The following is a 922,746-nucleotide window of genomic DNA, read 5'->3' as shown; positions in this document are numbered from 1 at the left end:
AGATCAGGTTCTTCGTAGTTTTTCTAATGAGGAAGTTGATAGCTTGCAAGGTTTTTTACAACGCATGCATACAGAGATGATGGATGTACAGCAGCAAGAAAAAAGCAGCAATGATGAATAGAGGCGATAAATTTGGACCAACCAATTGGGGTTATAGATTCAGGTGTAGGCGGGTTAACTGTAGCGAAAGAGTTAATGCGCCAATTGCCTAAAGAGGAATTTGTTTATTTAGGAGATACAAAGAGATGCCCTTACGGACCGAGACCTAAGGAGGAAGTCGTTAACTTCACCTGGGAAATGGTTCGTTTTTTGCAACTTAAGAAAATTAAAATGCTAGTGATTGCATGTAATACGGCAACTGCCTTCACATTGCAACAACTAAAAGAACAATTAGACATTCCGGTAATTGGTGTAATCCAACCAGGGGCAAGATCAGCCATTAAAGTATCTAAGAACTTACATATAGGTGTAATCGGTACAGAAGGCACAATTCAAAGTAAAGCTTATACGAATGCTCTTCAACACATTAACCCTGGTATTTGGGTTAATGCTCTATCTTGCCCTCCCTTTGTTCCTCTAGTAGAACAAGGATTATTTAAGGGAGATCAAGCGGAACACGTTGTAAGAGAGACGTTAGAACCTATGAAGAAAGCAAACCATATCGACACCTTGATATTAGGATGTACCCATTATCCTTTATTGAAAGAAACGATCCAAAAAGTGATGGGAGATGACATTACAGTTATCTCATCAGGAGACGAAACAGCTCAGGAAGTAAGTGTAATCCTTGACTATTATGGAAGGCTATATGAAGGTAATCGTCCACCACGTCATAAATTTTACACTACTGGTGACGCAAACTTATTTAGGGATATAGCCGATACTTGGTTTGAAGAACGAATTTCCCATGTAGGAACCATTACACTTGGTGATTAAACGATCAGTCTACCCTTAGAAAGGGTAGACTGATTTTTTTCTTTTTAGGGAGTAAGCTTGAAGACTTGAAACCGAGAGGGGCCTTTACGTTTATGAGTGCTTGGTCTTGCTCGGGGACAACTCGCTCCCCACAGGAAAGCGAGTAGTTTCCAGGCCCACCTTACACTCAACTAAAGCCAACGGAAACCTGCTGAAATATCTCAACTTCAAGTCTTCCATATAAGAGGGATATATGGAAGGACATCAAACATAAGGGGAGTCTTTTGTTTAGGTGGTCTTTCGTAATTGTTGGTCTAATTTGTTAGATGGCTCGTATATATAGTAGTACAAACCATCATAGGAGGGGAAAACATGCGGAAGCGTGCTGCTTTATTATGCGGGAGTCTTGTCACTAGTGTCGCTCTATTATCAGGGTGTGTCTTTCAAGGGGAGCAATCTTTAAAAGAAATGGATAAGCCACAACAAGAAAATATGGAAGGAGAGGGAGCGGTAACGGAAGAGAGTGTGAATGCAGGGCAAACAGATAACACGGAGGTCATCAAAGTTGAGACTGTGGCCCGTCAACTATATTTATTAGATGAAAATGGCATGGTCGTTCCTCAAACGTTACCTCTTCCTAAACCGGAAACGAACGATGTTGCTAAACAAGTTCTTCAGTACCTGGTTAAGGGAGGTCCTGTTACTGACTTCTTGCCAAGTGGATTCCAGGCGGTACTGCCTGCAGGTACAGAAGTAAATGGTCTTGATTTATTAGAAGATGGTACCTTAGTTGTGGATGTGTCTAAAGAGTTTATAGAATATCGTCCGGAAGATGAGCTTAAGATCTTGCAATCTATGACTTACACGCTCACTCAGTTTGAAAATGTAGACCGGATCAAGCTTCAAATTAACGGTTATGATGCTGAGGTTATGCCAGTGAACAATACTCCACTTTCTAGCGGATATTCACGAGCCAACGGCATAAATCTTCAAACAGGGGATGTAGCTGATATCTCCAACAGTCGTTCTGTGACCGTTTATTATCCTGCCCAGCATGACGACCAATTTTACTATGTTCCTGTTACGAAACGTGTAGAGGGTGCAGCTGAGAGTGAATACGAAACGATTATACAAACCCTTGTGAACGGACCAGGTTATAAGGGAGACCTTTTAAATGTATTTAACGATGGTGTGCAGTTAACAGAAGAGCCGACCGTCAAAGATGGTATTTTGACTCTAACATTCAACGAAAATGTCTTAAGCAACTTTGAAGATCAATCGATTATTTCGAAGAAAGTTATGGATTCCCTTGTCTTATCTTTAACTGAGGATGAGAACGTAGAAGCAGTGTCTGTAAAGGTTAAAGACTTTGAAGAGTTATATGATGAAGAAGGAAATGCTTTCACAAAACCAGTGACTCGCCCTGAAATGGTAAATACAGGTCGATTTTAATAAGCTGATTTTGCACATACTATAAATCGAGAAAAGAGGCATCCAAAGAAGCCTCTTTTTTCGTGGTTGTGGTTTGATAACTCGAGCTGTCGAGTCTCCTCGGGAAAACCACCCTGTGGGGTCTCGTCGACCTCTTTCTCCCGCAGGAGTCTCCCGGTTCCCCGAACCACCTTATTCTTAATTTAAGCGAACGGAAGCATTTCCTCAACTTCGAGACTTCCGATTAAGGGACTTATATGGAACAGATTAAAAATCAACAACCGTCTTCAACAGACATGGTACTACAGTAAACTTTTGCTTCAAAATATGTTAAGATGAGCTAGGATTAAGTGAAGGAGGACGAAACATGAGAACGGATGGAAGAAATGAAAATGAGCTAAGACAGGTACATATTGAAACAGGCTATGTAAAGCACCCAGAAGGATCTGTCTTAATTACTGTTGGAGAAACCAAAGTGATTTGTAATGCAAGTATAGAAGACCGTGTTCCTCCTTTTATGAGAGGTCAAGGCAAAGGTTGGGTTACAGCAGAGTATGCCATGCTACCTCGAGCAACGGAACAGAGAAATATCAGGGAATCTTCAAAAGGGAAAGTAACAGGACGGACAATGGAGATTCAGCGCTTGATCGGACGTTCTTTAAGAGCGGTAGTTGACCTTGAGCAATTCGGGGAACGTACATTATGGGTAGATTGTGATGTGATTCAAGCTGACGGAGGGACAAGAACGGCTTCTATTACGGGAGCTTTTGTAGCGATGGTTCTTGCTTTTGGGAAACTTGTAAAACAAGGAACAATTAAAAAGCTACCTATAAAAGATTTCCTTGCTGCTACGTCTGTGGGCGTATTGCCTACTGGTGAAGAAATATTAGATCTTTGTTACGAAGAGGATTCTAAAGCTCAGGTAGATATGAATGTGGTCATGACCGGTAATGGAGAATTTGTCGAACTCCAGGGGACTGGAGAAGAGGCAACATTCTCATATCCGCAGCTGCAGAAGATGATTGAGTTAGCGCAAGGAGGCATTGGGGAGCTGTTTGACCAACAGAAAGAAGCTATAGGTGAATGGAGTGCCCATATCGATCGGAATCGCAACCAGTAATAAGGGGAGAGACATTATGAAAAAAATAGTTGTCGCTACGCATAATGAGGGGAAAGTTCGCGAATTTCGTCAATTATTTTCGAAATATAATATAGAAACATTATCACTCGATGACCTGGACCAAAACCTTCCTGAAGTTGAGGAGACTGGTGAAACATTTGAAGAAAATGCTGAATTAAAGGCGAGAACAATTTCTTCTATATTAAATGTACCGGTTATTGCAGACGATTCAGGTCTTGTCGTTGACGCTTTGGATGGTAGTCCAGGTGTCTATTCAGCTCGTTATGCTGGGGAACCAAAAGATGATCAAAAAAACCTCGAAAAAGTTTTATCAGAACTAAAAGGGGAAAAGAATCGAACAGCGCGTTTTGTATGCGTATTGGCTCTTAGTATACCTGGCCAAAATGTAGTCTTCGAACGAGGGACGTGTGAAGGCCGCCTCACAGAAGAGCCTCATGGAGAAAGTGGCTTTGGTTATGATCCTATCTTTATCCCAGATGGTTACAAAGCCACCATGGCAGAGATAGGGGCTGATGAGAAAAATAAAATCAGTCACCGGAGTCGTGCGCTATCTAAGATCGAAGACCGCATCCATCAATTATTCTCATAAGGAGAGATAACTCATGCCTAGTGTATTAATTGTGAGCGACAGTCATGGATTAACTGAAGAAGTTCAGCTCCTAAAAGACCGTCATGCGCATGAAGTAGATGGCATGATTCATTGTGGAGACTCAGAATTAGATTACCGTTCTGCTGAGATGGATTCTTATATCAAGGTGAAGGGAAACTGTGACTTTGATGACGAGTATCCGGAAGAAGTGCAGGAATCTATACAAAACATGTCTTTTTTTGTAACTCACGGACATCTATTTCGTGTTAAATCGACATTAATGCCTTTATCTTATCGTGCTGACGAACGAGGTGCTCACATTGTTTGCTTTGGCCATTCACACATTGCGGGTGCTGAAATGGTCGGTGGTAAATTGTTTATTAATCCAGGTAGTATTCGTTTGCCAAGGAACCATCCTGAAAAAACGTATGCAATTGTAAGCTGGAATGATGAGCAATCTGTTCGAGTTCAGTTTTATAATGATGAAGGAGAAGTAATCCCTGATTTAACATATGAAACAACTTTTTTAGGCAGAAGTTAAATCTTCTGCCTAAAATGTATTGACATATTTCTATATAGTCCTTATAATAAATTTTGTTCGCTTCCACAGATGGAACATAAAATAATAACCGTGCGGGTGTAGTTTAGTGGTAAAACCTCAGCCTTCCAAGCTGATGTCGTGGGTTCGATTCCCATCACCCGCTCCATTATACATAATTGCATTTCAAAAATCATATATGTTAATATCTTTTGATTTTTCTCATATTACGTCCCAGTAGCTCAGTAGGATAGAGCAACGGCCTTCTAAGCCGTAGGTCGGGGGTTCGAATCCCTCCTGGGACATAGAATGTTTCAAAAAAGACTTTAGGATCTTCCTAGAGTCTTTTTTTTACATACCCAAAACTTATTTATGGCATGCAGTTCTATGTATACAACGAGAGGGAAATGGAGACACTGTAGCGTAAAACTTCATTCGTCAAACTAGATTTTTTGTTTGTACTTCAGTATCCTTAAAGAAGAGGAAGGAATCCCTATAGAATAGATAAAAGGAGATTCGTTGTTTATATCGAATCAAGTGGGTAGCAGACTTGATAGCGAGTGAAGAGGCTTGGTTAACTTACATAAGTGATACGAATAGAGGGAGGATGGATCATGACTCAAGAAAAGGCTGATGTCGTCATATTTCCCAAATGGAAATCTTCATTAGAGCAAGACGGATTAGCCGCTTTAAAAGAAAAGAATTACAAAGAAGCACTTGAATCTTTTAACAAACTCATTGATTTTGAGGCGGCAAATTCAGAGATTATGACAGGCAAACTCATTTGCCTAATGGAATTGGGGCAGTATGAAGAAGTAGAAGAACTGTGTCAAAAACTCATGAGAGATGACGAAGAACATTATTTTCAATACTTACATATCTATTTAACGGTTTTGTTCCAAACAGGAAAGTATGAAGAATTACTCGATTTGCTAGATGAAGTGTTTAAATCGGAGGACATTCCTCAAGACCTTCGGAAACAGTTCTGGCAACTTTATGATATTACTGAAAATCTCCGTACAGATGAAACCAGAACAGAAAATATTGAGGCAGTCGATGAATTACTTATTGCTCTCGATACACATAATGTGAAAAAACAATGGCAGCTTCTTTCTATGCTTCGGAAACAAGATATTCAGCCCTTTATGACGGAAATAGCTCCTTACTTAACAAAAGAGGACATAGAACCCGTTATAAAGACAGCGCTTGTCCAATGGATGCAAGAGCAAAGAGTGGATCGGAAAGTAACGGTGAAAAAGCTCGGAGCGGAAATAATGGTCAATCCTGTAGAGCTATCTGATATCCTTTCTCACACTTCTGCAAGGCAATTGTTATACTTATTAGAACGGGTGGAGCAAGACAATCCTACATTGTTTGAGTTTATTCAACAGCTCGTATTCCGTTACATGTATGTTCGTTTTCCTATAATGCCTGAAGATCACGAATTACCTGCATTGGCAAAAGCCTTTTATGAGCTGGGTTCCTCGTCTCTTCAGTTAGAGGATCATGAGTATCCTTTCCACCAGTACATAGAACAAGAAGAAGTGGAAGCTTGGAAAGAACAGATCGTGTATTATGAGAGTCAATATTTTGCTGTATTAGATGAGGAATAAACTGTAAAGCATACACGCTTTCTGGCTAATAGAAGATTGTTGAAAGCACAATAGATTATGTTATAATAAGGTGGTTGCAAATTACGCATTCACTCTTTTGTTACAAAACTTAAGAACATTTAATGAACGATTAATGTATGAAAAATAGATGTTGGAGGGAAAATCATGTCTGCAAAATGGGAAAAATTAGAAGGTAACGAAGGCCAACTTACAGTTGAAGTTGATGCTGATGAATTTAAGGTTGCCTTAGACAAAGCATTCGCGAAAGTAGTTAAGGATATCCAGGTACCTGGTTTCCGTAAAGGGAAAGTACCTCGTCCAATTTTTGAACAACGTTTTGGTGTAGAGTCTCTATATCAAGATGCACTAGATATCATTCTTCCAGAAGCGTACTCTAACGCAATTGACGAAGCTGGAATCACTCCAGTTGATCGTCCTGAAGTAGATGTTGAGCAAATCGAAAAAGGTAAAAACTTAATCTTCACTGCTAAAGTAACGGTTAAGCCAGAAGTTACACTTGGCGACTACAAAGGTCTTGAGGTAGAAGCTCAAGATACTACGGTTACAGATGAAGACGTTGAGAACGAACTTAAGCAACAACAAGAAAAGCAAGCTGAACTAGTTGTTAAAGAAGAAGGCACTGTAGAGAACGGTGACACTGTTGTTATGGACTTTGAAGGTTTCGTTGATGGCGAGGCATTTGAAGGTGGACAGGCTGACAACTATTCATTAGAAATCGGTTCTGGTCAATTCATTCCAGGATTCGAAGAGCAACTTGTTGGTAAATCTGCTGGAGAAGAAACAGAAGTAGAAGTTACGTTCCCAGAAGAATACCATGCTGAAGAACTTGCTGGTAAAAAAGCAACATTCAAAGTAAAAGTTCACGAAATTAAAGCAAAAGAACTTCCTGAATTAGACGACGAGTTCGCGAAAGATATCGACGAAGAAGTTGAATCTATGGATGAACTTAAGAAGAAAACGAAAGAGCGTCTACAACAAGAAAAAGAACAGGAAGCTGAAAACGCTAAGCGTGAAGAGCTTGTAAATAAAGCTACTGATAACGCAGAAATCGAAATTCCTGAAGCTATGGTTGACACTGAGCTTGACCGTATGATGAAAGAATTCGAACAACGCCTTCAAATGCAAGGCATGACGCTAGACATGTACTTCCAGTTCACAGGCCAAGATCAAAACGCACTTAAAGAGCAAATGAAAGAAGATGCTGGTAAGCGCGTTAAGACGAATCTTGTTCTTGAAGCAATTGCTACTGCTGAGAACGTTGAAGTTACAGAAGAAGATGTCAACCAAGAGCTTGAAAACATGGCTGCTATGTACCAGACTGATGTTGACAACCTTAAGCAAATGCTTGGTGGTAACACAGAAGCAGTTGAAGAAGATCTTAAGATCAAGAAAGCTATTGACTTCTTAGATTCTGAAAGTAAAACGGCATAAGAAAGTCTTTTGACTTTCAGCGGTTTAGGTTAATGAAAGCAAGGCGCGATTTGTTCGTGCCTTGTTTTTACATATAATAAATTCCTTTTTGGAGTATGGAATGAGTCCAACTATGGAAAAATACATATATACTAAATCAGCTGTATATTGGATCTTTATTTCCAGCCCACACATACTTTTGGATTACTGCACATATGTTGACTATTCATACACTCACGTACATAATGAATACAAATGGAAGTGAGATAATCTTCCGACCAGGAAGCTTTTTTACTTTTAGTGACTCATGATATTTGGTATGATGTCGTAAAGAAAGGTTTTGGATGTTTAACCAATGGTTGTAAAGGTTTTTTATAGATTTAGTGTGACATATACTTTGTGAGGTGAAATGCATGTTTAAATTTAACGAAGAGAAAGGACAATTAAAGTGTTCTTTCTGCGGTAAGACTCAAGATCAAGTCCGCAAACTAGTTGCTGGACCTGGGGTTTATATATGCGATGAGTGTATTGAATTGTGCACAGAAATTGTAGAAGAAGAGCTAGGTAACGAAGAAGAAGTTGAGTTTAAAGAGGTTCCGAAACCTCAAGAAATCAATGAAATTCTGGATGATTATGTAATAGGGCAAGACTATGCTAAGAAATCACTTTCTGTAGCGGTTTATAATCACTATAAGCGTATTAATGCTGCTACAAAAGCCGACGACGTAGAACTTGCTAAAAGTAACATCTTAATGCTTGGACCTACAGGTAGTGGTAAAACACTTCTTGCGCAAACATTGGCTCGAATTTTAAATGTACCATTTGCAATTGCAGATGCTACGTCTCTAACAGAGGCTGGTTACGTTGGGGAAGATGTTGAGAACATCCTTCTTAAATTGATTCAAGCAGCTGATTATGATGTTGAGAAAGCCGAAAAAGGAATTATTTATATTGATGAGATTGATAAAGTAGCACGTAAATCTGAAAACCCATCCATTACACGTGACGTTTCTGGTGAAGGTGTGCAACAAGCCCTTCTAAAAATACTTGAAGGAACAGTTGCCAGCGTCCCTCCACAAGGTGGACGTAAGCATCCTCATCAAGAATTTATTCAAATCGACACAGGCAATGTACTATTCATTGTTGGTGGTGCATTTGACGGAATTGACCAGATTGTGAAGCGTCGTCTTGGTAAGAAAGTAATTGGATTTGGCTCTGAACAAGAAACCGCTGAAGATATGGAGAAGAAAGAAGTCCTTACTAAAGTACTTCCAGAAGACTTGTTACGCTATGGTTTAATTCCTGAGTTTATTGGTCGTCTTCCGGTAATTGGTGCGCTAGAATCCCTTGATGAAGATGCGTTAGTTGAAATTCTTACGAAGCCTAAGAATGCTTTAGTGAAGCAGTACCAGAAGCTATTCCAAATTGACCATGTGGAGCTTGAGTTCGAAGAGGAAGCGCTACGTGAGATCGCTCGTAAGGCAATTGAACGTAAAACAGGTGCCCGTGGTCTGCGTTCGATCATTGAAGGCATTATGTTAGATGTAATGTACGAACTACCATCTCGTGAAGACATCGACAAGTGTATTATTACAGCTGATACCGTTACGAAAGAAAACGGTCGTCCTAAGCTCGTTTTTAACGATGGTACAGTACAAGACGAGAATGAAACACCAAAAGAGAGTGCGTAATCCATCCGTCGAGGAGCACGTTTATTATAAGTTAAAGAGAGAGGTTTCTCCTACAAGGAGAGCCTCTCGTTTCATTACAAATCTCGGTCTATGTACCGGGATTATTTTTGTTTGAAACCCACTATATGTTCGTGCTTTTTCGTCAGTTGGAATATAATGATTGGGTTTAATGTGACTATTTGAGGAGATACTAGCTGATAACATAAAAGATGTATGGTACAGGAGGAATCTTTATGACATTAGCGGGTATCGTCTTATTTGTGCAACTGTTTTTTGGGGTTGTTATTGGTCTTTACTTTTGGAACCTTTTAAAAAATCAACGCTCTCAAAAAGTAACAATTGACCGAGAGTCAAAAAAAGAAATGGCTGAATTAGGCAAAATGCGTCAAATTGCACTCTCTGAACCTCTGTCAGAGAAAGTTCGTCCTAGGTCTTTCCAAGACATTATTGGTCAGAAGGACGGGATTGAAGCATTAAGAGCTGCAATATGTGGTGCAAATCCACAACACGTGATCGTATATGGCCCTCCAGGGGTTGGGAAAACGGCTGCGGCTCGTCTCGTGCTTGAAGAAGCAAAACAATATAAAGATTCTCCGTTTCGTCAAGAAGCTGTATTCGTTGAGTTAGATGCAACTACAGCAAGATTTGATGAACGGGGGATTGCAGATCCTCTAATAGGATCTGTACATGACCCGATTTATCAAGGGGCTGGTGCGATGGGGCAAGCTGGAATACCTCAACCTAAACAAGGGGCTGTGTCCAATGCACATGGTGGAGTTCTTTTTATTGACGAGATTGGGGAATTACATCCCATTCAAATGAATAAGTTACTTAAAGTACTAGAGGATCGAAAGGTTTACTTTGAAAGTGCTTATTATAGTGAAGAGAACCAGCAAATCCCTTTACATATCCATGAGATATTTAAAAAGGGTCTGCCGGCAGATTTTCGCTTAATTGGAGCAACTACAAGGCGGCCTGAAGAAATTCCTCCTGCTATTCGTTCGCGTTGCTTAGAGGTTTTCTTTAGAGAACTAGAACATGAAGAGGTTGTTGAAGTAGCTAAGAGGGCCGCGGAAAAGATTGAATTTACTTCAGATAAAGATGCTTTAGAAACGTTAGCGGGCTATGCGCGTAATGGACGTGAGGCTGTCAACATGATCCAAATTGCTACGGGGATTGCCAAGAAAGCAGGTCGAACCATAATTTCGAAAGCGGATATTGAATGGGTCGTAGATGCCTCGCAGCTAGCACCTAGGTATGATAAGAAAATTGGGGATCGGGACCAGGTCGGGATTGTGAACGGGCTTGCTGTCTTTGGGCCTAATTCAGGATCACTGCTTGAGATTGAAGTTACTGTTCTCCCAACTACCTCAAAGCAAGGAACCATTAACATTACTGGAATTGCTGAAGAAGAAAGTATAGGTACACAAAGTAAATCCATACGTAGAAAAAGCATGGCTAAAGGATCAATCGAAAATGTGATTACTGTTCTACGTGCTTTAGGTGTCCCAGCTCATGAATACGATATTCACGTGAATTTCCCGGGTGGGATTCCTGTCGATGGTCCTTCAGCGGGTGTGGCTATGGCTCTTGGAATTTACTCTGCTATTCATAAGCTCCCAGTACGCTATAACGTCGCTATGACAGGGGAGATTAGTATTCATGGCCATATAAAACCGGTTGGTGGAGTAATGGCTAAGATCAAGGCAGCAAAAAGAGCAGGGGCAACGAAAGTATTAATTCCTGCTGAGAATAATCAAGAGATGTTTAATCAAATAGAAGGTGTTCAAATTGTGCCTGTAACCCACATACAAGAAGCGCTTGCACTGGCTCTGCATGGGGATGTCCAATCGCTATTGAACGAAAAGCGATTCGTTGAAAAGAGGTCGTCTCAATCTTCATAAAACCAATCGCACAAATGAAACATTTTACAAAGAAAATGGTTTTCATTATACTTTTAAAGAACCATATGTTTGATGAGTTTTAGAGCATTGTCTATATGGCAGGCTCTCTTTTCTCTTTTCTATTATGGAATCTCATGGAGGTGCAAGAAAAATGACGAAGCAAAATACCATTCACATCCCCCTCCTTCCATTACGTGGACTATTAGTTTATCCATCAATGGTCATGCATTTAGATGTGGGTCGCGATAAATCAGTTAACGCAGTAGAGAAAGCTATGGTTCAAGACCATACGATTTTCTTAGCTGCACAGAAAGAAACAAATATTGATGAACCAACAGAGAATGATATATATCAAGTGGGAACAATGGCTAAGATTAAGCAAATGCTTAAGCTTCCAAATGGTACGATAAGGATCTTAGTAGAGGGATTGTATCGTGCGGAATTAGTCAACCATACTGATGATGAAGATGAAGAATTACTATTGGCTGAAATCAGGGAAATGGAGGAAACGCACGGGGAGAGCTTAGAAGAACAAGCCCTTATGCGAAAGCTCCTGGAACAATTCGAACAGTACATAAAAGTGTCTAAGAAGGTTAGTGATGAGACGCTTTCTTCTGTACAAGATATAGATATCCCTGGCCGCTTAGCTGATATCGTAACATCACATCTTCCTTTGAAGATTAAAGACAAACAACAAGTACTAGAAATGATCCATGTTCCAGATCGAATCGAGCATATTATTGATCTCATTAATAATGAGAAAGAAGTTATGCAACTTGAGAAGAAAATTGGTCAGCGTGTTAAGCGTTCAATGGAACGTACTCAGAAAGAATACTACCTTCGTGAACAAATGAAAGCCATCCAAAAGGAACTTGGTGATAAAGATGGCAAATCAGGAGAGGTTGAAGAGCTTAAAGCTAAGCTTGAAGAAGCTAATCTACCGGAAAGAGTTCAAAAAGTAGCCTTAAAAGAATTGGATCGATATGAAAAAATCCCTAGTAGTTCAGCTGAAAGCTCTGTAATCAGAAATTATATTGACTGGATCCTTTCTCTCCCTTGGACAGAACAGACCGAAGACAACCTGCACATCCCTCACGCTGAAGAAGTGCTTGATGCTGACCACTATGGTTTAGAGAAAGTGAAAGAACGAATCATTGAGTATTTAGCGGTACAGAAGCTTACAAACAGCATTAAAGGCCCGATTCTTTGCCTTGTTGGCCCTCCTGGTGTAGGTAAAACTTCTCTAGCCCGGTCTATTGCACGTTCAATGGATCGTAATTTCGTTCGGGCTTCCCTTGGTGGAGTCCGTGATGAAGCAGAAATTCGGGGACACCGTCGTACGTATGTCGGTGCTATGCCGGGTCGCATTATCCAGGGGATGAAGCGCGCTGAGACAGTTAACCCTGTTTTCTTATTAGACGAGATCGATAAAATGGCAAGTGATTTTCGTGGTGACCCATCTTCTGCTATGCTTGAGGTACTTGATCCTGAGCAGAACAGTACATTTAGTGATCACTTCATTGAAGAGACGTATGACCTTTCAAACGTTCTGTTTATCGCCACAGCAAATAATATGCAAACCATACCAGGTCCTCTTTTAGACCGTATGGAAGTGATCTCAATAGCAGGATACACAGAAGTTGAGAAACTTCATATTGCGAAAGAACATCTGCTCCCTAAACAGCTAAAAGAAAATGGCTTAAAGAAAAGCCAGCTTCAGTTCAGGGAGGACGGCTTACTTAAGCTAGTCCGCCAGTATACCCGTGAGGCTGGGGTTCGTGGATTAGAACGCCAAATTGCTGCTGTTTGTCGTAAAGCTGCTAAGATTGTGGTAGCAGAAGACAAGAAGCGTGTAGTTGTTACGGAGAAAAAGTTAGAAGAGCTGTTAGGAAAGCCAATTTTCCGTTATGGTCAAGCTGAGAAAGAAGACCAAATTGGAACAGCAACAGGTCTTGCGTACACGTCGGCTGGTGGTGACACTCTTGCTATAGAGGTTTCATTGTACCCTGGAAAAGGGAAGCTAACGCTCACAGGTAAGCTTGGAGACGTAATGAAGGAATCAGCTCAAGCAGCCTTTAGTTACATTCGCTCAAGAGCTGAAGAGCTTAACATCGACCCTGATTTCTATGACAAAAATGATATTCATATTCACGTACCTGAAGGCGCTACACCTAAAGATGGTCCGTCAGCTGGTATTACAATGGCAACTGCACTAGTATCTGCCCTTACTGAACGCCCTGTTCGTAAAGAAGTAGGAATGACAGGTGAAATTACGTTAAGGGGCCGTGTTCTTCCTATCGGTGGACTAAAAGAAAAATCTCTTAGTGCTCATCGTGCTGGGTTGACAACTGTCATTATGCCAGCGGAAAATGAAAAGGACCTAGAAGATATTCCAGAGAGTGTACGTGAAGGGTTAACCTATATCCCGGTTACTCATCTGGATCAAGTGTTAGAACATGCACTAGTAGAGGAGAAATAATTCATGAAAGTTAATCAAGCGGAACTTGTTATAAGCGCCGTTAGTCAGCAACAATATCCAGAAGATCCTATGCCAGAGATCGCTCTGGCGGGACGTTCTAATGTGGGGAAGTCGTCATTCATTAATAAAATGATTCAACGAAAAGCATTAGCGCGTACTTCTGGAAAACCAGGTAAGACCCAAACGCTTAATTTCTATAGAATAAATGAATCCTTCATGTTTGTGGACGTGCCTGGATATGGTTATGCAAAAGTCTCGAAAAAGGAAAAAGCGAAGTGGGGAAAAATGATGGAAGAGTATTTTTCCACACGTGAACGCTTGCGTATGGCGATGTTAATCGTTGATATTCGCCATGATCCTTCAGAAGATGATCAATTGATGTATGACTTCTTAAAGCACTATGAACTTCCTGTAACTGTAGTAGCTACGAAGTTAGACAAAATCAAAAAAGGTCAACGTGCCAAACAGCTTAAACGCATCATCGAGGTTCTTGAAATGGAAGAAGAAGATAAGCTTCTGCCATTCTCATCAGAAACGGGTGAAGGTAAAGATGAAGCATGGGGTATTATTAAGCCTTATCTAAAAAAATAGTGAAATAAAGAAGTCCTCTACATAAGTAGAGGACTTCTTTTGTATCTTTTATGTTTAACGAATACGTTTTTCATCAAATGCAGAAGGCTCGAAGCTGAGAGAATGTTTCCGTTAACTTTAGTTGAGTATAAGGCGGGCCTGGAAACCACTCGCTTTCCTGTGGGGAGCTGGTGAGCCTCCTCGCCCGGCAAAGCCGGTCTCCGGGGTCTCACCTAGGCTCTTCTGCCCACGGGAGTCTCGCAGTTTCCAGACCCACCTTTTCCATATTGAGAGATACGGAAACAACACACATGTAGATTGAATTAGGCATCAAAAACGCTCAAGCAGCGGGGCCGTTCCCGAACCACCTGCAAACGGAAACCTTATCTCCCCTAGGCTCCTATCTAGTTCCGGCGTGGAGGACCTAGCGAGACAAGTCATCTTTTTTACAAAGGCTAAACGCCTTTTCCAAAAAGCTGTCTTATCCAGCCCCACACGACGTGGGGTCGTTCGATGTTGTTACAGGGTGTGACGATCCTAGTCGAACTTCCTTTTATCTCTGGTCACCACGCCTACACTTTTAATTGTATAACTTATTTCTTTTTAAACCATAATAAGTATAATCCAAAACCGACTAAGAGTAGGGGCCAGAACGTTTCGATGAAGTGAACCACAACGTTAATCCAGTAGAACCAGCCTGGTTTATTGGAAGCGAATATAACAAATAGAGATAGGGTAATTAGAATGATAGCAGGAAATATTCCTTTTCGTGTTTTTTGGAACCTTAATAAAAAGGATAATCCGATAATAAGCGGGAAGATTCCCCAATGGTCGATCCAGAAGGAATAGTTACGTAGTCCGTGGAAGTGGATCCCTAATCCTAGTAGAACGCCGCCTGAAAATAGGGTGTCATACTCCATTGCTATATAGCTATGTAAAAGTAGGGCGATTCCGATAATCATTAAGATTGTAGGCCAAGAATAAAATTGGGTGAGCAATGGGATCTGGAATTCTCTTAAAAGAAAGTAGAGGCCAATTCCGATTAATAAGAGGCCACTGAATGTATTTTGTCGTTTCACTATGGTTTACCTCCTCTAAAAACAGCCCTCATTTCTTGCTAATTGAGGGTCATTGTGTTACGGTACTAACGGTATTTATTTCAAATTGCGATTCAGTTTTATATAGATATATCGTATCATAACCTTTCAATAACTGTTCACATTTTTATGAATTGAGACTTTGGTTCTCGTGTTATAATAGAAGCAGTGAGTATAAAGATGGACGTAGATTTTTGTAGTTTTTTTGGGGGTGAAGGTGTGCATATTTTAGTTGCAGGTTTAAATTATAAAACGGCCCCTGTTGAAATACGTGAAAAAGTAACCTTCTCAGAAGACGAATTGGCTAAAGCCATGGAAGCGTTAAATCAACAGAAAAGCGTGTTAGAGAATGTGATCATTTCTACGTGTAATCGTACGGAAATTTACGCGGTAGTGGATCAACTTCATACAGGGCGTTATTACATCAAACAATTTCTATCCCAGTGGTTCAATATTGATAAAGAGGAATTTTCACCATTCCTTTCTATTTATGAATCAGATGGAGCACTTGAGCACTTGTATCGCGTGACTTGTGGACTTGATTCAATGGTTCTAGGTGAAACTCAAATACTTGGGCAAATGAAACAAGCGTTTTTACGTGCTCAGGAAGCGGGTACTACAGGTACAATCTTTAATCAATTGTTTAAACAGGCAGTCACTTTAGCGAAGCGTTCTCATAACGAGACAGAGATTGGAGATAACGCAGTTTCTGTAAGTTATGCTGCTGTAGAACTGGCAAAGAAAATTTTTGGTGACTTAATGAATAAGCACGTAGTTATTTTAGGTGCAGGAAAAATGGGCGAGCTAGCTGCGAAGAACCTGCATGGATCCGGTGTGAAGCAAGTAACGGTCATGAACCGTACGTTTGAGAAAGCGGAGCAACTTGCAGCTCAGTTCCGTGGTCAAGCTAAACCAATTAGTGAGCTAAGTAGTGTGTTGGAAAAGGCAGATATTCTAATCAGTTCAACGGGTGCGAACGATTACGTGCTAACAAAGCAGCATCTAGAAGCAGCTCATAAAAAGCGTAAAGGGCTTCCTTTATTCCTAGTGGACATAGCTGTCCCACGTGATTTGGACCCTGCTATCGATGAACTGGATAGTGTCTTCTTGTATGACATTGATGATCTACAAGGAATCGTTGATGCTAACTTAGAAGCTCGCAAGGAAGCGGCTGAAGCGATCGAGGTAATGATTGAAGGCGAGATTGTAGCTTTTAAAGAATGGCTGCAGACCCTTGGTGTTGTTCCTGTAATCTCAGCTCTTCGTCAGAAAGCTCTTACTATCCAGGCAGATACCATGAAAAGTATCGAACGGAAAATGCCTGATTTAACAGAGCGAGAGAAGAAGGTTTTAAGTAAGCATACGAAGAGTATTATTAATCAGATGCTAAAACAGCCGATTTTACAAGCGAAAGAATATTCGGCTCAGCCTAATGCTGATCAAAGCCTTGATATGTTTATGCAGATCTTTGGAATCGAAGAGGAAGTTCAACAAGAAATACAAAAGCAAAATGAGAAAAACAGACAAGCCATCCTTGAATCTGATGGGAAATTTTCCTTTCAACCAGCATCGAATGTAGCTAATTCTTAGGAGAGGAATTTCCTTATGTTCGATCTTAAATGGTTATATGAACTGATCATTGTAATATATTGCTTGAGTTTAATCGGTTACTTTATAGATTTTATTCAAAATAACCGGAAGGCAAACCGTGCTGCCTTCTGGTTACTTTCTATGGTTTGGGTTTTACAAACCTTTTTTTTATTAGGACAAACATTATTAGAATCTCATTTTCCCATTGTCACCATATATGATGGTCTCTACTTTTATGCATGGATTTTAGTAACCTTTTCTCTTATCCTAAATCGTCTCTTCCGAGTAGATTTCTTTATATTCTTCACAAATGTATTAGGGTTCTTTATGATGATGCTTCATATCTTCACTCGTGCTCAGTATGACGCTACGGAAAAGGCGATGCGGCTGGTTAGTGAACTTTTGGCTACACATATTACATTAGCCATTATTTCATATGGATTCTTCACATTTTCTTGTATATTCTCGTTTATGTATCTATTCCAATATCGTTTGTTAAAGGAAAAGAAGTGGAGTAAAAGGTTGTTACGCTTAGGTGATTTGGGGAAATTGGATACGTTTTCTTATGTAGCTGTTATACTAGGGGTTCCACTCCTTTTAATTGCAATTATTTTAGGGCTCGTATGGGGGTACACCTCAGGGGATGAGTTTTACTGGTATGACTCCAAAACGTTAGGTTCGTTTGTTGTCTTACTGATTTACTTAATCTATTTATTCCTACGTGTTGTTAAAGGATACCAGGGACGAACCATGGCATTTTATAACACAGGAGCTTTTCTATTCTTACTAGTGAATTTCTTTTTATTTAGCTCTCTATCAAATTTTCACTTTTAAACGTTGTCAGGAGGAACTGTTATGCGCAAAATCGTAATTGGAAGCAGAAAGAGTCAATTGGCATTAACCCAAACGGATTGGGTTATTGAGAAACTGAAAGAAATCGCACCACAAAATGAATATGAAGTGAAAAAGATTGTGACTAAAGGGGATCAAATCCTCGATGTAACACTTTCAAAAGTCGGTGGAAAAGGCTTGTTTGTGAAAGAAATTGAGCAAGCTATGTATGATAAAGAAATTGATATGGCTGTTCACAGTATGAAAGACATGCCGGCAGAAACGCCTGAAGGGTTAACGATTGGATGTATTCCGATTCGTGAAGACCATCGTGATGCGTACATTGCAAATGACAATGTAGCGTTTCGTGATCTTCCTAAAGGTGCTATCGTTGGTACAAGCAGTCTTCGCCGTGCTGCGCAAGTATTGGCAGCAAGACCTGACTTAAAAATTAAATCAATACGTGGGAATATTGATACGCGTCTACGTAAATTAAAAGAAGAAGATTTTGACGCTATCGTCCTTGCAACAGCTGGTCTTAAGCGCATGGGCTGGTCGGATGATGTCATCACAGAATATTTAGAACCAGAAGTTTGTGTTCCGGCTGTTGGGCAAGGCGCGTTAGCGATTGAGTGCCGCGAAGACGACCGGGAAATCCGTGATTTGATGGACACGCTAAACCACGCGTATACACATCGTACGGTGATGGCAGAACGCACATTTTTAGATTTACTAAATGGTGGTTGCCAGGTTCCGATCGGAGGATATGCCTATCTAGAAGGAGACGATATTATCCTAACGGCTATGGTTGGTACTCCTGATGGCAAAACGATTCTTAAAGAAGAAGTTCGTGGCCAGGATCCATATGAAGTAGGACGTGAGGCAGCGGATAAGATAAAAGCTCGAGGTGGAGCTGAAATTATTGAAGCTGTGAGAGAGGAGCTCGATCAGTAATGTTTCCTTTAAAGGGGAGACGGATCTTAGTTACAAGATCTGCTGAGCAAGCGGCTTCTTTTACAAATTGTATTGAACAACAGAGCGGGATTTCAGTAGAAATTCCGCTTCTTTATTTTAAAAGCGTTCTGTCTGAAGAGAATTTGCATATACTCAGACATTTACATACCTTCAAGTGGATTATATTCACCAGTTCAAATGGTGTTCATTTTTTTATGGAGTTATGTGAGCGTTACCAAATACCGCTGTCCATTATAAAAGAAAGATCTATTGCTGCAGTTGGACGGAAAACGGCGAACACATTAGCCTATTACAATTTAAAAACAGACTTTATGCCTGATACATACACAGGAGAAGCGTTAGGGAAAGCTTTTTTAAATGAACGAGACAATGGAGCAGTATTAGTCGTTCAAGGCAATCTGGCCAGGCAGAAAGTTGTAGAAACCATTCAACCGTATATGGAAGTCGAAACAGCAATTATGTATGAAACGTGTGTAAATGTTAAAATAAAAGAGGTTTTTAATAGAACATTACAAGAAAATCAATTGGATGCCTTAACCTTTACAAGTCCTTCTACTGTAAAAGCCTTTAAACAGCTTATAGAACCTTCTCTGTTTGAAACCGTTCAATCCTTACTTTGTATGTGTATTGGACCTACAACTGAAAAGGAAGCTGAGCAAGCTGGGTTTACACATAGAATGATACCGGATCATCAAACAGTTGAAGGCATGTGTGAAGCGTTAGGAAGCTATTTTCGTGAGAAAGGAAATGATGATTAATGAGTGAATTACAATTTAAACGTCATCGTCGCCTTCGTACAACAGAATCAATGAGATCTCTTGTACGGGAGACCCATTTAAATAAAGAGGACTTAATTTTCCCTATATTTGTAGTAGAAGGGGAGAATATAAAGAATGAAGTTTCTTCAATGCCTGGGGTCTATCAAGTTTCGTTAGATCAGCTTACGGGAGAAATGCAGGAGTTAGAAAACCTTGGGATCCGTTCTGTAATTCTGTTCGGTGTGCCACATGAAAAAGATGAAAAAGGCACACAAGCATACTGTGAAACGGGTATTGTTCAAAGAGCAATTCGTCAAGTAAAGCAGGATGTTCCAAGCTTAACCGTTGTAGCGGATACTTGTCTTTGCCAATACACGGACCATGGACACTGTGGTGTCGTTCGTGACGGGGAAATTGTAAACGATGAATCTCTGGAACTTCTTGTCGAAACAGCGGTTAGTCAGGCGAAAGCGGGTGCAGATATCATTGCGCCATCCAATATGATGGATGGATTTGTTGCAGCGATACGTCGTGGTTTAGATGAGGCAGGATTTGTGAATACTCCTGTTATGTCCTATGCTGTTAAATATGCTTCTTCTTTCTATGGACCTTTCCGCGATGCGGCTCATAGTTCACCGCAGTTTGGAGATCGTCGTGCGTATCAGATGGATCCAGCCAATCGTCTTGAAGCCATTCGTGAGGCACAATCTGATGTAGAAGAAGGGGCGGACTTTCTTATTGTGAAGCCAGCATTGGCATATTTGGATATTATGAGAGAAATGAAAGACCGATATCCTTTACCAATTGTTGCCTATAATGTGAGTGGTGAATATTCCATGATTAAAGCGGCTGCACAAAATGGCTGGGTAAATGAAAAAGAAATTGTACTAGAGAAACTAACATCTATGAAGCGAGCTGGAGCAGATTTAATTATTACGTATTTTGCTAAAGATGTAGCTCGTTACTTATCTGAGTAATAAATAGAAAAAGGAGTGGTTGTCGTGCGTGAGATGAATCAATCAAAGGAAGCTTATCAGAAGGCAGTCGAGTATATGCCAGGTGGAGTCAACTCTCCTGTACGTGCTTCTAAGTCAGTGGGGATGGACCCAATCTTTATGGAAAAAGGGAAAGGTTCTAAAATCTATGATATTGATGGCAATGAGTATATCGATTATGTTCTTAGTTATGGACCATTAATTTTAGGTCATGCAGATGATCAGGTGGTCTCCCGTTTGAAGGAGATTACAGAACTTGGGACAAGCTTTGGTGCTCCTACAAAGTTAGAAAATGACTTGGCTGAACTTGTGATTGATCGTGTGCCGTCTATTGAAATGGTGCGCATGGTCAACTCTGGTACAGAGGCTACCATGAGCGCGCTTCGTCTGGCCCGAGGATATACAGGAAAGAATAAGATTCTTAAATTTGAAGGTAACTACCATGGTCATGGAGACTCCTTACTTATTAAAGCAGGTTCTGGTGTTGCTACTCTAGGCTTACCTGACTCACCTGGTGTGCCAGAAGGGATTGCTATGAATACCATTACAGTTCCTTATAATGATGTAGAAAGCCTTCGATATGCTTTTAATGAGTATGGTGACGACATTGCGGGTGTAATCGTAGAACCTGTATCTGGAAACATGGGCGTCGTTCCACCTAATGACGGATTTCTCTCAGAACTAAGAACGATAACTGAAGAACACGGCTCATTGCTTATTTTTGATGAAGTAATGACAGGATTCCGCGTGGATTATAACTGTGCTCAAGGCTATTATGGGGTTACTCCAGACTTAACGTGTTTAGGGAAAGTCATAGGCGGTGGTCTGCCGGTTGGCGCGTATGGTGGTAAGAAGGAGATCATGGAGATGATTGCTCCGACTGGTCCGATCTATCAAGCGGGAACCCTCTCAGGTAATCCACTTGCAATGGCGGCAGGGTATGAAACGTTGAATGCATTAACAGAAACCTCCTACCAGGAAATCAATAAAAAAGTTGACCGCTTAGTAGAAGGATTCACAGAAGCAGCTGAAGCAAACAACATTCCTCTAACGGTGAATCGTGCTGGGTCTATGGTTGCTTTCTTCTTCAACGATGGGGACGTGACAAACTATGATACAGCGAAAAAGTCTAACACAGATCTTTTTGCTCAGTACTACCGCGCTATGATTGAAGAAGGCGTTTATTTACCACCTTCTCAATTTGAAGGAATGTTCTTATCTACCAAACATACAGATGAAGACATTGAAAAAACAATTGAAGCGACTAAGAAAGCTTTTGCTTCTATACAGGCATAAATCGAACCCCCTCATCATGTACTAAGATGAGGGGGTTTTTCTATAGATCTACGTTTAGGCATAATTTTTTCTTCCCTCTCATATATCTAGAATGACATAGGCGCTCGTAAGGTCTTGCGTGTACATTGAAGGGAGGAGAAACGCTTGACATATGAAGAACAGAATGTGTTTAGCTTTCATTTAAATGAATCACTTTGGTTTAAAAGAGGACAGGAAGTTGAAGAGTTTATGGGCATCTCTCTTGAGCCGGATATATCCATTCAGGAATACGAGGACTCTGTATCTATACGAGGTGTGATTGAGCTTGGAGGGGAGTATTTCCGGTCTTCTGAGGATGCGGAAGGAGAAGAGGATCAGATCCTTTCTTTACGAGATCATGCTTCAAAGCGAACGATTGAGAATGTAGATCTCCATGATGATGGAGTAAGTGAGTTTTATCACCGTTTTCCTGTAGAAATTTCAATTCCAAAAAGTCGCATTCAATCGATGGATGAGGTGACAGTCAGTATCGATTCCTTCGATTATGAACTCCCAGAGAAAGGGCAATTAAAGTTGAATGCAACTGTCGCCATTCACGGAGTGAGTGAAGAAACAAGGGGAGAAGAAGTAGCGGAAGTGCCTTCACCTGAAGAGGTAGAACCAGAACCGTTTAATTTTGATGTAACCTATCAAGAAGACCATCAAGAAGTGATTGAAGCGGTAGAAGATAGAAATTCAGAGGAAGTAGAAGCTGAAGTGGAGGAAGAACAAGGTGAAGGAGAGCTAGTAGAACAAGAGGGAGGCCGTTGGAAATACAAGCAATCCCAGACATTCTCTGAGTTCTTTGGAAAAGTCGAAGATCAGTCTCAGGAAGAGGAATCTGAATCTGAGGAAGACATGAACGACTACCAGTTTGAAGAATCATCTGAAGAGTCGTCAGAAGAAAGTCGCGATGAAGAAGATACGCCTCAGGACGCTCGCTATTTAACGTCCATGTTTGAACGACATGATGAATCTTACGCAAAGATGAGAATGTGCATTGTTCAAGAAGATGATACGTTAGGGTCTATTGCTCATAAGTATAAAATCCCACCCACTCACCTCAGTCGTGTTAACAATTTAGGTGATGAAGATGTGAGTGCGGGTCAAATCCTTTATATACCTGCAAAAGCATAGATGCTCCACATATCCTGCAACGGCTTTCGTTGCAGGATTTTATGTAGGAGGAGTTTTAATTGATTTAGATACACTTGAAAATGAGGGAGAGTGAATAAATTGGAACAAGAGGTGGTGGATGTATTAGCTTCATACAGGCTATCTGCTTACGAGGTAGAAGTGCACTCTGATAAAATATATAAGGCATATACACCTGTAGGGCCTGTGGCGGTAAAGCGCTCTAGTTTAGATAGGCAAACAATTCAAGATTGGATTGAGGTTTATAGAAAAATAGAAAACTATCGATTTCAGCATGTGGCTCCATTATATATGACTTCTGAAAGGGAGCTCTTTGTCGAGCGTCAGGGAGCGATCTACTATGTGATGCCTTGGATTGAGACGCCAAATCGTGACACGCCCCCTTACCCGTTTGAGCAATTGTATAGAACGATTGGGCAGATGCACAGACGCTCACTCCATACCGAAGTTGTGAAGCGAGAAGATTACGAAGACCTGATGAACAATCGGAAGACACAATTGCAAAACTACAGGGATGTATTATCTAAGTGGGTGACTACGTTTGAACAGCGGCACTATATGCCTCCGGTTGAATTACAAATCTGCACACACTATCGTGATCTTGATAAGGTGTGCGAAATAGGGATGGAGTGGTGTGATCGCTTTTTGGATGATCTGGAAGAGGATAAACAAATTCGTACAGCTCTTATTCATGGGAACGTTAAGCCTTCACATTTCCTATACGATGATTCAACTCCGTATCTATTAAATTGGGAGCGTTCCAAGACCTATTACCCTGTTTATGATATTACGACGTATTTTTATCATGTATTACGTTATCATGACGCACCTGTAAATCAACTTATATCAACTTTCTCTTACTATGAAGAGGAACTTCCTTTACTGAACAGCGAGCGATGTTTACTTGCTTTATTCCTTTTAAATCCAGAACCGTATATTCACCAAGTTGAAACTTATGTAAATGGCGCCCAGGCGAACGGGCAACCTTTTCTTGTACAAAAATTAGAACGATCTTATTATGTTTTGCGACATGCAATGGACGTTCAGGAACAAATTGAACAGGCAAGAGTGTACCAAGAGCAACAAGCAGAGAATAGTTAAATCCATTCTAGATGGAAAGCGAAGTATAGACCAATTAAGATGCCCAGTAGAAAAACATCGAACGTAGTGGGAAAAAGGAGTGTACGAACGAGTTGGAAACACGCAATCGGCAATACACAACGTTCAATAATGATTAACCATTGTCGACACCAGGGTGGCAACTTGTAACGATAGAAACGTGCCAAAAGGTATAACCTCCTTTATTGCTTTTCTTTAGTATATGTCCATAGAGGCTGTCAGTGTGACTGAAAAAGTTGCTTAAATAGGTTGACTAAACATAGTGAATGTGGATAAAATAACAAGTACAAGAAAATCGATAAATGCCGTGAAGGGGAAGAGTATGAGAATGTAAGCCTTTCAGAGAGGGAATCGTTAGCTGAGAGATTTCCAGGTCCTTGCACTCAGAAGGTCGCCCCAGATGCAGTCTCTTTGAAACCGATAGTAGAAGAGACCGGAGAATACTCCGTTACGTAAGTAAAGTGTGTAGATGACAGGTGTCGTCTATAAAATAAAGGTGGTACCGCGAATCCATTTCGTCCTTTTCTAAGGATGAAATGGATTTTTTTGTGTAACTCCCCTTCCGGTATGCGCGATAAAGGAGGAACTCGTATGGAGAATCATGAAGTATCTCTTCCAACGAAATATGACCCAAATGCGATTGAAAAAGGTCGCTATGATTATTGGGTAGATGGCAAATTTTTTGAAGCAAAAGATGACAAGAGTAAAGAACCTTTCACAGTTGTCATTCCACCCCCAAACGTAACAGGTAAATTACACCTTGGACACGCATGGGATACAACATTACAAGATATTATTACACGTGTGAAGCGTATGCAAGGTTACGATGTACTATGGTTACCTGGTATGGATCACGCTGGTATTGCTACCCAAGCGAAAGTAGAGGCGAAGTTAAAGGAACAAGGTACCTCCCGTTATGACCTGGGCCGCGAACAATTCCTTGAGAAATCTTGGGAATGGAAAGAAGAATATGCAACATTCATCCGAAAGCAATGGGAGAAGCTTGGTTTAGGCTTAGATTACTCTCGTGAGCGCTTCACATTAGATAACGGTCTATCTGATGCCGTTCGAGAAGTATTCGTAACCCTTTATGAGAAAGACTATATTTACCGCGGCGAATACATTATTAACTGGGACCCGACCACTAAAACGGCTCTTTCTGATATTGAAGTAATCTATCATGATGTTCAGGGACACTTCTACCACATGAAGTATCCATTAGCTGATGGATCAGGTCATATTGAGATTGCAACAACACGTCCAGAGACGATGCTAGGGGATACAGCTGTTGCGGTTCATCCTGAAGATGATCGTTATAAGCATTTGATTGGTAAGAAAGTAACCCTTCCTATCGTTGGTCGCGAAATTGAAATCGTAGGCGATGACTATGTTGATATGGAGTTTGGTAGCGGAGCAGTGAAGATTACACCTGCTCACGATCCAAATGACTTTGAAATTGGAAACCGTCATGATTTAGAGCGTATTCTTGTTATGAATGAAGATGGAACGATGAACGAAAATGCTGGCAAATATAAAGGCATGGATCGTTTCGAATGCCGTAAACAGCTTGTTAAAGATCTACAAGAAGAAGGCATTTTATTCGAAATTGAAGAGCATATGCATTCTGTTGGACACTCAGAGCGTAGTGGTGCTGTTGTAGAACCATACCTTTCGACACAGTGGTTCGTAAATATGGAGCCATTAGCGAAGGAAGCGATTAGCCTTCAAGAAGGAAACGATAAAGTTAACTTCGTTCCAGATCGATTTGAGAAAACATACCTAAACTGGATGGAAAACATCCGTGACTGGTGTATTTCACGTCAGCTATGGTGGGGGCACCGTATTCCGGCCTGGTACCACAAAGAAACAGGTGAACTGTATGTAGGTCGTGAAGAGCCAGAAGATATTGAGAACTGGGAGCAAGATAACGATGTATTAGATACATGGTTCTCCTCTGCGCTTTGGCCATTCTCTACAATGGGCTGGCCAGATGAGGCTAATGAAGACTATAAGCGTTATTTCCCTACTGACGTCCTTGTTACGGGTTATGACATTATCTTCTTCTGGGTATCTCGTATGATCTTCCAATCCATTGAATTCACAGAGCGTCGTCCATTTAAAGACGTACTGATTCATGGTCTTGTAAGGGATGCTGAAGGACGCAAGATGAGTAAGTCTCTTGGAAATGGTGTCGATCCGATGGATGTTATTGATAAGTACGGTGCTGATTCTCTGCGTTACTTCTTAGCGACAGGCTCAACACCAGGTCAGGATCTACGCTTCCAATGGGAAAAAGTAGAGTCTACTTGGAACTTTGCGAATAAGATATGGAACGCATCTCGTTTCGCCCTTATGAATATGGATGGGATCACTAATGAAGAAATCGACTTAACAGGTGAGAAATCTGTAGCGGATTACTGGATTCTAACTCGTTTAAACGAAACGGTTGAACAAGTAACGCGCAATGTTGATAAATACGAATTTGGTGAAGCGGGACGTCACTTATACAACTTTATCTGGGATGACTTCTGTGATTGGTACATTGAAATGGCGAAGCTCCCTCTTTACGGTGAAGACGAAGCTAAGAAGAAGACGACTCGTTCGATCCTCGCTTATGTATTGGATAACACAATGCGCATGCTTCATCCATTCATGCCGTTCATCACAGAGGAAATCTGGCAGGCACTTCCGACTAAAGGTGAATCCATTACGGTAGCGAGCTGGCCAGAAGTACGTAAAGACCTTCACCATGAAGAAGCGTCTGAACAAATGAAGCAGCTTGTAGCGATCATCCGTTCTGTTCGTAACATCCGTGCAGAAGTAGACACACCGATGTCGAAACAAATCCAGTTGATGATTAAAGCAAACACAGATGAAATAGCGGAACAGCTAGAAGCAAATCGTCATTATTTAGATCGCTTCTGTAACCCTAGTGAGCTTATAATTGATGCAAATCTAACAGCTCCTGACAAGGCAATGTCTGCTGTTATTACTGGTGCTGAACTTTATCTGCCATTAGAAGGCTTAATTGATATCGAGGAAGAAATTGCTCGCCTCCAAAAAGAACGTGAGAAATGGGATTCTGAGGTACAGCTTGTACAGAAGAAACTCTCTAACGATAAATTTGTAAACAAAGCTCCTGAACATATTGTTCAAGCTGAGCGCGATAAAGAGCAGGACTATATCGACAAACGTGATAAAGTGGACGCTCGTATCAAAGAGCTCAAGTCCTAATAAGAAAACTCCGTCTAGTAACGAACTAGACGGAGTTTTTTAATTCGGTGTAGATATGATTCATATATTTCTCTACGATATTGATGGAGCTCTTTGCGCTAAGCGTCCGGCTACCAACCACATCTTCTATTTCATTTAAGAGTAGGTTTCCCTCCTCATCGAATAAGAAGTCAATTCCCACCATTCCAAATGAGAAAAGGCTAATGATGCGCTCGATGTGAGTTTTTTCCTTCGGTGATAAAGGATATAGTCTGGCAGTGCCTCCAAGAGTATAATTTGCTTTAAAGTCAGATGAGCTCTCTCTTAGTATGGCAGCTACAATTTCTTGTCCCACTACAAACACCCGTAAATCTTTCCCAAGAATAGGGGCTGGTTGTTGGAGGATGAGATCTTGGCCTTTCAACGTCGGAGCAAGTTCTGAAGCCTCCTCAACAGAATCGATCCAGTGAACATCTTTTCCTCCTCTTGAATCAACCTTTTTTATGATATAAGGGTAGGGGAGTGGAGCTTCTGTTGGATTGAAATCAACGCCCTTCAGAAAAAAGGTTTCCATCATCGGTATATTGTGAGGGGCCAGGTATTGATGTGTTTTCCATTTGTTGTTACATATTTCACTTACATGGGAAGAATTGAACGTCTTCACTCCTAACTCTTCGAAATGAAGCGTAAGTATAGAATCAATAGTCCTTATAATAGCGAATGAAGGCAAAGAAGCTTCCTCGCCTTGTAAGAGTAAAACAGGACGGCTATTTCGAAGGCCTATGGTGATCTTTTCTTTTGGTACAAAAGTAAGTTGTAGCCCCTTCTGCGTGGCTTCTTCAATCATCCATTTGATAAAGGCCTGATTTCGGCCTGCATCTTGATCGGAATAGATGAGCCATCCGTTCATGTATCTTTCTCTCCTTCCTTACTTTGCTGTTCAATCACATACTCGATCATCTTTTCAGCCACATTAATGCCTGTGCATTCATAAATATTTCGAATTTGTGCATTGCCATTTACTTCGCAAATAACCGGCTGTTCCTCTTCATCATAAAGAAGGTCTACACCACAAAAGGCTGTACCTATCGCTTTACTTGCTCTAATTGCGAGTTCTTTCTCTGCATCAGAAGAGGAATAGGGCTCCATTTTACCACCCGTTGTTACGTTCGCTCTGAAGTCATGTTCAGAGTAACGGAGCATTGAAGCAACGACCTTCTCACCGACAACATTGAGACGAACGTCCCGTCCATAACTAGCTGAGATGAACTGCTGAAGCATGAATGGACGATTGTGGATGGTTTTTAGTTTTTCCATCATTTTTTCTTTCGTATGTACGAGATAGACTTGCTCACCAAAGGAACCATACGCTTCTTTTATAATAAGCGGGAAGCCTAGTTTTTCTCCTTCATTAACAAGGTGGGTTAAATGTAAATCATCTGTCTTTATGAAAATCTTAGGTCCTAAAATCGTTTTCGGTATAGGAAGTTGTTTTTGAGCTAACCGTTGATACATAACACCTTTATGATCACATGCCTCAATCGCATCAGCTGAATTGTACACCGGTATACCCATTGATTCTAGCTGGCGGGCAAGAAGAACATCTTTGTCTCCAAAGATGACAAAATCAGGGCGTGTGTCTGTAGAGGCACCCACGATGCTCCTATCTTGACCAGATAAGGTACTTAAAAGTTCATGATTGGGATAAATGGTCATCGAGATCCCTTTTTGATGCGCAGCTTCTTGAACAAGTTCAGCGTAATCAAGAAATTTAGGGCTTTTCAGGTGTCCGTTATAAACAATCCATCCATGCATAGGATCACTCCTTTAATTAATGAGTTATGTTGATTGTTGATTATTAAGTAGGTATAGGTCCGTTATCAAATGCCCTGGCTTTATTAAAGCTAACGGAAACGTTCTCTATCGATAGTGACTCAGCTCCGATACTATATGACCTGTCTTTGGAACCTGTCCTATTTTAGGATAAAATAAGGATGAAATGGAGGTTCGCATATGTTTACGACAATGGAACAAATCAATCAATTTTTTAATGACCGAAAAGGGTTAGGGATTAAACCTGGTTTTGGTCGTATGATAAACATGCTTGAAGCATTAAACAACCCTCATAAAGATATAAAAGCGGTTCATATCGCTGGTACGAATGGAAAAGGCTCTACACTTGCTTTTATGAAGGGAGCTTTAATCGACCAGGGGTTTCGTGTGACTAGCTTCGTATCACCGTCTTTTGGTTCTGTACGAGAGCACATTTTTCTTCAAAACGAACCCATTTCTGAAGAACGCTTTATCCATTATATCAATACCCTTTATCCTGTTGTGAAGGAATTGGATGAAAATGAAGATGGTCCTTCAGAATTTGAAATTCTCGTCATGGTGGCGATTCTTTTTTCACGTGACGATTCCACCATTAGTTTATTTGAAACCGGAATGGGGGGGAGTGGTGATTCTACAAATGTGCTCGAACCTGTCCTTAGTATCATTACAATGATTGATCTTGATCATACGGCTTTTCTAGGGGACACGATTGAAGCGATTGCTTCTCAAAAGGCAGGGATTATTAAAAATCGGACTCCTATCGTCTCAGGTGTTACACAAGTTGAAGCAAAGCAGGTTGTAAAAGATTATGCTGTAAGGAACAATGCTCCCCTTTATCAATGGGGAGAAGCGTTTTACATAAGTGAGAAGGATGAGGGCTATTCCTTTATGTCTCAAGATCTGGTACTCGAAGGAATTCGTGTTTCCCTTCCAGGCAAACATCAACAAAAAAATAGTAGCCTTGCGCTAATGGGGCTCTCACTACTTAAAGGAGTGAATAGTGAAGAGGCAGCCAACTCCTTTCAGAAGGTGAAGTATAGTGGTAGATTTGAAACGATTTCCTCGAAACCTACCGTTATCATAGATGGTGCTCATAACTTGTCAGGTACAGAGTCGTTAATCGATACAGTCAATCAGAGCTATCCTCATAAGAAGAAAACGTTGTTATACACCGCGCTCAAAGACAAGCCTTTAGCTCAAATGATCCCGTTATTAGAAGAGGCATTTGATGAAGTTGTGTTCACCACTTTTCAAAACATGAGATCTTCTACCCCTGAGTACCTTGCTTCCTTCTCTACAACTGCTGACCCTAAAATAGTTTCAAATTGGGAGAAGTACATTGATGAAATTTGGGAAGACCTTAATGAAGATGTCCTAGTTATTGCCGGCTCTCTATACTGGCTTCCAATGGTTAAGGAGTATGTAAATAGAAAGAAAAATAAATAAGAACAACTATTCAGAAATTTTTGAACGAATAGGTGTTATGTGCTAATATAAAAGTATTAGTTTTTTCTAAAAATTACCTTTAATAAGACTTAAATAGTGTATGAGATTCGATTGATGGAGATAGGGGATGCAGGGATGATATCAAAACAAAAGACGGTGGCCTTATGGAGTATATGGGCAATACTCTGGCCAGGGGTCATTACCACGGTGTTTGTAGTAACGAACCCACAGATGCAAGGAGGGGAGTTTGACCTTCTTTCTTTTGCATTTATGATGGTGATTGTGGCGCTCTTTCCAATCGTCATTCATAATAGCCCGATTATTTTCATTCACGGGATAAGTCTTGCTGTATTTTTATATTTTGGGTTATTTTTTGAAATGATTATGACACAGATTGCCTACATTGTATCAATATCAAAGGTGAAACTCTCAAGGCCTTACTGGTACAAACTCCCTCTTAATTTAACGATGTTCCTATTTGTATCACTAGGCTCTGCCCTTTTTTATTATGCATTAGGAGGGTCCCATGGGCCATCGGCTTTTGCAACGCCGAGTGATGCAATTCCTATTATTGGGTATGTGTTGTCTCAGTTTATCCTGAACCATGTTTTCATATATTTTGTACGGAATTATTTTCTGGGGAATAAGGGAACGATTTTTGATAAAGAGTTCTTCTGGGATTTAGGGAACACAGCCATTGTGATGCCGATCGGATTTGTTTTATACGTTTTATATATGGAAATAGGTGAAGCGGCAATCTACTATGTGGGCCTTCCGTTTGTTGGTTTATCCCTTATTTTAACTCTCTACTACGCTAGTCAAAATGTGAACGAGTATTTGCAAAAAGCAAATGAAATTGGACAAGAGCTTACAGGGCGCCTAAAAGTAGGTGAAGTACTAGACCGGTTTGTAGAAAGTTTGACTGTGCTTTTTCATGTCGATTATGTTTATATTTTTGATCGGAAGAATAAAGATGATCTTGAATTAATAAGATATTTCGATGGGGACAAAAATATCGGGTTTCAAAATCCCCAATTCTCATCATTTGAAGGTGTCAGTCAGTCCGTGTATGCTAGCGGCCAACCTGTTCTCTATCAGTCTAGAAAAAAGTGGAGACATATTCGGTCAGATCTCATTCCTAAAAAAGTAGAGAGCATTATGTCTGTTCCTATTGAACGAAATAACAAGATTGAGGGTATTATTACCATTGCCTCTCATAAGAAAAGGTCATATGAGAAGTTTCAGCTCATGCTTGTGGGAATTCTAGCTAACTATATGGCTGTAGCGATTCAGAATGCAAGGCACTATGAAGAAACGAAGCGAAGAAGCGAGCTTTGTCCGTTAACGAAACTGTACAATTATCGTTACTTTGAGAATCTTGTTAGTGATTATGCAGACACCTATGAGCAAGTAGGGGAAAAGGTATATGCGTCTGTTATATTGTTAGACTTGGATCATTTTAAGAGAGTGAATGATCAGTACGGGCATGAGAGTGGCAATGAGGCACTTTGCGAGTTAGCCGTCCGTTTATCGAACATCGTAGGAGATGATGGTACCGTTGCTCGTTATGGAGGGGAAGAGTTTGTAGTCTTCTTGCCTGGAGTGGGTAGAGAAAAAAGTCTTGCCATAGCAGAGGAACTTCGTCACCGCATATCTTCGGTCCCGTTTCGTCTTAAAGAACATATTACAGATCACAAAGGAGCCATAGAGGCTTGGCTAACAGCAAGTATTGGAGTAGCGACTTTCCCTGAAGATTGTGAAAGCCCTGTTGAACTAGTCAGGCACGCTGATCGGGCGATGTACGTGGGTGCGAAGCAACAAGGGCGTAACAAAGTGGCGAGCTATGAAAGGGTCTTAGAAGCGGCTGAGTGATGAACTCAGCCGTTTTTTATTGAAGTAATAAATCCTCCACATAGTCGATGGTCGTCTTTGAAACGGGAATAGCCCTTCCATGCGATAGCCTAAATCCTTAAACTGGAATAAAATTAGGTCTTGTATAGTGACTGAAATAGGACCTTTTAAATACCTTTACTTTATTATACAATGATTCTATAACATTACATTTTATACAGAAATATAGGTTTTACAATTAAATTTTGTAGAAGTTTACGGAATAATGTCTCTGCATGATAGGGATTTCCTTACTTTAGTACTAGTTTTGAGATAGAGGAAGAGGTGGGATTTTGGCTGGATATATCGGTGCTCTCATTGCAATAGGAATTTTGTTAATAGGGGTTTCCTACATACCTATACATATGGATCGTAAAGGGAAACTCTACTTAATAGGAGCTTCCGCTTTAATTGCTTTGGCGACGTATGCCTCAAAGGTTACATTCACCTGGTGGCAGAGTAGTTTAATTTTAGTTTTATTAGCTTTTCTATTGGCGTTATTGCTAAACCGACGTTTACAACAGTTCATACTAGTACGTGATACGGGAACGTCTGTATCAAATGAACCGGTACATAAGGGTGTGGAAGACATTGAACCTGTTGCTTTAAGTAAAGATGACGAGATGAAAAAAGAGAAAAGTGACTCAATCATTTCTTCAACGGTTGAAGGAGAGTCCCTTTCTGACGATAGTAAAGAAGAGGAGGTTCTTCAGGAAGAGTTATCAGATGTTGCTCCAGATCTCGAAGAAGAACCGTCGGACCTGGATGTCATAATTGAAGAGGAACCATTGAATACAGATAAACCTGTTGTTTCTCCTGAAGAAGAACTTTTAGCCGCCCGTTCTGATTGGGTTGAGGGAGATGGTGAAGAGATAGAAGACGTTCAAGAGGACGCTTTTGTCGAACGATCCTCTATCTTAGAAGTCATTGAAGAAGATTACACAGAAGAGGACAACGTCGATCGAACAGTGGAGGACTCTGCTCCTGAATGGGTTGATCAAGATGATGTACTTGAGCCTGTTGGAGAAATGGATGAAGAAGAATTTACGTTGAGAGATGAGGTTCTGGAAGACTTTGAGTCGTTAGCCAGTGAAGACGTTGATCAAGAAGAGGTTGAAGTCGAAGGTCAAGAGGTTAACGAGTCTGGATTGTCTGCATTTGAAATGGTAGAGCATATCGAGGATGAGCAGGATGCACTGGAGGAGGAAGCTCCGCTAGAAAGAGAGTCTTCTAAAGGGTCAGCTACACCATTAAAGAGTGTGTTCCAAACGCAAATGCTTCATACTCTTGTGGAGGAAGTCATGGTCCAGGAAGAGATCTTGTCTTCTCACAATTATGAACAGTACGTAAAGCAGTTCTTACAGCCTTCATTGCCAGCTCAAGACTACTATACATTTGCCTCTTTGCTGGTGCAGCATCATATTCGAAATCAAAATTACCAAGAATTAGATGAATGGCTCCCTGAACTAATGAATAAGTTTTCTGATTATCCCATTATTAAAGAGGAACTTCAATATATAAAAGACTTCGCGAAAGAACACGTAACAGATTCATAGACTACTAAGGAAATAGGTGTGATGAACAATGAAAAGAAGTCATGAAATTACGGAATTACCCATTATAAGTATTGTTGATGGTAAGGAAGTTGGAAGAGTTAAGTCACTTGTCATTAACCCAGATGAGGGGCACGTTGACTTTCTAACGATTGAGCATAAAGAGTGGCAAGTAAGTGTGAAAGCAATCCCTTTTAAGAAGGTTATTGGTGTTGGGGAGTATGCAGTCACAATTGAGAGCAATACAGCGATTCTTGATCTGGATGAGATCCCTATTGCGAATGAATTAATTAATAAGAAAGTAAAAATTATTGGCTCTAAAGTTATGACCCGAAAAGGGCAACTTATTGGGGAAGTTACCGAGTATTATGTGAATGATGACACGGGCAAAGTGATTGCCGCATCTGTCCAAATGGGGGATAAAGAAGTGGTATTAGATAGCACTTCTGTCGTTACATATAGCGAGCACATGACGATTGTGAGCGAAAAGGCGTTAATGCAGTATGTCACAACCCTTGAAGAGCTGACAGGTGAACCAAGTGGGCCTCAAGAGCAGCGAGTCGACTCGCCCCAACAAGAAACGGTAACGCAGGAACCGGTGGCTGTAGCTGCAGAAGAGAAAGTGGAAGAGACAGTTCCTGCTCAGAAGGCTGTAACGATTCCGGAAGAAAAGCCAGCTTTTTCTGCGCAAGATGAAGTAGAGAGTACGCTTATAAGTGAAGGAACAACAGGAGAATGGAGTCAAGACGTTAACGAAGATCCTTCACCACAGCTTGAGCTCGTAGAAGAAGTGACGCCTGAGGGAGAGGTGGCTTCAGAATCTCTTATATCTGATGAAGTCGAAGAAATGATAGAAGAAGAGGAGAAAGAAAAGCCAGCTTCCAAACTAGAAGGTATTCATAACAAGCAGCTGGAACTTCTTAAAGGAAAAGTGGTTCAAAAAGATATCGTCGACTCTCGTGGAAACATTTTATTTAACGAGGGTGATCAGCTTACAGAAGATGATGTAAAGCTCGCTCAAGATCAAGGGCCTAGCGTCGTCGTTGATCTGACGATGAGTGTTGAAGGCTAAACCATAAAAGATAGGGAGAATGCGTTGTGGATAAACGGTGGGATTTGAAATTTTTCATGTACCTCCTGGCAATGGCCCTGTTTATTTATGGATTCTCTGTTGGTGGGGCATTTGCTTATGATGTTGTCATGGCAGGGCCTAAGACATATGAAGAAGGAACAACAGTAGGGGGAGTATCGGTAGATGGACTAACGCGCCCAGAAGCTGAGAATGCTCTTAAAACCAGAGTGCAAGAATGGCTTGATCTACATCCGGTTGAAATGATGACAGAAGAACAATCCATTGTATTGTCAGAAGAATTCTTAACTGTGGATGTAGCTGACACACTAGAAAACTTAGAAGGGGGAACCGTTAATCCGCTCTCCGTTCGGTTTAACCGATCGGCTCTAGAAGGACAAAAAGAGGCATTTGGTGAGGAAGTGTACGATCATTTGCTCCTCGATCAGCTTACTGCTGATATTAAGTCACAAGCCGAAGTGTTGTCAGATAAATCGTTGACCTATTCTGTTTACGATTATGTTAGTAGCGGGACAGAATCGCTATTCAGTGTTATTGCAGAGTATAATCAGAAGATCCCTGATGGGTCTGATGTATTTACGTATACAAATGAATTAGAGGGTTTGGTTATAGAACCGAAGTCAAATGTATCTTTATTAGAACAAGTCAATAACGTTCCTCTCCAGAATCAAACCGCACTAAATGTGATGGCATCTGGTTTATACGGAGCTGTATTGCAAACAAACTTTGATATGATCCAGAGGCACATTAGCCAACACCTCCCTACATATGCGGAAAAGGGGAGGGAAGCGAGTGTGAACTTATCAGAGGGACACGACTTTGTCTTCTTCAACCCGAATGAGTCCTCTTATAAGATACAATTCGAGGTGAGTGAAGACACGCTTACCGTTCAAATTGTAGGGTACCCGATTTCAAGGGAATATGAAGTCCTCATTCAAAATGAGCGTGAAATTGAACCACGCACCATTATTCAGTATAGTGCCTTTGCAACCGGAGCAAAAGTGCAAAGAGAAGGCGAAACAGGGCTTGCTTATGACGTGTTCAGAGAAATCTATAATCAGAACAATGAGGCCATCGATACTGAATTTATTACTCAGGATTACTATGCTCCTGTCCATACATTAGAGGAGCGTCCAGAGCCTGTTGAACCTGCTACCTCAGACAGCGGGGGCACGGACCAGAGTGGCTCGGACTCCGGGAACGATAATGGTTCAGGTAGTAACGGAGATAATCAAGAGAAAGATGATTCTGAATCAAATTCAAATGGTTCAGAAGATGACACAAATCCTAATAAGTCGGATGATTCCACAACCAAAAAGGGATCAAAGGAAGGTTTATCGGGAGATTCTGACGATAATAACGAAGGGCAAAATTCTGACGGAACAGACGGAATATGGAGTCCCGATGAAGGTCCATCTAAAGGGGAATAACGTTAAGGAATGCGGACTCGATATAAGGGTTCGCATTTTCCTTACGAAGAGAGTGAGGAAAACGTAAAATGGCAGAACGTAAGCGTCTGGGTGACTTGTTAAAAGAAGCGGGCATGATTAATGAAGGTCAAATTAAAGAAGCATTAGAGACAAAAGAAAGTGGTCAAAAGTTAGGAGATGTGCTGTTAGATAAAGGATACATAACCGAGCAGCAATTAATTGAAGTTTTAGAATTTCAGCTAGGCATTCCTCACATCTCTTTATACCAATATCCAATCGACACGAATTTGCTGTCGCTGATATCAAAAGATTTCGCCAGACGAAACATTTTAATACCGATTAGTAAAGAAGAGAATGAAATTGTTGTCGCCATGAATGACCCGATGGACTACTATGCGATTGATGACCTACAAATCTCAACAGGTTTTCGAATCTCTCCTGTAATCGCAACAAAAGACGAAATCTATCAGGCGATTAACAAGTACTATAATTTAAACAGTGGGGAAGATTTAGAACCGTCAGATGACCCTGATGATGCACCGGCCATAAGGTTATTAAACCAAATGCTACAAGCAGGCGTTCAAATGAAGGCTAGTGACATTCATATTGATCCTCAAGAAACGAAAGTGCTAATCAGGTACCGTGTAGATGGCGTCTTACGAACGGAACAGGGACTTTCAAAGTCTATGCAAAACTCATTGACCGCTCGTGTGAAAATTATGGCTAACTTGAATATTACAGAAGTTCGTTTACCTCAAGATGGACGAATTAAGACGTTCATTGATCATACCCCTGTTGACTTGCGAATATCGACCTTGCCGACCGTTTATGGGGAGAAAATTGTCATACGAATTTTGAATCTCGGTAGCGCAATGGGCAAACTGAGTGACTTGGACTTTAACAAAATTAACTATAAACGTTATCTCGAATTAGTCAATCAGCCCTCAGGTCTTGTTTTAATTACAGGTCCTACTGGTTCAGGAAAGTCGTCTACGTTATACGCTTCTTTAAATCATCTGAACACAGACGATGTCAATATTATTACAGTAGAAGACCCTGTTGAGTATCAATTGGATAAAATCAATCAAGTTCAGGTGAATGCAAATATTGGTCTCACCTTTTCAGCTGGTCTCCGTTCAATCCTGAGACAGGATCCGAACATCATTATGGTCGGAGAAATTAGAGACTCAGAAACAGCAGAGATTGCGATTCGAGCATCCTTAACCGGTCACCTCGTATTTAGTACGCTTCACACAAACAGTGCCATAGCTACGATCCCTCGTTTGATTGATATGGATGTTGAGCCTTACTTAGTCATGTCATCTGTATCTGGTATTGTCGCTCAGCGGCTCGTACGGAAAATATGTCGTGATTGTAAAACAGCCTATACACCGACTGAACTAGAAAAAGAGTTATTTCATAAGCGAGGGCTTAAGGCCGAAACGGTTTATAAAGGAGAAGGTTGTAATAGTTGCCAGCATACGGGTTACAGAGGCCGCATGGCCATTCAGGAAGTGCTCACCATTGATGAAACGATTCGGAAAATGATGATGAACAACGGATCTATGTCTCAGATTAAGGAGTACGCCTGGAAGAAGGGGATGATCTTTTTAGTTGATGATGGCTTGCTTAAAGTCAAGCAAGGACATACGACGACAGAAGAAGTGTTGCGTGTAGCTAAAAGTGAGTAAGGAGGTGTGTTCATGAAAGAGCGATTTGAGAAACTGTTAAGGGCAGCATTTGAGTTGAAAGCTTCGGATATCCATATAACGGTCGGTGTGCCTCCGATCTTTCGATTGCACGGAGATTTAAAGCAGTACGGGAAAGAAACGATGCGACCAGATGATACATTGGGGATGGCGAAAGCGATTCTGTCAGAAACACTATGGGATACGTTTAAAGATAAAGGAGAGGTCGACTTCTCCTACGGAATCCCTGGTGTGTCACGTTTTCGTATTAATGCTTACCACCAACGGAATTGTGTATCACTAGCTGTTCGAATTGTGCCGACAGAAATCCCTACACTAGATGCCTTACATATGCCTAATGTATTAAGAGAAATTGCTGAGAAACCTCAAGGGCTTGTGCTCGTTACTGGACCTACAGGAAGCGGAAAGTCAACAACGCTTGCATCCATGATTGATTACATGAATAACTCGATGCGTCGACATATTATTACACTCGAAGATCCAATAGAGTATTTACACTCTCATCGGTATTCCATTATCGATCAGCGGGAAGTAGGGTTCGATACGAATAACTTTGCCAATGGCTTACGTGCTTGTTTGCGTCAGGATCCTGATGTCATCCTAGTCGGAGAAATGAGAGATTTAGAGACAATCTCGACAGCTATTACAGCTGCTGAAACAGGACATCTGGTATTAGGGACACTTCATACAACCGGAGCAGCAAGCACCATTGATCGAATTATCGACGTGTTCCCACCTAATCAGCAAACGCAAGTACGTATTCAGTTAGCTAGTGTCCTTCAATCCATTGTGTCACAGCGCTTGTTTCAGCGTAAGGACAAGAAAGGGAGGCGGGCTGCTACTGAAGTTCTTATGAATACGTCTGCTGTTAAGAACCTTATCCGGAATGAGAAGATTCACCAGATTCCTAATATCATTCAGACGTCCAAAGCCCAAGGCATGCACACTCTTGATTTTTCTGTCCGTGCTTTAGTGGAGGAAGGGGTTATCACAACAGAAGCGGCCGCCCCGTTTTTAGAAGAGAGGGGGCAATAGAGAATGGCTTACTTCAAGTACAAAGCTCGTACACCTAAGGGGAAGATGAAGGAAGGACGTATAAAAGCTGACTCTAAGCGAGAAGCTGTTGGGAAATTAAAAGAAGAGGGGATGACCGTTGCAACCATTAATGAGCTGAACAGCATTTTGTATAAAGATATACAACTAGGGAGTCAGGTGAAAAATAAAGAATTTGTCATTTACCTTCGCCAGTTTGCGACGTTGCTTGAATCAGGTATATCGCTCATTCAATCTACTTATATTTTAAAAGAACAGACATCTAGTAAAGCACTTCAGCGAGCACTCACCCAAATAGCAGAAGATCTTGAAGGAGGTCTTTCCTTCTCTGATGCGGCAGAAAAGCATCACAAGATTTTCCCCGATTTATTCGTCAATATGGTTCGGGCCGGTGAAGCTGGAGGGAACCTTGATGAAATCCTTGACCGGCTTGCTGGTTATTATGAAAAGCAGTACGACACACGACAAAAGGTCATTTCAGCTCTCGCATATCCGGTCGTTGTGTTGGTTATTGCCATTGGGATCGTGATCTTTTTATTAAGCTTCGTCGTGCCCAGGTTTGCGGATATGTTCCTGTCCTTCGGAGGCGATATCCCTCCGATTACACAATTTGTGATGAGTTTAGGGGAAATTTCACAGAGCATGTGGTGGTTGTTTATCGTAATTCCACTTCTTGTTTATGGGGGAATTCAGTATATGAAACAGTACCCACGATTCTCTTATGGACTCGACCTTGTGAAATTAAGAATTCCTATCTTTGGTCCTCTTATTCAAAAGGCGGTATTAGCTCGTATGACACGGACGATGAGCTCATTATTTAATAGTTCTGTACCGATTTTACAAGCGGTTTATATCACAGAGCGTATTGTCGGCAATAAAGTTGTCGAATCGGTCCTGAAAACGACAAGAAAATCCCTTGAAAAGGGAGAATCCATGGCAGCTCCGATGCAAAAGCACTGGATCTTTCCTCCTCTTGTGACTCAGATGGTTTCTGTTGGGGAGAGCTCTGGTTCTTTAGATCATATGCTAGGGAAAGTGGCTGATTTCTATGAATCTGAGCTAGATTACGCAACAGATCGGATTAAAAGTTTAATAGAACCTATAATGATTGCTTTCCTTGCCCTGATCGTCGGCGGGATTGTAGCAGCCATTGCCATCCCAATGTTCTCTATTTTTGAACAAATTGGGTAAATGTGCTAAATTCATAAGATAATAGTGGTAATCATGAGACGGATTTACTATAATGGGTGTAGATGATTACACGTATGAAGATACCACCGGAAGCGACGAAAGGTTGGCTGTATATGGGCACTTAGCCACCCTGGAGCGAGTAGTGCAACCGACCGTACATAACAACAGACATGTTCATGGTGTGGTCGTTTTTGTAATGAGAGTTTCATAATTATTTATTATAAAAAAGGGGAGAACAGACTCATGTTAAAGAAGTTTCGTCAATTGATGAACAAAGATGAGAAAGGTTTTACGCTTGTTGAACTACTTGCAGTTATTGTTATTTTAGGGATTATTGCGGCGATCGCAGTGCCTAGTATTGCTGGAGTTATTGAGAATAGTAAGAAAGATGCAGTGGTTAGAAGTGCTGAACAAGCATTGGAAGCAGCTCGATTAAAAGCGCTATCTGAAGATGACTATGATTTTACAGCATCTTTCGCTACTCTGGCTTCTGACGATTATTTAGAAAATAATACCTTCACTGGTGGCGTGAAAGTAGAAACTGACACTAATGGGGACGAAAAATACAGTGTATATGTAAGTGGTGGAAACGGATATTCACTAGGAAGTGAGTCCGCATATAAAACTAAAGATCAAATAATTAGAGATAATGTCTCAAAGATTACAACTACGGATTGATAACTTATTTATACCCCTGTATTTACAGGGGTGTTTCTTTTAGAAAAAAGTAGAAGGTGATAGATAAATTGTATACTTTCAGTTATGCGATTGTTTTTACTGTAGGGTTGGTTTTGGGTTCTTTTTTTAATGTGGTGGGTTTCAGAGTACCGATTAAAGAGATGAATAGGAGTTCTAGATCTCAGTGCCCAAATTGCAAATACACATTAAACTGGTATGATTTAGTGCCGATACTTTCCTACATAACCATAAAAGGCAAATGCCGCAAATGTAAAACGAGTATTTCACCCCTATACCCGATAGTCGAAGCGGCTACGGGATTTTTGTATGCTTATAGCTTTATACGATTTGGCTTCTCCACTGAACTTATCGTTGCACTCCTTTTCACTTCGTTACTCGTTATTATTACAGTAACCGATCTAAGCTATATGCTTATTCCTAATGTAATCCTACTCTTTTTCTTACCGCTTCTCATTATTGGTAGAATTGCTTCCCCTCTTGACCCATGGTGGGATTCGTTAGCGGGAGGGGCGATAGGTCTCATTTTAACAGCCATCATTATTATTGCTAGCAAGGGCGGTATGGGTGGTGGAGATATGAAGCTGTTTGGTGTCATTGGCGTTGTGCTTGGATTGCCAGGAGTGCTGTTAGCTTTTTTCTTATCTACTTTATACGGATCTCTCATAAGTGGAGTGTTGCTTTTGTTTAAAAAGATTGATCGGAAAAAGCCAGTTCCATTTGGACCCTACATTGTGTTAGGTGCTTTAACGAGTTATTTCTTCAAAGCTCCTATTATTGATTGGTACCTTCACTTATTCTAATCAGAAAGGCAGGTGACTGAGTGTGTTCAAGCTTAGAAAGTCAAAAGAGCGCATTAACATTATATTTAAAGACCATGTACTCCGATATATAGAATGTGACACTCCGGAGCTAACGGGTATAGTGGATTGCGGAGAACGTTATCTGGAAAGTGGGATTATAGAAGAAGGTAAGATCGTGGATGCAAGGAAACTCTCTTCTATTATTGAGGAGTTGGTTGAAGAGAAAGAGTGGCGTAAGAAGAAAGTATACTTTAGCGTGCCAGATGCCTCCGTTATTATTAAACCGTTTCATATTCCGAATGATTTAAAGACGGCTGATGAGGTAAAGGGATACTTGTATATGCAGATCGGTGAAGGGTTGCATCTTCCTTTTGAAGAGCCCGTATTTGATTATGTCGTGTTAGAAGAGAAGACGAATATGAACGAAGTGCTCTTGTTTGCCTATCCGGAATCACGGGTTCGGGCTTTTGAGTCAGTTCTATTAGATGCGAATACGAAACCAGCTGTAGCGGACCTGACTTTTTTGTCTTTATACCGTTTATATTATGATTTGGATCATGCCCGTTCAGAGGATCATTTACTGTCCCTTCAGTGGAATTTGGATGGTGTCGTGTTAACGGTTTTTCATAATTGCCATCCTCAATTTACACGTTACATGAAGAGTGGATTAGATCCTAACTTGTGGGAAGTACCGGTTGAAGGGGATACAGACGTACGTTTTACAGGTGATGATCAAGAAATCGAGGCCTATATGGAGGAACAGATGAGAGAAGTCGAGCGCATTATGAACTTCTATCGCTATTCTGTCACAAATGGCGAATCCGCTGTTACAAATCTATTAATCTCAGGTGATTTTCCTTTGTTACATAAAGTGTATGAAAAGTGCCAGCGCGATTTACAGTTGAACGTAAAAATGATAGACTCTAAAGAATTTTCAATAGCCGAAGACGGAGTCATTCCATTTCGATATTCAGAGTCCGTTGGCTTAGCCCTGAAACCATAGGCGGGTAGACGTTAGGGGGATCGAAAGTCGATGAAGGTAGAAATAAATTTACTTGAACAGAAAGAGAAACAAAATTTGGTGCCTTATTTAATGGCTCTTGCGACTGTCCTTGCCATTCTCTTCATTTGGCTCCTCCTTTACATGGACAAGCAAAAAGCTTTAGATGAAGCAGAAGATGTGAATAGTCAAATTCAGCAAGTGAGAGTAGCGCAACAGGAGTATCAGGAAGCGCTGAAAGATGAAGTTCAGACCAATCGTCTTGAATTGCAGCGTTCTGTTGAGGCATTAGAAAGCAACCTTTTCCCTGCAGTCTCACTTCTTGAGCGAATGGTCTCGTTGTTGCCAGAGCGTGGATTCTTTGAGCGCTACGTCTATGTTCGTCCTCAATCGCTGCTTCTTTATGTTCGATTCGATGACTTTCAGGATGTGGCAGCTTATACAAATACGCTAATTGAAGAAGATTATGTGGAAAATGTGTCGGTCCAACAAATTACGTCGAACGTACTCGAGGAAGATTTAGACCCCACTCAGTATAGACCGAGATATGTGGCTGAATATGAAGTGACACTTAATAAAGACCTATGGGAAGAGAGGGGGCAGGACGATGAAGATTGAATGGAGACGAATACATACGATTGTTGTCGTTTTACTTGTCATCGTCTTTCTCGCTTTTTACTGGATTGTTCACTCTCTCTATGTAGATCCAGCTCTTCAAGAAGTCGACCGAGTGAAATCTTCACTTAATAATGAGGAAAGAATACTCAATTCACTTGCCGATCAAAAAACAGAGCAGCAGGATCTTACCTTAAAAACGTCGCGAGAATTGCAATTAAAGCTCCCGGTTCTGCCTGTTCAGGACCAAGTCATTCTGGCTATAGAGCGGGCTGAAAACGTGTCTGGAACATATATTGAGTCAGTTGTTCTAGATGGTGACGAAATGATAGAAACAGGAGAAAATGAGGGTGGAGATACGGTTGAACCGACCAGTGAAACAGAAGAAGAAGTGGCAGAGGAAGCAGAAGAAGCATCAGCTGTTGATTCCCCTCCTGTTATGCCATCGGTGAATGCACTTACGTACCAAGTCAACGTTCAGGCAAATAGTTTCAAAGATTTAACACTTTTTCTTGAAGAACTAGAACAGATTCCTCGCCTGGTAAGTTTTGATGAGATCGAGTTTCAACCAAATGAATCTACTACTGATGAGGGGGAACAAGTTTCTTTTCTTGTAACCTTTTCTGCATTTTATGAACCTGATTTAAGCGGATTGCAAGATGAACTTCCCCAATATCATTATCCTGAACCCTCTCAAAAAGAGACGCCATTTGAAGATGATGAGGATTTATCCGAGGCTGAACAATAGAGCCATGCACACCCTTTCAATATGAAAGGGTGTTTTTATGTCTTTTTGCCAAATCATGGCGAAAAGACGAGAACCCCAGATGACAGAAGTCGCCTTTCTTTTCTCTAGTCGTGTGATAGATTGAAACAAACTAGTAGAGAAATGAGGGGAGCATGTGGACAAGCACAATAAGATCTCCGTTCGTATTAATGGAGAAGATACGTATCTTGACCGGGACAAAGATGTGAAGGAAAAGAATGTTACAGATGAGTTAGTCGTCGCCAAAGAAGAGCAGGCGTCTGCGATAGAGGAGTGGATGGAAGAGCAAGAAAAGAAAAAGCAGACTGATGAGGATGTAAAGGAAAAGCTACCCGTTTATGAGCGGAACTATTCTCCTAAGAAACGATCGTTTTCTCTTCCATCTGAAATGAAGCAATTATTAATTGCTGCAGCTTCAGCCATTCTTGTGGGAACACTCATCGGTTTTATTATGATTCGAATCTTTGGTGGTATTGAGGGTAGTGCTAATGGTGGGGCTCAGCCTGCTATGCCAGCGCTTCAGCCGGGAACTTCTCAAGGTCAGGGGGGAGTAGCGGGTAATGGGAACGCGCAAGCTCTTTCATTTCCTGGGGTTTCTGCCTTTGTTGTACAAGCTGGGATCTTCTCAACTGAAGAGAAGGCAAAAACGTGGGCTAGCAATTTATCTGAAAAGGGGTTAGAGGGTTATGTCTGGCCTAGGGATGGACAATTTTATTTATTTGCAGGCGTAGCTTCATCTAAGGAGAATGGAGAGAAGATAGCTACGTATTTAAAAGACCAAGGATTTGAAACTTTCGTGAAAGAGTGGCATGTAGGGAGTGGCGACAAAAAGGTAGCGCAAGCTGAAGGGACATGGATTCAATCTGGTGTGGAGGCGTGGAAGAATGTATTGCCAGCCACAACGTCCTTAATTGAAACAGGTTCAGGATCTGCTTCTGAATTAGCAGCTAAGGTTGATGCTTGGGAGCAAGCGATTCCAAATGAAGCTTCAGAGAGAACAGCTCCAATCCAAGAAAATTTTAATCAATTTAGCCAAGCAGCCCAAGCATTTGAACAGAATAAAAGTACAAAAAGTCTTTGGGATATGCAAACGAGTATGCTTTCTGTATGGCATGCTTACGAACAATATCTGAAGTAAATTGAAAAGGTGCTCCCTGTGAGGGAAGCACCTTTTTATGCTTAAGCTTTGTTCATATTGAGAATCGTTAAACATGATCGGAACTAACACTTAAGTAAGAGTGCATAATAAAGCCCCCTTTGTAGGTATCCTAACGGTATCGGAGGAGGCTTTACTATGATTCGTTATGTGTGTGCCGGGCTAGTGCTGTTATTTATTCTATTTATATCAGAAAACCAGATTAAAGCTGAAGTCATTCATATTACTCAAAAAGACGATACGCTCTACAATATAGGGGAACGCTATAATATCCCGCCTGATCAGCTAGCAAAGTTAAATGGAATGTCTAAGGAACGAAAGCTTGTACGAGGCCAGTCCATTTTAGTACCAGGTCAGGCATACATCGTTCAACCATCAGATACTTTATATAAGATCGCCAAACGTCACAAGGTAAGCGTGAATGAAATCATGGAGAAGAATGATTTGAAATCAACAAAGATTCTTAAAGGTCATACGCTTACTGTTCCCAAAAAACAAAAGACACCTATAAAAGTTGGAGCCTATTTTATTCCTCAAGACAAAGTATACAATGACCAGATCATAGATAATCTTGGTCAGTATTTAACAACGATCTATTTATTCAGCTACACACCGAATAGAGATGGGACGTTAAGCCCTATATCACTAAAAGGAAGTGTGAATAAAGCCTGGAGAAAGGGGGTATTGCCATTTGCTACTGTGACAAATTTAAGTGCAACCGGGTTTGATCCAGATCTTGCCCATGAACTAATTCGTACAGAAACAAAGCGAAAGACATTTATCAATCACCTCTATTCTTTATTAGACCGTCATGATTACAAAGGTGTAGTGATTGATTTTGAAGGGCTTCATCCTGAAGATCGGTCTTTGTTTTCTCGTTTTATTAAAGAGCTTAGCGATCGTTTGCACCCGAATAATATGAAAGTACATGTTGCCGTTCCTCCTATGCAAGGGAGTAGTTCTCCTTCTTATAGTGCCGCTTTTGATTATAAGACACTTGGGGAGCATGCAGACACTCTTTTTCTTATGACCTATAATTGGCACTGGCTTGGAGGATCATCTGGACCCATTGCGCCTATTTATAAAGTAAAGAAGACGTTAGAGTTTGCTACATCAGTTGTTCCGCGGGAAAAACTAATGCTTGGTATTCCAATGTACGCCTACGATTGGGTGGTCTCTAGTAAGGAAAATGTCGAAGGAAAAGCTTATTCTGTTCAAAATGCAATTGCCACATATATTCGTCATGAGAGTCAGATTTATTATGATGAGCAATCAGAAGCACCGTGGTTTCGATATAAGGATGAACAAGGTCGCACGCATGAAGTATGGTTTGAAGACCCGAGAAGTTTATTAGCGAAGTTTGAACTTGTTCGGGACTATCAGTTAGGTGGAATGGGGGCTTGGCAGCTAGACTTTAGTATGCGCCAGAGCGAAACTTTATTGAGATCTGAGTTTAGCGTGCTGAAATAAAGGGAAAAAAGAGTTGTTGGGTTTGCTTTTTCTATTTCCGCTTATATCTAGAGCGCAATTTTGCATTTTTGTATACGAAAAAAACGATATTAAAATACTGTAAAGAATGTAATAGTTGTTTTCACCCTTTTGCGAGGGTGGCTTTGAGCAGGTATGATGAAACTACCCTGTAACGATCAGAACAACGAGAAAAGGATGATGTATATGTCACAACTTATTTTGGCTTCTTCTTCTCCAAGAAGAAAAGAACTATTAGAACAAGTTCATATCCCATTTCAAACAAAAAAGCAGGATGCGGACGAGTCAAGTTTACCATTTTATAATCCTCGTGCTTACGTTCAAGCTCTAGCTGAACTTAAAAATCGTACGGTCGAACTTCAAAAACACAATGAAGTTATTTTAAGTGCCGATACAATCGTAAGCTTTGAAGGTAAAGTGCTTGGAAAGCCACAATCAGCTGAGGAAGCTTATGAAATGCTTTCTATGTTAAGTGGTGCTCAACACGAAGTCTACACGGGGGTTATGCTTCGCTCTTCGGAACAAGAATCGTTTATTGTAGAGAAGACAACGGTTGAATTCTGGCCATTAACGAAGGATGAAATTGAATACTACATCGAAACAGGCGACCCTTTTGATAAAGCGGGTGGCTATGGTATTCAAACATATGGTGCTACGTTGGTGAAAGGGATTAAAGGGGACTACAATAATGTTGTCGGTCTGCCACTTTCTCGTGTCGTTCGCTCCTTGCAAGCTTATGGCGTCTATCCTTCTTTACCTGAAGTGGAGAATGAACGTACAGGGAATTAAGTGAAGGGAGGCGTTGATGTGCCAGAAGTGCCTGTATTTATTAAGCAGGTCCCCCAGGAAGATCGTCCGAGAGAAAGGCTGATTCGACTGGGGGCACGTCAATTGTCCAATCAAGAACTGCTGGCTATTTTGTTAGGAACAGGTACCAAGAAAGAATCGGTGACCTCTTTATCTCAAAGGTTGCTCGTTCATTTTGAGGGGTTACTGTTATTGAAAGATGCAACGATTGAAGAGCTAACAGCCATTAAAGGCATAGGAGAAGCGAAAGCTGTGAATGTTCTGGCGGCTCTTGAAATTGGCAAGCGGATTCATTTTCATAAACCAACAGAGCGCTATACCATTCGAAGTCCTGAAGACGGGGCTGATTACGTCATGGAAGAAATGCGCGATTTAAAGCAGGAGCACTTTGTGGTCCTTTTTTTAAATACCAAAAATCAAGTCGTTCATAGACAGACTATTTTTATTGGCAGTCTAAATGCCTCAATCGTACACCCTAGAGAGGTGTTCAAAGAGGCCGTGAAACGCTCTGCAGCTTCAATTATTTGTGCCCATAACCATCCCTCGGGTGACCCCTCCCCATCTCAAGAAGATATCCACGTCACGCGTCGGCTTATCGAATGTGGAAAGATGTTAGGGATTGAGGTTCTTGATCACCTTGTCATTGGTGATCATAAATATGTCTCACTTAAAGAAAAAGGATATTTGTAAGATCGCTTCTGTTTCAATTGTATAAGTCTCCCCCTCCTTTCCTTCGATCTGCCTATTCTAGAAAAAATGACCCGATTACTACTATCTATTTCTTCTGTTTTTTCGTATAATTGAAAAGAAACCCAATGCTATCAAGCGCCAGGCGTAAAGTATTCTTACTTACGTTTGGCGCTTGTTCACTTGATAATAAAAGATGTTCCTACTAATGGGGAATAGGGAATTGAACTGAAACAGGTTTGGATTACATATTAATTATGAGAACGAATAAAGACGTTCGTGAACCGGTCATAGAAAGGAAGATGTAAGGTGGTTGGATTTGGATTTTCGCAAGATTTAGGTATTGATTTAGGTACGGCTAACACGCTAGTTTTCTTAAAAGGTAAAGGGGTTGTCGTGAGAGAACCTTCTGTTGTTGCTAAAAATATGAACTCAGGAGAAATACAAGCGGTAGGTAGCTCGGCTAAGAATATGGTAGGGCGTACGCCTGCTAATATATCAGTCATTCGACCGATGAAGGATGGGGTTATTGCAGACTACGATACCACAGCTGCTATGATGAAATATTACATCAAGAAAGCCCAGAAGAATCGTTCTTCATTCGCTAGGAAACCAAATGTAATGGTTTGTGTTCCTTCTGGTATCACAATGGTAGAAGAACGTGCGGTGATTGATGCTACAAAACAAGCTGGAGCTAAGGATGCATTTCCAATAGCTGAGCCTTTTGCTGCGGCGATTGGTGCTGGTTTGCCAGTGTGGGAACCGACTGGTAGTATGGTTGTAGACATCGGTGGAGGAACGACAGAAGTAGCGATTATCTCACTTGGTGGAATTGTTACGAGTCAATCTATTCGTGTAGCAGGCGACGAGATGGATGACTCCATTATCCAATACATTCGTAAGCAATATAATTTAATGATTGGTGAACGATCAGCTGAGACGCTAAAAATGGAAATCGGTACAGCAGGAAATCCTGCAGAAGGTGAAGAATTGGATATTAGAGGGCGTGACCTTGTGACGGGTCTGCCGAAGACAATTACCATTACCGCTGAAGAGATTGCAGGATCGCTTAAAGACACAGTCGATCAGATTGTGGATGCCGTGAAGAATACGCTTGAGAAGACTCCTCCAGAGCTCTCAGCAGATATCATGGATCGTGGTATTGTCTTGACTGGAGGCGGAGCCCTTCTGAAGAATATTGATACAGTCATTAGCGATGAAACAAAGATGCCTGTGTTTGTGGCGGAAGACCCACTTGATTGTGTCGCAATTGGTACAGGTAAATCTTTAGAATATATTCATCACTTTAGATCACAGCCGAACGTGGCTTCTAGAAGCATGGATTAAGTAGGTGTAAGGTATGCCATCATTTTTTCGAAATAAACGACTGATTCTCATTCTTGTAAGTATTATATTTCTGGTGGCGCTCATTGGATTCACAATTCGAGATCGAGAGAATTTAACCCTGCCAGAGCAATTCTTGCAAGATACAATCGGTTGGGTTCAGACAGCTTTTCATGCCCCGGTACAGTTTGTTACAGGGACATTCGACAACGTGTCTGATATTAAAAACACGTATGAACAGAACAAAGTGTTGAAGCAAAAGTTGCTTGAGGACCGCAATTTACTTGAAGATATACAGCTTTTAAGGAAAGAAAATAAAGAACTTCGCAGTATGTTAGATAAGAATGAAAGTTTAGGTGGTTATACCCCAATCCAGGCTACTGTTATTGCACGAGGGCCTGAAGAACGGTGGTATAAACAGCTTACGATTAACAGAGGTGAGCAACACGGGGTTCAAAAAGGTATGGCGGTCATTACTGGTAAAGGAATGATTGGGAAGATCCAGAGTACCTCTCAGGTAACTTCAACCATACAGCTTCTGAGTGGATTTGGGGGAAGCAACCTAATCCACGCGAAAGTGGTCGGAGAGGACAATCAATATGGTCTAATCGAAGGTGGGTATGATGAAGAGAAGAAAGCTCTACTCTTGAAGGAAATCCCTTATGATGCCAAGATTGAAAAAGGCCAGCTTGTCGTTAGCTCAGGAATGGGAGGCGTATTTCCTAGTGGTTTAGAAATTGGGAAAGTGCGTGAGGTTGTTATTGATGAATACGGCCTAACCCAACTTGCTTATGTGGAACCAGCAGCTGACTTTTATGAGATTAACCACGTGTCTGTTGTAGATCGTGATATGTTCTCACCAGAGCTAGATGAACAACCTGAGGATCCAAATGAAGAGGAGGAGGGACAATGAAGCGTTTACTCCTTCCTGCTATTCTTTTAGTATTTCTCATATTAGAAGGGACGGCTACAGATTTCTTGCCGAAAGAATGGCTGCTCTCTGATTACTATATGATCCCGCATTGGGTGTTTGTCATCCTCGTGTACATAGCTATATTTTACGATTTTGACAGCACGTATTATTGTGTGTTTTATGGCATTATATTTGGTTTTCTTTTTGACCTCCTTTATACAGATATTTTAGGGGTATATATGTTTACCTACGGAATTGCGGCTTATATCATCCATGGAGTGAAGAAGCTCTTACATGCAAACATGTTTGTCGCAATTCTAATGAGTATAGTTGGTGTAGCATTAGCTGATGCTCTCATATTCTTCTTGTATTCTTCCGTACAAGGGTTTGTAATGACGTGGAAAACCTATGCGCTTATGAGTTTGATTCCCACATTACTGGCTAACCTAGTATTCACGCTCGTTTTATATCCATTCTTACCACCGCTTCTTTACAAGTGGTCAGAAGAGCAATTGGCAAGCCAGAAAGCCGTGTAGGCAAAAGGAATTGCGAGACAAAGAGTCGAATATATTGTTTGAGGTGAAGCTTCCGTGAGTACCAAGAAGCAAGTCGTTACTATAAAAGGCACAAAAGATGGCCTAACATTACACATTGATGATACATGCTCGTTTCACGATGTTTTGTTTGAACTAGACCGAAAGATTTCCGGGAATTATGTTGACGAAGACCAACCGATGATTACTGTAAATATTCAGCTAGGAAATCGGTACTTAGATGAAGAGCAAAAAGAAGAACTTCGTGAAGTGATTCGTCGTCATAATAAGCTAGTTATTGATGAAATTCACTCTAACGTTATAACAAAGGATGAAGCACACGAATGGGAGATTGACCGCGCTGTTAATCCAATCTTTAAAGTCATTCGAAGTGGACAAGTGTTAGAGGTTCGCGGTGATTTATTACTCGTTGGAGATGTAAACCCAGGAGGAAAAATTGTCGCAACAGGAAACATCTATGTAATGGGAAATTTAAGAGGAATCGCCCACGCAGGCGTAAATGGAAATACAAAAGCTGTTATCGCTGCTTCATACATGAAGCCAAACCAGCTTCGCATTGCAGATCTTTTAAGCCGTTCTCCTGATTATGATGAGGCTGAAGGAGCGTATATGGAATGCGGGTATGTAGATGACAAGCAAGAAAAGATCATAATTGATCGTTTGCAACTTCTCACACAAAAGCGCCCTGAGTTAGCAGGGGTAGAAAGGAGCATGCTAAATGGGTGAGTCGATCGTAATTACATCAGGAAAAGGTGGCGTCGGAAAAACCACGACTACAGCCAACCTCGGAACAGCCTTAGCGCTTATGGGGAAGAAGGTGTGTTTAGTTGACACAGATATTGGACTTCGGAACCTGGACGTGGTGATGGGACTTGAGAATCGTATTATCTATGACATTGTCGATGTCATTCAAGAGCGTTGCCGCCTTAAGCAAGCTTTAATAAAGGACAAGCGTTTTGAGTACCTATCTTTATTACCTGCTGCCCAAACCAGTGATAAATCAGATTTAACTCCAGAGGGTATGGTCACGATCGTTCAAGAATTAAAGCAGGACTATGATTACATATTAATTGATTGTCCTGCGGGTATTGAACAAGGATATAAAAATGCTGTGGCTGGAGCTGATAAAGCTATCGTTGTAACGACACCAGAGAAATCTTCAGTACGTGATGCTGATCGAATTATTGGTTTGTTAGAACAAGAGGATGTAGAACCTCCTCGTCTTATTGTAAACCGCATTCGAAATCACATGGTCCAAAATGGAGATATGTTAGATGTCGACGAAATTGTAACCATCTTATCTATTGATCTATTAGGAATCGTGGCTGATGATGACGAGGTCATTAAAGCATCCAATCACGGAGAACCTGTAGCCTTTCAACCGAATACAAAAGCAGCATTAGCCTACCGAAACATCTCAAGAAGAATCCTTGGTGAATCGGTGCCGTTATTATCACTAGAAGAAAATAAAAGCTTTGTTTCTAAGGTGAAACGATTTTTTGGGATCCGTTCTTAAAAAAGCTATATCTAGACTAATAGTGAAAAGCTCAGTCCAGTGTTTTTGAAAACGCTGGACTGAGCTTTTTTGCGAAAGTTGTACAATGATAAGGGAGGGTGGTTGAAGACTCAAAGTTGAAAGGGTGTTTCCGATTGCGTTATTAGAGCTTAAGGTGGTTCAGGAAATCACTCGCTTTCCGCAGTCCCACGCAACGTGGGGGCGTTCGACGTTGGCTATTAACACGGTCTTAGTCGAACCTCCTCTTTCACCAATGAGCCTCCTGCTGCCTCAGGGGGCTCGCAATTTCCTGAACCACCTCTGTCATATATGCTGTAACGGAAACATGCTATATGTGGGATTATCGCAACTCTCACCACCCTTTAAATGGTGGGACGTTCATAGAATTATAGCCAGGGGTGTATGGGGAACGGGGAGACTCCTGCGGGAGAAAGAGGTAGACGAGATCCCGCAGAGAGCGGAGCGAACGAGGAAGCTCGACAGCTCGCCCGCGGAAAGCGAGTCGTTCCCCAGACAACCCAAGCGCTCAATAAACGTAACGTCCCCATGCACACAATATTGAGAAATCCTAGCCTTATTCTTTCTCCCAATTCATAACTCGTCTACCTCCATCATAAACTTGTACAAAGAATGGATGAAGGAATGAGGAGAGGCTATGAAAAGAGACGTTAAAGACATTCGAAGATCAATCGCGGAACGTAAAAAGAAGCGAGGGGTGGGAGGAGAACGAAAGTCTACATCAACTCAGGCTGTTTCTTACGTACAAGAAGAAGAGAAACACGGCTACTTCCCTTTTTCTGAAAATGATCGTGGTTCAAATGCAAACGCTCAGTTCCTGACGGCTTTCTTATTTAAAAGTGTTATTGCAGGTGTTTTATTTTTCTCCGTTGCGATCCTTTACAGACTCGATGTCGCATTCCTGGAGACCCCGAAACAATGGGTGGATCAGGCGGTAACAGAAGAGTTTCAATTTGCTGCTGTGAATCAGTGGTATATGGATAAGTTTGGTGAACCACTAGCGTTTCTCCCTCAATCACCGGGAGAAGGTGAGGTGGTTCCAACTGCATCGGGTGAATTAGCCCTACCTGTGAGTGGGAGTATAAGGGAATCATTTCAAACAAACGGTCAGGGGGTTGTCATTGAGACTACTTCAAAAGAAGACATTCTCGCTTCTGGTTCCGGGATGGTGGAGTTTGCAGGAAAAAAAGAGGATACGGGGAATACCGTCATTATTCAACACGCAGACGGCAGTAAATCTCACTACGGGTACTTATCAGAAATTAATGTGAATCAGTACCAACAGGTTACAGCGGGTAATGTCATCGGCAAGACGGCACCTGCTGAAAACGGGACAGCTGAAACGGTCTATTTTGCCATACAAAAAGGTGGTCAATTTGTTGATCCAATTGAGGTGATCCAGGTTCATGACGAGGCTGATCAATAATCATTTTCACGTTCATCCGCTGCTTTGGATACTGCTTGGGATCGGCATTTTGACCGGTTCCCTGTGGCAACTTGTTATTATGTTCTCTCTTGTATGGATACATGAGCTGGGTCATTATGCAATGGCCCGCTTTTTTAAGTGGAGAATTCGCTCGGTTATGCTTTGGCCTTTTGGTGGAGTGATGGAAACAGAAGAACATCATACACGACCATTCCATGAAGAGGTTCTTGTTGTTGTAGCTGGACCTTTACAGCATGTGTGGTTATGGGGAGCTATTTCCTTGTTGGGGTATACAGGGTGGTTGTCACCGGCCACCATCGAGATGATGCATGTATACAACGGGATTTTGTTTTTATTTAATTTATTACCAATTTGGCCGCTTGATGGAGGGAAGCTTTTGTTCCTTTCTCTTTCCTATGCGCTGCCGTTTGTACGCGCTCAGCAAATTCTATTGTATTTATCAGTCTTCTTCTTGGTTGTCTCGCTAGTCTCTGCTTTAATCTTCTTACCTTTTTCGTTAAGTACAATCTTTTTGGCAGCTTTCCTGTTATGGGAAAATCGGCTAGAATGGAAGCAAAGAGAGTATTCCTTTCTGCGTTATCTAATGAAACGCCATGAACAGAATGGTGAAAAGGTTCATAAACTCCGTGCTATTCACGTGAATGAAGATATTCCTGTGATGCACATCTTTAGGCAATTCAAACGAGGAAACCACCATCAAATTTTTGTAACACGTCCGAATCAAAGTCGAGCGCAAATTGATGAAGGTGAATGTTTGTATTATTATTTTACAATGAAACAATCTCGGGCTAAAGCAGCAGAACTCGCAGAATGGTTTGCTTCATAGAGAAGGTGAGAATAGATGAAAGACATTTATATTCAAACGGTGCCAACAGAAAAATGGGCAGTCGTCATGGAAGAAAGTAAGATCGACCTGGTATCTGTTTCAAGACAAGATGACGAAGATCTCGTTGGAAATATATATATAGGAAGAGTCGTTAATATCGAGCCAAGCTTACAAGCGGCCTTTGTACATTTTGGCCCCAGTAAGCTTGGCTTTTTGAAATGTTCAGAGATTCCTGATTCAAGACAGAATCCAGAAAAACGAATTGAACAGCTCATCCACGAAGGTCAGGCGTTATGGGTTCAGGTTACAAAGGATGCCATTGAAGATAAAGGGGCGCAGTTAACGGCGAATGTTACGTTGCCAGGCCAGGACATCGTTTACCTCCCTTTTGGCCAGTACCACGCTGTGTCGAAGAAGATTGAAGAAGACAGACGTAATGAATTAATGGAATTAGCCTCAGGTTGGAGTGAGGGAAAAGAAGGGGTCTTGTTTAGGACGTCTGCTAAACATGTATCTGATACTAGATTACTGGAGTCCTGCGGTCGTTTGAAACAAGAATGGAAAGAGATCGAAACAGCCCTCCAAAATCGCAAACCACCTGCCCTGGCTTTTGAGGACCCTGTTATACCTGATCAAATTGTAAGACAATACGGTGAAAATGAAGTTCAATCGATTACAGTCGATGAACAATGGGTGAAGCGCCATATCGATCATCGTTACCCTCATCTTGCATCTAAGTGTGAGTGGAAAGATTCCACTCATCAAAAACCTTTTACAATAGACCAAGTGATCGAGAAGGTTATCGAGCGCAACGTGCCGCTCCAAGGTGGGGCGGAGATTGTGGTGGATCAGACTGAAGCTATGGTAGTAATCGATGTAAATTCAGCCAAAAAAGTGGGGAAAACCTCGAAATCTCAATCAGTGCTGCAAACCAACGTCGCCGCGGCCAAAGAAGTAGCTAAACAAATCAGGCTCAGGAATTTATCTGGCATGATTTTAATCGACTTTATAACGATGAAAAATCCAAAAGACCAACAAAAAGTTATAACGGCTTTGAAAAAGGAGCTTAAACAAGATCCAGTTCGGTCTGAAGTACTAGGATTTACGAAGCTTGGACTGCTTGAAATGACGAGAAAGCGTACCTCGTCCTCTCTTTCTTATAGGATCGCTGAAAAAAGGCCGGATCATGTGTTAACACTTGAGACAAAAGTCTACCAGCTAGAGAGGGAACTTCTTTCTTATCGAAGAAGTGATAAGGAGGTTATCGTGCTTGAAGTCGATCCCGAGCTCCTTTCCTTGTTCAGGGAGAAAATCGACATCGAAAAAATAAAATCTTTCCTTTACAAAGAGGTCTATGTCCTTAATAATAGTAAAAGCGATAGTTCCTATCGCATCCGTTATGTAGGAGATGAGAAAAATCTGCAAGAGCGACCTTTTTATATCGACGGGTCTCTTGACAGGTTGTTTTAGAGGTGGTAACATCTATATGTTATGTCTCGTAGCACCAAGTGCTACAACCGCTCAAAACAGGTTTTTAAGCTCTTAGGTGAGCACCTGCATGGCGAGTCTGAGTGCAAGAGGAGGTGCAAGTATGTACGCAATTATTGAAACTGGTGGCAAACAAGTCAAAGTAGAAGAAGGTCAAACAATCTACGTTGAAAAAGTTGAAGCTGCTAATGGTGAAAACGTAACGTTCGACAAGGTACTTGTAGTAGGTGGCGAAGACACAAAAGTCGGAGCTCCTTACGTAGACGGTGCTTCTGTTACGGCTAAAGTCGACAAACAAGATCGTGGCCGTAAAGTAACTGTATTCAAATACAAGCCTAAAAAGAACTACAAGCGTAAACAAGGTCATCGTCAACCTTACACAAAACTTACTGTTGAAAAAATCAACGCGTAAGGGTGCCTTATGATTCAGGTACTTGTAACACGAAATGAGCAAAGCCACATCATAGACTTTGAATTGAGTGGACATGCAGAGAGCGGTCCTTATGGACATGATCTCGTTTGTGCTGCTGTTTCAGCTGTATCTTTCGGTGCAGTAAATGCTGTGATGGAACTTTGTGAGTTTGAACCTGTCATCGAGCAAGAGGGTGAAGGTGGCTATTTGAGAGTTGAACTCCCGGATTCCCTTTCTCCTGCTGTGTTTGAGAAAGCGCAAGTCTTGTTAGAAGGCATGATGATATCACTTAAAACAATTGAACGTGATTATGGTCAATATATTACAATAGTCGAACCATAAGGAGGTGCAGCCCAATGCTACGTCTGAATTTACAATTCTTCGCCCAAAAGAAGGGTGTAGGTAGTACAAAGAACGGTCGTGACTCTGAGTCTAAGCGTCTTGGAGCGAAGCGTGCTGACGGTCAGTTTGCGACAGCTGGTTCTATTCTTTACCGTCAACGTGGTACAAAAGTTTACCCAGGTGCTAACGTAGGCATCGGTGGTGACGACACACTATTCTCTAAAGTAGATGGTGTTGTTAAATTTGAACGCTACGGTCGTAACCGCAAAAAAGTTAGCGTATACCCTGTAGCTCAAGAAGCGTAAGCTTTTTAGAAAAACTCTAGCCTTCGGGTTAGAGTTTTTTTATTGAGATGTGAATGAGTGAGATGAGCTGGTGCTCGAAATATTAAGCATCTTTTGTCATATGAAATCGTAAAGGAAAACCTCTCTTATGAACCCTCTGGAATTAAATCGCTACTTTTCAACAATCTTTTCCCAATGACCCTAAGTCTGCTATACTTTTACTATTATGATAAAAGGGGCGGGATATGATGAAAGTTGATGAGGTGGAGAATCTCTTGAGGCACTACCGGCATGATTGGATGAACCAGTTACAGCTTGTGTATGGATATGCCACAATGGACAAGATGGAATTAGTAAAAGAGAAACTCCAGCATATTATTGCGGTTTCAAGAGAAGAATCAAAACTAATGAGTCTTAAGGCACCAAGGTTTTCGCTTTGGGTCGTGCAGTTCCGTGAGCATTATAATCAATTTCATATGACCTATCATGTAGATTCTTCGCTAGACTTGTCTGCTTTTGATCAGTCCTTGGTTCACTCATTAAACCAATTCATGTCGAATCTGAAAAAGCATGTGAATGAACTGAATTTATACGAAATAGAGATGTCTGTCACGAAGGGTGAAGCACCTGTCATCACGCTGGATGTGAGTGGGGATTTAAATGCAGTAGAAACCCTGAAGTCAGAGATCCAACCAATACAATTTGTAAAAGACATAGAGATAACAGACAGACAGATGTTAATCTCTTTGTTATTAAAATAAGAGGTGAAAGAAATGTTTGTCGATTCGGTTAGTGTTTATATAAAAGCCGGTGACGGAGGAGACGGAAGTGTATCCTTTCGTCGAGAGAAATATGTTCCTATGGGCGGCCCAGCTGGCGGTGACGGTGGTAACGGAGGCGACGTAATCTTTGAAGTCGATGAAGGCTTAAATACACTTATGGACTTCCGGTATAATCGTCATTTTAAAGCGAAACGTGGCGAACACGGAAAAAGTAGAGGGGCGCACGGGAAGAACTCTGATCCTCTAATTGTGCCGGTCCCTCCAGGAACAACGGTAAGAGATGCTGATACTGGAGATGTCCTTGCTGATTTAATTGAACACAAACAGCAAGCCATTATCGCTAAGGGGGGTCGTGGTGGCCGTGGAAACATCAAGTTTGCGACACCTCGTAACCCGGCACCTGAGATTTCTGAGAATGGTGAACCAGGTGTAGAGCGTAATGTTTCATTAGAATTAAAACTGATGGCTGACGTTGGACTTGTAGGATTTCCGAGTGTGGGGAAATCGACACTTCTATCTGTTGTTAGTGCAGCTAAGCCTAAAATAGCTGAATATCATTTTACAACCATTACTCCGAATTTGGGAGTAGTTGAGACAGAAGACCAGCGTAGTTTCGTTATGGCTGACCTTCCTGGATTAATTGAAGGCGCTCATGAAGGGGTAGGGCTTGGTCACCAGTTCTTGCGCCACGTTGATCGTACGCGTGTTATTGTACACGTTGTGGATATGGCGAGTATGGAAGGGCGCGATCCATATGAAGATTTTGTGACGATCAACGAAGAGTTAAAACAATACGATGAAACGATATTAGAACGTCCTCAAATTATCTTAGCAAGTAAGATGGATATGCCTGAATCTGAGGAAAAGCTTGAAGAATTTAAATCTCAGCTTGAGCAAGATATTCCGATTTACCCGGTCTCTTCTATTACACGTCAAGGGTTAAAGGAAGCATTGTTCGCAGTTGCAGATATTCTTGAAACAATTCCAAAAGATGATACGCCTGTTGAGGAAGTGGAAGAACGCGTTGTGTACCGCTTCGAGAAAGAAGAGACTCCGTTTGAAATTACGCGTGAATCTGACGGTGCCTTTGTGTTAAAAGGACCGAAGATTGAGAAATTATTCAAGATGACCAACTTCGACAGGGACGAATCTGTCAGCCGATTCTCTCGTCAGCTACGTACAATGGGAGTAGACGATGCCCTACGTAAACGTGGTGCGAAAGATGGCGATACGATTCGCTTACTTGATTTTGAATTTGAATTTGTCGAATAGACTATTCAAAAGGGGAACGAGATCATGAGTATAAAAAATGAACAATTTTTTTTAGTCCGTAGTGACGTTTTACCAGAGTCCATGCAGAAAACATTAGATGCAAAAGCCTTGCTTGAGAGAGGGAAAGTTGATTCGGTTCATGATGCGGTACAAAAAGTAGACTTAAGCCGAAGTGCGTTTTATAAATACAGGGATGCTGTATTCCCTTTCCAAGCAATGGTGAAAGAGAAAATGATTACGCTTTTCTTTCATTTGGAAGATCGTTCTGGTACGCTTTCTCAATTACTTGCGGCGGTTGCTGAATCAGGCTGTAATATTTTAACGATACACCAAACGATTCCGTTACAAGGGAAAGCGAACGTAACGCTTTCATTGAATACATCTGGTATGAGTCAATCAATTGATCAATTATTACAAGATTTCAAACGCTTAGACTTTATAGACCGAGTAGAGGTTGTAAGTAGCGGAGCATAGCTGAGGGGGATTCATTGTGGTGAAAGTAGGATATCTAGGTCCAAAAGGAACATTTACGAATATAGCAGTAGACGCACTTTTTGAAGCGGACCAAACGGTTAGTTTCCGAACGATTCCAGAGTGTTTAGATGCGGTGGACACACAAGAAGTTGAGCTAGCGGTGGTTCCTGTTGAAAATGCAATTGAAGGGACAGTGTCCATGACAATTGACTATTTAATTCATCAAGTGGAACTACCTATTATCGCAGAAGTGGTTGTGCCAATTACGCAGCATATCCTCGTTCATCCTGAGTTTGAAGGGGATGTGGAGCGTATAGAGCACGTGTATTCTCATAGCCATGCTATTGCTCAGTGTCACCAATTTATTCATAAAGAGATGCCTGAGGTTGAAGTGCATTATAGTGCTTCAACAGGAGAAGCGGCTGCAAAGGTGAAGGAACTTAAAGGTCAGCACGCTGCTATAGGGAATGCTCTTGCGGCGCAAGAGTACGGTTTAAAAGTGTTAAGAGAAAATGTTCATGATTATGATAATAACCATACACGCTTTGTGGTGGTTCAAAAAGAGCAAGCTCCAGTAGAGATGAAGGATCATGAAGTGAAACAACAAAAAACAACACTAATGGTTACGTTGCCTAGTGACCGAGCAGGTGCGCTTCATCAAGTTCTCTCCGCCTTTGCTTGGCGAAAAATGAACCTTTCAAGAATAGAATCACGGCCTATGAAAACCGGGTTAGGCAACTACTTCTTTATTATCGATGTTAATAAATCCTATGATTCCATACTGTTTCCGGCTCTACAGCAAGAACTAGAAGCGTTAGGGTGCCAAACCAAAATCCTAGGCACTTATCCTTGCTTTGAAATTCAGTCAAATGCAGTTCATGAAATGTAATAAAAAGGCCTCTTTCCTTGTTAGGGAAGAGGCCTTTTTGATTTAGTAAAATATATGCCGTAGTTTAGAGGTTGCGCTATATAGAGGCCTGAAGATTGATGTGCTTCGTTGCTTTTTAACACAATTCGAGTCGCTTCTGGCATGGCCAAGATGATAAGACAAAACTGGAATCCGGAAAAAAGTTAGGCAAATCCATCAATCTTTTGGTTGTTCATGCATATGTTGTATGGAGTTCATCTGTTATTTATTTTCTTATGAGAATGCCTATAACAGAAAGAAGGGAGTAACTGCGGTGAAAATACATGTTGTTCAAAAAGGGGACACATTGTGGAAGATTGCCCAAAAATATGGGGTGAACTTTGAAGAGCTGAAAGCGATGAATACGCAGCTCAGCAATCCAGATATGATTATGCCTGGCATGAAGGTCAAAGTGCCAACGGATTCAAAGCCGGTAAAAAAAGAGATGAAAAAGTACCCGGCAGAACATCCGTATAAAGATACGTCACCAAAGCCGTTACCTATGATAAAAGAAGAGAAAAAAGAGCAGCCAAAGGAAATGCCAAAAAAAGAGATGCCTAAAAAGGAAATGCCCAAAAAAGAAGCTGTTAAACCAGCAAAGCAAGAAAAGCCGATGATGCCTGTGCAGCCACAGCCTCAAATGCCTATGCAGATGGCTCCTATACAAATGCAATTTCCAACTATGGAACAACAAATGCAGAATTACTATACGACGGTGAATATTCCTAAGATGCCTCAATATAAAGAACCTAAACCTGAAGTTAAACCAAAAGCAAAAACGGAACCGAAACCTAAAGCGAAACCTGAAGCGAAGCCTGAAGCCAAACCTAAAGGGAAATCTGAAGGGAAGCCTCAAGAAGTAAAAGGGGTTCAGCAAGGGGAGCAAAAGCCGCAACTAATGCCTCAAATGCAGCAACAAATGCCTCAAATGTCGCAACAGATGCCGCAAGTGCAACAACAACCCATGCAACAACAGCCGGTGTATTATTATCCAATGATGCATCATCCTTGTGTACCTTGCCCTCCTCATCCGTGTATGCCTTGCTATCCACATCCCCAATATCTAGGGAGTAGTGATGTGAATTGCTACGATGAAGGGCAAATGATGCCAATGCAGCAAGGTATGGTTCAAGGAGCATATGATGAATCTTCTGAATCATCTAGTATGGATATGCCTCAAATGCCGGGTCAAATGCCAGGTCAAGTGGCAGGGATGAGTGATGATTGCGGATGTGATGATGGATACCAGCATGGATACGGAATGCCGCAACAAGGATACGGAATGCCGCAACAAGGCTATGGCATGCCGCAACAAGGCTATGGCATGCCACAGCAAGGATACGGGATGCCGCAGCAAGGCTATGGCATGCCAGAACAAGGAGGCGGAATGCCGCAACAAGGGTACGGAATGTCAGAGCAAGGAGGCGGAATGCCGCAACAAGGATATGGTATGCCACAGCAAGGCGGAGACCAGGGAGGCTATGGTTTCCCTCAAATGGGACCAGGAAGTTCTCAATTTAGTGGATTAGATATGCCTAGATTTGACGATGACGACGAGGATTATTAAATATGAAGAATTTAAAAGGGGAAGTCGGAAGCGACTTTCCCTTCTCTTTTTTTGAGGAGAAGGCAGGTTTAATTATTCGTAATTTCAAAGTTATTAAGCCTCATGTGCTATTGGTGTCTACAGCATCAGGCTCATTTATCTTAAAGCGATATAGTTCGGTTCATTCTGTCAGTCAGCAATGGGGATTGTTTACAGGTCTTCCTAAAGATTCTCCTGTGATTCCATTTTCACCTTTCCCATCAGGTGATTTTTATATAAGAGATGAATATGGTTCAACCTGGACATTAGCTCCTTACGTGTATCGTTGTGAGGCCCTAAGCTATAAGCGTAAATGGGATAGGGAAGCTGCGTGTGATGTGTTGAATCAATTTCATCAAAAGGCTAAGGGAGTTAAAGTCAAATCAGTGATTGTGAAGCAGCCTTTGTATATTCACTGGAGGAAACGGTTTCGCCTGTTTGAGAATCATTATTATGTGTTTAGACGACATGGTTATGGTGGCCTTTTTGATTCTTTATGCCAAGTATCAGAAAAAGCATACAATCAATTTGTGAAGTTAGATTGGTATAGTCTTGAGAATCGTGGGGTGAATGAGTTTTCTTGGGTTCACGGGGATGTAGCGGCTCATAATTTTTTAAAGACAGAACATAATAAGGTATATCTTATTGACTTTGATTTGGCATCACAATCTCCGAGGGTTTATGACTGGATTCAGATTGCTCAGCGTTTTTTACCATTTATAGAAGATCGTGAGGAAATCGCTTGTATAGAACGTAAACTATCGCAAGAGGAAGTTCCTTTTTTTCGCCTTGGATTAGCGATACCAGCCTCTCTGGTAAGAGAGTGGAATACGTTTATGGCAAGTTATCCATCATCTGAAGAGGTTCTTTACTACCTTCAAGTGCTTAATGGAAGGTGGCACAAGCAACTAACATTTGTGGGACAAAACAAATTTATGCTAACATAATATGAGAACTAACCTAACATAACTTATGGTAACTGAAAGGAAGAGCGTACTTATGCAAGAAAAAATTGATAAGCTTGTGAAATGGTTGCAAGATCAAGCGAATGATGCAGGATTAGAAGGGCTTCTTGTAGGAGTAAGTGGAGGGATTGATTCTGCTGTCGTAGCACATTTAATTAAGCGTGCGTTCCCAGACAATTCGCTGGGTGTAATCTTACCGTGTAAGAGTAACCCAAATGATCAAGAGGCAGCTCAAAAGGTTATTGACAGCTGTGGCATTAAATCAATGACTGTGGATTTAACAAAAACACATGAAGTGATGTTCTCAACTATTCAAGACCAACTTAAATCTGCAGGTGACTATAACGAAAACCAAGAGAAATTAGCTGATGCAAACCTGCGTGCACGCTTACGTATGAGTACGTTATACTCTGTTGGAACGAATTACAAATATCTTGTAGTAGGAACAGATAATGCAGCTGAATGGTATACGGGTTACTTCACTAAGTATGGTGATGGAGGCGTAGACTTAGTACCGCTTGTTCACTTAACAAAAGGTGAAGTTCGTGATATGGCACGTGAACTAGGAGTTCCGGAAGAGATTATCGAGAAGAAACCAAGCGCAGGCCTGTGGGAAGGTCAAACAGATGAAAACGAAATGGGTACATCTTATGAAATGATCGACAAACATCTTAAGGGCGAAGAAATCCCTGAAGAAGACCGTGAAATTATTGAAGATATGCATAAGAAGAGTGCTCATAAGCGTGAATTAGCTGCAGCTCCTCCTCAATCGTAAATAATAAATTACCTAAATGTAACTCGGTTAATGAAAACCTCCCTAAGCCATCCTAAGGATGAAAGGGAGGTTTTTCTCATGAAAAAAGAATTCATGATAGGCGCTGTTCTCTCTCTTGGATTACTTGCAGGTTGCGGTGGTGCCGAGGAAGAATCCATTCAAACTGAACTTGAACCAGAGTCTTTGAACTCCGAATTAGAAGGTCAGGCTGAGAAGAACGCTAAAGAAGATCGTAATCAAGATGTCGGCAAAAATCAGCCAAAGTTTCAAACGAATATTGATACAGAGTATTACCAGTATGAATTAGAGCGATCTCGTCCTAAAAATGGCGAGGCTCAAAAAGAGTATCCAACAACCCCAATTTCTGATAAGGGTGCGAACTCTTATAATAATAAAGAGTACGACAAGCAATCTAGAGAAATTGGGAAGCGTTTAAGCCAGTCTCGGTATGTTAAGACTGCACAAGTCGTTGTGACAAATGATGCTGTTCTAGTAGCAGTAGAAGAGCCAGATCGTGCGACTTACACAAGGGTGGATGTGGCTGAAAAGGTACGTGCAGCGTTGAAAGAAATGCCTGAAACTAAAGGAAAAGAAATCGTAGTGTATACAGATGAACGCTACTGGGATCGAATGAAAGATCTTAAGAGCCGAATCAACCAAGATGAACAGATGCCAGAAGGAATCGACCAATTTAGAGACAAAAATTATAAATAACTAAAGAGTGCTATAGAAGCGCTCTTTTTTTTATGGATTTTCATGCTGCGCAGGTCATGGAGAGTGTTATTTACATATGTCAAAGGAGCTTTTGGCCCTGAATTGGCAGGCTTTTTCAATTTTTTTCTTTGTGTTATAGTAAAAATAGATTTTAATTTTTTTATGGAAAGATGAAGAGAGGAGAATGTCCCATGGCAGGTCATTCGAAATGGGCCAATATTAAGCATCGTAAAGGTGCTCAAGACAAAAAACGTGGAAAGCTATTCATGAAAATGGCAAAAGATATATATGTAGCAGCCAAAGAAGGTGGAGGGGATCCTGAAACAAACCCTCAGCTTCGTTTAATGATTGATAAAGCAAAAGCAAATAATGTGCCGAACGAAAACATCGATCGTGCGATTAATAAAGCAACTGGTGGCTTAGATGGTGCAAATTACGAAGAGTTCACATATGAAGGGTACGGTCCAGGCGGGGCAGCTGTTATGGTAGAGGTGCTTACCGATAACCGTAACCGTACAGCTTCTGAAGTTCGCCACGCTTTCAATAAGAACGGTGGGAACCTTGGAGAAAATGGGTGTGTTTCCTTTATGTTTGATCGTAAAGGGTATGTTGTCATTGATCGTTCTATAGTAGAAGTTGATGAAGATGAATTGATGCTTGAAGCGATTGAGGCTGGCGCAGAGGAAATGGAAACAACAGAAGGGGCATTTGAGATCTACACAGACCCTGAAGCCTTTCAAGACGTTCGTAATGCTCTAAAAGACCAAAACATTTCTCTTGATACGGATGAAGTAACGTTCTTCCCGCAAACATACTCCGAGCTCGACGGAGAAGTTGCTGAGCAAATGGAAAAGTTAATTGATATGCTTGAAGACCTAGAAGACGTGCAAGAAGTCTACCATAATTTCCGACAAGCATAACCATACCTTAAGGATAAAACTTCTAATTTTGGGAACCCTAAAATTAGAAGTTTTTTTATTCCTAAAACACAACCTGACATTCTTTAGTGAATGAAAGCGTGCCAGACACCGTGTTGTGCTTTAAAGGGATAAAGAATGATGGAGGTGGATGGTTTGCGAGGAATTCGTTTGGTAATAATCATAGTGACTTTCTGTTTGTTTGTAGGTGGGGTTCGTGTTATGGACACTTTGCCGCTTAAGGCTTCAGAATCTTCTGCTAAAGAAGGAGCGGAAACGAATGCAAGTGTTGAGCAGCCTCTCGAACTAGAAGTTGTGTTGAAGCGCGAGTATATTGATGGACACGTCGGTGAAGAGCGTAAAAAAGAAACGATATGGGCGATGGAAGACTTCTGGGCGCGTTATGAGGGCTGGGAGCTTGTGGATCAGCGTGAAGGTCATATTACGTTTAAGAAAGTAATTGATGACCTCTCGCCATTTGTGAAAGAAGCAGGATATTTTGGCTTGAATGAAGGCAATGAACTCATTTTATTTGATGGTTCAGATGAACGTTCTGAGGTCATTCAATCCTTTTTCCAAATTGATGTTGGGAAGCTTGAAAGTTTCCAAAGTGAAGAATTACAAAAAGGAATCAAAATCAAATCTAAAGATCAGTACTTAAGTTTACTGAAAAAATATGAGTACTTTTCGATTACGCCAACACCATAACAAAACCCCTTCCTCAGGCCTGAGGAAGGGGTTTTGGTTTATATGTATTACGATTGCGTTTTACTCTTTGGTGGTCGGTACACTTTTTCAGCATTCACTCCGAGGTTTTTGAGATATTCCACAATACGATCGATCGTACTCATAACTAACACCCCGTTCCCTGATAATATACGTCGATCATACATCTTCATGACCAGTCAGTCAATATGAAAATATGTGCAATTCTGAATCTTTTATTTACAATGTCGTTATTCCTTATCATATATTCTTCCTTTGCTTTCCTTATGCCTAACGGAGCAAAACGGGGGCCTGCGCTTTTGGTACATCCAGCTCCGGCCCCTAGTTCCTCGGGGTCATAAGGCAATCAACTGCGGGAAGAAAAGGCCCTTCCCTCCGTTGCTTTCCTTATGCCCGACGGAACTGAACAAGGGGCCTGCGCTTTTGGTACATCTAGCTCCGGCCCCCTGCTCCTCGGGGTCATAAGTCAAATAACTTCGGGAAGGAAGAGCGCTTCCCGTAGTTCTTCGTCTTATGCCTGACGGAGCAAAACGGGGGCCTGCGCTTTTGGTGTTCATATGTTAAAATATATAGAGGTGACTACGGATGTAAGGGAGAACGATTGTAATGATAGCTTATGTTAGAGGGAATGTGGCTGCTGTGTCGGCTGAGAATGTCGTTTTAGAAGCGAATGGCATTGGTTATGAAATTTTATGTGCGAATCCGTTTGCCTTTCAATCGATGAAGGGGAAGGAAACGCTTATATATACGTATCATTATGTAAGGGAAGATTTGCAGACGTTATATGGTTTTAAGACGTCTGAGGAGAAGGTGATCTTCTCTAAGTTATTAAATGTATCTGGTATCGGCCCTAAGGGTGCTCTTGCTATTGTTGGTTCAACGTCTGTTGGTGAAGTGGTTTCGGCAATTGAGCGGGAGGATGACACATTCTTAACCCGTTTCCCTGGAGTTGGGAAGAAGACTGCTCGACAGATGATCCTCGATCTAAAAGGAAAACTGACCGAATGGTTACCTGTGGAACAGGACGAGACGAGTATTTTCTTTGAAGGTGAACAAACGCACGAGGAACAGTCGAATTACGTAGATGAAGCGCTCGAGGCGATGAAGGCGCTTGGTTATTCGGATAAAGAAATTAAATCCATTCGACCTAAGCTTCAAAAAGAACAATGTTCAAGTGTCGATGAATATGTACGTAAAGGGTTAGCCCTTATGATGCAGAAAGCGTAAGTAAGGAGGGTTACCATGGATGATCGGATGGTTAGTGGGGAGGCCATGACAGATGATGCTTCAGTCGAATTAAGTCTCCGGCCACAAACGCTTGCTCAATACATTGGGCAAGGGAAGACAAAAGAAAACTTACGAATTTTTATAGAAGCTGCGAGAATGAGAAATGAACCTTTAGACCATGTTCTTCTCTATGGGCCTCCAGGGCTTGGTAAAACAACATTAGCTTCCATTATAGCAAGTGAGATGGGTGGCCAATTTAGGACGACGGCTGGTCCTGCAATTGAAAGGGCTGGTGATTTAGCTGCAATTCTTTCTTCTCTTGAAGCAGGCGATGTTTTGTTTATAGACGAAATTCACCGTTTGCCAAGGTCTGTTGAGGAAGTACTCTATCCTGCTATGGAAGATTTCTGCCTCGATATTGTCATTGGCTCAGGTTCAGAAGCGAGGTCCATACGGCTAGATCTTCCTCCTTTCACACTCGTTGGCGCTACAACAAGAGCAGGTTTACTTTCTGCTCCCCTTCGAGACAGGTTTGGTGTGTTAAGTCGTTTGGATTACTACACTACAGATGACCTTTGTGAAATTGTGAAGAGAACGTCTGAAATTTTTGATGTGGAAATTGATGATCAGGCGGCGGTCGAGGTGGCCCGTCGTTCACGGGGAACCCCGCGTATCGCCAACCGTCTTCTGAAGCGAGTGCGTGATATTGCGCAAGTAAAAGGGGAAGGCGTTATATCTCGTGAAACAACAGACCAAGCTCTGAATATGCTTCAAGTCGATCAGGCTGGACTTGATCACGTGGACCATAAGTTGTTACTCGGGATTATGGATCATTTCAGAGGCGGACCTGTTGGACTTGATACAATATCGGCAACGATTGGAGAAGAGTCGCAAACGATTGAGGATGTGTACGAACCATTTCTGTTACAAAAAGGGTTTATTCAACGTACACCAAGGGGCAGACTAGTAACACATTTAGCCTACGAACACTTTAATCGGGAGGTGCCTGGAAGTGAGTGAATTCCCTAGGATGTTTATTGTTTTAGGTGTTCTCTTCATTGTGATAGGCCTCATTTGGAGCATTTTCGGGAAGCTTCCTGGAGACTTCCTCTTTAAAAAAGGAAATACAACCTTTTATTTTCCGATCATGACGTCTATTATAGTGAGTGTTGTCGCAAGCGTTGTGCTATATATTATTGGGAAATTTCGATAAGAACTAGGTAGGGAGAGACATATGAACATAAACGATTTCGACTTTGATTTACCAGAAGAGTTGATTGCACAAACTCCTCTGGAAGATCGAACGTCTTCCCGGTTACTTGTGATGGACCGTGAGAAGGAAACTATAGATCATAAACATTTTTACAACATCACCTCATACTTAAAGCCTGGTGATTGTTTAGTTTTGAACAATACGAGAGTGCTTCCTGCACGTTTATATGGTGTAAAGGAAGACACAGGTGCTAAAGTAGAAGTATTGCTTCTTCATCAACGTCAAGGTGACGAATGGGAAGTTCTTGTGAAACCAGCTAAAAAGATTAAGCTAGGGACCAAGATTTCATTTGGAGATGGAAAACTCGTGGCTGAATGTACAGAGTTACAAGACCATGGTGGACGAATTCTGACATTTTCGTATGAAGGAATTTTTCTTGAAGTATTAGAATCGCTAGGTGAGATGCCGCTTCCTCCTTATATTAAGGAACAAGTGTCTGACCGGGAGCGTTATCAGACCGTTTACTCTAAAGAGGAAGGTTCTGCAGCAGCGCCTACAGCAGGCCTTCACTTTACGAAAGAACTTTTACAAGAAATTCAGGACAAGGGTGTGGAGATTGCTTATATTACACTCCACGTTGGTCTTGGCACATTCCGTCCTGTAAGTGTGGATTCTGTAGAGGAGCATGATATGCATGCTGAATTTTATCAGATGTCAAATGAGACTGCTGATCAACTAAATCGAATTCATAACAACGGTGGGCGTATTATTCCGGTGGGAACGACTTCTACTAGAACACTTGAAACCATTGCAAGAGATCATGGTTCCTTTAAAGAAGCATCTGGTTGGACTGATATTTTCATTTACCCACCATATGACTTTAAAGCGATTGATGGGTTAATTACGAACTTCCACTTGCCGAAGTCTACGTTAATCATGCTTGTCAGTGCGCTTGCTAGTAAAGAATTTGTGATGCGAGCATACAAGGAAGCTGTTGATGAACAGTATCGCTTCTTTAGTTTCGGCGATGCGATGCTAATTTTATAATGAGAGATAGAAAGGGTATGAATGATGCCAATTAGGTACGAACACATAAAAACATGTAAACAAACAGGAGCTCGTTTAGGTCGAGTTCATACACCCCATGGTTCTTTTGAAACTCCTATGTTTATGCCGGTAGGGACGCTTGCTACTGTTAAAACGATGGCCCCAGAAGAGCTGAAGCAGATGGGAGCGGAGATCATCCTCTCTAATACGTATCACTTATGGCTAAGACCAGGAGAAGATATCGTAGAAGAAGCAGGTGGCCTTCATAAGTTTATGAACTGGGATGGGTCCATTTTAACGGACTCCGGGGGCTTTCAGGTCTTTAGTTTAAGTAAGCTACGTGACATCAAAGAAGAAGGGGTTCATTTCCGTAATCATATTAGCGGTGAGAAGCTATTCTTATCACCTGAGAAAGCCATGCATATTGAAAACGCTCTTGGTGCTGATATTATGATGGCGTTTGACGAGTGCCCTCCATATCCAGCGAGTCACGAATATATGAAGAAGTCCGTTGAGCGAACAAGCAGATGGGCGGAGCGTTGTTTAGAGGCTCACAAACGTCCACACGATCAAGGCCTATTCGGCATTGTTCAGGGTGGAGAGTACGAAGATCTTCGTCGTCAAAGTATTAATGATCTAGTCTCTATGGACTTTCCTGGTTACGCGGTTGGAGGTCTATCCGTGGGTGAACCAAAAGATGTGATGAACCGAGTGCTAGATTTCACAACACCCTATCTTCCGACTGATAAGCCTCGCTACTTAATGGGAGTAGGTTCTCCTGACTCTCTTATCGATGGTGCAATGCGCGGTATTGATATGTTTGATTGTGTATTACCTACCCGTATTGCTCGTAACGGAACATGTATGACTTCACAAGGTCGTTTAGTGGTGCGGAACGCCAAATTTGCTCGTGACTTCGGTCCAATTGATCCTGAATGTGATTGCCATACATGCCGAAATTACTCAAGAGCTTATATTCGTCACCTAATTAAGTGTAATGAAACGTTTGGTTTCCGACTTACAACTTATCATAATCTTTATTTTCTGTTAAAATTAATGAAGCAAGTCCGAGAAGCGATTCGCGAAGACCGTCTTGGTGACTTCCGTGAAGAGTTCTTTGAACAATATGGTTTCAATAAACCAGATGCTAAAAACTTCTAAATGATAGAAGCTTCTTATTGAAAGGAGGGAAAAATCCATGGCAGGTTCTGCAGGTTCATTAATTATGCTAGCCTTAATGTTTGTACTGTTTTACTTCTTGCTTATCCGACCGCAGCAAAAGCGTCAAAAGCAAGTTAAACAAATGCAATCTGATCTTCAAAAAGGAGATCATATCATTACGATTGGCGGCATGCACGCAACCATTCATGCGCTAGATGAAAACACGCTTATCTTACAGGTAGAGGATGGAACGAAACTTACATACGATCGTTCAGCTATCCGTGAAGTTGTGAATCAGAAGGCATGATGAAAAAACGCGCTCATCTCTATCTAGAGATAAGCGCGTTTTTTATTTAGATTTTCCTCCTACATTGACTCCCATGATTCCACCTAAGAGAGCCATGACCACATAACCGCCTAAATAAAGGAGTTGCGATGTCGACATGCCTTGTTGATACCCTAGGAATTGAAACAAGAGAACAAATGCAAAGAACCCTAAACCTGTTAATAATCCAAGCAGCCAGCCTTGTTCTTTTCCTTTTGCCCCTGCTATAAATCCTCCGATAAATAGCGTAATTAATCCAATTACAAGTGTTGCCCATTGTAGAGTTGGTTGTGACATTTCCGAGAATTTAAGGAATAAGGCCAATGTAAAGCTACTCAACACCATAATAATAAGAATGGTGCCCCATCCATAGGCGAGTGCCATCATTCTTTCTTTAACCATATTGATTCTCCTCCCTGTTCGTCCACCTTTTTACCACTTTATTCATAAAAAAATAAAATAGAATAAAATATTTTCTTAAGGTACGTGAATATAGTAGTAAAAATGGACAAGAAAAAAGGGGGGTTCTAATGGAAACGACCCTGGCGGTTGCTGTGTTTATCGTTAGCTATGTGTTTATTATGTCAGAGAAGATAAATCGTGCATTGGTAGCTTTAGCGGGCGGAGTCCTTATGTTGTTAAGTGGTATATATGGCTGGGAAGAGGCGTTTACTAGCTTTATTGATTGGTCCACGATTACGCTTTTATTCTCTATGATGGTGCTCGTTTCAATTACGAAAAAGACAGGCTTATTCGAATACATAGCTATTCTTTTAGCTCAGCGGGTCAAAGGTGCTCCAGTCCCGCTTCTCATTGTGACGGGTGTGTTAACAGCTATAGGTTCGGCATTACTAGATAATGTAACTACAGTCCTTTTGTTTGTACCTATATTACTAACTTTGACTTCAAAGTTAAATTTGCCTGTATTCCCTTATTTATTAACGGTAATATTATGTGCGAATATTGGAGGAACGGCTACTTTAATAGGCGATCCTCCAAACATTATGATTGGGCAAGCGGTCGACCATTTTACATTTATGTCTTTTCTGGTTCACCTTGGCCCGGTTGTTTTGATCATTTTTACAACTACTTTATTTGGACTAGTTTTCTTGTTTAGGAAATCCCTTGTGAAGAAAGAGGGAGACCATGTCCGCACATTAATGGAACTAGATCCTTCTTCATACCTAAAGAAAACTCCGATGCTTTATCAGTCAGTTACGGTACTATCTATGACCATCCTTGGTTTTCTGCTACACGCATTTGTGCATGTTGATTTAACGACTGTCGCTGTTTGCGGAGCCATTCTGCTGCTTTTACTTACAGAAAAAGAATCAAATACAGAAAAAGTCTTTGAAGAGGTAGAATGGGTCACCTTGTTTTTCTTCATGGGGCTATTTATGCTAGTTGGTGGGCTCGAACAAGTTGGTGTGATTGATGAGTTGGCCAGAGGGATGATTTGGTTAACAGAAGGTGATTTGCCGGCAACAGCTCTTATGATTTTATGGATATCAGGTCTTTTCTCAGGAATAGTCGATAACATACCATTTGTGGCAGCAATGATTCCGGTCATCAAAGAATTTCAGTCATATGGTATGACGAATTTAGACCCTTTGTGGTGGTCTCTTGCTCTTGGAGCTTGTCTAGGTGGAAATGGGACATTAATAGGGGCATCTGCTAATGTGGTCGTAGCAGGATTGGCTTCTAGTGCTAGACATCCGATTGGATTTTTAAAGTTTATGCTATATGGAATGCCTGTTGTGCTCTTCTCCCTTGCCGTATGTACGGTCTATGTTTGGTTTCGGTACCTTGTTCCATTTATGCAAGCTGGCATGTAAGCATAGGAAGGGTAAGATCGGTTTACACTAGGAACATTAGGGACAATAGAAAGAAGTGAACCTGGTGTGAATCTAGAAGAAACATGGATTATTATTTGGAGAACGTTTGCCACTTATTTTGTAATATTAGTGATCTTTCGCGTTATGGGGAAAAGAGAGATTGGTGAGCTGTCCATACTCGACTTAGTGGTCTTTATCATGCTTGCTGAGATCGGAGTCTTTTCGATTGAAGAGCCTAAGGATGAATTCATTCACGCAGTCATACCCATGCTTGTTCTTTTGCTGATCCAGAGGATGAGTGCGTGGTTCTCCTTAAAAAGTCAATGGTTCAGGGAAAAGGTTGATGGAAAAGCTTCTGTAATTATTCAGAACGGAAAGATTGATGAAAATGAAATGAGGAAACAGAGGTACAATTTTAATGATTTACTTCAACAATTAAGAGAAAATGGCAACTCGTCTGTGGATGAGGTAGCTTTTGCTGTACTAGAGCCTTCTGGTAAGCTGTCTATTTTAGAGAAACAAGACAATCCGTCTCAAAATATGAATGGATTTCTTATGCCATTTATTACAGACGGCAAGGTCCAAGAGGAGAACTTGAAGCGTAATGGAAAAGATGAGAAATGGCTGTTAACAGAAATACGTAAGCGGGGTTATGAGCACCCTGAGCAAATTTCCTTACTAACCGTAGATCATAAAAACAAATGGTACATCGACGAATACGATGAAAAACAGTAACATAAAGAGGAGGTGTCTTGGAACAGAAGGCATCTTCTTTTTTATACTTAAGAAGGGGGCAGGATTATGAGTGAATCATTCAATTGGCATGAGGCAGCCACAAAAAAGTGGGATCAAAACGTTTCGTTTTGGAGTGAAAAGAGTCGTTCTATGTGGAGTCAAGGGTCCCGAGCTGGAATCATTCCATTCATTAAACACTATATACCAGAGGGCAGCCAAGTAGCTGATATTGGCTGCGGGGATGGTTATGGGGCATATCTATTGAGTGAAGCGGGTTACAATGTAACGGGAGTTGATATTTCACCTAAGATGATAGAGTATGCAAAACGAATGAATGGAGAGCGACTAAAGTTTACACAAGGCGATTTGGCCGATCTTCCTTTTGCTCAAGATACATTTGAAGGGTTAATGGCAATTAACTCACTTGAATGGACAGAAGACCCTAAAAGGGCATTAGAAGAACTGCGAAGAGTCTTAAAGCCAGGAGGGCGTCTGTGTATAGCGATCCTTGGTCCAACTGCAGGCCCTCGACAAAATAGCTACAGAAGACTATATGGTGAAGATGTCATTTGTAATACGATGATGCCTTGGGAATTTGAACAGCTTGCAGGAGAAAATGGTTGGAGAACGATAGATGGTTATGGGGTTTTTAAAGAGGGAGTAGAAGTAGAAGAAGTAGAAGATTTGGCGAAACCATTAAAGCAAGCACTGACCTTTTTATGGGTCTTTGTAGTAGAGAAGCAATAAGAGTCATCTTACTACATAAAAAACCAAGTATAAAATCAGATCTGATTCTATACTTGGTTTTTATTTTAGTTTATCGCTTTTTTTGAAAAAAAGGCAACTGTTGCAATTCTTCTTTAGTTATAAAGCGGAAAACGAACAGGAAGATGATGTAGACACCTGTGAATACTGATATTAACAATAGAAATGGAATAGGAGCCATTGTGGCTTCTTTGAATAGTTCGTTCATTTTATAGCCAATAAACCATGTGCTTCCCATTAATAAAATCATCTTTCCAATGTCAACAAGAGGAATTCGGAACTGGATCGCTTTCATTAGTGTAGCTAGATGTAAGAACGTAACCAGAATAACACCAACTACAATTGCAAGTGCTACACCCATAATACCGAATTTAGGCTGAGTGGCTAATGATAGTAAGACAGCAAACTTTACAACAGCTCCTATCAAACTGTTCCACATGGCAGCTTTCGCTAAATCAAGAGCTTGTAGAGCGGCTTGTAAAGGTGCTTGGAAATAAAGCATTAAGAAGAATGGCGCCATTACAAGCAAGAATCTAGAAGCATTTCCGTGCCCGTACATGAACGTTAAGATTGGTGTAGCGAAAATCGTTAATATAACGGTCGCAATAGCTCCTGAGGCAAAGGATAAACGAATAGCTTGATGTATACGGTAGTGAATTAACGTTTGATCTCCTTTAGCTCCAGCTTCACTTATATTGGGAACAAGAGCAACTGAAAGAGATTGTGTAATAAATGTTGGAAGCATTAGAAGAGGGAGGGCGTATCCCGTTAGTTCCCCGTACTGTTTAGTAGCCATAGCGGTTTGTAAGCCTGCAATGGCAAGGCTTTGTGCTACTAATATTGGTTCTAAGAAAAAGGATATGGACCCAACCATACGACTTCCGGTAGTCGGAAGGGCGATCGACATGAGTTCATTGAATGTGTCTTTACCATTTTTAATATAACTCATGAACTTTCTTCTGACTTTCACACGTTTTTTCACTTTGAACATATGAAGCATGTACAACAAAGAACAAAACTCTCCTAATACTACTGAAATCATGGCACCTGCTGCAGCATATTCGACTCCGTATGGGGCGAGTGCTTTCGTGAATAAAGCGACAAAACTAATGCGTACAATCTGTTCAATCACCTGTGAGTATGCTTGTGGCTTCATATTTTGTCGACCTTGGAAATACCCACGTAACACAGAGGAGATGGCTACAATAGGGACGATAGGGCTGATTGCCAGAAGTGGATATAGGGTCCGTTCATCTGTTAACAAGGTTTGAGATAACAAAGGAGCTAAAAGAACCATTCCTGTTGTAAAAATGATGCTCAATACACCTGTGATAGTGAGAGAGATCACTAGAATTTTCTTTACTTTCTTTAAGTCTCCTATAGCTTCAGCCTCTGCTACCCGTTTCGATATAGCTACAGGTAATCCGAATTGGGTGAGGGTAATAACTAAGATGAGGGTTGGGATGGCCATCATATAAAGGCCTACACCTTCCTCTCCCATAATCCGTGCTACGACGATCCGATTGACAAACCCAAGGAAGCGAGTAATCATGCCTGCTGCAATTAAAATCAGAGTACCTTGTAAAAAGGTTTGTTTGGTCATTCATTACGACCTACCTTCTCAAAGAATTGAAATTCGTATACAATGAATATATGCAGAAAAGGTGGGCAAGCATGACAAGCATTCGTAATTGGTTGAAACATTTGCTATATGATTTGTAGAGCTGAATGAGAGGGGTATTATATATGGAAGAAGGAAAACCTGTAGTGCAGTGGAAGAAGACGATTTACCCTGTATTACAAAGCAAGAAAGAAGAATTTCATTTGCTTGGTTATAGCAAAGCACATGAGGAAGATATTTGGAAATGCCTCGAGAAGAAAGTATGGAAGGGCAATCCAACGTTACGTTTACATAGGGCAGTACAAGATGTGTTTCACTTAAGTGTAGGTACATATATGAGTTACTTAACCGTTCAAGCTTACCAGAGTGATGATCTACTTGCTCAGGTAGAAGCATTAAGGAACCATGATCCAAATAAACAAGAAAATGAAACGTCTTATTGACAGTGCTTCCCAAAGATTTCTATAATTACAATATTGGCGTGTGGCATTTTAGTCACAATGATCATTTCTTCTATACATACAAAAGGCTCACGTAGTTGTAGAGTGGTATTAGTTGAGACCACTCTTTTATGCGTAAGAATGTAATACTATTTCATAAAACGGTTGTTGGAGAAGTCAGAAGGAGGCACTTATACTCATGGTAAAACGCGGTCGTATCGTTGCGTTTTTTCTACTCTTGCTTATCTTTGCAGGTACGATAGGGACAACGATACAAGGAATTACAAAGGATATTCGCCTTGGCCTTGATCTTCAAGGTGGATTTGAAATTTTGTACCAGGTTACACCAATTGATGAAGATCAAGAGATTGACAGGGATGCTTTAGAAGCAACTGTTGAAACGATTTATAGACGTGTGGATTCACTAGGAATTAGTGAAACAAGCGTCAATATTGAAGGAGAGGACCGCATCCGGGTTCAGCTTGCTGGAATTGAAGACCAGAATAAAGCTCGGGAGCTTATTGGTACCTCTGCTCGTCTGTCATTTAGAACCGTTGATGATGATGAAATTCGCATCAATGATGAACCTCTCTCATTAGAAATGGATGAAGAGGATGATAATAATGAGCCAGACACAGAAAATGGAGAAATCTTCAACGGATCAAATCTTGTAGAAGGCAGTGCCCAACAAGAATTTCATCCTGATACGAAAGCTCCAATTGTTACGTTAAAAGTAAAAGATGCAAAAGAGTTCCAAAGTGTAACCAAAAAAGTTTCTCAATTAGGTAATGATCCATCAACACCATTTAATGAGAATTCTATGGTAATCTGGATGGACTTTGGGGAAGAAGATTCTTTTATAGCTGACTTTAACAATCCAGAAGAGCAAGGGTATATATCAGCTCCACGCGTAAGCGAACCTTTACTTACCAAAGAAGTAATGATTACGGGTGACTTTACGGTAGATAGCGCTCAAGAACTTGCCAATATCTTAAATGCTGGTTCATTGCCAGTTGATATGAAAGAGCTCTACTCTACATCTGTAGGAGCGCAGTTTGGTGAGCAAGCATTAAACAAAACGATTATAGCTGGTGCCATAGGGATTGCTTTAATCTTTGTTTATATGCTTTTCTACTACCGACTTCCAGGTGTAGTTGCTGTCATTACTCTATCAACCTACATCTTCTTAATTCTTCTTGTATTTGAATTAATGAACGGAGTTCTGACACTACCAGGAATCGCTGCGCTCGTGCTCGGTGTTGGTATGGCAGTCGACGCGAACATTATAACGTATGAACGTATTAAAGAAGAGATGAAAGCTGGCAAATCTACACTATCTGCCTTTAAAGCAGGTAATAGTAGATCCTTGGCAACGATACTTGATGCCAATATTACAACCATGTTGGCTGCGATTGTCCTGTTTATATTCGGTACAAGCTCTGTAAAAGGGTTTGCAACCATGTTAATTATCAGTATTTTAGTCAGCTTCTTAACAGCTGTTTACGGCTCTCGATTGATGCTTGGCTTACTAGTTAAGAGTAGGGCTTTAAATAAGAAACCAGGTTTCTTTGGGGTTAAACCAAGCCAGGTGAAAGACATAGAAAAAGGCGAAGAGGTAGAAGCGAAAGTCTTTGGCCGCTCCTTTGACTTTGTTAAACACCGTAAGAAATTCTTTGGTATATCGATTGCTCTTATCCTCTCTGGTGCAATTGCATTAGGTGCAATGGGGCTAAACCTAGGAATTGACTTTACAAGTGGTTCTCGTGTTCAAGTACTAGCGGATGAGCCAGTTACAGAAGAAACATTAAAAGAAGAATTCGAAGAAATTGGATATACACCGAAGACGATTGTGATCTCAGGTGACGATGACGAAATTGGTGTAGCCCGTTTTACTAGCGTCCTATCTAAATCTGAAATTGCAGACATCAAAGGTCACTTTAATGAACTTTACGGAAGCAATCCAAGTGTGAGCACTGTATCCTCCATTGTGGGTGAAGAACTTGTGAAGAATGCTGTGTACGCCGTGGCAATTGCGTCCATTGGGATTATCATCTATGTGACGATTCGATTCGAAATTTATTTCGCATTAACGGCTATAGTGGCTCTACTTCATGATGCCTTCTTTATCATCGCGCTGTTTAGCTTAACGCAGCTTGAATTTGATATTACGATTATTGCCGCGATTCTTACCATCGTTGGTTATTCCGTCAACGATACAATCGTTACGTTTGACCGTATCCGTGAGAATCTGAAGCTGAAGAAGAAAGTGAAGACATTCTCTGAGTTAGCAGAGATCGTGAATAAGAGTTTAATGGAAACACTAGCTCGTAGTCTTAATACCGTACTAACGGTCGTATTTGCTGCCTTAATGCTCCTTCTATTCGGAGCAACAGCGATTACAAACTTCTCCTTTGGCCTAGTTATTGGTCTTATTGCTGGTACCTACTCTTCCTTATTCATCGCAGCTCAGCTGTGGTTAGTATGGAGAGGAAGTATGCTTAAACGGAAACCGATTGAGTATAAAGAGAAGAAGCAAACTGGCGGACCACAAGTATAAGTGTAAGAGCTCTCCTGCTAGGAGAGCTCTTTTTTTAATCAGTTTTCAAGCCACCTTCACTTGGGAATAGAAGGAGAAAGAGAGAGTAAAATAATCGAAAGGTTTTTAGAAAGGAGATGGGTTCTTTTGAAGGGACAGAAGAATTTTATTTTAGCCTTAGTATTTGCTCTTATTGTTGCTATTTTCGCTGTGTTTAATGTTGACGCGGTAGAGGTGAATTACTTATTTGGCACAGGCCAAGCTCCGTTAATCCTTATTATACTGGGCTCAGTATTAATGGGCGGATTGATCGCAGGGATTTTCGGCACGGTTCGTAATTATCAGCTTCAACGGGATAATCGAGCTTTAACGGAAAAGCTTAGACAATTAGGGGAGGACCCTGAACGTGTGACTGCACGTAAGGCAGAAGAGGACAAGAATCAGACAATTGAAGAAGAGCGTGCTAAATAATTAAACAATTGTACTGGGAGGATGAAATCATATGATTTCATCCTAATTTTTTGTGTTAAAGTCCTCCCTAAGCACCAAGCCTGCACTTTTCGTGTCTACCTTTTCCACCTGAAATTCATTTGCTCCCCTTACCCTGCTCTTGTATAATGGTTCTGTTAGGGGTGAATCTATGTTACGGAGTAAAGCAAAATGGAATTTAACCCAAGAAGAGGAGCCAAGTCAACCGATTGATCCCTCTTTATCATTGTCTTCTTTAACGCAAGACTTGTTAAGAAAAAGAGGTATTGAAACGAAAGAAGCGGCAAAATTATTTTTATCTCCTCAACTGGAACAGTTACATGATCCAATGTTAATGAATGATATGAACAAAGCTGTTGATCGTGTTAAGAGAGCGATTGAACAAGAGGAATATATATGGGTATTTGGTGATTATGATGCGGATGGGGTCAGCTCAACTGCATTGATGGTTGAAGTCCTTCGTGAAATGGGAGCTTATGTAGAGTACTACATCCCAAATCGTTTTACAGAAGGTTATGGTCCTAATGAAGAAGCATTTCGAAATGCACATGCAGAAGGGATCACGTTAATTATCACTGTGGATACAGGGATAGCGGCCAATCATGAAGCATCTGTAGCGAAAGAATTAGGTATTGACTTAATTATTACCGACCACCATGAGGCTCAAACTGAACTACCAGATGCATATGCAATCGTGCATCCAAAGTTATCTGGCACATACCCATTTCAAGAACTAGCGGGTGTAGGTGTAGCGTTTAAATTCGCACATGCCTTACTAGGAGATTTTCCAAAACACTTATTGGATTTGGTTGTTATTGGAACAATTGCAGACTTAGTCCCATTGCATGATGAAAACCGTATATTAGCTGCACACGGTCTTAAAGCTATTTCAAGGTCTATTCGACCTGGTGTACAAGCTTTAAAGAAAGTATGTAGCATTGAAGGTGACATCACCGAAGAAGACATTGGATTTGCTATAGGCCCTCGTATTAACGCTGTAGGTCGATTACAAGATGCATTTCCTGCTGTTGATTTATTATTGACTGAGAGTGATTCAGAAGCAGAAGCGTTAGCGAATCAAATTCACGCACTCAATCAGGAACGGCAGAAGATTGTTGCTGAAATTGCTGAAGAAGCCGAATCTATGCTTGATGCTCAGGCAGATGATCTTCCTTCTGTCATTGTTGTGGCTAAAGAAGGATGGAATCAGGGCGTTCTTGGTATTGTAGCTTCTCGTCTTGTAAATAAGTATGATCGGCCGACGATTGTTTTAACGGTCGACCCTGAGACTCAGACAGCTAAAGGGTCTGCTAGGAGCATAGATGCGTTTGATATGTTTACAAATTGCATGGAAGTTCGTGATCAGTTTACTCATTTTGGAGGTCACGCTCAGGCAGCTGGAATGACGTTGCCACTCGAGAATGTAGCAACACTTCGAGAAGCGCTAAATGAGCTGGCAGAACAAAAACTAGCACCTGAAGACTTTAAGCAACTCTTAACGATTGACCGAACAGTAAAACTCGAAGATATAACAATTTCAACAATTGAAGAGATTGCGAAGCTATCACCGTTTGGAATGGGGAACCCTAAGCCACTTTTCCGTATAGAAGAAGCAATACCTGCTGAGTTGAGGCAAATCGGGAGTAAACTAAATCATCTAAAGATGCGATTTAAAGCAAATGGAGCAGATATCGATACCATCGGCTTTGGAATGGGAGATTTATACCCTCGTCTCGCTCCTCAATCACCTGTATCAATCGTAGGTGAACTTTCTATCAATGAATGGAATGGTAAGCGTAAACCTCAGGTTATGATGAAGGACCTTTGTGTCGATAACTGGCAGCTCTTTGATTTGAGAGGAAATCGCCACCTTGAAAAGGCAATGCCACGGTTACCATTTGATTATACCGTTGCCATTTTCTTTGGGGAGGCGACAGAAGAGCAATCTTGGGTGTTTGATTACTACCCGGTAATTGAGTTAAACCATGACCCTGAACTCATTGATGATCTACCATTAGATGAGATTGAACATATGGTTCTTATGGACCTTCCGACATCAATGGAACAGATCAGTGCTGTCATTCAGAAAATGACACCTCACAATATTTATGCGTGTTACCGAACAGATGATGCAGCATTCTTAAAAACGTTACCGACCCGCGACCATTTCAAATGGTTCTATGGTATGTTGATGAAGCGCAAGAAATTTCATCTAGAAACAGAAGGACCGAAGCTAGCAGATTATAAGGGTTGGTCAAAAGATTCGGTGGAATTTATATCACACGTGTTTTTTGAACTAGAATTTGTTAGAATAGATAATGGACTTTTAACGCTGAATCCGAATCCTTCTAAAAAAGATTTGGCAGAATCAGCTCTATATCAACAAAAACACGAACAATTACAAGTGGAACAAACGTTATATTTCTCATCCTATCCTCAATTAAAAGCTTGGTTTACCGAGCAAATGGATCGAGTTTCGGACGTTAAGGAGGAAATTAGTTAATGGATTATAAACAGTATATTACGGTTGTGGAAAATTGGCCGACAGAAGGTATCAAATTTAAAGATATCACAACCTTAATGGATAATGGCCCGGCATTTAAGTCAGCGATTGATGAAATCGTAGAGTATGCGAATACAAGAGAAATTGATATTATTGTTGGACCAGAAGCGCGCGGTTTCATTATTGGTTGCCCAGTTTCTTACGCAATGGAAGTAGGATTTGCTCCTGTGCGTAAAGAAGGTAAGCTTCCTCGTGAAACGATTAAAGTTGACTACGGCTTGGAATATGGAAGTGATGTATTAACGATTCATAAGGATGCCATTAAACCTGGTCAACGCGTTCTAATTACAGATGACCTTCTTGCAACTGGCGGTACGATTGAGGCTACAATCAACTTGGTTGAACAACTAGGCGGAATTGTAGTAGGTTGTGCTTTCCTTGTAGAATTAACCTATTTAGATGGCCGTGAGAAACTAGACGGTTATGATGTTCTAACATTAATGCAATACTAAAAGGAAGAAAGAGTGCTCTCAAAGTTATGGGAGTACTCTTTTATCATACGAACGTAAAAACGATTGAAACACGTCCAATAGGTAAGAGTAGAGGTTTTCGACAAAAATTGAGTCTTTCCTCTTTACATTCTCATTAGAATTTTCGATAATTAAACACATATATATGCTACGTCTATACCTATGACGAATTTCTAATAATCAGGTGATAGGATGTCTAAAGATAAAATTTTGACAGCTGATGAAGTGGTAGAACAAGCGAGCCAGTATTTATCTGAGGAAGATACAGGTTTTGTTCGACGTGCCTATGAATTTGCTCAAGAGGCGCATAAGGAACAGTACCGTAAATCTGGTGAGCCGTATATTATTCATCCTGTCCAAGTGGCGAGTATCCTCGTTGAACTAGAAATGGATCCTGTAACGATTGCTGGCGGTTTCTTACATGATGTTGTGGAAGATACGAACGTAACCGTAGAAGAGCTCAAGAATCAGTTTAACGAAGAAGTGGCAATGCTCGTTGATGGTGTGTCAAAGTTAGGGAAAATTAAATATAAGTCAAAAGAAGCTCAACAAGCGGAGAATCATCGTAAAATGTTTGTTGCGATGGCGAAGGATATTCGTGTCATTCTCATTAAATTAGCGGACCGCTTACACAATATGAGAACGCTAAAGCATTTACCTCCTGAGAAACAGCGTCGAATTTCTAACGAAACGCTCGAGATTTTTGCGCCATTAGCTCATCGTTTGGGTATATCTACAATTAAATGGGAACTAGAGGACACGGCTCTTCGTTACTTAAACCCACAGCAGTACTATCGCATTGTTCACCTCATGAAACAAAAGCGTAATGAGAGAGAGTACTATATTGGCGAAGTTATGGATGAAATTCATAACCAACTCGACGAAGTGGATATTACAGCAGAGATCTCTGGGCGCCCAAAACACTTGTATAGCATTTACCGGAAAATGGTGCTGCAAAACAAACAGTTCAATGAAATTTATGATCTTCTTGCTGTACGTGTGTTGGTGAATAGCATTAAAGATTGCTATGCAGTACTTGGAATTATTCATACGTGCTGGAAGCCAATGCCTGGGCGGTTTAAAGATTATATTGCGATGCCAAAGCCTAACTTGTACCAATCTCTTCATACAACGGTTATTGGACCTAAGGGTGATCCGCTAGAGGTTCAAATTCGGACACATGAAATGCATGACATTGCTGAATACGGAATCGCGGCCCACTGGGCTTATAAAGAAGGGTTAAATGTAGAGTCGAATACGCAATCCTTTGATGAACGTTTAACTTGGTTTAGAGAAATCTTGGAATGGCAGAACGAAACCCATGATGCTGAAGAATTCATGGAGTCTCTTAAAGTAGACCTATTCTCTGACATGGTATACGTCTTTACTCCAAAGGGAGATGTCATAGAACTTCCTTCTGGCTCTGTTCCAATTGATTTTTCCTATAAGATTCATACAGAAGTTGGGAATCAAACGATTGGAGCTAAGGTGAACGGTAAGATGGAACCTCTGGATTATAAATTGAAGACAGGGGACATTGTTGAAGTCATGACGTCGAAGCATTCTTACGGTCCATCGAAGGACTGGATTAAGATTAGTCAGACGTCACAGGCCAAGAATAAGATTAAGCAATTCTTCAAGAAACAACGCCGTGATGAAAACATCGCTAAAGGTAAAGAGCTTGTCGAGAAAGAGATCCGTTTGATGGAACTAGAGCCTAAAGAAGTGCTCAACGCTGAAAACCTGGATCGAGTTGCTGAGAAGTTTAATTTCACAAACGATGATGATATGTATGCCGCTGTTGGGTACCAGGGAATAACAGCTGCTCAGATTGCAACTCGTCTAACGGAGAAAATTCGTCGTAAGCAGAATAAAGAAAAAGACCTTGAAGAAACACTTGAAGGTGTTCAAAACGATATTAAACGTCCGCCACACTCCAATAAGAAGAAGAAGGATTCAGGCGTCCGAGTTAAAGGTGTAGATAATTTACTCGTAAGACTTTCTCGCTGTTGCAACCCTGTACCTGGTGATGACATTGTAGGTTATATCACTAAAGGGCGCGGCGTTTCTGTCCATCGTTCTGATTGTCCAAATGTCAAAACAGATGATGTCAGAAACAGACTCCTACCAGTGGAATGGGAGAATACTGGAGAAGACAGTAAGCAGTACAGCCTTGATTTAGAGATTTCAGGATATGATCGAAGAGGACTCTTAAATGAGGTTCTTCAGGCTGTTAATGAAACCAAAACTAATATTACGGCTGTAACAGGAAGATCAGATCGTAATAAAATGGCAACGATTCACATGACCATAATGATTCAAAACATTAGTCATTTACGAAAAGTTGTTGATCGGATTAAACAGATTCCAGATGTATACACAGTTCGTCGTGTACTGCAGTAAGGAGAGTTCGTATGAAGGCAGTTATTCAGCGTGGTCGCAATGCTAGCGTAACGGTTGAAAACAAAGTGACAGGTGAAATAGATAATGGCCTTGTGGTCCTTCTAGGGGTAACGCATGAGGATACAGAAGAAGATGCTAAATATCTTGCAGACAAAATAGTGAATCTCCGAATCTTTGAGGACGAAGAAGGTAAAATGAACTTATCCTTAAAAGATATCGGAGGGCAAATGCTCTCTATTTCTCAGTTCACATTGTACGGAGATACTCGTAAAGGGAGACGTCCGAACTTTATGAACGCTGCAAAACCAGGACCTGCTAACGAATTATATGAATCGTTCAATTCTTTCGTCAAAGACCAAGAAATTTCTGTTGAAACCGGTGCTTTTGGTGAGATGATGGATGTGCAGCTTACAAACGTAGGGCCTGTCACATTAATATTAGAAAGTAAAGATCGTTAAAGTAGATCCATGAAGAGGAGATTTATAGTTGTTTCACTAGTAAATAAACTCCTTATATAGTAAAAGCGCTCCAAGTCTTAATAAGGCTTGGAGCGCTTTTTTGCGATTAGATTAGAAGGTAATAATCATTAAATTATTCGCCTAAATAATCGATAATGCCTTGGACAATACCATTCGTTACTTTATCTTGGAAACCTTTCGTGTGCACAAATGCCTCTTCTTGTGCGTTGGATAAGAATCCTAATTCTAATAGTAAGGCAGGTTGTCGATTTTCTCGAATGACGTGAAAGTCTCCAAACTTGGCTTTCCTATCTCTGAGTCCAGTTGCTTTTACCATCCCATTTTGAACAGCTTCAGCAAAAGCTTTATGCTGATTATGATAGTAATAAGTTCCGATACCAGATACGCTTGGAGATTGAGGGAAACTATTGTAATGAAGAGACAAGAAAGCGTCTGCACCTAACACGTTTGACTTCGTAGCTCTAGAGCTGAGAGCAATATAGGAGTCATTAGGGCGAGTTAAGATAACCTTAGCTCCGGCTAACTCTAAGCGTTCTGCTAAACGCTTTGCAGTCGTTAAGGTAAGATTCTTCTCATAATTTCCATCATGGCCAATCGTGCCTACATCTCGTCCGCCATGACCAGCGTCAATCACAATTGTTTTTCCAACGATGCTTTGTTCTTCATTTGATAGCTCTTCAACACTTGAAGAGCGGCTTGTAACGATCCAGTCAGCAACATAAGCTGATCCGCCGCTATATTCTATTTCATACCATTTGTTTCCATGACTAATGACATTAAATTGTTGTCCCTTAGATCCTCTTCCGATAATACTCGTGTTGGTTGATGGACCTTTTCGAATGTTTGTTCCATTATACAATAAGGTAACAGAATGAGTTTCTTCAGGCTTTGAGGCGACTTTCTTTACAAGCCAGTTCGCTACCCAACCTGTTTTCCCTGAAGCGTATTTAATTTCAAACCAGGAACCTTTTTCTTGTATGTACGCATACTGTTCACCTTTTTTAACCTGACTAACTACTTTTCCTCCCAAATTGCCCTCACTTCTTACGTTTAAAACCGGTGTCTTGATGATGATTTCTCCCTTTTCTGTCTGTTGTTGAGACTGAGATTGTGAAGAATTTAAGACTACAGTTTGGTTCGTTGCTTCACTTGATTGTTCTGTCGTAACAAATTGTTTCCAAACCCATCCACTTTCATTTTTATAAGAAAGTTGAACCCAATTTCCAGATGTACTCTTAAGTGGGTATGTATCACCTTTATCCATACTCCCGATCACGCTGTAAGATGTACCTGCACCGCTTCTTACTCGTAAGTCATCAACATTAGATGTAACTACTGAAGCGTGGGAGGAACGATTGTCATCCTTTAAATCGATGAGCCACTTGGCAACCCATCCCTTTTTATCATTGAGCTGAATTTGAACCCATTTGTCTTTTTCTTGTAGGACAGTGAATGCTTCCGCTTTATGCACTTGGTCTACTTTATTATAGGTTAACCCAGGCCCACTTCTTACATTTAGAGGCTCTACATTAATTATGGCTTTCTGTGCTGCGTTAATTTCCGTGCTCAAGAAGAATAATGAGCTAATCATTAACAAAAAGAGCATGGTGGTGCTGCGTCGTATAAACAAGGTGAATATGCCTCCTTCTTATTTTTTATTACACGAGTATTTATCTTTCTTTCGACATCCTTATAAAAAAACCTTTCCTATCGTGAAATTTTTATGCCGCTTTGGGGAAAATAGATAAAAAGCCACAAAGAGGTGTGAATTATGAGGCAAAGTCGTAAGCATTTAAACTCATCACAAGCAAGTAAAAGCGTATTTGGGGTTCAGTTTCATGACTTTTTAGAGAAGGAACCGCATCTTACACGAATGGAAATGGCTGAGGAATTTGGGGTTTCTTTAAAAGATGTTAAGAAATTGAAAGAAAGCATGGATCGCGCTTGACATTACATGACGTCAACATTATGATAATAAACAATTCCTTTCATACATGTAAGTAGGAAAAAAGTGTTGAAATTATGCGAGACCCGTATTAAAATTCTTATCAGGCTAGAAAGTACTTTTTCACATACATTGATAATGAGTACCGTTGATGGAAAGAGTAGCTAAGGGACGTTTGGAGAAGAGATGAGATACCATCAGGCTGAAAGTATCTCTCTAAATCGCCTTAGTGAAAGACATTCCTTAGGTTCCGCATCGAAAGCAAATGGTTAGTAGGTGTCGGACGTGACAGGCGTTAACTGTTAAAGCGGAAGTATTGTAAATACTTCAACTAGGGTGGCAACGCGGGTAATATCTCCCGTCCCTATTCGATATCTTTGTGTATCGAATATGGGGCGGGAGTTTTTATATGCCTATAGAATCGTGTCACAATTATAAACAATAAGATTTATATCATTTAGGAGGAGTGTACATGAGTCTAAAAGGACCTCGTGGTACCCAGGATATATTACCTGGAGAAGTTGAGAAGTGGCAGTTTGTAGAATCTGTATTATCAGACGTATGTCGTCGCTATAATTATAAAGAAGTTCGTACTCCAATTTTTGAGCATACAGAGTTGTTCCAACGTGGAGTAGGTGACTCCACAGACATCGTTCAAAAAGAAATGTACACATTTGAGGACCGCGGAGGTCGTAGTCTTACCCTTCGTCCTGAAGGGACGGCTTCAGTCGTACGTTCTTTCGTTCAGAATAAGGTGTATGGTTTACCTAACCAACCAACTAAATATTATTACTTTGGACCAATGTTCCGTTATGAACGACCTCAACAAGGACGAATGCGACAATTTGTTCAATTTGGAATAGAAGCCTTAGGCAGTGATGATCCAGCTATTGATGCTGAAGTAATTGCTCTTGCGATGAATAGTTACCAAGAGCTTGGCTTACAATCCCTTAAGCTCGTATTAAACAGCTTAGGAGACCAAGAAAGCCGTGAAGAACACCGTAAAGCTCTAATTTCCCACTTTGATCCTCATCGAGAGGAATTGTGCGAAGATTGCCAGTTACGACTAGATCAAAATCCGATGCGAGTATTGGATTGTAAGAAAGACAAGGATCATCCTGCAATGTCCACAGCGCCTTCTATCCTTGAGTACTTAAATGATTACTCTCGCACGTATTTCGAAAACGTAAAGAGTTATCTTGATAAAATGGGGATTCCTTATACCATTGATCCGAATCTCGTTCGTGGTCTTGATTACTACAACCATACTGCGTTTGAAATTATGAGTGAATCTGAAGGCTTTGGAGCTATTACAACGCTGTCTGGTGGCGGTCGCTACAACGGCTTAGTAGAAGAAATAGGCGGACCTGAAACGTCTGGTATTGGCTTTGCTATGAGTATTGAACGCCTATTAATGGCTTTAGAAGCAGAAGGTGTGACCCTTCCTTTAGAGGAGAAGCTGGATTGTTACATTGTAGCTCTTGGAGAAGAAGCAGAGAAAGAGGCTGCAGGGGTTGTTTATCAGCTTCGTAAAGCAGGGATTCAGGTAGATAAAGATTATGCTGGTAAAAAAGTTAAAGCTCAATTTAAATCAGCAGATCGTCTTCAGGCTAAATATGTATTGGTTCTTGGTGAGAATGAGCTTGCTAACGAACAAATTAATGTAAAGCGTATGGCAACCGGAGACCAAGAAACAATCGCGCTGGCGGATGTTGTGGAATATATGAAGAATGAATTTAAGGGGGAGCAATCATGAGCGAGCATCGTCAATTAAGTGGTGAAATTAGAGAGAATCATATTGGGGAAACGGTCCTATTAAAAGGATGGGTTCAGAAACGACGAGACCTTGGTGGGCTAATCTTTATTGACCTTCGTGACCGTTCTGGATTAGTACAAGTTGTATTTAATCCTGAAGATTCTACAGATGCAATTGAGACAGCCGATAAAGTTCGTACGGAGTATGTTGTTGAAATTTCAGGTAAGGTTGTTGCTCGAGATGAAGCAACGATTAACCCTCAGTTAGCTACAGGTAAAGTGGAAGTGTTAGCAACTGATATTACCATCTTAAATAAGTCCAAAACCCCACCATTTCAATTACATGATGAAACAGATGTGTCGGAAGATCTTCGTCTTAAGTATCGTTATATGGATTTACGTCGTAACCCGTTACAAGAAACGTTTAAGCTTCGCCATAAAACAACACAAGCCATTCGTGATTTCTTAAATAGCGAAGAGTTCTTAGAGATGGAAACGCCAATGTTAACGAAGAGTACTCCTGAAGGTGCTCGCGACTATTTAGTTCCAAGTCGTGTGCATGAAGGGGAGTTTTATGCATTGCCTCAATCACCGCAGTTGTTTAAGCAGCTCATTATGATGTCAGGTTTTGAAAAGTATTATCAGATTGCACGTTGCTTCCGTGATGAAGACTTACGTGCGGATCGCCAGCCAGAATTTACACAAGTGGATATTGAGACATCCTTTATGTCCCAAGAAGAAATCCAAAGCATGACTGAGCGTATGATGAAGAGAGTGCTTAAAGAAACAAAAGGTGTAGACATTCAAACGCCATTCAAGCACATGAGTTATGATGAAGCTATGGACCGTTATGGATCCGACAAGCCGGATACGCGTTTTGGTCTGGAGTTAGTCAACCTTTCTCAAATTGTCAAGGACTCAGGTTTTAAAGTATTTAAATCTGCTGTTGAAACAGGCGGGACTGTCAGCGGGATTAATGTGAAAGGGAAAGCAAATGACTTCTCCCGTAAAGATATTGATAAACTAACAGAATTTGTTAAGATCTATGATGCGAAAGGACTGGCTTGGCTGAAGGTAGAAGAAGGTGAGTTAAAAGGACCTATCGCTAAATTCTTTAGCGAAGAAGAAGCTACTAATCTTCGTGCAGCTCTTGCGGCTGAAGATGGAGATCTACTTCTGTTTGTAGCAGATAAAACTTCTGTTGTGCATGATAGCCTTGGGGCTCTTCGTCAAAAGCTAGGGAGAGAACTTGATCTGATTGATCAAACGCAGTTTAACTTCCTATGGGTAACAGACTGGCCATTATTTGAATATGACGAAGAACTAGGCCGATATTTCGCAGCGCACCATCCGTTTACAATGCCTGAGCGTGAAGATATTGAGAAACTTGAAACCGAACCACAAGAAGTGCGCGCTCAAGCTTATGACTTGGTGTTAAATGGGTATGAATTAGGTGGAGGAAGTCTTCGTATTTATGAAAAGGAAGTTCAGGACCAAATGCTTAAAGTGTTAGGGTTCTCAGAAGAGGAAGCTCAAAGTCAATTTGGTTTCTTATTAGAAGCTCTAGAATTTGGTGCCCCTCCACATGGTGGAATCGCCCTAGGATTAGACCGTCTTGTTATGATTTTAGCGGACCGATCTAACTTAAGAGATACGATTTTGTTCCCGAAAACAGCTTCTGCTTCAGACTTAATGACTCAAGCTCCAGGACCTGTGAGCCAAGAGCAATTAACAGAGTTACATCTTGAGCTTAATGAGAAAGCAAAGCAAGAACAATCAGACAAACAGTAAGAATTGTAATCATACTGTAACGTCGCTTCTTGTTGCCAAGATTCATTAGTTATGCTATGATTTGATTACAAACTAAACGAGCCGATCCTGATGTGTACGTCATCCAACAATCGTTTTGACCGAACATTTTGAACTACGGGAGCTTGAAGTTTCTGTAAGGCATGCAAGCCTTGTTTCACTTACTTAGAGGACGCATAAATTACAGAACAAAGCACCCACTTGCCAAGAGCGGGGTTCAAAACATTGGACTGTGACGGCACGATTGGGATTGGCTTTCTTTTTACATAAGTTACTATACATCCTTAAGGATAGCCTTAAGGTTATTTTTATGCCTTCCTTTCTTTTGATTTTGTTTATGGATCTATAGGAAAAGGAATACTAGATCATAGAAAATGGTAAAGAGGAGTGAGACAAGTGCTTCATCAATTTTCAAGAAATCAGCTAGCCATTGGTCAAGAAGGGATAGACTTAATGAAGGGCGCCACTGTTGCCGTTCTTGGGATAGGAGGAGTTGGCTCTTTCAGTGTTGAGGCTTTAGCAAGAAGTGGAGTAGGCAAATTAATACTCATTGATAAAGATGATGTAGATATAACGAATATAAATCGACAAATTCATTCTTTAATGTCTACTATTGGTCAATCTAAGGTGGATTTAATGGCTGACCGTGTCAAGGATATTAATCCTGATTGTGAAGTGGTTCGTTTACATATGTTTTATACGGATGAAACGTATGAGCGCTTATTTGACCACGACTTAGATTTTGTAGTCGACGCAAGTGATACGATCTCATACAAAATTCATTTGATTAAACAATGTATCGACCGTGATATTCAGATTATTTCATCTATGGGTGCTGCCAATAAGATGGATCCCACAAAATTTGAAATTGCAAATATTTTTGACACAAGTTATGACCCAATTGCACGTGTCATTCGAACGAAATTACGAAAAGAAGGCTATAAAAAAGGGATTCCAGTCGTTTTCTCTAAGGAACAGCCTATAAAAATACGGGAAGATGTTCGTCAAGAAATTACTCCAGACAACCCAAACACTCGAAAAGCGGAGCAGCCTCCGTCTTCAAATGCGTTTGTTCCTTCAGTAGCGGGATTGATTATGGCAAGTCATGTTGTACAAGAGATCTTAAAACCCATTAATATTGAACGCTACTAAAAAACCCGGCATCAGCCGGGTTTTTTCTCTTAACGAGCTACTTGTTCAAGATTACCGTTCTTCTCCATACGAAAAGCGGGCTTTGATGAGAACTGTTCGTCTTCATCAAATGCAATCATTTTCCGAGCGCGATCCATGACTTGCATTAATACTTGATAGTCTTCTTGAATCATAACGTATTGTTTCTCCATTTTACGGAGTTTATTTTGTAACTGATTGTTTTCGTTTTGTAGCTGCTGGTTCTCTTCTTCAATTTGCTTGATGTGTGATTGCGATTGGTTCGCGCTTTGTGTTTGGCGTTTTAGTTCTTTTAATGAACGAATAATGTGATCAAAAGAAACAACCGGTACTTCTTCCTGATATACAGCGGTGTCTGCATATTCAGGAGCTTCCATAGCTACAGTCTCGAACTCTTCTTCTTCCACAACTAGAGAAGAAGCAGGTGCCGGAAGTTGATGTTCTTCTCTTGTAAATGTTGGGGCAGTGGTTGTAGCAACCTTTTGTTGTTTAGCAAGAGCACGTTTCTTTTCTTTACGCTGACGCTTAGCTAAATCTATGGCTTGATCATACTTTTTGCGGATCTCAGCATTCCAGCGAAACCCACAAGCTGCGGATGTACGATTTAAATGGTCACCCACTTCATCGAAAGCTTTTAGCTGGGTACTACCTTCACGGATATGACGCAGAACGGTTTCTGCTAACAGTAAATCGTCTTCATGAGACCAGGCATCTTGTCTTACTTTTACCATAATCATTCTCTCCTTTTCTAATAAACCAATGAAATTACTAGAACTAGTTTCTTAATGTTGTTCCTATTATGGGGAGAGATGAAAGAAAATATACCTGGCATCATACAAATATTTACTTTTTCTTTTGTTTTTGAATCGTTTCATACACTTGAGCAAGCCCTTTTTCAAACTTACCCGTCTTCTTAGGTGAATAGTAGAGGGCGTTTTTAATAGAGTCAGGGAGGTACTGTTGATCTACCCAACTATTCTCATAGTTGTGTGGATATTGATACTCAATTCCTCTCCCTAATTTTTCTGCACCCTTATAATGAGCGTCCTTAAGGTGGGCTGGCACTTCACCACTTTTTCCTTTACGTATATCTGATAAGGCAGAATCTAGCGCTTTGTATGCGGAGTTAGATTTAGGTGATAAGCAAAGTTCTACAATGGCATTAGCTAATGGTATGCGAGCCTCAGGGAATCCGAGTCTCTCAGCTGCTTCAACCGCTGCCATTGCTCTTGGTCCTGCTTGCGGATTAGCTAATCCGATGTCTTCATAGGCGGTCACAACCATTCTACGCGCAATGCTATCAAGGTCTCCTGCTTCAATAAGTCTGCCTAAGTAATGTAGGCTTGCATTAACATCACTGCCACGTATAGATTTTTGGAAAGCTGAGAGCACATCATAGTGAGCGTCTCCGTCTTTATCATGAGAGAAACTCTTCTTTTGCATGCATTGTTCAGCTGTATCGAGGTCAATTTCTATTTGTCCATTTTCCGTCTCAGGGGTTGAAAAAGCTGCCAGTTCTAGACCGTTCAATGCAGACCGCAAGTCACCATTTGCAGAATGAGCAAAGTGATCCATAGCCTCATTTGATACCTCTATATTTAAGTGGCCTAAGCCTTCGTCTTCATCAGCAATGGCGCGGTTAATGGCACCTTTCACATCTTCAATATCTAAGCGTTCAACTTCAAACAAATGACATCGACTTCGAATCGCTGGATTAATGGAATGATATGGATTACTCGTTGTACATCCGATAAGTGTAATTAAATTGCTTTCCACATGTGGAAGCAAGAAATCTTGTTTTCCTTTATCAAGTCGGTGCACCTCATCTAGAATCAGGACAAGTTGACCTGACATCTTCGCTTCTTCTACAGCGATTTCCATGTCCTTCTTCTTATCTACGACAGCATTTAAGGTTTTAAAGCGTAAGTTTAAGCTTTTTGCAAGAGCCATGGCCATTGATGTCTTGCCTGTACCTGGAGGCCCAAAAAGAATCATAGAGGCCAAACGCTTGGCATCTACCATTCTACGAATCATCTTCCCTTCCCCTACAAGATGCTTCTGTCCAATAATATCGTCAATATGTTTCGGTCTCATTCGAAATGCTAATGGTTGTTGGCTCAAGGGGGGACACACTCCTTTACGTTCTAAATTTAATCATATATCCTTATTTATATACTTCAATTAAAGGTTGTTACAGCAGAGTGTTCGGGGTAGCTATAATAGGTTCGCTTTCTTTAGTTCGAGCTGTTAAACCTATTATAGGTATCTTTTGTACTATTATAAATAAAAGCTACAACCACCTTACACTCTATATGAAGTAAACAAGATGTCAGTTTAACTAAGATAGTTCACCTTAAAAATTCTCTCAATAAATGGAGATAACCTAAATACATGCTGTGTAAACAAATATGCAACTTAAGAAATCATTAGTATATTCTTAAAGGGTAAAGATGTAGGCGCTAAAATGCAAGAAGGTTGCCATTCGTGCTATAATATCTATTGGTGTTAAAATAGGAGTGATTACGCTCTCTATATAGAAAGGATCATGAATATGACAACAGAGAATAAACGTGTTCATTCAAAAGATCCGGTGAAGAAGCAAACATTTACTCAACGTGCAACTTTCATACGTTGGTCTTTTTTTGTTGTAGGGCTTATTATTCTAGCGTTAGGGATATCTCTAACGATTAAAGCAGATCGTTTTGGAATTGGGCCTTGGGATGTCTTCCATGTTGGTCTTAATGAACAATTCGGATTAACCGTTGGGTCGTGGTCAATTATTGCTGGTTTAGTGGTTGTCGGTTTTACATCGATTGTCACAAAATCATGGCCCCAAATTGGTACAATATTAAATATGCTTCTTATTGGTGTCTTCATTGATATTTTTAACTACGTGCTACCATCCCCGGAAACTTTATGGAGCAACATGGCTGTATTTTTATTGGGGATTACGGTATTAGCATATGGAATTGGGATTTACGTCGCTCCAGGACTAGGGGCTGGTCCACGTGATGGTTTAATGTTAGTCATTCGTGATTTAACGGGCTGGAAAGTTCAATGGGTACGAAATGGTATTGAAGTGACGGTATTCCTTTTAGGTTGGCTTTTAGGAGGACCAGTTGGTGTCGGCACAGTCGTCATTGCCCTGGGTCTTGGAACGATTGTTGGGTATTCTTTGCCCCAAACTAAGAAATTATTAGACTATATGATAAGAAGAGGTGAAGCTCATGAAAATCTCTACCAAGGGACGTTACGGTCTGACCATCATGATCGCACTAGCCAAGAAATACGGTGATGGTCCGATATCTTTAAAATCCATTGCTCGAGAAAACAATTTATCTGAACACTATTTAGAGCAACTTATTGCTCCGCTTCGAAATGCGGGCTTAGTTCGAAGCGTTCGTGGCGCATATGGCGGCTATATGTTAACCAGGAACCCAGATCAAATAACTTCTGGTGACGTCATTCGGGTACTAGAAGGACCAATCAGTCCAGTTGAGGGTATTGAAGACGAAGAACCTGCAAAACAAGCGCTTTGGATGCGGATCCGTGATGCTGTGAAAGATGTACTAGATACGACAACGTTGCACGACCTTGCGCAACATGACGATTCTGATGAACAAGAAGCGTACATGTTCTATATTTAAAGAAATGAGAGGATCTCTAATATGAATTCAATTTACTTCGATCATGCGGCAACAACTCCTATGAGAAAGGAAGTCATTGAGGCAATGGTTCCTGTGATGGAAGAAACATTTGGAAATCCATCAAGTGTTCATGCCTATGGGCGAAAAGCTCGTAAGATATTAGATGACGCTCGCCGCACGGTGTCGTCCTTCTTAAATGCGAATGAAAAAGATATTATCTTCACAAGTGGTGGTACTGAATCGGATAACCTTGCTCTAATAGGAGGAGCAAAGGCGAACCAGAGTAATGGTAAGCATATTATTACAACATCAATTGAACATCATGCTATATTACATGCAGCTGAATATCTCGAATCTGAAGGTTTTGATGTAACGTATTTACCGGTTAATGAGTCAGGCCGAATTTCAATGGATGACTTCAAACGTGAACTGAGAGAAGATACAGTGCTTGTTTCTGTTATGTATGTTAATAATGAAACAGGTGTAATCCAGCCTGTTGCTGAAATGGGAGCTCTGCTTGAAGATCATCAAGCTTTATTCCATACAGATGCTGTTCAGGCGTTTGGAACAATGCCTATTGACGTAAGCACTTTAAATGTGGACATGCTCACATTTTCAGGTCATAAGATTAACGGTCCAAAAGGCGTTGGGTGCTTATATGCTAAAGAAGGGATCCTCCTTGAAGCAAGACAACATGGAGGCGAGCAAGAAAGAAAGCGTCGCCCTGGTACTGAGAATACAGCAGCAGTAGCGGGACTTGCTAAAGCTGTTGAGCTTGTTGAAGAAGAGCAAAGAGCTCGTCTTACACAGTACAAGCTGTATAAGAAGATTTTTATGGATACACTGAAAGAACAAGACGTTTCTTTTGAAGTGAACGGAGATCGTATCAATCTTCCGACGATTGTAAATATCAGTTTCCCTGGTGCGAACGTAGAGACACTTCTTACTAACTTTGATCTCTCGGGTATTGCCGCATCAAGTGGTTCTGCTTGTACCGCAGGTTCCATTGAGCCTTCTCATGTATTAAGTGCAATGTTTGGCGAAGGAAATGAGCGTACACGAAACTCGATTCGATTTAGCTTTGGCCTTCAGAACACAGAGGATAATGTTCGTGAAGGGGCAGAAAAAGTTGCTTCTATCGTGAAGCGAGTAACAAAGACAACCTAGGGTGGTGACAACAATGAAAGATCCGAAAGATACAAGGGTAGTCGTCGGCATGTCAGGTGGTGTTGACTCATCTGTTGCTGCACTTCTATTGAAAGAACAAGGATATGATGTAGTAGGGATCTTTATGAAAAACTGGGATGATACAGATGAAAATGGTGTCTGTACGGCTACAGAAGATTACGATGATGTTATTCGTGTTTGTAATCAATTAGATATTCCATACTATGCAGTAAACTTCGAGAAACAATACTGGGATAAAGTTTTCACTTATTTCCTAGATGAATATAAAAAAGGGCGTACTCCAAACCCAGATGTAATGTGTAACAAGGAGATAAAGTTCAAAGCCTTTATGGACCACGCTATGTCTCTTGGTGCCGATTATTTAGCTACAGGACACTATGCACAAGTTCAGCATAATGGAGAGCGTTATGAAATGCTACGTGGTGTTGATGATAATAAGGATCAAACGTATTTCTTAAACCAACTCTCTCAAGATGTCCTTTCTAAAGTCATGTTCCCACTTGGGCATATTGAGAAATCACGAGTTCGTGAAATTGCCAAAGAACATGATCTAGCAACAGCCTCTAAGAAGGATTCAACAGGCATTTGCTTTATCGGCGAACGCAATTTCAAAGAATTCCTTAGTCAATATCTTCCTGCTCAACCTGGGAATATGGAGACAATGGACGGAGAAGTAAAAGGCAAGCACGATGGGTTAATGTATTATACATTGGGCCAACGTCAAGGTCTGGGAATTGGGGGGCCAGGTGGTCCTTGGTTTGTAATTGGTAAAGATGTAAAAGAGAATATTCTTTACGTCGGAGAAGGTTACCACAACGATCTTTTATACTCAGATGGTCTTGAAGCATCTGAATTAAACTGGGCTACCGGTGTCGTACCAACTGAAACGTTCACGTGTACTGCGAAATTCCGTTACCGCCAAAAAGATAGTGGAGTTACCGTTACACCACTTGAAGATGGTCAAGTTAAAGTTGTCTTTGACGAGCCAGAACGTGCAGTGACTCCAGGTCAGGCAGTTGTATTTTACGACGGCGACGTTTGTCTTGGCGGAGGAACAATTGATCAAATTGTGAAAAATGGCGAATATTTAACATATGTAGGATAATATAAGAGGATGTCCCAAAGCGAGTACTCCCCTGGTAAATGACTTTTAGGACTGGTCATGTAAAGGGGGACCGTCCTGGGGCACCTCTTTTTTTAAGGTGCTTTGTTTGGGGTGAAAAGCATAGGCTCTTTCTTGTGCGATCACGTCTGGAAATAAATTTTCTGATACAATATTGAGAGAGAAAAAGTTCTTTCCCCAATGCGTATTATAAACAACGGATTACAACTAGACGGTAATCATAATTAGGATTTTAATGTAGGAGGAATTATCAATGGATTACTTAACACAAGGTATTCAATATATGCAGGAGCAAAAATATGAAGAAGCGGCACAAGCATTTACACAAGCTATTGAGGAGAACCCAACTGAACCATTAGGTTATGTGAACTTCGGGAATCTTTTGTTACACATGAATGATCGAGAACGAGCTGAGCGATTCTTCAAAAAAGCGATTGAGTTAAATGAGGACGTTGCAACGGCTCATTATGGACTAGGTAATGTCTATTATGAACAGGAAAAATATGATGAAGCAGTAGAGCCGTTTCAAAAAGCTATTCAAAAAGGCTTGGAAGAGAGCGATGCCTATTATATGCTGGGACTAAGTTTATTGTATCAGGAGCAATTTAAGTTCGCTCTTGCTTATTTACAACGTGCTACAGAGCTCTCACCTGACGATGCTGAAGTGCATTTTCAATATGGCCTTTGCCTTGCACAAGTAGGCATGATTGATGAAGCGATTCAAACGTTTACGAAAGTTCTAACTCTAAACGATGAACACAGTGATGCTCATTACAACTTAGGTGTATCCTATCTATATAAAGAAGACCCAGAACTAGCTTTGAAACATTTTGGATTGGCTATTGATATTCAGCCGGACCATATGCTGGCAGCCAATGCTAAAGCTAAAGTGGAAGAGCTACTAGAGCAAAATCAGGGAGAATAAAAGGAGTAGAACCCTATGGCAATGGAGAAGCAATTAGAAGAGAATTTCGAACCGGAGAAAGGCTTCATCAAAGGGGAACCACTGCGGATGATTTACCATAATGATGAAGAACACTTTTCCATTGCACTGGTTAAAATCATCGAGACAAATGAATCCTTTGATGAAAATGAAATTGTATTAAAAGGACACTTTTCACCATTAGACGAAGGAGAGCACTACACGTTTTATGGGCGTGTGACCAATCATCCGAAATTTGGCGAGCAGTATCAAGTTGATCATTATCAAAAGGAAGTTCCAACTTCTAAAGAGGGCATAGTGGGGTACCTCTCAAGCGATTTGTTCTATGGAATAGGAAAAAGAACCGCTGAGAACATCGTGGCTATACTAGGAGAACAAACCATTAGCCGGATTCTGCAAGATCCTTCTGTATTGAAGGATGTACCTGGGCTGAAACAAGATAAAGCTGACAGGCTGGTTGCTGACTTGAAGCAGCATCAGGGTTTTGAACATATCGTCATTGGATTATCCGAATATGGCTTTGGCTTACAAATGGCTCAGAAAATATATGAAACGTACCAAGACCAAGCGCTTGAAATCTTACAAGAAGATCCTTATCAATTTGTATTTGATATTCAGGGGTTTGGTTTTAAACGGGCCGACGAGGTCGCTTCTCACAACAATATTGCATTTGATCATCCTACAAGAATTCAAGCAGCTTGTATGTATGCTTTAAATCAAGGGAGCAGTCATGGACATGTCTATATGACCTTTGGAGCTTTGCAAGATGAAGTATTAAGCATTCTACAAGGATCATCTGGTGTTATTACAAATGAGATTATTTCCCGAGAAATAGCGCAGCTTGTCGAAGATGAGAAGGTGCTGGTGGAGCAAGAGAAGGTTTATTTACCATCGCTTTTCTTTGCGGAAGCCGGGTTTGCTAAGCAGCTTCACAGAGTCATGCTCTCTGAACTTGAAGAAGAATTTACACAGGCAGAGTTAATGAAAGTGGTTGGAGAAATTGAAGATGAGGAAAGCATTAGTTACGGGAAAGAGCAGTACGATGCTATTGAAAAAGCCCTTCATTCTAAAATGATGATCCTAACAGGTGGACCAGGAACAGGGAAGACCACTGTCATTAAAGGAATTGTAAATGCTTATGCTAAATTGAAGCGGAAGTCTTTAAAGCCTGCTGATTATGGCAAAGATGAACCTTTCCCATTCCTTCTGACTGCCCCGACGGGAAGAGCTGCTAAACGTATGAATGAGTCAACAGGCTTACCAGCTGTAACGATACACCGTTTGCTTGGGTGGACAGGTGGAGAGTCTTTTGATAAAGATCAGAACAACCAGCTGAGTGGGAAAATCTTAATTATAGACGAATTTTCTATGGTTGATATATGGCTTGCGAACCAACTATTCCGGGCGATCCCTTCTGATATGCAGGTATTATTGGTTGGGGATGAAGATCAATTGCCATCTGTCGGTCCAGGACAAGTGCTGTCTGACTTGTTGTCGACTGATTACATACCGGCCACACAACTTCAAGAAGTGTACCGTCAAAAAGAAGGCTCGCAAATTATACGATTGGCACACGACATGAAAAAAGGAAAGTGTGACGAAGAGTCGTTATCCAAGTCCCATGACTTTTCTTTTATCACTTGTCATGAGCCGCAAGTGCTACCTGTCATTCAGCAAGTTTATCAAAAGGCAATGGCAAGAGGTCACACGTTAAAGGATATTCAAATCCTTGCACCCATGTATCGAACAAAAAATGGTATCCATCAGCTGAATCAGGAGATACAAGCATTAGCTAACCCTTATTCTAGACAGCGCAGGGAAATTAAAATGAAAGATGATCTGATCTATCGCTCCGGTGATAAAGTCATCCAGCTTGTGAACCAACCTGAGTCTGGGGTATATAATGGGGACATTGGTGAGATTGTGGCGATTTACAAAGCCGATGAAACGAAAGAACAAAAAGAAAAACTTGTTGTTTCATTTGAAGGGAAAGAAGTGGAATATCTACGTAAAGATCTCAATCAACTTATGCATGCGTATTGTACCTCTATCCATAAGTCACAAGGGAGCGAGTTCCCAATCGTTATTTTACCTGTAGTGAGAGGTTATAGCCGTATGCTTAAGCGAAATCTTTTATACACTGCTGTGACAAGAAGTAAACAATCGCTTATCATTTGCGGCGACCAGGAAGCTTTTAAGCGAGGAGTTGATACGGTGGACACGAATCGCCGTTTCACGGATTTACCTGATAAAATTAAAATTTACATGGAAGCGGAAGTAAAAGATGAAGAAGATCTGGATGAGGAAGAACTTTCCCCTTATGACTTCATGTGAATCGCACATACTATAACTGTTCCACGAATGATTTATTGTGGAGCATACCATTGGGTGCCAGTAAATTCATCGAAAAAGTGTATGACTGATCTTTTTCAGGGCAATAATGGCAACTAGAACTTACAAGAGTAAGGAGTTGCCAATATGCATTGTCCAAACTGTAAGCGAAAAGATATCGGGAAAATTGGAAATAACCAATATTACTGTTGGACCTGCTTTATAGAGCTTTCAACAACTAAAGGCAAGGTCCACGTACACCAAGTTGAAGAAGATGGCTCCCTAAGCTCTCTAGATGACTTGTTTGGAGACGAAGAGCAAACAGCCCAATGGTAAATCCATTTACGGGTGGTGAAGCGAATGAACAGAACGTTCTCTTCTCTTGCAGCACTTGGAGTGGGTGCAGCCGCACTTTACTCTAGGTCCAAAAGAGGTCGCAAGAAAGACTTCTCCGATATGTTCTCAAAACGGTCTATGAAGCGTATGCGTAAGAGAGTAAGTAAAGCTTTCCGCTAAATAAAAAACAGGCCCCGCCAACGCGGGGCCTGTTTTTATTTTTAAATATGCATATTTAAGAATGGGTAGTTACCTTGAATAATGCAAGCTAAGACAATTTATTGAGTGTGGGGCCTTTACCGTATAGGTGCTTGGGCAGGCTTGGAGACAACTCGCTTTCCTGCGGGGAGCTGGGAAGCCTCCTCGTTCGCTAACGCTCTCTGTGGGGTCTTCCCTAGGCTCCTTACCCCGCGGGAGTCTCGCAGTCTCAAAGCCTGCCCTGATGTTAATAAGTGAACGGCCCCGCTTATTATAGTTTCTCTTAAGCCCACTATCTCCCAAATATGGCGGTTTCCGTCTCTCCTCCTTAAGCTCCATTAAAGCTGACGGAAACCTCTCTACATCTATCGCAAAAAATTTCTATCTCAGCTTTAAGTCTTCTACAAAATGGAACTTGTGTGGAACAGGTTGGGGAATAGCTTGATTAGAAAATCTGTAAGCGATAGGTATAAAAGCTTCATAAACCATTCAACCTAATATAAATAGGAGAGTGGGGTGAAAATGATGGGAAAAGGATCTTTAACGCTTCAATGGATCTATAGGTCTGTATTAGTGTTGTTAGTGTTATTAATCGTATATTTAATTGTAAAGCTCTTTCCTTTTTATGAAGCGTTTTTGCAAATTTTATTTCGTCTTTTTATCCCATTCATCGTGTCCTTGTTTATTGCTTATTTGCTTCACCCTGTAGTAGAGGGATTATATCATCGTAATGTTCCACGTTGGCTTGCTATAACTCTGATTTATATCTTCTTCTTTGGTGGAATTGGATATGTGGTATATAAAGCTTATCCGTTATTTTTAAAGCAGATTAAAGGCTTAAGTGAAAGCTTGCCTGGGTTTGTTGAAACGTATAGACAATGGATCTATGAGATGTATGAAAGGACGTCGTTCCTGCCAGAGACTGTTCATGACCGCATGGATGTTATGTTAACAAATGTAGAACAACTGGGTGAGGATTTCATTCTTTCTATTGGAAACCGTTTAACAGGTATGTTTGATGTATTCATTATTCTTGCGGTCATTCCTGTTCTCGTTTTTTACATGTTGAAAGATTATCCGATTATGTCTACAACGCTCTATAAATTAACCCCAAAGCGGTACCGAGAAGAGGGGAAAGAAGTCTTACGTGATATTGATAAAAGTTTAGGAAGTTACATTCGGGGACAGCTTCTTGTATGTTTATTTGTTGGCTTAATTTCAATATTGGCATTGTGGTTGATTGGAATGAAGTTTCCTCTCATACTCGGAGGAATCATGGGGATTACGAACATTATTCCTTATTTTGGTCCGATTATTGGGGCGGTGCCAGCCGTGGTGATTGCATTTACGATGTCGACGAAAATGGTGCTTTTCGTCGTTATTGCTGTATTTATCGTTCAACTTATAGAAAGTAACTTATTGTCACCATTTATTGTGGGAAAGAGTCTTCACATGCACCCAGTCCTTATTATCTTTGCTCTGTTAATTGGAGGGGAGATCGGTGGCATTATTGGTATGATTATAGCTGTTCCCGTTCTCACCATTATTCGAGTCCTTATTCATCATACAAAGATGTTTCGGCAAGAACGTTGACATTTCGCATTTTGTTTTCTATAATTTTGGCATAAACAAATGACTAGAATCGGATAAACAATACGTAGAAGGATCGAGTACATAGCAGACCATCTTACTAGAGAGAAACTCCCTTGGCTGGAAGGAGTTTTAGATGAAGGGCTATGGAACGCTAATTCCTGAGTGCAGGTAAACACTGCCGGGTTTCGCTCCGTTATAGTGAAGGTAGAGGTAAATATACTCTACATGAAGTGATGAATTCTTTTATGAGTTCATAATCAGGGTGGTACCGCGATAACTCTCGTCCCTGCATATAATGCAGGACGGGAGTTTTTTGTGTTCAATTGTACATACTCGATCTATACGCTGTTGTATTCGAAAATATAAGGAGGCCCCTTCCATGAAAACATTAACCTCTGCACAAGTGCGCCAAATGTACCTTGATTTCTTTAAAGAGAAAGGACATAGCGTTGAGCCTAGTGCATCTCTTGTTCCATACGAAGACCCAACACTACTTTGGATTAATAGTGGGGTAGCAACTTTAAAGAAATATTTTGACGGTAGCGTGATCCCTGACAATCCTCGTATTGTAAACGCGCAAAAGTCGATCCGTACGAATGACATTGAAAATGTAGGCAAGACAGCACGTCACCATACGTTCTTTGAAATGCTAGGGAACTTCTCAATTGGAGATTACTTCAAGAAAGAAGCCATTGAATATGCTTGGGAATTCTTGACGAGCCCTGATTGGATCGGCTTTGATCCAGAGAAGTTATCCGTAACCGTTCACCCGGAAGATGATGAAGCATTCAACATGTGGAAAGACGATGTAGGTGTACCGGAAGAGCGCATCATCCGTCTTGAAGAGAACTTCTGGGATATTGGTGAAGGTCCAAGTGGTCCGAACACAGAAATTTTCTATGATCGTGGTGAGAAATACGGAAACGATCCAAAGGACCCTGAGCTTTACCCAGGTGGGGAAAATGAGCGTTATCTTGAAATTTGGAACTTGGTGTTCTCCCAGTTTAACCACAATCCAGATGACACCTATACACCACTTCCAAAGAAAAACATTGATACGGGGATGGGGCTAGAACGTATTGTGTCTGTTATTCAAGACACACCAACCAACTTTGAAACAGACTTATTCAAATCTGTTATCGAGTATACTGAAAAGCTAGCAGATACAACATACGGTAAAGACGAAGAGAAAGATGTTTCCTTTAAAGTTATTGCGGACCACGTTCGTACCGTAACGTTTGCTGTTGGAGATGGAGCGCTTCCTTCCAATGAAGGTCGTGGATATGTTCTTCGTCGTTTGCTTCGTCGTGCAGTACGTTATGCTAAACAAATTGGAATACATGAACCATTTATGTTTAAGTTAGTTGAACATGTGGCAGACATTATGGAAGATTTCTATCCGGAAGTGAAGAAGAAGCAAGACTTTATTGAGACGGTTGTCAAAAATGAAGAAGAACGCTTCCATGAAACGTTAAACGATGGTTTATCAATCTTGACGGAAATTATTAAAGAGGAAACGGCTAAAGGGAAGAATGTATTCCCAGGTACAGAAGTATTCCGCTTATATGACACCTACGGGTTCCCTAAAGAATTGACAGAGGAATACGTGCACGAAGCAGGATTCACCCTTGACGAAGAAGGTTTCCAGCAAGAAATGGAACGTCAAAGAGAGCGCGCTCGTAATGCTCGTCAAAAAGTTGACTCCATGTCTGTACAAGAAGGTGTATTAGGAGAAGTAACGGTAGCTAGTGAATTTGTGGGCTATGACAATCTTGAAACGTATACCACCATTACAGAGCTTGTAAAGAATAAAGATTTCGCTTCTGTTGCACAAGCCGGTGAAGAGGTTTATATCTTCTTAGAGAAAACTCCTTTCTATGCAGAGAGTGGTGGACAGATTGCCGATAAAGGATATATCCAAACTGAATCTGCAACACTTGAAGTACAAGATGTTCAAAAAGCACCAAACGGGCAAAATCTACATCGTGCGATTGTTCAAGAAGGTACCATTCAAAAAGACGAACAAGTGAGAGCTACAGTAGAACGCGGAAATCGTTCTCACGTTATTAAAAACCATACGGCTACCCACTTGTTGCACCAAGCTCTAAAAGATGTTCTAGGTGAACATGTTAATCAGGCTGGTTCTCTTGTAACAGGCGATCGTTTGCGTTTTGACTTCTCTCACTTTGGATCCGTTTCTGAAAAAGAGATCGAGCAGATTGAAACAGCTGTGAATGAAAAAGTATGGGAGTCCATACCAGTTGCAATCGATAACCATACCTTGCAAGAAGCGAAAGACATGGGCGCGATGGCTCTGTTTGGAGAGAAATACGGCGATGAAGTACGTGTTGTTAAAGTTGGCGATTACTCTGTCGAACTATGTGGTGGTTGCCACGTATACAATACAGCGGAAATTGGTTTGTTTAAGATTATTGCGGAATCTGGCATAGGCGCTGGTACCCGTCGTATAGAAGCTGTTACCGGAAAAGGTGCCTATGAGTATATGAACGGAAAAGAAGTTCTATTAAACAAAGCAGCTGACCTATTAAAAACGAAACCAGACACTGTTCCAGAGCGTATTGAAGGATTATATCAAGAAATGAAAGAAGTACAAAGGGAGAAAGAATCTCTTTCTGCTAAATTATCTAATCATGAAGCATCTTCTATCCTGGATCAATTTGAAGAAGTAGAAGGCGTTTCTCTATTAGCTAAGCAAGTCGACGTTTCCGATATGAATGCACTAAGAAATATGTTAGATGACTTAAAACAAAAAGTATCTTCAGGCATTATTCTTCTTGCATCTGTTAACAATGGTAAAGTACAGTTAGTATCAGGTGTAACAAAAGATTTAATCGATCAAGGATATCACGCAGGGAATCTGATTAAAGAAGTAGCTACTCGTTGCGGCGGCGGCGGAGGCGGCCGTCCAGATATGGCACAAGCTGGTGGTAAAAATCCTGATCAAGTAGAAGAAGCGGTAAACTATGCAAAAACATATGTTCAAACCGTTGCAAATCAAGGATAATAGGAAATAGATAGTAAAAAACTAGCTGTATTCTCAAAATGAAGCTTACACGTAAGCGTTATGTGGGTACATCTATAGAGAGGTGATTGTATGAGTTCCATGGATAAAACAATGAAATTCAATTTTCCAGAAGAACCGTTTGATGAAAATGTGAAAGAAGTCTTGCTTTCGGTTCATGAAGCTCTAAGGGAAAAAGGGTATAACCCGATCAATCAGATCGTGGGGTATTTATTATCCGGGGATCCTGCTTACATTCCTCGTCACAAAGATGCTCGGAATCTAATTCGCAAGATGGAACGCGATGAATTGATCGAAGAACTAGTGAAATTCTATCTAGAACAACAACAAGAGGGTTAACATGAAAACAATTGCTTTAGATGTAGGAGAAAAAACAATAGGGCTCGCAGTAAGCGATGCTTTTGGCTGGACAGCGCAAGGGTTAACAACCCTTCGCTGGACAGAAGGTGAGTATGAAGATGCCTTTAAAAAACTAGAACCATACATGAAAGAGCATGAAGTGAGTAAACTAGTTATTGGACTTCCGAAAAACATGAATGGTACGATTGGGCCAAGAGGTGAAGCTTCTCAAATCTTCGCAGAAAAGGCAGAGGCTTACTTCAACGTTCCGTCAGTTTTATGGGACGAGCGACTAACTACAATGGCAGCAGAACGCGTGTTGCTAGATGCAGATGTGAGTCGTAGTAAACGAAAGAAAGTCATTGATAAAATGGCTGCTGTAATGATTTTACAAAGTTATTTAGATGCTAATTCAAATTGAGGTGTTAATATGAGTCTAGAAGAAAAAGAGCGAATTATTATTCCAGATGAAAACGGTGAAGAACATTTATTTGAAGTATTATTTAGCTTCGATGTAGACCAAACAGGTCACTCTTATATTGCTGTTGTTCCTGCAGAACAACAGGAATCAGACGAAGAAGTTGAAGTATTTGCTTTCCGTTACCAAGAAAAAGAAAACGACGACGATGACCTAGCTCTATACCAGATCGAATCTGATGAAGAGTGGGAAATGGTTGAAGAAGTACTAAACACACTAGTAGACGAACAAGAATAACAAAAAAGAGGCCCCCACAAGGGCCTCTTTTTTTGTGTCCAATAATAAGGATGAGAATAGGGCTCGTTACTTTTAGTTAGTGTTAGGGGTATGTGGGGTGACTCGCTTTCCTGCTTTCCAGGTGCAAGTCATGTGGCAACGCTTTTGTTTATACAAATCAAGGCAAAGGAGGGCCGGGGAAAATGCGAGACTCCCGTGGAAAAACGGAATTCCGAGATCCCGCAGAGAGCGAAAGCGTTCGAGGAAGCTCCTAATAAAAGAGGGGAAGTTCGACTAAGGTCGTCACATCAATAGCCAACGTCGAACGACCCCACATCGTGTGGGGCCACAGGAAAGCGAGTGTTTTCCCCGGCCCTCCTTAAACTCATTCCAAGTAAACAAAAACGTTATTCTGAACCCATCCAAGACACAACAGAAATCAAAAGATGTAAATTTTCAGCAAATGATAGAAACATAAAGGGGAATTATAGTATAATATAGCGGATGGAAGGAGGAAATGTCATGTCTTCGTCGAATCATGATGATCCAATGAAAGATAACCAAATCAAGCGCAGTGCGGAAGCGAAAACTGTTCGTAAAATCGTAGCCATCGTACTCGCTGTAGTTATAACGGTAATAGCTGTTGTTGGGATAACGGGGTATGTCTACATAAGCTCTGCTTTAGAACCGGTAGACCCAGATGACACGACAAAAGAAAAGGTAGAAATTCCAATAGGTTCTTCCGTGTCACAAATAGCCTCCATTTTAGAAGAACAAAATGTGATCAAGGATAGTCGTGTGTTTCGATTCTATGTGAAGTTTAAAAACGAATCTGGATTCCAAGCAGGTGAATATTCTTTCACCCAAGCTATGACACCTGAGGACCTCATTGAAGCATTAAAGACAGGTAAAGTTGTAAAAGATCCTTTATTAACGGTGACAATACCAGAAGGAAAAACGATTGAACAAATTGCTGATATTTATTCCAAAAAGACAAGCATTAAAAAAGAAGAATTTATGAAGCAAGTCAATGATCCTGAGTATATTGAATCGTTAATTGATAAACATCCGTCTATTCTAACTGAAGCGATTCTAGATCCGGAGATCAGAACGCCTCTTGAGGGATATTTATTTGCTGCAACCTATGATTTCTATGAAGAAGATCCTTCAGTAAAGACAATTGTAGAGAAAATGATTAATAAAACCGAGACGGTTCTAGAACCATTTATTGCTAATATGAAAGATCGTGGATTAACTGTTCATGAAGGGGTTACTATGGCTTCGCTGGTAGAGAATGAAGCTAAGACGAAAGAAGATCGCCAAAAAATTGCGGAAGTGTTTTACAACCGGTTAGAAGAAGGGATGCCTCTTCAAACAGATCCAACGGTGTTGTATGCATTAGGTGAACATAAAGATCGCGTATTGTACGAAGACTTAGAGGTGGAATCGCCTTATAACACCTACCATGTAAATGACTTGCCAATAGGGCCGATTTCGAACTTTGCGGAAAATGCAGTTGAAGCAACTGTAAACCCAATGGATTCCAACAATTTATATTTCTTAGCTGCTTCAGATGGTACAATTTACTATTCTGAGACGTTAGATGAGCATAACAGAAAGAAAAATAAATACATTAATTAATATTTGTAGGGATGTGAGGGCAAAACCTCTCGCATTTCCTACTTTTTTTATGCTAAAATAAGAGGGTTGTGACAAACCAAGAATATATGATTAAATTCTATATTAAGGGGGGAAAGAGGTATGATCGATCCAAAATTAGAAAAATATTTGATGCAAACTATTGACCAAAGAGAAGAAGACATTGTGGCAATAGAAACTTACGCAAATGAGAATCATGTACCGATTATGGAACCCTTAGGGATAGAATTTTTGCAGCAAATGATTCGAATTAAACAACCTGCACGAATATTAGAGATTGGTGCAGCAATTGGATATTCTGCTATTCAAATGGCAAAGAGCTACCCAAATTGTGAAGTTGTATCTATTGAGAGAGATGAACAAAGGTATAATGAAGCTGTTCGCAATATAACTAAACTAGGTTTAGAAAATCGTGTCCAAGTATTGTTTGGAGATGCTTTTGATTTAGCAGATCGTTTAAAAGCAAAAGGGCCATTTGATGTATTGTTTATTGATGCAGCTAAAGGCCAATACCAAAGGTTCTTCGAATTATTCACGCCAGAGCTAGAGTCAAATGGTATGGTTATTTCTGACAATGTCCTATTTAAAGGATTTGTTGCAGATGATCCAGCTGATGGTTCTAATATTGCTAAAATTGCTCGTAAAATCAGGACCTATAATGAATGGCTCGTACAGCATCCAGAATACCAGACCACAATAGTTCCAGTTGGAGATGGAGTAGCTATTAGCGTAAAGAGATAGAAAAATAAGAAAGAGGTACTTCCAGTGAGTTAAATATTGAGCTTTATCATGATTAGTTAATGAACTCAGTATGATAATTCTATTGCCTCATAACATAATCGTACGAACAATCGAAAGGAGAAGCAGCATGAGTGATAAGCCCGTAGTCATAGGTGTCGCTGGTGGAACTGGGTCAGGGAAAACAACCGTTACCCGTTCTATTATTCAGCAGTTCACTGACAAAACAATCTTGATGATGGAACAAGATTATTATTATAAAGATCAAAGCCATTTACCTTTTGAGGAACGTCTAAAAACCAATTACGACCATCCACTCGCTTTCGATAACGATTTACTAATCGAGCATGTACAAAAGCTCATCCAAAAAGAATCAGTAGAAAAGCCGGTGTATGATTACAAAATCCATACACGTTCGGAGGATGTGATTCCAGTTGATTCTAAAGATGTCATCATTCTAGAGGGAATTATGGTTCTTGAGGATCCACGTCTTCGTGATTTAATGGATATAAAAGTTTTCGTTGATACGGATGCAGATGTGCGTATTGTTCGCCGTCTTTTGCGTGATATTAAAGAGAGAGGCAGAACAATTGACTCGGTTATTGAACAGTACATCAACGTTGTACGCCCTATGCACCTTCAATTTGTAGAGCCAACAAAACGGTATGCAGACATCATCATTCCAGAAGGTGGTCAAAACCATGTTGCAATCGACTTGATGGCCTCTAAAATCAAGACCATTATCCAAGAAAAGGGAAAATAGAGCATAAATAGATAAAATTGTTGAAAACGGATTAAAAATCTGCCATGATATGTGGTAGTAGTTCTAGAACGCCAATTTCTTTTATAAAATAATAACGTTTAGTTTGAGCGCACAGCTATTGTGCCGCTCATTTTTATATAAGGATTTGGGTATTTCTTTTGTATTGTATGAAGGAGTGATTGAGGATGTCTGAAGAAAAAAGTTATTATATGACCGAAGAAGGTTTGCAGAAGTTAGAGGACGAACTGAAGTATTTGAAAACAGAAAAGCGTCAAGAAGTTGTGGAACGTATTAAGATAGCTCGTGGTTTCGGGGACCTTTCCGAGAACTCAGAGTATGACGCTGCTAAAGATGAACAAGCATTTGTAGAATCACGTATTTCCCAAGTAGAAAACATGATCCGTAATGCAGAAATCATCGAAAGCGACGCTGGAAATAGTGACGAGGTTTCGCTTGGTAAATCAGTCACATTCCAAGAACTCCCTGACGGTGATGAAGAAACATACACAATCGTCGGAAGTGCAGAAGCTGATCCGTTTGAAGGAAAAATCTCAAACGACTCTCCAATGGCTAAAAGTCTTTTAGGACATACTATTGGAGAAAAAGTAACAGTCGCTACACCTGGTGGCGAAATCAACGTTAAAATTGTTAATGTTGAATAGTAAATAAATACAGACAAGCCCATCGGAGTCCCTCTCCAATGGGCTTTTTTATGTGGTTATTGTTTAAGATAATCTTGTTCAAGGACCAGGATTGTTGAACAATCTAGTTGAGAGAATGTTTCCGTTTGCGTTGTTAGCGCGTGAGGTGTTTCGGGAAATCACTCGCTTTCCGCGGCGAGCTGGGGAGCCTCCTCAGTCGCATTCGCTCCCTCCGGGGTCTCCCCTAGGCTCCTACTGCCGCAGGAGTCTCGCAATTTCCCGAAACACCTCTGCCAAATATGGTGTAACGGAAACATGCCGTATTAGGGAGCCTCGCAACTCTCACCACCTTACGCTCAAATAAAGCAATGGAAACATCCTCCCAGCTTCAAACTTCCTATAAAAAAAGTCTTATATGGGAATACCGAAGAGTTACATGGATACGAGGGGTTTAGTGCGTCATTAGACTGGAGATAATGATGCGTGAGGTGACGCGTTGTGAAGGTGAAGCGAACGATAGTTGTAGCCATAAGTTTAATCTTTTTATTTAGTGTTCTTTTATATAGATTAGCTGACATCCAATTAATCTCAACCGAGCGGTTCGGTAAGAAAGATGTTAATTTATTAGAAGCCAGTGTTGATCAGCGAACTCAGTCTGTGCTTCTTCATAACGGGCGGGGGAGTTTCTTGGATCGTAATGGAGTTTCAGTAACGAACCCCCCTCAATTAGACGTTGTATTCTTTCCGTTTCTTAAAGATATAGATGTTCCAATTGAAGAAGTAGCGGCATTAGTTAATGAACCTTCTTGGAAATTGAAGCAATGGATTAATCAAAGCGTGGAGCCGTTCTATATGTCAGATCAATTAGGCCGTACATTAACCAATGAGGAATATGAAGCTTTTCAAGATCTTAATTTCCCTGGAATGATTTCAGTGAATAGAGCGAAGCCAGGCGATCCTAAGGTGGCAACGCACTTTTTAGGGGTGGTAAGAAGCAAAGGGGCGTCAGGATTAGAGGAGACATTTGAAGAATTCTTATCGTCTAAAGATGAAGAAAAGTTATTATATCACGTAGATGGGAAAGGGGATCCTTTGTTTGGACTAAATGTAAACTATTTAGGACAGCAAGATCCATATTACCCTGTTCAGGTTAAAACGACCCTTGATCTTGAGCTCCAGCAACAAGCTGAAACATTAATTGATGCTTCAGGTATGGAGGAGGGCGGATTAGTATTAATGGATATAGATACAAGAAATGTTCTCGCTATGGTCAGTCGTCCCAAAGTGGACTCAAATGATCCTAATAAATATGAAAATCATATGATAAAAAGTTATTCCCCTGGTTCTGTATTTAAAACAGTTGTCGCTGCGGCTGCCATTGAGCACCCTCACGTAAATATAAGAGAGACATATAATTGCAATTTAAGTATAAATGAAGGGAAAGAACCGAGTCGTTCCCTTGGTTTTTTAACATTTGAAGAAAGCTTTGCGCAAAGTTGTAATTACACATTTGCTAAGATTGCCAATGAAATGATGGCTCATGATGAAGATGTGCTTGAGAATTATGCCGCTAAGCTTGGTATAACAGATTTTGTTGGATGGAATGGGGATCTATTCCGTCTCAAGGATTTTAAGCAATTTGGGCGCGAAGATCGTAATCAAATATGGGGAGCTGACCCACAGAAAATGGTGCCACTAGCTATTTCACAAACTGCTATTGGTCAATTAGATGTTAAAATGAGTCCTCTATCCATGACAAATATGATGGCGACGATTGCTTCTGATGGGATCAAGAAGGAAGTTCGTGGTGTGACGGATATACTATATAAGAATGGGTCAGAATTTATCACATTTCCTGAACATAAGGATTTGGATAATCGTCTTTCCTCATACAGTGCTTTAAAGCTTCAAGAATTGTTGCAACAGGTACCTACTGCTCAAGGTACAGCCGGTAAATTACAAGGGTTGAACATAGCAGGGAAATCAGGTATCGCAGAAGTAGAAAATGAGGATGGTATGAAGAAGGAGATTTTTCACCACTGGTTTGCAGGCTATTTTCCCTACGATAAACCTGAGTATGCTATGGTTGTGGTTACATTGAATTCCAAACCATCAGAACCTACCTATTCAGTATATAAAGACATGGTCTCCTATATATATGAACAAGAAAATAAGGAAGAAATGAAAAGAAGGGACCCTGCTTTTGAGTAGGCTCCCTTCAGGCGTGTAATGGGGTTGCATAAAATGAGACGCAAAAGTGTGATGCCAAGATGTTTCGTATAAATGTTTCTTTCTCTAAACTGATAATAAACTCAAACACAATCTTTTCATCCACATCGTATACTTCCATCGTAAACCCGTTAAGGAAGTAGATGCATAAACGTTTGTCTTCTTTACAGTATCCGATTTTGCTGAAATGAGATAAATTCCAAGCTTTTTTGTTAAAGTTAGTCACGTTCATTTGCTCCACCACCTTTTTTCTATACCTGTACACATTATATTAGACAAATTATAATCTATTCCTCCATTTCATCAAAATTAGTAAACAATCGACAAAAAAACACAAAACCTTTGTTAGGATATCTTGGTTCTATCCATTTTGCATAGTATAATGAATCAAAGGGGGAAGAAGAATGAGTCGAGTGAATCTTTATGAAAAGAAGCGTAAGAATACAAAGTTAGTGACAGGCTTTAGTACTTTGGCGATTGTATTTGCAGTCCTATTGGTTGGCATAATTGTATGGCCATTTGGTGGTAATGAAGCGAAGGAAGATGGCAAGCAGGTAGAAGTGAATTCTGTGAGTCAAGATGATGAAGTAGATGAAACAGATGCTAATAAACAAGAGGATGAGCAGGAAGGTACAAAAGAAGAGGCTACTCAAACAACTCAGGATTCACCTTCCGATGAAAAAGAAGAAGCCTCAAAAGATGAACAAGCATCAAATGGGGAAGAGGATCGTTCAGATTCAGAATCAACAGAGGATTCAGAAGAACAAGAAGGAACAGAAGAGGAAACAGTAGATTCTGATGAATACATAGAGATTCCTTCGGTTACAAAAGAAGATAATGTTATTGAAGTGTATCAAGATAAATGGCAAGCGATCCAGACAGAACAAGAAGGTAAACATGTAGCAACATTTGACGATACGACTCAAGACTGGAATGAAATGTTAGATTCAATTTACCTAGGTTCTGGACTTTCGAAGGATAATTCTACTTTATGGATGGTACACAATGGTGGGGATAATCAAACAGCTGTAGCTACGATCTCTGATAAAGCTGACCAAAAGACTTATCGAGTGTACACAGCATGGGTGGAAGGGAAAGGATGGAAGCCCATGAAGGTAGAAGTCATAAAAGAAAATAAATATAAGTCTCAGTCTTAGGACGAGCAGCAAGTTTCGTATAAAGGCGGCTTAGGATATAAAGGGAGAGATAGAATTGACAATTGGTATTATTGGAGCAATGGATGAAGAAGTAGAACTATTAAAAAGTAATATGGTGATAGAACACGAAGAAACGGTAGCCAGTTGTACGTTTTATAAAGGTCAATTAGAAGGAAAAGATGTCGTTCTAACTAAATCGAATATCGGGAAAGTAAACGCAGGTATGGCGACAACGATCTTACATGAGCGTTATCAACCTACTCATATTATTAATACGGGATCAGCAGGTGGATTTGCTAAGGAGTTAAAAGTAGGGGATTTAGTCATTTCTTCTGAGGTACGCCACCATGATGTGGATGTGACAGCCTTTAATTATGAGTACGGGCAAGTACCTGATATGCCTGCCTTTTATGAGCCTGATGAAGAACTTGTACAAGTTGCTGAAATAGCTGCTAAGGAGTTACCTGATCTTCATACAGTGAGAGGTTTAATTGCAACGGGTGACGCGTTTATGCAAGAAGCTAAACGTGTTGAATTTGTGAGAGGTAAGTTTCCTCAATTACAAGCTGCTGAAATGGAAGCGGCTGCGATTGCGCAAGTTAGTCATCATTATGGAACGCCTTTTGTAATCATTCGTTCTTTATCTGACATTGCTGGTAAAGAATCAAATGTGTCATTTGATCAGTATTTAGAAACAGCGGGAAAAAACGCGGCAACTCTAATTCAAGGTATGCTTCGTCAAATATAATTCCAATATTTCACTAATCACCTCTCTTTGTATCCGTGTTATTATAATGGACACAGGGGGAGGTTTTTACATGAATACAGATAACTTGAAAGCAAGAATGGAAGACTATTCTCGGTTTATTATTACGTTGCTAATATTAAGCGTATATTTTTATCTTGGTACGATTATTACCACTTATTTAACTGAATCCAATCACGAGGTTCTTATGATGGGACTTACTTCCTTAAGTATGGGAGCGGCTTTTTTCTTCACTTTACGCTGGAAGAAGTGCAGACAAGCATTACAAGATCAGGAGTCTCAATAAAAAACAGATTCAATGGATATTGAATCTGTTTTTTATATACTACGTTTAAGCAAATCGGTAATAATAGTATCCTCCGCCTAGCACTAGCAATAAGATAAGCAACACCACGGCTAACCCTAGACCATAACCGCCATATGGTGGATATGGATATGGTACGGGATAGGGGGTGTAAGGGTATCCTGTATAGCCACAATACCCCATAGGTATTCACCTCTCTTATAGGTATTTGCTATACCATATGAAAGAGCGGTGTGTTATGTGATAGACATTTCTTATCCGTTTTGGGAAGTGTTTTGATGTTCCTTTCTGTAAAACTCATGGAAGATCTTCATTAAGGCCCTTTTTTCAATTCGTGACACGTAGCTTCTCGAAATGCCTAATGTCTTAGCAATTTCTCTTTGCGTCATTTCTTCTTTTAACCCTAATCCATATCGACCAATAATAACTTCTTTCTCCCTCTTATCTAAGATTTGTAAGTATTCACGGATTTTTTCCACTTCCATATTTAACTGAATTAATTCTACAACATCTGCGTTTTCAGCTTTTAATATGTCGATTAAGCTAATTTCATTTCCTTCTTTATCTTGGCCGATAGGGTCTTGTAAAGAAACGTCTTTTTTAGTCTTCTTTAAGGCTCTTAAATGCATGAGGATTTCATTTTCAATACAGCGAGCCGCATAGGTAGCTAGTTTGGTGCCTTTGCCAGAAGAAAAGCTTTCGATTCCTTTAATCAAACCTATAGTTCCAATAGAAATGAGATCCTCGTTATCCTCTCCTGTGTTCTCGAACTTTTTCACAATATGTGCTACCAGTCGTAAATTGTGTTCAATCAGTCGATTTCTAGCTTCTTCATCCCCTTCTTGCATTTTTTGCAGGCATTTAGCTTCTTCTTCTGGTGGAAGGGGTTGCGGGAAGGCATGGTTTTTTACGTAGGATACGAAGAATAGGGTGTCTTTAATAAAAAGGGCTAGAGCAGACAATAAACTAGACAAGCGCATACACCTCCACATAAACATTTAGGCAATGGCCTATATAGTCACCTTATGCGCTTATATGGAGAAAAGTGTCTGTCCTGCATGAATTACACCCCAACCAGCCATATTAGCCCCATGAATGAAAGAATGTAAGCTATCTTTAACTGAATTATGAATCGGTATAACAAAAAAACCGTTCAGCTTAGTCAGCTGAACGGTTTTCTTAGTTATTTATCGTCTGATTCAACGACATTTTTGTAATCATCTTTAATACTGTGATCCCATAACTGAACTCCACTGCGATAGGCAGCTCTTGAGATCATATGACCGGATACAGGGGCAGTTAATAGAACGAAGATAATCCCTAATATTAATTTCCCGCTAATCATTCCGTGTTCAATATAAAGAAACAGAAAAGCTCCAATCATAATCCCAGATACCCCAAGAGTGGCACCTTTTGTAGCAGCGTGAAGTCTTGTGTATACGTCTGGGAATCTTATGATTCCAATTGAGCAGGAGATGATGAAGAAGGTACCTGCTAGTAAGAATACCATAATGATGAGATCCCAAACGATTTCAATCCATGTCCCGCTCAATAATAACACCCTTTTCTAAGAATTTTGCAATGGCTACCGTACCGATAAACAGCAAAATTCCAATTAGTAAAATAACATCGTTTAATTGTGCTGTAACAAGATAGATGGCAATCAATCCAGCAAGGGCCATAAGGTTAATCCCGATCGTATCTAGTGCAACTGCACGATCTGGGTTGGTAGGGCCAACAACAGCTCTGTATAACAAAAGGATGATAGAGATCGATGTTAAAACAATACAGATCTCCGTTACAATGTGCAACATATCTTTTGTCATTTCAACAGTTAACATCTTATCTTGTCACCTCCTTGATCGCTCGTTCGAAAGATTCCTTAATGGAGTTAATCTCAGCTTCTACATCTTCAATGTTCATAGCGTGAACATAAATATAAGAATGATCGTTTGAGATAGCAATAGATAGTGTACCTGGAGTTAGCGTAATTAAATTCGCTAACAATGTGATTTCCCAATTGCTTTTAAGGTCAACAGGTACTGCAAATATTCCTGGCTCCATATCTAACTTCGGTTTGTATACCCATTTTAATATCGTCACATTAGATAAAATGAGCTCTTTTATAAATAGTAAGATAAGGCTAATAATCTTAAGAAATCGCTTCATATAAAACTCATCTGGGATAAAACGCTGCAGTGTAAATAGCAGGAGGATCCCAAATAAATATCCAGTGAAGAAGCTACTGAATGTGTAGGATTCCTGAAGAAACGTCCACATAATAGCAATGATAATATTTAATACGATCTGAAAAGGCATATTGGTTTACTCCTTTAACACGGACTCAATGTATTGAGAAGGATCTAATAAGGACTTGGAGATCTCCTCAACAATTGGATAAACGGTTTCTGCTCCGACTCCTAAATAAATCGAGAAGAAGACAAGAAAAGCAATAGGCCATGTGAAGCCTCGCGCTCCTTTTTTATCAGGAGTAAATGTTTCGTCTTTCTCTCCCCAGAAGCCTTGAATGAATATGCGAATCATTGAGAAAAGGATGAGTAAACTTGTTAAAAGTCCAATAATTACGACTGCATATTGGTCCTCTTCTAAACCGCCTTGCATTAATAGGATCTTTCCAATAAATCCACTAAAGGGAGGAATCCCCGCTAATGTAATACTTGCTATAAAGAATAGCCATCCAATGACGGGATAATGATGAATGAGTCCATTCATCTTCCGTAAATCACTTGTTCCAGCTAATATTGCAATAGCACCAACGAGAAGGAAGAGGGCTCCCTTTACGATCATGTCGTGAATCAAGTAATAGACAGTTCCTGCTACAGAAGTTTCTGTAAACAAAGCAATTCCCATTAACATAAAGCCAACTGCAGGAATGATGTTGTAAGCCACAATGAGCTTGATGTTATGAGTAGACAGTGCGCCGATTACTCCAAACAACATGGTTAATGCCGCTAACCAAAGGAAGAGCTGGTGCGTAATCTCAACTTCGTGATGAAAGATAATTGTAAATGTTCTGAGGATCGAATAGATTCCGACCTTCGTGAGTAATGCTCCAAATAGAGCAGAAACAACGGGGTTTGGTACAATATATGACTTGGGTAGCCAATAATAAAGTGGGAATACAGCTGCCTTTGTAGCAAAAACAAAGAACAACAGAATTCCAATAGTAGTTAAGATCCCCTTCTGCTCAACTTCTTGTACGCGTTCAGCAACCTGCGCCATATTAACCGTACCGACTACGGAATATAAGAAAGAAATCACAGTTACAAAAAGCATAGAAGAGAAGAGGTTTAAGAGAACGTATTTCAATGATTCTCTTAATTGAACCTTTTCTCCTCCTAGTACAATTAAAGCATATGAAGCCATAAGAAGGACTTCAAAGAATACGAATAGGTTGAATAGATCCCCTGTTAAAAACGCTCCAGAGACCCCTGTAATAAGTAAGAAGAAAAACGTGTAAAAGTAATACGATTCCTTCTTATCACTTAACGACCTAGAAGCAAAGAATACGCAAGCAACAGCAATGATGTTCGTTGTGATCACAAGGAGCATTGCTAACATATCCGCTACTAATACGATTCCATAAGGTGCTTTCCATCCACCTGTTTCAAGAATGATTGTGCCGTTCTGATAGACATCCCAACCGATATATGAAACAACAATAAGGTTAAGGATGGCTACAATTCTTGAAAACAAACGGACCGCAGTCAGTTTTGTGTTGAAAAACGCAACGATAATACCTGCTAATAGTGGTAGTAAGATTGGTAAAACAGCTAAATTACTCATTTTCGTTACCCCTTAACTCGTCCATATTGTCGGTGTCATTCGTTTTGGCTGCGCGGTAAGCCAAAACAAGTAGGAAGCTCGTGACACCAAAGCTAATAACAATAGACGTTAAGATTAATGCTTGTGGTAACGGGTCGACGTAGTTCTCGACCCCTTCCACAATAATAGGAGGATTTCCTCGCTTTAACTTCCCCATCGTCAGGATGAAAAGGTGAGCCCCATGAGAGATAAGGGCTGTTCCTATGACAATGCGTAGCAACTGCTTCTGCAGTAAGTTGTAAACTCCTGTTGCGAAAAGAATACCCGCTAACAGGGACGTAATAATTTCCATCTTATTCTTTCGCCCCCTTCTTACGGCGAAGCTTTATCATGTTAAAGATCGCGAGTGCTGCAATCCCTAATACCGTAATTTCAAATAATGTATCTAATCCACGCATGTCAACAAGGATTACGTTGACCACGTTGTGGCCACCACCAAGTTTTACAGACGTTTCAAGGAAATAATCTGAAATAGGATCGAACCATTTACTGTTATAAGAAGATATGCCGACAATTGTCATCATGGCTCCAAACAGAATTGCTATAGAAGCGTTGATTAGTATTGTCCCTGCTGACTCGTGGCGCTTTCTAAGCTCTGGTAGATGCATAAATACTAGCAGGAATAAAGCAACCGTAACCGTTTCAATGATAAGTTGTGTTAATGCTAGGTCTGGAGCTCGGTAAAGAACGAAAAGTATGGCCAAGCCATAGCCCACAACGCCAAGTATTAAGATAGCTGCAATTCGGTTATTAGTAAAGATTGTAGCAAGTGCTGCTAACACCATCATAATAACAACTAACATCTCAGGGAAGGTAACGTCTTCTACATCTGTAGGGTTTAAAGCTAATCCATTCGTAAGAAGCATTGTACCGATTGTCCCAAGAAGGATAGCGATCAATAAGAGGCGTACATAACGTCTTAAAGATCCGTTCATATATCCGTTAGTAATCGTGCTTGAATACTTCTCAGTACGATCTACTAACCAGTCGTAAGCTTTGTTTAGGCTTAATGCACCTGGAACTGCTTTATATACACCAGACCAATAAGATCGGAAACTCACAAGCAGTGCGCCGAGTGCGACAACTATTAGTGACATATGAAGAGGTGTGCCGTCCCAACCATGCCAGAACTTAATGTGTTTCTCCATCGGTTCCCCTTTTACTGCTTCTGCTACATGATCAATTAACGCACTGTTAAATAACTCAGGAATTAACCCGATTGTAATGACCAAGAGCACAAGGATAATAGGGGAGATAAGCATTCCGATCGGTGCCTCGTGTGGCTTTTGAGGCAATTCTTTCTCTTTGTATTCTCCTCTGAATGTCCCAAAGAACAGGTACATGGAGTATACAAATGTAAAGATACTACCAAATACAGCTAGGTAAGGGATAATGGCAGCAAGCGTTTGTGCAAGACCTTCTCCTTTAAGATGCAAGGAAGCATCAAAGAAAAGCTCCTTACTGTAGAACCCATTTAGGAATGGTAAAGGAACGCCAGCCATAGAGAAAGTACCAAACACCGCTAGGGTGGCTGTAATAGGCATAAGCGTCATGAGACCGCCTAATTTGCGTATATCTCGTGTACCTGTTTCGTGGTCGATAATTCCTGCGACCATGAACAAGCTTCCTTTAAATGTAGCGTGGTTTAAGATATGAAATACGGCTGCAAATACAGCAACCTTCGTTCCAAACCCGAGCATAGCCATAATCATACCTAGTTGACTTATAGTGGAGAAGGCTAATATGCCTTTTAAGTCTGTTTGGCGAACAGCCATATAAGAACCCCAACATAAGGTAACTATTCCTACTGTGCTAACAATAATAAAGAACCATTCGCTCAGTGAGAAGATCGGTAAGAAGCGGGCGATTAAGAATATCCCTGCTTTAACCATTGTGGCTGAGTGAAGGTAAGCACTAACTGGCGTAGGAGCTTCCATCGCATCTGGTAACCAAATGTGGAATGGAAATTGTGCTGATTTTGTAAAAGCACCTAAGAAAATAAATCCTAATATCCAACCAAATTGTGGGCTGTTAATAATCGTTTCTTTCTGATCCATCATAGCCTGAATACTTGTGGTGTCTGTAACGATTGTTAAGAGTAAGAGTCCACCCAGTAAACTAAGGCCTCCAAATACGGTAATGAGCATTGATTTCAACGCCCCATACCTTGAGCCCTTTCTGTGGTTCCAGTATCCGATTAGAAGAAAGGAAGAAAGGGAAGTAAGTTCCCAAAACGTATAAAGTGCAAATACGTTATCAGAGAATACGACTCCGAACATGGCAGCCATAAACATAAGTAAATACACGTAGAAATGGCCCAACTGTTCACTCTTATGTAAGTAATAAACAGAATAGAGTACAACTAGAGAGCCAATACCACTAATGAGCAAACCAAATAATAAACTTAGTCCATCTAAATACAGATCGAAATTGATTTGTAAGGATGGGATCCAAGAATAAGATCGCTCAAAAGGAGAAAATTGTGTACCTACCTGCGTAATAAGGTAAACAAATATACTGAAGGGAATAGGTAGCACGAACCAGCCTGTGTGAATGGAGTCTTTCCATTTACTTAGGAATGGTATTAAACATGCTAAAATCAGTGGTAAAAAAATAGCGGTTAACATTCAGTCTAAGTCCTCCCTCGATATGAATAAAAGAATGTACCCTTTTAACATACGGTTTTCAAGATGCTTGATATCCATTCCATTGTAATAAAAATTAGAGGTAAGAAGCAACTTTATACTATTTAAAAAGAGTTTGACGATTTTGTGACAATTAAAAAAAGCCTATTGCTTGTAGCAATAGGCGGATTGTTTAGCTTGTTCGCTTAATATTCTGAATGATTGATCTCCGTTGTAGTTCTTCTTCAATTAGCTTAATAAATTCTGCGCTGAGGTTAAGTTCTGTGGCTTTATAGTATGATTCTATAAGCAATTCATCTGATAAATGTTCCATAGCAATCACCAACAATTTGTTGGCTTACACCTCCCGCAATTAATTTTACTTGACTATGTAGATTCATCTTTATATGTGATAAGATTATGTTTTGTTTTAGTGTGAACTAAATGTATCACGAATCATATTGCCCTACAACACCATGTATATCCACAACCATCTGTATATAAGTTGTGGGTAAACTGGTAAATTTGTACACAAATGGGATGGTTATCTTGTGTGTTTTGTGTATAGAGTTATCCACAACTGAAATGTTGTAGGAATTTGTCGAACGTTTTTTCTTCTAAATGAGTAGGTTGCACATAAAATATGCTTTTTTTCTATTTGAAAGTAAACTTTCTTTTGAAAGGGAATGATAAATTCTATATCATGGATAGGTGGTCCATTTGTACGGTAGTAGGCATAAAAACGAGGTGATAAAGGTGTTAAAGAAGTTTCTTCCAGATGAACATGTTCAATCTGTATTTGAAATTAGACCTTCCGAATTGAAGGAACGTGGAATTAAAGGAATCATTACCGATTTAGATAATACGCTAGTTGCTTGGGATCAAGCAGATGCAACACCAGAAATTGTACAATGGTTTAAATTAATGAAAGAAAACGATATTCAAGTAACAGTCGTTTCAAATAACAACGAAAGTCGCGTCACTTTCTTCTCTGAACCATTAAATATTCCCTTTATACACAGTGCAAGAAAGCCGCTTGGGAAAGCTTTTCGCAAAGCTAGGAAAGAGATGAATTTAAATAAGGAAGAAATCGTTGTTGTTGGAGATCAACTTTTGACTGACGTTTTAGGTGGAAATCGCGCAGATTATCATACGGTCCTAGTTGTTCCTATCGTTCAGACAGATGGGTTGTGGACAAGGGTCAACCGAAAAATTGAACGACAGATTTTAGGTTGGATGAAAAGTCGAGGAATGCTTAATTGGGAGGATAAAGAATGGAAAAAGTAATTTGTTATGGATGTGGAGCTGAAATTCAGACACAAGACCCAAAAGCTCCTGGATATGCTCCTGCTTCCGCTTTAGAGCGTGAAGAAGTTATTTGTAAACGATGCTTTCGGTTAAAGCATTATAATGAAGTGCAAGACGTTGATTTAACAGATGATGATTTTCTTCGGATGTTGAACCAAATCCGTGATACGGATGGAATGATCGTAAAAGTGATGGATATCTTTGATTTCAATGGAAGCTTTATTCAAGGTCTCCCCCGTTTCACAGGGAATAAGCCCATTATTCTTGTTGGGAATAAAGTAGATTTATTGCCGAAGTCAGTTAACCATAATAAAGTGAAACAGTGGATGAGACGTCTCGCTAAGGAACAAGGGCTTAAAGTGAATGATGTATTCCTAGTGTCAGCAAAGACCGGGGAAGGTATGGAAGAGGTCGCAGGATCAATTGAACATCAACGTCGCGGGAAAGATGTATATGTTGTTGGGTGTACAAACGTAGGGAAATCAACATTTATTAATCACTTGATTCAAGATTCTACAGGTGAGAAAGAAGCGATAACGACCTCTTATTTCCCTGGGACAACACTAGGATTTATTGATATTCCCCTTGATGAAAAGGCGTCACTATATGATACGCCAGGTGTTATAAATAGGCACCAGATGGCGCATTATGTATCAGAAAAGGACTTGAAAATAATAACGCCTCAGAAAGAAATTAAGCCACGGGTTTACCAGTTGAATGAGGATCAAACACTTTATTTTGGTGGGCTTGCAAGGCTTGATTTTACGAAAGGTGAGAAGCATTCTTTCGTCTGCTACTTTTCAAATCAACTAAACATTCATCGAACAAAGCTAGAAAAAGCAGATGAATTATATGAGACTCATTTAGGAGAACTACTTTCTCCTCCTGATATGGAAACAAAGTCTCAACTGCCACCTTTAAAGGCCCAAAGCTTTCAAGTTCTAGAAGATAAGACGGATATTGTATTCTCTGGCCTTGGCTGGATTACAGTGCCACATGGTGGAGTTACTGTGACGGCACATTTACCAGAAGGTGTGCGCGTTTCCCTTCGTTCTTCATTAATCTAAAAAGGTGGATGGTTAACTATGGGCTATTTATTTGGACTAGTGGGCTACCCAGCTAAACATTCCAAGTCTCCCTGGATTCATGAGCAATTTCTTAAAAAGCAAGGTGAACAGGGTGCTTATCGTATATTTGAAACAAGTCCTGATGTATTGAAAGATAAACTTCAGGCATTGAAAATGGTCGAAGTAGATGGCTTTAACGTCACTGTTCCATATAAGGAAGAGATTATTCCTTATCTTGATGAAGTTGACTCCTATGCATCATCTGTTGGTGCAGTTAATACTGTGCACGTTCAAGACGGAAAGTGGATTGGATATAATACAGATGGTAAAGGTTATGTTCGTTCCCTTGTTGAAGAATATCCGGATACAAACTTAAACAAAACCCGGGTGTTAATTCTTGGCGCAGGAGGAGCTGCAAGAGGTATTTATAGAGCGTTGGCGGAGGCTGGTGCCCCTGTCATTGATATCGCTAACCGCACAGCCTCACGCGGAGAAGCGCTACGCAAACTACGTTGTGAAAGCACGGAATCGTCTGTTCTTTCACTCGAAAAAGCTGAAGAGGGTCTTTCTAATTATGATCTGATTGTGCAGACGACCTCGGTAGGTATGACCCCTGATGAAAGTGGTCAAATTATTTCTTTACGTAATGTAAAGCATAATGCCATAGTAAGTGATATTGTGTATAAACCATTTGAGACCTCCATTTTAAAAGAGGCAAAAAATAGAGGAGCTCGTGTGCTAAATGGGCATGGTATGCTTATTTATCAAGCGGCGTTAGCCTTTGAACAATGGACAGAAACGTTTGTAGAAGCAAACGATATTGTAACTAAATTTGAACAGCAATTGAAAGGTGATACAACATGTTAACAGGAAAACAAAAACGATTTTTACGCTCGAAAGCCCACCACCTGAATCCGATTTTCCAAGTAGGAAAAACAGGTGTAAATGAGAATATGATTGATCAAATTTCTGATGTACTTGAAAAACGAGAGCTTATTAAGATCAGTATTTTGCAAAATTGCTTTGAAGATAAAGACGAAGTTGCGAAAGACATTGCTGATGGAGCAGAAGCTCACATTGTTCAAATCATCGGAAATACGATCGTTCTTTACAAAGAGTCAGATGAGAATAAGCAGATTAAACTACCGTAAAAAAGGAGTTTAGTATGAAGAAAATTGGATTGTTAGGTGGTACATTTGATCCTCCTCATATGGGGCATTTACTCATAGCAGAAGAGGTGTACCAAGAACTTGGGCTTGATGAGGTATGGTTCATCCCTTCGAATGACCCTCCTCACAAAACGGCAACCAATACAAAAGTGAATAATCGTTTAGAGATGACACAATTAGCCATAGATTCTAATCCCCATTTTAAAATAAATACCATTGAAATCGAACGATCTGGCACCTCCTATACGTTTGATACGGTTAAGACCTTAATTGATGAGTTTGAGGATATTCAATTTTATTTTATAATGGGAGGAGACATGGTTGAATACTTGCCAAAGTGGAACAGAATAGATGAACTAGTCGAAATGATCACATTTGTTGGAGTCAAGCGTAAAGGACATGAACTTACGTCTCCATACCCTATTCAAACCATTGATATACCAGTATTCGAAGTGTCTTCTACGTTTATTCGAGAACGAATTATGCAGGGTCGTTCAGCGCGGTATTTATTACCTCAATCTGTAGAATCTTATATAAAGGAGCGGGGATTGTATGGATCAGAATGAAGCATTAGCTATACTAAAGCCTCACCTAAAGCAAGAGCGCTATGATCATACAGTGAGGGTAATGGAGACTGCTATTCAATTAGCGAAGATGTATGAAGTAGATGAAAAGAAGGCAGAAATAGCAGCAATCTTTCATGATTATGCCAAATACAGACCGACAGAAGAAATGAAGAAATGGATTACTTCTACCTATTTACCAAAGGATTTGTTGCACTACCATCATGAGTTGTGGCATGGACCTGTAGGAGCGTTACTGGTGGAGAGAGAAGTTGGAATTACAGATGTAGAAGTACTAGATTCCATCCATTATCACACAACAGGCCGTACGCATATGACACCCTTGGATAAGGTGATTTTCCTGGCCGATTATATTGAGCCTGGTCGTAAGTTCCCTGGTATTGACGATGTAAGGGAAGCCGCTCAGGTGAGCTTGGATTATGGATGTTGGATGGCAGCAAAGAACACCATTTCCTTTTTAATGAGTAAAAATCAACCTATTTATCCTGATACATTTTATGCGTATAACGCTTTAACAAAGAGCAAGAATAACAAACAAGAAGGGAAGTAAAACATGGAAAGTAAGGAACTTATGAAAATTGCCGCGCAGGCATGTGAAGATAAACGAGCAGAGGATATTGTTGCAATGGACATGCAAAATGTGTCTTTAATTGCAGACTATTTTATTATTTGTCATGGAACGAATGAACGACAAGTTCAAGCGATTGCAAGAGGAATTAAGGAAGCAGCAGAAGAGCAGGGAATGACTGTTAAACGCATGGAAGGCTTCGAGGAATCTCGTTGGGTTCTTGTAGACTTAGATGACGTGGTTTGCCATATTTTCCACAAAGACGAACGTAACTACTACAACCTAGAACGTCTATGGGGAGATGCACCTTCTTATAGCATGCAAGAAATTACACCAAATCAAGACCAGGTGTAATATGAGTTATGGCCGTTTTGCTGAGATCTATGACGAATTGATGGAAGATGTTCCTTATCAGGATTGGGTAACATTTACCCAATCCTCAATTCATTCCACTGCGGTAGGAGTAGAGAGAATCTTAGACCTTGGAGCTGGAACTGGTGAGATTTCGATTCGTTTAGCTAAAGAAGGATACAACGTTACAGGTGTAGACCTTTCAGAAGACATGTTAGCTGTAGCGAATCGGAAGTCAAGAGAACAAAAAGCTTCTGTGGAGTGGGTAAAACAGGATATATCATCATTAAATATGCATGTCCAATACGACATAGCTATTAGCTATTGTGATGTGATTAATTATATTACGGATGAGCAAGAAGTACAGAAAACATTCCAACATGCCCACGAGGTGATAAAACCAGGAGGCTTGTTTTTGTTTGATGTTCACTCGACGGGGTATATAGATAGGTACCTCAGCGGTCAAACTTTTGGTACTGTAACAGATGAGATAAGCTACATTTGGTTCTGTGATGAGAACGAAGAAGACTATTCTGTTACACATGATTTGACGTTCTTTGTAAGAAAAGGCGATCTATATGAACGATTTGATGAATATCACAACCAAAGAACGTTTCCTGTTTCAACTTACGTAGCATGGCTGCAAAATTGCGGCTTTGATGTACTAGGTATCCATAGTGACTTTTCACAAGAAGCGGGGTACGATGAAGAAGAAAATGATCGCATCTTTTTCATATGCCAAAAACCAACCGAAGAAGAGTAGATCCTCTTCTTCGGTTTATTTTTATTGAAGGATTTTGTTGAAGAATGAAGAATAAAGTATTAATCCCGCTTTTGCTCTTCTAGCTCCCATTTATCTTGGTTGTATTTGCGATGAGTTCTCTGAAACAGATGGTGAAACATTTTCCCTGTTTCTGTCTCAAGTACTTCTATCCCTTCTCCAGTTACGCCTCCCTTAACACAAACTTTCTCTTGCAAAGTAGGCAATGAATAGTGCTCCTCCTCTAGAAGTTTTCCAAATCCAATTAGCATTTCTGTAACCATAGTTGTTGCCTCTTGTTCAGAAATCTTTGTTTCCTCACATGCTGCATCCACAAATCTTTGAAGTAAGTAACTAAAAAATGCTGGACCACATGAGACGATATCTGAAGATACACGAGTGACGTTTTCGTTAATTTGGACAGGCTTAGAGTATGTTTTGCAACACTGTTCCACATAAGCTTTCATTAAAGGAGATACACGTTCTCCAAATGTTAACAGGGTTACACCTGATTGAGCGCGGTTTGTAATACTTGGGATCCACCGAACAACCTGGCAAGGCACTTCATGTTCAAGATCCTCTACACTATAAGGACTTGTAATAGAAACTAAGCACTGCTGCTCAGTTAGATAAGGTTGTATTTTATTGAGAAGGGGGTAAATATCCAATGGCTTGACGCAAATGAAAAGCATGTCGGCTTCTTTTGCTACTGCATCAGCTCCTTCGCAAACCGTAATACCTGGGTAGTTTTTTTGTAATAATTTTGCTTTTGAAAGGGTTCGATTTGTTACATAAAGCTGCTCTGGTTCGATCATTCCAGAATCAATCCAAGCCTCTGTCAAGATTTTGCCCATATTCCCCGTACCAATAATGCCCCACTTCATGTTAGGTCCCCTCCTTTACATGGTAATCTCTTCATGCAAATACTGTTCCGTTAACAAATATATGAAAGAAGGTAGATCGTTTATGAGTCGAATCTACAAGTATTTTCTATCTATAGCTGTTTTAGCAGGGTTTATCCTGTGGATCCTATGGCCAACTTCACCACCTGACGATGAGTTCGTAATCAATCATGAAAAAGAAGGTGAAGAAGAAACAACTGAGGTGAATGCATCAGTTAAAAAAACACTAATGTATGTAGATGTTAAAGGGGAGGTTGAACGTCCTGGCGTATACCATTTGAACGAGGGGAGTAGGGTAGAAGATGCCATTGAAAAGGCGGGAGGTATTACATCGTCAGGAGATCCTTTATCTGTTAATTTAGCTATGCGTGTACAAGATGAGATGGTTGTGATTGTTCTTGCTAAAGGGGGAGGAACAGTCTCTGCTGAAGACGGGGGGAATATGTCGGGCAAGGTTTTCATTAATCAAGCCTCATTAGAAGATTTAAAAACCTTATCTGGTGTTGGTGAAGCCAAGGCTAAAGCTATTCTTAAATATCGGGAGAAAAATGGACCGTTTCAAGATGTGAATGACCTTCTTCAAGTCAGTGGTATTGGAGAGAAGACATTAGAAGGATTTTTAGAAGATATTCAGGTCCCTTAGTCGATTGACGTTAAACTGGACAAGCAGTACACTGAATGGAAATGAAAACAGAGAAGGTGATAGGTAATGAACCGTATTTCTTGGGATCAGTATTTCATGGCTCAAAGTCATTTATTAGCCTTAAGAAGCACTTGTGAAAGGTTAGCAGTAGGTGCCACAGTCGTACGTGACAAGAGGATGATTGCAGGTGGATATAATGGGAGCGTTTCAGGGAGCGTTCATTGTATAGATGAAGGGTGCTACGTCATTGATGGTCACTGTGTAAGAACAATTCATGCAGAGATGAACGCTTTACTTCAATGTGCCAAGTTTGGCGTCGCCACAGAAGGTGCTGAAATTTATGTTACCCACTTCCCGTGCCTTCACTGCTGCAAAGCGTTAATTCAAGCTGGTATTCAAACTGTTTATTACGCACAAGATTATAAAAATCATCCTTATGCCGTTGAGCTATTTAAAGAAGCGGGTGTACAAACAGTTCAAGTAGAAGTAAAAGAAACTGGAGTCGATCCTAAAGCACTAGAAAAGCTTGAATATATTAATGGGTTAATCGAACGTTTATCTCATGCTGGCGCACCTTATGAAGAGATAGAAAGCTTGAAAGAAGAGGCTATGAACTTATTCTCCTCTCATCACATTACAACTTAATGGGGGAGGTAGACTGTGAAAGGAAATGGCTATTGGCTTGCTATAGCTTCAGCTCTAGGCGTTTACCTCGCGCCTGTTTCGTATAGTTGGTTGGGCGGATTTATAGTGCTGGGCGGTGTAATCATATTCCGTCCGGCTAAACCCCTGCTTTTACTTACATCTGGCGTTCTCTTTATTGTGTGTTCCACTACTGATTCATTTAAACCGCTTTCTCCTCCTCCCTTATCCACCTCTGCGGTTCAAATCAATGGTATTGTTAAGGAGAATCCTACATTTACCTCAGAGTATACTTCCTTTATCTTTGAAGATCATCAAACTAAACAGAAATGGAATGCGTTCCTTTTTTCGCCTCTCGATCATAAATCAGTTCAAATTGGATCAAAGTGCTCACTGTCCGGTGAAGTAGAACGTCATCCATTTGCCCGGAACCCTGGAGAATTTGATTATGAAGCATTCATGCTTCATAAAGGCGTACGTGGGACGATCATTGTGGATCCTTCTCAGTTACTTTGCCAGGGAGGTAGCTGGTATAAAGAGTTGTTCTCTAAACGAAAAGAAGCATTAGATAACTTAGATCAAAATCTTTCCCCTTTCACATCATCATGGGTAAAAGCCTTAGTATTTGGAGAAGATCGTGATTTATCGGATGAGACCATCGATCTTTTTCAGCGGTGGGGTCTTTCTCATTTACTGGCTATATCTGGCCTTCATGTCGGGTTATGTATTGCACTCTTCTCTTATCTCACCCTTCGTTTTTCGCTTTTAACTAAGCGTAAGTTAATCATTTGCCTTTTGTTTCTTCTTCCGATTTATATTTTGTTTGCAGGAGGCGCTCCGTCTGTAATCAGAGCTGTTTGTATGGCCGAAGCAGCTATGCTCTTATCACTTATGAAACAGAGATGGCCAATGACGGACATCATTAGTTATCTTTTTTGTAGTATTCTTATTTTGAAACCTTCGCTTATCCATCAATTGGGCTTTCAATTTTCGTTTATAGTTACTTTTGGAATTCTTGTATCAAAAAAATGGATCAGCTTAAGTGTTCATCCCATTGATTCTCTTCTTAGGATTTCCCTCTTATGCCAATTAGTTGTCCTCCCTTTACAACTTCAATCTTTCTACTTCTTTAATCCACTATCTCTTTTAGCTAACCTCCTGTTTGTCCCCTTAATGTCTATATTTGTGCTTCCCGTTTGTTTCATTATTCTCGTAGGCGTATATATCCTTCCTTCTTCCTTGCTTAATCAGTTAGATACTGTTTTTCAGAAGTCATTAGAGCTATGTTTCCTTCCACTTAGGGGAATGGATAAGTTTGCTGTAGAGTGGGTAATTGGCCAAATGTCCTTTGTTAGCATTCTTTTGTTTGTATTCGCGTTTGTGTGGATGATGAAGAGATGGGAATTAGGGGAGAAAAGGAAATCCTTCTTGTGGGGCGTTGTTTTGTCCTTTATTTTAATAGCAGAAGCGAGTGTGCCGTTTTTATTTTCGCCAGGACGAGTTACGATGCTTGATATAGGGCAAGGAGATTGCTTCATTATAGAGTGGCCTAACCGAAATCATGTCATGATGATCGATGCTGCAGGTGTTTTAGAAGAAGGGGGAGATGAAACGTTTACAAGAATCATCCAACCTTATCTTCATGAAAGGGGAATCACAAAAGTTAACACATTGTTGCTTACTCATGCTGATCAGGATCATATTGGTGCAGCCGAAGAAGTGCTCACTCAATTCAGTGTTGATACATTAATAACAAGTTCTTTTTTTAGAGGAGATCTTCAGATAAAAGAAGAGAAGTGGAAGAAAGTCAGTAGCGGGGATCGGTTCGTTATTGAAGAGACAGTTTTCGATGTACTATATCCAATTAAGGAGTCGCAAGACAAAAATGATAATTCTTTAGTCATACGTTTCAAACTTGGTGGAATGGTTTGGATGTTTACAGGTGATGTTGGGAAAGAAGGTGAAGAAGATATCAGTTCTTTAGCCAATGAGCTTGATACAGATGTACTAAAAGTTGCCCATCATGGCAGTGACACTTCTACAGGTGCACAATGGTTAGATACTGTAACTCCTAGGGTAGCTCTGATATCGGCTGGGCTTAACAATCGTTATGGACATCCACATGAGCAAGTAATGGACCGTTTGAACAAACAAGATGTACAGATTATAAGGACAGACCAGAAAGGAGCGGTGATCTATCAATTTTCAGGTGGGACAGGTACATTTTATAGTCATTTGCCATAGGATATTCTGTACTAAATACGACCTTATTCCTTCTTTCATACAAACACAAAAAAGAGACTGTTTGACAGCCCCTTTTCATAATGTGTTGCATAATACTAGTTGCCGATAAGTCGTATACCCACGCCAATCGCGAAAATGACAAAGAAAAAGATGAACGAAAACGCGAATCCTTTGGCAGAGTCTACAACGTCGTTCGTTGGTGATTGAACTTCTTTTTTGAACTCGTTCACGTTTAACCCCTCCTATACCAGTTATTAGTATAAACGGTTTCATAAAAAAAATCTACAATGCATGAAGATTTCGTAAATATACGGTTCCCTTTGTTGACAAGAGTTAACACCCATAGTTTTTTTCGTTTTGGCTAGGCTATAAGTATCGGTCAAAACATCGTTATCACCTGGGCTTACCTAGGGGTTCAGGTGATGCGTTTATATAGATGACTTGGGGGGAATGGGAACCATTTCCCTCTTCTGCTTATCCTTGCTAGAATTTATGTATAATTCTACACTTGAAAGCCTTCCGATTTCCATATACCATACTGTTAGACCCGAATGGAGGAAGGTACGATGGTATATTTTGATGCCCTTAAAGAAATAAAAAAGAAGCAATTTGATCCAGTATACTTACTATATGGAACAGAAACCTATCTCATCCAGGATATTCAGCAAGCGCTTGTAAAGAATGCTGTTCCAGATGAGGAGCAAGATGTAAACCTATCCGTATATGATTTAGAGGAAGTTCCGATACAAGAGGTCATGATGGATGCAGAAACCTTTCCTTTCCTCGGAGAAAGAAAGCTACTACTATGCAAAAACCCAAGTTTCTTAAAGGCTAAACCTGATAAATTGCAAATTGAACATGATGTCTCGGTACTGCAACGTTACTTGGAACAACCTGCCGAGTATTCGATTGTGGTTTTTATAGCACCTTATGAAAAAATTGACGAACGAAAGAAAATCGTTAAGCAAATGAAGAAATCAGGAAAAGTTATTCCTTGTCAATCGCTCAAAGAACATGAAATGTCTAGTTGGGTGCAAAGCTTGGCAAAAGGTTTACATATAGACATAGAATCCCCGGCCATTGATGTTTTTATTCAAGAAAACGGGACGAACCTTATGTCTATTCAAAACGAGTTAGAAAAAATGGCGTTATATGTAGGAGAAGGCGGAACAATCACAAAAGAAGTAGCTGATTTGTTAGCTGCGCATAACTCTCAGTCTTCAGCCCTTAAGTTGGTAGACGCCGTGATGAATCAAAACGTTGAAAAGGCTATTCTGATCTATAAGGATCTCGAGAAACAAAATGAGGAACCGATTGCCTTGCTTGCCCTGTTGGCATCTCAGTTTAGACTGATTTATCAATCTAAACTCCTTCAACAAAAAGGGTATACACAAAATCAAATGACACAACAAATTAAAGCCCACCCATTTGCAATAAAAATGGCCTTAGGACGCGCTCGCGGCTTTAACGAACAACAACTCGGAACCATCATGCAACTCCTTACCGACACGGACGCAACGATGAAACAAGGTCGAATGGAAAAGAACTTAGCATTTGAACTTCTACTGTATCAACTTGTCCATGTTAAAAAGAAAAGAGCATAACTCCAAAAAGCAACCTCTGTTAGGTTGCTTTTTTATTTGGCACCCCTTATCAGAAGTTGTATTACGTCCCCCGCAACTCCAGTATGGCGAGGCTTCAACATACGCACCCTGATGTAGCATGCTTCCGTTCAAGCTATATATGGCAAAGGTGGTTCGGGAAATTGCGAGACTCCTGCGGCAGTAGGAGCCTAGGGGAGACCCCACAGAGAGCGTAGCGAACGAGGAGGCTTCCCAGCTCGCCGCGGAAAGCGAGTGATTTCCCGAACCACCTTATCCTCAATTTGAGCAAACGGAAGCATCCTCTTTTTTGCATAAAAAAACGACCCTCTTAGTAGGATCGTTTGTTGGTTGGTCATAAAAACGGAATGACTTATTTACGCTGTAACGGATTTAACGCGACGAGAAAGACGAGCTTTCTGACGGTTACCTTTGTTACGGTGCATAAGACCTTTGCCTACAGCCTTATCAATCTTTTGTACAGCATCTTTGAAAGCTTCTTTAGCTTCCTCAGTTTTGTTGTTGTCAACTAGGTTGTCAACACGCTTCATTGCAGAACGAACGTCAGATTTGAAAGAGTTGTTCTGTGCGCGTTGGTTGTTTTGTGTAATAACACGTTTTCTAGCTTGTTTGATATTAGCCATCTATTTTCACCTCCTGGAGAAATTGAACCTGCTTTATAGAGCATTTATTCGAACAAGAGACATTTTATCAGAGCACACAGCAGTTTTCAACATAAATATAATACCGTGTTATTTTCTATTATGTATGAAAGCCAAAATGGACGTGCATCCTAGTAAAAAAACGGAGGGTTTTCGCATGTCAATGAATCTAGATCAGTTTCAAATTCGTACAGATTTAGCTGTTGAAGCAAAAGACATGGTTTCAGAACAAAAGGATCAAGGTTCTGGTAACAGAGAGGGAGTTCGCGTTCAAGAGAAAAAGGAAGCTGAGGACATAAAGGTCACTTATGTAGAAGTTGATGAAAATGGGGCAGAACAAATCGGTAAGAAACCGGGTTCTTATATTACCATTGAATCTCAAGGTATCCGAAAACATGATACTAGCCTTATGCATCATACGGCATCTGTAGTAGCGAGAGAATTAGAAGAGTTACTTGTTAAAAGTAATGTGGCTGCTGATGCAACATGTCTGGTAGTAGGTTTAGGAAATGACAATGTTACACCTGACGCATTGGGTCCTATGGTAGTTGACAAACTGCTTGTGACAAACCATATGTTTGAACTTCAGCCTGAGACTGTTGATGAAGGTTTTCGTCCCGTATCGGCCCTTACCCCGGGAGTGATGGGTGTTACAGGTATAGAGACGAGCGATATTATAGTTGGTGTAATTGAGAAAGTGAAACCTGATTTTGTCATTGCAGTTGATGCTTTAGCTTCTCGATCAATTGACCGTGTGAATAGCACGATTCAGATTTCCAATACCGGAATCCATCCAGGGTCTGGTGTCGGCAATAAACGTAAAGAATTAAGTGAAGAAACTTTAGGCATTCCGGTCATTTCTTTAGGTATACCGACTGTTGTCGATGCTGTAACCATTACAAGTGACACGATCGATTATATGCTGAAACATTTTGGGCGTGAGTGGGATGAGAGAGAGAAACCATCAAAGTCTCTAACACCTGCTGGTATGGATTTCGGTGAGAGGAAAGAATTAACTGAAGAAGATTTACCAAGTGAAGAACAACGTAAAGCTGTAATGGGAATGATCGGTGGATTGTCAGCTCAAGAGAAGAGAGCACTTATTCAAGAGGTTCTAACTCCTATTGGTCACAATTTAATGGTGACACCTAAAGAAGTAGACGGATTCATGAAAGATATGGCTCATGTAGTGGCTAGTGGGCTGAACGCTGCCCTACACCAAGATGTGGAGCCAGACACAGAAGATTCTTTTACAAGATAAGATAGAAGGAGGTTCTACTCTTTCTCTAGTTTTCATAGAGTTTACTAGAGTTAGGAAACATGAGAGAAAGGGTGACCTCATTGAATTCTAAAGGCTTAACGCTTGCTCATAGAGAATTGAAGAAATGGTATAAACGAAGTGGCATATATCTAATAGGTTTAATAGGAGTCTTTTTATTGATCGGTTTACTGACGTCTATACAGCCGGCATACCGGCTGTCCTCTTCTACATTGCATACATGGACAAGTCAGATAGATGGTTCCTCTTTTTTACGTTTAATGAGCATGGAGAATCGCGTATTTCAGGGGGCATACCCAGAAGGATATGAAGACTTGCGCATCTCTGAAATGGTTTTTCAAACAGCTACAAGCATACACCCTGATGATCCGCGTTCCTTCTTAGGTAGAGAGTTGCCAGGATTTTCAGAATATGACGGTCAAATTGTTGTAGCAGGAGAGGGGACGAACTACACAACGATGGCAGTTGAATCAGCTCCTCCTATGGAGATTTTTGATAAAAAGGAAAAGGAAATCGTTACTGCAGAGCAAACAGATGAACAAGAAGATCAAACTTCTCCTGATCAAGCATTACCCACTACTGGTGACAGGGATGTTGTGTTGATCTACCACACCCATAACCGAGAATCTTATTTCCCTCTCCTTCGAGAAGACGCAACAGATGCATTTCATTCTAAAGCGAATATTACACTTGTAGGCGATCGTCTGGCTCAAAGCTTAGAAGATAAGGGCATTGGTGCTAAAGTCGATAAAACAGATATAACAAAGAAACTGAAAGACGAAGATATGGAGTATTATGAGTCGTATGATATGTCTAGGTCTGTTGTGCAAGAAGCAATGAGTACAGAGGCGGATTTACAATATTATTTTGATCTTCATAGGGATTCCATCGACAAGCAATATACGACTACAGATATAAATGGTGAGTCGTTTGCGAGAACCTTCTTCGTAATTGGAGGAGAATATGCTCATTACGAACAAAATTTAAAACTAGCTAATGAGCTTCATAACAAAATGGAAGAGGCATATCCCGGGCTAAGTAGAGGGGTAATGACGAAAAAGGGTTCAGGTACGAATGGGAAGTTTAATCAGGACTTATCTCAAAATGCTATTCTTATCGAGTTTGGTGGAGTTGAAAATACGTTAGAAGAACTTTATCGAAGTGCGGATGCAGTTGCGGATGTGTTTAGTGATTTTTATTGGCAAGCGGAAAAAGTAAGTGGAGATCAGTAAGGAGAAATAAGGAGATGACCGTTATGGTGCGCTTCACAATGACCTTTCTAATTATGATAGTTTTATTCCTCGGTGGCGTTTTGGTCGGTATGAATCAAGCTAGCATTGGGATGATTCAAATGCGAGGCTTCTCAAGTGGTACGTTTCAAGAGGCTGTCCAAACGGAAAAATTGGAAACAGGTGACTATGAAGTGCAAGTGTTAGGTAAAGACTTCGCGCAAGTATCTGTTCAGGAAAAACAACAGCAATACGAGGACCACAACGAAGCCCGAGGCCTACAAAAATTAGCTGTCATCTTAGAAAGCGTAGTGAATTGGGTTTACAATACGATCATCTACACCATCTATCACATATTCTCTGCTTTCTTTTAATGCAACATAGTGCTTATGCTGTCCCCGCACGGTGTGGGGGCGCTAGACGTTGGCTATTGACGTGGCGGTCTTAGTCGAGCTTCCTTTTTTCCACTGGTCACCCCGCCTGCGCTTTTCGTTAATGTCTAGCTCCGGCGGGGAGGGCCTAGCGCGATAAGCAAAATGACCTCCAATGGCTAGCGCCATTTCCGGCCAGTTTGCTTATCCGTACGGCCCTGGTCACCCCGCCTGCGCTTTTCGATGATGTCTAGCTCCGGCTCCTAGCCCCTAGCGTCATAAGCAAACTACCTGCAGTGGCTAACGCCACTTCCGGCATTTTGCTTATGCGGGTCTGCAGGATGCAGATCAGTTCGGTGTTGGCGCAGGACGCGCCGGTTTTAACCGAACTTCCTCTTTAGCTGAACAGTCGCCTGCGCTTTTCGGTTTAGATCCAGCTCCGGCGGGGAGGGCCTAGCGAGATAAGCAAACTGCCCTCCAATGGCTAGCGCCATTTCCGGCCAGTTTGCTTATCCGTACGGCCCTGACCACCCCGCCTGCGCTTTTCGTTATTGAAGTATTTCCTCTACATTGCTATAATCTAAGCTAGCTATGGTTTCGGATTAAAGTAGGAGTGATGAATGTGAGTAGCGACAAGATTAAACAGGAGAATGTGCGTAATTTTTCAATTATCGCTCATATCGACCACGGCAAATCGACATTAGCCGATCGTATTCTAGAGAAAACGAAAGCTTTAACGCAGCGAGAGATGAAAGAGCAGTTTCTTGATGCGATGGATTTAGAGCGTGAACGTGGGATTACGATTAAATTAAACGCAGTTCAATTGCGATATAGCTCTCCTAATAAGGGAGAAGATTATTTATTCCACCTGATTGATACACCAGGACACGTCGACTTTACATATGAGGTATCCCGTAGTTTAGCAGCGTGTGAAGGGGTTATCTTGGTAGTAGATGCGGCGCAAGGAATTGAGGCTCAAACGTTAGCCAACCTTTACCTTGCATTAGATAATGATTTAGAAATTATTCCAGTTATTAATAAAGTAGATCTTCCCGCGGCTGATCCAGACCGTGTGACGAAAGAACTTGAGGATCTTATAGGTGTAACAAAGGATGAGGTTATTTTAGCTTCAGCTAAAGCGGGTAAAGGAATTGAAGAGATACTAGAAGCCATTGTAGAACGTATTCCTTCCCCTATTGGTGAGCCAGAAGATCCATTGAAAGCTTTGATCTTTGACTCTTTATATGATCCTTACCGAGGGGTGATCGCGTCGATTGCCGTAAAGGAAGGTTCTGTAAAAGTTGGTCAAAAAATTCGCATGATGCAAACTGGGAAAGAGTTTGAAGTAAACGAAATTGGTGTGTTTAATCCAAAGCCAACTCCTAAGAATGAATTAACTGTTGGGGATGTCGGATATTTAACAGCATCGATTAAAAACGTAAGTGACTCACGTGTAGGTGACACGATTACCAGAGTAGACAATCCAGCGCCAGAACCATTACCAGGTTATAAACGCTTGAATCCGATGGTATTCTGCGGATTGTTCCCGGTAGATGCGAACAATTACAACGATTTACGTGAAGCATTAGAGCGCCTAGAGCTAAACGATTCTTCCCTACAGTATGAAGCTGAGACGTCTCAGGCATTAGGCTTTGGTTTCCGTTGCGGATTCTTAGGGCTTCTTCATATGGAGATTATTCAAGAACGTATCGAACGTGAATTTGGTATTCAACTTATAACAACTGCGCCAAGTGTAATTTATGAAGTAGAACTCGCAGATGGGGAAACCCTTACGGTTGACAATCCGTCATTAATGCCAGATCCGCAGTCAATTAGTGAAGTTCGAGAGCCATTCGTAAATGCAACCGTGATGGTACCAAACGATTATGTAGGTTCTGTCATGGAAATTTGCCAGAAGAAGCGTGGTTCTTTCGTAGATATGCAATATCTTGACGATAACCGTGTAAATATTACGTATGATATTCCACTTTCTGAGATTGTGTATGATTTCTTTGATCAGCTCAAGTCTCAAACAAAAGGCTACGCCTCTTTCGACTATGAATTAGCCGGATATCGTGCGTCTAATCTCGTGAAAATGGATATCTGGTTAAATGGGGACACCATTGATGCCTTATCCTTTATTGTACACAGAGATTTCGCCTTCGACCGCGGAAAAGCGATCACTAGCAAGCTTGTGGAACTCATTCCACGTCAACAATTCGAAGTTCCTGTTCAAGCAGCAATCGGGAATAAAATTGTGGCTCGTTCAACCATTAAAGCAATGCGTAAAAACGTACTTGCAAAATGTTACGGCGGGGATATTTCTCGTAAGCGTAAGTTGCTAGAGAAACAAAAAGAAGGTAAAAAACGAATGAAGATGGTTGGGTCTGTTGAAGTACCGCAAGAAGCCTTTATGGCCGTGCTAGAAATGGATTCTGACGATTAATAAGGATCAATGAGTAAAAACCGCAGGAGACTTCTTGCGGTTTTTATGCTTTCAACTTTGTTAACTTGTGTGTTTTACTGCAAGGGTGACGCATGTAGACCCAATAGAGTAATTTTTAGATGGGTTAACAAAGCTACTTTATTTAAAGGAACGTGACGAACATGATTACATCAGCATATATTCATATACCGTTTTGCCACAAGATCTGTCATTATTGTGATTTTACGAAATTTTTCTATAATCCTGAACTTGCAGATCAATATTTGGATGCATTAGAGAATGAGATTGTAACAGCAGTTGGCACAGAAAAGCGAAAAATGAAAACCATCTTTGTGGGTGGAGGCACTCCAACAGCACTATCGTACGAACAACTTGAGAGACTGCTCAAAATGATTGCAAAGTCTTTTGACGTTGAGGCACCGCTAGAGTATACGTTTGAAGCGAATCCGGGCGAATTTGATGAGAAGAAACTAGCGCTACTAAAAGAATACGGTGTAAACCGAATTTCGTTTGGTGTCCAGGTGTTTGATGACGAACTGCTTGAAAAACTAGGTCGAAATCATCGAGTAAAAGATGTCTATGATAGTCTGAGCCTATTTGAAAAGCAACAATTTGATAATGTGTCTGTTGATTTAATGTACGGATTACCGGGCCAAACGTATGATCAATTTAAGAAAACAATTGATGAAGCTCTTGCGCTTGACCTTCCTCATTATTCATCTTACTCGTTACAAATTGAACCGAAGACAATCTTTTATCTTCGTCATAAAAAAGGGAAGTTGCATAAACCCGTGGAAGAAGAAGAAGCGAGAATGTATGAGTTATTAATGAACGAGATGAATCAAAAGGGCGTTTATCAATATGAAATCAGTAATTTTGCTAAGCCAGGGTTTGAAAGCAAGCACAATCTAACCTATTGGAATAATGATTATTATTATGGGTTTGGTGCAGGAGCGCATGGGTATTTACCAGGAGAGCGTACCGTTAATATTAAGCCTTTAAATCAGTATACAAAGAAAGGCAAGGAAACAGGCCTTCCGCGACTGCACGTTGAACCAGTGCACTATAAAGAAGAGATGGAAGAGCAAATGTTCCTCGGATTGCGTAAAACAGCAGGAGTATCTATGAGTGAATTTGAGAATCGCTTCGGACGTTCCATTCATTCTCTATATTCGAGTGAATTAGATTATTTAAAGAGGAAAAACTGGATAACAGAAACAGAGGACAATGTTGCACTTACAACGCAGGGCCGTCTCTTTGGTAATGAGGTTTTTGCGCAATTTTTGATTGAAGATGAAAAGCTTCAGTGAAATATCGTTGACAAGGAGCGGGGCATTTGATAATTTATTATTAGATTTAGCACTCGCAATCAAAGAGTGCTAACAGAGGTGATCATCATGTTAACAGAGAGACAATTGTTGATATTACAAGTGATTATTGATGACTTCATCCAGTCTGCGCAACCTGTAGGATCTAGGACGATCTCAAAGAAAGACAACGTTTCCTATAGTTCGGCTACGATCCGTAACGAAATGGCTGATTTAGAAGAACTTGGTTTCCTGGAGAAAACCCATTCTTCATCGGGAAGGGTTCCTTCAGAAAAAGGGTATCGCTTTTATGTTGATCATTTGATGTCACCCTTTAACTTGTCTGGGCAAGAGAAAACGTTTGTGAAACAGGCATTTAATCATCAAATGGTAGAATTTGAACAAGTCGTTCAGCAGTCTGCGCGGGTTTTATCCGAGTTGACGAATTACACGTCAATTATTCTTGGACCTGAAGTATACGAGACGAAATTAAAGCAATTACAAATCATTCCCTTATCCCAAGTATCTGCTGTTGCAATTCTTGTAACGGATACAGGCCATGTTGAGCATAGGTCATTCACAATCCCTGTAGAAATTAAACCAGCTGACTTAGAGAAGATGGTTAACATCTTAAATGAGCGGTTAAATGGTGTACCGATTATTTACTTGCACCATAAGCTAAATACCGAGATAGCCGAACTCCTTAAAAAGCATACAAGCGAATTTGAAAAGGCCTATCAGTATTTACGAGCTGCTCTATTTGACGAACAGCCTGCCAAGCTTTATGTTGGCGGCAAGACCAACATTCTCATGCAGCCTGAATTTAGGGATATTGATAAAGTGAGAACGTTGTATTCGATGATAGAAGAAGAAACAGAGATTGCTCATTTACTTCGTCATAACTCTAATGATATTAAAGTATCAATTGGTACTGAAAACGAAGTGAGTGCCATGAAAGACCTAAGTATTATTACCGGGTCTTACTCTATCGGGGATACACAGCTAGGGACGATTGCTTTACTTGGTCCTACCCGGATGGAATACTCCAAAGTCATTTCGCTATTGAATTTACTTTCAAATCGTATGACTGAAACATTCCATTCTTGGTATCAAAAAGGTTCAACTGGGGAATAGATGATAAAGGCATTTAAGGATGCCTGTTCTCTTCTTACTGAAGTTTTGTTTTAAAAGTAAGGTTGAATTGACTTTTTATAAAAAATACTCAAAATTGAAGGGTTATCGGTTTAGTTTAGATTCAATTTCTGATATATTCTTAACCGGTGTAAATGAACGAGCTTTAGAGGAGGTGACAAACATGGACGAAAATAAACAACAAACAGAAGAAGTCGAACAAGAAGAGGTCGTTGAAAATCCTGAACAAGAAGTTGTTGAAGAAGAGGCTACTGAAATGGATGATGTAGCAAAACTCCAGCAAGAAAAGGATGAAACGTACCAACGTTTGTTACGCTTACAAGCAGATTATGATAATTTCCGTCGTCGCACGCAGAAAGATCGTGAGAACGACCGTAAATATAAATCTCAATCACTTATTGAGGAGCTATTACCTGCGCTTGATAACTTCGAACGAGCGCTTCAAGTTGAAGCTCAAGATGAGAAGTATGCAGAAGGTATGAACATGGTTTATAAACAGCTTAAGAGTGCATTAGAGAAAGAAGGCCTTGAAGAAATTTCGGCTGTAGGGGAAGAATTCGATCCTCATATGCACCAAGCAGTTATGCAAGTTGAAGATGAAAACTATGAATCAAATGTTGTCGTAGAGGAGCTTCAAAAAGGGTATAAGCTAAACGACCGCGTTATTCGCCCATCAATGGTGAAGGTGAATCAATAAGCTCGCTCTACATATGAAGATAAAGGAGGAAATTTGTCATGAGTAAAATTATTGGTATTGACTTAGGTACAACAAACTCTTGTGTCGCTGTAATGGAAGGCGGAGAGTCTAAAGTAATTCCGAACCCAGAAGGTAGTCGCACAACTCCTTCCGTTGTTGCATTCAAGAATGGTGAACGTCAGGTTGGTGAGGTTGCTAAACGTCAGGCAATCACAAACCCTAACACAATTCAGTCTATTAAAAGACACATGGGTACAGACTATAAAGTAGAAATTGAAGGAAAAGAGCACACTCCACAAGAGATCTCTGCTATCATTCTTCAATATATCAAGTCTTACGCAGAAGACTATCTTGGTGAAACAGTTGAAAAAGCTGTAATCACAGTTCCAGCTTACTTCAACGATGCTGAGCGTCAAGCTACTAAAGATGCTGGTAAAATCGCAGGTCTTGAAGTAGAGCGTATTATTAACGAGCCTACAGCAGCGGCTCTTGCATACGGTATTGACCAAGAGCAAGATCAAACTCTTCTTGTTTACGACCTTGGTGGAGGTACATTTGACGTATCAATCCTAGACATCGGTGACGGTACTTTCGAAGTTGTATCAACTGCTGGTGACAACAAACTAGGCGGTGACGACTTCGACCAAGTAATCATCGACCACATGGTAGCAGAATTCAAGAAAGAGAACGGCATCGACCTTTCTAAAGATAAAATGGCACTTCAACGTCTTAAAGACGCTGCAGAAAAAGCGAAGAAGGACCTTTCTGGTGTAGCTCAAACACAGATTTCTCTTCCATTTATTACAGCAGGAGAAGCAGGTCCACTTCACTTAGAAATGAACCTTACTCGTGCTAAATTCGAAGAGCTTTCTTCTGGTTTAGTAGAACGTACTATGGAACCAACTCGTCGTGCGCTTAAAGACGCAAACATGTCTTCTAGTGACATTGATAAAGTACTACTAGTAGGTGGTTCTACTCGTATTCCTGCAGTTGTAGATGCACTTAAGAAAGAAGTAGGCAAAGACCCTTCTAAAGGCGTTAACCCTGACGAAGTAGTAGCACTTGGTGCAGCTGTACAAGGTGGCGTACTTCAAGGTGATGTTAAAGATGTTGTTCTTCTAGACGTTACTCCACTTTCTCTAGGTATTGAAACAATGGGTGGCGTAACGACGAAGCTAATCGAACGTAACACAACAATCCCTACTAGTCAGAAGCAAACGTTCTCTACTGCTGCTGATAATCAAACAGCTGTAGATATCCACGTACTTCAAGGTGAGCGTGAAATGGCACAAGATAACAAGACGCTTGGTCGTTTCCAGTTAACTGATATCCCACCAGCACCACGTGGTGTACCTCAAATCGAAGTATCCTTCGATATTGATGCGAACGGTATCGTTAACGTAGGTGCTAAAGACTTAGGCACAAATAAAGAACAGTCTATTACAATCAAATCTTCTTCTGGTCTTTCTGAAGAAGAAGTAGAACAAATGGTTCAAGAAGCTGAAGAAAATGCTGAAGCGGACAAACAGCGCCGTGAAGAAGTAGAGCTTCGTAACGAAGCAGATCAACTAATCTTCACTACAGATAAAACCATCAAAGATCTTGGCGAAGCTGTAACAGAAGAAGACAAGCAAAACGCTGAGACTGCTAAATCTGAACTTCAAACGGCACTTGAGGGTGAAGACCTTGAGCAAATCCGTGAGAAGAAAGATGCTCTTCAAGAGCAAGTACAACAGCTTTCTGTAAAAATGTATGAGCAAGCACAACAAGCTCAACAAGCCCAAGAAGGTGCTGAAGGCCAAGGGTCAGAAGAAGATGTTGTTGACGCAGACTTTGAAGAAGTAAACGAAGACGATAAGAAGTAAGCAACCATATTAGGTTAGTCAGATAAAAAAAGTCAAAGTCAGGGGGTATCTTGGCTTTGACTTTTTTACTGCATGAATTTTGTCTCCCTTGTTAAGGGAAGAATGTTAATGAATTAACTTTGAATCGCATTTGAAACCATGTTAATATAAACTTTATGTGAGTAGAGAGTCGGGAGAGTGATCTTCAGTGAGTAAACGCGACTATTATGAGATTTTAGGTGTATCTAAGGATGCTTCTAAAGATGAAATTAAGAAAGCGTACCGTAAATTAGCAAAAAAATATCACCCAGATGTCAGTCAAGAAGACAATGCTGAGGACAAGTTTAAAGAAGCTCAGGAAGCTTGGGATGTACTAGGTGATGATCAGAAACGCCAACAATATGATCAATTTGGTCATGCAGGTCCTAACCAGGGTGGTTTCGGAGGCTTTGGTGGAGCCGAAGACTTCGGAGGCTTTGGAGACATCTTTGACATGTTCTTCGGTGGCGGAGGACGTCGTCGTGATCCGAATGCTCCTCGTAGAGGAGCAGACCTTCAATATACAATGACGTTAAATTTTGAAGAAGCTATATTCGGTAAAGAAACGGATGTTCAAATTCCAAAAGAAGAAGAATGTGAAACATGTGACGGGTCTGGTGCAAAACCAGGTACAAAACCGGAAACTTGCTCTCACTGTCAAGGTGCAGGCCAGTTAAACCAGGAACAAAATACACCATTTGGACGTGTAGTAAACCGCCGCGTATGTCACCACTGTGAAGGAACAGGGCAAATCATCAAAGATAAGTGTAATACGTGCGGAGGAGATGGAAGAGTTACGAAACGTAAAAACATCCACATCTCCATTCCAGCTGGTATTGATGAAGGTCAGCGTATTCGCGTATCTGGTCAAGGTGAGCCGGGCGAAAACGGTGGTCCTGCAGGAGACTTGTATGTCGTTGTTCAAATTCGTCCACACGAATTTTACAAACGTGAAGGAGACCATATCTTCTGTGAGATGCCGCTGACATTCACGCAAGCTGCACTTGGAGACGAAATTGAAGTCCCAACTGTACACGGAAATGTGAAGCTTAAGATACCAGCAGGCACTCAGAATGGGAAAACATTCCGCTTGAAAGAAAAGGGCGCTCCAAACGTTCGGGGATATGGTCATGGCGACCAACACGTGAAGATTCGTGTTGTTACACCAACGAACATGACTGATCGTCAGAAAGAATTACTTCGTGAGTTCCATGATATTAGTGGGAACCAACCTACAGAAGAGCAACACGATAACATTTTCCAACGTGTTAAGCGTGCCTTTAAAGGGGAATAAGGAATCCAGAGTAAAGAGAGTTGATCCCATTGAAATGGTCTGAAATATGTATTCATACAACAAATGAAGCAATCGAACCTATATCGAACATTCTTCATGAGGCGGGGGCTAGTGGTGTAGTAATTGAAGACCCTCAAGACCTTATCAAAGAACGAGATACGTTTATGGGTGAGATTTATGAATTAAATCCAGATGACTATCCGGCAGAAGGTGTGTATGTAAAAGCATACCTTCCCGTGAATAGTTTCTTAGGTGAAACAGTAGAAGAAATTAAACATGCGATTACCAATCTAATTGAATTCGATATTAATATCGGTCATAATCATGTCACAATAAGTGAACTGAACGAGGAAGATTGGGCTACAGCATGGAAGAAGTACTATAAACCAGTTAAGATTTCAGAAAAGGTAACAATCATTCCTACATGGGAAGAATATGAGCCTGTTTCAAGTGATGAAATTATTATTGAACTGGATCCTGGTATGGCGTTTGGTACAGGGACTCACCCCACTACTGTATTAAGTATCCAGGCAATTGAGCAGTATATAGAGGAAAATGATTTAGTTATGGACGTAGGAGCTGGCTCTGGAGTCTTAAGCATTGCTTCAGTACTTCTGGGTGCAAAGCATGTACATGCTTTTGACTTAGACGATATCGCAGTTAAGAGTACTACGATTAATGCTAAATTAAACAATGTGGAAAGCCAAATTGAGTCAAAACAAAACAACCTACTTCAAGGTGTTGATGTTGAAGCCGATTTAATTGTTTCCAACATTTTAGCTGAAATCATTGTCCAATTTACAGATGATGCTTTCGCTAAACTGAAGTCTGGTGGTTACTTTATCACGTCTGGAATTATTAAGAACAAGCGTCAGTTAGTGAAGGATCAACTTATTGAATCTGGTTTTGAAATTGTTGAAGTTAATGTAATGGAAGATTGGACATCGATTATCGCACGTAAACCATAAAGAAAGCAGGTGCCCATTGTGCAACGTTATTTTGTTCCTTCATCAGGATGGGATGACTCAGAAGTCGTGATTACCGGAGAAGATGTGCATCACATCGGAAAGGTAATGCGAATGAAGCCTGAACATCACATTTTATGTTGTACACCAGAGGGTGACCTAGCTGAATGTGAAATTACTGATATTACGACAGAAGCTGTCACATGTCAGATCGTAGAGTGGCTGGAAGAGGTAAAAGAACTTCCAGCCTCTGTTACGATTGCACAAGGGTTACCTAAAGGGGATAAAATGGAGCATGTGATTCAAAAGGGAACGGAACTCGGAGCGTCTCAATTTATTCCTTTTGAAGCAGAGCGCTCCATTGTAAAATGGGATCAAAAGAAATCACAAAAGAAAATAACACGATACCAAAAAATTGCAAAAGAAGCGAGCGAACAATCTCATCGAACGACGATTCCCTCTGTATCTCATTTGCATTCCTTGCGAGATTTAATAGCCCATCAGGCTAGCTATGATTGGATTGTATTTGCTTATGAGGATGAGGCGAAAAGTCAATCTTATCGGTCATTAAAAGAAGTCCTTACGCAGGTTCAACAAGGTCAGCGTATACTCGTCATTATTGGACCAGAAGGCGGATTCAGTGAACAAGAAGTGCAGACGTTGAAGGAAGCGGGGGCGCTAGCGGTGCGTCTGGGACCAAGAATATTAAGAACAGAAACCGCTGCTACATATTTTCTTTCAGCTCTGTCCTATCAATTAGAGGAATTGGGGTGATCCTATGCCAACAGTAGCCTTTCATACACTAGGTTGTAAAGTAAACCATTATGAAACGGAAGCCATTTGGCAATTGTTCAAAGAAGAAGGATATGAGCGTACGGACTTTGATCGCTCATCTGATGTATACGTGATTAACACATGTACAGTAACGAACACAGGAGATAAGAAGAGTCGTCAAGTGATTAGACGTGCTATTCGTAAAAATCCTGATGCTGTTATTTGTGTGACGGGTTGTTATGCACAAACATCTCCTGCTGAGATTATGGACATTCCTGGAGTAGATATTGTGGTAGGTACACAAGATCGACGGAAAATGCTAGAGTACATTAAACAATACCAGGAAGAACGTCAGCCCATCAACGGTGTTACAAATATCATGAAAACTCGCACATATGAGGAGCTTGATGTCCCTGATTTTACTGACCGAACACGTGCTTCCTTAAAGATTCAAGAAGGCTGTAACAATTTCTGTACGTTTTGTATTATTCCTTGGGCACGTGGCTTGATGCGTTCCCGTGATCCTGAAGAAGTTATTCAACAGGCTCAACAGCTTGTGGATGCAGGATATAAAGAAATTGTATTAACAGGAATTCATACAGGCGGTTACGGCGAGGACATGAAAGATTATAATCTTGCTATGTTACTACGTGAATTAGACAAAAGGGTTAATGGGTTAAAACGAATTCGAATTTCTTCTATCGAAGGAAGCCAAATTACAGACGACGTTATTGATGTTCTGCGTGAGTCTGATAAGATCGTTCGTCATCTTCATATCCCTCTTCAATCAGGGTCAAATACGGTACTTAAACGCATGCGTCGTAAATACACGACTGAGTTTTACAAAGAACGAGTGGATCGTATTAAAGAGGCGTTACCAGGTCTTGCGATTACCTCAGATGTTATCGTTGGATTCCCGGGTGAGACGGCAGAAGAATTCAATGAAACGTATCACTTCATACAAGAAATTGGTTACTCAGAGCTTCACGTGTTCCCTTACTCGAAGCGTACAGGAACACCTGCAGCACGTATGGATGATCAAGTCGATGAAGAAGTTAAGAACGACCGTGTTCACCAACTTATCGAATTGTCAAACCAACAAGCCAAAGAATATGCATCAAAGTATGACGGAGAAGTGCTTGAAGTTATACCTGAAGAGAAGTTTAAAGCAGACGATAATGATAGTCGTTATGTTGGTTATACTGATAATTATTTAAAAGTTGTGTTTGAAGGCAAAGAAGACATGATAGGGGAAATTGTCCGCGTAAAGCTTACCCAAGCTGGGTACCCTTATAATGCAGGTCAATTTGTCCGGGTTATGGACCGCCCAAGTTTAACAGATGACTCCATTGAGTTATCTTCCTAATAAAAGACCTTGCTGTGTACTCAGCAAGGTTTTTCTATGTATGACTAACAGACTTCTAGAGATAATAAAGTAAGCGATTTACTCTGGGAGGAGTGGCATTTTTTTAGTCATAATGCTAAGATAAAAGAGGTACGGACAACTCGAGAAAGAAAGGAAGATTAAAATGGATGCTAAATTAGCAAAAATGATTGATCATACACAGTTAAAACCAGATACAGCACAGGAGAAAATCGAACAGATTTGCCAAGAAGCGAAAGAATATGGCTTTGCTTCTGTATGCGTAAACCCATATTGGGTACCTTTCTGTTACGAACGCCTTCAAGGTACAGACGTAAAAGTATGTACGGTTATTGGTTTCCCTCTAGGAGCCAATACAAAAGAATTAAAAGCTTATGAAACAAAACAAGCAATTGAAAACGGAGCTACAGAAGTAGACATGGTGATTAACATCGGCGCTCTAAAGAGTGGAGATAAAGAAACAGTACAAGCTGACATTGAAGCTGTTGTTCGCGCGACAGAAGGCAATGCTTTAACAAAGGTAATTATTGAAACTTCTCTTCTTACAGAGGAAGAAAAAGTAACAGCTTGCGAATTAGCTAAAGCTGCTGGAGCAGATTACGTTAAGACTTCTACAGGCTTCTCAGGTGGAGGCGCTACAGTAGAAGATATTAAACTAATGCGTAACACAGTAGGACCTGACATGGGAGTAAAAGCCTCTGGAGGCGTTCGCGACCGTGAAGGAGCAGATGCTGTTATTGAAGCAGGCGCTACTCGCATTGGTGCTAGTGCTGGTGTATCCATCGTATCTGGTGGACAAGGAACTTCTGATTATTAATATAGATTAAAAAGGTGTCCTCTTAAGAGGGCACCTTTTTTTGGGTCTGATGTTTTATGATGATCCTAATATGTTAAGGGTCATTGTTCTTTATATTTATGGACAAACATAACGAATTTAGTGAAATGTTGTACAAAAGGTAAGACGAGGAGTGAAGACAATACATTGAACACAACAGAGATGTGTGCAAGTTGCTGAGCCGGATCGTTTGATAGCCATTGTGCTAAAGCTGCCAGTTCATCTATAAACGGTGCAAAGAGTAATACCCCTATTACATTAAGCCAGATGTGAGCCATGGCAACAAGGCGTGCTTCATGATTGCTACCTAATGAAGCTACCCAGGCGGTGATGCAAGTTCCGATATTAGCACCTAACATTATCCCAATAGCGGAAGTGAGGCTAAAAACTCCTTCGTTTAAAAAGCTCATTGATATCCCTGTAGCTGCAGTGGAAGATTGAATAATGGCTGTCATGGCTGTTCCAATCAATATGCTGGCATTAGGAAAGTCGTTTGTATAGGCCAGGCTACTTTGAATTATTGGAAACTGCTTCAAAGGCTCTGCCAATGATTCAAAGCCGTTTAAAGCGACAAAGATGCAACCTAACCCAAATATAATTCCACCAGCCCCAAAACAATTCTGCTTGGGTATAATTAGTAATACTGCTCCAATAACTAAGAGGGGCCAAAGGGGGATAGAGTTTGAGAACGTGAGTAATTCGGCTGTAACAGTCGTTCCAATATTAGCTCCAAGAATAACTCCAATAGATTGTTTAAAATTGAGCACCCCTATAGCTACTAGCCCAATCGCAATTACCATGGTAGCCGAGCTGCTTTGTAACACACTTGTTACAACGATGCCCGCAACCATTCCTTTAAATGGATTGTTCGCAAATCGTTGAATGAACACTTTCATATTTCGATAAGATAACTGATACAAACCAACTCGTAATACAGTCATACCAAATAAAAAAATAGTTAAGAAAACGGTAAAAAGAGTAATTAAATCAGCCACGGTTGTTCACCTCTATACCATACTATGGACAAGACATGATTTCATGACAGAAAAAGGACATTCTAATCTGTTAATAGTAGATGTCGTATTAAAATCCACAGTTGGTGCTCATACTGACACCAACTGTGGATGATTCTTACTTTACTAACCAAGTTTCAAAGAAGAAGGGTGACCCAATTTATCAAAATTAAGCATTATCCTCTATCTTGGTTGCTCAACTTATGTTAAAGTGGATGATATGACAGAGCAACGACAATATAATTCTCCGAATGATCCTTAATAAAAATAGTTGAATCTGTCTGGAGAATGGTTTATAATTGTCAAAGGCATGTGAGGAAAATATACTCACATGATCATTGAAACTGTCTTTTTTGCTTTGGAGGGAGGGTAATAGCATGTCAAACAACACTCGCGTGCGTAAAAACGAGTCTCTTGAAGATGCTCTTCGTCGCTTCAAGCGCAGCGTATCTAAGAATGGTACACTAGCTGAGTATCGTAAGCGTGAACATTACGAGAAGCCTAGCGTCCGTCGTAAGAAGAAATCAGAAGCCGCTAGAAAGCGTAAGTAAGAGGGTGTAAGGTAGATGTCATTACTTGAGCGTCTAAACCAAGATATGAAAGAGGCTTTACGTAACAAAGAGAAAGAACGACTTTCCGTCATCCGTATGGTGAAGTCTTCTTTACAAAATGAAGCTTTAAAACTTGGAAAAGATGAATTGACTGAGGAAGAAGAATTAACTGTTTTGTCTCGAGAGATAAAGCAACGAAAAGATTCCCTCCAAGAGTACAAAAGTGCAGGTCGTGACGATCTTGCGCAAAAAGATGAGAGAGATATTGAAATCATTCAATCATATATGCCTCAACAGCTTTCTGAAGACGAACTAGATGCGATTGTTCAAGAAACGATTGCTGAAGTCGGAGCTACTTCTAAGAAAGATATAGGCAAAGTGATGAGTGCCATTATGCCTAAAGTAAAAGGCAAAGCGGATGGCTCTCTAGTTAACCAATTTGTACAAAAACATTTATCTTAAACACGAACCGCCTTTTCATAAGGCGGTTTTTTTCATATATTGGTCGGTGTTGATTGAGCTTGGTTAATCTATAAAAAAATTTTTTTATCATGAAACGTTTAGTTTTGCTAACTCGTATATAATAAAAGAGAAAGGGGGGGGATTATGAGAAGATTTCTACGATATGCTATGGTTTTGTCGTTGTTATTGTTAATGTTGGTATCATTCCTAAGTCCAACGAGCTCCGCAGACGGAACAGGAGAGACGGTTTATGTTGTTCCTATAACAGAAACAGTGGAGAAAGGACTTTCTTCTTTCTTAAAGAGAAGTGTGAATGAAGCAAGAGACCGCGATGCGGACCATATCATTTTTGAAGTGAACACTCCTGGTGGCAGGGTGGATGCAGCGGCTGAAATCGCAAATTTATTTCAGTCCATTGAAATTCCCAATACTGCCTATGTAGTTCAGGAAGCCTTATCTGCAGGCTCATACATATCACTAAATGCTGATCAAATCTATATGAAGCCAAACACAACCATGGGCTCAGCGGGAGTTATTACTTCAGATGGGAATGCAGCTAGTAAGAAAGCTCAATCTGATTGGGTAAAGAAGATGCGTACAGCAGCGGAATTGAATAACCGGGATCCGTTATATGCAGAAGCGATGGCTAACCCGGATATTGATTTGCCGAAGTATAAGGCAGGAAAAGGAAAATACCTGACGCTAAGTGCAGCTGAAGCTCTAGAAGTCGGATATGCAGAAGGGGTAGTTGATTCAAGAGACCAATTGTTATCAGAACTTGGATTATCAGACTCTGAGATCATAACGACCAACCCCACATTTACTGAGCGACTGGCCCGTTTGATTACTCATCCAGTTGTCGTTCCTATATTGCTTTCTGTAGCTAGCTTGGGGTTTGTCGCAGAGCTTTATTCACCTGGGTTTGGTATAGCTGGTTCCATGGGACTACTCGCGCTAGGGTTGTTTTTCTATGGACATATGATTGCAGGACTTGCGGGTTATGAAGCTGTTATCTTGTTCGGTTTAGGAGTTGTGTGTATTGTTCTAGAGTTTTTTGTCCCGGGTGGAATCCTCGGGATTATTGGAACGGGCGGTGTTGTAGGTTCATTATTTATGTCGACCGATGACATTGGGCATATGACGATGAGTCTTCTCATTGCTATTATTGTGGCTATAATAGGCTCTGTTATCTTGTTCAAGACCATTGGATTTGATAGAGGATTTTTGAGAAACATTGTTCTCAGTGACTCTACTTCTTCCGAGAAAGGATACCTCTCATCAAATAATAGAGATGACCTCATAGGAAATATAGGGGAAGCTGTTACACCCCTGAGGCCATCTGGTACAGGAATATTTAACGATGAAAGAATTGATGTTGTAACAGAAGGAAGTTTCATCTCTGCAGGGGCAAGTATCAAAATTGTAAGAGTAGAAGGATCTCGTATTGTTGTTCGAGAAATTAAACAAGAAAAAGAATAAGGGGGATTAATTATGTTATCAGAAGGTTTAGTACCAATAATATTTATTGCAGTTATTATTATTGCGCTTGCTGTATTGTTCACGTTTATTCCAATCATGCTATGGATTAGTGCATTGGCTGCAGGTGTTCGAATTAGTATCTTTACACTTATTGGAATGAGGTTACGTCGAGTTGTGCCAAGTCGCGTTATTAACCCGCTGATTAAAGCACATAAAGCTGGTGTAGATGTGGATACAAATCAGCTTGAAAGTCACTACCTCGCAGGTGGTAATGTTGACCGTGTGGTAAATGCGCTTATTGCAGCTCAACGAGCTAATATTGAATTAAGCTTTGAACGTTGTGCAGCTATTGACTTAGCTGGTCGAGATGTATTAGAAGCTGTCCAAATGAGTGTAAACCCGAAAGTAATTGAAACACCATTTATTGCTGGTGTAGCGATGGATGGAATCGAAGTAAAAGCGAAAGCTCGTATTACCGTTCGAGCAAACATTGACCGTTTAGTCGGTGGTGCTGGTGAGGATACCGTTATTGCTCGTGTAGGTGAAGGTATTGTCAGTACCATTGGTAGCTCTAAGGACCATAACCAGGTGTTAGAGAACCCGGATCGTATTTCTCAAAACGTATTAAGTAAAGGGCTTGATGCTGGAACAGCCTTTGAGATCTTGTCCATTGATATTGCTGACATTGATATCGGCAAAAACATTGGTGCAATTCTTCAAACGGACCAGGCTGAAGCTGACAAAAATATCGCTCAGGCCAAAGCAGAAGAACGTCGTGCTATGGCGGTTGCACAAGAACAAGAAATGCGCGCTCGTGTTCAAGAGATGCAGGCGAAAGTTGTGGAAGCAGAAGCAGAAGTTCCACTTGCTATGGCTGAAGCGTTGCGCTCAGGTAATATTGGTGTCATGGACTACTACAATCTGAAGAACATCCAAGCGGATACTGATATGCGTGATGTAATTGGTAAGATGAATAATGAAAATGAAGAAGAGGACAAATAGAGCTTGAAGTCCTATTTAGGAGGACTGATTACGAATGGGAGATATCTTTGATCTTATCTTTAGCAACATAGGCATTTTGCTGCCGATTATCTTCGGTGTTTTTGCTTTCCTTACTAATTTAGGTAAGGATGATGAAAAGGAGCAAAAAAAGAAACCTGTGCAAAATCCGCCACGTCAAAGGGAAACTACTCCATCTTCACCTGAACCTTCTGTAGATCGAGAAAAGGTGAAAGATTTAAAGACATACGCAGAAGAGCAAAGAGAGCGTTATAGGAGCCTTCAACGTGAACAGAAGGATGAAGGTCCAGATGCGAAACCTCAAGAACAGAAAGCCTTTAAAGGTGAAATCGGAGGAGAGCATGACGCGATACCAGATCAACCAACTCAACCAAGCTATCAAAGAGATGAAAAAGTACCTTATCGTAAGGAAAGAAAGCCACAACCTTCTGTAAAGGTAAGTGGTTTGCAAAACGTATCGAAAAAGAAGCTTGCTGAAAGTGTGGTCATGGCTGAAGTGTTAGGAAAACCCCGTTCAATGAATCCTTACCGATCCCATTTAAAAAAATAAGCCTTATCGAAAGCACGAAATGTAGTGATACATTTCGTGCTTTTTTCATAGATATGTATGTGAGAGGGGGCACACTCGGATGAAAAAATGGCAACAACGTATAGGGAATTGGCTATCGCAACAACTTGATTTACCAACTGATGTCATCCTCGAACTACCAAGAATAACAACCATCGGACAAATACATGCATATGTGGAAAATCATAAGGGATTAATTTCTTTCTCTGATGAGGAGCTACGCCTTAAATTGAAGCAAGGACAGTTATTAATCAAGGGGAAAGGGTTTGTGCTTCGCATGATGCTCCCGGAAGAGATCTTGCTTGAGGGAACCATTCATGAAGTGACCTTTATAGATCAAAATGTCTAACGGTTAGGAGGTACGTATGAAAATTACGCAAGGGGTTTTCTTCACAGGGTACACGACGCTTAGGATTGAAGGGAAATTTCCGGAATTCTTTCTCAACCGTTGTGTTGAGAATGGAATTTCAGTTTGGAATGTGAAAAAGATAGACGAGTTTACATGTGAAGCCAATGTGCGTTTAGAAGATGTACCGGTACTCAAGAAGTTGAGAAGTCAATTGGATTACAAAATTCGTTTCAAAAAGAGGCATGGTATTCCTTTCTTACTTCGTTCTCTTCTTAAAAGAAGGTCTCTTGTAGCGGGCTTTGTGCTTGGGATGATTGCGATTTTTCTTCTGTCGAACATGGTGTGGGGAATAAAGATCGAAGGCGTTACGCCAGAGGTGGAGTATAAAATTAAAGAGAATTTAAAAGACTATGGAATTAAACGAGGGGCGTGGAAATTTACGATTGAAACCCCTGGTCAAATGCAGCAAAAACTTTTAGCTGATGTACCTGAACTTTTGTGGATCGGTGTCACTGAAAAGGGTACAACCTACCACTTAGAAGGGGTAGAGAAGACGATTGTAAAAGAACCAGAGGAAGGTGGTCCTCAAAGTCTTTATGCCCGTAAAAAAGGAGTTATAGTAGATATGTACGTTGAAAAGGGGGAACCAGCGGTCGAACTAAATGATTATGTAGAATCTGGGGATTTACTGGTTTCAGGAGCAATTGGACGGGAAGAAGAACCGACCCTCGTCCACGCTGAAGGGGAAGTTATTGCAGAGACATGGTACAAAAGCGAAGTTGTTGTTCCTCTTCATGTGCAATATGAAGTGATTACCGGTGAAAAAGAAACACATTATGGTGTGCAGCTAGGGGACTTAAGAGTACCTCTTTGGGGGTTCAAAGAACCTGAGTTTAAGCATATGCATGAAGAGGAATACAATAAACCATTCTATTTATTTAAATGGGAGTTACCAATTGGATTCTCTTCTAAAGAGATCTCTGAAGCGGAATTGTATAAAGAATCCCGCACAGATGAAGAAGCTCTGCAAATAGGGATGAAACAAGCGGAGATGGAATTGAAACAGAAGATCCCACAAAATTCCAAAATTATTACTCAAAAAGTTTTGCACCGTCAGAAAGAGAATGGTAAAGTAAAATTAATCCTATATTTTAAAGTTCATGAAGATATTTCTAAACCTCAACCTATCACTCAAGGAGACTGAAGCATGCAGGAAGATTTACGTACAATCGACATTCAATTAGATAATCCGAATGAAGCGTTAGCCTTATTTGGGACAGGCGATCGTAATTTGAAACAAATGGAATCTCAATTAAGTGTATCCATTGTTACGAGAGGCGAACATGTAAGTGTATCAGGCAACAAAGAACATGTCATGCTGGTAGAACAAGTGTTTCATGCGTTGCTTGCGATTATTCGTAGAGGTTTAACGATCTCTGAACGTGATGTAATCTATGCTATAGACTTGGCTAAGAAAAACGAACTCCAACAGTTTGAAACATTATTTGAAGATGAGATCCTCCGAAACGCAAAAGGGAAGCCTGTTCGAGTCAAAACGCTTGGTCAGCGAAATTACGTTTCTGGAATGAAAACTCATGATTTAGTATTTGGAATAGGGCCAGCAGGAACAGGTAAAACCTATCTTGCTGTCGTTATGGCTGTACAGGCATTAAAGAATAATGAGGTCAAACGTATTATATTAACAAGACCAGCCGTTGAGGCTGGAGAAAGTCTAGGCTTCTTACCAGGAGATCTTAAAGAAAAGGTAGATCCTTACCTAAGACCTTTGTATGACGCTCTCCATGACTTGTTTGGCACTGAGCATACAGCTCGATTAATGGAGCGTGGAACCATTGAAATTGCTCCTTTGGCTTATATGCGAGGTCGAACATTGGATGATGCCTTTGTGATCTTAGACGAAGCTCAGAACACAACACCAGAGCAAATGAAAATGTTTATTACAAGGCTCGGTTTTGGTTCGAAAATGGTTATTACTGGAGATATTACCCAAGTAGATTTACCAAAAGGCGTTACTTCAGGTCTAAAAGCTTCAGAAAAGAAGCTATCTGGCATTAAAGGTATTGCCTTTTCCTACTTAGAACAATCAGATGTCGTCCGTCACCCACTTGTTCAACGAGTTATTGATGCATATGAGGATGAAAAGTAAGTAGAAAGACCCTTTTTTAAGGGTCTTCTTTCTATGTATAAGATAATGGAGGGGAATTCGGTGAGAAACTGGTGGAATCAGTTCATCAAGGGGAATGTTTTTCAAAATGTGTGGATCACCATCGGAGTATCTATGACCATCCTCGCGCTGGTCATTTTTTTACTTGCTTTTTCAAATGTTCAAACGAAAACTTATGATGTAGATCGACTGGATACGGCTAAAGATACGATCCTCTCTCCGATAAATGTAGAAGATAAAGATAAAACACAGGAAAAACGAGATGAGGCTATGGAGTCTGTCGATGACGTGTACACCATCAGAAATTTCATCACGAATACCCGTATTAACTACATGGAAGAAATTTTTAATGCAGTTGAAGTGATTGATAAACAAGTGGAATCAGGGAAACAAGAAGTAGATGCCACTGACTCCGATAAGGTGAAAAGTGAAGTCGAAAAACTTCAATCTATGCTTTCTGAAGACATTACAAAACAAGTTAATCCGAAGGTTCTTGAGCACTTGTTGGATGCACCAGTTGAACAACGAAATGTGGCCGAGGAAATGCTCTCTAATGCGCTTAAAGACGTATTGCATTCCGGTGTACGGGAAGAGGATGTTGACTCATCTATTGAAAAGGTAAAGAATGAGTTACAGTATGAGAGTTTTGATCCTGACCTAAAAGAGGCTGTGCAATCACTAATTGAATTTTTGATTGTTCGTAATTCATTTATCGATGAAGATAAAAAAATTCAGGCTCAAAACGAAGCGGCTAATGATGTCGACCCTGTTATGATAAGGCAAGGACAAGTGCTGGTTTTTCAAGGGGAAACGATTTCTAATGATATATACGAGCGGTTAAAATTAGTCGGATTACTAGATGGGAAGAGCAATTGGTATCCTTATTCAGGTCTCATTTTAATGATCATCCTTTCTTTAGGAGCCCTCCTTTATGAACTGAACAGGATGAGCAAGACTGATGGTTTAGATAATGGTAAGGTGTTAGCCATCCTTTTTATTAGTATTTTAGTCTTTCTTATGATGAAGCTTGGGAGTGTTTTTCAAACTTCTATTGATGATTTGTATTATGTTGTGCCAGTTGCTGCAGGAGCGATGCTGTTAACGCTTCTTATACATGAACGGATGGCTATATTTTTAAGTATTGTTTATGCGATTTTTGGTACGATCTTTTTTAATGAGCAGATTCCCGGAACATTAAATGTTGAAGCGGGCATATACTTTATGTTCTCACAACTAGCCGCGATTATATTTCTTCATAATGTAAAAGATAAGACATCAATACTTAAAGCAGGTTTTGGAGTTACGGTTGTGAATATTGCCATAGTTATTGTTTTTGTATTACTGTCGTATGAGCCAATTTCACTTTCTGGTACAACGATAACGATTGGCTATGCAGTTCTATCCGCTTTTTTGTCTTCAGTTCTCACATTTGGATTGTTGCCATTCTTTGAAGCGGGATTGGGCATGCTATCTGATACACTGTTGATTACGTTGTCTAACCCAAATCACCCTTTGCTTCGAAAAATATTGACGCAAACACCCGGGACGTATCATCATAGTGTGATGGTTGCAAATTTAAGTGAATCAGCTTGTGAGGCCATAGGAGCTAATGGCTTACTGGCTCGAGTTGGGGCTTATTATCATGATTTAGGTAAAACGAAAGAACCCCAATACTTTATTGAAAATCAAATGGGAATGAAAAACCCGCATGATTTGCTTGAGCCTAAGGAAAGTGCGGAAATTATTATTGCGCATCCCTATGTAGGGGCTGAAATGCTACGGAAACATAAGATGCCTACAGAAATTATTGAAATTGCAGAACAACACCATGGTACAACCCTTTTAAAGTACTTCTACCACAAAGCTAAACAGGAAAACGAAAATGTCCGTGAAATGGACTATCGTTACCCGGGACCTAAACCACAATCTAGTGAAGCTGCGATTGTGTGTATATGTGATTCAGTAGAAGCAGCTGTTCGCTCTCTTAAAACACCTTCACCAGAAGACATTGAAAACCTCGTTCATTCTATAATTATTGATCGTCTTTTGGATGGACAATTGTCGAATAGTCCTTTAACATTAAAAGACCTAGAACGTATACAAACAGCGATTTGTGAGACGTTACAAGGTATATTTCATTCAAGAATTCAATATCCAGAAACTAAAGCGGCCGTAAAGGAGGCATAAACATGTACATTGATTTTCACGATGAAACGAACTCTGTAGAAGAAGATTACATTGATTTAATTCAACGCATCTTAGATTTCGCCTCAAATCAGGAGAACGTAACAGATGAAGCCGAGTTATCGGTATCTTTTGTTGATAACAAAGAAATTCAAATCATTAACCGAAATTACCGTCAGAAGGACGAACCAACTGATGTGATCTCTTTCGCTATGCAAGAAGAAGGAGATGGGGAAATGAAGATCATGGGGGCAGAGATGCCACTTCTACTTGGAGATATTGTCATTTCTGTTGATCGGGCGAAGGAACAAGCTGAAGAATACAATCATACTTATGAGCGTGAACTTGGCTTTTTGGCTCTTCATGGTTTCCTGCACTTGCTTGGATATGACCATTTGAACGAAGAGGATGAAAAGAAAATGTTCTCACGCCAAGAGGAAATTTTACATGAGTTCGGGCTCAAACGAAACTAAGAAAAAGAAGCTGATTGGCTTTTCCTTTGCTTTTCAAGGTGTGTGGGAAGTTCTCAAGACAGAAAGAAATTTCAGGATTCATATAACTGTATCTGCCATTGTTGTTTTGGCTGGTTTTCTTTTTGATCTAGCTGCCTGGGAATGGGTAGCGGTCACTACCATTATGGCAATGGTGATTATATTAGAAATGATTAACTCGGTAATAGAGCGTATTATGGATTTTTTATCGCCAGAACATCATCCCCTTGTAGGGGAAATTAAAGACATATCAGCTGGAGCGGTACTCGTTGCCGCGCTAGCTTCTGTTATTATTGCGTGTATTATATTTCTTCCTAAACTATTCTAAGAAGACCTGGGAACTCTTTTTCCAGGTCTTTTTTTATTTGATGGAGGTCTTGAAGATTCTAAACTGAGAGAATGTTTCCTTAAGCGTTATTGGAGCGTAAGGTGATTCGGGAAATCACTCGCTTTCCGCGGCGAGCTGGGGAGCCTCCTCAATCGCTCCGCGATTTCCGGGGTCTCCCCTAGATTGAAAAGTGCAGGCGTGGTGCTTAGGACCGTACGGATAAGACAGCTTTTTGGAAAAGGCGTTTAGCCTTTGGAAAAAAGATGACTTATCACGCTAGGTCCTCCACGCCGGAACTAGACTGGCTCCTTCTGCCGCAGGAGTCTCGCAATTTCCCGAACCACCTTTCCCGTGTATGGTGTAACGGAAACATGGGATATAGCAATATCTTCAACCTTCACAAGCGGGGCCGTTCGCAAAATAATAGCCAGGGGTGTCTGGGGAACGGGGAGACTCCTGCGGGAGAAAGAGGTCGACGAGACCCCGCAGGGTGGTTTCCCCGAGGAGGCTCGACAGCTCGCCCGCGGAAAGCGAGTCGTTCCCCAGACACCCCGAGCACTCAACAAACGTAACGCCCCTATCTATACTAAGAAGGTAATGAAACGGATAGCGTTATAGAATACGTAAAAAGGGGTGTGGGGAATCGAAATTTGGCGCAATTTGTAGTGCGGTAAATGCCTTTTGTTTTCTTGTAATTTCGTAACTGCTTTTGTCGATTGCATGAAATGAAGGCGAATTTGTAGTAAAATAGAAAAAAATCAAAGTTGATTTAAGGAATAATCATCAAAGCATGGAGGATACAACATGGAATCAGAGTTCAAATCAGGATTTATATCCATTATCGGACGACCTAACGTAGGAAAATCCACATTTATGAATCGAGTAATTGGTGAGAAGATTGCCATTATGAGCGATAAGGCACAAACGACTCGTAATAAGATACAAGGGGTTTACACACAAGACGATGCCCAATTGGTATTTATTGATACACCAGGAATTCACAAACCAAAACATAAACTAGGTAGCTTCATGGTTAATGTAGCTGAACAAAGTATGAACGAAGTAGATCTTGTATTGTTTATGGTTAATGCTAAAGAAGGCTTTGGGCGTGGAGATGAATTTATTATTAATATGCTTCAGAAAGTGAGACAGCCTGTCTTCCTCATTGTAAATAAACTAGATCAAGTTCACCCGGATGAGTTAATTAAGATCATTGATGAGTATCGTACAAAATACGACTTCGCAGAGATTGTACCGATTTCTGCATTAGAGGGAAACAATGTAGATAATTTACTCAAACTGATGGTTGAGCAGATGCCAGAAGGTCCGCAGTTTTATCCAGAAGATATGATTACTGACCACCCTGAACGCTTTGTTATTAGTGAATTAATCCGTGAGAAAGCCTTACATCTAACACGTGAAGAGGTCCCGCATTCGATTGCCGTTGTGATTGAAGGTATTGAAGAACGAGAGAATGAAAAGGTGAATGTGCAAGCTTCTATCATTGTCGAACGCTCAAGTCAAAAAGGTATTATAATTGGTAAACAAGGGTCTATGTTGAAAGAAATTGGCCAGAGAGCTCGTAAAGATATTGAATCTTTACTTGGTACGAAAATTTATTTAGAGCTCTTTGTAAAAGTTCAAAAGGACTGGCGTAATCGCGCTAATCAGCTACAAGAGTATGGATATCGTGAAGACGAATATTGATTTGGTAAATATTAAGGTACATGAGTGTCTCCGTTTAAGGTCAATCTAAGATCAATCATACATTTTCTTAATCCAATAGAAAGGTGGGGTTTCTTGTGCTCGACTTTACATGGAAGGTTTTTAGTCAAACAGGAAACATTGAAACCTATTTATTATTGAAGGAATTGGAAACTACTGATAGTGAAGGTTCACAAGCTAGAGAACACAATGAAGACTATGCAGAATTTGATCGACAGTTGTAGAGAAAGAAGTTAGGTGAGTTGAATTGTTGGAAAAGGTAGAGGGGATTGTTATCCGGACAGGTGATTACGGGGAAACGAATAAAATTGTCACCTTGTTCACACGAGAAAAGGGTAAAATTGCAGTGATGGCTAGAGGTGCAAAAAAACCGAAAAGTCGATTAACTGCCATAACCCAACCGTTCGTGTATGCATCTTTTCTTGTACAAATGGGCTCCAATATGGGAACTTTGCAACAAGGAGAGGTGCTGTATTCATTACGTTCCATTAGAGAAGATATTGTTAAAACGGCATATGCTTCTTATATGGCAGAACTAACTGATAAGCTGCAGGAGCAAAACAAGCCTGATCCTTTTTTGTTTCAGCAGCTCTTACAAACATTTATTTGGATTACAGAAGATAAAGATTTAGATATTTTGCTCTTTATGTATGAGATGAAGATGTTTCGTAAAGGCGGCTTCGCACCTGAAGTTCACCGATGCGTGAATTGTGGGTCTGAAGAAGAGCCTTTTTCTTTTTCTGTGCAAGAAGGGGGCATTTTATGTACAAGGTGCCGCCATTTAGATTCCCACTCATACGGACTTGCTCCAAATCTTTTGAAATTATTACGTATTTGTCTAGAGGTCGATGTGACGAGGGTTGGGAACATATCCGTTAAACAAGAAAATAAGGACCGACTTAAGCAGATGATATCCGAATATTATGATCGTTATGGTGGGTATTACCTGAAATCAAAGAAGTTCTTAAATCAGCTGGACTGGTTGAAAGAGTAGCGTAATGTTTGACATTTAAAGTACCGTTCAGTATTCTAGCTAAGCGCATAATGAATAAACATGAAGTTCACTCGTCTTTATTCCTCGGTGTTAGAGGTATAGGGACGAGGTTTTTCACTTTTAAGGGTTATATGGTTTGATGATGTGAAACAACCCCTCGCTCTTCTTTAGGTTGATAAAGAGGACAGTTCTTCCCACTCGCTCTAAAATGAGATATAATATTTAAAATAGTATGACACATAGTAATAGGTGGTGAAAAGGTGGATTTAACACAGCGGCAAGAACACATTATTGAGATTGTGAAAGAGAACGGACCAATTACGGGTGAAAATATAGCAGAGCGTCTGAGTTTAACGAGGGCAACCTTACGACCTGATTTAGCTATACTAACAATGGCGGGTTATTTAGATGCAAGACCAAGAGTTGGTTATTTTTACACGGGCAAGACTGGATCTGAGCTTCTTACCGAGAAACTAAAAAAGTTTAAAGTTCAGGAGTTTCAATCTATTCCTGTTGTCGTGCATGAGAATGTTTCCGTTTATGATGCGATATGTACCATGTTTTTAGAGGATGTTGGAACTCTCTTTGTTGTGAATGATCATGCTAAGTTAGTAGGCGTTTTATCTCGTAAAGATTTACTACGCGCAAGTATAGGGAATCAGGATTTACGAGAGATTCCCGTTCATATTATAATGACAAGGATGCCTAATGTTACGATTTGTTATAAAGAGGATTTATTGTTAGAAGCAGGCCAAATGCTAATTGACAAGCAAATTGATGCACTACCAGTGGTGAAAGATGATGATGATGGTTATGAAGTAATTGGTCGACTAACAAAAACGAATTTAACCAAAGCATTAGTTGAACTAGGTCGTGATGAACGGATCTAAATGTGAGGAGGGGAAAGAATGGGCAAACCAATTGTATATGTTGTATCAGATTCAGTAGGAGAGACAGCTGAATTAGTTGTGAAAGCTTCTATAAGTCAATTTAATAACAGTAATTTTGAAATCCAACGCATTCCCTATATTGAAGATAAAGCTACTTTGAAAGAAGCTGTACTTCAAGCGAGAGATCACGAGGCAATGATTGGTTTCACACTAGTCATTCCTGAGTTCCGAGAATACTTATTGCAGGAAGCTAAAGAGAATGGTGTAACAGCAATTGATATAATAGGTCCTTTTATTGACCAAATTGAAAAACAGTATGGAAAGAAGCCGCGCTTAGAACCTGGTTTAGTGCATAAGTTGGATGAAGATTATTTTAAACGCGTCGAAGCCATTGAATTTGCTGTGAAATATGACGATGGTAGAGACCCAAGAGGCATCTTAAAAGCAGACGTTGTTTTGATAGGCGTTTCAAGAACATCTAAGACTCCATTATCTCAGTACTTGGCACATAAACGCTTAAAGGTAGCTAACGTTCCTATCGTTCCTGAAGTGGATCCACCTGAAGAGCTTTTTAAAGTAAACCCTTCAAAGTGTATTGGTCTAAAAATCAGCGCTGAGAAGTTAAATGATATTCGAAAAGAGCGTTTGAAAGCTTTAGGATTGGATGACCAAGCTACTTATGCTAATATGGAACGCATCCATCATGAGTTAGATCACTTTAATTCTGTAGTTGATCGTATTCAGTGTGATGTCATTAACGTTTCAAATAAAGCTGTAGAAGAGACTGCCAATACGATTCTTAATCGTATCCATTCAAAATCGTAAAACAAAACACAGGTTGTGCGCCTGTGTTTTCTCTTGCATTTATGACGTTTTAGTGTGAAAATATCCGCTCATTTAACAAAAAAATCGTGGTAATTCAATCTTTGTTGTATTATAATTGTATTTTGTGAAAAAATGTTTCTATGGTTTGCGTAAGGAAATAGAGGGGAATGGATGCTATGTCCCGTAATTTGAGTAGAAGGAATGACTTTTCAGAAAGTTAAAACTTATATTCTTAGAGAAGGAATCCTGACAGGAATGTAGAATACATGACTATAGCCGGCATCCTTCTAGGAATTGTCGAAAGATCCCTATGTGGGAGTCTCTTAGTTCTAAAGTAACGGAGAGGTCATCATAATCTTGCGTTTCTTACGAGATGAAGGGATAACTAAGTGATTGTATGGCCTTAGGACTAGTGGGGGGTTATGCAAGACTTGAAAAATCTTGTCGAATATTGAAGGGATTTTATGTTCCTTCTAGAATAAAAAGTAAACATGGTGATTGTATGTCTAACCGCATTCCAGAAAGTATCATCGAGGAGATCAGGAACTCCAACGACATTGTAGATGTTGTCGGTGAATACGTTCAACTTACAAAGAAAAGTCGGAATTACTTCGGCCTTTGTCCTTTTCATAATGAGAAAACTCCTTCTTTTTCCGTTTCTTCCGATAAGCAAATTTTTCATTGCTTTGGATGCGGAAAGGGTGGGAATGTTCTCACCTTTATTCGCGAGATCGAGGGCGCTTCCTTTCAGGAAGCGATCCGTATTCTTGCTGATAAAAGTGGCCATCATGTACCAGAACAGGATACTGGCGATCAAGATCAATCTGATCCAAAGCATCAGGAAAACCAAACACTCCTTGAGGCGCATGGCTGGTTAACTAAATTGTACCATCATTTGTTGCGACATACAAAAGAAGGTAAAGATGGATATGAGCATCTGAAAGAGAGAGGCCTGTCTGATGAAGTTATTGATGCTTTTCAGTTAGGGTTCGCTCCAAACTCTAAAGAGTTCACAATGAAATTTTTAGAGAATAAAGGATTCCATCCTCAAACGATGGTTAAAGGAGGCTTGCTCTCATATCGAGAAGATGGTCATTACGGTGACCGTTTTAGAGGTAGAGTCATTTTTCCCATTCGAAACCATCAAGGAAAGACGGTTGCATTTAGTGGACGTAGCGTAAATGGTGGCGAGCCTAAATACTTGAATAGCCCCGAAACGGATTTATTCCAAAAAGGGAAGTTACTTTATAATTTCGATTTAGCTCGTTCAGAGATACGAAAACAAAACGAAGTCGTCTTATTTGAAGGACAAATGGATGTTATATCTGCTTACCAAGGTGGTATTAAACATGGAATAGCCACATTAGGTACAGCTATCTCAGAGCCACAAGCTAAGTTAATACGTAGGTATGTGGAACGGGTAGTTGTGTGCTATGATGCTGACAAAGCAGGCCAAGATGCATCTTATAAAGCTGCTAACCTACTGAAAAAAGTAGGCTGTGATGTACGAATAGCACAAATGAAAGAAGGATCAGATCCTGATGAATATATACGGTCACACGGAAGTGAAAGCTTTCGAAAACATGTACTAGATGCAGCTGTGACGTATATGGGATTTATGATAAACCACTTGAAACAAGGGTTTAACTTAAAAAATGAAGGAGATCGGATCCAATACATCGAACGTGTGTTAGATGAGGTCTCTAAAATCAGTAAACCACTAGAGAGGGATCATTATCTCCGGGAACTAGCGGGCGAATATGATCTTTCAATAGATGTTTTAGAACAAGAAATCATAAACCGTCGAAAAAAGCAAGGGCTTGATAAGGATAAGAATCCTGAGACTAGCTATACTAATAATTACAAAGAAACTTCTAGAAAGAAACAGAAATTGCTTCCAGCATTTCATAATGCTGAGCGGCAATTGATCTATTATATGATGCATGATGCTTCTGTGTCTTATAAGGTACAGGAACAATTGGGCGGAGCTTTTAATTTAAATGAGCATCAAGTCATTGTGACATATCTTTACGCTTACTACGAAGAAGGGTATGAAGCCAATCCTGGGCAATTTATCGAACAATTACCAGATGCTTCATTACAAAGTTTAGTAAGTGAAATTGCTATGTTAAAGCTTCAACCTGACCTTAGTGATGCGGAAGTCAATGATTATATACGTGTCATCTCTAACAAGAGAAGTGAACAAGAGAGCATTTCATCGCTTGAACTGGAACAGAAAGAAGCTGAACGTCAAAATGATCCAGTGAAAGCAGCGCAAATTGCAATGAGGATCATTGAGTTAAAGAAGCAGTTAAAATCTCAATAGTTTGGTATAGAAGGAAGTTTGGAAGGAGGGGGACTCATGGCAGAGCAAAAGCAGCCATCAAGTTCGAAATCAACAGAGAATGAGCTAACCCTAGAACAGGCGAAGGAACAGGTGCTTGAATTAGGGAAAAAGCGTGGTATTTTAGCTTATGAAGAAGTAGCTGAGCGCTTATCCAGTTATGAGCTAGATTCAGAAGCCATGGATGAATTTTATGAATATTTAAGTGACCAGGGTGTCGAAATAATCGGTGACTCTGAAGCAGATCCAAGCATGAAACAGCTGGATAAGGAAGAAGAGTTTGATTTAAACGATTTAAGCGTCCCGCCTGGGGTGAAGATTAATGACCCTGTACGTATGTATCTAAAAGAAATTGGTCGTGTGGACCTATTATCAGCTGAAGAAGAAATCAATCTGGCACAGCGTATAGAAAACGGGGATGAAGAGGCTAAAAGGCGTTTGGCTGAAGCTAACCTTCGTCTTGTGGTAAGTATTGCGAAACGTTATGTGGGTAGAGGCATGTTGTTCCTTGATTTGATTCAAGAAGGTAACATGGGACTTATTAAGGCCGTTGAAAAATTTGATTATCGCAAAGGGTACAAATTTAGTACGTATGCAACATGGTGGATACGTCAGGCAATTACACGTGCTATTGCAGACCAGGCTCGTACAATTCGTATTCCAGTTCATATGGTCGAAACCATTAACAAATTAATTCGTGTGCAACGTCAATTGCTTCAAGATCTTGGTCGCGAGCCGATTCCTGAAGAAATCGCTGAAGAAATGGAGCTCACGCCTGATAAAGTAAGAGAAATTTTGAAAATTGCTCAGGAACCTGTGTCATTAGAAACGCCAATTGGTGAAGAAGATGACTCTCACTTAGGAGATTTCATTGAAGACCAAGAAGCTACATCACCATCTGACCATGCAGCTTATGAGTTGCTAAAGGAACAATTAGAAGATGTTCTTGACACATTAACGGATCGTGAGGAAAACGTTCTTCGCTTGCGTTTTGGCTTGGACGATGGCCGTACACGAACCCTTGAAGAAGTCGGGAAAGTATTTGGTGTTACACGTGAACGAATTCGTCAAATTGAGGCGAAAGCACTTCGTAAATTACGTCACCCTAGTCGTAGCAAACGATTAAAGGATTTCTTGGAATAGAGTAAATTGATAATGCCATATACAACTCAGTCATTGTGTACCTAATAGGGTGCACAGTGGCTGTGTATTTTTTATCCTTGAGTCTCAAGGGGTGAAGCATATTGGAAGAAACACGGAAACGAGTTATTGTGAATGAAATTCATTACTGGAAAAACCATCAGTTGCTTCCTAAGGAATACTGCGACTTTTTGCTTGCTTTATATACTGAAGGAGAAGAAGATGTATCGTCAGATAAGAAAGCGTTTCCGTATAGATCTTGGTTCACTTTCGTCTGTATTATGATTCTGTTATCGCTTCTTCCGAGTTCGTTTCTTGTCATTTATTTTACTGAAATATCCATGCTAATGCAAACGGGTTTACATTTAATTTTTTTAACCTTTACTGCATTTGGATATTGGTATCTTAAAAAGGCAAACTCCATTTATGTACATATTGCAATCATTGTTTTCTTATTAATCTTGTTTATATTTTCTGTTTATATAGTACAAATGAAAGCTCAACAAATGGTTCTGCTCCATATAACCATTTTAATTAATTGCATACTATGGATTTTTATAGGAGTTTGGAAGAAAGTGTTTTACCTAATTGCATCAGGTATTATAGGCTTTGTAATGTGGTTGTTGTTTATCTTTTTTTAGATTTAACATCTTTTTCCCTTTTCTATAGTAGCGTTTTCAAGTAAAATATATGTAGTTTGTCCTAACCGTGGAAATGGGGATTACATAAGGAGGAAATAAGCATGAAACGAAACCCAGTTATGCCTTATGCTTTAATTGCTGTACTTGGTATAACCCTTATGATTATTATTGGTTTTGTGGGATTAAACCAAATGGATCAAGCGGAAGAAGGTAAAGAAGGCGAGAAAACAGCTGAAGAGGGTGGAAGCGGCGATGCAGGTGCTGCTAATCCTGAAGAAATTTACTCTCAGACGTGTGCAGGATGTCACGGGCAAGATCTATCAGGTCAAGTAGGACCTAACCTTCAAACCATCGGAAGTAAGCTTTCCAAAGAAGATATCAAAGGGATTATTCAAAATGGTCAAGGCGGTATGCCTGCTCAGAACTTGAATGCTGAAAAGACAGAAGCTGTATCAAAATGGCTATCTGAAAAGAAATAACCAAAGAAGAAAAGCTTTCTGCTGAAGCAGAAGGCTTTTCTTTTTTATGAATGATAAGCTGTAGGATACACGCAACCTACTTATAGTCCTTGCTAATGATATGGGTAGTAATTTTGAATACTCGAAGCTGAGAATGTTTCTGTTAGCTTTAGTACGGTGTAGGGTGGGCCTGGAAACCACTTGCTTTCCTCTGGGAGAACTAGCCTGTCTCTTCTGCCCACAGGAGTCTCGCAGTATCCAGGCCCACCTTTGCCATACAAGGAGGAACGAAAACATGCCATATAGGGTGTGATCAGACCTCCTGATGGGAACTTCTAGGCCGTTCACCTCTTTAAAGCCAGGGTTTGCTCGGGGACTGCGAGACTCCCGCGGAAAAAAGAGCCTAGGGAAGACCCCACAGAGAGCGTAGCGAACGAGGAGGCTTCCCAGCTCCCCGCAGGAAAGCGAGTTGTCCCCGAGCAAGCCCAACCACTCATCAAACATAACGGTCCCTTCCGGCTAAAATATCTTATCTTCAATTGTTCCATATATGGGAGCTTATATAGAACACCTTGACGGGATAGTTTTCTGTAGGAAGAGAAGCTAACCTAGAAAATGTCTTGTACTTTTTATCCGTGGTGTGGTAAGACTATTAATAGATTTCAGTAAAGTGGTGAGATAATTGAAACAAACAGAACTATCAAGAAGATTAAAAGCGGTGGCCTCATTTATATACAAAGGGGCTACATTTGCAGATATTGGTTCAGACCATGCTTATTTGCCTGCATATGTGTGTGAGCGTGATCCTGATGCTCGAGCTATTGCCGGAGAGGTGAATGAGGGTCCATTTCAGTCTGCTCAGTCCCATATAAACAAACAACAGTTAAAAGATAAGGTAACGGTCAGAAAAGGAAATGGTCTTGCTGTATTAAATGAGAATGAAGTTGAACTTGTAACAATCGCAGGAATGGGCGGAAAATTGATTAAGACCATTTTAGAGGAAGGCAAAGAGAAACTGGGGAAGGTGCAAAGAATTATCGCCCAGCCCAATCTGGATGCTCAAGTCGTACGTTTATGGTTCTTACATAATGGATATGAGCTTATTGAAGAGACGATTATTGAAGAAGATGGACATATCTATGAAGTCTTAATAGGAGATCGTAGTGATGCTCCTTGGAAGCCTTACGGGGCAGAGCGCGAAAAAGAACTTCTTTTCGGTCCGTTTTTGCGAAAAGAACAGTCGGATCCGTTTATTTCTAAATGGCAAGGGGAAGCTGACAAATTACAGTTTGTCTTAAACCAAATGAAACAGGCGAAGCAACCCGATCTTGATAAAGTGAAAGAATTCGAAACCCAATATAATTGGATACAGGAGGAGATCACAAATGAGTAAAGTAGCTACTGGTCAAGATATTATTAAATGGTTCGAAGAGTGGAGCCCTAAGCAGTTAGCTTTTGAAGGAGACCCCGTTGGACTTCATGTAGGAACATTGAATAAAAAAGTGAACAAGGTCATGGTAACTCTAGACGTATTAGAGAGCGTAGTTGATGAAGCTATAGAGAACAATGTAGATTTAATCATAGCTCACCATCCATTGCTCTTTAAACCTTTAAAACAAGTGAGTCCAGATAATGAAAAAGGTCGGATTGTTCAAAAACTTATCAAACATGATATTACAGTTTACGCTGCTCATACGAACCTGGATGTAGCTTGGGGAGGCGTTAATGATGCCATGTGTGAAGCATTAGGAGTAAATGTTAAAGATGTGTTAATTGAAACCCAAAGAGAACGCCTTTATAAAGTTGTAGTATTTGTTCCACAAACTCATGAGGATAAAGTAAGAGAAGCGCTTGGCAACGCTGGAGCAGGGCATATCGGTAACTACAGTCACTGTACTTTCCAAACGCCTGGGATTGGGGCATTTAAACCGGAAGAGGGTACTGATCCTTACATAGGTACTCAAGGAGAGATAGAAAAAGTTGATGAAGTGCGCATGGAAACAATCGTGCCACAATCAGTATTGAAAACAGTTCTGAAAGCAATGGAAGAAGCCCATCCTTACGAAGAGGTTGCCTACGATGTATATCCTTTAGAGCTTCAAGGGGAAAAGAAAGGACTCGGCCGTATGGCAGAACTGGATGAACCTATGACACTTGAGTCATTTGCAGAACGGGTAAAAGATGTCTTTGATGTACCGGCGTTACGTTTAGTTGGGGATAAGAAGAAAACGGTGAAGAATGTTGCAGTCTTAGGAGGAGATGGGAACAAATATATCTCTGCCGCTAAGCGAAAGGGAGCAGATGTATTTGTAACAGGTGATTTATATTTTCATGTAGCACATGATGCTCTAGGGATGGGGTTAAATGTTATTGATCCTGGCCACCATGTTGAGAAAGTAATGAAGAAAGCTGTTCATGATTTTCTTAAGGGGAAATTTGAACAAAAACAAATTTCAACAGACATAATGATTTCAGAAGCTCATACAGAACCATTTCAGTTTATGTAAAAGGAGGCATGTGTAATATGCCATGGATTAAACCGGCTAAACAAGCTGAGATTAAACAAATGGAAGCACTAAGTCATTTAGAACAACCGCTGCCTTTATTCAACAGACTTATTGCGAAAAGTCCTTCACTATTAGAAGCGTTTACACCTATTCAACAAGCTGTCAAAGAAACGTTTCTAACAGAAGTTCAACGCGAAACGCTTATCACTTTTGTTTCTATGCATAATGGTTGTGAATTTTGTAAGGAAAGCCATAGTCAGTTGTTGATTGAGCTGACAGGGGATAAAGATATACTTTCAAAGCTTTCTTCTTTTGAAGAAGGTTATTTTGAACAACCATTAACTCTGATGCTACGATATGCACAGAAATTAATAGCTAAGCCTGTTCAGGTGGAAAAGGAAGATGTGGAAGCGTTAAAAGATATAGGTTTATCTGATAAAGAGATAGTAGAACTTAATCATGTAATTGCCTATACAAGCTACACGAACCAAATATCAATAGGTCTTGGCTTGTAAGATTAAAAAAGGATGCCACAATTGGCATCCTTTTTTTGGTTAGGCTTTCTTCGTTTTTACTTTAGGGAGGATTTTACGCTGTTCCACTTTTGAAGTACGATCCCATGTTTCTTCATTTGAAGGATCGAAGTTTTCGATAAATCGAATCACTTCTTTAACTAGCGGGGTTGGTGTAGAAGCACCTGCTGTAATCGCAACGGTCTCAACACCTTCTAACCAATCAAGTTCGATTTCACTGACATCGGCTATTCGGTAAGCGGTGGTTCCAGCTTTCTCTTCGGATACTTGTTGCAGGCGGCAAGAGTTGTTACTTCTTGGATCACCTACTACAAGAGTAAGATCAGCCTCACCTGCTTGTTCTGCTACTGCTTCCTGGCGTACCTGAGTAGCCATACAGATTTCCTGATGGATTTCGGTTTGAGGATATTTTTCTTTTACTTTTTCCATAATATCATAGACGTCCCATTGACTCATGGTTGTCTGATTGGTAACAAGTATTTTCTCACTTGTTAGTGAGAGGTTCTCAATATCCTCCTCATGTTGAATGAGGTGCACATGATCTGGAGCAACTCCGACAGCACCTTCAGGCTCTGGGTGGCCTCGTTTGCCTATATAAACAATTTCATAATTTTCGGCTACCATCTCACGAATTAAGTCATGCGTTCGTGTCACATCAGGGCATGTAGCATCAAGGACGGTTAGCCCTTTTTCTTCGGCCCGCTTTTTCACTTCAGGTGATACACCATGTGCGGTGAAAATGACAGTTCCCTCGTGAATATCTTCTAATAAATCTAAACGATTTTTACCATCTAACGTTACAACGCCTTCGTTCTCAAATGCATCTGTTACGTGCTGATTGTGAACAATCATACCTAAAATATATAAAGGACGAGGTAAGTTTGGATCCTTAGAGGCATTACGAGCTATGACCATAGCGTCAACTACTCCGTAACAATAGCCTCTTGGAGCTATTTTAATGACTTCCATCTTTGTTCCCCCTCTTACTCCTCTTGAGTTCGAAAATATCATATCTCCCTCATATTATAAAGGTAAATGGGGCAGAATACAAAGTTAGACCATTCATTAAGAAAGAACCCTTTAAAAATCCTTAAGTGTAGCAGGAGTAAAGATGGTATAATAGAGAGAACTCTACTATAATGAAAAAGCAACAGCGATTGAAAAGGAGTACGAATATGACAGTTCAAACATTTAAATCAATGGCTCTTACTAAAGAGATGATTGATATGGTGGATCAGTTAGGTTTCCATGAGCCTACACCGATTCAAAAGAAAGTAATCCCTTCTGTTTTAAGAGGAGAAAGTTTAATTGGACAATCACATACAGGGTCAGGAAAAACTCATTCTTACCTTATCCCTTTACTAAATGGAATAGATGTTTCGCGTAAAGAAGTTCAAACCGTGATTACCGCTCCTACAAGGGAGTTGGCGACTCAAATTTATGACGAAGTTCGTAAAATGGTGCAGCTATCTGAACATGGCGATGCTCTCAAGGCGAAGCTTCTAATTGGTGGCACTGATAAACAGAAAACAATAGACAAATTAAAAGATCAGCCTCAAATTATAGTCGGTACGCCAGGGCGTATCCTTGACATGGTACAAGAAGAAGCTCTTGATGTGTATACAGCCTCTTCTTTTGTTATTGATGAAACTGACCTAATGTTTGATTTAGGTTTTATTGAAGATGTCGATCAAGTGCTTGTTCGTATGCAAGCTGATTTACAGCTACTCGTCTTTTCTGCGACGATCCCTGTAAAACTAAAGCCATTCTTGAAGAAGTACTTGGAGAATCCAACCTATATTCAAGCTGATGAAGACAAGCCCTCTCCTGAGAAAATGGAGCATCGCCTCATACCACTTCGTCATAGAGACAAAGCAGATATGATTATGAGTATTACAAAGCTCATCCATCCTTATTTGGCTATTATATTTGCCAATAAGAAAGAAAGAGCCAATGAATTAGCGCGAGAGCTGATGGATAAAGGGTTAGAAGTTGGGGTCATTCACGGCGGTTTAACACCGCGTGAGAGAAAACGTGTGGTCAAAGATATTAAAAACCTGCGCTATCAATATATAGTTGCTACGGACCTTGCTGCTCGTGGTATCGATATACAAGGTGTTAGTCACGTGATCAATGCTGATCTACCGAAAGAAGAAGAATTTTATATTCACCGTGTAGGTCGTACTGCCCGCGCTGGACTAGAAGGGACAGCGATCAACCTTTACACAGAAACGGATGAACCTCTTATTAAGAAACTTGAGAACTCAGGCTTAACGTTTGATAGTTATGATGTTAAGAAAGGTGAATTCGTACCTGTTAAAGATCGAAACCAGCGTTCAACGCGTAAAATTGATGAGAATGATACAGATAAAGAAGCGTGGACACGCGTAAAGCGACCGAAAAAAGTGAAGCCTGGTTATAAGAAAAAAATGAAATATCAACAAGAACAGATTAAAAAGAAATTAAATAAACAACAAGCTAGGCAGCGAAATAAGAGAAAATAATTTCATATGTATGCTAAAAAAGCACCAAATTGCTAAAGCGATTTGGTGCTTTTACTGTTATTTTCTAATTCATTTATGGTTTAAAAGCAACGGTTCACTAAAGTGTAATTTATAAAAAATATCGGGAAATAGGTTTGAAGTCGCATAATAAAGGATAGTTAGTATAAAAGCATGGGAAAATAAAAACCATCACTTTGTGCAAATAGCAAAGTAATGGTTTTGTTTATTATGACTGTAGTAATTTAGATCGCCAATCTGTAAAGGTTTGATTGCGTAAGCTTTCAATTTCATATTGATAAGGAGGTTTCTTATTCTTTTTATCTTCACCTACATAAGGTGTTTCAAGGATTTTAGGTCGATCAGAGAGTTGTGGATGATGAACGATATAATTTAAGGCATCAAAGCCGATATGTCCATAACCAATATTCTCGTGACGGTCTTTTCCTGCCCCGCGCTCATTTTTACTGTCATTAATGTGAAGAACTTTTAGACGGTCTAGCCCTATTGTTTTATCGAAATGGTTGAGAGTACCGTCAAAATCGTTGACGATATCGTAACCAGCATCGTGTGTATGGCACGTGTCAAAACATACGGACAAGTGTTCATTGTGCTTAACCCCATCGATAATTTTAGCGATTTGCTCAAAGTTACGACCAATTTCGCTCCCTTTTCCAGCCATGGTTTCAAGTGCAATTTGACAGGTTGTATTCGGATGATTCTCAAATACTTCATTTAAGCCTGTGATAATTTGATTGAGTCCTACTTCTTCACCTTGGCTGACGTGAGATCCTGGGTGTAGTACGATTTGAGAAGCTTTTTGCAGGGCTTCTACTCGTTCAATCTCATTAGATAGGAAGTCAACGCCGAGCTCATACACGTGTGGTTTAACGGTATTACCTATGTTGATAATATAAGCGGCGTGAACGACTAGCTCATCGATGTTATGTTGGCTCATATGTTCAAGGCCTGCGTCTATATTTAATTCTTCAATGGCTTTTCTTTTTGTGTTTTGGGGGGCACCAGTATACACCATAAATGTATTAGCGCCATAGGATGCAGCCTCTTCACTTGCACCTTGAAGCATTTTCTTTCCACTCATGGAAACGTGGGATCCTAGCTTTAGCATGCTTTGTCAGCTCCTTATTAAACGTATAAGAATACAATATTTGCAACTTATACTACTATAAATAACTTAGGGCTGTTGGTCAAATAGAAAACAAAAAGAAAAACGCCTTTATACAAGGCGTTAAAACCAGTGTGAAAGTCCGTTTTCTTTAATCATTTCCTGGAAGATTTTATTTACTTTTTGAGCCGTTTTAGGATCCGTAATTTGTGCTAATTTTTTCAGTGCTCTCATGCGATCTTTTTCGTCTAAAGGATTAAGATTTGAATTTTTTAAAAAGGCTACAATCTCAGTAGCTTGGCTTTTCGATAGGGGGACATTGAATTGACGGCTTTGTTCTAAAAGATCATGAACAGATAGGTCTCTAATTTTCTGTTTTACTACTTGTGAGATCACTTTTTTCAAAACATCACCTCATTTGTGCAGTTCTACATAGTAACCTATGAGCTGTAATTAGGAAATGTGTTAAAAAGATGGATGTATTTGGATTTGAAGTGTTTTTATTGCATTTCAATATAACTGTCGTTAATATAGTTTAGGTCCTTTCGACTCAACACTTATATTGAAAAAATTTAAAGAGGAGGGGATTTTGTGGATCGTGCAAGACCTTATGTGCAGCTACTTTTAGTTTGTTTATATATTACTTTGTTCTTTATAGTTGTTATGTATTTTTACGGAGAACAGACAAAAGAGCTACAAACAGAAAATAAAAACCTGCAAGCGCAGGTTAAAGATTTAGAATCCCAAAATCAATACTTAACCGCTATGCCTACTGAATTTAAAGAGAAAAATGGATATGACATGTGGCCCGGACTTGAAAAAACTGCCGATCGTATGGTTACAGAAAGTGAAGGAGAATTTAATAAATCCTGGGCTCTCTATTTAGCAAGGGAATCAAAACGCTATGATATCAATCCTTATCTTGTTTATGAATTGCTAAAAGTCGAAACAGGTGGCACATTTGATCCGACCCTTGTAGGGCCAGAGACTAAATATGGACATGCTTATGGTATGGCTCAGTTTATGACAAATACAGCACCATGGATTGCGGATATGGGGGATTTACCTTATAAGAAAGAACTTCTATTTGACCCTTATTATGCTATGCAATTATCACTTATTTATCTTGATTACCTTCACCATGAATATGGAAATTGGGATGAAGCTCTAACCGCCTACCATCGTGGCATGGGAGGGCTAGAAAAATATAAAGAAGAGAATGGTCATGCCGAAAGTTGGTATGCTGTTGAAATACAGCAAAAAGCAAAAACGCATGACGCGGTTGCTGTAGCACCATAATTGTATGGAAAGAGTCCTTTAGAGGGCTCTTTTTTTAATGCAAAATGTACCATCATAGTTCTTCCTCATTCCTCACAAGCTAAGTGTGCACCTCTACAGAAAGCGAGGGATGTATATGGAATACGAAGATAAGCAAAAAGAAGAAAACCATGATCATAAAGAACACGTTGAAGAAGGACCTCACTACGGGGATGAAAAAGAGAGTGAGATGAAAAAGATTGATGATGGTCAATCTTATGATGAAGTTTATAATGAGGTTGAGGTAGCTGAGGGTGGAGTTTACGCGGGAACTGGTGACGTGGAGTTCGCTCAAGAAGCAGCCATTGATGCTAAAACAGTTCGTGAACCGATCAAATCCGACGAAAAAGAATCTGATATGGATAATGATGTCCATGCAGGTATGGGATGGTTGGCGGTTGTTCTTTCAGTTGTCTCTTTCTTTATCATGCCGGTAATTCTAGGGGCAGCAGGGATTATTGTTGGGTTTATGGCAAGGCGCAGAGGTGCAGAGACGCTCGGGAACACTGCGATTGTAGCTGGGGCTATTTCTGTAGTCCTTTCTCTTGTATTTGCTCCATTTTAATAAAAAAGCTGGCCAATTGGCCAGCTTTTTTGAATGAATTATTTTGCTTCTGCTTCAGCAGCTTCCTTCGCCTTCTCGGCAAAGTACTCTTCAGCAATACGATCGACTTCTTTCTTAAGTTCATCAACCATGGTTTCCTCAGGTACTTTTCGAATGATTTCTCCGTGTCGGAATAACAATCCTTCTCCTCGAGCACCAGCGATACCGATATCAGCTTCGCGCGCTTCCCCCGGACCGTTAACGGCACAACCAAGTACAGCGACTTTAATAGGTGCCTTAATAGTTGAAATGTACTCTTCCACTTCGTTGGCAATTGAAATTAAGTCAATTTCAATACGACCGCAAGTTGGGCAAGAAATCAAAGTAGCTGCGTTATCAGCGAGTGCGAACGATTTTAATAATTCGCGACCTACTTTAACTTCTTCAACCGGATCTGCACTTAAGGAGATACGCATTGTGCTTCCTATTCCTTTGTTAAGAATAGCTCCAAGACCGGCAGAACTTTTTACAGTTCCGGCAAATTGTGTTCCAGATTCTGTGATACCCAGGTGTAGTGGATAAGAGATCTGCTCAGCTGCTTTCTCGTAAGCATCGATAGCTAAGCGTACATCAGAGGCTTTCAACGATACAATAATATCGTGGAAGTCTAATTCCTCTAAGATTTGGATATGGTGTAAAGCACTTTCAACCATACCTTCAGCTGTTGGGAAACCATATTTCTGTAGAATACGCTTCTCAAGTGAACCTGCGTTAACGCCAATTCGAATCGGTACACCTTTAGCTTTTGCTGCATTTACAACAGCTTCAACTTTCCAACGTTTTCCGATATTACCTGGGTTAATGCGGATTTTGTCAGCTCCACCTTCAATTGCTTTCAGTGCTAATTTATAGTCAAAGTGAATATCGACTACGAGTGGAATGTTAATTCGTTTTTTTATCTCAGAAATAGCGTCGGCAGCTCGCTCGTCTGGGCAAGCAACGCGGACGACCTGACAACCAGCTTCTTCTAGTCTTTCGATTTCAGCAACAGTTGCTTCTACATCATGCGTCTTTGTTGTTGTCATTGACTGGATGACAACTTTATTGCTTCCACCGATCACAAGATCGCCTACGCGTACAGGACGCGTATCTTTTCTGTGTGTAATAGGCATATAATCGCTCCTTTTTACAAATGCGATGTTTCATGATTATAAAGATACCACACTCATTATAAGGGCAAAAGAAAAAAATATGAAGTCACGAGTCTTCAAATTTCTAATGTTTTTCGTTTTTGTGGTAATAAGGGAATAAGTAGATCTGGTTCATTTTAATGGTGTTGGGATCTTGTCCTTCGTTTATGGATTCAAAATCGGCGAGCATTTGTTCAATCGTAACGGGTGGACCATCCTTGTTGATCTTCTCCATAATGGATAAGACTGTGTCTCCTGCTTTGACACGGTGTTCAATCACGCGGAAACGTTCTTGTTCAATACTAGGGTCTGAACGTTTCGTTGCTTCTTGATTTTCTTGTGCTTCCTGATCTTCGGCTTTGGAGACAAGTTCCTTAGGAAAAGTGCCTGTAGTCAGGTCATGTCCAATACTAACAAAAAATAAAATCATTGTAACAATGAAAAGAATTCTTTTCAGGATTGGATTCATTTACTTCACTCCCTTTTGGCCTGTAGTAATAGTTCTACAAATAAATGAAATTCCATTCTTTTTGAAACAAAATTATGAAAACAAACGTATAATTATATATATGAAGAAAAAAAGGGGGGGACGGCTGTGATTGCAATAGATGCGGCCTGGCTTGCTTTAGTTATAACAGGACTTGGTACTTTATTTTTATTTGGAGAATTGTTAGTCAACATGAGAGGAATATTTGGTGTCGTTGGCATTGCTTTTATCACATTTTACTTTCTTACACACCTAGATCCAAGCATGTTCGTTATTATGATGATTGTGTATGTCATTAGTCTTGCTCTAATCATTTTGGATGCTAAGGTCATCAATGATGGTACTCTTACTACGGTAGGCAGTATCAGTATGTTACTCGTAGTCGGTATGAGCGCACCTGACTGGGTAACAGGGGCTTATGGAGTATGTGGTGTGCTCATAGGTGCAATCAGCTCTTTATTATTTTTAAGAGTATTTCCAAAAAGGGATTTGTGGACAAAGATTACGCTCGTTGACAAGCTCTCTTCAGAAGCGGGCTACAATTCGATGAATGAAAGTTACGCGACCTTAAGTGGTCAGAAAGGAATAACCCTCACACAATTAAGGCCTGTGGGGACGATTAAAATTGGTGAGCAGGAATATAGCGCTGTTTCAAATGGACATTGGATTGAGAAGGATAAAGAAATTGTAGTTGAACAAGTAGATGGGACTAGAATCCTGGTCAAAAAGACATAAAATTTACGTTAAATTATGTGCATTTTTACACTCCGTTAATATTTAACATGCATACTCTTCGATGGATAAGAAATATTTTCTAACGGGGTGTTAGGAGTGCCATTATTTACTCTTTATTCACTATTCAAAAAAATACGACCTTACAATCTTAAGAAGCGACTTAAAGCAGTTCCTCGGCCACATTCGATGTCTCTTTCTTTTCAAGCTAGGGTATCCTTAGTTATATGTATACTTTTCTTAGGTTCTATATCATTGGTTAGTTGGCTGTCTTATTCTAAAGCTAAAGAAAGTCAGCTTGAATTAGTAAGAGATCGCCTGGAACGTGAAGTGGATGTAACAAGAGAAAATGCGGAGAATATGATGTTTGCCTTAGTAGGCGAAGAGCAGGTCTTCAAAGACCGCATGAAGGTATATATATCATCTCAACAATTTGAGTTGGTTCAAGATGGGTTTTCGGCGTCTACAAACCTAATTACTAAAGGTGGAGTAGTTTCATTACCATTAGAACAGTCAAATCAAACTCCGTTCAATGATTCCCTAATTAAAGAAATTAGAGCAGAAGAAAATGGTTCCCGTGTTGCCTCATGGAAAGGTGAAGACTACATGTTTGCCTATGGATCTGTACAGGAACTTAAAGGTATTTTCTTAATCGGTGTACCTGTAGCGGATTATATGTATTCGGTTCATCAATTAGCTAAGTATTCTTTAACGGCTGGGATTGTTTGTTTAATTGGTGTATTTATATTTGTTATCTATTTTATGAAAAAGATGTTTAAACCACTATTAACCCTTCAAGATGTTATGCGTAAGGCAAGAGAAGGAACGTTTACTCAACCTGATACTGTGAACTCTAGTATTCCTGAGATACGATCGTTATCCAAAAGTTATCAAGAACTCATCCATACGATTAGTGAGATGTTTGATAACATCCAAACGGCTGTTTATTCTCTTGGGGGAACGAATGATGAGTTGTCAGCTTCTTCTGAGCAATTAGCTCTAACTCAGTCTGATATGAAGGAAGAATTACATAAGGTGATTAAAGGTACTGAGGGCACAGAAGGAGCTTTTGAAGAACAGACACACGTCTTTGAAGAACTAAAAAACTCATTACACATCCTTTTAGAGTCTTTCAATGAAATGTATCACGATCAGCAAGGTATGAATACGTCAGTTGAAGAAGGGGACAGAGGCGTTTCTTCAATTATGAATACATTAGATACGTATCATGAAGGATTCAAGCAGATGACTTCAAAAATTAATGAGTTTGAAGCATATACTGTAAATATTGGAGAAGCCGGGAAAATGATTCAGGAAATCGCTGAACGTACAAAGCTATTAGCCTTAAATGCTACAATTGAAGCAGCACGAGCAGGTGAAGAAGGGAAAGGCTTTGCCGTAGTGGCAGGTGAGGTACGGAAACTTGCCGACAACTCAAAGGAAGCCGCTCTTGAGATCAATGAAAAGATGGATCAGACACTCAATATCAGTCATTATTTGGCTTCTGAATTCCATGAGATGTACAAGCAACTTACTAAGCATTTAGATCACGCTCACCACTCAAAAGAATCCTTTGATCAGATCTCTTCTTACATTGAATCATTTAACCTGAAATTAGATCATTCAAAGGTGCAGGTTACACAAGCAGAAAAGATGCTGCCTAAAATGGAAACTGTATTTAAGGACTTTCACCAAACAACACAAGAAACACTTTTATCTGCGAAACAATTGGTTGATGCTGCTGAAATGCAAGAAGCTCAAATGAATGAGACGAACGAGGTAAGAGATCAATTAGTCTCTGTTTCGCAAGAACTTGGTGCTATAGCAGAAAACAAAAATAAAACAATTTAAAAAGATCCGAAGTCTTAAGACTTCGGATCTTTTTATGTAGACCTATGTTTAGGTTTAGGGATGTACCGTAAAATAGCGTAAAGGATTATGGTCGATAAGGCCATATATGTGACATAGTCTCCAGTTATTATGAAACCAACGTTTTCTACGATAGCTAATAATAAAGTTGGAATGGTAATGGCATAAGCGGAAAGCGCCCATGTATGTCTATATTGGATGTTTCGTTTTAGATAGGCGTTGATGCCAAGTCCGATAAAGGCGAGGATGGATACGTCAATAAATTTAATGCTTGTACTAATAACATACAAAATGATTAGCTCAACTGGTAAAGGTAGGGCTCCAATAGAAGCGGTGGAACGTGTGCCCAATAGAACTCCTAATAGTACAGGGATCATGGTTAAAAGGGTGAGGAAAAATAAATAACCGATTGGCTTTCCGACCTTTAACATCCTAAACGCTGACACTCGTTTAAATGAATAAAGGCTATATAAAAATTGCTTTGATAATTTCATATTTCTACCACCTACTCTTTGTTTATCACTTTTATCATAGCGAACCTATTTTGTACTAAGCAATAGAAAAAGGAGAGAAAATCATAAAAAGTAGCAGTATTTTTACTCGAATGTTAAGCTAATGTAAATTTTCGATTGATTAGTGTGAATTCCCTTTACAAAACGTTTACCTTTAATTAATAATGGTTGAGGGTTTTAAAAAACTACACAAATAGACAAAAAACTTGGATGAGGGGAGCAATATTTGTGGAAGGTATAAATGTTCAAGAGATAATATTTCAATTTGTTGGAGGACTTGGAATATTTCTTTTCGGAATGAAGTACATGGGTGATGGCTTGCAAAAGTCAGCAGGAGATCGGTTGCGCGAAATTTTAGACCGATTTACAACCAATCCATTTATGGGTGTTCTTGCTGGTATCATTGTAACCATTCTCTTACAAACCAGTTCAGGGACTACAGTATTAACTGTTGGTCTTGTAAACGCCGGCTTTATGACGCTCAGGCAAGCTATAGGTGTTATAATGGGTGCCAACATCGGTACTACAGTTACAGCATTTATAATCGGTATAGAAATAAAAGAGTACGCACTCCCGATTATAGCTGTTGGTGCTATACTTTTATTCTTCTTTAAGAACAAGAAAGTCACTTATTTAGGACAAACAGTATTTGGTTTTGGTTCATTATTCTATGGACTTAAACTAATGAGTACAGGTATGAAGCCACTACGCAGCTTGGAAGCTTTTCAGGATTTAACCGTAAGTATGAGTGATCAACCTATCCTTGGCGTTGTCATTGGTACTTTATTCACGGTAATTGTGCAAAGTTCAAGTGCAACGATTGGCGTTCTTCAAAGCTTATTTGAACAAGACGCTATTGAATTAGGCGCAGCTTTACCAGTCCTTTTCGGGGACAATATTGGTACAACGATTACAGCTGTTCTAGCTGCAATTGGTACAAGCGTTGCTGCTAAGCGCGCAGCATTTACGCACGTAATCTTTAATGTAGTTGGAACCACAATTTTCTTATTAATTATTAATTTATATATTCCATTCATATCATATCTCCAAGATAAATTGGACTTGAATGAACCAATGACTATCGCGTTTGCTCATGGAATCTTTAACTTTACAAACACTGCGATTCAGTTCCCATTCATTGCCTTATTGGCTTTGATTGTAACGAAATTAATTCCTGGAGATGATGTTGAGATAGATCAAAAGCCTAAGCATCTTGATCCAATCTTCGTTGAGCAATCTCCATCCCTTGCATTAGACCAAGCAAAGTCAGAAGTTATGCGAATGGGAGAATTTGCCTATAAAGGACTGGAGGAAACGAGTCAGTACTTGAATAATCATAGTCCGAAGCATGCTAACAAAGCTATGCAGTATGAAGAAGGAATCAATAATCTTGACCGAAATATTACAGAGTACTTGGTAAGCTTATCAAGCTATTCATTAACTGAATTAGAAAGCCATAAACACTCTGCCCTTATAGATTCCGTGCGAGATATTGAACGTATTGGAGATCACTTCGAGAACCTTATTGAACTTGTTGACTATAAGATCTCTAATAAAGTGCACCTTACAGAACAAGCTCAAGAAGACTTGAATGATATGATTAACCTAACTCTAATTACTGTAAAACAAGCTATGAAAGCATTGGAAACAATGGATCGTGAAGAAGCACTTGCCGTTGTTCAAAAAGAAAACCAGATTGACCAATATGAACGATCTTATCGTAAGAAGCATATCCTTCGTATGAATGAAGGTGTTTGTACAGGACCTGCTGGTATTGTATTTGTTGATATTATTAGTAACCTAGAACGTATTGGTGATCACGCTGTAAACATTGCAGAAGAAGTGTTAGGCGGAAAACAGAATTAATTCCTTTTCAAAAGCCCAAAGCATCAGCTTTGGGCTTTTTTATGCTTTGTTAATGGGAACTATTCAATTGGCGTGACAAAATGCGTACGAGGAGTATAGGGACGGAGGCTAGCCGAGAAAGAGTCTGGACGTGCAGCTGGAGTGTCGAGACGAGGTTCTGGAGCGTCGGAACTGGCCGCAAAAGAGTCGAGACGAGGTCTTGTAGTGTCAGGGCAACCGGCAAAAGAGTCGAGACGAGCGCCTCTAGTGTCAGGACGACCAGCAAAAGAGTCAAGACAAGCGCCAGTAGTGTCAGAACGACCGGCAAAAGAGTCAAGACAAACGCCTGTAGCGTCGCAACGAGAGTCAAAAGTGTCCGGACGCACCGTCGCCCCTCACAAATAGAGTCGTTCCCAGTACGTATAAAACCGGAATATAAATTGACAAAGGACAAGTGAATAAAAATTTTAAAAGTTTTTATTAAAAAACCCTTGTACAAACAGGACATACCATGCTATATTATTCGTGTTGCTTCATTTGAGAGCAAAAAAGTTGTTGACACTCTTAATAATGCATGATACATTATATTGTGTCGTTAAAGAGACGTTTTAATTATTCCAACGTAGCTCAGTGGTAGAGCTATCGGCTGTTAACCGATCGGTCGCAGGTTCGAATCCTGCCGTTGGAGCCAATGGCGGTGTAGCTCAGCTGGCGAGAGCGTACGGTTCATACCCGTGAGGTCGGGGGTTCGATCCCCTCCGCCGCTACCATACATAAATTGTTTTTCTTACTAAATAACATAAACACAGTTCATGTTATAAAGAACAATCATGAAAAAGACAACTTAAGAATTATGGCGGTTGTGGCGAAGTGGTTAACGCACCGGATTGTGGCTCCGGCACTCGTGGGTTCGATCCCCATCAATCGCCCCATAAGATTGGACCCTTAGCTCAGCTGGTTAGAGCTATCGGCTCATAACCGATCGGTCGCAGGTTCGAGTCCTGCAGGGTCCACCAATCTTAGTCATTTTTTAGCTCGGAGGAGTACCCAAGTTCGGCTGAAGGGAGCGGTCTTGAAAACCGCCAGGGGGTTAACGCCCCGCGGGGGTTCGAATCCCTCCTCCTCCGCCATTATTATTTTCTTCTAAGAACGGAAGTCAGAATACGTTCTTTTTTATTTTCCAAATGACTTATCATTAAATAATGTATTATAATAGCCTTCTTTTCTCAGTATTCGGAAGGGTTATATGATTAACTTGGCTCGGTAGCTCAGTCGGTAGAGCAACGGACTGAAAATCCGTGTGTCGGCGGTTCGATTCCGTCCCGAGCCACCATTTACATATGATTGATTCAAAACAAGCAAAAGTGCTTGTCTTTTTTTTGCTCAATTTTAGTAAGATGAAACCTTCGTTTTATGTTTTAAATCTTGGAGAAAAGGTTATTATATCTATGTGCGCGTTGAAGCCTATTTGTGATGCATAACATTTGCAGATGTCTTGGACCTTTGATACGCTTACAATGTAACCTTCATGACCGGATTGGTACCAAGAAGGAACTACATACTATTTAAGGAGGAGATTCAAAATGGCTAAATTTGAATTACCAGAATTACCTTACGCATACGATGCGCTTGAACCTCATATTGACAAGGAAACAATGAACATTCACCACACTAAACACCACGCAGGTTACGTTAACAAGCTTAACAATGCTCTAGAAGGTCACGCTGATCTTCAGGATAAATCACTTGATGCACTAATTGCTGATCTAAACGCAGTGCCAGAAGACATCCGTACAGCGGTTCGTCGTAATGGTGGCGGTCACTCTAATCACTCTTTATTCTGGACAATCATGTCTCCAAATGGTGGCGGAGAGCCAACAGGCGAATTAGCTGACGCGATTAACAGCAAATTCGGAAGCTACGATGAATTTAAAGAGAAATTCGCAGCTACAGCAGCAGGCCGTTTCGGTTCTGGTTGGGCATGGTTAGTAGTAGACAACGGTGAAATCGAATTAATGGACACATTAAACCAAGATTCACCAATCATGGAAGGTAAAACACCTATCCTTGGTCTTGATGTTTGGGAGCATGCATACTACCTGAACTATCAAAACCGTCGTCCTGACTATATTGCAGCATTCTGGAATGTAGTAAACTGGGATGAAGTTGCTAAGCGTTACGCTGCAGCTAAGTAATATAATTCTAAATGACAATAAGAGTCCTGAACCTCTATAGAGGTTCAGGGCTTTTTTATTGCGAAATCATATACACCTTCTCACTACCTAAGTGGTGCGCTTCATCGCTTTCTTGTTACTTAGATGGATTATGGTATAAGTGCCTCCTATTTGAAAACAATAAGGACAGAGTAGGAGGCGTATATATATGAAGAAAGGATTAAACGCAATTTTAGGTGAAGTCGAAGTAACCCGAGATTTAATTCTTTTGTTATCGATTGGAGGACTCTATGCTTTAGGGATCTTCTTATCCAATACATTTGTGAATATTTATTTATGGAAGCAATCAGGGGAATATGTGGCGATTGCGCTCTACAATTTATCCATTTACATTATGCAGCCCTTAACGTTTATATTAGCGGGTCGGTGGGCTAAACGTATGGATCGTGTAATCGTATTGCGACTTGGCGTTATATTCCTCTCTTTATTTTTCCTAACTGTTTTGTTCTTCGGAGAGCAGGCAGCAAATTATAAAATTGTGTTAGGATCTGTTTTGGGTATAGGTTATGGATTTTACTGGTTGGCTTTTAACGTTTTAACGTTTGAAATTACAGAGCCGGATACAAGAGACTTTTTTAACGGCTTTTTAGGATTGTTGCAATCCTTTGGAGGAATGATTGGTCCAATTTTAGCGGGGTTTATCATCTCAAGGTTAGCTGCGAACACAGGATATACGGTAATCTTTACAATATCTCTTAGCTTGTTCGTGCTTGCTGTTGTCTGTAGCTTCTTCCTTAAAAGAAGATCTGCTAAGGGGGATTTCTCTTTTAAAAGGATCATTCACGAAAGAAAAAGGGACCGTAATTGGAACAAGATATTGTATGCCCACACTTTTCAAGGACTACGGGAAGGAACATTCCTTTTTGTAATATCTATATGGGTATTCATCACAACCCAAAGTGAACTAGCGTTAGGCACCTTTAACCTTGTATTTTCAGGTTTTGCGTTTTTGTTTTATTACTTAGCTACTCGGTTTATAAAACCGAAACGACGTAAGTGGTCAATTTTTGTGGGAGGATTAACCCTGTATTTGTCACTATATTTAATTTTAATTCATCTAAGCTATCCTACGCTGTTAATTTATGCGGCCATCATTGGGGTTGCATATCCAATTTTGTTCGTTCCGTATATTTCATTAACATATGATGTTATTGGAAAAGCATGGCATGCTGGGGAGATGAGAATTGAATATATCGTGGTAAGGGAGTTGTTCCTAAACTTGGGTAGAGTGATTTCTATTGCGATATTTTTAACAGGGATCACGTTCTTTTCACCTGAAACGATTATTCCCTACATTTTGATGATTGTCGGAGCAGGTCATTTCATTATATATTTCTTTATTAAGGATGTTAATTTTCCAGCGGATACGAAAGAGGAGTCCATTTTTGTAAAGAATAAGCTCGCCGACAATGATAATCGATAAACAGTCCTTCTGTTTTATAGTGAAATTTAGGCAAAAATGCTATAATAGCCTCAAACTGTTTATTAGAGGAGGAGAGACTTATGGGGAAAAAGAACAAGAAAAAGAAGTCTCATCTTCCCTTTCGATTAAATGTGTTATTCTTTATTATCTTTCTTATGTTCTCAGGAGTCGTGTTAAAGCTTGGGATGGTACAAATCCTACACGGTGCTGAAGCACAAGAAGAGATCAATCGAACTACAAATGACACGACAAAGAAACCTGTACCGAGAGGGAAGATGTATGATCGCTATGGCAATGTAATTGTGGATAATTCACCACTCTATGCCATTACATACACACCACCCAAATCAACCAATCAGGGGAAGCATTTGGAGATTGCCAAAAAATTAGCGCCCATGATTGAAAAAGATACAAAGAAAGTGACTCTTCGTGATAAGAAGGACTATTGGATATTAGTAAATAACGAAGATAACCAGGCAATAAAAGAAAGATTGTCTGTAGAAGAACAAACGTATACGGAAGAAGAGCAGGAGACAGGAGCGGACACGCCGTATGAAATTCTGTTAGATCGCATTGATCCAGAACAAGACCTTCAATTTTCGGATCAAGAATTAGAAATCATTGCGATTAAGCGTGAATTAGATAGTGCTTATTCACTCTCTCCTCACATAGTGAAGAATGAAGGCGTTACGCTCGAGGAATACGCAACGGTTGCAGAAAACCTTGATAAACTCCCGGGTATCAATGTCAGTACGGATTGGCAAAGGGAATATCCATATGGTGATACGTTCCGTAACTATTTAGGTAGTGTTAATATGTCAGGAGTTCCTAAGGACCAAAAGGATTACTTTATGTCTCGCGGATATAGCCTAAATGATCGTGTAGGTACAAGTGGATTAGAAGAACGTTATGAAATGGTGCTCAAAGGTCAAAAGGAAAAGATTGAGCATACGGTTAACAGTGATCAAGAGGTTATAAACTCTGAAGTTATTCAGGAAGGTACGCGTGGGAATGACCTGAAGTTGACTGTTGATTTGGAACTTCAAAAACGGCTGGATGAGATTGTGCAGAAGCACTTAAAAGAAGCCGTTACTCGCTTTCCTGTACAAAATCAACATATGAGTGAAGCGATGGTTGTTATGATGGAACCTAATACAGGTGAGGTGTTAGCCGTTTCAGGTCAAAAGTACAACAGAGGAGAAGATGGCGAAGAGCCTTACTTCCAAGACTTTTCCTTAGGGGCTATCACCCAGCAGTATCCACCTGGGTCTGCTGTCAAGGGTGCTACCCTTTTAGCGGGGTATGATTTTGGTGTTGTAAGGTATGGGGAGAGAATGTTAGATACCCCAATAAAAATTAAAGGGACTGAAGAAAAGGCATCATACCGAAATATGGGTATGATAAATGATTACCAAGCTCTTCAATTGTCCTCAAACGTTTATATGTTCCGTATAGCAATGAAAATGGCAGGAGATGACCATTACGTAAGAAATGATCCGTTAGAAACTGTGCCAGGACGCTTTCAGGTAATGCGAGATTATTTTAGTCAATTTGGTCTCGGTGTAAAAACTGGTATTGATATGCCTGCTGGTACAGAATCCTATGGGTATCAAGGGCAGGATCCAGTTACTTCTGACATGCTTAACCTATCTATTGGCCAGTATGATAGTTACACCACAATGCAATTAGCTCAATATGTATCGACAATTGCAAACGATGGCTATCGCATTCAGCCTCGCCTTGTGAGTGAAGTACATGAACCAGATGTTCAGTCTGAAGAGCTTGGTCCTGTCATTGAGTCATACAGCCCCAATGTTTTAAATAAAATCTCTATGACACAGGAAAGCATTAATCGTGTAAAAAGAGGGTTTGAGCTTGTGTTTCAATCAGATGGAACGGCTTATAGTAATTTTGGAGAGGAAGTAGATTACTCTGTAGCTGGTAAAACAGGAACAGCACAAGCAAAAGTGTATGAAATTATCCGTGATGAATATGGAAATCCAATTGGGGTAGGAAATACAACAGATGTTGAAAACTTGACTCTTGTTGGGTATTCTCCTTCTGAAGATCCAGAAGTGGCATTTGCTGTTGTAGTTCCAAACACAGGTATTATTAGTGGATATACTCCCCAATACCCAATCAACAAACACATCGGTCGCGATGCTATGGATGCCTATTATGATCTAAAAGAAAATCGTGCTGAAGCTATGGAAGATAAAGAGCAGTCAGAAGAGGAAACTCAAGACGAATCAACAGATCAATAAGGGATAAAGGAAGTAATGAGGGTTATGCAAATGCATAACCCTCTCTTTTTTTGTAGAAACTAAATGAAACTTCAAGCGGTGAAATACTGATGTGCCAGGAGGTTAGGGATTTTTTTATACATCGAATTGATCAATTTACACAACCTTAACATTTCGTTCATATGCCGTTAAAACTCTATCTGTAATATAAGCATTGTGAGTTGATCAAGCCCACTTGAACAACAAAATTCAACATTATTTAGGGGGAAAAACAAATGAAAAGTTTCAAGCATTTAGCACTTATCTTCACTCTTATCCTTGCTCTTGGAGCTCTTGCAGCTTGCGGAAGTAGTGAAGGTGAAGATACACAATCTGAAACAGACGGTGAAGAAGCACTTTCCGGTGATGTGAAAGTTGCAGGCTCTTCTACTGTTTACCCTATGGCCCTTTACGTTCAAGAGCGTTACGCTTCTAAAGAACAAGACGTTAACGTAACACTACAATCTATCGGTTCTGGTGGCGGATTTGAAAAAGCAACTAAAGGTGAGATCGACCTATCTAACGCTTCTCGTCCGATTAAAGAAGAAGAAAAGAAAAAAGCTGAAGAAAACGATATTAACTTACATGAACTTACACTTGCATACGATGGTCTTACTGTAGCGGTAAGTTCTGAGAATGACTTTGTTGAAAACTTAACTGTTGAACAACTTAGAAAGATCTTCCTAGATAGCTCTGATGCAAAGAAATGGTCTGACATTAATCCAGAATGGCCAGAAGAAACAATCAAGATCTTCGCACCTGGTCACCAGTCAGGGACATTCGATTACTTCAACGAAGTAATTCTTGAAGATAATGCAATGCGTGAAGATGGAGATGTACAAACATCTGAAGATGACAACACACTTGTTCGCGGTATCAAAAACAGTGAGTATGCGATCGGATTCTTTGGTTATGCATACTATCTTCAAAACGAAGATTCTCTAAAAGCTTTAGGAATCCAAAATGGTGAAGACGCTGAGCCAGTTAAACCAACTTCTGATTCAATCCAAAGCGGAGAATATGAGCCACTTTCTCGTCCACTATTCACATACGTTGTTGAAAGTGCTCTAGAAAAGCCTCAAGTTTACGATTACACAATGTACATGCTTGAAAACGCAGGAGACGCTGCAAAAGAAGTAGGATATGTTGCTCTTCCAGAAGAAAAATATCAAGAGCAAATTGATAAAGTAAAAGAACTAGCTGGTAAATAAAGCATTAGCAAACTTCTTGGATAATTGGTTCTATGTAAGGTGAGGGGACGGGTTGAAAGATGTTCCCCTCACTTTGCTATGTTCCAGATGAAAGGGGATTTCATAAATGGTTTCATCTAAAAATAAACAGGATGGGCTCTCGGTAAGTGAGAGGATTGAGAAAAATAAACAATCGAATAGCTCAACCGCGTTTGTAGAAAAATTAGTACCTAAACTTTTATTGATGTGTGCCACGCTTTCGGTACTTGTAACAATAGGAATATTATATACGCTATTATCTGAAACATTTACTTTCTTTAGTGAGGTAAGTGTTATTGAATTCTTTACATCTACTCACTGGAATCCATGGCGTGATTCATACGGCATTTTATCTTTAATTAGTGGAACGTTGCTAATTACCGTGACTGCTATGATCATTGCAATTCCACTGGGAGTAGCTTCAGCTATATTCTTGAGTGAATATGCATCTGATAAAGTTAGAAGGTTTCTTAAGCCTATTCTAGAAGTACTTGCTGGAATTCCAACAGTAGTTTATGGTTTCTTTGCTTTAACCTTTGTAACGCCTATGTTGGAAAAAATTATTCCAGGTTTATCTTTCTTTAACGCACTAAGTGCAGGAATTGTTGTCGGTATCATGATTGTTCCAATGGTAGCTTCCTTAACCGAGGATGCGATGGGAGCTGTTCCAAATGTATTACGTGAAGGGGCAATGGCCCTGGGGGCAACTAGACTTGAAACAACAATAAAAGTTGTTATACCAGCAGCATTGTCTGGTATTATCGCCTCTTTCGCTCTTGCGATTTCCCGTGCGATTGGGGAAACCATGATTGTTGCCATTGCGGCAGGTGCTACTCCGAAATTCTCATTTGATCCGACCCAATCGATTCAAACGATGACGGGGTACATTGTTCAGGTCTCCACAGGAGATGTTTCCTATGGTTCAACGATCTATTACAGCATTTACGCAGTAGGGACAACTCTATTCGTATTCACGTTAATCATGAACCTTCTTGCACAATATATTAGTCGAAGATTTAGAGAGGAGTACTAATATGGCTTTGATAAATAAAGATACAGTGTCTAATAAAATGAGTGGTCGTATCTTAAAGAACAAGATTGCAAAAGTGATCTTTTTCATCGCTACGATTATTGGTTTATTATTCTTAGGCGCTCTAGCATATCGGATATTGACTCAAGGACTCGGTAGCTTAGATATGGATTTCTTAACGGGATTCACTTCGCAAAGTCCAGACCGCGCTGGTATTAAAGCGGGTGTTATTGGATCTCTTTGGCTTATGTCTGTTACAGCGCCCGTGACGTTAATTATCGGTGTAGCCACTGCAATTTATTTGGAGGAATACGCTAAACGAGGGAAATTTACACGTTTCATCCAAATCAACTTGCAAAACCTTGCCGGTGTACCATCAATTGTGTTCGGTTTATTAGGTCTTACTATTTTCGTTTATATTTTCAAAACAGGTGAAATTGTTCTAGCCGGTGGTCTTACATTAGGCCTTCTAGTACTTCCGGTTATTGTAGTAGCCGCACAAGAATCAATCCGTTCTGTTCCGAATGACTTGCGTGAAGCATCATATGGAATGGGGGCTACGAAGTGGCAAACGGTAAGAAGAATTGTTCTTCCTGCAGCGATTCCTGGTATTTTAACTGGAGGTATCTTAGCGCTATCACGTGCTATTGGTGAAACAGCTCCGTTATTACTTGTAGGAGCAGCAACAGCAATCTTCACACTTCCAAGCGGAATTTTTGATCCTTATACAGCGATGCCAATTCAAATTTATAGTTGGACAAAAGCACCACAGCCTGAATTTGAATATGTGGCATCAGCAGGAATTATTGTTCTACTTGTGATATTATTACTACTAAACTCAATTGCTGTATTTATTCGAAATAAATTCTCGAAACGTTTATAAACCTTTATAGAGTCAACGGATTATTGAAGGAGGATTTGTCATTATGGCAGATACAAAAAGTTCAGTATTTAATGTGAAAGACTTAAACTTATGGTACGGGGACAACCAAGCCCTTTATGATATAAATATGGATATTAAAGAAAATGACGTTACGGCTATTATCGGACCTTCTGGTTGTGGTAAATCCACATACGTTAAAACGCTAAACCGTATGGTGGAAACAGTTCCTGTCGTGAAAACCTCAGGTGAAATTGAATACCGGGGTAAGAATATCTTTGAAAAAAACTATTTAGTTGAAGACTTACGTACAAAAGTAGGAATGGTTTTCCAGAAGCCTAATCCATTCCCTAAATCGATTTATGAAAACATTGTATACGGACCAAAAATTCATGGAATTAAAGATAAAAAGACGTTAGACCAAATCGTTGAAAAAAGTTTAAAAGGTGCGGCACTTTGGGATGAGGTTAAAGACCGTCTTCATGAAAATGCGTATGGATTATCTGGCGGACAGCAGCAGCGTGTATGTATTGCTCGTTGTCTAGCTATTGAACCAGATGTCATTCTTATGGACGAACCTACATCTGCCCTTGACCCAATTTCTACACTAAAAGTAGAAGAGTTAATTCAAGAGCTGAAGAAGGACTATAGTATTGTCATTGTTACACACAACATGCAACAAGCGGCTCGTATTTCTGATAAAACGGCTTTCTTCTTAAGCGGAGAACTTGTAGAATATACAGATACAAACACGTTATTCTCTAATCCAACTGATAAGCGTACAGAAGATTATATTACAGGTCGATTCGGTTAAGACAAGGTTTTATTTCAGGGATGGAAAGGGGTATTGGGTATGATTAGAGGTCAGTTTCATGAAGATATGGATCAGCTGAAATTTAGTATAAAGAAACTAGCTGTAGAAACGGTTAATGCGTTTGAAGAAGCTTTAGATGCTTTATACACTCAAGATATCGATAAAGCGAAGAAGATTATCGAACAAGATGATCAACTTGATCGAAAAGAACTTGAAATTAATGAGCAGGCCATTTTATTAATTGCGAAACAGCAACCTGTCGCAACGGACCTTCGCAGAATGATTGTGGCAATCAAGATTTCAGCTGATCTTGAGCGTATGGCGGATCATGCAGTAAACGTTAGTAAAAGTGCAATCCACTTGGGAGAGGCACACGATATTTCTATTCCTCCTGCTTTACGTGAGATGTTTGGCGTAGCTAAGGAAATGGTCGATACGGCTACAAAAGCTTTTGAGAGCGAAGATATTTCACTAGCTAGACTATTAGCTGAGATGGATGATAAAGTGGATGAAATGTACGGACAAATTACACGTGAAATGCTAGAACTAACAGCTACAAATCCACAAAAGATCCAGCATATTATGCAAATGGCGTATGTAGCACGATATATTGAACGCTTTGCTGACCATATTACGAATATTGGGGAGTATATTTTCTATCTGGTCAAAGGACAAACGTTCGATTTAAATGAATAAGATGATAAAGAGGCGGAATCAAATGAGATTCCGCCTCTTTTTTGTTCAAAGCGATGTGGTTGTGTGAGGCTCGCTATATGAGTCAAGATTTAGTAAATGAATAAGAAATGTAATTGATTCACAACTATTATTTATTGTAAAACAATAAATATAAACATATAATTAGGTGAGCAAGAGGCGTACTTTAAACCAATGGCAGTTTGTTACTCTTGCTTCTTCATTTATTAAATCGTTGGAGGACAAAATATGAGAGTTCTAAACCAATTCTTTCGCTTTGGGTGGGAACAAGCTTTATCTTGTTTGTTCCCTGTCGTTATTTTTGCTTCTTTGGCAATCACACAAGTCGTGTCGCTACCCTTCTTGCCAAGGTATGACTGGCTACTTATTATATTCCTTTTAATGCAGTGGTGGATGATCCGTTCTGGCCTTGAAACAGTAGATGAATTAAAGGTGATTACATTATTTCACCTTATAGGTCTAGCGCTGGAACTATTTAAAGTGCATATGGGTTCTTGGGCTTATCCAGAAGAGGGATATTCTAAGGTCCTGGGCGTACCCCTTTATAGTGGTTTTATGTATGCAAGTGTAGCCAGTTATTTATGTCAGGCGTGGAGGAGATTAAGCGTTAATTTAGTTAAGTGGCCACCAATGTGGCTGGTTGTACCTCTTGCAGCTGCGATTTACTTGAATTTCTTCACGCACCATTATTGGATTGATTTCCGCTGGTGGTTATCTGGTCTTGTGATCATAATATTTTGGAAATCATGGGTTACATACGCTATTAATGGAAGCCGATTCAGAATGCCTATCGTATTTTCCTTTATACTGATTGGTTTTTTTATTTGGATAGCTGAGAATATCGCAACATTCTTCGGTGCCTGGGAGTACCCTAATCAAACAGAAGCATGGAGTCTGGTCCATCTAGGTAAAGTGAGTTCGTGGCTATTGCTAGTGATCGTAAGTTTTCTTATAGTAGCTAGTCTAAAGCAGGTGAAAGGGAAAAGCTCGACTAAGGTAAGTACCAGCCAAGTTCTCTAAAATCACATAGAACGGGAAGCTTCCGTTTGCGTTAATAAAGAGTAACTGGGGCTAGACTCACCTTAGTCTTCATAAAAGCTGACGGAGATGTTCACTATATATTGATTTACTACACTCAAACAAAAAAGAGCATTAAATTGCCATGCAATTCAATGCTCAATGCAGCGCCGTTAGCGAGTGATAATTTTTGCAATTTCTAAGAATGACATTTGATCAACAACGGTATACTCACCGATCTGTATGTAACGGCTAAATTCATTTTCCGTTAAGTATTGTCTAAATGCTTCCGCATCCTTAATGATATTATTTTCTGCTAATGCCTGACTAATATCCTCAGGAACCATGCCTTCTTGAATAGACAATTTGTAAGCTTTCACATTGGCTGGTTCGGATGTGGTATTTTGGGTTGCTTCTTTCTCAGTTTCTTGTTCTTTTTGTGTGTTTGAATTCGTTTCTTCTCCAGAGGAAGCTTCGTTTAATTTGGTCCATTTATTCTCCGTTACAACCACATATCCTTTTTCTTCTAACAAGGCTTTTGCTTCACCTTTTGATGGATCTGTCGCTTTCGCTTCATTTACATCCTGTTGGGAATAGGCGAATGCAAGTAAAGAAGTAGCTGTTAAAAGTCCAAGCGCAAAGGCTCTAAGTGTGTGTTTCATGAATTCACACCTCGCTGTTTCTCACTTGAATACTGACGTAACGTAACGAAAATATCTTGTTCCTTCATAGACGTCTTCTCAGCGATTTGTTTTGTTGTAAAGCCTTCTTGGTAGAGATCTAGTACTCTAGTTCCCATTGAACTTTCCTCAGACTCACTAGAAGGTTTAGAAGTAGACTCTTTATATAATGGTCCTGGTCCTTCTTCGATAAGAAGCTCTTCTTCAAGAACCTTCATTTTCTTCTTTAGTTGGTAGGTTTCCTGGATTGTATTTAAGGAAATCTCTTCTATTTGCTCTTCTAAATCTTGTATTCGACTCTTCGTAAAGAAAGAGAGGATGTAAAGAACAAGTGCTACCGAAAATAACGTTAAAAACATGTAAATCATTTCTTCACCTCATTTCATTTCAATATTAGTTATATCATACAAAAACACTACAGAAAACCGACCTTATACTCGTTTTACAATGATTTTAGATTCTTTTTATCTCCAAAGGCAATAGATAAAAAAATGGACTCTAATCGAATAAAAGAGTAAAACAACCTTGAAAGAATAAGGATGATTTGATACTATTAATAAGTCTGATAAAGTATGTAAATACATTAAACAGAGTAAAGAATGGTATTTGGAGGGATAAACGATGCGTGTAAACATTACACTTGCTTGCACTGAAACTGGTGACCGCAACTATATTAGCACAAAAAACAAGCGTACAAACCCTGAACGCTTAGAATTAAAGAAATATTGCCCACGTTTGAAGAAACACACTCTTCATCGTGAAACGAAGTAAACAGTAGGATTAGCTCCTACTGTTTTTTTTATCGTTTTTTATTGATAGTGTGTACTGTTAATGTTCTGAATTAACGAAAGAGGTGTAAAGATGAAGACAAAGCTAGAATTACGTACATATGGAAAAGAAGTATTAAAGAAAATGAGCGAGGAAGAGAAAAAGCAAAAGGAGCAAGAAATCTATTTGGCTCTCTTAAACAGTCGATTATGGGAAGAGGCTTCTACAGTTGGCTGTACCATTGCTCAAGCACATGAGGTTGAGACAGCACCTATTATTGAGTTGGCTTGGCAAGAAGGGAAAAAGGTGGTCGTTCCAAAGTGTACACCGAAAGAAAGTCACTTAGATTTTCACGAGCTTACTTCATTCGATCAATTAGAGACGGTCTACTTTGGTTTACAAGAACCTGTCCCCACTTTATGTCCAGTCTATGAACCTAACTCCATCGATCTTATGCTTGTCCCAGGACTCATCTTTGATTTAAATGGATATCGCATTGGCTATGGAGGAGGTTATTATGATCGCTACCTGGCTACATATGCGAATCAAACAGTAGCTTTAGCAACAGAGAATCAACTAGTAGAAAGTGTACCATTCGAGGAATATGATGTTCCTGTACACCATATTGTTACTGAAAAAGGATTTCGTTTATAAAGAATTAGAAGTTTTGTAACAATATTTTAACAATGAAAGCGCTATCTATAGTTTCTGGAGTTTTTACAGTATTGTACAATGTAAATAGGGAAAAGGAAAAGATTTCATTAGAAGAAGGGATGATGGAGATGGAAAGAGTTAATCGTATTGCGTTAATTGGAACAGGATTTGTAGGATCAAGTTATGCTTTTGCTCTATTGAACCAGGGTGTGGGGGACGAGCTCGTCTTAATTGATGTGAATAAAGAAAAATCAGAAGGCGATGCGATGGACCTGAATCATGGTCTGGCTTTTGCTCCATCCTATACGAAGATCTGGTATGGCGATTATAGTGACTGTGCTTCTGCTGACCTTGTCGTTATTACAGCAGGCGCCAACCAAAAGCCTGGAGAGACAAGGCTAGATCTTGTGGAGAAAAACTCTGCTATCTTCAAATCAATCGTAGACCAAGTAATGGGGTCAGGATTTGACGGAATCTTCCTCGTGGCAACAAACCCAGTTGATATTTTAACCTATATGACCTGGAAGTTCTCTGGCTTACCTAAACATCGAGTGATTGGGTCTGGAACGATTTTAGATACAGCTCGTCTTCGTTATTCTTTAGGAGAATACTTTAACGTTGATTCGCGTAATGTTCATGCTTACATAATGGGAGAACATGGAGACTCTGAACTTCCAGCATGGAGTCATGCAAACATTGGTGGACGCTCTGTTTATGACCGAATTAAGGATAATCCAGAGAAATATAGTGAACGTGACTTAGGTCCATTATTTGAAGGGGTTCGAGATGCAGCTTACCATATTATACAACGAAAAGGTGCTACCTATTATGGCATTGCGATGGGACTTGTAAGGCTAACGAAAGCTATTCTTCATAATGAAAATTCAATACTGACAGTATCAGCCTACTTGAGCGGTGAATATGATGAGAAAGACGTTTATATTGGTGTTCCTGCTATTGTAAATCGCTCTGGAGTGAGAGAAATTCTTGAGATTGAATTAGATGAATTAGAAGAAGCTCAATTTGCGAATTCTGCAAAGGTATTACGAGAGACGTTAAACCCAGTTCTTGAGAAATATAACGAAGAATAAAATTCTCGTGCATTCACATACTAAGCCTATCAATTAGGGATAGGTGGGTTAAGATGAGAGTGATCATGTGGTTATTCTTCTTAATAGTTGGAGCATATGCGTTGAACCGATATAAATATCGCATATTAAATGGCTTATTAGCGTATGATTTATTAAGAAAAGTTGTCGTTCGTGTGAGCATGCGGATGCCTTATCTAAGAGAAAAGATCTTACCACAAGTCTTAGGACGGTCAATCCTTTAAAAAAACGTTCAGTCGTAGTTACGACTGAACGTTTTTTAGTATCTTTTTTCACGAATGGCCGTGGATTTGGTAAGATGAAGGAAAGGGGAGAGGCTCATGTATTTAGAGGATATTTATTACTTTTGGAAAATGACTTTCAACTTCATATCTAGTCATGATTTTGAAGTGATCCATATTGACCGAGAACGTCGAGAAGTGTGGCTTGAGAAGAATAAAGGGAAGAGTACAGATATTATTCGACTTAAGCAACAAACATTTGACTGGTCAAACCACCTACAACGTGACCAGGATGTAGTGGCTGAAAAAGTTAAACATCTAACGAAAACACTAATGGGGCGAGAAGTTAACGTACATTCGATCTATATTTCTCAATTTCCGCCTGTTGACGATTGGGAAAGAGACCCTGTACATATAAAAGCAAAAAAAACTGTTCGCATGTATACGTATTTCGTCTTGCAGCGGGAGAGAGAGCAGAGTTTAGAAGATGTTTATGAATCCTTAAATATCCAAGAGGATCCTTTCCCTCCTGAAGGTGAAGAAGAGATGGAGGGACAGGTGCCAAACCTAAGAAGGGCTGTTGACCAAGCCATTGAAGCTAACATTAAGAACCAGCAGGCTGTTTTGAGTCATGGCAAACCGATCCTCACGTACCTCTTTATTGCAATGAACATTTTGATGTTTGTTGTATTAGAGTTAAATGGTGGGAGTCAAGATACAAGTACCCTCATTGAATATGGTGCTAAATTCAACCCACTTATTGTAGAAGGGGAATGGTGGCGTATAGTTAGTTCCATGTTTCTCCATATCGGGATCGCTCATATCTTGCTAAATATGCTAGCTCTTTATTACCTGGGGAATGCCGTTGAAAGAATGTTTGGCAGTGTCCGCTTTTTTGCGATTTACTTTGTAAGTGGTATTATTGGTGGACTTGCAAGCTTCGCCCTTTCTCAAAACGTTGCAGCTGGTGCTTCTGGGGCCATTTATGGTCTCTTTGGAGCCCTTTTGTTCTTTGGATTGATTTATAAGAAATTATTCTTTAGAACGATGGGAAGTAGTATTATTGGGATATTGATTATTAACATCGTATTTAGCTTCGCGATCCCTCAAGTTGATATAGGAGCACACTTAGGTGGTTTAGTTGGGGGCTTTTTAGCCTCTTCGTTTGTGCACTTTCCTAAAAAGCGAAATGTGCTCTCACAAGCAGCGAGCTTTGTAGCTGTTTTAGCGGTTGGTGGGTCCCTCGTATGGTATGGTATTGGTGGAAACGAGGATTTCAATCCTCACACCCAAACGGTGCTCGCTTCGTATTATCAGGAAACAGGCCAATTTGATCTTGCGTTTGATGTAGCTAATCAAGCCATAAAGGAACACAACAGCGTCAATAGTGTTCTATACTTCATTCGCTCTTATGGATACATCCAACAAAATCAAGTGAAACAAGCTATTACAGATTTAAAGCGTTCAATAGAATTAAACCCAGACAATGAGTCAGCTCATTATAACCTTGGAGTCCTTTATGCCAGGCAAGGGGAAAAAGACCTTGCAATCGATGCTGTTCAGAAAGCCTTAGAAATCAATCCTGAAGCGGAAGACTATCAGGAACTTTTGGGTGAGCTAGAAGGCTCAGGGTAATATTGTAGCAACTTTTCTTTCTTCCCGCGTGGGTTCTCATATAATACAAGTAAGTGCTTCCCGTCCTTATCAGCTAAGATAAGGGGCACATAGCTTGTTTGGTTTGTAGAATCAGATGAAGCCGTGAAATCAAGAATATAGTTTTTATAAAGTCCCTCCCATAACTGGCCGATGACTTGTTGGGTTTGTTCAATGTCTAAGCCAGGGAGGGGCTTTGTCTTGTATTCCGGTAAGGAGGTAAGTGGAATCCGTTCATATTGTTCAATTGGAATAGAGAAATGTGTAATAAGTTGGTTCCATCTATATGCTAGCTGTTGCTGAGTAGCTCGATCGAGTGTTTCTTTCCAATCCATTTGTTGCTGATTTTGCGGTTCTGTGAATGATTCGAGAGGTGTTAATGGTGAATCGGTAACATAAAGCTCACTCTGAGTCATATCTTGTATACTTTTAATACGGTCATCAGGGTAATGAATTTCTCCGTGGTGATACGTAATGGCCTGATAATGACCACTGTCTTCTCCTTGAACTTTCTCTTCTTGAAATAGATCCTGGCTCTGTTCTTTCCATTTGCCTAATACTCCTTTTAACCGTCCATCCTCATAAAGTAGTGAAATATCCTGCCGCAGGTATACGGGTTCTTTTAGTTTAGAATTTGTAGTCCAGTTAATCTCGTATTCATCTTGGTCACTTTCAGAGAGCATTTCTAAAGAGGTGCTTGTCTCTTCGAAAGAAACCGTTTCATCAAGCGGGAAGTACTTGACTACATTTTGAGCATCATTCTGAATCCATTGAAACACAACAAAAAAGCCGATTGCGTGGCTAATAAGTATAATCCATATGATTTTTTTCATTATGCAAGTCCCCTTTTCTTTTGGACATCCTGTGTCATTCATATGTATGATAGTAGATAGAAAGTTATGAAAATGAAAAGGGGAGATTGTTATGAAACATACGCAAGCGATTACGGCTATATTGGAACAACTTGTTAACATTCCTAGTCCTTCTGGATACACAGAAGCATGCATTGATCACTGTTCAACTTATTTCGAAGACCTTGAGGTGCCTGCTTATAAAACCAAAAAAGGCGCGCTTATAGCAACTTTAGAAGGAGAAGACAACACACAGCAACGATTATTAACTGCTCATGTGGACACTCTTGGTGCTATGGTTAAAGAAATAAAGTCTGACGGAACATTGAAATTGTCTATGATTGGTGGGTTCCGATGGAATAGCGTTGAAGGGGAATATTGTGAGATTCATACTGCTAGTGGAGCAACTTACTCAGGTACAATACTGATGCATCAAACATCTGTCCACGTATACAAAGATGGTGGAGATGCTAAACGAAACCAAGAGAATATTGAAGTTCGAGTTGACGCTGAAGTACATAATGCGCAAGATACGAAAGACCTTGGGGTTCAAGTGGGGGACTTTGTTTCGTTTGAACCACGCTTTCAAGTAACGGATAACGGGTTCGTAAAGTCACGTCACTTAGATGATAAAGCGAGTGTTGCAATTTTAATGCATCTTGTTAACACACTGAAGGAAGAAGGTGTGGTTCTGCCATATACAACCCACTTCTATGTCTCAAATAACGAAGAGATTGGTTACGGTGGAAATGCTAGTATCCCTGAAGAGACTGTAGAGTATTTAGCTGTTGATATGGGAGCGATTGGAGACGGGCAATCAACGACAGAATACGTCGCGTCTATTTGTGCAAAAGATTCTTCCGGTCCGTATCATTATGGACTTCGACAACACCTAGTCCAGCTTGCAGAACATAATGATATAGGGTATGAGATTGATATTTATCCTTATTACGGATCGGATGCTTCTGCGGCAATTCGTGCTGGAGCGGATGTGAAACATGGGTTAATAGGTCCAGGGATCGATGCTTCTCATGCTTTTGAAAGAACGCATGTGTCCTCGTTGGAACATACGTTTAACTTACTTTTTGCCTATGTTCAATCAGAGCTCGTAGAGTAATTGTATGTATGCTTATAAAGGTTTGTGCAAACAATGAGGTTAGACCTTTATAAAGCAGGGTGATGAAATGGAAAAGCAGCCAATGTACAATAATTATGATGATAATGTCCAATATATGAAGGATAGGCTTGGCGTTGATAAGAGTTTTGACGTCATTCAACTTGACTTAGAATATGCGGGACGACGAATGGCCCTCTTTATGATAGACGGCTTTGTAAAAGATGAGATTCTTCACTATTTAATGAAGGTCTTATCAGAACTTGAACCAGAACAATTAGAGCCAAATCCATTTGAGAAGCTACTCCGTACGCATCTTCCTTATGTAGAACTTGATCATAAAACGGATTTAAACGAAGCGGCCGATTGGGTTCTTGCTGGCCCCACTGCTCTTCTTGTAGAAGGCATAGATGACAAAATTATTATGATTGACGCTAGAACATACCCGGTACGTGGTCCGCAAGAACCTGATATCGAGCGCGTTGTTAGAGGTTCACGAGATGGTTATGTAGAGACTATTGTATTCAATACTGCTTTAACAAGAAGACGGGTGCGCGATCGCTCTTTGAGAATGGAGTACTTACAAATTGGTCGCCGCTCAAAGACGGATGTTTGTATATGTTATCTAGAAGATGTAGCAGATTTGGATAGGGTAAAACATTTAAAAGAGACCCTTCAATTGATTGATACCGATGCGCTACCGATGGCAGAAAAAACAGTAGAAGAATTTTTAAGTGGACAGCATTGGAGTCCTTACCCTACAATCCGCTATACGGAGAGGCCAGACACAGCAGCAGCCCATATTTATGAGGGACATATTCTGTTAATGATTGATGGTTCGCCTAGTGTAATGATTACTCCAGCCACGTTCTGGCATCATTTGCAACATGCTGAGGAATATAGGCAAAAGCCATCTGTAGGGGCTTATTTACGTTTTGTGCGATTTTTCGCTGTATTTGCTTCTATATTTGTATTGCCGTTGTATTACTTGTTTTCTATTGATTCTTCATTGTTGCCTGAACAACTTAAATATATAGGCCCTACTGAGCTCGGAGTTTTACCTCTAATCGCTCAATTTCTAATTGCTGAGATTGGAATTGACACACTGAGGATGGCGGCCATTCATACGCCATCGGCCTTGGCTACAGCTTTAGGATTAGTAGCAGCCATTTTAATTGGCCAAGTAGCTATTCAAGTTGGATTATTCTCAAATGAGGTTGTCCTCTACCTGGCTGCTGCAGTTATTGGTACTTATTGTACCCCGAGCTATGAACTTAGTTTAGCTAATCGTTTGACGAGGCTTGGTTTGTTATTGGTAACAGCTCTATTTGAAGTTAAGGGATTCGTAATAGGTACTACTATATGGATCTTATATTTAACGAGTTTGAATACATTTAAGACGGCCTATTTATGGCCATTTATACCATTTTCTTATCGTGCTTTTCGTGATGTTATTTTACGCTCACCTATGCCGCTTAAAAACAGACGTCCTGCCTTTTTACATCCTCAAGACCCTGATCGATAAGATTAGGGTCTTTTTATGTTCGAATATTCATAAAGGATTCATTATTTCTTTTAAAGGGCTCGCTTGCTATAATATATAATGGTGATGATATGAAATCGATTTATGATATTCAACAATTATTAATGAAATTTGGAACTGTCATTTATATTGGGGATCGAATAGCTGATTTAGAATTAATGGAGATGGAGTTACGAGAATTATACAAATCACAGTTTGTATCAGACCAAGATTTTCAAATGGCTATTCTCCTTCTTCGTCAAGAAATTTCAAAAGTTCAAAAAGCCAGAGGTGAAGGGTGAAGGACATGGAACAAAAAAACGTAATTGGAATTGATATTGGCGGTACAACCGTTAAACTAGCTTTCGTTACATATAATGGCGAGATTATTCATAAGTGGGAAATCCCTACTGTCTCAGAAGGCGGACCTGAAAAAATGGTGCAAGATATTGCTACATCAATTGCAAATGAGCAACGAAAGCTAGAACTTACTTTTGATGATTTTAGAGGGATTGGTGTAGGGGCACCTGGTTATATTAGTTTGGAAAAAGGAATCGTCTATGAAGCTGTGAACATTGGGGGCTGGAGAGATGTTCCGTTAAGTAAGATATTAGGAGAAGCTACGGGATATAATGTTCGAATTGAGAATGATGCAAACCTCGCAGCATTAGGAGAGTACTGGAAAGGCGCAGGTGATAAGGCAGATAATTTACTGGCTTATACATTAGGTACAGGAGTCGGAGGTGGCATTATAGCTAATGGTGAACTCCTTCACGGTGCAAATGGAACAGTAGCAGAACTCGGTCATATGACGGTAATAGCTGAAGGTGGACGAAACTGTAATTGTGGAAGAACGGGTTGTCTTGAAACAGAAGCATCTGCTACAGGTATTGTACGATCAGCTATTGATGGCATTGAAAAAGGTCGTTCTACTTCATTAAAATCAATTTATGATGAAACCGGCAAAGTGTCAGCGAAAGACGTATTTGAAGCAGCAGCAGAAGGGGATCAGTTAGCAGAAGATGTACTTGATCACGTAACGAATGTGCTAGGATTAGCCATCTCCAATATGGCTATAGCGATTAATCCTTCTAAGATTGTTATCGGTGGTGGTGTTTCAAAAGCAGGGGATCAGCTCATAGATCCTTTACGCACAAAATTTGACACATATACTTTACAGCGCACAGGAGCAGCGGTAGAATTCGTTATAGCTTCTCTCGGCAACGACGCTGGTGTTATTGGAGCGGCTTATTTAGCTCTTCAATGAAAAGTAGATTAAGTTTGAGGTAAGTTATGGATCCTGTAACAATTTGTTACAGGATTTTACTGTGTTTACAAAGAATTGTTAGTGTGCAAAGAAATTTTGTTATCTGTGTAGGGGTTTATAATGCATACACGTCTATTGTTTTGAATAACGTTTAAATTGTATGTAAAAAATTAGTTGAAAATAGTTGAAACTTTTATGTTATCATAACCGTCATATAGACTAGTGGTTGTTTAGAATACTTTAGAAAGTGGAAATTAGTTATATTAGTTAATATTTCGAATGAAATGTGAAGCCAACAATAGAATATTTTATAGAACGGAGGAACGGAACATGCTGCAAAGAAAGTCACTTCCATTATATTTGGTCGCTGCTTTGCTTTTTGGTGTTAAAACGTATTTTGTTTATCGTTTTATCTTTGATCTTTCCATTGAGAATTTCTTGCAGGAAATAATCTTGGCGATCAATCCATTTGCAACAGCTGTATTATTCTTTACATTTGTTGTACTGCTAAAACCAGTAAGACAAATAAAGTATACGAAGCACTTATCATTAGTTATGACGCTTATCCTGTACTTTAATGTCATTTATTATCGTTCTTTTACTGATTTCTTAACGATCCCAGTATTATTCCAAACGAATAATGTAGGAGATTTAGGCTCGAGTATTTTAGGGTTAATTTATGTAACCGATCTGTTATTATTTGTGGATGTAGCCATTGTCTACTACTTAAGTAAACGAGTAGCAGTTGAAGCTCAACCACGATTTAAAGGGATGAAATTTAGAGCAGCAGGGATCGCCATTGCTCTTGTAATGACGAACTTTGTGCTTGCAGAGATCGAACGTCCCATGTTATTTCAACGCACGTTTGACCGTGAATATTTAGTTAAAAATATTGGGGTATTTAACTATCATATCTACGATGTGGCTCTTCACTCCAAAACAAAAGCGCAGCGCGTATTAGCGGATGGAAGTGAAATGAGTGATATTCGTGAATATGTTAGTGATGAAGTGAAAAGTAATCAAGAATCTGACCTTGAAGGGATTGCAGAAGGAAAAAATGTAATCTATATATCTGCAGAATCCCTGCAAAGCTTTGTTATAAATAAGAAAATTAACGGCAAGGAAATTACGCCATTTCTGAATGATCTTATAGATGATAGTTATTATTTTGAAAACTTCTATCATCAAACAGAGCAAGGGAAAACGTCAGACTCAGAGTTCGTTGTAGAAAATTCTTTATACCCGCTAGGTCGTGGTGCCGTGTTCTTTACTCATTCTCAAAATGAGTATAATGCAGTGCCTGAGATTATTGGGGAAAATGGATATTCATCTGCTGTTTTCCATGCGAACAACAAAAGTTTCTGGAACCGCGACGTTATGTACGATTCATTAGGGTATGACCAGTTCTTTGGTGAACAAAGTTATAACCAAACCCCTGAAAATACGATTGGATGGGGCTTAAACGATAAAGCGTTCTTTAATCAGTCAGTTGATATGTTGAAAGATTTAGAAGAACCTTATTATGCTAAATTTATTACCCTAACAAACCACTTTCCGTTTGAGTTACCTGAGGAAGACCAACATATTGATAAGTATGATTCAAGTTCTAAAACTCTAAATCAATACTTCACAACAGTGCGTTATATGGACGAATCAATTGAACAGTTTTTCCAGAAGCTAAAGGATGAAGGTGAGTATGAAAACAGTGTCATCGTGATCTATGGTGACCACTATGGAATTAGTGAATATCACAACAACGCGATGGCTCAATTCCTAGGAAAAGAGATTAGACCATACGAGCACACGCAACTACAACGTGTACCTTTCTTCATTCATATACCGGGCCATGAAGGCAACGAGGTCATCTCTAAGCCTAGTGGTCAAATGGATGTAAAACCAACGATTTTAAGCATGCTTGGTATTGATTCTGGGGGAGATATTGAATTTGGTACAGATCTCTTTACGGACGATGTAGATCCATTTGTCGTATTAAGAGATGGAAGCTTTATCTCAGAAGAATATTTATATGCTAATGGCCATTGCTATGATCGAGAATCTGGTGAAAAACTAGAAGGCGATCAGTGTGAACCATTACAGAAAAAAGCTCAACAAGAGCTTGATTACTCAGACCAAATTGTCTATGGTGACCTATTCCGCTTTTACGACTTCCAAAACGGAACAGTAGCGGACTAAAAAAATCATGTATCACAAAAAGGTACTTCTGTTAGCAGTTAGCAGGAGTACCTTTTTTTATTAGCTATGACAAGTAATAACACTAATCTCTTATGAGCGAACGAGGAAGACCGGGAGTTCCACCGTGTGATAGTGAGTGTTTTCCTCGGTCCTTATTACTCTCCCCCTTAGTAAACAAAAGCATTATTCATAATGCTGGTTCATTCATGCTAGAGAATCGATCGAATAAAGTAATAGTAGAAGAAGGAGGAGTTTAAAATGGTTCAATTCCCTTTTGATTCTAAGATTTTAGAAGCTGATATTAAACGGATCGTGGATCATTACCCTACGGTTACATGCAGTACGATCGGACACTCGGTATTAGGCAAGCCGTTGTATGAATTGAAGATAGGAGAGGGACCTAATTTAATCCATTGGAATGGTTCATTTCACGCAAATGAATGGATGACAACTGCTCTTTTAATGAGTGTTGTAAAATCGTATGTGGAAGCGATTGAAGAGGATCAAAATTTTGGTTCAAAAAAAGCAAGAGATTTATATGCAAACACAACTTTGTCCCTTGTTCCGATGGTGAATCCAGACGGTGTCGACTTATTTATGCACGGACTTAATGTTACCCCTTCTAATCACAATATTTTAATGAAGATGAATGGGGTCAACAAAACGTTTGCTTCATGGAAAGCTAATATTAGAGGAGTAGACTTAAATAATCAGTTTCCTGCCAATTGGGAAGTTGAGAAAGCAAGGAAGCCACAAGCTCCATCTTTTAGGGATTACCCGGGAAAGCAACCATTAACTGAACCAGAATCTATTGCAATGGCTGAACTAACAAAACGTTGCAACTTTGATCGAGTATTAGCGTTTCATTCTCAAGGAGAGGTGATCTACTGGGGGTATCAAGGTTTGGAACCAGAACATTCATTTCATGTTGTAGAAGCCTTTTATAAAGGAAGCGGGTATGAACCTGTACGTACCATTGACAGTTATGCAGGGTTTAAGGACTGGTTTATTCAAGATTATAAGAAAGAGGGGTATACAATTGAAGTCGGCAAAGGAATTAACCCGCTACCATTGTCGACTTACCCTTATCATTATGAACGTGTAAAAGAGATTTGTGCACTCAGTTTATCGACTCCTTTGAGTTAGAATGCGACTAACTCTTATTCGTTGCTTTCCCTATGTGGGGATGTCATAATTTTAATGATATAGAGTGTGAATCCTATTGGAGTAAAGGAGGGGGGGGTACTAATTCCTTTCTTCTGACCTTATAAAGGGTCAACAAGAGGTTATACTAAAAAAATAGGCCTCAATCTTCTATTATGTTCAGCAGACGGCCTGTTTTGTATAATTTGCTCTCATCTGAAAGAGATTATTAATATGGAAACAAAGCGAGTATACAACCTGGTAAATGGAGTGGGAGGAGGAACGCTTTTGGAACACGATAAGCTGTTTACGTTTGACAATGTGAAAAGATCTCCTTTACATAGTTTGAACTTTTCAATTAAAAGAGGGGAAAATGTTATGTTATTCGGCCCTTCAGGTGCTGGGAAAAGTACACTTCTACACCTCTTTAATCGATTGAGCGATCCCGATAAAGGTAGCATTCATTACTTGGGAAAAGACCTTCAAAGCTATTCCATAACCGAGCTACGCAAAGAAGTTGGACTAGTTATGCAAGCCCCGAACCTGTTTCCTGGTACGGTACTGGATAATCTGAAATATGGACCATCTCTACATGGTGAGTGGAACAATGAAAAAGCCCAAGCATTATTAGAAGCTGTGCAACTTCCGGCAGATTATTTAGACCGATCGGTCGATCAACTCTCGGGAGGGGAGCAACAACGGGTATCATTAGCTCGTACGTTGGCCAATAATCCTTCTGTCTTGTTATTGGATGAACCGACTAGTGCATTAGATCAACACACGACAGAAGAAATAGAACAAGTGTTAGAAGGATTGGCAGTTGAACAAGGAGTTACATTAATTATGGTGACCCACCATTTAGACCAAGCTAAACGTTTAGGAACTCGTGGCATCTTTCTTTCAGAAGGAGAGATCGTTGAAGAAGGTAATTTGGCAGACCTCTTATCAAATCCGAAAACAGAGGAACTACAAGCTTTCATGACTTAAAAAGTCATAAAACAAGGAAGGGATATTCAATGTCACCAGAGATATCTAATCAATCATTACTTTTTCTAGTTGTATTTGTACTTGTCCCTTTAACATTATCCTATTACTATCAACTAGGCCTTAGCAAAGGGATTATTTGGTCTTCTATACGAGGCACAATTCAACTATTTGCTATTGGTTATTTACTTACGTATTTGTTCGATTTACCTGCTTATATTGGTATCCCTTTTATGCTCACAATAATGATTACAGTTGCTAGTTTTCACGCTAGGAAGAAAGGGAAAGGTTTGCCCTCGGTTCTTGGTATCATTTTCATAGGATTGATCGTTATTGAAGTCAGTGTTCTTGGTCTTTGGCTGGTATTCGATATGATTGAATTTACACCTAATGAGGTGATCCCCATGAGTGGTATGGTAATTGGAAACAGTATGATTGCAATGGGGTTAGCTCTTGAGAGGTTAAAAAGTGAATTCAAAGAGAATGAGGGGAGGCTCACTGCTGCTTTGTCCCTTGGGGCTGAACCAAAGCAAGCATCGCAGATCATTATACAGAGGACACTTGGCGCCTCTTTGATCCCAAATGTTGATAAGTTAAAGACAATTGGACTCGTTCAATTACCAGGTATGATGACTGGTTTAATTTTGGGAGGGGTAAGTCCGATTATGGCTATTAAATATCAACTTGTCATCTCTTTAAGTATTTTCTCCGCCGTTTCGTTAAGCGCGATATACATTACGCTTATGATGTATAAGTACTTCTATAATAATAAAATGCAGCTTAAACATATGGAATTAGACCAATAAAAAAACCCTGCAAGAAACAGGGTTTTTTCGTATTAGGTCCTTTAGCTTAATGACCTCCGCCACCAGAAGAGGTGAACTGAGAAATAATCGTCATAATGGAAAAGAATCCAAAAACCAAAGTAGAAATACCAGCAAAAGCTACAGCAAATAGATTGTTTGTTTTTAATTCGCGGAATACTGCAAGAGCACATAGAATTGTTACGACAAGCAACATAATAGCTAATACCATATTCCCTAACCCCCTTTGATCGAATCGATCGTCTTAGACGACGCGCTTGTTTAATACTATAATAGTATGTAACGTAGCTTATCTCCTCATACATTCTAAACGACTTTAACGTGTTTGTCGAGATGTTACATGCAGTTTATGAAAACTTTTTCAGGAGGAATGAACATGAACGTTGAACAGTTGCCACTAGGGCCTTTAGGTACGAATTGCTATATTATTGAACATGAAAAGAAAGCGCTTATCATAGATCCCGGGAGTGAGGGGGATAAGCTCATTCGGATGATAGAGAGACGAGAGATTTCACCGGTCGCAATATTATTAACACATGCTCATTTTGACCATATTGGAGCTCTTGATGAAGTAAGGGATCACTTTGATATTCCGGTATATCTACATAAAGAAGAAAAAGATTGGCTAGGAAAACCTGAATTAAATGGTTCAAAGTTTTTCCAAATGGCTACACCACTTATAACGGCGCGTGAAGCAGATCATGAAATTGAAGTAGGGACGATGAAGATTGATGGGTTTACATTTGATGTACGTTATACACCTGGGCATTCACCAGGGAGTGTATCGTTTGTATTTCCAAACGATTCTTTCGTCATTGCTGGAGATACGTTATTTCAGGGAGGAATTGGACGTACCGACTTGCCAGGAGGCAATCTAGGTACACTTCAACAAAGTATAGAAGAACAGCTGTTGACCCTTGATGACGATACGACGGTTTACCCGGGACACGGAGGAGCAACGAAGGTTGGTGAAGAAAAGGTTATCAACCCATTCTTATAAGCATTAAAAAAACGGCATCGTAACGATGCCGTTTTTTTAGTGTCTGAAACCTGGTTCTAATAAGAACGAAGAATAATAAGTGAAACCGATAAAGAAAATGGTTAAATAAGCGCCAAATATGTACATATACATGCGCTCTGAAAGTTTTAAATAACTCAATGTGACGAAAAAGACTGTTTGCACCAAGAACAGAACTGTAGCATCGTACATCTCACCTACATAGAACATAACCGTAAAGATTCCTGTCCAAAAACCGAGAACGCGAAACATCCGATCCATATTGAATCCCCCTCCTTTATCCCAAAGGTGACTTATCATGGTAATTATAAACGACTCTTGCTTCATTGTAAATAAATGAAATGAAACCCTTATCATAACGCAGCTTTATAAGAACAAGTGGCGCATCCTTCCATCATATTATGCACTTCCTTAAGCTGAATATTCATAAACAGAGCTCTCATCATTCCCTCTAAAAAGAACCCATGTAATGTACACACAATTTGAGGATTTTCTTTTGCTAGGTCCTTGAATGGGCAATTAGACAGTGAAAAAAAGATTGTCTCATCATGTTTAACGTATTCGAAATTCGGGAACATTCCTATGATAAATGCTGATTCTTCTAACCATTTTATTTTCTCTTCAACGGAAAAGTTTTCAGGTTTCTGATTTCCAAAACTTTGTTTGAACATGGCTTTTCCATATTTGAACCCAGTTGAATAGAGTGTTCTTTCTCCTTCCATCCCTAACTCCATAAGAGATTCCAAAGCAATCCGTGCTAGTAGGTGGTAGTCTCTGAAAGGGAATTGTAGATGAACATCTTGTTCAGATAACTGATATAAACGACTTGGTCTTCCTCCTTTACCTGTTTTCCTCGTTCTTGAAACCAATAATTGCACATCCTCAAGTTTTGACAGATGCAATCGGGCCACGTTCGGGTGGATGCTGAAGTTTTGTGCAATATCAGTAACCGAAACAGGTTGGTTAAGTTTTGTAACGTATTGATAGATCGAGTAACGTGTTGAGTCAGCCAATACATTTGTGATTTTTAACGTATGATCCATACAAATCGCCTCCAATTAGTAAGCTATCTACGTTCATTATAGAACAAAGGGCTTTAGGCTGGGGCTTAAACCATCTTTTGTAAATAAATGTACAAATTTTTTTTAAAAAATTAAGTCAAATAAGTGTACAATTGTTATACAACGGTTATACAATAGGTATAACGAAACAATAGAAAAAGGGAGAGGTTAACAAATGAGTGATTTGAAATTTTACACATACCCAAGTTGCACGTCGTGCCGTAGAACAAAAGCCTGGTTGAAAGATCAAGAAGTCCCTTTTAGTGAGCGCCATATTTTTAGAGAAACCCCTACTTACGAAGAACTTTTACAAATCTTAAGCCTAACGACAGAAGGTATAGATGAAATTCTGGCTACAAGAGGGAAAACATATAAGTCCCTTAATGTGGATGTAGAAGATTTAAGTGTTTCTGAGTTTATTTCTCTAGTCATGAATGAACCTAAATTATTACGACGTCCAATCCTGACAGATGGAAAGAAATTAGTTGTAGGATACAATGAGGACGGGTTAAAAAGTATTACAAAAGTGAAGCAAATGCCTCCACTAACGAAAATTTCATAGCAAAAAGCCGTTCCATTTACATGAAACAGCTTAAACATAGACTGGGCTAGCTGGATTCGAACCAGCGCGTAACGGTACCAAAAACCGCTGCCTTACCGCTTGGCTATAGCCCAATGACCTTACACCCATTATCATGCCACATTTTAAATTGATTATACATGAAACCCCTATTAATTTTAATAGGGGTCTTTTTGAGCTTTGGGGAATCTTTGTGTGATTGTCTTCTGGTATCCCTCATTCGTTAAGATGTTATATTCAATCTGTGTTTCATCCTGATTATAAGGATTGTACAAAACGTTCACTTCTCCATCAGGATACTTGTATAACCTTTGTGTTACCCCGTCATCCCACAAAGGTGTCCAACTCTCAATTACTTTATGTTGGGCTCTTTCGTATAGAGTTTCCATTTTTAGTTGTTCGATATGGTTTTCTGTCATTTGAACGCGATTAGCATATGATAAGAGGGAGGAACTTATAAGGAGAAGTGTGAAAAGGGTGATGGACAATAAGAGGGGAAAAGTGAAGCCATTCTGATTGTTTAAAGAGACGGAAGTGTTTCTCAATCTGTTCACCTCCTAAAAGTTCTACATGTAGAGTGATGTAATCATTAGACTGCTTAACATTGAATTCTTTAACATCAAACAGAAGGCGTTCTTGACCAGTGTTATTAACTTGTCTAATGATGTTCGAGCCACTTTGTTCAATGGTAATTACTTTTCCGTTATGTTGAACAAATTGAATTCCTAGATGAGTTAGATGAGTCTCTTGTGTATGGTATAACTCCTCTTGGACAAACAAGAAAAATTGGTGGATTTTAGCGTCCTCTACAAAGTTGATTGTATAAGTGGTTGAGATCACCTGCATCATGACAGGAAGCATAAAAGATAGACTTAGCGTTATCATTAAAGCAAACAGCGCCTCAATCATCGTAAACCCTCTATCTCCCCTTAGGAGGTACGTAAAAGCAAATATTTTCATGCCCTCCTTTCTCATTTAATTTCCAAGTAACGCATCCCTTCACTTGGTTTTGCTCTGTCTCTACATGTAAGGAGCCGTGTACGCCATTAACAGTAACCCCTATTTCTTGATCTGCTAGCTTCCCTTCTAGCTGTATCAACTCGTTGTGCAAATGAACTGCCATTTTACGTCTAGTTTCTAATTCATACTGCTTAGCAAACAAGATTTGGAGAATTGGAAACAAAGACAATGTAATAAGCAACATTAAACTAAGGCTATACAATGCATCTAAAAGGGCAGATCCTTTATTGTTTTGTAACATAAAAGCGTGCCTTTCCAAATGGGAATGTAACTACAAAAGTGTTGTGAGGAGAGAGGAATGCAATTTTTCCTGGTTGAACCGTCTGCCCATCAAATTGAAATTCCAGAGGTTTTTTTAACGTTCTTAACTGAATGGACCATCGTGGAGGAATGGATCTAGTGAGCACAACCTCACTATACCCGTTTGTATACATTTTATATTCTCCTTTAGAAGTAAAGAAGACGAGCTTGTGCTCTTGTTGTTTGGTCATTGTTTCTTGCTGCATAAACAGGACATCCTCATGAAATTGTTTTAAAAAAAGGTCTTCTTGTGCTTGAACAAACAAGCGATCAGAAAGTGTAATCGTTAAACTAATGATGACCCCAAAAATACATAAAGAGACCAACATTTCGATTAGTGTAAAGGCTTGTTCGTCCTTATTCATTAAGAGTTGGGGTAACGGTACCATCTGTATTTAAAGTAAGTGCTTCTCCTCCAGGGCAAGTTTCTTGCTCTAAATATCCTTCTGTTACGAGCGTGGCGAGGTCAGTTGGCATGCTTTTATTTTCGATTTTATAAGCTTGTACTTGTGTTTCTGCTAGCTTGACCATAGCCTCACACCCTTTAGCTTCAACCATGGAATTATTTGAGGCTAGGTTTGGTATGGTGACAAGGAGAAGGGTTGCAATGATCATAAGTACAATTAACATTTCAATCAAGGTGAATCCTTTTTGGTTGTTCATTGAGTACATCCTTTCTACATGTTTTTCATCCATTCAAAGATTGGCATCATAATTGATGAGTAAATAAACAAGATACTAAAACCAAGCAATAGAAACATGACAGGCTGAATGAATACTAGAAATTTACCCGCTTTTTGTTCAATCTCATCTATTGTCCATTCAGAATAGACAAGTAGATCATCTGAAAGCTTTCCTTCGTTTTGGCTTTGGTGAACTAGTGTTGCGAGGTCTTCTTTTAAAAAAGAACACTTTCTTATGCCAGATGCTAAAGAAGTACCGCTTTCTAGTTCTTCGTAAAGGGCTTTAGCTTGTAAGTGGAGGATCGGAAAGTGGTGAGAAGTTGATAAGAGAGAGAGACTTTTTTGAACAGAAACGCCAGATTGGAGTAAGCAGCCGAAGTGATAAGTGAACAAAAACGTTGTCTGCATTGTGATGAACCCTTTAATTAAAGGAACTCGTTCATAAAGAGAGGATAATTGTTGAGGGGTGAAACGGTTCTTTGTAGAAATCCATACTACAATCATGGCTCCTACTATAGGTAGGGACCAAAGTAAGATTGCTGAAACAATATCTAACCCTTTGATGAGTTGGGTGACCTTTGTAGATTCATAATTCATAGAGGCATACAGTTGCAAAAATGTTGGCAAAAGAAACTGCTTGGTGAACATGATGATTCCGATAAATAGGCAAAATAAAACAAGTGGATAGCGGATAAGGGTTACAAACTTTTTTTGGTACGTTTGTTGTTTATGAAGAAGGTTGCTCCCTTTGATCAAGGCGTCTTCAATTCGATTATCCATTTTAGAAACATGTAAGAAAGAAACAACATACTTAGAGAACCCTAACGCCTCAAGTGTGTCTTCAAGAGATTCTCCATCTAATAAATGATATTTTAACTGCTTAATGGTTGGCTTTAAATTTGAATCAAAAGACAAAATCTCGAGAGCGTTTTGAAGGGAGTACCCTCGTGTGAGTAGATGAGAGAGGCGTTGTAAAAACCGAACTTGGATGGTTGTATGAATAGAGGACTGGCGAAATATGTGCAATTGCTTAGGTAAGTCACGTAATGAACCCAAGGGCATAGGCTTTCCTCCTCAAATTAGCAAATGAAGGATACGAAGGAGATTTGTAAGGGGAGTGCCCGGCAAGAGCTTCTTGTAACTCACGTCCCTCCAGCATTTCAAGAATAGCGGTTCGCTTTTGTTTGTGAGGTTTCGGGCAAACAATGGGAAGTAGCTGTTGAGAGGCAATTGCGATCAGCGTTTGTTCGAGATCTGTTTTAGATATCCCCATTTCGAGCAGACGATAAATCGTTCCATATGCATTTTTGGCATGAAGAGTGGATAGCACCAAATGTCCAGTGTGCGCAGCGTGAAAGGCAAATTGAGCCGTCTTCTCATCACGAATCTCTCCGAGCATTAAGATATCCGGATCATGCCGAAGGGCCGCTTTAAGACCGGCGTAGTAATCCATACCTGCTTTTTCGTTTACTTGTACTTGGAGAATATCGTGGAGCCTTTGTTCGATAGGATCTTCTAGTGTAATGGTTTGGTACGACTGTTCTTTTAATAATGTTTGGAGCAGAGCATAAAGCGTGGTCGTTTTTCCGCTTCCGGTTGGGCCAGTAAATAGAATGATCCCGGTATGACGGCCGATCCATTTCCTGAGTTGAGTCGTTTGAGATGGAAATAAGAAAAGGGATTCAAGTGGAAGGTCTTCTTTCTGAGGGAGAATGCGAATGGCGAGGCTTTCTGTTTCCTCAAGAGGTAGCGTTGATAAACGTAAATCATACGAGTTTGTTCCACTTACATACTGAGATTTCCCATCTTGTGGTGTGAGGGTTTCTCCAATGTCCATACCCGATGTGAACTTAAAGTAAGAAAGAAGCGGTGTGTACTGCTGGCGTGTGAGGGTGGAAGAAAAGGTGCGATAGCCATCGATTCTAAAGTAAATATGAACCGAATCACCTTCTGGGCAAAAGTGAATATCAGAGGAACGTTGTGTGGTGGCTTTAGATAAAATGTCTTCAGACTGCATGGTGACAAAATTCAATCCATGAAACACCTCCTATTGTGGTTTGGTTAAGGTTTCGACAAGTTAAGAGTAATTCCTTCTTTTTTTTCAATATTTCTTAGTGATGATATAAGGGATCATCTCCTCCCCTGAATAAATCTTGTGATTTTGAGACGGGAAGGGACAATGAACGTGTCCCCGTGGCTCTCATCGCTCTTGCTGTGATAAGATGAATTAAACGGAAAAAGGAGTGGATGATTTTGGATAGAGAAGTTTTGCATGAAAGAGTGTATGCTTTGAAATTTGCATTAGAGCAAGGCGGTGTGGACCTTGGGGATGCTCAGCATGAGATCTTAAAAGACCTTATGCAAGTGAAAACAGAAAAAGACGGCATGGTTGACCCTGATTCTGTGTCTCCGAGGCTTATGACATTGATTCAGGCAACGTTAGACCAGCCGCTACACTAAGGAGGAGCAGGTTTGCAAAATATTTACTTAATTGGATTTATGGGAAGTGGTAAATCCAGCGTCGGAAAACAACTGGCAGAACGACTTCAAAAATCTTTTATTGATTTAGATCAGTCAATAGAGGAAAGGAATGGTAAGAGCATACCAGATATTTTTGCTGAAGGTGGGGAAGCTTCTTTCCGTAAGTATGAGGCAGAAGCTCTAAGCGCAGCCAAAAGTAAGGATGCAGTTATAGCTACTGGTGGTGGAATTATTGAAACGCCTACTAATCACGCTGTGATGGAGAGTTCTGGGAAGATTATATATTTACATACTGATTTTGATTCGATTATAGAACGTCTTCAAGAAGACCAGAACCGACCGCTTTGGAATCAGGATCATACAAAAAGGCGTGCTTTATTTGAAAAGCGACTTCCTACTTATAAAGAATGGGCTCATGTTACGGTTAACACGAATGATCGAGCGGTGGATGAGATAGTTGTTCAAGTAGCGAACGTTATAAAATAAAGGGTTTTTGGACATACTACTGATGTACACCTAATGTGAGGTGAGGATCTATGTCTGGAAATGACTATGTGAAATTTATGACTCAAGAAATTGTGAAGTATATGGATCTACCTGAAGATGAACGAAAGAAACGAAAAGAACAAAAGAAACAGCAAGAAGCTATAAGTTCTAGATGGTTTGGGATGTTGCCTTTTGCTTTGAAGTTTATGTTCAAAAAGCATGTTAAATAATATCCATTCCATAATGTAAGTCGTATGATCTCTTTAAAGAGATCATACGACTTTTTTGTGGTTTTACAACGTCTATCTACCTAGACGCTGCTTTTTTAAGCTTTTAGGTGGTCTGCTATCATTTTAGAAGAGCTGGACTGGCTGATATAAATCATTCCAGCATTAATAACGTCCACTACAATTTTGGGTTCATATCGTTGTTGAAGCGCACTTTTTTCTCTTTCAAGTCTTTCCACAGCCTCGGCTTTTAGCTCAACAGCTTCTTCATCCTCATCATCTTCAGATTGAACATCGTTTTTATAAAAGTGCTCTAATAATTGTTTTTCTTCTTCTAACAACCGTAGTGCATCTTCGCCCCAAGAAAGGTCCTGCTTCGTAACGTTTCCATGTATATAGGCTTCAACCCGTTTTAATGCACTTGGCAGCTTAATAATTGGTGTTAACGTATAGCAGTAATCTGGAATCTTAGGGGAAAGGGAAATAGAGCCCAAGCGGTCCATGAACTGCGGGATTATACTTCCGTTAATCAACTGAAGCCCTAATGAGACAATCTCCTGTCGTTTTTGAGTCCCTTTAAAATTAATCGATGCATTTAGAATAAGCCAAGGGGTGAGGCTTGTTTGTTGATTTGTGTCTACTTGTTCATATTGCCTTGTGATTTGTCCTTTCTTTCGTAGCATCTGAAACATCTGGTGAACGCGAGGGGAGCCAAAGTGTAGCCATTCTCCCTTCTCTTCACGACGGTTTGGGTTGGTAATAAAGGTTACCTGCATGGGAATTCCTTTACCGTTGACCCTTTTGACATAATTCCAATAGAATGGTCGGTTCATGAGTACTTCATCTTGTTCTTCAGTTAACTGAATTTTCATAACCCCATCACGGTCTTCTAAAATCGAGCAATCATTAGCTGTGAAGTAGCGATGCAAGAAGCTATGAAGCGCCTGTTGTTCCATCCATTTCCACCTCCTGATCTTGTTCCATTGCGTACGATATAACGGAAGATAAGTTGTTGAGTTTTACTTTCATTTCCCCATCTGAAGCAGACTCTGTAAAAATGGATTGAATTTCATCTTCTAGGTTATCAAGTTCTAGCTTTTGTAAGATGGCATCTAAGTTCCCGACGACTCTTTGGAAAAGGTGGATTTTCTCATAAAGAAGGGAAAGAACGTGTTCTTCAATTGTGTCTCGAATGGCAAAGTTGTAAATGTTAACGTCTTCTTTCTGTCCAAACCGGTGAATACGCCCGATTCGTTGTTCGAGGCGCATCGGATTCCAAGGTAAGTCATAGTTAATCATATTGTTACAGAACTGCAAGTTAATCCCTTCCCCTCCAGCTTCTGTAGCAATGAGAACTTGGGCGTGGTTTTGGAAGAGTTGCTTCATCCAATCCTTCTTACTTCGCTTGAAGCCACCCCTAAACGGAACGGATGTAATGCCATGTTGTTGCAAATACCACTGTAGATAGTATTGAGAAGCTCTATACTCCGTGAATATAATGAATTTCTGATCCGTTTTCGAGATTAATTCAACAACTTTTTGCGCTTTAGCGTGATGAGGCATTTTCTCGATATAGCCAATCATCTCTTGTAGTTGTTCAGCTCTTGAAGGATGGATCTCCTCATTCTTCAACATACTCTGAATCGAAAGGAAACACGCTTCGCGGCTTGAGCATAACTCTCGCAAAAGAACAATGTTGGAAAAAGCCATTCCTCCGCTTGTAACTTCAGACAGCTTTTCGTAAGCGTTCTTTTCTTCTTCTGTGAAATCAATATAGACTGTTTCTACATTACGCTTCGTCCAATCCACACCTGTTTCATCACGACGGTTACGGACCATGACTTTTTTGACTAATTCTTTTAAATGTTCATCATTTGATAGTTGATTTCGATTTCTTCCAAAGCGTTTAGTGAAGTCTTCATAGTTTCCTAAATGACCTGGCTTTAAGATAGAAACTAAATTAAAGATATCAACCAGGTGGTTCTGCACTGGAGTGGCCGTCAGAAGAAGGCAATATTTTTTCTTTAGTGACCTTACAAACGCGTAGTTTTTCGTTTTATGATTTTTTAATTTATGAGCCTCGTCAATGATAATTAGATCATATTCTGTGTCTAAGATTTTTTCCTGATGCGGATGTCGCTTAGCCGTATCAATAGAAGATACGACAATATCATAGTCCCAGATAGCAGACTTTCTTTGAGCTGCTGCAGGGATATAGAACTTCTGGTTCATTTCTTGTACCCACTGATTGACGAGAGAGGCAGGGGCTAGTATGAGTACTTTTTTTACAAGTCCACGAATCATATATTCTTTTAAAATTAATCCTGCTTCTATCGTTTTACCTAGTCCTACTTCGTCTGCTAGGATTGCTCGTCCGTTCATTTCTTCCACCACTTGTTCAGCACAATTTAATTGATGAGGAAGAAAGTCGACATGAGGTAAGTATTTGGGTGATTGGAGCCCCTTAAATTCAGGAGTGGCAACGTGCTTTGATGTCTCATAGGCCATCTGGAATAATTCCCATGAAGCAAAAGGGCCTTCTGACTGTAAGTTCGTTGCTACTATTGGATCAATAGAAGTATCGATCTCTATAGATGGATTCATGTGTAACCCTACCTTTACAAGCAATAAATTTTTGTGCACAGTGCAAATACCGTGTGATATAATGACAGTGAATTTGTAAACTAGTGTTTACTATTCCGAAACGTTTATGAATTAGTATGAACCATTTATGAAAATATTATGATGGCGAATGATTACAAGAGGAGAGACCGCAGAAACTTGGCGGCGCCGAAGGAGCAAACAGTGATGTGAATCTCTCAGGCAAAAAGACTCTTGTAGGACGCACCTCTGGAGAGTGCCTACGTAAGGCCACCCAAGAAGAAAGCAGCAATGAATACTGCGAAACTTTCTGGTTAACGGACAGGGAATGACACGTGAATTGTGGCTTCTCTGTTTTTTTATGTTAAATTTTCAGAAAAATAGCGCAAGTTTGAACGATTATGTACATAGGGGGATATTGAAAATGGCTGATTTAAAACGTACACCACTGCACCCTCATTACGGGGAGTGGGGAGCAAAAACAGTTGACTTCGGAGGATGGGATCTTCCTGTTCAATTTACATCTATTAAAGAAGAGCATCACGCAACACGCAAAAGTGCTGGGTTGTTTGACGTTTCCCATATGGGAGAGATTTTAGTAGAGGGACCTGAAAGTGAAGCTTACCTGCAAAAGATGCTCACGAATGATGTAACCAAACTAACACCTAATCGGGCACAATATACGTTTCTTTGCTATGAAGATGGAGGGACGGTTGATGATCTGATTGTCTATAAGTTGAAGGAGCAATCCTATTTGCTTGTAGTGAATGCAGCGAATACAGATAAGGATTTCAATTGGCTAAAGGAAAATGTAACGGAAAACGCGACGCTTCATAACGTCTCCGACCAGTATGTCCAACTCGCTATTCAGGGACCGAAGGCTGAAGCAGTTTTACAACGTTTAACAGATCAGGATCTTTCTGAAATCAAATTCTTCCGATTCTTGCAAGATGTCTCCTTTAGTGGTGTTGAACATGCAGCGCTTGTTTCTCGTACTGGTTATACAGGAGAAGATGGATTTGAGATTTATATTCATCCAGATGCGGGGGGAGCGCTTTGGAGAGCTATTCTTGCTGAAGGCAAAGAGGACGGGGTACTTCCTGTTGGACTTGGAGCAAGGGACACGCTTCGTTTTGAAGCAAAGCTTCCTTTATATGGTCAGGAGCTAAGTGCAGATATTACGCCTATTGAAGCTGGACTTGGATTTGCTGTCAAAGTGGATAAAGAAGGTGACTTTATTGGCAAGTCTGTTCTTAAGAAACAAAAAGAAGAAGGAACAGAGAGGAAACTCGTAGGTCTTGAAATGATCGATAAAGGGATTCCGCGCCACGGTTATAAAGTATTTGATGACGATAAGGAAATTGGTTTTGTTACCACTGGTACACAGTCTCCGACATTAGAGAAAAATATAGGCCTTGCCGTTGTTCCTAATCAATATACGGAGCCTGATACCGAACTGCTCGTTCAGGTTCGTAAAAGATTGTTGAAAGCAAAAGTAATACCAACACCATTTTATAAGCGGTAAGGATAAGGATAGGGAGGTTTTACAATGACATTTCGATATTTACCTATGACCGATCATGATAAACGATCTATGTTAGACAGTATTGGCGTTGAATCAACAGATGTTTTATTTAGTGATATCCCTGACAAGGTTCGTTTCAAAGGAAATTTAAACATAAAGCCTAGCGCAAGTGAGCCAGAGTTAATGAAAGAATTGGCTCAACTAGCTGGAGACAACATCAACACGAAAGACTATACATCTTTTCTAGGGGCAGGGGTTTATGATCATTACATTCCTTCCATTGTAGATCATGTACTGTCTCGTTCAGAATTCTATACAGCTTACACACCTTATCAGCCAGAAATTTCTCAAGGAGAGCTACAAGCGATCTTTGAATTCCAGACGATGATATCTGAGCTAACAGGGATGGAAGTATCTAACTCTTCTATGTACGACGGGGGCACCTCACTTGCAGAGGCGGTGACGCTAAGCGCTGGGCAAACAAGGAAGAAAAAAGTTCTTGTATCTAAAGCCATTCACCCTCACTCTTTAGAAGTTATTCATTCTTATGCAATGGGACAAAACATTGAAGTGGTTGAAATCGAAGCAAGAGAGGGTTTGACAAACCTATCTATGTTAGCAGATGAGTTAGATGAAGAAACTGCAGGCGTCGTCATTCAATATCCGAACTTCTTCGGACAAATTGAGCCTTTAGAAGACGTACAAGAGATCTTAAAAGATTCAAAAGCAATGTTTATGGTTTCAAGTAATCCTCTAGCTCTCGGGTATCTCACACCACCTGGTGAATTTGGAGCGGATATTGTTGTAGGCGATACTCAAGTGTTCGGTATTCCTGCACAGTTTGGTGGACCGCACTGTGGATACTTCGCTACGACCAAGAAACTAATGAGAAAAGTTCCAGGGCGTCTTGTAGGCCAAACACAAGATGAAGAAGGGCGAAGAGGCTTTGTGTTAACATTGCAAGCTCGTGAACAACACATCAGAAGAGATAAAGCCACATCTAACATTTGTTCTAACCAAGCTTTAAATGCATTAGGCACATCTGTAGCCCTTAGTGCGCTCGGTAAGAAAGGCATTAAAGAAATGGCCTATCAAAACATGCAAAAAGCCCGCTATGCGAAGAAAAAGTTCGAAGATGCTGGCTTCCAAGTGTTGTATTCAAAGGCTTTCTTTAATGAATTTGTTCTGCAAGTTCAAGGTTCTGTAACGACACTTAATGAAAAGCTGCAAGAAAAAGGGATGATTGGTGGTCTTGACCTAGAAAGGGTTCATTCTGATTTAGGTGGCCATATGCTTGTAGCCGTGACCGAAATGCGTACAAAGGAAGAGATCGATCGATTTGTGAAGGAATTGGGGGATGTATATGCATAACGAAAATTTTCCGCTCATCTTTGAACATAGTCAAGAAGGACGCGTAGGATTTAGTCTGCCTGATTTAGATGTACCAGAGGTAGACTTAGACATTGAAGTCCCATACGTCAGAAGCGCCGATGCTGATTTGCCTGAAGTAAGTGAACTGCAGATTATGCGTCACTACACGGCTCTCTCCAAACGGAATCACGGTGTGGACTCAGGATTTTATCCACTAGGGTCTTGTACGATGAAATACAACCCTAAAATGAATGAAGATGTAGCTCGTATGCCTGGATTTAGTCACATTCATCCCTTACAAGCTCCAGAGTCAGTTCAAGGAGCACTAGGTTTAATGTATGATCTTCAGACCTCTCTTGAAGCGATTACAGGAATGGATCAAGTTACGCTGCAACCTGCTGCAGGAGCTCATGGTGAGTGGACAGGACTTATGATGATTCGTGCTTACCACGAGGCGAATGGTGACTACAACCGTACCAAGGTCATCGTTCCAGATTCAGCACATGGAACGAATCCTGCATCTGCAACGGTAGCTGGCTTTGAAGCGGTAACGGTAAAATCCAATGAAAAAGGGCTTGTCGATTTAGATGATTTAAAACGGGTGGTTGATGAGAACACAGCTGCTCTCATGCTAACAAATCCGAATACGCTTGGTTTATTTGAAGAAGAGATCTTAGAAATGGCCGAGATCATCCATGAAGCAGGCGGTAAACTTTATTATGACGGTGCCAACTTAAATGCTATCCTTGGATACGCTCGCCCAGGGGATATGGGGTTTGATGTTGTCCACTTGAATTTACACAAAACATTTACTGGTCCTCATGGTGGGGGTGGTCCTGGTTCAGGTCCAGTTGGAGTGAAGAATGATTTAGCTCCATATCTGCCAAAGCCAATTGTAACTAAAGTACAAGAACGTTATGTTTTCGATGATAATCGTCCAGACTCAATCGGTCGCGTTAAACCGTATTTTGGGAACTTTGGAATTAACGTCCGTGCTTATACGTACATTCGTACAATGGGGGCTAAAGGGTTAAAACAAGTAAGTGAGTACGCCGTATTGAATGCGAACTATATGATGAGAGAACTTGAGAAAGATTTTGACCTTCCGTTCTCACAGCATTGTAAACACGAATTTGTACTATCAGGAAAACGTCAGAAGAAACTTGGTGTCAGAACGCTTGATATGGCTAAACGACTTCTTGATTTCGGCTATCATCCACCTACGATTTACTTCCCGTTAAATGTGGAAGAAGCCATGATGGTTGAACCAACGGAAACAGAAGCGAAGGAGACGCTAGATGAGTTTATTGAAGCAATGAGACAAATCCATCAGGAAGCAAATGACAATCCTGAAATTGTTCAAGAAGCCCCGCATACGACAATTGTAGGTCGTATGGATGAAACGACAGCTGCCCGTAAACCTGTTCTACGTTACCAGAAATAATCGAACAAAGAAAAGACTCCTCAATGTTGAGGAGTCTTTTTGAATAAGGAAACATTAAATCGCTCTTACTCTTAACTTGATTTAACTTTTCCATCCCATTTCTTAAATCCGCCCTGAAGCTGATTCAAGTCGCTATAGCCCTTCTTGTGAAGGAGGGTAGCGGCACGTGCAGCGCGTGATCCGTTCTGGCAGTATAAATAAACGGGTTTGTCAGGGCGAACTTCTTGTAAGCGTTGCTTCAATTGAGTAACGGGTATATTACGGGCCCCTAAAATGTGGCCTGATTTAAATTCGTTTGGTTCGCGTACATCAATTAATTGAGCTTTACGGTAACCTTGTCTGAATTCTTCAGAGGTTAATGTTTTCAAATAACGACGTTGAGCCATATACTTAATGACACCATAGCCGATAATGACAACAAGTAAGCCAAGTAGTATCCATAATCCGGTCATTAATCTTCCCCCTATAGTTCTATCTTCTTTCTCTATTATAGTTTGCTTTATAATAAGATTCAAAGTTTTTTTCTAATGCTAGGTTGTGTGGTGCTATTTAGAATTTCACAATGTCAGTATAACGTGTATGTCAAACTTTAATGGATGAAGTTTTGGTGGATGACTCCTACATATATGAAAAGTCAAGGGAACCCTAGATCTATTTAAATAAAGGATAACTTTTAGTGGACGATCATCCCATATATGGGGAGGGTATAAACAGGTGAAGAAGGGCAATCTTGAAAAAAATACGTTCCATCTATAAATTCATCTTTTCTCTTTATATTTCTTCTATTTGCTTCAAATCTTGGCGAATTTTGCGATTGACAAATTTTCTGCCTAACGTTCAAAAACACAATATATGGGCGTATCGAAAATGTCGAACACAATATATTGTTTGATTAGTCGTTTATGTGGTATGTTATATGTATTAGTTGAACGGCGTGCTTTTAAGAGTTATCATCTAGATTATGTCGAGTTCAACCGACACTTTTTATGGTAGAGGAGAGGTAGGCTCATGCAAACCGCAAATGAAACAATGAATCAAATCAACATAGAACAACTTAATAAAGACATCGGTTTATTTCCTCAAGTACATCCGGTAACGGAGGATATGAACATCACACATGCTGGAGTATCCCGTTTGGTGATGCTAGACCGATATGCTTTTAAAGATACAGAGAAAGTTACGCTTACTAAAGGGGACTTTGTCGTACTTACTGTTAAAGATGATCCTAAATTTCCAGCGCGAGGATTAGGTTACATTGTATCGATTGATTGGCAACAGGCCAAAGCTGAAGTGAAAGTCGAGCCTGAGTTCGCAAGCGTCCTTGAGAAGCCAGAAGAAGTGGAAACAGGTATTATAAATCGTAAGCTAGACGTTATTGATAAGCCTCTTGAAATCTTCTATGAACAGATCGCTAAGCGTAACGCAACTGGACTAGCTGCTGTTGAAACAGATGAAGCGAAAAGGCAGGAATCGTTCCAGCAGTTCTACAATGAGCTGTCTAAGTTAAACTTCATTCCGGCCGGCCGTGTTTTGTACGGAGCAGGTTCTGAAACAGATGTTACGTACTTCAACTGTTACGTCATGCCATTTATTCAAGACTCACGTGAAGGCATTTCCGATCACCGTAAGCAGGTTATGGAAATTATGAGCCGCGGTGGCGGTGTAGGAACAAACGGTTCAACACTACGTCCTCGTAACGCCCTTGCAAGAGGCGTAAACGGGAAGTCATCAGGTTCTGTTTCTTGGTTAGATGATATTGCAAAGCTCACTCACCTTGTGGAACAGGGTGGTTCAAGACGTGGTGCTCAAATGATTATGTTAGCAGATTGGCACCCAGATATCGTGGAGTTCATCATCTCGAAGATGCAAAACCCACGAATCCTTCGCTTCTTGATTGAGAATGTAGATGATGAAGTCATCAAACAACAAGCGAAAGCTAAATTGAAATTTACTCCTCTATCAGCAACAGAGCGTGACATGTATCAAAGTATCGTCAACTTTAAAAGCGTTGAAGGGAAAGGCGGCTTTACAGATGCAGCCATTGCTGATGCCGGGGAGAAACTGGACCTTGGTGGGAACTATGATGTTCACAACTCTGAGTTCCTAACAGGTGCGAATATTTCTGTATGTTTAACGAACGACTTCATGGATGCTGTTGAAAATGATGAAATGTATGAACTGCGTTTCCCAGATGTTGAGAGTTATACAAAAGAAGAAATGAAAGCCTACAATGAAGAATGGCATGAATCTGGTGACGTTCGAGAATGGGCGGATAAGGGATATAAAGTTCGTACGTATCGCCGAATGAAAGCGAAAGACCTTTGGAACTTAATCAATATCTGTGCTACCTATTCAGCAGAACCAGGGATCTTCTTTATCGATAACGCTAATGATAAAACAAATGCAACAAGTTATGGACACAAGGTAGTAGCGACAAATCCATGTGGAGAACAACCCCTTGCACCATATTCTGTCTGTAACCTTGCAGCAGTTAATCTTGCTTCTGTAGCGGATAAGGAATCGAAAGTTGTAGACTTTGAAAAGTTAAGAAACACGGTTCAAACAGGGGTTCGTATGCAAGATAACGTAATTGATGCTACTCCATATTTCCTTGAAGAAAATAAAAAGCAGGCTCTAGGTGAGCGCCGTATTGGCCTTGGAGTAATGGGACTGCACGATTTACTAATCTATACGGAAACGGCCTATGGCTCTGAAGAAGGGAATAAAGTAGTAGATGAGATCTTTGAAACGATCGCCACTACCGCTTACCGCACTTCCATTGAACTCGCGAAAGAAAAAGGAAGTTTCCCCTTCTTAGAAGGTCAAACAGAAGAAGAAACAAAAGAGCTTCGTATGAAGTTCATTAATACCGGATACATGCAAGGCATGCCTGAAGATATTCGCCAAGGTATATTAGAGTACGGAATCCGTAACTCACACCTCTTAACGGTAGCTCCAACAGGATCTACAGGTACCATGGTAGGCGTTTCTACAGGACTTGAACCATACTTCTCCTTCTCTTATTACCGAAGCGGCCGCCTAGGTAAGTTTATTGAAGTTAAAGCGGAGATCTTAGAAGAATATCTGCGTGAACATCCTGAGCAAAATCCAAATAACTTGCCTGACTGGTTCGTAACAGCGATGGAGCTTGAACCAGAAGCGCATGCTGACGTACAATGTGTCATTCAACGCTGGGTGGATAGTTCGATCTCGAAAACAGTGAATGCACCTAAAGGTTATTCTGTTGAGCAAGTAGAACAAGTCTATCAGCGCCTATACCGTGGTGGAGCAAAAGGTGGAACGGTCTATGTAGACGGAAGCCGTGACGCTCAGGTTCTGACGCTTAAAGCAGAAGATAATTCATTCGAGGAACAGCAAGAACTATTTGAAGATGACCGTAAAGTCGTTCTAATGGATACGGTTCATGAATTAGATAAGACGGATGTAACCATCGGTTCTGAAGTCGGCAACACATGCCCAGTCTGTCGCGAAGGTAAAATTCAAGACGCTGGTGGCTGTAACACATGTACAAACTGTGGCGCTCAGCTAAAGTGTGGACTATAAGAAAGAAATTTAATAAGCGCGTGAGAGTATCAAACTCTCACGCGCTTTTAATTTAGTCTCTGTTAATGATGGTAGTTGAGCCTTCCATATAAGTCACCTTTAATGTAGTGTAAGGTGGCACTGGGAAGCACTCTCCTTCCGCCGCCCTCACACGACAGGGGCGATCGACGTAGTCACAGGATGTGACGGCTTAAGAGCAACTATATTTAGCGGGTCCGTTCATCTAATTAATGTCGGGGCAGGCTTGGGGACTGCGAGACTCCCGCGGGGTGAGGAGCCTATCCAGTTCCGGCGTGGAGGACCTAGCGAGATAAGTCATCTTTTTTCCAAAGGCTAATCGCCTTTTCCAAAAAGCTGACTTATCCGTACGGTCCTAGGCACCACGCCTGCACTTTTAATCTTTAAGATACATTCATTACCAGCAATACCTCACAAGAGTTGGTGATACTAAGGCATAAAGGAGTGAACTGTATGAAACCATTTATGCCTAAACTTGTATATGTTGAACCACGAGCGATGGAGTATAAGTTAGCACAAGATCTCTATCAGAAGTTCAAGGACCAAGGGATTGAGATAAGGGAAACGACTTCCCATAATCAAGTACGTGGAATACCAGGAGACAATGAATTACGACAATATGCTAACGCTAAGAATACGTTCGTCCTAGGTGTTAGAAAGACACTAAAATTTGATACATCAAAACCTTCAGCTGAATATGCCATTCCGTTAGCCACAGGCTGTATGGGGCACTGCCATTACTGTTATTTGCAAACGACCCTTGGCAAAAAGCCATATATAAGAACGTACGTTAACTTAGAAGAGATCTTTGATCAGGCTCATCAATACATCTTAGAGCGTGACGAACCAACCCGCTTTGAAGCAGCATGTACGTCCGATATTGTAGGGATCGATCACCTGACTCATTCGTTAAAGAAGACGATTGAATTTATGGGTAATCAGAAAAAGGGGCGTCTTCGCTTTGTAACGAAATATCACCATGTAGACCACTTGTTGAATGCTGAGCACAACGGTCATACACGTTTTCGTTTCAGTATTAATGCAGATTACGTTATAAAAAACTTTGAACCAGGGACATCACCGTTAGATAAGAGGATTGAAGCAGCCAGAAAGGTAGCGGATGCCGGGTATCCGCTAGGCTTTATTGTAGCGCCAATCTATTTGTATGATGATACGTGGAAAGAAGGGTACCAAAAAATGTTTGCGCATCTCCATGAGCAACTGAAAGGGTCTTCTGTGGATGAGGAAGATTTAACATTTGAACTCATTCAGCATCGCTTTACTAAACCAGCTAAACGCGTGATCCTCCAGCGTTATCCAAAGTCTAAGCTTGAAATGGATGAAGAAGAACGAAAGTATAAATGGGGACGGTACGGAATTGGCAAATACGTCTATCCAACTGAAACTCAAGAGGATATTAAAAAGACGATGGAAGCCTACATTAACGAGTATTTTCCGAATAGTAAGATCAGTTATTTCACGTAAGACAATCTTGTCATGGAAAGGAATCTAGTGTATCATTTTTAACAGTAGGCTGAGGCAGAATTGGAGGATTTTTATGCCAACACCAAGTATGGAAGATTATATTGAACAAATATATATGCTAATAGAGGATAAAGGCTATGCACGAGTTTCAGATATCGCTGAAAATCTCCAAGTCCATCCATCATCTGTTACGAAAATGGTACAAAAGCTAGACCGAGATCAGTATCTGAATTACGAAAAATATAGAGGACTTGTGTTAACCTCTAAAGGGAAAAAAGTTGGCAAGCGGCTAGTGTACCGTCACGAGTTATTAGAGCAATTCTTACAAATTATCGGCGTTAATAAAGAGAATATATATGAAGATGTAGAGGGAATTGAACACCATATGAGCTGGAATTCCATTGATCGTATCGGTGATCTTGTTCAATTCTTTGAAGAAAACCCAAAATGTATCGAACAATTACGACTTGTTCAACAACTAAATGAAGAACAAGCAAAAGAAGACTAAACACCTGAATATTCAGGTGTTTTTTTATGTCTTTATTCCATGAGATCCCCCGCCTCACAAATAATAGCGTCTACACTTTTGTTTCTGGTCTAGGACACGCTCTTCGAGATTATAGATAATCATAAAGGGGGAAGGAGGGGCGTCTTATGAAGATTGATGGCGTGTTCTCAGGTGGGGGTGTAAAAGCTATTGCTTTTATAGGTGCAATTGAAGTTGTAGAACAGAAAGGATATCAATTTGAGCGGGTAGCAGGGACATCTGCTGGTGCTATTATAGCTTCGTTTCTTGCAGCTGGTTATAAGAGCAAACAAATTCATCATTTATTCCGAGAGCTGCACCTTAAGAAATTATTAGATCCTCCTAAGCTTGGAGCTTGGTTTCCGTTTTCGAATTGGCTTTTTCTGTATTTTCGGATGGGTTTATATAAAGGCAAGAAACTAGAGGAATGGGTTTATGAAATGCTTGGAAAAAAAGGGGTGTATACCTTTAGAGATCTTCCTGAAGGAGCATTGAAAGTAATTGCTTCAGACTTAACCTTAGGAAGGATTGTGGTTATTCCAGATGATTTAGAAAGAGTGTACGGAATTTCTCCTAATGAATTTACTGTAGCGAAAGCAGTACGAATGAGTGCAGGGCTTCCTTATTTTTTTATACCTGAACCGATGATCGGAAAAGATCATAAAAAAAGTCTTATTGTAGATGGAGGACTCTTAAGTAATTTTCCAATATGGGTGTTTACTTCGAATTTAGAGAGGCGGAAGAGGCCAATTCTTGGTATGAAACTGAGTAATGGGAATGATCAACTTCCTGCACGTAAGATCAAAAACGCTATAGAGATGTTTCAAGCGTTATTTGTAACCATGAAACAAGCTCATGATGCGCGATATATTCATAAAGCGGATGCAGTAGATATTATTTTTATTCCTGTTGAAGATGTAGAGACGACAGATTTTGATTTAAGTGAGGCTTCTATTAATAAACTAATTTCTCTGGGGGAGAAACATGCGGCCACTTTTTTGAGAAATTGGAGTGGATAAAGAAAAAATCGAGCTTCTATTAGAAGGAAGCTCGATTTTTCTTTTTACTTTTATTTCCCTCAATAACACGAAGATGAGGGGCTTCTTTTCTTTGTTTTTGCTTCTTACTACTCACTTTAGATTTAATGGTAGAAGGCTTCATTTTTTTCGCGATGCTAGAAGAGGTCGTCGGTTGTTTGTATTTTTGTTTTGATTGTCGGGCTGCCTTTCGGTATTGCTTCATTTCATTCGAAGTCCCACCATTACGCCTTGAGAAAATAAAGTAAACAATTCCGATGATGACTGCTGCAAATAAGACTGTGACGAGAATATCCATTAAAAAGCTAGTTGTATCCGTAAATAATCGAACACCTATGCCAATTAAAGCTAACGCCATAATAAAATAAGTAAGAGGTTTAATAATTTTGTGAGCCAACTTTTTTTCCTCCCTTCAGCATTCCATCCTTAATTATGAGATGACCTTACTACCTTGAATACCATTTTTAGAAGCGTTCTTATCATTCTCTAGAACTTTTTTAAAAGAATGAATCGCAACGTCCACTTGATCATCTTTAGGTTCTTTTGTTGTTAACAGCTGTAACCATAAACCAGGGTATCCAAGAACTTTAAGTCCAGGAACGTTTCGCACTTTGTTTGTTAGCTGTAATACTTCAAATGAGACACCGATGACAAATGGTAATAAAAGAATACGATTTACCATGCGCCACCACATTGGCTCTGTGGCTACGAATGGTAGTAGATAAAACAGAATCCCTACAAATACCGTGAACAATATGAAACTAGATCCACATCGATAGTGAAGACGGGATTGATTCTGTACGTTTTCGATAGTTAACTCTTTCCCGTTTTCGTAAGCATTAATCACCTTATGCTCAGCTCCATGATATTCAAACACTCGCTTAATCATAGGAGTGAGGGAGATAAGATAAATATATGCGAGTAGAAAGATAAATTTGATTAACCCTTCTAATAGAACCTGTCCGGTTTTGCCAGGGATAGCGAAACGGAATAACTCAGCTACTAGCGCAGGAGTTAAGGTGAAAATCAATTTTCCAAATAAGAATGATAAGACGCCTACAGCTCCGACTCCAAGTGCCATTGCCAGTTTAGAAGAGTCTTCTTCCTTCTTAATGGTCTCATCGTCTTTTGGATGTACATCGTAACGCTCACTAGAGAAGTTTAAGTGTTTCGTTCCATTAGCACTTGCTTGAACTAACGCGACAAGGCCTCGGATAAATGGGATTTTCTTTAAACGCTTCTCTATTTTAGATTCTTTCCGTTCTAGCTCAAAATATTCAATTGATTCGTCTTTTCGACGAATAGCCGTGACATAACTCGTTTGGCCAGCAAACATAACGCCTTCCATAACGGCTTGACCTCCGTAAGCTGGTTTAGTTTTTTCGCTCATTGCCACACCATCCTCTTGATGATCTATTTCCTTCATTTTACTAGAAAATAGCGCTCACCTCTAGTCTTCTTAAATAAAAGCATGGAAATATTCAATTTTGGCCATGCTAAGCTGTGAGGTGATGGAGATGTCTGAACAAGAACATAAAGATCAAGAACAACAAAATAAGGAAGAAACGCAAAATCCTGAATTAGAGCAAAATCAAAAAGAACAGCCAATGTCTGTGATCAGCAAGGCTTTAGTTACAGGTTTCGTAGGTGGAGTATTATGGAGTTTTGTCGGTACAGTTGCATACCTTTTTAATTTCTCTTCGGTTTCAGCAGGAAGCTTTGTCATTCGCTCTTTTGTACAAAATGAATGGAGCAGCAAGTGGCTAGGGGAACTAATCGCCATATTAGCTGTAGGTCTCGTATCACTTTTAATCGCTATTCTTTATTTTGGCCTACTAAAAAACACTAAAGGACTCTGGCCATCAATGGTATTTGGTGTAGTGCTTTGGTTTATTGTATTTTTCTTATTCCAGCCTATATTTTCAGCAGTGCCGCAGTTAGGGGAGTTAGATAGTGATACGATTGTAACTAGCTTATGCTTATTTATTTTATATGGAACGTTTATTGGGTATTCCATTTCTTATGATTATCAGCAGAACAACCAACCTAGCTAAATCGCTCCCAATTGTTGCAGCGTCTATGTTATCCTAAAAAGAGTCGGAATATTTCCCTTAATTAATTAGGAAGGGAGATCACATGATGAAAAAGATTCTATTATTAAATGGACCCAATTTAAACCTTTTAGGAAGTAGGGAGCCAGGAGTGTATGGGATAGGCACCCTTCAAGACATCGAAACATCCATTGAAGATATGGTAGAGGCAAATGGATGGGAGTTTGAAGCTTTCCAGTCCAATCATGAAGGGGAACTGATTGACAGGATTCATAAGTTCATCGGTCAAGATGTAGGGATTATCTTTAACCCTGGAGCTTATACGCACACAAGCATAGCACTTAGAGATGCTATTGCAGGAGTTGACCTCCCTGTAATTGAAGTACATATATCAAATGTTCATAAACGGGAGGAATTTCGTCACACATCTCTGCTTGCCCCTGTATGCTATGGTCAGATTGTAGGTCTTGGTTCATTCGGTTACAAGCTAGCAGCGCAAACATTTATAGAACAATTTTAGGGGGAGGATTACACATGGATACACTAAAACGCTTAAGAAGTAGCATAGAACAACAAGGGTTAGACGGCTTGCTCATTACGAGTGATCGAAATCGTCGTTACGTGACTGGATTTACAGGAACATCTGGTGTGGTACTCGTAACACCAAATGAAGCGATGTTTATTACGGACTTTCGATATACAGAGCAAGCAGCTGATGAAACGACTGGGTTCGCGATTGTGGAGCATAAGGCGCCCATTCATGAAGAAGTAGCGAAGCAAGCGAAAGAACTTGGTGTGAGTAAGCTTGGTTTCGAAAAACAGCACATGACTTATAGTTTGTTTGAACAATATCAATCTGTTGTAGAAGCGGAATTTGTTCCGACCTCGAGTATCGTAGAAAAATTACGCTTGATTAAGAATGATGATGAGATTAAGATATTAAAGGAAGCAACTAAGATAGCAGATGCAGCATTTGAGCATATCCTGTCCTACATAAAGCCAGGAGTTAAAGAAATCGATGTATCCAATGAATTAGAATTCTTCATGCGCAAACAAGGTGCAACTTCTTCTTCATTCGATATTATTGTAGCCTCAGGTTATCGATCTGCTTTACCACACGGTGTGGCTTCTGAGAAAGAGATTCAATCCGGCGAATTAGTCACGTTAGATTTTGGTGCTTTATATAAAGGGTATTGTTCTGATATTACACGAACAGTTGCTGTTGGTGAGATTAGTGATGAGCTTAAGAAGATCTATGATACAGTTTTACAAGCACAGCTGCGTGGAATGGATGGAATAAAAGCCGGCATTACTGGTAAAGAAGCCGACGATTTAACTCGTGACTATATTAAAGAACAAGGGTATGGACAATACTTCGGCCATTCTACCGGTCACGGAATTGGACTAGATGTTCATGAAGGCCCTGGTTTATCATTCCGAAACGACAAGCAAAAGCTTGAGCCAGGAATGGTTGTAACAGTAGAGCCTGGCATCTATGTTCCGAATGTGGGTGGCTGTAGAATTGAAGATGATACAGTTGTAACCGAAACAGGTAATGAGCGTTTATCTCATTCTACAAAAGAGTTAATTACGCTTTAAGCTTATTTAGGGAGGAAATATAATTATGATTTCAGTTAACGATTTTAAGACAGGTCTTACAGTTGAAGTAGATAATGGGATCTGGCAAGTGATAGACTTCCAACACGTAAAACCAGGTAAGGGAGCAGCATTCGTGCGCTCTAAACTTCGTAACTTACGTACTGGAGCAATCCAAGAGAAAACGTTCCGCGCAGGAGAAAAAGTCCAAAAAGCACACATCGAAAACCGTAAAATGCAATACCTTTACTCTGCGGATAACGTTCATACATTTATGGACACAGACACATACGACCAAGTTGAACTCCAAACGAAACAAATCGAAAACGAGTTGAACTACTTGAAAGAAAACATGGCAATTCAAGTTCGTTTCTATCAAGGAGAAACAATCGGTGTTGAATTACCGAAAAACGTTGACCTTCAGGTTACAGAAACAGAACCTGGTATCAAAGGTGACACAGCAAGCGGTGGTACGAAGCCAGCAACGCTTGAAACAGGGCTAAGTGTACAAGTTCCATTCTTCATTAATGAAGGTGACGTTCTTACAATCAGCACAGATGATGGTAAATATGTTTCCCGTTCAAATAACTAGGAATTTCTCTGAAGCTCTCTGACACAGTCAGAGAGCTTTTTTTTGGCTTTGCTATCTTGAGAAGAACGGACACATATACTAAGCTTCGAGTCCCCGTATAAGGTAGCGTATATGAAAAAAAGCATAAATTTGATCAAACGCCTAAGGTTCCATGCCTTAGGCGTTTTTATATTGGATAACTAAGCCTGCTTGATAGGTAGAGAAAGGACGTTTCTACTATTTTAAAGTCATAAAACAGAGTTGATAGAGCTCTCTCTCATTTTTCTATCTCTGGTCATAAATCAGGTGGACACGCATAAATTTACAGTAAACAAGTGCAAAGATTGTGAGGGAGATCTATGAAAGAGATTTTGCGACTTTTCCCGTCCTATATTCAATCAGAGCTGCAGCAAATACCACAAGAAGACTGGGGGCGCCTTCAGGAAATTCGGTTTCGAATTACCAAGCCATTAGAGCTCATCTATGATGATACAAGCACATTGGTGCCGGCTATTATTCCGAGTGAGCAAGATGGGAACTACTTATTAAATCAACTTGGAGAATATTCGATTTATCGATTAGAGGACGAGCTTCGTGAGGGTTATATTACGATCCCTGGGGGCCATCGGGTAGGTTTAGCGGGGAAAGTCAATACCGAAAAAGGGATTGTCAAGGCCATTCGCCATATTGCTTCGTTTAATATTCGAATCGCTAAAGAAAAAATTGGGGTAGCTCAATCACTGGTAGAAGATCTCTATGATGGTGAGTACACGAATACTCTTTTAATCGGTCCCCCTCAAACAGGCAAAACGACGCTCCTGAGAGATATGGCTCGTATTATGAGTCAGGGAACAGGTTCGATACCTTCTAAGAAGGTTGGAATTATTGATGAGCGTTCTGAGATTGCAGGGAGTATTCACGGAGTGCCCCAGCATCATTTGGGGCTGCGAACAGACGTCATGGATGCCTGTCCAAAAGCAGAAGGCATGATGATGATGATCCGTTCTATGTCCCCAGAGATTCTAATTGTAGATGAGATTGGGAGTGAGGCAGATGTAAAGGCGCTTCTAGAAGCATTATATGCAGGCGTTACTGTCATCTCCACGGTCCACGGGGATCGGTTTGATTCTGTGCAAAAGAGGCCATCCCTTACTCCGTTATTTGAGCAAGAAGTTTTTGAGAGATTTGTAGTCCTTGAAAAGAAGCGGCAACCTGGGTTTGTAAGGACACTTCTCGATCAAAATGGTCAGCTACTCTCATTAAAAAAGAGGGGTGTGTCATATGAAGTGGATCGGAGCACTTATCCTGCTGTGCGCTACAACGTGGGGAGGGTTTGAATTTGCAAGAAGGCTCACGGAAAGGCCTAAGCAAATTCGTCAACTAAAGAATGCGTTACAAGTATTAGAGGCTGAGATCCTTTATGGACACTCTCCTGTTATAGAAGCATGCGAGAAAGTGGCGCGGCAGATCCCTGAGCCAATGGCGTGGTTTTTCTATGAGTTTAGCGAGCAACTTAAAGAGAGCAGTGCTTCTCTCTATGACGTATGGGAACAACGAATACAGTCGTTCTGGCCCTTGAGCGCCCTTGGTGAGGGAGAGAAGGAAATCATGAAGCAGTTTGGTCAAACTCTAGGGCAGCATGATTTCACAGGTCAGCAGAAACATATCCGCCTTGCCATCTCACACTTAGAACGAGAATTAAAAGAGGCGGAAGAGCAACAGTACAAATATAGCAAAATGGTAAAAAGCCTGGGCTTTTTGACAGGTTTATTAATTATATTGCTTTTCATGTAAAGGTGAAGGGAGTTAAAGACATGATCGGAGAGGCCTATATATTATTCCAGATTGCCGGGGTAGGAATCGTGGTGGCGATGATCCACACCGTTTTAAAACAAATGGGAAAAGAGGACATTGCCCACTGGGCAACTTTAGTAGGGTTTATCATCGTGTTATTTATCGTTATGGATGGCCTGCAAGAATTGTTCCAACAAATCAAATCTGTCTTTTTATTCCAAGGATAAGGCAGGTGAAGACATGGAAATTATAAAGATCGTTTCCTTTGCCCTTGTAGCAAGTGTGCTAACGATCATTGTAAAAGAGCAGAAATCATCTATTGCATTCTTTCTCATTTTATTTACAGGGATTATTATATTTCTCATTCTAATTCGTGAGATTGCAGAAGTATTTACATTGCTTGAATACATTGCTCAAAAGGCAAACGTGAACGGCATGTATGTAGAGACGATTTTAAAAATTATTGGGATTGCTTACGTTGCGGAATTCGGAGCTCAAATTACACGAGATGCCGGACTTGGGTCAGTTGCTTCTAAAATTGAATTGGCAGGAAAAGTTTTTATTTTAGTGTTAGCTATACCCATTTTGACCGCTGTTATTGAAACGATTTTAGGCTTTCTTCCAGCTTGATTTTTTTAAGGAGGTGGCTTGTACATCTAATGAAGCTCATTCAACAAATGATTGTTGTCGTGGTACTCGCTTTTAGTGTTGTCTTGTTTCTGTCAGAGCCCGTACAAGCTCAGACCTCTCCAGCTGAAGAGACAAGCCCAACGATTGATCCAATTACGTTTACAGAGATTCAATCGTATTGGAATCAGGTGGTAGATGAATATGGCGGTTATTTGCCTGGTATTCGGAAAGGGAGCTTCGTCGAATTTATGGAAAATCGCGATTCACTTTCCGTTAAAGATTGGACATTAGGCCTTTTAAAATATCTATTCTATGAATTTCTCATCAATGGAAAGCTCTTAGGGACACTAATCTTTTTGACCCTCTTTTGCATGATTCTTCAGTCTTTGCAGAACGCCTTTGAAAATCAAACAGTCAGTAAAGTGGCCTATGCAGTCGTTTATCTTGTGCTCATTGTGTTAGCGCTGAATAGTTTTCATTTAGCGGTTTCCTATGCGAAAGATGCTGTTGAAATGATGAGTAGTTTTATGATTGCACTCTTACCTTTAATGCTTGGCTTAATGGCGACATTCGGTAACTTACTATCCGTATCCTTTTTTCATCCCGTTATTGTTTTTCTTATTCATACCAGTGGGTTACTCGTTTCAAATGTTGTATTACCTCTATTATTTTTATCAGCATTATTAATGATTGTAAGTACCATCAATGATCAATACAAAGTTACCCAACTCGCTCAACTCTTACGAAATACAAGCTTAGGTTTACTTGGAGCGTTTCTAACAATCTTCTTAGGTGTCATTTCCGTCCAGGGTGCAACATCGGCTATCCAGGACGGGGTTGCGATGAAAACCGCGAAATTCGTTACAGGGAATTTCGTACCAGTTGTAGGACGTATGTTTACAGATGCAACCGACACAGTATTAAGCGCTTCACTCTTACTCAAAAATACGGTTGGGATTGTAGGTGTACTCATTATCTTGGCACTTGCGTTATTTCCAGCTGTAAAAGTTTTAGCTGTTGCGCTTATTTATAAGTTGGCTGCTGCAATACTACAACCGATCGGTGGGGGTCCTGTCATAGCTTCCATGGAAACAATCAGTAAACATATCCTTTTTGTCTTTGCAGCTCTTCTCGTCGTAACGTTTATGTTCTTCCTAGCAATTGTCATATTGGTGGCCGCAAGTAACTTAACGATGATGGTTCGATAGGAGGTGGATCGGTGTCTTTTATTACCGAATGGGTTACTCAAATTATCCTCTTTTTACTTCTGGCACTTGTAACCGACCTTTTACTCCCTGCATCTTCCTTTCGAAAATACATCAAGCTTGTTGTAGGGTTACTTCTTATCCTTGTATTTTTGCAACCTGTCTTTAAGCTTTTCGATGTCGATATGGACAAGTTTTTTACACAAGAAATGAACCGGTGGAATGACCAGGCAGAGGTCGAATCTATGAAAAATTCAATTGAAGAGAAGAAAAAAGAAATACAAGCCTCACAACGTGCATATATTTTAGAACAGATGGCTGTCCAGCTAGAAAACGAAGTGAAGGAGGAGCTGATGAATGACCATAACGTAGAGATTCAAAACTTTTCCTTCCAATTTAAAAAAGATGCAGAAGTGAATCTAGAGGGGTTGAAGTCGCTTACGGTTACTATGAAAGAAAGTAGTGATCAGGAAGCAGATCCTGATGAGGTTGAAGAGATTGTCATTGACCTTAATCAGCAGCCAGAGAATCAGGAAGATAAAAAATCACTAAATGCAGTCAAATCTTATTTATCATCGGCATGGGACATTCCTGAAGATCAGCTTATCTTACAGTGGGAAGGAGGGGTTCAATGAAGAAAAATCCGTTAAACAACATCTTTTCATTGCTTAAGCTTAAGACGGCAGATGGAGAAAAGCCTACTAAACTAGCTTATGTCGTTCTGGTTGGTTTGCTAGGGTTACTCATTCTGTTAGTTGGAGACTTCTTCACAAGTGATGAAGCTGGTAGTGAAGGGGTTTCACCTCCTGTCCAAACAGAGAGTGTTCAACCTAACGAACAAGAAACGTTTGGGCAAAAAAAGGACGAGACAGAAATGTTGATGTCAGATGTCGAGACCTATTACGAGAAGGAGCTAAAAGAGCTCCTCGAGAAAATTCAAGGCGTTTCCGAAGTAGAAGTCATGGTGAACTTAGATTCAACTGAAGCAAAAGTGTATGAAAAGAATACAACCGTTAGCAAGCAACACACCACAGAAACTGATAAGAGTGGTGGGGAACGAAAGATTGAAGATTTTACTGAAGATGAACAAATTGTGGTTACAAGACAAGGGGATCAAGAAGCACCTTTACTAATCAGGACCGATAAACCTTCAGTTAGGGGAGTCGGGGTTGTAGCGAAGGGCGCTGATCACATGAAAGTGAAAGAGTGGATTGTTGAAACAGTTTCACGAACATTAGATGTTCCTACACATCGCATTTCGGTAATGCCGAAAAAATAAGGAGGAATGAAAGAATGATGTTAAAAAAGCAAACGGTATGGTTACTAACGATGTTGAGTTTGATGATTGTGTTAAGTGTGTATTATATGACCTCGCCACCAGAAGGTGAACTCGCTTACATGGGTGAAGAAGAAAGTGCCGATCAACAAACAGCCGGAACACCAAGTGAGGGCGATGTAACAGCTCAAGAAGGTGAAGTGGTATCAGAAGAAGAAGGAACTGCTACATCAAGCCTTTCTTCTGATCAATATTTCTCTTCCATGCAATTAGATATTATGGATAGCCGTTCAAAGAAAATTGAAGAACTAGAAAACATCATGGCTTCTAGTGAAGTATCCGCTGAAGAAGTGAACGATGCTAAAAACGAAATTGATAAGATTCGTGAGCTAAGCACGAAAGAATCGGTTGCTCAACAATCAATCGAAGCAAAGGCGAACTATCCAGATGTTTTTGTTCGAGCAGAAGATGAAAAAGTATTAGTAAAGGTCAAAGCAGATGAAATGTCTAAACAAGATGTCAGTCAAATTCACCAAATTGTATATGATGAATTTGGACCAGTACCAGTAGTGGTCGAATACATCCCTAACGAGAAGTAAGCAATCAGCTTTCGCACTCCTATGCGTGCGAAAGCTGATTTTTTTATCTTTTAATTTTTTATTTAAAGAAGAGGAAAACACCTTTCTAATAGAGAAAAGAGGTAGTAAGCGCTTTCTGACAGGTTGAAGTTTTACTACTCTTTGTCGTAAAATGTTAAGAGGTGTTATTAGTACCAGTTAATAATATGCATTTCAATTATAGAAGGGGTGCGCAAAATATGTTAAAAGTACAAGAAATCCGTGAACTCATTAAATTAATTGATGAATCATCCATCAATGAGTTTACATATGAAAGCAATGGAACAACCGTATCAATGAAGAAGAATACAGGAGAGGTAATCGAGCGCCCAGCAGCTCCGGCTCAACCAGCTGTGACACAGCAGCCAGCTCAGCCTGCGCCAGAGCCACAGCAAACTCCAGCAGCGGAGGAACCAAAACCTGAACCTCAAGAAGAAACAAAAGTGGATTATGATCATGAGATCGTTTCTCCAATGGTAGGAACGTTCTATGAAGCATCTTCACCAGACGCTGAGGCTTTCGTTAAAAATGGAGACGTTGTAACAAAGGACTCTGTTGTATGTATTGTAGAAGCAATGAAGCTCTTTAACGAGATTGAAGCTGAAGTAAATGGTAAAATTGTAGAAGTACTCGTAGAAAATGGTCAGCTTGTTGAATATGGCCAACCATTATTCCGAGTTAAATCCGAATAAGGGGATGGAACTGTGATCAATAAAATCTTAATCGCGAACCGTGGAGAGATCGCCGTTCGGATTATTCGAGCTTGTAAAGAGATGGACATTGAAACAGTGGCCGTCTATTCTGAAGCGGACAAAGAATCTCTACACGTTCAATTAGCAGATGAAGCGTATTGTATTGGACCAACATTGAGTAGTGAAAGTTACTTGAACTTCACAAATATTATGAGCGTAGCGACTTTAACAGAGTCAGATGCGATTCACCCGGGTTATGGATTTTTATCCGAAAACCCTGATTTCGCTGAGATCTGTGATGAATGCAATATTACATTCATCGGCCCAAGCGCTCAAGCAATTCGTAAAATGGGTACAAAAGACGTTGCTCGTGAAACGATGAAAGAAGCAGGAGTGCCAGTTGTTCCTGGCTCTGAGGGCTTGATTCGTGATGAAGAACACGGGCTTCAGGTTGCTGAAGAAATCGGATATCCAGTTATCATCAAAGCAACAGCTGGTGGTGGCGGAAAAGGAATCCGTGTCGCTCGAAATGAAGAAGATCTGAAAAAAGGAATCCGCGTTACACAAAACGAAGCGGAAAAAGCCTTTGGGAATCCAGGTGTCTATTTAGAGAAATTTATTGAAGATTTCCGTCACGTGGAAATTCAGATTATGGCCGATAATCATGGAAACGCCATTCACCTTGGTGAGCGCGATTGTTCTGTTCAACGTCGCTTACAAAAATTAATAGAAGAAACACCTTCCCCGGCACTAGGGCCAGACCTTCGTGCTGAGATGGGAGAAGCAGCGATTAAAGCAGCTTTAGCCGTGAATTATTCTGGGGCGGGTACTGTAGAATTTATCTTCGACCAGAAGAACAACAGCTTTTACTTTATGGAAATGAACACTCGTATTCAGGTAGAGCACCCTGTTACTGAAATGGTTACAGGAGTTGACTTGATTAAGGAAATGATTCGTGTAGGGAACAATGAATCGCTCCAATTCTCTCAAGACCAAATTGAATTCGAGGGTCATTCCATTGAATGTCGTATTAATGCGGAGAATCCGTTCAAAAACTTCATGCCATCACCAGGTCGTATTGAGATGTATCTTCCTCCAGGTGGTTTCGGTGTCCGTGTTGACTCCGCAGCGTATCCAGGTTGGATGATTCCTCCTTATTATGATTCAATGATTGCGAAGTTGATCACTTACGGTAACACACGCGAAGAAGCGATGGATCGTATGAAGCGTGCTCTTGATGAGTTTGTGATCGAAGGTGTTCATACAACGATTCCATTCCATCGTCGCATGATGGAACACGAAGTCTTCCGCGGAGGAGATTTTAATACGAAATTCCTTGAAACTTATACTATAATGGAAGAGGAATAACACAAAGGAGTGACCAAAATGAGTGAAAATCATTTATTAAATGTTGGAGATGACTCCAGCTTAGGTAAAGTGGAAATTGCTCCAGAGGTTATTGAAGTCATTGCCGGTATCGCAGCATCAGAAGTTGAAGGCGTTGCATCCATGCGAGGGAACTTCGCAAGTGGTGTAGCTGAACGCCTTGGCGGAAAGAAAAACCATGGGAAAGGGATTAAAGTTGAATTATCTGACGAAGGTATCGTAATTGATATTTATGTTGTGATGGACTTTGGAATCTCCATTCCTCAAACCGCCCAAAAGATTCAAGACAGCACACGCCAGGCGCTTAAAAATATGACAGCCCTTGAAATTAAAGAAATTAACGTTCACATCGTTGGCATCCAAATGGAACCAACGAAAGAAGAAGAGGAACAAGAAGAAGAAGAAGAGATCCCAGGCGTATAAACGGGATTCCATGAACCACAAAGGAGACAGAGTCTTCTTTGTGGTTTTTTGTTTGAGGTCAAGAACTAGAATGAGGGGGGTAGTTATCAAAGAAGGGGTAGAAGTTACTAAAGAGATGTTGAAGTTCTTAAAAAGGCAGTGGATTTACCAAACTGGGGGGCGAAGTTACGAAAGGGTGAGGAGCAGTTACCAAAAAAGCCAGAGAAGTTACCAAATAAGGGGGAGAAGTAACTAAAGAGAAGCTGAAGTTCTTAAAAAGCCAATGTATTTACCAAACCTGGAAGCAAAGTTCTACTTTTAGCATCGCTTCACATGAATAACGTAAAAAGTTTTAGAGGGAAAACAATCATTAAAAGGAAATTAGGTGATGCAGTCGAATTATGTAGTCAAGGAACTTGTAATTTGAAATTTATGTAAGGGAGAGTGAGAAATGATCGTTAAGAAAAGAAGCACTCCTTTAATAATTAAACAAGAAGAGGTGTTAGAAAGGAGACTGCCTAAGGATCACCCCAAACGGCCAACCATAATCAAAAGCTTGAAAATGAGAAAAGCTGGATTATGGGGGGAGCAGGAGTTAGATTACCCACTAAGCTTCCTACCTCAAAATCAATATCAAATTTTCCATGATGTAAGGCTGATTGAGGGGAAGAAAGCCTTTCAAATCGATACATTAATTTTGACAGACCAACTGGCGATAATATTAGAAGTGAAGAATATATCAGGGATAATAGAGTTTGATTCAACATTTGATCAACTCATAAGAAAATTACAAGGGCGGGAAGAGCGTTTGCCTAACCCTCTAGCTCAGGTTGGGAGGCAGCGGAGGCAATTGGCTAATTGGTTTGCTTCACATAATATCTTTATACCTATCAAATGCTTTGTCGTGATGACCCATCCCTCTTGTGTACTAAAAGCTTCTGAAATAAACCCTCACCAACACACGATAACTCACGTGGAAAACCTCCAACAAAAGATCATAAAATTAGAAGCAGAATATATTTCTGAACATAAGTTACCCTCAATTATAAACAAGATTATATTAAACGCTCATACTCCTTTAGGTCCTATTGATGTTTTAAATAAGTATGGAATTCATTATGATGATCTTAGGAAAGGAGTAGAATGTCCAAGATGCTTGAGTTCTCCGATGAAGTGGATGAGGAGAAGGTGGCGGTGCTCTAGTTGTTACTTTTTCTCCTCAGATGCTCATTTAAGAACCATATCAGACTATTTTCTACTCGGGTATATGACAATTAATAACGCTGCGTTCAGAGAACTCATCCAACATAATGATCAGGCAGTATCTAAGTACTTCCTCAGCAAAATGAACCTACAAACCTCCGGACACAAAAGATCACTCCTTTATCACTCCCCGCACCCCCTGTAATACCCACGGATACCCCTCTGTAGTTTTGGGTATGCTGTTCCTATAAAATCCCCCGGACGCCGAAAAGAATATGATAGGGCTTTTAATCGCTGCCGTTCTATTATTTATAGCATTTATGATTATTACGTGTTATCATTCTTAACGGAAAGAAACATAAAGGAGAATGAATGATGAATCGTCATACAGCAAGAGAAAAGGCATTTCAGGCGCTTTTTCAAATGGACATAAATGAAATGGATGCAAACGAAGCGATTGAAAACATTTTAGAGGAAGAAGATGGACAGGTTCATGACGCTTTCCTGGATCAACTTGTTTTTGGTGTGAAAGAAAACCAGGCTGTGATCGATGAGCACATCTCAGGCCATCTTGAAAAGTGGTCATTTAATCGCATTGCATCTGTTGAGAAAACGATTATGCGTATTGCCGTTTATGAAATGAAATATCAAGAGGATATTCCTGAAAAAGTTTCTATTAATGAAGCAATTGAGCTAGCTAAAACATTTGGCGATGACAAGTCAGGTAGTTTTGTGAACGGTGTATTAAAGAAAATGATTGACTAAATGTGAGAGGGTGGATTCCATGTCAGCAGAAATTATTTATGGACGAGAATTAGCAGAGGATATTCGAGAGCGAATGACGAAGGAGGTAGCCGATCTCCGTGAACTAGGAGTAGTTCCTGGGCTAGCTGTCGTCATTGTTGGAAACGATCCCGCATCTTTATCCTACGTAAGAGGTAAGGACAAAGCTTCTAAGAAAGTTGGCCTTGAGTCAAGTCTAATTGAGCTTCCTGAAGAGGTTTCACAACAAGAATTGTTAGATTTAGTGGATCGTCTTAATCACGATTCTAAAGTTCATGGAATTCTTGTGCAGCTACCTTTACCAGATCACATTAATGAAGATGAGGTCATTGAAGCTATTTCTCCAAGTAAAGACGTTGATGGATTTCATCCTGTAAGCATTGGTCGCATGATGGCAGGCAAAGAAACTTTTTTACCTTGTACGCCGCTTGGTATTTTAACGATGTTCAAAGAGAAAGAAATCAGCCTAGAAGGAAAGCATGTAGTGGTACTTGGTCGCAGCCGTATTGTGGGTAAACCTATTGGGCAGATGCTCCTTAATGAAAATGCCACCGTTACATATTGTCATTCTCGTACGAAAAACCTCAAAGATTTTACTCAGAAGGCAGATATCCTTATTGTGGCTGTTGGTAAGCCTGGCTTTATATCAGGAGATGACATTAAAGATGGCGCTGTGGTCATTGATGTAGGTGTAAACCGTATCGAAGATGGCAGCCTAACAGGCGACGTTGATTTCGAATCAGCGCTTGAGAAAGCTTCTTATATTACCCCTGTGCCCCGTGGTGTAGGACCTATGACGATTACAATGTTGCTTCACAATACGATACAAGCAGCAAAACAGCTTAATCAGATTCCTCAAAGGAGTTCTTAACCGTGCAAGATAATTATTTGACGGTGTCCGCCTTAACTAAATACATTAAGCGTAAGTTTGAAACGGACCCCCATTTAACCGATATCTGGTTAAAGGGGGAGATTTCTAACTTTAAGCACCACAGCCGTGGACACATGTATTTAACCATCAAGGATAACAAATCTCGGGTAAATGCAGTGATGTTTGCTGGCAACAATCGGCGCTTGAAGTTTAAGCCTGAAGATGGGATGAATGTCTTGATCAAAGGGGAGATTGGTGTATATGAACCCCATGGGCAGTACCAGCTTTATATTCAACACATGGAGCCTGATGGTTTAGGAGCTCTTTATCTTGCTTACGAAGAGTTAAAGAAGAAGTTGTCTACAGAAGGTCTTTTCGAAGATTCCAAAAAGCTAGCTCTCCCGCCCTATCCTGAGTCCATAGCAGTCATTACTTCCCCGACAGGTGCTGCAGTTCGTGATATCTTAACCACTATCAAAAGACGTTATCCTCTTGTAAATGTAGCGGTATTTCCTGTACTTGTTCAGGGTAAAAACGCAGCTTCGTCTATTTCCCAGGCAATTAGAAAAGTAAATGAACTCGGTAGTTTTGATGTCATTATTGCAGGGCGAGGTGGAGGTTCGATCGAAGAATTGTGGGCTTTTAATGAGGAAATAGTAGCAAGAGCTATTGCCGAATCAACTGTACCTATAATTTCAGCAGTCGGACATGAAACGGATTATACAATCAGTGACTTTGTAGCCGATTACCGAGCTCCTACACCCACTGGAGCAGCGGAGATAGCGGTTCCTTCTCAGACTGAGGTATTAGAGCGAATTCATTCAATGCAGAACAGGCTAACCAGAGCCTTGCATGTACAACATCGTCAAGGGATTGAACGTCTAAATCGGTTACAGAAGTCTTATGCATTCCGTTATCCAGAACAACTCATGAGACAAAAGGAACAAGATTTAGATCGTCTCTCTGAGCGGTTGAAGAAGTCATCATCCTTAACCCAGGAACGAAGGAAGCAAGATTTTGAAGTGGTGATGAACCGTTTGCGGCAGCAACACCCAGAGCGCTCTTTAGACGGATCTAAACAAACCTTTGTACAACTAACAAAGCGTATGAATCGAGCCATGGAACAAGAGAAAAGATCGAAAGTTAACAGTTACACACAAGTGTTAAACAAATTATCCTTGCTAAATCCGCTAGAAATCATGAAAAGAGGCTATGCTATTCCCTTTGATCAAGAGGGTAGTGTTGTGAAGACAATTTCAGACGTCCAGCCAGGAGACCCTATACAAGTTAAAGTGCAAGATGGCGTTTTAGATTGCCAAGTTTGGGGTATGGAAAAGGAGGAAGAATATGAGTGAAAAAGACCAAGTGCGCCAAGAAGATATGAGTTTTGAAGAAGCTATGAAGCAGCTTGAGCAAATCGTGGAGAAACTAGAAGAGGGAGATGTCCCTCTAGAGAAAGCCATAACTTACTATCAGGATGGTATGAAGCTCTCTAAGGTTTGTAATGATAAACTTAATAATGTTGAAAAGCAGATGCAACAAATTATGAATGATCAGGGTGAATTTGAGTCTTTCTCAGTTGAGGAGGAAGAATAAGGTGAATCAAACGTTAGGATCCTTCTTAGAAGATAAACGTTCGATGTTGAACCAGCAAATGGAACAACAGATCTACTCTATGCAAATCCCTGAAACGTTGAGAAAGTCCATTATGTACTCCATTGAAGCAGGAGGGAAGCGGATCCGCCCCGTATTATTATTAGCTGCAAATGAAGCTTTTGGTGGGGAGGAAAATCGAGCTATTGCTCCTGCTTGTGCGGTAGAAATGATTCATACGTATTCTCTTATCCATGACGATTTACCAGCGATGGACGATGACGATGTGAGAAGAGGTAAGCCTACAAACCATGTTCAATTTGATGAAGCAACAGCTATATTAGCGGGCGATGGTTTACTCACAGCTGCTTTTCATGTTGTGACATCCAATGACCACCTATCTGATCGGGAGAAAGTGTTTCTAACACGAGAACTGTCTAAAGCAAGTGGAGCTGAAGGGATGGTCGCAGGTCAAATGCTTGATATGGAGGCGGAGGGCCAGACGCTGAGCCTTGAAGGCCTTGAAGCCATTCATCGTCATAAAACGGGTGAATTAATTCGTTTCTCAGCTGTAGCTGGTGCGTTTATTGGTGGTGCTGATTCGTCTCAGTTACATCATATCGAAACATATGCAAAATATATCGGTTTACTTTTCCAAGTCCAAGACGATATTTTAGATGTGGTTGGAGAAGAAGGTGAAATTGGGAAGCCCGTTGGAAGTGATGTGTCAAACAATAAGAGTACATATCCACAATTATTAGGCTTAGAAGGTGCCATAAAGCATAAGAATCAATATGCTGAAAGAGCAAGGAAGGCCCTGAAGGAAGCAGGCGTCGAAAGCACACTCTTGGAAGATCTAATTGATTTCATCAGTGCTAGAAAGAATTAATTGTCAGCGCATGTGGATTGAGGGATTTTAGAGATTGTGATATATTAGTATTACAAACAGGATGGTGCAGTATTCTAGTCGGCCCTCCGTTCCTGAAGGCGGGCCTAAAAATCCGCCAAAGGGCACATCGATGAAGTTCCTTGTGTTGGCTTGAGGCGCCCAGCCTTGGGTCGATGCTGGGAGTTAAGGTTGCGGGGCGATCCACAATGGCATGTGGGCGTTGACCCTGCTTCCGCGGAGGCCCATATTTGTAGGAGGCTGTTCTCAAACGTCTGCTATGAAATGGGGTATGAACCTGTGAGATTGTTTTGGGAAGAACGGTCCACAGCGTAGCCTGCCTTGAGTGGCTCTGAGGGGATTATGGCTTTTGAGCGAGAGATAGATGGCCACTATTCGATCGCTTACCCGACCATATGAAATCAGCGCTGCAAAAGAGGCTAAGGAACGGCTAAAGGCTGCCGAGGAAATCTCCTAGACTGTTCCATGACACCTAAAAGGGATTATAGTGCGGACTAAGTGGCAATCCAGTCTAGTAACCGGTGACGGTGCTAAGGCGGGTTTAAAGGGGAACCGCCGATGTGGCAACACATGGTACTCGCTTGGGAAAACCTACTGGACCTAAGCCGCAGTTTTTATCTTTTAGGTGACCATCCTGACTTTCATACATATTCAATGAATGAACTTAAAATATAGAGGTTAATCCATGAAGACACAACTAAAAAATTCTTTAAAATTTAGCTTGGGGATCGCCGTTATCACTTTTGTGTTAGCGGCTATTTTTACAGTTATCTCTAATTATATATTAGATGACGTTTACTATCTGTTAGGGATCATTATCGTTTTCGTTATTGTATCAATTGGAGTATTCTTTGATATGCTAGGCATAGCGGCAACAGCTGCAGACGAAGTCCCTTTTCACGCAATGGCAGCTGAAAAAGTAAACGGTTCCAAAGAGGCGATTATTATTGTTCGAAACGCTGATCGTTTCGCCAGTTTTTGTAATGATGTAATCGGAGATATTGCTGGCGTTATAAGTGGTACAGCTGCAACGATGGTTGTTTTGCGTCTAACGTTTATTCTTGGTCATTCAGAAGACTCAACTACCAATTTGATCATCTCAGTGATTTTTACAAGCATTGTGGCAGCAGTGACAGTTGGAGGCAAGGCGCTTGGTAAGTACTTTGCGATCCATGCTTCAACCGATATTATTTTCTTTGCGGCGCGGGTCATTTCACTTGTGGAAAGAAAATTAAATATTACCATTTTACCAAGAGGTAAAAAATCCTCTAGAAAATCATGATGAAGGCGAGTGATCCCGAATGGATCTTAATACTATCAAGGACCCATCCTTCTTAAAAGAATATTCTAATGAAGATCTCGAAAAATTAGCGGCTTCAGTCCGCAATTTTCTAATTGAAAAACTATCTGTTACCGGTGGCCATTTAGGTGCAAATTTAGGTGTGGTAGAGCTAACCCTTGCCTTGCATAAACTGTATGACAGCCCTAAAGATAAAATTCTATTTGACGTTGGTCATCAGTCCTATATTCATAAAATCCTAACAGGTCGTACAGACCAATTTGATACATTACGTCAATATCAAGGGTTATGCGGTTTTCCAAAACGCTGTGAAAGTGAGCATGATGTTTGGGAAACAGGGCATAGCTCTACTTCTCTTTCAGCAGCAATGGGGATGGCTATTGCTCGTGATTTAAAGGGAGAAGATCATTCTATCCTCCCTATTATAGGAGATGGTGCACTTACTGGTGGAATGGCACTTGAAGCTTTAAATCATATCGGTGATGAGAAGAAAAATGTAACGGTCATCCTAAATGATAATGAAATGTCAATTGCTCAGAACGTGGGTGCGCTTCACAATGTACTTGGTCGCATGAGAAGTGCTCGTAAATATCACTGGGTGAAGGACGAAATGGAATGGGTATTGAAGCGCATACCGGCAGTTGGCGGCAAGCTTGCTAATGCAGCAGAACGCTTGAAAGATAGCATGAAATACTTTATGCTCCCTGGAATGTTCTTTGAAGAACTTGGATTTACTTATTATGGACCAGTTGATGGCCATAGCTTTGAGGATCTTATGGAGAATTTACAGTATGCTAAGAAGACAGAAGGCCCCGTAATTGTGCACGTTATGACTCAGAAAGGGAAAGGGTATCACCCTGCTGAGAATGATCAGAAGGATAAGTGGCATGGGGTTGGACCATATAAGATCGAATCAGGGGAGAAGATCAAACCTACAGATGCCCCTCCAGCATGGAGTGAAGTTATTAGTGAAGCTCTTCGCAAAAAAGCGCGTACGGATAGCCGTATAGCAGCCATTACCCCTGCCATGATTCTTGGTTCCAAATTAGAGAAATTTGGAGAAGAGTTTCCTGATCGTTTATTCGATGTTGGAATTGCAGAACAACACGCTACTACTGTATCAGCTGGTTTGGCGACGCAAGGAATGAAGCCATTTCTTGCCATATACTCCACATTCATGCAGCGTGGTTACGACCAATTAGTACATGATGTATGTCGTCAGAATTTAAACGTAACATTTGGTATAGATCGTGCAGGATTGGTCGGAGCAGATGGCGAGACACATCAGGGCGTATTTGATATTGCCTTCTTACGTCATCTTCCAAATATGACGATTATGATGCCGAAAGATGAGAATGAAGGACAACATATGGTTAACACAGCCTTTGAATATAACGATGGGCCTATTGCTCTCCGCTACCCTAGAGGTAATGGACTTGGGGTGGAAATGGACCAGCAGCTCAAAACACTTCCGATTGGCTCGTGGGAAGTTCTGCAAGAAGGTACAGATGCAGCGATCCTTACGTTTGGAACAACAATCCCAATGGCTTTAAAAGCAAGTGAAGAACTAAAGAAACAAGGTGTTTCTGTAAAAGTTGTAAACGCCCGGTTTATTAAACCAATGGATGAAGCTATGTTACATGATTTAATGAAGCAATCGATGCCACTTCTAACTATTGAAGAAGCTGTTTTAAAAGGTGGCTTTGGTAGTGGTGTTTTAGAGTTTGCAGAGGAAGAACAATATTATAATCAGGTGATTCATCGTATGGGTGTTCCAGATCGATTTATTGAGCACGGTAGTGTGAAAGAGCTCTATAAAGAAATCGGACTTACATCTGAAAATATTGTATCTAAGATTAAAAAAATACTACCAGAACAACAGCAAAGGGCTTGAAGCAATGAGCAAAAAAGTTAGACTTGATACACTTCTTGTAGAAAGAGGTTTAGTCGAAACAAGAGAGAAAGCAAAACGAACAATTATGGCAGGTTTAGTGTTTTCTGAAACGATTAAGTTGGATAAACCTGGAGTGAAAGTGGATGAGTCCATATCGATTCAGGTAAAAGGAAAAGCCATTCCTTATGTTAGTAGGGGAGGGCTTAAGCTAGAAAAGGCTTTGCAATGCTTTAACCTTACTGTAAAAGATAAAATCCTTATTGATATTGGTTCATCTACAGGTGGCTTTACGGATTGTGCTTTACAGAATGGAGCTACACAAAGTTATGCCATTGATGTAGGGTATAATCAGTTGGCCTGGTCTTTACGCAACGATGAGCGGGTTACGGTAATGGAGCGTACAAACTTTCGCTACGTTACACAGGAGGATTTAACAAAGGGGATTCCAAACTTTGCCTCCATTGATGTATCTTTTATCTCGCTTAAATTAATTTTACCTGTTCTTGGGACTTTAATTGAGAGTGATGGAGATGTAGTTGCTCTCATAAAGCCTCAGTTCGAGGCAGGTAGGGAGCAAGTTGGTAAAAAGGGCATCGTACGTGATCCGAAGGTTCATAAAATGGTACTCTCAGACATGTTACAGTTTTCAGCTGAAACAGGTTACATTGTAGAAGAAGTTACCTATTCTCCGATTACAGGAGGGGATGGTAATATTGAGTTTTTAGCTCATTTACGATGGAAGGGTAATAATGAGGGTATGATTCAACCGAATGTTGATATAGAGCAGATTGTACGTGAAGCCCACGATGCCCATTAATTTGTGAATAGATTAAACGAATGGGGCTACGTTTTGTGGTCCCATTTTTTAAAGGATTTAACGGTGCGTTAATAACGTTTATGAACTCAAGATTGATCCTTCCTGAAACAGGGAAAGAAGAGAGGGAGATAGAATGAATAAGGGCCAACGACATATAAAGATCAGGGAACTAATTGCTGAGAATGATATTGAAACACAGGATGATCTCGTTGATCGTTTAAAGAGCCTGGGATATAACGTGACCCAAGCAACCGTATCAAGAGATATCAAAGAACTACACTTAGTAAAAGTGCCTATGGTTGATGGGCGTTATAAATATAGTTTGCCTGCTGATCAGCGCTTTAATCCGTTGGAGAAATTAAAGAGACTGATGATTGATGCGTTTGTACGTATTGATACTGCAGGTCACTTTATAGTGATGAAGACCCTGCCAGGGAATGCGAATGCGGTAGGAGCGCTTGTGGACAACTTGGATTGGGATGAAATTTTAGGAACAATTTGTGGAGATGATACATGTCTAATTATCTGCCGCTCGGAAGAAGAATCTAAACAGATTCGAGATCGTTTTCTTGATATGCTTTAATCATTTTGGAAAAGTTGAGGTGCTAGCTTGTGTTAGCTGAATTATCCATTAAAGATTTTGCTATAATTGATGAAGTTTCCGTTCAATTTAGAGAAGGTTTAACCGTTCTGACTGGAGAGACAGGCGCAGGGAAGTCCATCATTATTGATGCTATTCAGTTGCTTACTGGTGGGCGTGGATCTGCGGAATTTGTTCGTTATGGAACGAAGAAGGCGGAGATTGAAGGTCTGTTCTATATTGACCATGATCGCCATCAAGCTTTCCGGAAGGCAGAAATGTTTGGTGTAGATATAGCAGACGATGGAATGCTCGTATTAAATCGAACCATAAGTGCCAACGGGAAAAGCATCTGTCGTGTGAACGGGAAGCTTGTGACGCTGGCTATTTTGCGTGAATTTGGCCAAACCCTAATTGATATACATACACAGCACGAGACGCAATCCCTGATGGATGTGGATCGTCATATAGAATTATTGGATTTATTCGATCGTGACCAAATAGGTCAAGCAAAATCCGACTATTTAGACTTATATAAGGAATTCGACGCTTTAAAGAAACGGTATAAGGAACTAAGTGAGAACGAACAAGAAATGGCGCAGCGTCTTGACCTGTTAGAATTTCAATATAATGAACTAGACCAGGCTAATTTAAAGCCGGGAGAAGACGAAGAACTAGAAGAACAGCGTAATAAATTAATGAACCATGAAAAGATATATAAAGGACTTCATGATGGATACAATGCTCTATATGGAGAACAAAAAGCAATGGATTGGTTGTCTCTTGCTTTGTCTTCTCTTGAGAACGCCCGAGATTATGATGATGAAATCGCGAAGAAGGCTGAAGAATTAGCGAATCATTATTACATGGTGGAAGAATTAGCACATGGAGTACGAAATCAGCTTGATGGTTTGGAATTTAGTGAAGAAGAACTTGATTCAATTGAATCGAGGTTAAACGAAATTAACCGCCTTAAGAAAAAGTATGGACAAAGTGTAAATGACATTTTAGAGTACGCTGCTTCAGTAGAAGAAGAAATTGATCAAATTAAAAATAAAGATACACACGTTTCAAAATTGGAACAATCTATTCAAGAAAAGGCTGAAGACGTCGCTCTAGAAGCAAAACAACTTCATGAAGTACGTAAAGAAGCGGCTATCGAGTTAACGAAAGCCATTCATGATGAGTTGAAAGATCTATACTTAGAAAAAGCTGCTTTTGGAGTAGATTTCCAGAGCTCTGAAGGTTCAGGCCAAGACCCCGTCGTAGATGGCAGGTCAGTTAAAATTGGTCAAAATGGCTATGATCTTGTCAAATTTATGATAACGACCAATCCGGGAGAACCATTAAAAGACATTCACAAAGTAGCAAGTGGCGGGGAGTTATCTCGTATTATGCTTGCTCTAAAGCGTATATTTTCGAAGCACCAGGGTGTTACTAGTGTGATTTTTGATGAGGTTGATACTGGAGTGAGCGGTCGTGTAGCCCAGTCGATTGCTGAGAAGATACATGGCATTTCAGCGGCATCACAAGTGTTATGTATTTCTCATTTGCCTCAAGTTGCAGCGATGGCGGACACGCACTTGTATATACGCAAAGAGGTTGAAAATGACCGGACAACAACTGTAGTTGAAGAATTAGATGTAACGAATAAAGTAGAAGAACTGAGCCGCATGATTAGTGGAGCAGAAATGACAGAAACTACAAAAGATCATGCTACCGAGTTGCTTGATCTTGCTGACAAATTTAAAAAGCAACACGCATAAAACTGTCGATTCGGCAGTTTTTCTTTTTTATTTTTTCGCGAATAATAAACAAAAGCTTCATACGTATAACATAAGTGAATTTGTCGAATTCTATACATATAACTGTAATGAAATGCAGGAAAGAATGCCTTGTTTTTCTCATGTTTGTAGGGTTTAAAACGGTGGCTTGAAGGCCACATTATAAGTACAGAAATAAAATGAAAAGCAATGGGTTGGGAGCAAGGAGAGTGAACTATTTGAAGGTAACTGAAATTTTACGCAAGACACTTGGTATCCTGCTCCTTGTCGCTATTGTTAGCGTACCGTTTTTCAAACCTGTTCAAACGTATTTTTCGATCCCCGATCAGGTAACCATCTTTAAGGATCAACATCCAGGAACCATTCCAACACTTGCATCAGCCGAAACAAAGATTAAAGCAGGCGATACTGTTGTCAGTCAAGATGGTAACGCGCTAATTGGAAATGAAGTTGGTGAGAGTTCTGTCCTTTATGAAGTTTCAGGACTACCGATTAAAAAAGTAAATGTGAATGTTCTGGATGATTTTAAAGTGATTCCTGGTGGTCAGTCAATTGGTGTGAAATTACACACACTTGGAGTTTTAATTGTAGGTCATCATTTAGTGGAGACGTCATCAGGTAAAGTTTCTCCCGGAGAAGATGCCAATGTAAAAGTAGGAGACATCTTACTTAAAATAAATGGTAAAGATATTAAGCAAATGAGCGATGTTGCTCCATTTGTTAAAAAAGCCGGAGAAGAAAAAGAAGCGTTAAAGCTTACGATGAAACGAAACGATGAGACATTCGAAACCAATTTGACACCTAAATATGATCAAAAAGATTCTAAATACCGTATAGGTTTGTATATAAGGGATTCAGCTGCAGGAATAGGGACGATGACGTTTTACCATCCAGATTCGAAAAAGTATGGCGCATTGGGTCATGTGATTTCGGATATGGATACAAGAAAGCCAATTGAAATTCATGAAGGAACTATTGTACGCTCCAATGTTACCTCAATAGATAAAGGAAGCAATGGAGTACCAGGAGAAAAGCATGCACGATTTTCTGCTAAAGAAAACCGTATTGGGTCTATAACAAGAAATAGTCCTTTTGGGATATTTGGTGAATTAGACAAGCAAGTGGATAATGGTTTGCGTGACAAACCGATGCCAATAGCTTTATCACATCAAGTAAAAGAAGGTCCAGCTAAGATCTTAACCGTTTTAGAAGGAGAAAAAGTTGAAGAATTTGATGTTGAAATTGTAAGTACTGTACCTCAAAAGTTTCCTGCAACGAAAGGGATGATTGTTAAAATCACGGACCCTAAGTTGCTTAAGGTTACGGGCGGTATTGTACAAGGAATGAGTGGCAGCCCTATTATTCAAGATGGAAAAGTAGTTGGAGCTGTAACCCACGTATTTGTGAACGATCCGACATCAGGTTACGGGGTGCATATTGAATGGATGCTCCACGAAGCCGGAATCGACATTTATAAATCCAAACCAAAACAAAACGCGAGTTAAAGACAGGGAACGACTATATCCTGTCTTTTTTTTTGGTGAAATTACAAACAAAATGCTTGCAACTATTTCATAAAAAGGACAGCTATTATCTATTAAGTAAAATTTGTATACTTATTTCATATATCAGTCAGCATTGCCATTTTAAGGGATGGTGTTATAATAAAGTATAAAGATAATTCGACAAATGGAAACCATCTCTGCTAAGAATGTGGAATTATATCGAATAGGGTAGTATATTAAAGGAAATTAAAGAAAATCGAAAAAAAGATTATATTTCTCGTTAGAAAAAGAGGATATTTCCAGCAAGTGTCGAAATTTTACTGTGGGAAAAGCGGGAGCAATAGAAATTAAGGAGGAAATTTCGTGGAAAAAATTAAAGTTTGCTTAGCGGATGACAACAGAGAACTCTTGAATATGCTGGAAGACTATTTTGATGAACAGTCTGATATTGAGGTCATTGGTACAGCTTATAATGGCCAAGAATGTTTAGAGATGCTAGAGGATATGGATCCGGATGTTCTCATTTTAGATATTATTATGCCTCACATTGATGGTTTAGCTGTTCTTCGCCGGATGAAAGAATTAGGTAAGCAGAAACTTCCTAATGTAATTATGCTGACAGCATTTGGTCAAGAAGAAACAACCAAAAAAGCCGTTGACTTAGGTGCTTCTTACTTTATCTTGAAACCATTTGATTTAGATAACCTTCGTGATCACATTCGTCAAGTATATGGTCTTGCACCGAATTTCGAAAGTTCTGGTCGCTCTGCGCGAGAAAGAAAGCCAGAGAAGAAGTTAAATCTTGACGCTAGTATCACCAATATTATTCATGAGATTGGTGTACCTGCCCATATTAAAGGATATATGTATCTACGTGAAGCCATTTCCATGGTGTATAACGATATCGAATTGCTTGGATCCATTACGAAAGTACTCTATCCGGATATTGCAAAAAAGTACAATACGACAGCATCTCGTGTAGAACGCGCTATTCGCCACGCCATTGAAGTTGCGTGGAGCCGTGGTAACATTGATTCCATTTCCTCCTTATTTGGCTACACGGTTTCCATGACGAAAGCAAAGCCAACGAATAGTGAGTTCATTGCTATGGTGGCTGATAAGTTACGTTTAGAGCATATGGCAGTATAGGTTGCAGTCTTTATTACAATTTTTATATGATTATCTTAAGCGTCTCTTCTCCTTTCGAGAAGAGCGTTTTTATTTTTTGTTCTTAGATGATTTCAATGATTTATTACATAGGCGTCTCCTATTAATTAAGATTCACTGCCTTATTTTGACGATTGGCGTGGATATACTTTCTTGGGTCCCGCTTTAGTCCTTTATTGCATTATTGCGATAATAAATTAAAAAAATATGAAAATAATCTTACGTCTTCCTTAGATTCGTGATAAGATTAAAAATTATATAAAAATTTAAGCTCTGTTCACGAATGTGGTTTATGTAGGGTAATAATACTTCTCTAGAATGATTACATTGCAAAGTGGTAATTCAGTAATTCAACGCATAAAAGTGTTCACTAGAGCCAAAAAGAAAAAGAAGTGGTGAAGCGAAGTGAAAGTAGCAAAATTTGGAGGTAGTTCTGTCTCAAGTGCGGAACAGTTAAAAAAAGTAGCATCAATTATTACATCAGATCCACAACGAAAATGTATTGTTGTTTCAGCCCCAGGGAAACGTCATTCAGAAGACACAAAGGTCACTGACCTTCTTATTCAATTAGGTGAAAGAAGTTATTATGGTGATGAGTATGAAACAGTTCTTTCTTTAGTCTTAGAACGCTTTGGTGAGATTTTAGCAGACCTTGGTTTGTCTAAGGAATTGTTAAATGAGGTAGAAGATCAACTACACTCAATCGTATCAGGTGAAACTGTATATACTCATCGTATGGATGCATTGAAAGCAATGGGTGAGGACACCCTAGCAAAAGTACTTAGTCAATATTTAACATCTTTAGGGTATGACTCATCTTATGTTCATCCGAAAGAAGCTGGTATTATTGTAAGTAATGAACCAGGTCGTGCCCAGGTCTTAGACGAGAGTTATGAACGGTTATATGAACTTAGGAAACGTGATGAGATTTTAGTTATTCCAGGCTTCTTTGGATATACAAAAGATGACCAGTTAATGGCCTTTCCACGTGGAGGCTCAGATATAACAGGGTCTATTGTTGCGGCCGGAGTGAAGGCTTCGTTATATGAAAACTTTACGGATGTGGATTCGGTTTATTGTGTAAACCCAACCATTGTTCCCAATCCAAAAGAAATTGTAGAGTTAACGTATAAAGAGATGCGTGAACTTTCGTATGCAGGTTTTTCTGTATTTCATGATGAAGCTCTTATTCCAGCATTTAAAGCTCGTATACCTGTTAGCATAAAGAATACGAATTACCCTGATCGAAAGGGGACGATGATTTCTGCTGAACGCTCGACCACTAAAGGACAACCAGTTGTTGGGATTGCTAGTGATGAAGGGTTCTTGAGTTTATATGTAAGTAAGTACTTAATGAACCGTGAGAAAGGCTTCGGACGTCATCTACTGCAAATTTTGGAAGAAGAGGATATTTCCTTTGAACATGCGCCATCTGGGATAGATGATATGTCAGTCATTATGCGTAGTGATCAATTAACTCCTGAGAAAGAAGCGGTTATCGTAAAACGAATTGAAGAAGAACTAAGTGTGGATACCGTTACAATAGAACGAAATCTCGCGATGATCATGATAGTAGGAGAGGGAATGGATAGTACCATCGGCGTTTCTAGTAAGGCTGCGCGTGCTTTCGCTTCAGCATCTGTAAACATAGAAATGATCAATCAAGGATCATCTGAAGTTTCAATGATGTTTGGCATTAAGGCTGATCGTCTTGATGATGCAGTTCGATCCTTATATCAAGCTTTCTTTATAGAGGGATAATAAGAGTTGGTTTGATCTCTGAAGGGGTATAAATAGAAAAAAGAGCTTGGGGATCCAAGCTCTTTTTCTTATGCAGATGGAATATTAGAATAAATGTACCACTAGCTACGTATCCAATTGATGGCATCTTCTACAGTCTTAATACCATGAGAGTCAATATCATTAAGGATCTGTTGGAAGAGTTCAGCTGTCATAATAGCATCATTTAAGGCGTGATGTCGTTCAAGCTGTGTAATGCCGAAAGATGCAATCATGGAATCAAGCTGGTACTTGTGGTTTGGATACATTTTCTTCACCAATTTTTGAGCATCAATGGAGGGTGGAGTGTCGATAGGGAGCTTCCACCTTTTTAGTAAAGTTTGCAGGAATTTCATATCGAAAGCAGCTGGATAGGCGACAAGAATAGTATCTTTACTAAATTCCATAAAATCATCATAAGCTTCGAGAAACGTTTGGCCTCCTTGGAGATCCTTGCGAGTCATGCCAGTGAGATTAAGGGTGCGTTGGTGAACGGGGCGTATTGGCCGAACGTATTGATGGAATCGCTTGTAGGAAACATGGTTAGTCCCTTGTATGCGAATCGCTCCTATTGAGATAATTTCATGTCCTAATTCAGGAAGTAATCCGGTGGTTTCCAAGTCAAATATGGTAAATGGGGCTTCCTGTATATTCATCTTTAGTAAGTCTTCGTTGTGTTCTTGGGAAGAAAGTTTTTCATGTAACTCGTGATATTTATTAGTATTTAAGTAAGGTCTTAATTTATATGCATACATATGCCTCTCGAAAAAGATATATTTTAATATCTCTAAATCAATCGGTAGCACGTTAAACCACCCGATTTCGGTTGTAACTTAACTCAAGTACTTGTTGAAGGCGTTTGGCAATTAGGAGAGACTCACGCAATATTTTCTTCTCCTCTTTAGATAAAGACATTACACTAATATCGTTGTTCAGCGTTTCTTGGAGCTGAATTTGTTGTAAATTTCGTTTTAAACGGAAACTCAGTAATCGATGCAATGCCAGTTTCGCATTCTCTGTGTCTCTTGGGTGGAATCGTTCGTGTTTACGAAGGGTATCCAATCGTTTGATTGTATTAACGTCATCAATTCCATATTTAATCGTGTAAATACGGACGGCATTTACAATCTGCATAATAGCACCTTTTTTTAAATTCAATACTTTAGAGCGTCCTGTTCCATGTATGCGGCCGAACGGCTGAACAGGAACACGAAATCGTAAAGTATCCTTCATAAGGAGTTGTTGCAACGTTAGAGAACGTTGGATTTTTTGTGTGACAAACTCTCTAAGGTCATAAGCGAGAGAAAAATCTCCAACAATTGGTCTGAAATCCATAAATATGGTGAAGTCTCTAATTTCTTCAGCGTCCATTTTTTCTAACCATTCTTGTATAGAACTGTGCCACTGTTGTAATGATTTACGCCATTTTTGTTCTTTGGCCATAATGCCACCACTGCATAAAGGAAATCCGCATGTTTCTAGCATATAGTTCACTTTTTCTGTGAAGATCTTGAAGAATGTATCAATTTCGTCCTTATTTTCAAGGTGTTCATAATCATCTAAAATCATTCCGTTGTCCTGGTCGGTGCTGAAAGCTTGCTCTTTCCTTCCTTCGCTCCCCATAACGATAAAACAATAGTTAATTGGAGGGGTGCCATACCCTTCCTCAACCATGTCTTCTTCAGCTAAGTGTAAGATTTGTTTATGCAACTCGTCGTTGTAGCTTGAGATTAATTCGCAAATATCGTAAGCGAACATGTTGTCATCTAGCAATTGAGCTACGAACTGTTGAAAGGCTCTGTTATACCGCGGTGATAAGCTAGTCAGCTCTTCTAATGAATTTGCTTTCCCGATTTGATAGCGTAAATCAAAATAAATAGAGTTTTGCATTTTTAAAAATGAAGTTTGCCTTAACAATCCAACCACTTGCTGTTTGTGTAGTACGGGTATAATTGCGGCAGGGTTATGCTTTAAGTAAGATAATGCGTCGTAAATAAAGTCTTGATCGTTAACGGCATATGGCTCTTCATTTAGGTATTCTGCAATTCGTCCATTAAAATCTTCCTGCAAATAGGCGAGGATTAAGTCTTGATAATTGAAAACGCCAATTAATTCTTGGTCATCCCCACAAACAATAAGTCCCCCTGCTTTTTCATCTTTCATCTTTTTAACTGCTTCTGTGACAGATGCAGTATGATGGATAGTAGTAGGCGTTTCAGAGTAGGACACAACTCGTTGCTTAAATAAATCACGATCGTAGCTTGAGTCATCCAACTCGCTCGTTTTATATTTTACTTCATGGTACAAGCTTTTCATTAGATTGCTTATGCCTTCTAACACGATATTTGAGAAGGCCTGGTTCTCTGACATAATTTCTACAAATCGTTCACGTTTGAACCGAATAGCTTTAGTTTCTTCGAGTGCTTGTACAGAAAACTTCATTTCTCCACTTGTTAGCATCATCATAATTCCCACAAGGTCTCCAGGGTAGTAATAACGAATGGAAAGCTGTTTGCCGTTCGAGCGGTGAAGAATGTTTTTCGCTAAGCCGTTAAGAACAAAGTAGATATCACTTTCTTCTTCTTTCTCATCTTCGTGAAAAATAAATTGATTTTTCTTATATGAATTTACAGTAGCATCGGTGAAAACACGGTCATATTGTGATTCTGTGAGCATTGTAAAAGGATATTGTTGTTTAAATACTTCAACATATTTCTCCAATCTATTCCCTCCTTAATAAGTTTTTCCCTCATTAGAGTATACCAAATTGTTAACATCTTGTAGAATGTTACGTATTATGTAAGAAAAGTTAACATAGACTCATTGCGTCAAATGTGTTCAACATGTAGAATAGATGCATCTCATCAGTTGCGCTGATTATTGGAGTCTTCAGCCAAAGTGAGAGGACCCGCTTTAAAAAAGACCTCCCAGCTATTGGGTGGTCTTTGTCGTGGTTGTTGCTATTTTTTTAGACTTTAAAGCGCCCTTTAGTCTTTCCGGATTTCTTATCGCGATAAAGAATGAATCCTCCAATGAAGGCTAGTCCTCCTAAGAATAAGAGGAGCCCGAATGCGAATTGAATCCATACCTGGAATAAAAGAGGTTGTACAATTCCAAATAAGCTATCACGCATGAGCTTGAATCCTAAAACAGCTAGTGCTCCAGGAATAAATAAAATCAACATTGCCATAAATCGAGCCATTAGTTTGTTCTCCCCTTTTTGCTCTTTCCAATTGTAGTATATCAGAGAAATATGGGCCTTCCTAGTCTTGTTACGCTTGCCAAAATGTGCACATTCACCTAATATGAAAGTATGCAAATAATTGCAAGGTGAGGATGCGGATGAAAAGAGTGTTAGTTGTTGGTGCTGGCAAAGGGGGGACGGCTCTTCTGACCCTCTTAGGTGGCACGGAAATGATGGAAATTGTTGCTGTAGTAGATACAGAAGAGCACGCTCCTGGTATGCAATTAGCGAGACGTAAGAATATCCCGATAGGAACAGATTGGAAGAAATATTTAGATAAGAATATTGATATTGTCATTGAAGCAACGGGGGATGAAGAGGTTTTTGAAGAACTGCTTCAGGCGAGATCGAAGAAAACGGTCGTAATTCCTGGTTCTGTTGCTTACATAACATCAGAACTGCTAGAAGAGAAAAACGAATTATTGTCAGAGCTGAAGAGGCAGACTCAGAAACAAGAACTAATTCTAAGTGCTATTCACGATGGCATGATTGTTATTGATCGTTCGGAGACTGTGACATTTATGAACAGGAGTGCAGAGCGCATTCTTGGGACGACTAGAAAAGAAGCGATGGACAAGCCTATTCAAGAAATAATTCCAACCTCAAGATTGTCGCACGTTTTGCGTGTTCGTCGTAAAGAAGTAAACCAAAAACTTGAGCTCGAAAATGGGCGTAAGATTATCACAACGAGAATACCTATTATTGGGTCTCATCAAGAAGTTTTGGGGGCTTTTGCGGTATTTAATGATATTACAGAAGTTGTGGATTTGGCTGAAGAAGTTACAGATTTAAAAGAAGTTAAGACGATGTTAGAAGCCATAATTCAATCTTCTGAAGAAGCAATTTCTGTGGTAGATGAAAATGGGATGGGGATTATGATTAACCCGGCTTATACGCGGATTACGGGGTTGTCCGAAAAAGATATTGTAGGAAAGCCTGCGACGGCTGATATATCTGAGGGAGAAAGTATGCACATGCGTGTCCTTCAGACGAGGCGTGCTGTTCGTGGTGTCCGTATGAGTGTTGGACCATCAAATAAAGAAGTTCTCGTGAATGTTGCACCGGTTATTGTGGATGGGAAATTAAAAGGTAGTGTTGGTGTTCTCCATGATGTTTCGGAAATTCGTTCATTAACAAGTGAACTTAGAAAAGCCCGGCAAATTATACGCAGTCTTGAAGCTAAATATACCTTTGATGATATTATTGGAGATTCTCCAGAAATGACCCTTGCGCTTGAACAAGCGAAGGTGGGGGCTAAAACTCCTGCCACGGTGTTGTTGAGGGGTGAGTCTGGTACGGGGAAAGAGTTGTTTGCTCATGCCATTCACAATGAAAGTAATCGTCGGCATAATAAATTTATTCGTGTGAATTGTGCGGCAATAGCAGAATCTATACTGGAAAGTGAGTTGTTTGGCTACGAAGAAGGTGCTTTCTCGGGCGCTAAACGGGGAGGTAAGCGCGGTTACTTCGAAGAAGCTAATCACGGGAGTATTTTCCTCGATGAAATTGGTGAGTTGTCCTTGCCCATGCAAGCTAAATTATTGAGGGTGCTTCAGGAGAATGAGATCGTCCGTGTAGGTGGGACGAAGCCGATCTCTATTGATGTTCGAGTGATTGCGGCAACTAACGTAAAGATGGAAAAAGCTATTATGGATAAAAGTTTTAGGGAGGATTTATATTACCGCCTCAATCGCTTGCCGATATTCATTCCGCCGCTTAGAGAAAGGAATGTTGATATATCCTCTTTGGTTTACCATTTAATTCATAAAATTAACCAAGATTACGGCCGTAATGTAAATGGTATCTCGCGAGAGGCCTTGCGTTATCTTGAACAGTATAATTGGCCTGGGAATGTTCGGGAGCTTGAGAATATTATTGGGAGAGCTATGATTTACATGAATATGAACGAAGAGGAAGTGAAGCTATCTCACTTGCCTGAGCTTTTTGAGCACCCTAAAAACCCTGTGCGGAAAGAAGATCGTTCAACAGAATGGGAAGGGCAAACGTTGCAACAGTCACTTGAAGATTTCGAGAAAAAAGTTATAAAAGATGCATTTCGGTCTTGTGAAGGAAATAAAACCAAGACAGCAAAAGCTCTGGGTGTCTCTATCCGAAACTTGTACTATAAGCTTGATAAATTCGGAATTGATAAAAATAGCATGCAAGATCTTTCGTAGTGTGCAATTTTTTGCATGTTTAATGTTGTCGAAAAAAGCGTTTTCAGAGCACTGGAGTTGGCATGGTTTTTGCATAAGTAGTAATGTAAGAGTAATGGGAAGGTGATTTTATGAAATTGCAAGACATACTCGGAAAAGTTGATCAAAAATCAAAGAAAAGAGTAGCCGTTGCCCAAGCGGCTGACAAAGAAGTATTAACGGCAGTAAAGCATGCAATAGAATATGATCTTGCCAATTTTTTTCTTGTGGGAGACGAAAGTGAAATTCAACAGATAGCAGAAGTTGTTGAGTTAGACCTATCAGATGGAAGGATAGAATTGAAGCACGTTCCAGATCAGTCCTTAACCGCAACTGAAGCAGTTAAATCTGTGTCAGAGGGATACTCAGACGTGGTCATGAAGGGTCAAGTTGATACAAAAATAGTATTGAAAGCGGTCCTTAACAAGGAGTATGGGTTAAGAGCTGGGAAGGTGTTATCCCATGTAGCGGTTTTTGAAATACCAAATCGTGATAAATTTGTTCTTTTAACTGATTCAGGAATGAATATAACGCCAACACTAGAAGAGAAAGCTCAAATCATATCAAATTCTGTAAAAGTGGCAAATGGGCTTGGTATTAAAATGCCTAAAGTCGCACCACTTGCCGCTGTGGAAGTTGTAAATCCAACTATGCCTGCCACAGTTGACGCTGCAGCTTTAACTCAAATGCAAAAAAGAGGGCAAATTAAAGATTGTATCGTTGATGGTCCTCTGGCTTTCGATAATGCGGTGTCATTCGAAGCAGCCAGTCAAAAAGGTATTCAGTCAGATGTAGCAGGTCAGGCAGATATTTTACTTGTCCCTGCTATTGAAGTCGCCAATGCCTTGTATAAATCATTTGTCTACTTCGCTGGAGCGAAAGTGGCAGGAGTCATTAGTGGTGCTAAAGCGCCAATTGTCCTTACGTCACGTTCGGATACAGCAGAAAGTAAATTATATTCATTAGCGCTTGCACTACTAACTTCTGAAGAAAAATAGAGGGGGAAATGAACAATGGAAATTTTTAAGTATATGAAAGAATACGACTACGAGCAACTAGTATTTTGTCAAGATGAGGCATCAGGACTTAAAGCCATTATAGCTATTCACGATACAACGCTTGGACCAGCCCTTGGTGGTACACGTATGTGGTCATATGATACTGAAGAAGAAGCGATTGAAGACGTCCTTCGCTTAGCGAAAGGGATGACGTACAAGAGCGCAGCAGCAGGCTTAGGCCTTGGTGGTGGTAAAGCGGTTATTATTGGTGACTCTAAAAAAGATAAAAATGAAGAAATGTTCCGTGCCTTTGGTCGCTATATTCAAGGGTTAAACGGCCGCTACATTACAGCAGAAGATGTAGGCACAACTGTCCATGATATGGATACAATCCATGAAGAAACAGATTATGTAACAGGAATCTCTCCTGCATTCGGTTCTTCTGGTGACCCATCTCCTGTAACAGCATACGGGATTTATCGTGGTATGCAAGCAGCTGCAATGGAAGCCTATGGTTCCCCATCTCTTGAAGGGAAAGTCATTGCTGTTCAAGGTGTTGGGAACGTATCATATACCCTTTGTAAGCACCTACACGAAGCAGGTGCGCAGCTAATCGTAACGGATATCAACAAAGAATCTGTTGCTCGTGCAGTTGAAGATTTCGGAGCAAAAGCTGTAGAGCCGGATGAAATCTACGGTGTTGATTGCGACATTTACTCTCCTTGTGCGCTTGGAGCTACAATCAATGACGATACGATTCCTCAACTAAAAGCAAAAGTGATTGCAGGTGCAGCTAATAACCAGTTAAAAGAAGAGCGTCACGGAGATCAAATTCACGAAATGGGCATTGTCTATGCACCGGACTATGTGATTAACGCTGGTGGGGTTATTAACGTAGCAGATGAGCTATACGGATATAACCAAGAACGTGCTATGAAGAAAGTAGAAGGTCTTTACGACAATGTCATGGAAGTTTTCAATATTGCACGTCGCGATAACATTCCAACGTACAAAGCAGCTGACCGAATGGCTGAAGAGCGTATTGAAAAACGTCGTAGAACACAAAGCAAATTCTTACAGAACGGACACAATATTTTAAGCCGTCGTTAATGAAACAAAGTATGGAGTGGAGGGGGAAACATCTTGCAACAATCGTATCGCGTTCTAGTCATCAATCCAGGATCAACATCAACTAAAATCGGAGTATTTAACGATGACCAGTGCATTTTCGAAGAAACGATTCGCCATACATCTGAAGAAACCTCTCAATTCCCACGCATCATCGATCAATTTGAATTTCGAAAGAAAACCATACTTGATGCCCTTCACCATGAGGGCATCAGTAGTTCAAAATTAGATGCTGTATGTGGAAGAGGAGGCCTGCTTCGACCGATCGAAGGAGGTACGTATAAAGTTAATGAAGAAATGTTAGATGATTTAAAAATGGGCTATAACGGAGAGCATGCTTCAAATCTTGGTGGAATTATTGCCCACGAAATCGCAGAGAGTTTAAATATACCTGCCTTTATTGTCGATCCAGTTGTAGTAGATGAAATGGCAGAAGTTGCGCGAATTTCAGGAGTTCCTGAGATTCCTAGAAAGAGTATTTTTCATGCTTTAAACCAAAAAGCTGTTGCACGTCGCGTAGCAGCTGAACTTAATCAACCATATGAAGAGCTTAATATCATAGTGACTCACATGGGGGGTGGGATTACGGTTGGCGCCCACAAACGTGGAAGAGTTGTCGATGTAAACAATGGTCTGCATGGTGATGGACCTTTCTCACCTGAACGAGCGGGTACGGTTCCGGCTGGTGACCTTGTATCCCTATGTTTCTCTGGGGAGTATTATCGTGAAGAAGTGATGAAGAAACTAGTAGGACAAGGTGGCATTATGGCTTATCTCGAAACAAACGATGCTCGTGATGTAGAGAAGCGTATTGAAGAAGGAGACGAAAAAGCTCGTCAAATCTTTGATGCAATGGCTTATCAGGTAGCAAAAGAGATTGGTTCAATGAGTGCTGTTTTAGGTGGGAAAGTTGATGCAATTGCGTTAACCGGAGGCCTGGCCTATGGAAAATCATTTGTTTCTATGATTACTGAACGTGTGAACTGGATTGCTGATTGCTTAATCTATCCTGGGGAAAATGAATTGCAGGCTCTGAATGAAGGGACACTTCGTGTGTTACGCCAAGAAGAGCAACCGAAACACTATCCGAACCCAATCGGATGAAAGGGGAGATTTCATTGGCTAATGAATATGATTTAGTTGTACTTGGTGGAGGAACAGGCGGTTATGTAGCTGCTGTTCGTGCTTCTCAGCTAGGGTTAAAAACAGCCATTGTTGAAAGTGGGAAATTAGGAGGCACTTGTCTTCATAAAGGCTGTATCCCTTCTAAAGCATTACTTCGAAGTGCGGAAGTGTTCGAACAAACGAAGAAAGCGGATACATTCGGGATTGAGACAGAACCGCCTACTCTTAATTTCTTTAAAGTACAAGAACGTAAACAATCCATTATTGATACGCTACATACAGGGGTACAAGGGTTAATGAAAAAAGGGAAAATTGACGTTTACGAAGGATTCGGTCGTATTTTAGGTCCGAGCATCTTCTCTCCTTCTGCAGGAACCATCTCTGTTGAAATGAATAATGGAGATGAGAACCAAATGCTCATACCGAAAAACGTATTGATTGCAACCGGCTCTAGCCCTCGGACACTCCCAGGACTTGAAGTGGATGAAGATTATGTTATGACATCTGATGAAGCTTTAGGTATGAAAGAACTTCCAGAATCGATTGTCATTGTTGGCGGAGGCGTCATCGGAATTGAATGGGCTTCAATGCTAACTGACTTTGGTGTTCAGGTTACGGTACTCGAGTATACCGATCGCATTCTTCCTACTGAAGATAAAGACATCTCGAAAGAAATGACTCGTCTTATGAAGAAGAAGGGTGTAAAAATCGTGACAGGTGCTAAAGTCCTTGGTGAAACATTAAAGAAAGAGGCAGGCGTAGAGATCCAAGCTGAACATAAGGGTGAAACTAAGACTTATTCTGCTGATCGTATGCTAGTATCTGTAGGACGCTCCCCGAATGTAAATAATATTGGACTTGAAAATACCGACATTGTTGTTGAAAACGGAGCCATTCAAACAAACAAATTCTATCAGACAAAGGAATCACACATTTATGCGATAGGGGATGTTATTGGTGGTATGCAGTTAGCACATGTCGCTTCACATGAAGGCATCACAGCAGTTGAGCATTTGGCAGACCAAGACCCTATGCCTATGAATATGGAGCAAGTTCCATCTTGTATCTATTCCAACCCAGAAGCAGCAAGTGTTGGATTAACAGAGGACCAAGCGAAGGATAAGGGTTACAACGTAAAAGTCGGCAAGTTTCCTTTTAAAGCTGTTGGGAAAGCACTCGTATACGGAAATTCAGATGGATTTGTAAAAATCGTCGCCGACGAGGAAACAGATGATCTTCTTGGTGTTCATATGATCGGTCCTCATGTCACAGATATGATTTCAGAAGCTGGTCTTGCCAAAGTACTAGATGCAACGCCTTGGGAAGTTGCCCATAGCATTCACCCGCATCCTACCCTTTCTGAGGTGATGGGGGAAGCGGCTTTAGCCGTTGACGGAAAACAAATTCACGGATAATAAGGAGGGATTTTTGTGACTGAGAATCGTCACCAAAAACTAGGCCTTTCAGATGAAGAAGTATTAGATATGTATCGTACGATGCTCCTTGCTCGTCGCATCGATGAAAGAATGTGGTTGTTAAATCGTTCAGGTAAAATCCCATTTGTTATTTCTTGTCAGGGACAAGAAGCCGCGCAAGTGGGAGCCTCTTATGCATTAGATCGAGAACAAGACTATGTGGCTCCGTATTACCGCGACATGGGTGTTGTTTTATCTTTCGGTATGACAGCTAAAGACTTAATGTTATCGGGGTTTGCGAAAGCAGAAGATCCAAACTCTGGTGGTCGTCAAATGCCTGGTCACTTTGGCCAGAAGCAAAACCGTATTATAACAGGATCTTCTCCGGTAACAACACAAGTTCCTCATGCTGTAGGATTTGCACTTGCAGCAAAAATGGAAAAGAAGAATTTCGTTTCTTTAGTAACTTTAGGGGAAGGATCATCCAACCAAGGTGACTTCCATGAAGGTCTGAACTTTGCAGGTGTTCACAAGTTACCGGTTATTGTAATGGTAGAGAACAATAAATATGCGATTTCCGTACCGTTAGAAAAGCAGTTAGCTTGTGAGAATGTATCTGATCGTGCAGTGGGGTATGGCATGCCGGGTTATACTGTAGACGGAAATGATCCCCTTGCAGTATATGAAGCAGTAAAAGGCGCTGCTGACCGTGCGCGTAGTGGAGAAGGCCCGACGCTTATTGAAACTGTATCTTATCGTCTGACTCCACACTCTAGTGATGATGATGATCGTACGTACCGTGAGCGTGAAGAAGTAGAAGAAGCGAAGAAGAAAGACGCTCTTGTCACATTTAAAGCGTACTTACAAGAAGTAGGTGTGTTAACTGAAGAGAAAGACAACGAGTTAGAAAATGAAATGAAATCTCTTATCAATGAAGCTACAGATTATGCAGAGCAAGCACCATATGCAGAAGCTGAGAGCGCATTGAAATACGTATACGCTGAGGACGAGTAAGGAGGGGGAACGAGTATGCCAGTAATGTCTTATATTCAAGCAGTTACACAAGCGTTGCATGAAGAAATGGAACGCGACGAGAAAGTATTTGTGTTAGGAGAAGATGTAGGAAAACGCGGTGGCGTATTCCGTGCAACGGACGGTCTTTACGATAAGTTTGGAGAAGCTCGCGTAATCGATACACCTCTTGCAGAGTCTGCAATCGCTGGTGTTGGGATTGGGGCAGCTATGTATGGAATGCGTCCTGTGGCTGAAATGCAGTTCGCTGATTTCATAATGCCTGCTGTTAACCAAATTATCTCAGAGGCAGCTAAGACGCGTTACCGTTCAAATAACGATTGGAATGTACCTATGACCATTCGTGCTCCATACGGTGGAGGTGTTCATGGTGCGCTTTACCATTCCCAATCTGTTGAAGCAGTATTTGCAAACCAACCAGGTTTAAAAATTGTCATGCCATCTACACCCTATGATGTGAAGGGACTATTAAAAGCAGCTATCCGTGATGATGATCCTGTTCTGTTCTTTGAACATAAACGGGCGTATCGTTTAATTAAAGGCGAAGTTCCTGAAGACGATTACACATTACCGATAGGAAAAGCTGATGTGAAGCGAGAAGGTTCAGACATCACAGTCATTACTTACGGACTTTGTGTTCATTTTGCACTTCAGGCCGCAGAGAAATTGGCTGAAGAGGGAATTGATGCTCATATCTTAGACCTTCGTACGGTTTACCCATTAGACCAAGAAGCCATTATAGAAGCGGCTAAAAAGACTGGAAAAGTTCTTCTTATTACGGAAGATAATAAAGAAGGAAGCATTATCGGTGAGGTATCTGCTATTGTGTCGGAGAATTGCTTGTTTGACCTTGATGCGCCGGTAAAACGTCTGGCTGGTCCGGATGTTCCGTCCATGCCATACTCACCGCCAATGGAAAAGTATTTTATGATGAATCCGGATAAAGTGGAAAAAGCAATGCGTGATCTTGCTGAATTCTAGGAATGAAGGAGGGGCTTGCAGTTGGCTAAAGAAAAGATTAATATGCCTCAGCTTGGGGAGAGTGTCACAGAGGGGACGATTAGCTCATGGCTCGTTTCCGTTGGTGACACGGTAGAGAAGTATGACCCCATTGCTGAAGTGATGACCGATAAAGTGAATGCAGAGGTACCATCATCTTTTAGTGGTAAAATTGTCGAGCTTGTTGCAGATGAAGGAGAAACGATTGAAGTAGGGAACTTAATCTGCTATATCGAAACAAAAGGTTCTCTAGAGGCTGCAGAGGAATCAAGTTCTAACGATAAACCAGAGGCACCAGTTGAAAAAGACGGTGTAGGTTCTTCAGATGATGAAGATCAGCCGATGAAAAAGCGTTATTCTCCGGCTGTAATGCGAATGGCGCAAGAAAATGATATTGATTTGAATCAAGTTCAAGGGTCAGGTCGTGGTGGACGTATTACACGAAAAGATATCGAAAAAATCATGGCTTCTGGTGATCTTCCAAAAGCGTCTGATGCACCTAAGCAAAAAGGACAAGGTGAAGGATCACAACCTGCTAAAGAAACGAAAGAAGAAGCTCCAGCACCACAGCCTGCTAAACAAACCAGTGGTCCTCAACCAACTGCTAATGAAGGGGACATTGAGATTCCGGTAACTGGTGTACGTAAGGCGATCGCTCAAAATATGGTGAAATCTAAAACCGAAATTCCTCATGCGTGGATGATGGTGGAAGTGGATGTAACGAACCTTGTAGAGTATCGAAATTCTGTCAAAGAAGATTTCAAGCAAAAAGAAGGATTTAGCCTTACCTTCTTCTCCTTCTTCGTTAAGGCAGTAGCTCAGGCACTGAAGGAATATCCGCAACTAAATAGCACTTGGGCAGGCGATAAAATCATCCAACGCAAAGCGATTAACTTAAATATCGCTGTAGCGAAAGAAAATGAACTGTTTGTTCCTGTAATCAAAGATGCGGATGATAAGAGTATAAAAGGCATTGCAAAAGATATTACAGACCTTGCTAAAAAAGCTCGTAATGGCAAATTAACAAATGATGATATGCAAGGTGGTACATTCACAGTAAATAACACAGGTTCATTTGGATCCGTGCAGTCTATGGGTGTTATTAATCACCCGCAGGCAGCCATTCTTCAGGTGGAATCCATTGTGAAAAAGCCAGTCTTTATGAATGGTATGTTCGCAGCCCGTGACATGGTCAACCTATGCTTATCTCTAGACCACCGTGTTCTAGATGGTCTAGTTGCAGGTAATTTCCTTGCTCGCGTAAAAGAGATCCTCGAAACCATGACAAAAGAAAATACTTCTGTGTACTAAATAGTAAACCCTCTGAGTGCTAAACTCAGAGGGTTTTTTATTGGGTGCTGTGTACACCTCCTGATTTACTTGTTTCCCACATCCTCAAACATTAAATCTTTCAATATGGGTAAAATATTCTAGTTTACGCTAGTGCTATAGGGGAATTGGTAAAAGTCGAATCCTTTACTTAGGAGAAGTGAATAATGAGTCAGTTTTTAACTTTTGGATTATTTATTGTATCAGCTATTTTAGCTTATTTTGTAGCCAGTAGGTTAGCGATGTTTGGGGATGGATTAAGCGAAAAGAATAAAACCTCCTCCTCATTTATGGGGATATTGATTGGAGCCGCCATTTCCCTTCCTGAATTAACAGCAAGTGTTACCGCAATATCGATTGACAGTCCTGATCTAGCAATAGGGAATTTGCTAGGGAGTAATCTATTTAATTTGTTAGCGTTAGCCATATTAGATATCATTTACCGTAAAACACAAATTATGGGCAAAGCGGATCTAGGTAGTAAGCTCTATAGTTACCTTGTAATACTTATGACATTAATTGTGGTAGCAGGGTTAATGATTGATGTACCAGCTCAGATTTATCATATTGGTCTTTTTTCAATCATCCTAGTACTCGTATACATTATTGGAGTACGTTGGGTTAATCGGAAAACAGAAGAAAAGGTGAAACGTAGAAGTAGAAAAAATGAGAAGTATGCAGATTATACGTATAAGCAAATTGTATTGCGCTTCACATTGTGTGCAGTAGCGATTATGATTGTTGGGTCCGTACTAACAATTACGGCTGACAGAATCGCTTCTATAACAGGTTTAGGCTCTTCTTTCGTTGGGTCCTTTCTAGTGGGCGCAAGCACATCCTTACCTGATGCTGTAAGTGTCATTACAGCCTTAAAGTTGAGAAACTATAGTATGGGGGTTAGTTCGTTGCTTGGCAGTAACGCGTTTAATATTATGTTGCTGTCCTTTACGGATGTTATTTACTTCAAAAATAATCTTTTAGCACATGCCAGCCCTTCGAATATCGTAACTAGTGTTTCATCGATTATTGTTGTCTTTGTTATTTTATACAGCATTACAAGAAAGAAAGAGCGCTCAACTTTACTCTATATCATTCCACCTTTGTTAATTGTGTGTTTATATATTGTTGCGACTCTAGCTGTATATCAGATGAAATAGCAAAAGGTCTACTCAACATGAGTAGACCTTTTGTTATGGGGTAAACGGTAATTTTCTACCTACGTCTTGATAGTGTTCCGCTAAAACGGATACATCAACATTGAAGTTGGCCTTAGTAAAAAACTGATTCCATTCGTCTTTAACCTTGTACCATTCTTTTGTATATTTTATCCGGAAAGGCTCCATTAGTTCAAAATAGTCAACTTCGTGCTCTTTCTGTGCTTTCTCGATAGAGTTGACAACCATAGTGCGTATTCTTTCTTCAACTGCTTTTTGCTGCTTCTCTACATATTCCTGGTTGAATTGGTCTGATTCATAGCTCCAGTCTTCCCCAAGTTTCCCTTTGAAGGATAAGTGAATGTCATAAGTCAATTCGCCATTTTGATAAAATGGTTTTACTTTACTGTTCATTTTTTTTATTTCGAAAGTGAAAGGGTGTTCTTGGTTTTCATTCAAACCAAATACCTCAATCACTCCTCCTTGAGATCGTTCGTTTATCCAGTTAAACGTTCTTGTTTCATCTTTTGTAAGAACACCAACCGTTTTCTTTGAATTGGCATTCACAATGATTCCTCCATCTATATAGACGGCGTTTTCTTTGAGGGAAGCGAATGGTATGATAAAACTTTTCTTATGTGAGAAGTATTTAGACATATCGCCAAGTGAAATGGACGGAGCCATTTCAGCAGTCTTCGTAGCGTAGTTATGAGTGATCTTGTCTAGGTATATAGAAGGGACTTTATCTTCTTCTGGAGTAATGGTGAACAAATCTTTGGCCTTTTCGTCTGAAATAAATACTTGAACACTTCTTCTGATTTCATGGTCTCTATAAAAGAAATAGGTTAACTTTAAGAGATCTGTGTTTTCTGCAAGTTCTTTACTTATGACAACAGTCTTCAAATGGTAATAGTAAGGAGGACGACTAACAAACTTTGATTGTTCTCGAATGGTTTGTAAAACGGATGGCGCTGTGACTGTCTCGTTTACATAAGGTTTATTACCTGAGGTCCCACTCTTAACTTGTGAAGAGATAGACTGTGGCAAAACGTATTGATTTGTCACAGTGAGCATATTGGATTGATCTGAATCTTCAGGTTTATCAATGGCCACTCCAGTAATAATACCAAGCTCCTCAATCTCGCGGTGATCCCAGCAACCTGTAAGAATGAAGGCGGCAACTAGCCAGACGTAACATGCTTTCATGCCTTTTGCCTCCTCACTACAGAGATCAATAAAAGTATGAGTGGAATAATGATTCCAATTACAAGCATGCTATACCCTATCCAAGTCCCCATTGTAAACATTTCGTTTATGTTCTTGGGAGTCATCGCTATGATGTAAATAATAGGTATGATTGAAAAGACAGCAGTTTCTTTCTTTACTTGAAATACTGTCTTAACCCCGAGCGCAGCTAAATAGAAGACGATTGACAATGTAGTAAATATGGACAAGATCCAAAGGGGAATGAAGAATGTTTCGAATCGCTCAAAAAAGAAGTTTCGAATTTCAATTGATTTGGCTAGTTCCATAAGTGGATAAACAAGGGTCATTGTTTCTCCAACCCCCATAATACCACCAACCATAATGACAATAATGGCATATAAGAATGTTGGAATACCTATCCCATACATAGCTGCTTTCTTTACCCGTTGTGGCTTTTTCATATGAGCTTGAACGAATAAAATAACTTCAATCCCAACAAAGGATAAGATTGTGGCACTCATTCCTTTTATAATTGGTGAGAACCCTTCAAAAAATGGACGAATATGGTTCACTTCAAACTGGTTGGCACTTAAAATCATGATTAATAGAGTGAAGAGAATAATTGCTGGAAAATAAAGCTCAAATAACCGAAAAATAGCTGAAAATCCTCCCATAACTAAATAGACAGCCGTCCCTATAAAGATCATCATGGTAAAGGCTACTGGTGTGCGATCTAAAATAAACATTTGAATAAGTTCAGCCATAGCTCGGGTCTCGAATGCAGCAAAGGCTATATAGTACATAGTAGTAATAAGCGTTATCATTCCACCGAACCATGACCCAACGATTATACGATTATACTGAAAATAAGACATTCCTTGATAACGGTTGTTTAAGGTGATTAACAAAAATGTAACCCCAATTGCTAACATCCCCGTTATAAGAACGCTTGCCCATCCAGAAGCAACACCAGCAGCTGTGAATACTTCTCGGGGAAGGGTAATCATGCCAACCCCGAGAACGGTCAGACTAATACCAATGGTAACTTGATTTTGAGTAAGACCAGATTTATTCAAGGCTGCCTTCATTTTTAAAACCTCCCTTAGTTTTTTGTATCCATTCGTTTTTTGTCTTGTGGGTGAAGCATATCAGGTCGTGACTTAAGACGCTTCGTCTGTGTGCGTATAAACATATCCTTCCATCCTTTTGGGGAGTAGGGAACAAGTGGTTCTAGATAATAAACACCAAAACTTTGTAAGCGGATGAGATGGATAGACAACAAGATTAAAGCAATTACTATACCATATAATCCCAGTAAAGCAGCTGACACCATCAGAGGGAATCGTAATATGCGAATTGAGACTCCTACATAATACTGGGGTAAAGCAAAAGAAGAAATCGCCGTTAATGCTACGACGATAACCATCATGGGACTAACTAAGCCTGCTGAGACAGCTGATTCTCCAATAACGAGACCACCGACAATCCCAACAGCCTGACCTACAGGGTTAGGTAAGCGGATTCCTGCTTCTCGTAAGATCTCAATTGTTACTTCCATCAACAGTGCTTCTACGATTGAAGGAAACGGAACGCCTTCTCTACTTCCTGCTAAAGAGATAACCAAGTCAGTAGGGATAAGTCCCTGGTGGTACGAGATTAAGGCTACATAAATGGATGGTAAACATAAAGCAATCAACGCTGCTCCGATTCTTAGGATACGTATAAGGGAAGAGTAGACCCATCGCTCATAGTAATCCTCAGCACTTTGATAAAATGAATTAATCGTTAGTGGAGCAATTAGAACAAATGGTGTATGATCCACTAAAATAGCGACTCTTCCTTCAGCAAGAGAGCCAGCAACAGTGTCTGGCCTTTCCGTTACCTGTACTTGAGGAAAGGGGGATAGAGAATTTTCTTCGATTAATTGCTCGATGACACCCGACTCTTGAACGCTATCGATGTCGATTTTATTTAGCCTGTTCTTTACTTCCTGGACGATTTTAGGATTCGTTAATCCATTTATAGACATAACGACAACATCTGTCTTAGAGCGTTCCCCAACTTTAAAGTAGTCTAACTGTAAGTCGGGGTCTTTTAAACGCTTTCGGACGAGGCCAATATTCAAGAGGAGGGTTTCCACGAATCCATCTCTTGGACCACGTACAACTGATTCTGATGATGGAGCTTGTATACTGCGCTGAGGCATCTTTCTCGAATTAAGGATAATACCGTCTTTAAATTTATTGGAAAGAATGAGTGCATTCCCTTGTAATAAATGTGAAGTACACTGATGAAGAGTGTCGATGATAGAAGATTCACTAATCGTCAACACTTCTTTCCGCAGTGTTTCAGGTGTTAATTCGGATAGGTACGTGGTTTCACTTAAGCTTCTGATCGCTTTAAGCTGCTCATGCACAACCGCAGTATCTGTTAATTCCTCAATGAATAAAAAAGACCCGTCATACGCATAAGGCTCGGTAGTAAATCTTACAATTTTGAGATCGAAGCTGTTCCCGAGAAGAGCTTTTAGTGTTTGAATGTCATTCTGGATCTCCCCCGTAAGTCTTTCTTGTTGAAGGGGAGGCGTCTCAATATGTTGGGATGTATGTTCTAATTTTTTCTGTGCATGTTGAAAGAGTAATCGATTAAGAAACTTTTTCATAGAAGACTCCTTTTACTCTTTTTGAAGCCATAGGACAAATTGCCTGATCCCAAAGGGGACCGCCCAGGCGAATAAAGCTCCTACTAAAACGGGAATACTTGGTAAATGATCAACAATGATTTTCATCTTTATCACCTTTTGTTTATTATGAGATATTTTGGTGATAGATTATGCATTCATTTTGTAAACTCATCATTAAAAAGGAGAGGAACAGATGGATATTCTTATGGATTCCGTTAAGGTAATTGGGAGGATCGTTACCATCTTGCCTTTAATGCTAGCTATTGGGCTATTTATGGGGAAACGTTCTATTGGAGAACTCCCTGTTATTGATTTTCTAACCGTACTTGTACTTGGTTCTGTTGTAGGGGCAGATATCGCTGATCCAAACATTCACCATATCCATACGGTAATTGCTATAATTGTCATCGCAATACTTCAAAAAGCGATCGTCCTGTTAAAGTTGAAGAAGCAAACGATTGGGAAATGGTTAACGTTTGAGCCAACGATTGTGATCTATAACGGTGAATGGAAACGCTCAAATTTGAAGCGTATTCAATATTCAGTTGATAATGTATTACAAATGCTCAGGGAACAAGGTATTTTTCATACGACAGATGTTGAAATGGCGGTAGTGGAACCTAATGGACGCTTGTCGGTAAAACGAAAGCCTGATGTTGAACCAGTGGTACGTGCAGATTTACATATTCACAAACCAGGAAATAACTATGAGATTCCCATTATTTTAGATGGGATCATTCAAAAGGATGTATTGAGGAGAATGGGGAAGGAAGAGAGCTGGATAAGAGAACAGATGAATCATCAAGATATCCCGGATGAAAGTCGAGTTTTCTATGGAGCCCTTACCTCAACAGGAGTCTGTACATTTTCCTTAAAAGAAGCAACGATAGATGACCTTCCTCCGATTGAACATTAACGTTTAAAACTTAAAAAAGGTGAACCTCCACATTGGTTCACCTTTTTTCATAAGAATAACACAATAAATAGTTGTAAATAGATTTGTACCATAAAATAAAATGCAATGGCATATTTGTAATTAAATAGCAGACCATTCTTAATAATACTCAATCGATTGACAGAACTTAATATAATCGACGGCAGAATAAGTGGCGAGAGCATAATGGATATGACACTCCCAGATGTTATTCCAAGCACCACAATTTCCGGAGGATACGGTAAGTCGACACCTTGTAAAATTCCTGATACAAGGACGATAACAGTTAGAGGACCGAGTCCAATAAATCCAAGGGTAATGACTACAAACGGCAGTACCCATAAGAAGTTTAGGAAAGGTACAGCATCTGTTAGATAAAAGATTCCATCGACAATGTATTTCCCATACCCAGATTGATTAACAGAGTTAATGAGAAATCCTGCTGCGAGAAGAATGGAGAACTGCTGACCTTTATTAGGGATATCCTTACGTATATATGTCTTCGCATTTGTGATGATAGCAGACAGCTTCGTGCGAATAAGGAAATACAGAAGGACCCAAAATACGATGACAATAGGGATAATAAGCAGTAGTTCCGCAGACCATAACGCATTTAAAAGGAAAATCGTCCCGAAAAGAGATATAAATAATAATGCAAATTCATAGACATCTCGATTCCCTTTCGTTTCATCTTTCTTCTCTTCTGCTATCTTCCTCAATTCTTCTTGAATTCCCTCTGTTAGGTCTACGCCATAATGGCGTTCTTGGTAATAAGAGAAGAGAACAGATAACATAATGCCCGCAAGCGAAATGACAAACCCTTGTAATATAGATAAGGATAAGGACGCTCCTAGAGCATCTACAGCAAAGATGAAGCTTGGAATGCTAACCACCCACATTGTTGTAAGGGAGAAAGCTCGTAACATGGCAGTCCCTTTATAATTTTCCCAAGCCTCTCCTTTTTGGTTGCTTAGAAAGTCATTCACCATACCGTACACCATTGGGATAGACCCAAATAGAAGGAAATAAGAAATGATTTGGGTGATGACCATCATCCCGAAGTAAAATTTTCGACTCGTGTTAAGGAGATTCTGGGCGAAGTTAATGACAGATTCAATATAAGGCTTTTCTTCTAAAACCCAACTAATCATAGGTACAATGAGTAATAGCGCGATAAGGCCACTCATGACCCCAAAGCCTGATACAACCCCGTCTATTAGAGAGGTCCCAGCTGTAAAGTGAATAATGAATGCGATAACAATTAGGAGTAGTGAAATCGATGCCTGCTTAACAGGCAAGAAGAAATATCCTAACAAAAATGCGACCAGCCCAAATATAGATAACAAGGTCGAAGCAGAATCGCTTCCTGCAAAATAAACAAAAAAGTGCATAATAGCATATAAGCTAATAAAGAGTGTATAGCCTCTTTTAGCAAAACGGATCATGATGAAAGCTCCAATCTTACTCTGAAGTTCTAGCTTTCATATCGTAACACAAGGTACACAAATTATCCCCTAAAGTGCATTGTAAAGGCTTTCGCAATCCATTAATCTTCAGCTTCAGCGCGTTAAAGAAGAACAGCGTGCCAGACACCCTGCACTGCTTTAGTGCATTAAATGGTGTCAGACACGCTGTTGGTCTTTAAAGGGATAAAGATCTTACATATAGAGGTTGGCGAGGAAGATGCCTAGTGCTTCTTGATAGATTTCTTCGAACTGGGTAAGAGGGAGAGGGCTTATGCCTTTGCCGAGCTCAATGGTATAGCCTGGTCTTTGGTATTCTTGGATATACCAATCCCGGTAACCTGCGAAACTGTCTACTTCGCGAATTGGACGGTACCCACTCACACGTGCAAATTCATTTACGATAACCTCAGCTTCAGGAGGCTCTAAGTTTTCAAACCCCCAAAAAATCACTTCGCCTTGTGTATGGAAGGTGAGAATTCGAGCAAAGTCTCTCTCGTATGTTAATTCAGCCATCGCAACGGACTCCGGCTCTGATAATGGGAAAGGCCCTGGATAATTAAGTGGAGCGGGTTGTTGTTCTTTCCGTTCTGCTTCAATCTCCCATTTTGCAGGATAGTTATTATTTAAATCTACACCTTTAATATTGGCCTTCCAGGAGGAAAAGTCTGTACTTCCCTCATTAATGTCTAAAACGTTAGTTCGATAGGGTTCTTCTTCAGGTAATCCTTCAATAACTAAATCCACCCCATCAGGATCAACCATCGGAACGGTAGACAATAGAACGAGGTCATAAAATGGAAGCATGCTAATTCCTCTGATTTGACCTTGATTGGTTAAAGCCACCAGGAATTCATTAAGGAAGCGCATAATAATAGGGGTTGTAATCCATTCATTTGCATGAAAAGACCCGTTCATATGAAGGCGCTTAGAACCTCTGCCAATTCTGAGTTCTGGTAGCGTTTTTCCCATGACAGAATTTCCTATTGAATCATTGATAATAAATGGATAAATGGCAGTAAGCTGTCTTATATCATCGATCATCTTTTCATAGGTGTAATTCTCTTTTCCCTTTACAACTCGCCAAGTGACTCGAACAGGTACCCAAATGAGTTGCCCCACTTGGAGTGTGTTTGGATTGACTCCTGGATTTATTACTAAAATGGCATCAACAGGGAGACCTCGTTGCTTTGCGAGTGACCATAACGAATCGCCAGCAGTGATGCGAACATTAGTCGTGACAAATCCGGGAATTTTAACAGATTGACCTATAAAAAGCTGATTAGGGTTACTATTACGGTTAGAATCCACGATCAGCTGAAACGGAAGACCAAACAATTGACTGTAATACCAAAGTGAATCACCTTGACGTACAGTTACATCCATTCTGAAAACCTCCTTAGGCGAGCATCATTATAGTATATGAAGGTATAGCAGCCATAAGAATCGTTATTCATTTGGAAGGGATATGGAAATAGATCTCGAAGTAGAAAAGTGAGGAGGGATTTTTTGAATACATCTTTAACTGAATCCTGCAGAGATGTCTTTAGAGCATTTAAGGAACGAGCCGAAAGCATGGATCTTGATTACATGAAGCGGATCTTTTCAGGGAATTTGCAGGCATGGGAAGTTCGAGAAACAGAGGTGGAGACGTTTGGGTACGCTGGAGCAGTTGAAGGCTGGAGTCAAGCGTTTGAACATTTTAGAGGTCAAGATATGGAGTGGGTGTACACAGAAGAGAACGTTATACCAACAGCAGAAGATAAGTTCGTTGCCGTATTTTGGATTTCTCTTATTATTCAAGGAAAAAGAACAACAACTGCCCACTTGTATTGCACAACTTTTGAGAAAGAGGAAGAAGAATGGAAGATTGTGCGTGAATACATAGAGGCAGATCAACCCAATCCATTGCTTGAAAAAGAAGAAGCATAGAGTCAAGCTTAAAGACGTAGGATTAGAGGGAAAGTGGGTGAACGTTATGAAACTTTCCTTCTTATATTCTGCTAAGGGATTAGTCATGTTAACGGCATTAATTATTCTGATTGGATGCATTTTGGGGCACAACATGATACAAACTATCCCTGTCCATATGGCTTTAGTAAGTCTTCTTTATTTTGTCATTCCTCCCATGATTCTTTATAGTATGTCTTCATTCGTCCCAAGAAACATAGCATATACCTCCCCAATTTCGTTAGCCCTTTTCGCCATCATCCTCACTCTTCAACACGCTAGTCCTTTTATCCAATTAGACTTTCTATCAACCTCTTGGATTACGTGGATGCTTTTTGCACTATCTGTGGATGCCTGGCGCCCTTTCTTTATTCAGACGTCAACAACATTCCTCTATGCTAAATGGAGTTTCCTGGCGGTAACTCCAGCATGTTTATTTCTATTAATGGGGGCAGGAGTAGGGCCATCCTTAACAACTGCCTACTGTCTACCTGAAGGGACTTCTCTTAACTCTCTCGAATCAGTCTTAATCCATCCAAGGGTAGACCTCATTGGCTCATCCCTGTTTATGATGGGAACTCACAAAGGAGCACTATATGTTACGAACAGACTAGGAAACTAACCGATTAAAACCCTACACATTCCAATTTAAAGCGACAAGCAGAGCTTGGCGCTTTTTCTATGTTCTTTAAACAAGCACTTGTTATACGCATTACATTAACGAAGAAGGGGGATGAGACTGCAAAAGGATGTTCGATAAGGAAAAGAAGTAATTTTAATTAATTAAAATTTTCAGATAAATATGTTGACAGTTATCTATTTTAACTGTATGTTTGTTGTAAATAGTATTACAGAAGTTTTTGATAACGATAAAAATCCGTCATACAATCAAATGTGAATATTTGATTTTTTATTAAAGTTAAATTGTAAGCGCTTTATTGGATTTGTTTTCCATTTGTGCTATCTGTGCTTAACAGGGTAGAGGAAGTGCCTTTAGCTAACTGTAACGAAAAAGGAGGATCCTTAAATGACGACAATGACAGCATTTGAACGTCTGTCTGATGAAGAGAAGCATAATCACTTTATGCAGAGGATTGAAGCGGGCGAGAAGATTGAAGCAGAAGATTGGATGCCAGAAGAATACCGTATGACGTTAATTAAATTGATTTCTATGCATGGAATTAGTGAGATTATGGGGGCTTTGCCTGAGAAAGAGTGGGTGCCAAAGGCTCCAACCTTAAGAAGGAAGCTAGGGATTATGGCCAAAGTGCAAGACGAAATGGGACACGGCCAGCTTCTTTTGCGTGTGGCGGAAGACTTAATGAAACCGTATGGTAAAAATCGTGAAGACATCATGCAAGACCTTTTCTCCGGACGCCTTAAATTCCATAATGTTTTCCACATGCCAGCTCCTACATGGGGAGATGCAGGATTAATTGGTTGGCTTGTAGATGGTGCAGCGATTATTACCCAAACAAATATGTTGAAAGCCTCATACGGACCATATGCGAGGGCTTTACAACGTATTTGCGCAGAAGAAGTCTTTCATGCTCAACACGGAGAAGCCATTATTATGGCATTAGCTGAAGGAACAGATGAACAAAAGGCGCTCATTCAAGATTCCTTAAACCGCTGGTGGGAGTCATTACTTATGTTCTTCGGGCCGGCAGCAGCTGATACGACGGGCTCCTCTAAGCAAGACACTACGATTAAATACAAGATTCGTACGAAAACAAATGAACAGTTAAGACAAGACTTTTTCACGAAATATATTCCGCGGGTTCTATCACTTGGGCTGGAATTGCCAGATCCGACTATGCGATACGACGAAGAAAAAGGCCTTTGGATTTACAAGCAGCCAGATTGGAATGAGTTTAAAGAAATCGTCCGAAATAATGGACCTAAATCGAAAGAACGCCTTCGCTTACGTCAACTTTCTTATGAGAATAACGCATGGGTACGAGAGGCGTTAAGCCCATCAAACGAAGCTATATAAGGAGGGAAAGTAGTGGGGGATAAAGGAAGAGAATTTTATCAGGAATTTGAAGTGTTCAGTAAACGTACTTTTAAATCACCGTTTCAACATCAGTTTAGTTTGCTCGCACCAAACCATGAACTAGCCGTAGTCATGGCACAAGAAAACTTCATGCGTAGGGAACCTGTGGTAGATATTTGGGTGGTGAAGCGTTCTGATATTCGTATGTTTGATCAAGAAGAACGTGAAGCCTTGCAGCGCTTGGATAATAAGGAATACCGAAACACAAAAGGATACGGTTACCTAAAGAAAAAATGGCGTGATAAAGAACAAGGGATGTTAGATGAGAAAGAGATATTGTCATGGGGAGGGGACGACAAGTGATGAAAACACCGGAGGACGTAAGGGCGCAAGGACACGAAGAGGCTTTGAAAGAGCTTTTACTCCAGTTGGCTGATGATGATTTTATCGTGGCTTACAGAGGATCAGAATGGCTTGGTCTTGCCCCTCATATAGAAGAAGATGTTGCATTTTCTTCTATAAGTCAGGATACGATGGGGCACGCAACGATGTATTATCAACTCTTAGAAGACCTGGGTCTCGGATTGGCAAATGATCTAGCTCACGCAAGAAAATCTGATGAGAGAAGAAATGCCATATTACTAGAAGAGGTGAACGGCCCAGGACACTACTTGGAAGAACCCAGATATGACTGGGCGTTTGCTGTGGTTCGTCACTACTTTTATACACAAGCTAAAAAGATTCGGATTGATTCCTTACAATCGTCATCCTACGAACCGCTCTCTCATGTTGCCATTAAAGTAAACACGGAGCTTTATTACCACCTAATGCACTGGAAAACGTGGTTTAAACAGCTTGTGACTATTCCTGGAGAGGCCAAAGAGCGCATGCTTAGCGCTGTTTCGCGCGTAATGGAAGATGCAGATGGTATTCTTTCGCTTGGACCGCACGAGAAAAAGATGGCAGAAGCAGGGTTCATTGAAGGAGAAGAGCTCCTGAAAAAACGTTGGCTACATGAGGTTGGAGCCATGCTTGATGAGTGTGGTGTCCAAGTACCATTTGAACCGTTGATGAAACGAGGTAATGGGCGAGCGTTAGAACATACTGAAGATCTAACCGATGCGATCGACACGTTAAGTGCAGTGTACCGACAAGACCCTGCAGCAATCTGGTAAAACGCATCCTTAGGAGGGGAAGTCTATGACACTTGTATTGAACACCGTAGAAGAGGCGTTAGAAAATGTGAAAGACCCAGAGATCGATTCTGTCAGTATTATCGATTTAGGAATGGTGGAGCACGTGGAGGTAGAAGAAGGCAATGCTTATGTAGCTTTATTACCAACCTTTATGGGATGTCCTGCGCTTGAGATCATCGAGAAAAACGTCAAGAATGAGCTCCTCACAATTGATGGGGTTCAATCAGTAGAGGTGAAGTTCATTTATAGTCCGCCTTGGACATCAGATCGAATTACACCTCAAGGAAGAGAGCGTTTGAAAGATTTCGGTATTGCTCCTCCTCCTACACAGGTGGAAGCGACAGGAGAATGGCACGTAGACTGTCCATATTGTGGTTCAACTTATACAACTATGGATAATATCTTTGGTCCAACAGCTTGTAGAAGCATATTGTACTGCAAATCCTGTAAAAATCCATTTGAAGCGATGAAGCCAGTCTCAACGATGTAAGGTTTGCTAACGATTCTAGTATTCTTTGAATCCAATCTATTAAAACTTAAAGGAGATGGTATGAATGGTGAAAATGATCGCGTTGTACAAACATCCGGAAGACAAGGAAGCATTTGACGAGCACTACTGGAATACGCATAGCCCGATTACTGCCAAAATTCCTGGACTTCGTGATATGAAAGTGACGAAGATTGTAGGAAGTCCGATGGGCGGAGAAGGTAAGTACTACCTTATGTGTGAGATGTACTATGACAGCCATGAGGCTTTGAAAGAAGCTATGAAGACCGATGAGGCAAAAGCTTCTGGTAAGGATGTTATGGGATTTGCAGGAGAGCTTGTCACGATGATGATTGGTGAGGAAGTGGATGCATAACTTTCAGTTCGTTGAAGCGACGGTGGTGGATGGAGTAGGACTTATTGAACTAAACCGTCCTGAAGTTTTGAACGCGATCAATCGTCAGGTGGTAAGCGAGTTGGTAGAACTAATGACTGCTTTTGATCGAGATCCAGAGGTCGGTGCGATGGTTGTTACAGGAAAGGGAAGAGCTTTTGCAGCTGGTGCTGACATTCATGAGATGGCTGGGGATTCTCCGATAGATCTTGAACTACTTGATCAGTTTGCTGATTGGGACCGTCTTCTATCTATTAAGAAACCGGTTATAGGTGCTGTGAATGGATTTGCTCTTGGAGGCGGTTTTGAGTTAGCTCTTGCATGTGATCTTTTATTTACGACTGAAACGGCTCAATTCGGATTCCCGGAAGTGAATCTTGGCGTTATGCCAGGTGCTGGTGGGACGCAGCAATTAACGAAAATTATGGGGAAACGAAAGGCTCTTGAATGGCTTCTGACTGGAGAGAAGATGTCTGCTCAAGAAGCCCTTCACTTTGGGGTTGTAAACCGTCTTATTGCACCAGAACTCCTCCTTGAAGAAACGATGAAGTATGCTAAAAAGGTTGCCAAACAGCCTCCATTAGCTGTAAGGCTCATTAAAGAAGCAGTAGATAAAGCTGTTGACTATCCTCTTGATGAGGGGATGAAGTTCGAAAGGAAAAACTTCTACTTGTTATTTTCATCAGAGGATCAAAAAGAGGGCATGAGTGCTTTTATGGAAAAACGAAGCCCACAATTTAAAGGGAAGTAGAGGTGGTAATATGGGCGATACCATTTTGTATGAAGTGTTAAATGGCGTAGCAACGATCACCTTGAATCGACCAGATAAACTAAATGCGTTTACTCATAAGCTGAATCATGATGTTCGTAAAGCTGTGAAAGAGGCTTCAACAGACGAAGGTGTTCGAGCCATTGTCATTACTGGTGCTGGTCGTGCCTTCTGTTCTGGGCAAGATTTAAGCGGGGTGGATGAATCCATAGACCATGGTGAAGTACTACGGAACAGCTACGGCCCAATGGTGAAAGAAATTGACCGTTGTGAGAAGCCAATTATTGCGGCTGTAAATGGTGTAGCTGCTGGGGCAGGGTTTAGTCTTGCAATAGCGTGTGATTTCCGTTTGGCTTCAGAAAAAGCTAGTTTTCTAGAAGCATTCATTCATGTAGGGCTTATTCCGGACGCGGCGAACTTATACAACCTACCTAAAATTGTAGGTCATGCGAAAGCTCTAGAGCTTGCAATTTTAGGAGAAAAGATCTCTGCTGAACAGGCTAAAGAGCTCAACCTTGTAACAAAAGTCATTCCAGAAGCAGAGTGGAACCAAGAAGTAAGGAAATTTGCTGAACGACTTGCTTCTATGCCTACAAAAGCAATTGGTCTTATCAAACGGAATATGAAAGCCGGTTGGCAGATGGATCTCCATGACTATCTTGAGAAAGAAGCGTATGGACAACGAATTGCAGGGTTAACAAAAGACCACCATGAAGGTGTTCAAGCATTTTTGAATAAGCGAAAGCCTGAATTTCAAGGACAATAATAAGAAGGGGTGGATCAAATGGCAACTGCACAAGAAACAAAAATGGAACAAATGGCAATGAAGCGTGATCACTACTCAATGATTATTAACGGAGCACGGGTTGAATCAACATCAGGGGAAACATTTACTACATACAACCCAGCTACGGGCGAACCACTTGCGACAGTAGCGAAGGCAACAACAGAGGATGCAGAGCGCGCAGTTGAAGCAGCTCGAAATGCTTTTGATTACGGTAAATGGAAGAAGTTTCCTATCGGTAAGCGTTCTCGCACTTTGAACAAAATTGCAGGCATCATGCGTTCACGATTTAACGAACTTGTTGAGCTTGAAGTTTTAAACAGTGGAAAAACACTTGCTGCTGCTCAAGGTCAGGTCATGCAAGCCATCGAAGACTTTGAATTTTATGCAGGTGCGATTGTAGGTCATAAAGGAGAAGTGAATCCTGTACCAGGCCAATTCCATAACTACACAGAGAAAGAGCCGGTAGGTGTCTGTGCGCAAATCATCCCGTGGAACTACCCGATGATGATGGCTGCGTGGAAAATCGCTCCAGCTATTGCTGCAGGATGTAGTGTGATTGTGAAACCAGCATCTCTTACCCCTCTAACAGCACTCGTTATGGCTGAGATCTGTACAGAAGCAGGTGTACCAGAAGGCGTCGTTAACGTTGTTCCTGGTTCTGGATCAGAGATTGGAAATTATCTTGTTGAACATAAAGGTGTCGATAAAGTCGCATTTACGGGTTCAACTCCAATAGGAAAGAACATTATGGGGAAAGCCTCTGAGACGCTTAAACGTGTCACACTTGAACTTGGTGGAAAGTCACCTAATATTGTCTTTAACGATGCAGACCTAGATTCTGCTGTTGACGGATCTTTATTTGGAATTTTCTATAATACAGGTCAATCATGTGAAGCCCGTTCTCGTATGTACGTTCACGAAGATATATACGACGAGTTTATGGAAAAATTTGTGGCTAAAACAAAGCGCCTTGCACTAGGTGATCCGATGGATAAAGGGACACATATTGGTTCCATCATTAACCGTGATCAGGTCGAAATAATCGATGGATATGTTCAATCAGCTAAAGAAGATGGAGCGACGATCCTAGCTGGTGGTCAGGAAGCGAAAGTAGACGGATTTGAAAATGGCCACTGGTATGAGCCGACCGTGATTGCTGATGTTACCCATGATATGAAGGTGGTTCAAGAAGAAATCTTTGGACCTGTTGTCGTCGTAATGAAATTTAGCGATGAGAAAGAAGTTGTTAAGTTAGCAAATGATAGTGAGTATGGTTTAGGATCTGCAATCTGGACGAAAGATCATGGCAAAGCAACACGCGTTGCGAATGGCATTAAAGCCGGTATTGTGATGGTAAATTGCCCGTTCTCTGCCTTCCCAGGAACTCCATTTGGAGGCTATAAGCAGTCTGGATTTGGCCGGGAATTGAGCACCGAAACGCTTGACCTTTATACGGAAACGAAGAGCATTCTTTCCTACTACGGCAACCGTCCGTTAAATCCACTCGGTGTAGAATAAGGCTAAAGAATGCGAGCGCGAAAAAGAAGCGCCTCGCATTCTTTTCTTTTCATCAAAAAGGTAAGTACAAACCAATTAGAGGAGGTCTACATAATGGTTAAATCAGTAGTCGTGGTCGGTTCAGGTGTTATGGGGCGTGGGATTGCGTATGTGAGTGCTTGTGGAGGTTTTGAAACGACGCTTGTTGATATACAAGAGGAGCAATTAACAGCTGCAAAGTCCGATTTAGATTCTATATTTGATAAAGGGATTAAGCGAGGGAAATTGTCGGTAGAAGCATGTAACGAAGCTCAAGCACACCTTCATTTTTCTACATCCCTAAAAGAAGCAGCTTCAGGAGCGGACCTTTTAATTGAAGCTGTGCCTGAGAAAGCAGAAATTAAAAGGAGTGTTTTTGAAACGGCAGATGCGTATTCTCCTAAAAGTTGTTATTTTGCTACCAATACAAGCACAATGAGTCCAACTGAAATTGCTTCATTTACAAAAAGGCCATCACAAGTCATTGCGATGCATTTCTTTAATCCGGTTCATAAGATGCCTCTTGTTGAAATGATTAGAGGACTTGAAACTTCTGATGAAACAGCAGAAGCGATTCAAAATGTTGCTCACCAGATGGGAAAAGAGACGGTCGTAGTCAACGAATTCCCTGGATTCGTAACAAGTCGGATCAGTGCACTTGTTGGAAACGAAGCATTTTATATGTTGCAAGAAGGGGTTGGTAGCCCTGAGGAAATCGATAAAGCTATCAAATTAGGACTAAATTATCCGATGGGTCCTTTTGAACTTGGGGACTTAGTTGGTCTTGATGCTCGCTTGAATAATCTGAAGTATTTACACGAGAAATTAGGTGAGAAATATCGCCCGGCTCCTCTCCTTGAACAATATGTCAGTGCAGGACGTCTTGGTCGAAAAACGGGGCGCGGAGTGTATGACTATTCCAAGGATGGTGAACTTGTATGAAGGAAGTTGTGATTGTAGATGCGGTTCGCACTCCGATTGGAAGGTATAAAGGAGCTTTAAAGGATATACGACCTGATGACCTTGGAGCCTTAGTCATAAAAGCTCTTCTTGAACGAAACCCAGATCTTAATGCGAATGAAGTGGAAGAGGTCGTATTTGGTAATGCAAACGGGGCGGGAGAGGAAAATAGGAACGTGGCACGAATGTCTGCATTGTTAGCTGGGATGCCTGTAGAGGTAGGTGGTACAACGCTTAATCGTTTATGTGGATCTGGTCTTGATGCTGTGAATTACGCTGCAAGGGCGATTATGGTCGGGGAAGGTGACATCTTCATTGCTGGTGGAACAGAGAGTATGACCCGAGCTCCTTATGTGATGGGCAAACCTGAAACCTCATACTCCCGTGGCAATCGTGAAATGTTTGATACAACAATTGGTTGGCGTTTCGTTAACGACAGATTGGCTGAAGCATACGGGACAGATAGTATGCCGGAGACAGCTGAAAACGTTGCGAAAGAATTTGGTATAACGCGTGAGGCTCAGGATGAGTTCGCTTACCATAGTCAACAAAAAGCGAAAATCGCTATGGAATCGGGGAAATTTAGCCAAGAAATAGTTCCTGTGACGTACTTTGATCGAAAGGGGAACGAAATTATCATCGAAACAGATGAACATCCTCGTCCGGCGACAACACTTGAAAAGTTAAATACACTCAAGCCCCTATTTTCAAACGGTACGATTACAGCAGGAAACGCTTCTGGAATTAATGACGGAGCATCTGCTTTATTAATGATGAGCGCCGAAAAAGCCAATTCGCTAGGACTTACACCCCTCGTTAAATACCGTGTTTCCGCAACAGCAGGACTTGAACCAAGAATTATGGGCATTGGACCAGTCTTTGCAACTAGAAAAGCTATGGCCCGTGCTGGAGTTACTTCATCTGATTTTGGATTAGTGGAATTAAATGAAGCCTTTGCTTCCCAATCGCTTGAATGCATGAAGCAGCTCGAGTTATCACCTGAACGAGTAAATGTAAACGGTGGAGCAATCGCATTCGGTCACCCTCTTGGGGCAAGTGGTGCGAGGATCTTAACCACCCTTATCCATGAGATGAAAAAGCAAGATATAGAACTTGGGCTAGCTACTATGTGTGTCGGGGTAGGTCAAGGAATTGCTACGATTGTTGAGAACGTTTAAGGAGGGTTTACACATGGAAGGGATTCATTGGGAGATAAAAGGTCATATCGCTTACGTAACATTATCAAGACCAGAAGCATTAAATTGCTTTAACTTTGCTACACTACAAGAACTTGTTGAGGTCGTTGAAACTTTACATGTACATCCGGATGTGCGCGTTGTAATCTTTACAGGAGCAGGTGAAAAAGCGTTCAGTGCTGGAGCTGATCTTAAAGAGAGAAAGACTTTAACTGAAACTGAAGTGAGAAGAAATGTAAAGAAGATTGGCGACGTATTTCAAGCTGTAGCTGAGCTTCCTCAACCGACAATTGCTGCCGTGAATGGATATGCATTTGGAGGAGGTTTTGAGCTCATGCTTGCTTGCGACTTCCGTTATGCCGTTGCAGATACGAAAATGGGGCTTACCGAAACAAGTTGGGGCATCATCCCTGGGGCAGGAGGTACGCAGCGTCTCCCTCGTTTAATCGGAGATATGAGAGCTAAAGAACTAATCTTAACAGCGAAGAAAATCACATCGCAGGAAGCGTATAAGTATGGCCTGCTTATGGAAGTAGTGGAGCGAGAATATTTGTTAGACCGATGTAAGGAACTAGCATCATTAATGCTAGCCAATGGACCAGTAGCTGTACAACAAGCAAAGTATGCCATTAATAAAGGGGCAGAGGTAGATTTAGGTACAGGGCTAGCGATTGAATCGAAGGCCTACGAGATTACCATTCCGACAAGAGATCGAGTGGAAGCATTAGAAGCTTTCGGTGAAAAACGTGCTCCTCAGTTTACAGGCAACTAAGTGTGAAAGATCTTAAGAGTCGATCGTCCTCAATTCATGTGCCTTTTTCCATATTCATGATATAATCGTAATAGTTTTCTGAATACGATGAAAAAAGAGATAAAGGATGTTACGGGGATGAATACTAGATCAATGATTTTCACCCTTTATGGGGATTATATACGACATTACGGCAATAAAATCTGGATCGGCAGCTTGATTCGTTTGCTAAAAGAGTTTGGTCATAATGAGCAGGCCGTTCGTGCAGCGATCTCACGTATGAGTAAACAAGGTTGGCTTAAGGCAGAGAAGAAAGGGAATAAAAGCTACTATTCCTTAACTGACATAGGGTTAAAGCGTATGGAAGAAGCGGGAAATCGTATTTTCAAACTGAATCCTGAAACGTGGGATGGGAAATGGCGTATGCTTTTTTACACGATACCAGAAGAAAAGCGTAACTTACGTGATGAACTTCGAAAAGAGCTCGTATGGAGCGGATTTGGTACGATGACCAACAGCCTTTGGATTTCACCAAACCAGCTTGAGGAAAAAGTCTACTCACTTGTAGAGAAGTATGAAATTGAGGAATATGTAGACTTTTTCATTGCTTCTTACGATGGACCTCATGAGAACCAGCGACTCGTAGAGAATAGTTGGGACATTGGGGAGATTAATGAGAAATACAATGAATTTATTGCTCATTATAGCCAGAAATTCATCATTGATAAGAACAAGATAAAAAGTGGAGCCATGAGTGATGCAGAATGTTTTGTGGAGCGAACCAAACTCGTTCACGAATACAGGAAGTTCTTATTCATTGACCCAGGCTTGCCAGAAGAACTCTTACCTGAGAAATGGTATGGAAGTTACGCAGGATCCCTATTTAGTGATTACTACAAAGAACTTGCAGAACCCGCAAACCGTTTCTTCGAACAAGTATTCAGCGATGGTAATGAAATGACCTTAAAAGATAAAGGATACAACGTTCTATCCCATCCGCTAATGCTTGATAAAGAGTAATAGACCTGTAAGACACACCTTTGATTAAAGGTGTGTCTTTTTTACATTATAGAACCGATTAAAGCTGAGGCAGGTCATGTGCTAGAAGAGTGCTTGGTCTTTCTGTGGGGCAACTTGCTTTCTACACTCCAATAAAGCTAACGGATACATTCTCTCAGTCCACAATTAATGTTGTATGTAGTCAATCAGTCGCCCTTCATAAACGAGTTACTCCTTTTGGCATTGTATATGGTGTGTTGGCTGGGGTATTAATTAGCGTAACAGGGTACTTTGGTAGTTTAACAGTATCCGTATTGAAACGAGACTTGCTTATAGGAGACAAGGAGAAATTTGAAACGCTCCAAGGTAAGTATTTAAGCAGGATTGATAGTTTAACTTACACCGCCCCTGTATTTTTTCACGTTACAAGGTATTTCTTTAATTTTATGTAAACATGGCAGGATGAAAAAAGGATAATTGGTTGCTCTGTAGGAGACAATCTAACTAGTGGTAGCGGGGTGGGTGCGAGTAATGCTAGCGAAGGTATCTGTTTAATAGAATGGCATCTTCCTTAGATCTTTTGAATTTTTTACTCATCTCAACACAAGTACCAATGGTTCTCAACTAAAGAGTAATGGGTCTTTTAAATATTGGAAAAAAGGGCAGAAGCTTAAAAGCTTCCGCCTTACGCATCTTGTGTTTCTCGTGCTTCTTCATTGTCCCTAGAATCATTTTGTATTTCTTTATACCTACGTTTTTGTCTGTACCCATAGGTAATGTTACGAACGAGTTCATCATTCTCAAGCCCTGCTCCAATTGCTCCTGCTAGAGTTGCCACAGAGGTAGCAAGCCAAGAAAGTTTAATATAATCAATCATTCCTGCTTCACCTTCTAAACCAGCTTCAGCTGCAAATAATTCAGCGGGTACGAAGACCCGAACAGCTAGGAAGAATAATATAAGAAGCATAGTATAATACAGTAAGACTGCTAAACTTAAAGTAATAACAGTGACGAGATTATAAACTCTTCTTAAATTGTATTTGCTGCGATGAGAAGGTTTTTCCCATAAATTATGGGCTAAGATGATCCAAATAATCATGCTAGATAAAGCTGTCAGCATTAAAGCGATAAAACGAATAGATTGGAAAGCTGCACTAAGTTGCCATAGAGTTGGGAAGATTAAGCCGTATGTACCTGTTGCAAAGGCAACAGCTACAACGCTCTTAAATGAAGGGAAAATCGTCCATGGACGATTGGCGTATACCATTCCCATTAATACACGCAGTCTTCCGTTTATTTTAGGAATGACAATAAAGCGGAGGCTATCTTCTTCATCTTCAGGAACTATTTTGCGAATAGGGGAGAAAAGCTTTGGGAGCTTCTTTTTTCTCTGGTGTTCTTGAGACGTATTATAATGATAATAATGAAGTTCACTAATGGTTTCAAGCACCACTTCCTTAAGCCGTTTTTTCATTGGAACAGAGCCGAAAGCAGGGAGCGAAATTTGAGAAATGCCTCGCCCTTTGTTAATATCAGCTAGCACAATATTGCCGTTCTCGTAGATTGGTAAGTCTGTAAGGCAAATCGCATAATCCCATTTGTTTTTTTGTTTTCGAATTTCGGTTTCTTCCATAATTTCGTTTGCGGTTTCAGCTGCTCCGGTTAGAGGATCAATAATCACATCAATCTCCCATTCTGAAGACGAGTCGATCTGATCAACCAGCAATTCAGGTAAGATCTCAGCTAACTTTTTGGCCATCTTTTCAGGCAATTCTGGGGCTGGTACTAGTCCGACTGCAATGTCACCCACTTCAGATTCACCTCCTTCCATTGTTTTAAGTTAACAATACCTATCTTCCACTCACACTTTCATTTAAAACTAGTTTTATATAAATATATTATGTTAGAAAAATAAAGTAAGAGTTAAGGCTGATAAGTTGGAGAGTATTAACAAATTGAAGAGACTTTCATCTCTCAAAGGACGATCTTGGCATTTTGTTTTAGGAAGACATGTAGAAAAATAAAATTTTTAGCATCTATTGACGAAATGGTCTCTCACTGTTAAAGTAGTAATTACTTATTCTTGTTCGGATTTATAATGAAAGAAAAAGTTACTCAAGCAAGTACTTTAGTCTGGAATGAATTTTTGAGAGCAATAATAGTAATACAATGTGGACTAGATCCACGCAGGAGGCAACAAACATGTTACAAGGTACAGTAAAATGGTTCAACGCAGAAAAAGGTTTCGGATTTATTGAAGTAGAAGGTCAAGACGATGTATTCGTTCACTTCTCTGCTATCCAAGAAGAAGGTTTCAAAACTCTAGAAGAAGGCCAAGCAGTTTCATTCGAAGTTGTTGAAGGCGACCGTGGCCCACAGGCTGCTAACGTTCAAAAGTAATTGAACGAATTAGAAAGAAGCTCTCCTATCGGAGGGCTTCTTTTTTTTATGGTATAGTGAATGAATTAGTTTAGGTTAAACCAATCTAAAGATACATAAAGAGCATCAATAGGAGGATTCTATAATGAAAGCAGTTCAAGTAACAGGATATGGTGATGTAGACAAACTCGAGATTGTAGATATAGAGCGACCTTCACCAAAAGCTAACGAGGTGCTCGTTAAAGTTATGGCTTGTGGGATAAACAATACAGAGATTTGGATGAGAGAAGGAGCCTATGGAACTGGCTCAAAATCAGGATGGCGTCCAGAAGGTGTGAAGTTTCCGAGAACACCTGGCTCAGATATTACTGGAGAAATTGTAGAAGTTGGAGAAGCAGTTAGCAAGACGATGATGGGTAGATCTGTTGTCCTTTTCCCGTTCACCTCAAGTGGTGAAGAAGGGGCTGAACACATTTCAGAAGATATGTCGTTTATCGGTTCTGAGTATGATGGAGGATACGCTGAGTATGTCGTTTGGCCAGCAGATCTATGTTACGAAATGCCACTAACGGATTACATACAGAGTGCCGTCTTTTCTGTAAGTGGAATGACAGCTTGGCATATGGTTGAGCAAATTCAGCCTATTGCTTCAGAGACCATTTTGGTAACTGGGGCAAACGGTGGAGTTGGCTCATTGAATGTGCAAATTGCTGCTCATGTATTTGGAGCAAAGGTAATTGCCGTTGTTGGAGACTTGGCTCTTGGAAATAAAATGAAAGAACTTGGCGCCGCGCATGTCGTTTCGTATAAGGCAGAGAATTTGGCCGAGGAAATACTCGAGGCAAATGGTGGTCCTATTGACTCAGTACTTGATGTAGTAGGGGATCCGTTATTTGATACTTCTCTACATGTGTTAAAAAAAGGCGGGAAGTTTTGTACGTCAGGTTCCGCAGGCGGCCAGAAGACTGAACTTGATCTTAGAACATTATACTTAAAGCATCTTACGTTTTATGGGTCCGTATTAGGAACACGCGAAGAATTTAAGCGAATGCTCCAAGCGATCTCTGAAGGAAAAATTAAGCCAGTGCTTGATCGTACGTTCCCACTTAGTGAAGCGAAAGAAGCTCAAACATATTTTAAACAATCTGGGAAAGTTGGAAAGATTGTATTGGTACCTGAAGAAGAATAGTAAAGGGAAGTTATGAGAGAAGAGCCGGTGTGTTCTTCTCTCTTTCGTTGACCTAGAGATTATCAACTCAGTAAGCTCCCTCCTAACTGAATATACTTGTATACAGTTACGTATACATAATTAGGTTAAATCGTTTTAATAACAGTAAGGGGGAGAACCGGTGAGTAAATTTGAGAATGGTTCAAAACAGCTCCGAAAGAAGCCTAATTTTCTTATACTAATGGTCGACCAGGAAAGGTACCCATCCGTTTATGAGACTACTGAAATTAAGAAATGGCGAAAGGAATATCTTGTTACTCAAGAACTGCTGAAGGAAAATGGATTGGAATTTCAACGCCATTATGCTGGAAGTGCAGCTTGTTCACCAAGTCGGGCCACTCTGTATACAGGGCAGTATCCATCTTTGCATGGTGTTACACAAACGAGCGGGGCAGCTAAGAGTGCCTATGATCCAGATATGTTTTGGCTTGATCCAAATGCGGTTCCAACGTTTGGGCATTATTTTATAGCTGCAGGTTATCGGACATTCTGGAAAGGGAAATGGCACGCTTCTGAAGAAGATATCCTCATTCCGGGTACGAAAAATGCTTATCCAAGCTACTCCCAAACTGGGGTGCCAATACCGGCTAACGTTAATACTTACCTTCTTGGAGACCGATTAAATCAGTACGGCTTTTCAGGATGGGTGGGTCCTGAACCTCATGGCAGTTCTCCGCGTAACACAGGTTCTTCGGCAGCTATTGGAATAGCTGGGAGAGACCAGATCTATGCAGATGAGACAGCCCGATTAATTCACTCTCTTGAAAAAGAGGAGGACACCTCTCCTTGGCTTATCATGTGTTCTTTCGTAAATCCTCATGACATCGCAGTTTTTGGAGAGATAACAGAGCTTAGTCCACTTTTTAATTTTCCGATTGATCCATCCGTTCCCCGTATCCCTAAAGCCCCGACGAGTAATGAGTCTCTGTCAACGAAGCCTGATGCTCAAGAGAGCTACAAGCGTACCTACCCACTAGCCCTGCAGCCTATAAAGGATAATCTATTTTATCGTCAACTCTATTATTCCCTACAGAAAAAGGTAGATGACGAAATGTTGAAAGTTTTCAAGGCTCTTGAGCAGTCTTGCTTCTATGAAGATACGATTGTCTTGTTTCTATCCGATCATGGAGAGTTATTAGGAGCGCACGGCGAGCTCTATCAGAAGTGGTATAACACGTATGAAGAATCCATCCATGTTCCTTTGATTATTCATAACCCCAAACTTCTTTCGGGTCGAGAATATACAGACATGATAACGAGTCACGTCGATGTATTACCGACGATGTTGGGGCTGGCTGGTGTGGACCCGTCACAGATACAGAACGAATTAGCAAAAAGTCATACTGAAGTGCACCCACTAGTAGGGCGTGATTTATCACCATTGTTAATAGGCAAAACACAATTTTTTCGAGCAAATGAACCAGTGTATTTTATGACAGATGACGATTTTACTAGAGGGCTAAATCAAGTAAGTGTGTCAGGGAAATCTTATGAGTCAGTCGTGCAACCGAATCATATAGAAGCAATTATTACTACAATGTTAACAGGTAAGGATAGGGTGGAAGAAGTATGGAAGTTTTCGAGATATTATGATAATCCACAATTTTGGAGTAATCCAGGGATTGATGATCAGACCGTGGTACAACGGGGAGACAGCTATAAAGAATGTGACGACCAGATAGGTCTGTGCATCACGGAAACGAAGGAAGAGCCTGTCCCTGATCAGTTTGAGCTCTATAATCTTACTCTGGATCCTCTTGAACAGGAGAACTTAGCCAACGAAGCCTTTCAGACACCTGAATCAAGGGTTATCATGAATCTGTTAAATTCAGCACTTGAAGAACAATGTCGTCAAAAGCGTTTATCTCCAACAAGCGGCTCGGTAACTGGTATGCCTTCTTGTAATGATAAATAGGTCAACAAGAGGTGAAGTACGAGGGTTATAAAGCCTATTCCACTATAAAAATAACCTAAGTGTCGAACTAAGACGCTTAGGTTATTCTTTTTTACTGAAAACTATTACAATTATGACAATATTATGGCAATATATGTATTGGAGGTGGAGTTATGAAAAACTCGATCATTCAAGGTATAGTAATGATTATTATGTTGTTGGTTGTTTCTTCTGCACCATTTGTGATCATAAATTCATTTGAAGGTGTGGAAATCGAGTATGCGATGATGATTGAACTGTTAAAAAGTATTCCCTCTATAGATTGGCTAGATCGTATAGACGCTGCATTTATAGAACGTATGGTTAGAACGTTTGTCCTCTTACTAGTAGCAATGCTAATAGGATTAACATTTGCACTAGTGCTTGGATTATTTGTTGCTCGTTTTAAAGTATTTCGACTATTCCGTGGGTTAATTGAAATGATTGCGATTGTACCTGATTTCATTATTATTATCTTTTCTGTTGTCATTGGTGTGCAAATCTATCAATGGACAGGTGTCCGTGTGCTGAGTTTTATGCCAGATAAGAATACGGCTCATTTTTGGTTTCCTGTCATTGTGTTATCAATTGCTCCTGCTCTTTATTTCTTAAAGCTTATACATGTTCGCTTCCTGCACATTAGTGGAGAGGATTATGTTCGAACAGCTGTCTCGAAAGGATTAGATATCACGACAATTAACTTGCAGTATGTATATCGAAATATGCAACCGTTTATACACGCTGAATTGACGAAGGGACTATCCCTTACGATTGGAAATTTGTTTATCGTAGAATATTTATTAAATGTGATCGGATTAACACATTACATATTTGCTGTTAAAGATTTTCCGGCAACGTTACTTGGGTTATGTGCCATACTCATTATAGCTTTATTCGTTTTTCTTATTATTAAATTTGTTCTCTTTTTATTTAGAAAGGGTTTAATCTATGAATAGAATACGTCAAATGAATCTTCCATTGTATATAGGCTTTTTCTTAGTGTTAGTGTTTATCTTTATTGCAGTAGCGGGCCCAAAACTAGCTTTACACCCCTTAGATCATAAAGTAGAAGTAGAATATCAAATAATAGATGGTAAAGGGATCGTGGTGGCGCCACCTGTTCAGGCGTTTACCGTTCCAGACTATCCACTTGGAACAGATAAGTACGGTTACGATCTCTTAACAAAACTTTTGTATGGTGCAAAATATACGATTGGAATTGCTATAGCAACAGCTTTACTTAAGATGGTGCTTGGGAGTGTGATAGGCCTTTATGCCGGGTCCTTAAAATCAGAATGGTCCTTTTGGAAAGCGGTCGAAAACTCGGTCAGTTATATACCGGTGTTTTTAATTCTATATTTTGTACTTCAACCTATCACGGTCAATCCCAGCCTTAAATCTATTGATCTTATTCTCGTGTTTATTTTTGTGATGACGGTGTTAAGTTTGCCAAGTACGATCGCATCGGTACGTAAACAAACAAGAGAAATCGTGAAGAAAGAATACGTTGAAGTAGCCAAAACACTCGGTGCTCGCCGTAACAGGCTTATATGGAAGCATATCTTTCCTCAGTTGAAAGAAGGGCTTCTGATTATGTTTGTTATGGAAATTGTATTTGTAATAACGGTCATGGGTCAGCTTGGAATTTTCCACTTATTTATGGGGGGGACCATTAAGCAAACCATGCCTACCATCTATTTATCTATGACAAACGAATGGGCAGGATTAATTGGACAGTCCCGAGGTCATATTTTTGGGAATCACTTTATTTTGATGGTTCCACTAGTAGCGCTTGTTCTAGCAACAAGTTCATTTGTCTTATTAGCAAGAGGGCTGCAAAACCATTTCCAAACGGACTATCAGAAAGCACCATGGATTCCGACGGGGCGCACTTCCCATCAGCCGCTTCCTAAAATGAAGATGAAAATGGGTGACCGCTTAAAGGTTACACCAGGATTTATCATTATGGGAGTATTTCTTTTATTATTTGCGGTAAGTATGGTGTTAGTATTGGGAGAAGTGGTCTGAATGGTCAGTGGACTAAAAAGATAAATGAGTTAAATAGAGAAGGCACACACTAAAGAACACCGAATTCTAACGTATTCGGTATTCTTTTAGTAAACTTGTATATTTGTTGGGTTGTGAAGAATATGTGTTGCCTCATTTACTTGTTCTTTGGAAGGTGGCTCTACACCTTCAAGTGGGTAAGGGACACCTAAGTTCTTCCATTTATATACGCCAAGCTTGTGATAAGGAAGAACTTCGATTTTCCGAACGTTTGAAAGAGTACTAATAAAGCGAGATAATTCAATTAAATCTTCTGGATTATCATTCCTTGTAGGTACCAGGACATGACGGACCCATACCGGTACATTCTTGTCAGAAAGGAGGGTAGCAAACCGTAATATATGTTTGTTCGTCATTCCAGTTAGCTCTTTGTGCTTGTCGGGTTTGATTTGTTTTAAGTCAAGAAGAACAAGGTCAGTCATCTCTAACAACTTATCGAGTTTCTTCAGAAAGTAAGGGGAGCTATTAAAGCAACCTCCTGATGTATCAAGGGTGGTGTGGACATCAATAGACTTTAGTGCTTTAAATAGCTCGATTAAGAAATCAATCTGGAGGAGTGGTTCACCGCCGCTAACCGTAACTCCTCCGTTTGATGCTTGAAAAAAGGGGAGAAAGTCTTTCACTTCTGCCACAATCTCTTCTACGGATTTCTCAATTCCTCCGTTCAATGTCCACGTATCAGCGTTGTGACAGAACTGACAACGAAGCAGGCAACCTTGCATGAAGAGCACATATCGAATACCTGGACCGTCAACTGCACCGCACGTTTCTATAGAATGGATACGTCCTTTCATGAAGGTCACCTCCTAATTAATTGTTTACTAATACAATTCTTCCGTTTATTTTACCAGCTTCTAAATCTGCGAAAATCTCATTAATATCTTCTAAATGTTTGGTTTCTACAATGGTCTTAACCTTACCTTCTGATGCTAATTGAAGCGTTTCTTGCAAGTCTTTTCGTGTTCCTACAATGGATCCTACAATGCTTACGCCATTCAATACAGTATCAAAGATTGGAACTTCCATTGTCTCTGGTGGTAAGCCGACAGCTACACATTTACCACCACGCTTTACCGCTCGATAAGCTTCGCCAAAAGCTTTCTTAGAGACGGCTGTGCAGATAGAGGCTTGCACTCCTCCGACCTCATGTTGAATTCGTTTAGCAGAGTCACCGTTCATTGGATTTGTGACTTTATCTGCACCAAGCTCTTTAGCTAGCTCAAGTTTTTCATCAAACGTATCCACTGCAATGACGTTGAATCCCATCGCTTTCGCGTATTGAACTGCAACGTGACCAAGACCTCCAATACCATAGATCGCTACCCAATCTCCTGGTTTGGCTTCACCAACTTTAAGAGCTTTGTACGTGGTCACTCCAGCACAGAAGAGAGGGGCAGCTTCAACATAGTCCAGATTGTCAGGGATGGTCACTACATAGTTCGCGTTTGCCAGGCAATATTCTGCATAGCTTCCGTCAATGGAATAGCCAGCATTTTGTTGATCTTTACAAAGCGTTTCACGGCCGGTTAAGCAATATTCACAGTGACCGCATGCAGAATAGAGCCACGGAATTCCAACTCGGTCTCCAACTTTCAAGTGAGTAACATCAGGACCAACCTCAACAACTTCACCTACGCCTTCATGACCTGGGATTAATGGTAATTTAGGTTTTACAGGCCAGTCACCGTGAGCCGCGTGGAGGTCGGTATGACAAACACCACTTGCTTTAATGTGAACAAGGACCTGGCCGTTTCCTGCGTGTGGTTTAGGAACGGTTTGGACTTCAAGGTTTTCTTTAAATTGATGAACAACAGCTGCTTTCATTGTATCGTGATTTGTACACATCTTTTGTTTCTCCCCTTTTCAAACAATGGATTTACAAACTTTCATGGAACGTGCGGTTTATGATATCAATTTGTTGCTCACGTGTTAGTTTAATAAAGTTAACGGCATAGCCAGACACTCTTACGGTTAGCTGAGGGTACTGCTCTGGATGATTCATAGCATCAAGTAGTGTTTCTCTATCAAACACATTGACGTTAAGGTGGTGACCTTTCTTAATCATATAGCCATCAAGAAGTCCAACGAGATTGGCGTATCGGGTTTCTTCCTCTTTACCAAGAGCTCGAGGAACAATCGAAAATGTATTTGAAATGCCGTCAAGCGCTTCGTCATACGGCAGTTTAGCAACCGAGCTTAAAGAGGCGAGTGACCCTTTTGTGTCTCTGCCGTGAAGCGGATTAGCTCCTGGAGCGAAAGGTTCTCCTGCTCTTCGTCCATCCGGTGTGTTGCCTGTTAACTTGCCGTATACGACATTGGATGTAATCGTTAAGATTGATTGAGTCAGCGTGGAGGCTCTGTACGTTTCATGTTTTCTAATCTTGTTCATAAACCGTTTCACAAGATCCACCGCGATCTGATCGACTCGTTCATCGTTATTGCCGTATTTCGGATAATCTCCCTCAACCTCGTAATCTATGACTAAACCATTTGTATCTCTTATTGTTTTTACTTTGGCATAGCGGATGGCACTAAGAGAATCAGCTACAACTGATAATCCGGCAATGCCGCAAGCCATCGTGCGTAATATATCCTTATCGTGTAGAGCCATTTCAATACGCTCGTAACTATACTTATCATGCATGTAATGAATGATATTTAGTGTATTGACGTAAAGTTCTGCAAGCCATTCAAGTGTGTGATCGTATTTCTCCATTACTTCTGTATAGTCTAGATATTCCGAAGTCACTGGAGAATGTGCTGGTCCTACTTGAACTTTCAAAATTTCGTCTATTCCCCCGTTAATCGTGTAGAGAAGAGCTTTTGCAAGGTTAGCCCGGGCTCCGAAGAACTGCATCTGTTTTCCGATTGCCATAGCTGAAACACAACAAGCAATGCCGTAGTCGTCTCCGTAATACTCACGCATGATGTCATCATTCTCATATTGAATAGAACTTGTTTTAATAGACATCTTTGAACAGTATCTCTTAAATGCAGAAGGGAGGTTTACTGACCAAAGGATCGTTAAGTTTGGTTCCGGTGCAGGGCCGAGGTTATCGAGCGTGTGCAAGAACCGATACGAACTCTTTGTTACTAAAGGACGACCGTCTTCAGTCATACCCCCAATGGACTCAGTAACCCAAGTTGGATCTCCACTAAAGAGACTATTGTATTCCGGGGTACGAGCAAATTTAACGAGACGAAGCTTCATAACGAAATGATCGACAAGCTCTTGAGCAGCCTTTTCTGTAAGTCTTCCTGACTTAATATCCCGATCGATATAAATATCAAGGAAAGTAGAGACACGCCCAAGGCTCATAGCCGCACCGTTTTGTTCTTTAATGGCAGCAAGGTAACCAAGGTAGAGCCACTGGAATGCTTCCTGAGCCGTGTTAGCTGGTTTAGAGATATCATACCCATAAATTTTTCCTAATTCTTTCAGCTCTTGGAGAGCCCTTAGTTGTTCTGAAATTTCTTCTCTTTCTCGAATGATCTCTTCAGTCATAGCAGCTTTGCTAAAGAAGACTTTATCCTTCTGTTTCTCTTCAATGAGACGATCTACTCCGTAGAGAGCGACTCTGCGATAATCTCCAATGATGCGACCGCGCCCATACGCATCAGGTAGGCCAGTGATAATGCCGGCTTTTCGAGCTAGTTTCATCTCGGGAGTATAGGCATCAAATACACCCTGATTATGGGTCTTTCGGTACTCAGAGAAGATCTTCTCTACCTCTTCGTCTAATTTATACCCATATGATTCAGCAGATGCAGCTGCCATACGAATTCCACCAAAAGGTTGGAGAGAGCGCTTAAAAGGCTTATCGGTTTGGAAGCCAACGATCTTCTCAAGTTCCTCGTCTAAGTAACCCGGACCATGTGAAGTAATCGTTGAAACGATGCGTGTGTCTAAGTCAAGAACACCACCCGATCCTCGTTCCTCTTTCGTCAATTTCATCACTTGTTCCCATAGTGTTTGAGTATTTGAGGTAGGCCCTTCTAGGAAGGCCTCATCACCTTCATAAAGCGTGTAATTTTGTGAGATAAAATCTCTGACATCAATAGTAGATTGCCATTTTCCTTCATTAAAACCGTTCCAAGGTGGACTGCTTGTCGTCATGTCGAGTGTTTTCATCTTCATTTCCTCCTCTTTGGGAAGTAGTAGGATTCATTTACTATGCTCAATGTTTCACAATCTTTCCACACTCTTATTATACTCCGGTAAATTCGAAAAAAACAGTGTTTATGAGGAATGTTCTTACAATGTTCAAATTTATCCATTTTCAAGTAAAATAGTTCGAATTAGGATTTGAAATCAAACCACAAATAAGAAAATGCCAAGGGACATACTAGAGAGTAGTTTGAATATTCTATATAATGAAACGATGAGGGGGGTATCTTGGTATATGCTGCTTTAGTCATCTTATTAATCCTGCTGTTAAGCTTAGAAACCATTATTAGAAAAAAGTTTAATATTGAACGAAGATACGTAACAGATACAAAAGGAAAGCACATCGACCGCTGGGGAAGAGGGGTGTTACTTTTAATCGCAATTAGTGTATTGGGTTATGCAATTTTTTCACATGCGTCAGGAATGAAATGGTATCTGATGGGGATTTATGTGGCTCAATTCGGTTTTCAGGCCATCATGCAATGGATGTTTTTAAAAAGGTCAAAAGAATATGTAATTACGAGCGTCTACCTCGCTCTTGGTGTATTGACCATTTATAACATAGACATTCTATTTAGAGATTTAATGTAGGAAAGTGGGCATGAGTATGGAATGCTATAGAAAGATTCATATTTTTGGATCGGTGGCAAGTGGAAAAACAACAGTTGCAAAGAAGTTATCACATACCTTAGAGATCCCTTATTATGAACTGGATAATATTGTTTGGGATCGGGAGCCACCTGAAGATGTTAGGCGTTCTGAGGAAGAGCGCGGGGGAATTGTTCAAGAGATAATCGTGTCTGATACCTGGATTATGGAGGGGGTGCATTTAGGTTCTTGGATGACAGATAGTTTTAGAGAAGCAGATGTGATTCTATTTCTCGACCTACCCTATTATCTTAGAAGAAACCGAATTCTATCACGCTTCCTGAAACAAAAGCTAAAACTTGAAGAGGTTCATTATAAACCTACCCTGAGAATTTTGAGAAACATGCTCAACTGGAATAAAACGTTTGAGAGTAGTTGGAGATTTAAGTTCTTATACGAATCAGGAGTCGATTTGGATAAAGTTGTCTGTATCAGAAATAGAAGAGATTTAAATAAGCTAATACATAACTTAAGAGATTTTAAGAGGATAAGATCGTAATCAGAGAGGAATATTGGTTTACGTTAGAATGGGATAAAATGGTTGATTATGAGGTGGTGCTTTGAAATAATACTCATAATCAGATAATAATATGGGGTTTAATTTCGAGAGGGGATTATAATGCAGCTTTTGATTGCTATATTAATGATTGTTGCGCCAGCTTTGTTCCTTGTTAACTGGAAGAAGTCTGGATATGATTGGGGTACAGAAGAGCCACATAACAAATAATGGTCGACAAAAAGAGCCGTATCTATAAAAGGGAAGCGGCTCTTTTGTTCATGAAGATGAATGCAAAGCATAAGGTGAAAAGTCTGAGCAACTTGAATGAGTTCGTGAAACTTCTTTAGATATGAACCGACAAAGTAAGTGGGAGGCGATTGTATGAAACACTTTCTAGTCGGTTTGATTGTATATCTTGGATTGGTGATCATGCCAACCCAAGCACTAGCAACCTCATGGGCTTATCCATTTGTTGTGTGGGACAATAGTTTATACATCGTTACTGATCAAGAGGTGACAGATGTTGGGGAAAGAATTGGACAAGTAACTCGTTATTCAGACATGGAACAGTATGGGGGCAACTTCAGTAATGTGTATGAAAAAGGTACAAACTATTATGCAATTAAGGGTATTCCCACATATCAATCCATAGCTGTTAAAGAAAAGAGTGGAAGATTTGTTAAAGCTGACTGGGAAAAAGAGTATACGTATGGTTCCGCTTTTCCTGTGGGATTGGTAAGTATGGTCGCAGTGCTCATTGTTATAGGGATGATTCTTATATATTTCACCCGCCGGAGTTCTTTGAGGCAGTAATAGGTTATAGTGATAATTAAAAAGAAATGTAGTGGTGATCGGCTTAAATGAAGGACTATTTTCAGCTTCTCGTGAAGTTGGGAATGGTCTTTTGTTTATGGATAACAGCATTTCAATATAATGGTCCCCCTTTTTGTTCTAACTTCTTCCAAATAAGGGGGCCTTTTTTACGCTTTACATCCTAAGTGAAAATGTATTCCTATAGAGCCCCATCATAATAGAAGAATTATTCGAAGATTCTAAAATGGGTGGAGTCATTGTGGGACATCGAAAGGCCGCCCTTAATGATTAAAGAGGAGGAACATAAGTGAGTAGATTTACAAAGAAGATTACAACAAGTCTTTTCACAAGCTTGTTAGCTGTAACAGCTTGGAGTGCACCAATTACTCATGCTCAAACAGAATTTCCGGATGTTAATGAAAATGTTACAGGAAATGAGGAGATTCAGTATTTAGAGGACAAAGGAATTATTCAGGGGTATTTGGATGGAACTTTCCGTCCGGGGAACAATGTATCGCGCATGGAAGCAGCAATCATGCTGACGCGAGAATTGGGCTTATCGACTGAGGATAGACCGAATCCTAATTTTGATGACATTTCAACAGAACATCCTCATTACAAGTATGTAGCTGCTTTAGTGGATGAAGGTATCATTAAAGGTACTGATTCTAATGAATTTCAACCCGATCGCAATATAAAACGAATTGAAATGGCTGCAGTATTAACAAGAGCCTATAATCTAGAAAATGAACCGATTTCTAAAGAATTTGATGACGTGAGTGGGAACCGTAAGTATGTTAGTGAAGTTGTATCCAATCGAATTTCGGTAGGCTTTCCTGACAATACATTCCGTCCGAGCGCCCCAACGACTCGTGCACAATTCTCAATCTTTTTAGCACGTACAATGGATAATCAGTTTAAAAAGTACTTGTCTAACGCTAAAGAAGATCCTAATTTTGAATCAATAGACAATGAGGACATTCGTGGAACGTACATATGGCATGCCGAAAATGTTATAGAAGAACCAAACGAAATTTTAGAGTTTGCAAAAGAAAATGATATTAACTTGCTCTATACTCGTTTAGATCGTACGCAAGATTACACCGTTTACAATGAATTCCTAGAGAAAGCTCACGAAGCTGGTATAGAGGTTCACGCTATGGGAGGCCATCCAAATTGGGCTCTTAAAGAAGGTGAAGAGCGTCTTAACATGTTTATTGACTATGTTACCAGTTATCAAAAAGTTGTTCCTCCAAGACAACAATTTGATGGAATTCACCTTGACATTGAACCTTATGTCTTACAGAACTGGGATGGGAATCCAGAAGACATCTTAAAGACCTGGAAGACGAATATTCAAGTTTTTGTTGACGAAGTGAAGAAGGATTCTGATTTAGAAACGAGTGCAGATTTAGCGATCTGGCTAGACGATCATAAAACCCCAGGACAAGAGGACATTTCCTTCAGTAAGTGGTTCATTAGCAAATTAGATCACACAACACTTATGGCTTTCAGAGATTCAGCAGAAGGATCTAATGGTATAATCGATGTATCGAAAAAAGAAATGGAATTTGCAAAAGAGCTAGGTAAGGAACTTCTGGTATCTGTTGAAATGAAGCAGATTAAAGAAAATAAACACATTTCATTCTACGAAGAAGGTAAACAGTTTATGGAAGAACAGTTAGATGAAACAAAGAGTTATTTTAACGATAACCCAAGCTATCATGGCAATGCTGTTCATGCTTATGAATATTGGAAAGTAGCGAACGAATAAGCTCCTTGAAGTGGTCTTGTTACAATTAGAACAATGCTGTGTTCATTAACAAAATAGTGTGTACAAAAGACTATTCTTAGCTTCTGATGAGGTTGAGAGTAGTCTTTTTTCGAGGTAAAAGGAGCATTATTTATTAAAAATGTATTAAATTAAGAATACATGGAGAACAGATCATTGCAGCTAACATTGATAAAGTTTTTATCGTGACAGCTTTGACGAACGAATTTAATATCAACCGAATGGAACGATATGTGCTACAAGTGTATGAGAGTGGAGCAGTACCTGCAATCATTTGTACGAAACAAGATTTGTGTGAAGATGTCGGTCGTCGATTGGAAGAACTTACACTTGCTGCTCCTGGTGTGCCGGTTTATGCAGTGAGCAATCTTACAGGTGAGGGTATTCAAGAGTTAAAGAGTGAGTTGAAGAAAGATGAGACCATTTCTTTAATTGGTTCATCAGGTGTAGGGAAGTCAACGCTTATAAACAGCTTAATGGGTGAGGATATACAGCTTACACAAGAAGTTCGTTTTGGTGATGATCGTGGACGTCATACCACAACGCACCGAGAATTGTTTTCTCTACCGAATGGGACGACTGTAATAGACACACCTGGCATGCGGGAATTGCAGCTTTGGGGGAAAGAAGATACTGTAGGGAAGACATTCTCTGACATTGAAGAGCTCAGTTCACAGTGTAAGTTTCGCGATTGTAAACACCACAGTGAACCTGGGTGCGCTGTGAAACAAGCCATCGAATCAGGGGAGCTTGAAGAAGGGCGTCTAAAGAATTATGAGAAATTAAAACGCGAACTTCATCGTTTGGCGCTCAAAGAACAGTACAGTGCCCACCGTGTGAATCGGATGCTTCGCGGGCCAAAGTCATATAAAAGATAATGATAAAAAAGTCAGCTTCATTTTAAAATGAAGCTGACTTTTTTAATAATAAGGTGAAATCATTAAGTAGACTACTACGCCGGTAATACTAACATATAGCCATAAAGGCATTGTCCAACGTGCAATTTTACGGTGCTTGTCTACTTTCATAGAAAGTCCACGGAAAAGTGTAAGCAAAGCTAGTGGCACGATAGCAGCGGCCAAAACAATGTGAGTAATCAAGATAAAGTAGTAGATATACTGAATGAACCCTTCTCCGCCGAAAGATGTAGAGCTCGCCATAGAGTGATAGGTCAGGTATGAAACTAAGAACAAAGCAGTTGATGTAAACGCAGCAAAAATAAAGCGTTTATGCCACTTTACATTTTTTCGGATAATCATAAATAATGCAGCGAACAAGAAGACTGTAGTAAATGAGTTTAATACAGCATTTGTAAGTGGCAATATGGTAATATCAAAGCTTGAACTGCTTTCTATTTTCGGTATAAATAAAAGGGCTACGACAATGGCGTTAATCGCAATGGATAGGCCAACGACCCAAGGTACATAGTTGAAATTTTTCTCAATTTGCAAAATCTCTCAACCTTTCTATGATAAATCGTTCATTTTCGAGTATAGCGAAAATGAACGAAAGATTCACTACTGAACTGTCTTGAACAGTGACAAATTTGTTAATTTTTTTGGTTGAGAAACTTTATGCACTAAAAAGACTACAGCAATTAGGGGTTCTTTTGTAAGTAACCAATCTATACCTGCCTTGCGTGAGAAAATCAGCTAATTCGTAATTTTAGTAAAGGGTGTACGCTTATTCTCTATAATTTACAGTTAAGGTGAGGGGGGATATCTTGTATAATAAAGGTAGTTATACATATATTTAAACGAAGGAGTTAAAAAATGGACCCGATTTATTTCTTTGTTATTGCGGTATTAATTGCTACTGGGGGTATTAGTTTTATTTCAAGAAAAGCTCTTCATGATGTAGCTCAAAAGCCGGATAATCTGCAATCGATTCAAACGAAATTATTTATGGGTGTTGCTTTAGTTGAAGTGATTCCAATTGTGTTAGTAGTTTTTGGATTTATCAATCTTGATCAATCGACTATCAATCCAGTAACTCCTCTCATTCTGGTGGCAATCATTACAGTGATAAATGGAGGTCATGTATTCAAAACCTACCTCAGTCTTTTGGGGGACGCTGATAAACAAGCGAAAGAAAAGCTCCGTATGCTCTTCATGGTTTGTCTTCCATTGTTAATGGCATTCCCGATCGTAGCTGGTGTCGCCACAATGACGACTACAGGAAGTTAAATAATAAGGCAAAGGTCATTTTCCTTAGGGGAGAATGACCTTTTTTTGTTGGTAAATCTATGTTCTCTTAATCGTGTGGGGGAGTATATGCCTGATGTTCTAATACGATCTACATTTGTGTTAGTATCTGTTTGTTTATTTTGTTTTAGTAATTATGTTAATAAAATATTATGCCTGTGTAGTGATTAATATATTTCTTCTAAGCCTTTGAATACAGTGTTGCTTGAATAAGTGCAAAAAATAAAATTATGTAGAAATATAATTATGAGGTTTTAACTGAATGCAGAAAAGGTAAGTGAAAGTATTCCAATATTTATGGAGAATGGTATGAACGGGAGGGGAAGAAATGAAAAATGTAACAGCTGTATTCTGGTATGCCGTTACAGTATGTGGTCTTTTTGTATTGTGGGGGGTTTTAGCTCCAAATAATTTAGAAACGGTTTCAAGTCAGGTTACAGCGTTTATATCTAAAAGATTTGGTTGGTACTACCTATTGCTCTTTGTGGTTATTTTTGCGTTTTGTGTTTATTTAACTTTTTCAAGATTTGGGAAATTGAAATTAGGTAAAGAATCTGATCAACCTAGCTTTAGTTTGCCAACGTGGTTTGCGATGTTATTTAGTGCAGGTATGGGGATGGGAATGGTCTTTTGGACAACGTCTGAACCTATTTCGCATGCGTTCAAGAGTTCACCTAATGCAGAACTGGGAACAGATTTAGCTATTAAGGAATCGCTCCAATATTCTTATTTTCATTGGGGAGTTTCTGCTTGGGCTATTTATGGGATTGTTGCGCTTGTGTTGGCTTACTTTAAGTTCCACAAAGGGTATCCAGGTCTAATAAGTGCTACGCTCGTGCCACTTCTAGGGGGAGAGAGGATGAAGGGGGTGCTGGGTAAATTGATTGATACATTAGCTGTATTTGCGACAGTGGTCGGAGTTGCTGCAACATTAGGGTTTGGGTCAGCTCAAATTAATGAAGGACTTTCGTTTTTATTTAGTGTTCCATCTAATTATCGTGTTCAGATGATTATTCTTGGCGTTTCCACGATCTTATTCATTATTTCTGCTTATTCAGGTATACATAGAGGGATTAAGTATTTAAGTAATATTAATATGGGGCTTGGCTTTGCGTTATTGATCTTATTGTTCATTGTCGGTCCAACATTAACCATTTTGAACTTGTTTACAAACTCACTGGGTAACTACCTTACAAATTTCGTCGATATGAGCTTTCGAATCGCTCCCTTAAACGAGGAGAATAGAGGATGGATTAATTCATGGACGATCTTCTATTGGGCTTGGTGGATTTCTTGGTCTCCTTTTGTTGGAATCTTTATTGCACGTATATCGAAGGGAAGAACGTTAAGAGAATTTATGGCTGGTGTATTAATTGTTCCGTCTCTTGTTTGCTTTATTTTCTTTGCTGTATTTGGCGTTTCCGCATTAGAATTAGAACAGAGTGGAGTAGCAGACATATCACAATATGCTCTTGAAACTGCCACGTTTGGGATGTTGCAACACTATCCTTTAGGTACATTGATGTCCTTCATTACGGTGTTTGTAATCGCCATTTTCTTCATTACATCAGCAGACTCAGCTACATTTGTTTTAGGCATGTTAACATCTAAAGGTTCATTGGAGCCAACAAGTATGGTGAAAATTGTTTGGGGTGTCATGCTTTCCTTTGTAGCAGGAATCATTGTATATTTTGGTGGGACCCAAGGGTTGCAAAATATTCTAATTATCTCAGCGCTGCCATTCTCAGTTGTTCTTCTGCTTATGTGTGGTTCGTTTTACAAAGCGGCTAGCAATGAATTGAAAAATGAAAGAGAACTAACAAAAAAACATAAGTGGAAGCGAGAAGTTGCTTCTTCTGCGTCAAAATAGAGTTAATAGAAAACCCCGTCAGATATAATGATCAGACGGGGTTTAGTGTTATTTTTTTGAAGCTCTTTCAATCTGTTGTGCAATACGCACTTTCTTTTTGTTCGAAACTTCATTAAGCTTCTCTTGAACTTTTTCTTTCTTATTTCCTTTACTTAACTTGTGCTTAAGCTTTTCATCTTCTGCATGTAACTTTTCAAGTTTCTTTTCAACTTGCTTAGACTTCTCTGCACCGTCCATAAACATGGTTACCTGTTCTAGTTCATCCGCTGGGATGTTCGTAAAGAGAGTACTAGATTCTTCATCATAGTAATAGGACTCTTTTGTTCGATTCATCTTGTCTACGCTAGATGCCTCTTTATACAATGTAGCATTTGAACGTACAAAGTGAGGCTCTTCTACATCATGAAGTTTCACTGTATAGGACTGAAGATCAGTGTCGTATTGCTCCACTTCTTTATCCTGTGTGAACGTATAGAGGGATGAATTGTGCTTTTGTACGTTGAAGTGGGTCTTGTTAAATTCACCCTCTTTATAATCTTCTGTACTGCCATCATCTTCAATGAATGTATAGTTTGCTTCATCAGCTACATACGTATCAAGAGTTAGATTTTCAAGTGGTTTCTCGCCCGTGTGCTGTTGAACGCTGCGTTCAGGAATGATGGAATCATTCTTCACGTAAAGTGGAATTGTAGATAGATCAGCTTGTTTGGTGATGGTTTGTCCACCTTCGAATTGTTCGCCAGTCCAGTAATCGATCCACGTTTCACCTTTTGGTAGATAAACTTCTTTAGATGTAGCGCCTTTCTCAACAACAGGAGCAACCATTAGTGATTCACCAAACATAAACTGTTGACTGATGTCGTGTGTGTTCTTATCTTCTTGGAACTGATACACAAGTGGCTGCTGTACTGGAGTACCATCTTCGCTTGCTTTAATAAACGTGTTATAAAGATAAGGCATTAGCTCGTAACGTTTCTCGATATATTTCTTACTGATATCTTCCACTTGTTGTCCATATTGCCAAGGTTCTTGGCCTGGGATATCTTTTGCTTCTGTATCAAATGCCACCGTACTTCCGTTGTCAGCATGAATGCGGGAGAATGGGTTGAACATGCCCATCTGGATCCAACGTGCGAATAGTTCGCCAGAAGGGCGCTTAGCGAATCCGCCAATATCATTACCCACGAATGGAATACCGGATAGACCTACGTTACTATTCATAGGAGTAGACATCTGTAACGATTCCCATGTACTAGCGTTATCTCCTGTCCATAAAGTGGAATAGCGCTGAGAACCAGCATACATATCTCGTGTTAATACGAACGGACGTGTATTATCTTTGTTCACATCAAATGCTTGATCTGTAGCCTCAGCTTCATAGTGGGCGAACATGTTATGGAATTCAGAGTGATCCATATCTCCGTACTGTACATCAAGTGGCTGCGTCTTCGTTGCTGTATCGAATACAGCTGGTTCGTTCATATCATTCCAAATTCCGTCAACACCTGCGTCCATAATCGTGGCGTGACTCTCTGCCCACCAGTCTTGTACTTCTTCGCGAGCGAAGTCAGGGAATACAGATTCTCCAGGCCATACTTCTCCAACATAAGGACTGCCATCTGGGTTCGTTGCCCAGTATCCATTTTCTGTACCTTCATCATACATGTAATATCCAGGATCCTTCTTGATACCTGGGTCACTTACAGCAACAGAGCTAACACCTTTGCTTTCTAGATAGTCATTGAAAGCCTTTGGATCCTTCGTGAAATCTTCTCCCCAGGTGAAGTTACGAAAGCCGTTCATGTGGTCAATGTCTAAGTGAACAGCATCTAATGGAATATCTTTTTCGCGATATGTATCGACGATATTCTTAATTTCATCGGCTGTTTTATATCCCCATTTACTCTGGTGCAAACCGAGAGACCATTTTGGAGGGCGCTGCATAGAACCTGTAAGGTCTGTGTAGCGGTTTACAACATCCTGTATTTCAGGGCCGTACGCAAAGTAATAAGTTAACTGACCATCATTTGCATAAAAGTAATAGTAATCATCACTTTCACTTGCCATTTCATAATAAGAGCGATGGCTGTTATCAAAGAAGATTCCGTAGGCTTTATCATCTTTGAGACCGATAAAGAATGGAACCGTCGTATATAAGTACTTCGTATCTTTGCTGTAATCATAAGCATCGTTGTTCCACATGCCGATACTTTCTCCACGTTTATTTAACTTCCCGGCTTGTTCACCAAAACCGTAGAAATCCTCATTTTTCCCAGTGTCCTTAAATACGTAAGGCTTTCCATCTTCATAACCGGAACCATATTTCATGCTGTCCTGGTTAATGACGTTACCTTTGTCATCCATAAATTTAACACCAAATGGCTCTTTATTAATACTTACTGTGATTTCATCCGTTGAAAGGGTAACGGTTGCTTCATCTTCCTCAACATTAAATCGAGGAGTATCCCAGTCAGTCTTGTTAATAGCCGCTGTTGCTTCGTCTTTTTCTCCTTGTTTTAGGATAGAGACCTTAGCGAGGTCAGCAGCTTTTAAACGAATGAAGGCTTGATAATTGTTTGAGAGGGTGAGTTGAACACCGTTTTCTACTTCTTGTACACCTTGTACTTGCAATTTCTGTTTCTCTGCAGCTTCTTTGTTTAATTCCTTCTCAGGATAAACGTCTGCTACGGCTAATACGTTTGATGGAGTAGCTACAGGAACAAGTAAGCTTGTTGCTAAACTTGCTGTCGCTAATGTTCTAATTGTTCTAGAATTACGCAAAGTTCTTCACCTCTTCTAAAAATTTTAATAAGTTTGTATTTCACAACAACTGTACATTCAAGAAGAAGCACCGGTCAATTGTAAATGGAGGCCTCATTTTATGAGTATAATAGACTATTTTTCAAGCGTTATATTTGTATATACAAGCGTTTAGGTTATTAATAGGTTATAAAAAATTTAATACAAAAGAATGATGAATTATATTAATTCTATATTAATTAGGGTTACTTTATTATTATGTGGACCGCTGTAAAATAAGTATGAAAGGCATACATATCCAAACTTGTCATTTCGTTAAATGTGTTGTATTTGTACTTTGGTATGGATGCTTAATAGACATGTGGAGTAATGGTAGAGGGGGGAGGGATAATGGAATCGGTTAACAGCGCATTAGGAATAATGGTATGAGTAAATAATCCTTACAGTAACTATGATAGCTCTATCAAAGACGAAAAACATAATCACAAACCAATATGAATTTAATACAAATGTGAGGTGGATAATTTTATATATACAAAAAGGACCTACCAGTAACTAAAGGCCCTTTTTCCTTCTACAGTTGATTCTTCACTTGTCTTTCTATCGTATCGTTCACAACGGTTTCTGCAGCTCTTTCTTTAACGAATTGTATAGATTCTGTTTGATCGATTGCTAGTTGAAAGCTATGTTGAATATCGGTGGGATAGAAGTGCCACACGACCCAGGCGGCGATTGAAATGAAAACAAGTACTATAATAATCATAAAAGGTCGCTTGCCCATTTTCTTCTCCTCCTAATTGGATATCATTTCTGAGTTAGGTGTTATATTTTATCCATTCAGAAGAGAACTGTGCGTGGGCATGTTGATAAGTAATCATAATCAGTAGTCATAATTAATGGGTATTATCTTTTCCTGGAAATTCTGTGTACAATATTAATAATAGAAGAAATGAGGGATTTATAGTGGAATTTAGTGATTTTACAGTAGCGCAAATAAGAATTGCACGACCTACAGATCAATTCGAGGAGGTCATTAATTTTTATGAGAAGGGTTTAGGGTTACGCCGATTAACAGAGTTCTCAGGGCATAGGGGGTATCAAGGGATTATTTTAGGTTTACCGAATGCACCGTACCATCTTGAATTTACTAAGCATGACTATGGAAGTCCTTGTCCTGCCCCAACTCAAGATAATCTATTAGTCTTTTATATCCCTTCATCCTATGAAATCAATGTGGTTGTCAATCGTCTGAGCGAGATGGGATATAGTGAAGTCCCGCCTGAAAATCCATATTGGGAAGAAAAAGGAACAACGATTGAAGACCCTGACGGATGGCGTGTTGTGCTGATGAATACAAACGGGATTTAATGAGAAGGAATTGGCTGTGAAAGAATGCTAGCCGAACCATGTTTGCCGTGGGGACAACTTCCATTCAATTAGCGAAATGGATGGGTGAGAAGACTGTGACTGGAGTAGTTGGTCACAAGGATAAAGCTGAAGTGGTGACCAAAGCAGGGGCTGATGAGGTTTTGCTTTCCACTGATTTTCATGAACACATTAATGCTCAATTCGGAGGAGTAGATGTCATATTAGATTCAGTAGCTGGAGATGTTTCTGAAAAGAGTATGGACTGTCTTGTCCAATTTGGAAATGCTGGGGGCGTCCAGGAAACTTTAAAACAAGTGACCTTCATAAGAGTTGTCGGTCTGTATTAGGGTTTAGTCTTGGAACTACAAGGCTAAATCGACCTGAGTCTATTAGGCAAGCGGCAAGTGAAGTGCTTACTCTATTAGAAACAAACCAACTATGTTTACATATAAGCAAGGAATACCCCCTTGAAAAAGCTTCTGAAGCCCATGCTTGGTTAGAATCAAGAAAAAGTACAGGTAATTTGCTTTTGAATATACATTAGAAAAATTTATGCATCAGGGATAATAGCGTAAATAGCGATTTTCTCATGAGCTAGTGTTCGAACGACTTCAGGTATCTGTTGCATCGTAATAGATACTATATAGCCATGTTCTCTCGTCTCAATTTGTCCAATAAAATCAAGTGATTCTAGTGTTGAGTAGGCGGTTTCTAAATCGGCCACTTCAAAATAGACTGGAAACCGTTCACCGCTATAATCTAAAGGACTTCTCTCTGTATTCATAGCCAACCCCACTTTATATATAGTAACTTTATTATACCATATTAGGAGATTTATTTGATAAGGTTTAAAAATAAATCGAGTTCCTTATTTCTTGAAGTTGTATATTGTTTACCTTCAAACATTATTTGTAACGATCAAGGAGTTAAAGCGACAGTTGGTAGTAGAGGAGGAGTTCTATGAAGAAGCTATTAATGATTATGCTCATTTTAGTGTTAATGGGTTGCGGTCTAGAGACAAAGGATTTAGGAGAGTATTATGAAGGAGACTTGTCTCATATAACACATGTAGAGATCAGGAGTGGTGAAACGGGAGAAATGAGAGTCATAGACGATAAAGAGAGGCTCCAGGTATTCCTTAATGAAGTGAAAAATGTTCAATTTATCCCACAGGAAAATCAAGAAAAGCGGAGTGGTTTTCGCTATTCTGTAAACTTATATAAAGGAAATGAAAAAACATTCGGATTTTCCATGAATATGGTTAATGGTCATTACTATGATACAGAACCAAATCTGTTTCCTATTGTAGACAAATGGTTTAAACGAGAGGGAGCAAAAGCAATTAATTGAAAATGGTAAGCTGGTTATTTAGTAGCGTGTTTGGTGTCAAGGTTGAAGGAAGAGAATAAACGTACGAAAGGCACTCATAAGTGATTCTACTTATGAGTTTTTTGTTTTGGATTGATAAGAATCTCCTAATTCAGAAAAAAGGATTTTAGAGAATTTTTAGTTTAGCGCGTGTTAATTAGGGGAGACCATGAGTGTAAGCATATTTTATCTCAGAAAAACGGTTTATATTTGTGAAGGAGAGCCGATAAATAAAATAAACGGTAGACTAATATATAAAGAGCAAGAGAAGTTTGCAGTTTTAAATAGTTATAATATAGGGGTTGTACTTATCTTGATATAAGAAGCCGTCTACTTTTTGCTATACTGTTAGTACGTATTAAAAGAACGAATGAAAGAAGGGATACCTTGAACCAATACCTGACATCAATTGACAACCCGATTGAAACTGTACGCTATAAAGGTCTTACAGTTAAATTACTTGCAACCGGTGATGGAACAGAAGTTATTCATCACTTGCTAGAAGAGGGAGCAAGATGGTCGATGCAACCACAAGAAGGAGGGACGGCGTCTGAGAGTATCTTTATCTTAAGTGGATCAATGAAGGTAACTGTAGAAGGAGAGACAAAAGTAGTATCACCTGGTGATGTCTTGTCCGCATCGCCAGTTCAACATGGATTTATATTCTCAGCGCTAGAGCAAACTGAATTTATTTACATAGCTTCACAACCTGTATTCCAGTTCTTTTCGGAGCTTTTGAGAGAAAATCAAGAACTAGCAGTAGAAGTTGCACTTAAAGATGGATATACTGCTGATCACTGCGAACGAATTATGCAAATGTCTATGTTAATTGGAGAAAGGATGGGGCTTTCGCCAGTTGATATGTGTACCTTGAACTATGCTTCGTATCTTCACGATGTCGGGAAAATTAAAATCCCTAAGTCTATCTTGCTAAAGGAAGGCCCTTTAACAGCAGAAGAATGGGAAGAAATGAAAAGGCACTGTAAATATGGCAAAGAACTATTAGAAGAAACTGATAGTCCTTATATGAATATGGCTTCGCAAATTGTTGAACAACATCACGAACGCTATGATGGGAAAGGTTATCCTAAAGGTCTTCATAAAGATGAAATCTCTCCTTTAGCTTCTATTGTAAGTGTAGTAGACGCCTTTGACGCCATGACCACAGACCGTCCTTATCGTAAAGCGATGAGCGTGAACGAAGCCGTTCAAGAATTGAAAAGGAACAATGAAACTATGTTTCACCCGGAAGTTGTAAAAATTTTCATTGATTTAATTCCTCAATGGAGTAAAATGAAACAAGGGGTGTAAAATTATGAAAAAAATGGTAGGTTTCTTAATCGTTGCTGCTCTAGTAGCAGGAGTTGTTGAACCACAAAGTGTACCAGTTCCATTATTCTAATTATTGGACGAGCTCTTTATTCATGTGAATAGAGAGCTTTTTCATTTTCTATTAAATACTTAGATATTACTCTGATCTCCATCCTATTCCCCTTTGAAAACCTACCTCATGGCGCTTATGGTTAGCTTAATTTTTACGTATTGAACTTCCCATAAAAACCTGAATAAGTATCTATAATGTTTTATCTGAAATAAATTTAATTTTGCGAAATTTGCTGTTGGGTCTTGTTCCTTTTTGTCTAATCTCTCATTATAGAGAAGGGGTCTATGAAATTTCCTAACAAAGATAAAAAAGGTAATTTCACAGGTAAATAGAGGAAAGGGAGTTTGGAATGAACTACAAAAAAATTATGACATCAACAGCACTCGGCGTTACCTTGTTACTAAACCCTGTAATGAATGTCTCAGCTCAAACGGGAATCGTAGATGTGGAAAACACCTCCACGTTAAATGTGAGGGAGACACCTACTGACGGAACAATCATTGGATCTTTAAAAGATAACAGCGAAGTGCAAATCCTTGAAATAAAAGGAGACTGGGCGAAGATCCAGTTTGAAGATTTAATTGGATGGTCAAGTATGAATTATATTGATGAGAACCAAGACCTTGGCCAAGTAAGTTTTGAAGAGACCTTCAATATTTATCAGACACCAGACACATCCACTAAAGTCGGAGCAGCTAAACCTACAAGTATGGATGTCCTTGAAAGAAGAGGAGATTGGTATAAAGTAGATACATATCTTGGAATCACTTGGGTCAAGAAAGAAACCACTCAACCCGATTCAACTGCAAAAGTATCGTTCACAGAAATCTTCAACATTTACAAATCTCCTGATAAAAGCACGAAAATTGGAGCGGCCAAACCTGTCACAATGGACGTTGTTGAGCAACGTGGGAATTGGTATAAAGTAAATACTTATTTAGGTCCTTCATGGGTTTATAAGGGTGAAAGCACTCAGGAATTTGAAACCATTAGGAATGGGACGGTTACAGCGGATTATCTTAACGTAAGGACTGAACCTACATTAAGTGGCACTTTAAAAGACCAAATTACTGAGGGTGCGACTGTCTCCATTTTGAAAACAAGTGGTGTATGGTACTATGTCAGCTATGGATCCTCAAAAGGTTGGGTCCATTCTGATTACATCTTGAATGAAAGTACACAAGGGTTTGTAACAGCAGATGTACTAAACATACGTAGCGGTCCTGGTGAATATGTAAAAGACCAAGTAACTTATGGGACTCGAGTAATCATTACGAAATATAGTGGAGAATGGGCTTATGTTTCTTATGGTGGAAATGAGGGTTGGGCTCATACCGACTACATAAAAGAGTCTTCTAATGGTCAACTGTTAGAAGGAAAAACCATTATCTTAGACCCGGGTCATGGAGGTTATGACAATGGGGCATTAGCGATCGATGGTCGAACTCAAGAAGAAGATATTAACCTTGAGTACTCAAAGGATTTGCAACAAAAACTTGAATTAATGGGCGCAACTGTCATCTTAACTCGGAATTCAGATGTGTACGTTGAATTAGATGATCGGGCTGATCTATCAGCTGAACACAATGCGGACATCTTTATATCCATTCATGCTAATAGTATTGAGGATCCTTCTGTGAGCGGTTCAGAGTTATTTTATAATACCACCCCTTGTGACACATCAGAAGAATGGTGTGATAAAGGTGAACAGAATGATTATCCTGATAAAAGTGAAGATTTAGCAACCTCAATTTGGTCAGAGATTAAAGGGGTGTTTGGAGAGAGCCCTCGTGGATTAGATGGGACAACACATTATCGTGTAAACAGAATGAACACTGCGCCTTCTGTTTTAATTGAATTAGGTTTCCTATCTAATTGGTCCGATCTTTCAGCTATCAAAGATGAGGCTCATAAAGAAGAGTTTGTAAAGAATACGGCTAACGGTGTAGTCAATTATTTTAGATCATATTAAATAGAATATAGGATAATAAAAAACGCTCAGGTATTATATTTGATATGTATCTGAGCGTTTTTTTGCTTACCTACACGTCTCCCTCGTGATCTTCCCAAGCTGAAAAATATTAGGAATACTTTTTTCTCATCAAGATCTGTTTAGGTTTTTTATGATTTTCGTAGTTTATGAACTTTTCTTCTAAAACCAAGGTAAGGCATCCCTGTAAAGACGAGAACGATCATAGATACATAGCCTAGTACAATACCAACTTCACCAAATATATCAGCCATCCAATCGGTGTTACTTAACGGATAAAGCATAAAGAGAGCAATCGTAATAAGAAGCGTAGGTAACGCAGCTTTTCCCATGATCCTTTTCTCCGCTTCATATTTCTCAATAATCGTTGACTGATCTGTGAAGATTGGCTGTGTACCTTCTGGGGCACTAAATAAATGGATATAATTCACTGCTGAAGATACGTGATCCCAGCCTGCTTCATCGAAATAAGCAAAATATTCATCATCTGCATCCTTTCGGTAATCCACAGCATAGACGAGCGGCTTCGCTTCTCCACGTTTCAATACGTACCCGAATGGAGCGAGTTTCTTAGTGACCCACCCTTTCTTAGATAAAGAGGAAAGTTTTTTTAAATCTATTTCCTCTGAAAAGGCAAGTCCTCCGCTCATTACATATTTCGTTCTTTTCATTTTAAAGTTCTCCTTCCGCATTAAATACGATTCTGGCATGATCAAGCATGCTTTCGCGTCGCTCAATATCTTTTTTTAGAAGATGGACCCCCGCAGCAGTAGCTATATAAGTCTTTCGCTTGCCCGAACCTTCGCCATATTGTTCAATCAATCCAGCAGTAAGCAGTTTTTTAATAGTGGTATACATAGAAGCTGGTCCAATTGAAACCTTGCCTTTAGTGAGTTCCTCAACCTTCCGCATGATGAGATACCCATGTCTTGCTTCCTGGAGAGTGAGTAATATGTAGAAAGAAGTATCCGTTAGTTCACCAGCTTCAAATGTCTCGCCTCTTGCCATATAAGAGCTCCTTTACAAAGTGATTTTATATCATTACTTGATATATCATTAAATGAACTATATCGCTTTGTTAAACAATAGTCAATCAAATAGGGATTTTTTTGAAATAATTGAGGTGATTAGAAGGTGTTAGCCATAATATCCGAACCATTGCAAAAAGAAAACTCCCAAACTGGTCACAATCATTCCTGTAACCATCGTCCATACCAAAGCCTGTCGCCTCTTCGTTTCAAACCACACGAAAATACCTAACAAAAGGGTAAACATGATACCTAAAAATAAAGATGCTTGTGGATTTGTTGGAGTGATCCAGTCATACCAATGTAAAAAGTCCATCGATTCATCACCTTTGTACTTATTATGAGTTTTCATTTATTTTAACATATAATTCCATTAAAAAGGGTTGATTTACCCCTTTCAACTCGAAGGACTATTAACTTATATTGAAGTTTTATAGAGTAATTACCTCTAAAGCTATCAAAATAATCTTATCTTGTTCGATATAAAAAAATAAGTCTAAACATCGAAAGGGACGACAATCTATGAAATACAAATTTCAAGCGGTTCTTGTGTTAAGTGTAATGGTTGGAATCTTGATAGGTGGTACAGTGTTTGGAGAAGGGAATGTAGCTACAAAGGATGAGGTAATATGTGAGAGTTGTTGGGCTTTTTCTTATGTTGATCTAGGGTCTGAAGTGTTTATTAATGGCAAGGAAGAAGGGGATCTGTTGCCCGTTTCTTCATTACTTGCCCAACGAGCTGCAGGGGAGATCTACAATCATTATAGTGTAATCGATGTTTCAACATCTGCTCCCAGTATAGAGACAGAACCTTCGGTAACTCGCGCAGTGAGTACAGTGGTTTCTATACAAGGAGAACAAGGGGAGACAGTGGGAACGAGCGTTGAAGGAAGTAATGAACGGTTATTAGACATGATCAAAACTCATTTAGAGCGAAATGGCTTCTCTGTAAACACGAATGTTAATGCTGATATGGGTCAAGAAGTTTCAATTACCTATACAGAAGCGCAAGCCAGGACTTTCTTTTCACGGGGAGACTTACGTTTACTTGCTTCATTAACAAGCCAAGAACAAACGAGTGAATTTAAGGCGTACTCAAAAGCTATTCAAGATGCTTTAAATGAATATAAATCCCGGAAAAGTGTATGGCTATGGGATAGCAAAGCGGTATCAGACCGACCCGATGAAACCATTCAGTTCTTAGACAGTCATCACATGAATCATGTTTATCTTCATTATAACCCATTAGTTGAAGATCATTATCCTTACTTTATATCAAGTCTGAATCAATTGGGAATAACGGTCCATGCTTTAATGGGGGCACCGCACTGGGGGCTCGAAAAAAATATTCCTGAAGGAAAACATCGTATGGATCGAGTGATGGTTTACAATAATGAAGTTTCAGAAACTGCACAGTTTAAAGGAATCCACTTTGACATAGAACCACACGTTTTGGATGAGTGGGATACAGACCGGGAGAATGTTGTCACACAGTGGTCAAACTCATCACAGATATATGTTGATTATGCAAAGGATAACGGCTTTATTGTCGGTAGTGATCTACCATTTTGGACAGACGGCCCAAGTGTGGCCCCATATGACCCTGACTTCTATAAAAATATGATTGATCGTCAGGATTATGTAACCGTAATGGCATACCGTAATACAGCTCTAGGATCTAATAGCATCACCTCCCTATCAGAAAATGAAGTGCTATACGCTAACTCTTCTAAAGTAGAGATCGGTGTGGAATTAAAGCCACATTACTTAGACTATGTAAGCTTTGACGACAAAACCCACTTAGAAATGGAATATGAATTAGCAGAGGTCAGGCGCTATTTTGAAAGGATGCAGGTAGAAGGGTTTGCAGGTACAACTTATCATAGTTATACACAGTGGAAGGATTTGAGGTCTAGGTAATTGTAGGTTTTAATTGTAAGTTTATGTTAATATATACTTGCAAACTACTCTAGAATAAAATATTCAGATAGACAATCTAAAAAAAGGAGGGGAAAGGGTGGTCAAACAAAGCAACTTCTGGTCCTTTTATTTAATCCTCTCTTGTTTAGTACTCGGGATCTACTCTTTCTATTCAAATGTAAATAATGCCCGGCTCATAGCCCCGCCGACATATATTCTTCTATTTTTAAGTTTACTAGCCTTTACTTTATGTGTGATCGGATTTCAAGACAGGAGGACTTGGAAGACTAAAATGAGGAGCTGGGTAACGCTCTTTTTGGCGCTCCTTTTAATCATCTCCCTGCTTTTCGTTCTAGCATTTACCTCCTTTTTCTCAAATATAGGTAAGAATGAACATTTAAAAACCATAAGTTCACCCAATCATAACTATACGATCGATTTCTACAGCTTTGATGCAGGTGCAACAGGACCATTTGGAGTAAGAGGAGAATTAGATGGTCCGCTTTGGTTTAAGAAAAGGGTTTATTATGAAGAAGGCGTACATAACATAACCATTGAATGGGAGAGCGACACGACATTGAAAATAAACAGTACTACTACTTTGAACTTAGGTCAGGGGGAAGAAGAGTAGTATCTACAGAGGTTCTGTTAATAGGTATAAATGTTGTAGTAAATAAGAGAGGTGGCTGTGTTGGGATATTTAGTATATTCCTCCTCCCTTTTTGTGCTAATTGTGGTGGTTCTTATACTAATTGTAGTCTACAAAGTCATGATAAAAAAAGAACGTCCCAATAATTATTATACTCCCTTTGATCATATCGCTGGTCAATCAAATGAAGAGTTCCATGAAGAACGCCAGGAAGATGAACAAGAAGAGGAGGAAGATGAAGGAGACGACAAAGATCGCTAAGCGGATCGAAGAGGTCTATAGATTTGAAAGAACTTTTTCTGTATTTGGAAAAGTTCTTTTTTTGTTGAGCGCTCTGCGCCTTATAGTGCGCTGAAGTGTGTGGGGGCTCGTTCTAGTGTCGAGACCTAGCGCCGAAGCGTCGGGACCGCGGGCGGAAGCGTCGAGACGCACGCCCGAAGTGTCCAGACCGATCGCCCAAGTGTCGGGAGCACGCGCGGAAGTGTCGGGACGCGCGCCCAAAGAGTCGAGACGCGCGCCCGAAGAGTCGAGACGAAGCGCGGAAGAGTCTGGACGCGCGCCCGAAGAGTCGAGACGCGCGCCCGAAGAGTCGAGACGCGCGCCCGAAGTGTCCAGACCGCGCGCCGAAGAGTCTGGACGCGCGCCCGAAGAGTCGAGACGAAGCGCGGAAGAGTCTGGACGCGCACCCGAAGAGTCTGGACGCGCGCCCGAAGTGTCAAGACCACGCGCCGAAGTGTCGGGACGCGCGCCCAAAGTGTCGAGACGCGCGCCCGAAGTGTCCAGACCGCGCGCCGAAGTGTCGGGACGCGCGCCCAAAGTGTCGGGCCACGCGCCCGAAGAGTCGAGACGCCCGCCCGAAGTATCCAGACCGAGCGCCCAAGTGTCGAGACGCCCACCCGATGTGTCTGGACAAACCGCCAAATCGTCCAGACGCCCGCCCCAAGTGTCAGGCCCCCCCAAAAAAAGCGTCCAGACGCCCGCCCTAGGTGTCCATACCAAACCCATACCCCAACAAAAAAAGGAATCCGCTCCTGGATTCCCTCTACATAAAGTTAGCTCTCAGTAAAGAAGCCAGATCTGTATAACGCTTGTACTTTTCTAAGTGATGAGCCATTCCGGTAATGATTACCCTTCTTGGAGATGAAGTCTTTAGTTCTTGTACTAAAACATCAATTGTTTCTTTAATGTCTGGTTCGTGGTCACTTGAAGCGATCAGTTCTAATTGTTCTAAAATGTCATCTAGATGATAAATATCATAAGAAGAAGGAGTGAGTTGATGCATGATTTTTTCTGTAATGACTGGTGGGTCATTTTGGTGTTTGTATCCTTCTATTAGAGAATCGACCTTATTTGTAATTGACTGAGCTAATAAATAGTAATCAAATTCGATATTATCGACAATTATTAAATCCATATAGCTTTTTAAAATGCCTTGGACCATTACGCTCGCTTCCCATACATAAGGTTCTATCTCTTGGCCGTAAATGCATAACAAATGGTTCCTGTAAAATAAAATAGAATGATAGCGCATTTTCCGTATGAATTTTTCAATCGTATCATTAAAGGGGATGGCTTGTTCTCTTACTTGCATAATAATGAAGTCGCGGTGGGTAGCAATTTCTTCTATTGTAACCTTTAGCTGGTCTGTAAACTTTTCTTTTGGCTCTAAAGGTTTTGATGATACCTCATTGATACGTGTTTGCATACGACGCCAATAATACTCGAAAAGCTCATGCAATAGTTCATCTTTAGAATTAAAGTGGAGATAGAAAGCTCCTTTAGAAATTTGACTTGCGTTTACAATCTCTTGAACAGACGTAGAACTGAAGCCTCTTTGAGCAAATAATTTAATGGCATTCTCAATGATGTTTACTTTCTTTTGATCCATGTGAGATCCCCCCTTTTTCTAGGAAGCTACATTTATTTCTTGACCTCTGACTGACCGGTCATGTATATTGTATATCGTACTGACTAACTAGTCAACGAGCTTGGTCTTATGATGGAAAGGGGATATAAATAGTGAAGAAAATCATTAATTTCTCGATGAACAATAAGTTTGCCGTATGGCTGATGACCATTGTTATCACCGTAGCAGGCTTATACTCGGGGTTAAACATGAAGCTAGAAACAATACCGGATATTGACCCTCCAATTATTACGGTAACAACCGTATACCCGGGAGCTACACCGGCTGAGGTTGCGGATGAAATAACAGAGCCTATTGAGCAACAGGTGCAAAACTTGAGTGGTGTAAAGACGGTGAGCTCAAGTTCATTCCAAAATGCATCAAATTTGCAGTTGGAGTACAGCTACAGTAAAGATCTTAACGAAGCAGAAGACGAACTAGAAGAAGCAGTTAGCTCCACGCAACTGCCAGACTCGGCTCAAGATCCAGACGTTTCACGAATTAACTTTAATGCATTCCCGGTTCTAAGCATGAGTGTGTTGAATGGTGAAGGTAGTCTGGAAGAACTCACTAAGACAGTTGAAGAGCAGGTCATACCTGAACTTGAGGGGCTAGAAGGTGTAGCATCTGTTCAAGTATCAGGTCAACAAGTTAAAGAAGTTCAAATGAGTTTCAATGAAGAAGCGCTAGAACAGCGTGGCATGGACAAAGAAACAGTCCAAAATATTATTAAAGGTTCAAATGTAACCTTCCCATTAGGGTTATATAACTTTGATGATACACAAAAGTCTGTTGTGATGGATGGGAACATTGCCACACTAGAAGACTTGAAACAATTACAAATTCCGATGGTACCATCACAATCTCAAGGAGCTCCATCACAAGCAGCTCAACAAGCCCCAGCTGGACAACAGCCTCAAGCTGCTGCTCCCCAAGGGAATGCTGCTACACAAGGTAGCACGGAAGCACAAGGAATCCCAACTGTTGAGCTACAAGAAATTGGAGACCTTGAGATTGTAGGGCAAGCAGAATCCATTTCTCGTACCAACGGAGAAGATTCAATATCCATTCAAATTGTAAAATCTCAAGAAGCGAATACAGTAGATGTTGTAAATGCGGTTAAAGACCGAGCTGCTGAATTCGAAGAAACCATTGATGGTGTAGAATTTGTTTATTCATTCGACCAGGGAGAGCCCATTGAAGAGTCTGTTAGCACGATGTTAAACAAGGCGTTATTTGGTGGCTTGTTTGCGATTATTGTCATTCTGTTGTTCCTACGTAACTTTAGAACAACGTTGATCTCTGTCGTATCTATCCCGTTATCCTTGTTAATTGCTATTTTGATACTAAATCAAATGGGGATCACGCTGAACATTATGACACTAGGTGCCATGACAGTTGCTATTGGACGTGTTGTGGATGATTCAATCGTAGTAGTAGAGAACATATACAGACGCATGTCCTTGAAGGATGAGAAGCTAGAAGGCAAAGAATTGGTTCGTGCTGCCACACAAGAGATGTTTATGCCTATCTTGTCATCTACCATCGTAACCATTGCGGTATTCCTTCCGTTAGGATTAGTGCAAGGGGTAGTTGGGCAAGTATTCTTACCATTTGCGTTAACGGTTGTATTTGCATTACTAGCTTCTCTTGTTGTAGCCGTTACAATCGTACCGATGATGTCTCATTCACTACTGAATAAGAAGCAAGCGATGAAAGGTCACCACGAAGGACCTGGTAAGCTAGCAAATGGCTACCGATCTGTTTTAAACAGTGTATTAAATCACAAAATTATTACTTCAATTGTGGCAGTTGCGATTTTAGTCGGCAGTATTGCTCTTGTTCCTTTAGTTGGTACGAGTTTCCTACCTTCTGAAGGTGAGAAGATGGTCATGCCAACGTATAGTCCAGCACCTGGCCAAACTATTGAAGACGTAGAAGAGACAGCACAAGATGCTTATGAATACTTTAAAGATCGTGAAGGTGTTAAGACTATCCAGTATTCAGTAGGCGGAGAAAACCCTATGAACCCTGGAGTAAGTAATCAAGCCGCTTTCTTTGTGGAATATGATGAAGACACGGAAAATTTCGAGGAAGAGAAGCAAACGGTGACGGATGATCTTAAAGCGATGACCGAAAAAGGAGAATGGTCGAGTCAAGACTTCTCAGCTACAGGATCAAGCAGTGACATTCAAGTCCAAGTATTCGGTGAGACTATGGATGATATTAAGCCATATGTTGAAGATGTGAAAACAATCTTGAATGAACAGGAAGATTTACGTGAACCTGAATCAAGTCTATCTGAGTCATATGAAGAATATACACTCGTGGCTAATCAGGAGAAGTTAAGTGAACTTGGTTTAACAGCTGGACAAATCGGCATGGAATTAAGCCCAGACCGTGAACGTCCGAAAGTTACAACCATTAAGGAAGATGGAGAAGAGCTTCAAGTTTACCTTGAAGTGCAGAAAGATCAGTATAACAGTATTGATGAACTAACCGATAAGGAGATTCAAACTCCACTTGGTCAATCAGTACCGTTAAGTGACCTTGTTCAGGTGGAAGAAGGAACGACCGAAGATACAATCACTCGTCAAAATGGTAAAGTGTATGCAAGTATAAGTGCAAAAGCCACGACAGACGACATTGGTTCTGTGTCAGCTGATGTTCAAAAAGAGTTAGACAACTTGGAGCACCTAGCTTCAATTGACCTGAAGATCGGCGGGGTTACAGAGGATATTAATGAGTCGTTTAGTCAGCTAGGTATCGCGATGCTCGCTGCTATTGCGATTGTCTATGTAGTTCTAGTGATCTTCTTTGGAGGAGCATTAGCGCCATTCGCTATTCTGTTCTCCTTGCCATTTACTATTATCGGGGCCGTACTAGGTCTGTTAGTAAGTGGAGAAACGCTAAGTATTTCCGCTATGATCGGTGCGCTTATGCTAATCGGTATTGTAGTAACAAACGGTATCGTATTGATTGACCGTGTTATCCAACGAGAGAAAGAAGGCATTTCTACTCGTGAAGCCTTACTAGATGCTGGAGCAACACGCCTTCGACCAATACTAATGACAGCACTTGCTACAATAGGTGCTCTATTACCATTAGCCCTAGGCTTTGAAGGTGGTTCGATCATCAGTAAGGGACTAGGTATTACCGTAGTCGGAGGACTAGCAAGCTCAACGCTTCTTACACTCCTAATTGTACCTGTTGTGTATGAAGCATTAAGTAAGATTGGACGTAATAAGAAAAAAGCATAATATAATGAATAGGGCCTAGCGATAGCTAGGCCCCTTTTTGTATCTTATTATTATCTTAAATGAAAGGATTTGGGGAAATCTATAGGAAACATAAATCCTCTTATGCGGTGGCTTGATGTCGATAAACTGCCGATTGGGATACGTTTATTGATCAGACGTACCTAAAGTCATTCCGCCATCGACCACTATCTCTGTACCGGTACAGTAAGAGCTCTCTTCAGAAACTAGAAAGGCAACAGCCTTTGCTATTTCAACGGGTTGTCCAATTCTACCAAGTGGAACGGATTCATAAAAACTAGGTACCCCTTGTCCACCGGTTGCCATATCCGTATCAATACCTCCTGGGTGGACCATATTGACGCGAATTCCTTCTGGTCCTAATTCAATTGCCGCAGATTTTGACATCGCCACTACAGCTGCTTTCGTTGCAGCATAGGCAGATGATTTACGAATGGGAGCAAAGGAAGAGATCGATACATTGTTTACAATTGAGCCCTCCTGTTGCTTTTTCATTTGTGGAATGACGGCTTGCATGCCAAGGAACACACCTAATTGATTAACTTGAATCATCTGTTGATAGTCATTCATTGTCATTTCTGTGAAAGGCTTTCGTATGAGGACACCTGCATTATTCACAAGGCCATCGATCCGTCCGAATTTCCTAACTACATCTTGAACTACTGAGTGCCACTGGTCTTCTGAGGTAACGTTTAGCTCAACGGGATAAGCTAATTTGCCAATGTTTGTTGCGGTTGTTTGTGCGTCTTCTAAGTTCCTGGCTCCTACGATAACGTTTGCTTCAAGTGAGGCGAGGTGTTCTGCGATCGCTTTTCCTTGTCCTCTGTTGGCTCCTGTAATGATGATAACTTGTCCTTTTATATTAGCCATTCGTTGGTCTCCTTTTTTCTGTAGCATTAATGATTATTATATAATTCAAACAGTGAGACCTCCAACAAAAACTGCACGGTTCGTATGGAGTCGATTTAAAAACTAAGCAATGGTTATGACCTTGTTAGCTTTCCAATGAGATTGAAGGGAAATTCCAAAGGGTATAAACGTATAAATGTAAGCCCATGTTTAGAGACCAAGAATACACAAGGTTAGGTTACGGGTATGATACACCTAACGATCAATGAAACTGTATTCACCCATTAAGGATAGAGGGGGAGTTAGTATGAAAGTACATATAGAATTCGTTTATAAAACTCCAACAGGAGCAGAAGCAACATTTTCTTCAGAAATGATACAAGGAGCTCATGCGCTTTTAATTGCTGAAGATTTTGAACGAACAGGCCGTGTTAAATCGATGAAGTTTATTGATACCTATGAACAAGAATGGGACATGAAGAAACTAAAAGAATATATGAAGGAATACGAAACAGAACCTCACAATATTACAGTTTACTTTGATGGAGGGTTTGACCTTCAATCGAAAACATCAGGACTTGGTTGTGTGGTGTACTATGAACAGAATGGTAAGGCGTATCGCTTAAGGAAAAATGCTCGTGTTGAAGAGTTAGAATCGAATAATGAAGCGGAATACGCGGCACTCCATTTAGGTTTACAAGAAGTTGAGGCTTTAGGAGTCCATCATATGCCCATTCAAATTATAGGAGATTCTAAAGTAGTCATCCATCAGCTCCTTGATGAATGGCCATGCTATGAAGATACGTTATCAAGATGGGCAGATCGGATTGAAGAGAAATTACAAAGCTTACATCTAAAGCCAGAGTATGAAACTGTCTCTCGTAAGAAAAACCAAGAGTCAGACCGCCTTGCTACACAAGCTTTGAAAGGTGTGGAAATATCAAGTACGATCGAAACGTAAAAATAAGGGGGGAGGTACCACTTAGCATGAAACAGAGCTAAACAATACCCATCCTCCTTTTATACTTTAAAGCACTACTCGGTGTCTGGCACGTTTTATCACGGTAATGAGTTGCTGTGATATATTTTTTAGGTGTTTTTAGGACATATGTCCTTTTGGGGGCAAGCGTAGTTGTACTTTAATAAGAGAGGTAAAAACTACGCTTGGAGGTTATTGATGTGCAAGGGATCTTCTTCTCTTTAATAGCTGGACTCTTTATAACGATTCAAGGTGTATTTAACGCACGTCTTGGAGAAACGATTGGGGTTTGGCATACGACTGTAATTGTTCATATAGTTGGATTATTACTCTCAGGAACGATATTTTTATTCGCAAGAGATGGTCATGTGAAACAAATTAAAGAAGTACAGCCAATTTACTTATTAGGAGGAGCGTTCGGCGTTTTAATCGTTTTTGGTGAATTGATGGGTATTTCATTGCTAGGGGCAAGTTTCGCAGTATCACTCTTGTTGGTATCGCAACTAATGTTTGCGTTTTTGATAGATACAAAAGGATTGTTTGGAGTATCTAAAATTCATTTTAGTGTGAACCGAGTGGCTGGTATTGCCATTATGATCTTAGGTATTATTATTTTTAAGTTATAGGAGGTGCTTGAATGAGACAAGTGATGGACCGTCAGACAATTCACGGTTTCCTAGACCAGCATGAACTTCAGCACACATTTCCAGAAGCCCTCCAAGAAAGAATTCGTTTATACCAATTTGAGAAGGGTGAAACGATTTGTACTGAGGGTGAGCAACTTTCTCAGATGTATTTTCTTGTAAAGGGAAAACTAAAGATTTATACGGTTTCATCCGAGGGGAATTCCAGGTTATTACGATTTAAAAATCCACTAGACATTATAGGGGATGTCGAATACATAAAGAAGAACCTTGTTTTCAATACTGTAGAAGCGGTAACTGAAGGAGCATTGTTGGGAATATCTTATGAAGATATCACCCGATTAGCTTATGACCATCCACCATTTCTTCAATTTCTTCTAGAAGAAGTAACACATAAGTTTTATATAGAGTCCAATGCATCAACTCTAAATCACTTAAATTCTGTTGAAACCCGTTTGGCTAGCTATTTCCTTTCGACTGCTACAACTGAAAAGAGTACATTATTCTATCAAGAAATGAAGACAACAAACTTAAAGGATATAGCTGACCTAATTGGTACAAGTTATAGGCATTTAAACCGTGTGATTAAACAGATGTGTGAGGAAGGTATTATTGAAAAGAAAAGTAAGCGTATATACATAAAAGATCACGACTTATTACATGAGCGTGCTCATGGCAATATATACGAGTGACAGGAGGAGAGCGTATGCAAGGAATCATTCTATCCGTAATCGCAGGCGTATTTATTAGTCTGCAAACTGTATTTAATTCGAGGGTAAGTGAACGTTTCGGATTATGGGCTACGACAACGTTAGTGTTCGTTGTTGGTCTTGCCGTTGCCATTCCTGTCTTCTTGCTTGTTGGCGAGGGTTCCCTTTTCCATTTAGAAAAGGTGAACCTATTGTATATGACGGGTGGGCTCTTTGGAGTTGGGATTGTTTATAGCATAATGAGAGGGATTAGAGCCCTTGGACCTGCATATGCGGTTTCAATTGTTTTAGTAGCCCAGTTATTATTGGCGCTTATTATTGATACGTTTGGGTTATTTGGCAGTGAAGTGATCCCTTTTAGTATTACGAAATTAGCTGGTTTACTTGTTATGGTTATTGGGATCTTAGTTTTTAAGATGAAGGATTAATGTAATAAAATGTAAAAAACAAGACGAGAATCCATGAGAATCCATGCTTATCATTTGAACTTTCAAAAAGAGCTTGCCCTATAGGGCAAGCTCTTTTTGTGGGAAAAAATAGATTCATTGAAACTTTTGGAATACTATTTTCGTCTATATAGAGAGGTAGTTAAAAGTAAACACCTAGTATGGACGAAAAATTAACACTGACAAACCATTAAATGATTACCATTAGGATCTTGAAAGGTGAAGTACTGATCGTGTTGAATTTCTGATGTGAGAGTGACTTTCTTTTCTTTCATATAAGAATAGGCTTCCTGAATATCGGTTGTATTTAAATGGAAAGGGGCCATCTTATAAACTTTTTCATCAGAATAAATTTTGCTGTCTAATACAATACCGGTGCTCTTCATAGGTAATATATACAAGTGACCGAATGCTATTTCACCACCAGCATCGAGCCCCAAAATCTCACAATACCAATCACGTGATTCTTCTATGTTTTTTACAGGGATAAAGACCGTTCCGATTTCATTAAGGATGGGAGAATTCATCGTTCCACCTCCAACAAGAGTTGACTATATTTTACAAGAAAATGGATGAGGGAGGAAGAACTTTTTAGAATATTATGGTAAAATATGTAAACAAACCCTATTGAATGGAGAGTTCCGTATGAAAAGAATATCAGTTACCACCACACTTACATTATTCATCCTCTTTATCATCTTTGTTATGGAACCTCAACAAAAGAAAATCGACACTTCAGAGAAAGTGTTTAACGAACCTACACAATCCCCATTGAATGAAAAAGACCTTCTGAGAACTTATAACGAATGGTCAGAGGACGGAGTAGTATCTTATTTGCTTGAAGCGCATGAAGGTGAAAAGCAAGTCCTCTATGGAGGGGAACCAACAGGAGTGACGATTATACCTAAAATGACGTTTCGAATACATGAAACAAAAGACAAATGGGAAGCGGAACCAATTGAATTTAAAGTAGAACCTGGGGAAGGAGTGCGTATTGTTGAAGAAGAGGGGTGGAAGAAAGACCATTCTAAAACCTACACGTATACGAAATCTGTCCGAATAAAAGGGGAAGAAGGGGTAAGTAGGCTTATCAGAGTATCACAAGCTAAAAAACTAACAGAAGAGCTGCCAGTATCGTTTAATTTTCCTACTGAAAACTATGATAGCCTTCAGGAGCTGTTAGAGGAACAAGACGGTTCCAAAATGTTTCACGCCAATTATGAACCTGGTTTTGAAATGTACCAGGAGATAACATTTACACTTGTAAATCCGGTGAATGTTAAGGTTCAAGTGGGTAGCTAAGAAATTTCCCTTTATCTAATTAGGAGAGTCGATTTAAGGAGGATCTTTATGAGCCAAGCTGTAATTTTTGATATGGATGGAACGCTGTTTCAGACTGATCTTATTCTAGAACCATCTTTAGAGGACACGTTTAGTCGGTTGCGTGAAGCGGATTTGTGGGAAGGTGAAACACCTTTGGGACAATATCGTTCGATTATGGGAGTCTCCCTTCCTATTGTTTGGGAAACGCTCCTTCCTAATCACACGACTATTGAGCGTAACCGTGCTAATGAATGGTTTCAAAAGAGTTTAATAGAAAATATACGTAAAGGTATGGGAGATTTGTACCCTTATACCATTAAGGTGTTGAAAGAGCTTAAAGATCGTTCTTTCTCAGTGTTTATTGCTAGTAATGGTGAAGAAGAATACTTACATACGATTGCAACTCAATTCACTTTAAAGGACTGGGTCTCCGGTATTTATAGCATTCAAGCTATAAAGTCGGGGGATAAAAGCGACTTAGTAACTAAGGTTATGGATGAGAATAAGATTTCCAAGGGCTTGGTGGTAGGAGATCGTGGGTCTGATATTCGCGCAGCAAAGGCTAATAACCTATTAGCTGTAGGGTGTCAGTTTGATTTCTCTCAAGAAGATGAGTTAGAAGAAGCGGATGTTGTTATTGAAGATTTAAGGAGTGTATTGGAGTTAACAACTTAATTCGCCTCACCATTTACATGTAAATAAGGTCTGAAACTTCATATAGTTGTACATAGCTCTCGCGTGTCGTCCTTCTTGTGTATACGGGTTTTGTAAAGCATCAAGACGTTTGATGAACTGTTGATCACACTCACAACTAGGGCCAAAGCGCTCGTAGCATTCATCGTGAGCTTTACAAGCAGCGTCTACAGCGTTTACTGGTGTACCTGGTCCTTTGCATCCTGGGCCACAGTATTTATAGCCAGGAAATAAACAGATTTTTAATGGCATCGTGGCCACCTCCAATTTTTAATACCGAGAACCCGCAGGAAAGGAGGTTCTCGGTTTTATATTAGTATCCGTATCCTCCGCTAAACGCTCCTGCTCCAACAATGATAAGCAAGATAAATAACACAACGATTAACGCGAAACCTCCGCCGTATCCTCCAGACATATTCTCAACTCCTTTCTGCAGTAAGGTACCTTTTTACTATATGTGGGTGGCCTTTAATTTGTTAGGGCCAAAGTCATTCTTATAAAAATAAAACCTGACCTGGAATTGAGGTCAGGTGTAAGGAAAATTAGTAAACGAAAGAAGCTCCAACAATAATAAGCAAGATGAACAATACAACGATTAATACGAAGCTGCTGCCGTATCCGCCGCCATAGCCACCGCCATAACCACAACCGTATGACATACAAACCTCTCCTTTCTTTACTAGATGTCGTATAAATCCACACTGTGGACCTTACACTATCTCATCATATGGAATTAGGGAAAAGGTGTGTAGGTGCATCCCTAATCTGATGAAAATATCTTGCAAATGGATCTTAACCTAAAACGGTTACCACAAGAAGGCACCTGCTAACGCAATACCTGTAATGGCGCCAAGTGCAAATGGCACTCCAAAGCCTCCATACCCGAATCCGTAATATCCCCATCCTAATCCTCTTGGACCACCAGTAGGTCGAATCCACACATGACTTCTTGTAACTCGTGTGACTTCTCCAACATGAACTCTACCTCTTGATTCTAAGCGGACTACTCTGCCTTTATAACGGCAACAACGATCATACATGTGATGAGACATACATATCCTCCTTTCTTTCCTGATATACATATCAGTATGTAGTCATAACGTATGCGAGAGGGGCTTGAATGGACTAGACATTTTGGCCAGAATCCCTAGATTAGGTTAATAACCAAGTGAAAAAAGGGGGAGCTATATGAGCGTGATTCAGACGGATAAGTGGATCAAAGAGTTAGTGAAAGAGTGTGAAGAGAAGCGAACTTCTGATTTTTACGATTCTCAACTGAAGAAGATTGGTGAGCCAATCAGTAAGCATTTCCCTTCTTCAACTCCCGAAGAAGTTCTATATCACATGCAACAAAATGGCTTATTTCAACCTGGTGAATGGCGAAAGATTAAAACGTTGTTAGAATCAATGAAGGAAAAAGAAATCTGGAAGACAATTGAAGGAGAATATCAGAACCTAAAGAAGCAATGGAAAGGGCCTGAAATCCCGATCTATGTGTTCCCAATAACACGTGGTTATGATAAAAGACAGGAAAAGAACAGGAATGGATTGGCTATTAAAGGGGCCATTTTTCTATTCCTTTCAGCTACTCATAGTGAAAATGAACTCAAAGCCATATTGGCACATGAGTATCACCATGTGTGTCGTATGACTGTACAAGGGCTATCTGAAGAAAATCTTCGTTTTGATGAGTTGCTTGTATTAGAAGGGACTGCAGAGCAAGCTGTGAAACGAATTTATGGAGAAGAATTTATGGCACCCTGGACGTCAGTTTTTAAGGAAAATGAAATTAAGCCATATTGGCACAAATACCTTGTCCCTGTTTTAGATTCCAAAGACCATGAGCAAAATATGAAATTGATGTATGGAAATAAATTCGGAAGACCGCCAAAGTGGATGGGATACAATGCAGCCTATCATCTTGTAAATGCATTTTGCAGGAAAAAGGGGCTTCAAAAAATGGAAGACTTGTTCTATGTCTCGACTGAAGAAATTATTACAGAGTCTACATTTGTCACACCCCGTAGTTGATACTTTATGGGTGAAGGTTCAACTTGTAAAAAGAACAATTGCAATAACTCCACTCCAATAAAGAGGGGAATTATCGCATTATCTCGTTATATAAAAAAGTGCTTGCTTTTATAAGTTTAAGATTTACAGCAACGGTAAATGCGGAATCCTAAATGTTCCTTGCAGGTTTCAACAAGTTCTACGTGCAGATCCCAGAGCTCATATAAAGATTCTGGAATGACGGGACTCATTTTCATATCGGAAAGAGGGCTCTCTTTTAAATTCGATGGAATATCTAGACACTCAATGTTTGAAAAACCGGCAGCTTCTATTTCTTCCTTCCATTGTGATTCCACATAAATGTCATGAATATGATAGAGGTCCTTGATCTGCTTTTTTAATGGATCAGAAAGAGAATGCTCGGCGGTCATTTCCAAGAATAGAGCCGTACCACCAGGTGTAAGGACGCGATTAATCTCTTTGAGGGCTCGTGGTATAGTTGTGAAACTCAGAGTGGATTCTGTGAAGACAAATTGAAAACTATGGTCTGTAAAAGGGAGATGTTCTACATCTCCTTCTAAAAATGTGGCATCCGTTTTTCGCTCATTGGCTTTTTGAATCATAAGCGGGTGGTTATCAATTCCGGTGACTTCACATCCATATGTTTGTCGAAGGTATTCGGACGATTGTCCAGTTCCACAACCAATGTCTAAAACATGAATGTCCTCTTCTAAATGTTCGTGTTGAAAAACTTGCTTACTAAGTTCAAATCCTCCTGGATGAGCTCCACCTATTCCGAAGTGAGCTAATAAATCTAAATAATGGTTTGTCATCGCAATTCTCCTGTTTCTTCGTTTTCCTATTAAACTATGTGCTCAGTCATGCTTTGTGAAAAGAAAAAAACCATCCTCCTAAAATTGAGTAGTTCAGTTTTCGAGTACAACATTCCAAATTGTATTCATAATCGAACCCACTTTTTTTATTTGAGATTGCAGGCGAAATGCATAGGGTTAATTGCATGTGTATTGCTTATGCAATTGTTTAATTCGGAAAGTTTTTGGCATTTTATGTTAAAATGAATGTGGAGTTTGTGAACCATTGTACTTAAACAAACGGAGCAGGTTTATTCAATAAAAAGTATTGAAAAGAGGTATTATATGAGAAAAATATGGCTTCCTTTATTATCATCACTTGGGGCAATGGCTCTAATATACTGGATTGGAAATATATTTAATGTATCTCTTTTTAGGTTTTCATTCGTACTAAACGAACCACTAGAAAATGGGTTCTTTTTTGAAGCGGATATTGCAATACTTCCTATTGTTATCGGCTTACTAGTTGGATTTATCGTGGAACGTAGAGTTAAAGTCCGAAGTAAATAAATGCACAGGAGATATCATACATCATTAATAAATGCGATTGTTGAAGAAGAATGAGCATTCCCCTATAAGGAATTTGCTCTATTTTTTGTTGTTGAAATTGCATTAGTTTTGTCCTGAATGTGCAGGTCTTCAATAGTTATTGTAGGGCTGCATAACGGGTTGCACTTGCATGGGTGAAAACTACTAAAAACACATGTGAACATTAATTTAACATTGAAAATGAGCATCAAATTGCTACGCAATTCAACGCTCATTTTATAATACATTTTCGCTTTTTGTACTCTAAAACTGAATTACTTATCCTAAACAATAGGCTGTTTTTTACATATATTAAAGGTTTATACTTCCGAATTTCGCGTTTACCCCGTTCCCCTCTGATAATGAGAGTGTTCCATTTCCTAACTTCCATTCGTAGGCGGGGTTTCCGGCTAAGTCGTGTGAATGATTAGGTTCACCTAACTGATAGAATAAAGTCCATTGGTGAAGAGCAGCTTCTAGATCCTCCACACCAACGTGAATCGTTTCAAATGGTAATGAGTTTAGATCTTCAGGGTTACTAGGCTTATTCTGTTCACCTTTCCATTCAATGATAAAAGGAAGGGGGGAAGAGCTCTCGGCATTTGGGAACAACATACGCCAGCTCAATTGGCGTCCATCTGGAGTTGTTCTGTTTCCTTCGAAAGGTCCTTGATAGTCAAGGTTTTCGGTTTCCCAATGCTCAATAAGTTGATCCATTTGTGATGTTCTGAGTGCAAATGTAAAAGGTCCTTCAACATCCTTGTCGTGTGCTTGGACAGTTTGTTTGATTAATGGATTATCGGAATCTGATGCTGTATCATAATCTGTAATTCCAATCCATTCTATGTAAGCACCATTCTCAAAGAACGCTAAATGGTTGTATGTGCCCCATTGTTTGTGTTCCCCACCTTTTTCTCCTCGAATACCATGCTTACCTTTCATATCCTGTTGAGATTTCTCAGGAGATTTTGCTAAAACAACTAAATGATCGAAATCCATTAGGACGCCTCCTTAGACAATTTATACCTTATGTACCCTTCGGTAAGGAGTTACAAACAGATGACCCCAGAGCCTCTCGCATGCATGTTCTACTATTAAAACGGATTTGTTGCCCATTGCAGGGATTGTTTTATAAAGATGCGAGGGTGCAGCTTTAACTGGCTAACCATGTATTCAGCAATGTCTTCAGGTTGCATGTATTTTTCTTTGTCTTGTTCCTCAAGCTTGTCACCAAAGGCTAGTTCAGTGGCGACGAGACTTGGGTTTAACGTAAAGACTCGAATGTTTTGGCGGCGAACTTCTTGCATAAGGGCTTCAGTCATACCCTGGATAGCAAACTTCGATGCGCTATAGGAAGTAGAGCCGGCTGTTCCTTTTAAACCGTTGCTTGAAGAAATGTTTACAATGTCTCCCTGGTTCTTATCCATCATATGTGGGAGAACCGTTCTTGTAACATGATAGGTACCGAAAACGTTTACTTCAAACGTGCGCTTCCATTCATCTGGTTCTAACTCTAGGAACGATCCATTTAATCCTATCGCAGCGTTATTCACTAAAATATCGGCTGGCCCAACTTGTTCCTTTAATAGCTCCACGGCTTCTTCTACTTGATCAAGGCTAGCAATATCTGCTCTAGCATAGCTAGCTTTCACCCCATATGAAGTAACTATGTCTCTAACTTCCTTCAATTTACTTTCTGTTCTTGCTATAAGTCCAAGGTGAATGCCTTCTTTAGCAAATTGAATCGCTGTGGCTCGACCAATACCACTACCTGCCCCTGTAATGTAAGCAACTTTTCCTTTAACTTCTTGTGCCAATTTAATCATCCTTTCTATATCAATAGTGTAAGCGCAATCGGAAACAACCTCAAAAAAACTGCTTTAGATTCGAGATGTTTCATTTAGAGCATAAGCGGTAATACATGACTACGTAAGCAAAACTATACAACTTTTTACAAATACAATTTTTTTATAAAGGAGAATTTGAATATGCGTACGAACTTAAAACATTACATTAACGGTGAATGGGTTGAATCAACTGGTAATGACACATATAACGTTATTAACCCTGCAACGGAAGAACCAATGGGTCAAATTAGTTTAGGAACGAAGGAAGACCTTAATAAAGCTGTTCAAGCAGCTCGCGATGCTTTTCCAAGTTTCTCTCAAACTTCTAAAGAAGAACGTATTGAAATGCTTGAGAACATAGCCGAAGCATATGCACGACGCAAAGATGAATTTATTGATGTTATGACAGATGAGTTAGGTGCACCACTTAAGATTTCGGAGAAGGTACACTATAGCATGGGTTATAATCATTTTGCTCAAGCGGCTGAATCTCTTAAAAATATTGAATTTATGGAACATCGCGGTAACCATACGGTAGTTAAAGAATCTGTTGGGGTAAGTGGGTTAATCACACCATGGAACTTCCCAACAAACCAAGCTTCAACAAAAATTGCCAGCGCATTTGCAGCCGGTAGCCCAGTTGTATTAAAACCTTCTGAGATGACGCCATTTGCTGCCATTATGTTAGCAGAGATCTTTGATGAAGTAGGCGTGCCTAAAGGTGCATTCAACCTAGTTAACGGTACAGGCGAAACGATTGGTGATGGCATTAGCTCACACCCTGATATTGACTTTGTATCGTTTACAGGTTCAGCTGGAGTTGGAACGAAAGTAATGCAAAATGCATCTGAAACGATTAAAAACGTTGCTCTTGAACTAGGTGGTAAATCTCCATTGATTGTTCTTGAAGATGCAGATATGAAAGATGCTGCACGAAATGCCGTAAGTCATATCGCAACGAACACAGGTCAAGTTTGTTCTGCGGCTACTAGAATGCTTGTCCCAGCTTCTAAGAAAGAAGAATTTGAACAAGCCGTTCTAGATGTACTGCCTGAATTTCCTGTAGGGCACCCAAGAGAACGTAATTACATTGGACCGCTCGTATCGAAGAAACAATGGGATACGGTTCAATCCTATATTGAAAAAGGAATTGATGAAGGTGCAAATCTAATTGCTGGTGGTACAGGTCTTCCAGAAGGTTTAGATAAAGGGTATTACGCTAAACCAACGATCTTCACTGATGTATCTAATGATATGGTCATTGCACAAGAGGAGATCTTTGGACCAGTTATGAGTATTATTACGTATGACACGATTGATCATGCGATTGAAATTGGGAATGACGTTGTTTATGGACTAGCTGGCTATGTATACGGTAAAGATACAGAAACACTTAAGAAAGTTGCAACGTCAATCCGTGCTGGACGCATCAAGGTAAATGATGCCTCTCATGATTTCAATGCACCGTTTGGCGGGTATAAGCAATCAGGTATTGGTCGTGAGTGGGGCGATTATGGAATTGAAGAATACCTTGAGAAAAAAGCGATTCTTGGGTTCCCGTCTTAATTGGTAATTGAGTAAGTAAGAGCTATTCTCCTAGAAGGGGAGAGTAGCTCTTCTTTTTGGATGGATGAATAATAGAAGTTTTTAAATAGTTTAGTAGCTACACTTGACGGAATTACATTTAGCTGATATAGTAGGTATTAATTATTCTTGTTCGTTTACGAGTGAAAGAAAAAGTAACTATTAAGTCACTTTCGTCTGGAATGAATATGCAGAGCAATAATAGTAATACAATGTGGACTTGATCCACGCAGGAGGTAACAATTATGTTACAAGGTACAGTTAAATGGTTCAACGCTGAAAAAGGTTTCGGTTTCATCGAAGTAGAAGGTCAAGACGATGTATTCGTTCATTTCTCTGCTATTCAAGACGAAGGCTTCAAAACATTAGAAGAAAACCAAACGGTTTCATTCGAAATCGTTGAAGGTAACCGTGGCCCACAAGCTGCGAACGTTCAAAAGTAATTTATTACTTGCGATAAAAAAGACTGCCATCTTTGGCAGTCTTTTTTTATACCATTTTGTAGATGGCATACCCGACAATCATGAAAATGATTAGGAGACCGGTACCTTTCTACGCCATTCTTCCCACTATATGACCTAAACTGAAATAATCTCCGCCAGTCCAATCTTCATGATCTTCTTTAAATACTTTCTACCGTTCGTTTCTCGCATACGTTTACGTCTATCATTAGAAGTTTCCTTTTGCTGGTTCATATGAATCTCCTTTTTAAACAATGGAAATAGTTTATGTGATATAGTATCACAATTTAAGAATAAAACATCGAATAGGAGTTATTAAATGATAGAGCCATCCGAGATATCAGGATGGTTCTTTGTTTGGAGTCTATGAATTGAGTAAATCCCTTCCTTTTGAAATAATTATGATGTTGCTTAAAAAAAGGTGAATCATTTTGATGATGAGGAGGTTTCATATATGCAGTTTTTAGTTATGCTTATGGTGTTTGTAGGCGGTATAGGTGTGGCTGTTCAGTCTTCTGTTAACGGAGGATTAGGCCAAAAGATAGGTGTATTTGAAGGAGCATTTGTCTCCTTTTTAGTCGGAGCTGTAACGCTGTTTTTAGTTATGCTTTTCTTTGGTAAAGGTAATATTGTGCAAGTATTTTCTGTGCCGAAGTGGCAGTTAATTGGTGGAGTACTCGGGGCTTTCTTCGTATCTACAATGGTTCTGGCTGTCCCGCGAATAGGGGTAGGAGCTGCAATCTTCACACTGATCTCAGCGCAATTGATTGCGAGCTCCTTGATTGATCACTTTGGATGGCTTGGAATGAAGCAGATTCCACTGGACTGGTCTCGGGTTTCGGGTATGATCCTTATGATTGTGGCTATTATTTTATATACGAAGAAATAGAAGGATGAACTTCGTTACCAATCATGTCCTTATAAGTGGATACTTTTTTCTCAAGCATCTGTTCTGTATCTTGCAGTTCTCTTATTTGTTGCTGGATAGACGCACGATGATCTTCTAATAATTGCAGGCGCTCGTTAGCCGTATGCTCACCTTCTTGCATGAGCTTTACATATTCTTGAATGCTTGAAACAGGCATATGGGTTTCGCGTAGTTTCAGGACAAAACGAAGCCACTTGACCTGTTGTTCTGTATAGTTTCGTACACCGGCATGATTTCGATTAGATTCTAAAATGCCTTCTTGCTCATAATAACGAAGCGTATGAGGTTTGATGTTTAATTTCTCTGCTACTTGGCTTATGGAATACATGTGGAATCCTCCTTAGCATATACCTCGCGCATGAATGCTTGACTTCAAGTGCACTTTAACGAGTAGGCTTATAGTGTATCACATAATAAAGAGGAGGATCATGTATGGCATATACAGTTATTACTGGAGCAAGTTCAGGAATTGGTTATGAATCAGCGATTGCATTCGCGGAACGAGGAAAGGACCTTATTCTAGTTGCTCGTCGCGAAGAGAAATTAGAAGAGCTAAAATCAGAAATCCAACAACAGAACAATGTAGATGTGGTTATTAAGCCGGCTGATCTAGCTGAGCCTGAAAACGTTCACGCCTTTTATGAAGACCTCAAGACTTACACGTTAGAGACATTTGTGAACAATGCTGGATTTGGGAACTTTGATCCAGTAGCAGAACAAGATCTTGGTAAAATACAAAAAATGCTTCGTCTGAATGTTGAAGCGTTAACGGTTCTTTCAACATTGTTTGTGCGTGATTACGAAAATCAAGAAGGAACGCAGCTCTTAAATATCTCATCAGCCGGCGGGTACAATATCGTTGGTGGCGCTGTGACCTATTGTTCAACCAAATTTTATGTGAGTGCATTTACAGAAGGTTTGGCTCAAGAGCTTCAAGGAAAAGGCGCTAAGATGAGAGCGAAAGTACTTGCTCCTGCAGCTACAGAAACAGAATTTATGAAGCGCTCGTTTGATGTAGAAGATATATCTTACGAAGGAAACGTGCCTCAGTACCATACTGCAAAAGAAATGGCTCATTTCTTACTAGATCTTTACGATAGTAACAAAGTAGTTGGGATCGTAGACGGTGAAACATACGAGTTCCACTTAAAGGATCCAATCTATCCGTATGTAGAACGTTCAACTAAATAATGTTTACTGGGGAACTTCCGCTATGGGAGCTCCCTTTTATTTTAAGTGAACTTCTTCTTCGCTCCATTCCCATAATCGTTTTGCTACTTCATCATCTTTGGCATTCTTCTTTAGCGGTGTCGGTTTTCGTTTGTAATAATACGATCCACTCGATGTCACATTAGGGTCCGTTGCTAAATAAATAGCCGTGTCAGCACCTTCTGCAGGTGTTTGGAAGAAAGGACGAAGTAACTTGTGAATGGTACTCCCAAATCCTGTTTCGCGACTGACTCCAAGGCTCGTGCTGACGGCCCCTGGGTGGATCGCGTTTACTGTGATAGATGTACCTTGTAATCTCCTCGCTAGCTCGCGTGTGAACAACAGATTAGCGAGCTTAGATTGACCATATCCTTTGATGACACTGAACTGGTTGTGTAGGTGGGGGTTATCAAAGTGAATCTTACCAGCTTTATAGGCGCCAGAAGATACAACCACAATACGTCCTTGTTTAGCATTTTGTAGAGGTTCAAGTAACAGGTTAGTCAGCAAGAAATGTCCAAGGTGATTGATTCCCATCATGCCTTCAAATCCATCCATAGTCTCTATTCGTTTCGTATTCACAACACCAGCGTTGTTTATGAGAACATCTAAATAATCAAAACGACTTCGGAATTCTCGTATAAAATCGTGGATACTTTGGAGCGAACCTAAATCACATTGTATGTAATCTGCTTGATCTGAATTGCTTTCATCCTTAGCCTTCTGAAGCGCATTTAGCCCTCGCTCGTTGCTTCGACAAGCCATGATGACAAAGAACCCTTTCTTCATTAAGGCTACAGTTGTAGCAAATCCCATGCCTGTATTCGCTCCTGTTACGATCGCTATTTTACTTACGGCCATTACATCACCTTCTTATAACTTATTTCTTCCATTGTAACGGATGAAAGCGCAGGAACGAACATATCTACTCCACAACTAAGGCATACTATGCATAACTTTCTAAAAGGAGTAGATGAACATGTCTCAAAAAGGCCCATCCAAACACAATCAGAAAACCGCTGAAATTGCTAAAAAGAATAAAAAATACGAAGCAGAATTGGCTGAAGATATGCAAAAGGGAAATTCAAAACATCAGAGTCAAAAAAAGAGTGGAAGACAAGCAAATAAGAAGTAAATGTTTAAAATGGAAGTCTCGTGTCCTTTTCGGTGGAGAAATTGGTGGAGAAACATACGGAAAAGTAGCCTAATTAAAAGACCAAATCACATATGATTTGGTCTCTTCTTTTCACCTTATATATCGAGGATTTTTGATAGTAACATTGGATTTATCAGAAGAATTCACCCCAAATAGTACAATGATAACAGCTGTTGTCAATGTGCTATTTGGAGCGAATTAAAATGCTATGTACATAGTGATTTCCTAATCTAAGTAGTTAATTGTTATATTATGTTAAAATATATTGTGAGTTTGTGAAGGGTTGTACTTAAACTAACGGGGAAGGTTAGTTGAAGACTTGAATTCGAGATAACTACATAAAATATCTGCATCACTCCTTTTCTGGTATTATTTGGATTAATCATGGTATAGTTAAAATACTTACAAGATTGGAGTGGGTCCTTTGGGTGCTTTCGCAGCTCTAGTAATTGTTGTATTAGCGGTAGTAGTGGATTTTTATTGGTTAGATGTAGATAGAGATGGGGGTGGATGAAAAAATGGACAAGGTTTCAGAAGGGATTATTCTTTTCTGGGTTTGCCATTGTGTCAGCTTTAATCTACGTCGGATTAGGTCTTGAGTTTTTTGTAACTCTTCCAGTATTGGGGGAGTTTGCGAAAATTTTATAGTGGGACATCCGTACTGCCTGAGGAGGGATAATGTGAAAATTTCACTTTTTATTATAGTATCCAGCTTGCTTGTGTATATGAATTTCAAACCCCATTTAACGGGTTTTCGTTTACGGCGGTCAATGAAGAAAAATAAAAAAAATTAACACGTTTAACATAATACCTTATTAAAGAATCGGGTGCTTTAGTTGAAGTAGAGAAATCGCATCTTCCATTAACGCGGCAGGTATGTTGAAGAAGATAATAAAAGGGAAAATAATTACAAATATGGAAGTGTGTGATACGCTTAGTTTATCTAAAATTGAGAGCTTAGTTTTAATACCTATTATGTGTGGTTAGGGGGGGGAATTATGGTCTTTTGGATTTGCATATCTTTATTAGGGATTTTTACAGCTGTTAGTGAAGTAATGTATAGTAAAAAGTTAAGCGGGAGTCAAAAGAAGCGGTCCGTAATGGGGATATGGGGAATAGCTGCTACATTAACTGTTCTTCTTTTAATTGTAGATACAGCTATATCATATAGCTAATCTTATATCTGATCTATAAGGTTATTCCTGAGCAGGGGAGTGTAATCTCAACCAGGTATACGCCGTCGATTGGAACGAGGATCAAAAAGACATTCCAGATATTGATGATGGGAAGAATTCCTCTGCGTTCAAAGAAGTGACGAGAATTGGAGAACGCTTAATAGCTGAATACAATACATATCTACATAACCATACACTGAAAGATTATTTGCTATGGCTTAATGACTCCGAGAATGTAGTAAGAGGACAGGAATTCTATATGAAGTTGGCTCTAATAGATAAGGAGGGGGATCCGGTTGGGGCAACGTGGACTGCGAAGTATTGGTATTACCGCAATCTGTTAATCTATAAAAACTTAGTTAACTTGATTGATTCAGATGAAGAACGAATTTTCGTTTTATTTGGTAGCGGACATCTCCACTTACTTTTCCAGTTCTTAAAAGAGAGTGGGATGTTTGATATTAAAGTAGCCAGTGACTATTTAAAATAGTATCGTTACTCATGTTTATAGCACCTTTTCCTCATTTCACTAAAGGGAGAGCTAGTTAAAGAAAAGGGATTGTTACGGTAACGCCTCTACTATTGGGCTAAAGGGATAGTTTAGAGGAAGATCATTTATAAGAAAGTGAGTGAGTTTTTTGAGGTTTGTTTTTGACTTAGATGGAACAGTTTGTTTTAAAGGACAACCAATATCCAGAAAGATACTTCATTCATTGTCAGAGGTGAAAGAATCAGGTATAGAAGTTATTTTCGCATCGGCGAGACCGATCCGAGATATGCTACCCGTTATAGACGAAGCATTTCACCATTACACAATGATTGGTGGGAATGGCTCTTTAATATCAAAAGAAGAAAAAGTAATTCATTCCAACTCGTTTTCAGTAGATGAAATTAGCGAAATAAAGAACCTTATTAAAGAATATAGTGCTACTTATCTAATAGACGGTCATTGGAACTATGCTTATACTGGACCAGATTCACATCCTATACTTCAAAATGTAGATCCTGCAAGGTTAGCCAAAATGGTTAGTATGGATTCTCTTGAATCAATAGTTAAGGTTCTGTTTCTTACCTCCCATAATATGGACGAACTGGCAGATAAACTTTCGAAGCTAAATGTATATGTAAATAAACACGGTAACGAAAATGTACTGGATATCAGCCCAAGTGGAATTAATAAATGGAGTGCATTAAAGACTCTGGGAATAAAAAAAATACATATATTGCTTTTGGGAACGATGCAAATGATATCTCAATGTTTGAAAACGCATTACATACAGTTATGATTGGTCATCACGAACATTTAGCTGCTTTTGCAAAAGAAACGATACCATTAAATACAGATTACGAACAAAAAATTGCAGAAAAAATAATTACTCTTTCAAAAAAATATAAACCAATTAAAGTATAATTCATATTCAACAAAAGGGTAAAAAGTACTCGCCCCTTATTACATAACATTGTGACTATCATGAATGTAACTTTTTAATAGAGGAAGCGGAATATTCCATAAGAATCCTATCTCCAAATATAGAATAGGATACCTGAAATGATTGTCGTGCTTGTTAGTAATAGAGCAGGAGGTAGTGAGTTTGGTACATAAAATACGAGAATTACTGAACAGAGTATATCCAGTAAATATAATTAAAGTAGAATCAGTAACAGATGAAATCTTTAGATGCATTGCTAAAGAAGGGAATTACATTGCAAGAATTACAAATTATAAAAGTTTTGATGAACAATTAGAAGAGGTTAAATATACGGATTTCTTATATAAAGAAGGATTGGGTGTGTCGCCAACCATATCTTCTATTAAAGGTAAGGTTGTAGAAAGGATAACTCTTGAAAACAATGAAATCTTAACTGTTCTTTATAAATCTGCACCTGGTGAACACCTCTCAAGGAATGATTGGAACGCACAGTACCAAGGGGACGGGTTCACTGGCCCTTCCATTCATGTGCCAAGGGACCTACCCCTGTGGTACTTAGTGTTAATGGAATAACTGTTATCGTATGATATAATATAAATAAGAATAACGATGAATTGGCTGCTGAAAATGAATTATTTGAATGGTCAAATGAAATTATAAGGTATTGAATCCATTAGAAGTAAGGAGGCGATTTTATGAAAAAAGTAGATGCTCAGGCGGCAAAGGTGTTGGAAGAAATTGTTCAAGATAAAGATCAATCCTTTGAACTAAATGGACAAAAATATAAAATAGTGGCTATTGATCATAAAGATGATTCAGAAACAACTGTAGCTGAAGATGTAGAAAAAGACCAGGAACTAAAACGAAAATTACTACAGGCTAAAAAGGATATTAAAGAAGGTAATTCCTATACTTCGGAAGAAATGAGAGAAATGATACGGAGCGGCCAAGTATAAATGAGGTTTATTTGGCTGGAGTCCACAAAGGAAGCATTCGAGAATATTAAGAGTGAGCACTATTCTTATAGTGAAACCATTGAATACAAGTTAACTTTATTAGAACGTATTGAGAAGAAAATTATAACGGTTGGAACTAGTACGAGAGCAGATAAACCGGAATGGAAAGGAAGTCATGAAATACATGTAGATAGATTTATTATCTACTACTCCTTTTCTGATGACAAACAAACTTGTTTTATAGAATATTTTAAGCACTCTAGTCAGCATTATTGAGCTATCCTTTACATAAAAAAGGATGGCATTTTTTATATATGCCCCGTACCATAGGGGGGGTTTTTGTTCATGCCTTAAGGTGCCTGTCTCTGTGGTAATTATGGTTAGTCTCTTCTTATACTAAAGCATTAGTTCAATAATAGCGTCTTTTGTCCTTTCTGTAACGATGTGGATCGTTTCACTTGTTATTTATGGAGTTACGGCTATGATGGTGTTTAATTAAAAGGACAAGCATCCTAATTTTGACTTGATTTAGAACCATCTCGTTCTGAAGGCCTAATGCAGCTGAAGTGTAAATGAAAAGGAACAGCTCTTTTTTTGATAAAATTATTGAGAAATTAGAAGCTTCTAAATTGGTGGAAGGCATTATTTAATTAGGTTCTGGAGTGGATGGACAGATAATCTAATTTACTATATCCATTCAAATTAGCTCTTATGAAACAGACGGGTGCGATTGTTTAACAATCGCACCCGTCTGTTTCATTATCGGAGCAGAAACTTTGAATAGATCAAATGAAACTTCTCTAGAAGCACTGCGACTATTTTCATAAGGAGGTCTTATATGAAACGAAAGAATTTTATTTATCTCATTCTATTCTTATTCTTTTTAGTCGGGTGTATCCATCAGACAAGTGAGGAGACTACCTTTGATGAGGAAGGAAACGTTGGGACAACATCGTGGGCGTTCAAGTTTGTAAAGTATAATGATATTTCTTATGAGCTAACTAGTATAGAACTTAATGAAAGCAATGTAGGAGAAAAGATTGGAGAGGTTAAACGAGATCTTACCGATTTGGATACGACTGGAAAACTCAATGAAGTCGATTTTGACGCAGTGGGATTGACGAAAGGAACACCTTTGTATAAAAGCAAGGAAAGTAATGATGCAATCATTTATAAAGAGAACAACATCTATTTCATTGCTAAAAAACATTCTTAAGCTAACGGATGAGATAGTTAAAGAAGACATACAGAAAGAACGCTTGGTTTTAAGACCCCAACCTTCTACTCATAAGAATCTCATTCGTTACACACCCTATAAGTACTGAGACTAGGGAGTGACATATATGAACGTTGCACAATTGCTTATTAAATGCTTAGAACATGAAGGTGTAGAATATATCTTCGGCGTTCCGGGCGAAGAAAATATTGATATGATGGACGCGATTAAAGACTCAAAGATTGAATTTATTACGACACGTCACGAAACAAGTGCAGCCTTTATGGCGGGAACTTACGGTCGTTTAACCGGGAAACCTGGAGTCTGTTTGGCGACGCTTGGGCCAGGGGCTACAAACTTATTGACGGGTGTAGCAAACGCTAATATGGACCATTGCCCACTTATTGCGATCACGGGGCAGGCTGGATTGAATCGCCAACATAAGATTTCGCATCAGTATTACGACCTCGTAGATATCTATGAGCCCGTCACGAAATGGAATGCCCAAATTAAGACAGGAGAGATCGTACCGGAAGTCGTAAGGAAAGCATACCAATTAGCAGCTGGGGAGAAGCCGGGTGCGACCCATATTGATTTGCCCGAAGATGTAGCGGGGATGGAAGTGGACCTTGATCCTCTTTACATAACAGAGCATGTGTTACCTCAAGCGAGTGAAGACGTTTTGAAGGAAGCGGCTCTTTTGATTTCTAAAGCCCACTCTCCTCTGATTTTAGCTGGTAATGGGGTAACTCGTTGTGAAGGAAGTAAACACCTTCGTGAATTTGCTGAGAAGACGCAAATCCCTGTTGTTCATTCTTTCATGGGAAAAGGAGCCTTGTCTTGGAAAGACGACTTAAGTCTTCTTACAGCTGGATTGAGCGGAGGAGATTACATTACTTGTGGTTTTAAGCAGGCTGATCTCATTATTACAATTGGTTTTGACATGGCTGAAACTCCTCCGCAAAACTGGAACCCTACAGGAGAAACACCTATTCTTCATATTGATACAGAAGAGGCTGAAATTGATGCTTATTATCCCGTTTCTTTAAATGTCGTGGGAGACATTAAGAAAAATCTAGAGCAATTAATGGAGAAGGTTCCAGAACAAGCTCGTCATTTGGATTGGGCGAAGTCGATTCGCAATAAAGCGCTCAAGGAACTGGATTCCTATAGAAATGATACTGGTTTTCCAGTCAAACCACAGAAGATTATTTCTGACCTTCGTGAGGTATTACGAGATGAAGATATTGTCATATCAGATGTTGGAGCTCACAAAATGTGGATCGCGCGAATGTATCATACCGCACAACCAAACACATGCCTCATATCAAACGGGTTAGCTTCAATGGGAGTAGCTGTACCAGGGGCAATCGGTGCGAAGTTAGCACAAAGGGACAAAACGATTGTGGCAGTGTGTGGAGATGGCGGTTTTCTTATGACAGGTGCAGATATAGAAACAGCGGTAAGATTGAATTTACCGATCGTCATTTTACTATGGAGAGATGAAAAATATGGACTTATTGAATGGCATCAAATGAAGAAGTTTGATCGTCCTGCTCATATTGATTTTGGGAACCCAGACTTTCTGAAATTTGCTGAGTCATTCGGTATGGAAGGTATACGAGTGGACCGGGCTGAGGATTTAAAACCAGCCATCGAAAAAGCGGTCGCCATGAAGCGTCCAGTCTTGATTGATTGTCCTGTTGATTACAGTGAAAATATGAAGTTAACCGAAAAGCTGAAGAACATAACGTGTGAATGAGGTGGCATGATGAGGATCAGTTCGATCATTAACGGAGAAGAGTATAAAGACGAAACAAGAGAATCTCTAGAAGTAAAGAATCCTTATAATCAAGAAGTAGTAGCGAAAATGGCTCTAGCGAAAGTGGAAGACTTACATAATGCGATTGATGTAAGTTTTTCTACGTTTCACGATACGATGAAAGAGATGCCTGCACATAAACGAGCGGATATCCTGCGTAAGGCTGCTGATCTGTTGGAAGAAAGAGAAAATGATTTTGCTCAAATCATATCTCGAGAAGCGGGGAAGCCTATAAAATTTAGTCGCGGTGAGGTGCAACGTTCTGTACAGGTCATCCGCTTTGCATCTGAACAAGCAAAGGATATTAATGGTGAAGTCATTCCGATGGATGCTGCGATCGGTGGTCAAGGACGATTAGGCTTTACGAAACGCATGCCTCTCGGTGTTGTTGCAGCTATTACACCATTTAACTTTCCGCTCAATCTTTCTCTTCATAAATTAGCTCCAGCGATTGCAGCAGGGAATACGATTGTGTTTAAGCCTGCTGAGAAAACACCTGTTTCAGCTTACATGCTCGTAAAGCTGTTTCATGAAGCTGGCCTGCCTGTTGGAGCTTTAAACTTAGTTCTTGGGTTAGGGGAAGAACTAGGTGATCCTTTAGTTGAGAATGACAACGTTCATAAAGTAACCTTTACCGGTAGTCTTCCTGTGGGCAGAAGAATTCGTGAAAAAGCGGGATTTAAAAAAGTCACGCTTGAGCTTGGTTCAAATTCGCCTAACATTTTATTTGAGGATGCGGATGTAAAAGAAGTGGTTACAGATTTAGTTAAAGGCGCCTTTGCTTTCTCAGGGCAAGTATGTATATCCGCCCAGCGTGTTTACGTTCACCATTCCCTGTTTGAATCATTCTTATCGGAATATAAAACCCAAACCGAAGATCTTACAATTGGTGACCCTCTTGAAGAAGGTACGGACTTTGGCCCAATGATTACAGAAGAAGCAGCTGAACGCGCGAAAACGTGGATCGATGATGCCGTGAAAAACGGAGCAAAGATTGAAACAGGTGGAGATCAAAAAGGCACGCTTCTAACTCCGACGATTATGACGAATGTTAAAAGCGACATGAAAATTATCGCAGAAGAAGTGTTTGCCCCAATTGTGTCGATTATTCCATTCGAGACGGAAGAAGAAGTAGTCAAAGCCGCTAATGATTCGATTTATGGACTTCAAGCGGGGATCTTCACTAAAGATATTAATCGCGCCTTCCGAGTTGCTGACAAGGTTGAAATGGGCGGGGTATGGATTAACGAAATCTCTACCTACCGCCAGGATAACCATCCTTATGGTGGTGTGAAACAAAGTGGAATCGGACGAGAAGGTGTGAAGTACGCGATAGAGGATATGACAGAAATAAAATTTTATGGAGTGAAATTGAATTAAAGGAAGAGGGCATTGGCTGAAGCCATGCCCTCTATTTTTGTAAGGTTTAAACTGCACTAGGAATTATAAGCGGTTGAGTTCATATTCCTTTTTTGAAATAATTGGATAAGAATCACGCGGACAAAGGGGTGTCATAGTGAACAAACGAATAGCTTATGCGATTTTTAGTGCAGTATTATTATCAGGCTGTCAGTCCGTCACGGGGGAAGAGGAGAAAGCTTTAGAACCAGAAAATAAAGATCAAGCGGTAATAAAGGAAAAAGAGTATACGTTTGAGGAGTATAAAGAATTGTTTCAAGAGTCTGTTTCTGAAGCAAAAGCGTTTGATGTTCATGACGAAGGAGTAGAGAAATGGATAACGCGCATCATTTATCAATCCAAACGAAATGGAAATGACAATGTAAAAGAAGAAATGGTGCTAGAACAAGCGAAAGAATCACATCAAGAACAGAAGGATTGGAAAAGCTACGCAAAAGAAACATATGACGTTCAGGTAATGGAGGAAGAGGTAGATCGTTATATTGAAGAAGGGCCAGATCAAATGGAAGTGATGGAACAACAAGCTGCCGCGGAGGCACTTGGAATGACTTCTGTGGAGTTCAATCATTCATTTGATCGGGATCATTATGAGATGGCCGTTTTATTTGAAAAACTCCTTCCTAAACTAAGAGAGGAATATGATGATTCTTCTCCTGGAAATCTTATTGAACGTTTTAAAGAAGAAGCAGGAAAGGATAACGAGTAGGAGATGAAGTATGGAGGAACAGCTAAGAATCTTTGATAAAGAGAAAAATCCTATTGGGGTGGCATCACGGGCAGATGTTCATAAATATGGGTACTGGCATGAGGTGTTTCATTGCTGGATGACTACACGAATAAATAAAGAAGAATACCTGTACTTACAATTACGTAGTTCCAATAAGAAAGATTATCCAGGCCTTTTTGATATCACTGCTGCCGGTCACTTACTTGCTGAGGAATCGGTAGAGGATGGTATACGAGAGGTGGAAGAAGAGTTAGGTTTACGAGTTGCATTTGAGGAATTAATTTCGTTAGGGACTCTTTCCTATCATGTTGAGACTCAACAAATTATTAATAAAGAGTATGCGAATGTGTTCTTATATAAAGGGAACCACGATTTTAATGATTTCAATCTACAGATAGAAGAAGTAACAGGAATGATGCGTGTAAAGTTGAGGGATTTTGAACAGCTCTGGTTTAACAAAAGAGACAGTATCATAGGGTATGGCTTTAGGGTAGATGAGCAAGGAGATAGAGAACTCTACGAAAACCGACTAGTACGATCTGATTTTGTTCCACATGAGGATACTTTTTACGGGGAAGTCATCCGTAGAATAAAAGCTAATGTATGATCTATCAAAAAAATTGGACTAAAACACCTCAAGCAGAAGCGGATCTGCTTGAGGTATTTTTTAAAGTTTCCATGTATTGGACTGTGCTAATTCTCGCATTAACTCTTCTGACTCACCTGTATTACCGTTAATATAGTAGGACTTAGTTATGAAAGAAGTATCTAACTCAACGTCCCAAAGAGGTAAATAAACCAACTCTGTTTCTTTAATTTCATACCTCGGTTTTTTAAGCACGTAGTTTCTGTTGATTTGTTTATCCTGCACATCCGGCACATAGCGAGCTAACAGATCCTCCTTACTGATTACCGCTTCTTTTACTTCAGATGCATGTACTTTTTTCTGAGCGGTTGGCGGAATGTTTGGAAATAACCCGCGATACCCTGTAATGGCATCAATAAATACCATGTTAGGCTTTACTTTCGGCGTAAACGGTTTTCGATCTGCAATAACAAGCATTTTAACAATCCACATAGGATAATAGATCTTAGTTTTCTCTTTAATACCTTCTTGAATTGTCTTTTCAGTGAAGTGACGGTTCCATCGCAAAGTGGGTTTCACGCTCTTATAAATGGATGTAGATAAATCTGTTTCTTGAATCTTTCCTTCACCTAAAATCGTAACATTCATTGGATCACCTGCTTATGCTTGTATGTTGGTATGATACTGATCTACTTGAAGTTGAGTTGATTGAGATGGAGAGGCTGTCATTAGGCTTACTCCGATGGTTAGGATTGCAGAAACGGGTGCAGACACCAGATGTTCTGATACTAATGCAAAAGGAAGTAGTGCCATAATGATAAACGTTACGGTACCACCTACCATTCCTGCTAGAGCTCCAGCTGTATTCGCGCGTTTCCACCATAATCCAAGTACTAGCGGGAATCCAAATGCCGAGAGCATAGCACCACTTACCCAACCAACCATAACGGCAATAAGTTGAGGTGGATTAATGGCGAAGATAATCCCGACTACACTAGCAAGGATCATAACGACAAGACCTAGTCGAGTAACTGTCTTCTCGGAAGCATCTTTGTTGATGTGTTCCTTATAAATATCATGTGCAATTCCTGCGGCAACAGCGAGTAGCATCGCGTCAGCAGAAGACATAATCGCCGCCAATAACCCTGCTAACATAACCCCAGCTAGAATCGGAGGCATATAGTGTTCAATGACTGAGATGAAGATCATGTCCTGGTTCTCAAGAGATTCAGCAATGCCTAAGCCAGCGCCTGCTGAAGCAATGAAGAAGCCAAATATAAAGACCGTAACATAAAGGAAACAAGCTCCTAGTGCCGAGCGCCGAGCCGTCTTCGCGTCACGAGCTGCAAAGTTCCTCATAACAGCTGAAGGGGAGACAACTCCGAACCATAAAAACGCAACAAATAAACCAAAGTACGACATCCAAGGCTGCGTAACATCACCAAACTGTGGATCAACAGCCAGTGCATCTTGGATTAATGTGCTGACTCCACCATGGTCCATCAAGATGATAATCGTTAAGATAAACATTCCAATAACCATAACGGCACCTTGAATTAAGTCCGTATATGTAATGGCCCACATTCCTCCAAGCGCTGCATATAATGTAAAACCTAGTCCTAAGATGATGACGGCTGTTACATAATCAATGCCTAATACATAGGATCCAATTAAACCAGAAGCTGTCAATTGAGGGATCATGTAAAAGGTCATACAAAAGACAACAATAATAGCGGATACAATCTGTACCGACTTTCCGTATCTCGTTTTAAAGAATTCAGGTAATGTTTTAACCCCAGCTCGTCTGATTTGACCAGATATAAGAAACATAGCAAACGAAGGGATGGCTACTGCCCCGAATCCATAGGCTAGCAAGAAAGGTATACCTAAGGCGACACCCGAGCCAACAGCACCCATTAGAGAGCTAGAACTCGCTACGGCAGCGAAGAAGGCGAATGAGCCAACAAAACTATTAATTTTACCACCCGCTGTCCAATAGTCCCCTTCAGAAGAGTGGGCTCTCTTAGCAAACCAAATGCCAATTCCGGTCATAATTAATAAATAAATTCCAAGTATTGTGGCTTCCATTATTTGCATAAACTCACTCCTTATTCAGCTTCATGCTTCTCTATTTTTTCCATCCAAATGACGTAGATCACCGTTAATGCGAGCCATATGAAGAAGCAGGCGAACATGGCCCATCCTACTAGGGAGATGCCGCCTATGTAAGTGTCAGTTGGCCACCAAATCCAAAAGATCAAAGCTATTGTTGATAAGAGGATGACCATGATAATGCCTGGGTCTTTCCACTTTTTTTTCGTTAATTTCTCCATTTAGCCATTCCACTCCCTTATTATTGATAGAGTTTTTCGTAAACAGATTGAAAGACGACAAGATCAAAAATGGACGCGCCGACAGATTTGAACACAATGAGTTTTTCTTCAGGAGCTGTTGGTGAATGTTGTTCTGTAATGATTTTCTCTAAGTCCCATGCATTTTCAAGGTTACTTCTTAATGCTTTGGCACGAATCATATCTCCTGATTCGTGTAAGGCAGATGGCGCATCCACGTATATGTCATCTGCATGTTGTAATACATCATCTGAGATCTCCTGCATATCAGGACGGAATGATCCCACACCCACAAGTAACTTTCCTGTCCATTCGGATGGACTTAAATTGGGTAATACAGGTTTGGGTGAGGTCGTCGTGGTGACGATTATATCTGAGGCTCTAACTAGCGTTTCAGCAGTGGAAACGCTGAACGTTACATGTGGAAAGGTTTCTTCAGCTCTCTCCTTAAAATCTTCTGCTTTTTCTCTCGTTCTGTTAAAGATATGGACTTCCTCAATATCCCTAGCAACGAGCGCGGACTGTAAGTGACTCCACCCTTGGGTCCCGGTTCCAATAATGCCAAGTGTTTTCGCGTCTTTCTTCGCAAGATAGGACATCCCGAGGCCTCCGAGCGCTCCTGTTCGTAATGCGGTAATGGCGATCGCATCACACAGTAATAATGGTTCCATTGTCTTGCGGTTATGAAGAATCATAAGCCCATGGATCGTATCTTTCCCAGCCTGCGAGTTCTCTGGAGCAACTCCAACAAGCTTCGTGGCATAGTAATCTCCATAAAAAGCAGGCATCAATAAAGCGGTATTCTTCCCATCATTAATGTGCATTCGGTCAGGGGAAATATAGGATTTGTCCCCAGTCTGGTAGAATGATTCAATAGCCTGCATAGTCTCTTGCATCGAATAGTGTTCTGTAATTTCTTCTTTGGATCTAACGTTCAAAAATAATTCCTCCTTTCTTATAGTTCACCATATTAACAAAATTTTCAGAAAAAATAAAATGATAATGTCTTAGTCGGTTAGTGTTTTAGATGAAATTAGGTCTAAATGCCTCTAATTAGGATTATCAGAATCTTGTTATTCCTGCTACACTTATAAATAAAATAGAAGAGATAGAAAAGGAGAGGTGATAATGAAAAAGAATTCCATCTATGTAGAAATTCCTATTCATGCAGAAATGGAGGATTTGTGGGAAGCTTCACAAAATCCCGGTTTGCATGAACAGTGGGATCTTCGCTTTTCTTCGATTTCTTATCAACCCAAGGAACGTGAAGATGATCCACAAGAGTTTACATACAGAACCAATATTGGTCTTGGTCTTTCAGTAGAAGGATGGGGGAGAAGTAAGGGCACTCATGATGGTAAAGATGGTTCGAGGACATCCTCCCTTCACTTTGGTACAGGTCAGAAGATCTCTATTATTAGAGAAGGGAAAGGCTATTGGAAGTACATCCCGAAAGCTGATAAGGATATGACATTCCTAACTCAATACGATTATCAAACCAGATTTGGTACGCTGGGAGCGTGGGTGGACCGGTTGTTCTTTCGTCCTATGATTGGCTGGGCAACAGCACTGAGCTTTGACGTTCTTAAACGGTGGCTTGAAAAGGGGATGACGCCTAAGTCTCAGTACTTGCAGTTTTTTGCTTATTGGATTCTATCCTTTTTCTTCTCTTTCATATGGATCTACCACGGGTTGATTCCTAAAGTCTTATATAAGCACCCAGAAGAAATAGCGCTAGCAGAAAGTTTACTGCCCCTCTCAGTGTCAGCAAATTTTGTTGTATTTTGGATGGGGATTGCTGAAATATTGTTTGGTCTATCATGGTGGGTTATAAAGAGGCGAAGGCGGCTGTATTATTTGCAAGTACTTGCTTTTCCCTTCCTTACCGCATCGGCGATCATGGCGGACCCAAGTACGCTAACTCATCCGTTTAGTCCACTAACCTATAATAGTAGTTTATTTTTATTATCTGTACTCGGACTTGCAGTGAGTAGGGACGTACCCACCGCTAAGAATTGTAAACGGAAGAAAAAGGAGTCAGCCTGATGCCAATCTATTCACAAGTGTTGGGGGAGGAGTTTAATCAACTGCACCCCATGCTTCAACAACGTTACAAGCATATTGAGAAGGAACCCTATGAAGGATCTGGAGTCATGAAAAGAATATCTCGAGGTGCGAAATGGATGTCCCCGCTAATGATAATGGGGGCCAGGCGAAAGCTCTTGTTCCCTGAGAAAGGAACGTTCATTCCTTTTACCATTAGACATAAGCCTCAAACGGGTGAAAAGGGAGAGGATCAGGTGCATTGGGAGCGTGTGTTTTATTTCAAAGGAAAGAAGCGGTATTTCAATGCGCTTATGAGTCTCGATGCTGAGCGTGGGATCATTAAAGACTATCTCGGAGAGCCTTCTGTTATGTACTCTGATTTAGCATTAACCGTTCTTGAAAACGGTGGTTTGCATATTCAGTCAAAGCGACAACGTGTAGTTATTGGAGAAAAGGAAATCCCTTTGCCGCGCTTCCTGCAAGGGGTGGCAACTGTAGTTGAAACGTTTAATGATGAGCGTAATGTGTATGAAATTAAAGTGAGTGTTCAAAACCCGATTATGGGAACGATCTTTTCTTATGAAGGGGAGTTTACGGAGGATGCATAATATCCCTACTAGTCGAATGAAAGGTACGTTTCGAGTTGGCGAAAAAGTTCTTAAGGAACAAGTAGATTCTGAGCGGACAGAAGTGGGCTTGGTAGAGGATATGAAGGTATATAAAGAAGATCTGAACATGCATACACTCTCACCAACGATTGTCGACTTTTATGAACGAACGACTGGCTACCGCTTATTTACAAAAGTGAAATGGAGAACATGGTTTAAGCCATTTGCGTTCTTGTATCGGATATTTAGCAGGAAGACGCAACAAATTAACCTACCCTTATCGAGTAGGGAAGTAGAAATGACAGGTGATATTGTGCCTGTATCAGAAGAGGCAGATGGTCGGCATCGTCCGAGAGCATGGGTGCGGAAGATAGGGGAAGAGGTTTGCTTTATTGCCATCTATTCTTTTCATAAGACAGCAGAGCGTACCTATATGAATATAGGACTTCCTTTGCCTTGGTCTACCATGACGGGTATTCTTGAGCTTAATCAAATGGAAAGCAACTTAAGTTTATCTAGTAAACGACTTAAGTCGAAGGATGCTGACTCCGGAACGTACTTAACAGTGAAACATAAACGCTTCAAGTTGCCGATTGAAGAATATTTTTTGGTGGAAGAAGTGGGGGAAGGGAACTTACGTGCAACGCATAAGATGTGGCTTTTTTCTATACCTTTTCTAACGATTACATATCGAATAGTTGCTAAATCGAGTTAAATTAAGAATACATTATAAAAAGGAAGGCCTAGTTCAATATGAATTAAGCCTTCTTTTTTTAATAATACCTTTATGGTTACTCGGAGTCTTCAGGTTCATATTCATAGTGGGATCATATGGATTTAAAGAAAAGTATAGATTGTGGATGGTGATGTTTTTTGAAATAATTGGTACAAGAAATGGGGGCGAGATCATGAAGGAGAATTCATATAGATTCACCAACAGGGCAGAAAGAATTATAGATCTTTTAAAAGAGTATGACAATATTATTCAGCCTTATCACTTTCTGATAGGTGCCTGTGAAGAAGCGACTGGTGTGTGTGGGGAGCTCTTCTTATATTTATATAAACAAGTCGGGAGTAACTTCATGAAACAAGTTAAGACAGCGTGTGAAGCTCCACGAGAAGAGTACATAGAATGGAATGGATTGAACATTTCCTATGCTTCCTTAAAGGTGTTAGAACGTGCAAACGAAAAGAAAGAGAATTACGGACAGACCCTAATCAATGAAGGACACATTCTGTTTGCGGTAGTAGAGTTAGAGAAAAATCTTAGAAACGTATTATCGAAAGAAATATTAAAACACATTTTTCAAATAGCCTGTACACCAAGAGATCTTACTGTCTATTTAGAGGGGTATTTACATAAGCCATTCTCTCCTCAAAATGAGATCAGAAGAGCGACACCATCAGACCTTCCTGCTTTAAAGGATTACATTCGTGTTGAATTTGGAGAGAGGTGGCTCGAACACGTTAACCACGCTTCTAACAAGGTGGAGATTCCTATCTTTATAGCGGAACGTAACAACACCATAATAGGCTTTGCTTGTTACGACCTTGTCCGCAAACAAAAAAGCATTTTTGGTCCTATGGGCACGTCAAAAGATAAACGATGCCAATTTGTAGGGAGAGAATTGTTGGATACGTGCTTAGTAGAAATGGCTAAACTTCGTTACCCTTATGCAATTATTGATGAGGCGGGACCGGTCGAATTTTATGAGAAGGCTTGTAACGCGAAGTTGATTCCTGTAAGTCAATAGATGAGTTGACCAAGTGGTGTATTAAAGCTTATGGGTAAAGACAACAAAAAGGCAACCTCCCCTTAAGGAAGCTGCCTTCTCATAATTTGACTTCATATATGGTGTTTCAACGGTACGCTTAGGGACAAGGAGGCCGATTACGACTCCTAGAATCGCAGGGAGCATCCAACCAAGTCCCATGCTATATAAAGGTAAGATGTCGTAAAAGGATTGGACTGATTCTAATACAGATACGTTCCATCCTGGCAGGCTCGCAACAAGTGCTTTATACTCGTCAAATGGCTTTTGGATCTGTCATGCCTTTTGATTTGATCGCATTAATGACCACGATTCTAAACGCAAGGGTAGCCAAAGCGTCCATTGTGTTGTATCCTTCTGTAAAACCAGTCATGAAGGCCATAACATTAGACAACAAGACTTAAAAATGTGACCGAATTTATATAAATTCGGGCACATTTCTTTTCTAGAATGTAAGAGCTACTTGTTCTGTTTTCTTCAACCCAACTTGAATAATTTCATCCGCTTGGTCTGGGAACTGGTTGTGTCCTTCAATGACGAGTGTTGTAATATCTTCGATTCCCCAGAAGTTTAAGATATTTGTTACATAATTGACAGCCATCTCTGAAGACTGAGCTGGGCCTTCAGAATAAACGCCACCTCGTGCATTTAACAGAACAACCTTTTTTTCTGTTAACAGTCCTACTGGCCCTTCTGCAGTGTACATAAATGTTTTGCCTGCTTGTGCTAAGTAATCGAAGTACGTGTGCAATACTGCTGGGATCGTAAAGTTCCAGAGAGGGAAGGCGAATACGACTTTGTCTGCAGCAAGAAATTGCTCTAGATAGCTGTTCACAACAGATGCAGCTTTTTCTTCTTCGTCCGTTAATTCGATTCCTTTTGACTGTTTGAACATGCCATTGATTTTATTAGTGTCATAGTAAGGAAGGTTTTCTTCAAACAAATCTAGCTCAGTAATATGGTCATTAGGATGTTGTTCTTTATATTGTTCTAGAAATGTATGGTATAATTTCACGCTTACAGATTGTTCAATAGGTCTTGAATTTGCTTTTATAAAAAGTACATTTGCCATATATAATGCCTCCAGTAAGTAATTGTTGTTATAGCAACTATCGGGGGGATGTCCATTATTGTTCTTGGACATTCTGATTGATTTTCGTTAATAACCGTTCAAGCTCGATTAATTCATCACTTGAGATTCCTTTACAGACAATATCATTAAATTCTTCTGCAACCGGAATGACTTGTTCACCAAGTTCCTTGCCACTATCTGTGAGAAACAGCATGAGAGAACGACGGTCTTCCTTAGGATGCGCCCGATAAATATAGCCTTTTTTCTCCAAATTAGAGGCCATTCTAGCTATGTTTGTTTTGTCTTTATCAAGTTTCTCACCTAATTGATTTTGAGTCAGGCCATCTTTTTCCCAAAGCAACATCATAATTAAGTTCTGCTCAGGTGCCAGATTGAAATCTTCTAATTTTGATTTAATAAACTTCGTAAGATTCAGGTCAGTCTGGTGAATTTTAATACTAATATAATCTTGAAAAGATAACTTCAAAAGATTCCCTCCTGAATTTAGTTGCTACACAAACTGTTTTACTTACGTTAGTATAATTAGTAATGATGAAATTGTCAATTCAGTTGATTTAAGGTGTATGGATATTAGAGTAAGGTACAATTCTTGATATTATAAGATACTTATTATTAAAATAGTTGTTACAAATACTATTTAGTGGGGAGGAATTAATAATATGCAAAGCGAAAATCGGCTAAAGCGAAGTGTTCGTGATCAATGGTACGTAGAGTACCAAGAGATGAATTTTCCAGCTATTCAAAAAGGGTGGGTATTGCCTGCTGACCGTTGGAAAGATTTTGATCCATTTATTTTAATGGCAGAGGATTGGTTTAAAAAAGGGACATTTCCGGATCACCCTCACAGGGGATTTCAAACCGTTACTTATGTCATTGACGGTAGACTTGAGCATATTGATAATGGTGGAGGACGAGATATATTAGAGCCAGGTGATGTTCAATATATGAATGCTGGCTGGGCTGCTCGCCACGCGGAAGATGGTGTAGAAGACGATGTTGCTCACACCCTTCAATTATGGCTCAATCTTCCTCAGGACAAGAAACAAACAGAGACGCTCTATCAAAACATTTATGCCGAAGATGCTCCTACTGTTAATATCGATGGAGGGTCGATTAGTGTATATTCTGGCAGTGTAGCCGGTGTAAAGGGACCTATGGAATCAATTGTTCCCATTACGTTATCTAAAGTGAACCTTACAGAAGATGCATCGTATACACTAGAACTACCTGAAGATCATAATGCTTTTATCTATGTACTGTCAGGGGAAGTAGAAGTTGGAGAAGAGAGTACAACTCTAAAAAAACATGGCGTTGCTACGTTAAGCTATCATGAGAATGGAGACTCAGACAAGCTAAGTTCACTTCACCTTAAAGCAAAGAGAAGACGAACAAAGGTACTCGTTTATTCTGGTCGTCCAATTAAGGAAACCATCGTTCCTTATGGTCCTTTTGTTATGAATTCAATGGAAGAGATTAAACAAGCTTTTCAGGATTTCAGAGACGGGAAGTTTGGGCCTCCTGCAGTGTAACTCTACAAATACGATTACCACCATTTAGGTTCGATGAAAAAGACCGCAATTCTAAAAGGGAATTGCGGTCTTTTTATAGACTGATATAGAAGGTTTTGAAATAATTGGTATGAGGTAGTAAACTGAATCTTTTTGGGAGGGTGAATCCATGGAGGAAATTACGTTGTTACATAATGAGGGTGTTATAAAATATAGGACATATTCCATTCAGTTGTTACCAAGAGAATTCCAGCTCTTTCAATACCTATATAAATGGCCTTCAAGAATATTCACAAGAGATGAACTCCTTGATGCTGTTTGGAATTTAGAAGCCCCAACAGACAGAACGGTGGATGATCACATCTACCGGCTTCGTAAAAAGCTTAAGCCTTTATCTTTTGTGGTTGAGATTGAGACTGTAAGAGGGAAGGGGTACCGTTTACGGGTTTATAAAGAGACTCAAGTTAGTCCTCTATCAAAAGATGGTGAAGTATCCACAAACGTAAAAACATTGTTTCATAAATATCACCTGTATGGACAAGGGGATGCCTTAAAGGTTCTAGAAGAGAATCAATCCGTATTTGGCGTTACATTAGATCCTCAGAGTCGTCTTTATCTCCAGTTCATGAAAGGGGATATTAAAGGACTCGTCGAAAAGGAGGAAGTCACCTTTTGGGAAAAGTGCTACTATCTTTTGCATATCTATTCTTACATACAGCCCGATCAAGAGAAGAGTTTGTCTTACTTTTTAAAGGCTATGGATACACCAAAGATGCCGAGTTTTCATAAAGATGAAATCAGACTTTTAAATCGTATACCACTTCTCATCTTTACTAAGCATTTGGAAGAAGCGGAACAATTGCTTCAGGAATCGAAGAAAGAGATTTATGATAAGAAACTTGAGGGCTTTATCCCACTCCTCTACTTAGCAGAGTTATATCTATCATTTTTGAAAGAAAGCGGCTCAGTAATAGAAGAAAAGCTACTGGAAATGGAACAATTACTAGTGAAATACCCTTATTCTAGAGAGCGGTCCACCTTCTTTATTATAAAAGGCATATACCATCTCTACAAAAATGACCATGAGGGGGCAGAAAGGTGGTTCCAAAAAGGGTTTAAGCAATTTACGGAAGCGAGCTACGCACCAGGTGAGTTAATTAGTGTGAATCTTATTCTTTTCTTTATGAAAGAGTTTAATAGTAAAGGGGCCATTACAGAGCGTTATCAACATCTTATGGATCAGTATGCTCAAAGCTTTCATTTTTCGGATTTAGAGCAGAAGATTTATAAGCAATTACACGATCACTTAGGATAGAAGCCTAAAATTTCTCCTCTGATAATCTTCTGACATTCACACATTATAATGTGATTAAGAACGAATTAGAGGAGGATGAAGATGGAAAAGAAAAATTCCATTTGGCGAAATCAAAATTTTGTTCCTTACTTTTTAGCCAACGCCCTATCGAACCTTGGGAATTGGTTTGACTTTGTAGCTGTTCTTATTTTATTCAGATATACTTGGCAAGCAGATCCGATGTTAATTGCGCTAATCCCAATTATGTATGCCATACCTAGTATCCTGTTAGGGCAGTTTGCAGGTGTGTTCGCAGATCGAAAAGATAAACGGAAACTGCTTATATACTCAGACTGGATCCGCGGAGGACTCACTTTGTTGATTGTATTAACGACTTCACCTTGGTTTGCGCTCCCTGTCCTTTTATTGCGCAACGCGGTCGGGGTAGTTAGTTTTCCTGCTCAACAAGGCTTAATGAGAAGCATCGTAGTCGAAGAAGATATTATGAAGGCAGTAACGATTAATGGAAGCTTATATCAACTTATGAAAGTCGTAGGCCCCCTGATCGGTGGTTCCGTAACGGGTTTCTTCTCACCAGAAGTATCCATAGTAGTGAACGCTGCCTCCTTTATACTGTCTGGGCTGATTTTGCTTAAGGTAGAAGTGAAGCACCAAGCCTTTCAAGAGAATGAAGTTCAAGAGGGCAAAGAAGCGAGCAGTTTCCTCACTTCATGGAAAGAAGGATGGCGTATCGTTTTAAAAAGTCAGGTCCTCTTTGCCAGTATGATGTTTGGGATTGTAAGCACATTAACGATTCAAATGATTGATACTCAAATCGTAACGTTGTTTAGTGAGGTGTTTCCTAATAAACCTGAAATAACAGGGTGGGCGATTTCTGGCATTGGGATGGGTTCACTTATTGTGGTCCTTTATTTAAATCGGTTGGATGAAATCCTTAGGTATGGATGGTTCTTTGGTATGGGTAGTGCGTTGATAGGAGTCATGGTTCTTGGGTTTGGTTTCCTTGATCACTTCAACCTAGTGACAGTAGCCTTAGGGCTTTCAATTATTGGCGGTGTTGGGAATGGGATCACATTTACAGCCATCAATTATTTGATTCAAAAAGAACCTCCACAAGAAGCAATAGGCAGGGTATCGGGAATTGTAGATTCTACTTTAAGTGTGCTGTTTATCGCTGGTCCTTTGCTTGGAGGGATTTTGATTAGTCAATTTGGGGTGCTGTTGGCTTTTAAGGGAATCGGGATAAGCTTGGCGGTGATTGGACTCCTGGGGATCGTTCTACAGAATTATATCTGGGGTAAGCGGCACACATTTTCGAAGTCACAATTAGAGAGAGAAGCCTACCCTGAAATTGAAAAAGGCGGGGAGCAGGTATAGTTCAACCTGTTCTTGTACAGAAGAATCTTCTTATCAATGTGAATTGTTAGGGGGTAAATAAAATGCCGCAGTTCCTAGTAGGAACTGCGGTTTTACTTGATTTCTTAACTCTCATACAAGCTGTTTGGTATAACAACAGAGAAGTTAGAGGTATACTTTATCTTTCATTTCTCACATAAGTACCAGCAATAAAGTCGTGAATCGCTCGTTTGTCTTCTCTTACAGCGACCATAATGGCACTAACGATAAAGGCAATTCCTAATGTAAATCCGTAAAGGAGTCCTGCGACTATAACGCGCAGTATCATGGTTATAATCGTAACGTTCTCACCGTTTTTCTTGACAATCCGAACATTCATTAACCGCTTTCCGATTACATATCCTTTCCAAATCACTGGGACTATGATTAAGTATAGGGTACTTAGTAAATCTGTAATATTATAATCCTCTTTATAGAAATCCCCATAGAAAAGAAACGTAATAAAGCTCAAGATCACTCCAACGATAATCCCGTCTATAAGGTTAGCCAGTAAACGAACCCCAAATCCAGCTGGACGTTCCATTGGATCTCCTCCTTTATAATAAACATGAATTCCTCCCACATTGTACTACTATTGAAATAACGGTTCCACTAATTTTTGTTAAGTAATCTATAGAGTATCTTCTTATTATTTAATATTCTTATTTGAAGGAAAACATGACGAGATTCCATTATTTAGTAGACGATTTGAGGTTGTTTTTGTAATAATGATTTCAAAGTGTAAAAGTTTTCTAATACATCAAAGATAGGAGATGCTGCCTGAGGAGGGACCAAACGTGCTGAAATATGTAGTATCGCAGTCCATTCTCGACTATGCTCTTGATTATACCGATGCTCATTTAATCCTCAGAAATTCCAATTTATCGAGAATGGGGCGTTCAAAGCTATTGAATCAATTTCGCCAAAAGAGGATGAAGACAATCATCGTTTACTTCAATCTGCCTAATCAAGTCCTGGAAGAAAGAATAGAACGAACGAATCGAAGTACCGACATATTTAGAGTTGCCACTACGTTTGAAGAAGTACTAAAGAGGCAATCAGTCAATGAACAAGAAGATCTTTTACCACCTACACAATCGGAAACGGATCATTTGTTTGTGATAAAAGGCGCTCAAGACAACCAAACTGTCATTAGTGATATCTGCAACATTGCAGAATAGTTCTAGAAGGTTGAGGTGATGGAAGATGTGTTTAATTAACTTTGCTTATAAAATAGATAGCACCTATGATTTAGTTGTAGCAGCAAACCGCGATGAGTTTTACCAAAGAGAAACAGCCAAAGCCCGCTTTTGGGAGGATGCTCCACATGTGCTTGCAGGACGAGATCTTAAGAAAATGGGAACATGGATGGGTGTCACGAAGGAAGGGAGATTTGCAGCACTGACAAATTATCGAGACCCAGATGAAGATACAGAAGGGAAGCGCTCACGAGGGGAGTTAGTAAGTGATTTCTTGAAAGGAACAGCGTCACCGAAAGAATATCTAGAGGCTGTTCATGAGAGGAACCATTCTTACCCAGGCTTTAATCTCGTCGTTTCGGATGGAAAATCTTTATTCTATTATTCAAACCGCGAACGGGATATTCGGGAACTAGAGCCAGGCATTTATGGCCTAAGCAATCATTTGTTAGATACACCCTGGCCGAAAGTGCAAAAAGGAAAAGAAGGATTGGCGGCGTGCTTGGACAGTGGCTCAAGTGAATTGGATTCTTGTTTATTTCAAACGCTTCAACGAGCAGAGCCTGCTAATGATCAAGACCTTCCTGACACTGGCATTCCTCTAGAATGGGAGCGAAGTTTATCTCCTCTCTTTATTGATACGCCGAATTATGGAACAAGAGCTTCTACATTGGTCTATCAAAACCAAAGCCAAATTCGATTTGTTGAGAGGGTATACGAGGAGAAAGAGTTTGAAGATCGAATCTTTACCCTATAAATACCTTTACAGCGTAGAATGAATTCTATATAATAATTTCCAATTAAACAATTTTAACCTTTGAAAAAGAGAGTAGTCGTTTTGTGACCTTTAGAGAGCCGGGGATGGTGGGAGCCTGGTGGTAAAAAAGCGATGAACCGGACTTTTGAGGTATAGCTCTGAAAGAAAGTAGGGGCTATCGGGACTTGCCGTTATCAAGTACATAAGCTGACCTTTCTGTTTCTGAAAGGTAATGAGAGTGGCACCGCGGAACGATACCCGTCTCTCCTCCTGTAATGGAGGAGGGGCGGTTTTTTTGATGTAGAAAGGGGAGTATGAGGATGAATGTTACAAATGAGATTAAGACGTTGTTGGCAAACGAATTAAACGAACACCTATCACCCGAAAAGGTTGAAGCGTTACTGGAAGTACCGAAACACAGCAAGATGGGTGACCTTGCTTTTCCATGCTTTGAACTGGCAAAGGCCTTCAAGAAAAGTCCGTCTTCCATTGCAAGTGAGCTATCCATACACATGCAACCATCACCTTCTGTTGTATCTCGTATAGAAGCGGTTGGGCCATATGTGAATTTTTTCTTCAACAAAGCATCCTACACAGAAGAGGTCTTAGAAGCCGTTCAGACAAAGGGAAATCTTTATGGTGGTCACACATTTGGAAATGGGAAGACGATCACGATGGATTTATCCAGTCCGAATATCGCAAAACCTTTCTCAATGGGGCATCTTCGTTCAACTGTAATTGGAAATGCAGTAGGCAATATTCTAGAGAAGTGTGGCTACACTGTAGCTCGTTTAAATTACCTCGGCGATTGGGGGACGCAATTTGGTAAATTAATCGCTGCTTATAAGTTGTGGGGAGTAGAGGAGAAAGTGCGTGCCAATCCCATTCAAGAACTACTCAAGCTATATGTGAAATTTCATGATCAAGCAAAAGAAGATCCGTCCCTTGAGGAGTTAGGACGTTCCTGGTTTGTAAAACTCGAACAAGGGGATCAAGAGGCGACAGCGCTCTGGGAATGGTTTCGGGAAGAATCTCTTCATTCCTTCGGGTCGATCTATGATCTTCTTAATGTCTCCTTTGATTCTTACAAAGGAGAGTCTTCTTTTCATATGCAGTCCGAAGATATTTTAAAGATGTTAAAAGAGAAGTCATTACTTGAGGAGTCGGATGGAGCTCTTGTAGTACGTTTAGATGAAGAAGGTATGCCGCCTGCTCTGATTCAGAAATCAGACGGTACGACACTTTATACAACCCGCGATCTAGCAGCAGCTATTTATAGAAAAAAAACGTACAATCATGCTGCCTCTTTATATGTTGTTGGAAACGAACAAAGCCTCCACTTTAAGCAACTTCGCGCTGTGTTGAAGAAAATGGGCTACACTTGGGCAGATGAAATCACGCACGTTCCCTTTGGCATGATGCTTAAAGATGGTAAGAAAATGTCCACTCGCAAAGGGAAAGTTGTTTTCTTAGATGAAGCACTCGAAAAATCAATCCAGTTTGCGAAAGAGAATATTGAAGAAAAGAATTCTGACCTTAATCAGAAAGAAGAAGTGGCACAGAAGGTCGGTGTTGGAGCTGTCATTTTCCATGACGTAAAAAACGATCGCCTCAATGACGTAGAATTCTCTTATGAAGAGATGCTGAAGTTTGAAGGGAGCACGGCTCCATATTTGCAATATACGTACGCTCGTGCCAAGTCGATTTTGAGGAAAGCTGAAGGAGCCACTACCCCTTATTTCTTTAAAGACGAGGACTGGGAGTACGCATGGTCTGTTGTTCAAAAAGTAGCTGCTTTTCCTGATGTCATTGAACAGGCTGCAGCACACTATGACTCTTCGAAAGTGGCTAAATATCTATTGAAGCTCGGTCAAGCGTTTAATAGTTATTATGCGAATGTACGTATACTAGAAGAAGGGCCTTACCTGGGAGGGCGTCTAGCGTTAACAGAAACTGTAGCCCTTGTGATATGTGAGGGGCTGAGTCTGCTTGGGATAGAGGTACCGGAAGAAATGTAAACTTATTTAAGGTGAACGAAGAGAAGTAAGGAAGAGGCAATGAAATGGAGAACTAGTCTCTTCCTTCTCTCTATAATTTATTTAGAGGACAAATTTACTTTTTCTTCAATAATTGAAAATTCATCAAAGAACCCTCTTACTTTTAAGTCCAAGTGATAGGAAGGGTCTTCGAGATTACGGTAAGCCACATCTTTTTGCATAGTAAATACACCAGAAGTATAACTCTCTTTCGCCGTAACCATGGTGATTTGCTTGTCTCTTCCGTTCTCATTTTCTACTTCTACCTCAAATGAATCGCAGGTTACATCGAGGCATTGGACATTATAGTGATTCTTTAACCACAAGGCATAATCCGTAATGTCGGGCTTCATGATGATCAAGAGGATGCTGACCATTACAACGATATATACTGTAAATGAAGCAGCAATGAGTAGGATGTGCTTTATTTTCAAGTCAATACCTCCAAGTTCCATAACATAGCTCATTAACATTTCCTTCTGAATCTACATAAATCAGATAATTCAAATATGTTAAAATATTAACATATTTGAGATTGTGTGCATTGGAAGTTTGGGAAACCTTGTAGTGAACTTAGGAGGGGTAACATGACCATTCGTTTCTTAGAAAGTGAAAGAGTATTCCTTAGACCGATAGAAGAAGGAGACTTGGATATTTTCTACCACCAAGGACTATGGGATTCAGAAGTTAGAAGATTGACAGGAACACAAGCCTTCTTTAGTAGATCTAGTGTAGAGCAGTGGTTTGAAAAGATCTCTGGAGACTCAGGGCGTATAGACCTACTCACTTGCCAGCAGGAAGATGGAACGCCAATTGGGGACATGGCGATGCTAGATATTGACCATTTGAATCGAAAAGCGGTAGTGAGAGTTTCCTTATTTGCTAAGGAGACATGGGGGAAGGGATTAGGCACAGAATCCCTATCTCTACTTTTGGAGTACGGCTTTAAACATCTAAACCTGAATAGTATTGGTTTAGATGTGTTTTCGTATAATAATCGTGCCATTCGTTCTTATGAAAAACTTGGATTTATTCAAGAAGGACGGATACGTGATGCCTTGTATTATGATGGTGAGTACCACGATTCTATTTTAATGGGAATGAAGGAAGACGAATTTCTTAAGCAGCACAAATAGGGAGGGAGCGAATTGGGAGTACTTATTCAACAACCACATGATTTAAAAGAGTTAGCTCACTTTATTGCGAAACTTAATCAAAATCCCTCAACCCATATTGGTTATGCGGGAGATGAAACAGAAGAAATCTATGATACGTTAACATCAGATTTCTCAGATCTTGATCCAGCTTCCTCTTTTTCCGTTTGTTATGAGGATGGGCATCTTGTTGGTGCAATGGGAGTCGATGTTGATCTAAGTGATGGGACTGGGGAAGTCTGGGGCCCTTTCATTATGGAGGTGACACGGTATAGTCTTGCTGAAGAATTATGGAAAGATGTAATGACAAAGTTACAGGGTCATATAAGAACTTATTCTTTCTATATCCATACACGAAATGATTTCGCTCAAACGTTCCTGAAAGGGAAAATGGCCAAGAAGGGCGAAGAGCACCTGGTATTACATATCAATCGTGACAACAAACAAGAGGGTCAAACGCTTTCTGAAACCTATCCCTATACATCTGCAGATTTAGAAGCTTTCAAAGCGTTGCACAACTCCACCTTTCCAAAGACCTACTACAACGCGGAGGCAATTATAGGCCGTCTTAATAAGGATCGGACACTTTTGTTTGCGAAAGATTCTGCTGGTTCTATACAAGGATATGTATATATAGAAGCCAGTCCAAATCATGGTGAAGCGTCAATTGAATACGTGGGAGTTGCACGTGAGTCTAGAAGGAAAGGGATTGGGAAGATGTTAATCTATGCCGCCTTAGACCATATCTTCTCTTATGAAGAAATACAGGAGGTATCAATCTGTGTAGCTAAGAGGAATGAAGCAGCCATTGCTTTGTATAAAGGGGTAGGGTTTATAAAAGATCGTGAATTAGAGCACTATTTAATAAACAAATAGTGGATGAATTAAATTACTGAGATAATGATGTAAGGACTGTCTCATTTTTTCTTTGACTTCCTCATGAATACCATTAATAACGAAATGTTAGAAAAAAGAAACGTTCAAGGTTTTGGAACGTATGGTTAGATACGTAGTGAGGAAGGAGGAGACAGATTGAAAGACATTGTGAAGGGAATTATTGTGGTCATTCTAGCCCTGGCTGTTTGGGATGGACTGAAATACATATGGAGTCTCTTTTTCTAGTCTGTGTGGCGGGTAACAGGGGGGAATTTCAAGAATTTAATGGTCAGAAAGGAGTGTATATACTTGTTAAGTAATTTTGGTATTCCTGGCATAATTCTATTGCTTGTAATGATGGCTATATTTGTAAGTTTCGCAGTGGTTATCGTTAAGAAAATTAGAAAATCATAATTTCATTGATCTCTCTATAAAGAATGATAGATCAAGAGGAAGATGGCCTCTATGTGAAAAGTGTAGGTAACCCTACTTATCCAGAGCTTGTCAAACTTCCTCTTGTAGCACAAGCACAGGATGTATTATATAACTGCGCTTTGTTTCGGTCCCTTTTGCTTAAATAATAGATAAGACACCACAACGGAAGTAATGAGACCACTAGCAATAATCAGGTTGGTTTCAAACCCCAAATTAAATTGTACGACTTGATAAAAGTCAACTACCCACATCGTTAGAAAGAATAAGGAAAGGTAAAACCCAGATCCTAGCTCAGCTTCTTTCCTATTAAATGCTTTGGTTATGACGTATGCAATGAAGGTGGTTATAGCAGAGTAGGCAATAAATGTATAAACATCTCTGCTTGTTAGTTCACCTTCAAAAAGAACAAGGCGATAAGCCCCTAACACAAACATAGATCCTAAAACGATACCGTATAACACCTTTTGAATTAGCCACTTAGCCAATAAGAATCCCCCTTCTATTCGTCGGTTTGCTTCATTCTTTTCAAATTCTACCAAATAATAACTTTTTTGGGAATGATGAATGGTAAGCTTTTTCGATGATAGGAGGGCGGGGATGGTAGATGGTTCCTTTATAGCTGAGCATTTTAACTTGAAGTTTTAAGTAAAAGGAGAGAAGCACATGAACCTCTGGGAACCGATTGCATTTATTTAATGTTTAATAAATTGGTGTTTCCGAAGTACAACAAAACGCAAGAGGTCGAAGTTCATATGTAAGAAGTAAGAGGGAGTCAGTAGTTTTGGCTTCCTCTTTTTTTATTTGTCCTGCCTTTCAACATTCGTTCGTTATCACCCCCCGTATATATGGAGGGTTTCTATTTATTGTTATAAATAGAAACAGGCAACCTGAAATAACCAGGCTAAAATATTCGGCGAGCGATATAAAAAAAGTCATTCAAAATGCCAAGTTTTCATGAGAGAAGAGGGATACATAGTGACGGCAGGACCAGTCTTAAATCAAGTTATAATTGTAGATAAGGCACTTCAGTTAAGAGAAAAAGGATAAACAAGATTGGAAGTGTTAGACAAGAATCCTACAGATGCAAAAATGAAAAAAGAATTCTTCTTCAAAATAAGTTGACAGCGCTTTCATTCGAGAGTATTATTAGGTTAAACGATTACGTAAACGATTACGTAAACGATTACGTAAAAAGGTGGTGATGTTTAGAATGTCTATTGATGATTTAAACAAAGGTGTGAATGTGGGAACACGGGTGAGTATAAAGGATGTCGCCGTTAGTGCGGGGGTATCAACGGCAACAGTTTCTCACGTTATTAATGAGACGCGGTATGTAGCGGAGGAAACAAAGCAGAAAGTGCATGAGGCTATGAGAACTCTAAGGTATAGTCCTAACTCCATTGCACGAAGCCTTCGAAGTCACCAATCTAATGTCATTGGACTAGTGATTCCAGTTAAGAAGAATGATACATCGAATTTCTTCTTTATGTCGATTGCTCACGGAATTGAAAGCACGTTAAAGAAACATGGTTATCAACTTATTCTTAGTAACTCTAATGAAGAGCTTGAGAACGAAAAGAATCAGATTGATATGCTGAACTCCCAAATTGTAGATGGGGTTATACTTGCTCCCACAGTATTAGACCATAATTACCTTGAAAATGAAGCGTATGACTTCCCAATTGTATTTGTTGATCGTAAACCTGAGGGCTACGAAGGGGATTGTGTTTTGGTTGACAATTTCAATGGAACTTATGAAGCTATTAAACTTTTAATTGATAAGGGACACGACAAGATTGGGTATCTCTCAGGACCGCTCGGAATCTCTACTAGTGAGGAGCGATATCAAGGGTACAAACAAGCTTTAGAGGATCATGGTATTGAATACAAAGATGACTTTGTGAGATTTGGTGAAGCCAATTATGAAAATGGGCAGCTTTATACGGAAGAGTTGGTAGATCAAGAGAGTGTATCAGCTATCTTTATTGCGAACAACGTAATGACCATCGGTGCTATGATTACTCTTCAAGAGAAAGACATTGACATTCCTAATAAATTAGCGGTTATTGGATTTGACGATTACGAGTGGACGAAGATTACGAAGCCGCCACTAACCGTCATCAAACAACCAGCCTTTGAACTTGGGGAAAAAGCTGCAGAAGTATTGTTAGAGAAAATAAAAAAATCAACAACACCTAGTAGTGAATATCGTTTACCTACAGAATTAGTGATTCGGGGTTCAAGCTAATCCCCTTTTTTAATAGGTACGTAAACGATTAAATAACCATCAAGTGGAAAGGAGATGACAGTATGAAATCGGCTTATAAACTCTCTGCTGAACATCAAGTAGATACTAAAATAAAGCCAAAAGCCAAGAAAAAGAAATGGTATAAGCAAGTGGCTCAAAATTATGATTTGTATCTATTATTACTACCCACGTTAATTTATTTTTTAATTTTCCATTACATCCCCATGTATGGGGTGATTATCGCTTTTAAAAATTACATGCCTGGCCTTGGTATTCTAGGCAGCCCTTGGGCTGGTTCAGGAGGTATGGAGCACTTTATAAGATTTTTTGAATCCTATCAATTCTGGGACCTAATTCAAAATACAGTTAGCTTGAGTATACTTCAGTTAGTTCTCGGATTCCCTTTACCAATCATTATTGCCTTAATGTTAAACCAACTCATGCATGCTAGGTACAAGAAATTTGTTCAAACGGTAATCTATGCTCCCCATTTCATATCCGTTGTTGTTCTAGTTGGTATGATCTTTGTTTTCTTCTCGACAGACGGATTGATCAATAACCTTATTCTCATGTTTGGAGGCGAACCAGTAAACTTCTTGGCTAGTCCTGAATGGTTTAAGCCACTTTACATAGGCTCAGGCTTATGGCAAGAAACCGGGTGGGGATGTATTATCTATCTAGCAGCACTAGCTGGTGTTAACCCTGAGATTCATGAAGCGGCAATTGTAGATGGAGCAAATAAATGGAAACGAATTCTCCACGTAGACATTCCAGCTATTATGCCGACTGCTGTTATTTTGTTAATTTTATCGGTCGGTAACATTATGAATTTAGGCTTTGAAAAAGCTTTCCTATTACAAACTGACTTAAATAGCAGTGCATCAGAGATTATCCCGACTTATGTATATAAGATGGGTTTACAACAAGCACAATATAGCTTTGCCGCAGCTATCGGTTTGTTTAACGCTGTTATTAATTTAGGATTACTTTGGGCTGTGAACCGATTTGCTAAAAAAGTGGGCGGTTCAGGTATTTGGTAGGAAAGGAGGAGAAAGCATGAGCAGTATATCTAAAGTAGCGCGATCAAGGGAAGATAAAATCTTTGATTTTATTAATTTCACATTACTTACTATTTTTCTAATAGCCATTTTATATCCTTTGTGGTTTGTCATTATTGGATCAATCAGTAATCCAGACCGGATCTTTGCTGGAGACGTTCTTTTCTTACCAAAAGATATTACATTTGAAGGATTCCAGAGGATCTTTGCCGACGGAAAGATCTGGATGGGTTATAGGAATACCATCATTTATACCGTTCTTGGAACGACCGTAAACATTACTTTAACGCTTATGGCAGCTTATGCATTATCCCGAAAAGATTTATTTGGTGGCAAGGTCATTATGTTACTTCTTGTATTTACCATGTTTTTCTCTGGGGGGCTTATTCCTACATATCTAGTTGTTAAGCAATTAGGATTAGTGAATACAATGTGGGCTATGATCCTACCTAAAGCAGTGGCCGTTTGGAATCTGATTGTGGTTAAGACATTTTTCGAAATGACGATTCCTAAAGACTTGTTAGAAGCAGCAAAGATGGATGGGTGTACGAACTTTAATTTCTTTAGAAGAATCGTACTTCCCCTTTCAAAGCCGATTATTGCTGTAATGGTTTTATTCTATGCAGTCGGGCATTGGAACTCTTATTTTGACGCCCTAATTTACTTAAATGATGAAGGGTTGTATCCCTTACAACTTGTATTACGGAGTATATTAGTACAAAACGAAGCCTCTATTAGTATGGTTTCTGATCTAGAATCTTACGCGGCTCAGAAACGAATTGCAGAACTAATTAAATATGGAGTCATTATTGTAGCGACTCTACCATTACTAATCGTGTATCCTTTTATCCAAAAGTATTTTGTAAAAGGCGTAATGATAGGCGGTATAAAAGGATAATTACCTTTGGTTGTACAGCATTTATGCTTTTGATATGGAGTTCAAACCTTTGGTGTAAAGGAGGATTGGTTTGTTCGTGTCATCAACTCATCTAAATTAAATGGAGGGAAAAAGGATGAAGAAAAAATTAGGTGTGCTATCTGCCGTAGTGCTAAGTTCAGCGATGATCCTAGGAGCGTGCAAATCCGAAGAAGCTTCAAGTAATGAAAAAGTAGAGTATAATGAAGAAGGTTTACCGATTGTGGAGGAGAAGGTTTCAATAGAAATGGTAGCACCAAGTGCACCTCTTGCTCCGAATTACAATGAAATGACTTATTTCAAGAGGTTAGAAGAGGAGACAAATGTCCATATTGACTGGAATAACATTCCTGGTGATGGGTATCAAGAGAAAAAGAATTTGATGCTTGCTAGTGATGATTTGCCTGATGCATTTTATGGTGCAGGATTCTCAGATCACGATTTGCTTACTTATGGAAAGAGTGGTGCGATCATCCCGCTCGAAGACTTAATTAAAGAGCATGCCCCTAATTTAAACAAAATGTTAGAAGAGCGTCCTGAAATAAAAAGTGTAATCACAGCTCCAGATGGACATATTTATTCACTGCCTGTCGCTGCTGAGATGGATATCGGCGCAACGCCATTTTTCACCTCTATTAATACGACGTGGCTAGAAAAATTAGATCTAGAAATGCCTACAACATTAGAAGAATATCATGATGTACTAGTAGCTTTTAAAGAGCAAGACCCAAATGGAAATGGAAAACAGGATGAAATTCCATTAAGCTTTATGCATATGTTCTGGACTGCGGATATTGCGGACTTAATCTTTGGCGCCTTTGGTATGCCTGATAACCTTGATCACCGAACAGTTCGTGATGGGGAGGTCATCTTAACAGCATCTCAACCTGAATATAAGGAAGCAATTAAATATTTTCATGGTTGGGTTGAAGAAGGTTTAGTTGATAAAGAATCTTTCACACAAGATATTTCTCAATATCTAGCTAAAGGAAAGACTGAAGATGTCACACTTGGCTCGTACGTTTGGTGGGAGACTGAAGAAGTAGTTGGTCCTGATCGTGCTGATGATTACGCTCTAATGCCACCGCTTGAAGGGCCTAATGGTGATAAATTGGTAGGTCGAGCGAATGGCTCGCAATATAGTCGTGGAGCATTTGTGATCACGAAAGAAAATCAGAATCCAGAAGTAACGATGCGCTGGATTGACCAACAATATGAGCCGTATATGGCAGCTCAAAACTTCTGGGGACCAATTGGCGAGATCTATGAAAAAGATGAGGACGGAAAGTTAGTTAATAAAGAAATTCCTGAAGGGACGACAATGGGAGAATATCGTCAGAAAGTTGCACCGAACCAGATTGGTATTATCTTGCGTGAGCACTTTGGAACGGTGGTTGAAATGGAGCCGCGTGCCAAACAACGCTTAAAAGATTTAAAAAATATCTACATGCCACACATGGCTGAGGAGAAATATCCTAAAGTATCCTTAACCGCCGAAGAACTTGACACAGTAAACCGAATTGAGCCCGAATTGATTGATTATATTGATAAAAAGCGCGCCCAATGGCTAATGAATGGTGGCGTTGAAGAAGAGTGGGACACTTATCTCGAAAAGTTAGAGCAAATTGGTTTAAATGAAATGCTTGAAATTTACCAAGATGGTTTAGAACGTTTCAAAGAGTCACAGAAATAGGAACGATGAGGACAAACAAGCCAGAACGATAGATTGATTGCGTTCTGGCTTGTTTAACTAACAGAGGGATCGATATCATATGATGCGTTCATGCGTTTCGCGCTCTAGTTCTTGTGATAACGAAATATGGTATGCACGCTATGCTGACGTTCTCAGAAGTACACCATTTTATAATGAGTTTTTAATAAGAGCGAGCGGTTGCTAAGAGATGGAGGGTAAGGATATGTCACAAACAACACAAAAAGGAATGGTAGCTCACTGGTCTTTTGATGAAGGGAATGGCAAGAGTGTTGAGGATGTTGTATCTGGGATACATGATCCAATAGATTATGTGTTCAATGAAGCAAAATATCAGAAGCCTAGCGATCCCCAATGGAGGGATGGGATTTTAGGAAAAGCACTCTTGTTTGATGGGTATTCAACGTTTGTGACGCGATCAGCCCAGTCGATACAGACTCCTACAAGTGCTATTACAATTGAAGCATGGGTAGCGCCACGATGTTTTGGTGGGATTGACGACGATCAATTATCGGCCATTGTGAATCAGCATAATCGAGATTTAAAACAAGGTTTCATATTAGGTATGTACAAACACGGATCATGGTCGTTTCAATTCGGTGTAAATGGCGAGTGGATAGAAATTTGGTCGATTGATAACCCACTGCCTGAAAAAGAATGGTCTCACATTGCAGCTACATATGACTCTGAAGAAGCTACCGTTCATTTGTATTTGAACGGCCAAGAAGTATCAAAGAAAACTTTGTCGTATTCCGTTCCTCTAACCCCATCCAAGGAAGATTTGATCATTGGAAAGAATAATTACGGAAAACCGGTAGGGGAGAAGTTCACTCTAAATATGTTTAATGGGTTGATTGATGAGGTGTCGATCTATAAGCGTGCTGTAACTCAGGAAGAAATAAACGACCATATTAGCGCCGTATTATGCTTCTATGGAGGATTGATTCCTGCAATAAAAGATGAGGTATTACAGTTTGATCGAGCGCTCTATGATCAAGATCGTCACCGACCCCAATACCATGTGACGGCACCTGGCCATTGGATGAATGAACCTCATGCCCCCATATACTTTAATGGCCAATACCATCTGTTCTATCAGCATAACCCTCAAGGTCCCTATTGGGGGTATCTACATTGGGGACATTGGGTAAGTGAAGACATGGTTCATTGGCGTGATCTTCCTATAGCACTTACGCCTGAAAAGGAAGCCGTAGATCCTGATGGAGATTGGTCAGGGAGTGCATGTTACGATGAAAATGGAGTACCTGCTCTATTCTTTACGGCCGGGAATAAAGATTGGATTCCTGATCAAATGACCGGGCTTGCGAGGAGTACCTATATTGAAGATGGAGATAATAATCTCACTAATTGGGTGAAGCATCCTGAGCCTATCACCCTTCAGCCAAAAGGGGAAGGGCTACTAAAAGATGATTTCCGTGATCCGTTTGTATGGAAAGAAGAAGATACGTGGTATCAAATTGTCGGAACAGGTATTGAAGGTAGAGGTGGGACTGCTACTGTATTTACCTCTAGAGATTTGTTGAATTGGGAATATCGAGGCTTTCTTTACGAGGCCAATCATGAGAAGTACCCCTATATTGGACCAATATGGGAACTACCTGTCCTTCTACCACTAGGGAAAGGGAAACACATTTTCATCATTAGTCCCGTCGGTGAAGGTGCTGATGTAGAAGTATATTATTGGATTGGGGAATGGAATAAAGAGACGTGCCGTTTCATGCCTGACTTTGAAGAACCAAAGCTTATAGATGTTGGAGATTTTCATTTTACAGGACCAAGCGGAATGATTGACCCTAGAACAGGAAGAGTGATTATCTTCACCATTGCTCAAGGAGAGCGGACAACTCAGGCTGAGTATGATGCTGGCTGGGCTCATAATGGTGGCCTTCCTGTTTCCTTGTCCTTGCGAGACGACGGGGAGTTGGAAGTAGAGCCAATTGAAGAATTGGAAACCTTGCGTGAAGATCGAATTCTATCATTACGGGATAAACGTATAGAAGAAGTCAACCAGGCTTTAGCAGATATCAAGGGAGATATGCTTGAAATAAAGCTAACGTTTGAACGTGGCACGGCCAATAAATATGGTATTTATGTCCGCCAGTCACCTGATCGATCAGAGGAAACGTTAGTGTATTACAACAATCAGGACACAACATTTCAAGTAGACCGTAGCAAAACCACACTTGATCCTGGTGAAATCACTCAGGGTGTTCAAGGTAAAGAAGTGAAGATTGATAATGAGGATATTACCTTGCGTGTCTTTTTGGATCGTTCGATGATTGAGGCTTATTTAAATAAAAGGAAGAGTTTAACGACAAGAGCTTATCCTCTTCAAGAAGACGCAATCGGTCTTTCGTTATACGGAGATGAATCCGTTAATGTTAAATCAATAGATATATGGACGATGAAAGGGATTCACTCGTAACAAGTAGTGGAAATTGAAATTTAAGCTTTATCTAAATTCTTTACAACAAGAGGAGAGCGATCGAATGAGTCTATTAAACAGTAGAATATACAGGTTCACTGAAAGATTAGTTGATTTCCTATTTCTTAACTTCATCTGGCTCTTATTTTGCCTACCTCTTGTTACCGCCTTTCCTGCTACGACTGCTATGTTTGGGGTGGTTCGTAAATGGCATTTAGAAAAAGATGAACAAGGGGTTATTCGATCGTTTTGGGTTCTCTTTAAAGAGAATTTTAAGAATAGCCTTATCATTTCTTTGTTTTGGGTCGCTTCAGCTATATTTTTATATATGGACGTTCGATTGATTAAACCATCGGAGTCGCTTATACAATTGCTTCTATTTATCATTACCATCTTTGGTATAACGATATTTATGAGTGTCACCATGTATTTGTTTTCAGTGCTTGTTCATGTTGATGCAGGTTGGAAAACATCTATTCGTAATGCTTGGTTTATCGCTTTGCTCAATCCGTTTATGACCATAATAGTAATTGCATTGACAGTAATTTGGTTATATGCAGTTTATCTGTATCCCGTACTAATACTGTGTACATCGAGTTTAGTGTCCTATCTATTATATGGAATGAGTCATCGGATTTTCAGAATGTTAAACCACGCATAAATACTTAGGAAAAGAGGGGATCGCATGACTATAAATAGATCTTTGTCTGTAGAAGAACATGAGAAACTTGTAGAAAAAGCGAATGATTATGTCAAGAAAACGTCTCCTGAGGTTCAACAAGACCCTCATCGATTGTCCTTTCATATTATGGCTGAAGCAGGATGGATCAATGATCCTAATGGACTTGTATTCTATAATGGAGAATACCATGTATTCTTCCAACATCATCCATACAGTGCTGATTGGGGACCTATGCACTGGGGACATGTAAAGAGCAAGGACCTTGTTCATTGGGAGCCTCAACCAATTGCTTTAGCACCAAATATGGAATATGACGAAGGTGGATGCTTCTCAGGAAGTGCTGTGGATAATAATGGGGAATTAACGTTAATCTATACTGGGCATGTGGATCATAAGAGCCCTAAAGAAGTGCAATGTGTAGCGGTTAGCCAAGACGGAATTGCCTTCTCAAAGCTTGAGGAAAATCCAGTAGTGTCTATGCCGCCAGCTGAAGGTTCAGAGGACTTCCGTGACCCTAAAGTTTGGAATGAAGGCGGGATATGGTACATGGTTGTAGGTACTGGGAAAGATAATAAAGGGAAAGCTGCTTTATACAGTTCCTCAGACTTAAGAGAATGGGAGTATGTAGGCATTGCCGCCGAAAGTGATGGTACACAAGGTGTGATGTGGGAGTGTCCAGATCTTTTTCCAATTGCTCATAAACATGCATTACTCCTTTCACCGATGGAAATGGAAAATACGAAAACACTGTACATTGTTGGAGATATGGACTACGATACAGGGAAATTTGAGCAAGGTTTTTCACAAGAAATTGATTTTGGTTTTGATTTTTATGCTCCTCAAACACTTATGGATGATCAAGGTCGACGAATTATGATTGGTTGGATGGATATGTGGGGGGAGAAGATGCCTTCTCAAGAAAAAGATTGGGCAGGGTCCATGACCATTCCAAGAGAAGTCCAGCTAGTGGAAGGTCAAAAATTAGCGTTTAAACCAGTAGAAGAGTTAAAGCAATTAAGAGGGGAACGACACTCCTTCTCAAACATCCAAGTCATGGATAATCAGGAAGGATATCTAGAAGGTTTACAAGGAGACACACTGGAGATCAGAGCTCAATTTGATTTGTCTACAGCAACAGCTAGTGAGTTTGGTCTTAAAGTGCGTTGCTCAGGTGATGGTCAAGAAGAAACTTTGGTCGTCTATAACCCTAATACCCAACAACTTTATGTGGACCGAGACCGTTCTGGAATAGGGAACGGTGGAGTGAAAGGTGGTCACCATGAAGTTAAAGATGACCGACTCCATCTTCATTTGTTTGTCGATCGTTCTTCTGTTGAAGTATTCGCTGACGGTGGGATCATGACGATGTCTAACCGTATATACCCATCACCATCCAGTCAGGGAGTCGATGTATTCTCTCGTGAGGGTAAGGTGAACCTTCAATCTCTGCATGCTTGGACATTAAAACCAATGTCATGAATCACCTGCGTGCAATATACTATCATTCATAGAAAACGGACATGAGATTACGTTATCTCATGTCCGTTTGTCAAGGGGAAGTTGTGCTATTTAACTTTAGCTCCGTTGATTAAAGGAATGATCTCAAAGCTTTAAAAGCGCAGTGTACACCATACACTGCGCTTTTACGATTACGTATGATAGGTTAACTCAACTACATCTCCGTGTTGTTTCACTTCATTCAAAGAAAGCTTCTTCTCCTCTAATGGCTTCTCGAAAAGTGGAATTCCATCACCAAGGAGTATGGGCATAGTAAAGATCTTAAATTCATCAATGAGATCTCGAGCTATAAAATCTCTTAAGAGGGAAGCACCTCCAACAATCCAGATATCCTTACCCCTTTGTTTCTTTACTCTTTCTATGAACGCTTCAGGAGCTTCTTTCGTAAATTGGACATGCTCATTCGATCCGGTTTGTGTGGAGGAGAAGACATAATTGGTCTTGTCAGCATAGGGGAATTCATCTGCAAGTTGTAAAACATGCTCATATGTTTTTCTACCCATTAAGGTCGTATCAATCGTTTCCATAAATTCGTAATAGCCGAAGTCACTTCCCCCTTCAAATTGATGCAACCAATCCACACCCCCATTTTGATCAGCAATGTATCCGTCTAGACTTGTAGCAATGTATAATATGACGTTTCGTGACATTGATTTTTCATCCTTTCTCATGTAAAGTCTACTCTCTTACAAGACTTACTATAGCAAGTAACGGTGACAGGTTTTGTCCTATTTTAGAAAGGGAGTGGCAATATGTCTAAATCCTCTCGTTTATTCGAGATTATGATGTATATCAACAAGAAGAGAGCATTTACTGTACAAGAGGTGTCCAATGAATTTGGCCTTTCTACCCGTACTGTACGTAGGTATCTCGATGACTTAAGTGTGATGGGGGTTCCTCTTTATTCTGAGCAAGGGAGAGGAGGAGGATACCGAGTCTTACAAAACAATTGGGCATTTCCGGTTCTTTTTACGAAAGATGAATCCCTTTCCCTATTCTTCGCCTTTCAGTCTTTAGTTCATATGAATGATCTCCCATTCCAAGCAGAGGTTAAGACTTCTTTACATAAGCTTTATCATCAGTTAAATCCTGAAGCGAAGAAGAAAGTTGATGCAATCGAGAATCATGTCCGTTTTTATTCACCGGCCCGTAATGTAAGAAGCCCATTCCTCCAAGATCTTCTCGAGTTCAGCTTGAAGAAGGAGCGTATTCAGGTAACGTATCGTTCAAAAGATAGGGATAAAACATACGTCGTTTTTCCAATGGGGATCTTTGCGCAAGATGGTTTGTGGTATGTGCCTGTTTACGCTTATGAAAAAGAAAAAATTATTCTACTCCGTGCAGACCGGATTCTAAAGCTGGAATCAGCAGGAAAAGATGAAGAAATAAACATGAATCTAAATGATTTCTTTGCTTACACTCCCACGCATAATATGACTACGTTGCGCGCTTTTTTAACCAATGAAGGGGCCAGGCAATGCAGCGGCCATCCTTTATTTCAGGATAACCTTAAAAGAGTTGATGAAGAAACGTGGATTCTAGAAATAAAAGGTGATGAGCAGGAGCTGATCTACTCTGCGCCCTTATTCTATCGCTTAGGGAAGGATGCAAAAGTAAAAGAGCCTCACTCATTAATCGAACGAATTACTTCCCATGCAAGAGAACTATTAAATCACTATGAGTAAAAATTAGAATTGATTGAAAATTTCGAGTGTGCTAAGATAAGCATAACGAATTAGCTAGGAGGTGAATGAAGAGATGGTACACGCTGCGAAGAGCACGATTGATAGTCAATTATTATATATTCATCGTGCGCAAACTCATGATTTTGTTGCAGACGGGACACGTATGTCCTTTTTTAGCAACTTAATATGAGCACAGCGTGTGGGAATCCCTTCATTCAACCTATAGATCGGACCTAGAAACCACACGACAAGTGTGGTTTCTTTTTGTATATACGGAGTACGGGCGTGACCCTTGAGAAACCATTCTCAAGGGCTTTTTGCGTTTAATAATAACCATAATCGGAGGAAAACAATATGTTAGTGACGATGAAAGATATAAAGAAAATCGTAAGCGGGGATTTATTATTTGAAGAGATCAACTTTGAGATCCATGAAGGGGATAAAGTAGGCCTAGTGGGTCGTAACGGAACGGGGAAGTCTACGCTCTTTAAACTGATTTCAGGATTAGAGGAAGCAGATGAGGGGGAGCGTTTTGTGAGGAAACAGGCAACCATCGGCTATCTGGAACAGTTGCCGGACTTTAATAATGGAAGCGTTCAGGAATATTTGAAAGAAAGCTTTACGGAAGTTCTTGCTTTAGAGAGAAGAATGATCGAACTGGAGACGTTGATGCAGCAGCCTGAACAATTAGAAAAAGCCATGAATGAATACGGCTCTCTTCAAGATCAATATGCTCGCTTAGGAGGATATGAGCTTCAAGCAACGATTGAGAAAGTAGCGCATGGACTCGGGGTTGAAGGATTATTGGATGCTTCTTTTGAACATTTAAGTGGCGGTGAACAGACAAAGGTAGGGTTAGCGCGTCTCTTATTACAAGAACCGGATGTTCTTCTTCTGGATGAGCCAACAAACCATCTTGATCTCGAAGCCATCGAGTGGCTGGAAGGATTTATTCAAGGTTACACAGGAGCGGTATGGATCATTTCACACGATAGAACCTTTTTAGATCATACCGTGACGAGGATTATGGATTTAGAACAAGGAGAGCTGCTTCAGTATGAAGGGAACTTCTCATCCTTTGTAAATCAGAAAGAAGAGTTCCTGCTAGCGGAGTTTAAAGCCTACCAGGAGCAGCAAAAGAAGATTAAGAAAATGAAAGAAGCTATTAAGCGATTGCGGCAGTGGGCGAATGAAGCCAACCCACCAAGTGAGAAGCTGTTCAGAAAAGCCAAAAGCATGGAAAAGGCCCTGGAGAAGATGGAGAAGAAAGAGAAGCCTTTACTTGATGCGAAGAAGATGGGATTAAGCCTTGAAGCCAATGAACGGAGCGGGAATGATGTACTCATTGCTGAAGAGGTATGGAAACGGTATGGAAATCGGAATGTGTTAGCAGGAGCTAGACTTCACCTCCGTTTTAAGGACCGTCTTGCCATTGTTGGAAGAAATGGAAGCGGTAAGACGACCCTTCTTCGGTTACTGATGGAACAAGAGATGCCAGATGAGGGCTGTATCAAATCTGGGGCTGGGGTTCGCCTTGGTTATCTCCCTCAACATCCTTTGAAGGAAGTAGATGGGAACTTACGTATGATTGACTACTTCAGGGAACAAATCTCGGTTACAGAAGGACAGGCCCGTCATATCTTAGCAGGATTTATGTTCTTTGGATATGCGGTTTTCCGAAAGATCGGTCAGCTAAGCGGAGGAGAGCAAATGCGTGTGAAGCTCGCCATCTTTATGCATCAGGGAGTCAACCTGCTTATATTAGATGAGCCGACTAACCACTTGGATATTGAATCTCAGGAAGTATTAGAAGAAGCCCTTCAGCATTTTAATGGAACGGTCCTTGCTGTATCCCATGATCGTTTCTTCCTTAATCGATGCTTTAGCGAATGTGCATTTTTAGAGGACGGAAAGCTGTACCGATACAACCGGCCATTTGATGAGGCTCGATTGAAGCATGAGGAGAATAAGGTAGTAAAAGAGCCTGAGAAGGAACATAGGAAGCTAAAGAAAGTTCAGGAGAAGCAGCCGGAAATGCCTGATTATGAAGGGATGATTGAAGCTTTAGAGATAGAGATTACCTCCTTAACAGAAAAGATGAATACTGAAGAGGACTTGGAAGTGTTAATGGAACTTCAGCAAGAAAAACAGGTTCTCGAAAAGAAAATAGAAGAGACATATGAGGAATGGTTGGGGGACTGAGTCTTTCCGAAAGGTCTGCAATATAAGGTTAGCTTGAATCAATCGAGCAAAACAATATAGGAAGAGGTAGAACAAAATGAGTCATAATTCAATTCAACAAATGTGGGATGACTTTAAGAAGGAAAACCCACAAGCACCGGAGGACTATGAGGCCTGGGCGTTTGGTGATTCGAAGGAGATGGCAGATGAACTGGCTGAACTGGTCCTCACTGGTACCAAAACGGCCACAGCTTCTAATTATCTAGCCTATGAAGAAACAGAGCCATTACCATATGTTGGTCTTCACAACATTATTCTTGATGGAGAAGGTAGAGCAGTAGCGATTGCTGAAACGATTTCCGTTGAAGTTGTCCCTTTTAATGAAGTGACCGAGGAGCATGCTTATTTAGAAGGGGAAGGGGATCGAACGTTGAAGTTCTGGCGTGAGGAACATGAGTCTTTTTTTAAAAAGGAGTTAGAGGAAGTAAATCAAGAGTTCCATCATAGGATACCCGTAGTATGTGAGAGGTTTAAAGTGTTATATAGCTAAATGAAGATTACACGATAAAATATTCAAGAGCGGAGATCAGAATATGAATGAAATTACAATGGTTGCTGCAGAGAACACTAATTTTTGTGTCGAATATCTATACAAAGTAGACGGTTATCATACCATGAGGTTTATAGTTGAATCTCAAGGGTTTAAAGGAGCATCGAATTTCTGTATATCAAATGTTGATTTAATAGAAGTTCTTACAAAATCAGAGTCGGTTCTAAAAGAGTTAAGAGGAAGCGTTGAAATTAGTGATCAAGATTCTGATGCTCATATCATGATGACTATGACAAGATTTGGGCACCTAGTTGTGAATGGGCAAATCGGTGGTTCGTGTGATGATCACTCTTTAAAGTTTACTTTTGATAGTGACCAGACTATATTAGATAAGTTGAGATCCTTTTTGAAAGATAACATTGAATGAGTGAGTTTTTTCGAGCACACAATGGCGTATTCCATGTGTGCTCGTTTTTCTATTTTATGGTTACTAATTCTTGAGGATTCAACATCCCCTGCGGGACGATGAACCTGTCCCTATGTCCCGTAGTATATTCCAAATTATGATGTATATTATAAGAAAGAGTGTGATAGAAGGTTGTTTCTTGCAACTGCTCCATGTGATGGGGAGAGGACTGCGTGTCTTAGAAAAAGGGGACAGTGTATTTTCCTATCGTTGCTATTATTCTGTGCTCATTTTGCTAATGCTTGTTTAAAGTAGTATCTTAAGGGGGAATCGTGCATGTTAGGCTCATATGCAAATAACCATAGGAGGACAATCAGGACATTTTACTCTTTTTTAAGAGTGTTTCTATGTTTTGGTAAAAATTAAGTAGAAGGATTTTTAAGAAGGTTTATAAAAGGAGAGCGCACATGGAACTTCACGAATTAGACAACATCCTAAAAACTGTGGAATCTGAAAGTAAAAGTGTACGTCCCAAAACATTAATAAAAGGAATTTCCTGTAACTCACAAGATATTCAGGAAGGTTTTCTATTTATTGCAATCAAAGGATACCAGCAAGATGGTCATCGTTTTATTAGTAAGGCAATCGAAAATGGGGCATGTGGAGTTATAGGTGAAAAGAAGATCACCGATTTATCCGTTCCTTATTTTCAAGTAGATAACAGTCGAAATGCTTTAAGCACAATAAGTAATCATTTTTATAACTTTCCTACGAATGGAAAAATTGTGATCGGTGTCACAGGTACAAACGGAAAGACCAGTACAAGCTATCTTTTAAGACAAATATTAGAAGGTAATGGTTTTTCTTGTGCGCTTTTTGGTAGCACTAAAAACATCATTAATGGTAAGAATTATCCAACGGTTAATACTACTCCAAACTTATTAGAAATAAACAGACTTTTAGCTGGGAGTAAAGATGACGTGGTGATTATTGAAGTGTCGTCTCATGCTTTAACACAGCATAGAGTTGAAGGAATTTATTTCGATTATGCCTTGTTCACCAATCTTTCTCAAGATCATTTGGATTATCATGGTTCTATGGAAGAATACTTCCAGGCTAAGAGGAAGCTTTTTGAGATGTTGAAAGACGAAGGAAAAGCAATCATTAACACGGATGACTTGTGGGGGGAGCAATTAGCAAGGCAGCTTGAGGATAAAAATATTCCAACGCTAGCCATTGGGGAGAATGAAAAAAGCGATGTGAAACTGGCAAGCTATACAACTAACCCGCCGAGCTTACTGTTAAAGGAAAATAATGAAAATATCTCAATCAGGCCTTCTTTATACGGGTTACATAACATGTATAACATAGCTATGGCATATGGAACTGCCAAACAAATCGGAGTAGATACGAAAGGTGCTATTTCCGCGATTCAGCACTTTCAGGGAATTGAGGGGAGGTTTGCTCTTACTGAATTAAGTAATGGGGCTACGCTTGTTGTAGATTATGCCCATACCCCTCATGCTCTGCTAAATTGCTTGAATACTGTAAGAGAAAACAGTGAGGGCAAGCTTATCCATATCTTTGGATTTAGAGGAGATAGGGACCCGGGCAAGAGAAAGGATATGGTATCGATCTCATCTGAAATGAGTGATCGATATATTCTTACCTTCGATGACCTGAATTCCGTTTCTCCTGAGGAAATGAATAATACATTAATCAGCTATCAAGAAAGGTATGGGAATGATAAGGGAATTGTGATCACTGATCGTACATTGGCAATTGAGAAAGCTGTAAAAATGGCTGAAATGGGGGATTGGATTGTAATTACTGGTAAAGGTCATGAGAAGTACCAGCAACACTATCATTATCCCGTTAACAATGATGAAGAGGCAGCCATTTACCTTACTAAAGCAAAGGATTAGTACGAATGAAAACAGTTCGGGGCAACGTATACCGCGAACTGTTTTTTAAAGTTTTTTAAATAAAAAGTAAATGAGAGTAAGTTTTTTGAGGGTCGGTTTTTAATCTTGGTCTTTATGGTTTTTGTAATTTTTCTCTACGATATATGTAACAAAGCCAAGAGAGAGCAGTCCAATACCTCCGAAAATAATTGCAATAACATCAAGTGTGGAATCTTTAATAGTAAATAGTGATGAAAATAAGCTAATACCGACAATAGACAGGAATAACCAGTGAGAATACCTTGAAAGAAATTGCTTCATCGTTAGCCACCTTTACGATCTTCGCTATACTCTACTTTAAGAATCATTTTTTCTAACAGATTAACTAAAAAAATCCATTTCCTAATTCCATAATTCTACATAAGTATCATAGTTCCTTTTGAATTAGTCATGTTGAGTCTATTCCTCATGCTTATCCCATACAATTTAATCTAGGAATCTATAAGTGAGGTGTTTTGTATGGATAAGAAAATGGGGTGGGGCCTCTTCGTCGGAAGAGTAATTCTTGGTGTGATTATGATGGCTCATGGATTTCAAAAGCTTGGTCATATGGAGAATACGGTTCAGATGTTTAGTAAATTAGGTCAGCCAGAATGGTTAGCTTATGTTACAGCAGTTATTGAAGCAGTAGGCGGCCTCTCTCTATTAGTTGGACTCTTTGTAGTACCATCTGCGATCTTACTCGGAGTAACGATGGTTGGGGCGATTGTACTTGTTAAGCTTCCTGCGGGATTGATTGGAGGGTTTGAATTTCCTCTTGCATTACTTGGGCTGTCCATTATATTGGCGGTAACGGGGAGTGATAAACTGTCGGTTTCACACCTGTTAAATAATAAACATGGCTTGAAATAAGAACGTATGAGAGTTCTTATTTTTTTGAGTCGCACTTAATTGTTGCATTTTTCATATTTTACAGACATCTCATTGTCCTTTATACTACTGTTCAAGTTCTATATACAATTGAGCACAACGAGAGGGGATGCAGCATGTTACAGCAAATCGACGATAAAATTAGACAAGCCTTTAATCACTTACATAATAATGGGGAAATCAGCTGGCAGGAATATAAGACGACGAAATACATCGAGGAGATTCTCCAAAGCTACGGATGCGCAACGGAAACCTTTGAAGATTGTCCTGGGGTCGTAGGGAAGTATGGGAATTTTGACGGGACCGTACCTGTTGTAGCTTTGAGAGCAGATATTGATGCGCTTTGGCAGGAAGTCAACGGGACACAATGTGCAAATCACTCCTGCGGTCATGATTCTCATATGGCCATGGTGCTTGGAGTTTTATATCTTATACATAGTCTTGAAGATTTGAAAGATCAAGTAGCGGTCAAATTCATTTTTCAACCCGCTGAAGAGAAAGCTGCCGGTGCGCTCAAAATGGTCGAGCTTGGTGTGGTCGAAGATGTTGATTATTTATTTGGGGTACATTTGAGGCCTCAAGCAGAAGTGGAGGATGGCTTTGCAACACCAATGATTGGTCACGGTGCGACGAAGCTGATGGAAATTGAAATCGATGGAGAGGATGCTCACGGGGCGAGACCTCATCTGACTCATAATGCAGTGAATGTAGGTACGCAACTAGTGAACGCAATCAATCAGATTCGTATGAACCCAGGAGTCCCTCATTCCGCAAAAGTAACGAAATTCCATGCTGGCGGTCCGAATACAAACATCATTCCTGGTAAGGCTTCTCTTTCACTCGATCTAAGAGCGCAAACGAATCCCGTTATGGCTGAACTAGAAGAGCAAGTAGAGCACATCTTTAAGTCGATTGAATTCCAGTATGGTACGACCATTAAAGTTGGCGCAATTAATCAAATTGCAGCCGCCATGACGAATGAAGAGGCGATTGAAGTGATGAAAGGGGCAATCGAATCAGAGTTAAGCGCTGACTATACGTTGGAACCGACCGTAACTCCAGGAGGGGACGATTTCCACTTCTATACCATTAAGAAGCCTGAACTAAAAGCGACCATGCTTGGGCTAGGGTGCGATCTAAACCCTGGATTGCATCATCCATATATGACATTTAATCAAGACCGAATGATTGATGGGGCGAGGATCCTAACGCGTGCTGTGTTAAATGTGTATGGGTTAAATAAAGAGTTCTCTAACTAAGTTTGATAGGATCTGCCCTTCTGAGTTGAAGGTCAGATCCTTTTTCTAATTTCTCTCTTTTTCGCTTGTGGTAAAAATAACCATCGTGTAGAGTGATAGTCAGATAGATTTTACATATATCTCAGATTTGTGTGGGCGGGAGACAACACTTAATAGTGAAATGGGGGGTTGGATGGACTATTTAGATATTTTCAACGAGATTGTAGAAATTGCCCACCGCGATTATGCTGGATGGAAAGATAAACTAGGGTGGGATAATCCGGAGCCATTTAGAAAGGTGTTAAAAGAATCAAACCTGACGCCAGAGGAGTTTGGGGAACTTGTTCAAGATTACTTACTAGCTTTCAACGATCACCACTTCTATTTTGTAGTTAAAGGAGAGAATTCCTGGGACCGAGGCTTTCGGGTTAGGCGGTGTGAAGATCGTTTATATGTGACGGAACTAAAAGGAGAAAATCGTCTTTCAAAAGGACAAGCCATTTTCTCTGTGAACCAGATTCCGATTCCAGAACTCGTCCAATCTCATTCATTGGAACTTCGTGAAAAGGGGTCAGAACGAGAATTATGGAAAGGCGTATTAGAGAAGTACCAAACGATAGAAGTAGAAGACGAGTATGGAACGATTCATAGTGTGGAGATGAAGCGCCATAGAAAGGAAGCATATACGCCTGTTCATTCCATACAAGTGCTAAATGAAGATACTCTCCTCATGAAACTAAGTGATTTTGTTACCCCAGAGCCCATTACAGCTTTAATGTGTGAGAATAAGGAACTCTTGTATACATACCCGAATTTAATAGTAGATCTTCGAGACAACATGGGTGGGAATGACTCGGCCTTTTATGGATTGGCGCCTTATTTATTCCCTGAAGGGCGTACCATTATCGAGCCTTATGAGGATAACTTCATGTTGTATAACTGTACCGAGGCGAATGCGGAGCGGGTATTCAACGACTTTGAATCTTATCGTAAGGAAACGGAAGCCCCTCATACGCTAGAGGTCTTGTCAGTGATTGAAAGCGAGTGGAGAAAACATGAAGGAGAAGGGCTAGTCCGCTTTGACCTTTCAGATCTAGAAGAGAGGTTTGTAGTAGAAGGCTACGAGTATCCAAGACAAGTGGTTCTGTTAACCGATATTTCGACGATTAGTTCAGCTGAATCCGTTGTAGAAGTATCAAAGCATTCAAAGATTGTGACCACAATGGGAAGAAGTACTCTTGGAGTGAATGACTATGCCAATTTAATTGAGGCTTCGTGGGGAGACCAGTTTAAACTTATGATCCCAAGTACAAAGCTCTTAAGAGTAGATGAAGGTAGAGGAATGAATGGTTTAGGAATTAAGCCTGATATTCATATTCCATGGACACCTGAGCATATCAAGAGGGATGTGGATGTTGAAGAGGCGTTGGTATATTTGGGAAAAGATAAGGACGAAGTTAAATACCGCGGAAAGCGCGAAGCGATTGAGGAGGCCTTTAAAACAAAGAGGAAGTTCGACTAAGACCGTCACGTCCTGTGACAACGTCGAACGACCCCACGTCGTGTGGGGCCGCGGAAAGCGAGTGATTTCCCGAACCACCTTACCCTCTATAAAAGCAAACGGACACATTCTTTACTCAACCTTTTCTCAAACAATTCTTCCTAATCATGGTAAAAGAACGGTGGAGGTGACGATTCGTTGAGCCGTAAGAAAAGGAAAGAACACAAGAGTTCTCCTCTTTTGTATCTCGATGTCTTCTTTGAGGTACTCTTATATCTTCCCCGAGTAATCGGGAAGATGGTAAAATGGATCGTGGAAGCAATCTAACCGTTGCTTCCTTCTTCTCTTTATTCCCCATCTTTCTATCCTTCCCCTTGCCTTCTCTATCATCTCATAGTACAGTTGTGTTTCGTTGAAAGGAGTGGAGACCATGACGCGAGTGGTCATCTTAGCCGAGAAACCATCTCAAGCGAAAGCCTACGCTGACGCATTTCAAATTAAAGAAAAAACGAAAACATACATCGAACTAAAACCAGATAGCACTTTTCCAGAAGGTGCCACAATTACATGGGGAATCGGTCACCTTGTTGAATTGAAAGAACCTCATGATTATAAACCAGAATGGAAAAAATGGAAGCTTGATCAGTTACCGATTGTCCCGGATCAATTTTATGAGAAGGTCTCAAGCGGGAAGTGGGAGCAGTTTAAGGCCGTGAAGTCACTATTCCAGAAAGCGGACGTGATTATTAATGGAGCAGATGTCGACCGAGAAGGCTCTAATATTTTCTATAGCATTCTTCGCCTCACTGGTGTGAAGGGGAAACCGGTTAAGCGTTTATGGATCAATTCTCTTGAGAAAGACGAAGTCCGGAAAGGGTTTAACCAGCTTCAAACGAATGAGAAGGATCTGCTTCTCTTTGATGAAGCGAAAGCCCGTCAGATTAGCGACTGGATGGTGGGGATCAATGCGAGTCGACTGTTTACCGTCCTTCTTCAAAAGAAAGGATTTTCAGGTTATCTTTCAATTGGACGAGTTCAGTCTCCAACCGTGTATTTAATCTATCAAAGGCAAAAAGAGATTGAGAACTTTGTCTCCGAACCTTTCTACCAAATTGAAGGAGTCTTCCAAGCAGAGAAGGGGAGCTATAAAGGCTTAGCCAAGATTAAAGAGAAAGACAAAGCTAAAGTCCAAGCGCTTATGGATCAGCACGGTCTGAAAGAGAAGGAAGACATTCATGGAACCGTTCAAAGCGTTGATAAGAAGACGAAGCACCAGAAATCTCCGAAGCTTCACTCTCTGTCGACGTTACAAAGTATAGCCAACAAGCGCTGGAAGTATAGCCCATCACAGGTGCTTAAAACGATGCAAAAGCTGTATGAGAAGCGTCTCGTTACCTATCCGCGTACAGATTGTAATTACATTACGGATAACGAATTCTCATACTTGGTGAAGAATCTAGGACGTTATCAGGAAGCGATGAACGTCTCGTTTACCCCTGCCTCGACAAGACCAAGCAAACGCTACGTCGACAGCAGCAAAGTTCAGGAGCACTATGCCATCATCCCGACTAAAACAGTCCCGACCCAAAACAAAATCAATGGACTAAGCCAGGAAGAGAAGAACATTTATAGTGAAATCATGCTCAATACACTTGCCATGTTCCATGAGGACTATGTGTATGAAGAAACAACGATCATGACGGATGTAAAAGGTCTGGCGTTCAAATCAACCGGCCGAACGGAAGTGAAGCGGGGCTGGAAGGAACTCTTTCCAAAACCCGCTAAGTCCAAGCAAGAGAAAGACCCCTTATTACCAGAAGTGAAAAACGGGGAAGAAGTAGGTGCCCGTCTTCATATTAAAGAAAGTATGACACAGCCACCCAAGCCTTATACAGAAGGTCAATTGATCAACATGATGAAAACATGCGGGAAGCTTATTGATAACGAGGAAGACGTTGAGATTCTTAAAGAAGTCGAAGGCCTCGGTACAGAAGCAACCCGATCTGGCATCATAGAAACGATCAAAGCCCAGAAGTATATCGAAGTAAAGAAGAACATTGTGTACGTAACCGAGAAAGGAATTACCCTTTGTGAAGCGATTGAAGGCACGCTTCTATCAAGTCCAGCCATGACGGCGAAATGGGAATCTTACCTCAAGAAAATCGGTAACGGACAAGGATCTAAACAAACCTTTATTAAGCAAACGAATCAATTCATTCATAAACTTATAGAAGAAACGCCTGCGTCGATTGAAAAAGTACAAGTACGTGACACAGGCGAAGGGAACAAAAAGAAATACAACACACCCATTGCCAAGTGCCCAGCCTGTCCAACAGGATCGATTGTCGACCGCTATAAGTTTTATGGGTGTTCTGCCTATAAGGAAGGGTGTAAAGTATCCTTCCCTAAAAAGCTAGCCGGTAAAACGTTAACGCAAAATATGATTAAAACCCTCTGTGAGAAGAAGCAGACGAAGGTATTGAAAGGGTTTAAAGGTAAGAAGCCGTTTAGTACCGCTCTGAAGTTGGATCAAGAGTATAAGATTAAGTTTGATTTTGAGAAGAAAGCTTAATTATTCGCCGCTATTTCTAAGGAGTAGCGGCGAATTATGTTTTTAATGATAAATTGATGTTTATATCAATAAAATAAGCAGTCCAATTATTACGGATAATTGGACTGCTGTTTCGTGTGTCATTTCATATTTTGGACTTTAAAACCAAACCTGGGAGGTGATCAAAGGGTCTACTCTATGACAAACGGCATCTCCAGTAAGAATTCACTTCCATATCGAGCCAAAAGGGTATATTCTCCCTTAGGTGCATCATAAATAGGAGTGCCTTCTTGCATGAAATTCTGTACGCTAAGGTCAAATGTTGCAAAAGACGTTTTCCTCACCCCTGCTTTCAATTCATGCTCTACCCAATCCATAGTCCAGCCACTAGGATGAAGATCCCCTCTCCCAACGAAGTGAATGAGCTCTCCATCTTGTTGGATAAAGAAGTAAAGATCGGCGGAACGTGAGAGTGTACCAGATCCGTGATAAACAAATGATACCTCACCTTGATTCTCGATAGAACCTGTTACCTGAATTTGATCTCCTTCAGAAAAGTATTTCTTATTCATAGACGCCTTCAGAACGACATTCTCTTTTTTCATAGATTCCTGATAGGGCTCTTCTACTTGAAATGTCATGGAAACCTTGCTTTCCATCTCTATACCACGCGTAGACTTTAAGTCTTTAATGTAAAGGGTATACGTTTGTCCTGGCATATAATCTTGTTGAGGTTTAACAGTAATGAAATTCCCATCTAAACTAATATCAGCACGAATACCCATACCGTCCTCGCGAACCATATACACATTTCGAGGGTGAACAGTAGAAGAATCAATGGATGTGTTCATCTCGATTTCCCATGTTTTATCAATAGCTACATCTTCTCTAGGATTCTCTTCACCAAAGCCACTTGGTAAAGTTTCGATTGGCCGAAGGTTGGAAGAAGCCATAAAGCCACTAAAGTTTACCCCCTCTACTTGATAGGTGACAAAGTGATTGTCTTGCGTGCTGTTTAAAAAGTAAGGGCCGCCTGTAATTTCAAGCTCTGTATAGTAGGGGATACGCCTAGATGGGTCATTGGACATCTCCTTTTGATCTCTAAAGTTCCCGTAATAAGCATCTCCATCATTTAAAGCGTAGACTTTGTCGCCTTCTTGAAACATTTGGGTGGAGTGTGAGTCAGCTTCATCCCAAGAATACGCCATCTCTTTAAAATGGAGCTTTCCATTATCATCTAATCCAAATTCAAATTGCTCAGGAGTATCAGCGATTTGAACTAAGCTGTTTTCCTCAATGATCGAAAAGACTTCCTGTTGGTAAGTCGGTTTTACACGATCTTCATTGTCTGGATTATTTCGGTTCGCTATACCGTTATAAGCCATAATAGGGTAGTACCATTGTTCAATAATGTGACGGTTATCTGCACCATTAATCACAGGGAAAGTCCCAGCCTTCATTTTATTCCATTTATTGTTTAATACCCTCGCACCAGCCTCAATATTATAGGCTGTATCTGTCTTTAACTTTTGTTTATCAAAGTCAAAGTCAGTGTTCGTAATCTGCATCATGCCAATACCATCATCTCCACTGACAATAGGGTGACCGTTCTCATCGAATTGGTTCATTTTGTTTTCGGCCATAGCGATTGCTTTCAGGATTTCAGGAGGGATATCGTACTTTAGTGCAGCATTCGTAAGTAATTCATGCTTCTTCTCCCATGATAGCTCTTCATATGTCTCTTCTGCTGCATTCACTTGGATTGTCATACCAAAAGTGAAAAGTAAAACAGCAAGAAGGAGGCTCTTTATCCATTTCATGTTATGTACTCCTTTCTAGCAATAAAGTATTTTCAATATATTTCCTCTATTAATTATAATTCTAGTAAACTGGGAATTACAAGGGAAAAGGAGAGAACTGGTTCCATCGCTAAAGACAAAACACCCAAATGAATTTATACAAAAAGAAAAGGCACTTTGAGAGTGCCTTTTCTAGAAATAAACCATTCTATTTTGCGTTTTCGTCTGGTTGATGAATACCAAAGATATTTCCTTCTGTATCTTTGTAGTACCCCTGCCAAGCCATTCCGGGAAGAGCGTACTTTGGTAAAGCTACTTCGCCACCATTTTTGAGTATCTTTGCCTCAATAGCACCGTAATCTTCTACTCCCATCGTACATGTATAGCCACTTACAGGCTGATTTGGTTCTGGGGATGGTCCTTGTCGTTTCATTAAAGCACCGTTAATACCAGGTGTATCCTCACCGCCGGTTACGGCTCCTAAATAAGGCATACCAGCAAAATCGCTCCAGTCTTCAAATGTCCACCCAAAAACTTCACCATAAAAATGTTTTGCACGATCCATGTCATCTACGTGAATTTCGAAATGTACGATTCTACCCATAAGTCCCTCCTGAATTTCTTAATTAGTCTTGTGAACATATCCTCGATATATTTCTACAAATCTATCAGACTTTCCTTCTTCTTTATGAAAGAAAACCCCAGGGTTCCGTATCTCGATACATTTAAAATGGCTCCATTGTTCCTATTCGATTGCATAATCTACAAAAAAACAAGCAACATCTCTAATGATGTTACTTGTTTTTTAGTTAGAATTCATGAGTTCTTTTTCGACCCAGCGGTGTCATAATAGGAAAGTCTGTGTCAATCTCATCAAGAGACCATAAGAATTGATGCCATTTTTGGATGTCTCCTATGACTTTAATGGAAGAAGGGGAGGGACGGTTGTTGGTGGTGGCTAATTCATATAAGGTCTCCTTACTCATGATGACCTTCACTTGATCCTCTTTCAAATCATCTGATACGTAACGAAAGATTCCTCGTTTAACCTCGGTTAAGGCTTTATCTTTCCGATCTGGAATAATGAAGTTTAATTTGAAATCATACTCCCCGGCGATTAATCCGTTAATTCGAATACTTAACATGTTCAACACTTGTTCGAGTGTCATAATATCAAGTACCTCTGTTGTAATAGTAGATTGCTGTATTGGAATAATGCCATAACGAAGCTCTTGAGCTCCCATCAAATACTCATTACGCCATGGACCGGATTCTGCGATGTAGCCAAGCTGCTCCAGAGCATCCGCGCAAAGGTATCTGGCTTTCTTGTTAGATGGGTTTGTGAAGATGACGTGCTTGGTGACTTCAGCTACCCATTGGTATTCGCCTTCTCTGAAGCTTTTTTTAGCCTTATTGATGACTTCTTCTTCTCCACCCATAAATTCCACATATTTTTTAGACGACTCTTCGGGGAATAGTTTATTTAAATCGACAGGGTTTCCGTTATACCATCCCATATATTTTTGGTACACCGCTTTGGCATTATGATTAACCGTTCCGTAAAAAGAACTATTAAACCATTCCTCTTGTAAACTTTCAGGAAAGGTTACCATTCTACCAACTTCGTCGATGGTGTAGCCCTGATTCATTAACCTTAGTGTCTGATCATTAATGTATTGGTACATGTCTCGCTGTTTTTCCATATAATCAATGCAGTATTTCCTTCCGTGCCGTGGCCAATTATGCACTTCAAATACAGATGTTAATTGATCGCCAAATAACTCAATGGCTTGTTGGATGTATTTAGCCCAGGCGACTGGATCACGAACTTCAGCACCGCGTAATGTATAGATGTTATGAAGCGATGCTGTACAGTTCTCTGCAATACAAAGGCTCTTTTCTTCAGGGATAAACATATTCATCTCAGCTGGAGCTTCTGTATCCGGAGTGATTTGAAATTGAAATCTTACACCATCTATGACTTTCTCGACGATCGTTTCATCCGATGATGGTGAAATTTCTTCAGCAGAGTTGACTAAAGTCACAACACCTGTGGATACATACTTTCCGATGCCGCTGTCTACTTGACCTTTTTCTCCGCGAGGCAGCACCTCACCATACATGTAAAATCCTCGCCTCGACATGGCAACACCTGCAGTCACATTTTCTTCCAAGGCTGCATTTAAAAATCCGCTCGGTGCATAAATTTTTACACCATCTGTGGTTCCGCTATTTAAGACTCCATCAACACCGCCATAATGATCAACGTGTGAATGAGAAAAGATGATGGCACTTACTGGGACTTTCCCAAAATGGTTATTGATTAATTCAAAAGCAGCTTCAGCTGTTTCTCTGCTAGTGAGACAGTCGATCACAATCCAACCTGACTTTCCGCGAATGATACTTAAATTAGCAAGATCATACCCTCTTACCTGGTAAATATTTTCTGTTACTTGAAAAAGTCCGGCATTTAAGTTCAGTTTTCCTTGGTACCATAGCTTCGGATTAACAGAAGAGGGGAGTTTATCTTTCAATAGGAAATCATAGCGTTTTAAATCCCAAACAGGAAGAAGCGAATCATCAGGTTTAATAACAGGGAGGGCGACGCTTTTCAATACATTTCGTGTGGCCCATTCCTGTTCAACCTTTAATCTCTCCCAGGGGATGTTCTTTTTAATACATTCATTGATCTTTTCCGTTTTCTTCGTGGCATCCTTGCGAAAAGGGGTGAGTTCTCCTTCGAACTTGTCATGGTGGTTTTGTTCCATTAGATGTCACCTCCATAACCATATTATTCGGGTGAAATACCCTTTATACATGGGAGATCAAGTGGGGCAGCATCTTTTTTGGGTGTTGAATTTGTATAGTAGACGTTCTTTATATTTGTGATCGTTTTGCCTCAGATATTTCCGTTGACAAATTCTAGATAGCGCAGTTAGAATAATAGCTACTATACTTTATCAGTTAAAAGCGTAAAAGCATAAAAGTGCTAAAGTAAAATGTTGATTTGAGAGGATGATAGATTATGAGACGAGAACCCGGTATATGGCAAGCGCTTCTTCCCTTGATTGCTTTAATCGGAGCAGCCGCTTGTTCGATTTTCTTCTGGAAAGTAGGGATGTACATTCCCTTTATGATCGGAATTGTGACATCAGCACTAGTTGGGAAACGTCTTGGATATAGTTGGAATGAACTGCAGCACTTCTTAACAAACGGTGTTTCAAAAGCATTACCCGCTATATTTATATTACTTATTATTGGGACCATTGTGGGGACGTGGATCCTTAGTGGAACCATTCCAACGTTAATTTACTATGGACTTGAACTGATCCAACCTAACTTTTTCTTACCAACTGTTGTGATCACATCAGGAATTGTGGCGATTACACTTGGAAGTTCGTTTACGTCTATTGCTACGATAGGCTTGGCCTTCATGGCGATCGGGACAAGTTTAGGATTTGCGCCTGCTCATATTGCTGGCGCCATTATTTCAGGAGCTTTCTTTGGAGACAAGCTTTCACCGTTATCTGATACAACGAACATCGCTCCGGCCATGGTTGATGTTAACTTGTTCGATCATGTGAAACACATGATGTGGGATACGATTCCTGCTTTTATATTGACCGTCATTGCTTTTTGGATCCTTGGATTAAATACAACAACTGGTGATTTTAATAAGACTCAAATTGAGACCATTCTAAATGGGTTGGATAACGTATTTGTCATCCATCCATTGCTCCTGTTACTACCGGTTGTCACGATTATCTTAATGGTCCGTCGTATCCCGGCGATCCCTGCTTTAGTAGTTGTCAGTGCCCTGGGAGGACTTGTTGCGATCATCGTTCAAGGCAACACGGTTTCAGAGGTTATGCAATCCATGACGAGTGGGTTCGTGTCTGAAACAGGAAATGAAACGCTTGATAGCCTTCTTTCTAAGGGAGGAATTGATTCGATGCTCTCTACTGTAGCCCTTGTCACCTTCGCCACTTCTCTTGGAGGGATTATGGAGGGGATTCATGTGTTCGATGTCTTAATTAATAGACTAATCGAGAGGGTGAAGAGTACAGGTTCTTTAATTTCAACCACTCTACTATCCACTTTCTTTGTAAGTTTCGTCAGTGGAGCAATGTATTTAGCGATCATACTTCCATCGAAAGCATTTCTCAGTGTGTACCGAGAAAGAGGGATTTCAGAAACCAATTTATCTCGTAACGTAGAAGCTGCGGGCACAGTGGGGGTAACCCTTATTCCGTGGGGCGTACCGGCTGTTTTTGCAAGTGGTTTAATGGATATTAGCCCTTATTCGTTTATTCCATTCATCTTCTTTGCATACTTTGTGCTACTGATTAACGTTATTTATGGATACACTGGTTTCACCATTACAAAAGAAGAACCGGCTTTGCCTTCAGAGAAAGAGAATTGGGAATACCCTAAAACGGTATAAGAGAGGTCGTTTCATCATGACAATTGTTCAAGTACTTGGTACAGCTCAGGATGGGGGAGTGCCCCAGCCTGGTTGTTTCTGTACCAACTGCCAACAAGCAAAATTATCTCCTAGACTGCGTCGTAATGCAGCTTGCCTCGGTATTGTAGATGAGCAAACAAAGGAGTGGACCCTTGTGGATGCCACGCCAGATTTTAAATTACAGATGGAGCAGTTGGAAACCGCAATACATCCTAAGCCTCAGTCGATCTGGCTTACACATGCTCACATAGGACATTATCCGGGACTGATTTTCCTCGGAAAAGAAGCGATGAACACGCACGAATTGCCAGTTTACGCGGGTGCTGAACTAGGGGAGTTTCTTCAGAGTCACCTACCATGGAGCACGCTGGTAGAGAGCAAGAACATTTCAATTAAAGCACTACAGCATGGAAAGACCTACTATCAAGGGGATTACTCCATAATCCCTTTACTCGTCCCTCATCGAACTGAATACTCTGAGACATTTGGATTTGTCATTAATGGGGGGGAGAGCTCTCTTCTATACATCCCAGATATAGATCGATGGGAAGATTGGGAGGAAGAACTTCTTTGCATGGCAAATGAGGTGGATTATTGCTTACTTGATGCCACTTTTTATTCAGAAAAGGAGGTGAGAGGGATCGGACGTGAACCGAAATCCATCCCACACCCTTTCATGGAAGAGACTATGGACCGACTTCAGCCACTAGTAGACAGGAAGGAGGTAACGGTTTACTTTACACATTTAAACCACAGTAATCCTGTTCTTAACCCTAATACTGATGCCTGTAAGACAGTTAGCCAAAGAGGGTTTAGGATTGCGGAGGAAGGAATGACGATTCAATTATAGGAAGAAACAGAGGTTCTCACACTTTCTTTTATGCTTTTCAAATACCAGATAATCAAAAACGAATCATAAAACACTAGTTTAGTGAAAAAAGAGCTCAGAATGAATTCTGAGCTCTTGAATGCATCAAGAGAATTATAGAAGTTGATGATCATGGATTAATCAAAAGATAAACTATGGGTCATAAGGGGAATAGTCCCTTATGACCCATAGTTAAATCTTAATTTCTCAAAATAATATAAACAAGGTAAATAATGTACATAGTCAGAAGGATGAATCCCTCTAATTTTCCAATTTTGTAATGGGTTCTTGAAAATAAGAATAATAACAAGCTCAATGCAATCATAATGATCACATCGATAACGATTTTCCCGTTCACAGGTAAAGGGGAAATGACCGCTGAAGACCCAAGAACAAATAATATATTGAAAATATTGCTACCCACTACATTCCCTAGTGCAATTCCACTCTCTTTCTTTAATGCAGCGGATATGGAGGTCACCAGTTCAGGGAGCGAGGTGCCAATCGCAATAATTGTTAAACCGACTAACGTTTCACTCATCCCAAGATCATAAGCAATTTCTGTACCGTTATCTACCACTAGGTCTCCGCCCAAAATAATAGCTCCTAAACCTACCCCGGTCAAAGCGATGTTTTTTCCCCATTTCACGTTGGTAGGCATTGGTTCTTGTGCCGATTCATTACGACTCTTCATACCAACTTCAATCACATAGTACACAAATATAGATAAAAACAATAAAAAGATGATACCGTCACTGCGTGTGAGCAGGTTATCACTTAATCCCTGTAATTCTGTATCACTCACAAGTACGAGTAAAGCTCCACTAGCCAGCAATATAAATGGAATTTCTTTTTTGGTGGTTTCATTCTCTACCATTAATGGGTAGAGAAAGGCTGCGATCCCTACTACTAACGTAATATTAAAGATGTTACTGCCTACAACATTCCCAAGTGAAACTTCGGCATTTCCTTGTAAAGCTGCAATAATACTAACGGTTGCCTCAGGTGAGCTCGTGCCAAAAGCTACAATCGTTAATCCGATTAAAATAGGCGGTACACGGAGTAACCTGGCAATATTAGAAGACCCATCTACGAATAAATCTGCTCCTTTAATTAATAAACCAAAGCCAATAAGTAATAAGACATATGCCATATTTGTCTATCAAACTCCTTTTTATTTTTTCTAGTTTAATCATACCCTCATTAGGTGCTACTAAAAAGCATAAAGGAAGGGCATGCTGTTCTTCTTCATATGTATAAAAAAAGCTGTGATTCATTCATTGCTCTTAGACGACACGAGAGGTGGAAATTGTTCTCATTACATACAAGGTGTTTCATTCATTTATGGAACCTGTATCACTTAAATAGTGAAACAGTTTTTTTTTACCTTAAAATTTGAAAGTATGATAATTGTGTATTGGCTTTAAAAGGTTCAATTCATTTGTGAAGAGGGTAAGGGGAAGGGAGAGGCAGGATATCCTCTGCTGAACAGGATTCACACCCTATTTTTAGATGGTTTGTTAGTATTTCCCTTGAAAGCGTAAGTCATTGAGGGGATTTATTAAAAGTTCGTGAACGATATATGACAAAGTTGTGAACAAACGTTTCTATTTCGCCAAAATCTGATATAATCAGTCAAGCCCTGATACGTATAACAGCTCCTAGTTTCCGAGTTTTATACTTATAATTTAACAGATTGATAGGAGGGTTAAGAATTATGAAAGCTAAACATCTCCGTAATAGATGGTTAGGTTTGCTGCCGCTCAGCTTGATTCTTTTCTTAAGCGGGTGCGGGCAGTTGGAAATGACTGTGCTCAATCCAAAAGGGCCAGTCGCTCAAAGTCAATATGACCTGATTGTATACTCCCTTTGGTTCATGCTTGGAATCATAGTTGTCGTGTTTGCTTTATTTACTTACATGATCATCAAGTACCGTGAGAACCGCCCGGGACGAAAAGAAAGTGACTATGACCCGAACTTGCATGGAAACACGACCATCGAGATTATTTGGACGGTCATTCCAGTCATTATTGTCATTCTTTTATCCATCCCGACCGTAACAACATTATTCGACTTGGAGAAAGCTCCAGAACCTGCTGCAGGGGAAGAGGAGAAGGAACCACTAGTCGTTTATGCAACAACAGCGGATTGGAAATGGTTCTTCAGTTATCCGGAACAGGATATTGAAACCGTGAACTACTTACACATCCCGGCTGATCGTCCAATAGAATTCCGTTTGTCATCGGCAGATTCGATGTCAGCATTATGGATTCCAGCACTTGGCGGTCAAAAGTACAACATGGCGGGTATGATGACTACATTGTATCTAGAAGCTGATGAAGAAGGGGTATACGATGGACGTAACTCTAACTTCAATGGTGAAGGTTTCGCTGCTCAAACGTTCAAGGTATATGCCGAGAGCGAAGAAGAATTTAATGCATGGGCAGAGGAAATCAGCAATGAAGCACCAGAGCTTACAGCAGAACGTTATGATGAACTGCTAGCACCTGGGCTTACCGACGTACAATCCTATTCCAATACACATTTGGATTACGTAAAGCACCATACGAGAGAGGGTATGGGCTATGTCGTCGAAAAATACCGTGAACAATTTAAAGAGAAGCTTCATTTGTACGAAATTGAAGAACAAGAAAGCTTCCAATAGTACGTAAAGAAAGCAGGTGAAGACATGCACATAACAGATATTCTAGTCACCGGTGAACCGATCATCTATGGTGCCATGGTATCAATGGCATTGGGTGGACTCGCTATCCTTTTCGTTCTGACGTATTTCAAGAAATGGAAATGGCTGTGGCGTGAATGGTTAACATCGGTTGACCACAAGAAAATCGGTGTCATGTATATTTTAAGTGCCCTTCTCATGTTATTCCGTGGTGGCGTGGACGCCATGATGATGAGGGTGCAGCTAGCATTTCCTGATTTGGGATTCTTGAACTCCCAGCACTATAACGAAATATTTACAACGCACGGAACGATCATGATTATTTTCATGGCGATGCCGTTCTTGATCGGACTCATGAACATTATCGTTCCTTTACAAATTGGAGCGCGTGACTTCGCGTTCCCATATCTGAACGCCTTAAGTTTCTGGTCCTTCTTCTTCGGAATGGCCCTCTTCAACATTTCCTTCGTTATCGGAGGATCACCGGATGCAGGGTGGACGAGTTATACACCACTTTCCGGTGCGGCCATGAGCCCAGGACCAGGACAAAACTTCTATCTTATGGGACTGCAGCTATCAGGGATCGGTACCCTTGCTACAGGGATTAACTTGATGGTGACGATTTTGAAAATGCGTGCCCCAGGCATGAAGCTTTTCCATATGCCGATCTTCACATGGTCGACATTGGTTACATGTTTCATCATCGTATTCGCATTCCCGATTTTAACAGTAGCTCTTGCACTACTTACAATTGACCGTATTTTCGGTTCTCAATTCTTTACGTTAACAGGGGAAGGCCTGCCGATGATGTGGGCGAACCTGTTCTGGATGTGGGGACACCCGGAAGTGTACATTGTTATTCTTCCTGCCTTCGGTATTTTCTCCGAAGTTATTGCCACATTCGCGAAAAAACGTCTGTTTGGCTACAATGTGATGGTTTGGTCCATGATCGTCATTGCATTGCTTAGTTTCTTAGTATGGGTCCACCACTTCTTCACGATGGGTGCTGGCGCATTCGTTAACTCCGTCTTCTCTGTTTCGACGATGTTAATCGCCGTACCAACCGGAGTGAAGATCTTTAACTGGCTCGCGACGTTATATAAATCGAAAATCGAGTTCACAGTACCAATGCTTTGGTCATTGGCCTTCATCCCAAGTTTCATCCTTGGTGGTGTGACAGGTGTTATGCTCGGTATGGCAGCAGCGGACTATCAGTTCCACAACTCGTACTTCCTAATCGCACACTTCCACTATGTGCTGATTGCAGGTACTGTATTCGCCTGCTTCGCAGGTCTTGTGTTCTGGTATCCGAAAATGTTCGGTCACAAGATGAACGAACGTTTGGGTAGATTGGCATTCTGGTTGTTCTTCTTCGGCTTCCATGTGTGCTTCTTCCCACAATATTTCCTAGGACTAGACGGAATGCCGCGTCGTTTATTTATCACGAACGTCGCAGAGTGGCTTCCATTGAACGTCATTTCAACTGTCGGTGCTGCTGGAATGGCTCTTGGTTTCGTAGTGTTTGTTTACAACGTTTACTACAGCTTCCGTTACAGCGAGCGTGAAACAACAGGCGACTCTTGGAACGGAAACGGTCGTACGCTTGAATGGGCGACGACGACACCAGTACCTTACTACAACTTCGCAACGGTTCCATATGTCGATGAAATCGATCCATATGTCCGTATGAAAGAAGAAGGCAAAACGACGTTTGAAGAAGACGAAGTGAAGCCGATCCACATGCCTAGTTATACAGGACAGCCGTTCATCTTTATGGCTTTACTCGGGCTTGCCAGCTTCGGTCTTATCTTTGAATGGATGTATCTCGCTGTCTTTGGCTTGATCGGTGGAGTAGTTATGATGATCCGTCGTTCCTTCGATTATGACGATGGTTACTATGTATCGGTTGAAGAAATTAAAGAGACAGAGAAAAAAGCGAGGGGGTTATAATATGGCTGCGGAAGAACTGAAAACAGGTCCTTTAGAATATCGCACCCAAGAAGGTCAAATGGGCATCATGGGCTTCTGGATTTTCCTTGGAGCGGAAGTTGTCCTCTTCGCGACCCTTTTCGCAACGTATGCCGTATTGTTCGGACGTACAGCTGATGCACCACTGCCAAGCGAATTGTTTGAGCCGGGCATCGTTCTTATTATGACTTTCCTGCTTTTAACGAGTAGTTTCACGTGTGGACTTGCGATTCACGAAATGAGAAGGGGATCAGTCAAAGGGCTGATCTTCTGGATGGTCATTACGTTAGCTCTTGGTCTTGGATTCCTTGGATTTGAGATTTACGAGTTCGTTCACTATGCGCATGAAGGAGCAACGCTTCAGTCTAGTGCTTTCTGGTCGGCATTCTTTGTCCTTGCCGGAACACACGGACTGCACGTGACGCTTGGTATTGGCTGGGCGATCCTGCTTTTAATCCAAATCAAGCAGCGCGGACTTACGAACGTGACTAGCCGTAAATTCTTTATTATCAGCTTATACTGGCACTTCCTTGATGTCATTTGGATTTTCATCTTCACGAGTGTCTATCTGATAGGGATGGTGATTTAATATGGCTGAATCAAAAAAACGCGTACCAATGAATCACGTCATTGGCTTTATCTTGTCACTTGTCATGACGCTGGTTGCCGCATGGGCAGCGATTCGATCTGACTTGCCTGTCACATGGGTAATTATCGGTATCATGATTCTTGCACTGTTACAAGCAGGCGTTCAATTGTTCATGTTCATGCACGTTACGGAAGCTTCAAGCGGAAATGGGCATGTACCTTGGAACATGATGTTCCACGGGTTCGCACTTGCCGGAATCGTCGTAGCAGGCTCCCTTTTCGTAATGTCCTTTGGGCATGACCATGGTGATCATGGAGATATGGGCGACATGGAACAACACGAAGAGCAGCATTCAGAAGACCATAGCGGTCACTAAAACAAATGGGGGTTATCAGGATGGAACAAAAGCAAAACATGCCAATGGAGGCCGGATGGCCGTGGAAAGATTTGATCGGGTTTATACTTTGTATACTGTTGACGGCTTTTTCATTAGGCGGAGCGCTTTATTCCTCCTATGACCTTAAATTTGTCTTATATATTCTGACTGGCTTAAGCTTTGTACAGGCGATGATCCAACTGTACAAACTGCAACCACGGGACTAAAAAAGAAACGCGTCTTTCCTGCTATCAGGGAAGGCGCGTTTCTTTTTTATTTACCTGAGCTGATCTTTCGTTAAGCTCTCTTTGTATCCAGGGCTTGATTTTACGGTCGCTACCATGAACATCACCCAAGCCACGTGGGCGCCGATTAAACCGAGATAGAACATGGCCCCTGTGATGGAGAATAATCCTGGATCTGTGTACATCGTCACTTGGAAGAAGTACAACCACATGCCGATAAGCAGGACTGATTGCGCTACAGCAAATGCCATCTTTTTGGTTTGTAAGAATAGAAATGGAGCTATTGTCGCCAAGAGCAAGAACATTACGGTCGCACCCATGAAAATCATCTCCTTATTAATGTTTCATTAATGTAAACGTTTTCTTTGACTATATTGTAACAGAAAATTCATACTTTGGACACAAAATGTTCATAAATGGGCTAACAATTTTAGATTTTCCTTTTTAAGGCTTGTTTAAACGGTTTTTTAGAAACTGTTAACGTTTTATGTTGTTAGTCCTAGCTAATTAGTTTCTTCACTAGTAGTTCGAAGGGGGACAATGAACCTGGTCTTGTTATCCACTTGAAAATGTTACAATAGCGTTTTTCTTATGAAAAAAGTTATTGTAACATTTAAGGTGTTTTGAAATAATTGGTATTAAATAAAAGGAGCGAATTAATCGAGGAGCGGTGTTTAACTTGAGTTGAACACTGAGGCCATATTGAGAGTATTTTGTTCGTGACAAGTCAACAGAATGAGTGACGCAACGAATAAATGCTCTGACACTTTTCTACGGGGGTACTTATGAAAACTCACTATTATTTAGGTTGGTTTAACAATTTCTTTTCAGAGACTTTGGGCAGGCTGTTACAGGAGGATATAACTGATCGAAAGTCGATTGCTATGATTAGCTCGAATCCATCTGTTTATGAAGATGATGGTGCTACTGAACGCTCCTGGCTTGACCAGGCTGGCATTATGTTTAATGAATACCATTTAATTAATTATCGCGTACATAAGGAAGAAGCCCAAGCGAAGATTCGAAATGCTTCAGTCATTTTTTTGTTGGGTGGAAACATAATGGAACAAAATAGGTTTTTAATGGAATATGGATTATCAGATTTAATAAAAAGCAGCAGTGCAGTTGTGATGGGAGCAAGCGCTGGTGCGATTAACATGTCCGCTAAATGGTTATGCTCGAAAGCTTTTGGATTTGAAGTGGAAAAGAGCTCTGTTTACAGTGGAATCGGTCTTGATCATTTTTCAGTCCTGTCTCATTTTGATCTTGAAAATAATATTGCATTGGTTCAAAGCGAACTTTCTCTATTATCGGAAGAAATAGATGTTTATGCGTCGAACAAAGATTGCGCTATACGTGTGAAGGGAGACAACATTGATATTATTGGAAATGTATTTTTAATTTCTAACTCAAAGATTCAGAAATTGGATGAGACGCTTTAAATATAGTACATGTCTCCGAAGAACATAGGTAGGTGTGCAGAACGGTTAACTAAGATCAAGCAAGAGTGTTGAATGTACGTCTCTTTATCTTCTTGCACTAAACGGTGCGATCTTGAAATATCTTTGACGGAGCAGGATAGTTGAACAAAGAAGAAAACGTATACTCACGGTATATTTATTAAAAAGCTTGTAAATAAGGGGGAGCTCAGTGAAAAAAGAATCTAACAACTTCTTTAAGATGGTGTTTGGGGTTATTGTTGGTATAGCAATTTACGAAGCAATAAAGGAACTAATTCAATATTTATCCTGATTGTGAACAGAAACTAATTAAATTAACAGGTGCGATTATTAAAGATCACTTTTTACTACGCGAGCATTTTAGTAGAAGAACGTACTTTCCATAAGAGTTTTATTTGAATATTGGTGACAATGGGTGCAGAAGTTGTAATAGTATTTACAATCCAGAGGAGGAGTTCAAATGTCTTACTTGTTAATGACGGCTATCATTACCATTATTTTAATTTGCGCCTCTTTGTTATTTAAAAAAAATAAATCGCAATTACAATATATACTATCACCATTATTCATGCTGATAAGTTTTGTTTTACTACTGATAAGTTTCCTTGTGGGAAGATGGGAAGGATTAGGGATAGGAGCTTTAAGTTTTTCGGTTTTGATTGCCTCGATAATCACTTCTATCGTTATGGGGAGCTCAGTTTTTTTGACAAGAAAATAAGTATCCACCCTCATGATTTTGGTTTCGTCTCATAAGGGCACTTTATCAACGAGGTGCACCTATGAAGCTAACAGGTGCGATTGTTCCGGGATCTTCTTTCTATTGGAGCTAAAGGAGAAGTTTAGTGAAATTGGTATGAGCTTAGCATTTCTATGCTTATCATTCTATTCTTTGTTTGGGAGGTGTATTTTTCTGAAGAATAAAGACAAATTCAACTCGAATAAATTCCCTACCAATCGAATCGTGGTAGGGAATTTATTTTAAGATAAAGATTACTTATAAGAATTTTGTTTTTTACTTCCTGATTAGTAAAAGTTCCACTCATCAATATCGGGAATGTAAATAGGGTTAATCCCTTTATTATGCAAATCCCCATTAACATCGTTTTCGAATTCGCTATAATTTGGGATTTCCACATCTGTAAATCCATCAGGAGAACGAGCATATGAGTTTATTTCATATTCACCTTTATTTTCATCCCAGGTAAATTCGACCGTGACATTAATTCTATAACTTTTCCAACCCTCATCGCCATAAGACTCATTTTCATATTCATATTTAAGTTCAAAATAATCAGGAGGCTCATGATCTCCTCCATTACTCTGATTGAAAGAACCAAAGATTTTATCTAAAAGGCCCATAATTTTTCCCTCCCTTCAATGTAATAGTTACTCTAAAATATGAGAATCTCCTTTTTTTATTCCGGAATATAATTTTGTTTAATTAAGGGTATTAAAATATCGTTGCTGTCTAACTTGAATTTCCTCTCCTGGTTCCTTGAATAGTAGGAATGATTAAAGAATTCTTTGCAGGGTTAAAAGGAAACAATGGTTATATATCTTTGATGAGCTCAGCTTACGTCTATTTACCGTTCCCTCCTCTCTAATATGTGCCCCCAAAGTCGAGCAATCTCAACGCTCGTGTCATAGAGGTAATCTGAAGCAAAATTCATACAATCGTCTAGGCTAATGATGCTTGGCACAATGGAGAAGCTGCTCATAAACTTGCTCCGTAGTTGATTACGATCTCCTTCAATACTTCCAGATAACAGAATCGTCGGTACGCCGTACTCCGCACCTAAATCAGCAACAAAAGCAGGCGCTTTTCCATGGAGCGTTTGTTCGTCAGATTTTCCTTCTCCTGTAATGAGAAGGTCTGCATTCTTAATGGATTCCCCTAGCTTAATCACTTCTGACACCAGATTAGCTCCTGATTCAAGGTCTCCACCTAAGGTTAGAAAAGCAAAACCCAAGCCCCCGGCTGCACCAGCACCAGGCGTGTCCATGTTATCTTCATCTAAAAGACGTCCCCACTTATCGAGGGCCTCATCTAGCTGGTTTACCTGCTCTTCTGAGGCTCCTTTTTGTGGTCCATAAACATGACTTGCTCCATTTGATCCTGTAAGAGGGTTGGAAACGTCGCATGCAATTTTGAACGTACACTCACTTAGACGAGAATCTAGCGTACTCTTGTTGATCGAGTCGATGTTGTAAAGATCTTTACCAAGTGACCCAATCCCATTTCCTTGCTTGTCCTGAACATGAAGGCCTAATGCTTGTAAAATACCAAGCCCACCGTCATTGGTTGAACTTCCGCCAAGAGCAATCAAGAATGTGCGATACCCACGATCTAGTGCATCAAGAATCGCTTCGCCTAGTCCGTAACTTGTTGTCCTCTCAGGATTTCGTTGGTCAGTTGGAACTAGGGTGAGACCAAGGACGCTCGCCGCCTCGATTACGACCGTACCATCCCCAAGAATTAAGTAGCTTGAGTCGATCGGATCACCAAGAGGTCCAGTTAAACGGATGGACTGACGCGTATGATCCGTCGCAGCCGCAAGCGCATCAAGCGTCCCCTCACCACCATCTGCCATAGGCTTTTGTATAACCGTAACCTCTGGATGCACGTCTTTAAAAGCACGAGCAACATGCTCGGCAACTTCGCTTGATTCGAGACTTCCTTTGTATGAATCGGGTGCGATGACAATCTTCACATCTATTCCTCCAATCGTTTCCTCTTTCTTTGGCTTAGTTCTATTAGAACGTATAAATGGGGGAGGGCACAATTGACAACGCTCACAAAATGTCAGAAAAGTGAATCCGATTACTTGTGCATCTGTACAAACGGTTCATGTACAAGCAAAATCGTAAGCAGCGCGGCTTCTTTAAAGTTTCTAGGGGCGAGTCCTACTTTGAGGCAAAATTGGTCTAAGCGATAGATTAACGTGTTGCGGTGAATATGTAAGGCTTTCGCTGTCTCTGTCATTCGTAAGTTATGTCGGAAGAGCTCCTGTAAAGTGTCTACATAGTTCGGCTCTAACATCGCTAATCGTTTCCCGTGCACAGATAAGGTTTGTTCATAGATATCCTGATCAATGGTATGTATAAGTCTCTCTAAATATAGGTCTGCACTATAAGAAACCGGCGCCTCTCCAAGCGTGATCGCATCTCTTGCTTGCCGGAAAGAAGTCCGTATCCCTTTCAAGCTATACTGTGGTTCACCTACGCCAATCGTGTAGCCTGAGGATTGGAGGGGGAATTGTCTATCAGTCGAAAAAGGAACAATGCATACGATATAGTGCTGATAAGGAAGCACTACGAGCGGGATAAAAGGTTCAACGATTTCCTTAATCTTAATACGCTCCAGGTGGTCATAGGGGGTTAATAGATTGAAAGGCAATCACTTGCCACGTATTCGGATAAGTGAACACGGAATGTATTCTCAGCTTCTTGTATCAACGCCTCATCCTGCTCCGCTGAATTCTCTAAGACCCTATTCAACTACTGAATCCATTGCCGCTCTTCATAAAACGCTTGTCGCTGCAAATAGATTTGATCAAGCGTAATCTCAACAGACCCCTGAGTCATCCCAGCAGCCTGCGTCACGTCATCAGGATGCCGTGTTAACCCCACAACACCAGTCAACTTCCCCCGGTGAAAGACAGGGAGGTTCACACCAGCTTGAGTGTTTTTGTAGTTTTGTAAGTCATTTGGGTAGATCGTGCAAGGAGCCTGAGTGCTGGCAACTTGTTTCGCTCCCTCGTGGAGGTGGTGAACGCGTGCTTTATTGGTGCTAGCGATAATGATGCCTTTTGGGTTCATGAGATTAATAGGAACATCGATATAGGTAGATAAGCGATCGATGATTTCTTGTCCTGGCGATTCGGTTAGGTTCATAAGAGTCACCTCGGTTTTTTTTACAGTATAGCATTGGGGTCAATACTAAAGAGTGGTGTTTAATCTAACTAAGTAGTTGAATGAAATAATTATAAAAATGTGGCGGCGATTTATGATTACCTTCTAAACGCACTGGGAGTTAACGTTCAAGTTTCCCTAATCCTCTTTATTTAGAGCTTTATAACGCATATGGACGTAACCGTTATGATTTCTAGTATGTTACCATAAATTTGATAAAATAGGATGATAATTCAAAGTGATGTTGAGAGTTTAAATATACAAGTATTAATATAGCTTTTGTAAAGAGGGACTTCTTAGATAGATATTGAATAATAGGGTTAAAGCATGTAATGCAGAATGATTTTAAATTGGAGGAGAGAATATCAAAACATACCCAGATTTTGTTTCAAAAAAGACTGCAATATCAAAAAAGATAAAAAGTACATCTATAGACTCTAGAACATGGCTTAGGGCTACAATTAATCCAGAGGGTTCAGATAATATTACATACATTGGCATGAACCCGTCAAAAGCTACAGAAACGGTGTCAGATAATACAATAAATAACATGCTTAAATTCACAAAAGATTTAACAGATAACTTAGAAAATAAAATGAAGATTAAGAATGTCATTGTTACGAACATAATTCCTCTATACACTTCTAATCACAGTAATCTAAAAAAACAAATTGATAAAGTTAAAGTAGAAGTGGGAGAATACGAACTAGATAGAGTGTTGGAAATTAATTTGCAGAGGATAATAAAAGCAATAAGGCTTTCAAAATATGTGGTGTTATGCTGGGGAGATTGTTACATTAATAAAAAGATGCACCTTGTAATCACATCTTCAATTTTGAGAAAACTGCGTGAATTCGAAAGCGAATACTACGTTTTGAACTTTGAAGGAGAAAGTACGGTGCTTACATTAGAGTTGCAGCCCAGACATTTTGGATATACTAAATTTCCAAAAGAAATTATTGAAGTTAAAATTGAACCTTCCTTTTATATAGATATATAAAACATTTCAATCAACTCAAGCAATAGGACTCTTTTAATAAAAGCAAGAGGCTTGGTTATTTACCAAGCCTCTTGTACTTTATTGTTCTAAAATATTCCGTTGAATGGATATAGGTACATCAATTTTATCCTTAGCAACTACCACACCATTCATAATTATAAAAGCCTCTACGAAGTGTTCTCCTTTAAATTTCGTTCTCTCTTGGTGTACGTGTGGACTAATGTTCCCATCAATTATCTGTCCCCTAATTTCATCTTTCCTGTGTGCAATTTCTCCTACATTTCTTACTTTCCAATAAACTTGATATTGTTCATCTGTTTCGAGGGGCTCCAATTGAAATCTTAAACTTTTGTCACTTCTTAAAAAAGGAAGCATCCGCAGAGGTGTTTTGTCTCTCCAGCCGTCTTGAGAAACGAAGCAACTAATCTCAATGGTATATTTTATATCGACAGGATATAAGTCTTCGATAAATTCTTCCGTGTTTTTAGAAGCGAAGTGTTTAAATAAGGCTTTCTCAATATTCTTCACTGCGTTGTCAGGGAATTTAGTTCCGAAGAGCTCTCTCATTTTTGAATACATCTCTTCGCTGTCGTTATCAACATCTTTAATTTTGTTATATGCCTTTTTTGCTTTGGTTACAAATTTACCATCCTTATTATAAACATGTTGGTTACTACCTAGAGCTTTCCAATAACTTTGCTCCTTATTCAAATCTTTTAAGTAGCTGTAGAAGTCTTTTAACAATTGAGGATAATCACTAAAATCACAATTATTATATTTATCATTGTCTTTGAAAAAATTACATACCAGCGTGTCGATTAACAATCCGCCAAATTTAAATCCTTGTTGATTTTTCCAAGCTCTCATCAAGTGACAAACATTTTGAAAGTTCTCGTTAGTTACATCTATCATTATTTCCGCTTCAGTAATTTCAGGTACGGGCTTAGTGACTTTCCAGCTACCTCCATTATTTGAGTTAGGGTAAAGGTAACTATCATCATCCTTTTCAAAATAAGGGCATAGTTCAACTTGATAATCACTATATTCAAGAACCACTACTTGTCCATCGCCACGTACAATAGTTCTAGGGGCTAACTCTTTTAAAGTAGATTTTACATCTTGTAACAAATCCTTTTGGCCGTTGTTTTTGCGTTCGTTATATTGGGTGTACATTTTTTCGGGAAAAACAAATGCCATATCAACGTCGCTAACACCTTTTATCGCAGTATGTCGGCCTAGGGAACCTACCAAAAGAAAGTGGTCAGTTTCACTTTCATTTCCATCGTAATACACCTTATTCAGTTTTTTTGTTATTCTCTTCATACGTTTCTCTTTATCTTCCATTTTAATATCTTTCAGGAAATCTATATATTCACCAAAAGCTTCTTCGATAGACATAAAATCCTACAACCCCTTGTTTGATAAGATTATCAATCCAATAATAATGGACAATGCTACGCACAAAGACAAAAAGTAAATCCCCCATCTTATTAATAAGGGAACCTTATCCTTGAAACGAAAAGGCCTTTGTTCTTCAATCCAATCAGTTTCTAATTGAACAAAAAACTTGTAATGGGCGTACCAATCACTAAACATCATTTGTTGAGTTATACCTATGTTATTAAACCTTTCAACTAATTCCTTATATTCTTCTTCAAGAGCAGACAACTGTGTTCTGTCTTCGGTACCTTGGACACTATAATATAGGTCTCTAAGACTTTGATATATATTTGTGATTTCTACCCCAGCTTCGGAGTATTCCTTTCTTTTTTCGTCTCCGTAATAATTAAGGAAGATTGAGATGATACCAATAGAAATTAAAACAACAGACAAGCTCTTATTAAGTGTTAAAGGTATATCAAATCCTAACTGGATTACGCCAGCTGTTAAAGTTAAGATAGCAATTAAGTTAGGGGCTTTACAGGCTAAATCAAAAGTAGCAAAATGTTTCTTTGCCCCGAACCCAACATCGTATCCTTTTATAGCGATTGATTTAAGTAGGCTGCTTTTATCCAAAAAATCACCCCTTTTCTTTAAGATAATAGCGAACTATGAGAAATGTCTCGTTTATTGGCGATTAATGTATTTGATTTGGTATAATTATCCCATAAAACGAAATAAATAGAAATGTTCACTTAATAGAGTGATAAATAGGAAGCACGACTTAAAATATGTTGGGGGGGATTATTATGGGGACAGCAGATTATTTCTTTCAATTTTGTAAATCTATAAGAATGAATGATGATGTTGTTAGGGATATAACCTATAGGACAAATAGAATAACTAAGCAGTTAAATAAAGACTTTTGGGATAGCGAGTCAAGTACCGCTCATAGCTTCTATTCAGGTTCTTATGGTAGGGGAACAGATATTTTTGTAAGCGATATTGATTTATTAATGCAGCTACCCTACGAATTCTATAAAAAGTACAATAATTATGTGGGGAATGGTCAGTCCTCACTTTTGCAGGAAGTTAAGAACTCCATTGAGAAAACTTATAAATCTTATAAGAGAGCTGATGGGCAAGTTGTAAAAGTAGATTTTACGGATGGTGTTTCATACGAAATAGTACCGTGTTTTATAAACAAAGATGGAGAGAGCTATACGTATCCTGATACTAATAATGGTGGCAAGTGGAAAGTTACAAATCCTAAGCCGGAGATTAAAGAGTTAAATATCACTAATCATTTAACTAACAAAAACCTAAAAAGATTATGTAGAATGGCAAGAGCATGGAAGGTAAAGTGGACGGTTCCCATTAGCGGCTTCCTGATTGACACACTAGCATATCAATTTCTAAGGAATTGGAAGTTTAAAGACAAATCTTATGTATATTATGATTGGATGGTAAGGGATTTTTTTAAATTCTTGATGAACCAGGATGAAAATAAAAGTTTTTGGTTAGCTCCAGGCAGTAATCAAAGAGTGTATAGAACTGGAAAGTTCGAATATAAGGCAAAAAGATGCTATAACATATCTCTAGAAGCTATTGATAAGGAAGTGAATGGATATGGAAGAACGGCAAAATCCAGATGGAGAGAGATATTCGGGACAAAGTTCCCATCATAAAGAAAAAGAATTATTAGAAGCTCAAATAAGGGAGTGTTATGGACGCGCAGTATACTCTCATAAGACACATGAGAAGTGCGCAGATATCTTATTGAGCAAAAACAACACTATAAAAGTTTGGCAAATAATTTTGTCTGGTATTACCACAGGAAGTTTTATTGCATCTATATTCGGAAGTGGAAAAGTAGCCGCTTTAATCGGTGCGGTTATATCCACTTCTTTACTGATTTTAAATGCCTACACAAAGGACTTTGAATTAGTTAGTTTTGCTGGTAAGCACAGAGCCGCTGCTAATGCTATATGGAATGTTAGGGAAGACTATTTATCTTTAATAACAGATATGGGGGAGTATAGCCAGGAAGAAATAAGGGAGAAGAGAGATACATTGCAAAGGAAATTAGCTGATATTTATGAGAATGCACCGAGTACAAATTCCCAAGCTTATCAAAAAGCTCAGGAAGCTTTAAAACATAATGAAGAACTTACGTTTTCTGAAAGAGAAATTGATTTGTTACTCCCAAAAGAACTTAGGAAAAATAGTGAAGAATAGATGTTTAACTTAAATAACTAAAAATAAAGGCAGTGCTATTTGAATTAAATTTCAAAGGCTTAATTAAAACATTGCAATGACCAAAAATATGTAATGCTAATAAAGGAATGGATGAAGGTGTGCTTGCAATAAGTTAATATGAAAAAATTCATAAATATCATTTATGCAAATTTCTGGTCTTAGGACATATATTTAATTGACCTTTGACGAGTTTCTTCATTATAATAGTATCGACACACGACCTTAAATAACCGCCCCCGAATTTGGAGTTTATTTATCCGCTACTCGTGTCGTCCTAAAATAAATAAACGAAGATAAGATGTTAGATAAATCCTTATATGACAAGCGTTTCAGCCGTTCCCGCGCTTCCGTAACCGTAAAAGGGACTCAAAATCGTGTTCCTTCTAAAAATATTCGTAGACACTAAAAGGTTAAATTATGCGAATGAGTTGTTTAATTATTCGATTTTTCCTGCTTCTTAAATTTATAAGATTTGGACTGCTCATTTACTAACCTTTATTAAGGGATAATAAAGGTGTGAAATGACTTAAATGTAATAAGTCAAAAGACCATCACCATACTATCAATTTATAAATTGTTAGTATGGTGATGGTCTTTCTCTTTTTATATTAGTGCTTGTTAAAGTAACACCGCCGTTAGCGCAACAAGATATTCATAATTTACATCTTATTAAAGTGTTTATTTGCCTTGATCTTAAGAAGGACTGTTCCGAAACTGTTCATTGCTTCTACATCACCTTTATTCAAGCTCACTACCAAAATGATTTTCAATAAATTCTTTTTCCTCTGCAATCGACATAACACCAGTTGCTTTGCCTACTGTTCCTCCTTGTTTTTCCCAAATCATATTGTGGTGATCGTCTATGTTAGCAAAATCTTTGTTTTTCCATGCAGTGAGAATTTCTAAGTAATCTTGTTTGTGAGTGTAATTGTTCATTTCAACCACTTCAATTAAACGATTTATACGCTCCATAGTAATGGGTAAAGCCCCCCATTTTTTGTTAGCTATGACTTTTTGATGGGACATTTGGTGAATGGCGTCTTGAATAGCGCTCTCAGACATGCCTTCTGTATATACTTCTTCAATTGGTCTGTCTCGTTTTTCGTTAAGCTCAATAAAATTATTTTCCTCTTCTTCGCTACCTTTAGAAACAGTAACATCTATATTTGTTCCTGGTTCAACTTCTTCTTGTTTTTCATCTGCCTTAACTTCTTTTTCGAACAATTTTTCTGCTCCAGCGTACCACATAAAAAAGACAAATCCTGTTCCCAATACCAAAATTGCAACCAACGTTGTGATGAACCAATTTTTAGCTAAGAATGTCTTCATGTTAATAAGTCTCCTTAATAACTTTGTTTGTATCATTCTATAAAACGATCCGATTAATAGTTACATATATAATTATATCTTAGAAGTAAGGAACTAGGAAGTGGTTATTTTGGTAATTAGTTACAATTGCGTGGGTGTAAATGGAGTGTTTTATTTGAGAAAGATAGAATACGGATGTTTATGTATGATAAGTGAGAAATATGGACTCATCCACAAAGTTCGATCGCTAGTATGTGCATTCCTGCATATCAAAGACCATCAACGTACGACCAATGTATAAATTAGTGTATATTGATGGTCTTAGGGTTATAATGCGTGTTAAAGTCATAACTTCTTAGCTTAACAAGACATTTCAAGTTATATATAAAACGTACTTCTTATTAACGCTTTTCTTCCTCTTGATCTTTACATTCTTGTTGAAGTTGTACCTTTATCTTCTCCAATTCTATCTTTTGCTCTTCTAGCTCCAATTTCTTCTTTTTAAGTCATGATTGAAGACGAATTAAAGAAATATAAAAGTCATCTCTACAATGACTGAGATAAATAAAAATAGATCAACCTGATCTCCTCCTAAATAAAACGATTCATACAATCTAGTAAACCTGCTTTTGAAAAATTTATAGCCATACCTGTTTATAATCATTACTCATTTCATTTTGCACAATCCATAACCATCAAACTGTCAAATCCTGCGATAATTAAATGCTCTATTCCTGATAACTAATGCTACACTAAAAACATAAACCTAATTCATGGTAAGGGGAGTGGATAGCATGAAAGATATCCTTATCCAGTACATGAAACGTTTTTCCGACCTGAGTGAACCTGAATTAAAAGAGATAACAGTAGATATCCCTGTTGCTACTTTTAAGAAAGGAACAATCCTTTTGCATCAAGGAGATGTTCCTGACAAATGTTATTTTATATTAATAGGCTGTGTGCGGCAGTATGCTGTAGATGAACAAGGAAATGAGCATACGTACAATTTCTTTACGGAAGAACAAAGCGTTACGATCTTTAATCAACATACTGTAGATAAAGGTTCCAAGTACTCCCTTAGCTGTTTGGAAGATGGTACGTTTGTGGTGGGTGATTTAGCTACTGAGAAGGAAGCTTACGACATGCATCCGGTCTTAGAAGAGATGACTCGCAAGATGATGGAAGTGGATATAGGTGCGATGAGGGATGATTTCTCTTCTTTTGTCTCTTCGACACCTGAAGAACGCTATCATCATTTGATGGCGAATAGGCCAGGTTTAATCGACCGGGTTCCACAGTACCAACTAGCAAGCTATCTTGGAATCAAACCAGAAACGCTAAGCCGTATTAAGAAGCGGTCCGCTCATCATCTTAGAATGATCGATTAGTCCATCGTCAAATTTCTCCCTTTTACCAATAACCATACACCAAAGCCTAATTCACCTATTACCATAGGCGCCATCAGCATGAATTCCAGTTGTCCTGTAAAACGGTCAAACTGTGGGATAAAACCGTACATGACATGGATGAGCGAGTAGCTGAAGCCTGCTACAACTACTAGTAGGCTAATGAGCTTTGGAATTTTCTTTGTACTCATTGCTACGAATCCGACTGCGACCAGGTGAAGGCCAAAAATGATTAATCCAAATGACCAGATGCTTTCAAAAGCTGTGATGGAACCTAGAGTTTGTTGTGCCATCGTATCAGCTGTCAAGTCCATTTCAAGATTGTGTACTGTACCATTAGCTATTACAAGATATGAGACCGCCATGGACAAAATCGCGGTGTAAAGTAAGCGAAGCCATCCTGCTAATAAGGAATAACCAGGATGGAATGGCTTCAAGAACATATAAAAACCCCATGATACGACTAAATCGGTAATGATAATGATGAGCCATCCAAGTATCTCAAGACTAAATAACGATTGAGACGCTTGGATGTTTTTGAATGTCGTTGCCGTATCTCCTTCAACAATTAAGGAACTGTGAATGTACCCTTGAGCAAGAATGGCAGCAAGTGTCATGAGAAGTAGTGCGATACCTGATATGACTGCTGCCCTTTGCTGCGTGTTTTGATGGAGAGTATTTCTTGTGTTCATAATTGATCCTCCTCGGAATATTGTTCATTATGATTGTATTCTGTCTGAGGAAGAGTTTCATTGACTTAAATCAAGGGATTTATACTTTTAAACAGTGGGAAGGTTCCCATGGCTCCATTTGGAATTTGTGGACGAAGGAGGAAAAACAATGGTCATTGCTGAAAAGATTATTGATGCCAGGATAAACATGTTAAAAAGCGAAATGGTTTCTTGATATTCATAGATTAATAATTAGATTGTGGGGTGAAAGTGTGTCAGTTTTAAAAGGTGAATATATAAAAAGGCAGCATCCGAAATTACACGAGGAAATTAAGACTGCAACAAAATATAAGGAGTCTGACCCTCAGAGTGCGCTGTTCAAAATTAGGTATGTAGCAGAAAAACTTATGGATGACATATTACTTTCTTATAATATTTACTCATCTTCTGACGAGAGCTTTTATATGAAAACAAACTCGTTAGAAAGACACATAATTGGTGCAGGGTATAGTGTTGAGGAAGAAAAAATTCACATGCAAATTTTGAGACAAATAAATTTTATTCGTATTAAGGGGAATGAAGCAATTCATGAAGATTCTCAAATTAATAATGATGTGAAAAAGTGTTTAGAATTTATAGATCTATTAGACAATTGGTTGGCTGTTTATTCTCTATCTGAAAATGATGCGAAATATCAGTTGTATTCCTTAATAACTTCGAAGATGGAAACACCCAAAGAACATCTATCATTAGAAGAATTGAAGCTAGTAAAAATTAAAGAATGGGCTGAAGATAAAGTTAAAGAACTACAAGAACCTAATTACTACATAAAAGGTAAATACTATGTATTAATGAAGATTACAGATGGGGTAAGTATAGGGGGAAGACGAAAACGCCGCATTTTAGTTAGGTTTGAAGAAGCGTTTGGAAATGAATCAGATAACATTAAGGAATTAGAGCTTGATGGGCTTACAAAATCTCAATCCGCGGCTTATGCTGATGCTTTAGAGGCATACTTCTCTCCGGTAATATTTGTAGAAGTCACAAACTAAATTTTATATGAGAAGCGCTTAAAGGAAGTATGTTATCTAGGCATGATTTTGTCCCTTCTAAATAAAACCATGGGACTAACAGCACTGGCTTGCTCTACCGATTTATCACGCATGGTTCAGGGCAACAACTAAAATAACCACGGGAGGTTAAGCAAATGAAACAACCAGGAACGCTATACTTTGTTTGTGGAAAAATGGGCGCAGGGAAGTCAACTAAATCACAACAACTGGCCATTGATAACAATGCGGTACTGTTGTCTGAGGATGAGTGGCTTTCATCTCTTTACCCAAATCAAATCGCATCATTCGAAGAATATCTAAAATACTCAGCGCAGATCAAACCTATGGTGAAAAAGCATGTCCAAAACATATTAAGTGTAGGTACAGATGTAGTAATGGATTTTCCAGCTAACACTCAAAAACTGCGGAAGTGGTTTTTGGATATAGCATCAGAGGTTAATGCAAACCATCAACTTATTTACCTAGATGTAACGAACAAACAATGCTTACGCCAAATTGCACAAAGACGTAACGAACAACCCGAAAGAGCAGCTTTTGACACGGAAGAGGTGTTTGTTCAAGTTTCTAAGTACTTTGAAGCACCAGCTACATCCGAAGGCTTAAATATTGTGGAGTTTGGAAGAGAATCATAAGTGTCAAATGATAAGATCACGAATGATATACGCTCGCTATGGAATTTTTTGTTCCAGTGAAAGGATTTGATTCAATTCTTATGAAAACAAAAGAGAGCTTTAAACAGATGAGCATCAACGAATGGCCAACTGAAGAAGGGGATGAGTGGATTACCTGGATGCTTGATCATATCGGAGATGTCGATCCTGAACTTCGAGATGGGTGTATTTATCCTGCGTTTGGAGAGCTAATTCACAGCAACCGACTACATAGTCATCAGATTGATAGGATTTTAGAAACATGCCTAAGCAGGTCTCATCTTTTTTACCATATAGGAGAAAAGGAGGGGGATGGTGTGTTTACTCGATCCTTTTCTGCTTTAGTTATCGCTGAGATTGTGAAGCATGAACAAGGATGGGAGCGGGAGCAATACGAGCGCGTTTTGAAGTATTATATTGAGTACCTTAAGGAAGAGAAGGATGTAAGGGGATACGTTGAGAATAAGGGATGGGCGCATAGCATTGCACATGGAGCTGATGTTCTTGTGGCTCTCGTGGAGCATTCTCAATTTAGAAAAGAAGATGCTCCACTCTTTCTGCAAGCTGTTCGTCATGCGTTTTGGAAAGAAGACGTATTTGCTGATGATGAGGAAGAGCGCTTATCCTTTGTGATCGGGGCTTTATTTCGAAGGGATGTGGCACCTTCTGTCATTACATATTGGATTAATAAGACCTTTTTACACCTCGAATCCATATGGAACGCTGCCCCATTTACCATCTCGGTTTTTCGCATTAGAACGAACGTATTGCATTTTATGAAAGCTTTATATTTTAGATTGGAAACACCTGATCTTCAGCATACGATTAAACAATACCTGGAGGAGTGGCATCAAAGGGTTTATCATAACTCGTAATCAGGGGACGGGTCCGCAGGCTCACTTCAACAAGGTACTAGAAGGATCTGTCTCCAGGGAATGATTAAAAAGGTATCCTCGTCACCAGCTAATATATGCTAAAATTTTTGTAAGCGTTTGCGTAAAGTTGGGAGAGGATCGATATGAAAGTCTTCAAGCATGCACTTATTTCTTTACTGGCATTTACGATGATGACAACCCCAATGGATTCGAGTGATGTTAAAGCTGCTACAAATGGAACGATGATGCAGTATTTTGAATGGTACCTCCCTAACGATGGTACACATTGGACTGATCTGAAGAACGATGCATCTCATTTAAGTGATATGGGAATTACCGCCGTGTGGATTCCTCCAGCGTATAAAGGCACTTCTCAATCAGATGTAGGGTACGGGGCGTATGATTTATACGATCTTGGAGAATTTGATCAAAAGGGGACTGTCCGTACTAAGTATGGAACGAAAGAAGAGTTGCAAACTGCCATCAACTCCCTCCATCAAAATGGAGTTGATGTATATGGGGACGTGGTCATGAACCACAAAGGTGGGGCAGATTATACCGAAACGGTCACAGCAGTAGAAGTGGATGGTAGTAATCGCAATATTGAGGTTTCTGGAGAGTATCAAATTGAATCATGGACAGGGTTTAATTTTCCTGGACGAAATGATCAATACTCAAGTTTTGAGTGGCAATGGTATTACTTTGATGGAACGGACTTGGATCAGTCTAGGAATCTCAGTCGAATTTATAAGTTTCGTGGAACAGGGAAAGCTTGGGACTGGGAAGTATCTTCAGAGAATGGGAACTACGATTACCTGATGTTTGCTGATATTGATTACGGTCATCAGGAGGTCGTCAGTGAAATGAAGTCATGGGGAACATGGTATGCGAATGAATTAAATCTTGATGGTTTTCGTTTAGATGCTGTTAAACACATTAAGCACTCTTTCTTGCGAGATTGGGTGAGGAGTGTCCGAGCTAATACCGGTCAAGAAATGTACACAGTAGCGGAGTATTGGCAAAATGATTTGGCGGCTATCCAAAATTACTTATCCAAGACGGAATACACTCATTCCGCATTCGATGCGCCTCTTCATTACAACTTTTATGAGGCCTCAAGTAGTGGTGGGAATTTTGATATGAGGAATATTTTAAAGGGAACCTTAGTATCTACGAATCCAACAAAAGCTGTTACATTAGTAGAAAACCATGATTCCCAGCCGGGCCAATCACTAGAATCTGTTGTTGAACCGTGGTTTAAACCTCTTGCCTATGCTTTTATTCTTACAAGATCACAAGGGTATCCTTCTGTATTTTATGGTGATTATTATGGAACGAATGGGACAACCTCTTATGAAATCCCTTCTCTAAAAGATGAAATTGATCCACTTCTTGAAGCGCGTAAAGAGTATGCATATGGTACTCAGCATGATTATATTAACCATCAGGATATAATCGGTTGGACTCGAGAAGGGGACAGCGACCACTTTAATTCAGGACTTGCCACCATGATTACAGACGGATCTGGGGGAAGCAAGTGGATGTATGTGGGAAAACAAAATGCCGGAGAACAATGGAGGGACATCACAGGCAATCGTTCCGATATTATTACGATTAATCAGGATGGTTGGGGGAACTTCTATGTAAATGGTGGTTCTGTTTCTGTGTATACTCAGTAGAACTAGAGGGACGGGTACCTTGCTTCGCGAATGTGTCAAGGGACCTGTCCCCATGATTCACACTATAGCTCCTTCTCAAGTATGATTTTATACATTCCTTTTTCATCCCTATAAGTGCTCTTCACATCAAATCCATTTTTCAGATTAAGGATCAACATACCTTTCCATTTATTCAATGTCTTTGTTTGGACTGTTTTATATCCTCTTGTCATTAAATAGTCATGTTGTCTATTTAGTAACTCTGATGCAATTCCCTGATTTCGGAATTTAGGATCGACCCCACCTAACCAACTGTAGAAGGTTTCATCATCCAATTCGTAACCCATTTTGTATCCAACAATCTCTTCGTTCTTATTAATAGCAATAATGGTTAACAACTTACGCTTACTTTCCATTTTCGGTGTCAAATCAATATCATCGTTAAATATTTTTGCGTGCAATCTGTTCAATTCTGTTATAACCCTTTCATTCGGTAATGAAGAGTACATATAGTAATTACGCTCCAAATGGTTCACTCCTATCATCTGTTCATCAAAAAAGCAGGGCCTTCCCAAAAATGGGAGGCCCTGCTTACTAGCAAATCGTTTACCCTCTGACGTAAATGTAGTGTTACGTCACCTGTTTAAATTAATTTAATTATGAATTAAGGTATCATGCCTTAGGATTACTGTAAATTTTAAGAAACATGGGAGAATCGCTCTCAGCGGTCTCCTTAAACAAAAAAACAGACATGAGCCAATAGAACCATGTTCTATTGTTACCTTACCTCTCAACCAACATATTCTCCAAATACTCAATAGCCTTCACAACATCCTCCTCACTAAAATAGGAGATCAACTGCAACGATTCTTCCGGACTAACTGCATGAGAAGCAACAGTCTTCATGGCTTGCTCTTTGTTTTCAACTATCTTCAATCCCTCTAAACTCGAAGGAAATCCAAGATCATGATAGAAAGGCAGAAGGTTTTTCACTTCTTCTGATTTCCCCTCAAGTACGAGCTGAACGAGTATTCCATAAGCCACTTTATGACCGTGTAAAACCGTATGAGTTTCATTAATAAAACTCAATCCATTATGGATGGCGTGGGCCCCTGCGGTTCTGCCGTATTTTCCACCATAACCTCCAACTGTTCCGGATAATGGGATGATTGCTTCTACTACGTTTTTGAATGATGGGCTCATTGTAGACGATTCCATGCTTTCGATGGCTGCTCGGCTTTCGTATAATAGAATATCTTTTATGTAGGATGCATGGTCCAGTGCTACTTTCACCATAATGGACAGGTCCTCATGCTGATCGTTGTGAATAATCGGTTCTGCTTCATACCATTTGGCCAGGGAATCACTGATCCCGCTTTTGGCATATTCCATTGGAGAAGAGAGCAAAAAGGTAGGATCGACTAAAGCAACGTGAATGGTACGGGTGTGGTAATCAACACGCACAAAGGCACCAGTGTCGTCATACATCACACTTAGTGGAGTAGCGGCAGCACATGTACCTGCCACAGTTGGGACGGTAATAACTTCAACACCTAAGTGATCTGCGACCGATTTGGCTGTATCGAGTATAACGCCACCTCCGATTCCAATAATGACATCGGACTCACTCGCAAACTCAGAAATCGAACGGATTGCTTCATCTGAACAATATCCGTCGTGCTGGTAAACCTTCACGTTAGGAGGAAGGTGGGCATAGTCTTGAAAAGCTTCGAACGATTTATATCCAGTGACCACAACAGGGGATTGAAACGTTTCTGTAAAAGTAGCAAGGTCTTTAAAGATCCCTTCTTCACAAATATATTGATTCGGTCCACTTCTGACCATTTCATCTGATTTAACCATTCAACACACTCCTTCATGGAAATTATAGAAAAAGAGCTAAATTCAGAGGACGTGAATGAGCCTGGTGAATTTAGGTATGCTTAAGATACTTTGAAACGAGGTATTGTCACTATAACATCTTTTAAGATGATTTAGAATTATCAAATATTTTGATGGGTAGTATCTTGTATTAGCTTATAGACCAAAGTAAGTTTTTGTGACCCTATCGTACTTTTACTTTTCGAAAGCATATTTTAATCCAACCATTTTTAGTGAGACATAAGGCATCATAGCTAAGGTGTTACTAATACGATAGGGCTTTTCAATAGGTGAATCACTAGTCTCACTGCAAATAGAGCACTATTTCGTTTATATCACGTTGAGGATAGGGGGAGGGACTAATCCAATGCTAAAGAGCCAAAATCCTTGCTTCAAATCTTGATATGGTCTTAGACCTGGTGATTGATGTGAGTCTCAAGTGGGAATGATAAATCAAGCTTAAAGCGTAAAAAGGAGAATAAAACCATGAGTGAGCAGTATGAAGTAGTAGTTATTGGAGGAGGAGCGGCAGGATTGAATGCAGCCCTTGTCTTAGGAAGATCAAAGAGGAACGTACTTGTTTTGGACGAAAACAAGGCCCGCAATAACGTTACAAAAGCTTCCCATGGTTATCTTACTCGCGATGGTGTGAAGCCAGAGGAATTTAAGGAAATGGGAATTAGTGAAATTAAAGCTTATCCGAGTGTTACGTATATAGAGAGTAAAGTGACTTCGCTTCATAAAGAAGGGAAGCTCTTCCATATTCATGGCGATGAAGGCCACTATACTGCTGAACGTGTGATTGTTGCCACTGGAATGAGAGACGTGTTACCAGACATCAAGGGAATGCAAGATGTATATGGTACAACGGTGTTTCACTGTCCCTATTGTGATGGATGGGAGCGCAGGGAAGAGCCGCTAGCGATTTTCGGTAACGACCCAGGGCTAATGGATTATGTGAAATTAATCTATCACTGGAGTAAGGATCTGATCGTCTTCACAAATGGACCTGCAGAAATAACGGATGAAGAAAAAGAAGACTTATCGCTTCATAATGTGAAATTAATGGAAGAACCCGTTCGTGAATTAGTGTCTGAAAATGGGAATCTGAAGAGAGTGGTTGTAGAATCTGGAGATGTATACCAACGTTCCGGTGGGTTTATATTAGATACAAGTGAAACCCAGTCCTTCCCCCTTCATGAATACTTTAATATCGAATTTACTGAAATGGGAGGGTATTACACAAAGGAAGGCTGTGAAACGCTTGTCGATGGGCTATATGTGATTGGTGATTCAAGGCATGGATTTTCTGGACTATTGAAAGCAGCCAGTGAAGGATATGAACTGGCCGTTGCCTTAAATCATGAAATGGCAGTGAATGACTGGGGGAAGAGGGGATAGGCCATTATTTCCAATCATTGATGAGAAATGATTACTCTAGCGGTATGAGATAAGACGGAAGAAGTCATGATGAAGGGGGCAAATCGCATGTGATTTGCCCCCCTATTTTGTTCTAAAAAAAGAACAGACTCATATAGACGTTAATATTTGCGAACAATTTGGAAGGTAAATGGGAAATGTTGTTGAACTATAAGTTAAGATGATAAATGATCTTCATCATTTACTAATTCAAATACATCTTAACAGTAAGGGGGAGAATTATGGCTACTTGGGCTTGGGTTGCATTATTCGCAAGTATGTTCGTTGCGATATTTGGCGGAACATATGCGGGACAAAAGAAGAAAAAGCAAGAACAAGATAAGAAATAATATGCAGAGCTTTTGCTAAAAACCTAGAAAGCAGTTTGGATAAATATGGGATGGGGAGAAAAGTGGGACCTTACCAAAGGAAAAATAGAAAAAGAATAGTTTATCTTCTTAGTTTAGTCATCATCATAACGGGTGGATTGTTGTATTATGTATATTTTTTCACACCTAAAAATTCAATGGAATTGTATCGGCAATTGCATTTCTCAGAAGATATTAAGAAAGCAAAAGAACTTTTACTAGAAGGCTATGAAGATAATTTAACAGAAGAGGATTTTAAATTTATTGCTAATAATCCAGTAGATCAAATCAGTCAATTTACTTTATTTAAATATAACGAGAAGTCTTATGTCATTATGACTTCACCAGGGACTGAAAGGTTAAAAATTCTTGCAGTTAAAGAATTGCCGGAAGATTTGAGGGAATTCTTTTTGGATTTTTAAGTAAGTTTATCTTTAGAAGACGAGAGCGATGCTGATCAACGGCAATCGCTCTTTTTTTATTCACGTAGTAATTGTTTAACGGATTATAAAAGGAGCGCATAGATAGCGGAATAGGTCTATATAGCTATTAATGTTGTCACAATTTGTCTACATACCTGTAACAGTTCGGTCATACTTCTATTATTTTCTACCTATTAACATCAGGTACAATTATAAATGTGAAATAGTGAACATAAACAGTTAAACGAATTTTGTAGAGGGTATGGGAGGTTAAGCAATGAGTGAATTATTCTTAGCGAGGTTACAATTTGGATCGACAACGATCTTTCATTTTTTATTTGTGCCTTTATCCATTGGGCTTGTATTTATGGTAGCCCTGATGGAGACTTTCTATGTTGTGAAAGGGCAAGAGATTTATAAGAAAATGGCTAAGTTCTGGGGACATTTGTTTCTCATAAACTTCGCAGTTGGTGTGGTTACGGGGATTATTCAAGAATTTCAATTCGGAATGAACTGGTCTGAATACTCACGTTTCGTAGGAGATGTGTTCGGAGCACCGCTTGCGATTGAGGCATTATTAGCCTTTTTCATGGAATCGACATTTATTGGACTATGGATCTTCGGGTGGGACCGTTTATCTAAGAAAGTCCACTTATTATGCATTTGGCTTGTTTCTTTAGGAACCGTTTTGTCAGCTCTTTGGATTCTAGCAGCCAACTCCTTTATGCAGGAGCCAGTAGGATTTGTGATGAATAATGGCCGGGCTGAGATGAATGATTTCTTTGCCCTATTAAGAAATCCTCAGCTACTAGTAGAATTTCCGCACGTGATCTTTGGCGCATTGGCAACAGGCGCGTTCTTTATTGCAGGAGTTAGTGCTATTAAATTACTTAGAAGAAAAGAAATTGAATTCTTTAAGAAGTCCTTCAACATGGCGATGGTGATTGCAATTCTGTCTGGATTAGGCGTTGCGTTTAGTGGGCACGAACAAGCGCAGCATCTTATGGAATCACAGCCAATGAAGATGGCGGCAAGTGAAGCGCTTTGGGAAGACAGTGGAGATCCTGCTGGTTGGACGATTGTGGCTGATATTGATACAGACAATCAGCAGAACAATTTCCACCTTTCCATTCCTTACGCACTTAGTTACTTAACGTATGAAGAGTTCTCAGGTTCAGTCCCAGGCATGCTTACGTTGCAAAAAGAGTATGAGGAAAAATACGGACCTGGTAATTATATTCCTCCAGTGAAGACCACGTTCTGGAGCTTCCGCATTATGACAGGGGCAGGGCTTGTAATGATTATCGCTGCAGCTATGGGGATTTGGTTAAATTTCAGAGATCGGCTGCTGCAACGAACGCTTTATTTAAAACTTATGGTCGCTATGATTTCGTTCCCATTTATCGCAAACACAGCTGGCTGGATTATGACCGAGATTGGTCGTCAGCCATGGACGGTATTTGGTTTGATGACAACATCGGCTTCTGTTTCACCTAACGTTTCGGTCAACTCTTTGTTGTTTTCATTAATTGGATTTACAGCCGCTTATTTAATCTTAGCGATTGTGCTTGTCTGTTTATTTGTGAAAGAAATTAAAAAAGGTGCTGATCATCATGATGCGGTAGAGAAAGCACCAGTTTCAGTGGATCCGTTTGATAAGGAGGTTGTTCAGTAATGGCGTTAAGTGAGCTGTGGTTTATATTAGTCGCGGTATTGTTCATTGGATTCTTCTTTCTAGAAGGATTTGATTTCGGTGTGGGGATGGCGACTCGTTTAATAGGAAGAAATGATCTAGAGAGGCGAATGCTGATCAATACGATTGGTCCTTTCTGGGACGCCAATGAAGTGTGGCTTCTCACAGGGGGAGGAGCTATATTCGCGGCATTTCCTCATTGGTACGCCACCATGTTTAGCGGGTATTACGTTCCGTTTGTATTTGTTCTGTTAGCCTTGATCGGGCGAGGAGTTGCATTCGAGTTCAGAGGTAAAGTGGCAAGCAAGAAATGGACCCGTTCATGGGATTGGGTTATCTTCTTTGGAAGTGTGCTCCCGCCATTCTTATTTGGAGTCTTGTTCTCGAGTCTCTTACGAGGGATGCCGATAGATGAAACGATGACGTTAAGAGCTGGATTTAGTGATTACGTCAATGTGTATACTGTGACAGGAGGCGTAACGGTGACGGCCTTATGCTTATTGCACGGGTTAATGTTTGTAACGTTGAAGACAGTTGGGGATTTGCGATTCCGGGCTCGTCAACTAGCGAGGAAAATGGTGTATGTCGTTATGCTGTTACTCGTTGCATTTGTAGGCCTATCGTATGTGGAAACGGACCTCTTTACGTATCGCGGGGAAGTGACGATTCCAATGATCATTGCGATTGTGGTTTGCTACAGCTTAGCCGTTCTGACTCTAAGGAAAGGGAAAGATGGCTGGACGTTTGCGCTTAGTGGAATGGGAATTGCGTTAACGGTGGCCACCATCTTTGCTGGATTATTCCCACGTGTGATGGTGAGTTCGATTGCGAGTACGTTTGATTTAACGGTATATAACGCTGCTTCTGGCGCTTATTCCTTAAAAGTCATGACAATTGTAGCGGTCACGCTCTTACCATTTGTCCTTGGCTATCAGATTTGGAGCTATTATGTGTTCCGGAAACGGGTTGATGGGAAGGATATGATCTACTAATGGGAAAGGATCTCTTTCACTATGTTGGAATGAAGACAATTCTTACTTGGTTGATGGTGGTAACCGTCGGTCAAGGAGTGGCGATTATTCTGCAAGCTTCATGGCTTGCAGAGATCGTTGCTGGCCTTTTTCATCAAAAGTCTTTTCCTGAAATGAACGATACGGTTTTGTTGTTTGCGCTTGCCTTTTTGCTCAGATATGCACTTCAGCACGGGAAGCAAAAGCTGATGCAACAGTATGCCATGAGGGCGACGGCTAGCTTGCGTGAAGAGGTGTTAACGAATCTCTTTCATCTAGGGCCGCGTGTGTCGAAAAGATTAGGTACCGGAAATGTTGTGACGCTTCTGTTAGATGGGGTGCGCCAATCTAGAAATTATTTGGAGCTATTTGTCCCAAAACTGGTGAATATGGCCGTTCTGCCTGCTATGATTGCGATTTATATTTTTATTAATGATTATACATCAGCCATTATTGTCATTGTGACAGTGCCTATTCTGATTGGGTTTATGATTCTCCTCGGATACGCTGCTCAGAGAAAAGCAGATAAACAGTGGGAAGTGTACCGTGTCTTATCAAACCACTATGTTGACTCTTTAAGAGGGTTAGAGACATTGAAATATTTAGGGTTAAGCCGCGAGCATACGAACAGGGTGGAGCGAGTCAGTGAGCGCTATCGTACGTCGACGATGAGTACGCTTCGGGTTGCGTTCTTATCCTCATTCGCCATGGACTTCTTTACTATGTTAGCCGTAGCGACCGTAGCTGTATTTCTAGGGCTTCGATTAGTAGAGGGAGAAATGGTGCTAGAGCCTGCTTTAACGATTCTCATATTGGCACCTGAATATTTCTTGCCGATTCGAGAAATTGGTTCTGACTACCATGCCACACTAAATGGACAGGAAGCGGGCCGGAAATTACGGGACATCGCTTCAATGGAACGCTTTTCTACTGAGGAACATAAGTCAATTGGTCAATGGACAGTTAGCAGTGTGCTCTCTCTTGAACACATTCATGTTCGTCATGAGGAGGCGGAGAAAGGGTTGCACGATCTTACGTTAAACGTCTATGGTCATAAAAAGATTGGAATAGTCGGGGAAAGCGGGGCAGGGAAGTCTACATTAATTGATCTCTTAGGTGGATTTCTGCCATCCACGTCTGGAGAGATTTCCCTTGGGGGACAAACCGTGACTCATTTGCAACACGAAGATTGGCAGCGCCAACTGTATTATATCCCTCAACATCCTTATCTATTTCAAGGAACGATTGGGGAGAATATCGCTTTTTACACTCCCGAGTCAACGGAGGAAGAGATTGAATGCGCAGCGGAGCGTGCTGGTTTATTAGGTTGGATTAAGGAGTTGCCAAATGGAATCCATGAGTTGATCGGTGACGGGGGTAGGGGAATTAGTGGCGGCCAGGCTCAGCGTATTGCATTGGCTCGGGCCTTTTTAAAAGAACGTCCTATTCTTCTTCTTGATGAACCTACTGCTCATCTCGATATTGAAACGGAATATGCCTTAAAGGAAAAAATGGAGCCATTGTTTGAAGGAAAGCTCGTGTTCCTGGCGACGCATCGTCTTCATTGGATGGCGAGTATGGATTATATTTACTATTTGTACGATGGGAAAGTGGTGGAAGAAGGAACGCATGAGTCGTTAATGGCTCGAAAGGGATACTACTATTCAATGGTTCAAACACAAATGGGGGAGCTCGCATGAAACAAAATGGCTGGATTATGCCTTATATAAAAGAAAATAAACGCCTTCTTTCTGTCGTGGTTCTGCTAGGGATACTAACAGTCTTTTCAGCAGCTTTCCTTATGTTCACTTCAGGGTACTTAATCTCAAAAGCTGCGACGAGGCCTGAGAATTTGCTAATGATCTATATTCCGATTGTAGCGGTCCGAACGTTCGGGATTGGTCGAGCGGTCGTACGATATATAGAGCGACTCGTTGGGCACGATGTGGTCTTACGAATCCTTTCAAAGATGCGATTGCGGGTGTACAAGATTATTGAACCACAGGTGTTAGTTCCTTCTTCAAAATTTAAAACAGGAGAGGTTCTAGGCATACTCGCTGATGATGTGGAAAAACTTCAAGATGTATATTTAAAGACCGTTTTTCCAAGTTTAGTAGGGTTAAGTTTATATAGTATATCTGTTGTTAGTTTAAGCATGTTCTCCTGGCCGTTTGCCTTATTGATGGCGATCTATGCTGGTGTTCTGGTCTTCCTCTTTCCTTATGTGTCTCTTCTTGTTACGAAGGCGCACGTGCAGAGGGAGAAGAGTGGGCTTCACCAACTATATCAATCATTAACGGATGCGGTTCTTGGGATTAGTGATTGGCAATTTAGCGGGCGCCAATCAGACTTTATCAAAGAGTATGAACGGAAAGAGGAAGAGCTCCTACAGATAGAACAGAAGCGGGCGCGTTTTACAAGGTGGAGGAACTCAATTGGACAACTCATCATAGGTGTCATGTTGATATCTATGATGGCATGGACGTTTAGCGCAAGCACTTCTGGCAGCATCCCATATACATTTATTGCTGCCTTTGTGCTCGTTCTTTTTCCTTTAACAGAAGCCTTCTTGCCTTTGTCTGATGCGATAAGTGAAACACCGGCTTATGAAGATTCCATTCAGCGTTTATCGAAGCTTTCTTCGGGAGGGACCGAGGAAAGCGGTAAAGTTCATGTTCCTTATAAAGGCGGAGAGGTGACGTTGAAAGTGGAAAACCTGTTTTACAGTTATGATGAAATTGATGTTGGGTTAAAGAATCTTTCTTTCATGTTAAAGCCAGGTGAGAAAATAGCCTTATTAGGCCCGAGTGGTGCAGGAAAGTCAACACTATTAAAGGTAATTGAGGGCGTGTTGGCTCCAGAAAGTGGTTCCGTCCGAGTGAACGGAGTGGAGGCCAGTGCTTACTACAACTTACTATCAGAATGGATCTCGGTTCTAAATCAAAATCCTCATTTATTTGATACAACGATTGCCAATAACATTCGCCTTGGAAATCCAGAAGCGAGTGATGAAGAAGTATACTGGGCAGCTGAGCTGGTTCAGCTCCATGATTACATTCTTACTCTACCAGAAGGGTATAATACACCAATCCATGAATCGGGGGTGAAACTTTCAGGAGGGCAACGCCAACGTATCGCTTTAGCTAGAATCTTGCTTCAACAAACACCAATCGTGTTGCTAGATGAGCCTTGTGTCGGTCTTGATCCGAAGACAGAGAAAGCTCTTATGGAGACGATTTTCAAAGTTTTAGAAGGTAAATCTATCTTATGGGTAACCCATCATCTGGCGCATGTAGAGGAAGCGGACTCGGTCTTGTTCCTAGATCGTGGTGAGATTGCCATGGAAGGAACACATGAAAGTTTGCTAGAATCCTCAGAAAGATATCGACGCCTGTATGAATTGGATCGCCCTTTTGTGGTGAGCAGTGGACCGGAGGGACAGGTACCTTGTCCCGTTCATGCCTGATATATGGGGATCACCTAATCTGTGACGTTTTTTTGCTAGAAGACTTCAAAAGTTAAGAGAAGGGCATTATCAAGGACCTTTTTATAAGAGAAGTGCTAAATGGTAAGAGAAGAGCTCTATCTATGATCTTTTAAAAGTTCAAAGCGAAGGAAATGTAAGAGATTCTAGAGATCGGTGACCTTTTTACACGGTGTGCCTGGGGAAAGTTTTTTGATTGTTATTGATCTCTTTTTTTGAGGAGTTAGTAAAGGAATAGTTGGAACTATAAGTATACTTAGTAGCAACTCCGAAGTGCGAACGTTATATATTGCAGAAGATCTCACAACAAAAGAATCGACTGTTTCAGAAGGGGTTTAGGGATTATTGTCGAAGTGATGAGTCAGGCGGGTGACTTTTATGAATATTAAAGGATTTGGTGGAGTATTTTGGAGAACAAAGAATTTAGAAACCATGAAGAAATGGTATAGCGATGTATTAAAAATTGAATTAGAAGATTGGAATGGGACCGTCCTTACACCACAACCAGGAAATGAAACTGTCTTCTCTTTCTTTTCAGAGAGTGACACGTACTTCCCGCAAGATCAGCAAGTCATGTTAAACTTTCAGGTTGAAAATATTGATGAGAGTATAAAACATCTTCAACAGATTGGAGTAAACCTTGTGATGGAAAAGACGGTAAACGAGTACGGGAAGTTTATATGGATTGAAGATCCAGAAGGAAGACGAATCGAACTTTGGGAGAAATAGGGCAATGGGGACAGGTACATTGTCCCTTAGGGTCCCAAAATATCTTTTCATTTACAATCCTAATGTATATTTTTGAGGGGTTATGGAGAGTTACGGACGTGAAGAGAGGGCCTTCATGTCCTATTTTTGTTTTTCAACATATGAAGTTTTTTAAAGCTAAATTCCTCAAGATCAGCCAGGGACAAGGTGACTAAAAACATATTTAATATGAGAGGAAAAGGGACGAGGTACCTGTCCCTCTGCCCTAGGAAGGGTATACGAACTATTTGTCGAATTGAGAGAAAGGCGTTTATTTTTCATACCATATAAGGAGACTGAATATGAAGATTAGTATTCCAACTAGAATCATATATTTTAACAAGGAAGAACTTGATAACTGGGTAATGGGCAATAGGGAGAATTGTCAAGATCCTTATTGCAAGAAACTATCGGGTTCTAAAGGGTTCGGTGAGTATATTGCTGGGAGATATTTTGAGTCATTTGGTTACGAATGGATTCATCATGACTATAATTTATTTGGTGGAAATAAGCTTGGTAAATATCCAAAGGCCGAAGCCATTTTTCGAAGTTATTTCGGCGATGATCGTTATGAAAAAGGAAGAGGGTTCTATCCAAATTTCTCTCCATTTATCAGAATTGAAGAACCAGATTTGTTGGTTTATAAACCAGATTATTCAGAGGTACTGTTCGTTGAGTGTAAACGGATGGATACAAAAGATAAACTTAGAGTTAGTCAAATAAAGGGGCTTGCTCTTTTGAAATTATTATTTGATTGTCCTGTTGAAGTGATTGAGATTGTAGAGGGTTATGGAGAAGCTGAGAAGGGAGAGCCTTTAGTTTGGGAATTGTAATCATAGCCTAAAAAAAGCTCTGCTACTCATGAATATGGATGCGCTGAATAGTAATGAAATAGCAACCATATGCGGTTGCTGTTTTAATTCTATTGAGCTAGGCTAGTTTCTTTCATCCCACCATCATATAGAGAAGAGACTTTGTATCCCATAAGGAGGTTCGAACATGTTGTTAGACTCACTCAGCTTGTGGCAGTGGGGAGATATTATAAATGTATCCGTATTTATAGTCGTTATTTTATTGCTCCGCTTAAGCTTTTCGTTTCTTATAAAGCGTTTCTTTAGAAATAAAGAAGGTGTTCAAAAAGCCCTTCTCTCCCTTGTCAATTGGTTAACTTATAACGGAATTCTAGTATTCTTAATTATTTATTTCTCTGATTCCAAATGGCTCTTTTACAACCTGTTTACGATAGGTGAAGTAGAAGTTACATTATTTTTAATCCTCATTGCCGTTTTGATTATCACATTAGCTAGTCGGCTCTCAAGAATACTTAACAACTACATACTTCCATTCTTTTACGAACGCCACCAATTAGATAAAGGGCTCCAATTTACAATGGAACGCATAATCCATTACATTATTATGGTCATTGCCGTTTTTGTCAGTTTAACGACTGTGGGGATTGATTTAAGCGCCCTTACGGTATTTGCTGGTGTTTTGGGGGTTGGTATTGGTTTTGGGATGCAGAATATAGCGTCAAATTTTATCTCCGGGCTCATTTTGCTCTTTGAACGCCCGATTAAAGTAGGGGACCGTGTCATTATTGATGAAGTGATCGGTGACGTAGTGAAAATTAGTATGCGTGCAACGGTCGTTAGAACTTTAGAAAACGAACATATCATCATACCAAACTCTTACTTTCTAGAAGAAAAGGTCATCAATCGATCCTTTTCAGACCCTAGACTCCGTTTAACCGTTCCAATTGGGGTAGCTTATGGGACAGATGTTCATCTTGTAAAGGAGATCCTTCTGTCTGTTGCTAGAGAAGCAAGAGGAGATAATCCTGTAATCATACATTCACCGGAACCATTTGTGAACTTTACTGGATTCGGAGACTCATCATTGGATTTTGAGCTATTCATTTGGATCTCTAACCCTGAAGAAGTCATCCGAATCAAGAGTGATCTGAACTTTCGAATCTATGAACAACTTAACAAAAACGGTGTCGAGATTCCATTTCCCCAAAGAGATTTGCATATTAAGTCCGGTTATCCTATCGCTGAACATGAGGAGTGATCGGGACGTCAGGGACAGGTACATTGTCCCTGACACACCCTATGTAAGTTCTCGAATCCCACCTTCGCTCCCTACGAATGCTTTCGTTATGACAGAGGTAAATAATGAGACCTCCACTACGCCGGTGAGGGCTGTAAGCTCGGTTTCAAGGGTCAAGTGATCAGTTCGAGGTTCCATATACACATCAAGTAGATGGTTGCCGAATTCTGTGACAACGGCACCGTCTTTCTTTTCGCTTTTACGAATTTCTGAGTAGTTGATTGGGTATGTTTCCAATTGACGACGTACTACTTCCACAGCTTGAGGCAGCACTTCGAGGACGATTGGGTGATCGTACGTCAAAGTCGATACGAGCTTCGATTCATCTACAAGAAGGACGTATTCATTGGCCAAACGAGCCACAATCTTCTCTGCAGTATGAATGCCACCTCCGCTTTTCAACGCGCAAAGATTTTCATCAACTTGATCGCACCCATCAAAAGCAATATCGATAGAGGAGACATCTTCAATCGATCCCACGTCTAATCCAACTTCCTTACAATGTTGTTTCGTTTCCCATGATGGGGTGACGACCTTAACGGAGCGACCGCTGCCTTTCAATAGATAGACGAGGTGCTTAATCGTACTTCCTCCGCCCAGCCCCACGATCATATCCTCTTCTATCTCATCTAATGCTCGTTTCGCAATCTTTCGTTTCAAATCCATGAAGTTTTTCCTCTCCTTATGTACAGCTTGTTATTTAAGATAAGGGAAATCATGCTTAAAGAGGCTCCCTTATGTATAATGGTACTCCTTTTTGAATAGTTTCTAAAGAGACAGGTATCTTGTCCATGGCGACCTGATCTTTTAGGATTATTCTTTTGTCTAAGGATGACAGCAAAGGAGAGAGAAGATGAAGTCTTGGAAAGGGTTTTTATTATCTTTGGTTTTAGTGACGCTTGTAGCTTGTTCTGAGCAGCCGAAACCAGAGGATACATTTACCTCTTATATGGATGCATGGGAGAAAGGTGAATATGGAGAAATGTACGAACTTCTTAGTGAGGGTGCTAAAGAAGGGATAACGAAAGAAGAGTTTACAGAATTGTATACGAACAGCTATGAGAAAATGTCTATGGAGAATCTGGAGGTTACATACGGGCTGTCTGAAGAACAAAACCAAGATAAAGAATCCTCGCCTGTTTTTGATTTTGACGTGACGATGGAAACCATTGGTGGAAAAATTGACTTTAGTCATAAGGCTGAACTTATCTATGAAGAAGGGGAAGAAACGGATCGCTGGGCAATGAAGTGGGCTTATTCCATGATTTTCTTAGAGATGGAAGAAGGCGATACGGTCCAGGTTGACACCGTTTCTCCTGAGCGTGGTGAAATATATGATGTGAACGGAGAAGGACTCGCTGTGAAGGGGCCTGTTCTGGAAGTGGGTATTGTTCCTGGTGTAATGGAAAATGAAGAGGAGTTAAAGAAGCGATTATCTGAAATTCTGGGTCTATCTGTAGAAAAAATAGATCAGAAACTAAATCAGTCCTGGGTAAAAGATGATCTCTTTGTTCCATTAGCAATGGTAGCTGATACGGATAAAAAGCGATTGGATGCTATTTTAAAAGGGGACCTACCCCGAGGTTACAAGGTGATTTCAGGGAAAAAGGCTCGCGTTTATCCGTTAGGGGAAGCGGCAGCTCATCTAACCGGATACGTTGGTAACATCACAGCAGAGGAGCTTGAGGAGCGGAAGGGAAAAGGCTATTCTTCGATTGATCGGATTGGTAAGTCCGGACTTGAGCTGGTTTATGAAGAAAAGCTGAGAGGCACTCCTGGATTTAAAGTATATATAACGAAGGACAGAGAAGAGGCAGAGGATATCTTACTTACAGAAAAGCCTGTTCAAAACGGGGAAGATCTAACGTTAACGATTGCGAAGAATGTGCAGGAAACAGTCTACAAGGAAATGGAAGATGATTCGGGAACAGCTGCAGCTATCAATCCATCTACTGGAGAAGTAAAGGCGTTAGTAAGTACACCTGCTTATGATCCGACTGCGTTAAGTTTAGGACTGAGTTCAGAAGGCCCCACCCTAAATAAGTTTACAAGAACCTATTCACCAGGCTCTACTTTTAAACCGATCACGGCATCGATTGGTATAGAAACAGGAACGATTCAACCTGATGAGGAAATGACGATCAATGGAGAAACCTATAAGGCTAAAGCGGGCTACAAAGTAACAAGAGTTCCAAGTGCTGTTGATACCCAGGTAAACTTACGCGATGCACTAGTTCGGTCGGATAACATTTACTTTGCACGTAAGATTGTAGAAATGGGTGTTGATACGTTCCAAGAGCAGGCGCGCCAGTTTGGCTTTAATGAGGATCTTCCTTTCCCTTACTCAATTCAGAAGTCGCAGTTGGCCAATGAAAACTCGATTGGCAGTGAATCACTACTCGCAGCGACAGGGTATGGACAAGGCGAAGTGGAAATGAGTTCCCTTCACTTAGCGATGACGTATACGCCATTTGTAACAGGTGGAACACTGTTGAAGCCAACTTTATTAGCGGATGAAGGAACAGGTCAAGCCTGGCATGAAAATGTGATAAGTCAAGAAACAGCATCTCTTTTGACGGAAAGGTTGAAAGCAGTTGTCGAAGACGCTGAAGGAACAGCTCATGATGCCGTTATAGAAGGATTGAAAATAGCTGGAAAAACAGGCTCAGCTGAGTTGAAAAGGGCTGGGGAAGAAGATGGTCAGGTGAATGGCTGGTTCGTAGCATGGAACACGGAATCCAATAACCTCCTTGTGTCGATGATGATTGAAGATGCAGAGGATGGCAGTCATGAAGTAGTGCCGAAAGTGAAGAGTGTACTTGATCAGCATAGATAATCTATCTTCATTAAATAAGGATAAACGTGATTGCCCCACTGTCTAAGACAAGTGGGGCAAGCGCTTTTTTTGCGGGACATTAAGGAATAGTACATTATCCTTTCGTACCAAAAACGGTTAAGGAAAATATATCCTTTTATAGAAGTGAGTAATGATACGATTATAGATTTTGAAAAGGAAAGTGGTGAGTTAACAGAAAATTTAAATTAAATTTACAAAGAGTACAAGACTTCTTAAAAGGTTTCCGGTTACAATAGAGGTACATAGTTATTAAGTACCAGTTAAGGAAAAAGATCTGTAATCAAAATCTTTTGAGAAGGTGGTGCGGAGTTGAATTTGGCGGTAGTATTGTGCTGTTTAATCCCATTTATTTGTAAACAAATTTCTAGGGTTTCTTTCAATGATAGGTTCTTGAATACGCCTAGGGTAACGAGTAGTGTTGTCATGTGGCTAAGTTTTACAATGGGGCTACTCCTTATTGGCTCGGAAGGTTCTTATTCGATTCCTATTATAGTAGGAGGGCTCGTCCTTATTGTAACGGATTATGGGTCCAATTCCTTATGGATCGGCGAAGTAGGTAGAACGTTCGGGCGAATAGCGGCTATTTTAATTGTATCTATATTCGGAAATATTCAACTAGATTATATGTTCTTTCCTCTATTAAATGAGGGGCTATCATTACAATTTGTTACGATTCCATTAACGATCATATGGTTCTTATTCGTAATGTCTGCGGTTCATATGGCAAATAAAGTTTCAACTAATGGTACAAAAGTAATTTCTGGAGTTCTGTTGGTCATGTTAATGATTGCAGTCTCTTTGGGGCACGCATATGTGGTGATGTTTACTGGACTATTATTCTTATCGATTATGAGCACTCATTATGCGCTTGGTACCGAGAGCACTTCAACTTTTGACATTACTGGGTTCATGATTGGGATCATTACTGTAATGGATGTCACGCACAAGGATGGAACCTTCATTCTTGGAGGGGCTTTAATTGCTATAACTGCTATACTGGCCATTATTCATGGGTATCGTACTGGCACTGCGCGTCAGAAGCGAGCGATTTCTTATAGTCTGATTACCTTCGTGGGAGTAGGGTTAGTTATTGCTTCCATTCAATATATATTGCTCACTTTTATAACACTTGCTGCTCTCTATCTATTCTTTTCTCACGAGTCTGAGCCTGAGCAAGTATAAGAAAAGTCTTAATCTTGTAGTAAAGAATTCGTGAAAGAAGTCAATATACTATAATTAAAAGAGGCCATTCGTATAGGAATTAGCCTCTTTTTTATGTTTCTGTTATAAATGTGCAGACCACCTGCTGGACTGAATACTCTAGCTTTACTTTCTTTTCTTAATAATAGATTCAGCAATTTCAAATGCTTTTTCTTTAGTTAATCCTTCTCTCAACACAAAATCAATAGAATAAGAACCTTCCTTAACGTTAAAAAACATAAGTATGATCTCTTCATCATTAACCTTTCTTTCACTAAATTGAACATCTACTCCGTTTACATTCTTCATTTCGGTATCATCGGTGCTGATTGTTGTTTTAACGTTACTATACGTTATTCTAAATAGCCAAGGCTCTCCATCGTACAAGCCATACACTACGTTTGACCCCATATCTTTTTCGTAATCATCAATAAATTCCTCATCCATCAATGTCCCTTTGTTCTTAGAATAAACAACAGCTAGATCTTTTGCATCACCAGTTGGGGCAGAAACAATTTGTGCTGATGTAATGGGGTACTCTTTATATTCAGGTATAAATACATCGGTCCCAAGTTCTTCAGTTACTTGCTCGTCAAAAAAATCCGTAACTCCACTTGATTGTGAAGAACAGGCGCTAAGCAGTAACATGAAGGTCATGAACAGAATGCCAGTTCCTACTCTCACTCCCTCATCCCCTTATGTAGTTGTATCATCTTATATTAACATATAATTCCAATGAGTTTATGTGCTTTGTAATCTATTAAAAACATTTTGCTAACCAGAAGCTCTTCATGAATAAAAAACTGGAACTTTTATAGAAGTTGATCGTAAATTTTTTATTAGGGAAACGATTTAAGTGAAGTCCCATGTTTAACAAGAGACAGTTACGATCACATACATGATCCTAAGGAGGAAATGCACATAGAACCGAAAATACTTGATATTAAAAAGAAACATTTAGTAGGCAAAAGCATGATCATGTCGTTCCAGGAAGATCGCACTGCAGAGTTATGGCGTTCGTTTATGCCTGAAAGAAATCAAATACACAACCGAGTTGATCCATGTTTTTACTCACTCCAAGTGTATCCGTCTCTTTTCTCATTCAGAAATGTGGACCCTGAGGAGAATTTTACGAAATATGCGTTAGTTGAGGTTTCAGAACTTAACCATATTCCTTCTTCTATGGAAGTCTTCACGCTTCCTGAAGGGAAGTATGCGGTTTTTATTCACAAAGGTCCAGCCAGCACATTTATGAAAGCATTAACTTACATCTATGAAATGTGGCTGCCTGAGTCTCCTTATGTGATTGATGACAGACCTCATTTTGAACGTTTGCAAGAAGGCTATCACCCGGAGGATGCTGAAGCTTTAGAAGAGGTATGGGTACCGATTCGACTACAATAAGTCAAAGTAAGGGGGTAACCGATGAATGCGGAGATTGATTTTATGAAAGATAGTTTCTGCTATCACAAGAAAGGGCCAGGGAACCAGGCCCCTATCATGTTATAAGCTTTTACTAGATCCTCTTTTAATCATCTGTTAGTATTAGCTAAAAATGGAAGAGAGGGTTCTGCATGATTTTATATCCACGTCTAACTGAGGATACATATACAATTGGAGTCACTGCACCATCTTCAGGTGTGCCAGAAGAGCTTCATCCCCTTTTACAACAAGCAGAAGAAAAGATGAAGAGAAACGGTAAAACAATGGTCTTTGGCCAAACGGCCTGGAAACAGGATAAGGCGCGATCAGCCTCTGCAGTAGAAAGGGCGCAAGAATTTAATGCTATGATCAGAGACGATAGCGTGGATGTGATCATCCCACCTTGGGGAGGGGAACTCTTAATCGAAACGCTGGAGCACATTCAGTTTGAGGAGTTACCATCAAAATGGGTGCTTGGCTATTCAGACACAAGCCTTCTTTTATTAGCGATTACGTTAAAAACAGGGGTCGCAACAGCTCATGGAACGAATCTTGTTGATTTGCGAGGGGAAGAGTCAGATCCTACCACTAGCAGATGGATTGATCTGTTAACGACTGAAAAGGGAGGATCCGTTACACAGTACTCTTCTGATTACTATCAGAAAGAGTGGGATTTCGAAAATCCAACTCCACATATTTTTCATTTAACGGAACCTACAGAATGGAAAACAGTAACCGGTACTCCGGTCAAAGTGCAGGGGCGGTTACTAGGTGGCTGTATCGATGTTGTACGTCACTTAGTGGGAACTCCATTTGATAAAGTAGAGAACTTCCAACAAGAGCTCATCGGTTCTGAGCCAATTCTTTGGTATTTTGAGAATTGCCAGCTCTCAACGACTGATCTGCGAAGAACGCTTACTCAAATGAAACTAGCAGGATGGTTTAATCATATATCTGGTATTCTTTTCGGGAGGAGTCCTGCTAATCACCCTGTAGGGAATTATGAGGTCCTAGATGTGTATCAGGAGTTGGCTGACGAGTTAGACGTTCCTATTATCTATGATATAGACTGTGGGCACGTTCCGCCTCAATTGACCCTTGTGAATGGAGCCTATGCGAAAGTTAGCGTTCAGAGTGGAGCGGGCACTATTATTCAGACATTCAAACCATAGCTTACATTCCTCATGTTTACAAAAGCTAGCACACCTTGTGCTAGCTTTATTGGAGTTCTTCTCGAGTAACCTCTTGCATGACCCACCGATTCCCATTGTGGGTTAGTTTGAAATGCGCCTTTATATGGCCGATTAGTTCATTATTTCTTTCTTGCACAATTTCATAAGTTTGATCTCCGAGTTCATTGAGCGTAAATGGTTGTTCGGGTTGCAGTGTTAACCCTCCGTCTCTAGGCTTTACTTGGAACTTCCCATCCCTGGTCCAAAACAATTCCTCTGCATTAGACGAGGCTAATTCTTCTGCCATCGTTTCTTTATAATAGGATGTAATTTCTGATGTAGATGTATAGTCGTTCTCTTCTTTGTCATCTTCCATGACCTGAATCGTATGTGTAATGGCTTCTTCATAATCGAGTGCTACTTGTTTAGCTTCCTTTTTAGAAAGAGTAGGCTGATCACTAGTCTTACTTTCTGATGAGTCGCTATCGTTTGTATTTTTTGATGCGTTCTCTTTACTAGTGTTTTCCGTATCATCTTGTGAGCTAATCGTTTCTTTCTTCTCCTTATTTGCCTGGTGCTCTTCTGACATTTGTGTGCTTTCCTTTTGTCCTTCTTCTTCATTTGCTGCACACCCTATCAACGGAAGCGCAAGTAACAATAAAGCTACTACCTTTTTCATATTTTTCCTCCTTTATTAATAGGTGTTTCACAAACGTAGAAGAGGAAAACATTTCTTTTATTTTCTTTCGTTTTTTGAAGTCATATAGGATTTATCGAAACTAATGCATAGTAAAAAATGGAAGTTAAATGATATGATTGAGGTGTGAGAATGCGCTTACATACCGTAGGGAGGGAAGATGAAAGCATGACGATCTTACTTATTTGTATCTTGTTAGGATGTTCGATTGGAATTCCATTTCTCCTTTTTGGAAAAATAGAGGGTGGGATGAAGAACTTTTTCCGAGGCGGTTTTGCTAGTGTAGCAAATGCTAATAGTTTTTACATTCAGTGCCCAACATGCTCCGGGAAACAAAAGCGCGGAAATGGGGACCCATATTGTGCTACATGTAAGAAATACTTCTAAAAGATGCGCAATGCTTAAGGTTTAATGTGCCTTTATAAAGGACATTTACAAGAAGCATTGCGCTTTTTTTAGGTAGCTATACGATTTGGACTATTCATGTTATCGAGAAATGTACGAGCAAAAGCTGTACACCGTTCATAATCCTCTTTAACGTTTAACGCCATTTCTATTTTAAATCCTTCTTGAACGATGCGAGCTCCACACTCCTGAAGCCGATTTTCAAATAAATTTACAGCCTCACAGAACTTAGGATAAGAGGTATCCCCAGATCCGAAAGATGCAGCAGGAAGGCCTGCTAAATCTAGTTCTTCCATTTCTTCATAGAATTCTTCTACTTCATAGGGAAGGTCACCATCTCCCCATGTGTAAGAACCTAACAAGACAGCATCATAATTTAATAGATCTTGAGGTTCAAGTTCTTCCATTTCATCGAGCGTTACGGAGTGTTCATAATCCTCGAACACGCTCATAATATGATCGGCTATTTCTTCGGTGTTACCAGACATACTGGCATATGCAATTAAAATGGATGCCATATTCACAGCTCCTTTAAGATGAAGTTTTGGCTAACGTTTTGGTTAGCACATCGTTTACGTCTTCTAGCTTTTGGACATAGTACATGAACCGTTCTTGATCTTTATGATCTAAGGACGCATTCACTTTATATGAGTAGTAGTTATATTCTAGTTCAAGATCCATTTCAGAACGGATCAGCTTTTGGTCGTGAAACTGTTCAAGATCATCAATATGTACATAAACTTGGTAAGATTCATTTACAACGATGCGCACATACCAACCAAGTGGCTCCACGTTTTTAATATCTTCTGTGAGTTCTATACGGTCACCGCGTTGAAAAGGGATCGTATTCTTGTGATGTTTAGAGGAGCAAAAACAATCTACTTTATGTTTAAATGACTTCGTTACAAGAAATGTAGATTCCATATTGGAACTCCTTTCAAGTAGGGGTAGTTAAATGATAATGGTTATCACTTATTAAACTGAGTATAAATGAAAACAATTCTCATCGTCAACACTTAATTGATATTGATAATTATTTTCAATTATGACATAATAAAGCTAAAAATGAGAGGAGTGGGACGAATGACACTGGAGTACCAGAAATTTGTTAACCACATCATCTATGAAATATACCTGCTTCCTGTTCATCAAAGAACGACTTCTTCGATATTACATATAGTGCACGAAAAGCAGCAAGAAATAGGAAAGAATACCTTCTTTAAGTCTGGCTGTGATTATATTGCTTTTGCTCAAATTATTGATCATTTATTGCAGCAAACCGATTTTTATCAGGATAAACATGCGTGGTATTGTCCTTTATGGAAAGGGGTAAATCCAAGCAATAGAAAGACGTTTCGATTGGATCATACCGTCATTAGCCATGAGAATAAACAGGTAAGGTTTAGGAAATTCTTCGTAGAATGTAGTTCTCATGCTCTCGAAGACTATGCTCAAAAAGCCATTTTGTGCAGTGAGCATATGTTTCAGGCCAAACCTACAAGTGTGGAATACGTAAATCTGACTACAGGAGAGCACCATATTCTAAATGTTGCCTAAATGAAATAAAAACGAAGTCACTCTATACATAGGGTGACTTCATTTTTATCTAAAATTGTCATAGTTTGGAAGGTGTTTAGCGAGATCAGTAGAAATTAGTAAAGTAGCTTATTTAGTGTAAAGGGGAGTGGAAAGTGAATCGAGTAATCGAGTTGACGTTTATTTTCATTCTGACCGGATTACTCACCTATGATTTCTTCCTGTCGAATGAGGTTGGATTCCTATGGGTTAAGTGGTTGCTACTTGTTAGTTATAGCATGTTAATTGTGACTAGCCTCTTCATGAGGAAAGGGGAACGGAATAAAAGGAGCAATAATGTGTGGGAAGTTGGGTTTACGGTATACATTGTTGCTCTCCTAGCATTTTTCACTAGTATAGGTGGACAATCAGCAAGCGGCCTATCATTCTATGATCCCTTCTTGTGGGTTGTGGTTGTAATCTCACTTGTTGATACACTTTGGAGTGCGAAACGAGAACGGGAGGTGATGTAATTTGAAAAAGGGATTGCTCCATCATATTGAACTCTATGTATCTAATCTCGAAGAGTCTAAAAAGTTCTGGGGATGGTTCCTTGGGGAGTTAGGATATGAAATTTATCAAAAGTGGGATAGCGGGCAGAGTTATAAACTCGGTGATACATACCTTGTGTTTGTGCAGGCGGAAGAGCGTTACAAGGATATTTCTTACCACAGGTGTCGAGTAGGACTAAACCACCTTGCTTTTCATGCTACTTCTAAAGAGCAAGTAGATCGAATGACAATAAATTTGCGTGAGAAGGGTATTTCGATTCTATATGAAGATAAACACCCCTATGCTGGGGGAGAAGATTATTATGCGGTTTACTTTGAAGACCCAGATCGGATAAAAGTAGAGCTAGTTGCTCCAGAATAGAATAATCTAATATGAGGTGAAGGGATGTTCCCTGTAATTGAAACAAACCGTGGCCTTTTACTTGAATACGTAAAAAGGGGAGATAGACATGCATAAAGCCGTAAGAGTCGTATTTTGGGGCTTCTTATTAGGACTTTTACTATCGACTTTAGTCCTTTTATATACAGGGTATTATAAAGTAGCTGGAGTATTGGGAGTCCTTTTTCTATTTATCTTCTACAACGTTTCGGAGTTCTTCACACATAAAAACACTGACTATTTATATACCAAAAATCGAAGATAGCCAAAAACTAAGGATAAAGGAGAAAACCCTGCCTAATGTTAGGCAGGGATTTTTCGTGTATTCTTAATTAGATTTTGTCCAGTAAGCTGCAGCGTTGCTTGAGCTTAGTGGAGGGAACGTTTGTCCGCTTTCTAAACTAATATGTTTCTCATCCTCAGTTGGGTTTGCGTTCTTACGACCATCTGTCAGTCCATCGAATTTGTAAGTTCCATTCTCAGGTACTTTTTCTCCTGTCTTGTAACGGTTAGCCATTTGAATCTCTCCTTTAAGAATATTTATTGCAACCATAGGGTGCTCCATCTTATTTAGAACACGCTTTACAGTTGAAGGTGTGGTTTAATATTCTAGAATAATATTCATGTGCTTCAAACAAAATAGGCAAGTCTTTTCAAAGTAGCAAACTTGCAACTATTTCTTAGTTAGACTTCTTCCAGTAAGCAGCTTCTTTACTAGAACGTAATGGAGGGAATGTTTCTCCACTTTCCAGACTAACGTGCTTTTCGTCTTCAGTGGGAGTCCCGTTTCCGTTCGTGTCAGCAAGTCCATCAAATTCGTAAGTACCGTTCTCTGGTACCTTTTCTCCTGTCTTGTAACGATCAGCCATTGATTTTTCATCTCCTTTTTATTGGTAATTATGGTTACACTAGTATATAGCCAGAATCATCCAACTATAAACAAGAAAAACACATTTAATTGCTATTTTTATAAAATATAGGAAAGAAGGAACGTATAGGGGTACAGTACTCTAGATTCAACTAACCCTATTGCTTTTTAGTTTCATTTTGAAATAATAGGAAGTAATTATTTTAGTTATGTGGGGGAGCTATGAAATGAGAGAAGTTAAAGTAGTAAAGGCAACATTAGAAGACGCGAGTTGTTTAACAGAAGTTATGAAGCTAACTTTTGATGAAGAGGCAAGGCGATGGCTATCAGAGGAAAAGGAAATCATTGACTTTAATATACAACCACCCGGCTATGCATCGGTAGAAAGAATGCGCTACTCAATAGAAAAGTTACATACTTATAAAGTTATAGTAGATGGATCGATACAAGGAGGAGTGATCCTAAGCATAACGGGACAAACATTTGGAAGAATAGACCGTATATTTATTGCGCCACTTCTACAAGGACAAGGCATCGGTTCCAAGGTTATGAGATTTATAGAAGATGAGTACAAAGGAATACGTATATGGGAGTTAGAAACCTCCAGCCGGCAAAAGGGTAATTTACAATTTTATGAGGGTCATGGTTATAAGCGTGTATTTGAAGCAGACGATGAATGTTGTTATGAGAAACGAGTAGCAGCTGAAGAAACTTCTAATCTTAATAAACTATATGAACACCTTGAATTGCATGGCGTAGCAGTCTATGGAGCTAACCTTTCGAACTCTTCTATTAGTAATAGTAATCTAGAACAGATCCATTATACAAACTGCAACATGAGACAATCTGAATTTCGAAATATCAACTTCAGACAAGCATCATTTGCTGATCTGAATTTAGCTCGTAGTAAGTTTGAATTTGTTTCATTAGGCGGTGTTCATTTTAATAGTACTGATTTGGGTGAGGGAGGTATGTCCATTTCCTTCAAGAAATGTGATTTAAGAGAAGGTACGATTGAACAATGTGATTTAAGAGATTTGAAAATTGTCGATAGCAAGTTAGGTGGTATGACAATAAACGGGATAAGAGTAGATGACTTACTGGCAGTTTATGAGGAGAGGCGCAAAAAAGAAAATAAACACATATAAATTAGGTTCAACTCCCCTAAAGGGAAACTGCTAAAAGTAGAAAGCTGACTGAATGTAGGGGAGTTATATTTAAGGGTTACATTTGATTCTTAAATTGCTTGCCTTTTTCAACATATGAATCAATAGAGAGCTGGATGAGTTTAAAGTCTTCTTCATTTAGTTCACGAACGACTTTTGCGGGTGAGCCTATAATTAGCGAACGGGGAGGGTAGGTTTTGCCGGGAGGTACTAAGGAATTCGCACCAATGATACATTCTTCTCCAATTTCTGCCCCGTCTAAAATGGTAGAGCCCATTCCAACAATTGATCTGTAGCCGATGGTACAACCGTGGAGGACGACATTATGACCAACAGTAACTTCATCCCCAACTGTTAAGGGGGAACCTTCATATAGGTGGCATGTAGAATTGTCTTGTATACTCGTTCGCTTTCCAATGCGAATAGGAGCTTCATCTCCTCTTAATACTGCATTAAACCAAATGCTTGACTCTTCTTCGATTTCTACATCTCCTATAATGTGAGCACCAGGGGCTACAAATACACTACGATCAACTTTAGGGAAATCGTTTAGGTATTTATAAAGCATTCCATTCCTCCTTGAATTGTGTTAACTTTATGAAAAGTATAACATTTTTGTAACGAGGTGAAAATGAGATGAATGATCTTTGTCGCTTATTAGATATCCAATATCCTATTCTTCAAGGAGGGATGGGGAATGTAAGTAATGCTCCGTTATCCGCTGCAGTAAGTGAAGCTGGTGGTTTAGGTACTGTTGGAGTTGGTACGATGGAGCTGTCAGAAGTTAAGACGATCTTGCAAGATTTGAAAGCGATTACGAAACGACCCATTGCTTTAAACATCCCATTAAATGTAACTCCTTACAGAGATGAAATGATTGAATTAGTCGTTAAAGAGAAGCTCCCTGTTGTATCGCTCTCAGCTGGAAACCCTGCTCCTTTTATCCCTTACTTTCATGAACATGATGTGAAGGTGATCGCAGTGGTTGCTTCTGTGCGACAAGCTCGTAAAGCAGAAGCAGCGGGAGCGGATGTCATTGTGGCAGAAGGCTACGAAGCTGCGGGCATTAATTCAAATTTTGAAACGACTACGCTTACTTTAATCCCTCAAATCGTAGACGCGGTTTCTGTACCAGTGATAGCAGCAGGAGGCATAGGAGATGGTCGTGGGTTAGCAGCTATGCTTGCTCTCGGGGCTAGTGGTGTGCAAATGGGGACAAGACTCATTGCCACTGCTGATTCTCCGATGCATAAAGCCTATAAAGAGACACTTTTAGGAGCAGATGACCTCCAGACAGTGATAGTAGGACGGAGTATTGGAAAGGTTCGACGTGTGATGAAGACTCCGTATGCTGGTCAATTACTTTCTCTTGAGGAGAAGGGCATTGAAGAGGAGGACTTTAATCGTCTCACCTCCGAGCATTATCATAAATTAGGCGCCTTAGAAGGGAAGCTTGATCAAGGATTCATTAACGGAGGGCAAGTATCAGGGATGATTAATCACCTTCCGACAGTTAAGGAACTCTTTGTAACTATGATGGAAGAAACAACCTTTCGCTTTCACACACTTGCAAACGGATACCCTCTAACTAAAAGAGAAACGACGTAAAACAGATGAGCTATTAGCTCATCTGTTTTTTTGAGTAAATAAATAAAAGCGTGCCAGACACCCGGCGTTTCTTTAGGTGAAAGTGTACTATTCAGCTGTGAAATGGCATTACAAACGAGAGTTTTAACGTTTGTTGAAGGTTATGAAAATTGACTTTTATAACTTTAAGGAAGTAAAGAAGATCCTTTAACACTTTGAGTTATAAGAGTAATTTTAATTTTTTGAAAATTTATTGACAAACACGCAGGGGTCCGATACTATTACGTTATAAATACGTTGTCTTTGTTGTTTATCATATGATTTCAAGACAACTTTTTTTCGTAGCCAAAATGTAAACGGTTTCAAAAACATCTAAGTCTTACATAAATACTAAGGGATTAATGGGAAGGGGAGTTCAATGAAAAAGATAAGTTGGTTGTTGATGCTCATGATCTTAGGAGGTTTACTTGTTTTAGCCGCTTGCGGGTCAGATGAAGAGACAGAAAGTGATTCTGGGGAAACGGAAGACACAACAGATACAGAAGAAACTTCCGGTGATGCGACATCCGATGGAGAGACGTATCAGATTGGTGTTACACAAATTGTAGAACATCCATCTCTTGATGCAGCTTTTGAAGGATTTAAGACAGCATTGGATGAGGCTGGAGTTAATGCTGAATATGATGTTCAAATAGCTCAAGGGGATCAGTCCAATAACCAAACAATCGCGACAAATTTTGTTGGGGATCAAATGGATTTGATTTTTGCGAACTCTACTCCAAGTGCTCAAGGTGCGCTAAATGCTACATCTGATATTCCAATTATCTTTACATCTGTTTCTGATCCGATTGGAGCTGAACTTGTTCCATCCATGGATGAAGCAGGTGGGAATATTACAGGTACAACCGATAATCATCCTGAAGCCATTCCAAGCACAGTTGATTTTATTAGTAACGAGCTTGGCGCTAAGAAAGTAGGAATGATTTATAACTCAGGAGAACAAAACTCCATTGCACAAATTGAACTTGTTAAGAAAGCGATGGAAGGTACAGACCTTGAAATTGTTGAGCGTTCTGTTTCTACATCAGCTGAAGTACAGCAAGCAGCTGAAGCGCTTGTAGGTAAAGCAGACGTCTTCTATATTATTACGGATAACACTGTAGTATCTGCGCTAGAATCAGTTATTTCAGTTGCGAATGATCAAGATATTCCTGTTGTAGCTGGGGAGTTTGACTCTGTTGAGCGTGGAGCTCTTGCAGCGTATGGATTTGATTATTATGACATTGGCTACCAATCTGGCGAAATGGCGGCCAAAGTGCTTAAAGGCGAAGCTGATATTTCGTCTATCGCACCTGAAGTGCCTGGGAATTTGAAGCTTGTAATGAACAAAACAGCAGCAGAGGAACAAGGTGTTGAGATTAAATCAGAATGGGAAGAGAAGGCTGAATTTGTAGAGTAACATCTGATTTGGGATGGGCCCAGTGAACTAACTTATACTAGCGCACTGGGCCCTTTTATGAAAAACGAGAGAGGGTGAAGGTCGTGCCATTTGCGATATTTGGTGCTTTTGAATCTGGAATTATTTATGCGATTATGGCGCTTGGAGTGTACTTATCCTTCCGCGTGTTAGACTTTCCTGATCTGACTGTTGATGGAAGCTTTGTAACGGGTGCTGCAGTAGCTGCCATTCTAATCTTTAACGGATATAATCCATTCTTGGCAACGATTATAGCGTTTATAGCTGGGTTCCTTGCTGGTTGTGTAACAGGGTTGTTGCATACAAAAGGAAAGATTAATCCTTTACTATCAGGAATCTTAATGATGATTGCGCTTTATTCAATCAATATCCGGATTATGGGCAAATCAAACGTCGCCTTGTTGAATCAAGAATCTGGGCTAGACATTGTTTCAGGGTGGTGGGATAGCCTTGGTTTGAATGCTCCATTTAATGCTTTATTTAACATGGTTGGTTGGGGAGAGTTCCTGCCACAAACGTGGGGCATTTTCTTCTTTATGATTGTTGTTACGTTCTTTATTAAATGGTTGACCGACCGTTTCTTGAAAACTGAAGTTGGTCTTGCTATTCGCGCAACCGGTAACAACAAGAAAATGATTCGAAGCTTCTCAGCAAACACGGATTTATTCATCATTTTAGGACTTGGTCTGTCTAACGCCCTAGTTGCTTTTTCAGGAGCATTAATTGCTCAATTAACTTCTTTTGCTGATGTTGGCATGGGGATCGGAATGATTATTATCGGACTTGCATCCGTTATTATTGGGGAAGCGTTATTTGGAACAAAGTCGATTGCTAGAACAACTCTAGCTGTTATTGGTGGGGCAATCGTGTATCGTATCGTTGTCACCCTTGCTCTACGTGCTGATTTCTTAAAAACAAGCGATATGAAGCTCATTACAGCAAGTATTGTCATTATTGCGCTTGTATTACCTAAGATTATAGATAACCAGAAAGCGCGCCAGCTTAAGAAAAAGAAAAATGCCGAACGTATGGCCACAGTCCAAATGGCATCAGCCGGAAAGGATGAGTAACGTTGCTTGAATTAAACCATGTTCATAAAGTCTTTAATGAAGGCACACTTGATGAGAAAATAGCGCTCGAACATATTGATCTGTCCCTAAAACCTGGTGATTTTGTCACTGTAATTGGAAGTAACGGTGCCGGGAAATCGACATTGATGAATGTGATTTCTGGTGCCCTTTCACCTGATATTGGGACAGTTACAATCCAAGATACGAACGTGACTCCTTTTCCTGAATACAAACGTTCAAAATTGATTGGTCGAGTCTTTCAGGATCCAATGGCTGGTACAGCGCCTGAAATGACAATTGAAGAGAATCTTGCTATTGCCTATGCTCGTAATAAGAAGAGGACACTAAGGAAGGGCGTGACGAAGAAGCGGAAAACATTCTTTAAAGAGTCACTTGAAAGTCTTCATTTAGGGCTTGAGGATCGATTAAATGCCAAAGTAGGCCTTTTGTCAGGTGGAGAACGCCAAGCTTTGTCTTTGCTTATGGCTACGTTCACAGAACCGTCCATCCTTCTCCTTGATGAGCATACGGCAGCTCTTGACCCATCAAGAGCAGAGCTTATTACGAATCTAACTAGTGAAATTGTTGAGAAATATCATTTAACTACATTAATGGTAACTCATAATATGCAGCAAGCTCTTGATCTAGGAAATCGTCTCATCATGATGGATAAGGGGCAAATCATTTTAGAAGTTTCAGAGGAAGAGAAGAAGGAGTTAACCATTGAGACGCTTCTTGAAGAATTCCAGAAGATTCGCGGAGAACAAATGGTGAATGACCGCGCTTTATTATCTTAGTAAAGGGGGAGGACGATGAAGGAAGGTTTATTCATTGGACAAACGGCTGAAATAACGGCGACTGTAACATCTGACATGGTGGCTCAGTTTGAAGGGAATGTTGTGCATCCTGCCTACTCTACAGTCTCTATGGTTTATCACATGGAGTGGGCAGCAAGACAAATTATTCTCCCATACTTAGAAGATCATGAAGAGGGCATTGGTGCCTCTGTAACAGTGAAGCACGTTGCACCTACAGCCGTTGATACCACTATCACTGTAAAAGCGACCGTTACGGCATTAAAGAATCACTTAGTGATTACAGATGTAGAAGCGCGTAATGAAAAAGGTTTAATTGGAAAGGGGGAAGTGACACAGGCGATTCTACCTAAAGAACAAATAGAGGAGCGAATAGAAGCAAGCCTTGTGTCAAACGCATAAAAATGAAAACGTTTTCTGAAGTACACAAGAGAGATAAAGGGGTGGGAGAGATGGATTTGTTTGAGAAGTTCACAGAGCATGAACAAGTCGTCTTTTGTAATGATCCCGCGACAGGTTTGAAAGCCATTATTGCCATACATGACACAACGCTTGGTCCAGCGCTTGGGGGATGCCGCATGCAGCCATACGAAAGTGTCGATGATGCACTTCAAGATGTCCTCCGTTTATCAAAAGGAATGACCTATAAATGTGCAGCTGCAGACGTTGATTTTGGCGGTGGGAAGTCCGTCATAATAGGAGACCCTGAGATAGATAAATCGCCTGAGCTGTTTCGCGCATTTGGTCAGTTTGTTGAGTCATTAAATGGAAGATTCTACACAGGAACCGATATGGGTACATTGCCAGAAGATTTTATACACTCCTTAAAAGAAACGAATTGTATTGTAGGTGTTCCGTCAGAGTACGGGGGAAGCGGTGATTCTTCCGTTCCGACATCACTTGGGGTTATATATGGTCTTCAGGCTACGAATCGAGCATTGTTTGGGACAGAGGATTTAAAAGACAAAACGTACGCGATTCAGGGCCTTGGTAAGGTAGGTGGGAAAGTAGCGGCTCGATTGGTTGAAGAAGGTGCGCATTTATATGTATCGGATATTAATCAACAAGCCATTGCTGATTTAGTAGCAAAAGCGAATAAACATAATGCTACCATCCAAGTGGTAAGAGGTGAGGACATCTACCGGGTAGATGCTGATCTATTCGTGCCTTGTGCATTTGGTGGGATTATTAATGATTCAACTATAGAGTCCTTTAAATTCAAAGGTATTGTCGGTTCCGCTAACAACCAGCTTTTAGAACAACGACATGGTCAGGTACTACATCAAAAAGGTATTCTTTATGCGCCTGATTACATTGTGAACAGTGGTGGTTTAATACAAGTAGCCGATGAGTTGTATGAACCAAACAAAGAGCGAGTTTTACAGAAGACCAAGAGTATCTATGATTCATTGCTATCAATCTATCAAAACGCTGAGCTTCATCATATTCCAACCTCAGAAGCAGCAGACTTGTTCTGTAGAGAACGAATGGAAGCAAGGCAAAGGAGAAACAGCTTTTTCTCACATTCTAAACGTCCAAAATGGAATGTACGTACATAAGGAGGAGATAGACATGGAAGAACAATATCCAATGATTCAATGGATTGATGAGAAAGGAAGTCTAGTGCAAGATCTTGACCAAGAGCTTATTACAGAAGATGTTATTCGTAATATGTATCGTAATATGGTGAGAATCAGAACCTTTGACCGAAAAGCCATTAGTTTGCAACGTCAAGGGAGAATCGGTACTTATGCACCATTTGAAGGACAGGAAGCGGCTCAAGTGGGGAGTGCTATGTCTTTACGAAACACGGATTGGCTGTTCCCAACTTACCGTGACCACGGGGCTACGATGACGTTTGGTCATTCGTTGAAGACGATTCTGACGTATTGGAATGGAAGGAATGAAGGATGTGTGCCACCTGAAGGGTTGCATATCTTTCCGCCAAGTGTCCCCATTGCCACGCATTTACCTCATGCAGCTGGAGCGGCTTATGCCGAGAAGCGAAAAGGAACGGACAACATTGCTGTGGCCTATTTCGGAGACGGGGCTACCTCTGAAGGTGACTTTCATGAAGGCTTAAATGTGGCGAGTGTCCTAAAGTCGCCAGTGGTGTTCTTTAATCAGAATAATAATTATGCCATTTCTGTTCCGATTCATAAACAAATGAACTCAAAAACCATTGCTCAAAAGTCAGTGAGCTATGATATGCCGGGAGTTCGTGTAGATGGAAATGATATTATCGCAGTTTATACAGAGATGAACCGTGCCATTGAAAGAGCCAGAAGTGGAGAGGGTCCAACGTTAATTGAAGCAGTGACATGGCGTTATGGTGCTCATACAACAGCTGATGATCCGACGAAATATCGTGAACAACAAGAAAGTGAAGATCGCAGGGCTTCTAAAGACCCGGTTGCAAGGCTTGAATTATATATGAAGCAAGCTGGCCTCTGGGATGAAGAATGGGTGACAGGTATTAAAGAAGAGGTGGCCCAGGAGATTGATCAAGCTATTGAGGAGATGGAAAGCCTTCCTCCGGCTGATGTGAACGTTATTTTTGACTATGTATTCGAAAGTCCAACATGGACGATTGAGAAACAGAAAAAGGACTATGTCGCACTTATGGAAAGAGGGGATCAATAATGCAGACGACTGTAGGAACGAATACGTTAACACTTGTCCAGGCGGTTACGGATGGTATGCGTACCATGCTTCGTGAGAAACAAGAAGTCCTTGTGATGGGAGAAGACGTAGGAAAGAATGGGGGAGTATTCCGAGCGACAGATGGTTTGCAAGCTGAATTTGGAGAAGATCGTGTCATAGACACCCCTCTAAGCGAAGCGGGTTTTACAGGTGCAGCAATCGGTATGGCCATCAATGGTTTCCTTCCAATAGTAGAAATTCAATTCCTTGGCTTTGTTTATCCTGCTTATGAACAAATTATGACGCATGCTTCAAGGATACGAGCGCGTACAATGGGCCATTACTCTGTGCCGATGGTCATACGTGCTCCGTACGGGGCGGGTGTAAGAGCACCTGAGATTCACTCTGATTCAGTAGAAGCATTATTTACTCATATGCCAGGTATTAAAGTCGTTTGTCCTTCATCCCCTTATGATGCGAAAGGGCTCTTAATTGCGAGCATTGAAGATCCTGATCCGGTTTTATTTATGGAACCAATGCGTAATTACCGTTCCTCTCGTGAAGAAGTGCCTGAGGATAAATATACGGTTGAGATTGGGAAAGGGAAACTGCTGACAGAAGGTGAGGATGTGACCGTCATTGCTTGGGGGGCTATGGTTCCTGTAGCAGAAAAAGCTGTGAAACAGATGGGAGAGAAGGGTGTGAACTGTGATTTAATCGATCTCAGAACCCTTTATCCGCTTGATCAAGACATCATCGCAGAATCTGTTCAAAAGACAGGGCGCACTGTGATTGTTCAAGAAGCACACGCCACTAGTGGTGTTGCAAACGATGTAATCTCTGTTATTAATGATACCTCTTTCCTTTATCAGAAAGCACCTATTGAACGGGTGACAGGTTTTGACACACCTGTACCATTCTTTGCTTACGAAGATCATTACTTACCTACCCCTGAACGGGTTATAAAATCTATCGAAAAAGTTGTTTCGTTCTAAAAGGAGGGACTATGCATGGTCGAAGTAAAGTTACACGATATTGGTGAAGGAATGACAGAAGCAGAGGTCCTTCACTTCTTTGTTAAGCCAGGTGATACTGTAGCTGCAGATGAACCACTTGTAGAAGTTCAAACCGATAAGATGACGGCTGAGATTCCTTCTCCTGGCGCCGGGACAGTTGGTAAGATCATGGTGGAGTTAGGTGAAACCATTAAAGTTGGAACAACGGTTTTGGAAATAGAGTTAGCGGGAGCCCCGTCGAAAGGTGAAAAGGATCATAAAATAGAGAAATCTGAGCAAGTAAATAAGCAAGAAACACATACGTTCCACATACCAAAACGCAGTGATCGTGTCCTGGCTGCTCCTTATACGAGAAAGATTGCTCGGGATAATGGGGTGGATATTGATCAGGTTGAAGGCACAGGGCCAGGTGGCCGTATTTTGGATGAAGATGTGATGAGTTATATGAACGGTGAGACTTCTAAACAGGCCTTAGCAGTAGCTGATGCTGCACCGGATAAAGAAATAGAAGAGGTGCAGTCAGAAGAAGTAACAGCTCCCTCTTCACTGCAAACCATTCCATTCAAAGGTCGCCGTAAGCAAATTGCAAAGAAGATGACTCACTCTTTGCATACCATTGCTCATTGTACACAGTTTGAAGAAGTAGATGTGACAAACGCGATGGAATGGAGATCGCAGTGTAAAGAACAAGGAGAGTCCTTCTCAATTGCTGCATTCTATATTAAGGCTGTTTCTGTGGCACTAAAGGATTACCCGATCTTTAACGCGACGTTAAACGAGCAAGAGGAAGTTATTGAATTGAAAGATACTCACAATATTGGTCTTGCAGTAGATACAGAAGATGGGTTAATTGTACCTGTATTGCGTAACGTTGAGTCAAAATCTATTACAGAGATTCATAGGGAAATGAAAGCACTAACGGAAAAGGCTCTATCTAATCAATTAACGATGGCAGACATTTCTGGTGGGACATTTACGATTAGTAATGTAGGCCCTCTTAAAGGAAGCACGGGTGCCACGCCTATTATAAATCACCCTGAAACGGGTCTTCTTGCCCTTCATAAAACGAAGAAACGTCCTGCTGTTGTGAATGACGAGATCGTTATTCGTTCAATGATGAATCTATCGTTTACATTTGACCATCGTGTAGCAGATGGAGGCACAGCCGTAGCATTCTCAAACCGTCTGGTGCAGCTAATGGAACATCCGAATACACTAATGTTGGAGCTGGTATAAATGGTAGTCGGGGAAATAGCAGAACAACGTGATGTTGTTATTATCGGGGGAGGTCCAGGAGGGTACAATGCTGCCATTCATGCAGCTAAACAAGGCTTCCATGTAACGCTAATCGAAAAAGGGAATCTTGGAGGTATCTGTCTGAACGAAGGTTGCATACCATCTAAGCTGTTCGCAACTAGTGCAACGAAACTATCAGAAGTTGATACTATGAGTGACTACGGTATACAAATGGGCGAGGCAGCTTTTCGTATGGATCAACTTCAATCCTACAGGGAGAAAGTTGTGGGGAATTTACGTAAAGGCGTAGAAGCTTTATGTAAAGCCAACAAAGTTGAAATTATAGAAGGGCACGCATCTTTCTTATCAGAGGACCGCATAGGGGTAGATCATGGTCATCAATTCGATGTCTATCATTTTAACCACGCTGTCATTGCGACAGGCGGTCGTCCCTTTATTCCTGATGAAGTAAAAGCTGACGAAAAGCGTATCTTGACAGGCCACTCCCTATATAGGTTAGAAGAAGTACCTGACCATTTGCTTATATATGGTAGTGATTATATTGCTCTTGAAGCTGCGATGACGTTTCGACAGTTTGGAGCCAGCGTATCCCTTGTTCTAGACGAAGAGAAATCTGAATATGGGTATGATTCTTCTATTAACCGAGAGTTAAAACGAGTTCTTAAGAAACAGAAGATCAAAGTATACACTGAAGCTTCTTTAAAAAGCATTAGCCTTGATGGTGACAAAGTAAACGGGATGCTACGACAAAAAGGGGAAGACGTTCACATTGAAGCGACTCATGCGTTCATTTCTGTTGGAATTGAGCCGAATGTGAGTGATCTAGGTGTAGATCGTTTAAGAATGAAAATGGAAAATGGTTTTCTCGCTACAGATGCCGGGATGCGTACATCCATAGAAAACATCTATGCTATTGGTGATGTAACGACGGGTCCGTCTCTTGCGGTTAAAGCCATAAAGCAAGCAGAGGTTGTAGCTAAGACAATGGGAGGAATCCCCGCTGAGTTTGATCCTACCTTCATTCCTTTAGTAGCTCATACCATACCACCAATTGCTACAGTGGGGATGACAGAACAAGTAGCATTGGAAAAAGGATTAAACGTTCGTGTCGGCCAGTTTGGTTATGGAGGTAATGGGTATGCAACGATCCATGGAAAACGTGAAGGATTTATTAAAATCATCATACAGGATGATACCGATGTTGTTTTAGGTTTTCATGCTTTTGGTGCTGGTGCAGTTGAGTTAATATCAACGGGAACTGTGGCATTAGAGATGGCGGCTCGTGATGAAGATCTATCTTTCCCTCATTATCCGCATCCTAGCTACAATGAGTCAATAACGATGATTGAAACGGAGATTAAACGAGCAAAGGAAGCGAATGTTAAATAGAAATTCTCTCTACTCTTGTTAAAGAAAAATAAAACGGGTGCTTGTCTTCTTTCATTCATTAAGAAAGGAAGGCAAGTACCCGTTTTTATTTACGTTTGTAATTGGCTTTCGTGGGTGAATCCGATCTTTTCAAGTGCTTGTTGCATATTGGCATAGCTGTTAATGTCTTTAAAGTTAATACCTAGGCTAATAACAGTTTGAGCAATCTCTGGCCTCATTCCCGTTATGCTAGCTTCAACTCCCATTATCGTTAACGCCTGAATGATACTAAAAATGTTATTGGCTACCATTGTATCAATCATTGGGACGCCAGATACATCAATAATTAAGTAATCGAGCTGATCCTCTGTACTATGTTTCAAAGTGGATTCCATGATTAGTTTTGCTCGGTGTGTATCAATTTCTCCAATTAGTGGGAGAATGGCTACTCCTTTTGTAATCGGTACAACCGGTACAGATAGTTCTTCCATTGCGAGTTGGGCAATATTCATTGTTTTCTGGTGATCTCTTACAATAAGGTTACTGAATATATAACTCACTTCATCTAATAAGGGATTAATTAGCTTACTTACGTCTAGCATTGTAACAGCAGAGAAGTTTTGCTGTTCTAAGTCTTCTTCAAATACATCCCATATCACTGTCCGAAAGAATGCCAAACTTCGAAGTGATTCATTTAACGGTACACCGATGTCTAGGCATTTTTGTCCAACTCGATGGGCCCATTCTCTTGTTCTGTTCATAACATCATCATGGTTTTCTATAAGGGAATCGCCAATAATTTCAATTAACTCTGTCCGCCATGTAATGATTTGATCATAGGGCACTTCTACTGATTTTAATGTATTTACAAATTCTTTAGCTTCCAAAGCTTCTACAGCATGAGCGAGATCTCTCTTATGGTTGATGATTTTATTTCCAATATATTCAAGCTCTTGCTTCATTTCACCATCTCCTAATGCTTATTACTCTAATCGTAAAACAATAGTGGTTTAAAGCGCAATTTTAAACTCTCATTATTAAGAAGGAATTATGAGCGGGCGTTCTTATTGTGGTACAATCGGGACAAAGTGCAGTTTCAAGAGGAGGAATTATGCTCTATCGTCATCCCTATTATTGCGTGACCCGGTCTATTCAAAATGGACAGCAGCTCTATCAGGAAGAAGAGTGTTACCTTGTCCTATCAGAAGACAAGATTACAACTGATCAAAATGTGTTTGACTTACAACATGTTTTCGATATGTCTTACAGAGGTACGGCTGAGTTGTATGGGTTTTTATATTTACACACTAACAAAGGAGTCTTCTCTTATAACGTGAAGCATGCACCTGACGAATTGATTCAAACCTTTCATTCGTTAAAATAAATCATTGCGAGGAATAAACGATGCAACTAGACAAAAGAGAGAATTGGATGGGACTTGAAGTTCCATCAAAATGGAACGGTTACACAATTGAAGCCTTATTACGAGACGTATGGCAAATCCCAAAGAAGCAACTCCATCAGATTCGTATGGACAAAGGGGTGCTCGTTAATAACGAGCAAAAACGTTGGAGTGAGACACTCGCAGAAGGGGATTATTTAGAGGCACAAGTCTTCATCCCTGAAGAATCCGATGTGGTCGAAGACGAGAAGGATGTACAGATCTTGTTTGAAGATGACCATATTCTAGTAGCTAACAAACCAGCAGGGATGGATACTCATCCTAATGAAAAGGGACAGACGGGTACGCTATTAAATGCAGTTACTCACCACTGTGGTCCTCATACTAATGTTCGTCATATTCACCGTCTGGATCGTGACACAACGGGAGCGGTATTGTTTGCGAAGCACAGAATAGCAGGCTCCATTATGGACCGTTTGCTAGAAGAACGAAAGGTAAAACGTGCTTATCTTGCTCTTGTTCATGACTTTGTTTCTAAGAAAAAAGGGACGATTGATCAAGCAATTGGAAAAGACCGTCACCATGCAACTAGAAAGCGCGTTTCTCCTAAGGGTCAGTCTGCAGTTACGGACTACGAAGTGCACGGCTATCTAAAAGAAAAGAAAGCAACACTTGTAAAGCTTTTCTTAAAAACTGGAAGAACACACCAAATCCGTGTCCATATGAGTCACATTGGTCATCCGCTCTTAGGTGATTCCCTTTATGGAGGGAAGAAGAATGCGGCACCACGACAAGCATTGCATGCATCTTCACTTACGTTCCCTCATCCATTTACAGGCGAAACGATCACATGTGAAGCGCCATTTATAGATGAATCGCCTATATTTGAATAAGACGAGACGCTCAAGGCTATGACTTGAGCGTCTCGTCTTTTTTGTTACTTCGCTGTCACCTTAGATAAGTATGCATAGTGAGAGAAGCCTATTAAAAACGTAGAGCATATGTAATAGATAACACCAGACCGCTGGCTTATCCAGTTCGTTTCAACATTAGACCACCATAGGATGGCTGTAGTCATAATTATAATAGTAATAGTAAAACTATTGATCCATATGTTTTTAAGTGGTGTTTTTCCGCTTCTTACTAGCAAGATACTATTAAAATAAGATAACAATAGGGATGCAATAATAAAACTAAAATAAATCCATACTTCCATTAATCTCTACTCCCTTCAATCTTTGCGTGCATCAGAACACCTTTTTGCAGTCCTTATTTTAACATAATGGTTGTTGAGATTATTAAAGTGGAAGTTGCGGTACTTTGTAAAAGTATTCGTGATTTTTGGCAATATGGTATAATGCCACTAGATAGAAAATAGGATTAAGTGATAGCTTGTACATATATAGACATCAATCCTACTATACTATTCTGCTGAATGGGCGGAAGGGGAGTCATAGGTGGAAGAGAAACGTTTTAATACGAGAAGAGCGAAGCGCAAAAAAAGGACAAGGAGAATCGTGTTAGGTTTTTTTGTTTTCTTCGTCCTAATAGGCGCTTATATCTTATATGAATATACAGCGGGGCTGAGGGGAGCAAATGAAGATGCTCCTGGTATGAGTGAGAGTTATGGGGATGAGCCATTTGAGGGAATAGATAGTCCAGAAGGAAAGACGAATGTCCTTTTATTGGGCATTGATCAGCGTGGAGAAGAAACAACTCGTTCAGATACAATAATGATTGGCCAATATGATACAGACAAAAATAAGTTAAAGCTTGTCTCTTTAATGAGAGACACCTACGTAAATATCCCGGGTTATGGATATAAAAAGCTAAATGCCGCTTTTGCATTAGGCGGCCCTGAGTTAATGAGGCAGACGATTCAAGAGAATTTTGGGGTCGACCTTGAATACTATTCCATTATTGACTTTAACGGATTTGTCAGTATCGTCAATACGATTGCTCCAGATGGTGTGCCGATTACTGTTGAGAAGGATATGTATTATAAAGACGGTGTTCAAACAATTGACCTAAAAGCTGGGGATCAGAACCTGAATGGAAAAGAATTGCTCGGCTACGCTCGGTTCCGTAACGATTCTTATGGAGACCTGATGCGGGTTGAGCGCCAACAGAAGGTATTGAAAGCACTTAAGGATGAATTTGTATCCTTCACAGGCTTAGCACGATTGCCACGAGCACTTGGGTCCATTCAACCCTATGTGAAAACAAATATGGGTACAACGTCGATCTTAGGGCTTGGAACAGATTTCCTATTAAACACTCCGGATGATATTGAAACCTTGACCATTCCAAAAGATGTAGGATATTCAAACCTGCGCGTGCCTGGAGAAGGGGCAGTTTTATCCCATGATGAAGAGAAAACGAGAGAAGCATTACAGTCGTTTTTGGAATAGCTCAAATAGGGTATAGAGAGAAGATGTCCGTTTCTGGCGGGCATCTTTTTCGTGATTTCTTTTTATTTCCTACATAAAATGTTCTATAGGAAAAAGGAAATAAGGGAAGGGATAGGGAATTAGTAATCTTAAAGCAAAAGAGGTGCGGAAAATGACTTTGGTAACATGGATACTGGCTGGTGTAATCTTCTTTCTGCTTGCGTGGGAAGCTTTTTTCATTTTACCAACGAAATGGCTGAAAGTTGAGCGGGTCGATTGGGAAGGGAATACGAATAAGAAGATTTTGCAAATAAGTGATCTACATATTCGTCACATGCGTATTTCGCTTGCCAATATTAAGGCACTTATTCATGCTGAAAAACCTGATTATATATTTTTAACAGGAGATTATATTGATCAATCTGAAAAAGAATTCGAAACCCTCAAACCGTTCTTGCAACTTATAGAAGAATCAGGTGTTGAAACGTATGCAGTCCTCGGTAATCACGATCGTGATATAGATGATGTTAAAGGTCTTGAAGATTTAATTAACCAACACGGGATACACTTATTAAAGAATCAATTCGTCGAAAAAGATGACGTCGTAATTGTCGGAGTGGATGATCATGCCCAAGGGTACCACGATCCTGAGAAGAGTTTCTCCTTTTTAGGGGATGATAAGAAAGATGTGCTAGTGCTCACCCATGATCCTGATGTGTTGCTTCAAGTCAAGCACCCGTTTACAATGCTTGTGTGTGGACACTTACATGGGAAACAGGTCAACATCCCGTACTTCTTTAAAATCAAGAACATGGGCAAGCTAGCTAAACAAGGAATTTATAAAGGGAAGCACGATCATGAGCATGGTTCCTTTTACATTTCTAAAGGAGTTGGACAGTCTAGGTGGAATATTCGCTTCTTTGTAAGAAGCGAAGTGACGGTTCATACCCTCCGTTCAATAAAAAAACATTCATGAGCAGCTAAAAAACTGATATGATAAGGAATGCTGCAATAAATTTTCACCCTCAAAAAGGGTAAGAGGAGAATACGATGACACAAACTCTTCCATTTGAAATCTCCAAGGAAGATACATTCTTTGATGTATTAGGTGATTATATTGGAGATGTCTTTTACGACATTTTACCAGAACAAGGCTATGAGCTTCGGGACGAACAAATTTATATGGCGTTCCAGGTAGAACAGGCCTTTAAGAATAAGGAAACTATCTTCGCAGAAGCGGGTGTAGGAACGGGGAAGACGTTTGTATACTTGCTTTATGCGATTTGTTATGCCCGTTATATGAATAAACCCGCAATTATTTCGTGTGCGGATGAAACACTGATTGAACAGCTTGTCAAAAAAGGCGGAGACATTGAGAAGCTAGAAGAAGCACTGGGATTAAATGTAGACGTGCGTCTAGCGAAAGCACGCGAACAATACGTTTGTGTAAAGAAGCTAGATAAGCTTGAGGAAACAACAGAAGATGAGGATATTCTTGATGTGTACGATTCCATTCCTGAATTTGTTTTCGGTGGCGATGCTTCTATGCAAAAGTTCGAACGTTACGGGGATCGAAAAGAATATCCGTGGGTATCGAATGAAAAATGGGAAGCTATTTCCTGGGATCCTCTTCAGCAGTGTTCAACGTGTGATTGGCGTCACCGCTGTGGTCAAACGTTAAATCGTCAATACTACCGTCATTCATCTGATCTAATCATTTGTTCTCATGATTTCTATATGGAACATGTATGGACGAAAGATTCGAGAAAGCGTGAAGGGCAGCTTCCGCTCTTACCAGAAGCAAGTAGCGTTATTTTTGACGAAGGGCATTTGCTTGAGTTTGCTGCTCAAAAGGCGTTAACATATCGCTTTAACTCGAAGACTCTTACAAGTGTTCTAACGGAATACTTAAATCAGGATATTCGGGAAGAATCCCTCCTCTTGATTGAAGATATTCTGGAAATGCACGACAAGTGGTTTGATATTCTTCGCGACACGAGTTCTGAAGTAGAAGGTTCAAACCGCCATGAAGTTCCTCGTTCGAAAGAAATGATCGATTTGGCAGAACAGTTGAACAAAAAAGTACACAGCTTGCTTGAACAGCTCGTCTTTGATTCCGAACTCTTCTTAATGGATGATTATAATGTGAAGATTATTGAAGAATACTTGGAGTTCTTCTCTTATGGATTAGCTATTCTGTTAAAAGATAATAAAGGAATCTTCTGGCTTGAAACAAACAATGAAGACAGTTCCTTTGTTATTATGCCACGCCTTGTGGAAGATGTATTAGAGAAAGAAGTGTTTAGTCAGAACATTCCATTCTTATTCTCATCTGCCACTCTTTCTCGTCAGAAAGACTTCTCGTATATTGCAGGTAGTCTTGGTATCAAGAATTATCTTTCCTTCACGGTTGAATCGCCGTTTGATTACGAGGAACAAATGAAGATGAACGGCCACCTTGACCAAGGGGAAGAACAGAAGTGGGAGAATATGAAGGCTCATTTAGAGAACCAAGCAGGAAAGACGTTGATTTTATTCTCTTCTCTAGAAGAAATGAATCGTTTCAGAACTTGGGCGGATCGTCAATCCTTCTCCTTCCCTATGCTTTATGAAGGAGACAGGGAGATAAGCGAGACGGTACAGACATTCCAACAAGATCATGCGACGGTCTTGTGCTCTTATCACCTTTGGGAAGGGTTAGATGTACCAGGGGAGGCGCTGTCACAGGTGATAATCTCTTCCTTACCATTCCCACCAAAAGATCCCGTCTTTGATGCGAAGCGTAACCACGCAGGGGATGCAATGCAAGAAGTGGATCTTCCGTATATGCTTCTACGTATGCGCCAGGGAATCGGTCGCTTAATTCGCGGACACGAAGATCAAGGTTTTGTCCACGTATGGTTAACACCAGAGCAGTACGAAGCTATCGGCAAAGAAATAGAAGGCATAGCTCCAACACCAATTCAGTGGAGTTAAACAATAGGGGGGAGAGTGATTCTCTCCCTTTCTTGTTATGCTCTCCGTTTATGCGTACAATAAAAGAGACTTGTGTTATAGAAAGGAAGATAAAGATGGACCAAATGATGATTCGTGTAAAACAGCAAGATGAGGAATTTTCTATCCAACCTGTTAAGGGGCAGTCCTTGTTAGCGTCAGCCTTTGAGCAAGATGTTCCATTAGATTACAAATGCCAAAAAGGAAATTGCACGCGTTGCCGTGTGGAGCTACTTAACGGAGAAGAAGTGGTAAACAAGCCAACACCGAAGGAACATGTGAAGCTAGAAGGTGAACTTGAAGACGGCTTCCGCTTAGCTTGTCAAACGGTTCCGCTAAAATAGGTACATAACTTTATTAACTAATATAGAGGAGCATCAGATTGTAAAAGGTCTGGTGCTCCTCCTTTGTGTATTCAAAAATAGGTGATAATGAAAGTTATGGGAGGATTAGAGTCGTTCAGCTTATATAAAGTAAGGGCTATGGGAGGTATTCATAATTTCATTATGTTAAAATATGGATAATTAAGGGGGCTATGAACATGACACCTAGTATAAAAGGGACGGTTTATTTACTAATGGCGATGATTCCTTTATTCATATTGGGCTACATTCTATCTGTGAACTATGAACAGATGTTTTTCGTTTATGAATGGTTGCTTAGCGTAGTAGTGTTAAGTCTTTTCGTATTGTCTATTAAGTCATTCAGGGAGGTCAAAGATGAACGTAAGTGGATAGCAGCATCAACTCTTGCTTTTATACTACAGTTTTCTGTTCTGAGTCTTTTTCTAGGCCCATTCTCTTATTATCCGATGATCTATATTTATTACTGTTTTGCTGTGATGGCCTTTATTGTATTTATTAAAGCTTTACAGAGGAATGGAACTTTACGAGCGATTCCAATAACCTTTTTGGTCATAACAGGCACATTTACTCTTTATGTAGTTCTTTTAAATAGATTATAGGGAACCAATTGGATGTAAATATAAAGGAGGAGATATTTATTCGGGAGAAGCAGCTATTTGGCTATTATTTTGTATGGACACTTGCGATTGGATTGATTATTTACTTAGGGAAAAGTTATGAAATGGATTTACAGCAGGAGTATAAGATTACGTATGAGCGCCCGACTGCATTGCTGTTATTTACTACACTGTTTCCTGTGGGGATCGGTATTCTCTTGCGACTTCCTAAATTTATTTTAGAAGTTATGGCACGCACGCGGTGGACATTTGACTGGGTTAGAGGCTTGGCTGTCGGAGTGCCTGCTCTTGTGGTTGTCGCTTGGTCAACCTTGCCTCTAACTCCATTTGGGGAAGGAATGAGAATGCCTGGTTTAATTTTAGTAAGTCAACCTACGCTCACAACCGTTGCTGGAGTGGTTTTAGGATACTTGATGTTGGATAGTTTAAAGAAGGATTATTAGCGGAAAAGCGATTGCTTACTAATAATGGCTCCGTTTTGATGGAGAAACATACGAGGTAGCATTCTGATTAGCAGACCAAATTACGAAACGGGAAGGTTAATTGAATAAGCTATAAAAGACTTAGAGCTTCAATTTAAGGATGTTCTAATTTATTGAAATGCAGAATTTTAAACCGATATTGGTAATTGATGTTAAAATAAGTTAATAAGTTTGTTGTACTAACAATGCGAAGATATAAACTTTATAAAATTGGAGGATTCTTATGACAAAGGAAAATTATTATCGATTTGTAACTATCGGGCTTACATCATCTGTGATTGGATTTATACTTTTATTCTTCAGTACTAACTTTGGCACATTGATGGCTGATAAGGGTAGATCGGATCCTGATATGTTTCATATTAGAGTAGAAAGCTATATAAATAACTTCTTAGTTTCTGGTGGCATACTTTTCGGTATAGGACTTGTCACTCTGATTCTTATCCATTACATAAAGATGACTATTACGGAAGAGCAGTAAGCTATGTTTATGAAAATAAGAAGGACTTATAACGGTGCAATGAAAGCAGTCAAAGAAGATCGTAATAAAAGGTATTCAACTAAAAACCAAGATTAAATGAAGGAGCGGTAGATGATGAGTAAATCATTTATTGAACAAGTTCATTACATTAGAATCCCAGTAAAAGATTTAGAACAGTCCGCAGAATGGTATAGAGATGTATTAGGGCTCCAGTTATTAACTATTACGGAGGAACCAGTTGCGATTATAAAAGTAAATGAAGGCTCTTTTTTACTTGTGTTAGTGCCTACTGAAGATGAAACGTTTGCGCATTTTACAATTAATCATGAACAAGCATTTAGTATTGGCTTTACAAGTCCAAAATTATCTGAATTCCATCAACACTTAATGAATCATCAAGTTAAAGTGGAGAATATAGAAGAAGATAAAAATCATGCTTATTTCCATTTCTATGACCTGAATGGTAATAAACTTCAAGCACACTGGTAAGGTTTAGTGAATCAGTATTTTAGTCGGTGTAGGTTCTTTTATTGAAATTCAATAAGAGGTTTTTGTTTCCACTAGAGCGAAGATAATAAGGGAGGAAGTTAATCATAAGGAGGATATCGTATGGAGCTTGGTGCATTTTCTGTTAGCTTAACTGTAAAAGACATTAACAAATCTAAGGCTTTTTATGAAACGTTAGGATTCGATTCCCTTGGAGGTGTCCCTGATCAAGATTGGGTTATTATGAAAAATGGAAACTGTGTGATTGGGCTTTTCCAAGGCATGTTCGAGAAAAACATCTTAACTTTTAATCCTGGATGGGATCAAGATGCTAAAGAACTGGATTCTTTTACCGATGTCAGGGAACTTCAAAAAAAGCTAAAAGAAAGTGGAGTTAAAATCCTTTCAGAAGCAGATGAAACGAGTGAAGGTCCAGAAAGTTTTACAATTGAAGATCCTGATGGGAATCCTATACTTATTGATCAACATAGATAATTGAATTTAATAGGTTTTATCACAATCGGGTTATAAAAAAGGAGGAACAAACAAATGGTTTGTTCCTCCTTTCTTACAATTTTAGGCTTTCACGCGATACGCTTGATTATGCTTTTTCAACGAGTCGTCTGAACCAAATAGGAAGTGTTTCTTCATATCAGGGGAGTACTTAGAATTAATCGCTTCACGGCCAACTGTTTCAGCTACTTCACGAAGCATGCTGGGAGAAGCGCCGCAACATAACCCGAAGTAATTGACCCCTGTGTCTAGTGCATCTTTAGCCCAACTAGCAATCTCGTAACGGTTGCAGTAAAGCGGATCAAGAGAGGTTGGGAATGTCGTTTCTGTTGGTATATGACACGCACAACCGCCATCTGGTAGGTTAAAGAACGTTGGGTGTTCTTCTGAGGTGCGGTAGGGAACAGGTAGTGCAGCTACATAACCGTCACAAGCCTCACGAATTTTTTCTACAAAAGGCTGCATTGTAATAGGTCCGCGGAAGCAGTTCATTCCAACAACTAAAGCTCCTTGTTCTTGAAGCAAACGACAGGCTTCTTCTACTTCATAGCCGTCACGCATTCTATTCTCGCCCATAACGCCCAGCGTAATAACAGCAGGGAGGTCTTGCTTTAGCACTTCTTCAAGAGCAATTTGTGCTTCTTCATAGTAGTAGAACGTTTCTCCGTTTACGAAATCGACCCCCTCTTCTTTACACCAAGAGATCATCTCGGCAAACATTGTGCGAACGGCCTCTTTTGAAGACTCATCTTCAGGATTAAAGAGGTTTGTATTTGATATGTTTCCAGCCACAAGCGCTTCTTCGACTGGATTCTCCTGAGCCACTTCTTTTGCAAGACGAATTGCTTGTCGGTTAAGTGGTTCTAATAGCTCTTCTTTCCCAATAATGCGCATCTTCTCACGGTGAGCATTATAGGTGAAGGCTAACACAACGTCAGAACCTGCATTCATATAATCGCGGTAGGTTTGCTTTAGTGCTTGAGGGTTATCAAGAGCTACTTCAGGAACGAAGGATCCAGCTTGGAGGTAGCCTCGACGCTCCAATTCGAATAGATAGCCTTCTCCGCAAATAACCGGTCCATCCTGTAATCGTTGTTCGAGTGTTCGTTTCATGTTAATCAATCCTTTCGAGGGTGTAAGTAATAAGGAAGAGGGTATAAGAAAACCCTCTTCCTGAATAAGAAGAGGGTGTATGTAACAAGGCCTCCTCTTATCTGCCAGATCAATAAACGATCTGTAGGAATTAGCACCTTTTTCAAGACGATCCTTGAAAGGTTGCCGGGCGTCACAGGGCCTAGTCCCTCCGCCACTCTGGATAAGAGTATGTTATTTAATTAGTAAAGCTTGATATGGATTATAACGGGTAATATTTTCATCGTCAATCCTTTTTCAGAAAAATGTTAAGATTCTATTTTTTTGTAAGATAAGGTGGGAGGTATGGGTCATGAAGAGAACTCTACAGGTAAGAAATGTAAGCGCTGACGAGATTGATGATAAATTTTTAACAGAATTCGATCGCTTTCAAGAAACTAAAAATGTGTGGTATACGACTAACCAAACTGATGTAAAGATAAAGTCTGATTCTTTTATTGATAATTGGAGCGTAAAGCAGAAAAAGGATATTTCCATGTACTTAAAACGATGTATCGAAGAAGGGGGAGGTGTAGTAGCTGCCTTTGAAGGAAATCAGTTAGCAGGATTTGCAAATATAGAAAATCGTTTTTTCGGGTCAGCATATCAATATGTGCCACTTCCTTTTATTCATGTTTCAAATTCATATCGCGGGGAAGGCATAGGGAAACAATTATTTTATCAGTGTTGCGAGATCGCTAAAGACCTGGGAGCTGAGAAAATTTACATTGGCGCTCATCCGGCAGTAGAAACGCAACGTTTTTATCAATCCGTAGGCTGTATACTAGCGCAAGAGGTCAACGATGAAATCTATCAGAAGGAACCGTTAGATCTTCAATTAGAAAAGCTTTTATAAAAGCGCCTGCTCAAGTGCAGACGCTTTTCTTTATAAAGCAAGTTCGTATCGTTTTTTGTAGTGAGGATGAATTAGATAATAATAAGGATAAGCTTTACTGTACGTTAGCTGAATGATTGGACCTGCAAATAGTACACCAGTTGCAGTGCCTAGTCCAACAGGGCCTCCAATTAAGAGCGCTGATGTTGATGTAGTAAGCGCTACAAGTGTTTGGCTAAGGCGTAAGCTTATTTTGAATCTGCTTGCGATGGCTAAAAAGAGCTGGTCCACAGGCGCTCTTGGCAAGGCAGGCAGAATATACATCCCTACTCCGACAGCGCTAAGAGTAATTCCGAGCATAAGCGCTCCAACCTGTAACAAGAATGGGGAGTGGAGCAATGTGAAGTTATGAAAAACGACCTCGAGCCAAAAGTCTAGAATTAAGCTTTCTAATACAAGCGGTATAATGGCACGCGGTTCCGGTGTCTGCTTCATGAGCCAGCCATTAGCGAAAATAAACAAGAACTGAAAGAGGGCGTACCAAACACCGACAGTAAATCCAAGTTGATCAGATAATCCCACAAACAAAGCTGTCCAAAATCCCGCGCCTAAAGTGGCTTTAATAAGTAATGCCACACCGAAAAAGTTAACCAACATACCTAACAGATAAATACTTACGCGATATATCATTCTTGACCCTCGTCTTTCCTTTAGTATCAGGGCTTTTGTAACCTTGAGCCATTCTAGTACGCATTAGAAGTTTGGGTCAATCTAAAAAGAAGAGCTGTAGATTTTGAAAGAATTTTCTGATAAAATAACAAAAAGAACGAGTTTGGGGGAGTTATCATGTTTCCGTATGGTTCAAGTGTAGCGTGGAAACGTAAAGGAAATAACGTGTTGTTCTACTATGCTGCTTTAGGTGTGGTGAGTTTGTTCCTATTGCTTCTGTTCCAGTCGGGCCTTACTTCAAGTGATAAGCTTTTATTAGGGGGCACTTTAACTATTGGAGTAGTAAAGGCCTTATACTATTATTCAATAAGAAAGAAGTCATACATTGAATTTCATGAAGATCATCTTGAAATTGCGCAAATTCCATTACTAAAGAGTAAACAAATAAATTACAATCAGATTCATAATGTCGTTATGATTAACAATGATATGCTGACGTTAAATATGGTCGATGGATCAGAAGAGACCATCTATCGCGATAAGTTAACGGATGTTACCTTTAATCAAGTAAAGGGTATCCTTGTTGATCAACTAGGTCCTAGATCTGCTCATTTATAATAGAGTTCGGAAAATGGGATTGGCTTTTTAGGAGTGCTCAACTTAACTGTTGCACTTCTTTTTTATTTGTCTTTAACTTCTTCAAGTTTTCCTCTTCGTACCTTCATTAAGAAGTTTCATCTTATCAAAAAGTATTATTGTTTGAGCTGGTTCCTTTTCCTTATTTTAAAAATGGGTAGTTTAGTTCGAAGGGAAATGAGGGATAGTTCAGAAATTGTAATGTAAAGAAGGGAGTTGATGGTTTGGAAAATTCGAAGAAAGATATGCCGCTTTTTGTGGCGGTTTTGCCGCTACTCATTATGATTGTGGGGATGGGATTTACGATCATTAAGTATGAGGGGGCGCCTCATGTACCTTTATTGTTAGGGGCTTTTTCAGCTTCTATTATTGCTTTACTTTATGGGTATTCATGGGAAGCTATTGAAAATAGTTATTATAAAGGTATACATAAATCGTTACCAGCAATAGTTATTTTAATTTTAGTAGGCCTGATTATCGGTTCATGGATTGGTGGGGGAATTGTAGGGAGTTTGATTTTTTATGGACTTAAACTCATATCACCTGGCTTTTTCCTCGTCTCCATTATGCTTCTATGTACAATTGTTGCCTTATCGATTGGAAGTTCATGGTCGACGATGGCGACAGTAGGTGTTGCAGGTATGGGTATTGGAATTAGTATGGGGATTCCAGAACCAATGACAGCTGGGGCTATTATTTCAGGAGCATATATGGGTGATAAGATGTCCCCTTTATCAGACACGACGAACTTGGCTTCAGGAATAGCTGATGTGAACTTGTTCGAACACATTAAACATATGCTTTATACTACGATTCCAGCTTATCTAATTGCATTTTGTATCTTTTTCTTTTTAGGAAGACAATTTTCTGTAAACGGTTTCGAAAAGGATAAAATTGAAGGAATTATGACGAGCTTGGAGAGCCACTTTCTTATTTCTCCTTGGTTACTTCTAGTTCCCCTTGTCGTCATCATACTCGTTTTATTTAAAGTTCCTGCATTGCCTGCTTTAAGTATTGGGGTTATTTTAGGTTTTCTTTGTCAGATTGTAGTTCAGGGAGATCAAGTAGGCACGGCTGTGACCACACTTTACGATGGCTTCTCACTAGAGACTGATAATGAGATGATTCGTGAACTGCTTAATAAAGGTGGATTAAGCAGTATGATGTACACAATCTCGCTTACTCTTGTAGCCATGATTTTTGGAGGTGTATTAGAAGGTATGGGGATGCTTGAGAGGTTGATGGATGGCATTGTCAGTTTAATACGCTCTGGTAGAGCACTCATTCCAACCACTATTTTCACCTCATTCCTTACGAACATATCGATGGCAGAGCAATACATCTCTATTATTATACCTGCTCGTATGTACGCGGAAGTATATCCTAAGCATAACCTTCATCGTAAGAATTTATCTCGAGCGGTTGAGGATGGAGGTACAGTGACAAGTGTTCTTGTCCCTTGGAATACAGGAGGTGTTTTTGTAGCAGGGACGCTTGGTGTTCAAACGCTCTCCTATGCACCTTATGCTTTCTTTAATATCATTACACCAATTCTGTCGATTATTTTTGCCATTATAGGTTTCAGCATTGTGAAAAATAAGATAGAAGAAAAGTCAGGTCAGTCGACTTCAATGTAACAAAGTAAGGACTAAGCCTCGCAAGGGGTTAGTCCTTTTTTTATGATTTCCGTACAAATGATGGGCACTTTGCATAGGATGGGGTGATGAATTTTTTGAAGGGGATGATGAATGTGTATTATGGTTCACACATTGATCCGTATCAGGATGGTGCTTCATACGGCACAACTGAAATGAGTAGAAGCAACCAGCGCGTAGCAGAAGCGCTGTTAAGAGGAATAAAGGGTGAGGCGACAGCGGTTGACTTCTATAGTCGCTTAGCGCAAGCTGCACCTAGCGAAAAGGATTATATAAATATCGTTCAATCGTTGAGGAAAGAGCAAGATCATTTGAACCGATTTACGGATCTGTATACAGAGATTATGGGTAATCGTCCAACGTATCAAATCAATCCTATTTCGTTTCATACGTATGAAGAAGGTTTAAATAAAGCCTATGACATTCAGTCTGAAAATTATGAAGTGTATCGTGAACATTATGAGCAATCTCATCTTTCACCGGTCCACGATGTATTCTTAAGAGCTTGTAATGACGAAGTGGAGAATGCTGAACGATTTAATGCACTATCATCTGATGAAACACGTCTGACATTGCAAGATTACGGTGGAGAGCCTTTTGTTATCGATATTAATAAGGCCACTCTTGAAAACGATACGTTCCGTACAGCTCTGTGGACCGGCGAACATTTTCAAGTCACATTAATGAGTATACAGCCTGGAAGCGACATTGGGTTAGAAGTTCACCCTAATGTAGATCAATTCATTCGACTTGAGCAAGGAGAAGGTTTGGTACAGATGGGAGACACGAAAGACCAGCTTACGTTTGAACAAAAGGTTGGGGATGACTTTGCCATCATGGTACCAGCAGGGAAATGGCACAATGTGAAGAATATCGGAGACATACCGATGAAAGTGTATGTTATTTATGCACCACCTGAACATCCATTTGGTACGGTTCATGAGACGAAGGCAGATGCAATGGAAGCAGAAGAATAAGGGAAAGGTGCAGTGACTTCCTCACTGCACCTCTTTTTATTTGTCACAAATTAAGTTAAGGGGTAGAAGCTGTTAACTTATAAGTTTCTCTACCAGTTTTATAACCTTACTTTGAGCTGTTCCAAACCTCTTAGTAAAAACATCTTCCGCCATGTAGGAGGTGTATGTCGGGCGAGCTCCAGATTTGGGCAAGAAGTTAATAGATGTCGGAGAGCAATTTTCCCTTCTAATCTAGCAAGCGGTGCACCGAGGCAAAAGTGAAAGCCAAACCCAAAGGCTACATGCTGATTATTGGACCTCGTTATATCGAAGTTGGATGCATTTTTAAATTTCTGTTCATCTCTGTTCGCTGAGCTTAAAGAAGCAAAGATCACATCACCTTGTTTTAAAGTCTTGCCGTGAAACTCACGGTCATCTTCCACCCAGCGAGCGGTTGAGAAGTCAACTGGGCTATAGTAACGGAGCCCTTCTTCAATGGCGCTTTCAATTAAACTGTGGTCCTCTTTTAGTTTATTGAATTGATCGGGATGTTGTAAGAGCGCGTAAATCGTATTGGCTATTAAATTCACTGTTGTCTCATGACCGGCGATGATAAGAAGTACAACCATTGAATAGAGTTCATTACGACTTAATTGTTCACCTTCTTCTTCGGCTTGAATGAGGTTTGAGATGAGATCGTCTTTAGGTTCATGACGGCGGCGCTCGAACAGCTCACATAAATAAACTACGAAGTCTTTGACGTCTTGTGAGAATTGAGGGTGTTCCCCTTCGGATGCTGATACAATTGTGTTAGACCATTTTCGAAACGAGTTACGGTCTTCAGCTGGCACTCCTAGCAGCTCACTAATGACGATAATCGGTAATGGGAAAGCAAACTCATCGATTAAGTCTACAGGGCCTTGTTTTTCTTTCATTTCTTCAATTAATTCTTTGGCAATTTCATCAATCCTTGGGCTTAAGCTTGAGATCGTTGTGGGATTAAAGTAAGGCGTGACAAGTTTGCGAAGTCTTGTGTGGTCGGGTGGGTCAAGGTCTAGCATCATATTACTGAAAATATTTTGCTCAACACTTTCCTCATCTTCATTTGGATATAATTTTGAGAAGTCTTTCAAGAAGCTTGGTGTCTTTAATAGTTCTTTCACATCACTATAGCGCGTCACCATCCAGGTCGTCTGGTTATGTACTTCTGACATCTTGAAGATCGGGTTTTCTTGGCGAAGCTCTTCGTAAAACGGATAAGCGCCTTCTTTGAATTGAGACTGAAAAATTTTTTCTTTTGTACTCATGTCTTCCCTCCTCTTTTATTACAGTATAAAAGAGTAAGAATAATCTAACAAACATTATTTACCAAAATTGTGTTAAGGTTTTAGTGGGGGTGATTACACTGGACGAATCCTACTATGTAGGTTGGGGGACGCTTGCTTTAATTAATGCTGCTCTAGCTCAAGGGAAGAATCGGACTGGTTTGAATTGGTTCCTGTTGTCGTTGTTTGCGGGTCCAATTGCGACGTTATTGCTTCTCTTTAGTGAAAGCGAAAAGAGGTCTAATTGAGTTGTACTCTTAGATCTTGTACAATGACGAGAGTACATAAGACTGAGTAGGGATAGGTGTCATCATGAAAAAACATATCGTAATTGGAGGCGGAATTGTCGGGGCCTCAACTGTCTATCATCTGGCTAAAGCAGGTGAAGAAGTCACACTCGTTGACCGACAAGATCGTGGGCAAGCCACTGAAGCAGGAGCAGGTATTATTTGCCCTTGGCTAACGAATCGTTCAAATAAATCCTGGTATCAACTCGTTGAGAACGGAGCAGCTTACTACCCCGAGCTGATTGAAGCGCTAGAGAAAGACGGGGAGACAGAGACCGGATATAAACAGGTTGGTGCCATAAATATTTTTGATACTGAAGAGAAACTAGACCGCAAAATGGAAGTCGCATTAAATAGAAGAGAAACGACTCCAGAAATGGGGGAAGTGACAAGGCTATCAGCTGAAGAGACACATAAGCTGTTCCCTGTATTATCAGAGGAATACTGTGCTGTACATGTAAGCGGTGGTGCTCGTGTTAATGGGGGAGCCGTGAGAGATGCTCTTTTGCGGGCAGCTGAGAAAAATGGGGCTGAAATAGTTGCTGGAGATGCCTCACTTGTATATGAAGGAAATCATGTTACAGGTGTTAAAGTAGATGGAGAACAGTATAAAAGTGATCAAGTTCTGGTTGCAGGTGGTGCATGGGCTAAAGAGATTCTAAAACCACTAGGTCTACATTTTGAGGCTCGTCCACAAAAAGCTCAGATCATTCATTTGGATCTCCATGATTGTGATACAAGTGAATGGCCGGTCGTCTTGCCACCATACAATCACTACATTTTAGCATTTGAACATGGAAGGATTGTTGTAGGCGCTACTAAGGAAGATGAAGCTGGTTTCAATAGTGAGGTCACAGCTGGTGGAGTTTCTGAACTATTAGACAAAGTCCTTCGTGTTGCTCCAGGGCTCTCAGAAGGTCATTATGTTCAAACTAAAGTCGGCTTTAGACCGTTCACACCAGGATCAAGACCTGTACTTGGCAAGGTCCCTGATGTAGAAGGGCTGTTTGTAGCAAACGGTCTAGGGGCATCTGGATTAACTAGCGGGCCGTATTTTGGAATGGAACTTGCTAACATTGCTATGGAGAAAGAAACGAAGATTGACAGAGCCGATTTTGACCCAAGTTTAGCCATCCAATGATACAAGTCATCGCTCCGATAATGAGATCGTGTTGTAGAAGGTAAGGTGAGTAGTTTGGAGGTTACATTATTATCAATATTTTCAGCTATCATTATATTGATAACTGTTTATTCAATGGTAAAAGTATTCATCATTGCTAAAAAACGAAGTGAGATAACATCGGTTCAATATAAAACTTACGTAACCATTACGATAGCTTCAGGCATAGTCATAGCTACTATATTACCTTTTGCTTATCACAAGCTAATGGAAATTATATTGTTTCATTAACCGTTCTAAAAAACATCTAGCTGGTCTGCTAGATGTTTCTTTATGTCTTTAACAGATTAAAGGGTGCCAGACACCGTGTTGTGCGTTAATACGATAAATGAGTGAAGGGTGTCTGGCACCCTTTAATGCTTTAGTAAGATGATGAGTATGTGGTTGTGGTAAACTTAGGGTGAAGTTTGAAAGAAGTGAGGCAATAGAGATGGAAGAAGATAATAAGAGACGAATAGGATGGAAGGATTTTCTGCATCTCGTTCGTGGGACAAACCCTTCGAAGGGGCGTATGGTCATTGCTGTGGCATTCAGTGTGCTTTCTACAATAGTGGGGCTAATCATACCGCTTCTGACGAAAGGATTTATAGATGATTTCACACTTCAGTCCTTCAAATGGGTATATGTAGTAGGGCTATTTGTGATTTTTCTTTTACAAGCGATTGCAAGTGGGGTATCAATCTATCTTTTAAATTATGTAGGTCAGCAAATTGTCGCAAGCCTACGAACAAGGGTGTGGGATAAACATATTAAGCTGCCGGTCTCGTTTTATGACCAGACAAAGACTGGAGAAATGATATCTCGCATTATTAATGATACAAGTATTGTAAAAAACTTAATTACAGATCATGTGACGAAGTTCTTTACGGGGTTAATTTCGATCATTGGTTCAATCGTCATCCTTCTTTATCTAGACTGGAAAATGACAATCGTCATGTTAATAGCGGTTCCTTTAGCTATTGGGATAATCATGCCTTTAGGGCGGAAAATGTATAAGATCTCTCGTAGCTTGCAAGATGAGACAGCTGCGTTTACATCCACAACAACTGAGACGCTTTCTGAGATTCGTCTTGTGAAGGCTTCTAATGCTGAAGGTAGGGAATTCGATAAAGGGCAAAAGGGTATTTTTCACTTATTTCAGTACGGTGTGAAAGAAGCGAAGATTCAGGCAGTTATTGGTCCATTAATGACACTTGTAATGATGGCGATGCTTGTTATTGTACTAGGTTATGGAGGTTTCCGCGTTTCTTCAGGTGCCCTTACTGCAGGGGACCTTGTTGCTTTTATCTTGTATTTGTTCCAGATTGTCGTTCCTTTAAGTCAATTTACGAACTTCTTCACTCAATTTCAAAAAGCAGTTGGAGCTACGGAGCGAATCGTCGATATCCTTTCTCATAATGAAGAACCACTTGTGAAAGGTATTAGTTTAGGAGAAGGAAAAGCTTCAATCACGCTTAATAAGGTCCAATTTGCATACGATCCTTCAGAACCTGTTCTTAAGGATGTATCCTTTACCGTTTCACCAAATGCTGTTACAGCAGTGGTGGGACCAAGCGGAAGTGGGAAGACTACATTATTTTCTTTATTAGAACGCTTCTATTCTCCTACCCATGGAGAAATTACGTATAACAACAATCCCATTGACTCGTTATCTCTAAAAGAATGGCGAAGTCAGATCGGATATGTGTCACAAGAGAGTCCGATTATAGCAGGTACAATTCGAGATAACATCATGTATGGGTTGGATCGGGAACCTACTGAGGAAGAGGTGCAACAAGCTGCGCGCATGGCTTATGCAGATGAGTTTATCACTGCATTCCCAGCTGGTTATGATACGGAAGTCGGGGAACGTGGTATAAAACTTTCTGGAGGACAACGCCAACGGATAGGAATTGCTCGCGCGTTAATACGCAATCCGCAGATTCTATTATTAGATGAGGCCACCTCAAGTTTGGACAGTAAAGCTGAAATGGTCGTTCAAAAAGCACTCGATAATCTGATGAAAGACAGGACGACCATCGTGATTGCTCATAGATTGTCGACCGTTATTAATGCGGATCAAATTGTTTTCCTGGATCAAGGAATCGTAACGGGAATCGGTAATCATGCAGAGCTTTACCAATCTCATACAACTTACAAGCAATTCGCTGATCAACAACTTAAAATGAAACAAGGATAAGCAGATAGGCTACGCCCCTATCTGCTTTATTTGTAATTGCAGCTTATCCTTTATCTCACTGAAGAACAACAGCGTGCCAGACACGCTTCTGCGCTTTAGTGAGGTGCAGGGTGTCTGGCACCCTGCAATGCTTTACTGTGCTAGGGTGCGGGGGCGCTTGAGTCTTGTGATGGTGTAGATGGCCAATCCAGACCAGATAAATGAGAAGGAGATCATATGTATATGAGTAAAGGGTTCGTTGTATAAGAAGACACCAATAATCAGCATAATGGTTGGAGCAAAGTACTGAAGGAAGCCAACCAAGGATAAAGGAATACGTTTTGCCCCGCTCGAGAACAGAAGGAGTGGGATTGCAGTTACGATTCCTGCTCCAAATACATATATAGAAGTCATGGAAATCCATTCTACTTCTCCAAAGCTTCCTGCCTGTTGGCTAAACAAATACAGTAACGCAACAGGAGTGACCAATAATGTCTCGATCGTCAATCCAAACACTGCTCCTACGTTTACCATCTTCTTTAATAAACCATAGGATCCAAAACTAAACGCAAGTAGTACCGCGATCCAAGGGAAGGACCCGAAGTTCCATGTCATATAGGTTACGCCGATTGCTGCAAGAAAAATGGCAAGCCATTGAGCTTTATTAAAGGATTCTTTCAATACAAGCATTCCTAAGAATATGCTCACTAGTGGATTAATATAATAGCCTAGACTAGCTTCTACTACGTGATCTGTGTTTACAGCCCAAATATAGGTAACCCAATTAATGCTAATCGTAATGGATGCAAGACTGATGCCAATCACTTGCTTTTTATTGGTGAAGATTCGTTTACATTCCTGCTTAAATGGTTCGCTTTTTCGAAGGATAACAATAACTCCAAACATAAAAAGGCAGGACCATATAATGCGGTGAGCCAGAATTTCGGAAGCAGGAATTTCTTGAATTAATCTCCAGTATATTGGCAATATCCCCCACAAGATATACGCACTAGCCGTATAAAGTATTCCTAGTTTGCTTTCAGTTTGCATATCGGATATGTCCTTTCTTATTAGAATCGCCTTATCCATTATAATTCTCAAGTATGATCATCGCCACTTAAATGATCGAATGGTAAAAGGGGAAGGAGAAATCGGAATGAAACCCTTTAAGGCTCATTTATCTGAGAAAGATGTTATAGCTCTTGCTTATTTAGTCGGTCAGCGTCTTGATTCCATTATTGCATCCTCTACAAGCCTCCATGTACAAAACGAAGCCCTGGATGAATACGATTCAGTCCTTATTGAAGTCAATCACCAATACATTTCAATTCATAATACGAGACTTGAATCCGAGGGGTTTGTCAGGTATTGGGATGTTATAAAGCTACATCCATCTGAACTAAATCGAGAAGAAGAGGACGAAGATAATGTTCTGTATCATATTTCTGTTGATCAGCTCTTTGTTACAGAGATCAGAGGTATTTCTATTTTTGCAAAAGAAGTAGAAACAGATGACATTACCTTAATGGTAGATGAAATGATTGTGTTTGACCTTGAGGATGGACGAGAGGTCGGCTTAGTAGCGAGGAAGGAGAAATCAGGTGTAGGTATACTATTTGAAAAAGAATCCATTAATAGGATCGCTCAATCTTGTATAGAGCGTTGTCGATGTGGATGAAAACAAATGATCCCAGGTTGAGTGTTTAATTCTAAGGAAGAAGTGGGTATAAATTATTGTGGTCAACAAAAGAACTTCCAAGGAGGTATCTACAATGGCTAATAACAGTAACAATCAAGGTAAAAGTGGCGAGAACCGAACAGAGGGACAAAACAAAGAGTACGGCCGCCAGGGGAAATACGCTAAAGGGAATAAGAAGAACTCCAGTGATAACGAATAGTATGTACACAATGAAAAGACTGGCCTAGAAGTCTGTAATGGACTTCCTGAGGCCAGTCTTTTTTATGTAACAGGGTTGTAGATTAGAGCTTTTCTCTAATGTCCGTTATTCAATCTCTTCGAAATATTTACCCTCTTCTGGAGCTTCATCTTTAGGAGCTAGTACCCCAACTTGGGCGATTCCATCTTCTTTTACAAGATAATTGTAAAACCAATCTGGTTCCTCTTCAAAGGCGACTGTTATGAGGGAGGATGACGTGTCACCTTGTTCTTGTGGCTTTAAATGATACGTTGCATCAGGAAACTTTTCATTTAAATAAGAGCTCAGTCGATCAACCCCAGGTTCACCTTCTAATGCTTCTGCTTTCTTAAATCCATCCGGAATAGTGGCAGGGGGAGTTGATGTGTAGGTTGAATAGGCGAAAAAGATAGCTAAACAAGCGCCTACTGCCAATAAAATTTTATTTCTCTTAATCCCGCCGATCACGATGAGAATGATGGCGATTGGAGCGACAAATAGATAAGCCATTGATGTTCCTCCTCAAAATGAGTAATCTGCTTGGTTTTTCCAAGTGTTCATTTTGTAATATAGGGGTTGAGACCGGCCGCGTCAATAGGAATATTCAGGTATGTCTCGTTAGAATTTTGCGAGTAATTTCGTTGAAAGCCCCGGAAAATCTTGATATGATGGGCTTAGTAGATCACTCTACAAAAAGGAGCTATGCATATATGGACTTTAATATTTTCATGCAAGACGCTGTTGGTCAGGCTCGTAATGAAATTGAATCGGTTGGTTACGAACAGCTGACAACACCTGAAGAAGTAGACGAAGCATTACAGCGAAAAGGAACTACACTCGTTATGATTAATTCTGTATGTGGTTGTGCTGGTGGTGTAGCACGCCCAGCTGCGGCCCACTCTGTTCATTACGATAAACGTCCAGATCACTTGGTGACGGTTTTTGCTGGCCAAGATCGTGAAGCTACCAATCGCGCTCGCGAATATTTCGAAGGCTTCCCTCCATCTTCACCATCTTTCGCGTTCTTAAAAGACGGTAAGATTGTAACGATGGTAGAACGCCACGACATTGAAGGATTTGATCCAATACAGGTCGTAAATAAACTACAAGCAATCTTTGACGAACATTGTGAAGAAATTTAAGTGAAAAGATGGTCATACTTGGCCATCTTTTTACTCGTTTAAATGGAAATGTTACCGAAATTAAAGGAGATTAAGACGTGAAGATTGGATATCGAACGATTAAAACCGCTGTAGGGACCCCTATAGCGATTTGGATTGCTCAAATCCTAGCCTTAACGAATTTCGCTTCGGCTGGAATCCTTACCATACTTTGTATACAAAACACGAGAAAACGCTCTATAATGAGTGCATCATCCAGGTTTGCAGCTTGTTTATTGGCAATGGCCTTTTCCTACGCTGTATTTGAAACGATTGGCTATCATCCTCTTGCAATTGGAATCATGCTGATCTTATTTATTCCCGCAACGGTAAAATTAAAGGTGAAAGAGGGAATCGTAACAAGCTCTGTTATTATTCTGCACTTATATGGTTCAAACAATATTGGCTTAGAAACCCTCATTAATGAATTTTTACTGATTGTCGTTGGCATAGGTGTAGCCCTAATTCTGAACTTGTACATGCCTAGTCTTGAAAGCAATTTAAAAGAGAAACAAAAACAAATCGAGGATAACTTCAGCATTATACTTAAAGAAATTGCTGAATTCTTAAGAACAGGTGACCAAAAATGGTCTGGGCAAGAGTTAACTGAAACGGCTCTTATGCTTGAAGATGCAAAGAGCTTGGCTTACCGAGATGTGGAGAACCATTTGCTTCGTAATCATCATGAATATTACCACTACTTTCAGATGCGACAGAAGCAATTTGAGTTACTTGAACGCATGTTGCCCCATATCAGTCGTGTTAACCATACTTATCAGCAGTCGATGATCATGGCCGAATTTTTTGATGAGCTTTCAGACAGCGTCCACCCGGGAAATACAGCAGTACTATTCTTAAAGCAAATTAAAGAAATGAAAGAAGGCTTTAAAAAGGGAGAACTTCCTCAAACGCGAGAAGAGTTTGAAGAGCGAGCAAGTTTATTTAATTTGTTAAATGAAATCGAACAATATTTAATTATCAAGCGATCGTTTAAAAAGAGTGATATTTAGTAACTTGAGCGGGCAAGCTACCACTAAAATCATACCGAACAGGAGGTGTTGTGGTGAAAGGTTTGCTCGTTTTTATTTTGCTCGTTTCTCCAATTTGGCCGATTGGGGAAAATCCCTCAAGAGGCTACCCGTTTGTAATTGTAAATAAAACGACGAATGAATTAGCTTTTATGGATGATGGTAAAATACAAGGTGTCTACCCGGTTGCCACAGGGAAAACATCAGATCTAACTCCAGAAGGACTTCACACGATTACAGTTAAAGCGAAAAATCCATATTATCGAAAATTGAATATTCCAGGTGGAGATCCGAAGAATCCGCTTGGAACTCGTTGGATCGGATTCGATGCTAAAGATACGGATGGTCGAATTTACGGGGTGCACGGTACCAACAGACCTGATTCGATTGGGAAATATATATCGAACGGTTGTATTAGAATGAATAACAAAAATGTAGAAGCTCTCTATGAAAAGATTCCAATTGGCACTAAGATTCTTGTCACTTCTACCAATAAATCCTTTCAGCAACTAGGTAAAGAATACAAAGCTATTGATTAATAGCATAGAAAAGAGCTCAGAACAGTTTCTGAGCTCTTTTTCCATTTTATTTTGCCGTAACTGCTTTTGTAAATTTATCAAGATCATTGTGTGCAATTCTTGTAATAGCCCCGTCCTCATTAAAATTGATTCTTCCTGATAGTTCAACTGTTTCATTCTCTTCCTTAGCTTTAGTAATTTGGACGTTAACGGTATACGTATAGGCGTTATCCACTGACTCTACTGGTTTTATTGTTAAATCCTCAACATTCATTTTCCCGTCGATACCTTGGACCTTACTGTGAAATAAGTTAATCGAACGATTGGCTATCGCATCATCGTAATAGCTTTCTGAGAAATATGGCTTAAACTCTTCGGCGTAATAAGTCTCGATTTCACTAGCTGATTGTTGTATATTATCGTAATTCTCAGCTAGTTCTTCGCTTGGGCCAGAGAACATCTTCTTGACTACGATTTCAGCTGTTGCAGTATCTTCATCTTTCTCTGCTGAGTCTACAGAAGAACACCCAACCGCAAGTAATAAGGCTCCACATATCGAGATTAACTTCCAGAGCATGTTGCTTTTCACATTCATTAAAAACCCTCCAACCTCTTTGTTACTCTTATTTACGTTTAAGCCGAAGTGAGGTTTCAGAATATTCCATAAAAATGTAAAATCAATGGATTCATGAAGCAGAGCTCGTCCTCATAGAGTAGTGGGAGGGGGGGGATTCAGTGGGGGTAGAACTGATAAGTATGCTAGTGGCTTCTTTATGTACAGTGCTCGGTGCTTTGCCAGTATTGCTAATAAAAAACCTTTCTCATAAGGGGCGTGATGTGCTTCTTGCCTATACCGCTGGCGTGATGGTGGCAGCATCAACGTATGGACTTATTCCTTCAGCTTTAAAACTATCGAATGTACCTGTCTTAATAACAGGAATTTTAGTTGGAACTGTGGTGCTGATGCTCCTTGAAATCCTTTTACCTCATCAGGACTTAGAACATGAAGTGGAAAAAGTATCACGTTCTTCTATTTTATTGTTTATTATCGCAATGTCTCTCCATAATGTACCTGAAGGTTTATCAGTAGGCATTAGCTTTGCAAGTGATTATAGAGATTTAGGATCGATTGTAGCGTTTGTTATTGGACTACAAAATATGCCTGAGGGCTTTCTAGTGGCTTTATTTTTATTGCTGCAAAAGGTTCATCGACTGAAAATGATAATACTGGTGAGTGTGACGGCTTTAGTGGAGCTACTAGCGGCGTTGGTCGGACTGTGGTTTGGACAATTTTTTAGCAACGTTATTCCATATGGACTTGCCTTTTCTGCAGGTGCGATGCTTTTTATTGTCTATAAGGAATTGATACCTGAAAGTCACGGCGATGGGAATGAACGAGTAGCTACGCTCTCATTTATTTTGGGGTTTATAAGTATGATTTTTTTGACGGATATAATGAGGTAATGGGAGAGTTCTTCAATAGAGGGGCTCTTTTTTATGAGGAATAGCATCAAAAAAAGGGAACGCCGTTATCATGGAGTTCCCCTGGTCAATTAAAGCCCTGAAGAATATGTAGTTCTACCTATGTACTTCTTAACAAAGTTAGATCTCCAAATAGCGAATCCTATAAAAGCGCCGAGCATATTTAGGATGAAATCATCAATATCAAATCTTCCTCTTCTTGTAACTACTTGTACGAATTCAATCACAAAAAGCAGTAATGTCATTGAAATTGCAAATATACTTACTTTGTTCGCTTTTTTTAAGAAGAATGGTAGATAAATGCCCATGGGAAAGAACAAAATTACATTTCCAAAAAGATTCTTAATGGGAATATCCATATTCATACTTTCATCAACTATCGCTGTCACATACGTACTTATTGTTTTGAACGGAACAATATTTGAGGATTTTCTGATATATTCAACCAGCGAAGTTTCCGAAAATGCATACCCTCTCGTGCCCATAAACAAAATTGACACTAATGCTAGTACATAAACGATGAAGGTAACCCCTGCAACAACTTTCATTCCTTTTTGCATCTTTTCCTCCTGCTTGTCTCCTCAATTCTTAGTAAAATTTAAAATTGTTTTTACAATAAGTTGGGAAATTTTGATAAACTAATTCTAGCATAGTATAGACTGTTATCAACAATATCCTTATCGAATTTAATAGGTAACAAACGCTTATTTTGTAAAGCGCTCTTTAATATCGGCGGTGAATATGAAAAAGATATAAGCTCTAGAATGTTAGTATTAAAAGTAAGAAGAAAGGGGTTTCGATATACAGGCAAGGTCCTTTTCAAATTACTTGAAAGGAGGAAGGCGGTTGTGGCTTAACGATCTAATATTAGCTGTAATGTGCTTATTTATGGTGCTTGGAGCACTAGATTACTATGTATTGAATCATAAATTATTATTAGGCTGGCGTTTCTATGAAGCATTTATGATGATGGGACCACTGGCTCTTTCTATGGTCGGCATCATTTCATTGGCTCCTGTTCTTGCCAAGTGGCTCGCTCCAATTATTGTTCCGCTATTTGAATGGTTTGGAGCAGACCCATCCATGTTTGCTTCCATGCTTCTTGCTATTGATATGGGGGCGTATCCGCTCGCTACATCTCTTGCTGATACAGAAGAAGCGGCTGTCTTCTCTTGGTCCTTATTAGGTACGATGATGGGGCCGACGCTAGTGTTTACAATTCCAATCGCTTTAACTGTTATACAAAAGGATGATCGGCCCTTTTTTGCGAAGGGGATCTTAATCGGAATGATGACCATTCCTCTTGGAGTTTTTACGGGAGGTTTTATCGCAGGTTATGAACCTCTTTGGATGGTTCGAAACCTTGTACCTTCTATTCTGCTTGCCGTACTTATTGCCATGGGTTTATGGCTTTTCACAAACGCTACGATTCGTTTCTTCGCGATATTTGGAAAAGGTGTAGAACTTATTGTAATTACGGGATTAGCAGCTATTATTATTGAAACATTAACAGGGTTTCCTGTTATTCCTGGGATGGCGCCTTTAAGTGATGGCATTGTTATTGTAGGACGCATCACGGTTACCCTTGCAGGAGCTTATCCGCTCGTTGCTTTTCTAAATCGGAAAGGAGAGAAGCTCTTTACCAGATTGGGGGCTAGCCTTGGACTGAATGCGACAGCTATGACAGGTCTTATGGCTTCCTTAGCTCATCACTTACCGATGCTGGGTACGATGAAGGATATGAATAGCAGAGGTAAAGTTGTCAACGCGGCTTTTGCTGTTAGCGGAGCGTTTGTTATTGGAAGTCACCTCGCTTTTGTAGCAGGCGTACAGAAAGAAATGATGATTCCTGTTATGATTGGCAAAGCCTTAGCTGGCGTTATGGCTGTTGTAATTGCTCTAGCAATGACTAGGAACATGGAGGACTCTAGCGGATGAACATCTTTTCTTACTGTTCGAATTCAAAGTAGTAAAGAGGTTCTGGGAGTATTTGTGCTGTTGGAAAGGTAACTAATCTTTAGAAAAGGAAGTGTTGGCGTGAATCAAGTAAATGATCCAGCGCAAACCACAACCGAAGAAAAACACACTATGATTCAAACCGTTGTAGATAAACAATTGAACATGTACGGTCGTGACATTGTTGCGATCGGAGTATATGGCTCAGTAGGAATTGGGAATGCGGGTCCTTACTCAGATATTGAAATGCATATCGTTACAAAAGACGGCGTTCAACTTGAGAGCTATGAATTTATTTATCCTCCTTATAAACTCGAGATTGGATCGATTGAACGATCAAAAATATTAGCAAAGGCTAAGAGATATGAATGTACATGGCCGATCTGGGCAGGATCATTTATAAATGTTCACCCTGTTTATGATCCTGAAGGTTTCTTTGAAACGTTGAAAGCATATCCTTATTCACATACCGAGGAAGAGAAGATGGGAGTGATGCGAGAGTTCATGATTTGGGAGCCTTATGAATGCATGGGGAAGATCCGTAACGCCTATACAAAAGGACACCTAACCTACATCCCACAAGGTGCTCACCAGCTTCTTAGAAAAGCTTCCTTATTAATTGGGCTACAAAACAATCGCTTTTACAGTACCCAGTCTAAAATGTTTGAAGAAGCCATGCAGCTTCCTTCCAAGCCCGCTGGTTTCAATGAGTTAGCTTTGCTAGTATTAAGCGGTGACCTAACCGACTCGGAACTTGTATATAAACATTGTGAAGAACTTTGGAAAGGCTTAAATAATTGGTTTGACGAACTCGGCATCCAATATAAAATAGCCTCACTCCCATTTTAGGCTTAGTATTTATATTAAATGTTTACATAAGTCCACTGAAGTAAGTCTGAATGTCTAAGCTTACGGAGTGGATACCAAAACAAGACAATAGACGAATAGGGGCTAAAGCCTCTATCATAGTAAGAAATAGATTAAAGTAGGTGGGAAGATGAATTTTATAGCGCTTGATTTTGAAACAGCCAATTCTTCGAGAGCTAGTGTTTGTTCTATTGGTCTCGTAGAATATGAAAATGGTCAGCCCAAACGAGAATATTATTCATTAGTAAAGCCGAAGCGAAATTATTTTGCTCCGATTAATATATCCGTTCATGGTATTACGCAAAAAGATGTGGAAGAGGCTTATGAGTTTGACACGTTGTGGCATCAAGACATCCAACCTCTTCTTGATGGGAAGTTTCTTCTCGCTCATAACGCTCAATTTGATATGGGGGTCTTGCGAGCGGTGTTAGATGAATATAACATTCCCTATCCAATGATTGCTTACAATTGTACGATGAACATATCGAAGAAGACGTGGTCGTTTCCTAGGTACAATTTAAAAGAGCTATCTCATCATCTAAATATAGATTTGAATCACCACCATGCTCTTGATGACGCTCGGGCAGCTGCGCAGATCTTCTTAGAAGCAGGGAAACATCTCGAAGCAAGTGATGAGAAAGAAGTTGTGGAAAAAAGCCAAACCATTAACGGAATGATGTTTGACGCATCTTATGAACCAGCGCGTCTAAATCGGAAGAAACGTGCGAGCAAAACGGGTCAAAATGCACAAGCTAAGCAGTATATGGCAGCCTCACGTGATTTTAATACGTCTCACCCGTTTTATAATGCTACGTTTGTCTTCACTGGTAGACTGAAATCACTTAAACGAGACGAAGCTATTCAGCGTGTCGTTGATCTTGGTGGTGACTGGGAATCTTCCGTTCAATCTACAACCAACTATGTTGTTGTAGGAAATCAAGCTTACGAGAATTATCTACAAGGTAAGAAAAGCAGTAAGTTAGAGCGTGTAGAAACACTAATTGCTCAAGGGCACTCCGTTGAAGTCCTTTCTGAGGATGAGTTTATCCGTCAACTTGAAACTGCTTAATAGGAAAATGCTCTAGGGGTGACCTTGAGCATTTTTTTATCATAAAGGGGGCCAATTATGGAAGATCTGTACAATCACCTAAAAGAGTTAGAAGAGACGTTACTCCAACCAGAAACTAGAAAATCTCTACAATCTTTGCGAAACTTATTAGCACCTTCTTTTTTTGAAGTTGGTAGTAGTGGTGAAGTTTTATATAAGGAAGGTATAACGACAGAGAATATTGGGGTTGTGGACATGACCTTATTTGATTTTGAAATCCATCCTCTTTCTGAAGAAGTAGTGCTGACGACATTCACTATCGATAATCACTTAAAGCAGCAACGCTCATTGAGGAGTTCGATTTGGAAACATATGAATGGGAATTGGATGATGGTTTTCCACCAGGGTACAATTGCCAAAGAAACCTATAAAGAAAATCGGAGAGAATTATGAAAAATCCCTCACCATTTCAAAAGAGAATGCTCGTATTTAAGATAATCATAGTGGTTGCATTTGTAACTCTGCTTCTTTTTCTAGTGCGAACGATGTTTATTTATTAATGAGAAATGGTTGTTTTTCGTTAAATCACTTTACTATTGATCAAGGCAACCGGAAGCGCTGTCTATACATTGTAAAATAGAGCGATTTCATATTATGATAAGTAGGAAATGAAAGGGAGAGGGAGGAGTGTTCTCATGAGTACAGATGTAAAGTATGCGATACAAGATGTGTATCCAGATGATTTTTCCTGGTGTTACGGTTGTGGGCGATTAAATGAGAAGGGACACCAGTTTCGGACTGGGTGGGACGGGGACAAAACCGTTACAATTTATACGCCAAAGGCTGAACACACAGCGATCCCTGGTTTTGTGTACGGAGGTTTACTAGCATCTCTTATTGATTGCCATGGTACAGGAGCAGCTTCATTAGCGTTACATAAGAAAAATGGCTATATGCCAGAGGATGGGGTAGAGGCACCTAGGTTTGTAACTGCATCTCTACAAGTCAATTATAAGAAACCTACACCACAAGGGCATTCACTAAAAGCAGTTGGTACTATTGAGGAAATTCATCCCAAGAAATATAAGATACATATAGAAGTTTTCTCAAGCGAGCTTTGCTGCGCTTCTGGTGAAGTGGTAGCTGTTAAGATGCCGGAGTCATTTGGTCAATCATCATAGAAGGACAAAAGGAGAGGTATTATGAAACAAATTGTAGCCATAATGCTCAGCATGGTTGCAATCGTTGTGTTTACAACGGTTTACTTTTATTCATCAACTGAAGGAATACGAGAAGAGATTTTTCAAGAGAATGGATATACGTTGGAGCTTGAGGATCCTGCTGTCACAGCTGATGTAAACATTCGAAAAGAGTGGATGAACGAGAAGAAAACGGACGTTGATGAAAAGGTTCTGGAAAAAGGTAGTTCCACTGTCATCTTGGAAAGCGTAAGTATTGACTCAGAAAGCAACTACACGCTCACATTTGATATCCGTCAAAGCTTTTCGGATGAAGAGAAAGGCGGTTTTCTGACTAGCTTCAATCGAGGAGTTGGAGAGGTGACCTTTAAGCCAAAAGAGAAGGTTGCTTTTTATACCGCAAATGGGGAACAAATTAGCATAGATAAGATCATGGTAGATGAAAGCTCAGGACCTAATGAACGCTATACGGTAACATTAAGTCGGGACTACCTAGTTGATGTACAGGATTACATTAGAATGGAATTGGATTATCAATATTATACGTATACACAAAAATAACCAGCTTCTGAGCTGGTTATTCTTGTAGATTCTGAGAAAAGGTGGGGAGCAGTGTCCTATTATGGGTGAAACTTCACGTTCCTTGTTTCATTAAACACAATTGTAAAAGGAAGGTTGTTCAAGGAGATCTGAACGTAATCTTCTTTTTCAATAAGGTGAGATGGAATACCTAGGTGTAACTTTTCTTTTCCATCTTCAAAATGTATTTCTGTACCATTGTAGATAATAGTCGTATCAGGGTCCGATGCTGTCGATGCGGTAATGTGAGCCCTGCTCTCTACATCATCTTGATGGATAACGTCAGGGTCCATCCTGAAACTAAGGGTCCGGTAAGGTGTTTCAATGTCACTTACTGGTTGATTCATAAGATTGATATTTAAAAATTCAGAATCAAAACGTAGTGATGCAAGGCTTACCTCAGCTTGATCGATGACTTTAATGAATTCTTCAGGCTGTTCTTCATATGTGTCTTTTTCTGCTAAATGATCTGGAAGTCTTGTAGTGTCCATTTTAAAAGTTAATGATTTCTCCCCTTTAAAACTCACTGTTTCTAATGTGAATTCCACCTCTTTCGGCAATGACTGGACTGCTTGAAACCCTGTAATAATATAATCATTTCTTAGTTCTTGTGTTTCTGTGTTTTCAATGAGCCAGTCGGAAAATTTAATACTCTCTCCTTGCTTTGTTATTGCAGAAACGTGAATGTTTTTTGGGGGATGACCACTGGGATGAGTAATGGTTACAAAGAGCTTTGTGCCATAAGTACCAAAATCAAAAGAATCAAGTACGATTTTAAAATCATTGTATGTAAACGTTTGGTCTATCTTCATGCTTTCGATTATATCTGGTTGTGCCTTGAAAGAGACCGATATGTCTACCTTTTCCTCTTTTCCATTTACGTTAATCCTGGGCGAGCCTTTGACGTTCAATTTTTTCCCCTCAATAGGAGGATTAGAACCAATCTTTAATGGCATGATGGAGTAAAACTGATCACCAAATTGAATGCCAAATTTACTCTCTATGTCTGAATCCGTTAGAAGAGGAGGTATTGATTGGTTATTGTGCCTTATTGTAAAAGATTGATCGTTCGCAGTTTGTGTATACAGTTGTGGTACTGGTTTCTCCTCATTATTATTTGTAGAAGCCTTTCCGATTGAAGCGACATCCCGGTGATAGAACAAGAATATCGTTTGCCCATTGTACCAAGCTTGGTCTATCGTGACCTCCGCTTGAACACCAGGTAATTCATACGTTTTATTGATTTCCTCTACAAGTGAGGATTCTTCTGCTCGCTTTAATGCAGGGACTTGTTGGTAAAAGTATTGTTTTACCTCATCCATTGACGTTGCCATTTTAACTTGTGGCAAATCAATCTTTTCTACTTCTTCGGGAGAGTCAAATACAGAATATAGTCCAATGCCAATTATGAGAACCAAAGTGATTCCCACCATTAATTTATTCCTCATTTAGTTTGCTCCTTAATTTATGTGGTATTTGTATCCTATCAAAATTTCATATACTTGTGGGTTCTGAATGGAAACTTTTGTGAAGTGTGGTGTGATACTATGTGGAAGGTATCGTGTTTACCTATTAAGGGGGGGATAGCATTATGAAGAAGTGGATCGGTTCGATTGCTGTGGTAATAATGCTAGGTAGTATAGGTGTTACTTTTTTTCTCCAAAGGCCAGATTATAGAAATATGGACATTATTAAAATAAGAGAGAATCATATTGTCATAACTCCACCTGCAAGAGATCCTGAAGCTGAATATCCCGTATATAAAATAATGATTAAGAGCAGTACCGTCATTATAGGTTCAGAAGATATAAAAGGGCTCAAGATAGGAGATACAATAGATGTTTGGATTGAGGCTATAGAAGACCAGGAGGTAGCAGCTAGAATTATTAAAAATGAGTAGCGTCTAGTAGTGTACTCCTGTGAGAGGAAGAAAGCTAAATGAAAAGTAATATGTTGTTCATAGTATTTATACTTATTACATTATCAGCTTGTAGTTCAGCAGAGACTTATACATTCTGGACAGAAGAAAACTTTCAACAAATTCAGCGATTAAATGAGGCGAATATTAGGTATGAAATAAGAAATGGTGAGATTTGGGTAAGTGAAGGGGATATGGATAAAGTGGTTGCATGTTGTTCTTGAGGCAATGTATCTAACAGGGGGGTATAAATTGGAAAAGCGAGCCAGGTCGTCACCTGACTCGCTTTGTTATCGTACTTAGGAAAAAATGATTTACTCATTTATCTTGCTTGCTTATTTGCAAGGTACGTGTTTGATTAGATATTCAAACACTGCCGCGGTTTATAAATTCTACAAGGTAGTTTTTCAACTTAAACGACGCAATCCCTACCTCTATTGCATCCTCACAGCTCCGAAGCTGATCCAGTGTGATTAAGTTGTATTAAAACATAGCAGAATGCCAGTCTCATACACATCACTCTTTCAATTTCCGATATAGTTACCTTTTAGCGAAGGCACAATAACCAATTATAGTATCTTACTTGTGAAAAGTCAATATGTTTCTTAACTGCTACAACAACTACCTTTAGAAAGGGAACTAATTATTAGGATACCCTGACTTTACGAGTTATAAACCTGCAAATATTATTCTTGAAAATCTTCACTGTAGAGCTCTTCTGTAGATGAGTCATTTTTCGACTTGGTTTTCTTTTGTTCTTCTACTTGTTCTTGACGCTGATCTTCTGTTGGCACACCATCAATCAATCCTTCTTTTTCTTTTTTCTCTTTAAAGCTTTGATCATCTTCTGTTAGCTTTCGGTTCTGTTGCTTATTTTTATTAGCCATGTTCAACCCTCCGCTTTAATACTTTAGGGATATATTTCCTCTTATGTAACTGAGTTAAACCGAAAGAGCACATCGATAGAAGTAATCTTGTGTTTCGTAGATCTTCTGTGTGATATTGTTAGGATAGAAAGAAAGTTACGCGGAGAGGAATGCAGAAGCACTTGAGAATACTAGCGAATATTGTAGCTTTTTTAATACTGCTTTTAGGGACAGGCGCTTTACTTTTGTGGTTTATTGCCAACACAGACTCTTCAGGGAACTCAATGGGAGTATTTCAGCCGTTAGAAAAGAAAGACGCCCCTATGCCTACTGAACTGCACCCGGAAGTTGAAGAAGCTAAGAATGAATTACTTAATAGAGCTAAGGAGAGTGGGATTTCTGTAGTTATTACAGATGGTCACCGCTCAATCGAGAGGCAAAATGAACTTTATGCACAAGGACGATCGGATGAAGGTTCTGTTGTTACTCATGCAGATGGTGGAGAATCGTATCATAATTATGGACTTGCCATTGATTTTGCATTAAAAACCAACAGTGGAGACGTGGTATGGGATACAACTCGTGATGGGAATGGAAATGGAAAGTCGGACTGGATGGAAGTCGTATCCATTGCAAAAGATTTAGGTTTTGAATGGGGGGGAGATTGGAGTTCTTTTAAAGATTATCCTCACCTCCAAATGGACTTCGGACTTTCTATTCGCGAGTTGCAATATGGAAAGAGACCAAAGATAGAAAAAGATAATAACAAAGCTACTTCAGAGAGCGAATCCTCATAGTTAGAGGTTCGCTCTTTTCTTATGTATATTTTGTCCTATTCTTTTATATATTTTGTAATAATCAAAAAATTCTTTGAATTATATTGATTGTTTTGATAATTTAGTATGTAGGGTATTTTGAAAGCGCTTTTATAAAAAGGGAGGAATACATATGAAACGAGCAATCCATTTATCGAATCGGCTAATGCAACGATACTTACCGGATCCATTTGTGTTTGTCATCATACTTACACTCGTTGTTTTCTTACTCGGTATGGGAGTCACGGGAAGTACGCCTGTTGCCATGGTTCAATATTGGGGGGAAGGGTTCTGGAACTTATTATCCTTTTCTATGCAAATGGTATTAGTTCTGGTAACAGGATTTGTGTTAGCGAGTAGTCCATTTTTTAAAAAGATGCTTAGTGCATTAGCTTCTAAACCGAAGTCACCAGGGCAAGCGATCGTGTTTGTCACATTGGTATCATTACTCGCAAGCTGGGTGAACTGGGGGTTTGGTCTTGTTATTGGCGCGTTATTTGCGAAAGAGCTAGCTAAACAAGTGGGGAATGTTGATTATCGTTTACTAATAGCTAGTGCTTATTCAGGTTTTATCGTATGGCACGGTGGATTAGCGGGTTCTATTCCGTTAACAATTGCGACACCGGACCATTTCTCGCAAGATATCATAGGTATTATTTCGACTAATGAAACTATTTTTTCTGTATTTAACTTAGCGATTGTCGCATCATTATTTATTGTATTACCTATTCTGAACCACAGAATGATGCCATCTAAAGATGAAAGGGTCTTGATTGATCGATCCATTTTAGAGGAAGGACGTGATTATCAAGCTGCTTCTGTGGAAAAGAGTGAGCTTACACCAGCTGATCGTTTAGAGAACAGTAAGATTCTAGCCATGATTACAGGCGTGCTTGGTCTTGCGTTTTTAGTCTATTATTTTGTAAGTAATGGTTTTCAACTCAATTTAAATATCGTCAACTTTGGTTTCTTATTCCTTGGGATTCTGTTTCATGGAACGCCGAAAGCATTTATTGAATCTGTCAAAGAAGCAGTAAGCGGGGCAAGCGGGATTATCATTCAGTTCCCGTTTTACGCTGGAATTATGGGGATGATGGTTGCATCAGGTTTTGCACAAGAGATGTCTTCGTGGTTTGTAAACATTTCAACTGAGTTTACGTTCCCGTTCTTCGCATTCATCAGTGCGGGGATTGTAAACTTCTTCGTCCCTTCAGGCGGAGGACAGTGGGCAGTGCAAGCACCGATTATGCTTGAAGCTGCAAAAGAGTTAGGGGTCTCGATTCCGAAGACAGCTATGGCAGTTGCTTGGGGAGATGCATGGACAAATATGATTCAACCATTTTGGGCATTGCCAGCCTTAGCAATCGCAGGTCTTAAAGCTAAAGACATTATGGGCTTTTGCTTGATCGTGCTTATCGTAAGCGGCATCTTCATCTCACTAGGACTACTATTCTTATAATATCTTTACCACAATAAAGAGGTAAAGGGTGTCTGGCACGCGTTCTTGCTGTACAGTAGTGAAGGGTGCCAGACACGCGTTAGTGATGTGAAGTAGTGAAGTGTAATCGTAATAAGAAAACAGGCCCGGAGTGCGGGCCTGTTTTTGTTTAAAATACTTTTGTTGTCCAGTCTTCGCAGTTCCATACGTCAGTTACGATATCCTGGTAGAAGTCTGGTTCGTGAGAGATAATCAGGACGCTTCCTTTATAATCTTTTAACGCGCGTTTTAGCTCTGCTTTCGCCTCGACATCGAGGTGGTTGGTCGGTTCGTCGAGAACAAGCAGATTGGTTTCTTTATTAATTAGCTTACATAAACGAACTTTGGCTTTCTCGCCACCACTTAACACTTTCACTTTACTTTCGATGTGCTTCTGCGTTAAGCCACACTTAGCAAGGGAGGAACGAACTTCATATTGTGTAAGGTGACGAAATTCTTCCCAGATTTCTTCTATACAAGTGTTGTTACTTTCTTCTTTCAACTCTTGTTCAAAGTACCCGATATGGAGGTGATCGCCAAGCTCAACAGAACCTGAGACAGGCTGAATTTCTCCTAAGATACTTTTAAGCAAGGTTGTTTTACCAATTCCGTTCGCACCTGAAAGGGCAATCTTCTGATTACGTTCCATCTCTAAGTTCAATGGTCTTGAAAGAGGTTCATCGTACCCAATTACAAGATCCTTCGTTTCAAATAAATATTTGCCTGGTGTACGGGCTTGTTTAAAATTGAATTGTGGTTTTGGCTTTTCAGAATCAAGTTCAATAACGTCCATTTTATCAAGCTTCTTCTGACGAGACATCGCCATTTTACTTGTAGCAGCATTTGCCTTATTGCGGGCTACGAAATCTTTTAAGTTGGCAATTTCTTTTTGCTGCTTCTTATAGGCAGCCTCAACTTGTTGCTTCTTCATTTCGTATACACGTAAGAATTCATCATAGTCACCAGGGTACCGGGTAAGCTCTTGATTCTCCATATGATAAATCAAGTTTACAACGCTATTTAAGAATGGGATATCGTGAGAAATTAAGATAAAGGCATTCTCATAATTCTGAAGGAACGTCCGCAACCAGTCAATGTGTTCTACGTCCAAGTAGTTTGTAGGCTCGTCAAGTAGCAGGATATCTGGTTTCTCAAGAAGTAGCTTAGCGAGTAGTACCTTTGTACGCTGTCCACCACTTAAATCGTTCACATCTCGTTCTAACCCAATATCATCCAGGCCGAGTCCGTTTGCGACTTCTTCTACTTTGGCATCAATGGTGTAGAAATCATTGTTTGTTAACTCGTCTTGCATACGCCCCGTCTCTTCAAGGAGCTGCTCAAGTTCTTCTGGCTCTACCTCGCCCATTTTGGCAAATAAACCATTCATTTCTGTTTCAATATCAAATAAATATTGGAACGCTGTTCGTAAAACATCACGGATCGACATCCCCTGTGCTAAGTCTGCGTGTTGATCTAAATATCCAACTCGCACACGTTTTGACCAGTTGACTTTTCCAGCATCAGGCTCTAGTTTGCCTGTAATAATATTCATAAAAGTAGACTTACCTTCACCGTTGGCTCCGATAAGTCCAATGTGTTCTCCTTTTAACAAACGAAAAGAAACGTCTTCAAAGATCGCACGATCCCCGAAGCCGTGACTTAAGTTTTTTACTGTGAGTAAGCTCATGTTTTACACACCTTTTCCTTCGATAAGTTCATGCTTGTCTATTATAAAGGTCATTTCCTATTTGCGATAGTAGGAGCGGGCAAAATTTCTTAGAAAGGTGCGTGCCATTTTAAGGTTGTTTTAAATCGAGACGTCGCAACCCATATAAATCCAGAACACTAAAACCGATTTTTGAAAATATAGGGAGGATAATGAAAGCAAGAATCTCCATTGTTTCTCGAGTTACATCTAAACCGGATGAACCGAGTATCCAAGCGGTTGGATAGAGTACCCAAAAGACAGTCAGGTATAGGGCAATTCGTTTGTAATGTCTTGATAATCCTTTCCCTGTATGATCAGCCATTCGTTTTAATGGATACCATATGATATACAAAATGAGACAAAGCGCTAGTACACCTAGAACATACCATATATATTTTACAGTACCATCAGAGAAATCTGCTATTAAACCAGTCAAAATCATGAATACGTCAGCAATCACAAGCGAGAACAATAGGGCAATATTTTTCTTCTTATGTTCAATCATTGCTGTTAACCCCAGTGCAAGTAGGAGAAGAGGGGTAGTGATGACCCAGTCGAGGTAACGAGCAAAATAAATCGTCTTATTGGCTTCCTCGAGAAGCCCCTGACCTAGGGCAATGGATAAATAGGCAACCCCTGACCAAGCTGGAATGGTAATGGCAAGTACATACTCATACGAAGGGACCCCTTTAGGATTTAGGCTTAAAAAGTAAAAATAAATAGCCCCGATCATCATGATGACAAAATAGGCCCAATGCATGCCGGTTACAAATGAACTCATAACAACTCCTGCCTTTCTTTATATAGTAGGATTATGGTCGAAGCTACAAGCATTTAAACCTATTGGAGGCTTATCTGAAGGGGAATCTTGTTTCAATCGAGAATGTAATGGTAAGGGAGGTGCATAACCGTTTGGATAGATTATTTTTATCCTGAACCTTCAACATTGACCTCAACTATACGTGAAAAGTTACCGACTCTATATCATTCAGTTGCAGTAGTTTACTCTCCTTTTGTTCAAATGCCTAAAGGATGGGTTGAAAAAGAACGGGTAAGGCAATGTAGTGAAAATCCGTTAATAAATAACAAGGAGATTTTACATTACGGGAAATTAGTATCGTGGAGTGAAGTAAAGGAAAAAACAGGGTTAACGAAGGATGAGCAAATTTCCGTCGCTATGGGTACTTATTATGGGGGGTTACATCAGTCCGCAAAGCGCCAAGATTTATTTGCCACGGTTCAACATTCAATAGGAAGTGATATTATTTTTCCCTATGAAGATAGCTTGCCTATACTACTTCTCCCACCTTTTCTCTCTATGTTAAAAGAGGTGGGGTGCACAAAAGCTTATTACTCACAGCTTAATGTAAAAAGAGGAACAATAGATTTAAACGATTATTGTGATGAGGAATTAGTTTCTCTTTGTGAACAGCCTACCACCCTTATTGGGGACAATGGAGCACTTGGACTCACATGTCACTTCGATAGCCCCTTTAGTCTCTTGTTCTCCACTCATGCCTCACTTGAAAAGTGGATAAACCATAATAGTCTTGAAGGCTTTCAGTGTGATGAAAAGACGAAATTGACCTGGGATTTAGAAGGGTTAGGAATAAAATAAAAAGCGAACCAATTTTATGCATGGATTGATAAGTGATTATAGTTTCAAACTAGCAAACTTGAAATAAGTAAGAGAGGGTGGACATATGCTTGAGTCTGTAGATCTTTCCTTGAAGATAAATGACAAAAAGCAATACAAAAAAGAGTTAAAAGAAACCCAGTTGGAGTTACTTCAGCTACAACGATTATTAGTTGATCACCAGGTAGGGTGTCTAATTGTTTGTGAAGGATGGGATGCAGCAGGGAAAGGAGGCGCCATTAAACGACTGACAAGCGGCCTTGACCCACGTGGCTTTGAAGTGCATCCAATAGGGGCACCTACATCAAAAGAAAAGAGTCATCATTATCTGAAGCGCTTTTGGACGAAGTTGCCACCATACGGCAAAATTGCTATATTCGATCGTTCCTGGTACGGGAGGGTTCTGGTCGAGCGAGTAGAAGGATTTGCCAGTGCGGAAGAATGGGGGAGAGCGTATGAGGAATTGAACCAATTTGAACGTAATCTCGTCCTTGATCAATACATCATTATCAAGTTATGGTTCCATATTTCAAATGAGGAACAGCTTAAGCGTTTTAAGGAGAGAGAAGCGGATCCCTTAAAACAATGGAAAATTACTCAAGAGGATTGGAGAAATCGAGCTAAATGGGAAATGTATGAGGAAGCTGTAGAGGACATGCTACATAATACTTCAACTCCTGAAAGCACGTGGCATGTGATAGAAGGGGAAGATAAATATTTTGCCAGAGTGAAAACGAACAAAATTGTTATACAGGCCATTAAAGAAAGATTAAATAAGGAAGCTCCATAAGATCTAGACATAGTTATTAAGAGATTAAGCAGTTATGGAAGTTTATTCAAAAGGAAGTGAGACAAGCCTGTATAAGAGAAAATGCTAAACCGCTCAGAAGTAATCCTGAGCGGTTTAGAGGAAGTTCTGTTAAACAGTCAGCTTTGAAAGCTGCTCTTCAATGTCTTGCTCCATATCGATCGTGTCTGTTGTACACTCGAAACGATTCACGACTTCTCCGTCTGTATTGATTAGGAATTTCGTAAAGTTCCATTTAATAGAATAGTCATCAGTAAGGTATTCAGGATGCTTTTCGTTTAGAAGTGGAATGAGTATTTTAGCAACAGGGTGTGTTTTATCAAATCCTTCGAACGCTTTCTCTGCTGATAGGTGAGCGAAGACTGGGTGAGCGTTTTCGCCTCTTACATCGATTTTTTGGAAGAGGGGGAACGAAACTCCATAGTTTAACAGGCATGTTGTTTGTATCTTCTCATTTTCATCAGGTTCTTGGTTGTCGAATTGATTGCATGGAAAGCCTAAAATGACAAGTCCTTTGTCCTGATAACGTTCATGAAGACGTTGGAGGTCCTCGTATTGATATGTAAATCCGCACCTTCCGGCAGTATTCACGATCAACAGTACTTTACCTTTATATTGATCTAGTGATTTTTCTTGTCCATTCATAGCCATAGCCGAATAATTATAAATACTCATGTAAATAACCTCCTAATAGATTGAGGGAAAAGGATTAAGTCTTTTGGCCCATCTATAAGTATGGCAATATATACCCGTAATGGCAAATGATAAGAATGTAGAAAATTAAAAAAGGAGGATCTATCCTTGTATAAATTAAAAACACAGCCTAATGATCGAAGCGTACTAGAGTTCATTGAACAAATAGAGAGTGTAAAAAAGCGTGAAGATGCTTATCGACTGCTTGACCTTTTTACCGAAACTACAGGATGTGAGGCAAAGATGTGGGGGGCATCGATTATTGGGTTTGGTTCTTATCATTATAAATATGACTCAGGTCATGAAGGGGATGCTCCTGTTGTTGGTTTTTCCCCAAGAAAAGCGAAGCATAGCCTCTATTTAGCACAAGGGGAACCAAACCGTGAAGCACTTCTCACTCAACTAGGAAAGCATAAAACAGGTAAGGCGTGTGTATATGTTAACAAACTTGATGATATTGATATGGAGGTGCTTCGTTCACTCATAAAACAATCTATAAATTTCATCAATGATCAATACCCTACTACAATGAAATAATCTAATTTAAAAGATGTTCTTCTATAATAGAATTAGTTTCTAACTGTCTAAATAGCGTCGTCACTCGCTTGCATCATTTACTAGATTTTCTCCCACACTTTTAGTCTGTTTGTTGTAACGAAGGAATAAAATAAAAATAGACGTTTATAGATTACAAGGAGGGCATGTTGTGGATCGAACTTACTTTGTGACGGGGTTTCCAGGATTTATTTCATCAAAATTAATTCAGAAGCTTTTAGTAGAGGATCCAAACGCTCAATTTGAGTTGTTGGTTTACAAGGATCAATACAAGAAGGCTGCTAAAGAGATGGCTAAGCTTGTTCAGGATTCTAGATTTACTCTTATTAAAGGCGATATTACTCTGCCTGATTTAGGGATGGACCAAGAAACTAAAAATCGGCTATATAATCAAGTGACCCACGTCTTTCATTTAGCAGCTATTTATGATTTGGCTGTTCCTGAAGATCTGGCTTATCAGGTAAATGTAATAGGTACAGAACATGTGGTGCAGTTTGTGAGACAGCTCTCTTCTTTAGAGCGGTTTGTCTATTTTAGTACAGCTTTTGTTTCCGGAGATCGGTCGGGAGAGATATTTGAGACAGAACTAGAGTGTGGGCAGTCCTTCAAGAATCATTATGAAGCTACAAAATACGAAGCGGAAGTGCGGGTACAAAGGTATATGCCAGAGCTTCCTACCACAATTATTCGCCCGGGTATAGTAATGGGAGATTCCCAAACGGGGGAAACAGCAAAATTTGATGGGCCGTACTTTGTAATGAGATTTCTTGATAAATTTGCTCGAATTCCCATTCCTTATATTGGTAGGGGGGCAGCGCTTATTAATCTAGTTCCAATCGATTATGTAGTAAACGCTACTGTGTTTCTAGCCCATAATCAGAGTGCGGCAGGAAGGGTATATCATTTAACAGATCCTAACCCGCTAACGGCGAGGGAGGCCTATCGATTAATTTGTGAGACCCTTCTTGGAAAGAAACCTTCCTATACGTTACCTACCTCGGTCGTGTATAAGACGCTTTCCGTTCCTTCATTCCGAAGATGGGTTCAGGTGGAGCGGGAAACGTTAGACTATTTCCAATTGAAGGCAGTATATAATTGTAATCAATCTTATGAACATCTGAAAGGGTCTGGTATTGAATGTCCGAATCTAGCAGACTACCTCCAACAAGAAGTCGCCTATTATAAAGAACACAGACATGAGCAGGATAAACTCATCCAAGTCAATTAATAAAAACAGCCAAAACCCATCAAATCGCTTCATAATTCAAAGCCTCGCTGGGATCGTATTATTTAGGTTCTAAATGCTCTGTATTCCTCTTAAATCATTTAAAATTTCTTTTTGACGTCTTTATTCACAATCTATATAATTAAACACTATGTGAAAAAGGTCGGAAATGAAGGGGAGAAACGCTTTCTAATAAAAAGGGAAAGATTCCAGAGCATCTAAGAACAAAATACGGACTATATCTAGCAAAAGATATAACAAAAACCAGGAGGAAAACAATGACAGACGAAACGAATAGAAGAACGGGGCTTGATTGGGTCACATTCATCATTAGTGGAGGATTCCTCATACTATTTCTTGTAATGTCCCTTGTTAATGACACACTAATGGGAGAATGGATTACAAGCGCGTTCGACTTTTCTGTTACATTCTTTGGAGCATTCTGGCAACTATTATTACTAGCTACATTTGTTGTAGGAGTTGCGCTAGCACTTTCGAAATATGGGAAAGTGAAATTAGGTAAGCTTGATACACCTGAATATGGACTTTTCCGTTGGGTGTCTATGATTTTGTGTACCTTATTAGCAGCAGGAGGTGTTTTCTGGGCAGCCGGAGAACCGTTGTACCATTACTTAACGACACCTCCTTTATTTGCAGAGGAAGGAATGAGCCCTGCTGAGTCTGTAGTTCCCGGATTAGCGCAAAGCTTCTTCCACTGGGGCTTTACTGCATGGGCGAGTCTTGGTACAGTCACGACTATTGTCTTGATGTATGCACATTATCACAAAGGGTATCCCCTTAAGCCACGTACGATGCTATATCCGATGTTTGGTGAGAAAATCTTTCGTAAAGGTAGCATAGTGGGCTCAGTGGCTGATATTGTATCTATTATTGCAGTGGCAGCAGGAACAATTGGACCGATTGGATTTTTAGGACTTCAAGTCGGGTACGCGTTGCAGTATTTGTTTGATATCCCTGATACGATTTTCACTCAATCTATTGTAATTATCTTTCTTGTAGTGGTGGCATCTATTTCAGCTGCTACAGGTGTCGATAAAGGGATTCAGCTTTTAAGTCGAATTAATGTAGGATTAGCTTTAATCCTGATGTTAGGCATGCTTATTCTAGGACCAACACTCTTTATTATTGATTCCTTTATTGGAGCTGAGGCTTACCAAATACAGAACTTTGTTCGCATGAGTCTCTACCGAGGAGATGACGGTTGGCTTGGTTACTGGACGATCTTCTTCTGGGGATGGTTCATCGGATTTGGACCTGCAATGGCAATGTTCATCAGCCGCATTTCAAGAGGTCGTTCAATTAGAGAATTAATTTTAGCTGTTGCAATCTTAGCACCAATCGTGAGTAACTTTTGGTTCGCGGCTGTTGGGGGAACTGGACTTTTCTATGAAATGGAGAATCCGGGAGCTATCTCTGACGCGCTCAATAACTCAGGAATGCCAGCTGCTGTTATGGCAATTATGGAGCAAGTTCCTTTTGGTACTGTGATGGCTAGTGGATTCCTTGTTGTAACAGTTGTATTCGTTGCGACTACAGCTGACTCTATGTCTTATTCTGTAGCCGTAACGCTAACAGGGCATGCTCATCCACCTCGTTTACTGCGCGTGTTTTGGGCGTTATTATTTGGAGCGATTGCTTCAACGCTACTTGGTATTGGAGAGAGTAGTATTCAAACGCTCCAAAACTTTATTGTTGTGACGGCTGTACCGGTATCCATTCTCATGTTACCACCTGTATGGTTAGCACCTAAAGTTGCCAGAGAGATGGCAGTTGATCAAGGTATCGTACTTGAGGAGAAACAACAGCAAACACAAGAATTAGAAAAGAAAACTTCATAAATAAATTCAAGAGGCCTAAATCGTTGTTGCGATTTAGGTCTTTTTTTATGTGATGATTAAAAAATATGTACCATTCCTTAGTTATTGAGGGATTGAAATTTATAACTACCCTAATGGGATAATATGTTAAACTAGTGGGAAGTAATTTTTCCTATTGAAAGTTGTCTTTAACTATATAGATGAATCTCTGAAGGGGGTATATCTTGATTGGTGAAACAGGCAGTATGATTGGCCATATCTCCTTGGGAAGAGTTGATTATCATAATCGTTCTGCTCGTATAGGGAAAGTGTTTGTCCATGACTGTATGAGGGGGAAGAAGGTCGCTCACGTAGCTATAGAGAAGGTGTTAAGACAAGCGTTTGAGGATATGGGATTACATCGTGTCACGCTAGGTGTATTTAGTTTCAATGAATCTGCCATTCGGTGCTATGAAAGAGTAGGGTTTAAAAAAGAAGGGCTTCTCCGCGATCACCGCAAGATCGGGGATGAATATTGGAGTTTATATGAAATGGCCATTTTAGAGGGGGAGTGGAGAGAAAAGAAATAAGAAAAAATCAGCTCTATAGGAGCTGATCATTTCTCTTATATCGTTTCGACTTCCCATTTTTCATTAACATATAGTCCTATAACTTGAACAGGAAAGCCCCAAGATTGTACAGCTTCAACAGCTTGTTTGATTTCTTCAATCTTCTGTTCACGACCAACCGGATTCCCTGCACAGTCATGGTGACCTGCTACCGCCATAATTTCAGATCCATGTGCATCGCAAGAAATGTTTACTTTCTCCTTCATGGAATCCACTTCAGAAGCAGCTCCTGCGAGAATAACTTTTTCCGGACCAGCTGCTGTGATCGTATCAACATATGGTGTATTGTATTGATTCTGCATCCACTCGTTTACCGGTAGCTGGACACGTCCGTCCATGCATGTAATAACAGTTGCAAATGTTTTTTCAGACATAATGGTCCTCCTAGCATAATAAGCTTTACAAATCTATTATATAGAAAAACTTCAAAAAGAAAAAGGTTCTCTTTATTATGTTAAGGTAGAATACTGAGTTTCCAGATAGGGTTTACTTTTGTATAGGTGAGATTGTTGAACATATATAGATACTCTGAAAAGGAGAGCGAAATATGAAAAAGAGAATCGGTTGGATTTCCGTTACTGTCTTGTTGTTATTAGTTATTGGTCTAATCGGTGCTGGAAATTACTTTTACGGAGTAGCGATCAACAGCAGTAGTGGAGCAGTTGATTTACATGGGGGCGAAGCAGACGTTGCGAAAGCGGCTAGTGTACTAGATGAAGAACAGCGGAAAGAAGAAATTGTTAGGGAATGGACTGAGGAGCAGGATTTTCAAGATATCGATTTGAAAACGAATGATGGGTTAACTCTTAAAGCTGTATACTTGGAGAATGATAATCCGAACGGAAAAACTGTTATTCTCTCTCATGGCTATAAAGGGAGTAAAGAACAAATGCCAGGGATCACAAAATTTTATTATGAAGAAGGCTATAATATTTTAAAGCCAGATGCCAGGGGCCATGGTGACAGTGAGGGGGATTACATTGGTTACGGTTGGCACGATCGTTTTGATTATTTGCAATGGATTGACTTTCTCGTTGAAGAAAAAGGGTCAGAATCGATTATCTTGCATGGTTTCTCCATGGGGGCTGCGACAGTTTTGATGACTGCTGGTGAAGATATGCCTAAAGAAGTTAAAGGGGTGATTGCTGATAGTGGTTATACATCGGTAAATGAAGAGCTAGCGCACCAAATGAAGCATCTGTATAATCTCCCATCTTTCCCTGTGCTTCAAGTTACAAGTATGGTAACGAATTTGCGGGCAGGATATACCTTTGAAGAAGCTTCAACAATTGATCAGGTGAAGAAGTCCGAAGTACCGATCTTTATTATACACGGAGAGGACGACGAACTAGTTCCGACAGAAATGGCAGAGCGTCTTTATGAAACAGCTCCTGGTATAAAGGAGCTATGGATTGCTCCTAATGCAACTCATACGGACGGTTATACGGTTGCGGAGAAGGAATATCAGAAGCGGATCAAGAAGTTTATAGAAGAGACAGAGTGAAAATAAAGTAAAGGCGAATTTTTTTTAAGATTCGCCTTTACTTTATTTGGGTCTATCTATAGTAGCGATTTAGACAAGTTGTCTTAATTAGTACATTGATTATAATGGTTAGTCAATATTGATAAGGAGGATACATATGACTGCAATATTCACCATTATTTTTATAATTGGTATTCTACTTGTAGGACTAGCTGTATATATGGGGCGAGATATAGAATACAAGCAATACACGTGGCTTAGCTATTTATCTTTAGGCATTCCAATCTTCCTTTTTATGCTTATGTACCTGATCCCCTCATCAGCTTCAGGAATTCTACTGATAGGGTTGCCTGTTGGGACACTTATAAGTTTAATCTGCTGTACTGTTGCCTTATTTAAAAAGGATGAAAAGAATATCTTGGCTGCAATAGGTCTGTTTCTTACTCTTATTTTGACAGGCGTTATTGTTATATTTGGTATATTTTTGTTTACACCCTATGCCCCTTAAAGATTATGTAAACTTAGCATCCTTTATCTTGGATAAAAAAGACCTCAACGATAAGACTCAGGTTGAAAGGGTATTGGTGAGATAATATGTTAGATCAAAACAAACTAAAAGCCTCACTTAATCGAAACAGAAGGTATGTCATTGGGATAGATGGTCTAAGTCGGTCCGGAAAAACGACCTTTGTAGAAAAAGTTAAAGCTAAACTGGAGAAGAAACAGATTGATTATACCATTATCCATCTTGATCATCATATTGTAGAAAAACGTAAGAGGTATCAAACGGAATATGATCCATGGATGGAGTACTATCATCTCCAGTGGGACGTTGAACGGTTAAGGAATGCGCTATTTCGTCAACTTGCTACAGCTTCTTCTCTTACCCTGCCTTTCTACTATTCTGCAAAGGATGAATGCCGAGACGAAAAGATCCGTTTACCTTCAGAAGGCGTAATTGTTGTTGAAGGGGTATTCTTACAAAGAGAAGAGTGGAGAGTTTACTTAGACCATGTTTATTTTCTCGACTGTTCTAGAGAAAAAAGGTTTAATAGAGAATCAGAACATACACAAGTTGATATAAATAAATTTCAGCAAAGGTATTGGAAAGCATAGGATTATTACATGAACACAGTCCATCCTTTATCAAAGGCCGACCATGTGTTGCTTACATAAACGATATTAAAAAATCCCCATACCATCTAAGTATGGGGATTTCTATTATTATGAAGACCCTAAAAAAGCAATAATTAGAGTTGCGATTAAAATAATTCCGATTAACAAGAGTGAGGCTTTACCGTAGTTTCTAACTGTCTCATTTTTATTCCCAAACGCCAACACGAAGATTGTAACAATGTTAACACCTGGGATTGCTAATAATATTAAATAAAGAAGCCATTTCTTAACCGAAACAACTTGATCTCCAAACTTCAAGTGACATCACCTTTCTGTACATTCTTCTTCCTATAGTAGCATTGACTGAATTATACATTCAACGTGATCGTCCTGGTATATGTTGGTTGGATGACAATAGAAGGTCTATGGTTATATCTCATGTAACCTCTAATAATAGAAGCTAAACCTTCCCTCTTGAATTTTCTGAATAATCAGCATACAATGTAATTACATACTAACCGGTTAGTATGTTAGCCGGAAGGAGGTCTACAATGCATTTTGATTACTCCACTAAAGTTAACGATTTACTCAGGCAAGTGCGTTCGTTTATGAATGAGTTCGTTTATCCGAACGAACCCTTGTACGAAGAACAACTTAATGAACAAACATCCCGCTTTGAAAAAGTTCCGCCTGTTATAGAAGAATTAAAACAAAAGGCAAAAAATGAAGGATTGTGGAATTTATTTTTACCTGATGCTACATATGGAGCTGGTTTAACAAACCTGGAATATGCTCCTCTTTGTGAAGAAATGGGTCGCTCCCTAATAGGACCAGAAGTATTTAACTGTAATGCACCTGATACGGGGAATATGGAAGTGCTCGCTCGTTATGGAAGTGATTCTCAAAAGGAACTATGGCTTAAGCCTTTACTTAATGGAGAGATCCGTTCTTGTTTTTCAATGACAGAACCAGATGTTGCTTCTTCTGATGCAACAAACATTGAAGCAAAAATTGAACGAGATGGGGATGAATACGTACTGAACGGACGAAAATGGTGGTCCTCAGGAGCAGGCGATCCTCGTTGTAAAGTTGCTATTTTTATGGGGAAGACGGATCCTGAGGCTCCGCGACATAAACAGCAGTCGATGATTCTGGTTCCATTAGATACACCAGGAGTTACGATTAATCGAATGTTGCCAGTGTTTGGGTATGATCACGCTCCACACGGTCATGCGGAAATTGATTTTGAAAATGTTCGTGTTCCTGTAAATCATATGCTCCTCGGAGAAGGAAGAGGGTTTGAAATCGCACAAGGCCGTCTTGGGCCAGGTCGAATCCATCATTGCATGAGGTTAATAGGAGCTGCTGAGCGTGCGCTTGATGATTTGTGTAAGCGCACACAAGATCGTGTGGCTTTTCATAAGCCACTTGCTGAACAAGGGGTAGTACGGGAATGGATTGCAAACTCACGAATTGAAATCGAACAAGCGAGACTGCTGACATTAAAAGCAGCGTACATGATGGATACGGTCGGGAACAAAGAGGCTAAGTCAGAGATTGCTATGATTAAGGTTGTAGCTCCCCAAATGGCCTTGAATGTTATTGACCGTGCCATTCAGGCTCATGGTGGTGCAGGTGTTAGTGACGATTTCACGTTAGCTGCTCAATGGGCAAACTCTAGAACGTTGCGTTTAGCAGATGGGCCAGATGAAGTTCATCGTCGTCAAATTGCAAAACTCGAACTCTCTAAACATCAGTGAAGGAGGAGAATAATGGGTATTCAACAATTGTTTGATTTAACAGGGAAAACCGCCGTTATTACAGGAGGAGGTCGGGGTCTTGGTGCGCAGATGGCAGAAGCCTTTGCTGAAGCGGGTGCTAACCTTGTCCTCTGCTCACGTAAAAAGGAAGCTTGTGAAGAAGTTGCCGGTCAATTAGAAACACAGCATGGAATTAAGGCGATTGCCTTACAATGTGACGTTACGAATCAAGAACAAGTGAAAGAAGTTGTTACACAAGCAAAAGAAACATTTGGAACGATTGATATCTTGGTTAACAACAGCGGGGCTACTTGGGGAGCTCCATCACTTGAGATGCCTTTAGAAGCATGGCAGAAAGTTATGAATGTGAATGCGACAGGGACTTTCCTGATGGCTCAGGCTGTAGGTAAAGTTATGGTTGAACAAGGGTCTGGGAAAGTCATTAACATAGCATCAGTGGCAGGACTTGGCGGAGCTGATCCGCGCTTTATGGATACAGTTGGCTATAATGCAAGTAAGGGAGCTATTTTAACACTTACGAAAGACCTTGCAGTAAAGTGGGGAGCACATGGTATTAATGTAAATGCAATCGCACCTGGTTTCTTCCCAACGAAAATGTCAAAGGTTGTACTAGAGCAAGGAGGACAGTATATATTAGACCGAACTCCACTTAACCGATTTGGTAGTGAAGAGGACTTGAAAGGGGCGGCCCTTTTTCTTGCATCAGCTGCATCCAATTACGTGACAGGTGAAACACTTGTTGTGGATGGCGGCATGCAGGCTCATTGCTAATGAAACTCACAACTTACTAACGAGAGGAACTTATACATGAGAGAGAAAATCATCAATACAAGCATAGCTCTATTCGGAGAACGAGGTTTCCGAGAAGCATCAATTCAGGATATCACAAGAGAATTAGGTGTGACGAAAGGAACCTTCTACTACTACTTTACTAATAAAGAAGACGTGTTGATGCATATTCATCTTCGGTTTATTGAAGGGTTGCTAGAACAGCAGGAATCTATATTACAAGATAAAAAGCTTACAGAACGTGAGAAGCTTTACGCTAATGTGAAAATGATCATAAGTAATATTAAGTCAGGCGCCCAAAGTGCCCGTGTATTCTTCAGGGAAATGCGACACTTAAGTGAGAAGCATACATCACAAGTACTTCCAAAACGAGACGAATTTCAGCGAAACTTACAACACATTATCCAATCTGGAATAGACAATGGAGAATTTCGAAGTGATTTACGTGCTGACATGTTATCATTTGCTGTTTTAGGCGTTTCAAACTGGAGCTACTTCTGGTATGAACCTGACGGAGAGGTAACAGAAGACGAGTTGACTGACCTTTACATGAAGATGATCCTAGAAGGGATCAAATTATAAGGAGGCAATGAATATGAGAGTGAAGAAGTTAGCGGTTATTGGAGCAGGTTCAATGGGGCATCAGATTGCTATGCTGGGAGCTTTAGGTGGGTATACAACCGTGCTTCAGGATTTAAATGAAGAAGCTCTCGAGAAGGCAAAAGGAACACTCGACGGGATCATGGATAAATGGGTAAAGAAAGGGAAGATCTCAGAAGGAGATAAGAATGAAGCATTTAATCGTCTTACATTTACACCAAGTCTTGAAGAAGCAGCAGGAGAGGCTGATTTCGTTATTGAGGCCGTTGTTGAGAAGCTAGACGTGAAGCGTGAAGTGTTCCAAAAGCTTGATAAAATTGCTCCCTCACAAGCGATCCTTGCAACGAACAGCTCAACTATTGTAAGTTCCCTGATTGCTGATGTGACACAACGCCCAGACCGCGTATGCAATATGCACTTCTTCTTCCCAGCTCTTGTAATGGATTGTGTGGAAGTGGTAAAGGGTGATCATACTTCTGAAGAAACAGCGCAAATCGCTATGGAAATTAGTGAACAAATGAATCGGACTGCTGTACTTCTTCAAAAAGAGATCTCAGGGTTTATCGCCAATCGTATTCTATTTGCTATCCAAAAAGAAGCCATGAGCCTCTATGAAAATGGGTATGCTGATTTCAAAGATATCGATACAATCACGAAAAAAGCGCTCAGTCATCCACTGGGGCCGTTTGAATTACTAGATTTATCAGGTATTGATGTTGGGTATTATGTCATGCAACAACAGTACAATGAAACAGGTAACCCACTAGATCAACCGCCTAAAACAATCGTTGATAAAGTGGAAGCGGGAGAGCTTGGTCGTAAGACAGGAAAAGGATTCTATGAATATAGTGAAAACGGAAAAGTGCGTTCATAAAGGTGAGGTGACGAAGTGCATCAACATAAAGTGATGGTTCGGTTTTGTGAAACAGACCTACTCGGGCATGTGAATAATAGTAACTATTTTGTCTATTTAGAAGATGCTAGAATTCAGTTTTTCTATGATGCGGATATCTTTAATGAGGATCAGAATTACGTATTAGCATCGGCTAAATGTGACTTTATTAAGCAGGCTTACTTTAGGCAGGTTCTCGTTATTGAGACGAAGGTCGTTCAGATTGGTAATAGTAGTTTCACGGCTCTCCAAGAGATTTATGATGACGAGACAAATACACTAATTGCTAGAGGAGAGTCGGTCATTGTTTCATTCGATGTAGAAACAGAGAAAAGTAAACCACTCTCTGATCCTATTCGAGAGAAGTTAGATCAGTTTGTAGTGAACGTTTAAAAAGGGGGAAAATCATGCAGGATACACAACCTGTAAGGAGCGGAGAAGAACTTGATAGTAGAGCGCTTGAAGATTATCTTAAGCGTCATTTGTCTTCCTTTCCATCAGGAGAACTTCAGGTTCGTCAATTTGGTGCAGGTCATTCGAATTTAACCTATGAATTAAAGGTAGGGGATTTTGAAGCGGTACTACGCCGTCCTCCTCTTGGACCAGTTGCTCCCAAAGCTCATGATATGAATCGAGAGTACACAATTTTGAAAGCGCTTCACGATAAATTCCCTCTTGCCCCTAAACCTCTTATTTATGGTGACGAATCCGTGTTAGGAGCGCCCTTCTTTTTAATGGAAAGGAAAAAGGGAGTCGTTCTTGATACAGAATGGCCAGAAGGAGTGGAAGGAACTCATCAACTGGGACAGACAATTTCAGAAGAGATGGTCGACCGGCTTGTCGAGCTACACAGTCTTGACTATCAGGGAACTGAACTTGAAGCAATAGGGAAGCCAGAAGGATTTATGGAGCGCCAAGTGCACGGTTGGATTAAGCGTTATGACAAAGCACTGACAGATGATGTGAAATCAGGTGAGCGAATTAAGAAGTGGCTCGTCGATCATGTTCCATCCTCCTCGGAAGCGTCCGTTATTCATTACGATTATAAATTAAATAACGCTATGTTTGACTCGAATGACTACAGCAGGATGGTCGGTTTATTTGACTGGGAGATGACGACGGTTGGGGACCCGATGGCTGACTTGGGAGTCGCTTTAGGGTATTGGATCCAAAAGGATGATCCTGAGTCGTTAAGAAAAGGTTTAGGTAAACCGCCGTTAACCGTCCAGGAAGGCTTTTTCTCTCGGAATGAATTTATAGAACGGTATGCTAAGAAAAGCGGAAGGGACGTAACGAATATGGACGTCTATCTAGCTTTCGCTTATTTTAAGCTCGCTGGGATTGTACAACAAATCTATTACCGTTACAAAATGGGACAGACAAACGATCCGCGATTTGCACATATGAATCATTTTGTGAATCACCTTATTGACCTAGCAGAAGAAACAGCGAGGGTGTAGAGGTGGGGCGCATTCATGTAGTGTTGAAAAAAGAAGATATTGATCCTTCTAGGTGGCAGGTCAACTCAGTTGCCGTTGTTTTTGATGTACTTCTTGCTACTTCTACTATTACGGCAAGTTTAGCGAACGGAGCACGGGAAGTAATTCCGGTTCTAAACGAACAGGAAGCGATAGCAGTGTCAAAAAGATTTCAGCAGGAAAACCCACTCGTTGCAGGGGAGTATGGAGGCATCACGATTAAAGGCTTTCTTCCACCTAATCCAGTAGCGTTAAATCGAGTTGTTTATAATCGTCTACTTATATTGTCGACAACAAACGGTACAGTTGCCACTCGCCGTTCAGAGGGAGCTTCAATGGTTTATCTATGTTCACTCCTAAATATACAGGCCATTGCCGACCGGATCTATCAAGAACACCGAACAGAAGATATTGTCCTTGTTTGCTCCGGATCAGCTAACTCATTCTGTCTTGAAGACTATTACGGTGCGGGGGGACTCCTACATTCATTGTTACAAAAAGGTGAATGGACTTTATCTGATGCGGCTCGAGGTGCATTGATGGTATACAGCAACGAAAAACGTGCCGCTAAAGAAGTCTTAGCTGAAACGAGAGTTGGAGAAATGATGACTGCCTATGGATTAGAAGAGGACCTAACGTTTGTGGCGAATGAAAACCAATATAATATTGTCCCTGTGTTTTCTAAGAGAAGCGGGTCGATTAAGGAGGTTAAGGAATATGAATCCAGTCGATAAGATGATTAGGGGTGGGCAGTTTTTAACGGATCGTATAACACCTCTAGAAATGTTTACTCCTGAAGATTTATCAGATGAGCATAAGATGATTCAGGCAACAGCTCAGAAGTTCTTAAGAGGAGAAGTTTATCCTCAAAGAGAAACCATCGAGAATGGAGACTTTGACTTAGTTGCATCACTTATGAAGCAAGCAGGGGAGCTTGGTTTACTTGGGCACAGCATTCCGGAAGCTTATGGAGGATTGGGATTAGACAAAATTAGCAAAGGGATTGTTGGAGAAGCCCTCGGAAGTGCGAGCGGATACTCGGTAGCGCACAGTAATCATACGTGTATTGCAACTCTGCCTATTACGTACTTCGGAACAAACGAACAGAAGAAGACATACCTTCCTAAACTTGCCTCAGGTGAATATATCGGAGCCTATTGCCTGACTGAACCAGAGGCAGGTTCAGATGCGTTAGCGGCTAAGACGACAGCCGTTTTGAACGAAGCAGGTACGCACTATATTTTGAATGGAACTAAAATTTATATAACGAATGCTGCATTTGCTGATACCTTTATTGTTTACGCCAAAGTGGACCGAGAGCATTTCTCTGCTTTCATAGTTGAAAAGGATTTTCCTGGGGTCACGATTGGACCGGAAGAGCAGAAGATGGGGATCAAAGGTTCTTCAACGTGTTCAGTCATCTTTGAAGATTGTGAGGTACCTGTAAAGAATCTGTTAGGGGAAGTTGGTCGTGGTCATGTTATTGCTTTAAATGTACTGAACTTAGGGCGCTTTAATCTTGGCTTCGCCACAACTGGTGCTTCACGTGCTGTCTTTGATGCGACCTTGGCACAGGTAACGGAACGAAAACAATTTAAACGGCGCATTGCAGACTTTCCGGCAACACAAGAAAAAATTGCAACAATGGCGAGTGAACTATTTGCAGCTGAGTCGGTGATGTACCGTACAGCCGGACTTGTAGAATCAGCTCTTGGAGGCTATGAGGATTCTGACGATTACAAAGCGATTGCTAAAGCAATGAATGAACATGCTTTAGAATCAGCTATTTGTAAGATTGTAGGTTCTGAAACTCTTGATTATATAGCAGATGAAGGAGTTCAACTTCATGGGGGAGCCGGGTTTATTAAAGAATATCCAGTTGAACAAGCCTATAGGGATGCACGAATTAATCGAATATTTGAAGGAACGAATGAAATTAATCGCTTACTAATACCTGGGGCGTTCTTTAAACGAGTAGCGAAAGGGGAAGTAGATGCCCGTTCATTAATTGAGCAGGCACAAGCAAAGCTTGAAAGTGGTATTCAGAAAGAAGACGACATTCTCGCTTCCCTGCATCAAGCCGTTGATACCTTCAGAAACATTTTCTTAGTATGTGCAGGTGCTGCCTACGAAGCTTACGGAAATGCGATGAAGAACGAACAAGAAACCCTGATGAAGCTTTCTAATATTGCGATTGCCCTTTACCAGGCAGAATCATGCGTAGTTAGGGCAGAAAAAGCGAGAGAACGAGGGGATCGTACCTATAGTTTAAAAGAAAAACTTGCAGGGACGTTTGTTGAACATTGCTTAGCAATGGTTGAGACGAACGCGAAGTATCTTGGTGCATCCTTGTTAAAAGGCGAAATCCGATCGCAATTCTTAATGGGAGTATCCGTTAACTTAAATGCCTTTCTTACTGAGAATCGGATTGAACGAAACCGTGTTATCGCGTCTTACATGATCGAAGCGAAGCTTTTCGTTCGCTAATATAAAGGAGGAAATGATTTGATACAAGGCAATGATCATTTACAAATTACTCAGGAAGGGCCTGTATTATCCTGTGTGTTAAATAGGCCAGAACGGCTCAATGCATTCAGTGAAGAAATGATTACTGGATTAACCCGGGCGGTGAAAGAAGCAGATCGCTCTGATTCTATTAAAGCTATTACCATCTCTGGTGCAGGACGTTCTTTCTCTGCAGGTGGAGATGTAAAAGAGATGGGGCAAGCAACGGCTACAGATGTGTATGATCATTTAGGGTATTTAAATGAACTGATCCTGACGATGAAAGAATGCTCAAAACCAATCATTGCCATCGTTCATGGCTTCGCAGCTGGAGCGGGCTGGAACCTGGTGCTTGCGTGCGATCAAATTCTTGCAGCAAACGAAAGTCAGTTTGTTTTGAGTTTTGCCCAGGTAGGATTGGTCTCAGATGGTGGAGGAAGCTATTTCTTAACGAAAAAGCTTGGTCCTTATAAGGCGAAAGAGCTTCTCTTTAATGCCGAACCTGTATCAGCCCTTCAGGCCATGGAGCTGGGTTTAGTTAATAAAGTATATGAGGAGAGCGAACTTGAAGCTTCTGCAAAAGAATACGTTGCTAAGATCGCAATGGGACCAGGTCGTGCCATCAGTATGATGAAAAAGCTCGTTAACCAGTCTGAAACAACTGATCTTGCCTCTATTCTTGAGCAAGAGCGAATTACTCAGACTGTCATGGTTTCAACAGAGGATCATCAGGAAGGCGTTAGCGCGTTTGTTGAAAAACGAAAGCCTGCATTTACAGGTCAATAAGGAGGAGTTTTCATGAAAGCTGTTCAGTTTGAGAACTATGGAGGACCTGAAGTATTAGAAATAAAAGATTTAAATAATCCTAGCCCATCTGTTGGGGAGGTCCTTCTTAAAGTTGAGGCCATTGGGGTGAATTATGCGGATACAGCTCGCCGCGAGGGAGCGTATGTTGTGCCTACTCCACTGCCTTTTATCCCTGGAGCGGAAGTTGCTGGAGTTGTTGAGGAGATAGGAGAAGGTGTAGCAAACGTACAAAAGGGAGACCGAGTCGTTACTCTTATTGAGAAGGGCGGATATGCTGAATACGCTGTAGCAAATGCTCAGACCTTAATTCCATTACCAGTAGGTGTGACACCCGAAACAGCTGTTGCCCTCCCTCTTCAAGGCTTAACTGCTTATCATATTTTAAAAACGATGGGACGCCTTGAAAAAGGAGAAGCGGTCCTTGTTCACGCAGCTGCTGGTGGAGTTGGCTCGCTTGCGGTACAATTAGCCAAAACGTTTGGAGCAGGGAATGTTATAGCAACCGCTAGTACTCCTGAGAAGCTAGAACTTGCCAAGTCGCTTGGGGCAGATGCGGTTGTGAATTACACTGAAGACAATTGGCGTGAACAGGTATTAGCAGCAAACGGAGGCAAAGGGGTTGACGTTGCTTTAGAAATGGCCGGTGGGGAGATCTTTCATGAAACGGTTAAGTGCATGCGCTCATTTGGTCGTGTTGTCGTGTACGGTGTAGCAAGTGGAAACCCAGCCCGGATGTACCCTTCAGGTTTAATGAACCGGAACTTATCAGTTATCGGCTTCTTCTTACCTCAAATTATGAAGAAACCAAAACTATTCAGCTCAAGCCTTCAGGAGCTCTTATCTCTCGTTCAAAAGGATGAGTTGAAGCTTACAATCGGAGGAGTCTATCCTCTTGATGAAGCAGCAAACGTACATGAATTACTACAGAGCCGAAAGACGAAAGGGAAGCTAGTACTTGTACCATAATGCAGGTTAACTACAATACCAAAGAGTGGAAAGGGGAATGGCGATTTATGTTAACGAATCACCTTCAGTACTACCCGAATCGTGTAACGAAAAGTCTGTCTGTACCACAAACGACGCTCTATCATAATTTGGAGGTGGCAGCAGCACGTTTTCCTGATCATCCAGCTATGCTTTATTACGGAAGTGAGATTTCCTATCGAACGTTTAAGGAAGAAGCAGACGCACTTGCTGGTTATTTACAGCACAAGCTAAATGTTGGAAAAGGAGAACCAGTGCTGATCTTTATGCAGAACTCTCCTCAATATGCAGTGAGCTTCTATGGTATTAATCGTGCGGATGCCCTTGTCGTCCCGATTAATCCCATGCTCACGTCGGAAGAGCTGGCCTTTTTCATTCAAGATAGTCAAATTAAGAACGCTATCGTAGGGCAGGAATTGTATGATCGTGTACAACCTCTCTTAAAATCCACTACCCTTGAGTCCATTGTTGTGGCCTCTTATAGTGATTATCTTCCTGCAGAACACATGGAAGGACTACCACCTGAAGTGCTTGCACCACGTCAGTCTTTCCACCACGCTGGAACGTATTATTGGAAAGATGCCCTAGCGGCTGGTCTTTCACCACGACCAGCCGAAGCAGGCCCTGATGATTTATGTGTCATGCCATATACTTCTGGAACTACAGGGAAACCGAAAGGATGCATGCATACAAATTCAACTGTTCAGGCAAATGCTGTCTCCGCTTATAACTGGGTTAGCATTACAATGGATAGTGTCCATCTCACAACGTTACCTCTTTTCCATGTGACGGGAATGCTCCATAGCCTTCATGCTCCTGTTTACGGCGGGTGCACGATGGTTATATTAACTCGCTGGGACAGAGAAATGGCGGCTAAGGTGATAGAAGAGAATCAAGTTACACACTGGGTTATGATCAGTACGATGCTTATTGATTTCCTATCAAATCCTAATCTTTCTTCTTATGATATCTCAAGTCTGCAAGTCCTAGCAGGTGGCGGAGCGGCTTTACCAGAAGCTGTAGGCAATAAACTTTATGAGATGACGGGTCTTAAGTTTATTGAAGGATACGGTTTATCTGAAACAATATCTCATACGCACTTCAATCCACCTGATCGTCCAAAGCTCCAATGTCTTGGTGTACCTTCATTCGATGTCGATGCACGTATTATTGATCCTGCTACTCAACTGGAGCTAGGAGTTAATGAGATAGGAGAAATTGTGGTAAACGGTCCGCAAGTTTTCGTAGGGTATTATAATGAATCTGACAATGAAGGATCATTCCTTGAGATCGATGGGAAAACATTCTTTAGAACAGGGGATATAGGGAGAGTGGACGAGGAAGGATACTTTTTTATTGTCGATCGGGTCAAGAGAATGATCAACGCTTCAGGATATAAAGTGTGGCCTACAGAAGTGGAATCACTACTTTATAACCACCCTGCCATACAGCAAGCATGTGTTGTGGGAGTTCCTGATCCGCGGCGAGGTGAAACAGTGAAAGCCTTTGTGATTTTAAATGAAGATGCAAAAGGCTCAGTAGCTGAGGAGGAAATCATTGAATGGGCGAAAGAAAACATGGCCGCCTATAAGTATCCTAGACTCGTAGAGTTTCGTGATTCCCTACCAACTACAAGTTCCGGAAAGATTCTGTGGAGGAAGCTACAGGAGGAAGAGAAGAGTCGCGTATAATTTAGAAGAGAGATATTCATAACGGATATGTTTTGCAGGGCAAAATCTTTTAGATTTTGCCCTGTTTTTGAATAGCCAACAGAAAAGGGATAATAGGATAAGCTACACTTACATACTTATAAACAGTTGGGTTTCACCAACATTTAAACTACGAAAGAGATTCTTTAGACAAAATTGTGAGGTGAAAGTATGCCGAGAGTAAAATATACAGATTCAGACATTGCCTTAATGGCGAGAATGATGAGAGCGGAAGCAGTTAGTGAAGGAAAACAAGGAATGCTATATGTCGGTAATGTCATTGTAAACAGGACTGCATCAGATTGTTTAGATTTCAAAGACCTCAGAACCATCTCTGATGTTATTTATCAAGTTCAGGGGGGCAACTACTCTTTTGAAGCTGTGCAGAAGGGGAATCTTTTTTATAACAGAGCTAGATCTGCAGAAAAGAGATTAGCAGAGAAGAACTTGAAATTCTGGAGACAGTTCCCGGCAAAGTATTCGCTCTGGTATTTCAATCCTTCAGGCTCTTGTCCATCTACATGGTTTGGGCAGCCTTTTGCAGGACAATTTAAAAATCATTGCTATTATGAACCTCAGCCGAATACGTGTGCTAGTGTTTATCGCTAAGCTCCAATTGCGCTCATCCTTACAATTAGGATGAAGCGCTTTTTTTAATATAAGTAAACGTTATATCTGACTATTACATTATCGTATTGCGGTGAACGATTAGAACGTATTGATATAAAAGAACGAGATCATGAGCCAATCATTGGTTCAGTACTCAATTTCATGGGGAGTAGGAAAGATGGAAATTCTCTGTTGTTAATCGAACCAGGCAGAAGATGGATCTTCTCAGATAAAAAGGCAGAAGTTTACCCTTTAGATTTTCTTCTGGGAACAGGTGACTGGGTTGTTGTTAATGACCAACATGAATTAGAAGTTAATCCTTAGGAAAAGGCGTACCCTTTTAAATTACGTCTTTTATTTGAGGAATATTGATTGAATTCAGTCATTTAATTTGGAATAATGTGTACTATGTAATTTACTGTAAAAAAAGCATAATTGTAATTAGGATGATACTTCGTCGATAGCTTTGTAGTGGGCGTAGTATTATCCCATCTAGTCTATTATTCAACGTTTGAGAATAGTAGGTTAGAATACGAGATGTGTGTAACGGCAGAGAATCCAGTGCCCTTTCAATGGTTTTCCCAATCGATAAAAGGGAATAAGGAACTATGTCTTGCTTCAAGAAGTGGGCAACAAAAATATAGATTATTTTCCTGTTAACAAGGAGTTACTTGTAAAATTTATCTTATGCTGGATAATCCTTTTTCTAATTTCAATTGCCTAGAGAGCAAAATATCTGATAATGTATTTTTAAGGATAAAAAATCTCTTATGGTTAAATGATTGTTACATACAACTACAACAAGTTATAACGCGTATGAGGAAGGACTGTCGTTTTGTTAGAATATAAAGTAATAGGCCAAGACAGTAGTAAAGAATATGTTGTTCTTTTACACGGGATTGGAGGAAATTCAAGTATCTTCTTCCCGCAAATCAAGGAGTTTAGAAAGAATTTTAATATCATTGCTATTAATCTACCAGGACATAAGAATTCACCAAGTATCGATAGTTACACCGAGAATTTTTCATTTGAATTAGCTTCAATAGAAGTGTTAAGAGTATTGGATCACCTAAATGTAGAGAAAGCTCATTTCGTCGGAATATCCTTAGGTTCTGTGCTCATACACAACATTCTATCAATTGCTCCGGAACGGATGGAAACCGTTGTTCTTGGAGGTGCCATTACAAAAATTAATCCTTTATCAAGAGTCTTACTTACTCTTGGAGGGTTGTTGAAAAATATGGCACCTCATATGTGGATCTACTCTTTATTTGCCTATATATTAATGCCGAAAAATAGTCATAAGTCTTCAAGAGACGCCTTTATTAAAGAAGCTACAGAAATGGAACGAAAAGAGTTCCTAAGTTGGTACAGAATTCTTCACACGGTAGAACGAACATTTGAGAACGTTCAACAAGTAGCTTCTCATGTTCCTAAACTATATTTAACTGGAGAAGAGGACCATATGTTCAAGAGGTATATTAGTAAAGATGCAAAAGAGGCGGGGAACTCGACATTATTATTGATTCCTGGAAGTGGACATGTAGTGAATATTGATAAGCCTAAAGAGTTTAACAGTTGTGTGCTTTCATTCTTGAAGGAAAAAGGCGATATTAAAGAGCACGAGTTAAGGGACAGTTCTCTTACTTAATTCAAATGTCCAATCAAGTAATATTATTGTTATCTCGTGTACCTTATTAGAACATCGTAATATGGAACGTGTATGAAGAGATTGTTAAGATTTTCTTAATAATCTCTTTTTTGATTTATAAGATTTAAGAAAAATTCAAGAGCTTTATCCATCTGGACTATTGAATGATCAAGCCCCAGCTATTTATGAAGAGTATTAAAAAAGGACAGGGGGAGCCCCCTGCCCTTTTGTCATTCTTTCTTTAGCATCTCCGGAATTTCCGTAAGGTCTATTCCCCAGGCGATGGGGAGCCAGAAATAAACGGCAAGAGTTACAATAATAATACCTGTCAGGTTAAGTGCGAACCCTGCTTTTGCCATATCAGGTATACGTAAATAATTTGACCCGAAAACAACCGCGTTCGGTGGGGTCGCCACAGGTAGCATAAATGCAGATGAAGAAGCTACACCAGCAGCAATCATTACAGCATAAGGGTGCACGCCTAAGGCAACAGATAGAGATGCCATTATAGGATACATCATATTGGCTGTTGCTGTATTTGAAGTAATCTCGGTTAAGAAGATAACCATTGCAGAAACGACGAGAAGAACGACAAATATATGAATTCCTTGTAAAACAGTAAGTCGATTTCCGATCCACTCAGATAATCCAGATTCAATGAACCCTGTTGCTATGGCAAGTCCCCCGCCAAATAGTAATAGTATACCCCAGGGCAATTTTACCGCTGTGTTCCAGTCAAGAAGTCGATCACCCTTTGTAGTTCTTGAAGGGATTACAAAAAGAATAAAGGAGGCAGTTAATGCAATCATGGCGTCTCCGATATTCTCATTTACATACGGTTGTAAGAGAAAGGAACGGGTTACCCAAGAGAATGCGGCTAGTGTAAAGACGAGTAAGATCACTTTTTCTTCAAAAGATGCGTTACCAAGATCGTCTTTTTCATTTTTGATGACCTCACGTCCACCAGGAAGTTCACTGATCTTAGGAGGATAAGCGACTTTCACAAGGTAGAACCAGGCGATAAATATAAACACCCAGGCAATAGGGACCCCAAACAACATCCAACGAGCAAAGGAAATTTCAACTCCATATAGGTTGCTAATAGCAGCTGCAAAAGCTGTATTTGGCGGTGTTCCAATAAGTGTAGAAATACCTCCGATCGAAGCGGAATAAGCTATGCCAAGCATCAGGGCCTTTCCAAATCCGAAGTTCTCTTTAGATGTATCAATCGATTCGTCATCTTTTAGCTGTTCAGAAACTTGGTATATAATCGCGAGACCAATTGGCACCATCATCATTGCAGTTGCAGTGTTAGAAATCCACATCGATAAGAAACCTGTCGCGACCATAAATCCTAGAATGATTCGTCTCGTATTTGTTCCGATTGCTAATATGATTGTCAGTGCTATGCGTTTATGTAGGTTCCACTTCTCCATGGCAAGAGCAATCATAAAACCGCCCATAAATAAAAAGATTGTGTCATCACCATAAGATGAGGCTGTCTGGTCCATATTCAGACCGCCGGTTAATGGAAATAGCACAATGGGGATAAGGGAAGTAACCGGAATAGGTACGGCTTCAGTCATCCACCAGACAGCTACCCAAATAGTACTTGCTAATACAGCTTTTCCTTCATAAGAAAGTCCTTCAGGTTGAAAAAAGATAAAGGTAAGTGCAAATAACAGAGGGCCTGCAAACAGCCCGATTAACTGTGCTTTCTTAAAACTCCTTCCTCCACCATCATCTCCGCCAGAAGATTGTTGTGAGGAATGTTTTTTTGTAGAGGAGGCGTTTTCATCCGGTTTTGCAAAAAAACGCAACAAATCTTTAGCTTGCTCATGCTTCTCCCAAAGCCAAGTCCATCTTTGTGTAATCATGAAATCTCTCCTCTATAGCATAATGTTCGTTAGGAATTTCCCTTGTAGGGAAGTTGTAAAACTAGGAAATTAAATCGAAATTGTACTGGCTTTTGTATTAAACTATTAATTGGTTTACATAAAACTGTAAGATGGATAGATTCCATATCGTCTAATGGATAAAGAATAAAGGAGGAGGGAGTATGGTTCAGGAAAATCAGTTAAAAGAATGGTACGAATTATATAGTCAGCATGTGTATCAGTTTCTGGTGTATTACAACCGTACGGATGATGTAGACGACTTAGTTCAAGAAGTGTTTATTAGAGCGTGGAAACATGCCTCTTCATTTAAAGGAAAAGCTTCCCTAAAGACGTGGCTATTCTCAATTGCGAGAAACGTTTCAATTGATCGCTACAGAAAGAAAAAATGGGAAAGGTTGATAGATAGAGGAGAGAGTCATGAGGTTGGTTTGACTCCAGAAGAAATAGTATTAAATAAAGAAGAAGATCAGCGATTGTATGAAGCAATTAATAGTTTGAAGACAAAATATAGAGATGTCGTCATTTGTAGGGGGATCCTGGATTTAAGCACTAAAGAAACAGCCGATGTGTTGAAGTGGAGTACCGCTAAAGTGGATACAACGTTTCACAGGGCTAAAGAGAAATTAGCGTGCGTAATGAATGAAAGGGGGATTGAACATGCGCGATCACAATAATTTGAAAGATGAAATGAACAAGCTCCCACCTTTTGAGATGGATGTAAATAGAAAAGCCAGGAATTGGAAGATTATTCAATCTAAAACACAAAAAAGAAATCGTAATTGGTTTCTATACCCCTTATCCATTGTAGCTTTTCTCCTCATGATTAGTAGTGTAACGCTGCTACTAATGGAAGAAGGACCTTCTGCACCGGCTGAACGAGAATGGACAGCAACTCAAAAATACTTTGAAGGAGTGGAGCCAATTTATTCTGATTTCCACCTTTCCACTTCTCGCAACCTTCCGGACAAAAGAGTTGCTCTAGGCTATCTCTTCAATGCTTCAATATTTTATACACCTGAGTCTAAGAGGGTTAACCCCCTTGCTAATCATAAGGATGTTTCTGCTTATTTCCAATACACCGAAGAGGAAATGCGGAGTTTGGAGATAGAGCCTAAGCTAGAAACTTGGAAGTCTAACGTAAAGACAACATGGGTATTTTTAAGTTCAGCAGAACAACTAATCCAAGAACCAAAATTAAAGGAACAAATCTCTGATCTTATTACAAAAATTTCTTATATTCATAGCTCAAATCCTATCTCTGAAAACCTTGCAACGTATAGTGAAGTTAAGGAAGAGCTAGCAGGCATCGTCAGGGAAATTGATGTCACGGCAGAAGATACTTCTATTTATAAGGGGAAAAGTGAGAGCTTTGAGTTAACCATTCAGAAATTATCCGGGGAGGAACATTTAGCTATCCTTCGTGTTCTAGACATGGAAGCATGGAATGAGGAAGAAGCAGGCACAGTATCTTTGTCTTTAGTGGAGTCACATACTCCATTTTCAATAAAGGTTGTTGGGAGTGCAGGGTATAAAGGAGATCTGAAATTACCAGATTCATTAAAAGGACAAGAAGAAATCGAAGTTATTATAGATGGCAAAGAAACCATGCAGTTATCGAAAGTTAAAAGTCCATATAGAATGAAAGGAGACTAAGTCAGTAGAGACTTAGTCTCCTTTCATATGAAGGGAATTTTTTCATCAGTTTGAATATTTATGTTGAAATTCAGTTATTACTCTTTTCTACAATTTTTTACGCTTGTATAAGATAGTGAAAAGTAGGTGAGTTCAGTGACAATTGGGAAAGCATATATACGTATTGTTGAAGATCGATTTCGACGTGTATATTTCGAGCTTATTTGCTTGAACGTTTCTGTAATGTAAAAAGTCTTCTTTTCCTCCCTTTTTCCACTTCCTTTTTATATTGATCTAAAAGAATTTGCAATCCGTCTCGATCGATGAGGGTTACCCCATTTCGCTGTGCTGACTTTATGGCAGAACTAGAGTAAGTGCGATTTGTCAGAACCACCTTACGATCAGCTTTCCAATACCCTGCTCCTCCGATTACTTCATTTATTGCGTTAACTCCAACCTTCTTATCCCTCCCGTAGCACTTTGTTTGAATAGCTGTTTTTACTCTTTTTTTCACGGTTAGAATGTCGGCGCCGTAATCCCCTGTTGCAGGAGTAAGTTGAGTAGAATATCCGAGGCCTTCATAGAGTTTAGAGACAAATTGTTCAAACTCCGTCCCGCTCATCTGATCAATTTCACTCATGGCAAAAGCGTCATGCGTGGTTTTACTTTTGGAGAATAAAGTGTCGCTATACTTATGCATGAGCAACAGAGCTAAAGCAATGGAGAAGAGATAATACACTTCCCATGAGCTACTCGCTCCCATGGTAATCAAAGTTACAAAAAGGTATATGCTAAGCCTTAGTTTCTCAATTAAAGACCATGTGCGTATCCTTCTTGATCTTTTATAAGTCAGATGAAGGGCTAAGGCTTTAGCAATGTAAATATTCATGCCAAGAAGTAAGGCGCTTAAGATCCACCTCGTTTGTAAGTCTTCCTCGCTAATGCTGACACTTAGTAATAGCGCTATAAATATAAAGCAACTGATGATCAATCTTGATTGTAAAGCTGGACTAAGAATAGAACTCTTTCGTTTACGTTCGTTCATTCAATCACCCTTATTGATGTTATAGAGCTATCTTTTCCATTTATAGGATAGTTATAAGGGGATTTCAGCCAATTATATTACAATCTTCTATCATTATTTTACGGTTGTATGAATTTGTGGTTGGTACGGGTTAAATCCATTATGATGGGGAACGAGGGGAGAGTACTTTCTAAGAATGTGAGGGGATCCATCATGAGCCTTTTTGGTTACATTAAGAAATATGGTTCCATGTCAAGAAGACAGAGGAAAACAGAACTTAACTCTACTCTTTGGTTTATGCCTTTATGGTATATTGCTGGCGCTATTTTATTATCTATATTTACGTTTTATTTAGACTATATATTAGATGTCGGATCGTATTTACCTGTTGGACTAGGCTTTAGTGGAACAACACTTCAAGTGTTACTGAGTGCACTTGTTGGTGGGGTGTTGACACTAAGTGCTTTTACCATTAACTCATTGCTAGTTGCATTAACAACTTTTAGCGGTCAATTCTCCTCAAAGATGCTTGTGAACTTTGTGAGTGATAAAATGACCCAGCATGTGTTGGGGATTTTTAACGGTAGCTTTATCTATGTGTTATTAAACTTCCTATATGTCACGCATGAGAAGGAAGAATATATCTTTGCAACTCCAATCCTTTCGATCCTGACTGCGATTATTGCAGCATTAACATTTGTTTACTTTATTAATCATACGACAACGTGGATGCAGGTACACAATATTAGTTTTAATATGAATAAGAAATCAAAATCTGTCCAGGAATCACTCATAAAAGAAGAGGAACCTTTCATACTCGATTATGAGGATGGTCGTGTTCAGAAATTACCCGATGAAGAAGGGAATACCATGCTTGCCCCTAAAACAGGGTATGTACAGCTTGCTGATATTGCACAAATTGTCCAAGAAGCAGAACGTGATGGGGCTACTGTAAAGCTTGAGGCTGGCATTGGAGAGTTTGTCCTGAGCGAGGCTCCATTACTGACAATATGGTCAAAAAGTAACGTAATCAATGATGAGAAGTATTTAGGTTTCATTGAGATAGGTGAAAAGCAAACTGAAATTCAGGATCTTGAGTACGGTGTAAATAAGCTTGCTGAAGTGGCCATTAAAGCGATCGGTAACAATGATCCTTTAACTGTATCAAACACGTTGCATCAAATAACAGATTTATTGAAAAGCATTGGGAAACAATCGAATTTCTCCCCATACCTGGGAGACAGAGAGGGGAACCTTCGATTTATACTCGATCAGAAAGATTTCAGCTTTTACCTTCATAAAGGGTTTGCTCATGTGCGGGAGTACGCGAACAACAACACGGCTATCTTATCAGAGATATTAAGGATGACGGCTTTACTTGCAAAGGTGTTACCTGATAAATTGCATAAGGACCTCTGGGAGTTCGCATACGAAACCGTGTTAGGGCTTCAAGACTGTCAACTTCACAGGCAGGATTGTTATACGTTACTTGATCCCCTGTATAAGATTTCAAGAGACACGGGGGAGGTTGGTGCTTTCCAATCCGTGAAAGAAAATCTCTTGTGCACTATTCGTGTGGATCCACAATTTGGCTAGATATTTCGAAGAGACGTTACTCCATTTATGGGTAGCGTCTTTTTTAATTTGACTAGGTTAACATTTTAAGAGGAGATTTTTGTTGTTCAAGATTTTTTTCCAATAATATGGTAAAATGAGCATTGAATTTTGAATGTCTCCTTTAAAAGGGTGAAGTAGATGTTGCAGAGGCGACCATAAATTAGAATCATACTATCGTGGAGGAGGAACAAGCTTTTGAAAGCATACATAGGAGTGTTAGCGACTGCTCTACTAGTTGGATGTCAAAGTGAAGCTGCCACGCTCAACACAGATCATTTAAAGGTTTATCAGGATGCACATGATACAGGTGAAGAACAGCCTACAATGTATAAAGCGAACTCAGTAGAAGAGGCCCTCGAGTCTCTTCCATTTCAATTGAGGATCCCCACTGATTTACCAGAAACCTATGGTTCGTTCGATAGTGTTCTTATTAGCGACTTTAAAGACCCGGAAGACAAACAAGATATCGGTATATCCCTCACAGCTTTTACAGAAGGAAGAGATAAAAAGAGTATCGCGATTTTTGCTGCAGATTTTGAACTAGTAGATTTTGAGCAACTTATCCAACATAGTAAGGAGATTAAGCTTTCAAATGGACAAAAGGTTTTTTACTCAGCATCTTCTAATAAAGAGGGGGAGGGTTTTCAATCTCCGAGTGTATACTGGATAGAAGATGGTGTTCTACATGAAATATCCCATGCAGGAGTAGGAGACAACTCCGAACAGGTCAAAGAATTACTGATGGACCTAGTAAGTCAAATGGTCCGAGGGTACAAATAAAAAATTACCTGAGCCAAGTCAAAAGGGGTGAGTTGTTGAATACTTTAAATAGAAAACTGTTCTTCACAATAGTAGGAGGTACAGTCGGTACATTACTTGTAGGTTATCTAGCAATGACCCTAATCGTACAAGCGAAATTCCAGAGTGTGAAGTCGGAAGTACTCGATCATAACCCTGAAATCACTTCGATTGAAAGCATTAATAGATTAGGAGGATGGGGAGAGTTTTTCAGAGAATATGTGCTAATTGTTAAGAAAGGCCCTGAGACTGAATATAGAATTTGGACATATGGGAGTGGAAAGATCACGAGTGAAGAGGTTTTAATAGACTAAATCCGAGTTGTATTATTTAAAGATGAAGAAAATAGGAATAATAATCGATAGTTTATCATCCATATAATAGGGGAATAAAAATAGATAAACAGAGGTGATCGATATGAATAATCTTGTACCGAATAGAGGGAGCGACTTGCTGCCGGAAGAAATTGAAATCGTGAATAATTATTTAGCTGATTTGTTTGTTGTAAGAGGGAAGTTGGATACCTTTAAAATAGGAGATGAACAACAACTTCCATATGAAGAGCTAAAGGATTATGTATCTGATGAAATGGAGTTGCTATCAGAGCGGTTGAAACGTAATGGCAACGATCCTGTAGGATCATCTGAAACCGTGTTCCAACGTTCAACTATTGAAGTAAATGAATCCTTTTTATGGGAAGATTTAAGCACGCTTGCAAAAGAACTGCGTGAAAAGGATTTAGGTCTACTAAATGATGCAATTGAAGTGTACGAAGATTATAGTGAACGGTTGCGAACATTAGAGGTGTAAAGCAAAAATCCCACATGAACATAGCATGTGGGATTTTTTGCTTATTTTTCTTGTAAATAAAAACCGATATATTCAAGTGCTCCTTCTAGGTTCTGGACGGTCTTTGCCTTTAGGTCTTGAATATGCTGACTACTGATATTATGAAGTGCAGCTTCAGGTGTAATCCCTGTAATAATCGTTTCTGCGCCAATTAATTGGAGCGACTGGACAAGTTTCACAAGTAAGGTCGGAAATACGTCATCTATAATGACGAGTCCGGATAAATCAATAATAATGTAATCGATTTGATTCTCAGAAGTATGTCGCAATACTGTGTCCATAATTTTGTCGGCACGATCATCATCAATTACTCCTTGGAGCGTTAGAATTGATACTCCGTTCGTAATTGGAAGGATAGGGACGTTTAGAAAACCCATATTAAACTTGGTTTGGTCGAGTTCAATAATATGTGAGAGTAGATCAGCCATAGACTTTAAGTATTCTACATCCTCGTCGCTAAATACTTTTTCTTCCCTGTCCATTACACATAACGTTCCAAATACTGTCCCATCAGTGTCTGTAAGGGTAACACCTAAGTAGCCTTTCACCCCCAGTTCTGGAGTGACAGCTAAATCCCTGGTCACAGGGTACTCATTGACATCTGGTGTGTGCATCTCATTGTTTTTATTGTTAATGATATGTCGGCAATAACTGCCACCATACTCTACTTCGTACCCCTCTGGGATGATTTCCTCATCTTTGTTAAAAGAGCTAAGTACAGTCATTGCAGTTTCTCCGCGTTTGGCTACGTAAGCTGTATTAACATTTAAACGGGTGCTAATCATATTGAACATCTTCTTAGAGGCGGTTTTCAAAGATTGAAAGTCCGTTGAGTTTAAGTTGTACTCTTTTCCCATTAGTTGGTTTCCTCCTCTATAGGTGAAAAAATCACCTATCCTTCCATTGTAAGGGTCACCATCCTATGAAGTAAAACAAAGAATATGTACTAGAAAAAGGATTCATTGACACATCTACGAAAAGAAGGGGATATAAGCATAAATTTGTATGGTTGTGTGTAGCCTCTTCACATGAATTGAAGTGTTAACGATGTAGCACCCTTGAACCTTTTACATGTTGTTTAATTGAATGGAAAGCATACTGCCGAACTTTTGAATGAGCATTTTTTTCTGTTCTGAAGTGATGTGATCGATGAGGAGTTCTAAACGATTATTTTCCATATCATAGCGTATTTGGTAATTGTTTTCTTTGTCTTCAATTAGTGTATCTGTTTCTTCGTAAACCATAGGTACTTTGCTCATAAGTGTATTCATAGAATAATTAACGGTTTTCCATTGAACAGTCTCATGAGGAAGGGTTTCTAACACTTTCTTTTTAAATTCTTGGGCATGATTCTGTTGTTCAATGAGTCCAATTACAATTTTTTGTTGTTCTCGATCGAGATATGTAATTCCGTACTCGTTTATACCGTTTTCATCGCCAAACATCTCCTGTTGAAGATCTGCTAATGTATGAGTATAAAGATATTGAAGATCGTTCGTTTGTTTGATCTGGTTATTGTATTGAAATTCATTCAGAGAAGTAGAGAGGGTGTTTTCGGTTTGTTCTGGAATCTCGAGTTGTGAGTGGTTTTTTGAAGCATCACTTACGATATTTCCTGTCACTCCCCAAGCGCTAAGCAGCAAACCTATTGAAAGCGCCCCTTTGTAAATATGTTTAGATTTCATTAGATATAAGTCCCCTTGTAAGTCGGTTCAGTAGGTTAGACGAACGGTGGGAAGGGGAAGTTTCAGATAAAGGCAAAGAGATATGTTTATGTATTAGATGCCAAGTTCTCGCTCGAAAGTCTTATGTAACGTATAGTATTGAAGTCCTTTCGAGTTCTTTTTGGCCTCTTCCGCATAAAGGATTGCTTCATCTAAATGACCTGCCAACCTCTCACGTTCTGCCATCAGAGCATTTTTCATCCACGTGGTTTTAGTCTCATCAATTATACGATTAGCCTGTGCCAGATCTCCCTCTTCGAGACGTATAAAACCTTCATAATACGCGCGATAAGCAGGTGCTGTAATATAACTCAGCTCTTCATTAGCAGCTTCTAGATCTTTAAAGTGAAGGGCTTCGCCAATTTTGTAAAGGGCTTGACGTGAACGATGCTTTGATTTTGAGACTAGTTTTTCTGTAGTTGATTGAATTTCCTCGTCTAGCCCATTGGCGAGAGCATATACCGTATAAAAGGTAAGGTTTTTCTTATTCTTTAACAGAAAGCGTTCGATTTTGAGTATATTCTTCTCCCATAACAAAATGTTAAGAGTCGGGAAGATCGCAAAGACTACCAGGAGCACCCCGAAGAGAGCAATAAGCCATAGGTTTGTAATCTCAAAATAGTAAAGAAAGAAAAATCCTATTGCACTTACTATAAATGTAGGTAAGCTTTGCAAAACAATCCCCCATTTCTTGGGTTTATTATAGCATGGAAAAAGGTGGAGTGGGGCGCCTTTTATGTTTTAGTTGCAGAAGAGAATTCGATAGGGTGGGTTCTGATCTGTTTTTCATTTAAAAGAAGTAATGTGAAAGCAATCATACACAAACTTGATGGAATAATGCTCCATACAGCACCAAACCTATCTAAGGCAAATCCATAAGCCATCATCCCAAGAGGAGATAAACCCTGCGCCATCATCTCCATAATGCCAAACACTCTCCCTTTTACGTTTTCTTCAATGACCCTCTGCAATAGTAAACCAAGAGGGGTGTTAATAAAAGATATAGATAAACCATAGAAAAGCCCCATTATAATATAAAAGCTCACGTTTGCCGTGTAATTAAGCGAAATGATCATCGGTAAAGTGGTCAGTGCCATTAGAAAGCTTGCTACAATTATTCCCCATTTTGTTAATCGAAGAGGGTTACGAAAAGTCTTTCGAATAGAAAAGTATACTGAAGCTAGAAGCATACCGCTCGCAAATGTCCCTTCTATAATTCCGAAATGACCAGGTTGGATATCAAGTCGTTCAACCGCCATATAGGGTAGACCAATAACCAGAGCTACAGCGAAGAAATTTATAAGTAAAGACACAAGAAATAAATTTAAGAGTGTTGGATTATTCTTTACGTATTGCATTCCTTGTATAAGAGAGGTGGTTAAAGTTGAAGACTTGGAGAGAATGTGTTTTCTGTAAAGGGAGAAATTCATAGTAGATTGTAATAAGATTGAAAGGATATAGCATGAAATGTAAATGAATAAGAATGTTCGCATGGAAACTAAGCCAAATAAGGCTCCTCCCACAATAGGTCCTCCTATTGTCGACAAAGAGATGGATGCTTGTTGTAAGGCCATGGCCTTTTGAATTCTTTCTTGATCAAATAGTTGAGTGATCGCTGAAGTAAGAGTGACGCTATTAAAGGTTGAACAAAGAGAGAGTAATGTCGTAGCTGTATAGATGGCATAGATATTGAGGTCAGAAATAAACGTAAAAATTAATAAGCCTGTGACAATTAGTGTTGCCCCTCCTTGAGAGAAGAGGACGATTTTCTTTTTTGATAGTCGATCAGCAAGCGTTCCGGCAAGTGGTGCTAGGATTGCTCTTGGGAGAGTATGACAAACCAAATTGACGGCAAATCCAATGGCTGAACCTGTTGCTGTTAAGATATACAAGCTAATTCCAAACCCATACACACTGCTTCCAAAAGATGATAGAAGCTTACTGAATGCAAATGCCCATAAATGGTAGGTTACACGTTTATTCACGTCCAATAGAATCGCTCCTCCAAACAATAAGTTTAATTAAATTAAACAAATCGTAACATAGAACGTTCTTCCAATAAAGGGAAAAGTTTAATATAATTAAACATATTGAGGGGGTTAATCGTATGGGATCCTTAGGAGCACGTATTAAAACGCTTAGAAAGAAGAAAAAGTTAACGTTACAAGGATTAGCTGGTGAGCATATGACTAAAGGGATGGTTAGCTTAATTGAAAATGATAAAGCCAAGCCTTCAATGGAAAGTCTCCATTACATTGCAGAGCAACTAGATGTAACTGTAAACGAGTTACTTGAGGAAGTCAGCATAACAGAGATACGTGAGCTTCTAGCTACTATTGAAACTTACTTTAAAGAAGGAAATGATGAGGAAGTCATAAAATGTGTTTCTCTCGTTCAAACCGAGCACTTACCCTTGTCCTATGAGTCAGCAAAAGTCTTAGAACTCTACGGTAAAAGCTTATATAAAACAGGTGCTACAAACTGGGAAAATTATTTAGATCTTGCCGATCATCAGTATATGACATTAGCCCTTTATGAAAAGTCGGCTACTATTACTTTACTTCAATCATGGAGTAAAATGGAATGTGGGCGATATGAAGAATCCCTTCATTTATTAAGGGAAAAGCATGCGGTAATTCAATCAAATGGGGCGGAACTTGAAACGTTAACCTTTCTGAAATACCAGACTCATGAAGCTTCTTTACTCTTTGCAATTGGCCAGAACAAAGAAGCAGAGGAAGTTCTGCACTCTGCGATATCGTATTCAAGAACAACAAAGGTCTTTTATCAAATTGAAGAATTGTACAGAATCGCTTGTCTTTATTCGATTATGATGCGAAATAATGAGGAAGTATCGTATTTTTTAGAAAAGCTTGATTTATACAGCAAGTTTGTAGATAGTACAGACGCAAAAGCAGCGGTTCTATTATTGCGGTCCCATTATCATAATGAAGCTACGGGAGAATACGAAGAAGCGATCCAAAACATTGAGGCTTTTAAAGACATAACAGGAGGTTCAGTGAATTCGTATTATGTAATGGAAAAGGGGAAAGCTCTATATCATATGGGTGATATAGAGGGAGCGTTAGAGTTGTTGAATGAATTTACAATTATTCCAGAATGGGTGCACCCATTTGATCGGTCCATGATTCACCAAGTGAAAGCCTATCAAGCTCTCTGTCTTAAGGATTTAGGAAAGTGGGAAAAGGGTAAGATGTATGCAAAAGAAGCTTACGAAGGGGTCAAACAATTACCTGAAACCCCTTACCAGGCATTTGTGTACGAAACTTTAAATCAATTTTTATAAAAAATGGTCAACAGACTTGTTCTGTGATTAAATAGAAACGAGAAAGCAGAAGGAGGAAACGCCGTGAAGAAAAAATTAATCACGACTATTATTGTCAGCATCATTGTAATCACGGGATTATCGTTTTACTTGAATACGAAAATTGCCCATCACGAGACGCTACATGATGTTAAAGTTATTGAAAAACATGATAAAGAGATGGAAAAGTCCCATAAGTACATAATCAAGGTAGAAGGCATGGAGAAAGAATTAAAATTTAAGGACAAAATGACCTGGAACCTTGTTGAAGTCGGAGAGACCTATGATATTGAATATGAATATTCAAAAGCTCATCCTCCCACAGTTAAAGCTATTGGTGATCTTGAAGGCCATGGTGGCGGACATTAATACAATCATTTTCTTAGAAGGTCCTATTTCGAAATGAGATGGGATCTTTTTTTTATAGTTTGATTAAGGGAACGGAAAAATGTATGTGGTACAATTTAGGAGGGTAATGCAAGGTGAATGGAGGGTAAGAATTTGCTAAAAAAACTTATCATTTTATATTGCATCATTATGAATACTGTTTTCGTATTAGGGGCTGTAGATATTCTTTCGTTTTGGGAAGCGGCTGTAGCCTTTATCGTACCTACCCTTATATTTATTGTATATATAGAAATAGGTCATACAAAAGAAAGGAGTATGAAATAATCGGTTATTTCATACTCCTTAATTCTTTAAGGTCTGCTCTTCACCAAGCAAGCTGTGTAAGACATGGCTTGGTGGAGTGGTACTCTTTCCTCGTATTCCCCTTTATCGTAATCCATAGCCCCACCTGGTATAGAGTGATCCAGTAGGAGAGTGCATTTCGTAAGGAGAAGTTCAAGATCTGCTGGGGAGTAGCAACGAAGCGACTGAGTCACAGCTTGGCTTTCGTCGTTAACTGACCACCAAGTGTCAATCATTCGACAGTGATAAGGATCAAAGTCATACTGTCTCATAATGTCATCAAAGCTCATTTCTATTCCGGCAGCATTTGCCCAATACCAGGGAGTGTAGCAATCAATGATCGCTTGGCTATCAGGACTTAACCATTCTTCTATTAGGTGTAGGAGTTTCGTTTGGTCCTCATCTGATCCGACGCCGAAGCCGTCCCAATAGCAAATACAGTCAAAAGGATGATTAAACTCTGCTTCATAGAAATCCCCTTCTATGATGTGAATACTATCTTCAACTCCATGCTCTGTAGCCAAGGCTTTCATCCTCACTACCGCTTTTGGAACAAGTTCAATAACAGTTACGTCGTATCCTCGTTTGGCTGCAGCAACAGCAAACTGACCTGTCCCTCCACCTAATTCGAGGAGGTTGCGGGGCTTTTCCTCCAATAGATCCTCCATCTTATCAACCAAGTCATCCCGTAGTATCTGGTTCAAGGGGTTATTTGTTAACAGTTCATACTGCCTATTATAAAATTCTTTAACCCATTCCATGTGTAAGTCCTCCTTTTAATAAATGGATGTTGGATGAGAACTTCACAAAGATCAATAGTAAAAGAGCACATTCATCCTCCTAATTTTCCGACAATTCTATTTCTATTGTAGGTTAACAACCATATCTTCTCAATAAAAATTTCCAAATGATTCTTTCATGAACCCTCTGGACAGGCATAGGATGAAAGAAAGAAGATTTTTCGAAGTGGGGAGCGTCGTTTATGCCATCGAAAATTGCTGCCTCTTTCTATGCGACTTTATCCATTACGTTTTGGGGCATTTCTTTTGTCTCGACAAAGGCTGTTTTAGATAAACTTGATCCTTACACGGTACTGGTCATTCGATTTGGGATCGGGGCCATCTTCCTTTTATGTGTGCTGCTTGCTATGAGATATCCTATGAAATTACTTCTCAAATATATACCATCTCTAATTGTACTCGGAATATTAGGGGTATTCGTTCACCAAATCATTCAAGCAACAGCGCTATTAACGATTGATGCTTCTCATGCAGGCTGGATGATTTCGTTTTCTCCTGTGTTTACTGTTTTCTTATCCATGATTTTTCTACACGAGAAAGTAACCCTTTCTAGAGCTGTTGGTATAGGAACAGCTATAGCCGGAGTCATTTTGATTACGACCTCAAGAAGTGGCCAGGGGGTCGCATTTGCCATCGATATCGGATATCTCCTCATGCTTCTTAGTACATTTAACTGGGCGATATATGGAATTTTGCTAAAGCGTTTATCCATCCCTTTGCCATCACTCGTCATTACGTTCTATATGAGTGCATTGTCTTTCTTTCTCACATTACCCATTCTTGTGAAGAATCAAGGGTGGAAGAGTTTACCAACTTTGTCTGCCACAGAGTGGGGACACCTTATTTTTCTAGGGGTGTTCGTCTCAGGCATTGCCTATTGGTATTGGGGCAAAGCACATGAAGTGCTGGAAGCCTCTCAAGCTTCTGCTTTTATGTACTTAGAACCACTGGCTACGTTGCTGGCAGCTGTCTTGCTTCTTAATGAGAAAATCTTTTTTCAAAGTGTAGTGGGTGGCGTCATTATTATCATTGGTGTCGTTTTTGTAAATGGTCAGGTGTGGAATCTTATCGGATTACTTAGAAAGAGGAGGACTTAATATGGAATGGAAAGATCGATTAGAAAATGTACTTGGAACACTAAAATCACCTTCAAAAGAAGATTTAAGGCATGCTCTCAGCCAGCTTAATACAAAAGTCGAAGATGTAGAAGAACAACTTAGGGATCCTGAAGGGAAGCCTTATTACAGGAAGGTATTGTTTCATAACAAAGAGGTGGAACTGCTCGTGATGAACTGGTCAAACCTTGAATGCGCCCCTCATGACCACGGCAACTCGTATGGGTGGATACATGTACTGAACGGTACGACTAAGCACACGATTTTTGAGGTAGAAGACGGACGAATTCCACGTGCCTTATTTGAAGAACACAAAGAGAAGGGGCAGTTTCTATTCGCTCCTGTAAAAGGGGTTCATACAATGAGAGATGATAAGGGGAGCGGGTTAATTACTTTACACCTTTACGCTCCTCCAATAAAAGACATGATGGTGTATGACTTAGAGGCGTGCGCGGCTTGTGTGGTCTCAGAAGATTGCGGGGCCTGGTGGCCGCAGGATTTGCGGCAACGTGTAAAAGAATTAAAGTTAAAGGCTTGAGGATCTTTCCTCAAGCCTTTTCGTTAGCTCGGGTCGATCAGTCAACATCGATTCGCCAGGACTCATCGTGTTTCCTTGATCTCTACTCGGGCTCAGTCCAGTCTATACGTTGCTAAACGGGCACTTGCGCTTTTGGTTACTAGCCTGTACAAATCATGATGATATTGCCATCGGGGTCTTTAATTGTAAAGAAAGAAAGGTCCTCAAAACGTGTGATGTCAGAGGTGATGGTGTAACCTAATTCTTTTACATATAGGTACGAAGCATCAACATCATCTGTATGGAAGTTAAATAGAGGGTGAGTTGAAGGATTCACCTTTTGTGTCTCACCAGGAGGCCCGGCATCAAGCAGTACACCTGTATAGTGATTAATTTTCATGTTGTATACTGGGTCTGCTACATCTGAAGGGTTATAATCCTGACCGAGTAAATCACAATACCATTTGACTGAAGCTTGTAGGTCACTTACGGGCACAAACATGGTGTTTACGCTGTTATGAATGGGGCTTTTAGTCGTTTTCATTTCATCGCTCCTTTTAGGTTGTTATCTACCATTTCTAGAAAATTGGAAAGAATCCTCTTTGGGCGATATCGTTTTTGGTTAATTGTGGTACTATAATGGATGGTTAAATTGTAAGGTTAGTTTCTTACTTAAAATTAGGGTTGTTCCTTTTCTATCTGCAACCCTATACATATTACTCTAAATAAAGGAGTGACAATATGAAACGAATGATTGTATTGCTTTTCCTTTTAGTTATACTAGCTGCTTGTGCAGAAGAGGAGAAAGGAAATGAATCATTAACCATTACACCGATTGAATTAACAGAGCGGGAGAAAGAACTGGTATCAGCAACAGGAATTACCCATATAGAATACTTTGAAATGAATGGCAGTTTAGGAGAAGGGGAGGACCTAGTTACGAAATTTACCTATTATAAAGATGGTGAATACCTAAAAGGCGGCAGTAAAATGTATGGTGCATTAGAAACGACATATGAAGAAGACCTTTTATCGTTTGCCATGTTAACAGATGATGATTTAGCTCACCTTTATATGGGGAATGCAAATGGACTGGGAGGTAGTAAGGCAACTATTCCTGAGGATCTCGGGATGTCTACTTATGGAGGACTATCAGAGAAACACACGCTAGTAAAAGGGGAAGAAACGTATGTCGCCTATTGGGTGGCATCTGGAGGTAATTCCATAAGTAGTGGTGGTATTGGAGATCCTACTAAACTTCCAGAAGTGATCAAAGAGGAAGATTATGCTATTGTCATGAGTGTTGAGGTTAAGGACAAAGAGGATATAAACCATTAATTGAAAAGCACCTTTTCTAAGAAAGGTGCTTTTTCTGTGCACAAAGTGGTTGAGGTGTTGAGATGACCAAAGCATTTGAACAATCGACCTAAGCCTGCTCCTCACTCAAAAAAGAACTGAGCTAAAAAGCTCAGTTCTTCTCCTGAAACTCACGAAACAACATAATCACTGCTAATGTTAGTCCGGCAACAAAGCATCCAACTGTTATCACCCAGTGAAAGAAGAAGAAGGAGGTAAGAGTAGATAAAGCAGCCCATATAAACCATAAGAGCCAAGGTTTATTGAGCATTTACTTCCATGTCACCTTCATACATTTTACTAAACACTTTTGCAAAAGCTGCAACAGTATTTCGAATTTCTTCATTGTTGTTCGCGTAGCCACCGATTTCAATTAGCAAAGCTTTTTCAGATAAATCTTGATTATAGAGTCCATTTCCTTGAGCTTTGCTTTTCTGGAAGACGCCTCGGCTGATGCTTGGGTATTCTTTATTTAGTTTTTTGTTTAACTCGGTTACAAAACGAAGGTTTTCCTCATAGTATTTGTTTTCCTTACCCACTATGAAGAAAAGCCGGGCATAGGGCTGTCCGTTTATAGTTGTTGTCGTGATTTCTTTATCAACAGAATCACGATGCAGGTCAAAGATGTATTCTACTTTATCATTTTTAGCTAAAGCTTCTGTGGCAATCTCTCTTGAAGCTTTATAGGAATCAGGATATGACCAGTCTCTTTCTTTCAACTCGGTTGCGACGTTATCCTTCACATGCTGAGATTGAATATTGTATTTTAGCAATTCTTCTTTCAGCATGGACCCGACGTTCACTATATTCTTTGTCTCGTCGTGACTTACAGCTTCATTAGGTTTTGTTGCTCCGTTTAAGTTTGGTAAAAATGCTTCCCACGTATGTGTATGATAGATCAATACAGAAGCTTCTTCTGGTACTTTATCTTCTTCAGGTGGTGTATCCTTTTTATCCTCAGCGCTTGAGAAGAAGTCTTCAGGCGGTGGAGACTCGTATGGAAGTGTGGTGTAATCTGTTCCCTCTCCGGCTATTAAGATTTCTGTATGGTACGCATCTAACCCTGGTATCTCCCGCCCAAGAAGACTACGTGCATCTCCAAGACGAATATCGGTTAAAGCATCAACTACAAACTTTGAAGTAGATAGATCTGGGACCTCTTCTTCATATTCTTGTAATAGAGGGGGCATTTCTCTCCCCATTACAGCCAACAATACTTCTGTGCTCTGAAACGACTTTAAGGCATTTTCAATTGTCTGAGATGATAAGAATGTTTTGCTATAAGAGGTAGCCGTCATAATCGAGATCATAATAAATAGGAATCCATAGATTAATAGATATCGACTAATGAAGGTTACCTTTGATTGTATAGAAGCTTTTGATATTCGTTGCAAACGTGACCCCTCCCTCACTATAACTTTATGAGAGAAGGAGAGAGAATATTAAATAAAAAATAGTTTTTCTAGCAAATCTTTTAAAGATAAAAGAGATTAAAGTCTAAAAAGAGAAATTTAACCCATGTAAATTTAATCGTCATATACTTGTCGAAATATATGTTTTCATGACATGTTTTGTCATTTAATGGATAAAATGTCTCCCTCTAGAAGGATTTACTCTGAATTTGTAGTAGAAGTGAGTAAGGAGGGAGAGGTGTATGGATTTTCTTCGACGTTGGACAGGAGTGGCTATTTTAGTTTTACTTGCATTACTTTCGTTAAGTAAGGGTTTGAAATTGTGGGCTCTTGGAACACAAGTGGATGGGGATGGAATTGGTATATATTTTTTTCTTATCGAGATTACGGATCTACTTCCAGCAGAAAGAATTCCATCGTATGCAGTAGGGTTCTTTATTTTAAGCCTAGTTGCCCTTATCATCTCAATAGTAATGATTCGTGAAAACCTCGTAAAGGTAGACACTAGTCAGTAGAGGAGTAGCATCATTTTATTTTTAAGGTATTACCAATAAATGAGAGGTGAAATCTTGTTGATTTTGTCTTCCTTTTTATTAGCTCCTTTAAATGAGTAACAACCTTCCTGCTTGCCTTTTCTTAATGCTCAAGTATACGATTAGCAGTAAAGCACATATGGTAAACAGAGGTGAGCTGAAAGGGGGATCATATGAAAGTACGTTTTATACCGATGAAACAAGAAACGTTCGAGGATTATTATTTAGAATCAATACATGAATACGCAATGGAACATGTTAAAGCCGGGAATTGGACAGAGTCAGAAGCCCCTATTAACGCACAAGAGCAGTTCGAGAGCCTTTTACCTAATGGTCTTGATACGTTGGACCATGATTTGTTTACGATTGTAAATGAAGAGAGAAATGAGGTTGGTATGATCTGGCTTCATCATCAACATCGTCTTGAAGAAACCCATATCTTTATTTATGATATAAAGCTACATGAAGCAGAGCAAGGAAAAGGGTATGGAACAGCTGCTATGAAAGCACTTGAGGTGTATGCTGAATCGATGGAGATTAGTCAAATTGGACTTCATGTCTTCGCTCATAATAAAACAGCCCTTGGTCTGTATAAGAAAATGGGATATGAAACGACCGATCTTGTGATGAAGAAAAGACTGATATAGCTAAATAAAGGCATTCTTAAGGGGAAATGTCGGACGGCTCATCATAGCCGTCCGCATTTTTATTTTTCTTCCTCTTGTTTTTCTTTAGCTTCTGGCATAATCTCATCGGCAAATTCCGCAAAGGCAGCTCCTGTGGGTCGGGAGTCTGCACGCTTCATATACTCCTGAATTTTACCGGCATATTTACTCATCGGTTCATTCTGATTCGTGTCTTCATCTTGGCGACCGCGGGCAATGCCGTAAAAGGCAGCGCTAACCATTGTAGCCATTACACCTAAAACGGACATAACCATTGGGCCACGACTTCTCTTACGTTTACCAAACACTCCCATCCACATGGGCCTCTTTCTTGTATTAAACATGGACCACCATTGATTGTTCTTCATCGAAACATCCTCTCTTTAAGCGTGGTACTCCTTACTTAGTGTTTCAATAAAGAGATGCTTTATGAGGAGAATAACAATCCAAATCTCTACAAATTCTACCTTTATCTCCTTAAAGATATGTTATAGTGTCATGCATAAACCAAAATAATGAGGTGTAAGAAAAAAATGGATCAATATGAATCTTTACATAAAAAGCCTAATCGGTTAATTCATGAGAAATCCCCTTATTTGCTTCAGCACGCATACAATCCCGTTGATTGGCACCCATGGGGAGAAGAAGCGTTTCAAAAAGCAAAATCAGAGGGGAAGCCGATCTTTCTAAGCATTGGGTATTCGACTTGTCATTGGTGCCACGTTATGGAAAGAGAATCCTTTGAAGATGAGAAGATAGCGAAGCTTTTAAATGAGCGCTTTGTATCGATAAAGGTAGACCGGGAAGAGCGACCAGATCTGGATTCAATCTATATGACTGTTTGTCATATGATGAACGGAATGGGGGGGTGGCCTCTTAACGTGTTTCTCACACCTGAACAGGTCCCTTTTTATTCTGGGACATATTTTCCGAAAGAGAGCCGGTACGGAATGCCGGGTTTTCGCGACGTGATCTTGCAGCTCTATCACAACTTTAAAGAACAGCCTGACAAAGTGAAGAACATTGAAAAAAATGTACAAAATGCACTCGACCAGGCGTTTAATATGGAAAATACTACAGATTTAACAAAAGACGTCCTTCAACAAACCTATGAAGCATTCCTTAATAACTACGATGAGACGTATGGAGGTTTTGGCGGCGCCCCAAAATTCCCAAGACCACACACATTAATGTATTTGTTGCGTTACTATCGTTATTCTGGAGAAGAAAAGGCTCTTAGTATGGTTGAGAAAACCCTAGACGGACTTGCGGCGGGAGGAATTTATGACCATATTGGATATGGGTTTTCTCGGTACAGTGTTGATGAGAAATTTTTAGTGCCGCATTTTGAGAAAATGCTTTATGATCAAGCTCTTCTTACGATTACGTATACAGAAGCCTATCAAGTAACTAAAGAAGAGCGTTTCAAAAAGATGGCAGAAGAAGTTATTTCTTATGTTCTTCGTGAATTAAAGCATGCAGAAGGGGGCTTTTACTCTGCTGAAGACGCGGATTCAGAAGGTGTAGAAGGGAAGTTTTACGTTTGGACACCCGATGAAGTAATAGAAATTCTTGGACAACCTCTAGGAGAATTGTTTTGTGACGTATATGACATTAAGGATCAAGGTAACTTTGAAGGGAAAAGTATTCCGAATTTGCTTCAATCTGACCTCGAATCCTATGCATTACGACATGGCTTAGAAGAAAACAGCCTTAGAGAGTCTCTTAAAGTAGGAAGAGAGAAGTTATTTAAGGCAAGAGAAGAGAGGCTTCGTCCATTTAAAGATGACAAGATTATCACCTCATGGAATGGAATGATGATCACAGCTCTTGCAAAAGCTTCTAGAGTGTTTGGAAACAAACCCTATTTTGAAGAAGCGAAACAATCCCTTCATTTTATAGAACAACACCTTTTTGAAGATGGCCGTCTTATGGTGCGTTATCGCGACGACGAGGTGAAACATTTGGGGCTAGTTGATGATTATGCGTATTTATTATGGGCTTATATTGAAATGTATGAAGCGAGTTTTAACCTGGACTATTTACAAAAGGCGGATGTACTTAGCGAGCAAATGATGGCTTTATTTTTAGATGAAGATCAAGGAGGTTTCTATCTCTATGGGACCGATCATGAACAGCTTATAACCCGTCCTAAAGAAGCTGCGGATGGAGCGGTGCCTTCTGGGAATAGTGTGGCTTCCTTGCAGCTTTTGCGACTAGCAAGATTAACTGGCGATGTTAGGAAAGAAGAAGTTGTAAATCATACAATTGCTTCCTTTACAGATGATTTAGTGAAGTATTCGGATGGGCATGCGTACTTTTTGCAAACGTATTTGCTTATGCAAAGTAGCGCTAAAGAAGTTGTAATCCTTAGGAGTGAAGAGGATGAAGGAATGGATGAACTACTGCGTTCTCTTCAAGAAGATTTTCACCCTGAACTGACTTATCTCGTTGGTGATTCTATAGATAGACTTGCAAGCCTTGCTCCTTTTACAAAAGATTATAAAAAAATCAATAAGTGTTCGACTGCCTATATTTGTGAAAACTTTTCATGCTTGCCTCCTACGACAGAAGTAGCAGAAGCGAATCGACATATAAAAGCATAAGAACAAAAAGAAAAGCATTTGGCTTCAATAGCCAAATGCTTTTATTGATCTATTCATTATAAGAACATACCTGCTCCCGCAAGTAGTGATGTTAATAACATCGTTACGATCATTAGGTACACAACAAACTTTTGACGCTTTTCACGTTTTGATGGTTTACGTTGCTGTGTTTCTGTTTGTTTCTTTTGTGTAGTTTTAGATGCCATAGTATTGACCTCCTTCGTCCCCGATACTAGTCCCATTTTAACCCGAATTCTGAAAATGAACAAGTCTCCTTTTCATACACTTCTGTTGATTTCTCTTCTACTGAGAAAGGTTTTGTTACCGTTTAAGGTTGTTATTTAACCAGTTTGTTCAAAAATAGGGCAGTAATCTTGAAGACTCGAAACTGAGAGAATGTTTCCGTTAGCTTTAATTGTGTGTAAGGTGGGACTGGAAACCACTCGCTTTCCTGTGGGGAGCTGGTGAGTCTCTTCAGCCGGCACGCCGGCTTCCGGGGTCTCACCTAGGCTCTTATGCCCACGGGAGTCTCGCAGTTTCCAGGCCCACCTTTGCCACATTAGTCTGAACGGAAACAAGCCATGTGAGAGGAAACAAGATTACTTGGTGTGATTCCGGGACCGTTAACCTAATTAACGGAAGGGCTAGCTCAACCACTCATCAAACATAACGGTCCTTTCCGGCTTAAACATCTCATCTTCAAGTCTTCCACATAAGGGGACTTATATGGAACAAATAATAAAAAACAATGGGCCTAGAGGCTAGGAAGATATTTAGAAAGATAATGTGTAATCATTCATTTCCCACCATTTTTCATGATACAATGAAATTGTCGAAAAATTGAAAGGGTTTTCTTGTTGTTTATCGAATAGTATTCAAAATGACAAGATTTTAATAAAGGGGGGCGTTCGTATGGGTTCTACCTATAATGAACATAAGAAAAAATGGGAAGAGCAGACCAAAAAGGCAATTGAACGATTTCCGGAGCGTAAGGACTCTTTTGAAACGAGTTCCCACATTGGGATTGATCGTTTATATAGCGGTGAAATGAATGAGAAATATGTCGAAAATATAGGGTTTCCCGGGCAATATCCATATACTCGAGGTATTCAACCTACAATGTACAGAAGTCGTTTCTGGACGATGCGTCAGTATGCGGGTTTCGGTTCTGCTCAAGAAACGAATGAGCGATTCCGATACTTACTAGACCAAGGTCAGACAGGTTTATCAGTAGCATTTGATTTGCCAACTCAAATCGGATATGACTCTGATGATCCTATGGCAGAAGGAGAAGTGGGAAAAGTAGGTGTGGCCATCGATAGTTTAGCAGATATGGAAACGCTATTTGACCAAATTCCTCTTGATAAAGTAAGTACATCCATGACCATTAACGCACCAGCATCTGTTTTGTTGTGTATGTATATTGCAGTAGGTGAAAAGCAAGGCGTTCCAAAAGAGAAGTTAACAGGCACAATTCAAAACGATATCTTAAAAGAATACATTGCTAGAGGTACATATATTTTTCCTCCTAAACCATCCATGCGTATTATTACAGATATCTTTGGTTACTGCCAGGAGTATCTGCCGAAGTTTAATACGATTAGTATATCTGGATACCACATTCGGGAAGCAGGTTCAACTGCAGTACAAGAGGTGGCCTTTACAATTGCGAATGGACTGGCTTATGTAGATGCTGCAATTGAATCAGGTTTGGAAGTGGACCAATTTGCACCACGTCTTGCGTTCTTCTTTAACGCACATAATCAATTTTTCGAAGAAGCGGCTAAATTCAGAGCAGCTCGTCGGGTGTGGGCAAAGATTATGAAAGAACACTATAAAGCAGAAGACCCCAAAAGCTGGAAGCTCAGGTTCCACACTCAAACAGGAGGGTCTACCCTTACAGCTCAACAACCTGATAACAATATTGTTCGTGTAGCGTTACAAGCTCTGTCTTCTGTGATGGGAGGAACTCAGAGTTTACACACAAACTCACGAGATGAAGCGTTGGCCTTACCGACCGAAGAGTCTGCCCGCATTGCACTAAGGACACAACAAATTATAGCGAATGAAAGTGGCGTTGCAGATACGGTTGACCCGCTAGCCGGTTCTTATTATGTGGAGGAACTGACTGACAAGATTGAAGAACAGGTCAATCAGTACTTAGAACAGATTAGAGACATGGGCGGCGCCGTTCAAGCGGTTGAAGAAGGATACATGCAGCGAGAGATCCACCATGCGGCATATGAAACACAGAAGAAAATCGAAAGCGGTGAAGAAGTCATCGTTGGTATGAACCAGTATAAAATTGACGAAGAAGTCAATCCGGAATTATTACGTGTTGATGAGGCATTAGAAAAGGCACAAGTTCAGAAAACGGAAAGCATCCGAAACAATCGAGATCAGGCTAGAGTTGAACAAGCGCTCAATCGAATTAAAGAAGCTGCTCAAGATCAGACTGATAATTTAATGCCACATATTTTAGAGGCAGTAAAAGCCTATGCCACTGTAGGTGAAATCTGTCATACATTGCGAAGGGAATTTGGAGAGTATATTGCACGTTAAACTCGATAGGGGGAAGGATAATGAATCGAAAAATACGCGTACTCATAGCAAAACCTGGACTTGATGGGCATGATCGTGGTGCGCTCGTCATATCTCAAGCATTACGAGACCACGGCATGGAAGTAATTTATACAGGCCTACGTCAGTCACCTGACCAAATTGCACAAGCTGCCATACAAGAGGATGTGGATATTGTTGGATTGTCTTCTTTATCAGGAGCCCACAGATCACTCTTTCCTAAAATTGTTGATACATTAAAGAAATATAACGCCGCGGACATCCCTGTCTTTGGAGGTGGGGTTATTCCTCCTGAAGATATTCCATATCTAGAGGAGAAAGGTATTAAGAAGATCTTTACACCGGGAAGTTCAACAGATGAGGTAGCCAATTACATCATGCGCCTTGTGGACCCTGACAAGTCAGAGAGTGTGAAGCCTCCTGAAAAAATTGCTCATATAGGAATCGCGGTCAATCAGATCGAACAAGCACTTCCTTTCTATACAGATACGTTAGGTCTATCTTTGAAGCATGTGGAAGAGGTACAAAGTGAGGGAGTAAAGGTGGCGTTTTTGCCGATTGGTGAAACGCAGATTGAACTGCTCGAGCCTTTAAATGAAACCTCTCCAATCTCAAAGTTTATTGAGAAGAAAGGAGAAGGGATTCATCATATTGCTTTTGAAGTTTCAGATATAAAAGAACGATTGAAGAATTACAGAGAAGACGGAGTCCCTTTACTAAATGAAGAACCAAAAAAAGGAGCCCATAATGCAGATGTTGCGTTCCTGCATCCGAAAGCATCTCATGGTGTTTTATATGAGTTATGCCAACATGGAGGTGAAAAGTCATAATGGATATTTATGATAAAATCAATGAACTGTATGATAAACGACGTGCTGTAGAGATGGGAGGAGGAGACGAACGCATACAAAAGCAACGCGATAAAGGTAAAATGACAGCTCGTGAGCGTATTGATTACTTGCTCGATGACGGAACTTTTGTAGAGTTGAATCCTTTTATTGAACATCGCGGGACTGACTTTGGCATGGGAGCCAAAGATGCTCCTGGGGAAGGCGTTGTAACTGGGTTTGGTAAGATTAAAGGAAATGATATTTATCTGTTTGCCCAGGACTTTACTGTTTTTGGCGGTGCTCTAGGAGAAATGCACGCTAAGAAAATAGCAGCGGCTATGGACTTAGCTGTAAAGAATGGAGTCCCTTTCATCGGCTTAAATGATTCAGGCGGAGCTCGCATACAAGAGGGAGTCACATCTCTTGATGGATATGGTCAAGTTTTCTACAGAAACTCGATCTATTCTGGTGTCATTCCTCAAATATCTGTCATAATGGGACCTTGTGCAGGAGGAGCTGTGTACTCTCCTGCTATTACAGATTTCGTTATTATGGTAGAAGAAACCTCGCAAATGTTTATTACAGGACCTAAAGTAATTGAGACCGTAACAGGCGAGCAAATCTCTTCTGAGGACCTTGGTGGTGCGCATGTACATAATAGTAAAAGTGGGAACGCGCACTTAAAAGCAAAGACAGAAGAAGAAGCGTTAGATCAAGTTCGATCCTTAATTGATTACCTACCTGCTAATAATAATGAAAAGCCTCGCCAAATTGAAATGGATGACGAAGATCACTATCGTTCTAATTTAACGGATTTAATACCGTTTGATCCAATTAGGCCGTACGACGTTCGGACAATACTCAACGAAGTGGTGGATGAGGACTCCTTTTTTGAAATTCATCCTGACTTTGCCAAGAACATCGTTGTAGGATTTGCTCGTATAAAAGGAAAAACGGTGGGACTTGTGTGTAACCAGCCGAAGGTAATGGCTGGCGGACTTGATATCGATTCGTCTGATAAGGCCTCAAGATTTATACGTTTTTGTGATTCCTTTAATATCCCTCTCATTACCTTTGAGGATGTGACTGGATTTTTCCCTGGTGTCAAACAAGAACACGGGGGCATTATTAGACATGGCGCCAAAATTTTATATGCCTATTCTGAGGCAACGGTTCCTAAAATCACGGTCATTACCCGTAAAGCCTATGGTGGTGCGTATGTTGCATTGAATAGTAAATCAATTGGTGCAGACCTCGTCTATGCCTGGCCGAATGCTGAAATAGCCGTTATGGGGCCAGAAGGGGCGGCGAATATTATTTTCGCAAAAGACATTAAAGGAAGCGAGAATCCTGAAGAAACACGTCAAGCCAAAATCGATGAGTATCGGGAGAAGTTTGCGAATCCTTATGTCGCTGCGGGGCTAGGCATGGTTGATGATGTTATTGATCCAAGAGAAACACGTACCTCCCTTATTCAAGCCCTTGATATGCTAAAGAATAAACAAGAAGACCGTCCAAAGAAAAAGCATGGAAATATTCCATTATAATAAACATCGTTTGACACTTGAGATGGCTTTCGCTAACGTACTAATAGAGAGTCATCTCTTTTTTTACATAATTGAAGGAGGCAACAAACATGCTTACAGTGAATCGCGATCGCTTGATTGAAGAGTTTCTGGAATTGGTCCAAATCGACTCTGAAACCGGAGACGAAGCAAAGATTAACGAAGTATTAAAAAAGAAGTTTACAGATCTTGGTGTTGAAGTGTTTGAAGATAATGCAAAAGAAGTAACGGGTCACGGAGCCGGAAACTTGATTTGTACCCTTAAAGGAAATAAAGAGGGTGTTGACACTATCTATTTCACGTCCCATATGGATACAGTTGTTCCAGGCAATGGCGTAAAACCGACTATTAAAGACGGTTACGTTGTTACTGACGGGACAACGATTCTTGGAGCGGATGATAAAACGGGCTTAGCTGCTATTTTTGAAGCGATTAAAACGCTTCAGGAAAATAAAGTAGCACATGGAGATATCCAGTTTATTATCACCGTTGGGGAAGAGTCTGGCTTAGTTGGAGCTAAAGCGCTAAACCCTGAGCATTTAACTGCGAAATACGGGTACGCTCTTGATAGTGACGGGCAAGTTGGTAATATCGTAGTGGCTGCCCCTACGCAGGCGAAGCTAAATGCCGTCGTGAAGGGAAAAACAGCTCATGCCGGAGTTGCGCCTGAAAAAGGAATCTCTGCCATCACACTTGCAGCACGAGCCGTTTCCAAAATGCCATTAGGCCGAATCGATGAGGAAACGACTGCAAACATTGGTCGTTTTGAAGGTGGTCAGAAGACGAATATTGTGTGTGACCACGTTGAGATCTTAGCAGAAGCACGTTCTCTAGTTCCAGAAAAAATGGAAGCTCAAGTAGAGAAGATGAAGAAAGCTCTAGAAGAAACGGCAGATGAAATGGGTGGTAGTGTTGAGATCGAAACAGAAGTCATGTACCCAGGCTTTAAGCATAGCGAAGGAGAAGAAGTGGTTGAGGTTGCTCGTCGCGCAGCAAAGGCAATTGGACGTCCTACTGAACTTCTGACTAGTGGGGGAGGAAGTGATGCGAACATTATTGCAGGACACGGAATTCCTACGGTAAACCTTTGCGTAGGGTACGAAGAGATCCATACGACGAATGAACGTATGCCTCTTGATGAATTGGAGAAAACAGCTGAACTTGTAGCAGCGATCGTACAAGAGACGGTGAACAATTAATAAAAAAGGCTTCAACCCCTAAGGGTTGAAGCCTTTTATTGTTGTCTGGAATAAGTAATATAACTTATTGAGTCTGATAGGCAACGCCCGGATTCACTTGTGTTGTTATGGGGGGACACGCATATTCGTTAATTACATAGAAACTTTTTATAAGAGAACACTAACGACTGACTTAATTTATAGGAGGGGTATCATGCAACAACAGCAGCCAAACTCAAATAATAACGGAAAAACAAGGGCTCCATCTACAAATCACGGAGGTCATGAGCTTTTTGATGCGCATGAAGTCATTGCTTCTGTTATTAGCTTAATGGATCAATACCAAATGTATGAGCAACACATTCAAGATCAAAAGTTGAAAGACATTCTAAATCGCCAATATACATTTATCGAGACAATGTACAATACAATCGTTGAGAGCTTCACTACAGGTAATAAGCCCTCTGTTTCTACTCAAGTGTATAAAATGGAAGAGGATCATACAACAGTATACGGGTTAAAGCCTGGTCAGCCTAAAAAGCCCAATCAAACCGTACAAGAACTATCAGATAAGGGGTTATCTGCTTATATGCTAGGGCAGACAAAGTCATTGGCTAGTTTATTCTCCATGACTGCGTTAGAAATGACCAATCCAGTACTGAGACGTGTTATTGCAGACAGCGTTCCGAATTTGATCGAAATGTCTTATGAAATATTCCTTTACCAAAATAAGCACGGGTATTATCAAGTTCCTCAGTTAGATGCTCAAGATATGAACCAGATGCTTCAAAGTTATGCACAAACAAATCAACAACCTATGCAATAACGAGTAAAGAAGGATCACCATGAAGGTGGTCCTTTTTTAGTTCCTCAAAAAAATTACCCCTCTCAACCCTTGGCAGCTCTTAAACGTTACCTCCAGGTATCTATGCTACAAGAAAGTACGTACTTTTGTCTTTTGACGTTACACGGCATAATAGCAATTGTTGTAAAGGCGGTGAGCCAATAGGCAAGTCGTTAAGAAAGGTTTTGTGTAGTGAATAAACATAGTTACTTTTTAGTGCCTACCGTACTTTAAAGTACGTACTTTAAAGTACGTACTTCCGTAATGACGAAGTACATTGCATAATGCGATGTACGTTCGAAAGGTAATGGCGCCTTACCTTTTGGTTAAAAAGATGTTAAAAGGAGGATCTCTTTCATGAGTTCTAACACACAAGCTGCAAATCAAACTCAAATTAAAGGAGGCACTCTGGCGCTATTAGCGCTAGCGATTAGTGCTTTTGGTATTGGGACAACAGAATTTGTTCCTGTAGGACTTCTTTCATCAATTGCAGATGATTTATCGATATCTATTACGTTGGCTGGTTTATTGATTTCAGGTTATGCAATAGGTGTTTCAATTGGTGCACCGGTTCTTACAGCAATAACCTCCAAGGTGGATAGGAAAACGCTTCTTATGTCTCTAATGATTTTATTTATCGTTGGTAACTCAGTAGCAGCATTATCAACGAGTTTTACTGTCTTATTTGTAGCTCGTTTTATTACGGCTTTCTCACACGGAATATTTTTTTCTATTGGTGCAACGATTGCTGCCGATTTAGTTCCGCAACATAAGCGGGCTAGTGCGATTGCCTTTATGTTTACAGGACTTACAGTTGCAACTGTAACAGGGGTTCCACTTGGTACATTTATTGGACAAGCCTTTGGTTGGAGAGCAACATTCTGGGGGGTAGCGTTACTTGGTCTAATTGGTGTTATTTCTAGTGCCATATTAGTTCCGAAAGACCTTAAAGAAGCACCACCAGCTAAATTTAGTGAACAACTTAAGATCTTAACCAATGGTAAATTGATTTTAGCTTTTGTTATTACAGGTCTAGGGTATGGAGGTACGTTCGTAGCATTTACGTATCTATCTCCGATATTAGAAGATATCACAGGATTCAGCGCAAGTTGGATAAGCATGATCCTAGTTCTTTACGGGCTTGCAGTCGCAATAGGTAACACTATTGGTGGGAAAGCATCTAACAAAAATCCACTTAAAGCTCTGTTTTGGATGTTCGTATTCCAAGCTATAATATTATTCATTTTAACGGTAACAGCACCATTTAAGGTGCTTGGTTTAATTACGATTTTCTTTATGGGTCTCTTTGCATTCATGAACGTTCCAGCTTTACAAATTCTTGTTGTGAACCTAGCTGAACAATATGTACCATCTGCCGTCAACGTTGCTTCAGCATTAAATATTGCAGCCTTTAACGTTGGTATTGCAATCGGTTCTTTCGTTGGTGGATTCGTTGTAGATTCCATCGGCCTTGAGCATACTCCTTGGGTAGGTGCTGTTATGGTAGTGGGAGCTGTTCTGTTAACAGCTGTTCTTCGTTCAATGGAACGTAAAGGAGATTAACTTATCCAGAAATGCGGAGGTTTATACGAACTCGCTTTTTATTAGAGAATAGCTACTCACCTTCAGCCTCATGGAAACTATGGCTTAAAGATACACCCTGATTTATATGATAAATCAGGGTGTATTTCATTGCATATGGTTCCAATTTCAGGATATTATGGAGTGGGGGATGTAATAGTGGATCAAGAAAAAGATCGTAGTCCTAATTATCTGTATATCGCTCTTTATTTTCTTGGTTTGGGAATCATGATTTGGGTTCTTAAAAACATCTCGTTGAGTCATGCTTTGTGGTACGGAGTGCCGTTATTGTTCATAAGCTTACTCATCGCATACTTTAGTTCTAAAAAGCTTCAATCTAATGTACATAAGTATTTGCAAGAAAAAGGAGTGACCCACGGCATCATTTTTCCGATCATAACGATTTTGCAAGCGATTTGTTTTATTGTGTTTCTTTCTCTAGATCGCGGAACGGTAATCATTAATGGTCAAGGTGAGTACGGAGATTATATGTATACCCAATTCAAGTCGAAAGCAGCGTTAACAGCCATATTCTTTTTAATGGGGATTCGAACTATTCTAACAGGGTGGTATGAGAAAAATAAAGCTTCGATTTGGGGGGGCATAGGTATCATGTTGGTTTCCGTTGTTGTGGTATACAGGCAAGAATTAACCTCTAGCATATGGTAAAGCTGTTAAACAGAATAAGCTTAAGGTAACGAAAGGAGGAGCGCTGTTATTCGGTGTTCTCCTTTTTTGGATATTACAAAAAATGGGTGTATATAACTAAAGGGGGTATAAAGGCTATGTCTAAAGGTACATGCGTTCGTGTTTAAAATAGCCTTTTTACCTATTGAAATGTGACAACCTATAATGCTATGGATTCAATTATCATGAAAAAGATTGAAAATTCTAACATTAGTAGTATCATTAGGTTAATACTATAGAGAAGGGTGATGATATGGATCAGGTTTATTCATTAGTCGAGCTGTGGGACATCTTTAAGTTGGCGATTTTAGTAAGCTTAGTGGGGGCTTTGATTGGTCATTATAAGAGAAATGCTTGTATTTTACTTCCAATCGTAAGCATTGATTTCAAGTTCAAGGGGTTTGAGGAGTGGAGCCGTTCTTCCCATCGGGGATTGATCAAGGCGCTAATGCTGATCGTTACGATTGCAAATGCGTGTGTTAGCTTCCTATTATTTTTAGTAGGAATTCGGTACGGAGATAATAAGAATACCGACCCAATCTTGTTTGAGCTAGGCGTAATAGGAGATCTAATTATTGGAGTCGGCGCTGGTATTATTGCAAAGAGCACTGTGACATTGACAGGGACTGAAAATCAGCTATCCATTATTGTGACGTCGTTACTTGCAGGTTACGCAGGGTTATCGTACATTCAAAAGTATCAAAAAGAATCTCTTGAAAATGCTTGTATTGATTATGAACAAAAATTAGCCTGTTCAGAAGAGGACCGAAGTCCGCATGTGTACCGTAAGAAAGACTCTTCCGATGAAATTGCGGCAACAAAGGAACCATAAATACTCCACGGAAAGAGGTTTGTTATGAAAGTCCGATTAACTCAAGAAGAGAGAGAGCAACTGGAATCATATTTAAAGGTACTACAAAATCCTTTTGAATCCATTGCGAAGCGCAGGCTTGCGAAAAGTAAGTTTGATATGATTTACAATCGAGCAGCCGCAAGAACAGCGAACACGCTGGGTTCTTGTATAAATAAAGAAAATCAAGCTGCTTGTTCAAACGAAGGGGAAGAAAATCCTTCCAACCTGTAGAGAGGAGAACCAAGCTCCCTATAGTTGGAAGGGTTTTTTTCTGTTTCATTGCTTTACTAAGGCAGATCGTGCCAGACACCCTTTACTATGGTGAAGGGTGTCTGGCACGCGTTTATTCTTTACTGTATTAAAAAGCTTGATGGGAAAGCGGAAGAGAGGTAAATATGTTACAATAAGTGTAGAACGAATGTTCGTTAGAGAGGAGGTGTTCTGGTTTTGTCGAAGTGGTACCCGAAGAATGGAAGAGTCATTTTTCATGTGGATATGAATAGTTTTTATGCATCTGTTGAGATGGCTTACAACCCTGAATTAAAAGGGAAACCTCTTGCAATTGCAGGAAACCCTGAAGAACGGAAGGGAATTGTAGTTACCGCAAGTTACGAAGCTCGGGATAAAGGTGTGAAGACGACGATGCCTTTGTGGCAAGCAAGACGACTTTGTCCCAATATGATTGTTATGCGTCCAAATTTTGAACGTTATCGTAAAGCATCAAGGGAAATGTTCTCTGTTCTTTCCCAAGTCACACCTCTTGTACAGCCTGTTTCGATTGATGAGGGTTATATGGATATAACAGATTGTGCTGATCAGGGCACCCCTCTCGAAATTGCGAAGTGGATTCAAGATACCGTTATGGAACAGCTTGAACTTCCTTGTTCAATAGGAATTGCTCCAAACAAGTTCCTTGCCAAGATGGCTTCTGATATGAAAAAGCCAATGGGAATAACTGTACTTAGGAAGCGTGATATCCCTAGTAAATTGTGGCCAATGCCAGTCCGGGAGATGTACGGTGTTGGAGAGAAAACGGCTGAGAAATTAAATGCCAGTCATATTGAAACAATAGAAGACTTAGCTAAAGCTGATGTTTATGCTTTAAAAGGGAAGCTCGGGATTAACGGAGAACGCCTGCAAAATCGTGCGAACGGAATTGACGATCGTCTAGTTGACCCGGATGCAGTGAGTGAGTTCAAAAGTATTGGCAACTCTCAAACATTGCCCCACGACACAACGGATGATAATGAGATTACGAAATTACTGCGACAGTTATCTCAAAAAGTAGCAGACCGGATGGAGAATAAAGAAGTTGTTTCAAGGAACATTCAGTTAATGATTCGCTATCATGATCGAAAGACGATAACAAGGAGTAAACAACTACCTGAATATATAAGCAAAGTGGAAGAGATCTATCAATATGCAATGAAGCTATGGGAGGACCATTGGAACGGTGAGCCTATAAGACTTATGGGCGTCACAGCGCAAGACCTTAGTGAAAAACAAGATGCGATCATGCAACTTGACTTATTCACATATGAGAATGAAGCGAAAAACGAAAAATTGTATTCTGCTATCGGAGAACTCACTGATAAATATGGTTCCAATCCATTTAAGAAATTAAAAGCCAAACCAAACGCAACCCCCACAACAAGCTTTCAAAAGGACTTTCTTGACGACTTCAAAAAAATAAACCGAACTGACGATAGAACAAACTAGCTCACATCGCTAGTTTGTTTTTTATTGCTTCACAGTAAGAAAGCGTGCCAGACACCCTTTACTTGGTTAAAGGGTGTCTGGCACGCTTTTTTGCTTTAAATAGGTAAAGGGATAAAGGTTTTGAAGTAAAATGATTTATTTAGTTCAAAAAATATTGTCTTCTTTCATATACTGAGGTAAGATGAATTCAGAAGTAGAAATGAAATGATTTTATGTTTATATTTCAAATTTTGAATTGGAGATGAGCGTATGAGTATCGTGCTATCAAATGTGAATAAGATTTATCAAAGTGGTGAAGTAACCGTTCATGCGTTAAAGAATGCGTCTATTGAAATTCCTGACAAACAAATCGTGGCTATACTCGGACCATCAGGTTCTGGTAAATCTACATTGCTCAATGTAATTGGGGGCATTGACCGCCATGATGAAGGGGAAATTACAGTTCATGATTTTAAATTGACGAAAATGAAAGATAAGGAACTAACAGAATATAGAAGGCACTCCCTTGGCTTCATCTTTCAACAGTACAATCTTATGCCAACATTAACAGTTGAAGAAAACATAGAAGTAGGGAGAGAGTTAAGCCAAAATCCTCTCAAGATGAAAGACACTTTAGAGAAGGTTGGCATGTGGGACAAAAAGGATAAGTTCCCCTATCAATTAAGTGGGGGAGAACAACAGCGCGTTGCAATCGCGCGAGCCCTTATAAAAAACCCTCGCGTTCTCCTTTGTGATGAACCAACTGGAGCATTAGATGAAGAGACAGGTAAGAAAATCCTTAGTCTTTTAAAATATGTAAATGAGACGTATGGAACAACTGTCTGTATTATAACTCACAACAACGGGATCGGAGAAATGGCTCACAAGGTAGTTAGAATGAAAAGCGGTGAAATTATTAAGCACTATTATAATGAAAAGCCGGTTGATCCAGAGAAGGTGAAATGGGTATGATTCTTAGAAAAAGCATTCTTCGTCAATTTAAAGAGAAGAAGTTTCAGTATTTTGGAGTAATCATTCTTTTAATGTTATCCATTATGCTATATGTGTCCATGTCGATGGGGATCTCAACTTTGGATAACCGAAATGCCCAATTTAAGGAAGAATTCATGCAAGAAGATTTCCATATGATTTTAGCTAATGAACTTTCTTCAGATCAGCTTGAAAAATGGGAAAAGGAATATAATCTTTCTTTAGAAGAGCGACTTTACGGAGATGTTCCTTACAAGGACAGTGATACAACTCTTAGGTTATTCTCAAATACAACCGAGATTAATATCCCATATGCCTCGGAAGGGAAACTGCCTGAAGAAGCAGGTGAAATCGCTCTATCTCCGGTCTTTGCAAAAGCTCATAATATCACCGTTGGAGATGAAATCGAGGTAAATAGTCGAACATTAAAAGTAACAGGCTTTATGTATATTCCGGATTATATTTATGTTCTTGAACGGGAAAGTGATCTTTTGAGTGATCCGCATACGTTTGGGATTGGAGTGACAGCCGAAGATACACTTCAATCTATTGCAGATAAAACAGTAACTCAAATCTTAGGGCACGGAGCTTCAGGCGAAGAAAGGAATACCTTTAAATCAGCTGTTACTGAAAACTATTCTTTATTGAAGTGGATGAACCAGGAGGAAAATCCTCGTATTCAATTCGTAGAATCTGAGATTGAAAGTTCAGAGACGATGATTACAACACTACCGCTATTCATATTAGCGTTATCTGTTTTAATGGTTCTTATGATAATGAAACGACGCTTAGAAATGCAGCGTAAAGAAATTGGCACCATGAAAGCGTTAGGATATCGTAACAGAGAACTGACCAAGCATTATATGACGTATGCGACAATCATTGGCCTCATTGGGTCCTTCTTAGGGGTGGCAGCTGGTGCAGGTTTATCGATTCCCATTACGAATCTTTACTCTAATTACTTTAACTTACCTAGCATTTCCTACTTTGATTGGGATCCTAAAGTACTTGTAATTGGCTTCTTCGTGCCAAATGTTATTTTGCTTATCATGACGTACTTTGTTATCAGGAAACCTTTGCAACAGTCTCCGTTAGATTTATTAAGACCGAAGGATATATCTAAAGGGAAGAAGTCGTTGTTAGAACGATTGCCGATTATTAATAAAGGGAGCTTTATTTCTCGATTTCGTATTCGACTGTTAGCTAGAAGCAAAGCAAGGGCGGTTTATATTCTCTTAGGAGTCATGTTTTCTAGTATTCTGTTGATCTTTGGAGCCACGATGTACAAAGGGATGGACGGAATTGTAGATTCAACCTATAAAGATATCATGACTTATAATTACGCTGCTCATTACAAAAGCTTACAACAAGCAGAGACAGATCAAGGAGAAAGCCCATTTACAGTAGCTGAAGCAGAGATTACCAGAATAAATGGAGAAAAGGCCAAAACTATTGAGCAGCAGTCTATGATTTACGGAATAGAACCTGAGACTGAACACATTCAGCTTAAAAACGTAGATGGAAAACTGCTTAATTCAACACTTAATAATGGGGTGGTATTAAGCGAACCGTTTGCAAGTGCGCTTGGTCTTTCAAAAGGGGATACAATTACTCTTAAGAATGCGTACAATAATAAAATGATTAAGAAAGAAGTTACGGGTATAGCTAAGGTTTATATCGGCTTTTCTATTTATAGTGAGCGAAAAGCAGTCAACGAATTTCTTGGCTATCCAACAGAGGTATATACAGCCAAGTGGACAGAAGGTAAGCCTGATAACTCAGAAGACGTGCTATTTATAGAGGATAAACAAGATATTATTGAGAATTTTGAATCAACTTCTTCTTTAACACGTTATTCTGTATTTGGAATAGCAGGTTTCGCATTTTTAATTGGGGTTATTGTCTTAACGCTTATTACGAATTTAATTGTAGAAGAGAATTCGCCTTCTATTTCTCTATTTAAAGTTATGGGGTACAAAGACAAAGAAATTTCAAGACTGATTATTAACGTCTATACCCCAATCGTACTTCTAGGGTTCATATTATCTGTTCCTATTGGAATTCTTAGCATTGATCAGCTTATGAATTCAATTGTCGAACAGACTGGATTTGCAATGCCTGTTCAATTGAACTGGCTGATGATTCTGGTTAGTCTTGTAATCATCTTATTAACGTATTACGTCTCACTTTTCTTCTCTAGAAGAAAACTCAAAAACGTATCCCTCCAAGAAGCATTAAAGAAACAACAAGACTAGAGTCAGATGCACTTTAGTGAGATAAAGGGTGTCTGACACCCTTTATCCTGTTAAAGTAATTAATGCATTTGGGGTTTACATGTTTGGTTGGTTTTGGTAATATTGCAGGAATTATAAAAAAGCTATGAAGAGAAGAGTAGGCCAAATCGTTTCTTACAGAGAGCTCTCGCTTGGTGAAAGAGGGTAGAAACGTCTGACTGAAACAAGCCTCTGAGCTGCGCGTGGGAACAAGTTGTGGGATCATGTGCCAGGAGCTCCTGTTACAGAGCTAGGGTATAAGCATATAATGCCGTACCTGAGAAGGTTAATATGGTGACATATTAATAAACTGGGGTGGCACCGCGGAAATGACCCGCCCCCAAGATGAACGGATCTTGGGGGTGGGTTTTTATGTTGAAGTCTATTCAGATTCATTCTTCCTAAATCAGATCTAATCTTGCTGTAGGAGGGAAAAGAATGAATCGTGTAAAGAAAGACAAACAGTGGTTGGATCCAGTATTTTTGCTAGCAGCGCTTGGGATTTCTACAATTGGAGACTGGATTTTCCTCATCGCTTTAAATTTAATGGTATTGAATAAGACTGGATCGCCTTTTGCCGTAACTATTTTATATTTGTTAAGGCCTGCTGCTATGATAGTGACTAACATATGGGCGGGTAGTCTTGTTGATCGTATCGACCAGCGAAATACTATGATAGGGTTAGACCTCTTTAGAGGGGCGCTTGTCCTAATTATCGCAACAACAGCGAACCTATCGTTGATCTATGGTCTTGTCCTACTAATTTATATGGCGAGTTCCATAAGTGAGCCAACAACTTTATCTTATATGACAAAACTTGTTCCAGTTGAGAAAAGGAAGCGATTTAATGCTTGGAGGAGTCTGTTGGATTCAGGTGGTTTTGTATTAGGTCCTGCTATTGCGGGTTTATTATTTATGGTAAGCAGTTTAAATGGTGTTATTGCATTGAATGGCTTATGCTTTATGGTAGCTGCTCTCCTTTTAGTAAAGCTCCCCCGCATGAAGGTCTTCGAACATGAAATGGGAGTATCAGGAAAGATCTCTTTAAGCTTACTTCTAGAAGACTTGAAAGCTGTCTGGCATTTTACGAAAACCTCCCGACGAATAACGGTGACGTACTGTTTAGTTGGTTTATTAATGGTTGGAGCTACTGCTATTGATTCTTTAGAAGCGGCATTTTCGAAAAATGTATTATATCTATCAGATAAGGAATATGGATTTCTGGTAAGTATAGCAGGGGCAGGGTATGTGTGTGGTGCCCTTACTATTATAGTATTGAATAAGCGCTTGGATAACCGTTTAATGGTATGGGGAGGGGCTACTCTTGTAGCTTTTGGGTATGTACTCTATGGATTTTCGGAGATCACCGTTCAAGCTGCAGTAGGTTTCTTTTTACTTTCCTTCTTTATGGCTTGGGTTCAAACTGGATTTAATACGTTTGTGCAACAAACGGTCCCAACCTTTATGCTTGGAAGAGTTTCAAGTATGTATGGTTGGGTTGAGGCGCTTCTTGCAATAGTAGCAACTATTGGTGTGGGCGTTACAGCTGAAATGATTTCTATACAAGGATCTGTAATGGTGGCGACCCAATGGATGTCAGGAATGGTTGTCATTCTCCTTGGTGTTTTTCTAATCCCAAAAGGTGCCTCGCGAAAGTAAACGAATGCCAGTATTCAATATAGGAGGCTCTCTTAACCGAGAGCCTCTATTTAGAGGAAGAGGGTAATTCATATCGCTTACCAATCGTAATTCCATCGACTAATGGAATCTCTTCGTCAACAATTCGCTGGATGGTTTTATCCGTTAATTCACCTGACTTCTTAACCGTTATACTTCTCGTTAAATAAGTTACTTGCTCAGCTCCAATACTTAAGGGAGGCTGTGTACCTTCTTTGTTACGGGTTATATAACTTGGATACATGAGGCTTACAAAACGTTCATTTTTAGTTTGATTTTGTATTTCTAAATTAATTGTAAATGTAATCTTTTCCTCGTTCTCGTTTGTTACATGATAGGAATAGTTTTGAATGTTAATCGGTTCATCTGACGTTTGAACCGTTGAGCACGATGAGAGAAAAACAGTAAGAATGAAAAAAGCTCCCAGCCATTTCAGCTGCATAGAAAAGACTCCAATCTGTTGATCCATATTATGGTGTGCCCCCCTCACTAGGAGGGAATATGAATCGTATTATTCAAGTGCATCCATCTACCTTATATAATAATCGGCTCCATCATAAATTATTATCTATTCCTCATTGAGGTGCTAAACCTTGGTGAGGAGGATACCAAAGCTTGAAGAGATTATGCGTAATTTTAAGCTTAGGGAATTTGAAAGAAGGAGTCAAGTTTAGGCTAAGGGTTTCGCTTTTAATCAAGAGTGGACAGATCTTACTTCCATGCCAGCAAAACGGGTTGGTAATAACCGCTTTCTTCTGGATATTGCCAAGAAATATTTCGAAAACCAGCTTCTTGTAGAAAGGAGGTTAATTCGCTCTGTAAGAGGGCCCTGTAGTTTGTGGAATATTGTTTCGTCTTCCAAATATCCTTCGTTTTTTGCATGATAAAGTGGTGGAGTGTGTATGTCCGACCGTCTTCTTGGTGATCTTGCAGCGTAAGTCAAATCCACCCGATTAAACTATCTTAGTCGGTCTAAAAAGCTCAAAGTTATAGTAACTTTGAGCTTTACTTTCATTTTATGGGATTGATGAGTCATAACAATTCCTCCTTGGTTAAATGAAAGTCTAGGAAAAATTGCCTTACAGGTGAGGGGGGAGGAGCGCATATAAAAAACCCCCTTCATAAGAAGAGGGTGTATGTAACAGTCCTCATCTTATCTTCCAGATCCACAGACCTGTAGGATGTAGCACCACTCAAGCTGACATTGCTTGAAGGTTGCCGGGCTTCGCAGGGCCTAGTCCCTCCGCCACTCTAGATAAGATATTCGTTTTGTCTTTCATCGTATTAGCTTGTTAAGGATTATAGAACAAATCATGAGAACCGTCAATGTATATTCAGATTATTTTTTATTTTCTCACTTTAAGTTAAGGGTTACATATTTTCCATTAAGCGTTTAGCGATCCGTCTATAATCATCTGCGTCTACACCAGGAGCAAATTGTTCTGGAATATCATCCAAGTCAGGAACAGGTGCTCCTTTAGGCGAACCTTCAATGACTTTTAAAGGGGCGCCTGTTTCCGGATTTTGTCCTTTCCATATTTGTTTGACATCTTTGTAGTCCGTATCACTAAAGGTGTATAAAATATTATCTAAACCCTGTTCTTCATATTTTTTTGCGTAATCGAATTTGGAGTTATCAAGGTTTGGAACAGGAAGCATTTTGGTAACATCTACACCTGTTGCGATCTCTAATGCTTTTGCATAAGCAACGACGTGAACCCCTCCCCGCACAAGTAAATAGCCAATCATTTCTCTAGCTGTAGGATGATCAGTCATCTCGTACACTCTCATTTTGTGAGTGCGTGCTCCAAGTTCTAAAAAGAAATTGTGTAAGAGATCTAACACTAAATTTCCGCTGTTAAATACATTATCTCCTGACCACGCATTCCCCATCGAGTCTCCGACTAACGCTGTTTGTGCCGTGGAAATAAACTGATACGTGTTACGAGCATCTTTGCCAGCTTGTAGGGGTGTTATGTCAGGAGGTCCTGGGAACGTATTATCTTTAGAGAGCAAGTTAATCGATGTTGTCACTAATTCTACATGCCCCATCTCCTCAGCAGTGATGCTTGCAACTAAATCGTAAAAAGGCTTCAACTTTTTCTTTCCACGAAAATTAAAAGATTGGAACATGTAGTTGTTAAGTGTGGACATCTCACCGAACTTACCACCTAATAATTCTTGTACAGCAGCCATCGCGTTTGGATCACCATGCTCTGGTATTGGTAGTTCTACTAATATACGATTCTCTCGTTTAAACAAAAGAACGCCTCCTTTCTTAGGTTTAAGATGATGGGAACACCCAAACGATTTGCTGCGTACGAATGAAGAACGGAGTGTTATTCATTTCCACTACGATATGGTCTGGAAGCACGTTTGTTAGTTTCCCTCGTACAGAGCCTTGTGTGGTTTGCACGGTAACCTCACTGCCCGTTACAGATTGAAGGGTTTGGTAAACATAAGGGTCATAAAACGATTGTAAATATGAGGAGTTATCCATATGCTTCTCTCCTTTGTGATCATCTCTTCATCACCTTATGCCTGTTTAGGGTTGTCCTATCACCAATAGTTAGAGTAGGAAAGCTTAGTCTGTTCTTTTACGCTTCACCTTGCTACAATAGGACATAATTCTAAGAAGAGTAGGTGAGCCAATTGGGGAAAACAATTCTATTTGATGTTGATGGTGTTTTATTAAGTGAGCACAGGTATTTTGATGCTTCAGCCTTAACGGTGTGGGAGCTTATACATAATGAGAATTATTTAGGTCTTCAATCAGATCGGTTCCATACAGATGTGACAGAGAGTGAAGTAGGAGAGCTTCGAGCAGAAGTTTTTCAGGATGATGAAGTTTTGTATCTTATTAAATCAAAAGGAATTAACGCGAACTGGGACATGGTTTATTTAACATTTTCTTTCCAACTCATTCGCTTGCTGTCAAAGTTAAGTGAGACAAACGAGTCGTATGTAAAGAAAGTGCTTCAAGAGAAGACGTTAAACCGCGAGACGCTCCAAGAAATTGGGGGAGAGCTTTATAAGAATGGTATAGAACCAGACTATAAAACGTTTGTTCCTGTTATGAAAGAGGCAGAAGCAATGCGAGGTGAGTTGCTCACGTACTTGAATCATATTGCTTATGAAATGACAGGTATTGAGACAATGGCATTTACTCGCAATAGTGAGCTTTGGGAGCTTGGAAGAGAGACCTTCCAAGAGTGGTATGTCGGAGAAGGTTTAACAGAGAAATCCATCGGGCGCAAAGCTTATCAAAAAGGAAAAGAAGGGTTTGTCCATATCGAAACCCCGCTAGCTACAATGGAAGAACTTGATGAACTATTTACGAAGCTCAAAGAAGAGGGCTATACACTTGGTATTGGAACGGGCCGACCGGCTCTTGAAACAGTTGAGCCTCTTGAGAGGCTTGGAATTCTTTCTTACTTTGATCGTAACCGTATGGCGACTGCATCTGATGTGTTAGAAGCCGAGCATAGGTACGGAGACAAAGCCCCGCTAGCGAAACCAAATCCATTTACGTATATGTTCGCGTGGTTAGAGCGTTCAAGTATTGAAGAAGCACTTGAGTATACGTTTACTGAGGAAGAGAAAGATTCTGTTGTAATTGTAGGAGATTCGTTGGCAGATGGACTAGCCGCACAAAGCCTTGGCTGTCATTTCGTAGCTGTCTTAACCGGACTATCAGGTCAAAAAGCAAGACATGAGTTCGAACAAAATAACCAGCATAACATAATAGACAATATAAAAGACCTTTACGAAGCTTTATAATTCAAATGCTTTAACAAATTAGTGCAATGATACGTGCCAGACACCCTTTAATGCTTTAGCGAAATAGTGGGTGTCTGGCACCGTTTAATGCTTTAACTTGTTAACGGGTGCTTCATCATAGCAATGATTGGACGAGGTTGCTTACTATAGGTTATAGAGATCAGAAGGTGTTCATAGGATAATAGCGGAGGGGATTCTATGCTAGAGTTATTTATATGGACATTGGCTAGCTTTATCGTGGTTATGGTAAGTGGGGCATTCGGTATGCGAGAATTGTTTGTGAATGAACGTTGGTGGTGGCCATCTGTAACTCTCTTATGTCTAACAATATTGTGCGGAGCTATAGCAGCTTTAACTAGTCTATTTGCGTCGCAAATTATCGAACTAGACAAGCCTGCTGAAGGTTTATACTACACCGTTCGCATAACGTTTGCTCTTAGTATTACTAGTTTTACGGGATATTTGATCCTTATGTTGAAAGCAGGGAGGGAGCAATTCTCCTTCGCAAAGGGATTGAGGCTTGTTGAAAATCGTCGCCAAAAGAAAGAGGGTGCATCTCAATAGATGCACCCTCTTTTTTATTAACAAAATTGGTCGTATGCGTTGGTTAAGTTTGCTACGATCTCTTCAACTTCGTGGTCCTCAATCTCTTCGCGAGGGATAAAGTGAACGACTTGGCCTTTTTTCATAACAGCCATAGAAGGGGAGGATGGTTCATAGCCTTCTAAATACTCTCTCATACGATTTGTGGCTTCTCGATCTTGTCCAGCAAAAACAGTCACAATGTGATCAGGACGTTTTGTGTGATTAAGTGATTCTTTCGCTGAAGGTCGGGCTAAGCCTGCTGCACAACCACAGACGGAATTAATAACGACAAGGGCAGTTCCTTCCATTTCACTAACGAAAGCGTCTACTTCTTCAGGTGTTGTAAGTTCAGTAAAGCCCGCGCCTGTTAGTTCATCGCGCATTGGTTGAGCTACTTGTTTCATATATTCTTCATATGCGTTCATTTTATATTCCTCCTTAAAATCTTACTGTTCTTTTCTTGCCTGAGTCATTTGGTGCCATACAGAGCCTTTTGCTTCTTCTCCGCCTTCAATGCGTCGAAGTGCCATTTTAGCTTGCATGCGTACTTCAAATTCTGAATCTTGAATTGCTTCTTGTAAAGCGGGGATAGCTGATTCATCACCAAGCTCATATAAAAACATGGCCGCTCGCCATCGTACAAGCTTATTTTGATCCGATAAGGACGCAATCATTTCAGGCATGGCTTCCTTGAATCCTAAATCAGATAAACAATCTCCAGCTGTACGACGAACGGTTACAGATTTATCTTTTAAAGCTTTGTATAAAAAGGGAAGTACTTCAGGTTCTTCAATCATTCCTAAATAGGCGGTTGCAAGGCGGCGTATAGAAGCCTTCTCATCGTCTAGTGCTTTATCTAATACTGGAAGATCATTATACGTTGGGTTCATACGGTCGAGTGCAGCATAACGCACTTTCCAGTCTGACTCATCTAACGTTTCAAGCGTTACTTGTTTCGCTTCTTCGTGACCCGTTTGAACCTCCCCTGCGTTTTCTTCAAAAGCTTGTTCTACTAATGACGCCAGTCGGTCGTCATCGTAGCTGGCTGAAATCTCCTCAGAGACCTCTTGTCCAACCTCTTCAGGCTCCCCGTAACGAGGGTTTTGTTCTACCCATTTTCGTTCCATGACCATATTAGGTGAGGCAGGAGAAGCCTTCATGGCTGCGTTCATAAATCTTTCTGGAAGTCCTACCCGTTGCTCACTCTCGCCTTCTTCAAGCTTAATCTGCATCGGAATTCCGCGAAACATCTGTATATAAACGTTTACTTCTCCAAACGCCTCTGTATCTGGTGCTCCTTCATCAGTCTCTTCCATAGCTGGTTGTTCGACTGAGCCAAATACAGAACGTACTGCAGGTAGTATATGTTCCCAAGCGTGCTTGGGATTTCGATCTAGTGCAATAAAGTCCATTACATGATATAGACTTTTTACCCCTTCAATTGCAAATAGTTGTTGAATGTAATCCGGCGCATCTGATAGATCATCGTTTCTCTTATAGTTTCTTGATTCTCCGTCGGCTAATTGTTCATTCAAGTTAATCTTCATTGAATTGGGGCTTGGTGTCGGTTCAATCGACACGATATTCATTTTGATGTCCCCCTTACACGTATACTCTTTGTTGATTCTAACAAACACAGCCAAGGAGTTCCATTATTGCGTCTGATTCTTTGTAAAAGAAGAGAGGTATGGTTATAGCTTTATCGGATAGAGTAGATATGAACACAGTTTAAGAAAGGTGCTTAGGACTAGAAAAAGGAATCCACGTGGCCTCAAAGGAAAATTGGCATAAAACGAACGAAGCTGCTCAGCTTTTTATTTAAAGAGAGCAGCTTCGTATTTTTATAAATCTATATTTTTGGCAGAGTGAATATGGTCAACTTGAAGCAGTTCTCCTAGTACATCTTCAAAGAGGGCTTTGTCGATCGTTAACATCATAATCGCTTGACCACCAACTTGTTTACGACCTACTTGCATGGTTGCGATGTTAATTTCATGTTTCCCTAGTAAGCTACCAACATGACCAATAATTCCAGGGACGTCTGTATGTTGAATATAGAGGAGACGATCAGTTGGTGCGATGTCGATCGTATACTGATTCACATGAACAATACGTGGCCCTAAACCATCAAATAGAGTTCCAGCTGCACTATATTCTCCTTCATCTGTTGTTAATGTAACACTAATTAGACCAGAATAGCCTAGACTAGCCGTTGTATTCTCAACAGAGTAGCTTAACCCATATTGCTTGGCGAGGTGAGTTGCGTTTACTATATTGACCTTCTCTCCAAGGTAATGGCTAAGCAATCCTTTTACAAAGGTGCGGGTCACAAGCTCTGTATTGAAATCAGTCAATGTGCCTGCATAGCTGATCTTAATGTGTCTTGGAGGTTGTTTGGCGAGCTGAATCATCATTTCTCCAAGTTTCTCACTTAATAAATAGTAAGGCTCAAGAATCTTTCTTGTTTCGTCGTTAACAGCCGGCATATTGACGGCGTTTTGAAACGGTTGATCGGATAAAATGTTCAAGATTTCCTGACTCACATCCTCTGCTACATACAATTGCGCTTCAGAGGTGGATGCCCCTAAGTGAGGAGTTACAATGACTTCTGGTTTGCCGACGAGCGGGTTATCTATTGGTGGTTCTTCTTCGAACACATCCAGAGCAGCTCTTGCCACTATTCCTTCATCAATGGCTTCAAGGAGAGCAGTCTCATCAATAATACCTCCACGAGCGCAGTTTACAATACGAACGCCTTTTTTCATTTTTTGAAATGCGCTCTTATCAATTAAATGATGAGTTTCCTTAATGAGCGGCGTGTGGACAGTGATGAAATCTGCATTTTCATAGATTTTATCCAGGTCACCTTTTTGAATGCCAATTTGAGAAGCTCGTTCTTCTGTTAAGAAGGGATCGTAGCCAATTACATTCATCTGAAAAGCTTTTGCCCGTTTGGACACTTCTGTTCCGATTCTTCCCATACCGACTATACCAAGCGTCTTTCCTTTAAGCTCAACGCCTTTATACGTTTTTCTATCCCAATTCCCCTCTGTTAATGTTTTATGGGCTTGAGGGATGTTTCTTGCCGATGCCATAAGCATAGCGAAAGTGTGTTCACAAGTGGAAATTGTATTTCCGTTCGGTGCGTTGACTACTATAACTCCGTGTTCGGTAGCAGCTTCTAGGTCAATGGTGTCAACGCCAACGCCAGCACGACCAATGACTTTTAACTTTGTCGCACATTCTAGAATCTCTTTTGTCACCTTTGTTTGAGAGCGTACGATTAGACCATCATATTCTGGAATCGTTTCCTTTAACGCTTCAGGCGAGAGGTCCGTTTTTTGGTCTACTTGAACTTGGTCAGAATCTAGAAGTGCTCTGATTCCGTCTTCACTAATTGGATCACTTACTAATACTTTAAACATGTTTAACATACACCTCCTGGGCTGCTTTAACACCTGCACCTAGCTCAATATCTACACCAAGTTGTTGCAAGCCGATTTCAATCATAGATAGCGTTGTTAGGACATCGGCTGGGGAGCAGTATCCCATGTGACCGATTCTGAATATTTTCCCTTTTAATTCTTTTTGGCCGCCAGCTAACGTTAATCCGAATTGTTTCGAGAGAAGGCTCCGAAGTTCATCTGGTTTAAACTGATCCGTTTCTCTAACAGATGTCACGGTAGGGGAGGCATCCTCTTCGTTTGCAAGAAGCGGTAACCCAAGCGCTTTAATTCCAGCGCGTGTCATATCTTTCATAATTTGATGGCGATTGAAGACATGTTCAATCGTTTCTTCCTCCATCATTTTACTTACTTCTTGAAGTCCTTGGATTAAAGAGACAGCAGGAGTGTAAGGGGGCATGCTGTTCTCAAGCTGCTTTTGATAAGCTTTTATATTTAAATAGAAAGATGGATTCCCTTCTTCAAGTTTGGCTTCAGCTCTTTTACTTAAGGCAACAAATGATAACCCTGGTGGCAGCATCATTGCTTTTTGGGATCCTGTGACAAGGACATCCAAATTCCATTGATCCATGTTACCCGGCACTCCTCCGATACAGCTAACCCCATCTACTAAGACAAGAGCATCACTATGTTGATGAACAGTTTGAGATAGTTGTTGAATAGGGTGCATGACGCCGGTTGAGGTCTCGTTATAAGTTAACAGAACTGCTTTTGCATCCTTATGTTCTTCAAGGGTACTCTTTAGTTCTTCACATGTAACGGAGCGCCCCCATTCAATTTCTAATCGGTGAGTGTTGTAACCATTATGTTCACACACGTTTGCGAAGCGGTCTCCAAATGCTCCTGCAACAACTACGATTACCTTCTCTCCTTTAGCGATTGTATTCGTAACAGCTGCTTCTAGGGCTGCTGTTCCGCTTGCAGTCAGTGTATAGATAGGTTGAGATGTTCCGAAAATGGGCTTTAGACGTTCGCTCGTATCCGCGAATAGCTTTGCGAATGAAGGAGAGCGGTGTCCAATCATAGGTTGGTTCATCGCGTGTTTCACGCGGTCTGGAATCGGTGTTGGTCCTGGAGCTCGAAGAAATGTTTGATCTTGTAGCATTTGAAATCCCTCCTGTGTATTTAAGGTAAAATAAAAAACGCCCCTTGCTAACGTATTGCTAGCAAGGGGCGTTGTCATTAACGCGGTACCACCCTTTAATAAACGACAAGCGTCGTTCTCTCATTTGGTAAAATTACCAGTCTGATAACGGTTGACGCCGAGTGTGCCTACTTTAGGTTTCGGACACTAGTTTAGAAGGGCTACCCATAAACTGTGCCGTCGATTCTCACCTACCATCGACTCTCTAAGGGTCACAAATTTATGTTGGTCTTCATCATTACTTTTCCTTATTTTTTAGAAGTTTAGCACGTTAAATCGTCCATGTAAACAGAAAAGTTCTACTATTTAAATTTATTCAGGAGGTCTTGATATCGGTGCGCCCATATCCTGTGCGAGTAATACAAGGGACTGATTGATGCGCCAAATGTAGTAGAGTTTGTACACGAAAATACGTTTTGACAGATCGTTATCTTGATCAGGATATCGCTCAATACGCTCACGATCGTGTTCTAAATCATAGATAGTTTGATGTCGTTTCGTACGTAACATCTCACTAATTGCTGCAATATTATGATTGACATGAGCTTGAATGTGGTCAATTGTTTCTTTTAACTCAGTATCGATTGTAGGTGCGTGTTCTCTAGTCGCATTTAAGTGTTTGGCATAATAATTCGTAGCCACAAGTATCGTCAACCATCTTTCGATATCAGATCTTAAGAAACGTGCTGGACGTTTGCGGATAGACTCAGAGTCAATCTTGAATTGGTGAAGAGACTGATCAAGGTCAAAAGCTATTTCAGCCAAGTTTTCGGTTGTGTTTTTCCCCTTTAAGCCCATCAAATAAGTCTCAATGTACTTAGACAAGGAATCTAAAAATGAAATAGTCGTATCCGTTACTTTTTCTCTTGTTTTGTTTGGAAGTACTAGTGCGGCTGAGAAGAATCCTATATATGCACCTAGGAATGTATCTAGTACACGCGCTAGCAATAGGTGATACGTAATGCCACCTAGTAAAAGGTCGTATAGCATGGCGATAATCATGGTAATCCAGAACATCGCTAGAGAATAGGAGACGTTAAATAAGTAAAACGCCATAAATATGCACAAAAAGATAAACGCAACCTGCCACGTGCTATGGCCACTTAGTACTAAGGAAACTCCAAATCCAACAATCGCACCTGCAATGGTACCAATTGTACGTTCATTCGCTTTAATGAAAGTTCTTCCTACTGTATCTGTCCCCATAAATACAATAAATGCTGAAAGTAATATCCAGTACTGGTGTGTAGGGGTTAATAAATAACCAAGCGCTATCGATAAGGCACCTGCTAGTAAGGCTTGGAGTGCTTTTTTGGTTGTAGGTTCGAACCCTTCCTTTTTCACATCTTGAGAGGGTTCATCTGATGTTTCGTCTTTATTTGCCCGTTCTATATTCTTGTGACGTACTTCATGAAGCTCAAATGCACCTTCAATAACGTGGTTTGCCATCGTATTGAGTCGGCGTAATAGGAATAACCATTCATCATACTCTTGTTGATTAATTTCTTGCGCAACAGCTCGAAGTTGCTGGACGCTCTTTTCAGCTTCTAGGAGCTGGTCTAAGACATTATGGTGGCGTAATACCTTAACGTCTCTTGTTGATTGGATTAATTGTACTAGGGCTTTTTGAACCTCGTTATGACTAAGTGCTTCTTGTTCTTTAAGTTGCTTAATAGTAGGAGTTAAAGTTTCCATTAACATTTGAACATCAAACACATATAGCCGAAGCTGATTTGCTGTTATTCCTTCCCATACATCATAAGGGTCCACATCGCCAAGTTGTGCTGCAATATTTCGAGCATATTCATTTAACTTTAAAACATTGCGGTTTAAATAGCGTAGCTGACTTTCATCCTCATATGGGTGTTGAATAATATGAATTACCCTTGAGAGAATTAAGTTTGTTTGTATGTGGAAGGAGGTCATGCTTCTTTTTAGCACATTTTCTGGTTTATTCTTTAGTACAACAAACTTATAGAAGTATGCATAAAACACTCCGATTGCTATACCGATGAAGTATATTGGCAAATCGTTGAATTGAACATCTAAGATTGTTGAAAAATAAATCGAGATAAAGCCAATCATATTTAGTGAGAAGTATCGGGAGCCGTAACGAGATAGATAAAAAGCTAAAAATACAACGCTCAAGATTGCAACATCTGATAGGTGGAAGTAGGAAGAGGTCCAGGCCCCAATGGTAAGTGTTATTCCACTTGATAAAGCGAGGAGTAGCGTTGTGACTTTTTGCTTTTGACTCGTATCGTCAAATACAGCAAAGACACCTAAGAGCCCTACAATTCCGGAGAAGATCGGAACGGTAATTAAACTGTAATCGAGCCAATCTAGTAGAAGATTTGTAGTGAGTACAGAGGAAATCACGCTTAGCGTGGCTTTTGCCGCATTGACTAGTCGGGTCAGACCAGGATCTGCCGCCGTAATTCGTGCAAGCCAATGTAGTAAGGTTTGATAGACAGTCTGTTTCATTTTCATATTTTTATCATAAACGATTCTCTTCGCTTCATCCAATCCAAATGCCTCATTCGGTAGAATTCTATCTATTCTGTTAATTCGCTGAATTTCTTCCAGACTAGGGCGGTAATCTTGAAGACTCAAAACTAAGAGAATGTTTCCGTTTGCGTTATTAGAGCGAGAGGTGGTTCGGGAAATCACTCGCTTTCCGCAGACACCCCAAACACTCAATGACCGTAACGGCCCTATGCACACAAAAGTGTCTCAGCTTCGAGTCTTCCGCATAAGAGGCTTATACGGAATAAAGTCCATACTAAACATTCTAGGAAGCATTAAAAAAGACATTGCTTTGCACAATGCCTTTTTGGGGGATCGTATAATCAGTCTTCATCAATCGTGGTTTGGGTTGGGTGTGTAGCTCTTCTCATTTCTTCCTTTGACATTACATTATCCTTGGCTCCAAGTGCGTCATTATAAGGTTTTCCTTTTTGACTACCTTGTTTCTTTCCTTGCTTATTCTTATTCGACATCGTAACGCCTCCTTTACGACCATTAGTGTATCTCTCTTCTGAAAGTTCTATGCCTCAAAGTAAATATGGTAGTGCAAGGCACATCCTTCATTCCATGCATGTTGGCAGTGTGGGCAGGTGAAAGGGGCTCTTAAATATGTGTGGATTGAGAATTGCGACTGACAATGGCCACAAAGTATAGCTGTTTCTTCGAACTTTGTTTTTGGCCAGCGACAAATAGGGTGTTCACAAGTCTCATTATGACATTTATAACAAGGATAGTATGTACGGCAGCAATAAAATTTAATTGCAACAACGTCTTTGCTTGTGTGATAGTGGACACACCGCGTTTCTTCATCAACGATTTGACCGAAAATTTTAGGGCGTGAGCTCATTTTACAGACCTCCTTTTTTCTATAGTGTACGGAATGAATGAAGCATTGAACATCTTTTTCTCACTACCTTGCATTATTCAGTAGCATGAGGTAAGATGACATTATTTTAAAAGGAAACTTTTTCCTCACTAGTGAATATTATTTAGTACTGAACAATATAAAATAGGTGGTGGATAAGTGAATGTTCAATTTAAGAAAGGAGCACTAGAGTTATGTGTGCTTGTTATGATTGCTTCTAAAGATCAATATGGCTATGAACTAGCTCAAAATATTTCTACTAAGATACAAATTGCAGAAGGTACTCTTTATCCCTTGCTACGACGCCTCACCAAAGAAGAGTATTTAACTACGTACTTTGCCGCATCTACTGAAGGACCATCCAGAAAATATTACTCCATTACTCCTGAAGGAAGAACTTACAAAGAAACACTCATCCAAGATTGGAACATGTTCACAAGTGCTGTGACAGAATTAATTGAGGAGGAGAATAAAATTGAATAAAGACCAGTTTATGAACAAGTTAGCAAAGCAATTGAGCAAACTTCCTGAAACAGATCGTAAAGAGCTTCTTTATGATTATGAAGAACATTTTGATACAGGGATGATGAAAGGGCATTCTGAAGAGGAACTTGTGAGCCAGTTAGGTGAACCAAGGAGGATTGGCAAAGATTTGTTAGCTGAATACAGACTTGAACGAGCGCAGGTTGAGAAGTCAGTTAAACATATTTTGCAAGCCGTATTCGCTACAATGAGCGTAAGTTTCTTAAATTTAATCCTCGTCCTAGGTCCTGCAATCGGTGTAATCGGTCTTTATATAGGGTTATGTTCTATGGCTATCGGGCTTGCTATAACACCATTCCTCTTTATCGGTAGTATGTTCTTAGGCACTGTTGAGCCATTCTTCATTAACTTGTTTATTTCTATTACGCTAGGTAGTGGAGGTTTATTGATGGGGTCAGCGTTATTTTTCGTTGGAAAATGGCTTTATAAGCTAACGCTTTCTTATATCCGTTTTAATATAAGAATTGTAAAGGGGGAGAGTGCGGCATGAAGGTATTTATAAAGTGGGTGAGCGTAGTTTTTGTTATTGGAATTGTAGGTACTCTTGTTTCTCTTCAAGTCACAGGTGCTTTCAGTCAGGAGACAGTAGATGTTTTTGAAGAAAAGAAAGTAAAGGATTCTTCAATTAAGTATCTCAGTGTTCATACTTCATCTGCAGATATTTACATTGAACCAAGTCATAACGATACGGTCTATGTACAATGGGGCGGCAAAGCCAGTAAAGGTGTATGGGAAGATTATGAGTTAAAAACTACAAATAAGGGGGATGAACTTTCTGTAAAGCTTCGCCAAAAGGATATTCTAGGCTTTCAATTTGGATTCATTCAGAAAGAGTTGAAGCTTACAATAATGCTCCCAAAGAAACTGTATGAAGGTGTATCTCTATCATCTTCTTCAGGTGATATTCGTATAAATGAACAACATTCCAATAACATGAGTATAAAAACCAGCTCAGGTGACATAGAAGTAGCAAAGATCGAGACATCTGGTGAACTCAACACGCGTTCATCCAGTGGCACAATTCGTTTAAAAGAGGTTTATGCTGATCGCTTACGGACGGATACGAGCAGTGGGGATGTAATTGGTGAGAAGATAGAAGTGTTACAAGTAGAAAGTGATTCCTCATCAGGAACTATCGATTTTAGCGATTTAACGTTAACAGGTGATTTAAAGATTAAAAGTTCAAGTGGTGATGTCTATCTTCTCTTTGCTCAAGTTCCTGACTCCTTTGTCATTGATTATCAATCAAGTTCAGGTGATGAACGAGTGAATCTAGAAGGAATCGAATATGAACGAAAAGCTGAGAACGAGGTTAAGGGACAAAAAGGAAGTGGAGATCAACGTATCGAAATTCGCACAAGCTCAGGGGATTTCCACGCTCAATAAAGCTTTAGTATGAGGCGTGATTTTGGAGCGATAGATGATTTCCATATAATTTAATCTATTTTATATTCGACGCTGAATTCCTGTTTGGAATATAAAAGGAATGTTTATTGGAGTGTATTTCAGGAAGTTCAGGAAAAGGAGTTATCGTTCTTTAACGAGTTGTCACGCCGTCTTATTTCAACACCAAATAAAAGAAAAAGTAATGGAGTATGGGTAAGAGCAACTAGATCAAACCAATTTTAAACGCCCTGCTAATCAATTAATTTAAGAGTGTTGCTAATGTGTAACAGGTGATATAGGTCACCTGTTTTTTTATGGAAGAAAAAACTTAAACAGATTTTAAATCTTTAGGTTTCTAAAGAAGCTATTTAGGAAAAACAAAAGTTAGACTGAATCTTTAATGAAGGTTCTAAGCACTATTAGCAACAATTGAGCGCTGGCTAATGGCTTTAAGGATCGATAACTTATCTTGTGGGGTTAACATTCTCCAGCTAGCAGCTTTGATTTTCATATTGAATCTCCTCCTTTTTGATTGGAAAACAAACAAAAGCAAGGGAAACTATTCAACTATGCATTCAAGTATCTGATACTTTAGTAGTTTATACCGTCATTCAAACAAAATTAAACAACAAAAATTTCTACAAATTCTGCGATAAATAGGGTTTGAAGCCCTTTAGAAGGAGGAAATATATGTGGTTTAAACATCCATTCTTTAAATATGCAACAGGAACTGTAATTGTACTTATTGGCCTTTATATCCTTGAGTTATTAGGTTTCTTTGGTCCTATAAAAACCATTCTTAAAACGCTCTTTTATCCTATATTAATTGCGGGATTCTTATTTTATATTTTAAGGCCGATTGTGTCGAAATTAACCAGAACAAAAATTATGAATAAAACGACGGCCATACTCACTGTGTTTCTTTCCATTGTTACAATCATCTATGCGGCTATCTATTTTTTAGCCGGTACGATTCAAGAACAAGTGAAAAACATTAGTTCTAAACTACCAGAGCAATTAAAGAAGTCAGCTGAAGAAGCTCAGAAAACGATTGAGAAGAATGACATGGGGATGGTTTCTGTACCGAACTTGAGACAGAAAGTAAGTAGTGGAGCATCAGAGGTACTCCAATCACTAGGTGATAACGTGATGCAGGTTGTATCAGCCATTACAGGTGCTACAACTGTTCTAGTCATTGTGCCGTTCATCTTATTCTATTTCTTAAAAGATGATCATAGATTTATTCCTTATATGCTTCAGTTCATACCAGATCGTCATAATGCTAAAGGGAAAGATGTTCTAAGAAGAATTAGTGAAACGGTGTCGGCTTATATTACGGGGCAGGTAATCGTAGCACTTGTTGACGGGGTGTTAATGTATATTGGTTACTTAATTCTTGGACTAGATTACGCTCTAATATTGGGGATATTTGTTTCTTTAACAGCCGTTGTTCCATTCTTTGGTCCAATTATTGGTGTAATCCCAGCGGTTATCGTTGCATTAACGCAAGATCCTGCTATGGCTCTGTATGTTATTATTACACTCATAATCGTGCAACAGTTAGAAGGAAATCTCGTAGCACCGCTTGTGCTTGGTAAGCGATTAAACATACATCCGATTACAATCATTTTACTGCTTATCGTTGCATCGGCTCTATACGGATTCATTGGGATGCTTGTTGCTATTCCGTTGTATTCGGTTATAAAAGTTGTCTTTAAAACAGTATCAGAAGAAGTCGACAGAGAATGGCTTTTCCGAGATGTCTTTAAAACCAAAAAGTCAGACTATTAAATTCTATATAGTAAGATATAAAAAATAAGAGGAGAAGCTCCTCTTATTTTTTATGCCTACCTTGCATGCCCTGCTTCGAATTACGGTTAGCCCCGCGTTGCATATCTTCTTGACTTTTCGTTTCATCTGTTAATTCCACATTTGCCATGCTTTCAGTAGGAGTGGAATTGTTCTTTAAAGCTGCATCTCTCGTTACTTTACGTTTTGTCATCGACCTTTCCTCCCTTCCTGCATTTAGTTTTTACGTTTCGGACTATATCATGCATCCGTTTCAGAGCGAATGGTTTTCATCATTTGATTGTACTCTTCAGGATGGACAAACACATTCTTGTCCCAATTTTGTTCCATCCAGTTGATTAGTTCTTGTGCTGAATTAAAAACTTGTCCGCTCGTATCGCTTGAGCGAATCGTGTATCGTCCATTGTCTGGATCAACTGTAACTTGGTTAGGGTATGCGCCTTCCTTGGTTTGTAGTTCAAACTCCATTGAAATCCCTCCTTAAGATGGAATGCTCGAAGCTTGGAGAATGGTTTCGTTAACGACTTTAACAAAACGTTTTTAAACACCTGATTTAATGATAAATGATTAAGATAGCCCTATCCTGGGAAACGTGTAATAGAAGCATTATATAACAGGAGGTTATATCATATGAGCAATAAGAAACGTAATGAAGATCATCAAATGTCTGAAGCTTTCACAGCAAACAGTAAGGTGAGTAAAGCATTCAGCGGTGAAGACCATGAAGATGGAGGTATGGAAGGGGAGAATTTATCCCAGTACTATATGAATAACAACACACCTGCCATTGATATTGATCCACTAGAAGATACAGACCATGACACAGAGGATCAAGTGAAAAATAAAGAGTAAAAGCCTCGCCCTATGGCAAGGCTTTTTTTATTCTTCTTCGACGTAACTGTCACCTTCATGATAAGGAATGTCTCCCATAATAGACATCATTCCGTCCTCATCTAAGTCTTCTTCGTATTCTTCATGTGCGGCATTTGGAAAAACCGTAATGTTCTTCCCATATAGGTCGTTGCCAGTGAAGTTCTCGTAATCTTCAACATAGCTTACAGGTTCATCTGAATTAATATACGTATCATCATACTCTGATATATCCTGGCCAGAAAAGTCAGAAGGTGTTTCCGAAGTTCCGTAGCGCGCTACATCCTGCCATGAATCCTCTGAGTCATAAAAGTTAGAACTGGCTGCTTCGTCTGAGTGTCTTCTAAGTCCAGGTTGAAGGATTTCTTCTTCTACTGGACGTTCCTCGTGCTCTTGTTGATTTGGACTATGTTCAATACAAAATGTAGTGGTGGGTAAGGCTTCAAGGCGATCCTTTGGAATGTCTTTTCCGCAAGCTTCACACTGTCCATACTCGCCATTGTCCATTCTTTCAAGTGCATGATTGATATCTTTTAATTCTTGTTCTGCGTGTTCGTTTAAAGCAATATCTTTCTCTCGTTCATATAGAAACGTTGCCGTATCTCCTGGGTGGTTATCATAATTGGAAAGTTCAGAAACAGATTCTTGATCTGCTTCTGATTCAAGGTCGTAATGATCATTGTGTTCTAGATGAGTTTCTAGCTCTTCTCGTTGTTTCATCAATTTGTGACGAAACGTTTGTTGCTCTTGTGATGTAAGCATACGATTCCTCCTAACAAACGTTATTGAAGTTAGTATTTGCGGTGCTACATAAAATCATGCTGTATATATGTGGGGATTTGTTAAATTATAAAACTGGATTGAAACCGCTATATAAACTGAATATTCCGAATTAATGTTTTTTCCTTAACAAAAGAGAAGAGAGGGTCTATACTTGTATCCATCAAGAGAAAACACGTGTTCACCTGAGGAGGACAAAGCATGAAAATAGGATTATTACCACGACTTTTAATAGGAATAGCACTAGGTATAGTAAGTGGATTAGTACTTCCTCAATGGGGAATTGAACTGTTTGCTACTTTCAATGGCTTGTTCGGAAACTTTCTAAACTTCATCATTCCGCTCATTATTTTAGCATTCATCGCACCAGGAATAGGCGAATTAGGAAAGGGTGCTGGTAAGCTTGTAGGTTTAACAGCAGGTGTAGCATATGGTTCGACGGTACTTGCTGGCTTGTTAGCATTTTTTGTTGGAAGTACTGTGTTCCCGAACATTTTAAACGTGGGAAGCTTAGACGGTAATTTTGAGAATCCTGAAGAATTTTTATTAGAAGGGTTTTTCCAAGTAGAAATGCCGCCTGTAATGAGCGTTATGACAGCGTTGATTCTAGCCTTTGTAATTGGAATTGGTCTTGCATCTATTAATGGGAGCGCACTTCAAAAAGGATTTGAAGATCTTCGAAGCATTATTGAAAAAGTAATTCAATACGTTATTATTCCTTTATTACCTATACACATTTTTGGTATATTTGCCAACATGACTTACGGTGGACAAGTTGCAACGATTATGTCAACCTTTATCAAAGTATTTGCTATTATTATTGTCTTACATTTAGTTATGCTTACATTGCAATATTCAACAGCTTCGGCAATATCAAAGAAAAATATCTTCACATCCATTAAAAATATGGTTCCAGCTTATTTCACAGCTCTTGGAACACAATCTTCTGCTTCGACGATTCCAGTTACGCTTCGTCAAACGAAGAAAAATAATGTTAAAGATAAGGTTGCCGAATTTGTTGTTCCACTATGTGCAAACATTCATCTCTCTGGCAGTACAATTACAATCATAAGTGCTGCTATGGCTGTTATGTTCTTAAACGGAATGGAGGTTACTTTTGTTGAAGTATTTCCTTTCATCCTTGCACTAGGTCTTACAATGATTGCAGCTCCTGGTGTTCCAGGTGGGGCGGTTATGTCGGCGATTGGACTACTTCAATCCATGCTTGGTTTTAATGATGCAATGCTTTCCCTTATGATTGCTCTTTATTTAACACAGGATAGCTTTGGTACAGCTACAAATGTAACTGGTGACGGAGCGATCTCAATTGTGGTAGATAAATTAATGGGGAACCAAGTAGAAACGGAAGAAGTAAACGAAAAGAAATCAGCATAGATCGTAGTTATAAGAGGGCGAAATCACTTAGGATTTCACCCTCTTTTTTTATCAGGCGTGGTTAAAAATATCCTTCTAATTGAGGAAGTGTTGCTTTCTCTTTTTTGCTACACTTAAGACAGAAACAGCGGGGAGGGGAATGAAGGTGCAAAGGATCATTTTAAATGATGATTTAATTCGAGCAAAAGTCGTAAATATTGAGTTCGAAGGGACTACTCCTGAAGCATTTAAACGTTGGCTCAAGGATCAGGGCGTTTTCGCAGAAAGAGAGGACGATATAACCATTTATCCTTCTTCCTTTACCATATCTGAACGAGATACGGGTTTTGATGGGACGGTGATCCACTTCTACAACCCAACAAAAGGTGTGAATGAGATGTACACCATCTTTCGTGGCAGTGAGCATGTAGAGGTTTCAGACTGGAGACCAAAAGACTGGGTTTACAATATGCTTGGGATTTTTGTAGGCCAAGGAATATCTCAATATCGATCAGCTAAAGCATTTGATGTATATCTTACAGAACAGATCAAATGTAATACGAACGTTCCGTTAAGGAAAATAGCAATGGGCTTCTCATTAGGTGGAAACTTGGCTCAAACACTTCAACTTGTTGAAACACCTTTTGATTCTGTATACACGTTTAATGATGCGAAGCCAAGCATTTACCAGCTCGCTGCAATTGATAAGGGATTTCAAGATGCTATTGAGGAAACCTTCCATAAGCCACTAGTGCCTTTTTCAATAATCTATGGAATTCCTATCCATCAACTTATGAAACTAGCAAGACAAAGATATGACCTTAATAATGTAGGGATTTACAAAGTTAGCCTGACAGGGGATCTGTTGTATGCTTTTCACCAAGTTCCGGGATTTCTGGAGACGGGTCACGAAAAACTTATTCAAAATGTTAAAGAAAATCGTATACGAAGCGTTGTGGAAAACATACCTCAATCCTTCTTTCGTGAACTGAGGGAAGTTCTTTTCTCCTACAGTATTTTATATGAAAAGGAAGGTTTTGACGCACTGTGGGAAGAGGTGACGGGGCTTGATGTGACGGTTGTTGAAGGTTTATTTAGGTCCATTGTGGACTATAGAGAAGAAGGGTTTCACTTTGGCTTACTCAAAAGAATTTTGAATGTACTTAAGAAAGGGTTTCTTAGTTTTGAAGAAGTATATGAACGACTTCCTATATTGTCCAAGTTATTGATGTGCTTATATAAAGATTCCCCAAGTTTAATAAAGTTACTTATGGAAAATGGATATGTAACACACAAGGAACACATTAAATGGAAAGAAAATATTCATATAATAGAAGAGTTTATTAAAGTTCTCGGTAGTGAGGAGAGCCTTGATGATATGAACGTGGATATCCGCCTTTGGAGAGCTATTTTAACGGTATATCAGTTGCTTGAAAAGGTTGTTTATTCGCTCTTGGAAGATATTGAAGTAGGTGTAGAGTCTCACGATTTGGAAAGACTGATCTATTACTTACAAAAATATGATAAAATCTTTTTATAAAATTATTAGATTAGTATTGCTTAATGGAAAATTTTACGGTACTATTTGATTTATAAGTTGCGAAAACGTTTGCACAAACGTTTTCATTTTTTACATAATTGTGAAAACGATTCCAGATAATTGAGATAAGGGGAGTGGGAACATGTCTAAAATTAAGCAATTGCCGATCTTTTCATTTGATTTTTGGCAAAAGTTTGGGAAAGCATTGATGGTTGTAGTTGCTGTTATGCCAGCAGCTGGTATTATGATCTCGTTAGGAAAAGCACTTGATATGGTTGTAGATGATCTTGTGTTTATGCAAGCGTTTGCGCGGATTATGGAAGATATCGGTTGGTCTATTATTGGTAACCTTCATATCTTATTCGCCGTAGCAATTGGTGGGTCTTGGGCTAAGGAGCGTGCTGGGGGAGCGTTTGCTGCACTTCTTGCCTTTATCTTTATCAACCGAATTACCGGTGCAATATTCGGTGTAAACTCGGCCATGTTAATTCAAGGAGAGGAAACCGTAACATCATTTTTAGGTACTGAAATGCCTGTTGGGGATTATTTTATTAATGTCTTAGGTGCTCCAGCCCTAAATATGGGAGTATTTGTTGGAATCATTTCTGGTTTCTTAGGAGCTAGTCTTTTTAATAAATATTATGCTTTTGACAAATTACCAGATGCTTTAGGTTTCTTTAATGGAAAACGTTTTGTGCCATTTGTTGTAATGGTAGGTTCAGTGTTTGTATCACTAGTATTGGCACTTGTATGGCCTCCTGTTCAAACCGTTCTTAACAACTTCGGTGAATGGATTGCAACATCTCGTGACTCAGCACCAATTTTAGCTCCATTTGTATATGGTGCTATGGAACGATTAATGCTTCCATTTGGTCTTCACCATATGTTAACTGTTCCAATTAATTATACAGAATTGGGCGGTACTTACATTATTCAAACTGGAAAGAATATTGGACAAGCAGTAGCTGGTCAGGACCCGCTATGGTTGGCTTGGGCAACAGATCTTTACAACTATATGTCTCAAGGCAATATGGAAGCTTATAATGAACTGAAAGAGAACGTTACGCCTGCTCGTTTCAAAGCAGGTCAGGTTGTTACATCAACAGCAGCTCTAATTGGTATCGCCCTTGCTATGTATAAAAACGTAGACGAAGATAAGAAGAGTAAGTATAAATCTGTATTCCTTTCAGCTGGGCTTGCCGTTTTCCTGACAGGGGTTACGGAACCAATTGAATTTATGTTTATGTTTGCTGCGCCTCTATTATATGTTGTGTATGCGATTATGACAGGTTTAGCTTTTGCTGTTGTAGATTTAGTAGACCTACGCGTTCATGCATTTGGTATGGTTGAATTAATTACTCGTACACCTCTAATGATTAATGCGGGGATTGGTCGAGATCTAGTCAATTTTGCTGTAACATGCCTTGTATTCTTTGGTCTGAACTTCTCCATTGCGAATGTTATGATTAAGAAGATGAAATTACCAACTCCTGGACGTAAAGGGAACTATATTGAAGATAGTGCAGAAGAAAGTGGATCAGGGTCCTCAGAAAATGAAAGTGGAGAAGATCATTCCCAATCTGGGCAAGTCATTTCTTTACTTGGTGGAAAAGAAAACATATACGAAGTAGATGCTTGCATGACTCGTCTACGTGTAACAGTTAATGATTTAGAGAAAGTAGCTAAAGAAGATGAGTGGAAGCGTAACGGAGCGATGGGGCTTGTCGTAAAAGACCGGGGTGTTCAAGCAATTTATGGTCCTAAAGCTGATGTTCTAAAATCTGAGATTCAAACAAAGCTAGGAGCTTAATATATGAAACTACTGACATTGAATGGACACGCATGGCAGGAAGACGATCAATTGACTAAAATTAAACAGGTTGCAGCAAGAATTCATAAAAGCCGCTATGATGCCGTCGCGTTACAGGAGGTAAGTCAGCATAAAGATGCTCGTTATGTGTATGACCATATCAGGAATGATAACTATGGGTATTTAATACAACAAGAATTAAATGCGCTAGGGAGTACTGATTATGAATTAGTCTGGGACGTTTCCCATTATGGGTATGATGTCTACGAAGAAGGGATTGCCCTTCTTGTAAGGCATCCCATTCAATCTTCAGAGTCATTCTATGTGACAAACTCGACCTCCATAGACTATTGGAAATCACGAAAGATTGTGTCTGCAACGTGTGTGATCAATGAGGTACCTGTAAGACTATACTCTTGCCATTTAGGTTGGTGGGGAGATGAAGACGAACCTTATGATTCTCAAGTGGATGTACTTATGAACCACGTGAATGTTGAAGGCTTATCTTTCCTTCTAGGTGATTTTAACGCTTCTGATGATCGTCATGAGGAAGGGTATGATTATATTCTTGCGCACGGATGGATTGATACACATAGAGTAGCTCTTGAACAAATTGGTGAGGAAACAATCAAAGGGAACATTGCCGGTTGGGATCAGAACAAAGAAGGGATCAAAATTGATCACATCTTTTGTAATCAACATGTGAATATACAGCAGTCCAAAGTTGTATTTGATGGAAGAACAACACCGATTGTTTCCGATCATTATGGCTTGGAGATTACGTATACAATCGGTTAAAGAAATGAGGGAATGATGATGGAAAGAGTATGGTGGAAAGAAGCTGTTGGGTATCAAGTGTATCCTCGAAGCTTTCAAGATTCGAATGGCGATGGTATTGGCGATTTACAAGGGATGATTAGTCGTCTTGATTACTTGAAAGATTTGGGTGTAGATTTTATTTGGATTTGTCCAATGTACAAATCACCTAAAGATGATAATGGTTATGATATATCAGACTATCAAGAAATATTAGAAGAGTTTGGTACAATGGAAGATTTTGATGAGCTTTTACGTGAAGTACATAAACGTGGAATGAAGCTTATCATTGATCTTGTATTAAATCATACAAGTGATGAACACCCTTGGTTTTTAGAATCAAAGTCCTCCGTTCGAAGCCCTAAGCGAGACTGGTATATATGGAGAGACCCTCTGAACGGTGAAGAACCGAATAACTGGGAAAGTATTTTTGGAGGGTCTGCCTGGGAATACGATGAGACGTCTGGACAATACTATATGCACTTGTTCTCAAAGAAACAGCCGGACTTAAACTGGGAGAATGCAGAAGTTAGAGAAGTATTGTATGATACAGTGAATTGGTGGCTTGATAAAGGTATCAATGGCTTCCGTATTGATGCAATTAGTCATATAAAGAAGCGTCCAGGTCTTCCTGATCTTCCTAATCCTAAGGAAGAGAAGTACGTTTCCTCTTTTGATATGCACATGAACCAGGAAGGTATTCACGAGTTTCTTCAAGAGTTTAAAGATAAGACTTACGGAAACTATGATGTTATGACTGTAGGGGAAGCCAATGGTGTAAGTGCTGATGAGGCACACCTTTGGGTTGGTGAAGAAGGGAAAATGGACATGGTCTTTCAGTTCGAACACTTAGACCTTTGGGACCAGGATGCTGACCAAAAGTTAGATGTATTAGCGTTGAAGGATGCTTTGACGCGTTGGCAAAAAGGTCTTGAAGGAGATGGTTGGAATGCCCTCTTCATTGAGAACCATGACAAAGCGAGAAGTGTTTCAACCTGGGGAAATGACGGTAAGTACTGGCGCGAGAGTGCTACATCTTTAGGGACGATGTATTTCTTCATGCAGGGAACACCGTTTATCTATCAAGGACAAGAAATAGGGATGACGAATTTCAAATTCCCTTCAATAGAGGATTTTGATGACGTTGCTGCTAAAAATACGTATCAAAACATGATTGAAGAAGGGTACACCCATGAAGAAGTGATGAATGTGTTGTGGAGTACTTCTCGAGATAATAGCCGTACACCAATGCAATGGAGTCAAGGCGAACATGCTGGCTTTACAAATGCTACTCCATGGATGAAAATGAATCCCAACTACGAAACAATTAATGTAGAATCTCAGCAGAATGATCAAGACTCTATCTTAGAATACTATAAGACTATGATTCAGTTGAAAAAACAATACGATTTATTTACGTATGGGACATATGATTTGGTAAACGCTAATGACTCACAAGTTTATGCTTATACAAGAACACTAGAGAATGAAACAGCTTTAGTAATTGCAAATCTTACAGAATCTGAAGTGGTGTTTAAGTCTCCGGTATCTGTAAGTCGTCGTTCTCTTGTACTAAGTAATTACAAAGAGAATGAAGACACAAGTGATACTGAATTAAAACTGTCTCCTTATGAAGCTCGTGTTTACGTATTTTCTGCCTGAATCATATTATCAAAAAAAATGAGGACAAAAGCCAAAATGGTTTTGTCCTCATTTTTTTATTTTTGGAACTTGTACAATATATCGCCCAGTTCAGAAGGAATGCTACATTTAGACTCTATTGATAAATGGTTTTTAAAAGCTCTTCTTTTAATGGTTCAAAATGATCTTGCTTGTGTGTGTTCTTCGTGACTAATCTGAGGTTGTCGATAAGGTAATAGCAATCATTCTCAAATAGGCTGCAACCGTTTAATCCTTTAACCGTTTGGAAAGCGAATTCCCATATATCTTCATGAAACCTCTCATCCATTCCTTTAGCCATTAAAGAAAGCATAGACAAGATTTCAGTAATGATCGTGACATTATGATGGCTATATTCTCGTATATTGCCAAAGCCTTTGTGTAGATAATATTTAAAGTCTTCCTGACAAAGCATTAGCCGTAGATTACCTTCTACATCATATAAATATGGGGAGAAGTCAGTAACGCTGCCAACTTCCTGAAGTAGTTCTGTGATTTGATGAAGGGTGTTTGTAACGGTTAACGGGTCATCATTTCCAAGAGCTCGGATAGCGACTTCAGCAAGTTTATTAACCCCGTATTCAAGGTCTTGGATCTCTGTTTGCTTCTTCCCTAGAACAACTAATTTTAAGTATTTCTTCTTATCAAATTTGTCGTCATCACCCCAATAGCTAAACAGTGGCGTATTACATAGAACGAACTCCCCTATACGCGGGTGAAGCTCTATAATTAAATGGTCTTCTTTTGCTTTATGGATGAGTCGTTGAAAATCTGCTAACTGGAGGTAACCAGAACTTTCTGCATTGATTACAGTTCCTTTTTCAGCAGGAAGGTGTGCGGTGGTCTCCTCTGGGTCTTTACGAAATGGTTGTATTTCTTTCATAAGAGAACTTTGAATAATACTCTTCGAATTTTCTTTCATCCGTGCGGTAATGTTGTGAACTTGTAGCCAAGTAGTGGTGTGGTTGATGAAATATACAAATGTAATGGCTGCAAGAAAGACGGTCGCTATGGAGAGAAACGGGATAGCTAGAAGATATTCTACATCTTCATTAGATACATATAGAAAGTTTAGTAATACATAAATAAAACTACCGTTGAAGATTCCCATAACGTGCTGGGTATTTCGATCGCTTATGTAATTTAAGAGCATTTTAGACGAAAACTGCCCACTAAATGTAGTGAGTGCAACCAGGATCGAGTTAATCGTGAAGGCACTAAGCGTTAAAACTCCTCCAACTAAGGAACCTAAAAGGGTTTGAGTTGTACTTGCACTGAAAGCTACAAGTTTAGGGAAATAAGATGCTATATCTAGCTTATAATCCAATACAAAGGTTATAGCAGATAGGCATATGGAAGCTATAATATACCACATCGGCATAAACCAAAGTGTGGACTGTAATTCGTTCTTTCTTTCGCGCTTTGACATTGTTAAGTATCGTTTTATTATATGGAACATCAATTCATACTCCTTTAGTGGTTATATCTATTATTTCCTCTTTTTCGACAATGTTAATCTAAAAAATAATTTATTGTCGTAAAAATAGATGACACAAGCCCAAATGGGGGTTATAGATCGATTGAGCACGAATAAGGTATAGTTTAAAATGTTAGAATATTAGGAATTGATCTACATTTATAAAAACACCCTTTCCATAATCTTCATAAATCGTTCTGAGAAGAAATCAGACCTCATGAGACGTCAAAAGAAGTGAATAAGACCAAATGGAACCGTTTACATGAACTATTTCGCCACTATGCACCCCACTTATCCGAAAGCCCTTGCATATATTTTTTGGAATGTTACGATAATCTTCGTTGTAGCAAAAGCAGAAAAAGGGAGCGTGTTAAAGTAGTGACACAAACTATTGCTTTTTTAGGAGCGGGATCTATGGCTGAAGCGATGATTTCAGGTATGGTTCAGTCAAACCAGGTCACTCCAAGTCAAATTATCGTATCAAACCGTAGTAACACGAATCGTTTAAACGAGTTGAAATATAAATATGGTATTCAAGCGAAAAAGCGTGAAGACTTAGAGTTTGCAACAATTGACTTATTTATATTAGCTATGAAACCAAAAGACATAGATTCTGTATTGGAATCTTTACGGCCTCATTTAAACCCACATCAAACCATCATTTCTGTCCTAGCAGGAATTACAACTTCACACATGGAGAGTCACTTACCTGATAAGCAGCAAGTGATTCGAGTCATGCCTAACACTTCTAGCATGATCGGGGAATCTGCCACGGCGATTGCGCCAGGAACCCATGCCCCTAAAGATCGAGTTTACCTTACTAAAGCATTAATGGAATCCTTCGGAGAAGCTTACATTATCGAAGAGGATCACATGGATATTTTCACAGGGATTGCCGGCAGTGGACCTGCATATTTCTATAACCTTATGGAGCATATTGAGCAAGCCGGCATTGAAGCAGGACTTGAAGGAGAGCTTGCAAGATCTATCGGTGCGCAAACCATACTCGGAGCAGCTAAAATGATTCAAGAAAGAGAAGAGACCCCCACTGAATTAAGAGAAAATGTCACATCACCTAATGGAACGACAGCCGCAGGGCTTAAGGAACTTGATCTTCACGGAGGTGGAAAGGCAGTATCTGCAGCTATTAAAGGGGCCGCATTCCGTTCTAAAGAAATGTCCAAACAAATGGAACAACCACTAGTAGCGACTAATTAAAATGAGACAAATTAACGAATTGCAGGAGGAACGTATGATTACAGAAACCGAATCGAAACGTATCGTCATTAAAATTGGAAGTAGTTCTCTCACGAGCATGCACGGTGAAATAAGTCGTCGTAAGCTCGAAAAAATCGTAGACGAAGTCGTTCGCTTAAAAGATGAAGGACATGAGGTATTGCTTGTATCTTCTGGTGCAGTAGCAGCTGGGTACCGAAAGCTCGGTTGCCTTGAGCGCCCAACAGATCTTGCAGAGAAGCAAGCAGCCGCTTCTATTGGTCAAGGACTTCTTATTGAGTCGTATTCTGATTTATTCCTCTCACACGGGTATGTAGGGTCTCAAATACTCATTACAAGAAGCGATTTCTCCGATGAGGACCGTTACAATAATGCTAGGAGTACCATCAACGTTTTGCTTGATCGTGGCATTATCCCAATTGTTAATGAGAACGACACGATTACGATGGATTTTCTGAAATTTGGAGATAATGACACGCTATCTGCAAAAGTAGCGGGTCTTGTAGATGCAGATCAGCTCATTATTCTTTCAGATATCGAAGGACTTTATGAAGAGAATCCGAATGATAATCCAGACGCCAAACTTGTAGAGCATGTACAAGAAATTACTGATGAAATTGAGGCCTCTGCAGGAGGATCAGGAAGTTCTGTTGGCACAGGAGGCATGAAGTCTAAGATTGATGCCTTTAAGATCGCGATGGCATCTGGTATCGCTTCTTTCTTAGGGAAGGCTTCCACTCCAAACATTGTATATGATGCAGTTCATCATCAAGCAAAAGGAACTTACTTCACATCCAAACCAGACACAACTAATCTGGATCAAAAGAAACAATGGATTGCCTTTAATTCTGGGCCAGAGGGTGAAGTGATTATCAGTATGGATTCCAAGGACTTAATTGTTCAGCAAAAGAATAGCTTACACCCTGCACACGTTACAAAAGTTCATGGGGATTTCGACAAGGGAGCAGTCGTTCGTGTTATAGACGTTTCAGGAGAAGAAGTAGGCCTTGGTGTTGTGAACTATTCTTCAACAACCTTCAAGTCCTTTATAGGTCAACCGATTGACCGATTATCTGAATACAAACAAGCAGCGGTTGAGCGCGAAGATTTTGTATGCCATCTGGATTTTGCATTACCTGTAAGTGTTTAATAAAGAGGAGGAATAGACACATGATTACGAAAGAACAAACGAATGTAGAAGCACAAGCCATTCAAGCAAAGAAAGCATCGAAGACACTATCCATCCTAACTACAGAGGAAAAGAATAAAGCATTGCATGCAATTGCAGACCAGATAGAAGCGAATTGGGAAGAGCTCCTTAAAGCAAATGAATTAGACCTTATAAAAGGTCGTGAAGCAGGGTATGAAGAAGCTTTTATGGACCGTTTATCTCTTACAAAGGAACGGGTATTTGAATTTGCAAATGGCCTACGAGAAGTTGCTTCCCTTGATGATCCTACCGGTATTGTTCAATCAGACTGGACACTTGATAATGGACTTCAAGTTCAAAAAGTGACTGTCCCTCTTGGAGTAATTGGAATGATTTATGAAGCTCGCCCAAACGTAACGGTAGACGCAACGGGGCTTGCTTTAAAATCAGGTAATTCTATTGTCCTAAAGGGAGGATCTTCAGCGATTGAATCAAATAAAAAAATCGTGGAAGTCATGAAAGAAGGATTATTGAACACAAGAATTCCTAAGGATGCCATTCAATTTATAGCCAGCACAGATCGTAAAGCCACTAATGCTTTATTTACTATGAAAGAACATATTGATGTATTAATCCCTCGTGGGGGTGGGTCTTTAATTCAAGCAGTTGTGAACAATGCAACGGTTCCGGTACTAGAAACGGGAGTTGGGAATTGTCACATATACATTGATGAAAGTGCTGAGGTTGATCAAGCAATTTCTATCCTTATCAACGCCAAAACCGATCGACCTGCTGTATGTAATGCGGCAGAAACCGTCATTGTTCATGAAACATGGTTGAATGCCCATAAAGAAGCGCTAATACAGGCTTTACAAGAAAATGGAATATCGGTGCATGGTGATAAAAAGGCTGTTGAGGCCATACCAGGTGCAACAGAAGCGAATGAAGCAGATTGGGCAGAAGAATATCTGAGTAAGCATATCGCGTTGAAAGTTGTAGCAGATGTTATAGAGGCAATTGAACATATTGAAGTATATGGCACGAAGCATTCAGAAGCGATTATTTCAGAGGATCTTCAAAATGTTGACCTCTTTATGAAACTTGTAGATGCTGCAGCTCTTTATCACAATGCATCGACGCGTTTTACTGATGGTGGGGCGTTAGGATTTGGCGCAGAAATTGGCATTTCAACTCAGAAGCTCCATGCGAGAGGGCCAATGGGGCTACCGGCCTTGACGACAATTAAATTTCAAATGAGAGGCACTGGGCAAGTCCGTTAGATAGCTTTATAATTAAAAGCTTTATATTGATATAAAGGGAAGGGATCTGATTGTATGATTGGATCCCTTTTATATTTGGTGAGCTGGTATAGGGTTGATATAATGGCTAATAAATTTAAAGAGGAGAATATATAATGAGGAGGATGGTATGCTTTGGAGACAGTATTACCGCAGGACATGGATTTACTGAATCCCCATTAACGAAACAGCTTCAAGAAGAGTTAGGGAATTTGGTTATTATTAACGCAGGCGTGTCAGGTGATACGACTGAAGATGGGATAGAGCGATTTGAACGAGACGTTTTAGCTCATACCCCATCAATTGTAACGATCCTCTTCGGTTCAAATGATGGGGCGGATCATCGTAAGGTATCGCTACCACAGTTTAGAAACAATTTATTACATATGATAAAGCATTTAGAGGAATCTAGTGTGCTTTTAATTACGCCCCCTGCTGTAGATGAAGAAGCCCAACAAAAACGAACGAATGAAAAGTTACGGTCGTATTCAAATGTTGTTCAAGAAGTGGCTGAAAAAACAGGGGTCGAAGTTTTTGATTTATTCGGAGAGATGTTAAATATGCAGGATATTAAACCCTTAGTAAATGGACCTGATCATGACGGCCTTCATTTCTCTCTTGAGGGATACGCTTTCTTATCCTCAAAAATTCAGGAGTTTGCAGATCGTCATTAAATTCATAAATAAGGGTGATGTTTTCCGTTAACACTATAACTGACCTAATTAAGTTGGAGGGATTGGTGTTGAAAGAGCGATTTACTTATCAAACACCCAAGTTTGAACCTTACATTTGTGAATTTAAAACGCGAAAAAGAGAGCGGGAAGTCATTCAATTTGCCCGTTTCTCTACCAACAACCTGGCCTACAGAACGGATGCCTCGAGATTTAATTCTAGATTTTAAAAGCTAACCAATAGGGTTAGCTTTTTTATGTACTTTATCGGATATTTAAATGATTTCACTAGTAAGAAAATTCGGTCTTTACAAATGAGTGGAATAGGTCTATTCTGTTCTATTAAGACCGTTTAGAGGGGGAGAGGGATGAAGCAGTTTACATATTCAAAGGCGCTAGAGCGATTGCCTGAGCAATTCTTTGCAAAGTTAGTAGATAAAGTAAAAAGAGCAGAAGAAGGCGGAAAAGAGATGATTAATTTAGGGCAAGGGAATCCTGATCAGCCGACACCTTCGTTTGTTACAGAATCTTTAAAGCGTGCAGTTGACAACGAGGTCTATCATAAATATTCTCCATTTAAAGGGTTCCCATTTTTAAAAAGAGCAGTAGCAAATTTTTATAAAAGAGAGTACGATGTTGACCTTGATCCAGAAACTGAGGTAGCCATAATGTTTGGAAGTAAAACTGGTCTTGTTGAGGTAAGTCAATGCTTTCTGGATGAAGGAGACACGGCTCTTGTACCTGACCCTGGTTATCCCGATTATTGGTCTGGGGTTGCGATGGCAAATGCTTATATGGAGAAGATGCCACTCTTTAAAGAGAATCAATTCCTCCCGCAATATGATCAGATATCTGAAGAAACGTTACATAAAGCCAAGTTAATGTTTTTAAACTATCCAAATAACCCTACTGCCGCTATAGCTACAGAGGGGTTCTTTGAAGAAACAATAGATGTAGCGAATAAGCATGATATTTGTGTGGTCCACGATTTTGCCTACGGTGCGATTGGTTTTGATGGAGAGAAGCCACTTAGCTTTATGCAGGTCCCCGGTGCTAAGGATGTAGGTGTGGAGATGTATACAATGAGTAAAACATTTAATATGGCAGGGTGGCGTGTCGCGTTTGCCGTAGGAAATAAAAGTGTCATTCAAGCTTTAGAACTCGTTCAGGACCATTATTATGTAAGTTTATTCGGAGCGGTTCAAGAAGCTGCCGCTGAAGCATTAGACAAAGGCGGGGAATCGGTAAAAGAGTTAGTAGAGCTCTATGAAACAAGAAGGAACCAACTTGTAGAAGGATTTCGTGATATAGGTTGGAGGGTAGACGCTCCACAAGGATCTTTCTTTATGTGGCTTGAGATTCCTGAAGGTTTTACTTCTGAATCTTTTGCTGATTACCTTATAGATGAGATTGGGATCGTAGTGGCACCTGGTGTAGGTTTTGGGGAATATGGTGAAGGCTTTGTACGGATCGGCTTACTAGAATCAAAAGAACGGTTAAGAGAAGCAATCAATCGTTTTCGTACACTTTCATTTACAAATCAATAAAATAGGATGAGCTCACTCATGTAAAAGTGGGCTTTCTTATTTATACTTAGTAGCAACTCCGAATTAGTTGATGGCAAAAAAGAAAACCCACTTCAAGGTAAGGGGTTTCGGGAGTGGCGCTTCTTTACACGTTTTTTAAATTGTACTACTTTGCGTTGGCATATCCTGAGTTCTTTCCATGTCTGAGCTCGATCTAATAGATCGCGAAGCTCCCTGTACTCAATTGATTCCTCGTATGTTAGTTTAATCTTAGGCTTCGGAAAAGGAATCACATCTCCCATGCTCACATCACCTCACTTCTAGGCTGTCCCTTTAGTGTATGAATGTGGTGGAAGGGAATATGCTTTTTCGTTCATAGAAAAAGTAGCCACCCGAAATAATCGGTAGCTACCTGTAAACTAGTTTTGAATGTAGCGCTCAAATACGTCTCCAAAATCTTTTACCGTGTATTTTTGTTTACTTTCAACTAACCAGTTAAACGCTAACTGATTAATGGATTTAAATTCTTCAAATACACGGTTGTCTTTAATATCTGCGCGGTGCAGTGTATTAGAAGCATAATCTAGACTCTGCTTTGTAAACTCGTAATAAGCATCATTCTCACTCATAATCTCAGCTATTTTAAGGAGAGCTTTGTACAGGTCTTTTAGTTCTTCGATGTTCTTCTTGTGGACATCAATGGAGAAAGCCTGATTTCCCATCGAAAACTTAATCTCAACATCTAAATCAACAGTACCTGCTGTTTCGAGGGCAACGTTCGAAATAGTATGTTTGTAATAATCGTAGCGGTGAAGCATACGTTTTTTACTTGTTGCGCTAGTACCATCTAAGTGAATTAAAGCTTTGTTTGTAAAGCAATACTCATCAGCGGCAGATTTAATTAGGAAGAAGATTTTCTCCCCATCTTCATGCATCACATAATCGTCTGCATCGACTTTATCATAATCCTCAGGAAGAATAACTTTACCGACATCACTTAAGCCAAGGGCATCAGAAGCCACCTTTTTAAACATATTCTCTCCACCTTTCTATCTAGTTCCATTTTATGCTTGTTTACTAATTTAGTTATTAGTAGCCAACTTCAACAGAGGCATTAACGATGTACATTAGATCGTTTTTATCTTCTTTTTCTTCTAGATGGATGCCACTTGTTGTAAGCATACCTCCATCCATTACTTCAACTGTAACAGTACCATAAGGGATTGCGCTTCGAACTTCTTCAAGATCTAATTTTTCGTGATCACAAGGTACTGCTAGTTTTATGTTAACGACCATGTTGTCTAAAGACTGTTCAGGTAAAATATTTTTAATACCAGGCATTGAATTGGTATGTATGGCGTTTTTTACAGCGCGAACAGCTGCTTTTGTGACATTCTGACCATGAACATCAACCCCCATACCTGTTTCAATAAATACGAGTTGTTCCATTCTATCTCTCCTTTCTATAATCACCCCTATTGTAGCATATGGTCATTTTCTTGTGGTAAATGGTCTCTTCATTCAATTGGTCTTATTAAAGTTTTAATGCCTTCTCAAGAATGGGGTAGGATTGTTGGAGACTCGAAAATGAGAGAATGTTTCCGTTAGCTTTAGTTTAGTGTAAGGTGGGCCTAGAAACCACTCGCTTCCCAGCTCCCCGCAGGAAAGTTGTCCCCGAGCAAGCCCAGGCACTCATAATCGTAATGGCCCCTCCCAGCTTAAATATTTCAGCTTCGAGTCTTCCATATAAGGGAGCATATAGAGCATAAAAAAAACCAGCCGAGGTGGCTGGTTTTTTTAAACTGTAGAATGGGTGTAGATCAAATAGCTAGATGCTAAGTAAATCAGCACAATCAATGTAGAAGGAATAACGTACGTTAGTGAATTGGCTGATTTCTTACGCAAAATGGCATAAAGAGTTATTGCGATTAAGAGCATTGATCCAATTATGGAGTATACATGAGCTTCGTTTCCTGCTTGTAGAAGAGGGCCATCTCTGAAAAAGAAATCTGTCGCGGCTAGAATGAGCAGGTTAAACAAGTTGCTTCCAAGAATCCCGTTCATCATTAAAGAGTAATTTCGCAATCGAATAGCGATAAAAGATGATACAGCTTCGGGTAATGAAGTGCTTGCAGCGATTAGTAATGAACCAACAAATGTAGATCCAAGTCCGCTAATTTGCGCAATGCGATCTCCTGTTACCGTAAGAAGACTTCCTGCAAGTATTGTTCCTATTGCAGCAAGTGCGAAGTAGAGAATGGCTTGGTTTAAGCTCGTATCTTGAATTCGTTGCTGGTGTCTTGCATTCGCTTCTTCAACAGGGGTTTCTACCTCATTTGAGGTGAACTGTGATATAACTCTAATCCCAACAAGGTAAAATGCAATGATAATGATTGAATCAAGTCCAACTCCCCATAAGGAATACGGAAGTGAAATGATAAAGGATAATAAAATAACCATCGACATTAATAGACCAAGTCCCGCTGTAGCTGCATGTTCATTTGTTGAGTAACGCAATAGGCGAGACCTGCGGTAATAAAGGTCAAATAACGCTAGTATAAGGACGTTAAAAAGATTACTACCTAATAGGTTTCCTAAAGCTAGGTCAGGATTATCTATGGTTACAGCGGTGATACTCGTCGTAATTTCTGGCAAGGAAGTTGCGGCACCAAGTAATAGACCAATCATTGCACCTGTTGCGGCTGACTTCTTTTCAATGATATCTGCATAAGTGGATAAGTTTACAGCTAGTAAAAAGGTTACTATAGCAGCTATCGTAAAGAGAATATAGGTCAAGTAAAATACACTCCTGTGTTCATTGTGAAATTTATCTATTACTATGTTTAAGAAAGGTGATTGGTTTCATTGTATGTTGTAATCTGCCACATTTCATTTAGGTGTTCAATGTTACTTATACAAGCATTCATTAACTTCGTCTTTCCAGAACCTATTTCGCCTTCTGAAAGGACGGATAATATGGCATTAATTACAGCGCCATGAGCAACCAAGAGAATTTTTTTGTCTTGAAATTGTTGTTGAACTTCGTGCAGACCATCAAAAATTCGTTTTTGGAATGGTTCCCAGTCTTCTTGGCCTGGATAATCCCGTGCCGGGTATCTGGAATGGATTTCATCAAATGTCAATCCAGATCCTTCACCGAAAGCTCGTTCTTTGAAGTTATCCATCTCCACAAGATCAATAGGATGGTTGAGATGGTCTAAAATAATAGTAGCTGTTTCTTTTGCTCTAGATAGAGGACTCGTGATTAATACGTCCCAATTGGAATCTTGAAGGTGTCGTCCGGCTTCCTCTGCCTGCTGACGTCCTGTATTATTTAAGGGAATGTCCTCTTGGCCTTGTAAACGCGATTCTTTGTTCCAGTCCGTTTCGCCATGTCTTACTAAACATATGGTAGTCAATATATCTAAATCCTTTCTTATGAAGAAACCTGCTTAACTCTTTCGATTTTAGGGTCACTATTATTGTACATAAGCAGTTGGTAAGGAGCAATGAAAAACGTCTCGTAAATATGTTAGATGATCTTACCTTTATAAGTGTTAGAAGGGAGAGTATTGAAATCGTAAGCGATTAAGTCTTCTAATGAATGAACAAATGCCCTTCCTGATTCTGCGATCATAAGATTCATGACAGTATCCTTTTCAGTATAAACAATGATTGGGATACGATTTGCATAAGCAAATCCCATTTCCCACATCGTGCCAGGATCTGGGTAAGGTTTATCACCGCTATCATGGATAGCAACCATCACATCAGATTCTAGAATGTGTATCACATCGTTTGAGAACACGGCTTTCCTCCATCGTTCTTCTCCAAATTCTAGAGGTTTGAACTGGTTTTTCATGGGAATGAAGACTTCTAACCCCTTGATATCTTGTAGAACTTTAGCAATTTCTCGTACCCGTTTACGTTCTTCTTCATTAAAAAAAGGACCTGCTAAGAAAACTTTCATTATATAACCACCTTTAGAAAGGAATGAGAAAATGAGAATAATCGTTGTCTCTGATACACATATGCCAAAGAAGGGGAGAGCATTCCCTGTATCTTTCATACGGGAGTTAAGGGACGTAGACTTGATCATTCATGCAGGGGATTGGAGTAGTATAGAGATTTACGAAACACTAGCTTATTATGGAGATGTGAAAGGTGTTCAAGGGAATGTTGAAGAAGATGATATTCTAGAATTTCTTCCTGAGAAGTTACTTTTAGAGATAGATGGATATAAGATAGGAGTTGTTCATGGGCATGGAGAGAAGAAGACTACTGAAAAGCGAGTGATTGAAGCATTTGAGAGGGAGGAAGTAGATCTCATTATCTTTGGCCATTCACACTTACCACTCACAAGATGGGTGAAGAAGACGCTTCTTTTCAATCCAGGTTCTCTAATGGACAAGCGTAAACTTCCATACGGTTCTTATGGAATCATTGATACTTCAAACGGACTGCAATGCACCCACCATTATATTACTTAGATCGGAAACATAAACTACCCGCTCCTAAAATGAGAGCGGGTAGTGGTTATTTGAGTAATCTCTTAATAAGTTTCAACCCATGTTTACGGCCAGGGTAGCGAATGGAAAGGTCAAACTTCGTCGTTTGCTTAACGATTCCTTTTGAGTGGGTGAAGGCGTCGAAGCTTGCTTTACCGTGATAGCTACCTACGCCGCTTTGACCAACCCCTCCAAAGGGGAGGTGAGGGTTAGCAACATGGAATAGGGTGTCATTTATACACCCGCCCCCGAAAGATAACTTAGATAAGATTTCTTCTTGTTTCTGTTCATTCTCAGAAAAATAATAGAGTGCAAGAGGTTTCTCGTGATTTCTTACTTCTGCTACAACTTCGCCTATGTCATCGAACGTTAAAACGGGTAAGATGGGACCAAAGATCTCATCCTGCATGACAGGATCTTTCCACGAAATGTGATCTAAAATGGTTGGTTCGATAGCATTTATATCAGCATCACGCTCTCCGCCGGCAATCAGTTCACCATTGTTTAAGTACTCACTCAAACGATCAAAATGACGTGTATTGACGATATGACTATATTCCACATTATAAAGAGGGTCATCACCGTAAAGATCTTTTATAGTCAGTTTTAATTTACTTAGCAATTCGGGTTTAACAGCCCGTTGGATATATAAATAATCAGGAGCGATACATGTTTGACCGGCGTTGGTGAATTTTCCCCATGCAATCCGTTTTGCAGCTAGGTCGAGATTTGCATCCTTATCTACGATTGTTGGACTTTTACCACCCAGTTCTAATATAACCGGAGTTAGATGTTGACTTGCTTTTTCCATAACGATTTTTCCGACTGAGACACTGCCTGTGAAGAAAATTAAATCAAATCGCTGTTCAAGTAACTCTTGACTTACCTCAGCGTCTCCTTCTACTACTGCAAAAACGGCAGAATCAAACCATTTAGTAACCATTTCCTTTAATAGAGAAGATGTTTCAGGTGTAAGTTCTGATGGTTTTAGAACAACTGTGTTTCCAGCAGCTAAGGCACCAATAACTGGTGCAAGTGCGAGTTGAAAAGGATAATTCCATGGAGCAATTATGAGCGTAACTCCATAAGGTTCTTGATATAAGTAACTTTTAGATCCTGCATGCGTAAGAGGCGTCTTCACCTTTTGAGGTTTCATCCAGTCTTTAAGATTTTTAAGAGCAGAAGTAATCTCGGTATATAAAAAGCCAATTTCAGTTGTATAACTCTCAAATTCCGATTTATGCAAGTCCTTATACAATGCTTCTATAATGGATTGCTCATTTTCTTCAATCATGGTTCTTAGTCTGCTTAATTGTTCTTTTCGAAATGAGAAGGACTTAGTAGATTCTGTGTAGTAAAATGCTCGTTGATGTTGGACTAACTCATTGATCCTCATCTCAAAACCTCCTTAATCGCTTACCTTGAATTGCTTCAGATCGGCAGCGATTTCTGTATTAGAAAAATAGTTTTTTGCCTCATTTAATAATTGTTCAAGGTCGTTGTCCTGATAGCGAGAAGAAATATGAGTTAGAATTAACTGTGTTACCCCTGCGTCTCTAGCTATACGAGCTGCTTGAGCTGTTGTGGAATGATAGTAATTAAAAGCTAACTCATCCTCATTTTCAGCGAACGTGGCTTCATGAACTAGAACATCTGCATTTTTTACGAAAGGTATAAAACGCTCGTGATACCTTGTGTCTCCGAACACACAAACTTTCCTGCCCTTTTTAGGTGGACCTACATAATCCTCGCGATTAATCATCGTTCCATTCTCTAACATGACACGGGGTTGATCTTTAATTTGCTGGTAAATCGGGCCAGGTTGAACCCCTTTTTCTTTCAATTGTTCTACGAGCAGTTCACCAGGTTTATCCTTTTCTTCAAAAGCATACCCATAGCTTAGAATCCCATGGTCTAACTTCTTGCAAGAGATTACAAATTGATCATCTTCATAAATCTTACCTTCTTCGATTTCATGGATGTTGATATCGTAGGTTAGCCTCGTTGAACTAACAGAAAGTGCTGTTTCAATAAATGTTTTAATACCACGTGGGCCATATATTTCTAAAGGTGTAGTTCCTCCTTGAAAAGACCGGCTTCCTAAAAAACCAGGCAATCCGAAAATATGATCGCCGTGTAAATGAGTGATAAATATCTTCTCAATTCTTCTAGGGCGGATAGAGGTGTTTAAAATTTGGTGCTGTGTGGCTTCCCCGCAGTCAATAAGCCATGTGCTACCTCTTTCCTGTAATAACTGTAAAGCGATGCTTGATACGTTCCGTTTCTTAGAAGGAACACCTGCACCTGTTCCTAAAAAGATAAATTCCATGATGGTCCTCCTACTCTATGCAATGCTCTTCAACTTCTGCAATTAATTGTTTTAATAAGTCAATTCGGTCTTCAATAGAAAGAAAATAGTACCGTTTTGTTCCTTCTTTCTCAATGGATACGATACCTGCATCGCGTAGAATCTTCAGATGGTGAGATACTGCAGGTCTTGAAAGGGGAGACTTATCGGCAATTTCATTTACGCTTAATCGTTTATGTTGATCTAACAAAAGTATGATATCCTGTCTGGCCGTATCCCCTAATGCATGAAACGTTAGAGTGTTCAGGCGAAATAACTGTTCAAATTGGGTAGACATGCTTCCATTCCTTCTTTCTGTTCGTTAGTTTAAAAGTTTAAACGAAAGAGGGAGTGGAAGCAAGTCTTTATGCATGATTTCAATGTCTGCCTGTTAACTGAAAGTGGATCCTTCATTTTCTTGACTGAGCAAATAAAAAGGAGTATGAAACTTTTTTACGTTTCATACTCCTTTTTTCGTTCGTTGAAAGAGAAGTGTATCGTTATGATTACATCCAGCCTCGTTTGTATTGGACTGGACCTTCTAACTCGACTCCGAGTTCATCAGCAGCAGCTTTAGGCCAATAAGGATTTCGTAGCATTGCACGTGCTACAAAGATTAAATCAGCTCTTTGGTTACGAATTACTTCTTCGGCCTGAAGACCGGAAGTAATCATACCAACTGCACCTGTTGCAATAGATGCTTGATTACGAATTTGATCTGCGTATTGGAGTTGATACCCTGGATATACTTCTGGACGAACTGGTACAACGCCGCCAGAACTACAGTCGATTAAATCAATTCCGAGCGCTTTCATGCGCTCGGCATAGTATAAGAAATCATCCATTTGGTTGCCGTTTTCGTCGTGTTCATTAGCTGAAATGCGGACAAAGATTGGACCATCCCATGCAGTTTTCACTTCTTCAATCACTTCTTCTAAGAAACGAAATCGTTTCGTACGGTCTCCGCCATAATCGTCGGTACGCTTGTTCGTAAGGGGAGATAAGAACTGACTAATTAAATAGCCATGTGCTCCGTGTAACTCAATGATATCAAAGTGTGCTTCTTTAGCGCGTCGAGCAGCTTCCTTAAATGCTTCTATCGTTCGCTTTATATCATGATCGGTCATTTCGGTTGGTGTTTTCATATCTTCTTTGAATGGGACCGGACTTGGTGCAAATATATCTTGTTCCAATATTGCCTTACGTCCAGCATGTCCTAATTGAATGGCTGACCGTGCCCCATGACGATGTATTCCTTCATTAATTTCTTGTAATCCTTCAATATGTTCGTCGCTCCATATACCGAGGTCTTGTGGAGAAATACGTCCCTCAGGTAATACTGAGGTTGCTTCAATCATAATTAGACCTGCCTGACCTGCAGCGCGGCTTTCATAATGAGCTAAATGAAACGGAGCTACTTTTCCGTCTTCTGTGTGTGAAGAATACATACACATTGGGGACATAGCGATCCGGTTTTTTAATGTTACTTTTCCAAATGTAATAGGGGAGAATAAACTAGATTCCATAAGACAGTGTGCCTCCTTTATCTTTATGTAAGAACGAATATATTATTTCATAATCGAGACTTCTTTACATGTTTAATGCTTGGGGGTTGAGTCGTCTTTATGAGCCTGCTTCAATTCGTTTAAGGAATAGAATGTTCCGCGCCACTCTATTCCGCCTTTTTTTATGGTGAGTGCCACGGCTCGTGCAATGGTATAGATAAACAATAGAGCAGAGTAGGGGAGGGTGAGCGCGTAAGAAATCTTAAATTGCGTCAATTTCTTAGTCGTTATGGCCATTAGAGTACACATAAGTGTTATAGCGATAAGGCTCAATCCTCTATTAGTGTTTGTTGCAACCATCAATGTTATAAATGGCAACACTTGCGAAATAAAGGTCCCTATAACGGCAACAAGGCTTAATAAAACCGAATAGTTCAAACCAGCAAAGGTATTTTTTTCTAACCCTAGAATGGCATCCTTTAAAGAGGGATACCATTCAACTGATAAATCTTCCATTCCTGTAGCAAGACGCTGCTTATACCCCTTAGACTTAATCTTCTGCCCAAGATATAGGTCATCATCAGGCCTTGTAGCAATCATTTCATGAGTTCCTATGGCTTCGTAGGTTGATCGTTTTAACATATTAAACGCCCCAATCCCCATTCCGCCTTTCTTGGAATTGTCGTTATTAGCCGTCCAAGGTCTTTTAAAAAAGCCAAACCCAAACATAAAATAGGTTATGAAAGCTTTTAGTCGTTTACTTTTTGTTACTAAATTAGGGGCAATAGTAAGGTGATCAGCTTTTTCCTGTTCAAAAAACGAGAGTGCTCGTTCGATGGCGCTCTCTGAAAATTGAATATCACCGTCTGTAAAAACGATTACATCACCTTTTGCTTCCTCATATCCTTTATAGAGTGCGTGATTCTTACCTAACCAACCTTCAGGAAGACTTTCAATGGTAATCGTTTTTACTCGAAGCGGTGACTCATTCTCCCATTTCTTCATAATAGACCCCGTGTTGTCTTCTGAACGGTCGTTTACAGCAATGATCTCAAGATGCTTATGTGTTTGTGACACTAGTGATTGAAGCGTTTTGTCAATTGCACGCTCTTCGTCTTTGGCAGCTACAATTACAGACACCAATTGTACTGAACTTTGTCTTTTTATGTTCCTCAGATCTTGAATAGAACTTAAGCCCCGCCATCCATCCCATAGAGCGAAGGCCCAAAAGATAATGGTTATGAATAAAAGGATCGTCATATTTTACCTCCGATCTTATGGGCTTAACCATATCATATTTTTATTTAGGTAACGATGCTCAATAGTCTTATTAAGAGTACCTTAAAACGTTGTCTTTTTAAAATTTCTCCTTTTGTGTAGGAGACCCAAATCAAGCTATAATAAGAAGGTTAATACTATTACATAAAAGCGGTGGTAAGAATGATTATCATGATCGATAACTATGATTCATTTACGTATAATTTATTTCAATATATTCAAATGGGGGGGTATGAGGTAGAGGTCTACCGAAATGACCAAATAACTATTGAAGAGATTGAGGCACTAACTCCTGAGGCCATTGTTCTCTCTCCTGGTCCTGGTTCCCCTAGAGAAGCGGGAATTTGTTTGTCCATAGTTCGGCATTTCTTCAACAAGATTCCCATACTTGGCATTTGTCTTGGTCACCAAGTTATTGTGGAGGCTTTTGGCGGAGTCGTTGTAAAGGGGAGTAGACCTATGCATGGGAAAGTAACAAGTATCCATCATGATAGACGGGGGGTTTATAAAGGTCTTCCATCACCAACTGCTGTAACGAGGTATCACTCATTAGTTGCCCAAAGCAAGCGTATGCCGAGTGTACTTGAAGTGACTTCTCATTCAGAAGACGGTGCAATTATGGGGGTTCGTCACAAAAAATACCCAATCGAAGGTATTCAATTCCATCCTGAAGCGATCCTAACAAGCCGGGGGTATGATATGTTACAGAACTTTTTTGCGGTAAAGGAGGTTGCTTCTTCATGATTAGATTTCAATTTAATTTTGCAGATCAGCAAGGTGTTGTTAAGCCTTATGTATTTACGAATCCCGAGTACGTTATTGAAGCAAATGAAGTGCAGGAAATCGAGCCTGCTTTTAAAAGGATAGAAGAGGCAATTAAGGAAGGTATGTATGTGGCTGGCTATGTATCCTATGAAGCAGCACCAGCTTTTGACGAGCGTTTTAAGGTTGCATTGAATCCTGAGATGCCTTTTCTGAAGATGGGGGTTTTTCGAGACACTAGCGCAGTCCCCCTGGAGTCTACTACAAACGGTTATGAAGTTTCTAACTGGAAACTTCAATCTAATTATACTGAGTACCAGAGAGGGATTCACTCGATTCATGAGGCGATTGAGAAAGGGGACACGTATCAGGTGAACTATACAGCTCGTTTAAAAGCTGAGTTTAGTGGAAACGATCACGCCCTATTTAATGTTTTAGCCCATAATCAGCGATCGTCCTATAGCGCTTATTTACATTTTGACGATTACTCGATCCTGTCTGCCTCTCCGGAATTGTTCTTTCGCAAAGATGGGGGGCTTCTAACAACAAAGCCTATGAAAGGGACAGTAAAGAGAGGGAAAACAACTATAGAAGACGAAGAAATGAGGCAGCAGTTATCTCAGTCAGAGAAAGACCGTTCTGAAAACGTAATGATTGTTGATTTGCTTCGAAATGACCTTGGTCGTATTGCTAGACCGGGAACAGTAAAGGTACCTCGATTATTTGAGATAGAAACGTATCCAACCGTCCACCAAATGACTTCGACTGTCCAGGGAGAAATAGCCCAAGAACTACCTTTTTTTGAGGTGTTTCGTGCTTTGTTCCCTTGTGGTTCGATTACTGGAGCCCCTAAAATCCGGACGATGGATTACATTTCGACATTAGAACAATCACCACGAGATGTATACTGCGGGGCTATAGGTATGATAACTCCTGAACGAAATGCGGTCTTTAACGTTCCTATACGTACCGTTTGGATTGACCACAATTCCAGAGTCGCTACATACGGTGCTGGTGGAGGAATAACGTGGGAATCTACATCGAAAGGGGAATATGACGAACTTTGGGTGAAAGCAAAACTCTTAACCGAGAAGCGTCCCTCTTTCCATCTTCTTGAAACCATTCGTCTAGAAAATGGTGATTATTTCCTGATTGAGAAGCATTTGAAGCGTATGAAAGCTAGTGCTACCTATTTTCAATACTCTTGGCCAGAGACAGCTATTTATGGGGAATTAGAGGAAATAAAAGACTGCTATTCAAACGGCCTTTACAAAGTAAGGCTTTTATTAAATAAAGAAGGTGAGATCACGAGTGAGGTTGTTCCAGAAAAGGAACTTTTACGTGCTGTAAGGTGTAAGGTAGCGGAAACATCGGTTAATAAGGAGGATCCTTTTCTATATCATAAAACAACACATAGAGATGTATACAACGAGCACAAGGACTGTGAATATTTTTCTGTTCTTCTTTGGAATAAAAGAAGAGAGCTAACAGAATTCTTGATTGGAAATGTCGTTTTGCTTATAGATGGTGATTATGTAACACCACCTATAGAGAGTGGGTTATTATCTGGTACGTATCGTGAATATTTAATTGAGGAAGGGATCTTACACGTGCGTACACTTTATAAAGAAGATTTAGAACGTGCTAGTGAAGTATGGATGATTAATGGCTTGAAGAAATGGGTGAAAGTTGATCTCGTTCACTAAAACGTTAGACAAGGGAGTTGAAGTTTGGCATAGTGGTGTCGAACAAGATTTTTTAGAGACAGGAGCGAGGAAATGGATATTGTTTGGTGGCTTATTATTATTTTAAGCTTTATTTTCAGTTATGTTGGGCTAGTATATCCCGTCTTACCAAGTCCGTTATTTCTGTGGATTAGTGTGCTTGTATATCAATTCGCCGTAAATGGCAATGAATTAGGTTTATGGTATTGGATTACAATGGTGGTGTTAACCATCGTACTACTTATCTCAGATATTATCATTAACAGTAAAGCTGTTAAGCACTATGGGGGGACAAAGTGGGGAGAGCGCATGGCTGCAATTGGTGTAATCATAGGTTCATTTGTATTCCCGCCATTTGGTGTAATTCTTGTGCCGTTTATTTTTGTTTTTATTACGGAATACATTCAGAAAGAAGATTTGCAAGAAGCCCTTCAATCATCAAAAGGAGCTATTATTGGGTTCCTCGGAGGAACTCTTGCAAAGTTCATTATTCAAACGTTTATTATAGGTTGGTTTATTCTTAACGTAACCCTTTTGTAAAGGGTTACGTTATTTGTGTTACTCAAATTTAGACTCGGACCCTCAGCTTTAAAACAGAAACGTTATACTTAATTCATAAGGAATTACTTTAGTAACAAAAAACAGCTCTTCCTGCAAGGAAGAGCTGCTCTTTGTTGAAAAGTCAACTAGATGTATATAAGCCGCCATTAATATGAATGAATTGACCTGTCATATAAGAAGAGTCATCAGAAGCAAGAAGCACATAGCTTCCGACATGTTCAACCGGTTGTCCAGGTCGTCCCATTAGGGTGTTTGTTCCAAACTGATCTACTTCTTCCTCAGGGAAGGTTGCTGGAATAAGAGGAGTCCAGATAGGCCCTGGTGCTACGCCGTTTACTCGGATACCGCGGTTTACAAGTTGTTGGGCCATAGATCGAGTAAAGGCGACCACTGCACCTTTTGTAGCTGTGTAGTCGACCAGTTCAGCATTTCCTGTATAAGGGTTGATGGAAGCTGTGTTGATAATGGCGCTCCCTTGTTTTAAGTGTGGAAGTGCTGCTTTCACCATATGGAACATAGAGAAAATATTTGTCTTAAAGGTACTTTCTAATTGTTCTACTGAAATATCTTCTATCGCGTCTTTCGGGTGTTGTTCTGCAGCATTATTCACTAACACGTCTAGCTTCCCGAATGTCTCTACTGTTTTCGCTACAATATCACGGCATGTTGCATCGTCGCCGACATCACCTGGCAGAAGTAAAGCTTGAACGCCTTCTGCTTCTACTTTCTGCTTCGTTTCTTCTGCATCTTCGTGTTCATCTAAGTAAGAAATTGCAACATGAGCGCCTTCTTTAGCATAGCCAATGGCTATAGAACGACCGATTCCGCTGTCTCCTCCTGTAATTAACGTTATTTTTCCTTTTAGTTTATTCCCGCTCTTATAGTCTTCATCCGCTTGGAGTGGGGAAGGATTCATTTGGGTTTCGGATCCTGGTTGACGCTCTTGTTCTTGTTTAGTTGGTCCATCTTGCATTAAATCATCGCGATTCATTTAGAGTCCTCCTTATTATGGCGCAAAACTATTTTTAGGTTTGGAGGTACTATTCCACTTGTATCCAGTTTGAAAACTTTGATAGCGATTTCTTTTTCTTTTGTATGTGAGAATCATCTTTTAATCTCATTAGCCATATGTATAAAAATGAGGACAAAATCACATCTGATTTAGTCCTCATGTAAAATTTAATTCTAACTTACATAGGGTTAGGAGATGAGTGTATTAATAACCTCCATACCCTCCGTAACCATATCCTCCATAATAAGGGTAGGGGCCTGGGCCGTAGCCGTATCCATAGTATGGTGGATAGTACGGATAAGGAGGGCGGCCGTATGGGGCTAGAAGAGCGCTACCTACAAGCCCTCCTACAAGTCCGCCTACAAATGGTCCTCCGAAAAATGGACGTCCGAACCCCAAAGGGCGCCCGAATCCAAAAGGACGTCTTCCCACAAAGATTCGTTCATCTGCTCTGTATACATTATGGTCCTCATAGTGAGGGTTTGTGGAATATGAATATCCGTTGTAATGCATAAACATTTCCTCCTCCTTTATCTTCTCTTGTTATGATATGCCGTTTTATCCCTATGTGGGTCTTTGTTCCAAGAGGAAATGTGAAAATAGGCATTTGACCTTGTGTTACACTTACTACAATATGGATTCTCGGAGGTGATAGAGGTGAAGGACTTTCATTGTTGCGCTACATGTGTTCATTTCACGATCATCAAAGAAAAGAGGAAATCGAAACGATTCTGTGAACGATTAGGCTATGAAACAGACCCCAAATGGAAGTTTAATTGTTGGACACCAAAAGAACACGTGGTCACTTTAATGAAGAAAGATCAGCAAGAAAACCATTGATTAAATACGTGATGGGGATCTCTGCTTATGCTTAACAATATAAAGAAGGCTCAGAGTTTATATAAACTCTGAGCCTTCTTCGGGTTTATTTACTTATTACATATTGATAACAGTTACTTTATCGCGTACAACGGACAGCAGGCTTTCGCGAATTCCTTGTACACCAAGACCAGATGATTTCACACCTAAGAATGGGAAGTGATCCGGACCGCGAGATGTTTTACCGTTCAGTTGAACAGTGCCGACTTCTAGTTTGTCTGCGATACTCATCGCATTGTCAATATTCTTTGTAAAGATACTCGCTTGTAAGCCATATTCAGATTCGTTTGCAATCTGAATCGCTTCAGACTGACTCGATACGCGGATGATTGGAAGAACAGGACCGAATGGCTCTTCCCAAGCTACACGCATGTCAGTTGTTACATTGTCTAGAAGGGTAGGGTGAAGAAGGTTACCTTCACGTGTGTCGCCTGATACAACTTTAGCTCCTTGATCTTTCGCATCATCAATTAAACTTTGAACATAATCTGCGCTCTTGTTATCAATTAATGGAGTTATATCTTTATTATCCTCAGGCATACCAACAGAAAGGCTCTTCACTTTATGTGCTATACGGTCCACAAGCTCATCTGCAATTTCATCTTGAACTAAAACGCGTTTAATGGCAGTGCAACGTTGACCAGAGTAACTATATGCACCTGCTACAATTTCTTTTGCTGCTTTATCTAGGTCTGCATCTTCAAGGACAATTGCTGGGTCCTTACCACCAAGTTCAAGAACAAGAGGTACCATGGAAGAAAGCTTGGCAATATGACGACCTGTACTAGTTCCGCCTGTGAACGAGATCATGTCCACTCTAGGGTGTTGAACTAGGAAATCACCAATTACAGAGCCGCGTCCTGTTGCGACTGTTACAAGTTCTTTCGGCAGGCCAGCATCGATTAAAGCTTCCACCATTTTAATACCACTAATTGCACCTTGAGTAGCTGGTTTAAAGACTACACTGTTCCCTTGAACAAGGGCTGGAGCAATCTTTGAAGCAGAGAGGTTTACTGGATAGTTAAATGGACCAATGGCTAAAATTGTGCCAAGTGGAGCTTTTTCAGCTAAACCTACTTTAGAACGAGAACCACCTTTGAATCCGTCTCCACGTTTTACTTCGCCGTTTAAGCGATAAGCATCTTCTACTGTGTAACGAATGTAATCAACAGTACGCTCTACTTCAGATACAGAGGACTTCTTGTTCTTGGCTACTTCTTTCATAATAGCCGTGCCTATTTCTTCTTTACGTTCCTCTAGGATATCTGCCCATTTGTTTAAAATTTTGCCACGCTCTTGTACTGAACGTTCTGCCCAAGCTAATTGAGCTTGTGATGTATTTTCAATTGAAATATTTAACTCTTCTTGAGATAAGGAAGGTACGCTTCCGACTAATTCTTTATTGGAAGGAGAATAAATATCAACAGTAGCGTTTGATTCGCTTACATTCCATTCTCCGTTTAGTAATGTTTTAATCATTTCGTTTGTAGTTGTACTCACTTGTAAAACTCCTTTATGGTTCAGTGTCTACTTCAGGTAGTTAAAAATTTTAATAATTCTTTATTAAGATGCTTCACTGTAAGTTATTTTATAATTGATTAAGGAATATTGCAAAGCATAAACACTGATATATCAATGAAAGTGCTTTCTTAAACGCATTTATTAGTAAAATATGTAATATCGTTCTAATAAATGTATTGTATGCGTTTTCTGTGTATTTTCTAAAATACTTAAAATAATTAACAAAATTAAGTCAAATAAAAATAAGTGAGCTAGAAGCGCTCACTTATTATGGTTTGTGTTTATGTAAATATAATTCTCTGTATTCAATGGCAGAATGGGGAACATCTGTAAAAATGCCATCCACCTCTAGTTTATAGGAACGCATTAACCTCGATGGGCGATTAATCGTATACGTTCTAACGGGGAGATGGAGACGCTTTGCTTCTTTAATTAATCCTCTATTTAACGCGTTATAATTTATGTGCAGCGCGTTGGCTTTTGTTTCTTCAATAAGGCTTTTAAGATCTTTCGGGCGTCTGCTCGTTAAACAAGCGCATTCAATCTCTTTTGATAATCGTTTAAAACGTTTAATGCTTTTAGGGTTAAAGCTCGAAATAATAGTTCTTTCTACAACTCCGTAATGTTTTATAAGCTCAAGCACCTCTTTCTCAATATCTTTATAATCAATAATGTTGTTTTTTAATTCAATATTTAGAGAAAGCGATGTATTTGAAATCCATTTCAGAAACTCTTCTAAACTGAGAAGCCTTTCTTCAGAGTATTTTTCACTAAACCACTTACCAGCGTCTAGCTTTTTTAATTGCTCGAATGTGTAATCTTTCACATAACCTATACCATCAGTAGTTCGATGTAATGTTTCATCATGAATTAAAATAGGGACTTGGTCCTTCGTTAATTGTACATCTGTCTCAATCCCATCTGCTCCCATCTTTTGAGCTAGGGTGAAAGCGGCCATTGTATTTTCTGGTGCCAATCTGCTTGCACCTCTGTGAGCAAATATAAAAGTTTCCACTATAGCACCTCCTGAATGAAATAGAGTCCATATTGATTGTCTTCCATCCATTTGTAAAAGTCAATTTAGTTCATGTGAAAGAATGTATTATGATAAGGTAGCGTAAATATCTGAATAGTGAATAAATATTTACCCGAATAGGGGGAGGAGTGGGATCATGTCAGATTGGAAATCAAAGCAGCAGCTTGTCGATCTACTCTGTCAATTAGTTGAGTACCCAAGTATTACTGGAAGCGAAGCAGAAATAGCTCTAGCTGAGCATATACATCAGCGTTTTATGGAAAAATCATATTTCAAAGCAAACCCAAACCATGTAAAACTCCATCCTTTACCAGACGGTCGTGAATTAGTGACGGCACTTGTGAAGCAAGATGGTACACAAGATACAGTCATCTTACTAAGCCACTTTGACGTAGTAGGTGTAGATGATTTCGGGTCTAAAAAGTCATTAGCTTTTTATCCCCGTGGTTTAACGGAAGAATATGAGCGAATACAAGAAGAGCTCCCGGAAGCTATACGACAAGATATAAAGAGTGGTGAATGGCTTTTTGGTCGGGGGATTATGGATATGAAAGCTGGCCTTACGCTTCATATGTCAATGATTGAGCGTGCAATGGAGGGAGAGTTCAAAGGAAACCTGCTCCTTTTAACCGTTCCAGATGAGGAGGTTAACTCATTAGGAATGCTTCAGGCACTTCCGGCACTACAAGAAATTAAGAAACAAGAGAATTTGAATTATAAAGCGTGTTTGAATGGAGAGCCAATGTTTAGTCAGTACCCTGGTGATCCACGTCAATATGTGTATTCAGGGTCAATTGGAAAGCTCCTTCCTGGATTTCTATGTTATGGAAAGGAGACACATGTTGGAGAACCCTTCGCAGGATTAAACGCTAACTTAATGGTGAGTTACCTCTCCCAAGAGCTAGAATTGAATGAAGCTTTTATTGAAACAGTAGGAGAGGAAACAACTCCTCCTCCTATATCTTTAATGCAACGGGATTTAAAAGATGAGTATTCCGTGCAGACTCCTCAAGCAGCTGTGGCCATGTATAACGTCCTTTACTTAAAGCAGTCCAGCAAAGATATTCATAATAAGTTACTTGAAGCAGCTCACCGGGCAAGTAGCCAAACAAGTAAGCATTTTAATGCAAAAGCGCGAGCGTTTTTAAAAGAGAAACCAGGAATTCATATACCAGAAAGACCTGTTCAGGTTTTTACGTATGAAGAGTTATATGATGAAGCGATGCAGCGTTACGGGGAAGAGGAAGTAGAGAGAAGAAGGAATCTTCTTATTAGTCAAAGGGAGACAGGGGACCGGGAATTTTCAACTTTATTAGTGCAAGAACTTGCTTCATTATGCAAGGATCTAGCACCAATGATTGTGTTGTTTTATAGTCCTCCCTTTTACCCGTCTGTATCTTCAAAAGAAGATAAGTATATCAAAGATACACTTCAGCATGTTAAGGATTACACGAAAGATAAATTTAACATCAAGTTAGAAGAAGTGGAGTTCTTTCCTGGATTATCAGACCTTAGCTTTATAGGGCCTCCAACCTCTGAGACAAAATTAAATACACTTCTTGAGAATATGCCTTTACATGGAAATGGGTTCGAATTATCAGATGAACGGCTATCAATGTTGCGGATGCCCATTTTAAACGTAGGCCCAAGGGGGAAGGACCCTCATCAGTGGTCTGAACGTTTGGAGCTAACCTACAGCTTTGAACAATTGCCAGAGATCATTTCTGAAACCATTCATATTTTATTGAAATCTTAGTTTAGTTATTTTTCAGATCGATATAAAAAAGTCCAGCTCAATAAATTGAGCTGGACTTTTAAGTTTATTTCCACATATCTCCGTCAAAGTAAATGCCTGTGTCTGGTCCGATTGGAATACCAGCAACAACCCAAATGATCAGCATGATTAGCCACGCAATAAAGAATGCGATGGAGTATGGAAGCATTGTAGAAATTAGCGTTCCGATACCGACACGTTTATCATACTTTTGGGCAAATGCAATCACAATGGCGAAATACGTCATAAGTGGTGAAATAACGTTTGTTGTGGAATCCGCAATACGGTAAATTAAAGTCGTGAATTCTGGGCTGTATCCAATACGCATCATAATAGGTACGAATACAGGTGCCATAATGGCCCACTTTGCAGATGCGCTTCCCATAACAAGGTTAATGAGAGAGGCAACAATAATAAATAGGATAACGACGCGGAAATCATTGATTCCTGTGCTGTCTAAAAATTCGGCACCTTTAATAGCTAAGATGCGTCCAAGGTTTGTTTTAGCAAAGAATCCAACAAACTGAGCAGCGAAGAAAGATAGAACAATGAAGGACCCCATTGTTTCCATTGTTTCGTTTAACTGATTTGCTACATCTTTGTCGTTTTTAATATTCTTCGTAACAATTCCGTATACAAGACCAGGGATAAAGAAAGCCAAGAAGATGCTTGGGACAAGATTAAAGAAGAATGGTGACATCAGAACATCTTCATTGTTTCGAAGTGGAGACCACTCAAATGCAATCAGTAAAGATAATAAGCCTAACGTAACAAGAAGAGATAGGAATGAAAAAATAAGTCCTTTTTTCTCTGCTTTTGTTAAGTAATTAATTTCTTCTTCGACTTCCCCTTGGTAATCGCCAAGACGAGGTTCAACAAAACGGTTTGTCACCCATGTGCCGACTACTGTTAACAGAACTACAGAAGCTAACATAAAGAAGTAGTTCATTGTGTATTGAATTTGACCAGCGTATTCAGGGAAAGCAGAGTTTTTAACAGCTTCAATCGTTAAGTCAGCGAGCAAAGGATCTAGAGCTGTTAACGATAAGTTCGCACTGAAACCTGCTGAAACACCGGCGAATGCTGCTGCTAGTCCTGCTAATGGGTGGCGTCCAAGACCAGCGTATAGGACAGCTCCTAAAGGAACAAGTACAACGTAACCTGCATCTGCTGCCATACTGGACATAATACCAGCAAATACTAGTGCAGCTGTAATCATAGAACTTGGTACAGATGTAACAAGGCCACGAAGCATAGCACTAATCAAGCCAGAACGTTCTGCAACGCCAATACCAAGCATCGTAACAAGAACTGTTCCGAGCGGTGCGAAGCCTGTGAAGTTCGTTACAAAGTTCTCAAATATATACTTAATTCCCTCTGAAGACATTAAGTTAAAGACGGTAACTGTTTCGCCCTTAATAGGGTCCTCTACCGTGACGCCAATGGCTGCCATAATTCCTGAGACTACAATGATTAGTCCTGCTAATATAGCAAAGAGTGTTGCTGGGTGGGGAAGCTTATTCCCGACGCGCTCGATGACGTCGAGGGCTTTTGTTACCCAACCGCGTTTTTGAGTATCCTCCATAGTTGGATCTCCCTTTCTTTTTCTTGTGATTTTTCAAACAATTTAATTTATCGTTTTGAGTACTAAAGAAGTATAGAAAAACTTATGACCGATTTAAAGGGATATTGTAAAATACGCAATTTCTCGAATTTTGTCAAAAATAAAAAAATATACACTCCCATTTTTATGTAAGACACACTTTCCACTCCATATGTACAAGGGGATAATTAAAATGTGTATTCTTTATCGCATCAACGCATTGGTGTGATGACGAATAGTGTTCAGATGTAAGGTGTGCTTCTTTTAATCTATATCGCACTGGTGTGGACAGGGAAATATAGAAGGTCATGTTGTTAAAAAGAAAATATTTTTTTTATTTTTTTCTATTGCGCTATTTTAGTGTTTCAAAAAGAAGACGTGTTCATTCCCTTTTTCCTCCAAGTTCATGACAAATTTGATTGGAAAGGGTACAATAGAGTAAAAACTGAATGATCATTCAGTGTGTGGGGGTTCTTTATGGTTCAAACAACAGATAAGATTTATCAACTTTCAATTCCAACGCCTTTCGCAGTAGGCGATGTTCATACGTATTTATTAAAAGGGGAAATGCTAACCTTAGTTGATGCGGGAGTTAAAACAGAAGAAGCCTGGAAAGCGTTAGAGTCACAATTGGGTTCGCTTGGCTACAGACCAAAAGACATCAAGCAGATTGTTCTGACACATCATCATCCTGATCACATAGGTTTAGTTGATCGTTTTGATCATTTGGAAGGGGTTTACGGGCATGAAGATAATAGAAATTGGCTTCAAAGAGATGAAGCATTTCTTACTCGTTTTCAAACATTCTTCCATACGTTATATAAGCAGTTTGGTGTAGATCAATCTCATGAAGCGTTCTTTAAACATTTGCAAGATCCACTTAAATATGTAGCGAAGGGTACCTTAACTCGGTCTCTTCAAGAAGGTGACAGTATACCAGGGCATCCGGATTGGGCTTGTCTTGAAACACCGGGTCATGCAGAGAGTCACTTATCGTTTTACCGGTCTGCTGATCAGTCCATGATATCTGGGGACCACTTGCTTTACCACATCTCATCTAACCCTTTGTTAGAGCCACCTAGGAAGCCTGGGGGAGAACGACCTCGACCGCTTGTCACGTATCAAAAGACACTTGAAAGATGTCTACATATGGATATTGGGGAAGTGTATCCTGGTCATGGTCCAATTTTCGCTAACCCTCAGGAGCTTATTAAAGAGCGTTTAAATAAGCAACAGCACCGTTCTAATAAGGTCTATCACATGCTAGAAGGAGGTCCTCTTACTCCATTTCAAGTATGTAAACAGTTATTTCCAAAGCATATTAAGAAACAATTTGGTTTAACAATGTCTGAAACTGTAGGGCAACTTGATCTCCTGGAAGAAGGGGGGCTTGTTCGTGTACACTTAGAAGATGGAGTCTATTATTATGAAGCAAAATAGGTGATGCATGTGACAAACACGCTAAACAGCAAGAAAGTTATTATTACTGGCGCCTCAAGTGGAATAGGAGAACGTCTAGCTTGGCATGTGGCTAAACAGGGAGGAGTTCCTATTTTACTAGCGCGCCGCGGAGAACGTTTAAAGCAAATGATCGAACAAATAGAAAAGGATACAGGAGTCATGGGGTATGCTGATTCATGTGATTTATCGGACCAAGCAGATATTGATAGAGCATTTCAAGCGATAAAGGAAACAATAGGAAGTGTAGATGCATTAATTAACAATGCTGGATTTGGTATTTTTGAATCTGTGGAGATGACAGAGCTTGATCAATACGAATCAATGTTTCAAGTTAATGTGCTTGGTCTGATTCAATGCGTAAAAGCAATACTTCCTTCTTTCATTGCTCACGGAGGTCATATTGTAAATATCGCTTCCCAGGCCGGAAAGATGTCCACTCCTAAAGCATCAGGATATGCAGCCTCAAAGCATGCGGTGTTAGGGTTTACGAACGCTTTACGCTTGGAAGTAAAGTCTAAAGGGGTTTATGTAACAGGAGTAAACCTCGGCCCCGTGCGTACCAACTTCTTCGACCAAGCAGACCCTGAAGGAAACTATCAAAAATCTGTAGAACGATTTATGTTAGACCCGGACACCGTAGCGCACAAAGTAGTTAAGCACTTATTTACCTCTAAACGAGAAATCAACCTTCCCTCATGGATGGAAGCGGGCTCTAAGCTTTATCAACTCATGCCGGGCCTGACAGAGAAGCTCATGCGCAAACAATTCGAGAAGAAATAAAATCCTCACATCATGTGAGGATTTTTTATTGAGTGAACTGTGTCTGTGGGGTGATCAAGAAAACGGCGGGATTGTTGAAGAGGATAGAATGTTTCTGTTTGCTTTAATTGAGTGTAAGGTGGGCCTGGGTAACCACTCGCTTTCCTGAGGATGTCGAAAAAAGGAAAACATCACCACTTGAAAAAGAGAACAAACATTCGCATAATAAGGGTGACAGATAATGCGAACAAACATTCGTTTCGTGGTAGGAGGGTATCGTATGAATGCGGTGATTGATTATCAATCATTTCCAAAGCGTAGTATTTTGTGTGTTGATATGAAGAGTTTCTATGCCAGTTGTGCGGCTATTATGAAAGGTTTAGATCCGATGAAAACACACCTGGCTGTGGTGGCTGATTTGAAACGGCCGGGGAGTGTGGTGCTTGCGGCTTCTCCAGCTCTAAAAAAAGACTTTGGTATTAAAACAGGAAGTCGGTTATTTGAAATTCCAGATGATCCACGAATCCATTTAGTCTCTGCTCAGATGAGGCTTTATTTGCATATCTCTACAGAAATTACACGACTTTTTAATCGATATGTACCAAAAGAAGCCATTCATACGTACAGTGTGGACGAAAGTTTTTTAGACGTAACGGGAACGGAGCGGTTGTGGGGGGATGCTAAAGAAGTAGCTCGAATGATTCAAAAAGAGTTATTCGAAACGTTCCACCTTCAGTGTGCGATCGGTATTGGCCCAAACATGCTTCTTTCAAAGCTATGCCTGGATTTAGAAGCGAAGAAAACGGGAGTAGCTCATTGGGGATATGAAGATGTAAAGAAAAAGCTGTGGCCTGTCTCTCCTTTAAGTGAAATGTGGGGGATTGGATCTCGGATGGAGAAGCGACTCAATCGATTAGGGATTACAACTGTCGGGCAGCTTGCTACCTTTCCTCTAGAGCAACTTGAGAAACGGTTTGGTGTAATGGGAAATCAACTTTATTATCACGCCAACGGGGTAGATCTCTCTGAGCTTGGGGCACCGATTATGCAGGGGCAGATCAGCTTCGGGAAAAGTCAAATTCTCATGAGAGATTACCCAGATCCGAAAGAAGTGCGTTACGTAATCTTAGAAATGTGTGAAGAAGTAGCAAAGAGAGCACGTGCTTACCGTAAAGCCGGTCGAACAATTAGTCTTGGACTCGGATATAGTAAAGATGAAGGGGGTGGAGGATTTCATCGTTCAAAATCCATCACCTCTCCTACCAATATTACGACGGAAATGTATGATGTGTGTATGCAGCTGTTTGACGAGTTTTATTCCCATCAGACAGTCCGGAAAATTTCTATAAGTCTTTCGAATATTACAGAAGATGAAGCCATGCAGCTTAGTTTATTTGAGCAAGATCGTGATAAAAAGAGGGATCTTGGTTACGTTATGGATGAAATTCGGAACAAATATGGTAACGATGCTCTCTTACGAGCAGTTTCCTACACCGAGGCTGGAACTGCAAAGCATCGTAGTAAGCTTGTAGGAGGACACTATGCAGAATAAGAAAGGGGTTGTTGTGAGTATTCGGGGCAATACGACTGTTATGAATTAAAATTAAGAAGTCGCTCCAAAAAAGAGCGCTAAATATAGATTTTTGTACTCTTCTTTGGGCGACTTTGTTTTTAATTATGCTTCCTTAAATAAGTCTTTTTCAATAAGAGATCGTTTAATCGCTTCTTCATTAGTTCCTTGAATATCGAGTTCAACTGTTTGGCCTGGCTGTAAGGATACGGCTAATACCCCAAGAAGACTTTTAGCATCCACTACCCAATGATCTTTTTTTAGTAGTACTGTATCTTCGTACTCACTCATGGTATTTACAAAAAGACTTGCTGACTCTGCAAAGATTGGTTTTTGCACTTGCAATATCATCTTTATCTCCTCCTGAAATTTTTTTCTGTTTTCCTTATCATAATTATGTGTTTAATAGGCTATACCCTTCTTTCGGGAAGAAATATTCGTATTTTGTACAGTACGCACAAAATTTAACTCGAGGATATAGGCGATTTATACAGAACAATCGAAACTCTTGCTCAACATGTTATGATTTTATAAGATAAAAAGAGACAAGAGGTGGTATTAAAATGAAATTAACAATAATGGACGAAGCATTAGAACAATTACGATTATTACAAATAGAAGATCATCCTATCTTACGTCTTTATTATGATATAGAAGGTTGTGGATGCGGGGTAAATGGCGTGCGCATTATGTATTTCACAAATGAAACGACACAATATGATGAAGTGGTAGAGAATGATCAGTACAAAATCGTTATAGATGAACAGCAAAAAACCTTTTTCGAACCAGAAATGAAGCTAGAATGGACGGGGCGTTTGTTCCGCTTGAAGAGTCCGAACCAAATGCTAAATGCCTCGTTATCTTCTAGAGTTATTCAAAAAGGAGTGGAGTTTGTTGGGTAAGAAAAGGCGGGAGCAAGAGGAAGAAGGTACATTAAAAGATCTTCTTCAAGATGATCTTGTTAAGCAGCTTCAATCTAAAAAAGCCGATTTAAAGAAACAAGAAGAAAAACGAAGAGAAGAAGAAAAACAAAAGAGAATCGAGGAACGGAAGCAACGTGAAGCAAACAAAAGCTTTGAAGAGTTGCTAAATGATAGTGATCTTGATTGGGAAAAATTTAAAAAGTAACCGGTAAATACGTGTTTTCATTCTGTAAAGATGTGGTATTATAAAGGTAGAAAGCATATAATAAAAACGACCACAGCTGCAACTGTGGTCGTATGATCAACGTTCTCTCTACATTAAGAGGATCGGCCCATATGAATAGACCTCTCCTGCATAAACGTGTGAAGGGAGGTCTATTTTTTATGCTTTAATAACTCTGTCACGATTTTCACAACAAAGCTAAGAAGCGAAAGGACGAACATACCAAACGAAAACATCACCATGATTACTTGATATGCGTCGATAGGCATCACCCCCTTTCGGATAGGGGTTAGCCGACCACCCTTTTCATATAGAGAGACGAGATCTTTCCTAATTATACCATACTTATGGTGTTTGTCGTTAGTACATAAGAACGCTAGTGGTTTCCTTTAAAGTGGGTCAAAGGAACGAACCCTACCTTTACAATTGCTGAGTTGACTCTTCCGCATAAGACCTCAGCTGAAAGGGGGGCCGTTACATTTGATGAGTGCTTGGGCTGGCTCGGGGACAACTCGCTTCCCAGCTCCCCACAGGGAAGCGAGTGGTTTCCAGACCCGCCTTACGCTCAATTAAAGTTAACGAAAACATTCTCTCAAAAGGATGAATAGGCTCAAAATGGTTTTAATTCGAGAGAAATGGATAAACCAAGAGAGCATTCTATTTTGAGGAGGCAAAACGATGAGTACATCATTTACTCAACAATATATAAATGGAACATGGAAACAGGGTTCTAGTGAAAAAACCGTACAAAATTATAATCCATATTCAAACGAGTTAATTCAAACGATTCAATCGGCAAATGAAGACGATTTGAATGAGGCATACGACTATGCTGAGAAGGCGCAGTCAAGTTGGACAGCATTAAAGCCTGCGGAGAAACAAGCTTATTTTGACCGTTTGCTTAAGGTTATGAATGATCGAAAAGAGGAAATCGTTGAATGGCTTGTTAAAGAATCGGGGAGTACAAAGATCAAATCACAAGTGGAATTTCAAGCAGCGCTCGCGATTGTAAAGGAAGCAAGTTCTTTCCCAACTCGTATGGAAGGGACAATCCTTCCGTCAAATGTTCCTGGTAAAGACAACTATGTTCACCGTTCTGCAAAAGGAGTAATCGGCGTAATTGGACCATGGAACTTCCCGTTTCATTTAGCACTTCGCTCTATAGCGCCAGCCATTGCAACAGGGAATACGGTTGTGGTTAAGCCAGCTTCTGATACACCAGTCACATCTGGTTTACTAATCGCAGACTTGTTCCATGAAGCAGGATTCCCAGAGGGAGTTATTAATGTATTAGTGGGACGAGGCTCTGAAATTGGCGATGCTTTCGTGGAACATCCAACCCCTAAATTAATTTCCTTTACGGGATCCACTGAAGTAGGTAGTCATATTGGGGAGGTGGCTGGTAAACATCTGAAAGACACTGCCTTAGAATTAGGTGGGAATAATGCAATGCTCGTGTTAAAGGATGCGGATATTGATCGGGCTGTTCAAGCAGCAGCGTTCGGTAAGTTCTTGCATCAAGGGCAAATTTGTATGTCTCTAAATCGTATTCTTATTCATGAGAGCATCTATGATAAGTTTACAGAGGCCTTTAAGAATAAAGTAGAAAGCTTAAAAGCAGGAGACCCTGCTGCTGATGATACAGTAGTCGGACCCGTGATCAACCAAGAAGCTGTAGAGAGAATTCAACAAGACGTTGATGAAAGTGTAAATCAAGGAGCGAGAAAGTTATTAGGAGGTAAGGTGGAAGGTAACCTTATGCATCCAGGGGTATTGTCCAACGTGACGAACGACATGCCAATTGCTAAGAATGAGATTTTCGGTCCAGTGGCTGCGCTTATTAAGGTGAAAGATGAAGAAGAAGCTATCCAAATTGCGAACGATTCTCCTTATGGCTTAAGTGGATCAATCTTTACAACTGATCGCTACCGTGGAATTGAAGTGGCAAAACGTATTGAGACCGGAATGATTCACATTAACGATCAATCCGTTAATGATGAAGGCCATGTTGCATTTGGTGGAGAGAAACAGTCCGGGATTGGCCGATTCGGTGGAGAATGGGCTATAGATAAATTTACAACTGTAAAATGGATTAGTGTTCAATCTGAGTATAGGGAATACCCTTTTTAATAACTGTTAACAATATGTACTACATCTATAAATTTTGATTGCTACGAACAAAGAAGCTCCTCATATAATATGAGGAGCTTTTTGAAATAGAATTGATTCTTTTAGTTAGCGGTGTTTCTGGTAAACAATTGGTCTCGTAATCTGTTGAAGTTGCGCATATACATCGTCTGTTAATGGGGGCGCTTCTAACATAGAAAGGTTTCGTTCTAATTGTTCAATAGAACTTGCTCCAAACACAGCAGTTGAAACAGTAGGATCTTGGAGGACGTATTGCAAAGCTAACGCTTGTAAAGAGCGTTCGTCAGAAGAATGTCCCAATAAATGCTCGATCATATGTTTCACTTCTTCTTGAGAATAGGATAAGTAGCCTTCCTGCGCCTTTTCTTGAACTTTTTCGAGGCCATTATTACTTAGCATCCCTTTAGCCAACGGACCTCTGGCCAGTACGCTAATCTGATTTTCGTTAAGCAAATCCAGAACTTCTTCTTCTGGGCGTCGGTCTAGTAGGCTATATTGCATCATGACACTAACGATATTTGAACGCTTAACATATTCCTGGATAACGTTCGGTCGGATTGAAGAAATTCCGTAGTAACGGACCAGCCCTTCCTGGACCAATTCGTCAAATGCGGCTATAGTTTCGTCAATTGGATCATCAATCGTTCCACCGTGCAATTGATAAAGGTCAATATAATCTGTACCTAAACGATGTAAGCTATTTTTCACCGCCTCTTTAATATAGGACTTAGAAGGATCCCAATACCAATCTTCTTGCTCTCGGTCAAAGTGGTTGCCTCCTTTCGTTCCTAAAATAACTTCATCCCTTCTTCCTTTTAAAGCTTTACCGACAATCTCTTCATTACGACCAAAGTTATATAAGTCTGCCGTATCTAAGTAATTAATCCCTGCATCCAGAGCGCGGTTTACGATGTCTGTCGCTTTCTTTTCATCTGTTCCTAAAGTCATGCAACCTAATCCGATTTCTGATACCATCAAATTAGAGGAGCCTAGTTGTCGTTTATTCAAGATCTATCATCCTTTCTGGTTAAGGTAGTTTCATTTTAAAATGGTCCTTTGGAAGACTCAACTGTTACACCTTTCCCTAAAATAGGGTAAGTTAAAATAAACATTACGTTTACAACTCTTGAGAGGAGCTATATTCATGAAAAAATTCGAAGAAAAAACCGTACATACAGAATCAATCTATAAAGGGAAGGTGATTTCTCTTCAGGTGGATGATGTTTCGTTGCCGGATGGGAATACATCTAAAAGAGAACTCATTAAACATCCGGGGGCTGTGGCTATCATCGCTATTACTCCAGAAGGGAAAATGGTTTTTGTTGAGCAATACCGTAAAGCGTTAGAGCGTTCAGTGGTAGAGATTCCGGCTGGTAAGCTAGAACCAGGAGAAGACCCTGAAGAGACAGCAAAAAGGGAGTTGGAAGAAGAGACGGGGTATACTACAGAATCCCTCGAGTTTGTAACCTCTTTCTCTACATCCCCTGGATTTGCAGATGAAATTGTGCATTTATATCTCGCAAAGGATCTGAAGAAAGCAGAGGACAAGTTAGATGGAGATGATGACGAATTTGTAGAGTTAATAGAGGCTTCATTAGAGGAAGCTGAAGAAATGGAAAGAGAGAAGAGGATTTGGGATGCGAAAACAGCTTATGCCCTTCTCTATGTGAAGCTTGAGGGTTTAATGTCGTAATGCAGTCGTATTTTGCAGATCTTCACGTTCATATTGGGAGAAACATTTACGGAGATCCGGTAAAAATTACAGCATCTGACAAGTTGACTCTTACAAATATTTGTAACCATGCTGCTTATCAAAAAGGATTAGATATGGTAGGTGTAATTGACAGCCATGTACCTGATGTGCAGGCAGAAATCCTTCATCTTATTAAAGAAGGGAGAGCGACTGAGCTCTCAGAAGGTGGTATTCGTTATGGTCCTTTAACGCTTCTTTTAGGCTGTGAGGTAGAAGTATACGATGAGCGCTGTCACGGGCCGATCCATGTTTTATGTTATTTTCCGACCATGGAAGCTATGCAACGCTTCACAGTATGGCTCAGTGCGCGCGTGACGAACATAACGTTAAGTTCTCAACGAATGTATGGGACTGCAAGCGACCTCCAGAATTATGTGAAAGCTGAAGGGGGAATATTTATCCCAGCTCACATTTTTACTCCTTTTAAAAGTTTATATGGGAAAGGGGTTATAGAATCTCTTGAAGAAGTATTTGATCCCAGATTGATTGATGGTGTAGAACTTGGTCTAAGTGCCGACACCACGATGGTCGAAGGGATTGAAGAGCTTTCTCCGTATTCCTTTCTAACAAATTCAGACGCCCATTCGCTTCCTAAAATCGCTCGCGAGTACCAAAGTATCGAAATGGAACGATGTACGTTTAAAGAATTGTTGCTCTCTCTTCATGAACAACATGGGAGAAGGATTGTTGCTAATTATGGAATGAATCCCCTGCTTGGTAAATACCACACTACCGTTTGTAATACATGCTTACAAGACCCTGGTAATTGTGAGTGTGAGGAAACGATTGTGGTAAAAGGAGTGGCAGACCGTATTGGTGAGCTGATAAAGAAGGGGAGGCACCCAAGAAAGAGGCCTCCTTACATTCATCAAATTCCACTAGAGTATTTGCCGAAACTCGGGCCGAAAACATTGGAGAAGTTATTAAAAGCCTTCGGTACAGAAATGAATGTTCTTCATCATTGTTCTAAGGAAGACCTTGAAGAGATTGTGCCATCATCATTAGCTTATACAATTGTAAGAAATCGTTTAGGACATGTAGCAGTTGAAGCAGGTGGTGGAGGAACATACGGAAGAATAAAAAAAGAGAGATAGAAAAGTATCTCTCTTACTTGGTCTATATTAAGAGAATCCTTCATAGAATACCTAATAACTAGAACAGATCGCTAGAAATGGAGGATTCTTATGTACGCCAAAGGACACGCCGCCTCTCAACACGTCCGTGAAAATGCTAGTATATACGTATTTACTAGCTTGTTATTTTTAATAGGTATCGTTTTTGGAGCTGTCATTGTAAATAGTATGAACGTCATTCAAAAGCAGGATTTGTTTTTTTATCTGGATCAATTCTTCGAACAAATGATGGGCGGGACGGTAAGTGATTCCCAAAGCCTTTTAAAGAGCAGTTTCTTTTACCATATGAAATACTTACTACTTATATTTATTCTAGGTATGTCAGTTATTGGGATGCCGATTATATGGATCTTGTTGTTTATGAAAGGAATCGTGGTTGGTTTTTCAGTGGGTTTTCTTGTTAATCAAATGGGATGGAAAGGGTTGTTCATGGCAGCGGCTTCGATTGCCCCTCAAAACTTAATTATCATTCCTGTCTATATTATGGCAGGAAGCATTGCGATGATCTTCTCTTTTACATTACTTCAAAAGCTCATGGCAAAGAAAGGGCATCAGCCGTTATTGCCCCCTTTAATGAGATACGGCGCAATATTTGTTATCTTGTTTGCGGTGCTAAGCATTGCATCCATTATAGAGTCCTATGTATCCCCTGGTGCGTTAAAAGCTGTAGTAGAATTTATCTATGGATCTTAAGATTTTTAGGTGATAATCATTCTAATTAATAGATTGTAATGAATATAATTTGACACTTTCTCTGTATCTGCTTATAATGAAAGATGGATATACGAGGGAGGGACCAGTCATGGAACAACGCATAGAGAAAATAAAAAAACAGCTCCATTCCCAGAGCTACAAGCTAACGCCGCAGCGTGAAGCAACCGTTCGTGTTTTGCTCGAACATGAAGAGGACCATTTAAGTGCAGAAGACGTTTACCTCCTCGTAAAAGAAAAAGCACCTGAAATAGGGCTTGCTACGGTTTATCGTACATTAGAATTATTATCTGAATTAAAGATCGTCGATAAAATCAACTTTGGAGATGGAGTCTCTCGCTACGATTTGCGTAAAGAAGGGGCGGAACATTTTCACCACCATCTAGTTTGTGTGGAATGCGGTGCTGTTGAAGAAATTGAAGAAGACCTGCTGATCGATGTAGAGAAACAAGTTGAGAGCGATTGGGGTTTCCAAGTTAAGGACCACAGACTTACGTTTCACGGCATCTGTAAGAAATGCCAGGTTGTTACAGTAAAATCATAATGTGAGAATGCCTTTTTTCCTATTGGAAGAAAGGTTTTTTATTTTGTTGTGTGGAAAATAATAATATATAACTTTTAGAAACATCGTAGGTTTACATATTATCGTAGACAAAACATGCCAATCCGTTTATTTCTATTTACAAATGAAAAGAAATCGGTTACTTTTATCTTGTGTTTCTCTTTTTTTACTAGATTTCTCGTATATTTTACCGAATTTCTGGCATATCTTGTACTAAAGGACATAAGCACTAAAGGAGATGTGCGGATGCGTTTAGTACAACTAATAAAAGATACTATAAAGATCTTCGTGATTTTTACAGCGTGTACTTTATTATTTTATTTTGGTTTACGTATGATGAATGATGAGTATGAACAGATTCATCGTTATGATGAACCCGAAGGTAAAGCTGTTAAAGTATTTCAATGGGAAGAAGAACAAATTGTAGATCGATTATCGATCTTTTTCCGGTTAGGGGAGTAATGGTTCATGGAAGATGAGCGTAAAGATTTTCTTCATTATCTAAAGATTGAACGAGGGTTGTCTCATAATACCCTTATGTCTTACGAAAGAGACCTTACTCAGTATGTCACCTTTTTACAAAAAAATACTGAGGTTTCGGGTGTACGTATGATTACTCGTACCCATATTATGCAGTACCTGCACCATTTAAATGATCTTAGCCGTTCTCAGTCTACAATCGCTCGAACGCTTTCTTCTATAAGGGCTTTCCATCAATTTCTTGTACGTGAACAGCTAGCTCAGTCAGATCCTAGCTTACATATAGAAACACCGAAGAAAGAGAGGAAACTTCCGAAGATTTTATCTATGAAGGAAGTAGATGCTTTGCTGGCTATGAACGCGCAGGACGCTTTATCTATTCGAAATAAAGCTATGTTAGAAATGCTTTACGCTACAGGCCTACGAGTTACAGAACTAGTATCTCTAAAAGTAAGTGACCTTCATTTGACAATGGGGTTTGTTCGATGCTTAGGGAAAGGTTCAAAAGAGAGAATTATTCCACTTGGTAACATGGCTAAAAATTCGGTGGAAATCTATTTATCTAGTTCGAGATCTGAACTCGTAAAGCAAAACCAAACAGATGAATTGTTTGTTAATCATCATGGTCGCCCATTGTCTAGACAGGGGTTTTGGAAGATATTGAAAGCGGTTGCGAAAGAAGTGGGGGTCGAAAAAGAAATTACACCTCACACATTGCGTCATTCTTTCGCAACGCATTTATTAGAGAATGGAGCAGATCTTCGAGCTGTACAGGAGATGCTTGGACATGCTGATATCTCTACCACTCAGATTTATACACATGTATCAAAAGCGAGACTAACAGACATTTACCGCTCTTACCATCCAAGAGCGTAATTTTTTCCAAAAAATTGATGTCTGACATCATACCACTATCCCTGAACTGAATAGATTTGTTCAATAAGGGAATGTAAACTTTATAGGAGGGATCGAATTAATGGAACAATATAAACGTGTATTTTTAATCGTATTAGACTCAGTAGGGATTGGTGAAGCACCAGATGCAGAACAATTTAATGACAAGGGCGCTGATACGTTAGGGCATATTGCTGAGCACATGAAGGGGCTTAATATGCCGAATATGAGCAAACTTGGTCTTAGCAATATCCGCCCTCTTCAAGGAATCGATCCAGCAGACAAGCCGCTAGCTCATTACACCAAGATGCAGGAAGCTTCCAATGGGAAAGATACAATGACAGGTCATTGGGAGATTATGGGCCTTTACATTGATACCCCATTCCGCACATTTGAGGAATTTCCAAAAGAATTAATCGATGAGATTGAAGAGCGGAGTGGACGTAAAGTTATTGGAAACAAACCTGCTTCAGGAACAGCTATTCTAGACGAACTAGGACCTGAACATGTAGAAACAGGAGCTCTTATTGTTTATACATCTGCTGATTCTGTTATTCAAATTGCCGCTCATGAGGATGTAGTACCTGTTAAAGAACTTTATGAAATCTGTGAAATGGTACGTGAGTTAACGAAGGATGAGAAATACATGATTGGTCGTGTCATTGCTCGTCCATTTGTAGGTGAAGAAGGCAACTTTGAACGAACATCTAATCGTCATGATTACGCGTTGAAACCATTTGGTCGTACCGTGATGAATGAAATGAAAGATGAGAATTATGACGTAATCGCTTTGGGTAAAATCTCTGATATCTATGATGGAGAAGGTGTTACAGAGGAGATTCGTACGAAAGATAACATGGATGGTATGGACAAACTGGTGCAATCCATGGATAAAGACTTTACTGGGCTGAACTTCTTAAACCTTGTTGACTTTGATGCGAAATATGGGCACCGTCGTGATCCTCAGGGATACGGTGAAGCTTTAGAAGCATTTGACCAACGTCTACCAGAAGTCTTAGACAAACTAAAAGAAGATGATTTATTACTTATTACAGCGGATCATGGAAATGACCCGATACACCACGGCACAGACCATACGCGAGAATTAGTCCCACTACTTGTTTATAACAAGCAATTTGATGAAGGGAAAGAGTTATCCCTTCGTGAAACATTCTCTGATATCGGTGCTACAGTAGCAGAGAACTTTAACATTAAAATGCCTGAACACGGCAAGAGTTTCTTAAAAGATTTAAAGTAAGGGGAGGACGTACACATGAACGCAGTACAAACTAAAGAAGCAGCACAATTTATTGAACAAAAATTATCCGAACAACCGACAGTTGGAATGATCCTTGGATCAGGACTTGGCGTATTAGCAGACGAAATTGAGAATGCTGTAACCATTCCTTATGGGGACATTCCTCATTTCCCGCAATCAACAGTAGCTGGACATAAAGGACAGTTAGTGATTGGACAACTTGAAGGGAAGCAAGTTATTGCAATGCAAGGCCGTTTCCATTATTACGAGGGTTATAACATGAAGCAAGTGACGTTCCCGGTACGTGTAATGAAACAACTTGGCGTTGAATCGCTATTTGTTACAAACGCTGCAGGTGGTATAAATGAAAGCTTTAAGCCAGGAGACCTTATGATTATTACTGATCATATTAATAATATGGGTGACAATCCACTTATCGGTAAGAACGATGATGAACTTGGCGCTCGTTTTCCGGACATGTCAAAAGCCTATGATGTAGAGCTTACAAATCATGCTAAAGCTTGCGCAGATCGCCTTGGGCTTAAGGTGCAGGAAGGTGTATATGTAGGAAACACTGGACCTTCTTATGAAACAGGCGCAGAAGTGCGCATGCTACGTACAATGGGTGGAGATGCTGTTGGTATGTCAACTGTGCCAGAAGTTATTGTAGCGAACCATGCTGGAATGAATGTACTCGGCATCTCTTGTATTTCTAACATGGCTGCTGGTATATTAGATCAACCTTTAACGCACGATGAGGTAATTGAAACAACACAGCAAGTACGACAAGACTTTTTAAACTTTGTTAAAGAACTTACAAAATCACTGTAACAGTGAAGACGATACTGGGGGAATTGAAAAGTGAGAATGTATGATATTATTGCTAAAAAACGCGATGGTCAAGCGCTAACACAAGAAGAAATCACGTTTTTCATTGAAGGATATACGAATGGTGAAATACCTGATTACCAGGCAAGTGCCCTTTGCATGGCAATCTTCTTCCAAGATATGAATGACGAAGAACGTGCAAACATGACGATGGAAATGGTGAAGAGTGGGGACACGATTGATCTGTCTGCTATTGAAGGGATTAAAGTCGATAAGCACTCTACAGGCGGTGTTGGTGATACAACAACACTAATCTTAGGACCTCTTGTTGCATCACTTGATGTTCCCGTTGCAAAAATGAGTGGACGTGGCCTAGGTCATACAGGCGGTACTATCGACAAACTTGAAGCAGTGCCAGGATTCCACGTAGAAATTGATAAGAGTGAATTTATTGAGCTTGTGAATAAAAACAAGGTTTCTGTAATCGGTCAAACAGGCAACTTAACACCTGCAGATAAGAAGCTTTATGGTCTTCGTGACGTAACGGCTACCGTTAACTCCATTCCTTTAATTGCAAGCTCGATTATGAGTAAGAAAATTGCTGCTGGTGCAGACGCGATTGTATTAGATGTTAAAACAGGCGCTGGTGCATTCATGAAGAGTTTAGAGGATTCAAAGGCTTTAGCAGAAGCTATGGTAGCAATCGGAAACCGTGTAGGTCGTAATACGATGGCTGTTATTTCTGATATGAGCCAGCCTCTTGGGCGTGCGATCGGAAATGCGTTAGAAGTGAATGAAGCAATTGAAACACTTAAAGGAAACGGTCCAGAAGACCTTACAGAACTTTGCCTGACTCTAGGTAGCCAAATGGTTGTGTTAGCTGGCAAAGCTGATACCTTAGATGAAGCGCGCGAGAAGCTTCAAGAGAATATGAATAATGGCAAAGCGCTCGAGAAATTTGCAACGTTCTTACAATCTCAAGGCGGCGATGAGCGTGTCGTTGAAGACCCAAGTGTCATGAAAGAGGCTTCGTATAAAGTTGAACTTGAGGCCAAAGAAGCTGGGTTTGTAGAAGAGATCGTAGCAGATGAACTTGGCACAGCGGCAATGATGCTTGGTGCTGGGCGTGCAACGAAAGAATCTGAAATTGATTTAGCAGTAGGTCTTTATTTAAATAAAAAAGTAGGCGATTATGTAGAAGCTGGAGAATCTCTTCTAACAATACATGCTAATCAAGAAAACGTAGAGGACGTAAAACAAAAACTTTACGAGAATATCACAATCTCAACGAATAAAGTAGAAGCCCCTACTCTTATTCACGACATGGTAACAGAAAAATAAAAAAGGTTTATTATTAACTAGCTCAATGTTGAGAGCACTTTTATCAAGTGCCTTAGCATTGAGCTATTTTTTTATTCAACATATTACTTTAAAGTGCTAAATGGTGTCTGACACCATTTAGCACTTTAAAAAGGTAAAGATAAGTTTTTTTGGTTTTGTTGTTATATATTCTGATCCCTTGGAAAAAATAGCTAACATAAAGATTGGAGGGACCTCTATGAAAAAAATAGGTGTCTGGTTCATTTTGATAACAATGATAATGACAATGTTTGCACCTGTCTCTTATGCGAAAGAAGAGTCAGGTCCAGAATTGGTAGAAAGTGCAAAGTCAGCCATTCTGCTAGAGCGTGATACAGGTGAGATTCTTTATGAGAAAAACTCAGGAGAGTCACTTCCTCCTGCTAGCATGACAAAAATTATGACGATGATCCTTATAATGGAAGCTTTAGATGAAGGGAAGCTAAAGTTAAACGAAAAAGTACGAGCAAGTGAATATGCAGCATCTATGGGAGGATCGCAAATCTTCCTGGAGCCTGGTGAAGAGATGACGGTAGAAGAGCTTCTAAAAGGAGTCGCTGTAGCTTCTGGTAATGATGCTTCTGTTGCATTGGCGGAGAGGATTGCTGGTAGCGAGGCGGCATTTGTGAAGCAAATGAACCAAAAGGTAGAAGAACTTGGTCTTACAAATACAAAGTTCCAAAATACCACAGGCTTACCAGCTAATGATCATTACAGTACTGCCCATGATATGGCTGTGATGGCTAAAGAATTGTTGAAGCACGAACAAATTACAAAATATACAAGTATTTATGAAGATTACCTTAGAAAAGGTACTGACAACGAGTTTTGGCTTGTGAACACGAACAAGCTGGTTAAGTTTTATACGGGTGTAGATGGATTGAAAACTGGTTTTACACGAGAAGCAATGTACTGTCTAACGGCAACTGCAAAGAAAGATGATATGAGAGTCATCGCAGTTGTGATGGGTGCTGAATCTCCGAAAGATAGAAATGCTGATATATCAGCCATGCTTGACTATGCATTTAATCATTATGAGACAGAGTCATTATATGAACGTCATCAACCTGTTGATATACTTAAAAATATACGAGCGGCTAAGACAAAAGTCGATGTAGTAACAAGTGAATCTGTATCGGTATTGAAGAAAAAAGGTCAAACGATAGAAAATGTAGATGAAAAATTGGTGTATAAAAAAGACTTAACTTTACCTATTCAAAAAGGCGAAACAGTTGGAACACTTACGATTACAAGTAATGGTAAACCATTATCTAAAACAAATGTAGTTGTAAATGAAACGGTTGAGGAAGCAGGGGTGTGGACGCTGTTTAAACGCTCCATGAGTGAAATGGTGAAACAACGCTAAATTTAAGATCTTTACTCGAACTACGACTAGTTTTGTCACGATGCAGGAAATAGTCATAAAAAAGAAGAAAGACTCATTAACCCATTAACAAGGAGGAAATACCAGTGAGTCTTTCAGTTCACTTTGAAACTAAACAGCATGTCTTATTGGTCCGCTTATCTGGTGAGCTCGATCATCATGAAGCAGAAAATTTACGTAATGACTGGCAGGACATCTTATCAAAGCAAAACCTGAAGCACGTCATTCTGAACTTAGAAGCGCTAAGTTTTATGGATAGCTCGGGATTAGGTGTGATTTTAGGAAGATATAAAGAAGTTAAGCAACAAGGCGGCGAGATGGTGGTTTGTTCTATATCTCCTGCTGTACAAAGGTTGTTTGAAATGTCGGGATTGTTTAAGATTATTCGTTTAGAAGAAAACGAAGCGTTTGCACTTGAAACGTTGGGGGTGGCTTCCTAATGAAGAATGAAATGCATATCCAATTCTCTGCCTTGAGTGAAAATGAGTCGTTCGCACGTGTGACTGTTGCGGCTTTTATTACACAGTTAGATCCAACGATGGATGAGCTTACTGAAATTAAAACAGTGGTATCTGAAGCGGTAACCAATGCTATTATTCATGGTTATGATAGCTTTCCGGAAGGGTTGGTTCATATTGATTGTGAAATAACGGAAGGAACGGTTTCTATCTCAATCTGGGATAAAGGTACGGGAATTGAGAATGTAGATGAAGCCAAACAGCCTTTATACACATCAAAACCGGAGTTAGAACGTTCTGGGATGGGCTTTACAATCATGGAAAACTTTATGGACGAAGTGGACATTACATCAATTCCTGGGGAAGGCACGACAGTTCGGTTAGTCAAGCACCTAAAAAAAAGCAAAACCTTATGTAATTAAGGGGTCATGCGTATGGATGTGGAACTAAAACAAAATAAAAAACAAGAACAATTATCGGATCAAGAAGTTAAAGCGTATATTGCATTAAGTCAACAAGGCGATCAGGAATCAAGGAATATCCTTGTTGAGAAGAATATGCGTTTAGTCTGGTCGGTTGTACAGCGGTTTTTAAATCGTGGTTATGATCCAGATGATTTGTTTCAAATCGGTTGTATTGGTTTATTGAAGTCGGTAGATAAGTTCGATCTTTCCTATGATGTTAAGTTTTCCACTTATGCAGTTCCAATGATTATCGGCGAGATTCAACGTTTTATACGTGATGATGGCAGTGTGAAAGTTAGCCGCAGCCTAAAAGAAACAGGGAATAAAATCAGAAAGAAAAAAGACGAACTGACAAAAGTTTATGGCCGCGCTCCTACTGTTCAAGAACTAGCCAAAGAACTAGATCTTTCTGCAGAAGACGTTGTGTTAGCTCAGGAGGCTTCGAAAGCTCCACACTCCATCCACGAAACGGTATATGAAAACGACGGCGACCCGATCACCCTTCTTGATCAAATTGCGGACCAGGATACTAAGTGGTTTGACAAGATGGCTTTAGAAGAGGCGATTCGATCCTTAGATGAACGAGAACGCCTGATCATTTACTTACGATATTTCAAAGATCAGACACAATCAGACGTAGCGGAACGGCTTGGCATATCTCAAGTTCAAGTCTCAAGGCTTGAGAAGAAGATTTTGGCTTTTATAAAAAATCAAATGAACGAGTAAAAAAGGTGTCTCCTCATCGTGGGGAGGCACCTTTTTTATTCGCTTAATTTTACATAACATGTAAACGCATGATTCGTGTACAGGAAACTCATACTAATTATAAATATTTCTTGTTAAGGAGGGTGGAAGATGAGCGAGATCGTTTATATAAGGATGCGGCAAAAAATAAACGGATATCGTCATCAGGTGATTTACTTATCTGATATAGCGCTCATTTCTGCTAACAAGCGGTTAACTGAAAAGCTAAACCGAGTGGTGATTCACACCGTTTCAAAACAAGATAAGAATATAGTCATCATTGATGTGTTTAGAGTCATCTATCAATTAAGTCAAACATTTAAAGATGCTGAGTTTCAGCCTTTGGGGCCAAATCAAACCATTGTTATGATTCCATCTAAGAAAAAGAAACCTTCTCTTTTATATGTCGTTTTAATTTGGCTATTGTTATTCATTGGTGCTGGTATGGCGATAATGAATTTCCATTACGACGTAAGTATGGAGGAAGTACATCAACATCTGCACTTTCTGCTAACGGGTAACAAAGTGAAACACCCGCTATGGCTTCAAATTCCATACTCTGTCGGGTTAGGTGTTGGAATGATTCTGTTCTTTAACCATTTGTTTAAGAAGCGAATTAATGAAGAGCCAAGTCCCCTGGAAATAGAGATGCACAAATACCAGCAGGACCTTGATCAGTATGTATCTTATCACGAAAACCATATCAATCAGGATTATAAGAATCATGACACAAATGATTGAACTATTTATTGGTTTAGCAGGAGGGCTTGCGGTAGGGGCGGGATTTGTTGCTTTCTTAACGGTACTTGGTATTATTCCTCGGCTGATTCAGTTAAGTAAGAGTGCCGTATATACGAAGTGGTATGAAGCAAGTGTTGTACTTGGGGTTTTAACAGGAACGTTTTTATCTTTTAATGATATCCCTTTTAATTTTCCTTATTTATTGAGTTCAGTTTGGGGCTTGTTTCATGGAGTGTTTATAGGAATGTTAGCGGCTGCATTGACAGAAGTATTGAATGTATTTCCGATTCTAGCTAGGCGTATAGGGTTAGAACGGAGTCTGTTATGGTTTTTAATGGCAATCGTGCTAGGGAAAATAACGGGATCATTGTTTCAATGGACGATTTTCGTTAAATAAATGAGGTGACGATAATGAGTGAAAAGTTTAATCAGCAGCAATATAACAATACAATCAAAGAGTACCAACCCAAACCGGCCTTGTTTGGGAATTGTCTTAAAGCATTTTTAGTAGGTGGACTTATTTGTACGTTCGGTCAGGTTCTGACGGAACTCTATATGAATGTTATGGATATTAGCGAGAAGGAAGCTGGAAATTACACAGTGACTACTTTAATCTTAATCGCTTCCTTGCTCACAGGATTTGGCGTTTATGATAAAATCGGGCAGTTTGCTGGCGCAGGATCAGCAGTTCCTGTTACAGGGTTCGCTAATTCAATTACAAGTGCAGCTCTTGAACACAAAAGCGAGGGAATCGTGCTCGGGGTGGCAACGAACATGTTTAAATTAGCGGGTTCTGTCATCGTTTTTGGAGTTGTGGCGGCGTATGTAGTCGGTATTATCCGATATGTCATCAAGCTAATTCTATAGGAGGTGGTCTTTATGCGGAAACAAGGGAAGCAATCGTGGGTTTATGAAAACGCCATTTATATTAATGCTACAGGTACAGCGGTAGGTCCGAGGGAAGCAAAAGGGCCATTAGCTGGTACGTTTGATACGAGCTTTGAAAACCTTCATTGTAATGAAGAGAATTGGGAATTAGCTGAACGTAAGTTAATGGAAACTGCGGTGCAATCCTGTATTGAAAAAGGAGACATCACAAAAGAACAAGTCGATCTATTCTTGGCAGGAGATCTATTAAATCAGAATGTGACGTCTAATTATTTAGCCAGATCTCTATCTATCCCTTTCCTTTGTATGTTTGGCGCCTGTTCAACCTCAATGGAAACGTTAGCGGTAGGTAGTGCTCTTGTGGATGGAGGGTTTGCTAATCATGTAGTAGCTGCTGTAAGTAGTCATAATGCTACAGCTGAAAGGCAATTCCGCTATCCGACTGAATATGGAGGGCAAAAGCCTAAGACAGCTACTTCTACAGTAACAGGAGCAGGAGCTGCATTAGTAAGTAAGAAAAAGTCAAATATAAGAGTTGAAGCAGCAACCATTGGTAAAGTCATGGATTACGGTGCGAAGGATCCATTCGATATGGGATCTGCTATGGCTCCTGCTGCATATGACACCATAAAGACACATTTAGAAGATATGGGGAGGTTGCCATCTGATTACGATCTTATTGCAACTGGTGACCTTTCAGGTGTAGGAAGTCCAATTGTAAAAGACATGTTAAAAGAAGATGGGTACAATGTGGACCAAATGCACAATGATTGCGGATTGATGATTTATAACAGCGATCAAGAAGTTTTTGCGGGTGGGAGTGGCTGTGCTTGTTCAGCTGTTGTAACGTATGGCCATTTAATTCAAGCTCTAGAAAAAGGGAAATACCAGCGAATATTAGTCGTAGCTACAGGCGCTCTAATGAGTCCAACAATGGTTCAGCAAAAGGAATCAATCCCAACCATTGCACACGGGGTCGTATTAATGAGGGAGGAGGGTCAATAATGGATTATGTTTGGGCGTTTGTGGTGGGTGGTGCAATTTGTGTCATAGGGCAAATTTTACTGGATGTATTCAAGTTGACCCCCGCTCATGTAATGGCGTCTTTCGTCGTTTCAGGGGCTGTGCTTGATGGGTTTGATATTTATGACAAGTTAATTGAGTTTGCTGGTGCGGGTGCTACTGTTCCGATTACAAGTTTTGGACATTCTTTACTACACGGTGCAATGGAGCAAGCGGACAAGAACGGGCTTCTTGGTATCGGAATAGGGATCTTTCATTTAACATCTGTAGGTATCGCTTCTGCCATTTTATTTGGCTTTCTAGTGGCTCTCATATTCAAACCGAAAGGATAGATGTATATGCTTTCCAAAAAAGTTATTGTCATCACAGATGGAGACGAGTATGCCAGGAAAGCCATTGATTACCTTGCGGGAGAGGTTGGGGGCACTTCTCTTGCCCAATATTCAGCAAATCCAACTACTGCTTCGTCTGAAGAAATTATAAAAGCGGTAAATAGAGCTGAAGAAGAGCCTGTTTATGTTCTGTTAGATGATGCAGGTATTCAAGGTGTGGGTCCAGGGGAGCAAGTGTTACTCGATCTGGCGAAAGAATTGTCTATTACAATTATAGGAGCAATTGCAGTGGCCTCTCATACCCGTTACAGTGAATGGTCTAGATTTACTTTTGCCATTGATCGTAGAGGCGAGATCGTAGCCCAAGGTGTTGATAAAGAAGGCGAGAGGGAAATAGAGTTCGGACGGATTAGCGGTGATACTGTTTATTCGCTTGATGAGCTGGATATCCCTACCGTCGTTGCTATTGGTGATATTGGGAAAATGTATGGTCAAGACGATTTAAAAAAAGGAGCGCCAATAACAAGAAAAGCAATTGAACTGATTTTGGAAAGGGCTGATGAAAATGAAAAAGGGGAGTAGTCAACCGATCTCTTCCAAAATACAAGAAAATGAGCAGTTTCTTAAAGATCGCGTTGGTGTAGGAATCTCATTTGATTTGGGGTTTCGTAAAATTAAAGTATTTGAAAAAGATATCGATATTTATTACTTAACAGGTATGTGTGATACCCAATATATAATTGAATTAATGAAGAAGTTAGTAGAGATAAACGATGTTGAACGGCATAATAAGTCTAAATTATTTTCCATCGTAGAAAATCGTTTAGTACATCAACAAGTGTCAAAGGTAAAAGATTTAGGAGAAGCTACGACTCAGCTCCTCTCAGGTTTAATCATTGTGTTTGTTGAGGGATATAACGAAGCATTTATTGTAGATGTGCGTATGTACCCCGGGAGATCACCTAGTGAACCAGACACAGAGAAAGTTGTACGCGGGTCTCGTGACGGCTACACAGAAAATATTATCGAAAATACTTCTTTAACAAGAAGGCGGGTAAGGGATGAAAGACTTCGCCATGAAATTTTTCAAGTGGGTGAACGTTCTAAAACAGATATTTGTCTGTCTTATTTACAAGATGTAGCGGATCCAGATTTAATTGATCTCATTAAAGAAGAAATAAAGAATATCGATACAGATGGATTATCTATGGCGGACAAAACGGTCGAGGAATATCTCGTTAGTCAAGGGAAGAATCCTTTTCCTCTTGTTAGATACACAGAGAGGCCTGATGTAGCTTCTGCTCATTTATTTGAAGGTCATGTATTAATAATGGTGGATACCTCACCGAGTATGATTATTACACCGACTACCTTCTTCCACCATGTTCAACATGCTGAAGAATACCGTCAGGCTCCGATGGTTGGTTCTTTTGTTCGATGGGTTCGATACTTAGGCATTTTCATGTCTGTATTTTTATTGCCGTTTTGGCTTTTGATGGTTGATGACCCAACTTTATTACCTCAATCATTAAAATTTATTGGACCTCACGATGAGAGTAATATTCCGGTATTTGCACAGTTATTAATTGCGGATATAGGGATTGAGTTTCTGAGGATAGCAGCCATCCATACTCCGACCCCTCTTTCAACAGCAATGGGTCTAATTGCTGCCGTGTTAATTGGGCAAATTGCAATTGACGTGGGATTATTTATACCTGAGGTCATTTTGTATGTGTCCATGAGTGCTATAGGGTCGTTTGCCACACCTAGTTATGAACTAAGTGTTGCCAATAAAATTAGCCGGATTACATTGTTGTTGATTACTGCGGCCTTTGGAATAAAAGGGTTTGTAATTGGGTTTACACTCTACATTCTATTGCTAACTCGTACAAATTCTTTGAATACTCCGTATTTGTGGCCTTTCCTTCCATTTAATTTTGGAGCTCTAATGCAAATTGTTTTCCGTGTTGCAGTGCCACTATCAAAGAATAGACCAAGCATTGTGAAACCTCAAAACCACCAACGCCAATAACATTTGTTTATTGAATAACACCTAGTGGTGTGGTAAATTTATTTTAATATTCTAATGAATGAAAGGAGGCAGTCTATTCTGTCTTCTTTTTAATGGTCTTGGGTAGAATGGGAGTGAAGAAGAATGATACACGATATGAATGGCAGAGGACATTTAAAATTAGGTGGGGTAGACGCAGTTGAGCTTGCTTCAACATATGGTACACCGCTCTTTGTATATGATGTAAATAAAATCAAGGAGAATGCTCGTAACTTTGTGAGAACGTTTAAAGATTTAGGAGTTCAAGCGCAAGTCGCATACGCATCAAAAGCATTCTCTTCTATAGCAATGCTACAGGTAGCTAAAGATGAAGGGCTAAGTCTTGATGTAGTTTCTCAAGGAGAGTTGCACACAGCTCTTGAAGCTGAATTTCCTCCTGAACGTATACATTTACACGGAAACAATAAGAGCATTCCTGAATTAGAAATGGCCATTGAACATCAAATAGGCTGTGTTGTCTTAGATAACTTTTGGGAAATGGAATTGCTGCAAGGTCTATTGGCTGAAAGAGATGCATCAATGGATGTATTATTACGTGTGACCCCGGGTATTGAGGCACATACACATGATTATATTTTGACAGGACAAGAAGATTCGAAGTTTGGTTTCGATCTATGGAATGGGCAAGCTGAAGAAGCTGTTAAATACCTACTTCAAGATCAGCATCATATGAACTTAAAAGGTTTGCATTGTCATATTGGATCTCAAATTTTTGAGACTGATGGCTTCATCATGGCCATTCGCAAACTTTACGGAGCTTTAGGGTCTTGGAAAGAAACATACGGATTTTATCCTGAAGTGTTGAATCTTGGTGGCGGATTTGGGATTAAATATACTGAATCTGATGAACCATTGCCACTGTCTCACTATGTGCATCAGTTAGTGAGAGAAGTGAGAGAACAAGTCGAACATTATGGATTTTCTGAGCCTGAGATTTGGATTGAACCTGGCCGCGCCATTGTTGGTGATGCAGGGGTTACTCTATATACAATTGGGTCCATTAAAGAGATTCCCAATGTGCGTACATATGTTGCAGTAGATGGTGGTATGACTGATAATTTACGTCCAGCGTTATATTCAGCCAAATATGAAGCTGTAGTTGCTAACAAGCTAAATCAAGAGAAGATAAAAACTGTTTCAATCGCAGGGAAGTGCTGTGAATCCGGAGATATGTTAATATGGGATATAGATGTTCCGGAAGTGGAGAGTGGAGATCTTTTGGCTACCTTTAGTACAGGGGCTTATGGTTATTCTATGAGCAATCATTATAATCGATTTCCGAAATCTGCTGTTGTCTTCGTAGAAAACGGTCATCATCAATTGGTTATCAAGCGGGAATCTTATCAGGAAATGACTCGATTAGATATACCTTACACTCCACCAGAAGGCGTCTAAATAGGAGAACATAATTTACAGGAGGAACTATACATGAATAAAGGTTCAATTACATTCGAAAACGGTGAAGTGATCCATTTTGATCTTTACCCAAATGAAGCACCAGGCACAGTTGAAAACTTTGCAAAGTTAGCGAATGAAGGATTTTATAATGGCTTAACATTCCACCGTGTCATTCCAGGTTTCGTTGCTCAAGGCGGTTGTCCTAAAGGGAACGGAACAGGTGGCCCAGGTTACACAATTAAATGTGAAACGGAAGGTAATCCACATACTCACCAAGCTGGTTCTTTATCCATGGCTCACGCCGGTAAAGACACAGGCGGAAGCCAGTTCTTCATCGTACACGAAGAGCAGCCACACTTGAATGGTGCACACACGGTATTTGGTCAAGTAACAGATGGTATGGATACTGTGCTACGCATTCATCCAGGTGACGTGATGCAAGAAGTTAAAGTTTGGGAAGACTAATATTTTCTCTAAAGACTGTTCCATGTAAATGGAACAGTCTTTTTTTATTAAAAGATTCCTTATATAGAATACCCGAAGTTGAGGTATCTCAGCTGGAAGGGGCCGTTATGTTTATGATTGCTTGGGCTTGCTCGGGGACAACTCGCTTTCCTGCGGGGAGCTGGGAAGCCTCCTCATTCGCTTTGCTCCCTGCGGGGTCTTCCTTAGTTTAAAAGTATAGGCGTGGTGCCTAGGACCGTACGGACAAGGCAGCTTTTTGGAAAAGGCGGTAAGCCTTTGTAAAAAAGATGACTTGTCTCGCTAGGTCCTCCACGCCGGAACTAGATAGGCTCCTTTTCCCGCGGGAGTCTCGCAGTCCCCGAGCAAGCCCTGCTTTAAAGAGGTGAACGGCCCACCTTACACTCATTTAAAGCAAACGGAAAAACTCACTCAACTTCGAGTCTTCAACAATACTTCCCTTTAGAAGAACAAAGCTGAAAATTCTGGGCGGGAGTTTTTGACTGTAGACTTGCATTATTCGGTGAAGAGGGGGAGAATATGTATAGATTTGGAGAGAAGGAGCCTTTAGATGGTAGTTTTCGTATGGTTTGTTTTCATAGTTGCGCCTTTTTGTTTGCTCTTGCATGAGTTAGGTCATTCCTTATTGGCTCGTACAGCTGGTGCGGAGCGTGTGGAGGTTTTTTTAGGAATTGGTCCATCTCTAAAAATTCAAGTAAACCCTTCCTTTCGCATACATATCGCTTTGTGGTATTTCTTGGGTGCAATGGTTTCTTATGATAAGCGAGAGGGCTTCTCCCTGGGGGATCGGATGGCTATATCATTAGGTGGACCATTATTTAGTTTAGTAGGAGCGGTGATTTGTTGGGGAATCTACCTCTATGCTCCTTATCCAATTGTTTCATTAATGATGGTTTTTAATGGGTGGTTATTTATCATTAACCTCATTCCATTTAGTATCAAAGGTAAGCAGTCAGATGGGTACTTGGTTATGAAAGATGCTGCGTGTTTGATTAAGAAGAAGCGATACTAATCGTTTAAAGGCTTGCATATTTAACGAATGTCGTTATAATTAGGGAGGAGTAAAAGATGAGGAAAAAGAATTGGACCCTTTTCTTTATTTTACTCGGAGTGAGTATGACATGGGGCGTCGTATACTGGATCCTTTTTGTGATTAAGTAATGAAGTTTGTCATATCTGACAGACCAAAGATGCTAACTTTAAATAAGTTTATATAAACACTTCGAATAGGAAGCTAAAAATAAATTTTATTGTAATCATCTTGTTGTCAATCATTGGCAATTTATTTTCATAATGAGGGGTTAATATGTTAATTCGATATAAGAAAAGTTTTGAAAAAATTGCCATGGGTCTTCTATCTTTCATGCCCGAGGAGAAAGACGTTAAGAAGTTATTGCAAACAATCAGGGAATATGAAAGTAATGATAACTGGCAATTGTATCTTTGGAAAGAAGAAGATATCCTGGGCGCAATTGGTATACAGTTTGATGATCAATCAAAAGCTGTTATTCAGCATTTAACGGTCAATCCATCTCATAGGAATTCAGGGATTGGGAAGCGTATGGTAGATGCGGTGAAGCAACAGCTAAGTGACCGTTATGATGTTTGTTCTAATGAATATACCGAAGCATTTGTAGACCACTGTGGCTCATGATTTTAAGTTATAAAATGAGAAAAGCCAGCTCCTCTGAAAGGAGGAGCTGGCTTTTTTCGTTAGTTAACGATTTTTTTGCCGTTCTACTAATGCATCTTTTCGTTCTTGTATAACATCTGAACGGTCCCGCATAGAATGGCGGTGCACGATAGATACGTCTTCTAGATTGCTAGGTGTATTATATGAGATGCCCCACTCTTTGCATCTTGTTGAGGCGGCTTCTTTAAGTTCTGAAGACAGAATGGGTAGTTCTATGCTTTTGTATGGTTTGTTTTGATCGATTCGTTCACGAATTAAATCAATTGTAGATAGTAAAGCCTTAGCGTCTAAACCATACTGACCTAGATTGCCGTAATGGCTAGTTAAAATGGTTTCTGCTTTTTCAATGGTTCTTTTAGCTCCAATGAAATTATTACGCCTATGGTGATACAAGGAAACAGCTAGTTGGATGAGGCCTACCCAAACCGCGTTCTTGTCTAGCGGTGTATCTTCTTTCCAGCGTTCTTCAAGGAGTTCATGACATTCAAAATAGTCTCTTGTGCCATGGAAATGAGCTAGATAATCAATGTAGGCTTGGTCAAACAAAGGGCAGCCTCCTTTCAAATTATAATGAATAAGGTAAGTGTATCATATGTGAAAACACAGACGCGAATGTAGTACATAAGTAAAGAGAGAGCTATCTAATTAGCTCTCTCTAGACGCTACTAAATTAGTATAACCAGCTAGCACCAACGATGATCAATAGAATAAACAATACAACGATTAACGCGAAACCGCCACCATAACCATAACTCATATTGAATTCCTCCTTATTTTCTGTTAACGGATAAATGTTTTTTTGATAACATTTATCTTACGGTATACCTTATGAGAAATTACTCCATTCTGTATGGGCGTTTATACCGGTGATGGATATTTTTTTTAGAATCCATTTATATGGATTACTTTTTATTCGTTTTAGAGAGGGTTAAAGTATGAATACAAGCTATACGGTGAAAATTGATGCTTTTGAAGGTCCGCTGGATCTTTTGCTTCATTTAATTAACCGCTATGAAATTGATATATATGATATCCCCGTAGCTACCATTACAGAACAATACACCGCATATATCCATACAATGCAGAAGTTAGAACTGGATATAGCGAGTGAATATCTTGTAATGGCAGCTACGCTGTTAGCCATTAAAAGCCAAATGCTCCTTCCGAATCAGGAGCTTGAAGTTGAAGATGAGGAATATGATGAAGAAGACCCTCGTGAAGAACTAATGCGCCGATTGATAGAATATCGTAAATACAAAGAGGCTGCTGATGAGTTGAAAGAACGGGAAGAAGCAACACAAATTTACACCCGACCTCCGATGAGCTTGGAAGGGGAAGAAGAACAACAACAGTCAGTTAGTACCCAGGGAGATGTGTCTATTTATGACATGATTGGGGCGATGCAAAAGCTTTTCCAGCGTAAGAAATGGGAACAGCCTCTTGAAACCAGAATACAGCGTCAAGAAATCCCGATACAAGAACGTATGAATGAAGTTCGAGACGTTATTATTAGTTCTAAGGGTGGTGTGCGTTTCTTTGAAATGTTTCCTTTTCCAACAAGGACCCATATTGTTGTAACCTTTATAGCAATCTTAGAACTTATGAAAAATAAAGAAGTATACTGTGAACAATCAAACCACTTCGATGAACTCGTGTTATACAAGATGGAGGAATAAGGAAATATGGAAACGAACGAATTACAAGCAATTGTAGAGGGGCTGCTATTTGCAGCAGGGGATGAAGGCATGACAAAGAAACAACTTGCTGAAATTATAGAAGAAGACCCTAAGGCAATTGAGGAGATTTTGCAGCAGCTGAAAGAAGATTACGACCAATCTTCTAGAGGGATTTCTCTTATGCAATCAAAAGCTTTCTTTCATTTAACCACGAAACCAGAGCACTCCGCTTACTTTCAGCGAATGAAAGATGCTCCACACTCTTCTCGTTTATCCCAAGCTGCTTTAGAAGCACTTGCTATTATTGCTTATCAACAGCCTATTACAAGGACGGAAGTTGAAGAAATACGAGGGGTCAAAAGTGAACGACCGATTCAAACCTTGATCAACCGCTCTTTAATTGAGGAGCGGGGAAGAAAAGAAGGAAGCGGTCGAGCTATTCTGTATGGTACAACGACGGATTTCTTAACCTACTTTGGCTTAACTTCTATTGAAGAACTCCCACCTTTACCAGAAGGTGCTGAGCAATTGGATATGGAAGATGAAGCAGATTTATTCTTTGAATCTTTCCAAGAGACCTTTGATGAATCGTCAGAACCTTCCTGATTACAGGAAGGTTTTTTTTATTCAAGACAGGGATAGGTCCGTTACCTAGCGGGGGCTAGGTCTTGTTGTGGGACAACTCGCTTTCCTGCGGGGAGCTGGCTTATCTCGCTAGGTCCTCCACTACGGAACTGGATAGGCTCCTTACCCCCGCGGGAGTCTCGTCGTCCCGCAGCAAGCCCTGATGTTAAATGGCTGAACGGACCGCTGTAGTATTAACTGCCTTGCATGCCATATATGGTGCGTTTCCGTCTCCTCCGAAATCGGTAAAGGTGGGCAGTTGCGAGCCTCCTACGGGAGAGAGAGCTAGACGAGATCCCGCAGAGAGCGAAGCGAACGAGGAAGCTCGGCAGCTTGTCCTCGGAAAGCGGGTGATTTCCTGGCCCACCTAACGATCCAATAAAGCTGACGGAAACCATTCTATCAATCCCGTAACATTTCTATCACAGCTTCGAGTCTTCCATATAAGGGGGGCTTATGTAGAACAAATGAAATCAGCAATAAGCATTAACATAGCCTTATTAAAAGAAGGGCAAGATGGGGCGTTAAAGATTTAACTCACTCTACAAACCTTTGAAAAAAAGGACATTGTGGGGAATGTGTCGAATAGGTATGTAACATAGTAATAGATTTCATAGATGAGTTCTGTGAGCCACGCTATGTGTATTTTAATTCTTTTATGATTGACCTAAATTAAGGAGGTCTTTAAATGAGTAATCAAATGGTTCGTGCACAGATGGAAGAGGTAAAAGAGATCTTAAAGAAATCTGTTGCGGATACGAATGACTATTTAAATCAACAATCCATTGGGGCCATGCTTCTTGAAGAGGGGAGCAAGGAACAGGAGTATTATAAGTTATTATTGAAAGCCTTACGTCGCTTAGAGGTATTTTGTGATGAAGCCTATGATGCCGTGCAAATCATCTTGCAATCGGAAACATTCCGAAAACCTGCAGCGGAAAGAACGCTTTATGGTATTTATCATCAATGTATTATGGAGTTCTTTTCTCCAAAAGGGGATATATGGTATGAAGATAGCAGGGCAGCTTATACTGGAAAAGATGCCATTAAGTATCATCACGAACCACCACAGTCATTTCGTAAATTAATTGTAGAACTTGAGAAAGCATTCCAACAAATGAGAGAAGAATTGGCTTATTATGAAACGGATTATCATACTAAAATGGTCATGAAAGAAGATCAAAGAAGCTCCTCTTAATAAAGAGGAGCTTTTCACTTTTTGTAGGAAAAGGGCATACGATACGTCGAGGTGATCGGTATGCAAAATGAAAGAAGACAATACTTACAATCTTTATTAAACTGGGCAAACGAAGTAGAGGAATCTTTAAAACAAGCACCTATAGAAAAAGGTAAGCTTGATGAGTGGATGGATGAGTTTGATCAATGGAAGAAAATGATCCATAAAACCCTCCGTAAAGATGAGATTACTGCAGGTGATGTGAAAGACGTTGTAAGTGAAGGAGAACGTATTATTTATCATTTAGAGGATCATGTGGAAGCTAATAGGCAAACTGGTCGTGTCCCGATAGGTAAACATAAGCTTCCTCCGCTCCCATATCCGTATGATGCTCTAGAACCTTATATTTCTAAAGAAATCATGCGTCTGCATCATGATGTTCATCATAAAAGCTATGTGGACGGTTTAAATAAAGCTGAGATCGAGCTAGAAAAGCTTAGAAAGAATGGAAAAGACACGATAATCAAGCACTGGTTAAGAGAACAGTCCTTCCACGGTTCAGGGCATTTTTTACACACGATTTTTTGGTTTAATATGTCCCCGGATGGAGGAGGTAAACCGGATGGGGAATTATTGAAGCAACTGAATAAAGATTTTGGTAGTTTTAAATCATTTAAGAAACAGTTTACAGATGCAGCCAAATCTGTAGAAGGTGTTGGGTGGGCTTTATTAGTGTGGGAAATGCGTGCTGGTAGATTAGCCATTCAAATTGTAGAAAAGCATCAAAATGTCTCGCTTTGGGATGTAGTTCCTCTTCTTGCGTTAGATGTATGGGAACACGCTTATTATTTGCAATACCAAAATAAGCGAGGGGATTACGTGGAGAATTGGTGGAATGTTGTGAACTGGAAGGACGTGACGGATAGGTTTAAATCTGTGAAAGATTTAAAGTGGAGTCTATATTAATATATAAAGCCGTGATGACTTGTTATCACGGCTTTGTTACGTTCTGAATCATAAATGGGATATTAGAAAAGATTCATATGCTTGTCAGCTTCGCATATGTTAATACAAAGTTAATGGAATGGGAGGATTCCCCTTGAAGCTGAAGTGGATCGTTATAATATGTATTTGTTTAAGTTTAGTGTTAGCTCCTTTAAAGGTGGATGCTAAACCTTCAGTCTCAGCGCGTAATGCTGTGTTGATGGAGCAAGAAACAGGACGAGTCTTATATGAAAAGCAAGCTCATGAGAAGAGGAACATCGCTAGTATCACAAAGATTATGACCGCGATCATTGCGATTGAATCTGGAATGATGGATGAAACAGTTGAAACGTCTAAACGTGCTGTATACACGGAGGGATCATCTATTTATCTAGAAGAAGGGGAGGAAATGAAGCTAGAAGATCTCGTCTATGGTCTTATGCTTCGCTCCGGGAATGATGCTGCCATGGCAATCGCTGAACACGTTGGAGGAAGTATGGAAGGATTTGTCCACCTCATGAATCAGAAGGCAGAATGGATTGGGATGACTCATTCACATTTCGCAAACCCTCATGGACTAGATGCGGACGGTCATTATTCTACGGCTTATGATATGGCGCTTCTTACCAGGTACGCTATGGAAAGTGATGTGTACAAGAAAATAGCTGGTACGACAACTTATAAGTCTGAGACAAGAACGTATGCTTGGGGTAATAAGAATAAGTTGCTTACCCGGTTATATGACTATAGCACAGGTGGAAAAACGGGTTACACAAAAACGGCTGGTCGTACGCTTGTGTCAACAGCTGAAAAAGATGGAATGAATCTTATAATGGTTACGTTGAATGGACCTGATGATTGGAATGATCATATCCATACGTTTAATTGGGGATTTAAGACTTTTGAAATGAGGGATTTAAAAGAAGAAGGGGAACACTCCCTTGATTCTGCGACTGGTTACTTATGGGATACCGTTAAAGCACCATTAACAGAGGAAGAGTATAAGCAGCTAACGACTAAAACACAAATTCAAAAACCATCAGGTTATGAATCTGTGAATTCTGTTTTAGGCCAAGCCATATTTGAAGTAGACCAAGAGGTGGTAGCAACAGCTCCTGTCATGGCAACTCCTATGCCCCAAACTCAGACAAAGAGCTTAGCTCAGACTGTTTTCTCTTTATTTAAAGAGCTCATAGGGGCGAAATAAATGGTTAATCTAATATGGGTTTTCATGGCAGCTGGAGGTATTGTTTTTGCTATGTTTAATGGAACAATGGCGGATGTAAATGAAGAGCTCTTTCAAACCGCTGATGATGCTGTAATGCTAAGTATTAGTCTAATGAGTGTATTGGTCTTCTGGTTAGGGCTAATGAAAATTGCTGAAAAAGCGGGATTATTAGAAATCTTAGCCCGCTTTTTTCGTCCATTAATTAAACGTCTCTTCCCCGATATACCTGATGATCATCCGGCTATGGGCTATATTTTATCAAATATTTCAGCTAACTTATTTGGACTTGGAAATGCTGCTACGCCAATGGGGATTAAAGCTATGGAGGAAATGAAGAAGTTACAGCCTGATAGTGATCAAGCAAGTCGATCAATGATTACCTTCTTAGCTATTAACACCTCTAGTGTCACTTTGATTCCAACTACCGTTATTGCAATTCGTATGAAATATGAATCCATTGCTCCTACCGAGATCGTAGCTACTACGATTGTTGCTACACTGATTTCCACATTTGGAGCTATTTTAGTAGATCGTTTTTTCTACTCGCTACGTGAGAGGAGGATCAAGTAATGCAATGGTTAACAACGGTGAGTACATGGATGATCCCCTTAATCATTTTACTCGTTCTAGTTGTAGGTACAATTAAACAAGTGCCTACATATGAAACATTTGTAGAAGGGGGCAAAGAAGGAATAAAGATGGCTGTTAGTTTACTCCCCTTTTTGTTAGGCATGATGGTAGCGATTGCTATATTTAGAGCGTCTGGCGCCATGGAAGCGATTGTTGGGTTATTCTCCCCTTTATTACAACTTGTTGGTGTGCCATCTGATATTGTTCCTTTAGCGCTAGTCCGACCTATATCAGGAACTGCTGCTCTTGGAATGACAACGGAGATTATAGGTACCCATGGGCCTGATTCATTTCTAGGAAGGCTTGCGTCTACTATGCAAGGCAGTACAGATACTACTCTTTACATCATTACGGTTTATTTTGGTGCTGTTGGTATTAAGAGAATGGGGGATGCATTGAAAGTTGGACTAATTGCGGATTTTATTGGTATAATTGCCTCTATCATCGTTGTGTCGATTGTATTTGGTTAACAAAAGCGTTAAGATGAAAGTGCGTTAACATCTTCATGTTAGCGCATTTGTTATGCATAAACGGTCTACATAATATAGAGTGAAAAGGAGTTTGGAAATGGCAGATCATCAGGAAAGATTGCAAAAAGTTATCGCAAAAAGTGGGGTAACGTCTAGAAGGAAAGCAGAAGTTTATATTATTGATGGAAGAGTGAAGGTAAATGGGAAGGTTGTAAATGAACTAGGAACTAAAGTTGGCCCAAATGATACTGTTGAAGTAGATGGGGTACCTCTTGAAAAAGAAGTTCCTGTCTATTACTTGTTGTATAAACCTAGAGGAGTTATTTCGAGTGTTAGTGATGATAAAGACCGAAAAGTTGTGACTGACTTTTTACCAGAAGTTAATGAGCGTGTGTATCCAGTGGGACGACTTGATTATGATACGTCAGGTTTAATTATCTTAACAAATGATGGTTCCTTTGCTCAGTCACTTATGCATCCGAAACACCAAATCGATAAAGTATATGTAGCAAAGATAAAAGGTATACCTACTAAAGAAGAATTGCAAAGCATGAAAAAAGGGATTAAATCAGATGGTGAACATTTGAAAGCTATTCATACCAAAATGTTGTCTAGTGACCGTAAGAAGAATACATCAATCATTCAAATGGTACTACATGAAGGGAAGAACCGACAAATACGTCGTATGTTTGATGCATTAGGTTATCCAGTAGATAAGTTAAAGCGCGAGCGCTATGGTTTCTTATCCACTGAAGGCCTTCAACCTGGAGAATGTCGTGAGTTAACTCCACATGAAGTGAAGTTACTAAAAAAGGCATCTGAATAAAATTGTAACTAAATTTTCAAAGTTTACCACTATGTAAAATGGTATAATGTGCGGGAGGAGTGACAAACATGGCGAATAAGAAGAAAAAAAGGTTTATTTTTCGAAGTGTAGTTTTAGCGATTTTAGCAATTGCCGTTGGTTTTGCGCTCTATTCCTCCTTTACAGATGGCGAGAAGGCTGTTTTAAAAGAAGGGGACACGGCCCCTAATTTTAAATTGAAAACGGTTAATCATGAAGAAGATACTCTTGCCTTATCAGACTTTGAAGGTAAGGGTGTTATGGTAAACTTTTGGGCTACATACTGTGAACCTTGTAAAGATGAAATGCCTTATATGGAAGAGTTATATAAGAAATACAAGGATAAAGACGTAGAAATTCTGGCAGTCAATCTCGACCAGAGTGAACTTGTCGTTACTCGTTTTCTAAAAGAATACGGCATATCATTCCCAATCGTTCATGATCAAAAAGGCCAAGTCATGGGGGAGTATGGGGTAGGATACCTACCGGCTAGTTATTTTATTAACCCAGACGGTACGATTGAGAAGAAAATCATTGGGCCATTAACGCTTGATCGTCTGGATGGATATTTACAAGACATCACACCTGAGTCTTAAACGAGCCAAGGGATAGAGAGGTTTTTACATGAACAAAATTAAATGTGAGTGCGGGCATATTAATCCGGAGGGGACCGTTCTTTGTGAAGCTTGTGGGAAGCCGGTTGAAGAGAATCAGCATATTGATGGGAATAATAAAAACAAACTTTTGAACATGAGATACGACGGAAGTGCTAGACGTTCAAAGACATACAACAAAACAATTGTTGATAAAATTTGGAATTTTTTCTCTTCAGTGAAGGTGGGGGTTTGGTTAATTGCTATCACATTAATCGCTTCCTCATTAGGGACAATCTTCCCGCAAGAAATGAATAACCAATCACCTTTACCTGCTGATCAATATTATGAAGAGAACTACGGAATGGCAGGACAAATTTATTATCAACTGGGTTTCCATGATCTATATGGTTCTTGGTGGTATATGATCTTAATTGCTTCAATCGGAGTATCTTTGGTTATAGCTAGTATTGACCGTGTTGTTCCTTTATACCGGTCACTAAAGAAACAAAAACCAAAACGTCACGAGACTTTCTTAAAAAGACAGCGCCTATTTGGCCAAGCCGAACATGCTTCTGATCAGGATTACCATAAAGTTATTGAGCAATTAAAAGAACGTCGATATAAAGTTACTCAAGAAGATGGTCATGTTCTTGCGGAGAAAGGTCGTTTCTCGCGTTGGGGCCCGTACGTAAACCACATAGGGTTAATTATCTTCCTATTAGGCGCTTTAATGCGATTTGTTCCATCTATGTATGTAGATGCCAACGTATGGGTACGTGAAGGCGAAACCAAAATGCTCGAGGGAACTGAAGGAGAATATTACATTAAGAATGAAGATTTCATTGTCGAAATGTATGATGAAAATGATGAACGTTTTAAAGAATCAATCGAGAAACAAGGTGGCTCTGTACCGAAAAACTATCAAACGAATGCGGTTCTTTATCAAAGAACAGATGAGTCTCTTCCAGGTGTAGATCCTGAACTTGAGCAAGTAAAAGAAGGGGAGATTCGTGTAAATGAACCTTTGAAAATTGATGGTTTCGCTATTTATCAGACAACCTATCAGCTAAATGAATTTAAAACGATGACATTTAAGCTTCATGAAAAAAATGATGCAGATGAAAAGGCGATCGGTGAGTTTAAAGTTGATTTAGTTGATCCGAAATCTGAATATACATTAGATAATGGATATCGAGTTGAGCTTTATGACTACTACCCTGAATTTGAAATGAAAGACGGGGTTCCAAGCTCTTACTCCAAATACCCGAAAGATCCTGCGTTCGTGTTCCATGTTTATCCACCAGATCAAGAAGAGCCAGAAGTAAACTTCTTAGCGATTGGATCTAATTTAGATCCTGATGGAGATAATCAATACAAGATTGGTATTACAGATTTAGAAATGCGAGATGTTACAGGATTAACCATTCGAAAAGATTATACTCTACCATTGTTAGGTATTGGTGGTGCCATCTTTATGATTGGGGTTATACAAGGAATGTATTGGAATCATAGACGCATATGGATCCAACCTAAAGAGCAAGGATTTTGGGTTGCAGGTCACACAAATAAGAACTGGTTTGGTCTTAAGAAAGACTTAGAGAAAGTTTTAGATGGAACTAGTGTGGAACCACCACAAGACCAACAGGAGTTAAAAGAGTAAAACCCTGAAATAGTTTGAAGGGTAAGGAGGAATAAAGTTGGAATTAAGCACAATTAGTAGTAATTTACTCTATGCATCCTTCTTTCTTTATTTGATCGCTACTTTCTTTTTCGGAGGTACGATAAGGGAGAAGGATGCTCAACAGAAAGAGTCTAAGGCTGGTAAGATCGGTATTACCATTACCATTATTGGATTTGTAGCACAAGTAGGCTACTTCATAACCCGTTGGATTGCTAGCCAACATGCCCCTCTAAGTAATTTATTTGAATATACGACTTTCTTTGGTATGATGCTTGTACTCGCTTTTATCGTTATGTACTTTATATACCGACTAAATGTACTAGGGCTTTTCGTATTACCTATCGCTTTATTAATTATTGCCTATGCGAGTATGTTTCCTAGTGAGATCTCACCACTAATTCCAGCACTAAATACACATTGGCTATATATTCATGTATCTACTGTTTCTCTTGGTCAAGCAATACTAGCAGTGAGTTTTGGGGCTGGACTCTTATACTTAATTAAAACAATTGATCAAACTGAGAGAACGAAAAAAACCTCATGGTTAGAGTTTATTATTTACACTCTTTTTGCAGTCATTGGATTTATTGTAATCACAAGCGGATTCCGCCTAGGTGGTTATGAAGTTACTTTTGAAGTTCCTGCTGAAGGAGAGGCAGTGGAAGTAAGTACAGTTGATTATACATTGCTTCCTATTGTTGGCCCTACAGATGGTACGTTACAAACTGAAGGGGCAAGTGGACCATTGTTGGAAGCTCCTTCTTGGATGCAAGGAGAAAAAGCAGCAAGAAAGTTAAATACAATGATTTGGTCCCTTCTAGTAGGTCTTGTCTTGTACGTGATGACTCGCCTTATATTAAGAAAACGAGTTGCTGCAGCGATACAACCTAAATTAGCACGCGTAAAGCCTTCATTAGTAGATGAAGTTTCTTATCGTGCAGTAGCAATCGGGTTCCCGGTCTTCACCCTAGGCGGACTAATTTTTGCAATGATTTGGGCACAAATAGCATGGAACCGTTTCTGGGGTTGGGACCCGAAGGAAGTTTGGGCTCTCATTACTTGGTTGTTCTATGCGGTTTTCCTACACTTACGATTAGGTGCAGGGTGGCATGGGGAAAAGTCTGCATGGCTTGCCGTCATTGGATTTGCCATTATCATGTTTAACTTAATAGCTGTTAACCTCGTGTTAGCAGGACTACATTCATACGCGTAATCTGTTACAAAGGCTGCTAATCTTTAGATTTGTAGCCTTTGTTGTAAAAAAGAAGGGAGATAGAAATATGGACCAGGGTGGAAAGATTTTAGTAGTAGATGATGAAGAACGAATTCGTCGGTTAATCCGCATGTACTTAGAGAGAGAAGATTACGAAGTTGTAGAAGCCGAAGACGGGGAAGAGGCTCTAGAGCTTGCTATTGGGGATGACTTTGACCTTATACTTCTAGATTTAATGATGCCTGGAAAAGATGGTATAGAAGTATGCCAGGATATACGTGAGAAAAAGGCCACACCCATCATTATGTTGACGGCAAAAGGGGAAGAGTCGAATCGTGTCCAAGGCTTTGAAGCAGGGACAGATGATTATATCGTAAAACCCTTTAGTCCAAGAGAAGTAGTACTTCGAGTTAAAGCCTTACTAAGGCGCTCCTCTTCCACTAAATTCTTGCAAACTGAAACAGGAGCAAGAGATGTGTTGGTGTTTGATCATTTAACAATTGATAATGATGCACATAGGGTGAAAGCAGATGGTAAGGATGTTAGCTTAACACCTAAAGAGTATGAACTTCTTCTTTTCCTTGCACAAGCTCCTGATAAAGTCTTTGACCGTGAGCAACTTTTAAAGGAAGTTTGGCAGTACGAATTCTTTGGAGACTTGCGCACAGTCGATACTCATGTGAAACGCCTTCGTGAGAAACTAAGTAAAGTATCGAAAGACGCTGCCAAGATGATTGTGACAGTGTGGGGCGTAGGATATAAATTTGAGGTAGTTGGTGACTAATGTTCTGGCGAAGTGTAGTAGGTAAGTTGTGGTTTACCATACTACTATTAGTATCGTTTGTATTATTTATATTAACGGTTTTATTACTTGAATTCTTTGAAAGTTACCATATTTATCAAGCTGAGAAGGAATTGATGCAAACAGCTGAAAAGGTGGAAGATATCCTTGGTGAGTACGAAGAGCGTTCGTTAGCGCTTTCGATTGCTGAAAAAATTATTGATCCTTCAAGCAGAATCGTAGTTGCATTTGATGATGATGATCAGTGGATTTCACCGACATATAAAGAGGATGTACCAGTTGTCCCTATGGAGTGGTTGTATCAAGATGATTCATTATCTACCGTATTTAATTCAAAAGAAACGGTAATGAAAGAAGATATTATTCCTGAAACGGATACACATGTAATGATTGTCGGAATCCCTCTTTCCGAGCGTGGTTCTGGTATCTTCGTTTACCAATCCCTCGCCTTTGTTGAACAAACAACTTCTCAAACAACAAGAATCATTTTCTTAGGGGCTGGGATAGCGATTATTCTAACAACGATTTTTGCATTCTTCTTATCGACACGTATTACGTCTCCTCTTATTAAAATGAGAGAAGGTGCATTCGAGTTAGCACGAGGTGAATTTAATACAAAGGTCCCTATCTTGACCCATGATGAAATTGGAGAACTGGCCATGGCTTTTAATCGCATGGGAAGGCAGTTGAAGTTTCATATAAATGCACTAAACCAGGAGAAAGAGCAGTTATCAGGGATTCTTCGCTCTATGGCTGATGGTGTTATTACACTAAACCGAAAAGGTCATATGCTAGTAACGAATCCTCCTGCTGATCAATTTATTGATGCCTGGTTCTATGAACATGAAAATGGACTGCCGAATCACGACCTCTTGCCAGGTGAACTACAGGATATGCTTCAAGAAGTTATTACGCAAGAGAAAGAAATTATGACAGAGCTAGTAGTTCAAGGGCGAAGTTTTGTAGTTATCATGACTCCTCTGTACGATAAAACTTATGTTAGAGGTGCAGTTGCGGTTATTAGGGATATGACGGAAGAACGGAGATTAGACAAGCTTCGTAAAGACTTTATTGCTAATGTTTCTCATGAACTTAGGACGCCTATTTCTATGTTGCAAGGATATAGTGAAGCTATTGTGGATGATATAGCTGAATCCAAAGAAGACAAAAATGAATTAGCCAAAATTATATATGACGAGTCTCTCAGGATTGGAAGACTTGTAAATGAATTATTAGATCTTGCACGTATGGAAGCAGGCCACATACAACTAAACCGTGAGTTAGTTGATATTCATGATTATATTGAACGAATTGTTAAGAAATTTTCAGGATTAGCTAATGAAAAAAATATCTCAATTCATGTTGAAGTGGATGAAAATCTTCAGCAAGTGTATTTTGATTACGACCGTATTGAACAGGTACTAACGAACTTACTTGATAATGCTATTCGACACACAGAACAAGATAAACAAGTTTTTGTATATGTAGTAAGCGAAGAAGATGATGTTCAATTTTCTATCCATGACCAAGGTATTGGGATAGCGGATGAAGATTTACCATTTGTATTTGAACGTTTTTATAAGGCAGATAAGTCACGTAAGAGAAGTGAAGGTGGAAAGTCAGGGACTGGATTAGGCCTTGCTATTGCTAAAAATATCGTAGAAGCACACAGAGGGTCCATCTCTGTTCACAGTAAGCAAGGGGAAGGAACAACCTTCCTATTCAAACTTCCAAATGATCTCGAATCATGACGAACAATCTTGTTTCCTATGAAACGATCTACGTTTAAAATGCTTCCTTTTCTTATTTAACTATGCTACGATACAAACATAATAAAATTTCATATTTAACTATGGTGTTCTCATATGAGAACTGAATAGGGAATCTGGTTGGAATCCAGAACTGTCCTCGCAACTGTACGTGTGGACGAAAGGGAAATGCCACTTTATATATATAAGGGAAGGCTCTCGAGTAGATCGATACACAAGTCAGTAGACCTGCCATAGTTAACCGTTTCAAAGCTTCGAGGATTGAGCGTTTGAGAGACCTATCTTGTCATTGTTATACGAGATCCGTCATGCTCAAAGACTCTTCCATTATATGGAAGAGTCTTTTTTCGTAACAAAAGGTCTGTCTTCGTTCCATCTCTTCGTATCGCAACGAAACAACTACACATTTTTATGGAGAGGTTGGATGAGATGAAACAAATGATGAAAATGCTACTAGCTGCTTTATTCGTATTAGGAGGACTTGCTGCATGTGGACAGTCAACAGGGGATGCAAATAGTGGAGAGAGTAGTCAATCTACACAAGAAGAACAGCAAGAACAACGTGTACGAGTGGAAATTACAAAGAATAACAAAGAAGAAGATGTAGCTGAAAAAGAAATTGAAATTGAAGCAGGAGCAACCGTAATGGAAGTAATGAAAGCAAATTTCGATATAGAGACAGGCAGTAACGGTGGTTTCATCACTTCGATCGAAGGCGTAGCCCCTAAGAATGGGGAACAGAAAGCGTGGTTTTATTCTGTGAATGGGGAAGAAGCTATGGTTGGTGCAAACGAGTATACATTAGAACCTGGAGACATTGTTACCTTTGACTTTCACAGCTGGGAGTAATACTGATGAACTTATATAAATTAACGTTAATATCTTTGCTTGCTGCACTTGCCACAGTTGGAAGGTTTTTGTTTAGTTTCTATCCTAACGTTCAACCTGTCACAGCGATTATTATTATTTGTGGAATTTGGTTGGGTCCCTTGTACTCTGTAGTGCTTGCTGTTGTGACCACCATTTTATCTAATATGTTGTTAGGCATGGGAATATGGACATTGCCTCAAATAATAAGCTGGTCCTTAATTGGTTTGCTTGCAGGTTGGTTAGGAAAGTATAGGCATGTACTTCCAATGTATTTATATGCTGTATTTGCAGGTATAAGTGGTTATTTCTTTGGATTTATGATGGCTGTTACATACGGTCAAGTAGGGAATCATTTCTTTGCTTATTGGCTAAGTAGCCTCCCGTTTGACACGTATCATGCTGTTGGTAATGTTGTATTTATGATTGTACTATATCCCGTATTGTCTCGTTTGTTTAAACAATATGAGAAAAAAAACATACACTCTTTTAAACAACCCAATCAGTCATTGAACTGATTGGGTTGTTTTATAATGGATTGAATTAGACTATTTTCAAGATATGGGCAATAATTTTGAAGGTTCGAAGTTGAAAGAATGTTTCCGTTAGCTTTAGTTCAGTTTAATGTGGGCCTGGAAACCACTCGTTTTCCTGTGGGGAGCTGGTGATCCTCCTCAGCCGGAACGCCGGAACTAGACCGGCCCTTCTCAGGTGAAATATCCAACTTAAACTCTTCCACATAATAGGTATTATGTGGAAGAGTTGTGAAAGTAGCTATACCATTTAACATACACTAGATATTATTTGATTTTGGTAGGAAATGGTCTATTCAAACGCTTGGAAATAATTTATAGTATGAAACGGGTGAAACGTTTTACATAATTTATCGACTAATGTTATGAACGGGAGGTTGAGGAATGGATTCCGTATTTCAAGATCTTTATGAGAAATATCATAAAGATGTATTTCAATTTATATTTTACATGGTAAAAAACCGGGAGCAAGCTGAAGATCTCGTTCAAGAAGTATACATTAAAGTCATGAATTCTCATGATCGATTTAAAGGAGAGAGTAGTGAAAAAACATGGATATTTTCTATTGCACGTCATGTTACAATCGATTTCTTTCGTAAGCAAAAACGAAAGAGGAATCGTATCATGGAGTTCTTTGACTGGGGGGAGCAGGGCCATTTAATACAAGATGATCAGCCCATCCCAGAAGAAATTGCGTTGCAGAACGAAGAGATTCAAAAGATGTACCATTGTTTAGAAAGGTGTACAACAGACCAAAAGACGGTGATCATCTTGAGGTATATTCAGTCTATGTCTATACAAGAGACGGCTGACATTTTAGGAATGACTGTCAGCAAAGTTAAAACCACTCAACATAGAGGGATGAAAGCACTTCAAGCTTATATGAATGAGGAAGACGAGGAGGGGATCAAGAGTGAAACGAAATAAATATCACAGCAATGACTCCATAAAAGATCTCCTGAAAAGCATGCCTGATGTAGAAGATCGACAAAGCTCTGAAGATCTATATCGAAAAATCTCTGCCAAGCGTAATAATGAATTACAAAGACAATCTAAGCGAAAAAAGTTGGCTACAGTGTGGGGAGTAGGGGTAGCCTCAGCAGCTGCAATTATTTTATTTTTATTCGCTGCCTTACCCTCTATGCAACAAGAGCAATCCTATGATACCTCTTCTTCTGAAGAGTCAGTAGAAACAAGCAGAGACCAGGCTGAAGCTCGAGATCAAACAAAAAATGAAATAGATCGTTCATCAGAATCCAATGTAAAGAAAGACGAAAGTTCTTCACCTGAAACGGCAGAAGCTAGTTTCCATGATAGTATGGCTACGGAATCTTCATTGATCTCAAGAGTTGTGACTAAAAATGAGAATGAACTCAATGCCATTGCAGCGTTTGGGGATTTGCAAGGACAATATGTAGTTCCAGTTACTTTTTCAGTCTTAAAAGAGTCCAACACCATGGAACAACTCTATAATTCACTAGAAGGCTCATTCAAAGAAGATGAGTGGGGAGTCAAAGGCTATCAGTTTGCTTCTGTTTCATTTGATATTAACCAAGAAGAAGGAATCGTACTGGTAAACTTCCCTGTGGATTATGATTTCCCTGAATCCTCTACCCAAGAGAATATCTTTATAATGTCTCTTAAAGTAATGTTTGGTCCGCTTGATGTGAATACAATTAAGCTTGAGACAGACGGTGAACCAGGTATTAATCTTGGGAACAATACAGGGTTAGAGGAAATCGATATTTCTGGAGAATTTCTCTACAAATTATATACACCGCAAAAGGGTCCGCGACTATTTATTTCAATTCCTGTCAATCAGGGGTCAACGGTAGAAGAAGCATTAAAGGAACTTAAAGTTGATGAAACGGCATTTAGTATTGAAGGTACCATTCCGCATTCAGTTGATATAGAGGATGTAAAAATAGATGGTGAGCTTCTTGAAGTTAATATGAATGGCGGTGACAATATTGATGATCAGCAAGTAATCACAATGATTGAATCCATTCTTATGACAGCTAAGCAATTTGGATTTACTCAGGTTAAGTTCAACAATCTTCCTAAGGACGAGGTAGGAATGTACGATTTAAGCCAGGCCATTTCTGTTCCTTACAGTGTTAATCCTATGCCTTTACAACAAAGTTCTCCTTAAACATAAAAAAGCTCGCCTCAATTGGCGAGCTTTTTTTTACTTTATTTATTTTCTTCATAACGTGCTAAGCACTCATCAATAAGCTTGCTAGCTGCTTCTACACCTTCGTATTCTCCGATCTCAGTTTTCTTACCTTGAAGATCTTTATACGTTTTGAAGAAGTGAGAAATCTCTTCTAATTTATGCTGTGGTACATCGTCTAAAGTGTGAACATCTTTGAAGCGTGGATCCTCAGTAGGAACTGCAATTAGCTTCTGATCTTCTTCTCCATCATCAATCATATTTAAGAAACCAATTACACGAGATTCAATTACGCAACCTGGGAAAGTTGGGTTTGTAACAAGCACAAGTGCATCAAGTGGGTCATCGTCTAATGCTAACGTGTCATCAATATACCCGTATTCTGCAGGGTAGAATTGGGAAGAGAATAGAACACGGTCAAGTTTAAATACACCTTTTTCCTTATCAAATTCATATTTGTTTTGACTTCCTGTTGGAATTTCAATAAACACATCAATAACTTTATTTTCCGCCATTTGAATGCCTCCTTATTCGACAATAGTATGTATGTTCTTGCAGATTTATATTATATCAACATTTAGCTAGGAAGGAAAGCATAGAACATGTTAAAATAAAGGTATCGACGTATGTTAGGACTGATGATAAATGGACCAACATTCTTTAGTTGAGCAACTTTCCCCAAAAGTCAAGCTTGTCCGTGTCGAAAGGGGCTATACGCAGGAGCGTATGTCTTTGATACTCGGTGTGTCTAAAAAGACCCTTGTCCAAATAGAGAAGGGTAGAATTCAAGCTAGTTGGACAACGTTAGTAGCTATGGTTGCTTTATTTCGAGATAGCGAAGTCATACAAAATACATTGGGGGAAGATCCTCTAGAAGTTTTAGAGACGATAGCCCATGAATCTGTATATCGCCCTAAGCAGCGCACGCTTGGTGGGAAGGTGTGGTGGACATCAGTAGAAGAGCATAATGGATATATATTACAACAAAATGTTCTAAGTCAACATTACAGAATCATCGACGGGAATTATTATAGGTACTTTAGCAGCTTTGATCTTAAAGAAGCGCGTCAGAAATTGGCTGAGCTAGGGGAAAATCCGATATAAAAAAGATCCCTCCATTATGTGAAGGGATCTTTTTAGGAAGATAGCTTATTCGAATTTCAAAGCGTCGCCGTCGAACGGTTCGTCTTCAACTTTAATGGAATCTGTAGGGCAACCTTCGAAAGCATCTTCCATATCTTCGTGAAGATCCTCAGGAATCTCAGCAGTACCTTTATTATCGTCTAAGATGACAAATGCAATGCCTTCATCATCGTAATCATAAATATCTGGAGCTGCAGCCCCGCAAGCCCCACATGCAATGCATGTTTCTTTGTCAACAATTGTATATTTAGCCATGTCACATACCCTCCTATAATATTTAAGACCCTGGTATGGATCTTCTATTACATATATAAGTATCCTAATTTGGAAACATTTTCGCCTATTACATATTGTAAAGCTCTTCTTTTAACATTTCAACTAAAAATCGGCGATTTCACCATGCAATCTAAGCTGGACGTGACCCTTCATATAGCTTTCTGAAGGGGAGAGAAAGGGGATCTCATGTTTAACACTTTATTACTTCACAGCATTCAACAATTACAAGGTGAAAGAAGTGCCTCTGCGATTTTACACATGCTAACAGGTAAAAAATCTTCACAAACATTTCAGGACGTTTATGCATACCATCTATCAACTTTTTTTGGAATACATCGGACGATTACTCGTGATGATTTAATGAATGAATTAAAAAAATTAAAGGCGCTTCAGTATATTGCAATTAGAGAGCGAGAAATACGTTTGACAGAATATGGTTTAAAAGAACTCAACAAAGAACCAATTGAACATACACCCTTAGCTTGGCTGAATGGTACTGCATATCAGCATATGGACCAGCAATTTTGGGGTCGTTTAGTAGTATTCGTACAGACAGCCTCTAATATCGCTTCTGGTCAGCATCAATTTATTCCAGTTGACGAACGAAAAGAAGTTTTGAATTGGGTAAAAGTAAAGTATCGATATGAACAATCCAACCTTCGTGAATACTTACAGCACCTATATTCTGAACTACATGTTCTTTTGAAAGGTATGCCTGAATGGGTTGCTGAACTTACAACCTATCGTTTATCTGCTTACCATCGCTATGGAATGAGTAAAGATCAGTTGGCTTTACACTACAACCTTTCTGTTCATGACGTCACAATTACCCTACAGGCTGTTATTCATTATTTGTTACAGAGTGTTTTGGAAGACCAAAGAACTTACCCTTACTTATTTCAAATGTGTGAAGACCTTCAAGTGACACTACCACTTACTCACTCTGCTCAAAAAACTTTTGATTGGATTGAGAAAGGCTATACCCTTGAGAAAATAGCAAGGATTCGTAAACTAAAGATGAGTACTATTCAAGATCATATTGTTGAAATTGCTCTAGTGAACCCGCGTTTTCAAATTGATCAATATGTCACAAAAGAAGCGGCACAGAACATTTCCCACACAGCAAGTGTATTAAACACGAACCGCTTGAAAACAATTCGGGATGAGCTAAGTGGAGATTACTCTTATTTTGAAATTAGGCTCGTGTTAGCGGCCTCACAAGGAGTGTCAAATAATGGACGAGGGAACACTTGAGAAGCTACTGCATAATTACTTTGGATACGAACAATTTAGAGAAGGTCAAAGAGAGATTATCGAGGATTTATTAAAGGGAAATGATGTATTAGGCATCTTACCTACTGGAACTGGTAAATCGATGTGTTATCAATTGCCATCTCTTCTGTTAGAGGGAACTGTAATCGTAGTAAGTCCACTGATTTCATTAATGATTGACCAAGTAAAGCAGTTAAAACAACAAGGTATGAAACGCGTTGTAGCAGTAAACAGTTTTCTAAACCCACAACAAAAGCAACAAGTGTATACTCATATAGATCAATATAAATTAGTTTATTGCTCACCAGAGATGCTACAAAATGACCAGTTTTTACAGGTTTTAAAAGAGAAAGTTTCTGTTTCGTTACTAGTAGTGGATGAGGCGCATTGCATATCACAATGGGGGCATGAGTTTCGTACGGACTATTTAAAATTGGATGAAACACTAAAGGAGTTAAAAGAACCAACTGTATTGGCATTAAGTGCCACCGCTCCAGTGCATGTCCAAGATGACATTGTGAAACAAATGGACCGGCCAGATATGCGTAAACACATTTACCCCATGGATAGGGAAAACATCGCGTTTACAGTAGAACACGTTGCTGGTATGGAAGAGAAGATACAACGTTTAGCTGCTATATTAAATACACATTCAGTACCGACTATGATTTATTTTTCGAGTCGTCAGTGGACAGAAAAAGCGGCTCATGAATTAAATCAACGTGTGGAAGGGATGAGGATTGCTTATTATCATGGTGGAATGGATCAGGTAGACCGTTTGCTGATTCAACAGCAATTTATGAATAATCAATTAGATGTTATTTGTTGCACCAGTGCCTTTGGTATGGGTGTTAACAAAGGAAATATCCGGCTTGTTGTACATGCTCATATACCATCGCAGGTTGAATCTTTTTTGCAAGAGATAGGTCGCGCAGGACGAGATGGATTACAAAGTGTTAGCTTAACGTTATATAGCCCGGGGGATGGCGAAATTCCGAAGCGTTTTATTGAGACAGAACTTCCTTCTGAAGAAATGGTTTCTAATGCAATGCGTTACCTACAATCATTATCCAATAAAGGTATGTACATTCCTACTCGACCAGAGGATATAGAGGAAACATTGCAACTCAGTGAGGTTCAATGGCGCTTTTTATCTTATCAATTTGAGAAGCATGGCCTTACTAAAGGGAAAAATATTCTAAAACATCAAGGCTGGAAAGAGGCCTACTATTCGATCCTTACCTTTATTCAAGAAAGAACGGTGATCAAACAGAATAAATTAGCAGAACTTTTACATTGGGTGCACTCAGAAAAATGTTTGAGGTCAACCTTATATAGTTCATTCCAAGCCTCATTAAAAGAGCCCACTGGTTTTTGTTGCGACCGCTGTGATTTTGCATTTGATTTATGGACAACAAGCAACACTGATAAGCGAACGGAGTTGTTAAATTGGGAAGAAGAACTCCAGAAGATTTTTTTACAAGGGGGGTCTGAATGAATCAAGCTGAATTAATAAAAAAAATGACGGATCGCCAAGTCGTAACTCAACTCTATATCACTCAAGTATTCATTTTAGTCATTTCTCTAATGTCTAGTTGGTTTTTATTTGATTCCGTAAAAGATTGGTATGATTTATTTACCTGGGACATGAAAGGTATTTTATATTATGGTGGATCAGCTGCTCTTCTTATATTAAGCTTAGACATATTGCTCATGACCGTTATGCCAAAACGTTTTTACGACGACGGTGGAATAAATGAAAAAGTTTTCAGAAACCTCCCTGTATTAGAGATTGTTGGATTGACATTTTTTGTGGCTTTTGCTGAGGAAATGCTATTTCGGGGTGTGATTCAAACAGAATATGGTTATTTAGCTGCTAGTATATCATTTGCGCTCGTACACATTCGCTATTTGACCAAACCTGTTTTGTTTATTTCGGTTATTGCAATTAGTTTTTATATTGGATGGATGTATGAAATTACAAGTAATTTGTGGGTCACAATATTTGCCCATTTTATGATTGATCTCGTGTTAGGAATCATGATTCGATATCGTATACTGAGGTGACGAACAATGGAAGAACCCTATAGTAACAACGACCAAGCGAAGGATTTGCGACGAAGAATGCAAGATGACGAGAGAAGTTTGTTGAAAGAACCTAATCAAGGGGAATTAGGTGAACTCATTTCTAGTCTTCCATCTAGAAGTGAAGTACATAAGGGTAAGCAAACTAAAATGAAATGGAAAATTAAATATCCATTCATCCGCTTATTAGTTTTTCTATTTGTTGTTTTGATACTTCTTCTTCCTTTATATTATTTGTAAATTCAAATGAACTTAAAAAAAGAGGTTAGAGTTGTTGACTCTAAACCTCTTTTTTAATTGTGAAGTAAACCTTAGATAACAACCTTGTTAAAAAAAGATTTTGCGATCTCGTTCTTCTTTTAGAATCTCAACTGCTTCTCGAAAACGTTGTGAGTGTATTATTTCCCTTTCCCTTAAATATTTCAGACCATCATTTAAGTCAGGGTCATCGGATAAATTAATGATCCATTGATAAGTAGCACGTGCTTTTTCCTCTGCGGCAATATCCTCATATAAGTCCGCAATAGGGTCACCTTTAGCGGCAATGTACGTGGCGGTCCACGCCGAACCGGCGGCATTTTCATAATATAGAGCATGCTCATGATTAGCGTAATGGGCACCAAGACCAGCAGCTTTCATTTGCTCTGGTGTTGCGTCTTTTGTTAGTTTATACACCATAGTTGCAATCATTTCCAGATGGGCGAATTCTTCTGTACCGATATCAGTTAGAAGTCCTACAACTTTATCAGGGATGGTGTATCGCTGATTTAAATATCTTAGAGCTGCGGAAAGCTCTCCATCAGCTCCCCCATATTGTTCAATTAAATATTTTGCAAGTTGCGGGTTACAGGAACTTACCCTAACAGGATACTGTAGTTTTTTCTCATAATACCACATACTTTACCTCCTTTTACACTTGCCATGGCCAAGGTGCATTGTTCCAATTCCAAGGATATCCTGAGTAACTTTCCCCATATTGTCGCAGAGGTCCGTATTGCTTTTCGTATTGCTTCTTAAGCTTCTTGCTTTGTTGAGCATACTGATTGAATTGGGTAATCGCTTCATAATCTTCAGGGTGGGTGTCTAAATATAAAGTTAGTTCTACTAAAACAAAATCTACAGCTTGAATTTCCTCTAGCAGTTCATAGTAGGCAGGGGGGAGGGGCTGGTTCATTTGTCATCAATCCTCCCGTCAGGATCTGGATATGGACTGTAAAATGCCGGCCATAGGGTGCCGCAATAAAGTGCTTGTTTAGGGCTGAATTGCTGTAAATTTGGGGGTTGAAACCCGATATAAAGTTGAGGTGGTGTTTGATAGCTTTTTACACGAACGGGCGGACATGGATCATTTGGGCTATTATAGGGCTGATAGTACTTCACTTGAGTGAACATCTTCGTTTCTCCTTCCTGTTGAACTAAAGTTGATACCATTACTACTTATGGATATTTTGTTAAACCTTATCCTATTACAAGTTTAATCCTCACCTCGAAGAAGGGTTTTTGTTTTTTTAATCGAATTAAATATTGAAAGGCACCATCTTATAAATACATAAATTGAGGTGAAGGCGATGTTTGTAAAGGGAATTATGAAAGATGCTCATGAGTGTTGGACGGCGTCTGTAGAAACACCGTTAAATGAAGTAATTGATAGGCTTAATCAAAATGATATTCAAGGTATGCCTGTTGTAGTGGAGGGTATTTTTAAAGGAATGGTTTCAAAAGAACTGATCTATAAGAATTTCTTCGAAAGCGGAATGACAAAAGATACCTTTTTGGCTGAACGAAAAGTTGGGGATGTGATGGCATATGAGGATCTCTTCATAACAGAGAATGATGTGTTTGAACAAACACTAACAACTTTCAAGGGGTTTTCTATAGTTGCCGTAATTGGGAATAATCGAAGATTCTTAGGTATCGTTACACGTTATGATGTTTTAGAGCAGTTTGAAAGTGCATTTGGTATGAAGAAAAAAGGTGTTAGAATTGCTTTTACTTCCGAGGAATCTGAAGGCCGCATCGCTCGTTTAGCTGAAATTGTTAAGCAATATCATGAAAATATTATTTCTCTGGCTACTTTTGATGAAACAGCTAAACTTACAAGAAGAATTGTGTTGAAAATTGAAAAGAAAGATAATATCGACAAATTTGCTAAAAAACTAGAACGTTCTGGCTTCAGAATACTTGATATTAAAGAAGACTAATAAGGACTAGACCCATCCTCACATCCATATAATGGGTGGGGGAGGGGTTTTTATTGTTCAGTGCTTTCATTATTAGCGGTGTGGCTTGGTTTGCAACCTTTTTCGCTATATACTGGCTTCCGTTTGCTAGAGTACCGCTCTCATCAGATTTTTTGTTGCTCGCCATTTTGGCCCCGGTGGATTTCTTGTTTGGAAGCTTATGTTTACTTGTAGCTTGTATAAACCATGGCTTGTTGTTTCAAGCTGTAGTACAAACGAACGTTCGTTCAGAAGTGAAAGTTTTATCTTTGATAGGGTGGCTAAGTCCTGCTGTGCTGGTCATTTTTTCTATAAAAGTTGTTGCCATCGTTTTCTGTATGTCAGTTATCTATGGTATTCTTTCTATGGAGAGAAAAAAGAACAAAAGAGAGACGGTTAGGAGACGGTCTTTGTAAGAACTCCAAAATAATTTGTGCAAAGCATATCCAAAACCCATACATAGTTTACACAAAGCGGTTTCTTTTTTATAATAGGAGCAAATAGTTTTATGGGGGATAAGGTATGTCCAGCACTCAAGGTAAATACAACATCAAAGCCGTTTCTACAATGCTCGGAATTCAATCAGGAACACTACGTGCATGGGAACGTAGGTATAAAATGATACGCCCGACACGTAATGAGGCTGGTCATCGATTGTATACGGATGAACATATTAAAGTATTAAAGTGGTTAATAGATAAAGTGAATAGAGGCTTTACTATATCTCAAGCGGTTTCTTTGCTTGAAAACAACCAAAACGCTCAATCTAACGTCGAAGAAGAAAATGTATCTTCAAAAGAAAGTCACGTTGAAGCTTTGTCTGATGAATTATTAGATGCCTTGTTACAGTTTAATGAACGAGAAGCTCAGATGAAACTAGATCATGCATTTAGTATTTTCTCACCTGAAAAAGTAGCGATTGATGTAGTTGGTCCTATACTAGTTAAGATTGGGGACCTGTGGGAAGCAAATGATATATCTAGTGTACATGAACATTTTGCAAGTAACTTTCTTCGCTCCAGATTAGGAATGATGTTGATTTCAATGCCAGTTAATCATATGCAGCCGAAAGCTGTATGTGTCTGTGGCCCTAATGAGAAGCATGAATTAGGTATATTAATATATAGTCTCTATCTAAAAAGACAAGGTTATGATGTAGTTTATTTAGGTCAAAGTATCGCCCCAGGTGATGTTGAAGTGATTGTGAATGAATTACAGCCTAAGTATTTGTTTATGTCTTGTACGATGAAGAAAAATATTCCTGCAACAGTTCACATAGCTGATGCTTTAAAAGAACGCTATCCAGACTTGGCAATCGGTCTTGGTGGCTACGCATTAGATACCTTGCCGCCCAAGGATAAAGATCCCATACAACCTTACATCATAGGTAGCAATAGTTCGGATTGGTCAGAGTGGTTGTCCAATCATTCTTAAGACTCGCGTTGAGGCGCGAGTCTTTTGCTTTCTAAACAGCGTGAATTCAATAAAATTCTTGTAGCTATGCCCATTCCAATTTATACTTTAAAAATAGTACCAAACTTATAAAAAAAACATATACTAAGGTAAGGCATCGCACATGCATTCAAAGGGGGACGAGTGAATGCGTCTTGAAAGGCTATCTAATAATAAATTTAAAATATTTCTAACGTTTGATGACTTACTTGATCGTGGAATATCGCGAGAGGATCTGTGGCAAGACCTACCTGCTGTTCACGCATTATTTCATGACATGATGTTCGAGGCCACAGATGAATTAGGAATTGAGCTAGAAGGGATGCTCCAAGTTCAGGTATACCTGATGCAGGCTCAGGGCATGCTCATTGTGGTTACTCAAAGTGATCAAACGAATGAAAATTATGATGAAGACTATATTGAAATGAAAGTAACACTTGATGAGAGTAAAGAAATGATGTTCAACTTCCATGCATTTGAAGACATAATTCAAGTAGCTCAACACTTACTTCAATTAGGCATTAAAGGTGGATCGGTATACTATATGGACCACTACTATATGCAACTTTCTGATGAAGATATGACTGAGTTGAACCGTGAAGACTTGATTGCTATTCTTTCTGAATTTGGCTCACCAAGTACAGTTACTAGTTACCGTTTAAATGAGTATGGAAAAACAATTTTGGATGGGAATGCAATTCAGGAGATTACAACCTATTTTCAGTAAAGAAGAGATCGGTCCACTAAAACGGACGATCTTTTTTTTGTGAATAAGCCTTATACATATAAACTCTTAAAGCATTTCTAAATATAGTGAAAATATTTATGTTAATATTAGAAGGATTTCTATGAACATGTTACGATAAAAAAGAATAGTAAATACAGGGGTGAAGAATTGCAAGAATTCGCAAACCCCTTTATAATGAAATCGCTTACATTATAAAAGGTTTAGTTTTCATCAAAATATGTATTTTCGTGTTTCCATAAAGCCTGAGAAGTTGTATACTAATTTCTGAAGAAATGGAATGTACATTGACTGAACCGAATTTTCATGGGAGGTAAGTTCATGGTAGCCGACAAAGCAGCAGATTCTGCGAATGAAAATCATGACAAATTAGACGTATTAAAATCAACTCAAACTGTGGTTAATAAGGCACTTGATAAATTAGGGTACCCATCCGAAGTGTTTGAATTGCTCAAAGAACCTGTAAGAATGATGACAGTTCGAATTCCAGTGCGAATGGATGATGGGTCAATTAAGATCTTTACAGGTTATCGAGCTCAACACAATGACGCAGTGGGGCCTACAAAAGGTGGCGTAAGATTCCACCCAAGCGTTACAGAGAAAGAAGTTAAAGCTTTATCAATATGGATGAGCTTAAAGGCTGGTATTGTTGACCTTCCGTACGGTGGAGGAAAAGGCGGAATTGTATGCGATCCACGAGAAATGTCTTTCCGAGAACTAGAGGGGCTTAGTCGCGGTTATGTACGAGCTATAAGTCAAATTGTAGGTCCTACAAAGGATATTCCTGCTCCTGATGTGTTCACAAATTCACAAATAATGGCATGGATGATGGATGAATATAGCCGAATTGATGAATTTAATAACCCTGGATTTATTACTGGAAAACCTCTTGTATTAGGTGGCTCTCACGGTCGTGAGTCTGCGACGGCTAAAGGTGTTACAATTTGTATTGAAGAAGCTGCTAAAAAGAAAGATATTGATATAAAGGGAGCTCGTGTTGTCATTCAAGGCTTTGGTAACGCAGGTAGCTTCTTAGCTAAGTTTATGCATGATAAAGGTGCAAAAGTAATTGGGATTTCTGATGCGCAAGGCGCTCTTCATGACCCGGAAGGACTTGATATTGACTATCTTCTAGATCGTCGAGATAGTTTCGGAACGGTTACTAATCTATTTAAGAATACAATTACCAATGAGCAGCTTTTAGAGTTAGATTGTGATATTTTGGTTCCTGCAGCCATTGAGAATCAAATTACCGAAGAAAATGCAGCTAATATTAAAGCGAGCATTGTTGTAGAAGCTGCGAATGGACCAACTACACTAGATGGAACGCGTATTTTATCCGAGCGGGGAATTTTATTAGTTCCTGATGTATTAGCATCATCTGGGGGAGTAACGGTTTCATACTTCGAATGGGTGCAGAACAACCAAGGTTATTACTGGACTGAAGAAGAAGTTGAAGAAAAGCTTCATAAAGTGATTGTTAAGGGCTTCAATGCCGTATATAATACTGCAGAAACTCGTCGTATTGATATGCGATTGGCCTCTTACATGGTTGGTGTACGTAAAATGGCAGAGGCTTCGCGCTTCCGTGGATGGATATAGGTTGAATCTTTTGCAAGCATCTCCTATCATTATGTGGGTAGGAGATGTTTTTTGTTTTGGGCTCTGATAATGTTACAGAGCCTATTTTTAAAGAACATGTTATACATTAAAATATAGAAAAATGATACTTATGAATAGTGATATGTGTTGTTATAGAGGAGTGAAGGAGATTTGCAGAAGGAAGATGTAATTATTGTAGGAGCAGGGCCGTGTGGTTTATCGGCTGCGATTGAACTCCAAGAAAGAGGTCTTAATCCTCTTATCATCGAAAAAGGAAATGTAGTCAATGCAATCTATAACTATCCAACCCATCAAACCTTTTTCAGTTCAAGTGAAAAATTAGAAATTGGTCAAATGCCTTTTATAACAGAAATGAAAAAGCCAGTACGTAACCAAGCTCTTGCGTATTATCGTGCTGTTGCAAAGCGAAAGAATCTTAGGGTGAATGCTTATGAAAAAGTAACAAGCGTTACTAAGGATAATGGCAACTTTACCGTGTGTTCAGTGCGAAACAATGGTGAGGAAGTAACGTATCAAGCTAATCAGATCGTCATAGCGACAGGATATTATGATCACCCAAATCACATGGGAGTACCAGGTGAAACATTAGACAAAGTGAGTCATTACTTCAAGGAATCTCACCCTTATTTCGATAAAAATGTTGTAGTGATAGGAGGGAAGAACTCTGCTGTCGATGCAACATTGGAACTGGTGAAAGCCGGTGCGAATGTTACCGTCCTGTACCGTCAATCGGACTATTCCAAGAGTGTGAAGCCATGGATTCTTCCGGAATTTGAAGCACTAGTCAATAAAGAGGTAATTGAAATGGAATTTAATGCTAATATCACTGAAATTACCTATGATAAAGTGTACTATGAGGTTCATGGTGAAATGAAGGAAGTGGAAAATGACTTTGTTTTTGCAATGACTGGATATCACCCTGACCATAGTTTCTTACGAAAGATGGGAATTGAGATTGAAGTTGATACGGGTCGACCTACTTTTGACAAAGATACAATGGAAACCAATGTTAATGGTATATATATAGCTGGAGTGATTGCTGCGGGTTATAATAATAATGAAATTTTTATTGAGAACGGCCGTCATCATGGTGAGTATATTGCTGAAGCGATTTGTGGCCAGAAGTAAATATGAGAAAAGGTTCTACGCAATTATGTGCGTAGAACCTTTTTTATGTAATGAGGAAATTTATTCTAGTAACCAATGCGAATTAGGCGAAGATATGGACGAGTTCTGAAGGGTTTTGGGTCATTTCCAAAGCGATCATAAGTTTAATACGAGCTTTTGGACCTGTGAGGCCGTTTGAGAATACAACCCCCATTTCTTTCAGTTTGCGCCCGCCGCCTTCATAACTATAAACATCTTGAGCTATACCTTGGTAACATCGTGATACAAGGACTACAGGAATTTTGTCTTCAATTAGTAGTTTTAAAGGATCTACAATTTGAGGTGGTACATTTCCCTGGCCTAGTGCTTCGATGACTAGTCCGTCTGGTTTAGTTTGTCGAATAGCTTCCACTGTTTCTGAGTCCATTCCAGCATATGTTTTTATAAGGGTTACGCGCTTTTGAATCTGTTGAATCGGATAAGACTCATGCGAAGTTAAAGTATGATGGAACATAATTCCCGTTTTAGTAACGATGCCTATTGGTCCGTACTGAGGACTTTGAAAAGTGGCGACATTACTAGTTGATGTTTTTGTGACGTTTTTAGCACTATGAATTTCATCATTCATTACGACTAGAACACCTTTATCTTGTGCTTCATCAGAGCAGGCAACTCGCACGGACGTTAATAAGTTGTAAAGGCCGTCTGAACCAATCTCATTAGATGAACGCATAGCTCCAGTAACGATGATCGGCTTCCTTGTTTGTAAGTATAAATCCAAGAAGTAAGCTGTCTCTTCTAGAGTGTCTGTTCCATGGGTAATAACGATACCATCTATTTGCTCTGTAGCCAATCGTTCATGTATTCTTTGTCCTAAAGTTAACATGTGTGAAGGCGTCATATGGGGAGAGGGTAAATGGAAGACTACTTCGTCTTCAATATCTGCGTATGTAGCCAATGAAGGGAGCATTTCATATAGAGGGTGATCTACGTCTGGCGCCACTGTCCCTGTATCTTTATCTTCTTTCATGGAGATTGTTCCACCTGTATGTAATACTATAATCTTTTTCACTATAAACACCTTCTTATTTCAAGTATTTTCTTTCCATTATGTTCATGATACGATGAAATAGATTGAATTGAAAGAGGAGGAACGGTCGTGTTTACAATACTCTCAGCAGCAGTGGCACCGGGCTTTGCGCTCATGTCGTTTTTTTATTTGAAAGACCGTTTTGACTCTAAGCCATTCTCAATTGTTTTTAGAACGTTTGTGATGGGATCGTTATTAGTGTTTCCGATTATGTTTATCCAGTACGCTTTTGAAACGGAAGACGTATTACAATATCCAGCTACAAAATCGTTCCTTCTATCCGGAGGATTAGAAGAATTCTTTAAATGGTTTATTTTTATGTATGCGGTTTATAAGCAAGACCATTTTGAAGGACGTTATGATGGGATCGTTTATGGTGTTTCTATTAGCCTAGGCTTTGCTACTGTTGAGAACATATTATATTTATTAGCCAATGGTGTAGAAGTCGCTTTTTTAAGAGCTCTTTTCCCAGTTTCTTCTCATGCTTTATTTGGAGTAATGATGGGTTATTATTTGGGGAAAGCGAAAACCCATCGAAAAAAAAGTTCAATCTATGTTGTTTGGCTTGCACTAGTAACACCTATTTTACTTCACGGATTATATGATTATATCTTAGAAATTTGGAAATCCACATGGCAGTATACTTTGACGCCATTTATGATCATATTATGGCTTATTGCTTTAAGAAAGGTGAAAAAAGCAAACATGGTACATGCTGATGTAATTCCAATTGAACAAAATAAATGGAAAGCTTAGAACCGCTTCTTTATAGGAGCGGTTTTTTTATTAGATCATGAATTGTTCCTCTTCTCTCCTGCGCTTTTCTTACTGTCCAGCTCCTGGGGCTTAGAGGCTAGCGAGATAAGTCATCCCATTACAGTGAGCAAGCTCACTTCCATGGGCTGTCTTATCCGTACGCGGGCCCACAGGATGTGGGTCAGTTCAGCGTTGTCACAGGACGTGACGGTTTTAGCTGAACTTCCACTTAAACTACCCCGCCAGCGCTTTTCTTGCTGTCTAGCTCCGGCGGGGAGGGGCTAGTGAGATAAGCAAATTAACTCCAGTGGCTTAACGCCACTTCCGTTAGTTTGCTTATCCATACGCCCCTAGTCACCCCGCCTGCGCTTTTCTTTCATGTATAATTTCCAAAGAGATTCAGAAACTAAAGATCATAAGACTATAGTTCAGGAGGATATACGGGATATGAAATGGTTGCGAGTGGTTTCTATTTTATTGATCGTTTGTATGCTAACGATCTCCATATCATCTAGTGTTGATCAAACATCTCATGCGTTTAGTCCAAGGATTTTGCAGAAAGGTTCTACCGGAGATGATGTGATTGAATTACAGGCAAGGCTTCAGTATATAGGATTCTATGAAGGGAACATTGATGGGGTTTTTGGCTGGGGAACATATTGGGCACTCCGAAACTTTCAGAAAGAATTCGGCTTAGAAGTTGATGGGTTGGCTGGACAGGAAGCGAAACAAAGATTAATTGATGCTACTAATTATGATAAGCAGTATGTAAAAAGGCAGATTAATTCAGGAAAAGATTTCACCTACTACGGGGGGACTCCTAGAAATGAGCAAGATGAGCCTTCTCAAAAAGGTGGAGATCAAAAGAAAGATGATGGACCATCAGAACCTACTTCAGTAAACGTTCCTACTGGTTATTCTCAAAATGATATTCAACTCATGGCGAATGCGGTTCATGGAGAAGCGCGGGGAGAACCATATGTGGGGCAAGTAGCGGTTGCTGCTGTTATTTTAAACAGGGTGGAGAGTTCTACATTTCCAAATAGTGTTTCTGGGGTCATCTTTGAGCCGAGGGCTTTTACAGCTGTTAGTGATGGTCAAATATGGCTTGAGCCAGATGAAACTTCTAAGGAGGCGGTTATGGATGCAATGAACGGGTGGGATCCTTCTCAGAATGCTCTCTATTATTTTAATCCAAATACCGCTACATCAGACTGGATTTGGAGTCGACCGCAAATTAAAAAAATAGGCAAGCATATATTTGCTAAATAGAGAAAGGGTGGAACTGTTATGATTCGTTGGCTCCTTATTGGTGTGTTAGCTGTTGGAGTTACAGGTACTGCTGTTTGGGGGTACCAGGAACACCAGGAGAAGAATGCTATACTTGTTCAAGCAGAGAACTCCTACCAACGAGCTTTCCATGATTTGTCTTACCATACGAATTTGTTGCACGATAAGATTGGAACGGTTTTAGCAATGAATTCACAAAAACAATTATCACCTCAATTAGCCGATATTTGGAGGATTACATCTGAAGCACATAATGATGTGGGCCAGTTACCCCTTGCCCTGCTCCCTTTTAACAAGACTGAAGAGTTTCTTTCTGATATAGGGGAGTTCACTTATCGTACAGCAATCAGAGATTTGAACAAAAATCCTTTAACAGATGATGAAGTTAAATTGTTAGAGAACTTGTACAAACAGTCAGGGAAAATTGAGAAAGAATTACGCAAAGTTCAATACATGGTTTTAAATGATAACTTACGTTGGATGGATGTACAGCTAGCTCTAGCAAGTGATGAAAAATCCGATAATACGATTATTGATGGTTTTAAAACGGTTGAAAAGAATATGGAAGGATATTCTGAAGGTGATTTAGGTCCTACCTTTACTGGTGCCTCTCAACAGAACCATGAATATCAATTCCTAAAAGGTGAGAACCTCTCAGAAGAAAAAGCTAGAGAGAAAACGAAAAAGATTTTTGAGATCCCTCAAGGTGCTAAAGTGACAATGACGAAGAGTGGCAAAGGTGCTGAAGTTCCAACATACAGTCTTTCCTATAGAAGTGATAAGAAGAATGGGTATATGGATATATCAGTAAAAGGTGGACATCCAATAAGTATATTAGTTGAAAGAGACCTTAAAGAAGCTGAGTTAGGACTATATGAGGGGTCAGAAAAGGCGAAAAACTTTCTAGAGAAGTATAAATATAAGGGGATGGAGAACTTCCAGAGCACACAATACGACCAAGTAGGGGTATACAATTTCTTATACATTCAAGATGATGTCCGTATTTATCCTGATTCCTTACAAGTAAAAGTAGCTCTTGATAATGGGGATATCCTTGGTCTTTCAGCAAGAGATTTTCTAATGAATCATCATAAGCGTTCTATTAAAGAGCCGAAAATTTCTGAAGAAGAAGCAAGAAGCAATGTGAATCCAAATGTAAAAATACAAGAACAACATATGGCCATAATTGAAAATGACCTCAATGAAGAGGTTTTGTGTTATGAATTCCTAGGAACTTTAGGAGAAAGTACCTATCGGATATTCATTAATGCTAACGATGGTATTGAAGAAAAAGTTGAGAAACTAAAACAAGCAGAAATGAAATTTGAATAGGAGAGTTTTGGGAAAGGTAGAGATCTATCTTTCCCTTTTTGTGTTTTTTTGACATAATATACATATGAGACCTTAGGACCATGTTAAGGGGAGAGAGGAACATACAGTGATAAAAATTGGAATGTCATTAACGCTTGAACCAAATCAGGATAATGATGAAGAGCCAGAAACTTTTCGTTGCAAGCTCGTAGAACAAGATGACCAAATGCTTTACATTGATTATCCTGTAAATGAAAAGACTGGAAGGACTGGCTTTTTCTTTGAGGGTACGCAGTTTAAAGTAACGTTTGTAGGAGAAGATCAATCTATATACATGTTTAACACAGAAGTTAAGGAACGTAAGAAGCTACAAATTCCTGTGTTAGCTATACATAATCCAGGTAAGAAAAAAATGATCCGCATACAACGACGTCAATATGTCAGGGTGGAAACAGCAGTTGATGTGAGTGTACAAGGGCTTCCGGGACGTCAAGAGCCTTTTACTACCATAACTCTTGATATTAGTGGCGGAGGAGCGGCTGTAATACCGCCCGAATATCATCAATTACAGGAGCAAGATCACCTAGAGGTATGGTTTGTTATTCCTCTTACCTCAGGAGAGACTCATTATATTAAAGCTATCTCAAGGATCGTTCGAATTTTTCAGGAGAAAGCAACAAATCGCGATCAACTATCTCTTGAATTCATGCAGATTGATAACCGTGATAGAGAGGTGTTAATTCGTTTTTGTTTCGAACGTCAGTTGCTTTGGAGGAGGAGTAGAGTAAGATAACGTATAAAGCTTATTAGAGAGGATACGCTATTAGCTAAAAAGAGGTTGTATACTATGAAACGTTTTGAACAATGGCTTTGTACACTTGTTTTGGTACACGCAGTATTATTAGTCATGTTTCAGGCATTAATGCTATATACCGATTTTTCTTTATATGTACAACCAGTCTATGAATATTTTGGTGTGGGTAAAAGCCTCGACACCAATATCGTAGAAACAATAGACCGCATCTTTGGTGATGTGTTATCCTTTTGAAGTATAACTATACCATTACATAACGCAAGGAAACGTTTTATTACCTTGGGTTAATTCAAAACGTTTGAAGCTAGCCTTACTTAAATGGTTAGTCGTATTGTATTTTTGCAAGTGAAAGAGGGATTATATTGAAACAAAATATTGCAGTAGCTATTGATGGGCCAGCGGCTGCTGGTAAGAGTACAGTCGCCAAGATTATAGCAGAGAAGTTAACCTATGTTTATATAGATACAGGTGCTATGTACCGTGCGCTGACGTACAAAGCTATTAAAGAAGGTGTTTCTTTAGAGGAAGAAACATCTTTAATGAATTTGCTTAAGGATACGACTATTGACCTTCAGCAATCGGTAGAGGGTCAAAAAGTTATATTAGATGGTAAGGAAGTAACACTTGATATCCGAACTGAACAAGTAACTAATCAGGTATCCATTGTAGCTAAGCATGGAGAAGTTAGACATGAAATGGTTAAACGACAGAGAGAGTTAGCTTTAAAGCGAGGCGTGGTGATGGATGGTCGTGACATAGGCACACATGTCATTCCGGATGCTGAAGTGAAAATCTTTTTGATTGCTTCGGTCCAAGAACGCGCAGAACGCCGTCATAAAGAGAATCTCGAAAAAGGTTTTTCTTCAGATTTGGAGAAGTTAAAAGATGAGATCAGAAGACGCGATAAATTAGACTCAGAGCGTGAAGTTTCTCCTCTCTTGAAAGCAGAAGATGCAGTTGAAATTGATACCACGTCTTTATCTATTACAGAAGTGGCTGAAAAAATATTACGTGTTGTTCACGAAAAACTAGATAGAGGTGAATAATAATGGCGTTATATAAGATAGCCAGATCCATTTGTGCCACCATCTTTTATCCTCGCTACCGAATCAAGGTAGAGGGGAAGGAAAACATTCCTGAAAAAGGTCCGGTTGTAATATGTTCAAATCATATTTCAAATTTTGATCCGATTGTAGTAGGTATCACTGCTCCTAGAGATATTTATTTTATGGCTAAAGAGGAATTGTTTAAAAATAAATTTATTGGCGGGCTATTAAAACGTATTCATGCTTTTCCTGTAAAGCGGGGTATGAAAGACCGTCAGGCTCTACGTAAAGCCATGGGTGTTCTAGAAGATAATGAGGTTTTAGGATTATTCCCAGAGGGGACTAGGAGTAAAACCGGAGAATTAAAGAAAGGTTTGGCTGGAGCTGGTTTTTTCGCACTTCGGTCTGAAGCAACTGTGATCCCTTGTGCTATTGTTGGCTCATATAAGGGGAAAGAACCTTTACGCGTCATCTATGGGAAACCTGTACCAATGGCAGAATTAAGAGAGCGAAAGGCTTCATCTCAAGAGGTCACAGATGTTATAATGGGAGATATTCAGAAGCTTTTAGACAAAAAACGCTAGTAGACGTCTTTTGCTTGACAAAAAGCTTCAAATATTAGAAGTTAGAACCAAGGATTTATTAATGGTTGGTTGTGGCGGAACTGAAGGAGGTCTTTTTTAATGGATGAAATGAACCAAGAAATGTCAGAAATGCCGAACGTTTCAGTCGGCGATGTACTTACGGGTAAGGTTGTAAAAGTTGAAGACAAGCAGGTACTTGTCGATATCGGTTACAAAGTTGAAGGCATCGTTCCAATCAGTGAACTTTCTAGTTTACATGTAGAAAAAGCAGCTGATGTGGTATCAGAAGGTGACGAGTTAACGCTAAAAGTGAAGAAAATGGATGACGAAGAAATTGTCTTATCTAAGCGTGCGGTAGATGCTGAATCAGCTTGGGAAGACCTTGAAGCAAAATTAGAAAGTGGAGAAGTATTCGAAGCTGAAGTCAAAGACATCGTAAAAGGTGGACTTGTAGTTGATGTAGGTCTTCGTGGATTTATTCCAGCTTCTCTTGTCGAAACATATTATGTTGAAGACTTTAATGATTACAAAGGTAGAACTCTTACGCTCAAAGTAATTGAGCTAGACCGAGAACAAAATCGAGTAATCCTTTCTCATAGTGCCGTTGTAGAAGATGAAAAAGACGCGCGCAAAGCTGCTTTACTTCAGGAACTTGAAGCAGACCAAGTATTGGACGGTACTGTACAACGCTTAACTGATTTTGGTGCTTTCGTAGACATTGGTGGAGTAGATGGGCTTGTACACATCTCCCAGCTTGCTCATGAGCATGTCGATAAAGCTTCCGATGTGGTAGAGGAAGGGCAAAAAATTCAAGTACGTGTTCTTTCTGTAGACCGTGACAATGAACGAATTTCACTTTCTCTTAAAGACACACTTCCTGGACCTTGGGACCAGGTTGGAGAAAAGATCCGTCCAGGAGATATACTAGAAGGTAAAGTACGCCGTTTGGTTAACTTTGGTGCCTTTGTAGAACTTCTACCTGGAGTTGAAGGTCTTGTACACATTTCCCAGATTTCTAAGCAGCACATTGGTACCCCTCAAGAGGTTCTTGAGGAAGGTCAAGACATTAAAGTGAAAGTGCTGGATGTAAACGAAGATGAAAAACGTATTTCATTAAGTATTAAAGAAATTGAAGCTGATCAAGATCGTCAGCAAGTAGAACAATATACAAGAGATGACGATGGCGGCTTTCAATTAGGTGACTTTATCGGTGACAAGCTAAACAAACTAAAATAAACTACAAAATTCGGTGATATTATTGAGTCGTTCTAAGAGAAAACTTGAGCATATTAGACATGCATTATCCCGTGAGGACCTTGGTATTAATAGCTTTGATGAGATGGAAATTATTCATCAGAGTTTGACGGATATTCATTGGGATGATATTTCATTGCAGACTCAATTAGGCGAACTTACTCTAAGTTCGCCTCTTTTTGTAAATGCAATGACTGGAGGAGGCGGTGAGAAGACAGAAGCCATTAACCGTGACCTTGCTATAGCTGCAAAGGAAACAGGGATCGCGCTTGCTGTTGGATCGCAAATGTCTGCTCTTAAAGATGAAAGAGAAATGAAGAGTTATCAAGTCGTTAGACAAGAGAACCCAGACGGTATCGTTTTTGCTAACGTTGGAAGTGAAGCAACGCTTGATCAAGCTAAGCTTGCTATTGACATGTTAGAAGCCAATGCGTTGCAGATCCATTTAAATGTGTTGCAGGAATTGATCATGCCAGAAGGAGATAGAGATTTTACAACTCGATTAGAGCAAATCGAAGAAATCGTAAAATCTGTAGAGGTTCCAGTTATACTAAAAGAAGTTGGCTTTGGTATTTCACAGGAAACTACACGTCAGTTGAAAGAAATAGGAGTCTCCTATATTGACGTTGGAGGTAAGGGTGGTACAAACTTCTCTAATGTTGAGAATAAACGGAGAAGACAGCCTCTTGAATCTTATAATGGATGGGGCATTCCTACCGTGACGTCTATCAAAGAAGTGAAAAGCGTTTTCCCTGAATGTAATGTAATTGCTTCTGGTGGAATGCGTAACGGCTTGGATGGAGCGAAATCATTCGTATTAGGTGCTAACGCATTTGGTATGGCAGGCCAACTTCTTAGAACCTTAATGAAAGATGATCTTGAGACCTTAATTAAAAAGATAGATCATGTGCATGAAGAGTTCAAGATTGCCATGATGCTTTTAGGTGCTAAAGAAACCTATCAACTAGATGGAAAACCCCATATTTATACTGGTTCTACAAAGTCTTGGTTAGAACAAAGAATTACAACGTTATAAAGGATGAAAGCCCATTGCTTACACATAAGCAATGGGCTTTTTTTATAATTTTTGATCTTTTCTTGCTTGTTCAGGAGTGTCTAAGTACGTACTTCCTTTTGGATGATTTTGTGTGTCGCGATCACTTTCTACGCGATTTTCTTTTTTTAACTTCTTTTGTTGCCGGTCCTTACCCATAAGAACACCTCCTCTTTCAAATTAGTATTTTCCTGATTCCGAACGTTATGCATGATTAGAAATCCCACAATTGACCATAATGAAAGGAGGGAAGGTGGATAGGATGGTTCAGGGACTGATTTTTTACTTTTTATGTTGGGGATTATGGGTGGTAGCGACTTTCCTAATGTCTAAAACTCGACAACGTTTAGTCGCAAGTATGTACGTGTTAATACTTTTAAATAGTTCAGGCTCTTCTTGGGAGCTTTTTAGATATTCGGGAAGTTATGCTCTAGTTGTAATCTTAGTTTTTTCAATGCTTATTATTTTGCATCATCAAAAGGTATTTTATCCAACACTAGTGGCTCTATTCGTGAGTGTTGGGTACGCTGGAATACTCCTATTCGAGAAAGTTGTACCTGTTTGGATGATGATGCCAAGGCTAGTCATTGTAGGAGCTCTTTCGTTTGTAGTTGTAAGCATGCTAGTAGAACCGGTTATTTTAAGAATCGCCGTGTGGGGTTTTGCTTCAGCTATAGGTGAATGGCTATATACGATTATCTTGAGTGGGTATGGTTATGCTGAAGGTGTGGGGGACTGGGCTTACCTCGATGTTTATAGTGTAGTCTGTAGTTTAGTTATCTTAAATAGTGGATTGGATAAAGTAAGCGAGATCTTTGAACAAACAGTGACGAATCGGATCAAGAGAAAGGTAGGATTTCGATCATGAATGAATATACATACCCTATTTTATTTGGAGTCATCATAGGTGTTGCGATACGTTTAGTAATGTTAAGGGCTGATTATCGCCAATATCCTACTTATCTACATGGGAAGGTGATCCACATTTCCCTTGGTTTCATAGCTGCTTCCCTTGGAACAATTGCTGTACCAGCTATTATGGAACTTGAATTTACTGCTGTAACTTTTCTTACGATTGCAGCTTCTCAGTTTAGGGAAGTTAGGAATATGGAAAGAAATACGTTAACAGAGTTAGATGCCTATGAACTGGTACCGAGAGGGAATACATACATAGAAGGGATTGCTATAGCATTTGAAGCACGTAACTACCTTGTTATCTTCACTTCTTTATTAGCTACACTTAGCTTTTTAGTTTGGAATATTTGGGTGGGGCTTCTCATTTCCTTAGCTTGCTTCTTTATTGTGCGTAAGTTTATGAGTGGGAAGACACTTAAAGATATCGTGAATATTGAATATGTTCAACCTCATTTTGAAGGGGCGGGTTTGTATGTGGATAATATTTATATAATGAATATTGGTTTGCCTCAAAGACAAGAAGAGATTGGCGAGTATGGAATGGGGTTTGTGTTAACCCCGAAAAATTTCAATGTTCGATCAACCATTGCAAATCTAGGTCAACGACAAGCAATCCTGCACGATATATCCATTTCTATGGGTGTATTTAGAGATAGTGGTACACCTGCATTAGTTCCATTAATTAAAAGGGATCTTGATGATGGACGCATCGGTGTATTTGTACTGCCTCAAGAGAGGGATAAAGAAAAGGCTATTAAAATTATTGGTGCGGTTCCAGTCCTTGAGAATGCGATTCGTATGCCATCTGAATCTAAAGCTAATAAGGAAGAGGGGGGTCTCAAATGAAAGTAGAAAAGATGGTATTGGCTTCTATTACGATGAAGCGAGATAATGTGGATGGGGGTTCCCCAATTTTTATTTGTGATACGAAAGAAGAAATGGATAAAGTGGCTGCCAATTTAGAAGCGATTTTAGATGGTATTTCTCATGCCTTAAGTGATGAGCTATATATTATAGTTAAACATTAATCTCTAAAAGGCTGTTACTGTCCTATATTGTATGAGAAAAGGATTGTTAGTTTTAAGTCCTTCTGCTAAAATGAAAAAGTTAAGAGTAAACCCTTCTTACTTGACAAGAAGGGTTTGCTTATACATTTACAATAACACAAAATACTAGCGCTTAATTTGTGAAATAGACCTTGTGTGTCGTTGTAAAAATAAGAATATGATATAGAAAGGGTGAACCTTTCATGCGAAAATCTGTAGTAGCCGTAGTCGGTAGACCGAATGTGGGGAAATCCACAATTTTCAACCGGTTAGTAGGAGAGCGTATTTCCATTGTAGAGGATACGCCGGGTGTAACAAGAGACCGTATTTATGCAGAAGCAGAATGGTTAAATACCACGTTTAATATAATTGATACAGGTGGAATAGAGCAAGGAGACGAGCCTTTACTTGTGAAAATGAGGGGACAAGCAGAGGTCGCTATTGATGAAGCGGATGTCATTGTCTTCATGGTAAATGGCCGTGACGGAATTACGGGAGCTGATGAAGAAGTTGCAAAGCTTCTTTACAAGTCAAATAAGCCTGTTGTTCTTGCTGTTAATAAGATTGATAACCCAGAAATGCGCGAGAAGATTTATGAATTCTATTCACTAGGGTTTGGGGAGCCATTCCCGATCTCTGGAACTCACGGGCTTGGATTAGGGGATATGCTTGACGAAGTTGTCAATCACTTCCCAGAGCGTGAGGAAGTTGATGTAGATGATGATACGATACGCTTTAGTTTAATTGGACGCCCAAATGTAGGGAAATCCTCTCTAGTTAATACGATGTTAGGGGAAGAGCGTGTCATTGTCAGTGATATCGAAGGAACAACAAGGGATGCTATTGATACTTCTTTCACTAAAGATGATCGTGATTACATTATTATTGATACCGCTGGAATGCGTAAGCGTGGTAAAGTGTATGAGACAACTGAGAAGTATAGTGTCATGAGAGCGCTAAAAGCTATTGAACGCTCGGATGTTGTTTTGGTCGTACTCGATGGTGAGTCTGGCATTATTGAGCAGGATAAGCGTATTGCTGGATATGCTCATGAAGCAGGGAAAGCGGTTGTCATTGTCGTAAACAAATGGGATGCTGTTGACCGCGATGATAAAACTATGAAGAAATTTGAAGATAAAGTACGTCAAGAATTTCAGTTCCTTGACTATGCGCCGATTGTCTTCTTATCTGCAAAAACAAAGAAACGTGTTCATACATTATTGCCTAGCATTTTACAAGCGAGTGAGAATCATACGAAACGTGTTCAAACCAATATACTGAATGAAGTAATAATGGATGCTCTAGCGATGAATCCAGCGCCATCATTGAAAGGGCAGAAACTTAAAGTCTTCTATATGTCACAAGTAGCAGTATCACCACCAACCTTTGTGGTGTTTGTGAATGACCCAGACTTACTACACTTTTCGTATGAACGCTTCTTAGAGAACCGAATTCGTGACGCATTTGGTTTTGAAGGAACACCAATTAAGATTTATGCACGTAGACGAAAATAAGGGGAGAGTGAAGGCATGGCAAATGTAGCCGTATTAGGGGCAGGAAGCTGGGGAACAGCTCTATCCATTGTGTTAGCCGATAACCACCATGAAGTTCGTTTATGGACACATCGAGCAGAACAGGCCAATGAAATAAACGAATCGCACAAGAATAAGAAATACTTGAAAGAAGTCTCTTTACCGGAATCAATTGTAGCATACACAGACTTAAAGCAAGCTGTTCAAGATGTTACTGCTGTTGTGTTAGTGGTTCCAACAAAAGCGATCAGAAACGTTTGCCAGCAGTTGCAAGAAGTGTTAGATCACAAAATAACGCTTATCCATGCTACTAAAGGTATTGATCCTGATTCATTGAAGCGTGTGTCTGAAATGATTACTGAAGAAATGCCTAGTGATTACTATGATGATGTCGTTGTTCTTAGTGGCCCTTCGCACGCAGAAGAAGTAGGGCTCAGGCAACCAACTACAGTTACAGTTTCGTCTGAAACTATGAAAACGGCCGAATTGGCTCAGGATCTCTTTATTAACGAGCATTTCCGTGTCTACACGAATCCTGATATTGTTGGTGTTGAATTAGGCGGTGCACTGAAGAATATTATTGCTTTAGGTGCTGGTATTTCAGATGGTTTAGGTTATGGAGATAATGCAAAAGCTGCTCTCATTACCCGGGGCCTTGCTGAAATTGCGCGGTTAGGTACTTCTATGGGATCAAGTCCTTTAACATTTGCCGGATTAACAGGTGTAGGGGATCTCATTGTAACTTGTACAAGTCAACACAGCCGTAACTACAGAGCAGGCTATATGTTGGGACAAGGTCAAGACCTTGAAGACGTTTTGGAGCATATGGGCATGGTTGTAGAAGGGGTTAGAACTACGAACGCAGCTTATAAACTCTCTAAGGAACAAGGTGTTGAAATGCCTATAACTGCTGGAATTGAACAAATTCTATTCCAAAATGCTGAAGCGAAAGACGTAGTCGATCAGTTAATGACAAGAGGTCGACGACATGAAATGGAAGATTTAACGAATGTATTAAGTGATTAATTTTTCCTGAACACCTCACGCTTAAACTTCCTCCGCATATAATGTGTTGAAAGTTTATTATGAGGAGGAAGTTACGTGAGCGGATTCCAAAAGAAAGCATTTGAGCATCTTCAAAATAAAGCCAATATCTCTCCTGATGAAATTATGAAAGTTGCTGACTCTGTTAAGAATGCGAACTTTAAAGACGAGAAAACAGTTCGTAATCTTGTGAAGCAGTTATCCAAAATGGCAGGTAAACCTATATCTAAGGAAAAAGAAGATAAAATTGTTAAAGCTATAACAAATAACAATATGGATATGAACCAACTAAATCAAATGTTTAAAAAATAGTTATAAATAGGCACATGAGTATACCAATACATGAATGATTGCATACTATAAAACGCAGCAGGATATCAACTAGAGTTGTATGTAAAGGGTAATATTTAGTCAAACCGAGGTGAATTCGCCCCATTCGCCTCGGTTTTTTGGTATGTAAAAGCATGAATTGGGTTTCTTGCTAGCATATGGTAAGGTAATAAATTGTGGTATAATGAATGCCGTGAAAGTTGACATATGCAAAAGGAGCTGAACACGTTGTCTCAATCGATGCTAAATATGTATATATCTTTTGCGGGTATTATATTTATGTTCCTTTCGATCGGTTTAATTATGCTTAGCCGTCATAAGTTAAAGGGAATTTTAAGTGGAATTACTGCTTTTTTAGCGTACATATTTATGATACTAGCAGGTCTTATCATTTTTTATATCGTCTTTAGTGGACCGACATCTTAAGAAGTGGAGGTATGACTCATGTATATCAAAAAAATGACGGTGCTGTTAGTGGCAGCGTTCATTTTAACTGGGTGTTTGTACCCGGACGAGCGCTTATCCAAGAATCAAATTCCTAATCAAGTACAATTGGAATCACTCCAATCTGCAGTAGTTGAGTATAAAAAGAATAACCCTTATTCTCTACCAATCAAGACAAGGGATCAAGATACGAATATATTCCAGAAGTATCCAATTGACTATAAACGATTGCGGGAAGAGAATCTTATATCAGAAGCACCAGGGAATTCATTTGAACGTGGTGGTGTGTACCAATATGTGTTAATTCATGTAGAAGATGATCCTACTGTAAAAGTTATGGATTTAAGAGCCACCCAAGAACTACAAAAAATTAATAATCGGATCACAGCTTATCGAAATGAGTATCAATATGCTCCTTATGGAGAAAGAATTGCGAAAGACGTATACAAAATTGATCATAAGAAGATTGGGTTAGAACAAAGTCCTACCATAAAGAGCCCCTTCTCTGACACTCAACTCCCGGTTGTGATGGATGCCAAAGGCAAAATATATTTGGATTATCGTCAAGAACTCTATAAAGCCTTACAAGAGAAGCAGCATTCCTATACAAATGGAGATGACATCCGATACATACTTGTGAAGGATTCTCCTATTGTACCTTCTCACTCTCTTCCTTATACAATACAAGACGGAGAACCCGTCTTTAGAGGTGTCGACGCAGACAACCCTTCATAGCGCTCCTGAAAACCTTTCAACCTGGTTGGAAGGTTTTTTATATTATATTTCTATTTAAGCCCCCTTATATGGAACACTTGAAGTTGAGAGAATGCTTCCGTTTGCTCAAATTGAGAGTAAGGTGGTTCGGGAAATCACTCGCTTTCCGCGGCCCCACACGACGTGGGGTCGTTCGACGTTGGCTATTGACGTGACGGTCTTAGTCTAACTTCCTCTTTCACTAATGAGGCTCCTGCGGGAGAAAGAGGTCGACGAGATCCCGCATGGTGGTTTTCCTGAGGAAGCTCGACAGCTCGCCCGCGGAAAGCGAGTCGTTCCCCAGACACCCCAAGCTCCCAACAAAATAACGGCCCCATTTACACTAAAATGTCTCAGTTTCGAGTCTTCAACAATCCTGCCCTATTCTTGAACAAGGTTTAGAAAATTTCAGTTAACCTGCAAAACTATAGCATAATCAGTCTTTAGTTTTTATATAGTAACAATAGTAGTAGGTCAAAAGGAAATAACCTTTGACTGGACTAGATTCTATTAGGTAGGTTTCAAAAACAAGTCATAAAACAGTAGGACAACATCATAGACTTGTAATGCAAAGATTCGTTAGCACTTATTATTTGTTTGTCCAAGCGAAGTAAATGGATCGGGAGGGGATCACTTGGAAAGAGTTGATGTTTTTAAAGACATTTCTAAACGGACTGATGGAGATATTTATTTAGGTGTTGTAGGAGCGGTGAGAACAGGTAAATCCACCTTTATTAAAAAGTTTATGGAGCTTGTTGTCCTTCCAAATATCCAAGATGAAGGTGAACGTGCACGAGCCCAGGATGAACTTCCTCAATCTGCAGCTGGTAAGACAATCATGACTACTGAGCCGAAGTTTGTACCAAATCAAGCAGTACAAGTGCATGTGGACGAAGGCTTGGATGTGAATTTCAGAGTTGTAGATTGTGTTGGATATACAGTTGAAGGAGCTAAAGGTTACGAAGATGAAAATGGGCCTCGAATGATTAATACTCCTTGGTATGAGGAACCTATACCATTTCACGATGCGGCAGAAATCGGAACAAGAAAAGTAATCACAGAGCACTCGACAATTGGGGTGGTGGTTACTACTGATGGCACTATTGGAGAAATTCCGAGAATGGATTATGTTGAAGCTGAGGAGAGAGTTGTAGAAGAATTAAAAGAGGTCGGAAAGCCATATATTATGATTATTAACTCCGTTCGTCCTCATCACCAGGACACTGAATTGTTGAGACAGCAATTACAGGAAAAATATGATATACCTGTCATTTCCATGAGTGTAGAGGGAATGAGAGAGAGTGATGTCTACAATGTTCTCCGTGAAGCATTATATGAATTCCCTGTTCTTGAAGTGAATGTTAACTTGCCTAGCTGGGTAATGGTTTTGAATGAAGGGCACTGGCTTCGTAAAAATTATCAAGACGCCATTCAAGACACTGTGAAAGACATTAAGAGATTAAGAGACGTAGACAGGGTGGTCGGACAATTCTCCGATTATGATTATATTGATAAGGCTCAATTAGCTGGTATGGAGATGGGGGAAGGTGTAGCTGAAATTGACCTTCAAGCACCAGATTATCTTTATGATCAAGTACTAAAAGAAATAGTAGGGGAAGAAATTAGAGGTAAAGATCACTTGCTGCAACTTATGCAAGATTTTGCTCATGCCAAACGAGAGTATGACCAAGTGTCTGAAGCTCTTCAAATGGTAAAGCAGACAGGTTACGGTATTGCAGCCCCTGCTCTTGAAGATATGTTCTTAGATGAGCCAGAAATTATACGTCAAGGTTCAAGGTTTGGGGTTCGTTTGAAAGCTGTTGCCCCATCGATTCATATGGTGAAAGTGGATGTTGAGTCTGAATTTGCACCAATTATAGGAACTGAGAAGCAAAGTGAAGAATTAGTTCGATATTTAATGCAGGACTTTGAAGAAGATCCATTATCTATCTGGAACTCAGATATATTTGGTCGTTCGTTAAGTTCCATTGTAAGAGAAGGAATCGGTGCTAAGCTTGCTTTAATGCCTGAAAATGCTCGTTATAAACTAAAAGAAACACTTGAAAGAATTATAAATGAGGGCAGCGGAGGGTTAATCGCGATTATTTTATAAGCGGTTAGCCACCGCTTTTTTTATTTTTTTTTAAGAAATTTTAGAGTTAGAACAATTCCCTAATAGATGTAAAATAGAAAACTTATCCATATGACCACAACCCTTTCATACCAAGGGTTGTGGCTTTTGTTTAATAATTAAAAAAATTATTGTTTTATATCCATAAAAGACCCTGAAGTCTTGGTATATCAGTCTTTTTGTAGAAGAAAGTTTATTGTTTTTATTGAAATCACGCTCCTCATCGTTTAATATAAGGCTTGTCATCAAGTTTTCTTGGTGAAAATACGTATAAGACGTTACAAAAATGTGCACAAATGTAGGTAACAACATGTTTCCAACTTGGCACAAATGAATGCGTAACCATTTCCTGGGAGGAGGTGAATAGCATGAACAAGACAGATCTTATCAATGCAGTTGCAGAGAAAAGTGATCTTTCTAAAAAAGATGCTACAAAAGCTGTAGATGCAGTTTTTGATTCAATCACTGAAACGCTTCAAGACGGTGATAAAGTACAACTTATTGGTTTTGGTAACTTTGAAGTACGTGAGCGTGCGGCTCGTAAAGGTCGTAACCCACAAACTGGCCAAGAAATCGAAATTTCTGCTAGCAAAGTACCAGCATTCAAACCAGGTAAAGCCCTTAAGGATTCCGTAAAGTAATTACATATAGGGCATAATGAGTAAGGCTGACTCAATGTTATGGGTCAGCCTTATTTTCACATACAGATCCTTAATTTGATGTATATGAATTGACACGCATTTTATTTTAAGAGATAGTGAATAAAGATTAGCTCTAGGAGGATTGAGATGAGCAACCAAAAGTCTAGCGGAGATTTTTTTGTAATCAAAGCGCTTGAGGATGGAGTGAATGTAATTGGCCTTACTAGGGGGACCGATACACGATTCCATCATTCCGAAAAACTAGATACTGGTGAGGTTATGATTGCCCAGTTCACAGAACATACTTCAGCAGTTAAAGTTAGAGGGAAAGCAGTAATTCAGACAAGTCACGGCGAGATGAACACCGAGGCAGAGTGACCTGAACGCTCTGCTTTTTCTTTTATACATATATTCATTTAGAATAATTGGGCACACTATAATTACTCATAAATGTGTTGAGACAGTTAGATATGCTATAATAGACAGAGTTAGCCGAGATACGGCACGAAAGGTTTTGGGTGATGTCAGTGAAAGATACAAATGTGAATATTGAACACTTAAGAACTAGTATTGAACATCAAATCCAACATCCTTATTTAGCCAAATATATATCTGATCCCGTAATCTGTGAAGATAAACTCATGTTTCTAACGTCTTTATTGCAAGATACAGACCTAAGTGAAGACAAGCAGAAGCATTATATAATCTCAACGATGCTAGTACAAATAGCTCTAGATACTCATGAACTTGTGAATTCTTCAACAATGAACGAAGAGGACCATGTAACAAAGAGTCGTCAGCTTACCGTATTAGCTGGTGACTATTACAGTGGGTTATATTATTACCTTTTGTCTAAAATAGAGGATTTACCAATGATTCATACACTAGCTTCTGCCATTAAAGAGATCAATGAATTGAAAATGAAGATTTACAATCAAGATTTTCCTTCTATTGCTCAAGTAATGGATGCCTTAAAACAAGTTGAGTCGTTATTGATTCAACGTGTAGCTGAATTTGTAAACCAACCTATGATGAATGAGGTAGCAGGGGACTGGCTTTTAGCTAAAAGATTGCAAGATGAAGATCGTCGCTTTAGAAAACGTGAAAATTCCCCCTTAATTGAATTACTTATTAAAAGTACACTCGTTCATCAAAATGGAGCGCAAGCATTGCGAACAATAGAGAAGTATATGAAAAAGCAAATGGTTTCTGTTGAGCAATCTTTAACTCAATTGCCAGGAAGCTTTAGTACTCTGAAAACGTACCTCCAGCATCATATTTATCATTCATTTTATTTGAAACATCAAGCTGTGGAGGAAGGATAACCAATGGATCAACAAACGAAATCTCAACGTGTTCATCATGTTTTTGAGAAAATTTATAACCGATATGATGTTATGAACTCAATTATTTCCTTTCAACGTCATAAAGCATGGCGTAAAGACGTCATGAATCGAATGAACGTTCAAAAAGGAGAAAGTGCAATAGATGTTTGCTGTGGGACAGGCGATTGGACTTTAGCGCTTGCAGAGAAAGTAGGAGGACAGGGTAGCGTTGTGGGCCTTGATTTTAGCGAGAATATGCTAAGTGTAGGTGTGGAGAAGAAAAACAATCTGAACCTGGATTACGTCGATTTCAAACATGGGAATGCTATGGAACTTCCTTATGAGGATAATAGTTTTGATTATGCTACAATCGGTTTTGGCCTTAGAAATGTCCCGGATTATTTACAAGTCTTAAAGGAAATGACTCGTGTAGTAAAGCCCGGAGGTTTAGTTGTGTGCTTGGAAACATCTCAGCCGACTGCGTTAGGATTCAGGCAAGCATATTATTTTTACTTTCAACACATTATGCCTTTCTTAGGTCGACTTTTTGCGAAAAGTTATGAAGAATATTCGTGGCTTCAAGAATCTGCGAAAGATTTTCCTGGTCGACTAGAATTGAAAAAGATGTTTGAACAAGCCGGATTGAAAGATGTTGAAGTAAAAAGTTACACGGGTGGAGTTGCTGCAATGCATCTCGGAACGAAGCCGTTGAAGTAAGAAAATGATATAAAGGTGACTCCAATGAAATTAGCGATGATCTATCCATACTTAAAACAAGATATTGATAAAATAGAAAAGGCTCTTAATACGACCATTCAAGCTGACCATAGTATTTTAAGAGAAGCTTCTACCCAATTGTTACAGGCAGGAGGAAAGCGAATCCGTCCTGTTTTTGTTTTATTAGCGGCTAAGTTTGGTCACTACGACATTGAAAGAATCAAACATGTGGCTGTAGCTTTGGAACTTATTCATATGGCTTCTCTCGTGCATGATGATGTCATAGATGACGCTGAGCTTAGAAGAGGAGAGCAAACGATTAAAGCTAAGTGGGATAATCGGGTAGCCATGTATTCAGGGGATTACATATTTGCCAGGGCCATTGAGAGTTTGTCTAATCTAGAAAATGTAAAGGCTCACCAGATTCTTTCAAAAACAATTGTTGAGGTCTGTATTGGTGAAATAGAGCAGATTAAGGACAAATTTGATTGGGAACAAAACCTAAGAACTTATCTCCGTAGAATCAAACGTAAAACGGCCCTCTTAATTGCTGTAAGTTGTCGTCTCGGAGCTGTTGCTGCCGGGGCTAATGAAACGGTTGAAAGGGCTCTATTTAAGTACGGGTATTATGTTGGGATGTCTTATCAAGTGATTGATGATGTTTTAGATTTCACTGCGACCGAGAAGGAACTCGGGAAGCCTGCTGGTAGTGATTTAATGCAAGGGAATATTACAATTCCAGTTTTGTATACAATCAAACAAGACGATTCATTCAAAAAAGAATTGAAAGACCTGTTTCAAAAAGAAGAGGTTACTAAAGACGATATGTCTTGGGTAATCGCTAAAATTAAAGATTCAGGAGCTATTGAGCAATCTTTTGCCTTAAGCGAGCAATACCTAGAAAAAGCTTATGAAGCCCTGAATCATCTCCCTGATCAAAAGGAAAAACAAACCTTTATGAAGATTGCTAAATATATTGGCAAACGTAAATCTTAGAAAATGTTTGCTACTTTTCCGAAAATTTGATAGAATTTCATCTGGTTAAACATTTAAACGCTTTCATAATTCTACATAACTAAGAGGTGGAGAAAATGGAAAAAACGTTCATTATGGTCAAGCCAGACGGAGTACAAAGAAATTTAATTGGGGATATTGTGAACAGGTTTGAAAAAAAGGGATTTAAATTAGCTGGTGGGAAGCTAATGCAGATTCCTTCAAGTCTTGCTGAAGAACATTATGGGGAACACAAAGAAAAGCCTTTCTTTGGTGAACTGGTTGAGTTCATCACATCTGGACCTGTTTTTGCTATGGTATGGGAAGGGGACAATGTAATTGCTACAGCCCGTCAAATGATGGGGAAAACCAACCCTTCAGAAGCTTTGCCAGGTACTGTGAGAGGGGACTTTGGATTAACGGTAGGTAAAAATGTTATTCACGGTTCCGATTCTCCTGAAAGCGCTCAGCGCGAAATTGGACTGTTTTTCAATGGGGAAGAACTCCTTAACTATGAGAAAAACGACCAAAACTGGCTTTACTAGAATTCCGTATCAATGAATCTTACTTGAATGGTATGTTGACGGAAACAAAGGATATAAGCAAGAGGCCGTAATCATTTTTTAGATTACGGCCTCTTGCTTATTTTTAGTTAAAACTGTTCACTGTAATAAATTTAAGGTAATTATAAATGTGAATTAGAGTATTTACCTTTAAGTATGGCGTTCTTCAATCATATTTTACATTAGGTGAGCCTTTTATTAATATAGAGATTGAAAGATTGGGTATTAGAGTGGAGGAGAATGAAAATAAATGGCAGATGACTACTATGGATTTATAAACCAAGTCAGGCGTAAAACAGGGGTTGATCTTTCTTTGTATAAAGAGGGACAGATGAAACGTAGGTTGACTACCTTGCGCGATAAGAGAGGCTATACTAGTTTTGAACGATACTTTCAAGCTATCTCAAAAGATGAAGAGTTATTTTTTGAATTTTTAGATCGTATGACCATTAATGTTTCCGAATTTTATAGGAACCAAAAACGTTGGGAAATACTAGAGTCTAAAATATTACCTGATTTAGTGAGGGATAAGAAGACTTTGAAGGTTTGGAGTGCTGCTTGTTCCACTGGAGAGGAGCCATATACAATGGCTATGATCCTAAGTCGTTACTTTCCCTTAACAGATATACATATACTTGCTACTGATATTGATGAGAATGTCATGCAACGAGCAAAAAAAGGGGTATACCCTGAGCGCTCTTTAAAAGAAGTACCTCTTGATATAAGGAATAAATACTTTAAGCAGAAAGGTAACTTGTTTGAAATATCGGATGATATTAAGAAAACCGTAACATTTAAGAAACATAATCTACTTTCTGATCGTTATGAATCTAATTTTGATTTAATCATTTGCAGAAATGTTTTAATTTACTTCACAGAGCCCGCGAAAAATGAAGTCTATAAACAATTTAGCCATTCCTTAAATAAAGGTGGTGTGTTATTTGTGGGAAGCACAGAGCAAATTTTTAACGCACATAACTATCAGTTTGACATCGCTGATACATTTTTTTACAAGAAAAATGGGTAGAAGGTGAGGGGAGAGATCCCTTCGATTGCACCGCAAATATTCTGACTTTTTTGGATTTTTAGATAGATTGTGCAATTTTTCATATTTGATGAACACAGTTCCTAATGGATATGATATAGTAATACAAAATTCATAAAGTATAGCTGAGAAAAGGAGAGTTTAGATGAGATATTTAACTGCAGGCGAATCACATGGCAAACAACTAACCACAATCGTAGAAGGGATCCCTTCCCTCATGCCACTACTAACTGAGGACATCAATGAATCATTAATCCGCAGGCAGGGTGGATACGGACGTGGACGCCGTATGCAGATTGAAAAAGATTTAATCAATATTACAGGTGGCGTCCGACATGGATACACACTAGGATCTCCAATATCATTGGTTTTAACAAATGATGATTTTACTCATTGGAGAAATATAATGGGAGAAGACCCTATAGGTGACGATGAAGAAGTACGTCGCACAATTAGTCGTCCTCGTCCTGGGCATGCAGATTTGAACGGTGCATTAAAATATGGACATAGAGATATGCGAAATGTATTAGAGCGTTCTTCTGCGAGAGAAACTGCTGCACGCGTAGCGGCAGGTGCAATCGCAAAAAAACTACTTGCTGAACTTGATATTAAGATTACAGGTTATGTGAATACAATTGGTGGTATCACAGCTTCTTACGATGAAACGATGTCTCTACAGGAACGTCAGGAGATGTCAGAAGCTTCTCCTGTTAGAACTCTCGATAAAGACGCAGAAGAGAAAATGATGAAGGCTATTGATACAGCAAAGCAAGAAGGGGATTCAATTGGAGGTATTGTCGAAGTAATGGTTGAGGGCATGCCAGCAGGTATTGGCTCATACGTTCAGTACGACCGTAAAATTGACTCTAGGATTGCTGGAAGTGTAGTCAGCATTAATGCCTTTAAAGGTGTTGAGTTTGGGGTAGGCTTTGAAGCCGGTCATCTCAACGGCAGCGAAGTTCATGACGAAATCGCTTGGTCAGAAGAGAGAGGTTATTACCGTAAGACGAATCGTTTAGGCGGATTTGAAGGCGGTATGACTACAGGCATGCCTTTGATTGTAAAAGGTGTGATGAAACCAATACCTACACTTTACAAACCCTTACAAAGTGTAGATATCGATACGAAAGAGCCATTTAAAGCAAGCATTGAACGTTCAGATTCATGTGCGGTTCCAGCTGCTGCAGTTGTAATGGAACATGTTGTCGCATGGGAATTAGCGCGTGCTCTAACAGAACAATTCCCGCATGACCAGTTCCCTAAATTAAAAGAAAGCTTGGATCAGTATCGAGAAGAAATTAGGTGTTTCTAATGGAGCAGCTACAAGTTGAACATGACTCTGGAATATACTCCATAACAATTGGAGCAGGTTTGCGCCATACAATAACAGATTACTTGCCAACTTCGTATAGGCAAGTTTTCGTGATAACAGATAGTCATGTTGCCCCTTTATATCTACAAGATGTAAAAAATGCCTTTTCTAAGGATACGACAGTAACAAGCTTCGTTGTTCCGGCTGGAGAACAGTCTAAAAGTCTATCTGTATTTTATGATTGTCATACCAAAGCTATTGAGAATGGTATAGATCGAGAGTCTTTAATTGTAGCCCTAGGAGGGGGAGTGGTTGGTGATCTTGCTGGTTATGTGGCAGCCAGTTATATGCGAGGCATAGATTACGTTCAGCTTCCAACCACACTACTCGCACATGATAGTAGCGTAGGTGGGAAAGTTGCAATCAATCATGAACTTGGTAAAAATTTAATAGGACATTTCTATCAACCAGTTGCTGTTATTTACGATACTGAAACATTACGTACACTCAGTAAAACTGAATGGCGATCGGGTATGGCTGAAGTGATTAAACACGCTTGGATTGCGCAGGATAAAGCGTTTTTAGAACAATGTTTTAAAATGAATAGCTTTTCGGATATGGAAAGTGAATGGATTAATTCTATTCTTTTACAAGGGGTTGCTGTTAAGGCAAGAATTGTATCGGAGGATGAAAGGGAACAAGGTATTCGCCGTTTTCTGAATTTTGGTCATACACTAGGTCATGCGATTGAAGCAGAGCTTGGATATGGTAAGATCACGCACGGAGAGGCTGTTGCTATTGGAATGGATTTTGCTCTTAAAGTTAGTGAGTCTCATTTTAATACCGACCTTCATCGCCAAACGTATAGAGACTGGATTTCCAAGTATCATTATCCTATTACGATTTTAGATCAGTTAAATAAAGATGAACTGCTACATAGGATGACAAGGGACAAGAAAAATGTTCAATCTGAAATAAGATTGGTCTTATTATCAGAGCAAGGTAAGCCAGAAGTTGTTTCCTTTACAGTGGATCAGATCAAAGAAGAATTAAAAGAGTATCACAAAGAGGTGAGCTAGTTATGATTAGAGGGGTTAGAGGAGCTACAACAGTTAAGGTGAATAGAGCAGAGGAAATTGTGACAAATACTCATATATTGCTAGAGGAAATGATTGTTGAGAATAAGATTGATCCTGAACAAGTGGCATCGATTCAAATTTCTACTACTGAAGATTTAAATGCAACATTCCCAGCAAAAGCGGTTCGCAAAATAGAAGGTTGGACGTTTGTTCCGGTTATGTGTATGAGAGAAATACCGGTCCCCCAATCTCTTGAACGTTGCATTCGAGTTATGATGCATGTAAATACGGAAGCCAGCCAGAGAGATATTCGTCATATCTATCAGTTTGAAGCGAAGCAATTACGTCCGGATCTTATTCAAGAAGAAGGGAAGGGTTTATCATGAGAACAAAACCAATCTTTAATCAATTAAAGCCATATGTTCCAGGAAAAACAATCGATGAAGTGAAAGAAGCATATGGACTAGAGAGAATTATTAAGCTAGCTTCAAATGAAAATCCATTCGGCTTTTCTAGTCATGTGCAAAAACATCTTTCAGATGCGGTTTCGAATCTTGAAATATACCCTGATGGCTACGCTAGAAAGTTAAGAACGAAACTAGCTGCGGAGCTAAATGTTGATGAGACAAAGTTGATCTTTGGGAATGGATCAGATGAGATTATGCAAATCATTTGCCGCACTTATCTAGAACCAGGAACAAATACAATAATGGCAACCCCAACCTTCCCACAATACCGACACAATGCACTCATTGAAGGTGCTGAAGTTCGTGAGGTGCCTTTAGTAAACGGTTATCATAATTTAGAAGAAATGTTATCGATCATCGATGAACAAACACGAGTTATTTGGTTATGTAACCCTAACAATCCTACAGGTAATATTTTCACTCAAGATCAGTTTGACCAGTTTATGAAGAAGTGTCCTGAACATGTACTTGTTGTTCTAGATGAAGCTTATATGGAATATGTTGGATCTGAAGATTTCCCAAATGCACTTGATGCTCTAGGGAAATATGAGAATTTAATTATTACTCGAACTTTCTCAAAAGCATATGGACTTGCTGCTTTACGTATAGGATACGGAGTAGCTCAAGAATCTGTAATTACTAAACTTGAGCCTGCACGTGAACCGTTTAATACATCTGTCATTGCTCAACATGCTGCTGTCTTAGCATTGGAAGACAAACCGTTTATTGAAAAGACTTTTGAGCAAAACGTTGAAACAAAACAAGAATTAGAGACTTTTTGTGACCGTCTCGGGCTACGTTACTACCCTTCTGAAACGAACTTTTTGCTCATTCATTTACCTATAACAGGTGATGAAATGACGGAACACCTTCTACAGAATGGATTCATCGTTCGCTCTGGTGAAGCCCTTGGTATTCCTCAATCCATTCGTTTAACAATTGGGAAGAAAGAACATATGCAACAGGTTATGAACGCAATGGAGCAGAAATTGACAAAGGTAGAAAATAGCTAACCGATGGAGAAAACGTCAATTTTTGTTGTAGGTTTAGGGTTAATCGGGGGTTCGATTGCCCTAAATCTGCAAAATAATAGTAATGTAACCATAATAGGTTTTGACGGAAATGATAAGGCGATTGATTACTCTCTTCAGAACAACATAATTAATCAAAGGGCTAACTCCTTTGAGGATGGTGTATTACAAGCGGACATTGTCTTTCTTGCTACTCCTACTTCGATTACAAGGTCTTATATCCAAAAGCTAGATGACATGGAATTAAACAAAGAAGTTCTTGTGACAGATGTTTGTTCTGTTAAGAAGCCTGTCATGGACACGGCTCAATCGCTAACCAACCAACAAATTGTCTTTGTAGGTGGCCACCCTATGGCAGGGTCACATAAGAATGGTATAGAAGCAGCCAAGGCTCATTTATTCGAAAATGCTTATTATTTATTCATACCTGGGATACATGCCAAAGGGAAACACATTTCCATGCTTGAACAGTTATTAAGCTCAACCAGGAGTTATTTCGTTACTGTCGACGTTGAAGCACATGATCAGATGACTGGAGTTATATCTCATTTTCCTCATTTAATTGCATCAGCGCTTGTACACCAAGCTCGATCGTGGCATAGCACTCATCCTTTTTTACATGAACTTGCTGCAGGTGGATTTAGGGATATTACAAGGATTGCTTCAAGTCATCCAAAAATGTGGAATGATATATTTTTCCAAAATAGAGAGACGATGATTTCCCTACTTACGGATTGGATTCATGAAATGAACCATCTGAAATCACTTGTAGAGACATTGGAACATGATGAATTACATACGTATTTAGAACAAGCTAAACAATATCGTGACGGTCTCCCTGTTAAACAAAAGGGTGCTATTCCATCTTTTTATGATGTTTACGTAGATATTCATGACCAACCTGGTGCTCTTTCTGAGGTCACTCACATTGTGGCACAAGAAACGATTAGTATTGTAAACATTCAAATACTAGAGATCAGGGAAGGAATAACGGGTGCTTTGCGCCTAAGTTTCCAAACAGAAAGAGATCAAAAACATGCAAAAACCCTTCTGCAATCGAACGGATATGAAGTTACTATTGAATAATAAAGGTAGTGAAGATATGGACCAAATGGAAATTCAACCAAGACCACACACCCTTAATGGAACAATACATGTGCCAGGCGACAAGTCAATCTCACACAGAGCAATAATGCTTGGTTCTCTAGCTGAAGGTAAAACAACAGTGAAACGTTTTTTGACAGGTGAAGATTGTTTGACAACGATCCAAGTATTTCAATCAATGGGTGTTCACATTGAACAAAACGATGATACGGTTAAGATTGACGGAAAGGGGCTACATGGTCTTTCAGAACCGGTGACTCCTTTAAATTTAGGTAATTCAGGGACAACGACCAGATTGCTTCTTGGTATACTAGCTGGTACATCAAACCACTATACTTTATTCGGAGACCCCTCCCTTTCTAAGCGTCCTATGAATCGTGTTGTTGATCCTCTGCGTGAAATGGGAGCTTTGATTGATGGTAGGGAGCATGGGAACCTTTTACCTTTAAGTATTAGAGGCCAAGGTTTAAAACCTATTCACTATCGCTTGCCAGTCAATAGCGCGCAGGTTAAATCAGCTATTTTGCTTGCTGGTCTATTTGCAAATGGAACTACTACAGTAATGGAGCCTGTTAAGACTCGAGATCATACAGAACGCATGCTAGAGGCGTTTGGCGTAAAAGTGAAGCGGGAAGAAGATCTCATTCATATTTCAGGAGGTCAGACCTTGACCGGAGTGGATATTGAAATTCCTGGTGATATATCTTCTGCTGCATTCTTTATGTGTGCAGCCGCTTTGAAAAAAAATAGTGAGATTACATTAAAAGATGTAGGATTAAATCCTACCCGCACAGGCATCATTGATGTTCTTAAAGATATGGGAGTAAGTATGGCAATAAATACTACCCGTCATATTGGAGATGAACCAGTAGGTGATATTACTGTGAAGGGTGGTTCAATTCACGGGACTACATTATCAGGTGATTTGATTCCCCGTTTAATTGATGAGTTACCAATAATTGCTCTTGTGGCTTCAAGAGCTGAGGGTAAAACCATTATTAAAGATGCAGAAGAACTAAGGTACAAAGAGACGGATCGTATACAAGCTGTTGTGGATACCCTGAAACAGATGGGGGTAAAGGTGGAGGCTACTAAAGATGGGATGATAATTGAAGGTTCTACAAATCCTTTGAAGGGTGGCACCTACTCTTCTTACCACGACCATAGAATTGGAATGATGGTGGCTGTTGCATCACTTGTATGTGAAGAAAAGATCATGCTAGATCATCCATCGTGTATTTCTATTTCTTATCCGAATTTCTTTGATCACTTAGATGCTTTATACACTAAAGGTTAATTGAATAAGCTGTTGAGATTAAAGTATTGATAATAAAAGCATAACGAACACGAAGCCTTCATACCTTGTACCAAAAGCTAGTAAAGGGGACAAGTTGTATGAAGGCTTATTGTATACAAGCAGAGCAAGCTTTAGTGAATAAAGAATGGAAACCACTAACCATGGGAATAAAGGATGGGAAATGGATACAGTCGTATAAGTTAAATCGAAACACCTATACCTCTATTATAGACCCTTTATGGATTGCACCAGGTAAAGTTCATATAGACTTACAGTTTCCTCTTTATCAAACTGAATATCAATCCGCTCTAGTAAGGCGTTATATGTTCAGAGGCGCAACCTTACTGGTTGTCCAGTGCCCCATTACTTCAACGAGAAATATGGTGGAAGAATTCCAAAAGATGAAGTTTACCTTAGATGGTCTTGGTCTAGATTATATGATTGCCCCTCTTGTACCTCTTACAAAGTTGACTCCTGAAATGGTACGTTATTTTGGGATAGAACGTGTACCCTTCTTATTATTTCAGGTTCAATCTAATGAAGAGATGATTAATAAGTTGTGGGGATGGATTGCTCAAGCTCAAGATCCTTCTTTTTTGCCAATCGCACCTGTAGTATCTAAGGAAAACTCTACTTCTTATAAAGACTGGTTAACTATAGCGAACTATCATAATGTTCGAACGCTGCCTAAGGTTTTAGATGAATGTCCTATAGTAAAAGAAAATTTAAGAGCGACAGGAATTTATCCATATAAAGGAGAATTTATGTATTCAGGAGATGCGGATTTCAATATTTTTCGGATACAATCACACACACAAATTGATACACCTGATCAAATGTTTTATCATAAAGCTATTCCATGTGTTACAGTGTTACGTGGTCAAATTATTCGTTCTCATGTTGAGGTATATGATATGGAAGGGGTAGGTTGTTACATGAAAGCTTCCATCCCAAACCATTTTATGAGTTGATGAAAGGGTGTAGACATGCAAGGCATAGAACAAGCCATTCAATATATGAATGCAGGAAAAACAAAACAAGCTGTAGAAACACTACGTACAGAGTTATCCCGTGCGGGTGATGAAGAGAAATATACAATAGCTGAAATGTTTATGCAGTGGGGGATGGTTGAAGAAGCTAAAGACGTTTTAGAGGAGCTTAAACAACGTTATCCAGGTGAACATGAATTAACGCTTTTACTTGCTGAAATTTACGTAGATCAGGAAGATGATGAAAAGGCAATTGATCTTTTAAATCAAATTCCTGAAGAGGATGAACAATATTTAGGAGCTCTTATACAATTAGCAGATCTTTATCAAACGCAAGGCCTTTTCGAAGTTTCTGAACAGAAGCTGCTGTTAGCAAAGAATATTTCTCCTAATGAACCTGTTATCGACTTCGCTTTAGGCGAACTTGCTTTCTCGGTTGGAGAGTATCAAAAGAGTATTCCTTATTACGAGAAAGCTTTACGTCGTGACCAAAAGATGGGTGAAACGGACATTACTTTACGTCTCGCGGAAGCATTTGCTATTGAAGGTGACTTTGATCAAGCTTTAGACTACTTCCAAGCTGCTGATGAAATGACTCCAGATATTCTATTCCGTTATGGTTTCACTGCTTATCAAGCTAACCGCGTGGATATTGCTATCCGCGTATGGAACAAGCTAATTGAAGAAGACCCATTCTATCAATCTGCTTACCCTCTACTTGCTGAAGCATATGAATCAGAGGGTATGATTGAAGAAGCCTATGATGCAGCAAACAAGGGATTAAAGAAAGACGAATTTAATAAAGACCTGTTTTATTTAGCAGGAACGTTAGCATTTCGTCTCACGAAGAAGCAAGAGGGATATCAGCATATCAGGCAGTCTTTATCAATCGATCCAGGGTTCAAAGAAGCTGCTTTATTCTTAGTAGAGCGCCTAAAAGAAGATGGAGATTACGAAGCCATAAAAGACATTTTAGAGTACCTTATTGAAATGAATGAAGAAGAACCTCTGTACAAGTGGTATCTAGCTCAGGCAAATAATGAATTAGAACAATTTAAAGAGGCATTAAACGACTATCAAGAAGCATATAATACCTTTAAAGATGATAGTGACTTCCTAAAAGAATATGGCTATTTCCTTGTAGAAGAAGGAAGAGTGAAGGAAGCTCACAGTGTATTTGAGCGTTATCTCACCATAGAACCAACTGATGAAGAAGTGGAGACATTTATGGCCCGTTTACAGTCTGGTGACGAGGAATAGGTATTTCTCTGTTTAAAAAGGAGGGCATAAAAGTGAAAATGCCGGTCTCGGTAGAGGATAAAAAGGAATTTGTTCGTTGGTTTCTAAATCATTTTCAATTGAAACGTAGGGAAAGTGTATGGATCCTAAATTATTTAATCAACCATGATTCAATTATGGAGAACGTACACTTTGTTGAAGAAGCTCGGTTCTGTCCAAGGGGTATTGTTATTTCAACTCATTGCGTTGATGAAGTCCCTTTTCGCTTCTATAAGGATCAAATCATGACAACAGATGCAGAGAAGTCTTTTCATGATATTCGTCTAAATCGAAATGAACCCGTATATATCCAACTCAATTTCAAAAAATCTCACCAGAGCGCCTCTTATGCAGCCGTTTTGGAGGAAAATCCTTTTATGCCTCAAGATTACTTTATCACCGAGAAGGATCAAGAATTAGCTGAATTGGTTTTGCAGACGTCCATTTCGAACTACCAAACTCAAAAGCTTAGAAGAAAGATTGACCGAGCTTTAGACAGTGGCGATAAAAAAACGTTCGAAAGATTAAGTGAACAGTTAAATGAACTCAAGAGAAATGTAACTCCCTAATTCTATTAGGGGGTTCATTTTTTTAACAGAGGATAAATTCAGAAAACAATGGCAGATTTAATGATTAAACCTTTCGATTTCATGAACGAGAGGCTATAATGAAAGGGAAGAATTGAAAGAAAGGGGGGGAATGCATTGAAATGGAACGGACAAGATGTGTCATTGTATTCACAATCTAAAGAATTTGTGGATACTGGAATTGTACCACTTATCCCTTATTCACTATCAGGTTCACAGAAAGAGCTAATGCAGTTGGCAAATCAGTCTGAACTATTAACGTTGTTTATGAAAGAAGTAGAAGAAGAATATAGAGGAAGAATTTTTTTGGCTCCTTCCTATACGTATCTTAAAGAAACGTCTATTGATAAAGAAATTGAACGTATTAATGAGTGGACAGAGAGAATGGAAGAAGAAGGCTTTAAGCATCTTCTTTTCTTCACGTTTGATCAACAATGGAAAAAAGCCGAGAGAAAACTAAATCCTTCTTTAATTTGGCTACCTCTTCCTCAAGTGGATAATATACATAATGAAGAAGCTAAAAAAGTCCTTCGATCTCAAATTGATCAAGTAACCGAATTAATTACAGCATATTGGCAAGAATAATTTCTAAAGCGATTTCAATTCCAATATTGACCGTCTAATTAGTTTGCGCTATCATTATAATGTCCTAGTAAACTGTGTGAATATTTACCATGAATGTTGGATCATATTGGATAGAGGGGGGAAAACAATGAGCGATAAAAAACAACCAGTATCCCGCCGTCAGTTTCTGAACTACACGCTTACAGGTGTAGGAGGGTTTATGGCAGCGGCTATGCTTTCGCCGATGGTTCGAATGGCAGTGGATCCAGTTCTTCAGCCGAAAGAAGGTGGAGAATATCACGCTACGGGTACCGAAGTTAAAAACATTACGGAAGAACCAACCCGTGTAGATTTCTCTTACGAACAACAAGATGCGTGGTATGTATCTGAAGTATCGAAAACAGCGTGGGTTTACAAAAATGAAAGTGGAGATGTAATTGCATTTTCACCAATTTGTAAACACTTAGGATGTATTGTGAAATGGGAAGGCGGTCAGGGTAACGAAAACCAATACTACTGCCCTTGCCACGGAGGTCTTTATAGGAAGAATGGAGAGAACGTACCGGGTACACCTCCATTAGCTCCGCTAGATCAATACAAAGTCAAAATTCAAGATGGCATGCTGTACTTAGGAGAAGTCATTCCAAATAAGGTGGTGTAATTCATGCTTCAAAAACTTTACGATTGGGTGGACGAGCGTGTCGATATTACACCGTTATGGCGTGATATTGCGGATCACGAAGTTCCTGAACACGTGAACCCTGCTCATCATTTTTCAGCATTCGTTTATTGTTTCGGAGGGCTGACGTTCTTCGTAACCGTTATTCAAGTATTATCTGGTATGTTCTTGACAATGTATTATGTACCAGACATTGAAAATGCATGGGAGTCTGTTTACTATCTCCAAAAAGAGGTAGCTTACGGTCAAATTGTACGTGGTATGCACCACTGGGGTGCAAGTCTCGTAATCGTGATGATGTTCTTACATACATTACGTGTATTCTTCCAGGGAGCTTATAAGAAACCACGTGAATTAAACTGGGTAGTAGGGGTACTAATTTTCTTTGTTATGCTCGGTCTTGGTTTCACAGGTTATTTGCTTCCATGGGATAATAAAGCATTCTTCGCTACACAAGTAGGTCTTCAAATCGCCGAACAAACACCGCTTATAGGTACGGAAGTGAAGACGCTACTGGCTGGGGATCCGGATATCGTAGGGGCACAAACGTTAACTCGTTTCTTTGCTATCCACGTATTCTTCCTACCAGCTGCATTATTCGGATTAATGGCAGCTCACTTTGTTATGATTCGTAAACAAGGAATTTCTGGTCCACTTTAGGACTTGATTGATGTAAAGGAGGGATCGCTGTGCATAGGGGAAAAGGTATGAAGTTTGTCGGTGACTCGCGTGTCCCGGCTGAGAAGAAACCTAATATACCAAAAGACTATTCGGAATACCCTGGTAAAACAGAGGCATTCTGGCCAAACTTCTTATTAAAAGAATGGCTGGTTGGTGCTGTTTTCCTAATTGGATTTTTAACACTAACGGTTGTAGCTCCATCACCGCTTGAAAAACTAGCCGATCCAACAGATGCTGGTTACATTCCGTTACCAGACTGGTACTTTTTATTCCTTTACCAGTTCTTAAAATATGAGTTTGCAAGTGGACCATATATCGTATTAGGTGCATTTATTATTCCTGGTCTTGCATTTGGTGCACTATTATTAGCTCCATTCTTAGATACAGGAAAAGGACGTCGTCCATTTGAACGTCCTATTGCGAACGCTATGATGTTAATTGGTTTAGCGGCTACTGTTTTCTTAACATGGGAAGCAGCAGACCATGTAGACTGGGAACAGCGCGCTAAGTCAGGTCAAATTGTAGAAGATGTTGAAATTGATAAGTCATCTGATGGATACAAAATCTACTCTCAAAACTGTGCTTCCTGTCATGGTGACAATCTTGAAGGTGGAAATGGCCCAGCATTAATTGGTGTTGAGTATTCTGCTGATGAGATTAAGGATATTGCACAGAATGGAATTGGCGGAATGCCTGCTAACATATTCCAAGGTTCTGATGAAGAATTAGACAAACTCGCGAACTTCATTACAGGTGTTGAAAGTGAAGGAAGCGAATAAATAAGTTATATGAAAGGGAGCTGGCTTTGTGGTCAGCTTCTTTTTCTCGTTATAGAAAAGGAGGGATGACGTGCTTCGTTATCTTTTATCGTTCAAACCATTTGTTTTACTTTTACTAATCGTGAATATTTTAGGAACTATATATGGGTATTGGTGGTATAAAAGTCAGCTTGAAATAACACCAACAATCTTTTTGCCATTTGTACCTGATAGTCCAACAGCAAGTTTGTTTTTTTGCATATTCTTATTCTTCTTCTTGATAAAGAAAAGTGTTCCGCTGATAGAAGCACTTGCCATTATTACTTTATTTAAGTATGGAATATGGGCGGTTGTGATGAACATTTTGACGTTAATTGTGACAGGATATCTTCCGTGGCAGGGGTATATGTTAATTGCTTCTCACGGGGCAATGGCTATTCAAGGTTTACTATATGCTCCTTATTATAAAATTAAAGTTCTTCATATCGTTATTGCTGGTATTTGGACATTACACAATGACATAATCGATTATGTGTTTGGAATGATGCCAATTTATTCGAAATTAAGTGACTTTAGTCAAGAAATAGGTTATTTCACATTCTGGCTAAGCTTACTTTCGATTTGGATTGCCTATTTCCTAACTATTCATCTTAAACGTAAACAAGCGAATCCTCTATAACTACTTGTACTAATTCTACTTATCCTCTCATACATTGAAGCAAGAGTGGTTTGAGAGGGGAGCGTTATGAAACAGATACAAAAGAAAATATTATGGGGATTGCTGGTCTGTTTTGGACTTAGCTTGTTTCACATCGGGTATAGTAGTGCTACATCTTTTTCAGATGAGATGAAAGAGAATACCTATCGCTTCTTACAGTACGTCGAAGAAGGTAGATATGAGGCAGCTGATGCAGTTTTAATTAAATTGAGAAGAGATTATAGTATCGACGATAAAGAATATAGTGTGGTGTTTCAGGATGTTTTAAACGAAGCTCAGAAAGCGCTGATTGATCCTCAGGCGGTTCCGGAGGAGAAATATCATAAAAGTCTCACAGTTGTGCTACTTTATGAGGCTACGTGGAATAAAGTAGATCCTCTTTGGTTATCGTGGAAAGATCATTTGTTAACGGAAATGACGAATGCTTCTTTAAAAGATAACGTCAGACTTCAAAAAGTATATTCTTTATATGAACGACTCCTTCCAGCGGTAAAAGTATCAGGAACAGAGGAGAGCGTTCATATATTGGAAAAACACATGAAAGAATTGCGAGAAATGCAATTACCTACTAGTGATGACTTACAAGAAAATCAGATAAGTGTGTTTGCCCAAGAGGTGAAAGAGGTTGAAGTGAAACGTAAAAAAAGTTTAACAGAAGAACCAGGTTTTATCTGGCTGATGGGTTCTGTTGGCAGTTTAATTTCATTCACATTAATGTATGTAGGTTGGAGAAAATATAAGGGTGAAAAAACGGATGACACCGAAAAAAAGAGAGAGCGGGATAGTTGACTTTCCCGTCTCTTTTGACTAAAATTGACCTTAATAAGATCTTTATATAAAGGTCGATTACATTAGTGGAGGAATGAATAGATGGGTCAATATCTAATTTATTTGGCTTTAATCATTATCATCCCGATTTGGGCGCAAATGAGAGTGAAAAAAACGTATAAGCGATATTCGAAAGTCCGGAACGAATCAAATATGACCGGGGCAGAGGTAGCCCGTAAAATATTAGATGAGAATGGACTCTCTAATGTTCAGGTCGAAGAAGTTAAAGGTACGTTATCCGATCACTATGATCCTCGGAGTAAAGTTGTCCGATTATCTTCAGGGAACTACCACGAACCATCCGCAGCTGCACAAGCTGTAGCAGCTCACGAAGTAGGACACGCCATTCAGGATGCTGAAGCCTATGCCTTTTTACGATTTAGGCATGCTCTTGTACCTGTAGCAAGCTTTGGCTCAAATGCTTCCATTTTCTTAATTATCGCTGGTGCTTTCTTTAGCCAAGTACTATTAGGAGTTGGAATTGCATTCTTCGCATTAGCTGTATTGTTCCAATTCGTTACGCTTCCTGTTGAATTTAATGCCTCAAATAGAGCAATGAACCAGCTTGTATCTTCTGGTATCATTCGTAATAATGAGGAGCGTCAAACTAAGAAAGTTCTAAATGCAGCGGCTTGGACGTATGTAGCGAGCGCTCTAGTAGCTCTACTTGAACTAGTGCGCCTTGTACTCTTATTCACTGGGATGAATGAAGATTAATAAAAGGTAAAAAACGCTTAGAGCAGGTAATGGGCTCTAAGCGTTTTTTCGTTCAGCGAATTTATATTTAGAAAAGCTAACAACAAAAAAGAGCTTCAATATTATTTGAGCTCTTCTTTGTATCTCATTCATGTTATCGTTCAATCGGGTTTTTATCTTCATCTAGGGTAAACCCTTCACCAAGGACATCATGAACAGATGTAACTGCTACAAATGCATGTGGATCGATTGAATTAATAATGTTTTTTAACCGGACAATTTCATTTCGAGCTACTACGCAGTATAAAACATCACGGCTTTCACCCGTATAACTCCCTTTTCCAACTAAAATTGTAACTCCCCGGTCCATATCTTTCATAATTTTATCTGATACAGCATTAGAGCGTTCAGATATAATTGTGGCTCCTCTAGCTGCGTATGCACCTTCTTGAATAAAGTCAATCACTCTCGCGCCTACAAAGACAGCTACAAGGGTGTACATACCTTGAATATAGTTTAGGTAAATCAGTACGGAAGCTAATATGACAAATGCATCGAATAAAAACATGGTTCGTCCCATACTCCAGCCTGCATATTTATGGACGAGTCGTGCAATAATGTCGACTCCACCAGTTGTCCCGCCGTTCCTGAAAATAATACCAAGGCCAACCCCTATGAAGACCCCGGCCATTAGAGAGGCGATAATCATTTCATCCTTTAAGGCAAATTCTACATTATTCATAAATATAGGGAACTCAAATATCCACAAGAAGAATGAAACAGCAAAGGTTCCTATGAGTGAATAAATCAACGTTGTTTTCCCAAGCAGCTTCCATCCTAGGAAGAATACCGGAATGTTTAAGACTAAGTTCATAATTGCAATATTTAGACCGAAGTGGTCAAGAATAAGTAATATACCCGTGAAGCCACCTTCTGCTAGATCGTTTTCCATATTAAAATAAAGGACACCAAAGCTGAATATAGCGGAACCGAGTAGAATCAATAGGATGTTTTTAATTTTAACCCCCATCTTCATCAAGAAGCGCCTCCTTTCGTCACACTCCATCCATTATAGTCAAACAGAGATAAAGGAGCAATAATAGTGAAAAAAATTTGTCAAAAGCCCGCCTTTTAGCTAACATGATAAGAGATTACATATGAAAGTTGTAGAAATGAGGGTTCCTATGAAATTTCAATCAAACGCACTAACATCAAAAGAGATGCAAGAACGCGTTGATGCTTATATATCGCAATTTAAAGAAGGATATTTCTCACCTCTAAGTATGATGGCTCGTATGACAGAAGAAGTAGGAGAACTTGCTAGAGAGGTCAATCATCATTACGGTGAAAAACCAAAGAAATCTTCTGAAGATGATAATTCTATGGAAGAAGAGCTCGGAGACCTTTTGTTTGTGATGCTGTGCTTTGCAAATTCCTTAGATATTGATATGACGGAAAGCTTTGAAACTGTTATGAATAAATTTGAAACAAGAGATAAAGATCGCTGGACGAAGCTCGATTATGAGGAGGACCTTAATAATGACTAATACGAAAATAATAGTGGCAGGACCAAGGGGCAAGATGGGTAGAGAGGCTGTTAAGATGATCCACAACACAGACCACTTTACGCTTGTTGGTTGTGTGGATCATAAAAACGGTGGATTAAGAGTAAAGGATATCGAGGGTTTGCCTGATACAGATGCTCCAATATATCAAGATATTGAGCAATGCTTTAAGAGAATAGAAGCAGATGTATTAGTAGACCTTACTACACCTGAATTTGGCTATAAACACACAAAGCTTGCACTCGAACATGGAATCCGTCCTGTAGTTGGGACTACGGGCTTTACAAAAGAACAGCTCCATGAACTAGAGCAATTAACTGAAGAAAAAGAACTTGGTGTCGTCATCGCACCGAACTTCGCTCTAGGCGCAGTTCTAATGATGCAATTCTCAAAATGGGCAGCAAAATACTTCCCAGACGTTGAGATTATTGAGCGTCATCATGATCAGAAACTAGATGCACCTAGTGGTACTGCAGTAAAAACAGCAGAATTAATTCAAGAAGTACGAGAGGCTAAGCAGCAAGGTCATGAAGAAGAAAAAGAAACACTAGCAGGCGCTCGCGGTGCTGATGTTGATGGTATGCATATTCATAGTGTTCGTTTGCCAGGATTGGTCGCCCACCAAGAAGTGATGTTTGGGTCTAGCGGGGAAACGTTGACGATTAAACATGATTCCATAAATCGTGAATCCTTTATGACCGGTGTTAAATTGTCTGTTGAGAAAGTGATGGAATTAAACGCATTTATCTATGGGTTGGAAAATTTATTAGAGTAGGGAGTAGGTAGTCATGAATATCGCATTAATCGCACACGATCAGAAGAAAGAAGATATGGTTCAATTTGCTACAGCTTACCAGCATATTTTAGGACAACATAGCCTTTTTGCTACTGGTACAACAGGAACCAAGATTACAGAAGCCACAGGATTATCACTACATCGCTTTCAATCAGGCCCTCTTGGTGGCGATCAACAAATTGGTGCTTATGTTGCACAGAATGACATGGATGTTATTTTATTCTTTCGGGATCCTTTAACTGCTCAACCTCACGAGCCAGATGTTAGTGCATTAATGCGTTTATGCGACGTCTATCAAATCCCGCTTGCAACCAATTTAGCAGCCGCGGAAATAATGGTGAGAGCCATTGAACATGGTGATTTCCATTGGAGAGAGATCATTCATAAGAAAAAGCAGCAAGGGTGAAACGAGTATGGAAAGAACAAAGATCGGTATAACCTGTTATCCAACAGTTGGAGGATCTGGGGTTATCGCGACAGAACTTGCGAAGTTGTTAGCTGAAAAAGGGTATGAAATACACTTTATCACATCTAATATCCCGTTTCGGTTAAAAAGAATTTATCCAAATATTTATTATCATGAGGTAGAGATGACGCATTATCCGGTCTTTCAATATCCCCCGTATGATTTAGCTTTAGCTAATAAAATGGCTGAGGTCATTAATCGAGAGAAGATAGATATATTGCATGTTCATTATGCAATGCCTCATGCGATCTGTGCCATATTGGCGAAAGAAATGATTCATCACGACGTAAAAATTGTCACGACATTACATGGAACGGACATAACGGTTCTTGGAGTCGATCCAAGTTTACAAAATATGATACGATTTGGAATCGAACGTTCTAACCGTGTTACGGCAGTATCTAGAAGTCTCGTCAATCAGACGAAAGAGATGCTTAATGTTGAAAGAGAAATGGATGTTATTTACAACTTTGTGGACGAACGAGAGTACCGTGAGCGTGATGAATCTCATTTGAAAGAAGAATACGGTATTGAAGAAGATGATAAGGTTATTATACATATTTCGAACTTTCGCCAAGTGAAGCGAGTTCCTGATGTCATAAAATCTTTTAAAACAATCCGTGAAAAATCTAAAGCAAAACTTCTTTTAGTTGGGGATGGGCCAGACTATTATAAAACTTGTCAACTTGTTAACGAACTTGGCTTAAGAGAAGATGTATTATTTCTCGGTAAACAAGAAAATGTCTCTGAACTTCTTTCTATATCTGATTTGAAACTTCTTTTATCTGAGAAAGAGAGTTTTGGACTTGTTTTACTAGAAGCAATGGCTTGTGGTGTACCTTGTATTGGAACAAACATCGGAGGCATTCCAGAAGTCATTGTACATGAGGAAACTGGATATATATGTGAGGTAGGGGACACTGAAGAAATCGCCGAACATGCGTTACGCCTTCTTTCAGATGGTGCTAAGTGGGAAGAATTCTCTCGTAAAGGGCTAGAACGTGTTCGTAGCGAATTTCTTTCTGAAACAATTGTTAAACAATACGAAGAAGTCTATTCAGATTTACTAGAGGAAAGCGTATGAATAAGAAGCTCGAAAAGCCTTTTTTAGAGGCATTACCTGTGTTGTTTATCTTGATGAAGCAAGGACATGAGGCTTATTTCGTAGGCGGTTCTGTACGAGATCATATCATGGAAAGAGAGATAGGTGATATTGATATCGCCACCTCTGCTCGACCAGAACAAGTACAAGCTCTTTTTGAGAAGGTAATCCCTGTTGGCATTGATCACGGAACAGTAGTTGTTAATTACGAGGGAAATACTTATGAAGTGACTACCTATAGAGTCGACGGTGAATATAACGATTATCGTCATCCTGATGAAGTAAAGTATGTAGCGACTATTGAAGAGGACTTATCTAGAAGAGACTTCACAATGAATGCAATTGCTATGAGCTATAAAGGGGAATTTATTGATCCTTATGGTGGTAAAGAATCGATAGTTAATCGTTCCATAGAAACTGTAAGAGATGCAGCTGAACGTTTTCAAGAAGATCCTCTTCGGATGATGAGAGCGCTTCGATTTACAAGTCAACTAGGGTTTACGATAAGCAGGTCTACCTTTCAAGCTGTTCAAGATTATGCCTATCTACTCGACAAAATTGCAGTAGAGCGTATAGCAGTAGAATTTGAGAAATTCTTAATGGGAGAGTGGGTTCAATCTTCTTTTGAACATTTGATTAAATCCAACCTCCCTCAATACATGCCTGTTTTCACTACCCACCCTTATTTGATGGATAAAAGTAAGGAGTTAAGTTGGGAACCTTTGAATGGACTAGAAGAGGCTTTTGCGATTTTCGTACTTTCTAGTCATGAACTATCTGTTTCCTTATTTAGTGAACAATGGAAATGCTCAAGGAAGGTTAAAAAGGAATCTGAAGTATTGGTGAAAGCCTATAATCTGTTAAGAACCGAGCCTTTAAAATGGGTTGTATATCAACTAGGGAAAGAACGTTTAATCTCTTTTAAAAGAATTTTATCCATTTTGAAGGAGCAAGAGTGTCAGGTGGAAACCCTAAGAGAAATTTCACTAGATCTACCTATATCTTCTAAAAGCGAACTTTCTATTTCTGGGAATGATATGAAAAATTGGTTTCCCGATCAAAAACCTGGACCTTGGATAAAAGCACATATGGACAAGGTTGAGCGAGCTGTTGTAATAGGGCATCTTAAGAATGAAAAGGAAGCAATTGAAATGTGGGTGAAGCAATGGAATCAACAAGAGGGAAGCTGATCGAAATATTATCTAATCATCCAGAAGAATATCTTTCTGGACAAAAGCTTTCACAACAATTAAATATTAGCCGACCGGCTGTTTGGAAACATATGAAGGAATTGGAGAAAGATGGTTATGGAATTGAAGCTGCTCCAAGAAAAGGATATAAAATCATGACTTTTCCTGACAAGGTTAGTACGAATACCCTTTCTTGGGGATTAAAGACTAAGTGGTTAGGTCAAGAGATGATCCATAAACCTAGCGTAACATCAACACAAGTTATCGCTCATCAAGAAGCACAAGCCGGAGCAATACACGGTACGGTTATTGTAGCTGACGAACAGACTCAAGGACGCGGACGTTTAAATCGTTCCTGGCATTCTCACAAAGGGGACGGAGTGTGGATGAGTATTATTTTGCGACCGAAGTTTGAGCCTCATAAATCCCCTCAAATTACTCTTCTGGCTGCTACGGTATTAGCTGAAGTGTTTAAAACATATTGTGGAATTTCACCCCAAATCAAATGGCCAAATGATTTATTAACGGGTGGAAAGAAACTTTCAGGGATCTTAACAGAACTACAGGCCGAGCAAGATCAAATTAATTATATCGTACTCGGTATGGGTATTAATGTTAATCATAGTGTAGAACAGTTTCCAAAAGAAATTGTGGACCAAGCAACCTCATTAAAAATTGAAACAGGTGAGAATTGGGAGATACACACACTTATCCAACAAATTTTAAATACATTTGAAAAACGATATGAGGAATTTATAGAAGAAGGTTTTAGAAGTGTGAAACTTCGTTGGGAAGCCTTTGGTTATCGAATCGGTGAGCATGTTGAAATCACGACACATCAGCAAGAATGGAATGCTTTGATTATGGGCATTGAGCATGATGGAGCGCTTAAAGTTCGGGATGAAGAAGGAAAAGAACATGTTTTGTATTCAGCAGAAATTAAGTGGAGAAGGGGAGAAAAATAATGCTTACCCATACCAAGCTTAAAAAAATGAAAGAAGCTAAAGACCCCATTGTGATGCTAACAGCATACGATTATCCAACAGCCAAGTTAGCTGAATCATCGGGCGTTGATATGATCTTAGTTGGTGACTCATTAGGTATGGTGGTCTTAGGGTATGAATCTACCATCCCAGTAACAGTAGATGATATGATTCATCATGGGAAAGCTGTACGCAGAGGAGCTAAAGAGACTTATTTGGTTGTGGATATGCCGTTTATGTCCTATCATGCTTCTTTATCTGAAACGATGGAGAATGCCAAGCGAATAATGCAAGAGACAGGAGCTCAAAGCCTTAAACTTGAAGGAGCGGGCGATGTGCTTCCTGTAATGAATAAACTAACAATGGCAGGAGTGCCGATTGTGGCTCACCTTGGACTAACACCTCAATCTGTGAATGTATTAGGGGGATACCGAGTTCAAGGAAAAGACATTGAAGCTGCTGAAGCTCTTATGGAAGATGCGAGGCAAGTTGAGAAGAATGGGGCGATTGCTTTAGTGTTGGAATGTGTCCCTAAACAGCTTGCTGCTTTAATTCAGGAAGAATTATCAATTCCTGTAATAGGAATAGGGGCAGGTGAGGGTACAGATGGACAAGTACTCGTCTTTCATGATGTGGTAGAGTTTGGTGTGGATCGGTTACCTAAGTTCGTTAAGTCATACGCTGACCTTAATGGAACAATAACAAATGCTTTATCCACCTATGTTCAAGATGTGAAGAATAAATCATTTCCTACAAATGATCATAGCTTTCAAATGAAAGAGGAACTGATCCCTTCCCTTTACGGAGGAACACATAAATGAAAGTAATCAAAAGCATCTCAGAGATGCAAGCTTATATGAGAGAGAAGGTTAAAGAAGGTAAAGTAATTGGTTTTATTCCTACTATGGGTTACTTGCATGAAGGTCATCAACAGCTCATGAGAGAAGCAAAAAAAGAATGCGATTTTGTTGTGACGAGTATCTTCGTTAATCCACTACAGTTTGGACCAAATGAAGATTTCGATCGATATCCACGAGATGAAAATCATGACCTTCAGATAGCAGAGCAGGAGGAAAATGATATTTTATTTTTCCCCCATGTAGGTGAGATGTATCCAACGGAACAGTCTGTTAAAATGACCGTTCATAAAAGAGTAAACGCTCTATGTGGCAAATCGCGAGTAGGGCATTTCGATGGAGTTGTGACGGTATTGGCAAAGCTCTTCAACATCGTGATGCCCGACAAGGTTTACATGGGAATGAAGGATGCTCAGCAAGTAGCGGTTGTAGATGCACTTATTGAAGATTATAATATTCCAGTAAAGCTAGTTCCTGTTCCAACAGTAAGAGAAGAGGATTATTTAGCTAAAAGTAGCAGGAATGTTTATCTAAATGCATTAGAAAGAGAAGAAGCTCCCTATCTATATCAAGCTCTCTTACATGGAAAAACTTTGATTGAAGAGAATGTCGAAAAATCACCTCAAGCTGTTATTGAGGCTGTTTCGCACTTCATTAAAACACATACCCATGGTAAAATAGACTATGTTGATATCTTGTCATACCCTCAACTTGAGTCATTAGAAGTTTGTAGGGGAGACATGATTATAGCTGTGGCTGTTCATTTTGAAAAGGCCAGGTTAATCGATAATATTCGAGTGTACCAGTAACGGATATATATATATAGGGGGAGAAGAGATGCTACGCACCATGATGAAATCGAAAATTCATCGGGCCCGTGTGACAGAGGCAAATTTGAATTATGTAGGCAGCATTACGATAGACCAACACATTTTAGAGAAAGTTGGTATATTGCCTCATGAGCAAGTGCAAATTGTAAATAATAATAATGGAGCTCGTTTAGAAACATATGTAATACCAGGTGAGAGGCACAGTGGAGTGATCTGTTTGAATGGAGCTGCTGCTCGACTTGTGCAACCTGGTGATATTGTAATAATTGTTTCTTATGGACTTTTAAGTGAAGAAGAGTTAGAAACCTTCCAACCTAAAGTAGCCATTATGAATGAACAGAACCAAATCGAAGAAATGATCGAACAAGAAACACCATTAACGATCATGTAGAGGGTGTCCCTTTCAAGAGGATTGCTCCCCCTATACAAGTAGCCCATTCATGACTTTTTTAGATTATGTTGGGAATGTATTGGGGGCATCTTCATTTGAGTGGTACAGCCTCTTTCTTTTTTGCTTTGTTACGTTCCTTTAGCCATGAAAAGAGGAAGCCTTTTTACTATACTGGCGATCTAAATTCTTCTTTCAATAGTAAGTGATTTTTAGTAAATAAGAAGTACATACAGGAATGCTAGCAAAGCTTTTTCTTAAAATATAGATCGTATTAAGCATGCAGCAAAGAAGGTGAACAAATGGCGAAGTTTGTAGTTGTTGATTTGGAAACAACGGGTCATAGCCCTAAAAAAGGTGACAAAATTATAGAGATTGGTATGGTCACGATTGTAGATGGCGTCATAACGGATCAATATAAGTCGTTCGTCCACCCTGAGCAACCCATTCCGACCTTTATCAGTCAATTAACAGGCATTCAAGATAAAGATGTTCAAGGTGCTCCGTTATTTGATGAGATTGTGGAAGACGTCGTATCTCGCTTAGATGGGGCCTATTTCGTAGCACACCATGTAGAATTTGATCTTGGTTTCTTGGATCATGCAATTAGAGAAGTCACAGGTAATAAGCTCTCCATGCCTGTTATTGATACTGTAGAATTAGCACGTATTCTTATGCCTCAAGCTCCAGGATACAAATTAGGACAACTTGCGGAGTATTTTAATGTCTCGCACAAAGATCCCCATCGTGCGCTTGCGGACGCCTATGTGACTGGGGAGATCCTCTTGAAATTATTACATAAAGCCAAAGGTCTTCCCTACGAAACGTTATCACATTTACTTCAGCTTGAAGCAAAACTGAAAAGTGAAGTAAGTGAACTACTACAAGGAATCGTCAATGAAAAAGCCTTCAGTCTAGATCATACAGAAATGGATTTATTCAGAGGCATTGCAGTTCGTAAACAAGATGATTTTGATGAGGTTTTCCATGCATCTCAGGAAAGTTTTGCTCCTTTTTTAGAGGAAACATTTAAACATGGTGGCTACCTTCACAAACATATGAAGAAGTATGAGGACCGGAAAGGCCAAAGGGAAATGGCTACAACGATTTATGACGCTTTTCAGTCACAAACTCATGCAATGATTGAAGCTGAAACCGGAACCGGGAAATCACTTGGTTATCTCATACCTGCGCTATATGAAGCAATTGATACTGGGGAAAGAGTGGTAGTGAGCACCCATACCACTCAATTGCAATCACAACTTGTAGAAAAAGAACTCCCTTTTTTACAAAGAGCATTACCGTTTTCTTTCTCCTCTGCATTATTGAAAGGGAAGCAACATTATCTAAGTTTGAAAAAGTTCGAACATGAACTCTTTTCACCTACCAATGACAATTACGATGTCGCTTTAACAAAAGCAATGATTTTGGTGTGGTTAACTGAAACGACTACAGGTGATCGAGATGAAATTCAGTTGCCCTCAAGTGGTCAAATTTTCTGGAGAAAAGTATCGGCTGAGGCTGAAGGTTATGCAGATCCAAAGTCGCTTTGGTATCGAATGTCCTTCTATCAACAGGCTAAGAAACGTGCCCAGAAAGCAGATATTATCATAACGAATCATTCCTTGCTATGTACAGATATCATTCGCCAGAGTGGCCTAATAGCTTCCTATAAGAAAATTGTTGTTGATGAAGCTCATCACTTAGAATCTTCAGCTGCTAAACATTTTGGGCTAAGACTTGATTACGTAACCATTCAGTATTTAGTGAATGAAATGGGCGGTAGTCAAAACGGTGATTGGATGCATAACGTTTTATCAGCTTATCCTGAGCTATCCTCGCGTTTAGATATACGTAAATGGGACCAATACATGCAGAGTATAAGGGAAGAAGCAGATGATTTGTTTCGATTTATTTTCTCATATGTTATCAAAAAGCATAATGCTGAGATTACTTTAAATGATGTTGGGCGTTTTCAATATCGTTATCAAAAGGATCAAGAGGATGCTACAGCTTGGAATACTATTGAAGAAATGACTCATCGTGTCTCGTTCTATATGCGTGATGCAATTCAGTTCCTTCATCAATGTAAACAGTATATTACCATGGCTGAAACAAGCAATGAAGCTACAAGATGGACAGAAGATATTACTATGTACATGGAGCGTTTAGAAACAATTATCAATGGCCTTCAAGAGCTATTGATTGAAGATCAAACAAACCTTGTGAAGTGGATTGAATTAGAGGCTTACGGGGCAAAGAATGCGGTATTCCTATACAGCGAGCCGATTGAAGTGGCATCTATGCTTTCTGAGCATTTCTTTGATAAAAAGGAAAGTGTCATACTCACAAGTGCTACTCTAACCATGAAGGATTCTTTTTCTTTCATGTTAAAGCGCTTAGGATTACCACAAGAAGACACGATTCAATATAAAATCCCGTCCCCATTTCATTATGACCAACAAGTTCAGCTGTTAATACCAAATGATTTTCCTAGTGTAAAGTTTGGAGAACAGGAAGATTTTATTCATGCTACATGTGAAGCCATATATTCTTTAGCAAATGTTACAGAGGGACGGATGCTTGTGTTGTTCACATCCTACGACATGCTAAAGAAAACGTATTATGTCATGAAGGATTTTATGGATCAAGAAGAATTTATGCTAATTGCTCAAGGTATATCAAGTGGTAGTCGAACACGTCTTAAGAAGAACTTCCAAGCATTTGATAAGGCCATACTTTTTGGAACGAGTTCTTTTTGGGAAGGTGTGGATATACCAGGAGAAGACCTTACTTCTCTTGTTATTGTTCGTCTTCCATTTCAGCCTCCTAATCATCCGGTTTATGAGGCAAAGTCTCAAAGCATAAAGGAATCAGGTAAAAATGCATTTATGGAGCTTTCACTGCCAAACGCAGTGCTCAGGTTCAAACAAGGGTTTGGCCGTTTAATACGTTCTAGTTCTGACCGAGGCATTGTATTCGTCTGTGACGATAGGATTATGAAAGCTAAATATGGGAAGTATTTCTTGGATTCAATCCCTAAACTTCCTGTTCATTTTGAAAGCACGACAAAATTAATCAAGCAAGCTAAAGACTGGCTATAATAGAGTGATGAGAAATCGCACATCCTAAAGGTATCGTTTAATTAAGGGTGTGAATGGTATGAGGATATTGCTTATAATGTTTCTCATTGTGATCTCTTTTCAAAGTCACCAGGTAGATGCAGAGCGAATGTTATTGGATAAAAATGAAGCGATATTTGTTTTCTTCTCTCTTCCAGACGGAGAAGCCATGCTCATCCAAACCGGAAGAGGAAAAGATTTCCTTGTGAATACAGCGTCTAAAGAAAGCGAAGATGATCTGTTAGAACAGCTTACAAATATAGGGATAGATCAATTAGATTCGATTATCCTCACTAATCAAGAGCAATCAACTTGTGGAAATACTTCAAGAATTGTAGAAAGGTATCATGTGGAGTCTGTTATTCACGGGGCTGACTTAAAAGAAATTTGTTCTAAATCAAACAACCACGCCAAAGAAGTTATTTGGAAAGAAGGAGAACTTCATGAATTGAATCCAGGCTTATCTGTTCGAGTCTTACCTTCAATGGGGGAAAGTGACATGAGTTTATTCTTTATGTATGGGAAGACATCGCTTATGTATTTAGCTAGTGGGGATTTAGAATTGGAACAAAAAATAGCTGACAGTTATCCATTGAAAGCTGAAGTTATTAAGATTGCGGATTATGCAAGGACACAGTCGCCTACTCTTCATTTTTTAGAAGAAGTTGATCCTCATGTCGCAATGGTATTTCCATTGCAGGGATCTCGTCCTAATGAGGGCCTTTTGGAACGTTTACATGAATCTTGGATTGAAGTATATCAGCTGAAAAAGACAGGAACGACTACAATACTTTGTAACTTAGAAGATTATGAAGTGTTATCTTAAAAAATGCTCACTTTTTGTGGGCTTTTTCCCTTTCTATAAAAAAAAACTGCACGATATGACTTCGTGCAGCAAGAATGGGTTAGGAAGAAATTTTTGAAAAATGTGTAGCTTATCATCAAATTGTCAATGGATCATTGTTATAATAAAAAGGTGCTTTCCATTGGTGTACTTTTATGATGTGCACAGCAAGCGGGTTTTATGTGATCCAGATTTTGATAAGCACATGCAAATATCTACAAGACAGACGGAGGGTTATTATGGAAGAACAAAAGGTTGAAGTGATGTCTACAACTCGGGTTGAAAAATCCAATGACCTATACAAGATCGTGGATTCTTTAAATCGTACGTTGAAAGATCAAAATTTAATGTTTGGATTAGCATTGGATGAGAATGATGAGAATACGGCCGTATTTACCATCTACAGAACATAAGTCGGGGAAAGTTCTATTAACCGTTATCATTGCTGTTGTTTTGCTGACCGGATACCTTGGTTATCTTTATTATACAGTTCAAAATGATAAAACAGAGACTTACGCAACATCGAAACAAATAGCTCAAAAAGAAACTCCGTTAAATACCGTAAATTCAGTTTCTCGCTACCATGGAATGCATCAATATGATATAGTAGCAGGCGTGGACGACAATGGAGTAAAAGGATTTGCCTTTATTCCCGTTACAGATGAGAAAGAAGGATCTGTAACATATGTTGAGAATACAGATATGGTTGTGCAGGAAGAGATGCATCGTATTTGGGAAGATCAATGTGCAGATTGCTCCTTCATTGAGATTACCCCGGCAATACATCAAGGTGTGCCATTGTGGGAAATCACCTATAGAGATGAAAACAACCGTTATGTATTTGACTATTATAAAATGGAAAACGGAAAGCGATTTGAGGTTTTTCGTTTACAACAATAGACGTATAAGAGGAGGGCATATGGAATGGAATTAGCAAAACGCGTTCAAACTTTAACACCTTCAAGCACACTTGCTATTACAGCGAAGGCAAATGAACTCAAATCTCAAGGCCACGATGTCATTGGCTTAGGGGCAGGGGAGCCTGACTTTAATACCCCCGAACACATATTAGATGCTGCTAAGAATGCAATGGCTAAAGGGCATACGAAATATACTCCATCTGGAGGTATTAAAGAACTCAAGCAGGCCATTGTTGAAAAGTTTGAAAATGATCAGGCCCTTACATATGATCCCGACCAAGTAATCGTTACTACGGGGGCTAAACATGCTCTATACACATTGTTTCAAGTATTACTGAACGATGGTGACGAAGTAATTGTTCCTGCTCCATATTGGGTTAGCTATCCAGAACAAATCAAGCTAGCTGGAGGGAAACCAGTTATCGTTTCAGCTCAGGAAGATAACCATTTTAAATTGACTCCTGAACAATTAGAGCAGTCTATTACAGATCGCACGAAGGCTGTCATTATCAATTCACCATCTAATCCTACAGGTATGGTCTACTCTAAAGAAGAGCTAACTGCGCTCGGTGAAGTGTGTAACCGAAAGGATATCATGATTGTTTCAGATGAAATTTATGAAACGCTTATATACGGTGGTGTTTCACATACTTCCATTGCACAGTTATCTGAAGAATTAAAAGAACGGACCGTTATCATTAATGGTGTTTCTAAATCACATGCTATGACAGGATGGAGAATTGGATATGCTGCTGGTAGTAAGAAAGTAATCAAAGCGATGACAAATCTTGCTTCACATTCTACGTCAAACCCAACAACAGTAGCTCAATATGCTGCTTTAGCTGCTTACACATCTTCTCAGGAAGAAGTGATGTCAATGAAGGAAGCATTTAGTCAGCGTCTAGAGAAACTGTATGAATGGATAACAGCAATTCCTGGTATTACGTGTGTGAAGCCTCAAGGCGCATTCTATTTATTCCCAAATGTATCAGAAGCGGTACAAATCACAGGCTTTAATTCTGTTGATGATTGGGTAAAAGGGATTTTAGAAGAAGAGAAAGTAGCACTCGTTCCGGGCTCAGGTTTTGGTGCCGACCAAAACGTACGGTTATCGTATGCTACATCTCTTGACCAATTAGAAGAAGCAGCAAAACGAATTCATCGTTTTGTTGAGAAGCATCAATCATAAGATTTTTGGAGGGAAAGAAAGTGAAAACAACGATTTCTCAAGCACATAAACATGTTAATGAGGAAGTAACAATTGGCGCATGGTTAGCAAATAAGCGCTCAAGTGGTAAGATTGCTTTCCTACAATTACGTGACGGAACTGGATTTATCCAAGGAGTAGTTGTGAAAGCAGATGTAGAGGAAGAAGCATTCAATCTTGCGAAAAGTGTATCGCAAGAGTCCTCGTTGTACGTAACAGGAAAAATCGTGGAAGATACAAGATCTCCTTTTGGATACGAGATGCAAGTTAGCTCTTTAGAAATCATTCATGAGGCTGTTGATTACCCAATCACACCAAAAAATCATGGGCCTGAATTTCTTCTTGATCATCGTCATTTATGGTTACGTTCAAAAAAACAGCATGCCATTATGAAAGTACGTAATGAAATCATTCGTGCAACTTACGAATTCTTTAACAATAATGGTTATACTAAAATCGACCCACCAATCTTAACTGGGTCATCAGCAGAAGGTACAACTGAGTTGTTCCACACAAAATATTTTGAAGAGGATGCTTACCTTTCTCAAAGTGGTCAGCTATACATGGAAGCTGCTGCAATGGCATTTGGCAAAGTATTCTCATTTGGACCTACATTCCGTGCTGAGAAATCTAAGACTCGCCGCCACTTAATCGAGTTTTGGATGATTGAGCCTGAGATGGCATTTATGGACCATAATGATAGCTTAGAGGTTCAGGAGCAATATGTTTCTCATGTCGTACAATCTGTTCTTGAAAATTGTAAATTAGAGTTACATGCATTAGAGAGGGATACTGAGAAGCTTGAAAAAATTCAAGCCCCATTCCCTCGCATTACTTATGATGATGCAATTAAATTATTAAAGGAAAAAGGCTTTGACGATATCGAATGGGGCGAGGACTTTGGAGCTCCACATGAAACGGCCATTGCTGAAAGTTATGATAAGCCCGTATTCATAACGCATTATCCATTAGACATTAAAGCCTTTTACATGAAGCCTGACCCGGAGCGTTCAGATGTGGCACTGTGTGCTGATTTAATCGCACCAGAGGGTTATGGTGAAATTATTGGTGGAAGTCAGCGTATTGATGACTTAGAGCTTATGGAACAACGTTATGAGGAGCATGGGCTAACTAGTGACGCCTATCAGTGGTATTTAGAACTACGTAAATACGGTAGTGTTCCTCACTCTGGTTTCGGTCTTGGACTTGAGCGAACAGTTGCTTGGATCACAGGCATTGAACACGTTCGCGAGACCATTCCGTTCCCTCGTTTATTAAACCGTCTATACCCATAAGACAATAAGCGATGTTTATTGTAGTAAAAGCTCCCAAAGTTTGGGAGCTTTTTCATTCATTGGCTGTCGGTTTTAATCGTTAATCATGTTACAATCAGTGGATGGATAACTTCGGTGTAATCAAAGGTAGAGGTGAGCAGGACAATATGAACGGAATCGCAACGTTAATGAAAGAACAGTTAGCATTACCAAAAAGATTATTAACCAATTACAGGCATTTAGGATTAACGGAGAGTGATGTCATGGTGCTTTTACACATCCATCGCTTTCAAACAGAAGGAAATGATTTTCCTACACCTTCAGAACTGTCTGAATTTCTTTCTATAAATGAATATGAATGTTCCCAAGTTCTTAGAAAGTTAATTCAAAAGAGCTATCTTTCAATTGAACAAAATACAAACGAACAAGTGCTAAATGAGGTTTATTCGTTAAATGGCCTGTGGGAAGCACTTCTTGAAGAACAAGAAGATGAATATCGTACGAAACAAGACGATCCGGAGCAGCCTAATATGTTTGTTTTGTTTGAGCAAGAATTCGGGAGAGCCTTGTCTCCATTTGAAATTGAAACGATTAATATATGGATTGATGAAGATCATCAAGAGCCCGCACTCATTAAAGCAGCTTTAAGGGAAGCGGTGCTAATGGGGAAATTGAACTTTAAGTATATTGATCGCATTTTACGCGAATGGAAGAAGAAAGGGATTCGTTCTGTACAAGATGCCAGAGAGGCCAGTAAATCATTTAGAAGTCAACAAGGGAAGTCAAATCAAACTTCTGAGGAACAAAGTTCTCAGCGGGATGTTTCCATTTATTATAATTGGCTTGATGATGACGCATAGGAGAAAGGGGAGAGGAGATGCTGAATCGTTCCCAAATCAAGATTGTTTTAGATTCATTAGAGAAGATGTTTCCAGATGCGGATTGTGAACTAGAACATGAGAACCCTTTTGAGCTTCTTGTTGCTGTAGTTCTGTCAGCTCAATGCACAGATGCTTTGGTCAACAAAGTGACAAAGGATTTATTTAAGAAGTACAAGACACCAGAAGATTACGTGAACGTTCCACTAGAAGAACTTCAACAAGACATCCGTTCAATTGGCTTGTATCGAAACAAGTCTAAAAATATCAGGAAGTTAAGTCAAATGCTGATTGATGAATATGACGGGGAAGTACCATCATCCAAAGAAGAGCTAGAGAAATTAGCTGGTGTAGGGCGTAAAACAGCAAATGTAGTAAGTGCTGTGGCTTTTGGAGAACCAGCCATTGCGGTTGATACACATGTCGAACGCGTGTCTAAAAGGTTAGGGATATGCAGATGGAAAGATTCTGTACTTGAAGTAGAGAAGACACTTATGCGTAAAGTTCCAAAAGACGAGTGGAGTGCTACTCATCACAGAATGATTTTCTTTGGAAGGTATCACTGTAGAGCTCAAAACCCACAATGTGAGGTGTGCCCCTTATTAGATCTATGTAGAGAAGGGCAAAAGAGAATGAAAAAAGTAAGTAAGTAAAAAGATCGATCCTAGAAGGATCGATCTTTTTTTAATTATTATTTTCTTCTGAATCGTTTTCTTCTTCATTTTCTTCTTCATTTGTATCGCCTGAAGACTGGTCTTCGGAGTCTGGTTGGTTATCTGTATTGTCTTCTTCTTCTTCTTCTTGTTCTTGATTAGAATCGTTATCTTGGTTGTTGTTATCATTACCTGCATCATTATTGTCCTGATTGTTGCCGTTATTGCCTTGGTTGTTGCCATTGCCATTATTGTTGCCATTATTGTTCTCGTTTTGGTCATTTTCGTTTTGATTCTTTTCTTCATTTTCTTCTTCACCGTCTAACAGATCATCTACATTTTCATCCTCTTTTTTAGGAACTTCAATCTGAACAGTTTTTGGTGAACTTGTATTAGCACCATTTCGTTCACTAACAGCAAAGACTTCAAAGGAGTAAGCCTCTCCAGGCTGAACATTAGGAATTTGTATTTTGGTTTCCTTAATGCCTTCTGTAATCGTTTGAGGCGATTGTCCTCTAGTTGCACCTTTTACGGTAAACGTTGCGGGACGCTTTTCATCTTGTTTATATTTCCAGGAAAGGGTGATGCTTTGCTTTCCTTGGTCATAGTTAGCCTGCAAGCCCTCAACAGGGTTTAACTGATCATAGGCTTGTGACCTATTTGTAGGTTCTGTCCCTTTTACAAATAGCTCGTATCGGATTAGGTTGCTCGGTGTATACTCACTTGGGAGTTTAGCAGGACTTGTACCAGCTTCTACTTTCGATTCGACAACAGAAGAAGGCTTTTTGAAGTCAGCTGTTTCGACTCCTTGTGATATATGGCTCATGAGTTGATTAAAATACCTCTGAGGGATCTTTGTATCAGGTACTGTCTTCTCTTCTGAACCATACCCAGTCCAGACAGCAATAGTATAATTAGTTGTATAGCCTGCAAACCAAGAGTTTGTGTCATCGTTAGTAGTACCAGTCTTACCGGCAACTGGAAGACCAGGAATGTTAGCTGCTGTTCCTGTACCAGATGTTACGACGTCTTTTAGCATATCTGAAACCATATAAGCAGTTGAGTCATTCATAGCTACGTTCGATTTAGTTTCAAATTCAATCGGTTCGCTACCGTCTTGAAACTCGATCCGCTTAACGGAATACGATTCATTATGAACACCTTCGTTACCAAATGAACTATATGCCTCGGCTAACTCAAGTGGAGTTACTTCTTCGCCGCCACCGATGGCATTGGTTTCATAAAAGGCTTTTTGTGTAAATTCAATGCCTAATCCTTCAGCAAAGGATTGAGCTTTATCAAATCCTACTTCATTAAGCGTTTTGACGGCCGGCACGTTTAAAGATTTCTCTAGAGCGTACCTCATTGAAACCTGGCCCTTATATCCTGAAGTATAAGGGGTCCTAACTTGTCTATCAGGTTCAGTTTCATAGTAGTATTCTTCATCGACAAGCTGATGGTGAGTCGACCACTTCAGGTACTCAATTGCAGGTCCGTAATCGAGAATTGGTTTAAATGTAGACCCTGGCTGTGAACCCCCATCAATAGCATAGTTAAACGTAGCATTAATACCTTCTGTATTTCGCCCTCCTGCAATAGCTCTAATCGCTCCTGTTTTTGTATCTACAACAGCAGCTGCTGTTTGCAGATCTTTATCAGGGAAGGAGATTCCACCTTGTTCATCTAAAAGCTGTTCTGCTTTTTGTTGTGCTTTTGGATCTAGTGTTGTATACACTTTTAATCCATCTTCATACACATTCACGTCATCAACTTTACCTTGGATTTCTTTTAAAACCTGCTCAATAAAGGCATCATACGGAATGTTTGTTTCCGTTTTTTCAGATAGCATGGATTGTACTTTTACAGCCTTTGCTTCTTTTGCTTCTGCTTCTGAAATCTTTTCGTGCTGAACCATTAAATCAAGGACGACGTTTTTACGTTCTTGAGCGAGATCAGGGTTCTTATATGGATCGTAAGCAGATGGACGCTGCGGCAGTCCGGCTAATAATGCAGCTTCAGGTAATGTTAATTCATTTAAATCCTTATTGAAGTAGAGTTTTGCTGCACTGGCTACACCGTACGCGTTATTCCCATAATAAATCTTATTCAAGTACATGGAGAAAATCTGCTCTTTCGAATATTTCTGCTCTAGCTTAAGTGCGAGCCATTGTTCCTGAACTTTACGCTCTATTGACTTTTTCGGACTTAAGAAGGATCGTTTCACGACCTGTTGGGTGATGGTGCTCGCTCCTTGAGCTCCAAACCCTTCTGTTATATTGGCATAAATAGCACCGCCAATACGCTGAAGATCAATACCAAAGTGATCAAAAAAGCGAACATCTTCTGTTGCAAGGACTGCATTTTCTAACACCTGTGGGACATCTTCATAAGTAATCTTTGTCCTCTTCTGAGTCCCTAGTTCAGCAAACAGATCTCCATTTACATCATACATCTTGGTTGAATACGGATCAGATAATTTCGCTTCATCTAAATTAGGTGCACCCTGGACGTAGTAGACAAAAAGACCACCGCCTAAGAGAGCTCCTACTAAACCTATAATCAATAACGTGGTGAAGATTCGTTTAAATACCGATTTCTTCCCAGATTGTGTGCTTTGCTTCTGCTGCTTCTTTCTAGCAGCTCGAGATTGGCTATTTTCGGCCATTTCCCATCTTCCTCCGTTCTAAAAGTATAAGTCATCCAATACGTGTAAATAATCTACACGTATATGATACTTAAGTGAGATGATATACCCTTTTGTTACAATCTCTTGATAGGGGATCGATTTTCTTCCCCCATCTTTTTGTCGTTCCCAGTAAGGGAAAAGTTTCTCTGCCTCGAGAAAATACGTTTCTTCTAAAGTGGAAAATCGAATAATTAAAAAGCAGATTCCCCCATGTTCACATACTTGTTTCATATGGTCAATTTGGTGTTGGTGAACATTAGCAAGAGGAAAAGATGTTTTGTTTTTAGTTTCCTTCGCTTCAAAATCAATATACCTTCCCTTGTAAATTCCGTTATAGTCTGTAGTGGAAGCTTGTTTAAAGTAAGCTTCCTTAATTACAGCAGCACTACGCTTTGGGAAATCTACGTTGACAATCTGTACGGGGGTAGGTTTCTTATGGATGACAGCTCGGTTTAATTCTAAATAGGCTTTATTTGTTTGATTAATGTCTTCTTCTAATGTCATGCCACGATTAGAGAAGTCCGGTTTCGACTGAGGACGTTTGTTCCCAGGGGATGGGGAACGTCCTTTTTTTCCGTTTGGATAATTCATGAAATGTGCCCTCCCTGTGCATGATAGTATCATATCAGAAATGATGAAAAAATGAGAACTAAAATGTGAAAAATCCCTTAAACATTGCATTTCTGAATAAGTACGAGAGAGGTGATTCTTTGAATAAGACGAAATATCCTTCTTTTATTCAAGACATCATTCATGCTACAGAAGAAGGTAATAAAGATAACGTTTCAAGAACTAAATGCTATCAGGACTTCTATTTGACAAACAAGGAAATTCATTGGGCATTTCTTGCTAGCATGGTCTCAAGAAATGCTGGATGGAATATGACCGATCTTAATGTGCATCCAATGAAGGATTTACTGTCTCAAGATGTAAGGCAGCAATTATTTGCTACCTTTGAACGAGCTAATTGGCTCATATTCTCAGATGCTTACCCTCAATTACTTCTCTATAAACGATCGCTTGAAGAAGGGGAACCATTATTTCGACATTTATCAACATTAAATGTATCGCAGTTTATGATTAAAGAGTGGGAAAACTTTTGGCATACAAAAGACAAGGTACGTCTTGTGAAAGCACTCATTATCAATGAACAAAATGTTATTGAAAAGCCTGTTATTCAACATCCCTTCTTCAAAAAACGAGTATTTCATAGGCTACCGTACTTATCTCAAGACTTTTTTCATTTAAGTGCGGTTCTTTTTCCAACGGCTACTGGGAATCTTTATGGTGCTTCCGTTCATGATTTTACGAATATTTCTAAACGCATCACATTGGGGAAGAAGCTGTATCAATTACTTTTTCATCCACAATTTTATCCCTTGTTTCACCAATTTGCTATCCAGACGGAACCTATTGGATCAAGAACAGAGTATGAACAGTATTTCCTGTTGCCAGTTGCGAAGACTCCTATGCTTAGGGTGATGTATCCAATCATTTACCACAGAGATAATATTCGACCAGATTGGTACCTTTCAGGGCGTTCTGTAAAGAAAAAATGGTGGCGAGATGAGTGTTATAAAACGACTATGGATGTCAGCCATCGCTTTTATGCAAAGCGTTTTGCGATGTTGGCGTTTCAACAGTTAAAAAGTCCACAATAAAGAACGAGCATCCACTAATGGATGCTCGTTCTTTATTATAATTTAGATTTTAAGTAGCTGGACGATTCTCACCGTCTAGTTTAGGATTCCCATCGCCTTTAAAGTTCTCGTTGCGTTGTTTTGGCTCCTCGTTCTTTAAAGGCTTTTTTGCTTGTGTATTACGACCTTTTTTACCCATGATATCCCTCCTCGACAATAGTTTGCGACAGTTTAAAGAAAACATACGAATCAAGGGGGATTTTGGCGATATTCACTTTCTTTGTAGCTTTTCTTCTAGTTTTGTCAGGTGTAAAGGGTTATTGGACCTAAGAGAGAATTCTTATATAAACAATTCTCGAGGAGGGTGCCAAATGGCTGTAGCTGCTAAAAAGATTGAAATGTTTCAAAAAGGTGTTTCCAAGTTTGAATTTGAACAAAACTGGGTTGAGCTTATGGACCGGATTGAAATGGTGGACGAGAAAGTTTCAAGAAAAGCAGATGAGGTCGTTATGACAATGGTATTGGCTCATAGGCACGAAATTGAAGACTTGCAATCTGAATTATATCGCCTACAAAGTGAAGTTAAGAAGCTTCAAAAGGAACAAAAGAACGCCGTGCAACATGTAGCCGAACCCACTCAATCATCTAAAATTAAAAACCTTTGGCACCGAATTTTAAAGTGAATATTGTTCATTTTCATGTTAAAGTGGACATGGGAGTGAGCAACTGTGAATTCACAATTATATGATGATATACAACAAATAAAAGAGCAACTTGAAGCATTAAGAATACAGTTCGTACAATCAGAAAAACCAGCAGAGAAGAAAGACCGGGCCTTATTTGAACGTGTAAAAGTAGAAACAGCACCGCTTTTTACTTTAAATGAACGATGGGCAACACAAGCTGAACAGTACTTAAAGGAGCATCCAGGTGAATCTGTCCACCCGTTGCAATTGAAAAACACAAAAGAAAATATAGAACTTGTTATTCTTCACAGTTATTACATCGATGTTCCGAAAAAACGTTTTATGGAATTATACAATTCGATTCATTATGTATTAGACCAACTAGTGGAAGGGTTACAGAAAGAGAGCACCGATGAATAGGTGCTCTCGAGCAATGAGGTGAAGCTATTCTTTAATGGCTCCACCTTTTTTTGTGTGCATTTCTGAGGGTTTGTCCTCGCCCACTTCTGCAAATCGCTTGGCAGTTAAGGGTTTTTCATTTTCATGATTTTGACGCTTGACTTTATATCCTTTGCCTCTTCCCATTACCATTCGCCTCCTTTCTGCTTTCATATTTATTATTTCTAAGGGAACGATGAACTATGCTTAACGAATTTTTAATAGGAAATATAAAAAATTAAAATAATCATGAACGAATGGCTATACTAATTCGTTGTATCTATAAGGGTCATAAAAGGGGAGTGGTTATGGACGAACAAGTTCTAAAGCAGATTAAAAACGGTGATCAACAAGCCCTTGCCCAAGTTTTAAAAGATCATTATGAATTTCTCTTTAAATATACGGTTCAGCTTACCGGAAACAAAGACGTTGCGAAGGACGTTACGCAAGAAACGATGGTGAAAGTCATACATTCTATTCACAAATATGAAATACAGGCCAAGTTTTCAACATGGATCATTCAAATTGCTACGAATATTTTCCTGGATATGAAGCGGAAGGATAAAAGATGGGAACTATATCTGAAAGAAAATGGTGGGGCAGCAGGATGTGAATTAAATACAGAAAATAGCTGGTCTGAAACAGTGGAAGTTCTCTCATCACTCGAGGATGCATATCGTGTTCCGATCCTTTTGAAGCATCTGTATGGCTATGAGTATAAAGAGATTGGACATATGATTGGTTTAAAGGCAGGTACTGTTAAATCCAGGGTACATTATGGACTGAAGCTTTTAAGGAAGGAGATGGAGGGTGATGAATAAACATTATGATAACAATACGTTTGAGGATAACGTGACTAATGATTTAATGGATTTTCATGAATCTATAGATGTGGAACAACCTGACTTTAATCATCTATTACATCTGGTTCAAACAGAACAAGCTCAAAGGCATCAACATATTTGGAAAGAATTAATGCTTTTATGGGGGATATCGGTGATCATTTTGACATTGTTAGCTATTTTTTATTTTTATACACCAATTCTTTTCGGCTTGTCACAATTAGGAGTTATTACAAGTCTTGCTATTTATTTCTACAAGGAAAAAGTGAAGGTGATGCGATATGACCCAAGTTGAACCTCACGAGGTGCCGATTCTTGTTTGGTGTCTCATAGCATTGTTATTAGTTAGTCAAAGTACTTTTCTGTTCGTGCAAGCGAAAAAGGTGGGGAGAGCTCCCTGGTTTTGGGCTTTAATTGGTCTAATACAGGTCCCGATGCCCACTGTTGCATTTTTTGTGATGAAGAAGATTTTATGGGAGAAAAGAAGATGAGGGCTGGACTAATCTTGTTAAACTTAATACTTCAAATAACAGGACTTGTTCGTTTATTAATTGATGTTAAGACAGGAATCATCCTTTATATCTCTTCTTATGTACCTGTAGGTATTGTCCTGTTTATGCTAGTAAAAGATCGTCAAAAAGAAAAAGAGGAGGAAGAACGAAATGATTATCGTGACTACTGACTTTGTAACAGGCTCAACCATTAAAGAGGTGAAGGGGTTTGTAAGAGGAAGTACAGTTCAATCGAAAAATATTGGCCGTGATATACTTGCTGGACTTAAAAACATAGTTGGTGGAGAGATACGAGATTATACGAAGATGATGGATGAAGCTCGTCAATTAGCCATTGCGCGGATGACAGAACATGCTAAGGAAAAAGGAGCCAATGCCATAATAGCTGTTCGATTAGAAACCTCTAGTGTAACGAGTGCCGCTTCCGAAATCATTGCTTACGGAACTGCTGTTATCATTGAATAAACATAGAAAATAGAAGTTCAGCATAGAGAAAAATTATAGCCCAGAGACAATTTGTCTCTGGGCTATAATTGGTTTCTTATACTTTACTTTTAAGACAGTGATTTCTTACCGTTTCTAATCCGATATAAAATGAGGTAGAAAGCAGGAAGCAATAAAAGTGTTAAGAGTGTTGAAAACGCAAGTCCTGCTACAATAGAGACGGCAAGAGGCCTAAATAACACATCACCACTAACGATAATAGGCACGAGTGCTGCGATTGAGGTTAAGGTCGTTAGTATAATTGGACGTATACGCGCTCTTCCTGCTTCAATGACAGCTTCAATAATAGACTGTGATACCCGGTAGTTCTGTTCAATAAATTCGACCAGAATAACTGAGTTTCGTACTACAATTCCTGATAATGATACAATACCAAGCACTGCTAGGAAGCTAAGTGGCTGGTTGAAAACGAAGAGTCCAATAATCGCACCTGTTACTGCTAAGAATACAGTACTTGTAATTAATAATGGCATTAACAGGGAGTTGAACTGGATTGCAATAACCAAGTAGATCAGGAACAAGATAATAACAAATAGTTTAGATACTTCAATAAAGAATTCTTGTTGAGCACTTGCCTGACCACTTTGCGTGAATGAGTAACCAGAAGGCAATGTTTCTTCAAAATCAGCTACGATTTGATTTGCATCATCTTGGAAGCTATTCGATCCTTCTTCTCCATACGCTTTCAGTGTGATGGTGCGTTCCCCGTCTATATGAGGGATGCTTCCAATTTGCTCCGTTTTTTCTTCAGTAATCAATTCATCAAGTGTAATAACTTGAGGTGGCCCGTTTTCGCCTGTTGGAGGTGCAGCAATTTGTAAGTTACTTAGGTTAACACCTGCATCGTCTCCGTCATCTAGTAAGAGTTTCATAGAATAGTTTTCTATTCCATTATCAAAAGCAGGTAAAGGGATTCCTGCGCTCGCGGCTTGAATCTGAGAAGAGACTTGATCAACTGATATATTTAAGTCAGCCATTCTCTCCCGATCTAAATTATATTCAATATAAGGTTGCTCATCATTCATGTTTAATGTTACCAGCTCTGTAGATTCAAGAGACTTAACTTTCTCTCTTAAGTCATTTGATAGGCTTAGAAGCTTATCAATTTCTTTACCTTGAATTTTCACTTCTACAGGCGCACTTGGTGGTGGACCTGAAACGATGGTTTCTAAGAAAATCTCTGCATCTGGATATTCCTTACGTAACGGTCGTTCCCATTCATTAATGAATTCTGATGCACTTGTTTTGCTTTTGTCGACCCTTACTAGGACCTGGCCTGTATATTCACCGCTTTGTTGTAAACCTGAGCTGAAGAGGTTTGGCATGCCGGACCCAGCAAATATGGCTGTTTCATCAATCTTGTTACTTTTTTCTTGAAGAAACTGTTGCATATCGTTTAATTGATCCTGAGTATTCTCGAGTGTCGTTTCTTGAGGATAGGTTACTGAAATGGTAACTTCTTGCCGGTCTGCCTCAGGGAAGAATTCAAAAGGAATTCGTGTCACAAGAAGGGCTAGTAATATACAAGCCAACAATCCAGAGAACCCAAAAATAAATGGCCGTTTTGTAACTCTTGGTAATACCCGTTTTGCATACGCTTCTTCAATCCAATTGAAAAATGAGCCGAGTATCCCCACTTTTTTTGGAGCTTCTTTTTGGTCTTTACGCTTTCGACGAACGTATTGAACCGTAGGCACTAATGTTAATGCCATGATAGTTGAAGCAATAATCGTCGTTATGAGTGTTGTAGGTAACGCTCGTATAAAGTCTCCGTTAGACCCAGAAATAAAGGTAAGAGGGAAGAAACTGAATATAATCATGAGTGTAGAAGTTATGATCGATACACGAACTTCCTTCACACCTTGAATGGTTCCTTGCCAAGCGCTGTCTCCCATTTGGAACCTGCGCTGAATATTGTCGTTCACCACAATGGCATCATCAACTAATATACCAATGGCTATTATTATTCCTATAATGGATATTTGATTTAAGTCAACTCCTACATAAGGAAGCGGGATTAATCCAATTATAACGGATATTGGTATAGCGATAGCCACTAGAATGGCACTCGAGACTGGTAGTCCGAATAACATAATAATCAGTACGGCCACTACAGATATAGCAAAAGATGTAGTTAGACTTGTAAAGACCTCTTCAATGATCGTGCTTTGGGTATAGAAGCGATCAACATCGATATTTGAAGGTAAATCTTTTGATAGTGTATTTACTTCTTCTGTTATTTTATCCTGCAAAGCTGATATATTTTGTCCTTCATTGGCTAAGATTGTTAAAGAAATAGAAGGTTTGCCTTTATACGTAATAAGGTCTTCCGTCTCTTTTAACGTAAGGGATATGGAGCCAACATCATTTAAGAAAAGTGGATCTCCGTTTTGCTTCTTACCTATTGCGAGAGATCTTAGTTGTTCCCAGTTCTCTGTTTTTTGCAACAATAGTTGGTATTGTTTTCCTTCTTCTTCAGTTGTACCAATCGCTCCAGGAGAAAGTTCCTGACTTAGCGACTGTGTAACCTGAAAAGGGGAGACGCCTTGTTCGTTTAGTGAGTCTGAATCAAGTTCAATAAGTAGCTGTTGTTCTGGTAAGCCTTTTATTTGAACTTGATCGATTCCACCGATATTAGTTAATGATTCTTTCCAATTTTGTGCTGTTTCACGAATGTCGTATAGATCGTTAAATTCTTCTGCTGTTAGGTGATAAGATGCGACTGCCGACATCCGGAAGTCTGTTTGAACACTTGGATCTTGGACGTTATCAGGGAAGGATCTTGATACATCAGATACAGCTTGTCGTACTTTAGAGAAAACGGTTTGACGATCTGCGTCCCCACTTAATGTAAGGGTAACAGAAGAGAATCCAGTTGAAGAAACAGATTCTACAGTATCTATACCGGCTATATCCTCCAAATCATTCTCGAAAGGGTTCGTTATAGTACTTTCTACTTCTTTAGGAGTTGCACCAGGGTATACAGTTGAGATCGTCGCAACGTTCACATTAATTTCAGGAATCTCTCTTTTAGGCAACTGGGCGTATGTAAAGATGCCTGTAAAGATGAGTAAGAGAATAAATATCCATACAATTTTTCGATATTTAAGTACCCAATTCATTAATATCCTCCTTTAGCTCTGATGAGAGTTTATATTACAATATTAACATATGCGACCTTGATCTATAGGTCAATTATGAATCGGTTATCATGAAATTATTTAGTGGAAACGCTTTACACCTTGGTGTTTATCTCATATAATGATTATCCATTTATCTATTTTCCTGAGCAGAAAGGGCTGTCATTTTAAATGAATACAGAACAATTAATTAATCATGCTAAAGAAGTTAGAAACAGAGCTTATGTACCGTACTCTAAGTTCCCAGTAGGTGCAGCAATTTTAATGAAGTCGGGAAAAGTCTATGAAGGCTGTAATATTGAAAATGCGGCGTACCCGGTAACCTGTTGTGCTGAGCGGGTAGCCATTTTTAAAGCAATCTCTGAAGGTGAAACAGATTTTGAACAGATTGCAGTTGTTGCAGACACGAATCGACCAGTTCCACCTTGTGGTTCTTGTCGTCAAGTTATTAGTGAATTTTTTGATCAAGATACTAAAGTTCATACTACAAACCTAAGCGGTGAAGTCAAAACCCTTACTGTACGTGAACTATTGCCATATTCATTCAATCAAGATGATCTTACAAAATAAGTTTCTAAAGGGAGGGGGTTCTGAAGAGAACGCTCTCCCTTTATTTATGTACTTAATTAAAGGACTTGTTAATATTGAATCACCTATACCCCTTATTCGGGAGACCCGAAGCTGAGACTTTTTAGCAAGAAAGGTCCGTTATGTCCGAGTTGTAGCGAGCAAGACTGGCATTTAAAGGGGAGTAGGGAACCGCGTTTCTCATCTAGGGATTCATTTATCTCAAATAAAAAGCTTCCGGGAAATTGATTTTATAGAGAATGCGTGTAGAAAATTAGGCTTGCTTATCAAGTTTACTTTGGGAGAATTAGGTATCTGTCTTAGTACATGTCTCTCCTTTTTGACATAGGTTATTAGTGAACCTAAGATAAAGAAAGGAGAAATGATTATGCATCACAAGAAAATGTGTCAACCTTGCCAACCTTCAATGGTAAGTCCAGCTAAGACAAATGTTTTCCCTACGAAACAATGTGTTAAGCACAACTTCTATCAACAAGAGGTAAATAACGTTTATCCAACACACACTACGAATGTAAACCATGTGAATACAGTAAATAAAAACTTCTTCCCTCAAACTCAATCTGATGTATTCGAATTTTCTGAGCAAAATGTAAACATGGGTTCAACTTCACCAATGGGTCAGCAAGGTCCTGGAGGACAGGTAATGGGCGCTTCAACGGGTCCTATGGGTCAACAAGGTCCTGGAGGCCAAGTAATGGGTGCTTCAACAGGTCCTATGGGTCAACAAGGTCCTGGAGGCCAAGTAATGGGTGCTTCAACAGGTCCTATGGGTCCTGGAATGCAGGGACCTGGTATGGGACCAGGTATGCAAGGTCCTGGCATGGGTATGGGTCCTAAAGGCCGCCCTGGATGTTGGAGAGACTAATGCTTTCATGAATGAGCTGGTTTACCAGCTCATTTTACATATATTTAAGGAGTTTTTTTATGAGAGTTATAACGGTGACAGGCTATAAACCAATGGAAATGGGTATTTTTAAGATCGATGATCCAAATATTGTATTTGTGAAAGAAACGCTTAGAAGGAGATTGATACCTCTTATTGAAGAAGGAGTCGAGTGGGTTTTAATCTCTGGTCAAATGGGAGTAGAACTGTGGGCGTGTGAAGTTTTATTGGATGTACAGGAACAATACAATGTGCACGTCGGCATATTTCCTCCTTTTAATAATCAGGAAAGTAGGTGGCCAGAAGCTCAGCAAGAAGAGTATCGACGCCTTTGTGAACAAGTTGACCATGTACAAGCCTTATATAATAAAGACTATGAAGGCCCCTACCAGTTTAAAGCAAAAGATCAATGGTTGTTAGACAAAACGGATGGATGTCTTATTCTATATGATGAAGAAACTGGAGGGAGTCCGGGATATTTTTTAGAGAAAGCGAAAAACTATCAAGAAGCACATGACTACTCCATTTTTTACGTAACCCCATTTGATATTGATGACACTGTTCGTGAAATGCAGATGGAAGACCCAGATTACTGGAATCATTCTTAAAGATTAAATTGACATTCGTGGGATCATCTGCAAGAATTATGATAAGTGTATAAATCTGAGGTGAGAGAGATGGGTTTAGATCGTATTCAATTGTCAGGTAAAGAAATATTGGATAAAGATTTTAAAACAGGTATTCGTGGGTATAATCAAGATGAGGTAGATCAATTCTTAGATGTAATTATCCAAGATTATGAAGCTTTTCATCAAGAGATTGAACGGTTGAAACAAGAAAACGCTAAGCTGAAAAAGCAAGGTGATGTTCCAAAGCAACGTGTTCGTTCTTCTGAAGCGTCACCTGCGCCTTCAAGACAAACCGGCCAGGTTAATTATGATGTGTTACAACGATTATCGAATTTAGAAAAGGCTGTTTTCGGCAAAAAGTACGCAGATTCTTAGTATATGGAAAATAATACTTGATGAAGTAGTGTGGTTTTCATGGTATACTATTTGCAGAAACAGATTGACGAAACAAAGAAAAGAGATTAAAATAATTGAGCGGTTGATGAATGCTTGGGTAATCGCTGCATGTTTTAACATGTAGAGGAAAGTCCATGCTCGCACAGGCTGAGATGCTTGTAGTGATCGTGCTTGACGAAACCATAAGTCAAGGTAGTGTTCACACTAACGGCAGGGAAGACACCTACGTCTTAGAGATAAGGTGTTGCGATCTTGAAAGTGCCACAGTGACGAAGTTTGATTGGAAACAATCAAAGTGGAACGAGGTAAACCCCACGAGCGAGCAACCCAAAATTAGGTAGGGGCACTCTTCTGAGGAAATTCAACCAATATGAAGAGACAAGCTTTAAGCTTGTAGATAGATGATTACCACCTTTCGTACGAGGTTGACCACCGGTAGCAGTACAAAGGTACAGAACATGGCTTACAAAGCATTCATCTGGTCAATTAATGTTCATCACAAAACCCTTTCTAAAGCTCGAGCTTAGAAAGGGTTTTTTTATTACGTTATAAGGAGTGCTTGTGCATGCCGAAACCGAAAAAAGTAACCTTAATTGCAACTACAGCCATGGGGCTTGAATCAATAGTAGCTAAAGAAGTTAAGGGTCTGGGTTATGAAGATGTTACTGTAGAGAATGGCCGGGTTCGTTATGAAGCAGATCTATCTGCTATTCCTAGAAGTAATCTGTGGTTAAGAAGTGCTGATCGAGTAAAGTTAGTAATTGGCGAATTCAAAGCTACTACATTTGATGATTTATTTGAACAAACGAAAGCCTTGCCATGGGAAAATTATATACCCGAAGACGGATCGGTTCCTGTTATTGGGAAATCAGTTAAATCTACCCTTTATTCTGTTCGGGACTGTCAGTCAATTGTTAAGAAGGCAATCGTTGAACGAATGAGAAAAATGTATGGACTTGCCTCTCGAATTGAAGAGTCAGGTCCAGAACATAAAGTTGAGATTGCTATCCATAAAGATCATGCTCTACTCACCATGGATACAAGTGGTGCTGGGCTTCATAAACGTGGCTATAGGACTGGTCAAGGTGAAGCTCCTTTAAAAGAAACGATGGCTGCTGCCCTTGTACAGCTTACGAATTGGCGCCCTGATGAACCATTTGTAGATCCGTTCTGTGGCTCTGGTACTATTCCGATTGAAGCAGCTTTAATTGGTCAAAATATTGCCCCAGGGTTTAATAGGGAGTTTGCTTCAGAATCGTGGGACTTTATCCCTTATAACCTTTGGGAAAATGCTTTTAATGAAGCCGAAGAGGCGGCTAATTATGACCAGGAGTTAAATATAACTGGTTTAGACGTAGATGGGCGTATGATAGCAACTGCAAAAGCGAATGCGATTGAAGCAGGACTTGGTGACTTAATTTCGTGGAAACAAATGCAGGTTAAAGACTTTAATCCAAAAGAGAAAAATGGTTATATTGTGGGTAATCCTCCATACGGTGAACGCATCGGAGACCAAGAAGAGGTCGAACAGATGTATAAAGATTTCGGTTTAATCATGCGTGACCACCCGTCGTGGAGTGTGTATGTTATAACGTCGAACGAAAAATTCGAAAAACTTTACGGTCTGCCAGCTACGAAGCGACGTAAGTTATACAATGGTTTTATTAAAATCGATTACTATCAGTATTTTGGTAAGAAAGAATCTTAAATCTAACCCTAGTCAGGCTCTGCTACTTCTTTAGCAGAGCCTGAGTTTGTTATGTACATAAGATCTATTTGTTGAAGTTTACTGAATAATTAGTATAATTGTAGGAGATCTATCCTTTATAGGAAACGGGGAAGAGGAGGAAAGAAATGAGTACAGTACAAACGGAATTACAGCCGATTGAACAGAAATTTATGGACTACGTTAGAGAAATGACACAGCTAGGTGAAGCCATTGGTCTGATGGGATGGGATTTGCGTACATATGCACCAAAGAAAGGTGTAGAAGGGCGTTCAGAAGTAATCGCTACTCTTTCATCTAAAATCCATGAAATGCAGACATCTGATCAAATGAAAGAATACATCGATGCATTGAAAGGTCAAACTGACAATGAAATTGTTCAAAAGTCAGTGGAAGAATGTGAAAAAGATTATAATCAGGCACGTAAAATACCTACTGATGAGTTTAAAGAATACGTAGCACTGCAGTCGAAAGCTGAATCTGTATGGGAAGAAGCAAAGGATAACAACGACTTTGAAATGTTCAAACCATACTTAGAGAAGATCGTAGAATTTAATAAGCGTTTCGCTGAATATTGGGGTTATGAGAAGCATATTTATAATGCGCTCTTAGATAATTTTGAACCAGGTGTAACCGTAGATGTTCTTGACGAGGTATTTCCAGCTGTTCGAAAATCACTGACCGATCTACTTCATAAGGTTCAAAATTCAAGTGTTGAAGTTGATGCTTCTGTTCTTACAGGTCATTTTCCTAAGGAACAACAACAGGCATTTAGCCTTGAAATTTTAAAACGTATGGGATATGACTTTGATGCCGGTCGCCTTGATGAAACAGTACATCCATTTGCGACTGGATTAAATCAAGGGGACGTGCGTGTTACAACAAAGTATGATGAATCAGATTTCCGGACTGCTGTCTTTGGTACCATTCATGAAGGTGGGCATGCTTTATATGAACAAAATATCAGTTCTGAACTTGCATATACGGCTCTTCAAGGTGGTACATCAATGGGGATTCATGAATCACAATCCTTATTCTGGGAGAACTTTGTCTCAAGAACGAAAGCATTTTGGCAGAACCACTATGATCTGTTTTTAGAACATGCGCCTGAATCTTTCAAGGATGTTGATTTCGAAGATTTCTTTGCAGCTGTAAATGAAGTTAAACCATCATTTATTCGGATTGAAGCAGACGAATTAACATATTGTCTCCATATCATGATTCGCTATGAACTAGAAAAAGCTCTAATCAGTGGTGAAATTGAAGTTGGGGACCTCCCTGAGTTATGGAATGACAAAATGGAAGAATACCTCGGCGTTCGCCCAACCAGCAATAAAGTAGGTGTTCTTCAGGATGTTCACTGGGCTGGAGGGATGTTCGGTTACTTCCCGTCCTATGCACTAGGGTACATGTATGCTGCTCAGTTCCATAACACAATGAAGGGTGAGATAGATGTAGAGGGTTCAATTGAAAAAGGTGACTTTACTGTCATAAAGAATTGGTTAACTGAAAATATTCATAAGTTTGGTAAGTCGAAGAAGCCCCTAGAAATTTTAGAGGATGTAACTGGTGAAAAGTTAAATGCTGATCACCTAGTACAGCATTTATCAGATAAATATAGTAAAGTGTATCAATTTTAATGAAAAATAGGAGACCCTAGAGGGCCTCCTATTTTTTTATGAATTACCTATTAATCCTTTAAAGGTTGGTGATCCAGGTGGTGAATTTTGAATGATGTCGATGAATGGAATCGTATAAGCGAATGCGATTAAGACAACTGCGATACCGATCCATAAGCGCCAGTTCTCAAAGATCATAGGAGTCGGTTCAGCATCTTCGGCAGTCTCAGCAATTGGAAATTCTTCTACACCTTTTGGAGCAAAGAAAGTCATATAGACAAATGTATACATCATGATGATGATGCCGATAAAAAGAATTGAACCACCAATGGCTTGACCGTATTGATACCCAATCCATTCTGTTACTTGTTCACTGCCATTGTATTCAGAAAACGCAGAGCGGCGTGGGGCACCGAGTAAACCAGCAATATGCATGGAACCTGACATAAAGAACATACCGATTGTCCATACGATTGTCTGAATAATTCCTAAGCGGTTCGTTTTCTCATCTAGTTTTCGACCTGTTAATACAGGAACCAGCCAGTACGATATGCCAAAGAATGTAAGGATAACAGTAGTTGCTAATGTGAGGTGAAAGTGACCTGTAACCCAGATTGTGTTATGGACGACAAGATTCAATTGGTTAGATGCATTGACCAAACCTCCTGCACCTGCTGGAATAAATGCAATCATCCCGATCATAGGCGCGAAAAAGCGAACGTCTTTCCAAGGAAGTGCTTTAAACCAACCGAACAAAGTGTTAAATCCTTTTGCCCTGCCTGCTGTTTCAAAAGTCGCAAACATGCTGAAAGCAGTTAGTAGTGAAGGGATGGCAACAGCAAAAGTTAATACAACTTGAATATATTTCCAAAACGGATCAATACCAGGCTCTAGTAATTGATGGTGGAATCCGACTGGGATAGAAAACAACAGGAATAGTATGAATGCCAAACGTGCTAACCCGTCACTAAATATTTTACCACCGATAATTTTAGGGATGATTCCATACCATGCCATGTAAGCTGGTAACAGCCAGAAGTATACAAGTGGATGACCGAAGTACCAGAATAAAGTACGACTTACAAGGATGTTGATTTCATCCACAATCCCTAAAGACCAAGGAATAAACTGAATAAGTACGGTTGCTGCCACTCCAATTGTACTAATGAACCAAATTATCATATTAATAACGACCATAAAGGCTAGTAATGGAGATTTTTCTCCTTTGTTTGCTTTCTTCCACTTATACAGTTGGTGAAAATTAACGAAACAAGCAATCCATGTACCTACAATAACTAAAGTAAGTCCAAAGTAGAAAATAGGGTGAGCTGCAAGTGGAGCGTAGAAGGTATATAATACACTTGCTTTACCTAACAGAATCATAGTTGCAGCTGCAATCGTACCAACTAGCATTACCCAGAAGGCGATCCAAGCCCAAACTCTTTCTTTATCACTCATCCCAACCGTTTTACTCATTAAAGAAAATTGGAAGCCTATAATAAAAAATGTAGTTAATACTAAAGCAAGAATGACCCCGTGCACAGTGAGGATCTGATAGTAATCAATACCAAAAGGCAATGTGAATCTTCCGGTTCTTACTAGAGTCTGCAAAAGTCCCATTAGTCCGCCAATAAGTAGTGAGATAAAGGCAACCCACATGTGAGCCATAGAGAGCTTTGAATCTTTCTTTGTTAATTGGTTAGCAATCATTCGTCATACACCTCCACAGTAGCGGTCATATAATGATGACCAGTTCCGCAATATTCATTACAAACAAATGTATATGTTCCTGGTTTGTTAAAAGTGGTCTCTACCGTATTGATATAACCAGGCTCAAGCATCATATTTGCATTTGTACCCGCTAATTCAAACCCATGTACTACATCTGTACTTGTACCTTGGAACATGACTTCTGATCCTACAGGGATTCTTATCGTACGCACTACATTTCCTTCTTCATCTGTTCCAAAATCGTAGTTAAAGGCTGAAGCGATGACATTTACTACATAACGGTTATCATCTAACTGCTGCATACCTAAGTTCTCTTTTTTAAATGAATCATGAGCCTCTACATTTTGCGGATCGATTGTGGTTAAACAACTAGGCGGTTTCGTGCCTTGATAAAATGCCCCTACGCCTAACATAATTAAAAAGATTAATAACGCTCCTCCGCCAATTAACATCCACATCTTTTCATATTTGTGTAAATGCATTGTCCTTCCCCCTTAAACAAATCTGATTATGACTTACCGATTAACAAAAATGCCCCATACCCCAAACCAAGTTACCACCAAAAATGCACCCACAAATAAAACCGCGATGAACGTTCCTTTTAGATCCGCTTCTTCTTGATGAGTTTTAGTTTGTGTATTTGGATCGTTTAATTGAGTTTTTGCCATCTTCCGTTCCACTCCTTCCAAATTACCCCTGTTTGGTTTTTACATTTTTATCATACTGTATTTTTTCTGTTTAGAAACAAGTTGAAGGTCCATTTCACAAATAGTTCAAAACTCTTGAGAAAACCATTCATGTCAATGGATCCGACCGTTTTTGAAAATTCTATGACACCGATTTCATGAACAATCCGTGACAAAATGGCTATAATTGAATGGTTATAAAGGAGACTGTTGCTTTATAGATAAGTTAGAGTATGGTTGTTTACACTACGCAGGTAGTGTAAATGGCATTCTCATGGGAGAGGATGATATACTAAACAAATATTATAGAAGGAAGGGGAGAGTATTATGTTTTTACCTAGTTTCACCCTTGAAGGTAAACTTGCAGCAATTACAGGTGCTACAAAGGGGATAGGGTATGCTATTGCAATGGCCTATGCGGAAGCGGGGGCAGACATTATTGTCATTTCAAGAACCGAAGAAGATGTACATACAGTTTGTAATGAGATTGAACAATTAGGAAGAGTAGCTTATCCCATCGTAGGTAATGTACAAGATTACAATGAGATAATAAGCCTAATTAAAGAAACTACCCCTTATCAAGACATTCATATTTGGGTGAACAACGCTGGAGTCAATATAAGAAGCGATGCATTTAATGTAACAGAATCTGAGTGGGATCAGATTATACAGACAAATATGAAAAGCGCTTTCTTCTTAGCTCAATTTGCGGGAGAACAAATGAAAAAACGAGGAGAAGGGAAAGTTGTTAACGTTTCATCAGTGGCAGGTCATGTAGCCCTTCGCACGGGTGTAGTATATGGAATGACGAAGGCAGCATTGATTCAGATGACCAAAACGCTATCTTTAGAATGGGGAAAACATAACATTCATGTAAATGCCATCGGTCCATGGTACTTCCCTACATCTTTAACGGAAAAGCTTCTTGAAAATGAACAATATGTTAAAGAAATAAAAGAGCGAACCCCAATGGGTAGGGTTGGGGAGTTAAAAGAACTAGCAGGTGCTGCTGTATTTTTAGCTTCAGAAGGTAGTAATTACATGACTGGCCAAACGTTGTATATTGATGGTGGAATGAGCGTTTATGGTTTTTAGTTTGTAAATTAATAAACGGAATGGTTTTTGGCGCTAAGAGTTTTATGACTCTTAGCGCTATTTATTTGGTTTGTGATAATTCAGGAAATGTGCTTATTTGTTTAGCAATAAACGTACATTCTGAACTTGGTTTTTGGTATTAAACTTCACTCAGCGTCGTTTTAAATCTATAAAGTATAAGAGCAGGATCGTAAAAAGAGTGTAGAACTGTGAGTAAGATTCAAAGAAGGAGGCAAGCTAAAAGAAAAATGGAAGAGGGATAATATGGCATGGATAACATCAGTTGGAGTGAGCATCCCGGAATATGAAATAACACAAAAGGATATACAATCTTTTGTAAAAGAAGTCTTTCCTCGTTCAGAAAGAGAGATTAACAGGCTATTACCTGTATTTGAAAACGCAGCCGTTGAGAAACGTCAATTCGTCGTTCCTAAGGAATGGTTTGGAAAAGACCATACTTTTCAAGAGCGAAATGAATTATATGAAAAAAAAGCACTTCAATACTCTTTAGAAGCTGTTGATCATTGTCTGTCCAATAAATCATTTCTGACAGAAGAAGTTCCTTACGAAGCAATTGACTATATTCTTTATGTATCCAGTACAGGTGTAGCTACACCAACTATTGATGCGCGTTTAATGAATGAACGAAATTTCAGAGATGACGTAAAACGTGTTCCTTTATGGGGATTGGGCTGCGCTGGGGGAGGTGCAGGTCTTGCTAGAGCCATGGATTTTGCGCATATGTATCCAAAGGCAACTATTTTAGTTGTGTGCGTTGAACTCTGTGGACTTACTTTTCAGAAAGATGATCGAAGAAAGAGCAACTTCATTGGGACGGCTTTATTTGGTGATGGAATTGCAGCAGCATTAATAATGGGGGAGAAGTCTCCAGTTGTTTCGAAACGGATTTCTACAGCACCCAGAATGATTCAATCCAGTTCTAAATTAAAAAAGCAAGCTCTTGATGTAATGGGGTGGAATGTTAATGAGGATGGCTTTCAAGTCGTCTTTGCAAAAAGCATTCCTGCACTCGTTGAAACCTTCTGGAAAGAACACATTGAAGAGTTTTTAAGAAGTATAGAAAAGAATGAGAAAGATCTATCCTTCTACGTAGCTCATCCAGGTGGCCAAAAGGTGCTTCAAGCTTATGAGGAAGTTTTGGGTAGTTCTAATGAAAAATTCAAATATTCATATGATGTGTTAAGAAATCATGGCAATATGTCTTCTGCCACTGTATTACACGTTTTGAAAAGGTGGATGGAAGAGTTTCCAAAGGCAGGGACAGCTAGCGTACTAGCTGCATTAGGGCCTGGCTTTAGCTCTGAATTAGTTGGATTGGAGTGGTCTGAATGACTGTTTGGTTTGTTGTATTATTCTTGTTTATAATTGCGCAGCGTCTTATTGAAGTGGTAGTAGCAAAACGTAATGAGAAATGGATGCTACGTCACGGTGCAATAGAAATTGCAGGAGGCCATTATAAATGGATTGTTTTAGTACACACGTTATTCTTCGTTTCAGTTGGGTTAGAAGCATGGAATAATGAGCTTGTTTTATCAGATTGGAAAGGCTTTTTATTAGGTGCTTTCTTCGTTACACAAGGTTTCCGAATCTGGTGTTTAACTTCTCTAGGAAGGTTCTGGAATACAAAGATTATTGTTTTACCAGGGGCAGACCTTGTAGCTAAAGGGCCATATAAGTGGATGAAGCACCCTAATTATGTAGTGGTTGGTTTAGAATTTGTCATAATTCCATTGCTATTTAATGCCTATATGTCAGCTGTTTTATTCCCGCTACTACATTTGGCACTCATGAAAATTCGCATTCCTCACGAAGAAAGGGCTTTGACTAAACTGTCTGAATGATTGAAATTATTTCTCATTCTCATTGAAAATCTTTCTCAACCCTGCTATACTCTATTTAGAAATGAAAATCATTATCATCGGAAGTGAGGGGCTAAAATGATTTTTCTTATAATGGGAATTGTAGTGCTATATTCAATACTGATGGTTGGCATACTAGCCAAACTTCGTGATGAAAAGGCAATGTACTTAGTAGATTTGTTTAAAGGTAGACATACATTAAAGTCAGCAGAAGCGAAGCAAAAGAAATATGAAGATGTTTTATCAGCCAGGTAATATACCTGGCTTTTTATATGGAAAGAATCTTACTAAATAAATTTAATTTTATATTAAAAGAGTCCCTCTTAAGTCTAGCCTCTGTTTCGTTATAACGACTTGTGAAAAACTCAATTAGAGTAGAGCGTTTTCAAGTGTCAATAAAATCGGTATACTAATACTTAGAGGCAAAAGAGAAGGGAGGATCGATATATGACATATATTCGTTCGGTCAATTGGGTTCAAGGTCAACTCAATTCAATTCGAATGGTGGATTTTCGGTTTTATTTACAACATTCCGACAAAGGTCGATTAGAATATGAAGAAGGACACATACCTGGCGCAATACACATTGATCTGGAGAAAGATATGAGTGGGGCTGTTGGACAAACAGGTGGGCGTCATCCTCTGCCAAATATGAAAGATTTCTTAAATGTTATTCAAGAAGCTGGTATTCAGAATAATGATATCATTGTTGCTTATGATAATCAGAATGGTGCTATGGCATCGAGATTTGTATGGATGATGATGTACATGGGACATAAAGAAGTGTATATTTTAGATGGTGGATTTAGAGCGTGGGAAGAAAAGGGATCTGGATTGACTACAGAAATTCCGGTTAACAACCGTTCCTCTTATAAAGCAGTATATCAATCTAGTATGATAGCAGATCAGGACTACGTAGCTCAACACATCTATAATGATGATACAATCATCCTTGATTCGAGAAGTTATGAGCGTTTTGCTGGTATAAATGAACCAATAGATCAAAAAGCGGGTCATATTCCTTCCGCTGTAAATGCAGAATGGACAAAAGTTATGAATCAAGCAGGAAGATGGAAATCTAAAGAGGAACTAAGGTCTCATTTCCTGCAATTTGGTAAACCAAAAGAGTGGATTGTCTATTGTGGTTCCGGTGTTACTGCTTCGCCAAACGTACTCGCATTATATGAAGCGGGTTTCAATCAAGTTCGGCTCTATGTAGGTAGTTGGAGCGATTGGATTACCAATGATAAAAATCCGATTGATCGTTCTGTTTCTTCTTAATCAGATTATACATAAAGGGTGTAGTACATGCCGCTATCCAAATCACTTGGGTATTTTATAGAAGATCTATGGTCGAAAGGCTTTCGATTAAAGGATAAAGATATTCATTTTATTTATTTCGGCAAGAATTATACGAACTCTGAAGATTGGCTCGTTATCTTCGCACTTAAAGTTACGATTCAGTTTCAAATGAAATTCGATGGAAGTTTTTTTATTGGAGTATTAGAGTATTTACAAGAAAACCATCCTCGTACAAAACGAGATGCTTGGGGACTTATTGAACAAAAAGGACTATACAAAAGAAAGAAACCACACTCCTTAGCTAAATAGGAGTGTGGTTTTTTTAATTAGCGTGGATAGCAGCTCGTGCGAGTTCATCTGCTTTTTTGTTTTGCTTATCAGATATCCATTTAATAAAAAAGAAAGGGAAATGACTCCCTAATTGTTCAGCTTCTCTTAAAAGAGGAAGGAAGCGATCTTGTTTCGTGGATGAGTGTTCAATACAGTCGACAACAAGCTTTGAATCTGATCGAACACTAATAATCTCTTCTGGAAACATTTCTTTACAGATTTCAAGAGCTTTTATGAGGGCCGTAAATTCTGCTTCATGGTTTGATGTTATTCCAATTGGAATCGAATAGGTGTAATGATCTTTTCCATTTTTAATGTAGATTCCAACTCCACTTGGGCCTGGGTCTCCTTTTGAAGAACCATCTACATATACTTCAAGCATACGCTGACCTCCTTTATGAAGGGTTTGATGTTTTATTAAATCGCTTCGCTAAATATAAGAAAGGTGTGTCTAAAGCAGCTACAATAAATTTAATAACATAAGTTGTTATAAAGATTTCAAACCAGACGTTTGTCGGAACTTCACCTAAGAAAGCAATCAGTGTGAACACAAAGGAATCAAGCAACTGACTAACCATTGTACTTCCATTATTTCTAACCCAAAGAAAGCGATCTCCAGCAAACATACTCTTCAGTTTAGAATAGATGAATACGTCAACATATTGACTAACAATATACGCTACTAAGCTTCCTGCAGCAACACGCGGTAATAATCCGAATATAGTTTCAAGAGCCGTTTGCACTTCCGTACCAACAGGTGTAAACCATTTAACCGCTATTTGCATCATAACTGTCATACTAATTAGAGTAAAGAAACCTAACCAAACAGCTTTCTTTGCTTCCTCTTTACCATATTTCTCATTCAGGATATCGGTAGCTAAGAATACTGTTCCATAAATAATATTTCCAAGCGTTGCGGTCAAACCAAACATTTCAATCGTTTTCGTAACCTGAATGTTGGCTACAACAGTAGCCATTCCTATCCATACAAATAAACCTTGTCTTCCAAACCCTTTATAAATTAACGTTAACATTGAGAAGTTAATAAGGGCGAATACAATCCATAAAATTTCGTTCATATTGTCAATCCTTTCTAGTTTTGATATCGCAGGAAGTTTCGAACTGCGCTATGCATAACGATAGACCATTATACGTGGTGTTGAAGTTTTTTTCAATATGTTGCGAGCGAAAGCGTTCGAGGAGGCTCCCCAGCTCGCCGCGGAAAGCGAGTGATTTCCCGAACCACCTCATGCTCTAACAATGCAAACGGAAACATTTTTTCAACTTCGAGTGTCCAAGAATCCTGCCCTTTTCTTGAGAGAACTATTCAATAACAACACGTTATCAAAGGCAAATAAAAAAGCGACAGCTCTAAAGAGCTGTCGCTATATGTCATGCGTTTTTTATAATTTAATTAGTTTTTAACAACGTTAGCAGCTTGAGGGCCACGGTCGCCTTCTACGATTTCGAAAGAAACGCTTTGACCTTCTTCAAGTGTTTTGAAACCTTCTTCTTGGATCGCAGAGAAGTGTACGAATACGTCGTTTCCACCTTCTACTTGGATGAAACCATAACCTTTTTCTGCGTTAAACCATTTTACTGTACCGTTTTGCATTGTAAAATCCTCCTAAAACATTCACGTAATGACGTGAGACGTAATAATACAAAGTCGATGTAAGAATTCATAAAAAAGGGTAACTCCAATAGAAATGTAGGATCATCAAATCCCGAACACTTCTATTGAAGTTACCTCGTCTTTCATGATTCCACATCTTCTTTGCTTAGGTCTAATATAGCTTATTATTATAAAGGAAGTCAAGGAGTAATGAGAATTTTTAAAACAAATTGTATTTTCTCAACATACTGCAGAGATTTTCTTTCCTTCTTTTATAAAATACCCGTTCTTTGCATTTTTAGTCCTGTTTCATCTAAACTATAAAAGAATTAATGGAAGGAGAACTGTCATGAAAAAAGATATTGAAATTGCTCAGCAAGCTACTATAAAACCAATAGAAGAAATTACGCATCAATTAAATCTAGATCATGAGGACTTTGAACCATATGGTCGCTACAAAGCAAAATTATCCGATTCATTATTACATAAGTTGTCTGAACGTAAGAATGGAAAGGTTGTACTTGTTACGGCCATTAACCCTACCCCAGCTGGTGAAGGTAAGTCCACCGTTACTGTAGGTTTAGGGCAGGCTATGAATCAGATGAATAAAAAGACTGTAATTGCACTTCGAGAGCCTTCTTTAGGTCCTACAATGGGATTAAAGGGAGGCGCTGCTGGGGGAGGCTATTCGCAAGTCTTACCCATGGAAGATATAAATCTTCATTTCACAGGCGATATACATGCGATTACTAGCGCGAACAATGCCCTTTCTGCTTTTATTGATAATCATATTCATAGGGGGAATGAATTAAATATTGATCCTAGAAAGATTGGTTGGAAAAGGGTTTTAGACTTAAATGACCGAGCTCTTCGTGAAATTGTGATAGGACTAGGTGGTCCCTTGAAAGGAGTCCCAAGGGAAGATGGATTTAATATCAGTGTAGCCTCAGAAATTATGGCCATTCTCTGTCTAGCTTCTGACTTAAAAGATCTGAAGAAACGACTTGCTCGAATTGTGTTTGGTTATACGTACGAGGATCAACCCGTTACTGTTGAACAGTTAGGTATGGAAGGGGCTTTAACCCTTCTATTAAAAGAAGCGCTTAAGCCAAATCTTGTCCAAACGATTGAAAATACACCAGCAATTGTACACGGTGGACCGTTTGCCAATATTGCGCATGGATGTAACAGTGTAATGGCCACAACGATTGCTTCAAAATTAGGGGACTACGTCATAACTGAAGCAGGATTTGGCGCTGATCTTGGTGCTGAGAAGTTTTTAAATATCAAAACACGTGCAGGAGATTTCACTCCCGATGCTGTTGTCCTCGTTGCTACCGTTCGGGCTTTGAAAATGCATGGTGGAGTATCGAAAGACGAATTAGCACAAGAAAATGTACGCGCCCTTCAAGAAGGGATAACCAATCTCGAGAAACATATGGAGACTATTCAGTCATTTGGCCTTCCATTTGTAGTCGCTTTGAATCGTTTCCCTACTGATACTGAAGAAGAGTTGGCTTATATAGAAAAATGGTGTAAAGACCGGAAATTACGGGTTGCTCTTACTGAAGTTCATTCTAAGGGAGGCTCAGGAGGGCTAGAGCTTGCACAAGCTGTTATTGATACTGTTGAAACAGAAGCTAGTTCGTTCACTTATACGTACGATCTTGAAGACACTATTGAAGAAAAGATATCAAAGATTGCTGAAAAGGTTTATGGTGCTAAAGGAGTTGAATTTTCAAGTCAGGCAAAGAAGCAAATAGAATTATACAACCAGCTAGGTTGGGCGAATTTACCTGTTTGCATGGCAAAAACTCAGTACTCACTATCTGATGATCCCTCTCTAAGAGGTAGACCATCTGACTTCACTATTACGATCAGAGAATTTAGTCCCTCAATTGGAGCTGGGTTTATCGTTGCTTTGACAGGTGATGTAATGACAATGCCAGGATTACCAAAAGAGCCAGCTGCACTTCAAATGGACATAGACTCATCGGGGAAAGCTGTCGGTTTATTCTAAAATTGCTGACAACCAACAAATATAAGAGGTTGCTCTTTAGGAAGGAGCAATCTCTTTTGCTTTACAGTTAAATTTATTCCTTCGTAATATAGAGATGAAGACAGAGGGGAGGATGGTACTTGTGAATGTATCAATAGGCGTAACTGGTTGGGGCGATCATGACCAGCTATATCCTGCGGGTACGAAAAGTCAGGATAAATTAGCGATATATGCTTCTCATTTTCCTGTTGTGGAAATTGATAGTGCATTCTATGCAATCCAACCTAAACGAAACTATGAGAAATGGGTTAAGGAAACACCAGAAGGTTTTACGTTCGTTGTTAAAGCTTTTAGTAAAATGACTGGACATCAAAGAGAAAAAATGTCCTCAGAAGAAGTTCGAGATATGTTTGATGCTTATATAGAGTCGATCCAACCATTAATTGATTCATGTAAGCTTCGTTTTATTTTATTTCAATTTCCACCTTGGTTTTCTGTATCAAAGGAAAATGTTCAAAAAATAAGAGTCATTCGTGAATTAATGGGTGACTTACCACTTGCTTTAGAATTTCGTAACCAATCTTGGTACTCAAGTGAGTATAGAGAACAAACTCTATCTTTTATGGAGAAAGGAAACTGGATTCACGGAGTAGTTGATGAACCTCAAGCTGGAGAGGGCTCTGCGCCAACGGTTCTTCAAGCTACAAACTCAAAAGAAACACTCGTCAGACTCCATGGCCGCAACGTGCATGGTTGGAACAAAAATGGCCGCGAAGATTGGAGAGAGGTACGCTTTTTGTACCGATACAATGATGAGGAACTTCAAGAGTGGAAGGAAAATGTTGAGAGTTTACTTCAACAATCTGATCATGTAACTGTATTGTTCAACAATAACTCCGGGGGCGACGCCGCGGATAATGCTAAACAATTTATCGACTTATGCCAGGTTGAGTATGAACAGTTAAACCCAAGACAAATGGATTTATTCCAAGACTAGGAGGAACTTATGGAGGATGAAGTGTTGGAGAAAGTATCAAGCTTTATATACAATCGCTTCAGGCATGACTCTACTGGACATGACTTTTATCATATGAAAAGGGTAGCCAAAATGGCTAAGCGGTTGGCTGTTCTAGAAGGAGCCGATCCTTTTATTTCAGAAACAGCAGGCTGGCTTCATGATATACTAGATCCCAAACTGACAGACAATTTGACAGAAGCTAAGCAAGAAGTTATGGACTTATTTGAGTCTTGTAAAATTCCCCCAGGAGAACAGGAGCGGATTTTAGTAGCAATGGAAGCAGTTTCTTTTAAAACAGGCCATCGTATTCCTCTGAACATAGAGGGGAAAGTTGTTCAAGACGCTGATCGGTTAGATGCTATTGGAGCTATTGGTATTGCTCGTGCTTTCTCATTTGGTGGAGCTAGAGGCCAAGCTTTACATAGTGAAGCTTTTGAGGAAACGACAATACGCCACTTTTATGATAAGCTGCTTAAAATCAAAGGTCTTCTCAACACTCCCTCAGCGGTGAAAATCGGTCAAAAGAGACATGACTTCCTTGAAACATACCTCCATCAGTTTTATGAGGAATGGATGTAACGAGTGTAAGTGCAACCTAAAAATCTGAATGTCTAATTCTGGAAAACGCCTAAGCGAAGATAGAAAATTTCTCGGGTAAGAAATTTTGTTTTATCAATAAGATCAGACATCTTACACGGACCTGATATGTGATATAATGTCTCGGACTAGTTAGTAAAAGAATGAGGTGACGATTGTGCAATCAAGTGAAAAAACGTATTTAGATATGTGTCGATACATAATGGATCATGGAGAGCGTAAAGGAGATCGTACCGGTACAGGCACGCTTTCTACGTTCGGCTACCAAATGAGATTTGATTTATCAAAAGGCTTTCCGCTCTTAACTACAAAAAAAGTACCATTCCGTCTTATTAAAAGTGAGCTCTTGTGGTTTTTAAAAGGGGACACCAACATTCGTTACCTTTTGCAACACAATAACAATATTTGGAACGAATGGCCTTTTAAGAGATGGATCGAAAGTTCTGACTATAATGGCCCTGACATGACGAACTTTGGAATTCGTAGTCAACAGGACGAAGTGTTCAATGAACAATATAAGGAACAAATGGATAAATTTAAAGAACGCATATTAACAGATGAGTCATTCGCTCATACATATGGAGATTTAGGAAATGTGTATGGAAAGCAATGGCGTAATTGGGAGTCTTCTCAAGGTGAATGGATCGATCAGATTCAACAAGTTATTTACGATATCAAGACTAAGCCAGACTCAAGACGTCTAATTGTATCAGCTTGGAATCCTGAGGATATTGCTCCAGATAGAGCAGCATTACCGCCATGTCACATATTATTTCAATTTTACGTTGTTAACGGTAAGTTAAGTTGTCAGTTATACCAGCGTAGTGGAGATGTATTCTTGGGGGTTCCGTTTAACATTGCAAGTTATGCACTACTTACCCATTTAATTGCAGAAGAATGTGGTCTAGAGGTAGGCGAGTTTATTCACACACTAGGAGATGCCCACATTTACACGAATCATGTAGATCAAATTAAAACGCAGATTGCTCGGGAAATAAAGCCTCTGCCATCCATTTCAATTAACATGGACGGGAAGTCTGTATTTGAAGTAGAAAGCGATGATATTGAGCTAAATGGATATGACCCTCACCCTCGTATTAAAGCACCAGTTGCTGTGTAGATTCCAATAAGGAGGATGACTAAATATGATTTCATTTTTAGTGGCGATGGACCGAAATCGCCTTATAGGGAAAGATAATGATTTACCATGGCGTCTGCCTAATGATTTGAAATTTTTCAAATCGGTTTCGACAGGGAAGACGATTATAATGGGCAGGAAAACATTTGAATCCATGAATGGACCTTTGCCGAATCGCAAGAATGTTGTGTTGACTCGAGACTCTAACTTTCAGGAAGATGGGTGCGATGTCATTCACAGTCTAGATCCTATCTTTGAATGGGAGAAAGAAGACCCGAATACAGAATACCTTATTATCGGTGGCAGTCATATCTTTGAGCAAACGATCAATGAAGCGGATCGAATGTATATTACTTGGATTGAAGAGGATTTTCAGGGAGATACTTATTTCCCCGAATTTAATGAAGATGAGTGGATTTTGACGAAGAAAGAGCGGGGAGTTCAAGACGAAAAAAATCCATATGAATACTACTTTTGTCAATATGATCGTAAACAATAAGTTTCAATAAAACTCATGCAGCACTTCTGCATGAGTTTTTGGAATGGTTGTCGTTAGGGCATTGTTGGTAACGCGTACGTTGTTTGATTTCCTTATGTTTCACTAAAAAAATTTATTTAAATGCCAGCTAATGCTTTATTATAATTTTGGATAAATGTTTTTGTACAAGAAATAAAATTACCACATTAACAAGTTTTTATAATTAAAGACGAAACATAGACAAAACAAATAAAAAGGCTTACAATCGAAGACGAAAGACATATTTTTCCCTTAGGTATTTGAATATTTTTGTGGTGGGTCTGTTTAGAGTCTCTGTTTTTGTGAGAAACTCAATGTAATAGACCCAAATAGAAAAAATGTGCAGCATAATAACTGCCATTTGGACAAGGGACGGTGAAGTTATGCTATCGACAATTGGCATTCCGGGGTTAATTCTAATCCTTGCAATTACACTGATTATATTTGGACCAAAAAAGTTGCCTGAAATTGGGAAAGCTACTGGTCAAACGTTAAAGGAATTTAAGAAATCTGCCCGGGAATTAACGAGCGAAGAAGATGACAATACAGTAATTGAATCAAAAGGGACTTCTTCTAACCAAGATCAAGCATCCCCTAACACTCAACAACAATAAGAACATGGAGTGGTGATTTATGTTAGGACAAATTGGTGTACCCGGATTAATACTTATTCTAGTGATTGCTCTTGTGGTGTTTGGGCCTTCTAAACTTCCAGAAGTAGGTAAAGCAGTGGGGAGTTCACTTCGGGAGTTTAAGAAAGCTACTTCGGATCTTACTAGCACGGACTCTGAAGATTCCAAGAAGATTGATCAAAACCAAGACAAAAATGCGTAAAGTAATTAAATGTGGAGATGTAAGAGGCATACGCTCTTGCATCTTCTTTCATGAAAAAGGACAGCGTCGCTCCCATCTGGAGGTGCAACAATGGAACAAGATCATAATAGTATAGATAAAGAAATGAATGTAACGGAGCACTTAGGGGAACTTCGGAAGCGATTAATTATAACGATAAGCGTTTTTATTCTCTTTTTTATTGGCGGGTTTATTTTTATTGAAGAAATCTTCCAATTCTTTATGCAAGGATTCCAGGAACGTTCGAAAGAGTTAGGGAATGAGATTACAAAATTAACGGTATTGGGCCCGTTTGATGTGCTTTGGGTATATATAACTTTAGCAAGTATCATTGCAGTTGCAGGGACACTTCCAATCCTTTGTCTCCAAGTGTGGCTATTTATTAAGCCTGCACTTACACCTAAAGAACAAAAACTGTCACTGTCCTATATACCAGCTATTTTTCTGTTGTTTATTGGTGGATTATCATTTGGGTATTTCCTTATTCAACCCCTGATTTTCGATTTCCTGGTTGCTTTAGGGGAAGACATGTTTACAATGATGTTTACTGCTGATAAATATTTCAGTTTTCTGCTAAGAATTACGTTACCATTTGCCGTTTTCTTTGAAATTCCTATTATTGTTATGTTTTTAACGAGCCTCGGTATTGTAGAACCTGGATTGCTTCGAAAGATTAGAAAATATGCTTACTTCGTACTTATTATTATTGGAACAATCATATCGCCGCCAGACTTTATTCTGCAGATTGTAGTGGCAATCCCACTGATTATCCTCTATGAAGTATCCATTATTCTTTCAAGTATAGTGGCCCGAAAACAAGCGAGAAGAATGGAAGACATCTCAACAGATTCATAACGTTTGAAAAGATACCCATTATAGGGTATCTTTTTTCAGTATGATTGCTTTTTAGCGGACTACGTGTTACAAAAGTAAAAAGCAATATAGAGCAAGGGGGGAAAGAATGCGATCTTTTTATCATTTTATGATGACATTTCGCGGTAAATTAGTACCAGATGACAAGAGTCGGTTAGCAGACTGGATGTTTGAAGACTCAAATTTCCCGAAACAGTCATACTCTTACGATGAAATTAGTCGATATTTAGAGTGGAATATACCATTCTCATCTGCTTTAAGCATTTTCGATGAATTATGGGAGCAATACCAAATGGAAGAAGTAATGTAAGAAATGTTTTGAATATAACAGTAATACTCATGAAAAAACCGCCAAAATGGCGGTTTTTTGTTTGAAAATGATAAAATAGCTGACTTGTGTTGTGTATAGCTTATTTAAGCGGTGAGGCTAGCGCTTTGTTTTATTAACAAACGAATGTTGCACCAACAATAATAAGCAAAATAAAAAGGACCACAATTAATACGAAGTTATTCCCGTAACCATAGCTCATGTGAGCGCCTCCTTTAATTCTAGATAATATTACTATATGGATCTAAGGAGGAGTTTGTATGGGCATATGCGGAGATTTGAAGATTAATCGATGTTGTATATGTGTCCAATTGCTATAGCCTTAGTATTTCCTGTGACAGTTACCATTCGTAACGATTGTTCTTGAGGGATTAAGTGAGTTATTGTACCTTCTAGCTGCTTTAATTCTCCATTTGAATACACTTTAATTCTTACAACAGCTTGGTTTTCGTGTGCCTCTATACAGGCATCATTAAGTTCACTTAATGCCTGCTCTTCAAGCGATGGAGGCGGTAGCTTACCGTCTTCTTCCCACATTTTCTTCATCATTTCCACGTGTTCTGGCAACATAAGTGAAGTCCACTTCATTGTTCCTCGATCTCGTAGCATATATTTCACCTCTATATTCAGTATAACGAACAAGTGTTTGTAAAACAACAGAAAAAGAACTTGTGTTCGTATATAATTGGGTCAGGAGGTTGGTACTTATGGAACAATCAGCAAGGAAACGACAAGGTTTACTACGTTGAGATTGTTTACATGGCCAAAGGCGAAACGATAACAAAGCGAAAAATAAAGGTGATGTCTTGTAATAGAAATTCTTATACGGCTATTGTTACTTGCGTCAAAAAATGCGTAGTTTTTTAAAGGAGAATATACTGAGAGTCTATCCGAAATTTCCTCCTTCATATCGAGAATAGACGTTTCATAATTTTGTTAGTCTGCATTGTAATGTGGAATTTGGTACGATGTTCATAAGGGAGGCAGTACTATGAAAATTATTCATACCGCGGACTGGCATTTAGGTAAGCTTGTCCATCAATTACATATGACAGAAGACCAAGAATATATTCTTGGTCAATTTATAGAGTTAGTGAAAGTTGAGCAACCGGATGTGGTTATTATTGCTGGAGATTTGTATGATCGGGCAGTACCTCCAAAGGAAGCTGTAGATTTACTAAACCGCACTCTAATTACGCTAATCTATGACTTAAATATCCCTGTTTTAGCTATATCAGGGAATCATGACAGTCCTGACAGATTGAACTTTGGAAGTCAGCTTTTTAAGCGCCAACAATTTTATTTACAAGCGAGACTTGAGGATGCTTGGACCCCAGTTCGTATTCCGGATGAATACGGGCAGGTAAACTTCTACTTAATTCCTTATATAGAGCCAAGCGAAGTAAGGAAAGAGCTTGACGATGATTCTATAGAAACACATCAACAAGCTATGGAAGCAATTATAAAACGTATCAAGGAAGACCAAGTGACTGATGAGCGTCACGTATTTGTAGGTCATGCGTTCTTAGCTGGAGGAATGGAGTCAGAGTCTGAGGAGCGGTTGTCTATGCTAGGAGGGGCGCCATATATAAACGCAGAGCTTTTTAATGATTTCTCCTACGTAGCACTTGGGCACCTCCACCAACCACAAAGGGTTAAAAGAGAAACCATTCGTTACTCCGGTTCTATACTGAAGTATTCCTTCTCAGAGGCCAACCACAAAAAAGGTGTAACAATAGTTGAATTAGACGGGACAGGTGTGTCCTCTATTAGACAAGAAAGTTTAAAGCCAAAAAGAGACATGAGGGTTAAAGAAGGATATTTACATGACCTCCTCGAGGTTAATGAAGAAGGTATGGAAGATTATCTTCATATTAAATTGTTAGACGAAGGACAGATACTTGACCCTATGGGAAAACTCCGCAAGAAATTTCCTAATGTTTTAAGTCTAGAACGTGTTGGATTGATTGGGAAGGCGCACACAGAACAGTTATCTAATGTGCAGGAAAGAAAACAAATGTCTCATATGGAACTGTTTGAGTCGTTTTATAAAGAAGTGAAGGGTTCACTTATGGATGAAGAAAGAAGAGATGCGATTGCTACGGTTATAAATGAAATTCAGGAAGAAGAAAGGAATCAATAATATGCGAGCCATTCAGCTAGTCATAGAAGCTTTTGGGCCCTATTCAAAACGCCAAGTTGTAGATTTCACACAGTTAGGACACGAGACGGTGTTTTTAATTACAGGACCTACAGGAGCAGGGAAGACGAGTATTTTTGATGCCATGGTATATGCCTTATATGGTCGTGCGAGCGGGAGTGATCGGGACCAGGACACATTGCGTAGCCACTTTGCTGATGAAGATCAACAGACGGAAGTGAAGTTTAGGTTTGAATTAAAGCAACACATTTATGAAGTTAGGAGAACACCTCGCCAATTAAAGAGGAAAGAAAAAGGTGAGGGGTTCACAGAGCAGCCGCCTAAAGTTGAACTTTATAGGATTAAAGAAGGGGATCATGAGCTATTAGCATCTAAAATCAAAGAAGTGAATGAATCGATTGAAAGCATGCTTCATTTAGATTATGAGCAGTTTAGGAAGATGATTATGATTCCGCAAGGAGAGTTCAGGCGTCTTATATCTGAAAATAGTAAAGAGAGAGAAGAAATTCTTCAAAAAATCTTTCAAACCTACGTTTATGAGCAGATGACAGACCGTTTGAAAGAGGAGTCAAAAGAATTAAAAGAATCTATTCAGGAAATTGAATATAAAGAAGATGAGGAAATCAATCGTTTAGATTGGGACGAAGAAACACGTCAATCTCTTACTACTTCTGCTGATGTAATGACTAAGCTCCAAAAAGATATCGAAAGAGACCAACAACAACTTCAAGATAATAAAGGAAAGATTGAAAATGAACGGAAAGCCTTAGCAAGCGCTCAGGAAACGTTTTATGAGAAAAAGCAGTTAAATCAATTGTTCCTTAAGTTAGAAAAGCAAGAGAAAGAAGTTAGTGAGTTGGATAATCAGAAGCCTTCTATTATAAAACTTGAAGAGGAAGTCCATGCTGCCACAAAAGCACATCACGTAAAACCGTATGAAGATCAGGTTCGCCAAAGAGAAGGAGAAGAGAAGAAACAGCAGGAGCAACTTGTTCAAAAAGAAAAAGCACTTAATGAAGTAAAAAATAAATTCGAACAAACAAAGAAGAACTATGAAGCAGCTCTTCCTAAAGAAGAAGAATTAGAGTCATTAAAATTGAAAATACAGCAAAAGAAAAAGGATTATGAAAAGGTTGAACGTTTTAAATCGCTGCAAACTGAAGAGGAATATTTACGAAGGTCTAAGGAAGAAGTGGAGTCTTCTGTTAAAGCGCTAGAAGAACAATTAAAACAATTGAATGAGAGATGGCAATCACTTTCTAAAGATACCTACAATTCTCAAGGACTGACAAAACAGTACTATGAATTAGAAAGTGAGGAAAAAGAGTACGGAGCAAGAATCGATAAATTACACCATTTAATAAAAGAAGAAGAAAAAATTCAATCTATGATTCGAACATATCATCAAGCTAAAAACCGTTTGGGAAGAGCTAAGGAACAAGTAGAAAGCACAAAATCAAAGCTAAAACAACTAGAACAGTCTAAGCAACAGAACCAGGCTGTTGTCTTAGCGAACCATCTTCATGATGGAGAAGCATGCCCTGTTTGTGGTTCTATGGAACATCCTGATAAAGCGTATACAAAGCAAAATCCAATCTCGGATGAGGAAATTGATCGAGTAACTAAACAAGCAGAAGAAGCAGAAAAGACACTTACTGAAGAACAGGAACATTATATAAAGATTAAATCTGAAGGCCAAACACAACGTCAAATAACGGATCAACTGGCTAAAGAGCTTCTGGATGATTTACAAAAGGATCATCTTTCAGATAAGAATCGCCATGAACAGATGCAATATTGGCAAAGTAAATACGAAGATTTAAGGAAAGAAAAAGAAACACTATCAGGAAAAATTAAGCAGTCTGAGGCTGCTCGTAGTGAGATGGAGCAAATAAGTCAACAAATGAGTGAATTGAGTAGTTCGCTTGAAAATACACGAAAAGAATCTTCATCAAAGCGCGACGGATGGCTGCAGGTCTCTACAAAGCTCTCTCAAATCGAAGAAGAAGTATCTGATATAACCACAGATGTTAAAACTTTTAAACAGGAATTAAATAAAATGGAAAACGAGTATTCCAGGCAACAAAAAGCATTACAAGACTTGGCTAATTCGTACCAACAAGAAAAAGAACAAAAACAGAAGTTAGAGACAGAAGTTGAAGGTCACAAGCAGTTCTTAGAAGAAACAAGGCGCCATGTCGCAATTGCCAGAGAGTCTTTTGAGAAGACCATAGAAGATATGGGCTTCAGGTCAATAGATGATTACATTGATTCTAAAATGGATTCTGAAGTTGTAGACCAAAAACAAAAAGAGATCGAGAATTTTTACGCAAGCTATCAATCTATTATGGAAGGATATGAAGCTCTAAAAAAACAATTAGAAAATGAAAAAGTACCCGATTTATCCTACTACGATGACATTGTACGAACCCTAGAGCAGAAACTTCAGGGGATTACAGAGAGACAGCAAGTACTGCAACTCCAAATTAATGAGCAAATGAGGATTTATAAAAAGCTTCAAGTATTTCTACAAGATAAACAGGAGAAAGAACAAAGGTACTACTACGTTGGGGAATTAGCTCAATTAGCTAGAGGAGATAACGCATATAAATTATCTTTTGAACGTTATGTTCTTTCAGCCTTCCTGGATGAAATTATCCTTCAAGCTAATATTAGATTAGATCAGATGACTGAGCACCGTTATCAGCTTGAGCGGAGCAAGGAACGAGCTAAAGGAGGAGCTCAGAGTGGATTAGATCTTGAAGTGCTTGATCATTACACAGGACAAAAGCGTTCAGTGAAGACTTTATCAGGAGGAGAAGGCTTTAAAGCTGCACTGAGCCTTGCTCTAGGTATGGCTGATGTGGTTCAGGCTCATGCAGGTGGAGTGCAGTTGGATACGTTGTTTATCGATGAAGGATTTGGTACTTTAGATGAGATATCGTTAGAACAGGCAATCGACTGCCTAAAAGATCTTCAAAAAGGGAATCGAATGTTAGGTATCATATCTCATGTGCCACAACTAAAGCAGGAAATACCTGCAAAGTTACAGATCCAGCCGTCCCCTAAAGGATCAACATGTCATTTTACATTCCACTAAATTACTGGAAGTATTTACACCTTAAATTCTGACAATTTCACATGATATAGTAATGGGTAGAGTAAATCCAAATCCCTGTCTATTCCATTATAAATTACCTGGAAATAGATGATGTAGTAAGTCTAGGAGGCCTTTACCCTTATGAAAATCGTTACAGCTTCAACACCTGAACAACATGAATATGTAAAAGAGAAGATTACATATTTTTTTGATTCGCTATTTCCTTTTTTCTTCTCCGAGAATTATTCACAAGATCTTAGAAGTTTTGGTGTACTTTCTATTGAAGACATGGAAGAGTACTCTCTTAAAGAGATACTAGAAGTAACAGCTGCATTGCAAACGTTACAAAGCCTTTTAGAGTGTATTTCTGACTGTACTGGAGATTCGAAGCATTCTAAGCAATTTGATCGTAATACAAAAATTTTAGAAAAACACTCTATTTATTTCCCACTTAGATATGATGACTTCTTATCAACAACGGATAAGGAAGCTTTGTCTCTTATGGGTAAGCCAGAGAATCATTGGATCTTGTAGAAACTTCTTGTCAACTTTCCTCCTCTGGAGTAGGATAAAGGAAAAGGAAAGAGATGGAGGGGATGAGGATGACAATGCCTCTTTCATTAGATACGAAAATAATCACACTCGGAAAAGAAAAACGTGTACAAGAAAAAGAGAATGTATTCGAACTCTATCTAGATCAATACTGTTTGTTTCCGGTAGATGAATTATTGGAGATATCTCGAACAGCTGAATCTGAACAAACAGGGACAGCAAAGATTGTCGAAATGACTTGGGCGAATGGGCAAACACGTTTGGTTTATCAATTAATTTCGTTATATAGCGTCAATTAACGACAATGAAATTAAAGGTTGTGTTGAAAAATGCGCTTGCCCGGGAAATAGACGATTATTCCTTCGGATATTTTCATGAAATTGCCATAAGTCAGATGATCGAAAGGAACCCACTTCCCTTATACTGAAAGTAGATCATAACTAACTTAGGAGAAGGAAGGGATTCCAATGATGACGGCGATGTTATTTGGTTGTATTTTAAGTGGTAGCTTTGCTTTAATTATTGCAGGAGAGCTAACAACAGATTGAATTGAACAATCTAGAATGCTATACTTCCGAGCAGGTGCCAAGCGGTGCCTGCTTTTTATTTACATAGATGAACGTGAGGTGAACAAGATTGGATATTTTAAAGAATGATTGGAAAGACGTTCTTGGAGAAGAATTCTACAAAGAATATTACCAGAGATTAAGAGAATTTTTGAAAATAGAATATGCAAATGAAGCGGTTCACCCGCCTATGCACGATATTTTTAATGCGCTTCACTACACTTCCTACTCAAATACTAAGGTTGTTTTGCTGGGACAGGACCCTTATCACGGCAAAGGCCAAGCTCATGGTTTTAGTTTTTCAGTTAATCCGCAAGTGACAGTTCCGCCTTCCCTTAAGAATATTTATAAGGAGTTATCAGTAGATGTTGGTTTTCATGCACCTCCACACGGCTACCTGCTACCTTGGGCTAAACAAGGGGTCTTACTATTAAATACTGTTTTAACCGTCCGCGAAGGCCAAGCTCATTCACACAAGAAGAAAGGCTGGGAGACATTTACGAACGCTGTTATTGAATCCCTGAACAAGCGTGAAGAACCTATGGTTTTCATGTTTTGGGGGAAACCTGCACAGCAAAAGGTAAAAATGATTGATACGGATAAGCATCTTGTTTTAAAAGCACCACATCCTAGTCCTCTTTCAGCCTACCGGGGTTTCTTTGGTAGCCATCATTTCTCTAGAGCAAATGAATTTTTATCAGAAAAGGGTCTCGGCCCCATAGATTGGCAACTCCCCCATGACCCTTATGAATCTAAGTAAATTCAGGAATTATCTGTATTAGTAAATTTACTTGTTCCATATAAGCCCCTTTATACGGAAGACTCGAAGCTGAGACACTTTTGTGTGAATAGGGCCGTTACGTTTATTGAGTGCTTGGGCTTGCTCGGGCACAACTCGCTCACCAGCTCCCCACAGGAAAGCGAGTGGTTTCCAGGCCCACCTTACACTCAAATAAAGCAAACGGAAACATTCTCTTAACTTCGAGTCTTCAAGATTACTGCCCTATTATTGAACAAATCTATTATAAAGAATGCGACAGCAAACATTTACAGAGCTTTTAAATAAATAGTGAATTCGCCTACACCTTCTCTCCCTGATTAACGTACATTACAAGTAGTGATTATATAAAGGAGGGGAACCGATGAATCAAGGTATGAGATCATTTGGTCCCGGGCCAAGGCCCCAAGTAGGAAGAATGTATAACCGGGGGCCTAGTAGGGTCCCTCAAATGCCGCAACGTTTCGGACCACAAGGCTTTCAGAGTCCTATTCCTCAGAATTTTCAAAGTTTTAATGGTATGGGGGGAATGCAAGGATTCCCTGCGATGTCCAATATGGGTGTTCAGGAAGTGGGGAGTCAAACAAGAGGTGGGGGAGGATTACTCTCTAAAATTTTTTCTTCTGGAGGAGGAAGTGGTCTTCCAACACTAGGGGGAGCTGCACAAGGGTTAGCTGGAACGGGCGGAGGAGCCACTGGAATGTTGAATAATGTTCAGCAAGTATTAAAAATGGCTCAATCAGCTATGCCGATGGTGCAGGAATACGGTCCAATGATGCGTAATATTCCTACGATGTTTCGTTTAATGAAGATTATGAACGAGCCAGATGAAGGAACTGAGGGAGAAGAATCGACATCGGAAGAAGAATCAAGTCAGAATACTGAGAAGCGTAGTACTCGCGTGAGAGAGGCAGTAAATCAAGCTACTAGTGCTTCATCTAACAGTACAGAACCAGCTCCTGTAAAAGAATCTCTTTCAAATTCGAAGCCTGAAGGAAACGGTCCTTCTAAACCTCGCATGTATATATAAATAAGCAAGATTCTTGATTTTTATCCTCTAAAAGGAAACAATAATGGGTACGATAGGATTGTTTTGATTAGAGGAGGAATGCATCGTGACAAGCAACAATCTTGAGAAAGCAACGTTTGCAGGGGGATGCTTCTGGTGTATGGTAGAACCATTCGACCAGCGCCCAAGTATCCATGAGGTGATCTCTGGTTATACAGGAGGCCACACGGAGAATCCAACTTATATGGATGTCGTAACAGATACAACCGGACACGTGGAAGCTGTTCAAATTACATTTGATCCTGATATTTTCCCTTACGAACGCCTTTTACAAGTATTTTGGCAACAAATTAATCCAACCGATGCAGGGGGACAATTTGCCGACAGAGGGGAATCTTACTCAACAGCCATATTCTTTCATAACGATAAACAGAAAAAATTAGCGTTGAAATCAAAACAGGAACTAGAACAAAGCGGTAAGTTCGAAGATCCGATTGTTACAAAAATCTTGCCTGCTACAACGTTCTATACGGCAGAAGAAAAGCACCAGGATTATTACAAGAAACAACCTTATCATTATAAGCGCTATAAACAAGGATCAGGACGAAGAGATTTTATTGAGAATCACTGGAAAATGGAAAAAGACCCTAATCAGTTAAAAGAAGAACTGACAGCTATGCAGTATAAGGTAACACAGGAAAATGGAACAGAGCCTTCGTTCCGTAATGAGTACCACGACCATGAAGAAGAAGGTATTTACGTAGAAGTTGTTTCAGGCGAGCCTCTATTTAGTTCTAGGGACAAATACGATGCTGGTTGCGGATGGCCAAGTTTTACACGACCAATCGATTCTTATTTCGTCGAAGAAAACTTAGATACATCCCATGGTATGATTCGTACAGAAGTTAGAAGTCGGACTGGAGACTCACATCTTGGACACCTCTTTGATGATGGACCCAAAGAGGAAGGTGGATTACGCTATTGCATCAACTCTGCCGCTTTAAAATTTATACCAAAAGATGAATTAGAAGAAAAAGGGTACGGATATTTACAATTTTTATTTGAATAATGAAGAAACCTCTCCGATAACTATTCCAACGGAGAGGTTTTTTCATGAAATCCGTTTCATGAATCAATTAAGTAAACACCAAGTCATTAACAAGTTCAATTGGATAGAGAGAGTTAGTTTATTGACGCTATCTTGAAACTGAGATATTATAATGTTAGAAAACAATTAATTGTAAACCGTAATCATATTATGTAAACTAAAACAATTCTTCTGCGACCAAATCCAGAAGAACAGAATTGATCTTAAAAAGCTATGAACCAATGACAACTAATGATTTTCATGAATTCGTTTCATGAGAGAGACCTTTTTGATTGGGGCATTGTTTCTAGAAGTGAAAAGGAGTGTTTAATGTGAAGCATCTATTCAGGCAAGGTAAATCAGGTAAACCAGTATTCCTTCTATTACATGGAACAGGTGGCACTGAAGAAGATTTGTTACCTATAGCAGAGATGATTGATAGAGAAGCTTCTATACTAAGTGTTAGAGGTCAAATCAGTGAACAAGGTATGCCTCGTTTTTTTAAACGTCTCAGAGAAGGTGTATTTGATGAAGAAGATCTTGTATATCGGACTAAGGAACTGTTTGAATTTCTGGGATGGGCTGCAAAAGAGTATGATTTTGATCGTAATAATATGATAGCAGTCGGTTATTCGAACGGAGCAAATATTGCTGGTAGTTTATTGTTCCATTATGAAGATGTTTTTAAAGGAGCGGTATTGTTCCATCCTATGGTACCGATGAGAAGTTTAACCTTACCTAACATGACTCAGTTGCCTATATTTATTGGGGCAGGAACCAATGACCCAATCTGTAAACCTGAAGAAACGAATGAGTTAAAAGTTTTACTTGAAGAAGCGGGAGCAGACGTCTACATGCACTGGGAGAGTTATGGTCACCGTTTAACGGAATCAGAAGTATCAGAAGCTAAGAAATGGTATACTAGCAAGTACTAAACTTAGAAGGATGTTCAATTTGAACATCCTTCTTTTCTGAAGGATTGAGAAACATGTTTATCCCTTTTGAACAAAAACTATATAAAGCGACATTTATAGAAAGACCTAACCGGTTTATACTTCATTGTAAGCTTGATGAAGAAGGAGAAATGGTAAGAGTTCATTTACCAGATCCAGGCCGTTTGAAAGAATTGCTTCAATACGGAGCGACCATTTATTTGCGTTATAGTGATAAGAAAGATCGAAAAACAAAATGGTCAGCTGTTTTAGTTCACGATCCACTTGATGGTACACTTGTTTCTTTACAAACTACATTGGTAAATCATCTGATAGAAAAAGCTTTAAAAGAAAATAAATTAAAAGACTTTGAACAGTTTACTTACAAAGCACGAGAATACAGAAAAGGTCGTTCAAGATGGGATTTTTATGTATCTAAAGGGGATCTACACCATTTAATTGAAGTTAAAAGTGTCTCTTTAGGTGTAAAAGGAGTAGGATATTTCCCTGACGCTATAACAAAGAGGGGAACAAAACATGTTCAGGAACTGACATCGATTGTAACGGAGGGAAGTGAGTGGCTAGGGACGATTTTATTTGTTTGTCAGCGTAATGACCTTCATTCTGTCCGTCCAGCTAAACACATAGACCCGACTTTTGCAAAGGCCTTGCAAGAGGCTAAACATAGGGGAGTTAACCTATTAGCTTATTCAACTAATATTACACCTGAGGGGATTTCCTTGATGGATGAGATTCCAGTTTTAGTTAAGGAAGATTGAAGTGGTAAATATATTGAATCTAATGATTCATCTATAGTAAGATAAGTATAGTTGTACATAAAGGAGTTGTCTTGATGATTCATAAGTCATGGTATGAAACAGAAACCATTAAAAGAGTTGAATGTGTGCATGCAGATGCTGAAAAATATGTGGTAGATCGCGTACTAACCCCTGGTAAAGTATACGATGTTAAAAATGAAACAGAAGAGTTTATTTTTATTGTAGACAATACAGGTCGTATGGGTGGATTTAAAAAGGACTATTTTAAAGAAGTATAATAAGGTAAAAAGCGGATCTCTTTTGGGAGATCCGCTTTATTTTATGCGTTAAGTTATTTCATTAAAACAAACTTCGTTATCATTGTTGACCGTATTTTGTTTCCTGCTTTTATTGGTGATTATTAACTGATGAAGACTTTTTAAGGTTAATGAATATATTCCAAACAAAAAACATAATCCCAATAACCGTTATGATTGAACCAATTGCAGCACCAAGTCCGAAGCTTTCGTTTTCAAGTAAAATTAACAAAAACAGTGAGATCATCATAATAGGAAGTCCGATGTTATGAAGCCAAAAATGAATTTTACCTGCAAGTGAGATCTCTAATTGGGGGAATTGATGATACAAAATACCGGCTAACGTTAATGACGTCCATCCCAATAAGTTCATATGAACATGTACAGGGGTGAAACTATAATTATGAGTAATAGACATAATTAAACCAAGAATAATGGCAATCAAGAAATATATAGCTGAAATTTTGATTAGTTTAATAGCCATATCATCCCTCCTTTCCTCCGTGCTACTTTATGTCTATGTTAGTGTGGGACATAATATCCTTTTACGTTTCAGTTTTTCAGAGTAGGGTAAAGTATTTTGGATCACTTTAATTAGGAGGGGAATCATGATTATAGAAAATGTACGTATTTATTCACCCAATCGTCTTTATAACCCTTATAAAACGTATTCATTACATATTCAAGATGGAGTATTTACAAAAGTTGAAGAAGGTGTAAGTGGAGAACCAGGAGCTATTGATGGAGAAGGAAGAACAGTAGCGGCTGGGTTTGTTGATTCACACATGCATTTATTACGGTATGGACTGTTAAAGAAAGAACTAGACCTTACTGAGGTTTCAACATGGAAAGACATGAAACAGGAGGTTGAGCAGCATTATACCTCAATTGAGGATAAGAATTGGATATTTGGAAAAGGTTTTGATGATGCACAATTTACAGACATTAATCACCTGCTTACATCGGAAGATTTAAATGAAATAGATGTAGATAAATATATGTACTTTATGCACCATGACCAACATGAATGTGTTATAAGTGATAAGCTCTTAAAGAAATTAGAGAAGGAAGAAGATTTCTACAAACAACCCGAAATTTTTAAAGAACGGGACCCAAAAGGAAATTTAACTGGAAGATTTAAAGATACAATGGTGCATTTTATTAATTATCACCTTTGGGAAAGATCAATAGAAGACACCAAAAAAGCTTTATGTGAAGCGATGCCATATCTTCTTCAAAATGGTGTTACTTCTGTACATACAGATGACAGGAGCTTTGTTGGTTCTTACGACACGTTGTGGAATGCATATGAACAAGTTGAAGCAAATGGAGACTTACATATAGAGGCCTTTTTGCATCATTATGTATATGATGAGAAAGACCTGGATGATTTTATACAAGATACGACCCTTCGCACAGGAGAAGGAACGAATCATGTTAAGGTTGGATCGATTAAAATATTCTTAGACGGTACACAGCGCCTCCATACAGCTGCTATGAGGCAGCCATACCCGGATGCTCCGGAAACGACAGGTCAACTTATTTATCAACAAGAAGAATTAAATCGTATGATCCGGAAAGCTTCAGAGGCAGGGATGCAAGTAGCAGTGCATGCTCTTGGAGACCGAGCTGTAGAATCAGCTCTTATTGCGTTCGAACAGGAAGAGGCCAATACCCAACAATTGCGGCATCGAGTTATTCATGCTCAAACGTTAGGAGAAGACCTTTTAGTACGTTTGAAAGAGGTAGGAGCTTATATTGAAACACAGCCTACATTTCTAATGGGGGAATGGGACAAGAAAGATAAATGGAGTCCAGAAGAACTATTGCCTTATTGTGATGCTTTTAAAAAGATGCTTAATCATCAAGTCCCGATTACACTTAGTTCCGATGCACCCATTGGATCAATCAACCCAATGGATTCTGTTTTTGCAGCAGTAAACCGTGTGGACGATAATCACAATCCTAAAGGGGGATGGATGCCAGAGGAAAAGCTTACAATTGATGAGAGTTTTAAAGCTTTTTCTGAAACACCAGCATATTTAGAGTTCCAAGAAGAACGAAAGGGCCAGATAAAAGAAGGATATCAAGCAGATTTTGTGTTTTTAAATAAATTCCCTTCGGAAGTAGACCCCCTTCAATTACGTTCCATTACAGTTGAAGAAACGTGGACAAAGGGAACGTGCGTATATACTCGTAAAGACAAATAATATGAAAAAGGACCAAATCTTTGAGATTTGGTCCTTTTTCATATTATTTATTGATTACATGTATGAGCACATTAATTAAGAGCCTTATCTAAGATTCAATAGGGTCTTTTTTTAATCCATCGCCTGTTTGTGCGATGTGTTCTTCTCCCCAAGAGCATAAAGAGGTTAAAATACTTTCTAAGCTCCATCCATATTCAGTCAGAGAGTATTCTACTTTAGGTGGAACTTGATTATAGACTCTTCTTTCAATGATGCCATCATCTTCAAGCTCTCTTAATTGTTGGGTTAGCATTTTTTGGGTGATTTCAGGAATTAGTCTTTTTAATTCATTTGTTCGTTTTGTGCCATTATCAATAAGGTGACAAAGAATCACTACCTTCCATTTCCCACCAATGACATCTAACGTTGCTTCTACTGGAATATTATATTGCTTCACGGGAATCCTCCTAACAGCAGGAAAACTTACTAATACCATAAAATTATAACGCTGCTTGTAGTGTTCTGCCAAGCATATTGCAATATGTGAGATCTTAAGCTGATATTTTGAAAAATAGAACTTCTTCTATCATACTTCTATGTGTTAAATAATCTTTACTCAACTAGGTAAATTAGAGAGGATATTATTATGAATTGGCAAAGTCATTATGGTTTTAGTCGAATGATAAAACCGAATCATTTAACGATTGGTCTTAACATGCCAATTGAAAATCACGGAAAAGAGAAGCCAACATTAGATCATCAAGTTGAAAGGGTTCAACTTGCAGAAAAGCTGGGGTTTAGTTCGATATGGTTCCAGGATGTATTACTAGAAGACCCTACCTTTGATGATCCAGCTACAGGGCAAATATTAGATAGCTTCATTTATCTTACTTATATGGGTGCTCATACTAAGCGAATCAATTTGGGGACAGCAGCTTCGGTATTGTCATTACGCCACCCAGCTCGTTTCGCTAAAGAAATAGCTAGTATCGAGAATTTAATACCTGAACGATTAATGATTGGACTTTCTTCTGGAGATCGTCGCAGGGATTTCGAAGCGATGAACGTTCCTATCATGGATAGGGGACGTTTGTTTAGAGAAGCCTTTGATTATGTACAGCATTTGTTGTATACGGATTATTCAAATACTGAAACACCCCTTGGTAAAATGGAGAACGTTACACTCGTACCAAAGCCAATGAGTAAAATACCTATGTTTATAACTGGGTATGCACAACAGACTTTAGAATATGTAGCCAAACATGGTGATGGGTGGATGTTTTATCCTCAATCAGTTGATGAACAAAAGGGGCTTATTAATCAATACAGAAAAGAGGTTGCGAGTTTTGAAGCAGAAACATTTAAGCCTTTTTTCCAACCTGTTGTTTTCGATCTTGCTGAGAACAAAGATCAAGAGCCTGAAAAAATCGCCCTAGGATATCGAGTGGGCAGTCGAGCACTTGTAAATTGGTTAAAGGAATACGAGGCGATTGGAGTTAACCACGTCCTCCTTTCTCTAGGAGATAGTACTAGGCCAGCAGAAGAAGTTATGAAGGAACTTGGGGAAGAGGTTATCCCCTATTTCCCACCACATCACGATTATAAGTAAGTGCACCACTTCTTTTAATTGAATTGTGAAAAGTGAAATACAAACAGAGACCGCTAAGGGTGAAATTTCTTACCGGTCTCTGAACTTTAACGTGTGATCTGAGCTTCTCTCGTTTTAAAATCAACATCTTTATAATACGTGTTCTTCACAAGAACATTCGGACCTAAACAAGCTGCAGCTGGGCAGTGACAGTTTAAGCTTTGCGCTAACGCACTTTCCTTAAAGCGTTTATAAGCTAATGGAAGAGAGGTGTTTTGAATATTTCCAAGTGGTGGTTCATCTGCAAAGTCTGTTACTATAATTTCACCACTAAAAATATTAACATTTAATCGAGAACGTCCATCTGGATCATTTCGAACCGTTACATTTTTCTCACTAAATAAGCGCTTTTGTAATTCCAAGTCCTCTTTTGAAGTACTACATGGGTAAAATGGAAGGGTTCCAAAAAGCATCCACATGTCCTCTGATCGGTGATTTAATAATCGATTGATCCCATCACGCATTTCATCTAAAGACAAAGTTTCAAGTCCACTTGCGAAATCAACTGGGTACATAGGATGAACTTCATGTCTCGCGCAGCCCATCTCAATAATATGATCATGAATTTGTTCTAAGTATGGATACGTTCGTTTGTTAAGCATGGTTTCAGCGGATACCATAACACCTTCAGCCGATAGTTTTTGAGAGTTTTCAACCATGCGATCGAAATAACCTTTTCTTATTTCCTCAGAAGGTTTTCTGTCCATTCTGGCAAACCCAGTCGTAATAAATTCTTCTACAGTACCCCAATTATGAGATATATGTAAAACGTCAAGATAAGGGATAATAGGCTTATACCGCTCATAGGGCAGCGTTAAATTAGAATTAATTTGCGTTCTGGCACCACGTTCATGTGCATATTTCAGAAGCGGAACTACATATTGTTCCACAGACTTTTTACTTAACACAGGTTCTCCACCTGTAATACTAAGTGCTCGTAAATGAGGGATCTCATCTAAACGCTTTTTTAATAAGTCAAACGGTAGTGCATCAGGATCTTTGTTTTGAAGCGTGTATCCCACTGCACAGTGGTCACATCGCATATTACATAGATGTGTCGTTGTAAATTCGACGTTTGAGAGAACCATCTCTCCATGTTCTGTTACATCCATATACGCTTCCCATGGATCATTATGGGGAGTAATGGGTTTGAGCTTCATGTCTTCCATATATGAAACTCCCTTTCTATATAAAATTAAACACACTAGTCATTATTGTATCATTTAAAAATCATAAAAAGAACCATAACCATGACTATTAGATCCCTAAGTGAAAAAGAAGCATCTCTTTCGGAATACTCTCTATGCACTATAAGGATCATCATTAAACTTTAACAGAGCAAACTCTACATAAACTATTGACAACAAGATGTGTAGTTATGAGGTATAAAGTGAATACATCATTGTACAAAAGGGTAAGGTGATTAAGTAAAAGATAAAAAGAGGAGGACTTCATGTGTCACATTTAAATGGAAAAACAGCAGTTATTACTGGTGCTAGTAGTGGTATTGGTGAATCAATAGCACAACATTTCGCAGCTGAAGGGGTCAACGTTGTACTAGCAGCTCGGCGCGAAGAGCGTTTACACAAGCTGGCTGATTCATTGAAAACAGAACATAATATTCAGGTGAAAGTGGTTCAAACAGACGTGACGAAGCAAGAGGACATGGAGCGTCTCGTTACAGAGACTAAGGAAGAGTTTAAATCTGTAGATTTTTTCATTAATAATGCAGGGGTTATGCTTCTTTCATTCTTAAAAAACGATAAAGTTGATGAATGGGAGAAAATGATCGACGTTAATATTAAGGGTGTCCTTTTCGGTATCCATGCCACACTACCAACGATGTTGGAGCAAGAAAGTGGTCATATCATTAATGTATCTTCTGTAGCAGGTCACGAAGTATTTCCGTCTAGTACGGTTTATAGTGCGACGAAATACGCCGTTAAAGCCCTTTCACAAGGTATGGAGAAAGAACTATCCAAAACAGGCGTCCGGGTGACCAATATTTCCCCAGGAGCTGTATCAACCGAACTTCCTGAACATATAACAGATGAAGAAGTGCTTGAAATGTTCTCTGATCGAAAAGGTCGCATTACACTAGAAGCTGAGGATATTGCACGTTCTGTTGTATACGCAGTTTCACAGCCAAGCTATGTAAATGTAAACGAAGTCATTGTTCGTCCAATGCAAAAGAAAAGTAAATAAGAAAAGAAAATGCTGTCCTCTTTTTGAGGACAGCATTTATATTAGCGAATTTCAAAAGTTTGGAATTGATTTGTAGGCTCTAATTCTTCAATTGTAATTTCCGATACTTTAGCATATGGACTTGGCCCGTGTTTAATGGCTTCAGAGTAAGAATGAATACGATCATTTTCACCCTGTGCCTCAATTTCTACGGTCCCATCAGATTTATTTTTTACCCAGCCAACTACGTTACATTCTTTTGCTTTTTGTTGGGCAGAGAACCGAAACCCAACTCCTTGAACATGACCACTCACAATCATATGAATACGTTTCATCTTATCACCTCACGTCTAGTTAGATACGTAGACCCATTACCTTTTATGAGGTGAATTAAACTAGGAAGACGCATTACATGTATTCGCCAGAAGGGTAGTCTCCATATATTTCATCATAAGCTGCTTGCGCAGCTTCTTCAGTAGAGAAAAGAGCATCATTTTCTTCAATAAGGTGATAGGTTTCATGAAGAAAAAGGGCTTTTTGCTCAGGGTTATGGGGATGAGGTACAATTTCCGCTTGTTTTATATTCATTACTGTAGGTGTGTGAGGGTTTCGGTAGAGCACAAATACTTCATCTCCAGATTTAATCTCCTTAGGATCAATCATATCCATTTCTATCCCACCTTTATTATAGTTATCCTTAGTTTATATAAATGAAAGAGAACTAATCATATTTTATCTTGCTAATATTTGTCACAATAGTTTACATAATATTATTATTGTATATTTAATGCTGATGTTCGTTATATATTCCAAGAAATAGGGGAGAATATACATGTTTCTATTGTTCTCCTTTTAAATTAGCTCTGATAAAGCTTAGCGTTGTTAATATAGGTTTCAAGCATGAAGACTTGAAACTGAGAGAATGTTTCCATAAAGACATTGTTATAAGCTTTTCTCGATTGGAGAAGATGAAATGAGTATAGTGGTAGCTTACATAGGTCAGAAAGAGGTGCATTATGGGAGAAGAAAAAGTATGTACATTTAAAGCCAGGGATCAAGCGCATCTCCAATATTACTTTTATAGTGAAGGGGATGAAAAAAGCAAGCCTACTATTATATTTATCCATGGAATTACTGCTGAATTGCACCATATAAGACAATTCGCCTCTAAAGCAAAAAAGGAAGCAAACGTGATTATTCCAATATTAAGGGGGTATCACCCTACGCTTATTAGAGGTGATTTACAATATAAGGGTCAGTACGATGATGACTTAGAAGACTTATGTTTGTATTTACAGTCAATAGACCTTCAAAACGTTTATTGGTGTGGTCATTCTATGGGCTGCGGTAATTTATTGAGAGTGCTCAAAAAGGAAACTGTTTCAAAATTAAGTAAAGGTTTCATTTTTCTCTCTCCATTCTTTCACCCTACTTTGCCAGTCTACAACTTCCAAAATTCCTCTAATAAAGAACTTAATAATATTTATGAATTAAAACTATTTAAATCGATTTTTCTGTATACACTTCACCAATTTAAGGTACAAATTTTTAGTAAAAGTAAGGTCGTAAAGGTTCCTGATGATTTCCATGAAAATAATTTGCTACAATTAAGCTTTCGTTTAATGATTTCACGTATTCCCGACGCAAAAATGTTAAACACCTTGTATAGGTCACAAATTCCTTTGTTTATGATGATTGGGGATGAAGATGAAGTAACGAATGCTACAAAACTTGCTGAATGGTGGAAGGGGCGGACGAACCATCCATATAAAATGCAAAAGGGGCACAATCACAATTCTATAATATCTGAGGATTCGAACGTTTATGAAGTTATAGATTGGGTCAAAACAATTTTTGATAAACAAACCAACATTATAAGTAAACCATAAACATATTATGTTAACAAAATGGATGAGTACATTCTGAAAAAAACTTAGTAGCAACTCCGAATGAAATGAAAAGCATATAAACATCGTAATTAAGGTCCACACAACCAATCCAAAAAGTCTAGTCCATTGTTAGCTTTGTATAATTAAGTAGGGACTAGGTTGTTATGATGCAGAAAAAGAAGTAATCGCAGAAAGGAACAATATCCAGGAAAAAGAATACTTTTTCCTGTGTAAAATCCCTGGGTATTTGTAAAGAATCATTTTAAAACAAGCCATCTGTCTTAAAAAATATGGGGCAGCGGGCTCTTTTTTTTGTATAAGAAAAGAAAGGATTCTAAGGTTTTCATACATCCCATACTTTCTGTTCGAAGTAAGAGAAATAGTAAAAACTTTATTCAATTTGAAACTTAGTAGCAACTCCGAACATATAAAGAGAACCAATAAATCCAAAAATGATCCTCAAAGGCGACAGCAATAGATCTGAACTACTTTTAAGTTTATTTAATAGTGGAGAGTTGAAGGATTCTACTTGAATAAAAAAGGCAAGTAAAACGCAATTGTAAGCGCCATCATAATCGCATATAATGTAAGAAAATTCTGTAAATAGAGGTGAGGTAGTGGAAACAAAATCAATTTGGGTTCCTAAAGATGAAAAACCCTTCCTTGTAGAGCATATTGGCAAAACGGTTCTCCTTCCTAGCCATCGGGTAGATTTAAGGAACTTTACAGAAAGGGAATATAATAAGTTTGTTAAAATGGATCGTGTGAAGGATTGGTCCTCACTAAGTTGGAAAGATGTAGGTAAACCGTTAGAAGTTAAAAAATATTCAAACGATCGAAAGCAATACAAAGAATCTCACGGAGAAGAAATGAAGCCTTTCACATCATGGCAATATTTTAATAAGGCATTTCATGAATGGTTTGTAAAAGATGTACCGACCGAAATGAAAGAAGAAAAAAATCAATTCTTAAAAAGCCTAAAGACATTTAATCCTCAACAAATCAAGAGTGCTTTAGGAGATGTGGCAAAAATACAACTTTGGAATTATGCTCATCGCATTCAAGATGGGGTTTGGGATCCAAGGGGCAAAAGAGCATTATTTGAAGGATTAGATTTAACAAACCCTCGAATACTTTTCCTCGGAGCAGCAGAAGGATACGAAGCTATGCAGTTAGGTGCGATGTATCCTGGAGCTCATATTACAATGGTTGACTACGATGAGTACTGTAGAAGCACTCGCTTTGAAGAATTTCCTAATACGTACCCATTTTTAGGGGAGAATCCATCTACAGGACAACCGAAAGTCTATTACAAAGATGATTTCATAATCGATTATGTTGTAAATGATATAAGGAACCTAGCATTTGGTAAGGAATTTGACATTGTCTTATCTGTGGGGTTATTGGAACATTTCCCTGATGAGTATAAGGCTGAGGTTTTGGACTGGCACCGAAAGTTTTTGAAACCAGGTGGATATGCTATTTTAACAACACCGAGAAATCAATTTCGCTCAAGGCTCTATTATAACGTAATGGCGGACGTAATGAATCATACGTATCGAGAACTAATGACTGTTGAGCAAATGGGGTTATATGTATATGAGAATGGATTTGACATTAAGCAACATGGCTTTATTAAAGTGCACAATGGTATAGTTGCACAATCAAGATAAAGGAGAGTCCACCTTTCGTGAGGTGGACTCTCCTTTTTATACAATTGCATTGACGTTGGGCGTAGATACGGGGAGTGAATCATTAGGAGATTAATTTTACTATAAAATAATTCATATCATATTGGCTGGTGAATGGAGTGCGAAGTTAACAGGTCAAAGTGGTCAAAGAATATTAAAATAGAAGATAGAATGGTAAGAGACAAAAGAACCAACTTAATTATACTTAGTAGCAACTCCGAACAAAAAAACAAAAATCAAAAAACATATTTAAATAAAGAAAACAAAAAAACCAGCTCAATTAAGAGCTGGTTTTACTCATTCACTGGATAATCCATCAGGTCAATTTCTTCTCCAGCTCGCATAGCTAATGCCTCATTGCGTTCTCTTGCTACCGGTTTAGCCCGAGATTTTTCAGAAACTTGGATCGTACCATTATCTAATAATTGCTTTATCTCAATAAAGAATGTAGGTGGATTATTATTATTTAATGTACCACTTAAAACTCTTAAGTTGTTATTAGGAGCTCTAGTAACTTCGGAATCTTCCCATAAAATAGCTCCGTCGTACATATCTTCATTATAAAGCTCTGCGAAATTCAATGCTTCAATAATAGCTTCTACAGAAGTGTGATAAGCATTCGGACTACCGATATATGTTTTCAGCTGGCCATCGTATACAAGAGGGCGATAAACAATTGTTGTTTGATGTGAAGCCATTTATTTCATCCTTTAATATGTTGTTACGGATAGTATGTACAAAAGCTCAACAAACTATACCCTCGCTACAAGATTAAATTGACAGACTAAGAGGGGGAGCTTACGATAATCTTAAGTCATTAAAACAAAGCTTTTCTATAAGGAAGGGGGATATAAATGATTCGCGTCGAAAACGTTACAAAGTCTTTCTCTAATGGTAAGGGAATATTCGATGTTTCATTTAAAGTTCAAGAAGGAGATATATTTGGTTTTCTTGGACCCAATGGGGCTGGCAAATCAACTACTATACGTCAGTTAATGGGCTTTATGAAGCCTGATAAAGGGAATTTGTCCATATCCAGATATGACTGCTGGAAGGATACACCTACTATACAGAAATTTGTAGGCTATCTTCCTGGTGAAATTGCTCTTATTGAGAAGATGAGAGGAACTGAATTCCTTAACTTACTTGAAGATATGAGAGCCATGCGCGGGATCTCGAGAAAAGATGCTTTAATTGATCGTTTTCAATTTGATCCTTCTATCCAAATACGTAAGATGTCAAAAGGGATGAAGCAGAAAGTAGGTATTGTAGCTGCCTTTATGCACGACCCCTCTATTTACATATTAGATGAACCCACATCAGGACTTGATCCCTTTATGCAGAGGGAGTTCCTTCATTTGCTGGGTGAAGAACGAGGGAGGGGAAAAACGATTTTAATGAGTTCACACTATTTCCCTGAAGTGGAGCGCACGTGTAACAGGGCTTCTATTATTAAGGAAGGTAGAATCGTAAGGACCGATTCTATGAATGATCTTCGTTCATTACGAACTAAAAAAGTGGAAGTTACGTTTAACGATGAGAAAGAGGCTTGTTCTTTCGCAGATCAGTTCCCTGGTCAGGTGGAAGATAGATCCTACAACCGGGTTGTTGTTCCTATAAAAGGAAGCTATGATGCCTTTATCTCTTCTCTCCAAAATCATTCAGTTACAAATATGGAAATGGAGTCTCAGACGCTTGAAGAGGTATTTATGGATATCTATGATCACAATACCCCCTCTTCTAATCAAAAGGAGGAATTAGATTGAGTCTTTTTAAACGTATGTTACAATTACATGCTATGAGTATACTCAGTTTTTCCTCCATTTCAGCACTTTATATGCTTCTTATAATTTGGATCTTTCCAACATTTGCAGATAAGATGGATGCTATGAATGAACTGATATCAGGTATGCCAGCTGGATTTATTCAAGCCTTTGGATTAGAAGCCGGGATGGGCAGTCTTGGAGAATTTTTATCAAGTAAATATTACGATATGATTTTTATCATTATCTTATCAATCTATAGTATTATGATTACCAATCAACTAATCTCACAATTTATTGATCGTGGATCAATGGCATATTTACTGGCAACACCCTATTCAAGAGTCAAAATTGCGCTGATTCAGTTCTCAGTATTTCTCACTGGTTTACTCACTATAATGATTGTAACTACGATTGTTGGGATATGGGGTCAATCGACGATAGTTACGAACAGTGACCAAATGGACCTCCAAGCGTTTTTAGAAGTGAATGTAATAGGGACATTGGTATTTTTCGCTATAGGAAGTATGAATTTTCTTTTATCTTGCTTATTAGACGATGAAAAGAAGGCTTTAGGGGCAGCTTCTTTGGTGGTTTTTCTCATGTACGGATTTGATATTATAGCAAAATTAACAGAGAAGTTAAGCTGGTTGGAATATGCCACAATATTCTCTTTCTTTCAGGCAAGTGATATTTTAAGAAGTGGATCAGCCTCTGTAGATTCCTATATTTGGCTTATAGTGATTGGCTTTGTAGCTTTGAGTATATCTATATGGATATTTAAAAAAAGAGATTTACCTTTATAAGTGTGAAATGGATTTAAAAAAAATCTCCCTCTACTTTACAAAAATGAAAGGGGCCAGCATATAGCTGGCCCCTTTTTTTTACTTCGGCAGGAGATGGGAATTACTTCATGAACTGACCTCCGATTTTAACGGCAGCATGGTCCTGGAATTTTCGCTTACGACGGAGGTAATTGTCAGTAGTGGAGGATGATTCATGATCGAGCAAGTCTTGAATGGCTTTTAAATCTGCTCCTTTAGATAAGTAATAAGCAGCAGTGTAGTGCCTACACGTATGCGGGGTAATTTTAAACTTAATCGGATTAGAAGTTTGAGCATAGCGTGCTTGGCGATCTAAGCGTTGCTGTATGAATGGAAATACATTTCGCAACCTTTCAATCTGTTTCGTAAACTCATTACTCAAGTATTTAAAATTATAATGATCCCCGTTTGGCTTAGGGAACATAGGGCTGTCATCCCCGTCTAATTTTCCAGAAAAGCCTCGCCTCATTCTGAATTCACTGATCACTTCTAGTACCTCTTCAAATAAAGGTACTTCCCGCAACTTACTTCGCTTACCGATAACGGAGACAAAGTGAAGACCAACATCAGGTTGATAAAAGACTTCAGACCACTTAGCTTCTGCAAATTCCTGAATACGAAGACCAGTGGAAACCAATGTATACAACATTGTATACATGTAAAAGTCATGCTTTCTAAAGTATTTTAGCAACTCTTCAACTTCTTCTTCATAAAAATCTCGATTAACGAGTTGTTCTTTCTTTACGGAAATTCGTTTCATGCTTTTCGTGAGATCATAGTTTACGATATCGCGATTATGTAAATAAGAAAGGAATTGGCTTACAACGGTACTTTTACGACGTAAAGTGGTAGGTCGATAAGAGCAGCTTTCTAAATGTAACTGATAGCGCCCTAAATCTTCATGATGAATCGTTTGAATCGTATGGCCATTTTCTCGCACGTATTCAATAAACTGACGAACATCCCGGAAATACTCCTTTAGGGTGGAAGTTTTCCGGCGTGATCCAAGTGTCGGTTCGTCATGAAGAAATAAATAAAGGAGTAGCTCATCCGGAACTTGCTCCCAAGGAATATCCCGAAAACCAACTTGTATAATCTTGTGATACAAATCAGGAGAACTCCAATCGATGTGTTGTTGGGTGATAGAATGGATGGTTTGCAATGTTGTTAGATTATTCATAATGTTCTCCCTCCGTTTCATAAATAACAAAACCAAAACTTTCTATCTATACTATATCATAGTATTTTTCAATAATCCTAGAAAAATTGTTTATTATTCTATATTCAGTAACAAAAATATAAACTATAATAGAAAATACTGATATTATACATTTTTGTCATAGGGGGAGCGAATATGTACTTGTCGATCCAACAAGTATCCAAGAAATTACATAAATCAGAAAGACAAATACGGTACATGATTAAACAAGAACAAATTATGCCCGTTAATCCAGATACTTACAGGCGGGATGGCGGGTATCGGTTTAAGGAAGAAGAGATTGATTATATTAAACAAACCTATGAACCAAATGGTTTAACTGTAAAGGATGCAGCCAAGCGAGCAGGGATATCTCCTCAATACTTAATGCAGTTTGTGAGGAAGGGAGAAGTCGAAAGTTTTACGAAGATTATCGGAAAACAAAAACGGCGTTTCTTTGAATTGGAAGAAATTGATCGATTTAAAGACCGGTTACAGGAGCGAACTGTGTCGAATCGAGAAGGGGAATATGGGTCTCGGGTGCAACTAATTTCGCGAGAAGTCCGTATTTTTGATAAAGTCCGTATAAATGGCGTCATGACACGGGTTGTGAGTACATCGCCGTTAAAAATTTTAATGAGTAACGGTAAGGAAATCCATATTCATGAAAATATTCAAGGAAAAGGAAAATGGCCGGATCGAGATTATATTAAGCAAAAAGGATTTGCAGAATTTTCCATACCCATTCCTCGTAACATGGATCATCCTGTATATGATTTGTTATACAAAATCATCTTTCAGTTAGGCAAAAATAATACACAAATATATGAAACAGATCTTGGTGACTTTTATGTTCGATGCCGATTAGGGCAATTAAAGATTACAGAGGATGAACTTCAATTGTTACTACGGTATATCGAAAAAGGAGAAATTCACTACAATCCTAAGACTCTAGTAGCCCACCTTACATCAGGCTTTACTACGATATCATTCGATATTCCAACTAAAATACTAGACCGGTACCGCGAGGAAGCTGAAGAACTAGGCCTTCCTATGGAAGAGTTGTTCCAAAAAGCCCTTCGTCGTTATTTGTAACGAGGAGGATTTCTGCGTCTCAAGATCTAAATAGTTATAAGAAAATAAAAGGAGAATGTGTATGGAATGGAGTCAATTATCATATCAATGGCAACACTGCTTTAAGTTAGCTTGGGAATCCTACCAGCTGGGTGCCAAACCGATTGCTGCATTAGTTACAGATGAAAAGGGAGAAATCATTGCGGAAGGAAAATGCACGGTTCATTGTGAGCTTTATACATGTCTGGTATTAAGAACTTAAAGTATGCAGCAAAAGATGAATATGGCGGGAGTGTCAATTTACTGGGGGCGACACCATATATGAGCCGGAAGAAGATAAATGTAGAGGGGCCCTTCACTAGTCTTGAAGAAGTATCCATTGTTTTAAATGTTGTCTTTGACATGGAACACAATCCTCAAAAACTGTTGTGTGTAGAGGGTATGAAGAATGATTACCCTGAGGCGGTAGAAGTTGGTAGGGAATTTGTAAGTTTTGAGACACTAAAAAAGAACAAACATCTCCCATTTGAACAGGTGTATCCAATTATAAAAGGGGCACTCTTAAAACAACTAGAACTTTAGTCCACTAAAACGAGGTTGCGGTACCAGGTACACTTATGTAATAAAGTATACCTGGTTTTTCGTGATAAAGAAGGGGAGAGATGTTAAAATCATGGTAACCGCTGTCAATTGACGGACAATTTCAATACAATAAAGAATGAACTGTTTATAAAGGAGTTACCAGTATCATGACAACTGACCAGTACCAAGATTCATTACACCCATTAGCTAGTTTATACAAGCAATTTACTATGTATGATGCGCATGAATCAGCCAAAAAAGCGCTGGATTTATTGGAGAAGCAACAAAACCAGGAACTTGTGATTGGCTTTGCGGGACATTTCTCAGCCGGAAAATCAACCATGATTAATACACTTCTTGAAGAGGAAATTTTACCATCCAGCCCTATTCCGACAAGTGCTAATCTTGTAAAAGTTAAAAAGGGGGAGGGGTATGCTCGTGTTTATTTCAATGAGGATGACCCAATTGAATACCCTGAACCTTATAATATTGATCAGATACAGCAATTTTGTAAAGACGGCGATGCCATTAAAGAACTTGAACTCACTAAAAAAGACACTCACTTAGCTGAAAACGTAACTGTTCTTGACACCCCGGGCATCGACTCATCAAATGATGCGGACAGAATTATGACAGAGTCAGCTCTTCACATAGTGGACGTATTGTTCTATGTGATGGATTATAATCACGTTCAATCTGAAGTGAACTTAGCTTTTTTGTCAGAAATGCAGGAAAAAGGTAAACCTCTTTATATTATAGTAAACCAGATTGATAAGCACGATGAATCTGAGTTAACATTTTCTTCTTTTAAACAAAGTGTATCTGACGCACTAAACAATTGGGGTATTGAGGCGAAAGGGATTTACTTCACCACGCTGACAGATCCTGAACTACAACACAATCAATTCCAGCAAATGAAGTCAACCCTTGAACAATTGATAGACCAGAAGAATTTAATTATAAAAGAAACCATCACTCAATCGAGCAAAACACTCATAACAGATTACATTACTCAATTGAAAGAAGATAACAAAGGCGTACAAGAAGATCTTGAGAAAAAACTAGCTTCTTTTCAAAATGATAAAGCTGAGCCATCATCCCAAGAGCAAATGATCGAAACGAAAGCTATACCAGAGAAAGCTGAAGATGATTTAAGACAGCGAGTGGACCATTCCCTACGAAATGCAACCCTTATGCCTTATGAAGTGAGAGAAAAAGCACGTTCGTTTATTGAGTCTCAACAATCTAACTTTAAAGTAGGGTTCTTCTTTACGAAATCAAAAACAGAAGAGGCTCGGGAAGAAAGGCTAGAAGCACTTCATGAAGTTTTATCCCAGCAGGCTAAAGCGAAGCTAGAATGGCCGGTAAGGAAAGCTCTTGTTGAAACAGCGAAATCATATAATGTTTTCGATGAAACTACTTTGCAAAACTTTGAGAATTTCACCTTCACTTTTGCTCGTGATTTACTTGAAGACACGATTCAAAAAGGTGCAGGATCTGGTGGGGATTATGTACTTCAGTATTCTGAAGATGTTTCACGAGAGATCAAACGTTTGGTGAAAGACGAGGCACTTAAATTTTGGGAAGCAGCTTCTCATTTTCTTGAGAGTGAGAAAGAGGAAAAATTAGAACAGCTTAAAGCGAAGCAAAAAACCGAGAATCAATACTTAACTTATAAACAAAAGCTTGAATCCCTTCAAAAAGAATTGGCTGAAAGAAAAGAATCTCTATTGAATATCAGAAATGGAGTTTATGATATTGATGGAGCGCTCGATGATGCTACTTCAACATTATTCACAAGAGAACAGCGTGTGCGTAGAAATGTGGAGCTAGATATCAAAGAACCTAAATCCAATGAAAAAGCTCAATCCAGTAATGAAAAGAACTCGAAGACTCAAATCAAGAAAGAATTTACAATCGAAGAAGCGATCGAACGATTAGATGAGACGTATTCTGCACTACAACCCTTACAAGGATTCGGTTCGTTACAACAAGACTTGCTAGAGAAGAAGAGTCGACTTCAATCCAGGCATTACACAGTCGCTTTATTCGGGGCTTTTTCGGCAGGGAAGTCATCGTTTGCAAATGCTCTATTAGGTGAAGCAGTCTTGCCCGTCTCACCTAATCCTACAACCGCAACCATTAATAAAATTTTACCCGCTTCTGATGAATACCCTCACGGCAGTGTGCGTGTAAAAGTGAAACAATCAAAAGATTTGAAAGAAGATCTTTCTTATGCGACAGATCATTACAGTGAGCAATTCGAGACGGTTGATCAATTAGTAGAATGGATTAAAGAAGATGAGGACCGCATATCTACGATCACACCTGACCAAAAAAGGTGGTCCTTTCTTCGAGCTGTCACAAACGGGTATTCATATATTAGAGAGCATCTAGGAGGAACGCTTGAAGTTGGGTTAGCAGAATTCAAGGAATATGTGGCTAATGAAGAGCGTTCATGCTTCATTGAATGGATGGAATTGTATTACGATTGCGCCCTTACCAGAGAAGGGATTACCCTTGTAGACACACCTGGTGCTGATTCAGTTAATGCACGGCATACGGAGACCTCATTCGAATACATTAAAGAGGCAGATGCAATTCTATTTGTCACTTATTATAACCATGCTTTCTCAGGAGCTGATCGAGATTTCCTTCTGCAACTCGGCCGAGTGAAGGACGCATTTAGTATGGATAAAATGTTCTTTGTCGTAAACGCTTCAGATCTCGCCAAAACCAAAGAAGAACTCGATCTTGTTACAAATTACGTTGAAGATCAATTGCTCCAATATGGAATTCGTTTGCCTCGATTATTTCCTGTATCTAGTAAAATGGCGTTAGAAGAGCGTACAGGAAAATCAGAGATCACTTCCGTTACTGGTACTTCGGGAATTATGGAATTTGAACAGTCATTCCATAAATTTATACAACAAGAACTCCTGCAACTTCTTATTCACGCTGCTTTCCATGATCTAGAGCGAGCAAAGAATACAATTGAACACTATATTCGTTCTGCTTCTTTAGACCAAAAGCAAAAAGAGGAAAAGAAAGTTGAATATCAAAGGGAGAAAAATGACATCGTCTCTCAAATAAAAGGATCAGATAAAACGCGTTACGAGCAGGCCATCGAAAATAAAGTGACCAAACAAACCTATTATGTTCAAGAACGTTTGTCGTTAGCTTTTTCTGATTTGTTTAAGCAATCGTTTAATCCAGCTGTAATAAAGGGGAATGGTAAAGAAGCGAAAGAAGCTCTTCAGAAGAGTTTTAATCACTTAAAAGAAATGATTGAGCATGAATTGCTTCAAGAGCTTAGAGCTGTAACGATTCGTTTAGAGACGTTTACGAACACAACTGCCAAAGAATGGAGGCGGGATCTTGAGGAGAAATGTAAAAGGGAAATAGCTCCAATTTCACTTCCTTATTATGAAGATAAGAAGATCCTTACACCAGAGATCCAACCACAGCTATCCACCTCCAAAAATGATAAGGCTATTGAGCAGGCTTTGGGTCTCTTTAAAAATACAAAAGCTTTTTTCGAACATAATGAGAAAGAAAAGATGAAAGATGCGTTGCTAGAAGATTTGCTTCCTAAAGTGGAATCGGTAATAAAAGCGAACGATGATTTGCTCATCCATTATTATCTTTCAGAATGGAACAAACTCACTGAAGAGTACAAGGAGAAGTCAAAGCAAAGCGTAGAAGAATATTACAATGGTTTATTAAGCTCCCTTGAAGAACGTGTTGACCTGGATGCACTTAAAAGCACCAAGCAACAAATCGAACACTCGATTCGTTAATTTAGTGAAGAACTAACCTTATTGATAGGTGAACTTTAAATATGTAAGTTGTCCAATAAAAAAGCAGCCAAATTATGGCTGCTTTTTTCGTATTATACTTTCTTTTCAATATCAGCGTCTTTTTTCAACTTGTCTACTAGTTGTTTTTCTTGCTGTTGTTTCTTTTGTTGTTGAATACGTTGTTTAATTTGATCTTTCACTTCTTTTAGCTCCGGAACTTCTTGTTCGCTTCCTTCACTGCTTTTAGCTAATTGATCATATTGCTTTTGAATTTCTTCATCTGTTACTTTTACTTCTTCTGTGTTCTCAGCAATAAATTTGTCAATCATGATTTGAGTGCGAAGTTGATCTTTTACTTCATCTTTTGAAATTTCTTCTTTTTCTAAGATCTTGTTAAACTGTTCTTCGCCACCATTTCCCTCAATGATGCTATCTAAATCTTTTTGTACTTCTTCATCAGATACGCTGATCTCAGAAGATTCCGCTTCTTGTTTGACAACTTCTAGGTTAATAAGTTGAGTCAGGATAGAATCTTTCATTTGTGTAAGTTGTTCATCTTTAAGTTCCATTCCTTGTTGCTTAGCCATCTGCTTTTGTTGCTCAATGGAATCGTTTAAGCGTGACATCGGAATCTCTTCACCATTTACTACGGCAGCTACGTCACCTTCAGATTCTTTGTCATTGTTTTCTGAATTTTTTTCTTCTTTGTTTTCGCTATCCTTGCTTTCTTCTGTCGTTTCAGTATCTTTGGAGTCATTATCATTAGAGCCTTCTTCGCTACTTGAGCACCCTACGATTCCTACGGAAAGGACAAGGCCAAATAGCAATGTGGCCAGTTTTTTCTTGAATGTCAAAAGAACATCTCCCTTGCTGAAAATTCAATTCTGTTAGACTGTATCATACCACAAAGACTCTTGTAAAATACATCCTCTCACATTGAGGCTTGTTCAGTATGTAAATACCAATTTTAAAGGCATGTTTAGGAACTATTTCACATAGTCATTAGTGAAGATTGCTATTTAAGGGGGAAAAGCAAAATGAATCCATACCATTATAATCAGTATGAACAAAGCCTCATCCAAAATGCATCTATGTACGATTTGCTCGCTAACTATTACAAGTATATTGATCCTAATAAACATATGATGTATTACATGAAACATTATGAGTGCATGCGACAACTAACAGGAATGTACCGTACAAATGAACAACAGAACACCCAGCAGGCAAATCATCAGAATATGTCTTATATAAGGGTTTTTCATGCATCACCTAATGCGCCTAATGTGGATGTGTATGTAAATGGTCAGCAACTTCTTCAGAACGTAGCCTTTAAACAAGTCAGTCAATACGTACCGGTTATGGCTGGAGACTACCGTATTAAAATTACTCCAACTGGAAAATCTGAGGCAGTATTGACTAAAGATATTAGAGTAGAACCAGGTCAGGCTTATACAGTTGCCGCTGCAGGTAACGTTGAAGAACTAACACTGGTACCTTATGTTGATGATATGACACCTGCTCAAGGAAAAGCGAAAGCTCGATTTATCCATTTATCCCCAGATGCTCCGCGTGTAGACATTGCAGTTAAGGGAGGAGAAGTGCTGTTTCCGAACGTAGGTTTTAAAGAGGCGACAAATTACGTAACTTTACCACCGACACAGGTTGACTTAGAAGTTAGACCAGCAGGATCAAAACAAGTTGTTCTCACTGTCCCTGGAGTCATGTTAGAAGCTGATGGAATCTATAACGCCGTTGCAGTAGGATATGCTAATGGTGAGCCAACTTTAGAAGCCATATTTATATAAATAACAGCCCTTCCTTACGGGAGGGCTGTTGCTATTTTGTTAATAATAGAGTTTAAGTGTAGAAAATATTATGAAAATTTAATATACTTAGAGTTACGAAATAATAAGGAGGATACAAAATGACAAAAACGTCTTATGATTTAACGTGGGATTTAGATGTGATCTTTGAGGGGGGCAGTGAGTCAGAAGCCTTCACGCAATATTTACATACCTTAAATGGAAATCTGCAAGGGTTGGGTGACAAGGTGAATCAGTTCACCACACCTAAAAGTGCAGAGGAAGTCGAGGCCCTTGCCACGATTATTAAACACTTAGAAACAGTTACGACGCAAATCAGAGAAAGTGGTGCATTTATTAGTTGTTTGTCTGCTCAAAATGTAGACGACAAAAAAGCTAGTCTTTTAAGAGCTCAAGTGAGTCAGATGGGAGCGGTATTTTCAACAACAATGACACAGCTTGATCAAAAATTGGTTCAAGTTGAGGAAAGCGTTTGGAACGAACTGCTCGATTCTCCCGAATTATCTAATTTACACTATGTATTAAATGAAAAGAGAAAACGAGCAAACGAAAATTTACCCCTTGAGCAAGAGGCGATTATTAATGACTTAAGTATTGATGGGTATCACGCATGGGGCCAAATGTATAACACGATCGTTGGTAAAATGAGTGTAGAAGTAGAAGAAGATGGGGAAGCTCATCATATATCTGTCGGACAAGCTTCGAACAAATTGAGCTCTGCTGATCGTGATGTCAGGCAAGCCGTTTTTCACAAATTACAAAATGCCTGGACAGAACAACAAGACTTATTTGGCGAAACGATTAATCACTTGTCAGGATTTCGACTACAAACGTATAAGCATAGAAGTTGGGATAATGTGCTTAAGGAGCCGCTTGAAATTAATCGAATGAGTGAGAAAACACTTGATACAATGTGGTCTTCGATTACAAAGTATAAGGGTACATTCGTAAAATATCTTGAACGAAAAGCGCATTTACTTGGTCTTGAAAAACTGAATTGGTATGATGTCGGTGCACCTATCACAAATGAGGAACAAACCGTTTCTTATGATGAAGGGGCAAAGTTTATTGTTGATCAGTTTAACCAATTCGGTCCTAAAATGGCTTCATTTGCAGAAATGGCATTTGAAAAGCGCTGGATTGAAGCTGAAGATCGAAGCGGCAAACGACCAGGAGGTTTTTGTACAAGCTTTCCTGACAGCAAACAAACGCGTATTTTTATGACTTATTCTGGAACAGCCTCAAATGTGGCCACACTAGCTCACGAGCTAGGTCACGCTTTCCACCAACATGTTATGGATGATGTTCATCCTTTAAATCAGCGCTATGCCATGAACGTGGCTGAAACTGCCTCAACGTTTGCAGAAATGATTGTAGCAGATGCTGCTGTTAAGAAAGCTGAGACAGAACAAGAGCGTTTATCTCTTCTAGAGGATAAGGTAAACCGAAGTGTAGCGTTCTTCATGAATATCCATGCCCGCTTCTTATTTGAAACGAGATTTTACGAAGAGCGTAAGCAAGGTCAAGTTTCGGTCGAACGCCTTAATTCGTTAATGGAAGAAGCGCAAAAAGAAGCGTACTGTGATGCTTTAGGAGAATATGATCCACATATGTGGGCATCTAAACTTCATTTCCATATCACAGGTGTTCCATTCTATAACTTCCCGTACACATTTGGTTACTTATTTAGCCTAGGAATTTATGCGAAAGCATTAGAAGAGGGAAGCGATTTTGAAGATAAGTATATCGCATTATTGAAAGATACAGGTAGTATGAGAGTAGAAGACCTAGCCATGAAACATCTAAACGTTGATATTGAGCAACCAGAATTCTGGGAAGATGCTATTAAATTATGTGTGAAAGATGTTGAAGAATTCCTTCATCTCAGTCAGTAAAAAGGATGTGGGATTGGCTCTTATAAAAAGAGTTGATCCCACTCTCCTATAAATACAAAATGAAATCGTTTCACTTATTCACTTGACTTATTTGTAAGAAGGGAGTATTATGAAATTAATAAAGAAAACAACAGAATATAACTCGAACGAATAAAACACCATTAGAATCATAAGATAATTAATGAGTTACGATTTGAAAGATACTCCGATTCACATATCAGAAAGAGTATTAATTCACATTAGTACTTTTTCTAATATGTGATTTTTTATTACTTCAATAAAAGTAACATATTAGAAATTAGTAATGGAGGTTTTCTCTAATGAAAACAGGTACAGTAAAATGGTTTAACGCAGAAAAAGGTTTTGGCTTCATCGAAGTACAAGGTGAAGACGATGTATTCGTACACTTCAGTGCGATCAACGAAGAAGGCTTCAAGTCTCTTGAAGAAGGCCAAAGCGTTGAATTTGAAGTAACAGAAGGTAACCGTGGACCACAAGCGGCTAACGTAACTAAATTATAAGAGTTAAAAAGCTACCTCCAAAGGTAGCTTTTTATATATACTTTCTCTAAGTTTCAGTTCTCTAAAAGATGAAGGTATGAGAGAAGCAAACGATCTTTCGTTTGTTTTTCTAATATAAGTCTTTTCCAAGGAGGCGTTCAGTAGATGGCATTTGGTAAGAAGAAACAAGAAGAGATCAAGAAACAGGACCTTAAAATTTGGGAATGCTCCTCTGAAGATTGCAATGCATGGATGCGGGATAACTTCAAATCAGAAGAAACCCCTACATGCCCAATTTGTAAAAGCAAAATGGTGACATCTGTCAAAGAGCTACAAGTAGTAGAAAATAACAGCGCTAAATGGAATTGATGAATAAAAAAGATCTCACTCATGGTGAGGTCTTTTTTTATGGCTTATTGAATAAATTTTCTTGCAAAAAGAGTGTGATATGCGCTATTGTGTAAACAAACTAAATGGGGAGGATTTTTGTGAGTTTACATGTTGCCATACTTCAAATAGATGTTACATATGGAAATCCTGTAGAAAACCAAATGCACATTGAAGAACAAATGAAACAACTCAAATCACTTGATCAAGTAGATGTAGTGGTAATGCCTGAACTGTGGAACACTGGATATGACCTTACTAGATTGGATGAAATTGCCGATCCTTTAGGACAGGAGAGCCAAAGCTTTTTATCTCGCCTAGCTCGTGAATACGGTGTAAACATTGTTGGAGGATCAATAGCTAAGAAAGAGAAAGGTCAAAACACTAATACCTTGTATGTATTTGATGAAAAGGGGCATCTCAAGAAAGAGTACAGCAAGGTTCATTTATTTAAGTTAATGGATGAACATTTGTATTTACAGTCTGGTGATAAAAAGAGTCATTTTGAGATAAATGGTTACCCTAGTGCTGCTTTTATTTGTTACGATATCCGTTTTCCGGAATGGATGAGAACTCATACAATAAATGGTAGTGAGATTTTGTTTGTCGTTGCTCAATGGCCAACCCCTCGTATAGATCATTGGAGGAGCTTGCTCATTAGCCGAGCGATTGAGAACCAGTGTTTTATCGTTGCATGTAACCGAATAGGTAGTGATCCTAAGAATTCATTTGGTGGCCACTCTCTTATCATCAGTCCATGGGGCGATATTATCTCGGAAGCAGATGACACTGAAATGCTTCTTACTGGTGAACTTGATATGAGTATCGTAGAAGGCATTCGTAAACAAATCCCCATTTTCCAAGATCGCCGCATTGATCTTTATGAGTAAAGGTCATATACCTTATTGGTAATAACGATAATAAAGAAGCGAGCCTAATGGTTAGGCTCGCTTTTTTATGTTTGATATTGTTTCATAAATTTACGATCAATACGATTCTTTAAATTCCAGGCAATCTTCCCTTTATAAGACCATTTTCCATATAGGAGAAAGCCTTCTTTATGACCAATGGACATAATCGCTAGCCATTTATTCTGTGGGATGTAATGACTGCCATCACCTGTCGAAAGGAATCCTTTAATATTCTCCCATAGTATAGGGGCCTGACGGATGGCGAACACTCCATTCTTTGGAAGGTCAGGCTTTTCAGAAAGACTAATACAATCTCCTGCTCCAAATATTGAAGGGTATTCCTTCACTTGTAATGTTGATTCTACTTGAAGGTAACCCTTATCATCCGTGGGAAGCTTCGATTGTTTAAACACACTAGGAGCTTTGGGGCCTGCTAACCAGAGGGCATCTGTATATATTATTTCAGTGCCTTGATCCGTATAAATTTTATCGTTTGTCATTTCAGTGACATGACTTCCTTTTTGGAGCTTTATCCCTTTATTTTTTACAATTTGCTCGATCTTTTTTGATATGTCTATCGTTTCTCCAGGAAGTAATCGTTCAGCACCACTTATAATGGTTACATCTTTACCCTCGTTATGGTGCATTCGATAGGACTGTAGAGATAAAGCAAGTTCAACACCTGCTATACCTCCTCCAACTATTGATAAATGTTCAGTCTGGCGCACTTCATCCACCATCGCAGGGAAGTGATAATTTGGTTTTATACGTCTAGCATGTTCTTTAACGCCTTTAATCTCCGTATGTGCTGTAAGTGATCCGATATCAAATGAAACAACATCATAGGAGAGGACGTTCCCCTGATCGGTGAGTAAAATTTTCTGCTCTGCATCAATTGAGACGATAAACTCTTCTTTAAAATCAACAGAAGCTTTCTCGCATAATTGCGGAAGCGACACCCTGATATCTTCCTCATTATATAACCCCTCAGCGTATCCAGAAAACATTCCTGAATAATATTGATAAGGAGACGGGGAAATAAGGATAACTTCTGTATCTGGAAGTTGTTCATTACGTAGTTGATCAATAATATGTAAATGTGCATGGCCTGCACCAATTAATACTAACCGGTTCATGTATTGTCATCACTCCTCATTCTCATCTGCCTCAAACTATATCAGATATAGATGACCTAAACCAACACTAGCTTTTCTAATAATAATATACCCTAGGGGGTTGACGTTTCTTTAAATCCATATTAAGATACCCATATAGGTATTAAAAGAAACAAAACAACTTGGAGGTATGAAAATGAATACAACAGTATTAGACGTTAAAGGAATGGCTTGCCCAATGCCAATTATTAAAACAAAAAAATCAATCCAGGATCTAAACACTGGAGATGTACTAGAAGTGCACACAACAGACCAAGGTGCCGTTGCAGACTTGTCCGCATGGGCTAAATCTGGCGGACATGAAGTAGTGGATCATAAAGAAGAAGATGGAGTTATTACATTCTGGATCCGTAAAGGATAATAAATAGTGGATGTAGGAGAGGGGATGACACCCTCTCCTATACCCCTACTTGTATTAGTATAAAAGGAGGAACCTATAGATGTCTACTACAAAAAAGACGAACATCATCTTATTTAGCGGTGATTATGATAAAGCGATGGCTGCCTATATTATTGCAAATGGAGCAGCGGCATACGACCACGAAGTTACGATTTTCCATACGTTTTGGGGGCTAAATGCTCTTCGTAAAGATGAACAAGTTGAAGTTCAAAAAGGATTTCTAGAGAAAATGTTTGGAAAAATGATGCCACGTGGTGCAGACAAAATGGGACTATCCAATATGAATATGGCCGGAATGGGGCCTAAAATGATTAAAAAAGTAATGAAAAAACACAATGCCACATCATTACCAGCTCTTATTGAGATGGCTCAAATGCAAGAGATTAATCTTGTTGCTTGTCAAATGACTATGGATCTGCTTGGTTTCCAAAAAGCAGAATTATTAGATGACATTACCTATGCTGGTGTAGCGGCTTATCTTGCAGATGCAGAAGACGGAAATGTGAACTTATTTATTTAATGATTCTTAATTAAGTCCGTCCGATTCAAAGATCAGCTCCCAATCTATGAGAAAGCACGAGATAAGATAGGGAACTGATCTTTTTATTGGATCGGTATTGTTCAGCGTTATAGAGGAATAGGGGAGGCTGACACGACATGGAATTTTCTTTTATTATTACAATCTTCCTCATTGGGTTCATAGGATCATTCGTTTCCGGTATGGTTGGAATTGGTGGCTCTATCATCAAATACCCGATGTTATTATATATACCTCCATTATTGGGATTCACAGCTTTTACAGCCCATGAAGTATCAGGAATTAGTGCTGTGCAAGTATTCTTTGCTACAATTGGAGGCGTTTGGGCTTATCGAAAAGGCGGCTACTTAAATAAATCGCTTATTGCTTATATGGGAATAAGTATCTTAATCGGTAGCTTCATAGGAGGTTACGGATCTAGGTTAATGTCTGATACTGGTGTGAACCTAGTTTACGGCTTACTAGCCACTATAGCTGCTATCATGATGTTTATACCTAAAAAGGGTATTGACGATGAGAATATGAGTGAAGTGACGTTTCCAAAAGCATTAGCATCTCTGCTAGCATTTGTTACTGGTATAGGAGCTGGTATAGTAGGTGCTGCGGGGGCGTTCATCTTAGTGCCAATCATGCTTGTAGTCTTAAAGATTCCTACACGAATGACGATCGCAAGTTCTCTTGCAATAACATTTATTTCATCAATTGGAGCTACCGTTGGTAAAATCACTACGGGGCAAGTAGAGTATGGACCAGCTGCGGTTATGATTGTAGCCAGTCTTCTGGCTTCACCGCTGGGCGCCAATGCAGCCAAAAAAATAAATACTAAAGTTCTACAAACAATACTTGCGCTTTTAATTTTAGGAAGTGCAATAAAAATTTGGTTAGAATTCTTTGGAGTGTAAATAATGGAGGAGACGACTTTCACAAAGAGCTCGTCTCCTTTTTCTTGTTGTACCACTATCTATATTGAGCTCACAGTGATATAATCACGTTGGTACCATTTAAATATTGGAGGAATACAACCCATATGCTTAATGTTAATAACGTTAGTTTACGATTTGGCGATCAGAAATTATTTGAAGACGTCAATATAAAATTCACTGCCGGGAACTGTTATGGCCTAATTGGCGCGAACGGTGCTGGTAAATCAACATTTCTAAAAATTCTTTCCGGAGAAATTGAATCCCAGTCTGGAGACGTATCTCTAGCATCAAATTATCGTATGGCTGTGCTAAAGCAGAACCACTTCGAATATGAAGAATACGAAGTCATGCAAGTCGTTATGATGGGATATAAACGCCTGTATGAAGTTATGCAAGAAAAGAATGAAATCTATATGAAAGCAGATTTCTCTGAAGAAGACGGTATGCGTGCTGCAGAACTTGAAGGCGAATTTGCAGAGATGAACGGTTGGGAAGCTGAATCTGATGCTGCTCGATTACTTACTGGCCTTGGTGTTTCAGAAGATCTTCACGACAAGAAGATGTCTGATCTTACAGGTTCAGAGAAAGTAAAAGTGCTACTAGCACAAGCACTATTCGGTAACCCAGATGTACTTCTTCTAGATGAGCCTACGAACCACCTTGACATTCGTGCTATTCAGTGGTTAGAAGAATTTTTAATTAACTTTGAAGGTACAGTTATTGTTGTCTCACACGACCGTCACTTCTTAAATAGTGTCTGTACACACATTGCTGACCTTGACTTTGGTAAGATTAAGATTTATGTCGGAAACTACGATTTCTGGTATGAATCCAGCCAACTTGCTCAGAAGTTAGCGAAAGAAGAGAACAAGAAAAACGAACAAAAAGCTAAAGAACTAAAAGAATTTATTCAACGTTTCAGTGCGAATAAATCAAAATCTAAACAGGCTACTTCTCGTAAGAAGCTACTTGATAAGATCTCTTTAGATGATATTCAACCATCAAGTCGTCGTTACCCATATGTCGCGTTCAAGCCTGATCGTGAAATCGGAAATGATCTTCTGAAAGTAGAAGGACTTACAAAGACAATTGATGGCGTAAAAGTATTAGATAACGTATCATTCACAATGAATAAGGATGATAAAATTGCGCTTGTAGGCGATAACGAGATCGCGAAAACAACTCTATTTAAGATTATTATGGGTGAAATGGAAGCAGACGCGGGAACTTACAAGTGGGGCGTCACAACTTCTCAAAGTTACTTCCCGAAAGATAACTCAGCATTCTTCCAAAATGATGATCAAACGTTAGTAGATTGGCTACGTCAGTATTCACCTGATGATCAAACAGAAACATTCCTACGAAGCTTCTTAGGACGTATGTTATTCTCTGGTGAAGAAGTGAAGAAGAAGCCAAGCGTTTTATCAGGAGGAGAGAAAGTTCGTTGTATGCTTTCTAAGATGATGCTAAGCGGTTCAAACGTTCTTCTATTGGACGAACCTACTAACCACTTGGACTTAGAAGCAATTACTGCTCTAAACGAAGGTCTTACAAACTTCAAGGGTTCTATGTTATTCGCATCCCATGACCACCAATTTATCGATACGATCGCGAACCGTATTATCGAGATCACACCAAATGGCTTAATTGATAAAGAGATGTCATATGATGAATATATTAACGATGAAAAGGTCGAACAACAGCGTAAAGAATTAATGCAAACATCATAAGATATCTAAAAAGCTTGGAAAGTTAACTTTCCAAGCTTTTTTGTTTTGCTCCTCACTCTTCTCCTTGAACTAATTAGATATCCTACAAATCATAGACTACATGCATTGAATCTTTTATTTAACTCAAAAAAGGAATACTGGCACCTTGTACCCATTTTAAGAGAAGAGAGGTTTCTTATTTCTTTTGAACGGGGAAAGTAGAGTATCAACCAAATAAGAGGAGTGATTAAAATGGCAGGTGCAATGAACGACGCAAAACGCGCTGCTAAACGCACTGAGCAGAAAGCTGATCAAGCTAGTCAGGATGTTAAGCCTTGGTTACGAGGATTTGCCCGCTTTGGTTATACTGCAAAAGGTGCCGTTTATGTATTACTTGGAATATTATCATTAATGGCTGCATTAGGAGTTAGTGGTGGAAAAACCACAGGAACGAAAGGTGCCTTAGCTACTATTGCGAGTAAACCTTATGGGAACGTTATTTTATGGATTACTGCAGTTGGATTAATAGGATATGTTATGTGGAGAATTATTCAGGTTGTTAAGGATCCTGAACATAAAGGAAAAGACGGTTCAGGTATTGGAATGCGCATAGCTTACTTAATAAGCGGAATTATTTACGGGGCTTTAGCTTATAAAGCTATTTCTCTTGCCTCTAGCTCATTGGGATCTTCAGGAGGGTCATCAGGTAACTCTAAGCAATCCTTTATTGCTAAAGTATTATCCCAACCAGCAGGTCAATGGATCATTGGAGCAGTTGGTGTTGTAATTATTGGCTATGGTTTATATGAAATGTACAAAGGTATGACTGAAAAATTCAAGAAAGAATTTAAATTTGGTGAGATGAATCAGGGTGAGAAGAAACTCGTTCGACGCTCAGGGAAATTTGGTTTACTAGCTAGAGGGGGCGTTATGTTAATTATCGGTTATTTCTTCATTCAAATGGCGATGACTGCGAGCTCTCAGCAAGCAAATGGACTTGATGCTGCGTTATCTGAGCTAGCTTCTCAACCATATGGAAAGTGGTTACTAGGGATCGTTTCTATTGGTCTTGCACTATTCGGTATTTTCCAGATTCTTAAAGGGAAAAACCGCCACTTAAAAATCTCATAGGTAATGAGTAGTTACGTACAATCCTCCTCTTATAATAGAGGGGGATTTTTTTATCTTTGAATCATATAGTCAACTAAATAAGCTTTTATAAGAATAAGGTTTCCAGTACAATAGTAGGAGAAACCTCAAAAGAAGGGGGCCTATAATGGAATCGATGTTAGCTTCCTATAGTCCGATTTTATTTTTAATTGCAATTCTACTAACGCTAATGACCTCTTATACTGCATTAGATTTATTCACCTTGCATAAGACATCTGAACGTAATGGCAAGTTTCTATTTATAGGTGGTATGATTTCTATGGGAATTGGAATCTGGGTGATGAACTTCCTTACGATGTTATCTTCAGATTCTTATAATGTCATAAACAATCAAGTTCCACTTACAATTTTATCAGTGGGATTAGGCATATCGTTTGCTGGTATCTCCTTTTACTTTGTAACGAATAAATCCATAAAAACATTGAACCTTATAATTGGCAGCTTTTTCTTAACTATGGGTGTATTTGCTACTCATGTTACAGGGATGTATACCTTAAAGTCCGCGGTATACTATGAACCATTTATCCTTGTTTGGTCTTTGTTACTTCTATATGGTTCATTTCTATTAGCACTATGGATTTTGTTTTATTACAAAAATATAATATATTCTAAAAACCCATGGTTGAAACCTATAAGCTCTATGATCATCACAGGAGCAATTGTAGAAGGCTACTTTTTATTAACGAAGTCTGTATCTTATGAAGAAACAATGAATACTTCAGGATTACCAGTAACAGGTGAGTATTCCTTTTCCATCTACTTTCTACTCTTTATGTCTATACTAATTATTGCTGGTGTTCTTGTTTCAAGCACGCTTTTGAATACGAGATTAGCTTCAAGAGATACATATTTGAGAGATATTACATTCGCCCTTGATGAGTCTTCTATTGTTGCGATCACGGATTCTAAAGGATTTATAACATATGTAAATCAGAAATTTTGTGAGATTTCTGGATACAGAGAAGATGAACTTATTGGTCAAGATCATAGAATTATAGGATCTGGTTATCATTCAAAAGATTTCTTCAAAGGTATGTGGAAGACAATAGGAACTGGTCAAGTTTGGAAAGGTGAAATTAAAAACCAAGCAAAAGACGGATCTTATTATTGGGTAGATACTACGATTGTGCCGTTTCTTAATAAGAAAGGGAAGCCCTATCAATATATCGCGATTCGATCTGACATCACAACAAGAAAGGAAGCAGAACACCAATTACAGAATGCGCTGAAAGAAGTACAAGATATTGAATTTGCTCTTAATCAATCAACCATTGTAGCAATTACAGACGAGAAGGGGATTATACATAACCTGAACGATAAATTCTGTGAAATCTCTGGGTATGCTCGAGAGGAATTATTAGGAGAAGATCATCGGATTTTGAACTCTGGCTATCATCCTCCTCAATTTTTTAAACAACTATGGAAATCAATCGGTACTGGGCACATTTGGCGTGGCGAAATTCGAAATAAAGCGAAAGATGGTACATTTTACTGGGTAGATACTACGATTATTCCCTTTATGAACGAAAAAGGAAAACCCTATCAATATTTGGCCATACGGAACGATATCACAGAACGAAAGAAAACCGAAGAAGTACTTCATCGTCAAGATAAACTAGCAGCTGTAGGCCAATTGGCTGCAGGAGTAGCACATGAAATTCGCAATCCACTTACTTCAATGAGAGGGTATGCTGAATATCTACAGTTAGATGAAGAAGACCTAACACGACGTGAATTGCTTGATATCATTGTTGATGAGATTGAACGTGTGAATGTTATAGTTGAAGAATTCATGGTTTTGTCCAAACCAAAAGCGGTTCATTTAGAAGAAAAGAAAATTACCCCTATCCTTCAAAATGTCTTATCGTTGCTCGATTACCAAGCAAGGAAAAGCAAAGTTTCTCTAATCTTTAAAGACCCACCTGAAACACCTACGATCTATTGTGATGAAGACCGATTAAAACAAGTTTTCCTCAACTTAATTAAGAACGGGATCGAAGCAAACCACGTAGGGGGAGAGGTGAAGGTGTTCATAGAAACCTCAGACGACTATATCAATGTCTTTGTTCAAGATACAGGAAACGGTATTCCGGAAGAACATATCAAAAAGCTTGGAGAGCCGTTCTACACCACCAAAGATAACGGAAATGGGCTAGGTTTAATGATGTCTTATAAAATTATAGAAAGTCACAATGGAACCATCCGCGCAGAGAGCAAGCCTTTAGAAGGTACAACCTTTATCGTTTCCCTACCTCTCCACGCTACTAGTGACTAATAAACCACCTAGAATCACCATTTAAAAGAAACGGCACAGAAGTCGTTTCTTTTTATATAGAATCATAAACTTTTATCTTTTCATACGGAAAAAAAACCGATATGATAACTAATGCAACCAAGAGACCTTACGTAGATTTTGGAGGTTATGTTTATGTTAAATAAAAGCTTGTTTGACCATTAATCAAAAAGGAGGGACCTATGTGGATAATAACAAAAATAGCGATCCCAGGTTTAAAATAGCTCATCGCGAAGCGCTTATTGGTGTCGGATTAGCCATAATTAACTTTTTATGGTGGTACTGTTTTGCTTACGGTTTAGGCGATCAAGCTCCTGAAGATTACACCTATATATGGGGCTTACCCTCATGGTTTGTCTATAGCTGTATAGGTGGATTTATCTTGATGGCGATTCTTGTTACATTTGTTGTTACCGTTTGGTTTAAAGAGGTTCCCTTTGATGAAGAGGAAGGGGGATCAGAATGAATCTATCTGTTATCATCCCATTACTACTATTTTTGATGTTAATCTTTTTCATCGGGTTATGGAGCAGTCGTCAATTACACACTTCCCAAAATTTCTTAGAGGACTATTTCCTTGGAGGGAGGCAGCTCGGTGGTTTCATTCTAGCGATGACCATGACTGCTACATACGGAAGTGCAAGTAGCTTTGTAGGAGGGCCGGGGGTCGCTTATACTCAGGGGCTTGGTTGGGTTTTACTTGCCATGAGCCAGGTGGCTACTGGCTATTTCGTTCTCATGATCCTCGGGAAGAAATTTGCTATCATGGCCAGAAAATATAATGCAGTCACTCTTATTGACTTTTTAAAGGGAAGGTATAACAGCAAATGGGTGGTCATTACCTCAGCTCTGAGCATTATTATCTTTCTATTCTCTGCCATGGCTGCTCAATGGGTCGGTGGAGCCAGACTTATAGAATCTATTACAGGACTATCATATACAAGTGCACTCTTCTTATTTGCTTTATCCGTTTTAGTGTATGTTATTATAGGAGGGTTTCGAGCTGTTGCATTAACTGACACAGTCCAGGGTATTGTCATGTTCTTTGGAACGCTTATCCTTCTTGTCGCCACTGTAATTGCTGGAGGTGGTGTTTCATCCATTGTAGCAGATCTATCTGCAGAGAACCCTAATCTATTAACACCATATGGGGCAAACCTTGATCTTACTCCAAGTTATGTATCCTCTTTCTGGATTTTGGTTGGTGTTGGGGTTGTGGGACTACCTCAGGTAACGGTAAGAGCAATGTCTTATAAAAGTTCTAAAGCGATGCATCGTGCACTTATAATTGGAACGATTGTTGTTGGTTTTATAATGTTAAATATGCACCTAATTGGTGTGTTTGCCCGACCCATTCTTCCTGGTATTGAAGTGGGAGACAAAGTCATGCCACTTATCGCTCAGGAAGTATTACCTCCATGGCTAGCTGGCATCGTGCTTGCAGCTCCTATGGCTGCTATTATGTCTACTGTTGATTCCCTTTTACTTCTTGTAAGTTCAGCCATTGTTAAAGATATCTACCTTAATTATGTGAAGCCAGAAGCTAGTAACCAACGGTTGAAGAAGCTAAGTATTACCATTACATCTGTCCTTGGTATTCTCGTGTTTCTAATGGCATTAAACCCACCTGACCTTCTAATATGGTTAAATTTATTTGCATTTGGTGGGTTAGAAGCCGTCTTCATATGGCCTGTTGTTATGGGATTATATTGGTCAAAAGGCAATAAATATGGAGCTTTAGCTTCCATGGTAGTAGGAATTGGTTCATATATTGCGATAGATCAAATGACGACTACACCCTTGTTCGGAATGCATACGGTTGTCCTTCCTGTGCTGTCTTCATTGGTAGTTTATGTACTCGTAAGTTTATTCACGCAACATAAAGTAATGGAACACCGATTTTAAATAAAAATCCTTAAAAAAACCCGCTGGTCTCTTCATTTGACCAGGGGTCTTTTTTCGTTAACATAAATAGGGTGATCTTCTTATAGTTTATCCATTTATTACGTTTTTATGGAAAAGGATTCAATGTTAGGGCTTCATAAGAAGGTGATCTATTATAAGGCATATAACTATTGATTTTAGAAAATAGGATTGTTAACCGATTGTACTTTGTCATATGCTGTGGTTTGATGGGAATAGGATTCACCGTGAATTAACCATCAAACTTCAGGAGGACTTACACATGAAAAAAACGATACTTAGCATAGTAGCTGCAGCCGGATTATCTGCTTCTCTTACCGGACAAGCATCTGCAGAGGATATAACTGTACAAAGGGGAGATACGCTTTGGGGCATCTCTGTTCAGCATAATGTTTCTGTTACTCAATTAAAAAATTGGAACGAGTTACACTCCAATATCATTTATCCTGGAGATCAACTTACTATTAGCAATTATTCATCTGATTATGAAGAAGAAACCTATACTGTCCGTTCTGGCGACTCTCTATGGGCGATTGCGAATACATATGAACTAACAGTCGCGGAGTTACAATCCTTGAACCAGCTATCATCAACCATCATTCATCCTGGAGATACGCTTATTGTCGATCCAACCACTAGAGGAACAACATCTGATGAAGGGGAGGGAGATGTTGCTGAAACCTTTACAGCAACGGCTACGGCATATACAGCAAACTGTGCAGGCTGTTCAGGCATAACAGCGACTGGTGTAGACTTAAAAGCGAATCCAGATCAAAAAGTGATTTCTGTAGATCCGGATGTAATTCCACTAGGCTCTACTGTATGGGTAGAAGGATATGGATATGCAACAGCTGAGGACATAGGTGGCAGTATTGATGGAAAGTCTATTGATGTCTTTATACCAGATTATGAAGAAGCCATTCAATGGGGAAGGAAAAGCGTTACAGTGAAAGTATATCACTAAGATAAATTTCTCTCATAACCCTCACCAATTAACACATATTAAGAAGGGGCATATATAGCTCTATAATCTCAGGTGAGGTGATTCTTCATGACAAGAGGACAAAGCAAAAAAGGTAAAAACAAAAATAAAACACGTGATCTTTCCCAAACACCTAAACAAGATATTGTGGAAGATGGACGTGACGTAGAATTCGCTCAAGAATTTGCTGATGAAGCAGATCGTAAAGCACAAGAACGGTCACAAGCAGCAGATCAGCGAGCAAAAAGACATAAGAAATAAAGAAAAGGCTGTTCCAATAACGGAACAGCCTTTCTCTCTATTCATGAAGGATCTTTGAACGAGTTAAGAAACGAACACCTTCTGGACCTTCTAGCGAGAACATCCCTCCTCGACCTTCAACTACATCAATAATGAGCTTTGTGTGTTTCCAATATTCAAATTGCTTTTTATTCATGTAGAATGGACAGCCACCAATTTCGCCTAAATGTACATCAGGTTTACCAATTAAGAAATCATCTTTTGGATAACACATAGGCGAACTACCATCACAACACCCACCTGACTGATGAAATAAGAGAGGACCGTGTTTAGATTTTAGCTTCTCAATAAGAGCAAGTGCTGAATCAGTTGCTGTAACCCGCTCCATCTTAATAAAATCCTAGTTTTTTAGGACTATAACTAACAAGCATATTTTTAGTTTGTTGGTAATGAGACAACATCATTTTGTGGTTCTCACGTCCAATTCCTGACATCTTATATCCACCAAAGGCAGCGTGAGCGGGGTAAGCGTGATAACAATTTGTCCATACTCGTCCTGCTTCAATGCCACGTCCGAACTGATAAGCGGTATTTATGTTACGGGTCCATACACCCGCTCCTAAACCATAAAGCGTATCGTTAGCTATGCTCATTGCTTCTTCTTCTGTTTTAAATGTAGTCACAGAAACAACAGGACCAAAAATCTCTTCTTGGAAGACCCTCATATCATTTGAGCCTTTAAAGATCGTTGGGTTTACGTAGTATCCTTCGCTTAAGTCTCCCTCCAATGTGTTTCTAGTCCCACCAATTAGACACTCGGCACCTTCTTCCTTACCAATTTCTAAATAGGAAAGGATCTTCTCAAGCTGCTCACTTGATGCCTGAGCTCCAATCATTGTATCAGTATCTAAAGGGTTGCCTTGCTTTATCTGCTTCACACGATTAATTGCTCGCTCCATAAACTCGTCATAGATCGATTCATCAATGAGGGCACGTGAAGGGCAGGTACATACTTCACCTTGGTTTAATGCAAACATGATAAAGCCCTCAATCGCTTTATCTAAGAAGTCATCATCCTGGTCCATTACATCTTTAAAGAATATATTTGGTGATTTCCCACCTAACTCTAATGTTACAGGAATAATATTTTGAGATGCATATTGCATAATTAAACGTCCTGTTGTTGTTTCACCCGTAAATGCAATCTTAGAAATGCGATCACTTTGTGCAAGAGGTTTTCCTGCTTCCACACCGAATCCGTTTACGATATTAATCACACCTGGGGGAAGTATATCTTCAATAAGTTCCATTAAAACCATGATAGAAGCAGGGGTTTGCTCGGCAGGCTTTAACACTACACAGTTACCAGCAGCGAGTGCTGGTGCAAGCTTCCAAGTAGCCATTAAAATAGGGAAATTCCATGGTATGATTTGTCCAACTACTCCGAGTGGTTCATGAAAATGATAGGCAATGGTATCTCCATCCACTTCACCTATTGATCCTTCTTGTGCTCGTATACAACCAGCAAAATAGCGGAAGTGATCAACTGCTAGTGGAAGATCAGCTGCAAGTGTTTCTCTAACTGCCTTACCGTTATCCCATGTTTCAGCTACGGCTAACATTTCAAGGTTATCTTCCAATCGATCTGCTATTTTGTTAAGAAGGTTTGCGCGTTCAGTTGTAGAGGTTTGTCCCCACGCAACCTTTGCTTCTTCGGCTGCATCTATGGCGAGGTTTATATCATCCTCAGTTGATCTTGCCACCTCACAAAAGGCTTTACCATTAACTGGACTGACATTCTTAAAATATTCACCGCCAGCAGGGGCTGTCCACTTCCCGCCAATATAATTCTCATATCGTTCTTTAAAAGATACGTTTGAATTCTGTTCTCCTGGATTTGCATAAATCATATTCTTATACCTCCCGTTAATATGTACATTTTGATAACGCTTTCAAAAAAGCAAGAACTTCCTTTTCGCACTAGTAAGGAAGACCTTATTATTTATTTTAAATTTTCAGATAAGTTTACGCAAGTAAAAAGACTTTATCATCTTCATTGCATTGCAAGATTGAATCATGTTAAATAAGAAGAGAAGTTAATGTAAGGAGGACGATCCTTTTTGAAATTACAAGGAAAAAAAGTTATTCAAATTGTAAGTGATGAATTCGAAGATCTTGAACTGTGGTACCCTGTTTTACGTCTGCGTGAAGAAGGAGCGGAAGTTCACATTGCAGGGGAGAAGGCAAACGAGCAATATAAAGGAAAATACGGAGTACCTATTACTTCGGACTGTTCATTTGAAGAAGTACAAGCTAGCGATTATGATGCGATTCTCGTTCCAGGTGGATGGTCCCCTGATAAACTTCGTCGATACGAATCAATCCTAACGATGGTTCGAAGTATGAATGATGATGAAAAAGTCATCGGTCAGATTTGTCATGCGGGTTGGGTCCTGATCTCTGCAGATATTTTAAAAGGCAAACGTGTAACAAGTACCCCTGGTATTAAACACGATATGATGAACGCGGGAGCCGAATGGGTTAATGAGGCCGTAACAGTTGATGGTCATCTTGTATCAAGCCGCAGGCCTCCTGATCTTCCTGACTATATGAGAGAATTTATTAAGATATTAGAAACAAAATAACACAACAAACCGCTTAGAAATGGTCTAAGCGGTTTGTTTATTTTATTGACTTTTAAGAACCTAAATCATTCATAGGGTGGGTCCTGATAGAAAAAGTTAGGACTCTTCACAGTATCATCATAGGATTGATGAAAGATATGAGTTGAAGCTGGAGAGATAGGCGGAATCAACCATGTCCAATCCCCTGTAATAGAGCGGCCACATGCATGTTCTTTCTCTTCAAATAATTGAAACTGATTTGCCGCTGTATGGTGGTCAACAATACTCACGCCATGTTCTTTAAATGAATGAAGAACCGCTGCATTTAGCTCTAACAATGCCCGATCCTTCCAAAGGGACCGGTTCCTTCTTGTATCTAACCCCATTTTAGAAGCAACTTCTGGTAGCAAATCATAGCGAAATTCATCTGCTAAATTTCTCGCACCTATTTCTGTTTCCATATACCAGCCATTGAAAGGTGCAGCTACATATTCAATACCACCAATTTCGAGCATCATATCCGATATAATTGGAACGGAATACCACTTTAATTGTAAGTTAGAAAACCATTCGTAATCAGGATGGGATAGTGGAACTTCTTTTACTAGCGATCTAGGGACTTCATACCAAACGGGATCTTGGCCATCTACTTCAATGACCCATGGCAACAGGTCAAATGCAGTTTTATTACCACGCCAACCGAGAGATTCGCAGTATTTTGTAAATGGAATCGAAGCAGGGTCTCCAATAATGTGGCCATCTTCCTCATAACCAGCATATCTTAAAAGCTGGTGGTTCATTACGCGAATTGGATCCTGATTATGCTTACGTGGCTTAAATACAGAAATGGTTGACCTGATTTTGCCATCATTCGTGGCATAATTTAAATGCTTACATAAAGCATCATATACTCCTTCTGCTGAGGAGGTCTCACGGTAATCGAAGACATATAACGAGTCCCAAAACAACCTTCCAATACAGCGATTGCTCTGACGCCATGCCATTTTAGCTCCGTACTCTAGTTCCTCATATGTATGAACATAATGATTTGATTTATCAATTTGCACCTGAATCTCTGCCAGGCGTTCGTCTATCTCTTGCTCCGTTTTCCCTAGTTCACGGTAGCATCTATGTATGAATCGTTCTGCTTGCTGAAATAAATCTGTGCTCACTCACATTTACCTCCACTAGATGTCTCTTTATGCTGATTGTACCATACATGGATTACGGTACATAAACCGTTTGTCTTATGAAAAAACTAATTGTACCAAACAGTTGAGGAGATGAGATCATGACCCAGTTTCGATTAGGATATGTGGCCATGAGCGTTCATGTACAAAATGCTTCCCCGTCTCAAACAATGACCTATAGCCAGTTTTCTGCGCTAGAGGATCGTGAAGCAGCTATAAGAAAACTTGAGCGAATTGCTCAGTCTAATCTTTCAAACACATTAAGGCTTTTAAAGCATTCTGTTGCTTCTGGTATAACTTTTTTCAGAATGAGTTCTCGCCTTGTTCCACTAGCCACTCATGAGAACCTATCCGATTGGAACTATATTCAACCTCTAAAAGAGGATCTTCAAGCGATCGGAAAATTTGCAAAAGAGAAAGAAATGAGAATCGATTTTCATCCTGATCATTTCGTCGTACTCAATACCCCTGACAAAGATACTTTTAAGTTCTCTCTTCGAGTTTTAAAATATCACTATCGCTTATTGCATGGAATGGGGATAGACCCAACTCACCGGTGTGTCCTGCACCTTGGAGGAGCATATCAAGATAAGGAAAAAGCTCTTGAACAATTTATTGAAAACTGGGCTTATGTGCCTTCTGGTATACAAAAAATGATTATGCTTGAAAACGACGACAAAGTATTTACCATGGAGGACTGTTTATATGTTTGTGAGAAATTAAATATACCCTTCATTTTTGATCTCCATCATCATATGGCAAACCACTATGCTTCAGATTGGACTAAACAATGGAAGCGGACCGTTGCTACTTGGCAACATTCTCCCTTGCCATTGAAAATGCACATATCCAGTCCAAAAAGTGCAGAGGAATTTAAAAGCCATGCAGATCTTATCGACTATGAAATGTTTAAAGCATTTCTACAACAAGTTTCAGGTTCTACCAAGAAAATTGACTGTATGATTGAAGCGAAACAAAAAGATGAAGCTCTATTTACATTAAGTCGCCAACTCGACGAAGACTCATCTATAACTATGGAAACACCCTCCATATTCACTCTCAAAGAATGACAACAGGCTTTCATGTGATTAAAATACATCTTTATAGGGAATAGCCGAGGGAAGTGGAGGGATGAGACATGTCGGAAAACGAACATAATAACAATGAAGCTATGGTGGAAGAAGAACAAGAGAATAAAAATGTAGGAACAACCATTGAATCCCGATCAAACCCCGATCGGCCAGGAAGGCAATTTTATATTCCTTCTCAGATTGTCAGTGAATTTGCTCAAAAAGGGAAAGATCATCTGTCTAAACCATTTCGGTCTCAATTTATTCTTGCCTTAACAGCAGGTTCATTTATGACATTTGGAGCACTATTTTCAATTCTTCTTGCAATTGAAGTAGAAGTGAAAGGTCTCTATCATCTTCTTTCCGGATTTGGATTTGCAGCAGGTTATGCAATGGTATTTATATCTGGTTCTGTCCTTTTTACAGAAGTTAATGTATTGTTACCAACCTATGTATTTAACGCGATGGAAAAACAAAAAAATATACTCAAATTTTGGTTTTCTGCATATATAGGGAATATCATTGGAGCATTGTTCGTTGCTGTTTTGATTCAACTTTCTTCATCATTATCAAACTCCTTTTATACAGAGTTATCCATGTACTTAGATAAAAAGATGAAGTTTCTTGACAATGGTTGGATCGGCTGGTTTCAGATTGTCGTTTCTGGCATCCTAGCCAATTGGTTAATAGGAATGGCCGCTTTCTTAACAACTGCAGCAAGGGATTTAACAGGAAAGATTCTAGGAACAACTTTACCCGTTGTCTTATTCGTAGCTGGAAACTTCCAGCATAGTGCAGCAAATATGGGGTACTTTAGCATGGGTATTCTATCATCTGATAAGTATGAGTGGTATGAATTTCTCTTCTTAAATCTTATCCCAGCGAGTATAGGAAATATAATAGGCGGCGCCATATTCGTGTCTCTTATTTTCTCATATGCTTATAAAGACGATATTCAAACAGCTTTAAATAAGAAAGAATAGCACACGAAAAGGGCAACTTTAAAGTTGCCCTTTATTATTGCCTTTAAGCAAACAACTCGAAATATTGTACAATGTGTAGCAAAATACAATAGAAGCAGTATAGTGAAGGAGGGAGCGCTTTGAAAATAAGCATACTAGACCAAGCTCCTATCTCAAAAGGAAATACACCTGAACAAACGTTACTAAACACGATTGAATTGGCTCAATTTGCAGAAAAACTCGGATACTATCGATATTGGGTTGCTGAACATCACAATACAAATGGACTCGCCAGTACAGCGCCTGAAATATTAATGACTCGTATTGCATCCTCAACAGATAAGATTAGAGTTGGATCTGGAGGGGTTCTATTACCTCAATACAGCCCTTTAAAAGTAGCTGAAACTTTTAAAATGCTTGAAGCTATGTTTCCAGGGCGCATAGATCTTGGTCTCGGTCGATCTCCAGGAGGAGACCAGAAGACGCGGTTAGCTCTTACAGATGGAACACAAAAGATGCTCAGTTCTTTCTCACGACAAGTGAGAGATTTACATGGGTACCTATATAATACACTGCCCGAAGATCATCCATATAAAGGAGTTATGGCTACTCCTCAAACCTCTACAAATCCTGAGACTTGGGTTCTAGGTTTATCTGACCGAGGCGCTAAGCACGCAGCTATAAATGGGACAGGATTTACTTTTGGCCACTTTATTAGCCCAGATAAATCCTCTGAAGCAATAACAACCTATTTAGAGCGCTTTCGTCCTTCACCTGAAAGGAAAGAGCCTGCTATAAATGCCTGTATATTTGTAGTATGTGCTGAAACGAAGCAAGAAGCAGAAGAATTAGCATTAAGTCAGGATATGTGGCTTCTTCAAGTCGAAAAAGGCGAGGACACAAGAGTTCCCCCTATCGCGGAAGTAAAAAAACACACCTTTACAAGTAATGAGCTGCAAAAAATTGAACGAAACAGGTCAAGAGCTGTTATCGGAACACCTCAAGAGGTGAAGGAACGACTTGAAACGCTGGCGCATGAATACAATGCAAACGAATTGCTACTAATCACGAATATTTATGATTTCGATAAGAAAAAACAGTCTTATAAACTGATAGCAGAGGCTTTTCAGTCTTAATGCGGAAAGGGGAGATCCTTTCCGTTTATTTTGTCTTAAAGCATCTCCCGTCTTTAAAATTAAGAATATGTTACTATAAATAAGATAGATAACAGAATTGCATAATTTTTCACAAGACAAAGGGGACATGTTTACAATGAGTTCAGACAAAATATATGACTTAATAGGTGTAGGGATAGGTCCTTTTAATTTAAGTATGGCCGCTCTATTGGATGACCATTCGGAAGTTGATGCTTTATTCTTTGAACAACGCTCTTCCTTCGATTGGCATCCAGGAATGTTAATCGAAGGAACAAAGATGCAAGTACCTTTTATTGCTGATCTAGTTACGATGGCCAACCCTAAAAGTCATTATTCTTTCTTAAACTACATTAATGAGCATGGGAGAATGTATCCGTTCTATTTTCTTCAACGTTTAGATATTCCACGTCGGGAGTATAACGATTACTGTCAGTGGGTCGCAGGTCAATTAGACGTCTGCCAATTCGGCAAAAAGGTCGAATCGGTGCGCTACATAGAAGATAATGAAACATATTTCGAAGTGTTTGTAGTCCATACTGATACAGGGGAAACAAATGTTTTCAAGAGTAGACACCTTTTACTTGGTACAGGGAGTGTGCCAGTGATGCCTGAATCCTTTGAACAGTTGCCAAAAGAAGACGTTTTCCATACCGCTCAATTTAAAGATCACATAGATCGCTGTAGGAAAGCGAAGGCTATTACGGTAATTGGTTCTGGGCAAAGTGCTGCCGAGACATTTAGAGAATTATTAAAAGAACAACGAGAACACAACTTTAGACTTGATTGGATCACACGATCTACTGGATTTTCTTCCATGGAAGAATCAAAGCTTAGTCTCGAACACTTCTCACCAGACTATGTAAATTACTTTTATCAGCTACCTCAATCAAAAAAAGACGAGGTATTTGCTACGCAAGGCCTTTACTATAAAGGAATTAGTACACATACAGCTACAGATATTTATGATCTCCTTTATGAATATTCTGTTGGTGGGGAGAAACCTAATGTAGGATTACAGGTGTTAACAGAGGTAAACGGGATTACAAAAAAACCGGGAAATGAAGGATATGAAATAGCTTGCACGCATCATCAGGAAGGGAGTTCCTTTACACATGAAACTGAAGTAGTAATCACGGCTACGGGATATAAACCTCATGTCCCAGACTTTGTTAAGTCACTAGGAGAATTAATAGAGTGGGATGAACAAGGACGATACATGGTTGAGGCTGATTATCGCATTAAAAAAGCAAAAATGGCTGACAATGAGATTTATGTTCATAGTGGTATTTCTCATTCTCATGGAGTGGGTTCAACCAACCTTGGGCTTGCTGTGCATCGAAACAAGGTCATTATAAATCACTTGTTAAAACGAGTTGCTTATCCAATCCCAGACCAAAACGTGTTTCAATCTTTTCAGCCTGAGAGCTAATAGTAAAGATAATATTACCTGTTAACACTGATGCAGATGTCAATTTTAAAATTGGCGTCTGTTTTTTAGTTCCTCACGAATTAATTATCGACCTAAGTTTTCCCAAAGGGAGTAAAAATAATAAACTTCTTGAAGGATGGCTTCTTGATCCTTTATCTTAATGCTTCCTTCAATCTTAGCAATAACGCCCGCAATGTCTAACATGTATTCTCTCTCAGCGCTAAATTGAATCCGATTTACGACTTTTTTCCAAGCTTTGGCCGTATAATCAACTTCTTCTTGCGCTTTATCCCACTCTTTATCTCTCACATAGTCTTCTAATTTCTCAAATGACTCATAGACACGATCTTTCTCCCCGAAAGGCTGTTTTAACCAACTTCCACCTGTCATGATGACTATAAATATAGCCAATGTTACAAGAGGTATTGCGTATAAGAAAAAGCGGTTCATATCTTCTTCACCTCACCTTAATAAGGGCCTGGGTAATCGCTTATATCTTCTTCTTCACCAACTTGTTCCTCGTACAAATCTATGTACAATTCTCCATTTGGTAAGTACAAAGCATAAAAGACAGACTCAATCTGATCGATACCTTGTTTTTTTAGCTGTTCCTCAATCCATTCTTTCGTCACATTTTTTTGCTGTAGGTTCTGAGGGATAAGTTGCCCCTCTTGAATTAGTTCTGTAGCAATACCACCTTTATTTGACGGAATTTTTAAGTCTGAAGGTGTCACAGGCAAATATTGTGATTTAGGCAATACAGAAAGCTTACCATTCACTTCAATTAGAGCAAATTCTACATCAGTAATATTAAATACACCTCTTTGCCTGAGAAGCATCATAAGTTCCCCGACTTTAATGCGCATCCTCTTTAAGTTATCCTCAAGGATCTTTCCATCTTTCACAACTACAGTAGGTTCTCCTTCTAACACCTTTCCTAAATAACGACTTTTCATAGATATGACTTGCAAAATCATTGTTAAAACCGCATACCCTGTAAGACCTACCCAGTGGCCCCACGTTGTAGCTGAGAGGTCAGTCGCCAAGTTAGCTGCTATAGAGCCAATTGTAATGCCGTTAATATAATCAAAGAACGTTAGTTGCCCAACTTCCTGTTTACCGAGCACACGTGTGAAAATGAGAAGAGTAAAGAATGAAAAGATTACTCTAACCACTACTACAAGCGTTTCATCGATCATAATTCAATCCTCCTGAAGGATCAGTATTGTTCATATTCTCTACTTGATTGATTGTTCTATGCTTCTTCAGCTATAAAAAAGCACCCTTTTATGGGGTGCCTTTAACAAGGTGCTTACTTTATGTACTGTACCAATAATTTTCTGAATTCTTCTCGATCTTTAGAGGTAAGAGCTTTTGGACCTTTGGTTCGTTTTCCGCTTTTTCTAGCTTGGGCACTTGCGTGACGGGTAATTAAGAGACGGTCAATATTGTCTTGAGTGTATGCAAAACCACTATGATGAAGGACGATACACCCTTTAGAGAGGGCCAGGGATGCAAGCCCGTAATCTTGGGTTACTATGAGATCTCCAGCTTGTGCTAATTGCATAATACGGTAATCCGCAGCCTCCGCTCCAGTGTCTACATAAATGGTGTCGACACCTTTTGGTTCTTGTTTGTTTGAATAATGAGAAAAGCTTTTCACAAGGGTTACATGAAGCTCCTCTTTAGCCGCTTCTTCGATGATAATTTCTTTAACTGGACATGCATCTGCATCTACGTATATGTGCAAACTAATTCCTCCTTTAACATAGGTTGTTGAAGTATTTGGACCAGGGGACTAAAAAGCCTTCATAAGATATGCTATAATAGATGAATCTAGAAAAGGAAGTAGGCTAAGGAATGACAGAATTACAAGTGGGTACAACACAAACTCTTTCTGTTTCAAGAACTATTGAAACGGGCTACGTGTTGGCTCTTAATAATCAAGAAGTATTATTGCATACAAATGAAGCTACAAGAGAATTGGAAGTCGGCGAAGACATCCTTGTCTTTCTCTATCATACGAAAAAAGGAACTATGGCTGCAACTATGTCCATACCGAGTGTTACCTTTGAACAATACGACTGGGTGGAAGTGAAAGAATCAGTCAAACGCCTCGGAGTCTTTGTAGATATTGGGATCAGTAAGGATTTACTCGTTTCTGAAGACGACCTCCCGATAGTTGAACATGTATGGCCGCAGGCTGGCGACAAACTTTTTGTCTGTCTATCAAAAGACCAAAAGGGACGTTTACTTGCTAAACCAGCTACAGAGAACGTAGTTGAAATGTATAGTGAACCTGCTCCAGAATCCCTTTTACATCAGTTTATAAGTGGTCATATTTATCGCTCTAATAAAGTAGGGTCTTTCTTAATTACAGAAGAAGGGTACCGTGGATTTATTCACCATTCAGAGCGGAAAGAAGAACCTCGATTAGGTGAATGGGTGAAGGGACGAGTCATTGATGTAAAAAGTGTTGGATCACTTAATATCTCTCTTCGTCCTGTTAAAGAAGAGGCTTTAGATGAAGATTCAGAAGAAATCCTCGCATTTATGAACGAACGAGGCGGTAAAATGTTCTTTACTGATAAGAGTGATCCAGAAGAAATCCGTGACACTTTTAACATTAGTAAAGCTGCATTTAAGCGTGCCCTAGGACGTTTGTTAAAACAAGGCAAGATTGAACAACAAGATGGTTTAACCACACTGAAAGATTCAGAATAAAAAATGACGCCTAATTAGGCGTCATTTTTTGTATAAACATTTGTTTCTGATAAACGGAAAAGACCAATAATCAATGTGATACCTATGAAACACACTGTGAATATAAGAGCATTTTCTAAACCAAATTGATCAGCTATGGCCCCTCCAGCTAAAGCACCAAACGCATACCCACTATCACGCCAAAATCGGTAAACACCTAAAGAAGTAGCACGCCATGAAGGGGAAGCCACATCACTTATACTTGCTATCAACGTTGGATAAACAAATGCTGTGCCGATACCCAATAGTAAAGATGCGAAAAGCCAAATGGAAAACATCGTACCGAATACAATACCCAAAAGTCCAATGAGTTGTAGTAATACACCTGAGAGAATAAGCCATTTGCGTCCCAACTTATCACTTAATGGACCAGTAATCAGTTGAAAAATCCCCCAACTTGCAGGATATACTGCGATGATGATGCTCATTTGTCCCCCAGTTAAAGACGTAGTTGCAAAGAATAAAGGAAAGAGCCCCCAAGCTACGCCGTCTTTGAAGTTGGTCATTAATCCAATCAAACTTGTAGTTGATAAATTGGAATCTTTAAATGACGTATTAACAAATACAGAACGAAACGAAGGTGTTGTGCCAGTTTTCTTATTATGTTTGTGTTGTTGATCTTTAACCAGCACGGACAACAGAATTCCTATGAAGACAATTATAAAACCAATTACAAATGGCTCTGGTCTTGGTGAAAATCTTGTCATAATATAGCCAGATAGTAAGGCTGTAAGAGACAAACCAACATAACCGGCAAATTCATTTAATCCGACCGCGATTCCTTTTTGGTTATCTTTGGCCAGATCAATTTTCATATTTACTGTCATAGACCATGTTAGCCCTTGACTCAACCCTAGAAGCACATTTGCAGCTATAATAAGCCACCACGCTTCAGCAAGTATAATGAGTAGCGGTACACAACCTGCAATGAACCAACCAACAATCAAAAGCGTTCTTCTTCCAAAGCGGTCAGCTAAATGTCCAGCTATTAAATTCATTATTGCTTTGGTAACACCAAATGAAACGATAAACGATAAGGTTGCTGTAACAGAAGCAATGCCAAACTCCTCTTTAGCCAATATGGGTAATACTGTTCTTTCTAACCCCACCATAGAGCCTACGAAGACATTAATGCACACTAATGTTATAAAAGCCGTCAAATTTTGACGGATTCCTTTTTCAGTATTCATACTAACCCTCCCGATACGGGTATACGTATATCACTATACCAATTAGAAAGTATGGATTCAACTCTAGAAAGTTCTTACTTATACATAAAGAAAGAGTAGCGCCTAATACGCTACTCCTTTTTGTCCCTCTTATGAATTTCGTCTGTTACAACATATGCAAGATCATCGTTTCCGTAAAGCGACAGAACACCTAAGAGTGTTTGATCAGGAATAGCTTCTGCTTCTTCTTTTGAAACCGTTAAGTCAATACCCTGTTGGAGTGAAGGATTATCCTGTTGGGTTGGGTAAGCTCTGTAATACAACTCTTTAGGATTTAAATCGTGATTCACGCACCACTGAGCAAAAACAAGAATCATCATTTGTTCATCTTGTTGGAAATTTTTTATAATTTGTTCTTCTAAATCTTTTTTTTCCATATGTAATACTCCTTTACCAATCGGTAGTTCTATTATATCGAGAAAAAGCAATGCCTTACAACAATGAATTTTAGGCTTTCACCTATTCAAGGATCATTTCATATGCTAGCGGTATCGAGTGAAAGAAGGTGACTGCATGAGTCAAAATTGCCATCATTATTATGTTGCTGGTAATACTGCTGAAGGATATTATCGTTTAACAGAATCCATTTTAAATGGTTTGGATGAGTGTTATATCTTAACGGGAGGGCCCGGTACCGGGAAGTCAACATTTATTAATTCGGTTGCTGAAGAGTTAAAAGGGAGCGAGCATTTTTTAGAGTACCTTCATTCTCCATCTGAACCAGGAAGTCTTGACGGTTTAATCATACGTAATAGAAGAATGGCACTAATAGATGAACAACTAATTCGTCATCTCAAAAATGATGACTTAGAAGGTACGCATTTCATTCACTTAAGTGAAGGCTTAGACCCTGTTCGTTTAACAGAACAAAAAAATGCTATTGTTCACCTATCAAAGCAATTAGATCATCTTTGCGAGCTGTCTTACCAAACTTTTAACGATTCTCTTCGCGCTCATGATGATCTTGAGGATATATACATTTCTTCTATGAACTTTAATGAAGCTAATAAACTGACGAATGAGTTAATTCATCTGTTTTATGGAAATGTAGATCAGTTTAAAGCCCCAAGAATTGAACATCGGTTTCTTGGTGCTGCAACACCAGAAGGGGCTAAAGATTTTATTCAGCAACTTACATCAGACATAAACAAACGCTACTTTATTAAAGGGAGAGCAGGTTCAGGTAAATCAACAATGCTTAAGAAAATAGCTGAAGCAGGTACAGAAAAGGGATATAATGTGGAGGTGTATCATTGTGGTTTTGATCCAAATAGTCTAGACATGATTATCTTACGTGAACTCAGTATTGCTATCTTTGACTCCACAGCCCCTCATGAATACTTCCCAGACCGAGAAAATGATGAAATTGTAGATGTTTACAAACGATGCATTGAGGAAGGTACAGATGAAACATATGCAAGCGAGATAGCCGACACTACGAAAAGATATAAAGATAAAATGAAAGATGCCATATCCCTTCTTGAGGATGCGAGAAATGTAAGAGATCAACTTAAAACAATTTATTCAAATGCTATGGATTATACAATTGTAGATCATAAAAAAGAAGAGTGGATCAATGAGATCCTACGTCGTTAAAGACCCTTATCGGGTCTTTTTTTTGCGTTTAATCATCACGTGTTACACTTGCGTAGTGAAGGAGAGAATGAAAAATGACTGAGGAAACAAATCATTTATTAAGACAAATCCCTTTATTCTCGACATTAGAGGAAGAGGAATTATCTACTTTAGGTACAATTACTACGAGGCGATTCTATCAGAAGCAAGAAGTTATCTTTATGGAAGGGCAAAAGCGAGAGGCTGTTTACTTTATAAGTAAGGGGATCGTTAAAACTTCTAAAACAGACCAAAATGGGAAAGAACATATCATTAATTTTCTTCAACCAGGAGAAATGTTCCCTCATGTAGGTTTTTTTGAACAAAACCCTTACCCTGCTACTGCGCAAGTTTTAGAAGAAGCGGAGCTATATGTTATTCGGATTAAAGATTTTGATCAGCTTATGTTTGATCACCCAAATATTGCTGTTCAGGTTATGAAGGTCATGGGACAAAAGTTATCACTCCTGACAGAACGTATTCAAGAATTATCTTCAAGAGACGTAAGGCATCGTCTGATTTCAACGTTAATTCGACTTGCAGAAGAATCAGGGATTACTATTGACAATCAGCCTGCTTATATTACCGTTCCACTAACAAATACAGACCTCGCTAATATGGTCGGCTCCACAAGAGAAAGCATAAACCGGGTTTTGAATGAATTAAAGAAAAAGAATCTTCTTCGTTCGAGCCGCTCTTCTATTGAGATTATAAACCTATCTGATTTAAAAGCTACTCTAAGATAAAGGTCTGTTAAGATTCCGAGAGTTCAAAGTGAACGAGCAAACAAAATAAAAACCAACTTTTTCAAAGTCAAAAGTGATAAAGAGGTCACAACATTGTCAAAAAAACTGTGATATACATCACAAAATGTAAGGATCCTCTTATTTACAATGTACATATAGGAAGAACACTACTTATTTATGGAGGTCATTTAGATGCTTTCTAGTGAAAAACAAGCGATTATTAAGTCGACAGCTCCTATTTTAAAGGAAAGGGGAGTAGAAATTACTTCCCACTTCTATGAACGATTATTTGCCAATCACCCTGAACTTTTACATCTGTTTAATCAAACGAACCAAAAGAAAGGTCATCAACAAACAGCTCTAGCGAATGCTGTCTATGCGGCCGCTGAAAATATTGACCAGCTAGAAGAAATCCTCCCTGTAGTGAAACAAATTGCACATAAGCACAGAAGTATTGGAGTCCGTGCAGAGCACTATCCAATTGTAGGGGAACATTTACTCTTGGCTATGAAAGAAGTTCTCGGTGATGGAGCTACAGATGAAGTTCTACAGGCTTGGGAAGAAGCTTATGGAATTATAGCGAACGTCTTCATCGAAATCGAACAAGATATGTACGAGGAAGCTGCTATGCAACCAGGCGGATGGAAAGGGTTCAAAGCTTTTACAGTTACTCGGAAGGAGAAAGAAAGTGATTCGATTACGTCTTTCTATTTAGAACCTGTTGACGAAAATCCATTACCTAGTTTTTCACCTGGACAGTATATCAGTGTTCAATTGCATATTGATGGAGAGGCCTATACACATGTGCGCCAATATAGTTTATCCGATGTCCCTCATCAAGGTTATTACAGAATAAGCGTTAAACGAGAAAGTGACCATGAACCAGAAGGCGTAGTTTCAAACTATTTACACAACAAAGTTAAAGAAGGAGATACAATTCCTGTAAGTTCTCCAGCTGGTGATTTTGTATTAGATACGTCTAAAGATATTCCATTAGTCTTCATCAGTGGAGGTGTTGGTCTTACACCACTTGTAAGTATGTTAAAGACAGTCGTAACTCAACAGCCAAAACGTGAGGTCATCTTTATTCACGCTGCCCGAAATAGTCAGTTACATGCACTTAAGGGAGAAGTGGCTCAGATTGTAAAACAACTCGATTCTGTCACCAAATATACTTTATACTCGAATCCCACAGAAGAAGATAAGCAATCAATGGATTCAAATACCGGATATCTAACATTGGAATGGCTACAAGAAATTCTTCCACATAATCAAATGGACTTTTATTTCTGTGGTCCAACTGGATTGATGAACACAACTTTTCAGGCCTTACAGCAATGGGGTGTGCCAGAAGAGCGTATGCATTATGAGTTCTTTGGTCCAGCCAAACAGCTAGAAACTGTTCAATAAAAAACACCTTTGTATTCAAAAAAAGAACTAAGAGCAAAATACTCTTAGTTCTTTTTATTGTCCTGATTGTCAACAGACTGTGAATATAGTTGCACCAAATTCCCGCTTTCGTTATGATGAAAAGGGGTTTTTATAAAAAGGAAAACATTATACTCCTGTAGTAGACCATCTAGCATTATGTTCTTTCCTTACTTTCTCTCCTAAAGAAACAGTACATATTAACGATAAAAGGGTGTATTCAAATGAGTTCAGAAAGTAAACACACACAATCAAGGAAAAAGATTTTTGTCTTAGGAGGGGATGGATTCTGTGGCTGGCCTACGAGTCTTCACCTGTCTAATATAGGTCATGAAGTCGTAATCATTGACAATCTCTCCAGACGTAATATCGATAACGAACTAGAAGCGGATTCATTGACCCCTATTAAGCCAATGGGGACAAGGATCGAAGCATGGAAGGAAGTATCCGGTAACACGATCGGCTTTCATAACATCGATATTGCTGAAGATTACGAAGGGTTTCTTGCCGTTTTAAATGCAGAAAAGCCTGACGCGATTGTTCACTTTGCGGAGCAACGTTCAGCTCCTTATTCGATGAAATCACCAAAACATAAACGTTATACGGTTAATAATAATATTAATGCTACGCATAATGTTCTTTGCGCCATTGTAGAATCTGGCCTAGATACTCATCTTGTTCACCTAGGCACTATGGGTGTCTATGGATATGGAACAGCGGGTATGAAGATACCTGAGGGCTACCTCGATGTGGAAGTGAAAACAGAAGCGGGTGAGCGAATTGAACAACAAATTCTTTACCCAACGAATCCGGGCTCTGTGTATCATATGACCAAAACACAAGACCAACTCCTCTTCCAATACTATAATAAGAACGACTCCATACGTATTACTGACTTACATCAGGGAATTGTATGGGGAACAAATACAGCTGAAACAAATATGGATGATCGCTTAATTAATCGTTTTGATTACGACGGTGATTATGGTACGGTATTAAATCGTTTCTTAATGCAAGCTGCAGTGGGTTATCCCATTACAGTGCACGGTACAGGAGGACAGACGCGTGCCTTTATTCATATCCAAGACACCGTCCGTTGTATTGAACTCGCTATTGAAAATGCACCTTCACGTGAAGACCGGGTTATGATCTTTAATCAGATGACGGAAACTCATCGTGTTAATGACTTAGCAGAGTTAGTTAGTGAAATGACAAATGGTGAAATTGCTTATGTATCCAACCCACGTAAAGAAGCTCCTTCAAACGATCTTCATGTAAGAAATGATCTATTCTTATCTAAGGGATTGAACCCAACAACATTAGATACAGGTCTTCTGCAAGAAGTTACTGAAGTTGCAGGAAAGTACGCGCACAGAGCTGACTATTCAAAAATCCCTGCCACTAGTACGTGGACAAAGGAACAACAACCGGGTATCCCAGAAACAAGTAAAGAATTAAATAAATAATGATGAGAAAGCCTCCAGTCTAAAACTGGGGGCTTTTTTACGATTTGAAACACCTTAGGATTAAAATCTTAAGGTGTTTTCTAACAAGTATTTTCGCTATATGTATTTTATCAATCCTTAGAAGATATCCAACAAAGCCGGGCCTACAAACAATGATCGTTTGTAATATTATATAGTTAAAAGTAACAAGAATTTTTTGCATGGAATTAATTTCAAAAACATTCTTTACTACCATTTCTTCTAACTATGATGTGTGTCATAATGTTAATAGTTAAAATATTCAGACATTTAATCGTGAGAAACAAATAGAAAGATGCCATAGCATAGTAGAGTTAGAAGCTTTCTCTAAATTGTCATGTGACTTCATTAGTATTCATATAATGAAATGGCGTTTCAATTAGTGAAATGATGAAGAGGAGGGTTCACCTTATGACATTTGTGTCCCAAAATGTAAATAGTTTACCCCCGTACTTATTTTCCGTTTTTCATCAAAAGAAAAAGGAGCTAGAGGCACAAGGAATTGATGTTATTGATCTTGGTATTGGAGCTCCTGATTTAAAAACACCTTCCTTTATCGTTAACCGACTGACTGAGGAAGCAAGAAAGTCAGCTCACCATAAGTACTCGCCCTACAGTGGTATTCAAGAGTTTAAAGAAGCTGTAGCTCGCTTTTATAAGAAATATCATGGGGTTTCTCTTAATCCGGATACAGAGATCTTGACTCTTATTGGCTCGAAAGAAGGATTGGCAAATTTAATTCGAGCTGTGGTAGACCCAGGGGACGGTGTCCTCCTTCCTGATCCCGGATATCCAGTCTATCAGTCTGCTGTACATCTAGCTTATGGAAACACGATTCGATTACCCCTTGATCCTAATAACGGATACACCCCTATGTATGAGGAGCTGTCCCAAGAAGATATACAGAAATCCAAAGTCATGTTATTAAACTATCCTAGCAATCCAACAGGGGCTACAGTAGATTATAGAACATTTTTGAAAGCGTTTACATTTGCAAAAAAACATGGTCTTTGTCTTGCCCATGATGCCGCCTATAGTCTTGTTACATTTGATGGCTATAAGGCTCCTAGTTTGCTAGAGGTTCCGGGTGCTAAAGATATTGCTCTTGAATTTGGATCTCTATCTAAAAGCTTTAATATGACTGGTTGGAGGATTGGGTATGTAGCTGGGAATAGAGAATTGATTCGAGCCATGTCGATCATCAAAAGCAACACAGACACAAGTCAATTCATTCCCATTCAACAAGCGGGAGCGACTGCCCTTAATAGTGACTTCAGTACAGTAAGAGAGAATAATAATATCTATGAAGAGCGGTTAGAAAACATACTTATTGTACTGAAAGAACTAAATATTCAAGCAGAAAAACCGCGTGGAACATTCTTTGTTTGGGCAAAAGTTCCAAATGGATATTCATCGCAAACTTTTGCTGAAAAGCTACTTAATGAAGCTGGCGTTATTGTTACCCCGGGTCATGCATTTGGGAAAGGTGGAGAGGGATACTTTCGTTTATCTTTATGTGTTCCAACAGATCGTTTAAATGAAGCTGTTCAACGTATGAAATCTCTGGACTGGGAGGTATCAAATGATTGAGAAGAGTTCAAAACCTACTAAACGTTCGCTTACAAGCGCTCATGCTATTGTAGAGGTTATGAAAATTGAAGGAGTACAACACGTGTTTTGTGTTCCTGGAGAAAGTTACCTCCCCATTATGGATGCGATTTATGATGAACCTTCCATCAAGCTAATATCTGCTCGTCATGAAGGTGGGGCATCTTTCATGGCGGAAGGTTATGCAAAGGCTAGCGGTAAACCGGGTGTGTTAATGGCTACAAGAGGGGTTGGGGGTTCAAACCTTACGATAGGAGTTCATACAGCACGCCAGGATTCCACACCTATGGTTGTATTCCTTGGGCAAGTCCACAGCCACTTCAGGGGACGAGAAGGATTCCAAGAAGTTGATCTTGATCAGTACTTTAGCCATATTGCGAAATGGACGGTGGAAATACGTGATGCTAAAAGGGTTCCGGAATTAGTCCAGAGAGCTTTTAGAGTAGCTCAAACCGGTAGGCCTGGTCCTGTCGTTGTATCTCTCCCAGAAGATCTCTTGATTCAGGAATCTGTCATGGTATTTGGCCCCCCTGTTCGAAGACCTACACCTCGACCATCAAATGATGAAATCGATGATGTTGAAAAGCTTTTACTCTCTTCAGAATATCCATTAATCATTGCTGGAGGAGGCGTCAAGGCTTCTGGAGCTGAGGAAGAACTAAAACGGTTTGCAAATAGGAATCACATTCCCGTAATGGCATCTTTCAGAAGACATGATGCTCTGCCGAATGACCATCCTCTATATTTGGGTCACCTAGGTTTAGGTACTCACAAATCTATTTTAGAAACCGTCCAACAATCAGATGTAATTCTTGCATTTGGCACTCGCTTATCAGAAGTCACAACTCAGGATTACTCAATAATTACTGAAGAGAAAAGGCTTGTTCACATAGATATTGACTACGAATCAATTGGAAAAACCTATCAGCCTGATATTGGCATTGTAGCAGATCTTAAAGAAGGATTGCGGGCTCTATTATCCATTAATCTACCACCTGCGTGGAAGGACTGGGCAAGCGATCGAAGGAAAGTGTATGAAAATGTGACGAGACTTACTCAACAAGATTTAGATTGTCATAGTTTCCATTCACAAATTATAGGTAAGCTACAAGCTCACTTACCTAAGGACGCATTAGTAACAAACGATGCAAGAAACTTTGCGGGTTGGTTACATACCTTCTTTCAGTTTACGGAAAGAAATACGTATGTAGGCCCCACTTCAGGTGCAATGGGATATGGTATGCCTGCCGCTCTTGGAGCGAAGCTTGCTCACCCCCATCGTACAGTTATCTCTCTTTCAGGGGACGGGGGGTTTATGATGACCATGCAGGAAATCGAAACAGCGGTTAGATACAACATCCCCATTATATCAATTGTATTTAACAATAAAATGTACGGAACTATACGCATGCACCAGGAGATGCATTTTCCTTTTAAACCAATCGGCACAGAGCTAGGAAGCGTTCCGTTTACTGATTTGGCCCAATCTATCGGAGCAAGTAGCTATCTCGTTCGTACTATTAATGAATTCGAATTGGCTATTAAACGCGCACTTAAATCCGATAAACCGGTCATCATTGAAATTGAGAGCGATCCGGATCAGATTTCGGTTTCCTCTACGATTGAGGACATCAGAAAACGACACAAGTAAGTGTTATGGACTTCATTGTTCATTAACCATATAACTATCATTCTAAGGAGGTCATTTTCATGACAAAAACACTCATCCAAGAAGAAAAACTAATGAACTTTATTAACGGAAATTGGGTAAACTCCGCGAGTAACCAATTCACAGAAGTGAAGAATCCAGCAAACTTGGAAACACTAGTCCAAGTTCCGTTATCAAGTGAAGCTGATGTGAACGAAGCTGTTCAAACAGCAAAGGAAGCACAAAAAGAATGGGCGCTTGTTCCAGCTCCACAGCGAGCAGAAGTCTTGTATCGTGTAGGGATGTTAATGAAAGAGAGAAAAGAGGAGCTTTCCCAAATTTTAACCATGGAAAATGGAAAAGTCATTGAAGAAGCACGTGGTGAAGTTCAAGAAGGCATCGACATGGCCTTTTATATGGCAGGAGAAGGACGCCGGTTATTTGGTCAAACCACTCCTTCTGAACTAAAAGACAAATTTGCAATGAGCGTACGTGCCCCAGTTGGAGTTGTAGGGATTATTACACCTTGGAACTTCCCAATTGCCATCGCTACTTGGAAGTCATTTCCGGCTATTGTAGCGGGAAATGCTGTTGTTTGGAAACCTGCTACAGAAACTCCTCTAATGGCATATGAACTTGCCAAGATTTTCGAAGAATCTGGTTTGCCAAAAGGTGTGTTAAATGTAGTATTTGGTTCAGGTTCTAAGGTCGGTAATACGATGGTCAACCACAAAGATATACGCGTAATCTCATTTACAGGGTCTAATGATGTAGGGAGATCAATTGCAGCTAAATGCGGAGAGCAACTAAAAAAAGTGTCTCTTGAAATGGGCGGGAAGAACGCGGTGATCGTCATGGATGACGCAGACTTATCTCTGGCAACAGAAGGCATACTATGGAGCGCATTTGGCACCAGCGGACAGCGCTGTACGGCTTGCAGTAGAGTAATTGTACATGAAGATGTAAAAGAACGTCTTGAAGAGCGCCTCCTTGCTGAGATGGAGAAGCTTACTATTGGAAACGGATTAGATGAAACGAATAAAGTTGGCCCGATTATTAACAAAGGTGGTCTTGAAAAGATTGAGCAATACATTAAGATTGGCCAAGAAGAAGGCGCAAAATTACTCGCGGGTGGATATGTATTAAATAATGGAGAATACGCAAATGGAAACTATTTTGCTCCTACGCTGTTTACTGATGCGACACCTGACATGAAGATTGCACAAGAAGAGATATTTGGACCTGTCGTATCATTGATACCTGTTAAGAGTTTTGAAGAAGCAATTGAAGTGAATAACGGTGTCGAATATGGCTTATCTAGTTCTGTTTTCACACGCGATGTAAACCGAGTATTTGCGGCTCAAAGAGATCTAGATACAGGTATTGTATATGTCAATGCAGGAACGACTGGAGCTGAAATCCATCTGCCATTTGGAGGAACGAAAGGAACAGGGAATGGACATCGCGATTCAGGAGTAGCGGCTCTTGATGTGTTTACAGAGTGGAAAGCTGTCTATGTTGATTACAGTGGTAAACTCCAACGAGCACAAATCGACGTTGATTAATTCTAAAAAGGGGGACTTGATCTTATGAAAATAGGTGTATTAGGTTCGGGTTTAATGGGGAAAGAAGCCGCACGTGACTTAACTCAAAATCCAGCAGTTGTAGAAGTTGGGCTGGCCGATATTGATTTAGGGCGAGCGGAATCAGTATGTCGTATACTGAACTCTTCTAAACTTAAAGCGTATCAAGTTGATGCTGGGAACCCTGTAGAATTAAAAGCATATATAAGACAATTCGATGTCATCATAAATGCGTTGTTCTACTCCTTTAACGAACGAGTCGCTCAGGCAGCGATTGAGGTTGGGGTAAGCTCGGTTGACTTAGGTGGTCATATCGGAAGCGTTACAGATAACGTTCTTCGTATGCACGGTGACGCTGATGTAGCTAATGTAACGATTATACCTGACCTCGGTGTTGCCCCTGGTATGATTAACATTTTATCAGGTTATGGGGCTAGCAAACTAGATCAGCCTGAATCGATTCGTTTATTTGTTGGAGGTATCCCTGTGAAACCAGAAGCACCACTTGAATATAATCATGTTTTCTCCATGGAAGGATTACTTGACCACTATACGGATCCATCTACGATTATTCGGAATGGATCAAGGCAACAAGTATCTTCCTTAACGGAAGTTGAACGTCTTTATTTTGATAAATTTGGCCCACTTGAGGCGTTCCATACCTCTGGAGGTACCTCAACGTTGCTTCATTCTTTTCCCAACATTCATGACCTTGAGTATAAAACAATACGATATCCAGGTCATGCGGAGAAAATGAAGCTGTTAGTAGATCTTAATCTTACAAGTAATGACTATGAGGTAGAGATAAACGGAATTAAGGTGAAACCTCGCGAAGTACTTCTTAAAACCATTGATCCAATTGTTGACCTGAAGGATAAAGATGATGCAGTACTCTTACGTGTTCAAGTAAGCGGGCTAAAAAATGGCCAAAAAACGACTTATGAATATGAGATGGTGACGTTTAAAGACCGTTCTAGTAACGTTACCGCAATGGCGCGTGCGACTGCTAATACTATATCAGTCGTTTCACAATTAATTGGTAGCGGTCAAATTACGAAAAGAGGCGTACACCCCCCTGAAAAAATTGTGCCAGGGGATGTCTACATTAAAGAAATGGCGAAACGAGGTGTCGAGATAAAAGAAAAGATGACGATCCATCCATCACATGTACAAATTTAAGTTTACTAAAGGAGGGATCAACTGATCTCTCCTTTTTATAACAGTTGACACGAATAAGATGAGGGCACGTCAAACAAAGGAGACCTAAGATGAATCAGAGTGTCATTAAAGCTTTGAAACTACTGGACTACTTTACAGAAGAGACACCAGAACTAACCCTCAAAGACATCACGATACAATCAAACCTCCCTAAGGCTACTGCTTATCGTCTACTTTCATCGCTCGAACAAGAAGGCTTTCTCGTAAAATCAAAGGAATCTGAGTATGATAGTCGTTACCGTCTAGGAATTAAGTTAATGGAACTCGGGTATCGTGTCGCAGATCAAATCGAGATACGACGCATTGCGAAGCCATTCATGGAAAGTCTAGCTCATGAGATAAACGAGGTTATTCATCTTGCAATAGCAAATGATGATAAAGCGACCTATATTGAGAAAGTTGATTCGAAACGGGCGCTCCGCTTGTATACTAAGATCGGTAAAACGGTCCCCCTTTATTTAGGTTCGGGTCCTAAACTTCTTCTTGCATTTTTGCACTCAGATAAACAACTGCGTATTTTAAGAGAATTATCAATGTCTTCCGTGAATGAGTCTGCTCAAATCGATTTAGAAGATCTTAAGCTTGAATTAGAAGTGATCCAAACACAAGGATACTCAGTCAGTAAGGGAGAGCAAGACCATGATACAACGGGAATCTCCTATCCAATCTTTAATCATAAGAAAGAAGTTATAGCCGCTCTTGCTGTAAGCGGATTGTCGAGTCATTTCGAAGGGGATAATTTGAGATTGATTAAGGATGCTGCATCGCGTTTTGCTCATCAAATTTCTATAAATATGGGTTATCGACAATACTAATGGGGGGATTATGTGAAGACATACTTCGTTGCTGGTCACGCTAGACTGCCCGCCGGAATGGCTGCGCACAATATGTATGATGTCTTAACGATCACAGCAGAAGTGGACTGTAACTATGGCGTCATCCTAGAGGCTAACTGTACACTAGCAACAGAACATGGGCGTCAGTTTATTAGTCAACTTCTTAAGGGGTATAGTTTGAGGCATACTGTTGATGAACCTATAGAAGCTATACGACAGCATTACTTAGGGAAAGCAGGTAATGCTCTCGTATCCGCTTTAAGGGATTTACACAAACAGTTCGAACTACAATACGAGTCCAAGCATTCATAGTCACACCTATGGATGCTTTTTTTTCATGAACAAAAACTCTCTCATGAATGAACGAGTCATCCAAAAGAGAGTAACGTCTTTATTCATCAATCATCGTCGAGATATATTTAATGTTCACATACTCATGGATCCCCTGTGATCCGCCTTCCTTCCCAATTCCCGATTGCTTCACACCTCCGAATGGAGCTTCCGGAACAGCTGGAAACACATCATTTACTCCTACAATCCCATATTCAAGAGCTTCTGATACTCTCGTAGCACGACTTAGATTTTCAGTAAACAAGTAGGCTGCCAGACCATAATCTGTATCATTGGCTTTATGAATTACGTCTGCTTCTTCTATAAATGACTGAAGCGGAAGAAGGGGGCCAAACGTTTCTTCTCGCATTACTTTCATATCATTATTGGCCTGCGTCAGTAGAGTGGGGGAATAGAAGTGTCCACTTAATCCTACCTGGAGGGGAGCACCTCCGTTTAGAACGTTCGCTCCTTTTTGAATAGCATCCTCTAAGTGCAATTGCACTTTATCAAGTGATTGACGATTAATAAGTGGACCTAAATCAATCCCTTTTTCTAACCCGTTCCCTGCTTTTAGAAGAGAGATCTTTTCTTGCAGCAAGTTGGTGAAACGTTCTTTAACATTTTCATGTACATAAACACGATTAGCACATATACACGTTTGGCCACTATTACGAAATTTGCTCGCTAAGGTTTGACTAGCAGCCCGTTCTAGATTTGCATCTTCAAACACAAGGATCGGCGCATGACCACCCAGTTCGAGCGAAAGTTTCTTAACGGTACTTGCACTACCTTTCATTAAAAGTTTTCCAACTTCTGTAGACCCCGTAAAGGTAATCAGACGTACGTCTCTACTCTCCATTAGTGCTGAACCTATTTCTTCAGCATCGCCTGTAACTAAATTAACAACTCCATCGGGAACGCCTGCTTCAGCTAAAATGGAAACTAGTTCTATAGCAGATAAAGGCGTTTCGGGTGCGGGTTTTAAGATAACGGTACACCCTGAAGCAAGTGCTGGAGCAAGCTTTCTAGCAATCATGGAAGAAGGAAAGTTCCAAGGAGTAATGGCTGCTATTACTCCAACAGGTTCTGGCTTCACAAGTAGTCGTTTGCCTGGAATGGAAGAGGGGATCCACTCTCCGTATAAACGATTTGCTTCCTCAGCATACCAAAGAAAAAAGTTTGCAGCCGAACGGATTTCTCCCTTCGCTTCTGCCAATGGCTTGCCTTGTTCCATCGTTAAGATTGTAGAGAGGTGGTCCACACGTTCTAATAATAACTCGTGTGTTTTATATAAAATTTTTGAACGTTCCCGCGCGGTCTTCCTGGACCATTCCCGGAAGGCGAGGGAAGCGGATTGGATTGCGTTCTCTGTTTCTGTTCGGCCTGCCCATGATACATCCGTTAGTTTCTTAAGCGTCGCGGGATTGATGACACTTTCAGTTCTTCCTGAATTAGCAGGTTGCCACTTTCCATTTATAAAAAGGGAATCTAAGCTTTTATCCCATGTAATCATGTATTTCTCCTCCTAATCTTCAAATGGCCATTCAGGGAGCATGTGATCAAGAGCTTTGTCTTTACGATACCCCAGAACATAATCCGCTTGCATGATTGTATGAATTTCTCTAGTTCCTTCATAAATGACTGGAGCTTTAGAGTTACGCAGGTAGCGCTCAACAGGATATTCATTTGAATACCCATATGCGCCATGGATTTGAACAGCATCATCCGCTGCTTTGTTTGCAAAATCACACGCCTGCCATTTAGCTAACGAGGTTTCACGGGTATTCCGTTTACCACTATTCTTTAACTCACCAGCTTTCCAAACTAACAAGCGGCTCATTTGAAGACCAGCTTCCATATTCGCAATCATTTGTTTTACTAATTGATGTTTTCCGATTTCTTTTCCAAATGTCTTGCGTTCATGGCAGTAGTCTACGCTCGCTTCAAGGCACGCCATAATTTGCCCACATGCTCCAGCAGCTACTGTGAATCGACCGTTGTCGAGTGCAGCCATGGCAATTTTAAAGCCATCGCCTTCTTTTCCGAGTAGATTTTCCTTTGGTACGCGTACATCATCAAAAAATAATCCTCCCGTGTTCCCTGCTCGGATACCAAGTTTCCCTTTCGTCGCTTTAGAGGAGAATCCAGGCATAGTGCGTTCGACGATAAAACATGAAATTCCATGGTGGCTTTTTTCCTTATCCGTATAGGCAAATACAAGGAAATGATCTGCCGTATCACAAAGGGAGATCCATGTTTTTTGTCCATTTAGAATATAATCATCACCATCTCGCTTCGCTGTCGACTGTAAAGATGCCACATCAGATCCAGCACCAGGTTCTGTTAACCCAAATGCTCCAACCTTTTCACCTTTAGCCTGAGGGACCAGGTATTTTAATTTCTGATCTTCATTTCCCCATTGAAGTAATGTCATACTATTTAAACCTGTATGCACAGATACAGCAGTTCGAAAGGCTGTATCGCCACGTTCTAACTCTTCACACACGATGGCTAAAGAATTATAATCCATCCCACTTCCGCCGTATTTAGAGGGGATGCATACGCCCATTAGTCCAAGTTCAGAAATTTTTTTCAAAGTATTCATGTCAAAGTGACCTTTAGCATCCCATTCACCTATATGGGGCATGATTTCATGATCAACAAAGTCATGGACTGTTTTACGAAGCATTTCTTGTTCTTCTGATAATTCAAAGTTCATCGTAATCATCTCCTTATATTGATTGATCGTGTTTCATTCGTTTAATTTCTTCTTCACTATATCCAAGAGCATCTAATATTTCTGTTGTGTGCTCTCCTGGTTCAGGGGGATGGGCAAATAAAGATGTTGGGGTTCGTGATAAGTTTAAAGGACTTCCAATCATCCGAATTTCACCAGCTTTAGGGTGTAAAGCAGTTAAAAGCATATTCCGAGCTTTTAACTGTGGATCCTCTACAAGCTCATTTATTGTTTGGATAGGTCCGAAGGGGACACCTTCTTTATGACAGAGGTCTTTCCAGTAAGCGGTTGGTTGCTTTGAGAATGCTTTTTGTAATAGTGGTGTTAGTTGCTGGCGGTGAGCAACTCGATCAGGATTCGTTTTAAAAAGAGGATCCTCTGAGAGTTCAGGATAGTCTATCAGTTTACAAAGAGAACTAAATTGCCTGTCATTACCAACTGCAATCACCATTTCTCCATCGGACGAGTAAAAAGTTTGATATGGGACGATATTGGCATGATGGTTTCCTAATCTCTCTGGAACATCTCCAGACATAAGATAGTTGCTACCAATATTAATAAGAGAGGATACCGCTGCATCGTAAAGAGAGAGATCAATCATTTGTCCTTTTCCTGATTTCTCTCGTTCAATAAGAGCACTCTGTATACCAATACATGCATAAAGCCCTGTAAGAACATCTGTAATGGCGATTCCTAGCTTCTGAGGACCTGATTGTTCATCGCCTGTAATGCTCATCAGTCCGCTCATAGCTTGAATGATAAAGTCATAGCCTGGGAGATGTTGATAAGGACCCGTTTCTCCGAAGCCTGTAATCGAACAATATACGATACGCGGGTTTATATCGTTTAATGACTTGTAATCTAAACCAAGACGCTCCATTGTACCTGTTTTAAAATTATGCATCACTACATCACTTCTTTTTACTAATTTATAGATGATCTCCTTTCCTTTTTTTGATTTTAAATTGACCGTAATGCTTTTTTTATTTCGATTGGTGCAAATATAATAAGCACTAACACCTTCTTGAAACGGTGGCCCCCATTTCCTTGTATCATCACTACCTCCTGGGGCTTCAACTTTTATCACTTCAGCACCAAGATCTCCAAGAATCATGGAACAATAGGGACCTGCTAAAACGCGCGTGAGGTCCAGGACTCGAATACCTTCTAAAGAAGTGCTCACGTTATATCACGCTCCTTATACCGAATAAAAAAGCCAGCTTGAATTACACACATGTATATGCGTGAATTCAAACTGGCTTTTGACCTGCTGATTCCTGTCCTTAAAGAGGGCAGGGGAGCAAGGTAAACAGTTTAATGTTATGAAAAATAAGTGTGGTAAAAGGAAAATCCGTCTGTTCTTGCCTGGGATAGACTTTGAGACAGATTCATGCCTTTATTTAATTTTAAAATATTCTGACAATAAAGTAAATAGATTTTTTCTTTTCTGTGACTAAAACTCATGGTTAGGTTGTAAATAGGCGATAAGTGGTATAATATCAAGGAAAACCTGAGTAAAAGAAAGGTAGTTGAAATCAGTGATTGAACATATCGTTTTATTCAAATTTGAGGAACAGACAACAAAAGAACAACAAAATGAAGCTATTAAAAGACTCACATCTCTCCGACACGAAATTCCAGGCATTATCGATATACAAGCTGGCTTGAATTTCTCAGATCGAAACAAAGGGTACGAATTAGGCTTAACAGTACGCTTCGAAGACAAGGAAGCTCTTGAGCAATACGGACCGCATGAGAAGCATCAGGAAGTGGTTGCATACTTAAAAGAAATTGGGCTTTCTGATATTTTAGTTGTGGATTTTGAAATGTAGATCTTCCTTACAATATTGTTTGTTTTTATAGAAAGAAATGCGCCTTACTTCATGTTAGGCGTATTCCTTTTTCACTCTCCGTTAGTTATATAGGCATCCCGAGTGCTAAAACTCGACTCCGAGAACATATGTTTGTATAATGGGTATATACAAATATATTCCTTTCGTTACCTGAATAACTAAAGAGGGAGTGGCGCTATTATGCCTCGTGAGCCTGGTATATCAGATCAGTACCTTATAGACTTATACAAGAAGGGGACACCTTTCAAAAAGATGTCAGTTCTCTCAGGGTTATCAGATCGCGCAATACGTAATATTATGTATAAGAATAATGTGAAGATGAATCGTGAGCAATATTCAGGACAACCGAGGAAACACGCTGTGAACGAAGATTTTTTCAAGAACTGGAGTCACCAAATGGCATGGGTATTAGGGCTTTTTATCACAGATGGGTGTGTCAATCAATCGAATAGTATTTCATTTTCTCAAAAAGATGAGAGACTGTTGCGACTGGTTGCAAAGTTTATGGATGCTAAATATGAAATAATACAACCAGTATCCACACGAAAGGTATCTGTTCTAAATGTTAATTCAAAGATCATCAAAAAAGACTTAGAAAGGTTAGGGATCTTCGCAAATAAGTCAAGAACTGTGCGCTTTCCATATGTTCCAAAGGATTACTTATCATCATTTATTAGAGGAGTAATTGATGGAGATGGTTGGGTAGATCGAGAAGGTTATGTAATGAATGTTACTTCTGCAAGTCTAAGCTTTGCAAAAGGAATTCTTGAAACATTCCGAGCTTGGGAGCTTCGTTGCAATTTAACTCGACAGTTAAGCAGTTCTCAAAAAGTATATTATCGCGTATGGGTGAAAGGAAAAGAAGACTTATTAAAGCTATCAGATATTGTGTATCAACATGCCATAGAAGACTGTGTCTATCATAAGAGAGATTTAATGAAGAACCCCGAACATAAAAGTACATCTAACAGGGTTAAATTTAGAACAAACGTTAGTAAGGAATTATTAGATAGCGTAAGACATGAAGCGAAAAAAAGAGGAAAGTATGGCAATTATATAATTGAAGAAGCATTGAAATCGATCCTTGATCATGGGAATATTAAACATTTGGAGAGATCAAAACCACAGGATCGCATCCAATATAAAACCACTTATGATAAAAAATTATTAGAAAATGCTAAAACAATCGCTAAACAATCAAATATTAGGATGAACGAATTAATTGAATTGAGCATTAGAGAATGGGTTATAATAAATATAGAAAGTAAAGAGAGAAGATGACATACATCACTTCTTTTATTTTTTTATTTTCTAGTTAACATAATATATATTATCGGTAGTCATTACTGAATCAACAATCTCATCTCATAACCAAAGTATACTCTTGATATTGAGATGAGATTTATATTTTTAATACGATAATTTATAACATTTATACCGTGAATTTTATATAATACTAATTAAGTTTCATTCACTTAAAACCATTCATCTAAAAGTTTAATCTATATTATAAATGATCATCATTCATAGTTAATCCTTTATTCTGATCATTCGATTCATAAATACTTACAATCGTACGAACCAATAATTTCGCATAGTTCCCATTACTATCTTGATCTCCATGAATAGTTAGAATCATATCTTTTAGCTGCAATACAAACGGATCCGGTAACTCTTGAACCTTTAGCGCTGTATATTTTCCTTCCTGAGTAATAAATACTCCTTTTCCTATTTCAACTTTCACTATACCTTTTTCAAAAATGAATTCAGTTCGCTGTGTAGGCACAACAGAAAATCCAGACATTGAGATCGTTACAGGCACGCCCGTACCCGTTTCCAAATAAACCGTCCCACTCCCTTCTACATCTGTTTGTAAGATGGCCTTCGGGTAGTATAAATTCGCTTTCACAAAAGTAAAAATTGAATTTGTGAGCCACTGAATCTTATCAATTGAATGAGTTCCAAGGTTCATAAAGATCCCCCCTCCTGCCTTTTCTTTCTCCAAGAACCATTTCGGTCGGTCAGGATCAAAATATGGAACGAACCTTGAGTCATTTACCATCAATAGCGGCCCTAAATCATGAGTCTCTATATATTCTTTAGCCGTGATGTTTTCTGCTAGATAATGTTGAGTATGAGCAACCATAAGCTTTACACCGTTATCTTTTACACACTGCAGAATCTCATCGCATTCAGCAGTGGTTAAAGCCATTGGTTTCTCTAACAAGATATGGCATCCTTCTTTCGCGGAGAAAAGTGCTGCTTCCTTATGGAGGAAATGTGGAAGAGTAATAATCACGAGGTCTGGTGTTTCTTTCACGATCATTTCTTTATATGATGTGTACCCTTTAACACCGCTCTTTGCAGCTATATTCATGGCTTTATTAGAGTCGTTGTCTGCCACAGCTAACAATTGAGTACCAGTGATTTCTTTAATCGCTTTCAAATGGTGTTGCGCTATAATCCCAGCTCCAATTACACATATCGATAAGCTCATAAGCTATACTCCTAATTCTGAAGTTAGTTGACGTAATAGAGCATGATCTTCACTCGCGTTGGAAAATACTTCATTAGTATTCTCATCTCTTGATGCTACTCCAGCTGTAAATTCAATTGAATAAGACCCCGTAAACTGATGTTCATGTAATTTAGTTATACGCTTTCTCACAAACGATTCTTCTCTGCTCAACAGATGAAACAGTTTGTTATTGTACAGACTGACATGAGCGTGTGTAATAGATGAACCTAAGTGTTGAAACCATTCTTCTATATTTACTTGATTATGAAAAGGGTGAATAATCGCCTTCACTCGATTAGAACCGATTTGGTCAAGAAACTGGTAAGCTGTTTCTGGGTCTTCCATAATCGTTCCTGGATGACATTCACACAGAAGCTGACATGAGTCAGGCAATTGATTTAACATGTCTTTCACATGTGAAATATACATGTTTATATGCTCCATTGAATGACCTAAGTTAAACTTAACTGCCTTACATTTAAGCTCATGTACTAAATTTACGATTTTCTCCCTCTCCTGTTCATATCCATCTTCAAATTTTATATATGAGTTAAACACATCAATAGACAAATCACTATGCTTTAATTCAGCTCGCTCATAATCTGTTGCTTTTAGGGCATGATTTTGCCACAATTCTATCCCATCAAAGCCTTCTTCCTTTATAGCGTGTACCCATTTACTAACTTGAATAGAAGGTATTTGGCCATCTTCCCAACGGTTTTTCTCCAATAAAACAGTATTTAAGAGAATCTTTGGCATGAACTCTCCCCTTTTTAATGATAGCTACAGTTAGAAAGGATCTCTTCTTGGAAAGGCTGCAAATCTATTCGGTATATAGACCTTGGACGTCCTCGTTTATTCGATTGTTCCTCTCCAATCACTGTAGCAATTCGGTGATGCTCAAGATTAGATAAGATTCTTCTGGCGCTCCGAAGGGTAATTGAAAATCCTTTGGCAAGTTCTGAAGTTGTAATGGTATTCTTCCCATTCGAATAACAGAGGCACTGAAGCCTGTGAAGTGTTTTTGCACTTACCCTTAGATCTTGCATCAATTGAAAAGCCGATGGGTTTTCCAACCGAATATTTTCACTAGTCTCGATTTTCTCTTGGATTGCATACTGTCTAACCTCTTCTGTAACATGATTCAAGGATTGTTTTATACATTTTTGGGTTGGCACAATCAAGTGTACAGGTATGCTCAAATCCTCTAATTGATCTTTAATAAAGGGATCACATGTGACAACACACTGAGCTTGCCTTTTGTTCCATAGTTCAACATGATGCCTTAAAACCTGATCTCTCCCTCCCTCTTTGTATTCAGTGAAGATAATTCCTTTTCCGGAGAGCTCTTCAGATATACTAGAATGGGCAAGATTCATTGCGTCAACACTAATCGTATAATGACCTGTTTGTTCAGGAACGTATTCATAACTACATTTAAATAGACTCGAGTAAAGAGTGCTTTCAGAGATCGCAAGTGTAAAGACTGGTATGTGTTCAATAGTTGTTAAAAGTTCTTTCGGAAACTTTAGAGGATTGGCGAGTACAATTGCGTGAAATTGGTTTACGTCTTCTGAAAATGGCTGATCTGCCTGATCGATATACGGAACGAACGTAAATTGTTGATATAGGTACTTAAACTCCATGACTTTCTTAACGATTTCTTCACAACCAATCAGCAATACAGTAAAATTCATTTTCCTTCACATCCTTCTTTCAGTACCTTCTAAGCTATTTAAGCCCAGAAGAGCTAGCTCCTTTCACAAAATATTTCTCAGCGAATAAGAAAACGATCAAAATTGGTAATAGAGACATTAGAGCTGCAGCAACTAAATACTGTTCTTGGCCAAACCAAGCTCCAGACATTGATAAGATGCCGATCGGGAACGTAAATTTATCTTCTGAAGAAAGATAAATAACTGGCGCCATGATTTCGTTCCATTTTGTCATAAACGTGAAGATCGTGAGTGTAGCTAATTGTGGCTTACACATAGGCAAATAGACTTTCACAAAAGTTTGGAACGGATTGCAACCATCCAGTTTGGCTGCTTCATCATACTCTTTCGGAATGGCAAGAAAGGCTTGCCGCATTAAGAACACACCAAAAGGTTGAGCTAGCCATTCAAGAATCCATAAAGGCACAAGTGTATCTACGAGTCCTAACTGATTAAAGATCATAAATTGCGGAATGATCATAACCACTGGTGGAATCATGAGTGTCCCGAGCACCATTACGAACAATGAATTTTTAAATGGAAACTCAAGTCTTGCAAATGCATAGGCTACCATTGAACATGAAAGTAACGCTCCTATAACCGATAAGACCGTTACTATGAAACTATTCCACGCATAGGTATCCATTGAAGTCATTTTCCATACTTCAATGTAATTCTGCCACTGAAAGGGATTTGGGATCCATTGTACTGGAATTGCGGTGTACTCTTTGTAGGACTTTAATGAATTAAGTGCTGCACTTACAAGTGGTGTTAGCATAAGCAGAGAACTAAACAGGATGACCGTATAGCTAATTGCCTTTCTTTTTTTAGATCGATTAAACATGATCAACACCCCAACATAACAGACTATTTCTCATAGTAAACCCACTTCTTTTGCAACTTTAGTTGAATCATCGTGATGCCAAATAAGATGATAAACAACACCCACGCAATTGCAGAAGCATACCCCATCTTTAAGAATGAAAAGCCTTGTTGGAATAAATAGAGCATCAGAACCATACTAGCGTTATTCGGGCCCCCTGCAGAAGTTACATCACCTAAATGACTTGTCATGACATAGATTTGTTCAAAGGATTGAAAAGTTGTGATTGTTGTTAGGACTAATACGAGAAACGTAGTCCCTGAAATCAATGGTACTGTTACGTGTCTGAATTTCTTCCAAACCCCTGCCCCTTCTATTTCAGCTGCCTCATACAAATCCTCTGGTACATTTTGAAGGCCAGCTAAAAAGATAATCATCATGTAACCGACCCCTTTCCAAACAGCGACAGCAACAAGAACAGGGATGATCAATGCTTCATCACTTAGCCATGCTTGCGGGTTGTTTCCTAATTTCACAAGGATTGTATTTGCAAGCCCAAAACGTGGATTTAAAATGGCATCTGCCACGTAGAGGACAACGGTCCAAGAACAAATAACAGGGATAAAATGAGCAATTCTAAAAAACTTTAACCCTTTTAAACTCTGATTAAGCGCAACAGCAAGAAGTAATGCGAGAATCGTTTGTGCTGGTACAAACAAAATCGTAAAGTAAAAGGTATTCCAAAGCGCTTTATGAAACACTGGATCTTGTATGAGAGATGTGTAGTTTTCAACTCCGATCCACTTAGGAGCATTTAGCATATCGTATTTCGAGAAACTAAAATATAAGGACGCAGCTAGAGGAAATGACAAGAATACAACGAATTGAATAAGGTATGGGGAAACCATAAGGAATCCCCATCTCCCTTCTGCTGTTAACTTCTTTTGTTTGCGACTTTTAAAGGGTTTTACTCGATGTACAAGTTTTGGCATCTAGGACACACTTTCTTCATTAAATTTTGTTATTCCTTATAAAAATCATCCAAAACTTTCATCACTTCCTGATCTGCCTGTTGTAATGCCTCCTCTATACTTGTTTCATTTAAAAAGGCTCTGTTTATGTTGTCGTTAAACTTCTGAAGCCACTCTGACCATACAGCATTGGTATCGAGTGTACCTGCAAATTCAAAGCTATCTAAGAATGCTTGCTTATTAATCTTGTTATCACCAGAGTTTAAGAATAGATCAGAGTTGGCAACAGATTTCTTCACGGGTACCGCTTCACCTAGTTCAGCCCATTCCTTTTGGACTTCATCTTCTGTAACCCAGAATTTGACCCATTCCCAAGCTGCTTCTGCTCTTTTGTCTGAGCTATTATTATTTACAATCCAAGAGTTTGCAATTACAGGAGCGAACCGCTTCCCGCCTGGACCTTTAGGCAACACAGTAACATCGTAATTGATTCCTGTTTCATTTGCTGCTAGCACCCTGGCATATATTCCGATCCTCATCGCTGCAGTACCACTTGGGAACGGTGACATTGGACTTTGGAAACTTTGAAGGTCAGATGGATCTGTTAAGACGCCTTTCTGCATTCCTTCAACGATCCATTCCATAGCTTCTTTATTCTCTTCAGAATCAATCACAGAATTCTTTAACTCTTCATCCAAAACACCACCACCATAAGACTTCAATACTGGCATCCATCCTTCTGTGATGTTAAAGAACGTCATCCCATATTGATTGACTGCATCAGAATTAAAACCATCATCCGTTGCTCGCTTACCATTAGCATCAATGGTTAACCGTTCTGCAGTTTCTTGTAGTCGGTCCCACGTCCAAGTATCATCAGGGTAGTCTACACCCGCTTCATCAAACATATCCTTGTTATAAAACAAGGCTCCAATTTGAATACCTTGTGGAACAGCAAAGTACTTTCCGCTAGCGTCTTTATTAAAATCAAGTCCATAGTACTCATCTTTGTTTAAATCTCTTTCAATCCAATCCGTTACATCTTTTGCTGCTCCACGTTCAGCATACTTTGATACAAGCACACCGTCAGATAACCATACATCTGGAGCATTGTTACCTGCAATTTGAGTATCTAACTTCTGAAAGAACTGAGAATAAGGGGCATTTTGTGTGGTGACTTTAATATTAGGGTGTTTCTCTTCAAATTGATCAATAAGCTCTTCCATTTTTTCATCAGCACTACCAGATGAGTAATATCCTAGCTTAATCTCTACTTGCTCGTCTGAATTATCACTGTCAGCATCCGATTCATTGCTACATCCTGCCATAGCAAAAGCTAAAATAAAAGAAAGTAAAAGTAAAAGGCCAAATTTCAGTGAATATTTCATTCCTTCTCCCCCTCTTTTGTTAACGCTTACACGATTATCTTAGTAGTAAAGTTGAAATTACAGAATAGACATTGATTTGATTTGTTGTGTTTTTTTCAAAAATGTATCAAATATAAACCACAATGAAGGGGTGAATAGCTCTTGAAGAATGATCTCTTTCATAGAAGGTCCATTCAATCTAAATTGTTATGGGTAATCATTATCTTTGTATGTACTCCCCTGCTAGTATTCGGATACATTTGGTACGAAAGAACAACCACTGCTATACAAGATAATGCGGTTCATGCCAGTCAACAACTTCTCAACCAAACCAAGGAATACTTATCTTTTTATTTGGCTGACTTAAAAAAAGCCACGACTCCCCTTCTAAGTAGCACTTCTATACAGAACTATTTGAAATCTAATCATACCCCTGATACACGTTACGAACAGTATATTGAAACGAAAAGAATTCAAGAAGAGATATTTGGACAAATCCTAAACGGACGTTCTGATATTTTTGGCCTGTCGTTAATCAGCAAAGATGGGAGGCAAGAACATAATTACTCTCAGGTGAAGGAATTTATTGATATTGATGAGATTAAAAAGAGAAATATAGATTTATGGAACAACCATGAACAATTTGAGAGTTATGAACTACTAGATTTAAAATTTTATAAATCTACTCCTATCCTAACGATTGTTCAAAAAATATATGATAAAAACACATATGAAACCATTGGCTTACTCATAGTAAACCTGCATCTTAGCCAAATTGCTTCTATATTGAATGAGATTACAGATGATCATTTCAATGAGGTGTGGTTAGTAAATGAAGATGATACAATTATCTATCATCCGCTTCGAAACCAATTAGGCCAACCGTTCCAATCTGACTATACGAAGGAGAACATTTCTTATATTACTCAGCATGATAAGCAAAAAACCTTACTGGTTCAAGAATCGCTCCCAAATACCAATTGGATGATCATGGCTAGCGTTCCTTTAGAAGAGGCGATGACTAGGTTAGTGACTCTTAGAAACTTCACCATTCTAGTAGGTTTAATTTTAATAGGACTTGCTATTCTTTTCGTAGGAGGTTTTTCTTTCACATTAACTTACTCCTTACAGCATCTACAAAAACTCATGCGAGAAGTAGCTTCTGGAAAGTTCCCAACAGAAAAGCCTCGTCCCCTTGCCCTTTACCAAGAAGATGAGATTAGTGACTTATATAACAGTTTTTACAGTATGACGGAGAAACTTTCTGAGCTCATACAGCAGATCCGCTTGTCGAAATTAAAAGAACAGGAATTACACATTAAAACGAAAGAAGCGGAGTTACAGGCGATGCAGTCTCAAATTAATCCACACTTTCTATATAACACGCTAGAGATCATTAATTCCTATGCCATAATTGAAGATCAAATGGAAATTAGTCGCATGACGACCTCTCTTGCTGACATGTTTCGCTACAATGTTAGCAATACGAAGAAGGTCGTCTCGCTAGAAGAGGAATTGCAGCATATTAAAGCTTATTTTCAAATTCAACTGGAACGTTTTGAAGGGCTAAATGTGTCCATTGAGGTAGACGAATCATTGACTTCAAATGTTTTGATACCCAGGTTAACGATTCAACCAATAATCGAAAATGCATTCTCCCATGGTTATGAAGAACATTCCTTAGTTCCAACTTTTATTGGAATATACGGGAAGAAAGTCAATCGTGATTACCTTTTATACCTAGTTGATCACGGAAAGGGCATGGTAGCTGAAACCACAGAAGCATATAACTATGCCTTTATACACAATACAGAGCCACCCGAAGATTATAGAACGACGAAACGTATTGGACTCTTAAACGTTCATAAGAGAATTCACTCTGAATTAGGGTTTCCTTATGGATTGTTTATCAAGAAGTCTAACCAATCTGGTACAGTTATTGAAATCCGTTTGCCTTTACGTATGGAAGATACAATAAAGGAGGCGTAATTGTGTTCAAAGTCATTACAGTGGATGATGAGAAATTAATTAAGCGGAGTATTTCAGCTTTAATTCATAAGAATGAAACAGGGTTTCAGATCGTAGGCGAAGCAAATGATGGTGAAGAAGCTATGGAGCTGGTTTCTAAGTACCATCCTCATCTAATCATTACGGATATACGTATGCCCAAACTAAATGGTTTAGATTTCATTCAAAAAGTAAGGTCTGTAGATCATCAAGTGAAGTTTATCGTCATATCAGGGTATGATGAATTTATATACGCCCAACAAGCTTTAAGGTATGGCGTAAGTGATTTTCTTTTGAAACCCATTAAACCAGATTTATTTCTCTCTACATTAGATGCTGTTTATAATCAGATCCAACAAGAGCACCCCTCCTATGCTGAGCGTCAGAAGCGCCTGGGGTTAATAAACTCATCAGCTAAGGAGATCAGTAATCTAGTGTGGATGCTTGAAGAGGAGAAACTTGTTGAGAGAATCAGTGAGGTCGACATAGCTTTACAAGATAAAGGGTTTACCACTACCCGCACAAACGACTTTTATCAGGATTTATTCACTAATATTACGACTAATTTAGAGAATCGCACCTCATACACTCTACCATCTCATAAACCATTCCCTAATGAGACTGATCTTCTTCCGGACCACCTGATTACACATTGCAAAAAGTGGGTCCATTTTCTAAAGCAAAAAAGAAATATTGGTCATAAAGCAAATATCCTTTCTGCCACTCGTTATATAGAGGCAAATTTCAAAGAAAGTACATTGACCCTACATGAAGTAGCAAACATAGTGGATATGTCTCCTTCCTATTTCAGTATGGAGTTTAAGAAGGAAATGGGAGAGAGCTATAAGCAATTTGTAACAAAATTACGTATAGATCAAGCCAAAACATTATTAAAGAATCCGATCTATAAAACATATGAAATTGCAGATACCATTGGTTATGTCGATTACCCACATTTTACAAAGACCTTCAAAAAAATCACCGGATATACTCCAACTGAATACAGAAAACGTATTGGAGTTGAATAACAAAAGGTTGCCTCGTTATTCAGGGGCAACCTTTCTTGTTTACTTACGAATTTCTAATGTTGGCGGATTCGTATTCTCTTTACTTTGAATAGGGACTAACCGATCCATAAGAACATCATCAGAGAGGCGTATGGTAAGCGAGTGAACATTTTCTAAACTAGACACCCATTCTGTTAGATCGAGTTGATACCATCCCTTAACTGATACTCCTATCTCCCCCAATTTACTAAAGGTTAATGAATCTGGTTGAGTATTCCACGTAATGTCCTCTTCCTTCCATTCTTGATTGGTAGCTCCGTAGATGGAAATCGGTACATTTGATACTTCAGAATCACTAATGCCCCGATCTACATAAAATTTTAGTGTTATTTTAGCAGGATTAACAAGAGACGATGGATCTGGTGTAAATTGAATATACGCTTTGCGATCATAATTCTGAACGGATTCCTCTAAACCTTTTACTTCTAAAATAGGAGAATCCCCGTAGTTTATATCTCCATAAGAATCACTTCGCACATAGGCATCCTCACTTGCTGGAATACTTTCAAACGCCCAGGTGGTCTCCAAATCATAAGAAACATCCTTTGAAGAAGCCCAGTAATATCCTGCTGCTGTAATAGCATTTATTTTGAACCCAATTTTCCCCTTATTGGTGCCAATAGTTTCTGAGGTGAAGGTGATCTGTCCTTGATCATTGGTTGTTCCATTTACCACTTTTCCACTTACATACTCAAATCTCCCGCTTAGATTGGATTTTACAGGTGAACCCGTTTGTAAATCTGAAACCGTTATAGTTACATCTGCTTTCCCGTTAGAATAGCTTATAGAAGCTTCTTCAACCTTTAATGGTTTTAAGGAGGTTTGGGTCGTTGTAGCTGATGTAACAGCAGATGCTGGACCAATGTTTCCATTTACATCAACTGCTGCCACCTTATAATAATAGGTTGTATTTGATAATAACCCCTCATCTACATAGGATAAACCTCTTGATTCCCCGGCTAAATTATTTTCACCTGGTATGAAATCAGCGGTTTGGCCTCTGTAAATCGCATAATGTTCGACCTCTCCATTATCGTACGCTCTACCATAATCAATAAAAATCGATTGATAACTAGTTGGTAAGGCTTTGGGCTCACGATCTACTTTTGTCGGAGCTTCAGAATCAAGAGGTGGCTCCCAAAATACACCATCGTCACTCCATTCTGATGGTAAATATCGCAATGTATCATAGTGATGTAACGCAATTCCACCAAAAGAAGGGGATTTATTCATAGATGTATAGACCTTATCAAGTTCTTGTTCCATATAGGTGCGTCCTTCTTCTCTAAACGAAATGAGTTCCGGGTCTCCTCCATCGGCAATGTCCTTTGTTTCTACCCCAATAACGACCGAATTAGGTTTGTTAATGGTTACAGCGTAGTTTATCTCATCCCTAGCTCTCTCAATAATTCCATTTGAGCCTTCTGCTAAATCTCGATAATCCATAATCGAAATATAATCAAGGATGTCTTGTATGTGTTGAGATAACCACTTTGTTTCACTTTCTCCATCCTTCAAGTTGGGGCCCCACGTTATATTTTGAGCATATGGAGAGCTGTCATACCAATTTGGGATCGCCGCTCCCATTAATAAACTAGAGTCAGAAACACGCTTCAGATCCATCATTTTCTCTAATAAATTAAGGTATTGAATCTGTAGGGAAGGTTTCTCTGTTTTAAATTGAGAAGCTATATAAGGTTCGATATCTATATTCACACCATCAAACTGCTCTTCACTCTTTGAAGAGAGATTATAATTGATGATATTTTCAACCTCTCTAAGGGCAGTATCATGATACCTATCAAAAGCACCGAAGTGAGGTGGTTTCGTTCCGCCTGCAATAAGAGCGTGGACCTTGTACCCCTTCTGGTGTGCCCATGAAATGAGATTACGAACCCGCTCTCTTTCATCCTCAAGCATATCAACTCCATAGTACCGATCCACTCCAAGGTAAAGGGTTGCAATGGCATCCTGGTTAAATGTTGTGGTGTCTTTTGCAAAAGCGTCTAGTACGTCTCTTGAACCCTCATTGTAGATTAAATTATAAGAAGCATTTTCCCATATCCACATGGAACGGTCTTGTTTATCGAAAGTTGTATCAACTGTCCTTCCGTTTCCTTTCCTCACATATACGGTTTGGCTAAAACCTATATTTCCTAATGAATCCACAGCTTTTGCTTCTATGCTGTATGTTTTGTCTTGTTCAGAAGGAATGACTAAGTGATAAGAATAGATGTCACTTTTCTTTTTCGTAAGCGTCCATTCTCCTCCATTCACTCGAATGTATACCGCTTCTATATCATTCTTACCTGAAGCCGTTACCGTCACCTTTGTGTTTTTAGTGATAGTTGTATCCGTTTTTGGGTCTTGGATCATAACTGTTGGAGTGTTGGCTTTATTATTATCCACTTCAAGAAGAAGCGGTTCAGACCAAGTGGAATATCGTGTGATTGTACTAGTTCCTTTTAGAACGATTTGTACACTTCCGTCAATCTCGTTGGTATCTAAATCATAAAACCATTCGCCAGATTCAGAAGAGTTCGGACCTAGTTGAGCTTTATTGACTGTCATAGCATCGATAATGACCTCAATATTCGTAACAGATGAATAAGACCCTGAGATTCTAACAATACCAACAGGAAGGCGATCACCATTTTGATGCGAAGTAATTGTAAGAGATGACTCGGCATGCCCAATATGAGGAGACACACCTTGGAAGAATATTAGAGGGAAAAGCAGCACCAAGAAAACGATCAGTCTACGTTGTATCCAATTTTTCATGAAAAGACCACCTTCTATTAAATTTTGAAATACTAATAACCATAAATCCACCACCTTTGTGACGAGTTTATGGTTATAAGATGATAAATAGACTGACCGTTAAACGTCCGTTAATAGAGTTCATTCAAACTTTAACGACCCATTTGTTTAGTTTATCTCCTTCTTTCTTCACAAGCATCACCGATCCAGTCATGTGATGCTCTGCAAATTGGAAGCTGTTCGGTCCGGAGTGAGATACAACTACCAAGTGCGTCTCCAATCCTATATTTATTTCCATAGCGGTTACATCGTCATTCGAAAAATAATCACCGAACGTATTTCTTACTCCTATTTCTTTTATAACAACATCTTTAGTCATTGTTGAATGAAACGGGATGAGAGCTGTAACCATTTTTGTTTTACCGGTAGCCTTGTGCTCAAATACAAGTTTAGAAGATGGCTGTTTCTCATTGTAATTCCGAGAGATCCAACACTTATCCTTTGTTAACTTAGCTGGAGTAATGGATCGAATGAAGAGTCCTTCCTTTTCATTCAAATTACACACTGCTTCAGAGCGATTGGGATATGTTTGCACAGAAACGTCCTCACTTAAATGAAAATGTTGAGCAAAATGATGCGCCTTATTGGATTGGAATTCATCTATGACCAACCAGTAGTACGGTTTAATAAATAGAATCTTGCGTAGTACTTGAACGGGATCTTTTAAATTGCGATAACCATCATGACCCGCCTCAGCATAGTCAAAAGCTTTACATGTCTTCCAATATGAGTGAGTTGTTCTTGCAATTTCTCCCCATGTCCAGGAATCTTTAAACTCAGATATAGAAGTATGGTCTACGATCGTCGTATTATGTTGAAAAGATTCTTTAAAGTATCGTCGTTCTTCACCTTCCATGTACGTGTATCTACCTGTATCGATCAACATATCCTTACCAAAGACATTTAAATCAAGGTGTAAAAAATCATCATGTCCGTGTGCCTGGATAATATCCATATGACCGCCGTCAAATAAACAATAATGGCTTCTATCAGACCACCCGCTCCTCATTATGGAATATCCACTCTTGGATAAATGAATGGATGCTGTTGAAGGTGGTTTTGCCACAAGCTCATGAAACTCATCTATCCCATCTTTTCCGAAGTACCAAGCACTCTCATAATCCAATTGATCATAAGCCTGATGTTTCAAATCTCCTCGTTTGAATAAAACCGCTCCTCGACATAGTATATCTCGTATATCCGTATCATCACTGTCGCTAATCATAGGTTGATAGCCAGTAGGCTTAACAAAGGCTAAAGAAGCGAGAAATAAGCGTTCTAATGATTCCTCGCATAAGGAAAGCAAGGGATATTCGTTTTTCCTTGCCAGCCACACGGATTCAAATAAACAATGAAGTACTTCGTGATGATACATCGGACTTTGCTCATTGTGCATACCATCTTCGAATATTTGTAACTCACACATGTTTACCAAACGGTCTACAGCAATAGACAGCCATCTCTTTGACTCAGGAAACTCTGGAAAAAGCATGGCAATTTGAAACAATCCATTCGTCTCTAAAAATCCCCAATTACTTTGCCTGTCATGAGGGGTGAAAGCTATGCTTAAATACGTGCCATGAAGATGGACGGCCTCCCTAAAAAACTGCTCATTTTCTCTCGTCCAATAATCTGATTCTTTTACACAGTGATACCCTTTTAACCAGTTTGTAATACGAATGCCGCTGTCCAACTTCCGCCATGTATCTTTAACATTATAATATTGTTCCTTACTTGAATGTATTTCTTCTGTTGATAAGGGATTCTGCATAATCCAGTCTTTTAATAGATTTATATAAGAGGTTACATACTTTTCATCACTTGTTAACCAATACGCTTGACCTAATTCAGACATAAATCTACTTCGATTTAAATTAACCGTCCACTCAAAATCTCCTTTGAAGCGGTACGTCCACTCGATCTTGTGATTAAAAGTTACCGGAATTTCACACCTTTCCATATCCCAGCGATGAGTAAAGATAAACGTATGCTTTGTAGCAAGATCTGCTCGATGGATGACTTCTTTTACTTCTTCTGGCCACACTGTTTTACAAAAGTCTATAATGTCTTTTCGATCAGAAGTGTTGTAAAAAAAACGCTTATTCAACAGAATCCCCCCTCTGCCAAGTGCACTATCTTTCCGAGAGCCACTTCTCTAGATTATCGCTTACAAACAAATCATCAGTAAGGTGTGGATATTGCTCATAAATTCGATCAATTTCTTCCGTTTGACCTGGACTCAAAATATCTTGATCACTTAAGCACGTATTCTCAGATAATAAACCTTGTCTTCTCAACACTTCATTAATGCCTGCAATACAACCTTTGAATTGATGGGCAGCGTCAAATAGTGCCGCATTACTATCGGTAACATGAGTAGCGGTTGTAAGTATTGTGGAAGAGAGAATCTGTTTTCCTCGCATTTTCTTAGTCTCTTCAAAGAGTTGAACCGCTTTGGACGTCCAAACAGCCCAATGCCCAAGGAGGCCACCAACAATTGGTTTCAAAACGGGTTTTCCATTAACCGTGAATTGGTAACTTGTAAGTAAATCGATAACGATGTTGTCATCGTTTCCTGTATAAAGAGCAATTTCATCCACTCGACTCGAGTGACATACAGCTCTTACAACATCAAGCGTCTGATAACGGTTAAAGGGCGCCATTTTCACAGCACAAACTCCTTTAATTTCTGCAAACTGTTCCCAGAACTCATAAGAAAACGTTCTACCACCTACTGATGGTTGAAGGTAGAAGCCAAATACCGGAATAATATTGGCTATTTCCTTAATTCGCTCAAGATGTTCGTTCTCCGTTAAGTGTAAACCTCCCATGCTTACAAGTCCTATATCATAGCTTAACTCTTTTGCAAGTGTAGCTTCTCTAAGAGCTTGATCAGTCGGCCCGCAAATCCCTGCTATTTTTAAGAAAGGCTTCTTGAGACTAGCATTATTTACTTCTTCTGCAGCCAATCTTAAAACAGTTTCATACAAATTAATGCCTGGTTCCCTTATTTCAAATTGAGTCGTATGAACGCCTACAGCAATACCACCCGACCCACTCTCCATATAGTAACGCGTTAACGCTCGTTGTCTTCTTTCATCTAATTCTTTCTCTTTAGTTAGGGCTAGAGGATGCGCTGGAATAACGGTACCTTCGTGTAGCAACTTCCACTTTTCTTTATTTATACGGTTATCCACTTAATACTTCCCCTCCCTTTCCTGGAAGTGGGTTGGTTTATCAAGGGTCTCCCCGTTATGTTCTAACCAGTCTGCCGTCCACTCGATCATTTCTCGAAGAGTCACCCTAGGGTATCCAAATAGTTTGTGAGATTTTGAAGCATTACTTAAGAGAGCTGTATCTTGTTCTTCCCCTATAATGACTGGTGGCCGGTTCATTAACTCACCAAACTGCTCAGCAGCCCAGCGAATCGACATGGTCTCAGGTCCTGTAACGTTAAGTATTTCAGGGGGAGAGCTACAATATAATAAAGACCGAATCGCCATGTCGTTCGCATCACCTTGCCAGATTACATTGGCATGACCCATCGTAACATCAACTGGCTTGCCTTCTTTTACAGATTTCGCAATTTCAAGGAGAACGCCATACCGAAGGTCTATAGCATAGTTCAACCGAAAATGAAGCTGAGGGATGTTGTATTTGTGGGAATAGTAAGAAAAAACACGTTCACGCCCAAGGCACGATTGTGCATACTCACCAATAGGACCTGTAGGGTATTCTTCTGATACTCCACCTTTTTTTACTGGAGTAAGAGGATATACATTACCCGTTGAGAACGATACAATTCGTGAGTTTTTAAATTTCTTTGCCACTAAGCCAGGTAAGAAGGAATTCATAGCCCACGTAAAATGCTCATTACCTGTAGTCCCAAACTTATGGCCAACCATATAGATGATATTCTTCACATCAGGCAATTGATCTAATTGATGTTCATCTAAAAGGTCCGCTGCAATCGTCTTAACCCCAAACGCTTCAAGATCACGTCGAAGAGAACCTTTCGAGAACCTCGAAACAGCATATACCTGTTTTTCAAGCTTAGCAGAATCTACTGCATTCTTTGCTAGCTTAGCTAATGTCGGTCCCATTTTTCCGCCGACTCCTAATATCATAATATCACCATCAAGTAAGGTGATATCTCGTACTAATTCAGCAGATGGTTCACACATTTTTTGCTCTAAATCCCGGATATTCTTCAAGATTGAATGCCCCCTTTTTCACAATCAGAGTGTCCTATTTATCTTCATCTTATGGTAAAGGGAACCTTTGAACAATGTCTTAAATAGGACCGTAAATGTTCAAATTTAAAAACGTAAAAAAGGGAGAATATACTATATTTAAGGCTTTTTTTTAAGTACATACCTAGCTTTTTCATATCCTTTATGATGCTCATAAAAACGGTGCGCTAAATGTCTCTTTATACCTGAGGATAAAGCAACTGTATGGAACCCTAATGTTGCTGCTTCTTTCTCTACATAGGTCAGCAACTGGTTTCCAAAGCCTTTTGAACGCTCTTTCTGATCTGTGACTAAATCACATACCCATATGAAACGCCCATAGTACAATGTCGTCATCCTTTTATATCCGATTGCTGCAACAGGTTTCTCTTGTTCCATTAACGCTATCAGTTGGTATCGGTCAAATGCCATGGCTTCTATGACAAGCTCCACATAGTCTTCCTGATTTAAATGACTACGTAACTGGTACATAAGCGAATAGATCGCTTTAATGTCTTCTTCTGTTTCTACTTTTTTTACTTCCATAAGATCCTCTCCTCAACCACACAAGAACACTTGTTCTCGCATTCGTATTTATACCATTTTGTTAGATAAGATAATTTCTTGTACTAATTTATTATTTTAAGCTCTCAGCGAATAAAAAAGAGCAGTCGGGAACGCATGTTTATTCACTTATATTGCATGAATTGATCGATTAAACGGGGGTTCGATTCATTTTTTGTTATATTCATGTAAAATTGCTTCTGTTTTCTTAAAGAGTATAATAATAACTATACATGCAATATTTACCGGAAGTCTCCCTTATTTCATTCTAGCGATCTTATGCTAATCCTTTACAATTTATTATTCTCATTATCAAAAAAAGATGAAGTAACGAATTAGTTTCCGTTACTTCATCTTTTTCAAACTTTATGATTTTCGGTTAAATTCAACTTCTTTAATCATTCGTGCAGGGTTACCCCCTATAATTACATTGTCCGGTACATCCTTGGTTACTACAGCACCTGAGCCAATGATTACATTATGACCAATGGTAACACCAGGGTTTATGATTGCATTGGCTCCAACCCATACATTATCTTTAATCGTTACAGGTTTACCATACTCAAGCCCTGAACTTCTTGTTGTCGGATCTACTGGATGAGTAGCCGTGAGAATTCGAACACCTGGAGCTAATAAACACTGGTCTCCTATCGTTACTCGACAAACATCTAGTATGATGCAGTCAAAATTGGCATAGAAATCCTCTCCTACATGAATGTTATATCCATAATCACATCTAAAAGTGGGTTCTATAGATAGCTCATTTCCTGTAGAGCCAAACAGAGCTTTTAGTAGTTCTGTACGTCTATACTCTTCCTCTTCTGTCGAATGGTTAAATAGTCTTGTTAGTTCCCTTGCATTTAGTCGGTCTTTGACTAATTCCTCATCACTTGCATGATACAACTCTCCAGCTATCATCTTTTGCTTCTCCGAATTCATTCTATATACCTCCTGTCTGAATAAAAAGAAAAAGCCTTAGGAATAATCTAAGACTTTTCTTAATGGTTTCAATTCGCTTGTTTCATTTTTATGGATCCTAACACTTGCTCATAATACTCTAATAATTGTTCAGAAGGTTTTGTCCAACTGAACTTTTCCGCTTCTGCTCGAGCATTTTCACGTAGGGTTTGCATAAGCTCCGCATCTTCTATCTTCTCAACCGCTTCGATCAAACTTTGTGTATCTTCATTTTCAAACAATATTCCTGTGCGCCCATCTTCTACTTGTTCCATAGTGGGACCACTCTTTGCTGCGATAACAGGTAGTCCTGAAGCCATAGCTTCTAAAATAACAAGTCCTAATGTTTCCGTTACAGAAGGAAAAATAAAGGCATCTGCTGACGCAAACGCTTGATTTAACTCATCACCATGCAAGAAACCTGTAAAGATCGCATTTGTATCTTCAAATGTCTGCTCAACTTGTTCACGAGCTGGACCATCTCCAACAATGGCTAACCGAACATCATCTCGCTGTTCAAGAAGCGGCTTCAATTTGTGAATCTCTTTCTCAGCAGCAAGCCGCCCGACAAAAACCAGCAACTTCTTATGTGGTTCTCCTCCGGTAAGACGACTCCTCATTTCCTGACTATAATGTTTTGGAGAATAACGATCCACTGCTACGCCACGTTTCCATACATGAACATTATAAAACCCTTCTTCATCAAGTTCATCTTTAACCGCTTGTGAAGTACAAAGATTTAGATCTGCTTGGTTATGAAGGCGTTTAAAATGCCACCATAGTAGGGGTTTAAAGGCATATAATTTATAGTAATCCAAGTATTTAGGAACGTGGGTGTGATAAGAAGCTAACAAAGGAAGATTCAACTCTTTTGCATACTTCACCCCTGACACTCCAACAAGTGCAGGATTCACTACATGAACAATGTCTGGATTGTGTTTTCGTAGTAAAGACTTCACTATTTTATTTGGAAGAGCGAAAGGACGATACTTATAAAAGGGCAACGTTGTTGTCTTTACACCCTCTACAATAGCTCCTTCATATTCATAAACACCTAGGTCTGGGGCAATAACTACTACTTCATGTTGTTGGTTCCTCAGGTATTTAATAGCTTCTTTAAGCCTTGTTACGACTCCGTCAGTGGAAGGTAAGAAGGTTTCTGTTACAATTGCGATCTTCAAGCTGCATACTCCTTTATTTCACTATTAATGTTTAAGCTTTCCACAACAATTGGATTTTACTCTTATGTACATTTTGATAAATAGAAAATGTCTCTATTGTTACATCTATGTCTAATCATATCAGTAATATAGCTTCCTTTTCACTACATAAGTGAGAGATCCTTGTTAAGAATATGTGAGATTTATATACGAAACGTAAATTATGTAAGCCAATACCGCACATATTGTACCATATTTCTACACAATAAACAGTTATCAACTTGTGGTTTACCAAGCATTCTGAAGTTAGATTTCATAAAATTCTAAAATAGGTTGACACGTTTTTCCACCGAACCGTATAATATAACGCATATAATTCCGATTATTCTTATAAGAATTAAAGAAAAGGGCTGAGCTAATGTACTTAGAATTAAACAACGTATCAAAATCCTTTCCACACGAAGAGCACGGAGCATGGGAGGTGTTTTCTGAGATCAATCTTTCTATAGAGGAACATAATTTTGTATCCATTTTAGGTCCATCAGGTTGTGGGAAATCAACGCTTCTCTCTATGATAGCGGGACTTGAGTCTATAACGAGCGGGGATATCCTTTTAGAAGATCAGCCCGTATCAAAGCCCGGCCCTGACAGAGGGATGGTCTTTCAGCAACCTGCACTATTCCCTTGGTTAAATGTTTTAGAAAACGTTAAGTTTCCTTTAAAACACCTATCAAAGAAAGATCAAGTCACGACAGCTAAGAACTATTTGCAAATGGTGCACCTTAGTCGCTTCACACAATCCTACCCTCATGAACTTTCAGGCGGAATGCAGCAACGTGTAGCGATAGCAAGGGCCCTTGCTATGGATCCGAAAGTGTTACTAATGGATGAACCGTTTGGTGCTTTAGATGAACAAACCAGGCATATCTTACATGATGAGTTGTTACGGATTTGGTCAGAAGACCAGAAAACTATACTATTTGTCACACATTCAATCTCTGAAGCTATTAAGTTATCAGACCGAATTATCGTTATGGGAACACGTCCTGGTCGAATTATTGAGGATTTATCAATTACACTCCCTAGACCAAGAGTAAGAACGAATTCAGATGTCATCGCTATGGAGCAACATGTAATGGGATTATTAGAAGGCGAAATCAACAAAGTATTAAAGGAAGAATTACAATGAAAATCTTACTGAAACGAATTTTATTTCTTGTAGCGGTTATTGCTCTCTGGCAAGGGGTCTATTCAGCGGGAGTATTCCCAGATATCGCATTCCCACCTCCTGTTGATGTGTACTATGCACTGATCGAAGGATTTGGAGATGGGACCTTAACGAAAGCCCTTTTGGCTAGTTTTAAGCATTTGTTATATGGCCTTCCGATCAGTATTATACTTGGCACGTCGATTGGGGTTTTGTTAGCGAAATCTAAACAAGCGGATGAAACTGCTGGTATGTATTTAATAGCATTACAAAGTATCCCTAGTATCGCTTGGGTGCCTCTCTCGCTATTACTATTTGGGTTCAACGAAATGGCAGTCATTTTTGTGGTCGTGATCGGTGGAATTTTTGTAATGGCTCTAAATACACGGACGGCTCTTCGAAACGTCCCTTCATCTTTTAAGAAGGCAGCCAGAACAATGGGTGTAAACGGATTGGAGCTATTCTTTAAAGTTGAAATCCCTGCTTCTGTTCCTCACTTCATGACAGGAATTCGTCTTGCGTGGGCATTTAGCTGGCGTGCATTGATGGCAGGTGAATTATTAAGTAACGGACCTGGACTTGGCTACTCATTAACATACGCTTTTGACTTTGCAAGAGTAGATGTTGTTATGGCAATTATCTTAATTATTGGTGTAATCGGCTCAACTGTTGATCATCTTGTCTTTTCTAAATTAGAGAAGACAGTAATGAAACGTTGGGGCCTACTATAAAAATCTTTACAAAGAGGTGGATGAATCATGAAAAAATTACTATATGTATGCACGATTGCTCTTCTTGCCGTACTATTAACGGCATGTGGAAGTAAATCTACATCAGGAGAAACACCTGAGGAGATTGTAATTGGGTATTTCCCAAATATTAATCACGTAGCTGGAATGGTAGCAGAAGAAAAGAACTTTTACGAAGAAACATTGCCAGATGGTACGGAAGTAAGTTATAAGTACTTTCCGGATGGTTCAAGTTTTATGACAGCAATTGAAACAGGTGAGATCCACGGTGGCCTTGTAGGTCCTGGACCAGCTATGAATCACTTTACAAACGGAGCGGAGATCAACGTATTAGCCGCAGGGTCTACAGGTGGTACGGTTATAATGGCCCGTAAAGATTCTGGCATTACTTCACCAGAGGATATTAAAGGGAAAACATTTATCTCTCCTCGAGTTGGCTGTACACATGACGTTCAATTTGAAACATTGATGATGCGCGAATTTGGAATGAAATCTGACCGTTTAAACGGGGATATGAAACATGTAACCGGTAAACCAGCAACATATGCTCAACAATTTGCAAATGGCAAAGTGGATGTTGCAACCGTTCCAGAACCTTGGGCTTCTTATATTGAAGAAGAAGGATATGGAGAGGTCTTAATTGATACGAAGAACGTTGCATATGGTGAAACACTTCCTGCTGCCGTATTTGTAACCTCTAGTGATTTGGTCGAAAATGAATCAGAACTAGTTCAGAAATTAGTTGATGGTCACATGAAGGCGACGAAATTTATTCAAGAAAATCCTGATGAATCAAAAACAATCGCTATTAACAAGATTAAAGATATTACAGAACAAGAATTGTCTCGTAGCGTCATTGATAGTGCGTGGGAGCGTATAACGTTCACATACGAAATTAACCCAGATTACCTTCAAATGTTTGCCAACTCTTCATTTGATTTAGAATTCTTAAAAGAACAACCAGATTTAGAAGGTTTAGTTGATAAAAGTTTTATAGAGTAGTATACACCCTTGAGAATCGCTAAATTTGCTTTTCTCAAGGGTTTTATTATGTGCATTCTGAGTTACTACTAAGTATAAAATATGGTATACTAGTTATGTAGATGTTGGCAACAAACTTATTTTCTACCAAAAGGGGTGTGTATTGGATGTCAAACAAGAATAATCCAAAGAAGTTTGCTTTGAATATGTCTGCCGCTCAGTTTACCAAGTTTTATATTTTACATTTGTTGCACAAGCGTACATCTTTAATCAGTGAACATTTTAAAGAGGAGTTTAGTAAGCTGACAGGGAACTGGCAGCCCGCTCCTTCAACATTACTCGATACCCTTCATGACATGACAGAAGAGGGGCTCTTACAACGCCGTGAAGACTACAAATCCCTCGAGAAAAAACGACAAAAAGTGTACTGGTACCGTGTAACGGAACAAGGAACAGAAGAATTTGAAGTTATGAAGAAACATTATAAAATTCTCTTTGACGAACAAATTCATATTTTGAAAAGAATCATGAATGAAGTTTACCAATAAAAAACCGCTCCCTATTAATAGGGAGCGGTTTTACTGTTAACAGGTACTCATTTACCGTTTTGATCCACATTTTGATAATGATCATGATGATTTGTACGAAGAAAAGCCACAAATGATAAGACAGTGATGATCGATCCCATGATTAACAAAATCGTTCCAATGATTGGAGTTTGTTGAAAAGGGAGCAGATTGGTAACATCAATTAAAAATAACTGCAATTCAGGTAAAGTGCCAATGTTACTTCCGTAATCTTTAAAGAAATCGATCCCTTTCAACAGTAGATATAACCCCAAAAAAAGTCCACAACCAAACACAATACGTCTCTTCATCTGGCTCGTTATGATTTACCCCTCCTTAATCGTTGATGTGTGTTGATTCATAAACCTTTCAACTACATCAAAATCATTTAAAGAGCGCTTTGATCCTTTTACTTCCTGGTAGTTTTCATTTCCACGCCCTGCGATTAGGACGATGTCACGTGGTTCCGCCATGCCTAGTGCACGATGAATCGCTTCTTCTCGGTCTTCAATAATTTCATAGTCTCCAGGAGCTTGCATTCCTTCTTCTACATCAGATAGAATGCTAGCGGGTTCTTCTGAACGCGGATTATCTGATGTGAGAATAACGTAATCACTCCATCTAGAGGCTATTTCCCCCATCACAGCCCGTTTGCCCCGGTCACGATCGCCACCGCAACCAAATACAACAAATATATTCCCTTTTTTTATAGGTGATAGATTTAACAATACTTTCTCTAATGCATCAGGTGTATGCGCATAATCAACCATAACTGTAAATCCTTCAGGTGAATGGATCGTTTGCAAACGTCCATCTGGACCTTTAACGTGCTTTAGCGCTTCTATAATTTCTTCAATATCAAGCCCTAAATGAAGACAACAACTTATGGCTGCTAGAGAGTTCGAAACAGTAAATTCACCTGGAATGGGTACATATACATCGTTCTGGAATTCTTTATGATTGATCTGAAAAGCAACGCCCTTTTCATCAGCTTTTGTATGCGATGCATTAAGATCAGCTTCCTTATTCTCGATTCCGTATGTTTCATAAGAACCGTTTGTTGAACCGATAAATTCAGAAGCAAATGGATCATCTACGTTTATAATTGAATAAGGACACATAGGAAATAGTGAGAGCTTGCTTTCTTTATAATCTTCAAAAGAACCGTGGTCGTCTAAATGCTCACGTGAGAGATTCGTAAAGATCCCCACATCAAACTGACATTCCAAGACACGTTTATTTTTTAGTCCCATTGAAGAAACTTCCATAACTACGTCCGTAACGCTTTGGTCGCGCATAGCTGCAAAAGAAGCTTGCAGGTCTACAGTCTCAGGAGTAGTTGGCGTTGTACGATAAGCTTTAATATCCTCATCATTGATACGATTACCAAGTGTGCCAACAGTGCCAACTTTTCTACCTGTATATTGAAGAATAGAGGAGATCAGATGAGATACAGACGTTTTACCGTTTGTGCCCGTGACACCTACTAAACGAAAAGCTTGTGAAGGATGGCTATAGAACTGACTCGCAATCATTGGTAGCGCTTGCCTAGTATCATCAACTTGTATGACCGTCATATCCTCTGGAACAAACTCCAGGCCAACTTGTTTTTGAATAACGATCGCAACTGCGCCCTTCATAACCGCTTGGGCAATATAATCATGTCCATCGCGTTTCGTTCCTTCAAGGCAAATGAACAGTGAATCCTGTTGTATTAACCCAGAATGGTATGCAACAGATTCAATGTTTACTTGAGCGTCCCCTTGTAGAATCGTGTAGTCTATTTTGTTTAATATTGTTTGTAATTTCATTTGTAGAACCTCCATTAAGGGTCAGTTTAATCTCCAAAGAAAAGCCCTCGATGTGCTTGTCAATTCTATCGCCATTTAATAGCTATCTGCAACAAACGTACTAGACCGGGTAAACCCCATGTTTTCGTTCTGTAAATTGTAGACGTTTTGTTTCATAAGAGGCAAAGCGGGTAATCAGCTCTGCTCGCAATCGGTTAGGATCAACTATATCATCTACAACCATTTCAGAAGCCAAGCGATAGATATCGATATTCTCTTTATATTCTTCTTGCTTTTCCTTTATGAATTGAGGTCGCTCTTCTTCTGATAGTTCAGCAATTTTATTAGCATATACAGCATTAACAGCAGCTTCAGGACCCATTACAGCTATTTGAGCGCTAGGAAGAGCAATGCAACAGTCCGGCTCAAAAGCTGGACCTGCCATAGCATAAAGACCGGCACCGTATGCTTTGCGGACAATTACAGAAATTTTTGGTACGCTTGCTTCACTCATGGCTGATATCATCTTAGCGCCATGGCGAATGATCCCTGCTTTCTCTACACGTGTTCCAATCATAAATCCTGGAATGTCAGCTAAGAACAGAAGCGGTATATGGAACGCATCACATAGATTAATAAACTTAGCTGCTTTATCTGCTGAATCGTGGAATAACACGCCACCTTTCATGCGTGGTTGGTTTGCGATAATTCCAACAGGTTTTCCGTTCATTCGAGCTAGTCCAGTAATCAGTTCCCTCGCAAATAACTTCTTAATCTCACAAAATGAGTCTTCATCAATTAAATGGTCGATTAATTCGTACATATCAAAAGGAGCATTTTGGTTTTCGGGTATTAAATCCTGGATGGTTTTATCGTGAGGTTTTACAGGTAGCGGATCTTTAGTTGGTGCAGGTATTCTGAAATTTTTCGGAAAATAGCTTAAATAGTTTCTTGCGTATTCAATGGCTTCTTGCTCTGTCTTTGCTAGTACATCTCCACAACCAGATTCAGAGCAATGCATCTTTGCCCCGCCCATTTCTTCAAGGCTTACTTTTTCACCAATGACCTTCTCAGCCATACGAGGGGAACCTAAATACATGGATGCATTTCCTTCTACCATAACAACAATGTCACAAAAAGCAGGGATGTATGCTCCACCAGCGGCTGAAGGCCCAAAGAGTAAGCAAACTTGAGGAACACGACCTGAAAGTTTAACTTGATTATAGAAGATACGACCTGCTCCACGTCTTCCTGGGAACATTTCAACTTGATCGGTAATTCTTGCTCCTGCTGAATCGACTAAATATAGCATCGGTACTTCTAGTTTTTCAGCCGTTTCTTGTATTCGGATAATTTTTTCGACAGTTCGCGCTCCCCAAGATCCTGCTTTAACAGTAGAATCATTAGCCATCACACAAACTGTTTCTCCGTTAATTTCACCTATTCCAGTCACAACGCCGTCGGCGGGAAGACTACCATCCTGACAATTGGCAAAGAAAGCGTCTTCAACATCGATTCCATCATCAAATAACTGTTCTAAGCGATCACGAACAAACATTTTCCCTTTTTCTGCATTTTTTTGATGGTATTTTTCTGAACCACCTTGCTTAATTTCATCAACTTTATCTTGAAATGTTCGATCATATTTCGTTGTCATCTAGATTTTCCTCCTTTGTTATCTACCTTTATATTGTGGTGCTCGTTTCTCCTTGAAAGCGTTTAATCCTTCTAAACGATCTTCTGTTGAAATGGTTTGCTGATAGCAAAGGGATTCAATACAGAGACCAGTATCTTTATCCGTGTTTATACCTAAATTAATGGCTCGTTTCGCTTGCTTTAGTGCAATTGGTGCGTTCTTTGCAATAACCCTAGCAAGGCCCCTCGTCTCTTCTAAAAGTTCAGATGCAGGAACAACCCTTTCTACCAAACCAATATTCGCCGATTCTTCTGAAGAGATTCTCATCGCGCTATAGATCATTTCTTTTGCTTTACCTATCCCTACTAAGCAAGGAAGACGCTGTGTACCACCTGCTCCCGGTATAATGCCAAGTGAGGTTTCAGTTAAGCCCATCTTCGTATCATCCCTCGCTATACGAAGGTCACAGGCAAGCGCAAGTTCGAGACCACCGCCAAACGCCACACCGTTAATAGAGGCAATCGTAGGGATTTCTAAAGATTCAACCCTCCTTATGCATTGGCCGATTCTATATACGGTTTCAATGACTTGTTGGTCATTCATACCCTGCCGCTCCTTTAAATCTGCACCAGCGCAAAAGGCTTTTTCTCCAGCGCCTCTGATAATCAAACACCTTACATCTGTTGATGCTTCCACTTCTTCTAAACAAACATTAAGATCATCCATCAGAGCATGTGAAAATGCATTTGCAGCTTCAGGACGCGATAAAGAGATTTCGTATACATACTCCTCTAGTTTTTGTAATTCTACAGCTTTCTTCAAACATGAATCCCTCCACTTCTTAGCATTTGCATATGGTGACTTGGAAGTGGTTTTCCGACAACGTTTTGGATCCACTCTCCTGACTTCAAAAGTTTATGATGATCAATGCCAGTATGAATGCCCATTTCTTCAAGCATGTAGAGAAGGTCATCTGTAGCAAGATTTCCTGAAGCCCCTTTAGCATAAGGGCATCCACCCAATCCCCCTAGAGAACTATCAAACGTCGTATATCCTAACTGTAAAGCGGTAAGGACGTTTGCAAGAGCGGTCCCCCTTGTATTGTGAAAATGAAGGGCTAGTTTTTCTTTTGGAAAATGATTACCTAAAGAACTAAGCACTCGCTCAACTTGCAGAGGATTCGCGACCCCTATGGTATCTCCTATTGAACATTCATCAATTCCCATTTCAAACAAACGCTCACAAACGGATAAAGCTTGATCAACTTTGACGTTCCCATCATACGGACATCCAAATACAGTAGAAACATAAGCCCGAACAGTTTTCCCCTCATTCTTAGCTGTCTGAACGACCGGTGACAAAACTGGGTATGTTTCTCTAATAGACTTGTTAATATTCTTTTGGTTATGCGCTTCAGAAGCGGACATGAAGATGGAAACCTCATCAATGTCAGCTTCTAGCGCTCGTTCCAACCCTCTTTCATTAGGGACCAGGGCGGCGTAAGTGACCCCAGACTTCCGATTGATTTGTTTAGCCACATCCACAGCATCACCTAATTGAGGGATCCATTTTGGATGCACAAATGAGGTGATTTCTATATAAGAAAGACCTGTTTCTGATAGCTGATTAATCCACTCAATTTTATCAATAGTAGAGATGTGTTCCTCTTCGTTTTGCAATCCATCTCTTGGCCCTACTTCTTTAACCGTAACTCCTGCTGGAAGGTTCATAAAGATCTCTCCTCCTTATTCAAGTATGGCAACAACATCTCCCTCATTTACGAAATCTCCTTCTTGTACCTTTAGTTCTTTCACCGTACCGTCATCTTCTGTAGCAATGGGGATCTCCATTTTCATTGATTCTAAAATTAATAGATCTTGACCAGATGTTACTTCGTCACCTTCTGTTACAACGATTTTCCATACACTTCCTGCCATATTAGCTTTTACTTCTGTCATTTTGCTTCCTCCTTTAGGTAGTGTTCTTCTACAAAACTAGTTGTGATATTTCCTTGTTTAAATATGTCATGATTAAGTACGGTTCTTAGCATTGGAAGGTTCGTTTTAATACCTTCTACTCTATACTGGCTAAGGGCATAAGACATGCGTTCAATCGCGTCCTCCCTTGTCTCTCCCCACGTAATGCATTTTGCTATCATAGGATCGTAGAAAGGCGATACAAAGCTTTTCGAGTGTACAGCCAACTCATGCCTGATATGATCTCCAACTGGTAGTTGCAAATCTGTCATTTGGCCAGGTGCCGGATAAAAGGTCTTTGGATCTTCTGCGTAAACTCGAACTTCAATGGCATGACCATGGATCGTTAATTCATTTTGTTTGTACCGTATCGTTTCTCCATAAGCAATGCGGAGCTGCTCTTCTACCAAATCAAATCCTGTAATTTCTTCCGTTACAGGATGTTCCACCTGAAGGCGTGTGTTCATCTCCAAGAAGTAGAAATGTTGGTTTTCATCTACCAAAAATTCTACTGTGCCTGCATTTTGATACCCAAGTGCTCGAACCGCTTTAAGAGCAGCTTCCCCCATTTTTGCTCTCGTTTCTTCTGAAATAAAAGGAGATGGGGCTTCTTCTACCACCTTTTGGTGTCTGCGCTGTACAGAACACTCCCTTTCAAACAGATAAAGAGCATTTCCTTTTTGATCTGCAAGCACCTGAATTTCGATATGGTGTGGGTTTACAATTTTCTTCTCTAAAAACATGGTCCCATCCCCAAAAAACATTTGAGCTCGCTTTGCATTACTTTCGTATGCTTTTCTTAATTCTTCGTCATTGTTCACGACTTGCATACCAATGCCACCGCCACCAGCTGAAGCTTTCAGCATTATGGGGTAACCAATGTCAGATGCTGCCTCAATAGCAGCGTCTGCGTCTTTAGTTGATGAAGATGTTCCAGGTATTACAGGCACACCAGCACGTTTCATCGTACTTCTTGCTTCTACTTTACTTCCCATACTCCGAATAACATCACTCGTCGGTCCGACAAATGTAATTCCTTCTGATTGAATACGTTCAGCAAAGTCAGCATTTTCGCTTAATAGTCCGTAGCCAGGATGAATCGCATCCACATTTGCTTTTTTAGCTATATCCAACACTTTATCTACTTGCAGATAACTTTCATGAACCCGAGACCCACCAAGTGGATATGCTTCATCTGCTTCTTTAACGTATGGACTATCCTCATCAGGTTCTGAATAAATGGCTACAGTCTGAATGTTTAAACGCTTACATGTACGGATAATACGAGAAGCAATTTCCCCTCGATTTGCTATGAGTAGTTTCGAAAACATAGTGGCTTCCTCCTGACCAATTAAGTATTTTTTTGAATAAGATGGAGCGCGTTTTCCCTGAGTTTAAACTTCTGAATTTTTCCACTTGCAGTCATTGGATATTCTGAGACGAATTCAATATACCTTGGGATTTTATGGCGAGAAATCTTATTCTGACAGAATGCTCTCAGTTGGTCTTTAGAAAGTTCCTGTCCATCTTTAACAATAACCCACGCCATAAGTTCTTCTCCGTATTTCTCATCAGGAACTCCAATTACTTGTACATCAAGGACGTCCGGATGCGTATATAAGAATTCTTCTACTTCTCTTGGATAAATGTTCTCACCTCCGCGTATAATCATGTCTTTTATACGCCCTGTAATCTCAACGTATCCTTCTTCATCCATTACAGCTATATCCCCGGTATGAAGCCAACCTTCTTCATCAATAGCAGCATAAGTTGCTTCTTTATTTTGGTAATAGCCCTCCATTACCAGGTACCCCCTAGTGCAGAGTTCTCCTGGCACTCCTGATCCGACTTCTTCATTTGTTGCTGGATCAATCACTTTTACCTCAACATGAGGATGAGCTTTTCCTACACTTCCAACTCTTCGCTCTATTGGATCGTCTGTAGTAGTTTGAGTAATAACCGGAGATGATTCTGTCTGCCCATAGGCGATTGTGATTTCCGATGCTCCCATGTTATGAATGACTTTTTTCATTACTTCCATTGGACAGGTAGAACCTGCCATAATGCCAGTCCGTAAATGTGAAAATTTGAAGTTGGGAAATTCAGGATGGTTGAGCTCAGCGATAAACATTGTCGGTACTCCATGTAAACCTGTGCACTGCTCGTCTTGAACAGCTTTCATAACAGTAACAGGATCGAATTGTTCCAATATGACCATCGTTGTTCCTTTTGATACAGCCGCCATTGTCCCAAGCACACACCCAAAACAATGAAAAAATGGTACAGGTATACAGAGGCGGTCTTCTTCAGTAAGTTTCATTGCATCAGATACTTGTTTGCCGTTATTCACAATGTTGTAATGGGACAACATTACACCTTTTGGAAAGCCTGTTGTTCCAGATGTATATTGCATATTGATTACATCTTTATAGGATAATGTCTTCTTACGTTGAGCGAGCTGGTTGAATGAGATAGTCTTTCCTTTTTCAACGAGGTCTTCAAAGTTATACATGAAAGAAGATTGCCGTTTACTAAGCACAATAATATTCTTCAAATATGGTAACGAGGGACAGTAGAGATCGCCTTTTTCTGAGTGTTCAAGTTCTGGGCATATTTCTTGCAGGATATCCAGGTAAGAGGTTCCTTTGTATTCTTCCGCCAATAATAGTGTAGTGGCATCCGATTGCTTTAATAAATATTCTAGTTCCCGAGCTTGATAGTTTGTATTTACTGTTACGAGAACCGCTCCCATTTTAGCTGTAGCAAATTGAGAGATCAGCCATTCAGGTTTATTATCTGCCCAAATTGCAACATGTTCTCCTTTTTCTATCCCTAAACTCATAAACCCTTTAGCTGCAGCATCTGTCCATTCATCAAATTCACGGTATGTCTTGCGTAACCCAAGCTCCGGATAGACAAAAGCTTCATGGTCTGGAAGTGCTTTTGCTTTCTCTTCTAACAATTCTCCAACGGTCATTTCTAATAAGGACACGATACATCTTCCTCCTTTTTAATCGAAATGAATACTAGCAACCTAGCTGGCGACTGATTACCAAACGTTGAATCTCCGAAGTTCCTTCTCCTATTTCTAAAAGTTTTGCATCGCGTAAAAATCGTTCTACTTCATACTCTCGCATATATCCATATCCGCCGTGGATTTGAATGGCTTGGTTGGCAGACCGGAAAGCGGTTTCAGATGCGAATAACTTCGCAAAGGCTGATTCCTTTGTAAACGGTTTTTTCTGATCTTTTAACCACGCAGCCTTTAAAACGATGTTCCGGGCTAACTCGACTTCCATAGCCATATCTGCTAACTTAAACTGAATCGCTTGAAAGTTTGAAATAGGTTGCCCAAATTGCTTTCGTTCTTTTGCATAAGCTAGCGCCTTATCTAAGGAAGCTTGCGCAATACCGACAGCTAAAGCAGCAATTGAAATACGTCCTCCATCTAGAGTATATAAAAACTGCTTAAATCCTTTAGATGGATCCCCTAAGATATTCTCTTTTGGGATGCGCACATCCTGTAGAATAATTTCCGAAGTATTTGATGCTCTGACTCCCATTTTGTCATAGTTACTTGATATTTTTAGGCCTGGAGTATCAGTAGGAACAAGAAAAGCAGATATAATATTTTTTCCTTTATCATCTTTACCTGATACTGCTGTTACCGTTAAGGTCTTAGCGTATCCTGCATTTGTAATCCAAGACTTTTCTCCATTAATAACAAATTCATCTCCATCTCTTACTGCTCTTGTTTGAGTGCCTCCAGCATCACTTCCTGCATTCGGTTCTGTTAATCCAAAAGATGCAAGTGCTTCACCCTTAGCTAATGGAACTAAAAATTCTTCTTTCTGCTCTTCTGTACCAAAATAGTAAATTGGACTTGATCCTAGGGATACGGCCGCGGCATAGCTCAGGCCAGTTCCTCCACATACACGTCCAATTTCTTCTACAGCCAACGCATATGTAATTGTGTCCCCCCCAGATCCTCCGTATTGTTCTGGAAATGGAATGCCTAAAAGACCCAACTCTCCCATTTGATCAAAGATATCTTTTGGAAAGGTGGAGGTTTTATCTAATTCAACTGCTCTAGGAGCTATTACTTCTTGTGCAAAATCCCTTACCATTTTCTGTGTCATTTCTTGCTCTTTACTTAATTCAAAATTCATACCTTTCACTCCTTCTATTATAAATTGACCGACCGCTTAGTCGGTACAACTCAAATGTAAGCGCTTTAATGTAATGGATAAAAATAGTCCTTTATAAATGTAAAAGACGCTTCGTTGGTTCTCGTAATATAGAGTGTAAAATTAAGTCAACATAAATATCCGCAATCTCATCAATGCTCTTCCCTCCATCTTTTCTATACCATTTATAGGTCCAGTTCACCATTCCAAGAATGGACATACCAGTAATCACAACAGGTAGTTCACTCCTGAAATCCCCTGTTTGCTGTCCCTTTTCAATTACAGAAAATAAGAGTTCCTTAAACTGCTTTCGCTTGTCTTTAATACGTTCTTCATACTGAGGCTTTAAGTACGTACTTTCTTGATAGAATACATAAATGTGTGGTTTGTAAAGGTCAAATACTTTTACGAAGGATGTAATCATCGCTTGAAGTTGATCTGTGGGATGGCAGTAGGTTTCCTTCGCTACATGCGCTTTTTCTAAAACATATGTAATGAAGGTGTCGTGTATCACATATAACAGTTCATCTTTTGACTCAAAATGATGGTAAAACCCACCCTTTGAAGCAGCGCAATGTTCTACAATCTGATTGACTGTTACACCGTGATAACCATTGTTTTCAAATAAAATGAGTGCTGAATCTATAATTCTTTCTTTTAACTCTTTCATAGATCATCTACTTTCACTTTGTTTTTTCCTTTACATCGTAGCATAAATTTCAGAATAATTAAAATAGTTCTTTTGATCTTACTTCCATTCAACCATTCGGAGTTGCTACTAAGTTTTAATAAGAATAGTAGTGTTTTTTCTTCATACAAAACCCTCAAGTAGCAGCGAAAAACTAAGTGTTATAATTTATGCAATTTACCATATATTGTATGAATAGGCGAGGTAGGTGATTACGTTGACAAAAAAAATATTATTCTTTGGAGATTTTGGAATTGACGATGTCATCGCTCTTTTATATGCAAGAATGGATCCCACGATAGAAATTGTAGGACTTGTTACAGGGTATGGAAATATTTCAGAACATAACGCAGAAGATAATGCTCTATTTTTACGTGCATTAACAAAGGCTGAGGCCTCCATTGATATAATAAGAGGTGCTTATAAGCCCTATACAGGAGCCTTCCCTCAGTACCCAGAAGAAATACATGGCAAGTTTGGGCTCGGCCCCCTTTCACCATATTCAGCTAATATTGAGAATAAAAGAATTCACGACTATTCAAAAGCTGTAGATCTGATTAAGATGCATCGTAATAAGATTACAGTGGTCAATGTAGGCAGGCTTTCCTCTTTATCGTCCATGTTTGTCCTTTATCCTGAAGTAGCTGAGATGATAAAAGAGATCTATGTGATGGGAGGTGCGTTTTTTACCCCTGGCAATGTAACGCCTGTGGCAGAAGCAAATATATATGGGGACCCTTACGCTGCCAACCTAGTGTTTACTATCCAAAAGAAAGTTAAAATCATTCCGCTAAATGTGACGAACTTTGCCATACTGACTAAAGATATGATCCAGATAATTACTACTCATTGCAAGGACCCTTCTATAGGACCAATTATCAGAGAAATATTTGATTATTACTTTGAATTCTATCAAGAAACAAACGCGACACATTCAAACATAGGTGCCCCAATACATGATTTGTTAGCCCTTTGGGCGGCATTCCATCCAGAATATATGAATTACATAGAAGCTCCAGTTACAGTTGTTGTGGAAAAAGGAGATGCATATGGCCAGACCATCGCGGATGTAAGGATCAGCGATCAAAAGGAAGATTACCCACTCCAACATATTGCTATGGAGTTTAACTACCAGGCCTTCATTCAATCCATTTTCACCGCTTTCACTCACAAATATTAATAAGTTGCTTTTCAAGTAAAAACAACAAACAATAAAAGTGCAAAATACAAAAAGGCTCTAAAGGATATATCCTTTAGAGCCTTTTTTAGTTATTATGATGGTTCTTCTTCACTATCAAATACTTTTTCATAATCCGCTTCTCGCCATAATGCAACGACTTCACCAAACTCATCTTGGTCAATGACAAAAGAGCCATTGCTGTATCTGTCACTTGCTTTAAAGGAACCGGCATTTACTTCTTGTGTCGTCCCGTTCTCTGTCTCGAGGAACAGTATTTCTTTTCCTTGTGTTAGCTGTAATCCAACCACTCGGTGTGGGTTGTTTTTTAACTCTCTTAACATGACTACACCGCGTTTCGCCCGCGCCGATTTATCAAACTCTTTTAGCCTCATCCGCTTCACAGCTCCGCGTTGTGTCACTAGAAGAATGGATGGGTCACTATTTTCATCAAATATCTTACCTGCCACAATCTCTTCATCATCTTTTAAGGCCATTGCTTTCACACCAGCCGCTCGTTGACCTATGATCTTCACTTCAGATTCATGATACCATAATCCATAACCCGTATTCGTAGCCAGGAATATGTCCTGGTGGCCATCTGTAACATGAACATCTACTACCTCATCTTCCCCTTTTACATTAATAGCTACAAGGGGCTTAGAATACCGCTGAGCCTGGTAAAGGGATATTTCACTCCGTTTAATCATGCCAGCTTTCGTTATAAATAAGAAATACTTCGCTTCAGAGAAATCTCTAATCGGCACAGCTCTTATAATACGCTCATCTTTTTCCACGGTAATTAAATTCGCAATGTGTTGCCCCAGATCCTTCCAGCGTATATCCGGCAATCCATGAATTGGAAGATACAGATAGTTCCCTTTGTTTGTAAACAGAAGGATTGTATCTGTTGTATTAATCTCAAACAACCCAAGAAGACGATCTCCTTCTTTCATAGCAAAGTCTTCTCCTCCTGATGCAGCATAAGAACGAAGACTTGTTCGTTTAATATATCCGGCTTGTGTTACAGAAACGAGAACATCATCACTAGGAACGGTTACTTCAGGATTTATTTCTAACTTCTCAATTTCATCCTCAATAACGGTTAAACGATCTGTATGATATTTTTTCTTCATAGAAGACAAGTCTTTCTTAATTACTTTAAGAAGTTTCTTCTCATCACTAAGTATAGCTTCTAACTCACTAATGCGTTTATTTAATTCTTCCGCTTCCTTTTCTAGGGATGTAATATCTGTATTGGTTAAACGATATAGCTGTAGGTTTACGATTGCTTCTGATTGAGGCTCAGTAAACCCATACTGTTCCATCAGTCTTCGTTTTGCATCTTGTTTATCATTAGATGAACGGATGGTTGCGATCACTTCATCTAGAATAGAAATAGCTTTGATTAGGCCCTCTACAATATGAGCTCTTTCCTTAGCTTTTCTTAATTCATACTCAGACTGACGCGTTACAACATCCCTTTGGTGAGCAATATAGGCATCTAGAATCCCCTGCAGGCTCATTAACTTAGGCGTTTTATCGTGTATCGCAACCATATTAAAGTTGTAACTAATCTGCAGATCCGTCGCTTTATAAAGGTATTTTAAAATCCCTTCACTATCTACATCCTTTTTCAACTCGATTACAATACGTAAACCTGTACGGTCTGTCTCATCACGAACTTCTGCTATACCTTCGACTTTCTTGTCAATTCGAAGTTCGTCCATTTTTTTTACAAGGTTCGCTTTATTTACTTCATAAGGAATCTCATCGATTACGATCTGCTCACGATTACCTCTAAGCTGTTCAATAGCAGCACGTCCACGAACAACAACTTTCCCTTTTCCTGTTTCGTAAGCTTTCTTAATCCCATCAACACCTTGGATAATTCCGCCTGTTGGGAAGTCGGGTCCTTTCATAAGTGACATCAATTCATCAACAGATACATCAGGACGATCAATTTTCATCATTACAGCATCGATTACTTCACTCAAATTATGAGGTGGGATTTCTGTTGCATACCCCGCTGATATTCCTGTCGAACCGTTTACAAGTAGATTGGGAAACTTTGCAGGTAATACAACTGGTTCAGCAATTGTGTCATCAAAGTTCGGAATATAATCTACTGTTTCCTGATCAATGTCACGTAGCAATTCAGAAGCCATACTAGAAAGTCGTGCTTCTGTATAACGCATCGCTGCTGGAGGGTCCCCATCCACACTTCCGTTGTTCCCGTGCATTTCGATTAACAGATTCCTTAGCTTCCAATCCTGACTGAGTCGCACCATTGCATCATAAACGGATGTATCGCCGTGGGGATGATAGTTACCAATAACTGTACCGACCGTCTTAGCCGATTTACGATAGGGTTTATCATGCGTGTTTTTTTCCTGATGCATCGCATACAAAATACGACGCTGAACAGGCTTCAGCCCATCTCGTGCATCCGGAAGTGCACGGTCCTGAATAATATATTTACTATAACGACCAAACCGGTCACCTAATACTTCTTCTAATGGCAAATCCATATACTGTTCTGATTGAGACAAAAGGTGAACCTCCTACTCTATTGCAATTTATCATTTTCTAAGATATTACTTTGTTCTTCTAATCCAAAGGCTACGTGCGATTCGATCCACTTTCTACGGGGTTCTACTTTATCTCCCATAAGCGTGGTGATCCTACGTTCCGCCTGAGCTAAGTCATCGATTGTAACACGAATTAAGGTTCTAGATTCTGGATTCATAGTTGTTTCCCAGAGCTGGTCTGCATTCATTTCACCAAGACCTTTATAGCGTTGAATCGTATAACCATTTTTAAACTCTTTTAAAACTTGTTGCATTTCGTCTTCTTCCCAAGCATAGCGAGTCTTTTCTTTCTTCCCTTTACCTTTTGAAATTTTATATAAAGGCGGAAGAGCAATATAGATTTTACCTTCTTTGACGAGTTCTTGCATGTAACGATAGAAAAACGTTAATAAAAGAACTTGAATGTGAGCGCCATCAGTATCTGCATCCGTCATTATTATAATTTTGTCGTACTGACAATCGTTAATATCAAAATCAGAGCCGACTCCAGCTCCAATGGTATGAATAATCGTTGAAATCTCTTCATTTTTTAGTATATCCTGCAGTTTAGCCTTCTCTGTATTTATAACTTTACCTCGTAGTGGAAGAATAGCTTGGAACCTACGGTCACGACCCTGCTTCGCAGAACCTCCTGCTGAGTCACCCTCAACAAGATATAATTCGTTTTTCTGAGCATTTTTAGATTGTGCGGGGGTTAATTTACCGCTTAGTAATGTTTCTTTACGCTTTTTCTTCTTCCCAGACCTTGCATCTTCCCTTGCTTTTCGAGCCGCTTCACGAGCTTCCTTAGCTTTAATGGCTTTACGAATAAGCATAGTTGCAACATCTGGGTTCTCTTCTAAGAAATAAGATAATTTCTCGGCTACAACTGCATCAACAGCAGACCTTGCTTCAGAAGTTCCTAATTTACTCTTTGTCTGTCCTTCAAACTGAAGCTTCTCCTCAGGAATTCGGACAGAAACGACAGCTGTAAAACCTTCTCTGATATCATTCCCATCAAGGTTCTTATCTTTCTCTTTTAAGAGGCCTGTTTTCCTTGCATGGTCATTAAAAATTCTTGTAATGGCCGTTTTCGCACCAGACTCGTGCGTTCCCCCATCTCTAGTACGAACGTTATTCACAAATGAGAGCATACTTTCAGCATAGCCATCATTGAACTGGAATCCAAAATCGATTTCAATCTCATCTTGTATACCCTCAAATGCTACAACAGGATGAAGCGTATCTTTTTCTTCGTTCAGGTACGCTACAAACGATTCTAAGCCATCTGGATATTGGTAACTTTCCTTTTGGTCTTCTTGTCGTTTATCGTCAAGGACGATTTCCATCCCTTTAAGTAAGAACGCAGCTTCTCGAAGTCTCTCTGACAGCGTTTCAAAGTTATACGTTGTCATGGAGAAAATTTCAGGGTCTGGCTTGAAATGAATAATAGTCCCACTTTTACGTGTTGCACCCTTCTTCTCAAGAGACGTAACAGGTTTACCACCATTTTCAAACCGTTGGTAATAAGTCTGTCCATCACGATAAATCGTCACTTCAAGCCATTCTGATAACGCATTCACAACAGAGGCTCCTACACCATGCAGTCCTCCACTTGTCTTATAACCACCTTGACCAAACTTACCCCCAGCATGAAGCACGGTAAGTATGACTTCAGGGGTGGGCTTTCCGAGTCGGTGCATCCCTGTAGGCATACCACGTCCTTCATCTCGTACTGATACACTTTGATCTTTATGAATGGTCACTGTAATCCGATTTCCAAATCCCGCTAACGCTTCGTCAACCGCATTATCAACTATTTCATAAACGAGGTGATGAAGCCCGCGATGGTCTGTGCTTCCTATGTACATGCCAGGTCGCTTCCTAACAGCTTCTAATCCCTCTAACACTTGTATTGAATCATCATTATATTGAGTAGAATTCTTAACCAATCTGTTTGTACTCCTTTCAATGCTCTTATAACTATAATAGAACGGATGTTCGTTTTTGTAAATAAGAGCCCGGGCAAAGCGCCTGTCTTTTATTTTAGCGTTTTCTACAATTTAATCAAATAACCTTTTTCCACGAAAAGAAAAAAATCCCTGCAAGAACAGGGATTTTCTCTCGTATTACCTACCTATTGTAACAGAATGTGCAACTTTAATACAGAGGTCCATAAGCACAGTAATGCCTTGATCAGTTAAATATTGATATGTGTTCTCATCTTGTACACCTTGTTGTGCCCAAAAAATTTTCGCTTCTGTATCAACTGCTTCTCTTGCCAAATCGGGTAAAAACTCAGAACGTCTAAAAACGTTAATAAGATCGATAGGCTCTGTAATCTCGCTAAGAGATGAGACCGCCTTTTCCCCAAGTGATTCTTCGATTGTTGGATTAACAGGAATAATTTTATACCCTGCATCCTGCATCGCTTTTGAAACTTGGTAAGAAGTTCGTTCAGGTCGGTCAGATAAACCTACTACAGCAATTGTTTTAGTTTCCTTTAATATCTCTCTGATCTCTTCATTGGATGGGTTGCGCATTAAAATGAATCCCCCTTCTTTAATTAATAAATCCATTTTCCTTTAAGAAATTGCGAGCAACTTGGTAAGCGTCCTCATCCTCAAAGTCCACTTTATAGTTCATTTCTTGCATTTGTTGTTTAGTAATCTTTCCACCAAGTTGATTCAGAACATCGCCAATTTCAGGGTACTGATCTAATGTAGACTGCTTCACTAATGGAGCCCCTTGATAGGGCGGGAAGATATTCTCAGGGTCTTCTAGTACTTTTAGATTGTACGCTACCATATATCCAGCCGTCGCATACGCATCAATAACTTGTACATCCCCCTCTTTAATCGCGGTTTGTCTAACACCGGGTTCCATTGTCTTAACAGTAAGGTCTAACCCATATTCTTCTTGCATACCAACATACCCGTCATAGCGATCATTAAACTCTAGAGTAAACCCAGCGGTCAATTGATCTTGTGCAACCTTAAGGTCTCCAATCGATTCAAGACCATACTGTTTAGCAACTTCCTGAGTTGTGGCAACAGCGTATGTGTTATTGTATTCCATCGGTTCAAGGAGCACCATATTTTCTGCCTCTTTAATACCATCGCGCGCTTGTTCATATACTTCCTGCTTCACATTGCTGTTGGCTTGTTCCCCTAAGAGTGTGGTAATGACAGTCCCAGTAAATTCTGGGTATATATCAAGATCCCCACCTTTTAATGCCTCAAATACATAATCCGTCTTACCGAAGTTTGGTTTAGTCTCAACGGTCAAGTCTGTTTCTTCCTCGATTAATACCTTGTACATATTCATTAGTATTGCTGGTTCAGCACCGAGCTTACCTCCAATGACAAGGTCTGCTTTATCATTCCCATTGATCACGAACGGAATGGTTACGATGAGTAAAGATGCAACAAGAATGGTTGCTAATGAGCGAAATCCGGATTTTGCTGAAGTTCTCTCAAATAAACGAAGAATATTATCAAGTGCAATAGCTAAAAGAGCTGCTGGTATTGCACCTAATAAGATCAATGGAATATCTCCCCCACGGTTAATCCCAAGGAGAATCAATTCTCCTAATCCTCCAGCACCGATTAAAGCAGCAATTGTCGCTGTTCCTACAATAAGAACCATAGACGTTCGTATACCAGCCATAATAACTGGCATTGCAAGAGGTAATTCGACTCTGGACAATCGTCTGAATGAACTCATTCCCATTCCTTTTGCTGCTTCTATAAGTGCTCTGTCAACCTCATTAATTCCAGTGTACGTATTCCTTAGAATAGGTAGTAAAGCATACGCTGAGAGCGCATAAATTGCAGGTTTAAATCCTATTCCAACAATCGGGATAAGAAAAGCTAGAATAGCTAAACTCGGAATGGTTTGTAAGATAGCCGTTACGGTAATAATTGGCTCAGCGATCTTTTTCGTTCTTGTCAGCAGAAGACCTAGCGGCACTGCAATTAAAATAGCAATAAGCAGCGAGATAATCGATAACTGTAAATGTTCCCATATACTTTGCCAAAACATATCCTGTCTATCTAGAAAGGTAGCTTTTAATTCGCTCATTGATGGATCACCCCGTTTTCTAGCTTCGTTTGTTTTTGAAGATAAAGAACGATATCACGATAAGTTAGGGTGCCTATCAATTTGTTATTTTTAACAACAGGAAGAATACTAGTTTCGTGCTCATCAAATATTGTTGTAGCTTGACGTAAATGCAGGTCATTCCGTAAAGAAGGGAGGCTGATGACTTTCCCGTTTTGAACAGCACCGATGTATTGCTGTTGTTTGCCTTCAATGATGTAAGTCCCAACTTCAGGATATGAGCCACCTTCTTGGACGATGTGTTTCTTCGTCGTGTCTACCATCACATCAACTGCAGTTTGCCAAGGTGATTTCCGTTCTCCTACGAAGTTCCTTACAAAATCCGTTTGAGGATTTAGTATTAGCTCTTGTGGAGTTGAAATTTGTACGACTTCTCCCTCATTCATTAAGCAAACTCTATCCCCTAAAGCCAACGCTTCATCAATATCATGTGTAACGAAAACGATGGTTTTTTGAATTTCTTGTTGAAGTTGTTGGATGTCTGACTGAAGTTGCTCACGACTGATAGGGTCAAGAGCACTGAACGGCTCATCCATTAAAATGATATCTGGGTCTGCAGCGAGAGCTCTAATCACACCGACTCTTTGTTGTTGACCTCCTGACAACTCGCTTGGCTTTCTAGTTTTATATGTATGTGGGTCCAAACCTACCATATCCATCAATTCGTCTGTGCGTTTCTCTAAATCTTTCTTATTCCATTTCTTCATTTCTGGAACAACCGCTATGTTTTCCTCAATAGTCATATGAGGGAACAAAGCAATCTCTTGTAACACATAGCCAATATTCCACCTTAATTCGTGAATATTATATTCTTTAATATCTTTATCATTTATTTTAATTATCCCCGATGTCGGTTCAATTAGACGATTAATCATCTTCATAGATGTCGTTTTCCCACATCCACTCGGCCCGATTAACGTAAGAAATTCCCCTTTTTCGACGCGGAAAGAAACCTGTTTTACAGCTTCTGTACCGTCTGGGAACTTCTTTTGAACCCTTTCAAATTCAATCATTCTTTTCCCCCTCGATCTTTTCCAATTATTATTTCATAAAAACGTATTTCTATCATATATGAAAAAAGGCAGGAATGCTAAAGATCCTGCCTGTTTAATGTGCTCTTATTCTATTCATTTGTTTCCTGTTCATTTAACGTCTGATCAATTGTTCTGAAAGCTTCTTCAGTGGCAAAAGTTTGACTCCAAGTAGCAATTCCTGCAAGTTGATACTGATGCACCAATTTCACTCTTTTGCGAAGAGAGGAGCTGTTCTCAAGCCATATTCTATAAGTTACGTTATCCTCACTCTGATATTCCACGTAATCTTGCCCAGTCTCAGGATCATAAGTAGGTTGTAACTTTCTTTCATCCATCCAATTCGTAACCTCTTCCATTGACATTGATTCTGAACTTATTTCTTTAGAACCATTTTTCATCACTTCTTCTTTCCATAAGCGTGTATAGAGGGGAGCTCCAAGAATAAGCTGATCAGGAGGAACTTTTTCAATTATTCTTTCAAGGTTGCTCTTAACCCAAGGTAAGCTACTAACGCTTCCAGCGATTGGTGAACTTCCCCAATGTTCATCATAAGCCATAACTATTATGAAATCAGCCGCTTCAGCTAATTCCGCCCTTTCATAAAAGCGAGACCATTGAGCACTTCCTGATTGAAAGGATACATCAACAGAAACCGTTAGCCCTTGTTGGTGGGCTAATGGAGTAAGTTCTCTAATAAATTGTGTATAATTTCTACCATCTTTTTCATAAACATTTTCAAAATCAATATTAAGACCTTCTAATCTATAAATCTCTGCAAAATATAGAAGTTGCTCAATCATCGACTTTCGCTTGTCATAAGTTGCTAAAGCCTCTTCTGTAATATCAGGATCGAAGCTGTTTGAAAATAGAGCCCAAATCGAATACCCTTTATCCTCTGCATTTTGAACATAACTTTTTGAAGCTATATTTCTGATATCCCCTTCTCCATTTTGGAGCTTGAACCATGTAGGGGATACAACCTGGACGCCTGGCAAAGAAGGCAAAGGTTCATTAGAAGCTAATTGATCCCAAGTAACATGGACGGGCAGATCAACGGAGGGAACAAACGCACTCTTCTTATTTTCATTGACCTCTATTCGTTTTGTATTTGTTGACTTTAGGGTCGACTCTTTCACATAACCCCCTATCCCTTCATTTGTCCTAATAAAATAAAAGCCATTTTGTTCTTTCTCTATAGTTACTTTCTCATCTATATCTAATTCATCCACATAAGGTGAAGACAAACTTGGTGCAGTTCGAACCCTGCGTAAGTCCTCTTCTTTTACTTCTACAGTACCTTGTTGCAGAATTTGATCTTCTTCGTAGATCGAGACAATAGTCGTTTCTTGATGATATCGAACATGAATGGGATAAATATCTTTTAACCAATCGGCTGAGATATAAACACTTTCTCCATCCGACTTAATAGGCGGAGATGATGCTTCGGTAGGCTTATTACTAATATAGTATTGTTTTGAACCAATAGGCATTTGGTAGACATTTTGGCGTGTGGTTACAATGAGTGAATCAGATGCCTTATCAAAAAATAGATCATCGTCAATTTCCTTGTTTAAAAACTCAAATGATATAAAAATACCATCTTCATAAAGTATATCTCCTTCATACTTCTCCCCGTTAAATACTATTGGGTATTCTGTTTTATAGTAATCCGTTCTCTCATCTGATGGAAACGGATATAATATCCAAAAAACTATCGTTGTTAATACGAAAAGAACCCCAACAAATCCTATAATCCATGTTCTTTTTTCTGCTTTTGTATCTATATTGATGTACGCCATTGCCTTTCCTCCTCATCCTTCTATAATATAAAAAGGAACAATAGATGAAAATAGTTTCAATAAAAATAGAATAGTTGTTCTTTCTACTCTTTGTTTCTGATAAAATATATAAAGCACTAGCAGCGAAAGATAAAGGAGTTTTCATATGAGTTATGTTTTGTTTGCAATCATTGCCTATATAGTTGGTTCTATTCCCTCAGGTCTAATCGTAGGCAAGCTGGGGTATAACATTGACATCCGAGAACACGGGAGCGGAAACTTAGGTGGTACAAACACCTTCCGCGTGCTTGGCAAGAAAGCAGGACTCATTGTCACCATCTCAGATATACTAAAAGGGACCATTGCAGCACGCATTCCATGGATGTTCGATGCTGATGTTAACATTTTAATCATTGGTATTTTCGCTGTAATTGGTCATATGTACCCTATTTTTGCTAAGTTTAAAGGCGGAAAAGCCGTTGCCACATCCGGTGGCGTCATTTTAGCAGTAGAACCACTCCTTTTTGGAGTAATGTTACTAACATTCTTTATCATGTTGAAGATCAGTAAATATGTTTCATTATCTTCAATCGTTACAGGAATTGTTACTGTTATTATGTCAATTATCCTTGGCCACATTGGACTTATCATTGTTACAAGTATATTAACCGCGTTTGTCATCTATCGACATAGATCGAATATTAAGCGAATTATGGATAAAACAGAACCTAAAATTAAATGGATGTAAAGAAAAATATTATTAAATGTTTAAAAGACGCCTAAGTAGGCGTCTTTTTTTCTTTATCTATAATGTTCGGAGTTGCTACTAAGTAAGAATATTAAACATGTTTTCGTTTTCCATACTCATAACAAATTGAAGTCTTTTGATCATAGAGTCTCTTACGAAATATGTGTTTAGTATTCGATTAATTAAACAACCTGGGTAAGGTAATTCAATAAGGGTTTTCCAACACTTTTTTGTTCGGAGTTGCTACTAAGTATGTTGTTGAAGTTTCGTTTGAAGGGGTGTGTAGTTGTAAAACGATAAAACGGGCGCTCCCTTTTAGGAAGCGCCCGTTTTATCGTTTAGTAGCCAAATGCCCAATCTACATCACTTGTAAACTGGACAGGAAACACTTGTTCAATATTACCTGTCTTCTTGCATGCTTTCTCATATCCACCTTGCGCTTTCCAGTCGTCAAAGGTTTCTTTATTTATATCCTCAAGTACAATGACTTTTTCGTTTTGTGTTTGTAATACAGCAGTGCCTTTCATAGATGCCACCTTCTTTCAATCGAATCTCATTGCGAATCTATTTTATGTAATTTTATTCAGATTGCCAACAGGTGAGATCATATTTTAAATTTTTAGATTTCAGAAAACGCATTCCTTATTTCCCATCCCCGCCCCTTTTGTAGTAAAATAGAACTCATATGTGAAGAGTATAATTTAGAACGTTTCAAAGATGATAGTAAACACATTTGATGAGTATAAAAATTGAACTTATGAATTTGTTTCTTGTATACTTTGAATAGCTTATTATGAAGCTGAAAGGAGTCACTGCTATGAACCAGACCAACATTAACACACAAAAACAGCTACCTTCTAAAGAAGAACGTCATAAATTATTTGGTTCTGTGGACCCGGGTCCACGCACAAAACCCATAGAGAAAAATGAAATGGCAGACCTACAAAATTCACGTGAAGATTTTTTATTTGATCTTGATGCCGTGGGGATCTCTAATGTTAAGCATCCAATCCGAATATATAGTTCAAAAAAACCAGAAATGCAAACCACTATCGGGACGTTCCGCTTTGCATCAAGCATTGGAAAAGGAAGCAAAGGAACGAACATGAGTCGTTTTACAGAACAGCTTGATCGCTATCATAATGACGGCTTCGCTGTTGATATCACAACTCTAAAAAAATTCACAAAAGAATTAGCTGACCGCTTAAAACAAGAAGATGCAGAAGTGGAGGTCAGTTACCCATGGTTTTTCGAAAGAAGAGGTCCATTCTCTGATTTAGCGGGTATGAATCATGCAGATGCCACCATGAAAGTATCTTATCACCAGCAAACTGGATATGATGTGGAAGTTTCTTTAACAGGAAAAATTACAACACTCTGTCCTTGTTCTAAAGAGATTAGCGAATATTCCGCACACAACCAACGCGGAAATGTAACAATGTCCGTTCGTTTAACTGAAGATTTTGATGAAAATGAAATGGACTGGAAAGAAGCGTTATTAGAAGCTGCTGAATCAAACGCATCAGCTCGCATCCATCCTGTACTTAAGCGCCCAGATGAAAAAGCAGTTACGGAACAAGCTTATGAAAACCCACGCTTCGTCGAAGACATTGTTCGATTAGTTGCTGCTGACCTCTATGAACTTTCCTATGTAGAACGTTTTTACGTTGCATGCCGTAATGAAGAGTCAATCCATCTTCACGATGCCATTGCAGAAGTTACGTATGATAAGACGGAAGAATAGCTTTATAAGGATGAATGTAGTATGAAAACCCTTTTTCTATGGATCATTCGCTTTTATCAAAAAGCCATTTCCCCATTAAAACCAGCTCCTACATGCCGCTTTTATCCTACTTGTTCACAATACGGCATTGAAGCTATTACAAGATTTGGAGCCCTTAAGGGTGGATGGTTAACCATCAAGCGAATTGTTAAATGCCAGCCTTTTCATCCCGGTGGTTTTGATTATGTACCAGAAAAAAAACACAAAAAATAGACAAGTGTCCCTGGACACTTGTCTATTTTTTTCTCATCTTCAACTTTTCGCTATTAGGGGATTAAGTGAAAGGATCTATACCCTTACCTAAACCGCTTCACGTATCCAAATATCCCTATTGTTAATAAGACCACACTCATTCCAACCAGGTTTAGTAGTGAGGGGCTAGTATAAATGAGGGAATGATCATAGAGTACTACACCTTTAAGGGCATTCATCGCATGGTAAATTGGAGTGATATTAGCCAGTGCTAAAAGAATATCGTTTTGAACGATTTCTATAGGCCAGTACGCTCCTCCAAGCATTGCGAAACTAACAGCAACTACAGGTGTAATCGCGCTTAGTTGTTGCATCGTATCAGAGAAGCTGCATAGAAGCATTCCATAAGCCATTGTAGCAAAGACATATAACGCGAGTATTACCCCAATGCTTACTACCCGTCCCCCCCAATCTATACCAAACACATATTGCCCAATTATGATCAGTAGAAATACCTGAATAAAACCAATCAGAAAACTATAAAGGAAATTCGCACTATATAGTTGTAAAGAGCTGATTGGTGAAAGCCTTAAACGAGTCATAATTCCTTTTTGGCGATCTTCAATCATCTCTCCTAAGGAAAAAATAATGGTGTACATGGTAAAAAATAAGGTAAATCCAACCAAGGCTTGAAAAGTGGCATTATAGACGACTTCTTCTTCTTGATTAATTGCATTTTTGTTCACTTGAAAAAACTTAGAATCTTCAAGTTGGCTATTTACATAATCTTGCACTTGTTCTTCATATATATCTGCATCAGGTATAGTAGATAAAATATTTTCAGTTATCCTCTTTTCATTTGAAAAGTGTAAGGAAACTTCCCGAACAGCTTGTTCAATCACTTGTATATTCGAGGTGTCAACTGTACGATAAATGGTAATTGAGATATCTTGCGAAGATTCTTTAAAACTATCTTTAGCTACAACGACAATAGCATCATACACACCTTCAGATAGATCTTCTTCAAGATCATTCCTATTTATTTCACTAATCATGAGACGATCTTGATTGCTAAGTTTATTGAGCCATTCCTGTGTGTCCTCATGTTCGTCTTCTGTTACAACACCAACAGAATAAGCACTACCACTCCCTGACATAGAGAAGAAAAAAGTAAAGACGATTGGAAGAATGAACATTGTAATAAGAATTGCTTTTTGTTTTCGGAGTGATTTCAACCTTGCCCATAGTAATGCTTTCATGAGAACACCTCCTTATTGCGACGAATGAAGAACAAAGCCACAAGTAAGAAAATGATGGCATTGACAAACAGAGCAATAAGAGAACCTTGTAGACTTTCTAAACCATAACCTTGCATGATTTTTAAGAATCCATCTAATGCAGCACCGTTTAAAATGGTCTCCCCCACAAATCGGACACTCTCAGGCATTATAGATAATTGAATAAAACTACCTCCGAACATTGCCATAAAAGGTATCACAACGCTTTGAAATAAATCAGTTAATCGGCTCTCCTTATAAGTTAATGTAAGCACGCTAAATGCTACTGCTAAACACCCAACGGTAATAGAAGCAGAAATCATCAAGACTAATAATGGAAGAATTGAACCTAATGTAATGCCAAATAATAATTTTGATACCCCAAATAAAATGATGAATTGGACAAATACAACCAGACTAGTTGATAATAATTTTCCCACCAGAACAATAAATGGTGATACTCCCATTACCTGAAGTCTGCTAAAGGTGTTTGTACGAATCTCGTCCTTACTATAAATCGCACTATAAGTCGCTACATACAGCATAAACATAACCGCCATACCTACAGTGTAATATTGAATACCTGTAACAGCCTTTAATCCTTTCACTGAATCCCGTGTTAGTGAAATCGTATTATTACCCTTTTCTCCATTGTTAAACAATCCTTGCATCTTGGTTGCCATTACTGTAAGAGTGAGATCTTCCTTAGGTAAAAAATGCATCACTCCTTCTTTTTGTATAACGAGAGATGTTAGTAGATTTGTATAGCTCTCAACAATGCTCGCTACGATATCACTCTGTAAAGCTTGGTCCGGATTTTGCCACACATCTATTGTTATGTCCCTTTCTTTGGAGAACAACAAAGCATCAACTACATCCTGATTAAATGTTGAGGGAAAGGAGATCACAGAATTCAACTCACCTGAATCTATTAAACGCTTCCCACTTTCCATTGAGTCAAGCTCTTTTACTTCAATCAGCGTACTCAATTCTTCCCCCTTTAAAATGTCATCTTTAAATAAAGCCACAAAGTCGTTAGGAGCACTTGAAAGGTTTGAAACTTCTTTAGCTCGCTCACCCTCTCCTTCAACGTTCCAACTAGCCGGTGAGCTCTGATCAATTACTCCAATAGGAATATTCTCAATTTCTTCTGACCCATTCATCATTTTTCCTATTGAAAGCCCTAATAGAACCGTTAATAGAGCAGGCATTAAAATAACAATTATAAGAGCTTTCCTGTCTTTCACCATTCGCTTCCAATCTTTATGTACATGCGTCCACATTTCCATCCTCCTATTGATCCCTTAGCGTTCGACCTGTAAGGTGAAGGAATACATCTTCTAATCGAGGCTGTTTGACTTGTAAATGAAAGATATGTACACCGTGTTGTTTAGCTACTTGGAATAACTCTGGCAAAAGATCCGCATTCTGTTCGATTGATATTACATAAGCATCCTCAAGATACTCAACAAGGTGTACGCCATTTAAAAGCAGAATTGCTTCCTCAAATTGTGCGTCTCTGGCTTCTACCTTCATCTCTAAATGATCTTGATGTTGAATAAGGTGAATCAACTCTTTTTTGGTCCCTTGAGCAATGATCTTACCGTGGTCCATAATAATAATACGATCACAAATGGCTTCAACCTCTTCCATATAGTGAGTGGTATATAAAACGGTCATCCCTTCACTATTGAGCTGTTTAACCATGTCTAAAATGTGATTTCTTGACTGTGGATCTATTCCCACAGTAGGCTCATCCATAATTAGAAAATCTGGCTCATGAATAAGAGCACACGCAATATTTAGTCGTCTTTTCATCCCGCCTGAAAATTCACTCACCTTAGACTTGGCCCGGTCTAGAAGTCCAACTCGTTCTAGGGCACGGTTAATTTTATCTTTCCTTTCTTTTCTTTTGATGTTGTATACTTTGGCAAAAAATTGTAGATTCTCAAGAGCAGTAAACTCTGGGTAGAGAGCGATTTCCTGAGGGACAAACCCTAACTTAGGCCTGATCCAATTAGGAATAGCAATAACAGACTTCCCTTCATAAATAATATCGCCGCTTGTTGGTTTCAGAAGAGATGCAATCATCGAGATGGTTGTAGATTTTCCGGCTCCATTTGGCCCAAGAAGTCCAAGAATCTCTCCTTTTCCTATATGAAAATTGATATCGTTTACAACTGGTTGACTTTTATATTCTTTCCTTATTTGATTAACTTCGATTAAATTCATGTCTACACCTCATTTCCTCCCTGATAAAAAACCATTCCTAGTACCGTTTATTTGAATCCCACACCTTATTGTATTACGATGGATACCAAGCCAATACCTGCAAGGAGTTGAAAAAATGATATTAAAAGTACAAGAAGAAGCAGCACAATGGTACAAGAACGAATTAGAACTAGAAGATAACGATTCCTTACGCTTTTTTGTTCGATACGGTGGTGTAGGAGGTCTTCAGCCCGGTATGTCTCTTGGTGTTCGACCAGATCATCCTGCGGAACCTTTTGCTGAGGACCAAAAACAAGGGATACGCTTTTACGTAGAACAAGAAGACGCTTGGTATTTTGACAATTACAACGTAACGGTCAAATATGACCCTGATACACAAGAACCCGATTTCGATTACTACGAATCTGAAAGTGAATGATACAAAAAAGGTGCCATGATGGACGTCCATCATGGCACCTTTTTAAGAATTTGACCCTTTTACTATTTGTTAATGATTTATTAAAGTCTTATTTAAAAGCTCCCTAAGCAGCAAAGAAAGTTCTTTCTAAGACCTATAAGTTGAACCTTTCAATATGGTCGTGAAGGCCTTCTTGATGGAGAATCTTTTTTTGTGTGTCTCCCATTAAATCAAAATGAGGGAAACGGGGGTCGTTATGAATCCAATGTGACTTCAAATTATATTGTTTTCCCCATGCTGCTAATTTATGAAGGTCAATGCATCCCACCTTTGTAACTGCCTTAACATCTGGGAAACGATCATCTACCCAAAAGTGGGTTAGAAACGCAATCTCACCTGAATTCACGCGCCGCTTCCATTCGTTTACCTCTTCACGCTTTAATCCGAAAGCCACGTCAAGATTCTCCTTTAGCATTCATGTAAGCTTCATGCCATTCAGGAAACACTCGTCGGATGGAAACAGGTTTGAAGCTCTCCTTCTTCACACAAACGTGCTTAGTCGCACCAGTCACGGCAACTTCTCCATTTGGTGTTTGAATTTCATACCCATAGGTGACTCTTATGCCATCATAATATTCTAACCATGTATTCACTATTGCAGTTTGTCCGTAACGAAGAGGGGTTTTAAACTGAATATTCGCATCTACTACAGGAGAAACAACTCCACTACTTTCCATTTCGTGGTATTGAAATCCTAACGCTTCTATAAAAGCTGTTCGTCCAAGTTCAAACCATACAAGATAATTCGCATGATAAACGACTCCCATCTGGTCTGTTTCCTGATATCGTACTTTTACTTCAGTTGTCGTGATCATCATACTTCTCTCCCTTTCACAGCACTCCAGGCTAGCTCTAGGTCTTCTCTTGATAAGATATCGTATTGAGCTTCACCCTCTTGTTCATCAATTCTGAGAGCTTGATATTGAATCGCTTCATCAATTAGGTTTTTAACATACCGACCATTACCATCAATTACGTTGGTTGTGTAAACATCCTCTAAATAAATTACACCATCTTCTTCCAACTCATACTGATACAAGCTTGCCTGATATTTTGTCATTTCTACAAGTTCTTTTGCATCATAGTCCGGGAAGTGAAGAAACTTTTTGAATCTTGAAGATAATCCAGGGTTACTTTGAATTAGTGATCGCATTTCATTCTTATAACCGGCTAAAATGACTACTAAATTTTCATTGTGCTTTGTCATTTCGTCAACAAGCGTGTCAACTGCCTCTTTCCCAAAATCATTTGACCCAGACTGGAAAAGTGAATACGCTTCATCAATAAAAAGCACGCCACCAAGCGCTTCTCGAATTTTCTTCTTTGTCTTAATTGATGTCTGCCCCACATACCCAGCAACAAGGTCACTTCTTGAAGCTACGATTACATGCCCCCTTTTTAGGAGTCCGCATTCTTTTAAGATGTCAGCATAAATGTGGGCAACGGTTGTTTTTCCTGTCCCTGGATTTCCTGAAAAAACAGCATGTAATTGAATAGGCACAGATGGAAGACCTTTTTCTTCTCGTTTTCCTTGCAACCTAACAAAGGAAGAAAGCTTTTTCACTTCATCTTTAACAGGCTTCAAACCGATTAATTGGTCTAACCGCTCCATAGGGGATTCTGAGTCATCTTGACGATCCATCGTTGAAGCAAAATCTTTTTCCTCTATTCGCATCAAATCGAGCTTAGATTCATGATGAACATGATCTGATTCACTTGCCCCTTTTTGAAAAATCGTTTGAAGAACTATATTCCGAACAGCACGTGCATTGCCAAATGTATCATCTACTTGCTGTTTATCAATGGAACGCTCAAGATTTTGTATAGCTTTTTCGGTAAAGAAATAATCATTTTCAAGAGCTGTTTGTTCACCAATTTCTATTAATTCAGGGATTGAATAATTGGGAAGATGAACATGGTTATGTTCAGGGAATCGACTTCTCAGGCCTGGATTCCCCCATAAAAACTGTCGCATCTCATCAGGATAACCCGCCAAAATAACTGCAAATTTATCCCCGTATTCCTTACTGGTCATAGCTGATACGAGCGTATCAATTACAGCTTGCCCATAATCATTACCCGTCTGACCTTCCCTTTGCAAACTATAGGCCTCATCTATAAAAAGGATTCCCCCAATAGCTTGCTGTACGTAGTTCATCGTATTCTCTTCCGTTTGCCCCACGTATGAGCCAACTAAATGAGAACGATTGACTTCAATTACTTCTCTCGTATCAAGTAAACCAAGCTCATAATAAATATTGGCTAGTAACCTAGCAATTGTGGTTTTGCCCGTACCAGGATTACCTGTAATGATCATATGCAGTTCTGGTTCATCGACCATCTGAAAACCAATATCTTTACGATATTGCTGATATTTTAAATAGTGGTAATAGCGATGGATATACCCTTTTACTTCTGATAGTCCTACCATCTCATCTAACTGTTTCAAGGGATCTTTCCCAAGTTGTTGGTCGACACTTCCAGGTAATAATCCTTCAAGCTCTACGGATAACTGGTCCAACTCTCTTAATAAGTGGTTAATGCGCACCGTAGAAACGTGGTTAAATCCGTTCGTTTCATTACGTTTATGAGGTTCTGTCTCTTGTATTAACTCATCAAATAACCGTTGGCCTTTATCAAATAAAGTTTGGAAGGGAGTTACTTCACTATCTTTTGAATAGCCAAATTGATACCAATTTTCTTCTAATGGTTCTACTATTTCTAAGATCTGTTGTAACTTCTTGCGCTTAACAGATTGGTGATCTGTTTCATGTATTGCCAAATTTTTATAAGTTTGACCTTTAAGCATTTGAAGATGAGTCTGAACGTTAATTAATTCTTGAAGTTCAGCCACAACAGAATCGTTTTCAGCTAACTTCTTTGCTTTAGAGATAAATTCTTCTGCTATCTGGTCACGATTGCTATCGTTGCGATTTAATCGATAATAAGCAATCAGACTATATAATCGACTAACAAGTAAAGCATCTATGTGAATAGTTCCTTGCTCATAATCATTTATATGTCGTAACGCTTCCGTTTCATTTAGCGGAGGATGAGCGCTTAATGTAGTCCAGGTTTGTATGTTTTTAAGTTGTTCCGTATTAATCGTCATGTCATCATCCTTACTATACTTAATCCATTAACATATTGTATCATAAGTAAGCCTTTCACGTTGATGATGATGTTTTGTGTAACTTATCTTTACGTTTTATAACCTCGAACGAAGTCCTAAGTAAAATATGAGTCACAAGGCTAAAGACAAAAGAGTGCTCACTAAAGTGAACACTCTTTCCCTTGTTTTACTTATCTTTATTGTGTTTTGCTTCATCTTTTATTTCGTTGCGGAACGATGCTATTGACTCTTCACGGCGCTTGTTTTTATCCATGATTTTTTGCTTTTCTTCCTCTGAAGAAAACTGCATCGTTTCATGAGCAGCCTCAAGGTTGTGAATCGTATTCTGCACCATTTCCTGTAGCTTTTCTACATTATCACTACGGTCATCAGGATTCGCATATCGTTGGTTATCTTTACCCATATTGCTTCCCCCCTCTATTTTTTTCCTTTAGTTTGAATAACTTTCGGTTTATGTGCATTTTGCATTTGCATTTGTTTACCTTTATTGCTTCCCGCTTCTCGAGGTTGAGTCCCCGGATGGCTAGGAGCAAAATGTTTAGAATCCTTTTTTGGATTTCCCATAATGTAGCCACATCCTTTCTCTTGGTTACATCGTTTAGTGTACGCGCTCTAATAAAATCTATACAAAAACAGATAGCCATAAAGACTATCTGTTTAATGTATCATTCATTCGTTTTTCAATTCTTTCTTCAATCTGATTCATTAATTGTTCATCTTCTATAATTTTTCGTCTATTTTCCTGTATTAGTTCTTCAAAAGATGGTTTTTTCTTTCGTGGCACGATCCCTTCACTCCTTTAGGTTAGTAATATCAGGATCGGCTGAATTGTCAGAAAATATACCCACCTTAGTCTAATTTATTCTTCATTTTCTTCATAAAGTCGTAATCCATCGCTCCAATATACGCCTTACTCTGTATTTTTCCATCTGTCCCTATAAAATAAGTGGTTGGATAGCCAGGGATACGGTATTGATCTGCAGCATTTCGTTCACGGTCTAAATAAATGGGAAACGTAAAGCCTTCATTATGAACGTAAGAGGTAACATCCTTCACACTTTTCTCAGTTGAAGTAACATTTACAGCCATAATCTCTACCTCTTCTCCATATTCTTCATAAAACCTTTGCATCTCAGGCATTTCTACACGACAAGGTGGACACCATGTCGCCCAGAAATTTAAAAATACTTTTTTACCTTTTAAGTCCGAAAGTTTCACTTCTTTTCCCTCGAAAGTCGTTACTGTAAAATTCGGCGCATACTCCCCTATTTTTAATCCTTCAGGACCATTTGGGGTTTGCATGGCTGTCCCGTTCTTATTATCCAATGTGACAGCTTCTCCTCCTGTCTCATCTTTTTGCAATACATTTATTATAGCGAATCCAAACAACACAAGTATTACAACTGCGCCAAATATTCGTTTTATCATATGGCTTCACGTCCTTTATTTATCGCATAATCTACATAAGATATTCCTATAATCATTGCAAACGAAAACCAAACAGCTAAATCCCCTAAACGTATAGTCGTAAAGAATACTCTGTAAGAAACCCAGCCCAAAAGGGCCAATTGGGTATAATAAACGATGATTCTATAATGATACATGTTCTTTACAAAAAAGTAAGATAACGCAAGAACTACTAAATATCCATACAACCACAAAGGGGTATTATAAACTGTAAACCCTAACGTAAAAGCTATTTGTGTAGTTCCTAGCCATAGTAATTGAGCTGACATCCATAAATTGATGGAATAGATAAGTGAAAAGCCTGCTTTATGTATAGATCTTATATAAACAATAAATGAAATAATAATCCCTGAAACGAGTCCAAGAGTCCCACCATTTAAGAAAAGCATTTTCTCTGGTGATTGAATAGCCTTAATGGGGTGATTAATGACATAGCTAAACTTCCAGATGACCGCTATTAGTAATAGAGATTGAATCCACTCCAAAGCAAAGAAACGCCCATGAGAATTCTTATGATATATGTTTATTATTATAATCCAAAGAAATGCTACAACAGCTCCTAAACCCCATATTAAGTATGTACTTTGAATAAAGATTGGACCGATTGTTAGTGAAGGAAATCCCATACTTCAACTCCTACTAAAACATAGTACTTTATATACTATAGTGGATTCAATTTTGTGTAAAGCTTATACCCCCCAATGTAACTAAATTGTCAAATCGTTCCTTAAAATTGCATGATTTATCTTCAAAATGGACAAACTAAATAATACCAATTTCTAGGTATTCCTTTATAAAACCAATAAATAAAAAGCAGCTGCTAGTACAGCAGCTGCTTTAGAAAAGGTTTTATTTAGATGCCATTTTGTCTCGTAGAACTTTTTGAAGAATACCACCGTTACGGTAGTAATCAATTTCTACAGGACTATCGAAACGAGCTATAACATTAAACTCAGTTTTATTGCCTTTCTCATCTGTTGCAACAACCTTCACTTCATCGTGTGGTTGAACAGATTCGTCAATTTCCACATTAAACGTTTCCTGACCTGTTAAACCTAGCGAATCAGCACTGTCACCTGCTTTAAACTGTAGCGGAAGCACGCCCATCATGACAAGGTTTGAACGGTGAATACGCTCAAAGCTTTCAGCAATAACTGTTTTAATTCCTAATAAGTTGGTACCTTTAGCAGCCCAGTCACGAGAACTTCCCATACCATAGTCTTTACCAGCTACGACGATTAGTGGTGTACCATCTTGTTGGTACTTCATAGCAGCATCGTAAATTGGCATTACATCACCAGTAGGCCAGTAAGTTGTATAGCCGCCTTCAGTTCCTGGAGCTAATTGGTTACGAATGCGAATATTAGCAAACGTACCACGCATCATAACTTCATGATTTCCTCGACGAGAACCATAAGAGTTAAAGTTTCGTGGAGAAACACCTTTGTCCTGAAGATATTGACCTGCTGGCATATCTTTAGCAATCGCTCCTGCTGGAGAAATGTGGTCGGTTGTAACTGAATCGCCGAACTTACCAACCATTCGTAAATTATTAAGGCTCTTCACAGATTCAAGATCTTTTGAAAGCCCTTCGAAGAATGGAGGGTTTTGAATATAAGTAGAATTCTCGTCCCAATCATACAAAGGCTCATCTGTTGTATCAATTTGATTCCATTTTTCGTTTGAATCAAATACATTTTCGTATTCTTTACGGAAGATTTCAGGGTTAACATTTTTATCAATCTCTGCTTTGATCTCATCAATAGATGGCCAGATATCATCAAAGTAAACTGGCTTTCCATCCTTATCTGTGCCGACTGGATCATTCTTAAGGTCAACATCAACTGTACCTGCTAATGCATACGCTACAACAAGTGGAGGTGAAGCCAAATAGTTTGCTTTCACTAATGGATGTATACGCCCTTCAAAGTTACGGTTACCAGAAAGAACAGAAGATACAGTTAAATCATTTTGAGCAATTGCTTCCTCAATTTCTTCTGCAAGTGGTCCTGAGTTACCGATACATGTTGTACAGCCATATCCCACAAGGTTAAATCCAAGATGCTGCAGGTACTCCATTAGGCCGGAGTCTTCTAAATATCTTGTTACAACTTTAGAGCCTGGCGCAAGAGAGGTCTTAACGTATTCAGGTACTTCTAAGCCTTTCTCAACAGCTTTCTTAGCTACGAGTCCAGCACCCAACATAACGTGTGGGTTTGAAGTATTTGTACAAGACGTAATGGCTGCAATAGCTACAGAGCCTGTTTTCATAGTAGAAGATTTACCATTTGGATGTTCGATGGTCACTTCTTTTTCTTTTTCTTTCTCTGTTAGACCGAAGCCTTGATTCCCTTCAGGCGCTGTTAATGCATGATTAAATGATTTTTTCATTTCAGATAAAGGAATTAAATCTTGTGGACGCTTAGGTCCAGATAAGTTTGGCTCAAGTTCAGTTAAATCGATCTCAACAAGTTCCGTAAATTCTGGATCAGCGAATTCTGGAGAGTAGAACAAGTCATTTTCTTTGCAATACTGTTCTACAATCTTGATCTGTTCTTCACTACGTCCAGTTAAGCGTAAGTATTCAAGAGATTCTTCATCTACTGGGAAGAAGCCACAAGTCGCACCATATTCAGGCGCCATATTAGAAATCGTTGCACGATCAGCGAGCGGCATATCTTTTAATCCAGGTCCGAAGAATTCAACAAACTTCCCTACAACATTTTTCTCACGAAGTTTTTGGGTAACTTTTAGTGCTAAGTCAGTTGCAGTGGTTCCTTGAGGGAAACCGCCTGTTAATTTCACTCCAATTACTTCTGGAGCAGGGAAATAGGATGGCTGCCCAAGCATTCCTGCTTCAGCTTCAATACCACCAACACCCCAACCTAATACACCTAAACCATTAATCATCGTTGTGTGTGAGTCAGTACCCACTAATGTGTCAGGATATGTTTCAAATTCACCGTTTTCATTTTCTAAAGCATGTACCACGTTCGCAATGTACTCAAGGTTCACCTGGTGAACAATTCCTGTTGCTGGTGGAACTGCTTCATAGTTATCAAAGGCCTTTTTAGCCCAATTTAGAAATTCATAGCGCTCTTTGTTACGCTCAAATTCTAGTTCCATATTAACTTGAAGGGCATCCTGTGTACCATATTTATCAACTTGTACCGAGTGGTCAATAACCAGGTCTACAGGCACCTCGGGGTTAATTTTGTCGGGACTTCCTCCCATATCAACCATTGCCTTACGTAAAGAAGCAAGGTCTACTACAGCAGGTACACCAGTAAAGTCCTGAAGGATAACGCGAGACGGTTTAAAAGGAACGTCTACGCTTTCAGAATCTTTTTCTCCCCACTTTGCTAATTTTTCTACATGTTCTTTTTGAATCACTTCACCATCATATTGGCGTAGTACAGATTCAAGTAAAACGCGAATGGAATATGGAAGACGAGAAATTTTTCCGTATCCAGCTTCCTCTAGCGCTTTTAATTGGTAATAGTTGTACGTTTTTCCGTTAAGTTCAAATTGCTTGCGCGAATTGTAAGCATCATTTACTGCCATATTCTTTTTACCCCCTCAATGATAATGAAACCTATGAAACGAATACTACGTCTCATTGATCCCCCATTGTTTGACTTCCAATTAAGAATTGAAAGAAAAATTCTGCAACTTTCATTTTAAATGAAAACGATTTATAAGTAAAATATTTCGTCGAATTTTTCCTCATAATAAGAATGGAGGTGAACGAGATGAGCCAAAAACGTAAAGCTAACCATGTAAGACCAGGCATGAATGACGCTTCTGCACAAGGACAAGGTGCTGGGTACAACGAAGAAACACCACAGCATCCACTAAGCGCTGAAGAACGTCAAAATAATAAAAAACGCAAAAAAAATCAGTAAGAAACTAAAGCGTAAGTGCCCGTTTAGCAACGTATAGACTGGACTGAGCCGCAGTGAGATAAAGGAAACACGATGAGCTTTAGCGAATCGATGTTGACTTATCGACCGGAGGGGAAGGAAGTCTACTAGTTGCTGGGCACTGAAGCTGGATGTAACTAAAGCGTAAGTGCCTGCTTAGCAACGTATAGACTGGACTGACCCGCAGTGAGATCAAGGAATCACAATGAGCCATAGGCGAATTGATGATGACTGATCGACCGGAGAGAGAAAGCCTATACGATGCTTTGGCCTTTCCACTCATCACTCATTTCTTACACCATTAAAAAAGTGTCCTCACCCGTAAGGGAAGGACACTTTCTTATTGCTCTAATTCGGACATAATTTGAGTCAACTGATTTTGATACTGTTTAAGCTGCTCATATTGGTGTTCACTGGCTACTTCCAGTGCTTTGTCAATTTGTTGATACGCTTCATTTACTTCTTGGGTTAAGTGCGCTAATTCTTTACCATAATCAGCTTGGTCTACAGATTGAAGCCGTGTTTCGTTTGCATCAATGGCTTGTTCGTAACCTTGTTGCGCTGCTTGAAAGGCTTGTTGTTTATTTTTATGATAAGGCATATTTCCACTCCTTTTGGTGATTTCCTGGTTAGTGTATGTACATTTACTCTTTCCATACCTTCACTTGTATAAAAGTGAATGAAACGTCGAAATCTAATATTGAAAGGAGAGATGATTATGTCTGGTAAACCAAAAGGTCCCAAGCAACAAGATCGTGTTTCATTACCTAAAGGCCCAAAACAACCATACGGGGAACCAACTAGTGGTTCTCATAAAGTGAAAAACCGAAATCACACGCGTCAGAAGAACCACTCATCTCATGATATGTAGCATAAATAAAGGACCAAACCTGTATGGCTTTGGTCCTCCTTTATTTACTCTTTTCGCTTTGTAATTGATTACAAGCTTGATCTAACAAAGTAATATAATAAGCAATTTCTTCTGATGATTCATAAGTTGACAAAATTTCTTTCATCCATACAAAGCAATCTTGTAATAACCTTGTTTCTACGCCTCTGCTAGATAAAACAGAATCCACCCAATCAACATAGTCTAAAAAGATGATATCCATCTTTATTGGCCAAGTAGCCTCTAAGTGCTCCAGATGATAGTAAGTATCTTGTTTAATATGTGCTAATTTTGTTTCATCATAATAAACAAATAGTTCAGGATAATGAATTAAATACCTTTCATAAACACTCTCAACTACTTCATCTTTGATATCTTTTTTAATCACAGTGTATTCCTCCATCATATCTTTTGGCAAACCAGGCGTCAGATGAGGGGCGTTCAATCAATAGCTTAGAACAGTTCCCTATTGAAGAGGTAGAGATATCCGGAATATGCTACCCCTTGGTTCATTGTCCAAAATGTTTAGGCTCCCCTTATGTTTTTCTAAAATTTGATTGGTAATCATCAAGCCAAGCCCTGTACCATTTTTCTTGGTTGTAAAGAATGGTTCTTTAATTTTGTCAATTAAATGAACGGGAATTCCAGGACCTTCATCAACTATGTCCATACAAGCTGTATCATTCCTCTTATAAACATTAATAGTCACTGTTCCACCGCTCTCACTCATTACTTCAATGGCATTTTTAATAATATTAATGAATACTTGTTTAATTTGGGATCGGTCACAGTATACCTTAATTGGCTCGCCTTGTTTTATAGTGAGGTTGACATTATGTAAATGAGCTTGTGTTTCCATCAACTTGCAAACATCTTTCATTAAAGAAAGAACAGACTCTTCTTTAGGGTCGTTTGTCATCGGTTTAGAAATAAATAATAATTCTGATGTAATATTTTCAATTTTGTCGATTTCTTCTCCCATAATTGAATAGTATTCATCTTTTCCCTCGATCCCTGCTTGTAACAATTGCAGAAACCCTTTCAAAGAGGTTAGAGGGTTCCTGATTTCATGTGCAATTCCAGCTGCTAATTGACCTGCTACTGACATCTTCTCTGAACGAATCATCATTTCTTCAGCTTCTTTGCGATCTGAAATATCTCTTAATACAGCGATAAAAACATGAGAATGCGTATTAGGATCGTAAACGACTGAAGAGACAACCTCTACCCACACATAGGTTCCTGAACGATGTTTAACCTGCACTTCAGAGGTCACTAATTCACCAATTTCGTTGCTTCTATGTAATTTAAGTAACCGATGTTTATCTTGAGGGGAAACATAATCCAAACTGTATGTACCTAATAATACATCTTTTGGATAGCCAATTAACCTCTTTGAGGAAGCGGTAACATATTGAATGACCCCTTGCTGGTCACATACACTTATTAGGTCAAACCCATAAGAATCAATCCACCTTTGGAATACAGGTGGAAGATCAGCTAATGACGTATATGAGACCATAGAATCGGTATATTGATGTTCTATGGACGTTTGTTCTGATTTATCCTTCATCCGACCTGCCCTCCTCTTCCTTACAACACATAATAACATTTTATCCCACTAAATTAACAACGTTCAAGAAAACTACTTAAAAAACTTCAAAAAACTAGAAGTTTTTTGTCTGAAAACATCATTTTAACTCATTGCCATTCTATTCTCTTAAACCAGAAACTATTCCTTTCATAAGTTTTAAATGATGGTATAAAGTGGTTGTGTATATTGAATCCTATCATAACCTGTTCTATACTAGAGGTATGTTTATTACAACGGAAAAGGTGATTGGATGAACGCTACCTTCGCTTTATTAATCCTTGGCTGGACCGTCATAATGGTAATCTTATTAGCCATTGGTGGATTCTTTATGTTTCGTAAGTTCTTAAAGCGTTTACCAAAAGAAGACGGGAAATCCATTATTGATTGGGAAGAACATTATATTGACCAAACCCTACATATGTGGGGAGACGAACAAAAACAGTTTTTAGAAGAGCTTGTAACGCCTGTCCCTGAGTTATTTCGAGATGTAGCTAAACAGAAGATTGCAGCTCGCATTGCTGAAGTTGCCCTACAAAAAAAAGCTAATGCAATTACACAAGAGATTATTATTGAAGGGTATATACTGGCCACACCTAAAAGGGATCATAAATTTTTGAAGAAAACGTTACATGAAAAAAATATCGATATTCAACCTTATCAACCACTCTTTGAACAATAGGATAAGATCCTATAAAAAGACCTGCAACAGATTGTTGCAGGTCTCTTTAATTTGTAGCATTCCATTTTTCACTGACCCCAGCATCTAGCTTCTTTTGTAATCGAATATATTTTACTAACATCGCGATACGCCACGTTAAAATCATCCCAAAAGCTAATAAGAAAAACATTCCACTTGTCTCCCCTAAAGAGACGGTCTGTCCAATAATTAACTTCAAAATGATTCGGAGAATAAGCAATCCAAATAAAATAAAAACGAAAGCTTTTGAAGGCTTTAAATAAATATCATTATCTCTAACTTCAAATGTTGATGTTTTAATTAGAAAAAAAGAGAAGAATACACCTACTGAAAACGCCTCTAACACTTGCATCCATTCAACCCTGAATGGTTCAAAAATAAACATTAAAGCGCCTGTGCTCATGAAAAATGGTGGTAATATTATCTTCTTTACAGATGCAGGCTTCTTGGAAGCTCGCATTCGAACAAATATCATCGTTGTTGCCATTATGGCTGCACCCAAGGTACTGGCTATCGCCCAAAACATGAAATCAACCCTCTTCGAATGTCTTAATTATATGTATTTTCTCTCGCTCTTTTATAAGACTCGCTTAATGGCGTCTAGGACTCTTGTTTCATCAAAGGGCTTCACGATAAAATCTTTTGCCCCTCTTTCAATTGCCTCCACCACCATTTTTTGTTGTCCCATAGCAGAGCACATTATAATTTTAGCAGATGGATGAGATGATAAGATTGATTCGACTGCTTCGAGTCCGTTTACCTCCGGCATTGTAATGTCCATAGTTACTAAATCAGGCTTGAGTTCTTGAAACATTTCAATAGCTTCATGCCCATCTTCAGCTTCACCAACAACCCTGTGATTCCCTTTTTCTAAAATTGTTCCTAGCGTCATTCTCATAAATTTAGCATCATCGACAACTAATATGTTAGCCAAAGATGTCTCCCCCCTTGCGCGATAAACCCCTTATTGATCGTTAGCAATAGATAGTATAATGGTTAGTGTAATACCTACGACCGTTAGATAAACTCCTAGATCAAATATCATTGCTGTAGCAAGCTCCATCTCACCGAAGATAGGAACATGGTGTAAATGAGCAAATGTTTGACTTAAGAAAGGCTCACCGAATAAAAAGGATCCCGCACCTGTTAAAACTGCAATGAGAAGTCCTACCGGAATCATAAAACGAAAGTTGACAGGTATAATCTTTTTAACTTGGTCATAGCCATACGTCATATACATTAAAACGAATGCCGCTGATGTCATCAGCCCCCCAATGAACCCTCCACCAGGAGCATTATGTCCTGCTAAAAATAGGTAAATTGAAAATGCTAACAAAATAAAAGCAATCAGTATTGTGGTTGTTCGTAGTATTAGATCGTTTGTACGCATTTAGTTTTCTCCTTTTCCAAACATAGTTCTATAATAATATAAATGTGCCCTGAATGCCATCATCGATTAGAAACCACTAAAACCAAATAAACCAGCTAGGTATGAGGTTAGCTTAGTCATCAAATCAAAGAACAAAAAGATACCCATAAATATCATGATATATCCACCAACTTTGACAATTCGAGCACTATGGCGTTTGATCCAGTTTATTCGACCAATAAAGAATGACAAAATTAAGAAGGGTACAGAAAATCCTAATGAATACGTAATTAAATAGATCATACCGCTTTCAGGATTTTGAGCTGCAAGTGTTAAAACCGCTGCCAAAATTGGACCAGTACAAGGTGTCCATCCCATTGAAAAAGCCATGCCAATTAGGAAAGAACCAGCATAACCGCCTGGGCGGTTCTTAAATGTAATTTTACGGTCTTTCATCAAAAATTCAAAATTAAATACTCCGATAATGACAAAACCAAAAAAGATAATTAAAATTGCCCCTAATTGTCTAATCAGGTCCTGATACTGATAAAAAAACTCGCCAATAAAAGAGGTGGAATACCCTAAAAAAATAAAAATACTTGAAAAACCAAGTAAAAACAAAACCGTATGTAGGACGCTTCGCCTATTAAGCATAGCATTCTCTGATTTCAGTTCATTTACACTCATTCCCGTTATATATGAGAGGAATGCTGGATATAAGGGTAACACACAAGGAGATATAAATGACAAAAATCCAGCCCCAAAGGTTAAAAGCAAATTAAGATCCATAAGTAAAGCTCCTTTATTTTAGATTGATGTTAAAATTTAAAACTCCCCCTTTACATTGTAAACAATAACCTTTTGAAACACTATGATTGATCTGTTTTTTTAAATTGACAAAAATGTGATTAAAAATTGAACAAATTGTGAATATAATGTATATTAAAATTACTAAAAGGAACCCTTTTAAAAAGAGGAGGACTACTGTATGGTGCGGATCACGGCTTCCCTGATTGCAAGTATCATTCTTCTAATTGTTCAGTCTACCATCATTGTGGCTGTAAAACCTTATGATTATATCGTTTACCATGACCTTTCCTTGTTAGCGGGTGTCCTTACTATTAATTTCGTTTGGTCATTTGCTATACTGACTCAATTAAAAAATTGGATCACTTCTCATTACAATGAGAGAGATTCAAAGTTACACAATCATTAATCCATAATTAAAATCCTTCTCTTATCTTTAAGAGAAGGATTTTTTGTGCGTTTTGAAGTTTATTTTTGTTGTTGGTTATTCATAGCACGCATCATTTGATTAATTTTCTTCTGCGATGGTTTCTGACCCATCTGCATCATCAATGTACGTAACATTTGTTCATTAATCGGTGGGTTTTTCTTCAAGTAGTTCATCATGTACTTTCTGGCGATAAAGAAACCTAGCGCTACGCCAGCAAGTAGCGTTACAACGGCAATTACAATTACCCAAACAATACCTAAGGACATCGTACAAATTTCCTCCTTCATGTTGTCTCTCAAATATTATAGTAAATTGAGGAGGATAATACAATAGTAGGCTAGAGAATCGCTTCCTTTTTAATAGGAGCAATCCATCCATACTGTCTCATATCTTCATCCATAATAAAAAAAGAATGATTGAATGTGCGAAGTGTCTCAAAGATCATCGTTTCCGCTTGGTGAAGGCTCTCAGCGGTAATCCGTACTTCTCGATCACCCATTTGTGTTAAACGAATATTTTGACCTTTACACTGAATGACAAACGACATTTTATTTTGATAATAAGTCATTTCTACAGGTTTGCGATTTTTTTCTGTGACGTAATGGACTAACATATCTAGCGGAATTGGCTTTGTGACATACTGAAATTGTGTAGTAGACAACGTGTGATCAGGGTTGTATTTCCATTCTTTCAAAAAGTCAAATAAAACATTGGTTTTATGAAAATAGTGGCTTGAAAATTCGTCCTTAATCCAAAATAAAGCATATTCGCGCATAGCATGTCCCCCTTATTAGTGACATTCTACCCGATTTGGAAGAAATTATGTGTCTAATTTCGTCACAGATGTACCGAAAGTTTTGTCGAATTTAATAGGTGACCCCACTTATCTTCACCCTTTCGATTTGACTCATCTTCAAAACAAAAGACAGAATTTGAAATTTAACATTATCTAATACAAAATAAAAAGCCTGTAAAAGATTGCTTTTACAGGCTTTAAAGAGAGTTTATTTTAGAAGGTTTTCAACCCGGTTCACTACATTTTCAACTGTGAACCCGTACTCTTCCATAACTTGGTCACCAGGAGCCGAAGCACCGAATGTTTCAATACCCAGTACATCTCCTTCAAGACCTACGTAACGCTCCCAGCCGAGCGGAGAAGCCATTTCAATAGCTAGGCGCGCTTTCACACTGCTTGGTAACACTTCTTCTTTATAGTCTTTATTCTGAGCGTTAAAGCGATCCCATGAAGGCATGCTAACTACACTTGCTTCAACGCCTTTTTCACGAAGACTCTCTTGAGCACGTACCGCTAGCTGAACTTCAGAGCCAGTTGCTAGAAGCAGGCAATCTGGTTCTTCTTTATTTGCTGGGCTCACTACATAAGCACCTTTCTTAACGCCTTCATAACTTGAGCCTTCAAGTGTCGGTAACCCTTGACGAGTTAAAACAAGAGCAGAAGGTGTTGATGTAGATTCAAGAGCAAGGCGCCATGCTGCCTCTGTTTCTACACCATCAGCCGGTCGAACAACAGATAAACCAGGCATTGCACGTAACGATGGCAATTGTTCAATTGGTTCGTGTGTTGGACCATCTTCCCCAACAGCAATTGAGTCGTGGGTAAATACATAAGTGACAGGCACACCCATTAATGCAGAAAGACGAACAGCTGGACGTAAATAGTCACTAAAGACAAAGAATGTACCGCCATACACTTTTAATCCACCGTGAAGAGCCATACCATTCATTGCTGAAGCCATAGCAAATTCACGTACACCAAACCAAATATTACGACCTGCATAATTGTTACGAGAGAAATCCTCTTCTCCGTTTACGGTTGTCTTATTAGACCCCGCAAGATCCGCACTGCCTCCGAAGAAGTTTGGAACTTGTTTAGATAAAGCATTAATCATTTCACCAGAAGCTGCTCTTGTAGCAAGTTTGTCCTCTCCTGGTGTATATTGAGGAAGTTCTTTATCCCAATCAGAAGGAAGTTCCCCGTTGATAGCACGAGTAAATTCTTCTGCTAGTTCCGGATATGCTTCTTTGTACTGTTTTACTAAGTCATTCCATTTCGCTTCTGCATCTGCACCACGAGTTTGAACTTTCGTTTCAAAGTCCTGGTACACATCTTGTGGAACGTTAAATGGTTCGTGGCCCCACTTGTAATGTTCCTTAGTCAGATTCGCTTCTTCTTCTCCTAGTGGAGCACCGTGAGAAGCAGATTTTCCTGATTTATTAGGAGAACCATATCCAATTACAGTTTTCACTTCAATTAGAGTCGGTTGATCTGTATTAGCTTTTGCTTCTTCAATAGATTTGCGAAGTGCCGCAGTGTCATTGCCATCTTCAACGCGAATAACTTGCCAGCCATAAGCTTTGAAACGATCTTCTACAGACTCTGAGAATGAACGGTGTAAGTCACCATCTAATGAAATATCGTTGGAGTCATAAAGTACAACAAGTTTTCCTAGTCCTAAGTGGCCTGCTAGTGAAGCTGCTTCCTGAGAAACACCTTCCATTAAGTCTCCATCACCACAAATAGAGTACGTATAATGATCAACTACTTCAAAGTTATCTTTATTGTATTTTGCACTTAGATGAGATTCAGCCATAGCCATTCCTACAGCCATTGCTACACCTTGTCCTAGTGGCCCTGTTGTAGCTTCAACACCGTCTGTATGGCCATATTCTGGGTGACCTGGAGTTTTTGATCCCCATTGACGGAAGTTTTTAAGATCATCAATCGTTACGTTATAACCAGATAAATGAAGTAAGCTATATAGAAGCATGGAACCATGACCTGCTGATAAAACAAAGCGGTCACGATTGAACCAGTTAGAGTTTTTTGGATTATGCTGCATGAAATCAGTCCAAAGTGTATAAGCCATTGGAGCAGCACCCATTGGCATACCTGGGTGACCTGAATTAGCTTTTTCTACCGCATCAATAGAAAGTGTGCGGATCGTATTAATAGATTGTTGTTCTGTTTGATGTGTCATGAATTTGCCCCTTTCAATTTCGCATTACGCGAACTATGTACAGTCTAAATACTATAATGAAATCGTTTAAGTGACAAGCATTCCAAGAAAAAAGAGTCGAAAATTCTTTTTCTTGACTAGTTTAAATTGTGAGTATAAAGCCTTTCTTATGCATAGAACGGTTTTATGATTTGGAATTCCCCCTCAGCCACTTCTTTCTTGCACAGTAGAATAAAGACTTTGTTGAAAGGCTCGGGCCGTTGCGTTTATGAGTGTTTGGGATCGTTCGAAGAAAACTCGACTTCAGAGCCCACCCCACACTGAACTAAAGCTAATGGAAACATTCTCTCAGCTTCAAGTCTTCAAGCTTAGTGCCTTATCCTTGAATAAACCTTTTACAAAAAATAACATCTTTAACCTTTAACAAAGGGAAACAAAAAAACACACGAAGGATATTCGTGTGTTTGGATTAATGCTTTTTATTTCGTGCTTGTTCTTCTTTTAATTTCTCTGGTGTTACGTCATTTCCTTCAGGATCAACAACTTTCATACCTTTTAACTGGCTCTTGAAAGAATTACGAAAGTTTTTTAGATATTCTTGGCGTAGTTTTTGTTGTTCTTTTTGTTCAGTCATGGAAAGACCTTGTTGTTTCGATTTATGAGATAGCTCGTTAATTCGATTTAATTTATCTTGAGAAATCATTTACATGCTCCTTTACTTGTTAAACTCCAAGTAAAAAAGGCAAGGGTCCAAATTAGGATGCTTGCCTTTCTACTTCTTATATCGTAACGCGTTTAGGCGTTGTTTTCAAGTGAAACGAATTCTTTGTACCTTCTATGGACGGTTGCTTTGGATACATTAAACCCCATCCCTCTCAGAGTCGCTGCTATTTCATCGAACGTCAAATTGTTTTGACGTAATCGAACAGCCTCTTCAATTGGGAATTCCTTTCTTTCTCGTCCCTGTGCTAAATGCTGGTTAGAGAGATTTTGAGCTGGATTATAACCATTTTCTACAGCGCGCTTCATACCCCGCTTGATCTTTATATTATGTATTTTCCTCTGATACTCTTCTACAATCCCCACAATTTGCAACACCATTGAATCTGATTCTGACAAAGTGAGCTCTCCTTGATGAGAAACAGAATAAACAGGTACTCCGAGTTTTGTCAGTTGATGAAACAAGGCAATTTTCGTATTCCCCCGACCAAGCCTTGTTTCATCTTGAATGAGTAATAAATCCGCTTCGTTGTTAGAAAGTAATTCTAATACTTCTAGGATGCCGTCTCTTTCAATTTCATATCCACTTGCCTGTTCTTCTATAATTTTATAAATTTCAAATTGGTGTTCAGCCGCTAGTTCTTCTAGTTCAATTCGTTGACGTTTTAATGATGAGACTTGTGCTTCTTTTTCTGTGCTGACGCGACAATAGATGATAGCTTTCATATAATCTCCTTTTTTCTCTATCATATAAGGATATGCCTCATTCCGTAAAGATTAACTTGAAAGCAATCCAATATACATAAAGGCTAAACTGCCTGCAAATAGCAAGAAATACACTACGTCTAGTTTTGATAGATTTTGAAACATATTGATCGCCTCCAGAAAAATAAGAACTTTTGTTCGTGTCTAGTTCATATTATATACGAACATCCGTTCTTGTCAACTCTTTTTACGAACGAATGTTTGTATAACCTTTCCTACCATGGTATAATGACGGTAATAAATGATATGTACGAGGTGTAGAAAATATGACGAAACTATCAAAAAGGCAGGAAGCAATTTTAGATTTCATAAAAAACCGTGTACTAGAGAAAGGGTACCCACCATCCGTAAGAGAAATAGGAGAAGCTGTAGGGCTTGCCTCTAGTTCAACGGTACACGGGCATTTATCCAGGTTAGAGAAAAAAGGATACATTCGTAGAGACCCTACTAAACCTAGAGCAATTGAAGTGCTAGAATTAGAGGAGGAGTCAATAACAACTATCCCTAAAGGAGAAGCAACTTATGCTCCTGTCATTGGTAAAGTAACAGCAGGTATGCCTATTACAGCTATTGAGAATATTGAGGAGTATGTACCTCTTCCAGATACACTTGCAGCTCAAGATGACGATATATTTGTTTTGGTTGTTCAAGGAGAAAGTATGATTGAGGCAGGGATCTTAGACGGAGATATGGTTATTGTTCGCCGCCAGCAAACCGCTCAAAACGGAGATATCGTAGTCGCTATGACAGAAGATGACGAGGCAACCGTTAAGCGTTTCTTCAAAGAGTCGACCCATATTCGACTACAGCCAGAAAATGCAACGATGGACCCGATCATTGTGCAAAATGTAAGTATACTTGGTAAAGTAGTAGGGTTGTATCGCCATATCCACTAATATTAATTATGATTGCTCTCTCCAACCTCACTTTAAAATCATAATTATAAAAAGCATCGAAGTATAATTCGATGCTTTTTTATGAGCAAAAGTTTATTTGTTTTGTAATATGTTAACGTCCAACTTCTAGTAAACATAGAAACCTGATTACCATCACTAATTAAAATAATGCACACATAAAAACCCTCAACACCAATGGCATCGAGGGTTTTCAATCTTAGTAAGTTGATAAATACTGTTCGCGCTCCCATGGGTGAACCTGCGTACGGAACATATCCCATTCAATTTCTTTCGCTTCAATGAAATGTTCAAATAGATGTTCGCCTAGGGCTTTAACCATTGTTTCGTCTTTTTTAAGTAGTTCTAATGCATCAGAAAGCGTTGCTGGAAGGTCTTGAACCCCGTGTTTGACGCGCTCTTCTTTATCCATAACGTAAATGTTGCGATCTACTGGAGTTGGAGCTTTCAATCCGTTTTCTACACCATCAAGTCCAGCAGCTAATAGAACAGCCATAGCTAAATACGGGTTAGCAGAAGGGTCTACACTACGCACCTCAATACGCGTACTAATCCCACGAGAAGCAGGGATACGAATTAGGGGGCTACGGTTCTGACCGGACCATGCTACATAACAAGGTGCTTCATACCCAGGTACTAAACGCTTATAAGAGTTGACCGTTGGGTTCGTAACCGCTGTAAAATTCGTTGCATGCTTCACAATACCAGCGATAAACTGATAAGCTGTCGCACTTAATTGCTGATCGCCTTTTTCGTCGAAGAAGGAATTACCTCCATCTTTAAACAAGGACATATTACAGTGCATTCCTGAACCATTAACACCGAAAAGCGGCTTAGGCATAAACGTCGCGTGTAAACCATGTTTACGAGCAATCGTTTTTACTACCAGTTTGAATGTTTGAATGTCATCGCAATGTTTTAGAGCATCTGCATATTTGAAATCAATCTCGTGTTGGCCAGGAGCTACCTCGTGATGAGATGCTTCAATTTCAAAGCCCATCTCTTCTAATTCTAGTACAATGTCACGACGGCAATTCTCTCCTAGGTCAGTTGGAGCTAAATCAAAGTAACCACCTCGGTCATTTAGCTCCATTGTAGGTTCGCCCTTATCATCTAACTTAAATAAGAAGAATTCAGGTTCTGTACCTAAGTTAAAGGCCGAGAAACCAAGCTCTTCCATTTTCTTTAAGTTACGCTTCAAGTTATAGCGTGGACAACCTTCAAATGGAGTGCCATCTGGATTGTAGATATCACATATAAAGCGAGCTACCTTCCCTTTTTCAGATGTCCATGGAAAAACTACAAACGTATCAAGATCAGGGTACAAAAGCATGTCTGATTCTTCAATACGTACAAATCCTTCAATGGAAGACCCATCAAACATCATTTGGTTGTCTAGTGCTTTATCAAGCTGACTGTATGGAATTTCTACGTTTTTAATCGTTCCTAGTAGGTCTGTGAATTGTAATCGAATAAACTTAACATTCTCTTCTTGAATCTTCTCAAGGATCTGATCTCTCGTCAATTTAGCTGCCATAAGCGACTTTCTCCTCCCAGTATACATAAGTTTATATTAATGGAAGAATCGTGATAATTCTCCCTGACGCAACGAGGATTTGCCGAACCTGTTTGCTTGAAACAGTTCGTTTTTTAGCATCTTTCGCAACTCTTTCTCAGATAACTCTTCTCGTACTTCCTGAATCTCTTTCTCTGAGTATTCATTTTGTTGTTGAGGTTGCATTGACAACACTTGCTTAATACCCGCAAGGTTAACCCCTTTTTCAATTAGAGATTTAATTTCTAATAAACGATCTACATCATTGAACGAAAATAAACGTCGATTTCCATCAGAGCGAACAGGATGAATCAAATCATGTTCTTCATAGTACCGAATCTGCCTTGCAGAAAGGTCTGTAAGCGATTTTACAATCCCTATTGGGAATAGAGGCATCGATCTTCGTAGTTCATCATTCATGATTTAGCCCTCCTTATCGTAACGTTTATGTATCTTCATTGTATGTAATGATTCAAATTCTGTCAATACATGTTAGCTTTTTTTACATATTACCAAAAGCCTTTATGGCGCCAATGAAAGCCCATACACATTACGGGCTTTTTACTTTATCACTATAGCCTGACTCCCCATTTGCTTAAACGCTTCTTCAAATACGTGTCGATCTACCTTTTGATTTTTTTCTCCATATGGATTATTAATAAAGATATACTCTTCTGAGTATCCTGTAACAACAACACTATGAACACTAAAGCTTACATCAACCTTACCATGTGGTGTATTCCATGTTTTGAAGTCGTTAGTAGGAGCAAAATTTGCTGTGGTGATGACCCATATTGGCTTTCCAACCTTTACATATTTGTATAATGCCTCAGGATCACTCCCTGTTAAATCCACGGCTCGCTCTCCCACATATGACTTTGCAAGTTCATAAATAGGGCCATGGTAGACCGATAAACCAGGTCCATTTTCCATATCTCCTACAAAACCTTCATTTGGATTGCCCTTTAATCCATTCGAGTAAGTAAGGGGTACTCGATCAATTTGGTTTGCAAGCTCATTCTTTGTTACATCAACATTATGATAATTTAATACCATCGCTAAACTTGTTACCTCACACCCGTTGTATAGTCTCGGTTTATCCATTTGGTTTAGTAAGGGGACATTCAGAGGGTTTTTAAATGATTCACCTTTTAAAGATATGTACTCCTCTTCACCTTGAACTGTTGCGTATAAATCATAGTCTGTGACATTCCAACGTAGCTTTTGTGATAGCAGTTTACTAGATACATAGCTTATCTCCCCTGTTAGAAACAAAGGATCTAGAGTCTCGAAACTAACGGAATTTGACTCCATTTCTCTTACTATATTAGTTGTTGGTTCGTCTATAGAGGAAAATGAGGTGTTGAAAGTAAATGCTAAAATTACTGGGATAAATAGCCTTATATTATTCATACGTACTCCCTTATGCGCTAAATTACTCATAATTATAGCCCCTTTAAAAATAACAGGGGCTAATTTTAATGAATGTTAGGTTGTTTTACTATTCTGGTATTTTTAATAATCGTATTACTGCCATCTTAATTGCAATCTTCACGTGCGCATAAGTTAAACCACCCTGCACAAAAGCTGTATATGGCGGACGTATAGGACCATCTGCAGTTAATTCAAGACTGGCTCCCTGTACAAACGTCCCCGCTGCCATAATGACATCATGTTCATATCCAGGCATGTAACTTGGATATGGTGTCACGTGTGAGTTAATGGGTGATGCTTTTTGAATCTCTTGACAGAATGCAACCATTTGTTCGGCTGTATTGAAAGTAACTGATTGTATTAGGTCAGTGCGCTTAGCCTTATAATGGGGTGTTGTTATAAACCCGAGCTTCTCTAAAAATCGCGATGTAAAGACAGCCCCCTTCATTGCTTCACCTACGACGTGAGGTGCTAAAAAAAGCCCTTGATACATTTCCTGCAAACTGTGAAGGGTAGCCCCTGTTTCTTTACCTAAACCTGGTGCAGTCAATCGGTTAGCACATTGCTCGACTAGGTATGCCTTGCCTGCAATATAACCACCTGTTCTTGCTAATCCACCGCCAGGATTTTTAATTAGAGATCCCGCTATAAGGTCCGCTCCAACGTGAATCGGTTCTTGTTCTTCTGCAAATTCTCCGTAACAGTTGTCGACAAAAACGATTATTTCAGGGTTAATCTCTTTTACAAACTCAATCATCTCTTTTATTTCAGCTATTGTAAATGAAGGTCGGTCTGCGTATCCCTTTGAACGCTGAATTCCAACCACTTTTGTTTGAGGAGTTATTGATTTTTGGACTTCTTGGAAATCAACTGTTCCACTCTCTAGAAGATCGATATGTTGATAGCCAATATGAAAATCTTTCAGAGATCCATTGCCTGAACCTCTCACTCCGACGATTTCTTCTAATGTGTCATATGGAGCTCCGGTTATATATAAAAGTTCATCATTTGGTCTTAACAAGCCAAATAACGAAATGGTAATGGCATGTGTTCCTGAAACAATTTGAGGGCGTACAAGAGCGTCTTCTCCCCCAAAAACGTCTGCGTAAACCTGTTCTAATTTATCTCGTCCCATATCATCGTATCCATACCCAGTAGTTGGGTTAAAGTGGGAATCACTTACCTGCTGGTCTCTAAACGCTGATAAAACCCGTTCTTGATTATGCTCGACAAGTCTATTGATTGAATCGTGAATATCCTTACTATCAAGTTCTGCTTCTAATGCTAATTGTTCTAAATCAAGTTTTTCCATGTTCTATTCTTTTTCCCCTCTGCGGTTGTTCTTTAGTTGATGGTAAAGTGGATGCTCTGTGTCTATCCACCCCTTCAAAAAGTATTTTTCATCGTCTTCAAGAAAATCACGTTCTTTCACTATTGAATTTGACTCAACACGATGAAGAAAGTCACTCTCAGAAGCATGAATATAAATTTGGAACGGTTCCCACTCTTCTATAATGACCTCTTCGATTTTATCTAAAAGACGCTTTAAGTCAATTGGATCATGTGCACTAATCGTTACTGCAGGCATTGTTGCAGGGAAGAAATTCGCATCCAAAAGATCACGTTTATTGTATACCGTTAACATCGGTAAATGATCCGCTCCTAAATCTGTTAAAAGCTGATGAACGGTTTTCTCATGTTGAATGTGATCAGGATGGGAGGCATCGACCATATGCAAAATAAAATCTGCTTCTGTTACTTCTTCTAACGTTGAACGAAAAGCTGCTATTAACGTTGTTGGCAAATCTTGAATAAACCCTACTGTATCAGATAAGAGTGACCTGAACCCCGAAGGCAACTGGATCTGACGTGTAAGTGGGTCGAGAGTTGCAAATAATTGATTTTCTTCAAAGGATTCACTGTTGGTCAGACGATTGAAAAGAGTAGACTTACCCGCATTTGTGTATCCGACGACCGCTATCTGAAAAGCGCGATTTTCTTTACGGCGCTTTCGGTATTGATTACGTTGGCTTACTACTTGTGATAAACGCAGTTTAATATCATCTATACGGCGCCTGATGTGTCGGCGATCCGTTTCAAGCTTTGTCTCACCAGGACCACGTGTTCCAATACCACCACCGAGCCTCGACATATTCTTCCCCTGTCCATAAATACGGGGTAGCATGTACTGAAGTTGAGCAAGCTCAACTTGTAGCTTACCTTCCTTTGTATTCGCTCTTCTTGCAAATATATCAAGGATAAGCTGGGTTCGATCGATGATACCTACATCCAGATAATCTGCCAATTTACTCATTTGACCTGGTGATAACTCATCATTGAAAATAACAAGTCCTATGTCATTCGTTTCTAAATACTCTTTTATCTCTTGTAATTTTCCTTCCCCTATATAAAGGGCAGGGTGTATTTTGTTTCGCTTTTGAACGAAAATTTTATGTACTTGACCATGAGCGGTTTCTGTTAAAGATTGTAATTCTTCAATAGAAGAGTGGAAGCGCTCTTCGTCTGTATTTGGTAATTGGCAAGCTACTATGACTGCTTGTTCCATGACAACATCCCTCAACTTTCTAATCGTGCTCCTATCATAACACAGACCTTTTTTAAAGCGAAATGAGAACATTATTCTGATAAACAAAAAGGAGCCCCTCTCTATCGAGGAGCATACTTAGGTTTTCGTTTGAAAAATTAAATCTTGACCTGTTATTTGCATAAGTTCTGATGCGGAAAAGCGATTTTGCTTCATGATTCGCATCGCTTGTTTGCGTATAGACTGTTCAATAACGTTTCGAATATAACGCCCATTCGAGAAGCCGCCCCCTCGTTGTTGTTGCATTCGGATTAAGTGATCTTTAAGCTTCCATTCTGCGTCTTTTGAGAATTCGTATTCTCGTTCAGCAGCCATTTGCTTAGCAATCGTCATGAGCTCATCAATAGAATAATCTTTAAAATCTAATATAATCGGAAACCTTGACTGCAATCCTGGATTTAAGCGCAAAAACCGATCCATTTCATCAGGGTAACCCGCTAGAATCAGAATAAAATCGTTATGATGGTCTTCCATATGTTTCACTAATGTATCGATGGCTTCTTTACCGAAATCTTTCTCCCCGCCTCGAGCCAATGAATAAGCTTCATCTATAAATAAAACTCCACCCATCGCCTTTTTTACAAGTTCCCTTGTCTTCTGAGCCGTATGTCCAATGTACTCTCCGACAAGATCCGCACGTTCAGCTTCAATAAAATGACCTTTAGAGAGAACATTCATCTCATGAAAAAGTTCAGATATTTTTCGCGCCACTGTCGTTTTACCTGTACCTGGATTTCCTTTAAATAACATATGAAGCACCTGCTTAGAAGGCTTAAGGCCTGCTTCCTCTCGCTTCTGATTCACATAAATACTAGCATAAATTTCTTTAACCGTGGATTTTAAATGGTCGAGTCCGATAAATTCTTCAAATTGTGTATCTATACGTTGAAAAGGATTCGTTGCATAAGAAGTTGCCGCAATTTCTCTATGTTCGACCGCTTGATGTTCCCTATCATGAAACATAATATTGATTTGACCATTCTTTTTATAGGTCACTTGCGTATCCAATAGGATCACCCCTTATTCACTGTCAGTATACGCAATCATAAGGAGGGGTGTGACAAATGCCTATATTTTTTAACTACTGAATAAAGAACAAGATTTCACCATTCAGGCATTGCAAAAGGAACTTAACATACCGATTCATATGTAAAAGGAATCACGAAAAAATAAGAAAAAACGGACCCCATAACAGAGTCCGCTTTCAGCTTATTCTTTATCTAGCGTGATGGTCTTAGATGGAGCAAATGTAGAGATCGCATGCTTAAAGATTAATTGTTGCTTTCCGTCTGTTTCTAACATTACGGTGAAATTATCGAAAGCTTTAACGACTCCGCGAAGTTGGAAACCGTTAAGCAAAAATACTGTTACTTGAACATGTTCCTTACGTAGAGTATTTAAAAATTGATCTTGGATATTCACTGTTTGAGCCATGAATCTTCCTCCTCTTTTCTATCTGTGCTTACTATAATTCTATATTTGATTCAGCTTTCCTGCTAAATCGCTTAAAATTTCTTCAAACTTTTCTGCCGCTGTTTCTAATGAAATTTCATACCAATTTACGTCCATCTTATTTCGGAAATATGTAAGTTGGCGTTTTGCATAGCGGCGTGAATTTTGCTTTAAAGCTTCCACGGATTCTTGTAGGAGTTGTTGATTGTGCAAATAAGGAAGGAACTCCTTATAGCCAATTGCTTTCATACTTTGAGCACCTTCGTACCCTTGTTGTACGAGACGAGTCACCTCAGAGAGCAATCCATCTTCAATCATATCATCTACGCGCTTGTTAATCCGTTCATAAAGTGTTTCTCTCTCCATATTCAAGCCTATTAATATAGGATTGTACGGAGAGGTAGGCTGTTGAGTTGCTTGGTATTCACTTATAGTCATACCTGTTAATTCATGGACCTCAAGAGCTCGTATTACTCTTCTTATATTATTCGGATGAATCTTAGAGGCCTGCTCTGGGTCAATCTCCTTCAGACGATTAAAGTAGGGCAAAACCCCTTCTTCTTCTATCTTTTTTTCAAGATTATGTCTGAACTGATCATCTCGAGCTGTCTCAGAAAATTGAAAATTGTACAATACCGATTGAATGTAAAGCCCTGTCCCACCAACGATAATGGGAAGCTTCCCTCTATCTGAAATTTCCTCTATGTATCGGGATACTTTATCTTGAAATTCTGCCACAGAGAATTCATCTCCAGGGTCTTTAATATCAATCATATAATGAGGAACTCCGTTCATTTCTTCTTGGGTCACTTTCGCAGTTCCAATATCCATTCCCTTATAGATTTGCATTGAATCCCCACTAATGATCTCCCCATTAAAGCGCTTAGCGACCTGAATGCTCAATGAAGTTTTCCCTACTGCTGTTGGCCCGACAATCGCCACAACTGGTTGTTTCATTTTGATGCCTCACTTTGTTAAACGAACAATTGTTCTTTCAAGTTTTTTGCTATCGTTATTATACATGTTCCACACTAGAAAATAAAGCAATGTAAAAGTCTACATCGCCCTCTGAAGTACTGATTAGCAAAAAAATCTAATTTTTATCATAACCAACATAGATTATTCAAATAAAAAAGCGAACGATCCTTAGAAGGATACAGTCCGCTTTTTTCGTAATTACATCACACGTTTAAACATTTTTTCCATTTCATACTCAGAGAAGTGGACGATAATAGGGCGACCGTGAGGACATGTAAACGGATCTGTTGATTCCCTTAAGTCATCAAGCAGACGTTTCATATCCTCATGATTCAGATAATGATTTGCTTTAATGGATCGTTTACAGCTCATTAAAATGGCCGCTTCCTCACGTAAAGAAGTAATGTTAACCTTATTTTCATTTAATACTTGATCTACCATCTCTTCAATAACTTCTTGTTCATGTCCTTTTGGAAACCATTGTGGGTGCGATCGAACAATAAAGGTTTGCTCTCCGAATGGTTCAAGAAACAACCCTACATGCTGTAACTTTTCCATGTGCTCTTGGATCAAAATGGCTTCAGGCTTTGTGAAATCAAAAGTCATTGGCATGAGTAATTCCTGAACTTCATTAGTCGTCTGACCCAATTTGTCGCGGAAAAACTCATATTTAATTCGCTCTTGTGCTGCGTGCTGGTCAATAATATAAAGACCCTTTTCATTTTGTGCAAGAATATAGGTCCCGTGTAACTGACCA

The 922,746-nt window shown here is 39.6% G+C and carries 956 protein-coding genes, 9 tRNA genes, 2 other RNA genes, 6 pseudogenes, 5 riboswitches and 6 other annotated features (2 of these 984 cut by a window edge); of the genes and pseudogenes, 693 read left to right on the top strand and 280 right to left on the bottom strand.

Going from position 1 to position 922,746, the window contains the following annotated elements; all coding sequences use genetic code 11:
* From IMZ31_RS13790 to yihA, 14 genes are all read left to right on the top strand, one after another.
* Positions 1–121: the 3' portion of a MarR family winged helix-turn-helix transcriptional regulator gene (locus IMZ31_RS13790; RefSeq protein WP_207527892.1), read on the top strand. Its footprint begins 356 nt before the window's first position; the window shows 121 of its 477 coding nt (coding positions 357–477); its start codon lies off the left edge, out of view; the stop codon is at positions 119–121.
* 11 nt (positions 122–132) lie between these two features.
* Positions 133–936, top strand: a complete 804-nt coding sequence (gene racE / locus IMZ31_RS13785; protein WP_207527890.1) for a glutamate racemase — start codon at positions 133–135, stop codon at positions 934–936.
* 351 nt (positions 937–1,287) lie between these two features.
* Positions 1,288–2,367 carry a GerMN domain-containing protein gene (locus IMZ31_RS13780; protein WP_207527888.1) on the top strand — a complete coding sequence of 360 codons (1,080 nt, stop codon included), beginning with the start codon at positions 1,288–1,290 and terminating at the stop codon, positions 2,365–2,367.
* 346 nt (positions 2,368–2,713) lie between these two features.
* Positions 2,714–3,466 (top strand): ribonuclease PH, encoded by a 753-nt coding sequence (rph, locus tag IMZ31_RS13775; RefSeq protein ID WP_036784592.1) that lies wholly within the window; start codon positions 2,714–2,716, stop codon positions 3,464–3,466.
* A gap of 16 nt (positions 3,467–3,482) precedes the next feature.
* The gene (locus IMZ31_RS13770; protein WP_207527886.1) at positions 3,483–4,076 is read left to right on the top strand and encodes an XTP/dITP diphosphatase; all 594 of its coding nucleotides are present in this window, start codon (positions 3,483–3,485) and stop codon (positions 4,074–4,076) included.
* Positions 4,077–4,089: 13 nt separating this feature from the next.
* Complete coding sequence (locus IMZ31_RS13765; protein WP_207527885.1) at positions 4,090–4,617, top strand: metallophosphoesterase; 528 nt, start codon at positions 4,090–4,092, stop codon at positions 4,615–4,617.
* 92 nt (positions 4,618–4,709) lie between these two features.
* Positions 4,710–4,783, top strand: a tRNA-Gly gene (locus IMZ31_RS13760).
* Positions 4,784–4,845: 62 nt separating this feature from the next.
* A tRNA-Arg gene (locus tag IMZ31_RS13755) sits at positions 4,846–4,919 on the top strand.
* A 309-nt stretch (positions 4,920–5,228) separates the two neighbouring features.
* Positions 5,229–6,227 (top strand): tetratricopeptide repeat protein, encoded by a 999-nt coding sequence (locus IMZ31_RS13750; RefSeq protein ID WP_207527884.1) that lies wholly within the window; start codon positions 5,229–5,231, stop codon positions 6,225–6,227.
* 165 nt (positions 6,228–6,392) lie between these two features.
* A complete protein-coding gene (gene tig / locus IMZ31_RS13745; protein WP_207527883.1) occupies positions 6,393–7,679 on the top strand; it encodes a trigger factor in 1,287 nt (428 codons plus the stop codon).
* Between the two features lie 392 nt (positions 7,680–8,071).
* Positions 8,072–9,349, top strand: coding sequence for an ATP-dependent protease ATP-binding subunit ClpX (clpX, locus tag IMZ31_RS13740; RefSeq protein WP_036784604.1), 1,278 nt, complete (start codon positions 8,072–8,074; stop codon positions 9,347–9,349).
* 233 nt (positions 9,350–9,582) lie between these two features.
* Positions 9,583–11,253, top strand: a complete 1,671-nt coding sequence (gene lonB, locus IMZ31_RS13735; protein WP_207527882.1) for an ATP-dependent protease LonB — start codon at positions 9,583–9,585, stop codon at positions 11,251–11,253.
* Positions 11,254–11,404: 151 nt separating this feature from the next.
* Positions 11,405–13,732: an endopeptidase La gene (gene lon, locus IMZ31_RS13730; protein ID WP_207527881.1), complete on the top strand. Its 2,328-nt coding sequence runs from the start codon at positions 11,405–11,407 to the stop codon at positions 13,730–13,732.
* 3 nt (positions 13,733–13,735) lie between these two features.
* Positions 13,736–14,323, top strand: a complete 588-nt coding sequence (gene yihA / locus IMZ31_RS13725) for a ribosome biogenesis GTP-binding protein YihA/YsxC (RefSeq protein ID WP_207527880.1) — start codon at positions 13,736–13,738, stop codon at positions 14,321–14,323.
* 572 nt (positions 14,324–14,895) lie between these two features.
* On the opposite strand, the gene IMZ31_RS13720 is transcribed toward yihA, so the two are convergent.
* Positions 14,896–15,381 carry a LiaI-LiaF-like domain-containing protein gene (locus tag IMZ31_RS13720; RefSeq protein WP_207527879.1) on the bottom strand — a complete coding sequence of 162 codons (486 nt, stop codon included), beginning with the start codon at positions 15,379–15,381 and terminating at the stop codon, positions 14,896–14,898.
* Positions 15,382–15,618: 237 nt separating this feature from the next.
* Here IMZ31_RS13720 and hemA point away from each other — a divergent pair, with 237 nt between their 5' ends.
* The 8 genes from hemA to IMZ31_RS13680 all read left to right on the top strand — a co-directional run bounded on the left by hemA (position 15,619) and on the right by IMZ31_RS13680 (position 24,118).
* The gene (gene hemA / locus IMZ31_RS13715; RefSeq protein WP_207527878.1) at positions 15,619–16,989 is read left to right on the top strand and encodes a glutamyl-tRNA reductase; all 1,371 of its coding nucleotides are present in this window, start codon (positions 15,619–15,621) and stop codon (positions 16,987–16,989) included.
* Positions 16,990–17,004: 15 nt separating this feature from the next.
* Positions 17,005–17,823, top strand: coding sequence for a cytochrome c biogenesis protein (ccsA, locus tag IMZ31_RS13710; RefSeq protein ID WP_207527877.1), 819 nt, complete (start codon positions 17,005–17,007; stop codon positions 17,821–17,823).
* Positions 17,824–17,844: 21 nt separating this feature from the next.
* Complete coding sequence (gene hemC / locus IMZ31_RS13705; RefSeq protein ID WP_207527876.1) at positions 17,845–18,774, top strand: hydroxymethylbilane synthase; 930 nt, start codon at positions 17,845–17,847, stop codon at positions 18,772–18,774.
* Complete coding sequence (locus IMZ31_RS13700; RefSeq protein ID WP_207527875.1) at positions 18,774–19,553, top strand: uroporphyrinogen-III synthase; 780 nt, start codon at positions 18,774–18,776, stop codon at positions 19,551–19,553. The genes hemC and IMZ31_RS13700 overlap by 1 nt, the downstream gene beginning before the upstream one ends.
* Complete coding sequence (hemB, locus tag IMZ31_RS13695) at positions 19,553–20,530, top strand: porphobilinogen synthase (protein WP_207527874.1); 978 nt, start codon at positions 19,553–19,555, stop codon at positions 20,528–20,530. Before IMZ31_RS13700 ends, hemB begins: the two co-directional genes overlap by 1 nt.
* Before the next feature lie 33 nt (positions 20,531–20,563).
* Entirely contained in the window at positions 20,564–21,844 is a 1,281-nt protein-coding gene (hemL, locus tag IMZ31_RS13690) for a glutamate-1-semialdehyde 2,1-aminomutase (protein ID WP_371825505.1), read from the top strand.
* 144 nt (positions 21,845–21,988) lie between these two features.
* Positions 21,989–22,999 (top strand): stage VI sporulation protein D, encoded by a 1,011-nt coding sequence (spoVID, locus tag IMZ31_RS13685; RefSeq protein WP_207527872.1) that lies wholly within the window; start codon positions 21,989–21,991, stop codon positions 22,997–22,999.
* Positions 23,000–23,098: 99 nt separating this feature from the next.
* A complete protein-coding gene (locus IMZ31_RS13680; RefSeq protein WP_207527871.1) occupies positions 23,099–24,118 on the top strand; it encodes a phosphotransferase in 1,020 nt (339 codons plus the stop codon).
* Here the strand turns inward: IMZ31_RS13680 and IMZ31_RS13675 are convergent.
* Positions 24,115–24,303 carry a hypothetical protein gene (locus tag IMZ31_RS13675; protein WP_207527870.1) on the bottom strand — a complete coding sequence of 63 codons (189 nt, stop codon included), beginning with the start codon at positions 24,301–24,303 and terminating at the stop codon, positions 24,115–24,117. The two genes, IMZ31_RS13680 and IMZ31_RS13675, sit on opposite strands and share 4 nt — an antisense overlap.
* Before the next feature lie 131 nt (positions 24,304–24,434).
* Positions 24,435–24,662 (top strand) — a binding site (T-box leader).
* Between the two features lie 65 nt (positions 24,663–24,727).
* Between IMZ31_RS13675 and IMZ31_RS13670 the strand changes: the two genes are divergently transcribed.
* Positions 24,728–27,370 (top strand): valine--tRNA ligase, encoded by a 2,643-nt coding sequence (locus IMZ31_RS13670; RefSeq protein WP_207527869.1) that lies wholly within the window; start codon positions 24,728–24,730, stop codon positions 27,368–27,370.
* A 25-nt stretch (positions 27,371–27,395) separates the two neighbouring features.
* Here the strand turns inward: IMZ31_RS13670 and IMZ31_RS13665 are convergent, their stop codons facing one another.
* Together IMZ31_RS13665 and IMZ31_RS13660 are read right to left on the bottom strand one after the other, a co-directional pair.
* Positions 27,396–28,259: an ATP-grasp domain-containing protein gene (locus tag IMZ31_RS13665; protein WP_207527868.1), complete on the bottom strand. Its 864-nt coding sequence runs from the start codon at positions 28,257–28,259 to the stop codon at positions 27,396–27,398.
* Positions 28,256–29,164, bottom strand: coding sequence for an ATP-grasp domain-containing protein (locus IMZ31_RS13660; RefSeq protein WP_207527867.1), 909 nt, complete (start codon positions 29,162–29,164; stop codon positions 28,256–28,258). The genes IMZ31_RS13665 and IMZ31_RS13660 overlap by 4 nt, the downstream gene beginning before the upstream one ends.
* 198 nt (positions 29,165–29,362) lie before the next feature.
* Here IMZ31_RS13660 and IMZ31_RS13655 point away from each other — a divergent pair, with 198 nt between their 5' ends.
* From IMZ31_RS13655 to yajC, 44 genes are all read left to right on the top strand, one after another.
* On the top strand, positions 29,363–30,628 hold the full coding sequence (locus IMZ31_RS13655; RefSeq protein WP_207527866.1) for a bifunctional folylpolyglutamate synthase/dihydrofolate synthase: 1,266 nt from the start codon (positions 29,363–29,365) through the stop codon (positions 30,626–30,628).
* Between the two features lie 135 nt (positions 30,629–30,763).
* Complete coding sequence (locus tag IMZ31_RS13650; RefSeq protein WP_207527865.1) at positions 30,764–32,500, top strand: sensor domain-containing diguanylate cyclase; 1,737 nt, start codon at positions 30,764–30,766, stop codon at positions 32,498–32,500.
* Positions 32,501–32,811: 311 nt separating this feature from the next.
* Positions 32,812–34,074, top strand: coding sequence for a hypothetical protein (locus IMZ31_RS13645; protein ID WP_207527864.1), 1,263 nt, complete (start codon positions 32,812–32,814; stop codon positions 34,072–34,074).
* 28 nt (positions 34,075–34,102) lie between these two features.
* Positions 34,103–35,143, top strand: coding sequence for a PRC-barrel domain-containing protein (locus IMZ31_RS13640; RefSeq protein ID WP_207527863.1), 1,041 nt, complete (start codon positions 34,103–34,105; stop codon positions 35,141–35,143).
* A 26-nt stretch (positions 35,144–35,169) separates the two neighbouring features.
* Complete coding sequence (locus IMZ31_RS13635) at positions 35,170–36,591, top strand: VanW family protein (protein ID WP_207527862.1); 1,422 nt, start codon at positions 35,170–35,172, stop codon at positions 36,589–36,591.
* A 68-nt stretch (positions 36,592–36,659) separates the two neighbouring features.
* Positions 36,660–38,282 carry a GspE/PulE family protein gene (locus IMZ31_RS13630; RefSeq protein WP_207527861.1) on the top strand — a complete coding sequence of 541 codons (1,623 nt, stop codon included), beginning with the start codon at positions 36,660–36,662 and terminating at the stop codon, positions 38,280–38,282.
* A gap of 12 nt (positions 38,283–38,294) precedes the next feature.
* On the top strand, positions 38,295–39,335 hold the full coding sequence (locus tag IMZ31_RS13625) for a type IV pilus twitching motility protein PilT (protein WP_207527860.1): 1,041 nt from the start codon (positions 38,295–38,297) through the stop codon (positions 39,333–39,335).
* A gap of 3 nt (positions 39,336–39,338) precedes the next feature.
* Positions 39,339–40,544: a type II secretion system F family protein gene (locus IMZ31_RS13620; protein WP_207527859.1), complete on the top strand. Its 1,206-nt coding sequence runs from the start codon at positions 39,339–39,341 to the stop codon at positions 40,542–40,544.
* Between the two features lie 79 nt (positions 40,545–40,623).
* A riboswitch (cyclic di-GMP riboswitch) is annotated at positions 40,624–40,707 on the top strand.
* Between the two features lie 80 nt (positions 40,708–40,787).
* The gene (locus IMZ31_RS13615; protein WP_207527858.1) at positions 40,788–41,222 is read left to right on the top strand and encodes a pilus assembly FimT family protein; all 435 of its coding nucleotides are present in this window, start codon (positions 40,788–40,790) and stop codon (positions 41,220–41,222) included.
* 68 nt (positions 41,223–41,290) lie between these two features.
* Complete coding sequence (locus IMZ31_RS13610) at positions 41,291–42,043, top strand: prepilin peptidase (RefSeq protein WP_242705568.1); 753 nt, start codon at positions 41,291–41,293, stop codon at positions 42,041–42,043.
* Between the two features lie 22 nt (positions 42,044–42,065).
* A complete protein-coding gene (pilM, locus tag IMZ31_RS13605) occupies positions 42,066–43,046 on the top strand; it encodes a type IV pilus biogenesis protein PilM (protein WP_207527856.1) in 981 nt (326 codons plus the stop codon).
* 30 nt (positions 43,047–43,076) lie between these two features.
* A complete protein-coding gene (locus tag IMZ31_RS13600; protein WP_207527855.1) occupies positions 43,077–43,661 on the top strand; it encodes a hypothetical protein in 585 nt (194 codons plus the stop codon).
* Positions 43,651–44,406: a hypothetical protein gene (locus IMZ31_RS13595; protein WP_207527854.1), complete on the top strand. Its 756-nt coding sequence runs from the start codon at positions 43,651–43,653 to the stop codon at positions 44,404–44,406. The genes IMZ31_RS13600 and IMZ31_RS13595 overlap by 11 nt, the downstream gene beginning before the upstream one ends.
* 154 nt (positions 44,407–44,560) lie before the next feature.
* The gene (locus tag IMZ31_RS13590; RefSeq protein WP_207527853.1) at positions 44,561–45,562 is read left to right on the top strand and encodes an SPOR domain-containing protein; all 1,002 of its coding nucleotides are present in this window, start codon (positions 44,561–44,563) and stop codon (positions 45,560–45,562) included.
* Positions 45,563–45,718: 156 nt separating this feature from the next.
* On the top strand, positions 45,719–47,050 hold the full coding sequence (locus tag IMZ31_RS13585; protein ID WP_207527852.1) for a glycoside hydrolase family 18 protein: 1,332 nt from the start codon (positions 45,719–45,721) through the stop codon (positions 47,048–47,050).
* 204 nt (positions 47,051–47,254) lie between these two features.
* Positions 47,255–47,857 carry a Maf family protein gene (locus IMZ31_RS13580; protein ID WP_207527851.1) on the top strand — a complete coding sequence of 201 codons (603 nt, stop codon included), beginning with the start codon at positions 47,255–47,257 and terminating at the stop codon, positions 47,855–47,857.
* Positions 47,858–47,875: 18 nt separating this feature from the next.
* Positions 47,876–48,565: a RadC family protein gene (radC, locus tag IMZ31_RS13575; protein ID WP_036784687.1), complete on the top strand. Its 690-nt coding sequence runs from the start codon at positions 47,876–47,878 to the stop codon at positions 48,563–48,565.
* Positions 48,566–48,871: 306 nt separating this feature from the next.
* The gene (locus IMZ31_RS13570; RefSeq protein WP_188651295.1) at positions 48,872–49,909 is read left to right on the top strand and encodes a rod shape-determining protein; all 1,038 of its coding nucleotides are present in this window, start codon (positions 48,872–48,874) and stop codon (positions 49,907–49,909) included.
* A gap of 13 nt (positions 49,910–49,922) precedes the next feature.
* Entirely contained in the window at positions 49,923–50,819 is an 897-nt protein-coding gene (mreC, locus tag IMZ31_RS13565) for a rod shape-determining protein MreC (protein ID WP_207527850.1), read from the top strand.
* Positions 50,816–51,355 carry a rod shape-determining protein MreD gene (gene mreD, locus IMZ31_RS13560; protein WP_207527849.1) on the top strand — a complete coding sequence of 180 codons (540 nt, stop codon included), beginning with the start codon at positions 50,816–50,818 and terminating at the stop codon, positions 51,353–51,355. Before mreC ends, mreD begins: the two co-directional genes overlap by 4 nt.
* Before the next feature lie 54 nt (positions 51,356–51,409).
* The gene (gene minC / locus IMZ31_RS13555) at positions 51,410–52,099 is read left to right on the top strand and encodes a septum site-determining protein MinC (RefSeq protein WP_207527848.1); all 690 of its coding nucleotides are present in this window, start codon (positions 51,410–51,412) and stop codon (positions 52,097–52,099) included.
* On the top strand, positions 52,092–52,889 hold the full coding sequence (minD, locus tag IMZ31_RS13550; protein WP_207527846.1) for a septum site-determining protein MinD: 798 nt from the start codon (positions 52,092–52,094) through the stop codon (positions 52,887–52,889). Before minC ends, minD begins: the two co-directional genes overlap by 8 nt.
* A 655-nt stretch (positions 52,890–53,544) precedes the next feature.
* Positions 53,545–54,333, top strand: coding sequence for a M23 family metallopeptidase (locus tag IMZ31_RS13545; RefSeq protein WP_207527845.1), 789 nt, complete (start codon positions 53,545–53,547; stop codon positions 54,331–54,333).
* A complete protein-coding gene (locus IMZ31_RS13540; protein WP_207527844.1) occupies positions 54,314–55,180 on the top strand; it encodes a M50 family metallopeptidase in 867 nt (288 codons plus the stop codon). The genes IMZ31_RS13545 and IMZ31_RS13540 overlap by 20 nt, the downstream gene beginning before the upstream one ends.
* A gap of 15 nt (positions 55,181–55,195) precedes the next feature.
* A complete protein-coding gene (locus IMZ31_RS13535) occupies positions 55,196–56,650 on the top strand; it encodes an Rne/Rng family ribonuclease (RefSeq protein WP_207527843.1) in 1,455 nt (484 codons plus the stop codon).
* Between the two features lie 35 nt (positions 56,651–56,685).
* Positions 56,686–56,759: a sequence feature (ribosomal protein L21 leader region), on the top strand.
* A 12-nt stretch (positions 56,760–56,771) separates the two neighbouring features.
* A complete protein-coding gene (gene rplU, locus IMZ31_RS13530) occupies positions 56,772–57,080 on the top strand; it encodes a 50S ribosomal protein L21 (protein WP_036784710.1) in 309 nt (102 codons plus the stop codon).
* 9 nt (positions 57,081–57,089) lie between these two features.
* On the top strand, positions 57,090–57,422 hold the full coding sequence (locus tag IMZ31_RS13525; RefSeq protein WP_207527842.1) for a ribosomal-processing cysteine protease Prp: 333 nt from the start codon (positions 57,090–57,092) through the stop codon (positions 57,420–57,422).
* 14 nt (positions 57,423–57,436) lie between these two features.
* Positions 57,437–57,727: a 50S ribosomal protein L27 gene (gene rpmA, locus IMZ31_RS13520; RefSeq protein ID WP_036784714.1), complete on the top strand. Its 291-nt coding sequence runs from the start codon at positions 57,437–57,439 to the stop codon at positions 57,725–57,727.
* A gap of 224 nt (positions 57,728–57,951) precedes the next feature.
* Positions 57,952–58,467, top strand: a complete 516-nt coding sequence (locus IMZ31_RS13515; protein ID WP_207527841.1) for a Spo0B domain-containing protein — start codon at positions 57,952–57,954, stop codon at positions 58,465–58,467.
* 12 nt (positions 58,468–58,479) lie between these two features.
* On the top strand, positions 58,480–59,760 hold the full coding sequence (gene obgE / locus IMZ31_RS13510) for a GTPase ObgE (protein ID WP_207527840.1): 1,281 nt from the start codon (positions 58,480–58,482) through the stop codon (positions 59,758–59,760).
* 24 nt (positions 59,761–59,784) lie between these two features.
* On the top strand, positions 59,785–60,234 hold the full coding sequence (locus IMZ31_RS13505) for an ACT domain-containing protein (protein WP_305849390.1): 450 nt from the start codon (positions 59,785–59,787) through the stop codon (positions 60,232–60,234).
* A gap of 16 nt (positions 60,235–60,250) precedes the next feature.
* Entirely contained in the window at positions 60,251–61,123 is an 873-nt protein-coding gene (gene pheA / locus IMZ31_RS13500; protein WP_207527839.1) for a prephenate dehydratase, read from the top strand.
* Between the two features lie 292 nt (positions 61,124–61,415).
* Entirely contained in the window at positions 61,416–62,708 is a 1,293-nt protein-coding gene (gene safA / locus IMZ31_RS24715; RefSeq protein ID WP_207527838.1) for a SafA/ExsA family spore coat assembly protein, read from the top strand.
* Between the two features lie 2 nt (positions 62,709–62,710).
* Positions 62,711–63,673, top strand: coding sequence for a phosphotransferase (locus IMZ31_RS13490; RefSeq protein WP_207527837.1), 963 nt, complete (start codon positions 62,711–62,713; stop codon positions 63,671–63,673).
* A gap of 52 nt (positions 63,674–63,725) precedes the next feature.
* Positions 63,726–64,466, top strand: a complete 741-nt coding sequence (nadE, locus tag IMZ31_RS13485; RefSeq protein ID WP_207527836.1) for an NAD(+) synthase — start codon at positions 63,726–63,728, stop codon at positions 64,464–64,466.
* A 78-nt stretch (positions 64,467–64,544) separates the two neighbouring features.
* A complete protein-coding gene (locus IMZ31_RS13480) occupies positions 64,545–65,180 on the top strand; it encodes a YhcN/YlaJ family sporulation lipoprotein (RefSeq protein WP_207527835.1) in 636 nt (211 codons plus the stop codon).
* Between the two features lie 191 nt (positions 65,181–65,371).
* Complete coding sequence (locus IMZ31_RS13475) at positions 65,372–66,100, top strand: YebC/PmpR family DNA-binding transcriptional regulator (RefSeq protein WP_207527834.1); 729 nt, start codon at positions 65,372–65,374, stop codon at positions 66,098–66,100.
* Between the two features lie 219 nt (positions 66,101–66,319).
* Positions 66,320–66,805: an intercompartmental signaling factor BofC gene (locus tag IMZ31_RS13470; protein WP_207527833.1), complete on the top strand. Its 486-nt coding sequence runs from the start codon at positions 66,320–66,322 to the stop codon at positions 66,803–66,805.
* A 624-nt stretch (positions 66,806–67,429) separates the two neighbouring features.
* On the top strand, positions 67,430–68,050 hold the full coding sequence (gene ruvA, locus IMZ31_RS13465) for a Holliday junction branch migration protein RuvA (protein WP_207527832.1): 621 nt from the start codon (positions 67,430–67,432) through the stop codon (positions 68,048–68,050).
* Between the two features lie 15 nt (positions 68,051–68,065).
* Complete coding sequence (gene ruvB / locus IMZ31_RS13460) at positions 68,066–69,070, top strand: Holliday junction branch migration DNA helicase RuvB (protein ID WP_207527831.1); 1,005 nt, start codon at positions 68,066–68,068, stop codon at positions 69,068–69,070.
* A 10-nt stretch (positions 69,071–69,080) separates the two neighbouring features.
* A complete protein-coding gene (locus IMZ31_RS13455; RefSeq protein WP_371825504.1) occupies positions 69,081–69,263 on the top strand; it encodes a DUF2905 domain-containing protein in 183 nt (60 codons plus the stop codon).
* Between the two features lie 21 nt (positions 69,264–69,284).
* The gene (gene queA, locus IMZ31_RS13450) at positions 69,285–70,310 is read left to right on the top strand and encodes a tRNA preQ1(34) S-adenosylmethionine ribosyltransferase-isomerase QueA (protein WP_207527829.1); all 1,026 of its coding nucleotides are present in this window, start codon (positions 69,285–69,287) and stop codon (positions 70,308–70,310) included.
* A gap of 21 nt (positions 70,311–70,331) precedes the next feature.
* Complete coding sequence (tgt, locus tag IMZ31_RS13445) at positions 70,332–71,471, top strand: tRNA guanosine(34) transglycosylase Tgt (RefSeq protein ID WP_036785533.1); 1,140 nt, start codon at positions 70,332–70,334, stop codon at positions 71,469–71,471.
* Between the two features lie 37 nt (positions 71,472–71,508).
* Positions 71,509–71,778 (top strand): preprotein translocase subunit YajC, encoded by a 270-nt coding sequence (gene yajC / locus IMZ31_RS13440; RefSeq protein ID WP_036785536.1) that lies wholly within the window; start codon positions 71,509–71,511, stop codon positions 71,776–71,778.
* 42 nt (positions 71,779–71,820) lie between these two features.
* Here yajC and IMZ31_RS13435 read toward each other — a convergent pair whose 3' ends face one another.
* Positions 71,821–72,198 carry a TIGR04086 family membrane protein gene (locus tag IMZ31_RS13435; protein ID WP_207527828.1) on the bottom strand — a complete coding sequence of 126 codons (378 nt, stop codon included), beginning with the start codon at positions 72,196–72,198 and terminating at the stop codon, positions 71,821–71,823.
* 128 nt (positions 72,199–72,326) lie between these two features.
* Here IMZ31_RS13435 and IMZ31_RS13430 point away from each other — a divergent pair, with 128 nt between their 5' ends.
* The 3 genes from IMZ31_RS13430 to IMZ31_RS13420 all read left to right on the top strand — a co-directional run bounded on the left by IMZ31_RS13430 (position 72,327) and on the right by IMZ31_RS13420 (position 75,113).
* A complete protein-coding gene (locus IMZ31_RS13430) occupies positions 72,327–73,631 on the top strand; it encodes an ArsB/NhaD family transporter (protein WP_207527827.1) in 1,305 nt (434 codons plus the stop codon).
* A 66-nt stretch (positions 73,632–73,697) separates the two neighbouring features.
* Complete coding sequence (locus tag IMZ31_RS13425; protein ID WP_242705567.1) at positions 73,698–74,366, top strand: DUF421 domain-containing protein; 669 nt, start codon at positions 73,698–73,700, stop codon at positions 74,364–74,366.
* A gap of 66 nt (positions 74,367–74,432) precedes the next feature.
* Complete coding sequence (locus tag IMZ31_RS13420) at positions 74,433–75,113, top strand: class I SAM-dependent methyltransferase (RefSeq protein ID WP_207527826.1); 681 nt, start codon at positions 74,433–74,435, stop codon at positions 75,111–75,113.
* 70 nt (positions 75,114–75,183) lie between these two features.
* Here IMZ31_RS13420 and spoVB read toward each other — a convergent pair whose 3' ends face one another.
* Positions 75,184–76,734 (bottom strand): stage V sporulation protein B, encoded by a 1,551-nt coding sequence (gene spoVB / locus IMZ31_RS13415; RefSeq protein WP_207527825.1) that lies wholly within the window; start codon positions 76,732–76,734, stop codon positions 75,184–75,186.
* Positions 76,735–76,877: 143 nt separating this feature from the next.
* Between spoVB and IMZ31_RS13410 the strand changes: the two genes are divergently transcribed.
* From IMZ31_RS13410 to dtd, 7 genes are all read left to right on the top strand, one after another.
* Positions 76,878–77,195 (top strand): post-transcriptional regulator, encoded by a 318-nt coding sequence (locus IMZ31_RS13410; RefSeq protein ID WP_207527824.1) that lies wholly within the window; start codon positions 76,878–76,880, stop codon positions 77,193–77,195.
* Between the two features lie 196 nt (positions 77,196–77,391).
* Positions 77,392–79,749, top strand: coding sequence for a protein translocase subunit SecD (gene secD / locus IMZ31_RS13405; protein WP_207527823.1), 2,358 nt, complete (start codon positions 77,392–77,394; stop codon positions 79,747–79,749).
* A 126-nt stretch (positions 79,750–79,875) separates the two neighbouring features.
* A complete protein-coding gene (locus tag IMZ31_RS13400; protein ID WP_207527822.1) occupies positions 79,876–80,199 on the top strand; it encodes a LapA family protein in 324 nt (107 codons plus the stop codon).
* A 169-nt stretch (positions 80,200–80,368) separates the two neighbouring features.
* The gene (gene recJ / locus IMZ31_RS13395) at positions 80,369–82,720 is read left to right on the top strand and encodes a single-stranded-DNA-specific exonuclease RecJ (protein WP_207527821.1); all 2,352 of its coding nucleotides are present in this window, start codon (positions 80,369–80,371) and stop codon (positions 82,718–82,720) included.
* Positions 82,720–83,232, top strand: a complete 513-nt coding sequence (locus IMZ31_RS13390) for an adenine phosphoribosyltransferase (protein ID WP_207527820.1) — start codon at positions 82,720–82,722, stop codon at positions 83,230–83,232. Before recJ ends, IMZ31_RS13390 begins: the two co-directional genes overlap by 1 nt.
* A 210-nt stretch (positions 83,233–83,442) precedes the next feature.
* The gene (locus IMZ31_RS13385) at positions 83,443–85,653 is read left to right on the top strand and encodes a RelA/SpoT family protein (RefSeq protein WP_207527819.1); all 2,211 of its coding nucleotides are present in this window, start codon (positions 83,443–83,445) and stop codon (positions 85,651–85,653) included.
* 11 nt (positions 85,654–85,664) lie between these two features.
* Positions 85,665–86,111: a D-aminoacyl-tRNA deacylase gene (gene dtd / locus IMZ31_RS13380; protein ID WP_188651346.1), complete on the top strand. Its 447-nt coding sequence runs from the start codon at positions 85,665–85,667 to the stop codon at positions 86,109–86,111.
* A gap of 133 nt (positions 86,112–86,244) precedes the next feature.
* Here the strand turns inward: dtd and IMZ31_RS13375 are convergent, their stop codons facing one another.
* Positions 86,245–87,762 (bottom strand): N-acetylmuramoyl-L-alanine amidase family protein, encoded by a 1,518-nt coding sequence (locus IMZ31_RS13375; RefSeq protein ID WP_207527818.1) that lies wholly within the window; start codon positions 87,760–87,762, stop codon positions 86,245–86,247.
* A 141-nt stretch (positions 87,763–87,903) separates the two neighbouring features.
* Between IMZ31_RS13375 and IMZ31_RS13370 the strand changes: the two genes are divergently transcribed.
* From IMZ31_RS13370 to IMZ31_RS13350, 5 genes are all read left to right on the top strand, one after another.
* Positions 87,904–88,080: a helix-turn-helix domain-containing protein gene (locus IMZ31_RS13370; protein ID WP_207527817.1), complete on the top strand. Its 177-nt coding sequence runs from the start codon at positions 87,904–87,906 to the stop codon at positions 88,078–88,080.
* Positions 88,081–88,216: 136 nt separating this feature from the next.
* Positions 88,217–88,446 (top strand) — a binding site (T-box leader).
* Between the two features lie 103 nt (positions 88,447–88,549).
* Complete coding sequence (gene hisS / locus IMZ31_RS13365) at positions 88,550–89,833, top strand: histidine--tRNA ligase (RefSeq protein ID WP_207527816.1); 1,284 nt, start codon at positions 88,550–88,552, stop codon at positions 89,831–89,833.
* Positions 89,830–91,623 carry an aspartate--tRNA ligase gene (gene aspS / locus IMZ31_RS13360; RefSeq protein ID WP_207527815.1) on the top strand — a complete coding sequence of 598 codons (1,794 nt, stop codon included), beginning with the start codon at positions 89,830–89,832 and terminating at the stop codon, positions 91,621–91,623. Before hisS ends, aspS begins: the two co-directional genes overlap by 4 nt.
* An 81-nt stretch (positions 91,624–91,704) precedes the next feature.
* A non-coding RNA gene (gene ssrS, locus IMZ31_RS13355) (6S RNA) lies at positions 91,705–91,896 on the top strand.
* Positions 91,897–92,037: 141 nt separating this feature from the next.
* Positions 92,038–92,793 carry a tRNA threonylcarbamoyladenosine dehydratase gene (locus IMZ31_RS13350; RefSeq protein ID WP_207527814.1) on the top strand — a complete coding sequence of 252 codons (756 nt, stop codon included), beginning with the start codon at positions 92,038–92,040 and terminating at the stop codon, positions 92,791–92,793.
* Positions 92,794–92,822: 29 nt separating this feature from the next.
* Here the strand turns inward: IMZ31_RS13350 and IMZ31_RS13345 are convergent, their stop codons facing one another.
* Both IMZ31_RS13345 and IMZ31_RS13340 read right to left on the bottom strand, forming a co-directional pair.
* Positions 92,823–93,542, bottom strand: coding sequence for an RsfA family transcriptional regulator (locus IMZ31_RS13345; protein ID WP_207527813.1), 720 nt, complete (start codon positions 93,540–93,542; stop codon positions 92,823–92,825).
* Positions 93,543–93,654: 112 nt separating this feature from the next.
* Positions 93,655–94,932, bottom strand: coding sequence for a replication-associated recombination protein A (locus tag IMZ31_RS13340; RefSeq protein ID WP_207527812.1), 1,278 nt, complete (start codon positions 94,930–94,932; stop codon positions 93,655–93,657).
* Positions 94,933–95,362: 430 nt separating this feature from the next.
* Here IMZ31_RS13340 and IMZ31_RS13335 point away from each other — a divergent pair, with 430 nt between their 5' ends.
* From IMZ31_RS13335 to IMZ31_RS13250, 18 genes are all read left to right on the top strand, one after another.
* Positions 95,363–96,106, top strand: a complete 744-nt coding sequence (locus tag IMZ31_RS13335) for a YczE/YyaS/YitT family protein (protein ID WP_052115102.1) — start codon at positions 95,363–95,365, stop codon at positions 96,104–96,106.
* Complete coding sequence (gene cymR / locus IMZ31_RS13330; RefSeq protein ID WP_188651362.1) at positions 96,039–96,458, top strand: cysteine metabolism transcriptional regulator CymR; 420 nt, start codon at positions 96,039–96,041, stop codon at positions 96,456–96,458. Before IMZ31_RS13335 ends, cymR begins: the two co-directional genes overlap by 68 nt.
* Positions 96,459–96,479: 21 nt before the next feature.
* A complete protein-coding gene (locus tag IMZ31_RS13325; protein ID WP_207527811.1) occupies positions 96,480–97,625 on the top strand; it encodes a cysteine desulfurase family protein in 1,146 nt (381 codons plus the stop codon).
* A 13-nt stretch (positions 97,626–97,638) separates the two neighbouring features.
* Complete coding sequence (mnmA, locus tag IMZ31_RS13320; RefSeq protein WP_207527810.1) at positions 97,639–98,751, top strand: tRNA 2-thiouridine(34) synthase MnmA; 1,113 nt, start codon at positions 97,639–97,641, stop codon at positions 98,749–98,751.
* Between the two features lie 271 nt (positions 98,752–99,022).
* Positions 99,023–99,694 (top strand): tetratricopeptide repeat protein, encoded by a 672-nt coding sequence (locus IMZ31_RS13315; RefSeq protein ID WP_207527809.1) that lies wholly within the window; start codon positions 99,023–99,025, stop codon positions 99,692–99,694.
* A 15-nt stretch (positions 99,695–99,709) separates the two neighbouring features.
* A complete protein-coding gene (locus tag IMZ31_RS13310; RefSeq protein ID WP_371825453.1) occupies positions 99,710–102,046 on the top strand; it encodes an SF1B family DNA helicase RecD2 in 2,337 nt (778 codons plus the stop codon).
* A 144-nt stretch (positions 102,047–102,190) separates the two neighbouring features.
* Positions 102,191–102,379: a hypothetical protein gene (locus IMZ31_RS13305; RefSeq protein ID WP_036785611.1), complete on the top strand. Its 189-nt coding sequence runs from the start codon at positions 102,191–102,193 to the stop codon at positions 102,377–102,379.
* 24 nt (positions 102,380–102,403) lie between these two features.
* Entirely contained in the window at positions 102,404–102,559 is a 156-nt protein-coding gene (locus IMZ31_RS13300) for a DUF3918 family protein (RefSeq protein ID WP_188651370.1), read from the top strand.
* Positions 102,560–103,099: 540 nt separating this feature from the next.
* Complete coding sequence (locus IMZ31_RS13295) at positions 103,100–104,170, top strand: AI-2E family transporter (RefSeq protein WP_242705721.1); 1,071 nt, start codon at positions 103,100–103,102, stop codon at positions 104,168–104,170.
* A 379-nt stretch (positions 104,171–104,549) separates the two neighbouring features.
* Positions 104,550–107,195, top strand: coding sequence for an alanine--tRNA ligase (alaS, locus tag IMZ31_RS13290; RefSeq protein ID WP_207527808.1), 2,646 nt, complete (start codon positions 104,550–104,552; stop codon positions 107,193–107,195).
* 90 nt (positions 107,196–107,285) lie between these two features.
* Positions 107,286–107,552 carry an IreB family regulatory phosphoprotein gene (locus IMZ31_RS13285; protein WP_036785619.1) on the top strand — a complete coding sequence of 89 codons (267 nt, stop codon included), beginning with the start codon at positions 107,286–107,288 and terminating at the stop codon, positions 107,550–107,552.
* A 1-nt stretch (position 107,553) separates the two neighbouring features.
* Positions 107,554–107,973 (top strand): Holliday junction resolvase RuvX, encoded by a 420-nt coding sequence (gene ruvX / locus IMZ31_RS13280; RefSeq protein ID WP_207527807.1) that lies wholly within the window; start codon positions 107,554–107,556, stop codon positions 107,971–107,973.
* 9 nt (positions 107,974–107,982) lie between these two features.
* Positions 107,983–108,267 (top strand): DUF1292 domain-containing protein, encoded by a 285-nt coding sequence (locus tag IMZ31_RS13275; protein ID WP_036785625.1) that lies wholly within the window; start codon positions 107,983–107,985, stop codon positions 108,265–108,267.
* 501 nt (positions 108,268–108,768) lie between these two features.
* Positions 108,769–109,887, top strand: coding sequence for an endolytic transglycosylase MltG (gene mltG / locus IMZ31_RS13270; protein WP_207527806.1), 1,119 nt, complete (start codon positions 108,769–108,771; stop codon positions 109,885–109,887).
* A 120-nt stretch (positions 109,888–110,007) separates the two neighbouring features.
* Positions 110,008–110,646, top strand: coding sequence for an O-methyltransferase (locus tag IMZ31_RS13265; protein ID WP_207527805.1), 639 nt, complete (start codon positions 110,008–110,010; stop codon positions 110,644–110,646).
* Positions 110,647–110,773: 127 nt separating this feature from the next.
* Positions 110,774–111,406, top strand: a complete 633-nt coding sequence (udk, locus tag IMZ31_RS13260; protein WP_207527804.1) for a uridine kinase — start codon at positions 110,774–110,776, stop codon at positions 111,404–111,406.
* Positions 111,407–111,591: 185 nt separating this feature from the next.
* On the top strand, positions 111,592–112,068 hold the full coding sequence (greA, locus tag IMZ31_RS13255) for a transcription elongation factor GreA (RefSeq protein WP_207527803.1): 477 nt from the start codon (positions 111,592–111,594) through the stop codon (positions 112,066–112,068).
* Between the two features lie 477 nt (positions 112,069–112,545).
* Positions 112,546–114,258: a peptidoglycan D,D-transpeptidase FtsI family protein gene (locus tag IMZ31_RS13250; RefSeq protein WP_207527802.1), complete on the top strand. Its 1,713-nt coding sequence runs from the start codon at positions 112,546–112,548 to the stop codon at positions 114,256–114,258.
* 7 nt (positions 114,259–114,265) lie between these two features.
* Here the strand turns inward: IMZ31_RS13250 and IMZ31_RS13245 are convergent, their stop codons facing one another.
* Complete coding sequence (locus IMZ31_RS13245; protein ID WP_207527801.1) at positions 114,266–114,508, bottom strand: hypothetical protein; 243 nt, start codon at positions 114,506–114,508, stop codon at positions 114,266–114,268.
* 172 nt (positions 114,509–114,680) lie between these two features.
* On the opposite strand from IMZ31_RS13245, the gene IMZ31_RS13240 reads away from it, so the two are divergent.
* The 3 genes from IMZ31_RS13240 to IMZ31_RS13230 all read left to right on the top strand — a co-directional run bounded on the left by IMZ31_RS13240 (position 114,681) and on the right by IMZ31_RS13230 (position 116,485).
* Positions 114,681–115,433 carry a YrrS family protein gene (locus IMZ31_RS13240; protein ID WP_207527800.1) on the top strand — a complete coding sequence of 251 codons (753 nt, stop codon included), beginning with the start codon at positions 114,681–114,683 and terminating at the stop codon, positions 115,431–115,433.
* Positions 115,434–115,488: 55 nt separating this feature from the next.
* On the top strand, positions 115,489–116,181 hold the full coding sequence (gene mtnN, locus IMZ31_RS13235) for a 5'-methylthioadenosine/S-adenosylhomocysteine nucleosidase (protein WP_207527799.1): 693 nt from the start codon (positions 115,489–115,491) through the stop codon (positions 116,179–116,181).
* Positions 116,182–116,251: 70 nt separating this feature from the next.
* Positions 116,252–116,485, top strand: a complete 234-nt coding sequence (locus tag IMZ31_RS13230) for a YrhC family protein (RefSeq protein WP_207527798.1) — start codon at positions 116,252–116,254, stop codon at positions 116,483–116,485.
* 45 nt (positions 116,486–116,530) lie between these two features.
* Here the strand turns inward: IMZ31_RS13230 and IMZ31_RS13225 are convergent, their stop codons facing one another.
* From IMZ31_RS13225 to IMZ31_RS13185, 9 genes are all read right to left on the bottom strand, one after another.
* Positions 116,531–116,686: a hypothetical protein gene (locus IMZ31_RS13225; RefSeq protein ID WP_207527797.1), complete on the bottom strand. Its 156-nt coding sequence runs from the start codon at positions 116,684–116,686 to the stop codon at positions 116,531–116,533.
* A gap of 71 nt (positions 116,687–116,757) precedes the next feature.
* On the bottom strand, positions 116,758–117,477 hold the full coding sequence (sigK, locus tag IMZ31_RS13220) for an RNA polymerase sporulation sigma factor SigK (RefSeq protein WP_207527796.1): 720 nt from the start codon (positions 117,475–117,477) through the stop codon (positions 116,758–116,760).
* A gap of 209 nt (positions 117,478–117,686) precedes the next feature.
* Entirely contained in the window at positions 117,687–118,055 is a 369-nt protein-coding gene (gene mnhG, locus IMZ31_RS13215; protein WP_207527795.1) for a monovalent cation/H(+) antiporter subunit G, read from the bottom strand.
* Positions 118,036–118,329 carry a Na(+)/H(+) antiporter subunit F1 gene (locus IMZ31_RS13210; RefSeq protein WP_242705720.1) on the bottom strand — a complete coding sequence of 98 codons (294 nt, stop codon included), beginning with the start codon at positions 118,327–118,329 and terminating at the stop codon, positions 118,036–118,038. Before IMZ31_RS13210 ends, mnhG begins: the two co-directional genes overlap by 20 nt.
* A 16-nt stretch (positions 118,330–118,345) precedes the next feature.
* Positions 118,346–118,822: a Na+/H+ antiporter subunit E gene (locus IMZ31_RS13205; protein ID WP_207527793.1), complete on the bottom strand. Its 477-nt coding sequence runs from the start codon at positions 118,820–118,822 to the stop codon at positions 118,346–118,348.
* A gap of 6 nt (positions 118,823–118,828) precedes the next feature.
* A complete protein-coding gene (locus IMZ31_RS13200; RefSeq protein ID WP_207527792.1) occupies positions 118,829–120,310 on the bottom strand; it encodes a Na+/H+ antiporter subunit D in 1,482 nt (493 codons plus the stop codon).
* Positions 120,303–120,641, bottom strand: coding sequence for a Na(+)/H(+) antiporter subunit C (locus tag IMZ31_RS13195; RefSeq protein ID WP_207527791.1), 339 nt, complete (start codon positions 120,639–120,641; stop codon positions 120,303–120,305). The genes IMZ31_RS13200 and IMZ31_RS13195 overlap by 8 nt, the downstream gene beginning before the upstream one ends.
* A gap of 1 nt (position 120,642) precedes the next feature.
* Positions 120,643–122,976: a Na+/H+ antiporter subunit A gene (locus tag IMZ31_RS13190; protein WP_207527790.1), complete on the bottom strand. Its 2,334-nt coding sequence runs from the start codon at positions 122,974–122,976 to the stop codon at positions 120,643–120,645.
* A 190-nt stretch (positions 122,977–123,166) separates the two neighbouring features.
* Positions 123,167–123,307: a sporulation histidine kinase inhibitor Sda gene (locus IMZ31_RS13185; RefSeq protein WP_084599643.1), complete on the bottom strand. Its 141-nt coding sequence runs from the start codon at positions 123,305–123,307 to the stop codon at positions 123,167–123,169.
* Between the two features lie 416 nt (positions 123,308–123,723).
* On the opposite strand from IMZ31_RS13185, the gene IMZ31_RS13180 reads away from it, so the two are divergent.
* Genes IMZ31_RS13180 through IMZ31_RS13145 form a run of 8 tightly spaced genes read left to right on the top strand, consistent with a single transcriptional unit; the run spans position 123,724 to position 128,783 of the window.
* Positions 123,724–124,260: a YqeG family HAD IIIA-type phosphatase gene (locus tag IMZ31_RS13180; protein ID WP_371825503.1), complete on the top strand. Its 537-nt coding sequence runs from the start codon at positions 123,724–123,726 to the stop codon at positions 124,258–124,260.
* Positions 124,248–125,348, top strand: a complete 1,101-nt coding sequence (gene yqeH / locus IMZ31_RS13175) for a ribosome biogenesis GTPase YqeH (protein WP_207527788.1) — start codon at positions 124,248–124,250, stop codon at positions 125,346–125,348. Before IMZ31_RS13180 ends, yqeH begins: the two co-directional genes overlap by 13 nt.
* An 18-nt stretch (positions 125,349–125,366) precedes the next feature.
* A complete protein-coding gene (gene aroE, locus IMZ31_RS13170) occupies positions 125,367–126,215 on the top strand; it encodes a shikimate dehydrogenase (RefSeq protein ID WP_207527787.1) in 849 nt (282 codons plus the stop codon).
* Complete coding sequence (gene yhbY, locus IMZ31_RS13165) at positions 126,209–126,499, top strand: ribosome assembly RNA-binding protein YhbY (protein WP_036785681.1); 291 nt, start codon at positions 126,209–126,211, stop codon at positions 126,497–126,499. The genes aroE and yhbY overlap by 7 nt, the downstream gene beginning before the upstream one ends.
* A gap of 14 nt (positions 126,500–126,513) precedes the next feature.
* Entirely contained in the window at positions 126,514–127,083 is a 570-nt protein-coding gene (locus IMZ31_RS13160) for a nicotinate-nucleotide adenylyltransferase (protein ID WP_207527786.1), read from the top strand.
* Entirely contained in the window at positions 127,070–127,651 is a 582-nt protein-coding gene (yqeK, locus tag IMZ31_RS13155; protein WP_207527785.1) for a bis(5'-nucleosyl)-tetraphosphatase (symmetrical) YqeK, read from the top strand. The genes IMZ31_RS13160 and yqeK overlap by 14 nt, the downstream gene beginning before the upstream one ends.
* A gap of 3 nt (positions 127,652–127,654) precedes the next feature.
* Positions 127,655–128,023 (top strand): ribosome silencing factor, encoded by a 369-nt coding sequence (gene rsfS / locus IMZ31_RS13150; protein ID WP_207527784.1) that lies wholly within the window; start codon positions 127,655–127,657, stop codon positions 128,021–128,023.
* 1 nt (position 128,024) lies between these two features.
* On the top strand, positions 128,025–128,783 hold the full coding sequence (locus IMZ31_RS13145; protein WP_207527783.1) for a class I SAM-dependent DNA methyltransferase: 759 nt from the start codon (positions 128,025–128,027) through the stop codon (positions 128,781–128,783).
* A 59-nt stretch (positions 128,784–128,842) separates the two neighbouring features.
* Here IMZ31_RS13145 and comER read toward each other — a convergent pair whose 3' ends face one another.
* Entirely contained in the window at positions 128,843–129,664 is an 822-nt protein-coding gene (comER, locus tag IMZ31_RS13140; protein ID WP_207527782.1) for a late competence protein ComER, read from the bottom strand.
* An 82-nt stretch (positions 129,665–129,746) separates the two neighbouring features.
* Between comER and IMZ31_RS13135 the strand changes: the two genes are divergently transcribed.
* The 3 genes from IMZ31_RS13135 to IMZ31_RS13125 all read left to right on the top strand — a co-directional run bounded on the left by IMZ31_RS13135 (position 129,747) and on the right by IMZ31_RS13125 (position 133,211).
* Positions 129,747–130,325, top strand: a complete 579-nt coding sequence (locus tag IMZ31_RS13135; RefSeq protein WP_207527781.1) for a helix-hairpin-helix domain-containing protein — start codon at positions 129,747–129,749, stop codon at positions 130,323–130,325.
* 66 nt (positions 130,326–130,391) lie between these two features.
* The gene (locus IMZ31_RS13130; protein WP_207527780.1) at positions 130,392–130,970 is read left to right on the top strand and encodes a ComE operon protein 2; all 579 of its coding nucleotides are present in this window, start codon (positions 130,392–130,394) and stop codon (positions 130,968–130,970) included.
* Between the two features lie 15 nt (positions 130,971–130,985).
* The gene (locus tag IMZ31_RS13125) at positions 130,986–133,211 is read left to right on the top strand and encodes a DNA internalization-related competence protein ComEC/Rec2 (RefSeq protein ID WP_207527779.1); all 2,226 of its coding nucleotides are present in this window, start codon (positions 130,986–130,988) and stop codon (positions 133,209–133,211) included.
* Between the two features lie 95 nt (positions 133,212–133,306).
* Here IMZ31_RS13125 and IMZ31_RS13120 read toward each other — a convergent pair whose 3' ends face one another.
* Positions 133,307–133,441: a YqzM family protein gene (locus IMZ31_RS13120; protein WP_036785709.1), complete on the bottom strand. Its 135-nt coding sequence runs from the start codon at positions 133,439–133,441 to the stop codon at positions 133,307–133,309.
* A 336-nt stretch (positions 133,442–133,777) separates the two neighbouring features.
* Between IMZ31_RS13120 and holA the strand changes: the two genes are divergently transcribed.
* Complete coding sequence (gene holA, locus IMZ31_RS13115) at positions 133,778–134,815, top strand: DNA polymerase III subunit delta (protein ID WP_207527778.1); 1,038 nt, start codon at positions 133,778–133,780, stop codon at positions 134,813–134,815.
* Between the two features lie 374 nt (positions 134,816–135,189).
* Here the strand turns inward: holA and rpsT are convergent, their stop codons facing one another.
* Positions 135,190–135,456, bottom strand: a complete 267-nt coding sequence (gene rpsT, locus IMZ31_RS13110; RefSeq protein WP_036785716.1) for a 30S ribosomal protein S20 — start codon at positions 135,454–135,456, stop codon at positions 135,190–135,192.
* Between the two features lie 175 nt (positions 135,457–135,631).
* On the opposite strand from rpsT, the gene gpr reads away from it, so the two are divergent.
* From gpr to deoC, 13 genes are all read left to right on the top strand, one after another.
* Complete coding sequence (gene gpr, locus IMZ31_RS13105) at positions 135,632–136,735, top strand: GPR endopeptidase (RefSeq protein ID WP_207527777.1); 1,104 nt, start codon at positions 135,632–135,634, stop codon at positions 136,733–136,735.
* A 71-nt stretch (positions 136,736–136,806) separates the two neighbouring features.
* Positions 136,807–137,985: a stage II sporulation protein P gene (gene spoIIP, locus IMZ31_RS13100; RefSeq protein ID WP_371825502.1), complete on the top strand. Its 1,179-nt coding sequence runs from the start codon at positions 136,807–136,809 to the stop codon at positions 137,983–137,985.
* 14 nt (positions 137,986–137,999) lie between these two features.
* A complete protein-coding gene (locus IMZ31_RS13095; RefSeq protein WP_207527775.1) occupies positions 138,000–138,356 on the top strand; it encodes a DUF3679 domain-containing protein in 357 nt (118 codons plus the stop codon).
* 619 nt (positions 138,357–138,975) lie between these two features.
* On the top strand, positions 138,976–140,799 hold the full coding sequence (lepA, locus tag IMZ31_RS13090; RefSeq protein ID WP_371825452.1) for a translation elongation factor 4: 1,824 nt from the start codon (positions 138,976–138,978) through the stop codon (positions 140,797–140,799).
* A 161-nt stretch (positions 140,800–140,960) separates the two neighbouring features.
* A complete protein-coding gene (hemW, locus tag IMZ31_RS13085) occupies positions 140,961–142,109 on the top strand; it encodes a radical SAM family heme chaperone HemW (protein ID WP_207527773.1) in 1,149 nt (382 codons plus the stop codon).
* Between the two features lie 87 nt (positions 142,110–142,196).
* Complete coding sequence (gene hrcA / locus IMZ31_RS13080) at positions 142,197–143,240, top strand: heat-inducible transcriptional repressor HrcA (protein WP_207527772.1); 1,044 nt, start codon at positions 142,197–142,199, stop codon at positions 143,238–143,240.
* Positions 143,241–143,373: 133 nt separating this feature from the next.
* Positions 143,374–143,955 (top strand): nucleotide exchange factor GrpE, encoded by a 582-nt coding sequence (gene grpE, locus IMZ31_RS13075; RefSeq protein WP_305849410.1) that lies wholly within the window; start codon positions 143,374–143,376, stop codon positions 143,953–143,955.
* A 38-nt stretch (positions 143,956–143,993) separates the two neighbouring features.
* The gene (gene dnaK / locus IMZ31_RS13070; protein WP_207527770.1) at positions 143,994–145,820 is read left to right on the top strand and encodes a molecular chaperone DnaK; all 1,827 of its coding nucleotides are present in this window, start codon (positions 143,994–143,996) and stop codon (positions 145,818–145,820) included.
* Between the two features lie 187 nt (positions 145,821–146,007).
* Positions 146,008–147,132, top strand: a complete 1,125-nt coding sequence (gene dnaJ, locus IMZ31_RS13065; RefSeq protein ID WP_207527769.1) for a molecular chaperone DnaJ — start codon at positions 146,008–146,010, stop codon at positions 147,130–147,132.
* Positions 147,133–147,161: 29 nt separating this feature from the next.
* Complete coding sequence (gene prmA, locus IMZ31_RS13060) at positions 147,162–148,100, top strand: 50S ribosomal protein L11 methyltransferase (protein WP_207527768.1); 939 nt, start codon at positions 147,162–147,164, stop codon at positions 148,098–148,100.
* An 18-nt stretch (positions 148,101–148,118) separates the two neighbouring features.
* A complete protein-coding gene (locus tag IMZ31_RS13055) occupies positions 148,119–148,871 on the top strand; it encodes a 16S rRNA (uracil(1498)-N(3))-methyltransferase (RefSeq protein ID WP_207527767.1) in 753 nt (250 codons plus the stop codon).
* A gap of 4 nt (positions 148,872–148,875) precedes the next feature.
* Complete coding sequence (gene mtaB, locus IMZ31_RS13050) at positions 148,876–150,237, top strand: tRNA (N(6)-L-threonylcarbamoyladenosine(37)-C(2))-methylthiotransferase MtaB (protein ID WP_207527766.1); 1,362 nt, start codon at positions 148,876–148,878, stop codon at positions 150,235–150,237.
* A 163-nt stretch (positions 150,238–150,400) separates the two neighbouring features.
* The gene (gene deoC / locus IMZ31_RS13045; RefSeq protein WP_207527765.1) at positions 150,401–151,072 is read left to right on the top strand and encodes a deoxyribose-phosphate aldolase; all 672 of its coding nucleotides are present in this window, start codon (positions 150,401–150,403) and stop codon (positions 151,070–151,072) included.
* An 80-nt stretch (positions 151,073–151,152) separates the two neighbouring features.
* Here the strand turns inward: deoC and IMZ31_RS13040 are convergent, their stop codons facing one another.
* Positions 151,153–152,085 (bottom strand): Na/Pi symporter, encoded by a 933-nt coding sequence (locus IMZ31_RS13040; protein WP_207527764.1) that lies wholly within the window; start codon positions 152,083–152,085, stop codon positions 151,153–151,155.
* Between the two features lie 395 nt (positions 152,086–152,480).
* Here IMZ31_RS13040 and rpsU point away from each other — a divergent pair, with 395 nt between their 5' ends.
* From rpsU to IMZ31_RS12925, 23 genes are all read left to right on the top strand, one after another.
* Complete coding sequence (gene rpsU, locus IMZ31_RS13035; RefSeq protein ID WP_036785757.1) at positions 152,481–152,654, top strand: 30S ribosomal protein S21; 174 nt, start codon at positions 152,481–152,483, stop codon at positions 152,652–152,654.
* Positions 152,655–152,669: 15 nt separating this feature from the next.
* Complete coding sequence (locus IMZ31_RS13030) at positions 152,670–153,116, top strand: GatB/YqeY domain-containing protein (RefSeq protein WP_207527763.1); 447 nt, start codon at positions 152,670–152,672, stop codon at positions 153,114–153,116.
* Between the two features lie 144 nt (positions 153,117–153,260).
* Positions 153,261–154,595, top strand: a complete 1,335-nt coding sequence (locus IMZ31_RS13025; RefSeq protein WP_207527762.1) for an NfeD family protein — start codon at positions 153,261–153,263, stop codon at positions 154,593–154,595.
* A 12-nt stretch (positions 154,596–154,607) separates the two neighbouring features.
* Positions 154,608–155,597, top strand: a complete 990-nt coding sequence (gene floA / locus IMZ31_RS13020; protein WP_036785767.1) for a flotillin-like protein FloA — start codon at positions 154,608–154,610, stop codon at positions 155,595–155,597.
* Positions 155,598–155,631: 34 nt separating this feature from the next.
* Positions 155,632–156,165 (top strand): hypothetical protein, encoded by a 534-nt coding sequence (locus tag IMZ31_RS13015; RefSeq protein WP_207527761.1) that lies wholly within the window; start codon positions 155,632–155,634, stop codon positions 156,163–156,165.
* A gap of 79 nt (positions 156,166–156,244) precedes the next feature.
* Positions 156,245–156,532 carry a sporulation protein YqfC gene (gene yqfC / locus IMZ31_RS13010; protein WP_207527760.1) on the top strand — a complete coding sequence of 96 codons (288 nt, stop codon included), beginning with the start codon at positions 156,245–156,247 and terminating at the stop codon, positions 156,530–156,532.
* Positions 156,533–156,548: 16 nt separating this feature from the next.
* The gene (yqfD, locus tag IMZ31_RS13005; RefSeq protein ID WP_207527759.1) at positions 156,549–157,736 is read left to right on the top strand and encodes a sporulation protein YqfD; all 1,188 of its coding nucleotides are present in this window, start codon (positions 156,549–156,551) and stop codon (positions 157,734–157,736) included.
* A 3-nt stretch (positions 157,737–157,739) separates the two neighbouring features.
* Entirely contained in the window at positions 157,740–158,699 is a 960-nt protein-coding gene (locus IMZ31_RS13000; protein WP_207527758.1) for a PhoH family protein, read from the top strand.
* Between the two features lie 60 nt (positions 158,700–158,759).
* The gene (locus IMZ31_RS12995; protein ID WP_242705564.1) at positions 158,760–160,904 is read left to right on the top strand and encodes an HD family phosphohydrolase; all 2,145 of its coding nucleotides are present in this window, start codon (positions 158,760–158,762) and stop codon (positions 160,902–160,904) included.
* 2 nt (positions 160,905–160,906) lie between these two features.
* Entirely contained in the window at positions 160,907–161,374 is a 468-nt protein-coding gene (gene ybeY / locus IMZ31_RS12990; RefSeq protein WP_207527757.1) for an rRNA maturation RNase YbeY, read from the top strand.
* On the top strand, positions 161,349–161,720 hold the full coding sequence (locus tag IMZ31_RS12985; RefSeq protein WP_207527756.1) for a diacylglycerol kinase family protein: 372 nt from the start codon (positions 161,349–161,351) through the stop codon (positions 161,718–161,720). The genes ybeY and IMZ31_RS12985 overlap by 26 nt, the downstream gene beginning before the upstream one ends.
* A gap of 804 nt (positions 161,721–162,524) precedes the next feature.
* Positions 162,525–163,427: a GTPase Era gene (era, locus tag IMZ31_RS12980; protein ID WP_207527755.1), complete on the top strand. Its 903-nt coding sequence runs from the start codon at positions 162,525–162,527 to the stop codon at positions 163,425–163,427.
* Positions 163,428–163,522: 95 nt separating this feature from the next.
* A complete protein-coding gene (locus IMZ31_RS12975; protein WP_207527754.1) occupies positions 163,523–163,669 on the top strand; it encodes a YqzL family protein in 147 nt (48 codons plus the stop codon).
* 26 nt (positions 163,670–163,695) lie between these two features.
* A complete protein-coding gene (gene recO / locus IMZ31_RS12970) occupies positions 163,696–164,439 on the top strand; it encodes a DNA repair protein RecO (RefSeq protein ID WP_371825451.1) in 744 nt (247 codons plus the stop codon).
* A 260-nt stretch (positions 164,440–164,699) separates the two neighbouring features.
* Complete coding sequence (locus IMZ31_RS12965) at positions 164,700–165,329, top strand: transcriptional regulator CcpN (RefSeq protein ID WP_207527752.1); 630 nt, start codon at positions 164,700–164,702, stop codon at positions 165,327–165,329.
* An 18-nt stretch (positions 165,330–165,347) separates the two neighbouring features.
* Positions 165,348–166,154 carry a pyruvate, water dikinase regulatory protein gene (locus tag IMZ31_RS12960; protein WP_207527751.1) on the top strand — a complete coding sequence of 269 codons (807 nt, stop codon included), beginning with the start codon at positions 165,348–165,350 and terminating at the stop codon, positions 166,152–166,154.
* A gap of 502 nt (positions 166,155–166,656) precedes the next feature.
* Positions 166,657–168,480, top strand: coding sequence for a DNA primase (gene dnaG / locus IMZ31_RS12955; protein WP_207527750.1), 1,824 nt, complete (start codon positions 166,657–166,659; stop codon positions 168,478–168,480).
* Positions 168,481–168,516: 36 nt separating this feature from the next.
* Entirely contained in the window at positions 168,517–169,641 is a 1,125-nt protein-coding gene (gene rpoD, locus IMZ31_RS12950; protein ID WP_188651484.1) for an RNA polymerase sigma factor RpoD, read from the top strand.
* A 101-nt stretch (positions 169,642–169,742) separates the two neighbouring features.
* On the top strand, positions 169,743–170,279 hold the full coding sequence (locus IMZ31_RS12945; protein ID WP_207527749.1) for a hypothetical protein: 537 nt from the start codon (positions 169,743–169,745) through the stop codon (positions 170,277–170,279).
* Between the two features lie 101 nt (positions 170,280–170,380).
* Positions 170,381–170,758, top strand: coding sequence for a cytochrome c550 (gene cccA, locus IMZ31_RS12940; RefSeq protein ID WP_207527748.1), 378 nt, complete (start codon positions 170,381–170,383; stop codon positions 170,756–170,758).
* 661 nt (positions 170,759–171,419) lie between these two features.
* The gene (locus IMZ31_RS12935) at positions 171,420–172,130 is read left to right on the top strand and encodes a tRNA (adenine(22)-N(1))-methyltransferase (protein WP_207527747.1); all 711 of its coding nucleotides are present in this window, start codon (positions 171,420–171,422) and stop codon (positions 172,128–172,130) included.
* Complete coding sequence (locus IMZ31_RS12930) at positions 172,123–173,244, top strand: Nif3-like dinuclear metal center hexameric protein (protein ID WP_207527746.1); 1,122 nt, start codon at positions 172,123–172,125, stop codon at positions 173,242–173,244. The genes IMZ31_RS12935 and IMZ31_RS12930 overlap by 8 nt, the downstream gene beginning before the upstream one ends.
* Positions 173,245–173,261: 17 nt before the next feature.
* Complete coding sequence (locus tag IMZ31_RS12925; RefSeq protein ID WP_207527745.1) at positions 173,262–173,759, top strand: peroxidase-related enzyme; 498 nt, start codon at positions 173,262–173,264, stop codon at positions 173,757–173,759.
* A 39-nt stretch (positions 173,760–173,798) separates the two neighbouring features.
* On the opposite strand, the gene IMZ31_RS12920 is transcribed toward IMZ31_RS12925, so the two are convergent.
* The gene (locus IMZ31_RS12920) at positions 173,799–174,746 is read right to left on the bottom strand and encodes a 4-hydroxy-3-methylbut-2-enyl diphosphate reductase (protein WP_207527744.1); all 948 of its coding nucleotides are present in this window, start codon (positions 174,744–174,746) and stop codon (positions 173,799–173,801) included.
* A 206-nt stretch (positions 174,747–174,952) separates the two neighbouring features.
* Between IMZ31_RS12920 and IMZ31_RS12915 the strand changes: the two genes are divergently transcribed.
* Entirely contained in the window at positions 174,953–176,281 is a 1,329-nt protein-coding gene (locus IMZ31_RS12915; protein WP_207527743.1) for a DEAD/DEAH box helicase, read from the top strand.
* Positions 176,282–176,507: 226 nt separating this feature from the next.
* Here the strand turns inward: IMZ31_RS12915 and IMZ31_RS12910 are convergent, their stop codons facing one another.
* Both IMZ31_RS12910 and IMZ31_RS12905 read right to left on the bottom strand, forming a co-directional pair.
* Positions 176,508–177,407, bottom strand: a complete 900-nt coding sequence (locus tag IMZ31_RS12910; protein ID WP_207527742.1) for a deoxyribonuclease IV — start codon at positions 177,405–177,407, stop codon at positions 176,508–176,510.
* A 120-nt stretch (positions 177,408–177,527) separates the two neighbouring features.
* Positions 177,528–177,800 (bottom strand): DUF2624 domain-containing protein, encoded by a 273-nt coding sequence (locus tag IMZ31_RS12905; protein ID WP_242705719.1) that lies wholly within the window; start codon positions 177,798–177,800, stop codon positions 177,528–177,530.
* A 195-nt stretch (positions 177,801–177,995) separates the two neighbouring features.
* On the opposite strand from IMZ31_RS12905, the gene IMZ31_RS12900 reads away from it, so the two are divergent.
* Entirely contained in the window at positions 177,996–178,703 is a 708-nt protein-coding gene (locus tag IMZ31_RS12900; protein WP_242705563.1) for a transglycosylase SLT domain-containing protein, read from the top strand.
* Between the two features lie 115 nt (positions 178,704–178,818).
* Positions 178,819–179,286, top strand: a complete 468-nt coding sequence (locus tag IMZ31_RS24475; protein WP_242705562.1) for a DUF4190 domain-containing protein — start codon at positions 178,819–178,821, stop codon at positions 179,284–179,286.
* A gap of 38 nt (positions 179,287–179,324) precedes the next feature.
* Here IMZ31_RS24475 and ispG read toward each other — a convergent pair whose 3' ends face one another.
* Together ispG and IMZ31_RS12885 are read right to left on the bottom strand one after the other, a co-directional pair.
* The gene (gene ispG, locus IMZ31_RS12890) at positions 179,325–180,437 is read right to left on the bottom strand and encodes a flavodoxin-dependent (E)-4-hydroxy-3-methylbut-2-enyl-diphosphate synthase (RefSeq protein ID WP_036785833.1); all 1,113 of its coding nucleotides are present in this window, start codon (positions 180,435–180,437) and stop codon (positions 179,325–179,327) included.
* A gap of 103 nt (positions 180,438–180,540) precedes the next feature.
* Entirely contained in the window at positions 180,541–180,924 is a 384-nt protein-coding gene (locus IMZ31_RS12885; protein WP_207527740.1) for a hypothetical protein, read from the bottom strand.
* Positions 180,925–181,050: 126 nt separating this feature from the next.
* Between IMZ31_RS12885 and IMZ31_RS12880 the strand changes: the two genes are divergently transcribed.
* Complete coding sequence (locus IMZ31_RS12880; RefSeq protein ID WP_242705561.1) at positions 181,051–181,677, top strand: NfeD family protein; 627 nt, start codon at positions 181,051–181,053, stop codon at positions 181,675–181,677.
* Positions 181,678–181,929: 252 nt separating this feature from the next.
* Positions 181,930–183,525 carry a methyl-accepting chemotaxis protein gene (locus IMZ31_RS12875; RefSeq protein ID WP_207527739.1) on the top strand — a complete coding sequence of 532 codons (1,596 nt, stop codon included), beginning with the start codon at positions 181,930–181,932 and terminating at the stop codon, positions 183,523–183,525.
* Between the two features lie 32 nt (positions 183,526–183,557).
* On the opposite strand, the gene IMZ31_RS12870 is transcribed toward IMZ31_RS12875, so the two are convergent.
* Complete coding sequence (locus IMZ31_RS12870) at positions 183,558–184,037, bottom strand: DUF1189 family protein (RefSeq protein ID WP_207527738.1); 480 nt, start codon at positions 184,035–184,037, stop codon at positions 183,558–183,560.
* A 228-nt stretch (positions 184,038–184,265) separates the two neighbouring features.
* Here IMZ31_RS12870 and IMZ31_RS12865 point away from each other — a divergent pair, with 228 nt between their 5' ends.
* Positions 184,266–185,921: a Na/Pi cotransporter family protein gene (locus IMZ31_RS12865; protein WP_207527737.1), complete on the top strand. Its 1,656-nt coding sequence runs from the start codon at positions 184,266–184,268 to the stop codon at positions 185,919–185,921.
* Positions 185,922–185,980: 59 nt separating this feature from the next.
* Here the strand turns inward: IMZ31_RS12865 and IMZ31_RS12860 are convergent, their stop codons facing one another.
* Positions 185,981–186,286: a hypothetical protein gene (locus tag IMZ31_RS12860; protein ID WP_207527736.1), complete on the bottom strand. Its 306-nt coding sequence runs from the start codon at positions 186,284–186,286 to the stop codon at positions 185,981–185,983.
* A gap of 230 nt (positions 186,287–186,516) precedes the next feature.
* Here IMZ31_RS12860 and IMZ31_RS12855 point away from each other — a divergent pair.
* The 15 genes from IMZ31_RS12855 (at position 186,517) to IMZ31_RS12785 (ending at position 197,526) form a co-directional block, all read left to right on the top strand.
* Positions 186,517–186,591, top strand: a tRNA-Asn gene (locus tag IMZ31_RS12855).
* Between the two features lie 2 nt (positions 186,592–186,593).
* Positions 186,594–186,670: transfer RNA gene (locus IMZ31_RS12850), tRNA-Met, on the top strand.
* Positions 186,671–186,756: 86 nt separating this feature from the next.
* Positions 186,757–186,832: transfer RNA gene (locus tag IMZ31_RS12845), tRNA-His, on the top strand.
* 7 nt (positions 186,833–186,839) lie between these two features.
* Positions 186,840–186,916 (top strand) — tRNA-Ile (locus IMZ31_RS12840).
* A gap of 21 nt (positions 186,917–186,937) precedes the next feature.
* Positions 186,938–187,030: transfer RNA gene (locus tag IMZ31_RS12835), tRNA-Ser, on the top strand.
* A gap of 127 nt (positions 187,031–187,157) precedes the next feature.
* A tRNA-Phe gene (locus tag IMZ31_RS12830) sits at positions 187,158–187,233 on the top strand.
* Between the two features lie 250 nt (positions 187,234–187,483).
* Positions 187,484–188,095, top strand: coding sequence for a superoxide dismutase (locus IMZ31_RS12825; RefSeq protein WP_207527735.1), 612 nt, complete (start codon positions 187,484–187,486; stop codon positions 188,093–188,095).
* 187 nt (positions 188,096–188,282) lie between these two features.
* Positions 188,283–189,557 carry an MFS transporter gene (locus IMZ31_RS12820; RefSeq protein WP_207527734.1) on the top strand — a complete coding sequence of 425 codons (1,275 nt, stop codon included), beginning with the start codon at positions 188,283–188,285 and terminating at the stop codon, positions 189,555–189,557.
* Between the two features lie 80 nt (positions 189,558–189,637).
* Positions 189,638–191,821, top strand: coding sequence for a peptidoglycan D,D-transpeptidase FtsI family protein (locus tag IMZ31_RS12815; RefSeq protein WP_207527733.1), 2,184 nt, complete (start codon positions 189,638–189,640; stop codon positions 191,819–191,821).
* Between the two features lie 254 nt (positions 191,822–192,075).
* On the top strand, positions 192,076–193,050 hold the full coding sequence (locus tag IMZ31_RS12810; RefSeq protein ID WP_207527732.1) for a PstS family phosphate ABC transporter substrate-binding protein: 975 nt from the start codon (positions 192,076–192,078) through the stop codon (positions 193,048–193,050).
* Positions 193,051–193,156: 106 nt separating this feature from the next.
* Complete coding sequence (pstC, locus tag IMZ31_RS12805) at positions 193,157–194,101, top strand: phosphate ABC transporter permease subunit PstC (protein WP_207527731.1); 945 nt, start codon at positions 193,157–193,159, stop codon at positions 194,099–194,101.
* A gap of 1 nt (position 194,102) precedes the next feature.
* Entirely contained in the window at positions 194,103–194,981 is an 879-nt protein-coding gene (pstA, locus tag IMZ31_RS12800; protein WP_207527730.1) for a phosphate ABC transporter permease PstA, read from the top strand.
* Positions 194,982–195,024: 43 nt separating this feature from the next.
* Positions 195,025–195,792 (top strand): phosphate ABC transporter ATP-binding protein PstB, encoded by a 768-nt coding sequence (gene pstB / locus IMZ31_RS12795; RefSeq protein ID WP_207527729.1) that lies wholly within the window; start codon positions 195,025–195,027, stop codon positions 195,790–195,792.
* Positions 195,793–195,831: 39 nt separating this feature from the next.
* Positions 195,832–196,488, top strand: a complete 657-nt coding sequence (gene phoU / locus IMZ31_RS12790) for a phosphate signaling complex protein PhoU (protein ID WP_207527728.1) — start codon at positions 195,832–195,834, stop codon at positions 196,486–196,488.
* Positions 196,489–196,734: 246 nt separating this feature from the next.
* The gene (locus tag IMZ31_RS12785; RefSeq protein ID WP_207527727.1) at positions 196,735–197,526 is read left to right on the top strand and encodes a DUF817 domain-containing protein; all 792 of its coding nucleotides are present in this window, start codon (positions 196,735–196,737) and stop codon (positions 197,524–197,526) included.
* A 170-nt stretch (positions 197,527–197,696) separates the two neighbouring features.
* Here IMZ31_RS12785 and IMZ31_RS24470 read toward each other — a convergent pair whose 3' ends face one another.
* Both IMZ31_RS24470 and IMZ31_RS12775 read right to left on the bottom strand, forming a co-directional pair.
* Positions 197,697–198,185, bottom strand: a complete 489-nt coding sequence (locus tag IMZ31_RS24470; protein ID WP_242705560.1) for an endolytic transglycosylase MltG — start codon at positions 198,183–198,185, stop codon at positions 197,697–197,699.
* The gene (locus IMZ31_RS12775) at positions 198,182–198,571 is read right to left on the bottom strand and encodes a hypothetical protein (protein ID WP_207527726.1); all 390 of its coding nucleotides are present in this window, start codon (positions 198,569–198,571) and stop codon (positions 198,182–198,184) included. Before IMZ31_RS12775 ends, IMZ31_RS24470 begins: the two co-directional genes overlap by 4 nt.
* Positions 198,572–198,824: 253 nt before the next feature.
* On the opposite strand from IMZ31_RS12775, the gene rpmG reads away from it, so the two are divergent.
* The 5 genes from rpmG (at position 198,825) to IMZ31_RS12750 (ending at position 202,590) form a co-directional block, all read left to right on the top strand.
* Entirely contained in the window at positions 198,825–198,974 is a 150-nt protein-coding gene (gene rpmG / locus IMZ31_RS12770) for a 50S ribosomal protein L33 (RefSeq protein ID WP_036782142.1), read from the top strand.
* 90 nt (positions 198,975–199,064) lie between these two features.
* Positions 199,065–199,625, top strand: coding sequence for a 5-formyltetrahydrofolate cyclo-ligase (locus IMZ31_RS12765; RefSeq protein ID WP_207527725.1), 561 nt, complete (start codon positions 199,065–199,067; stop codon positions 199,623–199,625).
* A gap of 128 nt (positions 199,626–199,753) precedes the next feature.
* Positions 199,754–200,716, top strand: coding sequence for an L-lactate dehydrogenase (locus tag IMZ31_RS12760; RefSeq protein WP_207527724.1), 963 nt, complete (start codon positions 199,754–199,756; stop codon positions 200,714–200,716).
* Positions 200,717–200,769: 53 nt separating this feature from the next.
* Entirely contained in the window at positions 200,770–200,958 is a 189-nt protein-coding gene (locus IMZ31_RS12755; protein WP_207527723.1) for a hypothetical protein, read from the top strand.
* Between the two features lie 96 nt (positions 200,959–201,054).
* Entirely contained in the window at positions 201,055–202,590 is a 1,536-nt protein-coding gene (locus tag IMZ31_RS12750; RefSeq protein ID WP_207527722.1) for a rhomboid family intramembrane serine protease, read from the top strand.
* On the opposite strand, the gene IMZ31_RS12745 is transcribed toward IMZ31_RS12750, so the two are convergent.
* Positions 202,554–203,441 carry a hypothetical protein gene (locus IMZ31_RS12745; RefSeq protein WP_207527721.1) on the bottom strand — a complete coding sequence of 296 codons (888 nt, stop codon included), beginning with the start codon at positions 203,439–203,441 and terminating at the stop codon, positions 202,554–202,556. The two genes, IMZ31_RS12750 and IMZ31_RS12745, sit on opposite strands and share 37 nt — an antisense overlap.
* Before the next feature lie 91 nt (positions 203,442–203,532).
* On the opposite strand from IMZ31_RS12745, the gene IMZ31_RS12740 reads away from it, so the two are divergent.
* The 8 genes from IMZ31_RS12740 to fetB all read left to right on the top strand — a co-directional run bounded on the left by IMZ31_RS12740 (position 203,533) and on the right by fetB (position 212,488).
* Positions 203,533–204,576 (top strand): M42 family metallopeptidase, encoded by a 1,044-nt coding sequence (locus IMZ31_RS12740; protein ID WP_207527720.1) that lies wholly within the window; start codon positions 203,533–203,535, stop codon positions 204,574–204,576.
* 67 nt (positions 204,577–204,643) lie between these two features.
* A complete protein-coding gene (locus IMZ31_RS12735; protein WP_207527719.1) occupies positions 204,644–206,098 on the top strand; it encodes a spore germination protein in 1,455 nt (484 codons plus the stop codon).
* 89 nt (positions 206,099–206,187) lie between these two features.
* Positions 206,188–206,397 carry a YqgQ family protein gene (locus IMZ31_RS12730; RefSeq protein ID WP_036782128.1) on the top strand — a complete coding sequence of 70 codons (210 nt, stop codon included), beginning with the start codon at positions 206,188–206,190 and terminating at the stop codon, positions 206,395–206,397.
* A 5-nt stretch (positions 206,398–206,402) separates the two neighbouring features.
* Positions 206,403–207,362: an ROK family glucokinase gene (locus IMZ31_RS12725; protein ID WP_207527718.1), complete on the top strand. Its 960-nt coding sequence runs from the start codon at positions 206,403–206,405 to the stop codon at positions 207,360–207,362.
* 330 nt (positions 207,363–207,692) lie between these two features.
* Entirely contained in the window at positions 207,693–209,555 is a 1,863-nt protein-coding gene (locus tag IMZ31_RS12720) for an LTA synthase family protein (protein ID WP_207527717.1), read from the top strand.
* 258 nt (positions 209,556–209,813) lie between these two features.
* A complete protein-coding gene (locus IMZ31_RS12715) occupies positions 209,814–210,701 on the top strand; it encodes a M14 family metallopeptidase (RefSeq protein ID WP_207527716.1) in 888 nt (295 codons plus the stop codon).
* A 231-nt stretch (positions 210,702–210,932) separates the two neighbouring features.
* On the top strand, positions 210,933–211,685 hold the full coding sequence (locus IMZ31_RS12710) for an ABC transporter ATP-binding protein (protein WP_207527715.1): 753 nt from the start codon (positions 210,933–210,935) through the stop codon (positions 211,683–211,685).
* A 29-nt stretch (positions 211,686–211,714) separates the two neighbouring features.
* Positions 211,715–212,488, top strand: a complete 774-nt coding sequence (gene fetB / locus IMZ31_RS12705) for an ABC transporter permease (protein ID WP_207527714.1) — start codon at positions 211,715–211,717, stop codon at positions 212,486–212,488.
* Positions 212,489–212,534: 46 nt separating this feature from the next.
* Here the strand turns inward: fetB and IMZ31_RS12700 are convergent, their stop codons facing one another.
* Positions 212,535–212,717 carry a DUF2759 domain-containing protein gene (locus tag IMZ31_RS12700; protein ID WP_036782120.1) on the bottom strand — a complete coding sequence of 61 codons (183 nt, stop codon included), beginning with the start codon at positions 212,715–212,717 and terminating at the stop codon, positions 212,535–212,537.
* Between the two features lie 165 nt (positions 212,718–212,882).
* On the opposite strand from IMZ31_RS12700, the gene IMZ31_RS12695 reads away from it, so the two are divergent.
* Complete coding sequence (locus tag IMZ31_RS12695; RefSeq protein WP_207527713.1) at positions 212,883–213,506, top strand: MBL fold metallo-hydrolase; 624 nt, start codon at positions 212,883–212,885, stop codon at positions 213,504–213,506.
* A 36-nt stretch (positions 213,507–213,542) separates the two neighbouring features.
* On the opposite strand, the gene IMZ31_RS12690 is transcribed toward IMZ31_RS12695, so the two are convergent.
* Together IMZ31_RS12690 and IMZ31_RS12685 are read right to left on the bottom strand one after the other, a co-directional pair.
* Complete coding sequence (locus IMZ31_RS12690) at positions 213,543–213,785, bottom strand: DUF2626 domain-containing protein (protein WP_036782116.1); 243 nt, start codon at positions 213,783–213,785, stop codon at positions 213,543–213,545.
* A gap of 92 nt (positions 213,786–213,877) precedes the next feature.
* A complete protein-coding gene (locus IMZ31_RS12685; RefSeq protein WP_207527712.1) occupies positions 213,878–214,567 on the bottom strand; it encodes a helix-turn-helix transcriptional regulator in 690 nt (229 codons plus the stop codon).
* Positions 214,568–214,760: 193 nt separating this feature from the next.
* On the opposite strand from IMZ31_RS12685, the gene IMZ31_RS12680 reads away from it, so the two are divergent.
* Positions 214,761–215,147 carry a Spx/MgsR family RNA polymerase-binding regulatory protein gene (locus IMZ31_RS12680; protein WP_188651557.1) on the top strand — a complete coding sequence of 129 codons (387 nt, stop codon included), beginning with the start codon at positions 214,761–214,763 and terminating at the stop codon, positions 215,145–215,147.
* A gap of 41 nt (positions 215,148–215,188) precedes the next feature.
* Here the strand turns inward: IMZ31_RS12680 and IMZ31_RS12675 are convergent.
* The 7 genes from IMZ31_RS12675 to comGA all read right to left on the bottom strand — a co-directional run bounded on the left by IMZ31_RS12675 (position 215,189) and on the right by comGA (position 219,200).
* Positions 215,189–215,260: transfer RNA gene (locus IMZ31_RS12675), tRNA-Gln, on the bottom strand.
* Positions 215,261–215,594: 334 nt separating this feature from the next.
* The gene (locus IMZ31_RS12670; protein ID WP_207527711.1) at positions 215,595–216,125 is read right to left on the bottom strand and encodes a ComGF family competence protein; all 531 of its coding nucleotides are present in this window, start codon (positions 216,123–216,125) and stop codon (positions 215,595–215,597) included.
* Positions 216,085–216,426 (bottom strand): hypothetical protein, encoded by a 342-nt coding sequence (locus tag IMZ31_RS12665; protein WP_207527710.1) that lies wholly within the window; start codon positions 216,424–216,426, stop codon positions 216,085–216,087. Before IMZ31_RS12665 ends, IMZ31_RS12670 begins: the two co-directional genes overlap by 41 nt.
* On the bottom strand, positions 216,410–216,850 hold the full coding sequence (gene comGD, locus IMZ31_RS24665) for a competence type IV pilus minor pilin ComGD (RefSeq protein ID WP_256438032.1): 441 nt from the start codon (positions 216,848–216,850) through the stop codon (positions 216,410–216,412). Before comGD ends, IMZ31_RS12665 begins: the two co-directional genes overlap by 17 nt.
* Positions 216,843–217,148: a competence type IV pilus major pilin ComGC gene (gene comGC, locus IMZ31_RS12655; RefSeq protein WP_207527708.1), complete on the bottom strand. Its 306-nt coding sequence runs from the start codon at positions 217,146–217,148 to the stop codon at positions 216,843–216,845. Before comGC ends, comGD begins: the two co-directional genes overlap by 8 nt.
* 14 nt (positions 217,149–217,162) lie before the next feature.
* Entirely contained in the window at positions 217,163–218,230 is a 1,068-nt protein-coding gene (comGB, locus tag IMZ31_RS12650) for a competence type IV pilus assembly protein ComGB (protein WP_207527707.1), read from the bottom strand.
* Positions 218,208–219,200, bottom strand: a complete 993-nt coding sequence (gene comGA / locus IMZ31_RS12645) for a competence type IV pilus ATPase ComGA (RefSeq protein WP_242705558.1) — start codon at positions 219,198–219,200, stop codon at positions 218,208–218,210. Before comGA ends, comGB begins: the two co-directional genes overlap by 23 nt.
* Positions 219,201–219,421: 221 nt before the next feature.
* Here comGA and IMZ31_RS12640 point away from each other — a divergent pair, with 221 nt between their 5' ends.
* The 3 genes from IMZ31_RS12640 to IMZ31_RS12630 are packed head-to-tail and all read left to right on the top strand — an operon-like array spanning position 219,422 to position 220,365.
* A complete protein-coding gene (locus tag IMZ31_RS12640; protein ID WP_036782098.1) occupies positions 219,422–219,628 on the top strand; it encodes a hypothetical protein in 207 nt (68 codons plus the stop codon).
* 12 nt (positions 219,629–219,640) lie between these two features.
* Complete coding sequence (locus IMZ31_RS12635) at positions 219,641–220,135, top strand: shikimate kinase (RefSeq protein ID WP_207527706.1); 495 nt, start codon at positions 219,641–219,643, stop codon at positions 220,133–220,135.
* A gap of 50 nt (positions 220,136–220,185) precedes the next feature.
* Positions 220,186–220,365 carry a YqzE family protein gene (locus IMZ31_RS12630; RefSeq protein WP_036782096.1) on the top strand — a complete coding sequence of 60 codons (180 nt, stop codon included), beginning with the start codon at positions 220,186–220,188 and terminating at the stop codon, positions 220,363–220,365.
* A 95-nt stretch (positions 220,366–220,460) separates the two neighbouring features.
* On the opposite strand, the gene IMZ31_RS12625 is transcribed toward IMZ31_RS12630, so the two are convergent.
* A complete protein-coding gene (locus IMZ31_RS12625) occupies positions 220,461–221,318 on the bottom strand; it encodes a YqhG family protein (protein ID WP_207527705.1) in 858 nt (285 codons plus the stop codon).
* Complete coding sequence (locus IMZ31_RS12620) at positions 221,296–222,966, bottom strand: DEAD/DEAH box helicase (RefSeq protein WP_207527704.1); 1,671 nt, start codon at positions 222,964–222,966, stop codon at positions 221,296–221,298. Before IMZ31_RS12620 ends, IMZ31_RS12625 begins: the two co-directional genes overlap by 23 nt.
* Before the next feature lie 148 nt (positions 222,967–223,114).
* Positions 223,115–223,207: riboswitch (glycine riboswitch) on the top strand.
* A gap of 180 nt (positions 223,208–223,387) precedes the next feature.
* Here IMZ31_RS12620 and gcvT point away from each other — a divergent pair.
* The 3 genes from gcvT to gcvPB are packed head-to-tail and all read left to right on the top strand — an operon-like array spanning position 223,388 to position 227,303.
* The gene (gene gcvT, locus IMZ31_RS12615; RefSeq protein WP_207527703.1) at positions 223,388–224,488 is read left to right on the top strand and encodes a glycine cleavage system aminomethyltransferase GcvT; all 1,101 of its coding nucleotides are present in this window, start codon (positions 223,388–223,390) and stop codon (positions 224,486–224,488) included.
* 24 nt (positions 224,489–224,512) lie between these two features.
* Positions 224,513–225,859, top strand: coding sequence for an aminomethyl-transferring glycine dehydrogenase subunit GcvPA (gene gcvPA / locus IMZ31_RS12610; RefSeq protein WP_207527702.1), 1,347 nt, complete (start codon positions 224,513–224,515; stop codon positions 225,857–225,859).
* Positions 225,852–227,303, top strand: coding sequence for an aminomethyl-transferring glycine dehydrogenase subunit GcvPB (gene gcvPB, locus IMZ31_RS12605; RefSeq protein ID WP_207527701.1), 1,452 nt, complete (start codon positions 225,852–225,854; stop codon positions 227,301–227,303). Before gcvPA ends, gcvPB begins: the two co-directional genes overlap by 8 nt.
* Before the next feature lie 71 nt (positions 227,304–227,374).
* On the opposite strand, the gene IMZ31_RS12600 is transcribed toward gcvPB, so the two are convergent.
* The gene (locus tag IMZ31_RS12600) at positions 227,375–227,755 is read right to left on the bottom strand and encodes a rhodanese-like domain-containing protein (protein ID WP_207527700.1); all 381 of its coding nucleotides are present in this window, start codon (positions 227,753–227,755) and stop codon (positions 227,375–227,377) included.
* A gap of 556 nt (positions 227,756–228,311) precedes the next feature.
* Between IMZ31_RS12600 and IMZ31_RS12595 the strand changes: the two genes are divergently transcribed.
* From IMZ31_RS12595 to IMZ31_RS12580, 4 genes are all read left to right on the top strand, one after another.
* On the top strand, positions 228,312–230,867 hold the full coding sequence (locus IMZ31_RS12595) for a vitamin B12-dependent ribonucleotide reductase (RefSeq protein ID WP_207527699.1): 2,556 nt from the start codon (positions 228,312–228,314) through the stop codon (positions 230,865–230,867).
* A 471-nt stretch (positions 230,868–231,338) separates the two neighbouring features.
* A complete protein-coding gene (splB, locus tag IMZ31_RS12590; protein ID WP_207527698.1) occupies positions 231,339–232,370 on the top strand; it encodes a spore photoproduct lyase in 1,032 nt (343 codons plus the stop codon).
* Positions 232,371–232,443: 73 nt separating this feature from the next.
* On the top strand, positions 232,444–232,878 hold the full coding sequence (gene mntR, locus IMZ31_RS12585; protein WP_036782085.1) for a transcriptional regulator MntR: 435 nt from the start codon (positions 232,444–232,446) through the stop codon (positions 232,876–232,878).
* A 146-nt stretch (positions 232,879–233,024) separates the two neighbouring features.
* Entirely contained in the window at positions 233,025–233,915 is an 891-nt protein-coding gene (locus IMZ31_RS12580; RefSeq protein WP_207527697.1) for a patatin-like phospholipase family protein, read from the top strand.
* Positions 233,916–233,934: 19 nt separating this feature from the next.
* Here IMZ31_RS12580 and IMZ31_RS12575 read toward each other — a convergent pair whose 3' ends face one another.
* Both IMZ31_RS12575 and IMZ31_RS12570 read right to left on the bottom strand, forming a co-directional pair.
* Positions 233,935–234,330, bottom strand: coding sequence for an SA1362 family protein (locus tag IMZ31_RS12575; protein ID WP_242705557.1), 396 nt, complete (start codon positions 234,328–234,330; stop codon positions 233,935–233,937).
* 33 nt (positions 234,331–234,363) lie between these two features.
* Complete coding sequence (locus IMZ31_RS12570; protein ID WP_207527696.1) at positions 234,364–235,323, bottom strand: DUF1385 domain-containing protein; 960 nt, start codon at positions 235,321–235,323, stop codon at positions 234,364–234,366.
* 127 nt (positions 235,324–235,450) lie between these two features.
* On the opposite strand from IMZ31_RS12570, the gene IMZ31_RS12565 reads away from it, so the two are divergent.
* The 29 genes from IMZ31_RS12565 (at position 235,451) to IMZ31_RS12425 (ending at position 262,318) form a co-directional block, all read left to right on the top strand.
* Positions 235,451–235,987: a YqhR family membrane protein gene (locus tag IMZ31_RS12565; protein WP_207527695.1), complete on the top strand. Its 537-nt coding sequence runs from the start codon at positions 235,451–235,453 to the stop codon at positions 235,985–235,987.
* A gap of 85 nt (positions 235,988–236,072) precedes the next feature.
* The gene (gene aroQ / locus IMZ31_RS12560; protein ID WP_207527694.1) at positions 236,073–236,504 is read left to right on the top strand and encodes a type II 3-dehydroquinate dehydratase; all 432 of its coding nucleotides are present in this window, start codon (positions 236,073–236,075) and stop codon (positions 236,502–236,504) included.
* Between the two features lie 14 nt (positions 236,505–236,518).
* Positions 236,519–237,583 (top strand): M24 family metallopeptidase, encoded by a 1,065-nt coding sequence (locus IMZ31_RS12555; protein ID WP_207527693.1) that lies wholly within the window; start codon positions 236,519–236,521, stop codon positions 237,581–237,583.
* 25 nt (positions 237,584–237,608) lie between these two features.
* Positions 237,609–238,172, top strand: coding sequence for an elongation factor P (gene efp, locus IMZ31_RS12550; protein ID WP_207527692.1), 564 nt, complete (start codon positions 237,609–237,611; stop codon positions 238,170–238,172).
* 338 nt (positions 238,173–238,510) lie between these two features.
* Positions 238,511–239,488: a stage III sporulation protein AA gene (gene spoIIIAA / locus IMZ31_RS12545; protein WP_207527691.1), complete on the top strand. Its 978-nt coding sequence runs from the start codon at positions 238,511–238,513 to the stop codon at positions 239,486–239,488.
* Complete coding sequence (spoIIIAB, locus tag IMZ31_RS12540) at positions 239,433–239,945, top strand: stage III sporulation protein SpoIIIAB (protein WP_036782071.1); 513 nt, start codon at positions 239,433–239,435, stop codon at positions 239,943–239,945. Before spoIIIAA ends, spoIIIAB begins: the two co-directional genes overlap by 56 nt.
* Positions 239,946–239,965: 20 nt before the next feature.
* The gene (gene spoIIIAC / locus IMZ31_RS12535) at positions 239,966–240,172 is read left to right on the top strand and encodes a stage III sporulation protein AC (protein WP_036782069.1); all 207 of its coding nucleotides are present in this window, start codon (positions 239,966–239,968) and stop codon (positions 240,170–240,172) included.
* Positions 240,173–240,185: 13 nt separating this feature from the next.
* Positions 240,186–240,575, top strand: coding sequence for a stage III sporulation protein AD (gene spoIIIAD, locus IMZ31_RS12530; protein WP_207527690.1), 390 nt, complete (start codon positions 240,186–240,188; stop codon positions 240,573–240,575).
* Positions 240,576–240,604: 29 nt separating this feature from the next.
* Complete coding sequence (spoIIIAE, locus tag IMZ31_RS12525) at positions 240,605–241,783, top strand: stage III sporulation protein AE (RefSeq protein WP_207527689.1); 1,179 nt, start codon at positions 240,605–240,607, stop codon at positions 241,781–241,783.
* Positions 241,784–241,794: 11 nt separating this feature from the next.
* Complete coding sequence (gene spoIIIAF / locus IMZ31_RS12520) at positions 241,795–242,415, top strand: stage III sporulation protein AF (RefSeq protein ID WP_207527688.1); 621 nt, start codon at positions 241,795–241,797, stop codon at positions 242,413–242,415.
* Positions 242,412–243,059 (top strand): stage III sporulation protein AG, encoded by a 648-nt coding sequence (gene spoIIIAG, locus IMZ31_RS12515; protein ID WP_207527687.1) that lies wholly within the window; start codon positions 242,412–242,414, stop codon positions 243,057–243,059. The genes spoIIIAF and spoIIIAG overlap by 4 nt, the downstream gene beginning before the upstream one ends.
* Before the next feature lie 14 nt (positions 243,060–243,073).
* Complete coding sequence (locus IMZ31_RS12510) at positions 243,074–243,655, top strand: SpoIIIAH-like family protein (RefSeq protein WP_242705556.1); 582 nt, start codon at positions 243,074–243,076, stop codon at positions 243,653–243,655.
* Between the two features lie 218 nt (positions 243,656–243,873).
* Positions 243,874–244,365, top strand: coding sequence for an acetyl-CoA carboxylase biotin carboxyl carrier protein (gene accB / locus IMZ31_RS12505; RefSeq protein WP_207527686.1), 492 nt, complete (start codon positions 243,874–243,876; stop codon positions 244,363–244,365).
* A 12-nt stretch (positions 244,366–244,377) separates the two neighbouring features.
* Complete coding sequence (gene accC, locus IMZ31_RS12500; protein ID WP_207527685.1) at positions 244,378–245,733, top strand: acetyl-CoA carboxylase biotin carboxylase subunit; 1,356 nt, start codon at positions 244,378–244,380, stop codon at positions 245,731–245,733.
* An 18-nt stretch (positions 245,734–245,751) separates the two neighbouring features.
* Positions 245,752–246,174: an Asp23/Gls24 family envelope stress response protein gene (locus IMZ31_RS12495; protein ID WP_207527684.1), complete on the top strand. Its 423-nt coding sequence runs from the start codon at positions 245,752–245,754 to the stop codon at positions 246,172–246,174.
* A 430-nt stretch (positions 246,175–246,604) separates the two neighbouring features.
* Complete coding sequence (locus tag IMZ31_RS12490) at positions 246,605–247,561, top strand: nuclease-related domain-containing protein (RefSeq protein ID WP_207527683.1); 957 nt, start codon at positions 246,605–246,607, stop codon at positions 247,559–247,561.
* A 170-nt stretch (positions 247,562–247,731) separates the two neighbouring features.
* On the top strand, positions 247,732–248,121 hold the full coding sequence (gene nusB, locus IMZ31_RS12485) for a transcription antitermination factor NusB (protein ID WP_207527682.1): 390 nt from the start codon (positions 247,732–247,734) through the stop codon (positions 248,119–248,121).
* A 19-nt stretch (positions 248,122–248,140) separates the two neighbouring features.
* Positions 248,141–249,010: a bifunctional methylenetetrahydrofolate dehydrogenase/methenyltetrahydrofolate cyclohydrolase FolD gene (gene folD, locus IMZ31_RS12480; RefSeq protein ID WP_207527681.1), complete on the top strand. Its 870-nt coding sequence runs from the start codon at positions 248,141–248,143 to the stop codon at positions 249,008–249,010.
* Positions 249,011–249,012: 2 nt separating this feature from the next.
* On the top strand, positions 249,013–250,365 hold the full coding sequence (xseA, locus tag IMZ31_RS12475; protein ID WP_207527680.1) for an exodeoxyribonuclease VII large subunit: 1,353 nt from the start codon (positions 249,013–249,015) through the stop codon (positions 250,363–250,365).
* A complete protein-coding gene (locus tag IMZ31_RS12470) occupies positions 250,358–250,606 on the top strand; it encodes an exodeoxyribonuclease VII small subunit (RefSeq protein WP_207527679.1) in 249 nt (82 codons plus the stop codon). The genes xseA and IMZ31_RS12470 overlap by 8 nt, the downstream gene beginning before the upstream one ends.
* A gap of 1 nt (position 250,607) precedes the next feature.
* Complete coding sequence (locus IMZ31_RS12465) at positions 250,608–251,492, top strand: polyprenyl synthetase family protein (RefSeq protein ID WP_242705555.1); 885 nt, start codon at positions 250,608–250,610, stop codon at positions 251,490–251,492.
* Between the two features lie 703 nt (positions 251,493–252,195).
* On the top strand, positions 252,196–252,792 hold the full coding sequence (locus IMZ31_RS12460) for a hypothetical protein (RefSeq protein ID WP_207527677.1): 597 nt from the start codon (positions 252,196–252,198) through the stop codon (positions 252,790–252,792).
* Between the two features lie 19 nt (positions 252,793–252,811).
* Positions 252,812–254,704, top strand: coding sequence for a 1-deoxy-D-xylulose-5-phosphate synthase (gene dxs, locus IMZ31_RS12455; RefSeq protein WP_207527676.1), 1,893 nt, complete (start codon positions 252,812–252,814; stop codon positions 254,702–254,704).
* Positions 254,705–254,708: 4 nt separating this feature from the next.
* Positions 254,709–255,521 carry a TlyA family RNA methyltransferase gene (locus tag IMZ31_RS12450; RefSeq protein WP_207527675.1) on the top strand — a complete coding sequence of 271 codons (813 nt, stop codon included), beginning with the start codon at positions 254,709–254,711 and terminating at the stop codon, positions 255,519–255,521.
* 133 nt (positions 255,522–255,654) lie between these two features.
* Positions 255,655–256,104 (top strand): transcriptional regulator AhrC/ArgR, encoded by a 450-nt coding sequence (ahrC, locus tag IMZ31_RS12445; protein ID WP_036782039.1) that lies wholly within the window; start codon positions 255,655–255,657, stop codon positions 256,102–256,104.
* A 29-nt stretch (positions 256,105–256,133) separates the two neighbouring features.
* A complete protein-coding gene (recN, locus tag IMZ31_RS12440; RefSeq protein WP_207527674.1) occupies positions 256,134–257,867 on the top strand; it encodes a DNA repair protein RecN in 1,734 nt (577 codons plus the stop codon).
* 197 nt (positions 257,868–258,064) lie between these two features.
* Positions 258,065–259,390, top strand: coding sequence for a SpoIVB peptidase (spoIVB, locus tag IMZ31_RS12435; protein WP_371825450.1), 1,326 nt, complete (start codon positions 258,065–258,067; stop codon positions 259,388–259,390).
* Between the two features lie 363 nt (positions 259,391–259,753).
* On the top strand, positions 259,754–260,539 hold the full coding sequence (gene spo0A / locus IMZ31_RS12430) for a sporulation transcription factor Spo0A (protein WP_207527672.1): 786 nt from the start codon (positions 259,754–259,756) through the stop codon (positions 260,537–260,539).
* A 423-nt stretch (positions 260,540–260,962) separates the two neighbouring features.
* Positions 260,963–262,318 carry an aspartate kinase gene (locus IMZ31_RS12425; protein WP_207527671.1) on the top strand — a complete coding sequence of 452 codons (1,356 nt, stop codon included), beginning with the start codon at positions 260,963–260,965 and terminating at the stop codon, positions 262,316–262,318.
* A gap of 101 nt (positions 262,319–262,419) precedes the next feature.
* Here IMZ31_RS12425 and IMZ31_RS12420 read toward each other — a convergent pair whose 3' ends face one another.
* The 3 genes from IMZ31_RS12420 to IMZ31_RS12410 form a co-directional block, all read right to left on the bottom strand.
* Positions 262,420–263,142 carry a 3'-5' exonuclease gene (locus IMZ31_RS12420; RefSeq protein ID WP_207527670.1) on the bottom strand — a complete coding sequence of 241 codons (723 nt, stop codon included), beginning with the start codon at positions 263,140–263,142 and terminating at the stop codon, positions 262,420–262,422.
* Position 263,143: 1 nt separating this feature from the next.
* A complete protein-coding gene (locus tag IMZ31_RS12415; RefSeq protein ID WP_242705554.1) occupies positions 263,144–265,057 on the bottom strand; it encodes a DUF294 nucleotidyltransferase-like domain-containing protein in 1,914 nt (637 codons plus the stop codon).
* 247 nt (positions 265,058–265,304) lie between these two features.
* Entirely contained in the window at positions 265,305–265,538 is a 234-nt protein-coding gene (locus tag IMZ31_RS12410) for a DUF2627 family protein (protein WP_207527669.1), read from the bottom strand.
* A 140-nt stretch (positions 265,539–265,678) separates the two neighbouring features.
* Here IMZ31_RS12410 and IMZ31_RS12405 point away from each other — a divergent pair, with 140 nt between their 5' ends.
* The 9 genes from IMZ31_RS12405 (at position 265,679) to IMZ31_RS12365 (ending at position 276,958) form a co-directional block, all read left to right on the top strand.
* Complete coding sequence (locus IMZ31_RS12405; protein WP_207527668.1) at positions 265,679–267,757, top strand: sigma 54-interacting transcriptional regulator; 2,079 nt, start codon at positions 265,679–265,681, stop codon at positions 267,755–267,757.
* A gap of 110 nt (positions 267,758–267,867) precedes the next feature.
* A complete protein-coding gene (gene yqiS, locus IMZ31_RS12400; RefSeq protein ID WP_207527667.1) occupies positions 267,868–268,773 on the top strand; it encodes a phosphate butyryltransferase in 906 nt (301 codons plus the stop codon).
* 15 nt (positions 268,774–268,788) lie between these two features.
* A complete protein-coding gene (bcd, locus tag IMZ31_RS12395; RefSeq protein ID WP_207527666.1) occupies positions 268,789–269,883 on the top strand; it encodes a branched-chain amino acid dehydrogenase in 1,095 nt (364 codons plus the stop codon).
* 30 nt (positions 269,884–269,913) lie between these two features.
* Positions 269,914–271,005 carry a butyrate kinase gene (buk, locus tag IMZ31_RS12390; protein WP_207530394.1) on the top strand — a complete coding sequence of 364 codons (1,092 nt, stop codon included), beginning with the start codon at positions 269,914–269,916 and terminating at the stop codon, positions 271,003–271,005.
* A gap of 14 nt (positions 271,006–271,019) precedes the next feature.
* Entirely contained in the window at positions 271,020–272,441 is a 1,422-nt protein-coding gene (lpdA, locus tag IMZ31_RS12385) for a dihydrolipoyl dehydrogenase (protein WP_207527665.1), read from the top strand.
* Positions 272,442–272,510: 69 nt separating this feature from the next.
* Positions 272,511–273,455, top strand: a complete 945-nt coding sequence (locus IMZ31_RS12380) for a thiamine pyrophosphate-dependent dehydrogenase E1 component subunit alpha (protein ID WP_207530393.1) — start codon at positions 272,511–272,513, stop codon at positions 273,453–273,455.
* A gap of 15 nt (positions 273,456–273,470) precedes the next feature.
* Complete coding sequence (locus tag IMZ31_RS12375; RefSeq protein ID WP_036782016.1) at positions 273,471–274,454, top strand: alpha-ketoacid dehydrogenase subunit beta; 984 nt, start codon at positions 273,471–273,473, stop codon at positions 274,452–274,454.
* A 21-nt stretch (positions 274,455–274,475) separates the two neighbouring features.
* A complete protein-coding gene (locus tag IMZ31_RS12370; protein WP_207527664.1) occupies positions 274,476–275,783 on the top strand; it encodes a dihydrolipoamide acetyltransferase family protein in 1,308 nt (435 codons plus the stop codon).
* A gap of 185 nt (positions 275,784–275,968) precedes the next feature.
* Entirely contained in the window at positions 275,969–276,958 is a 990-nt protein-coding gene (locus IMZ31_RS12365) for a sodium:calcium antiporter (protein WP_207527663.1), read from the top strand.
* 33 nt (positions 276,959–276,991) lie between these two features.
* On the opposite strand, the gene IMZ31_RS12360 is transcribed toward IMZ31_RS12365, so the two are convergent.
* From IMZ31_RS12360 to IMZ31_RS12350, 3 genes are read right to left on the bottom strand one after another with little or no spacing between them, the layout of a single operon-like run.
* Positions 276,992–278,161 (bottom strand): Ger(x)C family spore germination protein, encoded by a 1,170-nt coding sequence (locus IMZ31_RS12360; RefSeq protein WP_207527662.1) that lies wholly within the window; start codon positions 278,159–278,161, stop codon positions 276,992–276,994.
* Complete coding sequence (locus tag IMZ31_RS12355) at positions 278,158–279,249, bottom strand: GerAB/ArcD/ProY family transporter (RefSeq protein ID WP_207527661.1); 1,092 nt, start codon at positions 279,247–279,249, stop codon at positions 278,158–278,160. Before IMZ31_RS12355 ends, IMZ31_RS12360 begins: the two co-directional genes overlap by 4 nt.
* A gap of 14 nt (positions 279,250–279,263) precedes the next feature.
* The gene (locus IMZ31_RS12350) at positions 279,264–280,823 is read right to left on the bottom strand and encodes a spore germination protein (RefSeq protein ID WP_207527660.1); all 1,560 of its coding nucleotides are present in this window, start codon (positions 280,821–280,823) and stop codon (positions 279,264–279,266) included.
* 214 nt (positions 280,824–281,037) lie between these two features.
* On the opposite strand from IMZ31_RS12350, the gene IMZ31_RS12345 reads away from it, so the two are divergent.
* The gene (locus IMZ31_RS12345) at positions 281,038–281,760 is read left to right on the top strand and encodes a DUF421 domain-containing protein (protein WP_242705553.1); all 723 of its coding nucleotides are present in this window, start codon (positions 281,038–281,040) and stop codon (positions 281,758–281,760) included.
* 47 nt (positions 281,761–281,807) lie between these two features.
* Here IMZ31_RS12345 and IMZ31_RS12340 read toward each other — a convergent pair whose 3' ends face one another.
* Positions 281,808–283,223, bottom strand: a complete 1,416-nt coding sequence (locus IMZ31_RS12340; RefSeq protein WP_207527659.1) for a hypothetical protein — start codon at positions 283,221–283,223, stop codon at positions 281,808–281,810.
* 213 nt (positions 283,224–283,436) lie between these two features.
* Complete coding sequence (locus IMZ31_RS12335) at positions 283,437–284,627, bottom strand: M14 family metallopeptidase (protein ID WP_207527658.1); 1,191 nt, start codon at positions 284,625–284,627, stop codon at positions 283,437–283,439.
* Positions 284,628–284,750: 123 nt separating this feature from the next.
* Between IMZ31_RS12335 and IMZ31_RS12330 the strand changes: the two genes are divergently transcribed.
* From IMZ31_RS12330 to IMZ31_RS12260, 15 genes and pseudogenes are all read left to right on the top strand, one after another.
* A complete protein-coding gene (locus IMZ31_RS12330) occupies positions 284,751–285,173 on the top strand; it encodes a hypothetical protein (RefSeq protein WP_207527657.1) in 423 nt (140 codons plus the stop codon).
* 37 nt (positions 285,174–285,210) lie between these two features.
* Positions 285,211–285,813 (top strand): hypothetical protein, encoded by a 603-nt coding sequence (locus tag IMZ31_RS12325; RefSeq protein WP_207527656.1) that lies wholly within the window; start codon positions 285,211–285,213, stop codon positions 285,811–285,813.
* Between the two features lie 414 nt (positions 285,814–286,227).
* On the top strand, positions 286,228–287,187 hold the full coding sequence (gene paaA / locus IMZ31_RS12320) for a 1,2-phenylacetyl-CoA epoxidase subunit PaaA (protein WP_371825501.1): 960 nt from the start codon (positions 286,228–286,230) through the stop codon (positions 287,185–287,187).
* A 12-nt stretch (positions 287,188–287,199) separates the two neighbouring features.
* Positions 287,200–287,550, top strand: coding sequence for a 1,2-phenylacetyl-CoA epoxidase subunit PaaB (paaB, locus tag IMZ31_RS12315; RefSeq protein WP_207527654.1), 351 nt, complete (start codon positions 287,200–287,202; stop codon positions 287,548–287,550).
* The gene (gene paaC, locus IMZ31_RS12310; RefSeq protein ID WP_207530391.1) at positions 287,550–288,362 is read left to right on the top strand and encodes a 1,2-phenylacetyl-CoA epoxidase subunit PaaC; all 813 of its coding nucleotides are present in this window, start codon (positions 287,550–287,552) and stop codon (positions 288,360–288,362) included. The genes paaB and paaC overlap by 1 nt, the downstream gene beginning before the upstream one ends.
* 25 nt (positions 288,363–288,387) lie before the next feature.
* Positions 288,388–288,873, top strand: coding sequence for a 1,2-phenylacetyl-CoA epoxidase subunit PaaD (gene paaD / locus IMZ31_RS12305; RefSeq protein ID WP_207527653.1), 486 nt, complete (start codon positions 288,388–288,390; stop codon positions 288,871–288,873).
* A 64-nt stretch (positions 288,874–288,937) separates the two neighbouring features.
* Positions 288,938–289,246 carry an EthD family reductase gene (locus tag IMZ31_RS12300; RefSeq protein WP_207527652.1) on the top strand — a complete coding sequence of 103 codons (309 nt, stop codon included), beginning with the start codon at positions 288,938–288,940 and terminating at the stop codon, positions 289,244–289,246.
* Entirely contained in the window at positions 289,239–290,015 is a 777-nt protein-coding gene (locus IMZ31_RS12295; protein WP_207527651.1) for an enoyl-CoA hydratase-related protein, read from the top strand. The genes IMZ31_RS12300 and IMZ31_RS12295 overlap by 8 nt, the downstream gene beginning before the upstream one ends.
* Before the next feature lie 10 nt (positions 290,016–290,025).
* On the top strand, positions 290,026–290,799 hold the full coding sequence (locus tag IMZ31_RS12290) for an enoyl-CoA hydratase-related protein (RefSeq protein WP_207527650.1): 774 nt from the start codon (positions 290,026–290,028) through the stop codon (positions 290,797–290,799).
* A gap of 18 nt (positions 290,800–290,817) precedes the next feature.
* A complete protein-coding gene (locus tag IMZ31_RS12285; protein WP_207527649.1) occupies positions 290,818–292,338 on the top strand; it encodes an aldehyde dehydrogenase family protein in 1,521 nt (506 codons plus the stop codon).
* Between the two features lie 93 nt (positions 292,339–292,431).
* Positions 292,432–293,298 (top strand): 3-hydroxyacyl-CoA dehydrogenase, encoded by an 867-nt coding sequence (locus tag IMZ31_RS12280; RefSeq protein WP_207527648.1) that lies wholly within the window; start codon positions 292,432–292,434, stop codon positions 293,296–293,298.
* Positions 293,295–294,494, top strand: coding sequence for an acetyl-CoA C-acyltransferase (locus IMZ31_RS12275; RefSeq protein ID WP_207527647.1), 1,200 nt, complete (start codon positions 293,295–293,297; stop codon positions 294,492–294,494). Before IMZ31_RS12280 ends, IMZ31_RS12275 begins: the two co-directional genes overlap by 4 nt.
* A 13-nt stretch (positions 294,495–294,507) precedes the next feature.
* A complete protein-coding gene (locus IMZ31_RS12270) occupies positions 294,508–295,284 on the top strand; it encodes an enoyl-CoA hydratase-related protein (protein ID WP_207527646.1) in 777 nt (258 codons plus the stop codon).
* Between the two features lie 117 nt (positions 295,285–295,401).
* Positions 295,402–296,283 (top strand): phenylacetic acid degradation operon negative regulatory protein PaaX, encoded by an 882-nt coding sequence (gene paaX, locus IMZ31_RS12265; protein WP_207527645.1) that lies wholly within the window; start codon positions 295,402–295,404, stop codon positions 296,281–296,283.
* A gap of 170 nt (positions 296,284–296,453) precedes the next feature.
* Positions 296,454–296,714: pseudogene (locus IMZ31_RS12260) on the top strand (phosphatidate cytidylyltransferase); the annotation flags it as partial.
* 233 nt (positions 296,715–296,947) lie between these two features.
* Here IMZ31_RS12260 and IMZ31_RS12255 read toward each other — a convergent pair.
* The gene (locus IMZ31_RS12255) at positions 296,948–298,072 is read right to left on the bottom strand and encodes a hypothetical protein (RefSeq protein ID WP_207527643.1); all 1,125 of its coding nucleotides are present in this window, start codon (positions 298,070–298,072) and stop codon (positions 296,948–296,950) included.
* Between the two features lie 392 nt (positions 298,073–298,464).
* On the opposite strand from IMZ31_RS12255, the gene IMZ31_RS12250 reads away from it, so the two are divergent.
* The 5 genes from IMZ31_RS12250 to IMZ31_RS12230 all read left to right on the top strand — a co-directional run bounded on the left by IMZ31_RS12250 (position 298,465) and on the right by IMZ31_RS12230 (position 303,830).
* On the top strand, positions 298,465–298,662 hold the full coding sequence (locus IMZ31_RS12250) for a cold-shock protein (protein WP_036781972.1): 198 nt from the start codon (positions 298,465–298,467) through the stop codon (positions 298,660–298,662).
* Between the two features lie 124 nt (positions 298,663–298,786).
* Positions 298,787–299,830: a zinc-binding dehydrogenase gene (locus IMZ31_RS12245; RefSeq protein WP_207527642.1), complete on the top strand. Its 1,044-nt coding sequence runs from the start codon at positions 298,787–298,789 to the stop codon at positions 299,828–299,830.
* 160 nt (positions 299,831–299,990) lie between these two features.
* Positions 299,991–301,784, top strand: a complete 1,794-nt coding sequence (locus IMZ31_RS12240) for a sulfatase family protein (RefSeq protein ID WP_256438008.1) — start codon at positions 299,991–299,993, stop codon at positions 301,782–301,784.
* 152 nt (positions 301,785–301,936) lie between these two features.
* Positions 301,937–302,758, top strand: a complete 822-nt coding sequence (locus IMZ31_RS12235) for an ABC transporter permease subunit (protein ID WP_207527641.1) — start codon at positions 301,937–301,939, stop codon at positions 302,756–302,758.
* Complete coding sequence (locus IMZ31_RS12230; RefSeq protein WP_207527640.1) at positions 302,751–303,830, top strand: ABC transporter permease; 1,080 nt, start codon at positions 302,751–302,753, stop codon at positions 303,828–303,830. Before IMZ31_RS12235 ends, IMZ31_RS12230 begins: the two co-directional genes overlap by 8 nt.
* Positions 303,831–303,916: 86 nt before the next feature.
* Here the strand turns inward: IMZ31_RS12230 and pflA are convergent, their stop codons facing one another.
* From pflA to pflB, 3 genes are read right to left on the bottom strand one after another with little or no spacing between them, the layout of a single operon-like run.
* The gene (pflA, locus tag IMZ31_RS12225) at positions 303,917–304,663 is read right to left on the bottom strand and encodes a pyruvate formate-lyase-activating protein (RefSeq protein ID WP_207527639.1); all 747 of its coding nucleotides are present in this window, start codon (positions 304,661–304,663) and stop codon (positions 303,917–303,919) included.
* Between the two features lie 16 nt (positions 304,664–304,679).
* The gene (gene adhP / locus IMZ31_RS12220; protein ID WP_207530389.1) at positions 304,680–305,693 is read right to left on the bottom strand and encodes an alcohol dehydrogenase AdhP; all 1,014 of its coding nucleotides are present in this window, start codon (positions 305,691–305,693) and stop codon (positions 304,680–304,682) included.
* Between the two features lie 52 nt (positions 305,694–305,745).
* On the bottom strand, positions 305,746–308,001 hold the full coding sequence (gene pflB / locus IMZ31_RS12215) for a formate C-acetyltransferase (protein WP_207527638.1): 2,256 nt from the start codon (positions 307,999–308,001) through the stop codon (positions 305,746–305,748).
* Positions 308,002–308,265: 264 nt separating this feature from the next.
* Here pflB and IMZ31_RS12210 point away from each other — a divergent pair, with 264 nt between their 5' ends.
* The 5 genes from IMZ31_RS12210 (at position 308,266) to rsgA (ending at position 312,667) form a co-directional block, all read left to right on the top strand.
* Complete coding sequence (locus IMZ31_RS12210; RefSeq protein ID WP_207527637.1) at positions 308,266–308,628, top strand: DUF4181 domain-containing protein; 363 nt, start codon at positions 308,266–308,268, stop codon at positions 308,626–308,628.
* A 16-nt stretch (positions 308,629–308,644) separates the two neighbouring features.
* Positions 308,645–309,184 carry a P-loop NTPase family protein gene (locus IMZ31_RS12205; protein WP_242705552.1) on the top strand — a complete coding sequence of 180 codons (540 nt, stop codon included), beginning with the start codon at positions 308,645–308,647 and terminating at the stop codon, positions 309,182–309,184.
* 381 nt (positions 309,185–309,565) lie between these two features.
* Positions 309,566–309,997 (top strand): hypothetical protein, encoded by a 432-nt coding sequence (locus IMZ31_RS12200; RefSeq protein WP_207527635.1) that lies wholly within the window; start codon positions 309,566–309,568, stop codon positions 309,995–309,997.
* 307 nt (positions 309,998–310,304) lie between these two features.
* Positions 310,305–311,771, top strand: coding sequence for an S-layer homology domain-containing protein (locus IMZ31_RS12195; RefSeq protein WP_207527634.1), 1,467 nt, complete (start codon positions 310,305–310,307; stop codon positions 311,769–311,771).
* A 143-nt stretch (positions 311,772–311,914) separates the two neighbouring features.
* A complete protein-coding gene (gene rsgA, locus IMZ31_RS12190) occupies positions 311,915–312,667 on the top strand; it encodes a ribosome small subunit-dependent GTPase A (RefSeq protein WP_207530388.1) in 753 nt (250 codons plus the stop codon).
* Between the two features lie 42 nt (positions 312,668–312,709).
* On the opposite strand, the gene IMZ31_RS12185 is transcribed toward rsgA, so the two are convergent.
* Positions 312,710–313,243 (bottom strand): DUF420 domain-containing protein, encoded by a 534-nt coding sequence (locus IMZ31_RS12185; RefSeq protein WP_207530387.1) that lies wholly within the window; start codon positions 313,241–313,243, stop codon positions 312,710–312,712.
* 318 nt (positions 313,244–313,561) lie between these two features.
* Between IMZ31_RS12185 and IMZ31_RS12180 the strand changes: the two genes are divergently transcribed.
* Both IMZ31_RS12180 and IMZ31_RS12175 read left to right on the top strand, forming a co-directional pair.
* On the top strand, positions 313,562–313,975 hold the full coding sequence (locus tag IMZ31_RS12180; RefSeq protein WP_207527633.1) for a hypothetical protein: 414 nt from the start codon (positions 313,562–313,564) through the stop codon (positions 313,973–313,975).
* A 346-nt stretch (positions 313,976–314,321) separates the two neighbouring features.
* Entirely contained in the window at positions 314,322–315,863 is a 1,542-nt protein-coding gene (locus tag IMZ31_RS12175; RefSeq protein WP_207527632.1) for a BCCT family transporter, read from the top strand.
* 48 nt (positions 315,864–315,911) lie between these two features.
* On the opposite strand, the gene IMZ31_RS12170 is transcribed toward IMZ31_RS12175, so the two are convergent.
* Positions 315,912–318,644 carry a glycoside hydrolase family 31 protein gene (locus IMZ31_RS12170; protein ID WP_207527631.1) on the bottom strand — a complete coding sequence of 911 codons (2,733 nt, stop codon included), beginning with the start codon at positions 318,642–318,644 and terminating at the stop codon, positions 315,912–315,914.
* Between the two features lie 553 nt (positions 318,645–319,197).
* Complete coding sequence (locus IMZ31_RS12165; RefSeq protein WP_207527630.1) at positions 319,198–319,404, bottom strand: hypothetical protein; 207 nt, start codon at positions 319,402–319,404, stop codon at positions 319,198–319,200.
* A 179-nt stretch (positions 319,405–319,583) separates the two neighbouring features.
* Between IMZ31_RS12165 and IMZ31_RS12160 the strand changes: the two genes are divergently transcribed.
* The 3 genes from IMZ31_RS12160 (at position 319,584) to IMZ31_RS24765 (ending at position 320,535) form a co-directional block, all read left to right on the top strand.
* Positions 319,584–319,991, top strand: coding sequence for a VOC family protein (locus tag IMZ31_RS12160; RefSeq protein WP_207530386.1), 408 nt, complete (start codon positions 319,584–319,586; stop codon positions 319,989–319,991).
* 38 nt (positions 319,992–320,029) lie between these two features.
* Positions 320,030–320,338 carry a zinc-binding dehydrogenase gene (locus IMZ31_RS12155; RefSeq protein WP_207527629.1) on the top strand — a complete coding sequence of 103 codons (309 nt, stop codon included), beginning with the start codon at positions 320,030–320,032 and terminating at the stop codon, positions 320,336–320,338.
* 62 nt (positions 320,339–320,400) lie between these two features.
* Positions 320,401–320,535 carry a zinc-binding dehydrogenase gene (locus IMZ31_RS24765; RefSeq protein WP_207527628.1) on the top strand — a complete coding sequence of 45 codons (135 nt, stop codon included), beginning with the start codon at positions 320,401–320,403 and terminating at the stop codon, positions 320,533–320,535.
* Between the two features lie 6 nt (positions 320,536–320,541).
* On the opposite strand, the gene IMZ31_RS12145 is transcribed toward IMZ31_RS24765, so the two are convergent.
* A complete protein-coding gene (locus IMZ31_RS12145) occupies positions 320,542–320,775 on the bottom strand; it encodes a hypothetical protein (protein WP_207527627.1) in 234 nt (77 codons plus the stop codon).
* A 176-nt stretch (positions 320,776–320,951) separates the two neighbouring features.
* Here IMZ31_RS12145 and IMZ31_RS12140 point away from each other — a divergent pair, with 176 nt between their 5' ends.
* From IMZ31_RS12140 to IMZ31_RS12130, 3 genes are all read left to right on the top strand, one after another.
* Entirely contained in the window at positions 320,952–321,341 is a 390-nt protein-coding gene (locus IMZ31_RS12140; protein WP_207527626.1) for a hypothetical protein, read from the top strand.
* Between the two features lie 405 nt (positions 321,342–321,746).
* Positions 321,747–322,670 carry an HD domain-containing phosphohydrolase gene (locus tag IMZ31_RS12135; RefSeq protein WP_242705550.1) on the top strand — a complete coding sequence of 308 codons (924 nt, stop codon included), beginning with the start codon at positions 321,747–321,749 and terminating at the stop codon, positions 322,668–322,670.
* 422 nt (positions 322,671–323,092) lie between these two features.
* A complete protein-coding gene (locus tag IMZ31_RS12130) occupies positions 323,093–324,715 on the top strand; it encodes an N-acetylmuramoyl-L-alanine amidase family protein (protein WP_207527625.1) in 1,623 nt (540 codons plus the stop codon).
* A 149-nt stretch (positions 324,716–324,864) separates the two neighbouring features.
* Here IMZ31_RS12130 and IMZ31_RS12125 read toward each other — a convergent pair whose 3' ends face one another.
* The 3 genes from IMZ31_RS12125 to IMZ31_RS12115 all read right to left on the bottom strand — a co-directional run bounded on the left by IMZ31_RS12125 (position 324,865) and on the right by IMZ31_RS12115 (position 326,077).
* Positions 324,865–325,404: a DUF2812 domain-containing protein gene (locus tag IMZ31_RS12125; protein WP_207527624.1), complete on the bottom strand. Its 540-nt coding sequence runs from the start codon at positions 325,402–325,404 to the stop codon at positions 324,865–324,867.
* A gap of 1 nt (position 325,405) precedes the next feature.
* On the bottom strand, positions 325,406–325,741 hold the full coding sequence (locus tag IMZ31_RS12120; RefSeq protein WP_207527623.1) for a PadR family transcriptional regulator: 336 nt from the start codon (positions 325,739–325,741) through the stop codon (positions 325,406–325,408).
* A 129-nt stretch (positions 325,742–325,870) separates the two neighbouring features.
* On the bottom strand, positions 325,871–326,077 hold the full coding sequence (locus IMZ31_RS12115; protein WP_207527622.1) for a hypothetical protein: 207 nt from the start codon (positions 326,075–326,077) through the stop codon (positions 325,871–325,873).
* Positions 326,078–326,283: 206 nt separating this feature from the next.
* Here IMZ31_RS12115 and IMZ31_RS12110 point away from each other — a divergent pair, with 206 nt between their 5' ends.
* From IMZ31_RS12110 to IMZ31_RS24455, 3 genes are all read left to right on the top strand, one after another.
* On the top strand, positions 326,284–327,681 hold the full coding sequence (locus IMZ31_RS12110; RefSeq protein ID WP_207527621.1) for a poly-gamma-glutamate hydrolase family protein: 1,398 nt from the start codon (positions 326,284–326,286) through the stop codon (positions 327,679–327,681).
* 97 nt (positions 327,682–327,778) lie between these two features.
* Entirely contained in the window at positions 327,779–328,312 is a 534-nt protein-coding gene (locus IMZ31_RS24460) for a DUF5412 family protein (RefSeq protein ID WP_242705549.1), read from the top strand.
* A 60-nt stretch (positions 328,313–328,372) separates the two neighbouring features.
* The gene (locus IMZ31_RS24455; protein ID WP_242705548.1) at positions 328,373–328,591 is read left to right on the top strand and encodes a DUF3951 domain-containing protein; all 219 of its coding nucleotides are present in this window, start codon (positions 328,373–328,375) and stop codon (positions 328,589–328,591) included.
* A gap of 781 nt (positions 328,592–329,372) precedes the next feature.
* On the opposite strand, the gene IMZ31_RS12095 is transcribed toward IMZ31_RS24455, so the two are convergent.
* Positions 329,373–330,218, bottom strand: coding sequence for a TetR/AcrR family transcriptional regulator (locus IMZ31_RS12095; RefSeq protein ID WP_207527620.1), 846 nt, complete (start codon positions 330,216–330,218; stop codon positions 329,373–329,375).
* Positions 330,219–330,349: 131 nt separating this feature from the next.
* Between IMZ31_RS12095 and IMZ31_RS12090 the strand changes: the two genes are divergently transcribed.
* Positions 330,350–333,496, top strand: coding sequence for an efflux RND transporter permease subunit (locus IMZ31_RS12090; RefSeq protein WP_207527619.1), 3,147 nt, complete (start codon positions 330,350–330,352; stop codon positions 333,494–333,496).
* Positions 333,497–333,640: 144 nt separating this feature from the next.
* Here the strand turns inward: IMZ31_RS12090 and IMZ31_RS12085 are convergent, their stop codons facing one another.
* Positions 333,641–334,384, bottom strand: coding sequence for an SDR family NAD(P)-dependent oxidoreductase (locus tag IMZ31_RS12085; protein ID WP_207527618.1), 744 nt, complete (start codon positions 334,382–334,384; stop codon positions 333,641–333,643).
* Positions 334,385–334,670: 286 nt separating this feature from the next.
* On the opposite strand from IMZ31_RS12085, the gene IMZ31_RS12080 reads away from it, so the two are divergent.
* The 4 genes from IMZ31_RS12080 to IMZ31_RS12065 all read left to right on the top strand — a co-directional run bounded on the left by IMZ31_RS12080 (position 334,671) and on the right by IMZ31_RS12065 (position 337,124).
* Positions 334,671–335,324 carry a reverse transcriptase-like protein gene (locus tag IMZ31_RS12080; protein ID WP_207527617.1) on the top strand — a complete coding sequence of 218 codons (654 nt, stop codon included), beginning with the start codon at positions 334,671–334,673 and terminating at the stop codon, positions 335,322–335,324.
* 218 nt (positions 335,325–335,542) lie between these two features.
* Positions 335,543–335,968: a DMT family transporter gene (locus IMZ31_RS12075; protein ID WP_207527616.1), complete on the top strand. Its 426-nt coding sequence runs from the start codon at positions 335,543–335,545 to the stop codon at positions 335,966–335,968.
* 11 nt (positions 335,969–335,979) lie between these two features.
* The gene (locus tag IMZ31_RS12070) at positions 335,980–336,678 is read left to right on the top strand and encodes a Crp/Fnr family transcriptional regulator (protein WP_207527615.1); all 699 of its coding nucleotides are present in this window, start codon (positions 335,980–335,982) and stop codon (positions 336,676–336,678) included.
* A 14-nt stretch (positions 336,679–336,692) separates the two neighbouring features.
* Positions 336,693–337,124, top strand: coding sequence for a DMT family transporter (locus IMZ31_RS12065; protein ID WP_207527614.1), 432 nt, complete (start codon positions 336,693–336,695; stop codon positions 337,122–337,124).
* A gap of 191 nt (positions 337,125–337,315) precedes the next feature.
* Here IMZ31_RS12065 and IMZ31_RS12060 read toward each other — a convergent pair whose 3' ends face one another.
* Positions 337,316–337,669: a VOC family protein gene (locus IMZ31_RS12060; RefSeq protein ID WP_207527613.1), complete on the bottom strand. Its 354-nt coding sequence runs from the start codon at positions 337,667–337,669 to the stop codon at positions 337,316–337,318.
* A 118-nt stretch (positions 337,670–337,787) separates the two neighbouring features.
* On the opposite strand from IMZ31_RS12060, the gene IMZ31_RS12055 reads away from it, so the two are divergent.
* Both IMZ31_RS12055 and IMZ31_RS12050 read left to right on the top strand, forming a co-directional pair.
* On the top strand, positions 337,788–338,444 hold the full coding sequence (locus IMZ31_RS12055) for a hypothetical protein (RefSeq protein ID WP_207527612.1): 657 nt from the start codon (positions 337,788–337,790) through the stop codon (positions 338,442–338,444).
* Between the two features lie 48 nt (positions 338,445–338,492).
* On the top strand, positions 338,493–339,140 hold the full coding sequence (locus IMZ31_RS12050) for an HAD hydrolase-like protein (protein WP_207527611.1): 648 nt from the start codon (positions 338,493–338,495) through the stop codon (positions 339,138–339,140).
* Positions 339,141–339,146: 6 nt separating this feature from the next.
* Here the strand turns inward: IMZ31_RS12050 and IMZ31_RS12045 are convergent, their stop codons facing one another.
* The 4 genes and pseudogenes from IMZ31_RS12045 to IMZ31_RS12030 all read right to left on the bottom strand — a co-directional run bounded on the left by IMZ31_RS12045 (position 339,147) and on the right by IMZ31_RS12030 (position 340,210).
* Positions 339,147–339,410, bottom strand: coding sequence for a phospholipase (locus IMZ31_RS12045; protein WP_207527610.1), 264 nt, complete (start codon positions 339,408–339,410; stop codon positions 339,147–339,149).
* Positions 339,411–339,471: 61 nt separating this feature from the next.
* On the bottom strand, positions 339,472–339,573 hold the full coding sequence (locus IMZ31_RS12040) for a YjcZ family sporulation protein (RefSeq protein WP_084599434.1): 102 nt from the start codon (positions 339,571–339,573) through the stop codon (positions 339,472–339,474).
* A gap of 127 nt (positions 339,574–339,700) precedes the next feature.
* Positions 339,701–339,772 (bottom strand): annotated as a pseudogene (locus tag IMZ31_RS24760) (YjcZ family sporulation protein); the annotation flags it as partial.
* Between the two features lie 192 nt (positions 339,773–339,964).
* A complete protein-coding gene (locus IMZ31_RS12030; protein ID WP_188655772.1) occupies positions 339,965–340,210 on the bottom strand; it encodes a hypothetical protein in 246 nt (81 codons plus the stop codon).
* 136 nt (positions 340,211–340,346) lie between these two features.
* Here IMZ31_RS12030 and IMZ31_RS12025 point away from each other — a divergent pair, with 136 nt between their 5' ends.
* Complete coding sequence (locus IMZ31_RS12025) at positions 340,347–341,189, top strand: DUF2268 domain-containing putative Zn-dependent protease (RefSeq protein WP_207527609.1); 843 nt, start codon at positions 340,347–340,349, stop codon at positions 341,187–341,189.
* 116 nt (positions 341,190–341,305) lie between these two features.
* On the opposite strand, the gene IMZ31_RS12020 is transcribed toward IMZ31_RS12025, so the two are convergent.
* Positions 341,306–342,001 carry a class I SAM-dependent methyltransferase gene (locus tag IMZ31_RS12020; protein WP_207527608.1) on the bottom strand — a complete coding sequence of 232 codons (696 nt, stop codon included), beginning with the start codon at positions 341,999–342,001 and terminating at the stop codon, positions 341,306–341,308.
* A gap of 324 nt (positions 342,002–342,325) precedes the next feature.
* Here IMZ31_RS12020 and IMZ31_RS12015 point away from each other — a divergent pair, with 324 nt between their 5' ends.
* Positions 342,326–342,550 (top strand): hypothetical protein, encoded by a 225-nt coding sequence (locus tag IMZ31_RS12015; RefSeq protein WP_207527607.1) that lies wholly within the window; start codon positions 342,326–342,328, stop codon positions 342,548–342,550.
* Between the two features lie 330 nt (positions 342,551–342,880).
* Here the strand turns inward: IMZ31_RS12015 and IMZ31_RS12010 are convergent, their stop codons facing one another.
* Together IMZ31_RS12010 and IMZ31_RS12005 are read right to left on the bottom strand one after the other, a co-directional pair.
* Positions 342,881–343,567 carry a VOC family protein gene (locus IMZ31_RS12010; RefSeq protein WP_207527606.1) on the bottom strand — a complete coding sequence of 229 codons (687 nt, stop codon included), beginning with the start codon at positions 343,565–343,567 and terminating at the stop codon, positions 342,881–342,883.
* Between the two features lie 95 nt (positions 343,568–343,662).
* Complete coding sequence (locus IMZ31_RS12005) at positions 343,663–344,385, bottom strand: 3-ketoacyl-ACP reductase (RefSeq protein ID WP_207527605.1); 723 nt, start codon at positions 344,383–344,385, stop codon at positions 343,663–343,665.
* A 171-nt stretch (positions 344,386–344,556) separates the two neighbouring features.
* Here IMZ31_RS12005 and IMZ31_RS12000 point away from each other — a divergent pair, with 171 nt between their 5' ends.
* From IMZ31_RS12000 to IMZ31_RS11990, 3 genes are all read left to right on the top strand, one after another.
* Positions 344,557–345,981: an aldehyde dehydrogenase family protein gene (locus tag IMZ31_RS12000; protein ID WP_207527604.1), complete on the top strand. Its 1,425-nt coding sequence runs from the start codon at positions 344,557–344,559 to the stop codon at positions 345,979–345,981.
* Between the two features lie 263 nt (positions 345,982–346,244).
* Positions 346,245–346,442 (top strand): cold-shock protein, encoded by a 198-nt coding sequence (locus IMZ31_RS11995; RefSeq protein WP_027446191.1) that lies wholly within the window; start codon positions 346,245–346,247, stop codon positions 346,440–346,442.
* 472 nt (positions 346,443–346,914) lie between these two features.
* Entirely contained in the window at positions 346,915–347,349 is a 435-nt protein-coding gene (locus IMZ31_RS11990; protein ID WP_207527603.1) for a DMT family transporter, read from the top strand.
* Here IMZ31_RS11990 and IMZ31_RS11985 read toward each other — a convergent pair.
* Entirely contained in the window at positions 347,327–347,716 is a 390-nt protein-coding gene (locus IMZ31_RS11985) for a MerR family transcriptional regulator (protein ID WP_188655787.1), read from the bottom strand. The two genes, IMZ31_RS11990 and IMZ31_RS11985, sit on opposite strands and share 23 nt — an antisense overlap.
* Positions 347,717–347,820: 104 nt before the next feature.
* Here IMZ31_RS11985 and IMZ31_RS11980 point away from each other — a divergent pair, with 104 nt between their 5' ends.
* Entirely contained in the window at positions 347,821–348,579 is a 759-nt protein-coding gene (locus IMZ31_RS11980) for an SDR family NAD(P)-dependent oxidoreductase (protein ID WP_207527602.1), read from the top strand.
* Positions 348,580–348,615: 36 nt separating this feature from the next.
* Here IMZ31_RS11980 and IMZ31_RS11975 read toward each other — a convergent pair whose 3' ends face one another.
* Complete coding sequence (locus tag IMZ31_RS11975) at positions 348,616–349,458, bottom strand: SDR family oxidoreductase (RefSeq protein ID WP_207527601.1); 843 nt, start codon at positions 349,456–349,458, stop codon at positions 348,616–348,618.
* 118 nt (positions 349,459–349,576) lie between these two features.
* Between IMZ31_RS11975 and IMZ31_RS11970 the strand changes: the two genes are divergently transcribed.
* The 12 genes and pseudogenes from IMZ31_RS11970 (at position 349,577) to IMZ31_RS11915 (ending at position 359,105) form a co-directional block, all read left to right on the top strand.
* Positions 349,577–349,732 (top strand): hypothetical protein, encoded by a 156-nt coding sequence (locus IMZ31_RS11970; protein WP_188655790.1) that lies wholly within the window; start codon positions 349,577–349,579, stop codon positions 349,730–349,732.
* 1,019 nt (positions 349,733–350,751) lie between these two features.
* Positions 350,752–350,928, top strand: a complete 177-nt coding sequence (locus IMZ31_RS11965; RefSeq protein ID WP_207527600.1) for a hypothetical protein — start codon at positions 350,752–350,754, stop codon at positions 350,926–350,928.
* A 43-nt stretch (positions 350,929–350,971) separates the two neighbouring features.
* A pseudogene (locus tag IMZ31_RS11960) lies at positions 350,972–351,418 on the top strand (DUF5694 domain-containing protein); the annotation flags it as partial.
* A 148-nt stretch (positions 351,419–351,566) separates the two neighbouring features.
* Positions 351,567–352,339, top strand: a pseudogene (locus IMZ31_RS11955) (HAD-IIB family hydrolase).
* Positions 352,340–352,568: 229 nt separating this feature from the next.
* Positions 352,569–352,847, top strand: a pseudogene (locus IMZ31_RS11950) (protein kinase); the annotation flags it as partial.
* A gap of 206 nt (positions 352,848–353,053) precedes the next feature.
* A complete protein-coding gene (locus IMZ31_RS11945) occupies positions 353,054–353,314 on the top strand; it encodes a hypothetical protein (RefSeq protein ID WP_207527597.1) in 261 nt (86 codons plus the stop codon).
* On the top strand, positions 353,315–353,590 hold the full coding sequence (locus IMZ31_RS11940) for a hypothetical protein (RefSeq protein WP_207527596.1): 276 nt from the start codon (positions 353,315–353,317) through the stop codon (positions 353,588–353,590).
* Positions 353,591–354,152: 562 nt separating this feature from the next.
* Positions 354,153–354,530, top strand: a complete 378-nt coding sequence (locus tag IMZ31_RS11935; protein WP_207527595.1) for a hypothetical protein — start codon at positions 354,153–354,155, stop codon at positions 354,528–354,530.
* A 127-nt stretch (positions 354,531–354,657) separates the two neighbouring features.
* On the top strand, positions 354,658–356,292 hold the full coding sequence (locus IMZ31_RS11930) for an acetolactate synthase large subunit (protein WP_207527594.1): 1,635 nt from the start codon (positions 354,658–354,660) through the stop codon (positions 356,290–356,292).
* Positions 356,293–356,298: 6 nt separating this feature from the next.
* The gene (locus tag IMZ31_RS11925) at positions 356,299–357,732 is read left to right on the top strand and encodes an aldehyde dehydrogenase family protein (RefSeq protein WP_207527593.1); all 1,434 of its coding nucleotides are present in this window, start codon (positions 356,299–356,301) and stop codon (positions 357,730–357,732) included.
* A gap of 136 nt (positions 357,733–357,868) precedes the next feature.
* Positions 357,869–358,477 carry a hypothetical protein gene (locus IMZ31_RS11920; protein WP_207527592.1) on the top strand — a complete coding sequence of 203 codons (609 nt, stop codon included), beginning with the start codon at positions 357,869–357,871 and terminating at the stop codon, positions 358,475–358,477.
* A 10-nt stretch (positions 358,478–358,487) separates the two neighbouring features.
* Positions 358,488–359,105, top strand: coding sequence for an NUDIX hydrolase (locus tag IMZ31_RS11915; protein ID WP_207527591.1), 618 nt, complete (start codon positions 358,488–358,490; stop codon positions 359,103–359,105).
* A 60-nt stretch (positions 359,106–359,165) separates the two neighbouring features.
* On the opposite strand, the gene IMZ31_RS11910 is transcribed toward IMZ31_RS11915, so the two are convergent.
* The 4 genes from IMZ31_RS11910 to IMZ31_RS11895 are packed head-to-tail and all read right to left on the bottom strand — an operon-like array spanning position 359,166 to position 362,373.
* Complete coding sequence (locus IMZ31_RS11910; RefSeq protein WP_207527590.1) at positions 359,166–359,732, bottom strand: hypothetical protein; 567 nt, start codon at positions 359,730–359,732, stop codon at positions 359,166–359,168.
* A 12-nt stretch (positions 359,733–359,744) separates the two neighbouring features.
* Positions 359,745–361,181: a sodium:solute symporter family protein gene (locus IMZ31_RS11905; protein ID WP_207527589.1), complete on the bottom strand. Its 1,437-nt coding sequence runs from the start codon at positions 361,179–361,181 to the stop codon at positions 359,745–359,747.
* 11 nt (positions 361,182–361,192) lie between these two features.
* On the bottom strand, positions 361,193–361,417 hold the full coding sequence (locus tag IMZ31_RS11900; protein ID WP_036781844.1) for a hypothetical protein: 225 nt from the start codon (positions 361,415–361,417) through the stop codon (positions 361,193–361,195).
* Positions 361,418–361,437: 20 nt separating this feature from the next.
* On the bottom strand, positions 361,438–362,373 hold the full coding sequence (locus IMZ31_RS11895; protein WP_207527588.1) for an ornithine cyclodeaminase family protein: 936 nt from the start codon (positions 362,371–362,373) through the stop codon (positions 361,438–361,440).
* Positions 362,374–362,563: 190 nt separating this feature from the next.
* Between IMZ31_RS11895 and IMZ31_RS11890 the strand changes: the two genes are divergently transcribed.
* From IMZ31_RS11890 to IMZ31_RS11875, 4 genes are all read left to right on the top strand, one after another.
* On the top strand, positions 362,564–363,481 hold the full coding sequence (locus IMZ31_RS11890; RefSeq protein WP_207527587.1) for a DoxX-like family protein: 918 nt from the start codon (positions 362,564–362,566) through the stop codon (positions 363,479–363,481).
* Positions 363,481–364,089, top strand: coding sequence for a DUF4166 domain-containing protein (locus tag IMZ31_RS11885; RefSeq protein ID WP_207527586.1), 609 nt, complete (start codon positions 363,481–363,483; stop codon positions 364,087–364,089). Before IMZ31_RS11890 ends, IMZ31_RS11885 begins: the two co-directional genes overlap by 1 nt.
* On the top strand, positions 364,082–364,804 hold the full coding sequence (locus tag IMZ31_RS11880) for a hypothetical protein (protein WP_207527585.1): 723 nt from the start codon (positions 364,082–364,084) through the stop codon (positions 364,802–364,804). Before IMZ31_RS11885 ends, IMZ31_RS11880 begins: the two co-directional genes overlap by 8 nt.
* A gap of 193 nt (positions 364,805–364,997) precedes the next feature.
* Positions 364,998–365,843 carry a GNAT family N-acetyltransferase gene (locus IMZ31_RS11875; RefSeq protein ID WP_207527584.1) on the top strand — a complete coding sequence of 282 codons (846 nt, stop codon included), beginning with the start codon at positions 364,998–365,000 and terminating at the stop codon, positions 365,841–365,843.
* A 21-nt stretch (positions 365,844–365,864) separates the two neighbouring features.
* On the opposite strand, the gene IMZ31_RS11870 is transcribed toward IMZ31_RS11875, so the two are convergent.
* The 4 genes and pseudogenes from IMZ31_RS11870 to IMZ31_RS11855 all read right to left on the bottom strand — a co-directional run bounded on the left by IMZ31_RS11870 (position 365,865) and on the right by IMZ31_RS11855 (position 367,420).
* Positions 365,865–366,092 carry a branched-chain amino acid transport system II carrier protein gene (locus tag IMZ31_RS11870; RefSeq protein WP_256438030.1) on the bottom strand — a complete coding sequence of 76 codons (228 nt, stop codon included), beginning with the start codon at positions 366,090–366,092 and terminating at the stop codon, positions 365,865–365,867.
* Between the two features lie 28 nt (positions 366,093–366,120).
* Positions 366,121–366,240: pseudogene (locus tag IMZ31_RS11865) on the bottom strand (branched-chain amino acid transport system II carrier protein); the annotation flags it as partial.
* A gap of 66 nt (positions 366,241–366,306) precedes the next feature.
* On the bottom strand, positions 366,307–366,933 hold the full coding sequence (locus IMZ31_RS11860; protein ID WP_207527583.1) for an FMN-dependent NADH-azoreductase: 627 nt from the start codon (positions 366,931–366,933) through the stop codon (positions 366,307–366,309).
* A 55-nt stretch (positions 366,934–366,988) separates the two neighbouring features.
* Positions 366,989–367,420: a MarR family winged helix-turn-helix transcriptional regulator gene (locus IMZ31_RS11855; RefSeq protein ID WP_207527582.1), complete on the bottom strand. Its 432-nt coding sequence runs from the start codon at positions 367,418–367,420 to the stop codon at positions 366,989–366,991.
* Between the two features lie 193 nt (positions 367,421–367,613).
* Here IMZ31_RS11855 and IMZ31_RS11850 point away from each other — a divergent pair, with 193 nt between their 5' ends.
* The 3 genes from IMZ31_RS11850 (at position 367,614) to IMZ31_RS11840 (ending at position 371,154) form a co-directional block, all read left to right on the top strand.
* Positions 367,614–368,483 (top strand): pirin family protein, encoded by an 870-nt coding sequence (locus IMZ31_RS11850; RefSeq protein WP_207527581.1) that lies wholly within the window; start codon positions 367,614–367,616, stop codon positions 368,481–368,483.
* Positions 368,484–368,631: 148 nt separating this feature from the next.
* Positions 368,632–369,777: a winged helix-turn-helix domain-containing protein gene (locus tag IMZ31_RS11845; protein ID WP_207527580.1), complete on the top strand. Its 1,146-nt coding sequence runs from the start codon at positions 368,632–368,634 to the stop codon at positions 369,775–369,777.
* Positions 369,778–369,858: 81 nt separating this feature from the next.
* Entirely contained in the window at positions 369,859–371,154 is a 1,296-nt protein-coding gene (locus IMZ31_RS11840; RefSeq protein WP_207527579.1) for an MFS transporter, read from the top strand.
* Between the two features lie 157 nt (positions 371,155–371,311).
* On the opposite strand, the gene IMZ31_RS11835 is transcribed toward IMZ31_RS11840, so the two are convergent.
* Positions 371,312–371,716, bottom strand: a complete 405-nt coding sequence (locus tag IMZ31_RS11835; RefSeq protein WP_207527578.1) for an RDD family protein — start codon at positions 371,714–371,716, stop codon at positions 371,312–371,314.
* Positions 371,717–371,969: 253 nt separating this feature from the next.
* Between IMZ31_RS11835 and IMZ31_RS11830 the strand changes: the two genes are divergently transcribed.
* The 3 genes from IMZ31_RS11830 to argS all read left to right on the top strand — a co-directional run bounded on the left by IMZ31_RS11830 (position 371,970) and on the right by argS (position 375,146).
* Positions 371,970–372,353, top strand: a complete 384-nt coding sequence (locus IMZ31_RS11830) for an ATP-binding protein (protein ID WP_207527577.1) — start codon at positions 371,970–371,972, stop codon at positions 372,351–372,353.
* Between the two features lie 25 nt (positions 372,354–372,378).
* Positions 372,379–373,128, top strand: coding sequence for an NRDE family protein (locus IMZ31_RS11825; RefSeq protein WP_207527576.1), 750 nt, complete (start codon positions 372,379–372,381; stop codon positions 373,126–373,128).
* A 51-nt stretch (positions 373,129–373,179) separates the two neighbouring features.
* Positions 373,180–373,397, top strand: a binding site (T-box leader).
* 51 nt (positions 373,398–373,448) lie between these two features.
* On the top strand, positions 373,449–375,146 hold the full coding sequence (argS, locus tag IMZ31_RS11820) for an arginine--tRNA ligase (RefSeq protein ID WP_207527575.1): 1,698 nt from the start codon (positions 373,449–373,451) through the stop codon (positions 375,144–375,146).
* A 77-nt stretch (positions 375,147–375,223) separates the two neighbouring features.
* Here argS and IMZ31_RS11815 read toward each other — a convergent pair whose 3' ends face one another.
* Entirely contained in the window at positions 375,224–375,631 is a 408-nt protein-coding gene (locus IMZ31_RS11815) for a hypothetical protein (protein ID WP_207527574.1), read from the bottom strand.
* A gap of 120 nt (positions 375,632–375,751) precedes the next feature.
* On the opposite strand from IMZ31_RS11815, the gene IMZ31_RS11810 reads away from it, so the two are divergent.
* Together IMZ31_RS11810 and IMZ31_RS11805 are read left to right on the top strand one after the other, a co-directional pair.
* Positions 375,752–376,300 carry a GNAT family N-acetyltransferase gene (locus IMZ31_RS11810; RefSeq protein WP_207527573.1) on the top strand — a complete coding sequence of 183 codons (549 nt, stop codon included), beginning with the start codon at positions 375,752–375,754 and terminating at the stop codon, positions 376,298–376,300.
* Positions 376,301–376,312: 12 nt separating this feature from the next.
* Positions 376,313–377,194 carry a GNAT family N-acetyltransferase gene (locus tag IMZ31_RS11805; RefSeq protein ID WP_207527572.1) on the top strand — a complete coding sequence of 294 codons (882 nt, stop codon included), beginning with the start codon at positions 376,313–376,315 and terminating at the stop codon, positions 377,192–377,194.
* A gap of 539 nt (positions 377,195–377,733) precedes the next feature.
* Here IMZ31_RS11805 and IMZ31_RS11800 read toward each other — a convergent pair.
* Positions 377,734–378,114, bottom strand: coding sequence for a hypothetical protein (locus IMZ31_RS11800; protein ID WP_207527571.1), 381 nt, complete (start codon positions 378,112–378,114; stop codon positions 377,734–377,736).
* A 725-nt stretch (positions 378,115–378,839) separates the two neighbouring features.
* On the opposite strand from IMZ31_RS11800, the gene IMZ31_RS11795 reads away from it, so the two are divergent.
* From IMZ31_RS11795 to IMZ31_RS11765, 7 genes are all read left to right on the top strand, one after another.
* The gene (locus IMZ31_RS11795; protein ID WP_207527570.1) at positions 378,840–379,877 is read left to right on the top strand and encodes a LacI family DNA-binding transcriptional regulator; all 1,038 of its coding nucleotides are present in this window, start codon (positions 378,840–378,842) and stop codon (positions 379,875–379,877) included.
* A gap of 62 nt (positions 379,878–379,939) precedes the next feature.
* On the top strand, positions 379,940–380,917 hold the full coding sequence (locus IMZ31_RS11790) for an ABC transporter permease (protein WP_207527569.1): 978 nt from the start codon (positions 379,940–379,942) through the stop codon (positions 380,915–380,917).
* Positions 380,918–380,933: 16 nt separating this feature from the next.
* A complete protein-coding gene (locus IMZ31_RS11785; protein WP_207527568.1) occupies positions 380,934–381,833 on the top strand; it encodes a carbohydrate ABC transporter permease in 900 nt (299 codons plus the stop codon).
* 115 nt (positions 381,834–381,948) lie between these two features.
* Positions 381,949–383,544, top strand: a complete 1,596-nt coding sequence (locus tag IMZ31_RS11780) for an ABC transporter substrate-binding protein (protein WP_207527567.1) — start codon at positions 381,949–381,951, stop codon at positions 383,542–383,544.
* 223 nt (positions 383,545–383,767) lie between these two features.
* The gene (locus tag IMZ31_RS11775) at positions 383,768–386,008 is read left to right on the top strand and encodes a LamG-like jellyroll fold domain-containing protein (RefSeq protein ID WP_207527566.1); all 2,241 of its coding nucleotides are present in this window, start codon (positions 383,768–383,770) and stop codon (positions 386,006–386,008) included.
* Positions 386,009–386,072: 64 nt separating this feature from the next.
* Entirely contained in the window at positions 386,073–386,669 is a 597-nt protein-coding gene (locus tag IMZ31_RS11770) for a YesL family protein (protein WP_207527565.1), read from the top strand.
* Between the two features lie 24 nt (positions 386,670–386,693).
* Positions 386,694–388,169 carry a glycoside hydrolase family 32 protein gene (locus IMZ31_RS11765; protein ID WP_207527564.1) on the top strand — a complete coding sequence of 492 codons (1,476 nt, stop codon included), beginning with the start codon at positions 386,694–386,696 and terminating at the stop codon, positions 388,167–388,169.
* A 170-nt stretch (positions 388,170–388,339) separates the two neighbouring features.
* Here the strand turns inward: IMZ31_RS11765 and IMZ31_RS11760 are convergent, their stop codons facing one another.
* Positions 388,340–388,858 (bottom strand): dihydrofolate reductase family protein, encoded by a 519-nt coding sequence (locus tag IMZ31_RS11760; RefSeq protein ID WP_207527563.1) that lies wholly within the window; start codon positions 388,856–388,858, stop codon positions 388,340–388,342.
* Between the two features lie 102 nt (positions 388,859–388,960).
* Between IMZ31_RS11760 and IMZ31_RS11755 the strand changes: the two genes are divergently transcribed.
* From IMZ31_RS11755 to IMZ31_RS11735, 6 genes are all read left to right on the top strand, one after another.
* Positions 388,961–389,893 carry a helix-turn-helix transcriptional regulator gene (locus tag IMZ31_RS11755; protein WP_207527562.1) on the top strand — a complete coding sequence of 311 codons (933 nt, stop codon included), beginning with the start codon at positions 388,961–388,963 and terminating at the stop codon, positions 389,891–389,893.
* A gap of 73 nt (positions 389,894–389,966) precedes the next feature.
* A complete protein-coding gene (locus tag IMZ31_RS24755) occupies positions 389,967–390,083 on the top strand; it encodes an RAxF-45 family protein (protein WP_369094772.1) in 117 nt (38 codons plus the stop codon).
* Positions 390,084–390,247: 164 nt separating this feature from the next.
* Entirely contained in the window at positions 390,248–392,095 is a 1,848-nt protein-coding gene (abc-f, locus tag IMZ31_RS11750; RefSeq protein WP_207527561.1) for a ribosomal protection-like ABC-F family protein, read from the top strand.
* 76 nt (positions 392,096–392,171) lie between these two features.
* Positions 392,172–392,624, top strand: a complete 453-nt coding sequence (locus IMZ31_RS11745) for an ASCH domain-containing protein (protein WP_207527560.1) — start codon at positions 392,172–392,174, stop codon at positions 392,622–392,624.
* Positions 392,625–392,667: 43 nt separating this feature from the next.
* Positions 392,668–393,051 carry a hypothetical protein gene (locus IMZ31_RS11740; RefSeq protein WP_207527559.1) on the top strand — a complete coding sequence of 128 codons (384 nt, stop codon included), beginning with the start codon at positions 392,668–392,670 and terminating at the stop codon, positions 393,049–393,051.
* Positions 393,052–393,497: 446 nt separating this feature from the next.
* The gene (locus tag IMZ31_RS11735; RefSeq protein WP_207527558.1) at positions 393,498–394,955 is read left to right on the top strand and encodes a UDP-N-acetylmuramoyl-L-alanyl-D-glutamate--2,6-diaminopimelate ligase; all 1,458 of its coding nucleotides are present in this window, start codon (positions 393,498–393,500) and stop codon (positions 394,953–394,955) included.
* 99 nt (positions 394,956–395,054) lie between these two features.
* On the opposite strand, the gene IMZ31_RS11730 is transcribed toward IMZ31_RS11735, so the two are convergent.
* The gene (locus tag IMZ31_RS11730; RefSeq protein ID WP_207530471.1) at positions 395,055–395,255 is read right to left on the bottom strand and encodes a hypothetical protein; all 201 of its coding nucleotides are present in this window, start codon (positions 395,253–395,255) and stop codon (positions 395,055–395,057) included.
* Between the two features lie 198 nt (positions 395,256–395,453).
* On the opposite strand from IMZ31_RS11730, the gene IMZ31_RS11725 reads away from it, so the two are divergent.
* The 4 genes from IMZ31_RS11725 (at position 395,454) to IMZ31_RS11710 (ending at position 401,175) form a co-directional block, all read left to right on the top strand.
* Positions 395,454–395,846, top strand: a complete 393-nt coding sequence (locus IMZ31_RS11725) for a DoxX family protein (RefSeq protein WP_207527557.1) — start codon at positions 395,454–395,456, stop codon at positions 395,844–395,846.
* A 134-nt stretch (positions 395,847–395,980) separates the two neighbouring features.
* A complete protein-coding gene (locus tag IMZ31_RS11720) occupies positions 395,981–397,123 on the top strand; it encodes a M20 peptidase aminoacylase family protein (protein ID WP_207527556.1) in 1,143 nt (380 codons plus the stop codon).
* A gap of 172 nt (positions 397,124–397,295) precedes the next feature.
* Entirely contained in the window at positions 397,296–398,624 is a 1,329-nt protein-coding gene (locus tag IMZ31_RS11715) for a S41 family peptidase (protein WP_207527555.1), read from the top strand.
* Between the two features lie 409 nt (positions 398,625–399,033).
* Complete coding sequence (locus IMZ31_RS11710) at positions 399,034–401,175, top strand: type IA DNA topoisomerase (RefSeq protein WP_207527554.1); 2,142 nt, start codon at positions 399,034–399,036, stop codon at positions 401,173–401,175.
* A gap of 170 nt (positions 401,176–401,345) precedes the next feature.
* On the opposite strand, the gene IMZ31_RS11705 is transcribed toward IMZ31_RS11710, so the two are convergent.
* The 3 genes from IMZ31_RS11705 to IMZ31_RS11695 form a co-directional block, all read right to left on the bottom strand.
* The gene (locus IMZ31_RS11705) at positions 401,346–402,974 is read right to left on the bottom strand and encodes a transglycosylase SLT domain-containing protein (RefSeq protein ID WP_207527553.1); all 1,629 of its coding nucleotides are present in this window, start codon (positions 402,972–402,974) and stop codon (positions 401,346–401,348) included.
* 187 nt (positions 402,975–403,161) lie between these two features.
* The gene (locus IMZ31_RS11700) at positions 403,162–403,557 is read right to left on the bottom strand and encodes a VOC family protein (RefSeq protein ID WP_207527552.1); all 396 of its coding nucleotides are present in this window, start codon (positions 403,555–403,557) and stop codon (positions 403,162–403,164) included.
* A gap of 205 nt (positions 403,558–403,762) precedes the next feature.
* Positions 403,763–405,721, bottom strand: a complete 1,959-nt coding sequence (locus IMZ31_RS11695) for an alkyl/aryl-sulfatase (RefSeq protein ID WP_207527551.1) — start codon at positions 405,719–405,721, stop codon at positions 403,763–403,765.
* A gap of 257 nt (positions 405,722–405,978) precedes the next feature.
* Between IMZ31_RS11695 and nhaC (IMZ31_RS11690) the strand changes: the two genes are divergently transcribed.
* The gene (gene nhaC, locus IMZ31_RS11690; protein ID WP_207527550.1) at positions 405,979–407,397 is read left to right on the top strand and encodes a Na+/H+ antiporter NhaC; all 1,419 of its coding nucleotides are present in this window, start codon (positions 405,979–405,981) and stop codon (positions 407,395–407,397) included.
* Positions 407,398–407,413: 16 nt separating this feature from the next.
* Positions 407,414–408,268: an MBL fold metallo-hydrolase gene (locus IMZ31_RS11685; RefSeq protein WP_207527549.1), complete on the top strand. Its 855-nt coding sequence runs from the start codon at positions 407,414–407,416 to the stop codon at positions 408,266–408,268.
* A gap of 217 nt (positions 408,269–408,485) precedes the next feature.
* On the opposite strand, the gene IMZ31_RS11680 is transcribed toward IMZ31_RS11685, so the two are convergent.
* The gene (locus IMZ31_RS11680) at positions 408,486–409,439 is read right to left on the bottom strand and encodes a calcium/sodium antiporter (RefSeq protein WP_207527548.1); all 954 of its coding nucleotides are present in this window, start codon (positions 409,437–409,439) and stop codon (positions 408,486–408,488) included.
* Between the two features lie 564 nt (positions 409,440–410,003).
* On the opposite strand from IMZ31_RS11680, the gene qoxA reads away from it, so the two are divergent.
* The 5 genes from qoxA to IMZ31_RS11655 are packed head-to-tail and all read left to right on the top strand — an operon-like array spanning position 410,004 to position 414,129.
* A complete protein-coding gene (gene qoxA / locus IMZ31_RS11675) occupies positions 410,004–410,951 on the top strand; it encodes a cytochrome aa3 quinol oxidase subunit II (RefSeq protein WP_207527547.1) in 948 nt (315 codons plus the stop codon).
* 24 nt (positions 410,952–410,975) lie between these two features.
* Positions 410,976–412,919 carry a cytochrome aa3 quinol oxidase subunit I gene (qoxB, locus tag IMZ31_RS11670; RefSeq protein WP_207527546.1) on the top strand — a complete coding sequence of 648 codons (1,944 nt, stop codon included), beginning with the start codon at positions 410,976–410,978 and terminating at the stop codon, positions 412,917–412,919.
* Position 412,920: 1 nt separating this feature from the next.
* Positions 412,921–413,526: a cytochrome aa3 quinol oxidase subunit III gene (qoxC, locus tag IMZ31_RS11665; RefSeq protein WP_207527545.1), complete on the top strand. Its 606-nt coding sequence runs from the start codon at positions 412,921–412,923 to the stop codon at positions 413,524–413,526.
* A gap of 1 nt (position 413,527) precedes the next feature.
* A complete protein-coding gene (qoxD, locus tag IMZ31_RS11660) occupies positions 413,528–413,902 on the top strand; it encodes a cytochrome aa3 quinol oxidase subunit IV (protein ID WP_207527544.1) in 375 nt (124 codons plus the stop codon).
* A gap of 20 nt (positions 413,903–413,922) precedes the next feature.
* Positions 413,923–414,129: a cytochrome C oxidase subunit IV family protein gene (locus IMZ31_RS11655; RefSeq protein WP_207527543.1), complete on the top strand. Its 207-nt coding sequence runs from the start codon at positions 413,923–413,925 to the stop codon at positions 414,127–414,129.
* A 50-nt stretch (positions 414,130–414,179) separates the two neighbouring features.
* Here the strand turns inward: IMZ31_RS11655 and IMZ31_RS11650 are convergent, their stop codons facing one another.
* Positions 414,180–414,467: a spore morphogenesis/germination protein YwcE gene (locus IMZ31_RS11650; protein ID WP_207527542.1), complete on the bottom strand. Its 288-nt coding sequence runs from the start codon at positions 414,465–414,467 to the stop codon at positions 414,180–414,182.
* Between the two features lie 465 nt (positions 414,468–414,932).
* On the opposite strand from IMZ31_RS11650, the gene IMZ31_RS11645 reads away from it, so the two are divergent.
* Complete coding sequence (locus tag IMZ31_RS11645) at positions 414,933–415,589, top strand: Type 1 glutamine amidotransferase-like domain-containing protein (protein WP_207527541.1); 657 nt, start codon at positions 414,933–414,935, stop codon at positions 415,587–415,589.
* 478 nt (positions 415,590–416,067) lie between these two features.
* Positions 416,068–416,325, top strand: coding sequence for a YesK family protein (locus IMZ31_RS11640; RefSeq protein ID WP_207527540.1), 258 nt, complete (start codon positions 416,068–416,070; stop codon positions 416,323–416,325).
* A 305-nt stretch (positions 416,326–416,630) separates the two neighbouring features.
* Here the strand turns inward: IMZ31_RS11640 and IMZ31_RS11635 are convergent, their stop codons facing one another.
* The 4 genes from IMZ31_RS11635 to IMZ31_RS11620 form a co-directional block, all read right to left on the bottom strand.
* Entirely contained in the window at positions 416,631–416,966 is a 336-nt protein-coding gene (locus IMZ31_RS11635) for a hypothetical protein (protein WP_207527539.1), read from the bottom strand.
* A 224-nt stretch (positions 416,967–417,190) separates the two neighbouring features.
* A complete protein-coding gene (locus IMZ31_RS11630; RefSeq protein ID WP_207527538.1) occupies positions 417,191–418,318 on the bottom strand; it encodes a glycerate kinase in 1,128 nt (375 codons plus the stop codon).
* Between the two features lie 110 nt (positions 418,319–418,428).
* Entirely contained in the window at positions 418,429–419,004 is a 576-nt protein-coding gene (locus IMZ31_RS11625) for a PucR family transcriptional regulator (RefSeq protein ID WP_207527537.1), read from the bottom strand.
* A 101-nt stretch (positions 419,005–419,105) separates the two neighbouring features.
* Positions 419,106–419,501: a sugar diacid recognition domain-containing protein gene (locus IMZ31_RS11620; RefSeq protein ID WP_207527536.1), complete on the bottom strand. Its 396-nt coding sequence runs from the start codon at positions 419,499–419,501 to the stop codon at positions 419,106–419,108.
* A gap of 367 nt (positions 419,502–419,868) precedes the next feature.
* On the opposite strand from IMZ31_RS11620, the gene IMZ31_RS11615 reads away from it, so the two are divergent.
* Positions 419,869–420,519 (top strand): DUF1643 domain-containing protein, encoded by a 651-nt coding sequence (locus IMZ31_RS11615; RefSeq protein WP_207530381.1) that lies wholly within the window; start codon positions 419,869–419,871, stop codon positions 420,517–420,519.
* 78 nt (positions 420,520–420,597) lie between these two features.
* Here the strand turns inward: IMZ31_RS11615 and IMZ31_RS11610 are convergent, their stop codons facing one another.
* Together IMZ31_RS11610 and IMZ31_RS11605 are read right to left on the bottom strand one after the other, a co-directional pair.
* Positions 420,598–421,917 carry a nucleotide-binding domain-containing protein gene (locus IMZ31_RS11610; RefSeq protein ID WP_207527535.1) on the bottom strand — a complete coding sequence of 440 codons (1,320 nt, stop codon included), beginning with the start codon at positions 421,915–421,917 and terminating at the stop codon, positions 420,598–420,600.
* A 6-nt stretch (positions 421,918–421,923) separates the two neighbouring features.
* Complete coding sequence (locus IMZ31_RS11605) at positions 421,924–422,535, bottom strand: SLATT domain-containing protein (RefSeq protein WP_207527534.1); 612 nt, start codon at positions 422,533–422,535, stop codon at positions 421,924–421,926.
* Positions 422,536–422,708: 173 nt separating this feature from the next.
* Between IMZ31_RS11605 and IMZ31_RS11600 the strand changes: the two genes are divergently transcribed.
* A complete protein-coding gene (locus IMZ31_RS11600) occupies positions 422,709–423,587 on the top strand; it encodes an SMODS domain-containing nucleotidyltransferase (RefSeq protein ID WP_207527533.1) in 879 nt (292 codons plus the stop codon).
* The gene (locus IMZ31_RS11595) at positions 423,529–424,137 is read left to right on the top strand and encodes an SLATT domain-containing protein (protein WP_207527532.1); all 609 of its coding nucleotides are present in this window, start codon (positions 423,529–423,531) and stop codon (positions 424,135–424,137) included. Before IMZ31_RS11600 ends, IMZ31_RS11595 begins: the two co-directional genes overlap by 59 nt.
* Before the next feature lie 759 nt (positions 424,138–424,896).
* Here IMZ31_RS11595 and IMZ31_RS11590 read toward each other — a convergent pair.
* The gene (locus IMZ31_RS11590; protein ID WP_207527531.1) at positions 424,897–425,487 is read right to left on the bottom strand and encodes a DUF6241 domain-containing protein; all 591 of its coding nucleotides are present in this window, start codon (positions 425,485–425,487) and stop codon (positions 424,897–424,899) included.
* A gap of 773 nt (positions 425,488–426,260) precedes the next feature.
* Here IMZ31_RS11590 and IMZ31_RS11585 point away from each other — a divergent pair.
* Positions 426,261–426,854 carry a Crp/Fnr family transcriptional regulator gene (locus tag IMZ31_RS11585; protein ID WP_207527530.1) on the top strand — a complete coding sequence of 198 codons (594 nt, stop codon included), beginning with the start codon at positions 426,261–426,263 and terminating at the stop codon, positions 426,852–426,854.
* On the opposite strand, the gene IMZ31_RS11580 is transcribed toward IMZ31_RS11585, so the two are convergent.
* A complete protein-coding gene (locus IMZ31_RS11580) occupies positions 426,851–427,564 on the bottom strand; it encodes a DUF4386 domain-containing protein (protein WP_207527529.1) in 714 nt (237 codons plus the stop codon). The genes IMZ31_RS11585 and IMZ31_RS11580 overlap by 4 nt on opposite strands.
* A gap of 251 nt (positions 427,565–427,815) precedes the next feature.
* Between IMZ31_RS11580 and IMZ31_RS11575 the strand changes: the two genes are divergently transcribed.
* The 4 genes from IMZ31_RS11575 (at position 427,816) to amyS (ending at position 431,820) form a co-directional block, all read left to right on the top strand.
* Complete coding sequence (locus IMZ31_RS11575) at positions 427,816–428,595, top strand: DUF4145 domain-containing protein (protein WP_207527528.1); 780 nt, start codon at positions 427,816–427,818, stop codon at positions 428,593–428,595.
* A gap of 155 nt (positions 428,596–428,750) precedes the next feature.
* Positions 428,751–429,248 (top strand): P-loop nucleotide/nucleoside kinase family protein, encoded by a 498-nt coding sequence (locus tag IMZ31_RS11570; RefSeq protein ID WP_207527527.1) that lies wholly within the window; start codon positions 428,751–428,753, stop codon positions 429,246–429,248.
* A gap of 80 nt (positions 429,249–429,328) precedes the next feature.
* A complete protein-coding gene (locus tag IMZ31_RS11565) occupies positions 429,329–430,141 on the top strand; it encodes a DUF2785 domain-containing protein (RefSeq protein ID WP_207527526.1) in 813 nt (270 codons plus the stop codon).
* A gap of 143 nt (positions 430,142–430,284) precedes the next feature.
* On the top strand, positions 430,285–431,820 hold the full coding sequence (gene amyS / locus IMZ31_RS11560) for an alpha-amylase (protein WP_207527525.1): 1,536 nt from the start codon (positions 430,285–430,287) through the stop codon (positions 431,818–431,820).
* 62 nt (positions 431,821–431,882) lie between these two features.
* Here amyS and IMZ31_RS11555 read toward each other — a convergent pair whose 3' ends face one another.
* Positions 431,883–432,326: a GNAT family N-acetyltransferase gene (locus tag IMZ31_RS11555; RefSeq protein ID WP_242705545.1), complete on the bottom strand. Its 444-nt coding sequence runs from the start codon at positions 432,324–432,326 to the stop codon at positions 431,883–431,885.
* Between the two features lie 256 nt (positions 432,327–432,582).
* Entirely contained in the window at positions 432,583–433,662 is a 1,080-nt protein-coding gene (locus tag IMZ31_RS11550) for an iron-containing alcohol dehydrogenase family protein (protein WP_207527524.1), read from the bottom strand.
* A gap of 504 nt (positions 433,663–434,166) precedes the next feature.
* Here IMZ31_RS11550 and IMZ31_RS11545 point away from each other — a divergent pair.
* The 9 genes from IMZ31_RS11545 (at position 434,167) to IMZ31_RS11505 (ending at position 444,893) form a co-directional block, all read left to right on the top strand.
* Positions 434,167–435,081 carry an NAD(P)/FAD-dependent oxidoreductase gene (locus tag IMZ31_RS11545; protein WP_207527523.1) on the top strand — a complete coding sequence of 305 codons (915 nt, stop codon included), beginning with the start codon at positions 434,167–434,169 and terminating at the stop codon, positions 435,079–435,081.
* Positions 435,082–435,499: 418 nt separating this feature from the next.
* Entirely contained in the window at positions 435,500–435,889 is a 390-nt protein-coding gene (locus IMZ31_RS11540; protein ID WP_207527522.1) for a hypothetical protein, read from the top strand.
* A gap of 277 nt (positions 435,890–436,166) precedes the next feature.
* A complete protein-coding gene (locus IMZ31_RS11535; RefSeq protein WP_207527521.1) occupies positions 436,167–437,564 on the top strand; it encodes a cytochrome ubiquinol oxidase subunit I in 1,398 nt (465 codons plus the stop codon).
* Complete coding sequence (cydB, locus tag IMZ31_RS11530) at positions 437,564–438,574, top strand: cytochrome d ubiquinol oxidase subunit II (protein WP_207527520.1); 1,011 nt, start codon at positions 437,564–437,566, stop codon at positions 438,572–438,574. The genes IMZ31_RS11535 and cydB overlap by 1 nt, the downstream gene beginning before the upstream one ends.
* The gene (cydD, locus tag IMZ31_RS11525; protein WP_207527519.1) at positions 438,574–440,292 is read left to right on the top strand and encodes a thiol reductant ABC exporter subunit CydD; all 1,719 of its coding nucleotides are present in this window, start codon (positions 438,574–438,576) and stop codon (positions 440,290–440,292) included. Before cydB ends, cydD begins: the two co-directional genes overlap by 1 nt.
* Positions 440,289–442,058: a thiol reductant ABC exporter subunit CydC gene (gene cydC, locus IMZ31_RS11520; protein WP_207527518.1), complete on the top strand. Its 1,770-nt coding sequence runs from the start codon at positions 440,289–440,291 to the stop codon at positions 442,056–442,058. Before cydD ends, cydC begins: the two co-directional genes overlap by 4 nt.
* 396 nt (positions 442,059–442,454) lie before the next feature.
* Complete coding sequence (locus IMZ31_RS11515; RefSeq protein ID WP_207527517.1) at positions 442,455–442,805, top strand: VOC family protein; 351 nt, start codon at positions 442,455–442,457, stop codon at positions 442,803–442,805.
* 320 nt (positions 442,806–443,125) lie between these two features.
* The gene (locus IMZ31_RS11510; protein WP_207527516.1) at positions 443,126–443,656 is read left to right on the top strand and encodes a hypothetical protein; all 531 of its coding nucleotides are present in this window, start codon (positions 443,126–443,128) and stop codon (positions 443,654–443,656) included.
* Between the two features lie 166 nt (positions 443,657–443,822).
* A complete protein-coding gene (locus IMZ31_RS11505; protein ID WP_207527515.1) occupies positions 443,823–444,893 on the top strand; it encodes a mechanosensitive ion channel family protein in 1,071 nt (356 codons plus the stop codon).
* 39 nt (positions 444,894–444,932) lie between these two features.
* Here the strand turns inward: IMZ31_RS11505 and rpiA are convergent, their stop codons facing one another.
* On the bottom strand, positions 444,933–445,598 hold the full coding sequence (gene rpiA / locus IMZ31_RS11500; RefSeq protein ID WP_207527514.1) for a ribose 5-phosphate isomerase A: 666 nt from the start codon (positions 445,596–445,598) through the stop codon (positions 444,933–444,935).
* Positions 445,599–445,785: 187 nt separating this feature from the next.
* Here rpiA and IMZ31_RS11495 point away from each other — a divergent pair, with 187 nt between their 5' ends.
* Positions 445,786–447,768, top strand: a complete 1,983-nt coding sequence (locus tag IMZ31_RS11495) for a penicillin-binding transpeptidase domain-containing protein (protein WP_207527513.1) — start codon at positions 445,786–445,788, stop codon at positions 447,766–447,768.
* Positions 447,769–448,212: 444 nt separating this feature from the next.
* The gene (locus IMZ31_RS11490) at positions 448,213–448,971 is read left to right on the top strand and encodes a hypothetical protein (RefSeq protein ID WP_207527512.1); all 759 of its coding nucleotides are present in this window, start codon (positions 448,213–448,215) and stop codon (positions 448,969–448,971) included.
* A 144-nt stretch (positions 448,972–449,115) separates the two neighbouring features.
* Here the strand turns inward: IMZ31_RS11490 and IMZ31_RS11485 are convergent, their stop codons facing one another.
* On the bottom strand, positions 449,116–449,673 hold the full coding sequence (locus IMZ31_RS11485; protein WP_207527511.1) for a hypothetical protein: 558 nt from the start codon (positions 449,671–449,673) through the stop codon (positions 449,116–449,118).
* Positions 449,674–449,904: 231 nt separating this feature from the next.
* On the opposite strand from IMZ31_RS11485, the gene IMZ31_RS11480 reads away from it, so the two are divergent.
* Together IMZ31_RS11480 and IMZ31_RS11475 are read left to right on the top strand one after the other, a co-directional pair.
* Complete coding sequence (locus tag IMZ31_RS11480) at positions 449,905–450,393, top strand: GyrI-like domain-containing protein (protein WP_207527510.1); 489 nt, start codon at positions 449,905–449,907, stop codon at positions 450,391–450,393.
* Positions 450,394–450,563: 170 nt separating this feature from the next.
* Positions 450,564–451,583 (top strand): S66 family peptidase, encoded by a 1,020-nt coding sequence (locus tag IMZ31_RS11475; protein WP_207527509.1) that lies wholly within the window; start codon positions 450,564–450,566, stop codon positions 451,581–451,583.
* A 46-nt stretch (positions 451,584–451,629) separates the two neighbouring features.
* On the opposite strand, the gene IMZ31_RS11470 is transcribed toward IMZ31_RS11475, so the two are convergent.
* The 3 genes from IMZ31_RS11470 to IMZ31_RS11460 form a co-directional block, all read right to left on the bottom strand.
* Entirely contained in the window at positions 451,630–452,262 is a 633-nt protein-coding gene (locus tag IMZ31_RS11470) for a hypothetical protein (RefSeq protein ID WP_207527508.1), read from the bottom strand.
* A 473-nt stretch (positions 452,263–452,735) separates the two neighbouring features.
* The gene (locus IMZ31_RS11465; protein WP_207527507.1) at positions 452,736–453,203 is read right to left on the bottom strand and encodes a flavodoxin; all 468 of its coding nucleotides are present in this window, start codon (positions 453,201–453,203) and stop codon (positions 452,736–452,738) included.
* A 13-nt stretch (positions 453,204–453,216) separates the two neighbouring features.
* Positions 453,217–453,609: a hypothetical protein gene (locus IMZ31_RS11460; protein ID WP_207527506.1), complete on the bottom strand. Its 393-nt coding sequence runs from the start codon at positions 453,607–453,609 to the stop codon at positions 453,217–453,219.
* A gap of 159 nt (positions 453,610–453,768) precedes the next feature.
* Between IMZ31_RS11460 and IMZ31_RS11455 the strand changes: the two genes are divergently transcribed.
* From IMZ31_RS11455 to IMZ31_RS11445, 3 genes are all read left to right on the top strand, one after another.
* Positions 453,769–454,242 carry a hypothetical protein gene (locus tag IMZ31_RS11455; protein WP_207527505.1) on the top strand — a complete coding sequence of 158 codons (474 nt, stop codon included), beginning with the start codon at positions 453,769–453,771 and terminating at the stop codon, positions 454,240–454,242.
* A 134-nt stretch (positions 454,243–454,376) separates the two neighbouring features.
* Entirely contained in the window at positions 454,377–454,733 is a 357-nt protein-coding gene (locus IMZ31_RS11450) for a hypothetical protein (protein ID WP_207527504.1), read from the top strand.
* A 1-nt stretch (position 454,734) separates the two neighbouring features.
* Positions 454,735–455,133, top strand: coding sequence for a VOC family protein (locus IMZ31_RS11445; protein ID WP_207527503.1), 399 nt, complete (start codon positions 454,735–454,737; stop codon positions 455,131–455,133).
* 346 nt (positions 455,134–455,479) lie between these two features.
* On the opposite strand, the gene IMZ31_RS11440 is transcribed toward IMZ31_RS11445, so the two are convergent.
* Complete coding sequence (locus tag IMZ31_RS11440; RefSeq protein WP_188653908.1) at positions 455,480–455,668, bottom strand: YjzC family protein; 189 nt, start codon at positions 455,666–455,668, stop codon at positions 455,480–455,482.
* Between the two features lie 163 nt (positions 455,669–455,831).
* Positions 455,832–456,020, bottom strand: a complete 189-nt coding sequence (locus tag IMZ31_RS11435; protein WP_207527502.1) for a YjzC family protein — start codon at positions 456,018–456,020, stop codon at positions 455,832–455,834.
* Between the two features lie 226 nt (positions 456,021–456,246).
* On the opposite strand from IMZ31_RS11435, the gene IMZ31_RS11430 reads away from it, so the two are divergent.
* On the top strand, positions 456,247–457,167 hold the full coding sequence (locus tag IMZ31_RS11430) for a GNAT family N-acetyltransferase (protein WP_207527501.1): 921 nt from the start codon (positions 456,247–456,249) through the stop codon (positions 457,165–457,167).
* A gap of 76 nt (positions 457,168–457,243) precedes the next feature.
* On the opposite strand, the gene IMZ31_RS11425 is transcribed toward IMZ31_RS11430, so the two are convergent.
* Positions 457,244–457,753 carry a gamma carbonic anhydrase family protein gene (locus IMZ31_RS11425; RefSeq protein ID WP_207527500.1) on the bottom strand — a complete coding sequence of 170 codons (510 nt, stop codon included), beginning with the start codon at positions 457,751–457,753 and terminating at the stop codon, positions 457,244–457,246.
* A 68-nt stretch (positions 457,754–457,821) separates the two neighbouring features.
* Here IMZ31_RS11425 and IMZ31_RS11420 point away from each other — a divergent pair, with 68 nt between their 5' ends.
* The 10 genes from IMZ31_RS11420 to IMZ31_RS11375 all read left to right on the top strand — a co-directional run bounded on the left by IMZ31_RS11420 (position 457,822) and on the right by IMZ31_RS11375 (position 468,439).
* On the top strand, positions 457,822–458,793 hold the full coding sequence (locus IMZ31_RS11420; RefSeq protein ID WP_207527499.1) for an NAD(P)H-dependent flavin oxidoreductase: 972 nt from the start codon (positions 457,822–457,824) through the stop codon (positions 458,791–458,793).
* Positions 458,794–459,190: 397 nt separating this feature from the next.
* Positions 459,191–460,231, top strand: coding sequence for an ABC transporter substrate-binding protein (locus IMZ31_RS11415; protein ID WP_207527498.1), 1,041 nt, complete (start codon positions 459,191–459,193; stop codon positions 460,229–460,231).
* Between the two features lie 134 nt (positions 460,232–460,365).
* Complete coding sequence (locus tag IMZ31_RS11410; protein ID WP_052115093.1) at positions 460,366–461,319, top strand: ABC transporter permease; 954 nt, start codon at positions 460,366–460,368, stop codon at positions 461,317–461,319.
* Positions 461,320–461,321: 2 nt separating this feature from the next.
* Positions 461,322–462,116: an ABC transporter ATP-binding protein gene (locus tag IMZ31_RS11405; protein WP_207527497.1), complete on the top strand. Its 795-nt coding sequence runs from the start codon at positions 461,322–461,324 to the stop codon at positions 462,114–462,116.
* A gap of 15 nt (positions 462,117–462,131) precedes the next feature.
* Entirely contained in the window at positions 462,132–462,536 is a 405-nt protein-coding gene (locus IMZ31_RS11400; RefSeq protein ID WP_207527496.1) for a thioesterase family protein, read from the top strand.
* A gap of 50 nt (positions 462,537–462,586) precedes the next feature.
* Positions 462,587–463,693 carry a Leu/Phe/Val dehydrogenase gene (locus IMZ31_RS11395; protein ID WP_207527495.1) on the top strand — a complete coding sequence of 369 codons (1,107 nt, stop codon included), beginning with the start codon at positions 462,587–462,589 and terminating at the stop codon, positions 463,691–463,693.
* A 13-nt stretch (positions 463,694–463,706) separates the two neighbouring features.
* Complete coding sequence (gene pdhA / locus IMZ31_RS11390; RefSeq protein ID WP_207527494.1) at positions 463,707–464,777, top strand: pyruvate dehydrogenase (acetyl-transferring) E1 component subunit alpha; 1,071 nt, start codon at positions 463,707–463,709, stop codon at positions 464,775–464,777.
* On the top strand, positions 464,777–465,772 hold the full coding sequence (locus tag IMZ31_RS11385; protein ID WP_207527493.1) for an alpha-ketoacid dehydrogenase subunit beta: 996 nt from the start codon (positions 464,777–464,779) through the stop codon (positions 465,770–465,772). The genes pdhA and IMZ31_RS11385 overlap by 1 nt, the downstream gene beginning before the upstream one ends.
* A gap of 15 nt (positions 465,773–465,787) precedes the next feature.
* Complete coding sequence (locus tag IMZ31_RS11380; protein WP_207527492.1) at positions 465,788–467,029, top strand: dihydrolipoamide acetyltransferase family protein; 1,242 nt, start codon at positions 465,788–465,790, stop codon at positions 467,027–467,029.
* Positions 467,030–468,439: a dihydrolipoyl dehydrogenase family protein gene (locus IMZ31_RS11375; protein WP_207527491.1), complete on the top strand. Its 1,410-nt coding sequence runs from the start codon at positions 467,030–467,032 to the stop codon at positions 468,437–468,439. It abuts the gene before it with no gap.
* An 89-nt stretch (positions 468,440–468,528) separates the two neighbouring features.
* On the opposite strand, the gene IMZ31_RS11370 is transcribed toward IMZ31_RS11375, so the two are convergent.
* The gene (locus IMZ31_RS11370; RefSeq protein WP_207527490.1) at positions 468,529–469,380 is read right to left on the bottom strand and encodes an STAS domain-containing protein; all 852 of its coding nucleotides are present in this window, start codon (positions 469,378–469,380) and stop codon (positions 468,529–468,531) included.
* Positions 469,381–469,529: 149 nt separating this feature from the next.
* Here IMZ31_RS11370 and IMZ31_RS11365 point away from each other — a divergent pair, with 149 nt between their 5' ends.
* Positions 469,530–469,802 carry a hypothetical protein gene (locus tag IMZ31_RS11365; RefSeq protein ID WP_207527489.1) on the top strand — a complete coding sequence of 91 codons (273 nt, stop codon included), beginning with the start codon at positions 469,530–469,532 and terminating at the stop codon, positions 469,800–469,802.
* A gap of 20 nt (positions 469,803–469,822) precedes the next feature.
* Entirely contained in the window at positions 469,823–470,713 is an 891-nt protein-coding gene (locus tag IMZ31_RS11360; RefSeq protein WP_207527488.1) for an RluA family pseudouridine synthase, read from the top strand.
* Positions 470,714–470,757: 44 nt separating this feature from the next.
* On the opposite strand, the gene IMZ31_RS11355 is transcribed toward IMZ31_RS11360, so the two are convergent.
* Positions 470,758–471,036, bottom strand: a complete 279-nt coding sequence (locus IMZ31_RS11355) for a hypothetical protein (protein ID WP_207527487.1) — start codon at positions 471,034–471,036, stop codon at positions 470,758–470,760.
* 241 nt (positions 471,037–471,277) lie between these two features.
* On the opposite strand from IMZ31_RS11355, the gene IMZ31_RS11350 reads away from it, so the two are divergent.
* From IMZ31_RS11350 to IMZ31_RS11310, 9 genes are all read left to right on the top strand, one after another.
* On the top strand, positions 471,278–472,231 hold the full coding sequence (locus IMZ31_RS11350; RefSeq protein WP_207527486.1) for an LCP family protein: 954 nt from the start codon (positions 471,278–471,280) through the stop codon (positions 472,229–472,231).
* Positions 472,232–472,382: 151 nt separating this feature from the next.
* The gene (locus IMZ31_RS11345; RefSeq protein WP_207527485.1) at positions 472,383–473,186 is read left to right on the top strand and encodes a metallophosphoesterase; all 804 of its coding nucleotides are present in this window, start codon (positions 472,383–472,385) and stop codon (positions 473,184–473,186) included.
* Positions 473,187–473,260: 74 nt separating this feature from the next.
* A complete protein-coding gene (locus tag IMZ31_RS11340) occupies positions 473,261–475,186 on the top strand; it encodes an ATP-dependent DNA helicase (RefSeq protein WP_207527484.1) in 1,926 nt (641 codons plus the stop codon).
* Between the two features lie 95 nt (positions 475,187–475,281).
* Positions 475,282–475,548: a 2Fe-2S iron-sulfur cluster-binding protein gene (locus IMZ31_RS11335; protein WP_207527483.1), complete on the top strand. Its 267-nt coding sequence runs from the start codon at positions 475,282–475,284 to the stop codon at positions 475,546–475,548.
* 197 nt (positions 475,549–475,745) lie between these two features.
* Positions 475,746–476,168 (top strand): hypothetical protein, encoded by a 423-nt coding sequence (locus IMZ31_RS11330; protein WP_242705544.1) that lies wholly within the window; start codon positions 475,746–475,748, stop codon positions 476,166–476,168.
* Between the two features lie 8 nt (positions 476,169–476,176).
* Complete coding sequence (locus IMZ31_RS11325; protein ID WP_207527481.1) at positions 476,177–476,629, top strand: hypothetical protein; 453 nt, start codon at positions 476,177–476,179, stop codon at positions 476,627–476,629.
* Between the two features lie 262 nt (positions 476,630–476,891).
* Entirely contained in the window at positions 476,892–477,149 is a 258-nt protein-coding gene (locus tag IMZ31_RS11320) for a hypothetical protein (protein ID WP_207527480.1), read from the top strand.
* 114 nt (positions 477,150–477,263) lie between these two features.
* A complete protein-coding gene (locus tag IMZ31_RS11315; RefSeq protein WP_207527479.1) occupies positions 477,264–477,638 on the top strand; it encodes a VOC family protein in 375 nt (124 codons plus the stop codon).
* A gap of 120 nt (positions 477,639–477,758) precedes the next feature.
* Complete coding sequence (locus IMZ31_RS11310) at positions 477,759–478,130, top strand: VOC family protein (protein WP_207527478.1); 372 nt, start codon at positions 477,759–477,761, stop codon at positions 478,128–478,130.
* Positions 478,131–478,211: 81 nt separating this feature from the next.
* Here the strand turns inward: IMZ31_RS11310 and IMZ31_RS11305 are convergent, their stop codons facing one another.
* Positions 478,212–479,261 carry a homocysteine S-methyltransferase family protein gene (locus IMZ31_RS11305; protein ID WP_207527477.1) on the bottom strand — a complete coding sequence of 350 codons (1,050 nt, stop codon included), beginning with the start codon at positions 479,259–479,261 and terminating at the stop codon, positions 478,212–478,214.
* A gap of 94 nt (positions 479,262–479,355) precedes the next feature.
* A riboswitch (SAM riboswitch) is annotated at positions 479,356–479,470 on the bottom strand.
* A 122-nt stretch (positions 479,471–479,592) separates the two neighbouring features.
* On the opposite strand from IMZ31_RS11305, the gene IMZ31_RS11300 reads away from it, so the two are divergent.
* Positions 479,593–480,135, top strand: coding sequence for a GNAT family N-acetyltransferase (locus IMZ31_RS11300; RefSeq protein ID WP_207527476.1), 543 nt, complete (start codon positions 479,593–479,595; stop codon positions 480,133–480,135).
* 30 nt (positions 480,136–480,165) lie between these two features.
* Here the strand turns inward: IMZ31_RS11300 and IMZ31_RS11295 are convergent, their stop codons facing one another.
* Entirely contained in the window at positions 480,166–480,804 is a 639-nt protein-coding gene (locus IMZ31_RS11295) for a YczE/YyaS/YitT family protein (RefSeq protein ID WP_207527475.1), read from the bottom strand.
* A gap of 156 nt (positions 480,805–480,960) precedes the next feature.
* Here IMZ31_RS11295 and IMZ31_RS11290 point away from each other — a divergent pair, with 156 nt between their 5' ends.
* The 3 genes from IMZ31_RS11290 (at position 480,961) to IMZ31_RS11280 (ending at position 484,051) form a co-directional block, all read left to right on the top strand.
* Positions 480,961–481,401, top strand: a complete 441-nt coding sequence (locus tag IMZ31_RS11290; RefSeq protein ID WP_207527474.1) for a hypothetical protein — start codon at positions 480,961–480,963, stop codon at positions 481,399–481,401.
* 263 nt (positions 481,402–481,664) lie between these two features.
* On the top strand, positions 481,665–483,056 hold the full coding sequence (gene nhaC, locus IMZ31_RS11285) for a Na+/H+ antiporter NhaC (protein WP_207530379.1): 1,392 nt from the start codon (positions 481,665–481,667) through the stop codon (positions 483,054–483,056).
* 86 nt (positions 483,057–483,142) lie between these two features.
* A complete protein-coding gene (locus tag IMZ31_RS11280) occupies positions 483,143–484,051 on the top strand; it encodes a cupin domain-containing protein (protein ID WP_242705543.1) in 909 nt (302 codons plus the stop codon).
* 98 nt (positions 484,052–484,149) lie between these two features.
* Here the strand turns inward: IMZ31_RS11280 and IMZ31_RS11275 are convergent, their stop codons facing one another.
* A complete protein-coding gene (locus IMZ31_RS11275) occupies positions 484,150–485,337 on the bottom strand; it encodes a cytochrome P450 family protein (RefSeq protein WP_207527473.1) in 1,188 nt (395 codons plus the stop codon).
* Positions 485,338–485,426: 89 nt separating this feature from the next.
* Between IMZ31_RS11275 and IMZ31_RS11270 the strand changes: the two genes are divergently transcribed.
* The 3 genes from IMZ31_RS11270 (at position 485,427) to IMZ31_RS11260 (ending at position 489,001) form a co-directional block, all read left to right on the top strand.
* The gene (locus IMZ31_RS11270) at positions 485,427–485,603 is read left to right on the top strand and encodes a hypothetical protein (RefSeq protein ID WP_207530470.1); all 177 of its coding nucleotides are present in this window, start codon (positions 485,427–485,429) and stop codon (positions 485,601–485,603) included.
* 64 nt (positions 485,604–485,667) lie between these two features.
* Positions 485,668–486,783 carry an NAD(P)/FAD-dependent oxidoreductase gene (locus tag IMZ31_RS11265; RefSeq protein WP_207527472.1) on the top strand — a complete coding sequence of 372 codons (1,116 nt, stop codon included), beginning with the start codon at positions 485,668–485,670 and terminating at the stop codon, positions 486,781–486,783.
* A 463-nt stretch (positions 486,784–487,246) separates the two neighbouring features.
* On the top strand, positions 487,247–489,001 hold the full coding sequence (locus IMZ31_RS11260; RefSeq protein WP_371825500.1) for an ABC transporter ATP-binding protein: 1,755 nt from the start codon (positions 487,247–487,249) through the stop codon (positions 488,999–489,001).
* A gap of 132 nt (positions 489,002–489,133) precedes the next feature.
* Here IMZ31_RS11260 and rarD read toward each other — a convergent pair whose 3' ends face one another.
* A complete protein-coding gene (gene rarD / locus IMZ31_RS11255; protein WP_207527470.1) occupies positions 489,134–490,030 on the bottom strand; it encodes an EamA family transporter RarD in 897 nt (298 codons plus the stop codon).
* Between the two features lie 106 nt (positions 490,031–490,136).
* On the opposite strand from rarD, the gene IMZ31_RS11250 reads away from it, so the two are divergent.
* Positions 490,137–490,658: a hypothetical protein gene (locus IMZ31_RS11250; protein WP_207527469.1), complete on the top strand. Its 522-nt coding sequence runs from the start codon at positions 490,137–490,139 to the stop codon at positions 490,656–490,658.
* Between the two features lie 94 nt (positions 490,659–490,752).
* Positions 490,753–490,878 (top strand): hypothetical protein, encoded by a 126-nt coding sequence (locus tag IMZ31_RS24660; protein ID WP_256438007.1) that lies wholly within the window; start codon positions 490,753–490,755, stop codon positions 490,876–490,878.
* Between the two features lie 105 nt (positions 490,879–490,983).
* Here IMZ31_RS24660 and IMZ31_RS11245 read toward each other — a convergent pair whose 3' ends face one another.
* Entirely contained in the window at positions 490,984–491,406 is a 423-nt protein-coding gene (locus tag IMZ31_RS11245) for a hypothetical protein (RefSeq protein ID WP_207527468.1), read from the bottom strand.
* Between the two features lie 200 nt (positions 491,407–491,606).
* Here IMZ31_RS11245 and IMZ31_RS11240 point away from each other — a divergent pair, with 200 nt between their 5' ends.
* The 3 genes from IMZ31_RS11240 to IMZ31_RS11230 all read left to right on the top strand — a co-directional run bounded on the left by IMZ31_RS11240 (position 491,607) and on the right by IMZ31_RS11230 (position 493,623).
* Positions 491,607–492,038 carry a BrxA/BrxB family bacilliredoxin gene (locus tag IMZ31_RS11240; protein WP_036785285.1) on the top strand — a complete coding sequence of 144 codons (432 nt, stop codon included), beginning with the start codon at positions 491,607–491,609 and terminating at the stop codon, positions 492,036–492,038.
* Between the two features lie 77 nt (positions 492,039–492,115).
* The gene (locus IMZ31_RS11235; protein ID WP_188653975.1) at positions 492,116–493,066 is read left to right on the top strand and encodes an aromatic acid exporter family protein; all 951 of its coding nucleotides are present in this window, start codon (positions 492,116–492,118) and stop codon (positions 493,064–493,066) included.
* Positions 493,067–493,116: 50 nt separating this feature from the next.
* Positions 493,117–493,623, top strand: coding sequence for a L,D-transpeptidase (locus IMZ31_RS11230; RefSeq protein ID WP_371825449.1), 507 nt, complete (start codon positions 493,117–493,119; stop codon positions 493,621–493,623).
* Positions 493,624–493,669: 46 nt separating this feature from the next.
* On the opposite strand, the gene IMZ31_RS11225 is transcribed toward IMZ31_RS11230, so the two are convergent.
* On the bottom strand, positions 493,670–494,197 hold the full coding sequence (locus IMZ31_RS11225; RefSeq protein ID WP_207527466.1) for a hypothetical protein: 528 nt from the start codon (positions 494,195–494,197) through the stop codon (positions 493,670–493,672).
* 161 nt (positions 494,198–494,358) lie between these two features.
* On the opposite strand from IMZ31_RS11225, the gene IMZ31_RS11220 reads away from it, so the two are divergent.
* Positions 494,359–495,066, top strand: coding sequence for a ZIP family metal transporter (locus IMZ31_RS11220; protein ID WP_207530377.1), 708 nt, complete (start codon positions 494,359–494,361; stop codon positions 495,064–495,066).
* An 89-nt stretch (positions 495,067–495,155) separates the two neighbouring features.
* Here the strand turns inward: IMZ31_RS11220 and IMZ31_RS11215 are convergent, their stop codons facing one another.
* Entirely contained in the window at positions 495,156–495,644 is a 489-nt protein-coding gene (locus tag IMZ31_RS11215; RefSeq protein WP_207527465.1) for a VanZ family protein, read from the bottom strand.
* Between the two features lie 286 nt (positions 495,645–495,930).
* Here IMZ31_RS11215 and eutH point away from each other — a divergent pair, with 286 nt between their 5' ends.
* The 6 genes from eutH (at position 495,931) to IMZ31_RS11185 (ending at position 500,715) form a co-directional block, all read left to right on the top strand.
* Complete coding sequence (eutH, locus tag IMZ31_RS11210; RefSeq protein WP_207527464.1) at positions 495,931–497,022, top strand: ethanolamine utilization protein EutH; 1,092 nt, start codon at positions 495,931–495,933, stop codon at positions 497,020–497,022.
* Positions 497,023–497,121: 99 nt separating this feature from the next.
* Entirely contained in the window at positions 497,122–497,889 is a 768-nt protein-coding gene (locus IMZ31_RS11205; protein ID WP_207527463.1) for a kanamycin nucleotidyltransferase C-terminal domain-containing protein, read from the top strand.
* A gap of 148 nt (positions 497,890–498,037) precedes the next feature.
* On the top strand, positions 498,038–498,976 hold the full coding sequence (locus tag IMZ31_RS11200; protein ID WP_207527462.1) for an exonuclease domain-containing protein: 939 nt from the start codon (positions 498,038–498,040) through the stop codon (positions 498,974–498,976).
* A gap of 57 nt (positions 498,977–499,033) precedes the next feature.
* Positions 499,034–499,408, top strand: coding sequence for a nuclear transport factor 2 family protein (locus IMZ31_RS11195; protein ID WP_207527461.1), 375 nt, complete (start codon positions 499,034–499,036; stop codon positions 499,406–499,408).
* Between the two features lie 242 nt (positions 499,409–499,650).
* Positions 499,651–500,136 carry a PaaI family thioesterase gene (locus IMZ31_RS11190; protein ID WP_207527460.1) on the top strand — a complete coding sequence of 162 codons (486 nt, stop codon included), beginning with the start codon at positions 499,651–499,653 and terminating at the stop codon, positions 500,134–500,136.
* Between the two features lie 21 nt (positions 500,137–500,157).
* Positions 500,158–500,715: a hypothetical protein gene (locus IMZ31_RS11185; protein WP_207527459.1), complete on the top strand. Its 558-nt coding sequence runs from the start codon at positions 500,158–500,160 to the stop codon at positions 500,713–500,715.
* Between the two features lie 59 nt (positions 500,716–500,774).
* Here IMZ31_RS11185 and IMZ31_RS11180 read toward each other — a convergent pair whose 3' ends face one another.
* Positions 500,775–502,181 carry a DUF4179 domain-containing protein gene (locus IMZ31_RS11180; protein ID WP_207527458.1) on the bottom strand — a complete coding sequence of 469 codons (1,407 nt, stop codon included), beginning with the start codon at positions 502,179–502,181 and terminating at the stop codon, positions 500,775–500,777.
* A gap of 143 nt (positions 502,182–502,324) precedes the next feature.
* Here IMZ31_RS11180 and IMZ31_RS11175 point away from each other — a divergent pair, with 143 nt between their 5' ends.
* Both IMZ31_RS11175 and IMZ31_RS11170 read left to right on the top strand, forming a co-directional pair.
* Positions 502,325–502,633 carry a hypothetical protein gene (locus tag IMZ31_RS11175; protein WP_207527457.1) on the top strand — a complete coding sequence of 103 codons (309 nt, stop codon included), beginning with the start codon at positions 502,325–502,327 and terminating at the stop codon, positions 502,631–502,633.
* Positions 502,634–502,671: 38 nt separating this feature from the next.
* Complete coding sequence (locus IMZ31_RS11170) at positions 502,672–502,875, top strand: hypothetical protein (protein ID WP_207527456.1); 204 nt, start codon at positions 502,672–502,674, stop codon at positions 502,873–502,875.
* A gap of 462 nt (positions 502,876–503,337) precedes the next feature.
* Here the strand turns inward: IMZ31_RS11170 and IMZ31_RS11165 are convergent, their stop codons facing one another.
* Positions 503,338–503,538 (bottom strand): hypothetical protein, encoded by a 201-nt coding sequence (locus IMZ31_RS11165; protein WP_207527455.1) that lies wholly within the window; start codon positions 503,536–503,538, stop codon positions 503,338–503,340.
* Between the two features lie 263 nt (positions 503,539–503,801).
* On the opposite strand from IMZ31_RS11165, the gene IMZ31_RS11160 reads away from it, so the two are divergent.
* Positions 503,802–504,314 (top strand): M15 family metallopeptidase, encoded by a 513-nt coding sequence (locus tag IMZ31_RS11160; protein ID WP_242705715.1) that lies wholly within the window; start codon positions 503,802–503,804, stop codon positions 504,312–504,314.
* 151 nt (positions 504,315–504,465) lie between these two features.
* The gene (locus IMZ31_RS11155; protein ID WP_207527453.1) at positions 504,466–505,791 is read left to right on the top strand and encodes a short-chain fatty acid transporter; all 1,326 of its coding nucleotides are present in this window, start codon (positions 504,466–504,468) and stop codon (positions 505,789–505,791) included.
* A 148-nt stretch (positions 505,792–505,939) separates the two neighbouring features.
* Here the strand turns inward: IMZ31_RS11155 and IMZ31_RS11150 are convergent, their stop codons facing one another.
* Together IMZ31_RS11150 and IMZ31_RS11145 are read right to left on the bottom strand one after the other, a co-directional pair.
* Positions 505,940–507,496 carry an ABC-F family ATP-binding cassette domain-containing protein gene (locus IMZ31_RS11150; RefSeq protein ID WP_207527452.1) on the bottom strand — a complete coding sequence of 519 codons (1,557 nt, stop codon included), beginning with the start codon at positions 507,494–507,496 and terminating at the stop codon, positions 505,940–505,942.
* A gap of 109 nt (positions 507,497–507,605) precedes the next feature.
* The gene (locus IMZ31_RS11145) at positions 507,606–508,298 is read right to left on the bottom strand and encodes a bacteriorhodopsin (RefSeq protein ID WP_207527451.1); all 693 of its coding nucleotides are present in this window, start codon (positions 508,296–508,298) and stop codon (positions 507,606–507,608) included.
* A gap of 165 nt (positions 508,299–508,463) precedes the next feature.
* On the opposite strand from IMZ31_RS11145, the gene IMZ31_RS24750 reads away from it, so the two are divergent.
* Together IMZ31_RS24750 and IMZ31_RS11135 are read left to right on the top strand one after the other, a co-directional pair.
* Positions 508,464–509,135 carry a DUF2711 family protein gene (locus tag IMZ31_RS24750; protein WP_207527450.1) on the top strand — a complete coding sequence of 224 codons (672 nt, stop codon included), beginning with the start codon at positions 508,464–508,466 and terminating at the stop codon, positions 509,133–509,135.
* Positions 509,136–509,220: 85 nt separating this feature from the next.
* Positions 509,221–509,943, top strand: a complete 723-nt coding sequence (locus tag IMZ31_RS11135) for a polyphosphate kinase 2 family protein (RefSeq protein WP_207527449.1) — start codon at positions 509,221–509,223, stop codon at positions 509,941–509,943.
* A gap of 129 nt (positions 509,944–510,072) precedes the next feature.
* On the opposite strand, the gene IMZ31_RS11130 is transcribed toward IMZ31_RS11135, so the two are convergent.
* The gene (locus IMZ31_RS11130; RefSeq protein WP_207527448.1) at positions 510,073–510,636 is read right to left on the bottom strand and encodes a glutathione peroxidase; all 564 of its coding nucleotides are present in this window, start codon (positions 510,634–510,636) and stop codon (positions 510,073–510,075) included.
* Between the two features lie 126 nt (positions 510,637–510,762).
* Here IMZ31_RS11130 and IMZ31_RS11125 point away from each other — a divergent pair, with 126 nt between their 5' ends.
* The 4 genes from IMZ31_RS11125 to IMZ31_RS11110 all read left to right on the top strand — a co-directional run bounded on the left by IMZ31_RS11125 (position 510,763) and on the right by IMZ31_RS11110 (position 514,841).
* Positions 510,763–511,191 carry a DUF1801 domain-containing protein gene (locus tag IMZ31_RS11125; protein ID WP_207527447.1) on the top strand — a complete coding sequence of 143 codons (429 nt, stop codon included), beginning with the start codon at positions 510,763–510,765 and terminating at the stop codon, positions 511,189–511,191.
* A 169-nt stretch (positions 511,192–511,360) separates the two neighbouring features.
* Complete coding sequence (locus IMZ31_RS11120) at positions 511,361–512,437, top strand: SDR family oxidoreductase (protein WP_207527446.1); 1,077 nt, start codon at positions 511,361–511,363, stop codon at positions 512,435–512,437.
* A 275-nt stretch (positions 512,438–512,712) separates the two neighbouring features.
* Positions 512,713–514,293: a BCCT family transporter gene (locus IMZ31_RS11115; protein ID WP_207527445.1), complete on the top strand. Its 1,581-nt coding sequence runs from the start codon at positions 512,713–512,715 to the stop codon at positions 514,291–514,293.
* 203 nt (positions 514,294–514,496) lie between these two features.
* A complete protein-coding gene (locus IMZ31_RS11110) occupies positions 514,497–514,841 on the top strand; it encodes a GNAT family N-acetyltransferase (RefSeq protein ID WP_242705542.1) in 345 nt (114 codons plus the stop codon).
* A gap of 35 nt (positions 514,842–514,876) precedes the next feature.
* Here the strand turns inward: IMZ31_RS11110 and IMZ31_RS11105 are convergent, their stop codons facing one another.
* Positions 514,877–515,254: a carbonic anhydrase gene (locus IMZ31_RS11105; RefSeq protein ID WP_207527444.1), complete on the bottom strand. Its 378-nt coding sequence runs from the start codon at positions 515,252–515,254 to the stop codon at positions 514,877–514,879.
* 173 nt (positions 515,255–515,427) lie between these two features.
* On the opposite strand from IMZ31_RS11105, the gene IMZ31_RS11100 reads away from it, so the two are divergent.
* The 3 genes from IMZ31_RS11100 to IMZ31_RS11090 all read left to right on the top strand — a co-directional run bounded on the left by IMZ31_RS11100 (position 515,428) and on the right by IMZ31_RS11090 (position 517,479).
* Positions 515,428–516,384, top strand: a complete 957-nt coding sequence (locus tag IMZ31_RS11100; protein ID WP_207527443.1) for an alpha/beta hydrolase — start codon at positions 515,428–515,430, stop codon at positions 516,382–516,384.
* A gap of 136 nt (positions 516,385–516,520) precedes the next feature.
* Positions 516,521–516,871 (top strand): hypothetical protein, encoded by a 351-nt coding sequence (locus tag IMZ31_RS11095; RefSeq protein WP_207527442.1) that lies wholly within the window; start codon positions 516,521–516,523, stop codon positions 516,869–516,871.
* 86 nt (positions 516,872–516,957) lie between these two features.
* Complete coding sequence (locus IMZ31_RS11090) at positions 516,958–517,479, top strand: kinase (protein ID WP_207527441.1); 522 nt, start codon at positions 516,958–516,960, stop codon at positions 517,477–517,479.
* A gap of 108 nt (positions 517,480–517,587) precedes the next feature.
* Here IMZ31_RS11090 and IMZ31_RS11085 read toward each other — a convergent pair whose 3' ends face one another.
* Positions 517,588–517,797, bottom strand: coding sequence for a hypothetical protein (locus IMZ31_RS11085; protein ID WP_207527440.1), 210 nt, complete (start codon positions 517,795–517,797; stop codon positions 517,588–517,590).
* A 233-nt stretch (positions 517,798–518,030) separates the two neighbouring features.
* Between IMZ31_RS11085 and IMZ31_RS11080 the strand changes: the two genes are divergently transcribed.
* From IMZ31_RS11080 to IMZ31_RS11015, 14 genes are all read left to right on the top strand, one after another.
* Entirely contained in the window at positions 518,031–519,239 is a 1,209-nt protein-coding gene (locus tag IMZ31_RS11080; protein ID WP_207527439.1) for an acyl-CoA dehydrogenase, read from the top strand.
* A gap of 12 nt (positions 519,240–519,251) precedes the next feature.
* Entirely contained in the window at positions 519,252–520,031 is a 780-nt protein-coding gene (locus IMZ31_RS11075; protein WP_207527438.1) for an SDR family oxidoreductase, read from the top strand.
* A 36-nt stretch (positions 520,032–520,067) separates the two neighbouring features.
* On the top strand, positions 520,068–520,631 hold the full coding sequence (locus IMZ31_RS11070) for a TetR/AcrR family transcriptional regulator (RefSeq protein WP_207527437.1): 564 nt from the start codon (positions 520,068–520,070) through the stop codon (positions 520,629–520,631).
* A 7-nt stretch (positions 520,632–520,638) separates the two neighbouring features.
* Positions 520,639–521,523 (top strand): 3-hydroxyacyl-CoA dehydrogenase family protein, encoded by an 885-nt coding sequence (locus IMZ31_RS11065; protein ID WP_207527436.1) that lies wholly within the window; start codon positions 520,639–520,641, stop codon positions 521,521–521,523.
* 15 nt (positions 521,524–521,538) lie between these two features.
* Positions 521,539–521,934 carry an acyl-CoA thioesterase gene (locus IMZ31_RS11060; protein WP_207527435.1) on the top strand — a complete coding sequence of 132 codons (396 nt, stop codon included), beginning with the start codon at positions 521,539–521,541 and terminating at the stop codon, positions 521,932–521,934.
* Between the two features lie 14 nt (positions 521,935–521,948).
* Positions 521,949–523,001 (top strand): phosphotransferase family protein, encoded by a 1,053-nt coding sequence (locus IMZ31_RS11055; protein ID WP_207527434.1) that lies wholly within the window; start codon positions 521,949–521,951, stop codon positions 522,999–523,001.
* Between the two features lie 2 nt (positions 523,002–523,003).
* Entirely contained in the window at positions 523,004–523,753 is a 750-nt protein-coding gene (locus tag IMZ31_RS11050; protein ID WP_207527433.1) for a 2-phosphosulfolactate phosphatase, read from the top strand.
* Positions 523,737–525,506 (top strand): acyl-CoA dehydrogenase family protein, encoded by a 1,770-nt coding sequence (locus IMZ31_RS11045; protein WP_207527432.1) that lies wholly within the window; start codon positions 523,737–523,739, stop codon positions 525,504–525,506. The genes IMZ31_RS11050 and IMZ31_RS11045 overlap by 17 nt, the downstream gene beginning before the upstream one ends.
* A gap of 18 nt (positions 525,507–525,524) precedes the next feature.
* Positions 525,525–526,310: an enoyl-CoA hydratase/isomerase family protein gene (locus IMZ31_RS11040; RefSeq protein ID WP_207527431.1), complete on the top strand. Its 786-nt coding sequence runs from the start codon at positions 525,525–525,527 to the stop codon at positions 526,308–526,310.
* 12 nt (positions 526,311–526,322) lie between these two features.
* Complete coding sequence (locus tag IMZ31_RS11035; protein ID WP_207527430.1) at positions 526,323–527,297, top strand: quinone oxidoreductase family protein; 975 nt, start codon at positions 526,323–526,325, stop codon at positions 527,295–527,297.
* Between the two features lie 47 nt (positions 527,298–527,344).
* Positions 527,345–529,006 (top strand): long-chain fatty acid--CoA ligase, encoded by a 1,662-nt coding sequence (locus IMZ31_RS11030; RefSeq protein WP_207527429.1) that lies wholly within the window; start codon positions 527,345–527,347, stop codon positions 529,004–529,006.
* 189 nt (positions 529,007–529,195) lie between these two features.
* Positions 529,196–529,633, top strand: coding sequence for a cell wall hydrolase (locus IMZ31_RS11025; RefSeq protein ID WP_207527428.1), 438 nt, complete (start codon positions 529,196–529,198; stop codon positions 529,631–529,633).
* Between the two features lie 66 nt (positions 529,634–529,699).
* Positions 529,700–529,957, top strand: a complete 258-nt coding sequence (locus IMZ31_RS24655; protein ID WP_207530375.1) for a hypothetical protein — start codon at positions 529,700–529,702, stop codon at positions 529,955–529,957.
* 511 nt (positions 529,958–530,468) lie between these two features.
* Complete coding sequence (locus IMZ31_RS11015; RefSeq protein ID WP_207527427.1) at positions 530,469–531,284, top strand: alpha/beta fold hydrolase; 816 nt, start codon at positions 530,469–530,471, stop codon at positions 531,282–531,284.
* Positions 531,285–531,514: 230 nt separating this feature from the next.
* On the opposite strand, the gene IMZ31_RS11010 is transcribed toward IMZ31_RS11015, so the two are convergent.
* Positions 531,515–533,161: an SLC13 family permease gene (locus IMZ31_RS11010; protein ID WP_207527426.1), complete on the bottom strand. Its 1,647-nt coding sequence runs from the start codon at positions 533,159–533,161 to the stop codon at positions 531,515–531,517.
* Between the two features lie 182 nt (positions 533,162–533,343).
* On the opposite strand from IMZ31_RS11010, the gene IMZ31_RS11005 reads away from it, so the two are divergent.
* A complete protein-coding gene (locus tag IMZ31_RS11005; RefSeq protein WP_207527425.1) occupies positions 533,344–533,856 on the top strand; it encodes an RNA polymerase sigma factor in 513 nt (170 codons plus the stop codon).
* Complete coding sequence (locus IMZ31_RS11000) at positions 533,840–534,835, top strand: hypothetical protein (protein ID WP_207527424.1); 996 nt, start codon at positions 533,840–533,842, stop codon at positions 534,833–534,835. The genes IMZ31_RS11005 and IMZ31_RS11000 overlap by 17 nt, the downstream gene beginning before the upstream one ends.
* Positions 534,836–535,034: 199 nt before the next feature.
* Here IMZ31_RS11000 and IMZ31_RS10995 read toward each other — a convergent pair whose 3' ends face one another.
* The gene (locus tag IMZ31_RS10995; protein WP_207527423.1) at positions 535,035–535,859 is read right to left on the bottom strand and encodes a restriction endonuclease; all 825 of its coding nucleotides are present in this window, start codon (positions 535,857–535,859) and stop codon (positions 535,035–535,037) included.
* A 192-nt stretch (positions 535,860–536,051) separates the two neighbouring features.
* On the opposite strand from IMZ31_RS10995, the gene IMZ31_RS10990 reads away from it, so the two are divergent.
* The 4 genes from IMZ31_RS10990 (at position 536,052) to IMZ31_RS10975 (ending at position 539,063) form a co-directional block, all read left to right on the top strand.
* Entirely contained in the window at positions 536,052–537,434 is a 1,383-nt protein-coding gene (locus IMZ31_RS10990) for a DUF2254 domain-containing protein (protein WP_207527422.1), read from the top strand.
* 216 nt (positions 537,435–537,650) lie between these two features.
* Positions 537,651–538,235, top strand: coding sequence for a hypothetical protein (locus IMZ31_RS10985; RefSeq protein ID WP_207527421.1), 585 nt, complete (start codon positions 537,651–537,653; stop codon positions 538,233–538,235).
* Between the two features lie 35 nt (positions 538,236–538,270).
* Entirely contained in the window at positions 538,271–538,567 is a 297-nt protein-coding gene (locus tag IMZ31_RS10980; protein ID WP_207527420.1) for a hypothetical protein, read from the top strand.
* 103 nt (positions 538,568–538,670) lie between these two features.
* Positions 538,671–539,063 (top strand): ferritin family protein, encoded by a 393-nt coding sequence (locus IMZ31_RS10975; RefSeq protein WP_207527419.1) that lies wholly within the window; start codon positions 538,671–538,673, stop codon positions 539,061–539,063.
* A gap of 41 nt (positions 539,064–539,104) precedes the next feature.
* On the opposite strand, the gene IMZ31_RS10970 is transcribed toward IMZ31_RS10975, so the two are convergent.
* The 4 genes from IMZ31_RS10970 to IMZ31_RS10955 all read right to left on the bottom strand — a co-directional run bounded on the left by IMZ31_RS10970 (position 539,105) and on the right by IMZ31_RS10955 (position 542,811).
* Positions 539,105–539,959, bottom strand: a complete 855-nt coding sequence (locus IMZ31_RS10970) for an STAS domain-containing protein (protein WP_207527418.1) — start codon at positions 539,957–539,959, stop codon at positions 539,105–539,107.
* Positions 539,960–540,169: 210 nt separating this feature from the next.
* Positions 540,170–540,787, bottom strand: coding sequence for a hypothetical protein (locus IMZ31_RS10965; RefSeq protein WP_207527417.1), 618 nt, complete (start codon positions 540,785–540,787; stop codon positions 540,170–540,172).
* A 93-nt stretch (positions 540,788–540,880) separates the two neighbouring features.
* Positions 540,881–541,501 (bottom strand): hypothetical protein, encoded by a 621-nt coding sequence (locus tag IMZ31_RS10960; RefSeq protein ID WP_207527416.1) that lies wholly within the window; start codon positions 541,499–541,501, stop codon positions 540,881–540,883.
* Positions 541,502–541,560: 59 nt separating this feature from the next.
* Positions 541,561–542,811, bottom strand: coding sequence for an MFS transporter (locus IMZ31_RS10955; protein WP_242705714.1), 1,251 nt, complete (start codon positions 542,809–542,811; stop codon positions 541,561–541,563).
* A 122-nt stretch (positions 542,812–542,933) separates the two neighbouring features.
* Here IMZ31_RS10955 and IMZ31_RS10950 point away from each other — a divergent pair, with 122 nt between their 5' ends.
* The 3 genes from IMZ31_RS10950 to IMZ31_RS10940 all read left to right on the top strand — a co-directional run bounded on the left by IMZ31_RS10950 (position 542,934) and on the right by IMZ31_RS10940 (position 544,823).
* Entirely contained in the window at positions 542,934–544,133 is a 1,200-nt protein-coding gene (locus tag IMZ31_RS10950; protein ID WP_207527414.1) for a helix-turn-helix domain-containing protein, read from the top strand.
* Between the two features lie 63 nt (positions 544,134–544,196).
* Positions 544,197–544,520: a hypothetical protein gene (locus IMZ31_RS10945; RefSeq protein WP_188655347.1), complete on the top strand. Its 324-nt coding sequence runs from the start codon at positions 544,197–544,199 to the stop codon at positions 544,518–544,520.
* A gap of 132 nt (positions 544,521–544,652) precedes the next feature.
* Positions 544,653–544,823, top strand: coding sequence for a hypothetical protein (locus IMZ31_RS10940; RefSeq protein WP_207527413.1), 171 nt, complete (start codon positions 544,653–544,655; stop codon positions 544,821–544,823).
* 26 nt (positions 544,824–544,849) lie between these two features.
* Here IMZ31_RS10940 and IMZ31_RS10935 read toward each other — a convergent pair whose 3' ends face one another.
* Positions 544,850–545,602 carry a class I SAM-dependent methyltransferase gene (locus IMZ31_RS10935; protein WP_207527412.1) on the bottom strand — a complete coding sequence of 251 codons (753 nt, stop codon included), beginning with the start codon at positions 545,600–545,602 and terminating at the stop codon, positions 544,850–544,852.
* Positions 545,603–545,823: 221 nt separating this feature from the next.
* On the opposite strand from IMZ31_RS10935, the gene IMZ31_RS10930 reads away from it, so the two are divergent.
* Complete coding sequence (locus IMZ31_RS10930) at positions 545,824–546,738, top strand: DMT family transporter (RefSeq protein ID WP_207527411.1); 915 nt, start codon at positions 545,824–545,826, stop codon at positions 546,736–546,738.
* Between the two features lies 1 nt (position 546,739).
* Positions 546,740–547,294 (top strand): cysteine dioxygenase, encoded by a 555-nt coding sequence (locus IMZ31_RS10925; protein WP_207527410.1) that lies wholly within the window; start codon positions 546,740–546,742, stop codon positions 547,292–547,294.
* Between the two features lie 139 nt (positions 547,295–547,433).
* Here IMZ31_RS10925 and IMZ31_RS10920 read toward each other — a convergent pair whose 3' ends face one another.
* Entirely contained in the window at positions 547,434–547,817 is a 384-nt protein-coding gene (locus IMZ31_RS10920; protein WP_207527409.1) for a VOC family protein, read from the bottom strand.
* 197 nt (positions 547,818–548,014) lie between these two features.
* On the opposite strand from IMZ31_RS10920, the gene IMZ31_RS10915 reads away from it, so the two are divergent.
* Positions 548,015–548,611 (top strand): hypothetical protein, encoded by a 597-nt coding sequence (locus IMZ31_RS10915; RefSeq protein ID WP_207527408.1) that lies wholly within the window; start codon positions 548,015–548,017, stop codon positions 548,609–548,611.
* A gap of 278 nt (positions 548,612–548,889) precedes the next feature.
* Here IMZ31_RS10915 and spoIIP (IMZ31_RS10910) read toward each other — a convergent pair whose 3' ends face one another.
* Entirely contained in the window at positions 548,890–550,023 is a 1,134-nt protein-coding gene (gene spoIIP / locus IMZ31_RS10910; protein ID WP_207527407.1) for a stage II sporulation protein P, read from the bottom strand.
* 260 nt (positions 550,024–550,283) lie between these two features.
* Here spoIIP (IMZ31_RS10910) and IMZ31_RS10905 point away from each other — a divergent pair, with 260 nt between their 5' ends.
* Both IMZ31_RS10905 and IMZ31_RS10900 read left to right on the top strand, forming a co-directional pair.
* A complete protein-coding gene (locus tag IMZ31_RS10905) occupies positions 550,284–550,556 on the top strand; it encodes a hypothetical protein (RefSeq protein ID WP_207527406.1) in 273 nt (90 codons plus the stop codon).
* A 191-nt stretch (positions 550,557–550,747) separates the two neighbouring features.
* Positions 550,748–551,221: a GNAT family N-acetyltransferase gene (locus IMZ31_RS10900; protein ID WP_242705541.1), complete on the top strand. Its 474-nt coding sequence runs from the start codon at positions 550,748–550,750 to the stop codon at positions 551,219–551,221.
* A gap of 59 nt (positions 551,222–551,280) precedes the next feature.
* Here IMZ31_RS10900 and IMZ31_RS10895 read toward each other — a convergent pair whose 3' ends face one another.
* Positions 551,281–551,607, bottom strand: a complete 327-nt coding sequence (locus IMZ31_RS10895; protein WP_207527405.1) for a hypothetical protein — start codon at positions 551,605–551,607, stop codon at positions 551,281–551,283.
* A gap of 165 nt (positions 551,608–551,772) precedes the next feature.
* On the opposite strand from IMZ31_RS10895, the gene IMZ31_RS10890 reads away from it, so the two are divergent.
* Positions 551,773–553,845, top strand: a complete 2,073-nt coding sequence (locus tag IMZ31_RS10890) for a thioredoxin domain-containing protein (protein ID WP_207527404.1) — start codon at positions 551,773–551,775, stop codon at positions 553,843–553,845.
* A gap of 56 nt (positions 553,846–553,901) precedes the next feature.
* Here IMZ31_RS10890 and prli42 read toward each other — a convergent pair whose 3' ends face one another.
* Entirely contained in the window at positions 553,902–554,051 is a 150-nt protein-coding gene (gene prli42, locus IMZ31_RS10885) for a stressosome-associated protein Prli42 (RefSeq protein WP_207527403.1), read from the bottom strand.
* A gap of 706 nt (positions 554,052–554,757) precedes the next feature.
* On the opposite strand from prli42, the gene IMZ31_RS10880 reads away from it, so the two are divergent.
* The 13 genes from IMZ31_RS10880 to IMZ31_RS10820 all read left to right on the top strand — a co-directional run bounded on the left by IMZ31_RS10880 (position 554,758) and on the right by IMZ31_RS10820 (position 570,583).
* A complete protein-coding gene (locus IMZ31_RS10880; RefSeq protein WP_207527402.1) occupies positions 554,758–556,407 on the top strand; it encodes an acyl-CoA mutase large subunit family protein in 1,650 nt (549 codons plus the stop codon).
* A 20-nt stretch (positions 556,408–556,427) separates the two neighbouring features.
* Entirely contained in the window at positions 556,428–557,255 is an 828-nt protein-coding gene (gene mce / locus IMZ31_RS10875) for a methylmalonyl-CoA epimerase (RefSeq protein WP_207527401.1), read from the top strand.
* On the top strand, positions 557,255–558,802 hold the full coding sequence (locus tag IMZ31_RS10870) for an acyl-CoA carboxylase subunit beta (RefSeq protein WP_207527400.1): 1,548 nt from the start codon (positions 557,255–557,257) through the stop codon (positions 558,800–558,802). Before mce ends, IMZ31_RS10870 begins: the two co-directional genes overlap by 1 nt.
* 89 nt (positions 558,803–558,891) lie before the next feature.
* Entirely contained in the window at positions 558,892–560,019 is a 1,128-nt protein-coding gene (locus IMZ31_RS10865; RefSeq protein ID WP_207527399.1) for a M20/M25/M40 family metallo-hydrolase, read from the top strand.
* 193 nt (positions 560,020–560,212) lie between these two features.
* Positions 560,213–560,824 carry a spore coat protein gene (locus IMZ31_RS10860; RefSeq protein ID WP_207527398.1) on the top strand — a complete coding sequence of 204 codons (612 nt, stop codon included), beginning with the start codon at positions 560,213–560,215 and terminating at the stop codon, positions 560,822–560,824.
* A gap of 375 nt (positions 560,825–561,199) precedes the next feature.
* On the top strand, positions 561,200–562,405 hold the full coding sequence (locus tag IMZ31_RS10855; protein WP_207527397.1) for an MFS transporter: 1,206 nt from the start codon (positions 561,200–561,202) through the stop codon (positions 562,403–562,405).
* Positions 562,406–562,582: 177 nt separating this feature from the next.
* Positions 562,583–563,092, top strand: a complete 510-nt coding sequence (locus IMZ31_RS10850; RefSeq protein ID WP_207527396.1) for a hypothetical protein — start codon at positions 562,583–562,585, stop codon at positions 563,090–563,092.
* A 271-nt stretch (positions 563,093–563,363) separates the two neighbouring features.
* Positions 563,364–563,942 carry a hypothetical protein gene (locus IMZ31_RS10845; protein ID WP_207527395.1) on the top strand — a complete coding sequence of 193 codons (579 nt, stop codon included), beginning with the start codon at positions 563,364–563,366 and terminating at the stop codon, positions 563,940–563,942.
* 24 nt (positions 563,943–563,966) lie between these two features.
* On the top strand, positions 563,967–564,194 hold the full coding sequence (locus IMZ31_RS10840; protein WP_207527394.1) for a hypothetical protein: 228 nt from the start codon (positions 563,967–563,969) through the stop codon (positions 564,192–564,194).
* A gap of 216 nt (positions 564,195–564,410) precedes the next feature.
* Positions 564,411–565,682 (top strand): DNA polymerase IV, encoded by a 1,272-nt coding sequence (locus IMZ31_RS10835; protein WP_207527393.1) that lies wholly within the window; start codon positions 564,411–564,413, stop codon positions 565,680–565,682.
* A gap of 249 nt (positions 565,683–565,931) precedes the next feature.
* A complete protein-coding gene (locus tag IMZ31_RS10830) occupies positions 565,932–566,633 on the top strand; it encodes an ABC transporter ATP-binding protein (RefSeq protein ID WP_207527392.1) in 702 nt (233 codons plus the stop codon).
* Positions 566,630–568,906 (top strand): ABC transporter permease, encoded by a 2,277-nt coding sequence (locus IMZ31_RS10825; protein ID WP_207527391.1) that lies wholly within the window; start codon positions 566,630–566,632, stop codon positions 568,904–568,906. The genes IMZ31_RS10830 and IMZ31_RS10825 overlap by 4 nt, the downstream gene beginning before the upstream one ends.
* 115 nt (positions 568,907–569,021) lie before the next feature.
* Positions 569,022–569,269, top strand: a binding site (T-box leader).
* A gap of 93 nt (positions 569,270–569,362) precedes the next feature.
* Positions 569,363–570,583: an MFS transporter gene (locus tag IMZ31_RS10820; protein WP_207527390.1), complete on the top strand. Its 1,221-nt coding sequence runs from the start codon at positions 569,363–569,365 to the stop codon at positions 570,581–570,583.
* Positions 570,584–570,629: 46 nt separating this feature from the next.
* Here IMZ31_RS10820 and IMZ31_RS10815 read toward each other — a convergent pair whose 3' ends face one another.
* The 3 genes from IMZ31_RS10815 to IMZ31_RS10805 form a co-directional block, all read right to left on the bottom strand.
* Complete coding sequence (locus IMZ31_RS10815; protein WP_207527389.1) at positions 570,630–571,070, bottom strand: hypothetical protein; 441 nt, start codon at positions 571,068–571,070, stop codon at positions 570,630–570,632.
* A 681-nt stretch (positions 571,071–571,751) separates the two neighbouring features.
* Positions 571,752–571,863: riboswitch (SAM riboswitch) on the bottom strand.
* Positions 571,864–571,972: 109 nt separating this feature from the next.
* Positions 571,973–572,863 carry a manganese catalase family protein gene (locus tag IMZ31_RS10810; protein ID WP_036779729.1) on the bottom strand — a complete coding sequence of 297 codons (891 nt, stop codon included), beginning with the start codon at positions 572,861–572,863 and terminating at the stop codon, positions 571,973–571,975.
* Positions 572,864–572,885: 22 nt separating this feature from the next.
* Positions 572,886–573,101 (bottom strand): YuzF family protein, encoded by a 216-nt coding sequence (locus IMZ31_RS10805; protein ID WP_207527388.1) that lies wholly within the window; start codon positions 573,099–573,101, stop codon positions 572,886–572,888.
* A 152-nt stretch (positions 573,102–573,253) separates the two neighbouring features.
* On the opposite strand from IMZ31_RS10805, the gene IMZ31_RS10800 reads away from it, so the two are divergent.
* The gene (locus IMZ31_RS10800) at positions 573,254–574,381 is read left to right on the top strand and encodes an HAD family hydrolase (protein WP_207527387.1); all 1,128 of its coding nucleotides are present in this window, start codon (positions 573,254–573,256) and stop codon (positions 574,379–574,381) included.
* 198 nt (positions 574,382–574,579) lie between these two features.
* Positions 574,580–574,945 carry a hypothetical protein gene (locus IMZ31_RS10795; protein WP_207527386.1) on the top strand — a complete coding sequence of 122 codons (366 nt, stop codon included), beginning with the start codon at positions 574,580–574,582 and terminating at the stop codon, positions 574,943–574,945.
* Between the two features lie 17 nt (positions 574,946–574,962).
* Here IMZ31_RS10795 and IMZ31_RS10790 read toward each other — a convergent pair whose 3' ends face one another.
* The 7 genes from IMZ31_RS10790 to IMZ31_RS10760 form a co-directional block, all read right to left on the bottom strand.
* Complete coding sequence (locus IMZ31_RS10790) at positions 574,963–575,391, bottom strand: BrxA/BrxB family bacilliredoxin (RefSeq protein WP_207527385.1); 429 nt, start codon at positions 575,389–575,391, stop codon at positions 574,963–574,965.
* A 21-nt stretch (positions 575,392–575,412) separates the two neighbouring features.
* Positions 575,413–576,555, bottom strand: coding sequence for a conserved virulence factor C family protein (locus tag IMZ31_RS10785; RefSeq protein WP_207527384.1), 1,143 nt, complete (start codon positions 576,553–576,555; stop codon positions 575,413–575,415).
* 252 nt (positions 576,556–576,807) lie between these two features.
* Complete coding sequence (gene serA, locus IMZ31_RS10780) at positions 576,808–578,391, bottom strand: phosphoglycerate dehydrogenase (RefSeq protein ID WP_207527383.1); 1,584 nt, start codon at positions 578,389–578,391, stop codon at positions 576,808–576,810.
* Positions 578,384–579,535 (bottom strand): pyridoxal-phosphate-dependent aminotransferase family protein, encoded by a 1,152-nt coding sequence (locus IMZ31_RS10775; protein ID WP_207527382.1) that lies wholly within the window; start codon positions 579,533–579,535, stop codon positions 578,384–578,386. The genes serA and IMZ31_RS10775 overlap by 8 nt, the downstream gene beginning before the upstream one ends.
* Before the next feature lie 61 nt (positions 579,536–579,596).
* Positions 579,597–579,822 (bottom strand) — a binding site (T-box leader).
* 64 nt (positions 579,823–579,886) lie between these two features.
* Entirely contained in the window at positions 579,887–582,100 is a 2,214-nt protein-coding gene (locus tag IMZ31_RS10770; RefSeq protein ID WP_207527381.1) for an FUSC family protein, read from the bottom strand.
* A 323-nt stretch (positions 582,101–582,423) separates the two neighbouring features.
* Positions 582,424–582,573 (bottom strand): hypothetical protein, encoded by a 150-nt coding sequence (locus IMZ31_RS10765; protein WP_207527380.1) that lies wholly within the window; start codon positions 582,571–582,573, stop codon positions 582,424–582,426.
* 47 nt (positions 582,574–582,620) lie between these two features.
* Entirely contained in the window at positions 582,621–582,947 is a 327-nt protein-coding gene (locus IMZ31_RS10760; RefSeq protein WP_207527379.1) for a CHY zinc finger protein, read from the bottom strand.
* Between the two features lie 177 nt (positions 582,948–583,124).
* On the opposite strand from IMZ31_RS10760, the gene IMZ31_RS10755 reads away from it, so the two are divergent.
* The 4 genes from IMZ31_RS10755 to IMZ31_RS10740 all read left to right on the top strand — a co-directional run bounded on the left by IMZ31_RS10755 (position 583,125) and on the right by IMZ31_RS10740 (position 586,685).
* Positions 583,125–583,448 (top strand): PadR family transcriptional regulator, encoded by a 324-nt coding sequence (locus tag IMZ31_RS10755; RefSeq protein WP_207527378.1) that lies wholly within the window; start codon positions 583,125–583,127, stop codon positions 583,446–583,448.
* Positions 583,441–583,998, top strand: a complete 558-nt coding sequence (locus tag IMZ31_RS10750; RefSeq protein WP_207527377.1) for an HAAS signaling domain-containing protein — start codon at positions 583,441–583,443, stop codon at positions 583,996–583,998. Before IMZ31_RS10755 ends, IMZ31_RS10750 begins: the two co-directional genes overlap by 8 nt.
* Positions 583,995–584,894: a DUF4097 family beta strand repeat-containing protein gene (locus IMZ31_RS10745; protein WP_207527376.1), complete on the top strand. Its 900-nt coding sequence runs from the start codon at positions 583,995–583,997 to the stop codon at positions 584,892–584,894. Before IMZ31_RS10750 ends, IMZ31_RS10745 begins: the two co-directional genes overlap by 4 nt.
* A 690-nt stretch (positions 584,895–585,584) precedes the next feature.
* Positions 585,585–586,685 carry an AI-2E family transporter gene (locus IMZ31_RS10740; protein ID WP_207527375.1) on the top strand — a complete coding sequence of 367 codons (1,101 nt, stop codon included), beginning with the start codon at positions 585,585–585,587 and terminating at the stop codon, positions 586,683–586,685.
* A 43-nt stretch (positions 586,686–586,728) separates the two neighbouring features.
* On the opposite strand, the gene IMZ31_RS10735 is transcribed toward IMZ31_RS10740, so the two are convergent.
* Together IMZ31_RS10735 and IMZ31_RS10730 are read right to left on the bottom strand one after the other, a co-directional pair.
* Positions 586,729–586,896 carry a hypothetical protein gene (locus tag IMZ31_RS10735; RefSeq protein WP_207527374.1) on the bottom strand — a complete coding sequence of 56 codons (168 nt, stop codon included), beginning with the start codon at positions 586,894–586,896 and terminating at the stop codon, positions 586,729–586,731.
* 47 nt (positions 586,897–586,943) lie between these two features.
* The gene (locus IMZ31_RS10730) at positions 586,944–587,171 is read right to left on the bottom strand and encodes a hypothetical protein (protein ID WP_207527373.1); all 228 of its coding nucleotides are present in this window, start codon (positions 587,169–587,171) and stop codon (positions 586,944–586,946) included.
* A 162-nt stretch (positions 587,172–587,333) separates the two neighbouring features.
* On the opposite strand from IMZ31_RS10730, the gene IMZ31_RS10725 reads away from it, so the two are divergent.
* A complete protein-coding gene (locus tag IMZ31_RS10725; protein WP_207527372.1) occupies positions 587,334–587,555 on the top strand; it encodes a hypothetical protein in 222 nt (73 codons plus the stop codon).
* A gap of 27 nt (positions 587,556–587,582) precedes the next feature.
* On the opposite strand, the gene IMZ31_RS10720 is transcribed toward IMZ31_RS10725, so the two are convergent.
* Positions 587,583–588,335 (bottom strand): TraR/DksA C4-type zinc finger protein, encoded by a 753-nt coding sequence (locus IMZ31_RS10720; protein WP_207527371.1) that lies wholly within the window; start codon positions 588,333–588,335, stop codon positions 587,583–587,585.
* 219 nt (positions 588,336–588,554) lie between these two features.
* Here IMZ31_RS10720 and IMZ31_RS10715 point away from each other — a divergent pair, with 219 nt between their 5' ends.
* The 5 genes from IMZ31_RS10715 (at position 588,555) to IMZ31_RS10695 (ending at position 595,555) form a co-directional block, all read left to right on the top strand.
* Positions 588,555–589,748 carry a dicarboxylate/amino acid:cation symporter gene (locus IMZ31_RS10715; RefSeq protein WP_207527370.1) on the top strand — a complete coding sequence of 398 codons (1,194 nt, stop codon included), beginning with the start codon at positions 588,555–588,557 and terminating at the stop codon, positions 589,746–589,748.
* A gap of 145 nt (positions 589,749–589,893) precedes the next feature.
* The gene (locus tag IMZ31_RS10710; RefSeq protein ID WP_207527369.1) at positions 589,894–591,267 is read left to right on the top strand and encodes a DUF6792 domain-containing protein; all 1,374 of its coding nucleotides are present in this window, start codon (positions 589,894–589,896) and stop codon (positions 591,265–591,267) included.
* Between the two features lie 160 nt (positions 591,268–591,427).
* Positions 591,428–593,077, top strand: a complete 1,650-nt coding sequence (locus IMZ31_RS10705) for a PTS transporter subunit IIBC (RefSeq protein ID WP_207530373.1) — start codon at positions 591,428–591,430, stop codon at positions 593,075–593,077.
* Positions 593,078–593,080: 3 nt separating this feature from the next.
* A complete protein-coding gene (locus IMZ31_RS10700) occupies positions 593,081–593,875 on the top strand; it encodes an endonuclease/exonuclease/phosphatase family protein (protein ID WP_207527368.1) in 795 nt (264 codons plus the stop codon).
* A gap of 18 nt (positions 593,876–593,893) precedes the next feature.
* Positions 593,894–595,555: a glycoside hydrolase family 13 protein gene (locus tag IMZ31_RS10695; RefSeq protein WP_207527367.1), complete on the top strand. Its 1,662-nt coding sequence runs from the start codon at positions 593,894–593,896 to the stop codon at positions 595,553–595,555.
* Between the two features lie 115 nt (positions 595,556–595,670).
* Here IMZ31_RS10695 and IMZ31_RS10690 read toward each other — a convergent pair whose 3' ends face one another.
* Positions 595,671–597,032 carry a DUF2254 domain-containing protein gene (locus IMZ31_RS10690; protein WP_207527366.1) on the bottom strand — a complete coding sequence of 454 codons (1,362 nt, stop codon included), beginning with the start codon at positions 597,030–597,032 and terminating at the stop codon, positions 595,671–595,673.
* 432 nt (positions 597,033–597,464) lie between these two features.
* Here IMZ31_RS10690 and proC point away from each other — a divergent pair, with 432 nt between their 5' ends.
* The 5 genes from proC to IMZ31_RS10665 all read left to right on the top strand — a co-directional run bounded on the left by proC (position 597,465) and on the right by IMZ31_RS10665 (position 602,952).
* Positions 597,465–598,268 carry a pyrroline-5-carboxylate reductase gene (gene proC / locus IMZ31_RS10685; RefSeq protein WP_242705540.1) on the top strand — a complete coding sequence of 268 codons (804 nt, stop codon included), beginning with the start codon at positions 597,465–597,467 and terminating at the stop codon, positions 598,266–598,268.
* Positions 598,269–598,302: 34 nt separating this feature from the next.
* A complete protein-coding gene (gene proB / locus IMZ31_RS10680; protein WP_207527365.1) occupies positions 598,303–599,436 on the top strand; it encodes a glutamate 5-kinase in 1,134 nt (377 codons plus the stop codon).
* A gap of 20 nt (positions 599,437–599,456) precedes the next feature.
* The gene (locus tag IMZ31_RS10675; protein WP_207527364.1) at positions 599,457–600,716 is read left to right on the top strand and encodes a glutamate-5-semialdehyde dehydrogenase; all 1,260 of its coding nucleotides are present in this window, start codon (positions 599,457–599,459) and stop codon (positions 600,714–600,716) included.
* Between the two features lie 134 nt (positions 600,717–600,850).
* Positions 600,851–601,408, top strand: a complete 558-nt coding sequence (locus IMZ31_RS10670; RefSeq protein ID WP_207527363.1) for a GDSL-type esterase/lipase family protein — start codon at positions 600,851–600,853, stop codon at positions 601,406–601,408.
* 365 nt (positions 601,409–601,773) lie between these two features.
* Positions 601,774–602,952 carry a pyridoxal phosphate-dependent aminotransferase gene (locus tag IMZ31_RS10665; RefSeq protein ID WP_207527362.1) on the top strand — a complete coding sequence of 393 codons (1,179 nt, stop codon included), beginning with the start codon at positions 601,774–601,776 and terminating at the stop codon, positions 602,950–602,952.
* 398 nt (positions 602,953–603,350) lie between these two features.
* Here the strand turns inward: IMZ31_RS10665 and IMZ31_RS10660 are convergent, their stop codons facing one another.
* The 5 genes from IMZ31_RS10660 to IMZ31_RS10640 form a co-directional block, all read right to left on the bottom strand.
* Positions 603,351–603,965 (bottom strand): PH domain-containing protein, encoded by a 615-nt coding sequence (locus IMZ31_RS10660; protein ID WP_207527361.1) that lies wholly within the window; start codon positions 603,963–603,965, stop codon positions 603,351–603,353.
* A gap of 55 nt (positions 603,966–604,020) precedes the next feature.
* Positions 604,021–604,380 carry a Lin0512 family protein gene (locus tag IMZ31_RS10655; RefSeq protein WP_207527360.1) on the bottom strand — a complete coding sequence of 120 codons (360 nt, stop codon included), beginning with the start codon at positions 604,378–604,380 and terminating at the stop codon, positions 604,021–604,023.
* 348 nt (positions 604,381–604,728) lie between these two features.
* Positions 604,729–605,727, bottom strand: coding sequence for a sodium:calcium antiporter (locus IMZ31_RS10650; RefSeq protein ID WP_207527359.1), 999 nt, complete (start codon positions 605,725–605,727; stop codon positions 604,729–604,731).
* Between the two features lie 47 nt (positions 605,728–605,774).
* Positions 605,775–606,350, bottom strand: coding sequence for a histidine phosphatase family protein (locus IMZ31_RS10645; protein ID WP_207527358.1), 576 nt, complete (start codon positions 606,348–606,350; stop codon positions 605,775–605,777).
* 113 nt (positions 606,351–606,463) lie between these two features.
* Positions 606,464–606,901 carry a nucleoside 2-deoxyribosyltransferase gene (locus tag IMZ31_RS10640; protein WP_207527357.1) on the bottom strand — a complete coding sequence of 146 codons (438 nt, stop codon included), beginning with the start codon at positions 606,899–606,901 and terminating at the stop codon, positions 606,464–606,466.
* A gap of 31 nt (positions 606,902–606,932) precedes the next feature.
* Here IMZ31_RS10640 and IMZ31_RS10635 point away from each other — a divergent pair, with 31 nt between their 5' ends.
* Positions 606,933–607,421 carry a metallophosphoesterase family protein gene (locus tag IMZ31_RS10635; RefSeq protein ID WP_207527356.1) on the top strand — a complete coding sequence of 163 codons (489 nt, stop codon included), beginning with the start codon at positions 606,933–606,935 and terminating at the stop codon, positions 607,419–607,421.
* Between the two features lie 46 nt (positions 607,422–607,467).
* Here IMZ31_RS10635 and IMZ31_RS10630 read toward each other — a convergent pair whose 3' ends face one another.
* The 5 genes from IMZ31_RS10630 to IMZ31_RS10610 form a co-directional block, all read right to left on the bottom strand.
* The gene (locus tag IMZ31_RS10630) at positions 607,468–608,835 is read right to left on the bottom strand and encodes an aldehyde dehydrogenase (protein ID WP_207527355.1); all 1,368 of its coding nucleotides are present in this window, start codon (positions 608,833–608,835) and stop codon (positions 607,468–607,470) included.
* A 12-nt stretch (positions 608,836–608,847) separates the two neighbouring features.
* Positions 608,848–609,768, bottom strand: a complete 921-nt coding sequence (rnz, locus tag IMZ31_RS10625) for a ribonuclease Z (protein ID WP_207527354.1) — start codon at positions 609,766–609,768, stop codon at positions 608,848–608,850.
* A 10-nt stretch (positions 609,769–609,778) separates the two neighbouring features.
* The gene (locus tag IMZ31_RS10620) at positions 609,779–610,084 is read right to left on the bottom strand and encodes an ArsR/SmtB family transcription factor (protein WP_207527353.1); all 306 of its coding nucleotides are present in this window, start codon (positions 610,082–610,084) and stop codon (positions 609,779–609,781) included.
* A gap of 208 nt (positions 610,085–610,292) precedes the next feature.
* A complete protein-coding gene (gene namA / locus IMZ31_RS10615; RefSeq protein WP_207527352.1) occupies positions 610,293–611,312 on the bottom strand; it encodes an NADPH dehydrogenase NamA in 1,020 nt (339 codons plus the stop codon).
* Positions 611,313–611,384: 72 nt separating this feature from the next.
* Positions 611,385–612,551 carry a glycosyltransferase family 2 protein gene (locus IMZ31_RS10610; protein WP_207527351.1) on the bottom strand — a complete coding sequence of 389 codons (1,167 nt, stop codon included), beginning with the start codon at positions 612,549–612,551 and terminating at the stop codon, positions 611,385–611,387.
* Positions 612,552–612,731: 180 nt separating this feature from the next.
* Here IMZ31_RS10610 and IMZ31_RS10605 point away from each other — a divergent pair, with 180 nt between their 5' ends.
* The 3 genes from IMZ31_RS10605 to IMZ31_RS10595 all read left to right on the top strand — a co-directional run bounded on the left by IMZ31_RS10605 (position 612,732) and on the right by IMZ31_RS10595 (position 615,595).
* Positions 612,732–613,313, top strand: coding sequence for an anthranilate synthase component II (locus tag IMZ31_RS10605; RefSeq protein ID WP_207527350.1), 582 nt, complete (start codon positions 612,732–612,734; stop codon positions 613,311–613,313).
* Positions 613,310–615,037 carry an aminodeoxychorismate synthase component I gene (gene pabB, locus IMZ31_RS10600; RefSeq protein WP_207527349.1) on the top strand — a complete coding sequence of 576 codons (1,728 nt, stop codon included), beginning with the start codon at positions 613,310–613,312 and terminating at the stop codon, positions 615,035–615,037. Before IMZ31_RS10605 ends, pabB begins: the two co-directional genes overlap by 4 nt.
* Positions 615,038–615,109: 72 nt before the next feature.
* The gene (locus IMZ31_RS10595; protein WP_207527348.1) at positions 615,110–615,595 is read left to right on the top strand and encodes a DUF456 domain-containing protein; all 486 of its coding nucleotides are present in this window, start codon (positions 615,110–615,112) and stop codon (positions 615,593–615,595) included.
* Between the two features lie 142 nt (positions 615,596–615,737).
* Here IMZ31_RS10595 and IMZ31_RS10590 read toward each other — a convergent pair whose 3' ends face one another.
* Together IMZ31_RS10590 and IMZ31_RS10585 are read right to left on the bottom strand one after the other, a co-directional pair.
* A complete protein-coding gene (locus IMZ31_RS10590; RefSeq protein WP_207527347.1) occupies positions 615,738–616,607 on the bottom strand; it encodes an SDR family oxidoreductase in 870 nt (289 codons plus the stop codon).
* 225 nt (positions 616,608–616,832) lie between these two features.
* Positions 616,833–617,141, bottom strand: coding sequence for a hypothetical protein (locus tag IMZ31_RS10585; RefSeq protein WP_207527346.1), 309 nt, complete (start codon positions 617,139–617,141; stop codon positions 616,833–616,835).
* 144 nt (positions 617,142–617,285) lie between these two features.
* Here IMZ31_RS10585 and IMZ31_RS10580 point away from each other — a divergent pair, with 144 nt between their 5' ends.
* Positions 617,286–617,468: a hypothetical protein gene (locus IMZ31_RS10580; RefSeq protein ID WP_207527345.1), complete on the top strand. Its 183-nt coding sequence runs from the start codon at positions 617,286–617,288 to the stop codon at positions 617,466–617,468.
* 96 nt (positions 617,469–617,564) lie between these two features.
* On the opposite strand, the gene IMZ31_RS10575 is transcribed toward IMZ31_RS10580, so the two are convergent.
* Both IMZ31_RS10575 and IMZ31_RS10570 read right to left on the bottom strand, forming a co-directional pair.
* Complete coding sequence (locus tag IMZ31_RS10575) at positions 617,565–618,986, bottom strand: NADP-dependent glyceraldehyde-3-phosphate dehydrogenase (protein WP_207530371.1); 1,422 nt, start codon at positions 618,984–618,986, stop codon at positions 617,565–617,567.
* A gap of 310 nt (positions 618,987–619,296) precedes the next feature.
* Positions 619,297–620,043, bottom strand: a complete 747-nt coding sequence (locus IMZ31_RS10570; protein WP_207527344.1) for a glycerophosphodiester phosphodiesterase — start codon at positions 620,041–620,043, stop codon at positions 619,297–619,299.
* Positions 620,044–620,200: 157 nt separating this feature from the next.
* On the opposite strand from IMZ31_RS10570, the gene IMZ31_RS10565 reads away from it, so the two are divergent.
* Entirely contained in the window at positions 620,201–621,820 is a 1,620-nt protein-coding gene (locus IMZ31_RS10565) for a M20/M25/M40 family metallo-hydrolase (protein WP_207527343.1), read from the top strand.
* Between the two features lie 64 nt (positions 621,821–621,884).
* Here IMZ31_RS10565 and IMZ31_RS10560 read toward each other — a convergent pair whose 3' ends face one another.
* Entirely contained in the window at positions 621,885–623,423 is a 1,539-nt protein-coding gene (locus tag IMZ31_RS10560; RefSeq protein WP_207527342.1) for an AbgT family transporter, read from the bottom strand.
* 495 nt (positions 623,424–623,918) lie between these two features.
* On the opposite strand from IMZ31_RS10560, the gene IMZ31_RS10555 reads away from it, so the two are divergent.
* The 3 genes from IMZ31_RS10555 to IMZ31_RS10545 all read left to right on the top strand — a co-directional run bounded on the left by IMZ31_RS10555 (position 623,919) and on the right by IMZ31_RS10545 (position 627,213).
* On the top strand, positions 623,919–624,881 hold the full coding sequence (locus tag IMZ31_RS10555; RefSeq protein WP_207527341.1) for an MBL fold metallo-hydrolase: 963 nt from the start codon (positions 623,919–623,921) through the stop codon (positions 624,879–624,881).
* A gap of 9 nt (positions 624,882–624,890) precedes the next feature.
* Positions 624,891–625,682, top strand: coding sequence for an SDR family NAD(P)-dependent oxidoreductase (locus tag IMZ31_RS10550; protein ID WP_207527340.1), 792 nt, complete (start codon positions 624,891–624,893; stop codon positions 625,680–625,682).
* Positions 625,683–625,941: 259 nt separating this feature from the next.
* Positions 625,942–627,213, top strand: coding sequence for a Y-family DNA polymerase (locus tag IMZ31_RS10545; protein ID WP_207527339.1), 1,272 nt, complete (start codon positions 625,942–625,944; stop codon positions 627,211–627,213).
* A gap of 123 nt (positions 627,214–627,336) precedes the next feature.
* On the opposite strand, the gene IMZ31_RS10540 is transcribed toward IMZ31_RS10545, so the two are convergent.
* Complete coding sequence (locus tag IMZ31_RS10540) at positions 627,337–627,582, bottom strand: HPr family phosphocarrier protein (RefSeq protein ID WP_207527338.1); 246 nt, start codon at positions 627,580–627,582, stop codon at positions 627,337–627,339.
* Between the two features lie 212 nt (positions 627,583–627,794).
* Between IMZ31_RS10540 and IMZ31_RS10535 the strand changes: the two genes are divergently transcribed.
* On the top strand, positions 627,795–628,133 hold the full coding sequence (locus tag IMZ31_RS10535) for an iron-sulfur cluster biosynthesis family protein (protein ID WP_207527337.1): 339 nt from the start codon (positions 627,795–627,797) through the stop codon (positions 628,131–628,133).
* Positions 628,126–628,359 carry a YqkE family protein gene (locus IMZ31_RS10530; RefSeq protein ID WP_242705539.1) on the top strand — a complete coding sequence of 78 codons (234 nt, stop codon included), beginning with the start codon at positions 628,126–628,128 and terminating at the stop codon, positions 628,357–628,359. Before IMZ31_RS10535 ends, IMZ31_RS10530 begins: the two co-directional genes overlap by 8 nt.
* A gap of 170 nt (positions 628,360–628,529) precedes the next feature.
* Here the strand turns inward: IMZ31_RS10530 and IMZ31_RS24650 are convergent, their stop codons facing one another.
* Positions 628,530–628,646, bottom strand: a complete 117-nt coding sequence (locus IMZ31_RS24650; protein WP_255687396.1) for a putative holin-like toxin — start codon at positions 628,644–628,646, stop codon at positions 628,530–628,532.
* A gap of 409 nt (positions 628,647–629,055) precedes the next feature.
* On the opposite strand from IMZ31_RS24650, the gene IMZ31_RS10525 reads away from it, so the two are divergent.
* A complete protein-coding gene (locus tag IMZ31_RS10525) occupies positions 629,056–630,507 on the top strand; it encodes an aldehyde dehydrogenase family protein (RefSeq protein ID WP_207527335.1) in 1,452 nt (483 codons plus the stop codon).
* Between the two features lie 105 nt (positions 630,508–630,612).
* Here IMZ31_RS10525 and IMZ31_RS10520 read toward each other — a convergent pair whose 3' ends face one another.
* Entirely contained in the window at positions 630,613–631,533 is a 921-nt protein-coding gene (locus tag IMZ31_RS10520) for an aldo/keto reductase (RefSeq protein WP_207527334.1), read from the bottom strand.
* 136 nt (positions 631,534–631,669) lie between these two features.
* Between IMZ31_RS10520 and IMZ31_RS10515 the strand changes: the two genes are divergently transcribed.
* The 24 genes from IMZ31_RS10515 to IMZ31_RS10400 all read left to right on the top strand — a co-directional run bounded on the left by IMZ31_RS10515 (position 631,670) and on the right by IMZ31_RS10400 (position 651,143).
* Positions 631,670–632,218: an NUDIX domain-containing protein gene (locus IMZ31_RS10515; RefSeq protein WP_207527333.1), complete on the top strand. Its 549-nt coding sequence runs from the start codon at positions 631,670–631,672 to the stop codon at positions 632,216–632,218.
* Positions 632,218–633,372 carry an endonuclease Q family protein gene (locus IMZ31_RS10510; protein ID WP_207527332.1) on the top strand — a complete coding sequence of 385 codons (1,155 nt, stop codon included), beginning with the start codon at positions 632,218–632,220 and terminating at the stop codon, positions 633,370–633,372. The genes IMZ31_RS10515 and IMZ31_RS10510 overlap by 1 nt, the downstream gene beginning before the upstream one ends.
* 90 nt (positions 633,373–633,462) lie before the next feature.
* A complete protein-coding gene (spoIIM, locus tag IMZ31_RS10505; protein WP_207527331.1) occupies positions 633,463–634,104 on the top strand; it encodes a stage II sporulation protein M in 642 nt (213 codons plus the stop codon).
* Positions 634,105–634,213: 109 nt separating this feature from the next.
* Complete coding sequence (locus tag IMZ31_RS10500; RefSeq protein ID WP_188650436.1) at positions 634,214–634,666, top strand: ferric iron uptake transcriptional regulator; 453 nt, start codon at positions 634,214–634,216, stop codon at positions 634,664–634,666.
* Between the two features lie 264 nt (positions 634,667–634,930).
* Positions 634,931–635,146, top strand: coding sequence for a YqzK family protein (locus tag IMZ31_RS10495; protein WP_036779586.1), 216 nt, complete (start codon positions 634,931–634,933; stop codon positions 635,144–635,146).
* A 6-nt stretch (positions 635,147–635,152) separates the two neighbouring features.
* Positions 635,153–636,040, top strand: a complete 888-nt coding sequence (gene xerD / locus IMZ31_RS10490; RefSeq protein ID WP_207527330.1) for a site-specific tyrosine recombinase XerD — start codon at positions 635,153–635,155, stop codon at positions 636,038–636,040.
* Between the two features lie 100 nt (positions 636,041–636,140).
* On the top strand, positions 636,141–637,316 hold the full coding sequence (gene deoB, locus IMZ31_RS10485; protein ID WP_207527329.1) for a phosphopentomutase: 1,176 nt from the start codon (positions 636,141–636,143) through the stop codon (positions 637,314–637,316).
* Between the two features lie 15 nt (positions 637,317–637,331).
* A complete protein-coding gene (locus IMZ31_RS10480; RefSeq protein ID WP_207527328.1) occupies positions 637,332–638,147 on the top strand; it encodes a purine-nucleoside phosphorylase in 816 nt (271 codons plus the stop codon).
* Positions 638,148–638,177: 30 nt separating this feature from the next.
* Positions 638,178–639,485 carry a pyrimidine-nucleoside phosphorylase gene (locus tag IMZ31_RS10475; protein ID WP_207527327.1) on the top strand — a complete coding sequence of 436 codons (1,308 nt, stop codon included), beginning with the start codon at positions 638,178–638,180 and terminating at the stop codon, positions 639,483–639,485.
* A gap of 217 nt (positions 639,486–639,702) precedes the next feature.
* Positions 639,703–640,869, top strand: a complete 1,167-nt coding sequence (locus tag IMZ31_RS10470) for a D-alanyl-D-alanine carboxypeptidase family protein (protein WP_207527326.1) — start codon at positions 639,703–639,705, stop codon at positions 640,867–640,869.
* A gap of 104 nt (positions 640,870–640,973) precedes the next feature.
* The gene (gene spoIIAA, locus IMZ31_RS10465) at positions 640,974–641,327 is read left to right on the top strand and encodes an anti-sigma F factor antagonist (protein WP_036779570.1); all 354 of its coding nucleotides are present in this window, start codon (positions 640,974–640,976) and stop codon (positions 641,325–641,327) included.
* Entirely contained in the window at positions 641,327–641,767 is a 441-nt protein-coding gene (spoIIAB, locus tag IMZ31_RS10460) for an anti-sigma F factor (RefSeq protein ID WP_207527325.1), read from the top strand. The genes spoIIAA and spoIIAB overlap by 1 nt, the downstream gene beginning before the upstream one ends.
* A gap of 12 nt (positions 641,768–641,779) precedes the next feature.
* The gene (sigF, locus tag IMZ31_RS10455) at positions 641,780–642,535 is read left to right on the top strand and encodes an RNA polymerase sporulation sigma factor SigF (RefSeq protein WP_207527324.1); all 756 of its coding nucleotides are present in this window, start codon (positions 641,780–641,782) and stop codon (positions 642,533–642,535) included.
* Between the two features lie 129 nt (positions 642,536–642,664).
* Entirely contained in the window at positions 642,665–643,294 is a 630-nt protein-coding gene (locus IMZ31_RS10450; RefSeq protein WP_207527323.1) for a stage V sporulation protein AA, read from the top strand.
* The gene (locus IMZ31_RS10445; protein WP_305849387.1) at positions 643,278–643,691 is read left to right on the top strand and encodes a stage V sporulation protein AB; all 414 of its coding nucleotides are present in this window, start codon (positions 643,278–643,280) and stop codon (positions 643,689–643,691) included. The genes IMZ31_RS10450 and IMZ31_RS10445 overlap by 17 nt, the downstream gene beginning before the upstream one ends.
* Before the next feature lie 14 nt (positions 643,692–643,705).
* A complete protein-coding gene (gene spoVAC, locus IMZ31_RS10440) occupies positions 643,706–644,161 on the top strand; it encodes a stage V sporulation protein AC (RefSeq protein WP_207527322.1) in 456 nt (151 codons plus the stop codon).
* 12 nt (positions 644,162–644,173) lie between these two features.
* Positions 644,174–645,187 (top strand): stage V sporulation protein AD, encoded by a 1,014-nt coding sequence (gene spoVAD / locus IMZ31_RS10435; protein ID WP_207527321.1) that lies wholly within the window; start codon positions 644,174–644,176, stop codon positions 645,185–645,187.
* On the top strand, positions 645,187–645,537 hold the full coding sequence (gene spoVAE / locus IMZ31_RS10430) for a stage V sporulation protein AE (protein ID WP_207527320.1): 351 nt from the start codon (positions 645,187–645,189) through the stop codon (positions 645,535–645,537). The genes spoVAD and spoVAE overlap by 1 nt, the downstream gene beginning before the upstream one ends.
* 6 nt (positions 645,538–645,543) lie before the next feature.
* Positions 645,544–646,119, top strand: a complete 576-nt coding sequence (locus tag IMZ31_RS10425; RefSeq protein ID WP_207527319.1) for a stage V sporulation protein SpoVABEA — start codon at positions 645,544–645,546, stop codon at positions 646,117–646,119.
* A complete protein-coding gene (locus tag IMZ31_RS10420; protein WP_207530369.1) occupies positions 646,103–647,569 on the top strand; it encodes a spore germination protein in 1,467 nt (488 codons plus the stop codon). The genes IMZ31_RS10425 and IMZ31_RS10420 overlap by 17 nt, the downstream gene beginning before the upstream one ends.
* A 123-nt stretch (positions 647,570–647,692) precedes the next feature.
* On the top strand, positions 647,693–649,003 hold the full coding sequence (gene lysA, locus IMZ31_RS10415) for a diaminopimelate decarboxylase (protein ID WP_207527318.1): 1,311 nt from the start codon (positions 647,693–647,695) through the stop codon (positions 649,001–649,003).
* Between the two features lie 33 nt (positions 649,004–649,036).
* Positions 649,037–649,471 carry a peptidylprolyl isomerase gene (locus IMZ31_RS10410; protein ID WP_207527317.1) on the top strand — a complete coding sequence of 145 codons (435 nt, stop codon included), beginning with the start codon at positions 649,037–649,039 and terminating at the stop codon, positions 649,469–649,471.
* 568 nt (positions 649,472–650,039) lie between these two features.
* The gene (locus tag IMZ31_RS10405; RefSeq protein WP_207527316.1) at positions 650,040–650,501 is read left to right on the top strand and encodes a site-2 protease family protein; all 462 of its coding nucleotides are present in this window, start codon (positions 650,040–650,042) and stop codon (positions 650,499–650,501) included.
* Between the two features lie 294 nt (positions 650,502–650,795).
* Entirely contained in the window at positions 650,796–651,143 is a 348-nt protein-coding gene (locus tag IMZ31_RS10400) for a GNAT family N-acetyltransferase (RefSeq protein ID WP_207527315.1), read from the top strand.
* A 63-nt stretch (positions 651,144–651,206) separates the two neighbouring features.
* Here IMZ31_RS10400 and IMZ31_RS10395 read toward each other — a convergent pair whose 3' ends face one another.
* Together IMZ31_RS10395 and IMZ31_RS10390 are read right to left on the bottom strand one after the other, a co-directional pair.
* A complete protein-coding gene (locus IMZ31_RS10395) occupies positions 651,207–651,728 on the bottom strand; it encodes a DUF309 domain-containing protein (RefSeq protein WP_207527314.1) in 522 nt (173 codons plus the stop codon).
* Positions 651,729–651,852: 124 nt separating this feature from the next.
* Positions 651,853–651,939 (bottom strand): YjcZ family sporulation protein, encoded by an 87-nt coding sequence (locus IMZ31_RS10390; protein ID WP_036779535.1) that lies wholly within the window; start codon positions 651,937–651,939, stop codon positions 651,853–651,855.
* Between the two features lie 178 nt (positions 651,940–652,117).
* Here IMZ31_RS10390 and IMZ31_RS10385 point away from each other — a divergent pair, with 178 nt between their 5' ends.
* The 17 genes from IMZ31_RS10385 to IMZ31_RS10305 all read left to right on the top strand — a co-directional run bounded on the left by IMZ31_RS10385 (position 652,118) and on the right by IMZ31_RS10305 (position 668,428).
* Positions 652,118–652,858: a segregation/condensation protein A gene (locus IMZ31_RS10385; protein ID WP_207527313.1), complete on the top strand. Its 741-nt coding sequence runs from the start codon at positions 652,118–652,120 to the stop codon at positions 652,856–652,858.
* A gap of 6 nt (positions 652,859–652,864) precedes the next feature.
* On the top strand, positions 652,865–653,464 hold the full coding sequence (gene scpB / locus IMZ31_RS10380) for an SMC-Scp complex subunit ScpB (protein ID WP_207527312.1): 600 nt from the start codon (positions 652,865–652,867) through the stop codon (positions 653,462–653,464).
* 706 nt (positions 653,465–654,170) lie between these two features.
* Complete coding sequence (locus tag IMZ31_RS10375; RefSeq protein ID WP_207527311.1) at positions 654,171–654,680, top strand: DUF3907 family protein; 510 nt, start codon at positions 654,171–654,173, stop codon at positions 654,678–654,680.
* A 60-nt stretch (positions 654,681–654,740) separates the two neighbouring features.
* Positions 654,741–655,625, top strand: a complete 885-nt coding sequence (locus IMZ31_RS10370) for a superoxide dismutase (protein WP_207527310.1) — start codon at positions 654,741–654,743, stop codon at positions 655,623–655,625.
* A 157-nt stretch (positions 655,626–655,782) separates the two neighbouring features.
* Positions 655,783–656,850, top strand: a complete 1,068-nt coding sequence (locus IMZ31_RS10365) for a D-alanyl-D-alanine carboxypeptidase family protein (RefSeq protein WP_305849408.1) — start codon at positions 655,783–655,785, stop codon at positions 656,848–656,850.
* Positions 656,851–657,441: a nucleoside recognition domain-containing protein gene (locus IMZ31_RS10360; RefSeq protein ID WP_207527308.1), complete on the top strand. Its 591-nt coding sequence runs from the start codon at positions 656,851–656,853 to the stop codon at positions 657,439–657,441.
* Positions 657,441–657,971, top strand: coding sequence for a spore maturation protein (locus tag IMZ31_RS10355; protein WP_207527307.1), 531 nt, complete (start codon positions 657,441–657,443; stop codon positions 657,969–657,971). Before IMZ31_RS10360 ends, IMZ31_RS10355 begins: the two co-directional genes overlap by 1 nt.
* A 97-nt stretch (positions 657,972–658,068) precedes the next feature.
* Positions 658,069–658,797, top strand: a complete 729-nt coding sequence (locus IMZ31_RS10350; RefSeq protein ID WP_036779515.1) for a pseudouridine synthase — start codon at positions 658,069–658,071, stop codon at positions 658,795–658,797.
* A 68-nt stretch (positions 658,798–658,865) separates the two neighbouring features.
* Entirely contained in the window at positions 658,866–659,411 is a 546-nt protein-coding gene (resA, locus tag IMZ31_RS10345; RefSeq protein WP_207527306.1) for a thiol-disulfide oxidoreductase ResA, read from the top strand.
* Between the two features lie 28 nt (positions 659,412–659,439).
* Positions 659,440–661,071 (top strand): cytochrome c biogenesis protein ResB, encoded by a 1,632-nt coding sequence (locus tag IMZ31_RS10340; protein ID WP_207527305.1) that lies wholly within the window; start codon positions 659,440–659,442, stop codon positions 661,069–661,071.
* Between the two features lie 37 nt (positions 661,072–661,108).
* On the top strand, positions 661,109–662,305 hold the full coding sequence (ccsB, locus tag IMZ31_RS10335; RefSeq protein WP_207527304.1) for a c-type cytochrome biogenesis protein CcsB: 1,197 nt from the start codon (positions 661,109–661,111) through the stop codon (positions 662,303–662,305).
* A 67-nt stretch (positions 662,306–662,372) separates the two neighbouring features.
* Entirely contained in the window at positions 662,373–663,089 is a 717-nt protein-coding gene (locus IMZ31_RS10330) for a response regulator (RefSeq protein WP_207527303.1), read from the top strand.
* The gene (locus tag IMZ31_RS10325; RefSeq protein WP_207527302.1) at positions 663,089–664,858 is read left to right on the top strand and encodes an ATP-binding protein; all 1,770 of its coding nucleotides are present in this window, start codon (positions 663,089–663,091) and stop codon (positions 664,856–664,858) included. The genes IMZ31_RS10330 and IMZ31_RS10325 overlap by 1 nt, the downstream gene beginning before the upstream one ends.
* Before the next feature lie 85 nt (positions 664,859–664,943).
* Positions 664,944–665,127: riboswitch (cobalamin riboswitch) on the top strand.
* 178 nt (positions 665,128–665,305) lie between these two features.
* Positions 665,306–665,725, top strand: a complete 420-nt coding sequence (locus tag IMZ31_RS10320) for a DUF4430 domain-containing protein (RefSeq protein WP_207527301.1) — start codon at positions 665,306–665,308, stop codon at positions 665,723–665,725.
* Between the two features lie 5 nt (positions 665,726–665,730).
* Complete coding sequence (locus tag IMZ31_RS10315; RefSeq protein ID WP_207527300.1) at positions 665,731–666,261, top strand: ECF transporter S component; 531 nt, start codon at positions 665,731–665,733, stop codon at positions 666,259–666,261.
* Positions 666,262–666,660: 399 nt separating this feature from the next.
* Complete coding sequence (sigX, locus tag IMZ31_RS10310) at positions 666,661–667,203, top strand: RNA polymerase sigma factor SigX (protein ID WP_207527299.1); 543 nt, start codon at positions 666,661–666,663, stop codon at positions 667,201–667,203.
* Positions 667,190–668,428, top strand: a complete 1,239-nt coding sequence (locus tag IMZ31_RS10305) for a GerMN domain-containing protein (RefSeq protein WP_207527298.1) — start codon at positions 667,190–667,192, stop codon at positions 668,426–668,428. Before sigX ends, IMZ31_RS10305 begins: the two co-directional genes overlap by 14 nt.
* Before the next feature lie 41 nt (positions 668,429–668,469).
* Here the strand turns inward: IMZ31_RS10305 and IMZ31_RS10300 are convergent, their stop codons facing one another.
* Positions 668,470–668,964: an inorganic diphosphatase gene (locus IMZ31_RS10300; protein ID WP_207527297.1), complete on the bottom strand. Its 495-nt coding sequence runs from the start codon at positions 668,962–668,964 to the stop codon at positions 668,470–668,472.
* Between the two features lie 130 nt (positions 668,965–669,094).
* Here IMZ31_RS10300 and IMZ31_RS10295 point away from each other — a divergent pair, with 130 nt between their 5' ends.
* Positions 669,095–669,553, top strand: coding sequence for a helix-turn-helix transcriptional regulator (locus IMZ31_RS10295; protein WP_207527296.1), 459 nt, complete (start codon positions 669,095–669,097; stop codon positions 669,551–669,553).
* Positions 669,554–669,598: 45 nt separating this feature from the next.
* Here the strand turns inward: IMZ31_RS10295 and IMZ31_RS10290 are convergent, their stop codons facing one another.
* A complete protein-coding gene (locus tag IMZ31_RS10290; protein ID WP_036779494.1) occupies positions 669,599–669,847 on the bottom strand; it encodes a ferredoxin in 249 nt (82 codons plus the stop codon).
* 207 nt (positions 669,848–670,054) lie between these two features.
* On the opposite strand from IMZ31_RS10290, the gene IMZ31_RS10285 reads away from it, so the two are divergent.
* The 4 genes from IMZ31_RS10285 to IMZ31_RS10270 are packed head-to-tail and all read left to right on the top strand — an operon-like array spanning position 670,055 to position 673,465.
* Positions 670,055–671,122, top strand: coding sequence for a YpbB family protein (locus tag IMZ31_RS10285; RefSeq protein WP_207527295.1), 1,068 nt, complete (start codon positions 670,055–670,057; stop codon positions 671,120–671,122).
* Positions 671,103–672,638, top strand: a complete 1,536-nt coding sequence (locus tag IMZ31_RS10280; RefSeq protein WP_207527294.1) for a RecQ family ATP-dependent DNA helicase — start codon at positions 671,103–671,105, stop codon at positions 672,636–672,638. The genes IMZ31_RS10285 and IMZ31_RS10280 overlap by 20 nt, the downstream gene beginning before the upstream one ends.
* Positions 672,635–673,207 (top strand): CPBP family intramembrane glutamic endopeptidase, encoded by a 573-nt coding sequence (locus IMZ31_RS10275; protein WP_207527293.1) that lies wholly within the window; start codon positions 672,635–672,637, stop codon positions 673,205–673,207. Before IMZ31_RS10280 ends, IMZ31_RS10275 begins: the two co-directional genes overlap by 4 nt.
* A 6-nt stretch (positions 673,208–673,213) precedes the next feature.
* Complete coding sequence (locus tag IMZ31_RS10270; protein WP_207527292.1) at positions 673,214–673,465, top strand: hypothetical protein; 252 nt, start codon at positions 673,214–673,216, stop codon at positions 673,463–673,465.
* An 87-nt stretch (positions 673,466–673,552) separates the two neighbouring features.
* On the opposite strand, the gene IMZ31_RS10265 is transcribed toward IMZ31_RS10270, so the two are convergent.
* Genes IMZ31_RS10265 through IMZ31_RS10255 form a run of 3 tightly spaced genes read right to left on the bottom strand, consistent with a single transcriptional unit; the run spans position 673,553 to position 674,617 of the window.
* Positions 673,553–674,122: a manganese catalase family protein gene (locus IMZ31_RS10265; RefSeq protein WP_188650352.1), complete on the bottom strand. Its 570-nt coding sequence runs from the start codon at positions 674,120–674,122 to the stop codon at positions 673,553–673,555.
* 13 nt (positions 674,123–674,135) lie between these two features.
* Positions 674,136–674,399, bottom strand: a complete 264-nt coding sequence (locus tag IMZ31_RS10260; protein ID WP_207527291.1) for a spore coat protein CotJB — start codon at positions 674,397–674,399, stop codon at positions 674,136–674,138.
* A complete protein-coding gene (locus IMZ31_RS10255; RefSeq protein ID WP_207527290.1) occupies positions 674,396–674,617 on the bottom strand; it encodes a spore coat associated protein CotJA in 222 nt (73 codons plus the stop codon). Before IMZ31_RS10255 ends, IMZ31_RS10260 begins: the two co-directional genes overlap by 4 nt.
* A gap of 176 nt (positions 674,618–674,793) precedes the next feature.
* Between IMZ31_RS10255 and IMZ31_RS10250 the strand changes: the two genes are divergently transcribed.
* The 6 genes from IMZ31_RS10250 to IMZ31_RS10225 all read left to right on the top strand — a co-directional run bounded on the left by IMZ31_RS10250 (position 674,794) and on the right by IMZ31_RS10225 (position 680,392).
* Positions 674,794–675,426: a CBS domain-containing protein gene (locus tag IMZ31_RS10250; protein ID WP_207527289.1), complete on the top strand. Its 633-nt coding sequence runs from the start codon at positions 674,794–674,796 to the stop codon at positions 675,424–675,426.
* A gap of 53 nt (positions 675,427–675,479) precedes the next feature.
* Positions 675,480–675,860: a hypothetical protein gene (locus IMZ31_RS10245; protein WP_207527288.1), complete on the top strand. Its 381-nt coding sequence runs from the start codon at positions 675,480–675,482 to the stop codon at positions 675,858–675,860.
* Between the two features lie 106 nt (positions 675,861–675,966).
* Positions 675,967–676,878 carry a MerR family transcriptional regulator gene (locus IMZ31_RS10240; RefSeq protein WP_207527287.1) on the top strand — a complete coding sequence of 304 codons (912 nt, stop codon included), beginning with the start codon at positions 675,967–675,969 and terminating at the stop codon, positions 676,876–676,878.
* 166 nt (positions 676,879–677,044) lie between these two features.
* The gene (locus IMZ31_RS10235) at positions 677,045–677,623 is read left to right on the top strand and encodes a genetic competence negative regulator (RefSeq protein WP_207527286.1); all 579 of its coding nucleotides are present in this window, start codon (positions 677,045–677,047) and stop codon (positions 677,621–677,623) included.
* Positions 677,624–677,962: 339 nt separating this feature from the next.
* The gene (locus tag IMZ31_RS10230) at positions 677,963–679,243 is read left to right on the top strand and encodes a Glu/Leu/Phe/Val family dehydrogenase (RefSeq protein ID WP_207527285.1); all 1,281 of its coding nucleotides are present in this window, start codon (positions 677,963–677,965) and stop codon (positions 679,241–679,243) included.
* Positions 679,244–679,414: 171 nt separating this feature from the next.
* On the top strand, positions 679,415–680,392 hold the full coding sequence (locus IMZ31_RS10225) for a YpdA family putative bacillithiol disulfide reductase (protein WP_207527284.1): 978 nt from the start codon (positions 679,415–679,417) through the stop codon (positions 680,390–680,392).
* An 82-nt stretch (positions 680,393–680,474) separates the two neighbouring features.
* Here the strand turns inward: IMZ31_RS10225 and IMZ31_RS10220 are convergent, their stop codons facing one another.
* The gene (locus tag IMZ31_RS10220) at positions 680,475–681,443 is read right to left on the bottom strand and encodes an asparaginase (RefSeq protein WP_207527283.1); all 969 of its coding nucleotides are present in this window, start codon (positions 681,441–681,443) and stop codon (positions 680,475–680,477) included.
* A gap of 87 nt (positions 681,444–681,530) precedes the next feature.
* On the opposite strand from IMZ31_RS10220, the gene prsW reads away from it, so the two are divergent.
* The 9 genes from prsW (at position 681,531) to fni (ending at position 689,552) form a co-directional block, all read left to right on the top strand.
* The gene (prsW, locus tag IMZ31_RS10215) at positions 681,531–682,217 is read left to right on the top strand and encodes a glutamic-type intramembrane protease PrsW (protein WP_207527282.1); all 687 of its coding nucleotides are present in this window, start codon (positions 681,531–681,533) and stop codon (positions 682,215–682,217) included.
* 447 nt (positions 682,218–682,664) lie between these two features.
* Positions 682,665–683,489, top strand: a complete 825-nt coding sequence (gene sleB, locus IMZ31_RS10210; RefSeq protein ID WP_207527281.1) for a spore cortex-lytic enzyme — start codon at positions 682,665–682,667, stop codon at positions 683,487–683,489.
* A gap of 18 nt (positions 683,490–683,507) precedes the next feature.
* Positions 683,508–684,839 carry a germination protein YpeB gene (ypeB, locus tag IMZ31_RS10205; protein WP_207527280.1) on the top strand — a complete coding sequence of 444 codons (1,332 nt, stop codon included), beginning with the start codon at positions 683,508–683,510 and terminating at the stop codon, positions 684,837–684,839.
* A 106-nt stretch (positions 684,840–684,945) separates the two neighbouring features.
* Complete coding sequence (locus tag IMZ31_RS10200) at positions 684,946–685,611, top strand: flagellar brake protein (protein ID WP_207527279.1); 666 nt, start codon at positions 684,946–684,948, stop codon at positions 685,609–685,611.
* Between the two features lie 54 nt (positions 685,612–685,665).
* Positions 685,666–685,866, top strand: a complete 201-nt coding sequence (locus IMZ31_RS10195) for a DUF5359 family protein (RefSeq protein WP_207527278.1) — start codon at positions 685,666–685,668, stop codon at positions 685,864–685,866.
* 128 nt (positions 685,867–685,994) lie between these two features.
* Positions 685,995–686,678: a (d)CMP kinase gene (cmk, locus tag IMZ31_RS10190; RefSeq protein WP_207527277.1), complete on the top strand. Its 684-nt coding sequence runs from the start codon at positions 685,995–685,997 to the stop codon at positions 686,676–686,678.
* A 2-nt stretch (positions 686,679–686,680) separates the two neighbouring features.
* Positions 686,681–687,262: a lysophospholipid acyltransferase family protein gene (locus tag IMZ31_RS10185; RefSeq protein ID WP_036779451.1), complete on the top strand. Its 582-nt coding sequence runs from the start codon at positions 686,681–686,683 to the stop codon at positions 687,260–687,262.
* Between the two features lie 99 nt (positions 687,263–687,361).
* Positions 687,362–688,498: a 30S ribosomal protein S1 gene (gene rpsA, locus IMZ31_RS10180; RefSeq protein WP_188650316.1), complete on the top strand. Its 1,137-nt coding sequence runs from the start codon at positions 687,362–687,364 to the stop codon at positions 688,496–688,498.
* A gap of 13 nt (positions 688,499–688,511) precedes the next feature.
* Positions 688,512–689,552, top strand: a complete 1,041-nt coding sequence (gene fni, locus IMZ31_RS10175) for a type 2 isopentenyl-diphosphate Delta-isomerase (RefSeq protein ID WP_371825448.1) — start codon at positions 688,512–688,514, stop codon at positions 689,550–689,552.
* Positions 689,553–689,594: 42 nt separating this feature from the next.
* Here fni and IMZ31_RS10170 read toward each other — a convergent pair whose 3' ends face one another.
* On the bottom strand, positions 689,595–689,729 hold the full coding sequence (locus tag IMZ31_RS10170) for a YpzI family protein (RefSeq protein WP_084599270.1): 135 nt from the start codon (positions 689,727–689,729) through the stop codon (positions 689,595–689,597).
* Positions 689,730–689,895: 166 nt separating this feature from the next.
* Here IMZ31_RS10170 and IMZ31_RS10165 point away from each other — a divergent pair, with 166 nt between their 5' ends.
* The 32 genes from IMZ31_RS10165 to IMZ31_RS10010 all read left to right on the top strand — a co-directional run bounded on the left by IMZ31_RS10165 (position 689,896) and on the right by IMZ31_RS10010 (position 717,138).
* Positions 689,896–690,438 (top strand): YphA family membrane protein, encoded by a 543-nt coding sequence (locus IMZ31_RS10165; protein ID WP_207527275.1) that lies wholly within the window; start codon positions 689,896–689,898, stop codon positions 690,436–690,438.
* The gene (locus tag IMZ31_RS10160; RefSeq protein ID WP_207527274.1) at positions 690,435–691,331 is read left to right on the top strand and encodes a YIEGIA family protein; all 897 of its coding nucleotides are present in this window, start codon (positions 690,435–690,437) and stop codon (positions 691,329–691,331) included. Before IMZ31_RS10165 ends, IMZ31_RS10160 begins: the two co-directional genes overlap by 4 nt.
* Positions 691,328–691,513, top strand: coding sequence for a capping complex subunit for YIEGIA (locus IMZ31_RS10155; RefSeq protein WP_207527273.1), 186 nt, complete (start codon positions 691,328–691,330; stop codon positions 691,511–691,513). Before IMZ31_RS10160 ends, IMZ31_RS10155 begins: the two co-directional genes overlap by 4 nt.
* Positions 691,514–691,734: 221 nt before the next feature.
* Positions 691,735–693,045, top strand: a complete 1,311-nt coding sequence (gene der, locus IMZ31_RS10150) for a ribosome biogenesis GTPase Der (protein ID WP_188650306.1) — start codon at positions 691,735–691,737, stop codon at positions 693,043–693,045.
* Positions 693,046–693,060: 15 nt separating this feature from the next.
* The gene (locus tag IMZ31_RS10145) at positions 693,061–694,089 is read left to right on the top strand and encodes an NAD(P)H-dependent glycerol-3-phosphate dehydrogenase (protein WP_207527272.1); all 1,029 of its coding nucleotides are present in this window, start codon (positions 693,061–693,063) and stop codon (positions 694,087–694,089) included.
* Between the two features lie 75 nt (positions 694,090–694,164).
* Positions 694,165–694,419, top strand: a complete 255-nt coding sequence (locus tag IMZ31_RS10140; protein WP_207527271.1) for a stage VI sporulation protein F — start codon at positions 694,165–694,167, stop codon at positions 694,417–694,419.
* 246 nt (positions 694,420–694,665) lie between these two features.
* Complete coding sequence (locus IMZ31_RS10135) at positions 694,666–694,863, top strand: DUF2768 domain-containing protein (protein WP_207527270.1); 198 nt, start codon at positions 694,666–694,668, stop codon at positions 694,861–694,863.
* 18 nt (positions 694,864–694,881) lie between these two features.
* Entirely contained in the window at positions 694,882–695,616 is a 735-nt protein-coding gene (locus IMZ31_RS10130) for a hypothetical protein (RefSeq protein ID WP_207527269.1), read from the top strand.
* 652 nt (positions 695,617–696,268) lie between these two features.
* Positions 696,269–697,747 (top strand): stage IV sporulation protein A, encoded by a 1,479-nt coding sequence (gene spoIVA, locus IMZ31_RS10125; protein WP_036779417.1) that lies wholly within the window; start codon positions 696,269–696,271, stop codon positions 697,745–697,747.
* A 386-nt stretch (positions 697,748–698,133) separates the two neighbouring features.
* The gene (locus IMZ31_RS10120; RefSeq protein ID WP_207527268.1) at positions 698,134–698,406 is read left to right on the top strand and encodes an HU family DNA-binding protein; all 273 of its coding nucleotides are present in this window, start codon (positions 698,134–698,136) and stop codon (positions 698,404–698,406) included.
* A 147-nt stretch (positions 698,407–698,553) separates the two neighbouring features.
* Positions 698,554–698,784: a trp RNA-binding attenuation protein MtrB gene (mtrB, locus tag IMZ31_RS10115; protein ID WP_036779413.1), complete on the top strand. Its 231-nt coding sequence runs from the start codon at positions 698,554–698,556 to the stop codon at positions 698,782–698,784.
* Between the two features lie 143 nt (positions 698,785–698,927).
* Positions 698,928–699,731 (top strand): heptaprenyl diphosphate synthase component 1, encoded by an 804-nt coding sequence (locus tag IMZ31_RS10110; RefSeq protein WP_207527267.1) that lies wholly within the window; start codon positions 698,928–698,930, stop codon positions 699,729–699,731.
* Between the two features lie 3 nt (positions 699,732–699,734).
* Complete coding sequence (menG, locus tag IMZ31_RS10105) at positions 699,735–700,448, top strand: demethylmenaquinone methyltransferase (protein ID WP_207527266.1); 714 nt, start codon at positions 699,735–699,737, stop codon at positions 700,446–700,448.
* 24 nt (positions 700,449–700,472) lie between these two features.
* The gene (gene hepT / locus IMZ31_RS10100) at positions 700,473–701,444 is read left to right on the top strand and encodes a heptaprenyl diphosphate synthase component II (RefSeq protein WP_207527265.1); all 972 of its coding nucleotides are present in this window, start codon (positions 700,473–700,475) and stop codon (positions 701,442–701,444) included.
* A gap of 95 nt (positions 701,445–701,539) precedes the next feature.
* The gene (gene ndk, locus IMZ31_RS10095; protein WP_207527264.1) at positions 701,540–701,986 is read left to right on the top strand and encodes a nucleoside-diphosphate kinase; all 447 of its coding nucleotides are present in this window, start codon (positions 701,540–701,542) and stop codon (positions 701,984–701,986) included.
* Between the two features lie 268 nt (positions 701,987–702,254).
* Positions 702,255–703,031, top strand: coding sequence for a CheR family methyltransferase (locus IMZ31_RS10090; RefSeq protein WP_207527263.1), 777 nt, complete (start codon positions 702,255–702,257; stop codon positions 703,029–703,031).
* A gap of 163 nt (positions 703,032–703,194) precedes the next feature.
* Positions 703,195–704,361: a chorismate synthase gene (gene aroC / locus IMZ31_RS10085; RefSeq protein ID WP_207527262.1), complete on the top strand. Its 1,167-nt coding sequence runs from the start codon at positions 703,195–703,197 to the stop codon at positions 704,359–704,361.
* Complete coding sequence (gene aroB, locus IMZ31_RS10080) at positions 704,361–705,440, top strand: 3-dehydroquinate synthase (protein WP_207527261.1); 1,080 nt, start codon at positions 704,361–704,363, stop codon at positions 705,438–705,440. Before aroC ends, aroB begins: the two co-directional genes overlap by 1 nt.
* A gap of 2 nt (positions 705,441–705,442) precedes the next feature.
* On the top strand, positions 705,443–705,826 hold the full coding sequence (aroH, locus tag IMZ31_RS10075) for a chorismate mutase (RefSeq protein WP_207527260.1): 384 nt from the start codon (positions 705,443–705,445) through the stop codon (positions 705,824–705,826).
* On the top strand, positions 705,823–706,920 hold the full coding sequence (hisC, locus tag IMZ31_RS10070) for a histidinol-phosphate transaminase (protein ID WP_207527259.1): 1,098 nt from the start codon (positions 705,823–705,825) through the stop codon (positions 706,918–706,920). The genes aroH and hisC overlap by 4 nt, the downstream gene beginning before the upstream one ends.
* A gap of 3 nt (positions 706,921–706,923) precedes the next feature.
* Positions 706,924–708,024, top strand: a complete 1,101-nt coding sequence (locus IMZ31_RS10065; protein ID WP_207527258.1) for a prephenate dehydrogenase — start codon at positions 706,924–706,926, stop codon at positions 708,022–708,024.
* Between the two features lie 25 nt (positions 708,025–708,049).
* The gene (gene aroA, locus IMZ31_RS10060) at positions 708,050–709,339 is read left to right on the top strand and encodes a 3-phosphoshikimate 1-carboxyvinyltransferase (protein WP_207530368.1); all 1,290 of its coding nucleotides are present in this window, start codon (positions 708,050–708,052) and stop codon (positions 709,337–709,339) included.
* Positions 709,340–709,437: 98 nt separating this feature from the next.
* Positions 709,438–710,310, top strand: a complete 873-nt coding sequence (locus IMZ31_RS10055; RefSeq protein ID WP_207527257.1) for a hypothetical protein — start codon at positions 709,438–709,440, stop codon at positions 710,308–710,310.
* Between the two features lie 15 nt (positions 710,311–710,325).
* Positions 710,326–711,588 (top strand): tetratricopeptide repeat protein, encoded by a 1,263-nt coding sequence (locus IMZ31_RS10050; protein WP_207527256.1) that lies wholly within the window; start codon positions 710,326–710,328, stop codon positions 711,586–711,588.
* A 38-nt stretch (positions 711,589–711,626) separates the two neighbouring features.
* Entirely contained in the window at positions 711,627–712,175 is a 549-nt protein-coding gene (locus IMZ31_RS10045) for a ReoY family proteolytic degradation factor (RefSeq protein WP_207530367.1), read from the top strand.
* Between the two features lie 135 nt (positions 712,176–712,310).
* Complete coding sequence (locus IMZ31_RS10040) at positions 712,311–712,778, top strand: DUF2487 family protein (protein ID WP_207527255.1); 468 nt, start codon at positions 712,311–712,313, stop codon at positions 712,776–712,778.
* 127 nt (positions 712,779–712,905) lie between these two features.
* Positions 712,906–713,418: a Rieske (2Fe-2S) protein gene (locus IMZ31_RS10035; protein ID WP_207527254.1), complete on the top strand. Its 513-nt coding sequence runs from the start codon at positions 712,906–712,908 to the stop codon at positions 713,416–713,418.
* A gap of 3 nt (positions 713,419–713,421) precedes the next feature.
* Positions 713,422–714,096: a menaquinol-cytochrome c reductase cytochrome b subunit gene (qcrB, locus tag IMZ31_RS10030; RefSeq protein ID WP_036779379.1), complete on the top strand. Its 675-nt coding sequence runs from the start codon at positions 713,422–713,424 to the stop codon at positions 714,094–714,096.
* A 29-nt stretch (positions 714,097–714,125) separates the two neighbouring features.
* On the top strand, positions 714,126–714,896 hold the full coding sequence (locus IMZ31_RS10025) for a menaquinol-cytochrome c reductase cytochrome b/c subunit (protein ID WP_207527253.1): 771 nt from the start codon (positions 714,126–714,128) through the stop codon (positions 714,894–714,896).
* A gap of 70 nt (positions 714,897–714,966) precedes the next feature.
* On the top strand, positions 714,967–715,554 hold the full coding sequence (locus tag IMZ31_RS10020; protein ID WP_207527252.1) for a lipoprotein heptaprenylglyceryl N-acetyltransferase LhaT: 588 nt from the start codon (positions 714,967–714,969) through the stop codon (positions 715,552–715,554).
* 66 nt (positions 715,555–715,620) lie between these two features.
* On the top strand, positions 715,621–716,382 hold the full coding sequence (locus IMZ31_RS10015; protein WP_207527251.1) for a sporulation protein YpjB: 762 nt from the start codon (positions 715,621–715,623) through the stop codon (positions 716,380–716,382).
* A gap of 81 nt (positions 716,383–716,463) precedes the next feature.
* Positions 716,464–717,138 (top strand): zinc metallopeptidase, encoded by a 675-nt coding sequence (locus IMZ31_RS10010; protein WP_207527250.1) that lies wholly within the window; start codon positions 716,464–716,466, stop codon positions 717,136–717,138.
* Between the two features lie 133 nt (positions 717,139–717,271).
* Here the strand turns inward: IMZ31_RS10010 and IMZ31_RS10005 are convergent, their stop codons facing one another.
* Complete coding sequence (locus IMZ31_RS10005) at positions 717,272–718,153, bottom strand: YitT family protein (RefSeq protein ID WP_207530366.1); 882 nt, start codon at positions 718,151–718,153, stop codon at positions 717,272–717,274.
* A gap of 148 nt (positions 718,154–718,301) precedes the next feature.
* On the opposite strand from IMZ31_RS10005, the gene IMZ31_RS10000 reads away from it, so the two are divergent.
* The 17 genes from IMZ31_RS10000 to nth all read left to right on the top strand — a co-directional run bounded on the left by IMZ31_RS10000 (position 718,302) and on the right by nth (position 734,192).
* Positions 718,302–718,664, top strand: a complete 363-nt coding sequence (locus IMZ31_RS10000; RefSeq protein ID WP_207527249.1) for a nucleotide pyrophosphohydrolase — start codon at positions 718,302–718,304, stop codon at positions 718,662–718,664.
* Complete coding sequence (gene dapB, locus IMZ31_RS09995; protein WP_207527248.1) at positions 718,657–719,457, top strand: 4-hydroxy-tetrahydrodipicolinate reductase; 801 nt, start codon at positions 718,657–718,659, stop codon at positions 719,455–719,457. The genes IMZ31_RS10000 and dapB overlap by 8 nt, the downstream gene beginning before the upstream one ends.
* 13 nt (positions 719,458–719,470) lie before the next feature.
* Positions 719,471–719,884, top strand: coding sequence for a methylglyoxal synthase (gene mgsA / locus IMZ31_RS09990; protein ID WP_207527247.1), 414 nt, complete (start codon positions 719,471–719,473; stop codon positions 719,882–719,884).
* 7 nt (positions 719,885–719,891) lie between these two features.
* Positions 719,892–721,028 (top strand): N-acetyl-alpha-D-glucosaminyl L-malate synthase BshA, encoded by a 1,137-nt coding sequence (bshA, locus tag IMZ31_RS09985; protein ID WP_207527246.1) that lies wholly within the window; start codon positions 719,892–719,894, stop codon positions 721,026–721,028.
* A complete protein-coding gene (locus IMZ31_RS09980) occupies positions 721,025–722,236 on the top strand; it encodes a CCA tRNA nucleotidyltransferase (protein ID WP_207527245.1) in 1,212 nt (403 codons plus the stop codon). Before bshA ends, IMZ31_RS09980 begins: the two co-directional genes overlap by 4 nt.
* Positions 722,200–723,201: a biotin--[acetyl-CoA-carboxylase] ligase gene (locus tag IMZ31_RS09975; RefSeq protein WP_371825447.1), complete on the top strand. Its 1,002-nt coding sequence runs from the start codon at positions 722,200–722,202 to the stop codon at positions 723,199–723,201. The genes IMZ31_RS09980 and IMZ31_RS09975 overlap by 37 nt, the downstream gene beginning before the upstream one ends.
* The gene (gene panB / locus IMZ31_RS09970) at positions 723,201–724,040 is read left to right on the top strand and encodes a 3-methyl-2-oxobutanoate hydroxymethyltransferase (protein WP_207527244.1); all 840 of its coding nucleotides are present in this window, start codon (positions 723,201–723,203) and stop codon (positions 724,038–724,040) included. The genes IMZ31_RS09975 and panB overlap by 1 nt, the downstream gene beginning before the upstream one ends.
* Positions 724,037–724,885, top strand: coding sequence for a pantoate--beta-alanine ligase (gene panC, locus IMZ31_RS09965; protein ID WP_207527243.1), 849 nt, complete (start codon positions 724,037–724,039; stop codon positions 724,883–724,885). The genes panB and panC overlap by 4 nt, the downstream gene beginning before the upstream one ends.
* Before the next feature lie 28 nt (positions 724,886–724,913).
* Complete coding sequence (gene panD / locus IMZ31_RS09960) at positions 724,914–725,297, top strand: aspartate 1-decarboxylase (protein WP_036779346.1); 384 nt, start codon at positions 724,914–724,916, stop codon at positions 725,295–725,297.
* A gap of 299 nt (positions 725,298–725,596) precedes the next feature.
* Positions 725,597–728,398, top strand: coding sequence for an ATP-dependent DNA helicase DinG (dinG, locus tag IMZ31_RS09955; protein WP_207527242.1), 2,802 nt, complete (start codon positions 725,597–725,599; stop codon positions 728,396–728,398).
* A 58-nt stretch (positions 728,399–728,456) separates the two neighbouring features.
* A complete protein-coding gene (locus IMZ31_RS09950) occupies positions 728,457–729,242 on the top strand; it encodes a ComEC/Rec2 family competence protein (RefSeq protein WP_207527241.1) in 786 nt (261 codons plus the stop codon).
* A gap of 257 nt (positions 729,243–729,499) precedes the next feature.
* Positions 729,500–729,673 carry a YpmA family protein gene (locus IMZ31_RS09945; protein ID WP_207527240.1) on the top strand — a complete coding sequence of 58 codons (174 nt, stop codon included), beginning with the start codon at positions 729,500–729,502 and terminating at the stop codon, positions 729,671–729,673.
* On the top strand, positions 729,636–730,160 hold the full coding sequence (locus IMZ31_RS09940) for a cell wall elongation regulator TseB-like domain-containing protein (RefSeq protein ID WP_207527239.1): 525 nt from the start codon (positions 729,636–729,638) through the stop codon (positions 730,158–730,160). The genes IMZ31_RS09945 and IMZ31_RS09940 overlap by 38 nt, the downstream gene beginning before the upstream one ends.
* A 24-nt stretch (positions 730,161–730,184) precedes the next feature.
* Positions 730,185–731,369, top strand: a complete 1,185-nt coding sequence (locus IMZ31_RS09935; protein ID WP_207527238.1) for a pyridoxal phosphate-dependent aminotransferase — start codon at positions 730,185–730,187, stop codon at positions 731,367–731,369.
* A 20-nt stretch (positions 731,370–731,389) separates the two neighbouring features.
* Positions 731,390–732,682 (top strand): asparagine--tRNA ligase, encoded by a 1,293-nt coding sequence (gene asnS, locus IMZ31_RS09930; RefSeq protein ID WP_207527237.1) that lies wholly within the window; start codon positions 731,390–731,392, stop codon positions 732,680–732,682.
* A 146-nt stretch (positions 732,683–732,828) separates the two neighbouring features.
* Positions 732,829–733,521 carry a DnaD domain-containing protein gene (locus IMZ31_RS09925; protein ID WP_207527236.1) on the top strand — a complete coding sequence of 231 codons (693 nt, stop codon included), beginning with the start codon at positions 732,829–732,831 and terminating at the stop codon, positions 733,519–733,521.
* A gap of 17 nt (positions 733,522–733,538) precedes the next feature.
* Positions 733,539–734,192, top strand: coding sequence for an endonuclease III (gene nth, locus IMZ31_RS09920; RefSeq protein ID WP_207527235.1), 654 nt, complete (start codon positions 733,539–733,541; stop codon positions 734,190–734,192).
* Positions 734,193–734,223: 31 nt separating this feature from the next.
* Here the strand turns inward: nth and IMZ31_RS09915 are convergent, their stop codons facing one another.
* Together IMZ31_RS09915 and recU are read right to left on the bottom strand one after the other, a co-directional pair.
* Positions 734,224–736,857, bottom strand: coding sequence for a PBP1A family penicillin-binding protein (locus IMZ31_RS09915; protein ID WP_207527234.1), 2,634 nt, complete (start codon positions 736,855–736,857; stop codon positions 734,224–734,226).
* An 18-nt stretch (positions 736,858–736,875) separates the two neighbouring features.
* Entirely contained in the window at positions 736,876–737,469 is a 594-nt protein-coding gene (recU, locus tag IMZ31_RS09910; RefSeq protein WP_207527233.1) for a Holliday junction resolvase RecU, read from the bottom strand.
* A 119-nt stretch (positions 737,470–737,588) separates the two neighbouring features.
* Between recU and IMZ31_RS09905 the strand changes: the two genes are divergently transcribed.
* Positions 737,589–738,539, top strand: coding sequence for a DUF2515 family protein (locus tag IMZ31_RS09905; RefSeq protein WP_207527232.1), 951 nt, complete (start codon positions 737,589–737,591; stop codon positions 738,537–738,539).
* A 49-nt stretch (positions 738,540–738,588) separates the two neighbouring features.
* Here the strand turns inward: IMZ31_RS09905 and IMZ31_RS24645 are convergent, their stop codons facing one another.
* A complete protein-coding gene (locus IMZ31_RS24645; RefSeq protein ID WP_256438005.1) occupies positions 738,589–738,717 on the bottom strand; it encodes a hypothetical protein in 129 nt (42 codons plus the stop codon).
* A 172-nt stretch (positions 738,718–738,889) separates the two neighbouring features.
* Here IMZ31_RS24645 and IMZ31_RS09900 point away from each other — a divergent pair, with 172 nt between their 5' ends.
* Together IMZ31_RS09900 and IMZ31_RS09895 are read left to right on the top strand one after the other, a co-directional pair.
* Positions 738,890–739,201 (top strand): hypothetical protein, encoded by a 312-nt coding sequence (locus IMZ31_RS09900; RefSeq protein WP_207527231.1) that lies wholly within the window; start codon positions 738,890–738,892, stop codon positions 739,199–739,201.
* 45 nt (positions 739,202–739,246) lie between these two features.
* The gene (locus IMZ31_RS09895; protein ID WP_242705537.1) at positions 739,247–739,624 is read left to right on the top strand and encodes a DUF1798 family protein; all 378 of its coding nucleotides are present in this window, start codon (positions 739,247–739,249) and stop codon (positions 739,622–739,624) included.
* Positions 739,625–739,648: 24 nt separating this feature from the next.
* On the opposite strand, the gene IMZ31_RS09890 is transcribed toward IMZ31_RS09895, so the two are convergent.
* Complete coding sequence (locus IMZ31_RS09890) at positions 739,649–739,789, bottom strand: hypothetical protein (protein ID WP_156969049.1); 141 nt, start codon at positions 739,787–739,789, stop codon at positions 739,649–739,651.
* A 161-nt stretch (positions 739,790–739,950) separates the two neighbouring features.
* Here IMZ31_RS09890 and IMZ31_RS09885 point away from each other — a divergent pair, with 161 nt between their 5' ends.
* The 4 genes from IMZ31_RS09885 to IMZ31_RS09870 all read left to right on the top strand — a co-directional run bounded on the left by IMZ31_RS09885 (position 739,951) and on the right by IMZ31_RS09870 (position 741,461).
* Positions 739,951–740,463: a sigma-70 family RNA polymerase sigma factor gene (locus IMZ31_RS09885; RefSeq protein ID WP_207527230.1), complete on the top strand. Its 513-nt coding sequence runs from the start codon at positions 739,951–739,953 to the stop codon at positions 740,461–740,463.
* Entirely contained in the window at positions 740,456–740,779 is a 324-nt protein-coding gene (locus tag IMZ31_RS09880) for a YxlC family protein (protein WP_207527229.1), read from the top strand. The genes IMZ31_RS09885 and IMZ31_RS09880 overlap by 8 nt, the downstream gene beginning before the upstream one ends.
* 192 nt (positions 740,780–740,971) lie before the next feature.
* Complete coding sequence (locus tag IMZ31_RS09875; protein WP_207527228.1) at positions 740,972–741,166, top strand: hypothetical protein; 195 nt, start codon at positions 740,972–740,974, stop codon at positions 741,164–741,166.
* Positions 741,147–741,461, top strand: coding sequence for a YbjQ family protein (locus IMZ31_RS09870; RefSeq protein ID WP_207527227.1), 315 nt, complete (start codon positions 741,147–741,149; stop codon positions 741,459–741,461). Before IMZ31_RS09875 ends, IMZ31_RS09870 begins: the two co-directional genes overlap by 20 nt.
* Before the next feature lie 89 nt (positions 741,462–741,550).
* On the opposite strand, the gene IMZ31_RS09865 is transcribed toward IMZ31_RS09870, so the two are convergent.
* On the bottom strand, positions 741,551–744,622 hold the full coding sequence (locus tag IMZ31_RS09865; RefSeq protein ID WP_207527226.1) for an efflux RND transporter permease subunit: 3,072 nt from the start codon (positions 744,620–744,622) through the stop codon (positions 741,551–741,553).
* A gap of 189 nt (positions 744,623–744,811) precedes the next feature.
* Between IMZ31_RS09865 and IMZ31_RS09860 the strand changes: the two genes are divergently transcribed.
* The 7 genes from IMZ31_RS09860 (at position 744,812) to IMZ31_RS09830 (ending at position 750,502) form a co-directional block, all read left to right on the top strand.
* A complete protein-coding gene (locus IMZ31_RS09860; protein ID WP_207527225.1) occupies positions 744,812–745,210 on the top strand; it encodes a cytidine deaminase in 399 nt (132 codons plus the stop codon).
* A 385-nt stretch (positions 745,211–745,595) separates the two neighbouring features.
* The gene (locus tag IMZ31_RS24710; RefSeq protein ID WP_305849386.1) at positions 745,596–746,093 is read left to right on the top strand and encodes a CotD family spore coat protein; all 498 of its coding nucleotides are present in this window, start codon (positions 745,596–745,598) and stop codon (positions 746,091–746,093) included.
* Between the two features lie 59 nt (positions 746,094–746,152).
* Entirely contained in the window at positions 746,153–746,719 is a 567-nt protein-coding gene (locus IMZ31_RS09850; protein ID WP_207527224.1) for an SLOG family protein, read from the top strand.
* 69 nt (positions 746,720–746,788) lie between these two features.
* Positions 746,789–747,115, top strand: coding sequence for a cell division regulator GpsB (gpsB, locus tag IMZ31_RS09845; protein ID WP_036779301.1), 327 nt, complete (start codon positions 746,789–746,791; stop codon positions 747,113–747,115).
* 110 nt (positions 747,116–747,225) lie between these two features.
* Positions 747,226–747,607: RNase P RNA component class B (gene rnpB, locus IMZ31_RS09840), an RNA gene on the top strand.
* Between the two features lie 94 nt (positions 747,608–747,701).
* Positions 747,702–748,844, top strand: a complete 1,143-nt coding sequence (locus IMZ31_RS09835) for a THUMP domain-containing class I SAM-dependent RNA methyltransferase (RefSeq protein ID WP_207527223.1) — start codon at positions 747,702–747,704, stop codon at positions 748,842–748,844.
* 146 nt (positions 748,845–748,990) lie between these two features.
* Positions 748,991–750,502, top strand: coding sequence for a carboxypeptidase M32 (locus IMZ31_RS09830; protein ID WP_207527222.1), 1,512 nt, complete (start codon positions 748,991–748,993; stop codon positions 750,500–750,502).
* 36 nt (positions 750,503–750,538) lie between these two features.
* On the opposite strand, the gene IMZ31_RS09825 is transcribed toward IMZ31_RS09830, so the two are convergent.
* Genes IMZ31_RS09825 through IMZ31_RS09815 form a run of 3 tightly spaced genes read right to left on the bottom strand, consistent with a single transcriptional unit; the run spans position 750,539 to position 752,880 of the window.
* The gene (locus tag IMZ31_RS09825) at positions 750,539–752,191 is read right to left on the bottom strand and encodes a b(o/a)3-type cytochrome-c oxidase subunit 1 (RefSeq protein ID WP_207527221.1); all 1,653 of its coding nucleotides are present in this window, start codon (positions 752,189–752,191) and stop codon (positions 750,539–750,541) included.
* Positions 752,188–752,694 carry a cytochrome c oxidase subunit II gene (locus IMZ31_RS09820; RefSeq protein ID WP_036779273.1) on the bottom strand — a complete coding sequence of 169 codons (507 nt, stop codon included), beginning with the start codon at positions 752,692–752,694 and terminating at the stop codon, positions 752,188–752,190. Before IMZ31_RS09820 ends, IMZ31_RS09825 begins: the two co-directional genes overlap by 4 nt.
* 33 nt (positions 752,695–752,727) lie before the next feature.
* Positions 752,728–752,880 (bottom strand): cytochrome c oxidase subunit 2A, encoded by a 153-nt coding sequence (locus tag IMZ31_RS09815; protein ID WP_207527220.1) that lies wholly within the window; start codon positions 752,878–752,880, stop codon positions 752,728–752,730.
* A gap of 345 nt (positions 752,881–753,225) precedes the next feature.
* Between IMZ31_RS09815 and IMZ31_RS09810 the strand changes: the two genes are divergently transcribed.
* The 6 genes from IMZ31_RS09810 (at position 753,226) to IMZ31_RS09785 (ending at position 757,484) form a co-directional block, all read left to right on the top strand.
* On the top strand, positions 753,226–753,993 hold the full coding sequence (locus tag IMZ31_RS09810; protein WP_207527219.1) for an SDR family NAD(P)-dependent oxidoreductase: 768 nt from the start codon (positions 753,226–753,228) through the stop codon (positions 753,991–753,993).
* Positions 753,994–754,257: 264 nt separating this feature from the next.
* Positions 754,258–755,346 (top strand): type III polyketide synthase, encoded by a 1,089-nt coding sequence (locus IMZ31_RS09805; protein ID WP_207527218.1) that lies wholly within the window; start codon positions 754,258–754,260, stop codon positions 755,344–755,346.
* Positions 755,343–755,855, top strand: a complete 513-nt coding sequence (locus IMZ31_RS09800) for an isoprenylcysteine carboxyl methyltransferase family protein (RefSeq protein ID WP_207527217.1) — start codon at positions 755,343–755,345, stop codon at positions 755,853–755,855. Before IMZ31_RS09805 ends, IMZ31_RS09800 begins: the two co-directional genes overlap by 4 nt.
* A gap of 96 nt (positions 755,856–755,951) precedes the next feature.
* The gene (locus IMZ31_RS09795) at positions 755,952–756,128 is read left to right on the top strand and encodes a hypothetical protein (protein ID WP_207527216.1); all 177 of its coding nucleotides are present in this window, start codon (positions 755,952–755,954) and stop codon (positions 756,126–756,128) included.
* A gap of 192 nt (positions 756,129–756,320) precedes the next feature.
* Positions 756,321–757,154 (top strand): sulfurtransferase, encoded by an 834-nt coding sequence (locus IMZ31_RS09790; protein WP_207527215.1) that lies wholly within the window; start codon positions 756,321–756,323, stop codon positions 757,152–757,154.
* Between the two features lie 27 nt (positions 757,155–757,181).
* Positions 757,182–757,484, top strand: coding sequence for a DUF6123 family protein (locus IMZ31_RS09785; protein WP_207527214.1), 303 nt, complete (start codon positions 757,182–757,184; stop codon positions 757,482–757,484).
* 13 nt (positions 757,485–757,497) lie between these two features.
* On the opposite strand, the gene IMZ31_RS09780 is transcribed toward IMZ31_RS09785, so the two are convergent.
* From IMZ31_RS09780 to IMZ31_RS09770, 3 genes are all read right to left on the bottom strand, one after another.
* Positions 757,498–757,887 (bottom strand): ribonuclease HI family protein, encoded by a 390-nt coding sequence (locus IMZ31_RS09780; RefSeq protein ID WP_207527213.1) that lies wholly within the window; start codon positions 757,885–757,887, stop codon positions 757,498–757,500.
* Positions 757,888–757,900: 13 nt separating this feature from the next.
* The gene (locus IMZ31_RS09775; protein WP_207527212.1) at positions 757,901–758,584 is read right to left on the bottom strand and encodes a queuosine precursor transporter; all 684 of its coding nucleotides are present in this window, start codon (positions 758,582–758,584) and stop codon (positions 757,901–757,903) included.
* A 335-nt stretch (positions 758,585–758,919) separates the two neighbouring features.
* Positions 758,920–759,120 carry a cold-shock protein gene (locus IMZ31_RS09770; protein WP_036779253.1) on the bottom strand — a complete coding sequence of 67 codons (201 nt, stop codon included), beginning with the start codon at positions 759,118–759,120 and terminating at the stop codon, positions 758,920–758,922.
* 349 nt (positions 759,121–759,469) lie between these two features.
* Between IMZ31_RS09770 and IMZ31_RS09765 the strand changes: the two genes are divergently transcribed.
* The 9 genes from IMZ31_RS09765 to IMZ31_RS09725 all read left to right on the top strand — a co-directional run bounded on the left by IMZ31_RS09765 (position 759,470) and on the right by IMZ31_RS09725 (position 766,424).
* The gene (locus IMZ31_RS09765) at positions 759,470–761,140 is read left to right on the top strand and encodes a formate--tetrahydrofolate ligase (protein ID WP_207527211.1); all 1,671 of its coding nucleotides are present in this window, start codon (positions 759,470–759,472) and stop codon (positions 761,138–761,140) included.
* A 121-nt stretch (positions 761,141–761,261) separates the two neighbouring features.
* Positions 761,262–762,116, top strand: coding sequence for a DUF72 domain-containing protein (locus IMZ31_RS09760; protein WP_242705536.1), 855 nt, complete (start codon positions 761,262–761,264; stop codon positions 762,114–762,116).
* 9 nt (positions 762,117–762,125) lie between these two features.
* The gene (locus IMZ31_RS09755) at positions 762,126–762,716 is read left to right on the top strand and encodes an HD domain-containing protein (RefSeq protein ID WP_207527209.1); all 591 of its coding nucleotides are present in this window, start codon (positions 762,126–762,128) and stop codon (positions 762,714–762,716) included.
* Positions 762,717–762,921: 205 nt separating this feature from the next.
* Positions 762,922–763,854: a thymidylate synthase gene (locus tag IMZ31_RS09750; protein WP_371825499.1), complete on the top strand. Its 933-nt coding sequence runs from the start codon at positions 762,922–762,924 to the stop codon at positions 763,852–763,854.
* A 25-nt stretch (positions 763,855–763,879) separates the two neighbouring features.
* On the top strand, positions 763,880–764,371 hold the full coding sequence (locus IMZ31_RS09745; protein WP_207527207.1) for a dihydrofolate reductase: 492 nt from the start codon (positions 763,880–763,882) through the stop codon (positions 764,369–764,371).
* Positions 764,372–764,772: 401 nt separating this feature from the next.
* Entirely contained in the window at positions 764,773–765,003 is a 231-nt protein-coding gene (gene tatA, locus IMZ31_RS09740; protein ID WP_036779237.1) for a twin-arginine translocase TatA/TatE family subunit, read from the top strand.
* Between the two features lie 19 nt (positions 765,004–765,022).
* Entirely contained in the window at positions 765,023–765,223 is a 201-nt protein-coding gene (locus tag IMZ31_RS09735) for a twin-arginine translocase TatA/TatE family subunit (RefSeq protein ID WP_207527206.1), read from the top strand.
* A 90-nt stretch (positions 765,224–765,313) separates the two neighbouring features.
* A complete protein-coding gene (gene tatC / locus IMZ31_RS09730; protein ID WP_207527205.1) occupies positions 765,314–766,096 on the top strand; it encodes a twin-arginine translocase subunit TatC in 783 nt (260 codons plus the stop codon).
* Positions 766,097–766,202: 106 nt separating this feature from the next.
* Positions 766,203–766,424 (top strand): YozE family protein, encoded by a 222-nt coding sequence (locus tag IMZ31_RS09725; RefSeq protein ID WP_036779227.1) that lies wholly within the window; start codon positions 766,203–766,205, stop codon positions 766,422–766,424.
* 133 nt (positions 766,425–766,557) lie between these two features.
* On the opposite strand, the gene IMZ31_RS09720 is transcribed toward IMZ31_RS09725, so the two are convergent.
* Complete coding sequence (locus IMZ31_RS09720) at positions 766,558–766,680, bottom strand: YjcZ family sporulation protein (protein WP_371825498.1); 123 nt, start codon at positions 766,678–766,680, stop codon at positions 766,558–766,560.
* 47 nt (positions 766,681–766,727) lie between these two features.
* Entirely contained in the window at positions 766,728–767,051 is a 324-nt protein-coding gene (locus tag IMZ31_RS09715) for a YolD-like family protein (RefSeq protein WP_207527204.1), read from the bottom strand.
* 382 nt (positions 767,052–767,433) lie between these two features.
* Here IMZ31_RS09715 and IMZ31_RS09710 point away from each other — a divergent pair, with 382 nt between their 5' ends.
* The 10 genes from IMZ31_RS09710 (at position 767,434) to IMZ31_RS09665 (ending at position 777,684) form a co-directional block, all read left to right on the top strand.
* Positions 767,434–768,585: an exonuclease SbcCD subunit D gene (locus tag IMZ31_RS09710; protein WP_207527203.1), complete on the top strand. Its 1,152-nt coding sequence runs from the start codon at positions 767,434–767,436 to the stop codon at positions 768,583–768,585.
* A gap of 1 nt (position 768,586) precedes the next feature.
* Entirely contained in the window at positions 768,587–771,703 is a 3,117-nt protein-coding gene (locus IMZ31_RS09705) for an SbcC/MukB-like Walker B domain-containing protein (RefSeq protein ID WP_207527202.1), read from the top strand.
* Positions 771,704–771,844: 141 nt separating this feature from the next.
* The gene (locus IMZ31_RS09700) at positions 771,845–772,237 is read left to right on the top strand and encodes a DUF5365 family protein (protein WP_207527201.1); all 393 of its coding nucleotides are present in this window, start codon (positions 771,845–771,847) and stop codon (positions 772,235–772,237) included.
* A 68-nt stretch (positions 772,238–772,305) separates the two neighbouring features.
* Positions 772,306–772,554, top strand: coding sequence for a DUF2584 family protein (locus tag IMZ31_RS09695; protein ID WP_207527200.1), 249 nt, complete (start codon positions 772,306–772,308; stop codon positions 772,552–772,554).
* A gap of 337 nt (positions 772,555–772,891) precedes the next feature.
* On the top strand, positions 772,892–773,581 hold the full coding sequence (locus tag IMZ31_RS09690) for a uracil-DNA glycosylase (protein ID WP_207527199.1): 690 nt from the start codon (positions 772,892–772,894) through the stop codon (positions 773,579–773,581).
* A gap of 382 nt (positions 773,582–773,963) precedes the next feature.
* Complete coding sequence (vrrA, locus tag IMZ31_RS09685) at positions 773,964–774,629, top strand: VrrA/YqfQ family protein (RefSeq protein WP_207527198.1); 666 nt, start codon at positions 773,964–773,966, stop codon at positions 774,627–774,629.
* A gap of 85 nt (positions 774,630–774,714) precedes the next feature.
* Positions 774,715–775,677 carry a peptide-methionine (S)-S-oxide reductase MsrA gene (msrA, locus tag IMZ31_RS09680; RefSeq protein ID WP_207527197.1) on the top strand — a complete coding sequence of 321 codons (963 nt, stop codon included), beginning with the start codon at positions 774,715–774,717 and terminating at the stop codon, positions 775,675–775,677.
* Positions 775,678–776,027: 350 nt separating this feature from the next.
* Positions 776,028–776,630, top strand: a complete 603-nt coding sequence (locus IMZ31_RS09675; RefSeq protein ID WP_207527196.1) for an alpha/beta hydrolase — start codon at positions 776,028–776,030, stop codon at positions 776,628–776,630.
* A gap of 53 nt (positions 776,631–776,683) precedes the next feature.
* Positions 776,684–777,406, top strand: coding sequence for a DNA/RNA nuclease SfsA (gene sfsA / locus IMZ31_RS09670; RefSeq protein ID WP_207527195.1), 723 nt, complete (start codon positions 776,684–776,686; stop codon positions 777,404–777,406).
* A gap of 74 nt (positions 777,407–777,480) precedes the next feature.
* Entirely contained in the window at positions 777,481–777,684 is a 204-nt protein-coding gene (locus IMZ31_RS09665; protein WP_188650162.1) for a DUF6501 family protein, read from the top strand.
* A gap of 109 nt (positions 777,685–777,793) precedes the next feature.
* On the opposite strand, the gene IMZ31_RS09660 is transcribed toward IMZ31_RS09665, so the two are convergent.
* Positions 777,794–778,186 carry a heme-copper oxidase family protein gene (locus IMZ31_RS09660; RefSeq protein ID WP_207527194.1) on the bottom strand — a complete coding sequence of 131 codons (393 nt, stop codon included), beginning with the start codon at positions 778,184–778,186 and terminating at the stop codon, positions 777,794–777,796.
* A 124-nt stretch (positions 778,187–778,310) separates the two neighbouring features.
* On the opposite strand from IMZ31_RS09660, the gene IMZ31_RS09655 reads away from it, so the two are divergent.
* Entirely contained in the window at positions 778,311–779,912 is a 1,602-nt protein-coding gene (locus IMZ31_RS09655; RefSeq protein WP_207527193.1) for an amidohydrolase, read from the top strand.
* An 88-nt stretch (positions 779,913–780,000) separates the two neighbouring features.
* Here the strand turns inward: IMZ31_RS09655 and IMZ31_RS09650 are convergent, their stop codons facing one another.
* Positions 780,001–780,348 (bottom strand): winged helix-turn-helix transcriptional regulator, encoded by a 348-nt coding sequence (locus tag IMZ31_RS09650; RefSeq protein WP_305849384.1) that lies wholly within the window; start codon positions 780,346–780,348, stop codon positions 780,001–780,003.
* Positions 780,349–780,537: 189 nt separating this feature from the next.
* On the opposite strand from IMZ31_RS09650, the gene IMZ31_RS09645 reads away from it, so the two are divergent.
* Positions 780,538–781,500: a TIGR03571 family LLM class oxidoreductase gene (locus IMZ31_RS09645; RefSeq protein WP_371825446.1), complete on the top strand. Its 963-nt coding sequence runs from the start codon at positions 780,538–780,540 to the stop codon at positions 781,498–781,500.
* A gap of 86 nt (positions 781,501–781,586) precedes the next feature.
* Here the strand turns inward: IMZ31_RS09645 and yfkAB are convergent, their stop codons facing one another.
* Positions 781,587–782,708 (bottom strand): radical SAM/CxCxxxxC motif protein YfkAB, encoded by a 1,122-nt coding sequence (gene yfkAB, locus IMZ31_RS09640; RefSeq protein WP_371825445.1) that lies wholly within the window; start codon positions 782,706–782,708, stop codon positions 781,587–781,589.
* 286 nt (positions 782,709–782,994) lie between these two features.
* Here yfkAB and IMZ31_RS09635 point away from each other — a divergent pair, with 286 nt between their 5' ends.
* Positions 782,995–783,744 (top strand): SDR family oxidoreductase, encoded by a 750-nt coding sequence (locus IMZ31_RS09635; protein WP_207527192.1) that lies wholly within the window; start codon positions 782,995–782,997, stop codon positions 783,742–783,744.
* A gap of 41 nt (positions 783,745–783,785) precedes the next feature.
* Here the strand turns inward: IMZ31_RS09635 and IMZ31_RS09630 are convergent, their stop codons facing one another.
* Both IMZ31_RS09630 and IMZ31_RS09625 read right to left on the bottom strand, forming a co-directional pair.
* Positions 783,786–784,058: an acylphosphatase gene (locus IMZ31_RS09630; RefSeq protein WP_207527191.1), complete on the bottom strand. Its 273-nt coding sequence runs from the start codon at positions 784,056–784,058 to the stop codon at positions 783,786–783,788.
* Between the two features lie 73 nt (positions 784,059–784,131).
* Positions 784,132–784,392 carry a transcriptional regulator SplA domain-containing protein gene (locus tag IMZ31_RS09625; protein ID WP_207527190.1) on the bottom strand — a complete coding sequence of 87 codons (261 nt, stop codon included), beginning with the start codon at positions 784,390–784,392 and terminating at the stop codon, positions 784,132–784,134.
* 347 nt (positions 784,393–784,739) lie between these two features.
* Here IMZ31_RS09625 and IMZ31_RS09620 point away from each other — a divergent pair, with 347 nt between their 5' ends.
* Positions 784,740–785,612, top strand: a complete 873-nt coding sequence (locus IMZ31_RS09620; RefSeq protein WP_207527189.1) for an alpha/beta fold hydrolase — start codon at positions 784,740–784,742, stop codon at positions 785,610–785,612.
* A gap of 617 nt (positions 785,613–786,229) precedes the next feature.
* Positions 786,230–787,285 (top strand): class I SAM-dependent methyltransferase, encoded by a 1,056-nt coding sequence (locus IMZ31_RS09615; RefSeq protein ID WP_242705535.1) that lies wholly within the window; start codon positions 786,230–786,232, stop codon positions 787,283–787,285.
* A gap of 311 nt (positions 787,286–787,596) precedes the next feature.
* Here IMZ31_RS09615 and IMZ31_RS09610 read toward each other — a convergent pair whose 3' ends face one another.
* Complete coding sequence (locus tag IMZ31_RS09610; protein ID WP_207527188.1) at positions 787,597–788,001, bottom strand: hypothetical protein; 405 nt, start codon at positions 787,999–788,001, stop codon at positions 787,597–787,599.
* Positions 788,002–788,157: 156 nt separating this feature from the next.
* Here IMZ31_RS09610 and IMZ31_RS09605 point away from each other — a divergent pair, with 156 nt between their 5' ends.
* On the top strand, positions 788,158–789,069 hold the full coding sequence (locus IMZ31_RS09605) for an ABC transporter ATP-binding protein (protein WP_207527187.1): 912 nt from the start codon (positions 788,158–788,160) through the stop codon (positions 789,067–789,069).
* A complete protein-coding gene (locus IMZ31_RS09600) occupies positions 789,066–789,872 on the top strand; it encodes a DUF2705 family protein (protein ID WP_207527186.1) in 807 nt (268 codons plus the stop codon). Before IMZ31_RS09605 ends, IMZ31_RS09600 begins: the two co-directional genes overlap by 4 nt.
* Before the next feature lie 100 nt (positions 789,873–789,972).
* Here IMZ31_RS09600 and IMZ31_RS09595 read toward each other — a convergent pair whose 3' ends face one another.
* On the bottom strand, positions 789,973–791,070 hold the full coding sequence (locus tag IMZ31_RS09595; RefSeq protein WP_207527185.1) for a tyrosine-type recombinase/integrase: 1,098 nt from the start codon (positions 791,068–791,070) through the stop codon (positions 789,973–789,975).
* A gap of 174 nt (positions 791,071–791,244) precedes the next feature.
* Between IMZ31_RS09595 and IMZ31_RS09590 the strand changes: the two genes are divergently transcribed.
* The 4 genes from IMZ31_RS09590 (at position 791,245) to IMZ31_RS09575 (ending at position 796,544) form a co-directional block, all read left to right on the top strand.
* Positions 791,245–792,183: a helix-turn-helix domain-containing protein gene (locus IMZ31_RS09590; protein WP_207527184.1), complete on the top strand. Its 939-nt coding sequence runs from the start codon at positions 791,245–791,247 to the stop codon at positions 792,181–792,183.
* A 61-nt stretch (positions 792,184–792,244) separates the two neighbouring features.
* Complete coding sequence (locus tag IMZ31_RS09585) at positions 792,245–792,424, top strand: hypothetical protein (protein ID WP_207527183.1); 180 nt, start codon at positions 792,245–792,247, stop codon at positions 792,422–792,424.
* Complete coding sequence (locus IMZ31_RS09580; protein WP_207527182.1) at positions 792,403–792,744, top strand: hypothetical protein; 342 nt, start codon at positions 792,403–792,405, stop codon at positions 792,742–792,744. Before IMZ31_RS09585 ends, IMZ31_RS09580 begins: the two co-directional genes overlap by 22 nt.
* 167 nt (positions 792,745–792,911) lie before the next feature.
* Positions 792,912–796,544: a dynamin family protein gene (locus tag IMZ31_RS09575; protein ID WP_207527181.1), complete on the top strand. Its 3,633-nt coding sequence runs from the start codon at positions 792,912–792,914 to the stop codon at positions 796,542–796,544.
* A 92-nt stretch (positions 796,545–796,636) separates the two neighbouring features.
* On the opposite strand, the gene IMZ31_RS09570 is transcribed toward IMZ31_RS09575, so the two are convergent.
* Positions 796,637–797,398: a SurA N-terminal domain-containing protein gene (locus tag IMZ31_RS09570; RefSeq protein ID WP_207527180.1), complete on the bottom strand. Its 762-nt coding sequence runs from the start codon at positions 797,396–797,398 to the stop codon at positions 796,637–796,639.
* Positions 797,399–797,581: 183 nt separating this feature from the next.
* On the opposite strand from IMZ31_RS09570, the gene IMZ31_RS09565 reads away from it, so the two are divergent.
* The 5 genes from IMZ31_RS09565 (at position 797,582) to IMZ31_RS09545 (ending at position 802,042) form a co-directional block, all read left to right on the top strand.
* A complete protein-coding gene (locus tag IMZ31_RS09565; RefSeq protein ID WP_207527179.1) occupies positions 797,582–798,352 on the top strand; it encodes a DUF4397 domain-containing protein in 771 nt (256 codons plus the stop codon).
* Positions 798,353–798,471: 119 nt separating this feature from the next.
* Positions 798,472–800,265, top strand: a complete 1,794-nt coding sequence (locus IMZ31_RS09560) for a M3 family oligoendopeptidase (RefSeq protein WP_207527178.1) — start codon at positions 798,472–798,474, stop codon at positions 800,263–800,265.
* A gap of 320 nt (positions 800,266–800,585) precedes the next feature.
* Positions 800,586–800,786 (top strand): cold-shock protein, encoded by a 201-nt coding sequence (locus IMZ31_RS09555; RefSeq protein ID WP_036779154.1) that lies wholly within the window; start codon positions 800,586–800,588, stop codon positions 800,784–800,786.
* A 144-nt stretch (positions 800,787–800,930) separates the two neighbouring features.
* Positions 800,931–801,134 (top strand): cold-inducible protein YdjO-related protein, encoded by a 204-nt coding sequence (locus IMZ31_RS09550; RefSeq protein ID WP_036779151.1) that lies wholly within the window; start codon positions 800,931–800,933, stop codon positions 801,132–801,134.
* A 119-nt stretch (positions 801,135–801,253) separates the two neighbouring features.
* On the top strand, positions 801,254–802,042 hold the full coding sequence (locus IMZ31_RS09545) for a carbon-nitrogen family hydrolase (protein ID WP_207527177.1): 789 nt from the start codon (positions 801,254–801,256) through the stop codon (positions 802,040–802,042).
* Between the two features lie 65 nt (positions 802,043–802,107).
* Here IMZ31_RS09545 and IMZ31_RS09540 read toward each other — a convergent pair whose 3' ends face one another.
* Positions 802,108–803,199, bottom strand: a complete 1,092-nt coding sequence (locus IMZ31_RS09540; protein WP_207530252.1) for an NAD(P)/FAD-dependent oxidoreductase — start codon at positions 803,197–803,199, stop codon at positions 802,108–802,110.
* A 175-nt stretch (positions 803,200–803,374) separates the two neighbouring features.
* On the opposite strand from IMZ31_RS09540, the gene IMZ31_RS09535 reads away from it, so the two are divergent.
* The 10 genes from IMZ31_RS09535 (at position 803,375) to IMZ31_RS09490 (ending at position 813,437) form a co-directional block, all read left to right on the top strand.
* A complete protein-coding gene (locus tag IMZ31_RS09535; RefSeq protein WP_036779144.1) occupies positions 803,375–803,599 on the top strand; it encodes a sulfurtransferase TusA family protein in 225 nt (74 codons plus the stop codon).
* A 79-nt stretch (positions 803,600–803,678) separates the two neighbouring features.
* On the top strand, positions 803,679–804,158 hold the full coding sequence (locus IMZ31_RS09530) for a DsrE/DsrF/DrsH-like family protein (protein WP_207530251.1): 480 nt from the start codon (positions 803,679–803,681) through the stop codon (positions 804,156–804,158).
* A gap of 137 nt (positions 804,159–804,295) precedes the next feature.
* A complete protein-coding gene (locus IMZ31_RS09525) occupies positions 804,296–805,078 on the top strand; it encodes a sulfite exporter TauE/SafE family protein (protein ID WP_207530250.1) in 783 nt (260 codons plus the stop codon).
* A gap of 125 nt (positions 805,079–805,203) precedes the next feature.
* Complete coding sequence (locus tag IMZ31_RS09520) at positions 805,204–806,829, top strand: ABC-F family ATP-binding cassette domain-containing protein (RefSeq protein ID WP_207530249.1); 1,626 nt, start codon at positions 805,204–805,206, stop codon at positions 806,827–806,829.
* 231 nt (positions 806,830–807,060) lie between these two features.
* Entirely contained in the window at positions 807,061–807,939 is an 879-nt protein-coding gene (locus IMZ31_RS09515; protein ID WP_242705690.1) for a DUF1206 domain-containing protein, read from the top strand.
* A 145-nt stretch (positions 807,940–808,084) separates the two neighbouring features.
* Positions 808,085–810,253: a PAS domain S-box protein gene (locus IMZ31_RS09510; RefSeq protein ID WP_207530248.1), complete on the top strand. Its 2,169-nt coding sequence runs from the start codon at positions 808,085–808,087 to the stop codon at positions 810,251–810,253.
* A 202-nt stretch (positions 810,254–810,455) separates the two neighbouring features.
* Positions 810,456–810,737, top strand: coding sequence for a YhdT family protein (locus IMZ31_RS09505; RefSeq protein WP_242705689.1), 282 nt, complete (start codon positions 810,456–810,458; stop codon positions 810,735–810,737).
* The gene (gene panF / locus IMZ31_RS09500; protein ID WP_207530247.1) at positions 810,734–812,176 is read left to right on the top strand and encodes a sodium/pantothenate symporter; all 1,443 of its coding nucleotides are present in this window, start codon (positions 810,734–810,736) and stop codon (positions 812,174–812,176) included. The genes IMZ31_RS09505 and panF overlap by 4 nt, the downstream gene beginning before the upstream one ends.
* 280 nt (positions 812,177–812,456) lie before the next feature.
* Positions 812,457–813,158, top strand: coding sequence for a LysM peptidoglycan-binding and 3D domain-containing protein (locus IMZ31_RS09495; RefSeq protein WP_207530246.1), 702 nt, complete (start codon positions 812,457–812,459; stop codon positions 813,156–813,158).
* 87 nt (positions 813,159–813,245) lie between these two features.
* On the top strand, positions 813,246–813,437 hold the full coding sequence (locus IMZ31_RS09490) for a YfhD family protein (protein WP_207530245.1): 192 nt from the start codon (positions 813,246–813,248) through the stop codon (positions 813,435–813,437).
* A 37-nt stretch (positions 813,438–813,474) separates the two neighbouring features.
* Here the strand turns inward: IMZ31_RS09490 and IMZ31_RS09485 are convergent, their stop codons facing one another.
* Both IMZ31_RS09485 and adh read right to left on the bottom strand, forming a co-directional pair.
* Positions 813,475–813,804, bottom strand: a complete 330-nt coding sequence (locus IMZ31_RS09485; RefSeq protein ID WP_207530244.1) for a DUF779 domain-containing protein — start codon at positions 813,802–813,804, stop codon at positions 813,475–813,477.
* 1 nt (position 813,805) lies between these two features.
* A complete protein-coding gene (gene adh, locus IMZ31_RS09480) occupies positions 813,806–815,326 on the bottom strand; it encodes an aldehyde dehydrogenase (RefSeq protein ID WP_207530243.1) in 1,521 nt (506 codons plus the stop codon).
* 210 nt (positions 815,327–815,536) lie between these two features.
* Between adh and IMZ31_RS09475 the strand changes: the two genes are divergently transcribed.
* Positions 815,537–816,061 (top strand): type 1 glutamine amidotransferase domain-containing protein, encoded by a 525-nt coding sequence (locus tag IMZ31_RS09475; RefSeq protein WP_207530242.1) that lies wholly within the window; start codon positions 815,537–815,539, stop codon positions 816,059–816,061.
* Between the two features lie 65 nt (positions 816,062–816,126).
* Here IMZ31_RS09475 and IMZ31_RS09470 read toward each other — a convergent pair whose 3' ends face one another.
* Positions 816,127–817,212, bottom strand: a complete 1,086-nt coding sequence (locus IMZ31_RS09470) for a nitric oxide synthase oxygenase (protein WP_207530241.1) — start codon at positions 817,210–817,212, stop codon at positions 816,127–816,129.
* Positions 817,213–817,331: 119 nt separating this feature from the next.
* On the opposite strand from IMZ31_RS09470, the gene uvsE reads away from it, so the two are divergent.
* The 4 genes from uvsE (at position 817,332) to IMZ31_RS09450 (ending at position 821,848) form a co-directional block, all read left to right on the top strand.
* On the top strand, positions 817,332–818,300 hold the full coding sequence (gene uvsE, locus IMZ31_RS09465) for a UV DNA damage repair endonuclease UvsE (protein ID WP_207530240.1): 969 nt from the start codon (positions 817,332–817,334) through the stop codon (positions 818,298–818,300).
* Between the two features lie 68 nt (positions 818,301–818,368).
* Entirely contained in the window at positions 818,369–819,283 is a 915-nt protein-coding gene (locus IMZ31_RS09460; RefSeq protein ID WP_242705688.1) for a formate/nitrite transporter family protein, read from the top strand.
* A gap of 119 nt (positions 819,284–819,402) precedes the next feature.
* Positions 819,403–820,398, top strand: a complete 996-nt coding sequence (locus IMZ31_RS09455; protein WP_207530239.1) for an LLM class flavin-dependent oxidoreductase — start codon at positions 819,403–819,405, stop codon at positions 820,396–820,398.
* A 136-nt stretch (positions 820,399–820,534) separates the two neighbouring features.
* Positions 820,535–821,848: a lysine N(6)-hydroxylase/L-ornithine N(5)-oxygenase family protein gene (locus IMZ31_RS09450; protein ID WP_207530238.1), complete on the top strand. Its 1,314-nt coding sequence runs from the start codon at positions 820,535–820,537 to the stop codon at positions 821,846–821,848.
* 84 nt (positions 821,849–821,932) lie between these two features.
* Here the strand turns inward: IMZ31_RS09450 and IMZ31_RS09445 are convergent, their stop codons facing one another.
* The 3 genes from IMZ31_RS09445 to IMZ31_RS09435 all read right to left on the bottom strand — a co-directional run bounded on the left by IMZ31_RS09445 (position 821,933) and on the right by IMZ31_RS09435 (position 823,598).
* Positions 821,933–822,298, bottom strand: a complete 366-nt coding sequence (locus IMZ31_RS09445) for a DUF4363 family protein (RefSeq protein ID WP_207530237.1) — start codon at positions 822,296–822,298, stop codon at positions 821,933–821,935.
* A gap of 17 nt (positions 822,299–822,315) precedes the next feature.
* Entirely contained in the window at positions 822,316–823,047 is a 732-nt protein-coding gene (locus IMZ31_RS09440) for a YetF domain-containing protein (protein WP_207530236.1), read from the bottom strand.
* Between the two features lie 113 nt (positions 823,048–823,160).
* Positions 823,161–823,598: a YaiI/YqxD family protein gene (locus IMZ31_RS09435; RefSeq protein ID WP_207530235.1), complete on the bottom strand. Its 438-nt coding sequence runs from the start codon at positions 823,596–823,598 to the stop codon at positions 823,161–823,163.
* 110 nt (positions 823,599–823,708) lie between these two features.
* On the opposite strand from IMZ31_RS09435, the gene IMZ31_RS09430 reads away from it, so the two are divergent.
* Positions 823,709–824,572, top strand: a complete 864-nt coding sequence (locus tag IMZ31_RS09430) for a CvfB family protein (RefSeq protein ID WP_207530234.1) — start codon at positions 823,709–823,711, stop codon at positions 824,570–824,572.
* Positions 824,573–824,586: 14 nt separating this feature from the next.
* On the opposite strand, the gene IMZ31_RS09425 is transcribed toward IMZ31_RS09430, so the two are convergent.
* Positions 824,587–825,801, bottom strand: a complete 1,215-nt coding sequence (locus IMZ31_RS09425) for an MFS transporter (protein ID WP_207530233.1) — start codon at positions 825,799–825,801, stop codon at positions 824,587–824,589.
* A 110-nt stretch (positions 825,802–825,911) separates the two neighbouring features.
* The gene (locus tag IMZ31_RS09420; protein ID WP_207530232.1) at positions 825,912–826,217 is read right to left on the bottom strand and encodes a hypothetical protein; all 306 of its coding nucleotides are present in this window, start codon (positions 826,215–826,217) and stop codon (positions 825,912–825,914) included.
* A gap of 136 nt (positions 826,218–826,353) precedes the next feature.
* Here IMZ31_RS09420 and IMZ31_RS09415 point away from each other — a divergent pair, with 136 nt between their 5' ends.
* From IMZ31_RS09415 to IMZ31_RS09370, 10 genes are all read left to right on the top strand, one after another.
* Positions 826,354–827,436, top strand: coding sequence for a PRK06851 family protein (locus IMZ31_RS09415; protein ID WP_207530231.1), 1,083 nt, complete (start codon positions 826,354–826,356; stop codon positions 827,434–827,436).
* 74 nt (positions 827,437–827,510) lie between these two features.
* Complete coding sequence (locus IMZ31_RS09410) at positions 827,511–828,200, top strand: Crp/Fnr family transcriptional regulator (protein WP_207530230.1); 690 nt, start codon at positions 827,511–827,513, stop codon at positions 828,198–828,200.
* A 192-nt stretch (positions 828,201–828,392) separates the two neighbouring features.
* On the top strand, positions 828,393–829,610 hold the full coding sequence (gene hmpA, locus IMZ31_RS09405) for an NO-inducible flavohemoprotein (protein WP_207530229.1): 1,218 nt from the start codon (positions 828,393–828,395) through the stop codon (positions 829,608–829,610).
* Positions 829,611–829,852: 242 nt separating this feature from the next.
* The gene (locus tag IMZ31_RS09400) at positions 829,853–831,094 is read left to right on the top strand and encodes an NAD-dependent epimerase/dehydratase family protein (RefSeq protein WP_207530228.1); all 1,242 of its coding nucleotides are present in this window, start codon (positions 829,853–829,855) and stop codon (positions 831,092–831,094) included.
* Between the two features lie 429 nt (positions 831,095–831,523).
* Positions 831,524–832,702: an aminotransferase class I/II-fold pyridoxal phosphate-dependent enzyme gene (locus IMZ31_RS09395; RefSeq protein WP_207530227.1), complete on the top strand. Its 1,179-nt coding sequence runs from the start codon at positions 831,524–831,526 to the stop codon at positions 832,700–832,702.
* Positions 832,695–834,371, top strand: a complete 1,677-nt coding sequence (locus IMZ31_RS09390; protein ID WP_207530226.1) for a thiamine pyrophosphate-dependent enzyme — start codon at positions 832,695–832,697, stop codon at positions 834,369–834,371. Before IMZ31_RS09395 ends, IMZ31_RS09390 begins: the two co-directional genes overlap by 8 nt.
* 59 nt (positions 834,372–834,430) lie before the next feature.
* Entirely contained in the window at positions 834,431–835,933 is a 1,503-nt protein-coding gene (locus tag IMZ31_RS09385) for an aldehyde dehydrogenase family protein (RefSeq protein ID WP_207530225.1), read from the top strand.
* Positions 835,934–835,957: 24 nt separating this feature from the next.
* The gene (locus IMZ31_RS09380) at positions 835,958–837,130 is read left to right on the top strand and encodes a saccharopine dehydrogenase family protein (protein WP_207530224.1); all 1,173 of its coding nucleotides are present in this window, start codon (positions 835,958–835,960) and stop codon (positions 837,128–837,130) included.
* A gap of 89 nt (positions 837,131–837,219) precedes the next feature.
* Positions 837,220–837,984, top strand: a complete 765-nt coding sequence (locus IMZ31_RS09375; RefSeq protein WP_207530223.1) for an IclR family transcriptional regulator — start codon at positions 837,220–837,222, stop codon at positions 837,982–837,984.
* Between the two features lie 12 nt (positions 837,985–837,996).
* Positions 837,997–838,317: a DUF3870 domain-containing protein gene (locus IMZ31_RS09370; RefSeq protein WP_207530222.1), complete on the top strand. Its 321-nt coding sequence runs from the start codon at positions 837,997–837,999 to the stop codon at positions 838,315–838,317.
* Positions 838,318–838,396: 79 nt separating this feature from the next.
* Here IMZ31_RS09370 and IMZ31_RS09365 read toward each other — a convergent pair whose 3' ends face one another.
* The 3 genes from IMZ31_RS09365 to IMZ31_RS09355 are packed head-to-tail and all read right to left on the bottom strand — an operon-like array spanning position 838,397 to position 842,258.
* Positions 838,397–839,851 (bottom strand): NAD-dependent succinate-semialdehyde dehydrogenase, encoded by a 1,455-nt coding sequence (locus IMZ31_RS09365; RefSeq protein WP_207530221.1) that lies wholly within the window; start codon positions 839,849–839,851, stop codon positions 838,397–838,399.
* 12 nt (positions 839,852–839,863) lie between these two features.
* Entirely contained in the window at positions 839,864–841,057 is a 1,194-nt protein-coding gene (locus IMZ31_RS09360; RefSeq protein WP_207530220.1) for an acyl-CoA dehydrogenase family protein, read from the bottom strand.
* 13 nt (positions 841,058–841,070) lie between these two features.
* Positions 841,071–842,258, bottom strand: a complete 1,188-nt coding sequence (locus IMZ31_RS09355) for a CaiB/BaiF CoA transferase family protein (protein WP_207530219.1) — start codon at positions 842,256–842,258, stop codon at positions 841,071–841,073.
* Between the two features lie 355 nt (positions 842,259–842,613).
* Here IMZ31_RS09355 and IMZ31_RS09350 point away from each other — a divergent pair, with 355 nt between their 5' ends.
* Together IMZ31_RS09350 and IMZ31_RS09345 are read left to right on the top strand one after the other, a co-directional pair.
* Positions 842,614–842,907, top strand: a complete 294-nt coding sequence (locus IMZ31_RS09350) for a Dabb family protein (protein WP_207530218.1) — start codon at positions 842,614–842,616, stop codon at positions 842,905–842,907.
* A gap of 417 nt (positions 842,908–843,324) precedes the next feature.
* Complete coding sequence (locus IMZ31_RS09345) at positions 843,325–844,209, top strand: LAGLIDADG family homing endonuclease (protein ID WP_207530217.1); 885 nt, start codon at positions 843,325–843,327, stop codon at positions 844,207–844,209.
* Positions 844,210–844,435: 226 nt separating this feature from the next.
* Here IMZ31_RS09345 and IMZ31_RS09340 read toward each other — a convergent pair whose 3' ends face one another.
* Genes IMZ31_RS09340 through IMZ31_RS09315 form a run of 6 tightly spaced genes read right to left on the bottom strand, consistent with a single transcriptional unit; the run spans position 844,436 to position 850,343 of the window.
* Positions 844,436–845,425 (bottom strand): Gfo/Idh/MocA family protein, encoded by a 990-nt coding sequence (locus IMZ31_RS09340; protein ID WP_207530216.1) that lies wholly within the window; start codon positions 845,423–845,425, stop codon positions 844,436–844,438.
* A gap of 3 nt (positions 845,426–845,428) precedes the next feature.
* The gene (locus tag IMZ31_RS09335; RefSeq protein ID WP_207530215.1) at positions 845,429–846,205 is read right to left on the bottom strand and encodes a sugar phosphate isomerase/epimerase family protein; all 777 of its coding nucleotides are present in this window, start codon (positions 846,203–846,205) and stop codon (positions 845,429–845,431) included.
* Between the two features lie 14 nt (positions 846,206–846,219).
* Positions 846,220–847,143 carry a hypothetical protein gene (locus tag IMZ31_RS09330; RefSeq protein ID WP_207530214.1) on the bottom strand — a complete coding sequence of 308 codons (924 nt, stop codon included), beginning with the start codon at positions 847,141–847,143 and terminating at the stop codon, positions 846,220–846,222.
* Between the two features lie 34 nt (positions 847,144–847,177).
* Positions 847,178–848,005, bottom strand: a complete 828-nt coding sequence (locus IMZ31_RS09325; RefSeq protein WP_207530213.1) for a carbohydrate ABC transporter permease — start codon at positions 848,003–848,005, stop codon at positions 847,178–847,180.
* A gap of 23 nt (positions 848,006–848,028) precedes the next feature.
* On the bottom strand, positions 848,029–848,976 hold the full coding sequence (locus tag IMZ31_RS09320; protein WP_207530212.1) for a carbohydrate ABC transporter permease: 948 nt from the start codon (positions 848,974–848,976) through the stop codon (positions 848,029–848,031).
* Between the two features lie 29 nt (positions 848,977–849,005).
* A complete protein-coding gene (locus IMZ31_RS09315; protein ID WP_207530211.1) occupies positions 849,006–850,343 on the bottom strand; it encodes an ABC transporter substrate-binding protein in 1,338 nt (445 codons plus the stop codon).
* 141 nt (positions 850,344–850,484) lie between these two features.
* Here IMZ31_RS09315 and IMZ31_RS09310 point away from each other — a divergent pair, with 141 nt between their 5' ends.
* Together IMZ31_RS09310 and IMZ31_RS09305 are read left to right on the top strand one after the other, a co-directional pair.
* Positions 850,485–852,311: a sensor histidine kinase gene (locus tag IMZ31_RS09310; protein WP_207530210.1), complete on the top strand. Its 1,827-nt coding sequence runs from the start codon at positions 850,485–850,487 to the stop codon at positions 852,309–852,311.
* A 2-nt stretch (positions 852,312–852,313) separates the two neighbouring features.
* Entirely contained in the window at positions 852,314–853,357 is a 1,044-nt protein-coding gene (locus tag IMZ31_RS09305) for a response regulator transcription factor (protein ID WP_207530209.1), read from the top strand.
* A 39-nt stretch (positions 853,358–853,396) separates the two neighbouring features.
* Here the strand turns inward: IMZ31_RS09305 and IMZ31_RS09300 are convergent, their stop codons facing one another.
* The 7 genes from IMZ31_RS09300 to IMZ31_RS09270 form a co-directional block, all read right to left on the bottom strand.
* Positions 853,397–856,177 carry a CBM96 family carbohydrate-binding protein gene (locus IMZ31_RS09300; protein WP_207530208.1) on the bottom strand — a complete coding sequence of 927 codons (2,781 nt, stop codon included), beginning with the start codon at positions 856,175–856,177 and terminating at the stop codon, positions 853,397–853,399.
* A 124-nt stretch (positions 856,178–856,301) separates the two neighbouring features.
* Entirely contained in the window at positions 856,302–858,323 is a 2,022-nt protein-coding gene (locus IMZ31_RS09295; protein WP_242705687.1) for an alginate lyase family protein, read from the bottom strand.
* Between the two features lie 25 nt (positions 858,324–858,348).
* A complete protein-coding gene (locus IMZ31_RS09290; protein ID WP_207530207.1) occupies positions 858,349–859,413 on the bottom strand; it encodes a dihydrodipicolinate synthase family protein in 1,065 nt (354 codons plus the stop codon).
* Positions 859,414–860,430, bottom strand: a complete 1,017-nt coding sequence (locus IMZ31_RS09285) for an NAD-dependent epimerase/dehydratase family protein (protein WP_207530206.1) — start codon at positions 860,428–860,430, stop codon at positions 859,414–859,416.
* A 138-nt stretch (positions 860,431–860,568) separates the two neighbouring features.
* Complete coding sequence (locus tag IMZ31_RS09280) at positions 860,569–860,994, bottom strand: GNAT family N-acetyltransferase (protein WP_207530205.1); 426 nt, start codon at positions 860,992–860,994, stop codon at positions 860,569–860,571.
* A gap of 384 nt (positions 860,995–861,378) precedes the next feature.
* Complete coding sequence (locus tag IMZ31_RS09275) at positions 861,379–861,951, bottom strand: maltose acetyltransferase domain-containing protein (protein ID WP_207530204.1); 573 nt, start codon at positions 861,949–861,951, stop codon at positions 861,379–861,381.
* Positions 861,952–862,019: 68 nt separating this feature from the next.
* On the bottom strand, positions 862,020–863,150 hold the full coding sequence (locus tag IMZ31_RS09270) for a glycosyltransferase family 4 protein (protein ID WP_207530203.1): 1,131 nt from the start codon (positions 863,148–863,150) through the stop codon (positions 862,020–862,022).
* A gap of 397 nt (positions 863,151–863,547) precedes the next feature.
* Here IMZ31_RS09270 and IMZ31_RS09265 point away from each other — a divergent pair, with 397 nt between their 5' ends.
* From IMZ31_RS09265 to IMZ31_RS09250, 4 genes are all read left to right on the top strand, one after another.
* Positions 863,548–864,318, top strand: coding sequence for an ABC transporter ATP-binding protein (locus IMZ31_RS09265; RefSeq protein WP_207530202.1), 771 nt, complete (start codon positions 863,548–863,550; stop codon positions 864,316–864,318).
* Entirely contained in the window at positions 864,315–865,067 is a 753-nt protein-coding gene (locus IMZ31_RS09260) for an ABC transporter permease (RefSeq protein ID WP_207530201.1), read from the top strand. Before IMZ31_RS09265 ends, IMZ31_RS09260 begins: the two co-directional genes overlap by 4 nt.
* A 27-nt stretch (positions 865,068–865,094) precedes the next feature.
* A complete protein-coding gene (locus IMZ31_RS09255; protein WP_207530200.1) occupies positions 865,095–866,087 on the top strand; it encodes an ABC transporter substrate-binding protein in 993 nt (330 codons plus the stop codon).
* 146 nt (positions 866,088–866,233) lie between these two features.
* Positions 866,234–866,614, top strand: coding sequence for a PadR family transcriptional regulator (locus IMZ31_RS09250; RefSeq protein WP_036779022.1), 381 nt, complete (start codon positions 866,234–866,236; stop codon positions 866,612–866,614).
* A 47-nt stretch (positions 866,615–866,661) separates the two neighbouring features.
* On the opposite strand, the gene IMZ31_RS09245 is transcribed toward IMZ31_RS09250, so the two are convergent.
* The 10 genes from IMZ31_RS09245 to IMZ31_RS09200 all read right to left on the bottom strand — a co-directional run bounded on the left by IMZ31_RS09245 (position 866,662) and on the right by IMZ31_RS09200 (position 876,891).
* Positions 866,662–866,907, bottom strand: coding sequence for a hypothetical protein (locus tag IMZ31_RS09245; protein WP_207530199.1), 246 nt, complete (start codon positions 866,905–866,907; stop codon positions 866,662–866,664).
* A 51-nt stretch (positions 866,908–866,958) separates the two neighbouring features.
* Positions 866,959–868,443 carry a UDP-N-acetylmuramoyl-L-alanyl-D-glutamate--2,6-diaminopimelate ligase gene (locus IMZ31_RS09240; RefSeq protein ID WP_207530198.1) on the bottom strand — a complete coding sequence of 495 codons (1,485 nt, stop codon included), beginning with the start codon at positions 868,441–868,443 and terminating at the stop codon, positions 866,959–866,961.
* A 100-nt stretch (positions 868,444–868,543) separates the two neighbouring features.
* Entirely contained in the window at positions 868,544–870,079 is a 1,536-nt protein-coding gene (locus IMZ31_RS09235) for an acyl-CoA carboxylase subunit beta (RefSeq protein WP_207530197.1), read from the bottom strand.
* Positions 870,080–870,097: 18 nt separating this feature from the next.
* Complete coding sequence (locus IMZ31_RS09230; protein ID WP_207530196.1) at positions 870,098–870,880, bottom strand: enoyl-CoA hydratase; 783 nt, start codon at positions 870,878–870,880, stop codon at positions 870,098–870,100.
* Complete coding sequence (locus IMZ31_RS09225; RefSeq protein WP_207530195.1) at positions 870,877–871,788, bottom strand: hydroxymethylglutaryl-CoA lyase; 912 nt, start codon at positions 871,786–871,788, stop codon at positions 870,877–870,879. Before IMZ31_RS09225 ends, IMZ31_RS09230 begins: the two co-directional genes overlap by 4 nt.
* 15 nt (positions 871,789–871,803) lie before the next feature.
* Positions 871,804–872,016, bottom strand: coding sequence for an acetyl-CoA carboxylase biotin carboxyl carrier protein subunit (locus IMZ31_RS09220; RefSeq protein WP_207530194.1), 213 nt, complete (start codon positions 872,014–872,016; stop codon positions 871,804–871,806).
* Entirely contained in the window at positions 872,013–873,365 is a 1,353-nt protein-coding gene (locus IMZ31_RS09215; protein WP_207530193.1) for an acetyl-CoA carboxylase biotin carboxylase subunit, read from the bottom strand. The genes IMZ31_RS09220 and IMZ31_RS09215 overlap by 4 nt, the downstream gene beginning before the upstream one ends.
* A 20-nt stretch (positions 873,366–873,385) precedes the next feature.
* Positions 873,386–875,026 carry an AMP-binding protein gene (locus IMZ31_RS09210; RefSeq protein WP_207530192.1) on the bottom strand — a complete coding sequence of 547 codons (1,641 nt, stop codon included), beginning with the start codon at positions 875,024–875,026 and terminating at the stop codon, positions 873,386–873,388.
* 34 nt (positions 875,027–875,060) lie between these two features.
* Positions 875,061–876,203, bottom strand: a complete 1,143-nt coding sequence (locus IMZ31_RS09205; RefSeq protein WP_207530191.1) for an acyl-CoA dehydrogenase — start codon at positions 876,201–876,203, stop codon at positions 875,061–875,063.
* A 91-nt stretch (positions 876,204–876,294) separates the two neighbouring features.
* The gene (locus tag IMZ31_RS09200; protein WP_207530190.1) at positions 876,295–876,891 is read right to left on the bottom strand and encodes a TetR/AcrR family transcriptional regulator; all 597 of its coding nucleotides are present in this window, start codon (positions 876,889–876,891) and stop codon (positions 876,295–876,297) included.
* A gap of 235 nt (positions 876,892–877,126) precedes the next feature.
* Here IMZ31_RS09200 and IMZ31_RS09195 point away from each other — a divergent pair, with 235 nt between their 5' ends.
* The gene (locus tag IMZ31_RS09195) at positions 877,127–878,089 is read left to right on the top strand and encodes a nucleoside hydrolase (RefSeq protein ID WP_207530189.1); all 963 of its coding nucleotides are present in this window, start codon (positions 877,127–877,129) and stop codon (positions 878,087–878,089) included.
* A 92-nt stretch (positions 878,090–878,181) separates the two neighbouring features.
* On the opposite strand, the gene parC is transcribed toward IMZ31_RS09195, so the two are convergent.
* The 6 genes from parC to IMZ31_RS09165 form a co-directional block, all read right to left on the bottom strand.
* A complete protein-coding gene (gene parC, locus IMZ31_RS09190; RefSeq protein WP_207530188.1) occupies positions 878,182–880,638 on the bottom strand; it encodes a DNA topoisomerase IV subunit A in 2,457 nt (818 codons plus the stop codon).
* A gap of 17 nt (positions 880,639–880,655) precedes the next feature.
* Positions 880,656–882,608 (bottom strand): DNA topoisomerase IV subunit B, encoded by a 1,953-nt coding sequence (gene parE / locus IMZ31_RS09185; RefSeq protein WP_207530187.1) that lies wholly within the window; start codon positions 882,606–882,608, stop codon positions 880,656–880,658.
* Positions 882,609–882,785: 177 nt separating this feature from the next.
* The gene (locus tag IMZ31_RS09180; protein ID WP_207530186.1) at positions 882,786–883,199 is read right to left on the bottom strand and encodes a CoA-binding protein; all 414 of its coding nucleotides are present in this window, start codon (positions 883,197–883,199) and stop codon (positions 882,786–882,788) included.
* Positions 883,200–883,218: 19 nt separating this feature from the next.
* Positions 883,219–884,739: an ABC transporter permease/substrate-binding protein gene (locus tag IMZ31_RS09175; protein ID WP_207530185.1), complete on the bottom strand. Its 1,521-nt coding sequence runs from the start codon at positions 884,737–884,739 to the stop codon at positions 883,219–883,221.
* Positions 884,736–885,791 carry an ABC transporter ATP-binding protein gene (locus IMZ31_RS09170; RefSeq protein ID WP_207530184.1) on the bottom strand — a complete coding sequence of 352 codons (1,056 nt, stop codon included), beginning with the start codon at positions 885,789–885,791 and terminating at the stop codon, positions 884,736–884,738. Before IMZ31_RS09170 ends, IMZ31_RS09175 begins: the two co-directional genes overlap by 4 nt.
* 110 nt (positions 885,792–885,901) lie before the next feature.
* Entirely contained in the window at positions 885,902–887,611 is a 1,710-nt protein-coding gene (locus IMZ31_RS09165) for a glycosyl hydrolase family 18 protein (protein WP_207530183.1), read from the bottom strand.
* 145 nt (positions 887,612–887,756) lie between these two features.
* Between IMZ31_RS09165 and plsY the strand changes: the two genes are divergently transcribed.
* On the top strand, positions 887,757–888,338 hold the full coding sequence (gene plsY / locus IMZ31_RS09160) for a glycerol-3-phosphate 1-O-acyltransferase PlsY (protein WP_207530182.1): 582 nt from the start codon (positions 887,757–887,759) through the stop codon (positions 888,336–888,338).
* A gap of 338 nt (positions 888,339–888,676) precedes the next feature.
* Here plsY and IMZ31_RS09155 read toward each other — a convergent pair whose 3' ends face one another.
* A complete protein-coding gene (locus IMZ31_RS09155) occupies positions 888,677–888,865 on the bottom strand; it encodes a hypothetical protein (protein WP_207530181.1) in 189 nt (62 codons plus the stop codon).
* 290 nt (positions 888,866–889,155) lie between these two features.
* On the opposite strand from IMZ31_RS09155, the gene folE2 reads away from it, so the two are divergent.
* Both folE2 and yidD read left to right on the top strand, forming a co-directional pair.
* The gene (gene folE2, locus IMZ31_RS09150; protein ID WP_207530180.1) at positions 889,156–890,082 is read left to right on the top strand and encodes a GTP cyclohydrolase FolE2; all 927 of its coding nucleotides are present in this window, start codon (positions 889,156–889,158) and stop codon (positions 890,080–890,082) included.
* A gap of 21 nt (positions 890,083–890,103) precedes the next feature.
* Positions 890,104–890,334, top strand: coding sequence for a membrane protein insertion efficiency factor YidD (gene yidD / locus IMZ31_RS09145; RefSeq protein ID WP_207530179.1), 231 nt, complete (start codon positions 890,104–890,106; stop codon positions 890,332–890,334).
* Positions 890,335–890,417: 83 nt separating this feature from the next.
* On the opposite strand, the gene IMZ31_RS09140 is transcribed toward yidD, so the two are convergent.
* Genes IMZ31_RS09140 through IMZ31_RS09130 form a run of 3 tightly spaced genes read right to left on the bottom strand, consistent with a single transcriptional unit; the run spans position 890,418 to position 893,822 of the window.
* A complete protein-coding gene (locus IMZ31_RS09140; RefSeq protein WP_207530178.1) occupies positions 890,418–891,572 on the bottom strand; it encodes an ABC transporter permease in 1,155 nt (384 codons plus the stop codon).
* A complete protein-coding gene (locus tag IMZ31_RS09135) occupies positions 891,569–892,873 on the bottom strand; it encodes an ABC transporter permease (RefSeq protein ID WP_207530177.1) in 1,305 nt (434 codons plus the stop codon). The genes IMZ31_RS09140 and IMZ31_RS09135 overlap by 4 nt, the downstream gene beginning before the upstream one ends.
* 10 nt (positions 892,874–892,883) lie before the next feature.
* Complete coding sequence (locus IMZ31_RS09130; RefSeq protein ID WP_207530176.1) at positions 892,884–893,822, bottom strand: ABC transporter ATP-binding protein; 939 nt, start codon at positions 893,820–893,822, stop codon at positions 892,884–892,886.
* A 115-nt stretch (positions 893,823–893,937) separates the two neighbouring features.
* Between IMZ31_RS09130 and IMZ31_RS09125 the strand changes: the two genes are divergently transcribed.
* Positions 893,938–894,240, top strand: coding sequence for a HesB/YadR/YfhF family protein (locus IMZ31_RS09125; RefSeq protein ID WP_207530175.1), 303 nt, complete (start codon positions 893,938–893,940; stop codon positions 894,238–894,240).
* 133 nt (positions 894,241–894,373) lie between these two features.
* Here the strand turns inward: IMZ31_RS09125 and IMZ31_RS09120 are convergent, their stop codons facing one another.
* From IMZ31_RS09120 to acnA, 9 genes are all read right to left on the bottom strand, one after another.
* The gene (locus IMZ31_RS09120) at positions 894,374–894,673 is read right to left on the bottom strand and encodes a hypothetical protein (RefSeq protein WP_207530174.1); all 300 of its coding nucleotides are present in this window, start codon (positions 894,671–894,673) and stop codon (positions 894,374–894,376) included.
* A gap of 1 nt (position 894,674) precedes the next feature.
* Positions 894,675–895,097: an acyl-CoA thioesterase gene (locus IMZ31_RS09115; RefSeq protein WP_207530173.1), complete on the bottom strand. Its 423-nt coding sequence runs from the start codon at positions 895,095–895,097 to the stop codon at positions 894,675–894,677.
* The gene (locus tag IMZ31_RS09110) at positions 895,094–897,391 is read right to left on the bottom strand and encodes an AAA family ATPase (protein WP_207530172.1); all 2,298 of its coding nucleotides are present in this window, start codon (positions 897,389–897,391) and stop codon (positions 895,094–895,096) included. Before IMZ31_RS09110 ends, IMZ31_RS09115 begins: the two co-directional genes overlap by 4 nt.
* Positions 897,392–897,578: 187 nt before the next feature.
* Positions 897,579–897,815: a small acid-soluble spore protein Tlp gene (gene tlp, locus IMZ31_RS09105; protein ID WP_207530171.1), complete on the bottom strand. Its 237-nt coding sequence runs from the start codon at positions 897,813–897,815 to the stop codon at positions 897,579–897,581.
* A gap of 14 nt (positions 897,816–897,829) precedes the next feature.
* Positions 897,830–897,976: an acid-soluble spore protein N gene (locus IMZ31_RS09100; protein ID WP_188649972.1), complete on the bottom strand. Its 147-nt coding sequence runs from the start codon at positions 897,974–897,976 to the stop codon at positions 897,830–897,832.
* A gap of 85 nt (positions 897,977–898,061) precedes the next feature.
* A complete protein-coding gene (locus IMZ31_RS09095) occupies positions 898,062–898,196 on the bottom strand; it encodes an FbpB family small basic protein (protein WP_242705686.1) in 135 nt (44 codons plus the stop codon).
* 65 nt (positions 898,197–898,261) lie between these two features.
* Positions 898,262–898,840 (bottom strand): TlpA family protein disulfide reductase, encoded by a 579-nt coding sequence (locus IMZ31_RS09090; protein WP_207530170.1) that lies wholly within the window; start codon positions 898,838–898,840, stop codon positions 898,262–898,264.
* Positions 898,837–899,505 (bottom strand): hypothetical protein, encoded by a 669-nt coding sequence (locus IMZ31_RS09085; protein ID WP_207530169.1) that lies wholly within the window; start codon positions 899,503–899,505, stop codon positions 898,837–898,839. The genes IMZ31_RS09090 and IMZ31_RS09085 overlap by 4 nt, the downstream gene beginning before the upstream one ends.
* Before the next feature lie 223 nt (positions 899,506–899,728).
* The gene (gene acnA, locus IMZ31_RS09080) at positions 899,729–902,443 is read right to left on the bottom strand and encodes an aconitate hydratase AcnA (RefSeq protein WP_207530168.1); all 2,715 of its coding nucleotides are present in this window, start codon (positions 902,441–902,443) and stop codon (positions 899,729–899,731) included.
* Between the two features lie 188 nt (positions 902,444–902,631).
* Here acnA and sspO point away from each other — a divergent pair, with 188 nt between their 5' ends.
* Positions 902,632–902,784 (top strand): small acid-soluble spore protein SspO, encoded by a 153-nt coding sequence (gene sspO, locus IMZ31_RS09075; protein ID WP_036778946.1) that lies wholly within the window; start codon positions 902,632–902,634, stop codon positions 902,782–902,784.
* Between the two features lie 358 nt (positions 902,785–903,142).
* Here the strand turns inward: sspO and IMZ31_RS09070 are convergent, their stop codons facing one another.
* Positions 903,143–903,403 (bottom strand): hypothetical protein, encoded by a 261-nt coding sequence (locus tag IMZ31_RS09070; RefSeq protein ID WP_036778944.1) that lies wholly within the window; start codon positions 903,401–903,403, stop codon positions 903,143–903,145.
* Positions 903,404–903,520: 117 nt separating this feature from the next.
* Here IMZ31_RS09070 and IMZ31_RS09065 point away from each other — a divergent pair, with 117 nt between their 5' ends.
* Entirely contained in the window at positions 903,521–903,673 is a 153-nt protein-coding gene (locus IMZ31_RS09065; RefSeq protein WP_036778942.1) for a small acid-soluble spore protein P, read from the top strand.
* A 40-nt stretch (positions 903,674–903,713) separates the two neighbouring features.
* Here the strand turns inward: IMZ31_RS09065 and IMZ31_RS09060 are convergent, their stop codons facing one another.
* Together IMZ31_RS09060 and IMZ31_RS09055 are read right to left on the bottom strand one after the other, a co-directional pair.
* The gene (locus IMZ31_RS09060) at positions 903,714–904,079 is read right to left on the bottom strand and encodes a hypothetical protein (protein ID WP_207530167.1); all 366 of its coding nucleotides are present in this window, start codon (positions 904,077–904,079) and stop codon (positions 903,714–903,716) included.
* 78 nt (positions 904,080–904,157) lie between these two features.
* Positions 904,158–905,264 (bottom strand): ATP-binding protein, encoded by a 1,107-nt coding sequence (locus IMZ31_RS09055; protein ID WP_242705685.1) that lies wholly within the window; start codon positions 905,262–905,264, stop codon positions 904,158–904,160.
* 271 nt (positions 905,265–905,535) lie between these two features.
* On the opposite strand from IMZ31_RS09055, the gene IMZ31_RS09050 reads away from it, so the two are divergent.
* Positions 905,536–905,964 carry a DUF2621 domain-containing protein gene (locus IMZ31_RS09050; RefSeq protein ID WP_207530166.1) on the top strand — a complete coding sequence of 143 codons (429 nt, stop codon included), beginning with the start codon at positions 905,536–905,538 and terminating at the stop codon, positions 905,962–905,964.
* A gap of 46 nt (positions 905,965–906,010) precedes the next feature.
* On the opposite strand, the gene IMZ31_RS09045 is transcribed toward IMZ31_RS09050, so the two are convergent.
* The 4 genes from IMZ31_RS09045 to IMZ31_RS09030 all read right to left on the bottom strand — a co-directional run bounded on the left by IMZ31_RS09045 (position 906,011) and on the right by IMZ31_RS09030 (position 908,140).
* Positions 906,011–906,508, bottom strand: a complete 498-nt coding sequence (locus tag IMZ31_RS09045; RefSeq protein ID WP_207530165.1) for a CcdC family protein — start codon at positions 906,506–906,508, stop codon at positions 906,011–906,013.
* Positions 906,509–906,559: 51 nt separating this feature from the next.
* Complete coding sequence (locus IMZ31_RS09040; protein WP_207530164.1) at positions 906,560–906,916, bottom strand: response regulator; 357 nt, start codon at positions 906,914–906,916, stop codon at positions 906,560–906,562.
* Between the two features lie 30 nt (positions 906,917–906,946).
* Positions 906,947–907,372: a Na(+)/H(+) antiporter subunit B gene (locus IMZ31_RS09035; protein WP_207530163.1), complete on the bottom strand. Its 426-nt coding sequence runs from the start codon at positions 907,370–907,372 to the stop codon at positions 906,947–906,949.
* 66 nt (positions 907,373–907,438) lie between these two features.
* Positions 907,439–908,140, bottom strand: a complete 702-nt coding sequence (locus IMZ31_RS09030) for a cytochrome c biogenesis CcdA family protein (protein WP_207530162.1) — start codon at positions 908,138–908,140, stop codon at positions 907,439–907,441.
* A gap of 199 nt (positions 908,141–908,339) precedes the next feature.
* On the opposite strand from IMZ31_RS09030, the gene IMZ31_RS09025 reads away from it, so the two are divergent.
* The gene (locus IMZ31_RS09025) at positions 908,340–908,567 is read left to right on the top strand and encodes a hypothetical protein (protein WP_036778923.1); all 228 of its coding nucleotides are present in this window, start codon (positions 908,340–908,342) and stop codon (positions 908,565–908,567) included.
* Between the two features lie 59 nt (positions 908,568–908,626).
* Here IMZ31_RS09025 and IMZ31_RS09020 read toward each other — a convergent pair whose 3' ends face one another.
* The 5 genes from IMZ31_RS09020 to IMZ31_RS09000 all read right to left on the bottom strand — a co-directional run bounded on the left by IMZ31_RS09020 (position 908,627) and on the right by IMZ31_RS09000 (position 913,012).
* Entirely contained in the window at positions 908,627–908,854 is a 228-nt protein-coding gene (locus IMZ31_RS09020; RefSeq protein ID WP_036778920.1) for a YneF family protein, read from the bottom strand.
* A gap of 71 nt (positions 908,855–908,925) precedes the next feature.
* On the bottom strand, positions 908,926–909,363 hold the full coding sequence (gene sirA, locus IMZ31_RS09015) for a sporulation inhibitor of replication protein SirA (RefSeq protein WP_207530161.1): 438 nt from the start codon (positions 909,361–909,363) through the stop codon (positions 908,926–908,928).
* A gap of 229 nt (positions 909,364–909,592) precedes the next feature.
* Positions 909,593–911,587, bottom strand: coding sequence for a transketolase (gene tkt / locus IMZ31_RS09010; RefSeq protein ID WP_207530160.1), 1,995 nt, complete (start codon positions 911,585–911,587; stop codon positions 909,593–909,595).
* 448 nt (positions 911,588–912,035) lie between these two features.
* Positions 912,036–912,269 (bottom strand): DUF896 domain-containing protein, encoded by a 234-nt coding sequence (locus IMZ31_RS09005; protein ID WP_207530159.1) that lies wholly within the window; start codon positions 912,267–912,269, stop codon positions 912,036–912,038.
* Between the two features lie 92 nt (positions 912,270–912,361).
* Positions 912,362–913,012 carry a YneB family resolvase-like protein gene (locus tag IMZ31_RS09000; protein ID WP_207530158.1) on the bottom strand — a complete coding sequence of 217 codons (651 nt, stop codon included), beginning with the start codon at positions 913,010–913,012 and terminating at the stop codon, positions 912,362–912,364.
* Positions 913,013–913,317: 305 nt separating this feature from the next.
* On the opposite strand from IMZ31_RS09000, the gene lexA reads away from it, so the two are divergent.
* Positions 913,318–913,947 carry a transcriptional repressor LexA gene (lexA, locus tag IMZ31_RS08995; RefSeq protein WP_036778907.1) on the top strand — a complete coding sequence of 210 codons (630 nt, stop codon included), beginning with the start codon at positions 913,318–913,320 and terminating at the stop codon, positions 913,945–913,947.
* Positions 913,948–914,164: 217 nt separating this feature from the next.
* Here the strand turns inward: lexA and glnA are convergent, their stop codons facing one another.
* From glnA to mutL, 9 genes are all read right to left on the bottom strand, one after another.
* Positions 914,165–915,502 carry a type I glutamate--ammonia ligase gene (glnA, locus tag IMZ31_RS08990; protein WP_207530157.1) on the bottom strand — a complete coding sequence of 446 codons (1,338 nt, stop codon included), beginning with the start codon at positions 915,500–915,502 and terminating at the stop codon, positions 914,165–914,167.
* 36 nt (positions 915,503–915,538) lie between these two features.
* On the bottom strand, positions 915,539–915,940 hold the full coding sequence (locus IMZ31_RS08985) for a MerR family transcriptional regulator (protein ID WP_207530156.1): 402 nt from the start codon (positions 915,938–915,940) through the stop codon (positions 915,539–915,541).
* A 141-nt stretch (positions 915,941–916,081) separates the two neighbouring features.
* Complete coding sequence (locus IMZ31_RS08980; RefSeq protein ID WP_207530352.1) at positions 916,082–916,834, bottom strand: C39 family peptidase; 753 nt, start codon at positions 916,832–916,834, stop codon at positions 916,082–916,084.
* A 187-nt stretch (positions 916,835–917,021) separates the two neighbouring features.
* Entirely contained in the window at positions 917,022–918,266 is a 1,245-nt protein-coding gene (locus tag IMZ31_RS08975; protein WP_207530155.1) for a methionine gamma-lyase family protein, read from the bottom strand.
* Between the two features lie 3 nt (positions 918,267–918,269).
* Positions 918,270–919,520: a GTPase HflX gene (gene hflX, locus IMZ31_RS08970; RefSeq protein WP_207530154.1), complete on the bottom strand. Its 1,251-nt coding sequence runs from the start codon at positions 919,518–919,520 to the stop codon at positions 918,270–918,272.
* 117 nt (positions 919,521–919,637) lie between these two features.
* Positions 919,638–920,522, bottom strand: a complete 885-nt coding sequence (spoVK, locus tag IMZ31_RS08965; protein ID WP_207530351.1) for a stage V sporulation protein K — start codon at positions 920,520–920,522, stop codon at positions 919,638–919,640.
* A gap of 246 nt (positions 920,523–920,768) precedes the next feature.
* Positions 920,769–920,993, bottom strand: a complete 225-nt coding sequence (gene hfq, locus IMZ31_RS08960; RefSeq protein ID WP_036778891.1) for an RNA chaperone Hfq — start codon at positions 920,991–920,993, stop codon at positions 920,769–920,771.
* A gap of 39 nt (positions 920,994–921,032) precedes the next feature.
* Positions 921,033–921,968 (bottom strand): tRNA (adenosine(37)-N6)-dimethylallyltransferase MiaA, encoded by a 936-nt coding sequence (gene miaA, locus IMZ31_RS08955; RefSeq protein ID WP_207530153.1) that lies wholly within the window; start codon positions 921,966–921,968, stop codon positions 921,033–921,035.
* A 219-nt stretch (positions 921,969–922,187) separates the two neighbouring features.
* Positions 922,188–922,746: the 3' portion of a DNA mismatch repair endonuclease MutL gene (gene mutL / locus IMZ31_RS08950; RefSeq protein ID WP_371825497.1), read on the bottom strand. 1,286 nt of this gene lie beyond the right edge of the window; the window shows 559 of its 1,845 coding nt (coding positions 1,287–1,845); the start codon falls outside the window, past its right edge; its stop codon occupies positions 922,188–922,190.

The organism is Pontibacillus sp. ALD_SL1, assembly GCF_017355605.1.
Note: the sequence above shows the minus strand (reverse complement) of the source record. Positions and strands in the feature narration are given on the sequence as shown.

Bases quoted from the DNA above. Each gene is read 5' to 3' on its own strand.
- IMZ31_RS13780 (WP_207527888.1), top strand. From the start codon at position 1,288: ATGCGGAAGCGTGCTGCTTTATTATGCGGGAGTCTTGTCACTAGTGTC.
- rph (WP_036784592.1), top strand. From the start codon at position 2,714: ATGAGAACGGATGGAAGAAATGAAAATGAGCTAAGACAGGTACATATT.
- IMZ31_RS13770 (WP_207527886.1), top strand. From the start codon at position 3,483: ATGAAAAAAATAGTTGTCGCTACGCATAATGAGGGGAAAGTTCGCGAA.
- IMZ31_RS13765 (WP_207527885.1), top strand. From the start codon at position 4,090: ATGCCTAGTGTATTAATTGTGAGCGACAGTCATGGATTAACTGAAGAA.
- IMZ31_RS13750 (WP_207527884.1), top strand. From the start codon at position 5,229: ATGACTCAAGAAAAGGCTGATGTCGTCATATTTCCCAAATGGAAATCT.
- tig (WP_207527883.1), top strand. From the start codon at position 6,393: ATGTCTGCAAAATGGGAAAAATTAGAAGGTAACGAAGGCCAACTTACA.
- clpX (WP_036784604.1), top strand. From the start codon at position 8,072: ATGTTTAAATTTAACGAAGAGAAAGGACAATTAAAGTGTTCTTTCTGC.
- lonB (WP_207527882.1), top strand. From the start codon at position 9,583: ATGACATTAGCGGGTATCGTCTTATTTGTGCAACTGTTTTTTGGGGTT.
- lon (WP_207527881.1), top strand. From the start codon at position 11,405: ATGACGAAGCAAAATACCATTCACATCCCCCTCCTTCCATTACGTGGA.
- yihA (WP_207527880.1), top strand. From the start codon at position 13,736: ATGAAAGTTAATCAAGCGGAACTTGTTATAAGCGCCGTTAGTCAGCAA.
- ccsA (WP_207527877.1), top strand. From the start codon at position 17,005: ATGTTCGATCTTAAATGGTTATATGAACTGATCATTGTAATATATTGC.
- hemC (WP_207527876.1), top strand. From the start codon at position 17,845: ATGCGCAAAATCGTAATTGGAAGCAGAAAGAGTCAATTGGCATTAACC.
- IMZ31_RS13700 (WP_207527875.1), top strand. From the start codon at position 18,774: ATGTTTCCTTTAAAGGGGAGACGGATCTTAGTTACAAGATCTGCTGAG.
- hemB (WP_207527874.1), top strand. From the start codon at position 19,553: ATGAGTGAATTACAATTTAAACGTCATCGTCGCCTTCGTACAACAGAA.
- hemL (WP_371825505.1), top strand. From the start codon at position 20,564: ATGAATCAATCAAAGGAAGCTTATCAGAAGGCAGTCGAGTATATGCCA.
- IMZ31_RS13670 (WP_207527869.1), top strand. From the start codon at position 24,728: ATGGAGAATCATGAAGTATCTCTTCCAACGAAATATGACCCAAATGCG.
- IMZ31_RS13665 (WP_207527868.1), bottom strand. From the start codon at position 28,259: ATGAACGGATGGCTCATCTATTCCGATCAAGATGCAGGCCGAAATCAG.
- IMZ31_RS13660 (WP_207527867.1), bottom strand. From the start codon at position 29,164: ATGCATGGATGGATTGTTTATAACGGACACCTGAAAAGCCCTAAATTT.
- IMZ31_RS13655 (WP_207527866.1), top strand. From the start codon at position 29,363: ATGTTTACGACAATGGAACAAATCAATCAATTTTTTAATGACCGAAAA.
- IMZ31_RS13650 (WP_207527865.1), top strand. From the start codon at position 30,764: ATGATATCAAAACAAAAGACGGTGGCCTTATGGAGTATATGGGCAATA.
- IMZ31_RS13640 (WP_207527863.1), top strand. From the start codon at position 34,103: ATGAAAAGAAGTCATGAAATTACGGAATTACCCATTATAAGTATTGTT.
- IMZ31_RS13630 (WP_207527861.1), top strand. From the start codon at position 36,660: ATGGCAGAACGTAAGCGTCTGGGTGACTTGTTAAAAGAAGCGGGCATG.
- IMZ31_RS13625 (WP_207527860.1), top strand. From the start codon at position 38,295: ATGAAAGAGCGATTTGAGAAACTGTTAAGGGCAGCATTTGAGTTGAAA.
- IMZ31_RS13620 (WP_207527859.1), top strand. From the start codon at position 39,339: ATGGCTTACTTCAAGTACAAAGCTCGTACACCTAAGGGGAAGATGAAG.
- IMZ31_RS13615 (WP_207527858.1), top strand. From the start codon at position 40,788: ATGTTAAAGAAGTTTCGTCAATTGATGAACAAAGATGAGAAAGGTTTT.
- IMZ31_RS13600 (WP_207527855.1), top strand. From the start codon at position 43,077: ATGAAGGTAGAAATAAATTTACTTGAACAGAAAGAGAAACAAAATTTG.
- IMZ31_RS13595 (WP_207527854.1), top strand. From the start codon at position 43,651: ATGAAGATTGAATGGAGACGAATACATACGATTGTTGTCGTTTTACTT.
- IMZ31_RS13585 (WP_207527852.1), top strand. From the start codon at position 45,719: ATGATTCGTTATGTGTGTGCCGGGCTAGTGCTGTTATTTATTCTATTT.
- IMZ31_RS13580 (WP_207527851.1), top strand. From the start codon at position 47,255: ATGTCACAACTTATTTTGGCTTCTTCTTCTCCAAGAAGAAAAGAACTA.
- mreC (WP_207527850.1), top strand. From the start codon at position 49,923: ATGCCATCATTTTTTCGAAATAAACGACTGATTCTCATTCTTGTAAGT.
- mreD (WP_207527849.1), top strand. From the start codon at position 50,816: ATGAAGCGTTTACTCCTTCCTGCTATTCTTTTAGTATTTCTCATATTA.
- minD (WP_207527846.1), top strand. From the start codon at position 52,092: ATGGGTGAGTCGATCGTAATTACATCAGGAAAAGGTGGCGTCGGAAAA.
- IMZ31_RS13545 (WP_207527845.1), top strand. From the start codon at position 53,545: ATGAAAAGAGACGTTAAAGACATTCGAAGATCAATCGCGGAACGTAAA.
- IMZ31_RS13540 (WP_207527844.1), top strand. From the start codon at position 54,314: ATGACGAGGCTGATCAATAATCATTTTCACGTTCATCCGCTGCTTTGG.
- IMZ31_RS13535 (WP_207527843.1), top strand. From the start codon at position 55,196: ATGAAAGACATTTATATTCAAACGGTGCCAACAGAAAAATGGGCAGTC.
- rplU (WP_036784710.1), top strand. From the start codon at position 56,772: ATGTACGCAATTATTGAAACTGGTGGCAAACAAGTCAAAGTAGAAGAA.
- IMZ31_RS13525 (WP_207527842.1), top strand. From the start codon at position 57,090: ATGATTCAGGTACTTGTAACACGAAATGAGCAAAGCCACATCATAGAC.
- rpmA (WP_036784714.1), top strand. From the start codon at position 57,437: ATGCTACGTCTGAATTTACAATTCTTCGCCCAAAAGAAGGGTGTAGGT.
- IMZ31_RS13515 (WP_207527841.1), top strand. From the start codon at position 57,952: ATGATGAAAGTTGATGAGGTGGAGAATCTCTTGAGGCACTACCGGCAT.
- obgE (WP_207527840.1), top strand. From the start codon at position 58,480: ATGTTTGTCGATTCGGTTAGTGTTTATATAAAAGCCGGTGACGGAGGA.
- IMZ31_RS13505 (WP_305849390.1), top strand. From the start codon at position 59,785: ATGAGTATAAAAAATGAACAATTTTTTTTAGTCCGTAGTGACGTTTTA.
- IMZ31_RS13490 (WP_207527837.1), top strand. From the start codon at position 62,711: ATGAAGAATTTAAAAGGGGAAGTCGGAAGCGACTTTCCCTTCTCTTTT.
- nadE (WP_207527836.1), top strand. From the start codon at position 63,726: ATGCAAGAAAAAATTGATAAGCTTGTGAAATGGTTGCAAGATCAAGCG.
- IMZ31_RS13480 (WP_207527835.1), top strand. From the start codon at position 64,545: ATGAAAAAAGAATTCATGATAGGCGCTGTTCTCTCTCTTGGATTACTT.
- IMZ31_RS13475 (WP_207527834.1), top strand. From the start codon at position 65,372: ATGGCAGGTCATTCGAAATGGGCCAATATTAAGCATCGTAAAGGTGCT.
- IMZ31_RS13470 (WP_207527833.1), top strand. From the start codon at position 66,320: ATGGACACTTTGCCGCTTAAGGCTTCAGAATCTTCTGCTAAAGAAGGA.
- ruvA (WP_207527832.1), top strand. From the start codon at position 67,430: ATGATAGCTTATGTTAGAGGGAATGTGGCTGCTGTGTCGGCTGAGAAT.
- ruvB (WP_207527831.1), top strand. From the start codon at position 68,066: ATGGATGATCGGATGGTTAGTGGGGAGGCCATGACAGATGATGCTTCA.
- IMZ31_RS13455 (WP_371825504.1), top strand. From the start codon at position 69,081: ATGTTTATTGTTTTAGGTGTTCTCTTCATTGTGATAGGCCTCATTTGG.
- queA (WP_207527829.1), top strand. From the start codon at position 69,285: ATGAACATAAACGATTTCGACTTTGATTTACCAGAAGAGTTGATTGCA.
- tgt (WP_036785533.1), top strand. From the start codon at position 70,332: ATGATGCCAATTAGGTACGAACACATAAAAACATGTAAACAAACAGGA.
- yajC (WP_036785536.1), top strand. From the start codon at position 71,509: ATGGCAGGTTCTGCAGGTTCATTAATTATGCTAGCCTTAATGTTTGTA.
- IMZ31_RS13435 (WP_207527828.1), bottom strand. From the start codon at position 72,198: ATGGTTAAAGAAAGAATGATGGCACTCGCCTATGGATGGGGCACCATT.
- IMZ31_RS13430 (WP_207527827.1), top strand. From the start codon at position 72,327: ATGGAAACGACCCTGGCGGTTGCTGTGTTTATCGTTAGCTATGTGTTT.
- IMZ31_RS13420 (WP_207527826.1), top strand. From the start codon at position 74,433: ATGAGTGAATCATTCAATTGGCATGAGGCAGCCACAAAAAAGTGGGAT.
- spoVB (WP_207527825.1), bottom strand. From the start codon at position 76,734: ATGACCAAACAAACCTTTTTACAAGGTACTCTGATTTTAATTGCAGCA.
- IMZ31_RS13410 (WP_207527824.1), top strand. From the start codon at position 76,878: ATGGAAGAAGGAAAACCTGTAGTGCAGTGGAAGAAGACGATTTACCCT.
- secD (WP_207527823.1), top strand. From the start codon at position 77,392: ATGGTAAAACGCGGTCGTATCGTTGCGTTTTTTCTACTCTTGCTTATC.
- recJ (WP_207527821.1), top strand. From the start codon at position 80,369: ATGTTACGGAGTAAAGCAAAATGGAATTTAACCCAAGAAGAGGAGCCA.
- IMZ31_RS13390 (WP_207527820.1), top strand. From the start codon at position 82,720: ATGGATTATAAACAGTATATTACGGTTGTGGAAAATTGGCCGACAGAA.
- IMZ31_RS13385 (WP_207527819.1), top strand. From the start codon at position 83,443: ATGTCTAAAGATAAAATTTTGACAGCTGATGAAGTGGTAGAACAAGCG.
- dtd (WP_188651346.1), top strand. From the start codon at position 85,665: ATGAAGGCAGTTATTCAGCGTGGTCGCAATGCTAGCGTAACGGTTGAA.
- IMZ31_RS13370 (WP_207527817.1), top strand. From the start codon at position 87,904: ATGAGGCAAAGTCGTAAGCATTTAAACTCATCACAAGCAAGTAAAAGC.
- hisS (WP_207527816.1), top strand. From the start codon at position 88,550: ATGAGTCTAAAAGGACCTCGTGGTACCCAGGATATATTACCTGGAGAA.
- aspS (WP_207527815.1), top strand. From the start codon at position 89,830: ATGAGCGAGCATCGTCAATTAAGTGGTGAAATTAGAGAGAATCATATT.
- IMZ31_RS13345 (WP_207527813.1), bottom strand. From the start codon at position 93,542: ATGGTAAAAGTAAGACAAGATGCCTGGTCTCATGAAGACGATTTACTG.
- IMZ31_RS13335 (WP_052115102.1), top strand. From the start codon at position 95,363: ATGACAACAGAGAATAAACGTGTTCATTCAAAAGATCCGGTGAAGAAG.
- cymR (WP_188651362.1), top strand. From the start codon at position 96,039: ATGAAAATCTCTACCAAGGGACGTTACGGTCTGACCATCATGATCGCA.
- IMZ31_RS13325 (WP_207527811.1), top strand. From the start codon at position 96,480: ATGAATTCAATTTACTTCGATCATGCGGCAACAACTCCTATGAGAAAG.
- mnmA (WP_207527810.1), top strand. From the start codon at position 97,639: ATGAAAGATCCGAAAGATACAAGGGTAGTCGTCGGCATGTCAGGTGGT.
- IMZ31_RS13315 (WP_207527809.1), top strand. From the start codon at position 99,023: ATGGATTACTTAACACAAGGTATTCAATATATGCAGGAGCAAAAATAT.
- IMZ31_RS13310 (WP_371825453.1), top strand. From the start codon at position 99,710: ATGGCAATGGAGAAGCAATTAGAAGAGAATTTCGAACCGGAGAAAGGC.
- IMZ31_RS13305 (WP_036785611.1), top strand. From the start codon at position 102,191: ATGCATTGTCCAAACTGTAAGCGAAAAGATATCGGGAAAATTGGAAAT.
- IMZ31_RS13300 (WP_188651370.1), top strand. From the start codon at position 102,404: ATGAACAGAACGTTCTCTTCTCTTGCAGCACTTGGAGTGGGTGCAGCC.
- IMZ31_RS13295 (WP_242705721.1), top strand. From the start codon at position 103,100: ATGATGGGAAAAGGATCTTTAACGCTTCAATGGATCTATAGGTCTGTA.
- alaS (WP_207527808.1), top strand. From the start codon at position 104,550: ATGAAAACATTAACCTCTGCACAAGTGCGCCAAATGTACCTTGATTTC.
- IMZ31_RS13285 (WP_036785619.1), top strand. From the start codon at position 107,286: ATGAGTTCCATGGATAAAACAATGAAATTCAATTTTCCAGAAGAACCG.
- ruvX (WP_207527807.1), top strand. From the start codon at position 107,554: ATGAAAACAATTGCTTTAGATGTAGGAGAAAAAACAATAGGGCTCGCA.
- IMZ31_RS13275 (WP_036785625.1), top strand. From the start codon at position 107,983: ATGAGTCTAGAAGAAAAAGAGCGAATTATTATTCCAGATGAAAACGGT.
- mltG (WP_207527806.1), top strand. From the start codon at position 108,769: ATGTCTTCGTCGAATCATGATGATCCAATGAAAGATAACCAAATCAAG.
- IMZ31_RS13265 (WP_207527805.1), top strand. From the start codon at position 110,008: ATGATCGATCCAAAATTAGAAAAATATTTGATGCAAACTATTGACCAA.
- udk (WP_207527804.1), top strand. From the start codon at position 110,774: ATGAGTGATAAGCCCGTAGTCATAGGTGTCGCTGGTGGAACTGGGTCA.
- greA (WP_207527803.1), top strand. From the start codon at position 111,592: ATGTCTGAAGAAAAAAGTTATTATATGACCGAAGAAGGTTTGCAGAAG.
- IMZ31_RS13245 (WP_207527801.1), bottom strand. From the start codon at position 114,508: ATGAACGTGACTAACTTTAACAAAAAAGCTTGGAATTTATCTCATTTC.
- IMZ31_RS13240 (WP_207527800.1), top strand. From the start codon at position 114,681: ATGAGTCGAGTGAATCTTTATGAAAAGAAGCGTAAGAATACAAAGTTA.
- IMZ31_RS13230 (WP_207527798.1), top strand. From the start codon at position 116,252: ATGAATACAGATAACTTGAAAGCAAGAATGGAAGACTATTCTCGGTTT.
- IMZ31_RS13225 (WP_207527797.1), bottom strand. From the start codon at position 116,686: ATGGGGTATTGTGGCTATACAGGATACCCTTACACCCCCTATCCCGTA.
- IMZ31_RS13210 (WP_242705720.1), bottom strand. From the start codon at position 118,329: ATGACAAAAGATATGTTGCACATTGTAACGGAGATCTGTATTGTTTTA.
- IMZ31_RS13205 (WP_207527793.1), bottom strand. From the start codon at position 118,822: ATGCCTTTTCAGATCGTATTAAATATTATCATTGCTATTATGTGGACG.
- IMZ31_RS13200 (WP_207527792.1), bottom strand. From the start codon at position 120,310: ATGAGTAATTTAGCTGTTTTACCAATCTTACTACCACTATTAGCAGGT.
- IMZ31_RS13195 (WP_207527791.1), bottom strand. From the start codon at position 120,641: ATGGAAATTATTACGTCCCTGTTAGCGGGTATTCTTTTCGCAACAGGA.
- IMZ31_RS13190 (WP_207527790.1), bottom strand. From the start codon at position 122,976: ATGTTAACCGCTATTTTTTTACCACTGATTTTAGCATGTTTAATACCA.
- IMZ31_RS13185 (WP_084599643.1), bottom strand. From the start codon at position 123,307: ATGGAACATTTATCAGATGAATTGCTTATAGAATCATACTATAAAGCC.
- yqeH (WP_207527788.1), top strand. From the start codon at position 124,248: ATGGAAAAAGTAATTTGTTATGGATGTGGAGCTGAAATTCAGACACAA.
- aroE (WP_207527787.1), top strand. From the start codon at position 125,367: ATGGGCTATTTATTTGGACTAGTGGGCTACCCAGCTAAACATTCCAAG.
- yhbY (WP_036785681.1), top strand. From the start codon at position 126,209: ATGTTAACAGGAAAACAAAAACGATTTTTACGCTCGAAAGCCCACCAC.
- IMZ31_RS13160 (WP_207527786.1), top strand. From the start codon at position 126,514: ATGAAGAAAATTGGATTGTTAGGTGGTACATTTGATCCTCCTCATATG.
- yqeK (WP_207527785.1), top strand. From the start codon at position 127,070: ATGGATCAGAATGAAGCATTAGCTATACTAAAGCCTCACCTAAAGCAA.
- rsfS (WP_207527784.1), top strand. From the start codon at position 127,655: ATGGAAAGTAAGGAACTTATGAAAATTGCCGCGCAGGCATGTGAAGAT.
- IMZ31_RS13145 (WP_207527783.1), top strand. From the start codon at position 128,025: ATGAGTTATGGCCGTTTTGCTGAGATCTATGACGAATTGATGGAAGAT.
- comER (WP_207527782.1), bottom strand. From the start codon at position 129,664: ATGAAGTGGGGCATTATTGGTACGGGGAATATGGGCAAAATCTTGACA.
- IMZ31_RS13135 (WP_207527781.1), top strand. From the start codon at position 129,747: ATGAGTCGAATCTACAAGTATTTTCTATCTATAGCTGTTTTAGCAGGG.
- IMZ31_RS13130 (WP_207527780.1), top strand. From the start codon at position 130,392: ATGAACCGTATTTCTTGGGATCAGTATTTCATGGCTCAAAGTCATTTA.
- holA (WP_207527778.1), top strand. From the start codon at position 133,778: ATGGTATATTTTGATGCCCTTAAAGAAATAAAAAAGAAGCAATTTGAT.
- rpsT (WP_036785716.1), bottom strand. From the start codon at position 135,456: ATGGCTAATATCAAACAAGCTAGAAAACGTGTTATTACACAAAACAAC.
- gpr (WP_207527777.1), top strand. From the start codon at position 135,632: ATGTCAATGAATCTAGATCAGTTTCAAATTCGTACAGATTTAGCTGTT.
- IMZ31_RS13095 (WP_207527775.1), top strand. From the start codon at position 138,000: ATGACCGTTATGGTGCGCTTCACAATGACCTTTCTAATTATGATAGTT.
- hemW (WP_207527773.1), top strand. From the start codon at position 140,961: ATGATTACATCAGCATATATTCATATACCGTTTTGCCACAAGATCTGT.
- hrcA (WP_207527772.1), top strand. From the start codon at position 142,197: ATGTTAACAGAGAGACAATTGTTGATATTACAAGTGATTATTGATGAC.
- dnaK (WP_207527770.1), top strand. From the start codon at position 143,994: ATGAGTAAAATTATTGGTATTGACTTAGGTACAACAAACTCTTGTGTC.
- mtaB (WP_207527766.1), top strand. From the start codon at position 148,876: ATGCCAACAGTAGCCTTTCATACACTAGGTTGTAAAGTAAACCATTAT.
- deoC (WP_207527765.1), top strand. From the start codon at position 150,401: ATGGATGCTAAATTAGCAAAAATGATTGATCATACACAGTTAAAACCA.
- rpsU (WP_036785757.1), top strand. From the start codon at position 152,481: ATGTCAAACAACACTCGCGTGCGTAAAAACGAGTCTCTTGAAGATGCT.
- IMZ31_RS13030 (WP_207527763.1), top strand. From the start codon at position 152,670: ATGTCATTACTTGAGCGTCTAAACCAAGATATGAAAGAGGCTTTACGT.
- IMZ31_RS13025 (WP_207527762.1), top strand. From the start codon at position 153,261: ATGAGAAGATTTCTACGATATGCTATGGTTTTGTCGTTGTTATTGTTA.
- floA (WP_036785767.1), top strand. From the start codon at position 154,608: ATGTTATCAGAAGGTTTAGTACCAATAATATTTATTGCAGTTATTATT.
- IMZ31_RS13015 (WP_207527761.1), top strand. From the start codon at position 155,632: ATGGGAGATATCTTTGATCTTATCTTTAGCAACATAGGCATTTTGCTG.
- yqfC (WP_207527760.1), top strand. From the start codon at position 156,245: ATGAAAAAATGGCAACAACGTATAGGGAATTGGCTATCGCAACAACTT.
- yqfD (WP_207527759.1), top strand. From the start codon at position 156,549: ATGAAAATTACGCAAGGGGTTTTCTTCACAGGGTACACGACGCTTAGG.
- IMZ31_RS13000 (WP_207527758.1), top strand. From the start codon at position 157,740: ATGCAGGAAGATTTACGTACAATCGACATTCAATTAGATAATCCGAAT.
- ybeY (WP_207527757.1), top strand. From the start codon at position 160,907: ATGTACATTGATTTTCACGATGAAACGAACTCTGTAGAAGAAGATTAC.
- IMZ31_RS12985 (WP_207527756.1), top strand. From the start codon at position 161,349: ATGAGTTCGGGCTCAAACGAAACTAAGAAAAAGAAGCTGATTGGCTTT.
- era (WP_207527755.1), top strand. From the start codon at position 162,525: ATGGAATCAGAGTTCAAATCAGGATTTATATCCATTATCGGACGACCT.
- IMZ31_RS12960 (WP_207527751.1), top strand. From the start codon at position 165,348: ATGGGCAAACCAATTGTATATGTTGTATCAGATTCAGTAGGAGAGACA.
- dnaG (WP_207527750.1), top strand. From the start codon at position 166,657: ATGTCTAACCGCATTCCAGAAAGTATCATCGAGGAGATCAGGAACTCC.
- rpoD (WP_188651484.1), top strand. From the start codon at position 168,517: ATGGCAGAGCAAAAGCAGCCATCAAGTTCGAAATCAACAGAGAATGAG.
- cccA (WP_207527748.1), top strand. From the start codon at position 170,381: ATGAAACGAAACCCAGTTATGCCTTATGCTTTAATTGCTGTACTTGGT.
- IMZ31_RS12930 (WP_207527746.1), top strand. From the start codon at position 172,123: ATGAGTAAAGTAGCTACTGGTCAAGATATTATTAAATGGTTCGAAGAG.
- IMZ31_RS12925 (WP_207527745.1), top strand. From the start codon at position 173,262: ATGCCATGGATTAAACCGGCTAAACAAGCTGAGATTAAACAAATGGAA.
- IMZ31_RS12920 (WP_207527744.1), bottom strand. From the start codon at position 174,746: ATGGAAGTCATTAAAATAGCTCCAAGAGGCTATTGTTACGGAGTAGTT.
- IMZ31_RS12915 (WP_207527743.1), top strand. From the start codon at position 174,953: ATGACAGTTCAAACATTTAAATCAATGGCTCTTACTAAAGAGATGATT.
- IMZ31_RS12910 (WP_207527742.1), bottom strand. From the start codon at position 177,407: ATGCTAAAGCTAGGATCCCACGTTTCCATGAGTGGAAAGAAAATGCTT.
- IMZ31_RS24475 (WP_242705562.1), top strand. From the start codon at position 178,819: ATGGAATACGAAGATAAGCAAAAAGAAGAAAACCATGATCATAAAGAA.
- ispG (WP_036785833.1), bottom strand. From the start codon at position 180,437: ATGCCTATTACACACAGAAAAGATACGCGTCCTGTACGCGTAGGCGAT.
- IMZ31_RS12885 (WP_207527740.1), bottom strand. From the start codon at position 180,924: ATGAATCCAATCCTGAAAAGAATTCTTTTCATTGTTACAATGATTTTA.
- IMZ31_RS12870 (WP_207527738.1), bottom strand. From the start codon at position 184,037: ATGAAATTATCAAAGCAATTTTTATATAGCCTTTATTCATTTAAACGA.
- IMZ31_RS12865 (WP_207527737.1), top strand. From the start codon at position 184,266: ATGAGGGGAGCAATATTTGTGGAAGGTATAAATGTTCAAGAGATAATA.
- IMZ31_RS12825 (WP_207527735.1), top strand. From the start codon at position 187,484: ATGGCTAAATTTGAATTACCAGAATTACCTTACGCATACGATGCGCTT.
- IMZ31_RS12820 (WP_207527734.1), top strand. From the start codon at position 188,283: ATGAAGAAAGGATTAAACGCAATTTTAGGTGAAGTCGAAGTAACCCGA.
- IMZ31_RS12815 (WP_207527733.1), top strand. From the start codon at position 189,638: ATGGGGAAAAAGAACAAGAAAAAGAAGTCTCATCTTCCCTTTCGATTA.
- IMZ31_RS12810 (WP_207527732.1), top strand. From the start codon at position 192,076: ATGAAAAGTTTCAAGCATTTAGCACTTATCTTCACTCTTATCCTTGCT.
- pstC (WP_207527731.1), top strand. From the start codon at position 193,157: ATGGTTTCATCTAAAAATAAACAGGATGGGCTCTCGGTAAGTGAGAGG.
- pstA (WP_207527730.1), top strand. From the start codon at position 194,103: ATGGCTTTGATAAATAAAGATACAGTGTCTAATAAAATGAGTGGTCGT.
- pstB (WP_207527729.1), top strand. From the start codon at position 195,025: ATGGCAGATACAAAAAGTTCAGTATTTAATGTGAAAGACTTAAACTTA.
- phoU (WP_207527728.1), top strand. From the start codon at position 195,832: ATGATTAGAGGTCAGTTTCATGAAGATATGGATCAGCTGAAATTTAGT.
- IMZ31_RS12785 (WP_207527727.1), top strand. From the start codon at position 196,735: ATGAGAGTTCTAAACCAATTCTTTCGCTTTGGGTGGGAACAAGCTTTA.
- IMZ31_RS24470 (WP_242705560.1), bottom strand. From the start codon at position 198,185: ATGAAACACACACTTAGAGCCTTTGCGCTTGGACTTTTAACAGCTACT.
- IMZ31_RS12775 (WP_207527726.1), bottom strand. From the start codon at position 198,571: ATGATTTACATGTTTTTAACGTTATTTTCGGTAGCACTTGTTCTTTAC.
- rpmG (WP_036782142.1), top strand. From the start codon at position 198,825: ATGCGTGTAAACATTACACTTGCTTGCACTGAAACTGGTGACCGCAAC.
- IMZ31_RS12765 (WP_207527725.1), top strand. From the start codon at position 199,065: ATGAAGACAAAGCTAGAATTACGTACATATGGAAAAGAAGTATTAAAG.
- IMZ31_RS12760 (WP_207527724.1), top strand. From the start codon at position 199,754: ATGGAAAGAGTTAATCGTATTGCGTTAATTGGAACAGGATTTGTAGGA.
- IMZ31_RS12755 (WP_207527723.1), top strand. From the start codon at position 200,770: ATGAGAGTGATCATGTGGTTATTCTTCTTAATAGTTGGAGCATATGCG.
- IMZ31_RS12750 (WP_207527722.1), top strand. From the start codon at position 201,055: ATGTATTTAGAGGATATTTATTACTTTTGGAAAATGACTTTCAACTTC.
- IMZ31_RS12745 (WP_207527721.1), bottom strand. From the start codon at position 203,441: ATGAAAAAAATCATATGGATTATACTTATTAGCCACGCAATCGGCTTT.
- IMZ31_RS12740 (WP_207527720.1), top strand. From the start codon at position 203,533: ATGAAACATACGCAAGCGATTACGGCTATATTGGAACAACTTGTTAAC.
- IMZ31_RS12735 (WP_207527719.1), top strand. From the start codon at position 204,644: ATGGAAAAGCAGCCAATGTACAATAATTATGATGATAATGTCCAATAT.
- IMZ31_RS12730 (WP_036782128.1), top strand. From the start codon at position 206,188: ATGAAATCGATTTATGATATTCAACAATTATTAATGAAATTTGGAACT.
- IMZ31_RS12725 (WP_207527718.1), top strand. From the start codon at position 206,403: ATGGAACAAAAAAACGTAATTGGAATTGATATTGGCGGTACAACCGTT.
- IMZ31_RS12720 (WP_207527717.1), top strand. From the start codon at position 207,693: ATGCTGCAAAGAAAGTCACTTCCATTATATTTGGTCGCTGCTTTGCTT.
- IMZ31_RS12715 (WP_207527716.1), top strand. From the start codon at position 209,814: ATGGTTCAATTCCCTTTTGATTCTAAGATTTTAGAAGCTGATATTAAA.
- IMZ31_RS12710 (WP_207527715.1), top strand. From the start codon at position 210,933: ATGGAAACAAAGCGAGTATACAACCTGGTAAATGGAGTGGGAGGAGGA.
- fetB (WP_207527714.1), top strand. From the start codon at position 211,715: ATGTCACCAGAGATATCTAATCAATCATTACTTTTTCTAGTTGTATTT.
- IMZ31_RS12700 (WP_036782120.1), bottom strand. From the start codon at position 212,717: ATGGTATTAGCTATTATGTTGCTTGTCGTAACAATTCTATGTGCTCTT.
- IMZ31_RS12695 (WP_207527713.1), top strand. From the start codon at position 212,883: ATGAACGTTGAACAGTTGCCACTAGGGCCTTTAGGTACGAATTGCTAT.
- IMZ31_RS12690 (WP_036782116.1), bottom strand. From the start codon at position 213,785: ATGGATCGGATGTTTCGCGTTCTCGGTTTTTGGACAGGAATCTTTACG.
- IMZ31_RS12685 (WP_207527712.1), bottom strand. From the start codon at position 214,567: ATGGATCATACGTTAAAAATCACAAATGTATTGGCTGACTCAACACGT.
- IMZ31_RS12680 (WP_188651557.1), top strand. From the start codon at position 214,761: ATGAGTGATTTGAAATTTTACACATACCCAAGTTGCACGTCGTGCCGT.
- IMZ31_RS12670 (WP_207527711.1), bottom strand. From the start codon at position 216,125: ATGAAAATATTTGCTTTTACGTACCTCCTAAGGGGAGATAGAGGGTTT.
- IMZ31_RS12665 (WP_207527710.1), bottom strand. From the start codon at position 216,426: ATGTTACAAAACAATAAAGGATCTGCCCTTTTAGATGCATTGTATAGC.
- comGD (WP_256438032.1), bottom strand. From the start codon at position 216,850: ATGAATAAGGACGAACAAGCCTTTACACTAATCGAAATGTTGGTCTCT.
- comGC (WP_207527708.1), bottom strand. From the start codon at position 217,148: ATGAACAACCAAAAAGGATTCACCTTGATTGAAATGTTAATTGTACTT.
- comGB (WP_207527707.1), bottom strand. From the start codon at position 218,230: ATGCCCTTGGGTTCATTACGTGACTTACCTAAGCAATTGCACATATTT.
- IMZ31_RS12630 (WP_036782096.1), top strand. From the start codon at position 220,186: ATGTCTGGAAATGACTATGTGAAATTTATGACTCAAGAAATTGTGAAG.
- IMZ31_RS12625 (WP_207527705.1), bottom strand. From the start codon at position 221,318: ATGGAACAACAGGCGCTTCATAGCTTCTTGCATCGCTACTTCACAGCT.
- IMZ31_RS12620 (WP_207527704.1), bottom strand. From the start codon at position 222,966: ATGAATCCATCTATAGAGATCGATACTTCTATTGATCCAATAGTAGCA.
- gcvT (WP_207527703.1), top strand. From the start codon at position 223,388: ATGGCTGATTTAAAACGTACACCACTGCACCCTCATTACGGGGAGTGG.
- gcvPA (WP_207527702.1), top strand. From the start codon at position 224,513: ATGACATTTCGATATTTACCTATGACCGATCATGATAAACGATCTATG.
- gcvPB (WP_207527701.1), top strand. From the start codon at position 225,852: ATGCATAACGAAAATTTTCCGCTCATCTTTGAACATAGTCAAGAAGGA.
- IMZ31_RS12600 (WP_207527700.1), bottom strand. From the start codon at position 227,755: ATGACCGGATTATGGATACTACTTGGCTTACTTGTTGTCATTATCGGC.
- IMZ31_RS12595 (WP_207527699.1), top strand. From the start codon at position 228,312: ATGCAAACCGCAAATGAAACAATGAATCAAATCAACATAGAACAACTT.
- splB (WP_207527698.1), top strand. From the start codon at position 231,339: ATGAAACCATTTATGCCTAAACTTGTATATGTTGAACCACGAGCGATG.
- mntR (WP_036782085.1), top strand. From the start codon at position 232,444: ATGCCAACACCAAGTATGGAAGATTATATTGAACAAATATATATGCTA.
- IMZ31_RS12580 (WP_207527697.1), top strand. From the start codon at position 233,025: ATGAAGATTGATGGCGTGTTCTCAGGTGGGGGTGTAAAAGCTATTGCT.
- IMZ31_RS12570 (WP_207527696.1), bottom strand. From the start codon at position 235,323: ATGAGCGAAAAAACTAAACCAGCTTACGGAGGTCAAGCCGTTATGGAA.
- IMZ31_RS12565 (WP_207527695.1), top strand. From the start codon at position 235,451: ATGTCTGAACAAGAACATAAAGATCAAGAACAACAAAATAAGGAAGAA.
- aroQ (WP_207527694.1), top strand. From the start codon at position 236,073: ATGAAAAAGATTCTATTATTAAATGGACCCAATTTAAACCTTTTAGGA.
- IMZ31_RS12555 (WP_207527693.1), top strand. From the start codon at position 236,519: ATGGATACACTAAAACGCTTAAGAAGTAGCATAGAACAACAAGGGTTA.
- efp (WP_207527692.1), top strand. From the start codon at position 237,609: ATGATTTCAGTTAACGATTTTAAGACAGGTCTTACAGTTGAAGTAGAT.
- spoIIIAA (WP_207527691.1), top strand. From the start codon at position 238,511: ATGAAAGAGATTTTGCGACTTTTCCCGTCCTATATTCAATCAGAGCTG.
- spoIIIAB (WP_036782071.1), top strand. From the start codon at position 239,433: ATGAAGTGGATCGGAGCACTTATCCTGCTGTGCGCTACAACGTGGGGA.
- spoIIIAC (WP_036782069.1), top strand. From the start codon at position 239,966: ATGATCGGAGAGGCCTATATATTATTCCAGATTGCCGGGGTAGGAATC.
- spoIIIAD (WP_207527690.1), top strand. From the start codon at position 240,186: ATGGAAATTATAAAGATCGTTTCCTTTGCCCTTGTAGCAAGTGTGCTA.
- spoIIIAE (WP_207527689.1), top strand. From the start codon at position 240,605: ATGAAGCTCATTCAACAAATGATTGTTGTCGTGGTACTCGCTTTTAGT.
- spoIIIAG (WP_207527687.1), top strand. From the start codon at position 242,412: ATGAAGAAAAATCCGTTAAACAACATCTTTTCATTGCTTAAGCTTAAG.
- IMZ31_RS12510 (WP_242705556.1), top strand. From the start codon at position 243,074: ATGATGTTAAAAAAGCAAACGGTATGGTTACTAACGATGTTGAGTTTG.
- accB (WP_207527686.1), top strand. From the start codon at position 243,874: ATGTTAAAAGTACAAGAAATCCGTGAACTCATTAAATTAATTGATGAA.
- IMZ31_RS12495 (WP_207527684.1), top strand. From the start codon at position 245,752: ATGAGTGAAAATCATTTATTAAATGTTGGAGATGACTCCAGCTTAGGT.
- IMZ31_RS12490 (WP_207527683.1), top strand. From the start codon at position 246,605: ATGATCGTTAAGAAAAGAAGCACTCCTTTAATAATTAAACAAGAAGAG.
- nusB (WP_207527682.1), top strand. From the start codon at position 247,732: ATGAATCGTCATACAGCAAGAGAAAAGGCATTTCAGGCGCTTTTTCAA.
- folD (WP_207527681.1), top strand. From the start codon at position 248,141: ATGTCAGCAGAAATTATTTATGGACGAGAATTAGCAGAGGATATTCGA.
- IMZ31_RS12470 (WP_207527679.1), top strand. From the start codon at position 250,358: ATGAGTGAAAAAGACCAAGTGCGCCAAGAAGATATGAGTTTTGAAGAA.
- IMZ31_RS12460 (WP_207527677.1), top strand. From the start codon at position 252,196: ATGAAGACACAACTAAAAAATTCTTTAAAATTTAGCTTGGGGATCGCC.
- dxs (WP_207527676.1), top strand. From the start codon at position 252,812: ATGGATCTTAATACTATCAAGGACCCATCCTTCTTAAAAGAATATTCT.
- IMZ31_RS12450 (WP_207527675.1), top strand. From the start codon at position 254,709: ATGAGCAAAAAAGTTAGACTTGATACACTTCTTGTAGAAAGAGGTTTA.
- ahrC (WP_036782039.1), top strand. From the start codon at position 255,655: ATGAATAAGGGCCAACGACATATAAAGATCAGGGAACTAATTGCTGAG.
- spoIVB (WP_371825450.1), top strand. From the start codon at position 258,065: ATGAAAAGCAATGGGTTGGGAGCAAGGAGAGTGAACTATTTGAAGGTA.
- IMZ31_RS12410 (WP_207527669.1), bottom strand. From the start codon at position 265,538: ATGGCTCGATTTATGGCAATGTTGATTTTATTTATTCCTGGAGCACTA.
- IMZ31_RS12405 (WP_207527668.1), top strand. From the start codon at position 265,679: ATGAAAAGAGTGTTAGTTGTTGGTGCTGGCAAAGGGGGGACGGCTCTT.
- yqiS (WP_207527667.1), top strand. From the start codon at position 267,868: ATGAAATTGCAAGACATACTCGGAAAAGTTGATCAAAAATCAAAGAAA.
- bcd (WP_207527666.1), top strand. From the start codon at position 268,789: ATGGAAATTTTTAAGTATATGAAAGAATACGACTACGAGCAACTAGTA.
- IMZ31_RS12380 (WP_207530393.1), top strand. From the start codon at position 272,511: ATGTATCGTACGATGCTCCTTGCTCGTCGCATCGATGAAAGAATGTGG.
- IMZ31_RS12375 (WP_036782016.1), top strand. From the start codon at position 273,471: ATGCCAGTAATGTCTTATATTCAAGCAGTTACACAAGCGTTGCATGAA.
- IMZ31_RS12365 (WP_207527663.1), top strand. From the start codon at position 275,969: ATGAGTCAGTTTTTAACTTTTGGATTATTTATTGTATCAGCTATTTTA.
- IMZ31_RS12360 (WP_207527662.1), bottom strand. From the start codon at position 278,161: ATGAAAGCATGTTACGTCTGGCTAGTTGCCGCCTTCATTCTTACAGGT.
- IMZ31_RS12355 (WP_207527661.1), bottom strand. From the start codon at position 279,249: ATGAAGGCAGCCTTGAATAAATCTGGTCTTACTCAAAATCAAGTTACC.
- IMZ31_RS12350 (WP_207527660.1), bottom strand. From the start codon at position 280,823: ATGAAAAAGTTTCTTAATCGATTACTCTTTCAACATGCACAGAAAAAA.
- IMZ31_RS12345 (WP_242705553.1), top strand. From the start codon at position 281,038: ATGGATATTCTTATGGATTCCGTTAAGGTAATTGGGAGGATCGTTACC.
- IMZ31_RS12340 (WP_207527659.1), bottom strand. From the start codon at position 283,223: ATGATCCGTTTTGCTAAAAGAGGCTATACACTCTTTATTAGCTTATAT.
- IMZ31_RS12335 (WP_207527658.1), bottom strand. From the start codon at position 284,627: ATGGATGTAACTGTACGTCAAGGTGATTCACTTTGGTATTACAGTCAA.
- paaA (WP_371825501.1), top strand. From the start codon at position 286,228: ATGACAGCATTTGAACGTCTGTCTGATGAAGAGAAGCATAATCACTTT.
- paaC (WP_207530391.1), top strand. From the start codon at position 287,550: ATGAAAACACCGGAGGACGTAAGGGCGCAAGGACACGAAGAGGCTTTG.
- paaD (WP_207527653.1), top strand. From the start codon at position 288,388: ATGACACTTGTATTGAACACCGTAGAAGAGGCGTTAGAAAATGTGAAA.
- IMZ31_RS12300 (WP_207527652.1), top strand. From the start codon at position 288,938: ATGGTGAAAATGATCGCGTTGTACAAACATCCGGAAGACAAGGAAGCA.
- IMZ31_RS12295 (WP_207527651.1), top strand. From the start codon at position 289,239: ATGCATAACTTTCAGTTCGTTGAAGCGACGGTGGTGGATGGAGTAGGA.
- IMZ31_RS12290 (WP_207527650.1), top strand. From the start codon at position 290,026: ATGGGCGATACCATTTTGTATGAAGTGTTAAATGGCGTAGCAACGATC.
- IMZ31_RS12285 (WP_207527649.1), top strand. From the start codon at position 290,818: ATGGCAACTGCACAAGAAACAAAAATGGAACAAATGGCAATGAAGCGT.
- IMZ31_RS12280 (WP_207527648.1), top strand. From the start codon at position 292,432: ATGGTTAAATCAGTAGTCGTGGTCGGTTCAGGTGTTATGGGGCGTGGG.
- IMZ31_RS12275 (WP_207527647.1), top strand. From the start codon at position 293,295: ATGAAGGAAGTTGTGATTGTAGATGCGGTTCGCACTCCGATTGGAAGG.
- IMZ31_RS12270 (WP_207527646.1), top strand. From the start codon at position 294,508: ATGGAAGGGATTCATTGGGAGATAAAAGGTCATATCGCTTACGTAACA.
- paaX (WP_207527645.1), top strand. From the start codon at position 295,402: ATGAATACTAGATCAATGATTTTCACCCTTTATGGGGATTATATACGA.
- IMZ31_RS12250 (WP_036781972.1), top strand. From the start codon at position 298,465: ATGTTACAAGGTACAGTAAAATGGTTCAACGCAGAAAAAGGTTTCGGA.
- IMZ31_RS12245 (WP_207527642.1), top strand. From the start codon at position 298,787: ATGAAAGCAGTTCAAGTAACAGGATATGGTGATGTAGACAAACTCGAG.
- IMZ31_RS12235 (WP_207527641.1), top strand. From the start codon at position 301,937: ATGAAAAACTCGATCATTCAAGGTATAGTAATGATTATTATGTTGTTG.
- IMZ31_RS12230 (WP_207527640.1), top strand. From the start codon at position 302,751: ATGAATAGAATACGTCAAATGAATCTTCCATTGTATATAGGCTTTTTC.
- pflA (WP_207527639.1), bottom strand. From the start codon at position 304,663: ATGAAAGGACGTATCCATTCTATAGAAACGTGCGGTGCAGTTGACGGT.
- adhP (WP_207530389.1), bottom strand. From the start codon at position 305,693: ATGAAAGCAGCTGTTGTTCATCAATTTAAAGAAAACCTTGAAGTCCAA.
- pflB (WP_207527638.1), bottom strand. From the start codon at position 308,001: ATGAAAACACTCGACATGACGACAAGCAGTCCACCTTGGAACGGTTTT.
- IMZ31_RS12205 (WP_242705552.1), top strand. From the start codon at position 308,645: ATGGAATGCTATAGAAAGATTCATATTTTTGGATCGGTGGCAAGTGGA.
- IMZ31_RS12200 (WP_207527635.1), top strand. From the start codon at position 309,566: ATGAAACACTTTCTAGTCGGTTTGATTGTATATCTTGGATTGGTGATC.
- IMZ31_RS12180 (WP_207527633.1), top strand. From the start codon at position 313,562: ATGGACCCGATTTATTTCTTTGTTATTGCGGTATTAATTGCTACTGGG.
- IMZ31_RS12175 (WP_207527632.1), top strand. From the start codon at position 314,322: ATGAAAAATGTAACAGCTGTATTCTGGTATGCCGTTACAGTATGTGGT.
- IMZ31_RS12165 (WP_207527630.1), bottom strand. From the start codon at position 319,404: ATGGGCAAGCGACCTTTTATGATTATTATAGTACTTGTTTTCATTTCA.
- IMZ31_RS12155 (WP_207527629.1), top strand. From the start codon at position 320,030: ATGTTTGCCGTGGGGACAACTTCCATTCAATTAGCGAAATGGATGGGT.
- IMZ31_RS12145 (WP_207527627.1), bottom strand. From the start codon at position 320,775: ATGAATACAGAGAGAAGTCCTTTAGATTATAGCGGTGAACGGTTTCCA.
- IMZ31_RS12140 (WP_207527626.1), top strand. From the start codon at position 320,952: ATGAAGAAGCTATTAATGATTATGCTCATTTTAGTGTTAATGGGTTGC.
- IMZ31_RS12130 (WP_207527625.1), top strand. From the start codon at position 323,093: ATGAACTACAAAAAAATTATGACATCAACAGCACTCGGCGTTACCTTG.
- IMZ31_RS12125 (WP_207527624.1), bottom strand. From the start codon at position 325,404: ATGAAAAGAACGAAATATGTAATGAGCGGAGGACTTGCCTTTTCAGAG.
- IMZ31_RS12120 (WP_207527623.1), bottom strand. From the start codon at position 325,741: ATGGCAAGAGGCGAGACATTTGAAGCTGGTGAACTAACGGATACTTCT.
- IMZ31_RS12115 (WP_207527622.1), bottom strand. From the start codon at position 326,077: ATGGACTTTTTACATTGGTATGACTGGATCACTCCAACAAATCCACAA.
- IMZ31_RS12110 (WP_207527621.1), top strand. From the start codon at position 326,284: ATGAAATACAAATTTCAAGCGGTTCTTGTGTTAAGTGTAATGGTTGGA.
- IMZ31_RS12095 (WP_207527620.1), bottom strand. From the start codon at position 330,218: ATGGATCAAAAGAAAGTAAACATCATTGAGAATGCCATTAAATTATTT.
- IMZ31_RS12085 (WP_207527618.1), bottom strand. From the start codon at position 334,384: ATGGCTAATATAAAAGGACAAGTTATCATCATTACAGGAGCCAACAGA.
- IMZ31_RS12080 (WP_207527617.1), top strand. From the start codon at position 334,671: ATGAAAGTACATATAGAATTCGTTTATAAAACTCCAACAGGAGCAGAA.
- IMZ31_RS12070 (WP_207527615.1), top strand. From the start codon at position 335,980: ATGAGACAAGTGATGGACCGTCAGACAATTCACGGTTTCCTAGACCAG.
- IMZ31_RS12065 (WP_207527614.1), top strand. From the start codon at position 336,693: ATGCAAGGAATCATTCTATCCGTAATCGCAGGCGTATTTATTAGTCTG.
- IMZ31_RS12060 (WP_207527613.1), bottom strand. From the start codon at position 337,669: ATGAATTCTCCCATCCTTAATGAAATCGGAACGGTCTTTATCCCTGTA.
- IMZ31_RS12055 (WP_207527612.1), top strand. From the start codon at position 337,788: ATGAAAAGAATATCAGTTACCACCACACTTACATTATTCATCCTCTTT.
- IMZ31_RS12050 (WP_207527611.1), top strand. From the start codon at position 338,493: ATGAGCCAAGCTGTAATTTTTGATATGGATGGAACGCTGTTTCAGACT.
- IMZ31_RS12045 (WP_207527610.1), bottom strand. From the start codon at position 339,410: ATGCCATTAAAAATCTGTTTATTTCCTGGCTATAAATACTGTGGCCCA.
- IMZ31_RS12040 (WP_084599434.1), bottom strand. From the start codon at position 339,573: ATGTCTGGAGGATACGGCGGAGGTTTCGCGTTAATCGTTGTGTTATTT.
- IMZ31_RS12030 (WP_188655772.1), bottom strand. From the start codon at position 340,210: ATGTCTCATCACATGTATGATCGTTGTTGCCGTTATAAAGGCAGAGTA.
- IMZ31_RS12025 (WP_207527609.1), top strand. From the start codon at position 340,347: ATGAGCGTGATTCAGACGGATAAGTGGATCAAAGAGTTAGTGAAAGAG.
- IMZ31_RS12020 (WP_207527608.1), bottom strand. From the start codon at position 342,001: ATGACAAACCATTATTTAGATTTATTAGCTCACTTCGGAATAGGTGGA.
- IMZ31_RS12015 (WP_207527607.1), top strand. From the start codon at position 342,326: ATGAGAAAAATATGGCTTCCTTTATTATCATCACTTGGGGCAATGGCT.
- IMZ31_RS12010 (WP_207527606.1), bottom strand. From the start codon at position 343,567: ATGGATTTCGATCATTTAGTTGTTTTAGCAAAATCTCCTGAGAAATCT.
- IMZ31_RS12000 (WP_207527604.1), top strand. From the start codon at position 344,557: ATGCGTACGAACTTAAAACATTACATTAACGGTGAATGGGTTGAATCA.
- IMZ31_RS11995 (WP_027446191.1), top strand. From the start codon at position 346,245: ATGTTACAAGGTACAGTTAAATGGTTCAACGCTGAAAAAGGTTTCGGT.
- IMZ31_RS11990 (WP_207527603.1), top strand. From the start codon at position 346,915: ATGCAGTTTTTAGTTATGCTTATGGTGTTTGTAGGCGGTATAGGTGTG.
- IMZ31_RS11985 (WP_188655787.1), bottom strand. From the start codon at position 347,716: ATGTATTCCATAAGCCAAGTAGCAGAGAAATTAAACATCAAACCTCAT.
- IMZ31_RS11980 (WP_207527602.1), top strand. From the start codon at position 347,821: ATGGCATATACAGTTATTACTGGAGCAAGTTCAGGAATTGGTTATGAA.
- IMZ31_RS11975 (WP_207527601.1), bottom strand. From the start codon at position 349,458: ATGGCCGTAAGTAAAATAGCGATCGTAACAGGAGCGAATACAGGCATG.
- IMZ31_RS11970 (WP_188655790.1), top strand. From the start codon at position 349,577: ATGTCTCAAAAAGGCCCATCCAAACACAATCAGAAAACCGCTGAAATT.
- IMZ31_RS11965 (WP_207527600.1), top strand. From the start codon at position 350,752: ATGGTCTTTTGGATTTGCATATCTTTATTAGGGATTTTTACAGCTGTT.
- IMZ31_RS11945 (WP_207527597.1), top strand. From the start codon at position 353,054: ATGAAAAAAGTAGATGCTCAGGCGGCAAAGGTGTTGGAAGAAATTGTT.
- IMZ31_RS11940 (WP_207527596.1), top strand. From the start codon at position 353,315: ATGAGGTTTATTTGGCTGGAGTCCACAAAGGAAGCATTCGAGAATATT.
- IMZ31_RS11935 (WP_207527595.1), top strand. From the start codon at position 354,153: ATGAAACGAAAGAATTTTATTTATCTCATTCTATTCTTATTCTTTTTA.
- IMZ31_RS11930 (WP_207527594.1), top strand. From the start codon at position 354,658: ATGAACGTTGCACAATTGCTTATTAAATGCTTAGAACATGAAGGTGTA.
- IMZ31_RS11925 (WP_207527593.1), top strand. From the start codon at position 356,299: ATGATGAGGATCAGTTCGATCATTAACGGAGAAGAGTATAAAGACGAA.
- IMZ31_RS11915 (WP_207527591.1), top strand. From the start codon at position 358,488: ATGGAGGAACAGCTAAGAATCTTTGATAAAGAGAAAAATCCTATTGGG.
- IMZ31_RS11910 (WP_207527590.1), bottom strand. From the start codon at position 359,732: ATGAATGTTACGATTTTAGGTGAAGGAAAGATTCAAGAAACAGATTTA.
- IMZ31_RS11905 (WP_207527589.1), bottom strand. From the start codon at position 361,181: ATGCAAATAATGGAAGCCACAATACTTGGAATTTATTTATTAATTATG.
- IMZ31_RS11900 (WP_036781844.1), bottom strand. From the start codon at position 361,417: ATGGAGAAATTAACGAAAAAAAAGTGGAAAGACCCAGGCATTATCATG.
- IMZ31_RS11890 (WP_207527587.1), top strand. From the start codon at position 362,564: ATGAAAAAGAATTCCATCTATGTAGAAATTCCTATTCATGCAGAAATG.
- IMZ31_RS11885 (WP_207527586.1), top strand. From the start codon at position 363,481: ATGCCAATCTATTCACAAGTGTTGGGGGAGGAGTTTAATCAACTGCAC.
- IMZ31_RS11880 (WP_207527585.1), top strand. From the start codon at position 364,082: ATGCATAATATCCCTACTAGTCGAATGAAAGGTACGTTTCGAGTTGGC.
- IMZ31_RS11875 (WP_207527584.1), top strand. From the start codon at position 364,998: ATGAAGGAGAATTCATATAGATTCACCAACAGGGCAGAAAGAATTATA.
- IMZ31_RS11860 (WP_207527583.1), bottom strand. From the start codon at position 366,933: ATGGCAAATGTACTTTTTATAAAAGCAAATTCAAGACCTATTGAACAA.
- IMZ31_RS11850 (WP_207527581.1), top strand. From the start codon at position 367,614: ATGCAAAGCGAAAATCGGCTAAAGCGAAGTGTTCGTGATCAATGGTAC.
- IMZ31_RS11845 (WP_207527580.1), top strand. From the start codon at position 368,632: ATGGAGGAAATTACGTTGTTACATAATGAGGGTGTTATAAAATATAGG.
- IMZ31_RS11840 (WP_207527579.1), top strand. From the start codon at position 369,859: ATGGAAAAGAAAAATTCCATTTGGCGAAATCAAAATTTTGTTCCTTAC.
- IMZ31_RS11835 (WP_207527578.1), bottom strand. From the start codon at position 371,716: ATGGAACGTCCAGCTGGATTTGGGGTTCGTTTACTGGCTAACCTTATA.
- IMZ31_RS11825 (WP_207527576.1), top strand. From the start codon at position 372,379: ATGTGTTTAATTAACTTTGCTTATAAAATAGATAGCACCTATGATTTA.
- argS (WP_207527575.1), top strand. From the start codon at position 373,449: ATGAATGTTACAAATGAGATTAAGACGTTGTTGGCAAACGAATTAAAC.
- IMZ31_RS11815 (WP_207527574.1), bottom strand. From the start codon at position 375,631: ATGAGCTATGTTATGGAACTTGGAGGTATTGACTTGAAAATAAAGCAC.
- IMZ31_RS11810 (WP_207527573.1), top strand. From the start codon at position 375,752: ATGACCATTCGTTTCTTAGAAAGTGAAAGAGTATTCCTTAGACCGATA.
- IMZ31_RS11795 (WP_207527570.1), top strand. From the start codon at position 378,840: ATGTCTATTGATGATTTAAACAAAGGTGTGAATGTGGGAACACGGGTG.
- IMZ31_RS11790 (WP_207527569.1), top strand. From the start codon at position 379,940: ATGAAATCGGCTTATAAACTCTCTGCTGAACATCAAGTAGATACTAAA.
- IMZ31_RS11785 (WP_207527568.1), top strand. From the start codon at position 380,934: ATGAGCAGTATATCTAAAGTAGCGCGATCAAGGGAAGATAAAATCTTT.
- IMZ31_RS11780 (WP_207527567.1), top strand. From the start codon at position 381,949: ATGAAGAAAAAATTAGGTGTGCTATCTGCCGTAGTGCTAAGTTCAGCG.
- IMZ31_RS11775 (WP_207527566.1), top strand. From the start codon at position 383,768: ATGTCACAAACAACACAAAAAGGAATGGTAGCTCACTGGTCTTTTGAT.
- IMZ31_RS11770 (WP_207527565.1), top strand. From the start codon at position 386,073: ATGAGTCTATTAAACAGTAGAATATACAGGTTCACTGAAAGATTAGTT.
- IMZ31_RS11765 (WP_207527564.1), top strand. From the start codon at position 386,694: ATGACTATAAATAGATCTTTGTCTGTAGAAGAACATGAGAAACTTGTA.
- IMZ31_RS11760 (WP_207527563.1), bottom strand. From the start codon at position 388,858: ATGTCACGAAACGTCATATTATACATTGCTACAAGTCTAGACGGATAC.
- IMZ31_RS11755 (WP_207527562.1), top strand. From the start codon at position 388,961: ATGTCTAAATCCTCTCGTTTATTCGAGATTATGATGTATATCAACAAG.
- IMZ31_RS24755 (WP_369094772.1), top strand. From the start codon at position 389,967: ATGGTACACGCTGCGAAGAGCACGATTGATAGTCAATTATTATATATT.
- abc-f (WP_207527561.1), top strand. From the start codon at position 390,248: ATGTTAGTGACGATGAAAGATATAAAGAAAATCGTAAGCGGGGATTTA.
- IMZ31_RS11745 (WP_207527560.1), top strand. From the start codon at position 392,172: ATGAGTCATAATTCAATTCAACAAATGTGGGATGACTTTAAGAAGGAA.
- IMZ31_RS11740 (WP_207527559.1), top strand. From the start codon at position 392,668: ATGAATGAAATTACAATGGTTGCTGCAGAGAACACTAATTTTTGTGTC.
- IMZ31_RS11735 (WP_207527558.1), top strand. From the start codon at position 393,498: ATGGAACTTCACGAATTAGACAACATCCTAAAAACTGTGGAATCTGAA.
- IMZ31_RS11730 (WP_207530471.1), bottom strand. From the start codon at position 395,255: ATGAAGCAATTTCTTTCAAGGTATTCTCACTGGTTATTCCTGTCTATT.
- IMZ31_RS11725 (WP_207527557.1), top strand. From the start codon at position 395,454: ATGGATAAGAAAATGGGGTGGGGCCTCTTCGTCGGAAGAGTAATTCTT.
- IMZ31_RS11720 (WP_207527556.1), top strand. From the start codon at position 395,981: ATGTTACAGCAAATCGACGATAAAATTAGACAAGCCTTTAATCACTTA.
- IMZ31_RS11715 (WP_207527555.1), top strand. From the start codon at position 397,296: ATGGACTATTTAGATATTTTCAACGAGATTGTAGAAATTGCCCACCGC.
- IMZ31_RS11710 (WP_207527554.1), top strand. From the start codon at position 399,034: ATGACGCGAGTGGTCATCTTAGCCGAGAAACCATCTCAAGCGAAAGCC.
- IMZ31_RS11705 (WP_207527553.1), bottom strand. From the start codon at position 402,974: ATGAAATGGATAAAGAGCCTCCTTCTTGCTGTTTTACTTTTCACTTTT.
- IMZ31_RS11700 (WP_207527552.1), bottom strand. From the start codon at position 403,557: ATGGGTAGAATCGTACATTTCGAAATTCACGTAGATGACATGGATCGT.
- IMZ31_RS11695 (WP_207527551.1), bottom strand. From the start codon at position 405,721: ATGGAACAAAACCACCATGACAAGTTCGAAGGAGAACTCACCCCTTTT.
- nhaC (WP_207527550.1), top strand. From the start codon at position 405,979: ATGAGACGAGAACCCGGTATATGGCAAGCGCTTCTTCCCTTGATTGCT.
- IMZ31_RS11685 (WP_207527549.1), top strand. From the start codon at position 407,414: ATGACAATTGTTCAAGTACTTGGTACAGCTCAGGATGGGGGAGTGCCC.
- IMZ31_RS11680 (WP_207527548.1), bottom strand. From the start codon at position 409,439: ATGGCATATGTCTTATTACTTATTGGCTTTGGTTTATTAATTAAAGGA.
- qoxA (WP_207527547.1), top strand. From the start codon at position 410,004: ATGAAAGCTAAACATCTCCGTAATAGATGGTTAGGTTTGCTGCCGCTC.
- qoxB (WP_207527546.1), top strand. From the start codon at position 410,976: ATGCACATAACAGATATTCTAGTCACCGGTGAACCGATCATCTATGGT.
- qoxC (WP_207527545.1), top strand. From the start codon at position 412,921: ATGGCTGCGGAAGAACTGAAAACAGGTCCTTTAGAATATCGCACCCAA.
- qoxD (WP_207527544.1), top strand. From the start codon at position 413,528: ATGGCTGAATCAAAAAAACGCGTACCAATGAATCACGTCATTGGCTTT.
- IMZ31_RS11655 (WP_207527543.1), top strand. From the start codon at position 413,923: ATGGAACAAAAGCAAAACATGCCAATGGAGGCCGGATGGCCGTGGAAA.
- IMZ31_RS11650 (WP_207527542.1), bottom strand. From the start codon at position 414,467: ATGGGTGCGACCGTAATGTTCTTGCTCTTGGCGACAATAGCTCCATTT.
- IMZ31_RS11645 (WP_207527541.1), top strand. From the start codon at position 414,933: ATGAAAACTCACTATTATTTAGGTTGGTTTAACAATTTCTTTTCAGAG.
- IMZ31_RS11640 (WP_207527540.1), top strand. From the start codon at position 416,068: ATGTCTTACTTGTTAATGACGGCTATCATTACCATTATTTTAATTTGC.
- IMZ31_RS11635 (WP_207527539.1), bottom strand. From the start codon at position 416,966: ATGGGCCTTTTAGATAAAATCTTTGGTTCTTTCAATCAGAGTAATGGA.
- IMZ31_RS11620 (WP_207527536.1), bottom strand. From the start codon at position 419,501: ATGAACCTAACCGAATCGCCAGGACAAGAAATCATCGATCGCTTATCT.
- IMZ31_RS11610 (WP_207527535.1), bottom strand. From the start codon at position 421,917: ATGTCTATCGAAGAAGCTTTTGGTGAATATATAGATTTCCTGAAAGAT.
- IMZ31_RS11600 (WP_207527533.1), top strand. From the start codon at position 422,709: ATGGGGACAGCAGATTATTTCTTTCAATTTTGTAAATCTATAAGAATG.
- IMZ31_RS11595 (WP_207527532.1), top strand. From the start codon at position 423,529: ATGGAAGAACGGCAAAATCCAGATGGAGAGAGATATTCGGGACAAAGT.
- IMZ31_RS11590 (WP_207527531.1), bottom strand. From the start codon at position 425,487: ATGAAGACATTCTTAGCTAAAAATTGGTTCATCACAACGTTGGTTGCA.
- IMZ31_RS11585 (WP_207527530.1), top strand. From the start codon at position 426,261: ATGAAAGATATCCTTATCCAGTACATGAAACGTTTTTCCGACCTGAGT.
- IMZ31_RS11580 (WP_207527529.1), bottom strand. From the start codon at position 427,564: ATGAACACAAGAAATACTCTCCATCAAAACACGCAGCAAAGGGCAGCA.
- IMZ31_RS11570 (WP_207527527.1), top strand. From the start codon at position 428,751: ATGAAACAACCAGGAACGCTATACTTTGTTTGTGGAAAAATGGGCGCA.
- IMZ31_RS11565 (WP_207527526.1), top strand. From the start codon at position 429,329: ATGAAAACAAAAGAGAGCTTTAAACAGATGAGCATCAACGAATGGCCA.
- amyS (WP_207527525.1), top strand. From the start codon at position 430,285: ATGAAAGTCTTCAAGCATGCACTTATTTCTTTACTGGCATTTACGATG.
- IMZ31_RS11550 (WP_207527524.1), bottom strand. From the start codon at position 433,662: ATGGTTAAATCAGATGAAATGGTCAGAAGTGGACCGAATCAATATATT.
- IMZ31_RS11545 (WP_207527523.1), top strand. From the start codon at position 434,167: ATGAGTGAGCAGTATGAAGTAGTAGTTATTGGAGGAGGAGCGGCAGGA.
- IMZ31_RS11540 (WP_207527522.1), top strand. From the start codon at position 435,500: ATGGGGAGAAAAGTGGGACCTTACCAAAGGAAAAATAGAAAAAGAATA.
- IMZ31_RS11535 (WP_207527521.1), top strand. From the start codon at position 436,167: ATGAGTGAATTATTCTTAGCGAGGTTACAATTTGGATCGACAACGATC.
- cydB (WP_207527520.1), top strand. From the start codon at position 437,564: ATGGCGTTAAGTGAGCTGTGGTTTATATTAGTCGCGGTATTGTTCATT.
- cydD (WP_207527519.1), top strand. From the start codon at position 438,574: ATGGGAAAGGATCTCTTTCACTATGTTGGAATGAAGACAATTCTTACT.
- cydC (WP_207527518.1), top strand. From the start codon at position 440,289: ATGAAACAAAATGGCTGGATTATGCCTTATATAAAAGAAAATAAACGC.
- IMZ31_RS11515 (WP_207527517.1), top strand. From the start codon at position 442,455: ATGAATATTAAAGGATTTGGTGGAGTATTTTGGAGAACAAAGAATTTA.
- IMZ31_RS11510 (WP_207527516.1), top strand. From the start codon at position 443,126: ATGAAGATTAGTATTCCAACTAGAATCATATATTTTAACAAGGAAGAA.
- IMZ31_RS11505 (WP_207527515.1), top strand. From the start codon at position 443,823: ATGTTGTTAGACTCACTCAGCTTGTGGCAGTGGGGAGATATTATAAAT.
- rpiA (WP_207527514.1), bottom strand. From the start codon at position 445,598: ATGGATTTGAAACGAAAGATTGCGAAACGAGCATTAGATGAGATAGAA.
- IMZ31_RS11495 (WP_207527513.1), top strand. From the start codon at position 445,786: ATGAAGTCTTGGAAAGGGTTTTTATTATCTTTGGTTTTAGTGACGCTT.
- IMZ31_RS11490 (WP_207527512.1), top strand. From the start codon at position 448,213: ATGTGGCTAAGTTTTACAATGGGGCTACTCCTTATTGGCTCGGAAGGT.
- IMZ31_RS11480 (WP_207527510.1), top strand. From the start codon at position 449,905: ATGCACATAGAACCGAAAATACTTGATATTAAAAAGAAACATTTAGTA.
- IMZ31_RS11475 (WP_207527509.1), top strand. From the start codon at position 450,564: ATGATTTTATATCCACGTCTAACTGAGGATACATATACAATTGGAGTC.
- IMZ31_RS11470 (WP_207527508.1), bottom strand. From the start codon at position 452,262: ATGAAAAAGGTAGTAGCTTTATTGTTACTTGCGCTTCCGTTGATAGGG.
- IMZ31_RS11465 (WP_207527507.1), bottom strand. From the start codon at position 453,203: ATGGCATCCATTTTAATTGCATATGCCAGTATGTCTGGTAACACCGAA.
- IMZ31_RS11460 (WP_207527506.1), bottom strand. From the start codon at position 453,609: ATGGAATCTACATTTCTTGTAACGAAGTCATTTAAACATAAAGTAGAT.
- IMZ31_RS11455 (WP_207527505.1), top strand. From the start codon at position 453,769: ATGACACTGGAGTACCAGAAATTTGTTAACCACATCATCTATGAAATA.
- IMZ31_RS11440 (WP_188653908.1), bottom strand. From the start codon at position 455,668: ATGGCTAACCGTTACAAGACAGGAGAAAAAGTACCTGAGAATGGAACT.
- IMZ31_RS11435 (WP_207527502.1), bottom strand. From the start codon at position 456,020: ATGGCTGATCGTTACAAGACAGGAGAAAAGGTACCAGAGAACGGTACT.
- IMZ31_RS11430 (WP_207527501.1), top strand. From the start codon at position 456,247: ATGAGAGAAGTTAAAGTAGTAAAGGCAACATTAGAAGACGCGAGTTGT.
- IMZ31_RS11425 (WP_207527500.1), bottom strand. From the start codon at position 457,753: ATGCTTTATAAATACCTAAACGATTTCCCTAAAGTTGATCGTAGTGTA.
- IMZ31_RS11420 (WP_207527499.1), top strand. From the start codon at position 457,822: ATGAATGATCTTTGTCGCTTATTAGATATCCAATATCCTATTCTTCAA.
- IMZ31_RS11415 (WP_207527498.1), top strand. From the start codon at position 459,191: ATGAAAAAGATAAGTTGGTTGTTGATGCTCATGATCTTAGGAGGTTTA.
- IMZ31_RS11410 (WP_052115093.1), top strand. From the start codon at position 460,366: ATGGCGCTTGGAGTGTACTTATCCTTCCGCGTGTTAGACTTTCCTGAT.
- IMZ31_RS11400 (WP_207527496.1), top strand. From the start codon at position 462,132: ATGAAGGAAGGTTTATTCATTGGACAAACGGCTGAAATAACGGCGACT.
- IMZ31_RS11395 (WP_207527495.1), top strand. From the start codon at position 462,587: ATGGATTTGTTTGAGAAGTTCACAGAGCATGAACAAGTCGTCTTTTGT.
- pdhA (WP_207527494.1), top strand. From the start codon at position 463,707: ATGGAAGAACAATATCCAATGATTCAATGGATTGATGAGAAAGGAAGT.
- IMZ31_RS11385 (WP_207527493.1), top strand. From the start codon at position 464,777: ATGCAGACGACTGTAGGAACGAATACGTTAACACTTGTCCAGGCGGTT.
- IMZ31_RS11380 (WP_207527492.1), top strand. From the start codon at position 465,788: ATGGTCGAAGTAAAGTTACACGATATTGGTGAAGGAATGACAGAAGCA.
- IMZ31_RS11375 (WP_207527491.1), top strand. From the start codon at position 467,030: ATGGTAGTCGGGGAAATAGCAGAACAACGTGATGTTGTTATTATCGGG.
- IMZ31_RS11370 (WP_207527490.1), bottom strand. From the start codon at position 469,380: ATGAAGCAAGAGCTTGAATATATTGGAAATAAAATCATCAACCATAAG.
- IMZ31_RS11365 (WP_207527489.1), top strand. From the start codon at position 469,530: ATGCTCTATCGTCATCCCTATTATTGCGTGACCCGGTCTATTCAAAAT.
- IMZ31_RS11360 (WP_207527488.1), top strand. From the start codon at position 469,823: ATGCAACTAGACAAAAGAGAGAATTGGATGGGACTTGAAGTTCCATCA.
- IMZ31_RS11355 (WP_207527487.1), bottom strand. From the start codon at position 471,036: ATGGAAGTATGGATTTATTTTAGTTTTATTATTGCATCCCTATTGTTA.
- IMZ31_RS11345 (WP_207527485.1), top strand. From the start codon at position 472,383: ATGACTTTGGTAACATGGATACTGGCTGGTGTAATCTTCTTTCTGCTT.
- IMZ31_RS11340 (WP_207527484.1), top strand. From the start codon at position 473,261: ATGACACAAACTCTTCCATTTGAAATCTCCAAGGAAGATACATTCTTT.
- IMZ31_RS11335 (WP_207527483.1), top strand. From the start codon at position 475,282: ATGGACCAAATGATGATTCGTGTAAAACAGCAAGATGAGGAATTTTCT.
- IMZ31_RS11330 (WP_242705544.1), top strand. From the start codon at position 475,746: ATGACACCTAGTATAAAAGGGACGGTTTATTTACTAATGGCGATGATT.
- IMZ31_RS11320 (WP_207527480.1), top strand. From the start codon at position 476,892: ATGACAAAGGAAAATTATTATCGATTTGTAACTATCGGGCTTACATCA.
- IMZ31_RS11315 (WP_207527479.1), top strand. From the start codon at position 477,264: ATGAGTAAATCATTTATTGAACAAGTTCATTACATTAGAATCCCAGTA.
- IMZ31_RS11310 (WP_207527478.1), top strand. From the start codon at position 477,759: ATGGAGCTTGGTGCATTTTCTGTTAGCTTAACTGTAAAAGACATTAAC.
- IMZ31_RS11305 (WP_207527477.1), bottom strand. From the start codon at position 479,261: ATGAAACGAACACTCGAACAACGATTACAGGATGGACCGGTTATTTGC.
- IMZ31_RS11300 (WP_207527476.1), top strand. From the start codon at position 479,593: ATGAAGAGAACTCTACAGGTAAGAAATGTAAGCGCTGACGAGATTGAT.
- IMZ31_RS11295 (WP_207527475.1), bottom strand. From the start codon at position 480,804: ATGATATATCGCGTAAGTATTTATCTGTTAGGTATGTTGGTTAACTTT.
- IMZ31_RS11290 (WP_207527474.1), top strand. From the start codon at position 480,961: ATGTTTCCGTATGGTTCAAGTGTAGCGTGGAAACGTAAAGGAAATAAC.
- nhaC (WP_207530379.1), top strand. From the start codon at position 481,665: ATGCCGCTTTTTGTGGCGGTTTTGCCGCTACTCATTATGATTGTGGGG.
- IMZ31_RS11280 (WP_242705543.1), top strand. From the start codon at position 483,143: ATGAATTTTTTGAAGGGGATGATGAATGTGTATTATGGTTCACACATT.
- IMZ31_RS11275 (WP_207527473.1), bottom strand. From the start codon at position 485,337: ATGAGTACAAAAGAAAAAATTTTTCAGTCTCAATTCAAAGAAGGCGCT.
- IMZ31_RS11265 (WP_207527472.1), top strand. From the start codon at position 485,668: ATGAAAAAACATATCGTAATTGGAGGCGGAATTGTCGGGGCCTCAACT.
- rarD (WP_207527470.1), bottom strand. From the start codon at position 490,030: ATGCAAACTGAAAGCAAACTAGGAATACTTTATACGGCTAGTGCGTAT.
- IMZ31_RS11250 (WP_207527469.1), top strand. From the start codon at position 490,137: ATGAAACCCTTTAAGGCTCATTTATCTGAGAAAGATGTTATAGCTCTT.
- IMZ31_RS24660 (WP_256438007.1), top strand. From the start codon at position 490,753: ATGGCTAATAACAGTAACAATCAAGGTAAAAGTGGCGAGAACCGAACA.
- IMZ31_RS11245 (WP_207527468.1), bottom strand. From the start codon at position 491,406: ATGGCTTATCTATTTGTCGCTCCAATCGCCATCATTCTCATCGTGATC.
- IMZ31_RS11240 (WP_036785285.1), top strand. From the start codon at position 491,607: ATGGACTTTAATATTTTCATGCAAGACGCTGTTGGTCAGGCTCGTAAT.
- IMZ31_RS11225 (WP_207527466.1), bottom strand. From the start codon at position 494,197: ATGAATGTGAAAAGCAACATGCTCTGGAAGTTAATCTCGATATGTGGA.
- IMZ31_RS11220 (WP_207530377.1), top strand. From the start codon at position 494,359: ATGCTAGTGGCTTCTTTATGTACAGTGCTCGGTGCTTTGCCAGTATTG.
- IMZ31_RS11215 (WP_207527465.1), bottom strand. From the start codon at position 495,644: ATGCAAAAAGGAATGAAAGTTGTTGCAGGGGTTACCTTCATCGTTTAT.
- IMZ31_RS11200 (WP_207527462.1), top strand. From the start codon at position 498,038: ATGAATTTTATAGCGCTTGATTTTGAAACAGCCAATTCTTCGAGAGCT.
- IMZ31_RS11195 (WP_207527461.1), top strand. From the start codon at position 499,034: ATGGAAGATCTGTACAATCACCTAAAAGAGTTAGAAGAGACGTTACTC.
- IMZ31_RS11190 (WP_207527460.1), top strand. From the start codon at position 499,651: ATGAGTACAGATGTAAAGTATGCGATACAAGATGTGTATCCAGATGAT.
- IMZ31_RS11185 (WP_207527459.1), top strand. From the start codon at position 500,158: ATGAAACAAATTGTAGCCATAATGCTCAGCATGGTTGCAATCGTTGTG.
- IMZ31_RS11180 (WP_207527458.1), bottom strand. From the start codon at position 502,181: ATGAGGAATAAATTAATGGTGGGAATCACTTTGGTTCTCATAATTGGC.
- IMZ31_RS11175 (WP_207527457.1), top strand. From the start codon at position 502,325: ATGAAGAAGTGGATCGGTTCGATTGCTGTGGTAATAATGCTAGGTAGT.
- IMZ31_RS11170 (WP_207527456.1), top strand. From the start codon at position 502,672: ATGAAAAGTAATATGTTGTTCATAGTATTTATACTTATTACATTATCA.
- IMZ31_RS11165 (WP_207527455.1), bottom strand. From the start codon at position 503,538: ATGGCTAATAAAAATAAGCAACAGAACCGAAAGCTAACAGAAGATGAT.
- IMZ31_RS11160 (WP_242705715.1), top strand. From the start codon at position 503,802: ATGGGAGTATTTCAGCCGTTAGAAAAGAAAGACGCCCCTATGCCTACT.
- IMZ31_RS11155 (WP_207527453.1), top strand. From the start codon at position 504,466: ATGAAACGAGCAATCCATTTATCGAATCGGCTAATGCAACGATACTTA.
- IMZ31_RS11150 (WP_207527452.1), bottom strand. From the start codon at position 507,496: ATGAGCTTACTCACAGTAAAAAACTTAAGTCACGGCTTCGGGGATCGT.
- IMZ31_RS11145 (WP_207527451.1), bottom strand. From the start codon at position 508,298: ATGAGTTCATTTGTAACCGGCATGCATTGGGCCTATTTTGTCATCATG.
- IMZ31_RS11135 (WP_207527449.1), top strand. From the start codon at position 509,221: ATGCTTGAGTCTGTAGATCTTTCCTTGAAGATAAATGACAAAAAGCAA.
- IMZ31_RS11130 (WP_207527448.1), bottom strand. From the start codon at position 510,636: ATGAGTATTTATAATTATTCGGCTATGGCTATGAATGGACAAGAAAAA.
- IMZ31_RS11115 (WP_207527445.1), top strand. From the start codon at position 512,713: ATGACAGACGAAACGAATAGAAGAACGGGGCTTGATTGGGTCACATTC.
- IMZ31_RS11105 (WP_207527444.1), bottom strand. From the start codon at position 515,254: ATGTCTGAAAAAACATTTGCAACTGTTATTACATGCATGGACGGACGT.
- IMZ31_RS11100 (WP_207527443.1), top strand. From the start codon at position 515,428: ATGAAAAAGAGAATCGGTTGGATTTCCGTTACTGTCTTGTTGTTATTA.
- IMZ31_RS11095 (WP_207527442.1), top strand. From the start codon at position 516,521: ATGACTGCAATATTCACCATTATTTTTATAATTGGTATTCTACTTGTA.
- IMZ31_RS11090 (WP_207527441.1), top strand. From the start codon at position 516,958: ATGTTAGATCAAAACAAACTAAAAGCCTCACTTAATCGAAACAGAAGG.
- IMZ31_RS11080 (WP_207527439.1), top strand. From the start codon at position 518,031: ATGCATTTTGATTACTCCACTAAAGTTAACGATTTACTCAGGCAAGTG.
- IMZ31_RS11075 (WP_207527438.1), top strand. From the start codon at position 519,252: ATGGGTATTCAACAATTGTTTGATTTAACAGGGAAAACCGCCGTTATT.
- IMZ31_RS11070 (WP_207527437.1), top strand. From the start codon at position 520,068: ATGAGAGAGAAAATCATCAATACAAGCATAGCTCTATTCGGAGAACGA.
- IMZ31_RS11065 (WP_207527436.1), top strand. From the start codon at position 520,639: ATGAATATGAGAGTGAAGAAGTTAGCGGTTATTGGAGCAGGTTCAATG.
- IMZ31_RS11055 (WP_207527434.1), top strand. From the start codon at position 521,949: ATGCAGGATACACAACCTGTAAGGAGCGGAGAAGAACTTGATAGTAGA.
- IMZ31_RS11045 (WP_207527432.1), top strand. From the start codon at position 523,737: ATGAATCCAGTCGATAAGATGATTAGGGGTGGGCAGTTTTTAACGGAT.
- IMZ31_RS11035 (WP_207527430.1), top strand. From the start codon at position 526,323: ATGAAAGCTGTTCAGTTTGAGAACTATGGAGGACCTGAAGTATTAGAA.
- IMZ31_RS11030 (WP_207527429.1), top strand. From the start codon at position 527,345: ATGTTAACGAATCACCTTCAGTACTACCCGAATCGTGTAACGAAAAGT.
- IMZ31_RS11025 (WP_207527428.1), top strand. From the start codon at position 529,196: ATGCCGAGAGTAAAATATACAGATTCAGACATTGCCTTAATGGCGAGA.
- IMZ31_RS11010 (WP_207527426.1), bottom strand. From the start codon at position 533,161: ATGATTACACAAAGATGGACTTGGCTTTGGGAGAAGCATGAGCAAGCT.
- IMZ31_RS11005 (WP_207527425.1), top strand. From the start codon at position 533,344: ATGGTTCAGGAAAATCAGTTAAAAGAATGGTACGAATTATATAGTCAG.
- IMZ31_RS11000 (WP_207527424.1), top strand. From the start codon at position 533,840: ATGCGCGATCACAATAATTTGAAAGATGAAATGAACAAGCTCCCACCT.
- IMZ31_RS10995 (WP_207527423.1), bottom strand. From the start codon at position 535,859: ATGAACGAACGTAAACGAAAGAGTTCTATTCTTAGTCCAGCTTTACAA.
- IMZ31_RS10990 (WP_207527422.1), top strand. From the start codon at position 536,052: ATGAGCCTTTTTGGTTACATTAAGAAATATGGTTCCATGTCAAGAAGA.
- IMZ31_RS10975 (WP_207527419.1), top strand. From the start codon at position 538,671: ATGAATAATCTTGTACCGAATAGAGGGAGCGACTTGCTGCCGGAAGAA.
- IMZ31_RS10970 (WP_207527418.1), bottom strand. From the start codon at position 539,959: ATGGGAAAAGAGTACAACTTAAACTCAACGGACTTTCAATCTTTGAAA.
- IMZ31_RS10965 (WP_207527417.1), bottom strand. From the start codon at position 540,787: ATGAAATCTAAACATATTTACAAAGGGGCGCTTTCAATAGGTTTGCTG.
- IMZ31_RS10950 (WP_207527414.1), top strand. From the start codon at position 542,934: ATGGGATCCTTAGGAGCACGTATTAAAACGCTTAGAAAGAAGAAAAAG.
- IMZ31_RS10935 (WP_207527412.1), bottom strand. From the start codon at position 545,602: ATGGAATGGGTTAAAGAATTTTATAATAGGCAGTATGAACTGTTAACA.
- IMZ31_RS10930 (WP_207527411.1), top strand. From the start codon at position 545,824: ATGCCATCGAAAATTGCTGCCTCTTTCTATGCGACTTTATCCATTACG.
- IMZ31_RS10925 (WP_207527410.1), top strand. From the start codon at position 546,740: ATGGAATGGAAAGATCGATTAGAAAATGTACTTGGAACACTAAAATCA.
- IMZ31_RS10920 (WP_207527409.1), bottom strand. From the start codon at position 547,817: ATGAAAACGACTAAAAGCCCCATTCATAACAGCGTAAACACCATGTTT.
- IMZ31_RS10915 (WP_207527408.1), top strand. From the start codon at position 548,015: ATGAAACGAATGATTGTATTGCTTTTCCTTTTAGTTATACTAGCTGCT.
- IMZ31_RS10905 (WP_207527406.1), top strand. From the start codon at position 550,284: ATGGATTTTCTTCGACGTTGGACAGGAGTGGCTATTTTAGTTTTACTT.
- IMZ31_RS10900 (WP_242705541.1), top strand. From the start codon at position 550,748: ATGAAAGTACGTTTTATACCGATGAAACAAGAAACGTTCGAGGATTAT.
- IMZ31_RS10895 (WP_207527405.1), bottom strand. From the start codon at position 551,607: ATGAAGAACAATCAATGGTGGTCCATGTTTAATACAAGAAAGAGGCCC.
- IMZ31_RS10890 (WP_207527404.1), top strand. From the start codon at position 551,773: ATGGATCAATATGAATCTTTACATAAAAAGCCTAATCGGTTAATTCAT.
- prli42 (WP_207527403.1), bottom strand. From the start codon at position 554,051: ATGGCATCTAAAACTACACAAAAGAAACAAACAGAAACACAGCAACGT.
- IMZ31_RS10880 (WP_207527402.1), top strand. From the start codon at position 554,758: ATGGGTTCTACCTATAATGAACATAAGAAAAAATGGGAAGAGCAGACC.
- mce (WP_207527401.1), top strand. From the start codon at position 556,428: ATGAATCGAAAAATACGCGTACTCATAGCAAAACCTGGACTTGATGGG.
- IMZ31_RS10870 (WP_207527400.1), top strand. From the start codon at position 557,255: ATGGATATTTATGATAAAATCAATGAACTGTATGATAAACGACGTGCT.
- IMZ31_RS10865 (WP_207527399.1), top strand. From the start codon at position 558,892: ATGCTTACAGTGAATCGCGATCGCTTGATTGAAGAGTTTCTGGAATTG.
- IMZ31_RS10860 (WP_207527398.1), top strand. From the start codon at position 560,213: ATGCAACAACAGCAGCCAAACTCAAATAATAACGGAAAAACAAGGGCT.
- IMZ31_RS10855 (WP_207527397.1), top strand. From the start codon at position 561,200: ATGAGTTCTAACACACAAGCTGCAAATCAAACTCAAATTAAAGGAGGC.
- IMZ31_RS10845 (WP_207527395.1), top strand. From the start codon at position 563,364: ATGGATCAGGTTTATTCATTAGTCGAGCTGTGGGACATCTTTAAGTTG.
- IMZ31_RS10840 (WP_207527394.1), top strand. From the start codon at position 563,967: ATGAAAGTCCGATTAACTCAAGAAGAGAGAGAGCAACTGGAATCATAT.
- IMZ31_RS10830 (WP_207527392.1), top strand. From the start codon at position 565,932: ATGAGTATCGTGCTATCAAATGTGAATAAGATTTATCAAAGTGGTGAA.
- IMZ31_RS10825 (WP_207527391.1), top strand. From the start codon at position 566,630: ATGATTCTTAGAAAAAGCATTCTTCGTCAATTTAAAGAGAAGAAGTTT.
- IMZ31_RS10820 (WP_207527390.1), top strand. From the start codon at position 569,363: ATGAATCGTGTAAAGAAAGACAAACAGTGGTTGGATCCAGTATTTTTG.
- IMZ31_RS10815 (WP_207527389.1), bottom strand. From the start codon at position 571,070: ATGGATCAACAGATTGGAGTCTTTTCTATGCAGCTGAAATGGCTGGGA.
- IMZ31_RS10805 (WP_207527388.1), bottom strand. From the start codon at position 573,101: ATGGATAACTCCTCATATTTACAATCGTTTTATGACCCTTATGTTTAC.
- IMZ31_RS10795 (WP_207527386.1), top strand. From the start codon at position 574,580: ATGCTAGAGTTATTTATATGGACATTGGCTAGCTTTATCGTGGTTATG.
- IMZ31_RS10790 (WP_207527385.1), bottom strand. From the start codon at position 575,391: ATGAACGCATATGAAGAATATATGAAACAAGTAGCTCAACCAATGCGC.
- IMZ31_RS10785 (WP_207527384.1), bottom strand. From the start codon at position 576,555: ATGAATATCGTGTCGATTGAACCGACACCAAGCCCCAATTCAATGAAG.
- serA (WP_207527383.1), bottom strand. From the start codon at position 578,391: ATGTTTAAAGTATTAGTAAGTGATCCAATTAGTGAAGACGGAATCAGA.
- IMZ31_RS10775 (WP_207527382.1), bottom strand. From the start codon at position 579,535: ATGCTACAAGATCAAACATTTCTTCGAGCTCCAGGACCAACACCGATT.
- IMZ31_RS10765 (WP_207527380.1), bottom strand. From the start codon at position 582,573: ATGTCGAATAAGAATAAGCAAGGAAAGAAACAAGGTAGTCAAAAAGGA.
- IMZ31_RS10760 (WP_207527379.1), bottom strand. From the start codon at position 582,947: ATGAGCTCACGCCCTAAAATTTTCGGTCAAATCGTTGATGAAGAAACG.
- IMZ31_RS10745 (WP_207527376.1), top strand. From the start codon at position 583,995: ATGAAGGTATTTATAAAGTGGGTGAGCGTAGTTTTTGTTATTGGAATT.
- IMZ31_RS10740 (WP_207527375.1), top strand. From the start codon at position 585,585: ATGTGGTTTAAACATCCATTCTTTAAATATGCAACAGGAACTGTAATT.
- IMZ31_RS10735 (WP_207527374.1), bottom strand. From the start codon at position 586,896: ATGACAAAACGTAAAGTAACGAGAGATGCAGCTTTAAAGAACAATTCC.
- IMZ31_RS10730 (WP_207527373.1), bottom strand. From the start codon at position 587,171: ATGGAGTTTGAACTACAAACCAAGGAAGGCGCATACCCTAACCAAGTT.
- IMZ31_RS10725 (WP_207527372.1), top strand. From the start codon at position 587,334: ATGAGCAATAAGAAACGTAATGAAGATCATCAAATGTCTGAAGCTTTC.
- IMZ31_RS10720 (WP_207527371.1), bottom strand. From the start codon at position 588,335: ATGCTTACATCACAAGAGCAACAAACGTTTCGTCACAAATTGATGAAA.
- IMZ31_RS10715 (WP_207527370.1), top strand. From the start codon at position 588,555: ATGAAAATAGGATTATTACCACGACTTTTAATAGGAATAGCACTAGGT.
- IMZ31_RS10700 (WP_207527368.1), top strand. From the start codon at position 593,081: ATGAAACTACTGACATTGAATGGACACGCATGGCAGGAAGACGATCAA.
- IMZ31_RS10695 (WP_207527367.1), top strand. From the start codon at position 593,894: ATGGAAAGAGTATGGTGGAAAGAAGCTGTTGGGTATCAAGTGTATCCT.
- IMZ31_RS10690 (WP_207527366.1), bottom strand. From the start codon at position 597,032: ATGTTCCATATAATAAAACGATACTTAACAATGTCAAAGCGCGAAAGA.
- proC (WP_242705540.1), top strand. From the start codon at position 597,465: ATGGCTGAAGCGATGATTTCAGGTATGGTTCAGTCAAACCAGGTCACT.
- proB (WP_207527365.1), top strand. From the start codon at position 598,303: ATGATTACAGAAACCGAATCGAAACGTATCGTCATTAAAATTGGAAGT.
- IMZ31_RS10675 (WP_207527364.1), top strand. From the start codon at position 599,457: ATGATTACGAAAGAACAAACGAATGTAGAAGCACAAGCCATTCAAGCA.
- IMZ31_RS10670 (WP_207527363.1), top strand. From the start codon at position 600,851: ATGAGGAGGATGGTATGCTTTGGAGACAGTATTACCGCAGGACATGGA.
- IMZ31_RS10665 (WP_207527362.1), top strand. From the start codon at position 601,774: ATGAAGCAGTTTACATATTCAAAGGCGCTAGAGCGATTGCCTGAGCAA.
- IMZ31_RS10660 (WP_207527361.1), bottom strand. From the start codon at position 603,965: ATGTTTAAAAAGGTGGCTTCTGATGCCCTTGGCTTAAGTGATGTCGGT.
- IMZ31_RS10655 (WP_207527360.1), bottom strand. From the start codon at position 604,380: ATGGAACAACTCGTATTTATTGAAACAGGTATGGGGGTTGATGTTCAT.
- IMZ31_RS10640 (WP_207527357.1), bottom strand. From the start codon at position 606,901: ATGAAAGTTTTCTTAGCAGGTCCTTTTTTTAATGAAGAAGAACGTAAA.
- IMZ31_RS10635 (WP_207527356.1), top strand. From the start codon at position 606,933: ATGAGAATAATCGTTGTCTCTGATACACATATGCCAAAGAAGGGGAGA.
- IMZ31_RS10630 (WP_207527355.1), bottom strand. From the start codon at position 608,835: ATGAGGATCAATGAGTTAGTCCAACATCAACGAGCATTTTACTACACA.
- rnz (WP_207527354.1), bottom strand. From the start codon at position 609,768: ATGGAATTTATCTTTTTAGGAACAGGTGCAGGTGTTCCTTCTAAGAAA.
- IMZ31_RS10620 (WP_207527353.1), bottom strand. From the start codon at position 610,084: ATGTCTACCCAATTTGAACAGTTATTTCGCCTGAACACTCTAACGTTT.
- namA (WP_207527352.1), bottom strand. From the start codon at position 611,312: ATGGAATCTAGTTTATTCTCCCCTATTACATTTGGAAAAGTAACATTA.
- IMZ31_RS10610 (WP_207527351.1), bottom strand. From the start codon at position 612,551: ATGACGATCCTTTTATTCATAACCATTATCTTTTGGGCCTTCGCTCTA.
- IMZ31_RS10605 (WP_207527350.1), top strand. From the start codon at position 612,732: ATGATTATCATGATCGATAACTATGATTCATTTACGTATAATTTATTT.
- pabB (WP_207527349.1), top strand. From the start codon at position 613,310: ATGATTAGATTTCAATTTAATTTTGCAGATCAGCAAGGTGTTGTTAAG.
- IMZ31_RS10595 (WP_207527348.1), top strand. From the start codon at position 615,110: ATGGATATTGTTTGGTGGCTTATTATTATTTTAAGCTTTATTTTCAGT.
- IMZ31_RS10590 (WP_207527347.1), bottom strand. From the start codon at position 616,607: ATGAATCGCGATGATTTAATGCAAGATGGACCAACTAAACAAGAACAA.
- IMZ31_RS10585 (WP_207527346.1), bottom strand. From the start codon at position 617,141: ATGCATTACAACGGATATTCATATTCCACAAACCCTCACTATGAGGAC.
- IMZ31_RS10575 (WP_207530371.1), bottom strand. From the start codon at position 618,986: ATGATTAAAACATTACTAAACGGAGAATGGAATGTAAGCGAATCAAAC.
- IMZ31_RS10565 (WP_207527343.1), top strand. From the start codon at position 620,201: ATGTCAGATTGGAAATCAAAGCAGCAGCTTGTCGATCTACTCTGTCAA.
- IMZ31_RS10560 (WP_207527342.1), bottom strand. From the start codon at position 623,423: ATGGAGGATACTCAAAAACGCGGTTGGGTAACAAAAGCCCTCGACGTC.
- IMZ31_RS10555 (WP_207527341.1), top strand. From the start codon at position 623,919: ATGGTTCAAACAACAGATAAGATTTATCAACTTTCAATTCCAACGCCT.
- IMZ31_RS10545 (WP_207527339.1), top strand. From the start codon at position 625,942: ATGAATGCGGTGATTGATTATCAATCATTTCCAAAGCGTAGTATTTTG.
- IMZ31_RS10540 (WP_207527338.1), bottom strand. From the start codon at position 627,582: ATGATATTGCAAGTGCAAAAACCAATCTTTGCAGAGTCAGCAAGTCTT.
- IMZ31_RS10535 (WP_207527337.1), top strand. From the start codon at position 627,795: ATGAAATTAACAATAATGGACGAAGCATTAGAACAATTACGATTATTA.
- IMZ31_RS24650 (WP_255687396.1), bottom strand. From the start codon at position 628,646: ATGCCTATCGACGCATATCAAGTAATCATGGTGATGTTTTCGTTTGGT.
- IMZ31_RS10525 (WP_207527335.1), top strand. From the start codon at position 629,056: ATGAGTACATCATTTACTCAACAATATATAAATGGAACATGGAAACAG.
- IMZ31_RS10515 (WP_207527333.1), top strand. From the start codon at position 631,670: ATGAAAAAATTCGAAGAAAAAACCGTACATACAGAATCAATCTATAAA.
- IMZ31_RS10510 (WP_207527332.1), top strand. From the start codon at position 632,218: ATGCAGTCGTATTTTGCAGATCTTCACGTTCATATTGGGAGAAACATT.
- spoIIM (WP_207527331.1), top strand. From the start codon at position 633,463: ATGTACGCCAAAGGACACGCCGCCTCTCAACACGTCCGTGAAAATGCT.
- IMZ31_RS10500 (WP_188650436.1), top strand. From the start codon at position 634,214: ATGGAACAACGCATAGAGAAAATAAAAAAACAGCTCCATTCCCAGAGC.
- IMZ31_RS10495 (WP_036779586.1), top strand. From the start codon at position 634,931: ATGCGTTTAGTACAACTAATAAAAGATACTATAAAGATCTTCGTGATT.
- xerD (WP_207527330.1), top strand. From the start codon at position 635,153: ATGGAAGATGAGCGTAAAGATTTTCTTCATTATCTAAAGATTGAACGA.
- deoB (WP_207527329.1), top strand. From the start codon at position 636,141: ATGGAACAATATAAACGTGTATTTTTAATCGTATTAGACTCAGTAGGG.
- IMZ31_RS10480 (WP_207527328.1), top strand. From the start codon at position 637,332: ATGAACGCAGTACAAACTAAAGAAGCAGCACAATTTATTGAACAAAAA.
- IMZ31_RS10470 (WP_207527326.1), top strand. From the start codon at position 639,703: ATGAAAAAAATAGGTGTCTGGTTCATTTTGATAACAATGATAATGACA.
- spoIIAB (WP_207527325.1), top strand. From the start codon at position 641,327: ATGAAGAATGAAATGCATATCCAATTCTCTGCCTTGAGTGAAAATGAG.
- sigF (WP_207527324.1), top strand. From the start codon at position 641,780: ATGGATGTGGAACTAAAACAAAATAAAAAACAAGAACAATTATCGGAT.
- IMZ31_RS10450 (WP_207527323.1), top strand. From the start codon at position 642,665: ATGAGCGAGATCGTTTATATAAGGATGCGGCAAAAAATAAACGGATAT.
- IMZ31_RS10445 (WP_305849387.1), top strand. From the start codon at position 643,278: ATGACACAAATGATTGAACTATTTATTGGTTTAGCAGGAGGGCTTGCG.
- spoVAC (WP_207527322.1), top strand. From the start codon at position 643,706: ATGAGTGAAAAGTTTAATCAGCAGCAATATAACAATACAATCAAAGAG.
- spoVAD (WP_207527321.1), top strand. From the start codon at position 644,174: ATGCGGAAACAAGGGAAGCAATCGTGGGTTTATGAAAACGCCATTTAT.
- spoVAE (WP_207527320.1), top strand. From the start codon at position 645,187: ATGGATTATGTTTGGGCGTTTGTGGTGGGTGGTGCAATTTGTGTCATA.
- IMZ31_RS10425 (WP_207527319.1), top strand. From the start codon at position 645,544: ATGCTTTCCAAAAAAGTTATTGTCATCACAGATGGAGACGAGTATGCC.
- IMZ31_RS10420 (WP_207530369.1), top strand. From the start codon at position 646,103: ATGAAAAAGGGGAGTAGTCAACCGATCTCTTCCAAAATACAAGAAAAT.
- lysA (WP_207527318.1), top strand. From the start codon at position 647,693: ATGATACACGATATGAATGGCAGAGGACATTTAAAATTAGGTGGGGTA.
- IMZ31_RS10410 (WP_207527317.1), top strand. From the start codon at position 649,037: ATGAATAAAGGTTCAATTACATTCGAAAACGGTGAAGTGATCCATTTT.
- IMZ31_RS10405 (WP_207527316.1), top strand. From the start codon at position 650,040: ATGGTAGTTTTCGTATGGTTTGTTTTCATAGTTGCGCCTTTTTGTTTG.
- IMZ31_RS10400 (WP_207527315.1), top strand. From the start codon at position 650,796: ATGTTAATTCGATATAAGAAAAGTTTTGAAAAAATTGCCATGGGTCTT.
- IMZ31_RS10390 (WP_036779535.1), bottom strand. From the start codon at position 651,939: ATGAGTTATGGTTATGGTGGCGGTTTCGCGTTAATCGTTGTATTGTTT.
- IMZ31_RS10385 (WP_207527313.1), top strand. From the start codon at position 652,118: ATGAATACAAGCTATACGGTGAAAATTGATGCTTTTGAAGGTCCGCTG.
- scpB (WP_207527312.1), top strand. From the start codon at position 652,865: ATGGAAACGAACGAATTACAAGCAATTGTAGAGGGGCTGCTATTTGCA.
- IMZ31_RS10375 (WP_207527311.1), top strand. From the start codon at position 654,171: ATGAGTAATCAAATGGTTCGTGCACAGATGGAAGAGGTAAAAGAGATC.
- IMZ31_RS10370 (WP_207527310.1), top strand. From the start codon at position 654,741: ATGCAAAATGAAAGAAGACAATACTTACAATCTTTATTAAACTGGGCA.
- IMZ31_RS10360 (WP_207527308.1), top strand. From the start codon at position 656,851: ATGGTTAATCTAATATGGGTTTTCATGGCAGCTGGAGGTATTGTTTTT.
- IMZ31_RS10355 (WP_207527307.1), top strand. From the start codon at position 657,441: ATGCAATGGTTAACAACGGTGAGTACATGGATGATCCCCTTAATCATT.
- IMZ31_RS10350 (WP_036779515.1), top strand. From the start codon at position 658,069: ATGGCAGATCATCAGGAAAGATTGCAAAAAGTTATCGCAAAAAGTGGG.
- resA (WP_207527306.1), top strand. From the start codon at position 658,866: ATGGCGAATAAGAAGAAAAAAAGGTTTATTTTTCGAAGTGTAGTTTTA.
- IMZ31_RS10340 (WP_207527305.1), top strand. From the start codon at position 659,440: ATGAACAAAATTAAATGTGAGTGCGGGCATATTAATCCGGAGGGGACC.
- IMZ31_RS10330 (WP_207527303.1), top strand. From the start codon at position 662,373: ATGGACCAGGGTGGAAAGATTTTAGTAGTAGATGATGAAGAACGAATT.
- IMZ31_RS10325 (WP_207527302.1), top strand. From the start codon at position 663,089: ATGTTCTGGCGAAGTGTAGTAGGTAAGTTGTGGTTTACCATACTACTA.
- IMZ31_RS10320 (WP_207527301.1), top strand. From the start codon at position 665,306: ATGAAACAAATGATGAAAATGCTACTAGCTGCTTTATTCGTATTAGGA.
- IMZ31_RS10315 (WP_207527300.1), top strand. From the start codon at position 665,731: ATGAACTTATATAAATTAACGTTAATATCTTTGCTTGCTGCACTTGCC.
- sigX (WP_207527299.1), top strand. From the start codon at position 666,661: ATGGATTCCGTATTTCAAGATCTTTATGAGAAATATCATAAAGATGTA.
- IMZ31_RS10300 (WP_207527297.1), bottom strand. From the start codon at position 668,964: ATGGCGGAAAATAAAGTTATTGATGTGTTTATTGAAATTCCAACAGGA.
- IMZ31_RS10295 (WP_207527296.1), top strand. From the start codon at position 669,095: ATGGACCAACATTCTTTAGTTGAGCAACTTTCCCCAAAAGTCAAGCTT.
- IMZ31_RS10290 (WP_036779494.1), bottom strand. From the start codon at position 669,847: ATGGCTAAATATACAATTGTTGACAAAGAAACATGCATTGCATGTGGG.
- IMZ31_RS10285 (WP_207527295.1), top strand. From the start codon at position 670,055: ATGTTTAACACTTTATTACTTCACAGCATTCAACAATTACAAGGTGAA.
- IMZ31_RS10280 (WP_207527294.1), top strand. From the start codon at position 671,103: ATGGACGAGGGAACACTTGAGAAGCTACTGCATAATTACTTTGGATAC.
- IMZ31_RS10275 (WP_207527293.1), top strand. From the start codon at position 672,635: ATGAATCAAGCTGAATTAATAAAAAAAATGACGGATCGCCAAGTCGTA.
- IMZ31_RS10270 (WP_207527292.1), top strand. From the start codon at position 673,214: ATGGAAGAACCCTATAGTAACAACGACCAAGCGAAGGATTTGCGACGA.
- IMZ31_RS10265 (WP_188650352.1), bottom strand. From the start codon at position 674,122: ATGTGGTATTATGAGAAAAAACTACAGTATCCTGTTAGGGTAAGTTCC.
- IMZ31_RS10260 (WP_207527291.1), bottom strand. From the start codon at position 674,399: ATGAACCAGCCCCTCCCCCCTGCCTACTATGAACTGCTAGAGGAAATT.
- IMZ31_RS10255 (WP_207527290.1), bottom strand. From the start codon at position 674,617: ATGTTCACTCAAGTGAAGTACTATCAGCCCTATAATAGCCCAAATGAT.
- IMZ31_RS10250 (WP_207527289.1), top strand. From the start codon at position 674,794: ATGTTTGTAAAGGGAATTATGAAAGATGCTCATGAGTGTTGGACGGCG.
- IMZ31_RS10240 (WP_207527287.1), top strand. From the start codon at position 675,967: ATGTCCAGCACTCAAGGTAAATACAACATCAAAGCCGTTTCTACAATG.
- IMZ31_RS10235 (WP_207527286.1), top strand. From the start codon at position 677,045: ATGCGTCTTGAAAGGCTATCTAATAATAAATTTAAAATATTTCTAACG.
- IMZ31_RS10230 (WP_207527285.1), top strand. From the start codon at position 677,963: ATGGTAGCCGACAAAGCAGCAGATTCTGCGAATGAAAATCATGACAAA.
- sleB (WP_207527281.1), top strand. From the start codon at position 682,665: ATGAAATGGTTGCGAGTGGTTTCTATTTTATTGATCGTTTGTATGCTA.
- ypeB (WP_207527280.1), top strand. From the start codon at position 683,508: ATGATTCGTTGGCTCCTTATTGGTGTGTTAGCTGTTGGAGTTACAGGT.
- IMZ31_RS10195 (WP_207527278.1), top strand. From the start codon at position 685,666: ATGAAACGTTTTGAACAATGGCTTTGTACACTTGTTTTGGTACACGCA.
- IMZ31_RS10185 (WP_036779451.1), top strand. From the start codon at position 686,681: ATGGCGTTATATAAGATAGCCAGATCCATTTGTGCCACCATCTTTTAT.
- rpsA (WP_188650316.1), top strand. From the start codon at position 687,362: ATGGATGAAATGAACCAAGAAATGTCAGAAATGCCGAACGTTTCAGTC.
- IMZ31_RS10170 (WP_084599270.1), bottom strand. From the start codon at position 689,729: ATGGGTAAGGACCGGCAACAAAAGAAGTTAAAAAAAGAAAATCGCGTA.
- IMZ31_RS10165 (WP_207527275.1), top strand. From the start codon at position 689,896: ATGTCTAAAACTCGACAACGTTTAGTCGCAAGTATGTACGTGTTAATA.
- IMZ31_RS10160 (WP_207527274.1), top strand. From the start codon at position 690,435: ATGAATGAATATACATACCCTATTTTATTTGGAGTCATCATAGGTGTT.
- IMZ31_RS10155 (WP_207527273.1), top strand. From the start codon at position 691,328: ATGAAAGTAGAAAAGATGGTATTGGCTTCTATTACGATGAAGCGAGAT.
- der (WP_188650306.1), top strand. From the start codon at position 691,735: ATGCGAAAATCTGTAGTAGCCGTAGTCGGTAGACCGAATGTGGGGAAA.
- IMZ31_RS10145 (WP_207527272.1), top strand. From the start codon at position 693,061: ATGGCAAATGTAGCCGTATTAGGGGCAGGAAGCTGGGGAACAGCTCTA.
- IMZ31_RS10130 (WP_207527269.1), top strand. From the start codon at position 694,882: ATGTATATCAAAAAAATGACGGTGCTGTTAGTGGCAGCGTTCATTTTA.
- IMZ31_RS10120 (WP_207527268.1), top strand. From the start codon at position 698,134: ATGAACAAGACAGATCTTATCAATGCAGTTGCAGAGAAAAGTGATCTT.
- mtrB (WP_036779413.1), top strand. From the start codon at position 698,554: ATGAGCAACCAAAAGTCTAGCGGAGATTTTTTTGTAATCAAAGCGCTT.
- IMZ31_RS10110 (WP_207527267.1), top strand. From the start codon at position 698,928: ATGTCAGTGAAAGATACAAATGTGAATATTGAACACTTAAGAACTAGT.
- menG (WP_207527266.1), top strand. From the start codon at position 699,735: ATGGATCAACAAACGAAATCTCAACGTGTTCATCATGTTTTTGAGAAA.
- hepT (WP_207527265.1), top strand. From the start codon at position 700,473: ATGAAATTAGCGATGATCTATCCATACTTAAAACAAGATATTGATAAA.
- ndk (WP_207527264.1), top strand. From the start codon at position 701,540: ATGGAAAAAACGTTCATTATGGTCAAGCCAGACGGAGTACAAAGAAAT.
- IMZ31_RS10090 (WP_207527263.1), top strand. From the start codon at position 702,255: ATGGCAGATGACTACTATGGATTTATAAACCAAGTCAGGCGTAAAACA.
- aroC (WP_207527262.1), top strand. From the start codon at position 703,195: ATGAGATATTTAACTGCAGGCGAATCACATGGCAAACAACTAACCACA.
- aroB (WP_207527261.1), top strand. From the start codon at position 704,361: ATGGAGCAGCTACAAGTTGAACATGACTCTGGAATATACTCCATAACA.
- aroH (WP_207527260.1), top strand. From the start codon at position 705,443: ATGATTAGAGGGGTTAGAGGAGCTACAACAGTTAAGGTGAATAGAGCA.
- hisC (WP_207527259.1), top strand. From the start codon at position 705,823: ATGAGAACAAAACCAATCTTTAATCAATTAAAGCCATATGTTCCAGGA.
- IMZ31_RS10065 (WP_207527258.1), top strand. From the start codon at position 706,924: ATGGAGAAAACGTCAATTTTTGTTGTAGGTTTAGGGTTAATCGGGGGT.
- aroA (WP_207530368.1), top strand. From the start codon at position 708,050: ATGGAAATTCAACCAAGACCACACACCCTTAATGGAACAATACATGTG.
- IMZ31_RS10055 (WP_207527257.1), top strand. From the start codon at position 709,438: ATGAAGGCTTATTGTATACAAGCAGAGCAAGCTTTAGTGAATAAAGAA.
- IMZ31_RS10050 (WP_207527256.1), top strand. From the start codon at position 710,326: ATGCAAGGCATAGAACAAGCCATTCAATATATGAATGCAGGAAAAACA.
- IMZ31_RS10045 (WP_207530367.1), top strand. From the start codon at position 711,627: ATGCCGGTCTCGGTAGAGGATAAAAAGGAATTTGTTCGTTGGTTTCTA.
- IMZ31_RS10035 (WP_207527254.1), top strand. From the start codon at position 712,906: ATGAGCGATAAAAAACAACCAGTATCCCGCCGTCAGTTTCTGAACTAC.
- qcrB (WP_036779379.1), top strand. From the start codon at position 713,422: ATGCTTCAAAAACTTTACGATTGGGTGGACGAGCGTGTCGATATTACA.
- IMZ31_RS10015 (WP_207527251.1), top strand. From the start codon at position 715,621: ATGAAACAGATACAAAAGAAAATATTATGGGGATTGCTGGTCTGTTTT.
- IMZ31_RS10010 (WP_207527250.1), top strand. From the start codon at position 716,464: ATGGGTCAATATCTAATTTATTTGGCTTTAATCATTATCATCCCGATT.
- IMZ31_RS10005 (WP_207530366.1), bottom strand. From the start codon at position 718,153: ATGAAGATGGGGGTTAAAATTAAAAACATCCTATTGATTCTACTCGGT.
- IMZ31_RS10000 (WP_207527249.1), top strand. From the start codon at position 718,302: ATGAAATTTCAATCAAACGCACTAACATCAAAAGAGATGCAAGAACGC.
- dapB (WP_207527248.1), top strand. From the start codon at position 718,657: ATGACTAATACGAAAATAATAGTGGCAGGACCAAGGGGCAAGATGGGT.
- mgsA (WP_207527247.1), top strand. From the start codon at position 719,471: ATGAATATCGCATTAATCGCACACGATCAGAAGAAAGAAGATATGGTT.
- bshA (WP_207527246.1), top strand. From the start codon at position 719,892: ATGGAAAGAACAAAGATCGGTATAACCTGTTATCCAACAGTTGGAGGA.
- IMZ31_RS09980 (WP_207527245.1), top strand. From the start codon at position 721,025: ATGAATAAGAAGCTCGAAAAGCCTTTTTTAGAGGCATTACCTGTGTTG.
- panB (WP_207527244.1), top strand. From the start codon at position 723,201: ATGCTTACCCATACCAAGCTTAAAAAAATGAAAGAAGCTAAAGACCCC.
- panC (WP_207527243.1), top strand. From the start codon at position 724,037: ATGAAAGTAATCAAAAGCATCTCAGAGATGCAAGCTTATATGAGAGAG.
- panD (WP_036779346.1), top strand. From the start codon at position 724,914: ATGCTACGCACCATGATGAAATCGAAAATTCATCGGGCCCGTGTGACA.
- dinG (WP_207527242.1), top strand. From the start codon at position 725,597: ATGGCGAAGTTTGTAGTTGTTGATTTGGAAACAACGGGTCATAGCCCT.
- IMZ31_RS09950 (WP_207527241.1), top strand. From the start codon at position 728,457: ATGAGGATATTGCTTATAATGTTTCTCATTGTGATCTCTTTTCAAAGT.
- IMZ31_RS09945 (WP_207527240.1), top strand. From the start codon at position 729,500: ATGGAAGAACAAAAGGTTGAAGTGATGTCTACAACTCGGGTTGAAAAA.
- IMZ31_RS09940 (WP_207527239.1), top strand. From the start codon at position 729,636: ATGAGAATACGGCCGTATTTACCATCTACAGAACATAAGTCGGGGAAA.
- IMZ31_RS09935 (WP_207527238.1), top strand. From the start codon at position 730,185: ATGGAATTAGCAAAACGCGTTCAAACTTTAACACCTTCAAGCACACTT.
- IMZ31_RS09925 (WP_207527236.1), top strand. From the start codon at position 732,829: ATGAACGGAATCGCAACGTTAATGAAAGAACAGTTAGCATTACCAAAA.
- nth (WP_207527235.1), top strand. From the start codon at position 733,539: ATGCTGAATCGTTCCCAAATCAAGATTGTTTTAGATTCATTAGAGAAG.
- IMZ31_RS09915 (WP_207527234.1), bottom strand. From the start codon at position 736,857: ATGGCCGAAAATAGCCAATCTCGAGCTGCTAGAAAGAAGCAGCAGAAG.
- recU (WP_207527233.1), bottom strand. From the start codon at position 737,469: ATGAATTATCCAAACGGAAAAAAAGGACGTTCCCCATCCCCTGGGAAC.
- IMZ31_RS24645 (WP_256438005.1), bottom strand. From the start codon at position 738,717: ATGGGTAAAAAAGGTCGTAATACACAAGCAAAAAAGCCTTTAAAGAAC.
- IMZ31_RS09900 (WP_207527231.1), top strand. From the start codon at position 738,890: ATGGCTGTAGCTGCTAAAAAGATTGAAATGTTTCAAAAAGGTGTTTCC.
- IMZ31_RS09890 (WP_156969049.1), bottom strand. From the start codon at position 739,789: ATGGGAAGAGGCAAAGGATATAAAGTCAAGCGTCAAAATCATGAAAAT.
- IMZ31_RS09885 (WP_207527230.1), top strand. From the start codon at position 739,951: ATGGACGAACAAGTTCTAAAGCAGATTAAAAACGGTGATCAACAAGCC.
- IMZ31_RS09880 (WP_207527229.1), top strand. From the start codon at position 740,456: ATGAATAAACATTATGATAACAATACGTTTGAGGATAACGTGACTAAT.
- IMZ31_RS09875 (WP_207527228.1), top strand. From the start codon at position 740,972: ATGAGGGCTGGACTAATCTTGTTAAACTTAATACTTCAAATAACAGGA.
- IMZ31_RS09870 (WP_207527227.1), top strand. From the start codon at position 741,147: ATGATTATCGTGACTACTGACTTTGTAACAGGCTCAACCATTAAAGAG.
- IMZ31_RS09865 (WP_207527226.1), bottom strand. From the start codon at position 744,622: ATGAATTGGGTACTTAAATATCGAAAAATTGTATGGATATTTATTCTC.
- IMZ31_RS09860 (WP_207527225.1), top strand. From the start codon at position 744,812: ATGAATACAGAACAATTAATTAATCATGCTAAAGAAGTTAGAAACAGA.
- IMZ31_RS24710 (WP_305849386.1), top strand. From the start codon at position 745,596: ATGCATCACAAGAAAATGTGTCAACCTTGCCAACCTTCAATGGTAAGT.
- IMZ31_RS09850 (WP_207527224.1), top strand. From the start codon at position 746,153: ATGAGAGTTATAACGGTGACAGGCTATAAACCAATGGAAATGGGTATT.
- gpsB (WP_036779301.1), top strand. From the start codon at position 746,789: ATGGGTTTAGATCGTATTCAATTGTCAGGTAAAGAAATATTGGATAAA.
- IMZ31_RS09835 (WP_207527223.1), top strand. From the start codon at position 747,702: ATGCCGAAACCGAAAAAAGTAACCTTAATTGCAACTACAGCCATGGGG.
- IMZ31_RS09830 (WP_207527222.1), top strand. From the start codon at position 748,991: ATGAGTACAGTACAAACGGAATTACAGCCGATTGAACAGAAATTTATG.
- IMZ31_RS09825 (WP_207527221.1), bottom strand. From the start codon at position 752,191: ATGATTGCTAACCAATTAACAAAGAAAGATTCAAAGCTCTCTATGGCT.
- IMZ31_RS09820 (WP_036779273.1), bottom strand. From the start codon at position 752,694: ATGCATTTACACAAATATGAAAAGATGTGGATGTTAATTGGCGGAGGA.
- IMZ31_RS09815 (WP_207527220.1), bottom strand. From the start codon at position 752,880: ATGGCAAAAACTCAATTAAACGATCCAAATACACAAACTAAAACTCAT.
- IMZ31_RS09810 (WP_207527219.1), top strand. From the start codon at position 753,226: ATGTTTTTACCTAGTTTCACCCTTGAAGGTAAACTTGCAGCAATTACA.
- IMZ31_RS09805 (WP_207527218.1), top strand. From the start codon at position 754,258: ATGGCATGGATAACATCAGTTGGAGTGAGCATCCCGGAATATGAAATA.
- IMZ31_RS09800 (WP_207527217.1), top strand. From the start codon at position 755,343: ATGACTGTTTGGTTTGTTGTATTATTCTTGTTTATAATTGCGCAGCGT.
- IMZ31_RS09795 (WP_207527216.1), top strand. From the start codon at position 755,952: ATGATTTTTCTTATAATGGGAATTGTAGTGCTATATTCAATACTGATG.
- IMZ31_RS09790 (WP_207527215.1), top strand. From the start codon at position 756,321: ATGACATATATTCGTTCGGTCAATTGGGTTCAAGGTCAACTCAATTCA.
- IMZ31_RS09785 (WP_207527214.1), top strand. From the start codon at position 757,182: ATGCCGCTATCCAAATCACTTGGGTATTTTATAGAAGATCTATGGTCG.
- IMZ31_RS09780 (WP_207527213.1), bottom strand. From the start codon at position 757,887: ATGCTTGAAGTATATGTAGATGGTTCTTCAAAAGGAGACCCAGGCCCA.
- IMZ31_RS09775 (WP_207527212.1), bottom strand. From the start codon at position 758,584: ATGAACGAAATTTTATGGATTGTATTCGCCCTTATTAACTTCTCAATG.
- IMZ31_RS09770 (WP_036779253.1), bottom strand. From the start codon at position 759,120: ATGCAAAACGGTACAGTAAAATGGTTTAACGCAGAAAAAGGTTATGGT.
- IMZ31_RS09765 (WP_207527211.1), top strand. From the start codon at position 759,470: ATGAAAAAAGATATTGAAATTGCTCAGCAAGCTACTATAAAACCAATA.
- IMZ31_RS09755 (WP_207527209.1), top strand. From the start codon at position 762,126: ATGGAGGATGAAGTGTTGGAGAAAGTATCAAGCTTTATATACAATCGC.
- IMZ31_RS09750 (WP_371825499.1), top strand. From the start codon at position 762,922: ATGTGTCGATACATAATGGATCATGGAGAGCGTAAAGGAGATCGTACC.
- IMZ31_RS09745 (WP_207527207.1), top strand. From the start codon at position 763,880: ATGATTTCATTTTTAGTGGCGATGGACCGAAATCGCCTTATAGGGAAA.
- tatA (WP_036779237.1), top strand. From the start codon at position 764,773: ATGCTATCGACAATTGGCATTCCGGGGTTAATTCTAATCCTTGCAATT.
- IMZ31_RS09735 (WP_207527206.1), top strand. From the start codon at position 765,023: ATGTTAGGACAAATTGGTGTACCCGGATTAATACTTATTCTAGTGATT.
- tatC (WP_207527205.1), top strand. From the start codon at position 765,314: ATGGAACAAGATCATAATAGTATAGATAAAGAAATGAATGTAACGGAG.
- IMZ31_RS09725 (WP_036779227.1), top strand. From the start codon at position 766,203: ATGCGATCTTTTTATCATTTTATGATGACATTTCGCGGTAAATTAGTA.
- IMZ31_RS09715 (WP_207527204.1), bottom strand. From the start codon at position 767,051: ATGCTACGAGATCGAGGAACAATGAAGTGGACTTCACTTATGTTGCCA.
- IMZ31_RS09710 (WP_207527203.1), top strand. From the start codon at position 767,434: ATGAAAATTATTCATACCGCGGACTGGCATTTAGGTAAGCTTGTCCAT.
- IMZ31_RS09705 (WP_207527202.1), top strand. From the start codon at position 768,587: ATGCGAGCCATTCAGCTAGTCATAGAAGCTTTTGGGCCCTATTCAAAA.
- IMZ31_RS09700 (WP_207527201.1), top strand. From the start codon at position 771,845: ATGAAAATCGTTACAGCTTCAACACCTGAACAACATGAATATGTAAAA.
- IMZ31_RS09695 (WP_207527200.1), top strand. From the start codon at position 772,306: ATGACAATGCCTCTTTCATTAGATACGAAAATAATCACACTCGGAAAA.
- vrrA (WP_207527198.1), top strand. From the start codon at position 773,964: ATGAATCAAGGTATGAGATCATTTGGTCCCGGGCCAAGGCCCCAAGTA.
- sfsA (WP_207527195.1), top strand. From the start codon at position 776,684: ATGTTTATCCCTTTTGAACAAAAACTATATAAAGCGACATTTATAGAA.
- IMZ31_RS09665 (WP_188650162.1), top strand. From the start codon at position 777,481: ATGATTCATAAGTCATGGTATGAAACAGAAACCATTAAAAGAGTTGAA.
- IMZ31_RS09660 (WP_207527194.1), bottom strand. From the start codon at position 778,186: ATGGCTATTAAACTAATCAAAATTTCAGCTATATATTTCTTGATTGCC.
- IMZ31_RS09655 (WP_207527193.1), top strand. From the start codon at position 778,311: ATGATTATAGAAAATGTACGTATTTATTCACCCAATCGTCTTTATAAC.
- IMZ31_RS09645 (WP_371825446.1), top strand. From the start codon at position 780,538: ATGAATTGGCAAAGTCATTATGGTTTTAGTCGAATGATAAAACCGAAT.
- yfkAB (WP_371825445.1), bottom strand. From the start codon at position 782,708: ATGGAAGACATGAAGCTCAAACCCATTACTCCCCATAATGATCCATGG.
- IMZ31_RS09630 (WP_207527191.1), bottom strand. From the start codon at position 784,058: ATGAAACGTATTCATATGATTGTGAGTGGTCATGTTCAAGGAGTTGGG.
- IMZ31_RS09625 (WP_207527190.1), bottom strand. From the start codon at position 784,392: ATGGATATGATTGATCCTAAGGAGATTAAATCTGGAGATGAAGTATTT.
- IMZ31_RS09620 (WP_207527189.1), top strand. From the start codon at position 784,740: ATGGGAGAAGAAAAAGTATGTACATTTAAAGCCAGGGATCAAGCGCAT.
- IMZ31_RS09610 (WP_207527188.1), bottom strand. From the start codon at position 788,001: ATGGCTTCACATCAAACAACAATTGTTTATCGCCCTCTTGTATACGAT.
- IMZ31_RS09605 (WP_207527187.1), top strand. From the start codon at position 788,158: ATGATTCGCGTCGAAAACGTTACAAAGTCTTTCTCTAATGGTAAGGGA.
- IMZ31_RS09595 (WP_207527185.1), bottom strand. From the start codon at position 791,070: ATGAATAATCTAACAACATTGCAAACCATCCATTCTATCACCCAACAA.
- IMZ31_RS09590 (WP_207527184.1), top strand. From the start codon at position 791,245: ATGTACTTGTCGATCCAACAAGTATCCAAGAAATTACATAAATCAGAA.
- IMZ31_RS09585 (WP_207527183.1), top strand. From the start codon at position 792,245: ATGGAATGGAGTCAATTATCATATCAATGGCAACACTGCTTTAAGTTA.
- IMZ31_RS09580 (WP_207527182.1), top strand. From the start codon at position 792,403: ATGTCTGGTATTAAGAACTTAAAGTATGCAGCAAAAGATGAATATGGC.
- IMZ31_RS09575 (WP_207527181.1), top strand. From the start codon at position 792,912: ATGACAACTGACCAGTACCAAGATTCATTACACCCATTAGCTAGTTTA.
- IMZ31_RS09565 (WP_207527179.1), top strand. From the start codon at position 797,582: ATGAATCCATACCATTATAATCAGTATGAACAAAGCCTCATCCAAAAT.
- IMZ31_RS09560 (WP_207527178.1), top strand. From the start codon at position 798,472: ATGACAAAAACGTCTTATGATTTAACGTGGGATTTAGATGTGATCTTT.
- IMZ31_RS09555 (WP_036779154.1), top strand. From the start codon at position 800,586: ATGAAAACAGGTACAGTAAAATGGTTTAACGCAGAAAAAGGTTTTGGC.
- IMZ31_RS09550 (WP_036779151.1), top strand. From the start codon at position 800,931: ATGGCATTTGGTAAGAAGAAACAAGAAGAGATCAAGAAACAGGACCTT.
- IMZ31_RS09540 (WP_207530252.1), bottom strand. From the start codon at position 803,199: ATGAACCGGTTAGTATTAATTGGTGCAGGCCATGCACATTTACATATT.
- IMZ31_RS09535 (WP_036779144.1), top strand. From the start codon at position 803,375: ATGAATACAACAGTATTAGACGTTAAAGGAATGGCTTGCCCAATGCCA.
- IMZ31_RS09530 (WP_207530251.1), top strand. From the start codon at position 803,679: ATGTCTACTACAAAAAAGACGAACATCATCTTATTTAGCGGTGATTAT.
- IMZ31_RS09525 (WP_207530250.1), top strand. From the start codon at position 804,296: ATGGAATTTTCTTTTATTATTACAATCTTCCTCATTGGGTTCATAGGA.
- IMZ31_RS09520 (WP_207530249.1), top strand. From the start codon at position 805,204: ATGCTTAATGTTAATAACGTTAGTTTACGATTTGGCGATCAGAAATTA.
- IMZ31_RS09515 (WP_242705690.1), top strand. From the start codon at position 807,061: ATGGCAGGTGCAATGAACGACGCAAAACGCGCTGCTAAACGCACTGAG.
- IMZ31_RS09510 (WP_207530248.1), top strand. From the start codon at position 808,085: ATGGAATCGATGTTAGCTTCCTATAGTCCGATTTTATTTTTAATTGCA.
- panF (WP_207530247.1), top strand. From the start codon at position 810,734: ATGAATCTATCTGTTATCATCCCATTACTACTATTTTTGATGTTAATC.
- IMZ31_RS09495 (WP_207530246.1), top strand. From the start codon at position 812,457: ATGAAAAAAACGATACTTAGCATAGTAGCTGCAGCCGGATTATCTGCT.
- IMZ31_RS09490 (WP_207530245.1), top strand. From the start codon at position 813,246: ATGACAAGAGGACAAAGCAAAAAAGGTAAAAACAAAAATAAAACACGT.
- IMZ31_RS09485 (WP_207530244.1), bottom strand. From the start codon at position 813,804: ATGGAGCGGGTTACAGCAACTGATTCAGCACTTGCTCTTATTGAGAAG.
- adh (WP_207530243.1), bottom strand. From the start codon at position 815,326: ATGATTTATGCAAATCCAGGAGAACAGAATTCAAACGTATCTTTTAAA.
- uvsE (WP_207530240.1), top strand. From the start codon at position 817,332: ATGACCCAGTTTCGATTAGGATATGTGGCCATGAGCGTTCATGTACAA.
- IMZ31_RS09460 (WP_242705688.1), top strand. From the start codon at position 818,369: ATGTCGGAAAACGAACATAATAACAATGAAGCTATGGTGGAAGAAGAA.
- IMZ31_RS09450 (WP_207530238.1), top strand. From the start codon at position 820,535: ATGAGTTCAGACAAAATATATGACTTAATAGGTGTAGGGATAGGTCCT.
- IMZ31_RS09445 (WP_207530237.1), bottom strand. From the start codon at position 822,298: ATGAACCGCTTTTTCTTATACGCAATACCTCTTGTAACATTGGCTATA.
- IMZ31_RS09440 (WP_207530236.1), bottom strand. From the start codon at position 823,047: ATGATCGATGAAACGCTTGTAGTAGTGGTTAGAGTAATCTTTTCATTC.
- IMZ31_RS09430 (WP_207530234.1), top strand. From the start codon at position 823,709: ATGACAGAATTACAAGTGGGTACAACACAAACTCTTTCTGTTTCAAGA.
- IMZ31_RS09425 (WP_207530233.1), bottom strand. From the start codon at position 825,801: ATGAATACTGAAAAAGGAATCCGTCAAAATTTGACGGCTTTTATAACA.
- IMZ31_RS09420 (WP_207530232.1), bottom strand. From the start codon at position 826,217: ATGGAAAAAAAAGATTTAGAAGAACAAATTATAAAAAATTTCCAACAA.
- IMZ31_RS09415 (WP_207530231.1), top strand. From the start codon at position 826,354: ATGAGTCAAAATTGCCATCATTATTATGTTGCTGGTAATACTGCTGAA.
- IMZ31_RS09410 (WP_207530230.1), top strand. From the start codon at position 827,511: ATGACTGAGGAAACAAATCATTTATTAAGACAAATCCCTTTATTCTCG.
- hmpA (WP_207530229.1), top strand. From the start codon at position 828,393: ATGCTTTCTAGTGAAAAACAAGCGATTATTAAGTCGACAGCTCCTATT.
- IMZ31_RS09400 (WP_207530228.1), top strand. From the start codon at position 829,853: ATGAGTTCAGAAAGTAAACACACACAATCAAGGAAAAAGATTTTTGTC.
- IMZ31_RS09395 (WP_207530227.1), top strand. From the start codon at position 831,524: ATGACATTTGTGTCCCAAAATGTAAATAGTTTACCCCCGTACTTATTT.
- IMZ31_RS09390 (WP_207530226.1), top strand. From the start codon at position 832,695: ATGATTGAGAAGAGTTCAAAACCTACTAAACGTTCGCTTACAAGCGCT.
- IMZ31_RS09385 (WP_207530225.1), top strand. From the start codon at position 834,431: ATGACAAAAACACTCATCCAAGAAGAAAAACTAATGAACTTTATTAAC.
- IMZ31_RS09380 (WP_207530224.1), top strand. From the start codon at position 835,958: ATGAAAATAGGTGTATTAGGTTCGGGTTTAATGGGGAAAGAAGCCGCA.
- IMZ31_RS09375 (WP_207530223.1), top strand. From the start codon at position 837,220: ATGAATCAGAGTGTCATTAAAGCTTTGAAACTACTGGACTACTTTACA.
- IMZ31_RS09365 (WP_207530221.1), bottom strand. From the start codon at position 839,851: ATGATTACATGGGATAAAAGCTTAGATTCCCTTTTTATAAATGGAAAG.
- IMZ31_RS09360 (WP_207530220.1), bottom strand. From the start codon at position 841,057: ATGAACTTTGAATTATCAGAAGAACAAGAAATGCTTCGTAAAACAGTC.
- IMZ31_RS09345 (WP_207530217.1), top strand. From the start codon at position 843,325: ATGGCATGGGTATTAGGGCTTTTTATCACAGATGGGTGTGTCAATCAA.
- IMZ31_RS09340 (WP_207530216.1), bottom strand. From the start codon at position 845,425: ATGAGCTTATCGATATGTGTAATTGGAGCTGGGATTATAGCGCAACAC.
- IMZ31_RS09335 (WP_207530215.1), bottom strand. From the start codon at position 846,205: ATGCCAAAGATTCTCTTAAATACTGTTTTATTGGAGAAAAACCGTTGG.
- IMZ31_RS09330 (WP_207530214.1), bottom strand. From the start codon at position 847,143: ATGAATTTTACTGTATTGCTGATTGGTTGTGAAGAAATCGTTAAGAAA.
- IMZ31_RS09325 (WP_207530213.1), bottom strand. From the start codon at position 848,005: ATGTTTAATCGATCTAAAAAAAGAAAGGCAATTAGCTATACGGTCATC.
- IMZ31_RS09320 (WP_207530212.1), bottom strand. From the start codon at position 848,976: ATGCCAAAACTTGTACATCGAGTAAAACCCTTTAAAAGTCGCAAACAA.
- IMZ31_RS09315 (WP_207530211.1), bottom strand. From the start codon at position 850,343: ATGAAATATTCACTGAAATTTGGCCTTTTACTTTTACTTTCTTTTATT.
- IMZ31_RS09300 (WP_207530208.1), bottom strand. From the start codon at position 856,177: ATGAAAAATTGGATACAACGTAGACTGATCGTTTTCTTGGTGCTGCTT.
- IMZ31_RS09280 (WP_207530205.1), bottom strand. From the start codon at position 860,994: ATGGAAGTAAAAAAAGTAGAAACAGAAGAAGACATTAAAGCGATCTAT.
- IMZ31_RS09275 (WP_207530204.1), bottom strand. From the start codon at position 861,951: ATGAATTCGGAGAAGCAAAAGATGATAGCTGGAGAGTTGTATCATGCA.
- IMZ31_RS09265 (WP_207530202.1), top strand. From the start codon at position 863,548: ATGTACTTAGAATTAAACAACGTATCAAAATCCTTTCCACACGAAGAG.
- IMZ31_RS09260 (WP_207530201.1), top strand. From the start codon at position 864,315: ATGAAAATCTTACTGAAACGAATTTTATTTCTTGTAGCGGTTATTGCT.
- IMZ31_RS09255 (WP_207530200.1), top strand. From the start codon at position 865,095: ATGAAAAAATTACTATATGTATGCACGATTGCTCTTCTTGCCGTACTA.
- IMZ31_RS09250 (WP_036779022.1), top strand. From the start codon at position 866,234: ATGTCAAACAAGAATAATCCAAAGAAGTTTGCTTTGAATATGTCTGCC.
- IMZ31_RS09240 (WP_207530198.1), bottom strand. From the start codon at position 868,443: ATGAAATTACAAACAATATTAAACAAAATAGACTACACGATTCTACAA.
- IMZ31_RS09235 (WP_207530197.1), bottom strand. From the start codon at position 870,079: ATGACAACGAAATATGATCGAACATTTCAAGATAAAGTTGATGAAATT.
- IMZ31_RS09225 (WP_207530195.1), bottom strand. From the start codon at position 871,788: ATGAACCTTCCAGCAGGAGTTACGGTTAAAGAAGTAGGGCCAAGAGAT.
- IMZ31_RS09220 (WP_207530194.1), bottom strand. From the start codon at position 872,016: ATGACAGAAGTAAAAGCTAATATGGCAGGAAGTGTATGGAAAATCGTT.
- IMZ31_RS09215 (WP_207530193.1), bottom strand. From the start codon at position 873,365: ATGTTTTCGAAACTACTCATAGCAAATCGAGGGGAAATTGCTTCTCGT.
- IMZ31_RS09205 (WP_207530191.1), bottom strand. From the start codon at position 876,203: ATGAATTTTGAATTAAGTAAAGAGCAAGAAATGACACAGAAAATGGTA.
- IMZ31_RS09200 (WP_207530190.1), bottom strand. From the start codon at position 876,891: ATGAAAGAGTTAAAAGAAAGAATTATAGATTCAGCACTCATTTTATTT.
- IMZ31_RS09180 (WP_207530186.1), bottom strand. From the start codon at position 883,199: ATGCGCAACCCATCCAATGAAGAGATCAGAGAGATATTAAAGGAAACT.
- IMZ31_RS09175 (WP_207530185.1), bottom strand. From the start codon at position 884,739: ATGAGCGAATTAAAAGCTACCTTTCTAGATAGACAGGATATGTTTTGG.
- IMZ31_RS09170 (WP_207530184.1), bottom strand. From the start codon at position 885,791: ATGATTGAATTTGAAAGGGTTCAAAAGAAGTTCCCAGACGGTACAGAA.
- IMZ31_RS09165 (WP_207530183.1), bottom strand. From the start codon at position 887,611: ATGGCGTACATCAATATAGATACAAAAGCAGAAAAAAGAACATGGATT.
- plsY (WP_207530182.1), top strand. From the start codon at position 887,757: ATGAGTTATGTTTTGTTTGCAATCATTGCCTATATAGTTGGTTCTATT.
- IMZ31_RS09155 (WP_207530181.1), bottom strand. From the start codon at position 888,865: ATGAAAGGCACTGCTGTATTACAAACACAAAACGAAAAAGTCATTGTA.
- folE2 (WP_207530180.1), top strand. From the start codon at position 889,156: ATGAACCAGACCAACATTAACACACAAAAACAGCTACCTTCTAAAGAA.
- yidD (WP_207530179.1), top strand. From the start codon at position 890,104: ATGAAAACCCTTTTTCTATGGATCATTCGCTTTTATCAAAAAGCCATT.
- IMZ31_RS09140 (WP_207530178.1), bottom strand. From the start codon at position 891,572: ATGAAAGCATTACTATGGGCAAGGTTGAAATCACTCCGAAAACAAAAA.
- IMZ31_RS09135 (WP_207530177.1), bottom strand. From the start codon at position 892,873: ATGTGGACGCATGTACATAAAGATTGGAAGCGAATGGTGAAAGACAGG.
- IMZ31_RS09130 (WP_207530176.1), bottom strand. From the start codon at position 893,822: ATGAATTTAATCGAAGTTAATCAAATAAGGAAAGAATATAAAAGTCAA.
- IMZ31_RS09125 (WP_207530175.1), top strand. From the start codon at position 893,938: ATGATATTAAAAGTACAAGAAGAAGCAGCACAATGGTACAAGAACGAA.
- IMZ31_RS09115 (WP_207530173.1), bottom strand. From the start codon at position 895,097: ATGATGATCACGACAACTGAAGTAAAAGTACGATATCAGGAAACAGAC.
- IMZ31_RS09110 (WP_207530172.1), bottom strand. From the start codon at position 897,391: ATGACGATTAATACGGAACAACTTAAAAACATACAAACCTGGACTACA.
- tlp (WP_207530171.1), bottom strand. From the start codon at position 897,815: ATGGGTAAAGATAACCAACGATATGCGAATCCTGATGACCGTAGTGAT.
- IMZ31_RS09100 (WP_188649972.1), bottom strand. From the start codon at position 897,976: ATGGGAAATCCAAAAAAGGATTCTAAACATTTTGCTCCTAGCCATCCG.
- IMZ31_RS09090 (WP_207530170.1), bottom strand. From the start codon at position 898,840: ATGATAAAACGAATATTTGGCGCAGTTGTAATACTTGTGTTGTTTGGA.
- IMZ31_RS09085 (WP_207530169.1), bottom strand. From the start codon at position 899,505: ATGGGATTTCCTTCACTAACAATCGGTCCAATCTTTATTCAAAGTACA.
- acnA (WP_207530168.1), bottom strand. From the start codon at position 902,443: ATGGCAGTAAATGATGCTTACAATTCGCGCAAGCAATTTGAACTTAAC.
- sspO (WP_036778946.1), top strand. From the start codon at position 902,632: ATGAGCCAAAAACGTAAAGCTAACCATGTAAGACCAGGCATGAATGAC.
- IMZ31_RS09070 (WP_036778944.1), bottom strand. From the start codon at position 903,403: ATGCCTTATCATAAAAATAAACAACAAGCCTTTCAAGCAGCGCAACAA.
- IMZ31_RS09065 (WP_036778942.1), top strand. From the start codon at position 903,521: ATGTCTGGTAAACCAAAAGGTCCCAAGCAACAAGATCGTGTTTCATTA.
- IMZ31_RS09055 (WP_242705685.1), bottom strand. From the start codon at position 905,264: ATGAAGGATAAATCAGAACAAACGTCCATAGAACATCAATATACCGAT.
- IMZ31_RS09050 (WP_207530166.1), top strand. From the start codon at position 905,536: ATGAACGCTACCTTCGCTTTATTAATCCTTGGCTGGACCGTCATAATG.
- IMZ31_RS09045 (WP_207530165.1), bottom strand. From the start codon at position 906,508: ATGTTTTGGGCGATAGCCAGTACCTTGGGTGCAGCCATAATGGCAACA.
- IMZ31_RS09035 (WP_207530163.1), bottom strand. From the start codon at position 907,372: ATGCGTACAAACGATCTAATACTACGAACAACCACAATACTGATTGCT.
- IMZ31_RS09030 (WP_207530162.1), bottom strand. From the start codon at position 908,140: ATGGATCTTAATTTGCTTTTAACCTTTGGGGCTGGATTTTTGTCATTT.
- IMZ31_RS09025 (WP_036778923.1), top strand. From the start codon at position 908,340: ATGGTGCGGATCACGGCTTCCCTGATTGCAAGTATCATTCTTCTAATT.
- IMZ31_RS09020 (WP_036778920.1), bottom strand. From the start codon at position 908,854: ATGTCCTTAGGTATTGTTTGGGTAATTGTAATTGCCGTTGTAACGCTA.
- sirA (WP_207530161.1), bottom strand. From the start codon at position 909,363: ATGCGCGAATATGCTTTATTTTGGATTAAGGACGAATTTTCAAGCCAC.
- tkt (WP_207530160.1), bottom strand. From the start codon at position 911,587: ATGACACATCAAACAGAACAACAATCTATTAATACGATCCGCACACTT.
- IMZ31_RS09005 (WP_207530159.1), bottom strand. From the start codon at position 912,269: ATGATTTCTCAAGATAAATTAAATCGAATTAACGAGCTATCTCATAAA.
- IMZ31_RS09000 (WP_207530158.1), bottom strand. From the start codon at position 913,012: ATGAAAGCTATCATCTATTGTCGCGTCAGCACAGAAAAAGAAGCACAA.
- lexA (WP_036778907.1), top strand. From the start codon at position 913,318: ATGACGAAACTATCAAAAAGGCAGGAAGCAATTTTAGATTTCATAAAA.
- glnA (WP_207530157.1), bottom strand. From the start codon at position 915,502: ATGGCAGCTAAATTGACGAGAGATCAGATCCTTGAGAAGATTCAAGAA.
- IMZ31_RS08985 (WP_207530156.1), bottom strand. From the start codon at position 915,940: ATGAATGATGAACTACGAAGATCGATGCCTCTATTCCCAATAGGGATT.
- IMZ31_RS08980 (WP_207530352.1), bottom strand. From the start codon at position 916,834: ATGGAGTCAAATTCCGTTAGTTTCGAGACTCTAGATCCTTTGTTTCTA.
- IMZ31_RS08975 (WP_207530155.1), bottom strand. From the start codon at position 918,266: ATGGAAAAACTTGATTTAGAACAATTAGCATTAGAAGCAGAACTTGAT.
- hflX (WP_207530154.1), bottom strand. From the start codon at position 919,520: ATGGAACAAGCAGTCATAGTAGCTTGCCAATTACCAAATACAGACGAA.
- spoVK (WP_207530351.1), bottom strand. From the start codon at position 920,522: ATGTTTCATGATAGGGAACATCAAGCGGTCGAACATAGAGAAATTGCG.
- hfq (WP_036778891.1), bottom strand. From the start codon at position 920,993: ATGGCTCAAACAGTGAATATCCAAGATCAATTTTTAAATACTCTACGT.
- miaA (WP_207530153.1), bottom strand. From the start codon at position 921,968: ATGAAACAACCAGTTGTGGCGATTGTCGGGCCAACAGCAGTAGGGAAA.